General features: G+C 48.7%; 910 protein-coding genes, 3 tRNA genes, 1 other RNA gene, 22 pseudogenes, 4 riboswitches and 4 other annotated features (2 of these 944 running past the window's edge). Of the genes and pseudogenes, 809 read left to right on the forward strand and 127 right to left on the reverse strand.

All coding sequences use genetic code 11. From position 1 onward, the window contains the following. A protein-coding gene (locus THEAE_RS19860; RefSeq protein WP_052329733.1) for a creatininase family protein crosses the window boundary here: on the forward strand, positions 1-267 show its 3' portion. It extends 207 nt beyond the left edge of the window; 267 of the gene's 474 nt are visible here — the last part of the coding sequence; the start codon falls outside the window, past its left edge; its stop codon occupies positions 265-267. Positions 268-410: 143 nt separating this feature from the next. On the opposite strand, the gene THEAE_RS0103530 is transcribed toward THEAE_RS19860, so the two are convergent. Then, positions 411-1,199, reverse strand: coding sequence for a YhfC family intramembrane metalloprotease (locus tag THEAE_RS0103530; RefSeq protein WP_005587303.1), 789 nt, complete (start codon positions 1,197-1,199; stop codon positions 411-413). Positions 1,200-1,564: 365 nt separating this feature from the next. On the opposite strand from THEAE_RS0103530, the gene THEAE_RS0103535 reads away from it, so the two are divergent. From THEAE_RS0103535 to THEAE_RS0103545, 3 genes are all read left to right on the forward strand, one after another. Further along, a complete protein-coding gene (locus tag THEAE_RS0103535) occupies positions 1,565-2,143 on the forward strand; it encodes a chromate transporter (protein ID WP_005587305.1) in 579 nt (192 codons plus the stop codon). Further along, the gene (locus THEAE_RS0103540; RefSeq protein ID WP_005587306.1) at positions 2,140-2,673 is read left to right on the forward strand and encodes a chromate transporter; all 534 of its coding nucleotides are present in this window, start codon (positions 2,140-2,142) and stop codon (positions 2,671-2,673) included. The genes THEAE_RS0103535 and THEAE_RS0103540 overlap by 4 nt, the downstream gene beginning before the upstream one ends. A gap of 114 nt (positions 2,674-2,787) precedes the next feature. Next, positions 2,788-3,813 carry a LacI family DNA-binding transcriptional regulator gene (locus THEAE_RS0103545; protein ID WP_005587307.1) on the forward strand — a complete coding sequence of 342 codons (1,026 nt, stop codon included), beginning with the start codon at positions 2,788-2,790 and terminating at the stop codon, positions 3,811-3,813. Between the two features lie 4 nt (positions 3,814-3,817). Here THEAE_RS0103545 and THEAE_RS0103550 read toward each other — a convergent pair whose 3' ends face one another. Next, positions 3,818-4,891 (reverse strand): substrate-binding domain-containing protein, encoded by a 1,074-nt coding sequence (locus THEAE_RS0103550; RefSeq protein WP_028986540.1) that lies wholly within the window; start codon positions 4,889-4,891, stop codon positions 3,818-3,820. Positions 4,892-5,056: 165 nt separating this feature from the next. Here THEAE_RS0103550 and modA point away from each other — a divergent pair, with 165 nt between their 5' ends. The 10 genes from modA (at position 5,057) to THEAE_RS0103605 (ending at position 13,936) form a co-directional block, all read left to right on the forward strand. Then, positions 5,057-5,875, forward strand: a complete 819-nt coding sequence (gene modA, locus THEAE_RS0103555; RefSeq protein ID WP_052329735.1) for a molybdate ABC transporter substrate-binding protein — start codon at positions 5,057-5,059, stop codon at positions 5,873-5,875. Between the two features lie 89 nt (positions 5,876-5,964). Continuing rightward, positions 5,965-6,585, forward strand: coding sequence for a molybdate ABC transporter permease subunit (gene modB, locus THEAE_RS19865; protein WP_425426381.1), 621 nt, complete (start codon positions 5,965-5,967; stop codon positions 6,583-6,585). Then, positions 6,563-7,219, forward strand: coding sequence for an ATP-binding cassette domain-containing protein (locus THEAE_RS0103565; protein WP_028986542.1), 657 nt, complete (start codon positions 6,563-6,565; stop codon positions 7,217-7,219). Before modB ends, THEAE_RS0103565 begins: the two co-directional genes overlap by 23 nt. Before the next feature lie 207 nt (positions 7,220-7,426). Beyond that, positions 7,427-9,367: a BglG family transcription antiterminator gene (locus THEAE_RS0103575; protein ID WP_028986543.1), complete on the forward strand. Its 1,941-nt coding sequence runs from the start codon at positions 7,427-7,429 to the stop codon at positions 9,365-9,367. A gap of 31 nt (positions 9,368-9,398) precedes the next feature. Then, positions 9,399-9,836, forward strand: a complete 438-nt coding sequence (locus THEAE_RS19870) for a PTS sugar transporter subunit IIA (protein WP_005582898.1) — start codon at positions 9,399-9,401, stop codon at positions 9,834-9,836. Positions 9,837-9,899: 63 nt separating this feature from the next. Beyond that, a complete protein-coding gene (locus tag THEAE_RS0103585) occupies positions 9,900-10,166 on the forward strand; it encodes a PTS sugar transporter subunit IIB (RefSeq protein ID WP_028986544.1) in 267 nt (88 codons plus the stop codon). A gap of 12 nt (positions 10,167-10,178) precedes the next feature. Further along, on the forward strand, positions 10,179-11,435 hold the full coding sequence (locus THEAE_RS0103590; RefSeq protein ID WP_028986545.1) for a PTS ascorbate transporter subunit IIC: 1,257 nt from the start codon (positions 10,179-10,181) through the stop codon (positions 11,433-11,435). Positions 11,436-11,671: 236 nt separating this feature from the next. Continuing rightward, positions 11,672-11,935 (forward strand): HPr family phosphocarrier protein, encoded by a 264-nt coding sequence (locus tag THEAE_RS0103595; RefSeq protein WP_028986546.1) that lies wholly within the window; start codon positions 11,672-11,674, stop codon positions 11,933-11,935. After that, positions 11,935-13,647, forward strand: coding sequence for a phosphoenolpyruvate--protein phosphotransferase (gene ptsP, locus THEAE_RS0103600; RefSeq protein ID WP_028986547.1), 1,713 nt, complete (start codon positions 11,935-11,937; stop codon positions 13,645-13,647). The genes THEAE_RS0103595 and ptsP overlap by 1 nt, the downstream gene beginning before the upstream one ends. A gap of 64 nt (positions 13,648-13,711) precedes the next feature. Then, positions 13,712-13,936 carry an alpha/beta-type small acid-soluble spore protein gene (locus THEAE_RS0103605; RefSeq protein ID WP_425426418.1) on the forward strand — a complete coding sequence of 75 codons (225 nt, stop codon included), beginning with the start codon at positions 13,712-13,714 and terminating at the stop codon, positions 13,934-13,936. Between the two features lie 60 nt (positions 13,937-13,996). Here THEAE_RS0103605 and THEAE_RS0103610 read toward each other — a convergent pair whose 3' ends face one another. After that, the gene (locus tag THEAE_RS0103610; RefSeq protein ID WP_028986549.1) at positions 13,997-14,278 is read right to left on the reverse strand and encodes a TFIIB-type zinc ribbon-containing protein; all 282 of its coding nucleotides are present in this window, start codon (positions 14,276-14,278) and stop codon (positions 13,997-13,999) included. A 93-nt stretch (positions 14,279-14,371) separates the two neighbouring features. Then, on the reverse strand, positions 14,372-15,325 hold the full coding sequence (gene corA / locus THEAE_RS0103615) for a magnesium/cobalt transporter CorA (protein WP_028986550.1): 954 nt from the start codon (positions 15,323-15,325) through the stop codon (positions 14,372-14,374). A 369-nt stretch (positions 15,326-15,694) separates the two neighbouring features. On the opposite strand from corA, the gene acnA reads away from it, so the two are divergent. Beyond that, positions 15,695-18,403, forward strand: coding sequence for an aconitate hydratase AcnA (gene acnA / locus THEAE_RS0103630; RefSeq protein WP_028986551.1), 2,709 nt, complete (start codon positions 15,695-15,697; stop codon positions 18,401-18,403). A gap of 141 nt (positions 18,404-18,544) precedes the next feature. On the opposite strand, the gene THEAE_RS19875 is transcribed toward acnA, so the two are convergent. Both THEAE_RS19875 and THEAE_RS0103640 read right to left on the reverse strand, forming a co-directional pair. Beyond that, positions 18,545-19,318 (reverse strand): polysaccharide deacetylase family protein, encoded by a 774-nt coding sequence (locus tag THEAE_RS19875; RefSeq protein WP_245605523.1) that lies wholly within the window; start codon positions 19,316-19,318, stop codon positions 18,545-18,547. Between the two features lie 274 nt (positions 19,319-19,592). After that, positions 19,593-20,822 carry an IS256 family transposase gene (locus tag THEAE_RS0103640; protein ID WP_028986552.1) on the reverse strand — a complete coding sequence of 410 codons (1,230 nt, stop codon included), beginning with the start codon at positions 20,820-20,822 and terminating at the stop codon, positions 19,593-19,595. A 232-nt stretch (positions 20,823-21,054) separates the two neighbouring features. Here THEAE_RS0103640 and THEAE_RS0103645 point away from each other — a divergent pair, with 232 nt between their 5' ends. Beyond that, a complete protein-coding gene (locus tag THEAE_RS0103645) occupies positions 21,055-21,612 on the forward strand; it encodes a hypothetical protein (protein WP_028986553.1) in 558 nt (185 codons plus the stop codon). Positions 21,613-21,760: 148 nt separating this feature from the next. After that, positions 21,761-22,249 (forward strand): GNAT family N-acetyltransferase, encoded by a 489-nt coding sequence (locus tag THEAE_RS0103650; RefSeq protein ID WP_028986554.1) that lies wholly within the window; start codon positions 21,761-21,763, stop codon positions 22,247-22,249. 89 nt (positions 22,250-22,338) lie between these two features. On the opposite strand, the gene THEAE_RS0103655 is transcribed toward THEAE_RS0103650, so the two are convergent. Continuing rightward, complete coding sequence (locus THEAE_RS0103655) at positions 22,339-23,643, reverse strand: helix-turn-helix domain-containing protein (RefSeq protein WP_028986555.1); 1,305 nt, start codon at positions 23,641-23,643, stop codon at positions 22,339-22,341. 183 nt (positions 23,644-23,826) lie between these two features. Here THEAE_RS0103655 and THEAE_RS22835 point away from each other — a divergent pair. The 3 genes and pseudogenes from THEAE_RS22835 to THEAE_RS0103675 all read left to right on the forward strand — a co-directional run. Next, positions 23,827-24,080: pseudogene (locus THEAE_RS22835) on the forward strand (IS4 family transposase); the annotation flags it as partial. 100 nt (positions 24,081-24,180) lie between these two features. Continuing rightward, entirely contained in the window at positions 24,181-24,393 is a 213-nt protein-coding gene (locus THEAE_RS0103670; RefSeq protein ID WP_028986556.1) for a helix-turn-helix transcriptional regulator, read from the forward strand. Further along, on the forward strand, positions 24,383-24,799 hold the full coding sequence (locus tag THEAE_RS0103675) for a DUF2178 domain-containing protein (RefSeq protein WP_005585013.1): 417 nt from the start codon (positions 24,383-24,385) through the stop codon (positions 24,797-24,799). Before THEAE_RS0103670 ends, THEAE_RS0103675 begins: the two co-directional genes overlap by 11 nt. A gap of 474 nt (positions 24,800-25,273) precedes the next feature. Here THEAE_RS0103675 and THEAE_RS23225 read toward each other — a convergent pair whose 3' ends face one another. After that, the gene (locus THEAE_RS23225) at positions 25,274-25,450 is read right to left on the reverse strand and encodes a hypothetical protein (protein ID WP_169729954.1); all 177 of its coding nucleotides are present in this window, start codon (positions 25,448-25,450) and stop codon (positions 25,274-25,276) included. Between the two features lie 333 nt (positions 25,451-25,783). Between THEAE_RS23225 and THEAE_RS0103690 the strand changes: the two genes are divergently transcribed. The 8 genes from THEAE_RS0103690 to tpx all read left to right on the forward strand — a co-directional run bounded on the left by THEAE_RS0103690 (position 25,784) and on the right by tpx (position 30,941). Beyond that, positions 25,784-26,173: a hypothetical protein gene (locus THEAE_RS0103690; RefSeq protein WP_005588155.1), complete on the forward strand. Its 390-nt coding sequence runs from the start codon at positions 25,784-25,786 to the stop codon at positions 26,171-26,173. Between the two features lie 232 nt (positions 26,174-26,405). Beyond that, entirely contained in the window at positions 26,406-27,470 is a 1,065-nt protein-coding gene (locus THEAE_RS0103695; RefSeq protein ID WP_211233470.1) for an ABC transporter substrate-binding protein, read from the forward strand. A gap of 12 nt (positions 27,471-27,482) precedes the next feature. Next, positions 27,483-28,253: an ABC transporter permease gene (locus tag THEAE_RS0103700; protein ID WP_005588151.1), complete on the forward strand. Its 771-nt coding sequence runs from the start codon at positions 27,483-27,485 to the stop codon at positions 28,251-28,253. After that, entirely contained in the window at positions 28,250-28,996 is a 747-nt protein-coding gene (locus THEAE_RS0103705; protein WP_005588149.1) for an ABC transporter ATP-binding protein, read from the forward strand. Before THEAE_RS0103700 ends, THEAE_RS0103705 begins: the two co-directional genes overlap by 4 nt. A 141-nt stretch (positions 28,997-29,137) precedes the next feature. Then, positions 29,138-29,497 carry a Lin0512 family protein gene (locus THEAE_RS0103710; protein WP_028986558.1) on the forward strand — a complete coding sequence of 120 codons (360 nt, stop codon included), beginning with the start codon at positions 29,138-29,140 and terminating at the stop codon, positions 29,495-29,497. A 194-nt stretch (positions 29,498-29,691) separates the two neighbouring features. Continuing rightward, entirely contained in the window at positions 29,692-29,865 is a 174-nt protein-coding gene (locus THEAE_RS22400) for an aspartyl-phosphate phosphatase Spo0E family protein (RefSeq protein WP_005588147.1), read from the forward strand. Positions 29,866-30,064: 199 nt separating this feature from the next. Further along, on the forward strand, positions 30,065-30,244 hold the full coding sequence (locus THEAE_RS0103720) for a hypothetical protein (RefSeq protein WP_156920537.1): 180 nt from the start codon (positions 30,065-30,067) through the stop codon (positions 30,242-30,244). A gap of 169 nt (positions 30,245-30,413) precedes the next feature. Continuing rightward, entirely contained in the window at positions 30,414-30,941 is a 528-nt protein-coding gene (gene tpx, locus THEAE_RS0103730; RefSeq protein ID WP_005588144.1) for a thiol peroxidase, read from the forward strand. A 64-nt stretch (positions 30,942-31,005) separates the two neighbouring features. On the opposite strand, the gene THEAE_RS0103735 is transcribed toward tpx, so the two are convergent. Beyond that, positions 31,006-32,274, reverse strand: a complete 1,269-nt coding sequence (locus tag THEAE_RS0103735) for a methyl-accepting chemotaxis protein (RefSeq protein WP_028986559.1) — start codon at positions 32,272-32,274, stop codon at positions 31,006-31,008. Positions 32,275-32,432: 158 nt separating this feature from the next. After that, a complete protein-coding gene (locus THEAE_RS0103740; RefSeq protein WP_028986560.1) occupies positions 32,433-32,627 on the reverse strand; it encodes an H-type small acid-soluble spore protein in 195 nt (64 codons plus the stop codon). A 221-nt stretch (positions 32,628-32,848) separates the two neighbouring features. Between THEAE_RS0103740 and sucC the strand changes: the two genes are divergently transcribed. From sucC to pckA, 103 genes and pseudogenes are all read left to right on the forward strand, one after another. Further along, positions 32,849-34,009: an ADP-forming succinate--CoA ligase subunit beta gene (gene sucC, locus THEAE_RS0103745; protein WP_028986561.1), complete on the forward strand. Its 1,161-nt coding sequence runs from the start codon at positions 32,849-32,851 to the stop codon at positions 34,007-34,009. A 14-nt stretch (positions 34,010-34,023) separates the two neighbouring features. Then, positions 34,024-34,923: a succinate--CoA ligase subunit alpha gene (gene sucD, locus THEAE_RS0103750; RefSeq protein ID WP_005588139.1), complete on the forward strand. Its 900-nt coding sequence runs from the start codon at positions 34,024-34,026 to the stop codon at positions 34,921-34,923. Between the two features lie 141 nt (positions 34,924-35,064). Beyond that, a complete protein-coding gene (gene dprA / locus THEAE_RS0103755) occupies positions 35,065-36,153 on the forward strand; it encodes a DNA-processing protein DprA (RefSeq protein ID WP_028986562.1) in 1,089 nt (362 codons plus the stop codon). Positions 36,154-36,246: 93 nt separating this feature from the next. Then, complete coding sequence (gene topA / locus THEAE_RS0103760; protein WP_028986563.1) at positions 36,247-38,349, forward strand: type I DNA topoisomerase; 2,103 nt, start codon at positions 36,247-36,249, stop codon at positions 38,347-38,349. A gap of 29 nt (positions 38,350-38,378) precedes the next feature. Further along, positions 38,379-39,701: an FADH(2)-oxidizing methylenetetrahydrofolate--tRNA-(uracil(54)-C(5))-methyltransferase TrmFO gene (gene trmFO, locus THEAE_RS0103765; protein WP_028986564.1), complete on the forward strand. Its 1,323-nt coding sequence runs from the start codon at positions 38,379-38,381 to the stop codon at positions 39,699-39,701. A 54-nt stretch (positions 39,702-39,755) separates the two neighbouring features. Next, positions 39,756-40,664, forward strand: a complete 909-nt coding sequence (gene xerC / locus THEAE_RS0103770; protein ID WP_052329737.1) for a tyrosine recombinase XerC — start codon at positions 39,756-39,758, stop codon at positions 40,662-40,664. Between the two features lie 48 nt (positions 40,665-40,712). After that, on the forward strand, positions 40,713-41,255 hold the full coding sequence (hslV, locus tag THEAE_RS0103775; protein ID WP_005588133.1) for an ATP-dependent protease subunit HslV: 543 nt from the start codon (positions 40,713-40,715) through the stop codon (positions 41,253-41,255). 20 nt (positions 41,256-41,275) lie between these two features. Further along, positions 41,276-42,667 (forward strand): ATP-dependent protease ATPase subunit HslU, encoded by a 1,392-nt coding sequence (gene hslU, locus THEAE_RS0103780; RefSeq protein ID WP_039944243.1) that lies wholly within the window; start codon positions 41,276-41,278, stop codon positions 42,665-42,667. Positions 42,668-42,690: 23 nt separating this feature from the next. Further along, entirely contained in the window at positions 42,691-43,464 is a 774-nt protein-coding gene (gene codY, locus THEAE_RS0103785; protein ID WP_005588130.1) for a GTP-sensing pleiotropic transcriptional regulator CodY, read from the forward strand. Between the two features lie 254 nt (positions 43,465-43,718). Further along, the gene (flgB, locus tag THEAE_RS0103790; RefSeq protein ID WP_028986567.1) at positions 43,719-44,138 is read left to right on the forward strand and encodes a flagellar basal body rod protein FlgB; all 420 of its coding nucleotides are present in this window, start codon (positions 43,719-43,721) and stop codon (positions 44,136-44,138) included. Positions 44,139-44,146: 8 nt separating this feature from the next. Further along, the gene (flgC, locus tag THEAE_RS0103795) at positions 44,147-44,599 is read left to right on the forward strand and encodes a flagellar basal body rod protein FlgC (protein WP_005588128.1); all 453 of its coding nucleotides are present in this window, start codon (positions 44,147-44,149) and stop codon (positions 44,597-44,599) included. A 12-nt stretch (positions 44,600-44,611) separates the two neighbouring features. Then, positions 44,612-44,923 (forward strand): flagellar hook-basal body complex protein FliE, encoded by a 312-nt coding sequence (fliE, locus tag THEAE_RS0103800; protein WP_039944245.1) that lies wholly within the window; start codon positions 44,612-44,614, stop codon positions 44,921-44,923. A 59-nt stretch (positions 44,924-44,982) separates the two neighbouring features. Next, the gene (fliF, locus tag THEAE_RS0103805; protein WP_005588125.1) at positions 44,983-46,599 is read left to right on the forward strand and encodes a flagellar basal-body MS-ring/collar protein FliF; all 1,617 of its coding nucleotides are present in this window, start codon (positions 44,983-44,985) and stop codon (positions 46,597-46,599) included. Positions 46,600-46,614: 15 nt separating this feature from the next. Then, positions 46,615-47,628: a flagellar motor switch protein FliG gene (fliG, locus tag THEAE_RS0103810; RefSeq protein WP_005588124.1), complete on the forward strand. Its 1,014-nt coding sequence runs from the start codon at positions 46,615-46,617 to the stop codon at positions 47,626-47,628. Position 47,629: 1 nt separating this feature from the next. Beyond that, the gene (locus tag THEAE_RS0103815) at positions 47,630-48,427 is read left to right on the forward strand and encodes a FliH/SctL family protein (protein ID WP_245605600.1); all 798 of its coding nucleotides are present in this window, start codon (positions 47,630-47,632) and stop codon (positions 48,425-48,427) included. Further along, a complete protein-coding gene (gene fliI / locus THEAE_RS0103820) occupies positions 48,420-49,727 on the forward strand; it encodes a flagellar protein export ATPase FliI (RefSeq protein ID WP_028986571.1) in 1,308 nt (435 codons plus the stop codon). Before THEAE_RS0103815 ends, fliI begins: the two co-directional genes overlap by 8 nt. Before the next feature lie 11 nt (positions 49,728-49,738). Further along, a complete protein-coding gene (gene fliJ, locus THEAE_RS0103825; RefSeq protein ID WP_245605601.1) occupies positions 49,739-50,200 on the forward strand; it encodes a flagellar export protein FliJ in 462 nt (153 codons plus the stop codon). A 96-nt stretch (positions 50,201-50,296) separates the two neighbouring features. Continuing rightward, positions 50,297-51,298 (forward strand): magnesium transporter MgtE N-terminal domain-containing protein, encoded by a 1,002-nt coding sequence (locus THEAE_RS19880; RefSeq protein ID WP_039944246.1) that lies wholly within the window; start codon positions 50,297-50,299, stop codon positions 51,296-51,298. A gap of 63 nt (positions 51,299-51,361) precedes the next feature. After that, positions 51,362-52,777, forward strand: a complete 1,416-nt coding sequence (locus THEAE_RS0103835) for a flagellar hook-length control protein FliK (RefSeq protein WP_028986572.1) — start codon at positions 51,362-51,364, stop codon at positions 52,775-52,777. 42 nt (positions 52,778-52,819) lie between these two features. Beyond that, positions 52,820-53,098, forward strand: coding sequence for a flagellar hook assembly protein FlgD (locus THEAE_RS19885; protein ID WP_051430799.1), 279 nt, complete (start codon positions 52,820-52,822; stop codon positions 53,096-53,098). A 74-nt stretch (positions 53,099-53,172) separates the two neighbouring features. Next, positions 53,173-53,559: a TIGR02530 family flagellar biosynthesis protein gene (locus tag THEAE_RS0103845; protein ID WP_028986573.1), complete on the forward strand. Its 387-nt coding sequence runs from the start codon at positions 53,173-53,175 to the stop codon at positions 53,557-53,559. 131 nt (positions 53,560-53,690) lie between these two features. Further along, a complete protein-coding gene (gene flgG, locus THEAE_RS0103850; protein WP_028986574.1) occupies positions 53,691-54,503 on the forward strand; it encodes a flagellar basal body rod protein FlgG in 813 nt (270 codons plus the stop codon). 43 nt (positions 54,504-54,546) lie between these two features. Further along, entirely contained in the window at positions 54,547-54,777 is a 231-nt protein-coding gene (locus tag THEAE_RS0103855; RefSeq protein ID WP_005588115.1) for a flagellar FlbD family protein, read from the forward strand. Positions 54,778-54,782: 5 nt separating this feature from the next. After that, complete coding sequence (locus tag THEAE_RS19890; RefSeq protein ID WP_005588113.1) at positions 54,783-55,220, forward strand: flagellar basal body-associated FliL family protein; 438 nt, start codon at positions 54,783-54,785, stop codon at positions 55,218-55,220. Between the two features lie 66 nt (positions 55,221-55,286). Then, entirely contained in the window at positions 55,287-56,285 is a 999-nt protein-coding gene (gene fliM, locus THEAE_RS0103865) for a flagellar motor switch protein FliM (protein ID WP_005588111.1), read from the forward strand. Beyond that, positions 56,275-57,444 carry a flagellar motor switch phosphatase FliY gene (gene fliY, locus THEAE_RS0103870; RefSeq protein ID WP_028986575.1) on the forward strand — a complete coding sequence of 390 codons (1,170 nt, stop codon included), beginning with the start codon at positions 56,275-56,277 and terminating at the stop codon, positions 57,442-57,444. The genes fliM and fliY overlap by 11 nt, the downstream gene beginning before the upstream one ends. Before the next feature lie 24 nt (positions 57,445-57,468). Further along, a complete protein-coding gene (locus THEAE_RS0103875) occupies positions 57,469-57,831 on the forward strand; it encodes a response regulator (protein ID WP_028986576.1) in 363 nt (120 codons plus the stop codon). Between the two features lie 6 nt (positions 57,832-57,837). Beyond that, positions 57,838-58,491, forward strand: a complete 654-nt coding sequence (locus THEAE_RS0103880) for a flagellar biosynthetic protein FliO (protein ID WP_028986577.1) — start codon at positions 57,838-57,840, stop codon at positions 58,489-58,491. Next, on the forward strand, positions 58,481-59,236 hold the full coding sequence (fliP, locus tag THEAE_RS0103885) for a flagellar type III secretion system pore protein FliP (RefSeq protein ID WP_028986578.1): 756 nt from the start codon (positions 58,481-58,483) through the stop codon (positions 59,234-59,236). The genes THEAE_RS0103880 and fliP overlap by 11 nt, the downstream gene beginning before the upstream one ends. A gap of 12 nt (positions 59,237-59,248) precedes the next feature. Further along, complete coding sequence (gene fliQ / locus THEAE_RS0103890) at positions 59,249-59,518, forward strand: flagellar biosynthesis protein FliQ (RefSeq protein ID WP_028986579.1); 270 nt, start codon at positions 59,249-59,251, stop codon at positions 59,516-59,518. Continuing rightward, positions 59,519-60,292 carry a flagellar biosynthetic protein FliR gene (gene fliR, locus THEAE_RS0103895; RefSeq protein WP_005588276.1) on the forward strand — a complete coding sequence of 258 codons (774 nt, stop codon included), beginning with the start codon at positions 59,519-59,521 and terminating at the stop codon, positions 60,290-60,292. Position 60,293: 1 nt separating this feature from the next. Beyond that, positions 60,294-61,400: a flagellar biosynthesis protein FlhB gene (flhB, locus tag THEAE_RS0103900; protein WP_028986580.1), complete on the forward strand. Its 1,107-nt coding sequence runs from the start codon at positions 60,294-60,296 to the stop codon at positions 61,398-61,400. A 92-nt stretch (positions 61,401-61,492) separates the two neighbouring features. Continuing rightward, positions 61,493-63,523, forward strand: coding sequence for a flagellar biosynthesis protein FlhA (flhA, locus tag THEAE_RS0103905; RefSeq protein WP_028986581.1), 2,031 nt, complete (start codon positions 61,493-61,495; stop codon positions 63,521-63,523). A 2-nt stretch (positions 63,524-63,525) separates the two neighbouring features. After that, positions 63,526-64,773 carry a flagellar biosynthesis GTPase FlhF gene (gene flhF / locus THEAE_RS0103910; RefSeq protein WP_028986582.1) on the forward strand — a complete coding sequence of 416 codons (1,248 nt, stop codon included), beginning with the start codon at positions 63,526-63,528 and terminating at the stop codon, positions 64,771-64,773. Beyond that, a complete protein-coding gene (locus tag THEAE_RS0103915; protein WP_028986583.1) occupies positions 64,770-65,636 on the forward strand; it encodes a MinD/ParA family protein in 867 nt (288 codons plus the stop codon). Before flhF ends, THEAE_RS0103915 begins: the two co-directional genes overlap by 4 nt. Positions 65,637-65,689: 53 nt before the next feature. Further along, positions 65,690-66,325 carry a CheB methylesterase domain-containing protein gene (locus tag THEAE_RS19895; protein ID WP_156920538.1) on the forward strand — a complete coding sequence of 212 codons (636 nt, stop codon included), beginning with the start codon at positions 65,690-65,692 and terminating at the stop codon, positions 66,323-66,325. 5 nt (positions 66,326-66,330) lie between these two features. Beyond that, complete coding sequence (locus tag THEAE_RS0103925) at positions 66,331-68,379, forward strand: chemotaxis protein CheA (RefSeq protein WP_028986584.1); 2,049 nt, start codon at positions 66,331-66,333, stop codon at positions 68,377-68,379. Positions 68,380-68,415: 36 nt separating this feature from the next. Then, positions 68,416-68,892, forward strand: a complete 477-nt coding sequence (locus tag THEAE_RS0103930; RefSeq protein WP_028986585.1) for a chemotaxis protein CheW — start codon at positions 68,416-68,418, stop codon at positions 68,890-68,892. 2 nt (positions 68,893-68,894) lie between these two features. Next, positions 68,895-69,509 carry a chemotaxis protein CheC gene (locus tag THEAE_RS0103935; protein ID WP_028986586.1) on the forward strand — a complete coding sequence of 205 codons (615 nt, stop codon included), beginning with the start codon at positions 68,895-68,897 and terminating at the stop codon, positions 69,507-69,509. Continuing rightward, positions 69,509-69,988, forward strand: a complete 480-nt coding sequence (locus tag THEAE_RS0103940; protein WP_028986587.1) for a chemotaxis protein CheD — start codon at positions 69,509-69,511, stop codon at positions 69,986-69,988. Before THEAE_RS0103935 ends, THEAE_RS0103940 begins: the two co-directional genes overlap by 1 nt. Positions 69,989-70,011: 23 nt before the next feature. Continuing rightward, on the forward strand, positions 70,012-70,791 hold the full coding sequence (locus THEAE_RS0103945) for a FliA/WhiG family RNA polymerase sigma factor (RefSeq protein ID WP_052329740.1): 780 nt from the start codon (positions 70,012-70,014) through the stop codon (positions 70,789-70,791). Between the two features lie 49 nt (positions 70,792-70,840). Next, positions 70,841-71,068, forward strand: a complete 228-nt coding sequence (locus THEAE_RS0103950) for a hypothetical protein (RefSeq protein WP_005588286.1) — start codon at positions 70,841-70,843, stop codon at positions 71,066-71,068. Between the two features lie 239 nt (positions 71,069-71,307). Continuing rightward, positions 71,308-72,096, forward strand: coding sequence for a 30S ribosomal protein S2 (gene rpsB, locus THEAE_RS0103955; protein WP_028986589.1), 789 nt, complete (start codon positions 71,308-71,310; stop codon positions 72,094-72,096). A 133-nt stretch (positions 72,097-72,229) separates the two neighbouring features. Further along, entirely contained in the window at positions 72,230-72,880 is a 651-nt protein-coding gene (tsf, locus tag THEAE_RS0103960; RefSeq protein WP_028986590.1) for a translation elongation factor Ts, read from the forward strand. Positions 72,881-72,962: 82 nt separating this feature from the next. Further along, complete coding sequence (gene pyrH, locus THEAE_RS0103965) at positions 72,963-73,709, forward strand: UMP kinase (protein WP_028986591.1); 747 nt, start codon at positions 72,963-72,965, stop codon at positions 73,707-73,709. Next, positions 73,687-74,244 carry a ribosome recycling factor gene (gene frr, locus THEAE_RS0103970; protein ID WP_028986592.1) on the forward strand — a complete coding sequence of 186 codons (558 nt, stop codon included), beginning with the start codon at positions 73,687-73,689 and terminating at the stop codon, positions 74,242-74,244. The genes pyrH and frr overlap by 23 nt, the downstream gene beginning before the upstream one ends. Before the next feature lie 61 nt (positions 74,245-74,305). Beyond that, positions 74,306-75,070, forward strand: coding sequence for an undecaprenyl pyrophosphate synthase (locus THEAE_RS0103975; protein ID WP_005588290.1), 765 nt, complete (start codon positions 74,306-74,308; stop codon positions 75,068-75,070). 48 nt (positions 75,071-75,118) lie between these two features. Continuing rightward, the gene (locus tag THEAE_RS0103980; RefSeq protein WP_028986593.1) at positions 75,119-75,901 is read left to right on the forward strand and encodes a phosphatidate cytidylyltransferase; all 783 of its coding nucleotides are present in this window, start codon (positions 75,119-75,121) and stop codon (positions 75,899-75,901) included. Positions 75,902-75,950: 49 nt separating this feature from the next. Next, on the forward strand, positions 75,951-77,096 hold the full coding sequence (locus THEAE_RS0103985; protein ID WP_028986594.1) for a 1-deoxy-D-xylulose-5-phosphate reductoisomerase: 1,146 nt from the start codon (positions 75,951-75,953) through the stop codon (positions 77,094-77,096). A gap of 16 nt (positions 77,097-77,112) precedes the next feature. Then, positions 77,113-78,594, forward strand: a complete 1,482-nt coding sequence (rseP, locus tag THEAE_RS0103990; RefSeq protein ID WP_028986595.1) for an RIP metalloprotease RseP — start codon at positions 77,113-77,115, stop codon at positions 78,592-78,594. A gap of 92 nt (positions 78,595-78,686) precedes the next feature. Then, positions 78,687-79,751 (forward strand): flavodoxin-dependent (E)-4-hydroxy-3-methylbut-2-enyl-diphosphate synthase, encoded by a 1,065-nt coding sequence (gene ispG, locus THEAE_RS0103995; protein ID WP_028986596.1) that lies wholly within the window; start codon positions 78,687-78,689, stop codon positions 79,749-79,751. 15 nt (positions 79,752-79,766) lie between these two features. Then, entirely contained in the window at positions 79,767-81,473 is a 1,707-nt protein-coding gene (locus THEAE_RS0104000; RefSeq protein ID WP_028986597.1) for a proline--tRNA ligase, read from the forward strand. A gap of 92 nt (positions 81,474-81,565) precedes the next feature. Continuing rightward, positions 81,566-85,840, forward strand: a complete 4,275-nt coding sequence (locus tag THEAE_RS0104005) for a PolC-type DNA polymerase III (RefSeq protein WP_425426387.1) — start codon at positions 81,566-81,568, stop codon at positions 85,838-85,840. Positions 85,841-86,018: 178 nt separating this feature from the next. Next, positions 86,019-86,474, forward strand: coding sequence for a ribosome maturation factor RimP (gene rimP, locus THEAE_RS0104010; RefSeq protein WP_005588299.1), 456 nt, complete (start codon positions 86,019-86,021; stop codon positions 86,472-86,474). A 44-nt stretch (positions 86,475-86,518) separates the two neighbouring features. Further along, entirely contained in the window at positions 86,519-87,664 is a 1,146-nt protein-coding gene (nusA, locus tag THEAE_RS0104015) for a transcription termination factor NusA (RefSeq protein ID WP_028986599.1), read from the forward strand. Positions 87,665-87,674: 10 nt separating this feature from the next. Further along, the gene (gene rnpM / locus THEAE_RS0104020; protein WP_005588302.1) at positions 87,675-87,971 is read left to right on the forward strand and encodes an RNase P modulator RnpM; all 297 of its coding nucleotides are present in this window, start codon (positions 87,675-87,677) and stop codon (positions 87,969-87,971) included. Continuing rightward, on the forward strand, positions 87,943-88,272 hold the full coding sequence (locus THEAE_RS0104025) for a L7Ae/L30e/S12e/Gadd45 family ribosomal protein (protein ID WP_005588303.1): 330 nt from the start codon (positions 87,943-87,945) through the stop codon (positions 88,270-88,272). The genes rnpM and THEAE_RS0104025 overlap by 29 nt, the downstream gene beginning before the upstream one ends. Next, positions 88,273-88,398: pseudogene (locus THEAE_RS23815) on the forward strand (translation initiation factor IF-2 N-terminal domain-containing protein); the annotation flags it as partial. Positions 88,399-88,669: 271 nt separating this feature from the next. Further along, positions 88,670-89,224 (forward strand): hypothetical protein, encoded by a 555-nt coding sequence (locus THEAE_RS23820; RefSeq protein WP_425426435.1) that lies wholly within the window; start codon positions 88,670-88,672, stop codon positions 89,222-89,224. After that, the gene (gene infB, locus THEAE_RS0104030; RefSeq protein WP_425426419.1) at positions 89,203-91,185 is read left to right on the forward strand and encodes a translation initiation factor IF-2; all 1,983 of its coding nucleotides are present in this window, start codon (positions 89,203-89,205) and stop codon (positions 91,183-91,185) included. The genes THEAE_RS23820 and infB overlap by 22 nt, the downstream gene beginning before the upstream one ends. A gap of 33 nt (positions 91,186-91,218) precedes the next feature. Continuing rightward, the gene (rbfA, locus tag THEAE_RS0104035) at positions 91,219-91,581 is read left to right on the forward strand and encodes a 30S ribosome-binding factor RbfA (protein ID WP_005588439.1); all 363 of its coding nucleotides are present in this window, start codon (positions 91,219-91,221) and stop codon (positions 91,579-91,581) included. Then, complete coding sequence (locus tag THEAE_RS0104040) at positions 91,568-92,551, forward strand: DHH family phosphoesterase (RefSeq protein ID WP_052329741.1); 984 nt, start codon at positions 91,568-91,570, stop codon at positions 92,549-92,551. Before rbfA ends, THEAE_RS0104040 begins: the two co-directional genes overlap by 14 nt. After that, positions 92,551-93,492 carry a tRNA pseudouridine(55) synthase TruB gene (gene truB, locus THEAE_RS19900; RefSeq protein WP_039944251.1) on the forward strand — a complete coding sequence of 314 codons (942 nt, stop codon included), beginning with the start codon at positions 92,551-92,553 and terminating at the stop codon, positions 93,490-93,492. The genes THEAE_RS0104040 and truB overlap by 1 nt, the downstream gene beginning before the upstream one ends. After that, positions 93,489-94,418, forward strand: a complete 930-nt coding sequence (locus tag THEAE_RS0104050) for a bifunctional riboflavin kinase/FAD synthetase (protein ID WP_028986602.1) — start codon at positions 93,489-93,491, stop codon at positions 94,416-94,418. The genes truB and THEAE_RS0104050 overlap by 4 nt, the downstream gene beginning before the upstream one ends. Before the next feature lie 97 nt (positions 94,419-94,515). Next, the gene (gene rpsO / locus THEAE_RS0104055) at positions 94,516-94,785 is read left to right on the forward strand and encodes a 30S ribosomal protein S15 (protein ID WP_028986603.1); all 270 of its coding nucleotides are present in this window, start codon (positions 94,516-94,518) and stop codon (positions 94,783-94,785) included. A 122-nt stretch (positions 94,786-94,907) separates the two neighbouring features. Continuing rightward, the gene (gene pnp / locus THEAE_RS0104060) at positions 94,908-97,034 is read left to right on the forward strand and encodes a polyribonucleotide nucleotidyltransferase (RefSeq protein ID WP_028986604.1); all 2,127 of its coding nucleotides are present in this window, start codon (positions 94,908-94,910) and stop codon (positions 97,032-97,034) included. Between the two features lie 131 nt (positions 97,035-97,165). Beyond that, positions 97,166-98,122, forward strand: a complete 957-nt coding sequence (locus THEAE_RS0104065) for a polysaccharide deacetylase family protein (protein WP_039944252.1) — start codon at positions 97,166-97,168, stop codon at positions 98,120-98,122. Positions 98,123-98,157: 35 nt separating this feature from the next. After that, complete coding sequence (locus tag THEAE_RS0104070; RefSeq protein ID WP_028986606.1) at positions 98,158-99,408, forward strand: M16 family metallopeptidase; 1,251 nt, start codon at positions 98,158-98,160, stop codon at positions 99,406-99,408. Between the two features lie 101 nt (positions 99,409-99,509). After that, positions 99,510-99,986, forward strand: coding sequence for a dUTP diphosphatase (gene dut, locus THEAE_RS0104075; RefSeq protein ID WP_005588448.1), 477 nt, complete (start codon positions 99,510-99,512; stop codon positions 99,984-99,986). Between the two features lie 73 nt (positions 99,987-100,059). After that, the gene (locus THEAE_RS0104080; RefSeq protein WP_028986607.1) at positions 100,060-100,308 is read left to right on the forward strand and encodes a YlmC/YmxH family sporulation protein; all 249 of its coding nucleotides are present in this window, start codon (positions 100,060-100,062) and stop codon (positions 100,306-100,308) included. A gap of 112 nt (positions 100,309-100,420) precedes the next feature. Continuing rightward, the gene (gene dpsA, locus THEAE_RS0104085) at positions 100,421-101,317 is read left to right on the forward strand and encodes a dipicolinate synthase subunit DpsA (protein ID WP_005588450.1); all 897 of its coding nucleotides are present in this window, start codon (positions 100,421-100,423) and stop codon (positions 101,315-101,317) included. After that, the gene (locus THEAE_RS0104090; protein WP_028986608.1) at positions 101,314-101,907 is read left to right on the forward strand and encodes a dipicolinate synthase subunit B; all 594 of its coding nucleotides are present in this window, start codon (positions 101,314-101,316) and stop codon (positions 101,905-101,907) included. The genes dpsA and THEAE_RS0104090 overlap by 4 nt, the downstream gene beginning before the upstream one ends. Before the next feature lie 51 nt (positions 101,908-101,958). After that, positions 101,959-102,990, forward strand: coding sequence for an aspartate-semialdehyde dehydrogenase (locus tag THEAE_RS0104095; protein WP_005588451.1), 1,032 nt, complete (start codon positions 101,959-101,961; stop codon positions 102,988-102,990). A gap of 123 nt (positions 102,991-103,113) precedes the next feature. After that, a complete protein-coding gene (gene dapG / locus THEAE_RS0104100) occupies positions 103,114-104,325 on the forward strand; it encodes an aspartate kinase (RefSeq protein WP_028986609.1) in 1,212 nt (403 codons plus the stop codon). 61 nt (positions 104,326-104,386) lie between these two features. Continuing rightward, complete coding sequence (gene dapA, locus THEAE_RS0104105; protein ID WP_005588452.1) at positions 104,387-105,253, forward strand: 4-hydroxy-tetrahydrodipicolinate synthase; 867 nt, start codon at positions 104,387-104,389, stop codon at positions 105,251-105,253. 244 nt (positions 105,254-105,497) lie between these two features. Next, entirely contained in the window at positions 105,498-107,135 is a 1,638-nt protein-coding gene (locus tag THEAE_RS0104110; protein ID WP_425426420.1) for a ribonuclease J, read from the forward strand. 136 nt (positions 107,136-107,271) lie between these two features. Continuing rightward, positions 107,272-108,051 (forward strand): ClpP family protease, encoded by a 780-nt coding sequence (locus tag THEAE_RS0104115; protein ID WP_028986610.1) that lies wholly within the window; start codon positions 107,272-107,274, stop codon positions 108,049-108,051. 37 nt (positions 108,052-108,088) lie between these two features. Next, a complete protein-coding gene (locus THEAE_RS0104120) occupies positions 108,089-108,337 on the forward strand; it encodes a YlzJ-like family protein (RefSeq protein WP_051430811.1) in 249 nt (82 codons plus the stop codon). Positions 108,338-108,382: 45 nt separating this feature from the next. Then, on the forward strand, positions 108,383-110,665 hold the full coding sequence (locus THEAE_RS0104125; protein WP_028986612.1) for an FtsK/SpoIIIE family DNA translocase: 2,283 nt from the start codon (positions 108,383-108,385) through the stop codon (positions 110,663-110,665). A gap of 130 nt (positions 110,666-110,795) precedes the next feature. Beyond that, entirely contained in the window at positions 110,796-111,854 is a 1,059-nt protein-coding gene (locus THEAE_RS0104130) for a BMP family lipoprotein (RefSeq protein ID WP_005588457.1), read from the forward strand. An 82-nt stretch (positions 111,855-111,936) separates the two neighbouring features. Beyond that, a complete protein-coding gene (locus THEAE_RS0104135) occupies positions 111,937-113,478 on the forward strand; it encodes an ABC transporter ATP-binding protein (protein ID WP_028986613.1) in 1,542 nt (513 codons plus the stop codon). Further along, entirely contained in the window at positions 113,471-114,541 is a 1,071-nt protein-coding gene (locus tag THEAE_RS0104140; protein ID WP_005588459.1) for an ABC transporter permease, read from the forward strand. Before THEAE_RS0104135 ends, THEAE_RS0104140 begins: the two co-directional genes overlap by 8 nt. Beyond that, positions 114,538-115,509, forward strand: coding sequence for an ABC transporter permease (locus THEAE_RS0104145; protein ID WP_028986614.1), 972 nt, complete (start codon positions 114,538-114,540; stop codon positions 115,507-115,509). Before THEAE_RS0104140 ends, THEAE_RS0104145 begins: the two co-directional genes overlap by 4 nt. 214 nt (positions 115,510-115,723) lie before the next feature. Next, positions 115,724-115,885 carry a hypothetical protein gene (locus THEAE_RS23230; RefSeq protein ID WP_169729955.1) on the forward strand — a complete coding sequence of 54 codons (162 nt, stop codon included), beginning with the start codon at positions 115,724-115,726 and terminating at the stop codon, positions 115,883-115,885. A gap of 75 nt (positions 115,886-115,960) precedes the next feature. Then, the gene (gene ymfI, locus THEAE_RS0104160; protein ID WP_028986615.1) at positions 115,961-116,680 is read left to right on the forward strand and encodes an elongation factor P 5-aminopentanone reductase; all 720 of its coding nucleotides are present in this window, start codon (positions 115,961-115,963) and stop codon (positions 116,678-116,680) included. 153 nt (positions 116,681-116,833) lie between these two features. Beyond that, positions 116,834-117,076: a DUF3243 domain-containing protein gene (locus THEAE_RS0104165; protein WP_005588461.1), complete on the forward strand. Its 243-nt coding sequence runs from the start codon at positions 116,834-116,836 to the stop codon at positions 117,074-117,076. A gap of 145 nt (positions 117,077-117,221) precedes the next feature. Beyond that, the gene (locus THEAE_RS0104170) at positions 117,222-118,004 is read left to right on the forward strand and encodes a DUF3388 domain-containing protein (protein WP_005588462.1); all 783 of its coding nucleotides are present in this window, start codon (positions 117,222-117,224) and stop codon (positions 118,002-118,004) included. Between the two features lie 22 nt (positions 118,005-118,026). Beyond that, positions 118,027-118,905, forward strand: a complete 879-nt coding sequence (locus THEAE_RS0104175) for a helix-turn-helix domain-containing protein (RefSeq protein ID WP_005588947.1) — start codon at positions 118,027-118,029, stop codon at positions 118,903-118,905. A gap of 175 nt (positions 118,906-119,080) precedes the next feature. Beyond that, positions 119,081-120,424 carry a 30S ribosomal protein S12 methylthiotransferase RimO gene (gene rimO, locus THEAE_RS0104180; RefSeq protein WP_028986616.1) on the forward strand — a complete coding sequence of 448 codons (1,344 nt, stop codon included), beginning with the start codon at positions 119,081-119,083 and terminating at the stop codon, positions 120,422-120,424. Beyond that, positions 120,421-121,005: a CDP-diacylglycerol--glycerol-3-phosphate 3-phosphatidyltransferase gene (gene pgsA, locus THEAE_RS0104185; RefSeq protein WP_005588945.1), complete on the forward strand. Its 585-nt coding sequence runs from the start codon at positions 120,421-120,423 to the stop codon at positions 121,003-121,005. The genes rimO and pgsA overlap by 4 nt, the downstream gene beginning before the upstream one ends. Before the next feature lie 5 nt (positions 121,006-121,010). After that, positions 121,011-122,252, forward strand: coding sequence for a competence/damage-inducible protein A (locus THEAE_RS0104190; RefSeq protein ID WP_028986617.1), 1,242 nt, complete (start codon positions 121,011-121,013; stop codon positions 122,250-122,252). Positions 122,253-122,260: 8 nt separating this feature from the next. Next, a complete protein-coding gene (locus tag THEAE_RS0104195) occupies positions 122,261-123,835 on the forward strand; it encodes a DEAD/DEAH box helicase (protein ID WP_028986618.1) in 1,575 nt (524 codons plus the stop codon). A 98-nt stretch (positions 123,836-123,933) separates the two neighbouring features. Continuing rightward, positions 123,934-124,989 carry a recombinase RecA gene (gene recA / locus THEAE_RS0104200; protein ID WP_028986619.1) on the forward strand — a complete coding sequence of 352 codons (1,056 nt, stop codon included), beginning with the start codon at positions 123,934-123,936 and terminating at the stop codon, positions 124,987-124,989. 52 nt (positions 124,990-125,041) lie between these two features. After that, positions 125,042-125,713 (forward strand): regulatory protein RecX, encoded by a 672-nt coding sequence (locus tag THEAE_RS19905; RefSeq protein WP_052329743.1) that lies wholly within the window; start codon positions 125,042-125,044, stop codon positions 125,711-125,713. 224 nt (positions 125,714-125,937) lie between these two features. Next, positions 125,938-127,485, forward strand: a complete 1,548-nt coding sequence (gene rny, locus THEAE_RS0104210; RefSeq protein WP_005588938.1) for a ribonuclease Y — start codon at positions 125,938-125,940, stop codon at positions 127,483-127,485. Between the two features lie 63 nt (positions 127,486-127,548). Then, positions 127,549-128,340 (forward strand): TIGR00282 family metallophosphoesterase, encoded by a 792-nt coding sequence (locus THEAE_RS0104215; protein ID WP_005588936.1) that lies wholly within the window; start codon positions 127,549-127,551, stop codon positions 128,338-128,340. A 113-nt stretch (positions 128,341-128,453) separates the two neighbouring features. After that, positions 128,454-128,714 (forward strand): stage V sporulation protein SpoVS, encoded by a 261-nt coding sequence (gene spoVS, locus THEAE_RS0104220; RefSeq protein WP_005588934.1) that lies wholly within the window; start codon positions 128,454-128,456, stop codon positions 128,712-128,714. A gap of 191 nt (positions 128,715-128,905) precedes the next feature. Further along, on the forward strand, positions 128,906-129,895 hold the full coding sequence (locus THEAE_RS19910) for a dipeptidase (protein WP_052329744.1): 990 nt from the start codon (positions 128,906-128,908) through the stop codon (positions 129,893-129,895). Between the two features lie 158 nt (positions 129,896-130,053). Continuing rightward, positions 130,054-131,793 (forward strand): 2-oxoacid:acceptor oxidoreductase subunit alpha, encoded by a 1,740-nt coding sequence (locus THEAE_RS0104230; protein WP_005588931.1) that lies wholly within the window; start codon positions 130,054-130,056, stop codon positions 131,791-131,793. Next, entirely contained in the window at positions 131,794-132,660 is an 867-nt protein-coding gene (locus THEAE_RS0104235) for a 2-oxoacid:ferredoxin oxidoreductase subunit beta (protein ID WP_005588930.1), read from the forward strand. 144 nt (positions 132,661-132,804) lie between these two features. Beyond that, a complete protein-coding gene (locus THEAE_RS21885; RefSeq protein ID WP_052329746.1) occupies positions 132,805-133,047 on the forward strand; it encodes a hypothetical protein in 243 nt (80 codons plus the stop codon). 99 nt (positions 133,048-133,146) lie between these two features. After that, positions 133,147-133,719, forward strand: coding sequence for a tRNA 5-(aminomethyl)-2-thiouridylate-methyltransferase MnmM (gene mnmM, locus THEAE_RS0104250; protein ID WP_039944256.1), 573 nt, complete (start codon positions 133,147-133,149; stop codon positions 133,717-133,719). A gap of 374 nt (positions 133,720-134,093) precedes the next feature. Further along, complete coding sequence (gene pckA / locus THEAE_RS0104260) at positions 134,094-135,674, forward strand: phosphoenolpyruvate carboxykinase (ATP) (protein ID WP_028986621.1); 1,581 nt, start codon at positions 134,094-134,096, stop codon at positions 135,672-135,674. A 103-nt stretch (positions 135,675-135,777) separates the two neighbouring features. Here the strand turns inward: pckA and THEAE_RS0104265 are convergent, their stop codons facing one another. Then, entirely contained in the window at positions 135,778-136,098 is a 321-nt protein-coding gene (locus THEAE_RS0104265; protein WP_028986622.1) for a hypothetical protein, read from the reverse strand. A 262-nt stretch (positions 136,099-136,360) separates the two neighbouring features. Between THEAE_RS0104265 and THEAE_RS0104275 the strand changes: the two genes are divergently transcribed. From THEAE_RS0104275 to THEAE_RS0104335, 12 genes are all read left to right on the forward strand, one after another. Further along, positions 136,361-137,254 (forward strand): LysR family transcriptional regulator, encoded by an 894-nt coding sequence (locus tag THEAE_RS0104275; RefSeq protein ID WP_028986623.1) that lies wholly within the window; start codon positions 136,361-136,363, stop codon positions 137,252-137,254. A gap of 237 nt (positions 137,255-137,491) precedes the next feature. Beyond that, positions 137,492-138,421: a sulfite exporter TauE/SafE family protein gene (locus THEAE_RS0104280; RefSeq protein WP_005588921.1), complete on the forward strand. Its 930-nt coding sequence runs from the start codon at positions 137,492-137,494 to the stop codon at positions 138,419-138,421. Positions 138,422-138,629: 208 nt separating this feature from the next. Continuing rightward, positions 138,630-139,952 (forward strand): xylose isomerase, encoded by a 1,323-nt coding sequence (gene xylA / locus THEAE_RS0104285; protein WP_028986624.1) that lies wholly within the window; start codon positions 138,630-138,632, stop codon positions 139,950-139,952. A 102-nt stretch (positions 139,953-140,054) separates the two neighbouring features. Further along, entirely contained in the window at positions 140,055-141,554 is a 1,500-nt protein-coding gene (gene xylB / locus THEAE_RS0104290; RefSeq protein WP_028986625.1) for a xylulokinase, read from the forward strand. Between the two features lie 42 nt (positions 141,555-141,596). Then, the gene (locus tag THEAE_RS0104295) at positions 141,597-143,207 is read left to right on the forward strand and encodes a glycoside hydrolase family 43 protein (RefSeq protein WP_028986626.1); all 1,611 of its coding nucleotides are present in this window, start codon (positions 141,597-141,599) and stop codon (positions 143,205-143,207) included. Between the two features lie 239 nt (positions 143,208-143,446). Next, a complete protein-coding gene (locus THEAE_RS0104300; protein ID WP_028986627.1) occupies positions 143,447-145,183 on the forward strand; it encodes a sensor histidine kinase in 1,737 nt (578 codons plus the stop codon). Beyond that, the gene (locus THEAE_RS0104305; RefSeq protein WP_028986628.1) at positions 145,184-145,957 is read left to right on the forward strand and encodes a response regulator transcription factor; all 774 of its coding nucleotides are present in this window, start codon (positions 145,184-145,186) and stop codon (positions 145,955-145,957) included. A gap of 124 nt (positions 145,958-146,081) precedes the next feature. Further along, entirely contained in the window at positions 146,082-147,431 is a 1,350-nt protein-coding gene (locus tag THEAE_RS0104310; protein WP_028986629.1) for an extracellular solute-binding protein, read from the forward strand. Positions 147,432-147,509: 78 nt separating this feature from the next. Next, complete coding sequence (locus THEAE_RS0104315; RefSeq protein WP_005588910.1) at positions 147,510-148,379, forward strand: carbohydrate ABC transporter permease; 870 nt, start codon at positions 147,510-147,512, stop codon at positions 148,377-148,379. A 14-nt stretch (positions 148,380-148,393) separates the two neighbouring features. Further along, positions 148,394-149,239, forward strand: a complete 846-nt coding sequence (locus THEAE_RS0104320; RefSeq protein ID WP_028986630.1) for a carbohydrate ABC transporter permease — start codon at positions 148,394-148,396, stop codon at positions 149,237-149,239. A 91-nt stretch (positions 149,240-149,330) separates the two neighbouring features. Further along, positions 149,331-149,945, forward strand: coding sequence for a polysaccharide deacetylase family protein (locus tag THEAE_RS0104325; protein ID WP_028986631.1), 615 nt, complete (start codon positions 149,331-149,333; stop codon positions 149,943-149,945). A 283-nt stretch (positions 149,946-150,228) separates the two neighbouring features. Then, a complete protein-coding gene (locus THEAE_RS0104335) occupies positions 150,229-151,578 on the forward strand; it encodes a prenylcysteine lyase family protein (protein ID WP_028986632.1) in 1,350 nt (449 codons plus the stop codon). Here the strand turns inward: THEAE_RS0104335 and THEAE_RS19920 are convergent. Next, positions 151,547-151,810, reverse strand: a complete 264-nt coding sequence (locus THEAE_RS19920; protein ID WP_084213436.1) for a queuosine precursor transporter — start codon at positions 151,808-151,810, stop codon at positions 151,547-151,549. The two genes, THEAE_RS0104335 and THEAE_RS19920, sit on opposite strands and share 32 nt — an antisense overlap. After that, positions 151,761-151,892 (reverse strand): hypothetical protein, encoded by a 132-nt coding sequence (locus THEAE_RS23655; protein WP_281169546.1) that lies wholly within the window; start codon positions 151,890-151,892, stop codon positions 151,761-151,763. Before THEAE_RS23655 ends, THEAE_RS19920 begins: the two co-directional genes overlap by 50 nt. A gap of 79 nt (positions 151,893-151,971) precedes the next feature. Here THEAE_RS23655 and miaB point away from each other — a divergent pair, with 79 nt between their 5' ends. The 25 genes from miaB (at position 151,972) to THEAE_RS0104480 (ending at position 176,068) form a co-directional block, all read left to right on the forward strand. Beyond that, positions 151,972-153,555, forward strand: coding sequence for a tRNA (N6-isopentenyl adenosine(37)-C2)-methylthiotransferase MiaB (gene miaB, locus THEAE_RS0104350; RefSeq protein ID WP_028986634.1), 1,584 nt, complete (start codon positions 151,972-151,974; stop codon positions 153,553-153,555). Then, positions 153,548-153,970: a YlbF/YmcA family competence regulator gene (locus THEAE_RS0104355; RefSeq protein WP_005588903.1), complete on the forward strand. Its 423-nt coding sequence runs from the start codon at positions 153,548-153,550 to the stop codon at positions 153,968-153,970. The genes miaB and THEAE_RS0104355 overlap by 8 nt, the downstream gene beginning before the upstream one ends. 155 nt (positions 153,971-154,125) lie before the next feature. Further along, entirely contained in the window at positions 154,126-154,677 is a 552-nt protein-coding gene (cotE, locus tag THEAE_RS0104360) for an outer spore coat protein CotE (protein WP_005588902.1), read from the forward strand. 138 nt (positions 154,678-154,815) lie between these two features. Beyond that, positions 154,816-156,216 carry a putative amidoligase domain-containing protein gene (locus tag THEAE_RS19925; RefSeq protein ID WP_169729956.1) on the forward strand — a complete coding sequence of 467 codons (1,401 nt, stop codon included), beginning with the start codon at positions 154,816-154,818 and terminating at the stop codon, positions 156,214-156,216. 45 nt (positions 156,217-156,261) lie between these two features. Beyond that, positions 156,262-158,946 (forward strand): DNA mismatch repair protein MutS, encoded by a 2,685-nt coding sequence (gene mutS / locus THEAE_RS19930; RefSeq protein WP_084213437.1) that lies wholly within the window; start codon positions 156,262-156,264, stop codon positions 158,944-158,946. A gap of 22 nt (positions 158,947-158,968) precedes the next feature. Continuing rightward, positions 158,969-160,927, forward strand: a complete 1,959-nt coding sequence (gene mutL / locus THEAE_RS0104375) for a DNA mismatch repair endonuclease MutL (protein WP_028986635.1) — start codon at positions 158,969-158,971, stop codon at positions 160,925-160,927. Between the two features lie 3 nt (positions 160,928-160,930). Beyond that, positions 160,931-161,707, forward strand: a complete 777-nt coding sequence (locus THEAE_RS0104380) for a class I SAM-dependent methyltransferase (RefSeq protein ID WP_028986636.1) — start codon at positions 160,931-160,933, stop codon at positions 161,705-161,707. 20 nt (positions 161,708-161,727) lie between these two features. Continuing rightward, positions 161,728-162,666 (forward strand): tRNA (adenosine(37)-N6)-dimethylallyltransferase MiaA, encoded by a 939-nt coding sequence (miaA, locus tag THEAE_RS0104385; RefSeq protein ID WP_028986637.1) that lies wholly within the window; start codon positions 161,728-161,730, stop codon positions 162,664-162,666. A 30-nt stretch (positions 162,667-162,696) separates the two neighbouring features. Continuing rightward, a complete protein-coding gene (gene hfq, locus THEAE_RS0104390; RefSeq protein ID WP_005588898.1) occupies positions 162,697-162,939 on the forward strand; it encodes an RNA chaperone Hfq in 243 nt (80 codons plus the stop codon). Between the two features lie 175 nt (positions 162,940-163,114). After that, on the forward strand, positions 163,115-163,285 hold the full coding sequence (locus THEAE_RS22840) for a hypothetical protein (protein ID WP_005588897.1): 171 nt from the start codon (positions 163,115-163,117) through the stop codon (positions 163,283-163,285). Between the two features lie 132 nt (positions 163,286-163,417). Continuing rightward, the gene (locus THEAE_RS0104410) at positions 163,418-163,786 is read left to right on the forward strand and encodes a hypothetical protein (protein ID WP_028986638.1); all 369 of its coding nucleotides are present in this window, start codon (positions 163,418-163,420) and stop codon (positions 163,784-163,786) included. A gap of 125 nt (positions 163,787-163,911) precedes the next feature. Beyond that, positions 163,912-164,514 (forward strand): genetic competence negative regulator, encoded by a 603-nt coding sequence (locus THEAE_RS0104415; protein ID WP_028986639.1) that lies wholly within the window; start codon positions 163,912-163,914, stop codon positions 164,512-164,514. Between the two features lie 158 nt (positions 164,515-164,672). Next, a complete protein-coding gene (locus THEAE_RS0104420; RefSeq protein WP_028986640.1) occupies positions 164,673-165,965 on the forward strand; it encodes a Glu/Leu/Phe/Val family dehydrogenase in 1,293 nt (430 codons plus the stop codon). Between the two features lie 157 nt (positions 165,966-166,122). Further along, positions 166,123-166,845, forward strand: a complete 723-nt coding sequence (gene prsW / locus THEAE_RS0104425) for a glutamic-type intramembrane protease PrsW (protein ID WP_028986641.1) — start codon at positions 166,123-166,125, stop codon at positions 166,843-166,845. Further along, on the forward strand, positions 166,842-167,000 hold the full coding sequence (locus THEAE_RS23235) for a hypothetical protein (protein ID WP_005588894.1): 159 nt from the start codon (positions 166,842-166,844) through the stop codon (positions 166,998-167,000). The genes prsW and THEAE_RS23235 overlap by 4 nt, the downstream gene beginning before the upstream one ends. A gap of 103 nt (positions 167,001-167,103) precedes the next feature. Next, entirely contained in the window at positions 167,104-168,438 is a 1,335-nt protein-coding gene (ypeB, locus tag THEAE_RS0104435) for a germination protein YpeB (RefSeq protein ID WP_028986642.1), read from the forward strand. A gap of 70 nt (positions 168,439-168,508) precedes the next feature. Next, complete coding sequence (locus THEAE_RS0104440) at positions 168,509-169,180, forward strand: flagellar brake protein (protein WP_028986643.1); 672 nt, start codon at positions 168,509-168,511, stop codon at positions 169,178-169,180. Between the two features lie 173 nt (positions 169,181-169,353). After that, a complete protein-coding gene (gene cmk / locus THEAE_RS0104445; RefSeq protein WP_028986644.1) occupies positions 169,354-170,019 on the forward strand; it encodes a (d)CMP kinase in 666 nt (221 codons plus the stop codon). A gap of 98 nt (positions 170,020-170,117) precedes the next feature. Continuing rightward, positions 170,118-171,440 carry a 30S ribosomal protein S1 gene (rpsA, locus tag THEAE_RS0104450; protein ID WP_028986645.1) on the forward strand — a complete coding sequence of 441 codons (1,323 nt, stop codon included), beginning with the start codon at positions 170,118-170,120 and terminating at the stop codon, positions 171,438-171,440. Between the two features lie 131 nt (positions 171,441-171,571). After that, positions 171,572-172,204, forward strand: a complete 633-nt coding sequence (locus THEAE_RS0104455; protein ID WP_028986646.1) for a YphA family membrane protein — start codon at positions 171,572-171,574, stop codon at positions 172,202-172,204. Then, positions 172,201-173,088 (forward strand): YIEGIA family protein, encoded by an 888-nt coding sequence (locus tag THEAE_RS0104460; protein WP_028986647.1) that lies wholly within the window; start codon positions 172,201-172,203, stop codon positions 173,086-173,088. The genes THEAE_RS0104455 and THEAE_RS0104460 overlap by 4 nt, the downstream gene beginning before the upstream one ends. Then, positions 173,089-173,283: a capping complex subunit for YIEGIA gene (locus THEAE_RS0104465; protein WP_005588887.1), complete on the forward strand. Its 195-nt coding sequence runs from the start codon at positions 173,089-173,091 to the stop codon at positions 173,281-173,283. 77 nt (positions 173,284-173,360) lie between these two features. Next, complete coding sequence (gene der, locus THEAE_RS0104470) at positions 173,361-174,683, forward strand: ribosome biogenesis GTPase Der (RefSeq protein WP_028986648.1); 1,323 nt, start codon at positions 173,361-173,363, stop codon at positions 174,681-174,683. Positions 174,684-174,699: 16 nt separating this feature from the next. After that, a complete protein-coding gene (locus THEAE_RS0104475) occupies positions 174,700-175,734 on the forward strand; it encodes an NAD(P)H-dependent glycerol-3-phosphate dehydrogenase (RefSeq protein ID WP_028986649.1) in 1,035 nt (344 codons plus the stop codon). 61 nt (positions 175,735-175,795) lie between these two features. Further along, on the forward strand, positions 175,796-176,068 hold the full coding sequence (locus THEAE_RS0104480) for a stage VI sporulation protein F (protein ID WP_028986650.1): 273 nt from the start codon (positions 175,796-175,798) through the stop codon (positions 176,066-176,068). 22 nt (positions 176,069-176,090) lie between these two features. Here THEAE_RS0104480 and THEAE_RS0104485 read toward each other — a convergent pair whose 3' ends face one another. After that, positions 176,091-176,564: a protein kinase family protein gene (locus THEAE_RS0104485; RefSeq protein WP_028986651.1), complete on the reverse strand. Its 474-nt coding sequence runs from the start codon at positions 176,562-176,564 to the stop codon at positions 176,091-176,093. Between the two features lie 117 nt (positions 176,565-176,681). Between THEAE_RS0104485 and THEAE_RS22845 the strand changes: the two genes are divergently transcribed. From THEAE_RS22845 to aroB, 18 genes are all read left to right on the forward strand, one after another. Then, complete coding sequence (locus THEAE_RS22845; RefSeq protein ID WP_156920539.1) at positions 176,682-176,843, forward strand: DUF2768 family protein; 162 nt, start codon at positions 176,682-176,684, stop codon at positions 176,841-176,843. 13 nt (positions 176,844-176,856) lie between these two features. Then, a complete protein-coding gene (locus tag THEAE_RS0104495) occupies positions 176,857-177,567 on the forward strand; it encodes a DUF3939 domain-containing protein (RefSeq protein ID WP_028986653.1) in 711 nt (236 codons plus the stop codon). A gap of 175 nt (positions 177,568-177,742) precedes the next feature. Next, positions 177,743-179,221, forward strand: coding sequence for a stage IV sporulation protein A (gene spoIVA, locus THEAE_RS0104500; RefSeq protein ID WP_028986654.1), 1,479 nt, complete (start codon positions 177,743-177,745; stop codon positions 179,219-179,221). A 133-nt stretch (positions 179,222-179,354) separates the two neighbouring features. Beyond that, complete coding sequence (locus tag THEAE_RS0104505) at positions 179,355-179,681, forward strand: HU family DNA-binding protein (protein ID WP_483855298.1); 327 nt, start codon at positions 179,355-179,357, stop codon at positions 179,679-179,681. Positions 179,682-179,922: 241 nt separating this feature from the next. Continuing rightward, on the forward strand, positions 179,923-180,489 hold the full coding sequence (gene folE / locus THEAE_RS0104510; protein WP_005588879.1) for a GTP cyclohydrolase I FolE: 567 nt from the start codon (positions 179,923-179,925) through the stop codon (positions 180,487-180,489). 50 nt (positions 180,490-180,539) lie between these two features. After that, a complete protein-coding gene (gene mtrB / locus THEAE_RS0104515; protein WP_039944776.1) occupies positions 180,540-180,788 on the forward strand; it encodes a trp RNA-binding attenuation protein MtrB in 249 nt (82 codons plus the stop codon). A gap of 152 nt (positions 180,789-180,940) precedes the next feature. Further along, positions 180,941-181,465: a hypothetical protein gene (locus THEAE_RS0104520; protein WP_028986656.1), complete on the forward strand. Its 525-nt coding sequence runs from the start codon at positions 180,941-180,943 to the stop codon at positions 181,463-181,465. 23 nt (positions 181,466-181,488) lie between these two features. Next, positions 181,489-182,754, forward strand: coding sequence for an MFS transporter (locus tag THEAE_RS19935; RefSeq protein ID WP_039944263.1), 1,266 nt, complete (start codon positions 181,489-181,491; stop codon positions 182,752-182,754). A gap of 343 nt (positions 182,755-183,097) precedes the next feature. After that, positions 183,098-183,835 carry a heptaprenyl diphosphate synthase component 1 gene (locus THEAE_RS21890; protein ID WP_005588874.1) on the forward strand — a complete coding sequence of 246 codons (738 nt, stop codon included), beginning with the start codon at positions 183,098-183,100 and terminating at the stop codon, positions 183,833-183,835. Then, positions 183,836-184,558: a demethylmenaquinone methyltransferase gene (locus THEAE_RS0104540; RefSeq protein ID WP_028986657.1), complete on the forward strand. Its 723-nt coding sequence runs from the start codon at positions 183,836-183,838 to the stop codon at positions 184,556-184,558. An 83-nt stretch (positions 184,559-184,641) separates the two neighbouring features. Beyond that, positions 184,642-185,484, forward strand: a complete 843-nt coding sequence (locus THEAE_RS0104545) for a UbiA-like polyprenyltransferase (RefSeq protein ID WP_028986658.1) — start codon at positions 184,642-184,644, stop codon at positions 185,482-185,484. After that, a complete protein-coding gene (locus tag THEAE_RS0104550; RefSeq protein WP_005588872.1) occupies positions 185,481-186,098 on the forward strand; it encodes a UbiX family flavin prenyltransferase in 618 nt (205 codons plus the stop codon). The genes THEAE_RS0104545 and THEAE_RS0104550 overlap by 4 nt, the downstream gene beginning before the upstream one ends. Next, the gene (locus THEAE_RS19945) at positions 186,076-186,912 is read left to right on the forward strand and encodes a menaquinone biosynthetic enzyme MqnA/MqnD family protein (RefSeq protein WP_039944264.1); all 837 of its coding nucleotides are present in this window, start codon (positions 186,076-186,078) and stop codon (positions 186,910-186,912) included. Before THEAE_RS0104550 ends, THEAE_RS19945 begins: the two co-directional genes overlap by 23 nt. Positions 186,913-186,951: 39 nt before the next feature. Next, positions 186,952-187,917 (forward strand): polyprenyl synthetase family protein, encoded by a 966-nt coding sequence (locus THEAE_RS0104560; protein WP_005588870.1) that lies wholly within the window; start codon positions 186,952-186,954, stop codon positions 187,915-187,917. Between the two features lie 49 nt (positions 187,918-187,966). Continuing rightward, positions 187,967-188,410, forward strand: a complete 444-nt coding sequence (ndk, locus tag THEAE_RS0104565) for a nucleoside-diphosphate kinase (protein ID WP_005588869.1) — start codon at positions 187,967-187,969, stop codon at positions 188,408-188,410. Between the two features lie 151 nt (positions 188,411-188,561). Beyond that, entirely contained in the window at positions 188,562-189,365 is an 804-nt protein-coding gene (locus THEAE_RS0104570; RefSeq protein WP_039944780.1) for a CheR family methyltransferase, read from the forward strand. Positions 189,366-189,527: 162 nt separating this feature from the next. Further along, positions 189,528-190,700 (forward strand): chorismate synthase, encoded by a 1,173-nt coding sequence (gene aroC / locus THEAE_RS0104575; protein WP_028986660.1) that lies wholly within the window; start codon positions 189,528-189,530, stop codon positions 190,698-190,700. Positions 190,701-190,826: 126 nt separating this feature from the next. After that, complete coding sequence (aroB, locus tag THEAE_RS0104580) at positions 190,827-191,912, forward strand: 3-dehydroquinate synthase (RefSeq protein WP_028986661.1); 1,086 nt, start codon at positions 190,827-190,829, stop codon at positions 191,910-191,912. 238 nt (positions 191,913-192,150) lie between these two features. Here aroB and THEAE_RS0104590 read toward each other — a convergent pair whose 3' ends face one another. After that, positions 192,151-192,774 (reverse strand): LysE/ArgO family amino acid transporter, encoded by a 624-nt coding sequence (locus THEAE_RS0104590; RefSeq protein ID WP_005586225.1) that lies wholly within the window; start codon positions 192,772-192,774, stop codon positions 192,151-192,153. 140 nt (positions 192,775-192,914) lie between these two features. Here THEAE_RS0104590 and pdxR point away from each other — a divergent pair, with 140 nt between their 5' ends. From pdxR to THEAE_RS0104645, 11 genes and pseudogenes are all read left to right on the forward strand, one after another. Beyond that, a complete protein-coding gene (gene pdxR / locus THEAE_RS0104595) occupies positions 192,915-194,393 on the forward strand; it encodes a MocR-like pyridoxine biosynthesis transcription factor PdxR (RefSeq protein ID WP_028986662.1) in 1,479 nt (492 codons plus the stop codon). A 201-nt stretch (positions 194,394-194,594) separates the two neighbouring features. Then, on the forward strand, positions 194,595-195,077 hold the full coding sequence (locus THEAE_RS0104600) for a hypothetical protein (protein ID WP_005586226.1): 483 nt from the start codon (positions 194,595-194,597) through the stop codon (positions 195,075-195,077). A 263-nt stretch (positions 195,078-195,340) separates the two neighbouring features. Then, positions 195,341-195,976, forward strand: coding sequence for a PadR family transcriptional regulator (locus THEAE_RS0104605; protein WP_028986663.1), 636 nt, complete (start codon positions 195,341-195,343; stop codon positions 195,974-195,976). Positions 195,977-196,464: 488 nt separating this feature from the next. Further along, a complete protein-coding gene (locus tag THEAE_RS23755) occupies positions 196,465-196,689 on the forward strand; it encodes an ATP-binding cassette domain-containing protein (RefSeq protein WP_342665751.1) in 225 nt (74 codons plus the stop codon). A 50-nt stretch (positions 196,690-196,739) separates the two neighbouring features. Beyond that, complete coding sequence (locus THEAE_RS23760; protein ID WP_342665769.1) at positions 196,740-197,198, forward strand: ABC transporter ATP-binding protein; 459 nt, start codon at positions 196,740-196,742, stop codon at positions 197,196-197,198. Continuing rightward, a complete protein-coding gene (locus THEAE_RS0104620) occupies positions 197,195-199,732 on the forward strand; it encodes an ABC transporter permease (RefSeq protein WP_028986665.1) in 2,538 nt (845 codons plus the stop codon). Before THEAE_RS23760 ends, THEAE_RS0104620 begins: the two co-directional genes overlap by 4 nt. 68 nt (positions 199,733-199,800) lie before the next feature. Beyond that, a pseudogene (locus THEAE_RS22850) lies at positions 199,801-199,950 on the forward strand (hypothetical protein); the annotation flags it as partial. Positions 199,951-200,324: 374 nt separating this feature from the next. Beyond that, positions 200,325-202,124, forward strand: a complete 1,800-nt coding sequence (locus THEAE_RS0104630) for an ABC transporter ATP-binding protein (protein ID WP_005586234.1) — start codon at positions 200,325-200,327, stop codon at positions 202,122-202,124. Further along, entirely contained in the window at positions 202,082-204,100 is a 2,019-nt protein-coding gene (locus tag THEAE_RS0104635; protein ID WP_028986667.1) for an ABC transporter ATP-binding protein, read from the forward strand. Before THEAE_RS0104630 ends, THEAE_RS0104635 begins: the two co-directional genes overlap by 43 nt. A gap of 251 nt (positions 204,101-204,351) precedes the next feature. After that, positions 204,352-204,771 (forward strand): DUF2500 domain-containing protein, encoded by a 420-nt coding sequence (locus THEAE_RS0104640; RefSeq protein ID WP_005586235.1) that lies wholly within the window; start codon positions 204,352-204,354, stop codon positions 204,769-204,771. A gap of 311 nt (positions 204,772-205,082) precedes the next feature. Continuing rightward, positions 205,083-205,841, forward strand: coding sequence for a nuclease-related domain-containing protein (locus THEAE_RS0104645; protein WP_051430744.1), 759 nt, complete (start codon positions 205,083-205,085; stop codon positions 205,839-205,841). 152 nt (positions 205,842-205,993) lie between these two features. Here the strand turns inward: THEAE_RS0104645 and THEAE_RS0104650 are convergent, their stop codons facing one another. Continuing rightward, the gene (locus THEAE_RS0104650) at positions 205,994-207,007 is read right to left on the reverse strand and encodes a LacI family DNA-binding transcriptional regulator (protein WP_005586237.1); all 1,014 of its coding nucleotides are present in this window, start codon (positions 207,005-207,007) and stop codon (positions 205,994-205,996) included. A gap of 490 nt (positions 207,008-207,497) precedes the next feature. Here THEAE_RS0104650 and THEAE_RS0104660 point away from each other — a divergent pair, with 490 nt between their 5' ends. The 14 genes from THEAE_RS0104660 (at position 207,498) to THEAE_RS0104740 (ending at position 225,350) form a co-directional block, all read left to right on the forward strand. After that, a complete protein-coding gene (locus THEAE_RS0104660; protein WP_005586238.1) occupies positions 207,498-208,829 on the forward strand; it encodes an ABC transporter substrate-binding protein in 1,332 nt (443 codons plus the stop codon). Between the two features lie 116 nt (positions 208,830-208,945). Then, positions 208,946-209,935 (forward strand): carbohydrate ABC transporter permease, encoded by a 990-nt coding sequence (locus tag THEAE_RS0104665; protein WP_005586239.1) that lies wholly within the window; start codon positions 208,946-208,948, stop codon positions 209,933-209,935. Between the two features lie 11 nt (positions 209,936-209,946). Continuing rightward, the gene (locus THEAE_RS0104670; RefSeq protein ID WP_005586240.1) at positions 209,947-210,792 is read left to right on the forward strand and encodes a carbohydrate ABC transporter permease; all 846 of its coding nucleotides are present in this window, start codon (positions 209,947-209,949) and stop codon (positions 210,790-210,792) included. Positions 210,793-210,831: 39 nt separating this feature from the next. Continuing rightward, complete coding sequence (locus THEAE_RS0104675; RefSeq protein ID WP_005586241.1) at positions 210,832-212,337, forward strand: hypothetical protein; 1,506 nt, start codon at positions 210,832-210,834, stop codon at positions 212,335-212,337. Between the two features lie 119 nt (positions 212,338-212,456). Then, positions 212,457-213,392, forward strand: a complete 936-nt coding sequence (locus tag THEAE_RS0104685; RefSeq protein ID WP_005586242.1) for a DUF1861 family protein — start codon at positions 212,457-212,459, stop codon at positions 213,390-213,392. Between the two features lie 12 nt (positions 213,393-213,404). Next, positions 213,405-214,472: a BtaManbiosPhlase gene (locus THEAE_RS0104690; RefSeq protein ID WP_028986670.1), complete on the forward strand. Its 1,068-nt coding sequence runs from the start codon at positions 213,405-213,407 to the stop codon at positions 214,470-214,472. Between the two features lie 183 nt (positions 214,473-214,655). Further along, positions 214,656-217,286: a beta-mannosidase gene (locus THEAE_RS19955; protein WP_039944268.1), complete on the forward strand. Its 2,631-nt coding sequence runs from the start codon at positions 214,656-214,658 to the stop codon at positions 217,284-217,286. A gap of 229 nt (positions 217,287-217,515) precedes the next feature. After that, positions 217,516-218,484, forward strand: coding sequence for a zinc-dependent alcohol dehydrogenase family protein (locus THEAE_RS0104705; RefSeq protein ID WP_245605525.1), 969 nt, complete (start codon positions 217,516-217,518; stop codon positions 218,482-218,484). A 196-nt stretch (positions 218,485-218,680) separates the two neighbouring features. Then, positions 218,681-219,256, forward strand: a complete 576-nt coding sequence (locus THEAE_RS0104710; RefSeq protein WP_005586247.1) for a TetR/AcrR family transcriptional regulator — start codon at positions 218,681-218,683, stop codon at positions 219,254-219,256. 62 nt (positions 219,257-219,318) lie between these two features. After that, positions 219,319-221,340: a YhgE/Pip domain-containing protein gene (locus THEAE_RS0104715; RefSeq protein WP_028986672.1), complete on the forward strand. Its 2,022-nt coding sequence runs from the start codon at positions 219,319-219,321 to the stop codon at positions 221,338-221,340. Positions 221,341-221,630: 290 nt separating this feature from the next. After that, positions 221,631-222,635, forward strand: a complete 1,005-nt coding sequence (locus THEAE_RS0104720) for a Bug family tripartite tricarboxylate transporter substrate binding protein (RefSeq protein ID WP_028986673.1) — start codon at positions 221,631-221,633, stop codon at positions 222,633-222,635. 12 nt (positions 222,636-222,647) lie between these two features. Continuing rightward, positions 222,648-223,118 (forward strand): tripartite tricarboxylate transporter TctB family protein, encoded by a 471-nt coding sequence (locus THEAE_RS0104725; RefSeq protein ID WP_028986674.1) that lies wholly within the window; start codon positions 222,648-222,650, stop codon positions 223,116-223,118. 16 nt (positions 223,119-223,134) lie between these two features. Further along, the gene (locus tag THEAE_RS0104730) at positions 223,135-224,661 is read left to right on the forward strand and encodes a tripartite tricarboxylate transporter permease (RefSeq protein WP_028986675.1); all 1,527 of its coding nucleotides are present in this window, start codon (positions 223,135-223,137) and stop codon (positions 224,659-224,661) included. 215 nt (positions 224,662-224,876) lie between these two features. Beyond that, positions 224,877-225,350, forward strand: coding sequence for a hypothetical protein (locus tag THEAE_RS0104740; protein ID WP_028986676.1), 474 nt, complete (start codon positions 224,877-224,879; stop codon positions 225,348-225,350). Between the two features lie 29 nt (positions 225,351-225,379). Here the strand turns inward: THEAE_RS0104740 and THEAE_RS0104745 are convergent, their stop codons facing one another. Beyond that, positions 225,380-226,609, reverse strand: coding sequence for an IS256 family transposase (locus THEAE_RS0104745; RefSeq protein ID WP_028986552.1), 1,230 nt, complete (start codon positions 226,607-226,609; stop codon positions 225,380-225,382). Between the two features lie 711 nt (positions 226,610-227,320). Here THEAE_RS0104745 and THEAE_RS0104750 point away from each other — a divergent pair. From THEAE_RS0104750 to THEAE_RS0104785, 8 genes are all read left to right on the forward strand, one after another. Then, positions 227,321-228,421, forward strand: a complete 1,101-nt coding sequence (locus THEAE_RS0104750) for an ABC transporter substrate-binding protein (protein ID WP_028986677.1) — start codon at positions 227,321-227,323, stop codon at positions 228,419-228,421. Next, positions 228,411-229,250, forward strand: coding sequence for an alkaline phosphatase family protein (locus THEAE_RS0104755; RefSeq protein ID WP_028986678.1), 840 nt, complete (start codon positions 228,411-228,413; stop codon positions 229,248-229,250). The genes THEAE_RS0104750 and THEAE_RS0104755 overlap by 11 nt, the downstream gene beginning before the upstream one ends. Positions 229,251-229,323: 73 nt before the next feature. Continuing rightward, entirely contained in the window at positions 229,324-230,175 is an 852-nt protein-coding gene (locus THEAE_RS0104760; protein ID WP_028986679.1) for an ABC transporter permease, read from the forward strand. Continuing rightward, positions 230,172-230,975 (forward strand): ABC transporter permease, encoded by an 804-nt coding sequence (locus THEAE_RS0104765; protein WP_028986680.1) that lies wholly within the window; start codon positions 230,172-230,174, stop codon positions 230,973-230,975. Before THEAE_RS0104760 ends, THEAE_RS0104765 begins: the two co-directional genes overlap by 4 nt. Next, positions 230,975-231,988 (forward strand): ABC transporter ATP-binding protein, encoded by a 1,014-nt coding sequence (locus tag THEAE_RS0104770; RefSeq protein ID WP_028986681.1) that lies wholly within the window; start codon positions 230,975-230,977, stop codon positions 231,986-231,988. The genes THEAE_RS0104765 and THEAE_RS0104770 overlap by 1 nt, the downstream gene beginning before the upstream one ends. A gap of 9 nt (positions 231,989-231,997) precedes the next feature. Further along, positions 231,998-232,801 (forward strand): DeoR/GlpR family DNA-binding transcription regulator, encoded by an 804-nt coding sequence (locus THEAE_RS0104775; RefSeq protein WP_028986682.1) that lies wholly within the window; start codon positions 231,998-232,000, stop codon positions 232,799-232,801. Further along, positions 232,798-233,820, forward strand: a complete 1,023-nt coding sequence (locus THEAE_RS0104780) for a histidinol phosphate phosphatase domain-containing protein (RefSeq protein ID WP_028986683.1) — start codon at positions 232,798-232,800, stop codon at positions 233,818-233,820. The genes THEAE_RS0104775 and THEAE_RS0104780 overlap by 4 nt, the downstream gene beginning before the upstream one ends. Positions 233,821-233,951: 131 nt before the next feature. Continuing rightward, a complete protein-coding gene (locus THEAE_RS0104785; protein ID WP_005588220.1) occupies positions 233,952-234,710 on the forward strand; it encodes an SDR family oxidoreductase in 759 nt (252 codons plus the stop codon). Here the strand turns inward: THEAE_RS0104785 and THEAE_RS0104790 are convergent. Continuing rightward, positions 234,707-235,495, reverse strand: a complete 789-nt coding sequence (locus THEAE_RS0104790) for an ABC transporter ATP-binding protein (RefSeq protein ID WP_028986684.1) — start codon at positions 235,493-235,495, stop codon at positions 234,707-234,709. The two genes, THEAE_RS0104785 and THEAE_RS0104790, sit on opposite strands and share 4 nt — an antisense overlap. A gap of 252 nt (positions 235,496-235,747) precedes the next feature. Between THEAE_RS0104790 and THEAE_RS19960 the strand changes: the two genes are divergently transcribed. The 19 genes from THEAE_RS19960 (at position 235,748) to THEAE_RS19975 (ending at position 258,581) form a co-directional block, all read left to right on the forward strand. Beyond that, positions 235,748-236,335: an ATP-binding cassette domain-containing protein gene (locus THEAE_RS19960; RefSeq protein ID WP_052329749.1), complete on the forward strand. Its 588-nt coding sequence runs from the start codon at positions 235,748-235,750 to the stop codon at positions 236,333-236,335. A 218-nt stretch (positions 236,336-236,553) separates the two neighbouring features. Further along, positions 236,554-237,276, forward strand: a complete 723-nt coding sequence (locus tag THEAE_RS0104800; protein WP_028986685.1) for a gamma-glutamyl-gamma-aminobutyrate hydrolase family protein — start codon at positions 236,554-236,556, stop codon at positions 237,274-237,276. A 259-nt stretch (positions 237,277-237,535) separates the two neighbouring features. Then, entirely contained in the window at positions 237,536-238,621 is a 1,086-nt protein-coding gene (locus tag THEAE_RS0104810) for a Wadjet anti-phage system protein JetD domain-containing protein (protein ID WP_028986687.1), read from the forward strand. Positions 238,622-238,642: 21 nt separating this feature from the next. Beyond that, a complete protein-coding gene (locus tag THEAE_RS0104815; protein WP_039944271.1) occupies positions 238,643-240,142 on the forward strand; it encodes a hypothetical protein in 1,500 nt (499 codons plus the stop codon). After that, positions 240,135-240,878, forward strand: a complete 744-nt coding sequence (locus tag THEAE_RS19965) for a DUF6063 family protein (RefSeq protein WP_052329750.1) — start codon at positions 240,135-240,137, stop codon at positions 240,876-240,878. Before THEAE_RS0104815 ends, THEAE_RS19965 begins: the two co-directional genes overlap by 8 nt. Next, positions 240,879-245,420: a hypothetical protein gene (locus tag THEAE_RS0104825; RefSeq protein ID WP_028986689.1), complete on the forward strand. Its 4,542-nt coding sequence runs from the start codon at positions 240,879-240,881 to the stop codon at positions 245,418-245,420. It abuts the gene before it with no gap. Between the two features lie 520 nt (positions 245,421-245,940). After that, positions 245,941-247,431 (forward strand): anthranilate synthase component I, encoded by a 1,491-nt coding sequence (gene trpE, locus THEAE_RS0104835; protein WP_052329751.1) that lies wholly within the window; start codon positions 245,941-245,943, stop codon positions 247,429-247,431. A gap of 29 nt (positions 247,432-247,460) precedes the next feature. Further along, entirely contained in the window at positions 247,461-248,480 is a 1,020-nt protein-coding gene (gene trpD, locus THEAE_RS0104840; protein WP_028986692.1) for an anthranilate phosphoribosyltransferase, read from the forward strand. 100 nt (positions 248,481-248,580) lie between these two features. Beyond that, positions 248,581-249,378: an indole-3-glycerol phosphate synthase TrpC gene (gene trpC / locus THEAE_RS0104845; RefSeq protein WP_028986693.1), complete on the forward strand. Its 798-nt coding sequence runs from the start codon at positions 248,581-248,583 to the stop codon at positions 249,376-249,378. 149 nt (positions 249,379-249,527) lie between these two features. Further along, on the forward strand, positions 249,528-250,157 hold the full coding sequence (locus tag THEAE_RS0104850) for a phosphoribosylanthranilate isomerase (protein ID WP_169729957.1): 630 nt from the start codon (positions 249,528-249,530) through the stop codon (positions 250,155-250,157). Further along, complete coding sequence (gene trpB / locus THEAE_RS0104855) at positions 250,154-251,389, forward strand: tryptophan synthase subunit beta (RefSeq protein ID WP_028986695.1); 1,236 nt, start codon at positions 250,154-250,156, stop codon at positions 251,387-251,389. Before THEAE_RS0104850 ends, trpB begins: the two co-directional genes overlap by 4 nt. Next, positions 251,386-252,177 (forward strand): tryptophan synthase subunit alpha, encoded by a 792-nt coding sequence (gene trpA / locus THEAE_RS19970; RefSeq protein WP_052329752.1) that lies wholly within the window; start codon positions 251,386-251,388, stop codon positions 252,175-252,177. Before trpB ends, trpA begins: the two co-directional genes overlap by 4 nt. A gap of 221 nt (positions 252,178-252,398) precedes the next feature. After that, positions 252,399-253,478 carry a histidinol-phosphate transaminase gene (hisC, locus tag THEAE_RS0104870; RefSeq protein WP_028986697.1) on the forward strand — a complete coding sequence of 360 codons (1,080 nt, stop codon included), beginning with the start codon at positions 252,399-252,401 and terminating at the stop codon, positions 253,476-253,478. After that, entirely contained in the window at positions 253,475-254,575 is a 1,101-nt protein-coding gene (locus THEAE_RS0104875) for a prephenate dehydrogenase (RefSeq protein ID WP_028986698.1), read from the forward strand. The genes hisC and THEAE_RS0104875 overlap by 4 nt, the downstream gene beginning before the upstream one ends. A 173-nt stretch (positions 254,576-254,748) precedes the next feature. Then, positions 254,749-256,122, forward strand: coding sequence for a 3-phosphoshikimate 1-carboxyvinyltransferase (locus THEAE_RS0104885; RefSeq protein WP_156920543.1), 1,374 nt, complete (start codon positions 254,749-254,751; stop codon positions 256,120-256,122). Positions 256,123-256,279: 157 nt separating this feature from the next. Next, complete coding sequence (locus THEAE_RS0104890; RefSeq protein ID WP_028986701.1) at positions 256,280-257,530, forward strand: MFS transporter; 1,251 nt, start codon at positions 256,280-256,282, stop codon at positions 257,528-257,530. A gap of 25 nt (positions 257,531-257,555) precedes the next feature. Then, entirely contained in the window at positions 257,556-257,756 is a 201-nt protein-coding gene (locus THEAE_RS0104895; protein ID WP_039944792.1) for a DUF6199 family natural product biosynthesis protein, read from the forward strand. Between the two features lie 30 nt (positions 257,757-257,786). Next, positions 257,787-257,978: a hypothetical protein gene (locus THEAE_RS0104900; protein WP_028986703.1), complete on the forward strand. Its 192-nt coding sequence runs from the start codon at positions 257,787-257,789 to the stop codon at positions 257,976-257,978. Positions 257,979-257,990: 12 nt separating this feature from the next. Continuing rightward, on the forward strand, positions 257,991-258,581 hold the full coding sequence (locus tag THEAE_RS19975; protein WP_052329753.1) for an RpnC/YadD family protein: 591 nt from the start codon (positions 257,991-257,993) through the stop codon (positions 258,579-258,581). A 217-nt stretch (positions 258,582-258,798) separates the two neighbouring features. On the opposite strand, the gene THEAE_RS0104915 is transcribed toward THEAE_RS19975, so the two are convergent. Next, positions 258,799-259,470 carry a GNAT family N-acetyltransferase gene (locus tag THEAE_RS0104915; protein WP_028986704.1) on the reverse strand — a complete coding sequence of 224 codons (672 nt, stop codon included), beginning with the start codon at positions 259,468-259,470 and terminating at the stop codon, positions 258,799-258,801. 601 nt (positions 259,471-260,071) lie between these two features. On the opposite strand from THEAE_RS0104915, the gene THEAE_RS0104920 reads away from it, so the two are divergent. The 18 genes from THEAE_RS0104920 to THEAE_RS0105010 all read left to right on the forward strand — a co-directional run bounded on the left by THEAE_RS0104920 (position 260,072) and on the right by THEAE_RS0105010 (position 274,447). Continuing rightward, positions 260,072-260,260: a hypothetical protein gene (locus tag THEAE_RS0104920; RefSeq protein ID WP_028986705.1), complete on the forward strand. Its 189-nt coding sequence runs from the start codon at positions 260,072-260,074 to the stop codon at positions 260,258-260,260. A 153-nt stretch (positions 260,261-260,413) separates the two neighbouring features. Then, positions 260,414-261,850, forward strand: coding sequence for a multicopper oxidase domain-containing protein (locus tag THEAE_RS0104925; RefSeq protein ID WP_028986706.1), 1,437 nt, complete (start codon positions 260,414-260,416; stop codon positions 261,848-261,850). Between the two features lie 177 nt (positions 261,851-262,027). After that, complete coding sequence (locus tag THEAE_RS0104930) at positions 262,028-262,630, forward strand: DedA family protein (RefSeq protein ID WP_028986707.1); 603 nt, start codon at positions 262,028-262,030, stop codon at positions 262,628-262,630. A gap of 117 nt (positions 262,631-262,747) precedes the next feature. After that, positions 262,748-262,831, forward strand: a riboswitch (cyclic di-GMP riboswitch). Between the two features lie 90 nt (positions 262,832-262,921). Beyond that, positions 262,922-263,896: an HD-GYP domain-containing protein gene (locus THEAE_RS0104935; RefSeq protein ID WP_028986708.1), complete on the forward strand. Its 975-nt coding sequence runs from the start codon at positions 262,922-262,924 to the stop codon at positions 263,894-263,896. 199 nt (positions 263,897-264,095) lie between these two features. Beyond that, the gene (locus THEAE_RS0104940; RefSeq protein ID WP_039944276.1) at positions 264,096-265,271 is read left to right on the forward strand and encodes a chromate transporter; all 1,176 of its coding nucleotides are present in this window, start codon (positions 264,096-264,098) and stop codon (positions 265,269-265,271) included. Between the two features lie 287 nt (positions 265,272-265,558). Beyond that, positions 265,559-266,035, forward strand: coding sequence for a hypothetical protein (locus THEAE_RS0104950; protein WP_028986710.1), 477 nt, complete (start codon positions 265,559-265,561; stop codon positions 266,033-266,035). 85 nt (positions 266,036-266,120) lie between these two features. Continuing rightward, positions 266,121-267,095: a hypothetical protein gene (locus THEAE_RS0104955; RefSeq protein WP_156920544.1), complete on the forward strand. Its 975-nt coding sequence runs from the start codon at positions 266,121-266,123 to the stop codon at positions 267,093-267,095. 95 nt (positions 267,096-267,190) lie between these two features. Further along, positions 267,191-267,775 carry an RNA polymerase sigma factor gene (locus tag THEAE_RS0104960; protein ID WP_005583342.1) on the forward strand — a complete coding sequence of 195 codons (585 nt, stop codon included), beginning with the start codon at positions 267,191-267,193 and terminating at the stop codon, positions 267,773-267,775. Positions 267,776-267,777: 2 nt separating this feature from the next. Beyond that, entirely contained in the window at positions 267,778-268,278 is a 501-nt protein-coding gene (locus THEAE_RS0104965) for a hypothetical protein (RefSeq protein WP_028986712.1), read from the forward strand. Between the two features lie 130 nt (positions 268,279-268,408). Continuing rightward, the gene (locus THEAE_RS0104970) at positions 268,409-269,524 is read left to right on the forward strand and encodes a hypothetical protein (RefSeq protein WP_028986713.1); all 1,116 of its coding nucleotides are present in this window, start codon (positions 268,409-268,411) and stop codon (positions 269,522-269,524) included. 70 nt (positions 269,525-269,594) lie between these two features. Further along, the gene (locus THEAE_RS0104975; protein WP_028986714.1) at positions 269,595-269,783 is read left to right on the forward strand and encodes an IDEAL domain-containing protein; all 189 of its coding nucleotides are present in this window, start codon (positions 269,595-269,597) and stop codon (positions 269,781-269,783) included. 100 nt (positions 269,784-269,883) lie between these two features. Next, a complete protein-coding gene (locus THEAE_RS0104980) occupies positions 269,884-270,282 on the forward strand; it encodes a DUF2487 family protein (protein WP_169729958.1) in 399 nt (132 codons plus the stop codon). 176 nt (positions 270,283-270,458) lie between these two features. After that, complete coding sequence (locus THEAE_RS0104985) at positions 270,459-270,995, forward strand: QcrA and Rieske domain-containing protein (protein WP_005583337.1); 537 nt, start codon at positions 270,459-270,461, stop codon at positions 270,993-270,995. A gap of 17 nt (positions 270,996-271,012) precedes the next feature. Next, a complete protein-coding gene (qcrB, locus tag THEAE_RS0104990) occupies positions 271,013-271,684 on the forward strand; it encodes a menaquinol-cytochrome c reductase cytochrome b subunit (RefSeq protein WP_005583335.1) in 672 nt (223 codons plus the stop codon). 39 nt (positions 271,685-271,723) lie between these two features. After that, the gene (locus THEAE_RS0104995) at positions 271,724-272,530 is read left to right on the forward strand and encodes a menaquinol-cytochrome c reductase cytochrome b/c subunit (protein WP_005583334.1); all 807 of its coding nucleotides are present in this window, start codon (positions 271,724-271,726) and stop codon (positions 272,528-272,530) included. 36 nt (positions 272,531-272,566) lie between these two features. After that, on the forward strand, positions 272,567-272,923 hold the full coding sequence (locus THEAE_RS19980; protein ID WP_051430854.1) for a c-type cytochrome: 357 nt from the start codon (positions 272,567-272,569) through the stop codon (positions 272,921-272,923). A gap of 173 nt (positions 272,924-273,096) precedes the next feature. After that, positions 273,097-273,687 carry a DUF1405 domain-containing protein gene (locus THEAE_RS0105005; protein WP_028986717.1) on the forward strand — a complete coding sequence of 197 codons (591 nt, stop codon included), beginning with the start codon at positions 273,097-273,099 and terminating at the stop codon, positions 273,685-273,687. 58 nt (positions 273,688-273,745) lie between these two features. Beyond that, complete coding sequence (locus THEAE_RS0105010; protein WP_156920545.1) at positions 273,746-274,447, forward strand: hypothetical protein; 702 nt, start codon at positions 273,746-273,748, stop codon at positions 274,445-274,447. Here the strand turns inward: THEAE_RS0105010 and THEAE_RS0105015 are convergent. Next, positions 274,398-275,237, reverse strand: a complete 840-nt coding sequence (locus tag THEAE_RS0105015) for a YitT family protein (protein WP_051431009.1) — start codon at positions 275,235-275,237, stop codon at positions 274,398-274,400. The genes THEAE_RS0105010 and THEAE_RS0105015 overlap by 50 nt on opposite strands. 210 nt (positions 275,238-275,447) lie before the next feature. Here THEAE_RS0105015 and THEAE_RS19985 point away from each other — a divergent pair, with 210 nt between their 5' ends. The 12 genes from THEAE_RS19985 (at position 275,448) to THEAE_RS0105080 (ending at position 287,093) form a co-directional block, all read left to right on the forward strand. Further along, the gene (locus tag THEAE_RS19985) at positions 275,448-275,819 is read left to right on the forward strand and encodes a nucleotide pyrophosphohydrolase (RefSeq protein ID WP_039944278.1); all 372 of its coding nucleotides are present in this window, start codon (positions 275,448-275,450) and stop codon (positions 275,817-275,819) included. Then, a complete protein-coding gene (gene dapB / locus THEAE_RS0105030) occupies positions 275,816-276,586 on the forward strand; it encodes a 4-hydroxy-tetrahydrodipicolinate reductase (RefSeq protein ID WP_028986720.1) in 771 nt (256 codons plus the stop codon). Before THEAE_RS19985 ends, dapB begins: the two co-directional genes overlap by 4 nt. Positions 276,587-276,640: 54 nt before the next feature. Then, a complete protein-coding gene (locus THEAE_RS0105035) occupies positions 276,641-277,054 on the forward strand; it encodes a methylglyoxal synthase (protein WP_005583329.1) in 414 nt (137 codons plus the stop codon). 64 nt (positions 277,055-277,118) lie between these two features. Further along, positions 277,119-278,231, forward strand: a complete 1,113-nt coding sequence (gene bshA / locus THEAE_RS0105040; protein WP_028986721.1) for an N-acetyl-alpha-D-glucosaminyl L-malate synthase BshA — start codon at positions 277,119-277,121, stop codon at positions 278,229-278,231. Positions 278,232-278,295: 64 nt separating this feature from the next. Further along, a complete protein-coding gene (locus THEAE_RS21895; protein WP_052329757.1) occupies positions 278,296-279,477 on the forward strand; it encodes a tRNA nucleotidyltransferase/poly(A) polymerase-related protein in 1,182 nt (393 codons plus the stop codon). Between the two features lie 125 nt (positions 279,478-279,602). Continuing rightward, on the forward strand, positions 279,603-280,568 hold the full coding sequence (locus THEAE_RS0105050) for a biotin--[acetyl-CoA-carboxylase] ligase (RefSeq protein ID WP_028986722.1): 966 nt from the start codon (positions 279,603-279,605) through the stop codon (positions 280,566-280,568). A 61-nt stretch (positions 280,569-280,629) separates the two neighbouring features. Then, a complete protein-coding gene (locus tag THEAE_RS0105055; RefSeq protein ID WP_028986723.1) occupies positions 280,630-282,120 on the forward strand; it encodes a tetratricopeptide repeat protein in 1,491 nt (496 codons plus the stop codon). Between the two features lie 188 nt (positions 282,121-282,308). Continuing rightward, positions 282,309-282,962 (forward strand): redox-sensing transcriptional repressor Rex, encoded by a 654-nt coding sequence (locus THEAE_RS0105060; protein WP_028986724.1) that lies wholly within the window; start codon positions 282,309-282,311, stop codon positions 282,960-282,962. A gap of 130 nt (positions 282,963-283,092) precedes the next feature. After that, positions 283,093-283,914: a non-homologous end joining protein Ku gene (ku, locus tag THEAE_RS0105065; protein WP_028986725.1), complete on the forward strand. Its 822-nt coding sequence runs from the start codon at positions 283,093-283,095 to the stop codon at positions 283,912-283,914. Further along, complete coding sequence (locus THEAE_RS0105070) at positions 283,911-284,834, forward strand: ATP-dependent DNA ligase (RefSeq protein WP_028986726.1); 924 nt, start codon at positions 283,911-283,913, stop codon at positions 284,832-284,834. The genes ku and THEAE_RS0105070 overlap by 4 nt, the downstream gene beginning before the upstream one ends. Beyond that, positions 284,831-285,742, forward strand: a complete 912-nt coding sequence (gene ligD, locus THEAE_RS0105075; protein WP_028986727.1) for a non-homologous end-joining DNA ligase — start codon at positions 284,831-284,833, stop codon at positions 285,740-285,742. Before THEAE_RS0105070 ends, ligD begins: the two co-directional genes overlap by 4 nt. 52 nt (positions 285,743-285,794) lie before the next feature. Further along, positions 285,795-287,093 carry an amidohydrolase gene (locus tag THEAE_RS0105080; protein WP_052330196.1) on the forward strand — a complete coding sequence of 433 codons (1,299 nt, stop codon included), beginning with the start codon at positions 285,795-285,797 and terminating at the stop codon, positions 287,091-287,093. 64 nt (positions 287,094-287,157) lie between these two features. On the opposite strand, the gene THEAE_RS22860 is transcribed toward THEAE_RS0105080, so the two are convergent. Next, the gene (locus THEAE_RS22860; RefSeq protein WP_156920546.1) at positions 287,158-287,334 is read right to left on the reverse strand and encodes a hypothetical protein; all 177 of its coding nucleotides are present in this window, start codon (positions 287,332-287,334) and stop codon (positions 287,158-287,160) included. Positions 287,335-287,446: 112 nt separating this feature from the next. Between THEAE_RS22860 and THEAE_RS0105090 the strand changes: the two genes are divergently transcribed. From THEAE_RS0105090 to pepF, 18 genes are all read left to right on the forward strand, one after another. Then, complete coding sequence (locus THEAE_RS0105090) at positions 287,447-287,926, forward strand: hypothetical protein (RefSeq protein ID WP_028986729.1); 480 nt, start codon at positions 287,447-287,449, stop codon at positions 287,924-287,926. 95 nt (positions 287,927-288,021) lie between these two features. After that, complete coding sequence (locus THEAE_RS0105095; RefSeq protein ID WP_028986730.1) at positions 288,022-288,912, forward strand: 3-hydroxyacyl-CoA dehydrogenase family protein; 891 nt, start codon at positions 288,022-288,024, stop codon at positions 288,910-288,912. Positions 288,913-288,917: 5 nt separating this feature from the next. Further along, entirely contained in the window at positions 288,918-290,171 is a 1,254-nt protein-coding gene (locus THEAE_RS19995) for an acetate/propionate family kinase (RefSeq protein ID WP_052330199.1), read from the forward strand. Next, complete coding sequence (locus tag THEAE_RS0105105; protein WP_039944802.1) at positions 290,149-291,330, forward strand: pyridoxal phosphate-dependent aminotransferase; 1,182 nt, start codon at positions 290,149-290,151, stop codon at positions 291,328-291,330. Before THEAE_RS19995 ends, THEAE_RS0105105 begins: the two co-directional genes overlap by 23 nt. 160 nt (positions 291,331-291,490) lie before the next feature. Next, positions 291,491-292,810 (forward strand): asparagine--tRNA ligase, encoded by a 1,320-nt coding sequence (gene asnS, locus THEAE_RS0105110; protein WP_052329758.1) that lies wholly within the window; start codon positions 291,491-291,493, stop codon positions 292,808-292,810. Positions 292,811-292,951: 141 nt separating this feature from the next. Then, complete coding sequence (locus THEAE_RS20000; RefSeq protein WP_052329760.1) at positions 292,952-293,479, forward strand: PepSY domain-containing protein; 528 nt, start codon at positions 292,952-292,954, stop codon at positions 293,477-293,479. Positions 293,480-293,609: 130 nt separating this feature from the next. Continuing rightward, positions 293,610-294,302, forward strand: a complete 693-nt coding sequence (locus THEAE_RS0105120; protein ID WP_028986732.1) for a response regulator transcription factor — start codon at positions 293,610-293,612, stop codon at positions 294,300-294,302. Between the two features lie 5 nt (positions 294,303-294,307). After that, positions 294,308-295,768, forward strand: a complete 1,461-nt coding sequence (locus THEAE_RS20005; RefSeq protein WP_156920547.1) for a HAMP domain-containing sensor histidine kinase — start codon at positions 294,308-294,310, stop codon at positions 295,766-295,768. A gap of 166 nt (positions 295,769-295,934) precedes the next feature. Beyond that, positions 295,935-296,663, forward strand: coding sequence for a DnaD domain-containing protein (locus THEAE_RS20010; protein ID WP_005587519.1), 729 nt, complete (start codon positions 295,935-295,937; stop codon positions 296,661-296,663). Between the two features lie 212 nt (positions 296,664-296,875). After that, positions 296,876-297,469: a hypothetical protein gene (locus THEAE_RS0105140; RefSeq protein WP_005587520.1), complete on the forward strand. Its 594-nt coding sequence runs from the start codon at positions 296,876-296,878 to the stop codon at positions 297,467-297,469. Between the two features lie 362 nt (positions 297,470-297,831). Continuing rightward, positions 297,832-297,996 carry a hypothetical protein gene (locus tag THEAE_RS22865; RefSeq protein WP_156920548.1) on the forward strand — a complete coding sequence of 55 codons (165 nt, stop codon included), beginning with the start codon at positions 297,832-297,834 and terminating at the stop codon, positions 297,994-297,996. Next, on the forward strand, positions 297,997-298,413 hold the full coding sequence (locus THEAE_RS0105150; protein WP_028986733.1) for a hypothetical protein: 417 nt from the start codon (positions 297,997-297,999) through the stop codon (positions 298,411-298,413). Positions 298,414-298,749: 336 nt separating this feature from the next. Continuing rightward, complete coding sequence (locus THEAE_RS22870; RefSeq protein WP_156920549.1) at positions 298,750-298,989, forward strand: hypothetical protein; 240 nt, start codon at positions 298,750-298,752, stop codon at positions 298,987-298,989. Then, positions 298,968-301,367, forward strand: coding sequence for an ABC transporter permease (locus THEAE_RS0105155; RefSeq protein ID WP_028986734.1), 2,400 nt, complete (start codon positions 298,968-298,970; stop codon positions 301,365-301,367). Before THEAE_RS22870 ends, THEAE_RS0105155 begins: the two co-directional genes overlap by 22 nt. Positions 301,368-301,399: 32 nt before the next feature. Then, a complete protein-coding gene (locus THEAE_RS0105160; protein WP_028986735.1) occupies positions 301,400-302,077 on the forward strand; it encodes an ABC transporter ATP-binding protein in 678 nt (225 codons plus the stop codon). A 537-nt stretch (positions 302,078-302,614) separates the two neighbouring features. Then, entirely contained in the window at positions 302,615-303,013 is a 399-nt protein-coding gene (gene speD / locus THEAE_RS0105170; RefSeq protein WP_028986737.1) for an adenosylmethionine decarboxylase, read from the forward strand. Between the two features lie 134 nt (positions 303,014-303,147). Next, complete coding sequence (locus THEAE_RS20015; RefSeq protein WP_052329764.1) at positions 303,148-303,927, forward strand: thymidine kinase; 780 nt, start codon at positions 303,148-303,150, stop codon at positions 303,925-303,927. A 66-nt stretch (positions 303,928-303,993) separates the two neighbouring features. Then, positions 303,994-305,808 carry an oligoendopeptidase F gene (pepF, locus tag THEAE_RS0105185; RefSeq protein WP_028986738.1) on the forward strand — a complete coding sequence of 605 codons (1,815 nt, stop codon included), beginning with the start codon at positions 303,994-303,996 and terminating at the stop codon, positions 305,806-305,808. A gap of 42 nt (positions 305,809-305,850) precedes the next feature. On the opposite strand, the gene THEAE_RS0105190 is transcribed toward pepF, so the two are convergent. Continuing rightward, positions 305,851-306,132, reverse strand: coding sequence for a YggT family protein (locus THEAE_RS0105190; RefSeq protein ID WP_028986739.1), 282 nt, complete (start codon positions 306,130-306,132; stop codon positions 305,851-305,853). Here THEAE_RS0105190 and THEAE_RS0105195 point away from each other — a divergent pair. Then, positions 306,110-306,910 carry a thiamine diphosphokinase gene (locus THEAE_RS0105195; protein ID WP_052329765.1) on the forward strand — a complete coding sequence of 267 codons (801 nt, stop codon included), beginning with the start codon at positions 306,110-306,112 and terminating at the stop codon, positions 306,908-306,910. The genes THEAE_RS0105190 and THEAE_RS0105195 overlap by 23 nt on opposite strands. Before the next feature lie 17 nt (positions 306,911-306,927). Here THEAE_RS0105195 and THEAE_RS0105200 read toward each other — a convergent pair whose 3' ends face one another. After that, on the reverse strand, positions 306,928-307,653 hold the full coding sequence (locus THEAE_RS0105200; RefSeq protein WP_039944282.1) for an RluA family pseudouridine synthase: 726 nt from the start codon (positions 307,651-307,653) through the stop codon (positions 306,928-306,930). Continuing rightward, positions 307,654-308,526, reverse strand: a complete 873-nt coding sequence (locus THEAE_RS0105205) for a class I SAM-dependent methyltransferase (protein ID WP_028986742.1) — start codon at positions 308,524-308,526, stop codon at positions 307,654-307,656. A gap of 164 nt (positions 308,527-308,690) precedes the next feature. Between THEAE_RS0105205 and THEAE_RS23345 the strand changes: the two genes are divergently transcribed. The 9 genes from THEAE_RS23345 (at position 308,691) to THEAE_RS0105265 (ending at position 316,767) form a co-directional block, all read left to right on the forward strand. Next, positions 308,691-308,813: a hypothetical protein gene (locus tag THEAE_RS23345; protein WP_005587537.1), complete on the forward strand. Its 123-nt coding sequence runs from the start codon at positions 308,691-308,693 to the stop codon at positions 308,811-308,813. 212 nt (positions 308,814-309,025) lie between these two features. Then, positions 309,026-309,160 carry a hypothetical protein gene (locus THEAE_RS23660; RefSeq protein ID WP_005587540.1) on the forward strand — a complete coding sequence of 45 codons (135 nt, stop codon included), beginning with the start codon at positions 309,026-309,028 and terminating at the stop codon, positions 309,158-309,160. 294 nt (positions 309,161-309,454) lie between these two features. Continuing rightward, positions 309,455-309,586 (forward strand): hypothetical protein, encoded by a 132-nt coding sequence (locus THEAE_RS23665; RefSeq protein WP_005587541.1) that lies wholly within the window; start codon positions 309,455-309,457, stop codon positions 309,584-309,586. Between the two features lie 39 nt (positions 309,587-309,625). After that, positions 309,626-309,772, forward strand: coding sequence for a hypothetical protein (locus tag THEAE_RS23240; protein ID WP_005587542.1), 147 nt, complete (start codon positions 309,626-309,628; stop codon positions 309,770-309,772). A 583-nt stretch (positions 309,773-310,355) separates the two neighbouring features. Continuing rightward, the gene (nagZ, locus tag THEAE_RS0105245; RefSeq protein ID WP_156920550.1) at positions 310,356-311,444 is read left to right on the forward strand and encodes a beta-N-acetylhexosaminidase; all 1,089 of its coding nucleotides are present in this window, start codon (positions 310,356-310,358) and stop codon (positions 311,442-311,444) included. A gap of 358 nt (positions 311,445-311,802) precedes the next feature. Further along, complete coding sequence (gene proB / locus THEAE_RS0105250) at positions 311,803-312,912, forward strand: glutamate 5-kinase (RefSeq protein ID WP_028986743.1); 1,110 nt, start codon at positions 311,803-311,805, stop codon at positions 312,910-312,912. Positions 312,913-312,956: 44 nt separating this feature from the next. Further along, positions 312,957-314,237 (forward strand): glutamate-5-semialdehyde dehydrogenase, encoded by a 1,281-nt coding sequence (locus THEAE_RS0105255; protein ID WP_052329767.1) that lies wholly within the window; start codon positions 312,957-312,959, stop codon positions 314,235-314,237. Between the two features lie 279 nt (positions 314,238-314,516). Further along, positions 314,517-315,872, forward strand: a complete 1,356-nt coding sequence (locus tag THEAE_RS0105260) for a dicarboxylate/amino acid:cation symporter (RefSeq protein ID WP_028986745.1) — start codon at positions 314,517-314,519, stop codon at positions 315,870-315,872. 232 nt (positions 315,873-316,104) lie between these two features. Further along, entirely contained in the window at positions 316,105-316,767 is a 663-nt protein-coding gene (locus tag THEAE_RS0105265) for a hypothetical protein (RefSeq protein ID WP_028986746.1), read from the forward strand. A 127-nt stretch (positions 316,768-316,894) separates the two neighbouring features. Here the strand turns inward: THEAE_RS0105265 and THEAE_RS21900 are convergent, their stop codons facing one another. Then, positions 316,895-317,218 carry a hypothetical protein gene (locus tag THEAE_RS21900; protein ID WP_005587550.1) on the reverse strand — a complete coding sequence of 108 codons (324 nt, stop codon included), beginning with the start codon at positions 317,216-317,218 and terminating at the stop codon, positions 316,895-316,897. Between the two features lie 138 nt (positions 317,219-317,356). Between THEAE_RS21900 and THEAE_RS0105275 the strand changes: the two genes are divergently transcribed. The 3 genes from THEAE_RS0105275 to THEAE_RS0105285 are packed head-to-tail and all read left to right on the forward strand — an operon-like array spanning position 317,357 to position 320,148. After that, the gene (locus THEAE_RS0105275) at positions 317,357-318,190 is read left to right on the forward strand and encodes an SPL family radical SAM protein (RefSeq protein ID WP_028986747.1); all 834 of its coding nucleotides are present in this window, start codon (positions 317,357-317,359) and stop codon (positions 318,188-318,190) included. Between the two features lie 50 nt (positions 318,191-318,240). Further along, on the forward strand, positions 318,241-318,648 hold the full coding sequence (locus THEAE_RS0105280) for a hypothetical protein (protein WP_005587552.1): 408 nt from the start codon (positions 318,241-318,243) through the stop codon (positions 318,646-318,648). Between the two features lie 42 nt (positions 318,649-318,690). Further along, on the forward strand, positions 318,691-320,148 hold the full coding sequence (locus THEAE_RS0105285) for a nicotinate phosphoribosyltransferase (RefSeq protein ID WP_005587553.1): 1,458 nt from the start codon (positions 318,691-318,693) through the stop codon (positions 320,146-320,148). Between the two features lie 218 nt (positions 320,149-320,366). Here the strand turns inward: THEAE_RS0105285 and THEAE_RS0105295 are convergent, their stop codons facing one another. Then, positions 320,367-321,884 carry a carboxypeptidase M32 gene (locus THEAE_RS0105295; protein WP_005587554.1) on the reverse strand — a complete coding sequence of 506 codons (1,518 nt, stop codon included), beginning with the start codon at positions 321,882-321,884 and terminating at the stop codon, positions 320,367-320,369. A 209-nt stretch (positions 321,885-322,093) separates the two neighbouring features. On the opposite strand from THEAE_RS0105295, the gene THEAE_RS0105300 reads away from it, so the two are divergent. Beyond that, the gene (locus tag THEAE_RS0105300) at positions 322,094-323,284 is read left to right on the forward strand and encodes a tetracycline resistance MFS efflux pump (protein ID WP_005587555.1); all 1,191 of its coding nucleotides are present in this window, start codon (positions 322,094-322,096) and stop codon (positions 323,282-323,284) included. Between the two features lie 20 nt (positions 323,285-323,304). Here THEAE_RS0105300 and thpR read toward each other — a convergent pair whose 3' ends face one another. Further along, positions 323,305-323,925, reverse strand: a complete 621-nt coding sequence (thpR, locus tag THEAE_RS0105305; protein WP_005587557.1) for an RNA 2',3'-cyclic phosphodiesterase — start codon at positions 323,923-323,925, stop codon at positions 323,305-323,307. A gap of 151 nt (positions 323,926-324,076) precedes the next feature. Here thpR and THEAE_RS0105310 point away from each other — a divergent pair, with 151 nt between their 5' ends. Further along, positions 324,077-324,424: a toprim domain-containing protein gene (locus THEAE_RS0105310; protein WP_028986749.1), complete on the forward strand. Its 348-nt coding sequence runs from the start codon at positions 324,077-324,079 to the stop codon at positions 324,422-324,424. A gap of 29 nt (positions 324,425-324,453) precedes the next feature. Then, positions 324,454-324,822, forward strand: a complete 369-nt coding sequence (locus THEAE_RS0105315; protein WP_005587561.1) for a DUF423 domain-containing protein — start codon at positions 324,454-324,456, stop codon at positions 324,820-324,822. Positions 324,823-324,965: 143 nt separating this feature from the next. On the opposite strand, the gene THEAE_RS20025 is transcribed toward THEAE_RS0105315, so the two are convergent. Both THEAE_RS20025 and THEAE_RS0105325 read right to left on the reverse strand, forming a co-directional pair. Then, positions 324,966-326,372: an MFS transporter gene (locus tag THEAE_RS20025; protein WP_005587562.1), complete on the reverse strand. Its 1,407-nt coding sequence runs from the start codon at positions 326,370-326,372 to the stop codon at positions 324,966-324,968. Positions 326,373-326,409: 37 nt separating this feature from the next. Next, entirely contained in the window at positions 326,410-326,706 is a 297-nt protein-coding gene (locus tag THEAE_RS0105325) for a hypothetical protein (RefSeq protein WP_005587563.1), read from the reverse strand. Between the two features lie 620 nt (positions 326,707-327,326). Here THEAE_RS0105325 and THEAE_RS0105335 point away from each other — a divergent pair. The 3 genes from THEAE_RS0105335 (at position 327,327) to THEAE_RS0105345 (ending at position 331,574) form a co-directional block, all read left to right on the forward strand. Continuing rightward, a complete protein-coding gene (locus THEAE_RS0105335; RefSeq protein WP_028986751.1) occupies positions 327,327-329,345 on the forward strand; it encodes a S9 family peptidase in 2,019 nt (672 codons plus the stop codon). 164 nt (positions 329,346-329,509) lie between these two features. Continuing rightward, positions 329,510-330,754 carry an MFS transporter gene (locus tag THEAE_RS0105340; RefSeq protein WP_245605527.1) on the forward strand — a complete coding sequence of 415 codons (1,245 nt, stop codon included), beginning with the start codon at positions 329,510-329,512 and terminating at the stop codon, positions 330,752-330,754. Then, complete coding sequence (locus tag THEAE_RS0105345) at positions 330,738-331,574, forward strand: ABC transporter substrate-binding protein (protein ID WP_028986753.1); 837 nt, start codon at positions 330,738-330,740, stop codon at positions 331,572-331,574. The genes THEAE_RS0105340 and THEAE_RS0105345 overlap by 17 nt, the downstream gene beginning before the upstream one ends. Here the strand turns inward: THEAE_RS0105345 and THEAE_RS0105350 are convergent. Then, positions 331,571-332,680, reverse strand: coding sequence for a GNAT family N-acetyltransferase (locus tag THEAE_RS0105350; RefSeq protein WP_169729959.1), 1,110 nt, complete (start codon positions 332,678-332,680; stop codon positions 331,571-331,573). The genes THEAE_RS0105345 and THEAE_RS0105350 overlap by 4 nt on opposite strands. 667 nt (positions 332,681-333,347) lie before the next feature. Here THEAE_RS0105350 and THEAE_RS20030 point away from each other — a divergent pair. Next, the gene (locus THEAE_RS20030) at positions 333,348-333,980 is read left to right on the forward strand and encodes a flavin reductase family protein (RefSeq protein WP_052329769.1); all 633 of its coding nucleotides are present in this window, start codon (positions 333,348-333,350) and stop codon (positions 333,978-333,980) included. Here the strand turns inward: THEAE_RS20030 and THEAE_RS20035 are convergent. Beyond that, positions 333,953-334,279, reverse strand: a complete 327-nt coding sequence (locus tag THEAE_RS20035) for a DUF3905 domain-containing protein (RefSeq protein ID WP_084213443.1) — start codon at positions 334,277-334,279, stop codon at positions 333,953-333,955. The two genes, THEAE_RS20030 and THEAE_RS20035, sit on opposite strands and share 28 nt — an antisense overlap. A 174-nt stretch (positions 334,280-334,453) precedes the next feature. Between THEAE_RS20035 and THEAE_RS0105370 the strand changes: the two genes are divergently transcribed. After that, a complete protein-coding gene (locus THEAE_RS0105370; protein WP_005587569.1) occupies positions 334,454-335,338 on the forward strand; it encodes an SPFH domain-containing protein in 885 nt (294 codons plus the stop codon). Positions 335,339-335,349: 11 nt separating this feature from the next. After that, positions 335,350-335,541 (forward strand): type II toxin-antitoxin system antitoxin, encoded by a 192-nt coding sequence (locus tag THEAE_RS20040; RefSeq protein WP_005587570.1) that lies wholly within the window; start codon positions 335,350-335,352, stop codon positions 335,539-335,541. Between the two features lie 7 nt (positions 335,542-335,548). Here the strand turns inward: THEAE_RS20040 and THEAE_RS22875 are convergent, their stop codons facing one another. Then, positions 335,549-335,731, reverse strand: a complete 183-nt coding sequence (locus THEAE_RS22875) for a hypothetical protein (RefSeq protein WP_156920552.1) — start codon at positions 335,729-335,731, stop codon at positions 335,549-335,551. A 243-nt stretch (positions 335,732-335,974) separates the two neighbouring features. Here THEAE_RS22875 and tatA point away from each other — a divergent pair, with 243 nt between their 5' ends. From tatA to THEAE_RS0105450, 15 genes are all read left to right on the forward strand, one after another. Continuing rightward, positions 335,975-336,160 carry a twin-arginine translocase TatA/TatE family subunit gene (tatA, locus tag THEAE_RS0105380; RefSeq protein WP_028986755.1) on the forward strand — a complete coding sequence of 62 codons (186 nt, stop codon included), beginning with the start codon at positions 335,975-335,977 and terminating at the stop codon, positions 336,158-336,160. A gap of 211 nt (positions 336,161-336,371) precedes the next feature. Continuing rightward, positions 336,372-337,439, forward strand: a complete 1,068-nt coding sequence (locus THEAE_RS0105385; RefSeq protein WP_005587573.1) for a hydrogenase small subunit — start codon at positions 336,372-336,374, stop codon at positions 337,437-337,439. A 14-nt stretch (positions 337,440-337,453) separates the two neighbouring features. After that, positions 337,454-339,169, forward strand: coding sequence for a nickel-dependent hydrogenase large subunit (locus tag THEAE_RS0105390; RefSeq protein ID WP_005587574.1), 1,716 nt, complete (start codon positions 337,454-337,456; stop codon positions 339,167-339,169). A 10-nt stretch (positions 339,170-339,179) separates the two neighbouring features. Further along, positions 339,180-339,959: a Ni/Fe-hydrogenase, b-type cytochrome subunit gene (gene cybH, locus THEAE_RS0105395; protein ID WP_211233473.1), complete on the forward strand. Its 780-nt coding sequence runs from the start codon at positions 339,180-339,182 to the stop codon at positions 339,957-339,959. Position 339,960: 1 nt separating this feature from the next. After that, the gene (locus tag THEAE_RS0105400) at positions 339,961-340,485 is read left to right on the forward strand and encodes a HyaD/HybD family hydrogenase maturation endopeptidase (RefSeq protein WP_005587576.1); all 525 of its coding nucleotides are present in this window, start codon (positions 339,961-339,963) and stop codon (positions 340,483-340,485) included. Then, entirely contained in the window at positions 340,482-340,910 is a 429-nt protein-coding gene (locus tag THEAE_RS0105405; protein ID WP_005587577.1) for a C1 domain-containing protein, read from the forward strand. Before THEAE_RS0105400 ends, THEAE_RS0105405 begins: the two co-directional genes overlap by 4 nt. After that, entirely contained in the window at positions 340,903-341,253 is a 351-nt protein-coding gene (locus THEAE_RS0105410; RefSeq protein ID WP_005587578.1) for a hydrogenase maturation nickel metallochaperone HypA/HybF, read from the forward strand. Before THEAE_RS0105405 ends, THEAE_RS0105410 begins: the two co-directional genes overlap by 8 nt. Positions 341,254-341,258: 5 nt before the next feature. Further along, positions 341,259-341,939: a hydrogenase nickel incorporation protein HypB gene (gene hypB, locus THEAE_RS20045; protein WP_005587579.1), complete on the forward strand. Its 681-nt coding sequence runs from the start codon at positions 341,259-341,261 to the stop codon at positions 341,937-341,939. Between the two features lie 37 nt (positions 341,940-341,976). Then, entirely contained in the window at positions 341,977-344,310 is a 2,334-nt protein-coding gene (gene hypF / locus THEAE_RS0105420; protein ID WP_084213444.1) for a carbamoyltransferase HypF, read from the forward strand. Further along, positions 344,310-344,534 carry a HypC/HybG/HupF family hydrogenase formation chaperone gene (locus tag THEAE_RS0105425; RefSeq protein WP_005587581.1) on the forward strand — a complete coding sequence of 75 codons (225 nt, stop codon included), beginning with the start codon at positions 344,310-344,312 and terminating at the stop codon, positions 344,532-344,534. The genes hypF and THEAE_RS0105425 overlap by 1 nt, the downstream gene beginning before the upstream one ends. Next, complete coding sequence (hypD, locus tag THEAE_RS0105430; RefSeq protein ID WP_028986758.1) at positions 344,518-345,624, forward strand: hydrogenase formation protein HypD; 1,107 nt, start codon at positions 344,518-344,520, stop codon at positions 345,622-345,624. The genes THEAE_RS0105425 and hypD overlap by 17 nt, the downstream gene beginning before the upstream one ends. A 21-nt stretch (positions 345,625-345,645) precedes the next feature. Next, positions 345,646-346,650: a hydrogenase expression/formation protein HypE gene (hypE, locus tag THEAE_RS0105435; RefSeq protein ID WP_005587583.1), complete on the forward strand. Its 1,005-nt coding sequence runs from the start codon at positions 345,646-345,648 to the stop codon at positions 346,648-346,650. 75 nt (positions 346,651-346,725) lie between these two features. Beyond that, entirely contained in the window at positions 346,726-347,268 is a 543-nt protein-coding gene (locus THEAE_RS0105440; RefSeq protein WP_028986759.1) for a GNAT family N-acetyltransferase, read from the forward strand. Continuing rightward, positions 347,265-347,672 (forward strand): NifB/NifX family molybdenum-iron cluster-binding protein, encoded by a 408-nt coding sequence (locus tag THEAE_RS0105445; protein WP_028986760.1) that lies wholly within the window; start codon positions 347,265-347,267, stop codon positions 347,670-347,672. Before THEAE_RS0105440 ends, THEAE_RS0105445 begins: the two co-directional genes overlap by 4 nt. A 67-nt stretch (positions 347,673-347,739) precedes the next feature. Continuing rightward, the gene (locus THEAE_RS0105450) at positions 347,740-348,102 is read left to right on the forward strand and encodes a metal-sulfur cluster assembly factor (RefSeq protein ID WP_245605528.1); all 363 of its coding nucleotides are present in this window, start codon (positions 347,740-347,742) and stop codon (positions 348,100-348,102) included. Between the two features lie 55 nt (positions 348,103-348,157). Here the strand turns inward: THEAE_RS0105450 and THEAE_RS22880 are convergent, their stop codons facing one another. Next, positions 348,158-348,904: a hypothetical protein gene (locus tag THEAE_RS22880; RefSeq protein WP_156920553.1), complete on the reverse strand. Its 747-nt coding sequence runs from the start codon at positions 348,902-348,904 to the stop codon at positions 348,158-348,160. A gap of 214 nt (positions 348,905-349,118) precedes the next feature. Here THEAE_RS22880 and THEAE_RS0105470 point away from each other — a divergent pair, with 214 nt between their 5' ends. The 4 genes from THEAE_RS0105470 to THEAE_RS0105485 all read left to right on the forward strand — a co-directional run bounded on the left by THEAE_RS0105470 (position 349,119) and on the right by THEAE_RS0105485 (position 352,440). Next, complete coding sequence (locus THEAE_RS0105470) at positions 349,119-349,454, forward strand: hypothetical protein (RefSeq protein WP_156920554.1); 336 nt, start codon at positions 349,119-349,121, stop codon at positions 349,452-349,454. A 157-nt stretch (positions 349,455-349,611) separates the two neighbouring features. Then, positions 349,612-350,187 carry a biotin transporter BioY gene (locus tag THEAE_RS20050; protein ID WP_052329773.1) on the forward strand — a complete coding sequence of 192 codons (576 nt, stop codon included), beginning with the start codon at positions 349,612-349,614 and terminating at the stop codon, positions 350,185-350,187. Positions 350,188-350,348: 161 nt separating this feature from the next. Continuing rightward, positions 350,349-352,028 (forward strand): arginine--tRNA ligase, encoded by a 1,680-nt coding sequence (gene argS / locus THEAE_RS0105480; protein ID WP_028986765.1) that lies wholly within the window; start codon positions 350,349-350,351, stop codon positions 352,026-352,028. A 124-nt stretch (positions 352,029-352,152) separates the two neighbouring features. Continuing rightward, positions 352,153-352,440, forward strand: coding sequence for a hypothetical protein (locus THEAE_RS0105485; protein WP_005587594.1), 288 nt, complete (start codon positions 352,153-352,155; stop codon positions 352,438-352,440). Between the two features lie 107 nt (positions 352,441-352,547). Here THEAE_RS0105485 and THEAE_RS0105490 read toward each other — a convergent pair whose 3' ends face one another. Beyond that, the gene (locus THEAE_RS0105490) at positions 352,548-352,760 is read right to left on the reverse strand and encodes a hypothetical protein (protein ID WP_005587595.1); all 213 of its coding nucleotides are present in this window, start codon (positions 352,758-352,760) and stop codon (positions 352,548-352,550) included. 179 nt (positions 352,761-352,939) lie between these two features. On the opposite strand from THEAE_RS0105490, the gene THEAE_RS0105495 reads away from it, so the two are divergent. From THEAE_RS0105495 to THEAE_RS20055, 9 genes are all read left to right on the forward strand, one after another. Continuing rightward, positions 352,940-354,142 (forward strand): rhomboid family intramembrane serine protease, encoded by a 1,203-nt coding sequence (locus THEAE_RS0105495; RefSeq protein ID WP_052329774.1) that lies wholly within the window; start codon positions 352,940-352,942, stop codon positions 354,140-354,142. 139 nt (positions 354,143-354,281) lie between these two features. Then, complete coding sequence (locus THEAE_RS0105500; protein WP_028986767.1) at positions 354,282-355,415, forward strand: restriction endonuclease; 1,134 nt, start codon at positions 354,282-354,284, stop codon at positions 355,413-355,415. 67 nt (positions 355,416-355,482) lie between these two features. After that, the gene (locus THEAE_RS0105505) at positions 355,483-357,468 is read left to right on the forward strand and encodes a substrate-binding periplasmic protein (RefSeq protein ID WP_028986768.1); all 1,986 of its coding nucleotides are present in this window, start codon (positions 355,483-355,485) and stop codon (positions 357,466-357,468) included. 104 nt (positions 357,469-357,572) lie between these two features. Continuing rightward, positions 357,573-357,869: an Fpa/YlaN family protein gene (locus tag THEAE_RS0105510; RefSeq protein WP_028986769.1), complete on the forward strand. Its 297-nt coding sequence runs from the start codon at positions 357,573-357,575 to the stop codon at positions 357,867-357,869. A 373-nt stretch (positions 357,870-358,242) separates the two neighbouring features. Further along, positions 358,243-359,301 carry a hypothetical protein gene (locus THEAE_RS0105520; RefSeq protein ID WP_028986770.1) on the forward strand — a complete coding sequence of 353 codons (1,059 nt, stop codon included), beginning with the start codon at positions 358,243-358,245 and terminating at the stop codon, positions 359,299-359,301. 14 nt (positions 359,302-359,315) lie between these two features. Next, on the forward strand, positions 359,316-359,792 hold the full coding sequence (locus THEAE_RS0105525; protein ID WP_028986771.1) for a hypothetical protein: 477 nt from the start codon (positions 359,316-359,318) through the stop codon (positions 359,790-359,792). A 5-nt stretch (positions 359,793-359,797) separates the two neighbouring features. Beyond that, positions 359,798-360,913, forward strand: a complete 1,116-nt coding sequence (locus THEAE_RS0105530; RefSeq protein WP_169729960.1) for a cytochrome b N-terminal domain-containing protein — start codon at positions 359,798-359,800, stop codon at positions 360,911-360,913. 214 nt (positions 360,914-361,127) lie between these two features. Continuing rightward, positions 361,128-361,370: a YHS domain-containing protein gene (locus THEAE_RS0105535; RefSeq protein WP_028986773.1), complete on the forward strand. Its 243-nt coding sequence runs from the start codon at positions 361,128-361,130 to the stop codon at positions 361,368-361,370. Positions 361,371-361,763: 393 nt separating this feature from the next. Beyond that, positions 361,764-363,059, forward strand: coding sequence for a methyl-accepting chemotaxis protein (locus THEAE_RS20055; protein WP_052329778.1), 1,296 nt, complete (start codon positions 361,764-361,766; stop codon positions 363,057-363,059). Between the two features lie 157 nt (positions 363,060-363,216). On the opposite strand, the gene cax is transcribed toward THEAE_RS20055, so the two are convergent. Beyond that, on the reverse strand, positions 363,217-364,260 hold the full coding sequence (gene cax, locus THEAE_RS0105550) for a calcium/proton exchanger (RefSeq protein ID WP_028986774.1): 1,044 nt from the start codon (positions 364,258-364,260) through the stop codon (positions 363,217-363,219). Positions 364,261-364,393: 133 nt separating this feature from the next. Here cax and THEAE_RS0105555 point away from each other — a divergent pair, with 133 nt between their 5' ends. From THEAE_RS0105555 to THEAE_RS0105580, 5 genes are all read left to right on the forward strand, one after another. Next, positions 364,394-364,906, forward strand: coding sequence for a hypothetical protein (locus THEAE_RS0105555; protein WP_005589106.1), 513 nt, complete (start codon positions 364,394-364,396; stop codon positions 364,904-364,906). Positions 364,907-365,140: 234 nt separating this feature from the next. Beyond that, entirely contained in the window at positions 365,141-365,713 is a 573-nt protein-coding gene (locus THEAE_RS0105560) for a sigma-70 family RNA polymerase sigma factor (protein WP_028986775.1), read from the forward strand. A gap of 223 nt (positions 365,714-365,936) precedes the next feature. Further along, complete coding sequence (locus THEAE_RS22405; protein WP_005589116.1) at positions 365,937-366,083, forward strand: YvrJ family protein; 147 nt, start codon at positions 365,937-365,939, stop codon at positions 366,081-366,083. 99 nt (positions 366,084-366,182) lie between these two features. Then, positions 366,183-366,404, forward strand: coding sequence for a DUF3892 domain-containing protein (locus tag THEAE_RS0105575; RefSeq protein ID WP_005589117.1), 222 nt, complete (start codon positions 366,183-366,185; stop codon positions 366,402-366,404). A gap of 143 nt (positions 366,405-366,547) precedes the next feature. Beyond that, positions 366,548-366,940, forward strand: coding sequence for an Asp23/Gls24 family envelope stress response protein (locus tag THEAE_RS0105580; RefSeq protein WP_005589118.1), 393 nt, complete (start codon positions 366,548-366,550; stop codon positions 366,938-366,940). Positions 366,941-366,978: 38 nt separating this feature from the next. Here the strand turns inward: THEAE_RS0105580 and ftsW are convergent, their stop codons facing one another. After that, positions 366,979-368,139, reverse strand: a complete 1,161-nt coding sequence (ftsW, locus tag THEAE_RS0105585) for a putative lipid II flippase FtsW (protein WP_039944823.1) — start codon at positions 368,137-368,139, stop codon at positions 366,979-366,981. Positions 368,140-368,266: 127 nt separating this feature from the next. Here ftsW and THEAE_RS0105590 point away from each other — a divergent pair, with 127 nt between their 5' ends. Both THEAE_RS0105590 and THEAE_RS0105595 read left to right on the forward strand, forming a co-directional pair. Beyond that, the gene (locus tag THEAE_RS0105590; protein ID WP_005589123.1) at positions 368,267-369,454 is read left to right on the forward strand and encodes an alanyl-tRNA editing protein; all 1,188 of its coding nucleotides are present in this window, start codon (positions 368,267-368,269) and stop codon (positions 369,452-369,454) included. A 26-nt stretch (positions 369,455-369,480) separates the two neighbouring features. Next, positions 369,481-369,924, forward strand: a complete 444-nt coding sequence (locus THEAE_RS0105595; RefSeq protein ID WP_005589125.1) for a CBS domain-containing protein — start codon at positions 369,481-369,483, stop codon at positions 369,922-369,924. 415 nt (positions 369,925-370,339) lie between these two features. On the opposite strand, the gene THEAE_RS23350 is transcribed toward THEAE_RS0105595, so the two are convergent. The 7 genes from THEAE_RS23350 to lgt (THEAE_RS0105625) all read right to left on the reverse strand — a co-directional run bounded on the left by THEAE_RS23350 (position 370,340) and on the right by lgt (THEAE_RS0105625) (position 375,815). Further along, a complete protein-coding gene (locus THEAE_RS23350) occupies positions 370,340-370,534 on the reverse strand; it encodes a hypothetical protein (RefSeq protein ID WP_211233474.1) in 195 nt (64 codons plus the stop codon). A gap of 82 nt (positions 370,535-370,616) precedes the next feature. Beyond that, positions 370,617-370,913: a cytochrome o ubiquinol oxidase subunit IV gene (locus THEAE_RS0105600; RefSeq protein WP_005589127.1), complete on the reverse strand. Its 297-nt coding sequence runs from the start codon at positions 370,911-370,913 to the stop codon at positions 370,617-370,619. Between the two features lies 1 nt (position 370,914). Next, positions 370,915-371,526, reverse strand: coding sequence for a cytochrome (ubi)quinol oxidase subunit III (locus THEAE_RS0105605; protein ID WP_005589129.1), 612 nt, complete (start codon positions 371,524-371,526; stop codon positions 370,915-370,917). Further along, complete coding sequence (locus THEAE_RS0105610) at positions 371,523-373,484, reverse strand: cbb3-type cytochrome c oxidase subunit I (RefSeq protein ID WP_005589130.1); 1,962 nt, start codon at positions 373,482-373,484, stop codon at positions 371,523-371,525. The genes THEAE_RS0105605 and THEAE_RS0105610 overlap by 4 nt, the downstream gene beginning before the upstream one ends. Before the next feature lie 24 nt (positions 373,485-373,508). Further along, positions 373,509-374,393 carry a ubiquinol oxidase subunit II gene (locus THEAE_RS20060; RefSeq protein ID WP_052329779.1) on the reverse strand — a complete coding sequence of 295 codons (885 nt, stop codon included), beginning with the start codon at positions 374,391-374,393 and terminating at the stop codon, positions 373,509-373,511. Positions 374,394-374,490: 97 nt separating this feature from the next. Further along, positions 374,491-374,877, reverse strand: coding sequence for a fibronectin type III domain-containing protein (locus THEAE_RS0105620; RefSeq protein ID WP_005589133.1), 387 nt, complete (start codon positions 374,875-374,877; stop codon positions 374,491-374,493). 149 nt (positions 374,878-375,026) lie between these two features. After that, positions 375,027-375,815 carry a prolipoprotein diacylglyceryl transferase gene (gene lgt / locus THEAE_RS0105625; RefSeq protein WP_005589134.1) on the reverse strand — a complete coding sequence of 263 codons (789 nt, stop codon included), beginning with the start codon at positions 375,813-375,815 and terminating at the stop codon, positions 375,027-375,029. 401 nt (positions 375,816-376,216) lie between these two features. Between lgt (THEAE_RS0105625) and THEAE_RS0105630 the strand changes: the two genes are divergently transcribed. After that, positions 376,217-376,456 (forward strand): hypothetical protein, encoded by a 240-nt coding sequence (locus tag THEAE_RS0105630; protein ID WP_156920555.1) that lies wholly within the window; start codon positions 376,217-376,219, stop codon positions 376,454-376,456. 185 nt (positions 376,457-376,641) lie between these two features. On the opposite strand, the gene THEAE_RS0105635 is transcribed toward THEAE_RS0105630, so the two are convergent. Further along, positions 376,642-377,007 carry a Na-translocating system protein MpsC family protein gene (locus tag THEAE_RS0105635; RefSeq protein WP_028986782.1) on the reverse strand — a complete coding sequence of 122 codons (366 nt, stop codon included), beginning with the start codon at positions 377,005-377,007 and terminating at the stop codon, positions 376,642-376,644. A 394-nt stretch (positions 377,008-377,401) separates the two neighbouring features. On the opposite strand from THEAE_RS0105635, the gene THEAE_RS0105640 reads away from it, so the two are divergent. The 3 genes and pseudogenes from THEAE_RS0105640 to THEAE_RS22410 all read left to right on the forward strand — a co-directional run bounded on the left by THEAE_RS0105640 (position 377,402) and on the right by THEAE_RS22410 (position 381,962). Continuing rightward, the gene (locus THEAE_RS0105640) at positions 377,402-378,904 is read left to right on the forward strand and encodes an NADH dehydrogenase subunit 5 (protein WP_028986783.1); all 1,503 of its coding nucleotides are present in this window, start codon (positions 377,402-377,404) and stop codon (positions 378,902-378,904) included. Position 378,905: 1 nt separating this feature from the next. After that, positions 378,906-381,611 carry a DUF2309 domain-containing protein gene (locus THEAE_RS0105645; protein ID WP_028986784.1) on the forward strand — a complete coding sequence of 902 codons (2,706 nt, stop codon included), beginning with the start codon at positions 378,906-378,908 and terminating at the stop codon, positions 381,609-381,611. 10 nt (positions 381,612-381,621) lie between these two features. Next, a pseudogene (locus THEAE_RS22410) lies at positions 381,622-381,962 on the forward strand (hypothetical protein). 89 nt (positions 381,963-382,051) lie between these two features. On the opposite strand, the gene THEAE_RS0105655 reads toward THEAE_RS22410, so the two are convergent. Both THEAE_RS0105655 and THEAE_RS0105660 read right to left on the reverse strand, forming a co-directional pair. Further along, positions 382,052-382,297, reverse strand: coding sequence for a DUF2626 family protein (locus THEAE_RS0105655; RefSeq protein ID WP_005589140.1), 246 nt, complete (start codon positions 382,295-382,297; stop codon positions 382,052-382,054). A gap of 74 nt (positions 382,298-382,371) precedes the next feature. Further along, positions 382,372-383,070 (reverse strand): helix-turn-helix transcriptional regulator, encoded by a 699-nt coding sequence (locus THEAE_RS0105660; RefSeq protein WP_028986785.1) that lies wholly within the window; start codon positions 383,068-383,070, stop codon positions 382,372-382,374. Positions 383,071-383,333: 263 nt separating this feature from the next. Here THEAE_RS0105660 and THEAE_RS0105665 point away from each other — a divergent pair, with 263 nt between their 5' ends. The 11 genes from THEAE_RS0105665 to THEAE_RS20070 all read left to right on the forward strand — a co-directional run bounded on the left by THEAE_RS0105665 (position 383,334) and on the right by THEAE_RS20070 (position 393,577). Next, complete coding sequence (locus THEAE_RS0105665) at positions 383,334-383,690, forward strand: Spx/MgsR family RNA polymerase-binding regulatory protein (protein ID WP_028986786.1); 357 nt, start codon at positions 383,334-383,336, stop codon at positions 383,688-383,690. A 204-nt stretch (positions 383,691-383,894) separates the two neighbouring features. Then, positions 383,895-384,662 carry an enoyl-CoA hydratase/isomerase family protein gene (locus THEAE_RS0105670; RefSeq protein ID WP_028986787.1) on the forward strand — a complete coding sequence of 256 codons (768 nt, stop codon included), beginning with the start codon at positions 383,895-383,897 and terminating at the stop codon, positions 384,660-384,662. Positions 384,663-384,853: 191 nt separating this feature from the next. Then, the gene (locus THEAE_RS0105675; protein ID WP_028986788.1) at positions 384,854-385,873 is read left to right on the forward strand and encodes a LacI family DNA-binding transcriptional regulator; all 1,020 of its coding nucleotides are present in this window, start codon (positions 384,854-384,856) and stop codon (positions 385,871-385,873) included. A 270-nt stretch (positions 385,874-386,143) separates the two neighbouring features. Then, a complete protein-coding gene (locus tag THEAE_RS0105680; protein ID WP_028986789.1) occupies positions 386,144-387,559 on the forward strand; it encodes a sugar ABC transporter substrate-binding protein in 1,416 nt (471 codons plus the stop codon). 104 nt (positions 387,560-387,663) lie between these two features. Continuing rightward, positions 387,664-388,650, forward strand: a complete 987-nt coding sequence (locus tag THEAE_RS0105685) for a carbohydrate ABC transporter permease (RefSeq protein WP_028986790.1) — start codon at positions 387,664-387,666, stop codon at positions 388,648-388,650. Next, positions 388,647-389,507: a carbohydrate ABC transporter permease gene (locus THEAE_RS0105690; protein ID WP_028986791.1), complete on the forward strand. Its 861-nt coding sequence runs from the start codon at positions 388,647-388,649 to the stop codon at positions 389,505-389,507. The genes THEAE_RS0105685 and THEAE_RS0105690 overlap by 4 nt, the downstream gene beginning before the upstream one ends. A 77-nt stretch (positions 389,508-389,584) precedes the next feature. Then, on the forward strand, positions 389,585-390,934 hold the full coding sequence (locus THEAE_RS0105695) for a GH1 family beta-glucosidase (protein ID WP_028986792.1): 1,350 nt from the start codon (positions 389,585-389,587) through the stop codon (positions 390,932-390,934). A 72-nt stretch (positions 390,935-391,006) separates the two neighbouring features. Then, positions 391,007-392,500, forward strand: coding sequence for a glycoside hydrolase family 9 protein (locus THEAE_RS20065; protein ID WP_051430675.1), 1,494 nt, complete (start codon positions 391,007-391,009; stop codon positions 392,498-392,500). Beyond that, positions 392,448-392,798 (forward strand): glycoside hydrolase family 9 protein, encoded by a 351-nt coding sequence (locus THEAE_RS23670; RefSeq protein WP_211233475.1) that lies wholly within the window; start codon positions 392,448-392,450, stop codon positions 392,796-392,798. The genes THEAE_RS20065 and THEAE_RS23670 overlap by 53 nt, the downstream gene beginning before the upstream one ends. Before the next feature lie 168 nt (positions 392,799-392,966). After that, positions 392,967-393,227 (forward strand): aminopeptidase P family N-terminal domain-containing protein, encoded by a 261-nt coding sequence (locus THEAE_RS21910; RefSeq protein ID WP_156920556.1) that lies wholly within the window; start codon positions 392,967-392,969, stop codon positions 393,225-393,227. 95 nt (positions 393,228-393,322) lie between these two features. After that, positions 393,323-393,577, forward strand: a complete 255-nt coding sequence (locus THEAE_RS20070; RefSeq protein ID WP_005588476.1) for a hypothetical protein — start codon at positions 393,323-393,325, stop codon at positions 393,575-393,577. Between the two features lie 166 nt (positions 393,578-393,743). On the opposite strand, the pseudogene THEAE_RS23360 reads toward THEAE_RS20070, so the two are convergent. The 3 genes and pseudogenes from THEAE_RS23360 to THEAE_RS0105720 form a co-directional block, all read right to left on the reverse strand. Next, positions 393,744-393,959 (reverse strand): annotated as a pseudogene (locus THEAE_RS23360) (thioredoxin family protein); the annotation flags it as partial. Between the two features lie 12 nt (positions 393,960-393,971). Next, the gene (locus THEAE_RS20075; RefSeq protein WP_211233477.1) at positions 393,972-394,406 is read right to left on the reverse strand and encodes a hypothetical protein; all 435 of its coding nucleotides are present in this window, start codon (positions 394,404-394,406) and stop codon (positions 393,972-393,974) included. Between the two features lie 99 nt (positions 394,407-394,505). After that, a complete protein-coding gene (locus THEAE_RS0105720) occupies positions 394,506-395,708 on the reverse strand; it encodes an ROK family transcriptional regulator (RefSeq protein WP_028986793.1) in 1,203 nt (400 codons plus the stop codon). 291 nt (positions 395,709-395,999) lie between these two features. Between THEAE_RS0105720 and xylF the strand changes: the two genes are divergently transcribed. From xylF to THEAE_RS0105775, 10 genes are all read left to right on the forward strand, one after another. After that, the gene (gene xylF, locus THEAE_RS0105725) at positions 396,000-397,115 is read left to right on the forward strand and encodes a D-xylose ABC transporter substrate-binding protein (RefSeq protein ID WP_028986794.1); all 1,116 of its coding nucleotides are present in this window, start codon (positions 396,000-396,002) and stop codon (positions 397,113-397,115) included. Positions 397,116-397,166: 51 nt separating this feature from the next. Beyond that, entirely contained in the window at positions 397,167-398,675 is a 1,509-nt protein-coding gene (locus THEAE_RS0105730; RefSeq protein WP_028986795.1) for a xylose ABC transporter ATP-binding protein, read from the forward strand. 2 nt (positions 398,676-398,677) lie between these two features. Continuing rightward, a complete protein-coding gene (locus THEAE_RS0105735; protein WP_039944291.1) occupies positions 398,678-399,814 on the forward strand; it encodes a sugar ABC transporter permease in 1,137 nt (378 codons plus the stop codon). A gap of 439 nt (positions 399,815-400,253) precedes the next feature. Next, a complete protein-coding gene (locus THEAE_RS0105745) occupies positions 400,254-400,928 on the forward strand; it encodes a response regulator transcription factor (RefSeq protein WP_005588486.1) in 675 nt (224 codons plus the stop codon). Further along, positions 400,918-402,342: a sensor histidine kinase gene (locus THEAE_RS0105750; RefSeq protein WP_039944293.1), complete on the forward strand. Its 1,425-nt coding sequence runs from the start codon at positions 400,918-400,920 to the stop codon at positions 402,340-402,342. The genes THEAE_RS0105745 and THEAE_RS0105750 overlap by 11 nt, the downstream gene beginning before the upstream one ends. Positions 402,343-402,521: 179 nt before the next feature. Beyond that, a complete protein-coding gene (locus tag THEAE_RS0105755; protein ID WP_028986799.1) occupies positions 402,522-404,147 on the forward strand; it encodes an efflux RND transporter periplasmic adaptor subunit in 1,626 nt (541 codons plus the stop codon). Then, on the forward strand, positions 404,144-404,845 hold the full coding sequence (locus THEAE_RS0105760; protein ID WP_028986800.1) for an ABC transporter ATP-binding protein: 702 nt from the start codon (positions 404,144-404,146) through the stop codon (positions 404,843-404,845). The genes THEAE_RS0105755 and THEAE_RS0105760 overlap by 4 nt, the downstream gene beginning before the upstream one ends. Beyond that, positions 404,842-406,014 (forward strand): ABC transporter permease, encoded by a 1,173-nt coding sequence (locus THEAE_RS0105765; protein WP_028986801.1) that lies wholly within the window; start codon positions 404,842-404,844, stop codon positions 406,012-406,014. Before THEAE_RS0105760 ends, THEAE_RS0105765 begins: the two co-directional genes overlap by 4 nt. A 47-nt stretch (positions 406,015-406,061) precedes the next feature. Next, the gene (locus tag THEAE_RS0105770) at positions 406,062-406,544 is read left to right on the forward strand and encodes a PepSY-associated TM helix domain-containing protein (RefSeq protein ID WP_028986802.1); all 483 of its coding nucleotides are present in this window, start codon (positions 406,062-406,064) and stop codon (positions 406,542-406,544) included. A 150-nt stretch (positions 406,545-406,694) separates the two neighbouring features. Continuing rightward, on the forward strand, positions 406,695-407,309 hold the full coding sequence (locus THEAE_RS0105775; protein WP_028986803.1) for an RsfA family transcriptional regulator: 615 nt from the start codon (positions 406,695-406,697) through the stop codon (positions 407,307-407,309). Here THEAE_RS0105775 and THEAE_RS0105780 read toward each other — a convergent pair. The 4 genes from THEAE_RS0105780 to THEAE_RS0105795 all read right to left on the reverse strand — a co-directional run bounded on the left by THEAE_RS0105780 (position 407,303) and on the right by THEAE_RS0105795 (position 411,733). After that, positions 407,303-408,409, reverse strand: coding sequence for a Ger(x)C family spore germination protein (locus tag THEAE_RS0105780; protein WP_028986804.1), 1,107 nt, complete (start codon positions 408,407-408,409; stop codon positions 407,303-407,305). The two genes, THEAE_RS0105775 and THEAE_RS0105780, sit on opposite strands and share 7 nt — an antisense overlap. Before the next feature lie 2 nt (positions 408,410-408,411). Beyond that, on the reverse strand, positions 408,412-409,509 hold the full coding sequence (locus tag THEAE_RS0105785; RefSeq protein ID WP_028986805.1) for a GerAB/ArcD/ProY family transporter: 1,098 nt from the start codon (positions 409,507-409,509) through the stop codon (positions 408,412-408,414). A gap of 18 nt (positions 409,510-409,527) precedes the next feature. Then, positions 409,528-411,018 (reverse strand): spore germination protein, encoded by a 1,491-nt coding sequence (locus THEAE_RS0105790; protein WP_028986806.1) that lies wholly within the window; start codon positions 411,016-411,018, stop codon positions 409,528-409,530. Between the two features lie 244 nt (positions 411,019-411,262). Then, on the reverse strand, positions 411,263-411,733 hold the full coding sequence (locus THEAE_RS0105795; RefSeq protein ID WP_028986807.1) for an N-acetyltransferase: 471 nt from the start codon (positions 411,731-411,733) through the stop codon (positions 411,263-411,265). 153 nt (positions 411,734-411,886) lie between these two features. Here THEAE_RS0105795 and THEAE_RS0105800 point away from each other — a divergent pair, with 153 nt between their 5' ends. From THEAE_RS0105800 to THEAE_RS0105850, 10 genes are all read left to right on the forward strand, one after another. Next, positions 411,887-413,245 carry an acetyl-CoA carboxylase biotin carboxylase subunit gene (locus tag THEAE_RS0105800; protein WP_084213446.1) on the forward strand — a complete coding sequence of 453 codons (1,359 nt, stop codon included), beginning with the start codon at positions 411,887-411,889 and terminating at the stop codon, positions 413,243-413,245. Further along, complete coding sequence (locus THEAE_RS0105805) at positions 413,242-413,454, forward strand: acetyl-CoA carboxylase biotin carboxyl carrier protein subunit (protein WP_028986809.1); 213 nt, start codon at positions 413,242-413,244, stop codon at positions 413,452-413,454. Before THEAE_RS0105800 ends, THEAE_RS0105805 begins: the two co-directional genes overlap by 4 nt. 103 nt (positions 413,455-413,557) lie before the next feature. Next, positions 413,558-414,325, forward strand: a complete 768-nt coding sequence (locus THEAE_RS0105810) for an enoyl-CoA hydratase-related protein (RefSeq protein ID WP_156920696.1) — start codon at positions 413,558-413,560, stop codon at positions 414,323-414,325. Positions 414,326-414,459: 134 nt separating this feature from the next. Further along, a complete protein-coding gene (locus tag THEAE_RS0105815; RefSeq protein ID WP_028986811.1) occupies positions 414,460-415,992 on the forward strand; it encodes an acyl-CoA carboxylase subunit beta in 1,533 nt (510 codons plus the stop codon). 73 nt (positions 415,993-416,065) lie between these two features. Further along, on the forward strand, positions 416,066-416,563 hold the full coding sequence (locus THEAE_RS0105820; protein ID WP_156920557.1) for a PaaI family thioesterase: 498 nt from the start codon (positions 416,066-416,068) through the stop codon (positions 416,561-416,563). Between the two features lie 210 nt (positions 416,564-416,773). Further along, on the forward strand, positions 416,774-417,160 hold the full coding sequence (locus THEAE_RS0105825) for a DUF3397 family protein (protein ID WP_028986812.1): 387 nt from the start codon (positions 416,774-416,776) through the stop codon (positions 417,158-417,160). 88 nt (positions 417,161-417,248) lie between these two features. Further along, the gene (gene bshC / locus THEAE_RS20080; protein WP_156920558.1) at positions 417,249-418,868 is read left to right on the forward strand and encodes a bacillithiol biosynthesis cysteine-adding enzyme BshC; all 1,620 of its coding nucleotides are present in this window, start codon (positions 417,249-417,251) and stop codon (positions 418,866-418,868) included. A gap of 80 nt (positions 418,869-418,948) precedes the next feature. Beyond that, positions 418,949-420,229, forward strand: coding sequence for an adenosylhomocysteinase (locus THEAE_RS0105835; RefSeq protein WP_028986813.1), 1,281 nt, complete (start codon positions 418,949-418,951; stop codon positions 420,227-420,229). 55 nt (positions 420,230-420,284) lie between these two features. Next, positions 420,285-421,289 carry a hypothetical protein gene (locus THEAE_RS0105840; protein WP_156920559.1) on the forward strand — a complete coding sequence of 335 codons (1,005 nt, stop codon included), beginning with the start codon at positions 420,285-420,287 and terminating at the stop codon, positions 421,287-421,289. A 428-nt stretch (positions 421,290-421,717) separates the two neighbouring features. Further along, positions 421,718-423,775 carry a methyl-accepting chemotaxis protein gene (locus THEAE_RS0105850; RefSeq protein WP_028986816.1) on the forward strand — a complete coding sequence of 686 codons (2,058 nt, stop codon included), beginning with the start codon at positions 421,718-421,720 and terminating at the stop codon, positions 423,773-423,775. 25 nt (positions 423,776-423,800) lie between these two features. Here THEAE_RS0105850 and THEAE_RS20085 read toward each other — a convergent pair whose 3' ends face one another. The 4 genes from THEAE_RS20085 to THEAE_RS0105870 all read right to left on the reverse strand — a co-directional run bounded on the left by THEAE_RS20085 (position 423,801) and on the right by THEAE_RS0105870 (position 428,568). Then, complete coding sequence (locus tag THEAE_RS20085; protein ID WP_245605529.1) at positions 423,801-424,946, reverse strand: toxic anion resistance protein; 1,146 nt, start codon at positions 424,944-424,946, stop codon at positions 423,801-423,803. 48 nt (positions 424,947-424,994) lie between these two features. After that, positions 424,995-426,086 carry a substrate-binding domain-containing protein gene (locus THEAE_RS0105860; protein ID WP_028986817.1) on the reverse strand — a complete coding sequence of 364 codons (1,092 nt, stop codon included), beginning with the start codon at positions 426,084-426,086 and terminating at the stop codon, positions 424,995-424,997. A 171-nt stretch (positions 426,087-426,257) separates the two neighbouring features. Then, entirely contained in the window at positions 426,258-426,851 is a 594-nt protein-coding gene (locus tag THEAE_RS0105865) for a hypothetical protein (RefSeq protein ID WP_028986818.1), read from the reverse strand. Positions 426,852-426,969: 118 nt separating this feature from the next. Further along, positions 426,970-428,568 (reverse strand): vWA domain-containing protein, encoded by a 1,599-nt coding sequence (locus tag THEAE_RS0105870; RefSeq protein WP_028986819.1) that lies wholly within the window; start codon positions 428,566-428,568, stop codon positions 426,970-426,972. 326 nt (positions 428,569-428,894) lie between these two features. On the opposite strand from THEAE_RS0105870, the gene THEAE_RS21915 reads away from it, so the two are divergent. Together THEAE_RS21915 and THEAE_RS20095 are read left to right on the forward strand one after the other, a co-directional pair. Further along, entirely contained in the window at positions 428,895-430,847 is a 1,953-nt protein-coding gene (locus THEAE_RS21915; RefSeq protein ID WP_052329788.1) for an S-layer homology domain-containing protein, read from the forward strand. A gap of 244 nt (positions 430,848-431,091) precedes the next feature. Beyond that, positions 431,092-431,976 carry an RpnC/YadD family protein gene (locus tag THEAE_RS20095; RefSeq protein WP_052329790.1) on the forward strand — a complete coding sequence of 295 codons (885 nt, stop codon included), beginning with the start codon at positions 431,092-431,094 and terminating at the stop codon, positions 431,974-431,976. A 339-nt stretch (positions 431,977-432,315) separates the two neighbouring features. Here THEAE_RS20095 and THEAE_RS0105890 read toward each other — a convergent pair whose 3' ends face one another. The 5 genes and pseudogenes from THEAE_RS0105890 to THEAE_RS20100 all read right to left on the reverse strand — a co-directional run. Then, a complete protein-coding gene (locus THEAE_RS0105890; protein ID WP_028986821.1) occupies positions 432,316-433,548 on the reverse strand; it encodes an MFS transporter in 1,233 nt (410 codons plus the stop codon). Positions 433,549-433,917: 369 nt separating this feature from the next. Next, positions 433,918-434,868, reverse strand: a complete 951-nt coding sequence (locus THEAE_RS0105900) for a hypothetical protein (RefSeq protein WP_028986822.1) — start codon at positions 434,866-434,868, stop codon at positions 433,918-433,920. Next, complete coding sequence (locus THEAE_RS0105905; protein WP_028986823.1) at positions 434,865-435,968, reverse strand: arginase family protein; 1,104 nt, start codon at positions 435,966-435,968, stop codon at positions 434,865-434,867. The genes THEAE_RS0105900 and THEAE_RS0105905 overlap by 4 nt, the downstream gene beginning before the upstream one ends. Further along, positions 435,932-436,552, reverse strand: a complete 621-nt coding sequence (locus tag THEAE_RS0105910) for a zinc metalloprotease (protein ID WP_028986824.1) — start codon at positions 436,550-436,552, stop codon at positions 435,932-435,934. Before THEAE_RS0105910 ends, THEAE_RS0105905 begins: the two co-directional genes overlap by 37 nt. A 669-nt stretch (positions 436,553-437,221) precedes the next feature. Then, positions 437,222-437,958, reverse strand: a pseudogene (locus THEAE_RS20100) (IS256 family transposase); the annotation flags it as partial. Between the two features lie 79 nt (positions 437,959-438,037). Here THEAE_RS20100 and tnpA (THEAE_RS0105930) point away from each other — a divergent pair. From tnpA (THEAE_RS0105930) to THEAE_RS22415, 3 genes and pseudogenes are all read left to right on the forward strand, one after another. Next, positions 438,038-438,364 carry an IS66 family insertion sequence element accessory protein TnpA gene (gene tnpA / locus THEAE_RS0105930; protein ID WP_028986827.1) on the forward strand — a complete coding sequence of 109 codons (327 nt, stop codon included), beginning with the start codon at positions 438,038-438,040 and terminating at the stop codon, positions 438,362-438,364. A gap of 58 nt (positions 438,365-438,422) precedes the next feature. Continuing rightward, on the forward strand, positions 438,423-438,728 hold the full coding sequence (gene tnpB, locus THEAE_RS23825; protein WP_156920700.1) for an IS66 family insertion sequence element accessory protein TnpB: 306 nt from the start codon (positions 438,423-438,425) through the stop codon (positions 438,726-438,728). After that, positions 438,712-439,153: pseudogene (locus THEAE_RS22415) on the forward strand (IS66 family transposase); the annotation flags it as partial. The gene tnpB (THEAE_RS23825) and the pseudogene THEAE_RS22415, both read left to right, overlap by 17 nt. 165 nt (positions 439,154-439,318) lie before the next feature. Here THEAE_RS22415 and THEAE_RS22420 read toward each other — a convergent pair. Continuing rightward, a protein-coding gene (locus tag THEAE_RS22420) for an IS1182 family transposase (protein ID WP_156920560.1) occupies positions 439,319-440,676 on the reverse strand; the annotation gives its coding sequence in 2 pieces (ribosomal slippage) (positions 439,319-440,112 and positions 440,112-440,676; 1,359 coding nt in all). Between the two features lie 240 nt (positions 440,677-440,916). Here THEAE_RS22420 and THEAE_RS23830 point away from each other — a divergent pair. The 25 genes and pseudogenes from THEAE_RS23830 (at position 440,917) to THEAE_RS0106065 (ending at position 459,090) form a co-directional block, all read left to right on the forward strand. Beyond that, positions 440,917-441,210, forward strand: a complete 294-nt coding sequence (locus tag THEAE_RS23830) for a Wadjet anti-phage system protein JetD domain-containing protein (protein WP_211233478.1) — start codon at positions 440,917-440,919, stop codon at positions 441,208-441,210. Next, a complete protein-coding gene (locus tag THEAE_RS23835) occupies positions 441,207-441,491 on the forward strand; it encodes a hypothetical protein (protein WP_211233479.1) in 285 nt (94 codons plus the stop codon). Before THEAE_RS23830 ends, THEAE_RS23835 begins: the two co-directional genes overlap by 4 nt. Before the next feature lie 260 nt (positions 441,492-441,751). Next, the gene (locus tag THEAE_RS0105960) at positions 441,752-442,774 is read left to right on the forward strand and encodes a pirin family protein (RefSeq protein ID WP_028986830.1); all 1,023 of its coding nucleotides are present in this window, start codon (positions 441,752-441,754) and stop codon (positions 442,772-442,774) included. A gap of 846 nt (positions 442,775-443,620) precedes the next feature. Further along, entirely contained in the window at positions 443,621-444,319 is a 699-nt protein-coding gene (locus tag THEAE_RS20115) for a reverse transcriptase domain-containing protein (protein ID WP_052330208.1), read from the forward strand. 104 nt (positions 444,320-444,423) lie between these two features. Beyond that, positions 444,424-445,659 carry a site-specific integrase gene (locus tag THEAE_RS0105970; RefSeq protein ID WP_028986831.1) on the forward strand — a complete coding sequence of 412 codons (1,236 nt, stop codon included), beginning with the start codon at positions 444,424-444,426 and terminating at the stop codon, positions 445,657-445,659. Next, complete coding sequence (locus THEAE_RS0105975; RefSeq protein WP_028986832.1) at positions 445,652-446,638, forward strand: tyrosine-type recombinase/integrase; 987 nt, start codon at positions 445,652-445,654, stop codon at positions 446,636-446,638. Before THEAE_RS0105970 ends, THEAE_RS0105975 begins: the two co-directional genes overlap by 8 nt. Then, positions 446,625-447,638, forward strand: coding sequence for a site-specific integrase (locus tag THEAE_RS0105980; protein WP_028986833.1), 1,014 nt, complete (start codon positions 446,625-446,627; stop codon positions 447,636-447,638). The genes THEAE_RS0105975 and THEAE_RS0105980 overlap by 14 nt, the downstream gene beginning before the upstream one ends. A 99-nt stretch (positions 447,639-447,737) precedes the next feature. Then, the gene (locus tag THEAE_RS20120) at positions 447,738-448,397 is read left to right on the forward strand and encodes a reverse transcriptase domain-containing protein (RefSeq protein ID WP_342665770.1); all 660 of its coding nucleotides are present in this window, start codon (positions 447,738-447,740) and stop codon (positions 448,395-448,397) included. Positions 448,398-449,075: 678 nt separating this feature from the next. Further along, entirely contained in the window at positions 449,076-449,435 is a 360-nt protein-coding gene (locus THEAE_RS0105990; protein ID WP_005588504.1) for a BlaI/MecI/CopY family transcriptional regulator, read from the forward strand. Beyond that, entirely contained in the window at positions 449,432-451,246 is a 1,815-nt protein-coding gene (locus THEAE_RS23365; RefSeq protein ID WP_052329794.1) for a M56 family metallopeptidase, read from the forward strand. The genes THEAE_RS0105990 and THEAE_RS23365 overlap by 4 nt, the downstream gene beginning before the upstream one ends. A gap of 252 nt (positions 451,247-451,498) precedes the next feature. After that, a complete protein-coding gene (locus tag THEAE_RS0106000) occupies positions 451,499-451,753 on the forward strand; it encodes a type II toxin-antitoxin system prevent-host-death family antitoxin (RefSeq protein ID WP_028986834.1) in 255 nt (84 codons plus the stop codon). After that, on the forward strand, positions 451,746-452,081 hold the full coding sequence (locus tag THEAE_RS0106005; RefSeq protein ID WP_028986835.1) for a type II toxin-antitoxin system RelE/ParE family toxin: 336 nt from the start codon (positions 451,746-451,748) through the stop codon (positions 452,079-452,081). The genes THEAE_RS0106000 and THEAE_RS0106005 overlap by 8 nt, the downstream gene beginning before the upstream one ends. Positions 452,082-452,321: 240 nt before the next feature. Further along, positions 452,322-452,537, forward strand: coding sequence for a hypothetical protein (locus THEAE_RS22895; RefSeq protein WP_028986836.1), 216 nt, complete (start codon positions 452,322-452,324; stop codon positions 452,535-452,537). A 160-nt stretch (positions 452,538-452,697) separates the two neighbouring features. Beyond that, complete coding sequence (locus THEAE_RS0106015) at positions 452,698-453,600, forward strand: DUF5808 domain-containing protein (protein ID WP_028986837.1); 903 nt, start codon at positions 452,698-452,700, stop codon at positions 453,598-453,600. Between the two features lie 23 nt (positions 453,601-453,623). Continuing rightward, positions 453,624-454,295 carry a response regulator transcription factor gene (locus THEAE_RS0106020; RefSeq protein ID WP_028986838.1) on the forward strand — a complete coding sequence of 224 codons (672 nt, stop codon included), beginning with the start codon at positions 453,624-453,626 and terminating at the stop codon, positions 454,293-454,295. Between the two features lies 1 nt (position 454,296). Further along, positions 454,297-454,620, forward strand: coding sequence for a hypothetical protein (locus THEAE_RS0106025; RefSeq protein ID WP_028986839.1), 324 nt, complete (start codon positions 454,297-454,299; stop codon positions 454,618-454,620). A gap of 34 nt (positions 454,621-454,654) precedes the next feature. After that, positions 454,655-455,170, forward strand: a complete 516-nt coding sequence (locus THEAE_RS23490; RefSeq protein WP_028986840.1) for an SEC-C metal-binding domain-containing protein — start codon at positions 454,655-454,657, stop codon at positions 455,168-455,170. Between the two features lie 228 nt (positions 455,171-455,398). After that, entirely contained in the window at positions 455,399-455,647 is a 249-nt protein-coding gene (locus tag THEAE_RS0106035) for a type II toxin-antitoxin system Phd/YefM family antitoxin (protein WP_028986841.1), read from the forward strand. Then, entirely contained in the window at positions 455,640-455,807 is a 168-nt protein-coding gene (locus THEAE_RS20135; protein WP_084213450.1) for a type II toxin-antitoxin system RelE/ParE family toxin, read from the forward strand. Before THEAE_RS0106035 ends, THEAE_RS20135 begins: the two co-directional genes overlap by 8 nt. A gap of 514 nt (positions 455,808-456,321) precedes the next feature. Then, a pseudogene (locus tag THEAE_RS23840) lies at positions 456,322-456,701 on the forward strand (transposase); the annotation flags it as partial. Positions 456,702-456,833: 132 nt separating this feature from the next. Beyond that, positions 456,834-457,376 (forward strand): sporulation delaying protein family toxin, encoded by a 543-nt coding sequence (locus THEAE_RS0106055; protein WP_028986843.1) that lies wholly within the window; start codon positions 456,834-456,836, stop codon positions 457,374-457,376. A gap of 284 nt (positions 457,377-457,660) precedes the next feature. Next, a pseudogene (locus THEAE_RS23370) lies at positions 457,661-457,855 on the forward strand (IS3 family transposase); the annotation flags it as partial. Between the two features lie 3 nt (positions 457,856-457,858). Further along, positions 457,859-458,011 (forward strand): hypothetical protein, encoded by a 153-nt coding sequence (locus THEAE_RS23375; RefSeq protein ID WP_156920561.1) that lies wholly within the window; start codon positions 457,859-457,861, stop codon positions 458,009-458,011. Positions 458,012-458,192: 181 nt separating this feature from the next. Next, positions 458,193-458,558, forward strand: a complete 366-nt coding sequence (locus THEAE_RS0106060; protein ID WP_028986844.1) for an SdpI family protein — start codon at positions 458,193-458,195, stop codon at positions 458,556-458,558. Between the two features lie 193 nt (positions 458,559-458,751). Next, on the forward strand, positions 458,752-459,090 hold the full coding sequence (locus tag THEAE_RS0106065; RefSeq protein WP_028986845.1) for an SdpI family protein: 339 nt from the start codon (positions 458,752-458,754) through the stop codon (positions 459,088-459,090). A 165-nt stretch (positions 459,091-459,255) separates the two neighbouring features. Here THEAE_RS0106065 and THEAE_RS0106070 read toward each other — a convergent pair whose 3' ends face one another. Beyond that, positions 459,256-459,543 (reverse strand): hypothetical protein, encoded by a 288-nt coding sequence (locus THEAE_RS0106070; RefSeq protein ID WP_028986846.1) that lies wholly within the window; start codon positions 459,541-459,543, stop codon positions 459,256-459,258. A 153-nt stretch (positions 459,544-459,696) separates the two neighbouring features. Between THEAE_RS0106070 and THEAE_RS0106075 the strand changes: the two genes are divergently transcribed. From THEAE_RS0106075 to THEAE_RS0106085, 3 genes are all read left to right on the forward strand, one after another. Next, a complete protein-coding gene (locus THEAE_RS0106075; protein ID WP_052329795.1) occupies positions 459,697-460,227 on the forward strand; it encodes an SdpA family antimicrobial peptide system protein in 531 nt (176 codons plus the stop codon). Further along, positions 460,220-461,170, forward strand: a complete 951-nt coding sequence (locus THEAE_RS0106080; RefSeq protein WP_028986848.1) for a sporulation-delaying protein SdpB family protein — start codon at positions 460,220-460,222, stop codon at positions 461,168-461,170. The genes THEAE_RS0106075 and THEAE_RS0106080 overlap by 8 nt, the downstream gene beginning before the upstream one ends. 317 nt (positions 461,171-461,487) lie before the next feature. Beyond that, a complete protein-coding gene (locus tag THEAE_RS0106085) occupies positions 461,488-461,928 on the forward strand; it encodes a thiol-disulfide oxidoreductase DCC family protein (RefSeq protein WP_028986849.1) in 441 nt (146 codons plus the stop codon). Positions 461,929-462,199: 271 nt separating this feature from the next. On the opposite strand, the pseudogene THEAE_RS23500 reads toward THEAE_RS0106085, so the two are convergent. After that, a pseudogene (locus tag THEAE_RS23500) lies at positions 462,200-462,376 on the reverse strand (transposase); the annotation flags it as partial. A 530-nt stretch (positions 462,377-462,906) separates the two neighbouring features. Between THEAE_RS23500 and THEAE_RS0106090 the strand changes: the two are divergent. From THEAE_RS0106090 to hepT (THEAE_RS0106125), 9 genes and pseudogenes are all read left to right on the forward strand, one after another. Continuing rightward, positions 462,907-463,578 (forward strand): response regulator transcription factor, encoded by a 672-nt coding sequence (locus tag THEAE_RS0106090; RefSeq protein ID WP_028986850.1) that lies wholly within the window; start codon positions 462,907-462,909, stop codon positions 463,576-463,578. Between the two features lies 1 nt (position 463,579). After that, positions 463,580-464,587, forward strand: a complete 1,008-nt coding sequence (locus THEAE_RS0106095) for a sensor histidine kinase (RefSeq protein ID WP_028986851.1) — start codon at positions 463,580-463,582, stop codon at positions 464,585-464,587. Positions 464,588-464,699: 112 nt separating this feature from the next. Continuing rightward, the gene (locus THEAE_RS0106100) at positions 464,700-465,467 is read left to right on the forward strand and encodes an ABC transporter ATP-binding protein (protein WP_028986852.1); all 768 of its coding nucleotides are present in this window, start codon (positions 464,700-464,702) and stop codon (positions 465,465-465,467) included. Beyond that, positions 465,460-467,448 carry an ABC transporter permease gene (locus THEAE_RS0106105; protein WP_028986853.1) on the forward strand — a complete coding sequence of 663 codons (1,989 nt, stop codon included), beginning with the start codon at positions 465,460-465,462 and terminating at the stop codon, positions 467,446-467,448. The genes THEAE_RS0106100 and THEAE_RS0106105 overlap by 8 nt, the downstream gene beginning before the upstream one ends. A gap of 34 nt (positions 467,449-467,482) precedes the next feature. Continuing rightward, entirely contained in the window at positions 467,483-467,614 is a 132-nt protein-coding gene (locus THEAE_RS23680) for a hypothetical protein (RefSeq protein WP_281169556.1), read from the forward strand. An 87-nt stretch (positions 467,615-467,701) separates the two neighbouring features. Next, positions 467,702-468,112, forward strand: a complete 411-nt coding sequence (mntA, locus tag THEAE_RS0106110; RefSeq protein ID WP_028986854.1) for a type VII toxin-antitoxin system MntA family adenylyltransferase antitoxin — start codon at positions 467,702-467,704, stop codon at positions 468,110-468,112. Continuing rightward, positions 468,102-468,515 (forward strand): type VII toxin-antitoxin system HepT family RNase toxin, encoded by a 414-nt coding sequence (gene hepT, locus THEAE_RS0106115; protein ID WP_028986855.1) that lies wholly within the window; start codon positions 468,102-468,104, stop codon positions 468,513-468,515. The genes mntA and hepT (THEAE_RS0106115) overlap by 11 nt, the downstream gene beginning before the upstream one ends. Before the next feature lie 519 nt (positions 468,516-469,034). Continuing rightward, on the forward strand, positions 469,035-469,391 hold the full coding sequence (locus tag THEAE_RS22915) for a hypothetical protein (RefSeq protein WP_156920563.1): 357 nt from the start codon (positions 469,035-469,037) through the stop codon (positions 469,389-469,391). A gap of 804 nt (positions 469,392-470,195) precedes the next feature. Continuing rightward, positions 470,196-470,420 (forward strand): annotated as a pseudogene (hepT, locus tag THEAE_RS0106125) (type VII toxin-antitoxin system HepT family RNase toxin); the annotation flags it as partial. A 206-nt stretch (positions 470,421-470,626) separates the two neighbouring features. On the opposite strand, the gene THEAE_RS0106130 reads toward hepT (THEAE_RS0106125), so the two are convergent. Next, entirely contained in the window at positions 470,627-470,977 is a 351-nt protein-coding gene (locus THEAE_RS0106130; RefSeq protein WP_028986858.1) for a hypothetical protein, read from the reverse strand. Between the two features lie 563 nt (positions 470,978-471,540). On the opposite strand from THEAE_RS0106130, the gene THEAE_RS0106140 reads away from it, so the two are divergent. From THEAE_RS0106140 to THEAE_RS20180, 37 genes are all read left to right on the forward strand, one after another. Then, positions 471,541-472,248 (forward strand): V-type proton ATPase subunit C, encoded by a 708-nt coding sequence (locus THEAE_RS0106140; protein ID WP_028986860.1) that lies wholly within the window; start codon positions 471,541-471,543, stop codon positions 472,246-472,248. Positions 472,249-472,318: 70 nt separating this feature from the next. Beyond that, positions 472,319-473,038, forward strand: a complete 720-nt coding sequence (locus tag THEAE_RS0106145) for an ABC transporter ATP-binding protein (protein WP_028986861.1) — start codon at positions 472,319-472,321, stop codon at positions 473,036-473,038. A gap of 26 nt (positions 473,039-473,064) precedes the next feature. After that, positions 473,065-473,835 carry an ABC transporter permease gene (locus THEAE_RS0106150; protein ID WP_028986862.1) on the forward strand — a complete coding sequence of 257 codons (771 nt, stop codon included), beginning with the start codon at positions 473,065-473,067 and terminating at the stop codon, positions 473,833-473,835. Between the two features lie 83 nt (positions 473,836-473,918). Continuing rightward, positions 473,919-474,221, forward strand: a complete 303-nt coding sequence (locus tag THEAE_RS0106155; protein WP_028986863.1) for an SDR family oxidoreductase — start codon at positions 473,919-473,921, stop codon at positions 474,219-474,221. Positions 474,222-474,290: 69 nt separating this feature from the next. After that, positions 474,291-474,860, forward strand: a complete 570-nt coding sequence (locus tag THEAE_RS20145; RefSeq protein ID WP_028986864.1) for an MFS transporter — start codon at positions 474,291-474,293, stop codon at positions 474,858-474,860. A gap of 275 nt (positions 474,861-475,135) precedes the next feature. Then, a complete protein-coding gene (locus THEAE_RS0106165; protein WP_005588539.1) occupies positions 475,136-475,642 on the forward strand; it encodes a hypothetical protein in 507 nt (168 codons plus the stop codon). 194 nt (positions 475,643-475,836) lie between these two features. Further along, a complete protein-coding gene (locus THEAE_RS0106170) occupies positions 475,837-476,055 on the forward strand; it encodes a hypothetical protein (protein ID WP_005588541.1) in 219 nt (72 codons plus the stop codon). A gap of 171 nt (positions 476,056-476,226) precedes the next feature. After that, positions 476,227-476,658, forward strand: a complete 432-nt coding sequence (gene mraZ / locus THEAE_RS0106175; RefSeq protein ID WP_028986865.1) for a division/cell wall cluster transcriptional repressor MraZ — start codon at positions 476,227-476,229, stop codon at positions 476,656-476,658. 67 nt (positions 476,659-476,725) lie between these two features. Continuing rightward, positions 476,726-477,697, forward strand: a complete 972-nt coding sequence (gene rsmH / locus THEAE_RS20150; protein WP_052330210.1) for a 16S rRNA (cytosine(1402)-N(4))-methyltransferase RsmH — start codon at positions 476,726-476,728, stop codon at positions 477,695-477,697. A 74-nt stretch (positions 477,698-477,771) separates the two neighbouring features. Continuing rightward, positions 477,772-478,188 (forward strand): cell division protein FtsL, encoded by a 417-nt coding sequence (gene ftsL, locus THEAE_RS20155; protein WP_052329797.1) that lies wholly within the window; start codon positions 477,772-477,774, stop codon positions 478,186-478,188. Between the two features lie 97 nt (positions 478,189-478,285). Further along, on the forward strand, positions 478,286-480,463 hold the full coding sequence (locus THEAE_RS20160) for a penicillin-binding protein (RefSeq protein WP_052329798.1): 2,178 nt from the start codon (positions 478,286-478,288) through the stop codon (positions 480,461-480,463). Positions 480,464-480,501: 38 nt separating this feature from the next. Then, positions 480,502-482,436: a stage V sporulation protein D gene (locus tag THEAE_RS0106195; protein ID WP_028986866.1), complete on the forward strand. Its 1,935-nt coding sequence runs from the start codon at positions 480,502-480,504 to the stop codon at positions 482,434-482,436. 49 nt (positions 482,437-482,485) lie between these two features. Beyond that, complete coding sequence (locus tag THEAE_RS0106200; protein WP_005588548.1) at positions 482,486-483,973, forward strand: UDP-N-acetylmuramoyl-L-alanyl-D-glutamate--2,6-diaminopimelate ligase; 1,488 nt, start codon at positions 482,486-482,488, stop codon at positions 483,971-483,973. Beyond that, positions 483,966-485,387 carry a UDP-N-acetylmuramoyl-tripeptide--D-alanyl-D-alanine ligase gene (locus THEAE_RS0106205; RefSeq protein ID WP_039944297.1) on the forward strand — a complete coding sequence of 474 codons (1,422 nt, stop codon included), beginning with the start codon at positions 483,966-483,968 and terminating at the stop codon, positions 485,385-485,387. The genes THEAE_RS0106200 and THEAE_RS0106205 overlap by 8 nt, the downstream gene beginning before the upstream one ends. A gap of 43 nt (positions 485,388-485,430) precedes the next feature. Next, the gene (gene mraY / locus THEAE_RS0106210) at positions 485,431-486,393 is read left to right on the forward strand and encodes a phospho-N-acetylmuramoyl-pentapeptide-transferase (RefSeq protein WP_028986868.1); all 963 of its coding nucleotides are present in this window, start codon (positions 485,431-485,433) and stop codon (positions 486,391-486,393) included. Continuing rightward, positions 486,393-487,796 carry a UDP-N-acetylmuramoyl-L-alanine--D-glutamate ligase gene (gene murD, locus THEAE_RS0106215; protein ID WP_245605530.1) on the forward strand — a complete coding sequence of 468 codons (1,404 nt, stop codon included), beginning with the start codon at positions 486,393-486,395 and terminating at the stop codon, positions 487,794-487,796. Before mraY ends, murD begins: the two co-directional genes overlap by 1 nt. A gap of 80 nt (positions 487,797-487,876) precedes the next feature. After that, the gene (spoVE, locus tag THEAE_RS0106220) at positions 487,877-488,980 is read left to right on the forward strand and encodes a stage V sporulation protein E (RefSeq protein ID WP_028986870.1); all 1,104 of its coding nucleotides are present in this window, start codon (positions 487,877-487,879) and stop codon (positions 488,978-488,980) included. A 188-nt stretch (positions 488,981-489,168) separates the two neighbouring features. Next, on the forward strand, positions 489,169-490,074 hold the full coding sequence (murB, locus tag THEAE_RS0106225) for a UDP-N-acetylmuramate dehydrogenase (RefSeq protein ID WP_028986871.1): 906 nt from the start codon (positions 489,169-489,171) through the stop codon (positions 490,072-490,074). A 17-nt stretch (positions 490,075-490,091) separates the two neighbouring features. After that, positions 490,092-491,345: a UDP-N-acetylglucosamine 1-carboxyvinyltransferase gene (murA, locus tag THEAE_RS0106230; protein ID WP_028986872.1), complete on the forward strand. Its 1,254-nt coding sequence runs from the start codon at positions 490,092-490,094 to the stop codon at positions 491,343-491,345. A gap of 172 nt (positions 491,346-491,517) precedes the next feature. Further along, positions 491,518-492,294, forward strand: a complete 777-nt coding sequence (locus THEAE_RS20165) for a cell division protein FtsQ/DivIB (protein WP_005582521.1) — start codon at positions 491,518-491,520, stop codon at positions 492,292-492,294. Between the two features lie 119 nt (positions 492,295-492,413). Next, positions 492,414-493,670 carry a cell division protein FtsA gene (gene ftsA / locus THEAE_RS0106240; RefSeq protein ID WP_028986873.1) on the forward strand — a complete coding sequence of 419 codons (1,257 nt, stop codon included), beginning with the start codon at positions 492,414-492,416 and terminating at the stop codon, positions 493,668-493,670. A 29-nt stretch (positions 493,671-493,699) separates the two neighbouring features. Then, complete coding sequence (gene ftsZ, locus THEAE_RS20170; RefSeq protein ID WP_039944298.1) at positions 493,700-494,782, forward strand: cell division protein FtsZ; 1,083 nt, start codon at positions 493,700-493,702, stop codon at positions 494,780-494,782. A gap of 315 nt (positions 494,783-495,097) precedes the next feature. Further along, positions 495,098-496,072: a sigma-E processing peptidase SpoIIGA gene (gene spoIIGA, locus THEAE_RS0106255; protein WP_028986875.1), complete on the forward strand. Its 975-nt coding sequence runs from the start codon at positions 495,098-495,100 to the stop codon at positions 496,070-496,072. Beyond that, entirely contained in the window at positions 496,050-496,772 is a 723-nt protein-coding gene (sigE, locus tag THEAE_RS0106260; RefSeq protein WP_005582516.1) for an RNA polymerase sporulation sigma factor SigE, read from the forward strand. Before spoIIGA ends, sigE begins: the two co-directional genes overlap by 23 nt. 93 nt (positions 496,773-496,865) lie before the next feature. Continuing rightward, positions 496,866-497,642, forward strand: a complete 777-nt coding sequence (gene sigG / locus THEAE_RS0106265; protein ID WP_028986876.1) for an RNA polymerase sporulation sigma factor SigG — start codon at positions 496,866-496,868, stop codon at positions 497,640-497,642. A 92-nt stretch (positions 497,643-497,734) separates the two neighbouring features. Further along, positions 497,735-498,046: a YlmC/YmxH family sporulation protein gene (locus THEAE_RS20175; protein WP_005582513.1), complete on the forward strand. Its 312-nt coding sequence runs from the start codon at positions 497,735-497,737 to the stop codon at positions 498,044-498,046. Between the two features lie 51 nt (positions 498,047-498,097). Then, positions 498,098-498,919, forward strand: coding sequence for a peptidoglycan editing factor PgeF (gene pgeF / locus THEAE_RS0106275; protein WP_028986877.1), 822 nt, complete (start codon positions 498,098-498,100; stop codon positions 498,917-498,919). Then, on the forward strand, positions 498,916-499,602 hold the full coding sequence (locus tag THEAE_RS0106280) for a YggS family pyridoxal phosphate-dependent enzyme (protein ID WP_028986878.1): 687 nt from the start codon (positions 498,916-498,918) through the stop codon (positions 499,600-499,602). Before pgeF ends, THEAE_RS0106280 begins: the two co-directional genes overlap by 4 nt. 87 nt (positions 499,603-499,689) lie before the next feature. Beyond that, positions 499,690-500,124, forward strand: a complete 435-nt coding sequence (locus tag THEAE_RS0106285) for a cell division protein SepF (RefSeq protein ID WP_342665752.1) — start codon at positions 499,690-499,692, stop codon at positions 500,122-500,124. Then, entirely contained in the window at positions 500,096-500,881 is a 786-nt protein-coding gene (locus THEAE_RS0106290) for a YlmH family RNA-binding protein (protein WP_028986879.1), read from the forward strand. The genes THEAE_RS0106285 and THEAE_RS0106290 overlap by 29 nt, the downstream gene beginning before the upstream one ends. Positions 500,882-500,972: 91 nt before the next feature. Continuing rightward, positions 500,973-501,446, forward strand: coding sequence for a DivIVA domain-containing protein (locus THEAE_RS0106295; RefSeq protein ID WP_005582506.1), 474 nt, complete (start codon positions 500,973-500,975; stop codon positions 501,444-501,446). 271 nt (positions 501,447-501,717) lie between these two features. Further along, complete coding sequence (locus THEAE_RS22455; protein ID WP_084213455.1) at positions 501,718-501,867, forward strand: response regulator transcription factor; 150 nt, start codon at positions 501,718-501,720, stop codon at positions 501,865-501,867. 161 nt (positions 501,868-502,028) lie between these two features. Continuing rightward, positions 502,029-503,078: a hypothetical protein gene (locus THEAE_RS0106310; RefSeq protein WP_028986881.1), complete on the forward strand. Its 1,050-nt coding sequence runs from the start codon at positions 502,029-502,031 to the stop codon at positions 503,076-503,078. Between the two features lie 271 nt (positions 503,079-503,349). Continuing rightward, positions 503,350-504,831, forward strand: coding sequence for a glycosyltransferase family 39 protein (locus THEAE_RS0106315; protein WP_028986882.1), 1,482 nt, complete (start codon positions 503,350-503,352; stop codon positions 504,829-504,831). Between the two features lie 609 nt (positions 504,832-505,440). Then, positions 505,441-508,215 (forward strand): isoleucine--tRNA ligase, encoded by a 2,775-nt coding sequence (gene ileS / locus THEAE_RS0106325; RefSeq protein ID WP_028986884.1) that lies wholly within the window; start codon positions 505,441-505,443, stop codon positions 508,213-508,215. A gap of 303 nt (positions 508,216-508,518) precedes the next feature. After that, a complete protein-coding gene (locus THEAE_RS0106335; RefSeq protein ID WP_005587436.1) occupies positions 508,519-509,190 on the forward strand; it encodes a response regulator transcription factor in 672 nt (223 codons plus the stop codon). A gap of 1 nt (position 509,191) precedes the next feature. Beyond that, positions 509,192-510,694 carry a sensor histidine kinase gene (locus THEAE_RS20180; RefSeq protein ID WP_051430794.1) on the forward strand — a complete coding sequence of 501 codons (1,503 nt, stop codon included), beginning with the start codon at positions 509,192-509,194 and terminating at the stop codon, positions 510,692-510,694. A 248-nt stretch (positions 510,695-510,942) separates the two neighbouring features. Here the strand turns inward: THEAE_RS20180 and THEAE_RS21925 are convergent, their stop codons facing one another. After that, the gene (locus THEAE_RS21925) at positions 510,943-511,398 is read right to left on the reverse strand and encodes a helix-turn-helix domain-containing protein (RefSeq protein WP_052329800.1); all 456 of its coding nucleotides are present in this window, start codon (positions 511,396-511,398) and stop codon (positions 510,943-510,945) included. A 394-nt stretch (positions 511,399-511,792) separates the two neighbouring features. On the opposite strand from THEAE_RS21925, the gene THEAE_RS0106355 reads away from it, so the two are divergent. The 5 genes from THEAE_RS0106355 (at position 511,793) to THEAE_RS0106375 (ending at position 516,676) form a co-directional block, all read left to right on the forward strand. After that, on the forward strand, positions 511,793-513,394 hold the full coding sequence (locus THEAE_RS0106355; protein WP_245605531.1) for a methyl-accepting chemotaxis protein: 1,602 nt from the start codon (positions 511,793-511,795) through the stop codon (positions 513,392-513,394). A 93-nt stretch (positions 513,395-513,487) separates the two neighbouring features. After that, on the forward strand, positions 513,488-513,913 hold the full coding sequence (locus THEAE_RS0106360) for a chemotaxis protein CheW (protein WP_028986886.1): 426 nt from the start codon (positions 513,488-513,490) through the stop codon (positions 513,911-513,913). An 11-nt stretch (positions 513,914-513,924) separates the two neighbouring features. Beyond that, complete coding sequence (locus THEAE_RS0106365) at positions 513,925-515,961, forward strand: chemotaxis protein CheA (protein WP_028986887.1); 2,037 nt, start codon at positions 513,925-513,927, stop codon at positions 515,959-515,961. A 31-nt stretch (positions 515,962-515,992) separates the two neighbouring features. After that, complete coding sequence (locus THEAE_RS0106370; protein ID WP_028986888.1) at positions 515,993-516,373, forward strand: response regulator; 381 nt, start codon at positions 515,993-515,995, stop codon at positions 516,371-516,373. 27 nt (positions 516,374-516,400) lie between these two features. Further along, a complete protein-coding gene (locus THEAE_RS0106375; protein WP_245605606.1) occupies positions 516,401-516,676 on the forward strand; it encodes a response regulator transcription factor in 276 nt (91 codons plus the stop codon). A 12-nt stretch (positions 516,677-516,688) separates the two neighbouring features. On the opposite strand, the gene THEAE_RS0106380 is transcribed toward THEAE_RS0106375, so the two are convergent. Continuing rightward, positions 516,689-517,588 carry a TIGR01777 family oxidoreductase gene (locus THEAE_RS0106380; RefSeq protein ID WP_028986889.1) on the reverse strand — a complete coding sequence of 300 codons (900 nt, stop codon included), beginning with the start codon at positions 517,586-517,588 and terminating at the stop codon, positions 516,689-516,691. Positions 517,589-517,832: 244 nt separating this feature from the next. On the opposite strand from THEAE_RS0106380, the gene THEAE_RS20190 reads away from it, so the two are divergent. The 4 genes from THEAE_RS20190 to THEAE_RS0106400 all read left to right on the forward strand — a co-directional run bounded on the left by THEAE_RS20190 (position 517,833) and on the right by THEAE_RS0106400 (position 522,806). Beyond that, positions 517,833-519,293: a peptidoglycan DD-metalloendopeptidase family protein gene (locus THEAE_RS20190; RefSeq protein WP_039944301.1), complete on the forward strand. Its 1,461-nt coding sequence runs from the start codon at positions 517,833-517,835 to the stop codon at positions 519,291-519,293. Positions 519,294-519,531: 238 nt separating this feature from the next. Next, entirely contained in the window at positions 519,532-519,693 is a 162-nt protein-coding gene (locus THEAE_RS23845; RefSeq protein ID WP_425426421.1) for a DUF2933 domain-containing protein, read from the forward strand. A 35-nt stretch (positions 519,694-519,728) separates the two neighbouring features. Then, a complete protein-coding gene (locus THEAE_RS0106390; protein WP_028986890.1) occupies positions 519,729-521,183 on the forward strand; it encodes a YVTN family beta-propeller repeat protein in 1,455 nt (484 codons plus the stop codon). 636 nt (positions 521,184-521,819) lie between these two features. After that, on the forward strand, positions 521,820-522,806 hold the full coding sequence (locus THEAE_RS0106400; RefSeq protein WP_028986891.1) for a hypothetical protein: 987 nt from the start codon (positions 521,820-521,822) through the stop codon (positions 522,804-522,806). A 41-nt stretch (positions 522,807-522,847) separates the two neighbouring features. On the opposite strand, the gene THEAE_RS23850 is transcribed toward THEAE_RS0106400, so the two are convergent. Next, on the reverse strand, positions 522,848-522,982 hold the full coding sequence (locus THEAE_RS23850; protein ID WP_084213458.1) for a DUF1731 domain-containing protein: 135 nt from the start codon (positions 522,980-522,982) through the stop codon (positions 522,848-522,850). Positions 522,983-523,191: 209 nt separating this feature from the next. On the opposite strand from THEAE_RS23850, the gene THEAE_RS23855 reads away from it, so the two are divergent. Then, the gene (locus THEAE_RS23855; protein ID WP_211233480.1) at positions 523,192-523,386 is read left to right on the forward strand and encodes an IS110 family transposase; all 195 of its coding nucleotides are present in this window, start codon (positions 523,192-523,194) and stop codon (positions 523,384-523,386) included. Between the two features lie 27 nt (positions 523,387-523,413). After that, a complete protein-coding gene (locus tag THEAE_RS23385) occupies positions 523,414-523,692 on the forward strand; it encodes a hypothetical protein (protein ID WP_028986892.1) in 279 nt (92 codons plus the stop codon). 15 nt (positions 523,693-523,707) lie between these two features. Here THEAE_RS23385 and THEAE_RS0106415 read toward each other — a convergent pair whose 3' ends face one another. From THEAE_RS0106415 to THEAE_RS23860, 5 genes and pseudogenes are all read right to left on the reverse strand, one after another. Further along, on the reverse strand, positions 523,708-524,058 hold the full coding sequence (locus THEAE_RS0106415) for a hypothetical protein (protein ID WP_245605532.1): 351 nt from the start codon (positions 524,056-524,058) through the stop codon (positions 523,708-523,710). Positions 524,059-524,142: 84 nt separating this feature from the next. Beyond that, positions 524,143-524,784 carry an ATP-binding cassette domain-containing protein gene (locus THEAE_RS0106420; RefSeq protein ID WP_028986894.1) on the reverse strand — a complete coding sequence of 214 codons (642 nt, stop codon included), beginning with the start codon at positions 524,782-524,784 and terminating at the stop codon, positions 524,143-524,145. Between the two features lie 72 nt (positions 524,785-524,856). Further along, positions 524,857-526,866 (reverse strand): hypothetical protein, encoded by a 2,010-nt coding sequence (locus THEAE_RS0106425; protein ID WP_028986895.1) that lies wholly within the window; start codon positions 526,864-526,866, stop codon positions 524,857-524,859. Positions 526,867-527,115: 249 nt separating this feature from the next. After that, positions 527,116-527,393: pseudogene (gene tnpB / locus THEAE_RS22475) on the reverse strand (IS66 family insertion sequence element accessory protein TnpB). Between the two features lie 70 nt (positions 527,394-527,463). Next, positions 527,464-527,658 carry a hypothetical protein gene (locus THEAE_RS23860; protein WP_028986896.1) on the reverse strand — a complete coding sequence of 65 codons (195 nt, stop codon included), beginning with the start codon at positions 527,656-527,658 and terminating at the stop codon, positions 527,464-527,466. A gap of 606 nt (positions 527,659-528,264) precedes the next feature. Here THEAE_RS23860 and THEAE_RS20200 point away from each other — a divergent pair. From THEAE_RS20200 to THEAE_RS0106550, 21 genes are all read left to right on the forward strand, one after another. After that, the gene (locus tag THEAE_RS20200) at positions 528,265-530,430 is read left to right on the forward strand and encodes a copper-translocating P-type ATPase (RefSeq protein WP_245605533.1); all 2,166 of its coding nucleotides are present in this window, start codon (positions 528,265-528,267) and stop codon (positions 530,428-530,430) included. 19 nt (positions 530,431-530,449) lie between these two features. After that, entirely contained in the window at positions 530,450-530,821 is a 372-nt protein-coding gene (locus THEAE_RS0106445; protein ID WP_052329804.1) for a cupredoxin domain-containing protein, read from the forward strand. A 76-nt stretch (positions 530,822-530,897) separates the two neighbouring features. After that, positions 530,898-531,077 carry a hypothetical protein gene (locus tag THEAE_RS0106450; protein ID WP_156920565.1) on the forward strand — a complete coding sequence of 60 codons (180 nt, stop codon included), beginning with the start codon at positions 530,898-530,900 and terminating at the stop codon, positions 531,075-531,077. A gap of 104 nt (positions 531,078-531,181) precedes the next feature. Further along, on the forward strand, positions 531,182-531,853 hold the full coding sequence (locus tag THEAE_RS0106455; protein ID WP_028986899.1) for a response regulator transcription factor: 672 nt from the start codon (positions 531,182-531,184) through the stop codon (positions 531,851-531,853). Between the two features lie 5 nt (positions 531,854-531,858). Next, positions 531,859-533,238: a sensor histidine kinase gene (locus THEAE_RS0106460; protein ID WP_028986900.1), complete on the forward strand. Its 1,380-nt coding sequence runs from the start codon at positions 531,859-531,861 to the stop codon at positions 533,236-533,238. Between the two features lie 104 nt (positions 533,239-533,342). After that, entirely contained in the window at positions 533,343-534,458 is a 1,116-nt protein-coding gene (locus tag THEAE_RS0106465) for a multicopper oxidase family protein (RefSeq protein WP_028986901.1), read from the forward strand. 253 nt (positions 534,459-534,711) lie between these two features. Next, a complete protein-coding gene (lgt, locus tag THEAE_RS0106470) occupies positions 534,712-535,530 on the forward strand; it encodes a prolipoprotein diacylglyceryl transferase (protein ID WP_028986902.1) in 819 nt (272 codons plus the stop codon). A 223-nt stretch (positions 535,531-535,753) separates the two neighbouring features. After that, positions 535,754-536,356, forward strand: a complete 603-nt coding sequence (locus THEAE_RS0106475) for a class I SAM-dependent methyltransferase (protein WP_028986903.1) — start codon at positions 535,754-535,756, stop codon at positions 536,354-536,356. Positions 536,357-536,936: 580 nt separating this feature from the next. Beyond that, positions 536,937-537,314, forward strand: coding sequence for a hypothetical protein (locus THEAE_RS0106485; protein WP_028986905.1), 378 nt, complete (start codon positions 536,937-536,939; stop codon positions 537,312-537,314). Between the two features lie 169 nt (positions 537,315-537,483). Continuing rightward, a complete protein-coding gene (locus tag THEAE_RS0106490; RefSeq protein ID WP_028986906.1) occupies positions 537,484-538,509 on the forward strand; it encodes an FtsX-like permease family protein in 1,026 nt (341 codons plus the stop codon). After that, entirely contained in the window at positions 538,506-539,615 is a 1,110-nt protein-coding gene (locus THEAE_RS0106495; RefSeq protein WP_028986907.1) for a hypothetical protein, read from the forward strand. Before THEAE_RS0106490 ends, THEAE_RS0106495 begins: the two co-directional genes overlap by 4 nt. Before the next feature lie 2 nt (positions 539,616-539,617). Beyond that, on the forward strand, positions 539,618-540,325 hold the full coding sequence (locus THEAE_RS0106500) for an ABC transporter ATP-binding protein (RefSeq protein ID WP_211233481.1): 708 nt from the start codon (positions 539,618-539,620) through the stop codon (positions 540,323-540,325). A gap of 196 nt (positions 540,326-540,521) precedes the next feature. Further along, positions 540,522-541,238: a copper amine oxidase N-terminal domain-containing protein gene (locus tag THEAE_RS0106505; RefSeq protein WP_156920566.1), complete on the forward strand. Its 717-nt coding sequence runs from the start codon at positions 540,522-540,524 to the stop codon at positions 541,236-541,238. Continuing rightward, positions 541,235-541,714 carry a hypothetical protein gene (locus THEAE_RS0106510; RefSeq protein ID WP_005587405.1) on the forward strand — a complete coding sequence of 160 codons (480 nt, stop codon included), beginning with the start codon at positions 541,235-541,237 and terminating at the stop codon, positions 541,712-541,714. The genes THEAE_RS0106505 and THEAE_RS0106510 overlap by 4 nt, the downstream gene beginning before the upstream one ends. Then, positions 541,711-542,709, forward strand: a complete 999-nt coding sequence (locus THEAE_RS20205) for an FAD:protein FMN transferase (protein ID WP_052329806.1) — start codon at positions 541,711-541,713, stop codon at positions 542,707-542,709. The genes THEAE_RS0106510 and THEAE_RS20205 overlap by 4 nt, the downstream gene beginning before the upstream one ends. Further along, a complete protein-coding gene (locus tag THEAE_RS20210; protein ID WP_169729963.1) occupies positions 542,706-543,386 on the forward strand; it encodes a ferric reductase-like transmembrane domain-containing protein in 681 nt (226 codons plus the stop codon). The genes THEAE_RS20205 and THEAE_RS20210 overlap by 4 nt, the downstream gene beginning before the upstream one ends. Before the next feature lie 83 nt (positions 543,387-543,469). Beyond that, positions 543,470-544,141 carry a TraR/DksA C4-type zinc finger protein gene (locus THEAE_RS20215; RefSeq protein WP_052329810.1) on the forward strand — a complete coding sequence of 224 codons (672 nt, stop codon included), beginning with the start codon at positions 543,470-543,472 and terminating at the stop codon, positions 544,139-544,141. Positions 544,142-544,536: 395 nt separating this feature from the next. Beyond that, complete coding sequence (locus THEAE_RS0106530; RefSeq protein ID WP_028986910.1) at positions 544,537-546,972, forward strand: sugar phosphate nucleotidyltransferase; 2,436 nt, start codon at positions 544,537-544,539, stop codon at positions 546,970-546,972. Between the two features lie 256 nt (positions 546,973-547,228). Continuing rightward, a complete protein-coding gene (locus tag THEAE_RS20220) occupies positions 547,229-549,238 on the forward strand; it encodes a sensor domain-containing protein (RefSeq protein ID WP_039944303.1) in 2,010 nt (669 codons plus the stop codon). Between the two features lie 24 nt (positions 549,239-549,262). Then, a complete protein-coding gene (lspA, locus tag THEAE_RS0106545) occupies positions 549,263-549,742 on the forward strand; it encodes a signal peptidase II (RefSeq protein ID WP_028986911.1) in 480 nt (159 codons plus the stop codon). Between the two features lie 72 nt (positions 549,743-549,814). Continuing rightward, positions 549,815-550,738, forward strand: a complete 924-nt coding sequence (locus THEAE_RS0106550) for an RluA family pseudouridine synthase (protein WP_028986912.1) — start codon at positions 549,815-549,817, stop codon at positions 550,736-550,738. Between the two features lie 150 nt (positions 550,739-550,888). On the opposite strand, the gene THEAE_RS0106555 is transcribed toward THEAE_RS0106550, so the two are convergent. Genes THEAE_RS0106555 through THEAE_RS0106565 form a run of 3 tightly spaced genes read right to left on the reverse strand, consistent with a single transcriptional unit; the run spans position 550,889 to position 553,201 of the window. Beyond that, positions 550,889-551,938 carry a hypothetical protein gene (locus THEAE_RS0106555; protein WP_156920567.1) on the reverse strand — a complete coding sequence of 350 codons (1,050 nt, stop codon included), beginning with the start codon at positions 551,936-551,938 and terminating at the stop codon, positions 550,889-550,891. Beyond that, complete coding sequence (locus THEAE_RS0106560) at positions 551,919-552,809, reverse strand: ABC transporter ATP-binding protein (RefSeq protein WP_245605608.1); 891 nt, start codon at positions 552,807-552,809, stop codon at positions 551,919-551,921. Before THEAE_RS0106560 ends, THEAE_RS0106555 begins: the two co-directional genes overlap by 20 nt. Positions 552,810-552,832: 23 nt before the next feature. After that, the gene (locus THEAE_RS0106565; RefSeq protein ID WP_028986915.1) at positions 552,833-553,201 is read right to left on the reverse strand and encodes a GntR family transcriptional regulator; all 369 of its coding nucleotides are present in this window, start codon (positions 553,199-553,201) and stop codon (positions 552,833-552,835) included. Positions 553,202-553,306: 105 nt separating this feature from the next. On the opposite strand from THEAE_RS0106565, the gene THEAE_RS23510 reads away from it, so the two are divergent. The 29 genes and pseudogenes from THEAE_RS23510 to THEAE_RS23765 all read left to right on the forward strand — a co-directional run. Further along, positions 553,307-553,576, forward strand: a complete 270-nt coding sequence (locus THEAE_RS23510) for an MBL fold metallo-hydrolase (protein ID WP_245605534.1) — start codon at positions 553,307-553,309, stop codon at positions 553,574-553,576. A gap of 340 nt (positions 553,577-553,916) precedes the next feature. After that, entirely contained in the window at positions 553,917-555,659 is a 1,743-nt protein-coding gene (gene pelF / locus THEAE_RS20230) for a GT4 family glycosyltransferase PelF (RefSeq protein WP_052329813.1), read from the forward strand. 17 nt (positions 555,660-555,676) lie between these two features. Then, entirely contained in the window at positions 555,677-556,594 is a 918-nt protein-coding gene (locus tag THEAE_RS0106585; protein ID WP_156920568.1) for a hypothetical protein, read from the forward strand. Beyond that, the gene (locus THEAE_RS0106590; protein ID WP_028986918.1) at positions 556,591-558,219 is read left to right on the forward strand and encodes a hypothetical protein; all 1,629 of its coding nucleotides are present in this window, start codon (positions 556,591-556,593) and stop codon (positions 558,217-558,219) included. The genes THEAE_RS0106585 and THEAE_RS0106590 overlap by 4 nt, the downstream gene beginning before the upstream one ends. Positions 558,220-558,257: 38 nt before the next feature. Then, positions 558,258-560,276 (forward strand): hypothetical protein, encoded by a 2,019-nt coding sequence (locus tag THEAE_RS0106595; protein ID WP_028986919.1) that lies wholly within the window; start codon positions 558,258-558,260, stop codon positions 560,274-560,276. A gap of 10 nt (positions 560,277-560,286) precedes the next feature. Beyond that, positions 560,287-561,456, forward strand: coding sequence for a carboxylate--amine ligase (locus THEAE_RS0106600; RefSeq protein ID WP_028986920.1), 1,170 nt, complete (start codon positions 560,287-560,289; stop codon positions 561,454-561,456). Positions 561,457-561,473: 17 nt separating this feature from the next. Continuing rightward, the gene (locus tag THEAE_RS23515) at positions 561,474-562,319 is read left to right on the forward strand and encodes a DUF3473 domain-containing protein (protein ID WP_245605609.1); all 846 of its coding nucleotides are present in this window, start codon (positions 561,474-561,476) and stop codon (positions 562,317-562,319) included. Further along, complete coding sequence (locus tag THEAE_RS0106610) at positions 562,316-563,710, forward strand: lipid II flippase MurJ (protein WP_028986921.1); 1,395 nt, start codon at positions 562,316-562,318, stop codon at positions 563,708-563,710. Before THEAE_RS23515 ends, THEAE_RS0106610 begins: the two co-directional genes overlap by 4 nt. After that, positions 563,676-564,416, forward strand: coding sequence for a glycosyltransferase family 2 protein (locus THEAE_RS0106615; RefSeq protein WP_039944306.1), 741 nt, complete (start codon positions 563,676-563,678; stop codon positions 564,414-564,416). The genes THEAE_RS0106610 and THEAE_RS0106615 overlap by 35 nt, the downstream gene beginning before the upstream one ends. After that, positions 564,413-564,793 carry a DUF2304 domain-containing protein gene (locus THEAE_RS0106620; protein ID WP_028986923.1) on the forward strand — a complete coding sequence of 127 codons (381 nt, stop codon included), beginning with the start codon at positions 564,413-564,415 and terminating at the stop codon, positions 564,791-564,793. Before THEAE_RS0106615 ends, THEAE_RS0106620 begins: the two co-directional genes overlap by 4 nt. Further along, a complete protein-coding gene (locus tag THEAE_RS21935) occupies positions 564,794-567,460 on the forward strand; it encodes an HD domain-containing phosphohydrolase (RefSeq protein WP_028986924.1) in 2,667 nt (888 codons plus the stop codon). 617 nt (positions 567,461-568,077) lie between these two features. Continuing rightward, positions 568,078-568,641 (forward strand): bifunctional pyr operon transcriptional regulator/uracil phosphoribosyltransferase PyrR, encoded by a 564-nt coding sequence (gene pyrR / locus THEAE_RS0106635; RefSeq protein ID WP_028986926.1) that lies wholly within the window; start codon positions 568,078-568,080, stop codon positions 568,639-568,641. Between the two features lie 143 nt (positions 568,642-568,784). Further along, complete coding sequence (locus tag THEAE_RS0106645; protein WP_028986927.1) at positions 568,785-570,173, forward strand: solute carrier family 23 protein; 1,389 nt, start codon at positions 568,785-568,787, stop codon at positions 570,171-570,173. A 323-nt stretch (positions 570,174-570,496) separates the two neighbouring features. Further along, a complete protein-coding gene (locus THEAE_RS0106655) occupies positions 570,497-571,423 on the forward strand; it encodes an aspartate carbamoyltransferase catalytic subunit (protein WP_028986929.1) in 927 nt (308 codons plus the stop codon). Further along, complete coding sequence (locus THEAE_RS0106660) at positions 571,401-572,696, forward strand: dihydroorotase (protein WP_028986930.1); 1,296 nt, start codon at positions 571,401-571,403, stop codon at positions 572,694-572,696. Before THEAE_RS0106655 ends, THEAE_RS0106660 begins: the two co-directional genes overlap by 23 nt. 246 nt (positions 572,697-572,942) lie before the next feature. Further along, positions 572,943-574,124, forward strand: coding sequence for a glutamine-hydrolyzing carbamoyl-phosphate synthase small subunit (gene carA / locus THEAE_RS20245; protein WP_211233482.1), 1,182 nt, complete (start codon positions 572,943-572,945; stop codon positions 574,122-574,124). After that, complete coding sequence (gene carB, locus THEAE_RS20250) at positions 574,117-577,437, forward strand: carbamoyl-phosphate synthase large subunit (RefSeq protein ID WP_211233483.1); 3,321 nt, start codon at positions 574,117-574,119, stop codon at positions 577,435-577,437. Before carA ends, carB begins: the two co-directional genes overlap by 8 nt. Continuing rightward, positions 577,438-578,223 (forward strand): dihydroorotate dehydrogenase electron transfer subunit, encoded by a 786-nt coding sequence (locus THEAE_RS0106680; protein ID WP_028986931.1) that lies wholly within the window; start codon positions 577,438-577,440, stop codon positions 578,221-578,223. It abuts the gene before it with no gap. Beyond that, complete coding sequence (locus THEAE_RS0106685) at positions 578,220-579,269, forward strand: dihydroorotate dehydrogenase (protein ID WP_005589055.1); 1,050 nt, start codon at positions 578,220-578,222, stop codon at positions 579,267-579,269. Before THEAE_RS0106680 ends, THEAE_RS0106685 begins: the two co-directional genes overlap by 4 nt. Positions 579,270-579,358: 89 nt before the next feature. Next, on the forward strand, positions 579,359-580,105 hold the full coding sequence (gene pyrF, locus THEAE_RS0106690) for an orotidine-5'-phosphate decarboxylase (RefSeq protein WP_039944310.1): 747 nt from the start codon (positions 579,359-579,361) through the stop codon (positions 580,103-580,105). Positions 580,106-580,118: 13 nt separating this feature from the next. Further along, the gene (gene pyrE, locus THEAE_RS0106695) at positions 580,119-580,736 is read left to right on the forward strand and encodes an orotate phosphoribosyltransferase (RefSeq protein ID WP_028986934.1); all 618 of its coding nucleotides are present in this window, start codon (positions 580,119-580,121) and stop codon (positions 580,734-580,736) included. Between the two features lie 499 nt (positions 580,737-581,235). Next, the gene (locus THEAE_RS0106705; RefSeq protein ID WP_028986936.1) at positions 581,236-583,386 is read left to right on the forward strand and encodes a 5'-nucleotidase C-terminal domain-containing protein; all 2,151 of its coding nucleotides are present in this window, start codon (positions 581,236-581,238) and stop codon (positions 583,384-583,386) included. A gap of 236 nt (positions 583,387-583,622) precedes the next feature. Continuing rightward, positions 583,623-585,665, forward strand: a complete 2,043-nt coding sequence (locus THEAE_RS0106710) for a molybdopterin-containing oxidoreductase family protein (RefSeq protein ID WP_005584987.1) — start codon at positions 583,623-583,625, stop codon at positions 585,663-585,665. Between the two features lie 12 nt (positions 585,666-585,677). Next, positions 585,678-586,328, forward strand: coding sequence for a site-2 protease family protein (locus THEAE_RS0106715; protein WP_039944871.1), 651 nt, complete (start codon positions 585,678-585,680; stop codon positions 586,326-586,328). Positions 586,329-586,407: 79 nt separating this feature from the next. Beyond that, positions 586,408-587,220 (forward strand): DODA-type extradiol aromatic ring-opening family dioxygenase, encoded by an 813-nt coding sequence (locus tag THEAE_RS0106720; RefSeq protein WP_005584989.1) that lies wholly within the window; start codon positions 586,408-586,410, stop codon positions 587,218-587,220. A 163-nt stretch (positions 587,221-587,383) separates the two neighbouring features. Continuing rightward, complete coding sequence (locus THEAE_RS0106725) at positions 587,384-587,638, forward strand: hypothetical protein (RefSeq protein ID WP_005586827.1); 255 nt, start codon at positions 587,384-587,386, stop codon at positions 587,636-587,638. A 330-nt stretch (positions 587,639-587,968) separates the two neighbouring features. Beyond that, positions 587,969-588,238, forward strand: coding sequence for an AbrB/MazE/SpoVT family DNA-binding domain-containing protein (locus tag THEAE_RS0106735; RefSeq protein WP_005586826.1), 270 nt, complete (start codon positions 587,969-587,971; stop codon positions 588,236-588,238). Between the two features lie 19 nt (positions 588,239-588,257). Then, positions 588,258-588,665 carry a type II toxin-antitoxin system death-on-curing family toxin gene (locus THEAE_RS0106740; protein ID WP_005586825.1) on the forward strand — a complete coding sequence of 136 codons (408 nt, stop codon included), beginning with the start codon at positions 588,258-588,260 and terminating at the stop codon, positions 588,663-588,665. 126 nt (positions 588,666-588,791) lie between these two features. Further along, a pseudogene (locus THEAE_RS23765) lies at positions 588,792-588,893 on the forward strand (ADP-ribosylglycohydrolase family protein); the annotation flags it as partial. 296 nt (positions 588,894-589,189) lie between these two features. Here THEAE_RS23765 and THEAE_RS0106750 read toward each other — a convergent pair. Further along, positions 589,190-590,914, reverse strand: a complete 1,725-nt coding sequence (locus tag THEAE_RS0106750; RefSeq protein WP_028986938.1) for an Rqc2 family fibronectin-binding protein — start codon at positions 590,912-590,914, stop codon at positions 589,190-589,192. Positions 590,915-591,185: 271 nt separating this feature from the next. Between THEAE_RS0106750 and THEAE_RS20255 the strand changes: the two genes are divergently transcribed. From THEAE_RS20255 to THEAE_RS0106880, 24 genes are all read left to right on the forward strand, one after another. After that, complete coding sequence (locus THEAE_RS20255) at positions 591,186-593,906, forward strand: calcium-translocating P-type ATPase, SERCA-type (RefSeq protein WP_039944313.1); 2,721 nt, start codon at positions 591,186-591,188, stop codon at positions 593,904-593,906. After that, positions 593,906-594,742 carry a diaminopimelate epimerase gene (dapF, locus tag THEAE_RS0106760; RefSeq protein ID WP_039944314.1) on the forward strand — a complete coding sequence of 279 codons (837 nt, stop codon included), beginning with the start codon at positions 593,906-593,908 and terminating at the stop codon, positions 594,740-594,742. The genes THEAE_RS20255 and dapF overlap by 1 nt, the downstream gene beginning before the upstream one ends. Further along, the gene (locus THEAE_RS0106765; protein ID WP_052329817.1) at positions 594,724-595,638 is read left to right on the forward strand and encodes a YicC/YloC family endoribonuclease; all 915 of its coding nucleotides are present in this window, start codon (positions 594,724-594,726) and stop codon (positions 595,636-595,638) included. Before dapF ends, THEAE_RS0106765 begins: the two co-directional genes overlap by 19 nt. A 43-nt stretch (positions 595,639-595,681) precedes the next feature. Continuing rightward, a complete protein-coding gene (gmk, locus tag THEAE_RS0106770) occupies positions 595,682-596,299 on the forward strand; it encodes a guanylate kinase (RefSeq protein ID WP_028986941.1) in 618 nt (205 codons plus the stop codon). A 3-nt stretch (positions 596,300-596,302) separates the two neighbouring features. Beyond that, entirely contained in the window at positions 596,303-596,500 is a 198-nt protein-coding gene (gene rpoZ / locus THEAE_RS0106775; protein ID WP_028986942.1) for a DNA-directed RNA polymerase subunit omega, read from the forward strand. Between the two features lie 77 nt (positions 596,501-596,577). After that, a complete protein-coding gene (gene coaBC / locus THEAE_RS0106780) occupies positions 596,578-597,819 on the forward strand; it encodes a bifunctional phosphopantothenoylcysteine decarboxylase/phosphopantothenate--cysteine ligase CoaBC (protein ID WP_028986943.1) in 1,242 nt (413 codons plus the stop codon). Then, positions 597,816-600,245 (forward strand): primosomal protein N', encoded by a 2,430-nt coding sequence (gene priA, locus THEAE_RS0106785; protein WP_028986944.1) that lies wholly within the window; start codon positions 597,816-597,818, stop codon positions 600,243-600,245. The genes coaBC and priA overlap by 4 nt, the downstream gene beginning before the upstream one ends. Positions 600,246-600,259: 14 nt before the next feature. After that, the gene (gene def, locus THEAE_RS0106790) at positions 600,260-600,748 is read left to right on the forward strand and encodes a peptide deformylase (protein ID WP_005586817.1); all 489 of its coding nucleotides are present in this window, start codon (positions 600,260-600,262) and stop codon (positions 600,746-600,748) included. Between the two features lie 20 nt (positions 600,749-600,768). Next, positions 600,769-601,710, forward strand: coding sequence for a methionyl-tRNA formyltransferase (gene fmt, locus THEAE_RS0106795; protein WP_039944875.1), 942 nt, complete (start codon positions 600,769-600,771; stop codon positions 601,708-601,710). Beyond that, positions 601,679-603,040, forward strand: coding sequence for a 16S rRNA (cytosine(967)-C(5))-methyltransferase RsmB (rsmB, locus tag THEAE_RS0106800; RefSeq protein ID WP_028986946.1), 1,362 nt, complete (start codon positions 601,679-601,681; stop codon positions 603,038-603,040). Before fmt ends, rsmB begins: the two co-directional genes overlap by 32 nt. Before the next feature lie 83 nt (positions 603,041-603,123). Further along, positions 603,124-604,182, forward strand: a complete 1,059-nt coding sequence (gene rlmN, locus THEAE_RS0106805; RefSeq protein ID WP_425426396.1) for a dual-specificity RNA methyltransferase RlmN — start codon at positions 603,124-603,126, stop codon at positions 604,180-604,182. Between the two features lie 9 nt (positions 604,183-604,191). Next, positions 604,192-604,950, forward strand: coding sequence for a Stp1/IreP family PP2C-type Ser/Thr phosphatase (locus THEAE_RS0106810; RefSeq protein WP_028986948.1), 759 nt, complete (start codon positions 604,192-604,194; stop codon positions 604,948-604,950). Further along, complete coding sequence (pknB, locus tag THEAE_RS20260; protein WP_052329818.1) at positions 604,943-606,898, forward strand: Stk1 family PASTA domain-containing Ser/Thr kinase; 1,956 nt, start codon at positions 604,943-604,945, stop codon at positions 606,896-606,898. Before THEAE_RS0106810 ends, pknB begins: the two co-directional genes overlap by 8 nt. A 4-nt stretch (positions 606,899-606,902) precedes the next feature. Beyond that, complete coding sequence (gene rsgA / locus THEAE_RS0106820; protein ID WP_028986949.1) at positions 606,903-607,802, forward strand: ribosome small subunit-dependent GTPase A; 900 nt, start codon at positions 606,903-606,905, stop codon at positions 607,800-607,802. Between the two features lie 2 nt (positions 607,803-607,804). Next, a complete protein-coding gene (gene rpe, locus THEAE_RS0106825; RefSeq protein ID WP_028986950.1) occupies positions 607,805-608,464 on the forward strand; it encodes a ribulose-phosphate 3-epimerase in 660 nt (219 codons plus the stop codon). A gap of 69 nt (positions 608,465-608,533) precedes the next feature. Continuing rightward, positions 608,534-609,349, forward strand: a complete 816-nt coding sequence (locus THEAE_RS0106830; RefSeq protein ID WP_028986951.1) for a histidinol-phosphatase HisJ family protein — start codon at positions 608,534-608,536, stop codon at positions 609,347-609,349. A gap of 148 nt (positions 609,350-609,497) precedes the next feature. Continuing rightward, positions 609,498-609,756 (forward strand) — a binding site (T-box leader). Between the two features lie 57 nt (positions 609,757-609,813). Continuing rightward, complete coding sequence (gene cimA / locus THEAE_RS0106835; protein ID WP_028986952.1) at positions 609,814-611,439, forward strand: citramalate synthase; 1,626 nt, start codon at positions 609,814-609,816, stop codon at positions 611,437-611,439. Between the two features lie 453 nt (positions 611,440-611,892). Then, entirely contained in the window at positions 611,893-612,555 is a 663-nt protein-coding gene (locus THEAE_RS0106840) for a SurA N-terminal domain-containing protein (RefSeq protein ID WP_028986953.1), read from the forward strand. 457 nt (positions 612,556-613,012) lie between these two features. Beyond that, a complete protein-coding gene (locus tag THEAE_RS0106850) occupies positions 613,013-613,225 on the forward strand; it encodes a hypothetical protein (RefSeq protein ID WP_028986955.1) in 213 nt (70 codons plus the stop codon). A 406-nt stretch (positions 613,226-613,631) separates the two neighbouring features. After that, complete coding sequence (locus tag THEAE_RS0106860) at positions 613,632-614,609, forward strand: LacI family DNA-binding transcriptional regulator (protein WP_028986956.1); 978 nt, start codon at positions 613,632-613,634, stop codon at positions 614,607-614,609. A 109-nt stretch (positions 614,610-614,718) separates the two neighbouring features. Next, the gene (locus THEAE_RS0106865; protein WP_028986957.1) at positions 614,719-616,044 is read left to right on the forward strand and encodes an ABC transporter substrate-binding protein; all 1,326 of its coding nucleotides are present in this window, start codon (positions 614,719-614,721) and stop codon (positions 616,042-616,044) included. Positions 616,045-616,131: 87 nt separating this feature from the next. Next, on the forward strand, positions 616,132-617,013 hold the full coding sequence (locus tag THEAE_RS0106870) for a carbohydrate ABC transporter permease (protein ID WP_028986958.1): 882 nt from the start codon (positions 616,132-616,134) through the stop codon (positions 617,011-617,013). Beyond that, on the forward strand, positions 617,013-617,837 hold the full coding sequence (locus THEAE_RS0106875) for a carbohydrate ABC transporter permease (protein WP_052329820.1): 825 nt from the start codon (positions 617,013-617,015) through the stop codon (positions 617,835-617,837). Before THEAE_RS0106870 ends, THEAE_RS0106875 begins: the two co-directional genes overlap by 1 nt. A gap of 21 nt (positions 617,838-617,858) precedes the next feature. Then, positions 617,859-619,376, forward strand: coding sequence for a glycoside hydrolase family 32 protein (locus THEAE_RS0106880; RefSeq protein ID WP_052329822.1), 1,518 nt, complete (start codon positions 617,859-617,861; stop codon positions 619,374-619,376). A gap of 90 nt (positions 619,377-619,466) precedes the next feature. On the opposite strand, the gene THEAE_RS0106885 is transcribed toward THEAE_RS0106880, so the two are convergent. The 3 genes from THEAE_RS0106885 to THEAE_RS0106895 all read right to left on the reverse strand — a co-directional run bounded on the left by THEAE_RS0106885 (position 619,467) and on the right by THEAE_RS0106895 (position 623,257). After that, positions 619,467-620,432: a DMT family transporter gene (locus THEAE_RS0106885; protein ID WP_281169559.1), complete on the reverse strand. Its 966-nt coding sequence runs from the start codon at positions 620,430-620,432 to the stop codon at positions 619,467-619,469. Positions 620,433-620,522: 90 nt separating this feature from the next. Next, entirely contained in the window at positions 620,523-622,109 is a 1,587-nt protein-coding gene (gene serA, locus THEAE_RS0106890) for a phosphoglycerate dehydrogenase (RefSeq protein WP_028986962.1), read from the reverse strand. Then, the gene (locus THEAE_RS0106895; RefSeq protein ID WP_028986963.1) at positions 622,106-623,257 is read right to left on the reverse strand and encodes a pyridoxal-phosphate-dependent aminotransferase family protein; all 1,152 of its coding nucleotides are present in this window, start codon (positions 623,255-623,257) and stop codon (positions 622,106-622,108) included. Before THEAE_RS0106895 ends, serA begins: the two co-directional genes overlap by 4 nt. A gap of 61 nt (positions 623,258-623,318) precedes the next feature. Next, positions 623,319-623,555, reverse strand: a binding site (T-box leader). Between the two features lie 202 nt (positions 623,556-623,757). Here THEAE_RS0106895 and THEAE_RS23250 point away from each other — a divergent pair. Continuing rightward, positions 623,758-623,928, forward strand: coding sequence for a hypothetical protein (locus tag THEAE_RS23250; RefSeq protein WP_005586801.1), 171 nt, complete (start codon positions 623,758-623,760; stop codon positions 623,926-623,928). A gap of 13 nt (positions 623,929-623,941) precedes the next feature. Further along, positions 623,942-624,046, forward strand: a complete 105-nt coding sequence (gene spoVM / locus THEAE_RS22490; RefSeq protein ID WP_169729965.1) for a stage V sporulation protein SpoVM — start codon at positions 623,942-623,944, stop codon at positions 624,044-624,046. 40 nt (positions 624,047-624,086) lie between these two features. Here the strand turns inward: spoVM and rpmB are convergent, their stop codons facing one another. Then, positions 624,087-624,275, reverse strand: coding sequence for a 50S ribosomal protein L28 (gene rpmB / locus THEAE_RS0106910; RefSeq protein ID WP_005586800.1), 189 nt, complete (start codon positions 624,273-624,275; stop codon positions 624,087-624,089). 188 nt (positions 624,276-624,463) lie between these two features. Between rpmB and THEAE_RS0106915 the strand changes: the two genes are divergently transcribed. The 15 genes from THEAE_RS0106915 to THEAE_RS0106990 all read left to right on the forward strand — a co-directional run bounded on the left by THEAE_RS0106915 (position 624,464) and on the right by THEAE_RS0106990 (position 637,286). Beyond that, positions 624,464-624,817: an Asp23/Gls24 family envelope stress response protein gene (locus THEAE_RS0106915; protein ID WP_028986964.1), complete on the forward strand. Its 354-nt coding sequence runs from the start codon at positions 624,464-624,466 to the stop codon at positions 624,815-624,817. Between the two features lie 122 nt (positions 624,818-624,939). After that, positions 624,940-626,688 carry a DAK2 domain-containing protein gene (locus tag THEAE_RS0106920; protein WP_028986965.1) on the forward strand — a complete coding sequence of 583 codons (1,749 nt, stop codon included), beginning with the start codon at positions 624,940-624,942 and terminating at the stop codon, positions 626,686-626,688. 12 nt (positions 626,689-626,700) lie between these two features. Further along, positions 626,701-627,567 carry a DegV family protein gene (locus tag THEAE_RS0106925; RefSeq protein WP_028986966.1) on the forward strand — a complete coding sequence of 289 codons (867 nt, stop codon included), beginning with the start codon at positions 626,701-626,703 and terminating at the stop codon, positions 627,565-627,567. A gap of 18 nt (positions 627,568-627,585) precedes the next feature. Beyond that, positions 627,586-628,248, forward strand: a complete 663-nt coding sequence (sdaAB, locus tag THEAE_RS0106930) for an L-serine ammonia-lyase, iron-sulfur-dependent subunit beta (RefSeq protein WP_028986967.1) — start codon at positions 627,586-627,588, stop codon at positions 628,246-628,248. A gap of 12 nt (positions 628,249-628,260) precedes the next feature. Next, the gene (sdaAA, locus tag THEAE_RS0106935) at positions 628,261-629,142 is read left to right on the forward strand and encodes an L-serine ammonia-lyase, iron-sulfur-dependent, subunit alpha (protein WP_028986968.1); all 882 of its coding nucleotides are present in this window, start codon (positions 628,261-628,263) and stop codon (positions 629,140-629,142) included. Further along, positions 629,139-631,199, forward strand: coding sequence for an ATP-dependent DNA helicase RecG (gene recG / locus THEAE_RS0106940; protein ID WP_028986969.1), 2,061 nt, complete (start codon positions 629,139-629,141; stop codon positions 631,197-631,199). Before sdaAA ends, recG begins: the two co-directional genes overlap by 4 nt. 244 nt (positions 631,200-631,443) lie before the next feature. Beyond that, a complete protein-coding gene (rsmD, locus tag THEAE_RS0106945) occupies positions 631,444-632,004 on the forward strand; it encodes a 16S rRNA (guanine(966)-N(2))-methyltransferase RsmD (protein WP_028986970.1) in 561 nt (186 codons plus the stop codon). A gap of 115 nt (positions 632,005-632,119) precedes the next feature. Then, positions 632,120-632,605, forward strand: a complete 486-nt coding sequence (coaD, locus tag THEAE_RS0106950) for a pantetheine-phosphate adenylyltransferase (protein ID WP_005586790.1) — start codon at positions 632,120-632,122, stop codon at positions 632,603-632,605. A gap of 121 nt (positions 632,606-632,726) precedes the next feature. Next, the gene (locus THEAE_RS20265) at positions 632,727-633,764 is read left to right on the forward strand and encodes a GspE/PulE family protein (RefSeq protein WP_052329823.1); all 1,038 of its coding nucleotides are present in this window, start codon (positions 632,727-632,729) and stop codon (positions 633,762-633,764) included. Beyond that, positions 633,742-634,806 (forward strand): type II secretion system F family protein, encoded by a 1,065-nt coding sequence (locus THEAE_RS0106965; protein WP_028986971.1) that lies wholly within the window; start codon positions 633,742-633,744, stop codon positions 634,804-634,806. The genes THEAE_RS20265 and THEAE_RS0106965 overlap by 23 nt, the downstream gene beginning before the upstream one ends. 52 nt (positions 634,807-634,858) lie before the next feature. Then, positions 634,859-635,383, forward strand: coding sequence for a type II secretion system protein (locus tag THEAE_RS0106970; protein WP_169729966.1), 525 nt, complete (start codon positions 634,859-634,861; stop codon positions 635,381-635,383). Then, positions 635,384-635,755 carry a hypothetical protein gene (locus THEAE_RS0106975; protein WP_028986973.1) on the forward strand — a complete coding sequence of 124 codons (372 nt, stop codon included), beginning with the start codon at positions 635,384-635,386 and terminating at the stop codon, positions 635,753-635,755. It abuts the gene before it with no gap. A gap of 34 nt (positions 635,756-635,789) precedes the next feature. Continuing rightward, on the forward strand, positions 635,790-636,338 hold the full coding sequence (locus THEAE_RS0106980) for a hypothetical protein (protein ID WP_156920571.1): 549 nt from the start codon (positions 635,790-635,792) through the stop codon (positions 636,336-636,338). Beyond that, positions 636,335-636,724: a hypothetical protein gene (locus THEAE_RS0106985; RefSeq protein ID WP_028986975.1), complete on the forward strand. Its 390-nt coding sequence runs from the start codon at positions 636,335-636,337 to the stop codon at positions 636,722-636,724. Before THEAE_RS0106980 ends, THEAE_RS0106985 begins: the two co-directional genes overlap by 4 nt. Positions 636,725-636,734: 10 nt before the next feature. Further along, a complete protein-coding gene (locus THEAE_RS0106990) occupies positions 636,735-637,286 on the forward strand; it encodes a shikimate kinase (RefSeq protein ID WP_028986976.1) in 552 nt (183 codons plus the stop codon). On the opposite strand, the gene THEAE_RS0106995 is transcribed toward THEAE_RS0106990, so the two are convergent. Continuing rightward, positions 637,283-637,783: an SRPBCC family protein gene (locus THEAE_RS0106995; protein WP_425426422.1), complete on the reverse strand. Its 501-nt coding sequence runs from the start codon at positions 637,781-637,783 to the stop codon at positions 637,283-637,285. The genes THEAE_RS0106990 and THEAE_RS0106995 overlap by 4 nt on opposite strands. A gap of 241 nt (positions 637,784-638,024) precedes the next feature. Between THEAE_RS0106995 and THEAE_RS0107000 the strand changes: the two genes are divergently transcribed. The 10 genes and pseudogenes from THEAE_RS0107000 to THEAE_RS22505 all read left to right on the forward strand — a co-directional run bounded on the left by THEAE_RS0107000 (position 638,025) and on the right by THEAE_RS22505 (position 645,401). After that, positions 638,025-638,327: a DUF5316 domain-containing protein gene (locus tag THEAE_RS0107000; protein ID WP_028986978.1), complete on the forward strand. Its 303-nt coding sequence runs from the start codon at positions 638,025-638,027 to the stop codon at positions 638,325-638,327. Positions 638,328-638,664: 337 nt separating this feature from the next. After that, positions 638,665-638,826: pseudogene (locus THEAE_RS22495) on the forward strand (ATP-binding protein); the annotation flags it as partial. 142 nt (positions 638,827-638,968) lie between these two features. Continuing rightward, a pseudogene (locus THEAE_RS20270) lies at positions 638,969-639,885 on the forward strand (Rossmann-fold NAD(P)-binding domain-containing protein). A 242-nt stretch (positions 639,886-640,127) separates the two neighbouring features. After that, positions 640,128-641,477 carry an ISLre2 family transposase gene (locus THEAE_RS20275; RefSeq protein ID WP_052329827.1) on the forward strand — a complete coding sequence of 450 codons (1,350 nt, stop codon included), beginning with the start codon at positions 640,128-640,130 and terminating at the stop codon, positions 641,475-641,477. Positions 641,478-641,655: 178 nt separating this feature from the next. After that, positions 641,656-641,892 (forward strand): type II toxin-antitoxin system HicB family antitoxin, encoded by a 237-nt coding sequence (locus THEAE_RS20280; RefSeq protein WP_039944321.1) that lies wholly within the window; start codon positions 641,656-641,658, stop codon positions 641,890-641,892. Next, positions 641,893-642,114 (forward strand): type II toxin-antitoxin system HicA family toxin, encoded by a 222-nt coding sequence (locus tag THEAE_RS0107030; RefSeq protein WP_028986980.1) that lies wholly within the window; start codon positions 641,893-641,895, stop codon positions 642,112-642,114. A 33-nt stretch (positions 642,115-642,147) separates the two neighbouring features. Continuing rightward, positions 642,148-643,011: a hypothetical protein gene (locus THEAE_RS0107035; protein ID WP_028986981.1), complete on the forward strand. Its 864-nt coding sequence runs from the start codon at positions 642,148-642,150 to the stop codon at positions 643,009-643,011. A gap of 603 nt (positions 643,012-643,614) precedes the next feature. Beyond that, complete coding sequence (gene ltrA / locus THEAE_RS0107040; RefSeq protein ID WP_039944322.1) at positions 643,615-644,889, forward strand: group II intron reverse transcriptase/maturase; 1,275 nt, start codon at positions 643,615-643,617, stop codon at positions 644,887-644,889. An 89-nt stretch (positions 644,890-644,978) separates the two neighbouring features. Then, the gene (locus THEAE_RS22925) at positions 644,979-645,131 is read left to right on the forward strand and encodes a hypothetical protein (protein ID WP_156920572.1); all 153 of its coding nucleotides are present in this window, start codon (positions 644,979-644,981) and stop codon (positions 645,129-645,131) included. 93 nt (positions 645,132-645,224) lie between these two features. Then, positions 645,225-645,401 carry a YqzE family protein gene (locus THEAE_RS22505; RefSeq protein WP_005584287.1) on the forward strand — a complete coding sequence of 59 codons (177 nt, stop codon included), beginning with the start codon at positions 645,225-645,227 and terminating at the stop codon, positions 645,399-645,401. A 159-nt stretch (positions 645,402-645,560) separates the two neighbouring features. On the opposite strand, the gene THEAE_RS0107055 is transcribed toward THEAE_RS22505, so the two are convergent. The 3 genes from THEAE_RS0107055 to THEAE_RS0107070 form a co-directional block, all read right to left on the reverse strand. Continuing rightward, positions 645,561-646,439: a hypothetical protein gene (locus THEAE_RS0107055; protein ID WP_028986983.1), complete on the reverse strand. Its 879-nt coding sequence runs from the start codon at positions 646,437-646,439 to the stop codon at positions 645,561-645,563. Positions 646,440-646,668: 229 nt separating this feature from the next. Further along, a complete protein-coding gene (locus THEAE_RS0107065; RefSeq protein WP_028986984.1) occupies positions 646,669-647,514 on the reverse strand; it encodes a YqhG family protein in 846 nt (281 codons plus the stop codon). Continuing rightward, on the reverse strand, positions 647,496-649,217 hold the full coding sequence (locus THEAE_RS0107070) for a DEAD/DEAH box helicase (protein WP_052329828.1): 1,722 nt from the start codon (positions 649,215-649,217) through the stop codon (positions 647,496-647,498). The genes THEAE_RS0107065 and THEAE_RS0107070 overlap by 19 nt, the downstream gene beginning before the upstream one ends. Positions 649,218-649,400: 183 nt before the next feature. Next, positions 649,401-649,490: riboswitch (glycine riboswitch) on the forward strand. Between the two features lie 134 nt (positions 649,491-649,624). Between THEAE_RS0107070 and gcvT the strand changes: the two genes are divergently transcribed. The 8 genes from gcvT to THEAE_RS0107115 all read left to right on the forward strand — a co-directional run bounded on the left by gcvT (position 649,625) and on the right by THEAE_RS0107115 (position 657,261). Next, positions 649,625-650,728: a glycine cleavage system aminomethyltransferase GcvT gene (gene gcvT / locus THEAE_RS0107080; protein WP_005584289.1), complete on the forward strand. Its 1,104-nt coding sequence runs from the start codon at positions 649,625-649,627 to the stop codon at positions 650,726-650,728. Positions 650,729-650,792: 64 nt separating this feature from the next. After that, on the forward strand, positions 650,793-652,139 hold the full coding sequence (gene gcvPA / locus THEAE_RS0107085) for an aminomethyl-transferring glycine dehydrogenase subunit GcvPA (RefSeq protein ID WP_028986986.1): 1,347 nt from the start codon (positions 650,793-650,795) through the stop codon (positions 652,137-652,139). Next, positions 652,136-653,593 (forward strand): aminomethyl-transferring glycine dehydrogenase subunit GcvPB, encoded by a 1,458-nt coding sequence (gcvPB, locus tag THEAE_RS0107090; protein ID WP_039944325.1) that lies wholly within the window; start codon positions 652,136-652,138, stop codon positions 653,591-653,593. The genes gcvPA and gcvPB overlap by 4 nt, the downstream gene beginning before the upstream one ends. Positions 653,594-653,676: 83 nt before the next feature. Next, positions 653,677-654,840 (forward strand): cation:proton antiporter, encoded by a 1,164-nt coding sequence (locus THEAE_RS20285; RefSeq protein WP_005584291.1) that lies wholly within the window; start codon positions 653,677-653,679, stop codon positions 654,838-654,840. 105 nt (positions 654,841-654,945) lie between these two features. Next, positions 654,946-655,203 carry an Rdx family protein gene (locus tag THEAE_RS20290; protein WP_084213468.1) on the forward strand — a complete coding sequence of 86 codons (258 nt, stop codon included), beginning with the start codon at positions 654,946-654,948 and terminating at the stop codon, positions 655,201-655,203. 16 nt (positions 655,204-655,219) lie between these two features. Continuing rightward, entirely contained in the window at positions 655,220-655,987 is a 768-nt protein-coding gene (locus THEAE_RS20295; protein ID WP_245605535.1) for an AzlC family ABC transporter permease, read from the forward strand. After that, complete coding sequence (locus THEAE_RS0107110; RefSeq protein WP_028986988.1) at positions 655,984-656,295, forward strand: AzlD domain-containing protein; 312 nt, start codon at positions 655,984-655,986, stop codon at positions 656,293-656,295. Before THEAE_RS20295 ends, THEAE_RS0107110 begins: the two co-directional genes overlap by 4 nt. 126 nt (positions 656,296-656,421) lie before the next feature. Next, a complete protein-coding gene (locus tag THEAE_RS0107115) occupies positions 656,422-657,261 on the forward strand; it encodes a lipoate--protein ligase family protein (RefSeq protein WP_425426397.1) in 840 nt (279 codons plus the stop codon). A 19-nt stretch (positions 657,262-657,280) separates the two neighbouring features. Here THEAE_RS0107115 and THEAE_RS0107120 read toward each other — a convergent pair whose 3' ends face one another. Beyond that, positions 657,281-658,417, reverse strand: a complete 1,137-nt coding sequence (locus THEAE_RS0107120) for a zinc-dependent alcohol dehydrogenase (protein ID WP_005584296.1) — start codon at positions 658,415-658,417, stop codon at positions 657,281-657,283. A gap of 183 nt (positions 658,418-658,600) precedes the next feature. Continuing rightward, positions 658,601-659,446: a D-amino-acid transaminase gene (gene dat, locus THEAE_RS0107125; protein ID WP_028986990.1), complete on the reverse strand. Its 846-nt coding sequence runs from the start codon at positions 659,444-659,446 to the stop codon at positions 658,601-658,603. 295 nt (positions 659,447-659,741) lie between these two features. Here dat and THEAE_RS0107130 point away from each other — a divergent pair, with 295 nt between their 5' ends. The 7 genes from THEAE_RS0107130 (at position 659,742) to THEAE_RS22930 (ending at position 667,177) form a co-directional block, all read left to right on the forward strand. Continuing rightward, positions 659,742-662,288 carry an adenosylcobalamin-dependent ribonucleoside-diphosphate reductase gene (locus THEAE_RS0107130; protein WP_039944892.1) on the forward strand — a complete coding sequence of 849 codons (2,547 nt, stop codon included), beginning with the start codon at positions 659,742-659,744 and terminating at the stop codon, positions 662,286-662,288. A gap of 65 nt (positions 662,289-662,353) precedes the next feature. After that, positions 662,354-663,940 carry an MDR family MFS transporter gene (locus tag THEAE_RS0107135; protein ID WP_342665753.1) on the forward strand — a complete coding sequence of 529 codons (1,587 nt, stop codon included), beginning with the start codon at positions 662,354-662,356 and terminating at the stop codon, positions 663,938-663,940. Positions 663,941-663,994: 54 nt separating this feature from the next. Beyond that, on the forward strand, positions 663,995-664,243 hold the full coding sequence (locus tag THEAE_RS0107140; RefSeq protein ID WP_005584302.1) for a hypothetical protein: 249 nt from the start codon (positions 663,995-663,997) through the stop codon (positions 664,241-664,243). A 467-nt stretch (positions 664,244-664,710) separates the two neighbouring features. Then, on the forward strand, positions 664,711-665,133 hold the full coding sequence (gene mntR, locus THEAE_RS0107150) for a transcriptional regulator MntR (protein ID WP_028986993.1): 423 nt from the start codon (positions 664,711-664,713) through the stop codon (positions 665,131-665,133). Positions 665,134-665,218: 85 nt separating this feature from the next. Continuing rightward, a complete protein-coding gene (locus tag THEAE_RS0107155) occupies positions 665,219-665,953 on the forward strand; it encodes an MBL fold metallo-hydrolase (protein ID WP_005584306.1) in 735 nt (244 codons plus the stop codon). Positions 665,954-666,017: 64 nt separating this feature from the next. Further along, entirely contained in the window at positions 666,018-666,938 is a 921-nt protein-coding gene (locus tag THEAE_RS20300) for a patatin-like phospholipase family protein (RefSeq protein ID WP_052329830.1), read from the forward strand. 65 nt (positions 666,939-667,003) lie between these two features. Further along, positions 667,004-667,177 (forward strand): hypothetical protein, encoded by a 174-nt coding sequence (locus THEAE_RS22930; protein ID WP_005584308.1) that lies wholly within the window; start codon positions 667,004-667,006, stop codon positions 667,175-667,177. A gap of 118 nt (positions 667,178-667,295) precedes the next feature. Here the strand turns inward: THEAE_RS22930 and THEAE_RS0107170 are convergent, their stop codons facing one another. Then, positions 667,296-668,270, reverse strand: a complete 975-nt coding sequence (locus tag THEAE_RS0107170; RefSeq protein ID WP_028986994.1) for a DUF1385 domain-containing protein — start codon at positions 668,268-668,270, stop codon at positions 667,296-667,298. 219 nt (positions 668,271-668,489) lie between these two features. Between THEAE_RS0107170 and cccB the strand changes: the two genes are divergently transcribed. From cccB to efp, 5 genes are all read left to right on the forward strand, one after another. Further along, a complete protein-coding gene (cccB, locus tag THEAE_RS0107175; protein WP_005584310.1) occupies positions 668,490-668,855 on the forward strand; it encodes a cytochrome c551 in 366 nt (121 codons plus the stop codon). Positions 668,856-668,965: 110 nt separating this feature from the next. After that, a complete protein-coding gene (locus tag THEAE_RS21940; protein ID WP_005584311.1) occupies positions 668,966-669,412 on the forward strand; it encodes a YqhR family membrane protein in 447 nt (148 codons plus the stop codon). A gap of 64 nt (positions 669,413-669,476) precedes the next feature. Next, positions 669,477-669,932: a type II 3-dehydroquinate dehydratase gene (gene aroQ, locus THEAE_RS0107185; protein WP_028986995.1), complete on the forward strand. Its 456-nt coding sequence runs from the start codon at positions 669,477-669,479 to the stop codon at positions 669,930-669,932. 10 nt (positions 669,933-669,942) lie between these two features. Then, positions 669,943-670,992 carry a M24 family metallopeptidase gene (locus THEAE_RS0107190; protein ID WP_039944898.1) on the forward strand — a complete coding sequence of 350 codons (1,050 nt, stop codon included), beginning with the start codon at positions 669,943-669,945 and terminating at the stop codon, positions 670,990-670,992. A gap of 56 nt (positions 670,993-671,048) precedes the next feature. Continuing rightward, positions 671,049-671,606, forward strand: a complete 558-nt coding sequence (efp, locus tag THEAE_RS0107195) for an elongation factor P (RefSeq protein WP_005584314.1) — start codon at positions 671,049-671,051, stop codon at positions 671,604-671,606. A gap of 65 nt (positions 671,607-671,671) precedes the next feature. Here efp and THEAE_RS0107200 read toward each other — a convergent pair whose 3' ends face one another. From THEAE_RS0107200 to comA, 3 genes are read right to left on the reverse strand one after another with little or no spacing between them, the layout of a single operon-like run. Next, positions 671,672-672,130, reverse strand: a complete 459-nt coding sequence (locus THEAE_RS0107200) for a DUF441 domain-containing protein (protein ID WP_028986997.1) — start codon at positions 672,128-672,130, stop codon at positions 671,672-671,674. Positions 672,131-672,160: 30 nt separating this feature from the next. Next, positions 672,161-672,895, reverse strand: a complete 735-nt coding sequence (locus THEAE_RS0107205) for a 2-phosphosulfolactate phosphatase (RefSeq protein ID WP_028986998.1) — start codon at positions 672,893-672,895, stop codon at positions 672,161-672,163. Next, on the reverse strand, positions 672,895-673,698 hold the full coding sequence (comA, locus tag THEAE_RS0107210) for a phosphosulfolactate synthase (RefSeq protein WP_028986999.1): 804 nt from the start codon (positions 673,696-673,698) through the stop codon (positions 672,895-672,897). The genes THEAE_RS0107205 and comA overlap by 1 nt, the downstream gene beginning before the upstream one ends. Positions 673,699-673,841: 143 nt before the next feature. Here comA and THEAE_RS0107215 point away from each other — a divergent pair, with 143 nt between their 5' ends. From THEAE_RS0107215 to mobA, 14 genes are all read left to right on the forward strand, one after another. Then, entirely contained in the window at positions 673,842-674,123 is a 282-nt protein-coding gene (locus tag THEAE_RS0107215; RefSeq protein WP_005584318.1) for a YqhV family protein, read from the forward strand. A 41-nt stretch (positions 674,124-674,164) separates the two neighbouring features. Next, positions 674,165-674,677, forward strand: coding sequence for a CD1247 N-terminal domain-containing protein (locus THEAE_RS0107220; RefSeq protein ID WP_005584319.1), 513 nt, complete (start codon positions 674,165-674,167; stop codon positions 674,675-674,677). Between the two features lie 147 nt (positions 674,678-674,824). Beyond that, positions 674,825-675,787: a stage III sporulation protein AA gene (spoIIIAA, locus tag THEAE_RS0107225; RefSeq protein WP_052329832.1), complete on the forward strand. Its 963-nt coding sequence runs from the start codon at positions 674,825-674,827 to the stop codon at positions 675,785-675,787. Continuing rightward, entirely contained in the window at positions 675,784-676,302 is a 519-nt protein-coding gene (gene spoIIIAB, locus THEAE_RS0107230) for a stage III sporulation protein SpoIIIAB (protein ID WP_052329833.1), read from the forward strand. The genes spoIIIAA and spoIIIAB overlap by 4 nt, the downstream gene beginning before the upstream one ends. 15 nt (positions 676,303-676,317) lie before the next feature. After that, entirely contained in the window at positions 676,318-676,521 is a 204-nt protein-coding gene (spoIIIAC, locus tag THEAE_RS0107235; RefSeq protein ID WP_028987002.1) for a stage III sporulation protein AC, read from the forward strand. A 41-nt stretch (positions 676,522-676,562) separates the two neighbouring features. Beyond that, the gene (spoIIIAD, locus tag THEAE_RS0107240) at positions 676,563-676,952 is read left to right on the forward strand and encodes a stage III sporulation protein AD (protein WP_005584322.1); all 390 of its coding nucleotides are present in this window, start codon (positions 676,563-676,565) and stop codon (positions 676,950-676,952) included. 13 nt (positions 676,953-676,965) lie between these two features. After that, on the forward strand, positions 676,966-678,132 hold the full coding sequence (gene spoIIIAE, locus THEAE_RS0107245; RefSeq protein WP_005584324.1) for a stage III sporulation protein AE: 1,167 nt from the start codon (positions 676,966-676,968) through the stop codon (positions 678,130-678,132). A gap of 38 nt (positions 678,133-678,170) precedes the next feature. Then, entirely contained in the window at positions 678,171-678,836 is a 666-nt protein-coding gene (spoIIIAF, locus tag THEAE_RS0107250; RefSeq protein WP_028987003.1) for a stage III sporulation protein AF, read from the forward strand. A gap of 12 nt (positions 678,837-678,848) precedes the next feature. After that, positions 678,849-679,430 (forward strand): stage III sporulation protein AG, encoded by a 582-nt coding sequence (gene spoIIIAG, locus THEAE_RS20310; protein WP_005584328.1) that lies wholly within the window; start codon positions 678,849-678,851, stop codon positions 679,428-679,430. A 21-nt stretch (positions 679,431-679,451) separates the two neighbouring features. After that, positions 679,452-680,066, forward strand: a complete 615-nt coding sequence (locus tag THEAE_RS0107260) for a SpoIIIAH-like family protein (protein ID WP_028987004.1) — start codon at positions 679,452-679,454, stop codon at positions 680,064-680,066. Positions 680,067-680,686: 620 nt separating this feature from the next. Beyond that, the gene (locus THEAE_RS0107270) at positions 680,687-681,964 is read left to right on the forward strand and encodes an MFS transporter (protein ID WP_028987005.1); all 1,278 of its coding nucleotides are present in this window, start codon (positions 680,687-680,689) and stop codon (positions 681,962-681,964) included. 295 nt (positions 681,965-682,259) lie between these two features. Beyond that, entirely contained in the window at positions 682,260-682,778 is a 519-nt protein-coding gene (gene accB / locus THEAE_RS0107280) for an acetyl-CoA carboxylase biotin carboxyl carrier protein (RefSeq protein WP_005584331.1), read from the forward strand. 12 nt (positions 682,779-682,790) lie between these two features. After that, positions 682,791-684,140, forward strand: coding sequence for an acetyl-CoA carboxylase biotin carboxylase subunit (gene accC, locus THEAE_RS0107285; RefSeq protein WP_028987007.1), 1,350 nt, complete (start codon positions 682,791-682,793; stop codon positions 684,138-684,140). A gap of 37 nt (positions 684,141-684,177) precedes the next feature. After that, positions 684,178-684,777 carry a molybdenum cofactor guanylyltransferase gene (mobA, locus tag THEAE_RS0107290; RefSeq protein WP_028987008.1) on the forward strand — a complete coding sequence of 200 codons (600 nt, stop codon included), beginning with the start codon at positions 684,178-684,180 and terminating at the stop codon, positions 684,775-684,777. On the opposite strand, the gene THEAE_RS0107295 is transcribed toward mobA, so the two are convergent. Together THEAE_RS0107295 and THEAE_RS0107300 are read right to left on the reverse strand one after the other, a co-directional pair. Next, on the reverse strand, positions 684,764-685,462 hold the full coding sequence (locus THEAE_RS0107295; RefSeq protein ID WP_005584336.1) for an aspartate/glutamate racemase family protein: 699 nt from the start codon (positions 685,460-685,462) through the stop codon (positions 684,764-684,766). The two genes, mobA and THEAE_RS0107295, sit on opposite strands and share 14 nt — an antisense overlap. A 113-nt stretch (positions 685,463-685,575) precedes the next feature. After that, positions 685,576-687,018: an amidase family protein gene (locus tag THEAE_RS0107300; protein ID WP_028987009.1), complete on the reverse strand. Its 1,443-nt coding sequence runs from the start codon at positions 687,016-687,018 to the stop codon at positions 685,576-685,578. Positions 687,019-687,245: 227 nt separating this feature from the next. On the opposite strand from THEAE_RS0107300, the gene rarD reads away from it, so the two are divergent. The 34 genes and pseudogenes from rarD to THEAE_RS0107475 all read left to right on the forward strand — a co-directional run bounded on the left by rarD (position 687,246) and on the right by THEAE_RS0107475 (position 720,828). After that, positions 687,246-688,193 (forward strand): EamA family transporter RarD, encoded by a 948-nt coding sequence (rarD, locus tag THEAE_RS0107305; RefSeq protein ID WP_052329835.1) that lies wholly within the window; start codon positions 687,246-687,248, stop codon positions 688,191-688,193. A 96-nt stretch (positions 688,194-688,289) separates the two neighbouring features. Continuing rightward, positions 688,290-688,715 (forward strand): Asp23/Gls24 family envelope stress response protein, encoded by a 426-nt coding sequence (locus THEAE_RS0107310; protein ID WP_005584340.1) that lies wholly within the window; start codon positions 688,290-688,292, stop codon positions 688,713-688,715. A gap of 47 nt (positions 688,716-688,762) precedes the next feature. Next, positions 688,763-689,305 carry an alkaline shock response membrane anchor protein AmaP gene (amaP, locus tag THEAE_RS0107315; protein WP_169729969.1) on the forward strand — a complete coding sequence of 181 codons (543 nt, stop codon included), beginning with the start codon at positions 688,763-688,765 and terminating at the stop codon, positions 689,303-689,305. Positions 689,306-689,315: 10 nt separating this feature from the next. Further along, the gene (locus THEAE_RS0107320) at positions 689,316-689,540 is read left to right on the forward strand and encodes a DUF2273 domain-containing protein (RefSeq protein ID WP_005584342.1); all 225 of its coding nucleotides are present in this window, start codon (positions 689,316-689,318) and stop codon (positions 689,538-689,540) included. 30 nt (positions 689,541-689,570) lie between these two features. Further along, positions 689,571-689,954, forward strand: coding sequence for a transcription antitermination factor NusB (nusB, locus tag THEAE_RS0107325; RefSeq protein WP_005584343.1), 384 nt, complete (start codon positions 689,571-689,573; stop codon positions 689,952-689,954). Beyond that, on the forward strand, positions 689,951-690,916 hold the full coding sequence (locus THEAE_RS0107330) for a Kae1-like domain-containing protein (protein ID WP_028987013.1): 966 nt from the start codon (positions 689,951-689,953) through the stop codon (positions 690,914-690,916). Before nusB ends, THEAE_RS0107330 begins: the two co-directional genes overlap by 4 nt. Before the next feature lie 83 nt (positions 690,917-690,999). Further along, positions 691,000-691,878, forward strand: a complete 879-nt coding sequence (gene folD, locus THEAE_RS0107335) for a bifunctional methylenetetrahydrofolate dehydrogenase/methenyltetrahydrofolate cyclohydrolase FolD (RefSeq protein WP_028987014.1) — start codon at positions 691,000-691,002, stop codon at positions 691,876-691,878. Then, complete coding sequence (gene xseA / locus THEAE_RS0107340) at positions 691,875-693,254, forward strand: exodeoxyribonuclease VII large subunit (protein ID WP_084213472.1); 1,380 nt, start codon at positions 691,875-691,877, stop codon at positions 693,252-693,254. Before folD ends, xseA begins: the two co-directional genes overlap by 4 nt. Further along, positions 693,238-693,501 (forward strand): exodeoxyribonuclease VII small subunit, encoded by a 264-nt coding sequence (locus tag THEAE_RS0107345; RefSeq protein ID WP_028987016.1) that lies wholly within the window; start codon positions 693,238-693,240, stop codon positions 693,499-693,501. Before xseA ends, THEAE_RS0107345 begins: the two co-directional genes overlap by 17 nt. Continuing rightward, on the forward strand, positions 693,498-694,388 hold the full coding sequence (locus tag THEAE_RS0107350; protein WP_028987017.1) for a polyprenyl synthetase family protein: 891 nt from the start codon (positions 693,498-693,500) through the stop codon (positions 694,386-694,388). Before THEAE_RS0107345 ends, THEAE_RS0107350 begins: the two co-directional genes overlap by 4 nt. A gap of 51 nt (positions 694,389-694,439) precedes the next feature. Beyond that, positions 694,440-696,347: a 1-deoxy-D-xylulose-5-phosphate synthase gene (gene dxs / locus THEAE_RS0107355; protein WP_005584349.1), complete on the forward strand. Its 1,908-nt coding sequence runs from the start codon at positions 694,440-694,442 to the stop codon at positions 696,345-696,347. Continuing rightward, positions 696,329-697,150 carry a TlyA family RNA methyltransferase gene (locus THEAE_RS0107360; protein WP_028987018.1) on the forward strand — a complete coding sequence of 274 codons (822 nt, stop codon included), beginning with the start codon at positions 696,329-696,331 and terminating at the stop codon, positions 697,148-697,150. The genes dxs and THEAE_RS0107360 overlap by 19 nt, the downstream gene beginning before the upstream one ends. Positions 697,151-697,315: 165 nt before the next feature. After that, entirely contained in the window at positions 697,316-697,828 is a 513-nt protein-coding gene (locus THEAE_RS21945; protein ID WP_052329836.1) for a hypothetical protein, read from the forward strand. 44 nt (positions 697,829-697,872) lie between these two features. Then, positions 697,873-698,322, forward strand: coding sequence for a transcriptional regulator AhrC/ArgR (gene ahrC / locus THEAE_RS0107370; RefSeq protein WP_005584352.1), 450 nt, complete (start codon positions 697,873-697,875; stop codon positions 698,320-698,322). Between the two features lie 49 nt (positions 698,323-698,371). Then, entirely contained in the window at positions 698,372-700,081 is a 1,710-nt protein-coding gene (gene recN, locus THEAE_RS0107375) for a DNA repair protein RecN (RefSeq protein WP_028987019.1), read from the forward strand. A gap of 104 nt (positions 700,082-700,185) precedes the next feature. Continuing rightward, positions 700,186-701,487, forward strand: coding sequence for a SpoIVB peptidase (gene spoIVB, locus THEAE_RS0107380; protein WP_005584354.1), 1,302 nt, complete (start codon positions 700,186-700,188; stop codon positions 701,485-701,487). Between the two features lie 170 nt (positions 701,488-701,657). Beyond that, entirely contained in the window at positions 701,658-702,449 is a 792-nt protein-coding gene (gene spo0A, locus THEAE_RS0107385; RefSeq protein ID WP_028987020.1) for a sporulation transcription factor Spo0A, read from the forward strand. Between the two features lie 673 nt (positions 702,450-703,122). Continuing rightward, positions 703,123-704,562: a sugar ABC transporter ATP-binding protein gene (locus THEAE_RS0107395; protein ID WP_245605536.1), complete on the forward strand. Its 1,440-nt coding sequence runs from the start codon at positions 703,123-703,125 to the stop codon at positions 704,560-704,562. A gap of 1 nt (position 704,563) precedes the next feature. Then, complete coding sequence (locus THEAE_RS0107400) at positions 704,564-705,562, forward strand: ABC transporter permease (RefSeq protein WP_039944332.1); 999 nt, start codon at positions 704,564-704,566, stop codon at positions 705,560-705,562. 25 nt (positions 705,563-705,587) lie between these two features. Continuing rightward, on the forward strand, positions 705,588-706,598 hold the full coding sequence (gene iolG, locus THEAE_RS0107405; RefSeq protein ID WP_028987023.1) for an inositol 2-dehydrogenase: 1,011 nt from the start codon (positions 705,588-705,590) through the stop codon (positions 706,596-706,598). A gap of 121 nt (positions 706,599-706,719) precedes the next feature. After that, a complete protein-coding gene (locus THEAE_RS0107410; protein WP_028987024.1) occupies positions 706,720-707,703 on the forward strand; it encodes a sugar ABC transporter substrate-binding protein in 984 nt (327 codons plus the stop codon). Between the two features lie 82 nt (positions 707,704-707,785). Further along, positions 707,786-708,805, forward strand: coding sequence for an inositol 2-dehydrogenase (gene iolG, locus THEAE_RS0107415; RefSeq protein ID WP_028987025.1), 1,020 nt, complete (start codon positions 707,786-707,788; stop codon positions 708,803-708,805). Between the two features lie 24 nt (positions 708,806-708,829). Then, entirely contained in the window at positions 708,830-710,695 is a 1,866-nt protein-coding gene (gene iolD / locus THEAE_RS0107420; RefSeq protein ID WP_028987026.1) for a 3D-(3,5/4)-trihydroxycyclohexane-1,2-dione acylhydrolase (decyclizing), read from the forward strand. A 52-nt stretch (positions 710,696-710,747) separates the two neighbouring features. Then, positions 710,748-711,689 (forward strand): myo-inosose-2 dehydratase, encoded by a 942-nt coding sequence (gene iolE / locus THEAE_RS0107425; RefSeq protein ID WP_245605537.1) that lies wholly within the window; start codon positions 710,748-710,750, stop codon positions 711,687-711,689. A 29-nt stretch (positions 711,690-711,718) separates the two neighbouring features. Beyond that, positions 711,719-712,534, forward strand: a complete 816-nt coding sequence (gene iolB / locus THEAE_RS0107430; protein ID WP_028987028.1) for a 5-deoxy-glucuronate isomerase — start codon at positions 711,719-711,721, stop codon at positions 712,532-712,534. Between the two features lie 10 nt (positions 712,535-712,544). Beyond that, complete coding sequence (gene iolC, locus THEAE_RS0107435) at positions 712,545-713,555, forward strand: 5-dehydro-2-deoxygluconokinase (RefSeq protein WP_028987029.1); 1,011 nt, start codon at positions 712,545-712,547, stop codon at positions 713,553-713,555. After that, positions 713,552-715,012, forward strand: coding sequence for a CoA-acylating methylmalonate-semialdehyde dehydrogenase (locus tag THEAE_RS0107440; RefSeq protein WP_028987030.1), 1,461 nt, complete (start codon positions 713,552-713,554; stop codon positions 715,010-715,012). The genes iolC and THEAE_RS0107440 overlap by 4 nt, the downstream gene beginning before the upstream one ends. A gap of 77 nt (positions 715,013-715,089) precedes the next feature. Then, positions 715,090-715,953, forward strand: coding sequence for a class II fructose-1,6-bisphosphate aldolase (fba, locus tag THEAE_RS0107445; protein ID WP_028987031.1), 864 nt, complete (start codon positions 715,090-715,092; stop codon positions 715,951-715,953). Between the two features lie 28 nt (positions 715,954-715,981). Next, positions 715,982-716,089 (forward strand): annotated as a pseudogene (locus tag THEAE_RS23520) (LacI family transcriptional regulator); the annotation flags it as partial. 337 nt (positions 716,090-716,426) lie between these two features. Further along, positions 716,427-717,434: a LacI family DNA-binding transcriptional regulator gene (locus tag THEAE_RS0107455; protein WP_028987033.1), complete on the forward strand. Its 1,008-nt coding sequence runs from the start codon at positions 716,427-716,429 to the stop codon at positions 717,432-717,434. Between the two features lie 251 nt (positions 717,435-717,685). Continuing rightward, positions 717,686-717,922 (forward strand): annotated as a pseudogene (locus THEAE_RS0107460) (sporulation initiation factor Spo0A C-terminal domain-containing protein); the annotation flags it as partial. 201 nt (positions 717,923-718,123) lie between these two features. Then, a complete protein-coding gene (gene steA, locus THEAE_RS0107465; protein WP_028987035.1) occupies positions 718,124-719,275 on the forward strand; it encodes a putative cytokinetic ring protein SteA in 1,152 nt (383 codons plus the stop codon). A 74-nt stretch (positions 719,276-719,349) separates the two neighbouring features. Beyond that, positions 719,350-720,018 carry a glycosyltransferase family 2 protein gene (locus THEAE_RS0107470; protein WP_028987036.1) on the forward strand — a complete coding sequence of 223 codons (669 nt, stop codon included), beginning with the start codon at positions 719,350-719,352 and terminating at the stop codon, positions 720,016-720,018. 9 nt (positions 720,019-720,027) lie between these two features. Continuing rightward, on the forward strand, positions 720,028-720,828 hold the full coding sequence (locus THEAE_RS0107475; RefSeq protein WP_028987037.1) for a hypothetical protein: 801 nt from the start codon (positions 720,028-720,030) through the stop codon (positions 720,826-720,828). Positions 720,829-720,847: 19 nt separating this feature from the next. Here THEAE_RS0107475 and THEAE_RS0107480 read toward each other — a convergent pair whose 3' ends face one another. After that, on the reverse strand, positions 720,848-721,117 hold the full coding sequence (locus tag THEAE_RS0107480) for a DUF2627 family protein (protein ID WP_005585681.1): 270 nt from the start codon (positions 721,115-721,117) through the stop codon (positions 720,848-720,850). Positions 721,118-721,424: 307 nt separating this feature from the next. On the opposite strand from THEAE_RS0107480, the gene THEAE_RS0107485 reads away from it, so the two are divergent. The 3 genes from THEAE_RS0107485 (at position 721,425) to THEAE_RS23865 (ending at position 724,668) form a co-directional block, all read left to right on the forward strand. Continuing rightward, a complete protein-coding gene (locus tag THEAE_RS0107485; RefSeq protein WP_028987039.1) occupies positions 721,425-722,531 on the forward strand; it encodes a Glu/Leu/Phe/Val family dehydrogenase in 1,107 nt (368 codons plus the stop codon). 40 nt (positions 722,532-722,571) lie between these two features. Further along, positions 722,572-724,002 (forward strand): dihydrolipoyl dehydrogenase, encoded by a 1,431-nt coding sequence (lpdA, locus tag THEAE_RS0107490; protein ID WP_028987040.1) that lies wholly within the window; start codon positions 722,572-722,574, stop codon positions 724,000-724,002. Between the two features lie 312 nt (positions 724,003-724,314). Beyond that, entirely contained in the window at positions 724,315-724,668 is a 354-nt protein-coding gene (locus THEAE_RS23865; RefSeq protein ID WP_425426423.1) for an IS3 family transposase, read from the forward strand. 4 nt (positions 724,669-724,672) lie between these two features. Here THEAE_RS23865 and THEAE_RS22515 read toward each other — a convergent pair. Next, positions 724,673-725,398, reverse strand: a pseudogene (locus THEAE_RS22515) (IS5 family transposase). A gap of 437 nt (positions 725,399-725,835) precedes the next feature. Here THEAE_RS22515 and THEAE_RS0107505 point away from each other — a divergent pair. The 12 genes from THEAE_RS0107505 to hydA all read left to right on the forward strand — a co-directional run bounded on the left by THEAE_RS0107505 (position 725,836) and on the right by hydA (position 736,646). Next, positions 725,836-726,591: an IclR family transcriptional regulator gene (locus THEAE_RS0107505; protein ID WP_028987043.1), complete on the forward strand. Its 756-nt coding sequence runs from the start codon at positions 725,836-725,838 to the stop codon at positions 726,589-726,591. A 282-nt stretch (positions 726,592-726,873) separates the two neighbouring features. Beyond that, on the forward strand, positions 726,874-726,957 hold the full coding sequence (locus tag THEAE_RS23870; protein WP_425426424.1) for an NAD(P)-binding domain-containing protein: 84 nt from the start codon (positions 726,874-726,876) through the stop codon (positions 726,955-726,957). Between the two features lie 83 nt (positions 726,958-727,040). Continuing rightward, the gene (locus THEAE_RS23875) at positions 727,041-727,154 is read left to right on the forward strand and encodes a hypothetical protein (protein WP_084213474.1); all 114 of its coding nucleotides are present in this window, start codon (positions 727,041-727,043) and stop codon (positions 727,152-727,154) included. Further along, on the forward strand, positions 727,141-727,269 hold the full coding sequence (locus tag THEAE_RS23685; protein WP_281169561.1) for a hypothetical protein: 129 nt from the start codon (positions 727,141-727,143) through the stop codon (positions 727,267-727,269). The genes THEAE_RS23875 and THEAE_RS23685 overlap by 14 nt, the downstream gene beginning before the upstream one ends. Positions 727,270-727,288: 19 nt before the next feature. Continuing rightward, positions 727,289-727,690: an NAD-binding protein gene (locus tag THEAE_RS22525; RefSeq protein ID WP_169729970.1), complete on the forward strand. Its 402-nt coding sequence runs from the start codon at positions 727,289-727,291 to the stop codon at positions 727,688-727,690. 735 nt (positions 727,691-728,425) lie between these two features. Further along, the gene (locus THEAE_RS0107515) at positions 728,426-730,081 is read left to right on the forward strand and encodes an ABC transporter substrate-binding protein (RefSeq protein WP_028987044.1); all 1,656 of its coding nucleotides are present in this window, start codon (positions 728,426-728,428) and stop codon (positions 730,079-730,081) included. A gap of 96 nt (positions 730,082-730,177) precedes the next feature. Then, positions 730,178-731,188, forward strand: a complete 1,011-nt coding sequence (locus THEAE_RS0107520) for an ABC transporter permease (RefSeq protein ID WP_028987045.1) — start codon at positions 730,178-730,180, stop codon at positions 731,186-731,188. Positions 731,189-731,214: 26 nt separating this feature from the next. Then, entirely contained in the window at positions 731,215-732,087 is an 873-nt protein-coding gene (locus THEAE_RS0107525) for an ABC transporter permease (protein WP_211233486.1), read from the forward strand. Between the two features lie 4 nt (positions 732,088-732,091). Then, complete coding sequence (locus THEAE_RS0107530; protein ID WP_039944334.1) at positions 732,092-733,066, forward strand: ABC transporter ATP-binding protein; 975 nt, start codon at positions 732,092-732,094, stop codon at positions 733,064-733,066. Then, positions 733,056-734,060: an ABC transporter ATP-binding protein gene (locus tag THEAE_RS20330; protein ID WP_084213477.1), complete on the forward strand. Its 1,005-nt coding sequence runs from the start codon at positions 733,056-733,058 to the stop codon at positions 734,058-734,060. Before THEAE_RS0107530 ends, THEAE_RS20330 begins: the two co-directional genes overlap by 11 nt. Then, positions 734,047-734,778 (forward strand): SDR family NAD(P)-dependent oxidoreductase, encoded by a 732-nt coding sequence (locus THEAE_RS0107540; RefSeq protein ID WP_211233487.1) that lies wholly within the window; start codon positions 734,047-734,049, stop codon positions 734,776-734,778. The genes THEAE_RS20330 and THEAE_RS0107540 overlap by 14 nt, the downstream gene beginning before the upstream one ends. A gap of 416 nt (positions 734,779-735,194) precedes the next feature. Then, on the forward strand, positions 735,195-736,646 hold the full coding sequence (gene hydA / locus THEAE_RS20335; RefSeq protein WP_052329840.1) for a dihydropyrimidinase: 1,452 nt from the start codon (positions 735,195-735,197) through the stop codon (positions 736,644-736,646). Between the two features lie 464 nt (positions 736,647-737,110). Here hydA and THEAE_RS0107555 read toward each other — a convergent pair whose 3' ends face one another. Beyond that, on the reverse strand, positions 737,111-737,734 hold the full coding sequence (locus THEAE_RS0107555; RefSeq protein WP_028987050.1) for a hypothetical protein: 624 nt from the start codon (positions 737,732-737,734) through the stop codon (positions 737,111-737,113). A 435-nt stretch (positions 737,735-738,169) separates the two neighbouring features. Here THEAE_RS0107555 and THEAE_RS0107560 point away from each other — a divergent pair, with 435 nt between their 5' ends. From THEAE_RS0107560 to THEAE_RS0107610, 9 genes and pseudogenes are all read left to right on the forward strand, one after another. After that, positions 738,170-738,937: an ATP-grasp domain-containing protein gene (locus tag THEAE_RS0107560; protein WP_342665754.1), complete on the forward strand. Its 768-nt coding sequence runs from the start codon at positions 738,170-738,172 to the stop codon at positions 738,935-738,937. 550 nt (positions 738,938-739,487) lie between these two features. Beyond that, on the forward strand, positions 739,488-739,673 hold the full coding sequence (locus THEAE_RS0107570; protein ID WP_028987052.1) for a hypothetical protein: 186 nt from the start codon (positions 739,488-739,490) through the stop codon (positions 739,671-739,673). 749 nt (positions 739,674-740,422) lie between these two features. After that, positions 740,423-740,617, forward strand: a pseudogene (locus THEAE_RS23880) (IS4 family transposase); the annotation flags it as partial. Positions 740,618-740,845: 228 nt separating this feature from the next. Then, complete coding sequence (locus THEAE_RS0107585) at positions 740,846-741,727, forward strand: MurR/RpiR family transcriptional regulator (RefSeq protein WP_028987054.1); 882 nt, start codon at positions 740,846-740,848, stop codon at positions 741,725-741,727. A gap of 41 nt (positions 741,728-741,768) precedes the next feature. After that, complete coding sequence (locus tag THEAE_RS0107590) at positions 741,769-742,593, forward strand: transporter substrate-binding domain-containing protein (RefSeq protein ID WP_028987055.1); 825 nt, start codon at positions 741,769-741,771, stop codon at positions 742,591-742,593. Positions 742,594-742,633: 40 nt separating this feature from the next. Then, the gene (locus tag THEAE_RS0107595) at positions 742,634-743,311 is read left to right on the forward strand and encodes an amino acid ABC transporter permease (protein WP_028987056.1); all 678 of its coding nucleotides are present in this window, start codon (positions 742,634-742,636) and stop codon (positions 743,309-743,311) included. Further along, positions 743,308-743,487 (forward strand): annotated as a pseudogene (locus tag THEAE_RS0107600) (ATP-binding cassette domain-containing protein); the annotation flags it as partial. The gene THEAE_RS0107595 and the pseudogene THEAE_RS0107600, both read left to right, overlap by 4 nt. Before the next feature lie 100 nt (positions 743,488-743,587). Beyond that, positions 743,588-744,886, forward strand: a complete 1,299-nt coding sequence (locus THEAE_RS0107605) for an IS110 family RNA-guided transposase (RefSeq protein ID WP_028987058.1) — start codon at positions 743,588-743,590, stop codon at positions 744,884-744,886. 408 nt (positions 744,887-745,294) lie between these two features. Continuing rightward, positions 745,295-747,619 carry an RNA-binding domain-containing protein gene (locus THEAE_RS0107610; RefSeq protein ID WP_028987059.1) on the forward strand — a complete coding sequence of 775 codons (2,325 nt, stop codon included), beginning with the start codon at positions 745,295-745,297 and terminating at the stop codon, positions 747,617-747,619. A gap of 73 nt (positions 747,620-747,692) precedes the next feature. Here THEAE_RS0107610 and tnpA (THEAE_RS23885) read toward each other — a convergent pair whose 3' ends face one another. Continuing rightward, positions 747,693-747,824 carry an IS66 family insertion sequence element accessory protein TnpA gene (gene tnpA, locus THEAE_RS23885; protein ID WP_425426425.1) on the reverse strand — a complete coding sequence of 44 codons (132 nt, stop codon included), beginning with the start codon at positions 747,822-747,824 and terminating at the stop codon, positions 747,693-747,695. Positions 747,825-748,055: 231 nt separating this feature from the next. On the opposite strand from tnpA (THEAE_RS23885), the gene THEAE_RS0107615 reads away from it, so the two are divergent. Then, positions 748,056-749,063 (forward strand): RpnC/YadD family protein, encoded by a 1,008-nt coding sequence (locus THEAE_RS0107615; RefSeq protein ID WP_052329842.1) that lies wholly within the window; start codon positions 748,056-748,058, stop codon positions 749,061-749,063. Between the two features lie 239 nt (positions 749,064-749,302). Continuing rightward, positions 749,303-749,728 carry a sigma factor-like helix-turn-helix DNA-binding protein gene (locus tag THEAE_RS22940; protein ID WP_169729971.1) on the forward strand — a complete coding sequence of 142 codons (426 nt, stop codon included), beginning with the start codon at positions 749,303-749,305 and terminating at the stop codon, positions 749,726-749,728. Positions 749,729-749,852: 124 nt separating this feature from the next. On the opposite strand, the gene THEAE_RS0107625 is transcribed toward THEAE_RS22940, so the two are convergent. Next, positions 749,853-750,593, reverse strand: a complete 741-nt coding sequence (locus tag THEAE_RS0107625; RefSeq protein WP_028987061.1) for an FRG domain-containing protein — start codon at positions 750,591-750,593, stop codon at positions 749,853-749,855. An 88-nt stretch (positions 750,594-750,681) separates the two neighbouring features. Between THEAE_RS0107625 and THEAE_RS20345 the strand changes: the two genes are divergently transcribed. The 12 genes from THEAE_RS20345 to THEAE_RS0107685 all read left to right on the forward strand — a co-directional run bounded on the left by THEAE_RS20345 (position 750,682) and on the right by THEAE_RS0107685 (position 764,985). Beyond that, positions 750,682-751,680 (forward strand): DGQHR domain-containing protein, encoded by a 999-nt coding sequence (locus tag THEAE_RS20345; RefSeq protein WP_052329844.1) that lies wholly within the window; start codon positions 750,682-750,684, stop codon positions 751,678-751,680. A 659-nt stretch (positions 751,681-752,339) separates the two neighbouring features. Beyond that, positions 752,340-752,897, forward strand: a complete 558-nt coding sequence (locus THEAE_RS20350; protein WP_052329845.1) for an RpnC/YadD family protein — start codon at positions 752,340-752,342, stop codon at positions 752,895-752,897. A 595-nt stretch (positions 752,898-753,492) separates the two neighbouring features. Then, positions 753,493-758,226 (forward strand): DUF3320 domain-containing protein, encoded by a 4,734-nt coding sequence (locus tag THEAE_RS0107640; RefSeq protein WP_028987062.1) that lies wholly within the window; start codon positions 753,493-753,495, stop codon positions 758,224-758,226. 177 nt (positions 758,227-758,403) lie between these two features. Continuing rightward, positions 758,404-759,327 (forward strand): Rpn family recombination-promoting nuclease/putative transposase, encoded by a 924-nt coding sequence (locus THEAE_RS0107645; RefSeq protein ID WP_084213479.1) that lies wholly within the window; start codon positions 758,404-758,406, stop codon positions 759,325-759,327. 217 nt (positions 759,328-759,544) lie between these two features. Further along, complete coding sequence (locus tag THEAE_RS0107650; protein WP_028987064.1) at positions 759,545-760,402, forward strand: hypothetical protein; 858 nt, start codon at positions 759,545-759,547, stop codon at positions 760,400-760,402. A 13-nt stretch (positions 760,403-760,415) separates the two neighbouring features. Then, positions 760,416-760,967, forward strand: coding sequence for an RpnC/YadD family protein (locus THEAE_RS20355; RefSeq protein ID WP_211233489.1), 552 nt, complete (start codon positions 760,416-760,418; stop codon positions 760,965-760,967). 220 nt (positions 760,968-761,187) lie between these two features. Beyond that, positions 761,188-761,321: riboswitch (SAM riboswitch) on the forward strand. A 181-nt stretch (positions 761,322-761,502) separates the two neighbouring features. Next, positions 761,503-761,673, forward strand: a complete 171-nt coding sequence (locus THEAE_RS23525; RefSeq protein WP_425426398.1) for a hypothetical protein — start codon at positions 761,503-761,505, stop codon at positions 761,671-761,673. A 123-nt stretch (positions 761,674-761,796) separates the two neighbouring features. Continuing rightward, complete coding sequence (locus tag THEAE_RS0107670) at positions 761,797-763,032, forward strand: O-acetylhomoserine aminocarboxypropyltransferase/cysteine synthase family protein (protein WP_028987065.1); 1,236 nt, start codon at positions 761,797-761,799, stop codon at positions 763,030-763,032. A gap of 286 nt (positions 763,033-763,318) precedes the next feature. After that, positions 763,319-763,504, forward strand: a complete 186-nt coding sequence (locus THEAE_RS22945; RefSeq protein ID WP_156920575.1) for a hypothetical protein — start codon at positions 763,319-763,321, stop codon at positions 763,502-763,504. After that, the gene (locus tag THEAE_RS20360) at positions 763,497-763,904 is read left to right on the forward strand and encodes a hypothetical protein (protein WP_156920576.1); all 408 of its coding nucleotides are present in this window, start codon (positions 763,497-763,499) and stop codon (positions 763,902-763,904) included. Before THEAE_RS22945 ends, THEAE_RS20360 begins: the two co-directional genes overlap by 8 nt. Before the next feature lie 203 nt (positions 763,905-764,107). Next, positions 764,108-764,488: an RpnC/YadD family protein gene (locus THEAE_RS20365; RefSeq protein ID WP_211233490.1), complete on the forward strand. Its 381-nt coding sequence runs from the start codon at positions 764,108-764,110 to the stop codon at positions 764,486-764,488. A gap of 143 nt (positions 764,489-764,631) precedes the next feature. Beyond that, positions 764,632-764,985, forward strand: coding sequence for a Uma2 family endonuclease (locus THEAE_RS0107685; protein WP_028987066.1), 354 nt, complete (start codon positions 764,632-764,634; stop codon positions 764,983-764,985). A 435-nt stretch (positions 764,986-765,420) separates the two neighbouring features. Here THEAE_RS0107685 and THEAE_RS0107690 read toward each other — a convergent pair whose 3' ends face one another. Next, positions 765,421-765,624: a DeoR/GlpR family DNA-binding transcription regulator gene (locus tag THEAE_RS0107690; protein WP_028987067.1), complete on the reverse strand. Its 204-nt coding sequence runs from the start codon at positions 765,622-765,624 to the stop codon at positions 765,421-765,423. A gap of 439 nt (positions 765,625-766,063) precedes the next feature. On the opposite strand from THEAE_RS0107690, the gene THEAE_RS0107695 reads away from it, so the two are divergent. The 6 genes from THEAE_RS0107695 (at position 766,064) to THEAE_RS0107720 (ending at position 773,854) form a co-directional block, all read left to right on the forward strand. After that, entirely contained in the window at positions 766,064-767,098 is a 1,035-nt protein-coding gene (locus THEAE_RS0107695; protein ID WP_028987068.1) for an extracellular solute-binding protein, read from the forward strand. A gap of 57 nt (positions 767,099-767,155) precedes the next feature. Continuing rightward, positions 767,156-768,202, forward strand: a complete 1,047-nt coding sequence (locus THEAE_RS0107700) for an ABC transporter ATP-binding protein (RefSeq protein ID WP_028987069.1) — start codon at positions 767,156-767,158, stop codon at positions 768,200-768,202. A gap of 24 nt (positions 768,203-768,226) precedes the next feature. After that, positions 768,227-769,897, forward strand: a complete 1,671-nt coding sequence (locus THEAE_RS0107705) for an ABC transporter permease (protein WP_028987070.1) — start codon at positions 768,227-768,229, stop codon at positions 769,895-769,897. A gap of 21 nt (positions 769,898-769,918) precedes the next feature. Further along, a complete protein-coding gene (locus tag THEAE_RS21965; RefSeq protein WP_052329851.1) occupies positions 769,919-770,776 on the forward strand; it encodes a sugar phosphate isomerase/epimerase family protein in 858 nt (285 codons plus the stop codon). Between the two features lie 175 nt (positions 770,777-770,951). Next, complete coding sequence (locus THEAE_RS0107715; protein ID WP_028987071.1) at positions 770,952-771,950, forward strand: LacI family DNA-binding transcriptional regulator; 999 nt, start codon at positions 770,952-770,954, stop codon at positions 771,948-771,950. A gap of 548 nt (positions 771,951-772,498) precedes the next feature. After that, positions 772,499-773,854 carry an IS4 family transposase gene (locus THEAE_RS0107720; protein WP_028987072.1) on the forward strand — a complete coding sequence of 452 codons (1,356 nt, stop codon included), beginning with the start codon at positions 772,499-772,501 and terminating at the stop codon, positions 773,852-773,854. 47 nt (positions 773,855-773,901) lie between these two features. Here the strand turns inward: THEAE_RS0107720 and THEAE_RS23400 are convergent, their stop codons facing one another. After that, positions 773,902-774,072, reverse strand: coding sequence for a hypothetical protein (locus THEAE_RS23400; protein ID WP_211233491.1), 171 nt, complete (start codon positions 774,070-774,072; stop codon positions 773,902-773,904). A gap of 518 nt (positions 774,073-774,590) precedes the next feature. On the opposite strand from THEAE_RS23400, the gene THEAE_RS0107735 reads away from it, so the two are divergent. Together THEAE_RS0107735 and THEAE_RS0107740 are read left to right on the forward strand one after the other, a co-directional pair. Then, a complete protein-coding gene (locus THEAE_RS0107735) occupies positions 774,591-775,142 on the forward strand; it encodes a sugar O-acetyltransferase (RefSeq protein ID WP_028987073.1) in 552 nt (183 codons plus the stop codon). A gap of 102 nt (positions 775,143-775,244) precedes the next feature. Further along, positions 775,245-775,433: a hypothetical protein gene (locus tag THEAE_RS0107740; RefSeq protein ID WP_028987074.1), complete on the forward strand. Its 189-nt coding sequence runs from the start codon at positions 775,245-775,247 to the stop codon at positions 775,431-775,433. 67 nt (positions 775,434-775,500) lie between these two features. Here THEAE_RS0107740 and panD read toward each other — a convergent pair whose 3' ends face one another. From panD to panB, 3 genes are all read right to left on the reverse strand, one after another. Continuing rightward, complete coding sequence (panD, locus tag THEAE_RS0107745; protein WP_028987075.1) at positions 775,501-775,884, reverse strand: aspartate 1-decarboxylase; 384 nt, start codon at positions 775,882-775,884, stop codon at positions 775,501-775,503. A gap of 105 nt (positions 775,885-775,989) precedes the next feature. Then, the gene (gene panC, locus THEAE_RS20380) at positions 775,990-776,883 is read right to left on the reverse strand and encodes a pantoate--beta-alanine ligase (RefSeq protein WP_052329852.1); all 894 of its coding nucleotides are present in this window, start codon (positions 776,881-776,883) and stop codon (positions 775,990-775,992) included. Then, a complete protein-coding gene (panB, locus tag THEAE_RS0107755) occupies positions 776,880-777,734 on the reverse strand; it encodes a 3-methyl-2-oxobutanoate hydroxymethyltransferase (RefSeq protein ID WP_028987076.1) in 855 nt (284 codons plus the stop codon). Before panB ends, panC begins: the two co-directional genes overlap by 4 nt. Positions 777,735-778,102: 368 nt before the next feature. On the opposite strand from panB, the gene yfkAB reads away from it, so the two are divergent. From yfkAB to THEAE_RS0107795, 8 genes are all read left to right on the forward strand, one after another. Continuing rightward, positions 778,103-779,233, forward strand: a complete 1,131-nt coding sequence (gene yfkAB / locus THEAE_RS0107760) for a radical SAM/CxCxxxxC motif protein YfkAB (RefSeq protein WP_028987077.1) — start codon at positions 778,103-778,105, stop codon at positions 779,231-779,233. Between the two features lie 12 nt (positions 779,234-779,245). Further along, positions 779,246-779,656 carry a Uma2 family endonuclease gene (locus tag THEAE_RS21970; protein ID WP_052329853.1) on the forward strand — a complete coding sequence of 137 codons (411 nt, stop codon included), beginning with the start codon at positions 779,246-779,248 and terminating at the stop codon, positions 779,654-779,656. Next, on the forward strand, positions 779,632-780,117 hold the full coding sequence (locus THEAE_RS20390; protein ID WP_052329854.1) for a Gfo/Idh/MocA family protein: 486 nt from the start codon (positions 779,632-779,634) through the stop codon (positions 780,115-780,117). The genes THEAE_RS21970 and THEAE_RS20390 overlap by 25 nt, the downstream gene beginning before the upstream one ends. A gap of 287 nt (positions 780,118-780,404) precedes the next feature. Beyond that, a complete protein-coding gene (locus tag THEAE_RS20395) occupies positions 780,405-780,971 on the forward strand; it encodes a Uma2 family endonuclease (protein WP_052329855.1) in 567 nt (188 codons plus the stop codon). A gap of 341 nt (positions 780,972-781,312) precedes the next feature. Further along, the gene (locus THEAE_RS0107780; RefSeq protein ID WP_028987078.1) at positions 781,313-782,446 is read left to right on the forward strand and encodes a bifunctional cystathionine gamma-lyase/homocysteine desulfhydrase; all 1,134 of its coding nucleotides are present in this window, start codon (positions 781,313-781,315) and stop codon (positions 782,444-782,446) included. A 22-nt stretch (positions 782,447-782,468) separates the two neighbouring features. Beyond that, positions 782,469-783,380 carry a PLP-dependent cysteine synthase family protein gene (locus tag THEAE_RS0107785; protein WP_028987079.1) on the forward strand — a complete coding sequence of 304 codons (912 nt, stop codon included), beginning with the start codon at positions 782,469-782,471 and terminating at the stop codon, positions 783,378-783,380. 14 nt (positions 783,381-783,394) lie between these two features. Then, a complete protein-coding gene (locus tag THEAE_RS0107790; protein WP_028987080.1) occupies positions 783,395-784,051 on the forward strand; it encodes a class I SAM-dependent methyltransferase in 657 nt (218 codons plus the stop codon). Between the two features lie 93 nt (positions 784,052-784,144). Beyond that, positions 784,145-784,960 (forward strand): DUF2935 domain-containing protein, encoded by an 816-nt coding sequence (locus tag THEAE_RS0107795; protein ID WP_028987081.1) that lies wholly within the window; start codon positions 784,145-784,147, stop codon positions 784,958-784,960. Between the two features lie 205 nt (positions 784,961-785,165). Here THEAE_RS0107795 and THEAE_RS0107800 read toward each other — a convergent pair whose 3' ends face one another. From THEAE_RS0107800 to THEAE_RS20405, 4 genes are read right to left on the reverse strand one after another with little or no spacing between them, the layout of a single operon-like run. Then, positions 785,166-786,206, reverse strand: coding sequence for a glycosyltransferase family 4 protein (locus THEAE_RS0107800; RefSeq protein ID WP_028987082.1), 1,041 nt, complete (start codon positions 786,204-786,206; stop codon positions 785,166-785,168). Positions 786,207-786,225: 19 nt separating this feature from the next. Continuing rightward, entirely contained in the window at positions 786,226-787,365 is a 1,140-nt protein-coding gene (locus THEAE_RS0107805) for a hypothetical protein (protein ID WP_028987083.1), read from the reverse strand. Further along, positions 787,358-788,518 carry a glycosyltransferase gene (locus THEAE_RS20400; protein ID WP_052329856.1) on the reverse strand — a complete coding sequence of 387 codons (1,161 nt, stop codon included), beginning with the start codon at positions 788,516-788,518 and terminating at the stop codon, positions 787,358-787,360. The genes THEAE_RS0107805 and THEAE_RS20400 overlap by 8 nt, the downstream gene beginning before the upstream one ends. Next, on the reverse strand, positions 788,515-789,618 hold the full coding sequence (locus THEAE_RS20405) for a nucleotidyltransferase family protein (protein ID WP_084213482.1): 1,104 nt from the start codon (positions 789,616-789,618) through the stop codon (positions 788,515-788,517). The genes THEAE_RS20400 and THEAE_RS20405 overlap by 4 nt, the downstream gene beginning before the upstream one ends. 285 nt (positions 789,619-789,903) lie before the next feature. Here THEAE_RS20405 and THEAE_RS23690 point away from each other — a divergent pair, with 285 nt between their 5' ends. The 13 genes and pseudogenes from THEAE_RS23690 (at position 789,904) to THEAE_RS0107895 (ending at position 801,733) form a co-directional block, all read left to right on the forward strand. Continuing rightward, positions 789,904-790,038, forward strand: coding sequence for a hypothetical protein (locus THEAE_RS23690; RefSeq protein WP_281169563.1), 135 nt, complete (start codon positions 789,904-789,906; stop codon positions 790,036-790,038). Continuing rightward, positions 790,022-791,348: pseudogene (locus tag THEAE_RS0107825) on the forward strand (ISLre2 family transposase). Before THEAE_RS23690 ends, THEAE_RS0107825 begins: the two are co-directional and overlap by 17 nt. 362 nt (positions 791,349-791,710) lie before the next feature. Beyond that, positions 791,711-791,852: riboswitch (cyclic di-AMP (ydaO/yuaA leader) on the forward strand. 136 nt (positions 791,853-791,988) lie between these two features. Continuing rightward, positions 791,989-793,185, forward strand: a complete 1,197-nt coding sequence (locus tag THEAE_RS0107840) for a quaternary amine ABC transporter ATP-binding protein (RefSeq protein ID WP_028987085.1) — start codon at positions 791,989-791,991, stop codon at positions 793,183-793,185. Continuing rightward, positions 793,182-794,021 (forward strand): ABC transporter permease, encoded by an 840-nt coding sequence (locus tag THEAE_RS0107845; protein WP_028987086.1) that lies wholly within the window; start codon positions 793,182-793,184, stop codon positions 794,019-794,021. The genes THEAE_RS0107840 and THEAE_RS0107845 overlap by 4 nt, the downstream gene beginning before the upstream one ends. A 16-nt stretch (positions 794,022-794,037) precedes the next feature. Then, positions 794,038-794,940, forward strand: a complete 903-nt coding sequence (locus tag THEAE_RS0107850; RefSeq protein WP_028987087.1) for a glycine betaine ABC transporter substrate-binding protein — start codon at positions 794,038-794,040, stop codon at positions 794,938-794,940. A 316-nt stretch (positions 794,941-795,256) separates the two neighbouring features. Further along, a complete protein-coding gene (locus tag THEAE_RS0107855; RefSeq protein ID WP_028987088.1) occupies positions 795,257-796,018 on the forward strand; it encodes a zinc ribbon domain-containing protein in 762 nt (253 codons plus the stop codon). Between the two features lie 20 nt (positions 796,019-796,038). Next, a complete protein-coding gene (locus tag THEAE_RS0107860; protein WP_028987089.1) occupies positions 796,039-796,806 on the forward strand; it encodes a DODA-type extradiol aromatic ring-opening family dioxygenase in 768 nt (255 codons plus the stop codon). A 405-nt stretch (positions 796,807-797,211) separates the two neighbouring features. Next, positions 797,212-797,907 (forward strand): Crp/Fnr family transcriptional regulator, encoded by a 696-nt coding sequence (locus THEAE_RS0107870; protein WP_028987090.1) that lies wholly within the window; start codon positions 797,212-797,214, stop codon positions 797,905-797,907. 16 nt (positions 797,908-797,923) lie between these two features. Further along, a complete protein-coding gene (locus THEAE_RS0107875; RefSeq protein ID WP_028987091.1) occupies positions 797,924-798,667 on the forward strand; it encodes a nucleoside phosphorylase in 744 nt (247 codons plus the stop codon). Positions 798,668-798,687: 20 nt separating this feature from the next. Further along, complete coding sequence (locus THEAE_RS0107880) at positions 798,688-799,296, forward strand: ECF transporter S component (protein WP_028987092.1); 609 nt, start codon at positions 798,688-798,690, stop codon at positions 799,294-799,296. A gap of 30 nt (positions 799,297-799,326) precedes the next feature. Further along, positions 799,327-800,094, forward strand: a complete 768-nt coding sequence (locus THEAE_RS0107885) for an energy-coupling factor transporter transmembrane component T family protein (RefSeq protein WP_028987093.1) — start codon at positions 799,327-799,329, stop codon at positions 800,092-800,094. Beyond that, positions 800,091-800,933 (forward strand): energy-coupling factor ABC transporter ATP-binding protein, encoded by an 843-nt coding sequence (locus THEAE_RS0107890; protein ID WP_028987094.1) that lies wholly within the window; start codon positions 800,091-800,093, stop codon positions 800,931-800,933. The genes THEAE_RS0107885 and THEAE_RS0107890 overlap by 4 nt, the downstream gene beginning before the upstream one ends. Continuing rightward, positions 800,924-801,733: an ATP-binding cassette domain-containing protein gene (locus THEAE_RS0107895; protein WP_028987095.1), complete on the forward strand. Its 810-nt coding sequence runs from the start codon at positions 800,924-800,926 to the stop codon at positions 801,731-801,733. The genes THEAE_RS0107890 and THEAE_RS0107895 overlap by 10 nt, the downstream gene beginning before the upstream one ends. Positions 801,734-801,874: 141 nt before the next feature. Here THEAE_RS0107895 and THEAE_RS22960 read toward each other — a convergent pair whose 3' ends face one another. Next, on the reverse strand, positions 801,875-802,030 hold the full coding sequence (locus THEAE_RS22960; protein WP_156920578.1) for a hypothetical protein: 156 nt from the start codon (positions 802,028-802,030) through the stop codon (positions 801,875-801,877). A gap of 242 nt (positions 802,031-802,272) precedes the next feature. Between THEAE_RS22960 and THEAE_RS0107905 the strand changes: the two genes are divergently transcribed. The 25 genes from THEAE_RS0107905 (at position 802,273) to yajC (ending at position 826,697) form a co-directional block, all read left to right on the forward strand. Continuing rightward, entirely contained in the window at positions 802,273-803,001 is a 729-nt protein-coding gene (locus tag THEAE_RS0107905) for a GntR family transcriptional regulator (protein ID WP_028987097.1), read from the forward strand. A 113-nt stretch (positions 803,002-803,114) separates the two neighbouring features. After that, entirely contained in the window at positions 803,115-804,314 is a 1,200-nt protein-coding gene (locus THEAE_RS0107910) for an SIS domain-containing protein (protein WP_028987098.1), read from the forward strand. Between the two features lie 70 nt (positions 804,315-804,384). Further along, positions 804,385-804,858: a PTS galactosamine transporter subunit IIB gene (gene agaB / locus THEAE_RS0107915; protein WP_005589217.1), complete on the forward strand. Its 474-nt coding sequence runs from the start codon at positions 804,385-804,387 to the stop codon at positions 804,856-804,858. A gap of 12 nt (positions 804,859-804,870) precedes the next feature. After that, positions 804,871-805,665: a PTS galactosamine transporter subunit IIC gene (gene agaC / locus THEAE_RS0107920; RefSeq protein WP_028987099.1), complete on the forward strand. Its 795-nt coding sequence runs from the start codon at positions 804,871-804,873 to the stop codon at positions 805,663-805,665. Next, the gene (agaD, locus tag THEAE_RS0107925; protein ID WP_039944347.1) at positions 805,643-806,452 is read left to right on the forward strand and encodes a PTS galactosamine transporter subunit IID; all 810 of its coding nucleotides are present in this window, start codon (positions 805,643-805,645) and stop codon (positions 806,450-806,452) included. The genes agaC and agaD overlap by 23 nt, the downstream gene beginning before the upstream one ends. A 1-nt stretch (position 806,453) precedes the next feature. Beyond that, positions 806,454-806,891: a PTS sugar transporter subunit IIA gene (locus tag THEAE_RS0107930; protein WP_028987101.1), complete on the forward strand. Its 438-nt coding sequence runs from the start codon at positions 806,454-806,456 to the stop codon at positions 806,889-806,891. A 67-nt stretch (positions 806,892-806,958) separates the two neighbouring features. Beyond that, entirely contained in the window at positions 806,959-808,134 is a 1,176-nt protein-coding gene (locus THEAE_RS0107935) for an SIS domain-containing protein (protein ID WP_028987102.1), read from the forward strand. Positions 808,135-808,147: 13 nt separating this feature from the next. Further along, positions 808,148-809,008, forward strand: coding sequence for a Cof-type HAD-IIB family hydrolase (locus THEAE_RS0107940; protein ID WP_028987103.1), 861 nt, complete (start codon positions 808,148-808,150; stop codon positions 809,006-809,008). Positions 809,009-809,081: 73 nt separating this feature from the next. Continuing rightward, positions 809,082-809,936, forward strand: coding sequence for a tagatose bisphosphate family class II aldolase (locus THEAE_RS0107945; RefSeq protein WP_028987104.1), 855 nt, complete (start codon positions 809,082-809,084; stop codon positions 809,934-809,936). A gap of 206 nt (positions 809,937-810,142) precedes the next feature. Next, positions 810,143-811,561: a sigma 54-interacting transcriptional regulator gene (locus THEAE_RS0107950; RefSeq protein ID WP_039944934.1), complete on the forward strand. Its 1,419-nt coding sequence runs from the start codon at positions 810,143-810,145 to the stop codon at positions 811,559-811,561. 156 nt (positions 811,562-811,717) lie between these two features. Then, positions 811,718-812,758 carry an L-erythro-3,5-diaminohexanoate dehydrogenase gene (gene kdd, locus THEAE_RS0107955; RefSeq protein ID WP_028987106.1) on the forward strand — a complete coding sequence of 347 codons (1,041 nt, stop codon included), beginning with the start codon at positions 811,718-811,720 and terminating at the stop codon, positions 812,756-812,758. A gap of 69 nt (positions 812,759-812,827) precedes the next feature. Continuing rightward, positions 812,828-814,183: a lysine 2,3-aminomutase gene (gene kamA / locus THEAE_RS20410; protein ID WP_039944350.1), complete on the forward strand. Its 1,356-nt coding sequence runs from the start codon at positions 812,828-812,830 to the stop codon at positions 814,181-814,183. A gap of 112 nt (positions 814,184-814,295) precedes the next feature. Next, complete coding sequence (gene kamB / locus THEAE_RS0107965) at positions 814,296-815,333, forward strand: lysine 5,6-aminomutase reactivase subunit KamB (protein ID WP_483855299.1); 1,038 nt, start codon at positions 814,296-814,298, stop codon at positions 815,331-815,333. A gap of 59 nt (positions 815,334-815,392) precedes the next feature. Then, positions 815,393-817,021 (forward strand): lysine 5,6-aminomutase subunit alpha, encoded by a 1,629-nt coding sequence (gene kamD, locus THEAE_RS20415; RefSeq protein WP_084213484.1) that lies wholly within the window; start codon positions 815,393-815,395, stop codon positions 817,019-817,021. Beyond that, positions 817,018-817,824, forward strand: coding sequence for a lysine 5,6-aminomutase subunit beta (gene kamE, locus THEAE_RS0107975; protein WP_052329857.1), 807 nt, complete (start codon positions 817,018-817,020; stop codon positions 817,822-817,824). The genes kamD and kamE overlap by 4 nt, the downstream gene beginning before the upstream one ends. 5 nt (positions 817,825-817,829) lie before the next feature. Next, on the forward strand, positions 817,830-818,207 hold the full coding sequence (kal, locus tag THEAE_RS0107980; RefSeq protein WP_245605539.1) for a 3-aminobutyryl-CoA ammonia lyase: 378 nt from the start codon (positions 817,830-817,832) through the stop codon (positions 818,205-818,207). Positions 818,208-818,338: 131 nt separating this feature from the next. Continuing rightward, entirely contained in the window at positions 818,339-819,190 is an 852-nt protein-coding gene (kce, locus tag THEAE_RS20420) for a 3-keto-5-aminohexanoate cleavage enzyme (protein WP_039944352.1), read from the forward strand. Positions 819,191-819,370: 180 nt separating this feature from the next. Then, entirely contained in the window at positions 819,371-819,874 is a 504-nt protein-coding gene (gene ruvC / locus THEAE_RS0107990) for a crossover junction endodeoxyribonuclease RuvC (RefSeq protein ID WP_028987110.1), read from the forward strand. Continuing rightward, positions 819,858-820,496, forward strand: a complete 639-nt coding sequence (gene ruvA / locus THEAE_RS0107995; protein ID WP_052329859.1) for a Holliday junction branch migration protein RuvA — start codon at positions 819,858-819,860, stop codon at positions 820,494-820,496. Before ruvC ends, ruvA begins: the two co-directional genes overlap by 17 nt. 216 nt (positions 820,497-820,712) lie before the next feature. After that, complete coding sequence (ruvB, locus tag THEAE_RS0108000) at positions 820,713-821,669, forward strand: Holliday junction branch migration DNA helicase RuvB (RefSeq protein WP_052330219.1); 957 nt, start codon at positions 820,713-820,715, stop codon at positions 821,667-821,669. Next, entirely contained in the window at positions 821,666-821,887 is a 222-nt protein-coding gene (locus THEAE_RS0108005; protein ID WP_005582950.1) for a DUF2905 domain-containing protein, read from the forward strand. The genes ruvB and THEAE_RS0108005 overlap by 4 nt, the downstream gene beginning before the upstream one ends. A 71-nt stretch (positions 821,888-821,958) precedes the next feature. Beyond that, entirely contained in the window at positions 821,959-824,061 is a 2,103-nt protein-coding gene (locus THEAE_RS0108010; RefSeq protein WP_028987113.1) for a SpoIID/LytB domain-containing protein, read from the forward strand. A gap of 36 nt (positions 824,062-824,097) precedes the next feature. Further along, positions 824,098-825,132, forward strand: coding sequence for a tRNA preQ1(34) S-adenosylmethionine ribosyltransferase-isomerase QueA (gene queA, locus THEAE_RS0108015; protein WP_028987114.1), 1,035 nt, complete (start codon positions 824,098-824,100; stop codon positions 825,130-825,132). A gap of 51 nt (positions 825,133-825,183) precedes the next feature. Further along, entirely contained in the window at positions 825,184-826,320 is a 1,137-nt protein-coding gene (tgt, locus tag THEAE_RS0108020; protein WP_028987115.1) for a tRNA guanosine(34) transglycosylase Tgt, read from the forward strand. Between the two features lie 47 nt (positions 826,321-826,367). Next, positions 826,368-826,697 (forward strand): preprotein translocase subunit YajC, encoded by a 330-nt coding sequence (yajC, locus tag THEAE_RS0108025; RefSeq protein WP_005582953.1) that lies wholly within the window; start codon positions 826,368-826,370, stop codon positions 826,695-826,697. A 31-nt stretch (positions 826,698-826,728) separates the two neighbouring features. On the opposite strand, the gene THEAE_RS0108030 is transcribed toward yajC, so the two are convergent. Next, positions 826,729-827,100: a TIGR04086 family membrane protein gene (locus THEAE_RS0108030; RefSeq protein ID WP_005582954.1), complete on the reverse strand. Its 372-nt coding sequence runs from the start codon at positions 827,098-827,100 to the stop codon at positions 826,729-826,731. Between the two features lie 110 nt (positions 827,101-827,210). On the opposite strand from THEAE_RS0108030, the gene THEAE_RS0108035 reads away from it, so the two are divergent. Together THEAE_RS0108035 and THEAE_RS0108040 are read left to right on the forward strand one after the other, a co-directional pair. Beyond that, entirely contained in the window at positions 827,211-828,578 is a 1,368-nt protein-coding gene (locus THEAE_RS0108035; protein ID WP_039944355.1) for an ArsB/NhaD family transporter, read from the forward strand. A 77-nt stretch (positions 828,579-828,655) separates the two neighbouring features. After that, on the forward strand, positions 828,656-829,348 hold the full coding sequence (locus tag THEAE_RS0108040; RefSeq protein ID WP_005582956.1) for a DUF421 domain-containing protein: 693 nt from the start codon (positions 828,656-828,658) through the stop codon (positions 829,346-829,348). 27 nt (positions 829,349-829,375) lie between these two features. On the opposite strand, the gene spoVB is transcribed toward THEAE_RS0108040, so the two are convergent. Beyond that, on the reverse strand, positions 829,376-830,941 hold the full coding sequence (gene spoVB, locus THEAE_RS0108045; RefSeq protein WP_028987116.1) for a stage V sporulation protein B: 1,566 nt from the start codon (positions 830,939-830,941) through the stop codon (positions 829,376-829,378). 152 nt (positions 830,942-831,093) lie between these two features. Between spoVB and THEAE_RS0108050 the strand changes: the two genes are divergently transcribed. The 6 genes and pseudogenes from THEAE_RS0108050 to dtd all read left to right on the forward strand — a co-directional run bounded on the left by THEAE_RS0108050 (position 831,094) and on the right by dtd (position 839,411). After that, a complete protein-coding gene (locus THEAE_RS0108050; protein WP_245605540.1) occupies positions 831,094-831,408 on the forward strand; it encodes a post-transcriptional regulator in 315 nt (104 codons plus the stop codon). 80 nt (positions 831,409-831,488) lie between these two features. Next, positions 831,489-833,631, forward strand: a pseudogene (gene secD, locus THEAE_RS23770) (protein translocase subunit SecD). A 116-nt stretch (positions 833,632-833,747) separates the two neighbouring features. Next, a complete protein-coding gene (gene recJ, locus THEAE_RS20430) occupies positions 833,748-836,129 on the forward strand; it encodes a single-stranded-DNA-specific exonuclease RecJ (protein WP_039944356.1) in 2,382 nt (793 codons plus the stop codon). Continuing rightward, a complete protein-coding gene (locus THEAE_RS0108065) occupies positions 836,129-836,641 on the forward strand; it encodes an adenine phosphoribosyltransferase (protein ID WP_028987118.1) in 513 nt (170 codons plus the stop codon). The genes recJ and THEAE_RS0108065 overlap by 1 nt, the downstream gene beginning before the upstream one ends. A 120-nt stretch (positions 836,642-836,761) precedes the next feature. Continuing rightward, on the forward strand, positions 836,762-838,933 hold the full coding sequence (locus tag THEAE_RS0108070) for a RelA/SpoT family protein (protein WP_005582962.1): 2,172 nt from the start codon (positions 836,762-836,764) through the stop codon (positions 838,931-838,933). A 34-nt stretch (positions 838,934-838,967) separates the two neighbouring features. After that, on the forward strand, positions 838,968-839,411 hold the full coding sequence (gene dtd / locus THEAE_RS0108075) for a D-aminoacyl-tRNA deacylase (RefSeq protein WP_005582963.1): 444 nt from the start codon (positions 838,968-838,970) through the stop codon (positions 839,409-839,411). A 63-nt stretch (positions 839,412-839,474) separates the two neighbouring features. Here dtd and THEAE_RS20435 read toward each other — a convergent pair whose 3' ends face one another. Further along, positions 839,475-840,791, reverse strand: coding sequence for an N-acetylmuramoyl-L-alanine amidase family protein (locus THEAE_RS20435; RefSeq protein WP_005582964.1), 1,317 nt, complete (start codon positions 840,789-840,791; stop codon positions 839,475-839,477). 100 nt (positions 840,792-840,891) lie between these two features. Here THEAE_RS20435 and hemZ point away from each other — a divergent pair, with 100 nt between their 5' ends. From hemZ to THEAE_RS0108110, 6 genes are all read left to right on the forward strand, one after another. Next, positions 840,892-842,505 (forward strand): coproporphyrinogen dehydrogenase HemZ, encoded by a 1,614-nt coding sequence (gene hemZ / locus THEAE_RS0108085; protein WP_028987119.1) that lies wholly within the window; start codon positions 840,892-840,894, stop codon positions 842,503-842,505. A gap of 29 nt (positions 842,506-842,534) precedes the next feature. Beyond that, positions 842,535-842,759, forward strand: a binding site (T-box leader). A 93-nt stretch (positions 842,760-842,852) separates the two neighbouring features. After that, a complete protein-coding gene (gene hisS / locus THEAE_RS0108090; RefSeq protein WP_028987120.1) occupies positions 842,853-844,163 on the forward strand; it encodes a histidine--tRNA ligase in 1,311 nt (436 codons plus the stop codon). A 78-nt stretch (positions 844,164-844,241) separates the two neighbouring features. Further along, positions 844,242-846,020 carry an aspartate--tRNA ligase gene (gene aspS / locus THEAE_RS0108095; protein ID WP_005582970.1) on the forward strand — a complete coding sequence of 593 codons (1,779 nt, stop codon included), beginning with the start codon at positions 844,242-844,244 and terminating at the stop codon, positions 846,018-846,020. 73 nt (positions 846,021-846,093) lie between these two features. Then, positions 846,094-846,275: non-coding RNA, 6S RNA (ssrS, locus tag THEAE_RS22540), on the forward strand. A 131-nt stretch (positions 846,276-846,406) separates the two neighbouring features. Beyond that, the gene (locus tag THEAE_RS0108105) at positions 846,407-846,970 is read left to right on the forward strand and encodes a DUF6115 domain-containing protein (protein WP_005582971.1); all 564 of its coding nucleotides are present in this window, start codon (positions 846,407-846,409) and stop codon (positions 846,968-846,970) included. 44 nt (positions 846,971-847,014) lie between these two features. Continuing rightward, entirely contained in the window at positions 847,015-847,767 is a 753-nt protein-coding gene (locus THEAE_RS0108110) for a tRNA threonylcarbamoyladenosine dehydratase (RefSeq protein ID WP_028987122.1), read from the forward strand. A gap of 24 nt (positions 847,768-847,791) precedes the next feature. On the opposite strand, the gene THEAE_RS0108115 is transcribed toward THEAE_RS0108110, so the two are convergent. After that, positions 847,792-849,453, reverse strand: coding sequence for a globin-coupled sensor protein (locus THEAE_RS0108115; RefSeq protein WP_028987123.1), 1,662 nt, complete (start codon positions 849,451-849,453; stop codon positions 847,792-847,794). A 265-nt stretch (positions 849,454-849,718) separates the two neighbouring features. Here THEAE_RS0108115 and THEAE_RS0108120 point away from each other — a divergent pair, with 265 nt between their 5' ends. The 17 genes from THEAE_RS0108120 to THEAE_RS0108205 all read left to right on the forward strand — a co-directional run bounded on the left by THEAE_RS0108120 (position 849,719) and on the right by THEAE_RS0108205 (position 865,035). After that, the gene (locus tag THEAE_RS0108120; RefSeq protein ID WP_028987124.1) at positions 849,719-850,852 is read left to right on the forward strand and encodes a cysteine desulfurase family protein; all 1,134 of its coding nucleotides are present in this window, start codon (positions 849,719-849,721) and stop codon (positions 850,850-850,852) included. 122 nt (positions 850,853-850,974) lie between these two features. Then, on the forward strand, positions 850,975-851,445 hold the full coding sequence (locus tag THEAE_RS0108125) for a PRC-barrel domain-containing protein (protein ID WP_169729975.1): 471 nt from the start codon (positions 850,975-850,977) through the stop codon (positions 851,443-851,445). A gap of 21 nt (positions 851,446-851,466) precedes the next feature. Continuing rightward, positions 851,467-851,670, forward strand: a complete 204-nt coding sequence (locus THEAE_RS23530; protein WP_005582976.1) for a hypothetical protein — start codon at positions 851,467-851,469, stop codon at positions 851,668-851,670. 17 nt (positions 851,671-851,687) lie between these two features. Then, positions 851,688-851,900 (forward strand): hypothetical protein, encoded by a 213-nt coding sequence (locus THEAE_RS0108135; RefSeq protein WP_005582978.1) that lies wholly within the window; start codon positions 851,688-851,690, stop codon positions 851,898-851,900. Between the two features lie 83 nt (positions 851,901-851,983). Next, entirely contained in the window at positions 851,984-853,069 is a 1,086-nt protein-coding gene (locus THEAE_RS20440; RefSeq protein ID WP_052329861.1) for an AI-2E family transporter, read from the forward strand. 313 nt (positions 853,070-853,382) lie between these two features. Then, the gene (gene alaS / locus THEAE_RS0108145) at positions 853,383-856,004 is read left to right on the forward strand and encodes an alanine--tRNA ligase (protein ID WP_039944363.1); all 2,622 of its coding nucleotides are present in this window, start codon (positions 853,383-853,385) and stop codon (positions 856,002-856,004) included. A gap of 53 nt (positions 856,005-856,057) precedes the next feature. Beyond that, complete coding sequence (locus tag THEAE_RS0108150) at positions 856,058-856,345, forward strand: IreB family regulatory phosphoprotein (protein WP_005582981.1); 288 nt, start codon at positions 856,058-856,060, stop codon at positions 856,343-856,345. Between the two features lie 27 nt (positions 856,346-856,372). Continuing rightward, positions 856,373-856,798 (forward strand): Holliday junction resolvase RuvX, encoded by a 426-nt coding sequence (gene ruvX / locus THEAE_RS0108155; RefSeq protein WP_005582982.1) that lies wholly within the window; start codon positions 856,373-856,375, stop codon positions 856,796-856,798. Further along, positions 856,788-857,192, forward strand: coding sequence for a DUF1292 domain-containing protein (locus THEAE_RS23535; RefSeq protein WP_084213487.1), 405 nt, complete (start codon positions 856,788-856,790; stop codon positions 857,190-857,192). Before ruvX ends, THEAE_RS23535 begins: the two co-directional genes overlap by 11 nt. 126 nt (positions 857,193-857,318) lie before the next feature. Next, positions 857,319-858,641: an endolytic transglycosylase MltG gene (gene mltG / locus THEAE_RS0108165; RefSeq protein WP_156920580.1), complete on the forward strand. Its 1,323-nt coding sequence runs from the start codon at positions 857,319-857,321 to the stop codon at positions 858,639-858,641. 2 nt (positions 858,642-858,643) lie between these two features. Continuing rightward, positions 858,644-859,288: an O-methyltransferase gene (locus THEAE_RS0108170; protein WP_005582985.1), complete on the forward strand. Its 645-nt coding sequence runs from the start codon at positions 858,644-858,646 to the stop codon at positions 859,286-859,288. A 136-nt stretch (positions 859,289-859,424) separates the two neighbouring features. Beyond that, positions 859,425-860,354: a peptidase U32 family protein gene (locus THEAE_RS0108175; protein ID WP_005582987.1), complete on the forward strand. Its 930-nt coding sequence runs from the start codon at positions 859,425-859,427 to the stop codon at positions 860,352-860,354. A 26-nt stretch (positions 860,355-860,380) separates the two neighbouring features. Then, entirely contained in the window at positions 860,381-861,649 is a 1,269-nt protein-coding gene (locus THEAE_RS0108180) for a peptidase U32 family protein (RefSeq protein WP_028987129.1), read from the forward strand. A gap of 302 nt (positions 861,650-861,951) precedes the next feature. Beyond that, positions 861,952-862,947: a metal ABC transporter substrate-binding protein gene (locus THEAE_RS0108190; RefSeq protein WP_052329862.1), complete on the forward strand. Its 996-nt coding sequence runs from the start codon at positions 861,952-861,954 to the stop codon at positions 862,945-862,947. Between the two features lie 2 nt (positions 862,948-862,949). Then, the gene (locus THEAE_RS0108195; protein WP_028987131.1) at positions 862,950-863,702 is read left to right on the forward strand and encodes a metal ABC transporter ATP-binding protein; all 753 of its coding nucleotides are present in this window, start codon (positions 862,950-862,952) and stop codon (positions 863,700-863,702) included. Positions 863,703-863,716: 14 nt separating this feature from the next. Beyond that, positions 863,717-864,550 (forward strand): metal ABC transporter permease, encoded by an 834-nt coding sequence (locus THEAE_RS0108200; RefSeq protein WP_028987132.1) that lies wholly within the window; start codon positions 863,717-863,719, stop codon positions 864,548-864,550. A gap of 59 nt (positions 864,551-864,609) precedes the next feature. Beyond that, positions 864,610-865,035, forward strand: a complete 426-nt coding sequence (locus THEAE_RS0108205) for a Fur family transcriptional regulator (protein WP_005582991.1) — start codon at positions 864,610-864,612, stop codon at positions 865,033-865,035. Between the two features lie 22 nt (positions 865,036-865,057). On the opposite strand, the gene THEAE_RS22550 is transcribed toward THEAE_RS0108205, so the two are convergent. Further along, positions 865,058-865,207: a YfhD family protein gene (locus THEAE_RS22550; protein ID WP_084213488.1), complete on the reverse strand. Its 150-nt coding sequence runs from the start codon at positions 865,205-865,207 to the stop codon at positions 865,058-865,060. Positions 865,208-865,373: 166 nt separating this feature from the next. Here THEAE_RS22550 and THEAE_RS0108215 point away from each other — a divergent pair, with 166 nt between their 5' ends. The 4 genes from THEAE_RS0108215 to THEAE_RS0108235 all read left to right on the forward strand — a co-directional run bounded on the left by THEAE_RS0108215 (position 865,374) and on the right by THEAE_RS0108235 (position 869,135). Next, the gene (locus THEAE_RS0108215; protein WP_425426426.1) at positions 865,374-866,621 is read left to right on the forward strand and encodes an MFS transporter; all 1,248 of its coding nucleotides are present in this window, start codon (positions 865,374-865,376) and stop codon (positions 866,619-866,621) included. Between the two features lie 47 nt (positions 866,622-866,668). Next, a complete protein-coding gene (locus tag THEAE_RS0108220) occupies positions 866,669-866,944 on the forward strand; it encodes a hypothetical protein (RefSeq protein WP_005582997.1) in 276 nt (91 codons plus the stop codon). An 83-nt stretch (positions 866,945-867,027) separates the two neighbouring features. Beyond that, the gene (locus tag THEAE_RS0108230) at positions 867,028-868,416 is read left to right on the forward strand and encodes a TrkH family potassium uptake protein (protein ID WP_342665755.1); all 1,389 of its coding nucleotides are present in this window, start codon (positions 867,028-867,030) and stop codon (positions 868,414-868,416) included. Between the two features lie 149 nt (positions 868,417-868,565). Next, positions 868,566-869,135, forward strand: a complete 570-nt coding sequence (locus THEAE_RS0108235) for an NAD(P)/FAD-dependent oxidoreductase (protein ID WP_028987135.1) — start codon at positions 868,566-868,568, stop codon at positions 869,133-869,135. Between the two features lie 100 nt (positions 869,136-869,235). Here the strand turns inward: THEAE_RS0108235 and THEAE_RS0108240 are convergent, their stop codons facing one another. The 3 genes from THEAE_RS0108240 to THEAE_RS0108250 all read right to left on the reverse strand — a co-directional run bounded on the left by THEAE_RS0108240 (position 869,236) and on the right by THEAE_RS0108250 (position 871,732). After that, positions 869,236-869,466, reverse strand: a complete 231-nt coding sequence (locus tag THEAE_RS0108240; RefSeq protein WP_028987136.1) for a hypothetical protein — start codon at positions 869,464-869,466, stop codon at positions 869,236-869,238. Between the two features lie 22 nt (positions 869,467-869,488). Further along, positions 869,489-870,148, reverse strand: coding sequence for a peroxiredoxin (locus THEAE_RS0108245; RefSeq protein WP_211233492.1), 660 nt, complete (start codon positions 870,146-870,148; stop codon positions 869,489-869,491). Positions 870,149-870,295: 147 nt separating this feature from the next. Beyond that, positions 870,296-871,732 carry an MBL fold metallo-hydrolase gene (locus THEAE_RS0108250; RefSeq protein WP_028987138.1) on the reverse strand — a complete coding sequence of 479 codons (1,437 nt, stop codon included), beginning with the start codon at positions 871,730-871,732 and terminating at the stop codon, positions 870,296-870,298. 275 nt (positions 871,733-872,007) lie between these two features. Between THEAE_RS0108250 and sigK the strand changes: the two genes are divergently transcribed. The 4 genes from sigK to THEAE_RS22560 all read left to right on the forward strand — a co-directional run bounded on the left by sigK (position 872,008) and on the right by THEAE_RS22560 (position 875,504). Then, positions 872,008-872,715 carry an RNA polymerase sporulation sigma factor SigK gene (gene sigK, locus THEAE_RS0108255; protein ID WP_005583004.1) on the forward strand — a complete coding sequence of 236 codons (708 nt, stop codon included), beginning with the start codon at positions 872,008-872,010 and terminating at the stop codon, positions 872,713-872,715. 270 nt (positions 872,716-872,985) lie between these two features. Then, positions 872,986-873,165 (forward strand): FeoA family protein, encoded by a 180-nt coding sequence (locus THEAE_RS22555; protein WP_245605541.1) that lies wholly within the window; start codon positions 872,986-872,988, stop codon positions 873,163-873,165. Further along, complete coding sequence (gene feoB, locus THEAE_RS0108265) at positions 873,162-875,195, forward strand: ferrous iron transport protein B (RefSeq protein ID WP_028987140.1); 2,034 nt, start codon at positions 873,162-873,164, stop codon at positions 875,193-875,195. Before THEAE_RS22555 ends, feoB begins: the two co-directional genes overlap by 4 nt. Positions 875,196-875,342: 147 nt before the next feature. Then, on the forward strand, positions 875,343-875,504 hold the full coding sequence (locus tag THEAE_RS22560; RefSeq protein WP_084213489.1) for a FeoB-associated Cys-rich membrane protein: 162 nt from the start codon (positions 875,343-875,345) through the stop codon (positions 875,502-875,504). Between the two features lie 85 nt (positions 875,505-875,589). Here THEAE_RS22560 and THEAE_RS0108275 read toward each other — a convergent pair whose 3' ends face one another. Next, entirely contained in the window at positions 875,590-876,282 is a 693-nt protein-coding gene (locus THEAE_RS0108275) for a TerC family protein (RefSeq protein ID WP_028987141.1), read from the reverse strand. Positions 876,283-877,086: 804 nt separating this feature from the next. Here THEAE_RS0108275 and THEAE_RS0108285 point away from each other — a divergent pair. The 4 genes from THEAE_RS0108285 to moaA all read left to right on the forward strand — a co-directional run bounded on the left by THEAE_RS0108285 (position 877,087) and on the right by moaA (position 880,059). Continuing rightward, complete coding sequence (locus tag THEAE_RS0108285) at positions 877,087-877,320, forward strand: hypothetical protein (protein WP_211233493.1); 234 nt, start codon at positions 877,087-877,089, stop codon at positions 877,318-877,320. Positions 877,321-877,470: 150 nt separating this feature from the next. Continuing rightward, positions 877,471-878,064 carry an ABC transporter ATP-binding protein gene (locus THEAE_RS0108290; protein ID WP_245605542.1) on the forward strand — a complete coding sequence of 198 codons (594 nt, stop codon included), beginning with the start codon at positions 877,471-877,473 and terminating at the stop codon, positions 878,062-878,064. A 60-nt stretch (positions 878,065-878,124) separates the two neighbouring features. Further along, positions 878,125-878,499, forward strand: coding sequence for a hypothetical protein (locus tag THEAE_RS0108295; protein ID WP_084213490.1), 375 nt, complete (start codon positions 878,125-878,127; stop codon positions 878,497-878,499). 543 nt (positions 878,500-879,042) lie between these two features. Beyond that, a complete protein-coding gene (gene moaA, locus THEAE_RS0108305) occupies positions 879,043-880,059 on the forward strand; it encodes a GTP 3',8-cyclase MoaA (RefSeq protein ID WP_028987145.1) in 1,017 nt (338 codons plus the stop codon). A gap of 3 nt (positions 880,060-880,062) precedes the next feature. On the opposite strand, the gene THEAE_RS0108310 is transcribed toward moaA, so the two are convergent. Next, positions 880,063-880,872, reverse strand: a complete 810-nt coding sequence (locus THEAE_RS0108310; protein ID WP_005585220.1) for a YitT family protein — start codon at positions 880,870-880,872, stop codon at positions 880,063-880,065. A 240-nt stretch (positions 880,873-881,112) separates the two neighbouring features. Between THEAE_RS0108310 and mbcS the strand changes: the two genes are divergently transcribed. The 9 genes from mbcS (at position 881,113) to yqeH (ending at position 890,544) form a co-directional block, all read left to right on the forward strand. After that, positions 881,113-882,735, forward strand: a complete 1,623-nt coding sequence (gene mbcS, locus THEAE_RS0108315; RefSeq protein WP_039944367.1) for an acyl-CoA synthetase MbcS — start codon at positions 881,113-881,115, stop codon at positions 882,733-882,735. A gap of 120 nt (positions 882,736-882,855) precedes the next feature. Continuing rightward, entirely contained in the window at positions 882,856-883,275 is a 420-nt protein-coding gene (locus tag THEAE_RS0108320) for a hypothetical protein (protein ID WP_005585127.1), read from the forward strand. 87 nt (positions 883,276-883,362) lie between these two features. Beyond that, a complete protein-coding gene (locus THEAE_RS0108325; protein WP_028987147.1) occupies positions 883,363-883,935 on the forward strand; it encodes a LemA family protein in 573 nt (190 codons plus the stop codon). Continuing rightward, positions 883,932-884,750: a TPM domain-containing protein gene (locus THEAE_RS0108330; RefSeq protein WP_028987148.1), complete on the forward strand. Its 819-nt coding sequence runs from the start codon at positions 883,932-883,934 to the stop codon at positions 884,748-884,750. Before THEAE_RS0108325 ends, THEAE_RS0108330 begins: the two co-directional genes overlap by 4 nt. A 153-nt stretch (positions 884,751-884,903) precedes the next feature. Beyond that, a complete protein-coding gene (locus tag THEAE_RS0108335; protein WP_028987149.1) occupies positions 884,904-886,085 on the forward strand; it encodes an MFS transporter in 1,182 nt (393 codons plus the stop codon). Between the two features lie 101 nt (positions 886,086-886,186). Then, positions 886,187-887,449, forward strand: a complete 1,263-nt coding sequence (locus THEAE_RS20450) for a polysaccharide deacetylase family protein (protein WP_245605615.1) — start codon at positions 886,187-886,189, stop codon at positions 887,447-887,449. A gap of 61 nt (positions 887,450-887,510) precedes the next feature. Next, positions 887,511-888,776, forward strand: coding sequence for an MGDG synthase family glycosyltransferase (locus tag THEAE_RS20455; protein WP_052329865.1), 1,266 nt, complete (start codon positions 887,511-887,513; stop codon positions 888,774-888,776). A gap of 134 nt (positions 888,777-888,910) precedes the next feature. Then, positions 888,911-889,432 (forward strand): YqeG family HAD IIIA-type phosphatase, encoded by a 522-nt coding sequence (locus tag THEAE_RS0108350; RefSeq protein WP_028987150.1) that lies wholly within the window; start codon positions 888,911-888,913, stop codon positions 889,430-889,432. After that, positions 889,429-890,544, forward strand: coding sequence for a ribosome biogenesis GTPase YqeH (gene yqeH / locus THEAE_RS0108355; RefSeq protein WP_039944369.1), 1,116 nt, complete (start codon positions 889,429-889,431; stop codon positions 890,542-890,544). Before THEAE_RS0108350 ends, yqeH begins: the two co-directional genes overlap by 4 nt. Here the strand turns inward: yqeH and THEAE_RS0108360 are convergent. Next, the gene (locus THEAE_RS0108360; RefSeq protein WP_005583444.1) at positions 890,515-891,642 is read right to left on the reverse strand and encodes a KamA family radical SAM protein; all 1,128 of its coding nucleotides are present in this window, start codon (positions 891,640-891,642) and stop codon (positions 890,515-890,517) included. The two genes, yqeH and THEAE_RS0108360, sit on opposite strands and share 30 nt — an antisense overlap. A gap of 155 nt (positions 891,643-891,797) precedes the next feature. Between THEAE_RS0108360 and THEAE_RS0108365 the strand changes: the two genes are divergently transcribed. From THEAE_RS0108365 to THEAE_RS0108410, 9 genes are all read left to right on the forward strand, one after another. Then, positions 891,798-892,661: a shikimate dehydrogenase gene (locus THEAE_RS0108365; protein ID WP_005583445.1), complete on the forward strand. Its 864-nt coding sequence runs from the start codon at positions 891,798-891,800 to the stop codon at positions 892,659-892,661. Between the two features lie 114 nt (positions 892,662-892,775). Continuing rightward, complete coding sequence (locus THEAE_RS0108370; protein WP_028987152.1) at positions 892,776-894,245, forward strand: alkaline phosphatase family protein; 1,470 nt, start codon at positions 892,776-892,778, stop codon at positions 894,243-894,245. A 47-nt stretch (positions 894,246-894,292) separates the two neighbouring features. Next, entirely contained in the window at positions 894,293-894,586 is a 294-nt protein-coding gene (yhbY, locus tag THEAE_RS0108375; RefSeq protein ID WP_028987153.1) for a ribosome assembly RNA-binding protein YhbY, read from the forward strand. Next, positions 894,570-895,220, forward strand: a complete 651-nt coding sequence (locus THEAE_RS0108380; protein WP_005583449.1) for a nicotinate-nucleotide adenylyltransferase — start codon at positions 894,570-894,572, stop codon at positions 895,218-895,220. Before yhbY ends, THEAE_RS0108380 begins: the two co-directional genes overlap by 17 nt. Beyond that, positions 895,159-895,731: a bis(5'-nucleosyl)-tetraphosphatase (symmetrical) YqeK gene (yqeK, locus tag THEAE_RS0108385; protein ID WP_028987155.1), complete on the forward strand. Its 573-nt coding sequence runs from the start codon at positions 895,159-895,161 to the stop codon at positions 895,729-895,731. Before THEAE_RS0108380 ends, yqeK begins: the two co-directional genes overlap by 62 nt. Before the next feature lie 13 nt (positions 895,732-895,744). Continuing rightward, a complete protein-coding gene (gene rsfS / locus THEAE_RS0108390) occupies positions 895,745-896,104 on the forward strand; it encodes a ribosome silencing factor (protein WP_028987156.1) in 360 nt (119 codons plus the stop codon). A 47-nt stretch (positions 896,105-896,151) separates the two neighbouring features. Continuing rightward, positions 896,152-896,417, forward strand: a binding site (T-box leader). Between the two features lie 51 nt (positions 896,418-896,468). After that, positions 896,469-898,889, forward strand: a complete 2,421-nt coding sequence (gene leuS / locus THEAE_RS0108400) for a leucine--tRNA ligase (protein ID WP_028987158.1) — start codon at positions 896,469-896,471, stop codon at positions 898,887-898,889. A gap of 21 nt (positions 898,890-898,910) precedes the next feature. Beyond that, entirely contained in the window at positions 898,911-899,624 is a 714-nt protein-coding gene (gene sfsA, locus THEAE_RS0108405; RefSeq protein ID WP_028987159.1) for a DNA/RNA nuclease SfsA, read from the forward strand. Between the two features lie 132 nt (positions 899,625-899,756). Continuing rightward, the gene (locus THEAE_RS0108410; RefSeq protein ID WP_005584687.1) at positions 899,757-901,286 is read left to right on the forward strand and encodes a FumA C-terminus/TtdB family hydratase beta subunit; all 1,530 of its coding nucleotides are present in this window, start codon (positions 899,757-899,759) and stop codon (positions 901,284-901,286) included. Between the two features lie 165 nt (positions 901,287-901,451). Here THEAE_RS0108410 and THEAE_RS0108415 read toward each other — a convergent pair whose 3' ends face one another. Further along, complete coding sequence (locus tag THEAE_RS0108415; protein ID WP_005584689.1) at positions 901,452-901,637, reverse strand: alpha/beta-type small acid-soluble spore protein; 186 nt, start codon at positions 901,635-901,637, stop codon at positions 901,452-901,454. A 163-nt stretch (positions 901,638-901,800) separates the two neighbouring features. Between THEAE_RS0108415 and THEAE_RS0108420 the strand changes: the two genes are divergently transcribed. Together THEAE_RS0108420 and THEAE_RS0108425 are read left to right on the forward strand one after the other, a co-directional pair. After that, on the forward strand, positions 901,801-903,897 hold the full coding sequence (locus tag THEAE_RS0108420) for an ATP-dependent DNA helicase (protein ID WP_028987160.1): 2,097 nt from the start codon (positions 901,801-901,803) through the stop codon (positions 903,895-903,897). Positions 903,898-903,993: 96 nt separating this feature from the next. Continuing rightward, positions 903,994-905,217: a sensor domain-containing diguanylate cyclase gene (locus tag THEAE_RS0108425; protein ID WP_245605617.1), complete on the forward strand. Its 1,224-nt coding sequence runs from the start codon at positions 903,994-903,996 to the stop codon at positions 905,215-905,217. 54 nt (positions 905,218-905,271) lie between these two features. Here the strand turns inward: THEAE_RS0108425 and THEAE_RS0108430 are convergent, their stop codons facing one another. After that, complete coding sequence (locus THEAE_RS0108430) at positions 905,272-906,063, reverse strand: SDR family oxidoreductase (RefSeq protein WP_005584250.1); 792 nt, start codon at positions 906,061-906,063, stop codon at positions 905,272-905,274. 158 nt (positions 906,064-906,221) lie between these two features. Between THEAE_RS0108430 and THEAE_RS22965 the strand changes: the two genes are divergently transcribed. Beyond that, on the forward strand, positions 906,222-906,380 hold the full coding sequence (locus THEAE_RS22965) for a hypothetical protein (RefSeq protein WP_156920581.1): 159 nt from the start codon (positions 906,222-906,224) through the stop codon (positions 906,378-906,380). Here the strand turns inward: THEAE_RS22965 and comER are convergent. Continuing rightward, positions 906,352-907,206 carry a late competence protein ComER gene (gene comER, locus THEAE_RS20460; RefSeq protein ID WP_052329867.1) on the reverse strand — a complete coding sequence of 285 codons (855 nt, stop codon included), beginning with the start codon at positions 907,204-907,206 and terminating at the stop codon, positions 906,352-906,354. The two genes, THEAE_RS22965 and comER, sit on opposite strands and share 29 nt — an antisense overlap. A 92-nt stretch (positions 907,207-907,298) precedes the next feature. Between comER and THEAE_RS0108445 the strand changes: the two genes are divergently transcribed. The 8 genes from THEAE_RS0108445 (at position 907,299) to holA (ending at position 915,995) form a co-directional block, all read left to right on the forward strand. Further along, the gene (locus tag THEAE_RS0108445) at positions 907,299-907,967 is read left to right on the forward strand and encodes a helix-hairpin-helix domain-containing protein (protein ID WP_052329868.1); all 669 of its coding nucleotides are present in this window, start codon (positions 907,299-907,301) and stop codon (positions 907,965-907,967) included. A gap of 38 nt (positions 907,968-908,005) precedes the next feature. Next, positions 908,006-908,422, forward strand: coding sequence for a CoA-binding protein (locus THEAE_RS0108450; RefSeq protein WP_005584246.1), 417 nt, complete (start codon positions 908,006-908,008; stop codon positions 908,420-908,422). Between the two features lie 88 nt (positions 908,423-908,510). Then, positions 908,511-909,023, forward strand: a complete 513-nt coding sequence (locus THEAE_RS20465) for a ComE operon protein 2 (RefSeq protein ID WP_039944373.1) — start codon at positions 908,511-908,513, stop codon at positions 909,021-909,023. A gap of 148 nt (positions 909,024-909,171) precedes the next feature. Beyond that, positions 909,172-911,616 (forward strand): DNA internalization-related competence protein ComEC/Rec2, encoded by a 2,445-nt coding sequence (locus tag THEAE_RS0108465; protein ID WP_028987164.1) that lies wholly within the window; start codon positions 909,172-909,174, stop codon positions 911,614-911,616. A gap of 132 nt (positions 911,617-911,748) precedes the next feature. Beyond that, positions 911,749-912,969 (forward strand): ornithine--oxo-acid transaminase, encoded by a 1,221-nt coding sequence (locus THEAE_RS0108470; RefSeq protein ID WP_052329869.1) that lies wholly within the window; start codon positions 911,749-911,751, stop codon positions 912,967-912,969. A 188-nt stretch (positions 912,970-913,157) separates the two neighbouring features. Beyond that, positions 913,158-913,730 carry an RNA polymerase sigma factor gene (locus THEAE_RS0108475; RefSeq protein ID WP_005584105.1) on the forward strand — a complete coding sequence of 191 codons (573 nt, stop codon included), beginning with the start codon at positions 913,158-913,160 and terminating at the stop codon, positions 913,728-913,730. Further along, on the forward strand, positions 913,727-914,803 hold the full coding sequence (locus THEAE_RS0108480) for an anti-sigma factor (protein WP_028987167.1): 1,077 nt from the start codon (positions 913,727-913,729) through the stop codon (positions 914,801-914,803). Before THEAE_RS0108475 ends, THEAE_RS0108480 begins: the two co-directional genes overlap by 4 nt. A gap of 154 nt (positions 914,804-914,957) precedes the next feature. Continuing rightward, complete coding sequence (holA, locus tag THEAE_RS0108485; RefSeq protein WP_169729977.1) at positions 914,958-915,995, forward strand: DNA polymerase III subunit delta; 1,038 nt, start codon at positions 914,958-914,960, stop codon at positions 915,993-915,995. 20 nt (positions 915,996-916,015) lie between these two features. Here the strand turns inward: holA and rpsT are convergent, their stop codons facing one another. After that, positions 916,016-916,282 (reverse strand): 30S ribosomal protein S20, encoded by a 267-nt coding sequence (gene rpsT / locus THEAE_RS0108490; RefSeq protein ID WP_005584109.1) that lies wholly within the window; start codon positions 916,280-916,282, stop codon positions 916,016-916,018. 131 nt (positions 916,283-916,413) lie between these two features. Between rpsT and gpr the strand changes: the two genes are divergently transcribed. The 6 genes from gpr to THEAE_RS0108520 all read left to right on the forward strand — a co-directional run bounded on the left by gpr (position 916,414) and on the right by THEAE_RS0108520 (position 919,606). Continuing rightward, a complete protein-coding gene (gene gpr / locus THEAE_RS0108495; protein ID WP_028987169.1) occupies positions 916,414-917,535 on the forward strand; it encodes a GPR endopeptidase in 1,122 nt (373 codons plus the stop codon). An 82-nt stretch (positions 917,536-917,617) separates the two neighbouring features. Then, positions 917,618-918,751 carry a stage II sporulation protein P gene (gene spoIIP, locus THEAE_RS21975; protein ID WP_052329870.1) on the forward strand — a complete coding sequence of 378 codons (1,134 nt, stop codon included), beginning with the start codon at positions 917,618-917,620 and terminating at the stop codon, positions 918,749-918,751. Beyond that, entirely contained in the window at positions 918,744-919,208 is a 465-nt protein-coding gene (locus THEAE_RS0108505; protein ID WP_028987170.1) for a hypothetical protein, read from the forward strand. The genes spoIIP and THEAE_RS0108505 overlap by 8 nt, the downstream gene beginning before the upstream one ends. 99 nt (positions 919,209-919,307) lie before the next feature. Continuing rightward, positions 919,308-919,384, forward strand: a tRNA-Pro gene (locus tag THEAE_RS0108510). 50 nt (positions 919,385-919,434) lie between these two features. Continuing rightward, positions 919,435-919,520: transfer RNA gene (locus THEAE_RS0108515), tRNA-Leu, on the forward strand. A gap of 9 nt (positions 919,521-919,529) precedes the next feature. Beyond that, positions 919,530-919,606 (forward strand) — tRNA-Val (locus THEAE_RS0108520). Positions 919,607-919,814: 208 nt separating this feature from the next. Here THEAE_RS0108520 and THEAE_RS0108525 read toward each other — a convergent pair. Genes THEAE_RS0108525 through THEAE_RS0108535 form a run of 3 tightly spaced genes read right to left on the reverse strand, consistent with a single transcriptional unit; the run spans position 919,815 to position 921,486 of the window. After that, complete coding sequence (locus THEAE_RS0108525; RefSeq protein ID WP_039944374.1) at positions 919,815-920,372, reverse strand: hypothetical protein; 558 nt, start codon at positions 920,370-920,372, stop codon at positions 919,815-919,817. Continuing rightward, the gene (locus tag THEAE_RS0108530; protein ID WP_028987172.1) at positions 920,369-921,130 is read right to left on the reverse strand and encodes an ImmA/IrrE family metallo-endopeptidase; all 762 of its coding nucleotides are present in this window, start codon (positions 921,128-921,130) and stop codon (positions 920,369-920,371) included. The genes THEAE_RS0108525 and THEAE_RS0108530 overlap by 4 nt, the downstream gene beginning before the upstream one ends. Further along, positions 921,127-921,486, reverse strand: coding sequence for a helix-turn-helix domain-containing protein (locus THEAE_RS0108535; protein ID WP_028987173.1), 360 nt, complete (start codon positions 921,484-921,486; stop codon positions 921,127-921,129). Before THEAE_RS0108535 ends, THEAE_RS0108530 begins: the two co-directional genes overlap by 4 nt. 266 nt (positions 921,487-921,752) lie before the next feature. On the opposite strand from THEAE_RS0108535, the gene yhfZ reads away from it, so the two are divergent. Beyond that, positions 921,753-922,676: a GntR family transcriptional regulator YhfZ gene (yhfZ, locus tag THEAE_RS0108540; protein WP_039944377.1), complete on the forward strand. Its 924-nt coding sequence runs from the start codon at positions 921,753-921,755 to the stop codon at positions 922,674-922,676. Positions 922,677-922,695: 19 nt separating this feature from the next. Further along, positions 922,696-922,746, forward strand: partial view of a PRD domain-containing protein gene (locus THEAE_RS0108545; RefSeq protein WP_028987175.1) — the beginning only. Its footprint extends 303 nt past the window's final position; 51 of the gene's 354 nt are visible here — the first part of the coding sequence; the start codon lies at positions 922,696-922,698; its stop codon lies off the right edge, out of view.

The following is a 922,746-nucleotide window of genomic DNA, read 5'->3' on the forward strand; positions in this document are numbered from 1 at the left end:
TGGTTGTTGCCGCCCATATCTTACGGAAAAAGTAACGAACATATAGGTTTTGCCGGTACGATTTCCTTGTCTGCGGAGACACTGATCGGGATCGTTACCGATATCGCCGTGGGTCTCCGTTCCAGTGGGTTTAAAAAATTGCTTCTCTTTAACACTCACGGTGGTAATGTTGATCTGCTTCATTTCGTCTCAAGAGAAATCTATCTTTCCACAGGATTGATCCTCTTTAATTTTTCACCAGGTAGCCTGGGTAAATTGATGCGATAGAACGGTTATATCACGTGATTGAAGAATTTCGAGCAAATGGGGTAGAGATTTACGATCCTCATACTTGGTTATTGGATCATGGCGGGAGGGGGGAAATTGCAAAAATGCATCTGCGCAAAAGAAAGAACGATCCCCTAGGTCTATTAAATCCGGGAAAACTCATCTTTCCATTTTCGCGTAGAGAGGATCCAGTAGATCAGCCCGATTCCTACTAGGAGGAGGAACGCTTCCACCCAGACGGGATGAATACGAAACGCTTGACTTAAGCCCACCGGGAAATCGATGGCCGCATGGGCGAAGATGGCGTAAAGGAGGTAACGGAGATTTCTCTTGCGAACGGCTAAAAGGACGAGTAGAGACATGGCGATCTGGATGATGAGGGCGATCATACGCTCCATCCCTCCCAGGTAAAAGAGATAGGGGGGAGTAACGGTCAACGAAGTCTTTATCGAGGCAATCATTTCTGCTGGGACTTGTCCATTTAAGCTGGATTCCAATGTACCCTGGTTAATCATCATCGAGAGAAAAATCGCTTGAATGGCAGGGAGCCCTCCGATGAGAACGGCTTCAATCCCTCCATGCCCCAAACCGAGGGCGAGCCCTTCCTTACGTTCCATTTTCCCTTTTAAGGCATAACGGAAAGCGAGGTAACGCCCCACCTCTTCAAAAATCCCCGCGGCCAAGCCGCCATAAAGGGCATATAGAAAAGGCTGCTTAAAAAAATTCGCCGTTGTCTGATTTTGAACCAATAGATAAAGATGCATGCTCTTCTCTAAAATCTGGGAAAATAGAATAAAAACCAGGGCTCCGATAAAAACCGTCCGGATCGAGATTTTCTCTTTTCGAATCAGGTAGATAAGGAGAAAAAGGGGGACGGTAAAGGAGAGGAGTGCCTGTAGCGCTAAACCTATGATTGAAGCCGTGGAAACCATGATTTGTTCTCCCTTCACAGAAGTGGATGAAAAATCTTTCTTTTCACCTCTACTTGAAAAGTACCTGATAACTTCTGTCCTGTCAATGTTCTCCTGGGATATTTAAAGATATGTAAAGTTTCTTGAAGATGATCATCTAACGGCAGGCTGAAGAATTGGGAGATCAATCACGGAATAGGAATATCTGATTCACTTATGAAGAAAACGATCTGAACCACTGTGTGAAGGAACGTTGGCCTTTTTCAAGCATCGGAAATTTGCCGGCTGGATTTAAGGGGAAATTGGGAGTAAGATGGAATAAAGGATAAAGAGGAGAAAGAACAGGTTACGATCGACCGAAAGATGCCGCAGAAAAGGAGTACTCCATGATTTACTGGAACATCTTTTTATCTTTTCTTCGTATCGGGATCTTTGGCTACGGGGGAGGCCCTTCCATGATCCCCCTCTTTCATGCGGAATGTGTAAAGAAACAAAAATGGCTCAGCGACGAGGAATTTGCCGACTCGTTGGCCTTGGGGAATACCCTGCCTGGCCCGATCGCCACCAAGATGGCTGCCTACATAGGATATAAGGTAAAAGGATGGATCGGATCGGTGATCGCGATCCTTGCCGTAAGCATGCCCATCGCCATCCTTATGATCCTTCTTTTGACGCTTCTATACCGTATGCAGGAAAATTCTTTTTTCCAGCGTACCATTTCCGCGATCCAACCGGTGATCGCCGTGATGATGGGGGTTCTCACCTACCAATTTTTTATCAAGAGTTGGAAGGAGACGGGAAACAAAGGGAGTGTTTTCTTTCTTTTGTTTTTATCCATTCTTCTCATTCCTGTGCTTGGGATTCACCCGGGCATTCTGATTGCCGTTCTCCTTTTATCCTCTTTCCTTTACACCACATGGCTGGTTCGGAAGGGTCGCCGGGCTAAGGAAGGGGGAGAAGAATGATCTACTTTCAACTTTTTTGGGCATTTTTCATCGCCAATCTATTAGGGTATGGGGGAGGTCCGCCCAGCATCCCCCTGATCCAAAACGAGGTGGTCAATCACTACCGCTGGGCGACGGTTAAAGAGTTCGGAGAGGTCCTGGCCGTGGGGAATGCTCTGCCCAGCCCGATCAATACGAAGTTGGCCGCCTATTTCGGTTATCAAGTGGGAGGGCTTTTGGGAGCGGTTGTGGCTTTATTTGCCACCATCGCTCCGAGTGCCGTCGCTATGGTCCTCCTTTTTAAAGCGGTCACCTATTTTAAGGATGCCCCCCAGGTAAAGGCGATGACGGAGTCCATCCGCCCTGTGGTGACCGTACTCCTCGGAGCATTAACCTACCAATTTCTCGCCGCTTCTGTGGGCGAACTGGGGATCCTTCATACGGGCGTTTTGGTTCTCCTATCTTTCTATTTGATGGAGAGGAAGAAACTTCATCCTGCTCTCATGATCCTCTTGGCGATGGGGTATGGGGCGCTTACTTCTTTTTTGTAAAATGGGGGTTTCATTTTCAGAAAGTGATTGACAAGATACATGGAATATGAAATAATAGAGCCGATATTGAACGCGTGTACATGAATGGTTTGGAAGAGGGTAGGGGGAGTTAACATGATTACGAGAAAAGAGGTGGCGAAGCGGGCCGGCGTTTCGGAAGCGACCGTCTCCCGAGTCTTTACCAATCATCCTTCCGTAAAAAAGGAGACAAAGGAGAAGGTGTTGCGAGTGGCTGAAGAATTAGGCTATACTCCGAATGCCTTAGCCCAAAGTGTAGCCCGCAGGCGAAGCATGAATATTGGTGTCGTTGTTCCCTATGTCCCTAAAGTTCATATTTTTTCCCATGATTATTTTTCCGAGATTATCAGCGGAATCGGTGAAGTGGCCCAGGAACATGGATATGACCTCGTACTTTTTCATCGCCATTTACACCAAGATATGGATTACAGAAGATATTATATGAATAAAAAAGTAGACGGGACGATTTTGCTCGGAACCCGGACGGAAGAACAAGAAGCATTGACCGATCTGTACCGACTTGATCTTCCATTTGTTCTGATCAGTAATATGCTGGAAATGGTCCCCCAGTATTCGATTCTGGCTGATCATCAACGGGGGAGTTATGAGGCGATGAGGCATTTGGTCCGCCTCGGTCACCGACGTATCGCTTTCCTTAACGGGCCTGATTCCTACATGGACAGCATCTACAGGAGGAAAGGAGTGGAACAGGCGAGGGAGGAATGGAATCTCCGGGAGCTCCTATATTTTCAAGGGGATTTTAGCCGGACGAGCGGCCTTCGCTTTGCCGATCTCTTCGTTCAATTAGATCCAAGACCAACCGCGGTCTTTGCGGCCAATGACCGCATGGCGATCGGCTTCATGCAGGGGTTAAAACAACATGGGGTCTTCCCGGGATTGGAGGTGGCGATCGTCGGATATGATAACTCCCAAATTGCCCAATTCTCCGATCCCTCTCTGACGACGGTTCATGTTCCTCATTTTGAGATGGGAAAGATGGCGGTGGAGGTTTTGATCCGCCAATTAGAAGGGAAAAAATTCCATGGACCTCATATTTTGCCTACCGAACTGATCGTGAGGGAATCATCCACCCAATTTGAGGTGGATGAGAAGAGTTTGTAAGAGGTTAATCCGTTTCATAAAGGCATCTTCCAGTCAAGGAGAGATCGAAACTCCCCATGGCCTCCAATTCCTGCCGGAAGGAAGGAGAGGCCAGGATTCTTCGGATTCCATCCAGGAGTTTTCGGTTCTCTTCTTTTTTTAGCAGGACGAGGTCATACCGTTCCAGCCTAAGGGGGATGAAATCAACGGGAAAGAGAAAACTGGTCTGTTCGATGCCTACGCCTACGTCGGCATTTCCTGCCGCCACGGCGCCGGCGACGCTTAGATGACTCGTTTCTTCCCAATGATACCCTCGCACTTCCCGTTTAGGGATGCCGTGCAGGCGCAGGTTCTCATCGAGAAAGACCCGGGCTCCTGAGCCTTTCTCCCGGTTTACCAGTTTTACCTCTTTCCTGCGTAGATCTTCCCAACCGGTGATCCCCTTCGGATTTCCTTTTTTCACGTAAAAACCGATCTGCCGCTGGACGAGATGGATGACGATGTACTCATAGCCCGTTAGTATTCGCTTAATATAAGGGAGGTTATACTCATCTGTTTCACCGTCATAAAGATGAGTGCTCACAATATCGGCTTCACGGGCAAACATGGACATTAAGCTGTTTAAACTGCCGGAGTAGGAACGTAAGGACCGATAGGGAGGGCACTCCTTCTCGATGTAACGGGCTAAGAGATCGAGGCTTAAATCCTGCCCGCTGATCACCACCTGATCCGTTTTGAGAAGCCCGCCTGTTTCTTCTTCGAGTCCGGGCCCATTTCTGCGATCTCCCGAGAGCTCATGCAGCCTGAATGCTTTTCTGTGATCCCGGGACGAATCCCGCTCCATCTGAACCCCTTCTTTATCCTCATCATTTCCTTTCTCTTTGGGTATAGGGAACTCCTCTCTCTCCCTTCCTTTCCCCCCTTCGTTTTTTCTTCTCTCTTTAAAAGCCTCCAAATCCTTCGCTTCGATTCGCATTTGCCTCCCAATCCGGTAGGCGGGGAGCATTCCTTTTTTTATGAGGTGATATACCGTTAGCTTGGATACTTTTAGGAGTTTCGCCACTTCTTCCGTTGTGTATGAGAGATTCTCTCCGGACATCCACTTCACCTCACGCCTTTTTTGATTCTCCATGATATAACTAATTGTATCAATATATCATTAAATATAACTTGTATCAAGTACAGAAACGTATCATTTTTTATATACATATCTTTAATTATAATTTATGATAATATAAAAGTATTGCTTGAAAGGATGAACACGATGAAGAGAATCATCGGAGGAGTTCTTCTTCTCCTTTTACTATTGATGACATCGGCATGTGGCGGGGGATTCGCAAACCAAACGGGGGATTCACCTGCCAGGGAAAAAGAGGATAATCAAACGATGAAGTCGGAACAGAAGATGGAGCTGATGGTCTTGGCTGCCGCCTCCCTCACCGACGCCTTAAATGAAATGAAGGAGATGTATGAAAGAAATCACCCTGGAACGGAGATCACCTATGTTTTTGGTTCCTCAGGGACCTTGGCGCAGCAGCTGGAGCAAGGAGCCCCGGCCGATCTTTTCATCTCAGCCTCGGAGAAATTTATGGATCAAGTGGAGAATAAGGGGTTGCTCATGGAGGGGACGAAGAAGGAATATGTGAAGAATGAATTGGTGCTGATCGCGCCAAAGAAAGGCCGGAAGACTGTCCTTGAGCAGTTGAATCCGTCCGATGTAAAGCAATTCGCCATCGGGGAGCCGAAGACGGTTCCCGCCGGCGCTTACGCCCAGGAAGTCCTTATGTCCTTAGGGAAATGGGCCGATTTGCAAGGCAAAATGGTATACGGCAAGGATGTCCGTCAGGTCTTGGCCTATGTGGAGATGGGGAATGTGGATTACGGCATGGTTTTTCGCACGGATGCCCTCATCTCAAAAGATGTGGTGGTTCTCGACGCTGCAAAACCGGAGTGGCATAAGCCCATCTCCTATCCGATTGCCATCATAAAAGAGAGCATGCATGAGAAGGAAGCCCGGGATTTTTACCAATTTCTCCTGAGCGGGGAAGGGAAGAAGGTGGTAGAAACGTATGGGTTTAAGTAACCTATCGCCCCTTCTCCTTTCCTTAAAAGTAGCAGGCCTTGCCACGCTTTTTAATTTCTTTGCCGGATTATTGGTGGCGAGGATGTGGCATGGCGATCCGGGTTTTCCGGGGGAAGGAGTTCCTTCACTCCCTCCTCTTGCTACCCCTCGTTCTGCCGCCCACCGTGGTGGGTTTTCTCCTTCTTTTCCTCTTTGGGAAGAATGGTTGGATTGGTGGATGGTTGTGGAGTTCCTTTCAAATCCAGATCGTTTTTACTTGGATTGGCGCCGTTCTTGCATCCATCGTAGTGGCGTTTCCGCTCATGTACCAGAGCGCATTGGCAGGGTTTGAAACGGTTGATTCCCAGCTGGAAAACGCCGCCCGAACCTTGGGGGCTTCCGAATGGAGGGTATTTTGGAGCATCTCCTTGCCCCTCGCATGGCCGGGCCTGCTCTCCGGATTGATCCTATCGTTTACCAGGGCCTTGGGGGAATTTGGAGCTACGCTGATGATTGCCGGGTATATCCCTGGAAAGACGGATACGATGCCGATCGCCATCTATTTCCTAGCCACCAATGGAGAGATGGGGGAGGCGGGCGTATGGGTTTTCATTATGATTCTCCTTGCCCTCGGTTCCATTTTGGGGCTAGAGCTTTGGACTAAAAAGAAGATGCGACGCTTCGCTGCGGTGAGGGAGGAAGAGAAACGTGCTTATCGTTCAGGTTCATAAGCGGCGGGGAGACTTTCTGCTGGAAGCCTCCTTTCAGTTGGAGAAAGAGATTACCGTTCTTTTCGGACCTTCCGGTTCAGGAAAGACGACGCTGCTCCACTTGATCGCAGGAATTCTTACGCCGGACGGCGGGGAGATTCGCCTGGATGATCTCGTATATTTCTCTGAGGGCCGTCCCCCTCTTCCCATACGTAAAAGGAAGGTGGGCGTTCTCTTCCAGGATTATGCCCTCTTTCCCCACATGACCGTAGAAAGGAATATCCTGTATGGCGTAAAGGGAGAAAAAAAGATAGAGGCTCCACAGATTCGCCAGCTCCTCGAAGTGACGGGGATCGTCCATTTGATCCACAAGTATCCCCATCAACTGTCCGGCGGTGAAAAACAGAGGGTAGCCCTCGTCCGGGCTTTGGCCGCCGATTCCAAGCTCCTCCTTCTGGATGAACCTTTTTCGGCATTGGATCGAAAGACAAAGGAAGAGTGCCATGATGAGCTGTTACGTCTTCATGCACTCCGGAGAATTCCCATCCTCTTGGTCACCCATGATATGGAGGAGGCGAAAAAGCTGGGAAAGCGTCTAATGTATATGGAACAGGGGAAAGTGAGGGATATACGAGGAGCAAGTTATGCCGAGTAGCGGAATGATTTGCAATAGGACCGTCTCAATGAGGGGAATTATTCTATGGCGATGCTTAACTTGATCAGTTTCATGGAAATTATGTACGCCTATTGCTTGGTAATTACCGGATTGATACGGAAAAAGAATGGATAATTCAGAAGAATAAACCGGTATACTAAATGCTAAGAAGGCGCTTTCATTTTTTATGATTGAGGGGGAAAGGGGATGATATACCAAGACAATCGGAAAAGGAAATTGTTAGATCTCCTGTTGCGGACGGAGGAATTTTATCCGGTGGCCTTTTTCGCCGAGAAGCTTAACGTTTCCGAAAAGACGGTGAGGAATGACCTTAAAGCATTGGAATCGCTGTTTCGAAAGATACCAGGATCAGAATTCATTAAAAAGCCCAATAGAGGCATTCTTCTGAAAATTCCCGAAGAGAATAAAGATCGGCTTATGACAGAACTTCGAAACTCCGATTTTCAGGCGATGGATGCAGATGGAAGAAAGGTTTATCTTCTCTATTTATTGCTTTTCGAAGAGAGAATTTACACGCTTCAGGAATTAGCCGATCGTTTTTATACGAGCAAAAGCACAATTCATCATAATCTTCGGGAGATCGACAAGTGGCTGAATAAATTTGATTTACGCCTGATCAAAAGAACCAACTATGGGATAAAGGTTGAAGGAAATGAAAAAGATTGGAGGCGATCTATGTATGAGGTGATCGAATCGTTATTAGCGAATCCCAATCGTTCGGTTCATTATAAATGGTTCGGTCCGATTCGCGATGAAATACAATTTATCAAACGTATTTTAATCAATATTAGCAAAGATTTCCATATTCCCTTTGCCGAAGTGGGAATCGAAAATTTGGCTATCGAAACGTATTTGATGGTAAAACGGGTCAAAGAGCAAAAAAGAATTCATTTATGCTCACGAGACATAATTCCATTAAATTCCGATTGGGTCTATCCGATTGCACAAAAACTGATTGATGTTTTATCGACGAATTATGCCATACGATTTCCCAAGTCAGAAATCGATTATCTCACATGCTTAATACTAGGAACAAAATTGCATTTAAGCGAAGATTTTTATACAGCGAATATGCTCAATAAAGTGGTTCCATCCCAAATTGCTTCGTATTCAAAGGCTTTGATAGAAAAAGTAGAACGTTTCACCCACATTCAATTTGTGCAGGACGAAATGTTACAATCCGGACTCACTCTCCATTTATTTACAGCCTATCATCGGTTGAAGTTTAAACTACCTATCGTTAATCCAATGCTAGAAGAGATAAAACAGACCTATCGTTATATTTTTGAAGCTGTTTTTGCGGCTATTCCGGAGATGGAGGAAGAGGCCGGAGTAACCATATCGGAAGATGAAGTAGGATATATCGTGCTTCATTTTCAAGCTTCTCTAGAGAGAAGAAAAGTGGAATCACCAAAAAAGAGGGCATTAGTGGTATGTGCACATGGAATCGGTTCAGCCCAACTGCTCATAAGTAAGCTGAGAAAATCGTTTCCTGGCATCGATATCTTGAATGCGATTTCCGTCTCATCTCTCACTCCAATGTTGGAAAAAGAGAGAGTGGATTTTATTGTGAGTACGGTGCCTTTAAAAGATCAGAAAGTCCCTGTCGTTCAGGTTTCTCCTTTACTCTCTCCTAAGGAATATGAGGCGATTGATCGGATCGTCAATGGGCTCAATGAAAACAGAAGGGTAGGTAAATATCCTGTTTTTAAGGAATTTTTGCTCCAAGGCATCATAAAAGTTGGCGTCCAGGCAGACACACCTGAAGAGGTGATTCGATTTCTTGTTCAGCAATTAGAATCGATCGGCGCCGTTTCTCCAAGATACCTAAAAAGTGTTCTTGAGCGAGAAAGAAGTTCTGCAACGGCCATAGGAGGAGGTTTAGCGATCCCTCACGGTTCACCCATGGAGATTATTACTCCTATGGTTGCATTGGCCAAATTGTCACATCCTATCCTCTGGGGACGTGAGAAAGTTTCCTTGGTTCTCATGTTGGCGATTACACTGGAAGAGCAGAAGAAAACCCAGTTATTGTTTGAAGAGATCATCCATCTGATAGAGGATGTGGACACATTGGATTGTCTACGTAAATCCGATGAAGAAGAGATCTTTCTAAATTGTTTATAATTTAGAGCTTTAAAACTAGGAGGAAATGTAGGTGAGCGTTTTAACGGTGGAAAAAGCAAGGGTAGGAGCCTTTGCCAACGACTGGAGAGAGGCCATACGAATCGTGGGAAATCTGTTGGTTGAGGCTGGAGATGTTAAACAAACGTATGTTGATGCCATGATCAATGCGGTGGAGAAGTTTGGGCCTTATATCGTGCTTTCGCCTGGCTTGGCGTTAGCCCACGCCCGTCCCCAGGATGGAGCTTTAAAGGTGGGTTTGAGTGCCGCTTTGTTAAAGAATCCAATTGATTTCGGACATCCTGATAACGATCCGGTGAAGTTGGTTCTGGCGTTTTCTGCGATCGATCAGATTTCACATCTGCACGTATTGCAGATCATATCCCAGGTATTTTCAGATCCTACGAGCGCTGAGAGAATCTATAACAGTAAAACATCGAAAGAGTTAGTAACTCAACTGGGGTTTCTTTAAGAAATTACTTTACTCAGTGAAGGGTGCCCTATCGCATTGGGATGAAAGAAAGGAGTGAAAGAATTGAAAAAGGTGTTGGTTGTTTGCGGGAATGGGCTGGGGAGTAGTTTTATGATGGAAATCATGGTGAAAAACGTGCTTGCGGAAATGGGAATAAGCGCAGAAATCGCACACACGGATCTGACAACAGGCAAGTCTGAAAAGGCGGATATTTATATCGGCGCTGCAGATATTGTTGCGAATTTGGAAGATGGAAAGCGTACCGTGATCGGTTTGAGGAACATCCTCGATAAATCTGAGCTGAAAACTAAACTTCAAAAATATTTTTAGGGGGAAATAACGATGGATTTGATCATGAAGGATATTTTAGGAACACCCGCAATTTTGGTTGGTTTATTCGCGTTGCTGGGCCTTTTGCTCCAAAAGAAAAGTTCGGCCGATATTCTTTCAGGTACGCTCAAAACGATCATGGGTTTTGTGATCCTCGGCGGAGGGGCCAACATTATTATCGGATCTTTGAATGTTTTCGGGAAAATGTTTGAGAAAGCCTTCTCAATCCAGGGAGTTATTCCAAATAATGAAGCCATTGTTGCGATTGCCCAAACAACCTTTGGGACCGAAACGGCTTTAATCATGGTTTTTGGTATGTTAGTCAATATTTTATTGGCACGGCTTACTCCATTTAAATATATTTTCTTAACCGGACATCATACGTTGTTTATGGCCAGCCTGATCTCAGCGGTTTTTGCTACGGGAGGGTTGAAGGGCGTACCGCTTGTCATTATTGGTTCATTGATTCTTGGATCGCTCATGGTGTTATCGCCTGCAATCCTTCAACCGTTTGTGAGAAAAATTACTGGCTCTGATGATATTGCGGTAGGTCATTTTGGCTCCATAGGGTACTTTACCGCAGCGGTTGTAGGAAGTTCTTTGGGGAACAAAGCGTACTCGACAGAGGATATAAAAGTTCCTAAATCGTTAAGTTTTCTTCGTGATACTTCAGTGGCCGTATCCCTGACAATGACGATTTTATTTGTTATCGTAGCGGGATTGGCTGGTCCGGCTTATATACAGTCTGAATTAAGCGGCGGCACGAATTTTCTCGTCTTTTCACTGATGCAGGCGATCACGTTTGCTGCAGGCGTCTACATTATTTTAGCTGGTGTTCGGTTACTGATTGCGGAGATTGTTCCTGCCTTTAAAGGAATTGCCGATAAATTTGTCAAGAATGCAAAACCGGCGCTTGACGTACCGACCGTCTTCCCATTTGCTCCGAATGCCGTAATTGTCGGTTTCCTCTCCAGTTTTGTTGCGGGGGTTTTATCGATGTTTATTCTTCCCGTCTTCGGGTTAAAAATTATCGTTCCAGGACTAGTCCCTCACTTTTTCACAGGGGCCACCGCGGGCGTGTTCGGGAATGCAACAGGAGGGCGTCGGGGGGCGATTCTGGGTGCATTTGCAAATGGGATTTTAATTTCCTTCCTACCTGCTTTTCTCCTCCCTGTTCTGGGTTCACTGGGATTTGAAGGGACGACCTTTGGAGACTCAGATTTTGGTATCATCGGCATTTTGCTCGGTTATTTGATTAAGCTCTTTTAGGTAGTTTCCCCCGATTAAACCCTTAAGAGTGCTTATCGATTGAAAGTGGTGAATTTATGTAACGAATGATTGAGGAATCCTCAACAATGAATCGTTGTTTTTTGATGAAGTTTGTTTTACTATAGAAGAGAAGTTCTTTCGGCGTGGAAATGTTGCGTTGTTAAGACGCATGGAATTTCCCAAAGGGAGAATATCTAAAATGAAAGAAATTTTTCATTGGTAGGGGGAGAGTAAACGTGCTGGAACGAAAAGTAAAGGTTGAATTGGAACATGGATTACATGCTAGACCTGCCACGGAATTTGTCAAGTTATGCGCATCCGTCAAAAGCGATGTGACCTTAATAAAGGACAAGAAAGAAATGAATGCAAAGAGCATCATGGGAGTTATGGCCTTGGGCGTCTCTAAAGGGGATCAAGTGACACTTCGGGTAAACGGTCCGGATGAGGCGGAAGCGATAGAGAAATTGGAAAAATACTTAATGAACGGGGAGAAGAGGTAATGTCGCGAGTATTCCACGGCATTGCCGCTTCCCCGGGAATCGCCATCGGGAGAGCCGCCCGATTGGAACGCCAAGAGTTGAAGGTGGAAAAAAGGGAGATCCTCTCCCCGGAAGACGAAATCGAACGCTTCAAGCAGGCGATCACGAAAGCGGTGACGGATCTAGAAGAGATTTATCAGAAGACCTTAAAAGAGTTAGGTGAAGAAAAGGCATCGATTTTCCAAGCCCATCAGATGCTCCTTCAAGATCCGGTCTGGACGTCGGAAGTGGAAAACCGCATCCGCGAAGAATCGATAAACGGGGAATATGCCATTGAACAGGTGACGGAACAATACATCTCTCTTTTTTCCGAGATGGAGGACGAATATATGCGGGAGAGAGCCGCCGATTTGAAGGACGTGAAAAATCGGGTTCTGGCTTATCTTACCGGAACAAATCGGAGGCAGATTCATGAACAAACGCCCTCGATACTCGTCGCCCACGATCTAACCCCTTCCGATACGGCCCAACTGGATCGGAAGTTGACATTAGGATTCGTTACGGAGATCGGGGGGCGAACCTCCCACTCCGCCATCATGGCGCGCTCGTTGGAGATTCCTGCCGTCGTCGGAATCGGTGAGATCCTGGGAGAGGTGAGGAATGGCGACCTGCTCATCGTCGATGGATTGGAAGGAGAAATCCATCTAAATCCCGATCCTGAAACGGTGGCACGATTTGAAGAAAAGCGGGAGAGATACCTGCAAGAAAAGGAAGGATTAAAAAAACTGGTGGATCAACCCACCATAACCCGGGATGGCCACCAAGTGGAAATTGCGGCCAATATCGGCACACCAAAGGATGTAGAAGGGGCGCTCAGGAACGGAGCCGAGGGAATTGGACTCTTTCGCACGGAGTTCCTCTATATGGATCGGGACACTTTCCCCACCGAAGAGGAGCAGTTTGCCGCCTATAAAGAGGTGGTTGAAAAAATGAAGGGGAAGCCGGTGATCATCCGTACCCTCGATATCGGCGGCGATAAGGAAATCCCATACCTCGATATGCCGAAAGAGATGAATCCTTTTTTAGGCTATCGGGCGATTCGCCTCTGTTTAGACCGGACCGAACTTTTTAAAACACAACTCCGGGCTATTCTTCGGGCCAGCGCCTATGGCCGGGTAAAGATCATGTTTCCCATGGTGACCACTCTTTCTGAGGTCCGTGAAGCCAAGCGGATTCTGCATGAAATCGTGGAGGAATTCCGTGAGCAGAAGATTCCGTTCTCTTCGGATCTTGAAGTGGGAATTATGGTGGAGACACCGGCCAGCGCCGTGATCGCCGACATCCTGGCCAAGGAAGTTGATTTCTTTTCCATCGGTACAAATGACCTGATCCAATACACCATGGCCGCCGACCGCATGAATGAACGGGTTTCCTATCTTTATCAACCCTACCATCCGGCGATTCTTCGCCTTGTAAAGATGGTGATTGATGCGGCGCACAAGGAAGGAAAATGGGCGGGGATGTGCGGTGAGATGGCGGGAGACCCGATCGCAATCCCAATTCTTTTGGGGTTGGGATTGGATGAGTTTAGCATGAGTTCTTCCTCCATTTTAACGGCACGCCAAAAAGTGGGGTCCCTTTCTTATTCCGAGATGAAAACCTTAGCCGAGCAGGCGCTTGAACAGGAGACGCAGGAAAAGGTTAAGGATCTGGTAAGAGCGGCGGGAGTGTAGCATCGGATTCCCCTAAAAGTGGAAGTGGTATGATGGAGGAGAATGGGCATGCTAAGGGATGGAGGTGGGCAAATTGGCGAGAAACCGCCTGCTCGTTCCCGAAGCAGAGTCTGCCCTCGATCGACTGAAAATGGAGACGGCTAAGGAATTAGGCCTCGATGATGAGATTGAGGAGAAAGGGTGGGGCAATATGACCACTCGGGAAGTAGGGAAGATTGGTGGGAATATGGTGAAGAAGATGATTTCCATCGCCGAAAAGGAGATGGGGAGGAACTCTTCACCCCAATGAACCGCAAGCCTCCAGGGGATGGCCAGGGAATTTGGCCACCCCCTTTTTCATCATAAGGACTTAATCAAAATCAAAAAAGTCCTCCAGGAAAGATTTTTTCTTTTTATGCTTTTTCGGGTATCCGTACTCCCCTCCATAGGTTGGATACCGTTTTGCTTCGCCATATTTGGGATCAAAGTCTATCTCCTCAACATCGCGGGAGATCGTCCGGGATCGTTCGATGATCTTATCCAATTCACCCCGGTCAAGCCAAACTCCCCTGCATTTCGGACAGTAATCGATTTCCACTCCTTGCCGTTCAGCCATCAGAAGATCCGTTGTTTCACAAACTGGACATTTCACGAGAATCTCTCCTCCTTTTTGTTAAAGGATCAGCGGCGATAAACACCTTTCACTTGATGAAACGTGCCCCAGACTGTATTATATCAGAAGGAACTATCTGAACCAACCTTTTTTATAAAAGAGAAAGAGCATACCGAAGGTGATGAGACTCATAGCCCCTAAAACCACGAAATAGCCGTATCTCCAGGATAACTCAGGCATATAATGAAAATTCATGCCGTAGATCCCTGCGATGAACGTAAGGGGCATAAAGATGGTGGTAATCACGGTCAAGGTTTTCATGATGGTGTTCATACGGAAAGAGTATAGGGAGAGCGTGCTGTCCCTGAGGTCTGCGGTCATTTCCCGATATTCCTCCACCATGTCGGAGAGTTTTGTCAGGTGATCGTAAATATCGAGAAAATAAGGATGGTATTCTTGGGTTAATCTGGAGGAATTTACGATTCGGTAGAGGAGATCCCTCATCGGCACGATGGTACGCCGGATCTGCAGGAGATCGGCGCGAAGAGAATAGATGTAATCGAGGGTATTTTGAATGGAGCGGGAATCCCTGGGGGAGTCATCCACATTATCCAATCGCCGTTCTACTTCTTCGAGAACGGGGAAATAATGATCCACCAGTTTATCGATGAGGAGATAGGCGACGAATAAAGGGCTTTTTTCCTTTAAATCCTCCCTTTCCTTCAGTTTGCCCCTGGTTTCACCGATCGGGGGAAGAGGATGATGGTGATAGGTTACCAGATAATCTGTTCCTAAAAAAAGATTAAGCTCCTCCGGAATTAAGTTTTTTTCTTGCAAGGCATGAAGGACGAAGAAGTGAGTCTCCCCATAATGGTCGAGTTTCGGCCTTTGCAGGCGGTTAATGCAATCCTCGATGGCAAGGGGATGAAAGTGAAAGAAATCCCGAAGAAGGCGCGTCTCCTCCTCCGTGGGAGCATCGAAATCAACCCAGTACCAGATCAGCTCATCTCGCTCAGGGGAGGACAGGGTAAGGTCTTTCTTCACCAGATATGTCCCGTCTTTTTTTACGGCAAAAATCCAGATCATCGAATCACCTCATTAGGGGAGTTGACAAGGTAATCATACCATTTTTTGTTACATCGAGCACATCTGGTTCCAGACGGCATGGAAAAATGGAGTATACAGGGGAAACCGTTTCAGGAAAAGGGATTTTCATTTGAAGAAATCAGAAAATGGAGGAGAGAAATGATCGCGGAGCTTGCCGAATGAGGAAGGTTAGAATCCTCCCGAAACGGTTGGGCGTATCCCTTAGGAAACAGAAGTTTTTTTCACGAAATTGTCATAAAGGTAGTGACGAATCGAAAAAAAGAAGGTATAATGAGGATGAAAAAAGAAACGACGTTTCGTTATGCGGAACATGAACAGGATATTGAGCAGGAATGAGGAGGGTAAGGAATGAACGAAGCACGCTTTGATGTTCAGGCAGAACTAGAAGTCGGGGGAAAGAAATATGTGTATTTTCGCCTTGAAGGACTGGAAGAGAAAGGAATCGGGGAAGTAAAGCGATTGCCCTATTCCATTAAAGTTCTTTTGGAGGCCGCCGTACGCCAATATGACGGCCGGGCGATCACCGGAGAGCATGTAGAGCAATTAGCCAATTGGGCTTCTACCCGGGATGCCAATAAAGAGGTTCCCTTTAAACCATCCAGGATTGTGCTGCAAGACTTTACCGGTGTACCTGCGGTGGTGGACCTTGCTGCCATGCGGGAAGCCGTGAAGAAGGCAGGGGGAGATCCTGAGAAGATTAATCCCCTGGTTCCCGTCGATTTGGTGATCGACCATTCGGTCATGGTGGACTACTTCGGCACCAAAGATGCTCTGGAACTCAATATGGCTCTGGAATTTGAAAGAAATGAAGAGCGCTACCGATTCCTCCGCTGGGCGCAGAAGGCTTTTCGGAACTTCCGCGTCGTGCCTCCCGCCACGGGGATCGTTCATCAGGTGAATCTTGAATACCTGGCTTCCGTTGTCTCCCAAAAGGAAGTGGATGGAAAGACGCAAGTTTTTCCCGACTCCCTGGTAGGGACGGATTCCCACACCACCATGATCAATGGTCTGGGGGTCGTCGGATGGGGTGTGGGTGGAATTGAAGCAGAGGCGGGCATGTTAGGCCAACCCCTCTATTTTGTCACGCCCGAAGTGGTCGGATTTAAGCTGACCGGGAAACTTCCGGAAGGATCAACGGCAACCGACCTGGCGCTTACGGTAACCAATATTTTGCGCAAAAAAGGGGTTGTAGGAAAGTTTGTGGAATATTACGGGCCCGGAGTAAGCACCCTAAGCCTTGCGGACCGGGCGACGGTGGCTAATATGGCGCCGGAATATGGAGCCACCATGGGCTTCTTCCCGGTAGACCAGGAGACGCTAAACTATCTCCGTTTAACGGGGAGGAGTGAAGAGTTGATCGCCCTCGTTGAAGCTTACTATAAGGCACAAGGCATGTTCCGGACGGATGATGCTCCTGAGCCGATCTACTCCGATGTGGTAGAATTAGATCTTTCCACCGTGGTTCCCACCTTGGCAGGTCCCAGACGGCCCCAGGATCGGATCGAGTTGGATCGGATGAAGGAGAGCTTCCGGACCGCCATCCGTACCCCTGTAGAAAAAGGGGGGTTCGGGCTTACGGAAGAAAAGCTGGCCAAAGAGGTTGAAGTAACACACCCGAACGGAGAAAAGACCAAACTGCGCCATGGGGCGGTGGTGATCGCCGCCATCACCAGTTGTACAAACACTTCCAATCCCAGTGTGATGATCGGGGCGGGTCTTCTCGCGAAAAAGGCGGTGGAGAAAGGGCTTAAGAAACCGGCCTATGTGAAAAGCTCCCTTACTCCCGGTTCCAAAGTGGTGACCCAATACCTGATCGATGCAGGTGTGATGGGAGCTTTAGAAACATTGGGCTTTAACGTGGCCGGATATGGGTGCGCGACCTGCATCGGAAACAGCGGCCCCCTCCCCGATGAGGTAAGCCGGGCCATCAGCGACGGAGATTTGACCGTGGCTGCCGTATTAAGCGGGAACCGCAATTTTGAAGGACGGATCCACCCCCAGGTGAAGGCGAACTACCTCGCTTCACCGCCGCTCGTCGTTGCCTATGCCTTGGCAGGAACCGTTGACATCGATTTGGCCCGTGAACCCATCGGCTATGGCAAAGATGGTGAACCTGTCTACCTGAAGGATATTTGGCCTACAGGGAAAGAAGTTCAAGATGCGATACTCTCCACGATCGGGCCGGAGAAATTCCGCCGGCAATATGCGGATGTATTTCATGGCAACACGCGTTGGAACAAGATTCCAACCCCGGAGGGACAGCTCTACGAGTGGGATCAAGAGTCCACCTATATCCAGGAGCCTCCCTTCTTTGAAAACCTCTCTCCGGAAGCGGGGCACCTGGAAGAGATTAAGAAAGCCGCCGTTCTTGCCCTCCTGGGAGATTCGGTCACCACCGACCATATTTCCCCTGCGGGCAGCATCGCCGTAAACAGCCCGGCCGGGAAATACCTGCTAGAACATGGAGTTGAGAAGAAGGATTTCAATTCCTATGGTTCACGGCGGGGAAATCATGAGGTGATGATGCGGGGGACATTCGCCAATATCCGCATCCGAAACCAGATCGCTCCAGGAACCGAAGGGGGCGTTACCAAGTACCTGCCTACCGGGGAAGTGATGCCGATTTACGACGCGGCGATGAAATATAAGGAAGCGGGTGTTCCCCTCCTTGTGTTGGCCGGTAAGGAATACGGAACGGGATCTTCCCGGGATTGGGCGGCGAAGGGAACCTACCTCTTAGGGGTAAAAGCGGTCATCGCCGAGAGTTTTGAACGCATTCACCGGAGCAACCTGGTAGGAATGGGTGTCCTTCCTCTCCAATTTATGGAGGGAGACAGCTGGAAATCCTTGGGTCTTACCGGCGGAGAGAGCTTCGACATCCTTGGACTTCATGATCAGGTGAAACCTGGAGATGAGGTGGTAGTACGGGCCACTCGCTCAGACGGATCCACCATCGAGTTTAAGGTCACCCTCCGCCTCGATAGTGTGGTTGAGATTGATTATTACCGGAACAGCGGCATTCTGCAGACCGTCCTCCGGGAACTGATGAAGAGATAACGACGCCGAAATTGACGCCTCCCTTTTTGAAAGAGGAGGCGTTTTTTTGTTGAAAAAGCTCGCCTATACCGTTACCAATTGGTCTTCCCATTTCTATTAATGGAAGAAGAGAACCATTTTCCCATCGGCCAATTTCGTCCGTTATTTATTTCGCGGGATGTGCAGTAATTCCGGAACGGTGACGAAACGATACCCCTCCCTCTTTAGATTCTTAATAATGACCGGCAGGGCTTTAACGGTTCCTGAGAGATCTCCTCCCCTCCCCGTTCCTGAATGGTGCAGGATGATGGAACCCACGCCGACATGGTCCAGCACGTTATGGATGACTTCCTTTGCTCCGATTCCCCGCCAATCTTCCGAGTCCACATTCCAGTAAACGACGACATATTTTTTTTGGGCGGCCCAGCGCAATTGGCTCTCCTTGATGCTCCCATACGGTGGTCGCAACAGTTTTGGAGAATAACCGGAGAGTCGCTTTATAATCTCGTCCGTTTTCTCTGTTTCATATTGAAACCTTTTTTGGCTTACCTTGGCCAAGTCGGCATGGCTATACGAATGATTCCCCAACACGTGCCCATCCTGGATGATCCGCTTTACGACGGAGGGATATGCTTTCGCCCTCCATCCCACCACGAAGAAAGTGGCCTTTACGTTCTCCTTTTTCAGGATGGTGAGGATTTGCGGGGTATAACGGAGATCGGGGGCATCGTCAAAGGTAAGGGCAACCTCTTTGGCCGTTCCCTTTCCTTTCATGATGAAAAGGTGTGGATATTTTCGGTTGAGAGAGGAAGGGGAGCCCATTTCCTGAAGCGCAAAAGCCAACAAAGACGGCTGCGGGGATATGGCAGGTTGCACCGAAATCATTTGAGGAAGGCACAGGGACAAGGATAAAAAAAAGAAGAGCATGCGGCGCATAATGAATCCCTTCTTTCGCTTTGCTTCTTGCTTCACTCCCTATATCTTTTCTCATTTTTGCTCGTTTTATCATGACTCGTTGGGGGGATCCTTGCCTCAGTCGGCTAAGGGGAACAGAAGTCCGAGAAGATTGGGGGTAGATTGAAGAGTACCTCAAGATAAGGGATACAGAAAAACCCGTCTCATTTATTTGATGAGATGGGCTTTTTCTACTTAACACTGGTCAAGTCCTAATTGTGGTGTAAATTCTCCCCTCCCCGGTGATTGCATTATGTTAACTAACCTTTCGGACGCTCTGCTGTGACTCCGCCACCTCCTTCTTCCTACGCTCCTCCCGCCAGACGTAATAGTCTTCCATGTCAAAGTACCGGTGACCAGATTGCCATTTCTCGTCAATCTCCATCAGCAAGGCACCTAGAAGCCGTATCGCCGAGTCTCGATTCGGGTAGATTCGAATCACCCGATCTCGCCTGCGAATTTCCTCATTAAGACGCTCCTGACCGTTGGTAGTACGGAGACGTTTCCTGTACCGTTCTGGCAGCTCCAGTACTGCCGTGATGTCATCAAAGCCCGACTCGAGGATATCCACAGCTTTTCGTGCTCTATCGCTGTACTCTTTCACAACCTGCTCCATCAACAAACGGGCTGTCTTCACATCTGGCGCATCAAGGATGGCCCGCATTTTCCCATACAGCTCCTCCTGTAAACTCTTAGGCACGGCGTCCAAGAAGTTGCGCATAAAGTGCGTTTGGCATCGTTGCCAGGTACAGCCTTGAAACTGGGTGTGTAGGGCTTTCACAAGCCCGCTGTGGCTGTCAGAGACAACGATATCCACACCATGCAGCCCTCGGTCCTTCAACCAGCCGAAAAACGCACTCCAACTGGCTTCAGACTCGCTATCCCCGATGCGCATTCCTAGCACTTCACGGTATCCGTCTTCACCCACACCAGTAGCAATCAAAGCAGCCCTCGAGCGCACCCTGCCATCCTCACGAATCTTTAGCACCATGGCATCCACGATCACAAAGGGGTATTCCTTGTCCTTCAGGCTTCGTTCGTTCCATCCTTGGACAACGGGGTCCAATCGTTTACAGAGCTCCGATACGGTAGACTTGGAAAACTCTTCTCCACATAGCTCCTCCGTGATAGCGGCTACCTTCCTTGTGGATACACCATTAATAACCATCTCCATCATCGCCAGTAAAAGTGCCTGTTCACTGCGCTGATAACGGGCAAAAAGCTCTGTGGAAAACTTGCCGCTACGGAGTCGTGGCACCCGCAATACCAGCGTACCGACGCGGGTCGTNATGGGATGGGGGCGAGTACCATTGCGATAACCCTGACGATCTTCAGACCGTTCGTAGGGCTCTGCATTCAACTGCTCAGTGGCCTGGGCTTGAAGAACCTGATTCAGCACCTGTTCTAGTAAGACAGCCACCCCCTTATCTCCAGAAAATAGATCTTTCAAAATTTCATCGTTCAAGGTAATATTATATTGTGCCATCTCCATACCTCCCTGTAGATTTTGTTCACAAACTCATTCTACCAGAGAAGGGCGGGGGTGGCACCTGTGTATTATGTCACCCAGCTGAACGATTGATTTTACACCAATTATACGGACTCAACTTTAACACTTTCATGGCGAACAACTTCCCTAATGATTCTGAATGATATAATATATATATAATCTTATCCATTTCTTAAGATAGGGGTAAGTTAATCCGGAGGAAATTCATATGAAGGCGATTAAACTTTTATTGTTTTTTTCACTTATGCTTAATGTCTTTCTCTTTATTTTAGTAATAAATTACGAAACCAAAAAAGAGGAAATTTCTTATAGTATCCTATATAACGAGATGAACGATGTTCATGATCTCTATAAGATGATATTGAAACAATTAGAAATCGAGGAAGGAAGTGCAGCGACAAATGGAGTACTTTATAAAACAGAGAAAGAAAAAATACCTTACTTCGGATTGTTGTTAGATATTAATAGGACTACAAATAAAATTAACTTGTTAAGCACATTGGCAGGTGAGTTGCAAATTAATTCTTTATTCGGTTATTTTACCGTGTCAAAAACAACAGTCCTAAATCAAATCCAACAAGATATATTATCATCCATGTTAAAAAAAGAACCACTGAAGGTGACTGAGGAGGCAAAAGAAAAAATAAAGGCGGAAATTCAAAGCCTTGAAAAACTAGTATCGTATTTGAAAAATAAGGATTACATGCATCGATCTGCAATGGAACAGAGAAAAATACTGCAGAATTTTAGTGATTTAAAGGAGTAATTCAATTGGGAGCTCTGCAATTTTAAATAATTCTGTTCGAGCTTATCTAATTCTAGAAGCAGAACAAAGATCGGCACAGATTGAATTTTTTCATCGCGTCCCGCATAATGGTCTTGTTTACGATTTTTCTACGGGAGAGTGGAAGCAAATGGTCATCTTGAGGGACGCACATCCGGCCGATCTGCCTGATCTGCTGCGCATTTACAACTGGGCTGTTCTACATACAACGGCTACTTTTGATTTGGAAGAGCAGACGCTGGAGCAAAGAACCGCATGGTTTTCCAAATACGGCAAGAATTATCCGTTGATCGTCGCCGAAGAGGATGGAAAGGTTGTAGGATACAGCTGTATCTCCCCTTTCCGCGAAAAGCCGGCGTATGCCAAGACGGTCGAGTTGTCCGTTTATATCGACAAGAACTACTGGGGGAAAGGCATCGGAAAACTTCTCGTCGGAGAGATCATAACGCGTGCCCGCCGATTGGGATACCATACGATATTGGCGGGGATTACCGGGGACAATGAGGCGAGCATTAAGCTGCACGAGCGATTTGGCTTCCGCCTGGTTGCCCGTTTTGCGGAAGTGGGCTACAAATTCGGCGCCTGGCGAGATGTCTTGTTTTATCAGTTGATGCTTTAAAAGTCCGGTGAAGGACAACCCATTCCTCGATCGGGATAAAGAGAAAACAAATCCCCACCCTGTGAGAGTGGGGATGGAAAAAACATTTTTCAATAACCTAAGATTGATTCATGCAACATTTCTAAATAGTTGGTCTGAAGATTTGGCGTATCCTGCTTCTGATATAAGGAAACCAAACCGGTTAAGATCAATTGTTTCGTATTCACGGGGCAATGGACATCCTTTACGATCAATTGATACGCCTGCTGCAAATAGCGATTTGCTTCCTTTAAATCATTCATTTTGAGATAGATCTCCCCGATCAGCCACGTTGCATTCGGCAATAGCGGAGAGTCCTGTGGGAGACCGGCATGCAGCGCTTTTGCCGTCTCCAAGGCCTCCTCATACCGATTCAATGCAAATAGGGTGAGGGCCAATTCATAACGGCTGTTTTCCTCTTTTTCTTTCAGGCTGGCCTCCTGATAATGTTGAATCGCTTTCTGTAAATATTGCAATGACTCCTCGAAGTTCCCCAGTTGACGTTCCACAATCCCTAAGTTTGTGTAGACCGCTCCCAGATTTGTCGCTTTTTCATTATACTGATAAAACTGAAGCGCCAGGTTATAATGCAGTTTTGCATTTTCCGGGTCATTCAAACCACTTAATGCCAGACCCCAATGAAATTCGATGTCCCCGACGTGGTAGTAGGAATTGGTATTCTTATTCAGATCTTTTGCCTTCTGCACGCAAATGAGCGCGGAACGCGGCTCCTTCCAATGATTGTGAATCATCGCCTGATTAAGATAGAGCAAGACGAGATAACGCATGGAGGGAGAGGGAGACTGCGTCATTACCTGTATCCCGGTATTAAAGGATTCAAATGCATCCTCCAATTTTCCCATACGATACCGGATCACGCCGATGATGTAATGCACTTTGGCAATCAATGAAAGTTCCGTTGAATCCGCCAGCAATTGCAAAGCTTCGTTGCACCAGGATTCGCCTTCCGTCCATCGTTCTTGCGGAAGGGCGATTAAGACCGCTTTCTCCCACAACCATTTAGCCTTTTCAAAAGGGGGCAGTACCGCATCTTCGGGAATCTCCTGCAGCTGCTTTAACGCCTCGCGGTCATCTTGGTTATAGAGCAGCGTCTCGATTTGATTCAGTTTCTCGTAATACGGAGAGGCAGGGTGGGCGCTTTCCTTGAGATTGCGTAAATCATAACCTAACTTTTTGCTTAACTTGATGATTAATTCGGCGGAAGGCTTCATCTGGTTCTTTTCAATGATGCTGATATAACTCCTCGTGCAGATTCCCTCCGCCAATTCCTCCTGTGTCATCCCCAGGTTTTCCCGCAATTCCTTGATCTTTTCTCCGAGGGTTGTGGCCACTTTCATCACCTTTACGTTTATCATTTCTTCTATAAGCATAGCAATGATTGTTACAAAAAGCAACATGAAAGTTTCAAAATATGACTGTAAAAAGTGAATCATAGAGTAAGATTTTTTGGAAAGGTTATTGAAATATTTTTTTATGATGGTAAACTGTTATCAGTAAGGTTAATTCAGTTAATTATAAGATCTAATAAATTTTAAAGGCGGTCTTTTGACATGATGATCAGACATACGACCTTTGTCTTTACCCGTTATCTCATTCTTGAATGGGAACGGAGACAACATACCGATGAGCGCTCGCTAGGAGGAATGTTCTACCTTTGATGGCCTTTGTTCTGAACCTATTCACGAATGAATCAGAGAACAGTGAGACATCTCTTAGTCAATTACAGAATTGGATTAGCGAATTGCCCAATTATATTAAGGCTTTATTCGTATTTTCAGGATGCGAAAGTTGAGTTATTAATTAATGTGGAAAAAAGTTAACATAGAATCTCTTTGATGTTAATGTTTCGAACAATATATTGTATGTTTTGAATTTTGCGTGGAGGTAAGAAATTGAGAAATAGACTTGCGGAAATCAGGAAAGATAAGAAGATGTCATCGGAGGATTTGGCTAAAAGATTAGAGGTAACGAGACAAACCCTTATTTCTATCGAAAACGGGAGGTATGATCCTTCGTTATCTTTAGCTTTTAGGATCGCAAAGCTTTTTGATTTAGCCATTGAGGATATCTTTATTTTTGAGGAAGGTAATAAGAATGAAGAATAAAAAAGCGATACTTTACATTATGCTGTTAATTTTAGGAGCGGCATTGTACATTGTCGGAATCTACATGAATGAACAGATGAGAAATGGGCTCCCACTTTTTTTTATGACCTTGGGACTGGCCATATTTTTTAATAGCATAGAACGTATTAGAAAACTTGCCAGAGGAAAAAATCCGGATATCCGTCGTGAGATGGAGATCGAAGCGAAGGATGAAAGGAACCAATATATCACTACAAAAGCAAAAGCATTTGCGTTTGATGTTATGGGTTATGTATTTAGCGCGGTTTTTCTAATCTATGCCTTAATGAAAGTTGACTTCATGATTTTTTTCGTCTTAGCGGTTTCATTAATCGGTATATATATAACCTATACAATATATAAGAATAAGTTGACGCAAAACACATAGTTTTAGGGAAGATATAAAATCTGTTGTTTAAAAGAGAAACATTACCATTTTTGAATATTGACAACATGGCCAGAATATGAAATTATTAAATTGACATCATTTAGTTACATCACACACAGATCATTTTGCAAAAGTGGGGTGAGAAGATGAAAAAGTTCCTGGCGATTCTGTTTCTGTTGTTTGCATTGATGGTTTTCGGACAAACAGCTTTTGCGGATTTTGATCCTGGGCTACCTATCTTAAGCGTTGATGCAGCAAAGTAGGTAAGCAACCAGTATTTCACGGACATATGGAACCCTCTACGAACGAAGTATTGGGTTCCGCTTTTTTTTTGCAAACGATTAAGGTTGGCAGGGCAGGGTGGGGCGTTTAAGAAAGAAGCCCCCACCGCATAAGTTGATGGGGGCATTCACAACTAAGAACAATTACAAACGAACCATGCTGCCGATATAAAATCCTTTCAGTGAAGAAGGCTTACTCGATATACCCTTTCTCCTTCAGAAGAGAATATGCCTCTTTTTCGTTTTCTTCCTTGATTTGGTATTCCAATTTTCCGTCCACGATCTTCGCGCAACGTCCTCCCAATGGTTTTAATGCCTCTTTTACGACCTTTAAGTCAAAGTTTGTTTTTACGGGATAATTTACTTTCATCACTTACACCTCCCTTACTGAATATAGACGTATAGGTTTATGATGTCAAGAAAGTTCGTTAAACTCCGTAAACATTGACAATACAGAGGGTAACTTCCGTGACGATTCGATGAACTGTGAGAGATCATCTGAACCACTCTTTGAATCCGGGAAGGAGAATCTTTTTGTTATGAAATGAATGCGCGGAAACTCTTTCGCTAGGGAGACATGTTCGATAAAACTCTCCTCAATGGGAAGAAAAATGATATAATAAAATCAACTGTCAAGACAGATTAAAGGAGTTTTTTCAGCGTAGAAAAAATGAAGAGTAATTTCGAAAAGGGTGATGCGTAGATGTCCATGATGCGAAGTCTGGTGGGGCTCTGGAAAAACAGGGAAGAGACAAGTGAGAAAGAGAAAGATCCGGCCCTTAAAACTCGCTATTATAAAGAACGGAAGGATAAATTAATCGACCTGATTCTTGATCTCATCCCCAAAAAACTTCCCCGCTGGAAAGTGATCCATACGGATCGGGAGCGGGGGGAGATCCTGGTGGAAAAACAGGGACTCCTCCGCAAGAGCGATATTGTCATCACGGTCTTCCGTATCAACCCCATCCGCTCGGCCATCGATGTGATGTCGGCCAAACGAGGCTCTTTCGGAGATTTGGGAGATACGTATCGGGATATTCTTTTGTTCTTTCGCGTTCTCCATACGGCAATAAAACCGGAGGAGAAACCATAGAGAAGATAGGAATGATCCGTGTTCAAGGGGTGTGTAAGCCCATCGGTGAGAATATTAAAAGTAAACCGCATGCCCCTTAAAAAACGGAAGGGGTTTTTACTTGATTACAGCTTTACAGATTCACAGATTCACTGCTTGACAGATTCATAATACCCATCTAGAATTAAATTCGTTCCCAATTGAGAATCGTTTGATTATCAATAGGAGTATAGGTATGAAGGGAGGAGTAAAAATGGGATGGGAGTATAAAAAGAAATATGCAAAACCGTTTCTGATCGGACTGCTTGCGATGGTTCTTGTAAGCTTAACTGCCTGCGGAACAGGCAATACGGAATCAGGAGGGAAAGGTGCCCAAGGAACCTCCTCCGCTACTCCGAAAGAGAAAGTGCGGGTCGGCTATCTCCTGGTTATGGATGATGCCCCTGCCATTCTGGCCCATGAGGCGGACCTTTATCAGAAACATGGCCTGGATGAAGAGATGCAATTGTTTACCAGTGGGACCGATATGATTAAAGCGATCGTCGGCGGTCAAATTGATGTGGGGGTCCTTGGCTTTACCAATGCCCTCACGTGGTTGGATAAGGGGGCCGATCTTAAGATCGTCGGCGGGGCCCAGATGGGTTACCATAGTCTCATCGTCCGAAAAGATTCAGGGATCAAAAGCGTGAAGGATTTAAAGGGGCGTGTCGTTGCCTCTCAACAGAAAGGGAGTACCGCCGATATCGTCTGGAATGGAGTCGTATTAAAAGAGGCGGGGCTTGCCCCTGAGGATGTTCCCATGCAATATGTCTCCCCTTCCGTTGCGGTTCAATCCTTGACCGCAGGCAGGGTGGATGCGGCTTTTGTCTTTGAGCCTTATGACCATCTGGCCAGAGCGACGGCGGGAGCCGAGTCCATTTATGAAGTGGGAAAAAGCTGGCCCTTCCCCTGCATGGTGGTGATCGCTTCCGGCGAGACTCTTAAGAAAAACCGGGAGCTGGTAAATAGGACGCTGGATGCCCAAAAGGAAGCCATCGAAATGTTGGAGAATTCCCCCGAAGAAGCCGCGAAATATCTCACCCCGGCTTTTATGAAAGAGGAAAAACTGCAGACGGTAGAGGGCGGCAGTGTTCCGGCGGTTCAGGTCATACGGGAGGCCATCGAGGCACAAGACTTTAATTGGGATATCACCGAGGATCAAATCAAAAAAATGCAGGAGATCGTGGGAATGATGGTGGAACAGGGAATTTTAAAGAAGGAGATCGATGTCAGGAATGCCCTTGATCTCAGTTGGCAAACAAAGGCTTCATCAAAGTAGGAGGCTTATCCGATGAAAGGAGATCGACGGGTTCCTTTTCTCCTCGCCATAGCGACCCTTTTTCTGATTTGGGAAGGGGTCTCTTTCCTTCTGCCCCCATATCTTTTGCCCGATGTTCCCCATGTTTTCGCCCGATTGTGGGAGGAGATACGGAAGGGAGAGTTCCTCGTTTCTTTAGGGAATAGTTTTATGCGTCTCGGAATCGGATATCCCCTGGCCTGTTTCTTGGGGGGAATTCTCGGGCTTTTTGCCGGGCTGTCAAAACGGTTCGCCCATTATTTAAGAAGCATCATTACCATTCTTCAATCGATTCCTCCCATCACCTGGATTCCCTTTTTGGTCATCCTCTTTGGGTTCGGCAATCTGCCCATCGTGATCGTGATCGTGATTGCGGCCTTTTTTCCCATGGCCCTTTCCGTGATGAATGGAACGGAAGGAGTGGAACGAACCCATCTGGAAGTAGCACGGGTCATGGGGGCTTCAAAAAAGGAACTCCTCACCAGAGTTTATCTACCGGAAACCTTGCCTTCCTTTATCACCGGGGCTCAGGTTGCTTTCGGCAACGCTTGGCGCTCTCTGATTGCAGCGGAGATGGTGGGCGGTGCCGCTTCAGGCTTGGGTTGGTCTATCAGCTATTCCGGGGAGATTGCCGATATGAGCGGGGTGTTGATGAATATCGTAGTGATTGGAACGATTGCTTCCTTTTTAGATCATGTGTTATTAGAACAGATCAAAAGGCGTCTTCTCCATTGGCGTTATGTGGCGGGAGGGGAGAGGGCATGAAGACAGAACTTGAGTTCCAAGGGGTTTATAAATCTTTCTCCGATTTACAGGTTTTGGAGAACGTAAGTTTTTCAGTGGGAAAAGGGGAATTCGTCGTCATCGTAGGTCCCTCCGGCTGCGGGAAGAGTACCCTTCTCCGCATGGTGGCTGGCCTTGAACGCCCAAGTCGTGGAGAGGTGCTTTCCCGTGGCGAGCCGATTAAGTCGCCTTCGCCTGAGCGGATGATGATCTTTCAGGAACCTGCGCTCTTTCCCTGGCTTACGGTGGAGCGGAATGTAGCTTTTGGACTGGAATTGGCGGGGGTCTCTAAAGAGGAACGGCAGGAGAAAGTGAATCAGATGTTGGAAAGAGTAGGGTTAGGAGATTTTCGCCATTTTTATCCCTCTCAGCTTTCCGGAGGAATGAAGCAGCGGGCATCCATCGCCAGAGCATTTGTGATGGATCCCGAAATCCTGCTTATGGACGAACCCTATGGGGCTCTTGATGCTTTAACCCGTATGGCAATGCAGAATGAGCTTCTTTCTCTCTGGGAAGGAAGCGGAAAGACGGTTCTATTCATCACCCATGACGTGGATGAGGCGATCGCCTTGGGGGATCGGGTTCTGGTGATGAGGGCGCGACCGGGCAAGGTGATTGAGGAGCTTGTTATCGACCTCCCCAGGCCCCGAAATCGGAGCGGGGAGGGGTTTTCCACGCTGCGCCAAGAAATTTTGGAACTTCTTGGGGTTCATCCGAAGGGATAACAGGAAAAATGGATGCTTCCCGCATATGGATGATTCACCTTGATTCACCTGCCGGTTATTGATATACTATCGCCTAGATGTTTTTGCAACGGGGAATCCGCCGGAGACGTTCATGGCATCTTGGAGAAGGGGGTTTTACGCATGGAGAAATTATTTTTTGTCCAACTTGGAATGGGTGTCGATCTCCATGGACAAGACGTCAATGTGGCTGCGGTTCGGGCCATCGAAAACGCGATTCATCATAATTCGATGCCGGGACTTCGTTCCGTCCTGCCCGGAAACAGCTTGGAGAACATGAGGGTCCATGTGCGCCTTGCCGTTCCCTGTGATAAAGAGAAGATCGACGAGGAGAAAATCAGGAAGGTGCTTCCGTTTGGAAAGGTGACGATTGAAATTGCCGATGGAGGAATGCTTACCACCAGTGGAGTGGTTCTTCCGGAGAAAGGGGATCGGAATGACCTCATTTATGTCGTAAATGCTGCGGTAGAAGTTGGGTATTAAGGATTCCTCCAAATGGAAGATCTTTCAGAAAAAATTACATCCCTAAAGGAAGGGGTCGGCACGGTTTGCCTTGAGTCTTAACGCATTGCAACATTTTTGACAATATTTTTTTCATAGGGGTATAGCCAATAGGTATAAAGTAGGATATAATACGCCTATAATAAAACGTTTTAATTGAGAGAGAGTGTCGGAAGATGGCGGTTATGGTTCAGGTGGAAAAAGAGGATCAAATCAAGGAGGAAATTTCGCTCCTGCGGAAAAGTCTCTATGAGCTAAGTCGGCAGGTAGATTCTCTTTCCCACCCGGATTTAGTCCAACTCAGTCAAATCTTGGATCAAAAGCTTAATCAATTGGGAAGGATCGTCTAGATCCTTTTTTATTTGCCTTCGAACGTTCCGGGAGGAAATGCTTCAATCACATGGTGAAAAAGTTCACAAAAAGTTAACAATTAAATAGACAGAACCTTTATAATATGGATTTATTTTTAATAATTATGTGGTATACTATACGTGAAGAGTCAAAATATGTCGTTTTCGAAAGGGATGAAATAAAATGGAAGAGTATTCGATGAATCATCGTGAACAATTGGCTTGGCAAAGGCAGGTTATCATCGAGGAAATGTCGGAATGGCTTCATTCCCAGAAAAAATCGGCTCTCCTAGATGATGAAGAGATGGAAGCTCTTGCGGCAAAGAAACCGGAAACATTAAAGAAGAGGGGATATTTGAGGTTACAGATCGAACATTAATCATGGGAAGTTGTATAAGGGAAGAACCCGATGGCCGGGTTCTTCTTTTATATCCAAAAATGAATGAAGAGCATCTTGACCTTGCTCTTTTTTTGATATTGGTATAGTGTTAAAAGTGTAAACGCGGGAAGAGATTTTCCCCAAGATTTACATAAAAGGAGGAAAGAAAATGTCTTTGGAAAGGACAAATGTGGCAACATTTAAGGGAAATCCCATTACATTGGTAGGTTCGGAGGTGAAGGTGGGGCAAAAGGCCCCTGATTTTCGCCTGAGAAAGAGCGCTTTCTCCGACGAGAGGACAACCCTTAGCGATTTTGCCGGCAAGGTGAAGTTAATTAGTGTCGTTCCCAGCCTTGATACGCCGGTTTGTGATGCACAGACCCGCCGTTTTAACGAAGAAGCCGCCAACCTTGGGGAGAGTGTAGCCATCATCACCGTAAGCTGTGACCTTCCGATGGCACAAGCCCGTTGGTGCGGAGCGGCAGGCGTCGATCAGGTGACGGTTCTTTCCGACTATTACGACCACAGCTTTGGTGAAGCTTATGGGGTGTATATAAAAGAATTTGGCCTTGACCATCGTTCCATTTTTGTGTTGGATCGGGAGAATATCGTTCGCTATGTGGAGATTGTGCCGGATGTAACCTCCCATCCTGACTATGGAAAGGCAATCGCTGCGGTGAAGGAAGTGTTGGGATAACTGGGGATAGCGCATGAATAGACCTCTTCCGTTGTGGAGGAGGTCTCTTCTCTTTCTTATGCATTTATCCCCTTCGGGCTTCTTCTTCGATCCCTTTCCAACGTTCGGCGATTTGCTTCAATTTCCGCGATTGGTCGAAAACCTCTACGATCTCGGAGGCGAGCTGATCTGTGTTTTCCCGTTCCGCATCGAGTGCTGCACTGGCTTCTTTTGCTCCGGCGGAAAGATTTTGGGCCATGCTTGCCAGGTTTACGGCCTCGTTCAGGACAACCTCGCTTCCTCTCCTCAGTTTTTCGCTTTCATTCTTCATGGTAATCGCCATTTTGTTTACCACCTGAATGTTTTGGGATATTCCTAGGAAAAGTTGGGCGAGCCTTTTGGCGAGCTCATCCTGCTGCTCCGCCCTAAGATGAACCTCCCTCGATTTATCTGCGGTCTCCTGGATCAGTTGCCGTATTGTTGCGACATTTTCCTCGATTTTTTGAATCGAGTTTTTACTGCTTTCCGACAGCTTCCGAATCTCAACGGCAACTACAGCGAATCCTTTTCCCTTTTCGCCAACCCGAGCCGATTCGATGGCCGCATTCAAAGCCAACAAATTGGTCTGATTGGCGATTCTGCCAATCACTTCTACCACTTCCTCCACTTGGGTGAACCATTTCTCTAAGGAAGTGGCGGTTTGATCTAATTCGGTGATCTGCTCCACGCTTTCTTTGATGAGAGCGTTTACTTTTTCAACCTGTAAAAAGCCCTCGTTTGCCTGCCCTAACGTTTTTTCCATCATCCTGGTTAATTCCTCGGCACCTGAGGCCACTTGCCGAATCGATTCATTCATTTCATCCATGGTCTGGGCCGTTCTTTGTACCCGTTCCGCTTGTTCACGAATGCTTCGGGAGAATTGCTCGACCGCTTGGGTCAGCTGGTAAATTCTTTCTTTCGAATGCTGACCGGCCTGGGCGATTTTTTCCGCCTGAAAGAGGAGCGTGGTCGCCTGGTCCCGAACGCTGACTAATATCATTTTAAAACCCTTGATCACCCTGTTGAATCCGTGGGAGAGACGGCCGAACTCGTTGGTTGACCGATAGGAAACCCGTTTTGAGACATCGATTCCTTCCGTCATGGAGGTGGTGACCTGAATCATGTCCAAAATCGGGTGAAGGATGTAGCGGGTCATTCCTAGAGCTAAAAGGGTTGATCCGATCATAAAGAGAAGAAATAAGGGAATGAAAGGGGGAAAAACCTCCTGTTTTGCGAAAAGATAGGAGAAAACGATTAATGCTCCCGTATAAAGGAGAAAGATAAGAAAAAAGGTCCGGAATAGTTTGGACTTCATCACTGGAACCTCCGCTACAATGATTAAATATTCGGTCAGTTCCCTCTTATTGTAACATAACAGAGGATCATTTCAAGCCCCGTTTGCACAGGTGTTCCAAAAAAACGGGAGAGCACCCCATGCTCCCCTTTTTAACCAATGGAATATTTTAAAAATAATCATGAACTCTCCTTCAAATGTTCAATGGATACGAAGAAGGGTTTCTTATCATTAGGTTGAGTCTGAACTTCTTTATGAATCTTTGCGGTTTTGCTCCGTTCATCTACTTCATCAATCCAAACGGGTTCTCCCTGGTAGAAGACGTCAATCTTCTCGGGAGAACGTAAAATTTCGTTGGCGCGAGATACATCCATGGGATAACCTCCTTTCTTCATAGATGTCCGCATTTTCTTTTTTTCGGAAAGGGCCGATGTTACGATCCATCAATTTTCAAATCTTAGATTACTTTGATCCATTCCTGCAATTTTTATTCGCTCGTTCTTTAAAAAGTCATATTTTCTTTGCTTTTTTACGCTAATAGCATTAAAATTTAGAGGGAATAATTGAAACCTTAAGGAAGTGGGGAGGTTCCAAGATGAATATCCATGAGTATCAGGGGAAAGAGATCCTGAGGGAGTATGGCGTTGCCGTTCCCAGGGGAAAAGTAGCTTTCTCCGTGGAAGAGGCCGTCGAAGCGGCGAAAGAGCTGGGCTCACCGGTGACGGTGGTCAAAGTCCAGATTCACGCGGGAGGACGGGGAAAAGCAGGCGGTGTAAAGGTGGCCAAGAGTTTGGATGAAGTAGAGAAGTTTGCCCGAGAGATTCTCGGGAAAACCCTGGTCACCCATCAAACCGGTCCGGAGGGGAAAGTTGTAAAGCGGCTTCTCATCGAGGAAGGATCGCGCATCAAAAAAGAGTATTACGTCGGTCTTGTGGTAGATCGTCAGTCGGGTCGGGTGGTGATGATGGCATCCGAAGAGGGGGGGATGGAGATTGAAGAGGTGGCCGCCAAGACCCCGGAGAAGATCTTTCGGGAAACCATCGATCCACTCGTAGGACTTTTGCCGTTTCAAGCCCGGAGATTGGCCTACGCCATCAACATCCCCAAGGAGTTAAACAGCAAAGCGGTGAAGTTTATGATGGGGCTTTACCGGGTATTTGAAGAGAAAGATTGCTCGGTGGCGGAGATCAATCCCTTGGTGGTGACGGAAGAAGGGGAAGTGATCGCCTTAGATGCGAAGCTTAATTTTGATGACAATGCCCTTTACCGTCACCCGGAGATTCAGAAGCTTCGTGATTTGGATGAAGAGGATCCCAAGGAGATCGAGGCTTCCAAGTTTGATTTAAGTTATATTGCCTTGGATGGGAACATCGGCTGTATGGTGAATGGGGCAGGGCTCGCCATGTCCACCATGGATATTATCAAGTTTTACGGCGGAGAACCGGCCAATTTTCTCGACGTGGGTGGTGGCGCCAGCAAAGAGAAGGTGACGGAAGCGTTTAAGATCATCCTCTCCGATGAAAAGGTAAAAGGGATTTATGTAAATATCTTTGGCGGAATCATGAAATGCGATGTGATTGCGGAGGGGGTTGTGGCTGCGGCCCGCGAGGTAGGGCTAGACAAGCCTCTGGTTGTCCGTTTGGAAGGAACGAACGTAGAATTGGGCAAAAAGATCTTAAACGAATCCGGCCTCAACATCGTTGCTGCCGAGTCGATGGCGGACGGCGCTGAGAAGATCGTCAATCTGGTGAAATAGGAGGGTAGGGGAAGATGAGTATCCTCGTGAATAAAGATACGAAGGTGATTGTCCAAGGGATTACCGGATCTGCCGGGCTATTCCATACGAAACAGATGGTGGAATACGGGACGAAGATTGTAGGAGGTACAAGTCCGGGGAAGGGGGGAACGGAATTGGAAGGCATCCCTGTTTTTGACACCGTAGCGGAAGCGGTTGCGAAGACGGGTGCTAATGCTTCCATCATCTACGTTCCCCCTGCTTTTGCCGCAGATGCGATTATGGAGGCGGTCGATGCAGGGATCGACCTCATCATTGCCATTACGGAAGGGATCCCCGTCCTCGATATGGTGAAAGTGAAACGGTTCATGGAAGGAAAGAAGAGCCTTTTAATCGGGCCGAACTGCCCGGGGATCATTACTCCAGGAGAGTGTAAAATCGGCATTATGCCCGGGTATATTCATAAACCGGGGAAAGTGGGCATTGTCTCCCGCTCCGGAACCCTGACCTATGAGGCGGTTCACCAGTTAACGACCCGGGGGATCGGCCAATCCACGGCGGTGGGCATTGGCGGCGATCCGGTTAAGGGAATGGAGTTTATTGATGTATTGAAGCTCTTTAATGAAGACCCGGATACGGAGGCGGTTATCCTCATCGGGGAGATTGGCGGAACCGCTGAAGAGGCTGCCGCCGACTGGATTAAGGAAAACATGACCAAACCGGTCGTCGGGTTTATCGGCGGGCAGACGGCCCCTCCCGGACGGCGCATGGGTCACGCCGGAGCGATCATCTCCGGAGGAAAGGGGACGGCTAAGGAAAAGATCGCTAAACTGGAATCGGCCGGTGTTCGCATGGCGAAGACCCCGGCGGTAATGGGCGAAACCCTGGTGGAATTTCTTCGGGAAAAAGGGATACTGGAACGGGTTTTGGTTTAAAGGATTCAATCTTCAAGGACCGGATGGCAAAATCCGGTCTTTTTTTCTCTCTTTTTTCGGCAGGATTTTTCCGAAAAAAGAAGAAAAAAGATGAGAACAGGTTGTAGATGAAGAAGAGGAGGGATTCATCTGGATCGGAAGATGATTGCCGCCACTTTGCATCGGCTGCCGGGGGTGGGAACGGGGATCTTAACCCGCATCGATGAGTTGGTACGGGGGGATTGGCAGAAAGTACCGGGAAATCGCCGATGGTTTCGTGAGCTTCCCCTGAAAGGGGAGGAGATCGAGGCGATTCTTGAGCATCTTATTCCGGAGAAGATCGAGGAGACGGAGGAGGAATTGCGAAGGTTAGGAATAAAACTTCATATGCGGGGAGAGTCGGACTACCCACGGAGGCTGGAGGAGATCTCCAACCCTCCCTTTCTGCTGTATAGTTTGGGCGATTCTTCCCTCCTTGCCGAAAGCCGTCTCATCAGCATTGTGGGAACCCGAAAGCCCTCCTCCTATGGTCAGATCGTATCTCACAAGCTGGCGGCCGATTTGGCAGGGAAGGGATGGGGCGTTGTTAGCGGGATGGCCTCAGGGATTGACTCATTTGCCCATCGGGGGGCATTATCGGTGAGGGGGAAGACGATTGCCGTCTTGGGGTGCGGGGTTGATGTGGTTTACCCTCCTGAAAACGAAGATCTCTATCATGAAATCGGGGAGAGGGGTCTTCTCCTTTCCGAGTACCCACCCCATATGCCTCCCGCAAGGGGGCTCTTCCCGCAGCGAAACCGGATCATCAGCGGTTTAAGCCGGGGTGTGGTGGTGGTGGAAAGCCATCATCGGAGCGGTTCTCTCATCACCGCCGAATGGGCCTTGGAACAAGGGAGGGAAGTTTTCGCCGTTCCGGGTTCGATCCTGAGCGCCAAAAGCGCCGGCCCGCACCGACTGATCAAAGAAGGGGCGAAATTGGTCACCTCCGCACAGGATGTGTTGGACGAATTTTCCTTCTCGATCCAGCCTGAGCTTTTTCCGGAAAAAGAGAAGGAAGGAAAAACGTTCGTGGGGGACCTCACCCGGGAAGAGGAAGAACTTTTATCCCTCATCTCTTATTCCCAGATTCACATTGACGAGCTGATCCGCTCGGTCCGTTATCCTCTTTCCCGACTTCACCAGCTTCTCCTCTCCCTGGAGATGAAGAAGGCGATCAAGAAGTTGCCCGGCTTTTTTTATATGCGCCGATGAAGGAAAAACTTCTTAAGTTGGAAATCGTTTGACAAATGGGTCCAAGACAATACATAATAAACAACGAATTGTTTATCGAAAGGGGGATCATGCTTGGCTGATTCTTTGGTGATCGTTGAATCTCCCGCCAAAGCAAAAACCATCGGCAAATATTTAGGCAAGAAATATAAGGTTTTGGCCTCCATGGGGCATATTCGGGATTTGCCGAAAAGCCAGATCGGCGTTGATGTGGAGAATCATTTTGAACCGAAATATATTACCATTCGCGGCAAAGGGGAATTGCTAAAGGAACTGAAGGATGCCAGCAAAAAGGTAAAGCAAGTCTACCTGGCGGCCGACCCGGATCGGGAAGGAGAGGCCATCGCTTGGCATCTGGCCCAGTATCTGAATTTAGATTTGAATCAGCCCATCCGCGTTGTTTTTAATGAGATTACAAAGCAGGCGATCCAGGAATCCTTTAAACAGCCTCGGAAGATTAATATGAATCTGGTAGAGGCGCAGCAGGCGCGTCGGATTTTGGACCGCTTGGTGGGGTACAAGATTAGTCCTCTCTTGTGGAAAAAAGTGCGGAAAGGTTTAAGTGCAGGACGGGTCCAATCGGTGGCGGTGAAGCTGATCATCGACCGGGAGCGGGAAATTAAGTCCTTTGTTCCGGAAGAATATTGGACCGTCACCGCTTATTTCGGAGAGGGAAAAGACCGCTTTGAAGCGAGCTTTTACGGCTTTGACGGTGAAAAGGTAGAGCTACGAAATGAAGAGGAAGTAAAGGAACTTCTCCGGAAAATTGAAGGGGGAACTTACCGGGTCGTTAAAGTGGTACGGAAAGAGAGGAAGAGGAATCCCCCTCCTCCCTTTACCACCAGTTCACTACAACAAGAGGCCGCCAGGAAATTAAATTTCCGTGCTGCAAAAACCATGCGCATTGCTCAACAGCTGTATGAGGGGATCTCCATCGGCCCCGAAGGGAATACGGGCCTTATTACCTATATGCGGACCGATTCCCTGCGAATCTCCGAAACGGCGGCGGAAGAGGCACGCAAATATATACGTGATGACTTCGGACCCTCTTATCTTCCTGAAGAACAACGGCATCATGTCAATAAGGCGGGGGCTCAGGATGCCCACGAAGCGATCCGTCCCACCTCGATCTACCGGGAGCCCGATCGGTTGAAAGCTTATCTATCCAGGGATCAATTCCGACTCTACAAACTGATTTGGGACCGCTTTTTGGCCAGCCAGATGGCTTCCGCGCTCTTGGATACGGTCAGTGTAAGCATCGAAGTCAATGGGGCGGAATTTCGGGCGAGCGGATCTACCGTTAAATTTCCTGGGTTCATGAAGATTTACATCGAAGGTTCCGATGAAGGGAAAAAAGAAGAGGAGAAACTCCTGCCCCCACTTGAGGAAGGGGAAACCGTATCCCTGAAAAAATTGGAAGAAAAGCAGCATTTTACCCAGCCTCCCCCGCGGTATACCGAGGCTAGGTTAGTGAAGACCATGGAGGAATTAGGAATCGGCCGACCCAGCACCTATGCCCCCACCCTTGAGACGATTCAGAAACGGGGGTACGTGGTGTTGGAGGATAAGCGCTTCCTACCCACCGAGTTAGGGGAGATCGTTATCTCCCTGATGGAGGAATTTTTTCCCGAGATTATTAACGTAGCCTTTACCGCAGAGATGGAGAGCAACTTAGATAAGGTGGAAGAGGGAAAAGAAGAGTGGACTCTGGTTTTGGATCAGTTCTACCGGCCTTTTTTGGAGCGACTGCACGTGGCCGAGGAGAATATGAAAGAAGTGGATATCTCCGAAGAATTCTCCGAGGAAAGGTGTGATCTTTGTGGGCGCCCTATGGTGTATAAGATGGGGAGATTCGGGAAATTCCTCGCCTGTTCCGGGTTTCCGGAGTGCCGGAATACAAAACCCATCTTAAAAGAGCTAAATATCGTCTGTCCGAAATGCCATCAAGGAAAGCTGGTAGAACGGAAGACGAAGGCGAGAAGGCGTACCTTTTATGGTTGCAGCCGCTATCCCGAGTGCGACTTCGTCACTTGGGATAAACCGGTGGAAGACCCGTGTCCTAAGTGCGGCGGTCTTATGGTGGAGAAAAAGGAGAAGGGCGGTATGAGGCGGATCTGTACCTCCTGCGGGTATGAGAGGGGAGAGGGCAAAGGAATCGGCGCGACCACAAATTTTTAGGAAATCATGTATGCCCGAGGTGAAACGAAATGATGAAACCCATCGTACAAATCATAGGGGCAGGACTTGCCGGCAGTGAGGCGGCATGGCAGGTGGCAAAGCAAGGGGTTTCCGTGAGGCTGTATGAGATGCGCCCTAAAAAACGGACGGCCGCCCATCAAACCGATTGGTTCGCCGAGCTGGTTTGCAGCAATTCCCTTCGTTCCAATTCCTTGACCAATGCGGTCGGTATCTTAAAGGAAGAGATGCGTAAGCTTGGTTCCGTCATCATGAAGGCGGCCGACGAGACCGCCGTCCCTGCAGGGAGCGCTTTGGCTGTCGATCGTGAAGCTTTTAGCCGAAGGGTAACGGAATTGATCGAGAAAGAACCTCTTATTGAGGTCATTCATGAGGAAGTGGGAGAAATTCCGGAAGGAATTACGGTGATCGCGACCGGCCCACTTACCTCCGAGAAATTATCTCGAGAGATTCTTGCATTTACCGGAGAAGAGTCCCTTTATTTTTTTGACGCGGCGGCCCCGATCGTAACCAAAGATTCCATCAACATGGAGAAGTGTTTTCTCGCCTCCCGGTACGGAAAAGGCGAAGCCGCTTACCTAAATTGTCCCATGACGGAGGAGGAGTTTAACCGGTTTTTTGAGGCATTGCAGGGAGCGGAAGTGGCCAAGCCGAAGGATTTTGAAAGGGAGATCTATTTTGAAGGATGCATGCCTTTTGAAGTGATGGCGAGCCGAGGAAGGGAAACCCTTCTTTTCGGCCCCATGAAGCCGGTAGGGCTCATTGATCCCCGAACAGGAAAGGAACCGTTTGCCGTTGTTCAGCTCAGACAAGATAACGCCGCCGCAACCCTTTATAACATCGTCGGCTTTCAGACCCACTTAAAGTGGGGAGAACAAAAGCGGATTATTCAAATGATTCCCGGACTGGAAGAGGCGGAGATCGTCCGCTATGGCGTGATGCATCGGAATACCTACCTCAATTCTCCCAGGATCCTCTTACCTACGTACCAGACGAAGAAAAGGGAGAACCTGTTTTTCGCCGGGCAAATGACCGGAGTGGAGGGGTATGTGGAATCGGCCGCTTCGGGGCTGATCGCCGGGTTTAATGCCGCACGCATCGCATTAGGGGAAGAGCCTCTGGTTTTTCCTCCGGAGACGGTGATCGGAAGCCTGGCCCATTATATCACCCATGCGGATCCCGAACATTTTCAACCGATGAATGCGAATTTGGGACTCCTTCCCCCTCTGGATCAAAAAGTGCGGGATAAAAGGCGGAGGAATGAGAAATATGGAGCAAGGGCAATCTTTACTATTCAGAATTTTATCCAATCGCTATACAATTCCCTTGCATAGCCGATCTCCTCTGTGATATGATAGGTGAGGTGAAAAGGTAAAGGAGTCGTGAAGATGGAAATCAGGGAAGCCATCCGACAGTTCCTTCTCTCCCTCTCCGTGGAGAAAAACGCCTCCTCCCATACCCTGACCGCCTATGAAAAGGATCTTCGCCACTTTGTGGAGTCGTTCCAAGAGAGAGGAGAAGGGAAGGAGCTCTCCGTCGGGGAGATTACCATAAGCCACGTGCGAAGTTACTTTGCCCAACTGGTGAGGAAGGAGTATTCTAAAAAAACCGTGGCGAGGAAACTCTCCACCTTGCGCTCTTTCTTCCGGTATTTGATGCGGGAGGGAATCGTGGAGACCAATCCCATGATTGCCCTGAATACTCCTAAACTTCCGAAGACGTTGCCCAAGGTTCTTTACTTAGAAGAGATAAAAGCCCTGTTGGCACAACCTGATTTAAGCACCCCATTAGGACTTCGGGACCGGGCGATCATGGAGGCGCTTTATGCCGGTGGGATGCGTGTCGGCGAGTTGGTTGGACTCACGCTTCCAAAAATTGACCTGGAGTTGGGCTATGCCCTCGTATTTGGAAAAGGAGCGAAAGAACGGGTTGTTCCCATCGGACGTTATGCCGTTGAAAGCTTGAAGCGCTATCTCCTGGAAGCCAGGCCTCTTCTTTTGGCCAAGGGAAGGCGGGAGTCCCAATTCCTTTTTTTAAACGCCCGGGGCGGCCCCCTTACAGATCGGAGCGTCCGGCGAATCCTTGAGAAATATATCACAAAGGCCTCCATCTCCTTAAAAGCCACTCCCCATACCTTTCGTCACAGTTTTGCCACTCATCTCTTAGACGGGGGTGCAGACCTTCGGACCGTTCAGGAGTTGTTGGGCCATGCAAACCTCTCCACGACGCAGATTTATACCCATGTTTCTCAGGAGAGGTTGAGGAAGACGTATTACCGGACACATCCGCGGGCTTAACCGTGAAAAGGATTTGGTAAGGATAGTAATGAAGAAAGAGGGAGAGAAATGGAATCCCAACTTCGAGGCACAACGATATTTGCCATCCGCCATCAGGGAAGTGCGGCCATGGCCGGGGATGGACAGGTTACCTTTGGAAATTCCATGGTCATGAAGGCTCACGCCAAAAAGGTCCGGCGCCTTTACCACGGAGAAGTGGTGGCCGGTTTTGCCGGATCGGTTGCCGATGCCTTCACCTTATTTGAAAAGTTTGAGATGAAATTGGAGGAATATCATGGAAATTTGCAGCGGGCGGCTGTTGAGTTGGCGAAAGAGTGGCGGATGGATAAGATGCTCCGCCAATTAGAAGCGATGTTGATCGTGATGAATAAGGTGGACCTTCTCCTCATCTCGGGTACCGGTGAGGTGATTGAACCGGATGATCACTTGATCGCCATCGGTTCCGGGGGGCCGTATGCGTTAGCCGCCGGCCGGGCGCTCAAGCGGTTCGCTCCTCAGCTGAGTGCCCGGGAGATCGCGGAAGCGGCCCTTACCATCGCTGGAGAAATTTGCGTCTTTACCAATTCCAATTTGGTCATTGAAGAACTGTGAGGGAGTGTGTTCCCGTGAATATGTCCCAATTAACCCCTAAAAAAATCGTAGAAGAGCTGGATAAGTATATTGTGGGGCAGAACGAGGCGAAGAGGTCTGTCGCGGTGGCGCTTCGCAACCGTTATCGGCGCAGCCTTCTTTCTCCTGAATTGAGGGAAGAGATCCTGCCGAAAAATATATTGATGATTGGACCGACCGGAGTGGGAAAAACGGAGATTGCCCGTCGAATTGCCAAGCTGGTGGATGCTCCCTTTGTCAAGGTAGAGGCGACAAAGTTTACCGAAGTTGGTTATGTGGGACGGGATGTCGACTCCATGGTCCGGGATTTGGTCGAGGTTTCGATTCGGATGGTAAAGCAGGAAAAGATGGAGGCTGTTCGTGATAAAGCGGAGAAACTGGCCAATGAGAGGTTGGTGGAGATTCTCGTACCTTCCTCCAAAAAGGGAAGGAATGTTAGGAATCCCCTGGAAATGTTCTTTGGCGGGGGAGTACGGGATCCCCAAGAGGAAAACCCCCAGGAAGAGCAAGATAAAGAGCAACAGCGTCGGCTCATCGCTTATAAACTGGCGGCAGGCCAGTTGGAGGATCAGATTGTGGAAATCGAGGTGGAGGATTCCTCGCCCTCCATGTTTGAACTTTTCTCAGGCCAAGGGGTAGAGCAAATGGGGATCAATATGCAAGATCTCTTTGGCAATTTACTTCCCCGCCGCACGAAGAGGAGAAAACTTCCCATCCGGGAGGCACGTCCCTACTTGATCCAAGAAGAAGCACAGAAATTGATCGATATGGATGAAGTGCAACAAGAAGGGATACGGAGGGCCGAAGAGACGGGAATCATCTTCCTCGATGAAATAGACAAGATCGCCGGAAAGGGAGGCTCCACCGGACCTGATGTTTCCAGGGAAGGGGTACAGCGGGATATTTTACCCATTGTGGAAGGTTCCACGATCATGACGAAGTATGGCCCTGTGAAGACCGATTACATCCTCTTTATCGCTGCAGGCGCCTTCCATGTGTCGAAGCCTTCCGACCTGATCCCCGAATTGCAGGGAAGGTTTCCCGTTCGAGTGGAATTAAATTCCCTTACCGAGGAGGATTTCGTCCGCATCTTAACGGAGCCGAAACATGCCCTCATTAAACAATATATCTCCCTTATTGAAACAGAAGGCATTAAGGTGGAATTTACCACCGAGGCGATCCGTGAGATTGCAAGGCTTGCAACGGAGGTGAATGAGAATACGGAAAACATAGGAGCACGACGGCTTCACACGATTTTAGAGAAACTGCTGGAAGACCTCTCTTTTGAAGCTCCGGAGATCCATCTGGAGAAGGTGGTCATCACGCCTGAATATGTTCAGGAAAAACTGAGGAATTTGGTGAAGAATAGGGATTTAAGCAGGTACATCTTATAACCCGGAAAAAGGAGGAAAAATGAATGGATCTTTTATCGAAGAGCCGGCGCATTAACCGCTTGCTGCAGCGGACCGGACAACATGTGAACTTTACCGAAATGGCGGAGGTGCTACGGGACGCCATTGAAGCCAACATTTATGTGTTAAGCCGGAAAGGAAAGGTTTTAGGGTATGCGATTCACCATGAGATTGATAACCAGCGTATGAAAGAGATGCTCTCGGAGAGAAAGTTCCCTGAATGGTACAACAACGAATTGCTGAAAGTAAGTGAAACGATCACGAACATCGATGTGGAGAATGAATTAACCGCATTTCCGGTGGAAATGAAGGATACATTTCGGGATGGTCTTACCACCGTTGTACCCATTATCGGGGGCGGCGACCGTTTGGGGACGTTAATTCTTGCCCGTTTGCATGAAAGCTTCGGTGAGGATGACCTGATCCTGGCTGAGTATGGGGCCACCGTGGTGGGGATGGAGATCCTTAGGGAACGGGCCGACCTGATCGAACAGGAAGCCAGGAATAAGGCCGTCGTCCAGATGGCGATCAGCTCTCTCTCTTATAGCGAATTAGAAGCGGTGGAACATATCTTTGAGGAATTGGAAGGCAATGAGGGACTTTTGGTGGCGAGCAAGATCGCCGATCGGGTCGGCATCACCCGTTCCGTCATCGTGAATGCTTTGCGGAAATTGGAGAGTGCAGGGGTGATTGAGTCTCGTTCCTTGGGGATGAAAGGAACCTACATCAAGATCCTTAACGACAAGCTTCTCCCTGAGCTGGAACGGGCGAAATCCTAAGAAAAACGAGACGGGAATTTCTTGCATAGGACCGTGGAACTAGAAAAAGGCTCAGTTCATGATGAACTGGGCCTTTTCTTTACGTAGATTTAACGTTTTTTTGGAGGGATTTAGGTAAAATTTCTTATTGTTTCTTTAGGTCCGGATGTGTACTATTGAAGTATGAATGAAAAAAGAGGAATTTTAGGGAATTGTGTAGAATACTCCTTACTAGTGAAAAGGGTAATGTAAAGAGAGAAAGAAGGTGAAGGTCCATGGCATTTTTTCTCCCCCCTTCATTTCGTATCGTGGAAAATGCCCTTGATGCGGCCACGTTAAGGCAGCGAGTGATTGCGAATAATATTGCCAATGTCGATACCCCGGGATATAAGACCCAAAGGGTAGAATTCGAATCGATCTTGAAAGAGGCTCTGCAAGAGGATAAACCCACAACTTTCATAGGTAAAAGGACCGATCCCCGCCACCTTTCCATCGGAACGGCAGGAGGGCCTGAAGAGGTCCGGGCGAGGGTAAGCACGGATCCGACCACTTGGGTAGAAAACAACGGCAATAATGTGGATGTAGAGTATGAAATGACGAAAATGGCGGAAAATCAAATCTGGTACAACGCCCTCGTAGAGGAAACCAATTCCTTTTTCACGCGGCTCCGTGAAGTGATTAAAGAAGGGAGATAGGGTAAATCATGAGTCTTTTCCAAGGCATGGACATTAGCGGTTCCGCTTTGACGGTGAATCGCCTGCGCATGGACATCATTTCCTCTAACATAGCAAATGCAGACACTACGCGGGGGCAGTATGTGAATGGAGCGTGGGTGCCCTACCGGAGAAAGATGGTTTCCATTGCTCCGATGACGGAAAAATCCTCCTTCCAGGAGATCTTACAGAATGAGATGGATCAAACGAATCAGGCAGGGGTAAAAGTGACCGGAATTTACGAAGATCCCTCTCCTGACCGCCTTATCTATGATCCCAGCCATCCGGATGCCGATGCCAACGGTTACGTTAGATTGCCGAATGTGGACATTCTCCGGGAGATGGTGGATTTGATGAACGCTTCCCGCTCCTATGACGCGAACGTTACCGCACTTAACGCCACCAAGGCCATGTACATGAAAGCCCTGGAAATCGGAAAATAGGAGAGATGAATGATGAACCCTTTGTCCATATCGAATCCCACCCTGTTCAATGGGAACTTCCAAAGCAAGGACGCTGTGAATAAAACCTCTCCAGCCACCGCTCTGAATCAATTTTCTCAATATCTAGGAGATGCTTTGGAAGCCGTAAACCGGCAACAGGTGGAAGCGGAACAGATGACGGAGAAACTGGCGACGGGGGAAGTAAAAGATCTCCATCAAGTGTTAATCGCCACGCAAGCGGCGAACCTATCTTTGGCATTAACCGTACAAGTGCGAAACAAAGTGATCGAGGCTTATCAGGAGATCATGCGCATGCCCTTATAAGGTCTTCAAGAGCACTCATGTGATTCATAGACGGAGAGAGTCTTTATGGGAGGAAGGGTTTGTCCTTGCTAGAGCGAGTTAAACATCTGTGGGAGCGACTGGTTCAATTTTTAAAGAAGACGACCTTAAGACAGCGTATCATAGGATTAACCCTGTTTTTCACGACGGTGGGTCTGATCCTCCTCTTGCTCTTTACCTTCTCCCGCCCTCATTATGTGCAATTGTACGATAATCTGAGCGAAAAGGAGACCGGGGAAATCACCGCCCGCTTAAAAGAGATGGGGGTCCCTTATGAACTCACGCCGACGGGGAAGGGCATATCCGTTCCCCAAGAAAAAGCGGCTGAGGTGAGGGTCCAACTGGCCGCCGAGGGAATTCCGAAGAGCGGCTCCATCACCTATGAAAGCTTTGCCCAGAACATGGGTCTTGGGATGACCGATCGTCAATTCTCCGTCGTGGAACGGGATGCCATGCAGAATGAACTGAGAAAAATGATCATTCAAGGGATTCATGGCATTCGGGATGCCCAAGTCATGATCACCTTGCCGCCGGAAAAAGTTTGGGTGAGCCAAGAAGCGGAAAAGGCGACCGCCTCCCTCATCCTTGATGTGGATCCCGGGACTTCGTTAAGCCAAACACAGGTAAATGCCATCTATACTCTCGTTTCTCGCAGTGTCCCCAACCTTCCGGTAGAAAATATTATCATCACCAATCAATATGGAGAAGCGCTTGAACCCAATTTCGCCAATCCGGATAATGCCATCAGCACGGATGATTTTCAAAAAATGCAAGCCATAAAGAACTCGATCGAGAGGGATATCGAGGGGAGCATACGAAACCTCTTAAGCCCCATCATGGGTCCGGATATGGTGACGGTTCAAGCCTTTGCCACGCTGGACTTTACCAAAGAACAGCGGCAAGAAAACCTGGTGACCGCTCCCGATACGGTCAATAACTCCGGCCTTGTGATCAGCATGGAGAAACTAAATGAGACCTGGAACTCCCAGGGAAATGGTGGAGTGGGAGGCGTTCCCGGTCCGGGAACCACCGATGTGCCGGGATATCAGGCAGGAACCCAGGGAAATGGAAACAGCAATTACGAAAAAGATGACCAAAAGATCAACTATGAAGTAAATCGGATCACCCGTTCCATCACCGCATCTCCCTATCGGATTGCGGATCTATCGATCAATGTTGGTGCAAACATCCCGACCCCGAACCCCAATGATCCAAACGCGGTACAAGCGGCGAATGCTCTTAAGGCAGACATTCAACAGGTCGTGGCCAATGTGGTACGAACCGCCTTGGGACAAGCCGGGAGAACCTTTACCAATGCAGACATTAACCAACGGGTAACGGTGATCGCGATGCCTTTCCGCCAAGCGGCTCCTACCCAAACCAATCCGCCCAATCTCTTTTCTTCCTGGTTTACTTACGCCGTTATAGGAGCTCTATTAGCGGCTGGACTTCTGCTATTCTTCCTATTTAGATATAGAAGGAAAAAGAAGGGTGAGAGCATGGAGGAAGAACTGATTCCTACCAAATTGGAGGAGATTCCCCCCATAGCCATGGAAGAGACGGAGGAATCGGTCATACGGAAACAATTGGAGCGTCTTGCCCGGGAAAATCCGAAGGATTTCGTCACGCTATTAAGGACCTGGATATCGGAAGAATGAGAGGGGGAGAGGGGAATGGCCAAGAGTTCAAAAGAGTTGACCGGGAGGCAAAAGGCAGCTATTCTTCTCATCTCGTTAGGACCTGAAGTTTCTGCCCAGATTTTTCGTCACCTTCGTGAAGATGAAATTGAACAGTTAACATTAGAGATTGCCAATGCCCGCAAGGTGGATTATCACGAGAAGGAGAAAGTATTAAACGAGTTCCATCAGATTTGCGTTGCCCAAGAATATATCTCTCAAGGGGGCATCCAATACGCGAAGGAGATTTTGGAAAAAGCGCTGGGCAATCAGAAGGCTCTGGAGATTATTAACCGATTAACCGCAACGCTGCAGGTACGACCCTTTGATTTTATGAAGAAGCTGGATCCGCAGCAAATCCTCAACTTTTTGCAGAATGAACATCCCCAGACCATCGCCCTCGTTCTGGCCTATCTCGATCCCTCTCAAGCCGCCCTGATTTTATCTGCACTCCCCCATGAGCACCAAGCAGATGTGGCAAAGAGGATTGCGACCATGGGAGGCGCCTCCCCGGAGGTGATCTATCAGATCGAGCAGATCCTAGAGCAAAAATTAGCCACCACATCTCTGCAGGACCTGACCCAGGCGGGAGGGGTGGAGTCCATCGTCCAAATTTTAAATGGTGTAGACCGGGCGACGGAGAAAACCATCTTGGAGTCCCTAGAAATCCAGGATCCTGACTTAGCGGAAGAGATTAAGAAGCGGATGTTTGTCTTTGAAGACATTATCCATCTCGATGATCGCTCCATCCAACGTGTGATTCGTGAAGTCCAGAATGAAGACCTCATGCTGGCTTTAAAAGTAGCAAGCGAAGATGTGAAAAATGCGATCTTTCGCAATATGTCCAAAAGGATGTCGGATACGTTCAAAGAAGAGATGGAGTATATGGGTCCGGTCCGGCTTCGGGAAGTGGAAGAAGCGCAGTCCCGCATTGTTGCCGTGATTCGCCGCTTAGAAGATCTGGGTGAGATCATTATCGCCCGCGGAGGAGGAGATGAGATCGTTGTCTAAAGTGATTAAAGTGACCGAATACCGTGAAGAAAAAGCGCGTCGTCACTTGTTGCTTCCCCTTCATCCTCCAAAACGGGTTGAGGATCAGACCGATCACCTGCCTTCTCCCGCGGTGACGGAAGAAGAAGGGAAAAGGGCGGCGGAGCAGGAACGTTTAAGGATGTTGAAGCAGGCTGAAGAAGAGGTTGCCCGCCTTTATCGGGAAGCCGAAGAAAAAGTGAAACGTTTAATGGAAGAAGAACATATAAAACTGGAAAAAGAAAGGGAGAAAATCTATCAAGGCGCCCGGGAAGAGGGATTTCAAGCGGGGTGGGAAGAGGGAGTAAAGAAGGGAGAAGAAGAGGCAAAGGGAAGATATGAATCGCTCATCAGCCAGGCGGAGGAACTTCTTCTCGATGCAGAAAAAGAGGCGAAGAGGAGGATTAAAGAATCGGAGGAGGAGCTGCTTCTTCTATCGATCCAGATCGCAGAAAAGATTCTTCATTTTACCCTGAAAAGGGACGAAGATGCTTTTCTTGCCATGGTGAAGGAAGCGATTCTCCAGAATGACGAGCGGCATGAGATTACTCTCCGTACAAATCCTTCATCTTACATTTATCTTAAATCCCGTCTTTCCACACTGAAAGAGATGATATCGGATCAAGCGAAGCTCATCCTTCTCCCTGATCCGAAGATCGAAGAGAATGGGGTTGTGATTCAAACCTCTACGGGAAATCTGGATGCCCGCCTCTCCTCCCAACTGGAAGAGATCAAAGCGGCTCTCCTTCAAGCTTGCAGAAGGGGGGAGGAGGATGAGTAATGCAGGAATTTTATCCAAATATAAGGAAGTGGTGAAGAAGGTAAATCCGATCCGAAGGAACGGCTATGTTTCTAAGGTGATCGGACTTACCGTAGAATCCCAGGGCCCCGAGAGCAGAATCGGAGAGATATGCCTCATTTATCCCAGGGAGGGAGTTCCGATTCAAGCCGAAGTGGTTGGTTTCAGGGAAGAGAAGGTTCTCCTCATGCCCTTGGGGGAATTGGGGGCGATCGGACCGGGTGCCGAAGTGCGGGCAACGGGAAGACCGCTAGAGATCCGGATCGGCAACATGAAGGGGAGAATTTTAGATGGATTAGGGAGAGCGATGGATGGGAAACAGATTCGTCCGACAGGGGATTGGATCCATGTCGAGCGTAAACCTCCTAATCCCCTTTCCCGCCCTCGGATTACACAGCCGATCACCGTAGGGGTTAGGGCGATCGATGGACTTCTCACCCTGGGAAAGGGACAGCGGATTGGAATCTTTGCAGGAAGCGGGGTGGGAAAGAGTACCCTCCTCGGGATGATCGCCCGCAATACCTCGGCCGATGTGAATGTGATTGCATTGATCGGTGAGCGGGGCCGGGAGGTGAAGGAGTTCATCGAGCGGGATCTGGGAGAGGAGGGACTGAAGCGATCCATGGTAGTGGCCGTTCCTTCCGATCAGCCTGCCCTTCTCCGCATGAAAGGAGCCTATGTCGCCACTGCTATCGCAGAATACTACAGGGATCAAGGATTAGATGTGATGCTCATGATGGATTCCGTAACCCGTTTTGCCATGGCAGGACGAGAAGTGGGACTGGCCATTGGGGAGCCCCCTGCGACCAAGGGATACCCCCCCTCCGTCTTCGCAAACCTGCCGAAACTCTTGGAGCGATCGGGAACCAGTGAAAAAGGGACGATTACCGCCTTTTACACCGTATTGGTCGATTCCGACGATATGAATGAACCGATCGCCGATGCGGTGCGGGGGATTCTCGACGGGCATATCGTCTTAAGCCGGGATCTCGCCAACAGAGGCCATTTTCCGGCCATTGATGTCTTGGAAAGCGTAAGCCGATTGATGACAGAGGTCACAAACCCTGAACATCAGGAAAAGGCTCGTCAAGTAAGGCGACTCCTCTCTGCTTACCAGGAGGCGGAAGATCTCATCTCCATCGGAGCCTATCGACGGGGAAGCAATCGGGAGACTGACCTTGCGATTGCCATGAAACCGAAGCTGGATCAATTTTTGCGGCAAAGGGTGGATGAACGACCCACGTTTGAAGAGACGCTTCAATTCCTCCAAACGGAGATTTAGAGGTGAAGGAAATGGCCTACTCTTTCCCACTGCAAAGGATTCTTGATTTAAAAGAACGGGAAAAAGAATTCCTGGTACGCAGTCTGGCGGATTCTCTGCAGAAAAAGGAAACGGCGGAAAAGGAATACATAGAAACCCGCCATATCCAACAGAGAGCTGAGGAGCACCTCTCCCGCATTCCTGAACAAGGGATACAAGTAAAGGAACTTCTCGAACAGTACCGTTTTATTCAACAGGTCGCCGGAAAGGTAAAAAGAGCTGAGGAGATACTTTCTACGCTTGAGAAAGAAGTAGAACGGGAGATGGAGAAAGTAAAAGGGAAGGAGATGGAAGTAAAAACGTATCGGCGATTGCGGGAAAACGGTTATCGTGAATGGTTGAACGAAGAGGAGAAGAAGGAACAGAAAGCGCTGGATGAGATTTCTATCCACTCTTTTTTGAAGAAAAGGGAAAACGCAACCCAGACCGGATGAAACGTATCGTCTCTCGCCGAATAGAGGAAGAGGAGAATCATCGTTATCTGTGAATCTAAAATCGGTTCATGCCTTTTAAAGGGAGGAGGGAATGAAATGGAGAGAGTACAGGAGTTGAACAGGGGAAAAGGAAAAGGAGAAAAGGAGAAAGAAAGAGTCGCAGAAAGACCGGTTGACCCCGAAGAAGAGAAAGTGGCAGAAGAGAAAGATTACTCGAAGTTAGAATGGTTTTTCTATATCATTTTCATCCCCTCCCTTTTTACTCTCATCATGGTTTCCGTGATTCTCTCATTCTTTCATATTAATGTGTGGGAGTCGGCCAAAGGAGCGGTTCAACAAATTCCCTTTGTTAATCAGTGGATTTCCCCCGGAGGAAAGGAAGAGAAAAAGATAAGTCCGGAAGAAGCATTAAAACAACAACTGGCAGAGAGCGAAAAAAAGCTCGCCGACGCGACAACCGCCCTTAATCAGCAAAAAGCAAAAGTTCAGCAGCAGGATCAGGAAATTGCTCAGCTAAAACAGCAACTGGCCGATGCCTTAAAAAGTGGAGAAGAAAAAAAGGCGACACAAGAGGAAAGAAGACAAAAAGCGGTTGAAATGGCGAAGATGCTAACGGGGATGAATGCGAGTAAAGCGGCATCGATACTGGATCAGCTTACCCTCCATGAAGCCGCCGTGATCCTTTCCCAAATGAAGGAATCAGATCGCTCCACATTAATGTCCAAATTGGATCCCAAAAAGGCGGCGGATCTGACGGCCCTTCTCTATAACACCCCGTATAGCGAAAACTTGGAGGTTATGGCACTGCAAGAAAGAGTAGATCAACTCACCACCCAGTTGGATGATCTAAAACTTCTCATGGATGGAGGGGCGAAGAATACTCAGGGGACAACAGCGACGTTAAGAAATGCGATTGCCACCTTTCAACAGATGTCTCCTTCGGCTGCAGCGGCCGTGTTAGAAACCATGTGGAAGAATTCAGAAAGAAAAAATGTCCTATCCATCCTGGCAGGGATCGATCCCAAAGTGAAGGCACCCATAATTGCGGCGATGGATCCGAAAGTGGCGGCTCAAATCAATCAAGCCTTTCTCCAGTGAAAAGGGTATACGCGGGAATTGAAAGGCGATTTTTACCATGGGCAATGAAAGGAGGTGATATCGATGAATGAAACGTTGGTTACCCCTTATGGGGCACTTTCCTCTTTAAAGACGGCGAATGTCCTCTTTTCGAGCGGAGGAGGAAAAAATCTTCTTGATTCTTCCGACCCATTTCTTTCCCTCCTCATGACCGCAGGGCAAAATGGGGCAGAACTCCAAGGTTCCCCTATGAATGGAAACTTAACGGGTGGGTTTGAGTTGCTAAACCTCCTTGCAGCGCTTCGCGGGTTTGAGGGGGGGAATGGCAACTTAGGAGAAGAAGAACTTCTAAGCCCCTCCACAGGGAATAAAGGAGAGGCAAATGAAGACGATTGGAAGGCGTTGCTTTCCCTCTTGCAACAACTGGGAGTCCTATCCATCCCCTCAAATCTAAATCAAGGGGTTCTCCTTCCCACCCTTCAGGAGAATTCCACACAGCTGAAAAACCTTCTCTCCCAAGCCATCGGAGGAAAGGAAGGGGAAAGGCTTTTTTCAGGTGAAACCTTCGCTCAGCAAAAGGGAGCAGATCTGACGGCCTTGTTTTCGAGGGGAGATCTCCTTGATGGAAAGGCAATGTTAAACCTTTCTTTAGTGAAGAACCTTCTTACTCAAGTATTAGACGGAGCGGAGGGGGGAGACCTGCTCTCGCCGGACCAAAGCCCAATGGGGCAAAACCCCATTCGCCACCTCTCGATCGGGCAAAATGAAGGCTCCCTTCTACTTAAACTACTGTCTTCATTGAAGGGCCAAGATGGAGCACTCCTCCCCCAAAGCACCGGGCAACAAGGAGAGTTCATCCAGGCTCAAGGGGGTGGGCCGGAGAAATTAATCTCCATGGCACAAGGAAAGGAAAAGAGTGTTCCCTTATTCCCCGAAGGAGGAACGGGAAAGGATGGGGAAGGGAGGACCAAGGGAAATGGAAATGAAGCAACGAAGGCGGGATTTTATCAGCTCCTTGGAGAATGGCAGGGAAAAGCCTCCGCCCAACCGTCCATTAAAGAGACCGTTACCCTTCACGCCAATCAATTTAAGGAAGATCTAAGCCGTTTCCTCCTCTCCCAGGTGAAGATGATCCGCCTACCCGATGGGACATCGGAAGCCCATTTGAAACTCTTCCCTGAACAGTTAGGGAGCCTCGATGTGAAAATCGCCATGCACCGCGGCATCATGCAGGCTACTTTTATCGTTGACACCCTCCAGGGAAAGGAACTGTTAGAGCAGAACCTGACCCATCTCCGCCATCAATTGGTTCAACAAGGAATTCAGGTGGATAAGATGGAGATCCTAACCCCTAAAGAACTTCCCTACTCCCAACAAACATGGCAAAGGGAAGGGGAGGATCGCAGGAGACAACCGTACCCATGGAGAGCTTTGGAGAAGGAGTATGACGGGGACGAGGAATTTTCAAACCTCATCACCTCTCCCTTAACCCTGGGGTAAAACGATCCTATCCTCATTCCTTAGAAGAAAGGAGGAAAGAAAATGGATAACACGATCCGTTCATCTTCCGTCATCGGAACAGCGGGAACAAATCAAGGGAGCACAAATCCGGAAGGCCGAAATACCTTGGGGCAAGATGCCTTTTTGCAGATTCTTGTAGCTCAGTTAAAGTATCAGGACCCTCTCCAGCCCATGCAAGACCGAGATTTTATCGCCCAAATGGCCACGTTCTCCTCTGTTCAGCAATTGATTCAGTTAAATCAAGCTGTGGCAGAAATTAAAGAGATGCTGAAGGGGACTTCTCCTGCCCAAGGGGGTTAAGACGTCTCCGGCCGTTTCCGGGTAGAACGAACCCTTCTCATTCGGCTTAAACACAAAGAAAAGGGGTAAGTAAGATGGACGAAACATGGAGAATTGGACAAATCGTTCCTCCTCCATTGCCTTCTCCCACCCGGCCTTCGAATAAGGGGGATAACGTAGGGCTAGATTTCGCTTCCTATTTGGAGGAAGAGAAGGAGCGGCAAAATCCTCCCATCTCCTTCAGCCGCCACGCCGAAGAGCGGTTGATTGAGCGGGGCATTAAGCTTTCCCCGGAGCTTACCCATCGTTTAGAAAAAGCAGTGACCAAAGCAGGGGAGAAAGGATCGAAGGAAACGCTGGTCATCGTAGACGATCTCTTCTTTGTCGTCAGCGTGAAGAACCGAATGGTGATTACAGCCCTTGAGAAAGCACAGGCAAAGGAGAATCTCTTTACCCATATCGACAGTGCCGTCTTGTACTAGGGTTGGACCGTCAGGGAACCTTGATCCTGCCGATTGACGGAAGCAGGATCCGAGATGCGCTCTGTGATCAGTGGGAAGCGACCTCTTTCACGTAGGGAGAAAAGAAGAGGAAAAGTAGAGGAGGATGAGAAATGCTTCGATCGCTATATTCAGGAATTTCCGGCATGCGGGGATTTCAGACGAAACTGGATGTGATCAGCAACAATATTGCCAATGTGAACACGATTGGTTTTAAGGCGGGACGGGTGATGTTCTCCGATATCCTAAGCCAGACCCTCTCCGGTGTTACCGCACCGGTAGATGGGGTTCGGGGAGGGGTAAATCCAAAACAGGTAGGCCTAGGCTCCCAGGTAGCCGCCATCGACACCATCCATACCGGTGGAAGCGCCATGACCACAGGGGTTAACTCCGATCTCCGGATTGACGGGAATGGCTTTTTCGCCGTCCAGGATCCGGCGGGGAATGTCTTTTATACCCGCGCCGGCAATTTTACCGTCGATGCCAGTTATCAATTGGTGACTCCCCAAGGCTTTCTCGTGTTAGGCGCCGATGGTGCCCCCATCACATTGGAAGATACGGTGGAGAGTTTTTCCATCGCGAAGGATGGGACGATTATTCAAGTCCTGAATGATGGGACGATCAATACCGATTTGCAGGTCGGCGTGGCAAGGGTGAGAAATCCAGGGGGGCTGGAGAAGATGGGCAATTCCCTCTACCGCCTCACCTTAAATGCAGATCCGGAAACAGATCCCCTTGCGTTGATCGGAACGGCAGGACAGGATGGGAGGGGAGAGGTCATCGCAGAGCAACTGGAAATGTCCAATGTGGATCTTACCAATGAGTTTACGGAGATGATCGTGGCCCAACGTGGTTTCCAGGCGAACTCCCGCATCATCACCACTTCCGATGAAATTTTACAGGAATTGGTTAATCTGAAGCGTTAAAGGAGATCGTAGACCTAACGAGTAAAGAAGGAGGGATAGGGAGATGGTTCGGTTAACCCGTTTTAGCCGGGAGGAATATTACTTAAACCCTTTTTTAATCGAGACCGTGGAATCTACTCCGGATACGGTGATTACGCTCACCTCAGGCAAAAAACTGCTGGTAAAGGAATCGGCAGAAGAAGTAGTGGCGCGAGTAACGGACTATTTCCGGAGTCTCTCCCTTCCCTCCTTTCCCTCCCGGATTGAGTCTACGAAGAGAGAAGATGAGGAGTAGCGCCGATGAAGAATAAACTTTTAGGTTTTTCCATCGCTTTGCTCGTTGCCATTAGCCTCTTAGCCATCACCACCTTGCTGTTGATCAAATTTGTCTTGACTCCTCCTGCAACACAAGCGGATGGTGTGTTCCGAAATATGGACGAAATGGCGGCCATGTCCATTAATACCGGGGAGATGACCACCAATTTAAAGGATAACCGCTATGCCGTCATGGAATATACCATCATTCTCTCCAATAAAAAAGCGAAGGATGAGGCGGAGAAAGGGTTATTTCTCATCAAGAGGGAGATTCTGGGGGTTCTATCCTCGATGGATTCCACCCAATTGGTAGGGGATGATGGGGTGAAAAAGATGGAGGATGCCATTCAAAAGCGCATCGACTCCATTTTGAAAGAGGGCAAGGTGGTCAGGGTGGTAACGACGAGGAAGATCGTTCAGTAAACCGAACCTTCTTCAATAAGAATGTAAGGGAGATCGACACAGTTCGCAAGAAGGGGGGGTGAAAACTTGACAGAGGTATTATCCCAATCGGAAATCGATGCCTTGCTTCAAGCGCTCTCGTCCGGGGAGATGGATGTTGACCAACTAAAGAAGGAAGAAGAGAGCAAAAAAGTACGGGTTTATGATTTTAAGCGAGCCCTTCGTTTCTCAAAGGACCAAATCAGAAGCTTAACCCGTATCCATGAAAATTTTTCCAGGCTTCTTACCACGTATTTCTCCGCCCAGCTACGCACCTATGTCCATATCACGGTGGCAAGTGTAGATCAGTTGCCCTATGAAGAATTTATTCGCTCCATTCCGAAGACCACGACGTTGGGGATTTTTTCCGTGGCTCCTCTGGAGGGCCGCTTTGTTCTGGAGATTAATCCAATTATCGCCTATGCCATGTTGGAGCGCTATTTAGGGGGGCATGATAATGGCCCCATTAAGATGGGGATGATGACTGAGATTGAATTGGCCGTGATTGAGCGCATCTTTCGGAAGGCGTTGGAGAGCTTTAGAGAAGCATGGCAATCGATGGTCGAACTGGAACCGGAACTGGAGGGGTTAGAAACGAACCCCCAGTTTATGCAGATTGTATCGCCCAATGAAACCGTCGCGGTCATCTCCTTCACCACGAAGATCGCGGACATCAGCGGGATGATTAATCTCTGTCTTCCTCATGTGGTCCTGGAACCCCTCATGCCTAAACTGACGGCCCATTATTGGTTGGAAGAAAAGCAGAAAAAGCCGGACCCCGCTCAAACAGAGCAGATAACGCAGAAGATCAGGCAAACAGAACTTCTCATCCGTGTTCTCTTAGGGTCTTCCACCATCACCATCGGGGATTTCATCCATCTCACCAAGGGAGATGTGATCCACCTAGATCAAGGAATCGATGATGCGTTGCCCATCCTTCTCGGAGAGAAGAAGAAATTCCTGGGCCGTCCTGGAATTTACAATGGCCGATTAGCCGTTCGAATTGATGAAATCGTAAAGGAGGGAGAAGAAGAGGATGGAGAGTAAAGATATGTTGAGCCAGGAAGAGATCGATGCTCTGTTAAGACAAGGGAATATCGGCGAGGGAGAGGTCGTCGAAGAGAGGGGAGAGGAGTTAGAAAACTACTTAACCCCTCTAGAGGAAGACGCTCTGGGGGAAATTGGGAATATTACCTTCGGGAATGCCTCCACAGCCCTCTCCACCTTGTTAGGACAGAAAGTAGATATAACGACCCCGGAAGTTAGTCTGCTCAAAAAAGAAGAATTGTCTACCATATTCCCTCATCCCCATGTTTCCGTACAGGTAGAATACACGCAGGGATTTACAGGGACAAATCTACTGGTACTTAAGACGAGGGATGCGGCGGTGATCGCCGACCTCATGATGGGGGGCACCGGAGAAACCCCCGCCACCGAATTGGGAGAAATGGAGTTGAGCGCATGTCAGGAAGCGATGAACCAGATGATGGGCGCTGCGGCTACCTCCATGTCTTCCCTTTTTCAAAGGCTGGTCAATATCTCTCCTCCAAAAGTAGACATCTTAGATATACCGGCCGGAAAAGTAAATGTACCGGTTTTTGAGGAAGATCCCCTCATCCGTATTGCCTTCAACCTTAAGGTCGGTTCTCTTATTCAATCGTCCATCATGCAGCTTCTCCCCCTTTCCTTCGCCAAGGAATTGGCGAAGTCGCTCTTGGGCGGAGGAGCATCTCCGAATGAAGAAAAAAAGGAGGAGAGAATAGAGGAAAGAAAGGACGTGTCATCTCGGGAGGAAGAAAAGCGGGCGAGAAGTGAGCCTGCCCCTTTAAGCCATTCTTCTCCTCCCATTCAAGAGAGCAGGAACCAGAGGATGAAGAATCCGGAACCTCAGGTACAGGCCGTTCAGTTCGCCAATTTTGAAAAAAACCCGACATTAACTCCCCAAAACGAAATAAACCTTAATTTGCTTATGGATATTCCTCTGCAAGTTACAGTAGAATTGGGTCGAACAAAGCGTTATATTAAAGATATTCTGGAACTTGGGCCTGGTTCGATCCTGGAGCTGGATAAGTTAGCAGGCGAACCGGTTGACATTCTGGTAAACCATAAGCTGGTGGCAAAAGGGGAAGTCGTAGTGATTGATGAGAATTTTGGTGTGCGAATTACAGAGATCATCAGCCAATGGGAGCGACTTCAAAAACTGTAATTAGAGACCTGAGGAGGATCATGGATGGGGAATCGAATACTCGTAGTTGATGATGCAGCATTTATGCGAATGATGATTAAAGACATTTTAACGAAAAATGGCTTTGAGGTGGTAGGGGAAGCGACCGATGGAGTGCAGGCGGTGGAGAAATACCAGGAATTAAAACCGGATCTGGTCACCTTAGACATAACAATGCCTGAGATGGACGGCATTGAAGCGTTGAAACAGATCCGAAAAATAGACCCCCAGGCCAAGGTGATCATGTGTTCCGCCATGGGCCAACAAGCCATGGTGATTGATTCGATTCAAGCGGGAGCGAAAGATTTTATCGTAAAACCGTTTCAGGCAGACCGGGTGATCGAAGCGGTCCGGAAAACATTGGGGTAATCTCCGATGGGGAAGATTGGACGATGCCTCCTCATCCTTCTCTTTTTCTTCCGGTTCGACCTCATCGATCCAGCTTCCGCTTATGCATTAAAAGGTCCGGATCCCAGTGTGGACCAATACCTAAAGTCGGACCAGGAAGGTACGAGCAATGAGGGAGGGAAATGGGTCGGACAAGGAGAGAAAAATCCACCCTCTTACTGGGCGCTGGCAGGGAAGGTCCTTCTCGCTCTGGCCATTGTCCTTATTCTCCTCCTTGGTTTTGTGAAATGGATGGGAAGAGGAAGAAGGAAGACCGGAGGAGCTTCTGTGCAGGTGGTAGCCTCCCTCTGGCTTTCCCAGCAGAAATCGATAAAACTCGTAAGAGTTGGTTCACATCTTTTTTTAATCGGCGTAGGGGAGAATATAAATCTTCTCTATCATTTTCAGAAAGAAGAGGAGGTATCCACCCTTTTAGAAGAATTGGCCCCCCCTCAAGCCATGAATCGAGAAGGAAGAATTCTTTTTTATCCTTTCAAGAAAAGGTTGAAAAAAGATGTACGACGCCGGGAAGAGGGAAAGGATGACTTCAAGGAAGAGCTGCTTCGCCAGTTGGAACGGTTGCGTACCAGGGAGGACCGAGGGGAGAGGGAAGGGGAGGGAAGAGGAAAAGATGAAGCGTAAGAGAACGATCTTTGGGGTTTTCCTCCTTGTTCTCCTCTTTCTCTCTCCTTCGGCGAGCACCGCTGCCCCAGGAGACCCTATTCCGGGGATTAATGTGCAAATTACGGGGGGAGGAACGGGATCGGCGGTTTCTATTCAACTTCTTCTGCTTCTTACGGTTTTATCCTTGGCGCCGGCGATATTGATCCTGATGACAAGTTTTACTCGCATCGTCGTGGTACTCTCCTTCGTAAGAACGGGACTTTCAACCCAGCAGATGCCGCCCAACCAAGTTCTCATCGGGCTTGCCCTCTTTTTAACCTTTTTTATCATGGCGCCTACGTTTATGCAGATCAACGATCAAGCCCTACAACCTTACTTACAGGGGAAGTTGACTCAGACCGAAGCCCTGCAAAAGGCTGAACTTCCTATCAAACAATTTATGGCGAAACATACCCGGCAGAAGGATTTGGAACTCTTTCTCTCTTACGGGAACTATCCAAAAGTAACAAAGGTAGAAGAGATTCCCCTTGTTGCCCTCGTCCCTGCATTTGCCATCAGCGAATTGTCCACCGCCTTTCAAATCGGTTTTCTCATCTTCGTGCCCTTTTTGGTCATTGACATGGTGGTGGCCAGCATCTTAATGGGAATGGGGATGATGATGCTTCCGCCTGTGATGATTTCTCTTCCCTTTAAGATTCTGCTTTTTGTCCTAGTCGATGGCTGGCATCTGGTGGTACAGACCTTGCTTGAAAGTTTTCAATAAGGGGGAAGAATTGTGAGCCAGGAGATGGTCCTAAAGGTAGGAGAAGAGGCGATCATGGCGATCCTCTTGCTTATTGCGCCGGCCTTGGGATTAGGTCTGGTGGTCGGTCTCATTATAAGCATTTTCCAAGCGACCACTCAGATTCAGGAACAGACGTTGGCGTTTATCCCAAAAATTGTAGTTATTCTCTTATCCTTTCTCATCTTTGGAAAGTGGATGCTTTCCTATCTCATCACCTTTACCAACCATATATTTGAGTTGATTCTTCAGGTGGTGATGTAATTGGACCTCCTCTTTCAATACTTGCCTCCATTTCTTTTGATCTTGTTCCGATTGACCAGTTTTTTCCTGCTGGCTCCCTATTTCAGTACCTATGGCGTTCCTGCTCCCTTCAGGATCGGCTTGGCTGCATTTCTTTCCATCCTGACGGTTCCGGTGGTGGGGACGGGGGAAAGTCTTTCTTTCGACGGGCGGTATCTTTTTTTGGTGATGAAAGAGATTTTTGTGGGTCTATCATTAGGTTTTGTCGGTGCCCTCTTCTTTTACGCTTTACAGACGGCAGGAGGATTTATCGATCTTCAGATGGGTTTCGCATTCGCCAACATTATTGATCCCCAGACGGGGTTAAGCAATCCCATCATGGGCAATTTAAAATATATCTTGGGAATACTCTTCCTCATCTCCACAGGAGGGCATCATCTTCTCATTCAAGGGATCTTGAACAGTTTTTTTCTTGTCCCCTTAGGAGAATTGGTTCCCGTTCAAAATGGGAGAATCGCAGATGAGGTATTAAATCTTTTTATCAAGACGTTTATCATCGCTGTCCAGATTGCGGCCCCGTTGATCGTTACCCTTTTTCTGATCGATGTAGCGCTCGGCTTTGTTTCTAAAACGGTTCCTCAGTTCAATCTTTTTGTGGTTGGTTTTCCGATGAAGATTTTAGCTGCCTTTGGGCTTTTTCTCATCATACTTCCCGGTTTTTTCTACGCTTTACAACTTCTCTTTTCCGATCTCTTTTATTCTTTGGGCCAATTTACACGACAAATGGTGAGATAGAGTGAATCATTTTCCCTATTCCCTACAACTTCAATTTTTTGCTGAGGAAAAAACGGAACCTGCAACCCCTAGGCGAAGGCAGGAGGCCAGGGAGAAGGGGCAGGTGGCCAGAAGTCAGGAGATTCCGTCCGCTTTTGGACTTCTCGCCGGGATGCTTTCCCTTCTCCTCTTTGGGAGTGGTTTTCTTACTCTTTTTAAACAACTCTTTCCCCTCGTCTTAAGCAACTATTCCGATCAACCAATGAATGTTGAGACGTTAGGGAATCTTTCCATGCAAATGTTGGGTATGATCATCCAACCTCTTCTTCCTTTTTTGGCGGTGGTGATGGCTGTGGGAATCCTATCCAATGCCTTGCAAGTGGGGCCTCTTTTAACCTTGGAGCCCATAAAGCCGAAATGGGAACGAATTAATCCCATCCAAGGGTTGAAAAGAATCTTTTCCCTCCGTGCCTTCGTAGATTTGGTCAAATCTCTGATAAAAGTTGCAGCGGTAGGAGGCGTCGCATACATCATTCTATGGAATGAGCGGGATCATCTTCTCACGTTATCCCAATACTCCATAAACAGCATCGAACACTATGTGTACGAGATCATTTTTAAAATGGGTGTTATGATTGCCATCGTGCTCGTTATTCTCTCTTTCCTTGATTATTTATTTCAAAGATATGAATATAACAAGGGCCTGAGGATGTCAAAACAGGAGATTAAGGATGAATGGAAAAAAATAGAGGGTGATCCCCTGATTAAATCGAAGATTAGGGAGCGGCAGCGGCAGATGGCCATGCGAAGGATGATGCAGGAAGTCCCTAAGGCGGATGTGGTGATCACCAACCCGACACACTTTGCCGTTGCCCTTCGTTATGAGGCGGGAAAAATGAAGGCTCCCGTCGTGATCGCAAAGGGACAAGATTATTTGGCGCTTCGCATCAAAGAGATCGCCCGAGCGCATAACATTCCTCTCATGGAAAACAAACCCTTGGCCCAGACGCTCTATCGAAGGGTAGAGATTGGGGAATCCATTCCTGAAGATCTCTTTAAAGCGGTTGCCGAAGTTCTCGCTTATGTTTATCAATTGAAAAGGCGGACCGGAAGGATAAACCCCTCATAGAAATTCCCTTTTAATGGATCATCACGAAGTAGCGCAAGCCTGTAACCCCGATGTTCTACCGTTACGTTCATGATCATAAAGGAGGTGGAGAAATGTTTAGGGAGCTCGGTGTATTGGTGGGAGTCATCATGATTGTCATTATGATGGTGATTCCTGTTCCCCCTTTCCTTCTCGATTTCTTTATTCTCCTAAATATTTCTCTTTCTCTTACCATCCTGTTGGTGTCGATGAACACGAAGGAATCCCTTCAATTTTCGATCTTTCCTTCTCTCCTCCTTCTCACCACACTTTTTCGCCTCTCCTTAAATGTTTCCACCACCCGTTCCATTTTGACGACGATGAATGGAGGGGAGGTCATCAAGGCCTTCGGTAATTTTGTGGTGGGAGGTCAACCCATTATCGGTCTTATTGTTTTCCTCATTCTTGTCATCATTCAATTTATCGTCATTACCAAAGGGTCTGAACGGGTTGCCGAGGTAGCCGCTCGTTTCACCTTGGATGCCATGCCGGGAAAACAGATGAGCATCGATGCAGATTTAAATGCGGGATTGATTCATGAAGAGGAAGCCCGGAATCGTCGACGCAGGATTGAACGGGAGGCCGACTTTTATGGAGCGATGGACGGGGCGAGTAAATTTGTAAAGGGGGATGCCATCGCCTCCATCATCATCTTGGCGGTTAATGTCCTGGGTGGACTGATCATCGGAACTTTGATCCACGGAAAAAGTCTTCAGGAAGCAGCCTCGGTCTATACCCTGCTTTCGGTTGGGGATGGATTGGTCAGCCAGATTCCTGCCCTCCTGATCTCCACTGCGACCGGGATCATTGTAACCAGGGCCGCCTCTGAGGGAAACCTGGGGGAAGATCTTTTACAACAGCTTCTCTCCTATCCTAAGCTGCTTTATGTGGTCGCCGGAGTCCTCTTTATCTTAGGTCTCTTAACTCCCATCCCCGATCTCATCACCATTCCTTTGAGCGCGGTCGTTTTCTATGGGGGGTATACCATGGAGAGAGCCCGAAAGAAAAAAGAGGAAAAAGCTTTCATCGAGGAGAGAATGGAAAGAGACGCGGAGCTTGCGAAGGGACCGGAGAGCGTCTTGAATCTCTTGGATATGGACCCGGTGGAGTTCGAGTTTGGCTATGCCCTCATTCCTTTGGCGGACCCGAATCAAGGGGGGGATCTAATGGACCGGGTTCTGATGATCCGCAGGCAATTAGCCTTGGAATTGGGCTTTATTGTTCCAACGGTCCGCTTTCGTGACAATATCCAGTTAAAGCCCAATCAATATACCATTAAAATAAAGGGAAGTCGGGTAGCCCAAGGGGAGATCTTTCTTGACCGCTATCTGGCGATGAGTCCGGGCATAGATGATGATTCCATCACCGGGATTCCTACGACGGAACCGGCCTTCGGTCTAGAAGCGCTCTGGATCGATGAGACGATGAAAGAGAAGGCGGAGCTATCCGGCTATACGGTGGTTGACCCCCCTTCCGTGGTTGCAACTCATCTGACCGAAATCCTGAAGCGTCATGCCCATGAGCTTTTGGGAAGAGAAGAGACGAAGGCGCTGATCGAACACCTAAAAACGACGCATCCTGCCCTGGTGGAAGAATTGGTTCCCTCTCTTCTTAGCGTAGGGGAGATTCAAAAGGTATTGGCCAAACTTTTAAAAGAGCGGGTTTCGATCCGAAACTTGGTGGTCATCTTTGAAGCCCTCGCAAATCACGCAGCCTATACCAAAAACCCGGATATCCTCACCGAATATGTACGTCAAGCCCTATCCAGGCAAATCACCTCCACCTATGTGAAGGAAGGAAGCGTTTTGAAGGTGATTCATGTAAGCCCCGCGTTGGAGAAGGTGATTGCCGATTCGGTGCAGCATACGGAACAAGGAAGCTATCTCGCCTTGTCTCCGGAGAAATCTCAAGAAATCTACGATCATTTAAGCAAGCAGGTGAAAAAAGCCCAGGAGATGGGGATTTCTCCCCTGCTCCTCGCATCCCCGGCAACCCGAATGTACCTGCGGCAGCTTTTAGATCGAATCCTGCCTGATTTACCTGTTCTCTCCTATAATGAACTTGAACCGGATGTAGAAATACAGAGTGTTGGGATGGTGAGCTAACCTTGAGGGTAAAACGGTATATCGCTTCCTCTGTGAATGAAGCGGTGGAAAAGATTCGTAAAGATCTAGGCAGCGATGCCATTATTCTCGATACGAAGAAGGTAAGCACCAGGGGCTTCTTAGGTTTATTTAAGCAAGTTCACTTTGAAGTGATCGCAGCGATCGATGAACCGGCGCCTTCTTTTAAGCCAATTCCATCGATTCCGGAGGAAAAGAAGATCTCTCCACCCCCTCTTTCCGCAGAGACCAAACCAAAAATGGAAGCCACCCTCCCTACAGCTCAAGAACAAGGGAGGGAACCAAACCAGGGAACCTCTCTAAGCGAAAAAGGGAAACAAAAAGAAAAAGATTCCCCCACGCAAGGGGACGGGGAAGATCCATGGCAAAAGATGGTCCTACAGGAAATGAAAGAAATGAGAAGCCTAATTCGGACCTGGGTGGAAGGACGGAACTTTCCTTCTTCCCTACCGGAAGATTATAAATCCCTCTATACTCACCTGATCGAACAAGAAGTGGAAGAGGAGTTGGTCATCAAACTCTTCATCGATCTTATGGAGAATCATGGGGCTCCCCAGTCGGAAGCAGAGGCGAGGATGCGGGTTAAAGAAAAGTTGATCGAATGGATTCGTCCACGCCTAACGGGAGGAATAAAGTCTTCGACTCGCCTCGTTCATATCATCGGACCGACAGGAGTGGGAAAGACCACCACCATTGCGAAGCTCGCCTCCGAATACCTTCTCCATCGCAAAAAAAAGGTGGCTTTCCTTACCTCCGACACCTATCGGATCGCCGCGATTGATCAACTGAAGACCTATTCAAACATTCTCAATATCCCGATGGAGGTGATTTTTTCACCCAAGGATCTGCCTCCGGCCCTTTCCCGCGTTTCCCATTATGATCTCATTCTGATGGATACTGCAGGTCGGAATTATCGAGACCGGGTTTATCTCAACGAAATGAAAGAACTTCTTACTTCCTCTCTTCCTTCGGAGACCTACCTTGTCTTAAGTTTAACCACCAAATTTAAGGATATGAAAGAACTGGTAGAAGAATTTTTGCAGCTTGGTATCGACCATGTCATTTTTACGAAACTGGATGAGACGCTAACCCATGGTGCCATCTTCAATCTTGCTTACCATTATCCTATCACCCTATCATATATTACCAACGGCCAGAGCGTACCAGATGATCTCTTATTTTTGACGCCGGAACGGTTCGCCGATTTGCTGTTAGGGGGAGAGAAATCATGAAAGATCAAGCTGATGCTCTCCGTCGCCATTTGGGAGCGAAAGAAGGTAAACCGCCTGCTAAGGTAATCACGATTACCAGTGGAAAAGGGGGTGTGGGAAAGTCCAATTTTTCCCTTAATTTTGCTCTGGCGTTGATCCAATTAGGAAAGAAGGTGGTCATCCTCGATGCCGATTTAGGGCTGGCCAACATCGATGTTCTGATGGGGATTTCCCCCAAAGGAAATCTGTTCCAAATGATTGAGCAGGGCCTCTCCATATGGGATATACTGGAAAGAGGACCTGGAGGAGTAGAGTTAATCGCCAGCCAGTCCGGTTTTACCCGCTTGCTTAGCTTAGATGAGCAGGCATTAAGCAATCTTATGAATCAGCTTCACAGGTTGGATGGATATGCCGACTTCATCCTAATCGATACGGGAGCGGGACTCACAAAAGAAGCCCTTTACTTCATCCTCTCCTCCGATGAGGTGATTCTCATTACAACGCCTGAACCTACTTCATTAACCGACGCTTATGCGGTGATCAAAATGATTCATCTGAAGGATCCTTTTATTCTTCCAAACCTGGTGGTAAATCGGGTTCACTCCTCACAGGAGGGAAGAAGTACAGGGGAACGCTTATCAATGGTGGTCCAAAAGTTTCTTCATATGGAACTCCCTTTGCTGGGGTTTATCCATGAAGATGCTCACGTAGGATGGGGAGTACGCCGGCAAGAACCCTTTATTCTTCTCTATCCCGAGGCAAAAGCATCGGAAGATTTGAGGGCTCTTGCCAGAAGTTATCTCTCCCTGCCTCTTCCAAAGATCGAGAAAGAAGGGAGGGGAATGAAAGGATTTTTGCAACGAATGTTGAATTTTATTAAATAAGGTCTTTTCAACGAAAATGTTGTCGAAAAAGGCTTTTCCTTAGGGTGAAGGATGTGGAGAAATTGGTACAATCGATGGACAAGTCTAAGAACAGGGTGGAGGAAATTGTAGCCATCGGCACATCGACCGGTGGCCCGAAAACCTTAGAGGTGGTGATCCGACATCTCCCTCCCCATTATCCTTACCCGATTCTGGTTGTCCAACACATGCCGTCCGGTTTTACCAAAGCGATGGCGGATCGCCTCAATGCGATCTCTTCCCTTACGGTGAGTGAGGCGGTCCAAGGAGAAGAGCTGGAACCTGGACATGTTTACATAGCGCCAGGGAATCATCACATGCAGGTAAAGCGATCCCAAGCATATCATTACTTTCTTCAGATTGATGGGACAACTCCTCCACGCGGGGGGCACCGTCCTTCCGTTGATGTCTTGTTTGAATCCCTTGCTCCTCTCCACGAGGTGAAAAAGACCATTATTTTGCTTACGGGAATGGGGAGCGACGGTACGGCCGGATTGCGAAAAATCAAAGAGGTTTCCAATCCGAAAGAGGTGACGGCGATCGGCGAGTCGGAAGAATCTTGTGTGGTATTCGGAATGCCTAGATCGGCGATTGAAGAAGGGTTAATTGATCTGATACTTACCAAAGAAAAAATCGCAGAATATTTACGGGCCAAAGTGTCCGGGAGGTGAAGCTCATGGAACTTAATCAATATCTGGATATGTTTCTGGAAGAGTCGAAAGAGAATCTTCAGGCGATCAACGAAAATCTCCTCAAACTGGAAGGCGAACCGAACAATCTCTCCTATGTACAGGTGATTTTTCGTGCCGCTCACACGTTAAAAGGAATGTCGGCCACCATGGGTTTTGAAGATTTGGCCACGCTAACCCACGAGATGGAAAACGTGTTGGACCAAATTCGAAATGAGAAGATTGCCGTAAACGAAGGCATTATGAATCAACTCTTCTCCGCCGTAGATCGCTTGGAGGAGATGATTGCGGCAATTGAAAACGGGGAGGACGGAAAGATGGATGTGAGCAAAGAGGTATCCTCCCTTCGGAAAATACTCACAAGCGGCGGAGAAGCGGCGAACGAGGATGAAAAGGTGAAACCGACGGCCCCCTCACCTGTAGAGAAAACGTATGAATATGATTCCTATCAAGTAAATATTCTCCTCCAGTCCCTAAGGAACGGATATCAGGCCTTTGAAATCGAAGTGGAACTCGATGAAAGGACCATGCTGAAGGCGGCACGGGCTTACATGGTTTACTCCGCCCTGGAGGAAATAGGGGAAGTGATCCGCACGCTTCCTTCCGTAGATGAATTGGAGGAAGAGAAGTTTGATCGCAGTTTCTCTCTCACCCTGATCACGATGCTGTCCAAAGAAGAGGTAGAAAAGACGATCAATCGGATTTCGGAGATTCGAAGAGTAGAGGTGGTCCGCCTATCGAAAGGGAGCATAAAGAGCCTTAATGAGGTAGCTGCGTCCAGTGCCATGACGGAAGAAAAGGAGGGGGTAAGTCCAAACCTTTCCCAACCAAAAGATGGGGAGAAGGGCGAAGAGGAGAGGGATGTCCATCCAATACGGAGACATCATAGCTCGAAAACGATCCGGGTAGACACGGAACGATTGGAGAGATTGATGAACCTCTTCAGCGAATTGGTGATCGATAGGGGCCGCTTAGAACAAATTGCCCGGGAAATAGGATCTCCCTCCCTCACGGAAGTGGTTGAACATATGAGCCGAATCAGCAGCGACCTGCAAAACTTGGTACTCACCATTCGGATGGTTCCTGTAGAGCAGGTATTTAACCGATTTCCACGCATGGTGCGGGATTTGGCAAAAGAGTTGGGCAAACAGGTTAATCTTACCATTACGGGGGCGGAGACGGAGCTGGATCGAACGGTGATCGATGAAATCGGAGATCCTCTGGTTCACCTATTACGAAATGCAATCGATCACGGATTGGAGTCGACGGAGGAGCGGAAGAAGAAAGGAAAGCCGATCCCAGGGGAGATTTCCTTGCGGGCCTATCACAGTGGAAACCATGTCTTTATCGAAGTAAGTGATGATGGCCAAGGCATCGACCGGGAGAAAGTTCTAAAAAAGGCCGTAGCTCAAGGCTTAGTCACCGAGAGGGAAGCGACGCAACTCAAGGAAGAAGAGGTTTATCGCCTTCTCTTTCATTCCGGTTTTAGCACGGCGGAGAAAGTGTCCGACATCTCCGGAAGAGGTGTTGGACTTGATGTGGTGCGTAGCAAGATAGAAGCGTTGGGAGGAAGTGTTTCGGTTCTGTCGGAGAGAGGGAAAGGGAGCACGTTCCGCATTCAATTACCTCTAACCCTCTCCATCCTCTCTGCCATGTTGGTAGAAATAGAGAGAGAAAAATATGCCATTCCTATTAATTCGATCCTGGAAACTCTCTCTCTTCCCAAAGAGGAAATTCGTGTCGCCCATAAACAACCTGTCCTTGATTTCCGTGGAAAGGTGGTCCCTCTCCTCTCCCTGAAGGAACTCTTTTCCATCCCTTCAAGTGGAGAGGAAAGAGAGGAGGTCTCCGTAGTCGTCATTCGTAAAGGGGAAAAATTGGTGGGCATCGAGGTGAATGATTTCTTAGGGCAACAAGAAATCGTGCTGAAATCGATGGGAAAATACTTGCACAACCTTTTCGCCATATCCGGAGCTACGATTCTGGGGGATGGACAGGTTGCATTGATCCTTGATCCCAACGCGTTGATTAAATAGTGGATGGGTTAAAATCATCATTTGGAGGGATGAACGATGTTGGAACAGAGCAAGACCGTGAAAGAAATAAAGGCGATCGTCTTTCGCCTTCAGAACGAAGAGTATGGGGTGGATGTTCAGCAGGTTCGTTCGATCGAACGATTGGAACATATTACGAGAGTACCTAATGCCCCCGATTTTGTAAAAGGTGTGATTAACCTGCGGGGGGTTGTTACTCCCGTGATCGATCTGAGGAAGCGTTTTGGACTTCCTCTCACATCCTATACCGATCAAACTCGGATTATCATCGTAAGAATCGATGAAATTGAAGTCGGTTTAATCGTAGACGCAGCCAATGATGTGATCGATATCCCTGAGGAGATGATTGAAGCGCCGCCTGAAATCGTAGGAGGGGTTGGTGCGGAATACTTGCGTGGGGTCGCCAAGATCGGCACGAGGCTTCTGATTCTCTTAAATTTGGAAAAAGTCCTTTTGATGAATGAAGTGGAACAGCTGGAACAATTTGAGGCGTGAGGATGACTGGGGGATTTCGTTTGGAACCACTTCAGTTGGACATATTGCGTGAAATAGGGAACATTGGGGCAGGACATGCCGCCACTTCTCTCTCAAAGATCCTGGGCATGAGAATTGAGATGTCGGTTCCCAATGTGGAGATCCTCTCCTTTGATAAGATTGCTCAGTATGTAGGCGAGGATAAACTTGTGGTAGGAATATATATGAGCGTCGAAGGAGACATGACGGGGAGTATTTTCTTTCTCATGGGAATAACATCCGCAAAATTTCTTCTCTCCCAGCTTTTTCAAGAGGAGTTGAATGAGAAAGAACCTTTTACAGAGAAAGACCTGGATGCTTTGCAAGAGATCGGAAACATATTAACCGGCTCTTACCTAAGCGCACTGGCTGATTTCACCCATCTAACCCTTTATCCGTCGATCCCTTCCATAGCGGTGGATATGGCCATGGCAATTTTAACGTATGGCATTTTAGAAATTGGGCGGTCCGGCAACGATGCTCTCTTGATCGATACCTCCTTTATGAATGGTTCTGAAAAGTTGGAGGGTCATTTCTTCTTTATTCCTGATCCATCCTTCTTTCCTACTCTTTTTAAGGCGTTAGGAGTACCCATGTAATGTACGAGATAAAGGTTGGAATTGCCGATTTAAACATTACTTTTGCCCCAAACCGATTGCGGACAACAGGATTGGGGTCCTGCGTAGGGATCACGCTGTACGATGAAAGCATCCATTTGGCGGGTCTCGCCCATGTGATGTTGCCAAGTTCCGAATTAGCAAAAGGAGAGGTTCAGGTGGCAAAATATGCCGACACAGCCATTCCCGAGCTCTTGATGCGCATGGAAAGGGCAGGTGGGCGAAGATCCCGCATGAAAGCGAAGCTGGCCGGCGGAGCCCAGATGTTTCAAAATAAGGGGAATGACCTTCTTCGAATTGGTCCCAGGAATGTAGAAGCTTCTCTAATCGAGCTCCGCCGGCTACAAATCCCGGTGGTAGCGCAGGATACGGGCGGTAATTATGGCAGAACCATCGAAATCGAGGCAGAGACGGGAATTCTCCGCGTATGGACCGTTTATCATGGGGAAAAGGTGATCTGATTCTCCCGAGGGGGTGAAGGTTTGTGGCCGATTACCAGACCGCAATCGATCTTAAACTGGATTGGAAGCGGCTCAAGGAAGAGGGGGATAAAGGAGCCGAAGAGAGAATCGTAGAACATTTTCTCTATCTCGTGGATAAAGCGGTACGGCAGATCGCGCCCAGCTTACCCACAACGGTGAGAAAGGAGGATCTGCGCAGTTTTGGGCTGATGGGACTCCTAGATGCGGTTAGGAAATTCGATCCTGACCGAAACCTGCAGTTTGTCACCTATGCCAGTTGGCGGATCCGGGGGGCGATCCTGGACGGCCTGAGGGAAAATGATTTCCTTCCCCGTTCGTTAAGGGAAAAAGCAAAAAGGGTGGAAGAGGCCTATGCCGTCTTGGAACAGGAAAAATTATCTTCCGTTACCGATGAAGATGTGGCGAACTATCTGGGAATCACCACCCAAGAATTGAACCATATCCTTCAAGAAAGTTCCACCCATTTTTATTCGATTGATGAATCTTTTATTGATGAAGAAAGTACGGACAAGGCGAGGAGCTTAAACCTCATCGATGAACAGACGGAAACCCCGGAAGAACGGGTGGCTAGGGTGGAATTAAGGCGGGTTTTAACCGAGGCTATTGAAACTCTTCCTGAAAAGGAAAGGTTGGTCTTATCCCTCTTTTATTTTGAAGAACTAAGTTTTACGGAGGTGGCCCAGGTCCTCTCCCTCTCCCCTTCCCGAATCTCCCAACTTCATTCCAAAGCGATGATTCGGTTAAGGACCGCACTGGGAAAAATGAAGGGATACTTGCGTTAGGGGAAATATGGTATACTTACCATAGAGATTATAGAAGGAAGGGGTTTCCATGTCTCTCAAGACGTTGGAGATGCAGATTGCGCTCCCAAGAAGTGTCGATTGGGGAATGATGATGGAACGGATGAACCAACACCCTTACCTGGTACAGGAGAGGGCGGCCTCCTTAAGACAAAAAAGGGAAGAGCGGTTTCGAAAAACGGCGGAAAAAACCTCCTCCGCCTCCTACCAAACCCTTTCCCATCCCTATAAGGGACAACATCTGGACCGTTCCATCTAGTTGTGTGAACCACATCGTTCCGGCAGCAACCTCCTATGTAACATCACGAACGGCCATCGTTTTTGCGTTCGTTCGGTAGGCAAGAGATCTCCTTGCGCAGGAATCATGAGTATGTTATAGTATATAGCGGTGTAAAACCAACCCACACGCCTTCCAATTCCTCCATGGGTGCCGGGGTTTCCGGAGAGTGGGGGGAGATGAAGAGGGCGGAGGAAAAACCCATTTTAAGGAGGAAAATCATGTCGGTCATCTCGATGAAGCAATTGTTAGAGGCAGGGGTCCATTTTGGACATCAGACCCGCCGATGGAACCCGAAGATGGCGAAGTACATCTTTACCGAACGGAACGGGATTTACATCATCGATCTGCAGAAGACGGTAAAGAAGATCGAGGAGGCTTATCAATTCGTCCGCGATCTTGCCGCAGAGGGCGGAACCCTTCTCTTCGTGGGAACAAAGAAGCAGGCTCAGGAATCGGTGAAGGAAGAGGCGGAACGATGCGGGATGTACTATGTCAACCAACGTTGGCTTGGGGGGACATTAACCAATTTTACCACGATTCGCAAGCGAATTGACCGCCTGCGCCAATTGGAAGAGATGGAAAAGGATGGAACCTTTGATGTGCTGCCGAAGAAAGAGGTGATCCTGCTCAGAAAAGAGATGGATCGCCTGGAGAAGTTCTTAGGCGGAATTAAGGATATGGGGAGATTGCCGGATGCCATCTTTATTATAGACCCTCGGAAAGAGCGGATCGCCGTAGCGGAAGCGAGGAAACTGGGCATTCCTATCATCGCTATCGTCGACACCAACTGTGACCCCGATGAAGCCGACTATGTCATCCCCGGGAATGATGATGCCATCCGGGCTGTGAAGTTGATTACCGAGAAGCTGGCCGATGCAGTGATTGAGGGACGCCAGGGCGAGCAGATGAGTGATGCGCCGGTAGATGATAGCGCCGAGGTTCCTGAGGAAGTCGCCGTAGAAGCCATCGCTGAAGAGACGGCGACCGAGACGGAGTTGCAAGCGTAATTCCCTCGTATTCGGCTGAGGAGAACGACAAGGTTGGATGTAGAGGAATAAAGTGTTCATTAGAGGGTGGCTCATGGGTTCAGGAACCCGGACCACCCTATTTTAAAATGAAAAATCGTAGGAGGCAGAGCGCATGACCATTTCAGCCAATCAAGTAAAAGAGTTGCGAGAAAAAACAGGAGCAGGAATGATGGAGTGTAAAAAAGCCTTGACAGAGGCAAATGGGGATATGGAGAAAGCCATTGAAATTTTGCGGGAGAGGGGTTTAGCGGCCGCTGCGAAAAAAGCAGGGAGAATTGCGGCGGAAGGATTGGTTGAATCCTACATACATATGGGGGGCAGGATTGGCGTCCTGGTAGAAGTAAACTGTGAAACCGACTTTGTCGCCAATACGGATGAATTTAAGGAATTTGTGAAGGATATTGCCATGCAGATTGCCGCCTACAGCCCACTTTATGTAAGTAAGGATGAAGTGCCTGCGGAAGTGTTGGAGAAGGAGCGGGAAATCTACAAGCAACAGGCCATGAATGAGGGGAAACCGGAACAAATTGCCGAAAAGATGGTGGAAGGGCGTCTAAAGAATTTCTTGAAAGAAGTCTGCTTATTGGAGCAACCCTTCATTAAAGATGGGGATAAAACCGTTCAGGATCTGGTTAACGAGAAGATCAGCAAAATAGGGGAGAAGATTTCCATTCGTCGTTTTGTCCGCTATCAATTAGGAGAAGGCATTGAAAAACGGCAAGACAATTTTGTGGAAGAGGTTATGTCACAAGTAAAACAGTAAACTGAAAAAGGAACACGGAGTGTTCCTTTTTTCAAAGATCTGGGTTAGGAAAGGGCAGATTTTAAACAGATGGAGGTCTGAGATGTCTCTACCAAGGTATCATCGGGTGGTCTTAAAACTAAGCGGTGAGGCCTTAGCCGGGGAGAACGGCTATGGAATTGATCCGGGCGTTCTTCATTCCATCGCAAATCAGATTAAAGAGGTACACGAATTAAATGTGCAGATCGCCATTGTGGTCGGGGGAGGGAACATATGGCGTGGGTTAGCAGGGAGCGCCAAAGGAATCGATCGTGCCACGGCCGATTATATGGGGATGTTGGCCACGGTAATGAATGCCTTAGCCTTGCAGGATAGCTTGGAGAAGGAAGGGGTTCCCACCCGGGTACAAACCTCGATTGAAATGAGACAGGTGGCCGAACCTTATATCCGCAGGCGGGCCATTCGCCATTTGGAAAAGAGGAGAGTGGTCATTTTTGCGGCAGGCACGGGAAATCCCTATTTCTCCACCGACACAACCGCGGCCTTGCGGGCTGCTGAGATTGAAGCTGAAGTGATCCTGATGGCAAAAAATAAGGTAAACGGTGTTTACACCGCCGATCCTTTAGTTTATCCTGATGCCGAGAGGTTTGAGCAACTCACCTATCTTGATCTCTTAAATAAGGGGCTAGGGGTGATGGACTCCACGGCCTCCTCGTTATGCATGGATAATCATATTCCCATTATTGTCTTTTCCATTTTGGAAGAAGGAAATATTAAAAGGGCAGTTCTTGGTGAAAAAATCGGGACCATCATAGGGGGAGAAGCAGATGCCAAAGCAAGTAGTGAATGAGGCGAAGGATAAGATGGAAAAGGCGTTGCAAACGCTGAAGAAGGAACTGGGAACCCTCCGGGCGGGGAGAGCAAATCCGTCCCTATTGGAAAAGATTACGGTGGACTACTATGGGTCTCCAACCCCGATTAATCAAGTGGCCAGCATCAGTGTTCCGGAGCCGAGGCTCCTTGTCCTTCAACCCTGGGATAAGAGTATCCTTCACAATATTGAAAAAGCGATCCAAAAATCAGACTTAGGACTTTCGCCGACCAATGATGGCACAGTGATTCGCATCCCCATCCCCCCTCTCACGGAGGAACGAAGGGTGGAACTGACGAAGCTCGTAAAAAAGTATGGGGAAGAAGCGAAGGTGGCGATCCGGAACATACGCAGGGACGCGAACGAATCCTTTAAGAAGATGGAAAAAGAGGGCCAGATCTCAGAAGATGAAAATCGCAGATATCAGGAGCAGGTCCAGGAACTTACGGATCATTACGCAAAACGAGTTGACGAAACGGTAAAACAGAAGGAAAATGAGATTATGGAGATTTAAGGTTCTTAAATCCTCCTCGTAGTGAGGAGGATTCTTACTTTACAGACTTGGAGGGCCTTCAATGAAATCATTAAATCTTTGGCCTGGCAGGGAAAAAAGTCCGTCAAAGGAAGATGGAGAAGGAAAGATTCCTCAACATATCGCCATCATCATGGATGGAAACGGACGTTGGGCGAAGGAGAGGGGAATGCCCAGAGTTGTCGGACATCGGGCCGGCATGAAAACGGTGAAGGAAATTACGAAAGCTGCCGATGAGGTGGGGGTAAAAATTTTAACCCTTTACGCCTTCTCCACCGAGAATTGGAAGCGTCCCAAAGAGGAGGTAGATTTCCTGATGCGTCTTCCGGAAGAATTTCTTGAGCTCGAGTTGGAGGAGCTGATTGTAAATAATGTCCAGGTGAGGATGATCGGGGATAAGGAGGGATTGCCTTCCCATACGGTGAAGGCTGTAGAGAAAGCCATCCAAGAGACAAAAGATAATTCTGGATTGATTCTTAATTTTGCTTTAAACTATGGAGGAAGGAAAGAAATACTCGATGCCGTGAAGGCGATCGCCCGCAAGGTGGAAAAAAGGGAACTTTCCCCGGACTCGATCGATGAGCAATTCTTCCATCAATATCTCCTCACGCCGGATTACCCGGATCCCGATTTGTTGATCCGGACCAGCGGTGAGATTCGCCTCAGCAATTTTATGCTTTGGCAACTCGCCTACACGGAATTTTGGTTTAGCGACAAATATTGGCCTGATTTTCACCGGGAGGATTTTCTGGAGGCCGTAGAGGCATACAAAAAGAGAGAGCGAAAATTTGGTAGGATCAAATCTTAGGTGGAAAAAGAGTACCATTTGGAGGCATCCTAATAGGGAGGGTCTTCTGTGAGGCAACGCATCCTGACTGGTTTAATCGGGGGGACAATCTTTTTAGGTTTTGTCTGGTTGGGAGGAATTTGGTTTATTCTTCTCATCCTTGTCGTAGCATTAGGAGCTTTCTTTGAATATGTCCGGATGCGGGGAGTGGAATGGTACAGGCCCTCTTCCTTAGTGGGTGCTCTTCTCCTCATCTATTTTCTGGACTTCGGTTTCAAGAATTTATCACCCAATTCCTTCTACGCGATCTGGATGGTTGCCTTTCTTCTCCTCTTGGCCTCGGTTCTTAGCAAAAATCAGACCAGTGTTTTAGATGTTTCCTATATCTTTCTGGGCGCGTTTTATATCGGAATGGGCTTTCATGCCATGTTCCTGATTCGCCAAATGCCTTTGGGACTCCCCCTCACTCTCTATACCATTGCTTTAGTCTGGCTTACGGATTCGGGGGCTTATTTCATGGGCCGATTCTTCGGCAAACATAAACTTTGGCCCTCCATCAGTCCTAAGAAGACGATTGAAGGCGCCGTGGGGGGGATTGCCGTGGCGGTGGTCGGTAGCCTTCTGATCTATCGACTTATCGATCCTCAGATCACCTCTTGGGATGCATTCTTTATTGCCGTTTTAATCTCTCTGGTTTCAATGGTGGGCGATATGATTGAGTCGGCCATTAAGCGGAACTTTAAAGTGAAGGATTCAGGCTGGATCCTCCCTGGACACGGGGGCTTCTTCGATCGTTTCGACAGCATGATCGTTGCCTTCCCCACCATGCTCTGGTTATTGCATGTACTATAGTGCCTCTCCTGACAGAAGAGGGGAAATAGGGATAAGAGGGATGGATGAAGTGAAGGGAATTTCTATATTAGGTTCGACCGGTTCCATTGGAACGAACACACTAGATGTGATCCGTCAGCATCGGGACCTTTTTCAGGTGATCACTCTTGCGGCAGGGAGGAACCTTCCGTTACTATATAAACAAATTGAAGAATTTCGGCCAAAGCGGGTGGCGGTTGCCACCAAGGAACTCGCCGATGAGCTTCGAATCCAATTGATGCATCCACCGGAGATTTTGTATGGGGAAGAAGGGCTGATCGCCTGCGCCACCCATGGAGAGGTGGAATTTGTCGTTGCAGCTTTAGTCGGATTTACGGGACTTGCACCTACCTTGGCGGCGATTGAAGCAGGAAAAGATATCGGTCTGGCCAACAAAGAGACCCTGGTTGCCGCAGGTCATTTGGTCATGGAGGCGGTCAAAAGGAACGGGGTGCGGCTTCTTCCCATCGACAGCGAACACTCGGCCATCTTTCAATCCCTCCAAGGGGAAAGGAGAGAAGATATTTTAAGGATCCTTCTAACCGCCTCAGGGGGTGCCTTTCGGGAAAAAAGAAGGGAAGAGTTAAAGAACGTTACGGTCGAAGAAGCGCTTAAACATCCCAATTGGAAGATGGGAGCGAAGATTACCCTCGATTCGGCCACCATGATGAACAAAGGCTTTGAGGTGATTGAAGCCCATTGGCTTTTCTCCCTCCCCTATTCCAGCATCGATGTGGTACTCCATTATGAGAGCATCCTCCATTCGATGGTGGAATTTGTGGATGGTGCCATCATCGGCCAGCTAGGGACACCGGATATGAGAATCCCCATTCAATATGCCCTTACCTATCCGGTAAGAATTCCTCTAAAGGGCGGACGTCTAAATCTCGCCCAAATTGGACAATTAACATTTAGAGAGGTTGACGCGGAGCGCTATCCGGCCCTTTCCCTCGCTTATGAGGCGGGGGAGCAGGGGGGCACTTATCCGACCGTTCTCAATGCGGCGAACGAGGCGGCCGTACAATCGGTTTTAGCGCGCCGGCTTCCTTTTTACCGGATCGAAGAAGTGGTTGCGAAGGTTTTGGAGCGGCATTCTTCGATATCACATCCTTCCTTGACGGATATTTTGGAGGCAGATCGATGGGCTCGGGAAGAAGCGCAAAATATGATCGGATAAAGGAGTGAGCGTATCGTTGACTTGGATTGTGGGAAATGCCCAGACCATTTTCTCCATCATCGTGGTCTTTGGCCTGCTCATTTTTGTCCATGAATTGGGCCATTTTCTCCTGGCAAAACGAGCAGGCATTTTAGTCCGCGAATTCGCCATCGGCTTCGGCCCGAAGCTCTTCTCTTTTAAAAGAGATGAAACGAAATGGACGATCCGTCTTCTTCCATTGGGAGGATACGTGAGGATGGCGGGAGAAGACCCGGAAGTGGTGGAGGTTAAACCGGGACAGAGGATACGCATCTTGGAGAATGAGGCAGGGGAGATTACACACTTCCTCCTCGATGAAGAGTCGATGCCGGGAGAGGGGAAAGAGGTGGTTGCTTCCTCCATCGATGTGGAGAGAAGGCTTCGCTTCGTTGCCCAGCTCGGAGAAGCGGAAAAGGAGTTCGCCGTCTCTCCCCAAGCGGAAATGGTGCGGAATGGGGAAGGGTTCCAAATTGCCCCCCTGAACCGGCAGTTCGGCAGTAAAACCGTGGGACAGCGGTTTTGGACCTTGACGGCAGGGCCCTTGGCCAATTTTATCCTGGCGATCTTCTTATTTATCCTTTTGGCGGCCATGACAGGAGTGGATACCGACGAGCCGGTCGTTGGTGGAATTGCTCCAGGTTTTCCTGCAGAGGCTGCCGGACTTAGACCGAATGACCGGATCCTTTCCATCGACGACACGCCCATTCACTCCTGGACAGAGGTACAGCAGGCGATTAACCAAAAAGCAGGGAAGGAGATTACCATTCTCCTAGAGCGGAATAAAGAACAACGGCAGGCCAAAATCACTCCGGCTCCTTTCCTCTATATTGCCTCTTTAAGCGATACAAACCAAATCGATCTTGTACCCGGCGATGAAGTGGTGGCGATCAATGGAAAGCCCGCCGCCTCTTTGGCAACCGCCAACCGTCTCCTGGAGGAATCCGCGGGGAAACCCGTTGTGATTACCGTAAATCGGGTGGAAAATGGAGTAAACGTGAAGCGAGATTTTACCTACGACTTGGGAAAAGGTACCTTACAGCTTGGCGAAATCGGTCGCATCGGTATTAGTCAAAAACGGGATTTTTCGGTTGGGAAGATCCTCCTAAGCGGTCCCGTTGAAACCTGGAATTGGACGGTCCGTATCGTTACCTCCTTGGGACAACTTTTCCATACTCCGGATCCTTTAAACCAAATGGGAGGGCCTGTAGCCATTTTTAAAATTACTGGTGATGCGGCCAATCGTGGATTTTCCACCCTGGTCTTTTGGGCTGCCCTCCTCAGCATCAACTTAGGAATTTTTAACCTCTTGCCCATTCCCGCTTTGGATGGGGGAAGGCTTCTCTTCCTTCTCATTGAAGCGGTTCGAGGGAAGCCGATCGACCCTGCCAAGGAGAGCCTGGTTCATTTTATCGGTTTTGCCTTTCTGATGCTTCTTATCCTGATCGTCACCTGGAACGATATCCAGAAGTTTCTGCTATAAGGGATTGAGGTACTCATCCGTTTACCTCGGTCCAATGATTCATCAGGGATCGTTCATCAGGTGACATGACAAGAAAAAAGGAGGTTTTTCCCTTGTTTAAGCGGGAAGAGACTCGGCCGGTTTATGTGGGGGGAGTACAAATCGGAGGACAATCTTCCGTGGTGATCCAGTCGATGACCACGACCGACACCCGGGACGTTAAGGCGACGTTGGCCCAGATTGAGCAATTGGCGGACGCCGGCTGCCAGATCGTCCGATTGGCGGTCGTAAACCAGGATGCCGCAGAAAAATTGGCAGAAATTAAGAAAGGATCTCCCCTTCCCATCGTTGCAGATATTCATTTTGATTATAAATTGGCTTTAAAAGCGCTGGAAAGCGGCGTAGATAAGATTCGCATCAATCCGGGAAATATCGGTTCCAAGGAGAAGACGAAGGCGGTTGTGGAAGCCTGTAAAGAGCGTGGGGTTCCCATCCGCATCGGGGTGAACTCCGGATCGGTGGAGAAACGTCTTTTGGAAAAATACGGATATCCAAGCCCCGAAGCCATCGTCGAGAGCGCCATGAATCACGTGGAGATCTTGGAGGATCTGGGTTTCTATGATATCGTCGTCTCCTTAAAATCTTCCGATGTTCCCACAATGATTAAGACGTATACCCTGATGGCGGAGAAGAGGAACTATCCCCTTCACGTGGGCGTGACGGAGGCAGGGACCGCCTATGCGGGAGGGATCAAGTCGGCGGTTGGAATAGGAACCGTCCTTGCCATGGGCATCGGTGATACCATCCGCGTCTCCCTTGCTGCCGATCCTTTGGAAGAGATGAAGGTGGCGAAGAATATTCTAAAGAGCCTTAACCTGGCAGCCACGGAGCCGGTCGTCGTCGCTTGTCCCACCTGCGGAAGGACGGCGATCGATCTAATCGGTTTGGCCACACGGGTGGAAGAGGCGACGGCGAAGTTAAAGAAACCTCTTAAAATCGCCGTGATGGGCTGTGCGGTGAATGGACCTGGAGAGGCGAGGGAGGCGGATATCGGCATCGCAGGCGGCAACGGAGAGGGTCTTATCTTTAAGAATGGAGAGATTATCCGCAAAGTGAAAGAAGAAGAACTCTTTGATGAATTGATGAAAGAAATTCATGAGATGGAAGGTTTGTCATAAAGGAGTGAACGATCGATGAGACAGAGTCATGCCTTTATTCCCACTTTGCGGGATCTTCCCGCCGACGCGGAGGTGGTAAGCCACCAACTGATGCTCAGGGCGGGGATGATGCGGCAAATTTCCTCCGGGGTATATACCTATCTCCCCCTGGGTTATCGAGTCATCAAAAAAGTATCGGAGATCATCCGGGAGGAGATGGATAGGGCCGGCGGGCAGGAGCTTCTCATGCCTGCACTGCAGCCTGCGGAACTTTGGATGAAGACAGGCCGTTGGGATGATTACGGACCTTTGATGATGAAAGTAACGGATCGGCATGAGCGGCCTTTTGCCCTGGGACCCACCCATGAAGAGGTGATTACCTCCATCGTTAGGGATGAAGTAAAAACATATAAAAAGCTCCCCTTCATCCTGTACCAGATTCAAACCAAATTCAGAGATGAATACCGCCCCCGGTTTGGTCTTCTACGGGGACGTGAGTTTATTATGAAAGATGCCTATTCCTTTGATACCTCCGAAGAAGGATTGGATCGAAGCTACAAAGCGATGTACGACGCCTATGTCCGCATCTTTACCCGCTGTGGCTTAAAGTTCAGAGCGGTGGAGGCGGACTCGGGAGCCATCGGGGGAAAAGATAATCACGAGTTTATGGTATTGGCATCCATTGGAGAAGATACCATCGCTTATTGTTCCTCTTGTTCCTATGCAGCCAATCTGGAGCGGGCGGAAGTGGTACATACTCCTAATCCCTCTGACGAAGAGCCTCAACCTCTTCGCAAAGTAACCACCCCCGGGGTACGAACCGTGGCGAAACAGGCGGAAATTATGGGCATTCCCGTCTCCAAGGTGATTAAAAATGTGGTCTTCTCCGTAGAAGGCAAACCTGTCGTTGTTCTGGTACGGGGGGACCATGAGGTGAATGAGGTGAAGGTGAAAAATTTTCTCAACCTCACCACGCTGGAGATGGCCGATGAGGAAACCATTCGAAAGGTGTTTGGCTGTGAACCTGGATTTGTCAGCCCGATCGGAATCGCAGGGATTACCGTCTTGGCCGATCGGGCGATTAAGGAGATGGTGAATGCCTCTACAGGGGCCAACGAGACAGATTACCACTATTTAGGAGTTCAACCCGAACGGGATTTCCATGTGGACCATTATGGGGATTTTCGCAATATCCGGGAAGGGGACCCATGCCCCCGTTGCGGTGCTCCCATCCGGTTTACCCAAGGGATCGAAGTAGGGCATGTGTTTAAGCTTCGGACCAAGTACAGCTCTGCATTAGGCGCCGTTTATCAAGATGAAAAGGGAAATTTAAAAGAGATGCTGATGGGAAGCTATGGAATCGGGGTTTCGCGTCTAGTCGCTGCGGTGGTGGAACAATCTCATGACGAGAACGGGATGATTTGGCCGAAGGCGATTGCACCTTTTGCGGTTCATCTGGTCCCCGTCAACATAGAGGATGCGGAACAGCGGGAGTTCGCCGAGAGACTCTACGGAGAACTTCAGAATCAGGGAATAGAGGTTCTATTCGATGACCGGAACGAGCGGGCTGGGGTGAAGTTTAAGGATTCGGATCTTCTCGGCATCCCTCTTCGGGTGGTGATCGGCACCAAGATCAGGGAAGGAAAGGTGGAGTTAAAGATTCGCCGTACCGGTGAGAGCCTGGAGGTTCCTACCAGGAATGCGCTGCAGGAGATCCTGCGGGTATGGGAGGGTCTTGAATAATTGATGATGAAATACATCGAAGGGAACATTTTTCCATCTCATCAATGAAGGTGTTGAAAATGGGAGAGGATAATAAAAAGAGATTAAACATCTTGCTGCAATTAGTACCGCCTCCGGAGCCTTTGAGGAACGTATTGGAGGAGGGGGAGATGGAACAATTGGTGGTGGATGTGGAGAAAAAGAGCTGGGAATTTACCCTGCTCTTTCCTCATCTTCTCCCGCCTGCCCCCCTTAAAGAGTGGATAAAACGTGTGAAAGAACGGTTTGCTTCCATCGCCGAAGTTTCCTTCACCTTTCTCTACCGGAATCCTCCTTCTTTGGCGGAGGCGGTTTCCCTTTACTGGCCCGTTCTCCTTGAAACCTTAAAGGAAGAATGGCCCTCATTTTCCTTGCAAAGATACTTGGAGCATACCCCCAAGATCGAAGGAGGAAAACTTCTCTTTCCTGCCTTAAACGGAACCTCCTTAGAAGTGCTCCGCGCAAGACGTGCGGAAGAACGCATCGCTTCTTTTTACCGGGCGTGGACAGGCCTCTCCCCATCCGTTCAACTGATCTTATCCGAAGAGGCAAAAACCCTTCAAGACCTCTATGCCGAGAAGAGGGAAGAAGAGGAGAAGCAGGCGGTAGAAGCGCTTCTCCTAGCTGCCAATTCTCCGGAAGAGAGGGTGGAGGAGAAGGAAACAAAACCTGAGCTTCTCTTCTATGGAGGAAAGATCGAAGGGGAGGCTCGCCCTCTGCGGGAGATCCGGGAAGAAGAGAAATGGGTGATCGTGCAAGGGACCCTCTTTGCCATCGACAGCCGTGAACTAAAGAGCGGCAGCACCTTATTTCTTCTGAAGGTCACGGATTTTACCGATTCCATTCTGGTCAAACTGTTCGCCCGCTCCCAGGAGGATAAAACCCTCTTATCCCAACTGAAAGAAGGAATGTGGGTAAAAATCCGCGGCAGTGTCCAAGAGGATACGTTTGAACGGGATCTTATCTTGATTGCCCATGACATCAACCAGATTCTCCCCCATGAGCGGAAAGATGAAGCGCCGATGAAACGGGTGGAACTCCATCTCCATACGACGATGAGCGCCATGGACAGCAACCTATCGCCCAAAAGGGCCATCGCCCAGGCAGCGAAGTGGGGACATCCGGCCATTGCCGTTACGGATCACGGGGGAGTGCAAAGCTTTCCTGAAGCCTTTGATGCGGCGCAGAAACACGGCGTGAAATTGATCTTCGGCATGGAAGCTTATATGGTGGATGACGGCGTTCCGATCGTTCACAGGCCCGCCCATCGCTCTCTTCAGGACGATACCTATGTGGTCTTTGACGTGGAAACGACCGGACTCTCGGCGGCCTATGATACGATTATCGAACTTTCCGCGGTGAAGATGCGGGAGGGAGAAGTGATCGACCGATTTGAGCGTTTTGCCAACCCCCATCGTCCTCTGTCGGCCAAAATTAAGGAATTGACCCATATCACGGATGAGATGTTGGTGGGGGCACCGGAGGTGGGAGAGGTGCTCCGGGAATTTCGGGATTTTATGGGAGATGCGGTCCTCGTAGCCCATAACGCCCGCTTTGACATGGGTTTTATCTCGGTGGGTTTCCGTCGGGAAGGAATGGGGGAGATCGGGAATCCGGTTCTCGACACGTTGGAATTGGCCCGCAATCTCCTGAAAGATTTGAAAAACCATCGCCTTGACACCCTTTCCTCCTATTATGGAGTTACCCTCACCCAACACCACCGCGCCGTCTACGATGCGGAAGCGACAGGCCACCTTCTCTTTAAGATGCTCGACACCTTAAAAGAGAAAGGAGTCGAGTATCTGGATCAGGTGAACGGCTTACGTGCGGTGGAAGATTTTAAACGGCAACGCCCCTTCCATGCCACCCTGCTGGTCAAAAATGAGGTGGGGCTAAAAAATCTTTATAAGCTCATCTCTCTCTCCTATCTGGAGTATTTTCACCGAAATCCCCGAATTCCTAAGGGGGAATTGGAGCGCCATCGGGAAGGGCTGATCGTGGGCTCCGCCTGCGAAGAGGGAGAGATCTTTGAAATCGCCATGCAAAAGAGCGAAGAAGAGTTAAAGGAAGCCGTCCGTTTCTATGATTATATCGAAGTTCAGCCCCTCTCCCATTATAAATACCTGATTGAAGAGGAGCTCATTCGGGACGAGGAACATCTGAAGGAGATTCTGAGAAAGCTGATCCGGGTGGCGAAGGAGGAAGGAAAACCGGTGGTGGCCACGGGGAATGTGCATCACCTGGAGCCCCATGAACTCATCTATCGAAAAATCTTGATTAAAGCCCAGAACGGAATCAAGACGAAAGATCCCAAGCATCTGGTTCCCCAATATTTCCGCACCACGGAGGAGATGCTCGCCGAATTTTCATTCCTGGGAAAGGAATTGGCGGAGGAGATCGTGATCACATCTCCCCGTCGGCTGGCCGATGAGGTGGAAGAGATGAAGCCGTTTCCTGATGAACTCTTCACGCCCGTCATCGAAGGGGCGGAAGAAGAGATGGAGAGGATGAGCTTTGAAACGGCGCGTCAGATTTATGGGGATCCACTTCCGGAGATCGTGGAAAGCCGGTTGAAAAAGGAATTAAACAGCATAATTCATAATGGATTTGCGGTGATTTACCTCATCGCCCATAAATTGGTCACCAAATCCCTGGATGACGGGTATCTCGTGGGATCGCGGGGATCCGTCGGTTCCTCGTTGGTGGCCACCATGTCCCGCATCACCGAGGTAAATCCCCTTCCTCCCCATTACGTTTGCCCAAATTGCAAGTTTAGTCAATTTATTACCGATGGTTCGGTAGGATCCGGTTTCGACCTCCCGGAAAAAGATTGCCCGAAGTGTGGGGCTCCTCTGAAACGGGACGGGCATGACATTCCCTTTGAGACCTTCATGGGATTTAAGGGGGATAAGGTACCTGATATCGACCTGAACTTTTCCGGGGATTACCAACCCCGTGCCCATAAATATACGGAGGAACTCTTTGGTAAAGAATATGTATATCGGGCAGGAACCATCTCCACCGTGGCGGAGAAAACGGCCTATGGTTTTGTGCGAAAATATCTGGAGGAAACAGGGATAAGTGTCCGCAAGGCGGAGATGGATCGCCTCGCATTAGGATGTACGGGAGTGAAGCGTACGACGGGGCAACACCCGGGTGGTCTTATGGTCATTCCCCAATATAAGGAGGTTTACGACTTTACCCCGATCCAACATCCTGCGGACGATGCCGACTCGGAGACGATCACCACCCATTTCGATTATCATGCGATCAGCGGAAGATTGCTAAAGCTGGACATCCTGGGCCACGATGATCCGACCGTTCTTCGCATGCTTCAGGATCTTTCGGGCATTGATCCGAAAGAGATCCCCCTCTCCGATCCGGCCGTGATGAAACTCTTTAGTGGGACGGAGAGCTTAGGGAAAAACCTGGAACTGGAAGTCATCGGCTGTTATACGGGAACGCTGGGCATTCCCGAATTTGGAACCCGCTTTGTCCGGCAAATGCTGGAAGAAACCAAACCTTCCACCTTTGCCGAACTGGTGCAGATCTCCGGGCTCTCCCATGGAACCGACGTGTGGCTGAACAATGCCCAAGAGCTGATCCGCAACGGCATCGCAGAGCTTAAAGATGTGATCGGCTGCCGCGACGATATTATGACCTATTTGATTTATAAAGGTCTGGAGCCTTCCCGGGCTTTTAAGATTATGGAGGGCGTGCGGAAAGGGAAGGGAATTACCCCCGAGGACCAGGAGTACATGCGCTCCTTTCAGGTTCCCGAATGGTACATCACCTCCTGTCTCAGAATTAAATACATGTTCCCGAAAGCCCACGCGGTTGCCTATGTGCTCATGGCCCTAAGGATCGCTTATTTCAAGGTCCATCATCCGATTCTATATTATGCCACCTATTTTTCGGTGAGAGCGAGCGATTTCGACCTTTCCATCGTCCAAAAAGGGGCGGACCACGTGAAGGAAAAAATCCGGGAGATTAACGAGAAAGGGCCCGACGCCCCCGCAAAAGAGAAAAACCTGCTTACCGTCCTGGAGGTGGCCTATGAGATGCTGAAAAGGGGCTTTCATTTCAAGAACATTGATCTCTACCGCTCGGATGCGACCCGCTTCCTCATCGAGGGCGACGGGCTGATTCCTCCCTTTTCCGCATTGCCCGGCGTGGGGGAAAGCGCAAGCCTCAACATCGTGAAGGCCAGGGAGGAGGGTCCCTTCCTCTCCAAGGAAGACCTGCAAAGCCGTGCCCGGCTTTCCAAGACGGTGATGGAGCTCCTTGAAGGGTATGGCTGCCTGGACGACCTTCCCGATTCCAATCAGTTAAGCCTCTTTAATTTTTAATTTGTATGGATGAAGAAATCATCTTCATCATGAGTTCACCGTAGAATTTCACCCCTTGCGGAATCTGTAGGAATATGGTATAGTTTACTATGGTTATACTATAGAGAGCGACGAAGAGTGGGCTTTCCCACTCTTCATTTTTTGGGCATACGTCTTAATTTGTGAGGAGGATGAATCTGTGTCGCGGAAGGTGGTTTCCATCACCGAACAATTGGTGCTTCCCATCCTTGAACAAATGGGTCTTGAGCTCGTCGAGGTTGAATTCGTGGAAGAGGGGAAAAACCGATTCCTCCGTGTCTATATCGATAAAGAAGGAGGCGTCGATATCGAAGAGTGTGGAAAGGTAAGCGAATCTCTCAGCAAGAAATTGGATGAAGTGGATCCGATCCCTTACGCTTACTTTTTGGAAGTTTCTTCTCCAGGGGCGGAACGGCCTTTAAAGACGGAGCGGGATTATGAACGGGCGATTGGTAAAGGGGTCCATATCGAGACGCTGGAGCCTGTGGATGGGAAGAAGGTTTTGGAAGGAATCCTTCTTTCCACCGATCCCCTTACGGTTGAAGTGGAAGGAAAAGAGATTACATTTTCCAAGGAGAATGTAACGTTTGCGAGGCTGGCTATTCTCATTTCGTAGGAGAAGGAACAGAATAGATTTTGAAAGGAGGAGATGATTCCAAAATGCGTATCGATTTTATGAGCGCATTGGCAGAGTTGGAAAAAGAGAAAGGGATCGGCAAAGAGGTTCTCATAGAAGCCATGAAGCAAGCTCTCATCGCCGCGTATAAGAAGAACTACAATTCTGCACAAAATGTTCAGGTGGAAGTGAATGAAGAGACGGGAGATGTTTCGGTATACGCAAGAAAAAAAGTGGTCGAAGAGGTGACGGATCCCCGCCTTGAGATCTCCCTGGAGACCGCCCGGGAGATCAATCCCCATTACCAGGTGGACGATACATTAGACATTGAAGTGACCCCTAGGGATTTTGGACGCATCGCAGCCCAGACGGCCAAACAAGTCGTGACTCAGCGAATCCGGGAAGCGGAACGGGGAATTATCTTTAAGGAGTACGTAGATCGGGAAGAGGAACTTATCCTGGGTACCGTCCAGCGATTTGACGGGAAAAATATCTATGTGGAATTAGGTAAGACCGAAGGGATCCTCCCCTATTCCGAGATCCTGCCGGGGGAAGAGTTTCATCAGGGAGACCGGATTAAAGCCTTTATCGTCAGGGTGGAGAAAGGGCAAAAAGCGCCGCAAATTCTTCTATCCCGCACCAATCCCGGATTTTTAAAACGCCTTTTTGAAAGGGAAGTTCCTGAAATCTATGAAGGGATTGTAGAAATAAAATCGATTGCCAGGGAAGCCGGAGATCGTTCGAAAGTGGCGGTCCATACGAAAGATGAGCATGTAGATCCGGTGGGTGCCTGCGTCGGTCCGAAAGGGTCCCGTGTACAGACGATCGTACAAGAATTAAAAGGAGAGAAGATCGACATCGTCCGCTGGTCGGAAGACCCTGTGGTTTATGTGGCCAATGCCTTAAGCCCGGCGAAGGTCTTATCGGTGGAGGTTATGGAAGGAGAGAAGAAGACCCGGGTGATCGTGCCCGACCATCAGCTCTCCTTAGCCATTGGGAAGCGGGGTCAAAATGCCCGCCTTGCGGCCAAACTTACCGGATGGAAGGTAGATATCAAGAGCGAAAGCCAAGCGGAAGAGGAAGGGATCTTACCACTGGCAGAACAGGATCAGGAGCCATATGATGAAGAGGATGAATACATTGAGGAGATTGAGGTTTCCTTCCACGACCGCCAAAGCAGGGAAGAATGAGGTGTGAGAGATGGCAGTCCGTAAGATCCCAATGCGAAAATGCATCGCCTGCGGAACGCAAAGGCCAAAGAGAGAACTCATTCGCTTTGTCCGTACCCCCGAACAGGAGATTTTCATCGATCCCAGGGGGAAAGTATCGGGGAGAGGGGCCTATCTCTGTGCGAATCAACAATGTTACGAAACCGCGATGAAGAAGAAACTTTTATCCCGCATGCTGGAGACCGAGATTTCACCGGAGACCGGGGAACGGCTTCAGGCGGAATGGGGGAGAATTCTCTTTGAACGGGAAAGGGAAAAACGTCTTTAATCTATTGGGTTTGGCAATGAGAGCAGGACAAATCGTTTCCGGAGAGGAACCGGTTCTTGCCGCCATTCGTTCCAATCATGCTTTTCTTGTCATCCTCTCCACAGATGCATCGGAAAATACCCGGAAAAAGATTGTAGATAAATGCAAAAGTTATAGGGTAGAGTTCGTTTTCTTTGGCAGCCGGGAGGAATTGGGCCAAGCCATCGGGAAAGGGGAGAGAGTAATCCTTGGCATTACGAATCAAGGATTCGCAGCCAAAATTGCAGAAGAGATACGGGCCATACGTAACGGAGGTGATTAGATGGCCAAAGTTCGGGTGTATGAATATGCAAAAGAATTGAACATGTCAAGCAAAGAGATTATCAATATCCTCTCACGGCTCAATATTCCGGTGAAAGGTCATATGAGTATTGTGGATGAGGATGCACAGATTAAGATTAATCAATTTTTCCAGGATATTAAAAGAAAGGCTAACGAGGAGAAAATGAGAAAAACTGCCGAAATGGAAAGGCTGCAAGAGAGCAAGGGAGAGCAACCTCTTCATCATAATACTCATAAAGGACTGGAGGAGAAGAGGACGGAGAATAAGGATAGAAAAAAGGAATCTAGTCATAAAGAGATGCCCTCCACTCTAAGCCAGGAGCAGAAAGAGGGAAACAGCGGGGAGCGAAGAGGGGACATGCGAGCGGGCAGTTCCCATGAAGCTCATTCAAAGAGCGATCGCCATGAAGCCTCCCAGGGTGAACGACGGGATGGAAATGGGCGCTCATCCCATGGGGAAGGAAACCGTTCCTACCGGGAAGGAGGGGATCGTTCGCCACGGGGTGAAGGAAATCGTTCCTACCGGGAAGGGGGAGATCGTTCGCCAAGGGGTGATACGAACCGCTCCTACCGGGAAGGGGGAGATCGTCCGCCACGGGGTGAAGGGAACCGCTCCTACCGGGAAGGAGGGGATCGTTCGCCACGGGGTGAAGGGAACCGCTCCTACCGGGAAGGGGGAGATCGTCCGCCACGGGGTGAAGGGAACCGCTCCTACCGGGAAGGAGGGGATCGTCCGTCACGGGGTGAAGGGAACCGCTCCTACCGGGAAGGAGGGGATCGTCCGCCACGGGGCGAAGGGAATCGTTCCTACCGGGAAGGAGGCCGTCCTCCCCGTAACGACAAGGATACCGTTGAAGCGAAGGAACGGCGGTCCGGAGGTAAGGGAGGAGAACGCCGGGACCGTCTCACCGTGCCGCCATCTCCTCAGGTAGAAGAAAAAACGGAACAACCCCGTCGCCGCGTTCAGAAGAAAAAGGATTTTGAACCCTCAGAGGAAGCCAAGAGGACACTAAAGAAGAGCAGCAAGATAAAAGTAATCGCTCCTCCCCTTGATTTTGAAGATGAACGAGGTGAAGTGGTTCGAGGCAAAAAGCGGAATAAAAACAAGAAGAATAAAGACATCATCTTTGGTGAGGATAAAGAGACGCCGACGAAGATCGTGATTGGGGAGACCATCAACGTTGGAGAATTTGCCAAGATGATGGGGAAAGAACCGGGAGAAGTGATTAAGAAGCTCCTTCTCCTCGGAGTGATGGCGACCATAAACCAGGAGATTGAATTTGATGTGGCCAGCCTTGTAGCTGGGGACTATGGCATTGAAGTGGAGAAAAAAGTGATCATCAATGAGGATGAGTTTGAAACCATCGAAGAGCATGATGATCCGGAGAACCTCGTTGAACGCCCCCCGGTTGTTACGATAATGGGGCATGTTGACCATGGGAAAACCACCTTGCTCGACTCGATCCGGCATACCCGGGTAACGGCAACCGAAGCAGGGGGAATCACCCAACACATTGGAGCTTATCAGGTAGAAATCAATGGGAAATGGATCACCTTCCTTGACACGCCGGGCCATGAAGCGTTTACAGCCATGCGGGCCAGGGGGGCAAAGGTGACCGACATTACCATCCTTGTGGTGGCCGCCGATGACGGAGTCATGCCCCAGACCATTGAGGCGATTAACCACGCGAAAGCCGCCAACGTCCCCATCATCGTAGCCGTCAATAAGGTAGATAAGCCCAATGCCAATCCGGATCGGGTGAAACAGGAGCTTTCCGAATATGGGTTGGTTCCGGAAGAATGGGGAGGAGATACGATCTTCGTCCACGTTTCCGCCTTGAAAGGGGAGGGAATTCATGAACTCCTCGAAATGATTCTCCTCGTAGCCGAAGTTCAAGAATTAAAAGCGAATCCTAATAAACGGGCAAGGGGAACCGTGATCGAGGCGGAGTTGGATAAGGGGAAAGGTCCTGTTGCTACCGTCCTCGTTCAGTCGGGAACGCTCCGCGTCGGAGACTCTGTGGTGGTTGGCACCGCCTACGGACGGATTCGCTCGATGACGAATGACCTCGGTCGCAGGCTAAAAGAGGCTCCACCCTCAACCCCTGTAGCCATCACCGGGTTGGACAGTGTTCCCGAGGCAGGAGATCAGTTCATGGTCTTTGAAGATGACGGCAAAGCGAAAACCATTGCCTCCCACCGGGCCATGAAGAAAAGGGAGATTGAACTGAAGAAGAATCAGGTAAGTTTGGATGATCTGTTCAGCCAGATCAAAGAGGGAGAGATTAAAGATCTCAACCTCATCATCAAGGCAGACGTGCAAGGTTCTGTGGAAGCCTTGAAGAGCTCCATCGAAAAAATTCATGTGGATGGGGTTCGCGTCCGCATCATTCACACCGGTGTAGGGGCGATTAATGAATCGGACGTTACCCTTGCCTCTGCCTCTAATGCCGTCATCATCGGCTTTAATGTCCGCCCAGTGGCCAATGCAAAAGCGATGGCGGAACAGGAAAAGGTGGAGATTCGTCTCCACTGCATCATCTACAAGGTGATTGAGGAGATTGAAAACGCCTTGAAAGGAATGCTCGAGCCTGTCTATGAGGAAAAGGTGATCGGGCAGGTTGAAGTTCGGCAAATTTTCAAAGTCTCCAAGGTAGGAACCATCGCAGGGTGCTATGTGATGGAAGGAAAGATTACCCGGGATTCAGGTGTGCGGGTGATCCGGGACGGAATCGTCATTTACGAAGGGAAACTGGATTCCCTGAAGCGCTTTAAGGATGATGCCCGTGAAGTATCCCAGGGGTATGAATGTGGGTTAACCATCAAGAATTATAACGATATTAAGGAAGGCGATGTTTTAGAAGCCTTCGTCATGGAGACGGTAAAACAATAAAACCGGCTGACCCGTTTTTTGGGGGGTGTTGAGATGTCAAAGGTTCGAACCAATCGGATCGCGGAGCAAATTAAAAAAGAGCTGGGCTTTCTCTTTCAAAGGGAGTTGAAAGATCCTCGCATCGGTTTTGTCACCGTCATGGGTGTAGAAGTAAGCAGCGATCTTTCCCAAGCGAAGATCTTTGTTAGCGTCATGGGGAGCGAGGAAGAGAAAAAAGAAACATTAAAAACCTTGGAGAAGGCGCAGGGCTTCCTCCGTTCTGAAATCGGGAAGCGTATTGAACTGCGGCACGTTCCGGAACTCATCTTCAAATTGGATACTTCCATTGATTATGGGGATCGTATCGAACGGATCCTTTCCGGGTTAAAAGAGGAGAAGAGTCATGAGAAATCATGAGAAGAATCTCGAGATCCTAAATTGGCTGAAAGAGGGGGATGAATTCCTCCTCGTTTCCCACATACAGCCCGACGGGGATGCGACGGGCTCCTTGATCGCGATGGGGGAGATCCTGACGAGCTTAAAGAAAAAAGCCGTTTTGGCAAACGATGGGGTTACCCCTGCCCGTTTTTCCTTCTTGGACGGATTTATTCAAATCCAAAACGTAAGCCAAGCTCCCCTGACGAAAAAATACCGTCGCCTGATCACCGTCGATTGCGCAGATTGGGGTCGGATTGGGAAGGTGGAGGAAGCGGTTGATTCAAATACCGAGATTTTAAACATCGATCATCACCCTACCAACGATCATTTTGGGCATTATCATCTGATTCGCCCGGAAGCAAGTTCCACCTGTGAGGTGATCTTTGATTGGCTGCGGGATGTGGAACTCCCCCTCACTCCGCCTCTCGCTGAGGCATTATACACAGGGTATTTAACGGATACGGGAGGGTTCCGCTATTCCAACACAAACGCCAAGGTCCTTCTAGATGCCTCGGTCCTCGTTCAGGCCGGTGCCAATCCCCATAAGATAGCGGAGAACGCCTTAGAAACCACCACCTATGCGCATCTTAACCTATTAAGCCGCGTTCTTTCTACGTTGGAGATTCGTTTCGGCGGAAAGGTGGCCTTTCTTACCGTTCCCTTATCCCTCCTTCAGGAAACTTCGGCCAATAAGGAAGATACCGAAGGGCTGGTCAACTATGGACGAAATATCGAAGGGGTAGAGGTGGCCGTTTTGCTCCGGGAATCGCAGGAGGGAGTCAAGGTAAGTTTTCGCTCTAAAGCAGAGGTAGATGTAAGCGACATTGCCAAGAAGATGGGAGGCGGTGGACATGTTCGCGCCTCGGGTGCCCTTCTAAAGAGGAGTTTGCAGGAGGCTCGCCGCGATGTGGAGAGCATCTTGGCCCCTTTATTTGAGGGGGAGAATTAATGCGTGACGGAATCTTGGTTGTGGCGAAGCCACGGGGACTCACCTCCCATGACGTGATCCAAAAGGTGAGGAGGTTCCTCGGGATAAAACGGATAGGTCACGCGGGAACCCTGGATCCGGAAGCAACGGGCGTATTGCCGTTATGCATCGGACGTGCAACGAAAATCGTTGAATATATTCAGGACCGGCCTAAAACTTACGTGGCGGAATGGACCGGAGGCGTCGCGACCGATACGGAGGATCAGTCGGGAAACGTGGTAGAAAGGATCAACGGGCTGCACCTAACCTGGGAAGAAGTAACCTCGGCTTTTACCTCTTTCATCGGTCCGTACGCGCAGACCCCTCCCATGTATTCTGCGGTTAAGGTGAAAGGGAAGCGCCTCTATGAGCTGGCCCGCCAAGGGAAAGAGGTGGAACGTACCCCACGGCTTGTGACCATCTATGACCTTATGATCTTGGACGGGAATCTGGAGCAGGACCCGCCGAGAGTACGCTTTCAGGTTCGCTGTTCAAAAGGGACCTATATCCGGACCCTTTGTGTAGACATCGGCAAAAAGTTAGGAATTCCCGCCCATATGTCCGATCTGATCCGCGTAGAGAGCGGTGGATATCATCTTGAGGAGGCTCACTCCTTAGAGGAGATCGAAGAGGCAGCCGCCTCCGGGAAGGTGGAGGAGCTGATTTCTCCCCTTGAGGAGGCCCTTTCCTTTCTCCCCTCCCTCACCCTGAGTAAAAAATGGGCTGACAAAGTAATCCACGGAGCGGCCCTTCCCAGGGGTTTTTCCCATATGCCTTGGCAAACCGGGGAGAAAATCCGCCTAGTTTCCGACGAAGGAAGGCTGATGGCCGTCTACCAGGTGGTGAATGGTGAAGAAATTTGGGCAAAACCGGAGAAAATCCTTTTTACAGAGGATCCTGTTGATAGAGGATATGCAAGATGAAATCGATAAAAATCATACCGATCCAAACAGCACCTTATGAAGGGGAACGAGGGGAGCTTTCCCTCGCCATCGGAAATTTTGACGGGGTTCATCGAGGCCACCAGGCTGTGATTCGGGAAGCGGTCCGCTTTGCCCGGCAAGAGGGAATCTCGTCGGGAGTGGTCACTTTCCATCCCCATCCAAGAACCATTGTATTGGGAGAAGAAGCTCCCGTTCTTACCCCGCTGCCCGACAAAATCGAGTTGATCGAAGAGTTGGGGGTAGATCGTCTTTATCTCATCCATTTTAACAAAGAGTTTTCCACCCTTTCCCCCTCATCATTTATACAAAACATCCTTCTCCCTCTAGGAGTCCGCCATATTGCGGTGGGATTTGATTTTCGCTTTGGCCATAAAGGAGAGGGAACGGCGAACTTTTTACGCGACGCCGGGAAAGATCGGTTTTCCGTCTCCATCGTAGCCCCGGTCCTTGATGGAGAGGAGAAAATCAGCAGCTCCTTGATTCGCTCCCTCATTCTGGAGGGAAAGGTGGAAGAGGTGATCCCTTATCTCAACCATCCCCACTCCATCCGGGGAGAGGTGGTCCACGGGGAAAAGAGGGGAAGGCTCCTAGGTTTTCCTACCGCCAACCTTCATTGCCGAGAGCAATACCTTCTTCCCGCCTCCGGCGTATATGGAGTAAAGGTTAAGCACGGGGAGAGGTTTTATTCCGGTGTGATGAACATCGGGGTGAAACCCACTTTTCAGGGAGAGGCGAAAACGACGGCAGAGGTTCATCTTTTGGATATGGAAGGGAATCTTTATGGAGAAGAATTAAAGGTATTTTTCCTCTTCCGAATCCGCGAAGAGCGAAGATTTCCTTCCCTTGAGGCCTTAAAAGATCAGATTGCTTCGGATATCCAATTTGCAAGGGAACGGCTCCTGTGATATACTTTATCTGTTTTTAAAAGAAACCATGGCTCGGATGTTCGATTCACCCCCGACAAACTGGGCTATGGGGATGAAAATAAGGAGGTGACGAAGGATGGCACTCACTCCAGAGAGAAAGCAAGAGATTATCCAAGAATTTAAGATTCACGAGGGGGATACGGGATCTCCGGAGGTTCAGATTGCGATCCTGACGGAGAAGATCAATTACTTGAATGAGCATCTTCGCGTTCATACGAAAGATCATCATTCCCGTCGCGGTCTTCTGAAGATGGTTGGACATCGCAGAAACTTGTTGAATTACCTGAGAAAATCTGATATTACCAGATATCGGAATCTTATTGAGAAATTGGGATTACGCAGATAAAAAACGGGGAGTTTTCCCCGTTTTTTTGATCCCTTCTCTCTTTAGGAGACTCCTAAGAAGGAAATAATAGGCTTATGGCGAATTTCTATGATGAAAGATGAAAGGAGGATTAAACCCTTAATATGGATCAAGAGGTTCACACGCTGGAACTTGATATTGCAGGAAAGAAAATGACATTAGAGACCGGCAAAGTGGCCAAACAGGCTAGCGGTGCCGTTCTGGTTCGTTTCGGGGACACGGTCGTCCTCTCTACCGTTACGGTCTCTAAAGAACCCAAGGAGCTTGATTTCTTTCCCTTGACGGTAAACTATGAAGAGCGTCTTTACGCGGTCGGGAAAATACCGGGTGGATTTATTAAGAGGGAAGGACGTCCCAGTGAAAAAGCGATTCTGGCCAGCAGGTTGATCGATCGTCCGATTCGCCCCCTCTTCCCGGAAGGGTTTCGCAATGAGGTACAAATTGTAAACCTCGTTCTCTCGGTGGATCAAGATTATTCCTCAGAAATTGCAGCCATGGTCGGAACTTCTTGCGCCCTTTCCATTTCTGAGATCCCCTTTAACGGCCCCATCGGAGGGGTGATCGTGGGACGGGTAGCGGGGAAATATGTGATCAATCCAACCGTGGAAGAGGCGGAAAAAAGCGACTTGCATCTCGTGGTGGCAGGTACGAAGGATGCCGTCAATATGGTGGAGGCAGGGGCAAAATTCCTCACGGAAGAAGAGATGTTGCAAGGGATTATTGCCGGCCATACGGAGATTAAGAAAATCTGTGAAGAAATCGAGAAATTCGCCGCGCGAGTGGGCAAGCCGAAAATGGAAGTGACCCTCTACCAGGTGAATGAAGAGATTGACCACGCCGTACGTGACTTTGCCCGGGAAAAACTGATTCAGGCCATTCAGACGCCGGATAAGCAAGCACGTCAGGAGGCCATTGATGCCGTCAATGAAGAGACGCTGAATTACTTCTCCACGCTCTACACGGAAGAGGAGGAGATCCGTCAAGTCTCCGAAATTCTCCATAATATCTTGAAAGAGGAAGTGCGTCGTTTAATTACCCATGAAAAGATTCGTCCGGATGGAAGGGCGCTGACGGAAATCAGGCCGATTACCACGGAGGTAGGACTTCTTCCCCGCACCCATGGCTCGGGGCTGTTTACCAGAGGTCAGACGCAAGCCTTATCCGTCTGTACCTTAGGGGCACTCGGCGATGTGCAGATCTTGGATGGCCTCGATCTGGAGGAAGAGAAGCGTTTCATGCACCATTACAACTTCCCGCCGTTCAGCGTAGGGGAGGCGCGTCCCTTGCGGGCGCCGGGCCGGCGAGAAATTGGCCATGGAGCCTTGGGAGAACGGGCTCTTGAGCCGATCATCCCCAGCGAGGAGGAATTCCCCTACACGATCCGCCTCGTCTCGGAAGTTTTAGAGTCGAACGGATCCACTTCCCAGGCCAGCATCTGTGCCAGTACCATGGCGCTCATGGATGCAGGCGTTCCCATTAAGGCCCCTGTAGCTGGGGTGGCGATGGGATTAATCAAAGATGGAGATCATTATTCCATCCTTACCGACATTCAGGGGATGGAAGACCATCTGGGGGATATGGATTTTAAGGTGGCCGGCACGGATTTTGGAATTACCGCCCTGCAGATGGACATAAAGATCGAAGGGATTACCTATGAGATCATTGACCAGGCTCTAAAACAAGCGAAAGAAGGGCGTCTCTTCATCCTGAATAAGATGCGGGAGACCATCGCCGAACCGCGGAAGAACCTCTCTCCCTATGCCCCGAAGATCATCACCTTACGCATCGACCCGGATAAAATCCGAGAAGTGATTGGCCCTGGCGGGCGCATGATTAACAAAATTATTGATGAAACCGGTGTGAAGATTGATATTGAACAAGACGGTCGGGTTTACATCGCCTCCCCTAACATGGAACAGAACATGAAGGCCAAGAAGATTATTGAGGACCTGGTGCGGGAAGTGGTTGTGGGTGAAACCTACTTAGGGACCGTGAAGCGGATCGAGAAATTTGGCGCTTTTGTAGAAGTGATCCCTGGAAAAGAGGGCTTGGTCCACATCTCACAATTGGCTCCAAACCGGGTCAATAAGGTGGAAGATGTCGTGAAGGTGGGCGATACCGTTTTAGTGAAAGTGATTGAAATTGATGATCAAGGAAGGGTAAATCTCTCCCGGAAAGCGGTTCTGCAGGCGGAGACGGGAGATGATAAAGGAAAAAGAATCTCAAGTTAAGGCGAAAACCCCAATCAAAATTGGGGGTTTTTTCTTTTTATCTAACATAACTTTTCTCCCTTCCACATAGGCTCTCCATAGAAGGAGAGACGTGCCGGCGCCTTCTCCTTGCGGCGGAAGGAGGAGAAATGATGAAAAGGAGAACCTTGGGATTTATCCTTGTTCTCGTATTCGTCGTAGGCATTTTCCAATGGGAACCTGTGGGAAAATATTTGGAGGTTTTTGGGAATCCCACATCGGCTCCAGAAGAAGATCCCTTTTACCAAAAAATCGTACAAGAGGCAAAAGGAAAAGAAGAGGCCCCCATCGAACCTTGGATCGACCCCGTCTGGAAGCTGACGCCGGGGTACAATGGGATACGGGTAAATCTGGATGAAACCTATCGGGTCTCCCGGAATAAGGGGGGCAAGGTTCAGTGGGTGACGGAAGAGATCAAGCCGAGGAAAACCCTTTGGGATTTCCCCCCTACCCCGATCTATCGGGGGAATCCCAGAAAAAAGATGGTTGCCTTCATGATCAATGTGGCATGGGGGAATGAATATATCGAACCCATTTTATCTACGTTGAGGGAAAAACAGGTAAAAGCCACTTTTTTCTTCGACGGATCTTGGTTGAAGAAGAATCCCGAATTGGCTCGCACCATCCTCGCAGATGGGCATGAGGTCGGAAACCATGCCTATACCCATCCTCAAATGTCGCGGCTGAGCAGAGAGAGGATCATAGAGGAGATTTCCGGGACCAATAAGGAGATTGAACAAGTTTTAGGAATAACGTCGAAGTATTTTGCCCCTCCTTCCGGTGATTATGATTCCCGGGTGGTGTCGGAGGCATGGAAGCAAAAGATGTTGACGGTACTGTGGACATTGGATACGGTAGATTGGCGGAAACCTTCGACGGAGGAAATGGTGACTAGGATCGTAAGAAAAGCTTCTCCAGGAAATCTCATTCTGATGCATCCCACGAAGCCAACGGCAGAAGGATTGAAGGAAATGATTGAAGGAATTGAGGCGAAGGGAATTCGTATCGGGACGGTAAGTCAACTTCTCTCTTCCAGCCGTTTCCCCCTTGAGAACCCGGATAATTTTTGATATATTTGAAGGGTTATAGATAAGGAGGGATGAAATTGGTAGAAAGAATCCGGTTAGCAAACGGCGTACGAATCCTTTTAGAACAGATCCCTTCGGTCCGCTCCGTCGCGGTAGGTTATTGGGTGAAAGCCGGGTCCCTCTATGAGGAGAAGGAGAACAACGGCATTTCTCATTTTATTGAGCATATGCTTTTTAAGGGAACGAAGAATCGTACGGCGAGGGAGATTGCCCAAGCCTTTGATCGATTGGGAGGTCAGGTGAATGCCTTTACCTCCAAGGAATATACCTGCTATTATGCGAAGGTTCTGGATACCCATTTGGATCAAGCGATGGAAATTCTCACAGATATGTATCATCATTCCCTTTTTGACCACGGGGAGATGGAGAAGGAGAAAAAAGTGATCCTGGAAGAGATCAGCATGGTGGAGGATACCCCTGATGATCTCATCCATGATCTGATCGCCCAAGCCACCTTTGGGGATCATCCCATTGGGCTTAACATCCTGGGCCAGGTGCATACACTGGAATCCTTCACCCGGAAGGAAATCGATGCATATATGGAGGAGCGATACCGCCCGGAGAACCTTGTCATCTCCATCGCCGGACACTTCGATCGGACGGTGGTGGATAAATGGATCCAAGCATTTTCCGGGTTAAACAGGATGGAGGGGATAAAAAGAGAGATCCCTCTCCCCCGGTATACGGAAGGGGAGATCAAGCGATTCAAGCCTGAGTTGGAGCAAGCCCACCTTACCCTATCCCTCCCCGGGCTTCCTTTTGGACATCCGGACATTTATTCCTTGATTCTCCTCAACACGGTCTTGGGCGGTTCGATGAGCTCACGGCTGTTCCAACAGATTCGTGAGGAGAAGGGTTTGGCCTACAATGTTTATTCTTACCATTCCTCATACCAAGAGACGGGCTTTATGGTGATTTATGCGGGAACCCGCCCCGACCAATTGGGAGAAGTGGAGAAGATTATTCAGGATACCTTAGAAAACCTCATGGTGAAGGGTGTGACGCATGAGGAATTGGAGGGAACAAAAGAGCAGTTAAAAGGAAATCTTATGCTTAGCTTAGAAAGCACCAATAGCCGCATGAGCCGGAATGGGAAGAATGAACTTCTTTTGGAACGACATCCTACGTTAGATGAGCTGATCGCAACCATCGATGCGGTGACGGAAGAGCGTCTTCTCCGCCTTGCCCGGGAACTCTTTCAAAAGCCTTTAGCCAAAGTGGTGATCCTCCCCGGTTCTTCGAAAGAGACGGTGGAAGAGATCGAGTAGATCATTCCCGTTCGGATTGTTGAATTGAGGATTGGTTGGAAACATGCCAAGGGTTTTGGAATGAAGAATTTAAAGGATATTCGTTGTGGGGGAGAGAGAAGATGAGTGTAGAGAAGATGGGAAAACTTCAGGTTCGGGTAAAGAGGGTAAACGATAAAGTGGGACGCACGATCCCGACGCCATTTTACGCGACTCCTGGTTCCGCAGGTTTAGACCTGGCGGCTTGTCTGGATGAGCCGGTGATCTTAGAACCGGGGAGAAGGGCAAAGATTCCCACGGGAATTGCCATCCAAATCCCCCATCCGGGGATTGTTGGGCTTCTCTTCCCGAGAAGCGGAAATGCCTTAAAGCACGGAATCTCCCTGACCAATGCCGTAGGGGTGATCGATAGCGACTATACCGGGGAGATCCAGGTGATTCTACAGAATTTGGACCCCACCGATCCCTTTATCATTCGCCCTGGAGATCGAATCGCCCAGCTTATTTTCCTCCCGATTATGCAGGCGGAGCTTCTCTTTACCGATCGCCTGGAGGAGACGGAGCGGCAGAGTGGAGGATTTGGCTCGACGGGAAGATAGTCTCCGATCATTAGACCCGCATTCGGGTCTTTTTTCTTTTTATCCGGCATAAGGAGAAAATGAGGTGATCGGGATGAGATTCAGCCAATTTGGAGGAAAAGAGATTATTGATGTGAACAGTGGAGAACGGTTAGGCGTAATCAATCAATCGGATCTAATCATCGACCCGCTCACAGGGCGGATTGAATCGATTCTTCTTCCGGTCGGTCGATTTTGGGGTAAACCAAAGGAAGAGTTGAATATCCCATGGTCATCTGTCCGGAAAATCGGATCCGAGATGGTGATTGTTCAGTTAAAGGAACGGGAAGTTTCCCGAGAGTAAGATCTTCCATGCACCATTTTTGGGCTCGAGAATAGGATGAAGTGCTACAACGATTTGATAGGCAAACAAGAGCAAAGTAGTCTTCATCTGTTCGTGAAAGGAGCCTTTTTTGATGCTTACCGGGATGCAGATTGCTTTTATTGGTGGGGATGCCCGACAACTTGAAATCATCCGTAAATGTGTGGAACTGGATGCCATGGTAGATCTCATCGGTTACGAAAATCTGGGGACCCCGATCCCAGGGACGATGAGGGAGGAGCTTTTGCCGGAGATGTTGGCTAAGTATGAAGCGGTCATCCTCCCTGTAAGCGGGGTGTCCAATCAAGGGGAGGTGGAGAGTCTCTTCGCCTTGAAACCTCTTGAACTCCGGGAGGAACATTTTTCCCGGATGAAAAAAGCCCGGATTTTCTCAGGAATTACGACCCCCTATTTAACCGCCATGTGCGGGCAATATCAAATTCCCCTCACTCTTCTCATGGAAAGGGATGATGTGGCGATCTATAATTCCATCCCGACGGTGGAGGGGGCTCTGATGATCGCCATCCAAAACACCGATTTTACCATTCATCATTCCCATGTGATCGTTTTAGGCTTTGGACGGGTGGGATTCTCGCTGGCACGCGCACTCCATTCCCTGGGTGCCCATGTGAAAGTAGGTGTGCGTAAATCGGGGGATATGGCGAGAATTTTTGAGATGGGCATGATTCCTTTTTCCATTTATGAACTGAAAGATCAGGTCTCCAATATCGACATTCTTTTTAATACCATTCCCCACATCGTCGTTACGCCTGAAGTGATTACCCGCCTTAAACCGACCGCCCTCATCATAGACCTGGCATCCAAACCGGGAGGCGTTGACTTTCGCTTTGCAGAAAAAAGAGGAATCAAGGCAATTCTAGCTCTTGGCTTGCCTGGTATCGTTGCTCCCAAGACGGCAGGCAAAATCCTTGCCAATACCGTCACCCGCCTGCTGTTGGAGAGTAAAGGAGATCAGGAGGGAGTCGAATGAAACTGGAGGGAAAGACCATCGGCTTTGGCCTTACGGGATCCCACTGTACCTATGATGAAGTTCTCCCTGAAATGGAGAAACTGGTCCGGGAAGGGGTCCGGGTGATTCCCGTGGTTACCTATACCGTGGCCAACACCGATACCCGTTTTGGAACCTCTGAGGATTGGTTGAATCAGATTCGAGCGATTACCGGAGAGGAGATCCTCACCACCATTCCGGAAGCTGAGCCCTTTGGCCCTGGAAAGACCTTGGATTTGATGCTGATTGCTCCATGTACCGGAAACTCCATCAGTAAATTGGCCCATGCGATGACCGATAATGCGGTTCTAATGGCGGCGAAAGCCACCATGCGGAACCAACGTCCTGTGGTGGTCGCGATCTCTACCAATGATGGATTGGGGCTAAACGCGGCCAACATTGCCAAATTGATCTCTTCCAAATTGATCTACTTTGTCCCCTTTGGGCAGGATGCCCCGACGACGAAACCCCAATCTTTGGTGGCGAAAATGGATCTCATTAAAGAAACCTGTGAAACCGCGTTGGAGGGGAAACAAATTCAGCCGGTTCTTATTGAACGATGGAAGAGATAGCGGTACAATAGAGGGCAAGCGGAAACCATTTTTTTGAGAGAGAGGGTCCCTATGACGAAGAAATATCGCGTGGCTGTCGTGGGTGCAACGGGAGCGGTGGGCAGGGAGATGGTTCATCAATTGGAGGAGCGGAATTTCCCCGTGGGTGATCTTCTTCTCCTTGCTTCCAGCCGTTCTGCAGGTACCACTCTGGAGTTTCATGGAGAATCGGTCCTAGTGAAGGAGGCTACTCCCGATCAATTTGAAGGGGTAGAGATTGCTCTTTTCAGTGCCGGGGGAAAAGTAAGTAAAATGCTCGCTCCCGAGGCTGTAAAGCGGGGAGCCGTCGTCATCGATAACTCAAATGCATTTCGCATGGAGGAAGAGGTCCCCCTCGTCGTTCCGGAAGTGAATGAGGGAGAGATCTTTAAACATAAAGGGATTATTGCCAATCCCAATTGCTCCACGATTCAGATGGTGGTCGCCTTAAAGCCCTTGCGGGATCGTCTTGGGCTTAAACGGGTGATCGTTTCCACCTATCAAGCCGTTTCCGGTGCGGGTGCGAAGGCCGTCGCAGAACTTATGGAGGAGTCAAAGGCCATCCTGGCAGGAACCCCTGTGGAAGCGAAGATCCTCCCGGTCGCTTCTCTCCCGGTGAAGCATCAAATTGCGTTTAATGCCATTCCCCAGATCGACGTTTTTCAAGAGAACGGGTTTACATTGGAAGAGATGAAGATGGTGAGGGAAACGAAGAAAATTTTTGGGGATCCTTCCATCCAAGTGGCGGCGACCTGTGTACGCATTCCCGTACGCACAGGCCATTCCGAATCGGTCTATGTGGAGACCAAAGAACCGATTCCGGATCTCGCCGTCGTGAGAAAGTGGCTCACAGAGGCCCCTGGAGTTGTCGTGGTTGATCAACCGGAGGAGCAACGCTATCCTATGGCTACCGATGCGGAAGGGAAAAGGGAGGTTTTTGTCGGCAGAATTCGCAAGGACCTTAACAATGATAACGGTCTTCACTTGTGGATCGTTTCCGACAATCTCCTGAAGGGTGCGGCATGGAATGCGGTCCAGATTGCCGAACGTTTGATCGCTCGTTAAGAAGCATTTCTCCAAAAGAGAGGGAAAGGTTTCTCTTTCAGGGAAAATGGACGTTAAAAATCCGTGGCAAACAGGTCCATCCAACCATAGGGGAAAACGGATGGAAAGAACGGAGAGAAGAAGATGGGGATTTTAGTCCAAAAATTTGGGGGAACCTCCCTTACAGATCACGAACGGAGGGAGCGGGCTTTATTCCATATCCGAAAAGGGAAAGAGAAAGGGTATGATTTGGTTGTCGTCGTCTCCGCCATGGGTAGAAAGGGTGATCCGTATGCCACGGATACCCTGCTTTCCCTCTTGGAAGACGGGGAGATCCCACCCAGGGAAAAAGATCTTCTCATGTCGACGGGAGAGGTGATCTCGGCCGCGGTTATGTCGGGAGCTCTTTGGAAAGAAGGGCTTCCGAACACGATCCTGTTGGGAGGACAGGCAGGCATCCTGACCAATGACCGATTTGGCAATGCCCTCATCACCGATCTTCGCCCTGAAAGGGTGCGAAAAGAATTGGAAGAAGGGAAGATCGTCATCGTCCCCGGTTTCCAGGGGATGACCTTGGATGGTGAAATCACAACCCTCGGAAGAGGGGGAAGCGATACGACGGCGACCGCCATTGGGGTCGCCCTCGGCGCGGAATATGTAGACATCTTTACCGATGTGGAAGGAATCATGACCGCCGATCCCAGAATTGTTCGTGAAGCCCGCCCCATCGATGTGATGACCTATACGGAGGTTGCCAATTTAGCGCATCTGGGCGCCAAGGTGATTCATCCCCGGGCGGTGGAGATTGCCATGCAAAAGAATATCCCGATTCGGGTCCGCTCTACCTTTGGCGAAGGAGAAGGGACGTTGATTACCAGCCTAACCGAGGTGAACCGTTCCCTGGCCGAGGTGAAAGACCGGATCGTAACCGGAGTAACCCAAGTTCCCCACATTACCCAGGTAAAGGTGAGGGCCGAGCGTGGTGAGTTTGACCTTCAGCTCAGGGTGTTTAAGGCAATGGCGGAACATGGCATCAGTGTAGATTTCATCAATGTAAGTCCGAGCGGAGTCGTCTACACCGTCTATGAACATGAAGGAGAGAGAACGAGAAAGATCCTTGCTGAGATGGGTTATGAACCGGAGCTGCTGCCCGGGTGCGCCAAGGTTTCTGTGGTAGGTGCAGGGATAGCCGGGACCCCGGGAGTGATGGCGAAAATCGTAGAAGCTTTGGTGGAAGAGGAGATTCGCATCCTTCAATCGGCCGACTCTCATACCACCATTTGGGTCCTGGTGAAGTTAGAGGATATGAACCGAGCCGTGCGTGCCATTCACAGAAAGTTTCACCTTAATGAATGAGGGGCTAAGCCGGGGCCCCCGAATGTATCAGAGGGGATCCCAAAAATAGGAGGAAAATGCGATGGATTTTGGAAGATTGTTAACCGCAATGGTTACACCTTTCGATGAAGAGCTGGAAATTAACTGGCCGCAGGTCGACCGGTTGGTGGATCACCTCATCGCCACCGGAACCGAAGCGATCGTCGTCGCCGGGACGACCGGAGAATCTCCTACCTTGACGAAAGAGGAGAAATTGGAACTTTATCGCCGGGTGAAGGAGAGGGCGCATGGGAAAGCCCTGACGATTGCCGGAACCGGGGGGAACAATACGAAGGAGTCGATTGCTTTAACCAAGAAGGCGGAAGAGATCGGTGTAGACGGGGTGATGCTGGTCGTTCCCTATTACAATAAGCCCTCTCAGGAAGGGCTTTACCGGCATTTTAAAGCGATTGCAGAAGAAACCTCCCTGCCGATCATGCTCTACAACATTCCAGGCCGGTCCGGAATCAACATGAATGCGGATACGGTGCTTCGCTTAAGCTTGCTGCCCAACATCCGGGCGGTAAAGGAAGCGAGTGGGAATTTATCCCAGGTGGCCAAGATCATCGAGGGGACACCGGAAGATTTTTTGCTTTACAGCGGTGATGATTCCATGCTCCTTCCCATTCTCTCCATCGGCGGACATGGGGTTGTCAGTGTGGCCAGTCATGTGATCGGCAACGAGATTCGACGTATGATCAATGCCTTTTTTGCCGGGGATGTGCAGGAAGCGGCCCGCCTTCACAGAAAGAATTTAAAGATCTTCGAGGGTCTCTTTTTTACATCGAGTCCTGCACCGGTTAAGGCGGCACTGGAATTGAAAGGGTTTCACGTCGGAGGATTGCGCCTTCCCTTGGTCTCTTTGAGTGAAGAGGAAAGGGAAAGGGTAAAAGGATTTTTACAGGATTAAACGACAGAACGAGAAAACGAGTAGAGGGAATCTCTTAGGAAATGGGGATTCCCTTTTTTTAGCATAAGGAGTTTCTTGAAAAGGGAAAATAGGTTTATCTTACCTTGCCAAAAGGGAAAAGAAACTGTATAATTAGAGCAAGTGTGATTGGTGCGGCTTCCTTCTTATTGCATGTCTGTGACAACTGCATAATTAGGAGGAATGTTATTTGGCCAAAACGAACCAGAAATTGTCAATCTTGGCGATGGGCGGCTTAGGAGAGATTGGCAAGAACATGTATGTCATCCGATACGGGGATGATATCGTGGTCATCGATTCTGGTCTCAAATTTCCTGAAGAAGAGATGCTCGGCGTCGATATCGTGATTCCAGATATAGCTTACCTGGAAGAGAATCGAGACAAAATCCGAGGCATTCTTCTTACGCATGGTCATGAGGATCACATTGGCGGCTTACCTTATGTGCTGCGCTCCTTAAATGTCCCTGTCTACGGGACCCGTCTTACGTTAGGATTGGTTGAGGGGAAGCTGAAAGAAACAGGGATCCTTGGAGAAGCAAAGCTTCATGTCATTACCAGCTCATCGGAAGTACAACTTGGGTCCATGAAAGCCACATTCTTCCGGACAAACCATAGTATTCCTGATTCGGTGGGGATCGCTTTGGAAACTCCGGAAGGGATCGTCGTTCACACCGGAGACTTTAAGTTTGACCAGACTCCGGTTCATGAACAACACGCTGAACTTCATAAGATGGCGGAATTGGGAGCCCGGGGTGTATTATGCCTTCTTTCAGACAGTACCAATGCAGAACGGCCCGGATTTACGGGATCGGAACGTAAAGTGGGAGAAAATCTGAAGGAAATTTTCCTTAATACCAAGTCTCGCCTCATCATTTCTACCTTCGCCTCAAATATTCATCGAATTCAGCAGGTTTTTGAAGCCTCTGCATTGGTGGGCCGAAAGGTGACGGTGATCGGACGGAGCATGGTAAACGTAGTAAATACTGCCAAGGAATTGGGGTATTTGCAGGTTCCTGAAGGGATGCTGGTGGATCCGGAGGAGATCAGCCAGCTGCCCGCCGAAAAAGTCGTGATCCTTTCCACAGGAAGCCAGGGAGAACCGATGTCCGCTTTAACCCGTATGGCGAGGAATACCCATCGGACGATCGATATTCTTCCGGGAGATACGGTGATTATTGCCGCCACACCGATCCCCGGAAATGAGAAATATGTCGCCCGCACCGTAGACCAGCTCTTCCGTCTGGGTGCGGACGTGATCTACGGCCCAGGTTCGGAGACGGGGGTTCACGTTTCAGGACATGGGAGTCAGGAAGAGTTGAAACTGATGTTAAACTTGATTCGCCCCAAATTCTTTATCCCTGTCCATGGGGAGTATCGTATGCTGCGGAAGCACGCTTTGCTTGCCATGGAGGTAGGGGTGCCCAAAGAGAACATTTTTATCGTGGACAACGGGGATGTGGTGGAATTTCAACATGGGAAAGCCCGCCTGGGGGGTAAGGTTCCGGCCGGTAATGTGTTGATCGATGGCCTTGGAGTAGGCGATGTGGGAAATATCGTCCTGCGGGACCGAAAGCTGCTCTCCCAGGATGGGATTTTGGTTGTCGTCGTCACCCTAAGCAAACAAAAAGGCGTGATCCTCTCCGGCCCCGATATTATCTCACGGGGATTCGTTTATGTCCGCGAATCCGAACCTCTTTTGGAAGAGGCGAATCGCATTGTTACCAATACGTTAAATAAGTGCATGCAGGAAAACGTCAACGAATGGACTTCGCTAAAGAATAACGTGAAGGAAGCGTTAGGCCGTTTTCTCTATGAACAGACTCGAAGAAGGCCGATGATCCTACCTATCATCATGGAGGTATAAGGGGGAACATCCGGAAAAAAGAAACGCCCACACACGAACGCCAAGTGCCCCGTAAAGGGGCATTTGGCTTTTTTACGCATACTCCTCTTTTTTATTTCTCATACTAACCTTATGAGTTTAGAAGGAGGGAAAAAAGATGGGAAATCATAGGGAAGAGGGACTCCGCCAAGAAGCCGTTCCTGCTCCCGGGGAGAATCCCCCTGAACCCGGCCACCCCCCCTTTACGAGGGAAAAGGATGGGACGATTGAGGCGATCCGCCATTTCGGGCAAACGGCTCTCCCCCAGCCGGAGATGAATATCTACTCCCTTTCCATCGTTGGACAGATTGAAGGGCACATCCAGCTGCCTCCCCAAAATAAAACGACGAAATACGAGCATCTGATCCCTCAGTTGGTTGCGGCGGAACAAAATCAGAGAATTGAAGGAATCTTGATCCTTCTCAACACGGTGGGAGGGGATGTGGAAGCGGGTCTTGCCATCGCCGAAATGATTGCCTCTTTAAGCAAACCTACCGTTGCGGTGGTGATCGGCGGGGGACACAGCATCGGTGTTCCCATAGCCGTCGCTGCAGATTATTCTTTTATCGCAGAGACCGCCACCATGACCATCCACCCCATCCGACTGACCGGATTGGTGATAGGAGTCCCGCAAACCTTCGAATACCTGGATAAGATGCAGGAGCGGATCATTCATTTTGTAACGAAGCATTCACGGATTAAGGAGGAGAAGTTTCGCGAAATGATGTTTAAAACAGGGGAGTTGACCCGGGATGTGGGGACCAATGTGGCCGGGCCCGATGCGGTTCGCATGGGGCTTATCGATGCCATCGGAGGGATTGGGGATGCGGTGCAGGAATTAAACCGCCGGATTCAAGAAAAAAGGAGAGAGAAGGAAGGAGAACGTGTGGTTCAATGAAACAGGAGAATAGTAAAGAAGAAAGGGGATGCGCGGGATGAACCAAGGGTTGGGACTCCCCATCGTTTTTGACTCCCTCCTCCCTGCGGAGTATGTGTGGAAAGATTTTGACGCCATGTCCAATAAAGTATACCAGGAGATTCAGGAGGGAGAGAGAACCTTAATCATCGAGGAATTTTCCCCCGGGGAGGCCCAGGTGGTCCGTCTCATCAGCCCCAGGGCGGAGGATTATCTCCTGCCGAACTTCACCCCCGGAACAAGGATTACGGCCCGCTATACCTTTTAGAGGATGAACCGCCTGTGATATAATGGGGGACAGGTGGTGGTTCGATTGTCCCGAAAACGTAAAAAAAGAAAGTGGAGCATCGAGGCTCGTTATGAACTGTATGGACTTCTTCTCATCCTGCTAAGCATCTTGGCGGCGACCAAATGGGGAGCCGTCGGACGGGCCCTCCGTTATCTCCTTCGTTTTTTGGCGGGGAATTGGGAATTCTTATTACTCCCTTATCTGATCGGTGTGGGCTTTTTCGTCATGATCCGGAGAAAATGGCCTTCTTTTCGCTCCTGGAGAATGATCGGTGGTCTTCTTATCTTTCTTTCCATCCTCATTTTTGCCCATCTTGATCTCTATCAAGGGTTAACCCAGTCAGGGAGCCTAGCTCCGAATATATGGAACGATACATTGGATCGAATCTTGGCTGAGCAGGCGGGGCCCCAGAAAGCCATTGGCGGAGGCTTGACCGGTGCTTTCTTTTTTATGATCCTTTATTATCTCTTCGGTTACTATGGAGCTCTCCTTTTCACGTCTCTCCTCGCCCTTGCAGGGCTTATGTTCTTAACCGGCTTCACGTTGAAAAAGGGGGCGATCTGGATCAGAAGTTTGGCGACCCAGATCCAATCCCTCTTTGCCCAAGGATTTATACGGCTTGGGCACTTCCTAAAGGGAAAGTTGATCTTTTCCGCTCAAAAACGGGATCAATCCTCCACGGAAGAAGGTTCTTCGTCCGAAAAACCGGTGATCGTCGATTTCGCCCAGCGAATCCATACGGAACGGGAAAAATTAGGGACGGAGGATCGAATCCCTTCGGAAGAAGGGAAGATCATCCAAGGTTCCCTTCCTTTGTGGGAGGAAGAAAAGGAAGAGAGTAAACGGGAAAAAGAAGTGGAAGAGGAAATGAGGGAGGGAGAAGAAGATCTCCAGGGAAGAGAATTCCATTCTTATGATCTTCCTCCCTATACCCTCCTGGATAAACCGAAACGACTCCCCAGTCGGGAATCTCGGGATATTGCCAACAATATCCAAAAATTGGAACAAACCTTAAAAAGTTTTGGGGTTCAGGCACGAATAACCAATGTGCATCGGGGACCGGCGGTAACCCGCTATGAATTGCAGCCGGATATCGGTGTAAAGGTGAGCCGTATCGTGAACCTGACCGATGATATTGCCCTGGCGTTGGCGGCAAAGGATATCCGCATGGAAGCCCCGATTCCTGGGAAAGCGGCGATCGGGATCGAAGTGCCCAATGAACACGTCTCACTCGTTACCCTGCGGGAAGTTTTGGAATCGGCACCTTTCCATGAATCCTCTTCCCGCCTCACGATCGCCTTGGGAAGGGATATTTCTGGAGAGCCCATTGTGGGGGATTTGGCGAAAATGCCCCATCTCCTTGTGGCGGGGGCGACGGGAAGCGGGAAGAGCGTCTGCATCAATTCCATCATCTCCAGTATTTTATTTAAGGCCCGACCCGATGAAGTGAAATTTATCATGGTAGACCCCAAAATGGTGGAGCTCTCCATCTACAACGGTGTTCCCCATCTATTAACACCGGTGGTAACCGATCCAAAGAAAGCCTCCTTCGCCCTTCGCAAAGTGGTGCAAGAGATGGAGAGACGGTATGAGCTTTTTGCCCATGCAGGTGCAAAGGATCTTGATCGATATAATCAGATGGGCGGACATCCCCCTTTGCCTTATATTGTGGTGATTGTAGATGAATTGGCGGACCTGATGATGGTCTCCCCTGCCGATGTGGAAGACTCGATTACGCGTTTGGCCCAGAAAGCGAGAGCTGCGGGGATTCACCTCATCCTGGCCACCCAACGTCCTTCCGTAGATGTGATCACCGGGGTGATTAAAGCAAACATTCCCTCCCGCATCGCCTTTGGGGTATCATCCCAGGTTGATTCCCGGACGATCCTGGACATGGCCGGGGCAGAAAAATTGTTGGGAAAGGGGGACATGCTCTATCTTCCTGTGGGATCCGCTAAAGTGACCCGAATTCAAGGGTGTTTTGTGAGCGACAGGGAGGTGGAAGCCTTGGTAGAGTTTATTAAAAAACAAGGAGAGCCCCACTATGCGGAAGAGCTTGTGACAGGAGAAGGGGAAGAGACGACGGAGCCTTCCATGGAAGATGATCTTTATGAGAAAGCCGTCCAATTGGTGATCGAAAGCCAGACGGCCTCCGTCTCTCTCTTACAGCGGCGCTTTCGGGTGGGGTATGCACGGGCTGCCCGGCTCATTGATATGATGGAGGCCAATGGGATCGTCGGTCCCTATGAAGGGAGTAAACCGAGGGAGGTTTTGGTCAGCAAACGGGATGAAAGCCAAATTTCGTGAGAGATCTCATCCGCGCAACCGCATTCGACATGATCGCCAATTTTCGCTTTTCTCTTTGTCCAAAAAATGATAAGATACCATTGTTCACGAGATCTTACATAAACGACCTTAAAAATAGGGGGTAGAACCGATGAAAAAATGGATTTCCGCCTTGGGAATTCTGGCGCTCGTTGCCACCCTCATTCTGGCAGCATGTGGAACTTCCGGAAACCAGGGGAATCAAGGGGCGTCGGATCAAGGGCAGCAGGGAGCAACCAACGACCAAAAACCGGCCGAGCAGAAGAAAACCTTTAAAGTGGGGATGGTGACCGACGTCGGCGGTGTGAACGACAACTCTTTCAACCAGAGCGCATGGGAAGGTTTGCAGCAGTTCGCCAAGGATACCGGTGCCGAGGTGAAATACGCCCAGAGCACCAGCGATACCGATTATATCCCTAACTTGAACGATTTCGTGAAAAACGGGTATGACCTGACCTGGGGAATCGGCTATCTTATGGCAGACCATGTGAAGCAGGTTGCGGAACAGAATCCGAATGCCAAATTGGCCATTATCGACGGAGTGGTGGAAGGCCCGCAGAATGTAGAGTCGGTCACCTTTTCCGAAAATGAAGGTTCCTTCTTGGTGGGGGTTGTTGCAGGACTGATGACCAAGACCAACAAGATCGGTTTTGTCGGCGGAATGGAAATCCCGGTCATCAAGAGATTTGAGGCAGGATTTAAGGCCGGGGTTGCCGCGGTGAACCCCAAGGCGGAAGTGATCATTAACTACACGGGCGCTTTTGATAAGCCGGATGAAGGAAAGGCGGCGGCAGCTTCCATCTATGACGCAGGGGCGGACATTATCTTCCATGCTTCCGGGAAAACGGGCGATGGGGTCTTTGGAGAAGCAAACGATCGTTTGAAGAATGGAAAACAAGTTTGGGTGATCGGTGTAGACCGGGATCAGCGGGATCTTGGCCCGGATATTACCCTCACTTCCATGATGAAACGGGTGGATGTAGCGGTTCAGACGATTTCCAAGGCAACGATGGATGGGAATTTCAAAGGTGGAGTAACCACGCTGGGTTTGAAAGATAACGCGGTGGGACTCCCAGCAGATAATCCCCACGTTCCAAAGGAAGTTTTGGATAAAGTGGCTGAATATCAACAAAAGATTATAAAGGGCGAAATCACAGTCCCGCAAGAATAAAAGAGGCGGGCAAATCGGAGAAGGCTAGTCCCTGTTGAGAACTAGCCTTCTTTTCTCTCATCTCACGGAAAAAGGTGATTGAATGGATAGAAATAAACCTGCGGTTGAGATGGTAAATATTACAAAACGTTTTCCCGGAATCGTCGCCAATGATCATATCTCTTTCAAAGTAAATCAAGGGGAGATTCACGCCCTCCTCGGTGAAAATGGCGCCGGAAAATCGACCTTGATGAACATTCTCTTCGGACTATATCAACCGGACGAAGGAGAGATTTACGTTCATGGGGAAAAAGTGGTGATTGACGGCCCAAACAAGGCCATCCGGTTAGGAATCGGGATGGTTCATCAACACTTTAAGCTGGTGGAAACGTTCACGGTGACGGAAAATATTATCCTGGGGCAGGAACCTACGAAAGGCCTCACGTTAGATTACAAGACGGCTAGAGCCAAGGTGGCCGAACTTTCCCGCCGATATGGGCTTGATGTGGACCCGGATGCGAAAATCGGGGAGATCTCGGTGGGAATGCAGCAACGGGTGGAGATCTTAAAGATCCTGTACCGGGGGGCGGAGATCCTCATTTTTGATGAACCCACCGCCGTCTTAACCCCGCAGGAGATTGATGAGCTGATGGCCATCATGAAAAACCTGGTTCAGGAAGGAAAGACCATACTGCTCATCACCCACAAGTTGAGGGAGATTATGGCCATATCCGATGCCGTAACCATCATACGGCGGGGAAAAGTGATCGAGACGCTGAAAACCTCCGAGACCAATCCGGATATGCTGGCGGAGATGATGGTGGGCCGCCATGTCACTTTCCAGGTGGAGAAAGGGCCGTCCAAACCCGGGGAGGTCATCCTTCGGGTGGAAGGGATTCGTGAAGAGAGCAAGGTGGGTAAGCCCCGTTTAAACGGCATCTCCTTCCAAGTGAGAGCAGGAGAAATTTACGGCATCGCCGGAGTGGATGGGAACGGTCAGAGCCAGCTCATCGAAGTGATCACCGGCCTAAAAAAGGCAAGTCATGGAAAAGTTCTATTTAAAGGCCGAGAAATCACCAATCAACCCCCCCGAAAGATATCTGAACTGGGCATATCACACATTCCCGAAGACAGGCAAAGAAGAGGATTGATCCTCGATTTTACCTTAAGTGAGAATCTCGCGTTAAAAACCTATTTCCGGCCTGCTTTTCAGCGGAGAGGGTTTCTTCATTATGAGGCGATGAACCGGCAGGCGGAAAGGCTGGTAGAAGAGTTTGATGTGCGGACGCCGAGCATCCTGAATACCGCCCGGTCTTTATCCGGGGGGAATCAGCAGAAGGCGATTATTGCCCGGGAATATGACGCAGACCCCGATCTTATGATCGCGGCCCAGCCGACCCGTGGACTTGACGTAGGTGCGATCGAATACATTCATAAGCGTTTGGTTGAATTGAGAGATAAAGGGAAAGCCGTCCTCCTCATTTCATTCGAGTTGGATGAAATCCTTCAATTATCCGATCGGATCGGAGTTATTTTTAACGGCCAAATCGTAGGGGAGGTCCGACCGGAAGAGACCGATGAGCAGGAGTTGGGACTGATGATGGCCGGGAGCAAAGTAAAGGAGGTGAAGGAATCCCATGGATAAAGTGCTGCGCATATTTTCGAAGGATTCCTTTTATATCCCCCTCATTGCCATCATCCTCGGCCTTTTATTAGGGGCTCTCATCATGCTGGCGGGAGGATATCAGCCGATGGTGGCATACACCTCCCTTTTTAACAAGGTTTTTGGGGATCTTTATAATATAGGGGAAACGGTCCGGGAGGTAACCCCCCTGATTCTCACCGGATTATCGGTTGCCTTCGCTTTTCGCACAGGTCTCTTTAACATCGGCGCTTCCGGACAGATGATGATGGGTATGACCGGAGCCACCTTGATCGGCATTACGGTAAACCTTCCCTGGTTCCTCCATGTTCCTTTGGCCATCCTTGCAGGAGGTCTTTTAGGCGGGCTCTGGGGAGCGATCGCAGGCTATCTGAAGGCGAAGAGGGGCATCAATGAGGTAATCACCACCATCATGTTAAATTGGATCTCCCTCTATCTTTCCAACTACATCATCGCCAATTATCTCTTTGATCCCAAGAATAAACAGCGTTCTCTTTACATCCAGGATACCGCCTCCATCTCCATGCCCTGGCTCTCCAATCTCTTTAACCATGCCCGCATGAATTGGGGCATCATTCTCGCCTTGCTGGCGGCCATCCTGTTCTACATTCTCCTCTGGAAGACGAAGATGGGCTATGAACTGAGGGCGGTGGGATTTAACCCTCATGCCTCGGAATATGCGGGGATTAACGTGAGCCGAAATGTGATGGCCTCCATGTTTATTGCCGGAATTTTCTCCGGCGTGGCGGGCGTGATTCAGATTTTGGGAGTTTACCATTATCAAACCGTTACCGCCGCCTTACCCAGCCAAGGCTTCGACGCCATCGCCGTCGCCCTTTTGGGCGGAAATACGCCGGTTGGGGTGATCCTAGCCGCATTCCTGTTCGGAGCATTAAACTACGGCTCTGCGGGAATGAAATTTGGGGCGGAGGTGCCTCCGGAAATTATCCGGGTCGTCATTGCTTCCATCATCTTCTTTATCGCCGCCCACGGTTTCATTCGCATCTTTCTTAAACCGTTCCGGAAGGGAGAGAAGGCCGGATGATCTCTGCCATCTTGACAGATATCAGCCAATTGATCAATATCACCTTAGTCTTTTCCACTTCCCTCATTTTGACGGCCATGGGAGGAATTCATTCGGAAAGGTCGGGCGTCGTCAATATCGGTTTGGAAGGGTTGATGATGAGCGGCGCCTTTGCCGCCGCCGTGTCCGCCTATTTCCTGGAGCAGGCCGGATGGGGAATTTGGGGAGCCTGGATGGGGCTCGTTGCCGCGGCTCTCTTTGGTGCTTTTTTTGCCCTTCTTCATGCGGTGGCAAGCGTCACTTTTAAGGCAGATCAGGTCGTGAGCGGTGTTGTCATCAATCTTCTCGCGGCAGGCCTTACCGTCTATCTCGTTAAGGTTCTTTTTGAAGGGGCAGGGGAAACGAAAACCTTGCATGCGGCGGTCTTTTCCAAAGTCTCCATTCCCGTTCTTGCCGACATTCCTTATGTGGGTTATGCCTTCTTTCAGGCGTATCCAACCACCTATCTGGCGATCCTTATTGTCCTATTCACCTATTTTCTTCTCTGGAAGACCCGCTTCGGACTACGACTTCGTTCGGTCGGGGAGAATCCCGGCGCCGCCGATACGTTGGGGATTCATGTGCAGGTGATCCGCTATATCGGTGTGATGATCAGCGGTGCCTATGCAGGGCTCGGAGGGGCCACCATCGCCCTTACGACGACGGCCAACTACTCCCACAACACCATATCGGGGCAAGGGTTTATCGCCATTGCCTCCATGATCTTCGGGAAATGGCATCCCTTCGGCGCATTGGGAGCCGCTCTTCTTTTCGGCATGGCCACAGGGCTTAAGAACTTCATCCAACTCTTCCCTTGGGCGAAGATGATTCCCACCGAATTTATCTTTATGATCCCCTATATCTTGACGATCCTGGTGCTGGCCGGAGCGGTGGGAAAAGCCACTCCGCCGGCAGCCTTGGGCCAGCCCTATGATCCGGCCAAAAGATAAGAGGATGGGATAAAATCTCATTGCTCAATGTTCATCACAAGATAAAGCATTACGATCTTTTTTCAACGGGTAAGGAATCGCTCCTCATGTAAGGGCGATTCCTTTTTTTGGTTCCGTTTGATTAGGTATTTTTTCCATCCACCTTTTTATCGTCTATAAATGTCCGGGTAAACCATACTAAGGTTATCTTCGCCTTAGGAAGGGGGGTTATCCCATGGATTGGAGTTGTCCTTATTGCGGCTACCAACACGGTTTTTATTTCGAGGATGATCAATTGTCGGGCATGGTCTGCCTGCGTCCGGAATGCGGTCGTTTTGACCCCTTCGACGAGAAGGAAGGGGAGAAGCGGGAGAAGCTTTATGACTCCGACCTGTAATGAAGATGCCCTTCCCCTTGTAGAGCCGTCCCAAATCGGCTACTCTTACATTGTAGAAGGAAAGGGGAATGGGAATTGAAAACGATTTTGATAACAGGCGCTTCCGGTGGCATCGGGAGCAGGATCGCCTGCGAAGTGGCGAATGAGGAGACCTTCCTCGTCCTGCAAGGCAGGAATCGGGAGACCCTTGAAGCGGTGAAAAAGAAAGTATTGGCAAAGGGAGCGGCAGCCGAACTCTGGGTTTCCGATTTTCGCCGTCTCCATACGGAGGAGGTTGCGAAAGAGACGTCTCTTCAGAATGTGGACATCTACATTCACTGCAGCGGGAATTCCCTTTATAAGCTCATTACAGATACCTCGGAGGAGGAGTGGGATGCCCTCTTCGCCGTACATATTAAAAGCGCCTTTCTCATCAGCCGGCGGTTGATTCCCTATATGATTCGCCGGAGGTGGGGTAGGATTCTCTTGATCTCTTCCATCTGGGGGGAAGCGGGAGCCGCCATGGAGGTGGCCTACTCGGCGGCAAAAGGGGCCGTCGGCCTCTACACCAAAGCCTTGGCGAAGGAGTTGGCCCCCTCCGGCATTACGGTCAATGCCATCGCTCCGGGGGCGATCGATACCCCCATGATGCGGGAGGATTTTGCAGAAGAGGAAATCAAGGAGATCGCCGGGCGAATTCCTGCGGGGAGGTTGGGAACACCGGAAGAGGTGGCTCATCTCGCCCGTTTCCTGATTCGCGAAGAGAGCGCCTACATCACCGGACAAATCCTTCATGTGAACGGGGGCTGGTTATAGGCTTATCGGAATCCTTCCGAAAGGAACCTGCAAAGGTTTGAAAAACCAAAAATCATAAGGCGACACAAAGGTGCCACAGAGGAGATGAATAATTCCCCGGTCAACCGATCATATTATGGATGTAACTTGATGATGAAGAAAGGGGTATAGGAAATGTCCGTACTCGATAACTTTGATCAATGGAAATCTTTTTTGCATGATCGGATTGAACAGGCGAAAGCCGCGGGCATGAGTCAAGATACCATAGCCAATCTGGCAAGTCATATCGGCGATTACCTGTCCAAGGCGGTCGATCCGAAAAACCGGGAAGAGCGGCTCCTCTCCGAAATGTGGAAGGTAGCCGATGAGGAAGAGCAAAAGGCGTTGGCCAATGTGATGGTGAAAATGGTCCAGTAGTACCGATCAGATGAATAGGTAACGCAAAACCCTTCTTGTTTATCAAGAAGGGTTTTGCATTATCCTTTTTACCAAAATGTTTTTGCAGAAAAAAAGTAAAATGGTGTAGAATGAAAGTATCCGAAACGGGAACGAGGAGAAGTGAATGGATGAAGGAAAAGAAGTAAAAGAATGGTATTTTGAGTATGAAATCCACAGGAATCGCCCCGGCCTTTTAGGGGATATCGCCTCCCTTTTCGGGATGTTAAATATTAATATAGAGGCCATCAATGGGGTGGAAAATGAACGGAGGGGACTCCTTCTTCAGTGCGATGATGAAAAAAAGATGAGCTTTATTGAATCCCTCCTCAAGCAAATCCCCAACATTACGGTAACCGCTTTTCGCCCCCTCTCCATGCTGGATCGGCTGGTGATTCGCCATGGGCGGTACATAAGCCGCGATGTTACCGATCGGAAGACGTTTCGCTTCACCCGGGAAGAATTAGGTCTTCTGGTGGATTTTCTTGGAGAAATTTGTAAAAGGGAGGGAAACCAGCTGATTGGAGTGCGGGGAATGCCAAGGGTTGGGAAGACGGAGTCTACCATCGCCGCCAGCGTCCATGCCAATAAACGCTGGATCGTCATTTCCTCCACCCTCTTGAAACAGACGATGGCGACCACTCTAGCGGAGGACGAATACTCCCCCCATCATATCTATTTAATTGACAGCATGGTTACCTGGTTACGGGGAAGCGAACGTCATCAAAGTTTAGTCCGGGAAATTCTCCAAATGCCTGCCACCAAGATCATCGAGCATCCAGACATCTTCGTCCATGAGACAGAGTACCGTTGGGAAGATTTTGATGCGATCATCGAGATTCGCAACCATGAAGGCGAAGAGATTAAGTATAACCTTTTGGAGTTAAAAAGGAATACGACCGATTTCTGAATGCGAACGAAAGGGTGAAAATATGGGAGAGCTGGGGCTTGTTTTAAAAAAGAGGCGGGAAGAGAAACATTTAACGTTGGACGATTTGCAAGAAATCACCAAAATCCAGAAACGGTACATTGATGCCATTGAAAAGGGAAATTACCACCTGCTTCCGGGCCCTTTTTATACCCGGGCGTTTATTCGGAACTTGGCAGAGACGCTCTCGCTCAATCCGGATCAACTTTTGGAACAATATGAAAGTGAATTGCCTTCAGTTGAACCGGAACCCCTAGAAACCATTCCACGCAGACGGAGAAGCCTGAACCGACCTTCGATTTTCGGACCGTGGATCACCAAAGTTCTTCTCTTTCTCTTCGTTTTGATCATCCTCTTCATCATCTACATGTTTATTGTGCGACAGTTCCCGGCCGCTCCACCCCAGGAAGCGGAGAAGAATCCCCCTCAAGTTCAAGAAAATTTTCCAAAAACCTCCTCTCCCACATCGAATCAGACAGGAACCAATGGTGGAGGAGCCGCGTCAGTTAATGAAGGAGGCACTTCTCCAGCGCCTTCCCCGGCGAAGGAACCGATCCTTACATTTGTGAAGGAGGAAGGGAAGACCAGCTATTATCAGATCAGCAATGTGGACTATATTTCCCTGCAGGTCTCAACGCCCCGGGGTCCTTGCTGGATGGAAGTAAGAAAAGGGAAAAAAGGGAAAGTAATTTATTCGGCCACTCTCCCGGAAAAACAGGAGATGAAATGGGAATTTACCGATTCAAACAATGCATATATTCGTTTGGGCGCCACGCAAAACGTCGATGTGACGGTCAATGGGAAACCGGTCTCGCTGGCCGGGAAAAAAGATGTATACCGCTTGGATATCACCTTAGTGGGAACCACATCTGCAACTCCTTAGGGGACTTATCCCATGGGAACCTCTTAAAGGCATACCCCATCTCCTTTTTGCCTGATCTCTTTTTCCTCTTCTCTTGGTGTTCGTTTTCTTCCCAGATGCTCCGGATGATTCTATGACTTTGACACCCATGGGGGAAAAAGGTATACTGGATGGAGGAAGAAGGATGGAGGTTGTTATGCAACAGAAGCATGGAGAAGAGAAAGTAGCCATTGTCACCCTTGGGTGTGAAAAAAATAAAGTAGATTCGGAGATCATGTCCGATCTCATCGATCGGAAAGGGTACCAATTGGTGGATCGACCGGAAGAAGCGACGGTCGTTATCGTGAACACCTGCGGATTTATCGATGCAGCTAAAGAAGAATCGATCGACACCATTCTGGAAGTTGCCCGGTTAAAGGGGCACGGCCAACTGAAATCGCTCATCGTGGCGGGATGCCTAACAGAACGGTATCAGGAAATTCTCCTGCAGGAAATGCCTGAGATTGATGGGCTGGTGGGGACGGGGAATATTGATAAAATCACCGCCGTCATCGAGGAATCCCTGGCGGGGAGACATCCTGTTTATGTGGGAAATCCTGCCTTTTCATATGAAAATATTTCCCGAAAGCGCAGGGAAAAACGTGCTTCTGCTTTCGTGAAGATCGCCGAAGGGTGCAATAACCAATGTACATTTTGTGCGATCCCCATCATGAGGGGAAAGCTTCGTTCCCGTACGATTGCGTCGGTCACCCGGGAAGTACGGCAACTGGTTGAGGAAGGGGTTAAAGAGGTCTCCCTGATCGCCCAGGATCTTTCCAATTATGGGGTGGACCTGACCGGACGCTCCCTTTTGCCGGACCTTCTTCGGTCTTTGCAGGAGATTCCTCAGCTTTCTTGGATTCGTCTTCATTACCTTTATCCCGGTGCTTTCAGCGATGAACTCCTGGAAACGATGGCCACTTGCGATAAAGTGGTTCCTTATGCGGATATTCCCCTTCAACATAGCGAAGACTCCATTTTACGCCGAATGAGAAGGCCGGGTTATCAAACGGATATCCGGAATCTCCTACGACGGATTCGGGATAGAATCCCCGATGTGGCCATTCGCACATCCATCATTGTTGGTTTTCCCGGCGAGACGGAAGAGGATTTTGAAAACCTGCTTTCTTTCATTAAGGAAGTAAAGTTTGACCGTCTCGGAGTATTTACCTATTCCCAAGAAGAAGGAACCCCTGCGGCTCGTCTCAAGGAACAGGTAGCGGATGAGGTGAAGGAGGAACGGGCCGGTCGGTTGATGGAGATTCAACGACGCATCACTGCGGAGCGAAACAGCCGCTTTGTTGGGCGGATTCTTCCCGTATTGGTAGAGAAAAAGGATGAAAAAAACGGAGTTTACATCGGCAGAACCCCTTATGATGCGGTGGAGGTAGATGGAGAGGTATATCTCACCGGTTACCGGGGAGATGTGGGGGAGATCATCCCCGTCCGCATCACCCATTCCTATGATTATGATTTAGCGGGGGTGGCCATAAATCGTTGAATCTTCCTAATCGTCTTACCCTGGCACGCGTCCTCATCATCCCTTTTTTTATGGTGGCGATCTTAACCTATGAGAAATATCCATGGGGCTACTTCGTTTGGGGAGAGGAAACCCTTTCCTATAACGAGGCGGTCGCCCTTTTCCTCTTTCTGATTGCTGCTTTGACGGATCAATTGGATGGCTACTTGGCCCGGAAGATGGGACTTATCACCAATTTCGGCAAGTTGATGGATCCCCTCGCCGACAAGATGCTGGTAACGGCTGCCTTGGTCATGCTGGTTCAGCTTGGAAGGATACCGGCATGGATGGTCATCCTCATCCTGAGCCGGGAGTTTGCCGTCTCCGGGTTACGGATGATTGCCGCTTCGGAAGGAATGGTGATGGCGGCAGGCCCCTGGGGAAAGTTGAAAACCGTCTTACAGATGATTGCCATCTCTTTGCTCATCGTGCATAATCTCCCCTTCTCATTTCTCCATTTGCCTTTAGATCAGATCATGTTATGGGCGGCACTCATGGTTACCCTGATCTCCGGGTTTGATTATTTCTGGAAAAATCCCCACATTTGGAGAGGAGAGAGTTGAGGAACATGAGAGCAGAGATCTTGGCGGTAGGAACCGAGCTGTTAATGGGGCAAATTGCAAATACCAACGCTCAATATCTCTCGGAGCGCTTGGCTGAACTGGGAATTAATGTTTATTATCATGGGGTGGTGGGGGATAATTTAGACCGAATAGTCGCTTACCTGGAACAGGCGAAAAAGAGGTCGGATATCGTTCTGATTACCGGAGGACTTGGGCCCACGGAAGATGATCTTACCAAAAATGCCTTGGCCCATTTCTTGAAGAAGAATCTGGTGGTCGATGAGGAGATCTTGAAAGCGATTGAAGAGTATTTTCACAGGCGCAAGCTCCGGATGACCCCGAATAACCGCCGCCAAGCCGAGATCTTGGAAGGGGCGGTAGTTTTCCCGAATAAAACGGGGCTGGCTGCAGGGATGGGCATTATGGAAGGTGGCATCCATTACCTCCTGTTTCCGGGTCCTCCGTCGGAGATGATCCCGATGTTTAGGGATTATGGCATCCCTTATCTCCGTCGGATTCATCCGGAGAGCAGCTCCCTCTACTCGAGGGTACTTCGTTTTTTCGGGATTGGGGAATCGGCATTGGTGACGGAATTAGGGGACTTGATCGGTGGGCAGACGGATCCTACGCTTGCCCCCTATGCGAAGGAAGCAGAAGTGACCCTTCGGCTTACCACCAGAGCCAAGTCCAGGGAAGAAGCCGACGGCCGGCTGGATCCGATCCAACAGGAAATCTTAAAACGGGTCGGGTCGTACTATTATGGAGAAGGAGAAGATCACTCGATCGAAAAGGTTCTGTTCCAAGCCCTGTTAGATCGAGGGGCAACCCTGGCTACGGCGGAGAGCTGCACCGGAGGCAGAATTGGAGAGTTGATCACAACCCTCTCTGGGGCCTCAAAGGTTTATAAGGGAGGGGTGGTCGCCTATACCAATGAGGCGAAGGAAAACCTCCTAAACATCCCTACAGATCTCTTGCGAACCGAGGGTGCCGTCAGTGCCGCATGTGCCCTGGAGATGGCCGATCAGGTAAGGCGGCGTCTCAAGGCAGATTACGGGCTTTCCGTAACCGGAGTGGCAGGTCCGGATGCCCAGGAAGAAAAACCGGTCGGCCTCGTCTATGTAGGTTTCTCGGGAGAGGACCGTCGCGAATCGATGGAATTTGTTTTTGCCGGATCGAGGGAAGGGATTCAGCTCAGGGCGGCAAAAACGGCTATGTTTCAATTATGGAAGAGAATAAAAGAAAGGTGACCAATTCAATGAGTTCGTTCCAAGAATTTAAGATTGACCAAGCGATCCTTAAAGCGATCCAGGAGATGGGGTTTGAAGAGCCGTCCCCCATCCAGTCTGCCTGCATACCAAAGATTTTGGAAGGCTTTGATGTCATAGGGCAGGCGCAAACCGGAACAGGAAAGACGGCAGCTTTTGGTATCCCGATCGTGGAGAAAGTGACCAGTAGTCCCGAGGTACAAGCTCTGGTTTTAACTCCTACCCGGGAGTTGGCCATTCAGATCTCCGGAGAACTTCGAAAGATCTCCAAGTTTAAACGGATCAAGACGTTGCCCATCTATGGGGGGCAGTCGATCGGCCATCAAATCCGTGCCTTAAAGCAAGGCGTACAGGTGGTCATCGGCACGCCGGGAAGGATTATTGACCATTTGAACCGGAAAACCTTAAAGCTGGATCACGTCCGCATCGTGGTTTTGGATGAGGCCGATGAGATGCTGGATATGGGTTTCATCGACGATATCGAATCGATCCTCCGTTCGGTTCCTGCCGACCGGCAAACCCTCCTCTTCTCAGCCACCATGCCGGCTGAGATCCGTTCATTGGCCAACCGCTACATGAAGGATCCCCAAACCGTTCGTGTCAATCGGGAAGAGGTGGCGGCTCCTCTCATCGAACAGGTTTATTATAAAGTGCTGGAGAAGAATAAACTGGATAGCCTTTGCAGGGTGTTAGACAGCGAAGAGGTGGAGCTAGGCATCATCTTCTGCCGAACCAAAAAAGGGGTGGATGAACTGACCGAATCCCTCCAGGCGAGGGGTTACCTCGCCGACGGCCTCCACGGAGATTTGAGCCAAGCCCAGCGGGATAAGGTGATGGGCGATTTTCGTACCAACCGTATCGAGCTTCTCATCGCCACCGATGTGGCTGCGCGGGGAATCGACGTGAGCAATGTATCCCATGTGATCAATTATGACATCCCCCAGGATCCTGAGTCCTATGTCCATCGCATCGGCCGGACGGGCCGGGCCGGAAAACGGGGAATTGCCATCACCTTGGTTACTCCCCGGGAAATGAAGCAGCTTAAAGCGATTGAACACATGATCAAAACGGGGATCACCCCCCGCAGTCTTCCCACCATTGAAGAGACCAATGAAAGGAAAGTGGAACATTATAAACAAGAGATTATCGATGTGATCTTGGACAAGTCGGCCCACCCCATGGTAAAAGAGATGGTCGATCAGTTGAAAGGGGAATACCCCTTGGAAGAGATCGCCTATGCCATCGCCCATCTCGCCATGAATGACCAATTCGTGGAAGAAGGAGAGGGATATGACTTCGGAGAGACGGGAGCCCAGCAAGGAATGGTCCGCTTCTTTATCAATGTGGGCAAGAACATCAATCTTTCCCCGAAGAGTTTGGCGGAGGAACTGGCCTCTCTCGCCGGCATCTCTCCTAAGAGCATCGGCAAGATCGACATTTTCGACCGATTTACCTTTGTAGAGGTACCGGAGGAATCGGCTCCTTATATCTATGAAGCCCTACGGCAGGGAAGGCTTAGGGGAACCCGGGTCAATGTGGAACCGGCGAAACCCCGGGGGAAGTAAAAGAATAAACGTTCGTTTTTCCTCTTGCCATCTCATAAAAAAATGATATGATAAAGGGAGAAGAGGAATGACCGATGCGGGATAAAGGGGAGATGAAGGTGTCCGATCGCAAAGCAGCGCTGGAAAAGGCGCTTAGCCAGATTGAAAAGCAATTTGGCAAGGGATCGATCATGCGTTTAGGGGAAGCCTCACAGGCGAATCAAGTCTCTGTGGTGACGAGCGGGTCGATCGCCTTGGATGTAGCCCTGGGTGTGGGAGGGTATCCCCGGGGACGAATTATCGAGATTTATGGACCGGAGTCGTCCGGGAAGACGACCGTAGCCCTTCATGCCATTGCCGAAGTGCAACGGATTGGAGGAACGGCTGCCTTCATCGATGCCGAACATGCTTTAGACCCGACGTACGCGGAAAAATTGGGAGTAAACATTGACGAACTTCTCATCTCCCAACCGGATACAGGGGAACAAGCATTGGAGATCTGCGAAGCCTTGGTTCGCAGCGGTGCCATCGATATTGTCGTTATTGATTCGGTAGCGGCCCTAGTGCCGAAGGCTGAGATTGATGGTGAGATGGGAGATTCCCATGTGGGGCTTCAAGCCCGCCTCATGTCCCAAGCCCTCAGGAAACTGTCTGGAGCGATTAACAAATCGAAAACGATTGCCATCTTCATTAACCAGCTTCGGGAGAAGGTTGGTGTGATGTTCGGGAATCCGGAAACGACCCCCGGAGGCAGAGCCCTTAAATTTTATGCCAGCATTCGTTTAGACGTCCGTAGAGCGGAATCGATTAAACAAGGGAACGACATGGTGGGCAGCCGAACCAAAATTAAAGTGGTGAAGAATAAGGTAGCCCCTCCTTTTCGCTCGGCAGATGTGGACATCGTCTTTGGGGAAGGCATCTCCAAAGAGGGAAGCCTCATCGATATGGCCACCGACCTGGATATTATCGTGAAGAGTGGGGCCTGGTATTCCTTCCGGGAACAACGCTTAGGGCAAGGCCGGGAGAATGCGAAACAGTTCTTAAAGGAGAACCCGGCCGTGGCGGCCGAGATCGAGCAGTTAATTCGGGAGCATTACAGTCTAAACCCTGCCCCTGCTACCGGAGATGATTCTTCCTATAAGGAAGAGGGGGAGGAACTGGAACCGCAGTTTTAAGATGTAACCGTACATTTATTTGCGAGCTCCTGCCTTTGCAGGAGCTTTCTCTGTGAAAGGGGGAAGAATGGTGGGGAGGGAAGAGGAACATTACAGGGTTGAGAAACTGACGGAGAAGGGGGAGGGGAGATGGAGAATCCTCCTCTCCAACGGCGAAGAGATCGAAGTGGAAGAAGAGGTGGTGATCGATCACCGCCTTCTGCCCGGACAGGAGATCTCACCTTCCATACGGGAAGAGATGGGCCGCTTAAACCGCATCGCTTCCGGCTATGGGAAGGCGATCTCTTACCTTTCCTATCGCCCCCGTTCGACGGCGGAGGTGAAACGGTATCTGATTGGGAAAGGGTATGAGCGGGAGGCGGCGGCGATCCTTAAACGCTTAGAGGAGAAGGGGTATCTGGATGATCGCACGTTTGCGGCCATGTGGGTGAGGGAACGCCTCGCTCTAAAACCGAGGGGATCGCTTCTCTTACGCAAAGAATTGGTGGAAAAAGGAATTCGGGAAGAGTGGATCGAGGAAGCCCTTTCAGCCGTTAAACCGGAAATAGAGGAGGAAGAGGCGCTGCGCCTGGGGAGGAAAAAAATCACCGCCCTTCGGGGAAAGGAATGGGATGAAATAAAAGGAAGGCTCCTCAGATATCTCTTTCAAAAAGGGTATTCCTACTCGGTCATCGAGAGCATCCTCCCCACCCTGAAAGAAGATTTCCGCCGAGAGGAAGAATGAATCGGCTCTCCCCCGTTGCGGGAAGTACGGAAAACGGGACATGGTTCCCTTGTCTTGACAAAGGTTTGCACCAAGCATACAATTTAATTTGTATATCCTTTATTTTATTGAACACTGCATGCCTTTTTTTTGCTTTAAGGCTATTTTCTTTCCCGTTCGCGTGTTGAATAAAAGAAACGTAAGTGAAAAATTAGTGAAAAAACGGAGGTGAGGATGATAGGAGTATGGGACAACAATTTATTTTATTTTTCTTCCTCTTCCTGATTGCCCTGGGCCTGGGCATCTTGGTCGGGTATCTCTTGCGCCGTTCGATCGCCGAAAAGTTGATCACGAGCGCGGAGGTAGAGGCAAGCGCCATCGTAGAGAAGGCCAAGAAGGAAGCGGAAGCCCTAAAGAAAGAGATGGTTTTGGAAGGAAAAGATGAGATTCACCAATTTCGCATAGAGACAGAAAAAGAATTAAAAGAACGTCGCAACGAGATCCAGCGCATGGAAAAGAGGATCCTGCAAAAAGAAGAACAACTGGATCGGAAATTGGAGCAGATTGAGAAGAAAGAGGAGAGCCTGAACCGGAAGGAGAAAGCGATCGACGAACAATATGATAAGGTTTCCCAATTGGTTCAGGCGCAGCAATCGGAACTGGAACGCATCTCCGGACTTACCACGGAGCAGGCGAAAGAAGTCATATTAAAGAGTGTGGAAGAAGAAGTACGGCATGATGCGGCCTTACTCATCAAGGAGATTGAGCAGCAGGCCAAGGATGAAGCCGATAAAAAGGCAAGGGAAATCATTGTTACTGCGATCCAACGATGTGCGGCCGACCTGGTGACGGAGACGACCGTCTCTGTCGTCAATCTCCCCAATGATGAGATGAAGGGGAGAATTATCGGCCGTGAGGGAAGGAATATCCGTACGATAGAGACCCTAACGGGCATTGACCTGATTATCGACGATACGCCGGAGGCGGTCATCCTCTCCGGCTTTGATCCGGTACGGAGGGAGATTGCCAAAACGGCTTTGGATAAGCTGGTAGCGGATGGGAGGATCCATCCTGCCCGCATCGAAGAGATGGTAGAAAAAGCCCGGCGAGAAGTGGACGAACGTATCCGGGAATATGGAGAGCAAGCCACCTTTGAAACGGGGGTTTACGGATTGCATCCGGACCTCATTAAGATTTTGGGGCGCCTTCATTTTCGCACCAGTTACGGTCAAAACGTGCTTGCCCATTCGAAAGAAGTCGCTTATCTCTGCGGCCTGATGGCTGCGGAATTGGGTGAAGATGTTGCATTAGCCCGCCGCGCGGGGCTTCTTCACGACATCGGAAAAGCCATCGATCATGAAGTGGAAGGTTCCCACGTGGAGATCGGAGTGGAGCTGGCCAAAAAATACCGAGAACATCCGGTGGTGATAAATGGCATTGCTTCTCATCATGGAGATGTGGAACCCACCTCCGTGATCGCCATGTTGGTGGGGGCGGCCGATGCCCTCTCCGCCGCTCGTCCCGGCGCTCGCCGAGAAACCCTGGAAGCCTATATGAAACGGCTGGAGAAATTGGAAGAGATCGCTCAATCCTTTGAGGGAGTTGAGAAATCCTACGCGATACAGGCCGGTCGTGAAGTTCGCATCATGGTAAAACCGGATCAGGTAGACGACCTGGAAGCCTATCGGTTGGCCCGGGAGATCACGAAGCGGATCGAAGGGGAATTGGACTATCCGGGACATATCAAAGTGACCGTCATCCGGGAGACGAGGGCGGTAGAATATGCGAAATAAGCGGCATAAACAGCCGCTTTTTTTGTATCATAGTATATGAAAGCAAAAGAAAGAAGGATAAGGATGCGAATCTTATTTATAGGCGATGTGGTCGGAAGGCCGGGACGCCAGATGATGGATAAATGGTTGCCCCAATTAAAGCAAGAATATCGTCCCGATCTTACGGTGGTAAACGGGGAAAATTCCGCCCATGGCAAAGGGATGAGCCGAAGTGTAGCCCGCTTTTTCTTTGAATTGGGGATCGATGTGATCACGATGGGAAATCACACATGGGATAATAAGGAAATCTTCGACCTGCTGGCTGATGAACCGCGGATCATTCGCCCAGCCAATTATCCGGAAGGGACACCCGGAAGAGGTTGGATCTGGGCGAAAGCGGGGGAATGGGAAGTGGGGGTGATCAACCTAATGGGAAGGACATTTCTTCCCCCCCTCGATTGCCCTTTCCGCAAGGCCGATGAATGGTTAGAAGAAGCAAAAGAACATACGCCGATCCTCCTCGTCGATTTTCACGCGGAAGCAACTGCCGAAAAAGTGGCGATGGGCTGGTACCTTGACGGGCGAGTTTCCGCCGTCCTGGGGACGCATACCCATGTCCAAACGGCGGATGAACGCATCCTGCCTAAGGGGACCGCTTATCTCACCGATGTGGGAATGGTAGGACCTTCCGACGGAATCCTGGGAATGGCGAAGGAAGGAATCATCACCCGTTTTTTAACCCAGCTTCCTACCCGTTTTGAGGTGGAAGAAAGCCCGCGCAGAGAACTTGGGGCGGTTTTGGTCGAAATCTCCCCAAAAACGGGAGAAGCAACCGATATAAAGCGGATTCGGATCATCGATGATGGGAAAAAATAATGAATCACTTGAAAATATTTAGAATCTTCCTGCCCGAAAGGCAGGAATCTTTTTCTTTTACGGAGAATAAACATAGAGTGGATGGATTTCATCGTTCAAGGAGGTTAACTCGAATGGAAGTATTAAAGGTTTCAGCCAAATCGAATCCCAATTCTGTAGCAGGAGCTCTTGCAGGGGTCATCCGGGAAAGGGGGGCAGCCGAAATCCAGGCCATAGGTGCAGGTGCATTAAACCAGGCGGTTAAGGCAGTAGCCATTGCACGAGGATTTGTGGCTCCGAGCGGATTAGACTTAATTTGTATACCTGCTTTTACCGATATTCAGATCGATGGGGAAGAACGCACCGCCATTAAGTTGATTGTTGAACCGAGATAATGATCAAAAAGAACCAGTTCCTGCGTATGGGCTGGTTCTTTTTTGAGTTTTGGGCAAAAATTTTTCGCCAGGTCATCTTCCTTCATCTTGTGGTCATAGGTGATGGATGGAATGGGATATGTTACAATAAAAAAGCGTCGGTCGTTTAACATGTTTTGCTATGATTTTTTAAGATAGGAGAGAGGATTTTCATGCGCATCATCGATGGACATTGCGATCTCTTATGGAGGTTATGGACAAAGAAGTATGTGGAAAAAGGAACTTTGGATCGCCCATTTTATAAAAATGCCGACTGGCTCATGGTGACAAAGGAGAAACTGAAGGAAGGCGGAGTAGGTCTGCAGGCTTGTGCCATCTATATCTCCGAAGAGGTGGCTCGCACCAGAGCTTTTTTGACCGCATTAGAAATGGTAGACCTTTTTTACACCGAGGTTGTTTCCGATGAAGTGATGGTGATTCGAGGAAGGAAGGATTTAGAAGAATGGGAGAAGAGCAACCGGCTGGGCCTGATCCTTACCATGGAGGGTGTAGAGGGTACGGAGGGTGACTTTTTGAAACTTCACACCCTTTACCATTTGGGCGTGCGCTGGGTAGGATTAACCCATAATCCCGCCAATCTGGTTGCCGATGGAGTAGGGGAAGCGAGGGGAGCGGGGCTTAGTCAATTGGGAAGGGAGTTTGTCCAGGAATTGAATCGTTTACAGGTTGCCATTGATGTCTCTCACCTCTCGGAACGAGGCTTTTGGGATGTCCTAGAGATTTCATCGCAACCTGTTTTTGCTTCCCATTCCAACGCGAAGAGCATCCTGCCTCATCGCCGCAACCTCTCCGATGTACAGATTAGCGCCCTGGTCTCTGCAGGAGGATTAATCGGCCTTACCTATGCTCCCCATTTTACCGCGGCCACGGAGAAAGTAACGATCGATGATCTCCTTCGCCATGTTGAGCACTACTGTTCTTTAGGCGCCGAAAAACATATTGGCCTAGGTTCAGATTTTGACGGCATCTCGAAAACGATTGAAGGATTGGAACATAGCGGCAAGACCGCTGCTTTGGTGGAAAAATTGTTACGGCATTATGACGAAAAGCTGGTAGAGGGATTTCTCTATCGAAATTACCTGGAATATTTGAAAAAAATATGGATCGACGATCATCGATATTTCCGCTGTGAGAAATCGTGATTCATTAGTTGAAATTCTTGTAGAAAAGGCATACAATAAAGACGAAGAGATTTGGTCATTTATCCATTTATGATCACCGTTTTTACTTTACCCATGTGATTTATGGTACTTAGTTACATGGGGAAAAGTAAGTCATTCTTAAAGGAGTGGGGATTACTATGATCAATCAACTTTCTTGGAAAGTTGGTGGGCAGCAAGGGGAAGGGATTGAAAAGCCGGGGGATCTTTTTGCGACGGCCATGAATCGGCTGGGGTATTATCTCTACGGTTATCGCCATTTTTCTTCCAGAATTAAAGGGGGTCACACGAACAACAAAATTCGCGTGAGTACCAGGCCGCTTAGGTCGATTTCCGACGATTTGGATATTCTCGTCGCCTTTGACCAGGAGACCATTGATATAAACGCGAAGGAATTACGTGCCGGAGGAATTATCATTGCAGACGCGAAGTTCAATCCGAAAGTGCCTGAGGGGATTGATGCGCGTCTGTTTTCTGTGCCGTTTACCGCGATTTCCGAGGAGCTGGGAAGCACGCTGATGAAAAACATGGTAGCGGTTGGGAGTTCCATCGCCATCTTGGATCTTCCCATTGAGCCTTTCCAGGAAGTGGTCACTGAGCTATGGGGGCGGAAAGGGCAGAAAGTGGTTGAGAAGAACATGGAAGCCATTTCCCGCGGAGCGGAATTTGTGATGAAGGAAGCAGGAGGCCCTCTTCCGGAATTTAAGTTGGAGCCGGCCGATGGGAAGAAGAGGATGTTCATGATCGGTAATGAAGCCCTCGCATTAGGGGCGATCGCCGCCGGATGCCGCTTCATGTCTGCTTACCCCATCACTCCTGCTTCGGAGATTATGGAATATTTGATTAAAGTTTTACCTAAGTTTGGAGGAACCGTGATCCAGACGGAAGATGAGATTGCGGCCATTACGATGGCGATCGGAGCTAATTATGGTGGCGCGAGAGCCTTTACGGCTTCCGCAGGACCGGGTCTCTCCCTCATGACGGAAGCGATCGGCCTCGCCGGAATGACGGAAACTCCCGTCGTCATTGTGGATACCCAACGGGGAGGGCCTTCAACGGGTTTGCCGACGAAGCAGGAGCAGAGCGACCTGAACGCCGCCATCTATAGCACCCACGGAGAGATTCCCAAGGTGGTTATCGCTCCATCCACGGTGGAGGAATGCTTTTATGACATGGCGGAAGCTTTTAACATCGCAGAGGAATATCAGGTACCTGTCATTGTTCTGACTGACCTTTCCCTCTCCCTGGGCAAACAGACCGTGGAACCTCTCGATTACAGCAAGGTGGAGATCCGTCGAGGGAAATTAATGGCGGGACAGGAATTGCCCCCCTTGGAAAAGGAAACCCTCTTTAAACGCTATGAATTGACCGAGGACGGCATCTCTCCCCGTACCATTCCCGGACAGAAATATGGCATTCACCATGTGACCGGGGTAGAGCATGGCGAGACGGGACGCCCCAGTGAAGTGGCAGGAAATCGGAAGAAAATGATGGAGAAGCGATTGAAAAAATTAGCCTCCTTCCGCCTAAAGACTCCGATTCATGCCCATCTTGCATATGATGAACCTGATGTTCTGATCATCGGAATGAATTCAACGGAGGGCCCCATCACGGAGGCCATGGAACGCCTGGCGAAGGATGGAATTAAGGCGAATCACATTCAAATACGCCAGATTCTTCCCTTCCTTGCCGATGAAGTAAGACCCCATTTGGAGAAGGCAAAGAAGGTGGCCGTGGTGGAAAACAACGCCACAGGGCAATTAGCCAACCTGATCAAACTTCATGTAGGCTTTGCGGAAAAGATCGAAAGTGTCCTGAAGTATGACGGAAATCCATTCCTGCCGTCGGAAATATATGCGCAAGTGAAGGAGCTGATCTAGATGGCCACCTTTAAAGATTTCCGCAATAACGTAATTCCCAACTGGTGTCCAGGGTGTGGAGACTTCTCTGTACTGGCCGCTATGCAACGGGCATTGGCCAATTTGGGATTAGAACCGGAGAATGTGGCCGTGGTTTCCGGAATCGGATGTTCGGGCCGGATTTCCGGATATATTAATACCTATGGATTCCATGGGGTTCATGGAAGAGCCTTGCCGATCGCCCAAGGTTTAAAGATGGCGAATCGGAATCTCACCGTGATCGCCGCGGGAGGAGACGGAGATGGTTTTGCCATCGGGCTTAACCATACGATTCATTCCATCCGTCGCAACATGGATATTACCTACATCGTTATGGACAACCAGATCTACGGTTTGACCAAAGGGCAAACCTCTCCCCGCAGCCCGATAGGTTTTCAGACCAAGAGCACGCCGAAAGGTTCCATCGAATCTCCCCTTGCTCCTCTGGAAATGGCGCTTGCCGCCGGCGCTACTTTTGTAGCGCAGGGATTTTCCGGCGACTTAAAAGGATTGACCCATATCATTGAGGAAGGAATTAAGCATAAAGGATTCTCCTTGATCAATGTGTTCAGTCCTTGTGTCACATTTAACAAGGTGAATACCTATGATTGGTTTAAGGAGAACATCGTCTCTCTTGAGAATGTGGAGCACTATGACCCGTCCGACCGGAAGATGGCCATGCAGAAGTTGATGGAAACCCATGGAATGCTGACCGGGATTATCTATCAGGATAAAGAGAGCAAATCTTACCAGGATCAGGTGATCGGTTTCCGGGAAGAACCTTTGGTAGAACAAGATCTCCGTTTAAGCAAGGAAGAATTTGAAGAGTTGCTGAAGGAGTTTGCTTAAGAGAATCTCCATCAGGGATAAAGAGGAGGCTAAAGAGCCTCCTCTATTTTATCACACATGGACCTCCCCTTCTCCGGTTTCCTCCATCCCCGGTGATAACCCTATGGGAAATGCATAAAATATGGGTATAGGAGGGTGAACGGGGTGGACAACTTAAAAAACTTCGGAAAGGCGGTTCCAACGCGAGAAGAGCTGGAGTTAAGAATAAGAGACTTGGAGGAGAAACTTCTGGCCCAAAGGGTGGGCAAGAGGGTGCTCCTTCAGCTTCTCGAGATGAATCGCAGGGAACAAGGGGAAATGCTCATGAAATTAGAAAGGGAAAATCGCCGTCTGCGCGAACGAGTCCGGGCACTGAACGGCATCTTAAGGGAACTGAAGAGGGAGTAGGGGAGTCCGCAAGGGAAAATGACCCGCCGTTTACGGTTGACATTCCAAAGAGATGAGATATAAATGAATTTAGTAGATTTTTAAGAAGGAGATTTTTTTATGCCTTTTCCCAAGATCACTGAGATGGGACATGCCCTGCTCCCATTCTTTATTTCTCAGGGAGATACCGTAGTCGATGCCACGTGTGGCAATGGAAAAGATACCCTCTACCTTGCCCGTTTAGCCGGACCGAAGGGGAAGGTTTATGCCTTCGATATCCAGGAAACGGCTTTACGAAAGACAAGAGAAAGGTTGGAAAAGGAGAGGGATCCGATCGCCTCCGTTCACTACATTTTGGATGATCATCGGAATATAGACGCCCATGTGAAGGAGACGCCCGCCGCCATCCTTTTTAATCTTGGGTATCTTCCAGGTGGAGACCATCGAATCACCACCCAAACTTCCTCCACCCTGATCGCCGTGGAGAAGAGCCTAACTCTCCTTAAACAGGGAGGACTTCTGCTCATCACTTCATATCCGGGTCATGAAGAAGGGAAAAAGGAAGCGGCGGCGCTGGCCCGTTATTTTTCATCGCTTTCTCGGGACAATTTTCGTATTTTGAAAATCGGTTTTCTTGAGAACCACGAAAACTCCCAAGCCCCCTATATTCTAGCCGTTGAAAAACGGTCTTGACATATAACAGTTCATGTAAGATTCAAAAAATAAAACAGACTACTATTGTAATCTTTTCCTTTTGGTACTATACTAAAAATAACGATACGGAAGTGTGAAGAGGCAAGGAGGTTTTATGTTACAATGTGAAAAAAATCACAAACTGTCTTAAATGAGAGATAGGAGTGGATGACGCTGAAGGGAAAACGAGGGGGCGAGGGAGAAAGGCGACAGGAGCTAAACCGATTGTTGATGGGATACATTTCCAGACATCCGGCATTCATTCAAAAGGGAATGCTTGGGAAAGTCGGATGGAGAGTCCGTCCGGTGTTTGATCGAGGTTTTACCATGTGAACACGTGAAAAGACCAAACGAGCGAAATGAGGGTGAAGAGGATGAGTCAGGTGATTCGCACTTCTTTGGAAGAAATCTTGGGAGGGGAGAAGGTGCACGTTCAGCTCTCCGTCCCCGAATTGGTGGAGCAAGCGATTAAAAACGGCGAGGGAAAACTTACGTCAACGGGAGCTTTTTCCGTATATACGGGGAAGTTTACGGGCCGTTCTCCCAAAGATAAGTATATCGTCGATGAGCCGTCCGTTCATGAACAGATTTCTTGGGGAGAAATAAACCAACCCCTTTCGGTAGATAAGTTTAAAAAGCTCTATCAAGATGTGATCGATCATCTAAAAGGAAAGGAACTCTACGTTTTTGACGGTTTCGCGGGGGCTGATCCGGACTACCGGCTGCCGATCCGTGTGGTGAGTGAGCTTGCCTGGCATAATCTCTTTGGCCATCAACTCTTTATCCGGCCGACTGAAGATAAGAGGAAGACCCATGTGCCGGAATGGCATGTGATATATGCTTCGGGATTTAATGCCCGGCCTGCCGTGCATGGGACCCGATCGGAGACCTTCATCGTAGTAAGTTTTGAGGAAAAAGTAATCCTCATCGGTGGAACCCAATACGCCGGAGAGATGAAAAAATCGGTCTTTAGCGTCATGAATGCCCTTCTCCCCCAAAAAGGGATTCTCTCCATGCACTGTTCCGCCAATGTGGGGAAGGAAGGGGATGTCGCCCTTTTCTTCGGACTATCCGGCACGGGAAAGACCACTCTCTCCGCAGATCCCAACCGAGCCCTCATTGGAGATGATGAGCATGGTTGGTCCGACACCGGCGTTTTTAATATCGAAGGGGGTTGCTACGCCAAGTGCATTCGCCTCTCCCCGGAGAAGGAACCGCAGATTTATCAGAGCATCCGTTTCGGAGCCGTCTTGGAGAACGTGACGATCAATCCGGAAACGCGGATTCCCGATTTTGACGATGATCGCATCACCGAAAATACCCGGGCTGCATACCCGATCGATCACATTCCCGGGGCGGTCATCCCGGGGGTTTATGCTAGCCATCCCCGCACCATTCTCTTCTTGACCGCAGATGCCTTCGGGGTTCTTCCTCCGATTTCTAAGCTTACTCCGGAGCAGGCCATGTACCATTACCTTTCCGGCTATACCAGCAAACTGGCCGGGACGGAACGAGGAGTAACCGAACCGGAAGCGACCTTTTCCTCCTGCTTCGGAGCGCCTTTCCTCCCCCTTTATGTGAGCACCTATGCCAAGATGTTAGGGGAGAAAATCCGGAAACATCACACCCGGGTTTATTTGGTGAATACAGGATGGAGCGGAGGCCCTTATGGGGTGGGGAAACGAATTAACCTGGCTTACACCCGGGCGATGGTCACCGCCGCCCTAAACGGAGAACTGGAAAAGGCCGCCTTTACCCCTCATCCCATCTTCGGACTTCTCGTCCCCGATCATTGCCCGGGAGTTCCTTCGGAAATCCTTGATCCGGCCAGAACATGGGCAGATAAAGGGGCTTACGAGGCGAAGGCAAAGGAATTATCCAAACGCTTTGACGAAAACTTCGCCCGCCTGCAAAAAGCGGACCCCTTTATCGCCGGTCTTTCGAAGAATTGGTAAGAAAAACGGATAGAAGTGTAAGAAAACGCCATCCGCCCAAAATGGGTTGGGATGGCGTTTTTCTCCTGCCGAGAGGGGAAAATCCGAGATGGTCTGCTCTTCATCACTCGATAAGGAGGTAAAACAGGTACATCACCAAGAAACCGGGTAAAGCGTATAGAGCCAAGATCAGGTAAGAATAGAGCAGATGGGTCACGAGGGGAAAAAGATCTACCTGGATCAAAGCCTTCCAATAATCAAAAGAGCCGAAGGCATCCGGTTTCATGAAGAGAAGGGAGATGAGAACCGTAACCTCAAGAAACAAGAGATCAAAGCGGATTCGTCGGAGACTGATCCATTCGGGTTTCAGCATCATTTTTGGGAGAAAGAGGTGAACATAGATCATGAAGGCTACAATCATGCTGAGAAAGAGGATCCAATCCATATTGCTCACTCCAAACGTGCAAAAATGAAGGAGATGGACACGAGGCCCAATCACAGTATGTTCCATGATAGTTTAACCTATAAGTATGTGAAAAAGATGAAGGGTATGTGCTAAAAAGGGAAAAAGAGATGAAAAATTTTAAAAACATATATTCTTTTTTCAAAGGTATATCGGGGGGATGGAGCGAATGGTCTACGATGTATGGTATGATGAGAGAGAAGTTTCCGGCAAGAATGATCCATGAGAAAGGGGAAGGGAAGGCTTGAACACCGAAAGCTACCGTCTTTTTTGTCTCGCCTATGAGGAAGGAAGCTTTTCCCAAGCGGCCCGACTGATGTATCTCTCCCAGCCGTCGGTCACCCGGCATATCCGCCTATTGGAAGAGGAATACGGCACGTTGTTGTTTGAACGGAGCGGTGGAAAACTAAAAGCGACGGAAGCCGGAAGGAGGCTTTATCCTTATGCGAAGGGGATCGTAGATCATTATGACCGTTCGTTAGAGGAAATAAAGGGCTTTGTGAAAAATAAGGAATTACACATCGCTTTGGGAGCCACCTTCACCATCGGAGAATATTGGCTCCCTCCGTTGTTGGGGGAATATCGAAAACGACATCCTGAGGTGAACCTTCGTTTGGAGATCGGGAATACCCCGTTGGTGCTGGAGAAGTTGCGAAATTTTACGATCGATATGGCCCTGATCGAAGGGAAAGTGGAGGAGGATCCCCTTTATCGCTTGGAGAAATTTGCGGAAGATGAATTAATCCTCGTCTGTTCCGCCCATCATCCTTGGGCAGATCTTGGGAAAATATCGATCTCCGATCTTTCTCGGGAACGGTTCATCTTCCGGGAACCTTCCTCCGGAACCCGTATGATCGTTGAAGACGCCCTCTCGAAGGCAGGGGTTTTGGGATACCTGGATCGAGGCATGGAATTGGGAAGCACCCAAGCGATCAAGGGGGCGGTTGAAGCTAATCTGGGGGTAAGCATTTTACCCCGCATGGCGGTGAAAAGGGAACTTGTTTCAGGGACTTTAAAGGAGGTGATCCTCCAAGGGATGGCCATCACGAGAGATCTCTGGTTGGTCCAGATGAAACACCGTTTCCGCTCCGAAGCGTCGGATCACTTTTTCCAGTTCATTCGGGAACGGAAGGTTTGACTGAACAGATTTTCGATCAACGAGAATCTCTATGAAGAGATGTTATCGTAGGAGGGATGGCGCTATACATCAATTGATGCCCGATGAATCAAAGGGAGGTGGCCGCCTCCCCATACGCTTTCTCTATATCCCATCCGGGAATTATAGTTCCTACTTCTCTTTATCCGTGGTATGCTAGAGAGGAAGAAGATAGGATAGAATCAGAGAGATCAGAGATGATCGAAACGGGGATGCAGGATGGAAGCGGGAACGATTTCTTTACTACTCGTCATTGGTTTGATTGCAGGAACTTATGGAACGATTGTGGGGGCAGGAGGTGGATTTATTTTTGTCCCCGCCTTATTGCTTCTATTCCATTATGATCCGCCTGTGGCGGCGGGAACAGGCCTTGTCGTCGTCCTCATCAATGCCCTCTCGGGAATGATCGGATACATTCGTCAGAAACGGGTCGATTACCGATTTGGGGTGATTCTTTCCCTGGCCGCCATTCCAGGAACCTTTCTCGGGGTTTGGTTATCCCGCGCTGTGACAGGCCATGCCTTTTTTCTCACCTTCGCCATCATGCTGATCGGCTTGGGCATTTTCCTGCTGGTGAAAAAAGAACCGAAGAGCAAAGGGGAACAGGTAACGGAGGGAAGTTTCGGGGAAGAGGCGTTCCCGTCCGGTTTGAGGGAGGAAGTGGCTGCGACCCGTTCGGAGGGTACACGGACTTACGATTCTGCCGATGCGGGAGAAGGGGAGATTCCAGCCGACCTTTTCCTTCAGAATCGAGAAAAGCTGCCTTCGGGAACGTCTTGGTGGAAAGGTTCCTTTCGCCGAACGGAGTGGGGGCTTTTGGGAACCGGTTTCATTTTAGGAATCATTTCCAGCTTTTTCGGGATCGGAGGGGGCTGGCTCATGGTTCCCATCCTCATCTATCTCTTCCGCCTTTCTCCCCACGTGGCGACGGCAACCTCCGTCTTCTCCCTGTCGATCTATTCATTGGTCGGTGTCTTAACCCATGGTGTAGAGGGCAACATCGATTGGATGACCGTCCTTTGGGGGGGGATCGGCGTGATTGGAGGTTCCCAGTTTGGGGTTTATCTCTCCCGCAAACTTTCCGGGCGCCTCATCATACAGATGTTGGCGTTACTTCTCGTGTTCATCGGGGCCACCATGATCCGATGATGGGATGGAAACCCTTGAAAAAAATTTCTACTTTCAATGATCCAACTAGGATTAGAAAATGAACACAATAGTTGGAATAATTTAGTGCAATGGCAGCTTGCATTCGTTTTGATGGCGCAACTTAGTATATCCAGTAGACTAACTAACATAAATGTGGTATACTTCGATTGTGGTTCATAAATTCCATTTTTCTATAGGGGGCTTAAACATGGCATACTTCGAAAACGTTTCCAAGATCCAGTATGAAGGTCCAACGTCCAAAAATCCCTTGGCATTCAAATTTTACAATTCCGAAGAAAAGATCGGCGACCGTACAATGGAAGAATGGTTGCGTTTCAGCGTGGCTTACTGGCACACTTTCACTTTCGAAGGGACTGATCCGTTCGGTCATGGGAATATGATCCGCCCCTGGAGCCATCTAAAGGGGATGGATTTGGCAAAGGCACGGGTGGAAGCGGCCTTCGAATTTTTCGAAAAACTGGGCATTCCATTCTTCTGTTTCCATGATGTAGATATTGCGCCGGAAGGAAGCACGCTCCGGGAAACGTATAAAAACTTGGATGAAATCGTCGATATGATTGAAGAATATATGAAAACAAGCAAAACAAGGCTTCTTTGGAACACGGCCAATCTGTTCTCTCATCCGCGTTTTGTACATGGAGCGGCAACATCTTGCAACGCTGAGGTATTCGCTTACTCTGCGGCCAAAGTGAAAAAGGGCTTGGAAATCGCTAAAAGATTAGGTGCCCAAAACTATGTGTTCTGGGGCGGTCGTGAAGGATATGAATCATTGCTGAACACAGATATGGAATTGGAACAGGATAATCTCGCACGGTTCTTCCGTATGGCGGTTGATTACGCGAAAGAAATCGGTTTCGAAGGCCAATTTTTAATCGAACCGAAGCCGAAAGAACCAACAAAGCACCAATATGATTTTGATGTTGCAACCGGTATCGCCTTCTTGAAAAAATATGGTTTGGATCGTTACTTCAAATTTAATATCGAAGCAAACCATGCGACATTGGCCGGACATACATTTGAACATGAATTGCGGGTTGCCCGCATTCATCGAATGCTTGGTTCCGTCGATGCAAACCAGGGGGATCCGTTGCTTGGCTGGGATACGGACGAATTCCCGACCGATCTTTACTCTACAACGTTCGCCATGTATGAAATTATCAAAAATGGCGGTTTAGGTAAAGGCGGTCTAAACTTCGATGCAAAGGTAAGACGAGGATCCTTTGAGCCGGAGGATCTATTCCGTGCACATATTTCCGGAATGGATAGCTTTGCGGTCGGTCTAAAGGTGGCATACAAATTGATTGAAGACCGTGTTTTGGATGATTTTGTAGCGAGCCGTTACAGAAGCTATACCGAGGGGATCGGCAAGGAGATCGTGGAAGGAAAAGCCAATTTCAAAACATTGGAAGCGCATGTCCTTGATCTTAACGAGATCAAAAATGAATCCGGCCGCGTAGAAGAATTAAGGGCATTGATCAATCAATATCTATTGACGGCTTTTGTAAATTAATAAAGGCTTCTTATGTGCCATCAATCAATAGCTGGACTCTGGCCGGGTCCAACTATTTTTCTAATAGGAATACGTGATGAAGAGTTAAAAGGAAGATGAGAGATGAAATATGTGATCGGGGTAGACTTGGGTACAAGTTCCGTCAAAGTGTTGTTGATCGATCAAAAGGGTTCGGTGATCCGGGAAGTATCAAAATCATATCCTTTGATCCAAGAAAAATCGGGGTATAGTGAGCAAGATCCGGAAGAATGGGTTGAAAAGACGACGGAAGCATTAGCGGAGCTCGCATCAAACTTTCAAGGAGACATCTCAGATATCGAAGGGATTAGTTTCTCAGGCCAAATGCATGGGCTTGTCATTTTGGACCAAGAGAGACAATTGCTTAGGAATGCGATTCTATGGAATGATACCCGCACGACGGAACAATGTCGACAAATTGATGAGATCGTGGGGAAAGAGAAACTGTTGGAGATCACAAAAAATGCCGCGTTGGAAGGATTTACATTGCCCAAGATCCTCTGGGTGAAACAATACGAACCGGATATTTTCAATAAAATTCACGTATTCATGTTGCCGAAAGATTATTTACGTTTCCGGATGACCGGCCAAATCCATATGGATTATTCGGACGCAGCGGGTACTTTGTTATTGGATATCGCAAAAAAGGAATGGAGCAAGGATATTTGTGAATGGCTGGGGATCGATCCGTCCATATGCCCGCCACTTGTGGAGTCAAGTGATTTTGTAGGGACGATCACAAAAGAATTTGCCGAAAAGACGGGATTAAGCGAGAAGACTAAAGTATTTGCCGGCGGAGCGGATAATGCATGCGGGGCGATCGGCGCCGGCATTTTGTCCCCCGGTAAAACCCTTTGCAGTATCGGGACCTCCGGTGTCGTTTTATCCTATGAAGAAACAAAAGATCGAGATTTCAAAGGGAAAGTCCATTATTTCAACCACGGCAAAGAGAACGCCTATTATACAATGGGCGTTACTTTGGCCGCGGGTTACAGTCTAAGTTGGTTCAAAGAAATAGTTGCGGATGATGAAAGCTTCAACGATTTTCTTTCCGGAATCGAAGAGGTCCCGGCCGGTTCCAACGGCCTGCTCTTCACCCCCTATATCGTTGGGGAACGGACACCCTATCCGGATGCAAACATCAGGGGCAGTTTCATCGGCATCGATTCCAAACATACAAGAGCCCATTTTGTAAGGGCTGTCATCGAAGGGATTACTTTCTCTCTAAATGAATCGATGGAAATCTTCCGGGAGGCAGGGAAGGAAATCAATATGATCGTATCGATTGGGGGTGGTGCCAAGAATGAGACTTGGTTGCAGATTCAGGCCGATATCTTCAACGCCAAAATTGTAAAACTATCCAGCGAACAAGGTCCGGGTATGGGAGCAGCCATGCTTGCGGCATATGGATGCGGCTGGTTTGACAGTCTCGATGCATGCGCGGAAGAATTTCTAGATGTGGTCAAAGTATATGAACCGATTCCTGAAAATGTAGCTGTATATCGTGAATTATTTGCGATTTATCGGGAGGTTTATAAAAACACGAAGAGATTAAGTGAAAAATTGGGACCCTTTAGAGCCTAGTGATCTAGTGAATCAATTTTATAAAAGATCGAGGTGTTTTCCATGGTAAAGATTAAAAATCCGATATTGGCCGGATTTAACCCGGACCCTTCCATTTGCCGGGCAGGGGAAGATTATTACATCGCCGTCTCAACATTCGAGTGGTTTCCTGGTGTTGGGATCTATCATTCAAAGGATTTAAAAAATTGGCGTTTGGTCAGCAGGCCTCTCAATCGTTTGAGCCAATTGAATATGCTTGGAAATCCTGATTCAGGCGGTATTTGGGCTCCCGATCTGTCATATCATGACGGGAAATTTTGGCTGATCTATACCGACATCAAAGTGACGGAAGGTCAATGGAAAGATGGGCATAATTATTTAGTCACTTGTGACACGATGGACGGTGAATGGTCCGACCCGATCTACCTGAACAGCAGCGGATTTGATCCGTCCCTTTTCCATGATGAGGACGGAAGGAAATATCTTGTCAATATGGTTTGGGATCACCGTGTGGGTCATCATCATTTTTATGGCATTGTCTTGCAGGAGTATAGTGTGGAAGAGAAAAAACTTGTCGGACCCCAGAAAATCATTTTCAAAGGCACAGATGTAAAACTGACGGAAGGTCCGCATATCTACAAAATCAATGGCTATTATTATTTATTAACCGCCGAGGGAGGGACAAGGTACGAACATCAGGCTACGTTAGCCCGTTCGAAGGATATATGGGGTCCTTATGAGGTGCATCCGGATAATCCGCTCATCACTTCATACCCATATCCAAGAAATCCTTTACAAAAGGCAGGACATGCATCCATCGTTCATACCCATACCGATGAATGGTTTTTGGCCCACTTGACCGGCAGGCCATTGCCGAAGGAAGGTCAACCGTTATTAGATCCTCGCGGCTTCTGCCCATTGGGGAGAGAGACCGCGATTCAAAGGCTGGAATGGAGGGATGGTTGGCCCTATGTGGTTGGAGGGAATCAACCTTCTCTAGAAGTTGAGGGTCCTCATGTAGAAGAGGTTACGTGGGAAAGGGATTACCCTGAGAAAGATGATTTTGATTCCGAGAAATTAAATCTGCATTTCCAAACACTCCGCATTCCTCTGGATAACGGCATCATGTCGTTGACGGATCATCCGGGCCATCTAAGGTTATATGGAAGAGAGTCATTAACATCAAAATTTACCCAAGCTTTTGTAGCGAGACGTTGGCAACATTTCAATTTCACCGCCGAAACAAAAATGGCTTTCCGGCCCGATACCTTTCAGCAATCAGCCGGTCTGGTAAACTATTATAATACGCAGAACTGGACAACCCTGCAGATGACTTGGAATGAAGAAAAGGGAAGAATTTTAGAATTGATGGCTTGTGATCACTTTACCATTGATCAACCATTAAAAGGCAAGGAAATCGTGATTCCTGACGATGTAGAATATGTTTATCTGAGGGTGGAGGTAAAAACAAATACCTATCAGTATTCGTACTCCTTTGACGGGCAGGACTGGATGGAAATCCCGGTCACTTTCTACTCTTATAAATTATCGGATGATTATATCCGGGGCGGAGGATTCTTTACCGGTGCTTTTGTCGGCATGCACTGCCAAGATACATCGGGCCAAAGAAAGTATGCTGATTTTGACTACTTTATTTATCGGGCAAATGAGTAACGACCGCTTCCTTGATGAAAATGGCATTCATATCGATTGGATAGTCGCTGAAGGGAAGAATCCCTTCAGCCGACGATCCGTTTTCTTATCTAGAGCATACTCATAGTTCCGGTATTTTATAGAGTGAGATCGAGTATTTATCCGTTTTTCTTATGACCATTTCAATTCTCTGGTTACCGTTTGCCCAATTTTTTTGAATGGACGATTAAAAAAAGTAGATTTACAGGAAGGTAGCATTCATGGTAGAAAGGCTAAAAAAATGGTATACCTTGCGGAATCAAATCCTGGTTGTTTTTTTAGCTGTCATGATCATTGTTTTAGCGATGGTCAGTTTTATTACATTAAAACAGGTCTCATCGCTTGTAAAAAAGAATGCGGAAAATCAAATTGAACAGACGGCCGTTGAAGCTGGGGGAAGAATTGATTCCCTATTTAAGCAATTGAATACGGCAACAAAAATTATTCTTACAAATCAGAGCATTCAGTCTGTCCTTGAGAAGAAATATGTCGGAGAAGGAATTGCCTTTTCGGAATTACAGAGAATAACAAATCTCATGAATACTATGCTTGCCAATTCCGAAGGCATTTATTCAATAGATTTATACGCAAGTAATTTGGATCGGCTGGTACCATTTGATGATACAAAATTGTTTGACCACATTGATAGGAAATGGATCGAACAGGCCGATGAGGCAGGGGGAAAATTGGTATGGATAGGGGAAGATCCGCAAAATCCCAATTATTTTTTGCTCATCAGGAGGGTAAATCTCATGGAACGGAGATTTGCCAATGGTGGGTACCTATTGATTCGTATCAATAGTCGTTATTTACAGGTCGCAGATCAAAATATGCAAGAACAATATTCGATCTTGCTCGATAAGGAATTGAATCCTATTTTTACGAATTACCCGGGGGAAATAACCCCCGATTCGTTAAAAAACCAATCAACGATCATGATCCATCAAAAAGAATATATCGTAACCAAACAGATGTCGGACGAGACGGGCTTTACCGTTTTAATCTTGACTCCGGTACGTGTTCTTACCGAGAGGCTGAGCAGCATACGAATAGGCATTATCATTTCGGGGATTATGGGCATTATCATCTACTTGATTAGCTCATGGTTCCTTTCAACGAGCATTACAAAACCGATCGTTCAATTAACAAATACAATGAGACTTGCTAATGAAGGATTAATGGCACTCAATCCGCAGGTGATCACAGTCAACGAAATCAACGAATTAAACAGTACGTATAATCAGCTCGTAAAGGAAACCAACCACTTGATTAAGATGGTCTATCAAAAAGAAATTATTCGTAGCCACAGTGAATTAAAAGCGTTGCAGGCGCAAATCAATCCCCATTTTCTTTATAACACATTAGATTCTCTGCGCTGGTCTTTGGAAGAGAAGGGAGAAGAGGAACTGGCAGATATCGTAGTGTCTATGTCCAACTTATTTCGCTATACCATTAGTAAGAATGCGAAGGATGACTGGGCAACGGTGAAAGAAGAATTTGATCATATTCAAAATTATTTAGAAATCATCAGATTTAGATTTGGCGACAGAATCAAATGGAAATTGATGTTGCCTCCAACATTAGAGTCTGCCAAAATACCGAAGCTTTTAATTCAACCGCTCGTTGAAAACGCAGTCATCCACGGCTCCGGGAATCAATTAAAACCTTGCACCATTATAGTCTCCGTTGAATCCGATTCATCGAACGAGAACATGAGGATAACCGTTGAAGATGATGGGGCGGGGATGGACGAGGAGAAGCTAAACTCAATTAAAAATCTCTTGGAGACGGGAGGGTTATCCACAGTAAACGGAAAAGGCATAGCGCTTTATACGATCAAAAAACGCCTTCAATATTACTACAAAGAGGAATCCGAAAAATTCTTTTCGATCTCCAGTCAAGTAAATCAAGGAACAAAGATCACGATTGAAGTGCCAATCAATGGAGGGGATCTCTAAATGTATGATAAAACCATACTGATTGTTGACGATGAACCGAGAGCAAGGGAAGGCATCAAAAGAATGTTGGAAAAATGGGCGGAAGGAAAGCATTATATCTTAACCGCCTCCAATGGCATAGAGGCCCTAGAAATCATAGAAAAACAAAAGGTTCATATTCTATTAACCGATATTCGTATGCCGGAAATTTCGGGATTGCAGATCATGGAAAAAATGAAAGAAAAGGGACAAACACCGGTCGTCATCGTCATTTCGGCTTACCCTGAATTTGAATATGCACAAAAGGCCATCGGGTTTGGAGTAATCCATTATCTGCTTAAACCAATCGGTAAAAGTCAACTGATTGAAGCCATTGAAGAGGGAATCCGACTTGCAGAGAAGAAGGAGAGGGCGGGCGTTATTGAGAAGATTGTCGACGATAAACTGGTCCATGCCTTCGATAAAAACAGCGGTGCCCGCGAACCGATTCGCGAAGCGATTCAGTTTATCGATCAGCATTTAAAAGAAGAAATCTCTTTAAAGGATGTAGCGGAATATGTTCACTTAAATCCCAGCTATTTTAGCGTTCTGTTCAAAGAGCAAGTCCATCTCACATTTAGCGAGTACATCACCAGAAGAAGAATGCAGAGGGCCAAGGAATTGTTGATCACCACAAATCTACCTATCTCGGAAGTGGCTGAGGAGGCCGGCTATAAAACCACCAAATATTTTATTAAACTGTTTAAAGAAATCGAGGGTATAACGCCGAGTGTTTACCGAAGAAACCAACAATAAAGGGCTTTCAAATATCTAAAAATACTGGTATTTTCCCTAAACGTTGTTACCTTTCTTGAGAAATATTGCAATGCTACACTATAAATGTCTTTGGGATATTAAAAAAAGTAAGGGAGGTCGTAAAATGTTTAGAAAGAAAGCGTTATCATTATTGGTCATGTTGGTGCTTTTGGCCGGTTTGGTCTTGTCGGGTTGCTCTTCCTCTAATGATTCCAGTAGTGGAAGTGCTTCCAATAGTGGAAACGTTTCCTCGGGAAATGAGCAAATTCGTCTCAAGTTCATGCATGATTGGCCACAAGGAAGCTCGACGGCTTATTACAATCTTGTGAATGAGATCATTAAGGACTATCAAAACGAGCATCCGAATGTTGTCATCGACTTGGAAGTGTTGAATCCCGACCAATACAGAGATAAATTGAAAGTCCTAGCCGCATCGAATGAATTGCCGGATGTAGGATTGACCTGGTCGAACGGGTTTGCAGAACCGTATGCGACAGGCGGGCAATTTGAACCGTTAGATGATATCATTCAAAAAGAGTTTAAAGACCAGTTTGTCCCCGGCACCGTAGAGTCCTATTTCTTTGACGGAAAGTCCTATGCGCTGCCGATGGAAATGAACATTACCTATATTTTCTACAATAAGGAGATGTTCCAGAAATATAATCTTGAAGTGCCGAAAACCTTTGAGGAATTCAAAAATGTCGTGAATGTGCTGAAAAAGAATAATGTCATTCCGGCTACGGTGGGTTCAAAAGATGGATGGCCCGCTTCCATGTGGTTCATGTATTTGGCGGATCGAATCGGTGGGCCGACGATCTTAACGGATGTTATTCACGGAAAGGTAAAAATGACCGATCCCGCAATCGTTAAAGCCGCTCAAGAAATTCAAAATCTTGTCGACATGGGCGCATTTGTGAAAGGAAACACGGCCCTTTCTAATGATGAAGCGAAAGGTTACTTCATGAATGAAAAAGCAGCCATGTTCCTAACGGCAACGTGGGAACTGCCCAACTATACGACCAGTCCGGATGTTCCGCAGGAATTTAAGGATAAAGTCGGCTATTTTAAATTCCCTCTCTATGAAGGCGGTAAAGGTACCGACCAAAATAGCTACGTGGGTGGTCCCGGACTTGGCGCCTTCGTATCCTCAAAATCGAAATATAAAGACCAAGCGAAAGATTTTGCGGCCTATTTAGTCAAAGAATGGGGTAAGAGATCGGTAGGCGAGGCCGGCATTCTTCCTGCGACGAAGGTAAGTACGGAAGGATTAAAAGTAAATCAAATGTACATCGACGTTTTAAATGATATCAATAATGCCACAAATGTAACTACCTGGTTTGACACGCAAGCAAGCCCCAATATTTCGGAATTGCATCATGACCTGATGACCGCTTTATTTGGCAAGCAAATTACACCGGAAGAGTTTGCGCAACAACACGCCGATGCGTTCGCTAAAGAGGCCGCTGAAAAATAATGGGAGGATTTTCGTCTCTCAAGTTAGAGGGCATTGCTAAAAATGCCCTCTAATTTGTAATCGAAGGAGGAATGACAAATGAGAAATGTCATGTCCAATAAGTTCGTGATCGCTTTGTACGTGCTTCCTGCGCTCTTTCTGGTATTGGTCCTCATCTATATCCCGATTGTACTGACGGGGTACTATGGATTGATGGACTGGGACGGGGTTGGGAAGATGAAGTTCATCGGATTGGAGAATTATATCGATCTGATCCATGATCCATATTTCTGGGCGAGCACTTGGCATTCCATCTTATTAGCCCTTTTTTCGGTATTTAGTTTATTGGGCTACTTGTTGATCTCGTTGGTATTGGCCAGCAAAATAAAGGGCGCCAATCTTTTCCGTAAGATTTATCTCATCCCGATGCTGTTGTCTTCCGTGGCGATCGCGCAACTATGGAGTAAGGTGTTTGACCCGAATAACGGGATGATCAATAGTATATTGTCGGCACTAGGCTTTGAAAACCTGCCTTTATGGCTGGCCGATCCCAACATCGCCCTCTATGCCATCTTTATTCCCATTGTTTGGCAATATGCCGGATTTTATATCATCATCATCTATGCGGCTTTAATCAATGTCCCTGATGAATTGATCGAAGCGGCCAAAATTGACGGGGCAAACACATTGCATATCGCTTTCAGGATTAAAGTGCCTCTGATTTCTGGCGTATTAAAAGTGTTGGTCATTCTGGCGGTGGTTGGTTCATTGAAATATTTCGATTTAATCTATGTCATGACCGGCGGCGGTCCAAACCATGCCAGTGAGGTGATTGCTTCGTATATGTATACCGAAGCGTTTGGCAAATACAATTTCGGCTATGGCAGCGCCATCGGTTTTGGGCTATTGATCATTAGCATGACGGCCACATGGCTGATTCAAAAAATGTTGCATACAAAAGTAGATTAAAAGGGGGGACGGAGATGAAGAAACAGGATTCGATCGGAAAACGAATAGGAATGGGTATTCTTTATGCGGTATTGGTGATCATGGCGATCATCCAAATCTACCCCCTGATCTGGGTATTTGAGTTATCTCTTAAAACGAATCAAGAAGTATTCGGAATGTCTCCATTTGCCTTACCCAAGGATCCGCAGTGGGGAAATTATCTCAAAGCTTGGACAACGGGCGGGATCAATAAATATTTTATGAATAGCGTCTGGTATACGGTGGTTGCCGTTCTCTTGACATTGATATTGGGGAGTTTTGTTACGTTCGCACTGACCAGAATGGAGTGGAAATTAAAGGGATTTGTTTTGGCGTTATTTATGGCTGCCTATATGATTCCTTTACACTCCACATTAATTCCGCTGTTTAATATTTTCAAACATATCCATTTAATCGATAATCCTCTTTCGATCATAATTTCCTATACCACGTTCAACCTGCCGATCACGATTATGATTTTGTTAGGCTTTTATCAGGCATTACCGCGGGAAATTGAAGAAGCGGCGGTCATCGACGGCTGCTCCGTCCATCGAATTTTTTTCCGGATTACACTTCCGATGACGTCGCCGGTGCTTGTAACCACTGCGATCATTAATATGATCTATAATTGGAACGAATTCGTATTTGTGAACACCTTCATCAGCTCGGAGAAATGGAAAACAATTACGGTGGGTGTAAATAATTTTGTCGGCCAATATTTGACCGATTGGGGCGCCATTGGCGCAACGTTGGTCATTAGTATTTTGCCGGTTCTTATCGTTTATTTATTCCTGAGCGACCGGATTATTGAAGGCCTTGCTGCAGGTTCGGTAAAAGGATAATCGGTGTCGGATTTGTCATGCTTCGCGGGACTTGTAGAATAGGGAAACGTTGAATCTCCCTTTCCGGGAAAGATGAAGGAGAAGAGATAAAATGAGTTTAATCAATGAGGTTTCAACGAAGGAGAAGGTTATAGCAATCACATTTGACGACGGCCCCAATCCCCTTTATACTCCACAAATTATAGATATTTTTGCTCAAACGAATTCCAAGGCAACTTTTTTCATGATTGGTGAACAGATTGAAAAGAACCCTGAAATCGTAAAATTAGTCGCTGAACAAGGTCATGAAATCGGGAACCATACCTTTAGCCACGCAAAATTAACCCAAATAGGGCAAGAAGAGTGCAGGGAAGAGATTAAGCGGAATGAAGAACTGATCCAAAATTTGACACACAAAAAACCGGTTATCTTGCGCCCGCCCTATCTCGATTATAATGACGAAACAACTCGCTTGGTTCGTGAGCTAGGATACGCCATGATCGGTGCATTGAATATCGATGCGACCGATTGGGAACAGCCGGGCGTAGAATTTATTTTAGAAAAAACAAGAAACCACATAAAGAATGGCAGTATTCTACTATTTCATGATGGTTACGGAGATCGTTCACAATCGATTGAAGCAGTTCGACGTCTACTCCCTGAATTGGTTTCACAGGGATATAAACCGGTTACGGTTAGCGAGCTTTTACGTTTATTTGGTGGGTGACTTCCCCCTGCAATTGCCGGAGATGGGCCCAAGGGGGAAGGGGATGTGCGGATCAGTTGGGTTCAATCGGAGAAAGTCCTGCCGGATGCGGCGAAGAGGATCGCTGCGAGCGGCATTCTGAAGAGGAATCGGGTGACCTAATCTTAAGGAATTTTAGAATATATAAAGAAAACTTTAAAATTTGGTTTTTATTCTTTTGATATAATTGGTTCAAAGAGTGGGAGAGTACTTTTTTTGGAGATACCCTTTCTTTATTTTATAAAGAAAGAGAGGAGTTTAGCGCATGACCGGGGAACGGAAGGAAAAAGCGCGGGTGGGGATTATCGGGGCAGGAATCGCCGGAAGTTTTACCGCCTTTTTTTTGAAAGAGGCATTTGGCGATCAGGTGGATCGGATCATTTTTGAGAAAGAAGAGCGGGTGGGCGGACGGGTGAATGAAGCTCACTTCAGAGGCCTTACCTTTGAGGCAGGCGCCTCGTTGATCCACTCGGCCAATCGCTACATAGGAAGAGCCGTCGATCGGTTCGGACTTCACCGAACCGACTCCGTAAAGGGGGAGAAAAAGGCGCCTGTCCGTGCGAGATTGGGAATCTGGAATGGGAGTTCCTTCGATCTTCGAACAACCATGCGTCCGGTGCCGATGGCGATTCGGCTCTTGTCTCGCTACGGTTTCAGTCTTTTTAAGGCGAAAAAATGGGCGGAGGAGGCGGTTACCCGTCTCGACCGAGTGTATGGCGAATTGGAGCGGGGACACGGATACCTTACACCCGAGGAAATGCACAAAAGCCTCGGTCTCTACGAGTGGGCTCAGGAGGAAGCCTATTCCTTTTTTCGTAAAGAAGGGATTGGTGAACGATTGATCGTTGAATGGATCGATGGGGTTTCCCGGGCCAATTATGTGCAGGGTAGCGAGATGAACGCTTGGGTCACCTTGATCTCTCTGGTAGGGGCCGGTTTAGGCGGAGGCTACACCTATTCGGTGCTTGAAGGAAATCGGAGGGTTTGCGAGGAACTGATCCGTCATTCCGGCGCCACCCTTCTGACCGGGAGTGCGGTGGTTGGCATGAGCCGGGAAGGGAATGCTTATGTCATCACCACTCAAGATGGGCGCTCGGAAAGATGTGACGCCGTCATCGTGGCGACACCCCTTGAGACGATTCCCACCCCTTGGGATGACGGGGTCATCCATTCAAATTTTTGGCGTTTGAGGAAATATCAGGAGAATCATGTGACGCTGGTTGCCGGGCAACTGAGTCCTGTCTATTTCGGGTTAAAGGATGAAAAAGATCTCCCCCATCTCGTCTTAACCCGTAACAAGGAGGAGATTCCCTTCGCCGCCATCGGCAGGATGGGGATGACCGAGGACGGAAAAGAGGAGATTTACAAGATCTTTTCGACCCGGTCTTTGGATGAGATGGCCTTATCCCGTATTTTTTCCCGCCATTCGGATGTGGAAAGATGGATTTGGCATGCTTATCCGGTTCTTACTCCGATGAAGGAGTGGCCTCCCTTTCGCCTTGGTGAGCGGCTATATTACGTGAATGGCATGGAATCGGCCGTTTCAACCATGGAGACGGAGGCCATCGCCGCGAAGAATGTGGTTAACCTCTTTCGAACAGAATGGGCGGAGTAAATCTGGCCCAGGCCACCCATCCATAGGTGAGCGGTGTGCCGAAGATGGCGAGTAACCCCTTGATCGCATATTCCGTCACGATGATTTGGAGGATAGGAAGAGGGGGCATTCCCCCGGCAAAGGCGACAAAGGAGAAGAGGGTGGTATCGATCAATTGGCTCGTCATCGTGGATGCGTTGTTCCTAAGCCACAAGTGTTTTTCCTTTCTCTTCTGCCGCAGGGTGAGGAAGATCCGGACGCCGAGATTTTGAGAGACGGCAGTTCATATTCATGCGGGTATTGGTGATTTCCATTCCTTTTTTCTCTAAAGGCATGGTATAATACTCCTGATATGCACTTTAAAATCACCCGGGTCCCGCGAGGGACCCTTGCAAGTGTAAAGGAGGAAGATCTATGTCGGAGAAGGAGCGCCAACCGGACTTAAAATTCGCGAAGGCGCAGGAAAATGGGAAGAGACCGCCCATGAAAGTCCTCTTAGAATACGACGGCAAGCAGAAGGTGAAGATTTTAGGAACGGGTCGAAATGCCCTCATCTACTCCAGCCCTTCGTACCGGGATGAACGAAAAAGGGGAAAGGCGGAGACGGAACACCTCTCCTTTGAGGGATTCCCGGAGGATGTGAAGAGGTTGGGGAGAGGAAAGCGGTATCTCATCTATACCTGGGGCTGCCAAATGAATGTCCACGATTCGGAAGTGATGGCAGGCATCTTGGAGGAGATGGGGTACACCCCAACCGAAGAGGAGAAAGAGGCGGATCTCATCCTCTTTAACACCTGTGCCGTGCGGGAAAACGCAGAGGATAAGGTGTTTGGGGAATTGGGCCGGCTAAAGGTTTTAAAGCTTGAAAAACCGGGACTGATCCTGGGTCTTGCCGGATGTATGTCCCAGGAAGAGACGGTGGTGAATAAGATCCTCCGTTCCTATCCCCATGTGGATCTCGTATTCGGAACCCACAACATCCACCGCCTTCCCATCCTGCTTCGGGAAGCCCTCTTTGGCAAAGAGATGGTGATCGAAGTCTGGAACAAGGAAGGGGACATCGTGGAGAACCTGCCCAAGCAACGCCGGGACGGGCTGAAGGCTTGGGTGAATATCATGTACGGATGCGATGAGTTCTGCACCTATTGTATCGTTCCCTATACGCGGGGGAAGGAGAGGAGCCGGCGTCCCGAAGAGATTTTGGCCGAGGTGAGGGATTTAGCCCGGCGGGGTTATCAAGAGATTACTCTTCTGGGGCAGAATGTGAATGCCTACGGGAAAGATTTTACCGACCGGGACTATAACTTTGCCGACCTGCTAAGCGATATTCACAAGATCGATATTCCCTGGGTTCGTTTTACCACCAGCCATCCGAGGGATTTTGACGATCGCCTCATCGACGTCCTCGCCCAAGGAGGAAATCTCCTGGAACATGTCCATCTTCCTGTTCAGTCGGGAAGCAACCGGATCTTAAAACGGATGAACCGGAAATATACCCGGGAAGAGTATTTGGATCTCGTCCGTCGCATGAAGGAGAGGATCCCGGGACTTACCCTCACCACCGATATCATCGTCGGTTTCCCCGGAGAAACGGAGGAGGATTTCCAAGAAACCCTGCGTCTGGTGGAAGAGGTGGGGTATGATGCGGCCTTTACGTTTATCTACTCCCCACGTGCCGGTACTCCTGCCGCCCGAATGGAGGATAACGTGAGTGAAGAAGAGAAGAAGGAGCGCTTAAACCGCTTAAACGAGCTTTTAGCCAAACAGGGTAGGCAGAAAAACGAGTCCCTCAAGGGGCGTGTCGTCGAAGTTCTCGTGGAAGGGGAGAGCAAAAAAGACCCCACTATCCTATCTGGAAGAACAAGAAATAATAAGCTGGTTCATTTCAGGGGAGCGAAGGAGTGGACCGGCCGATTCATCCGGGTCCGCATCACGGAACCTAAAACCTGGGTTTTAATGGGAGAAGCGGTAGAAGAGGGGAGCTATGTCCATGAATAAAGAAAGATTGGTTACCCGGGAAGAGATCCTGGATAAGGCGAGAGAACTGGCCGATCTCATCTCCCGGTCCGACGAGGTCGATTTTTTCAAGAAGGCGGAGCAAAAGATTAAAAAAAACATGAAGGTACAGCTCCTCATCGGCCAGATTAAAGGGAAACAAAAAGAAGCGGTCCATGCGGAGCATTACGGAACGCCTCAGCACTTGGCGGAGGTGGAGAAGGAGATCGAACGCCTGAATCAGGAATTGGATGAGATCCCTGTGGTGCAGGAATTTAAACAATCCCAGGTGGAGGTCAATGATCTGCTGCAGTTAATCACCAATATCATCTCCAATACAGTCACCGAAAAGATTATTCTCTCCACAGGAGGGGATCCTTTAACCGGGAAAACGGGGATTTTACCGGATGAGGAATAAAAACAGGCAATCTCTCTTTGAAAAAAGCAAATATTGCATCGTTCGAACTAGACGACTCCCGTTCCTTTTTCATAAAGGGCGGGATTTTTTTATGCACCATAGACAAATGCCTTGCATAGAGATGGAATGAAAGCCCGGATGGAGGAGGGAACAGAATGGCCTTGAACGAAAAAGGAGTTAGCGTACGGGAAATCATTACAAAAGCGGTGATTGGAAAAGGGAACAAATTCTCTCAAGAGACCCATGTAATGATCCCGCCCAATACCCCGAACAGCATCCTTGGCTGCTGGGTGATAAATCATGCCTATACCGCTGCGAAAGTGGGAGATGCCGTCGAGATTACCGGTTCTTATGATATTAACGTATGGTATTCATACGCCAATAATTCAAAGACCGATGTGGCAAAGGAAAATCTCTCCTATGTGGAAAGAATTCCCCTTTCTTATCTGGATGGTAACCACTTTGGCGGGGATGAGGAGGTCAAAGCGACCGTAACCCAACAACCCAGTGCGGTGGAGGCAAAAGTGGTGGAAGGTAAGTGCAGCGTCACCGTAGAAAAAGAGTTCTTTGCAGAGATGATCGGTGAAACGAAAGTATGCGTATTGGTTGCACCGGGTTCCTGCGGAGAACTGGATGAGAAGCTCTTCGAAGAAGGAGCCGACCTCGGGGATCTGGAGGATGAAGTTCTCATCGATGAATTGGATTAAACAGGATGTGATTCCTTGGATTCGTTGGAATCACCGGGAGAAGGGGGAGTCATGCCTCCTTTTTTCTTCTGTGTACGGGCAAATCGAGAGAAAGAATTCCGAAAAAAAGCCCGGTGGTTCCGGGGGAGGAAGGGGAAGATGTCCATCTATGTGCTGCATGGGGAAAAGGAAAGTGCCGTCCCCCTCTTTGAAGAGGCGGGGTGGGATCACGGCAGTAATCCCCCTGTGGAAGGGATAGGGTACGATATGATCCTCCAGTGGGGAAGGGAAGAGCTATCAGGGGAAGAGAACAGCTTTTTTGTATTAAATGGTGCAAAAGCTATAAATAATCTTTCCTCGGGGCGATGGCGATCCCTCCTTCCCCTGCATGGGTTGGCCGTCGGGGAAAAGGGAGGAAATTACAGCAGAAAGCTTCTTGTCGCTTCTTTTCAGCAGGAGATCTTAGGAATTTACTCCAACTTGGGGCCGGCTTGGCTCGCCGAGGGAATCAACCGAAGAAGGCTGCGTGAATTCCGTTACGATGAGGGATCCCGATGGGTAAAGCGGGTCACGGTGACGGCGGTTCGCTCCCTCTACGCCATGGGCCTCGATTTTGGCTCCGTGCTTTTAGGGCAAGATGGAAATAAGTGGCGTATTCTCTCCATATCTCCCCGCCTCCCGTCTCTTCCCACCCTGTTTCAACGCTTGAGGGAAAACGTGGTCAAGCTTCGGGAGGAGCTTCTCCTCCCCAGGGGAAAAGGGGAAATCTTTCTGGGCGCCGATCCGGAATTTATCTTGCAGGATTCATCGGGCCGGTTTCTCCTCGCCTCCCGTTTTTTTCCTCAGCGAGGGGATGTGGGCTGCGACAGGATCTGGCTTCGGGGCGACCGGACGAAGAGGAGACTCCCCATCGCCGAATTGCGCCCCATCCCCTCTCCCGATCCGAAGGAATTGGCAAAAAGCATTGTGAAACTACTTCGCAAGGCAGCTCGAAAGGTTTCCGATCCCAGGATTCGCTTTCTCGCCGGAGCAACCCCCCTGAAGGGGTACCCGATCGGGGGACATATCCATTTTAGCCCTCTTCCTGTAAATCATTTTTTGGTACGGGCCTTAGATAATTATCTGGCCCTTCCCCTATTTCTCCTGGAAGATCCGGAAGGGTTCGTTCGCCGCCCTCGCTACGGATTTTTGGGCGATGTTCGCACGAAACCCCATGGTGGCTTTGAATATAGGACTCTCCCCAGCTGGCTCATCTCCCCACGGATTGCCCAAGGAGTTCTCATCCTCTCTAAATTGATCGCTCTTCATTATGATCGGTTGAGACAAACCCCGCTCACTTTGCCTTCCGTCCAAGAAGCTTTTTATGGAGGGAAGCAGGAGGAGCTACAGGAAATGGTTCTCTCCCTCTGGGAAGATTTGGAACGACTCCCTGCGTATCCGGAATATGAAGGGGAATTGGAGCGGTTTAAGGAAAAGCTGCGCATGCTCCGAAAATGGAATCAAAAAGAGGATTTTCGCAGCCGTTGGCGTCTCCCCCCCTACGAACGGGAAACATTGTGATATAATAAGAGGCATAATCTCCGAAAAAGGGGATCGGGAGGAAAAATGGAACAAATCACACCGATGATGCGACAATACCTGGATATAAAGAAAGAGTATGCGGATGCCCTTCTCTTCTTTCGTCTAGGCGATTTTTATGAGCTATTTTTCGAGGATGCGCTCGTCGCCTCCAGAGAGTTGGAAATTACGTTAACAGGCAGGGAGGGGGGAGGGGAGCGGATTCCCATGTGCGGGGTTCCTCACCACTCTGCCGATGCGTACATAAAGATTTTAATCGACCGAGGGTATAAAGTAGCCATCTGCGAGCAGATGGAAGATCCGAAGCTGGCAAAAGGGGTGGTCAAACGGGAGGTCGTCCGGGTGATTACCCCTGGGACATTGATCGATCAGGAACTTTTAGACAGTGAGAATCATTATCTGGCGGCTTTGGTGAAGATCGACGGGGAGTATGGCCTGGCTTTTTCCGATCTCTCCACCGGGGAGTTTTATCTCCCCTCTTCCCCTTTCTTTTCCAGGCTATCCCTCTTGGAGGAGCTTCTACCCTATGCGCCGAAAGAGCTTCTTTATGAGCCTGGAATGGATGAGGAGGATCTCTCTTACTTGCTGGAAGCCCTTAAGACGATGGCTACTCCTTATGCTTTACAGGAGGAGGATTCTTTTCATCGTTTTTTCCCCGGGCGAGGAGAGGGCCTCTCGGTTCCTTCCAGGAGGGCGGCCTCTTTACTCCTCTCCTATTTGGAGGCGACGCAGAAGAGATCGATCTCCCATGTGCGTCGTTTAGAAATTTATCCCCCTGACCGGCATATGATTCTCGATCCCTTCACACGACGCAATCTGGAATTAACGGAGACGATCCGGAATGGGTCGAAGGAGGGAAGTCTGCTTCACGCCATCGACCGCACCGTTACCTCCATGGGGAGGCGGGGGTTGAAGCGTTGGCTGGACAAGCCGTTGCTGGACCGGGAGGAAATTGAGGCGCGCCTTGACGCGGTTCAATATTTTTACGACCATCCCATTATCCGGGCAGAAATACGGGAGGCCCTTAAAGAGGTTTATGATCTGGAACGCTTGGTGGGGAGAATTTCCTACGGAAATGTAAACGGCAGAGATCTGGCTCAACTCAGGAGAACCCTTGGCGTTCTTCCCCATCTACTTTCCCCCTTCATCGATGGAGAAGAGAATGAGGTTCCAAGGCTCCTTCGTTTTCAGGGGGAGATGACCACCCTTCTCACCCTCCATGGATTTTTGGAAAAGGCGCTCGTGGATGATCCTCCCGTAAGTGTGAAGGAGGGCGGCCTGATACGGGAAGGATTTAACCAAGATTTAGATCGCTACCGGGATGCCGGCCGGAATGGAAAGGCTTGGATAGCTGCGCTGGAGCAGAAAGAACGGGATCGGACCGGCATTCGTTCCCTGAAGGTAGGCTTTAATAAGGTTTTCGGCTATTATATAGAGGTGACCAAAGCAAACCTTTCCCTCGTTCCCCCTGAGTATGAGCGGAAACAGACGCTGGCCGGAGGAGAGCGGTACGTTACTCCGGAACTAAAGGAGAAGGAACAACTTATTCTTGAAGCAGAGGAGAAGATGGTCGAACTGGAATACCGACTTTTCCAAGAGATTCGGGAAATCCTGCTCGCCCATATTGAAGAGCTGCAGGAGGTGGCCGCCTGTGTCATTCGCCTCGATCTCTTCTCCTCCTTTGCCCAGCTCGCCGAGGAAAGGAACTACTGCCGTCCCCGTTCTCATGGGGAACGGAGGCTTAAGATTCTGGAAGGGCGCCATCCGGTGATCGAACAGGTGCTGAAGGGACCCTATATTCCAAACGACACCTTTTTTGATGAGGAGCGGAGGATCTATTTAATCACAGGGCCCAATATGGCAGGGAAGAGCACCTACATGCGTCAGGTTGCGTTAATTCAGCTCTTGTTTCAGATCGGCTCGTTCGTCCCTGCCCGGGAGGCGGAACTGCCCGTTGTCGACCGGATCTTTACCCGCATTGGGGCGGCCGATGATTTGGTGGAAGGTTCCAGCACCTTCATGGTGGAGATGAATGAGATCATGGTGACCACCACCCAAGCGACGGCCAAAAGCCTGGTCATTATCGACGAACTGGGGAGAGGAACTTCCACCCAAGACGGCATGGCCATCGCCCAGGCGGTGATTGAATACCTCCACGACCAGGTGAAATGCCTCACCCTAGTCTCCACTCATTTTCATGAATTGGCCGCTTTGGAGGCCACCCTCCACTCTTTACGGAATTACCACATGGCGGTAAAGGAGAAGAAGGAGGAGATCCTGTTTACCCGTCAACTGGTGGCCGGTTCCACCTCGAACAGTTATGGCATTTATTGCGCCTATTTGGCCGGCATTCCGAAACGGATCATTGCCCGGGCCAATGAACTACTCTCCACTTATGAGGAGAAGAGCATCGCATTGCAATTAACGTTTCCCTTTTTGGAAGAGGGTGGAGAAACATCGGGATCGGGAGCCGATCCCCGGGAAAAAGAGGAGAATGTTGATCGAAGAGAGCCGGTACAATCGGTGGACCACACGAATCGAATGGAACAAACCATTCTACAAGAATTGAAGACACTCGATCTGAACCGTCTCCCTCCCATTGAAGCCCTCATGCTCCTCTCCCGCTGGCAGGGCATCTTGAACCAGGGAGAAGTAGGGGAGGAAGAGAAAGCGGTGAAAGAGGGGAGTGGGATAGGGGAAGGGAGGAAATAGAATCGAGAGGAGGGGAAGATCGATGGGAAAGATTCGTATTATGGAGGAGGGGTTGGCCAATAAGATTGCCGCCGGAGAGGTGGTGGAGCGTCCAGCCTCTGTGGTGAAAGAATTAGTGGAAAACGCCATTGATGCGAAGGCGACCAGAATTGAAGTGGAAGTTGAGGAAGGGGGGCTTTCCCTGATTCGGGTGAGCGACGATGGAGAAGGAATGGATGGGGAAGATCTTCCCCTAGCCTTTACCCGCCATGCCACCAGCAAGATGAAGCATGAGCGGGATCTCTTCCACATCCGGACCCTCGGGTTCCGGGGTGAGGCGCTGCCCAGCATCGCCGCCGTCTCCAAGGTTGAGATTGCCTCCAGAGTAAAAGGGGCTCCCTTGGCCCAAACCCTTCGTCTGGAGGCGGGTCAGGTGAAGGAGAAGGGGGAGAAACCCTTACCCCAGGGGACGACCGTCTGGGTGAGGGAACTTTTTTTTAACACCCCCGCCCGCCTGAAATATATGAAATCCCTAACGACCGAAAATTACCATATTCAGGATATTCTGATGCGTCTTGCCCTTGCCCATCCCAACATTTCCTTTCGCCTTCTCCATGATGGAAGAGAGGTATTTCGCACCAACGGTTCCGGAGAGCTCCTCCATGTGGTCCATTCTCTCTATGGAACGGACGTCGCCCGAAAAGTGATCCCGATCAGCGGGGAGCATCCCGACTTCACCCTCACAGGTCTGATTGGGAAACCGGAATGGACCCGGGGGAGTAAACAGTACCTTACGTTTATCGTGAATGGGCGGGTCATCCGGAGCCTTCTTCTACAGCGGGCGCTTCTGGAGGGATACCAAACCCTCCTCCCCGTTCACCGCTTTCCCTTTGCCGTTCTTTCCTTCCGGATGGATGCCTCTCTCGTCGATGTGAATGTCCACCCGGCCAAGTGGGAGGCCCGTTTTTCCAAAGAAGAGGAATTAAGCCGTTGGCTCACCTTAAGGGTAAAGGATCACCTCCTGCGAACCTCCCTTGTCCCGACGATTCCGGTGGAGAGAAAGGCAGCTTTTTCTCATCCTTCTGCAGCGGGGGGGATGTCGCCCCATGCCGGATATCCCGATCTGTACGGCATTCGGAAGGGGACGGAAGGGATTTTCAAGGAGACGGTAAAAGAAGCTTCACCCTCTATGCATAGCCAACCAAACCACATCGGTACGGTCCAAAGCAACAATGGGGAGCCGTTTCTTCCGGACGGAAAAGAACCGACCGAAGAGGAAATCGGTGGTTATAAACATCAGAAAATGGAAGAAGAGGAAAAAGGGGAGAACGGTGGGAAGAGAGGAAATGAGGGGAAAGAGGGGGAGGTGAGCCCTATGGAGGAAAGCGGACGTTTAGGGCAGATGGTCCTCTTCCGCGGGCTTTCTCTAGAGCCTCTCGCCCAGTTGCATGACACCTACATCATCGCCCAAGGCGAAGAAGGGCTTTATCTCATCGACCAACATGCAGCCCAGGAGCGCATTCATTATGAGCGGATCCGCCGTTCATGGCTTATGAGAAAGGATGAGCGGCGGCAGATCCTGGCCATTCCTTTCACTTATGAGGTGGCCGCCAGTGAAGTGGCCTATGTTCGGGAAGCGGAGCCTCTCATAGAAGAGTTGGGCATCGTCCAGGAGCCTTTTGGCGAGCGGACCTTTTTGGTTCGGGAAATTCCCCTTTGGTTTAATCCGGGAGAGGAAGAGAAAATGCTGGAAGGCATTATCCAGGTGATCCTCCATGGGAAAGGGAATGCAAACCTCTCGGATCTTATGGACGGGGCTTCTAAGCAGATGGCTTGCAAGGCCTCCATTAAGGCAAACCAATCCCTTTCCAAAGAGGAGATGGCCCGTTTATTGGAGGAATTAGGAAAAGCGGAAAACCCTTATACCTGTCCCCATGGCCGCCCTGTCCTCATCCATTTCTCCAAATATGATTTAGAAAAAATGTTTAAGCGGGTGATGTAAGAGGTGTGGGTTACCACAGGATTAGCTCCTACGCCGGCTTTACTGCATCAGGCCAAGGATGCGGCGGTAAACTTGCGGGGAAGATATGTAGAGCGCAAAGATCTCTCCATCCAAGATCTTTTCCAACGGTACGGGATGGATCGTCTTCTCGTCTTTACCCGCAAGGGGCTGTTTGCGTATCGGAATGGAGTCGAAAAACCGGCATTTTTTCACCCGGGCCTTGCTCCCCTTCGTATAAAGAACCTCATCCGGGGCGATACTGATAAAATGGCTGAAGTGGCGGAACTGATGGAAGGAGATTCCTTTCTGGACTGCACGCTGGGTTGGGGCGCCGATGCGGTGGTTGCCTCCTTTGTTGTGGGGGAAAAGGGAAAGGTGGTGGGGATCGAGGCGAATGAGGTGATCGCCTATATGACCAAAATCGGATTATCTTCCTGGGAGGATGCCGATCCCCCGGTGAAAGAAGCGATGGGGAGAATCGAAGTGGTCACCGGGGATCATGGGGACATACTAAAGCGACTTCCTACCGGTTCTTTCGACGTAGTTTATTTTGACCCCATGTTCCGGGAACCGGTGGCAAACTCTCCAGGACTCGTCGCCTTGCGTTCATGGGCCGATCCCTCCCCCCTTCGCCGGGAAACGATCGAAGAAGCCTTGCGCGTTTGCCGGAGAAAGGTTATGATGAAAGAGCGGACCGGAAGTGATCAATTTGGGAAATTGGGTTTCACGTCGTTGGAAAGGACTTCTGCCACCATCACGTTTGGGGTGATTGAAAAATAGAGCAGAAAAAAGAACCTCTTTTGGCCGTTATCGGGCCGACCGCAGTGGGGAAAACGGTATTAGGGATTCTCCTTGCGGAGAAGTTTGATGGAGAGATTATCTCCGGGGATTCCATGCAAGTCTATAAAGGGATGGATATCGGAACCGCAAAGGCCACTCCGGAGGAGAGGAAGCGGATTCCCCACCACCTGATCGATATCGTCGAACCTTGGGAATCTTTTTCCGTGGCCGATTTTCAACGTCTTGCCCTGCAAGCGGTTCAGGAAATCAGAGAGAGGGGAAGGCTTCCGATCCTGGTGGGTGGGACCGGGTTATATGTGAAAGCTCTTCTCTATTATCCCCATTATTCTTTCACTCCGGAGGGGAAAAGGGAGGAAATCCGGAAGAAATGGGAAGCGCTTGCCGCCCTCCATGGCTCCTTGGCCCTTCACCGGGAAGCGATGAAGGTGGATCCGAAGGCTGCCGGAAAGCTTCATCCCCATGATGCCCGGCGGCTGGTACGAATTCTGGAGGAGTATGAGCTTACCGGCAAACCTCCCAGTCGGCGCATTCCGGAGCAGGAATTCCTCCGGTCTCCTTTTGATCTCCTCCTCATCGGGCTTACCTTAGAGCGAAAACATCTGTACCGACGGATTGAAGAGCGGGTAGATCGGATGATGAACGAGGGTCTGTTGGAGGAAGTAAAACGGCTTCTTGCCGTTGGGGTTCCGAAAGAGTCAACGGCGATGCAGGGGTTGGGGTATAAAGAACTGATTCCTTATCTGGAAGGTAAAATCACCCTTACGGAAGCCGTTCAAGAGATGAAAAAACGAACTCGACAATTTGCCAAAAGGCAGCTTACTTGGTTCCGCCACATGAACGGCATCCACTGGTTTTCCATGGAGGAGGAGGAGCGTGAGGATTCCCTCCATAAAATATTTCAGATTGTAGCAGGAAAGTTTCATTTCATGGAGAATTGATATTCAAGTACATATGAGGGGGCTATCGGTATGAAACAGACGGTCAACATTCAAGATACCTTTCTTAATCAGGTGAGAAAAGAAAATATCCCGGTTACCATTTACCTGGTCAACGGCTTTCAATTGCGGGGATTGATCAAAGGGTTCGATAACTTCACCGTCGTATTGGATTCGGAGGGGAAACAACAGCTGGTCTATAAGCATGCCATCTCTACGTTTACCCCCCTTCGTAACGTCAATTTAAACGTCAACACCGAAAGCAATAACGGGTAGAAAAAATTTCTGCCGTTCTCATCCTCATCGGAGCATATTTTGCCAAAGAAAGCGGGGGCTAGGTGTGAAGATCACGGAGAAAGCGCGAAAAAAGCTGGAAGAGATGATCTCCGGGAAAGACCTCGTCTTGAGGGTTTTCATGACCGGTTATGCGTGAGACGGACCACAAATTCAATTGGCTCTGGATGAGACCTACTCAGAAGATCAGATCCTCCTCATCGACGGAATCCGGGTGATCTTGGAGGAACCGATGGATACCTATTTGGAGAGGGCGACGTTGGATTACCGGGAAGGATTGCTGCAACGGGGATTCTTTTTTCAGGGTGTGAAAGTGGCCGAATGTTGATGGAAAGAAGGGTAAGATTAAAAAAATGGGGCAATCTAAGGATTGCCCTTTTTTGTTTCATCAGACGAATTCCCGGTGTGATTTACGCAAGGTACAGGATCGGTAAAAAAAGGAAGAAAGGAGAAGGTGGAGATGGCGGAAAAAAATCTGCTTGCCTTTTTTAAAAGCCCGGAGCAAGCGAAGGAAGCGAAGGAAATCTTAGAAAAAATCGGCGTTGATACGATACAAATCGATGACTTTAGTCGGTACCCGGCCGAGGATCGGGAGGATGTGAGGCAAACCTTATCCGGCGATTTTGCCGGCCTGGCCGATCTCACGGAAGAAAAGGTCCCCACCGGGAAAAATGAAGCAATCCTCATGGCTGCCGATCCTCTGTCGAGTGGAATGAGCGTTGGGAACGGGATTGTGACGGGATATCATATCCTCTTAACGGCTGTCATGGAGGAAGAAAAACATCAGGAAGCCATCAACATCGTGAGAGGTTTGGGAGCGATCATCTAATCTGGGGGGTTGCGTAAATTTACGCTTTTCGATTGCATTCCAGGGAGCGAGGTGGTATGATATATTATACAAAATTGTAGCTATTTCTTGCCCGTTACGCATGTCCACGTGAGGGAGGGAACGGAATGCGAATTGAACGACTCACTTCGGATAAAGTACGGTTCTTCTTAACCTTCGACGATCTCATGGAACGCAACATCGATAAAGACGATTTATGGAAAGATCTCCCTAAGGTACATGAGTTGTTTAACGATATGATGGAGCAAGCCTATTACGAGGTAGGCTTCGAAGTGAATGGTCCGGTGGCGGTGGAGGTATTCGCCCTACCATCCCAGGGAATGATGGTGATCATTACCCGGGGCCGCACGCCGGCGAATCCTTCCGAAGAGATGGAAGACGTACAGGATGTCGACACGTTTGAACTGGAAGTCATGTTGGAAGAGCGGGAGGATCTGGTCTTTGCCTTCCGGGATTTTGAAGATTTGATTCGGGCTGCCCACCGAGTTCACCACCTGGTGGTAGAGGGCGGGAAGCTTTTCTTCTATAAAGGAATGTATATCCTTTATTTTGATCATCTGGATCTGGAGGAGGGGAATCTTCAACTTCTGATCTCCATTTTAGCCGAGTATGGAGAGATTCTTCCGGTCACGGAGGCCGTCCTTTCCGAGTATGGGAAATTAATCCTGGCGAACGATGCGGTAAAGGAATTAATTTTACGATTCCAATAAAATAAAGAGAAAGGCACGTAACGGGTTGTTGCGTGCTTTTTTACTTTTTCCCCGTGAAAAAAGGTGAAAGGACTTCTCAGTAAAGTGAGCTAGGTGTATACTAAGTTCGTACTACTTTCATTGCATAGGCATAAGAAAACGTTCTGAGGTGGTTAGGGATGATCGAACGAAAAGCGGCAGACCCGGTAAAAGAGGAAGGGGAGAAAAAGAAGGAAAATTTAAACCTTCTCACCTCGACTCAGATCATTATTCGGGAGGCCTTGGAAAAGTTAGGCTATCCTGAGCAGGTGTATGAACTGCTCAAAGAACCCATGCGCATGTTGACGGTTCGGATTCCTGTCCGCATGGATGACGGAAATGTAAAGATTTTTACGGGCTACCGTGCTCAACATAACGACGCCGTCGGACCCACCAAAGGGGGTGTCCGCTTTCACCCCGATGTTACTGAAGATGAAGTGAAAGCGCTATCAATATGGATGAGCTTAAAATCAGGGATCGTAGATCTTCCTTATGGAGGGGGGAAGGGAGGAATCGTCTGCAATCCTTCCGAACTCTCTTTCCGGGAGTTGGAACGGTTAAGTCGCGGATATGTCCGGGCGATCAGCCAAATCGTGGGCCCTACCAAGGATATTCCCGCCCCTGACGTGGCGACCAATTCACAAATCATGGCATGGATGATGGATGAATATAGTCACATCCGGGAATTTGATTCGCCGGGTTTTATCACGGGGAAACCTTTGGTATTGGGAGGGTCCCACGGTAGGGAGACCGCCACCGCCAAGGGAGTAACCATCGTCATTCGGGAAGCCGCGAAACTGAAGGGAATCCCATTAGAGGGAGCCAGGGTCGTGATCCAGGGATTCGGCAATGCGGGGAGCTATCTGGCCAAATTTATGTATGATGCGGGGGCGAAAGTGATCGGCATCTCCGACGCCTATGGCGCCCTTTACGATGAAGAGGGGTTAGATATTGACTACCTTCTGGAGCGGAGAGATTCTTTCGGTACGGTGACACGCCTTTTTAAGGATACCATCACCAATAAAGAATTGCTGGAGTTGGATTGTGATATTTTGGTTCCGGCAGCGATTGAAAATCAGATTACCGCCGAAAACGCGCCGAATATTAAGGCGAAGATTATCGTTGAGGCAGCCAATGGCCCAACCACCTTAGAAGCCACCAAGATTTTAACCAAGCGGGGAATTTTGATCGTGCCCGACGTGCTGGCCAGTTCGGGAGGCGTAACGGTCTCTTATTTTGAATGGGTGCAGAATAATCAGGGATATTATTGGTCGGAGGAAGAGGTGGAGGAGAAACTGGAAAAGGTGATGGTCCGTTCCTTCCACAATGTATACAACACCGCCCAACAACGGGGAGTGGATATGCGCCTGGCCGCCTACATGGTGGGAGTGCGAAAGATGGCCGAAGCGGCTCGTTTCCGGGGCTGGGTATAAGGAAAAAGGAACGGTGAAAAAAGGTGAAAAAAGGAAGAAGCGCGTTAGCCCTCCGGACTGTAACGGAGGGTTTTTCTCCGTCTTAAGATCGATGGGAAAGAAGTGAAAAATCTGTTACAATAAAACTATACATCCCATGCAAGGAGGATTCCCGGGAATGTTCTCCGTGGTACTGACCGCATTTGCGCCCAGCGTTGCTTTTTTACTTTATTTTTATTTGAAGGACCGGACGGAACAGGAGCCTTTGGGGTTAGTGATTCGCCTCTTTCTTTTTGGGGGGGTGATCGTATTTCCGGTGATGATCCTCCAGCACGTTCTGCTGACCGAAATAAGTAACCATCCGCTTTTTATGAGTTTTATCGCCACCGGATTGGTGGAAGAATTTTTTAAATGGCTTCTCTTCATGTTCTTTATTTACCATCATATCGAATTTAACGAGCGGTTTGACGCCATCGTATATAGTGTAGCCATTTCGATGGGATTTGCGACCTTGGAGAATTTCTTCTATCTTCTTCTTGACGGCATTTCCACCGCCTATTTGCGCGCCCTCTTTCCCGTTTCAGGGCATGCCCTGTTTGGGGTGCTGATGGGGTACTATATAAGTCGCGCCAAGTTTTCCGGCGAGGTAAAAAGAGAAAAGTTTTATCTCCTTCTTTCCCTTAGCGTTCCCTTCATTCTTCATGGGATCTATGATACCCTCCTCCTTTGGGTCGATCATTGGTTTTTGCTACTGCTCCCCTTCATGGGGTTTTGGTGGATGGTTGCCTTGAAAAAAGCGGAATCCACGAACCTTCCTTCTAAAAATCTCACGGTTCGGCAAGACTATGGAAAGGAGATCTCCTTGGCAGGAGAAGGAGCCGGAAAGGGAGTGAATTCATGAAAAAGGTGAAAGTTACGGTTCGTTGCAACCGCTGCGGGGAGGTTTATACCCTGCGCGGGAGAAGGGATAAGAACGGCCTCATTAAAACGGGATTCCGTAGATGTATCTGCGATAACGCCGATGATTTTACCATTACCTCCGATCCCCATCCGTAAGTTTTCAAGGGGAAGATCCGTCTTCCATCCATTCTCGAATATGTATAAAAGAACTCCTCCCACCTCAGACTAAGGTAAGACGGTATATAAGGGAGGGTTTTCTTTGGGCAAAATCGCAACCATCCTCGTTCCGGTTCTGGCCGTCTCCCTGGTGGGGACATCCTATTGGGGGTATCGGGAGAATCAGGAAAAAAACTCTATTTTGATCAAAGCAGAAAATCAATACCAGCAAGGTTTTCACGATTTAACCTTTTATATGGATTCATTGCATCGGGAGTTGGGAAAATCGATTGCCATGAACTCCCGGAGACAATTGGGCCCCTGTCTTACCAATGTATGGCGCTTATCCTATGCGGCCCAAAATGGCGTCGGACAGCTCCCCCTTACCTTAATGCCCTTTAACAAGACGGAGGAATTCCTCTTCAAGATGGGGGATTTCTCCTTCCGGACGGCAACCAGGGATTTAGAGAAAGAACCCCTGACCTCTTCCGAGTGGAAAACCTTAAAAAATCTTTATGCCCGTTCCGGGGAGATCGTGCAAGAACTGAGAAAGGTGGAGCAGGCCATTTATGACAAGAAACTGAGATGGATGGACGTGGAGCAGGCGATCGCCACGGAAGATAAAAAGATGGATCATACGATCATCGATGGGTTTAAATGGATTGATCAACGGGTGGATGGGTTTCGGGAGATCGATTTCGGGATGAATACCACCTCCAGTGAAGAGATCCAGATCAAACGCCTGGAGAATCTCACGGGGGAAGAGATCTCTCCGGAGGAAGCGAAGCAAAAGGCATTAACTTTTACCGGGATCAAAACTCCAAGGAAGGTAAAGGTGACTGCTGTGGATAAAAAAGGAGTCTATCCGGTCTATGATATCTCTATTCTAAACGGTGATGACTCATCTACCTTGGTGGAGGTGACGAAGAGGGGAGGACGGCTTCTCTGGATGATGAACACCCGACCGATTAAGGCGGCTCGTCTATCCATAGAAAATGGAGAAGTGAAGGCATACCGGTTCTTGCTTTCCCACGGGTGGGATGGAATGGAAAATGTGAAGACGGAAAGACAGGATAATACAGCGATCTATACCTATGCTCCCAGAGAAGGTGGAATCCTCCTATACCCCGATGTGATTACGGTAAAGGTCGCTTTAGACCGGGGGGATGTGGTGGGAATTCAAGCCCAGAACTATGTGGCCAATCATCGGAAACGGAATCTTCCAAAGCCAACTCTTTCGGTTCAAGCGGCGGAGAAGAGATTAAATCCCAATTTTAGGGTGGAAGAACGTTCCTTGGCCTTAGTTCAGAATGAACGGAATGAAGAGGTTTTGGTCTACGAATTTGTCGGCAAAGTGGACAAGACGGACTATCAGGTTTTTATCAACGCAAAGAACGGGGAAGAAGAGAAAATCGACCATTTGGATTATGTTTCGTAAATCTTTTTACTCCTTTTCCAAGGCCGTTATGATAAAATAGAGTCATCACGGCATGGAGAGGAGCAAGAAGATGTTTCCGTCTGTTGGGCAGAAGATTCAATTAGAACCCATCCTGCAAGAAGGAAAAAAGGAGAAGGTTTACAGCAGCCGTGTAGCCGACATCCCGAATACGAAGACCTTTCACATTGAGCTGCCGATCGATCCATCGGGGAGTACGGAACTTTTTCCCAGCGGAACGGAATTTACCTGTTGGTTTATAGGAGAAGACGGGGGACAGTATCGATTTCGAACTCGATTGATGGATCGAACTCGGGATCCTATCCCTTTATGGATCATGGAAAGGCCGATGGATCATGAGATTGAGCGTTCCCAACGGCGGCACCATCTTCGGGTAGAAGCGCACCTGGATCTGGCCGTAAAGAGCCTGAACGAAGCAAGGCCATATCATTATATCACCCAAACCTTAGACGTAAGCGGAGGGGGACTCTCTTTCTTCTGTCCATCTTCCCATGAGATTCAAAAAGGGGACCGTCTCAGGGGTTTTCTCCCCTTTCATGTGAAAAATGAGGGGATGTACCATGTGGACTTCGTGGGAGAAGTGGTTCGTCTTTTTTATCCTGAGAGAGCGGAGGTGGAGGTGGCGTCGGTGAAATTTCATTCCATACGGGAACGGGATATGGAAGCCCTGGTTCGCTACACCTTTCAGCGCCAGATCGAACTTTATAAGAAGGAAAACGATTAAAAAAATCGATTCGTTGCCCATATCAAAAGAGTGTGATAGAATAAAGCCATAACGGCTAAAGTTTTAGGGATTGCCTCGATGATGGAGATGATGTAGGAAGAGTTCTACATACACGTAGAAAAGCAGGCTATTCCCTGCTTTTTATTTGTGAAGCAATGGGGTGTAGGGGAGAGATGAGGATTGCAATCGATGGACCTGCGGGCGCAGGGAAAAGCACCATCGCCCGTTCGCTGGCGGCGAGACTAAAGGCCCTTTATATCGACACAGGGGCGATGTACCGCGCCCTTACGTTAAAAGCGAAGGAAGCGGGTGTCTCGGCCGACGATGAGGCAGGACTAACGAAACTTCTGGAGGAGACGGAGATCCGTCTCTTCTCCACCGGAGAGGGAAGCGAACGGGTGGTGATGGATGGCAGGGATGTGACGGAGGCGATACGGCATCCGGACATAAGCCGCCTTGTCTCCATCGTCTCGAAGCATCCCCGGGTGAGGGAGATCATGGTAAACCGTCAAAGGAAGATGGCAGAAGAAGGAGATGTGGTGATGGACGGGCGTGATATAGGGACGGTGGTCCTGCCCTATGCCGACCTGAAGATCTTCCTGACCGCTTCCATCCAGGAAAGGGCGATGCGAAGGTATAGAGAATTATGGGAGAAGGGACATTCACCCAACTTGTCGCAACTGGAAGAGGAGATCAAAAAGCGGGACCGCCTGGATGCGGAACGGTCTCATTCCCCTTTAAAAAAAGCGGAAGACGCGATTTTGGTCGATACGACGCATCTCACCATTCAAGAAGTGGTGGATCGGCTATATTCTTTATGTAAAAACGGAAAAGGATAAGGTCGTTTCGATTTTCATCCTCTCTTCTTGTGAAGAAAGGGTAAAATATAACCAATTCAACCCATCCCTCTCGGTCTAGGGTTAAGGAGGAAAAGAGCATGTCGGAAGATTTAAAGCAAGTTGATGAGCTTAAAGAAAATGTAGAAAATAAGAAGTCGGCGGAAGAGGCTCCACAGGGAGAAGAAGCCGATGCCCAAATCCAGGAAGGCGCCGATCTTACGTCCCAGGAATCTTTCGAGGGAAATGGCCCGGAAGAGGCGACTTCGGTAAACGAGGCCGTTCCCGCAGTCCCCGAGGTTCAGGTGGGGGATATTCTGACCGGCAAAGTCTCCAGGATTGAGGAGAAACAAGCTTTGATCGATGTCGGCTTTAAGTATGAAGCCATCTTACCCATCAGCGAAGTCTCGAGCCTGCACATCGAAAAGATTGAAGATGTTCTCCATCTCGGGGATGAAATTGAGGTGAAGGTGAAAAAATTTAACCCGGAAAAAGATGAGCTGGTCGTCTCCAAAAGGGCGGTGGCTGCTGAAAAAGCGTGGGAAGTCCTTTCCAAACGGTTTGAAAACGGGGAAACCTTCGAAACAACCATCGTCGATGTGGTAAAGGGAGGACTGGTCGCCGATGTGGGGTTGAGGGGCTTTATTCCCGCTTCCCAAGTGGAAAGGAATTATGTGGAGGACTTTAGCGATTATAAGGGAAAACCTTTAAAAGTGAAAGTGATTGAATTGGATCGGGAGAATAATCGCGTTATCCTTTCTCACCGGGCCGTTTTAGAGGAAGAGGCGGAACGGAGGAAGAAGGAAGTGCTCAATCGACTGGAAGCGGGGCAAGTGGTGGAAGGAAGGGTGGAAAGAATTACCGACTTCGGCGCCTTTGTCGACTTGGGTGGAGTGGACGGTTTGATCCACATCTCGGAACTCTCTTGGGATCATGTGGAGAAGGCCACCGATGCCGTCTCCGTGGGCGATATCGTAAAGGTAAAGGTATTGAAAGTAGATCGGGAGAATGAGCGGATCAGCCTGAGCCTGAAAGCGACACAGCCAAGTCCTTGGGAGAAGGCGGCTCAATCCATAAAACCGGGAGATGTGGTAAAGGGAATTGTACGCCGTTTGCCTTCTTTCGGCGCTTTTGTGGAGCTCATGCCCGGTGTGGAGGGACTCGTCCATGTCTCTCAAATTTCCCGCAAACGGGTTGGAACTCCTGGTGAGGTGTTAAAAGAGGGACAGGAGGTTGAAGTGAAGGTCCTCGATTTTAACCTGGAGGATAAGCGGATTAGCTTGAGCATGAAGGAATTGGAAGAGGCGCCCGTGCCGGAGTCAAAGGAATGGGAGAAAACAAATGCAAAGGATGAAGAGAATAAGGGATTCGGCGTCTCCATCGGGGATATGATCGGGGAAGATATGCGGAAAAAATTAAAGTAATAAAAAAAAGATCTGACTCAGTCGACATCTCATCGAGCTTCGATGAGATGTTTTTTTAGGGTTAAGATAAGGATAAAATTGTCAATACTAGAGTAGAATAATTCATTCTGGAGGAAAACGGATCTCGACGGATGAATGACGGTTCTCTTTCCCTTCTCGTAGCTCTTACCCTCCTACTCCTGTTGTGGGGAGAATGGTTTTATTCCGATCTGAGTCGGATTGGGCTGAAAAAGAAAACGGTTGCCCTTTTTTTGATCGCTTGGGCCTTCGCCGGCCTGATTCCTTTCTCCTATGGGAAAGTGGAGGGAAGTTTTGCCCTTTTCCTTTATCCCCCTACCCTCTATCTCCTAGCGAAACGAATTCCTGAAAAAAGAAAGGTCGCCCTCTTGGCCAACGGCCTTTTTCTCGCCGCCATCTATGTACTGACGGAAGAAGTACTCTATAATGACCCGATCCTCTTGATTTGGGAGGAACCTTGGATAACCTCCCCATGGATGGGACTTCTTCTCTTCTTTTTTTCCTCTTCCTTTCAAGAGAGGCTCCTTCTCCTCCTCCTCAGTTCCTTCTTTGGTGAGGCCATGTTTTTTTTCGATTTCGCAGAGGAAATGGGGAGAATTTCTTTTTTCTCCGCCTATCAGATGGATTCCTTTTTCCTTACGCTTCTCTTCCTCTCCTTTTACTCGTTGTTGATGGGGAGAAGAGACCCGGTCTTCTTTAGAAAGGATCGACTCAAATCGGAAGAAAAGAGGAGCGTGGAATCATGACGGTATATGTAACGGCCATTCTCTCCGGAACCTTGTTCGGTTTTGTCGCTCGGGTGATCATGTTAAGGACCGATTATCGCCAATATCCCACCTATCGTCATGGAAAAGTGATTCATCTTGCCTTGGGTTTTATCGCCGCAGGCATGGGAGCGGTGGCTGTTCCTGCATTAAAGGAAAATAATTATACGGCCATCACGTTTCTTGCGATGGCGGCCCAGCAGTTCCGGGATGTGCGGAATATGGAACGGGAAACCCTCTCCCAATTAGACGGGATGGAGCTTGTTCCCAGAGGATCCGCCTACATCGAAGGAATCGCTATGGTCTTCGAAGGGAGAAACTATTTGGTCATCTTCACCGCCTTTCTCACTTCCCTGGGTGTCGTCTGGTTTAACATCTGGGTGGGGTTATTGCTTGGAACGATCTCTCTCCTGGTGGACCTCTGGTTCATGAGCGGGCACCACCTAGCCGATATTGCCCGGGTAAAAGAGGGGGAGATCCGCATCGAAGGGGAAAGCCTCTATGTGAATCAGATTTATCTCATGAATGTGGGGCTCGTTTCTAACCGAGAGATTCTGGAGAAACATGCCGTCGGGCTCGTGATTGAGCCGAAGAATTTGGACAGTGCCGTCACCCTCGCCAATCTGGGTCAGCGCCAGGCGATCCTCCATGACGCCTCGGTGATCTTGGGGGTTTACCGGGATAGCGGCGAACCGGCCCTGGTGCCCCTGATTAAACGAGATATGGATACAGGAGAGTTGGGCGTTCTTCTCCTTCCTCAGCGTAGGGAGATGAAGAAAGCGATCCAAGTGGTGGAGAGGGTTCCTGTATTAGAGACGGCTCTTCGCCTTCCGAAAGAGGCGAAGGTGAATGGAGGGAAGGAATAGATGGATAAAGCAGAGGAAGGCGCTTCGATTAAAGCGATCGTTACCCTTTCCCGGGATCAGGTGGCGGGTGGTGCCCCTATTTTTATCGTAAAGGATAAAGAGGAATTGCAGAGAACCGCCTTTCTCCTGGAAAAGATCATCGACGCCATGGCCCACGAATTAAATGGCGAAACCATGATCCTGGTTAAACATTAAGATGCCGTTTATGATAAAATAAACTTGTTTTTCGATCGATATGACGGTGATGAACAGATCGAAAGGGGGCTTATAGGATGAAGAAACCGGTGGTGGCCATTGTTGGTCGGCCCAACGTGGGGAAATCGACGATTTTCAATCACATCATGGGCGAGAGAATCGCCATTGTAGAAGATCGACCTGGAGTGACCCGGGATCGAATATATGGAGCGACGGAATGGCTGGATTACCCTTTTCACTTGATCGATACAGGGGGTATCGAAGTGGGGAGCGAGGATGAGCTGTTGCTTCAGGTAAGGACACAGGCGGAACTTGCCATTGATGAAGCGGATGTCATCCTTTTCATTGTAGATGGCAAGTCCGGTCTTACTTCCACCGATGAAGAGATCGCCGGCCTTCTTTTCCGCTCGGGGAAACCGGTGGTGCTTGTGGTGAATAAGGTGGATCATCCCAATCAATTACCCGGCATCATGGAATTTTATCGGCTGGGATTTGGCGAGCCTTTTCCTGTCTCCGGTGCCCATGGAACGGGTTTCGGCGATCTCCTCGATGAGGTGATTAAGCATTTTCCGGAAAAAATCGAAGAAGAGATGGATGAAGATACGATCCGTGTCGCCCTCATCGGCAGGCCCAATGTGGGAAAGTCTTCTCTGGTGAATGCCATTTTGGGAGAGGAGCGGGTCATTGTAAGCGAGGTTGCAGGGACGACCCGGGATGCGGTAGATACCCCTTTTGTCCACGAGGGGCAGAAATACCTCCTCATCGATACGGCGGGAATGCGGAAACGGGGCAAGGTTTATGAAACGACCGAGAAATATAGTGTCTTGCGGGCTCTGGCTGCCATTGAACGGTCCGATGTGGCCCTTGTCGTCTTGAACGGAGAACAAGGAATCATTGAGCAGGATAAAAAAATTGCCGGGTATGCCCATCAGGCGGGAAGAGGGGTGGTTCTTCTGGTTAATAAATGGGATAAAGTGGAAAAGGATGAGAAGACCCACCAGGAGATGACGAAGGAGATTCGAAAAGAATTCCAATTTCTTGATTATGCTCCCATCCTCTTCGTCTCTGCCAAGACGAAACAAAGGATCAACCGCATCCTTCCCCTGGCCAAAGAGGTGGCGGAGAATCATGCGATGCGCATTCCCACACCGGTTCTTAATGAACTCATCGCCGATGCGGTGGCGATGACCCCTCCCCCTTCCCGTAAAGGGAAGCGGCTCAGGGTGAAATATGTGACGCAGGCGGGCGTTAAACCCCCCACCTTCATCATCTTCGTAAATGACAGGGAATTGATGCATTTTTCGTATGAACGATATTTAGAAAATGCGATCCGAAAAGCTTTCCCCTTAGAGGGAACGCCGATTCGGATCTTAACGAGGAATAAAGAAGAGTCGTTCTAGGGAGAGGAGACCTGAGATGCCTACGAAGAGCCCAACCGTAGTATTAGGTTTAGGCAGTTGGGGGACTGCTTTGGCGATGGTGTTGGCGGAGAACGGCCACCCTGTCCGCATTTGGGGGAGGGATCCCAAGCAGTGCATGGAAATGAATGAACTTCATACCAATTCCCGCTACCTCCCGGGGGTCGTCTTACCCCCGTCCATCTACGCCACCGATGACATGGAGGAAGCCTTTTTCCAGGCCGAAAACGTCCTTTATGTCGTTCCATCCCACGCCATGCGGGAGGTGGTAGAGAAGTCTCTTCCCTTCCTTCGGGAGGGGATGATGATTATCCATGCCACCAAAGGGCTGGAACAGGGGAGTTTGAAGCGGATGAGCCAGGTGATCCGAGAGACCGTTCCCGACTCATTTAAAGAGAAGGTGGCCGTTCTCTCCGGGCCAAGCCATGCGGAAGAGGTCGCGGTTCACTCACCCACCACCGTTGTCGCCACGTCGGAGAGGAGGGAGGTGGCGGAGTATGTCCAAGATCTCTTCATCAATCCCCGTTTCAGGGTTTATACCAACCCGGACGTGATCGGTGTGGAGATCGGAGGATCGCTGAAAAATATCATCGCCATCGGAGCGGGAATGTCGGATGGTTTGGGGTTCGGGGATAATGCCAAGGCCGCCCTTCTCACCAGAGGGCTGGCGGAGATCGGCCGCTTAGGTGTGAAAATGGGGGCAAACCTCTATACCTTCGCCGGGTTAACGGGTGTAGGGGACCTCATCGTCACCGGAACAAGCCGCCACAGCCGGAATTGGCGGGCAGGGAAAATGCTGGGAGAGGGGAAGAAACTGGACGAGGTGCTCGCCGACATGGGAATGGTGGTAGAAGGAGTGAAGACAACAGATGCCGCCTATCGGTTAAGCATCCGGGAAGAGGTGGACATGCCCATCACCCGTGAACTCTATCAAGTTCTTTTTCAGGGGAAAGATCCCAGGCTTGCGGTGGAGGATCTCATGGGGCGTGGACGCACCCATGAAGTGGAGGAAACAGCCCGTCTTTTTCCTTGATTCACATCTTTTCCTTCTCTTTCATAAGATAAGTTGAGGAAAGAAGAAGGAGGGGTTGGAGATGGGGCAGAACAATCTATGGGAGATTTTAAATAAGATGACCGCCGCCAGGCCGATTGATCAACAAGCCTTATCCAATATTGCCAAAGGGGTTAAACAAGGAGATCAACATAATGATGAGAAGATGAAGCAATTGGTACGTTCTCTTTCGGCCTTACTAGGAATGAATCTTACCCCTGAAAAAGAAGCGGATATCTTAAGTTACCTAAAGAAAAATCAGTTTACCGGTATAGAATCGATTCAAAAACTTTTAAAAAATAGTGGGAAATCTTGAAGATTTCCCATTTTCTTTTTCCTTAATCTTGAGCTCCCCCTTTTTTTTGGGGGGATGGGGAGAGAAGATTCTGAATGAGGGGAGAATCGAGGATTTGATTCACCTGTTTGAAATCGATCCGTTCCATCATGGCGATGAGCCGTTTAATCTGATCCAAGGGCTGCACTCCCCCGGTTCGTTCTCCCGCCTGCCCTTGAGGTGGAGGGCCGGCGAAAAACTGATTCAGTCGTTTTAACCCCCCTAACTTTTCGAGCGTTTGCATCATCTGGGTAATGGATTCCATCGTTTTTTCTACTTGATGGATAGAAGAAGAAAGCCCTCGGATTCCTTCCCGGAAGTTGTTCATTTGCGAGATGAAATCCCCTGCATGGGGGGGAGGAGAGAGGAGATTCTCATCGGGGTGATTTTCCGCATTCTTTTTGGGAGAGGTTTTCATTTCTTTCAAAGGGAGGTTTTTTTGTTTTTCCGGATTCGGGTTGCGCCAAGATTTCGTCACTCATCCTTACCTCCTTCATTCCAGGTCACTTTATCCTATGCACCTCTTTCCGCCCTTGTTCCCGGTGTCCATTCATTGCCTTCCTGTGATATAATCAATCCATCGAGGAGGGATAGGATGCTTGATGCGGTCATTGCGATTTTTATCATGTTCTTGGCTAATCTTCTGATTACATTTTCCAGGTCGCGCCTGCAAGGAATCGGGAGGAAGGTCCTCTCCTCCATCGCTTTTCTCCTTCTTCTCCCTGCCTTTCTCTTTGCTTTAAGGGCCGTTTTCTAAGGAGGAGTCCTTCATGAGGAAACACCTTGCCCTTCTGGGATCCTTTCTTTTCCTTCTCCTTCTCTCCGGTTGCTTCTACCCGGGAAAGGAAGAGGAAAATTTCTCCACTCTTACCTTTCAGGTGCAGACGGTTCAAAGCGCCGTCGATCGTTATTTCAAACAGACAGGGAGTCTCCCCCTTATCGAAAATAGCGGGGAACGTTTTCTTTATGAGAAAAATGCCATCGACTTCGGCAAACTCTACCCTCAATATCTTTCCACCCTGCCGACCAATTCCTTTGAAAAAGGAGGGCATTACCGGTATGTCCTCTATCTGAATGGGGAAGAGATCGCCGTAAAGTTGATTGACCTCACTTTAAGCAGCGCTGTGGGAGAGCTTCAGTTGAAGATCAATGATTTTTTCCAAAGAGAAGGGATATTACCCATGAAGAGAGGCCCGAACCTTTATCAATATGAGATCGATTACGAGAAATTGGGGATCAAAAAACCGGTTTTAAACAGCCCCTTTACAGGGAAACCCCTCTCGTTCGCTTTATCTCCCAAGGGGGAGGTCTTTATCGACTACGCCCCCGACCTTATGCAATATAAAGAAAAAGGTTATACGGGAAAAGGGGAAGATGCGCGGGAGATCCTCATCGAGAATTCCTATTTCGTGCCGGTGAAGTCCTTCCCATACCGCTGGATAAAAGGGGAACCCGTTCTCTCCATGGATCTTCCCCGCTGAGTCATTTTTTTTGGGGATGGCCATATAGATCTACTATAGGGCCATCCCGCTTTTTTATTTTTCTGTGCAAAGATAGAGGAAACGGTCATACGACGGTGGGAAGTACATATATTTATAGTGTCCAAGTATAAGCCTTAGAGCAAATAAGGGTTCGGAAATTAAAGGAGGGAACGAAGTGGAACGATTTGATATCTTTCGGGATATTGCGGAAAGGACGGGCGGAGATATCTATGTGGGGGTAGTGGGCCCTGTCCGTACCGGAAAATCGACATTTATTAAGCGGTTTATGGAAATGGTGGTTCTCCCTCATATTAAGAATGAGGCGGATCGGGCTCGCGCCCTGGATGAGCTCCCCCAAAGCGCCCAGGGAAGAACCATCATGACCACCGAACCCAAGTTTATTCCCAACCAGGCGGTGGCCATAAAGGTGGCCGAGGGATTGGAAGTGAACGTGCGCTTGGTCGATTGTGTGGGATACGCCATCAGCCAGGCGAAGGGATATGAAGATGAGAATGGACCCCGTATGATTCATACGCCTTGGTTCGAAGAGCCCATCCCCTTCCACGAAGCGGCGGAGATCGGTACGAGGAAGGTGATTCAAGATCACTCTACCCTTGGCATCGTGGTGACTACCGATGGAACCATCGGCGAAATTGCCAGGGAGAATTATGTAGAGGCTGAGGAGCAGGTGGTATCTGAACTGAAAGAAGTGGGAAAACCTTTCATCATCGTATTAAACTCCGCCCATCCCTATCAACCGACCACCGAAGGACTTCGGGCCTCCTTGGAAGAGAAATACGATGTTCCTGTCCTCTCGTTAAGCGCCGCGGTGATGACCGAGGGGGATGTGCTGGATGTTCTCCGGGAAGCCTTGTATGAATTTCCGGTTCATGAGGTGAAAGTAAACCTGCCCAGCTGGGTGATGGTTTTGCGGGAAGACCATTGGCTGAGGCACAATTTTGAGGAGGCGGTGGAGGAGACGGTCAAAGATATTCATCGTCTTCGTGATGTGGACCGGGTGGTGGATCGTTTCACCCGGTACGACTTCATCGAACAGGCGGCCTTAGCCGAGATGCATATGGGCCAAGGGATCGCAGAGATTGATCTTTCCAGCTCCGATGAACTCTATGACGAGATTCTCATGGAAGTGGTAGGGACGGAGATTCGGGGAAAGGACCACCTGCTGGAGCTTTTGATCGATTTCACCCATGCGAAGCGAGAATATGAGCATTTTGAAAGCGCCATTGAAATGGTACGGGCTACCGGCTACGGCATCGCTCCCCCCCGAATCGAGGATTTAAGGCTGGAGGAGCCGGAGATTATCCGCCAAGGAGCCCGCTTTGGGGTGAGGCTGAAAGCGGCGGCTCCCTCCATCCACCTCGTCCGGGTGGATGTGGAGTCGGAATTTTCCCCCATCATCGGAACAGAAAAGCAGAGTGAGGAATTGGTCCGCTTCCTCATGCAGGACTTCGAAAAGGATCCCAACTCCATCTGGAACACGGAGATTTTCGGCAGAACCCTCTACTCCATCGTAAATGAAGGGATTCAGGCCAAACTGGTCATGATGCCGGAGACCGTTCGCGTCAAGATGCAAGAGACCCTCGGGAAAATTATTAACGAAGGGACGGGCGGGTTGATCGCGATCCTGTTATGAATCTTCCAACATTCTTAGGGAAAAAGAATCGATCCCGCTTTGGCAGTCTTCATTCATCGGAATGAAGGCTTTTTCTTTAAAATTCTCCGTTTTTGCGTCCCCTGCCTTGAATTTCCCGTCGGCCTATATTAAGATGAATTTGACGAGCCTAACGTTTAGGCTTGTGGTGAGAGGGGGTGACAAAATGAACAAGACGGAATTAGTCGCAAAGGTAGCCGAAGCCACGGAGCTCTCCAAAAAGGATGCCCAGAAAGCGGTGGAGGCGGTTTTCGATGCCATTACCGAAGCGTTGAAGGCCGGAGATAAGGTGCAATTAGTTGGATTTGGGAATTTTGAAATTCGGGAGCGTTCTGCGCGCAAGGGTCGCAATCCTCAAACCGGTGAGGAGATCCAGATTGCAGCCAGCAAGGTGCCTGCCTTTAAACCGGGCAAAGCGCTTCGTGATTCGGTTACTCAGTAGTTAAACGGATGGAAAGGGTTGTTACATAGCTTTCATCCTTCCTCCCCTTGAGCTTTCGGAGTTCAGGGGGAGTTTATTTTTTGATCCCGATCTGGTACAGTAGTGGTGTCCATTTTTAAGGAGGGGGGCTCGTCGATATGGTCCCCATCGTAAAGAAGGAGAGTCCTACGCGATAGGGCATCGACGGGTGTAGCCGCGGGGCGGATCATCGATGCCGCTCCATCGAGAGGAGGAATGTTTCATGGGAGTAGATCATGAGAAGATAAAGAAAGCGGTCACCATGATTTTGGAGGCGATCGGAGAGGACCCGGAGAGGGAGGGGCTGAAGGAAACGCCGGCCCGGGTAGCCCGCATGTATGAGGAGGTCTTTGCCGGTCTTCATGCGGACCCGAAGGAACATTTCTCCGCGATTTTTAGCGAGGATCACGAAGAATTGGTCCTGGTGAAAGATATCCCTTTTTATTCCATGTGTGAGCATCATCTCGTTCCCTTCTTTGGGAAGGCTCACGTCGGGTATATTCCTAAAGATGGAAAAGTGGTCGGTTTAAGCAAATTGGCCCGAGCGGTGGAGACGGTAGCCAAACGCCCCCAGCTCCAGGAACGCTTAACCTCCATCGTGGCCGACTCGATCATGGAGCGGTTGAATCCTTATGGGGTGATTGTGGTGGTGGAGGCGGAGCATATGTGCATGACCATGAGAGGGGTAAAGAAGCCGGGCTCCAAAACGGTTACTTCCGCCGTGCGGGGGATCTTTGCCACCAATGCCATGGCAAGATCGGAGGTATTAAGTTTAATCAACCGAAACTGAAAAAGAGATGGCAAAAAAACTACATAAACATGGAAGGCGAAGGTGAGAGAATGGAACAAAGTGACTGGTCCCTGGTGAACGGCAGCGTGAAGGAGTACGTGGTGATCCACGCCAAGGAGAATGGCGTCCATGTGATCGGACTGACCCGAGGTGAGAGCACCAAGTTCCACCACACCGAGAAACTGGACAAAAACGAGGTGATGATCGCCCAATTTACGGAACACACCTCGGCCATGAAGATACGCGGGAAGGCGGTCATTTACACCGCGGTGGGAGTGATCGATACCACGAAAGAGTAAGCGGACTGCCTGAGTACCTCCGATGGCTGCCGAACCTGTTTTCAACCCTTTCCCCTATGTGCTTGCAGCCGGGCGTTCGTTCCCCCCTCTTCTAATCTTTCTTTGTGACGAATAGGTATGAAGGGAGAAGGAAAAGCCAAGGGGGAATGGCTGTGGCTCGCCTAAGAGAATTTACCCTTATGGTGATCACGGGGGGGGTTCTCCTCATCCTTCTCTCCTACCTGCCGGAGAGCTCCTGGAAGGGGGGGACCTCCCTTTTGCCTGTGTATCAAAGTTTGCAGGATACATCCGAAGAAGCATTGGTCCATTTCCTCGTTCACACTCCCTTTGGGGAACGGATCAAGAAGGTGCAGCTCACCAATAACCGCCTTCTGTTAGACTTTTCTTCCCCTTCCCTTCCGGAGCGGAAGACGGTTCTTCATGACCTGTCCCGCTTGGTAGACGGAGGTTTTTCCTCCCTTCCCCTGAAGGAGATCTGGGTGAGGGTACTCGCCCAAAGGGAGGGGGAAGAGGAGCTGGTGGTGGGGCTTATGGCCGAGAGGGCGAAGTTTCAACGGGGCATCTGGAAAGAGGGAATGGGAGAGGAGGAACTCCTCGCGTCCCTGCAGGAGCATTACCAGCTTACCTATGGCCTCCTCTGGTCCCTCTATGAGAAACGAACCCCTGCCGGTGACTGAAGCGAAGGGAAGGAGGTATTCGCATGCGCTTTGCCCAACTTCATCCCACGATTCGAATTCGGATCATCAGCCTCTTCATGACGAAACTGGTGAGTGCCATGGTTCTCCCTTTTATGGGGGTTTATTTCGCCGAAAGACTTAGCCCCTTTCTGGCGGGAATTTTGTTGTTTATCAGCTTATTGGCGGGCATCGCCTCCAGTTTTTACGGCGGGTATGTCGCCGATGCGGTGGGCAGGAAAAGAACTTTGGCGGTGGCGGAGATCATGCAGGGAATCGCCTTTGCCGGGATGGCCTTTGCCAACTCCGCCTGGTTTACATCTCCCTGGGTCACCTATGCCGCCCTGCTCATTCAAAGCGTAAGCGTAGGTTTCATGATGCCTGCTTCCGATGCCATGCTGGTTGATGTGAGCACGAAGGAGAATCGAAGATGGATGTACAGCATCAACTATTGGTCTCTCAATCTCTCAACCGCCGTCGGTTCTCTTACGGGGGGCCTCTTTTTCGTCACCAACCACTTTCACCTGTTTCTGGCGATGGTTCTGGTCTCCATCCTCAATCTCCTTCTCCTGCTCCTTTTCATTCACGACACGTATCAACCGGCTCCTTCCCCAAAGAAAGATCCGAATCCCTTTAAAAAAATGGCGATGAATTATGCGGTGGTTGCCCGGGATCGGACATTTGCCCTCTACTGGTTGGCCGGTTTGCTGGTTCTCTCCCTCTCGTTTCAAATCCCCAACTACATCACGATACGTTTACAGGAAGAATTTACTCCCCTATCCCTTCACTTCTTCGGCCATCCCCTCACCCTGGACGGGGTTTTTGTGGGAGGAGGAATTCGCACCCTGAATACGATTTTGATCGTCGCGGGGGCTTTCGCCGCAGCCTGGATGGTGAAGAGGATGTCGAACCGGATCGCCCTTTTCGTTGGTGTTTTTCTCAATGTTCTCGGGCATGCCCTCCTCGGCTTTGTGAACGATCTTGCCCTCCTTGCCTTTTCCGTGGTCCTCTTATCCCTGGGAGAGCTGATCTATGTGCCTGTGAAACAATCGATCCTGGCGGAGATTGCGCCGGATAACTTGCGAAGTTCTTACATGGCTCTCAATGGGATGGTCTTCCAGGGGGCCAGGCTTTCAGGGGCGCTGGGCATCACCGTGGGGGCCTTCCTTCCTCCCGGCGTGATGTCCACCCTCTTCTTGCTCGCCGGGTTTTCCGGATTATTTCTTTTTCAGCGGGTATTGGATCGCCTGACACCCGCCCCATCCGCTCACGCGGAGAAAGGCAGGGGCTAACCCGATGGCGTCCTGGATCCCGTTGGGATGCGGATCGATCTCATTATGCCGGGACCGGATCACACCTTTGTGCTGCGCTTCCCATGGGAGGCTTTTTTTGTTTACCGATCGAAACGGTTGACAGGAAGGTTGGTCTTCCATCGTGCTAAGGTGATCAATGATCATGACGAAGAGGGTCATTATTGAAGGGGTCGTGTTGAAGTAAACCGTTTTAATTTGTGGTGGACTCCACCCACAATAGAGCCTTCGAGAAATCCCGGAGAGGAATCCCATTTCACAATAAAGTGTGCTATACTAAAAGGTAGTCCATTTTGAAGCGAAGAAAGATGTTGGGGGAACTTTCATGGGATTTAACATCGATGAAGAAGTAGAGAAAATTATAACGGAGATTAAGAAGCAATCGAAGGAGAAATACCTCTCTCCTCAGATTGACTACCCGGAGATCCCCAGGTGGAAGCTTACACTTCTCTACCTGCTTCTTAGGGCCCAGGGCATTCGGTCTCCGGAGATTGAGGTGGCTTGTACCGCCACCATGTTGGTTCAGTTGGGATTGGACATCCATGAAGAGGTGACGAATGGGGAAGAGATCGCTCCTCATAAGATCCGAAATCGGCAGCTTCAGATTCTGGCAGGCGATTATTTCAGCAGCCGGTATTTCCTCCTACTTTCCCGCCACGGAATGATCGAGAAGATCAGGGAACTGGCCGTTTCGGTCAAAGGGATTAACCAACAGAAGGTTCTCCTCTATGAATGGAAGCAAGGCGTGCCGGAGGGAGAGTTTGACCGCTGGTTGGAGATTAAGACCCGGGTTGAGTCGGGACTTCTTCTTGCCCAGGTAAAGGAGGAGAGTTCCCCTTGGTCCCGCCTCATCGTACTGATCACCCGCCTGGCCCTCATCCGGGAACATACCCGCCTCTTAGAAAAGTTTCCCTTATGTGTCCGTCGTTATCATCAGGGGTTAAATGAGGTGAAGAAACTCCTGAGAAGCGAACCTTTTCATGCGGTGCGGGATGAACTTTTCCAGCTTGTTTCTTCGCTGGAGAGTTCACATCTTCCTACTCTAGCTGCGGAGGAAATGTAAATGGCGGAGATCCAGGGCAAAGAGAAGGAACAGTATGTACACCATGTCTTTGAGACGATTGCGGAACGGTATGATTTGATGAACACCCTCCTCTCGTTCGGGGTGCATAAGTATTGGCGAAATGTCACCATGAAGAAGATGGGTGTAAAAGAGGGGGATACGGCCCTCGATGTGGCCTGCGGCACAGGGGATTGGACGATCGCCCTGGCGAAGAAAACGAAGAACCCGGAGGGGATATACGGCCTCGATTTTAGCCGCCAGATGTTAAAGGTAGCCGGCAGGAAGCTGAATCGGGAGGGATTGGGAAAGGTTAATCTGGTCTATGGAAGCGCTCTTGAACTTCCGTTCCAGGAGAACCGGTTTGATTACGCTACCATCGGCTTTGCCCTCCGAAATGTACCGGATATTGGACGCGCCTTGCAAGAGATGCTCAGGGTGGTTAAACCAGGCGGGAAGATTGTCTCGCTGGAATTATCCAAGCCGGTATGGCCGCTCTTTCGCATGGTTTATTTCTTCTATTTTAACCATATATTACCTTTTTTAGGAAAAATTTTTACAAACCGCTATGAACAGTATAAATGGCTCCCGCAATCCTTGGCCTCTTTCCCAAACCACCGGGAGTTGGAGGAGATCTTTTATCAGGCGGGGTGCGAAAAGGTGGAGACCTATCTGCTTACAGGGGGTATCGCCGCCATCCACATCGGAACGAAAAAGAGTGTCTGAAGGATAAAATGGTTTATTATCTCCCATCTACCCTGATTTAAAAGAGGTGAACGTCTTTGAGGAAGTTGCGCATCATATTGGAGATGATTAAGTTTGAACATACCCTCTTTGCCCTCCCGTTTGCGTATATGGGACTTATCCTGGGAAATTTTTATGTGGAGGGAACCTGGCCTTCATTCCATGAATTCATCTGGACCACCGTCGCCATGGTCGGGGCGAGAAGTGCCGCCATGTCCCTGAACCGGGTGATCGACCGGGTCATCGACGGGAAGAATCCGCGGACGGCTAAAAGGGCGATCCCCGCAGGGCTCATTTCCGTGGCGGAGGTTTGGCTTTTCATCATCGTTTCCTTTCTTCTTCTCTTTATAGCCGCGTTTCAATTAAATCTCCTTGCGGTGAAACTCCTTCCCCTGGCCGTCTTTGTTCTCGTTTTTTATTCCTATACGAAGCGCTTCACCTGGCTTTCGCATCTGGTGTTGGGGGTCGCTCTGGGCTTTGCCCCCCTGGGCGGGTGGATCGCCGCAACCGGGAGAGCGGATGGGGTGGCGCTTCTCCTCTTTGCCACGGTCGCCCTTTGGACGGCCGGTTTCGACATCATTTATGCGACGCAAGACCTTGATTTTGACCGGAAGGAGGGGCTTTATTCCATTCCCGCCCGATTCGGTCTCCTTCCTTCCCTCTGGATTTCCCGCTTTTTTCATTTCTTATCCGCGGTAGGCTTCATTCTGATCCTCTTTTTTGCCCACCTTCATTGGCTTTATGGTCTTGGGGTTTTGGTAGCCATTCTCCTCCTCATCTATGAACACGCCATCATCTCGCCCTACGATATGAGCCGAACCAACACCGCTTTCTTTACCATGAACGGGACCTTGAGCACCGTCGTCTTCCTCTTTACCACTTTAGATCTTTGGCTGTGGTTCGGATGAGGAGGAAGCGGTTTGTTGTGGGAATAACCGGCGCGAGCGGCGCCGTCTATGGGGTGAGGATGGCGGAGGTTCTACTCCGTCTCGGTGCAGAGATCCATTTGGTGGTTACCGATGCGGGGTGGTTGGTCTTAAAAGAGGAGAAAGCGATCCCGGGTCGGACCGAATGGCTTGAAGCCCTGAAAGGGATCGGAGGGGAGGACCGCATCCATTTCCATGGAGTGAAGGAGTTAACCGCCCCCATCGCCAGCGGCAGTTTTCCCATTGACGGAATGATCGTCATTCCTTGCTCCATGGGAACCCTCTCCGGCATTGCCCAGGGGGCAAGCGGCAATCTCTTAGAAAGGGCGGCCGATGTGATGCTGAAGGAAGGAAGGCCCCTGATCCTCGTTCCCAGGGAGACGCCCCTTCATGCCATCCACCTTCGCAATATGTTAACCCTGGCAGAGATGGGCGTCCGCATTCTCCCTGCCATGCCCGCCTTTTACCATCAGCCGCAGAGGATCGAGGATCTGGTTGATTTCGTGGTTGGAAAAGCTTTGGATGCGCTACACATCCCGGATCATCAACTTTACAAACGTTGGAGGGAACAAGATGCTGCGGATCGGGAAAATTGATTATACCAACACGTTGCCTGTTTTTCATTACTTTCATGTCGAAGATTTTGCCGGCGAGGTGACCATGATCCCCCAGGTGCCCGCCGTACTAAACCGGGCGATGCGGGAAGGAAAGGTGGATCTTGGCCCCATTTCCTCCTTTGCTTATGGGGAAAATTATGGGAAATATCTCCTCTTGCCCGATTTATCCGTAAGCGCCTTGGGACCGGTTGGCTCCATCTTTCTCTTTACAAAAGCCCCCCTGGAGAGCTATGGGAGGATGAGGGTCGCCTTAACCAGCACCTCGGCCACATCGGTCAATCTCCTAAAAATTCTTTTTCATTTTTTTCTCCGTACCGAGGTGGAGTACGAGACGATGGAACCTGAGCTGGAAGAGATGTTGGTGGATCATGACGGGGCTCTTCTCATCGGGGATGATGCGCTCCGGGCCGGTTGGGGGAGCCACCCTTATCAGGTCTATGATCTGGGAGATCTCTGGCACCGCTTTACGGGGAAGTGGATGACGTTTGCCGTTTGGGCGGTGCGGGAAGAGGCTTATCTGGAAAATCCCTCTCTCCTCGAAAGGGTTTATGGGGCTTTCCTCGCGAGCAAGGAACGATCCCGTCGGGAGATTGACCCCATCATTCGAACCGCCCAGGAGCGGGCGGGAGGAAGCGAGGAGGCGTGGCGGCGCTATTTCGCCGGACTGTCCCACGAACTGGAGGCGCCTCAATTGGATGGACTCAGCACTTATTATGATTTTGCGGTCCAACTGGGCCTCCTCCCGGTTCAACCCGAGATGCGCCTGGTTTCCCATTTAAGTTACCATCGCTAAAAAAAGTAAATACCATTAAAAAGTCAGGAGTTTTGCAGGATGACGATTTCCGATCTCTATCGTTCTTTGGCAGCAGAATTAAATGAGGTGGAGGATGGGTTGGAGGAATCGATCGATCTGGAGATTCCCTTGCTCTATGAGACTTCCACCCATCTTTTGAAGGCGGGAGGGAAAAGAATCCGTCCCCTCTTCGTCTTGGTTTCCGGCCAGTTCGGGGATTTCCGGAAGGAAGAGTTGATCACCGTCGCCATTACGTTGGAGCTGATTCACATGGCCACCCTGGTCCACGATGACGTGATTGATGATGCGGCGACCCGCCGGGGAAGGGAAACGGTGAAGGCGAAGTGGGATAATAAAATTGCGGTTTATACCGGCGATTATATCTTTGCCAAGGCGCTGATGCGCATCACGGAGATTCCCGATGAGCGGGTACAGAAGATCCTCTCCCACGCCATCATGGAAATGAGCATCGGCGAGATCGAACAGCTTCATGATTTCTATCGGATCCAGGTGGGTCTTCGCCACTACCTGCGCCGGATCAAACGGAAAACCGCCCTTCTCATCTCCATCAGCGCCGCGTTGGGCGGACTGGTTAGCGGAGCTCCCCAGGATGTGGTCCATCTTTTGCGGAGGTTCGGTTATTATGTGGGGATGGCTTTTCAGATTACCGACGATATCCTCGATTTTGTCGGAACGGAAGCGGAGTTGGGGAAACCGGCCGGCAGCGACATCCGGCAGGGGAACATTACCCTTCCCACGATCTATTCCCTAAAATCCTCTCCGGAGAGGGAGCGTCTTTCCCATTGGATTGAGGCTCAGGAACTGGAAGAGAGAATGGCGGATATCCTGACGCTGATCCGGGAAGGCGGAGGGATTGAATACAGCCGTAATCTGGCCAAACGCTACCTGGAAAAGGCAAGGGGAGTCCTGGAAAAACTCCCTTCGATTCCGGCCAGGGAAGGACTTCATGCCATCGCCGATTTTATTGAAAAGCGGAAGTACTAATGGTACAATGTGGAGGGTTTTTTATGGAGATACATAGGAGGTTGAACGGATGGAACGCACCTTTGTGATGATTAAGCCCGATGGAGTTCAACGGGGACTCATCGGCGAGATCTTGTCCCGTTTCGAACGAAAGGGATTTAAATTGGTGGCCGCGAAGTTTTTCCAAGTTCCCGCATCCCTCGCGGAGAGACATTATGGAGAACATAAAGAAAAGCCTTTCTTCCCGGAATTGGTTCGATTTATTACGTCCAGCCCTGTTTTCGCCTTTGTTTTAGAGGGAAAAGATGTGGTGCGCGTGGTGCGGGAAATGATGGGAAAGACCAATCCTGCCGACGCCCTGCCGGGCACCATCCGCGGGGATTATGGGTTAAGCATCGGCATGAACATCATCCACGGATCCGATTCGCCGGAGAGCGCAGCCCGGGAGATCTCCCTCTGGTTTAAGGAGGAAGAACTTACCTCTTATGAGAAGGACCTGGAGAAGTGGATCTAATTTTCCCTTCCCGGTCGCATAGGGTATGCCCCGCCTGACAAGGGGCTTTTTTTCTATAACCATCTCCCTTCGAGAGGAATAAAATCGATGAGGAGATTACCCTCGTTATCGATCGATGGAAAAAAGGATGAATCGTAAAGGGATGGGTAGGATGGCTTTAGAACCTCATTTGCAGAGAGAACGCGATGACGACTATAAATTATTCATCACCCAAATTCGTCGGCGGTTTCATGTCGACCTTTTCCAATATAAAGAGGCACAGATGAAACGGCGCCTTACGACGCTCCGGGAGAGGAGGGGATATTCCACCTTCCAGGATTACTTTGAAGCTTTGGTTCGAAACCCGGAATTGGCCGAGGAGTTTCTCAACCGGATCACCATCAATGTGTCGGAATTCTTCCGCAATAAGGAGAGATGGAAAGATCTTGAGAGGAGCATCCTTCCCCGGATCTTTCGTGAGAATAAGGCGCCCCGCTTCTGGAGTGCCGCCTGCTCAACCGGGGAGGAGCCTTATTCCCTCGCTCTGCTCCTTACCCGTTTTCAAGCGGGCAGAGATGGAGTGATCCTAGCCACGGATATTGACGAGGTCGCTTTGGCCAAGGCGAAGGAGGGGATTTATGAAGAGAGAACGCTTAAGGAGATCGACCCCAATCTTCTTTCCCGCTATTTTCAAAAAGAAGGGGGATCGTATCGGGTTGCGCCCGAAATTCGCCGCATGGTTACTTTCCAGAAGCATGACCTGTTGGTCGATTCCTATCCCAACGGATTTGATTTGATCCTTTGCCGGAATGTGATGATCTATTTTACCGATGAAGCGAAAGAGACCATGATCGAAAAATTTAGCCGTTCCTTAAAAACCGGTGGCTTCCTTTTCGTAGGCAGCACCGAGCAGATTTTTAATCCGGGAAAGTTTAGCATGGAGATGGCTTCCCCCTTTATTTATCGAAAGATATAATCTGTCGTATGCTCTCGGTTCGCCACGGAGATAAATAAAGAGACATTGAAGAAAAAGTGCGAAAAAAGATTTTCATGGATCCGTTGACAAAGAAGGCATGGAAGTCTTGAAACGAATAAAATGATGGAGGGACATAGAGATGAGAGGAGTGGAGGAAACGCGATGAGATATTTAACCGCAGGGGAGTCCCACGGACCCCAGTTGACGGCCATCCTGGAAGGCGTGCCGAGCCACCTGTCCCTCATGGCGGAGAAGGTGAATGAAGAACTGGCCCGCAGGCAGAAGGGATACGGGAGAGGGCGGCGGATGCAGATCGAAAAGGATCAGGTGAAGTTTCTCTCAGGCGTGCGGCATGGGTATACCACCGGCGCCCCCATCACGTTGGTGGTGGAAAATAAGGATTTTTCCCATTGGCAGAAGGTAATGGCTGCCGAGCCGGTTCCGGAAGAGGAAGAGTATCATGAGAGGACCGTCACCCGGCCCCGTCCCGGCCATGCGGATCTTAACGGGGCGATTAAATATGGCCATCGGGACATCCGGAATGTGCTGGAGCGTTCCAGCGCCCGGGAGACCACTATCCGGGTCGCCGTGGGGGCGGTGGCAAAAGCTCTCTTGCAAGAGGTGGGCATCGAGATGGCCGGGCATGTGGTGATGATCGGCGGGGTGAAGGGGGAGGCGGATCCTGCCCGCTATACCCTAGAGGAAATCCGCCGCATCACCGAAGCTTCGCCGGTTCGCTGCCTCGACCCCGAGGCGGAGAAGAGGATGATGGCCCGCATTGATGAGGCGAAGGAGAATGGGGACACGGTGGGGGGCATCGTGGAGGTGATCGTCTCCGGCGTCCCCATCGGTTTGGGGAGCCATGTCCAATGGGACCGGAAATTGGACGGGAGGCTCGCCCAGGCGATTTTAAGCATCCAGGCGTTTAAGGGGGTGGAGATCGGCATCGGTTTTGAAGCGGCTCACCTTCCCGGCTCCCAGGTTCATGATGAGATCCTCCATGATCCGGAGAAAGGGTATACGAGGCGTACCAACCGGGCCGGCGGCATCGAAGGGGGGATGTCTACGGGCATGCCCATCGTGGTCCGCGGGGTGATGAAACCGATCCCCACCCTGTATAAACCCTTGCAAAGCGTCGACATCCTGACGAAGGAGGCTTTCGCCGCATCGGTGGAGCGCTCCGATGCTTGCGCCGTCCCCGCCGCTTCCGTCGTGGCGGAAAGCGTCGTCGCCTTTGAGATCGCGCGTGCTCTTTGTGAGAAGTTCCCCTGCGACCGTCTGGAAGAGCTGCAGGAAGCGGTGAAGCGGTACCGGGAATACTGCCGAAACTTTTAAGGGAATAACGGGGTGAACCGCCTCTTCCGCTCACGGATCGGTTATTCCGTCTTTTTTTGACCGGAAGATGCGTCAGATGATATAGGGCAGCATGTTCAAAAGGACTTTTTTTGGGGAGGGAAGAGGATGAAGGAACTTTGGGTCGAACTAGGCCCGCAGCGCTATCCCATTCGCGTGGAGAGAGGACTTCTTCATCATGTGGGGGAATGGCTTCTTAAGGATGAACGGATAAAGGGGAAGAAAGCCTTTTTACTGAGCGAGATCCGGGTTGCGGAACATTATCTGGAACCGGTAAGATCTTCCCTGGAACGGGCCGGAATTGAGGTTTATACGAAGGTCGTTTCCGCCGGGGAAGCGTCGAAAAGCTTGACACAGGTGGAGGAAATCGTGGGTGCCATGCTTACGGCCGGCATTGACCGATCTTCCCTCCTCCTCGCCTTGGGAGGCGGCGTGATCGGGGACTTGGGAGGCTTCATCGCCTCCGTCTACATGCGGGGCATTCCCTTCATAGGACTCCCCACTACCATCCTCGCCCACGACAGCAGCATCGGCGGAAAGGTGGCGGTCAACCACCCCCTGGCGAAGAACAGCATCGGTTCTTTTTACCACCCCTTGGCCGTCTACTATGACCCAGGCACCTTTGCTACCCTGCCCATGCGGGAGGTGAAGTCCGGTTTGGCCGAGGTGGTGAAACACGCCCTCCTTGCCGGGAAGGAATTCTTCTATTGGCTTCGTGCCCACAGCGATGCCCTTCTCTCCCTGGACGGGGAGGAGATGGGGGAAGCCCTAATTCGGGGGATGAGGGTGAAGGTGAGGATCGTCGAGGCAGACGAGCGGGAAACAGCAGGCGTTCGGGAGCTTCTGAATCTAGGGCACACCATCGGCCATGCGGTGGAAGCGGCCGCCGGCTACGGGGAAGTCCTCCACGGTGAGGCGGTGGCCATCGGTCTCGTCCAAGAGGGACGCATCGCGAGAGGTCGGGGACTTCTGTCCGAAGAAGAACTGAATGAAATCAAAGACCTCCTTCTCTCCTTCGGCTTGCCGACGGAACTTCCCTCCGAAATGAGGATGGAGGAACTCCTCCCCTACATGTATCGAGACAAAAAAAATCGGGACGGCAAGATCCGCATGGCGCTCCTTCAGGGCATCGGAACGGCGAAGGGAATGGAAGTGACGGAAGAGGAGATCCTCGCTCTTGACCAAACAAAATAATGCGTTCGGTTGGATCGATCGTGATCACGAAGATGGGTTCATCCCCACCCTGCAAATCTGCAAGGTGGGGATGATTTTACGCAACCACATTCGCTTGAATAACAATGGTTTAGGGTGTGTACTTTTTACATTGGATATGGTGCGATAATGAGGTCCTACCTTTTTAGTATGGAACCGGAAGATGTTCCGGAAAATGGCGAAGGATGCTAAAAGGAAAAAGAAAAACCGGACCGATCGTTCAAGGGTTGAATAGAGAAGTTCCCATATAACCTGCCGCTCCCCACATCACCAACGCGGAAATTTTGTTAAATATCCTCATGAAACGACCCGTTTGATCCAACTCGCCTGTGAATCTTCCCACCGCCGCCAATCCTGTAAACCATATCCAAGAAACCAGAATAGAGGCGAGGGTAAAAGCCACTTTTTCCACACCATCGTACTGAAGGGAACTGGTCCCGATCACTCCGACCGTATCCATGATCGCATGGGGATTTAGGAGAGAGACCGATGCGGCAAAGGCAATTTGTTTGCGGGGAGTGAAGATCTCTGCCGCCTTTTTCTTTTCTTCGTCATGTCCAGGGATACTCCGCCAAGTGGTCCATCCCATATAGGACAAAAACAGAATGCCGGCACTTAAGAGAATCGTTTTGAACAAAAAAGAACTCAGGACAACAAAAGAGACGCCGAGTACCGCAAGGGTAATTAAAAGTGTATCGCATAATGAGGCGGTCAGAACGACCGGTAGGGCATGGATGAAACGTTTCTGCAGAGCCCCTTGATTAAAAACAAAGACATTTTGAACACCGAGGGGTAGTATAAGTCCAAACGCCAATATAAACCCGTGTGTAAAGGCGGCTGCCATTTCTGTTCCTCCTCTTTGAATCATGTTATATATACCATAATACTTAGGCCCCGGCCACTGTCTCCAACCAAATTGGATGGATTTTAACCCAACCAAATCATACAATACGTTTAAAGCAAATGAGCGAGGATGGCTGACGCATGGTTCAACTGGATTGGAAACCCGACAAATCATCGCCGATTCCTATTTACTTGCAGATCAAAAAATATATCAAAGACAAAATTGAAACCGGAGAATGGCCGGTAGGCAGCAAAATTCCTACGCAACGGGCCTTAGCTGAAGGATGGAAAGTGAACCGCAGCACGATCGTTACGGCGGTTGAAGAGTTGATCGCAGAGGGGTTGCTGGAAGGTAAAAGAGGAAGCGGGACGAGGATTATCAATAATACGTGGTCCTTAATGACTTCCACTCCGCCCCCTGACTGGAACTCGTATGTTAAATCAGGAATCCATCAACCGAACTTTCCCACGATACGGGAAATCAACAAAGCGGAGTTTTATCCCCATATCATCCGATTGGGGACGGGAGAACTTTCCCCCGATTTATTCCCTCGTGCGATGATGAAAAACGTGTTTGATCGGTTGTCGGATCACATCGGTTCGCTTGGTTATGAAGAGCCGAAAGGGTTGCTTTATTTGCGAGAGCAACTGGGCAAGTATCTGAAAACATTTGGGATCGACGTCTCCCCTTCCTCCATTTTGATTGTTTCAGGGGCGCTGCAGGCATTGCAGCTGATTTCCATCGGTTTATTGCAAAGGGGATCTACGATCTTTTTGGAAAAGCCCTCCTATCTGTATTCTCTCAATCTGTTTCAATCCGCCGGGATGAGATTATTCGGCCTGCCTATGGATGGGAACGGGATTCAAACGAACATGATCCCGGAACAAAAAAAGAAACGTAACGCAGCATTGCTCTATACGATCCCTACCTTCCATAATCCAACAGGAATCTTGATGTCCGAGGAGAGACGAAAGGAGCTGCTGGAGATATGCCGGCAGGAGCGGCTGCCGATCATCGAAGATGACGTGTATCGTGAGTTGTGGCTTGACTCCCCGCCCCCTCCTCCTTTGAAATCCACCGATCCTAACGGCCTTGTTTTGTATCTGGGCAGCATGTCCAAAACATTGAGCCCAGGGCTTCGAATCGGTTGGGTCGTTGGTCCTGAACCGGTCATTGATCGGTTGGCGGATCTTAAAATGCAGACGGATTATGGTTCCAGTTCTTTATCTCAGTGGGTCGTCGCGGAATGGCTATCAAGCGGGCTCTATCATCACCATCTAGAAAAGGTTCGGGAAAATTTGAAAGTCCGGAGAGAAATCATGTTGGATGCATTAGAAAAACATTTTTCGGATATAGCTGCGTGGACCGTCCCAAAGGGAGGTTTTTATGTTTGGCTAGGTTTGCGACTTTCTCTTTCCTTGCGAGAACTGTTTGAAAAAGCTCTACAGGAGAAAATTTTATTGAATCCTGGGAATATCTACGATCAACATGCCGGGCAGTATCTTCGGATTTCTTACGCTTATGCTTCCCCAGCCGACTTGGAAAAAGGAATCGTCCGTCTTTCGGAACTGATTCGACAGTTATCTCGCAACACCGCGTCGAGAGAAAACCGGGTATGACGGTCGACTCTATTTTCTCATTCCGTTTTCATTACAAACCTTTATTGATGGAGAAAAGGAATATTGGTACCATAGTAGTGAAATTGACAATATGGAGATTGAGATCAACTGAAGAGCGGGGTAAATGAGGGGGTTGGAGGGATTCAAAATAAACGGAGACAGGGTATAATTTGATCATTTTGTGGAGAGGGGAGAAAATGAATGAAACGATCGCTGGCCATTGTACTCGGACTGCTTCTGTTGTTCAGTACTGCAGCTTGCTCAAACGTAGCCGGTGAACAAATTGTCCAAACGGGCCTCTATCAAATTTCTGTTCCCAAAGACTGGGGAGCGGAGAAACTTGAAGGGAACATGCTTTTATTTAAGCAAGATAATGGAAAGATCGGTGGGTTGGATATCCTGGGCTATGATCCCGATCAACCTCTCTCCCAATTGGAACCTAATCATTCAGAAGTTTTGGAATCAAAAAAACTTGAAGGATTCTTCACGGAGGTGCTGAAGGAAAAACTAAAAATCATTCCTCCTGCCGCTTCGGGCGCACCATCGGCGACAGAGGAAATCCACCTGTTTTTTATCATGAAGGAGCAAAAAAACGCCTATGACCTGTATTTTGATACCTCCCGTGTTGATGAACAGACCGCTTTAACGATTGCTAAGAGTTTCAAATTGGCTCAAAATCCTTAGTAATATGGTCCTGTTACGATAATGTGCAAACCGGTACTGTTCGCAGAGGATGGAATGAAGAGAGCAAAGTCAATGCTTACCCTTATCTCATAGGGGTAAGCCTTTTTTATGGAGCCATCCAACCATGAGGATAGGCATCATCATGGCAGCAAGAAGAGAACAGGGTTTCCAGCCTGGCTCGTTCGGAACAAAGCATTGACAAAAATACTAACCCGTTATATATTTTTCGTGTCGAAAAAATACTAACTCGTTGAGGGATTTTTATGTCGGTTCGCAATGCGTTATTGGGACTGATCCGTCAAAAACCTCGTCATGGATATGAACTATTGACCGCCTTCACCGCCCTGGTCGGTGGGGAGAAGAACTGGGAGGTAAAGCCGGCTCAGATCTACATGACCCTAAACCGGCTGAACCAGGCCGGTCTAATCCATATAGAAAGGGTGGAACAGGAGGGCGGCACGGAGAAGCAGATCTATGCCATCACCGGGAAGGGGGAGGCTGAGCTTAAGAAATGGCTCGTAGAGCCTGTGAAAACCACCTATCGCAGGGACGAGTTTTTCCTCAAATGGATGATCAGCCTCGCCCTGGAAGACGGGGATCCTGTCCGGCTCCTCTACCTTCAGCGGGCCAGTCTCTATAAGGAGCTGCACAAGTTAAACCAGGAGAAGATGAAGGCAAATCCCGGCACGGAGTTGGCCCATGTTCTACTCCTTGACCAGGCTATCATGCACACCGAAGCCGATCTCAGGTGGCTTGATATGATCGAAGCGAGGTTGGATGAAATAAAACGGCAGCCCCTCCCCGAGGGAGAGCCAAGATCCCCCGAGGGAGAGCCAAGATCCAGGGGCAGGCCCGCCAAAGTGAGGGAGGAGATCCAACCGGACGATCCGGGAGGATAGGAAATCGATAAAAAACGTGGGATGGGCGAAGAAACGAGACGATTTAGAAACAAACGAGGAGTAGGTTACAGACCGACCATGAGAACGAAGAGAAGTGGGATTTCGAAAAGAAAGGGTTTAAAAGAACAGAATGAGGGTGCCACTGTTTGATCGAATGCGATTGATCAGTAAATAGAGGGCAAGAGAAGCTAATGTTTTTCGTGCCGTACATACCACAGTTCGAAGGGGCGCGGGTTGTTTGCAAAGAAACGATAGGAGAAGCCGACGTATTTAAGAATCATGCGTTCCTCAACTCGATGGGAAGGCGGAAATCATATTGGATAAAAACCTTGGATAAAAACCGCATGAGGTTTAGTAACAATAACAATATGATGAAAGATTGACCGGGAGACCAAGGTGAGTGTGTCGCCGCATGAGGATAAGAAAGTCCTTTGAAATGGAGACGAGGGATTGCCGAAGATCATGGTGAATGAGGAGGAGGAACCCCCATGAGCATGGTGGTTGTAAAGAATCTGACGAAAGTATATGAATCGGGAAGCACGCCGGTACAGGCGGTCCGAAACATCAATCTCACCATTGAACCAGGAGAGTTTGTGGCAGTAATGGGGCCGAGCGGCTGCGGGAAATCCACCCTTCTTCATTTGGTGGGAGGACTGGATCAGCCGACGTCCGGAAATATTTACATCGAGGGGATCGATCTTATCATAAACTGACGGAACTGAGAAGGAGAAAGATCGGCTTTATCTTCCAATACTTTAACCTGATCCCCGTGCTGGACGCCGTCGATAACACCGCTCTCCCCCTCGTCCTGGATGGGGTGGCTCCATCGGTGGCCAAAAAGAAGGCGGTGGATTGGCTGGAAAAACTGGGGCTGAAAGAGCGGCTCCACAACCGCCCCGATCAACTCTCCGGAGGGCAGCAGCAGCGGGTGGCCATCGCTAGAGCTTTAGCCATAGAACCGGCCCTCATTCTGGCCGATGAGCCGACGGGAAACCTGGATTCGAAGACGGGGGACGAGGTGATCGCCCTCATCCGCAAGATATCCACCGACTGGGGGAGAACCGTCCTGATGGTGACCCACGATTCCCGCATGGCCGCCTATGCGGACCGGATCGTTTTCTTAAAAGACGGGAGCATTGTCGATGAAACCAGGCTGTCGGGAAACGAAAGGAATGGGGAGGAGAAGAGTGAACTGATCCGAGAGAGGGTGGATCGCATATGATCTTTGATATAAAACTCGCCTTTCGTTATCTTTCCGGGAGAAAACTGAGAACCTTTTTAACCACCCTGTCCATTCTTTTTGGAGTGATGATCATCTTCGGCCTAAACGGAGTGATTCCCTCCCTGCAGGATTCCTTTCGCCGCGGCGTCATGCTCACGACCGGTCAGGTGGACTTTGCGGTGACCAGCCTGACCCAGGGCCCCTTTGCCGAAGAGGTGTTGGATCGATTACAAGAGGTAAAAGGGGTGGCGGGGTATACCGGAAGTTTAAGCAAAAACATCTTGCTCCCCGAGTCCCTGGCCCTCAAAACGGATGAGGGGAAGAGAATCTCCTCCTTTACCCTGGTCGGGATTGACCCTATAACCTATGAAACGGTGAGAAAAATAGATCTGGCGGAAGGAGGTTCTTTCTCGGATCCCGAAGGTTGGGAAGCCTATATTTCAGAAGAACTGGCGAAAAAAACCGGTAAAAGGGTGGGGGATGCCCTCCCCTTGCCCACCGTTTCCGGAGAAAAGGAAGTAAGCATTGTCGGAATTTATAAGGAACCGACGGGAATGGGGCAAGAGGAAGTCTACCTTCCTCTGAGGACCGTTCAACGCATCCTGGGGCTTCCCGGACAGGTTAATCTGGCGGAAATGCTTTTTGCCCCGGGGATCGATCCGGAACAGGTGAAGCAAGAGATCCTTGCCGCGTTGGGAGAAGGGTTCCAGGCAGGGGGACAGGAGGCCGGTTCGGAAATGAAGGCTGCCTTGGAGATGGGACAGAAAATATTCACCCTTTTCGGTTTAATTGCCATCCTGATGGGCGGTTTTATTCTCTTCATTACCTTCCGCACCATCGCTGTGGAGAGGAGAAGGGAAATCGGTCTTCTCCGCGCCGTGGGAGCCACTCGTGGCAAAATCCTCCGCCTCATGCTTTGGGAAGGAGTGATTCTGGGGATTATTGGAACACTCCTCGGAATGATCGCAGGGTTTTTGTTCGTTCGGCTTCTCTTTCTCTATATTCGCCCTGTCATCGAAGAATTGATCAAGATGGAGATCGGGGATCCGGTCTTTCCTCTGGATTCGTATCTCTTGGCGATTTTTTCAGGCGTAGGGATCACCATTCTGGGGGGAATTCTCCCGGCGATTCGCGCGAGCCGTATTTCCCCCTTGGAGGCGCTTCGGCCTTCGACGGTCTTGCCGAAACGGGGGGAAGGACGGAGAAGGGGATGGATTGGTACTCTCCTCCTTCTCCTTTCCCTCCTCGGTCCCCTTTCAGGGAACCTAAACCTGAATGCGTTGGGATTCTTCCTCTTTATGGCAGGGTTAATTCTTGTCGGACCGGTTTTGATCAAACCGGTAACGGAAGGGTATAGTCGAGTGATCGGTCTCCTCTTTGCCAGGGAGGGACAAGTGGCGAAGGGGAACCTGGAGAATCATCCGCACCGGGCATCCATGACGGCCTTTACCCTTATGATCGGACTGGCGCTCCTGATTGCTCTGGGGGGAACGGTAACCTCCCTCATCACAGCCATGAATTCATACCTAGAGAAAAGCATGGGCTCCGATTATATCCTGGCTCCCCAATCCCTCATGTTGGGAGGAGGGAATGTGGGGGCCGACCCGGAATTGACCGCCAAGCTGAAAGAAATTCCCGGGGTTGCGGAGGTGACGGGGCTCCGTCTAAGCATGGCCAAAGGTAAGGAGACCAATCTGCAGGTGATCGGTATTGATCCGGAGGTCTATCCAAAGGTGGCCGGACTGGAATTTACCGCAGGTGACCCCGAGCGGGTATTCCCCCTTCTGAAATCGGGCAGGAACCTCATCATCAACGGCATTTTGGCCTCTTCCCAGCAGGTGAAGGTGAATGATGAATTGATGCTGTCCACCCCGGAAGGCGTGAAGCCTTATAGAGTCGTGGGAATCGGCATGGATTTTCTCAACGCGAAAATCGCCACGGCTTACATCTCCCAGGAAAATCTGGCTCGGGACTTCCATGAGCAAACCGATCTCCTCCTCCTCATCAATAAAGAGAAGGGAGCAGACGGTACAGCCGTGGAAAGAGCGATCCGGGATGGTGTAAAGGATTATCCCGCCTTTACCCTTTCCTCCACGGCGGAGTACAAAGCGGAATTGGAGAAGCAGGTTGCTTCCATAACATCCTTTTATTTCTTGCTCCTCTTTGCCATCGCCATTCCTTCCCTCATCGGCCTCGTCAACACCCTCGCCATCGCCGTGATGGAGAGGATCCGGGAGATCGGAGTGATGCGGGCGATTGGCGCGACACGGAGGCAGGTAAAGAGAATCATCCTGGCGGAAAGCCTCCTTTTGACGGGGATTGGGACCCTGTTCAGCCTTGTCACCGGGATATGGCTGGGATACCTCTTCGTAGCCGCCACCAATGGTATGGGCTTTAAGGTAGACTATTCCTTTCCGGTGCTGGGCATTCTTGTCGGCATCGCCGCGGGGCTCCTCTTCGGCCTCATCGGCGCGATCATTCCCGCCCGCCACGCATCCAGGGTAAATCTCCTCGATGCGTTACAATATGAATAAGCGAATGGAGACATAATCGTTCAATATCTTTTAAATAATGATCAAGAAAAAATCGTTATCAAGGCAGGGTTACCCGTTTTTTCACGTTTGTGATCCCTTTCGGGAGCGTGAATTACCTGCCGTTAATGCACATCCTGGATAAAAAGGATGGAACTAAGGGAAAAAGGGCATTATTTAAAAAATTGCTTGACACTTCCGCATGTGCGGTGGTAGAGTGAAATAGGCGATGATAGCCATGCAATGGAGGAAATTTTCGGTGTACGGCAGAGTAAATAGCGATGCCGACCAAGCAATAAAGGAGGAGGTTCGGTCATGATTCGGTTGATTCGACGGCAACATAACGCAGCAATGACATTACAACACCCATACCAACCCGATCGTGGCCTGACCCTTCCGCGGATAAACTTTCGGAGACGCATGTAGCATCAGGAAGATAAAGGCGCAGGTCATGTTCGGATGATCTGTGCCTTTTTTCTGTCCTCTTACGGTTTTAAAAATGGCCATATCCTTGGGAAAAAGGCATTCTGCGATCATGCAGAGTGCCTTTTTTCTTTCCTGGGGTTCCATAGAGAGATAAGGGAAGGATGAGAGGATGTTTGAGGTTTTGTTTAAATTGAAAGATTTTTTTAAGGAGAATTGGAAGAGGTATACGGTGGCGGTCTTTCTCCTCGTCGTGGTGGATGTGATCGATGTGTTGCCGCCCCAACTCATAGGTGTGGCGGTGGATCTCATTCACCAGGGAAAAGTGACGCCTCCGGTTCTTTGGCAGCTCGTTCTGGGCTTAATCGGCTTGGCTCTGGCCAGCTACGTCATTTCCTATTTTTGGGTACATCTTCTCTTCGGCGGTTCGTTTCTTTTGGAAAAGAAGTTGCGAAGCCGCCTGATGGAACAGTTCCTGCGACTCACTCCCTCTTTTTACCAGAGGAGCCGAACCGGGGATCTCATGGCCCGGGCCACCAATGATTTAAAAGCGATCGCGACAACGGCGGGGTTTGGCATTCTCACCTTGGCCGACTCCATTTTTTTCATGGCGGCCATTTTGGTGATGATGATTCTGTTCGTTCATTGGAAACTGACGTTGGCTTCCTTTCTCCCCCTTCCGCTCATGGCTGTTCTCATTCAGATCTATGGGAAATATATTCACACCCGCTTTATGGAGGCGCAGGATTCCTTCGGCAAGATGAACGACCAGGTCCTGGAGACCATCACCGGGATTCGGGTGATCCGGGCCTATGTGCAGGAAAAGGCGAGTGAAGCCCGTTTTCAGGAGATAACGGAAGAGGTTTATCAAAAAAATAGAGAGGTAGCCCGCATCGATGCCCTTTTTGAGCCGACGATTAAGATTTTGGTGGGGATCAGTTACCTGATCGGTTTGGGGTATGGAGCGTACCTTGTCGCTCAGCAGGAGATGACACTCGGGAGTTTGGTTAGCTTTAACATCTACCTCGGTATGGCCATCTGGCCCATGCTGGCCATCGGCGAGTTTATCAATGTGATGCAGAGGGGAAACGCCTCCCTGGACCGGGTGATGGAAACGCTCCGGGAGGAACCCGATGTGAAGGATCCCCCTTCACCCCAGTTGATCACGACTCCTGAAGTGCTTCGTTTCCGGCATGTCACGTTCCGTTATCCCACCGCGAACGTGCCGAGTCTGGTGGACGTCTCCTTTACCCTGCGGAGAGGAGAAACCCTGGGAGTCGTGGGAAAGACGGGCAGCGGGAAGACGACCCTTTTCCGGCAGTTCCTCCGGGAGTTTCCCCTGGGGGAAGGGGAGGTGTCGATCAACGGGATTCCGTTACAGGAGATCCCGGTGGGAGAGATACGGAAATGGATCGGCTACGTTCCGCAGGATCAATTCCTCTTTTCCGGAACGGTGGAGGAGAACATCTCCTTCGGGGTGGGGGAAGTTTACTGGGAAATGATGGAACATGTGCTCAAGGTGAGCGCCTTATCGGAAGATATGAAGCGTCTCCCCCAAGGGCTTAAGACCGTGGTGGGAGAGAAAGGAGTCTCCCTTTCCGGCGGGCAGAAACAGAGGATCGCCATCGCCCGGGCCCTCGTGTTAAATCCTGAAATCTTAATTCTGGATGATGCCCTCTCGGCGGTGGACGCCCGGACGGAGGCGGAGATCCTCTCCCACTTGCGGTCTGAAAGACGGGGAAAGACCACCCTGATCGCCTCCCACCGCCTCTCCGCGGTGGAGCATGCCGATTGGATTCTCGTTCTGGATGAGGGCAAAGTGGTGGAGGAAGGGAGACACCATGACCTACTGAAATGGAGTGGCTGGTATAAAGAACAGTATGATCGTCAGAAATTGGAAGAAACTTTTGAAGAGAGAGAGGAACAAGGATGCGTACAGGGAGACGATTATTCCGATATGCCGTCCAATTAAAGGGACCGCTCCTCCTGGGGCTGTTCCTGCTCGCCATGTCGGTCTCTGCAGAACTGGCAGGCCCGCTGGTGGCTAAGGAGATGATCGACGCCCATATCCTGGGCATCGAGAAACCATGGGTGGAAGTTTCACCGGATGTAAAAGGGGCCGTCCCTTTTCGAGGAAAGTTTTATGAGCGTCTCGACCGTCTTGCGCCGGGCATGGAACACGGCCGGGAGGTTCGCTTCTTGCAGGTAGGCAAAGCGATTTATTTCATCCCGGAGAAGATTCCCTTCGATGGGGAACGGGGAATCGAAGGGGGGAACCTGGTGATTCAAAAGGGAGAGGAGAAGAAGAGCTACCCTGCAATCCCTTTGGTTCGTTCGGAAGTATCTGGTTTCTATCAACGGGAGGTTTCTCCTCTCCTCAGCCTTTCCCTGCTTTACTTTGGGCTGATTCTCCTCTCCGCCCTCTTTCACTTTGGGCAACGGTATCTTTTGCAGATTTCCGCCAATCGCATCATTCAACGGATGAGAAATGAGGTATTCCGCCAAATTCATCGGTTGCCTGTCTCCTTCTTTGATCATCTTCCGGCGGGGAAGATCGTCTCCAGGATTACCAATGATACGGAGGCGGTGCGGGATCTTTATGTGACGGTGCTGGGCAACTTCGTTTCAGGGGGGATTTATCTCGTTGCCATCTATGGTGCCCTCTTCTATCTGGATCGCCGTTTGGCCGCGCTCACCCTCCTCCTTCTGCCGCTCATTTTCCTCTGGGCTATCCTCTATCGGAAATGGGCTTCCCGTTATAATCATAAAATCCGTTCCCTGATCAGCGACATCAATGGGAAGATTAACGAATCGATTCAGGGAATGAGGATTATCCAATCCTTTCGCCGGGAGAAGGAGATCTTGGCCGGGTTTGAGAAGATGAATGAGGAGCATTATGCCTATCAGAATAAGCTGCAGAAGCTGAATGCCCTCACCTCTTTCAATTTGGTCAACATCTTGCAAAAGGTGGCTTTCGTCCTCTTCATCTGGTATTTCGCCGGGGCTTCCTTCCGGGGTGAGATGTTCATCGGCCTGGGAACCCTTTACGCTTATGTGGATTATCTGAATCGCCTCTTCCAACCGATCCAGGGCATCGTCAACCAGTTTTCCAACATGGAGACGGCAAACGTATCCGCCGAGCGGGTTTTTCGGCTGATGGATGAGGAAGGGGTGGACGTGAAAGAGGGAGAGATTTCTCGTCCGGAAGGACATATTCGCTTCGAACATGTATGGTTTGCTTATCGGAAAGACGAGTGGGTATTAAAAGATATAAACTTCGAAGCTCGTCCTGGGGAAACGGTCGCCTTCGTGGGACACACCGGCTCCGGGAAGAGCTCCATCATGAATCTTCTCTTTCGTTTCTATGAAGTGGGTAAGGGAAGAATTACCATCGATGGGGTGGATATCCGGAACTACACCCTTCAGGAATTGCGCAGGTTTATGGGCATCGTCTTGCAGGACCCCTTCCTCTTCAGCGGAACCATCTCCTCCAATGTAAGCCTGGGTGACCCAAGAATTACGAAGGAGAGGGTGGAGTGGGCATTAAAAGAGGTGGGGGCAGACCCGATTTTCGCCCGCCTGCCGAAAGGGGTTGAGGAACCGGTTTTGGAGAAGGGAAGCACTCTCTCCCTGGGAGAGCGACAGCTCATCTCTTTTGCCCGAGCCCTTGCGTTTCAGCCGGCAATCCTTATTCTGGATGAAGCGACGGCCAACATCGATACGGAGACGGAAGGGATCATCCAGCGGGCCCTGGAGGTCGTAAAGAAAGGGAGGACCACCCTGATCATCGCCCATCGACTCTCCACCATCAAAGATGCGGATCAGATCCTGGTCCTGGATCGGGGGGAAATCGTGGAACGGGGCACCCATGAAGAACTGATGGCGCGGAAGGGGAAATATTACCGCATGTATCAAATGCAGCGGGGGGAAAGGGGGAAGGTATCTTAGGGTTTTAATGATCTGAAATGGGAAAATCATGACAAGAAGTGTATGATAACAAGGGGGAATATATCACAAACATCCTGGCGATAATCTATTCATTGTTCGATAAAAAGGAAGGATCGAATGATCAGAATGAAACGTCATAGAAGTTCCGGCGTATTAAAGAGACAAAAGGATTCATTTTGGTTTAACCGAAGTGGGAGATTCGTATCATAGAGGTAGAGGAAAGATCTTCTTATGGGAGGGGAGGAGTCTCGATGTTGCCGTTTAACGATCCTTTTGGAGATTTTATGTTTTCATTTGGGCCTGTCTTTTTCATGATCATTTTTTCCCTGATGGTTGTGACCATTTTGGTAGCTGCCGTAAAAGGAATTAGCACTTGGAGGCATAATAATGCCCAGCCCGTTCTTTCTGTTACGGTAAAGGTGGTGGGGAAGAGGGCGGATGTTTCCCATCACACGCACACCCAAGCAAATAACGGCATCGATCATTCCAATTTCCATTCTTCCACCACCTATTATGTTACGTTTGAAGTGGAGAGCGGAGACCGCCTGGAATTTAAGGTGAGTGGCCGGGAATATGGGATGATCGCGGAGGGAGACGTGGGAAAGCTCACCTTCCAGGGAACCCGGTATCTTGGCTTCGAACGGGAGAAGAGAGCCGAGCTAGGCAGATGAGCATTCATCTTTGAGAAATTTGGAGAGCAGACGAATGCGGTGAGGGAAAAAATATTCTTACCATGCAAGTCATGTTACCCGTCTGATGCGTAACATGACTTTTGTGCATGCAAAAACGGCAATTTTTTCTTTACTTTTTTTCAATTTTATGAGATCTTATATTGAGAACATTCCTGACACGTGAGATAAACAGGAGTGGCTTGTGTGCTAGGCAAAACTTCGGCGGCGGGGGTTGTTCCTTAGGATCCCCGCTTTTTGGCGTGTGGCGTGTCACGGAGTATAGTACATTGTTTAAGAAAGGAGATGCTAAGTTGGTTAAAATTGATTTCTTTCAACTTTTTTTGCCGGTTTTTTATCCATTCCTATTTGTTTTTGTTCTCTTCCTGCTTTTTCTGGCTGTCTATATTATTCTGGATAAGCGCTCCTTTGAAAAGAGCCCATATAAAAAGGTGTCCGGAATCTCTTATTTTAAGATGCGCTTAAATCAAGGTTACTATGGGGAATATTTGATCTTCTCCATGTTGGAAAGAATTAAAGGGGAGAAACATATCCTAACTAATGTCTACATACCTAAAGGTACAGACGATGACAAAACGACGGAAATAGATGTAATCATGTTGCATGAAACCGGTCTTTATGTGATTGAGTCGAAAAATTACAGTGGCTGGATATTCGGCAAAGAGGAAGACCGTTATTGGATGCAAACCTTGAATCAGCGGTCAAAAAATAAGTTTTATAATCCGATTAAACAAAATGAAATGCATTTAAAGTATCTCTTTAAGATCTTGGAAGAGAAAGGACTTCCCATACGACGATATTTCTCTCTTATCGTGTTTAGCGTTCGCTGCGAGCTGAAGAATGTTAGTTATACATCAGAACATGTAAGGGTGATTAAAAGGAACCGATTAAAAAATATGATCGAAAAACTAACCCGGGAAAGCGGTCCCGTTTACTCAAGCGCGGAGCTTCAACAAATTTTTGATTTGTTGAAGCCGTTCTCCAATGTAAGCGAAGAGTTGAAAGTAAAGCATATCGCAGACATCAAAGAAAGAAAAGGTGCCGGAATATAAACAAATACAATTACGTAACATATCAGCAAATAAATCTGCAAAAACTACATTGTCAAATCTTGCGGTTCACAATTTTTTCTATTCGCCCACCAAAAATTTCTCAATTAAATTCGTGCAAAAAAGAAGAAGCTGGGCGCAGCTTCTCGGAAGGCTTATTTTTTATACATGGACACCGATTCCCGCCGGATCAGTTTTGTAGGGAGGAGAATCTCGACGTGAGGTTCATGGGGATGATTGATGCGCCAGAGGAGTTGTTCCACAGATTTTCTTCCAAACAGACGGAGATCAATATCTACAGAGGTTATTTTTGGCGTGGATAGGCGGGATAACAGGCCGTTGTCGAAGCTGACGACGGAGACCTGATCCGGGACGGCGATTCCCCTTTTTTGCAGGGATGAGACCACCAGAAAACCTAACCGATCATTCGCACAAAACCAAGCGGATGGGAATGAGGAGAGAGAGGATAACGCCTTCTCAACAAATTCTTCTTCATCCTTTACGTCGATGTGGAAGAAATCGGGGTTTTCCTGTATTCCGTGTTTCTGTAGGGCGAGTCGATATCCTTCTAGTCTTTCTTGATAGCTGGGCGAAAGGTTAATCTCCCCGATGAAGGCAATGTCCTTATGTCCCATTTGAATGAGATGTTCTACGGCAGTATAAGCCCCAAAACGGTTATTGGTCAACACGGCATCGGCGTCGATGGATGGGTCGTGGTGATCCACCGTAACGACCGGAATCCCCTGGGAAATCACCTTTTGGATGTAGGCGTTGGTGATGTGGGAAAGAATGAGGATTCCATCCACCGTTTTTTCTTCGATAAAGGCAGGGAGGGAGAAATGATCTCTCGCCTCCTTATTGATCGATTGAATGAGGAGGTTTAATCCTTGCTTACGGGTCTCCTCTTCGATGGCAAGATAGATCTCCCCAAAGAAATCCTTAAATGAGAAAGCAAAGTCCGAAGCGATGAGTCCGATGTTTCCCTTACCGCTTGCAACAGAGCTTCTTTTATATTTATGGTAGGAATACCCCATTTCCTCCGCCGTTTTCTCGATGAGTCGTCTTGTCTCTTCGCTTACCCCAGGTTTACCTGATAGCGCTTGGGAAACCGTATTTTTGGAGAGGTTGAGGCGATTAGCGATATCCTGCATGGTTACCCGTTTTTTCATCTTTGCTTTCTTCCTTCCCGGGGATGGTGTAGATGAAATCAAAAAAATTTGTAACGTTACAAAATAACTATATCCGATGATGAAAAAAAAGTAAAGATCTTTACCATGGCGCCCTGCCTCTCTAAGATTCATTCATTACAAGACGGATGGATGAACAATGCATAAAATCTCTTGTAATCATTTTTTACGAACGGATTGACAAGTGAAAAATACAGATTTATAATCTATTTGTAAGATGATTGAAAGCGCTGTAGTAAAGATTACAAAAGTTATTTGTCATCCCTAACTGTAGTATTTGTCATCCGGAATGAGCAGGGTCTTAAAGGGGGAGTCACTCTGGAATGGGATGAAAGGTAGGGATGTAAAGGGAAAGAGTTGGGGAAAGGAGGCGGCACGGAGAGAAAAGTCAAGCATAAAAATTGACATTTGTGAAATGATATGTGCGGACCTTCTGATGATCGGTTGATAAAAAAAGGGGGAAAGAAAGATCATGAGAAAAAAGCTATCCTTATTTGTTGCGGTCTTCTTCTTGTTGTCCATACTCCTTTCCGCTTGTGCGAGCGGTACCAATCAAGGGGGACAAAACCAGAATGATAAAAGCACGAATCAAACGGCCCAGAAGGTGGAGATCCGCCTCTCCACATGGGCGGGAGCCGAGGAAGCAAAGCAGTTGCAGGCCATCTTGGATGATTTGAACAAGAAGTCCACCACCTATACGATCGTACAGGATTCAAACCCTGCCGAATACGATACCCGCATCATTACCCAATTATCGGGCGCTTCCGGCCCTGACCTCTTTTGGGTGAGTGCCCAGCGGGCAGCCCAGTTTGCAGCTCAAGGGGCCATGTTGGATATTACGGATCGGTTGGCTAAATCGGACCATCCGGCGGCAAAGACCGACGATTACTTTGAGAACTCTTTAAAACCCTTCACCAATAAAGGCAAAATCTACGGGCTTCCCTGGCTGGAGCAGCCGGTCATGCTCTACGTGAATAAAGATCTCTTTGATAAGGCAAATGTGCCCTATCCCGACGCCAACTGGACATGGGACACCTTCCTGGATGCCGCCAAGAAGCTGACGGTGGATGTGAACGGAAAACATCCGGGTGAGAACGGATTTGATGCGAAGAATATAAAGCAGTGGGGCTTTACGTTGAATGGATGGCCGCCTGTGCAGATGTTTATCTGGCAGAACGGCGGGGAAGTGATCGCGGAAGATTTCAGCCAATCTCCCATCGATTCCCCCAAAGCGATGGAGGCGTTTAAGTTTTATGCGGACTTGGTAAACAGTCCTTACGTTCCTTCCCAGCAATTGATTCGGGATCGAGGCTTTGACGCCATGTACAAGAACCAGCAGGTGGCCATGTTTATGGGAGGCGCCGCCGATTCCCTGGACTGGGATGTTAAGTTTAAATCGCAAGCCTTTGAGGTGCCTGCAGGTCCGACGGGCATTCATGCCACCTTTGGGGATATTCTCGGGATGGGCATTAATGCGAAGACGAAAAATCCCGATGCTGCATTTCAAGCCCTGTTAGATTTGACCGATGCGATTCATCATTGGAAGATCATGCCGCCACGGAAATCGCTGGCCGACACTCAGACACTCCAAAAACTTCATCCGGAAAAGGCCCATTCCCTGGATGCCATCGTGAAGTCGATGAATTATGCCACTTCTTATCGTTACTTTACCAACTACCCCGATTGGGATAACATCTTCTGGACGCAACTCATGGATCCGATCGTAAATGCAAAGGGAGATCCGACAAAGCTGGTCCCCAAAGTAAAACCCCAATTGGATGCGGTTTTGCAAAGAGCGAAATAAAGATATGGAACAGGCTGAGCGAAAAGGGAGGGGGAGGCAAACGAGATGCCTCCCTTTTCTCTTCACTTGGCTAAATCCAGGGAACAGGAAATCTTGAACGGAAAGAGGGGTTAAGCATGTCCTCCTATATGGCCACATTTCTCCGATGGTTGGCTACTCCCGTCGTTCTGCTTGCCATATCGCTCTTTCTTTATTGGTTGTTTCGAAAAATGGGTTGGCAAAAGAAAGCGGCGGTAGGGTTTGCCCTCATCTCCCCGTGGCTTGTCGGTTTTCTCATCTTCACGGCATTTCCACTCTTTTATTCCTTATATCTCAGCTTTACGGAGTACAGCATCTTTGGCACGCCCCGTTTTGTTGGATTACAGAATTACCTCTTTCTATTTACGAAGGACCTGGAGTTTTGGCCCTCTGTTCGCATCACGCTCCTTTATGCGGGCTTAACCCTTCCTATTGGGGTGATCGGGGCTTTATTGGTGGCGATGCTTCTCAATAACCGAATAAAAGGGATTGGGATTTTCCGGACCATCTACTATCTCCCTGCCATTTTGCCGGAGGTGGCGGTTGCTCTCCTATGGCGTTGGATCTTTAACAGCGAGTCCGGGATTATGAATTACCTCCTATCCCCTGTCCTCACATTCTTTGGTTTGGGAAAACCGGACTGGTTCGGCGATCCCCACTATGTGATTCCCGCCTTTGTCATCATGAGTGTCTGGGGGATTTTCGGGACCAACACGGTCATCTTCCTTGCCGCCCTCCAAGGGGTATCCAGGAGTCTTTATGAGGCGGCAGAGATCGATGGAGCGAGCGGGTTCGCCAAGTTTATCCATGTTACGATTCCCCAGATCTCCCCGGTGATTCTCTTGCAGGTGGTGATGGGAATGATCGGGGCATTGCAGATTTTCACGGTGGCCATGTTTGTTCGGCCCACTTCCGCCGCGGGGAAATTTATGAACCAATTGGTCTACGAAAGGGGATTTACCCAGCTGCACATGGGAGAGGCATCGGCCATTGCGTGGGTCCTTTTCATCATCATTCTCATCCTTACGCTTCTCGTATTCCGTTCTTCACCGGCGTGGGTACACTATGAAGCGGAAGTGAAGAGATAGGAGGAATCGATATGGGATTTGCAGGGAGAAGACGTTTTAAACGCGTTCTGATCTATACCACGGTTATTTTCTTAGGCATGATTATCTTGATCCCGTTCTTCTGGATGCTATCCACCGCGTTAAAGCCGGAAGGGGACATTTTCACCTGGCCTCCGGACTGGATTCCGGATCCGCCCCGGTGGAACAACTTTGCCGATGCGTGGAATGCGATGCCATTTAATCATTTTCTCCTTAACACGATTTTCGTTGTCGCTTTGGGGATGTCTGCAGAAATCATCAGTGAAACGTTGGTGGCTTACGGCTTTGCCCGCTTCCGTTTCCCGGGGCGAGATCTCATCTTTTTCATTCTCCTCGCCACCATGATGTTGCCTTTTCATGTCACCTTGATCCCCACCTATCTCATCTGGCAAAAGCTCGGTTTGGTGGGTGAGTTTGATCCCCTCGTGTTGCGGGCGTGGACGGCCTGGGGTCCTTTCTACATTTTTTTGCTGCGCCAGTTTTTCTTAAGTGTCCCCCGGGAATTGGACGATGCGGCGGAGATTGATGGGGCAGGGCCGATACAAACCTTCTTCTACGTGATGCTGCCACAAATTAAGCCGGCTCTTTTGGCGGTGGGGATATTCACCTTCCGCGGATATTGGAACGACTTCCTTGGTCCCCTCATCTATCTGACCGACATGAATAAATACACGCTGAATCTGGGCATGTATTTCTTCATGGGTGGGGTTAACGAACAACCCCAATGGAATTACCTGATGGCCATGTCCATCCTGGTTGCTTTGCCGATCCTGGTTCTCTTCTTCCTCGCCCAGAGGTATTTCATTGAGGGAATCACGTTTACGGGACTTAAGGATTAAGGAAAAAAAGAAAAAGCTACAGCGAAGGGGAGAATAAAGATGGAGAAACAGAAGAAAGGAAACTTGCCGGCGACCGATGTTTTTCCCTTCCGCCCTGCGACGCCTCCCATTGATTGGAGAGGATTAGCCGATCGCCTTTTCCGGTATCTCATCGGGAGGCCGGAGGGGATAACCGAACGAAATGAGAAAGGAAATTTCCATTTTACCGCCTTCATGGAAGGGAGAGGGCATGAACTGATCACAAACGGAGGTTTGTGGATGGGACTCGCCTTACGTGGGGAACGGATCGATCCATATCTTCCTTCCCTCCTCGATTATTTCAATGAGGAGATCGGGATCTTTATGAATGGAGAGAAGGATACCCAGTCCGAATATTGGTATTTAATGCTTGTGAATGCCCTTGCCGCCCAGTTGGTGAAGCATTCATTTCGGGGAAATAAAAACGCGGTTGATAAGGTTCGCCTGAGCCTTGGTCGCTTAATGAAATTGGCCCAGGATGTGAATTACGATTTTAATGACCAAGGGTACGATTTTGCCAACGGAAAGCCCTTTACCTTACGTGAGGAGTATCGCCAGCCGGATGCGATTGGCGGATATGCCTACCTGATGGAGTTGGGATTCGAGCTTTTCCATGACCTGGAATTTAGAGAGGAAGCCCTCAAAGCCATTCACCTTTACCAATCGTTTGAACGAAATCCATGGTATGAGATTCCAAGCCAAGCCATGGCCTGCCTGGCGGCCGCCCGCCTCTATGCCCAAGGAGAAGAGATCAATCTGGAGAAGATTTTGCGCTTCGCACTAGATTTTGAGGAAGGAAGCCTTTTGGTGGGCGTTTGGGGAAATCAGGAGATTTATGGCCTGATGCGGGGTTGGCGGGGCTTTTCCCGGCAGGAGTCATCCCGGATGGCATACAGCCTGGAGTCCTTTATTCTTCTTCCTTATCTTCTGCCGGTCGTCCGCTATGAGCCCCGGTTTGCCGAGGCAATCGCATCGTATGCTCTCCATCTTTCCGCCAATGCCCGACTATTCTTCTCTGATTTTATGAAGGATAAGGCCCAAAGTAGGCCCGATCTGGGGGTGGAGATCCCCTATGAGGCTCTTCATCGAGAGGAAAAGGGAGAGATCCCGTATGCTACAGGAGATTTCTATGGGCACCGCTCCATTTATGGCGGGGCCTATACCTTGTGGCTTGGCGAACTGATACAGCCTACGGATGACCCCTATATCCTTAAGCTGGACGTGGTTAAGACCGACTTCCTGGAGAACCGGACCTTTCCCACGTATCTTTATTTCAACCCATGGGAGGAAAAGAAGTCGATTCTTGTGGGGACGGAAGGGGAGGTTTTTGATCTGTATGATCTCAAAGATCATCGTTATATCGCAAAGGGACAAAAAGGAGAATATAGACTTGAGATTCTTCCCCGCTCGGCCAGGGTGATCGTTCTCATCCCTGCAGGAGTGAATCGAGCAGAAGAAGAAGTGGATGGGAAACGCATCATCAACGGTGTGGTGATTGATTATCTGAACGGTCGAGAACCGGAATGAGGCGGTGAAATCCGCGAGCAAAGATATGGTTCCCGGTAATGGAGGATGAAAAGAATTGTTAAAACGGATCCAGGGAATCGATGGAAAAAAGAACAGATGGAAAGACGAGGAGGAAAAACATGGTAAATTCAATGAGGAAGGGATGCCGGGAACTGGTGGAGGAAATGCGCAAAAGAGGGGAAAAAAGGCAGGCTTTCCCTCTAGAGTTTACGGGGGTTGGGGAAAGGGACGTATATAACATTACCGCTCCCTTTGAGGATGAAGGGGAGATCGTGATCGCAGGAAGGGTGGAGAGAAGGGAAAGTGAAGAGTCTGAGGTTCTCTTCTTTGTGAATCGGCAGGGGGAATGGATCCCCCGGGTGGGTTCCCCTTCTTTCCCCTTGCAGGATCCCTTCTTTACACGCATTGGAGGTCAGCTGATCTTCGGAGGAGTTAAAACGTACCCCCATCCTACCCGTCGGGGCGAACTATGGTGGAGGACGGTTTTGTATAAAGGAAAGAATATACGGGATCTTCATCCTTTCTTCGAGGGGCCCCAGGGGATGAAGGATCTCCGGTTGGTCCAACTCCGGGATGGTTCGGTAGGGATTCTCACCCGTCCCCAGGGCGAGAAGGGAGGAAGGGGAAAGATCGGGTTTACCACCATTCCTTCTCTGAAAGCTTTAAGTGAGGAGATCATCGTAGAGGCGCCTCTTCTATCCGATCAATTCCTCGATGAGGAATGGGGAGGTCCGAACGAACCCCATTTGCTTACAAATGGCCTGATCGGCGTATTGGGCCATATCGCTCGCTTTGATGAGGAGGGGGGTCGTCATTACTATCCGATGGTCTTCTCCCTGGATCCTATGACTCATGCCACTTCTCCGATTCATGTCATTGCGGAGCGCAGGGATTTCTTCGAAGGCCCTGCAAAACGACCGGATTTGGTAGATGTCGTGTTTAGCGGGGGGATTGTCCGGAATGGAGACGGGACGGCGATTCTCTATGCCGGAATCAGCGATGCCGGCGCGCAAATGCTTCTGATTCAAGATCCTTTTCTCATTTTTGAAAGGTAGGAGGAACGACGGATGAGAGTGGAGAGATATTTAGAGAATCCCATCATTACTCCGGAAATGGTGAAACCATATCATGAAGGGTTTGAAGTGATTGGCGCCTTTAATGCGGGGGTAGCTCGCTATAACGGGGAGGTTCTCCTCGTCCTCAGGGTGGCGGAGCGGCCCAAAAGTGATGACCCTGCCATTGTGAAAGCACCGGTATTTGATGCGAAAGAGGGACGGGTTCACGTCTTTGATTTCCGCCTTGATGACGAACGGTATGATTATTCGGATCCCAGGGTGATCAGGGATCGGTCCACAGGCCAGCTTGCGTATCTCACCTCCCTTTCTTACCTGCGGCTGGCACGGAGCAAGGATGGTTATCATTTTTCCATCGCCGAGAATCCTTTGGTCTATCCTTCCACGCCCTTGGAGAGTTTCGGGATTGAAGATCCACGGGTTACCCAGATTGGGGAGATCTATTACATCTATTTTAGCGTGGTTTCTCCAAAGGGGATTGGGGAAGTGCTCGTCTCTACCAAGGATTTTGTCACCATCACCCGCCATGGGATGATCTTTGCCCCGGAGAACAAGGATGTGATTCTCTTTCCCGAGAAGATCGGTGGCAAATATTATGCTTTGCACCGTCCGGTTCCCAAAGGAGTTGGCGATCCGGAGATCTGGATTGCCGAATCGCCCGATCTCTTCCATTGGGGAAACCATCGCCACCTATTCGGTTTAAGGAAAGGAAGTTGGGATAGTCGCCGGATCGGCGGCGGTGCGGTCCCCATCAAGACGGAGCAAGGGTGGCTTGAACTCTACCATGGAGCCGATCAGAAAGATCGTTACTCCATGGGCGCCGTTCTCCTCGATCTTCACGATCCTGCGAAGGTGATCGCCCGTTCCGAGGAGCCTATCTTGAAACCGGAAGCGGCGTATGAGGTAAACGGATTTTTTGCCAACGTCGTTTTCTCCTGCGGAGCCTTGGTGGAGGGGGACCGCATTCGCCTCTATTACGGAGTGGCCGATCAATCCATGGCTTTGGCCGAGTTTAGCCTGGCGGAAATCCTTGATTCCCTTTCGTCCGGGGTTTACTCGTGAACCTCTTGTTACGAATAGGATGAAGTAGGAATGTGCATTGAGGTGAGCTAATGGAATGCACATGGAAGGTTGTTGTCGGGAGTATCCATTCGGGTATGTACAGGATCATGGGAAGAAAGCATTTCTCCCCTGTGCAGACGAATAAAGAAAGGGCAGCAGTATGAGTAAAGACAGGTGAGAGAGATGAAGATCGATCAAAATTGGAGGATCAGGGATTTTTCCGTGGGGGAAGCGCGGGATTTGGAGGTGGCTTTGCCGGATTTTCCCGACACCACCTGGATCCGGGCCAAAGTGCCTGGGGATATTCATTCAATTCTTAAGATGAATGGAGTGATTGAGGATCCCTTCTATGGGCACAACGATCAGAAGTGCAGATGGATCGAAGAACGGGTCTGGTGGTATCGCACCTCTTTCCAATGGGAGGAGGAGTTGTCTCAGGGAGAGTGGATGGAACTTCTCTTTACGGGGCTTGATCTGTATGCCACCATTTATTTAAACGGGGTGGAATTGGGGCGGACGGATAATATGTTTCGCTCCTACTCCTTTGAAGTGACCCGGGAGTTGCGGAAAGGGAGGAATTGGCTGGCGGTGAAATTTGACCCCCTCTCCCTCCATGTGAAGGAAAAAACCAAAGAGTACTGGTCCGGGTTTAGCAAGGAGCGGATCTGGACCCGCAAGACCCAATCCCAATTTGGATGGGATTGGGGCCCACGCCTAATCAACATCGGCATTATTGGAGAGGTGCACTTGAAGAAACGCTCTTATGCCTATATGGATTCCCCTTATGTGAGGACGCTCTCCTTAACCGAGGAGGAGGCTTCGTTATCCATCGATCTGGAAGTGATGGGAAGGGGAGGAAGACCGGCCACGGAGGAAGAGATTAACGGGATGGAATGGGAGGTATGCCTTTCCGACGGGGAAAGACTTCTTTCCCGGAGATACCCTGTGGTTAAGGGGAAGAGCAGCCTCCTCTTCCAAGTCCCCCATCCGAAACGTTGGTGGACCCATGATTTGGGAGAGCCTTTCCTCTATCAGCTAGCGATCTCCCTGTATCGCCAGGGGGAGAAGATCGACCGTTATGAGCAGCCCTTCGGGATCCGGACCCTGTATGTGGAAGAGCAATCGGAAGGAGGTGAATCCCGGTTTACCTTTGTGTTAAACGGGGTTCCCCTCTTTGCAAAGGGAGCCAACTGGGTTCCCATCGACAGCTTTCCCGCCTCCGTCCCCGACACCCGTTATCGGGCGCTCCTCCGGTTGGTTAAGGAAGGGAACATGAACATGCTTCGTGTCTGGGGAGGGGGGATGTATGAGAAGGATCTTTTCTACGAGGAATGCGACCGGCTGGGAATCCTCGTTTGGCAGGATTTCATGTTTGCCTGTGCCCTCTATCCCGATTACAACCGGGAATTTATGGAGACGGTGAAGGAGGAGATCCGCGAGAACGTGAAACGACTCCGGAATCGGGCTTCCCTTGCCCTCTGGTGCGGCAACAATGAAAATGACTGGCTCTATGAGGCGCTGAAGTCAAACGGCGAGATTACGACGCCTTTCTACGGCGAGAAGATCTACCATGAGTTGATCCCCGCCCTCCTGGCGGAATTAGATCCTTCCCGGCTCTATTGGCCCAGTTCTCCCTATGGGGGAAACGACCATAATTCCAGGGAAGAGGGGGATACCCATAACTGGCAGGTGTGGCACGGGAATGTGGAACCCCGACGTTTTGGAGAACTCCAGCGCGTCAACTACAGCGTGGAAGGGGTTTCTTTTAAGAATTATGCAAAAGACTCTTCCCGCTTCGTCAGTGAATTCGGCATGCATGCTTCCGCCAACCGCTTTACCTTAAAACAGTATGTGCCTCCCTCCCGGTTGTACTGGGGAAGCGAAGAGATGGCGTACCGGAACAAGGATCTTCACCATGAGAAGGGGATCCTTCTCATGGAAGGGTACACGGGAGTCCCGAAGGATCTGGAGCAGTATATCCGCTTCTCCATGCTTACCCAGGCGGAGGGGCTGAAGTACGGCGTGGAACATTACCGCAGGAATCGCCCGGTCACATCCGGTGCTTTGATCTGGCAGCTGAACGACGCTTGGCCGGGAACCAGCTGGTCCCTCATCGACTATTCTTTTTTGCCCAAAGCCTCCTACTACTATGCCCGGAAGTTCTTCGCTCCCGTCCTTCTCTCCATCGAACATCGCCCCGGACAGGAGGTCCGCCTCTGGGTAGTGAATGATCGGAGGGAGGATTATGAGGACCACCTGGAGTTTCTCCTTTACGATTTTCACGGAAGATGGGAGCGCAGGGGGGAATGGGACGTCACTGTTCCTCCCCTGTCGGCGGTGCGGGTCGCCTCCCTTCCCGAGGCGGAGGTGCTCAGGGGATTTTCCCCGGATAAGTCGGTGATGGTTCTTCGCTCCAGGGAGGGAAGAGCCGGGGAGAACAGGGGCTATTTCCGGGACCAGAAGGATCTTGAGCTCCCTCCGGCGCATCTCGAAGTGGTGGTGGACGAGCGGCGAAACGAGATCACCATCTCCACCGATTTCTTGGCCCGCATGGTGATGGTGGAATTGGACGGTCCCCACATCGTCATGGAGGATAATTTCTTTGATCTTCTTCCCGGAGAGGTGAAGAAGGTGAAAGTGGAAGGAAGGGACTGCCCCATCCCCTGGAAAACCCTCTCCGTGACCGCCATGAACGGAAGGGGAGAAAGAAAGATGTACCAAGAGGGAGCAACAGGGGAGGCACGACGGGAGAAAGAAACGGGAGAAAAAATGAGAAGAAGCAATGAGGAAAAATCACTAGAGAGAAAGCAATAATGGGAGGCATCGAGAAGAAGCTGCGGGAGGCAGAAACCAAAGGAAGTAACCAGAGAAAGCATCCAAAAGAAGTAACCAAAGGAAGCATCCAAAAGAAGTAACCAAAGGAAGTCACAAGAGGGAGAGCTTAAAAATAGAAAGGAGGGAGGGTTCGGAACTCCTGTTCATCAGACGGTGTGATCCGAACCCGCATCGAATGAAGGCCGTCCTTTTTCAGGGGAAAGAAAAGATGGAAGTTGTAGAGATGGAAAGACCACATCCGGGGAGGAACGAGGTGTTGGTCAGGATGAAGGCATGCGGCATATGCGGCACCGATCAGCACATTTACCATGGACACCCGGGCTCGGCGGAGGTGCTCCCCCCCATGATCCTTGGTCATGAATGTTCCGGGCTGGTGGTAGAAGTGGGAGAAGGCGTACGGAATCTCAAGGCAGGAGATCGGGTTGCCATCGATCCCAACATTTATTGCGGGGAATGCGAGTATTGCCGCCGCGGCGACCCCCATCTCTGCGAGAATCTGGAGGCCATCGGGGTGACGCGAAACGGCGGCATGGCGGAATTTGCCGCCGTCCCTGCCGCCAATTGTTACCCGCTGCCCGACGAGATTTCCGATGAAGAGGGCGCCCTGATTGAGCCCCTCGGATGTGTTTTGCATGGATTGAAGAAGATTAACCTCTTCCCCGGCATGTCGGTTTTGATCGTGGGCGGGGGATTTATCGGGCAGCTTTTTCTCCAATTGCTGAAGAGATGGGGTGCTTCTCCCGCCGTGGTGAGCGAACCGGTCGTCGAGAAACATCCTCTCCTTCGCTCTTTAGGCGCGGATCGGGTGGTGGCGCCCGGCGATCTTCCTGGGGACGAACTCTTTGATGTGGTGATTGAGTGCGTGGGAAGGAAGGAGAGCATGGAAGAAGCCTTCCGCAGGGCGAAAAAAGGAGGCCAGATTCTCCTCTTCGGCGTCTCCGATCCTAACCTGGAGATTTCCGTCTCGCCTTATCAGATTTTTAGCAAGGAACTTAAGATCAGCGGTTCTTTTATCAATCCCTATACCCATCAGGAGGCCATCTCCCTGGTAAAACAGGGGGCTGTGCGGACCGCTCCCCTCATCAGCCATCGATTTGCCCTGGAAGAGGTGCCGACCGTCATGGCCCGATATCCCACGTTAAAGGTGGCGAAAGGCATCATAAACATCTCTCCGTAGTAACATGATTTCCGTTGAGCTTACGGGCGCCATTATTGCAAAACAATACATCGCATAACAACTTTTTTCTTTCCATATCCTGCCATCTCCTGAATTTTTTCTTGCCATCTCCTGAAGAAGATGATATACTTCTCGTGGTGAAATAACATATGACCATTTTCGTCATTTAGTCATTTCGGTGTAGGAAGGGATTCTGATGGGAATAGATCGTAAGGCGAAAATTTTGGAGGCCGCCAAAAAAACGTTTTCCCTTTTCGGGTATAAAGCGACGACCATGGATCAGGTTGCCAGCGCGGCCAATGTGGGGAAGGGGACCATCTATCTTTTTTTTGCAAGCAAAGAGGAGCTTTTTAACGAAATCGTACAGTCCATCATTGAAGAGATCAAGGAAGTGGCGAGGGAATCCTTTGATCCTGAGAAGCCCTTTTATGAGAACATTCACCGGGCGATTTATCGGGTGTTGGATTTTCGGCGCAATCATGAACTGACGATTAAGCTCTCCCAGGAAGTGAAAGAGATGAGAACTCCTGCAGCCCAAGAGGCGATGCGCAAAGTGGAGGAGACGGTTTTATCTTTTCTGAAGGGTGAGATCCAAAAGAGTATGGACAAAGGATGGATCAAGCCCTGCGATCCGGAGCTTACCGCCTTCGTGATTCTTAAGCTCTATATTGCCCTGATCTTTGAATGGGAACAAAATCATGAGCCGTTATCCAAAGAAAAAATCGCGGAGCTTTTTTACCTCTACTTTATCAAGGGGTTGAGAACGGTTTAATTTTTTTCACACCAAATGACTAAATGAGAAGATTGGTCATAACGTTTGATAGGGGTGGAAAGATGAGAGGATTTAAGCTTTTTGGGAAAGAGATCTTTTCCATTTTGTCGGATCGTAAGCTCCTCATCTCCGTTATAGCCGTCATCTTGATCCCGGTCCTTTACAGCTCCATGTTTCTCTGGGCTTTTTGGGATCCTTATGCGAGGATGGATCGTCTTCCGGTGGCGGTGGTCAATCTGGATAAGGGGGCCACGTTTCAAGGGGAACGTCTTGAGATCGGAAACGATCTGATTCAAAAATTAAAGGAAAACCCCAAGTTTAACTGGAATTTCGTCGATTCGGCGGAAGGTGAGAAAGGCCTTAAGGAGAACAAATATTATATGCTCGTGGAAATCCCGGAGGATTTTTCCGAGCGGGCCACCACCGTCTTAACCGATCACCCCATGGCCGCAGAGATTCGTTACATTCCCAATGAAAGCTTTAATTTTCTGGCCGCCCAGATCGGAGAGAGCGCGATGGAGAAGATAAAAGCAGAGATCGCGTCCAATGTAACCGAGAACTATACGGAGACCATGTTTGAGAAACTGACGGCTCTCGCCGATGGTCTGGATCAAGCCTCCGGCGGTGCTGGGGAACTGGCGGACGGTTCGCAGAAGGCTGAGAGTGGATCCGAGACGCTTTATCAAAATTTAGCGTCTCTTTCTCAGGGAAGCTTTTCTTTACAAGAAGGAATTTCTAAGGTGGAACAGGGCGGTGTCTCACTCCAGTCGGGTGCGAAAAAGCTAAACGACGGGATCGGCCGGCTCTCCACGGGGATTCAACAATTGGCGGAAGGGCATGGAAAGTTGCAGGAGGGGTCGAAAGAGATCGAAAGCGGAATCGTCCGGTTGAACGGGGGAATGGAGGAATTTACGACCCGTCTCGCCGAAACGGAGGCAGGGGCGCAACAATTGGCCCAAGCTTTGGAGCAATACGGAAAAGCGAGCGGATTGCTCTCCAAGGACCCCAACTTCTACGCCTTGGTTGAAAATACGAAACGTCTGGCAGGAGGGCTCACCCAGTTAAAGCAGGGAGAAGAACAGCTCTCTTCGGCTTCCCAACAGCTTCTTCAAGGGGAAAAAGCGATCATTCAAGGGATGGGAGCCTTTCAGAGCAAATTGGAAGAATCGAAGAAGGGGGTTGATCAGCTGCATCAGGGAGCAGCATCCCTTCTCCAGGGAACCGTCGGATTAAATGCCGGGCTTCAACAATTGGCGAAAGGGGCCGAAGGATTAACCGACGGCGCCCAAAAATTAACCCTGGGTTCAAAAGATCTCTCCCAAGGTTTAATCACCCTCAGGGAGGGCATGATGACCCTTAAGAACAAATTGAGCGAAGCGAACGGAGAAATGGGCGGGATCTATACCGACAAGGAAAATACCACCATGTTTTCCGATCCCATTCGGTTAAATGTCACCAAGTATACCGAAGTCCCCAATTATGGAACCGGCTTTTCGCCCTATTTCCTTTCCCTTGGTCTGTATGTGGGGGCGCTCATCTTAACCATCATTTTGTCCTTACGGATTCCTCCCGTAAGACCGAAGTCGGCCTTCAGCTGGTTTATCGGGAAGTTTCTCACCTTTTCCCTCATCGGCGTCATCCAGGCGCTGATCGCCGATATGGTCATCCTTTACGGATTGGGCGTTCATGTAAAAAGCGTTCCCCTCTTTTACCTGTTTAGCATCATCACCAGCCTTGCCTTTGTTGCGATGATTCAATTCTGGGTGACCTTGTTGAATAATCCGGGCCGCTTCATCGCGATCCTGATTTTGATCTTGCAATTGACGAGCAGCGCCGGGACGTTCCCGCTGGAGGTGATTCCCAACGCGTTGCAAGCGATCAATCCCTGGCTGCCGATGACCTATTCCGTCGCCGGATTTAAAGCGGTCATATCGAGCGGCAATTACGATTTCATGTGGCACAATGCTGATGTGCTCTTCCTCTTTATCGGTCTAAGCGCCCTTGGCACCTATCTTACCTTCCTCGCCTTGTATAAACGTCACTTTTCAGACCAAAAGGAAGAAGTTGCGCTCACATCGCTGTAAATCGTTTATATGAGGATAGATAGGCCTAAACTGCAATAACTTTAAAAGTTCATGGATTATGCAGTGTCGACCCTAGTTTTAGGGTCTTTTTTTGTTGAGCGAGCTTCTGGGCTCTGATGAGGGAACCGAGGTGATGCCGGGATTCCTTCAGGATCTCACTCGGTGAGCAAAATGAACAAAATGGGATTTATGAATAAAAACTATCGATTCAGAAGATTTCGTGTTAAAGTCTATCTATAGCTGAAAACGCTATCATTCATCACATCATGAAGGGGGTTATCTCTTTGAACATGAAGCGTAACGTTTATCTCCTTGTTTTTCTTGTGTTACCCGCCTTAATCCTCTCGGCCTGTGGACAAAGCACCGGGGTGAGCGGAAGCGGTTATCCCTCAAAGGCGATTACGGTGGTGGCACCCTCCGGGGCGGGAGGAGGATGGGATTTAACCGCCCGTGTATTTACCAAGGTTTTAGGCGAAGCGAAGCTGGTGAATCAGCCGATGATGGTGGAGAATAAGCCGGGGGGAGGGGGAGCGGTATTCCTCGCAGAGTATGTGACAGGGGAACCAAAGAATGACTACAAGCTTTTTGTAAACTCTCCTCCGATCCTCATTAATCATTTGAAGGCGGAGGGAAACAGTCCTTATGGGTACCAGGATACGACCCCATTGGCCCAGCTTACGAAAGACTTCGGCGCTTATGTGGTGAAAGCGGACTCCAGCTTTCAAACGTTGGCGGATCTCATAAACGCCTTAAAAAGTGATCCCACGAAGATCACTGTGGCGGGAGGTTCGGCTCCTGGGTCCATGGATCATCTGGTCGCCGTTCTCCCTGCGTATAAATCAGGAATTGATCCAAAGACGATCAAATATGTCTCCTATGATGGGGGAGGAGAGGCGATGGCTGCCCTTTTGGGCGGGAATGCGGACATGATTGCGACGGATGCATCCTCGGTGGGAGATTATTTAAAAGCCGGAAAGGTGAGGGTTTTGGCCGTTACGTCGAAGGAACGCCTGGACGGTGACTTGAAAGAGGTTCCAACCTTAAAAGATTTGGGGATCGATGCGGATTTTACCATTTGGAGGGGCGTGTTCGGGCCGAAAGAGATGTCGCAGGAAGCTTATCAGTTTTGGCAAAATACGCTGAAGAAGATGGTGGATACCCCGGAATGGAAAAAGGAGTTAGACGCCAATCATTGGGCGAGTGAGTACCGGAATGGGGAGGAGTTCAAGTCCTTCCTGGGGGAACAGGAGAAGTTGATTCAGGATATGCTCTCCTCGATGGGAATGGCAAAATAAGGAGGGATCCCGGTGATTTCTCATTTTGACCGATACGCCGGCCTCTTCTTTCTCGCCATTGGCCTTTTCTTTTCGGTGGAAAGCTTCTCCATATCCTCTTCCGCTTACGGAAGCAATGTGGGACCAAACATCTTTCCCCTCGGGCTGGGCATTCTCCTGATTCTATTAAGCCTTCGCCTTATCTATGAAGATTGGAAAAAGGGGAGTGTAGAGAGGAAGGAAAGTTGGAAGGTGCGGAGGGAAGACCTTCAACGGTTTTTCCTCCTCCTTTTCCTCTCTTTCGCCTATGTATTGCTTTTAGAGAGATTGGGATATGTGATCAGCACCTTTTTCTTTCTCTTTTTATCCTTTCAAGCGATGGAGAAAGGGAAATGGGTCTCCTCCTTCCTCATCGCTCTGCTGTTCTCCTCCATTGTCTATTATTTATTCGCCGTGGTATTAAAAGGAACCCTTCCGGGACTCCCGGCTTGGTTAGGGGGTTAGAAAGGAGGAATAAAAGATGGACGCGCTAACCTATTTGCTTCATGGTTTCTCGGTGGCATTAAGCGGGTATAACCTTCTGTTTGCCTTTTTTGGAGTGCTTATCGGCACGGCGGTAGGGGTATTGCCCGGAATCGGACCGATCAGCGGAGTGGCCCTCCTCATTCCGGTCACCGCTACCCTGACAGGAGGGATGGATCCGGAGAATGCGGCCACCAGCGCCATCATTCTTTTGGCAGGTGTTTATTATGGGGCGATGTATGGGGGCTCCACGACCTCTATTCTTTTGAACACTCCCGGAGAATCCTCCTCCGTCGTCACAACCTTGGATGGGTATCAGCTTGCCAAACAAGGGAGAGCAGGGGCGGCCTTGTCGATTGCGGCAATAGGCTCTTTCGTGGCAGGGATGATTTCCCTCCTCGGATTGATCCTTTTGGCGGAACCCCTTTCCAATGTGGCGCTGCTATTTGGACCGGCGGAATATTTCTCCCTCATGCTCTTGGGTCTTTTGGCGGTGAGCGGGCTTGCGGGCAAATCGATGACCAAAGCGCTCATCATGACGGTGGTGGGGCTTTTGCTTGCGACCGTGGGCATCGACAATGTTTCCGGGGTAGATCGCTTTACCTTTCATCAACCGTTTCTCTACGGTGGATTTGAATTTTTAACCGTTGCGGTCGGCCTGTTTGCCCTCGGAGAAGTTTTTAAGACGGTGATTCATCGGGAGGAGGAAAGAAGAGAGAGGCTTACAGTGAAGAAGGTCTTACCGACAAAGGAGGATATGAAGAGAAGCACCGGGCCCATCCTCCGGGGATCGCTGTTGGGCTTTTTGATCGGAGTTCTCCCCGGGGCCGGGGCCACCATGGCTTCCTTCTTCTCATATATTATGGAGAAGAAGTTCAGTAAACATCCGGAAACGTTTGGTAGAGGGGCGATCGAAGGGGTGGCAGCTCCGGAATCGGCCAATAATGCGGCTTCGGGAGGCGCAATGATCCCCCTCCTTACCTTGGGGATTCCCGGTTCAGGTACGACGGCCATTCTTTTGGGAGCCTTTATGATGTATAATGTACAGCCTGGGCCCCTCTTATTTCAGGATCATCCGATGGTGGCCTGGGGGGTGATTGCCAGCATGTTTATCGGGAATATCATGCTTCTCATCCTGAACATGCCTTTGGTCAAGATCTTCGCGAAGATCATAGACACCCCCACGCGTTACCTCATCCCGTTCATCATCGCCATTTCCGTTTTTGGCGTCTATGCGGTGCAGCTTTCCCTTTTTGATCTGATCGTTCTTCTATTCTTTGGAATTTTTGGGTACTTGCTTTCTCTCCATGAGTATCCCTTAGCCCCCCTTGTCCTCGGCCTTGTTTTGGGCCCCATGATTGAAAATAACATGCGGCGTGCTCTCACGGCATCGAACGGCAATTTTCTCGTTTTCATTGAGAAACCGATTTCTCTTTTCTTCCTGATTGCCGCTCTTTTATGGATATTGGTTCCCCTCCTCCTTAAAGCGAGGGGAAAGAAAGTTCTTGTTAACGAGTCGATGTGATCGAATCATTATGAGAGAATTCTTTTTGGAAGATCCTAAGGATCTTCCAACTTTTTACCAAATTCCAGAACAAGCGTCGTTTTCCCAATGCCCGAGCTCCCTGAAATGCAGATAAGTTCTGTAGTTCCTTCCACACGCAATGGGAAGTTTCTGATCATGCCTCCAGCTCTTGATTTCTTCCATATTATCCACGACGGTATAGGGAGGAATTGTGAATGAAGTTTATGAAAAATAAATCCTTAGTTAGTTTCTTATTAATTGGCGTATTCCTCGTTGTCTCTATACCTGTTTTATCGTTTGCTTCATCACTGCTAATCGGCAAAATGCCCAGTGATCTCATTGAAATTTTTATTTCAAAGGAGGATTATGAGACCCTTCCTATTGACAAAAGGGTAATTTTGGATGAAGAGATTCAACGTATTGCGGATGCAAGATCAGGGAAAATCGCCCTAGCGAAAAAAGAACAAAAGTTGTTTTATCCGGTGGGTCAGACCGCGCCATTTGATCATGGAATCATGGATGCCGAAGCCCCTCCGGGTGTTCATGAAATGAAGGTTCAGAATATATGGCGTGGTACAGTAAGTAATAAAAAAATAAGTCTTTATGCAGGGCACAAGTTTGCGGATAAAAACCAAGGTGTAGTCTTATTGGATGTTATGGACGAAGGTCAAGTCCTAAATGTGGTGTAAATTCTCCCCTCCCCGGTGATTGCATTATGTTAACTAACCTTTCGGACGCTCTGCTGTGACTCCGCCACCTCCTTCTTCCTACGCTCCTCCCGCCAGACGTAATAGTCTTCCATGTCAAAGTACCGGTGACCAGATTGCCATTTCTCGTCAATCTCCATCAGCAAGGCACCTAGAAGCCGTATCGCCGAGTCTCGATTCGGGTAGATTCGAATCACCCGATCTCGCCTGCGGATTTCCTCATTAAGACGCTCCTGACCGTTGGTAGTACGGAGACGTTTCCTGTACCGTTCTGGCAGCTCCAGTACTGCCGTGATGTCATCAAAGCCCGACTCGAGGATATCCACAGCTTTTCGTGCTCTATCGCTGTACTCTTTCACAACCTGCTCCATCAACAAACGGGCTGTCTTCACATCTGGCGCATCAAGGATGGCCCGCATTTTCCCATACAGCTCCTCCTGTAAACTCTTAGGCACGGCGTCCAAGAAGTTGCGCATAAAGTGCGTTTGGCATCGTTGCCAGGTACAGCCTTGAAACTGGGTGTGTAGGGCTTTCACAAGCCCGCTGTGGCTGTCAGAGACAACGATATCCACACCATGCAGNCCTCGGTCCTTCAACCAGCCGAAAAACGCACTCCAACTGGCTTCAGACTCGCTATCCCCGATGCGCATTCCTAGCACTTCACGGTATCCGTCTTCACCCACACCAGTAGCAATCAAAGCAGCCCTCGAGCGCACCCTGCCATCCTCACGAATCTTTAGCACCATGGCATCCACGATCACAAAGGGGTATTCCTTGTCCTTCAGGCTTCGTTCGTTCCATCCTTGGACAACGGGGTCCAATCGTTTACAGAGCTCCGATACGGTAGACTTGGAAAACTCTTCTCCACATAGCTCCTCCGTGATAGCGGCTACCTTCCTTGTGGATACACCATTAATAACCATCTCCATCATCGCCAGTAAAAGTGCCTGTTCACTGCGCTGATAACGGGCAAAAAGCTCTGTGGAAAACTTGCCGCTACGGAGTCGTGGCACCCGCAATACCAGCGTACCGACGCGGGTCGTNATGGGATGGGGGCGAGTACCATTGCGATAACCCTGACGATCTTCAGACCGTTCGTAGGGCTCTGCATTCAACTGCTCAGTGGCCTGGGCTTGAAGAACCTGATTCAGCACCTGTTCTAGTAAGACAGCCACCCCCTTATCTCCAGAAAATAGATCTTTCAAAATTTCATCGTTCAAGGTAATATTATATTGTGCCATCTCCATACCTCCCTGTAGATTTTGTTCACAAACTCATTCTACCAGAGAAGGGCGGGGGTGGCACCTGTGTATTATGTCACCCAGCTGAACGATTGATTTTACACCAATTATACGGACTCAACTCCGGCAACCATAATGCTTCTTCTAAATTATGCAGTGTAATAGCAAATAAAAATAAAATAACCAAATTTTCCAATAGAAAACCTCCTCTATACGATCTGTTTTACTTTACTATTTCTGTGGTACAATCTTAATTCCTTCTACAACAAATCCGAGTATAAAAGATATTTTTCTGAGACAGGCAAAGCCGTTTACGAAATGAACCGCTCCATTTCTAGCGCGAAATTTAAAATGGCTAGGGTTTCAAACTTTATTCAATTTGCGGTTCATGAAGACCAAACATGATGGGAGGTCAAACCACGATGGTCAATTATATAGAGGTGAACAACCTCTATTTGTCTTTGTAAAGAAACGATTCGCGATGTGATTTTACTTGAACACACTGAACAAAATCTTGTGGATTATTGTGGTATTGACCCTTGTTCGAGGGTCTTTTTTCATTTCGCAGATTCATCGATTTCTTTATCAATCCTTTACACTCCCTTTATATCCGCTTTACAATGGGCCGTTATACTATCCTTGAAGTCAACATAAACGCACATGAATTTCATCAAAAACCACAATTTAAACCGAACCAGGAGGGAAATGGGTATGAAAACGCTGAGGGGATTACTGCTGTTGACGTTCGTTTTCGCATTCATCGTAAGCGGATGTGGAGGGCAGACGTCGGGGAACAACACGACGAGGGATGTGAGCAAGAATAACACCCTTACTCTGCAGGAGATTGAAGCGAAGGCGAAGGAGGAAGGTCAGATTGTAAGCGTGGGGATGCCCGATACGTGGGCCAATTGGAAGGAGACATGGGAAGAGATTACACAGAAGTATGGGTTAAAACATACCGACACCGATATGTCGAGCGCCGAGGAATTGGCGAAGTTTGAAGCCGAGAAAAACAACCCCACCGCGGACATCGGGGATGTGGGGATCTCCTTCGGACCGCTTGCCGTGGAGAAGGGACTCGTGCAGCCATACAAAACCTCATATTGGGATGAGATTCCAAGTTGGGCGAAGGATAGTGAAGGATACTGGATGGTGGGGTACACCGGCTCTATTGCGATCATTACGGATAAAGATCAAGTTCAAAATCCACCGAAGTCGTGGGACGATATTCTGAAAGGGAATTATAAGGTAGCGGTGGGAGATGTAACGAAAGCGACACAGGCGCAGATGGCCGTTTTGGCGGCGGCACTTGCTCATGGCGGCGATGAGAAAAATATTGAGCCCGGGCTGCAATTCTTTGCTGAGTTGGCGAAACAGGGACGCCTTTTGAGTACGGAAGTATCCGTGGCGAACTTCGAAAAAGGGGAGATTCCGGTTGGCTTTCTGTGGGACTTCAATGCGTTGGGCTATCGTGATCAAATCGATCCCAAACGGTTTGAGGTGAACATCCCCGAGGAAGGAACCGTCATGAGCGGATATGCCTCCGTGATTAATAAATATGCTCCCCATCCCCATGCGGCGATGTTAACGCGTGAATACATCTTTAGCGATGAAGGACAGATCAATCTGGCCAAGGGGTATGCCCGGCCCATTCGGGACAAGGTGAAACTGCCTGAAGAGGTTGCCAAGAAGCTGATCCCCAGTGAACAATACAAGAATGCAAAACCGGTCTTAGATTATAAAGCCTGGGAGGAGACGGCCAAAAAACTCCCGCAACTTTGGCAAGAGAAGGTATTGATTTATGTCAAATAATCGCCTGATCATGCTGGTGATTGACGGGTTACGTGAGGATGCCTGCTTGGCCCATATGGGGTATTTGGCTCACCTGGTGGAACAGGGGATCGCCTCCCGCTATCGGGTGAGATCGGAGCTGCCCAGCCTTTCTCGGCCGCTTTACGAAGTGCTCTTTACCGGTACACCGGTCAGCGTGAATGGAATTACTTCAAACCAAACGGTTCGCCTCTCCAACATGGCCAGTCTCTTTCATCTGGCACGGGAGAATGGACGGGTGACGGCGGCTGCGGCTTATTATTGGGTGAGTGAGTTATATAATGGAGCTCCGTTTGATTATATACAGGATCGGGAACAAGAGGATGTGGAAAAACCGATTCAATTTGGCCGTTTTTACTTCGATGATCGATATCCGGATTCCCATTTGCTGATCGACGCGGAGCACATACGGCAAAAGCATCATCCTGATTTTCTCTTGATCCACCCGATGGGCGTAGACGATACAGGGCACCGATATGGAGGTAATTCCAAAGAGTATCATGCGAAAGTGAGCGAAATGGACGTGATTCTGTCCCAATTTATCCCAAAATGGATGGAACTGGGGTATCAGATCTTAGTTACATCGGATCACGGGATGAATGATGAAGGGATGCATGGAGGCACGGGGGAAACGGAGCGTATGGTGCCTTTGTTGATCATCAGTCCGAAGGTGGCCCCGGGTGTCTACACGAAGAGGATCTCCCAGCTGCAGATTGCTCCCCTCGTCTGCCGTCTGCTGGAAATTCCCCCATCGCCGGCGATGAAATACGGAGAGATTTCGGAATTTCCGGGTCTGGACGCTCTAAAATGAGAGTTCTTCTCTATGTTGTCCTCTCGGTGTTGAGGGGACAACCCTTTTACCAGATATAAGGGGAGTGTGTTTGATGCTTAGAAAAAAGAAAGATTGGCGGCTTTCTCTCCTTTTACTCCCTTTCCTTCTGCTCGTCACCGGGTTTCTTCTTCTCCCCCTTATGCGGATGATCTGGGATAGCTTCCAGATGGATGGAGGCGGAGGATTTACCTTTGAGCAATATGGGATTTCCTTAACCAATCCCTTTTATACCGTTGCCATTCGCAATAGTCTCCTCATCTCCCTCCTTTCCGGTCTGATCGGGCTCGTGGTAGGGTGGGTGGCCGCCTATTCGCTCACGCGTATACCGGGTCGTATGCGCGATGCTTTTCTGATGTTTTCCAATATGACCTCCAATTTTGCCGGCGTTCCCTTAGCCTTTGCCTATATGATTTTATTGGGGAACAACGGTCTGTTCACCTTACTCATGAAGGAGTGGGGCCTTCCGATCTTCGGTTCCTTTGATCTCTATTCATGGGGAGGATTGGTGTTGGTTTATGTCTATTTTCAGGTTCCGTTGGCGATTCTCTTGCTCTATCCTTCCATATATGGAATTCGGGAGGAGTGGAAGGAAGCCTCTTCCCTTTTAGGGGCTTCCAAAGTGCAATTCTGGATCCGAATCGGTTTTCCCATTCTGCTTCCGGGAATCGTGGGGACCTTCAGCATTTTGTTCGCCAATGCCATGGGCGCCTATGCGACCGCCTATGCACTGGTGGGCGGCAATTACAACCTGCTCGCCATTCGCATCGGGGCGCTTGTCTCGGGAGATATCTTCGCACGTCCGGAATTGGCCAGTGCCTTAGCCGTCTTGCTTGGGGCGATGATGCTCCTTGCCATGTGGATTAATGAGCGGATGATGCGGTTCGTAAGGAGAGATCTGCAATGAAGAAGTTCCATGTTCTGATCGTCTTCCTTCTCTTCCTCTACCTGGTCATCCCTCTTCTCGCGACGTTACTCTATTCCCTCGCCACCGATTGGCACAATACCATCCTGCCGGCAGGATATACATGGGATTGGTATCGGGAGCTTTTTACCGATCCACGTTTTACGGAGGCATTGGTACGCACGTTGATCGTAACATCGATCTCCCTCCTCTTGGCACTGAGCGTGATGTTGCCCACGATTTTTATTGTGGTGGTCTATCTTCCGCACTATGAGCCGCTTTTAAAGGGGATCGTGATGATGCCGTACGCGATTCCGGGGGTGGTGATGGCGGTGGGATTGCTGCGGTTCTATTCTTCCGGACCCCTTGTCTTGAACGGAACGATCTGGGTGCTGGTCGGGGCCTATTTCGTCCTTTTGCTGCCCTATCTTTATCAGGGGATCCGCAACAGCCTTGCGACCATCGAGGTAACCACCTTGATGGAGGCGGCGGAGATTTTAGGCGCAGGGCGCTTTCAGACTTTTCGCGCCGTAATTTTTCCCAATCTGATCCCAGGCGTACTCGTCTCCACCCTGCTTTCGATTTCCATTCTCTTTGGGGAATTTGTCCTGGCCAATCTCCTGGTAGGGGGCCATTACGAGACGATTCAAATCTATTTGCTGCGGCGAATGGGGGAGAGCGGTCATCTGGCCAGTGCCATCGTCATCACCTATTTCCTTTTACTGTTGCTCCTCTCTTGGGGGATGGTGAAATTCGGGATGGGCAATTTTGCACAACATGCTTTGGAAGGAGAGAAGCGATGATGAATGCGTTAAAGATAGACGGGGTGCGGAAGCATTACGGGAACACCCCGGTCCTGGAGGATGTCTCTTTCGAAGTAGGGCATGGGGAGCTGGTCTCCTTATTGGGACCGAGCGGATGCGGGAAAAGTACCTTGCTGCGGGCGATCGCCGGTTTAATCCCATTGGATCAGGGGGAGATTTGGATTGGGGAGAGGGAAGTGAGCCGGCTTGCTCCCAAAGACCGGGAGGTGGGAATGGTTTTTCAATCCTATGCCCTCTTTCCCAATTTAACGGTGTTTGAAAATATTGCCTTTGGGTTGAGGGTAAAGCGGATCAAGGAGGCGGAGATCAAAAAAAGGGTCGCCGACTTAATCTCCCTTGTGCATCTGGAAGGGAAGGAAGGATTTTATCCCCGCCAGCTTTCCGGGGGACAACAGCAGCGGGTGGCTTTGGCCCGGTCCTTGGCCGTCCAGCCCAAAGTTCTCTTGCTGGATGAACCCTTCAGCGCATTGGATGCAAAGATTCGCAAGAATTTACAGGAGGAATTGCGCGCATTGCAACAGGCACTTCACATCACGACGATTCTGGTCACCCACGATCAAGAGGAGGCGTTAAGCATCTCCGACCGGCTCTTCGTGATGGAGCAGGGCAGAATTCTGCAGGCGGGGACTCCGGAAGAGATCTACGCCGCTCCCGCCCATCCTTTTGTGGCCCACTTCATCGGACAGTATAATATTCTTAGCCGTCTTGAAGCCATGCGGCTCATGGGCAGAGAAGTGGAAGGAACCCGATTTGTGATCCGCCCCGAGGTGATTCGCATTCAGGCTGAGGGAAAGGAGACGGATGGGAGCGGTCGTTTGATTGCTGGAATCGTGCGGCGAAGCACCATGATGGGGAATATTTTGCGCTATTCCATCGAGGCCGAAGGGGTTCTCCTCCTGGTTGACCAACTCCATCGCCGGGCCAATGCGTTCAAGGTCGGAAGCCAAGTTTTTCTTTCCATCCCACAGGAAGAGTTTATCGTATTGCAATGAGGTGAGTGTGTGTCTATCGAAGCGATTGAACGTAGAGAAGAGATCCTTCGCATCTTGCAGGAAAAAGGAAAGGTGCGGGGAATTGAACTGAGCATACGTTTTGCCGTCTCCCCGGAAACGATCCGCCGCGATTTAGAGATGATGGAACAGGAAGGAATTGTGAAGCGGGTCTACGGAGGGGCGGTCTTGATCGGTAAGACGAAGGAAGAAGCCCCCTATCTGGAAAGGCAACGTCAATTCCAGGCCGAGAAGCGCGCCATCGGGAAATTCGCCGCCCAAATGATCGGCGATGGGGAGTCGATCCTCATCGACGTGGGCACGACGACGTTAGAATTGGCGAAAGCGATTCGGGGGGGAGAAGGGGTCACCGTCCTCACCAATTCCTTGTCGGTCGTCAACACTTTAGATCTCTCCCTGCAGCGGGGGCAATTTCAAGGGGAAGTGATGGTGTTGGGAGGAACTCTGAACCCCGCCCAACAATCGATCCGAGGCTCCCTCACGGAACGGATGATTGAAAACTTTTACGTCGATAAGGCGTTTATTTCGGTGGGGGGGATTACGCTTCACGAGGGATTGAGCGATTATGATCTGCAGGAATCTTTGGTGACGAAGGCGATGATGAAAGCGGCGAAGCAGGTCATCGTGTTGGCAGACCATTCGAAGTTAGGGATCAAAAGTTTTTATCGACTGGGGAGGTTGGAAGAAGCCGACATCATTCTCTGCGATCAAGAACCTCCGGAGAGTTGGCGGAAGCAGATTAAGCAACTGGGGATAGAATGGATCAAGGTAGAGGTGGAGGATGAGCAGAGGTGAAGGTAGATTATCATGTGCATCTGGAGGAGGGCCCCTATTCTCTTACGTGGTGGCGGCGCACGGCCAAGGCTCTCCATTTTTTCCCCATAGAGGCGGGAGGGATGGGCCGAACGGAGAGAATTCCCCGGGATCCAATGTGGATTCGGAGGATCCATGAAGCGATGGGGAGCCGAATCCTGGAGGGTGCCTATTCTCCGCGTTGGATGGACCTTTATCTTTACCGCGCCAAAGAATTGGAACTGAAGGAGGTGGGAATTGTCGACCATCTCTATCGTTTCCGCGAGATGCGCGGATATTTCGAACGATATATTGATTTGAGCGGGAGCCGATTGGGCCGGATGCAGCGCGATTGGTTGGACGCGGTCTGCGTAGAATCTCTCGACCGCTTTGTGGCGCGTATCGAAGAAGAGCGGGAGAGATGGAAGAAGGCCGGCATATCGTTGAAACTGGGGTTAGAAGCCGATTATTTCCCCGGCGGTGAAGAGGAATTATCCTGTGTTTTATCGAAATACCCTTGGGATTATGTGATTGGTTCGATTCATTTCCTGGATGGTTGGGGATTTGATAATCCCGAGACGAAACATTTTTTTCAGGATATGGATCTGGAACGGTTGTATGACCGTTTTTTCTCGATGGTGATGCAGGCGATCCGCAGCGGGCTTTTTGACATCATCGGTCACCTTGATAATATAAAGGTGTTTGGTTACAGGCCTGATGAGCAATTTCTCTCCCCCTACTATCGGCAGATCGCCGACCTTTTGGCGGAGAGAGATGGGGCGACGGAGATCAACACCGGTCTTTCTTACCGCTATCCGGTAAAGGAGGCCTGTCCTGCGCCACATTTTCTCCAAATTCTAGCAGAAAAGGGGGTCGCCATCACCACCTCTTCGGATGCCCATTTTCCCGATGATCTGGGAACCGGTTTAACGGAAGCGCGGATCGAGCTTCGAAACGTAGGATTTCATTCCATCATTGGGTTTGAAAAAAGGAAGAGAATCGTCTATCCGTTCGAGGAATGAAGAAACCAGGATGGGCTGCCGCACTGGCGGAACCATATTTTTTTAAGCTTTTTGAAGGATACTATCAATAACATGATAAAATGAAAAAGAAATGTTTTTAAACGTACTACTTGAAAAAGGAGGCTTTACGAATGAAGTTAAAAGGGAAAGTTTCGGTGGTAACGGGTGCGGGGTCGGGGATTGGAAGAGCGATTGCGACGCTTTTCGCCGAGGAAGGAGCGAAGGTCGTCCTTGTTGACGTAAATCAAGCTACATTGGAAGAAGTGACCAAGTCCATTACGTCAAACGGTGGAGAAGCGACGGGTGTATTCGGGAATGTGATGAAGGAAGAAGATGTGCAAAAGATGATCGATACGGCGGTAAATGTTTATGGGTCATTGGATATTCTCGTAAATAACGCCGGAGTTCTGGATGGAATGGTTCCTGCGGCGGAAGTAACGGACGAATTGTGGGAAAGGGTGCTCGGGGTAAATGTTACGGGGCCTATGCGGGCCATACGCAAATCTTTGCCGATCATGATGAAACAAGGGAAGGGGGTTATTATAAATGTGGCTTCCATCGGAGGACTTTTCGGGTCAAGGGCGGGAGCTGCGTATACGGCATCCAAACATGCGTTGATCGGGCTCACCAAAAATGTGGGTTTTCAATATGCCCATTCCGGGATTCGGTGTAATGCGATTGCCCCCGGCGGGGTAGAGACCAACATTGCTCCGGAAGGTACGTATATGAACCCCTTTGGAACCGAAAGGGCGATGGCTGGAATCAATATAAATCCGCGAATGGGAAAACCGATCGAAATCGCCAACATCGCCCTTTTCCTTGCTTCCGATGATTCCAGTTTCATCAATGGGGCCGTGATAACGGCCGATGCAGGTTGGACCGCTTATTAATCTTGCTTTGCGATTGTTATCCACGTTCTTCCATCTCGTCTCTCCGCTTCAACAGGTCGCCGGAAGAATTGGGTGAGCACTTCCGCAGTGAGAAGTTCACCCGTGTTCCCTGCCCGAAAGACTTCTCCGGAACGGAGGAGGAGGGTTTTGCTGAAAAGGGGGAGAATCTCTTCGGTTTGATGGGTGACGTAGAGTAGGGTGGGTCCGTTCGGATCTTCCGCGAAGGTTTGGATGGTCCGAAGCAGTTCTTCCCTGGCGAAAAGGTCGAGTCCATTCGTCGGCTCATCCAGGATGAGTAGTTTGGGGGAAGCCATCAGGGCACGTGCGATGAGGAGGCGCTGCTGCTCTCCCTGAGAGCATGTCCCATACGCCCTGTTTTTCAGGGAACCGCAGCCCAACTTTTCCATCAGGGAGTAGGCCGTTTCCATCGCTTCAGGAGTAGGCGTTTCGTAGAGGCCGATGGAAGCGAATTTTCCGCTTACGACCACATGTTGGGCCAGTTCCCATCCATCGATCCGGGCGAGGAGGGAGGAGCTTACCCATCCGATGGATTGCCGGAGATCATGAAGATCCGTTTGGCCAAATTTTTTCCCAAGAACCGTTATTTCTCCTTTGGTGGGCCAGATATATCCGTTGATCAAGTTGAGGAGGGAGGTTTTTCCGGACCCGTTTAAACCCAGAATCGCCCAATGCTCTCCCTTTTTCACCTGCCATGTGATCTCCTTTAAGATACTCCTTTTTTCCCTAATCCAGGAAACCCCATTCATGTCGATGATCCGTTCCACGCGTTAACTTCCTCTCTAAATTTATTTTTCCATCATAGGATCACTTTTCCCATTTTACTATATTTGCGGGACAGTTGCAGCCTGCATCGACCTAAAAAGTTCCGATGGATTGGAGATTTATGTAGATCCCATGAGTCTTCCATAGAGATGTCGGGACGAAACTTTTATCGGACAAGCGGCGTATCTGCTTATGGTAGAAAGAAGAGCTATGAAAGTGATATGAATCATTTATTATCGATTTGAGGGATACATATGGGAGATTTGCCGCTGGAAGTGGAAAATCTAAACGCGGGCTATGAAGGGAAGGCGAAAGTGCGTCGTCTTGATTTTCAATTGAAGGAAGGAGAGATCGTCGGCCTCATCGGGTTAAACGGAGCAGGGAAGAGCACCACCATGAAGACCATCCTCGGTTTGCTGCCGAAAATGGGTGGGAGCATCCGATTTTGGGGAATGACGATGGAGGAGGAACCGTTACAGGTAAAGAGAAGGATCGCCTACATTCCGGAGATGCCCCTTCTTTATGACGAGTTGACCTTATGGGAACATCTTCAATGGGTGGCGATGGCCTATGGACTGGATCAGGCCGCCTTTGAGGCTCGGGTCGGCCCCCTCCTCACGCAGTTCCGTATGGAGGGGGTAAAACACCACTTTCCATCTTCTTTTTCGAAGGGAATGAGGCAGAAGGTGATGGTGCTTTTCGCCTTTCTCATGCTGCCCATCATTTTGGTTAGCGGCATCGCTTTTTTTCAAAGTTTGCCCCTCTATGTCCTTCCCCTCGTCTGGCTGGGAGGCTATCTTTTCACCGACCGGCTCCTTATATGGAAGCTGAGGTGGATGTGAAACACGAGAGTCAAAACGGATTTTAATCTCGAACAACCGGGGCGGTCCGAAAGGTTGGAATGTTTGTTAGAGCATAGATTGATAGGGAAATCACACGGTAGAGATCAAATCGAAATTACACCGGTTGATGCATTATTCACATTTTCATTAAAAGGATTTTTTTCGGTGGATGTATAATGAAAGAGTAATGAAAATAATTTGAAATGGAGATGTGTTTCATGAAACCGGTGATCGGCATTACCAGCAGCTATGCGAAAATCAGCGAATTTAGCGAAGGTGTATACATCCATCATGATTATCACCGTGCCATCGAAGCCAGCGGAGGGATTCCCCTGATCCTACCTGTCGTTCACCCCGATCTATTCTTGGAGACAATCGATCTATGCGATGGGGTGATCTTTTCCGGAGGAGAGGATGTGGCTCCGCAATTCTATGGGGAAGAGCCCCATCAGAAGCTGGAGATGGTATCCTTTGAACGGGATCGGATGGAGATCGCAGGCATTCAAAAGGTGATTTCCCAGGATAAACCCCTACTCGCCATCTGCAGAGGGATCCAGGTGCTCAATGTGGCGTTGGGCGGGACCCTGTTTCAGGATCTCCCCAGCCAATATCCCGGAGCCCTTCAACATCGGCAGAAGATCCCTCGCCCCCTCGCCACCCATAGCGTGAAGGTGAATGGGGATTCCAGGCTAGCCCACATCATCGGTCAAAGAGAAATTCGGGTGAACAGCCTCCATCATCAAGCGGTAAACCAAGTCGCCCCCTCCTTAACGGTGGTGGGACGATCTCCGGACGGAGTGGTGGAAGCGGTCGAAGATCCATCCAAAGGATTTCTGATCGGAGTGCAGTGGCACCCTGAATCGATGTTTCCGTGGGACCCGAACGCAAAAGCATTGTTCCAGGAATTTGTTCGTCGAAGTGCCGAGAGAAAGAATTTGTGATTGACTTTGATGCTGCGGGTCTTTTCATCCGCCCGAAGGAACGGACAAAGGATTTACGCGCCAACCGAAGGCTTAGATGTACATAGGGTCCAGGGGAAGGATTCGTCACCCTGCTCGGAGAAGGGCGGGGTGATGTTTTTGGAAGGACGGTTGGAGGAAATGGGAGGAGAATGTCGAATAGGTTCCTAAGAATCGTTCCCCGTAGTTTCTATATCTCATGATAGAATGAATGATAGAATGAAAAATGAGGGATTGATCCATGATCGGAACCATTCGCGCTTATTTACAAACGGTACAATCTAAAACGACCCGGCGGAAAAAGATCGCCGTTGATGAATTGGAACGATCCATCATGGATGCATACGGATCGGTCGACCATTACCTGCAGGCCGGCGGTTACCAATCATTCTATCAGGGGGTAAAACAATTGGAGCAGGAAGGCTTGATCGCCCCCTTACGTTCCGCCCCTTTGAACGGCCGTACACCCCCCTTGTCCGCGTCCTACTGGCTCATGCCGCAGGGCGTCACGGCCCGATGGAGTGAGGTACAGATGTTGCGGGTTGCCGATCGGTTGAATATGGAAAAATACCGGCAGCAACCATCCCTGCAGACCGATGAGGAATGGGGCCGCATTGAGCGAGTTTATCGCTTTCTCCTCCGCGCTTATGAACGGGAATGGGTTACGCGGGAAGAACGCTCCCTGGAATTGTTCGGGAATGAGAAATGGCTGGCGGGGAGTGAAGGAAATGCTTTTTTAAGTCGAATCGGGATCTCCTTGGAGGATTTGAAAGCGAGAGTTTATGGGGAGCCCTTTGTCTTCTGGCCCCGTCCCGGGGTCGACGTGGCGAAGGCGAGGGATGTGCTGATTGTGGAGAACCTCTCTTTTTTCCACACCGTAAAGAGGGTGCTGGAGTCAGGGAGGGAGATCGGAGGGATAGAGCCTGATCTCCTCGTTTACGGGGAAGGAAAAAAGATCGAGTCCAGCTTTCCTTTTTTGTTCGACCTCATGTCGGGGACAGATCTTCGATCGGTGAGGGTGAACTATGTGGGAGACATCGACGCGGAAGGGTGGGGAATCTATGTACGCCTCGTCCGTCGTTATCCCGAGATGAATGTGCGCCTCGCCTTTCCCCTCTATTCCGTCATGTGTGCGGTGTCGCGCCGCTTCGTTGAATTGCCGTCGTATCGGGATCAAAGCGAAAACGAAGAAGTGCTGCAGGATATCATTCGCTCCTTTACCGCGAACGGATTAGACTCGGAAGCGCGTCTTATTGCTGATTTATGGCGGCAGAGGAGACGTATCCCCCAAGAAGTCCTCACGTTTGAAACTTTCCTACAGCGTTAATATATAGAGAGGTGCAGTTCGTTGAAAGAACGTTGGCAGGGTTTTAGCGAGCGTGTGAAGCGCTTAAATCCATTGTGGCAGCTGGGCGGCGGGATGAATCTGGGGGAATTGAACCCATATGCCCGGATGCTGGGACTTGCTTTATTGCTGGAAGTTTTTTTTAGGGAATTGGACAACAATCCGGCACGAACGCGCCAAGACTTACTCCAGATCACCCAGGATTTGCTCCAAGAAATGCACTTGCAGGTATCGGATGTGCAGATCATCCGGCGTTTTGTGGACGGCATCTTGTGGAGCGGGACTCCGCAAATGCAAGAATCCTTCGTCGCCTATTTCTTTGATGAAAAAGAGGAACGGATGGCGGAACAGAGTTTCCGCTATTTACAGGAAGACCGCCTGAACTCCCAGTGGGAGAGAGGGGGAAATACGGTTTATCAGCTGACGGATGAGTCGCTGGAGCTCATCTTCATGAGCCGTGAGGTTTTGCAGGAGCTGGAAATTGGCATCGACCAGCTCTATGTGCAGCAGCAGATCAAACGGGGCAATTATCGGAAAGCCCTTCGGGGGTTGGATGATCTCTTGGCCAAGGTCAACCGTTTGATCCAGCAGGAACAGGGCTATCAGGCGGATATGAAGCGGAATCCCAAAATCATTTTTCAACAGGGAGGACGATGGCGGTCGAAACGGGAAGAAGAGATCCACGCCCAGTTCGCCGAGGAGAAAAAGCGGTTCGATGAACTGCAAAGGGCTTTGCATCGGATGCAGGAGACCGATTCCGGTGAATGGTACGCTTTACAGGACAAGCTGGAGAGGACACGGGTTCAACATGACAAACTGGCGCAGGTCGTATTGGATAATATAGCACTGGAGGTTGAACTGCGCGTCCGCTATCCGCAATTGTTCTGGAATCGTCCCTCCTATTCTTTCCGACGTAATGTATGGGAAGAGGGGATCTTGAAGGAAGGATTGGCCCATCCCGATCAGCTTTCTCTGTTTCTTGAGCCCCTCTTCTCGCCGGAGCCTCCCTTTCTTTTTCCGCTGGACTGGGGATGGGCCGAGCAGACGGAAAGCGTTTGGGAGGAGGAAGAGCGGGTAGAGGAGACGTCGGCGGAAATCGAAGCGTATGTGCCGCATAGGATCGATTTTGAACAGATTGCCGACGTTTGGCAGTCCATCTTTTTGAAATTGCTGGAAGAGGGACATTTCTCCCTCTCCGAGCTTGCCCACATCGGCCCGGAAGAACAACAAAAGTGGTTGCTCCAGAAGGAGACCTCCGATCTGTGGCTGATGTTCTTCGCCAGTCCCCTCGTCGTTCCGCCTTTGACGCCTGAAATGGCGGTGACGGATGATAGGCTGAAGTTGATCCAGGTTTTGCAGAACCGGGACCCACGCTTTCTCGCACTTACCGGCAAGCGCATTCGTGTGCAGATCGAACCGGGAAAACCGATGATTCGGTGGGAAAAAATGGCCATCACACCCTTTTACATGATCGTGGAAGAGGAGGGAAACCCCATTGATTGAAAACGAACAGGTGCAACAAGCCGCGGCCCTTTTCTTCTCGCTGCTTAAACGAAAGGTGATCCCGTTAGACGATCCCATCGTCCAATCGTATTTTCGTGAAGAGGGGGTTCGGGATGCGCTGCGCATTCTCGCCAACGAGTCGGGAACGGAGCTCTTGCAGACCCAGGATCGATTACATCTGGTGGCAAGGCCGCAGGGTTCCGTCTTTGCCACCTCGTTTACGCATATGAAGAATCGGTATGGGGAGTTGGAGACGAAGAAGTATTTCTACCTGCAAAATGTGATCATGCTCGTTTTTTTGGCGGAAATCGATGTGGAGAACGGTCATCGCCTTCGCTGGGAGAATCAGGGGATCTCCTATTACCAATTGGAACGGCAGGTGGATTTGACGCTGAAACGCTGGCGGGAGAAAGAAGAGGAGTCGGAGGGTTGGTTTAGCCGCGATTGGGGGGTAGCCGTATCGGAAATGGCCGATCTCTGGGCTGCCCTCTCTACCCAGGATGAGACGGGCGAAAACCCTGCTTCCCTCACCCGCCGAACCCGCCTGGGGAATATCGCGTTGGCGATGCGGGTATTACGGGATGAGAACCTGGTCTATATCGCCGAGGATATCTTAAGGGTTACGCCTCGTCCCGAATTATACGAACGTTTGGAAGGAATTTATCACCGTCAGGACCGTTATCTGGAATTGCGGAATCTGATTCGTCGAAGCCTATCGGAGGAGGGGTTATTGTAGATGCCGAGGATGGAACGCATTCGTATCACCGGGGTACGGTATGAAAATATGCGCAAACGGCACGAGGATACCCTTTTGGATCTGTGCAATGAGGACGGACCGCAACATACCCTGATCACCCTTGTGAACGGCGGAGGAAAAGGCCTGCTGTTGCAAATGATCTTTCAACTTCTTTTGCCCAAGACCACATGGGGAAAAAATGGGGAGAACCGCGTTGAAGCCTTGTTTTATAACGAACGGAAGGCGTTTCGTCCATACACCTTTCATGTGGGCATCGAGTGGCGCCTCGATACGGAGCCACGATCCTGGTTGATGACGGGGATCGCCGTCACCGCCAAGGAAAAACAAAGAGTGGATGAGTCGGAGGAGAATCCCTCCGACATCCATTACATACTTTATACCCAGACTTATGGAAAACCCCACGATTGGGATCTGGCAAAGATGCCCCTTTACGATACGGAAAGACGGGAAGGGGTACAGATGGAGGAATTAAAAGCATTCCTTGATCGGCAGAAATCACTCTTTCAAACTTTTTCTCCCTCCCGTTTACGAGACTACTACGATTACCTCGCCTCTTTCGGAATTGAAAAGGGCGATTGGCAGGTGATGCGGAAAATTAACAAGGAGGAGGGCGGAGTGGAGGCTTTCTTCAGCGATGGCCAAGATAACGACGGTCTCTTTCGCCATAAAATTATCCCTACCATAAGCCAATACCTGCAGACGGAGGAATCGGAAGGGCTTGTCCCCCTTTTTCGTTCTTCGGTGAAGATCGCCCAGGATCTGCCGAAGTTAATGGCTCGGGAGGCTTCCTACCGAGAAATGCAAGAGGTGTTAAACCCCCTGAAGGATTCTTTGGAGAACGGCCTCTTGGAAAAAAAGAGGGTTGAAGAGCATCAGGAGAAAGGGGAGGTTTTGCTCGGCGCAATACATGGTTGGCAGGAAACGTTAGGCGCAGAGCTTGAAAAATGGGGAGAGGAGAAAGAGCGTGAAGAGGAACGACTGAGGGATTGGCTCTGGCAGGAAGCGAACGTAAGCTATGCGAAACAACATCGGAAAGTGAAGCAGATGAAAGATCGGCTCGAGCAAATCACGAAGCAGAAGATTTCAAAGGCCGAGAGGGTAGCCACGTTGGAACGGGAGGTGAAACTCGCTCACCTCCACTACTTGTTGCGCCAATGGTCGGATCTGGGGAATCAAGAGAGGGAAACCCGAGAGGAGATCGAACAATTGCAAAAGTCCATGGAAGCTTCCCCCACCGCCCAGGAGCTGGAGCGCCTACGAAAACATCTTGCGGAGGAGTGGGATCGGGCTGCCTCCCTTTGGGCGGATCATATCGCCCAGGTGGATCAGGCCAAAAGGGAGTTTCAGGATCTGCAGTTCGCCACGAAGGAGGAGATCAAACAAACCGACCGGCGTCTGGTGGAGAAAAAAGGGAGAGCAGGGACCTTATCTGAAAAAATGAAAGAGTTTAACGGCCAGGCCATCCGGATGGCCAATCGCTATGGCGCCAAAGTAAATACAGATCCGGAGGCGGTGCTCCGAGAACACCAGAGGGAGTATGAACAACGGAAAGAGAATCTGGCCGAATTAAAACGGCAGCTGGAGGAATATCAACGGGAGAAAGAGAGAGTTATCGCAGAACAAAGCGCCCTCACTCAGGAAAAAGAACAGCATGAAAGAAAGCGGCTTGAGCTGGAAGAAGCGTACCATGCGCGCCGGAAAGGGGAAGAGTCGCTCTACATTAAACTCCGTTCGTTCTTTCCGGAGTGGTCCGTGGAGGATCGCGGCGGGATGGGTTGGTTGCAAGAGGCGGCACGGAGGATCCAGGAAAAAATCACGAAAGTGGAGAGAGCACACAAAGAGGAGGAGCAAGCCTATTGGATGCACCAATTGGACCGTTCGCTCCAAACGGAGGAGTACTGGATTCCCAATCGGGATCTCGCTCAGCTTTATCGGCATTTGGAGGCGGCCAATATCCAGGCGGTGTATGGAACCGAATTTTTGAAAGATTTGTCGGCCGAAGAATCCCTCTCCTATATCCGTCGTTATCCCCTCTTACCCTATGGGCTTGTAATCTGGAAGGCGGACGAAAAGCGGCTCAAAACACTTTTCTCCTCTCCTAAAGCACGGGAGTGGTTTCTCCGCTCTCCGGTCCCCATCTATTCCCGGGAGATTGAACCTGCGTCCCACTCTCCGGTGGAGGGAGAAGGGGATGGCTGGTTCTCCGATCGGACCGCCCTCTATCTCCATGATTTCGGCATGGAATTGGCGCTCGGCGATGAACGCTGGGTTCAATGGCGAGAGAGGTTGGAGGAAGAGGAAGCGCGCTTTAAGTCCGCCCTCGCCATGTATGAAGAACAGGTGAAAAGCTTACGGGAGATATGGGATGACATTCGGATGTTGCTCCGGGAAACACCGTCGGCGGTCTGGCAGGAGAGGATGGAGGAAGAAAAGGAATGGCTCACGGGCCTGGAGGATCGTTTGCAGCAGCTGGAATCCAGGGAGACGGAGCGTAAGGAGGCCGTCCGGAGAGTATCGGAAAAAAGCCTGGAAACGGAAGAATTGATGCGAAGGCAAGAAGAGGCCATCGGGGAACTGAAGCGGTGGATCGACCGGGTTCTTCAATACAAAGGGGATATGAGGGAACGGGACGAAGTTCTGCAAGAGATCCATCGTCTGGAAACGGAAAAGAGGAGTTTGGAGGAGCGCTACACCCGGCTTGAGAACGGGTTAAACGATTTGAAAGATAATGAGAGGAATTGGAGGGGGAAAAGGGAAAAGGAATTCGAGGAAGTAAAAAAGGTGCTGGCGGATGCCGCTTTTCCCGCCGGAAGTAAGGGAGAATACGAGGAACGGGTACGAATCATCAATGAATGGGTCGAGGTTGAAATCTCCTGGGAGACGGATACTCGGCGCTTGCTTCAATTCGCCCGCGAGGCGCTCCGCTTAAAACAGAGCGTCGAGGAAAAAGAAGGGAGGTTGCTCCTCCTTCAGGAAAGGTTGACCCAATTGAACCAGCGACGCAAAGAGAAAGAGACGGAAATGGAGGATGTGACGCCCGATTGGCCGCAAATCACGCCGATTGAGGGAGCGGAAGAGGTGTTAAAACGGAGATGGCAAATGGCGGAGAAAGAATACGGGGAAGAACAGAAACAGCTTCAGAAGCTGGAAAGGGATTTTGAGCGCGCCGATTCCGCCTGCTCCACCGAACAGGAGCATTTGCTTCAAGTGGCACAAGAGGTGTTGCACCGGTACGGCAAGGAAGCAGCTCCTTGGGAAGAGATTTCATTGGAGTTGAAAGAACAAGAGATCGTGGAAGGAAAGGCAAAAAGCACCATCCATCTCCACGAGGTGGAACAGATTCTCGACGATTTGAGACAAAAGATCGGCCGCCTGGATAACAATCAGAAGCGGATGGGAGATCAGGGAATTCGCCTGAAATTAACCTTAGAGATCCCGCAGGCCCTGATGGAATCGGTGAAACGGGAGCCGGGCAGGGCGGTGGAGGAGTGGATCGAAGCCCATAAACGGTTCAAAGAGCAATTGGATCTTCTGAAGGGAGCCATGGAAAGGGAGCGTTCCCGCCTCCTGCAGAAACTGGAAGGGTTGTCGTGGGATGCCACGTTGAAGGAGAATCTGAAACAGGCGATCCACGAATTAGACCTAAATGACTGGAAGCAGTCCCGCGATGTTTTAGAGAGCATGATCCTACATGCGGCGGAAGAGATGAACCGGCTGCAAGAGGATAGGAAACGGGCCGAGGAGGCACGGGATACCTGGGTGGAAAGGGCGTCATACCGGGTGATCCAGATCATTCGGGCGCTCAAAAAGATGGAAAGCAGCATGGTGATCCTCAATCAAAACAAGCACCGGTTTCCCCTCGTGCAGATGAACCTGAAGAGAGGGACCTTTCCCGAACAACCGGAAGAGATTAAACCGGAATTGAATGATTTCTTCTTGCGAACCATGGAGAGGCTGATCAAAACGTATGGAGAGATCGAAAACGTGCCCGATGCGGAGTGGGAAACGGCCGTCAATGACGGTGAAGTGGTCCATGTGGCCTTCCACCGCCGCTTCCCGACTTTGATGGTATACAAGCCGCAAACGACGAACAGTTTTCTTTATGAGACTCCCAAAGGGCATCATTATACGGAGTGGCAGACGCTCAACAAGGGATCATACACCGAGGCGAAGGGCAGCGGCGGGCAGTTGCTTGCGGCGCGGACGATCGTGATGATGATGTTAATCACCTATCGCAGGCAGCAACAGGCTAAACAATGGACGGTCCTGATTTCAGACAATCCGTTTGGCCAGGCCGTATCGGAACACATCCTCGATCCCATTTTCGCCATAGCGGAAAATCTCCATTTCCAATGGATCGTCGTATCACCGCCGGAATTGATTAAGCTGGATGTAAGCCGCCGCTTCCCGGTTTACTGGGAATTAAAACTTCACCCGTTCGCGCATGGAGAACAGATTGTGGAAGAGTTGCACCACGGCGGAAGGCAGTATACCGATGAATTATCCCTCTTTGATTTTTAAACCCTCATCGTTCCCCGTAACCGAAGATGATAAGACTTGCGTTTTTTATTCCCTGTGTTCGGCGGAAGCCGACGTGAAGCGAATTTTCGGCATAACCCGGTTTTAGGTCATGAGCTGGAACGTTGCGGGGACATCTCCACTGAAATGGTGCCGCAGGACAGAAGTTTCATCCCAGGTTATAAAAAAGTGATTGACATCTTTTGTGAACCTCTATACACTAGGGATAAGAGAAGTCTTGTTTTCCAGTGGAGTGGATCCGGGAGAAAACTTTCCTCCTGGCTGCGGGAGATAAGAGATCCCATGAGGAGCCCGGAAAGAGTTTGGTGTGAAGATCTTTTCTCGAGGATCTTAGGAAGATCCCCAAAGGTTAGCAAAGCAGAGCAGAGAAGAGCATAGCGGAGATGAGGAGAGCGAATGGAATACCCTAGAACGAACGCCGGGGATTCGCTATCCCCGGCTTTTCTTATCTCTCTATGCCCTCTTCTCGCCGATTCCAAATGACCTGAGAGGAGTGGAAACCATGTCGTTCCCCCATTCAGCCCCAAGTCTCCCCAATCCCCTGTATATTAAACCCCTACGTTACACCTTTCTGGCCGATTCTCTCACTCCGATCCGCCTCTATCACGCCTACCGGGGGGAGGGTACTCTTCTCTTGGAAAGCGTGGAAGGGGGAGAGAAGTGGGCCCGCTATTCCTTTATCGCCCTTCATCCCTTTGCCTTCTACCGCTATCGGGAGGGCAAAGGGGAGTTACAGGTTCTTAAGGAACAATACATCCTGGAGACGGAGGATCCCCTCTTCTTGTTGCGCCGATTTTATGAACAGGTTCATTTCCTGGCGACGCCGGGTCTTCCCCGTTTCCCTGGCGGCGGCATCGGCTATTTTGGTTTTGAACTTCTGCATCATTATGAAAAAGTGCCCCGCAAAGGGAAAGGGGATCTGATCCGCCTCCTCTTCCCCCAGGACTTGATCGTCTTCGATCACAAGACCCAATCGATTACCCTGATCCATCATCTTCTCTCCCCTACCCAGGAATTTTCCCGGGTAGAGGAGGAAAAGGGAGAGGCATATCTCAGGCAGATGGCCGACGAGATTTTGGACAGCAGGGATCGGGTTCCCACCTTGGGGGAATTTCCCTTGCAAGGGCGCCAAATCTCATATCGATCCAACACCTCCCGGGAGGAGTACCTGGAGATGGTGGAAACGGCACGTCGGTACATCCGGGCCGGAGATATTTTCCAGGTGGTGCTTTCTCATCGGCTGACGGTGGAGACGGAGGCGGATCCCCTTTCCGTCTACCGCCTTTTACGGATTTTAAATCCATCATCCTATCTCTACCTCCTCGATTTTGGCGACGAGGTTTATGTGGGCAGCTCCCCCGAGCTTCTGTTACGGGTGGAGGAGGGAAGGATGGAGACGAGACCCATCGCCGGAACGAGGCCGAGGGGAAAGGATCCTCTGGAAGATCGGCGGCTGGAGGAAGAACTTCTCGCCGACGAGAAGGAGAATGCGGAACATGTGATGCTGGTCGATCTGGGGAGAAACGACCTGGGGCGGGTGGCGGAGGCCGGCTCCGTCCATGTTCCCCAATTTCGCATCATCGAGCGTTATTCCCACGTGATGCACATCGTTTCCCAGGTAAGCGGCCGATTGAAAAGGGGACTTACCCCCTTGGATGCACTCCTCTCCGTCTTTCCTGCCGGGACCGTGTCCGGGGCGCCAAAGATTCGTGCCCTGGAGATCATCGGTGAATTGGAGCGGGAGGGGCGGGGGACTTACGCCGGAGCGATCGGGTACCTGGGCTGGACCGGAAATCTCGACACCTGCATCGCCATCCGTACCATCCGTTTCCAGGGGAAAACGGCGGAGATTCAGGCCGGTGCAGGGATTGTCTACGATTCCGTACCCGAGAGGGAATATGAGGAAAGCATGAATAAGGCGAAGGCGTTGTTGGAAGCCATCGCGATGGCGGAAGAGATGAAGCGGAGAAGAGATGTTTATCCGGTGAAATAACCGGAACATGAAGAGAGGAGTAGAGGAAGATGCTGACCCAAGTGTTAAAGAAAGTGGTAGAAGGAGAAAACTTGACCCGACAGGAAGCGAAGGAGGCCATGGATCAGATTATGGGAGGTGAAGCCACTCCTGCCCAGATCGGCAGCCTCCTTACGGCATTGAAGATGAAAGGGGAGACGGTGGAGGAGATCCTGGGATTTGCCCAATCGATGCGGGAGCATGCGGTGAAGATCGAAGCGGACGAGAAGGCGATCGATACGGCGGGGACGGGGGGGGACGGGGCCAAAACCTTTAACGTCTCGACGGCGGCTGCCATCGTGGCCGCTGCGGGAGGGGCTAAGGTGGTAAAGCATGGGAACCGCGCCCTTTCCAGCCGCTCCGGGAGTGCCGATGTTTTGGAGGAGCTGGGCATTCCTATCGGACTTGGTCCGGAAGAGGCGAAAGAAATGCTGGAGGAGACCAATCTTTGTTTTCTCTTTGCTCCGGTCTATCACCAGGCGATGAAACATGCGGCAGGCCCCCGGAAGGAGATCGGGTTCCGCACCCTGATGAATCTCCTCGGTCCTCTCACCAATCCCGCGGGGGTGAAGCGGCAGATCATCGGCGTCTTTGACCCCTCCTATGCCCGGCGGTTGGCGAGAGTTCTACGCGAACTGGGGAGTGAGCATGTTCTCATTCTCTCCTCCCATGACGGGTTGGATGAGATCTCTGTCTCCGCCCTAACCCGTGTGGTGGAATTAAAGGGAGGGGAATTGTACGAATTTGAAATCTCTCCGGAGGAGCTGGGGCTTACCCTTTATCCGGCCGGCAGTTATTCCACCGGGAGCGCTAAGGAGAATGCGGAGACCATGATCGAGATTTTCCGGGGAAAGGAGAACGCCGACGGTGAGATCGTCTTGGCCAACGCCGGCGCCGCCCTCTATGTGGCGGGCCTTGCTTCTTCCATACGGGAGGGTGTGGAACGCTCCCGGGAGATCATTCAAAGCGGTCTTGCCATGGAACAGCTCAGGCGTTTGCAAAATGCGGGAAAAAAGAGGCTTTTTGCTTAGGTGAGAGCCGTTCTCCCATGAAGATCGGTCCGTGGAGCTTATAAATCGGCGAGAGAGAGGAAAGCGGTGCAGAAACAGAGGAGATGGAGGGGGGAAGGTTTTGCTGGATCAAATCTTGGCGGTAAAGAGAAAAGAGGCGGAAGCGTTACGGGAGAAATCCCGCATGTGGAAGAAAGAGATTGAAATTCGACGAGGGGCAGTCACACCTGCCCAAGTTAAGGAGCTTCGCTCCCTAAAGGAGGCCATCCTTCATTCAACTAATCGAATCGGTCTCATCGCCGAGGTGAAGAAGGCGAGTCCCTCGAAAGGGCTGATCCGTCCGGACTTCGATGTGGAGGAGATCGCCTCCGAATACCGGGAGGCCGGGGTGGATGCTCTTTCCGTCCTGACCGACATTTCCTTCTTTCAGGGGGATCCTGCCTACCTCCCCCTGGCCCGGGAGGTATCGGGCAAGCCTGTCCTGCGAAAAGATTTCCTCATCGATGAAGCGCAGCTGTTTGAGTCGGTGATGCTCGGCGCCGATGCGATCCTGCTCATCGTGGCTGCCCTTTCCCCGGAGAAGCTTTCCGCATTAAGGCACCTTGCCCGGGAATTGGGGCTGGAAGTCTTGATTGAGGTCCACGATGAGAGGGAACTGGAATTGGCTCTTCCCTTAGAACCTGATCTTTTAGGCGTAAATAACCGGAATCTGAAGAGCTTCGTCACCAACCTGGAGACCACCAGGAGGCTAGCCCCCCTTGTCCCGGAAGAGGTCGTGTTGATTAGCGAAAGCGGCATCTCTACTCCGGAAGATGTAGAGGAATTAAAGGAGATGGGAGTGGACGGCATTCTGGTCGGGGAACATTTCATGCGGCAAAAGAGGATCGGGGAGGCGGTTCGAAACTTGGTGGGCGCGTAGCTCAAAGGAAGCATGAAAAGAAGTTTTCAACGAAGGATCCATCTTTAAATAAGGAAGGATTGAAAGAGCATTTTCAAGCGACGGGAGCAAGCGTTTTTGTACGTTTTCGGCAGCGGCATCGGTTTGAGTAGTGGAAAGGGGGCATCATGGTGACCACCCTTAAAATTTGCGGTATGACCGATCCGATGCTCCTCAGGGAGGCAGCCCAACTCTCCATCGACTATTTCGGATTCGTCTTTGCACCGGGAAGCCGGAGAAAGGTTACCCCGGAGCAGTTTGCCCGTTTCGATCTAAGCCATGTGAGAGGAAGTGTGGCGGTCTTCGTCCGTCCTACCCTTGAGGAGATCGCCGCGGCGCATGCGGCCAACCGGATCGACCTGATCCAGCTTCACGGCGGAGAGGAGAGGGGCTTCATCGAGGCGGTGAAGGAGCGCTTCTCCCTCCCTGTCATCCGAGGAGTGCCGGGCAATCGGGAAGGGCTCCAATCCTTAAAAGGAGAAGTTCCCTTCTATGACATCCTCCTCGTCGATACGGCGGGGAAAAAGGGATTTGGAGGGCAGGGGATCCCTTTTGACTGGAGTCTCATCCCCTTCTTTCGGGAGCTTCTCCGCCCCTACGGGATTCCCCTCTGGGTGGCGGGCGGTATCACCCCGGAGAATGTGGATCGCCTCCTGGAGGCGTATGAACCGGATGGGATCGACGTTTCCAGCGGTGTTGAGATAGATGGAAAGAAAAACCTTTCGTTAATCCAAAAATTGGTGAAGAGGGTGAAAGGATGATTGGAAGTTTCCCGGATACAAAAGGAAGATTCGGTTCCTTTGGAGGAAAATTCGTCCCCGAGACGTTAATGTATGCGTTGGAGGAGCTGGAGGAAGCCTATGCCCGCTTCTCCCAGGAGGAGGATTTCCGGCAGGAACTAAAGGATCTTCTCGCCGATTATGATGGGAGACCCACTCCCCTCTATTATGCGGAACGTTTAACCCGCCATTTGGGAGGGGCTCCCATTTACCTAAAGCGGGAAGATCTGAACCATACCGGCGCCCACAAGATTAATAATGCATTGGGCCAAGGACTTCTCGCCAAACGGATGGGAAAAAAGAAATTGGTTGCCGAGACGGGAGCAGGCCAGCACGGTGTGGCCGCTGCTACGGTGGCCGCCCTCCTGGGCCTCGAGTGTAAAGTATTCATGGGCGTAGAAGACATGAAGCGACAGCGTTTAAACGTCTTTCGCATGCGCCTCCTGGGAGCGGAGGTCGTCCCTGCCGATAGCGGAACCCGCACCTTAAAAGATGCCACCAATGAGGCGATCCGTTATTGGGTCGCCCATGTAGAGGATACCTTCTACATGATCGGATCCGTGGTTGGACCTCATCCCTATCCTCGGATGGTGAGAGATTTCCAGCGGGTCATCGGGGATGAGGCGAAGGCGCAAATGGTAAAGCAGACCGGTGGGCTCCCCCATACGATTGTTGCGGCGGTCGGGGGCGGCAGCAACGCCATGGGAATCTTTTACCCCTTCCTCGATGACCCGGTCCGCCTGATCGGGGTGGAGGCGGCAGGGAAGGGGATTGAAACCGGACAACATGCCGCTACCCTTTCCCAAGGGAAAAAAGGGGTGATCCATGGCTCCTACACCTACCTGCTCCAGGACGAGGAAGGGCAGATCCTCCCGGCCCACTCCATCTCCGCAGGTTTGGATTATCCGGGAGTGGGTCCGGAACATGCTTATCTGATGGAGAGCGGGAGGGCTCAATACGTATCGGTCACCGATGAGGAAGCCCTGGAAGCCGTGCAACTCCTCACCCGTTTGGAAGGGATTTTGCCCGCCCTGGAGAGCGCCCATGCCGTCGCTCATGCCATGAAGATTGTCCGGGAGACGGAAGGCCCGATCCTCATCAACCTCTCCGGTCGGGGGGATAAAGATATGGAGACCCTTATCAACCATTTTTCCTTAGGAGATATAGAGGACGAACAGAAAGAAACAAAGCAAAAGGGAGGGACAAAGGTATGACGGCAAGGTTGATGGCAGCTTTTCAGAAAAGAAAAGAGAAGGGAGACCGTCCCCTCTTCATCCCCTTTCTGATGGCAGGAGATCCCTCTGAAAAGGAGACCCTCATCTACATGAAGGAACTGGCTCAGGAAGGAGCCGATGTGATCGAGTTAGGCATTCCCTACTCGGACCCCTTGGCCGATGGTCCGGTCATCCAGATGGCCGCTGCCAAGGCATTGGCCGCCGGAATGAAGATGGAGAAGGTCTTCGATTTGATCCGGACAGCTCGAGAGGAACGCGTTAATCTCCCCATCGTCCTCCTCACCTATATCAATCCGGTCCTTCAGTATGGAGTGGAACGATTCTTTACCCATCTGGCAAGTGCAGGGGGGGATGGGGTGATCCTCCCGGACCTCCCCTATGAGGAAAGCGAACAGGTGCTGAACGTAAGCCGCAATCTGGGCATTCCCCTGATCCCTCTGGTCGCCCCCACGTCGAAGGAGCGTCTGGCCAAAATTCTCTCGAAGCGGGAGGGTTTTATCTACGCCGTCTCCTCTCTCGGGGTTACGGGAGCGCGGGATCATTTTTCCGATAATCTCCTTCCCTTTCTCCAGGAGATTCGATCCCACTCCAACCTTCCGGTCTGCGTTGGGTTTGGCCTGAGCAAGAGGGAGCAGGTGGAAGAACTATCCCCTTATTGTGATGGGGTGATTGTGGGTTCCGCCCTCATCCGACATCTCCATGAGGGGAAAGGAATTAAAGAGTTTTGTGAGGCGTTCCTTCCTTCCGGAAGGGTATCTTCCCGTTAAAGGAAGAAAGGGTTTGTTTTTCTTGCGAGAAATGGTGTAGGATTTCCTTTTGGATTACAACCGCGACCGAACCTTTAGAAGCCTTCCGAAACGAAGGCTTTTTCCTTTAAAAAAGAGGAACGGGGCTTACAGATTTTTTAAAAAGTGCTACAATAAAAAAACGAGAATCTTCACAAGGAATGGATCAGAAAAAATGAAAAAAGAAAGAAGCCGGGGGAACGATGAGTAGAGAAAAAGAGAGTTTGCGCAATGTACCGATTTATAAACCGGGGAAACCTGTTGAAGAAGTGATGCGTGAATATGGACTTACCTCCGTCATTAAGCTGGCCTCCAATGAAAATCCCTGGGGCACCTCTCCCAAGGTGAAAGAGGCGATCCGAAACGTCCTGGATCAGATCCATTTTTATCCCGACGGCAGGGCCTACCGCCTGAGGGTTCAGCTCTCCCGCCATCTGAAGGTAAAGGAGGAAGAACTCCTTTTCGGAACGGGGCTCGATGAAGTGATTCAGATGATCGCCATCACATTCCTCGAGAGGGGAAAGAATGCGGTGATGGGAACGCCCTCTTTTGCCATGTATCAGATCAGCACCATGATCGCAGGGGGGGAGGTGCGGCAGGTGCCGAACCGGGAGGGGAGGCTTGATCCGGAGGGAATGCTGGGACAGATCGATGAGAATACGGCGGTGGTCTGGATGTGCAATCCGAACAATCCTACCGGAACCTATGTGGGGGAGAAGGAGATGACCGCTTTCTTGGCCCAGGTCCCTCCCCATGTGTTGGTCGTCATGGATGAAGCGTATTACGAATATGTCGCAGCTCCCGATTATCCCGATACCTTAGCCCTCCTGCCTAAATATCCCAACCTCATTTTGCTTCGCACCTTCTCCAAGGCATATGGGCTCGCGGGTCTTAGGGTCGGCTACGCCGTGGCCCAGGAGCCCCTCATCCGGGCGATGGAACATGTGCGGAAGCCCTTTAATCTCTCCCTGCTCGCCCAGGAAGCCGCCATCGCCGCTCTGGAAGATCAGGAGTTTGTGAAGGAGGCGGTAGCGAATACCCGGAGGGAACTTCCCTACGTTTACGGGGAACTGGATCGACTGGGACTTCATTACTATCCTACCGAGACCAATTTCATCTATGTGGAATTCCCCTTCTCCGGTGAGGAACTTTATGAGAAGCTCCTCCCCGCCGGGGTGATCGTGCGCCCCATGGGAGGGAATGCGGTGCGGATCACCATCGGCACCCATGAACAGAATCAAATCCTCTTCCGGGAGATAGAAAGGATCTTGCAGAACCGATGAAGAAAATTAGCGTGATCGGATTAGGATTGATCGGAGGATCCCTTGCCGTCTGCCTGAAGAAAAATCCGGAGGCGGAGGTATGGGGTTACGATCGAGAGGAACGGCGTCTAACGAAGGGATTGGAGCTTGGCATCATCGATCGGGCGGCCGCTTCCCTAGAGGAGGCCGTGGAAGGGGCCGACTTGGTTGTCCTGGCCACTCCCATCGCCACCATACAGGAACTGCTCAAAACCCTAAGCGGTTATTCCTTAAAACCAGGCATGATCATCACCGATGTGGGCAGCACGAAATCTTCCATCGTCTCCCTGGCGTCGGAAGTATTAAGCCGTCATGAGGTCACCTTTATTGGCGGCCATCCCATGGCCGGTTCCCATAAGTCGGGGGTGGAGGCGGCCAATCCCCTCCTTTTTGAGAACGCGTTCTACGTCCTAAGTCCTACGGAAAAGACGCCGGAGGAGAAGGTGAAGGAGTTGGAAGAACTTCTTGCCCCCACCCGGGCCCAGTTTATCTATTTGGACCCTAAGCTCCATGACCAGGTGGTGGGGATGATCAGCCACTTTCCCCATCTGGTGGCGGGACTATTGGTGAATCAAGTGGAGCGGCTCCATGGGGAAAACCCGTGGTATCATCGACTTGCGGCGGGCGGTTTTAAGGACATTACCCGGATCGCCTCTTCCAATCCCGATCTCTGGCGAGATGTCACCCTGGATAACCGGGAGAATCTCCTGCGCATCATCGACTCCTGGAACCGGGATATGGAGGTGCTGAAAGAATCCCTCATTCAGGAGGATGGGGAGAGGATTAGAGCCTTCTTTGAACGGGCCGCCCTTTTTCGGAACGGCCTGCCGGAGCGGAATGCAGGAGCCCTCCGCCCCTTAAACGATCTCTACTTGGATATTCCTGATCGTCCCGGCGAGATCGGGAAGATTACCACCCTGATCGGGGAGATGGGGATTAACCTAATTAATATTGAAATCCTGGAGCTTCGGGAGGATATCATGGGGGTGCTCCGTCTCTCCTTCCGAAATGGTGCGGATCGGGATCGGGTAAGGGATCGCCTGGCGAAGCTGGGCTATACCCTCTATCAAAGAGAGTAGTTTTTCCCTTGTGAAAGGCGTCCTTACTTTACATACGAAAATAAGGGAAAAAATTTCTTCTTAAACGACTCTTCATGGTACTCATCACAGAAATTAATCAAAAAAACATAGAAAATTTTCGTAACGATCGACCGAAATGGATCGACGAAGATCAATAGAAAGGGGGCTCCGGCGTGGGCCAGAAGAGAGTCATTGATTCGAAAAAGCATCTACAGGGGAGCCTTCGCGTTCCGGGGGATAAATCCATCTCCCACCGGGCCGTCATGCTGGGAAGCATAGCGGAAGGGGAGAGCCGCATTCGGGGTTTCCTGCGAGGGGGAGATACCCTCTCCACCCTCTCCGTTTTCCGTCAATTGGGAGTAGAGGCGGAGGACCGAGGAGAGGAGATCATCCTGCATGGAAGGGGCATATCAGGATTAAAAGAACCCACCCATGTGTTGAACGTAGGCAACTCCGGAACTACGATCCGACTCACCATGGGCATCCTGGCAGGACAGCCCTTTTATTCGGTGCTCGATGGAGATGATTCCATCGCAAGGCGTCCCATGCGAAGGGTGGTGGATCCGCTGCGCCGAATGGGAGCGGAAATCTATGGCCGCCTGGGCGGGGAGCGAACCCCCATCGCCATCCAGGGTCGGCCCCTCCACTCCCTTCATTATACCCTGCCTATGGCAAGCGCCCAGGTGAAATCTGCCTTGATCCTGGCCGCATTAACCGCCGAAGGGGAGAGTGAGATCGTCGAAAAAGTCCCTACCCGGGATCACACGGAGCGGATGCTCCGCTTCTTCGGCGGAGAGATTCGGACGGAACCTCTTTCCCCCGCCAATGCGTCTTCCGATGAGGGACAGCTTCATCCATTCTCCACGGATTCTGGTTTCGAAGAAGGGGGAAGGAGGATCTATGTTCCCGGGGGCATCTCCCTGAAGGGAAGGGAGATTACCGTGCCGGGGGATATCTCCTCGGCCGCCTTCTTTCTAGTCCTGGGCACCATCCATCCCGACGCGGAGCTTCTCGTGGAGGGCGTCGGGGTGAACCCCACTCGTACAGGCATTCTGGACGTTTTGCAAACGATGGGGGCGAAGATCGAGATGAAAAACCGACGGGTGGAAGGGGGAGAACCGGTGGCCGATCTTCTCGTCCGGAGCGCCTCCCTGAAAGGAACCTCCATCGGCGGGGCGATGATTCCCCGGCTCATCGATGAGATTCCCGTCCTGGCCGTGGCAGCAACCCAGGCGGAGGGTACTACCGTGATTCGCGATGCGGAGGAACTGAAGGTGAAAGAATCGGACCGCATTACCGCCATGGTGACGGAGCTAAAGAAGCTGGGGGCCAAGATCGAGGCCACTTCCGACGGCATGGTGATTGAAGGGCCCACCCCCCTCTGCGGAGGAGAAGTGGAGGTATATCACGACCACCGCATCGCCATGTCCCTGGCGGTGGCGGGGAGCATTGCCCAGGGAAAAGAGCCGGTGGTGATCCGGGATCCGGAGATCGCCGTCATCTCCTACCCGCATTTTTTTGATCAACTGGCGGGGTTAGGGGAATAGAATGGTTTCAGGAATGGGGTCCCCCTGTCATGTGGAACAGGGGGTCCTATTTCATCCTTTTTAGCCGATAACAATGAGAGATTGCTTTTTTATTAAGGAGAGACGATCTAGTATATGATTCATCATTCGATATTCTAAAGAGTAGTGAGGGATTTATATGCAAGTAGCGATGGAAAGGGAACAATTTGAGAGGAGGACCGTTTTTTCCATCCTCTTCTCCATCAGCCTCGTTCATATGCTAAACGATACCTCCCAATCGGTCATTCCGGCCATCTTTCCCATTCTGAAAGAGTCGATGCATCTCAGTTACATGCAGTTGGGAATGGTTACGTTTGCCTTAAATATTACTTCCTCTCTCCTGCAGCCGGTGGTGGGTCTCTATGCCGACAACCGGCCTTCCCCTTATCTGCCCTCTCTCGGCATGGTTTCAACCCTGCTGGGTATGCTGGGTTTAGCCTTTGCACCCAATTTTTGGTTTGTCCTCCCCTCGGTCATCCTGATCGGTTTCGGCTCGGCTGCGTTCCACCCCGAAGGATCCCGGATCGCCAATCTGGCGGCGGGGAACCGGAGGGGCCTGGCCCAATCCATCTACCAAGTGGGAGGAAACTTCGGACAATCTTTGGCGCCGGTCCTTACCGCCCTCGTCTTTGTTCCCCTGGGCCAGTTCGGGGCCATCTGGTTTACCACGGTGGCCGCTCTGGCTGCCATCGTACTCCTCTACGTCGCCTCCTGGTACCGGGAACAACTGCGGCAGGTGAGGCTCATCGTGCGGAAACCTTTCTCGGGAGCGGAGGAAACAGAGGAAAAAGAGGGAAAGAAGGAGCATCGCCGGCAGAAAAAAACGGCGGGCTTTGCCCTGGGACTTCTCGTCTTGCTCGTCTTTATCCGTTCCTGGTATTCTACCGCCATCTCCAATTTTTACGCCTTTTATCTGATCGAAGAATTTAAGATTCGCATCGATGCGGCCCAAGTTTACATTTTCCTCTTCCTGTTCGCAGGCGTGGCGGGAACGTTCTTTGGTGGACCTCTGGCAGACCGCTTTGGGAAGCGGAACCTCCTCCTTTTCTCCATGGTGGGCTCCTTTCCCTTTGCACTCCTCCTGCCCTATGTCAATGCCTTTTGGGCTTATCCTGTTCTCGCTCTTCTAGGCTTTATTCTCTTAAGCAGCTTCTCCGTCTCCGTCGTCTATGCACAGGATCTCTTCCCGGGGAAGGTGGGCACCATCTCCGGCCTCATCGTGGGCCTCGCCTTTGGAATGGGGGCCATCGGCGCCGTTGCCCTGGGCAGCCTCGCCGACCTGATCGGGGTGAAGAATATGATTTTCCTCGCCGGTTTTCTTCCCGTGCTGGGGCTTTTCACCTTCTTTCTCCCCTCCGATGAGAAGCTGGCGAAGGAATCATCATTTTAAGAAGGAGGAAGCTTGATTGAAGGGGATGATTCTTTTCATCTTTCTCACCATGGTAGGCATGTTGCTGTTGTTCAAACCTGTCTGGTTTTGGGAAATCACAGAACGGTGGAAATCGCGTGATGCGTCGGAACCGTCGGATTTGTATCTTTGGAACACTCGCATTGGGGGTCTAATTTGTACGATCATCGGAATTGCAGGATTGATTGTGTATTTTTGGAATGGATAAAGATTCCGAGGAAACAGGAAGTAATGGGAGATGAGCCCTTCTGAAAAGTACTGTCCAAAATGCGGCGGGCATTCTTTTGTGGAGGCAACGGATTTTATCCATCTTCGCCCCTTGGACAAAAAACTTGGTTTCGGCACTGAGAAAATCTATACGGTCTGCCTGGATTGTGGAGAGGTGGTATCCATAAGAGTAAAGGATCCGAAGAAGTTGAAAAAGGACTAATACGCCGCTTCTGTGTTCATCTACTTTTATCCGACACACGATCATGGAACCCATCTCCTGCAGGAAGAGTGGCATGGAGAGAAATTCCTGGCGTACACCTACCGGGTGATCCGCATTTGGGAACTTAGCCCCCAAGAGATCGTGAACAACGGATGGGTGGGGTTATACCCCCTTCTCCCCCTGATGAGAAGAAATACGCCACGGAAAATACGCAAAGAAGCTCTTCAGTATGGCGTGGATGCGATCATGAAGGTTACCGATATTGCGCTTCGGCGAGATTTGCTGGCCGTTATGGGGTTTTTGGCCGGCGAAATTTACCCCAAAGAGTGGATCCATTCGATGATAAGGAGGGAAATGATCATGGAATCTCCCATTTACCGGGATTGGATGAGGGAAGAACGGGAAAAAGCGATGCAGGAAGGCATGATAGAAAGTATAAAAGAAGGCATAAAAGAAGGTATGAAGGAAGGCATAAAAGAAGGCATGAAGGAAGGCATTAAACGGACTGCGAGGAATATGTTGGAGAAAGGTTTCGACGAGGACACAATCATGGAAGTGACGGGACTTACCAAAGAGGAGCTCCTCCTTTTGAAAAAACAATAGGCGGTTCATTTGATGATCTAAGCCTGAACCCACAGGCCCCTTTTCCTTTCCTGAGAATGCCCCGGATGCGGCGTACGGAAGGGATCTTGAAAAGCAATCGCATGGACATTTTTATCCTCCGCCGGAGACGAGAGAAGGCCGATCGCAACGAATCGGCCTTTTTCTTTCTCTCCATTTTAAAAATTTTAAAAGGTACTCCCGTTATGGGGAATCCTCTTTAAATGGGGAATAGCGCTACGGTATCTTTTGCTGCCAGATTTTCAATCATTTCATACCAAACCTGTGGCTTGTTTGATAGTGCGGAATAATAACGTGTCAAAAAATCCACGATCAGATCCGCCGGCAGTTCATTCACGTTCTCATCCGTGGGAAGAAAACAGAGATCGAGACCGGAGACAGCTTCTCCGTCATTTTTCCAGGATGGATGGACATAGGGGAAGTCAAGCCGCTTATAACCAAGATGAGACAACACCTCACGGCGAACATATGGATCCATGGGCTTAATCCCCCCAAATTCATGATGCTCTACCCGATAAGGATCATAGATTTCGGCAAACATCCCATATAACTGCTTTCCATTTGCTGCAGCTAAGGAGTTCAAATCCTCCAACCTCTTTTGGGCTAAAAACCGGCCGATGCCTAGTCCTGCTTGACCGATGATGGTGAAGTCCGTCATCGCGACATTAAAATCTTCGTAATAGCGGTACTCCGTCGCGCCCACCACATTCCCTTCGTGTACGGCAACGAAGACGCGAATTCCCGGATCTTCAAGTGGTTCTTTCCAAAGCTCGAATTCCAATACCTCTTCAGGAGGGAACACGTTTTGCATCAATTGGTGCATTTGTTTGAACAAGGGATCTTGAATCGTCGTTATTCTGCGGTACTCCATATGGATCACTCTCCTTAGCCGGGCATTCTCCCTCCGCCCAACAACCGCTCCGGCCTTCCGTGGTCCTTCCATCGGGATAGAACAAATGATCGAAGTTGGATAACCGGCCACCTTTGCGAAAGAGATGGGCCTCTGCGATCATGTGCCTCTTCATCTGCATCGCCAAAGATGGAAGGAAATTCCGATACTGCCGTGAAATCGGGTTAATCTCGGTTGGTTTAGGCATTTGGGGGAACACGTTATAATACGTGACACAGTTATTATGAAGGATAGACTCTATATTCGCAAGTAGATACTTTTTTGTAACTTAGTATCCTCAAACATTCTATCCTTACCCCCTTCCTTAACTCCTCCCGGTGTAGAGCCCTTTGAACGGATTGCGATCAAAGTAGAAGAGGGCTTCCAAGCATCTCTTATTTCGCCATCACGGAAGATGCCAACCATAAGCCGAATGAGAATCTGATCGGTTTCGGGCGAATGACCGATCGGAAGTAGACCGGATTGCGAAATTTGTGATACAATAATTGGAAAAATAACATGGAAAACCAGGAGGATAATGGATAAAGGTAAAGAGGAAATAGAAATAGGAGGTGAATAGGGGATGGGCGCTTCTGAAAAGAACTGTCCAAAATGCGGCGGGAATTCGTTAGTGCAGGCAACGGATTTTATCCATCTTCGCCCCTTGGAGAAAAAACTTGGTTTCGGCACCGAGAAAATCTACACCGTCTGTCTGGATTGCGGAGAAGTGGTATCCATACGAGTAAAGGATCCGAAGAAGTTGAAAAATTAGCTGGATGAATGTAAATCGATGCTTCAGGACACTCTTTATCTTTCATGATTGTTTCGAAACAGAGAGTCTTTTCATGCGACAAAATAGGATCGATGCATTACAATTAGGAAGAACCTGTTACTGGCACCCGGACAAGAATCATTGGAGGTTATGATGAAAAACAAGGTGAATGTTAAGAGGCTTGTTTTGGGAATTATACTCATTCTCGCTGCGATCTTTTTTGTCCAAGCTCCCTTTGCGAGCTGGCTTAATCGCGCCTTTTTTTCTTCCAACAGCGAAAAAGCATTGCCGGTACCGCCCCTCCTGGAGGATCTAGACCCTTCTCCGAAAAAGGGGGAGTTTCAGCTCACGGCGAGACGCTCGGTCAAGGATTTTGGAAATGGGATGAAAGCCGAAACTTATGGGTATAACGGCGATTATCTGGGTCCGGTGATCCGGTTGAGGCGGGGAGAAAACGTATCGATCCATTTGAAGAATTTGTTGGACGATATCACAACCGTCCATTGGCATGGTGTCGAACTTCCCGGAAAAATGGACGGAGGACCGCACAATGGAATTCAGCCGAACGAAGAATGGACCGCTCAATTTACCGTAAATCAACCGGCTGCGACGTTGTGGTTCCATCCTCATCCCATGTATAATACCGGGGAACAAGTATATAAAGGCTTGGCAGGATTAATTTACATCGAGGATGAAGTTTCCGACCGACTAAACATCCCAAAGGATTATGGCGTGAACGACTTTCCTTTGGTGGTTCAAGATCGTCGATTCGAAAACGGAGGGATGCCATATAACCTAAGTATGATGGATATCATGCAAGGATTTCAGGGGGATACGATTTTGGTCAACGGAGCGATAAATCCTTATCTGGAGGTTCCAAAGGGCAAGGTAAGATTTAGGATTCTAAACGGGTCCAATGCCCGTATTTATCATTTTCGATTTACCGGCGACACCCCCTTTTGGCAAATCGCCTCTGACGGGGGCTTTTTGGAGAAACCGGTAAAGTTAAACCAGGCCGTCTTAAGTCCTGCGGAGAGAGCGGAAATCATTGTCGACTTTTCCGGTTTCAAAACCGGTGAGCGGATGGAGTTGCTGGACGGTAATGTAAGCGTAATGAAATTTGTGGTTACGGATAAGGCCGCGAAGGATGTAGAGATTCCGGAACGACTCACGACGATTCCAAAACCGGACCCATCCACCGCACAGAGAACAAGAAAATTTGTTTTCCAGGGGATGGGAAGCATGGTGAACATTAATGGAAAACAGATGGATCCCGCCAGGATTGATGAAGAAGTGCCGTTAAACGCAACGGAGATTTGGGAAATATCCAATGCGGGAATGGGGATGATGGGTGGAATGATGGGGGTGGCACATCCGTTTCATGCCCACGGCGTGCAATTTCAGGTTCTGGAGCGGAATGGTGAAATGCCTCCGGAAAATGAGCGCGGCTGGAAAGATACGATACTCGTCCAACCGGGAGAGACGGTAAAAGCGATTGCAACCTTTCAATATGAAGGAATCTTTATGTATCATTGTCATATTTTAGAGCATGAGGATGCCGGGATGATGGGTCAATTCATAGTGAAGTGATCCTGTGCAAAAAACCATCATAAAGCTCCCGATTCCATTTCGATCGTGGATTGGGAGCTTTTTCTGCGTCGGACGAATTTTGCTGCGATGATGAAAAAATCATCAAAAGAGCGTTTCGGTATATTTCCATAAAAGAGGCAAATCCTATCTGGATAGAAACGAGGAAGGGGGACGAACGTGTCCTTTCTATCCATTGATCTGCAACATGATGGTTACATCGTTTTGTTTTTTGCGTTGATGCTGGAGCTGCTCGCCCTTCCCCTGCCTGGAGAATTGCTGATGAGTTATGCGGGCGTTCTAGTCTTTGAAGGGAAATTGAATTGGATCCTGAGCATCCTTCTGGCATGGCTCGGAACGACCGTTGGGATCACCTTATCCTATTTCATTGGGTATAAACTGGGCAGGCCGTTTTTTGAAAAACATGGGTGGCGCATTCATATGGGGCCTGAACGGTTGGAAAAAACCTCGGAATGGTTTCGCCGTTATGGTATTCCGTTTTTAATGATCGCCTATTTTATTCCCGGAATTCGGCATATGACAGGATATTTCTCCGGAATTACCCGCATTCCTTTTCACAGGTATATGGCGTACGCCTATACCGGAGCTTTTCTATGGGTAAACACGTTTATCGCTTTGGGGAAAATGTTTGGACCCAAATGGGAGCAGTATCATCATACGATCAAGAAATATTTTCTTTTCTTCGGGATTCTGATAGCAGCAATTTTTGCGGTGGCTTATTTTTTCAAGAAATTAAGGTCCCAAATTCTGAAATCCCCATGATGAGCCTCAAAATATCAAAACATTAGGAAGAAATTCGACATATATTGACATCGTACTCCCCAATTGATTATATTATGAGTGACTCTGTACCTAGGTCTCAAGACTTATAAAAAACGCTTACGAAAAAGGCAAACCTATTGAAAAATAGGGACGCAAAGCCACGGGCCTACAGCTACTAAGCCATGGCAGCCGGTTTCCGAAGAAGCATAGACTGAAAATAATGCAGCCTATCCTGGCTTTTTCGGGATAGGATTTTGTTTTTTGATTTACGAAGGAAAGAAGGAATGTTGTGTGAGACTGATCCCTATTAACCAGTATGACGAGCGATCGATGGTATTGGCTCAACCTATCTTTGATTCAAAGCGGCGGCTTTTGCTTGGCGCCAATCATTCGATTCATCCGAAATATTTGGAACGGATGGTTCAAATGGGTATTTCTACGTTGGTCGTGGAAGATGCAATATCCAAAGGGATCACCCTTGAAGAGATGCTTGACATGCCGGCTTGGATGGATGTGATGGAATCGGTTCATCTGGCTTACGAAGCGGCAGCCTCCATGAAGCCGCTCCCGATTCCGATGATCTTGAAGAGTGTGGCCGAGTTGCTTGCCGAAGTGCAGCGAAGGCCCGTTTTGTTGCCTATGCCCACTTCCACGCTGGCGGAGGAGCTTCGACCTTATGCCCATGGAGTGAATGTGGCGCTATTGTCTCTGCAAATTGCCAAAGCGCTTGGCTACAACCAACTGAAAATGAAGGATCTTGCGGTGGGGTGTTTGCTGCATGATATCGGCAAAGTGGTCACGTCGGAGGAAAAAGAGCATCCGGAAGCAGGTTTTTCCATCCTCCGTAAGGAGAGGGAGCTTAGTCTCCTGTCGGGTCATATCGCTTATCAACATCATGAACGCCTTGATGGAACCGGTTATCCACGGGGGCTGTCCCAAAAGCAGATTCATGAATACGCTCTGATTTGTGGCCTTAGCGACTATTATGAAAATCTGATTTCAAACTTGAATATTCCTCCTCATGAGGCGCTTGAAATGATCATGGCACAAAATGAAGTGGCTTTCCCCATGGCGATTGTAAATGCTTTTGTTCAGAACATCCCCTCCTATCCCCCGGGGACCAAAGTGCGGTTGTATACCGGAGAAGAGGCGATTGTGATCAAAATCAGTTCTCATATGCAAAGGCCGGTCATCCGGATATTGTCTACCCAGAAAGAGATTTCACTCGCCGAAAACCCATCGATCGTCATCGCCAACGTTTGTTGATATTGTCTAGTTCATTCCATGGGGGTACGGTGTTCTGGCGGTTGAATTGCATGTCGGCGCTAAGACAGGTTTGGGAGTTGGACCTTGAGCTGCGGCGGTAACTTGTAACGAACCAACTTTGGCTTTAAAATAGGATTTGAGATGGAGAAAGGATGGCGCCGTAAAAAAACGCGATGTGAATCAAAAAAGAGGAAAAACGATGAGTCGGTTGAAACCTTTGCTGGAAGTACTGGCTGTTTCCACTAAACTTGGGTTAACTTCGTTCGGCGGGCCGATTGCTCACCTTGGTTATTTTTACGATGAATATATTCGCCGAAGAAAGTGGATGGATGAACGCAGTTATACCGATTTAGTTGCACTATGTCAATTCTTGCCTGGTCCCGCCAGCAGCCAAGTTGGAATTGGAATTGGCGTGATGCGTGCAGGATTATGGGGTGGGGTGGCAGCCTGGATTGGTTTTACCCTTCCCTCAGCGATTGCTTTGGTCCTTTTCGCATTTTTACTTCGAGCGTTCGATATTGGCAATTCCGGATGGATTCATGGATTAAAGTTGGTTGCGGTGGCCATCGTTGCACATGCTCTATTAGGAATGGGACAAAAGCTGACACCTGACCGAAACAGGGTAACCATCGCGATCATGGCTACCACGATTACCTTATTGTGGCAAGCCGCGGTGAGTCAGATTGTGATTCTTGTGATGGCCGGACTGATCGGCTTATTTCTTTATAAGGAGAACAAAATTCCCGAACTGCCTGAGATTCGAGTTCCGATTCCACGTTATGTCGCAGTGAGTAGTCTTATTTTGTTTTTTGGATTATTATTCGGCTTACCTTTGATTCGGAGCTTAAGTTCTTTTCATTGGGTAGCCGTGTTCGACAGTTTTTATAGAGCGGGTTCTTTGGTCTTTGGTGGCGGTCATGTTGTCCTTCCGTTACTTGAGAGAGAAGTGGTGCCCACAGGTTGGTTAAGTGAAGAGGCATTTCTTGCCGGTTATGGAGCCACCCAAGCCGTTCCCGGCCCCTTATTTACATTCGCAGCTTATTTAGGAGCGATCATGGGGGGATGGTTAGGTGCAACGGTAGCTACGATCGGTATTTTTTTGCCGGCTTTCTTGCTTGTGATCGGCATCATGCCTTTTTGGGATTCACTTCGGAGAAAACCGAATATCCAAGGGGCACTGATCGGTGTTAACGCAGCGGTTGTAGGCATCTTATTGGCCGCTCTTTATGACCCCATGATGACCAGTTCCATTCAAAAACCTGTTGATTTTGCACTAGTTTCTATCCTGTTTATTTTGCTTGTTTTTTGGAAGACTCCTCCGTGGATTGTTGTAATAACGGGAGCGTTGGGAGGAACTCTAATCCACTTTTTGTGATGGAGGAGCAACAGTTCTGGGTTGAAGAAAAATGGCATTTATGTGAATGCGCTTACATCGATGAAGAGAAAAAATACGTTTAGTGACGTGGAAAAGTACAAATGTTTAGAAAAATGGCTTGACAAACTAAAATGACGGTGTATAATATGGTTAGTATGGTTTCTCTCCACTCCTATCTTATATATATCTAACGTGTGCCTTGACACGGCCGTTCCGGTTCCGAATGGGACAGAACGGTTCTTTTTTTTTCTTCCCTTCATAAGATGGTTACAGGAGGGGAGGTTCTTATGTGGCGATTTTTAACCATTCTCACGCTAACGTATACGCTCCTCATCAATGGAAAGGATCATTTCCTTCCTGCCTTTCTGCATCTTTTCCTTCCCGTATCCGATTTTCGGGCTACACTCTATGAGATCCTGATTCTCATCATCGGTGTGGTCAGTGCCTTCCTCACGTATATGTTGGGTTCTTTTTCCCGCAGTTATTATCGCTGTGAAAAGGTTCCTTTCCTTCTATTCTTGGTCCTTCTCCTTGTGATCTACCTCTTCTTTCGCTTCGTATACTCTTTCACCCCCTTTACCTTTTTCGTATTGGAATGGGTGGACCTGTTGGCGGAACCCTATCGTCTCCTCACCTTCTCCTATTTGTATAGTGAATGGGTAGGGCTATTTCTCTTCTTTCTCTTTCTCTGGATGGGGTATGAAGGGAAGCGGGCAGAGGAACGGCGATGGCGACAATTGGGAAAGGCGTTCCCTTCTCTATGAGCCCATTCGGGTTAGTATTCCGGTTTGTGAGGAGGATGCATGCGCCGTTCAGAAAAAAAGCACGAAAGAAGGGGGAAAAGGGAAATTGAATCGCTGGATCATTCCGAAAGCAATCTATTTGGATCAGGAGGGGAAGGAACGGTCTGCAGAATTTTGGGTGGAAGAGGGGAGGATTCAGAGGATTTACCGTCACGATGGGGTGGGGGACGGGAGAGGTAAGAGCACGCGACTTATGAGAGAAGCGGGTGGACGAGGGGAGGAGAAAGACGGCTTCGAAGAGTTGATTCTCCCTGGCAGGATTTATGAACGCCCTCTTCAGCGCTTTCGCTATCATCCACGCCGTTATCGCAGTTTTATGAGAAAGCTCTTAGAGAACGGATATACATCATTTATTGATACGATTTTCTATGAGGGAAGGGGAGATTTATTCCACGAGATTCTCTTCTCGGAAGCTCTGCACCGAGATTCTCCCCTTGATTTTGCCCTTCGTCTCCAACTGCCTGCTCGTTTCCTGACTCCTCGAATTCTTACGGAGGCGGCGAAAGAAGGCATTAAGGAAATTATGCTGGTTATTTTTGAAGGGGATCGTTTTCTTCATCTTCCCTGGAAGAGCCTTCAGGAACATCAACAACACTATGATCTTCATTTCTATCTCCTTCAAAAGAGTGAATCTTCCCCTTTTTTTGTGAGAAAAAAGATTGAAGAAGCCCTCAACTATTGGTATTATTTAAGTGATCGAGTTAAGTTAACATTTGAACTGCGCGAATTCCCAACGGATAACTTTCCGGATATGGCCCCCTTTTTTCCATCAGAGAAAGAGGTAGGAATGTCCCGCCGCCTTGCGAAAAAGGCCGGCCTTTTTCCCAAAAAAGGATCTTTTTACATAGGTGCAGATGCAGACCTCATCTCGCTTTCATACGATGCTTATAGAAAGGGAATCGTTCAGTTGCGCTGGGTCTCCCTGCGGGGGAAAAGATTTTTTTTGCCGGTTACTTCTCCTCCGTTTGGGCAAGGAAGGAGGTTACGGGGAACTCGCTCCTTTGTCATCTATGAATCGTAGTGGATAAAAAAATTTCGCGTTTCGCAACATTCCCTCTTACTTTACGTATAAGAAGATGAGAGGGCCGAAAATAGATCACATGGTGGTGAAGGCCCGTGGAGAAAAGCGATTCACAACTGATTCGCGAAGTGAAAGAAGGAAATATTGAGAGTTATTCTGAGCTGATCCTTCGTTATGAAAAGAGAATTTTCCTCTTTATCTCCAGAATATTAAAACCGTACCGTTATGACGAGATGACCGATGATCTGGTTCAGGAAACCTTTTATAAGGCCTATAAGAATTTACATACCTTCCGGGACGAAGATGCGGCTTTTTCCACTTGGCTTTATACGATTGCCAAGAATACGGTCTTAAGCGAACTTCGTAGAAGCCGGAACAGCGAAATCTATATCGATGAGAAGTATGCCTTATCTCTGGTTTCCCACGACCCCCTCCCCGATCAAGAGATTCTCCGCCAGGAAAGGGCGGGAGTGGTTCGGGAGGCGATTCAGAAGCTCCCTGATACGCAAAGATCGGCTTTGCTTTTACGGGAGTATGAAGAGATGGAGTATAAGGAGATCGCTCAACTGTTAGGGCTTACCGTCAGTTCGGTAAAATCTCTTCTCTTTCGCGCGCGGACCAGTTTACGCCAACAATTGGAATCCTATATACTGGAAACCTACTCAGAAGGCAGGAATTAAGGATGACGAGAGAAGAAGTGAAGGAATCAGAGATGAGAGGGAGGAGCTCTTCGATCCTCGCAGAGAAGGTGATGTTTAGAATCCGTCAGGAGGAGGCGTGGGCTTTTCCGCTTTCGATGAACCCTCATCCTCTTTTGGTGGAGAAACGGAGATGGGTTGCGTTCCTTTTTAGCGCACTCCTATTTTTCCTCGCGTTCTCCATTTGGCTAGGATATCCCCCCAGCGAGCGCAATTCCCAAAAGACATGGGCTTTATCCATCGATGTGGTGGTGGGAAGCGGCTCGCTCCAATACGCCGAATCATCCGATCATGAGTTTAAGTCTCTCCCTCTTGAAAAGATGGTTGCCGGAATTGGAGATGCCTTTCTCTTGCAGAGAGGGAATTCTTCCAGTACGATAAGCCCGTTATGGATTGGACTGATTCTCTTAATACTGCAACTTTATTTCCTATTAACCTGGGTCAGTTTGAGGATGAGCCGTTCCAAGAACGGGAAACGGAGCTAATCATAAAAAAGCTTTAAGCATCCCCCATGCGATCAACGTAAAGGGGGATGCTTTTTTTCATATGCCGAGGGGTATAAGGGGATTGGAAGATGGCAATGAATGAGGATACCAAGGGATAGGGGGGGTGGAAATGCGGTTACCGGATATCTTGGTCTATGCCGACATTCATCACTTAAGCCGAATCGCCCAAGAGTACGACCTACAGGTAAACCTCCATTCAAAGAATGATTTGCTGCAATCCCTGTTACAGCAGATTTTTAACCCTCATGAAATGAAGGAGCGTTTGGAACGTCTTACCCCGGCGGAAAGAAGTTTTCTCCTCTTGCTCTTAGCCGAGGAACGGAAAGGGTATACCCTGGAAGAATTAACCCATAGGGCAAAATTGGTGGTGCAGTCTGATTCGGAAGGCAGAAAAGTTTTGATGAAGGGCGGAATAGGGGAAGAGTCCATCGTGGAGAAGATCCTTCGCTACGGATGGGTCTATAACCGGAAGGAGAGGAATGTCTCCATCTATCGGATACCGGAAGATCTGAAGGAAATGCTCGTTGCATCCATCATCCCCCGATTCCAAGAAACGAGTGGACAAATGGGCTTCTCTGTTAAGAAGGTGAGAACCGAGAGGTTCGAGGTACCGAATGGCCAACAAATCCCCATGTCGATCCATGATCTATTCCGTTTTTTACGTTTCGTGAAAGAGGAATGGGTTCAGCTTACATTGGACGGTGTGATCCATAAGCGGCTGCAAGGGATTCTTTTCAGGCAATTATCTACCGGGGAATCCCCTCTGACCGAAAGGGGATGGCGATTCGGATATGGGAGGCGGTTTCGGGATTATCCGGATCTCTTTTCCCTTCTCTATGATTACGCTTTCGCACGGGGATGGATTGAGGAGAAGCCTGGAGTACTCCTCTTATCTGAATCGGGAAATAGGCTCCTTGCCGGAGAGGAGCAGGTAACGCCAAAAGATCTTTTTGCCTTTTGGGTTTCACTCTACCGGAGACCGATCCCCAATCTTCCTTCTCTTCTTTCTCTGATTAAGCTCTTGACAAAAGAGGGGTTTTGGGAAGAAGAACTTTATCGTCAATTGGAACCCTTCATCTCTCCTTTTTATTATGATAATAAAGAAAAGATCTTCCAAAAAAGAGTTCTTGCTCCCTTGTTGTGGATGGAGGGTTTGGAGGTCATAAGGAGGGAAGGTATCCAAATGTTACGGCTTTCTTCCTTGTGGGGAAGGTGGTATGGATGAGAATTTTTTCAATTCCTCGAATATGTATAATAAAAAGGAGAGAAATTCTCCTGTGATGGAGGTGTCCCCTTTGGAGAAACAAAATGTGGTGCCGAATCAACTCTATTCTCTCATGGCAGAATTGGTTTTGGATCATGCGGTGAGGGAATATGAGATCCGCCGCCTCTACGAAGAGATCGATCTCTCCTTGGCCAGGAGAGACAAGAAGCGCTTTATGAAACTTACCGAAGAGCTAAAGATGATACTTGAAGATAAATAGGATATAATAAGGAAGGAATGAGAGACTTGGTGCATACCAAGTTTTCTTTTTGATAGGAGAGTAAATGGTTGGTTTATGGATGGATGAGGAGGGAATGAAGATGCGGTGGGCATCAAAGGATCTCGCCCGATATGAGGAGATAAAGGAGTACCTGGATACGGCGATTCTTGGCGTTTTTCGCATTCGTTTCGATGAAAATCGGATTGGGGAGGTGGAGGAATTTGAAAAGATGAATGGTTGGCTTTCCGAGGCAGAACAGCAGCTAAAAGGGCGTCTATTTCTCTTTCCTCCCTACCCGTTATACGGCGCAGGAATTCATCTGAGCGACTTTTCTTCGCTCAGGACAAATTTTTCTACCGTGATCCTCCTTCCGTTTCAGGAGGATTTAGAAACGCCTTTGCAGGAGATGGCTGCCGGGATAAACGAAGTTGTGGTTTTGAAGAAACCAAATTCCTTTCAAGAACTTTATGAGCAAATCATGGCGAAATGGCATGAATAAGTATTCTAAATGAACTTTTTGTGAACTTTTAGGGTTTATGTATCCATTTTCATTATGAAGAAATGGAACAACCTTGACAGAATTTTAACATTTAAGCTATCATGAATTTGTTCTTATTAAAGATACGATTTCCCGTTAAAGAAGGTTTAGTAAGGAGTAAAAAGGAGGATAAGGGGATGTCTGAAAGGGATTTGGAACAAGAAAGAGAGCCGGACCGCAGGGCAGGAGAGGTATCCCGTCGGCAGTTTCTCACTTACACCCTGATGGGGGTGGGAGGGTTTTTGGCTGCGACCATCCTCACGCCGATGATACGTGCGGCGATAGACCCTGCGCTAAAAGCGGGGACAGAATCGAGCATGGTTCCGGTGGCGGATATCAATGAGATAACCACCGAACCGAAGAGCTTCTCTTTTAAGGTGAAGATGGATGATGCTTGGGTGAAAGGACAAGATACCACCCTGATGGCTTGGGTCTATAAAGACGGAGATAAAATCATGGCCATGTCTCCTATCTGTAAACATTTGGGGTGTACGGTGAACTGGAATACTAATCCCAAATTTCCGGAACATTTCTTTTGTCCTTGCCATGGCGGTCTCTACACCAAGGATGGGATTAATGTGCCGGGAACTCCTCCGAAAGCCCCATTAGATCTTTATGATTATCAAGTAAAAGATGGAAAACTTTATCTCGGCAAGCTTATTCAGCGCACTTAAATCTAGGAGGAAGGTCCATGATACGGAAAGTTTATGACTGGATCGACGAACGCCTTGATCTCACTCCCTTGTGGAGGGACGTGGCCGATCATGAGGTTCCTGAGCATGTGAATCCGGCCCACCACTTTTCTGCCTTTGTATACTGTTTCGGGGGGCTTACCTTTTTTATTGTAGTGATTCAGATCCTCTCCGGCATGTTTTTATCCATGTATTACGCACCCGATATTGTAAATGCCTACCGCAGCGTCGCCTATTTGCAGAATGAAGTAGCCTTCGGCTACATCGTCCGGGGGATGCACCACTGGGGAGCTTCGGTGGTCATCGTCATGCTCTTTTTACATACGCTCCGCGTCTTCTTCACCGGTGCGTACAAGAAACCCCGGGAAATGAACTGGGTGGTAGGGGTTCTCATCTTCGGCGTCATGATCGGATTGGGATTTACGGGCTATCTGCTCCCCTGGGATAATAAGGCCTATTTTGCCACCAAGGTAGGGGTGGAAATCGCCGCAAACGTCCCGCTGATCGGGGGATTTATCAAGAGTTTTCTGACAGGAGGAGAGATCGTTGGGGCGGAGACGCTCACCCGCTTCTTTGCCATCCACGTCTTTTTCCTGCCCGGCCTTTTGCTCGCCCTTCTCGCCGTCCACTTTATCATCATTCGCAAACAGGGAATTTCCGGTCCACTATAAACCCTATTTTAAAGGAAGATATAATGAGGTGGAAATGGTATGGCACATGATGCAAAGAAAAATGAACACCAATATGTAGGCGATTCTCGCATTATTGCGGAGAAAAAAGCAAACCGTCCCCGTCCGTATTCGGAGTACCCGGGCAAGACGGAGCCTTTCTTCCCGAACTTTCTGTTAAAAGAATGGATGGCTGCGGTAGTGGTATTGATCGCCTTCATGGTGCTGGTGGTTTCCCACCCCGCCCCGTTGGAGCCGTCACCTGCCAACCCTAATGATGGAACTTATGTCCCTTTACCCGATTGGTATTTTCTCTTTCTCTACCAGCTGCTCAAGTACTTTCCTGGGAATCTTGAGATTGTAGGCACGGTGGTCATTCCCGGCTTGGCAGGGCTTCTTTTTCTCCTCGTCCCCTGGTTGGATCGGAAACCGGAGCGCCGTCCGTGGAAGCGGCCCATCCCTACCTTCCTGATGCTCTTTGTGGTGGCGGGCATGGTTTTCTTAACCTATCAGGCCGTGGTGCAGCATGAGGAGCAGGTGAAAGCTTCAGGATTAAATACCCAAGCTCAAACATCGCAGCAGGGTGGTCAAGGAGCAACAGGCGGAACCACAGAAAAGGCGAAGTTTGACCCGGCGGCTCAATTCGCCCAATCCTGCGCCAGTTGCCACGGAGCCGATCTTGCAGGGAATCCCTCCATCGGTGCGCCGAAGTTGACGGGGCTTACCTTAACCCCTGAGGAGATTGCGAACATCGCGGCGAACGGAAAGGGCAATATGCCTCCCGGGATGTTTACAGGCCCCGAAGAAGATCGTTTGGCTTTGGCGAAATGGATTTTGGAACATAAGTGATGAGAAATTCGTGATAAAGGGTGTGAATCGTCGGCAATGACTAGAAGACCGTTTTATCTGTTAATGGTGGGAGGGCTTCTTCTCTTTCTTCTGTTGATTTTTTTCATTCCACGGCCTGCTCCTGCACCAAAGGATCAGGCAGGGGGGGAGAATCCTACGACTCCTTCCTTTGATCCTGCGGCTCAATTCGCCCAATCCTGCGCCAGTTGCCACGGAGCGGATTTGGCCGGTAATCCGGCGGTTGGCGCACCGAAGCTGACGGGGCTTACCTTAACCCCTGAGGAGATTGCGAACATCGCGGCGAACGGAAAGGGCAACATGCCTCCCGGGATGTTTACAGGCCCTGAAGAGGATCGTTTGGCTTTGGCGAAATGGATTTTGGAGCATAAATAACATAGAAATAAGGGAGATCAGAGCATAAAGATCGCGGAAAGGCGGAAAAACCGGCAGGAATGCCGGTTTTTTTAGTAAAAACGAGATGGAAATGAGATTTTCCCGATGGGGAAAATCGATTATAATGAACGGGAAGTCTGAAACTTTCTTCAAGAAAAAGGAGAATGGAAATAATGGAGAAATTCATTCATCAATTTCTCGGGCAACGATGGGTTTTGCAATCCCTTTTTTGGATTAATTTTTTCGGTACGTTATACGGGTATTATTGGTACAGATATCAATTGGCCGCCACTCCACCACCGTTTCTTCCTTTCGTTCCCGACAGCCCGACAGCCAGCCTCTTTTTTACGATCTTCCTTTTACTTCTCCTAATGGGAAAAAAGAGCAGTTTTATCGCCGCTTTCGCGCTGATCACCCAGATCAAATATGGGATCTGGGCGGTGGTGGCCATTCTCTGGGGAGGAGCGTTGGGAAGTCCGCTCATTCCGGAACAATATATGCTGATCATCTCCCATTCCGGGATGGCGTTGGAAGCGATCCTCTATTATTCTTTCTACCGGATCAAGTGGGTTCATCTGGCCGTCGTCTCTCTATGGACGCTTCTTAACGATTGGGTCGATTACACCCAGGAGATGCACCCATGGGTGACCATGGAGTTGGAAGTGCATCATGTGGAGCTGGGATGGTTTACCTTTTCTTTAAGCCTCTTTTCCATTGCGGTCGCCGCTTTCTTGGTTCGGCGTCAACGAAAATTTTCACGCTGATACATACCCTTGTCCTCCTCCGCATAGAGATAGAGTGGATCACAGGGGAGGGTTTATGGTGCGAACTTTCATATTGATCATCTCCATTCTCTCTCTCTTTTTCCTCCTCATCATCTGGGGAGAGGGGATGAAGGAGAGCACGGAACGGATGGATATTTCCCGGTTGGCTGACCAATTTATCCTTCACGCAAAGAAAGGGGAACGAGCTCCTTTGGCGGAAACCCTCTCGGCCATGCGTCAACGTTTTCTTTCTTATCCCTCCTATCTTTATCCGAACGGCTGGATCCCCCAGGATTTGACCATCCTGCTCGAATCGGTAGAAAGAAAGGTTTGGTTAAACCAGATGGGGACGGATCGTTTTGCGGAAGAGTCGCTGATCCTTTATTACTTGATGGATGCGGTCGCTCACCCATACCAGCCCCTTTGGCTGGAGGTTATAAAAAGTTGGGAGGAAAAAAAGGGGGTTTCTTTAAAGGAATATGCCTTGATCCGGCCGGCCATGCGCGCCGTTCTAAGCCCTGCGACGATCGCCCGCTTTGACCGCTATTTCTCACTTCCGAACGAAGAGAGAAGAGGGGAGTTCCTTCGTTTGCTTGCCGGGGCGAGCGAGGAGGCACAGACGAGGGAAGTGAGGAATACGAAAGACCTTCTCCTCACCCTCTACCTCTTTCTCCTCATCATTCTCTTCTATATCGCCTTACGGATGAAGGTTAAGGATGGAAATGTTCCTGAAGGGGGTTCTTATTGGCATCTAGGGTAAAGCCTTCCCCGAGGACATCGTAGGCGTCGCTTACCACGACGAAGGCGTGGGGATCGATTTGATGAATTAGGGTTTTTAAACGGATCAGTTCGTTTCGGCCCACCACACAGAGGAGGACTTCCCGATCGGTTCCCGTATACCCTCCTTTTCCCTCGAGAAGGGTTACACCCCTTTCCAATTCTTTGATGATCGTCGCTGAGATCTCCTTCGCCTTTTCGGAGATGATGATGGCTTCTTTCGCGGCGTAAAATCCTTCCTGGACGAAATCAATCACTCGGGAAGCGATGTAGACGGCGACCAAAGTATACATGGCCCTTTCCCGGTCCAGATAGGTAAGGAGGGAAAGGCCGATGACCATTGCATCGAAGAGAAACATGGTTCTTCCCATGCTGATTCCCCGGAATTTATGAACGAGGCGTGCGATGATATCTACCCCTCCCGTCGTCCCCCCATAACGAAAGATGATCCCCAATCCTACTCCGGCGAAGACGCCGGCGTAAAGGGAGGCCAGGAAGAGGTCGCTCGTTGGCTCTTGGAATCGCTTGAATAACTCCAGGAAAAAAGAGACCGCTGTTGTGGAGTAGATGGTATACATCATGGAGAGGTGCCCTAAATATCTCCAGCCAATGATGAAAAGAGGTATATTGGAGAGGAAGGTAAACCATCCGGGAGGGAAGTGGAAAAGGGCATAGAAAAGGAGGGCAATACCGGTAAATCCTCCTTCCGCTAAACCGTTGGCGATATTAAAGTAATTGATTCCGAAGGAAAAAATGGCTGCACCGATGGTCATGAAGAGCAGGTTTTGAAATCGTAATTCGACATGAAATCGTTTTATTTTCACGGCAGGACCTCCAATGTCTTAAAGGGGATGGCATCTTCATTATACCAGAAGGGGCCGTTTTTTCGTTTGTCAAATTCCTCTCTTTTGGTTAACATGAAAGGTGAACCGTTGCGTAGATGTAGAAATTGATCATAAGGCGGAAGGGAAAGGAAGTCGGCCATGAAAGAGTCGTTGACGTTGGCAGAAGCGCAGAACCGGGTAGATCGATACATATCCCAATTTAAGGAGGGGTATTTCTCTCCCCTTGCCATGATCGCCCGGATCGCCGAAGAAGTGGGGGAGCTGGCCCGGGAGGTAAATCACCGGTATGGGGAGAAGCCAAAGAAAGCGAGTGAGGCGGAGAGCAACATGATGGAAGAATTGGGGGACCTCTTCTTCGTCCTGATTAGTTTCGCCAATTCTCTCCAAATTTCTTTGGACGAGGCTTTCGATATGGTGATGAAAAAGTATGAAACCCGGGATGCTCATCGATGGACACGAAAAGAATCTCAAACGAATGAAAGAGACGAAGAAAGGGGCGTCGAAAAATGAATGAGATAACCATCGCTGTTGCAGGAGCATTTGGCCGCATGGGACAAGAAGTGGTACGGATGGTGAAGGAAGAGCCGTCTTTCCGCTTGGTGGCTTTGATTGATCCAAAAGGGAAGGAGGGGGGAGAGGCCCCCGTCTATACCGGTGTGGTCGATGCCCTTATTGAGAAAAGGCCGGATGTGCTGATCGATTTCACAACCCCTTCTTCCGTTTTCGAGAACGCCAGGGCGGCATTGGAGATGGGGGTAAGACCGGTGGTGGGTACAACCGGGCTTAAACCGGATGAGATCAATACACTTGCCCGTTTGGCCGGCGAGGGGAAAGTGGGTGCGGTGATCGCCCCTAACTTTGCCCTGGGCGCCGTCCTTATGATGCGCTTTGCCCAAATGGCTGCCAAATATATGCCCAATGTGGAGATCTTGGAGTTTCATCATGACCAGAAACTGGATGCCCCCTCAGGGACCGCTTTAAAGACGGCTGAAATGATTCAGGAGGTGAGGGAGGAGCGGAAACAAGGGAACCCACAGGAGGAGGAGAGGTTACAAGGAGCAAGGGGGGGGTATATCGATGGCTTCCGCATCCACAGCATCCGCCTTCCCGGTTATGTTGCCCATCAGGAAGTAATTTTCGGCAAAGAGGGGGAGATCCTCACGATCCGGCATGATTCCCTTTCCCGTACCTCTTTCATGGAGGGAGTGAAGATCGCGGTGAAGAAGGTAATTCAGTTAGAGGAACTTGTTTATGGGCTAGACCGACTTCTGGATTAAGACGGCAAATGTAAGCTTAATGTATAAATGAGACGGGAAGGAAGGAGAACACCCTTGAATATTGCCCTCATTGCCCATGATAAGAAAAAAGAAGAGATGGTGCAGTTCTGCATTGCCTATGAGCCGATATTAAAAGATCATCGCCTCTATGCCACCGGTACGACGGGAAAACGGATCATGGAGAATACGAAACTGTCCGTTCACCGCTTTATGTCAGGACCTTACGGAGGGGATCAACAGATCGGGGCGATGGTGGCCACCAACGAGATGGATCTTGTCATCTTCCTTCGGGACCCCCTCACCGCCCAGCCCCACGAGCCCGATATCGCAGCTTTGATGCGCCTTTGTGACGTGTATGGGATTCCCTTGGCCACCAACATCGGAACGGCTGAAGTGGTTCTACGCGCTATGGCTCAGGGAGAGATGGATTGGCGGGAGATTACGAGGAAAAAGCCTCCCAGACTCTAGTTGATGAAAGAGATAGAAAGTCGAAACGGTATCGTCGAGTTCTTTGTACAGAAGGGGAGAAATCATGAAAATCGGCATCTCGTGTTACCCTTCCGTGGGCGGATCAGGAGTTGTCGCCACGGAATTGGGGATAAAACTGGCGGAGCGCGGCCATCAAGTTCATTTTATCAGCCATGGCATCCCCTTTCGCCTGGGGAAGTATTTTCGTCGTTTTTCCTATCATGAAGTGCAGGTCAATAACTATTCCGTCTTTCAATATCCCCCCTATGAACTGCAATTGGCGAGCAAGATGGCCCAGGTAGTGGAACGGGAGGGATTGGAGATTCTCCATGTTCATTATGCCATCCCTCATGCCGCCTCCGCTTATTTGGCCAAACAGATGGTGGGAGGAAAGGTGAAGGTGGTGACCACCCTCCACGGAACCGATATAACGGTTCTCGGCTATGATGAGAATCTCGCCAACCTGATCCGATTTGCTATCAACGAGAGCGACGCGGTAACGGCCGTTTCCGACGCTCTCATCCGGGAGACGAGGGAGCTTCTCGGGATCACGAGGGAGATTAAACGGATCTATAATTTTGTGGATACGGAGATTTTTCATCCCCTCGATGTTTCCACCTTTAAGAACGAACTGGCTCCGGAAGGAGAGAAGATCCTATTACATATGTCCAATTTCAGGGCGGTAAAAAGGGTGGAGGATGTGGTCCATATCTTTCACAGAGTTCGCCAAGAGATCCCTGCCAAATTGGTTCTCATCGGTGAGGGGCCGGAGATGCCCCATGTACGCCGCCTGGCCAGGGAATACGGAATCGAAGGGGAGATTTATTACCTGGGAAATCGGGAAGATGTGGCGGAGTTGGTCACCCTCGCCGACATTCTTCTCCTCCCTTCCAAAAAGGAGAGTTTTGGACTGGTCGCCCTTGAGGCGATGGCTTGCGGTGTACCGGTTGTAGGAAGTTTGGCGGGAGGGATCCCGGAGGTGGTTCTTCACGGGCAGACAGGATTTCTTGCCCCTGTCGGAGATGTGGAGAAGATGTCGGAATATGTAGTAACCCTTCTTAAAAATCCCTCCTTATGGAGAGAGTTTTCAGAGCGAGGAATCGCCCGGGTGAAGGAGAACTTTACCGCCGGGGAAATTGTAACGCAGTACGAAGAGGTTTACCGAAATCTCTTATGATGGTGTATAAAGGCGGGAAGAGCAGGGACCGATTTCCGAAAGAGGAGGGGGTGTAAGGGATCAAATGGAGAAGATCTGGGCAGCCGGGAGATCCCTCCTCGGGGAATATTTGCAGATGGGGTATGAGGCCTATTTCGTGGGGGGAGCGGTAAGGAACCACCTTCTCCACCTCCCTGTGGAGGAAATCGATATTGCTACCAACGCTTTGCCTCAGGTAAGCCTGAATCATTTCCCCAAAGTTTATCCCAGCGGCCTTTCGTTTGGGACGGTAACGGTGATGTGGGAGGGATACCCCTTTGAGGTCACCACATTCCGGAAGGAAATTTATGGTGTCCGGGGAAGAAACCCCATTTCCGTCATCTTCGCCGACCGCCTGGAAGAAGACCTGGAGAGGAGAGACTTTACCATCAATGCCATGGCTATGGATCAAAGGGGCAGGGTAATTGATCCGTGGGGAGGTAGGAAAGATCTGGAAGACCGGAAGATCCGGGCAGTGGGAGATCCTTCTCTCCGTTTTAAGGAGGATGGCCTTCGCCTCCTGAGGGCGATTCGCTTCGCTGCGAACCTCTCTTTCCACATCGATCCTGAGACCTGGGAAGCGCTGAGACTCGAGAGAGCCCGAATGCGGGAAGTCTCCTTGGAGCGGATCGTCCAGGAGATGGGGAAAATGCTCCGTTCCTCCCATCCGGAGGTGGGAGTGGAGCTCATCTCTGAAGCAGAACTTCTCTTCACCGTAACGGAGAGGAAAATCCTTTCTTTCTTTGGGGGGATAGAGGATGAACTGTTGCGTTGGGCCATCCTTTTTTCAGCCGTTAAACCGGCCAATGAGATTCCCTTTCACTACACCTCTCTCCCTTTGCGGAGGGAGATCCGGGATGAGGTTCACTTCCTATTGGAAAAATACCAGGAGAAGAAAAGGCGGAGCATTGAAGAGATCTTGCATATGGGATTCCGGGAGCCGTTTTCCCGCCTTCGCCGCCTATATCTTTTCCAATGCGTAAAGAATGGCGAGGTTCCCCATGAGAAGCTCTTCGAAAGGGCATTTTCCCGCCTTCCCCTGCCTGACCGTCGTGATCTTCCCATAAAGGGGGTTGATTTAATCACCACCTTAGGCCGGCCTCCTGGAACCTGGGTGGGGGAAGCATTGGCCTGGCTTTGGGAGGGGATCAATTTCCACGACTTCCCTTTGGACCGGGAATTTCTCTTAGAGAAGGTTAAGGAACATGTGGACGCTACCCCTCAATGAATGGAGGAAACCGGTGAGGTGAGGAGAAGTTGGACAGGCTTTCCTTAAGATAAAGGCACAGTATGTATGGCGTGCTTAACCCAAGGGGATGATTTAGAATGGGTATCGAAGAAGGAGGGCGGTAGATGAGGGAAAAAATTCTGGAGAGTCTGCGGAGTGGTGCGTTCCAATCCGGGGAATCGTTGGCAAAGTCTTTGGGCTGTTCACGAATGGCCATATGGAAACATATTGAAGAGCTAAAGCGGGAAGGCTATCGGATTGAGGCTGTCCATCGAAAAGGATATCGACTCCTTCAAGAACCGGATTCCCTCCTTCCGGAAACTTGGCAAGAGAAATTAACCACCCATGGATTGGGAAGAACGGTCTACTATTATTTTGAGGTCGATACGACCCAATCCATCGCCCATGAGAAAGCGAGGGAAGGTGCCCCGCATGGAACTCTGGTCTTAACGGAACATCAACGAAAAGGGAGGGGAAGATTGGGGAGAGCATGGACCTCCCTTCCCGGCGTAGGTTTGTGGATGAGTCTCGTCCTCCGCCCTCCTATTCCCGTGGAACATGCACCCCATCTTACCCTCCTTTCTGCCGTTGCGGTGGCAGAAACCTTGCAAACGTTAGGATATGCGGCCATGATTAAATGGCCCAACGACATTTACCTGCATGGGAGAAAGGTTTGCGGCATCTTAACGGAATTAAACGCCGATATGGACCAAATTGGTTACGCGGTGGTAGGAATCGGGATTAACGTTCACCATAGGGAGGAAGACTTTCCGGAAGAGATTCGGCAAAAGGCGACCTCCCTCTATCTGGATGACCCTGCACGACCGCCTGTACGCTCCCATCTTTTGCTTCTCCTCCTTCAGCGTTATGAACTTCTCTACGAGCAATATCTAAAGGAAGGGTTTTCTTCTGTGAAGGAAAAGTGGCTCCAATATGCCATTCCGATGGGATGGATGAAGGTTTCAACCCTAAAGGAATCGTTTCAAGGAAAGATGATTGGCTTAACGAATGAAGGAGCCCTTTTGGTGGAAGATGAAGGTGGCAGGCTCCATACCCTTTATTCTGCAGAATTGGAAATGACGGAACGTTAATCCATGCATAGCCTCCTCGAAGATGAGAAAAAATGTAAACGAGAAAAAGGGGAGGATTTAGATGCTGGTAAAGAACCTTTTCCAAGTCTTAAACGAAGCGGTGGACGATATCGCAGTCCACCTTCCCCCATCTCCGCAGGAGGAGAAGGAATGGGCGGAAAAAGTGAAGGCGTTACGAAAGATGAGCGATGAGATTTTGGAAGGATGGATCCAATTTGAAGAACATTTTGATGAGAAGATCCGTCCTTTTTTCATGGAATGGTTGGGCCCTTCTCCCTTTGAGGGGATGGAGAACTCTCAGAAGAAGGGAGAGACCATGGAACATGATGGGGAAGCATCCATCCTGGGAAAGAAGTTAGAAAGTGAGAAGCTATCTTCAGACCATAAAGAAGATTTTAAACGGGCCCGGGGTTACTTCGAATTGGGAATGTACCCGGAAAGCTACCGAATCCTTGAATCCCTCGTAAAGGAAGAACCGAATCATCCTCTCCTCAGGCTTTATTTCGCTTATTCCGCCTTATACTCGGGAGAGAAAGGAGAGGCAAAGCGCCAATTCTCACTCTTAGAGCAAACGGCAACGGATGAGAAGATTCGTGTGCTTTGCTTTAATGCATTGGGTATTCTCGCATATAATGAAGGGGATTTCCAAGGGGCGGAAAAGCGCTTTACGCAGGCGTTATCCCTCCAAGAAGATTTTCAGGCAGCTAGGTATAATCTGGGGGTCACTTTCTTTTCCCAGGAAAGATATGTCGAAGCGATTTCCCAATGGGAAGATTATATCTCTCGGCGAGGCACGTTAGATATGGAACTTGCCATCCATTTAACCAGCGCCTTTCTCCGCTTGGGCCGGTTCAGAAAGGCCTTGCAGGTCTGGGAGGTGGGAGGTTTTCAGGATAAAAAAGGCTTGCTTCTTCTCTTGGGGCAGTTCTTTGAACGCCTTGAGCATTTCACCGAGTCGGCGGCTTGTTACCGGGAGATTTTAAAAACAAACCCGGAAGAGGTCGAGGCCTTGCACGGTCTAGGATGGACCTTATGGCTTTCTACCGGGGAGGTAAATGAGGCGGTTCCAATCTTGAAGAAGGCTTTATCGCTTACCGGAGATCATTTAAACATCGGTTTTTCCCTGGCCTGGATCTATCTCCATCATGGGGAGTGGGAGGAGGCGGAAAAGGTGGTGGAAACGCTCCTGCGTCGTGATCCGGATGCCGCACTACCCCTTGCCTTATCCACTTTGCTCTCCTCCCTGAAGGGAAGCTGGCAGGAGGCGGAAGCCTATGCCAATCGCCTCCGGCAAACGGCGGGAGACCGAAACCGGGCTTTGGGTGAATTCGTTTATGGCCGGATTTTATTATCCCAGCATCATCTCGAAGAGGCGATTGCCGCTTTCCAACGTTCGATTCGAAAAAATCCTTATTTGAGAGAAAGCTTCGTTCTTCAGGGGTTAAGCTTCTACTTAAACGGGCAGTTTGACAAAGCAGAAGAGGTTTGGCGGAGAATTCTGAAAAACAATGCAAAATCCACACCCCTTTACCAACTCCCTTCTAAAGGATAGAATAAAAGTAGTGTAAAATGGCGAAGATACTGTACCCCCTATAGAACCCACATTTTCCGATGAAGATAAACCCTTTTATCATCGGTGGGGAATCTCTCGAGGAAAGAATGCGGTTACAATGGGGGAAAATCCTTTCAAGGGAGGACGTTGAAAGAACGTATTCATGAAATGAGAAGGGAGAGAGGAGAATGAGTAAAATCGTGGACCAAAAGATCTCCGATGCGGTGGTTAAACGCTTACCCCTATATCTGCGTTACCTCACCTATTTGCAAAAAATGGGGATTAAAACGGTCTCCTCTCACCAATTGGCGAAGGAGTTGGGTTTAAATCCAGCTCAAATCCGAAAGGACCTGGCCTATTTTGGAGAGTTTGGCCGCAAAGGGATTGGGTATGATATTTCTTATCTCATCAAGAAAATCCGTCAAATCCTCCATTTGGATCAGATTATCCACGTGGCGTTGGTCGGAGCAGGAAATTTGGGGCATGCGCTGAGCAATTATAATGCCTTTAAACAAGACAATATGAAGATTATTGCCATTTTTGACCATTCCCCGGATAAGGTGGGGAAGAAGATTAATGATATCTGTGTCCGAGATATTTCGGAGCTGCCGAAGGTTGTAGAGGAGCTGGACATTAAAGTAGGCATCATTACGGTGCCTGATTATGCGGCCCAAGAGGTGGCCGATAAAATGGTGGAGGCGGGCATCGAGGCGATTCTCAATTTCGCTCCTGTAATCATCCATACGCCCAGTTATGTCCGGGTTCATCATACGGATCTCACCACGGAACTGCATAGCCTTGCTTTTTATCTTCGCCAAGATGAGTTGGTGGGAAAGTCCTAACCTTCGGTCATAAGATACGGCATTCCGAAAGATCGGATACATTGCGAAGTTAATATTTCCTTTAAGGAGAGGCATTTCCAGGTATGGAAATGCCTTTTTTGTCGGAAGGTAAGAGTGAGGAGGTTTTCACATGCATACGATGTGGAAAGGTGCCATCAGTTTCGGATTGGTCCATATACCTGTAAAGATGCATGCGGCTACCGAGGATAAGTCGCCCAAGTTTCGTTATCTCCATAAGCTCTGTAATACCCCGATCCAATATGTGAAGCGCTGTCCTTTCTGTGGGGTCGATGTAGAATGGGAGGAGATTATCCGGGGGTATGAATATGAAGAGGGAAGATTTATGATTTTGGATGAAGAGGAGTTGGAGGAATTAAAGGGAGAACGTTCCCGTACCATCGAAATTACCGATTTTGTGGATCTAAAGGAGATCGATCCGATTTACTTTCATCACTCTTATTACCTGTCCCCGCAAGAGGGGGGTGGTAAAGCGTATAAGCTTCTGCATCAGGCGATGGAGGTAAGTGGAAGGATCGCTGTGGCGAAAGTGAGCCTTCGCTCGAAGGAGAATTTGGCCGCGCTGCGCGCCTACGGAAAGGTTCTCGTTTTGGAAACCCTCTTTTTTCCCGATGAGATTCGGGATGTAAATCAGGTTCCGGTGGAGACGGAGGCGGTGAAGGTGGAGGAACGGGAGATCTCCATGGCCACCCAGTTGATTGATCAATTAACCGCTCCATTTGAGCCGGAAAAATATAAAGACCCTTTCCGGCAGGCCCTGGAGGAACATATAAAAGAGAAAGTGCCGGTAGAGGGGCCGGAGAGGCCGGATCAGACAGCCAACATCATTGATCTAATGGAGGCGCTCAAAAAAAGCCTGGAGGTTACCTCCCCTTCGAAGGGAAGGGGAAAAAGCAAGGGAAGAAGAAAAAAGGTAAGCGGAGGCGAAACATGAGACTAGAGCCCATCGTTCCTTTCGAACCGGTGCTTGTAAAGGAGATTCCGGTGGGGAGGGAGTATATCGCTCAAATCAAATGGGATGGGGTTCGGATCCTTACCTATTTTGACGGGAAAGGGGTCCGACTCTTTAACCGGAAGAAAAACGAGCGAACGGCCCATTATCCGGAGCTTACCGCGGTAGATGCGTATTCTGAGGCCGATTCCTTTGTTCTGGATGGAGAAGTGATCGCCTTGTCCAAGGAAGGGAAGCCTTCTTTCCATCAGGTGATGAAGCGGGATGGATTAAGATCTCCCGTTAAGATCGAGAGAAGAAAAAACGAGATCCCCATCTTCTATATGGTCTTTGATCTCCTCTATCTCAACGGAAAATGGCTTTTTAGCACCCCTTTTTTCCGAAGGGAGGAGCTTCTTCATCGGACGATCCGAGGGAACAGAACGGTTCATCTGGTGGAATCGTTTCCCTCCCCTGCCCGATTGAAACAAGTGGTGGAAGAACAAGGCTTGGAAGGGATTGTAGTAAAGGAAAAGAGAAGCCTCTATCTTCCCGGAGGAAAAGATCGACGTTGGCAAAAATGGAAGAAAATACAATTTATTACCGCAATCATTGGGGGGATGGTTGAAAAAGGGGGGGAGCTTCGTTCTCTTCTCCTTGGCTTGCCCGAGGAAGGAGGGCTTTCTTACATCGGCCATGTGGGAACCGGTTCGTTGAACGAAAAGGAGAGGAGAAAGATGTTGGAACTTCTCCGCCCCCTTTTAACCGATGAAAATCCCTTTGGAAAGAGGGGAGAGGTGCCCAAGTCTTATAGTTGGCTTATACCCATCATCAACGTGAAGGTTCGTTTTTTGGAATGGACGGAAAAAGGAACGTTGCGCCAACCTGTTCTCGAAGAGATCTTAGGGGAGGGGGAAGGATGAACGAAAAATTCCTCATCGACGGAAGAATTCTTTCATTAAGTCACCTGGATAAGCCGTTTTGGCCAAGGATGGGAGTGACAAAGAAGGATTTGATGCACTATTACCTGGAGATCTCCCCTTTCCTCCTCCCCCATCTTAAAGACCGACTCATTACCGTCATCCGCTTTCCCGACGGGGTGGAAGGGAAATTCTTCTATCAGAAGAATAAGCCCCGGTATGCCCCCGAGTGGATTCCCACCTTTTCCTTTCAGGGAACGGATTATATGCTGGTACAGGAGAGGGCAACCCTCATCTATTTGGCAAACCAAGGAGCCTTGGAGATCCATGTCTCTTTTCACAAGGTGCCGGGGGAAGAACCCACGTCTTTGGTTTTCGACTTGGATCCCAGCGTAGAGGGATTTGAGATGGTGAGGGAAGCCGCCTTGCTTATTAAAGAAGAATTAGATCTCCTCCGCCTTCCCTCTCTTGTGAAGACATCCGGGGCGACAGGATTACAGATCTACATTCCCTTAAAAAAAGGGCATACCTTCCCTGAGACGCGGCGGTTTTCCTCCTTCTTCGCCCGCTATATGACGGAGAAAAACCCCTCCCTCTTTACGATTGAGCGAAAGGTGGACCTCCGCGAGGGAAAGATCTATTTCGATTATCTTCAGCATTGGCGAGGAAAAAGTCTCATCGCCCCCTACAGTACCCGGGCCAGGAGCCTTCCATATGTGTCCACTCCCCTTCGCTGGGAAGAGGTACCCCGTGTTCAACCCGAAGATTTCACCCTTTTCCAAGTTCTTGAAAGGGTGCAGAAGGTGGGGGATCTCTTTTCTCCTTTACTCCAGGGGAGGGGAAGTGATCTCGCCCCCTTTCTGAAGGAGATCGCCCGGGTCAAAAAAAAGCCCAGGTTGACCGTCCCCTAAAGATTTGTTTTAATGGAGGAAAAGCTTGCGGGAAAGGAATGTGAAGCAAGATATGCGTACCGTTTTATATAATGCCCGAATCATCCCCGGTCCAGGTTTCGATGGGGCGATTCAACATGGCTATGTGATCGTGGAGGGGGAGAACATCGTCCGGATCGGGGAGGGGGATCCGGATGGGGAATCGGAGGAGACAAGAATCAATTTGCGGGGGAGGATCGTTCTTCCGGGTTTCATCAATACCCATAATCATACTCCGATGATTTTATTGCGAGGGATAGGAGATGATCTCCCGCTTCAGGAATGGCTGGAGAAGAAGATGTGGCCGCTGGAAGCGAAATACACCTCGGAGATCGCCTATTGGGGTTCGCTCCTCGCCCAAGTGGAAATGATCAAATCAGGAACCACCACCTTCGCCGATATGTACGACAACATGGATCGAGTGGCGGAAGGAGTGGTGGAAAGCGGATTACGGGCGGTTTTAAGTCGTGGGATCATCGGTTTATGCTCCCGGGAAGAACAAAAAAGAAAATTGGCTGAAGGGGTTCGCTTTGCCGATGAGTGGAACCAAACGGCAAATGGCCGGATTCGTACCATGATCTCCCCCCATTCGGCCTATACCTGTCCGGAAGGATTTTTAAGGGAAATCGTCGAGAAGGCAAGAGAGATGAACCTGCCCATTCATACTCATCTTTCGGAAACAAAAAAAGAGGTGGAAGATCTTAAAAAACAGACCGGTAAGGGGACGGTTTATTATTTAGACGAACTGGGACTCTTTGACGGTCCATCACTGGTTGCCCACGCGGTCCATTTGGAGGATGGAGAAATTTCCCTCCTTGCAGAAAAAAATGTAAAAATATCCCATAATCTAATCAGTAATTTAAAATTGGGAAGCGGCATTATGCCTCTGAAAAAAATGAAAAATCACCGGCTCACCATATCTCTAGGAACGGACAGTGCCGCCAGCAACAATAGCTTAGACCTTTTTGAGGAGATGAGGGGTGTTGCCCTCCTGCACAAGGGGGTGGAAGAGGATCCCACGCTGGTCACTGCGGAGGAGGCTTTCGGAATGGCCACGATGGAAGGGGCGAAAGCCCTCTTTTGGGAGGAGGAGATCGGCAGTTTGGCCCCGGGGAAAAAGGCGGATCTTATCGTTGTAAACATCAACCAGTCCCATTTTACCCCGAGCCGCCATTTCTTATCCCATCTGGTCTACGCGGCAAGAGGAGGAGATGTACTCCACATGATGGTGAATGGGCGTTGGCTCATGTGGAACCGTGAGATCCTGACCATGGATGAGGAGAGAATCCTTTATGAGGCGGAAAGAGCGTTTGACAAGCTCCTGGCTATGTAAAATGCCTGCCGGATCACGGCAGGGTGAGCAAGTTTAGAGGTTGTAGGCCGGAGATTTAAAGGGGTTAAATTCGTTCTTGGTGAAACCAATGGCTGAGATGAACCTCTTGTAAGGAGAGGGGAGGCTCCACAGGCCGATAGGGGGAAGAGAGCATCACCCAGTCGGGATGCCGATTGTGCAGAAACTGTTGCAGCTTATCCTCGTAGTTGTGATCATGGGGGCTGGCGAGAGGAGACCTCACTTGTTTCGGTTTCAGATCCCCGCACCTCCTCTTTTGTGGGAGTACCGTTATTATTTCCGCTGTGGGTTGCCCTATGAGTAACAGTGATACCCATGGGAAAGGAGTGAAAGTCTTGCGAATATGGATTGGAATGGTCGGGTTTCTCCTACTTCTTCTCCTCTTGTTCACCGTAACACAATGGATCCAATCGGTGGTCTACACCGGGGAAACCGTTCCCGAATCCCTCCTTCAGGCAGGGCTAGCCGCCTCCCCCCTGGTAAAGATCACAGGAACGGATCATTATTATGGGACGGAGCCCCTCGTCCTTCTCTATGGGATCGACCGGGGAGGAAAAGAGATGGTCGTATTTATGGACGAGAAAGGGAAGATGCTTCATTATGACTGGCTGGAGAAGAGCTTCTCCCGGGATAAGATCGATCAGTGGATAAAGGAACGATATCCCGAAAGCAGAAAGATCCATATTGTTCCCGGCTTAGAAAACGGCATCTATTTATGGGAGGCACTTTATCAAACCAAGGAAGGAAAGTATTTATATGTATATTTTCGCTTTAGAGAGGGTACCTTCCTTCGGTCCATCGCTTTAGCTCCTTAATCCGGTAGAGTAAAAAGGTGCAGACGAAATTGATCTTTTGTAGTATGATAAAAAGGATTGGAATTGAAACGTGAGAGAGAAAAGGGGGGATACCCTTGGTTATTCAAAAAGTAGGAGTGGTCGGAGCAGGAACCATGGGGAGCGGGATTGCAGAGACGCTTGCCGAACATGAATTTGATGTGATTTTGATCGATAAGACCACGAAAGCAATCAATCGGGCGATGCAGTGGATTGAAAAATCCCAAGAGAAAAAATTAGAAAAGTGGGCGATTACGGAAGCGGAGAAGAAGATGATTCTAGCCCACATCCATACCACCTTGGATCTTAGTCTTTTGGCTGAGGTCGATATGGTCATCGAGTCGGTGGATGAGGATTTGGAACTAAAGAAGGAGATCTTTAAGAAGTTGGATCTTCTCTGTGGACCGGAGGTTATCCTCGCCAGTAACACTTCTACCCTAAGCCTGACCGAACTTGCTGCGGGCACTTTACGGCCGGAACGGATCATCGGCCTTCACTTTCTACATCCAGTGGCGAAGATTAACCTGGTGGAGATCATCCGGGGACTTCGGACCTCCGATGAGACCGTGGCGAGAGCCAAAGAGTTTGTGGATCGCATTCAAAAAGTGGGAATTCAGGTGTATGAATCCCCAGGGTATGTGACCACCCGCCTCATCCTTACCTTGATCAATGAAGCCGTCAATACCCTGATGGAGGGAGTCGCCAGTGCAGAAGAGATTGACGTGGCGATGAAAATTGGCTATGACTTCTCCAGGGGTCCTTTGGAGATGGCAGACCGTTTTGGGCTAGATTCGGTTCTCGCCGCCATGGAACGGCTCTTTCGGGAGTTTGGCGATCCCAAATTCCGTCCATCGCCGCTTCTGAGAAAGTTGGTTCGAGCCGGTCAGTTGGGCGTTAAAACGGGAGAAGGCTTCTTCCGTTATACCGAAACCGGAGAACGGATCTCGAAACCCCTTGAGGAAGGATGATGAGGATGAAAGTGTTGGTCATCAATTCCGGCAGCTCTTCGTTAAAGTATCAGCTTTTTGACATGGAGAAGGAAATGGTTCTGGCAAAAGGCTTGGTGGAACGGATAGGCATGGAGACGGCTATTTTCTCCCATCAGCCATATTTCGGGGAAAAGGTGACGAAGGTAGGCCAGATCTTGGAACATAAAGAGGCGATCCGGAAAGTGCTGGCATACCTTACCGACGAGAAGGTGGGCGTGATCAGCAATGTGGAGGAAATCTCCGCGGTTGGACACCGGGTAGTACATGGGGGTGAAGCGTTCTCCGACGCCGCTTATCTTGATCCTGAAGTGATCCGCATCATCGAAAAAAACATCGAATTGGCTCCCCTCCATAATCCGGCCCACCTAAAGGGAATCTATGCGTTTCGTGAGTTGCTGGGCGGGGATTTTCCAATGGTTGCTGTATTTGATACCGCTTTCCATCAGACGATGCCGGAAGAAAGCTTCATGTATGCTTTACCGATGGTTCTTTATAAGCGGCATAAGATTCGAAGGTACGGGTTTCATGGAACCTCCCATAAATTTGTAAGCCAGCGTCTTTCCGAGATCCTAGGCGAGTCCCTCGAGGGAAAGAAAGTGGTCTCCTGCCATATTGGAAATGGCGCCAGCATAACCGCTATCAAGGATGGCAAATCCTATGATACCAGCATGGGGATGACTCCCTTGGAGGGATTGGTGATGGGAACTCGAAGCGGAGATATCGACCCGGCGGTGGTTCCCTTCGTTATGGCCAAAGAAGATTTAACCATCGGTGAGGTAAACTCCATGTTGAACAAACATAGCGGTCTATTAGGAATCTCCGGTTTAAGCTCCGATATGCGGGAGATTACCGCCGCCATGTTTGAAGGGCATCCAGGAGCTACCCTTGCTTTTAATCTATATATTCAACGGATTAAAAAATATATCGGGGCCTATGCCGCCGAGATGAACGGCATCGATGCCATCATATTTACAGGTGGCGTGGGAGAAAATTCGGAACTGGTAAGGAAAAGAGTGCTGGACGGTTTAACCTTTTTAGGGGTAGAATTAGATGATGCCTTAAACGAAGCGTCCAGTCCGAAAGAGCGGCGGATTACCACCGAGCGGTCCAAGGTGGCGGCTTATGTTATTCCCACCAATGAGGAATTGATGATCGCCCGGGAAACCCTCCGCGTAGTGACGGAACGAAGGAAAGGAGAAAGAAAGAGTGACGAACATGCAAGTCAAGTTAGCCGATAGGGTCTTAACCCTTTCTCCCTCTCCCACTTTAGCGATTACTGCCAAAGCAAAGCAGCTGAAAGCAGAAGGGCATGATGTCATCAGCCTGGGAGCCGGGGAACCTGATTTTAACACCCCTGCCCATATTATCGAGGCGGCTTATGAGGCGATGAAGGAGGGCAAAACAAAGTATACCCCCTCCGGAGGCATTCCGGAGTTAAAAAAGGCGATTCAAAAAAAATTGGCAAAGGATCAAGGGTTGGAGTATGGACTAAATGAAATTCATGTAGCCGCAGGGGCGAAACATGCGCTTTACAATTTTTTTCAGGTCGTGGTAAATCCCGGCGATGAAGTTCTCATTCCCGTTCCTTACTGGGTTAGCTATCCGGAACAGGTGAAGCTGGCAGGGGGTGTTCCCGTCTATATTGAAGGAAAGGAAGAGAATGGGTTTAAAGTGACTGCGGACCAGGTAAAGGAGGCCATTACCGAGCGGACCAAGGCGATCATCATCAATTCGCCTTCCAATCCCACGGGCGCCGTCTATACGAGGGAGGAGTTGGAAGGGATCGGACGAGTGGCCATCGAACATCACCTCTGGATCGTATCCGATGAAATTTATGAGAAGCTGATTTATGAAGGGGAACATGTAAGCATCGCCTCGTTGGGTCCGGAGTTTAAAGAACATACCATTCTGTTTAACGGGGTCTCCAAACCCTATTCTATGACGGGTTGGCGGATCGGGTATGCGGCCGGGAATAAAGAGGTGCTGAAGGCCATGACCGACCTCTCCAGCCAGAGCGTCTCCAACCCGACCAGCATTAGCCAGTATGCCTCCATCGCCGCCCTGGAAGGAGACCAAACGCCGCTTCTTGAAATGAAGGCCGCATTTAAGGAGCGGCGGGACCGGCTGATTCCCCTCTTACGCCAGATTCCAGGCTTTCGCTGTGATGTACCTCACGGAGCTTTTTACATCTATCTGAATGTGGCCGAAGCGATGAAGAAGGCCGGCTTTACGGATGCAGATGCCTGGTCGGAGGCACTTCTGGAGAAGGAGAAGGTGGCTGTGGTCTCGGGGACCGGCTTCGGAACGAAGAACCATATCCGCATCTCTTATGCCACTTCGATGGCTGACCTGGAAGAAGCGGCCCGCAGGATGTACCGCTTTGTTACCGGAGGTTAAGCCGCCTCCTGAAGGAAATGCGCTTGGGGATGAAGACGGAATTCTGAATAGATCTCCGACGGACGAAGGTTTCATGGACAGGTAAAGAAAGGAGAGATCCCCTCGCTCGTCACATAGGGAACGTCTGATTGACGTTCTTTTTTTTGCTGGGGTATAATGAATGGGACATCTAGTATTGGAGGGGCGAACTGTGAACGCAACCATAGGAACCATTTCCCATTATGAGGGTCAAGAGGTCCGTTTGGGCGCCTGGTTATATAACAAACGATCGAGCGGTAAGATCCAATTTTTACAACTAAGGGACGGCACAGGCTTTATCCAAGGCGTCTTGGTGAAAAACGAGGTTTCGCCGGAGGTATGGGAGGCCGCCCAGACATTAACGCAAGAAAGTTCGCTATACATAACCGGAACCGTACGGAAAGAGGAGAGGGCTCCGAGCGGATATGAACTTTCGGTGCGCGATCTGGAAGTGATTCAGATCGCGGAAGAATATCCCATCGCCCTCAAGGAACACGGGACCGAATTCCTCATGGATCACCGCCATCTTTGGATCCGTACCCCGCGGCAGCGGGCAATCTTAAGGATTCGCGATGAGGTGATCCGTGCCACCTATGATTTCTTCCATGAACGGGGGTTCGTCAAGGTAGATCCGCCCATCCTCACCCCCACCACCGCCGAAGGGACAACCAACCTTTTCCAAACCCAGTATTTTGATGAAGTGGCTTACCTTTCCCAAAGCGGTCAACTTTATATGGAAGCGGCCGCGATGGCGCTGGGACGAGTCTATTCCTTCGGCCCCACCTTCCGGGCGGAAAAATCGAAGACGAGAAAGCATCTGATTGAATTTTGGATGATTGAGCCGGAGATGGCCTTTGTGGAGCATGAAGAGAGTATGAAAATACAGGAGGAATACGTTTCCTATCTGGTGGAGCGAGTCCTCGCCCGCTGTTCCTTGGAGCTTAAAACGTTGGAGCGGGATGTGAAGAAGTTGGAAGCGATTAAGCCTCCGTTTCCGAGGGTTACCTATGACGAGGCGATGAAGCGACTGAAAGAGAAGGGATTCGAGATCACCTGGGGGGAAGATTTCGGCGCACCCCATGAGGTGGCCTTGGCGGAGGATCATGATCGGCCCATCTTCATCACCCACTGGCCGGTCGAGACGAAGGCGTTCTACATGAAACCGGACCCGACGCGGCCGGAGGTGGTCCTCTGCGCCGATCTGATCGCACCGGAGGGCTACGGGGAGATCATCGGAGGAAGCCAGAGGATCGATGACCCTGCCCTTTTGGAGGAGCGCTTTAGGGAACATCACCTCTCTCCAGAAAGCTACAAGTGGTACCTCGATCTTCGCCGTTACGGAAGCGTTCCTCACTCCGGTTTCGGATTAGGTCTGGAGCGGACGGTCGCCTGGATCGCCGGCGTCGAGCATGTGCGGGAGACCATCCCGTTCCCCCGTCTCTTGAATCGGCTTTATCCTTGAGATTCTCCCTTTTCTCATCCGATTCTCATCTTCTTTTAAAAAAAGAATAAGCAGGGGTTCAAGTTCATTTCATCTTTCCTTCTTATAATGTGGAGTGTAAGGGAGAAACCTTACATACACCATTTGAGGGAGGAATGAAAGATGAGAAAGAAATGGATTGCCCTTGCCCTGGGAGCCGCCCTGGTTGGTGGCGGGGTGGCCGCATCTCTGTATTCCGGAACCAATGCCTTTGCCGCCGGCGCCAATTCCAACGGAGCGGCTTCTCCTGCCACGCAAAGCCTAGTCCAACAGAAGGAGGAGGCGGAGAAATCCACACCTCAACAGGAAGCGAATGAGGCGGCTAGCCTGGTCAAAGAGGTGACCGTATCCCAGGATCAGGCGGTGCAGTCCGCGTTGGCCAAAGTACCCGGGACCGTCGTAAAGAGCCAATTAGATGATGAGAATGGGCTTGTGGTTTACAGCATTGAAGTAAAAAAGCAGGATGGAACTTCCGTTGACGTGAAGGTGGACGGAAAGACGGGACAGGTTGTGAAGACTGAGTCCGACGAGGGCAACGAAAAAGGAGTCGAAAAGGGAGAAGGGCAAGAGGGCGCCGAAACCGGCACGGCAGATCATGATCAGGTTCAGCATGAAGAACAAGGTGAACACCAAGGAGATAACGGGCAATAACCTTTCGCCCTACAAGCGATAGGGAGCATTGACAAAAGATTCCCTCCTGCAGTTGTAGGAGGGTTTTTTTCTACATAGAGATTCGTTACACTAAACACAGGAAGCCTGATAGAGATGAGAGGGAGATCCGATGGAACCAAAGCGTGTCCTCATCATTGAAGATGAAAAGAATGTCTCCAGATTTATCCAGCTTGAATTGCAGCATGAAGGATATGAGCCGGAGGTTGTCCACGATGGAAGAACAGGATTGGAACGAGCGATGGAAGAGGAGTGGGATCTTATCCTTCTTGATTTGATGTTGCCTGGATTAAACGGTTTGGAGATCTGCCGCCGCATTCGCGCGGTCAAATATACTCCGATCATCATGCTGACGGCGAGGGATGGGGTGATGGACCGGGTTGCCGGGCTGGAGAGCGGCGCTGATGATTACATCCCTAAGCCTTTTGCCATTGAGGAATTGCTGGCACGCATGAGAGCCCTCTTTCGTCGGGTGGAGGAGCTTCGTAAGGGAAACGAAGAGGAAAAAAGAATACTTACCTTTCGGGATTTGATCATCGATCTGGACGGAGTGAGGGTAACCCGGAATGGAGAGGAGATTGAACTCACCAAGCGGGAATATGATCTGCTTGTTTATCTTGTGGAAAATCGGGGGCGTGTCATCTCCAGAGAACAGCTGTTAAATGAGGTCTGGGGATATGAAGCCTTTATCGAAACCAATGTGGTGGATGTATACATTCGGTATCTCCGGAATAAGTTAGATCTTCCCCAGGAGGAGAGCTATATTCAGACCATTCGGGGGAAGGGATACGTGATGCGAAATTGAAAAGGATGAAACGGTTCTTTCAATCCCTCCCCATTCGTTGGCAAATGACCTTTTGGGCTTTTTTGCTCCTTTTTTCGCTCTTCATATTTTATAACTTCGTACAGTTTTATTTGCTTCAACGCTGGTTTTATCAGTTGGAGAGGGATGCCGCCAATGCAAAAGGGGAAGAGATCTTGTTTTTTCTCTCCCAACAAGGGGTAAAAGAACCATCCGATCTTCAGCGGATCCGACCCCTTTTATACCGTTTCTTGGACGAGAACCAGACCGTAAAGATCATGAACCGTAAGGGAGAGATCCTTTTAACGTTACAGGAGAATGAGAATCAGATGAACGAGGGGGCTCAAATGAATCAAGAATCCTCCTTTTTCGATCTGTTCGATTGGTTAAGGGGAAAGGAAGAGGGGCTGGATTTCTGGAATGGGGAGACTCATTTTTTGTCCATCCGCAGGAAGATCTCTCTCGGAAACGTCCAGGGAGTAGTAGAGATCATCAACCGGATGGACCGATATGATCAGTTCATGAAACAATTTTTCCTCCTTATGTTGGGGGGGACGGGGATCGCCTCTCTTCTCAGCCTGTTAGGGGGGGCTTGGTTGGCCCGTAAGCTCCTTACCCCCATCCGTTCCTTGTCGGATGCGATGCAGCGGATCGGAAGAGGGGGATTTCACGAACGTGTTCCCGTGAAGGAGAATCACGATGAACTTTCCCGCCTCTCTATCGCCTTTAACCAGATGATGGACCGGGTGGAGGAATCTTTTCTAAAACAAAAGCAGTTTGTGGAAGATGCTTCCCATGAGCTGCGCACCCCGTTGGCTGCGATTGAGGGCCATCTCTCCCTTTTGGAGAGATGGGGAAAGGAAGAACCGGAGGTGCTGAATGAGTCGTTGAAAGCTTCCCTTTTCGAGACCAAACGTTTAAAGAGATTGGTGAATGAGCTTTTGGAAGTAAGCCGTGCGGAAAGGGAGGGAGAGGAGGAATATTGGACGGATCCGCTCCCGATTTTGCAGCAAATCGAACGGAATTTCCGCTCTCTTTATCCTGAGGTGACACTTCATACGGATTTGAAGGTGGAAGGAATCTGCCTTCCGGTAAGAGGCGAGCACCTCGAACAGATTCTCTACATTTTTTTGGAGAATGCGGTGAAATATTCGGAGGATGAGAAGGAGGTATCATTAACCGCTTCCCTTGAAGGGGATCGATGCCTCATTTCGGTGTCGGACCGTGGCATTGGGATTGCAAAGGAAGATCTCCCTTATATCTTTGATCGATTTTACCGTGCCGATAAAGCACGCAGCAGCGCCAAAGGGGGATATGGGTTAGGATTGGCCATCGCGAAACGCCTGGTGGAGAGAAGCGGAGGGAGCATTAAAGTGAACAGCCAACTATCCAAGGGGACCCGGATCGAAGTGGGCTGGAGATTTGAAAGGCAAAAAGGCAATCATTGCACATCTCCCCCGGGGAAATAAAATGGGAGATTCTGAGAAACCGAATGAGATCGGCTTTTTTCCAAGAGCCGGATGGGAATTAGTCTTTAAGAACATCGATATGGGGGAGGGGAAGTGTGGCGAATCTTCTCTTTCCCCTCTCTTTCTATTCAGGGTATAATGGAGAGGTGAGAGGTGAAAAACGAGGATGGACGTATGGATCGACTGGCTTTTGGACGGCACCGTCTCCCTCCCGAAGATCTTTTTCAGGTATGCGAAGCGGATGGGACTGAACGACACCCAGTTCTTAATTTTGCTCCACATCATCGTTTTTGAGAAAGAGGGCAATTCTTTCCCCACATTTAAAGAACTGGAGGAGCGCATGGATTTACCTGCCCTTCAGGTTCAGAAAGAGGTCTTCCAGTTAATGAAGGAAGGGTTTTTAAGTCTGGAGCAAGGGGTTGACCCTCTGGGCAAGGTGAATGAACGGTATAACCTAAGACCCCTCTTTCAGAAGTTGCTTCGGACGTGGGAGGAGGAGCAAAAGCGGACGAAAGAGAACCTTTCTCCCGCAAATGGAATTGATCTGTTCAGTCGTTTTGAACAAGCTTTTGGTCGCCCCATCTCTCCGATGGAAGCGGATCTCATGAGCCAATGGCTGGACAAGGATCATTATTCCCACGAATTGATCATCGCCGCGTTGGAAGAGGCGACCCTCCTCGGCATCGCCAATATGAAGTATATTGACCGTATCCTCTTCGAATGGACGAGACAAGGAATAAAGAACCGTGAGGAAGCCCGGGAATATGCGCTCCGCTTCCGGGAGAAGCAGTATGAACGGCTCCAAGGTGAGAAAAGGCAGAGGCAAGGGGCGGAGAGTTCCTCCCCCGAGATTCGCTTTCCCCAATTTAATTGGCTCAATACACCTTCCAACTAATTTTTCTAGAAAAAAGGCGTTCCCCCCATGTTTTTTTTCCGTAAGTATTGTATAATAATAAAAAATGGAAAGACGAATAAAGTGGGTGATGATCTTCTTTCGCGATGAATGGATGTTCATCCCGTATTGGAGTGTACCGTAGCATTTTTGTTTGAAAGAGAGCGTAAGCGAAAATCCTCGGGCAATCTAATGAAAAGAATTGAGGAGATATGATGCTTAAGCGGATAGCCACCGAATACAAGCGTGTAAGTCTGTGGCTAGAAGAAGAAGAATTGCAGGAATTGGTAGAACTGCTGCATGGAGAAGAGATCCGTTTACATGAGCAGGTTCTGGAGAATGGCGATTTGGAATTTATGTTGTGCCGGGGAGCGGATGAGATCCGCCTGGTATTGGAGAAGAAAGAGGGGAAATACCATCTCTCTTCTTCCTGTGTTGTCCGGGATCGTACGCTAACCGATGTCATGCGAAAAGTGATGGCCCATTTTAAGGGGGAAGCATTGGTCTACCGTCTTTATCCTACGTTTAAGGTCGAGTATCAATATGAACGGGGGCAAGTCCTTGCCATTCGGGAGATTGCCGACGGAACCGAGAAGTTGATCTTTGAAAATCGGGATTTCTCCTTTATCTTAGAGAGAATCATGGAAAATAAAGCGGTTGAGCAGGAAATTGCAGAGATACGAGGTCGGGTAGATCACCTTTTGGATGAAAGGAACCGGGTAAATCCTCTTCAGGAATCGGATCAGATCGTTGCGATCGATAACCAACTCTCGCTTTCCTCCAAACGCCTATTCGAGCTGGAGGCATAAATTTTTGGCGGCATAAAGAAAAACCGGGATGATCCCCGGTTTTTTTGTTAACTTCATAACAATAGATACAATTCGCATGCTGCTTTTTTCTGATTCATGCGCTGTGGTTTGCCTATTTTTTGCAATTTCTTGTCGATTAGGCCAGAATTCCTAGTTTTGGGTTCGGTTAAAATCGGTTTTTAAGAAAAATTCTTTTTTCTTAAAATCTATTGACATATCCATTACTGCACAATTATGATGAAATTACATGGCTTTTAAAATTACATTAAAAAGAGGGGGATTGGGAAGTTCAGATGGTCATGGCAGTGCCAATCTTTTGGTAGAGAGTTGATTCCTATATGAAGAGCAGAGGCTGTAATCATATGAAGAAGAATGTTATCCTCCTTGCATCGCTGATGATCTTCGTATTTACCGGATGCGAAGCCGATCAGGGGAAAATCCAAACCAATCCAGTTCAACAAAGGGATCAAGCACCCGTATTATCGTATCAAGCCTTCCGTCAATTGTTCGATGATATGGGGAGCTAATTGGTCATTCCTAACGCAGAAAAAGTTGAAAAGTCGGATGCGACCAATTTGGTAGCTATTGATCGAAGTTTTTCCTTCGGCACAAGGTCGATTCTTACATTGAACGGAGACCAAACCGATCAAGAGACACAGGAGAGGATCGCTTATAAAGACGTTGACACAGGGACCATTATACTGATAGACCTCATTTACTTAAAATCGTATTTGGGAAATGATATGGTTTTCTGGCCTACTCAAGCACTTGAGATTTATGAAAAGGAACCCGTTCTAAAAAATTATGACGAAGCGATGGTCTCTTATCATAATGTGTTGGTGAAAGTATCGTTGATTTCTAAAGATAAACCTGTGGAGTTTCAAAAAAAGTATAACACCTTGAAAGCGGTCATTTCCTATCTGGACACCTATCCTTTGAAATGAATAAATCACTTTGAGATCTTAATGCGTATTGATATTACTGTGCTTTTATTGAATAGTGATAATAGCCAACATATTAATCAGGAAATATTAAAGAATTACCTGAGAACATATCTTATGTCAATGAGCCATATCTTTTTAAACTCTGCAATATATATAAAACACCTACGGCGGTTCTTGTAAATATGAATGGTAAAATTGAACATATAAATACTGTAAAGGATATTAGACATTTGAAATTCTTGTTATCTGATTATTGAAATTCTTGTTATCTGATTTAGGAGTGATCAACAAATGTCCTGAGCATTCTCAGGCTTTGTAAGTGAGGGAGAAGATCAGATGATCCGGATGGTTTGGCGGTCATGGTGGAGAAAGAAGGAGCGTTTCATTCTATTACTCGTAGGAGCCCTCATTATCAGTTCCGGTTTAAGTTACATGGTGGGACTGTCGGAGACCAATCGGGGAACCATTCTTGAAACCTGCAAAAGCGGTGGAAATCTTCTTACGATATCGTCGTCCGTCCCCCAGGGACACGAAGCACCACCGAGAATGAGAAATTGCTGGAACCCAATTATTTAAGCGGAATAACCGGTGGCATCAGCCTTTCGCAATATCAAAAAATCAAAGACATCCCGGACATAGAGGTGGCCGCTCCCATCGCGGTTATCGGGTATGCCCCTGTAAGCGTCAATCTCGGAAATCTCTATCAGAACCGTATCATAGACCGTAGGGAGCATGGAGTATATCGGTTCATCTCTTCTTTCATTTCCAATCCTCTGGATCGAAATCGGGTTGAACTGAAGAGTACATCCTATTTTACCAATGGTTGGTTTGGCGAACATAGTTCCTATTTCGATCCGGAGAACGCTACACAGTATGGCGTAGGGTCTTTTTCGGGAGATCTTGGCAGCTTCAATTTTGTCTTGCTTGTGGGGATTGACCCGGTTCAGGAAGCGCGGCTTGTCGGCTTAGATCAAGCCACCCTCTCCACGGGAAAAAGCCGCTATTTTAATGAACAAGATCGAAGCCAAAAAAAAGAATTTCAATTGGGTGACCAGACCGTTACTGAGATCAAAATCCCCGTACTGCTCAGCAATCAGGCGTTCATTGAAAAAACCTACCAATATACCGTTGAGAAGTTGGATCTCCCATTTGATACACTTGAGGCAGCGAGAAAGACGATGGAACAGATTAAGACAAAGGGTGGGAAAAAGTATCTGGATACGATTAAAACCGTTGATCAACAAACGGTTTCGTACAATGCGGACCAGGTACATGAGGCTTTCTTGCGAAATCTGACGGGGGTTGATCCGAAAACGGGACAGGAAACCAAATTTGCCCAGAATAATTCTTTGACGTTGGTGAATTTAAAGGCAACACCCCTCAACTACGATGCCATCCCCAGTCCATTTCCCGATCGGTGGTCATTAGCCTTTCAAGTGACCCCGCCAAAGATCTCCGAAAAGGAGAAGGTATTGTACGATCAGGTATTCCGGGAAATGAAGGTCTACCCTGAGGAACCAAGGTTGGACCTGCAATGGATTGGCCTTTATGATCCGGAAAAACTTCAAATTTCAAAGGATCCCTTAACCCAGCTACCGATGGAAACCTATCGTTCGGCTTATGCCCAATTGGTATTGGACGCTGAGGGAAAACCCGTAAATCCTCCGGAATGGGTGAAACCGGTCGATGATCCGTTGGGGCTATTGACTGGTCCGCCGACCCTGTTAACCACGTTAGACGCGGCGGGTCTGATCATGGGGGAAGAACCGATTTCCTCGATCCGCATTAAGGTAAAAGGGGTGGATAGCCTCAACGAGGAAAGCCAAAGGAAACTGGAACGGGTGGCGCGGGACATCGAGGGAAAAACGGGGCTAATTACCGATATTACTTTAGGTTCTTCTCCGCAACCCACCTTGGTTTTTGTGCCGAAAAACGGGAATACTCCTGCGTTGGGGTGGATGGAGCAATTATGGGTGAGGATCGGAGCGGCGATCGCGATCTTCCATGAGACAAAATTGGGGTTTTCCGGTATTATAGCCGTCGTATTGCTGGTCGCGATTCTTTATGTGCTGGCGACTCACCTCGTTTCGGTTTTGGCGCGTAGAAAGGAGTTGGCCGTCCTGCTTGCTGTGGGCTGGCGGCCGACCCAACTCTTTAAGATGGTTTTCATGGAATCGGTCCTGTTAGGTTCTTTCGTCGCTTTGATCTCGTGGGCCATTGTAGGTTTATCGATTCTTCAGAGTGGCACATCCATCTCATGGCTCCGCTTCTTCCTCGTCGGTTTCCTCGGTTTCCTTGTCTATCTCTTCGGTGCCGTCTGGGGCGTCATTCTCATTGCGAAGATCTCCCCTTATGAAGCCATACGATCAGGAGAGATGAGGCCGCATGCCCGGAGGATTGTCCGAGCGCACCATCTTATGGGGATGGCCTTCAATCATCTTTGGGAGCGGTTTACCCGCAGCCTGTTATCCATTTTATCCATGGCGATCCCCACCACATTGCTGGTCTTCTTTCTCTTTGTCACCGCCCATTTGCAAGGCATTCTCTACACGACCTGGTTGGGGCAGTATATCGCCGTGGAAATCGGTCCCGCTCACTATATCGCCATGTTTTTTGCCTTGATCATCTCCGTGATGACCACCGCCGAGATCATGTGGCAGAACGTTTCCGAACGAAAACCGGAGATTGCCCTCCTTAAAGCGATCGGATGGCGTGATAGCTCCATACGAATCCTCGTTTTAATGGAAGGGGGATTGATCGGGTTGGTTGCGGGCGTAATCGGGGTTGGGCTCGGACTGCTGTTCATCGGCTGGATGTATCGCCAATTCCCTTGGGAAAACTTCTTGTTGCTGCTCTCCACAGGCTTGGTTCCGTTGGTGGTTGGATTCATCGGTTCGTTCTTTCCTGCGGAAATCGCGGTAAAGAACGATCCTTCGCAAGGTATGCGCGCTTAAAAAAATGAGGAGAGACGAGGAGGGGAATCCCATTGACGAATCTCGTGAAAGTGGAAAATTTGGAGAAAACCTATTCGGGGGATGGAGTGTCCACACGGGCACTCTCCTACGTAAACGTTACATTTCGCAAAGGAGAATTTACCGCGATCATTGGCCCGTCCGGTTCGGGGAAATCTACGTTGCTCAGCTTGATCGGCACTTTGGACCAACCTTCTTCCGGAACCATCTATTTCGACGATCTGGAAGTATCGAGGCTAAGAGGAAAAAAATTGGCCGATTTCCGCTTTGAAACTATCGGATTTGTGTTTCAGCAGTTTCACCTGCTTCCCACCTTAACGGCCATCGAAAACGTGATGGCGCCCCTGATAGGCCGGAGCGTTTCATTTAAGAAAAGAGAGCGGGCAGAAGAGTTGCTGGAGTTGGTTGGCTTATCTCATAAGCATCGTGCCTTGCCCTCACAGCTCTCCGGCGGGGAACAGCAAAGGGTGGCGGTCGCCCGCGCCTTGGTAAATCATCCCGAATGGTTGCTGGCCGATGAACCGACGGGGAATCTGGATACGAAAAACGGGGAAATCATCTTTAACCTGCTGTGTCGATTAAGAGAGGAACAAGGGTGTGGCATCATTTTTGTCACCCATGATTCTAAACTTGCCTCTCGCGCCGATCGAATTGTTGAGATGAGAGATGGCCAAATCATAGAGGAGCGATGAAAGATGCGATTTGATTACTTAAAAAGATCAATAATATTTCTTTGGAAATACGGTAAAAAGTGAGTAACAAAAAGTGAGTAACATTGATCTTCGTTTTGAGAATTATTGATGGTCTCCTTCCGATTGGTTTATTATGGGTTACGAAAGAAATAATAGATAACGTGACACTCATTATTAAGGATGGTGCGTCATACGATTTAACTTTAATTTGGTTGCTGATCTTTCAGTTTATTTTAACTGTTATTATGTCATTAACTAGGAATGCCCAAGAGATTATAAATTCAAAGTTAGAGATATCTATTGAGTATGAAAAAAAGCGGAGTATCCTCGTTAAAGATGAAATCCTGTGACTTGTTTACCAACATTTTTCCCCTCGCCTATTGCAATCCAGGAGTAAACATGGTACATTAATCATCGTTAGAATTAAATAGGAACCAGGATTCACTCAATGGTTGGGGAACTGGCTTATACCCCTGTAGTGAATGACGCAGGTCCTAGCGATTCATCATTATTTTGCTAGGAAGGGGGAACCGAAAGATGGAGTATTCTACTTTCGGCAGGCATGTTGCCATTGACACTTGGGGAGTTGATTACACCCTCTTAAACGATGCGGAATGGCTGAAACACCAACTGGTCGAAGCTGCAGAAATGGCAGGGGCTACCGTTCTGGGAGTGCAAGAGAGACAATTTGAACCACAGGGTGCGACGGTTCTCGTCCTGCTTTCTGAAAGCCACATTTCGATTCACACCTATCCGGAGAAGGGGTTTGCGGCGTTGGATTGCTATACCTGTGGCGAAACTGTAGATCCCCAAGTGGCGATTGATTACCTCGTATCAGTCCTCAAACCGGAGAAGGTCTATGGGAAAAAAATAATTCGGGGTGCAGGGGAGATGGAAGTCACGGAAGCGGTCAAGGAACTTGCACCTGTACGATGAGCAAAGAAGAGTGAAGGAAACAGGGACCCTTGGTGAAGGGGTCCTTTTCATTTATTCCTTTTTCTTCGATGGGATTCCTCCTCTTTCGACCTTTGTGGTAAAATAAAGCGGACAAGAGAGGGATGAGGAAAATTATGGCGAACAACCTCTATAGACAGTTTGAAAAGGCAACGACAAAAATTCCGTATCAGTTTTATAACCGCCGTCCCGGCATCGATTATGGATGGCTGGAAGTGGTGACGGGCAATATGTTTAGCGGTAAAAGCGAGCACCTCATCATGAGTTACTATGATATCCTGCAGGCGGATCAGTTCTATGTCCGTTCCGCGCAGCGAGAGGGGATGGAGGTTGCTTATCGCCGTGTGAAAGCCTATAAACATGCCGCCGATACCCGCTATGGAGAAGAGGATAAAATTGTTGCCCATAGCGGGCTATCCATGACCTGTCAAGCGGTACATAGTGTGAAAGAGCTGGTGGAAAGCATCGAGGGAGAAGGCATTCATGTGGCCTTGGTGGATGAGGTACAATTCTTCCAGGAGAGGGATGACAAAGGGAGTTTTGAGATCGTAAAGGCTGCGCTTGCCCTCCTCAGGGAGAAGCGCTTCCTACTCTTTGCCGGTTTGGACAAGGACTTTCGGGGCATGCCCTTTGGTCCCATGGGAGAACTCCTTGCCATCGCCGATGCGAAGCCCTACTATGTGAGCACCTGTGCCGTCTGCGGGGCGCCGGCCACCCTGCCCCAGCGGCTGATCAATAATCGTCCGGCTCGCTTTGACGATCCGGTGGTGATGGTGGGCGCTTCCGAAACCTATGAGCCCCGTTGCCGCAGTTGCCACGAAATCGACATGGGTGAGGAAAAATCGGATGCCCGTGAAGGGCGAAGGAAAGGAAAGGAGCCAAAGTTTCGGTTATAGAAGGTTTTTTCCCTTCCTTTGTAGAAGTCATTGAAATATAGCTTTCTGAAGGAGGACAGGAAAAAGGTGGAGCGTGCAAAGCGGAAGAGACTTCCGAAACGGGAGGAATTGGAGGAAAAATATACGTGGGATTTAACCAGGATTTTTCCCAGTATCGAGGCGTGGGAGGATGCATTTAAGGAAGTGAAGGCTTCCTTGCCGGAGGTGGAGAAATTTAAAGGGAGACTGGGGGAAAGCGCCGGGAATCTCTTGGCGGCACTCCGGTTTCAAGATGAGATTTCGAACAAGATGGGGAAGGTTTATACCTATGCCCATCTGAAACATGATGAGGATACGGGAAATTCGACGTTTCAGGATTTGTACGATCGGGCGGTCAGTCTCGATATTGAATTGATGAGCGCCTTTTCCTTCCTCATTCCTGAGATTTTGGCGATTCCCGGTGAGCGGCTGGAAGAATTTTTACAAGCGGAAGAGGAACTTCGGCTTTATCGTCATTATCTGGATGATTTGAGCCGCCGTCGCACCCATACCCTCTCCCCGAACGAAGAATATATTCTGGCTCAGGTGAAGGAATTGGCCAACTCCCCGAGCAACATCTTTTCTATGCTGAACAATGCGGACCTCACCTTTCCCATGATTCATGATGAGGAAGGAGAAGAGGTGGAGTTGACAAAAGGACGTTATATCCAGTTTTTGCAATCGAAGGATCGTCGTGTTCGCGAGGAGGCGTTTAAAACCCTTTATGAAACCTATGGAAAATTTAAGAATACGTGGGCGGCAGCCATCCAAGGGGAGGTGAAGAAGAATATCTTCTTTGCCCGGGTTCGTAAGTTCCCCTCCGCTTTGGAGGCTTCCCTCCATCGAGACCATGTCCCCAAAGAGGTGTATGAGAACCTCATCGAGACGGTTCATCGAAATCTGGATCAGATGTACCGCTATGTGGCTCTTCGTAAGAAGTTTTTAGGTGTTGAAGAACTCCATATGTATGATCTTTATGTTCCGATGGTGAAAGAGGTGGAGATGCGCTATTCCTTTGATGAGGCCGTCGATACGGTTCTAAAGGGATTAGCGCCCCTCGGAGAGGAATATCTTCACCTCTTGCAAGAAGGAATCAAGTCCCGCTGGATCGATGTTTATGAGAATCAGGGCAAGCGCGCCGGCGCCTATTCGTCGGGAACGTACGGAACCCCTCCTTATATTCTCTTAAATTACCAGGACGATCTGGAAAGTCTCTTTACCTTATCCCATGAATTGGGCCATTCGATGCATTCCTACTACTCCAGGAAATACCAGCCTTATATTTATGCCCGCTATTCCATCTTTGTGGCGGAGGTAGCCTCTACCTTAAATGAGGCGCTGATGAATCATTATCTTCTCCAGCGGACGAAGAACAAGCGGGAGAGGATGTACCTGATTAACCACCATCTGGAGGACTTCAGGACGACGGTTTTTCGTCAGACCATGTTCGCTGAATTTGAGAAGTGGATCCATGAGCAGGTAGAACGGGGAGAAGCCTTAAATCAGGAGAAGCTTTCCCGGTATTATTATGATTTGAATCGGAAATATTTCGGCGACGACATCGTGGTGGATCGGGAGATCGCCTATGAATGGACGAGAATCCCTCACTTTTACTATAATTTTTATGTTTATAAGTATGCGACGGGCTTCTCTGCGGCGACCACCCTCTCCCAGATGATTCTGCAAGAGGGAAAACCTGCCGTTGACCGCTATATCCAATTTCTCAAAATGGGAGGATCCGATTATCCGTTAAACGAGCTGAAAGAAGCGGGGGTCGACATGACGTCCCCCGAACCGATACAGAAAGCCCTGGATCTTTTTAAAAACCTGCTGGACCAATTGGAACAGCTCCTGGAGGAGTAGAATGGTTAAGCAACCCCCGCCACATCCTGTGACGGGGGTTGCTTACGGAAGAATCCAAGATAAGATGGTAGCTAGACCTTGATAACCAAATGGATAAATAATATATTGGTACAGAAGGATGGCGAAAATAGGGGAAATATCGATCATGCCGATCGGTGGAATAAAACGGAAGAGACTTAAGTAAGGCTCCACCAGGTTCCCTACCCACTGCCCGATTGCAGAATCACGCAGAGGGGGAATCCAAGAGGAGAGGATCCAAAAAATGATGGCAAAAAGGTAAGCTTCAAAGAGATATTGCGCGATGGTTAAAATGACGGCAGCCATAAGACACCTCTTTTTAGTCATACAGATTAAACAGCCTTTTGTTTCCCTATTATACCATAGAATCGGCAGGGTGAAAGATGAAGTGGTTAAGTTCATGAGTCAAGGGACAAGTAAAGATGCGATTTTGGTTACCGGAGGAGATCGGGAGATCGGCCAGTATAAAAAGGTGAAGGAGGCTTTTTCTCCTGCCCCTTATGTGATTGGGGTGGATGCGGGAGCCTTGTGGCTCTACGAAGCGGGGGAGAGGATCGACCTGGCGGTGGGCGATTTTGACTCCATCGGTGAAAAGGGATTTAGGCGTCTGCGCGAGGGAGGAGTCTCCGTCCTTCCTTTTCCCCCGGAGAAGGACTTTACGGATACGGAACTTGCCCTCGATCAGGCTTTGAGAGCGGGGGCTAAGCGCCTTCTCATTTATGCAGGATTGGGGACCCGTTTTGATCACAGCCTGGCAAATGTTCACCTTCTTTATCGGTGCAGGATGGAGGGGGTAGAGGCTACCATCGTCGATCGCTGGAACCGGATCCACCTCATTAACGATGGGACCGATGTAAAGAGGGAATATCCTTTTCTCTCCCTTATTCCTTTTAGCGAGAAGGTGGAGGGGGTAACGCTCACCGGCTTTAAATACCCCCTCACGAATGCGACGCTGGTCTGGGGAAAGGGAATCGGCATCAGCAACGAGCTGATTGCCGATCACGGAGAGATTCGGTTAGCGAGAGGTTGGCTCCTCGTCATTGAGTCCCAAGACCAAGAGATCGATGAACCGTTCTCTTCTTAAGCATTCTATCTTAATGATTAGGAAGAATCTGCATCGGTGGAGCGGTCCGCCTCTAATCGGGACAGAATCGGGCGAAAAAGATCCCAAGGATGTAGGAGAGGCGGAAGGGAAGTTAAGGTGATCATCTCCTTGTTCGTAGGATGAAGAAAGGAAAGCCGGTAAGACCAGAGAGCGAGCCATTCCCCAGGCTTGTTTACTTTTGCTCCATATTTTTGATCCCCATAAAGGGGCGTTCCCATGGCCGCCATCTGTACCCGAATCTGATGGGGACGTCCTGTTATTAAGTGTACTCGTAGGAGGGAAAACCCATCCCTTTGATCGAGGACCTCATATTCCAAAATCGCCTCCTTTGCCTGCTTTACGGTGGAAGGGACGACGGAAACGGTGTTGGTTCGCTCATCTTTCAACAGGTGGTGAATGAGCCGGCCTTTCGGCTGGACTAAACTTCCACGGATGACGGCAAGGTATTCTTTCTGAAATTGATGAGTTCTGATCGATTCGGAGAGGCGGGAGGCGGCTTTTGAGGTTTTAGCGAAGATCATGCTTCCCCCCACCGGCCGATCGAGACGATGGACCAAGCCCAAAAATACATTTCCAGGCTTGTGGTATCTCTTTTTTAGATCTTCTTTTAACAGGGTGAGGAGGTCAGGATCGCCGCTTTCATCCCCTTGAGAAGGAATATTGATCGGTTTTACGACTCCCAGGAGGTGATTATCTTCGTAGAGGATTGTGATCTCCACCACCTACACCTCTTCTTCCCAACGGGCCAGAATTCCGGCAGGGAGGACGAGGCGGGAGGCCTGAATGGGTAAGCCGATCTCCCCGCTGGTGATTTTTCCCCCATAGCGCATCGTCATCGTAAGCGTGAGGATGTTTTTAAGGACGGTGGGACTTAACCCCGTCGTGTAGGAATTGATGAGGAAGAAGAGGGGTTCATCGGATAAGATCTCCATACAGCTTAGAATGAATGGATAAAGATTCTCCTCCAACTTCCACATCTCTCCCTTGGGTCCCCTTCCATAGGAGGGAGGATCCATGATGATGGCGTCATATTTTCTCCCTCTCCTTATTTCCCGCTGTACGAATTTAAAGACATCGTCGACAATAAACCGGACCGGCTTTTCCTCAAGGCCGGATAAGCGGAGATTCTCTTTTGCCCACCCAACCATCCCTTTGGCTGCGTCCACATGAACGACCTCGGCTCCGGCGTAAGCGGCGGCCAAGGTAGCCCCTCCGGTATAGGCGAAGAGATTCAGCACATGGATCGGTCGATTCGCCTTTCTAATTTTTTCGATGATCCAGTCCCAGTTGGCCGCCTGCTCCGGGAAGAGACCGGTATGTTTAAAATTGGTGGGCCGAATGTAAAAACGCATCTCCCCATAGGAAATGGTCCAACGTTCGGGGAGCCGTTTGCGAAACTCCCAGTGGCCCCCTCCTGTTTCGCTTCGGATATAATGAGCATCCGCCTTCTTCCACTTATTCGTTTCTTGTTCTAATGGCCAGATGATCTGTGGATCAGGACGGCGCAGGAGGACATCCCCCCACCTCTCTAAACGTTCCCCTGATCCCGTGTCGATCAGTTCATAATCCTTCCATTGATCCGCAATAAAAAGCATCTTAATCCTCCACTCTTCCTAGCCCTCTTCTCAAACGGTTACCACTTTAGTATAACACGCTTTCCTTTCTCAACCACCCATTTTTTTATATATCGGACATTCACCGCTGCTGTGAGGACATGAAAAGCATAATGTAGAGTAGCTAAGGGAAAGGGGGTGAGCCGATGGCAGTCGTAGCACCTGGAGTAGACGGAGGTTACTATGGTGGGGCCGGCTTTTTCGCCTTTGCGATTGTGATCTATGTATTGCTGGTCATCATTCTCCGTGCAGGATTCTGGGGTTATTAATAGACCCGGCCGGGGTTAACGGATGAGGTTAACTACCGGGACACTCCCTCGGCAAAGTAAAGCGAATATTGCTAAGACTGGCACCGGGTAAGGATGGGTGGAAATTTCTTTGCCATTGCACTCGTCATCTATATCCTGTTGGTCATTATCCTGACTTCAGGATGGTTCTAAGGGAAAAGAGCATATAGTTCTGGGAAAGGAGGTTTTTTCAGATGGCTTTTGCAGCAGCTCAGGCAGGCGCAGGGGGCGTTGGATACGGCGGCGGATATAACTTCTTCGCCTTCGCCATCGTCATCTATGTTCTTCTGGTGATTATCCTTCGCACCGGTTTCTTTGGAGGGTATTAATCTTTAGAGCCCGATAAGCTGCCGATCCTTTGGATGGGCAGCTTATTGCTTTTTTCGCCTATTTTACCTATATTTAGGTATTCGTACAACCCACATAAGGCTTCAATACATATGGTAGAGTGAGTACAGATGATGGAGGTGAAAAGCCGTGCATGAAGCTGCCGTCGGCGGATACAATTGGTTCGCTTTTGCCATCGTCATCTACGTCCTCCTCGTTATCATCTTGAATGCTGGCTTTGTGTATTAGAGACCCTCTCCCTTATTCGAGTCGCTGTTCCGAGGAGGTGACGAACCATGGCATATGCATATGCAGGGGCAAATACCGGCTATCCATATGGGGTTGAAGGCGGATGGTTTGCTTTCGCCGTCGTCATCTATGTCCTCCTTGTCATCATTTTAAAAGCCGGCTTCTTTGGACCTGCTTAAATCGCGGTGTCTTAATTTCATAAGAAAGGAGGGATAGGTATGGCAAACGCATATGCTGCTGCCGGTGCCGGAGCTGGGGCTCCGGTGGTAGGAGGCGGATACAACTGGTTCGCTTTCGCCATCGTGATTTATGTTCTTTTGGTGATCATCCTGAAAGCCGGCCTCTTCGGACCTGTCGTTTACTAAGAAGGAATAAGAGGGAAGCGGGGAAGAGGGGGTGACGGATATGTCCAATGTTGCGGCGCCTTATACCGGGGTTAGCTTTTTTGCCTTTGCGATTGTGATCTATGTTCTTTTGGTCATCATTTTAAAAGCCGGTCTGTTTGGACCTCTCTATTAGGACCTGCTTAAAGCGGTTTATCGATTATGGTGTAAATAGGGCGTAAGGGGCCAAGGGAAGAGTTTGCCGAGGGTATCATTTTGAGGCGGGAGAACCTTGAATGGTTCGCCGCCTTTATTTTTTTGTTTAACCAGAGAAATGGGAGGATATCTTATGGAGGATGAGGTTTATGCCAATTAATACAATAAATGGGCTGGAAAGGAGAGAAGTGGCTGCGCTTATGATCGGACATCCAGACTTGCCGCGCCTTGATTGAAAAAGTGGCGCTTATTCATCCTTCTCTTTCTCATCCCCTGCTTACCGATCGGGGCGTTTTCCGCTCCATCTGAGGGTGGTCAAACCCCCCCCTCTCCCAACCAACTCTTCCCTTCAGGTTTCTTTCCCCCTTCTTCATTGGAGACTGATTCCATCAAGAGGCGGATAGGAACAATGAGCCTTGAAGAAAAGATCGGTCAACTTCTGCTGGTGGGAATCGAAGGAACTGAAGTGGATGAAAAGACGAGGGATTTGCTCGGGAAATACCATGTGGGAGGATTCATCCTTTACGAACGCAATGTAAAGGGGGCTGAGCAGCTTCTTGCGTTATTAAACCGATTGAAAGCACTGAACCACATGGAGAACGGAGAAAAGGCGATTCCCCTCTTTCTGTCCGTCGACGAGGAGGGAGGCAAGATTAGCCGAATGCCGAAAGAATTTACCCCTCTTCCTGCCAACCGGAAAATCGGGATGATAAATCGAGTAGATTTCTCTTACAAAATCGGAAGGATCATTGCCAAGGTGCTTTCCTCCTTCGGGTATAATATGGATTTTGCTCCTGTCTTAGACATAAACAGCAATCCGAAAAATCCCGTCATCGGTGATCGTTCCTTTGGAGATCAGGTAAAGGTGGTCACCACTCTCGGGGTAAAAACGATGGAGGGGATTCAGGCGGGAAAGGTGATCCCGGTGGTGAAGCACTTCCCCGGGCATGGCGATACCTCGGTTGATTCCCACGACGAACTTCCCAGGGTTGGGAAAAGCCTTGAAGAATTAAAGACGTTTGAACTGCTGCCGTTTAAGAGGGCGATGGAGAATAAAGCGGATGCGGTGATGGTCTCCCACATTCTCTTGCCTGAGATTGATCCCGATTATCCTTCTTCCATGTCGAAAAAGGTGATTTTTCATCTTTTACGTCAAGCGCTCCATTTTGAAGGGGTGGTGATCACAGATGATATGACGATGGGGGCCATCGTAAAAAATTTTCCCATCGAAAAAGCGGCGGTTCAAGCTGTTTTAGCCGGAAGTGATTTGATCCTGGTAGCCCATGGGCATAAGGAAGAGGTTAAGGTTTATGAAGCGTTAAAAAAGGCGGTAGAAGCGGGCATCCTATCCATTGAGCGGGTAGATGAAAGCCTCTATCGCATTTTATCACTAAAAGAAAAATATCAACTCCGAGACTCTCCTATATCCCAAGTGGATGTGGATGGCATCAATCGGGAGATACAAAACCTGCTGAAAAAATATCTTCCTTCCCCTTGACATCCCCTTGGCCAGGGGATATATATAATAGCAAAAGCCCATATTCTCCCCTCTTTTGGGGAAAGATGTCGCGATGAGAGAGGAAGAATCTGTGGAAGCGTTAAGAGAGCGGAATCCCCGGCTGAAAGATTCCGCCGCCTGAGCAGAGGTCCCGCCTCTTGAGCATCCTGCGATGAGCAGAACGACGGCCGGACGTTATCCCGGCGTTGAGAGGATGCGGCCCGATCCGGAGCAAGCCGCGTCAACGAAGGTGGTACCGCGGTAGACCATTCGCCCTTCAGAAGGACGAATGGCCTTTTTTTTTATGAAGGATAACTAGGTTTTCAGAAAATGAGGGAGTAGGAAAGGAGTTTTTCGGATGGTTTCGAGAATGGTGGTGAAAATAGGTTCCCACAGCGTGACGGATGAGAAAGGAGCCTTATCCGAAGGAAAAATGGAAGAATTGGTCAAGCAAATCACAGCCTTGCGTGATAAAGGGATTCAAGTCATCCTGGTTTCATCGGGGGCTGTTGCGGCCGGTTTAGGGGAATTAGGATGGAGGCGCTCCAACATTACGATTCCGGAAAAGCAGGCCGCCGCAGCTGTAGGCCAAGGCCTGCTGATCGAAAAATACAGAAGTTTGTTCGCGGCAAGGGGAATCCGCATTGCTCAGCTTCTTCTCACCCGTTCCGATACGGAAGATCGCAAACGGTTTATTCATATCCGAAATACATTGGAGACCTTGCTTCGCCATGGAGTTCTTCCCATCGTAAATGAGAATGATACGGTGACGGTAGAAGAGATTCGTTTTGGCGACAACGATACATTGGCCGGCCTCGTCACCCTGGTGACGGAGGCGGATCTTCTTGTTCTCATGACCGACATCGATGCCCTCTATACCGCCAATCCCAGGATTCACAAGGAGGCGAAGCCCATCCCGGAAGTCTGGGAAATTACCCCTGAGCTGGTGAAGATGGCAGGAGGAGAGGGGAGTTCCGTGGGGACAGGGGGAATGAGGACCAAGCTGAATGCAGCCCGCATCGTCACCGAATCGGGGGTGGAAATGGTGATCATCTCAAGCTCCATTCCCGACGGATTAATTCGCATCGTCGAAGGGGAGCCTCTCGGGACTCGTTTTCACCCCCACCCCCGCTTTACCGGTAAGAAGTCTTGGATCGCTTACGGTACCCGGGTTCAGGGAAGCCTTACCCTTGACGATGGGGCGGTAGCAGCCCTTCAGAAGAGAGGACGGAGCCTCTTGTTCCCTGGAATCCTGAGCGTCGAAGGAGATTTCCATGAAGGAGCCGTCGTATCCATGAAAAATCGGGAAGGGGAGGCGATTGGCAAAGGGATGGTTAGTTTTTCAAGTTACGATTTAAAAATTCTTCTGGAACGGGAACGTTCCGGTGAAAAGATTCAATCCCTCCATGAGGTGATCCATCGAGATGCGATGGTCATTTATGAATCGATCGAAGGATCGTCATCCTAGAGGGTGAGGCTTTCCAATTTTTATGCAGAAGGGGGAGTTAAAAGATGGAGACGGATATTTTGAAAGAGAAAGTTTTGCATCGGGCCCGGTTGGCAAAAGAGGCTTCCAAGAAATTGGGGAGCCTTTCTTCCGTGGAGAAGAGGAAGGGGCTTCTCCTCATGGGTGAAGCCCTATGGAAACATAGGGAAGAGATCTATGAGGCCAACCGGATGGATCTACAAAGAGCCAAGGAAGCAGGGATGGCGGAAGGGCGTCAGGATCGCTTGCGCATAACCGAAGAGAGATTAAAGGGGATAATCCGGGGATTAGAGCAGGTGGCTGCTCTTCCTGATCCGGTAGGGGAGGTATTGGAACGCATCGAACGGCCAAACGGCTTACAGATCGAGAAAGTTCGGGTTCCATTCGGCGTCATCGCGATGATTTACGAATCACGCCCAAACGTAACCGTAGATGCGGTTGCTCTGGCCTTAAAGACGGGGAATGCCGTCGTGCTGAAGGGGGGAAGAGAGGCGCTTCAGTCCAACTCGGCATTGGTTCATGTTTTGCGAGAGGGATTAAAAGGAACGGAGATTCCGTTGGAGGCGATCCAACTGATCGGTGAGACGGAACGGGAAGCGGTAGAGATTCTGATTCGGGCCAAAGGGCTGGTTGATCTCGCCATCCCCAGGGGGGGAGCCGGTTTAATTCAAATGGTGATTGAGCGCTCCCTCGTTCCCGTCATCGAAACGGGCGTTGGCAATTGTCACATTTATGTGGATCGTGCGGCAGATATGGATAAAGCGACGTCCATCCTTATCAACGGGAAAACCCAGCGGCCTTCCGTGTGCAACGCAGCCGAGACCCTTTTGGTTCATCGGGAGATCGCGGAGCGGTGGCTGCCTTTGGCGGCTCGGGAACTTCATCGGCGGGGAGTGGAGCTCAGGGGTTGTCCGGAGACGGTATCGATCTTAAATGAGGCCGGTTTTACAGAGGTGAAGGAGGCAACGGAAGAAGATTATGCCACCGAATTTCTTGATTTGATATTGGCTGTAAAAGTGGTGAATAGCGTCGAAGAAGCCGTTGAGCACATTGAAAAATACGGGACCAAACATTCGGAAGCCATCGTTACCGAAGATGGGGAAGCTGCTCGCCTCTTCCTCAACCATGTAGATGCTGCCGCCGTTTACCATAATGCTTCCACCCGTTTTACCGACGGTTTCGAATTTGGTTTCGGAGCAGAGATGGGAATTTCTACCCAAAAACTTCATGCTCGGGGTCCCATGGGGTTGAAGGAATTAACCAGTTATAAATATATCATCCATGGAAACGGTCAGATTCGGGAGTGAGAGGAACAATAACACCCCTTCTTTCATCGTTGAAGAGAGGGGGTTTTCAGGTTTCAATATTTACCGTTATTGGGTGAACGGTGGTTCGTTCATTAAATCTCTTGAAGGTATCTTACACAGGACGGATCCGTTCCGGACGATCGAGAACAGCACAGATATTTTCCGGAGATGAAGGGGGATCAATCCTGGAACACATTCACCGATTGACGGATCCGCTGGATGAGAGGTAAACTTTAGTACGTTACTAAAATGATTAAAGAAGAAAGGGGTAGACATCCTTTGAAGAATAACCTCATTGAGGCTTTGGTTACCAACTGGGTGAGCATCGTTGTAACCATCGCAATGATTGCTCTTTTATACATTTTAGCCAAACAACATGTAAAATTCGGAACACGCGTTCTGATCTCTTTGGGATTGGGAATTCTAGCCGGCATTTTCTTTCATCAATTTGATTTTGCTGTCGATAGTGTAAAGACCGTTGGTCAGATTTTCGTCAATTTGATTAAAATGATCGTGATGCCCCTTGTTTTCACCGCCATCATCACCAGCATCATGACCATCTCTAATCCAAACCAACTGCGGAAGATCGGTGTAAAAACGATTGGCCTCTTTCTACTGACCACAGGATTGGCCGCCATCATCGGAATCATCGTTTCTCTTCTTTTCCATCCCGGAACAGGAGTGAACCTCTCCTTACCCGCCGATTTTAAGCAGCGGGAGATCCCCTCTTTCTGGCAGGTCATCTTAGACTTAACGCCCGTCAATCCCGTAAACGATCTGGCACAGGGGAAAGTTGTCCCTGCCATCATCTTTGCCCTCTTTTTAGCGGTGGCGATGGTACAGGTAGGAGCAAAGAAACCGGAGGTGGTAGAGCCGGTCCGCCGTTTTTTTGAATCGTTTCTGCAAATAATGTACCAGGTAACCAAGTACATTATCCGTCTAACCCCTTATGGCGTCTATGCTTTGGTCGCTTCCATGGCGGCCAGCTACGGCGCGGAGACGCTCATGCCCCTTATTAGTCTTATTGCCGCCACTTACGTCGCCCTCTTTTTACACTTTGTCATCGTATTTGGTGGAATGGTTTCATTATGGGGAAGAGTTAATCCGATCAAGTTTTTCCGTAAGATTTATCCCATGATGGTGGTTGCTTTTACCACCCGGAGCAGCTTCGCCACCTTGCCCATTAACCTTGAAGTGATGGTAAAAAGGCTTCGGATCTCCGAGCGGATCGCAAGTTTCGTCGCACCTTTGGGGACAACCATGAATTATAACGGATGCGGCGGAGTATGGCCCGCGGTCGTCGCCGTCTTTGTGGCAGAAGCGTATGGCGTACCCTTAGGGATCACCGATTATGTGGTTTTGGTCTTGGTAGCCATGATCTCATCCGTGGGGGTCGCCGGCGTTCCGGGCCCCGCATCCATTTCAACGACGGTGGTTTTAACCGCTCTAGGACTCCCCCTCGAAGGATTGGGATTAGTTCTTGCCATCGACGCTCTGGTGGATATGGGAAGGACTCTGGTCAATCGGACGGGAGACCCGGTGATCGCACTGATTATTGCCCGTCAGGAAAAAGAATTTGATCAGGAAGCGTTTGATCGGGATGAAGAGGATGAATTGGAGACCAGCATCGCTTAAAAAGCTTTCCTTTTTTCTAAGCAAAGGGTTACTCATTTCCATTGTTTCTTTCCTCAATCAAGCCGCCTCCTGCCATGGGGATGAGAAAATAAGAAAACCAGGGCCAGGGTTTAACCTGGCCTTTTGATATTGTTGAAATGAACAGAAAATTGATCTTGAATTAGGAAAGGATTTTTAGTATAATTGGATAAGAACTAATGTTTGTTAGTCGAATAGAAAGGAGGAAATGGAATTGCAAGAGAAGCTCGATCTCATCCTACAAGAGATAACGAATCTGAAGGCGACCATGGCCACAAAGGAAGATCTGTTGAACCTTAAAGCGGCCACGCAGGAAGAGATTGCGAATCTTAAAGCGGCCACGCAGGAAGAGATTGCGAATCTGAAGGCGACCATGGCCACAAAGGAAGATCTGTTGAACCTTAAAGCGGCCACGCAGGAGGAGATTGCGAATCTTAAAGCGGCCACGCAGGAAGAGATTGCGAATCTTAAAGCGGCCACACAGGAAGAGATTGCGAATCTTAAAGCGGCCACACAGGAAGAGATTGCGAATCTTAAAGCGGCCACACAGGAAGAGATTGTGAATCTTAAAGCGACCACACAGGAAGAGATAACGAATCTGAAGGCGACCATGGCCACAAAGGCGGATATAACCGAGATCAGGGGAGATATAACCGAGATCAGGGGAGATATTACCGAGATCAAAAACCAGGTGAAAGACCTTCCTGCCATTCGTCAAGCTGTTTTAGAGTTGGCCGATCGTACCATTCATATTGAAAACGTAATGGCAACAAAAGAAGATATCGCCACATTGGCCTCTAAAGAGGACTTAAAATACTATGATTATAAAATCGCTTCGTTGGAGCGGGAAATCTTTGAACTAAAATCCTCTAAATAAAGGGAAAGAAGCGTGAATTTTTTATTCTAACTATAAAAAGACTTCTGCAAAGCGGCAGAAGTCTCATTTCATATCCGAACGGTCATGAGGTGATCCCATGAGCCATAAATGATGATGTCCTATTTTCCTATTTGCTGTAAAAAGGGGTTAAATGCTTCCCTTGAATGCGGAGATACCAGATGTTTAGTTCACCAATCCTCCGGGAGAGATCAACAATCTTCTCCATCCGTTCGAAGAAACCGTCACCATCCTGTTCGGTCGATTGATCGTACAGTTTCGTGAAGGAATGCTCCAATTCGCGGATGCGATCCGGGATTTGCCCGCTGATCTGCTCGAGGCGATGGAGGAATTCATTCCTCTCCGTCTCACTCAGTTCCGCAACGGGCACATGAATTTCGGGGATCTCGATCCCAATTTCCCGATCATATCGGAATTCAAATGCTTTTTTCATGTCGCAATCACCTCGATAAAAGAATTGTTATACATAAGACGTCCAAAATTCCCATGTTGTTATAGTATAGTTGTAACAGAGAACGGCCACTCCTGTCAAGGGGGTATTTTCTCATCTTTGCTTGAAGGAGGAACTGGTTTGAACATTCATGATAAAAATGCGAAAACGATTTTAACCCCTGCCGGAGGATATCTCAGTGGTTACTCCCATTCCCTCAATCCCTACATGGGATGCCCTTTTGCCTGTTCCTACTGCTATGTTCGCCAACTCCCCGTCTCCCTTTTTCGGGAAGAACCTTGGGGTTCATGGATTGAAATAAAAAGGAATGCGGCTACGCTTCTTCCCGGAGAGATTCGGAAAGCGAGAAAGAAGGGGCCGGTTACCCTCTTTATGTCCTCGGCCACCGATCCGTATCAACCCTTGGAATATAAAGAAAGAATCACCCAAGCATTGATTCAGGCAATGCTGGAAGAGCCACCCGATTTTCTCTTTGTTCAGACCCGTTCCCCCCTCGTGGTACGCGACCTTCCCTTCTTTCGTCAATTCGGAGAAAGGATTCGGGTTAGTATGACGATCGAAACGGATCTAGAGAATATTAGGAAACATTTCACGCCAAAGGCACCCCCTTTACGAGCCCGACTTCGTGCCTTAAGAACACTAACCGAAGCAGGCATTCCCACTCAGGCAACCATTGCCCCAATGTTGCCTTTTAGTCGAAAGTTCCCTTCCATTCTTAAGGAAGTCACCCAGCGGGTGGCATTAGATGATTTCTTTATGGGAGATGGGGCAAGGGGAAAAAGGACGGAGCGATTGGGGATTCGAAAGTTATTTCATGAAATCCATCAAGAACGGTGGTTTGATCCGGAAGCCTGGAAGAAAGTTTACCCCCTTTTGAAGGAGGCGTTTCCTGAAATTACATTGCTCGTTTCCAAAAAAGGGTTCAAACCTGGCGGAAAAACGGTGCTTCATTGATTTTTCCCCCTATTTAAAGTAGAGTTAAGGAAGAAAGGGAGGCGAATCGATTGAGGCAATTGTCCATCAGTCGCATAGAGTGGGTGGAGGAGGACGAGGAACTAACGGCTATCCTTCACATCGAAAATGGTGAGACGGAGATGGAAATTCTGTTGGAAGGTGCGACCCAGCTTGACCTTTCCTTCGCAGGGGGGGAGCTGGGGGAAATTCCTTACATTCAATTTATCCTTCGAAGCGGGAATGGGGAAGTAGCCCTTCTCATCTCGGAGAAGGATTGGGAGCCTTTCTTAAATGAACCGGATTTTCTTCTCCTCGATTATGGAAAAGGTCGATTTAAAATGAAATTTTTACCTTCTTTATTTCTTCGCTTCATCGATGAACAGATAGAACAGGTCAATCGGGGGAAAAATTCAATTTTTTTACGTGAAATTATTCACGTTTTTGCCGTTGAGGAATAAGGGAAGAAACATAGAAAGAAAAAGGGGAAAGAGGAGAGGGACTTGAACGAGAACCTTACGTTGTTGACGGATTTTTATCAGCTCAATATGATGTATGCCCATTATAAACAGGGAAACCTGAAGAAGAAGGTAGTTTTTGACCTTTTTTTTCGTTCGATTCCTTGCCAGAATGGCTATGCGATCGCAGCCGGATTAGAACAAGCCGTTGAATATGTAAAATCATTGCATTTTACCGATGAAGACCTGGCTTACCTCCGCAAAGTGGGCCGTTACGATGATGGATTTCTCAAACTATTGGCCAATTTTCGCTTCACGGGTGATCTTTGGGCCATTCCGGAAGGGACCTTTGTTTTTCCCCATGAGCCTTTGATCCGGGTGGAGGCAAATATTTTAGAAGCCCATCTCCTTGAGACCGCGTTATTGAACATTATCAACCATCAAACCCTTATTGCGACAAAAGCAGCCCGGGTGGTTCACGCGGCGGGAACGGATCCGGTGCTAGAATTTGGTCTTCGCCGTGCCCAAGGGCCCGACGCCGGGGTGTATGGGGCGCGAGCCACCTACATTGCGGGAGTTAGTTCCACCTCCAATGTGTTGGCCGGGAAAAAATTTGGCATTCCGATTTCGGGAACCAATTCCCATGCTTACGTCTTAAGCTTCAGCAACGAATTGGATTCATTCCGCTCGTATCTGGAGACGTTTCCTGATCAAGCCGTCTTAGTCGTCGACACATATGACACCTTATATTCCGGCGTACCCCATGCGATTACCGCTTTTAAAGAGCTTTTTGCCCGCCTGGGCAGGGAACCGAAAAGCTACGGAATTCGCCTCGACTCCGGTGATTTGGCCTATCTCTCCAAGGAGGCACGCAGGAAATTGGATGAGGCAGGCTTTAAAAACGCCAAAATCTTCGCCTCCGGCGATTTGGACGAGAATTTAATTCGGGACCTGAAGATGCAAGGGGCGAAGATCGATGCATGGGGAGTCGGGACGCATCTTATAACCTCTCGGGATTGTCCTTCCCTGGGGGGAGTCTACAAACTAAGCGCCGAAGAGGAAAAGGGGGTTTACCAACCTCGGATCAAGGTGAGCGAAAATCCGGATAAGATTACAAATCCCGGAGTGAAAAAGGTGGTTCGCTTCATCTCGGAAGAGACCGGGAAAGCTTTAGCCGACCTCATCATGTTGGCGGACGAAGAAAATCCGAAGGGGAATTATGAGATCTTCCATCCGATCTATACGATGAAGAGGAAGTGGTTGCGGCACTATCGCATAGAAGAATTGCTTCTACCTATCTTTCGACAGGGGGAATTGGTTTACTCTCTCCCAACACTGGAAGAGATTCGGAAGCGGGTCGCAGAACAGGGAAAAATGTTCGCTCCTGAAATCTTGCGGCTTACGAATCCCCACGAGTACCACGTCGATTTATCCAAAAAACTTTGGGACTTGAAAAACGAATTGATCCAAAAGGCAAAAAGGGAAAGGGAAGTGGAGTCGTGACGGGAGGGTCACTTCGTAGCATGGGTGGGCCGGAGGGAAATCATTCGTATAAATGATTCTCGCTTTCCGGGAAGAAAGAAGGCCGCCGTTCCGGATGTGAAAGTATGGAGCGGCGGCCTTTTACTTTTCTCCACTACATTAAAGGTGAAACTTGATAAAAGGTGAAACTTCCTGATTTTTTTCGCCAAACAACGGCGAATGAAGTTTGTCCCCGGAGTTTATCCCAAGTGATAAAGCGCTTTATACTTTTTCTCCAGATAATCGGTTAAGTATCGGGCGTTTAACGGTTCCCCCGTGGCTTTGAGAATGATTTCGCGGGGGCGAAGCATTTTTCCGTATCGGTGAACCTTCTCCGTTAACCATTCCCGGACGAAACGGATCTCGCCGTTTCTGATTTTCTCCTCATAATCGGGATGCTCGATCCGCAATTGATGTTCCAATTGGGCTGCGTAAAGGTTACCCAACGAATAGGAGGGAAAGTATCCAAAACTTCCTCCGGCCCAGTGGATGTCTTGCAGAACCCCTTCCGAATCCTTTTCCGGGACGATTCCTAAGTATTCTTTCATCATCTCATTCCAGACACCGGGCAGTTCCGCCACCTGAAGCTCTCCGCTGATGAGTCGCTTTTCCAATTCGTAGCGAATCATGATGTGAAGGTTATAGGTCAACTCATCCGATTCGGTTCGAATGAGGGAGGGGATCGATTCGTTTACCGCAAAATGGAAATCCTCCACCTGTACCCCTTCCAATTGCCGGGGGAAGTATCTCTTTAAATCATCGAAATACGCCTGCCAGAAGGGAAGGCTTCTTCCGATGATATTTTCGTAGAAACGAGACTGGGATTCGTGGATTCCCATTGAAGTACCGTCGGCCAAATTGGTGCCGGTCAGTTTCGGGTCGATGTTTTGCTCATAGAGGGCATGCCCTCCTTCGTGGATCGCCCCGAAGATCGCTTCCCGGATGTCGTTTGGGTTATATCGGTTGGTCACCCGGACATCTTTGGGATTCAAGCCGATGGCGAAGGGATGAGCCGTACGATCCAGCCTGCCTGCTTCGAAATCATATCCCATTTTATCGAGTATGAAGTGGCAAAAAGCTCTCTGTTGTTCGATGGGATAAGGCTGTTTTACGATCTCCACCTTTGGCTTTACAGGGGACGAAGTAACCGCTTGAACCATGGGAACGATCTTTGCCCTTAGATTGGCGAAAAGCGGGTCCAGTTCCTTCACCGTGATTCCCGGTTCATATTGATCCAGCAGGGTATCGTACGGGTGATCTTTATACCCCCAATATCCGATAAACTCCTTCTGAAATGCGACGATTTTCTCCAAATAGGGTTGAAGGAGGGAGAAATCCGAATTCTTCTTGGCATCTTCCCACACCGCCTCGGCTTGGGAGGTGAGAACGACAAAGGCTTGATGCCGTTCCGGGGGAATTTTCACGGCGAGGTCGTATTCCTTCTTCGCTTCCCGAACCATTGCCCGCGTCACTTCATCCATGTCGCCCCCCTCTACTTCCTCACCGAGCACATCCAGGTATTCCTTCATCTCGTCGGAAGTCGCCATCCGAAAAACTTCGGAAGAGAGGGTACCGATTACCTGGGAACGCTGTTTCACCCCCTTCTTTGGTGCACCGGTCCTGAGATCCCAATAGATGAGACTGATCGCTTCATTGTAATGTTTCATCTTTTTGACCAGCTCTTTAAAGGACTGAACGGTTTTCTCCAAAGTAGCCAAAAAAACTCCTCCTTTTCCATGAATTTCTTTTATTATACTGCAAGCGATGAAAATTAGAAAACGATAGAACTTTTTTTTCCTCATCGCATCAATACTTCATCTGATACATTATTAATAAAGTTAATCTTTTCACGTGCAATATTCTTTGACATGCGTTACAATGTTAGTTAGCCATGATGTGAACAGGAGAAAGAAGAGGAGATGGAATCATGAAGAAAAAAATGGGGATTATTATGGGAATCCTGATTACGACCTTTACCGGCTTCGGGATGATCATTCCCGTAATGCCCGTTCTCATCAGCGAAACCGTGGGAGATCCGGCAACCTCCAGTTCGGCCCCTTTTCACTTGGGAATGCTCCTGGCCCTCTACTCCGCCGTCTCCTTTTTTCTTTCCCCCATATGGGGGAGATTATCCGATCGATATGGACGAAGGCCGATCATCTTAACCGGCTTAATCGGCTTTGGGGTAAGCTTCCTTCTTTTTGGCCTCTCTTCCGGGAATCTTTTTCTCATGTATCTTTCCCGCATCTTGGGAGGCTTTTTCTCAGGTGCGACTACCGCGAGCGCAGTGGCCTATGTGGCCGATATTACCACCGATGAAGAGAGGACCAAATACATGGGTCTGGTCGGCATGTCCATCGGTCTGGGCTTCATCCTCGGTCCTGCCGTCGGTGGGATCGCAGGGCATCTCGATGCGGCGATTCCTTTCTTTATCGCCGCCGGGCTTTCCTTCATCACTTTTCTCTTCTCCATTCCTTATTTGACCGAGTCCCTTACGGCGGCGCGCCGCATGGAACTTGCAGGAGAGGGAACTTCCAGGTGGGCCGCCTTTACGGGCCCCTCCAAATACCTCTATATTCTTTCGTTTTTCGTCACCTTTACGTTGGCCGGCTTGGAGAGTACATTGCAATACTTTGAAGCGATAAAAATCAAAGCCGGGACTTTAGATATCGGGATCATGTTCATGATCAACGGGGTGGTCGGAGCATTCATTCAAGGGGGAGTGGTACGCCGGATCAAGAAGGGAAGCGAGCCCCGGTTTATTTTGTTGGGTTTATTGCTTTCCGCCCTGGGCTTCACCCTGATTAATTTTTCCATGGACTTTTGGACGGCGACCCTTTTTGTGGCCATCTTCGGGACAGGGAATGCCTTTCTCAGGCCGAATGTAACCTCCCTTATCACCCAGAAAACCACCGTAGGTCAAGGCGTGGCCTCCGGACTCAATTCATCCATGGATAGCTTGGGAAGGATCGTAGGGCCCCTGCTTGGCTCCACCTTGTTTAGTGTGAACATCTATTATCCTTATATTTCCGGAGCCCTTCTCTCCATTCTGGCCATCGGGCTGCTTTATGGTTTTTTGGCAAGCGATCGTCGGGTGAATGAGATAAAAACCGCCTAGGAAGGTTTTGCGTTAATTTTTTATTGATGAGGGGAAGAGGGACCTTTTAAGGGAAATCGGTCCAAGACCTCATACATGGGGGTTTGCCCAAAATGGGTTTTGTAAAGAATGATCTCGTTCACAAGGAAAGGCAAAGGCGCCTCTTTTGAAGCCGGAAAGGGAGGAATTCCCCTTTCCAGCTCATGAAGGGGTGGAAAGGGGGCCTCCCCTTCCATATAATGGCGGGCGAGGGTGAGATGGGGCCGGTACGGTCTCTCCTCCGGTTGAAATCCGATCTCTTCCATCGATTGAACCACCTTTTGCCGTAACGTGAAAAGCTGCTTGAACGAGTCCTCCACGCCATCCACAGCCCCCCACAAAACACGAGGCGCCTCTTTCTTTCCGAAAAAGCCTAACCCGGTAAGGAGAAGCGAAAAGGGAGGCTTCTCCTGGACGAGAAGGTGCAGTTTCTTACGAATCGATGGAAGAAGTTCTGCGGGGGTATCTCCGAGGAACTGAAGGGTGATGTGAAGGTCATCCCGATGGACCCATCGTTTGAAGGATATCTTCTTCTTAGCTTTTTCCATCCAGGAGGATATCAGGGGGCGCTGATCACTGGGAAAGGGGATGGCGATAAATACCCGTGCTTTATTTTCATGCAAAATCGATTCCCTCATTTCGAAAACGATTGATCTTCACTGATTTTTATCTTACCTTAAAATAGAATACCCTGCCAGCAGGAGTCGTTTTGGTAATGTTGATGAAAGACGATGCGATGGGAGTTCAAAAACATTGGAGGGCGGGGGGATCGTGATGGAGAAGAAGGTTCTCATCGTTGAGGGAAAAACGGATCGGGATCGGTTGTTAGAAGTTTTGGATGAACCGGTTACCTTTGTTCTTACTTATGGGACATTAAGTCAGGAAAAGATCGAGGAATTGATCCTTCCCGTTGAGCAGGAAGAGGTTTATATTTTTGTGGATGCCGATGAAGCCGGGATGAAATTGCGAAAGGAATTAAAACAACTGCTTCCCAATGCGAAACATCTGTACACCCGTAAGGGATATAGGGAGATTGCCGAGACGCCCCTTGATTATCTGGCTTGGATCTTGAAGGAAAATCACTTTCTCGTAAAATATGATGCTCCATTGTTGGAAGGATAGATAGTAAAAAAGAAAAAGGAGTTGAGTGTATGAGATTTTTTCTATTTTTGGGGTCCATCCTCATGTTTTTTGCGGTGGCCCTCGGGGCGTTCGGCGCTCACGGATTGAAAGGAAAGATCCCGGATGATCTTCTGACCATCTACCAGACGGGAGTTCATTATCAGATGATCCATGGTTTGGGGATCATTTTGGTCGCCATCCTTTTGGGGCGCTTTACCGGAAATGGGCTTATCGGTGGGGCCGGATGGTCTTTTTTCATCGGCATTCTCCTCTTTTCAGGAAGCCTGTATGCGATCGCTTTTACCGGAGTGAGAATTTTGGGCATGATTACCCCTTTTGGAGGTGTTGCCTTTCTCTTGGGTTGGCTTCTCTTAGGGATTGCAGCGCTAAGGGTTTAAACGGGGCGGGTGAACTGAACATTTCCATGATGGCACATTCCTTCAGTGCGAAAAAAAAAGCCGATCTCCCGTCGTGGCAGGGAGCGTCGGCTTTCGTATGCTTAAAATGAGGAGACTGATTCGCAAAATCTTATCGGTGAACGTTACGATTTTCTATGAAAGACGGATTCCCCCCATTTTCGTTGGGAACTACCGATCCAGGTTGAGGAGAGGGAGCGGATCTCAGCGAAAATGTTGCGATTGTTTGTCTCCCGCATGTAAAAGATAGCAACCATCGAAATCAGCAAAGTTCCCAGACTGATGAGAAAGGCGAGGCGATACGACTCGGGGGTGTATACGGGGGATCCGTTCAGCAATTGTCCGTCCCATCCCCGGTCCAAGATAAATCCGTAAAGGGTCTGCAAGAGGGCTGCTCCAAGAAAGCCGGCCATGTTGGCCGTCCCCATGGCAATGCCGGGAATTTTCGGATCGTTGACCTCTTTTGCCCAGACCCATGTCAGGATGAAGCAGGAGGCGAAGAACCCGATCAGGAAACATAAGGGATATAGAAGAGAGAGGGGTAAGCCCAATACGGGGTAAAACGTAAGGATCCCCCATGAAGTAGTAAAGATTCCCAAACATCCCAAATAGGCAGGTTTTCTCCTGCCCAGGCGGTCGGAAAAATATCCGACGGTAAGGCTGCCTGTCATGTGGCCGATCGTTGTGATGAGAAGAAGTGTGGCGGCGCTTTCTTTATCCATTTGAAAGACGTCCATAAAGTATGGAACCCCCCAAATGCTCTGGAACGTCAGGAAGGAACCAAATACCCCGAAATAGGCGAGACAAAGAATCAGGCTCCAACGGTTTGACAACACGAGGCGAAGGGCAGATCCTACTTCGCCCCAACTCTCCTTCTTCACCTCAACGGCGGATGTTCCTTCAGGCGAGGGAAGTCCCATTTCCTGAGGAGAATTTTTCATAAAGATCCAGGTTACGCCAACGGCCAACAAAGAGACAAGACCCATCACGATAAAGGCGAACCGCCAATCGACGAGGGAAACGAGAATGGCAAGGGGTGTTGCCGCCAAGACGGCTCCAGCGTTTCCGATGAGAACGGTAATTCCTGTTACCCTGGCGAATTCCCGCTGCCTAAACCAGGTGTTTTGGATTTTTAAGATGGAAATAAAAATAACGGAAACCCCTAAACTGACCAAAAAACGGCCGATAAAGAGGAAAAGGGGAGATGGGGCGATAGCGAAAAGGAGGGAACCTATAAAAGCGGAGAACATTCCAAATGTAACCGTCTTCTTCGGCCCCCATGTATCGGCCAAAATCCCCGAAGGGATTTGCATCAGCATATACACATAGAAGTAGATGGCAGAGAGGGTGCCAACCATCGTCCCACTCATCTGGAAATCACGTTGCAGGTTAGAGGCGACCACATTGAGGGCTACACGGTGAAAGTAGACGATGAGGTAAGGGAGCGCGAGGGTACCGTAGACGATCCATTTCCACTGATCGATTCCGAGTTTCGGCTTAGGAGAAGTCCCCGTAGATATAGAGTGTGGCATTTTTCATCGGCCCTTTCGATCACGATCATCCATTTCGCTATGGATGATTGTTTTTTTTTAATCGCATCACGATATCGGGGAGAGCATACCCCGCTTGGATCAATTCCTGAAAGATCGCAAGCAGGGTTTCTTCTCCCTCGGAGGAGGCATCGAGAAGGCTGTCGTAGGTAACTTTCTCTTCACCATCTACTTTACTGGATAAATATATGAGAACCCCTTTCGCTCTCCAGGAAAGCCTGCGGTCATTAAGGATCCCCACATCTACCAAAGCAAAAGATTTTCGGTGAAGGGGTTCCGTAATCCCGAGGCTTTCTTCTCTCTTTCTTTTTCCCATGAGAGCCTCCTCCTTTCTCCTATTTGAGGTTGCAATGTAAGCGTTTAAAATTTTTTTTCCGGTAGGGTTATTCCATCTTCGACACCTCCTTAAGACACATTCCGCGTAGCACAGGAAAGTGTCCATTTCATTTTGTGTGACAACTGATATTGAGAAAAATTTCACATACTCTTATTCTAATCCCCCCTTATTCTAAAAATGAAGCCAGTGGAAAGTATTATGAGAAAAAATTCACAAGCCTGTGTTTAAACAAGAAGCGTGATTCAATTTTTGCTGGACTACGGTTCAGATGCAACGAGATGCGAAAAAAGAAGAGCAGCTTAGAACGAAATGGGGAATGGTAAAAGGCTTTTTTGCTCCGATTTTGAAGTATAAATTTTTTAGGCCATGATATGTGAATAAAATCACATAAGATTTCAAAACGAACCTCTTTTGAGATCCATTATACTTCGAACGGGGAAAATTGGCAAGGTAGTTTAGCAATTTTTTCATGACTATGGCTCATGATCCTTGTTGATGACAAAGAATAAGTTCATTAAAATAGCCGTAAGTAGAAATTTTAGAGTTTCAAAGGAAAGTCTTTCAATTTATGCAAAACGATCTGGAAAGGGAGTGTTTAAATGCGTTCCACCACGGAAGAGAAGAAAAAGCGGGGGATGGTGCCTGAAGATCTGCTTAAAATGGCATGGATAAGAGATCCCCGGTTTTCTCCAGACGGGAAGAGGGTGCTCTACACAGTAAAGACCATCAATGAAGAAGGGGAGTATCAGTCCAATCTCTTTATGCTTAACGTAGAAACAGGTGAGGATTCTCCCTGGACCTATGGGAAAGGAATCGATGCATCCCCACGTTGGTCCCCCGACGGACAGAGCATCACGTTTCTCTCGAACCGTTCGGGCAAGATGCAGGTTTGGCTCATTTCCTCAGAGGGTGGTGAAGCCCGCCCTTTGACGCGTTTTACCAACGGAGTGAATCAGCATCTTTTTTCACCCGATGGTCGATTTGTCGCCGTGCTTGTATCCTTAAAGCCGGATGAACCGGGCCTCCTCGCAAATACCCCCCCTCGGGAAGAGAAGGATGCGAAAGAAAAGAAGGAAGATAAACCGATGATCGTTGATCGGTTGAAATATAAATCGGATGATTTCGGTTTCCGAGATGAGAAACTTCAATATTTATATCTGGTCGATGTGAAGACGGGGGAGAGCAAACGGCTGACGGAGGGGGATGAATCGATCTCCTCTTTTACATGGGCACCGGATGGGAAACGGATCGCCTTTACGGCAAACCGTGCTTCAGATCCGGACCGCACATGGACCAATGATCTGTTTATCCTGGATATGGATACCCTTCACGTTTCAAAGCTCACGGATCAGGACGGTGTCTTCGGTTCCCTCGCCTGGTCGCCGGACGGCAAATGGATTGCTGCCTTGGGGCATAATCTGGAATATGCGGGAGCTACGTTGACAAAGGTTTGGCTTTTTGATCCCCTTACCGGAGAAAAGAGGGGATTGACGGAAAACTGGGATGTCGATGTTGAAGATGAGATGATTGGCGATATGCATGCCGACGCTCCCGCCCCTGGGCTTGTTTGGGCGACGGATGGGAGAGGTCTCTATTTTCGGGCTTCCCGGGAGGGAAACGTCTCCCTTTTTTATACCACTTTGGAGGGGATGATTACTCCCGTCGCCGATGGAACCTTCCACATTTACGGGTTCTCCCTTGATGAAACACATCAAAGGGCGGTTCTGGCAGTGAGTCGGCCTACGGAGATCGGAGATCTTTATCTTCTTCGGCTTTCAACGGGGGAGTGGAAACGGTTAACGAATAAAAATGAGGAGCTCATGTCTCAACTCACCCTTTCCACACCGGAGGAATTCCGGTTTGATGCAAAGGATGGTTGGATCATTCAGGGTTGGTTGATGAAGCCGGTCGACTTCAAGCCGGAAGAGAAATATCCGCTAATCCTTGAGATTCACGGCGGACCTCACGCGATGTATGGAAATACCTTTTTCCATGAAATGCAGGTTCTTGCGGCAAAAGGATATGCGGTTCTTTATACCAATCCCCGGGGCAGCCATGGGTATGGACAAACCTTCGTCCATGCCGTCTGCGGCGATTACGGGGGGATGGATTACGAGGATCTGATGGCCGGTGTGGACGAGGCGTTACGACGCTTTACCTTCATCGATAAAGACCGCCTGGGGGTGACGGGAGGAAGCTACGGTGGCTTTATGACGAATTGGATCGTGGGGCATACGAATCGGTTTAAGGCAGCGGTCACACAGCGCTCCATCTCCAATTGGATGAGCTTTTATGGGGTAAGCGATATCGGCTATTTCTTCACAGAGTGGGAGATAGGTTTTCCTCTTTTCGACCATCCGGAAAAGCTCTGGGAGCATTCTCCCCTGAAATATGTGAAGAATATGGAGACACCCCTTCTTATCCTGCATAGCGAGAGGGATTATCGGTGTCCCATTGAACAGGGCGAACAGCTTTATGTGGCTTTGAAACATTTAAACAAAGTGACGCGATTCGTCCGGTTTCCTGACTCAAACCATAACCTTTCCCGAACCGGAAAGCCTAGCTTACGCATTGAACGCCTGCATCATATCGTGGATTGGTTTGGGAAATACATGTAAACAATATTCTCTATGAAAAAAACGCAAAATAATGTGATCGGACGTTTCTCTCTTTTGAGATGAAGCGCTTTTGAAAGAGAAGATGGAGAGCGGTATGTGATAAGATGAGGGGGAATCAAATGATGCCGTAACCGATCTTGGCGGCACATCGATGGAGGATAACGATGGATATTCACCAACAAAGGGATATACAGGACATGGAAGATCGATTCGTGGGGGAAAGAACGGTGGAAAGGGATGGGGAAAAACTTTGGACCAAGGATTTTATTACCGTTACCCTGGCCAATCTCTTCCTTTTCTTCAGCTTTCAAATGCTGATTCCCACTTTGCCCGCCTACGTCCAGGCAAAAGGTGGGAACGACCTGGCGGTTGGTATGGTGATCGCCCTTTTTACCGTTTCCGCGTTAATTACCCGTCCTTTCGCAGGTAACGCTTTAGACCGAATCGGGAGAAAGGGGGTCCTCTACGCAGGGCTTCTCCTCTTCACGCTGTCGGCGTTCGGATATGTCTGGACGGCGACCGTCTTTCTCATCCTCTTCCTCCGTTTTGTGCACGGCATCGGTTGGGGGATGACGACCACTTCTTTCGGGACCATCGTTTCCGATTTGATCCCGGCGAAGCGAAGAGGGGAGGGAATGGGTTATTTCGGGTTATCTTCCACCTTTGCCATGGCTTTAGCTCCTCTGCTCGGTCTCTGGATCATGAATGAACGGGGTTTTTCCTTTCTTTTTCTCCTCTCCACAGGGCTAGCCGTCACCGCCTTTCTTATATCCCTTCCCATTCGAGAGACGAAAGGAAAGGGACCTGTGGGTGGAGTCAAGGGACTCATCGAGCCGCAAGCCCTTTTTCCTTCGCTTTTAATCATGCTCTTTGCTTTAACGTATGGCGGGGTGGTGGGGTTTATTACCCTCTTCGGGAAAGAGGTAGGAATTGCTAACGTGGGAGGTTTTTTTCTCTTTAATGCGCTCATGGTCATGTTGGTACGCCCGGTTTCAGGAGTCCTGTATGACAAAAGGGGGGCTGGATGGGTTCTCATTCCCGGTACGATCTCGGCGGTCATAGGCCTTCTTCTCCTCTCTTACACCCATTCCACAGGAATGCTCTATCTCTCCGCCTTTTTCTACGGGATCGGTTTCGGGACGATCCAGCCATCGTTACAGGCATGGACCATCTCCCGAGTACCCCCGGGAAGGAGGGGAACGGCAAACGGAACTTTCTTTTCTTCTTTTGATCTTGGCATTGGACTTGGGTCGGTTTTATTGGGGATGGTGGCCGGTTGGTTCAGCTATGGAATGATGTATCGATTTTCCATTGTCTTCCTCCTTCTGTTTTTGGTTCTCTATGCGGGTTATGGGCTGGGGAAGAGGTCTCAAAGGGAGAAAGGGGAAAAAAATGCGCAAGGTTTATGATCATCTGGAGCGCCTTGTAGAGATTCCTGAGAATCCGGAAAGGATCGTTTCGCTCGTTCCTTCCATTACAGAGACTCTGTTCGCCTTCGGGCTCGAGGGAAGAATCGCAGGGAGGACCCGCTACTGCATCGCTCCTCCTGAAGCCAAGGAAGTGCCTGTGGTAGGAGGGACAAAGGATGTGAAAGCGGAGAAGATCCTCTCTTTGCGGCCCGATCTCATCTTGGCGGAGAAGGAAGAGACGCCGAGGGAGCTGGTGGAACGCTTGGAAAAAGAGGTTCCCCTTTATGTGGCCGATGTGGAGAATTTTGAAGAGGGAATCCGCTTGATCCGGGATTTGGGTGAGATCACCGGGAAGAGGGAGCGGGCAGAGGAGATTCTCTCTGCTTTGGAGAAGGAATATGCTCGCTTCCGAGAAGAGAGGGAAGGGATTGGGCGGAAAGTTTTTGAACGTGGAAAAAGAGGGCAGGAGTCTTTGACGGTCGCTTATTTAATCTGGAGGAAGCCCAATATGGCCGCAGGTTCTTCCACCTTTATCGATGCCATGCTCCGGCAGATGGGGCTTAAGAATGTTTTCGCCGGGAGACAGCGTTATCCTGTGGTGTCGGAGGCGGAGCTTCAGGCGGCCAAACCGGATCTCCTCTTTCTCAGTTCGGAGCCATACCCCTTTTCCCCGAAGCACCGAGAAGAATTTCAACGCATGCTGCCCGATTCAAGGATCCACTTTGTGGACGGAGCCATTTTTAGCTGGTACGGGGTGCGGATGTTGCAAGCCCCTTCCTATTTTATCCGTCTGCTGTCGGAAATCGTCAACCCTCTTTAGATGTAGTTTAAGCCTGCGGTGTAGGGGAAAGGGATAAGCTCGAAGAGGTTTCGGACTCTTTTTTCCTCCTCCCATTCTTTCGAAGCGTCGAACAATTCCTCTAGCTTCTCTCTTTGCCCGGAAGGAATGAGGTTAAAATAGGGTTTCAATTGCTCGTTCAGGACTTCCAGATTTAGGATTTTCACCGTCCCCTGATTTGGCTCCTCGGCATATGGAATGGAGGACATCAGCCGATGGAGCTCCTTCTCATGTTTCGGTATGGGAATATCAAGGATAGTTTCTTTCTCCGCTCTGACGGCATGAGCCATCAGGGCGACCACTGCATGGGGATTCCCAGCCCATTCAATGGCGAGCAGTTTTTCCGGGTTTATGGGTGTATCGCTGAGGAAACTTTCTTCCTTGGAATCGACTTCCCTTTTTCTGGGAGGGTCTCCCGATTTCTTTGGAACCCCCACGACCAGATACCCTTCTAACCTCCCGTTCTTTTCCGCCACCCATATCTGGTGACGCATCTTCACACAGCTGGCAAAAGCCTCCTGTTCCAAGAGAGTGGACAGATCGAAGAGGCTCTGTGCGTAAGCCACCTCCCGTCTGTCGGCGAGGAGAGCCATCTCGAGGATGTCGGTACTCTTCCTTTCTCGGATGAGGTACCCTGAATGGATGGTGGAGGGTAAAGAACGAAGGAGGTCGGGAGGGAGGCGGTATCTTCTCACGTTGCCAAAAGGATGGCACCCGATGCGCCGATAGAGGGGGAGGGTTCCGGAAACCAGCAGGAGGGAGGCTTGGGCTTCTTTGGCGTAAACGACCACTTCCTCCAGTAAGCGGCTTGCATATCCTCTCCCTCGATAGAGGGGATCGGTGCAAACGGAACCGAGGGAGAAGATTTTTAGTTTTGCTTCTCCCACTTTGACCACGCCGGGAACAAGTCCCATAAAGGAGACCAGTTTGCCGTTTTCATACACTCCAAAGGAATGGCTTTCCAACGGAGGATGAAAGATCTGGGGAAACGCCTTTCCCATGGAGATTTGTTCCCTATCCCGGAACACCCGGTCGGCCAAGAGAACGGCTTCTTCCAGCTGACTTTTTGTTAAGCGGGAAAGCTTCATTTGCGAACCTCCTTGCGTTTTGCGTGAAATCATCCGTTCAAAACGGTATATCTTTTCTTGATCACTTCTACCTACTCCGATGAATAGATCGGTATGAAAAATCTTGATGAATCGAGGATGTTTTTTCTCTTCCATTCTTCGATTCTATCGGCTCATTTCCTTTTGTGGCTCATTCCCGATCCACTTCATAGCCAATTTCCCAGATACGAGATTGGACGTTCATATTATTGCATTCTATAATGGGATCAGGAGGTACGTCTTGGAATTAAGACCATAATATCAAAAAAAAACGTTAGAATAAATGAGGCGAAAAGGTTGATGCGGAAATGGAATGGGAACGATCAGAATTCCTTCGGAAAGAGTGATTTTTTATGCCCGATCCAATGGTTGGAACAGACGGTGATTTATCGATTGAATCTCCGTTGAGAAAGATTCTGCAAAAATAGATAACGTGCTCGAAATCACCGGAGATAAAGGCGTACGACATGGAATCGGCTGCTTTGAATCGTGTGAAATCGGCGCGGTCTATCGATGGGACAGTCCTAGCATCTGAAATGAGTGACTGGAAATCGTGTACGAAAGAAAGATGGTAAAATCATGTTTACGGGGATGGACAAGCATATAATCAAGATGAACATACAATGGAGATGAAGAAGGAGATGGATCGATGTTAACAAGGCAGATGGGGATTTTCCCGTATGGATATCCAAGCCAGATTGCCATCATCACCGTGGAGTGGGGAGGGAGAAAGAACATGATGGCCGCAGGGTGGCACTCCATGCTCTCCATGAATCCTCCCCTTTATGGGGTGGCCGTTTCAGAAGAGCGCTATTCCTACTCGATGATCCGTAAGGCGGAAGCCTTTGCCGTCCACTTCCTCCCTGCCGAAAAGATCGAGTGGATCGAGCTGGCCGGCAGGAATTCGGGGCGTGAGGCAGATAAGTTTCAAAAAGCGAGCATCCCCTCCGAACCAGGAGCCGAAACGGGGATGCCCATCATTCCTCTGGCTCATGTTGCCTATGAATGCAGGGTAAAAGAAGTTTACCCCCTTGGAGATCATCACTGGTTTGTGGGGGAGATTCTAGCCGCGTATAAGGATGAAGAGAAGCTGGATCCTATGGGATTTCCCGTATGGGAGAACGTGACGCTTCCCCTGTACCTTGGGAAAGATATGGAAAGGAATAAGGATCGTTACATTCTATTAAATAAGGAAAGGAACGAGGTGGAATGGGATGCGATCCCCGATCAACGCAACGTACGGGAGGCTGTTCCTCATTCCTCCGGATCTTCCGCATTGTAGCTTACATCATGGGTTGGGTGCATAAAAGGAACCCCTTGGGGAGGGAGACCCTGTTCGCGCAATTCCTGATTCGCTGCAGTTCTCCAGCCGATGTCTCGGGTAGGATGAACCCACTCATCGCCTGCCATGATGGCGGGATCCATCTCGGTGCTCCAATGATGTAAAGGAGAATTGGGGGAGTTGTAGAAGTTGTCGCCAATGACAACGCCGTACTCATTCACGAAAGGAGCATGTGGATCCTTTCTTTTTTTTGCGGTCTTCCCATCCTGACCGGGATGATGGTTTTGATATGACGACATATTATATTCTTCCCTTCCTTTTCGATTCATCAATTCATTCTTTAGTCTATTTATTCTAAGGGATTTTATGCTTTAAGGGTTAGTTTGAAAAGACCTTGCTTAATAAATATTAAAATGATATCATAATGATGTAAGAGGATCTCACCATTTTCGAAGAAGAAAGAAGGGTTTCCCATGAAAGAAAAAGAAGCATGGAGAGTAAATGGTTTCTTGGGGCTTCTCCTCTTTTTCATTTTGGTCATCGCAGGGGCTTTGATCTTATGGAAGGGAATTCGATTTGCGATGGATGAAGAGGTGACCATGGCGGTATTGGGAATTGTTTTAGGCATTCTAATCATCTTCGTTGGTCTCTTTATTGCCACGGGCCTTTTCATCGTGCAGCCCAATCATGGGGTTGTCCTCACCTTTTTTGGGAAATACATCGGCAGTGTAAGGGAAGCAGGTTTTTATCTGAGCATCCCCCTTTCTGCTCGGAAAAAAGTTTCCTTAAGGGTGCGAAACTTTAACAGCGCCAAGTTGAAGGTGAACGATCAGCAGGGAAACCCCATCGAGATTGCTGCGGTGATCGTCTTTAAGGTGGTCGATACGGCGAAGGCACTTTTTGACGTAGATAACTACGAGGAGTTCGTGGAGATTCAGAGCGAGACGGCCATCCGACATATCGCCAGCCTCTACCCCTATGATCTCTTTGAAGAGGAAGGTTTCTCCCTCAGGGGCAATACCGACGAGATCGCCGCTGAACTGGGGAAGGATCTTCAAAAAAGGCTTGCGGTGGCTGGGGTGGAAGTGATGGAGGCTCGTCTTACCCATTTGGCCTATGCGACGGAAATTGCCGGGGCCATGTTGCAACGGCAACAAGCCGCAGCCATTCTGGCGGCTCGCCAGAAAATCGTGGAAGGGGCGGTGGGCATGGTGCAAATGGTGATTCGCCAGCTAGAAGCCGATGGGATGGTGGAATTGGACGAGGAGCGGAAGGCGGCGATGGTGAACAACTTAATGGTGGCCATCGTTTCCGAACGAGGAGCCCAACCGGTTATTAATGCAGGCACTCTTTATTAGAGGTAAGGAAGATGGCAGGAAAGAAACAGTTTCCGCTCCGCTTAGATCCGTCCATCTACGAGGCTATTGAGAAGTGGGCCACCGATGAATTTCGCAGCGTCAATGCTCATATCGAATATCTGCTGCGGGAGAGTTTGAGGCGAGAGGGGAGACTGAAGGAAAAGCGGGGGACACCGGATCAAAGAGAGAAGAAAGATCCGTAGGTTACAGTTAATGGGATGAGAAGTGAACGATATGATAAGCGGGAATGGGCGACAGATCGTAATGCGACAGATCGTAATAGAAAAGGATGGAGAAGTTTGCATCAAAAAAAGAGGATTGGCGCGATGGATCGGCAGTGAGTAAAATAAAAATGGAGTAGACAGATATTACTATAAATACTAGATAAATCATGAAAACAGCCCCCTTTTATCGGATGATGAGGGGGTTTTTATTATGAACAAGTTGAAAAAGGAAGTCTTCGGTTGCCGGACGCATCATCGAATAAATCGGCGGAAATAAGGGAGAATTCACTTTTTTTAAGAGTGGGAATGATGACAGATTTATGTCCTTTCCTCGAATTTGATTGACGCCTATACGGGGGAGGGTGATAATGAAAGTGACGGAACCGTATTTGCGACCAGGGAGGTGATATCGATGCCATTTCAAAATATCGGGATTCCAGGTTTGATTTTGCTCCTTATTCTTGCATTAATTATTTTTGGACCCAATAAACTGCCTGAGCTGGGGCGTGCCTTCGGAAAGACCATCAGGGAGTTTAAAACGGCGACGAATGAGATGTTCAATGAGAAATCCGATAAAGAGGCCGAGCATAAGGCGTGATCAGCATAGGAGGCATAATCACGTTTTTTTATCTTTCTTATTGAATTCGTTGAACTCAGAAAACGCTTACACCATTTCTTACACCCCCATGGGTATAATGAAGGGGGTTCTTAAAAGTTTTATGACATAAAACGGAGTTTCATAGATTTTTCGTTGTGATTGGATTAGCATGGTTTTGTAATCCATTTTCCTTTTAAGAGGAGATGATGATATGGGGTCTAAGACGATTTATGAGGAGGCGTTGCAACGGGGGGTATCGCGACGCGACTTCCTCAAGATGTGTACGGCGCTTGCCGCCACCATGGGGCTTGATGTTTCCATGTCCGGCAACGTGGTAAAGGCCATGGAGAGCACACCACGGGTGCCCGTCATCTGGATGCAGTTTCAGGATTGTACGGGTTGTTCCGAATCGTTCATTCGGACCACCCATCCGAAGCTCGAAAGCATCTTGTTCGACATGATCTCCCTGGAGTATACCGAAGTTTTGTCGGCCGCCTCAGGTCTCCAGGTGGAAGAGGCGCGTCAGAACGTGTTAAAAAATCATTATGGGGAATATGTACTGGTAACGGAGGGAAGCATCCCGGAAAGTTACCAGTACCTCACCATTGGGGGGCATTCAGGACGGGAGCTCTTTGAAGAAGCGGCAAAGGGGGCAAAGGCGATCATCACCTATGGAAGTTGCGCTTCCTGGGGAGGGATTCCGGCCGCCTATCCGAACCCGACGAAAGCCCATCCGGTCACCGATTTTGTTTCGGGAAAACCTGTTATTCGCGTTCCCGGATGCCCTCCCATCGCAGAAGTGATGACGGGGGTGATCGCCCATATCATTACATTCGGGGCGATTCCGGAACTGGACCAGAGTGGTAGGCCGAAAGCTTTCTATCGTCATCGGATTCATGACAAGTGCAACCGGCGGGCGTATTTCGATGCGGGGCTTTTTGCCGAATCCTTTGATGATGAAGGGGCAAGGCAAGGATACTGCCTTTATAAACTAGGTTGCAAAGGGCCAACAACCTACAATGCCTGTGCGGAAGTACGGTGGAATGGGGGGACCAGTTTCCCCATACTCTCGGGGAATCCCTGCATTGGGTGTTCCGAAGAGAATTTCTGGGATAATGGTCCTTTCTATGTGAGAAGGGCGAAGGTTCCCGGTACCCAGACCACCATCAATCCTGAGACAATCGGCGTCGCTGCTGCGGCGGTAACGGCGGCGGGGGTAGCCGTTCATGCCACGGCGACGGTGATCGCCAAGAAACGCAAAGGACAATCTGGAGAATGAATGAGGTGAATTGAATGGCGGAACGTATTGTTGTCGATCCGGTAACCCGTATTGAAGGACATTTACGCATTGAAGCCGATATTCAGGATAAACAGATTAAGAGCGCTTATAGTTCGGGGACGGCGGTTCGGGGGATTGAGCTGATTGTACGAGACCGGGATCCCCGTGATGTGTGGGCGTATGTGCAGAGGATCTGCGGGGTTTGTACCACCGTTCATGCCTTGGCCTCCATCCGCTCGGTGGAGGATGCGCTGGATATCCGCATCCCAAGGAATGCCCACCTGATTCGGGACATCATGAATGCCACCACGTTTGTCCATGACCATGTGGTTCATTTTTACCACCTGCATGCGTTGGATTGGGTCGATGTGGTGAGCGCCTTAAAAGCGGATCCCAACGAGACAAGCAGAATCGCCCAATCCATCTCCAGCTATCCGAAGTCTTCTCCAGGTTACTTTAAAGATGTCCAGGCGAAGGTACAACGGGTGGTGGATAGCGGCCAGCTAGGAATTTTTGCCAACGGCTATTGGGGACACCCTGCGTATAAGCTTCCTCCGGAAGTAAATCTTCTAGCTGTGGCCCATTACTTGGATGCACTGGAGTGGCAAAAAGAGGTGGTGAAGATTCACACCATCTTTGGCGGAAAGAACCCCCATCCCCATTATGTAGTGGGGGGAATGGCGACTCCGATCGATATTAATGTGGATAACAGCATTCATGCGGAACGGCTGATGCATGTAGATCGGTTGATCAATGAAGCCGTCGATTTCGTCAATCAAGTTTATATTCCCGATCTGTTGGCCATCGGTTCCTTCTATAAGGATTGGACCTATGGCGGAGGGTTAAACAATTATCTCTCCTTTGGCGATTTCTCCACAGGCGACATCCGCGATGTGGATAAATACCGGGTTCCCCGTGGGGTAATTGTCGATGGAAACATGAATGAAATTCTGGACGTCGACCCCAAAGATGTAGAGCAAATCAAAGAATATATCGACCATTCCTGGTACTCCTATGATGGGAAACCGGGCGGGGGCAAGCACCCGTGGGAAGGGGAGACCACCTTTAATTACACCGGACCCCAGGCTCCCTATAAGAACTTGAATACGGAAGAAAAGTACAGTTGGCTTAAATCGCCCCGTTGGAAGGATAAGCCGATGGAGACGGGACCGCTCGCCCGCATTCTGATCGGCTATGCCGCAGGACGTGATGATTTCAAGCAAATTGTGGATGACACCTTAAAACAATTAAATATTCCTCTTTCCGCCATGCGATCCGCTTTAGGGCGCACCGTCGCTCGGGGGCTTGAGACGAAACTGATCGCCGGCTGGATGCGGGAAGATATGAATGAACTTCTCGCCAACATCAAGAATGGAGATATGGTCACCTTTAACCGTTCCAAATGGGAGCCGGAGACCTGGCCGCAGAATGCCAAAGGAGTGGGATGGATGGAAGCGCCACGGGGTTCTTTGGGACACTGGATTGAAATTGAGAACGGCAAGGTGAAGAATTACCAAGCGGTCGTTCCAACGACGTGGAATGCCTCTCCCAGGGATCATAACAATAACATCGGCGCCTATGAAGCTTCCTTGAATGGGCTTCCGTTGGCCGATCCTGCGCAGCCCCTCGAGATCTTACGGGTGGTTCATTCCTTTGACCCCTGCCTAGCCTGTGCGGTGCACTTGACGGATACGGAAAAGAAAGAAATGATGGAAATCCGTTTAAGTTAGGAGGATGGATATGGCTGAGATTACACCGGATATTCAGGCGCCCCCTGGTTCCCTTCCAACTCCAACACGGCTTGAGAAACGGCCGAAAGGGCGACCTGCCAAAGTGGTGCCGCTTCATGGCGATACGGTGAAGGTATTGGTGTGGGAATTGCCCATCCGTATCTTTCACTGGATCAATGCCTTGGCGATCATCGTGTTGATGGCGACAGGAATTTATATCGGCAATCCATTTGTCAGCCCCACGGTGCCGGAAGAGGCTTCTTACTCTTACCTGATGGGTTGGGTGCGGATCATTCACTTCGTAGCCGCCTTTATTTTCACCCTCAACTGGCTCTTCCGCCTATATTGGATCCTATGGGGGAATCGGTATTCCGTAGCGAACCCCCTTAAGAAGTCTTTTTGGACGGGTCTTTATGAGACGTTGAAGTTCTATCTCTTCTTGAAGAATAAGAAACCCCATTACCTAGGGCATAATCCCATGGCACAGCTTACCTACTGGCTCCTCGGGGTGGCCTCCCTGGTGATGGTGTTGACCGGTTTTTATATGTTCTTTGAGCCGCAGCCGGAGTCATTCCTTGGTTCCTTGTTTGCCTGGGTTCCCTATCTGTTTGGGAACAGTTTCCTCATCCGCTCTTGGCATCATCTCGTCGCTTGGTTTTTTATGATCTTCTTGATTGCTCATGTTTACTTGGCCATCCGGGAAGATTACCTTTCCCGCAATGGGACGATGTCCTCCATCTTTACAGGGTATAAGATCGAGCCGAAAGATCACGTGACAGGAGAGGATTGAGATGGTGGAACCTCTTCGTAAGAAACCGATGATCACCATCCTCGGCATCGGAAATACCCTTTATTCCGACGAAGGGGTAGGCGTTCACGCCCTGCCCCTTTTGGAGGAAGCTTTCGCAGGGTACGATAACGTGGAGTTGGTGGAAGGTTCTACCGATGGGATAAAGCTGCTGGGTCCGGTGGAGTCCGCGGATTATCTCATTGTGATCGATGCGATTAATGCGGGGAAAGAGGGAGGAAGCCTTATCTTTTTATACGATGATGAGATTCCGGCCTATTATGGAATTAAGATGTCGATCCATCAAGTAACCTTCCAGGAAGTTTTGTTTGCCGCCAAATTGCGGGAAGCTTATCCGAATAAGATCGTCATGATTGGCGTACAGCCCGTATCGTTGGAATTGGGTGTGGAACTTTCAGAGAAGGTGAGAGAATCCCTTCCTCATTTAGTGGCTAAGGTAAAAGAGCAGGTGGATGCCTGGATGAAAGAGGAAATGCTCGTATCTCAAAAAGGAACGGATCGGCGATGAACCGACTGGAGTTTTTGCGCGAGCTGAAAAAGAGCCTGATCGATACGGTAAAAGAGGTAAGTCTCCCATTTCTAGAGGAGGATGCTAAGAAAATCGAGGAGACGGTAGATCGGCTGATCGGGGTCACTTGGGTTTCCACAGGGATTCGTGGAAAACTTGAAGGGGAGCAAGTGGAGTCGGTGCGGTTGGGGAAAAAGGAGTTTTTTCTCTACAAAAAGAATAAAGAAGAAACGAGAGGAGTGGAGAATCGCTGCCCGGAATGCGGTAGCCTTCTCCATTATCTCTCTTATCGGCGGCGATTGAAATGTCTCTCCTGTGACAAGGACTTCCATTTGGATACGGAGGAAGGTGAGCTACACTTAACTCCGGCTCCTATGAAGCAGGAGGAGGAAATCTGGTTCATCGGGGTGAAAAAAGATGCATGAATTGGCGTTGATGGGCGATATCCTTTCCCTCGTGGAGAAGGATGTGAAGGAACGAAACTTTACCAAGGTAAACCAGATTCATCTGATTGTCGGTGATCTCTCCAATGCGATGCCGGATGCTTTGGAGATGGCTTTCGAAATTTACCGGGCTTCCGGCATTCCCTTTCTGACGGAAGACTCAAAGCTGGTGATCGAGCGGGAAGAGGCTAAAGCCCGCTGTGTGCTCTGCAATGAGGAGTATATCCCCGACCAGCGTCTCGCCCTCTGTCCCCACTGCGGAATGCCGACGGGGAAGATCATCTCCGGAGAAACATTACAGGTAAGATCATATGAAGGGAGTTAAATGCCATGGAAATCATCTTAACCGAAGATGTCCTTTCGAATAACAATGAAGCGGCTCGCTTTAACCGGGATCTTTTTCGCAAGAAAAACACGCTTACAATTAACATCATGAGTTCACCGGGCTCAGGGAAAACGACTCTCTTGGAAAAAACGGTGGCGGATTTGGCAGGGAAATATCGAATCGGAGTGATTGAGGGGGATTTGGCGACGCAAAAGGATGCGGACAGGATCCGGGCGGCCGGTGCGAAGGCGGTACAGATTAATACCAACGGCACCTGTCACTTGGATGCCCGGATGGTGGCAAAAGTTTTGCCGGAGTTCCAAGACGACGAGTATGACCTCATCTTCATCGAAAATGTGGGGAATCTCATCTGCCCCTCCAGCTATGATTTGGGACAAGGCCGCAACATTACCATGTTGAGCGTCCCGGAGGGAAACGATAAGATCTTAAAATATCCTGTCATGTACCAGAGAACGGAATTGGTTCTCCTGAATAAGATTGATCTCATCGATCTCCTCGATTTTAGCATCGAAGAGGCGATTGAGGACCTGAAGAATATTAATCCCTCCTCCCGGCTCATTCCGGTTTCCGCCAGGAAAGGAACCAATCTGGAAGAATGGTATGCCTGGATCGACAAGGCGTATGAGGAATGGACCAAGGCCCAAAAGGAGTTGGAAACAAAGTAAAGATCGAAAGAGATCTAGATGATCCGAAGGAGAAGCGATGAATAAGAACCAAATGGCGGACCACCCCATTCATCACAGGAAAGACTCTGTAAAAGTAACGGTAAAAGGACGGGTGCAAGGCGTAGGATTTCGCCCCTTTATCTATCGCCTTGCGGAGAGACATGGGATACGAGGTACGGTCCAAAACAACATGGATGGGGTATTTATCCATGCGGAAGGGAAAGGGGAGGCGATCCGGTCGTTCCTGGCGGCGATCCGGGAAGAAGCTCCCCGCTTATCTAAGATCCATGAAATAAGGGTGGAACCTGAAGCATGGAAGGGATATAAAGAATTTACCATTATACCCAGTGAACGGGAGGGAAAGTCTTCCCTCGTGATTCCCGTCGACTCGGCCGTCTGTGAGGAATGCCTGAAGGAGATGCGGGATCCGGAGAATTTCCGTTACCGCTACCCTTTTATTAACTGCACCCAGTGTGGTCCCCGGTATACGATTATTGAAGCATTGCCATATGATCGCCCCTATACCTCCATGAAGCGCTTTATCATGTGTGAGGCATGTGAAAGGGAATATAAAGATCCGTTAAACCGTCGCCATCATGCCCAGCCCAATGCGTGTCCAGCCTGTGGTCCCCGTTTGGAATTGGTCGATTTGGGGGGGACTCCTTTGCCAGGGGACCCCATCGAGGAGGCGAAGCAACTTCTACGGGGGGGAAAGATCATCGCGGTGAAGGGGATCGGCGGGTATCATTTGGCCTGTGACGCCACTGAGGAAGAGGCGGTCGCACGTCTCAGAAGGAGAAAGAACCGGCCAAAACGCCCCTTAGCCATCATGGCGGCAAACCTTGCTGCAGTTCATCAAATCTGCGAGGTTTCGGAAAGGGAGGAAAAGCTTCTTTCTTCACCGGAAGCACCGATTCTCATTCTCAGGAAAAAAGAGAAGAGCTCCCTTGCTCCATCCATCGCACCGGGGATGGCGACCGTCGGGGTGATGCTTCCCTACACCCCCCTTCACCACCTCCTCTTGGAAGAGAAAGGACTTCCCTATCTGGTGATGACCAGCGCCAATCCCTCCGGCCTCCCCATCCTCTACCGGGATGAAGAGGCCCTCGCCTATATGGAGGGGATCGCCGATTTCATCTTATGGAATAACCGGCCGATTCTTCATCCCCTGGATGATTCCGTTGTTCGCCTGGTTGACGGTAGAACCGACTTCCTCCGGCGTTCCCGGGGATATGTTCCCGATCCCCTCTTTACGGAAGCTCCGGTCCATGGAATCGTGGCTTTAGGAGGAGAGCAAAAGAACACCTTTGCCATCGGCAGGTATGGCCAGATCTTTATCGGCCCCCACATCGGGGATATGGAGAATCTGGAGGTGATCGATCACTTTAAGCGGGAGTTTCAGCACCTGATGAAATGGATGGGCATTGCTCCGGAAGCGATTGCCGTCGATCTTCATCCCCAATTTAGCAATCGTAAAATAGCGGAGGAAATCGTAGAGAATGAGGATCACGCAAAGATCATCCCGGTCCAGCATCATCATGCCCACATGGCTTCCTGCATGGGGGAGAACGGGATGAAGGAATCTTCTTTTGGCCTCATTTTAGACGGAACAGGCTACGGGGAGGATGGGAAGATTTGGGGTTTTGAGTTTTTTTACGGAGATTATGCCCATGTGAAGCGACTGGCCCACCTTCGCTATACGCCGCTGCCAGGGGGAGAAAAGGCGATTCGGGAACCTTGGCGCAATGCGGTGGGGATGCTTGTGGACCTCTTCGGAGAGGAGGGGGAGGAATGGGCGAAACGGCTCTTTCCGGAGAGGGTGAAAGAGATCCCGGTACTGGTCAACATGGTGAAAAAGGCATACAATACCCCCTTGGCCGGCACATGCGGACGTCTCTTTGATGCGGTAAGCGCCATTTTAGGGATTTGTCCCGTTTCCACCTATGACGGAGAGGCCGCCATACTCCTTTCGGAAGCGATCGATGCGGATGATGTGTATCCATCCTATCCTTACTCCATTCACTGGAAGGGGGAGATCGCAGAATTAGATATGGCTCCAACGATTGCTTCCATTGTAAAAGACCGCTTTTACGGGAAACCGGTCGGGGAAGTGATCGGACGATTTCACGAAACCATCGTTTCAGCAAGCATTGAACTTATTACGACGTTATCGGATCATCACCCCTCTTACCTCAAGAATCTCGTCTTATCCGGCGGGAGTTTTCACAATCCTTATCTGATCACTCAGTTACAGAAGAGGATGAAAGAATTAGGTTTTCAGGTTTTTACCCATCATCAACTTCCTACAAACGATGGAGGATTATCCTATGGGCAGCTCATGGTGGCTGCCCACCGAAGGAGGAAAATGTAATGTGTGTTGGAGTACCGGCAAAGGTATTGGAGCGTGATGAATTTACAGCGAAGGTAGATGTTTTAGGTTCCCAAATGACGGTGGGCATTCTCCTCGTCCCTGATGTGCAAGTGGGAGATTATGTCCTCGTCCATGCGGGGCAGGCTCTCCAGATCGTGGATGAAATGTTTGCTGTGGTCAGCATCGAAGAATGGAGGAAGCTGGTTGATGGAACCCATTCTTAAAGAAGTTCAGGATGCCGGCCTGGGCCAATCGCTTCTCCGGGAAGTGATCCGCCTGGCGGATCGTTTTAAGGAAAAATACGGGCATCCGCCGGCCTATATGGAGGTGTGTGGATCCCATACCCATGCCTTGGCCCGGACGGGAATTAAACGGGCGTTAAAAGATCACGTCCGACTTATTTCCGGGCCCGGTTGTCCGGTCTGCGTTACCGATCAGAAGACGATCGACGCCATGATCGCCTTAACGGAGGGAGAAAACCGCATCATCTGTACCTTCGGGGATATGCTGCGTATCCCAGGATCCAAGGGTTCCCTCCTGAAGGCGAAGACGGAGGGAAAGGACATTCGCGTTGTCTATTCCCCTTCCGATTCGGTTCGCATTGCTAAAGAAAATCCCGATAATGAGGTGATTTTTCTCGGAGTTGGTTTTGAAACCACCATCCCGGTTTTGGGGATTGCCTTAAAAGAGGCATGGGAGGATGGCGTAAAAAATTTTAGCATGTGGGTTACGACCAAACTGGTGGAACCGGTCGTCCGTTACTTGCTGGATAGCGGAGAGGCCAAGCTGGACGGATTTCTCCTCCCTGGGCATGTTTCCGTCGTCTTGGGAAAGAATCAATACAGCTATTTGGTCGATGAGTACGGGGTTCCTGGGGTGATCTCCGGTTTTGAGATGAATGAGATGTTAAGTTCCATTTATCTTCTAATTGAATTAGGATTAAAAGAAGAGGCGAAGATTATCAATAATTATAAATCGGTGGTAAAGGATGAAGGAAATCCCCAAGCCCTCACCATCATGGAGACCTTTTTTACGCCGAACGATGAAGCCTGGCGGGGGATCGGTGTGATTCCTAAAAGCGGGCTGGATATCCGGGAGGAATATCGTTCCCTGAATGCGAAAATCCGCTTTCCCGTTACGGTGGGAGAACCGATCAAAACCAAATGCCGCTGCGGTGAAATCATCCGGGGATTGGTAGGCCCTGAGGATTGTCCTCTGTTTGGGAAGGCATGTACCCCGATGAAGCCCATTGGTCCTTGTATGGTCTCTTCGGAGGGGAGCTGTTCCGCCCATTATAAATATCTGCGGGAATAGAGACGGTGAGGAGGAGGAGAGATGAAGGAGCGGATTAGCCTGGAACATGGTGAAGGCGGGGAATTAACCCATCGCCTGATCCGGGAACTTTTTGTGGAACATTTTGGACATCACGACCAGGCAAGACTGGATGCTGCGCTGTTAACGCTTCCTGCGGGCAAGATTGCCTATACAACCGATACGTTTGTGGTGAGCCCTCCGTTTTTTCAAGGTGGGAATATTGGAAAGATCGCCGTTGCCGGTACGGTAAACGACCTGGCCGTAAGCGGGGCCCATCCCCTCTATATCACCTGTGGATATATTATTGAGGAAGGATTTCCCCTGGATGCGCTCCGCACCATCGTAGAAACGATGGCAGAAGAGGCGAAGAAGAGCGGAGTTCGCATCGTGGGGGGAGATACCAAAGTGGTGGAGAAGGGAAGCGCCGACGGCATCTTCATCAACACCGCAGGGATCGGAGTGATTCCTCCAGGGGAGGAACTTCATCCTGAAGAAATGGAAGAAGGAGATGCGGTGATCGTTTCAGGAACGGTAGGCGATCATGGGGTGGCCATCCTGGCCGCCCGGGGTGAGTTGGGAATTACAACCGAGATGAAGAGTGATTGCACCTCCCTCTATCCCCTGATTTCTAACGTGCGTAAGGCAAGCCAAGGCATTCGCATGATGCGGGATCCGACCCGGGGAGGGTTAGCCACCACCCTGGTGGAAATCTGCGAGGATTTTCATGTCACCATGGAAATCGAAGAAAATGCCATTCCCGTTAAACGGGAAGTAAGCGGAGCATGCGATATCTTAGGGTTAGATCCCCTCTATCTGGCCAATGAAGGAAAGGTGATCCTCATCGTCCGAAAAGGGGAGGAAGAGAAAGTTCTACAAGCCCTGCGGGAAACGGAGGAAGGAAGGGAGGCTGCCCTCATCGGCCGCGTAACCCGTAGGGGAGAGGGAAAGCTTTTCCTCCGCATGCCGCTCGGATCTACGCGGAGAATCTACCGCCTCTCCGGCATGCAGCTTCCTCGCATTTGTTAAAAAGAAGGAAATCAGCCCCTCCCTGTCGAAGAGGATGAAAATCGGCGAATGATCATTCTTGAAGGAGGGGCTTTTATGTATGCGGGAGAGAAAGTGCGTTTGCGGGCTTACCGAAGGGAAGATCTTCCCCTCGCCCAGCAGTATCTAAACAATTATGAGGTTCGAAAATATTTGGCTCCGGATATTCCCTATCCATATACCTTTGAGGACGAAATCAAATGGTACGAGAGCCAATCGGCCAATCGTGAGATCTATAGTTTTGCCATCGAAACGCTGGAAGAGGAGAGGTATATCGGCAGCTGCGGGATCAACAAGGTGGATTGGAAGAACCGCGTCGCTGAGGTGGGGATTTTTATCGGCGATCCGCACTTTTTGGGGAAAGGATTCGGTACCGATGCCATGAGGGTGTTGATCCGTTTCGCCTTTCGAGAGATGAACATGAACAAAGTATCCCTTACGACCTACTCTTTCAATCAACGGGCGATAAAAAGTTACGAGAAATGCGGGTTTAAGCGGGAGGGGGTTTTGCGCCAAGAGATTTTCCGCAACGGAGCGTATCATGATAAAATCGTGATGGGTTTATTACGGGAAGAATATGAAGGGAGCGTTCAATCATGAAAGTAGCCGTGGCGGTATTGCCCAACGGGATGGTTAATGCCCATTTTGGCCGGGCCAATCGAATCGCTTTCGCGGTGGTTGAGGAAAAAGAAATCAAAGAGTGGACGGAGGAAGAGGCTCCCTTTGCCGCTACGCATGGGGAAGACTCCCACGATCATCATCCCTACGACCATGATGATCATCCCCACGAGCATCAGCATGGTCATGGGCATCATTCTGCCAATCACCAGGAGATCATTAAAAATTACCTGGTGGATCACGGCGTTGATCTCCTCTTGGTCGATCATGCAGGCCCGGGTCTAAAGAGGGTTCTCCAGGAAACGAAGATTAAAGTGGTGACGGGAGCTCGGGGAAGAGCGAGGGAGGTCGTGCAAGCCGTCATCGATCAGGGATTTACCGAATAAACTCTTTGTGACTGTTCAATTTCCGCAGTTCAGGATAAAATAAGAGGTAGAAAGGAGAGTGACCGCCTTGTCTTTATCCGACGAGCTGATGAATGTAGCTCCCATCCATTTTAGCGGAGTAGAAGAGGAGAGCGAACAGCAGGAGATCATCGAAGCCCTGATGGAAGTAGAAGATCCCGAAATCGGGATGGACATTATAAATCTCGGTCTTGTGTATGAGATCCATGTGGATGAGGAAAAAAGGGTGAGAATTCTCATGACCCTCACCGCGATTGGTTGCCCCCTGGCCGGAACCATCTCCGAAGATGTAAAAAAAGCGCTCATGAAATTAGGCCGGTATAGCGATGTCTTCGTGGAGTTGGTTTGGAATCCTCCCTGGGATAAAGAAAGAATGTCCAATATGGCCAAGATGATGTTGGGCATTCGCTAAATCTAAAAAGACTCCCCTCCAATCAAGAAGGCGGGAGTCTTTTTGTTTTCTTTATCTACCCCTGGATTCCCCGTCTTACTCCGCCCTTTCCTTTCATCTGAATCAAAGGATTGGCTGCTCCGGCTTTCCTCTTTTTTCTTTTCACGGAGGCGGGTTTCACGGAGACCTTCTTCTTTTTCTTTCGTTTTTTCGTATAGCGGGCAGGGACCGGTTCCTCTTTCTGCTCATCCTGCTTTACGTTGGGGGGATTCTCCGTTTGGTTCTCCCCTCCCTCTCCATCCCCTTCTTCTGCAGGAGCCAATAAAGAAAGGAGAGAATTCACATCAACATTTTTCATGATCTGATTTAAATTTCCGGCGATGGTTCCCAGTTGGTTAATGGTTTGGGCGATCTTCTGAATGTTGGACAAGGTGGTACGGAATGTATTGAACCCGTTTATCACTTTTCCGATATCGACCGATCTCAAAAGATTAAAGAGATCGCCGAGACCCGCATTGCCCGCACCTGGTGCGGAAGGTGCCCCAAAACCGGGTAATCCTGGAGTTCCACCAGGTGATGTCCCGAAATTAAATAATCCTCCCGGTTTACCTGGAGATCCCATTCCCGGGAATCCACCGCCAGGTTTCGAGCCGAACAATCCACCCCCTTGGGGAGGGAGGGCCTGTGGGCGGTTAAAGCCGGGAAACCCACCCGGAAGCCCACCTAAGCCTGGATATCCGCCGGCTCGGCCTGGACCTAGAGGGGGATTGTTTTTCGGCATGAGAAAGTTAAGCAAGCCTCCAAGAAAATTATTGCCAGGCATCGTTTTCCTCCTCATTCTCCATCACGTATTCAGGATGCCAGCCTGGTATGGGGCGATGGAAGATGCGCTGTCCCTGAATCGTTTCCTACTTAATTACTTTATGCAGGGAAAATAGGACCTGTACGCCCAAGTCGGTTTCTTTTCGCCTAACTCTGTTCTATTTGTCCCAAAGAGGAATAAAATGGGGAAGAGGAGAAGGGATGGAGGCTTGATGATGAAAAAGAGGATTCCCTTTTTTCTGGCGCTTGCCGTTTTAAGCAACGCATATCTCATCTTTCTCATCCTAAAACCTGCATGGGAACAGATTCGGCACCAGGTGGAAGAATCGGGCGCTCTTTTTGCCACGGTCAGCGAACCGCTTTACCACGATTATTATTTCGACTATCGGTATGAAGGGGTGAGAGAGGAGAGGGATTGGAATGTGGAGGTGTATCAAGAGGTGAAGGTCCTCCTCGATGAAAATGGGAAAAAAATCGCCGAAATCCCCACGGGGAAGATGGAATATATTCGGATTTACCGTGATAGGTCCATTTCTCCGCCGTTATCATAGAAGGTGATGCAATAAAACCTTATCGGTAATTTACGATCTTTTAGTAAACCAAAAAATATTAATTTATAGTTGACAAAATAACTCCCATCCCGTAGGCTGGTAGTAAAGAATCCTTTCCAAAGGATTCTTTACAAAGACTCGGGAGGAGAGGGTTGTCGTGCGTTTTCGGACCGTTGAGATGGCCTACGTGGCTTTATTCGTCGCTTTATCGGTAGTGAGCATTTACCTGGTGCGAATTCTTCCCCCTGTGATGGTCCTGGGGGTAAGCGTGCCGATCAGTCTTATGCCCATGATCTCCGCATTGGCGGGAGCTCTCCTGGGTGGGCGCCTGGGCGTTATGGCCATGTTTCTCTATCTACTTCTTGGCCTGATAGGGCTCCCTGTGTATGCGGAGGGGACAGGTGGTTTGATTTACATCGTCAGCCCCACCTTCGGTTTCATTCTCGGTTATCTCTTGTCTGCCTATGTGAGCGCTTGGTTGGTCCGTCGGAAGAAAAGCCTTTTCCGCTTTCAGCTCGGGATGGTGGTCTCCCTGCTTCCCCTGTACGCGGTAGGAATTCTTTATATGTGGGCGATCTTAGGATTTTATCTCCATAAAGAGGCCTCTCTTATCTACATTGCCCTGGGGATGATTCCCTACTTCATCAAGGATGTGGCGGTCAATCTTCTCTTTGCCGTCGTCGCGTATGGGGTGACGAAACGGGTAAATCTCGCCGCTCCACGAGTCGGCTGAATGGGTATGCATATGATGAACGGTATGCATTCAACTCCCAAAACCGATCGGTTGATCCTCTTCGCTTGACACGTTATAATACAAAAAGAGTTTCTGATGGAAGGGTCCTGTTTCCTCTAGAACGGGACCCTTGTGCGTGCCAGGGAAAAGGAGGCCCCCTCATGTTAGAATCCTACATTTCATCAATCTTGGCAGAGAAGCTATCTCTTTCGAAGGAAGAGATTTCATCCCTTTTGGAGATCCCCCCCAATCCCGGCCTGGGAGATCTCGCCTTCCCTGTCTTTTCGTTGGCCAAAATAGAGCGAAAGGCCCCTCATCTTATCGCTAAAGAGGTGGCGGAAAAGATGACGGGGGGACCCGTTCGGGCAGTCGCCACGGGGGGATATGTGAACTTTTTTTTCGACCGCTCCTTCTTCGCGGTAAAAGCGCTGGAAGAAGCGATGAAGCCTGATTTCGGCAAAGAAGATCTAGGGAAAGGAAAACGTGTCATCATCGACATGTCCTCTCCCAATATCGCAAAGCCCTTCGGCATCGGCCACCTTCGTTCCACCATGATCGGAAACGCCTTGTATCATGCCTATAAGGCGCTCGGATATGATGCGGTACGGGTAAATCACCTGGGGGATTGGGGCACCCAGTTCGGCAAGCAGATCGTGGCCTATAAGCGCTGGGGAGATGAAGTGAAGATCGCCCAAAATCCCATCAAATCTTACTTGGAGCTTTATGTCCGCTTCCATGAAGAGGCGGAAAATAATCCGGAACTGGAAGAAGAGGCGAGAGCCTGGTTTAAGAAATTGGAAGATGGGGATGAGGAAGCCCGATCCTTATGGCAGAGATTCATTCAGGAGAGCCTAAAAGAGTTTAAACGCATGTATGAACGGTTGCATGTCGATTTTGACTATTATATGGGGGAGAGTTTCTACAACGACAAGATGGATGCCGTCGTCCGGGAGCTTAGAGAGAAGGGACTCCTCGAAGAAAGCGAGGGGGCGCAGGTGGTATCCCTGGATGACCGTGATATGCCCCCCTGCATCATCCTGAAGTCGGATGGCAGTACCATCTACGCAACCCGTGATCTGGCGACCGCCATCTATCGCCATGATGTGTTGAAGGGAGACCTCCTCCTCTATGTGGTGGGAGCGGAACAGTCCCTTCATTTCAAACAAGTTTTTGCCGTGTTGGAGAAGATGGGCCGGGAGTGGGCGAAGGTTTGCATCCATGTTCCCTTTGGCTTGATGCGTTTTGCCGGAAAGAAGATGTCTACCCGGAAGGGAAGGGTGGTCTTCTTGGAGGAGGTTCTGGATGAGGCGGTAGAACGGGCACGGGAAATCATTGAAGAGAAGAATCCCTCCCTTCCCGATAAAGAGAGGGTGGCCGAAGCGGTGGGAATCGGTGCCATTATCTTTGGGGATCTGAAGAATAACCGCATCCACGAGGTCGATTTCTCCCTGGAGGAGGCGTTAAATTTTGATGGAGAGACGGGCCCCTATGTCCAATATACGTACGCCCGGACGCAAAGCGTGCTGGAGAAGGCCGGGGAAGTCCCCACAGGGATTACGGAGGGAAAGAGCCTGACCCGGGATGTAGCGTGGGAATTATTGAAAGAAATTCTTGGGTTTCCCAAGGCATTAAAACTTACCGTGGAACGAAACGAACCTTCGGTGCTTGCCCGTTACCTCCTGAATCTAGCGAAAGTATATAATCGTTTTTATCACCAGGAAAGAATCCTTTCGGAAGAAGAGGAGGAACGGAAGGTGAAATTGGCCCTGACCCAAATAACAGGAAGGATTTTAAAAGAATCTTTGGAGATTTTGGGCCTGCAAACCCCTAGCAAAATCTAAACCATTCATGTAAAAAAACCTTCAATCCTTTTTCCCGGTTCTCCCTATTGACCCCGGAAGGGAAAAGTGGTTCTATTGTATTTGTAATGCTTTTTAAGATGTTTCTACATGGAGGTGAGCCGGGTTGAAACGGATCAAGATGTACATTAAGAAGGAGATCCAGACCCCTTTTTACGTGGCGGAGATTGAGAAAAAAAGGGAAAAGTTCCTTCAGGAGGGGTATGAATCGGTATTTGATGATGCAATGGCGATGGGGCTTACCTTGGATGTGAAGGATCGGGTGGAGCTTCTAAAAGAAGTAGAAAGCGTCACACATCTCCATGTGTCCGGCATCGATTACTTCTTTAATCAGGATCTGGATGCCTATTGGGAGGAAACGGCTCAATTGATCGAAGAACGTTTAAAAGATTAATGGGATAAATGAATGAAATAGAAGAGACGAGTACTTGTAGGGAGACCTTCCCCGTCAAGGGGAAGGCCTTTTAGTGTATCAAGGGAAAGGGCTCTTTTCTCTTATCCCTACAACCGGTGGAGCAAGGTTCTTAAACTATGAAGAAAATCGAGGATCTCCCGCATTATGAGGCTTAAAATCAAGATGAGTCCAAGGAAATTAACCCATTTAATGTATTGCTCTTTCTCGATGAGGGTTAAGATGGTATCCATTACCGTGATGAGAAGAATCACCGCCACTATCAAGAGAAGTTGATCGATGAATCCCCAATAGGATTGCAAGGGTCTCCCCCCTCTTCCTCGCCTCTTTCTCCTATCTATTCCCGAAATTCCTGATTTATACCTCTTTGTTCCATTTCCCCTTTAAAAAAGCGATGGTGGAGGAAAGTTTGCGGAAGGCTATCTCTTCTCCCCAGATTCTGATAAGATAGTGAAAAAGAATTCGTTAGGTTGGAGAGAAAATGGAAAAAGAACAATCCCTTAATTATATGTGGGCATTCGCTTATTACCTTATCAAACATAAAGATTTCTCACTTCTTTCCATGCCGGAGATTGGTGAAGGGGATGAACATGCCGGAGAGAGCATTCATCTATTTCGAAAAGCGGGTCAGGATCTCCGATATATCCGCTTAAGTCTTGCCGATTTTGTCTGGAGTTCAGTGGTAGAACGAAGCATTAAAGAAAGCGTCGCGTTTGCCGAATGGCTTCGAAAAAACCTTCACACCTCCCGAATTACCGCCCTCAACCTTTACTTTTTTCCCAAGACGCCCATGGAAGATGTACAGCACAGGATAGATGAACTGGAGCGGGTGCGGATCGGCGAGAACACCTTTCTTCAATCGGTGGCGATCGATCTGGAGGCTTTGGAACCAATCCAGCAAAAAACCGATTATTCTCCTTTTCGTTTATCCCAAGAAGAAATAAAGGCTTTTTTGCAGATCGAACCTGCAGAAAGTGTTGCATATAAACGGTCACTCTTTGAAGAAGAGCAGAAGGAACGGGGAAATATAAGAAAGATCTTCTTTCACTCTCAACCTCTCTGGACCTATGTTTTGGTTGCAATCAATCTCCTCGTTTTTTTGTGGCTTACGGTGAACGGGGGGAGTCAAAATCCGGAAACCCTCATCCGCTTCGGAGCGAAATATAATCCGGCGATCAAAGCGGGTGAGTGGTGGCGTCTCATCACATCGATCTTCCTGCACTCCGGTTTTTTCCATGTGGCTTTAAACAGCATCGCCCTTTACTATTTAGGCTTGTTGGTGGAGAGGATGTATGGGCGGGCGAGATTTCTCCTCATCTATTTTATGGCGGGACTCTTAGGGGCCGTAGCCAGTTTTCTCTATAGCGATACCGTATCCGTAGGCTCATCCGGAGCCATTTACGGCCTCTTCGGGGCACTTCTCTTTTTCGGGATGCGAAGAAGGGATCTTTTCTTCCGCAGTTTTGGCAAGGATCTTCTTTTCATCATCGGATTAAATTTATTGATCAGCCTTCTCGTTCCTTCCATTGACCTGTACGCCCATTTAGGAGGTTTGGTGGGAGGATTCCTGGCAGCAGGGGGGACGGGCTTTCCGCAAGCGCCTAAAAGGGGTTGGCAGCAGATCTTTCTCTTCGCTCTCCTCATATTCCTCATCGGATACGGCATCAGGATCGGATTTGAATAACGCATCCATTGCCTCACATGCGGACTCATCGAAGGTGAGACTCGCTTCATGAAGATGGCGGAAAAAACGGAAGTCTAGGTTCTTCCTTTTTTGTCTAGACTAAAATGGTGTAAACCATTCGGTCTTTCGGGGGGAGAACATGTTCCGATTAGGGATCATGACAGGCGTCCTGCTTATGCTGTTTGCCTTAAAAGAGGGAAGGGTTTCCATTTTTCTCTTGGGTTTAAGTTTAGTGTTTTCTTTTCTCGTGCTCCTGCTGGTAAAACAAATCGGATGGGCAGAGGGGGGCCTTCTTCCGGTGGAATCGAAAAAAATCCGTATATTGAAGCGGGAATGGCGGAAATCGGAAGAACTTATTCTCATGGCCAAGGATTGGATCGACCGATTCGCAGAGCGCTTTACTCGGATGGTGAAAAGCCCTGTTCTCCTCACCCCTGCAGGTGAATGGTTTGAATGGGAGGTGCCTGGAGAAGAAGGGGAGGATCACCTTCTCGACTTACATCTCTTGCTGGAGGATAAGGGAATCCACCTCTCCCTTCCTTTATTAAGGGTGCTGATAAACCGGCGGATCTTGGAAACTCGGTGGGCTCGCATCGAACTCATATGGAATAGCTACGGAATAACCCCTCCCACGATCGATCAAGTGATGGCGATGGCGATGGAACGGGGCAGGGTGGACGTAAGGGAGGAATTATGGACTCCCTATACCCTCTTTTATACGTTGAAAAGGAAGTATAAAGAGAAAGAATTGCGCCGATATTTCCTGGGATGGAAAGAAGATCCTCTGGCGGCGGTGGCGAAAAAAATGAATGAAATGGAGGAGAAGGAGGAACGAAAGCGGAGAATGAGCCGCTTAGAGCTCTTCTTATCCGGCAAGGAAGGGGGCTTTCACCTTGATCGGTTTGACCAGCAGGGAGACCCTCTCCTCTTCTCCCATGAAGTGGAGGCATTACTGCTCCAGATGGGGTACCGTAAAATTCCGACGGAGGAAGAGAAGGGATTCTGTGTAGAACGAAGCGGGGTACGCTACTTGGTGCTTCCTCTATGGTGTCCGGAAGGGGGGCGGGTGAACCGGGATGGGATTCTGGAGGCGCATGCCCTCCGTTCCATGGCGAAAGCCCATACCACGATGGTGGTCACCAATCGTGGTTTTGTCCCTGCCGCATCCTCCCTTGCTTCACGGTTAGGGGTGATTCTGGTAGACCGAGAACGACTGCAAGACTGGCTATATCGCAATCAGGAGTGGGAGGGACTCCCCTCACCGCCGGGGTAAGATCAAAGTCAACATATGTCATTCTCTTTCCCCTTTTCAAATAGAATAGCGGTGAGGGGGAGAGAAGATGCCAAACAGGCTTATGGTAGGTTGTTTTTTTCTTTTCATCTTCTCCGGTTATGTGGTTTTTCAGTGGATGTCGAACGAGGCTTCCCCCATCTACGCCGTTTCCCGCTGGATTGTGGCGATGGAGACGGGGGATTATTCAACGGCGCGGGACTTAAGCCTGTGGAACGGCAGGAGTCCAACCCTGAAAGAGATGGAGACCCTATCCCGTTCGCTACAGGCGTATCCCGTATGGAAAGAAAAAATTTACCGTCAGCTTGAAAAAGAAGCCTACTTGCTTTCCAGAGGAGAGGAGGCTTACTTTCGTTGGTTTCAGGTGATTCGTCCCCCTTTCTCCCTGCAGATGAAGGTGAAAATTCCCGCCCTGTATCTTCAGGCGGAAGGAGAAGATTGGCAAAATACCCGTCTTACCTTTCTCTTGGAGTCCGGGGATTCCAGCCAAGAACTCCCCTCTTTCCCCAACGGAAAAGTGTATGGCCCCTTACTTCCCGTTCAGCAACAGATCAAGATGGAAGAGAGGAGCAAATGGGGCCTCCTCTCCGAGATACGGCATCTTGGTTATGAACAGATGTGGGGAGAGAACCTCCTCTCTCTCCTTCCGGTTACCCCTGTTTCTTCTTTTGTGGTGAAGACGGATCAAAAAGGGGCCGTTCTTTTTGTTGACGGCAAAAAGGCGGGCCAGGTCAAGGGAGCTTTGGAGGTGGGTCCCCTTCCATATGAACCTCACCTTCTCGAATTGCGGAAGGAATATCCTTGGGGAAAGGTCCAAAGTTCCCCTCACCTGATTCGTCCCGGGGAAAAAGAGATCTTCCTTACCTTTGATCCCATCATCCGTTCCTTACGAGACATCCTGGGGAAGACGATCAGAGATTATTTAGATGGCTGGATGAAAGCTGCCGGCGAAGGGAACCCGGCTTTCCTGAAAAGAACGGAAGAGGGTTTTCGCCACATCATAGGGGAGGAGATTGTGGCTGCAAAACCGAATCGGCTGGAAGGAGAATTTATCCAGATCATCCTTTATCCCGCCTCCATTACGTTGTCGGAAAGGGATGGAGGGGAGTATGGGGCGACGGTGGCGGGGATGGAAGAATACGAAGAACCCCGCTGGGTTTCACCTGAAGGGAAACTGGTGAAAGCTCTTCCGGAACGGTCAGGTTGGAACTACTTCCTTCGCTATACTCCAGCCACTGGGTGGCAAGTGGTAGATACCGCCCCCCTTTCCGAGGATGAGAAAAAACAATGGACCTCCGTGAATAGGGAAAAAGGAGATCTGCTCTTCTTCCACTCCCTTTCCTATCTTAACCTCGGTACCGATGCAGGTTATCCCCCTTTTGAGAGCTGGCAGGAAGGGATGATGGCGGGATTTGATGTAGAATTTTTGGAACGCCTCGCATTACGAACTGGTATTCGCATAAAGCTAACGGATACAGCCTACCACCGCATCCTGGAAGAGATGAGGACAGGAGGAATGGATGGGGTGATTGCCGGGATTGAACGGAGCAGTTTAAAGGGGGAAAAGGAGTTTCTCGTCTCTCTGCCTTACCTCACGTTGGAGGAAAAAGCACTCATTTCCAATCCGGCCTTTAAGGACCCCGATGGGGAGAAAAAGGTGAAAAGCATCGGCTTGCTGGAAGATTCCCCCTCCATCCCTTTTGTAGAGAAATGGGGGAAGGAGAAAAAAGGGAGAAGATGGGTAACCTACCCTTCCATAGAGGAGGGGATAAAAGGGCTCCAAGAGGGAAAGATTGATCTCCTCCTTACGGATCCGGACCTCCTTCTTCCGGAGGAAAAGGGCTATGGAGAGATCTATTCCTGGCAGGAGCTTCCGAAGAAAGAATATGTAATCCTACTTCGCCCAGGTTTGGAAGAGATCCTTAGTTTGCTCAATCAGGGGATTGAAGAGGTGAAGAGGGAAACTTCTACCAATTCGTTCCTTAAAATGAAGTATTTTCGGCCGCAATCTGTACCAACTTCTGTGGAAAAATGAATAGGTCTTTCGACCGGCTCAAGCGGCTAGCCTTCCTATTCACTTTATGATAAGATAAAAAATAGTAGATTGGAGATGGCAGGTTCTGACTCGGAGGGATGAAGATGTCGTCCTTTACTAATGTGGAGAATGAAAAAGCTCTGGCTTTGTTAAAGAAAGATGCGGAGAAGATTGAACAGCTGATACGGGTTCAGATGGAGAACTTAACTATGCCCCAATGTCCGCTCTATGAAGAGGTTTTAGATACTCAGATGTTTGGATTATCCCGGGAGGTTGATTTTGCCGTCCGCCTAGGGCTCATTAGTAAAGAGACGGGGAAAGAGATTCTGGATCTAGTGGAACAGGAACTAACCCAGCTTTATGAGGCTTACGAGCAGATGAAGACGAAACAGAAAGGATAAAGGTAGAACGGTTGGCGAACCTGACAGCGAGCGGAGGCACGCGGAAGTGTGCCTTTTTTGTGTCTCAATTTTATCCGAAACATGCCTTCATTCAAAGAGCTTGAACAAAGCTTTTTTTTGCGAAAGGAGATCGGCACTCGCTCATTTAGCTCCTTCATTTTGTGATTCCTCAAGAGGAAATAAGCTTTTGGGGAAAATATACCTTATGGCTTCACTCCTGAAGAAGTTTTCAAGGTTGACCACTTGACTACTTCTTATATGGGGTGAAGTTTATTTTTCTTATTTACTTTTCAGGTTTCTTTCATTTTTGTTTAATTGTTCTTTCTTAACATGATAACTGTAAAGAAAATCTTCCATGAGGGGAGTGGTAATCATGCGCAAGTTGGCCTCGTTTTTTATGGTTTTCGGGCTGGTATTCGGGATCTATGGAAGCGCTTTCGCCGATGTCGCTAACGAACTGGAAATTTATAAGGACATTTCCGATTCTCCTGCCAAAGTAGAGATTACGAAACTGCAGGCATTAGGGATTATCCCTGTGATTGAAGGACAAGAAAATTTTGAGCCCACCGCGGAATTGGACCGGCAAACCTTGGGTAACTGGTTGGCAAAAGCCGCGGGATTGAAAGGGCACACGGATCAACCCACTCCAGAAGAGTATGCCGCAGAAGCTGTTGAAAATGGTCTTATTGAGAGTGTAAACGGAGTTGCTACTTACAAAGATGTCGTCACAGGTCTTTTAAAAGTTATCGGTGTCAAAGAGATTACTGCTCCAGCTGAACAAGCGGTTGAGTTGGGAGCCATCGGAGAGCAATGGGATAAGCCGGTTGATCGTGGTATGAAAGCAAACCGTCAAGATGCCGCCATACTGTTCAATCTTTTTTTAAAGTCCAAAGGCCCCGAGGGGAAGTCGATCCTTGATCTTCTCGGTGTTAAGGAAGGTCCGGTGGGAATCGTCGATGATGTTATTGAAGAAATGGTAACCGTCGACGGTAAAAATACGAAAAATTTTTTTGTTACGATCAACGGTACGAAATACCCATTCTTCAATGAGGGAAAAATTGCTTTATTTAGATCTATTTTGGATGCTAAAGGGAATCAAGTCGTTCAATCCTATGTAAAAAAGATTGAAGAAAAAGGAAAACCGGCACAGGAGATGCTGATCTTTATTCAAGGTGATGGATCAGCTGCAGGCACTGCTGCAAAAGGATCGGCTACTGAAAAAGTTTCAAATTCATCTGATACTGAAACGACTTCTAACCAGTTAACGGGCTCTACCGGTACCGAATCGGATCAAGCCGCAAGTACTGATACAGAAGCAGAGGGAGTAGGAGGGTCTGGCATTCCTCTTGGAACGTTCTGGACGATTGCAGTTCTCTTAATGATGGTGGTAGGTTTTTGGATTTATCTTAACGGGCACAAAAAAATGGCTTGAAAGGGGGAGCGGTGATGAGTAGAAAAATTATACCAATACTATTCTTTTCCTTCCTATTCATCTTTTCGTTCTTCACTGCAGGAACCGTTACAGCACTTGCTCACGGAGGAGAAAAAACGGAATTTAATGCGTTAAACAACATTAAGCAGTCCATTGTTGCTCTCGATCAACGTCAGCCGAACATGGGTGTGATTGACCAAAAACTCGGTGAAGTGATCGATAATGCAAATGAGGTTCGCGGTGTAGATCTGGAGAAGGTGAAAGAGGCCAGAGCTCTTGTTATGGGTGGAAAATATGAAGAGGCGAAGGCACTTCTCTTTGCAGCGATTGGTGAAGATCCGAACGGTAATGATCCTAAACTAGGAAGCCCGTACTTAGGGTATAAAAAGGAATTTGAAGGCTCCATTCCGCTTTATCTGCTGCTTCTAAGCGGTGTCATTTTTGTCATCATTGGTGGACTGCTCATTAACCAATCAAAAAGGATGGTGTGATGAAGATGAGCCAAACTGTAGTTCGTGGCCTCAAAAACAGTCCAGAAACGCAAAAAAAGAAACGAACGATCTATGAAATCCTTGATGAACGATATGGTTTTGAGGCGTTAAACTATGAGGTGCCTCCACATGCGAATACTGTACTCTTTACCTTAGGCGGAATTACGCTTGCCAGTTTATTAGTGACACTTGCTTCCGGTTTCCTGCTGGGTTTTTGGTATTTGCCTTTCCCGGAAGAGGCCAATTTAAGTATTCGCACCATTATGGAAAAAGCCTTTTTGGGATCCGTGATCCGGGGGATTCACTTTTGGGGGGCTCAAATTACCATAGCCGGTCTTGTGCTTCATATCTTGCGCGTACTCTTCTTTGGGTCATATAAACGTCCTAGAGAAGGGAATTGGATCGTCGGGGTGCTGTTGTTCGTAACGATGATTGGACTCTATTTCACCGGTACGGTTTTAAAGTATGACCAAGAGGGGTACGAAGCGTTGGCCCATGCGAAGGAAATTGCCGGTACCTTAGGTTTTGGAACGTTTTTCAATACGGAATATGTACCTACCACCATTCGGATCTTTCTTACTCATGTAAGTATTTTACCGGTCATCCTATTGGTGCTCTTGTTCATTCACATCCTCCTGATTAAACGCTTGAAGATTTCTCCACTGCCATGGTCTAAAGCGGAGGCGAATGGTTCCAAAGAGGGTGGTACACAAGGGAAACCTCAGGTGAAACAGGGTCATAAGCGGCACTCCTTTTTCCACCATATTCGCGCATTGATCGGCTGGGGATATGTCGTTTTGGGAATTACTTTGATTTTAGGAATTATAGCACCTCCCGGCATCGGGCCATCTCCTCTCGATGGGATTGAAGTGACAAAGCCCGTTTGGCCCTTTCTATGGTTATATTCCGTTGAAGAATGGTTTGGGGTGAATGGGGCATGGATCGCTGGCGGTTTAACTGTGGCCGGATTATTGGCCATACCGTTTATTGACTATGCGAAGGAGCAGGCCTTTGGCAAGCGTAAATTTGTTCTAATTCTCTCCACGGTTGTTGTCCTTACTTTCTTAGTGCTGACCGTGTATGCCTATTTCTCAACGCCGGTCGTTCACTTAAATATGTAGCGAGTCGTTTATATGATATATTCTAGGCCAAAATCCCCTCTCTGGGTAGATGATAATCGTCTCGGTAGAGGGGATTTTTCTTTTCCGCTAAACGGAGCTCATTCCCTTTTGAATTCTTACGATTTTTTCATATTCATTTCAGTTTGCTTTCAGTTTCCATGGTTAACATAACAGCAGGTAAAGTCGTTTTCAATAAAAACGAGGAGGATTTAAAATGAGCCAAAAAGCGAAAGATCCGGTTTGCGGCATGGATGTGGAAGTGGAGGGAAATGAGTTACAGATCACTTATGGTGGGAACACGTATTATTTTTGCTCAAAGATCTGTATGGAGAAGTTTGAAAAGGAGCCTGGCTCCTATGTGAAATCCGGTCATGACTGCTGCGATAAACAGGACGGGCATCATGCTCATGGCGAGCATGGTAGCCACCATCATCACCATAAAGGTCACTCGTGTTGACGGAAAGTATAAAGCGACGTTAGGTTTAGAACGGAGATCTATTTCTTATCGGCACATAAAAAGGATTAAGACAAAAAGGGGAGAAATCCCCCTTTTTTTTGTGAACATCTTGTTTGAATCCACATCGGGACGGTTGGAGTAAACAAAGGATGGAATGTTAGAAAAACTGGATTGTGACCGCATTGTTTTGTTTATCAAATGGATGATGGACAAGGCTTGACTCCTATAATTAAAAAACTTCTTCTTGCATTACACCGATCTTCATGACAAAATGACTATTGAGGAGACTTTTTTCGTTTACTTTTTCCATGGAGGAGAGGAGGAGAAAAAGAAAACGGTTTATTGTTTTTTATTTTATTACATACCTACACTTGAGGGATTTGAGGTGAAAAAATGAATTGGTCGATTACCCGAAAGGTATATCTCCTTATTTCAACGATGATGCTCCTGGTCATTATAGGGAGCGGTGTTGCGATTTATAACTTTATCAGCATATCTTCCCATGTATCGGAGCAAGTAAACATTCGCCAAGCGATCATGGTGCAGGTAATCGTTCTTATTTCAGAAGCGATTTTGGTTGGAGTGATCGGTTTTGTCATCCACCGCATTATTACTCTTCCCATAAAGAGAATGTCTTTTCATGTGAAGGAAGTTGCGTCGGGAAATTTGGCGGTTCAGCCGCTGGTGGCCAAAACCCATGACGAATTGGGGGATTTGACTCGCAATCTAAATAAGATGGTGGAAGATTTCAATGCATTGATTCTAGATATGCGGGGGACGGCGATCAAAGTCTCCGATGCCGCCCACGACCTTTCCACCAGCGCAGAGGAAAGCGCGAAGGCGGCGGAACAGATGGCCCAGGCGACCCAACAGGTGGCCCAGGGAGCAGAAACTCAGGAAAAGAGTGTTCAGGAGTCCATGGCAGAAATTGAAGAGGTTGCAAAGGGAATGGAAAATATTCGCCAAGCCAGCGATGAGATGGCCCGTCTCTCCGAAGAAACCAAAAAAGTAGCCTTGGAAGGGAAAAAACATATCGAAGCGATTCGAGGGCAGATGAATCGAATCGATCAGAGTGTACAGCAGATCGCAGGTCGCATTCAGGGACTCGGCGAACGGTCCCAAGCGATCGGCCAGATCGTCTCGATCATTACCGACATCGCCAGCCAAACCAACCTCCTTGCTTTAAATGCGGCCATCGAGGCGGCCAGAGCAGGTGAACATGGTCGTGGTTTTGCCGTGGTGGCGGAAGAGGTACGTAAACTGGCGGAACAATCGGAGCAATCTGCCCGGGAGATTACCCAGCTGATCAGTCAAATTCAAGAGGAGACGGAAGCGGCGGTCCATTCGATGCAGGAGGGAACCACCGAGGTGAAGAATGGGGTATTGAAAGCGGAGGAAGTGGACAAATCTTTCAGTATCGTCCAATCTTCGGTGGATCAAGTGGCGAAGAACATCGTTGAAATCGCTGCCGTGATTCATCAAGTGGCGTCCGGAAATCAGCATGTGGTTGAAGAGATGAATAAGGTAAGCCAAATCGCCATCCAGCTTGCCAGCAGTGCACAGGAAAGCTCCGCTGCCAGTGAGGAACAATTGGCCACCATGGAAGAGATTGCATCCTCGGCGGCCGCCTTAGCAAAAATGGCTGAAGAGGTCCAAAACTCGATCCGGCATTTTAAGCTGGAGGAGTAATCCTTTACGGAATAGAAAATTGATGTTTTTAACGGACAAGTTAAAAGAGGAACCGTCCTTTGAATTCGTGAAATGAAAAACCCGCCTTTCGCAGTGCGGGTTTTTTTATGCAAATAATCCATGGTGTTTCGGTTCTAATACAGAGAAGTATGCGTTTTTATACGAAGAAGAAAGCCGTCCCCAAGATCGCATAGACAGCCAGAAGAAGAACTCCTTCAAACCAGTTGGTCTCTCCATCCCGGGAGATGGAAGAGGCGATGAAGACCGCCACACCGATCGCTCCCAATTCCACCGGCATAAAAAGAAGATCCATGGGTTTGCCGAAGAGGAGACTGATGAGAACGAGGAGGGGCGCAACAAAGAGGGCGATCTGAAGGCTGGAACCGATGGCGATCTCCACGGAGGCTCCGATGCGGTTTTTCATCGCCAAGGTGATGGCTGCGGCGTGTTCGGCGGCGTTACCTACGATGGCGATGAGGAATGCCCCGATGAACAACTCCGACCAACCCAGCTGGAGCGCTACATCTTCTACCGTGGAGACGATCCATTCACTAACGATCGCCACGCCGATGGTGGCCAGTGCCAGCATGAGAATCGATACGCCTTTTCCCCACATGGGTTCCCCTTGCTCCGACTCCTCTTCGGACAGATGAACCTTATGTGTAATCATGGAGAAAATGAGCCAAAGGAGATAAACCAGGATGAGGAGGACAGCGGTGACAAGGCTTAGGTTCATCTCATCCTTTCCGGAAAAAACCCCAAAAAAGATGGCTGGAATAAAAAGGGCAATCACTCCTAGGAGCATCAAGGTAGCGTTATGTCCTGCGATTCGTACATTAAACGTCTGAAATGGATACTTGACCCCTCCCATCAAAACGCTTAAACCCAATACCAAAAGAAGGTTTCCAATGATCGATCCGGTGATGGAGGCTTTCACCATCGTAAAAAGTCCTTCCTTGATGAGAAAGATCGAGATGATCAGCTCCGCAGCATTGCCGAAGGTGGCATTCAAGAAGCCACCGATGCGCTGGCCTGCGTAGTGGGCTACGGATTCCGTTGCTTTACCCAGGAGGCTGGCCATCATAAGCAGGGAGAGGATGCTGCTTCCAAAGCGGAGATAGAGGTGTGCCGGGCTAAAATGGAGCGCCAAGGCGAAAAGGAAAGTAACCAGGATGATTCCGTAATAGAGAGGACGTTTCATACTTCCCTTCCTTTCGAACATTTTCTTCCAATTAGTCTATCGGATCTATGGGAAAAAGTCTAGTGATATCCCTTGAAATAGAACATATGTTCCTATATACTAAAAGAAAGTCCTGTCCTAAGGAGGAGTTGCCATGAATCCATCCGATTTCTTTCAGGAGGGAGTTGCCTTTCTACCCAGCAATGAACCGGGGCTGGGGGAGATGCTTCGCATCCATGGAAAGAATGGGGAAGTTCACCTGGAACGGATTAGCGTGCGCACCTACCTTAACCATTTGGCCCGCCATTTCGGTGCAGATATCTCCTCATTGCGGCATCAATATGGCCAAATTTTATCCAAGAAACAAATGCTCCCTCTAACCCTTGCTCCCCAATGGACTCTGATGCCCGTCACGGTACGCATCCCGGTGGGAAAACAGTCTTCTTATGGCTGGGTTGTCGCCCGTTCGATCGAAGAGGTGAAAGGGGAGGGCAAAGAATTGACCCTCTTTCTAAAGGGGAATCATCAGATTCGTGTCTTACATTCGGAAAATGAATTACACAGGATTCTCCGCAATGTTCAGTTGGTGGAACTTCATTATCAGATCACCCATCAACCTCCGGAATGGGTAAAGGAGAAGAAAGAAAGTTACTTCCACCTTTTTTAAACTATGCATTTACCCCATAAAACCTACCGCTTTTTAACAGGATAAAGCATCAAATCTTCCTTTCTTTTCCCGTTTTACTGTACGAAGGGGTGCGATTCATCCTGTTTTTCGTCTCATATTTCTGCAGATTCCCCTTTAAAAGCGAACGTGTGATTCTATAGCCATTCCATTACATTATACATGCGCGCGGATAAAGGGGACCGGTCCCTTTATGTTTAGAAAGGGGATCGTTGTATGAAAAAAATTGGAAGTATGGAGACCGGGCATGATGAGAGGGAAGGGGCAAAAGAAGCATTTGAAGTGATTTTTAAGGCATATCAGCCGCTTTTGCGCCACCTGGTACATCGCATCTCTTACCTGGGAGAGTGGGAGGAGGCCATGTCGATTGCCTCGATTGCCCTCTACGATGCTTATCTTCGGTTCGATCCGAAAAAAGGAAGTTTCGGTGCCTTTGCTAAGCGGTACGTGCGAGGAAGGCTCCTGCATTACGTCGGTAAGGAGAAAAAATACAGGGAGCGGCAACAATGGACAGGAAAATCCCGGGAGGAGGACGGCGAGGGGCGGAAGATCGAGAACCTGGTTCAAGAAAATCCCATCCCCGCAGCAGAGTTATCCTTGGATATTAAGAAAGCACTTCATTCCCTTACCGAGAAGGAGCGCCGATGCATCGTAGCCATCTATGTGGAAGGCCTCCCTTTAGCTCGAGTGGCCGAGAGGGAAGGAGTTAGCCACGCTACGGTATCGACCTGGAAAATGAGGGGCCTTTCCAAACTAAAAAAAGAACTTTTTCCTCGTCATGATTTTTAGGGGGTGAAAGGTATATATGAGGTGTCCCCACCGGAATGAGAAAAGGAATGGGGAACTTCGATTCCCCTCGCTTAATTAATCCTCTCTACCCCCTCATCACATTCAGGTTGATCTGTTATTCTCTAAGACCCTCGATGGATGAGGGGGTTTTTATCTCCCCCGTGAGAGGTGAGAAGAGGATGGACAGAAAGGGTTTGATTGATGAAGGAAAGGAGGCTTGGACATGAGTGAGTGGACTTCTCTTTTGGCAAACCTTGGTTTTCCCATTGTGGTAACCTTTTATCTCTTGACGAGGATTGAGGGAAAACTTCAATCTTTAGACGAGACCATTCGCCAGTTAAGCCAAACCATTCATCAGATGAAGGGATAAGCATGGTTTGCATGTAAGGCATAGATCAGAAGCGGGGAGGAATAATGAAAAAAGAGCTCCATCCCTGTTATTTTATCATGATGTCAAGAGGTGAAGCGCATGAGAGTGGCCTTTGTGGGGATCCGTAAAGATAAAGATGGTCGGATTACCCATTTTCTCACCGATCAAGGAAATGTCATCTCTTTTAAAGAGGCGGAACGTCTGGTCCGGGAAGGATATGTCGATTCCTTGACAGAGATTCATGAAGACGGAAGCTGGAAGATGGATCTTCCCACGGCAAGGGAGGAAGGGAATAATCTCGATGATTTGCCCGAATTTTGACGAATGGAGAACATTTCAGAAGAGATGGAAGGAATTCCGGGACTTTTCTTGAAGATATGATAGAAAGAGGTTGAAGATCTGAGAACGGCAGGTTAGACTGATAGTGGTAAGAGGATTAAAGGCAGGAATGGAGGAAAGAAGGAATGGCGGAAAAAGGAGATTACGGATCGATTCGAATCGCCGATGAGGTGGTGGCTGTGATCGCTGGGATTGCTGCCAGCGACACGCCTGGCATTGCCTCCATGTCGGGGGGAATAACCGAGGGGCTGGCCAACCGTCTGATGGGAAAGAACATCCGTAAAGGCGTAAAGGTAGAGGTTGGGGAAGAGGAGGCAGTGATTCAACTAAAGGTAATCGTCGAGTACGGGACGAAGATTGATGAGGTTTGCCGTACTTTACAGCATAATGTGAAAGATGCGGTTGAATCGATGACCGGGCTTAACGTGGTAGAGGTAAACGTTTTGGTGGAAGGAGTGGAGTTTCCGGAGGCACCCGTCCCGGCAGAAGAGGGGGAGGAGGGAATACGCCTCAAATAAGCTCTAACGAGATCCGAAGGAAGGCATAGGGATGAACCCTATGCCTTATTATATCGTTGATGTGGGAGTAAGCCTTCTTTTGCCGATTTTTCCCTTTCGGTCTTCGAAACTTCCCTGGAGATGGAAAGGACGATGCCGATGGAAAGGAGGGTAATGAGCAAGGAAGAACCCCCATAGCTGATGAGGGGGAGGGGGACGCCGGTAATGGGGATGCTCCCCGTTACCCCTCCGATATTGATCAGAACCTGGATTGCAATTCCGCTGACCACCCCCACACCTACGAGGTTTGCAAAGAGATCCTTCGCCTTTAAGGAGAGAAGCAGCGCTCTCCAAAGGAGGCCGATGTAGAGAAGGAGGAAGATCAATATGCCGATAAACCCCAATTCTTCCGCAATGATGGAAAAGATAAAATCGGTCTGGGGATACGGGAGGTAATGAAACTTTTGGATACTTTGCCCCAGTCCCACCCCAAATAAACGCCCATGACCTATGGCATAAAGGGATTGAATCAGGTGGTAGCCGGAATCACTCGGATCCTGCCAGGGATTTAAGAAGCTGGTAAAGCGTCGTATTCGATGATCTCCAGTAAAGATATAGATAAGCAAGAGAGGAGCTGCCGCTAAAAAGAAGATCATAAGATGGTGGACGCGAACTCCACCGGTAAACATCACCATGACCGCGGTACCGAGAAGAAGAGCGGCCGTGCCGAAATCATTCTGGAGAAGAATAACTCCTGCAAAAAGTGCTGTCATGATGATGAGGGGAAGAAACCCTCGACGGAAGTCTCGTATTTTTTCTCCCTTTTTACTAATCATCGCAGCCAGATAGAGAATAAGCCCCACCTTCGCAAATTCGGCAGGTTGGATCGTCATGCTCCCCAAATCGATCCATCCCCTAGCACCATTTCTCACCGTTCCCAAACCGGGAATAAAAACGGTAAAAAGAAAGAGAAGGGAGCCGATTCCAAACAGGGCATAAAGGCGTTTATAAAACGTATAGGGAAGATTCATGGCGATGAACATTCCCAAAAGCCCAATCCCTGCCCAAAGGAGCTGTTTTTTTGTAAAATAGAGGGGATCTCCATGATCGGTGTATGAGATGATCTGGCTGGAGCTAAAAACCATGAGAACGCCAAATCCAACCAAAAGAAGGGTAAGGAAGAGGAGAAGGAAATCTGGGGTGCCGCGGATGCGTTCCATGGGAATCCCGTCCTTTCTATATGCCATTATAGACGAGCAGGAGAGAATTGACCAGAACCTCTTTGAATGGATATTGCCACCAGGGTATAGATAGGGTAAGGTTATAGTAAGATAAGGGGGTGAATGGATGAAGCTTTATCTCCAGAACCCATATTTGCGGCAATTTACCGCCCAGGTCCTTGATACTCTGGATTGGAAAGGGAAAACCGCCCTCATTCTTGATCGAACCGCTTTTTACCCTACGGGAGGGGGACAGCCCCATGATACCGGCGTTCTAGGGGATTATCCTGTTGTGGAAGTGGAAGAACACGAGGGGAGGATTCTTCATCTCATTGAAGGAGAGTATCGGGGAGAGAAGAGGCTCGCAGGCATGATTAATTGGGAGCGACGATTTGACCACATGCAGCAGCATGCAGGGCAACATCTCCTCTCCGCGGTTTTAAAGAAAATGTACGGGATAGAAACGCACGCCTTTCATCTGGGTAGAGAGGAGAGCACCATCGATATTTCCCCATTTCACCCCTTTCCCATTCATGAAGTAGAGGAAAAAATCTATGGCATCGTTCTTGAAAATTGCTCCATTGAGACCCACTACCTCCCAAGGGAGGAGGTTGATCCGCGGATCCTTGATGAGACGAAGAGCCTCGCCTCCTATATTCGTTTTGTCGAGATCGAGGGTTTTGAGGGGATCGCTTGCCAGGGGACTCATCCTTCCCGGACCGGGGAGATTGGATTGGTGAAGATTATCGGAGTTGAAAGCGATAAAGAGAATCTTCGTCTCACCTTTTTGGCTGGAATGCGGGCGCTCAGGAGATTTCAAGGGGACATGGAGCATCTGAACCAAGCCCTCCGCCTCCTTAAGACGAACCGGATCGATTTTTCAAAGCGGATGATAGAGATCAAAGAGAAACAAGAGAGTTTAAAGCGAAAAAACCGTCTTCTCACCCAAGAGAAATTGGAATGGGAAAAAAGGTGGAGGATGCGGGAAGCCCTCAGCCTCGGGGGAGTTACGATCCACTTTCAATTTTGGGAAGAACGCTCTTTTCAAGAGCTTAAGGAATTGGCCAAAATCATCATCGAAGAACCGGGCCAGTTGGTGCTCTTCGCCACCTTAACTCCTGCAGGACAAGCCATCGCTGCCTGTTCACAAAATATTCCATACTCTATGGTAGACATCGTGAAGAAGTTATTTCCAGATGGGAAGGGAGGAGGGAGTCGCGTCTTTGCCCAAATGGAAGGAAAACGGGAGCATCTCCTAGAACGGTGGGAAACGGTGTATCATGATTTAAAGAATGAATTGCTTTCTAAAGGGTAGGATACATCTTGAAGGAGGTGTAACCGATGCCTAACGTAAGGGAGATGATGACCGCAAATGTGGAAACAGCTACCCTCAAGGATAATATGTATGAGGTTGCCGTCAAGATGAAAGAGAGGAATGTCGGTGCGATCCCGATCGTGGACGGAAAGAGACCGATCGGTATCATTACCGACCGAGATATCGTGATTCGCGGGACGGCAGAAAGGAAACCGGGATCAACCGCCGTGGAAGAGATTATGACAAAAAACCCCATCACCATACAGCCTACAGCCAGTGCGGAAGAGGCGAGCGAGATGATGGCGGAGCATCAGATCCGTAGGTTGATCGTCGTTGAGAATGGGGAGATGGTAGGAATTCTGGCGATGAAAGATCTTACCGATCAAAGAAGCACCCTTCCCTTCGCCCATGATGCGATTGCCGAGATCTCCGAAACCCGCGCTGAACATCAATCGGAATTACGACATTAAATGCTGAAGATGGTGTCCGAAAAGTAATCTGGGGACACCATCTTTAATTCGTAGGCCGTTCCATCCAGTATAAAGGTGCTGGACGTGGATGTAGTGTATGTGGACGAAAGAAATATTCTCAGTATCAAGTGATAAAAATTTTTGTTGTAGAGGATAATAGAAGGATATAAGGTTATCGATTCAATTTCCAATTTAAAGTTATTTGCCCCTAAAGACATGAAAAGGGGATTTGTTAGCATAACTTCTTGAGAAGGAAACGATGTGGAAGGCGACAGAAGGATTGATTCTCTAGACAGAATGAAAAAGCTTGAATGGAGAACGAAGATCAATTTAATTCTGCTTTGGGAAACCTCCATTCACCTAACTGCGGTCGCGGCCCGGCCGGGTTCGTGCTAATCGCGCGACCCAGGGCAGCTTAAGGTGAATGGACCGTGAACACGGGAACGTTGAGTGAAATCCCCCTGCAGGAAGTAAAGATAGGCTCAAGCGCAGCCCATGTATTGCCGCATCCGTCAGCCGAACCGGCATTTGCAACAAGCGCCCCCGCCAGTTGTACAAGGAACATTCCAACAGTAGTCAACACAGAAAATGATCGCAACGATTTGTTCATGACATTTCACTCCCCGGTCAATATATCCGCTTTTGGACTTGTCGATTCGGTGACTCCGGTTTTCAGCATAAATGCTTAGCCGCTAAAACGACATGACCCAAGCAGATCCCCCGATTACAGTTACGGCAAGAACAATTCCGACCGCCAAAGTTAAAAGAATATACCCCCGGTTTTTGTTTTCTTTCACATGCATAAAATAATAAATCTGGACCAAAAATTGCAAACAAGCAGCGATCAGTATGGACACAACGAGAAATGTTTTTTCCATCATATCATTTAGCACCAGCACCAATGGAATAATCGTTAAGACAAGCGAGTAGATAAAACCTGCAATATACGGTTTGGCTGATGAATGGTTCCCCGGTTGAATTTTCGACATTTTACATCACCCCCATTAAATAGACGACGGAAAAGATAAAAATCCATACAACATCAAGGAAGTGCCAGTATAAACTGACCACATTCACTTTACGGGTCGTCACCTCGCTGATTCCATCACGCATGAGTTGGATAATCGCTCCAATCATCCATACAATACCGACCGATACGTGAAGACCATGTGTGCCCACTAATACATAAAAGGCGGAAAGAAAAGCGCTTGTTGAAATGGACGCCCCTTCATCGACCATGCTGGCGAACTCCGTGATTTCCAAAACGACAAACGCCATCCCTAAAAGAACCGTGATGATTAGCCAGCCAACCGCGTTATTGACTTTTCCGTTTTTCAATCCCAATACCGCCAAACCGCTCGTAAAACTGCTGGTTAACAGGATGATTGTCGATGTTGTAAAAATGGGTACCGAAAAAAGCTCCTCCCCCGTCGGCCCGCCGTTATACCGCGTTCTTAATACAACATAGGCAGCGAACAGAGTAGCGAAAAGAATTAAATCCGTAATCATAAAAATCCAAAATCCAAAAATTTTTAACGAGCTTTCGTCATGGCCGTGCTCTTCATGTTCATGATCCTTTTGATGTGACAATACAGACGTCAAGATCTTGCACCTCCAATCGCTGATTCCGTCGCTTCCACTTGTTCTGCAGGAATATAATAATCCGTATCCTTTTGCAAATAGCGGGTGAACAAAGAAACAGCCACGCCAATCAAACCGCTCAAACCGATCCAGACCCACTCAAAAGTAAATCCGAATCCTGCCACAAACCAGAAGAATCCCGTGATAAACGGTATACCGGAATCCTTTGGCATGTGAATCGGTTTGTATTTTACCGCTTTGTTTCTGTGGGATCCATTCTGCTTTTTGTACCACCAGTCATCTTGTTTCTCCACTTGAGGGATAACGGCAAAATTGTAAACGGGTGGAGGCGATGGAATCGACCACTCCAATGTGCGTCCATCCCAAGGGTCTCCCGTCAAGTCTCTTTGACGATGTATAATGCTGTAAACAATTTGCCATACCTGAAACACAAATCCGGCTCCCATCAGGAAGGCGCCGATGGTAGAGACAAAATTTAAAGGCCACCAGCCCATATCCCATCCATAAGTATAGGAACGGCGCGGCATTCCCATTAACCCTAACGCATATTGCGGCATAAATGTAACGTAGAAGCCGATATTCCACAGCCAAAACGCCCATTTCCCTAAATATTCGTTCAACATAAAACCGAATACTTTCGGCCACCAATAATACATTCCCGCGAAAAATCCGAACGTGACACCGCCAATTAATACTTGGTGAAAATGGGCGATAAGAAAATAATTGTTGTGATATTGAAAGTTTGCAGGAGCCACCGCGAGCATGACACCCGTTGCACCTCCGACCAGGAAGGTGGGTATAAAGCCCGTCATCCACAACATCGGCGTCTTCATCTGAATGCGGCCCCTGAACATTGTAAACAACCAATTGAAGACCTTGACCCCTGTCGGGATCGCCACCGCCATTGTCGTAACGGCAAAGAAGGCATCGACCGTATTGCTCGCCATGGTAAAAAAGTGATGCACCCAAGTGAAGAATGAAAGGAGACTTATACTTACCAATGCAAAAACCATCGACTTATAGCCAAATATTTTCTTTCTGGCAAAAGTGCTTACAACTTCGGAAAAAATACCGAATGCCGGAAGGACGACGATATATACTTCGGGATGCCCCCACATCCAGATCAGGTTGATATAGAACATAGGATTGCCCCCGCCGTCCAGGGTAAAGAAATGGGCGCCAAAGAATCGGTCAACAAACAACAGACCCAGCGTAACCGTTAAAACCGGAAAAGCAAAGATGATGGCGATACAGCTGGAAAGGACAGACCATGAAAACAACGGCATCTTCATCAATGACATGCCCGGCGCCCGCATTTTTAATATGGTTACCAGAAAGTTGATTCCGGTTGCCAGGCTTCCGATTCCGGAAATCTGAATGCCCCAAATATAGAAATTTTGCCCGGGCCCCGGACTAAATGTATTCTCGGATAAAGGCGGATAACTGAGCCAGCCCGCATCAGGAGAGCCTCCGACCACAAACGACAAGTTGAAAAGCATTGCCCCGAAAAAGAAAAGCCAGAAACTTACCGCATTTAAAAACGGATAAGCGACATCCCTGGCTCCAAGTTGAAGCGGCACAACCAAATTGAACAAAGCAAACATTAACGGCATCGCCATGAAAAGAATCATAATGGTGCCGTGTGTCGTGAAAATTTGGTTATAGTGCTCGGAATTGAGAAACTCCATGTTGGGAAAAGCAAGCTGCGTCCTCATCAAGAGCGCGTCAACTCCACCGCGGAACAGCATTAGCAAAGATGAGATCAAGTACATGATTCCTATTTTTTTATGATCAACCGTGGTCAACCATTCCCGCCATAACCAGCCCCATTTTTTAAAATAGGTAAGGGCAAAAACGATTGACAGGCTTGTCAAAACAATGGATATGTCCGCAGCATAAATCAATGTGTTACCAGTTACAAAAAATTCGGATGCGAATTTTTTTACATTTTCCAACACTGTCGTCTCCTCTTTCCTTTGGACCTATTGAGCTTTCTCTACTTCATTTTTCCGGTTTTCTTTATAATACTGGCCGCCGTTTTTATCGATGATATAGTCAAACAGATCCGGCGGGAAGGAAGCGTAATCCTGTTTTTCAACAAGTCCCGGTTTGCTGAGTTCTTCATAACCCTTGCGGGTTAATTCCGGCGCGGATCCTTTCACCTGTTCCACCCAATCTGAAAACTTCGGATTGGGCTTGGCGATGACTTGAAATTTCATTTCCGTAAAACCTTTACCTGAAAAATTATTGGCCGTTCCAAAATAGGATCCCTCTTCTTTCGCTTCCAGCCAAAGGTTCAACGCTTTTCCAGGCAGCGTATATTTCTGTCCCCCTAATTGCGGTACCCAAAATGAGTTAATCGGAGCATCCGTTGTCAATTCAAACCTTACGGGTGTGACGGTAGGAATTACTACGTAATTCACAGTTGCAATGCCCTGTTCCGGATATAGAAACAGCCACTTCCAATCAAGCGACGTCACTTGTATGGTTATAGGCTTAACCCCTTTTGACGGCTGTTCAGCAAGGACAAAAGTATCCCGAACTGTGAAAACCGCCAACGCCCCAATCACAATGATGGGAATAGCCCACCATACGGTTTCAAGGACTTTATTGTCATCCCATTCCGGCATGTATGACGCTTTATTTCCCGGCTTGTCCCGATAACGAAAAACGATATACGCGAAAAAAATTAAAACCGGGATAATCACAACAGCCAACAAGATAGCAGAAATCACTATTAAATTGAACTGGATTTCTCCTACAGGTCCTTTTGGATTTAAGACTGTGTATTGCTGGCCGCAGCCCGATATAACACTAATCAACGCAACAAGCAGTGATACTATTGTTATTCGCTTCAACGGTTGCATTGCATTGGACTCCTCCCTCTTCGGTCAATTGGAGTAACAAATTGTTTATGTTTCAGACCATCCGTCTTCCCAGCTTGTGCATTTTTTTGGTTGTTCATCATATTTTTTCAGTTTGAAAGCTGCTTTCCGTGCTTTGAAACAATTTCCCGTCCGCGGTGCTAAAATTGATGCGGTACATATATTGTGTATTGGGTTTTAATCCGTCAATCACATTGTAGTGTTTCCGATGAGCTCCGACCGGCATGCTTTCTACCGCAACCCGATCGTATTTTCCTCTCTCGGTGCCGATTAAGACTTGGCAGAAGCCGGGTTCATCGGTGGTAAAGTTAATCACTGTTTTCCCGTCCTCAGACGAAATTTCGATCCCTTGCAAATCGAGGTTGTCGACGGTAGATGAAAATTGCGTCGCCTTTTTCGACCAGGTATAGGCCGCGGCCGCGATCATGACAACAATAAGCGAAGAAATAAACAAAATTTTCTTCAATTTCATCACCTTTCTTTGAAGTTCAGTTTTTGGTCTAAAACGGCGCCTTTCCTATTTTTATACTACACTTTGTAGTGTATTTAGTAAAGGAGATTGCCACTTCCGTAATAGGTTGCCGATGATGCTATGTGCAGAGCAGCCTTTGCCATTTACACTTCCCCTTTTAATCGGTCATTGCGATGGACGCTTTTCTTTCTATAGATCATGAGACTTACAGCGATAAGGATGGTGAGAACACTTGTGACCTGAGCGGTGCGAAGGTTAAAGAACGTATACAAGCTGTCGCCCCGCGTAAATTCCAGAAAGAACCGGGCGACGGAATACGTTGCCAACATGAATAAAAAGCGGAATCCGTCAATTAAGTTTCGTTTGCGAAGCGAGAGTACGGCGCCCATGATGATCAAATCCGCGGCAGCCTCAAACAGAGCAGTCGGAAATAGCGGAACAGGTCCATTGTTTTCGTAGGCCATGGTACCTGGCTTATAAACCACGCCGAATCGCTCCCATACAATGCCAAAATCGTCTCCTGCCATGAAATCCCCGATTCGTCCCACCGCCATCGCCAGGATAAGTCCTGGCGCGATCATATCGGCAAAGGACCATACCGGAATCTTACGTTTTTTTGTAAACCAGACGCCTGCTATAATTCCTCCAAGAAGCCCCCCTTGCAGTGCTACCCCGCCTTCCCAAATTCGCAGTATACTCAGCGGGTCGCCGGCGTAGTTTTTCCATGAAAACATCACATACCATATTCGAGCGCCAATTACCCCGGCAATGAGGGCATAAGTGGCAAAATCATAGACAATGTCGGGATCGACCCCGCGAAGTTTGGCCTGCCGCCGGGTTAGCAAGATGGCAAGCAAAGCCGCAAGAGCAATTCCAGCCCCGTGTGTGGAAATAGACAACCCGAAAATATTGAATAGTTCAAATCCGATCATTCCGTGTGAGCACTCCTCTCTAATAATCTGCAATAATCTATGGATTGTCTATATACTACATGTTGTAGTGTATTGAAGTCAATGAAAATTTATCGAATTAATTGGACCCGTATTCGTTCCTCAGCTGAAATCGCGCATTGAGGGTTCGGTGCAGGCCGTACGTGAGGATAAAGCCGGACAATTTATCGATCAATGGCATGTGGATTGGAAGCCATTGTTTAACCATCGCAGCAAGCAACTTTATACCGTGCATTTGAAGGATCTTTCAGACGAACGGTTGATGGGCACTTTAAGGATGTATATCAATTGCTCAAAGAAAGTACGGAATGGCACATGCTGTTCAATGGAGCCATTCAACATATCTTTGCCGAATACACGTTTTCCTGTCCGGATTTGCTTGGATGGGACGAAGCCAAAATCATGCTTATATTCAGCGGATTGTCGGAAATGTCAAGCGCTCCTGCGCGGGCCCTGGTGAAGCTTGCTCAATTTGTCTGCGGCAAACCGGAGTTGAATCAAGATATAATAAAACGGTGGCCAACAGAGCCCGCTTTCACAAGGCATTGTCCCGTGCTGAGAAAGCGTATCCGGTCCGGGAAGAAACCGACAGGGAAGCGGGCTGGGTCTTGCCATCTGCATAGCGATTGTCGAGCGTCATAGCTTCTTTATTGTTTGTCATTTTTTCTCACTTCCTTTTATTGAGATAAAAAAATTATTGAGATAAAAAAAACGGGAAACGTCGCGACATTTAGAATCGTGAAGAACGATTCAAAATGTTCGAAATTTCCCGGTTCACCTTCAACTGACCGAATGGCCGTTTAAAGATCTACCGATATTGTTCTTCAAGATTGTCCGACATGATGAACACCATCACACGTTCTCCGGTTCGGGTACTGACATCCGTGTAGAAACTGGTCACATTCGAGCCTGTCAAGTTTGCGAGGAGCTCCTTCAGTTGGTCGCTGCCTGATTCCACGAGGTCGGTCCGGATTTTTTTAATAGAGAGCATCCCTTCGAGCGTTTGAGCCAGGTTACGTTCGGCAGGGGTTAAAACCCCCTTGAGCAAAACAATGACCATATTTCGCACAATATCCGTCTTTACTGAAACGGAACCGCGGCCTAAGTATTCTTTTTCCCATTGGGTAAGGGCTTTGCTGATTTTGTCTTCCAGTTCCCCTTTTGACCGTTGCATTTCTGACATTTGCATAGTAAAACCTCATGAAGATAAAATAGTGCGTGGACAGTAGAAGCCATCCTAACGCCCTCATATTATATACCTTGGTTTATGAATGTCAAGAGAGTGAAAAGCCGGAAGATGTTTGCAATTCAAATCGAAGTGCGTTATAATCTTGAAATCGAAATACCATTGTTTCAACATATCGGGCAGACCATTTGAACTTCCATTTTTCAACCGGATATGTTCAGGGTAAGCCCACCTGGCATGTGGGAACAAGGGAGATTTTCAAAAAGTCCGCATTGGATTTGTTGAGAATAGACCGACTATACCTTCTGCACCGGACCCTGCTTTCAACCGGGGTGTTCCGTAAAGATGGTATGGTCGGTCTTTTTGTTGGGAGGGGGGCGTCTTGAACGTTGCGATGCTTATTACCTTATTCGCCGGATTGACCGTAACGTTGATCAGCGCAGGCTTCCTGCTCCGTCCCCGCGTCTCCGACCGGTACGTTCGCTGGCACGTCCTGTTACTGGCTTTGCCGGCCGCCGCGGCATTTGCCGGATTGATCAGCGTCGATCAGGCTCAGGAGTTGGGGCTTTGGCGCTCCGACAGGCTTGCATGGTTGATCTCGTTTTATGTTTTGTTGCTCGGTTGGACCATTCAGCGGTTTTGTATTCGGTATATGCACGGAGACCGTTCCTATCGTTCCTATTTTTCGCTTCTGACGGTCACGGTGGGGGCGGCTTCCATAACCTGGTTCAGCGACGACTTGCGACTGCTCGTGTTGTTGTGGGGACTCCCTTTGTTCGGATTGATACGGTTGGCGGCGCTCAAAAAAGAATGGGAGCCGGCCAGGAACGTTTCCCGGCTCATGGCCAAGATGTTTGCCGCAAGCTGGATTTCCCTTTCACTGGCCGCCGTATGGCTCTGGTTGGCTACCGGATATTGGCGAATATCGCTCACATTGTCGGAGGAATCGCTCACCCGGGTCGGATGGGGAAACGCGACGGGGATCGGCATGTTGCTTGTACTTGCCGCGATCATTCCGGCGGGCCAGTGGCCGTTTCAGCGATGGTTGCTTGCGTCCTCGGTGATACCGACTCCCGTTTCGGCCGCGATGCATGCGGGTCTGGTGAATGCGGGAGGAATATTGTTGGCCAAATTTTCGCCGATCATGGATGGCGGTATTCCCCAAACGCTGCTGTTGTTTCCGGCCATTGTGTCGGTGTTTGTCGGAACGGGAATTTTCCTCGTTCAACCGGACTACAAACGGCAGCTCGTCGCGTCTACGATGGCGCAAATGGGCATGATGTTTATCCAATGTGCCTTGGGAGCCTATTTGCTGGCGGTCTTGCATTTGATCTTTCACGGTTTGTTCAAGGCCGCCCTGTTTTTGCGTTCCGGATCCGTTGTGTCCCGATCCAAACCGGCGCTCCTGTCGCTCTATCCCCCGTCGAAAATGTGGCTCCTCAACGGAATGCTGGGTGGGATGGTGTTGGGTGTCGGATTTTGGCTGGCGGCTCCCCACGAGCCCCTCAGAATGTTGCGAGCGCTCATGCTGGGCTGGTCGCTGGCGTTTGCCTGGTGGCAGATGGCCGTTTTTCACAGCGGGCGCTGGGTGGGGTTTCTCATCTTGTCGGGACTTGGACTGTCCGCGATGGCGTTCCATGACGCGCTGGCCGCATCTTTGGGCGAAACGTTACCCGCTGTCGGTTCAGCGACGGGCACCGAATCCGGAATCGTTTTGCTGTTCGCTTTCGGGGGGGTAGCGGGCATATGTTTTACTTCCCGCTGTTCAACGGATTTATGGGCGAAACTGTATATGTGGCTGGTCCATCTCGGAGAAGCGCGTGATTGGGCGGTGGAAAGCCATCCGCGCTATCTTGGAGCATACATGCGAGGGGAGGGAAAATGAAATGAATCGATCCGCTTTGTTGCCTGAACAGGTTGTCGATGATGTGAATCATCTTGCAGAGAATAATGGAAGTCATATAGGGGATTCTGCAGATCACCTGCCGGTGGATGATCTGGTTGGAAAGGCGATCCAGGTCATCGCGCCGCTGTGGCCTCTCAGTGCGTTTGTCGCAAGTCATCCTTGGGCGGGGTTGGAGCACCTGACGTTTGAGGAAGTGGCCGACCGTTTTCGGAGATCCCGGAATCTTAACCTGTATCCCTCGATGGCGATGTTTCGCGAAGCGCTGCGGAGAGGAGAATTAAATCCGGCCTATTTGGAGGAAAGACTCCGGAAGTGGCTGAATGAGAAGCCCCCTGTCATTCCCAAGGAAGAAGCGGAACGTTTGTGCCACGGCCTGTTATGGCACGAAGAAGTCCCCCACGAACTCGTGAATTCGTTGAAGATGAAACATTTGGCCGCCCGGATGAAAGACGGTAGTACGCAACCGGATCGCTTTCACATTCGGTGGGTCAGAACGAAAAGCGCGATCCTGGAAGCGCAAGGGGAAGACCGCTGGGCGCGGGCGCTGGATCGCCACATGATCAAATGGTGCAAGCTGTTTTTGGATGAATCGCAAGCCATGTGGGGAATGCCGTTTCGGGAGCAGGGATTTTTCAACGCCTGGCGGAAACTGGCGCGTCATGACCCATCCCTGAGCCGGGCGCAACGCGAGCGGTTGAAACAGGTGCCGGAAAATGCGGAAGACGCGTTGAAGCAGGCGCTATTGAACCTGAGGGTTCCACGGACGGACATGGAACGCTATCTGGAGGAGCATCTGATTGCGCTGCCGGGCTGGGCGGGGATGCTGCTTTGGCGGTCGCGGAAATCCGGACAAGGACATCGTTTGCTAACGGAATATTTGGCGATTCGTCTCTCGTTGGAATGGACGCTGATTGCCCCCCGACTCCCCTTGGCGGAGGCGGAAGAAGGCGAAGAGGATACGGCCCTCTTGCCTTGGCTGGCGGCATGGATGCATTGGGGTGGATGGACGCCCGAACAGTGGCTCGGGCTGCCGCCGGAAGAGCGACGCTTGCGGCTGGCTTTCGCATGCCGATTCGGCCGGGCGGTACGCCCCAGACTTTGGCTGGAAGCCTGGGAGGATACGCAAGAAGAAAAGTTATGGAGAAACCTATCGTCGCCGCCGAAACCTGGCAATGTACAAAAGGCGGCTGTGCAGCTCATCTTCTGCATCGACGTCCGTTCCGAACCGTTTCGCCGGCATTTGGAACGAGAAGGGCCATTTGAAACGTTCGGATGTGCGGGATTTTTTGGCCTTCCCATCCGGACGCGCCTGCCGGACGGGCACGTTCACGCTGCCTGTCCGGCGATTGTGGACCCCCGCCATGAAGTATGGGAAAAGCTTTCTCCCGCTGAAAACCTAAAATATCTCCGGAGGGAATCCGCCAGGCTTTCCGTTGCCCATGTGTTTCAAAAAATGAAAAAGGGACTTGTCACCAGCCTATTGTTGCCGGAAATGAGCGGACCGTGGTTGGGATTGTACCTGCTGGCTAGAAATGCGGCTCCTGAGCGTGTCATCGGCGCCATCCATCGATGGCGGAAACGGTTCGCCAAGAAAGCGGAGACAAATCTCACCCTGAATCATGACGGTTCTTGCGGTGATACAAACTTGCCGGTGGGTTTCTCGTTGGATGAAAAAGTGAACTATGTGAGCCAATTGTTGAATAGCATGGGACTGAAGTCCTCGTTTTCGCCCCTTGTGGTGGTTTGCGGTCACGAAAGCGCAACAACGAACAACCCGTACGCATCGGCTTTGGATTGCGGCGCATGCGGCGGGGCGGCCGGGGGATTGAACGCCCGCGTCTTCGCGGAACTTTGCAACCAGGAAGAAGTGCGAAGGGCTCTGGTTGGAAAAGGTATTGTCATTCCGAAAGATACCGTTTTTATCGCAGCTGAACATGTTACTACGGTCAACGAGTTGCGCTGGATCTATGTTCCGGAACTTTCCACGGCAGCCCTGGACGCTTTCGCTATGCTTCGGGACAGGCTTCGAGTCGTGACCCGCAAGGCGAATTTAGAGCAATTGTCTAAATTGCCGGGTGCAGGCGGAACAGGACGCGAACCGATTGCCGAGGCGTACCGGCGCGCGGAAGACTGGAGCGAAATTCGTCCGGAATGGGGTTTGGCGGGAAATTACGCGTTTGTGATCGGAAGGCGCCAGCTGACCGCGCATTGTGATTTGGAGGGAAGGGTTTTTTTGCATAGTTACGATTGGCGGAAAGATCCGGACGGAACTTCCCTGGCGAATATCGTGGCCGGTCCCGTGACCGTCGCCCAGTGGATCAACTTGCAATATTATGCGTCGACTGTCGCTCCGCATGTTTACGGGAGCGGCAACAAGGCCACACAGGTCGTCACGGCGGGAATCGGCGTGATGCAGGGCAACGGGAGCGATTTGCTTGCCGGATTGCCGTGGCAATCGGTCATGGCGAGCGACCGGGAATGGTTCCATTCCCCGCTGCGCCTGCTCGTGGTCGTTGAAGCTCCACGGCAATATATTGCGCGCCTGCTGGAAGAGAATCTTCATTTCCGAAGAAAAGTGAACAACGGGTGGCTGCGCCTTGTGTCCATTGACCCGTCGAACGGAAAATGGGAAAGATGGGAAGCGTCTTCCGGGTGTCCATCTTGGAATCACATTCTTGCCATATAGAAAGGCTTTGATGTCTATTTTTCATTGGATCGGTAGTTTTCCGCAAACGCAGGAAGTAGGGCAGGCCAGGCTGAAGTGGAGAAAGGGCGAATGGAGCGGCGAACAGTACGAGGCATTTAGTAAGGAACAGATTGCGACCTGGATCCGACTGCAGGAGAAAATCGGGATGGATGTATTGGTACGTCAAACCGCTGATCATTTACGGCGATGTCGAATTCATCCAGCCGATGACCGTCGCCGAAACCGTATATGCCCAATCCCTGATAAAAAAAGGTAAAAGGGATGTTGATTGAACCGCCGACGATGTTGAGCTGGTCTTTCGTCCGCAACGATTTCCCCCGGGACAGGTAATGAACAAAAATAAAAGGGCTGGCTCGAACAGATCGTCTTTTTACGATCTTTAGAGTCAACCCCTTTCTTTGTGGTCTTCTCTTTCTTTATTAACCTTGAGGACCTGTAAGCGGTACCTGGAAGAAAATGTAGTACATAAACCCGACAAAGAAAAGAACCATGTAGGAATTAAAGATTAATAAGTAAGTTTTTTCCGTAAGCCCAAGATAAGATAGGGCGGCGAAGAGGGCGGTTTGACCGTAAAAGATTAATGCCATCGCCGTCAGATTTCCCCATGTGGCCATAAGGGCTACGACCAAGGAAAAGTAGGCAAGTACCCGAAACATCCGTGCCATCAATGTCCCCCCTTTACACGATTCCATTCATAGAATTCACATCATCTCTTCAAAATTATACAACATGGTTTCATTTATGGCAATTGAACCATGATATATTCACAGGTGGGAGCACCGTAGGCCATCTTATCCTCCTCAATCAAGTCAACGCGACCGAAGAAGGCCTCAAAGATTCCTGTGAGCATCATATGATGCATTTTGCATACGCTGCTAAACTTATCGGTTGATTCCTTAAACGTGCAGGTGGATACACGAAAGCGGAGAGTGTATTCATCAATCTTCTCGATTTCCGGATGAAGGCCCTGCCCTCCTGTTAATTTTAAAATATGGGGAACCAGTTCATCCAGGGACATCTTAGAGGGATTAATTCCCGTCCGCTCAATATATTCCATCGCCTGCTCATATCCTGTCTTGCGTCCGGTCTTGGTAAATGCCTCTTCCCCTTCCTTGCCAAGGGATGCCAGGCTTTGTAAGGCGACATCGGAAAGGGTTTGGAAATCCCGAGGAGGAAAACTGATGCTAACCACCTTATCGGAGGGGATATAGAGACGTCCGGGCCGCCCCCCTTTTCCTGTCTTTTCCGCTTTGGAATGGACCAATTCCACGTCTTCCAATTTAGAAAGATGAAGGCGGGCAACATTGGGATGGATCTCAAATTTATCGGCGATCTCCAAGACGGTTACCCCTTCTTTCTTGGTGAGCAGGTATTGGTAAATGGAATAGCGGGTCGGATCCGATAATACTCCGGTTATTTTCAGTGTTTGATCTTCCACGGTGAAGCTCCTTTCCGGCATATCCACATACTGAAGTTATATATAGTATATACGAAAATTCGACTTTTTTAAAGATCTAATTTAAACACTATTGACATAGTAATTTGTTTAGGAATATACTTATATTAAACATCTAAGACAGACATATGAATTTCTTTTTTCGCACGTTTTTTATTTTACCACTTAAGCAGTAGGAATGGGGGGGAAGTCCCCTCGTTATTGTGGACGTTTGGCGAACATTTTTTTCGTAGAGGTGAGGAATGATGGATCGTCCAGTGATCTTCTACACGTATCCCAGTTGTACCTCTTGCAGGAAGACAAAGGAATGGCTCAAGAAAAACGGAGTTCCATATATTGAGCGACATCTCTTTAAAAATCCCCCCACTCCCAAAGAGTTAAAAAGCATGTTTGAAATGACCACCATGGGGACGGATGAACTGCTCAGCAAAAGGAGCCATACGTTTAAATCATTGGATATAAATCTGGATGAACTGACGTTAACTCAATTGTTCGACCTGATCAATGAGGAGCCCCGCCTTCTTCGGCGTCCCATCATTACGTACGGCGATCATCTGATTGTAGGCTATAATAAAGAAGCGTTGGAAACTCTTCTCGCCTGACGGAGAAGAACTCCCTTTACGGTTTTCGATACGCAAGAAAGCCGTACGGGAGAGAAGATCAACCTATTCCCTGAGGGGAGTAGGTTTTTTTATACGCTCTGATCCTGTTGAAGAAAATGGTGAAAGGAAAGAAAGAGGGAATGGAGAATATAGAGAGGAGGAAGGATTGCGGTTCATTGATCGGGATGATAAAGGGGGATAAAGATGGCAACCGTTATGATGGAGCAAAGGGGGAACCTTCTCTGGCTTATATTAAACCGTCCGGACGTATACCATGCGATTAATTTTCAAGTAATGGATGAATTGGAAGATCTGATCCGTTTTGGGAATGGAGAAGAGAAGATTCATGCCATTCTCCTCACGGGCAGCGGAGAGAAAGCTTTTGCTTCCGGCGGAGATGTGCGGGAATTTCATTCTTTTTCGGATGAAAAGGAAGTGATCGATATGCTCTCCCGAATGGCTCGCCTGCTTGAAGAGATCTCCGCTTCTCCAAAACTGACGGTGGCCGCGATCAATGGGCTCGCTCTGGGCGGGGGAGCGGAGATCACAACCGCCTTTGATCTTCGGGCAGCCTCGGAAGATGCTCGCATCGGTTTTATTCAACGGAACCTGCACCTGACCACCGGATGGGGAGGGGGGACTCGCCTCATGCATCTTTTCGGCGCAGACAGGGCTTTTCCCCTCCTTCTTTCCGGGAAGATCTATTCAGCCAAGGAGTGGCACAATTGGGGATATCTCCATGCTCTTTTTCCGAAGGAGGAATTTCGGGAGCGGGTGGAAAACTGGGTCAAAGAGATTCTTCCTGCTCCGGAGGTTCTTCTCTCCTACAAAAGGATGAAAAACCGGATTGAGGGGAGAAAAAAATGGAAGGAAGAAATCGAAAAGGAGGTCAAAGAGTGCGCGAAACTTTGGATGAGCCCGGAGCATCATAAGAAAGTGGAAGCCTTCCTCTCAAAGAAGAAAGAGAGCTGATCGGGTGCATGGAGTCACCGCCCGCCCGGTGGGTAAACGTGGTTACAGGTTAAGAGAATTACAGGTTTGGAGAAATTGATTTAGGACATGAAATTTCATTGTTTTTCACCGAAATAGGACTTTACAAAATTGAAAACGTTTTATATGATAGAACCAGATAACTAAAACGCTTTCGAACAAGAGGAATTGCCATGATTACGATCTACGACATTGCCAAGCGATCCGGGTACTCGATCACAACCGTTTCTAAAGCGTTGAACGGTTATACCGACATCAGCGAAAAAACAAGGAGGAAGATTCAGAAGTTAGCCGAAGAAATGGGATATCGTCCCAATTCTGCTGCGAGAAGTCTATCGATGAAGCGCTCTTGGATGATCGGCGTTTTCTTTCAAGATCATGTGAACTCCGGTTTGTTGCATCCTTTTTTTATTGAAGTGATCGAAAGCTTTAAAAAAGAGGTGGGGAAAAAGGGATACGACCTGCTCTTTTTTGCGAATCAGCTGGGAGAAAAGGAAATCAGCTATGTGGACCATTCAGAGCATCGCAATGTCGATGGAGTGATCATTTTAGGCCTTAGCCGCAATGATCCGTTTTTATCCGAACTGGTCCAGAGTGAAATTCCCTGCGTCTCCGTCGATTTAGATCTGGTGGGCAAACATGTGGGATACATTACTTCAGATAATATCGAGGGAGCTTTCCAGGCCATGGAATATCTCTATTCACTGGGACATCGGAAAATTGCGCACATATCCGGCATCTTGGAAACACTCGCCGGTCAACAAAGATATATTGGTTATCAGCGAGCGATTGAGAAGTTGGGATTGGTTTATCGCAGCGATTACATTGTGGATGGAAATTATACGGTGGAAGGCGGAGAAAAAGCGATGAAAAAATTGCTTTCATTACATGAGCCTCCAACCGCGGTCTTTGCAGCGGGTGATTTGATGGCGATCGGGGCGATCAAAGCGGCCAAAGAAGCGGGGCTTCGCATACCCGAGGATCTGTCGGTGGTCGGATTTGACAACATCTCTTTTAGTCAATACATCTCCCCTCCCTTGACGACGGTTCACCAACAAAAGGATCTTTTAGGGATAAAGGCTGCGGAAGCTTTGTTAAATCTGATTGAGGAAAAAGATACGGTCCCTTCCATCCTTACGATTAAGACACAGCTGATGATTCGTGAATCCTGTGCCCCTCCGGCAAAACCATAAAAACGGCGGTCTTTTCACGCTCCTTCTCGTTTACGTACGATCTAAAGCGTTTTCGTTCTTACCAATCCCATAGATTCTGATCTTCATAGAAAGAATCGTTGCGGGAGGTGGTCCTTTTCCTTGGATGGGTAACGATGAAAGCGTTTTAAATTGAAAGGTGGTGATGTGCCTACGGGTGAAGATGTAGAAAATGGTACAGGTGGATAGGGGTCAAAGGATGTGGCATGGGGAAAAATCGAGTTACGTCTGACATGAACAGGAGGTATAAGGATGATAGGGAGAAAAAAAGGGATTGCAGTTCTTATGACGTTGGTCCTGATCGCATTTGCTGCGCTTGCCGGATGCTCATCCGGTAACGGGACGAATTCAAGTTCCCCCGGGATGGGTCAAGGATCGCAGGAGAATCAGGGTTCATCCGGCACGCAGCAGCAGAAGGAACCTGTTACGCTTGAAGCCTGGATTATGCCGAACAGTCCTCAACCCGATAAGGACTTCTTGGCCGTCTTAAAACCTTTCCTTGATCAAAACCCTAATATTCAGGTGAAAGTGACGGTCCTCGATTGGGGTTCTGCCTGGTCGAAGATCACCACGGCTGCGACGAGCGGTCAAGGGCCGGATATTTTACAACTGGGAACGACCTGGGTTCCCGCGATTGCCGCCATGGGAGCTCTGGCGCCGCTCACTGACCAGATGAATGAACTGGGTGGCGCGGAAAGTTACTATCCTGCTACATGGAACACCACCCATATCGCAGGGGATAATACCATATACGCGGCGCCTTGGTTCGTCGACGCACGCGCGCTTTATTATCGGACAGATGTTTTTGAAAAAGCCGGATTAAATGCAACAGATGTATTCAAAGATTGGAATTCCTTTAAAGAAGCCTTGAAAAAAGTAAATGGGATGGAGATTGAAGGGAAAAAAATTTCTGCATTCGGATTCCCGGGGAAAAACGACTGGAACGTGGCTCATAACATCTTCCCCTGGATCTGGGCGGCCGGAGGCAACGTCTTAAACGAGGATAATACGGAAGCGATCATCAATTCTAAAGAAGCTTTGGACGGCATTATGTTCTATACCGGTTTAGCGGCGGAAGGTCTCGTCTCAAAAACGACGCTTGAACAGAATACTTCACAGGTGGAAGCCAATTATGCCAACGGGGATTACGCGGTGATGATCAGCGGACCATGGATCCTAAAGCAGTTTACCACACCGAAGGATCAAGGTGGACAGAAAGAATCGATCGCAGCGAGCCGATCGGCGGTTCATCCGCTTCCTGCCGGTCCAAACGGAGTCTTCACCTTCTTTGGCGGAAGTGATCTTACCATCTTTAAAAATACGAAGCATTTTGCCGAGGCATGGGCGGTAGTGAAGTATTTATCCGGTAAGGATGCACAATTGGCGTACGCCCAGGCATCGGGACAACTCCCTGCCGTGAAGGAGGTCATGAATAGTCCGGATATTACGAGCGATCCCAACATGGCCCAATTCGTACAGGCGGCTCAAACCAGTCGGAGTTACCCCTCTATTCCACAATGGGGCCCCATTGAAAATGTATTGGTGAAGCATTTTGGAATTATGTGGGATATCGTGGCGGGTGTAGGCGGAAAGCCATACAATCGTGAATCGATTCAGGCCGAGATGGATGCAGCGAAGCAAGAAATCGATGCCCTTTTGCATCAATAGGGGAACTTTCTCCGCGATGAGTGGATCAACCTAAAGCCAGTTTGATGGATCATAGGGAGAGGTCTAGCCGAAATCCTAGACCTCTCCCATTAGGAGGAATTCAAATGAGTATGCCTGAAAGGAAAATCACGCCAGGTGTTCAGTCCAGGCCTCCTTTACCATTAACCTTACGAAATTGGTGGGAAAATCGTAGTTTTCCATATCTGTTAATTCTGCCGGCAACTATCTTTATGTTATTAATCCATTTTATTCCTATGATTCAAGGAATATGGATGAGCTTTTTAAATTTAAGCCAATTTACGCTGAATAAATTTTTAAGTGCACCTTTTGTCGGATTGAGGAACTATGCCGTTCTGCTTTTTGATCCTAAAAATCCGGTCCGTGCCGGGCTCGCCTATGCGATTCGGAACACGGCCATTTATGCCGTCGTGGTGACGGTAAGCGTGATGGTGATCGGAATGTTGGTCGCCCTCTTGCTCAACAGGGATTTCCCGGGGCGGGGAATTGCCAGAACGGCGATGCTTTTGCCTTGGATCGTCCCCTCTTATGTGGTGGGGATTTTGTGGGGGTTTATGTGGCAGAAAGATAATGGGATTATAAACCATCTATTGGTTGATGTACTTCACCTTACGGCAGATAAACCTTTTTGGCTGATGGGGCCTAATACGTTATGGGCCATTATCATCCCGACGATTTGGAGAAGTTGGCCGTTTCTGATGATTATTTTCTTAGCCGGACTGCAAACGATACCGGAAGAGATGTATGAAGCGGCGGCGATTGACGGTGCCTCCCCATGGCAACGTTTTTGGATGATCACACTTCCTATCCTTAAACCCATTATCGTGGTGCAATTGATGTTCCAAATCATTAATAATGTCTACTCATATAACATCGTGGCCATGATGTTTGGAAATGGGGCCGGATATCCGGGGGAATGGGGAGATCTTCTGATGACGCTTCTTACCCGGCAAACCTTCTCCTATTGGCTGTTTGGGGTCGGATCCGCCGCTTCATTTTTGTTGATGACCGTGATGTTGATTTTTGTCGGAATCTGGTATCGAGTGTTCCGTGAGGAGATGATGACGGAATGACAGGAAGAGGAAGAAGAGGATCGAGTCGGAACATCATCTTGAATACGATTACTTGGGTCATCGTCTTGCTCATGATCTTCCCCATCTATTGGATGATCATCACTTCGTTAAAAACAAATGATGAGGTGGTTCGCGGCGATACCCGGATGTTTACGTTTATCCCGCAGTTTCAAAATTACGTGGAACTTTGGCAAACGATTAATTTTTTCGGGTATTTTAAAAACAGTTTAATCATCAGCGGGCTGGCAACGGTCTTTGCCACTCTTTTTGCCATGTTTGCCGGATATGCATTGGCTCGGTTCCGTTTTAGAGGCAGTGGGATCTTCAGCATGGGGATCACCGCAACACAGATGATTCCGGGAATGATGTTCTTACTTCCCATCTACCTTCTTTATCTAAAGGTGAATGAATGGTTCGGAATCCCGATGATCAATACCTTCTGGGGGATGGTCATCATCTATACCGCCTTCTACACGCCCATGAGCATCTGGATTATGCGCAGTTTCTTCGTCAGTATTCCCCGTGAATTGGAGGATGCGGCACGGATCGACGGATGTTCCCCATTTATGGCCTTCGTTCGTGTCATCATGCCGCTTAGTCTCCCTGGGGTGATTGCGACAGCTACATTTGCCTTCCTGGCGGCTTGGGATGAGCTTCTCTTTGCCTGGGTCTTGACAACCACGCCGGATGTACAGACCATTCCGGTAGGGATCCGCCTTTATGTGGGGCAATATCAGAATCGCTTTGACTTGTTGATGGCGGCGGCAACGGTAACCACGATCCCCGTGATGATCGCTTTCTTTGCCACGCAACGTTATTTCATCCGCGGAATGACTGCCGGAGCCGTAAAAGGATAAGATTTCCATATACCAACGTTCATCATGGTTCGATTGCATGTAAACAAGGAAATGAACATAAAGGAGATGGCTTAAAGATGAATTTTCCGCAGGATTTTGTTTGGGGAGTTGCTACATCTTCCTATCAAATAGAAGGAGCGACCCGTGAAGATGGAAGAGGGGAATCAATTTGGGACCGATTTTCCCACACGCCCGGGAAGGTGATGGGGATGGAAAATGGAGATGTGGCATGTGATCATTATCATCGGTATGAGGAAGATATTGCGCTTTTAAAACAGATCGGAGTGGATAGTTATCGTTTCTCCATCGCATGGCCGCGGCTTTTTCCCACCGGTGAAGGTGAACTGAACGGGAAAGGTCTTGATTTTTATAAACGACTGATTGAGAAATTACTACAGAATGGCATTCAGCCTCTGGTTACCCTCTACCATTGGGATCTTCCGCAAAAGCTGCAGGATAAAGGAGGATGGGTCAATCGGGATACGGCATATCGTTTTCAGGAATATGCGGCCACTGTTTTCCGTCATCTGGGGGATTTGGTGACCATGTGGACAACCCATAATGAACCGTGGTGTGCTTCCTTTTTAGGATATGGTAAGGGAGAACATGCCCCCGGAATTCAAGATCATTATGCGGCGGTTCAAGCATCCCACCATCTTCTCCTGTCTCACGGTCTTGCCGTTCAAGCCTTTCGCGAAAGCGGGAAGAATGGGAGAATCGGCATCACCTTAAACCTTTCGGCCGCATATCCGGCTACCGATGACGAAGAGGATCAAAAGGCTGCGCGAATTTGGGACGGTTATTTCAATCGGTGGTTCCTTGATCCGGTGTTAAAAGGGGAATATCCGCAGGATATGGTGGAACTCTACTCCCGGTATCAACCCCTAGACTTCATCTTCGATGGAGACCTTGAGACGATTTCCGTTCCCATCGACTTTTTGGGGATCAATTATTACAGCCGAAGCGTTCTGACTGCGGAAGACCCGGATCCGATCCTCGGAGTGGGTCATCAGAAGCCGGTCCTGCCCACGACAGATATGGGATGGGAGGTCTATCCCGAGGGCTTATATGATTTACTGACGCGGATCAAACGAGAATATAAACCGATCGATCTCTACATCACGGAGAATGGAGCGGCCTATCCCGATGAGCTTAAGGATGGGGAGGTGGAGGATTGGGACAGAGTGGATTATCTGAAAGCTCATTTCGAGGCGGCGGAAAGGGCGATCCGCGAGGGCGTCCCCCTGAAAGGGTATTATGTCTGGTCTTTGATGGACAATTTTGAATGGGCTTATGGCTACTCGAAACGGTTTGGAATTGTATACGTAGATTTTCGGACCCAAGAACGGACGTTGAAAAAAAGCGGCAAATGGTTCGCCTCCTTTTTGGCGAACCGGAAGCGATCGATTGACGGGGTTTATGAATGATTGATGAAGATCAAAAAGATGATCCTCCCGATATAGAAGGGTCATAAGATTAACGATAAGGAGGATGGGGTTGTGAGCCGTAAATTACTATGGATAACAACCTCGATCATATTGGTGACAGGAGTATTGGCGATGATCATAAACCGTCATCCATATGTAAGTCCAGAAAATAGGACAGGTGAAAAAAGATTGAACCAGGAAGCTTCGATATCCTCTATAGGTGATTTCGTCAAGGTCGATCAAACCGGGTATTTGCCGGAATACCCGAAAATTGCCATTGTAGTGGATCGAGAAGGGGTAGGCTCTTTTGTAGTTAAACGAGAAGAGACGGATGAGATCGTTTTTAGCGGAACTTTAAGCGCTGCGATTCAGGATCTCTATTCCGGGGATACCGTTCGTTTTGCAGATTTTAGCTCTTTGCGAAGCGACGGAACCTATTATGTGGAAGTGGAGGGGGTTGGAAGATCTTATCCTTTTCAAATCTCGGCCCATGTGTACGACAACCTCTTTTTCAATGTGCTTCGTTCCTATACTTTACAGCGCTCCAATGCCGAGATGAACGATCCGGTAACCGGTCTTCGCCACAAAGCCGGACATTCTCAAGACGCTCAAGCCGTGATGTATTTTTCCGATCCGTTTCACAAAGAAGGGGATCTTATCGACGTTTCCGGCGGTTGGTATGATGCCGGAGATTTCGGCAAGTATATGCCATCGGCCTCCGTCACCGTAGGACAGCTTCTTTTAGCCTATGAACTGAATCCTGATCATTTCAGCAAGGGGCAGATGCAATTTCCGGAAGGGCTCTCCATGGCGGACCGGAAGACGGATATGCCGGACTTGCTGGTAGAAGTGAAGTATGAGCTCGAATGGATGGAAAAGATGCAAAGGCCGGACGGTGCCGTATATCATAAAGTTGGCGGGAAACAGTGGCCTGGATTCATCCTGCCCGAAGAAGATAAACAGAAGCGGTACGTATATGGCTTATCCCATTTCGGCACCGCTCAATATGCAGGAGCAATGGCTTTGGCGGCTAGAATCTATCGGCCTTTTGACCGGGAAATTGCAGCGCGGCTGCTTGAGAATGCCAAGAAGGCGCAGGAATATTTGGAATCCCATCCGGAAGGATATTTTCGCAATGATCCGGGGCAAAATGATGGCTCCGGACCGTACGACAAATACTCCGATCAGGAAGAGCGTTTCTGGGCGGCGGCAGAGCTGTTCAAAACAACGAAAGATCCACATTATGAACAATTGATTGAGAAACAGTTTAAGGATTTATTGGCAGAAAAAACGGCTCCCGTCAGTTGGAATAATGCGCTGGCTTTGGGCCAATGGGCTTATCTTACCGGCGAAACAGGAAATGCGGCATTAAAGGATGCGGTAAAAAAAAGTTTCCTACGTGAGGCGGCTCAAATTTTGCAGCAGATCCAGTCGGACGGTTATCGGAATTCCTTAACGGAGGACGAATATGTGTGGGCTTCGGCCAAAACGTTATTGGAAAGGAAACCTATTGTTGCTCGCCAATCGAATTCAACCGAATCGGGCCTATGTCGAGGCTGCGCTTGACCAATTGCACAACGTACTGGGAAGAAGCGCCACAGGGTATAGTTATGTTACCGGGGCGGGTACACGATTTCCTAAACATCCTCACGACCGCATTCAGGCAAGCACAGGGGTGATGATCCCGGGACTTGTTGTCGGCGGCCCCAATAAACAGGGAGGAGATCCTGAAATCGACGCCATCAAGTCGACGACGCCGCCGGCCAAAAGCTATTTGGATGTCCAGGCTTCTTATTCAAGTAACGAATACGCCATTGACTACAATGCTCCGCTCGTCTTTTTATTATCCTTCTTTGCTCGATAACCCATGAAAAGTTGAAGCCTTCATGTCCAAAGACTCATTTTGCCTTTTTGTCTCTCCGGTAATGATTCATATCTCCCTTTTCCTTCCCTCGAATCTTTTCACAATGTACAATAGAAGTAAGTGAAAAAGATGGCTGCATCGCAATCGTCGTGTGGGAGGCAAAGAATGATGAAACATCCGGAAAGTTTTGAACCGGCCTTTAATCGAAGTGGAATGGTGGCGGAACGGGTTAGGAAGCTGAGGAAGTTAATGGAGCAAAAGAAAGTGGATGGGATTCTACTGAGGAGGCGGAGGAATTTCTCCTGGCTTACGGTAGGGGGAGACAATCATATTTTGCAAACGAGTGAATGGGGAGTCGTCGATCTCCTCATCTTTACCGATCGTCTAATCGGCCTTACGACCAAGATGGAAGAGAAGCCTTTCAGCTGAACACCCCCCCCCCCCCNGGCGCGAAGGTAAGGGATATTTTCAACGCTGGAATCAGGGCATATGAAAAAGCTGGTTATCCGGATGATTGGCGCTATTTGCATCAGGGAGGTGCAACAGGCTATGCTTCACGGGAGTATTTTGCCACCCCTGCCTCCGAAGAGGTGGTACATCTCCATCAAGCCTTTGCTTGGAATCCGGCGATCCTGGGGCTCAAGTCCGAAGATACGATCCTCGTGGGAGAGAAGGAGAATGAAGTTCTTACCCATACCGGAAGTTGGGTGTATCTGGAGATGGAGCAGGATGGTAAAAGATATCTCCGACCTGATATTCTCGTACGCTCCCATCCGTAAAATCGAGCAAACGATGAAATTGCAGATCCAGAGGGTAGGACAAAAACGTTCGGGAATATGGGAGTAAAGAGAGAAAAAGGGAAGACAGCATTTGCTGCCTTCCCTTTTCCTCTCTCTTCTTCCACTTAGGCAAGAAAAAGAAGTTTGGGCGTTTACCGCCCTCAGGTTAAGGAGTCGATTTTATAACGGACAGAATTTTCTGGAGGATAACCTGTTCCGGAACCGCCCCTTCCTGTTCCTCTGCTCCATCGTTAATGACCGTCTTCGGAACACCATAAACGCTATAATGGTTGGATAGTTCGGGAAACTCTGTTGCTTCAACCATATCGGCACGAATATTGGGGTTTGCCATTGCCATGAAATGTGCGACGCGGACCGCGCGCGGGCAATAGGGTCAGGTAGGGGTTACAAATACCTGAAGGTGTACTTTTTGGGTAATCTCTTTCAGTGTTGTGATGGTTTTCTCGGCCAGCACGATGGTATTGTTGCCGAGATCGATAATATCTTCAATCAATGTGGTAAATTCATACCCCGAAGGAATTCCATAAAAACGAACACCTGTATCGGTTCCGTCTTCTTTTACAAAGAGGGTCGCGGGGAACTTATCTACCTCATAGTGATTGACGAGTTCCTTTTCTTCCTCGCCGTTGATCACCTCTACTTTTAGTTTATCCGTCAGCTCAGAGAGTTCTTCTAGGATCTGTCGGGTGGCCTCCCCATACTCCTGATTTTCTGAGTTGCTGAAGAAGAATCGTATGTAGGAAGTGCCCGTCATCTTGGAGAACATGTCCCGAATGGTTCCCTTGTCTTTCTCCGCTATAATCCCCATGGTTCACCTTCCTTTCGGACGAATGATTCATTTGTTTACTCGATGATATTCTTTATGGTCTTCAAAAACAAGTCCGTTATTCATGTATATTTTCCATCTTCACGATTGGGAAGAGAGAAAATTGAGGCCGATTGATACATTAGATTGCGACTGAGAGAAGAATTCATTAATCGCAAGGGAGGCGGCCCCTCTAACCGCAGAATAAATGGATAAGGAGGAGAAACGAATTTGGGCGTCCTTGCGGTGATAGGGAAGTGCCCTGCTTTCCACAACCCGTCTCATAGGGTTAGAAATCCATTTTTCAGCCATCGTCATTCGGTTGCCGATAAGAATGAGATCAGGGTTAAAAGTATTCATAATGTTGGCGATCCCAACCCCGATATATTCACCGATTTCACTAAATAAGGTGATTGCTTCCGGGCTTCCTTGATCGGCCGCTTGTACGACGGTTTCCAGATCCAATTTGCTCAAGTTTAATCGCTTTGCTTCTTCAAGGAGCGCCTGTTCGGAAGCGTACATTTCCCAACAACCCCGATTACCGCAGCTGCATTTCCTTCCGTTCATTTCAATCACCGAATGGCCGATCTCTCCAGAATAACCGGATGTTCCGCGGAACAACTCGTTATTCAGGATGATGCCTACCCCAATGCCGATACCGATACTGACGTAGATTAAGTTAGAAATATCCCGTCCGGCTCCATAGCGCTTTTCTCCTAAAGCACCGGTGTTTGCTTCGTTATCAATGGTGACCGGAACATGAAACTCTTCGTATAAAATGCTCTTCAGGTCCGTCTCCTTCCAATTCAGATTGGGAGCAAAAAGGATAATGCCTTTCTCATCGACGATTCCAGGTACTCCCACCCCAATACCGATAATGCCGTACGGGCTGTTAGGCGCATGTTCGATTATTTTTGTGATCGAGGATTTAAGGAGGATGAGAATCTCTTGAAAAGAGAGATTGGAATAGGGAATGAACTCTTCCTGAACAACTGTTCCGTTTAAGTCTGTCAGCACCGTTAGTATGTAATTAACTCCCAGGTCAACTCCGACCGCAAAGCCTGCGCTTTGGTTGAACAGGAGCATTATCGGTCTTCTTCCCCCGCTTGATTTTCCCAGTCCTATTTCATATACCAGTTTTTCTTCCATTAATTCATTGACGAGAGAAGAGACCGTCCCTTTATTGAGTCCGGATACTTCCGAAATTTGCGCTCTGGAGAGGGGCGATTTTGAGCGAATCAGATCGAGGACAATGGACTTATTGATTTTCTTGACAAGATATTGATCTCCTGTGTTCTTTACCATTTTGCTCACCGCTTTGTTTATTTGATCTACTATCTAATTTTTCATCCTTCCTATTATCCCATACCTTGATCAAATGGGCAAGCTTGAGCAAGCTTGTTAACGCCTTGATATGAGGAATACTTCGCGTTCTTAGAGAGCGTTGGCAGCCGTATAATTCCACCTGTTCTTTTGGACTTCGATCAGGTGAAAAAATAGCATTTAAAAACATAGTTTAATCGATAGACAAAGAATATGAGAAATGATATGATGATAGCGGATACAATAATCTGAATATTAAAGGGGGAAGAATGGATGAAGGCGAAGCTGGTCGTTTTATTCATGATTTTATCGATGCTCCTCTTTGTTCTTAGTGCTTGCGGACAGGATACGGCTCCTACGGCCAACGATGGAAGCGCTAGCACCAACGGGCAAGATCAAGGGCAATCAACCAACAAGGATACTGAGACGAAAAAAATCAAGATCGGTATGTCTATTGATGACCTTCGCCTAGAGCGTTGGCAACATGATCGGGATTTCTTCGTACAGCGTGCAAAAGAGTTAGGGGCTGATGTCATTGTTCAATCTGCCAACGGAGATGATGCGCAACAATTGGCACAAGTGGAGAATATGCTTTCACAAGGTGTAGATGTAATGGTTATTATTCCCCATAGCTCGGATGCCATGGCAGCTGCGGTAGATGCGGCAAAAAAGGAAGGTGTTCCTGTATTGGCGTATGACCGCTTGATCAATAATTCGGACGTTGATGTCTATGTATCGTTCGATAATGTGCGTGTTGGGGAGATGCAGGCCGAGTATCTTGTCAAACAAGTACCGAAAGGAAACTACTTCCTTTTGGGTGGATCTCCCACCGACAACAACGCAAAACTTTTCCGTCAAGGGCAGATGAATATTCTTCAACCCTATATAGACCGTGGAGATATTAAGATTGTAGGGGATCAATGGGCAAAGGATTGGCAAGCTGATGCTGCACTTCAAATTATGGAAAATGCGTTGACGGCGAATAACAATAAGATCGATGCAGTGGTTGCCTCTAATGACAGCACAGCGGGTGGAGCGATCCAAGCATTGGCTGCGCAAGGATTGGCAGGGAAAGTAGTCATTTCAGGACAGGATGCTGACTTGGCAGCCTGCCAGCGGATTGTGGAGGGGACACAGTCCATGACGGTTTATAAACCCATTAAATTACTTGCTACCACCTCCGCAGAAGTTGCAATAGATTTGGCGAATGGCAAACCAATCAAAACCCAAGGAAAAATTAACAATGGAAAGATTGATGTTCCCGCCGTTCTCCTCACCCCCATTCAAGTGGATAAACAGAACATGATGGATACGATAATCAAAGACGGCTTCCATCCTTTTGAAGAAGTATACAAGAATGTACCTGAAGATCAACGTCCCAAAAAATAGTATAAGAGGGAGTCTCTTCTCCCTCGCTTCTCAATTCCTTGAGGTGATCTCATGAATGCGTTAGAGATGATCGGAATCACCAAAGAATTTCCCGGCGTGCGTGCCCTGGATCAAGTTACCCTCTCCGTGAAGAAGGGAGAAATCCATGCACTTTGTGGTGAAAATGGTGCGGGAAAATCTACGTTGATGAAAGTATTAAGCGGAGTTTACCCTACAGGAACGTATGAGGGGATCATACGTATCAATGGGCAAGAGATGTATTTTCGGGATATCAAAGAGTCGGAAAAAGCCGGTATCGCCATAATCTATCAAGAACTGACGTTGGTAAAAGAAATGACCGTTGCCGAAAATATCTTCTTAGGCAACGAGCCGTTAAGACGGGGAATTATTGATACGGAGAGATTATATGAAGAAGCAAAGAAATGGTTAGATCAAATCCATCTTGATATTCCTGTGGATATAAAAGTAAGTAAGTTGGGAATTGGTCAACAGCAGATGGTAGAAATTGCGAAGGCACTTTCGAAAAAAAGTGAGATTATCATTTTGGATGAACCCACAGCAGCGTTGACGGAAAGTGAAGTTAAGATTCTGATGAATTTGCTACGTCTTTTAAAATCCAAAGGGAAAACATGTATTTATATCTCCCACAAACTAAATGAAGTGATGTCAATTGCTGATAGGGTTACGGTTTTAAGAGACGGAAAAACAGTGGGAACGGATTCGATCCAAAATCTGACGGAGGAACAAATCATCTCCTTAATGGTGGGGAGGGAAATCTCTGATTTATTTCCGTACGAGGAGCATGAAATCGGGGATGTTGTCCTTGAGGTGAAGAACTACAGCGCCTATGATCCACGCCAAAAGAAGAAAATAATCGATCAGGTCTCATTTAACGTGAGAGAAGGTGAGATCCTCGGCATAGCTGGGCTGATGGGAGCAGGAAGGACTGAGCTTTTTGCAAGTTTATTTGGTGTATATAAGGTCACCAAAGAAGGTGAAGTATTCCTAAGAGGAAAAAAAATACGTATTCGAGAACCAAGGGATGCGATTGAGCTAGGGATTGTCTATGCCTCTGAAGATCGAAAACAATATGGTTTAATTATGAACATGAATATCATGAAAAACTCCACCTTAGCTGCTCTTGATCGGGTGATGAAAAGGGGGATCATCGACGAGTCTGAGGAAGTAAAAATTTCGGGCTTTTATATGCGCCAAATGCTCTTAAAAGCAACCAATTTAGAGATGAAAGTAAGCAAGTTAAGTGGCGGAAACCAGCAAAAGGTTGTTTTGGGGAAGTGGTTGATGACCAATCCTAAAGTCTTAATCCTTGATGAACCGACACGGGGTATAGATGTGGGAGCCAAATATGAAATTTATAAACTGATTAACGAATTGGTGAAAGAAAGGGTTGCCGTGGTTATGATATCCTCTGAACTTCCTGAAATCATAGGAATGTCGGATCGTATTCTAGTCCTATCTGGAGGTAGGATCATTAATGAATTTAGGCGTGGTGAAGCGACACAGGAAAAAATAATGGCCAGCGCGACCGGGAGGAAATAGTCATGGAGACAAAAAAAACTTTTCATTTTGATATCCGCGCCTATTCAATGTTCGTTGCATTGATCTTGATCGCGATAATCTTCAGTATCTATACAGATGGCGCCTTTCTATCATCTCGCAATCTCTCCAATCTATTCAGACAGATGTCTGTCACTTCCATCCTGGCGATTGGCATGACTCTTGTCATTGTAGCGGGTCATATTGATTTGTCGGTGGGCTCGATTGTAGGTCTCACTGGCGGGATTGCTGCTATTTTGCAAGTTTGGTATGGTTGGGATACAGTTTGGGTTATTTTAGCGGCTTTAGTCGTTGGTTTATTACTTGGTTTATGGCAAGGTTGGTGGGTTGCTTATTTGGGAGTTCCATCTTTCATCGTCACGCTGGGTGGAATGATGGTCTTCCGGGGCATTCTCATCGGAGTAAGCAAAGGGGAAACCATCGCTCCTTTGCATGAAGACTTTATCCAGATCGGTCAAAGTTACCTCCCCTATGCATGGGGATACCTGCTCCTTATTCTCTTTATCGTTGTCCTCTTTTTAAACACCTATCATCGGAGGAAAAAGAGAAAGAAATATGGCCTCAGCCTAAACCAAGGTTATATCGATTATGGGAAAACAATTTTCTATAGTTTGCTCGCTACCTTGTTCGTCTACATGATGAACCGCTATCTGGGTATTCCTACCCCTATCATGATTGTTCTGCTTCTCGCTATTCTCTTCACTTTTATTGCAAATCGTACCGGGTTTGGTCGCCATCTGTACGCAATTGGGGGAAACCCTGAGGCAGCTCGTTATTCGGGAATCAACATTAGACGTCACCTGCTCCTTATCTTCACCATAATGGGACTCCTGGCAGGGATCGCTGGCGTAGTTTTAACAGGTCGTCTTAATGCTGCAACGGTAGGAGCAGGGCAGATGTATGAGTTAGATGCGATTGCGGCGGCTGTCATCGGGGGGAGTAGTCTCATGGGTGGCGTTGGCACCATCGTAGGTTCCATAACTGGAGCTCTCGTGATGGTAAGCCTTGACAACGGTATGAGCATGATGAATATCCAACCTTTCTGGCAATATATCGTGAAAGGATTAATTTTGATCTTAGCTGTCTTCCTGGATATATTGAGTAAGAAAAAGATTGAATAAGTCTTCGTGGTATGTGTATTAAGTTCAGACGAATTAATAATCCATGGGAAGATAGGAGAAGCAATGAGCTATCTACTACCATATTCCTCAAGGAGCTTTGCAGTCAGATCATACGATCCTATCTCATTTTGAAGGAAAAGGTAGAACGGTTTAACAAAGATCCTGAGATTCAAGGGTTGATCAGCGAGATTAAGGACCAAGAGATGATTTTGCCCGGTTTTACCTTTACGGGATACCTTGGTGGCATCCGTGGGATTAAAGTAGGAGAAACTGGATCGGCTCACCATGGAAATTGTGCTCGGCGTCCGCTAAAATGAAATCTTCTCAAAAGAATGCAAAAGGTAGAGAAAGCCTCATTTCTCTACCTTTTTTCATCTTTTTTTTACTTTCGTGTGATAATGTAAATAAAAAAGGGGATGTTGAGAGGGGGAAATAAAGGATGAACATCCTTTTAGCGGAGGATGATCTCGCCTTGGGTGAACTGATCACACACTTGTTGAAGAAAAAGGGGGATTTTCACGTCGATTGGGTTACTCAAGGAAAAGATGCTTATGAATATGCGATAAACTCTTACTACGACGTGATCGTTCTGGATTGGATGATGCCCGAGTTAAGCGGTGTGGATGTTTGCCGGAACCTAAGAAAAGGAGGGTATTCCAGGGCGATCTTGATGCTAACGGCCAAAGATGCCGTGTCGGACCGTGTGACGGGACTTGATGCGGGCGCCGACGATTATCTTGTGAAGCCCTTTGAATTTGACGAACTCCTTGCCCGTCTCCGTGCCCTTTTACGGCGCAACTATGCCCCGATCCTTGAGGAGAGAGTGGCGATAAAAGATCTTGTGCTAAATCGGACCAACTATACGGTTCAACAGGGAGAGAAGGAAATCCAACTTACCCCCCGCGAGTTTCAATTGTTTGATTTGTTAGTCCAGAACAAAGGTAGGGTCTTAACCCGTGACCTGATCTTAGACCGGGTTTGGGGGTATGAAAAAGATGTCTCCCCGAAAATCGTGGACGCCACGGTAAAATTGATCCGAAAGAAACTGGAATTTTTCAGGAAAGAAGAGGTTATACAAAGTATTCGCGGGGTGGGATACAAAATTGAAGATTAATCGATTCACGAAAATCCGACAGCAGTGGGCTACGAAGATCCGACAGCAGTGGGCCACCGATCTCTTTAAGCGGACACAGATCCGCCTTACGATGCTCTATAGCGGATTTATCATTCTTTTTCTCATTTTATTTACCCTGATAATTTATACCGTCTTCTCGGTGACCATCTCTCAACGGGAGGAACAACAAATTAAGAGATTGGCGATTCAGGAAGAAAATATCGTTAAAGGATATTTGGCGAAATATGGCCGCCTGAACCCCTTTATTCCGGTCAATAGAGACATCATTGTCATTGGCGAGGACCAATTCTTTTATTATTTTATAGACCCGGTGGGCCGTCTTGTTTTTGGTAATGAGGTGGTTCATCCGTTTCGCAACGATCTAATCAATGTGATTCAGGGGTGGATGCCGCAGGACCAGCAGGTTCGTTCCTTCAGTATAAAAATTCCGCCTGATCTGATGAATGGATTGCCGCCACAGCCGGAAAACCCCGGGGACATCAGGCTTCTTGTCGCTGCTCAACCAGTTTTTTTTGGAGACATGTTTGTAGGGACTTTATATGTGGGAAAAAATATAACGAAAAATATTGATTTGTTCCGTTCTCTCTTCTTTATCCTGGTTATATTGGCCGTATTGTTTTCCGGAGTAGCCATTTACCTTAGCCATCTCATGTCTAAGAGAGCCATGATCCCTGTGGTGAACGCATATATGAAGCAACGACAGTTTACGGCAGATGCCTCCCATGAGTTGCGGACACCCTTAAGCGTTCTCCTTACTTCGATTAATGCGCTGGAGATGGAAAAAGAAATGAATGAGGAGGGGGATTTCTCCCGCAAACTGCTCACCAATATGAAGGAAGAAGTGAAACGTATGGCAAAATTGGTGGGCGATCTGCTCACCTTGGCCCGTTCCGATTCGGAACAGGCAGAGATATTATGGGAGAATTTTGACTATCAGCCTATCGCCGCAAAAATCATAGAGTCGATGAAACCGCTGGCCGATTCAAAGGGAATCGTTCTTACCTTACATGCTCCTTCACCGATGGTTGTTTACGGCGATCTGGAACGGTTAAAACAGCTGCTCTATCTCCTGCTGGATAACGCGATCAAATACACCCCCCAGGCCGGCACGGTAGATGTAACCCTTTCCATAGAAGATCAGGAGCGCCATCCAACGTTTCATCTTCAGGTGAAGGATACGGGAATCGGAATCAGTCCGGAGGATCTAGAAAAAATCTTTGACCGGTTTTATCGGGTGGATAAAGCCCGAACCAGGCAAACGGGCGGGTATGGATTAGGACTTTCCATCGCGAAATGGATCGTTGAGGCCCACAAAGGAACGATTCAAGCAGATAGCAAAGTGGGTGAAGGGAGTACGTTCACGGTTAAAATTCCCCAGCAGCCTCGGAAATGAATCGCTTCTTTTCCCCCAACTTTCCTTTACGGCTTTTTGTATACGTTTTTTTGGATGTCCTGTTTTTTCACCTAATTTTTACCGAACTCGTTTAAAATGAAAGGGTCATCGGATTCAAGATGAATTCATTCCGTTCTCCTAAAAAGTTTACTTGAGAAGAGAGAGGAGTAAACGAATTGATGAAAAAGTGGATTTTTATTGTGCTGGCTGTCCTCATTGCCGGTGCAGGGATCTTCGTCTATTTTCTGCAGAAAGGAAAACAGCCCGTGGCCGCCCAAAGGATCACGGCTCCGGTGCAAAGGGGAAATCTTACCATTCAGGTTAGTGGCACCGGATCGGTCACCCCTGTGAATAAGGAAAGTGTAACAGCCACAGAAACGGGGGTGGTGAATGAGGTATTGTTTCAAGAAGGAGACAAGGTGGAAAAGGGGCAAGTTCTGGTAACATTTAAAGGGAGTGATCTGAGCGATCAGATACAGCAAGAAGAGTTCAATCTGCAACAACTTAACACCCAATTGCAGAACGCTCAGAAAAAAATGAATGATCAAAAGGAGAAATCGACCGTCACATCTCCCGCCGATGGGAACCTGATTTCTCTTAACGTGAATGTCGGAGATGAAGTGCAGGCCAATTCGGTCCTGGGCACGGTCCAAAGGGTAAATACCTCCACCATTACCGTCCCATTCAACCAAGCTCAAGTCGCCGATGTGAAAGTAGGGCAAAAAGCAGAGGTCTTTATCCTTGATAACTTTGAAACCGTCGAAGGAACGGTGAAAGAGGTGGACACGCTGGGCAGGACGACGGAAAGCGGCGTCAATTATTATGATGTAACGGTTGAAGTGGAGCAAAAAATGGATTCAAGTTTTTCCGCCCAGGTTTCTGTCGTAACGCCAAAGGGAAAAGTTCAAGCTTTGGAAAAAGGAACCTTTAAACCGGCGGAGATTTTCGAAATCAAGGCGAAAACATCAGGAACCGTGAGCAAGATCTTGGTATCGAAACAGGCGTATGTTCGGACGGGGCAGGCTGTCGTTCTCCTTGAGACCGACATCGACACGAGCAATATCGATCAATTGAATAACCAAATCTTACAAGCCAAAGAAAGAATTAAATCTTATCAAGAGCAGCAAGCGGCTCCCTCGCCGATTCTTGCCCCCCTATCCGGCGAGATCCTGACGCGGGATGTGGAACCTGGCGCCGAGGTCAAAGCGGGGCAGGCTGTAGCCGAAATCGCCAATTATCAGGACTATCAGATGGTGATTGCCGTTGACGAATTAGATATTTCCAAGGTAAAAGTGGGGCAAATCGCGGATGTTACCTTGAACGCTCTCCCCGATCAAAAGTTGAAGGGGGAGGTGACAAAAATAGCGGAAGAGGGAACCGTGAATAACGGAGTGGCCACTTTCGATGTGACCATTCTCCTCCAGGAATCGAAAGGAATACGTTCAGGGATGACGGGGGAAGCGGTGATAACCGTTCAAGAAAAACAGAATGTATTATACGTGCCGATCGAAGCGGTTCAAAAAAGAGGGAACCAATATATGGTATTGACTGCATCAAGAAATGCCGGGAGTACCGGAGAAAATATTCAAATGAAACAGGTTGAAGTAGGAATTTCCAATGAGGATTACATTGAAATCACCAATGGACTGAGTGAAGGGGATGAGGTGATCTTGCCTACCGTGACCACCAACCGGTCTCAACAATTGAACCGTTTCCCAGGCGGTTTTCCAGGAGGAATGGGAGGATTCCAGGGAGGAGGAACCCGGGGAGGATTTAGAAACTCAACGGGGGGTGGTAACCGATGACCTCAGGTGCCGGTCCGCTCATTCTCATCGAGAAATTGAGTAAATGGTACAAATTAGGTGGTGAGACGGTAAAGGCGTTGGATGAAGTCTCTCTCACCATCGACCGGGGAGAGTTTTTGGCCATCATCGGTCCCTCTGGTTCCGGCAAATCTACCTTGATGAATGTCATCGGATGCTTGGATCTGCCCACAAGCGGAACTTATTTGCTGGATGGCGAGGATATCGGGAAGCTAAAGGACCATCAGTTGGCAACGATCCGGAACGAAAAAATCGGTTTTATTTTCCAGGGATTTAATTTGTTGGCGAGGCTTACGGCCCTAGAAAACGTGGAATTGCCGCTGGTTTATCGGGGAATCTCGGCCAAAGAACGGCGCGCCGTCGCCTATGATTCCTTGGAAAAAGTGGGATTAAAAGACCGGGCCCATCACAAACCGAGTCAATTATCCGGAGGACAGCAACAACGGGTGGCGATTGCCAGGGCGCTGGCCGGTCAACCGCAAATTCTCCTGGCAGACGAGCCCACCGGTGCCCTTGATTCGAAAACTGGCCAGGAAGTGATTCAGATCCTAAAAAGCTTAAATCAGGCGGGGCATACCGTTGTTCTGATTACCCATGATCTGACGATTGCCAAACAGGCGAAGCGTATCGTGCGAATCCAAGATGGCCGTCTGATGGCTGAAGGAGGGGAGACCCTTTGAGTTACGGTCAAGCCATAAAAATCGCTTTAAAAAATATTTATGGAAATAAGTTTCGCTCATTTTTAACCATGTTGGGCATCATTATCGGTGTGGCGGCCGTGATCGCTTTAGTATCGATTGGCCAAGGAACAACCAAGAATGTGACGGACCAGATCCAAGGGTTGGGTTCCAACCTGATCAGCGTAAACATCGTTGGAAGGGGGAGCCAAACGACGTTAAAGTATGATGAAGCCATGAAATTCGCGAATCTATCGGATGTAAAAGGCGTCTCCCCCGTGATCACGGGAAATGTGACGGCCAAAAACGGGCTGAAGAGTGTTGATGTAAACCTCGAAGGAACCAATCCGGATTATGAAAACATCCGCCAAACCCATGTCCGGAGCGGAAGGTTTCTCATGCCCCTCGATCTGGAAAACAGGAATAAGGTTGCCCTTCTCGGATCCAATACGGCAAATGAGCTGTTTGGATTTGCGGATCCCATAGGGCAGTCTATACAAATCAACGGCATTCGCTTTAAGGTGGTCGGCGTATTGGAACAAAAAGGAAGTTCGATCGGCGGCTCCAACGACGACAAGATCATCATTCCGATCAGTACCGCCGAACGGCTTCTCGCAAGCCCCGGGGTCCGCACCATTTACGTGGAGGCCGATTCCCCAGATCATGTCCAACGGGCGATGTGGAGAATCGAGGGGGAGCTGGCGAAAAAATTTAAGGGTAACGAGGATAGTTACAATGTGTTCAGCCAACAGGACATGTTGCAGACGGTAAGTTCCGTCTCGTCAACCATGACGTTAATGTTGGGGGGCATCGCGGGGATCTCTCTGCTCGTAGGCGGCATCGGGATCATGAACATCATGCTGGTTTCCGTGACCGAACGAACGAGAGAGATCGGCATCCGGAAAGCGATCGGCGCGAAAAAGCGGGACATTCTGCTCCAGTTTCTGATAGAGGCCGTCGTCCTTAGTCTCATCGGCGGGTTGATCGGCGTCGGAATCGGGGTAGGCATCGCCCTATTGCTTTCGAATGTGTTTCGTATGACCGTCGCCCTTTCCCTTCAGGTGATCCTGATCGCCCTTGGATTCTCCGTTGGGGTTGGAGTTCTCTTTGGCATATTGCCGGCCAACAGGGCGGCTAAGTTAAACCCCATCGATGCCCTTCGTTTTGAATAGGGTTGATGGCCCGCTTATGATATCGATAGAAGGAGAGATAAAACCATATGTTTAGGAAGTTTCGGCAAGCCCATTTATGGATTGGGTTGATATCCTCTATACTATTGTTTATCGAAGCCGGTACCGGATTGTTGCTCACGGAACCATGGCTGTTGGGACAACCTTCAGGAGAACGTTTCGAGTTTCGCGATCAAGTCCCTTTGGACCAAATGAGGAGTCAAACCGGAATCCAGGAAGGAACTCAGAATGGAGCACAAAACCCTTCCGGTACCATCCATAACAATAGCAGTAGCCGGAGTGAGAGGTTTCGTTATCCAGACGGAACGATGGGGGGAAGGTTCGGGAACTCCTTGCTGGCAATTGTTCGTGGCATACATTCAGGTCGTATCGGAAACGTAGACATTCGTTGGCTGATCGACTTATCCGCCGTCAGCATCCTGTTCCTCACCGCCACAGGGATTTACTTATCGATAAAAACCTTACGAGCCCGGAGAAAAGTGTTTTCGAATAAAGAAGTGAGCGGCTCGTAGGGAGAGGTAGCCGCAGCGAGAATGTTTTCTTCAAACGAGCGGTTGGCATTTGCCATCCGCTTTTTTCCGTAAAAGGCCAACAAAGTTCATTCTATCAACTCTATGAAGTGAATAAGATGAAGGAGATGATGTGCAGGGAGGGAAAGATGGATGGCTGCGAATAGGCAAGATGCATGGACGGCGGATGAAGATCTTTTATTGGCGGAGGTAACGCTTCAACATATTCGAGAGGGAGGAACCCAACTGGCTGCCTTTGAAAAGGCGGCGGAGCGTTTGGGACGGACGGCGGCGGCCTGTGGTTTTCGCTGGAACAGCACAATTCGAAAAGAGTATGAAGAGGCGATTTCCATGGCAAAAGGGGTGAGGAAGAAAGCTCTTCCCCTTGATTCTCAACAGAAGAGCATTACCTTCGACGAGGTGTTCCGTTTTCTAAAGGGGCTTCAAGAGAGCCGGAGGAAGAACAGTGAAGAGCTTTCCCAATTAAAAAAGAGGGTGGAAGACCTGGAGCAGGAAAATGGGCGGCTGAAGGAGGAAAGGGTGAAACTTCAGGAAATGAATCGCCTCCTTCACGACGAAAAACATCGCCTTGTGGAGGAGATTGGCCGCTTTCAGGAGCGAAATGGGCAGCTTCTCGCAGAGGTAGAAAATCTTCAAGGGGAGCTGGAAAGGATCCTCTCTTTGGAAGAGGGGTACAAGGTTCTTTTGGAGATGATGGAGAGGGCTAAAAGAAAAACCTCCCACCAGAGAGGTGAAGGAAGTTATTGATTTATTCCCCCGGTGCTAAAGATCTTTACCTTCACATCCACATCGATTTTCATGCGAGGATAGGAGCTTTTCCATTTTTCCCAACCCTGTTCACCTAGGTGGTGGGATCGGTAGAGGAGTCCTAAACCTAGGGGGTCTACATTATTTTTCTGGATTTTCTTGATTAAACGCTCCACTTTCTTCTTTAGCGTTTGCGTGGCCATCGATTCATACACCGGTAGATCTTTTTGAGTAGACTTGGCTTTCATCTCATTCAGTTCCCCTTCCAGTTGAACCTGGATCGTGGCGGTCTGCGTCCCGTTTTTATCCCCGGCCCATCGTTTTATTTTCGCATGGTTGGGACCAATGTTTAGAAAAAATTTCTTATTTCCTTTTTCAACAATAAATCCTGTCTGCCTTTTTTGGTACATAAGGAGATTTAATATTTCCGTCTCTTCCGGTGTAAGTTCTGTTACTGCTTTTTTCTTATCCAGGAGGACGACCTGGTTGATGATCGCCCCCTTATTTTTATTTTTCCGAATGATCGGCAGAACCGGATCAAGCCCCCGTTCAAAGAGACGGCGGGACAGGTCGAAAAGGTGGGTTGTGATAATATAAGGGGAGTTGGAACCGCTCTCTTCAAAGGCGAGGAAAAGGAAATTAAAAGGGATGTGTTCCGACTTTGGTTTGATCTTTAGAATGGAGTAGGCGTCCGGCCGCCCGACGCCTACGAGGGCAACCCGCTGGATCTCTTGTCTGCGCAAGAACCAGTCGATAAGGGAAGAGACCTCTTCTCTTTTTATCAACTTTTCTCCGAACAGAATCATTTTGGTATGGTTAAAATCGAGCTGTTTTTCCACCTTTGCGCCCAATCGTTTGACCGCCTCTCCGATGAAATCATTCTCTTCGCTGTAGATCTGGAAATCGCTTTCACCCGATTTGATGTCGGGATTCGGGATCGCTACTTTGAGAGTGATCAGGTATTTCTTCTCCTTTCCCGGGTCAATTCCCATGCCGACCACGAATCCCCGTTTATCAATATCCCGGAAGGCGCATGAGGAAAGGAAAAGAAGGGGGAGAAAGAGAAATAGGGAGAGATGGATCCGTAAGAGGTGCCCCATTTTTAACCTTCCTTTCGCATTCTATGATAGATCCAAAAGAGGACGAGGAGGATGCTAAGTTGAATCGGAAAGAATAAGTTGAACATGTTCTTTCCTAAAAGATAAAAATCTCTTTCATGGAAACGCTCATAGTAGAGATACAGGAGATAACCAAAAAGAATAAGAAATAAGATTGGCAGATGCCGCAACGTATTTTTCTTTTGCAGATTTTTTAATCCGATCATGCTTCGGATGAGATTTAAGACCACATGCCAATGAACCAGGGTAATGATGAGGGCCATGAGGATATAAGCCATAAAAAAGGGGAAGAGCGCTCGCTCGATCGGTCCTAGCGGAATGCGGAGCGTATCTGCGGCAGCAATCCAAGGATATGCGTAAAGGCCAACGCCTTCCTCGCCGAGGAGTCCGATCGGCAGGAAATAAATCACCAAAAACGAGAATGAAAAGAGGAGGCTCATAAGGAGGTATTGGGTCAAGGTGCGGCGAGGGATGGAGAGAACTCGATTGAAGATGATCAGGTGGGTATACCCGGAAAGGCTATAATTTGCTGCATTAAAAGCGCTCCAGGTAGGGGGGTCCAAGTGGGTAGCCACCGCCATCATGGCATTCCAAAGGAGCTCATTATGTGTCAGAGCGATGAAGATAAGAAAAAACGTAATGGGAAGAACAAGTATGGTTAAGATTTCAATCCCGAAGAGAAGTTTTTCGGAAGGGAGCCGAATAAAGATCAGAACGATAATGATGAATAAGCTTAAGGTAAGAAGGTCGGAACTCTCGGTGTTTAAATAGCGTATGCTAACATCGGTAAGAATTAAGAGGGTATTCACCCCTAAATAGGCCCAATAGAGGGTGTAGAAGAGGAGGACGGGGATGCGAAACCAGTGGGGAGTAAATCGTTCCATAAGTTCCGGCAACCCCTGATGCGGGAAACGTGAAAAGAGCCATACCGTGCCATAGAGGAGGAGATTTCCGGTCATGATGGCCAATGCAAGGGAAAGGGTCGTTCCCTGGTATCGATCTTCGAACAAGATGCGGGGAACATAGCCAACCCCGTTCATTAAGACATTGACGATGATGAGATAGAGGAGATATCGGTTCAAGGAGAGCTCTCCTTTCGCTTAAATCCCGTACGTTGGCTTCGCCTGCTCCTTTTTTTTCGCTTCAGGTCCTATAAAAAGTTTAAAGTAAGGGCGGCCAAAGCTTTCCAAATTGGATAAATAAAACACGACGGCAAAAAAACCTACCACGACGCCTATGGTGCCGAAAAACGCAGCAAGGATAACGATGGGATATTTGATAACCCGAATGGCGAACATCATCGTATTGATCGGAATGACGAAATTGGAAATGGCTACTGCAGAGACGACAATAATCATGATGTCTGAGACGAGACCTGCCGTCGTTGCCGCCTGTCCTAGGATTAAGCCTCCCACCGTAGTGGCGGTGGCGCTGATGCTCTTTGGCAGGCGAATGCTGGCTTCCACAATCATCTCCATGAGAAGGATCATGAAGAGGACTTCAAAAACGGAAGCAAAGGGAACGGGCGCCCTGCTTCCGGCGATGGCTAGGGTGAGTTGAACCTGAAAGAAACCTGGATTATAGGAGATTAAGGAGACATAAAGTGCTGGGAGGAGCAGGGTGATGAGGACGCCCAGGTAGCGAAGAAGGAGGAGAAAATGGCTGATCCAGAAGGTTTGATATTCATCCTCCATGGAAGTGAAAAAATCATAAAAAACGGCAGGAGCGATGAGACAAAACTCAGTCCCGTCGATGAGGAGGGCCACCTTCCCTTTTAGTAGATTGTATACCACCCGGTCAGGCCGTTCCGTGATCATGTAGGTGGGAAAGAGGGAATACTTGCGCCGGGTAAAGTGCGTCTCTAATTGGCCGGCAGCCAGCAGAACATCGACCTTCAGGTTCTTTAGATCCTTTTCCATCCTCTCTAAGACCTTCTCATCCACAAACCGCTCATCATAGAGGAGGGCGATGTTCGTCTTCGTATATTTCCCCACCTCCTTCAACTCGACCCGGAGTCCCTGCTGATGATACCGGTTCCTGACGAGATAGATGTTGGTCATGATCGACTCGGTAAATGCGTTTTGAGGCCCCTGGATTACCGTTTCGATTTGTGTAGGCTGGATCACGCTGTTGGAAGTTAAGCGGATGTCAACAGCGTAATACTCTCCGTTTAATTCGATGAGGACATGTCCATTTAATAATTTTTCAATGGCATTCTTTTCATCTTCGTAGGGAGAGGTGTTGGGAAGTGATTGCAGGGCCCGTCGAAATTCCTCTTCTGTTCCCGTTTCAAAGAAGGGGGTGAGGATCGATCTCGACAGTTTCGTATCATCGCACAAAGGTTTAATATAGAGTAAATTCATCCGTTTCTTCTCGGTGGAGAGTTGTTCATAAACGACATCGGAGGATTTGCCCAATTTCTCTTTGATTTGTTGTAAAAGATTTTTCTCCGATTCCTTTGGGGAAGCGAAGGATTTGGCTTGAATCGTCTTGGCATCGGCAGCCTTTCCATCGCTACGCTGCTCCGACGCTTTCGATGTCTTTCCGTTTTTTTTGCTCCATTGGATCTGCTTCGGGCGTTTCTTATCCATCTGTCCTTCCTCCTCCGGTCTACCCTCCGCATGTTTTTTCTATAGGGTTAGCCTAACCAAATTATCCTTCCTTACTCAAAGAATTCCACTCATCACTTAACTCATCGTAAGGTGTTCTCCCTTGTCCATTCTCTCTCCTCTTTATGCACAAAGTTTGCATTTACTTTTACACTCTTCATCCAAAGAAAAAGGCCAGCCTTTTGTAGGCTGACCTAATCCTTGCGATCCTTACCACCGATTTAAGTTACTCTTGCAGTGACGTTCCTGGAGGGAGCCAGACGTATGGGTTTTCGCCACGGTCCCGTTCCGCCTGGTAGTGAACAGGGATAAAACCCACTTTTAACCAAAAATGGTCGGATCCTAAACGGGCATTCGTCTTTATGGGAAGGCCTAAGCTTTTCGCATGTTCCACCAGCATCGTTCCAAGTTTTTGATTCCTGTATTCAGGGAGAACCTCCAATTTCCATAACTCGTAATAATTTTGGGGCGGGTTAAAATAACGGTCATACTTTGCAGAAATACGGTACAAACTCATCCGGGCGATGAGATGATCACCATCATAGATACCGTAAAAAGGGGAGTCGCTGTTGTCTTCGATGATGTTGGCTTGTAAATCTTCAAGCATAGAGAGTTCTTCCAGTCCATATTCTTTGAATTGTTTAAAATCTTCTAGGGTCTTAAAATTAACCTTAAGTCGTTCTACCCTATAATCCATTCCCTTTTCCCCCTTTTCTCCGAACAGCAGAACATGTTCGTTCATCATAAATAAAGTTTATAGAAAATATTCTCTTTTGACAAGGATTTTTCAACATTGGTGGAGAATCTTTCTATTAAGTTCTATTTTGGTGTGTGAAACAAGGAGGGCTGTATGCAAATTAAGAAAATATTGGTGGCCAATCGTGGAGAGATCGCCCGCCGCATTCTGCGTACCGTGAAGAGGATGGGAATAGGCGGGGTGGCGGTTTACAGCGATGCCGATCGGGAGCTTCCCTATGTGAAGGAGGCGGATGAAGCGGTCCCGCTGGGAGAGGCCCCTGTGGCGAAGAGTTACCTTTCTTGGGAAAAGATCTTGGATGCCGCCCGGAAAACCGGGGCGGACGCCATACATCCAGGATATGGGTTTCTCTCGGAAAACGCCGGATTTGCCCAGGCGGTAAAAAAGGCGGATATAATCTGGATTGGACCTGAACCGGAAGTGATCCGTCTCATGGGGGACAAGGTATCGGCCCGCCGGCAGATGATCAAGGCAGGAGTTCCCGTCGTTCCCGGATGGGACGGGGAATCATCCGATCTAGGGGAGATCCTGGGGCATGCCCACGCTCTTGGATACCCGATCATGGTAAAGGCGAGCGCCGGTGGGGGCGGAATCGGCATGCAGGTGGTCCGCCGGGAGGAGGAACTTGAGGAGAAGCTTTCAATGGTGAGGCAAAAAGCCCAAGCCTATTTCGGGGATGGGAAGGTTTATCTGGAGAAGTGGGTCGAAAAGCCGCGCCACGTGGAGGTGCAGGTCTTAGCCGACGATAAGGGGAATGTTCTCCATCTCTTTGAGAGGGATTGTTCGATTCAGCGCCGCCACCAGAAAGTGATTGAGGAGACCCCCGCTCCTATGCTTTCCGATGAAGGAAGAAGATTACTCTATGAGAGGGCGGTTGCTTGTGCGAAAGCGGTAAACTATCGGGGAGCAGGGACGGTGGAGTTTATCCAGGACGGGAAGGATTTTTATTTTCTGGAGATGAATACCCGCCTCCAGGTGGAGCATCCCATCACCGAGCTGGTGACCGGGCTCGATCTGGTGGAATGGCAGATTCGTATCGCCAGGGGGGAAGCCCTTCCTTTTGAGCAGAGGGAGATTTCACGATTTGGGCATGCCATTGAGTTTCGCATCTATGCGGAGGACCCCTCTACCTTCTATCCATCGCCAGGAAAAGTAAGCGTATACAATCCCCCTCAAGGGGAAGGCATCCGGGTGGATGACGGGATTGAGGAGGGGAGCCGGGTCACTCCTTATTACGATCCTCTTCTCGCAAAGCTGGCCGTCTGGGGGAAGGATCGGGAAGAGACGCTGATCCGTGCGGAGAAGGCCTTGAAAGAGTTTCGCATCGAAGGGATTAAACAGAACATTCCCCTTCACCTACAGGTGTTGAACGAATCTCGCTTCCGCCGGGGAGAATATGATACCCATTTCTTGGAGGAATGGATCCGAAAAAAGAAGGAGGGAAGGGAATGAAAGAAGTTCGGGCAACGATGGCGGGGACGGTAATCCGCCTTACGGTTTCCGTCGGGGATGAAGTCACGGAAGGGCAAGATGCGGTCATCTTGGAATCAATGAAGATGGAGATTCCCCAGACGGTGGAAGAAGGGGGGAGAGTGAAGGAGATGAGGGTCCGGATCGGTGACTTCGTAAATGAAGGGGATCTCCTCCTGGTGCTGGAGTAGGATACCTATACGAACCTAAAGAGCGGTTTTGTCCCGATCTTTTGGATCGCCTGAAGATCTACAGGATTTCAAATGCGGGGGAGGAGGAGAGAGATTGCCTTTGATGCTCTATGAAGAAAGAGGAACGATCGCCGTCCTTACCTTAAACCGTCCGGAAGTGCATCATGCCCTAAATCGTGAGATTTTGTTGGAGCTTCGCGAGGCTTTAAATCGGCTGGAAAGGAAGGGTTCCATCCGTGCGGTGGTTATCACCGGATCGGGCTCCGATTCTTTCAGCGCAGGCGCCGATTTAAAGGAGAGGGCTGCCATGACGGAGGAGGAGGTAGCCCGATTTATCCCCTTCATCCGGGATACGTTTACCCTCATTGAGCGTCTGCCCCAACCGGTTATTGCCGCCATCAACGGGAGAGCCCTGGGGGGAGGAATGGAGCTCGCCTTAGCTTGCGATGTACGGATCCTCTCGGAACGGGCGGTGATGGGCCTAAAGGAAACGACGCTGGGGATCATTCCAGGTGCCGGCGGGACCCAGCGACTTCCCCGCCTGATCGGCATCCCGAAGGCAAAGGAGCTGATCTTAACAGGCAGGACCATAACCGCATCGGAAGCCTTGGCGATCGGTCTCGTAAATCAGGTGGTTCCCCCTGAGGAGGTTCTTTCTACCGCCTTAAAATGGGCGGAAGAGATCTCTGCCAATGGACCGATCGCCGTAAAGCAGGCGAAGTGGGCGATCAACCATGGGATGAAAACCGACCTAGATACCGGATTGGAGCTGGAGACGTCCGCCTACCGCCTCCTCATCCCGACGAATGACCGACGGGAGGGGCTTCATGCCTTTCGGGAGAAGCGAAAGCCGAATTTTACGGGAGAATGATGACGGGTATCCGGAAAAAAGACGGACCGATCTCCCCCTGGGAGCATCTCCCAGGGGGGAGAAGGGTCTCCTTCGACAGGAAGGAAGCGATGAAGAAGAGTCGGATCGGAAGTAATAAAGGAGAGGAGATAGAGATGGAAAGAGAAGAACTTCTTCAAGAGAGAAGGGAGAGAATCAAGAGGGGAGGCCACCTTAAGTATCATGAGAAAAATCGGGAGCAAGGAAAACTCTTCGTCCGGGACCGGCTCCGACTTCTCTTTGACGACGATTTTCAATTGGAAGATGGATTATTTGCCAATTTCATGGCGGGAGAGCTGCCCGGCGACGGAGTGGTGACGGCGATCGGCAAGGTGAATGGTCAAGTGATCTGCGTCATGGCCAACGATTCCACCGTGAAAGCCGGTTCATGGGGAGCCCGAACCGTGGAAAAAATCCTTCGCATCCAGGAGACGGCGGAGAAGCTTATGGTCCCCCTCCTCTATCTCGTCGATTCGGCAGGGGCCCGCATCACCGACCAGGTGGAGATGTTTCCAGGGAGACGGGGTGCAGGGCGCATCTTTTATAACCAGGTAAAACTATCGGGAGTGATCCCTCAGGTATGCATTCTCTTCGGCCCCTCCGCCGCCGGCGGAGCTTACATTCCCGCCTTTTGCGATCTCGTCATCATGGTGGAGGGAAACGCCAGCATGTATCTGGGTTCCCCCCGGATGGCGGAGATGGTGATCGGGGAGAAGGTCACCCTGGAGGAGATGGGCGGCGCCCGCATGCACTGTACCGTTAGCGGCGTAGGGGACGTATTGGCCAAAAGTGAGGAGGAGGCGATTCTCTCCGCCCGGAATTATCTCACCTATTTTCCGCCGAATTATCGGGAAAAGCCGGCGGGCAGGGAGAAGAAAGCGCCGAAGAGAAACACGGAGGAGATTGAAACGCTCATTCCGGTAAACCAAAACCTGCCCTTTAACATGTATGATCTGATCGATGCCCTGGTGGATGCCGACTCCTTTTTTGAGGTGAAGAAGCTTTTCGCCCAAGAGATGATTACCGGCTTCGCCAGGCTCGATGGAGAGGTGGTCGGCATCGTGGCGAACCAGCCCCGGGTCAAGGGGGGCGTTCTCTTTGTGGATTCCGCCGATAAGGCGGCCCGCTTCATCACCCTCTGCGATGCTTTCCAGATCCCCCTCCTCTTCTTGGCGGACGTACCCGGCTTTATGATCGGCACCAAGGTGGAAAGGCAGGGGATCATTCGCCACGGGGCGAAGATGATTGCGGCGGTCTCGGAGGCGACGGTTCCCAAGATCTCCGTCATCGTCCGCAAAGCATACGGGGCAGGGTTGTACGCCATGGCCGGGCCCGGCTTTGAACCGGATGTCTGCATCGCCCTTCCCACCGCCTCGATCGCGGTGATGGGGCCGGAGGCGGCCGTCAATGCGGTTTACAGCAACAAGATTGAAGCGATCGAAAATCATGAGGAGAGGGAGGCTTTCATCCTGGAGAAGCGGAAGGAGTATCAGGAGGATATCGATATTTACCGCCTGGCCTCCGATTTAATCGTAGACGTGATCTTGCCGGGACGAGAACTGCGGGAAGAGTTAATCCGCCGCCTGAAGGTGTATCGCCGGAAGGAGCTCCACTTCAGCACCCGAAAACACCCGGTTTACCCGGTTTAAAGAAAATATGGGGAAGATCGAGTGTCCTTGTATAAAAAGAATATGGAAATCATCGATACTGGAGAGAAGAATGATGGAAGAAAAAGAAAAGGTTGAGCCAAAAGCGATTCAAGATTACTATCCCGACTCGTTCGCCTGGTGTTACGGTTGCGGGCGTTTAAATGAAAAAGGGTTACACTTTAGGACCGTTTGGGATGGGGAGGGGACCCTCACCCGATTTCTTCCCCGGCCCGAACATATCGCGGTTCCCGGTTTTACTTATGGGGGATTGATCGCATCCCTCATCGATTGCCACAGCACCGGGTCCGCCTCCCTCGCCCTCTATCGGGCGAGGGGGCATGAACCGGGAGATGAGGCTCCCGTTCCCCGTTTCGTTACCGCGTCGCTAAAGGTCGATTTTTTAAAACCCACCCCCTTGGGGGTTCTCCTCGAAGTGAGGGGAGAGATGAAAAGCCTGGGGGAAAGGAAAGTGGTTGTAGAGAGCAAACTTTATGCGGACGGCATTCTGACGGTGACTGGGGAGGTGGTGGCCGTCCTCATGCCGGAAAATTTCGGCTCCTCCTCTTCGTAAACCAACGTGTCTCCCTTCCCGGTTATAATGGAGGTGGGGCTTTTTTTCGAGATGACGGAACCAAAGGGGGAAAAAGGGGAAGAGAGGAGGAAACCGAAGCTTTCTGTCGAATAAAATATAATAATGCGTAACGGATCTTTCAGGTGGATCGGTGAAGGAAAAACCGCATTTTCCCGATGATCCTAAGGAGCGAAGGGGTGAGAGAGTAGAATGATCCAGTTTTTGACCGGATTGTATGGTTTTTTCGCCACGTTTCCCTTTATCTCCTTTTTTCTGATCTACGGGATCGCGTATGTTCGCACCCGAAATAAGAAAGAATCCCTTCTATGGGCCGTCTATATTACCTTTATTCTCTTGTTAAGCGCGGTGGGAAACCTTTTCAAGGTGGTCACCGGGTCATGGAACGGCTTCTGGTGGCTTCTCTCTCTTCTCCTGCTTGTTGCCGCCCTTCTCTTGTTCCTCCAATGGAAAAAAAGAGGAGAGATCTTACCCGGCAGAGTGATTCGCTCCTCCATCTTTTTCGGTTTTCTCCTTTTCTCCCTCTCTTACCTGATCCTCTTTATCGCAGGGATCCTGCTCTCCTTCGCGCAGGGATAGACTCCATCCTTCCAATTAGACAAAGGCTCGGGAAGAGTGGTATAGTGTGAAGAGACATAAGGGATTGAACATAAAGGAGCTTCGTTTCATGGAAATCTACGAACATTCACTTCCATTCTCTCTTCCTCTTGCTCGCCTCTATCAAGAAGAGTTTGAGAAAGTGGCGCATCTCTACGACTATGATCCATACCAGGAGGAAAGTTACAGGATCAGGCTTCATCGCCTTAAGGATTCTCCCCACGTCAATCGCTTTCGTATGGTGGAGGCATTGGCCGATTATAATAAACGAGTAGGCAACGAGGAAAGCCTCCCCCAATTGGAACGACTTTCCGACCCACAGGCGGTGGTTGTGGTGGGCGGCCAACAGCCCGGAGTCCTCACCGGACCTCTCTATACCGTCTATAAGGTCCTTACGATTCTTGCGGTGGCAAAGAGGGAGGAAGAGCGGTTAAACGTGCCGGTGATTCCCCTCTTCTGGATCGCCGGCGAAGATCACGACTGGGATGAGGTAAATCACGTTTACGTTCCGAACGGGGAGGGGATGGAAAAGATTCGCATTCCCCATCCGGGAAAGGAACGTTCCTCTATTAGTCATATCCCTCTTCCTTCCGATGGGTTACATACCTTTCTTGACTCATTTTTTTCCTACCATCCCCTTACCGCCCATACCGAAGAACTGAAGGGGAAATTATATCCCCTCGCAGAGGAAAGCCGTACCCTATCGGAATTCTTCGCCCGCCTCCTCGTTACCCTCTTTCCCGGAGAGGGGCTCCTTCTCCTCGATTCGGCCGATCCCGCCTTCCGCGCCTTGGAAGGAGAGATGGTTGAAAAATTTCTCAGTTCTCCCGAAACCCTCTCTTCTCTCTTGGAAAGAGGGAAGGAGAAGGTCAGGGGATTGGGCATCGCCCCTCAGATCGAATCGGAGCGGGATTCCGCCCATCTCTTCCTCTATGAAAACGGAACCCGTCTCCTCCTGGAACAAGATGGGGTGAATTTCATATCAAAGCGGGTAAAAAGGGGGTGGAAGCGGGAAGAACTCCTTACTCTTGCGAAGAGGAATCCTGAACGGTTTAGCTGTAACGTGGTGACCCGCCCCCTCATGCAGGAATACCTTTTGCCTGTTCTTGCTTTCGTGGGGGGGCCTGGTGAGATCTCCTACTGGGGGCTCCTCCGGGAGATCTTCCATGCATACCATTTCACCATGCCTCCCATCATCCCCCGGATGGCGGCTACCTTGGTGGAGCGTCCGGTGCAGAAGCTCTACACCCGTTACGGCCTCCATTTTCAGGATCTCTTCCTCGGGGCGGAGGAGGCGTTGGCCGATTGGTTGGCTCGCCAGGATGATCTGGGCCTAAATGGACGGTTGGAAGGGGTGAAGGAGGAAATGAGGCGCCTCTACCAACCGATTTTTGGGCAGCTTGCCGGAATCGATGAGGGATTAGCCCGCTACGGAGAGAAGAATCTGGCCATTCTCCTCACCCAGGTGGAGGGCTTGCAGCGCCGGATCGAACGGTTTTTCCTCACCCGGGACAGGGAAGGATACCGTCAATTTATGCAGGCGAAAAACCTGCTTAATCCGAACGGGCATCCCCAGGAGCGGGTTTTTAACCTCTTTACCTATTTAAACCGGTACGGATGGGAGTGGTGGCGTTTATTCCGACGCCTTCCCCTTATGCCAAACGGGTATCATAAGGAGATTCGGTTATAGCCCGGAAATGTCCGGTTTAATGAAGCTCGATGCAGTGACATGCAGTACTACGAAGAATTTCCATAGGAGGGAATCACCGAATGAACAGAGTTTCGGATAGCTTGATCTCCGACCCTTCTTTAGCCGGGGAAGGGCGCTTGAAGATTGAATGGGCCATGGAACATATGCCGGTGTTAAAGCGGGTGCGGGAGAAATTTGAAGCGGAGAAACCTTTCGCCGGGCTTAAAGTGGCCATCTGCCTTCACCTGGAGGCAAAAACCGCCTGTCTCGCCCTTACGGTTCAAGCGGGAGGCGCCGATGTGACCATTACCGGAAGCAATCCCCTCTCCACCCAGGATGATGTGGCGGCCGCCCTGGCTGAGGAGGGGGTTCGGGTCTATGCCAAATATAACCCGACGGCAGAGGAGTATCTCCATTATTTAACCTTAACCTTGAAAACGAGGCCGGATCTCATCATCGATGATGGAGGAGATCTGGTTCGCCTGCTGCATGGGGAGCTTTCCCATCTCCGTTCCCAGATCCGGGGCGGATGTGAGGAGACGACCACCGGAATCCTCCGCTTAAAGGCGTTGGAGAAAGAAGGAAGCCTTGCTTTTCCCATGGTGGCGGTCAATGACGCCCTCTCCAAGTCCCTCTTCGATAACCGTTACGGCACGGGCCAATCGGTCTTCGACGGCATTAACCGGACGACCAACTTGGTGGTGGCGGGGAAGACGGTGGTGGTGGTCGGCTACGGATGGTGCGGCAAGGGGGTGGCCATGCGGGCGAAGGGCCTTGGGGCCAAGGTGATCGTCACGGAGGTGGATCCCATCAAGGCGATGGAGGCCTATATGGATGGGTTTCAGGTGATGCCAATGCTGGATGCGGCTCCCCTCGGCGACTTCTTCATCACCGTGACCGGGAATAAGGATGTGATCCGGAAGGAACATTTTGCGGTCATGAAGGATGGGGCTATTTTAAGCAATGCGGGCCATTTCGATGCGGAAATCAGCAAGCCGGATCTGCAGGCTCTCTCGGAGTCGAAAAGGACGGTGCGGAAGAATATCGAGGAATTCAGGCTCCATGACGGACGGAAGTTCTATCTCCTCGCCGAAGGAAGATTGGTCAATCTGGCGGCCGGCGACGGGCATCCGGCGGAGATTATGGATATGACCTTTGCCCTGCAGGCTTTGAGCTTAGACTATGTGAACCGTCTGCACCAGGACAAGGATAAAGCCAAAGGCCCCCAGGTTCTCCCCGTTCCCAGGGAGATCGACCAACGGGTGGCCCGGTATAAGTTGGAGTCCCTTGGGGTGAAGATCGACGCTCTCACCCCCGAGCAGAAGAAATACCTGGAAAGCTGGGCATTGGATGAAGGATAATCTCGATCTCCGCTCTTCGGGGTTCATAAAGCAGAGATCGAAGGGAGGAAACCAGGTGGGGAAATACACGGTTGATGTGGAGAAATATGCCATTCGATGGGAACAGAAACTTCATTTGGATCGTAAAAGGCTGGTCGATTGGCGGATTAGGCGTTCCTCCTCACCAAGCGACTGGCCCGTATATACCCTGCAATTGACCTGGTATCCGGACCACATCAAACCGGAGGGGGATGTGGATGAGCATGTACTTCCCTCCGGTGCGGTACAGATGACCTTGGATGTGTCGGATGGGCAGCCAGTCTCTTTTTTTGCTCCGCAATGGGCGGTGGAGAGGGACATCGGTGACGTAGATGAAAGGAGAAAAGTTCAAGCTTCATGGAGCCGAAAGGAGGAAGAGAGAGCGGTTCGGACGGCCACTGACCTCATCGCTGACTGGATGGAAGGATGTTGTACGCTCTATAAGGTAAAGTCTGTGGATCGAGAGATGCTGCCGTCCGGGGTTACGCATCAGGTCACTTTCCGCGCGATGTGCGGCGAGGCTCCCTTTTATCCAATCTCTATGATTGAAGTGGGATTGGGGGCCTCCCACCAGGTTATTACTTTGCGTCGTTACGGAAGCCGATATGCCCATCACATAGATCCTACGCTTTGTCTTCCACCTTTGCTACAACCGGAGCAGGCGATTCGGCGATGCGGGCCGGTTGGGTTGAAGGTCATTTACCTTCCCGCGTGGTTGCGGGAGGGGTTGGAAAAAACGGAGAATATGCCGGCGCCGAAATGGGCATATATCCTCGATGAGGTTTGGGTGGATGCACGAAAGGGTGAACGGCTGTGGGTGACGGAAAAGGGAGAGTTCACAGAACAGGAACATGATCAAGCCCTTGAAGGGAGCTATCGGTTTCAACCACCCGTTCCTCTCTTGGATCTTTCGCCTATGAAAATCAATGAAGGGAAGAGGAATGAAACGGTTCCAGATACCTCCCCCGTATTATGGGGTAAAAGAGCTTACACATGCACCCAATGGGGATATAGAGGAAGCGCAGTTGTTCCCGGTGTATAAAATTGAGTCCCATTACTTGGTGGATGCCATAAGCGGCCGTTTGGTCCGTATGGAGTAAATCGCTCTCTGCTTGAAAACCTTCTACCCCCCTTCCCCTTTTTATTTTAGACGACGCATAATGGGGGGTCCCATCCACCACTCGTCAGGGAAGAGAGGGTTGTAATCGAAACCCATTATTGAAAAGAATGAGAGGGATTGGGTTCATCCTTTCCCTCTTTTTTTTTCATACAATGAATCCATTTTTATTTTTAGATGGAATGAAAAGTTCGATGTTCGATCAAGAAGGATTTACAAGTTGGATGTCGAATGAGGTAATCTGTGAAACGGTGGAAAAGCAACGCTCATATTCTCATCTGATTTTGCAAAAATGATATGGAACAGAAGGCTCTGCTGGAATGGGAAGAAGAATATTGCGAAGGAGTGGTGGGATGAGAACCTTTTCGTTGCGAAAAATTGGAAATCCCTTACATACGGTAGGCGGCAAACTCTTTTTCATCTATTTTGTCTCCATCACACTCATGGTTGGAGGGATCGGCTATTTCTCCTACATACAATCGTCCGAAGCGATCCAGGAAAAAGTAGCGGAGTCGGCCAAACAGACCATCCGGCTGGCTGCCGATAAAGTAGAAAAGGAGATCAAGTCCTACCTGGATGTGACCATGCAGCTCATCGCCGATACCGATCTCATGCAATGGGTGCGGGATTATTACAATCCGGAAATTGCCGGGTATGATCATTACCGGCGGTATAGCCAAATCGAAAAGAAACTTTCCAGTGTAACCCTGTGGAAAGAGGGAATCCGAAACATCACCGTCCTTCCCCTTTCCTCCGAAAAAGGAATTACAGGAAACAACTACTCGGGAATGATCCTCCGTGAAACTCCAGTGCAGGAGACATGGTTCCAACAGGTGGTGAAAGAAAACGGCTGGGCGGTCTTCCTCCCAACTCGTGAGAAGGGATATTATGCCGCCGATAAACCGTCCTTCGCCATAAGCCGCCTTATGGTGGACACCACCACGGGAAAGAAAATCGGTGTTCTCCTGTTGGAAATTGATGCAGAGGTGCTGGACAAAGCGCTTGGTGATCTCTCTATGGGTAAGGCTCGGCCGGTTGTTGTGCTTGATCCGGAGAATCATTTGATCCGTGCCAAAGAAAAGAGCGAAATTGGGAAGCCCTTTGAAATCCCCATTACGGCAGAGGAAAGGGATAAGGGGTTGACGCAGTCGGTAAGTTTTACCCGGGCCGGGAAATTGGTTATCTATAAAACGATGAAAGAATCAGGATGGACGGTGGCGGCAGCCGTGCCGGTCGCGGACTTGCTTCGTGAATCGGAGCAGATTCGCAACGTCGCGATCTTCATGGCACTGGGAGCGATGCTCATAGCGGTTCTTATCGGATTGTGGGTGTTGCGAATGGTGGGGAATCCTTTAAACCGCTTGAAGGAGTTGATGCGGGAGGCGGAAAAAGGGAATCTGACCGTACGGATGGAGGCGCGGGGGAAGGATGAGATTGGGGAGGTGGGGCGAAGTTATAACCATATGATGGAGAAGATCGCGAGCCTGATCCAAGCATCCCATACCAATGCCTCGTCGCTCATGGAGAGGGCGGAAGAGCTCTTAAAAGCCTCGAAGGAGACCGCCGCATCCGCTCAAGAGATGGCCCGCGCCACCGAGGAAATCGCCAAAGGAGCGATGCAGCTCGCCTTGGAAGCGGAGCAGGGAACCCGGCTCACGCACGAGATGCGGCAAAAGATGGAGGAAGTAGAAAAGGCAAGTCGCATCATGGATGCATCGGTTCGTGAGGTGGAGGAGGCAAGCTTTAGAGGAACCTCCTATATGGCGGAGCTGAGGCATAAGACCATCCAGACCGAGGAGATGACGCAGCGGATGGTGGAGAAGATCGATCGGCTCGGGCAGAACATGGGTTCGATAAAGGAAATTCTGGAAATCATGCAAAGCATCACGAAACAGACCAATATTTTATCCTTAAACGCTTCCATCGAAGCTGCCCGGGCCGGCGAGGTGGGAAAAGGTTTTGCGGTTGTGGCGGATGAAATCAGGCGCTTGGCCGAGCAATCGCGGCAATCCATCGATGTGGTGGGAGAGATCACTTCGACCATCGAACAGGATCTCCAAGAAACGTTGGATGTGGTGAGGAGAGCGGCTCCGCTTTATCGGGAACAAATCTCTGCCGTAAAGGGGGCCGATCTTCTCTTTACACAAGTGAGGGAGAAAATGAGCCAGCTCGCCGTCCGGTTGGCGGAGGTGACCGGTTCACTGGAACGATTAAAAGAATCGCAAAAAGCGCTGATCGCTTCCATGGAGAATGTGGGATCTTTCTCGGAGGAGTCTTCCGCCTCTTCGGAAGAGGTGGCTTTCAATAGCCAAAACCAGCGGGAGGTAAGTGAAGCCTTAGTCAAAATGTCTGAAAAGCTGGAAGGACTGTCCCGGGACATGCAGGCGAATCTCTCCTTCTTTCAGGTGTAACCCTTTGTTTTCTCTTTTCCGCCGCTTAATCGAGGAGTGTGTCGCCCTCCACGGGTTTTACGGGAGCCGATGCCTCTTGCCGAGAGGGGATTCCTGCTTTGTCCGCTCCTTCCAACTTCACCCGGATCTCTGCATTGAACTGATCCATTTTGTCGATGAAGGCTCGCCCCGATTCGATAATGCGGCGATTTGATTCTTCCGTGGTCTGGATGGCGGAGAAGAGATCGCTGAAGGCTTTTTGCAGGGTCTCGAAGGCGATGGAGGGCTGTTCCAACATCTTAGTGATCTCTTCCGTATTGCTCTTCAAGGCGGCCGCATTGGAGAGGATCATCTGCTCGGTGGCTTCATTGACTCCCTTCACCGCTTTCATCACTTTCTGTTGGTTGCTTAAGGCGAGCTGAATGGAAGCGGAGACGGTAACCACGTTTTGGGTCATTGTTATGGCGTTAAACACCGCTTCTTCCAGCTTTTCATTGTTTTCCTCGATGATGCCGATGGAGGCGATGGATTGGAGAAGAATATTTACCATCTGGGCCATGTTCCGGGTCCGGTTCGTCACTTTGGCCATTGCCTTTTCAATCAGCGCTTTATTTCCGGCCTGTTCCGGTTTTTGAAGTTCAGCCTCCAGCATCTCCAATAGGCGCTTGCCGAGATAGATCCGTTTTTCCAATTCATAGATCTGATCCTTTGCCATCTCCCGGATCTGTCTCAGTTGGATCGTATCTTCCTGAATCATATCCCGTCCATTTCGCAGAGAAGCGACGATGTTTTCGATCTGAGTCTGGATCGATTCATATTTACGGATGTAATTGGTAAGGGGATTGGAACCAAAGAGTTTGCGGAAAAGATTACCGACCCCCCCTTTTTTGAAGAAATGGTTTGGATTTAGTTCATCGACTCGGCTTCTCAGCTGCAGCAAGGTGTTGGGGATTTCCCCGTGCTTGTCGGAGATCATGTCTTTCACAGGACGCTTCAGAATCTCCAGCGAATCCCCGGCCTTTTGCTGGGTTACTTCCCCCAGGCGCCCCAGTTTGTCCAGGAGAAGTTCGGCCTCCTCTTCCTTTTTGGAGGAGAGGCGGACCACCATTGCCTCCGCTTCCTTTTGAATCTTCTGCATATCCTCCTCTTTCAGGTTAGAGACCATGTTTAACTCGTCCATCGCTTTGCTCACCCTTCATTCCTCCATTTTCCTTATTTCATTTTACCTTTTATTTTCATTTTACTCCTTGATGCGATCCAACATCGTCTGCACATTCTCATAGGTGGGGATATCGGCGATCTGATCCAAGGTTGTCGGTACCGTTACGTTCTTCTCTTTGAAAAAAGAGAGGAAATACTCCCCGTTTTTATAATTATTGCGGAAGCCGTGTTCATTAAAGATCTTTTGCAGCTCTTCATCATTCAGCAATACATCAAGGAGGCGATTTCCATTCTCTGTAAAACTGATGTAGATATGATTGGACCAGATGGTGGGTTCGGGATAAAGGGGGGTCAAACTGTCGCCGCCCCGCTGAAGACCGTTCGCCGCCACATAATTGATGAATTGGGCCTCGTAGACCCATACCAGGGGGGTATCGCCCCGCCCTTTGTTTAAATAATCTTCCCAGGGAAGGGCACTGGTGTGGCTTTTAAACCCCTGCAGATCGAAAAGCTTCTTGACCGATGGGATCACCGTCGGGATTTTATCCGCCGTGATCACTTGATTTCCATTCAGGATGCCTGAGGAGATGGCGAGATAGAGAAGTCCGGAGTTGGATTGACTGGGATCCGTCGTCTTCACCAAAACCGTCTTATTTGAGCGATAGAGGGAGGAGGCCCCCTTTAAATCGCTCCATTTTTTTTCTGAGATGGTGAGCCGGATCAGTTTGCCGATGTCCAGGATGGAAAGGGCACCCTCTTGCCGAATCAATCCGTTGTTTTCCAGAAGTGCTTTGATCGGCTCCCAGGAGGCGACGATCATGGGGGAGTAGCCGATGGAGGCGCTCTTTTTGATTTCCCCTTTATGCAGGGCTTCGATGCGGGAGACCGGGATTTCCGAGGAAGGCCAGAAGAAATCGATGCCTTCCGTGCTTAACTCCGCCATCTCCATACTTCCCGATTTCCTGAGATCCAAGGTGATTCCGTACTTTTTTTTCAAAATATCGATTACGCGGGGATCGCTAAGATAATCTTCTTTTTCACTTCCATAATATCCTTTCACCATGACAGGAGGCTTACGGTTTAAACCTGAAGTATCCAGGTTGGTGATAATCAAATAGCCCACGGTTCCTAGAATCAGGAGGACGAGAAGCACCGCGATTCCTTTTTTCATCGTTCCATCCCACCTTCGCTTTAGCTTCCATGAATCCGTTCATCCCATGCTCCGTTTGTTCTCGTCTTTTTTCCTTTTTAAAATCCATATCCTTTTTTCGGTATCTTTTCATCAGGGCATGCCCAGAGGATACTCATTGAAGATGGTTCTTTCCTCATCTCTATCTCAATCCTATAAATCCTTTGCGTTATATTTTTGGTCGATAAAAGCCACTTTTCGTTCCAGCTCCTGAATATCCTTCGCCTCGATGGTGGCGATGATCGCCTTTACTTCTTCCAGCATATCTTTCAGGCTCTTCAGGAGTTCTTCCCTTTTCAAATTGCGGGAGGAGGGGCTCAAGCGAAGATAAGGGTTGAGGAGACCGATAAGGTCACTCGTCCCTAAACGCCTCACCGTATGTTTCACTTCCGATAAGCCCATTTCCTCCGTATAGGGGAGGACGAAGCGGACCTTCTCGATGATCTCGGCCAGCACGCCGGTTATTTCCGGATCCAGGATCCTCCTTTTGATCAAGCGATTTTCGATATAAGACAGGGTTTTTAAAACATCCTGCACCCGCTCCACCTGATCAAGGCGGGTCAGTTCCTCTTTCGGCGGGAAGAAGGCAATCCCTAAGAGATACCCGCTCCCTCCGAGGGCAGCGGGAATCAGGAGGGAAACATAGAGGGGGAGTGCGCTCATGAGGAAGAGCATGAGAATGAGCCCCAATAGAAGTCCTGCTAACGTGACAATTCCCGCCCAGGTTTTGAATAAGAAGTTCAACATTCTTCGCTCCCCCTTTCATTCCTGGCTATACCTACGTACAGGATGAAGGCCGAAAAGTAGCAACCCACGCCTTTTTCCAAAAGGGAAGGGGATCGGTTCGCAATCCCTAAGCCCTAACCTAGTTGTAACCTCGCACATCTTTAAAGATCGTCTCCAAAGGCTCATGGATGGCATCAAAGGTTCGTCCGTGGCTCATTTCCGCCAGCTTCTTCATTTCCTCCACATTTCCTTCGCCGAAGAGGATAGGATAGATGGGGATTCTTTTCCCCGTTTTTTGGGTGTAGGCTTCGTAGTCCTTGGCGAACTCGTCGAAGCTGATTCCCCGGTTATTCTCTCCGTCGGTGAGGAGGACGATGGTGGGATAACGCTCATCTCCCGGTAAGACCTGTTTCAAGGCTTCGGAGAGGGCGCTATAGATGGCCGTTCCTCCACCCGATTCCGTCTCATGCTGAATAAATTGCTGCATCGCCTCCAGGTCCCCCTTTCCCGTTACTTCAAAGGATCTGGGTGGGTTAACCCGGTCGTTAAAGAGAATATATGTGACATGATCCTGTCGGGTAAAGCGGGCTAATTGCCCGGAGAAGCTAAGGTCGGTTCCCGTTAAGTTAAGGAGACTCTTCCGCAACCGTTCGATGCGATCCCCGCTCATGGAGCCGCTCATATCCAGGACAAAAAGGATCTGAGAAGGTTTCTTCACCTCGTCGAGGTAGAGGCGGATCATCTCCTGCAATACCTTCCCATCTTCAGGCAGGGGGAGAGAGTAGAGTACCCGATTGGTATCAATTCCGCCGGTTAAACGAAGGGGGATGTTTCCATAGAGAGGCCGGCGGTTCGTCTTTTCCATGGCCTGCCGCTGAAATTCCTGAGATTTAAGAACGCTTAAGACGCGGTCATAAGCCTCCTTTTTCTTTTCATTCAGGAGATAGAAGGGATAATCGGCCATGGCGATCCCTTCCTTCGGATAGACGATGATGAGGTCGGCCCCTTTCTTATTCAGTTCCGCGATGACGCTCTCATAGTTGACAATGGCATCTCCTCCCTCTTTCAGGAAGATATCGGCCAACCAGCCGCTGGAACCGGAGGATTTCTTAATCCCCTTCTGGAAGAACTCCTTCATGGAACGGATCAGATTTTCGTTTTTCAGATCTTCCATCGTAAGGGGGTCCGCCTTTTCCAGAAAGCCGTTCATCATGCCGACGACGCCCAGGGCTCCGGAATTGGAGCTGTTCATATTGGTCATATAAAATTGGAGTTGGTTTGAGACCACCTTCTCCCGGATATCGTTCCAGGTAATCTCCTCTTTGCTGAATCCGTCCGGTCCGATCCAACCATACTGCTGCGCCAGGCTGCGCTGAATGCCCAATACGACAGGGCTCATGAAGATCTTTTCGCTCGCGATGGGAGGATGCTTAATCTGGTCCCGGAACGCTTCAAGGTAGAATCCGTTGGGGATCCAGATGCCGTCATACATGACCTCTTCCCCGGCGATTTTTTCCACTGCAGCGAGGCTTCCGCTCTCATCCAATTGGATCTTTACGCCCGATTTTTGCTGGATGTAGTCAAGGAGACCTGTATCTTTCAAATCCTTTAATTCGGATCCGCCGATGATCCGCAAGGCATTGGGGTCGTTGGGGTCGATAGCTTGGTCGCTGCAACCGGAAAGGAAGAGAACCCAGAAGACGGAGATAACCAATAAGGAAGAAACAATCCGATTCATTCCTCCACATCCCTTCCCGCATTTTTTCTAACGCGCGTATTGTCGATCTACCCTATCGCATCGTCGTCGGATCATCGTTCCATCCTACGTTTGTTCTAGTTCGTCAGCATTAGACAAGATTCCTTCTCTTCCTCTTGGGAAGAGGGAATCTTTACATAATCTTAACATTTTTTTATCGATGCGAATGAGGCGTGATTTTATTTCCCTCTTTTTTACGAAGAGGAAAGGAAGAGGTTTCTCTTTCGTGATTGACAAATTATTTTGTATATAATAATATTGCATTAGTAAATAATTCCAATTCGTGACATAGGAGGAGAGATCGGAGAATGAAGAAAGGAATGATGCTCTTCGTTTCATGGATGATTCTTCTCTTTCAATTTCCATGGTATGACTATTCCTCGGTTTATGCGGAGCAGGAGAATACGGCGAAAGTAATTTCCATTGCTGCCGGGGGAGGTTATTCCCTTGCGCTGAAGGAAGATGGAAGCGTTTGGGCATGGGGGGCTGGTCAAACTTTCCTCATCCAAGTGAAGGACCTCACCGATGTGACCGCTATCGCTGCCGGAATGTCTCAATCCCTTGCCCTGAAGCTGGACGGAACCGTCTGGACATGGAGGGCTGGTCAAACTCCCATCCAAGTGAAGGACCTCACCGATGTGGTCGCTATCGCAGCAGGAAGCTCTTATTCCCTTGCGCTGAAGCGGGATGGAACCGTCTGGGCGTGGGAATGGAATCTTTTTGGTCAATTAGGAGACGGGACGAATGAAGATCGCCTAACCCCCGTTCAAGTGCAAAACCTTACAGATGTTGTCGCCATCGCCGCCGGACGTTATCATTCCCTTGCTTTGAAACAAGATGGGACGGTCTGGGTATGGGGGGATGGTCAAACTTTCCCCATCCAAATGAAGGACCTCACCGATGTGGTCGCCATCGCCGCAGGAAATGAATATTCCCTTGCCCTAAAGAGAGACGGAACCGTCTGGAGATGGGGTTTGAATGATGAAGCTTTATTCAGGTACGGTTGGACGACGGAAGATCGCTCCACCCCTGTTCAAGTAGAGAACCTTACCGATGTGGCGTCCATCGCCGCCGGGTGGTTGCATTCTCTTGCCCTGAAGAAAGACGGAACCGTCTGGGCATGGGGAAGGAATGAATCTGGTCAATTAGGAGATGGAACGGAGGAAGGATATAGTGCTACTCCTGTTCATGTGAAGGATCTCACCGATGTGGTCGCCATCGCCGCCGGGGAAAATCATTCCCTTGCCCTGAAGGGAGATGGAACCCTCTGGGAATGGGGATCATTATTTCACTCCCCCGTTCATCAAGTGAAAGGTTTTGCCGCAGCAAATGGAAGTGAACCTGTCCAACTCGATAGCCCGGTCCCAATCCAGATCACCAATCAACAACCGGCCGAACAGGTACATGCAGTGCCGAAGAATGTAGCTCCCCTATCCGATGCCTACACCGTCACATCGGCTGCACCGCTTGCAAAAGAAACCAAACTCACCATCAAAGTAGATCCTGCAAAATTGGCCGGCGTAGATCCATACAAGGTAGCCATCTGGAAATTTATTGAGACCCCATCGACGGGAAAGAAAGAAAAAACCTCGCAAACCGCCGCATTGAACGGATATTGGGAATCGATCGGAGGGAAAGTCGACTTAAGCACTTCAAGCGTCAGCAGCTACATCACCGAATATGGCACCTATGCCGTCATGCTCAGCAACCAAACCATTGCGGATATCCAGGACCACCCATACAAATACGAGATCGAAGTGCTGCTCGCCCAGGGGATCATCAAAGGATACAGCGAAACGGAATTCCGCCCCGATCAGGGCATTAGCCGAGCCGAATTCGCCAAAGTGATCGTCAAGGCGGCGCACTATCCATTAGGGAATGAGAATGCCGCTTTCAAAGATGTACCCAATGGCCATTGGGCCACGCGCTACATCGAAGCGGCACAACGGGCAGGAGCGATCAAAGGATACTCGGCAACCCAATTTATGCCGAACAACCTCATAAGCCGGGAACAAGCCGTGACGATCGTCGGCAGAGCGGGCCAACTGGGGACCTTAAACAGTCAAGAGATCGAAGCGCAGCTCAAAGGCTATCGGGATGGGACGAGCATCTCGGACTATGCGCGCGGATACTTCGCCGAAGCCATAAAACGGAACATGATCGCAGATCAAGAAGGATCTCTCCAGCCCCAACAACCCGCCACCCGCGCCGTCATCGCCAAGATGATCATGGCGCTCATGATCAGGCTGGGGTACCTATAGTATAGTGGCAAGAACGAAGGACCGACCTCTTTTAAGGCGGTCCTTTTTGACAATATCGCAGACGTACCACATTTCACAAATCTCCGAATTGACATTCGCCATTTTGTAGTATAAAATAACGATGAGATAAAGAAGCGAAGATGTTCACTCTTATTCCTCACCATACCCTGACCAGACCGCTTTCCTTATTCCAAAAATACCCGTGATTTGATAGAATTCAGGTAACAATCGGGGAGAGGGGATCATGGCCAATATCGACCAACCCATAAAGCGCCTTTTCCAACGAAGGCCAACCGATTGGGTTCGTTTTTCGGTGCCAGGCATCGAGGACCCGATCGTAAGGCCCTTCAAGACGGAGTATACGCCAAAAGTATCTTCAAAATTAGATGACGTGTTCTGGATTGAAAGCGAGAATAGCACGCCTTTTCTCATCCATTTTGAACCGATGGGATACCTGGATGAATCCTTGCCTATCCGCATGCTTCGATACCGAACCGATTTATGGGAAGCGACTTACCATGAGCAGAAGAAGATCATCCCCATTCTGCAAATCGTTCTCTACTTTTATCCGGCACACGATCATGGAACCCATCTCCTGCAGGAAGAGTGGCATGGAGAGAAATTCCTGGAGTACACCTACCGGGTGATCCGCATTTGGGAGCTTAGCCCGCAAGAGATCGTGGACAACGGATGGGTGGGGCTATACCCCCTTCTCCCCCTGATGAGAAGAAATGCGCCACGGAAAATACGCAAAGAAGCTCTTCAGTTTGGCGTGGATGCGATCATGAAGGTTACCGATATTGCGCTTCGGCGAGATTTGCTGGCCGTTATGGGGGTTTTGGCCGGCGAAATTTACCCCAAAGAGTGGATCCATTCAATGATAAGGAGGGAAATGATCATGGAATCTCCCATTTACCAGGATTGGATGAGGGAAGAACGGGAAAAAGCGATGCAGGAAGGCATAAAAGAAGGCATGAAAGAAGGGATGAAGGAAGGGATGAAGGAAGGGATGAAGGAAGGCATTAAACGAACCGCGAGGAATATGTTGGAAAAAGGCTTCGACGAGGAAACGATCATGGAAGTGACGGGGCTTACCAAAGAGGAAATCCTCCTTTTGAAAAAACAATAGGCGGTTCATTGGATGATCTAAACCCGACCCCATAGGCCCCTTTTCCTTTCCTATGAATGGCGGCGTACGGAAGGGATCTTGAAAACCAATCGCATGGACATTTTCATCCTCTGCCGGAGACGAGAGAAGGCCGATCGCAACGAATCGGCCTTTTTCGTGCGCCCAGCATGGGCATTATCTTTAGGGTGAAAGTCCCGAACGGGGGCTGGCGAGCGCCTACCGTTAGCCAAGAGCAAGGGTGACCATCGTGAGGTGGAAGCTGGAGGCAGCTTAAGGCAAACGCTTGACCTGAGGTCCACGAACCCAATTCGAGGCTGGATTGGTGAAAAATATTTTTACTCACCTTTCATCCCTTTCCAATGCAATTTCTCTTCCCGGACTTTCCTCCTCTAATGTTGGAATAATGAGAATACCAAGAATTGATATTAGGAATAAATAAACAGAAATAAAATATCCGGTGTTAATGGTTCCAATCTTCGCAAGCAGATAACCAAATAACGCATATCCTGGAAGGCTTGCTCCTGTTAGTAATAAATTATAGAAACTAAATATTCTAGCTAACATTTGACCGTTCGCATTGCTTTGTAAATAAGTATTTATAAATATTAAAAATACACCTTGCGAAATCCCTCCGATTAATAACCCGATGCTGAGTAATAATATAGGTAATTTTAACGCATATAACAAGATCACAAAACTAAATACAAGTGAAGAGATAATCATACCTGTTTTTTTCTTAATTTTTTTATATAATATTGGAGCAATGAATGAACCCATTGCAATGCCGATTAAACTAAAGGTAGTAAATAGATATAAATCTTCGGACCCCATATTTAAAACATCAATAAGATAGGATATTAAAAACATATCGATGGATGACCCAACAATCCATGCAAATCCAAAAATCAAAAATATTCTACTGAAAGAAGGATGGTTTCGAATATAAAGAATTGCCTCTTTAATATCAAGAAGAATATTAAATTCATTTTCCTTTTTGCCAAAACTTTTGACATACGGCTTAACGTTTAAAATCAATATCATTGATAGCAAATAAAAGGAAGCAGTGATCAATAACAAAGTACTTACATTTATATTTAATTTTATTAACCATGCAACGGTGCCATAAGAACCTAATTTCGCAAACATCATGGCCATCTGCAGGTAACCATTTGCATTTGAAAGTTTTTCTTGATTTACTATATTTGGCAATAAAGCTGAATTAGCAGGTAAATAAAACATGTTGTTTGTTGCGATTAAGAAAATCAAAAGATAAACAATGAACGGATTACTAAAGTAAAAAACGGCTATCATGAATAAAATGATTAGTGAGCTTCTAATTAAATCGGAAATAGCCATCACTTTCTGTAGTTCTCTATTTTCTACATAAGCTCCGGCAAAAAGCGAAAATAAAAATGCTGGTAATGTAGCTGAGATAAAAAATATAGACAATCCAAAACTTCCTACCTTTAGTTGTTCTAGTAAATTTAATAATGTTATAAATAGAAAGGCATCGCCAAAAACACTAAAAAATCTTGAAAAAAATAACAATATAAATTTCTTATCTTTTATCAAAAAAATCCCCCCATTTTTTTTACCAATTTTGTTTTGCAATTTAATAACAAACACATTTCCAAGATTTGATCTACCTTACACAGATCGCTCTTAGATTTCTGACTTATAAGAAGAGTGTTTAGATCGTGACTCCATCTTTTATTGCCATATAAAATCATCGACTCTCCACTGCAAAGGACTATTCTTTTCCTCCTTTCAATCGGTAGTAGTCCCCTCTTATAGAGGTTGCGAGTGACGTATTCAGAAACATAGGCTCCCCAATCTTGAAACGGACGGTTACTCGTATAATGATGAGACTTTTTGTAAGCTGCTTCGATGATTTAAAACGTAAATTGACCACTTATACAATGGCCAAATACACAAAACTAACTATTTTTTCATTTGATAAATGGTACCTGTTCTCAAGTCAATTCCGAATTTTTTATCCTCACTATACCAATCAATATTAATACTCTTTTCACAATGTAAAGTTGGAGTACCCCATTCTTTAACATATCGATGATGCCTAAACCAAAAACGCCAAAGGTGTGGATTTTTTTTTAAAGCGTTCCTAAAAAAACTATAAGCTTTTTCAACTGCTAATTCAAGTTGATTTTTATTTACAAAAAAGGGTTCATAAGCAATAATACGAGATCTACCTTGCTTAGATTGATCAGCTACTATAATGCATATTGGCTTTTGTAAAAGGGCTACTAAACGAAAAATTCCGCTTCTGATTTGTACAGTTGAAGATAAGTGTCTTACAAATATTTCATAAGAATCATTGCCTAATCCTGAATTCCCATCTAGATACAACAAAATACTCCCACTTTTTCTCAGTATCTTAAGTAATTTTAATCCGCTGCTATGATTTTCTGAAATAATATAGTTAACATTATTTTTTTCTCTTAACTCATTCCATTTTGTTAAACTTCGTTCACTTTCATATGACTCTGTATCTACAACAATATCAATAGAGTTTTCCTTATTCATATTTGTAGATTCATATATTTGAAAGGGAACATATCTGTAATCACCAAAATGATAGGTGGCAAAGACTCCGCCTTGTGCAAAACAACTTCTTATATGTTCTTCCCCTATAACCTCTTTAAAACCATGAAATAAATAAGGATCATCTCTATACAGATCTTGAATATGATTGTTTATCCTGTACTGTTTCCAAATATCTAAAATAGAATTGGCATCGTAATTAAAATATGAAAATTCTTTCGATATATTAACTAATGATTTAAAGTTTCCAATAGAGCTGCCGTGTTCTTTTTCATAAGCAAATACTTCATCCATAAACCGGTGAATTTTATTTAACATATTTTCATTCATTTAATAATCGCCCCTTCTTGATAATATTTTATAATGTTATTTCTAGATTTATTAATACCATCCAAAATATATGTCAGTATATGCAAAATTGGCTCATATTGATATAAATTTCCTCCCCCCAGACCTTCAACAATATCAGCTCCGATTATTTGTGGGAATGTATTAAAAATCTCTTGTATCGTATTTAAGAAAATTCTAAATGCAGGTCCTCCAACAGTTGGAAAATCAACTAGTGGAAAATCCTTAGGATCTAACACATCTGAATCAAAAGATATATATCCCAACGTATTTCCATAGTTTTCAATAGTTCTATAAATTATATCTTTAACTATACTTGGGCTTACCAGAGTAGATGGTACCTGTATTAATTTGGGGTGATAGTACATTTGTCCTAACGCTCTAAGCCCTCGCACCCCTATTTGAATAATTGCAGCTATCTTATCAAACTCAAGCAAATATCTTATAAAATTTGCATGATTAACTTCACGGTCTAATTTTAAAATATTTGATCCACAGTCGTGATGTGCATCAAATTGTATTATTAATAATTTTTTATTGATTTTATCAAGCAATGATTTAACCAAATAATATGATACAGAATGATCTCCACCAATAGCACAGAAACTTGATTTACTTAATAAGATGTTATCCAATATATTAGAAACATGCTGTACTAACTTATCGGAATCGTCTTCTTTATCAAAATAAAGATCCCCAAGATCTTCTATAAAGCAATCTTGTAATAATTGTTTATTACTATCTAAATCAAAAATACCAGAACTATTTTTACCATGTAGACCTATGTATATAGGAAGTCGTTGACTAACAGATCTTAAATAATATGGAAATAAATTGACCCTAGATTCACTAATTAAAGAGCCTTTATTATAGGGGATTCCGAATATTTTTATATCTGGTTCCTCGTTATTATCTGGAAAACCAAAAAAAGACTTTTCTTCTTTTAAATTGGACTGATGATCTTTATTAGAAAATATTGAATTAGGGTCTAATATGCCTTCCCAATATTTACTTAATGATTTATTTGTAAGCAAAACTTTGTTATTTATTTTTCTGATAATATATTTTGTTTCTTCCTCCAAGGAAAATCACCCCTCATGTGTTTTTGTATTTTTAAAAATAATTTAATCCAATAAATAAACGTAATTATAATTAATGTGATTTCTTCAGGGCTTGTAAGTCGGAAATATTTATAAATACTTGAGGTAACATAAATGATTGATATTAATGTTGTAATAGAAAATAAAAGAAGAAGTAGTTTAGCAAGTAAACTTCTTATAGTGTCTGTTTTACCCAATTTAACTAAATGAAAGCCATCTAGATTGTTATAAGGAAGTATATTAATCGTTATGCTCGGTATATATAACGCTACCAAATATGTAAGTTCTCTACTTAACGGTTGAAAGAAACACACTAATCCAAGTATAAATTGAAATATAACCCCTGCAATAGTCACAGAAAAGTCTTCTTCCGAATTCATCTTTCTACCAAAGTTGAATCTAACATTGAATTTAGAAAGAGAAAAATTTACGGTTGTCTGTTTAGCTCCTAAAATTTTAGCCATCACTAAATGTCCAATTTCGTGCACAATAACACTTAAATAAATGTAAATTGAAGATATAATCAGCATTTGAGAGGATTTTATTATAAATTCTATTATCTCCATTTTTAATTCCACTTCCTATTATACACATTATAACTGAACAAGAAAGGAAAACTAACATGTCTTATCACGCTACCTTTCATGCATTCGACGCTTTCCGTGTACTTTTTTCATCAAACAATGTTGTAAAAAAAGCCAAATTTGCTTAAATCCAAAAATCAGTAACATTGATTTATTAAGATATTTAAGATTGAAAAGGGGCATCTCTAAGCCGATAAATCGACTTATGAGACAGCCCCGTTTCTTCTAGCAACGGATTACATCACCGCAACGCACTACATCACCGCAACGCACTACATCACCTTCACGTTCCTCTTCATAGTTTTCCAACTCTTCAAGACTTACTTCTTTTAATTCTTCCATTTCGCAACACCTCCTTAAAAAATTTGTGAATCTATTTAGTATTATATACTAGTTATAACTATTGTCAATACAAAAATAGGATTCCTCCCAAAAAAACGGTTTAATTTTCCCCATGAAGTGGTTAATTATGCCCCTAGGGGGCGGAAATATGGAATGTAAGGATAGTGCCCCGTCAAGTGGTGTAAATTACATTCTATTCCTACTACGTGACATATTTCAGTTTTGGAATTGAATTTCTCAGCCCATAAGGGCTGCCCCTGCTGTTAGAGCTCGAAACTTCGTTTACGATCACTAACAGCAAGCCAAAATTTATTTATGCAGTATTGCCTCTGGTGCTAACAAAAGATGTTCATTCCCTGTTAACTTGGTTATCGATTCAAGACTAAAATATCTTCGCGATACACTCCATTCATCATGCTTGTTCTAACAGGATGTATCCAATCAGCCGGACGGCTGCCTCTCTATTTGAAAAAATGCCGACTACATCCGAACGCCTACGAATCTCACGATTCAAACGCTCTAATGGATTCGTTGGGTGGATCTGGCCCCAATGCTCTTTGGGAAAAGCCATATAGGCTAATACCTCATGCTCTGCTTGCTCTAGGATTTCCATGGCCTTTGGAAAACGTGGATGTAGTAGCTGTACCACTTGACGAAGCTGCTCTCGGGCTGCTTCTTGGCTCGGTTGAGCAAAGATGGTACGAATGATCGAAGAGACCATGGCTTGAGAGGATTTTGGTACCTGGCTTAGCACATTTCGCATAAAATGAACTCGGCAACACTGCCATGTTGCTCCGATGAGAACTTGTTCAATGGCTTGACGTAAACCTTCATGGGCATAGTTTTACCCCTTTAAGCCCACGAGCCATCAATTTACGTAAAAAGGACGTCCAGAAGGATCCGTCTTCACTCATTCCAATATCAAAACCCAGGACATCACGATCACCGGTTTCACGTACTCCAATGGCGATACACAAGGCCATACTACGAACTCGGCCCCCTTCACGGACCTTAGGAAAGGTCGCATCTAACCAAACATAAGTAAACGTCAAATAGAACCCATCTATGAACGTTGCTCTCGTCATGAGACCATCTTCCTCAGAGGGATGAGAGGAGGATTTTTTTATGACGCAAAACGAGCGTAGACCAATTTGGGAGACTCGTGTAGAAGCCTACCGGGCGAGTGGGGCGAGTGGACAGCGTGCATCGGAATGGTGCGCTGCCCATCAAGTCACTCCACGACAGCTTTCGTATTGGATGAAGAAGCTTAAAAAGGTCGATGAAATCTCGATCCGTTTTCAGTGGGTTTCCCTTCATGTAGATCATGCGATGAAAGAAGAAGGGAGGGCTTCCTTACTCGTCCAAGTGGGTTCGGTCGCCATCGAAGTGGGGCCTGGGTACAACCCATCTCTCTTAGCGGACGTGGTAAGGACGCTGAAAACCTTATGCTAAACGACATCCATCTCGATCACGCTATCTTGCCTGCGGGAGCACCGACCTTCGGAAGTCCATTGACGGATTAGCGGTCCTCGTCAAGGAAGAGTTCCAATTGGATCCGTTCTCCCCTTCTCTTTTTGTGTTTTGTAGTCGAAAGCGGGATAAACTGAAGATTCTCCATTGGATCACAACGGGTTCTGGCTCTATTACAGGCGCCCTGAGCGGGGAACCTTTCAGTGGCCAGAAGAACCGAACTCCACCCCGACCGAACTCCACCCCGTTGGAAATTAACCGCCGTCAGCTGCGTTGGCTTTTGGACGGCCTCTCCCTCGGAGGGCAGCAAGCACATCCTGAGGTTACGTCCCGCAGAACGGTATGAAAAACGTTTAGCGCGAAGCCGCCCTGTACTCGATACTTTTTTCGCATGGCTTCAGGCCATGGATTCCCAAGTCCTGCCCAAAAGTGCCTTTGGGCAGGCGTTCAGTATTGCCTGAATCAGTGGGAGAAATTAGAGGGTTTTCTTCAAGATGGTCGTCTCGAGATCGACAATAACCGGAGTGAGCGATCGATCAAACCGTTTGTCATCGGACGGAAAAATTGGCTGTTTGCCAACACCCCGCAGGGGGCTCAGGCTAGCGCGATCATCTATAGTGTGATTGGGCCGCCAAGGAGAATGGATTAAATCCATATCTGTATCTTACCTATCTTTTTAAGAAGCTTCCTAATCTGGATCTAAAAGCTCCAGATGCTTTCGATCCACTTCTTCCTTGGTCGGATACCTTGCCTTTTTCCTGTAGAATGTAATCCGCAAAGTGCGCAAAGATTGAATCCCCACTCTACCAGGGTGGGGACAGATTGTTGGCAAAGCCCCGTTTTTTTTACGGACTTTTGTTTTTACAAGTGATCAAACTATGGAAAATGGTAGTGTTAAGGGGAATGGAGTAGACTAAAATAATAAGGAAAATCGCCTCATCCTGCTCTCTTATCCAGGATATTGGCGATCTTCTTGATCTTCTGGCATGTAGCTGTTAATAACGCCTGTTGTTGCACCTTCTTAATTCCTCGAAAACGGCAATATCGAAGCCCATGGAGCTCTTTGGCATCCGCGAAACTTCGCTCAATCGTTTGGTATCGGAGTCGATATAAATATTTGCCCGACTGGCTTCTTGAATTGGCTCTTACCCATTCCTTGCTATCTTGCCACACATGCCGGGTAATCACTTTTGTCCTGTTTCGGGAACGGGTGCATTCTTTGAGCAACGGACACTGTGCGCAATGCTTCGGATCGGATTTGTAGTGCCGATATCCTTCTCGGTCTGTTGTGACGTATGCTAACTCATGTTTTTGGGGACATCTGTAGACGTTCTTCTCCGCGTCATACTTAAAACGCCATTTGCTCATTAACCCTTTGATCGGAGTATAGGCTCTTCGGCCGACGACGGCAAAGATGTTTTTTTCTTGCAGCTTCTTACATATGTACGATGTAAAATACCCGGCGTCCAGCGCAACCGCTTCAAGCGTCTGCTCAAACCCGAATTTGCTCACGATATGCTCAAGTCGATCGATGTAAGGAACAGAATCATGGACGTTTCCCGGTGTAATATGCACATCGGTAATGATGTTGTACTTATGATCAACGGTACGATGGTCGAGATAGAAAAACCCTTCCGGTTTTCCATCGCGAACCATGTAGCCGCTATCCGGATCTGTCGTGCTCACCTTCATCTCTTTTTCTTCTTTCACTTCCTTTCTCGCTTTTAAGAGTTTTTTCCGTTTGCCTCGCGGTCGGCCATAACGGCCTGATCCAACTCATCAATATAAGCCTTTGTGCTCTGTGTGACTTGCGTCTTGATCAATTTCCGCTTATTGGCGTTGGCTTTCAAATGAGTGGAGTCGGTGATGAGTACGCGGCCACCCACAAGACGGTGATTCATGGCGAGTAGCACAACCCGGTCGAAAATTTTCTGAAATACGTCGCCTTCCTTTAGCCTCTCCCGAAAGTAGCTGAGTGTGCTGTGATCCGGTACCCGGTCTTGCAAGTTGAGGCCAAGGAACCATCGGTAAGCGATATTGGAATGAACCTCCATTTCCAATTGTCGTTCGGAACGGATTCCGAAGAGATAGCCGATGAATAGCATCTTAAATAGCATGACGGGATCAGCAGAAGGCCGACCGTTATCTTCACAGTAGTAGGGGCGAACGAGTTCAAGGATAAAGGAGAAGTCGATGTGTTTTTGAATTTTACGAAGTGGATGATTCGGGTGAACAAGATCTTCGATGCAGACAAACTCGAACTCATTTTGTACGTTAGAATTAGAACGAAGCACGAAACCACCGCCTTTACAGTATAGTTTTATTATACCATATTAACGCGGTGCATTGTTAAAAATTAAGTCCCAAAAAATTAGCCTGTTGAGGTTTTTCGACAGGCTGACCCCACTCTACCAGGGTGGGGATTTTTTCTCTCTTTTCCTAGTGAGTCGTTCCATCTTCACTTTTTATATTCAGAAGGTGGGGTTAGCTACCATCAGTGGATCGAACAACATGCTGACTTAAGAGGTGAAGAATTGGTCATTTATACGGGTGGCTACCCCCATCGTGCGTTACAAAACTTTCTGAGGAAATTGTCTGATTCTCTCTTGGGGGCATCCGGCGGGACGGAAATATGCCACTGGGGGGATATCGACTTAGGGGGTATCCGGATTTTCGAGTACTTGAAGGCACAATTTTTTCCGCATTTAAGCAAAGTCCTGTTGTCTATGAAAATACGCGGTATGGCTTCTACTTCTACCTGCCGGAGACCTGGAAAGGATATTCTATCGTTGAGGAACAATGGGAGGGTACGAGCAGCGGAGAGATGATTGAAACCGGCCCACAGCTTTTGATACGGCATCCGAACTGGACTCAGAAGAACCCGCGCCAGGACATCCCCATTATGGTTTTCACGCATGAGCAATGGAATGCTCTGCAGAATGGAGATTTTTCCGTTAGTGCAGCGCCCATCGGTCCGAGTAAACTGGGAAGCAATTCCGTATACGTCTTTGCGCTGCCGGCCCGCTACAATTATGCCTTCCAAACGGGCTTTGAAGAAGTGGAGGAAATTCTGAAGAATAATCCCCTTTGGCCAATGGAGCCCAAATGACGATGATCTAGGTTTCCAGTACAACGATTACAGACGTCAGTCAATCGCAACTGACGTTTTTCTTTTTTTATTTGAAGCTGTTAAACGATTACGATACTCCGAAAGTATGAATTTCAATTATGAAAAGATGGTATAATGGATAGAGATTCACATGATTTGACGAGGGAACGTGCGAAAGATCATGGGCCAATGGACGAAGACAGACGGCATCATTCGGGATAAACCGGTTACCTGGAGCTAAATCTTAGGGGAGGTACAATATGGCGAAAAATAAAATCCTTGCAATGAATCAGTTGGGTTTTCAGTGGAAAGGGTATGATCCTTTTTTATTTTGCATGCATCACAAGGATGCTTATCCAAGGGGAAATGAGGAGATGGGGCCGGATGCCTCTTTAGAAGGGAGAAATATCGGCACTGACTTTCAAGGGAAAGATGGATGGAATATGTATCACGGCGATACGGTTCCCGGATTTCCCCAACATCCCCATCGAGGTTTTGAGACGGTAACGGTGGTGCTGGAAGGCTATGTGGACCATGCCGATTCAAGCGGCGCTGCAGGCCGCTATGGAGCCGGTGATGTGCAATGGCTCACGGCAGGAAGGGGTGTCAACCATTCGGAAATGTTTCCTTTGATTCATCAGGACAAAGAGAATCCATTGGAGTTATTTCAAATATGGCTTAATCTGCCTAGGAAAGATAAATTTGTTGAGCCGCATTACAAAATGCTTTGGGCGGAGGATATCCCCGTAATTGAATCCAAAGATGCGAATGGGAAGAGTATCACCATCCGCCTGATCTCAGGTTCCGATAAGGGGATTAAAAGTCTGGATCCTCCGCCGCACTCCTGGGCAGCCGACGAGAACAACCATGTGGGGATATGGCTTATTCACATGGAACCTGAAGCGGTAATTCAGCTTCCAAAGGTCTCCTCCACATTAAACCGGACCATATACTTCTACGACGGAGATACCATTACCATCGAGGACATCCTCGTGAAGGTTTCCCATAGTGTAAGGCTTGCCGGGGATGAAACGATAGACATCAAAAACGGTTCAAAGGAGAGCCGCCTATTGCTTTTGGAAGGGGAACCCATCGGTGAACCTGTCGTCAGTTATGGACCATTTGTGATGACCACGGAGGAAGAGATTCGTCAAGCCTTTGCCGATTATCGAAGAACCGAGTTTGGGGGCTGGCCATGGCATCGGGATGATCTGGTCCATCCAAGGGAGAAAGGCAGATTTGCACAGTATTCCGATGGGCGAGTGGAAAATCGATCATTTTAGTTTTTTATCCGGATCATCCGGATTGCATAGAATGTTTAGATGATTTTTTAGATGAATTTAATGTAGTATTTTACGAATAAAAGCGTATGATCATAGTTATGAAGGGAATTGTGATCCATGCCAAACATTAAACCCATATCCGATTTAAGGAATTACAACGAAAATAGGTGAACCTGTTTTTTAACAAAAAATGGAAGATGGAAATATGTTATTATTGAGATCCATGAATATGAGAAATTAAAGGCTTCGTTAAAGCTGATGTCACAGCTTGCCCAAGGAGAACTGGCTGGAAAAGAGAAGGGATGAATGATTATAGAGGAAGTGGAAGCAGAACTGGGGATTGATGATGTACTCAACTTTCGGTGCGACCAAGCCTAGGTTGTGAAGTTTAGCAGGTGGAAATCCTGCTTGGAAAGGCTAAAGCCAAGCCACCAATAGCGAGTCTTGGACGACTGGAAGTAATTTCAGACGTTAAGCGTAGACAGCCAGGTAGTAGGCCTGAACGTGATGGAGCCTCGAAAAGAGTAAACCGGAGAGGTCGACGTTTTCGAAAGTACGGAAGACAACACTCATTTCTGCGTTAATGGCAAGTAGGAATGAGCTCTCCCGGGGTCGAAGAGCCAGGCATGCTATACAATGACTTCACAGCAACTTGGGAGGCCCTGCCCATTCTTCGGAAAGGAAGTATGACAAACAACCGATCGCAAGGGAGGATGTCAAATGATGGACAGGGAGTCGGATCACTGCGTAGTACCGATGAAACCGAGTAATGTCGGCGGAGGGAAGGCAGGGACATATCACCGACTTGCTATGGACACATTTTCTACACACAGGGGTAGGCCAAAAATGCAAACAAAACTAGCGAGAATAGCAGAGATTGCTAAAGAAAATCCAAAAGAGCAATTCACATCGCTGTATCACCTCTTGAACGAGGAGCTGCTGACGCAATGCCATCGAGAACTGGATGGCAATAAGGCAGCAGGTGTCGATCAAGTCACGAAAGCAGCGTATGAGGAAAACTTGGAATCAAACATCAAAGACTTGGCAGAGCGGCTAAAAAGGAAAAGTTACCGACCGCAACCTGTAAGAAGAACATATATACCTAAGGATGAAAAGAGCAAAAGGCCGCTCGGCATCCCTTCTTACGAAGACAAAATCGTGCAGTTGGGACTGAACAAGATTTTACAGGCCATCTACGAGCAGGACTTTCTAGACCTATCCTACGGCTTCCGACCGGGAAGAAGCTGTCATGACGCGCTGAAAGCACTGAATCGCATCATCGAGTATAGAAAAACCAGCTATATTGTGGACGCCGACATCCGCAGCTTCTTCACGAATGTCAATCACGAATGGCTCATGAAATTCCTTGGAGTAAGAATGGCGGACCCCAATATTCAAAGACTAATCTGGCGTTTTCTGAAGGCCGGGGTTATGGAACAGGGCACGTGGGAGCCGACGGAAACCGGCACTCCTCAAGGGGGATTATGCAAAGCTTCGCATAATCCCCCTTATGCGAAGAAAGTAATTATGCAAAGTAAACAATAAAAATGCTTATAGATTCAAGGTTTCGCTTCGATTTACTTTGCATAATATCCGAAGATGGTAATAGGAGCTTGATGCTCCAATTATCATTTTTGGAGGAATGCTTGATGCCAAAGAAATCATTGACTGAACTGCTTCATGACCTGGAGCAGGAAATGCTGCGACTCGGCTATACCGAAGGCTCCATGAAGTTTTACCGCAGGCGATGGCAGCAGTTGCTGCAATTTGCACAGGAACGAGGTGAAATGTACTATTCCGAACGATTGGGAATTGATTTTGTTGAAAAACACTTTCGCATCTTGGAAAAAGATTTCAATCGCACACTTTCACAGTCGGAAACACAAGAGTTGCGTATTATTCGCATGATTGGGGATTTTCAACTGCACCATACCGTTTTACGCCGGTATTACAAGCACAAGGAAATCCTGACGGATCCGTATTTTATCAAGATCCGCAATCATTTCAAGCAATATTGTGCCGATCAGGACTATTCCAAGGTCACTACCGACCATTACGTCAAACAGTCTGCCCGATTCATGGATTATCTTTCTTCCCATGGCGTTACGGATTGTAAGGAAATTAATCTCACCTTGATTAACGACTACATTAAAACCTTGGCCGGTTACACCTACAAAACGGTGGAACAAAATATTTGTTCTATGCGTGCCTTTTTCCGCTTTCTTCTGGAAACCGGAGAAATACAGACGGATTTTGCTGCAAAGACGCCAATGGTCCAAGCCAGAAAACAGACCCGTATTCCATCCGTATGGACAGCGGATGAATTAAAACAACTGATCACTGCCATTGACAGAGGAAGCCCAAAAGGAAAACGGGATTACGCCATCATCTTGCTGGCATGCTGTCTTGGTCTACGTTGTACAGACATTAAAAATCTGAAAATGGAGCACTTCCGCTGGGAAGAGAAGAAGCTGGTGTTCACTCAATCCAAGACAAGGGAACCCTTGTCTCTTCCACTGACACCGGAGGTAGGTTGGGCCGTGATCGACTATCTCAGGTACGGTCGGCCTAAAATCGACAGTCCCTTTATTTTTGTCAGGCATATGGCACCATTCGGCCCATTTTCAGAAGACGACCATTTAAATCAGTTGATTAAAAGATACATGGAACTGGCACACCTCCCTACCTTGAAAAAACGAAGAGGAATGCATTCCCTTCGGCACACCATGGCCAGTATGCTCCTTGAAAAAGACACGCCGCTTTCCACGATTTCAGATATCCTCGGCCATGTCGATACTGACTCCACAGCCGTCTATCTGAAGGTTGACATGAAAAAGCTAAAGGAATGTTCCCTTGATTTTGAAGAGGTAACTGGCCATGAATGAAATCATTTATGAAGGTCCTTTTAAAGACCATATCCGAAATCACGTAGAACTGAAACGGGCTGTCGGTTATAAATACGATACAGATGCAAGCCACTTGAAACGTTTTGACCGATTTACGTTGGAAAAATATCCTGATGCCACTGCCCTTACGAAGGAGATTGTCTTGGATTGGTGCAGCAAAAAAACGTACGAGGCACAGGCAAACCAATGCTCTCGTGCATCGATCATCCGCCAGTTCGGAAAATATCTGGATTCCATCGGGGTTAAAGCCTATATCCTTCCGAAAGGGTATTATCCTACGGAAGATCCATATATGCCGTATATTTATACCGCCGATGAACTGACAAGGTTCTTTGCTGAAACCGACAAATGCCGATATTGCTGCGAATGTCCATACAGACACCTGATTATGCCCGTTTTCTTCCGCATGATTTATATGTGTGGGCTAAGGGTATCTGAAGCAAGGCTTCTCAAAGTAGCGGATGTTGACCTCGAGAACGGAATCCTCACCATTCATCATTCTAAAAAAGATAACAGCAGGCTGGTACCCATGTCCGTTTCTCTTACGGAACGCTGTCGGCATTATTCGCAAATGGTACATCCTTATTCAAAAGCAGAAGAATATTACTTTCCGGCACTGAATGGTAAACCGATGACGATTCAGAATGTATACAAAAACTTCCGCAGGTTTCTGTGGCGTGCAGGCATTTCACATGGCGGCAGGGGGAAAGGCCCACGGATTCATGACTTTCGCCATACGTATGCGGTTCACTCCCTGAAAAAATGGTCTGAACAGGAAAAAGATTTAACCGTCTATCTTCCGGTGCTTAAAACATACATGGGACACGATTCCTTTGAAGAAACCGCATATTACCTGCGCCTGACTGCGGATGTATTTCCCGACATTACCTTGAAACTGGAAACTCGGTATCCGGGAATGATTCCTGAACTGGAAGGTGCTCTCAATGAAACCGACTGATTTTGCGCAGCACCTTACCGAATTTCTTTCGGTATACCTCCCATCTCAGAAAAATGTTAGCAAGAACACCATCCGTTCCTACCGTGATACGTTTAAACTTTTGATCAAGTATTGTCAGGAAACAAAAAGGATCCCGGCAGAACGGATTACCATGGAGGTACTTTCAAGGGAATTCTTTACTGGCTTTCTGGAATGGCTGGAAAACGATAGAAAGTGCAGCATCTCTACCAGAAACCAGAGACTTGCCGCTATTCATTCCTTTTTTCGGTATGTCCAGGCTGAGGAACCTTCCGGTCTATTCCACTTTCAAAAGGTCATCGCCATCCCTTCAAAAAAAGCAAAGAAAACTGTGGTGGAGCATTTAACTCCGGAGGCGATGAAACTGCTGCTGGAACAGCCCGATAGGAACTGCCTGAAAGGCCGCCGTGACCTGACACTTATGAGCGTATTGTATGATACAGGAGCCAGAGTACAGGAACTCATCGATATAAAGGTAAGAGACGTTATTCTGGAGGCGCCATCCGTCATTGTATTGACTGGAAAAGGAAACAAGACAAGACGTGTTCCCCTCATGAAGAATACCGTGTCTTTATTGGAACGCTACATTTTTGAAAACAAGCTGAATAAACCATGGAAAAGTGAATACCCCTTATTTACAAATAACCAGCATAACAAGCTGACCAAGGAAGGGGTTGCTTATATTATTTCAAAATATGTTGCATCGGCAAGGAAAACTTCAACGCTTGTGCCTCCGAAAGTGAACGTTCATATGTTCAGGCACTCGAAGGCTATGCATTTACTACAGGCAGGTGTAAACCTCATATACATCCGTGATTTCCTTGGTCATGTTGATTTAAAAACGACAGAAATTTACGCCAGAGCAGATACCGAAACGAAAAGGAAAGCGATTGAAAATGCCTATCCTGATCTGATTGACAACAATCTTCCCGACTGGAGTAAGGATCAGGCACTGCTTTCATGGTTGTCCGAACTCAAGTAGGCTAGATATTATGCAAAGTAAATGGAGTGAAAATCCTTTTATTTAGCGTCTTAATCAAGTTTACTTTGCATAATATTTTTCTTTGCATAAGGGTCCCTGATTTCGCCGATACTTGCAAACCTCTACCTGCATTACGCTCTTGATTTATGGTTCGAGATTGCAGTAAAAAGAGCGGGCCGTGGCGACGCAAATATGATCAGATACGCCGATGATTACGTGTGCTGTTTTCAATACAAGGACGATGCAGAGCGATTCTACGAAGCGTTAATTAAGCGACTGGCCAAATTCGACCTGCAAATTGCAGAAGAGAAAACGAAAATCCTGGAATTTGGACGCTTTGCCGCAGAAAACCGGAAGCGAAAAGGACTGGGAAAGCCCAAGACGTTTGATTTCCTAGGGTTTACTCACTACTGCAGCAAAAGCAGCAAGGGTAAATTCAGAGTAAAGAGGAAAACAAGCGGAAAGAAGTTTAAGGCAAAAGTGAAAGCATTCAAAGAATGGCTGAAAGCAGAACGCCATCAAGACGTGAAGGAGATAATGAAAACAATACGGGCCAAGCTGATCGGACATTATCGCTATTATGGGATAACCGACAATAGCCGAGCGCTGTCCGTATACAAATTTCAGATTACCAAAGCGTTGTTTAAATGGCTAAATCGCAGAAGCCAGAGAAGAAGCTTCACGTATGACAAATTCAATCTCTTTCTGAAACGTAACCCTTTACCCGAGCCCAAAATATATGTGAATATCTATGGCTGATCTAGCAACTTTGTAAAGGATGATATGAGGAGCCGTATGCCTTAATTGGGCACGTACGGATCTGTGAGGGGCGTGAGCTGTGAGGCTCACGTCTACTCGACCACCTTGAAAATCTGTACGAACCTTGATAGGACTAGAATTTTCCCTCGAAAAACCGCTTTGCAACGCTTCATTGCTTTCTTGTTGGAGTTCACAACAGCCAAGTTCAAACGAGATCAGTCCGCCGTTTTTTGGCAACTCCAGCAATCGATTTCGAGTTTGCCCAGTTATATCAAGGGTTTGTTCGGAAAATTAAGCTGCGAAATTTGAGTTATAATAAACTCAAACCACCAATTATTAACATAGTTAAATTTGCACGATACAATGTGAATGAACGCATTTTTTCGGTGGAGGAACAGCATTCTGCTACAAAAGACACACTTTGGCGAGATATGGAAGGTGAAGTGTTCAATTTAAAATGAGATCATTCCCCCGCCAGAAACGAAAATGCGAAGGAAAACTCGAAATCTAAACCTGTCCCTTTTTGCGGCAGGTTTTAATTTTTAAGCAGATGAAAAAACATTGGTGCGCTGCTTGACGGCTGCCACGAAAAGTTGTGAGATCATGATTGACAATTAAGGTCTATTGTTTTAGACTTGTAGTGAGGTCTATTGCAATAAACCTAAGGGGGATGTTTGAATGGAAAAATATAAGCTATATGATGCGGAGTATAAGTTCGTCAGCCTTATCTGGGACAACGAGCCGATCAATTCTACCGATCTTGTGAGGTTATGTGCCGATAAATTGGGCTGGAAAAAATCTACCACTTACACCGTATTAAAAAAGCTTTGCGAACGCGGTATCCTGGAAAACAGGGATGCGACCGTCACTGCGCTCGTTAAACGCGAGGATGTACAGAGATATGAAAGCAGAGCCATGCTGGAAAAAGCCTTTGACGGGTCGTTGCCCAAATTCTTGACCGCCTTCCTTAGCGATCGCAAACTTTCCGAACAGGAAGCTGAGGAATTGAAGCGGATTATTGAGGATGCGGTAAAATGAATGGCTTGCAAAATTTATTCACAACGATTTTAAACATGAGCCTCACTGCCTCCTTTGTGACTCTTGGTGTGCTTCTTGTCCGCTTGCTGCTTAGGAAAGCGCCAAAGGTATTTTCATATGCTTTATGGGCTGCCGTATTTTTCCGGCTCCTCTGCCCATTCTCTTTTACTTCGGAGTTGAGCATTTTAACGTTGATGTACAACCCACAATTTGCGGATGTGGCGAAATATGTGCCTCATCCAGTTGACTTCCCGCAAATAGACGCGATCGAGTCAGGGATCGACAGTGCCGACAATGCGGAGACCACCCCTTTGTTCCAAGCTGTCCCGGCCGCAAGTGTTCATCCCATGCAGATATGGATGACCGTTTTGAGCTTCATCTGGATCGCAGGAGTGATTGTGTTCCTTCTTTACAGCATGATATCTTATCTAAAAATCAAGAGAAGGCTTCAAACCGCGACGCTTGTGGAAGGGAATCTCTTTGAAACCGATGCCATCGACACGGCCTTCGTATTCGGCTTTGTCCGCCCGAAAATCTATGTCCCTGTGAATATTGGAAAGACCGATCTTTCTTACATATTGGAGCACGAGCGCACGCATATCCGCAGGCGCGATTATCTCATTAAGCCGCTTGCCTTTCTTGCTCTGATTCTTCACTGGTTTAATCCGTTTGTATGGTTGTCCTTTGTGCTGATGAGTCGGGATATGGAGATGTCCTGCGACGAAAGCGTACTACGTAAACTGGGTGACGGCGCAAAGGGCGGTTACTCCAGCTCTCTGCTATCGCTCTCCATAAAAAGGTCAGGTCTTCTCTCGTCCAATCCGTTGGCCTTTGGTGAGAGCCATGTGAGAGCAAGGATAAAAAATGTCCTCAGTTATAAGAAACCTGCATTTTTGTTGATGATTCTTGCGGTGGCTATCACTACCGTAGTCATTGTTGCGTTTATAGCCAATCCGAAAACGGAGCCTGCCCACACTCCCACAACGGAGACAAATGCGATCGGTGACGGATCAGATCAAAAAAATGAAGAACAGGAAGTCCGTGCTTTGGTAGAAGCCTTCGGGAAGACGCTCCAGAAGGTCTCCCTCACCGCCCCCAAGGATTTGGTAGCAACAAGCATTGAAGAGAATTACAGCCAATATGTGACGCCTGAGTTGCTGCAAAAATGGAAAGATGATCCACAAAGCGCCCCCGGCCGCGAGGTATCCAGTCCATGGCCTGACCGTATCGTTATTTTGAGGGCGGAAATGAGCGATATGAACCAATATACGGTTTACGGAGAAATCATCGAGGTCACAAGCGTTGAGCTGGGCAACGGTGGAGTTGCCGCTAAACGCCCGGTCACTGTTGCAGTCCAGAAGGTAAACGACCGCTGGTTGATCAGCGGCGTGACCATCGGTGGATATGCTAAGCAAAGCCCCGTGGTTTATAAAAATACGCGGTATGGCTTCTACTTCTACCTGCCGGAGAGTTGGAAAGGATATTCTATCGTTGAGGAACAATGGGAGGGTACGAGCAGCGGAGAGAGGATTGAAACCGGCCCACAGCTTTTGATACGGCATCCGGACTGGACTCAGAAGAACCCGCGCCAGGACATCCCCATTATGGTTTTCACGCATGAGCAGTGGAATGATCTTCAAAATGGGGATTTTTCCGTGAGTGCCGCGCCCATCGGTCCGAGCAAACTGGGAAGCAATTCCGTATACGTCTTTGCGCTGCCGCCCCGCTACAATGATGCCTTCCGGACGGGCTTTGAAGAAGTGGAGGAAATTCTGAAGAATCATCCCCTTTGGCCAATGGAGCCCAAATGACGATGATCCAGCTTTCCGGTACAACGATAACAGACGTCAGTCAATCGCAACTGATGGCCATGGCATCGGGATGATTTGGTCCATTCAAGGGAGAAAGGCAGATATGCACAGTATTCCGATGGGAGAGTGGAATATCGATCATTTTAGTTTTTGATCCGAATCATCAGGATTGCATAGAATATTTAGATGAATTTAATGTAGAATTTTACGAATAAAAGTGTATAATCATAATTATGAAGGGAGTTGTGATCCATGCCAAACATTAAACCCATATCCGATTTAAGGAATTACAACGAAGTCCTGCGGGACATTACCATAGGTGAACCGGTCTTTTTAACTAAAAATGGCAGAGGAAAATATGTTATAGTTGATATCCATGAATATGAGAAATTAAAGGCTTCGTTAAAGCTGATGTCACAGCTCGCCCAAGGAGAACTGTCTGGAAAAGAGAAAGGATGGATGACTATAGAGGAAGTGGAAGCAGAACTGGGGATTGATGATGTATAAACTGAAAATTTCGCCAGAAGCTAAAGATGATTTAGCAGAAATTAAGGAGTACATCTCTAAGGAACTTTGCAACCCACAGGCAGCTAAAAATCTTGTGTCTAAAATCACCGAAAAGATTCGTGGGTTGGCGGAACATCCCGGAATGGGCGCGCCGTTATCTTCTATCCTAGATATACAGATAGACTATCGTTTCCTTGTTTGTGACAATTACTTGATATTTTACAGATACGAAGATGGAATTGTATTCGTGTCAAGAATCTTATACGGTAGGCGAGATTATACGCGTATTTTGTTCGGTGAATCCACTGCATCTAACAATTCATCATGAGGTCTTATGTTTTCCTATATAATTGTACGTCATATTTTGAATTTGTAAACACTCATTTGATTTAAGCTATTTCATGGAGTTGGGTTTGGGGGTCACCCAGGCTTTGCGCCATGGATGATTGGGAGCATGCTTTTATAAAATTTCATCAGTCGCAGGGAGGAGTTACTAATGTTTTCGACCAATCGACTTCACATAAAACCCATTGAAGCAATTCATGTAGATTGCCTCTAACAGGTTTATATGTCTAATCCCGATTATGTTAACTTGACAGAGGGTACAAATGATGGAATAGGCACCTATACAAAAGAACAAATGTTGCGGGATTTACATATCGCAGAGTTAACAGGAAGAAAGGTTATAGGGATTTTTAAGAAAGAGGATCAGAACTTGATTGGTTTCCTTGAATATTGGGAAAAAGCCGATGTGGATCAGGTGCCTTGGTTGGGGCTATTGTAAATTGGTGATCGTGGATCATGCATACCGGCTTTTTCTTCTAGGGTTTCTTGCATGGCTTGAGGAGAATGGATGCCCTTTTGTATTTCTGAATACGATGAAACGAAGATGTCGATGAACGTATATAGTTATAATGAAAATATATTCATACAGGATAGAAAGGATGATTCAAATCCTTACCCTCATCCTTTTGCTTCCCGTCGTTATCAGCTACATTGTGATGTTGGCTACTTACCTTTCGCAATCGAATGACAAGCAGGGGATGCTCTTTGCGATTAAATTGCCTGCTCATGCCATGGAACATGCGGAGATTCGGCGGATACGGTCCCGTTTTCACAAGCAGATGATTCAAATCGGCGTAGGGATGGGGCTATTGCTGATCCCCTTTGTGCTGTTGCAGGCATGGTTCGCTTTTCAATTGATCTATTTTTTTGTATGGTTCATTCTCTTTTTTGTCGTCATGGTCATTCCTTTCCGTCGGGCTTTCCGGGAGACCCTTGCTTTGAAACGGGCCAACGGCTGGTATACAGATCAAGATGACGATGAATATTGGGCGAACGGATTCACCTATCATAATCCGAACGATCGGCGTCTTTTTGTGGAAAAGCGCGTGGGCATCGGGCTTACCGTAAATACGGGCACTTTGGGCGGGAAAATCATCATGGGATGCATCCTGGCGCTCTTTGCCGCGGTGGTGCTGGGCGTATCCTTCATGGTGATCGTGTCGGAGTTTACGGCGCCAACATTGACGATTACGCCGGATCGTCACGTTAAAATTGATTATCTGTTTTACCCATATGACTTTGCGGTTGCCGATATAGAGCAATTGGCGCTCGTGGACGAAGTGCCGTCCGGCGTGAAAACTAACGGGGAAGCGACCGACCAATCTGCGCGGGGAGATTTTCGCTTAGATGGACTGGGGAAGTCGAGGCTTTACATTTTCAAGAACAACCCACCCTACATTCAAATCAAGTTGGCAGACGTCTATATTTTTTATAATGAGAAAGACCCGGTTCTGACCCGACGGCTGTTCGAGCAACTGCAGGAACTGAGTGGCGATCATTGATGGAAGTTTGGTGAGGAATCTTCATGTATAAAGTGATGATCGTTGAAGATGATTTGACGATTGCGCGAGCGATCAAAGATCATCTCAGCAAATGGGATTATGACGTGACCTATGTCACCGATTTTAAGAATATTACGGAACAGGTGATTCGCTTTCTTCCCCATCTGGTGCTATTGGATGTGGTGCTTCCGTTTTTTAACGGTTTTTACTGGTGCGGCGAAATCCGCAAGATCTCTAAAGTGCCGATCATCTTCATCTCCTCCGCCGGTGACAATATGAACATCGTGATGGCCATCAATATGGGCGGGGATGATTTTATCGTCAAGCCCTTTGATTTAAATGTACTAACCGCAAAGGTGGGAGCGCTGATGCGGCGGACTTACTCTTTTCAAGGGCAAATCAATGTCATCGAACATCGCGGCATCCTCTTAAACCTAAGCGATGCGACGCTCATCTATCGGGATCAAAAAATCGAGTTGACGAAGAATGAGTTTAAGATTCTGCAACTGATGATGGAGAACATCGGCAAAGTGGTTTCCCGCGAGGAGATCATGCAACGTCTATGGGAGAATGATGCCTTTGTTGACGACAATACCTTGACCGTAAACATCGCCCGCCTGCGGAAAAAGCTGGTGGAATCCGGACTTGACCATTTCATTACAACCAAAAAAGGGCTTGGATATATGGTGGAGTGATATGAAGGAATGGATAAGCATCGTAGGCGCCTATTTGAAAGGGAATAGAATTCATCTCATCGTTATCCTGGCTTCGTACGGCATCTTTCTCTTGGTCTTCTCCCTCTATGCCTTGCCTTTCGAAGCGGTCGGTTATGCCGTCCTCCTCACCACCGTTTTTCACATCATCATCGGGAGTGTTCACTTGGTCTCCTTTTACAGGAAACATATCATCCTTACCAAATTAAGAAACAGCATCGCGATGACCGATGTTCGATTCCCCCTTGCCAGAGACCTGATTGAAAAGGATTATCAAGACTTGGTTCATATTCTGGATCAAAAGTGAACGATCGGCAGAGGAACCAAAGTGAAGATCGGACTTGATCATCCGGATATCCTGGCCGAATAAGGGAAGCTTACCAAAATGTAAGTTTGGGAGAGAAAATGTAAGCCGCGGGAAAAAGGAGTATCTGGATAAAACCCAAGGGTATCATCAACTAAATCGATACCTAAAAACTCATTTCGAAATTACGGAACAAGAGATCGAAAAATTCGCCAGAACCTGTGCAAATCAAGTTTTGATCGGTGATAAGACAGCGGATTTGATCGAAATGATCCAAAAGGAATTTGAAATTTTGTCCATTGATGAATTAAACGAGTTCATGCAAAAGATAACCGCTTTTACGAATGATTTACGCCAATGGATTTTAAAAGGGTATTCTCCCAATGAACTATTCGAGAAGGAAAAGAAGAACCTCAAGCCTTTGCCTAATGTTCCTTTTGCAATTGGTAGAAAAGCAGAAATGATTGATATGAAGTCGAAACAAAAAGTAGGCAGAAATGATCCGTGCCCTTGCGGAAGTGGTCTAAAATTCAAGAAATGTTGTGGAAAGTAACGTGATCGTATATTTAAGCGGAGAATACTTACAAGTACTGCAAAAAGGTAACGACCTCTTTCATTAAAAATGGGGTGATTTTTAATGCGGACCTTTATCGCTGATCAATCAAGTACCGTTCATTTGGAGTATAATCGCCTTGATCAATGATGTTGGAAGCGTAGTTTTCTATTTTTATGTAGAATCAGACGATTGAGGGATGACTGAGCGATAGGAGCTAGATTTGGTATGGCAAAAGAGAGACAGGTAGCAGATGAAGATGAAAAAGTCCTATGGGACATTACCATAGGTGAACAGGTCTTTTTAACAAAAAATGGCAGAGGCAAATATGTTATGGTTGATATCTATGAATATGAGAAATTAAAGGCTTCGTTAAAGCTGATGTCACAGCTCGCCCAAGGAGAACTGTCTGGAAAAGAGAAAGGATGGATGACTATAGAGGAAGTGGAAGCAGAACAGGGGATTGATGATGTATAAACTGAAAATTTCGCCAGAAGCTAAAGATGATTTAACAGAAATTAAGGAGAGCATCTCTAAGAAACTCTGCAACCCACAGGCAGCTAAAAATCTTGTGTCTAAAATCACCAAAAAGATTCGTGGGTTGGCAGAACATCCCGGAATGGTTTTGAATATGTAATTTAGACCGATCCAGCTACAAGTGGGAAAACGAATACGCCAAACGAACGGCGGTAGAGCGCGTAAACAGCCGGCTTGACGTATCCTTTGGATTCGAGCTTTCGCCTCGAGACATGGAAAAAGTGAAGATGAGAACCGGACTTGCACTATGCGCGATGCTGGCAGATTGTCATGTTTTACTCTTAATACCCGGTAGAAATGGGGTTGCGTAGCTTTAAACTTAGGATGCTAAAAGAGAAGAAAAAGCACAAATTAAATAGGTCTAACAAAAGCCTGGACAAAGATAGTGAAACATAACAGAATTTTTCGATTTGCCAATTCTATAATTAATATTAGGCACGAATCTGGAAAATTTTCCGATATAGAGCCTGAAAAACCTAATTTTTGAGGGTAAAAAAACCGAATTATTTCAATACACAGATATGGGAAAACGTGATAATATTAAAGCGTGCAAGATGGCATCTATAAAATTTAAAAGAGGCGAGAGTCATAAAGAGAGTATAGTACTCTATGCGAGGACAGCTCGTTTGTTGATGGAGCAAGTCGTGGAAGATTATTATAGCGAAAGAGTACAAAAGGTTGTGGTTATCCTCGAGTCAAGTTTGATGACATCACGGCAGTACTGGAGCTGCCAGAACGGAACAGGAAACGTTTCCGTACTACGGGCGGTCAGGAGCGCCTTAATGAGGAAATCCGCAGGCGAGATCGGGGGATTCGAATCTACCCGAATCGAGACTCGGCGATACGGCTTCTAGGTGCCTAACTGATGGAGATTGACGAGAAATGGCAATCTGGTCACCGGTACTTTGACATGGAAGACGATTACATCTGGCGGGAGGAGCGTAGGAAGAAGGAGGTAGCGGAGCCACAGCAGAGCGTCCGAAAGGTTGGTTAACATAATGCAATCACAGGGGAGGGGAGAATTTACACCACATTTAGGACTTGACCCAGCTGCCGGCGGTTGATTTTCAAGGGAGAGTTGATAATCTTGGGTCGTAATCGGGAACAAATTGGGAGGTGCGAATGGATGTCACGAATGAAGAAAATGATCTATATTTTTCTCATTGCTATACTCGTTCTCAGCACCGAAGGTGTCGTAGGTAATCGTTCAGCGGATGCTTACCAAGGCAACGGTGAAGGCACATATTCCAAGGATCAAATTTTCCAAGGTATTTTTTTTGGGTACGGCGAATTTGGAAATAAAGTGTTCGAAGACATCTTTCAGAATTTCTCTGATAAACAACGAGAAATATTGAGATCCAAGGAATACAAAAACGCGATAGACAAGATCACGCGGTTGATTACGAAGGAAGATCCTGGTTACTTGGATGAGCTAGCTGCAGCGGTTTATTCAAAGGACCCTTATAAAATCGATCAAGCACTCCAAAAGGGCGGTAAACTTATTTACACAGCGATTCATGATCACGCACAGGAGCTAGACTTAAAGACAGCGGATGGAGTCCAAAACCCCGTGAGGGGTGAAGGCTTGGGTGTTGGGGATTACCGTGGTGTACTACCTGGCAGCGGCAGTTCAAAACACAGCTATTGCCTTGTATGTCGGCGCGTTTGAAGTGTACCTGGCTCTTACCAGTGTTCAATACGTATGGCAAGCAGTATACTGGCCACAATCAGCATCTGTGCATGCAAGCGATTTTGACAAAGAACAACTGGTGGCGGACATCATATCGGCTTCGTAGACAGCCAAGTGGGGATATATAATGGAAGCAAGAAACTAGATAACAAGAAGGGGGGAAGCAGGTTCATATCGATTACCAAAAGTCGTGCAGCATATCAAGATAAGATCCAAGAATTGTATGCGTAGGTCGGTCGCCTGAGCACATATTACGCAGCTAACATTGGAACGTCAACCACAAGGCCGTCCAGCGTCCTATGCGGGAGATGGGGATTGCGGGAATTACTCCAGTACCGGACCTTCGCCGGCTCGCTTAAGCACACCGGGGTAGCCCTTACCTATTGCCCGCCTTGCAGATTGAGAGTCCGAACCGCGTCTGGGATATTGACATCCCATACATTTGCATGGCGCATGGGTGAATGTACCTGGTAGCGATCCTGGACGGGTACTCCCATCATGTGGTCAGCGGGAAGTGTGTCGGGGATTGGCCCCCTTCACCGAAGGGGGCCTCCTCCCTAGAGTGGGTAGCAAAGCCTAAAGGATACCCCTCCATCAGAGTGATCGGGGGATAATCCAGAAATGGAAAACAGGTTCGGTGTACACATCCAAATTCAGGAATTCCAACACACTTTAAAAATGCCAAAAAATTTTCTTGACATTAGGGACCATATCACAGAATAGTCAAATGCGAAATCGTGTGATTGAATGAGTAAAAGAAACAAAATACTGCTTTCCTTCAGAGAGGAGATTTTGATGATCGAACAAAATACTGTTATTTCTGCCATTATAATGACTATCACGGCGGTTCTCCTAGTTCTTCTTGCAGCGCTCTCATTAAAGTTCGGTCCGAACTCTCTTCTAGGCCTCCGCCTTCCTTGGACGGTGCAAAATAAGAAAATCTGGCAGGCCAGTCAGCAAATTTTGTTTATTACTTTCGTACCTATGTCAATCGGTATTATAGTTGTGGCTTGGAGCATAGTTGTGGCTTGGACCATAAAAGATAATCCAGTTTTGATTATACTGCCCATTTTAGCCGGTTTAGTGATGGTAGTTGTCAATACCATCTTTATAAGTATATACACTTATGTATTGAGTAAAAAAGATGAATATAAGGAGTGAAGAGTAAGCTTTTGAATGTACAATATGCGGATTCTCCTCGATGATGGAGAAGTCTACGAAACTCTACAACGGACCCAAGAAAGTGGGCGGCAATAACGGAGATTTTAAAGTAGGATGGAATTAGTCGAATGTGAAATCGTGCGATTGAGTGAGAAAAACGGAGAACATACTACGTTCCTTGAGGGAGGAGGTTTTGATCATCGAACCAAATACTGTTGCGGCTGTCGCCATGACTATCATAGCGGTGCTCCAAGTTCTTCTTGCAGCACTCTCATTAAAAGTTGGTCCGAACTCTCTGCTTGGTCTCCGCCTTCCTTGGACGATGAAAAATATGAAAATCTGGCATGCGAGTCAACAGATTGGGTTTATTACTGCGGTAACTACGTCAATCGGCATTTTAGTTGTGGCTTGGACCATAAAAGATAACCCACTTTTGATTATACTGCTCGGTGTAGGGATGATAGTCGCAAATACCATATTTATAAGTATACAGACCTATGTATTGAGTAAAAAAGATGAATATAAGGAGTGAAGAGTAAGCTTTTGAATGTACAATATGCGGATTCACCTCGATGATGGAGAAGTTCGACGAAACTCGTTTCGAGGGAGTCAGGTTTTTGAGCCTTTTTTGGTGCTGAAAAGGTGAAGACGGATAAGGGGTGAAGAGAAGGGGCCCGAAAACTTTCCTCCAATGGTTTCAGGAAAGCCAGGGGTTTTGAGGGGAGTGGGGAGTGGTTTCGGGCAAATTCGTCGATAGAGTGATCTCGACGACCCATTGTACCACTCCTGCCGTTGCTGGGCTGGCCAAGATGCGGGCCCGCTTCGGTTTTGCTTTGTGCGTGATGCTGGCAATGGCATCGGGGAGGGCGCGGGAGAGACAGCAAGAACGCATGAGGAGCTTGATTCGAAGCGTGTCCGAAGCGGAATGCGATCGAAGGCGGGGCTCCTGGGCCTGATAACCCAGAACCTGCCCGTGGTTCAGCATGGCCTGAACCGTCCAATATGTGGTTGATAAACCATATCATGGAAATGCCGAACCACCAAGCCGATTGGATTCGTGCTGAAGGTCCAGAGAAAAAGGGATTTCGAAAAAAGCCCTTTTTTATAAATATTGCATTTTTAGCAAGAAGGTGTTGATATGGAAAGAAGGCCAAATCTGTTTTTATTTGTGGTTGTAATCAGTGCAGGCTTGTTAGTCTTTCTTTTGAGTGCCCTTCAGCTCACGCTTCCCAACAATCCAACACGTGTATTAAAGAATATGACGATAAGTAAGATTTTTCCACAAGGTTGGGGATTTTATTCCATCTCTCCCCGAGAAGAGCAAATTATCTTATACGACGAAAATGGCAATCTGGCAGTTGATTGGCCTAACGCCAGTCTAAGTAATCTTTTCGGTCTTCTGCGAAAAGGGCGAGCACAAGGGCTGGAGGTCGGGATTGTGTCTGCAGAACTTCAAGAAAATGATTTTACTCAGACAGAAGGTAATCTGAAAGAGGCTATCAAATCATACCACGGAAGAATAATTACAGTAAAAAACCCGACCCCTAATGCCATGATAAGCGGGAAATATTTTGTAGTTAAATATCAAATCGTACCGTGGACTTGGGCACGCTTGATAAAGCAAGAAGATGCCCCAGCTAAGATTGTTGAGGTGAATGTCGTTGATTAAGAGGATAAATGAAAAAATGATAAATTTTGCCCTTGCAAATAATCCATTCACCAACGTGTACGGACTTGCTCGTTCCATGATGGCTTTTTCCACGTTTTTGCTCTTCTTATTCAATAAAACTGAGTGGCTCTTCCGACCAGCTCAAGGGCTCTCAGAAATCGATATGAGTCAAAATCTTGTGCAGAAGATATCCTTTTTTAACTTGTTTCCGAATCACCTGGAGGTCGCCCGGTGGATCATAGTGATCCTTATGTTGATTGTTATGTCTGGATGGCGACCAAGAATCACTGGGATTATTCACTTCTGGATTGCGTTTTCAGTGTTTAATAGTGCCATCCTTTTAGACGGGGGAGAACAAGTTCTAACCGTGATGACACTTATTCTTTTACCCATTACTCTCTTGGACGATCGTAAGTGGCATTGGTCAATGCCCGAAACCAGGGCAGGAAGTGCAGCCTATTTATACAAAGTTATGGGAGCTCATGTTTTTATTACCTTCGCGCGTCTACAGCTCTCTATCTTATACGGGCAGGCTGCTATTGAAAGACTTAAAAATCCTGAGTGGTTAGACGGAACGGCTGTTTACTATTTCTTTCAGATACCGATGCTCGGTATCACCGAGACAATGAAATCACTGTTAAACCCGATCTTGACCTCCCCCTTTGTATTTTTTATTACTTGGGGCGTAACTATCGTAGAGTTATTCCTTGCTTTTGGATTTTTGGCTCCGAAGAATAGATGGAAGTACTTTCTCGCTTCAGGGGTGTTCTTACACTTGGGAATCGCGGTCTTGCTTGGTCTTTGGACGTTCTCTCTCACGATGATTGCTTGCTTGATCGTTTCATATGTACCAGAAGAAAAGATGTTGGGGCTTAAGTGGTTAAGCAAATGGTTTAATAGAAAAGACGTATATACGGAATTACAGAACAATCCAGCACTTTAGAGGCTGTTCCACTCTTTTAGTACGCCGGGAATCAACATCTCATCTGTGTAAGGCGCTCAACGACCGGGCGTTTGCCGATGAGAGCCGGTGAATCGAGGTTGGCTCAGTGGGCACGGTGTAGCAGCGACGGAAATGCCCCCTTTTCAACGTCAGATCCTAAGTGCACTGGATATTTAAGAGCTGCACCATTTTTTCCGGATGGATCCCATAGGTATTCGTGTGACTTCGAACTCTCCAACTCGGAAAATACTGAGTGGCAGTAACACTGTGACTCGTTCAGCAACCCTATTTGCTAGTGAAAAGGAGGTCTGTTACTCTTGGTAGGTCACTATCGTTTACGAAAGAGCTCTTTTATGACTGTTTACTATGATGGATATTGTCCATATTGCCGTGCTACCGCCATGAGCATTCGAGGTCTGGATCTTTCGCGGCGGATACGTGTGATTTCATTTCGGCATGATACGAGTTATGAAAATGATGGCATTAAAATCGAAGATCTTGAACAAGAAATGGTAGTCCTTCTCAACCAAGGTGATCAATATCGTATCTATAAGGGTTTTGAAGCAGTGTTAGCGGTGCTGCGAGGATTACCATTACTTTGGCCGGTGTTTCCGCTCGTTTGGTGTATGGGGCGTGTCGGATTGGGTGATAAGGTTTATCGCTGGATGGCGGACAATCGTCTGATCATACCCGATGCAAAGCATTGCCAGTATGGATTTTGTCCTGGTCCCCCCAAAAAAACCTTAGAACGTAGGTGAACAATAAGACGATAATGCATCTTGTGGAAATATGCTGCATATATTGCTTTAACATCCACTTTCGCTCGGCTTGTTTCACGATTCCCAAAAAGACTAAGACTTCTTCTAAAAAACCTTATTTTCATTCATCTTGGTGCCGCTTGCGGCATGGGAATCTACGTATATTTGTCCTACGTATATTTACCATGCTGGAAAAGCGTTGGAACTCAATGCAACTCAACATGCCGTTGATCTGAACAGGCAAACGAAATGGGTGTACGAGTGTTCAGCCTGCCACCGCTCGATGCAACCCTTCGTGGGCGTCACTGATCACCAACTGAACCCCTCGAAGGCCACGAGCTACCAAGCCTCGCAAAAACGTCGTCCAAAAAGCACTGTGCTCACTCATCATCAGGTCAAACCCCAACACCTCTCGTTCCCCGGTTTCTCGGACGCCAATGATGGTGACCTACGCCATTCCCATCACCCGTCCGGCCTTCTTTTTAAACTTGGGCACCCAAATTTACACCACTACCAGGTACTATAACTGTATCCAATCTGCAGGGGTTAATCCAATTGAGAGTTATTTACCTCTGCCGTTGTAGGTGCTCCACTAAGTTATTTCGAATACTGTCTATGATAACTTAAAAATAGGCCAGCGTATTCATTAAAAAGCCGACCATAACCGATTAACCTACTTGGAGAGAAAATTAAATTGAAAGAAACAGGTGTCACGGCAGTCGGAGAGATATCCGGAGACATATTGTGGTGGTATATGCAGCATGGGACCGCTCCGTCGTATGCATGGATACGCTTAAACATGCCTAGATAGGGATTGATGAACGATCGAAAAACCCTTTACTGAGAAGGATTTCAGCCTCTTGATGGCGAAATATAGTACCATGATTTCACGCTAAAACCTTCAACGAGTGGTGATCATTGAGTGGCGATCACTGATGGAAGTTTGGCTGTCAATGAGGAATGTGGTGAGGAATCTTCATGTATAAAGTGATGATCGTTGAAGATGATTTGACGATTGCGCGAGCGATCAAAGATCATCTATGCAAATGGGATTATGACGTGACCTATGTCACCGATTTTAAGAATATTACGGAACAGGTGATTCGCTTTCTTCCCCATCTGGTGCTATTGGATGTGGTGCTTCCGTTTTTTAACGGTTTTTACTGGTGCGGCGAAATCCGCAAGATCTCTAAAGTGCCGATCATCTTCATCTCCTCCGCCGGTGACAATATGAACATCGTGATGGCCATCAATATGGGCGGGGATGATTTTATCGTCAAGCCTTTTGATTTAAATGTACTAACCGCAAAGGTGGGAGCGCTGATGCGGCGGACTTACTCTTTTCAAGGGCAAATCAATGTCATCGAACATCGCGGCATCCTCTTAAACCTAAGCGATGCGACGCTCATCTATCGGGATCAAAAAATCGAGTTGACGAAGAATGAGTTTAAGATTCTGCAGCTGCTGATGGAGAACATCGGGAAAGTGGTTTCCCGCGAGGAGATCATGCAACGTCTATGGGAGAATGATGCCTTTGTTGACGACAATACCTTGACCGTAAACATCGCCCGCCTGCGGAAAAAGCTGGCGGAATCCGGGCTTGACCATTTCATTACAACCAAAAAAGGGCTTGGATATATGGTGGAGTGATATGAAGGAATGGATAAGCATCGTAGGCGCCTATTTGAAAGGGAATAGAATCAATCTCATCGTCATCCTGGCTTCGTACGGCATCTTTCTCTTGGTCTTCTCCCTCTATGCCTTGCCTTTCGAAGCGGTCGGTTATGCCGTCCTCCTCACCACCGTTTTTCTCATCATCATCGGGAGTGTTCACTTGATCTCCTTTTACAGGAAACATATCATCCTTACCAAATTAAGAAACAGCATCGCGATGACCGATGTTCGATTCCCCCTTGCCAGAGACCTGATTGAAAAGGATTATCAAGAATTGGTTCATATTCTGGACCAAAAACGAACGGAGATGATGAGTGAAAAGGAGAAGGCTTTTGCCGAGATGGTGGATTACTACACCACCTGGGCGCATCAGATTAAGACGCCCATCGCGGCAATGCGGCTCCTTCTGCAGTCGGAGCCATCCGACGCCAATCAGGAGCTTTTGGACCAGCTCTCCAAAGTGGAGCAGTATGTGGAAATGGCTCTTCAATATATGCGGATGGAAAATATGAGTGGGGACCTCCTCTTCAAAAGGTATCCCCTGGATGATCTCGTAAAGCAGGCGGTAAGGAAAACTTCAAAATCCTTCATCCGCAAAAAAATAAAGCTGAACTATGAACATGTAAACCGCCCGGTGCTGACGGACGAGAAGTGGCTCGTTTTCGTCATCGAGCAGATCTTGTCCAATTCCCTGAAATATACCCCTGAAGGGGGAGAGATCTCCATTTATGTGGAGGATTCACCCCTTACCTTGGTGATCGAAGATACGGGCATCGGCATTGAGGAAGAGGATTTGCCGCGGGTATTTGAAAAGGGCTTTACCGGGTATAACGGACGGTTGGATAAGAAATCGACCGGTATCGGCCTATATCTGTGCAAGCGGATTTTGGACAAACTTAACCATACGATCCGGATCGAATCGGCGGTCGGCAGAGGAACCAAAGTGAAGATCGGACTTGATCATCCGGATATCCTGGCCGAATAAGGGAAGCTTACCAAAATGTAAGTTTGGGAGAGAAAATGTAAGCCGAAGAAAGGGCGAAGCATTTTCTCTTTTTGCTATAATGGGCGCGACGATCAATCGTGGAGGGAGAGACATGTCACTGTTGGAGGTTCGTAACTTAAAGAAAATCTATACTACCCGCTTTGGAGGAAATCCCGTTCTTGCCCTTTCCAACGTCTCCTTTTCGGTGGAGCAGGGGGAGTATGTGGCGATCATGGGGGAGTCGGGCTCGGGGAAGACAACCCTGCTCAATATGATTGCGGCCCTCGATAAACCCACCGGCGGAGAGATTCTGCTCAATGGCAAAAGCATCCTCTCCATCAAGGAAAAGGAGATCTCTGCCTTTCGGCGCGACCATTTAGGCTTTGTATTTCAAGACTTTAATCTGCTCGATACCTTCTCGATCCAGGATAACATCTTCTTGCCCCTGGTATTGGCAGGGAAAACCTATGAGGAGATGAATGCACGGCTTGCGCCCATCGCGAAGAAGCTCGGAATCAGCGATATCCTTATGAAATACCCTTATGAGGTTTCCGGGGGTCAAAAGCAAAGAGCCGCCGTCGCGCGTGCGCTCATCACAAGGCCGCAACTGATTCTCGCCGATGAGCCGACCGGTGCCTTAGATTCCCGCGCCACCGAAGAGCTCCTAAAGCTATTTACCCAAATCAATGCGGAGGGACAAACGATTCTGATGGTGACCCACAGCATCAAAGCGGCCAGCCATGCCAAAAGGGTTCTCTTCATCAAGGACGGTGAGGTATTTCATCAGATTTACAAGGGTTCCCTGTCCAATGAAGAGATGTATCAGAAGATCTCCGACACCCTCACCATGATTGCGACGGGGGGTGTAAGAGATGCGTAAATTCTTCTATTCCAGGCTTGCCATCATGAATATCAAGAAGAGTTCCAAAACCTATGTCCCGTATCTATTCACCTATATCGGTACGGTCATGATGTATTACAATATGTATTTTTTGGCCGTCGCAAAGGATATCGGCAGCCAAAGCGACAGCCAATCTTTACGACAGATGTTGTTTTTTGGTGCGATGGTAATCGCCATCTTTTCCGTCATTTTCTTGTTTTATACCAACAGCTTCTTAATTAAAAGGCGCAAAAAGGAGTTTGGGCTCTTCAACATTCTGGGAATGGAGAAAAAGCATATTGCCCGGGTGATGACGGTTGAGACTTTGCTAATAACGCTCATAAGCCTCGTGGTAGGCCTTTTGGCGGGAATCCTTTTAAGCAAGCTGATGATTTTGCTGCTTTTTAAAATCATCTCCTTTCACGTCAGTTTCGGCTTTGAAATCCCGGCCCCTGCCGTCATTTCTACGGTTCTTTTGTTTTCCGGCATTTCGATCCTTAATCTGACGTATAATATCTTTCAAGTCTATCGCTCAAAGCCGATTCAGTTGTTAAAGGGCGGAAATGTAGGGGAGAGAGAGCCGAAGACGAAATGGATCTTAGCATCCGTCGGTCTTCTATCGCTTGGAATTGGATATAATATCGCATTAACGACGGAAACCCCGCTCGCCGCATTAAACAGGTTTTTCCTGGCGGTCCTTTTGGTGATCATCGGGACCTACGCCCTGTTTACGGCGGGAAGCGTGGCCGTTCTCAAAATGCTTCGGAGGAATAAAAGGTTTTATTACAAGGCGAACCACTTTATCTCCGTCTCCGGGATGATCTACCGCATGAAGCAAAACGCGGTGGGGCTTGCCAATATTGCGATCTTGTCAACGATGGTGATCGTGACCCTCTCGACGACCATTTCCCTGTATGTGGGAGTCGAAGATGTGTTACGGACACGATACCCCAGGGATGTGATGGTTGACGCCGCGAATGTCTCAGAGGAACAGATCAGCCGGATCGATGCGGTCATTGAAAGAGAGCTCGCTGCGTCAAAGATGACGCCAAAGAATGGCTTTCGTTATCGTTCCATGGAATGGATGACCATCCAGGACGGCAACCATTTTACCGCTGCCCAAAAAAGCGATTTTTCCCGCAGTCAGACGGCGTTCCTTCTATTGATACCCCTTGAGGATTACAATCGAATGGAGAAGAGATCCGTATCACTTTCAAGCGGCGAAGCGCTTCTTTATCCGCTGCGAGGAAAGATTGAGGGAGACACGATCAGCTTCAATGACTTTCGGCTTTCCATTAAAGAACGTCTCTCTTCCCTCAACACAAGAGGGGAACTAAATGGTATGCTCATCAATAGTTACCTGGTCGTTGTGGATAGTGTCGATACGATACTACGGATTAACCGTTCTCTTGAAGGAAATGAAAGTGCTATGAAAAATCTTTCCTATCATTACGGATTTGATGTGAACGGCGATCGAGATCAAAAAATAAATCTGATCAACACATTGCGAAGCGAGATGAAGAAGATCACCGAGAATCATAACGTAGACGGGATCGAAAGTTCACGAGACAGCTTTTTTACCCTTTATGGCGGGTTATTCTTCCTCGGCATCTTCTTAGGTCTCTTGTTTATCATGGCGACGGTGCTGATCATCTATTATAAGCAGATTGCGGAGGGGTATGAGGATCGGGAGCGTTTTGAAATTATGCAGAAGGTGGGCATGAGCCGCGCAGAAGTGAAGCGGGCGATCCGAACCCAGGTACTTGCGGTCTTCTTCTTACCCCTGGTTACGGCGGTGATTCATTTGGCGTTTGCTTTCAAGGTGATCACGAAATTGCTTAACGTCTTCAACCTCACGAACATCCCGCTTTTTGCTTTCTGTACCGCGATCACCATCCTTGTATTTGCCGGTTTTTACGTGTTTGTCTATATACTCACCGCGAGAACCTATTATAAGATTGTAAGTTTCGTCTCTGGTTAATATTAACGAACACCTTGTTGAGGATTCCTCTCGGGTGAGATTGGGGAGCTCCTGCATCCATTCTGGCGCTCCCCGATTCCCTTCTTCAGTCTTTTGGAATGTGGCGGCGGTGGTTGACGACAAACCCTTTGGCGGTGTTGGCTTGGAGGTGAAGGAGGAAGCTTAACACGGACCTTTTTCAAAGTAGGATCCTTTATGGTAGAATAATCTTAGTTGAAAAAACTTTTATCCGATTGAAGTGAGGGAAAATCCCATGGTTGATCTGGACAAGGCAATACCAATGGTGATTAAAGTCCTAAACGAGCAATTCTCCCCCTATTTTATTGTCTTGTTCGGTTCGTACGCAAATGGGAATCGAACCTCCGAGAGTGATTTGGATATTGCGTTTTTAAGTGAAAAAGAGAGTGATTCGTACACCCGTTTTTTAACCGCTCAGACCTTATCCGAAAAAATCGGAGTTCCTGTGGATCTGGTCGATCTTCAGGCTGCATCGACGGTTCTTCGCGCGCAAATCATGTCTACAGGAAAGATGATTGATGTAAAGGATCCGTTGAAGAAGGATAAATTTCACATGTATACATATTCCCAATACGCCCGACTGAATGAAGAACGGCGTCCCATTCTGGAGCGAATTGCGAAGGAGGGTAAAATTTTTGATCGATGACATCATCTTAAATAAAATACAAATCATCGAACGATGCCTGCTGCGCATTCGTGAAGAGTTTGAAGGAAATCCGGAGAATTTACGGAATTATACCAAGCAAGATTCGATTATCCTTAATCTTCAACGGGCAAGTGAGGCTAGCATCGATCTCGCCATGCATCTTGTGGCCAAGATGCGGTTGGGTCTGCCACAAACAAGCCGAGAAGCCTTTGATCTTTTATCCACTGCTCAAGTGATCTCCGAGGGATTGGCGAAGCGACTAAAGGGAATGGTGGGTTTTCGAAATATCGCAGTACATGATTATCAGCGGTTAGATCTGACGATTATCCAAAAAATCATTGAATTCCATCTCAATGATTTTGTTGCTTTTACGGAACAGGTATTGCGTTATAACAAAATCTAGGACAGACACCCGACGATTGCAATTTGGTTTGTGGCGGTTGACAGATTATTTTGTATGTACTAAAATTGCGTTAGATGATTAGATAGTAGTGTTTTGCAGTTTTTGATGGGTCTTCTCTTTCAATTGGCATGGTTTGGTTATGAAAATGACTCTCAATTGATAAATACCCGGCCGGGAGTAAACTGTTGGGTATAATTCGACGGTATTTCTCCTCATTTAAGATTCGAGGGTAACGATGAAACAGAATATCCGTGAACTTAATATTCTACGTGCAATTGCGGCTTTTATGGTCATTGCAATACATATTGTAAAATGTTGGAATTATTGAATCCTACCATGTAACTATTGATCTTGAAAATAAAAAATATAAAGCGACTAAAAACATTGGCGAAAAACTTTATAGTATTTTAAATAAGACAGAAAAGCAGCTGGAAATTCCCGTTAGCACATTTTCAACACAAACTACTGGATCTTATTCTGGTGGAGTAATTGCTACAACAGACGACCCTTTGGGAGTGGATGTTTGCCAGTCAAAACATAAATTGTGGTGGAGTGTCAATAGTAATAATTTATCCTCGTATGTTAATAGAGAGGCCTCCGCTTGGGCTGCAAATCCCTCTCTTTTTAAATACGCATTGGTATATTCTTGATAATTATTACACAGGATTAAATACAATTGATGGAGGCAGAACTGTTACAAGTTCTTCTTTTCATTCATACTATAATTATGATTTTGGCGATACTAATCAAAGAACGGACGTTTCGCATGAACTCACAATCTATGGTTACTATACTGGTAATTATGACTACTTTGTAGACTGGTCGGTAAGTGGTGAATATTCTGGATTATTAGATTTAGATATAACAACATATTAATTTCTGTAAAAAAAGCTAAGCCACTTTTTTAAATGTAGGCTTAATCAAATTATATGGTGGTTTAGTCAATTATTTAACTTGAATAATGCAAAGAAACTAGTACAATTTTATTCTTTGCTTTTTTCCAAGGAGTAAAGTTGTCATTGTCTGGATATAATTGACCGGGAATGTAAGAAGGGAAATGACTCACCTCTTGGCGACGCTCACGTTTGTTAGAAGTAAAGAAAGCGTGTTGATGTTCAGCCCTTCTGGCGTCTGGAAAAACATATTTTGCGGTTACCGTCGCTGTAGGGGCAAAAATATCCTAGTGCAAATGGATCAATTAAAAATCCGATTATGACATCAAGGGGTGAAAGGATATATGTTTAATCAATATCGTGAAGCGAGTTATTTCTGGGATATTGTAGGTCCGGTATCTTTACTTTTTTTTGCTATATTTTTAATATTATCTGTTTATGCTGTGAAGAAAAAATCGATTTTATTATTGCTGATTTCGGTTATCGTTACTGGAATTGTTACGTATATCACACTATGGTCTATTGGAAGGTATTTATTCGTCATCATGATACTACAACTCTTTGCACTTGGGTATATTACGTATAAAAAAGTTTAATAATTAATATAATTTAATTCCAAAAGCTTTACTGTGAGGTATGTTTAATGGATTAGGGTGGACCCTATTGTTGCTCGGAAACGAGCGGAATTTCACATATACACTTACTCCCAATACGACCGACTAAATGAAGAACGGCGTCCCATTCTGGAGCGAATAGCGAAGGAGGGTAAAATTTTTGATCGATGACGTTGGGTCTGCCGCAAACAAGCCGAGAAGCCTTTGATCTTTTATCCACTGCTCAAGTGATCTCCGAGGAATTGGCGAAGCGACTAAAGGGAATGGTGGGTTTTCGAAATATCGCAGTACATGATTATCAGCGGTTAGATCTTACGATTATCCAAAAAATCATTGAATTCCATCTCAATGATTTTGTTGCTTTTACGGAACAGGTATTGCGTTATAACAAAATCTAGTACAGACATCCGACGATTGCAATTTTGTTTGTGGCGGTTATCCTTTCACCATGTGTTTTGATTGTGGCCTGGCCCGCTCATTTCATCAAGGGTAAAGGCCCAAGGCCTTCGCTTCGCTCACCCTTGATTCATTCGCGGTCCAGGCATAGAAGGCGAATAAGGGGTGAAAGGAATTTTAGCAGTATTCCTTAACTGCTATAGCCAAATCAAGCCCGTTGTGGTACCCTTTTACTAGGTTTGTTGTATTCTCGCCAAGGATGATCGGCAGCGGGCTTGTGAGGGCTCCTCGCATGGCTCGCCTTTTCTTTTTGAGGAGGATTTTGGCGGTTGGGTTTTTCCACTTCTTCCAGCGGGTATTTCTCCCTTTTGTACCAGATGAACCGCTCTCCGTTTAAGGTTTCACGAATTTCAACATGAGTTTTCACAGGTATGGTTAATTTGTCGTTCTTCGCTGCGATCTTGTAGGTTTTTCCTCCGCAAGAAATAGTTTCCCCTGGGCCAATCGTACGTTTCTCTCGATAGCACAGGATCGTATTGATGTCTTGTCCTTCGCTCAAAGGGACATATGCATCTTCCGGATCAGCAGGCTGAACCGCAAAGAGTCGATTCGGAGTATAGACTCAAAGGGACTCCTTTTTGTTCGATCAGCTGTTTGAGTTACTCCCTCCTCTAAAATTTTTTTCTTTAGGCGAAAAACCTGACGAGTACTTAACTTCAATTCACTCGCAGCTTCGCTTACTGTGATAAGCCCGTTCATGTGCTTCATGATTACCGTATAACGCTTCAATTCTTTTTAGGTTAATGTCATTCTCTCCTGTCCCATAGTGACATTTTCTCTGAAGCGTTACGATATGACAATATCACAGACGTACAACAGAGTGATCGTGAACACTTGACTTTTTCTCTTCTATGTGCTAAAAATATAATCAGAATGTTCTGGTAACAATTCGTACCTCCATGGGGGGTGATATCCAATCTCGAGTCATCGAATTGGATATTCCCCTTATCGGTGCCTACTGCGGCTAGAACACAGACTAGGCGAAAGGAAAGTGATCTTGGTGGGAGGCATTAACCATCGGCCAACCAAAGGCGTGAGTGTGACAACGGCGCTCTCGGCACAATGCGCCTGGGCGATCGGTCAAGCCATTACCAACCTGTGGCAGGCGAACGGGGAACTAGAGAAGGCAATATTTCCGCAATCGGTAAGACGGACATCGCGCGACACATCGACGGCGTCACGGGAGATGCCGTCAGTCATCTTGAGCGAGCCATTGACTACTTGTATGCAACGCTTGACGGTGTTCATACTACCATTCACTCCTATGACGATCTCCTGACCCTCACTGATGAACTCGGTTATAAAGGAAATCCGTTGGCACCTCAAATCAGGGAATGGAACCTTCGGGAACTTCTTGAACAACATCTCTTTCTGATTCACTCTCGTGAGATGTGGGATGACATTGCCAGCCGCATTGAACAGCATAACTTGGTTGAATACTTCAAGTGGGAGCGCGATCAATTCTTCCGTGTAATCAAACCGCTGCAGGATCTGATTCAAGTCATGAATACGTGCAAAGAAGTTGCCGCAGTCGATCCCGACTTGTTCGTTAAAAGCGTCGAATTTAACCAAATTCCTCTTCGTCAATACTTTTTCCGGGTCTTTAACTTGTGGTCCTCGTTAGTCCTGATGGTAGAAGTGTCAACGAGTATTTCCACGGAGCTGTTCTATAGGGTTGAAGGCAACGGTTCTCTGACTGAGGTGCCTCCGATTCCTACCCGCGACGATATACTGCGGGAAGCGCCTGCTCGGGTTCCAGCAGTTTGGTAGCATTAAAGGAAGTGCGGCCGACGGCCCAGGTATAATCCTGGGCCTTTTCTTGGCGGAGGTTGGTGTCATTATGTTGATGGTTGAAGACTTAGTCAAACTTTATCCCGGCGGCCGAAAAGCCCTTAACGGATTTTCTCTCCATCTTCATGGAGGGGAACGGCTCATCCTCTTGGGACCCAATGGTGCCGGAAAGACAACTCTGATTAAGTGTATGACTGGTTTGATTATCCCAGATGGTGGTCGCATTATAATGAATCGTTTTGATGTCGTAAAATATCCAGAATACGCGTCCAAGGTGACCTCCGTAGTTTTTGAAGAGGTTAACAACTCCTACGCGTACCTGACTGTGTATGAGAACCTCCTGTATTTTTCTCTTTTAAATGGGATCTCTTTAAATGAGGCTCATCGTAAAGCCGAGAGAGTCCTAAAATTGGTCGGACTCCAGGAGCGGTCCCACTCATTGGCGCAGTCATTGTCTAGGGGTATGAAGCAAAAGCTTGCCATAGCCATTTCACTGATGAAAGACGCACCCATTCTGATCCTTGACGAGCCAACTCTTGGTCTCGATGTCGAATCACAACACCACATGAGACACTTGCTGAGCGATAATCTCTTGCCGGCGAGTTCGATGCTAATAACGACGCACGATATCCCATTCGCGTATGCCGTCGGCACGAGATTCATCATTATGAAACAGGGTGAAATCGTATGGGAGGGAACTAAAGCCGATATATCAACAGCGGCAGCATTGGAATCGCAGTTTCTTTCCATGACCGCCGAAGCCAATTAGTCCCGCACGGAGGTGCGTTCTATCGAATGTTGGCGGAAGTACTTCGCGCGATTCTATCATTTTTCTTGAAAAAGCGTGCCGAATTCCGGAGCTATTGGATTGATTTCCTAGTAGGTCTATGTATCAAGTTTATTTTCTTCTTGGGAACGTTGTATGCTATGCCAATTCAAGATGGGAACGAAGCGGTCACACGGATATTTGGCTTCAGCCTATGGTATTTGAGCGCTAACCTCGTAGCGAAACTAGGAAACAGTGCGCTCGAAGAAGCATATCTCGGTACAGTGGAGCAAGTCCTATCTACCCAGGCCAGAAAATGGCAGTTGCTGTGGGGTCTTATTGTGTCTGAAATCTTTTTTTCGCTTATTTGGGTATCAACATTTTTTGGTGTGGCTCTTGTCATTGTCGGGATACCAACCTTTTGGAGTGGAGTCAAACAGACAGCATTCATTGCCATTGCTTACGGATTCGTTGGCCTGCTTGGTATGGTTGGCGTGGGTTTGGTGATGCTCGGCTTGTCCTTGCGATTTAAGCGGGTCGGAGCAATTACGGAAATTGTGCTATATTATCTGCTTGTTTTTTCTGGCTTTTTCCTTCCACCAAAATTTATTCCTGAGACATTTCACTTTTTCAACGTGATGTCGCCACTTGCGTGGTTTGTGAAGGGAATGCTCAATGGTGTGAACGAGATAGCCTATGCCATTCTTGTGTCCGCATTGTGGCTTTTGCTGGGAGTGGTGATATTGAAGTCTCAATGGAATTGGGCGCGGCGCACAGGTCGTCTTAGTAGCTACGTCTAAACTTCTCAGCAGTTTCGCATTCGCCTGTATCCTGACCCGCTGCACCAACATCGATGCCGACTGAAGGACGACCGCCCGGACGCGTGGCGCCGGTGACGGGTGGGTCGCGAGGCATCGGGCCCGCGATCGCCAAGACGCTCGCGGAAGAAGGCGCGCGCGTCGCCGTCGCGCCGGGATCGATCCGCCATCCGGGCGGTAGCTGGGACCGGCGGATGAGGGAAAACCCGGAAGCGATGCGCGCCTTCGTGGAAGCCAACATCCCCAGCGGGCGGTTCGGCACGCCGGAAGAGGTGACCAACGTCGTCGTCTTTCTGGCGTCGCCGAAGGCGTCGTGGACCGTCGGCACGACGGTCGTCGTCGACGGCGGGCAGTCGAAGATGTTTTAGCTGCTAAAGCGATAACAAAATAGAAGGCGCCATCCGTCAACGGAGGATCCGACAGCCGCGGCCCGCCGATTGGCGGAAGAAATCGTTCAAAACGGGCCGCTTGCCGTCGCCCAGGCCAAATTCGCCGTCGACCGCGGGCTCGAGGGCGATCTTCAAACGGGGCTGGACATTGTCGGTTATAGTCTGATGGTCTTTTCGGCTGGGATGGGTTTTGTTGCGGGTTCCCTTATCTTGACATTTATAGCTAAACATATAGGAACAAAATGGCTGATAGGCATTGGTAGGTTTTTATCTGCATTTGGCTACCTTATCTATGCTTTAGCACCTAATTTTTATTGGGCATTGGGTGGTCTCATTATTTTAGGATTATTCGGTGCGATGGCAAGTATAGGTTTTACCACATATATCCAAAATCAAGTTCCCCTTTCAATGATGGGACGGATTAATAATGTGATCGGATTCTTCCAACAAGGACTCAGCATTGTTTTTATTCTAGCGGGTGGTTTCTTGGTATCCGAGTATGGGATACGTATTCTAATGGTATGTACCACCATTTTAATGCTTATTTTAAGCATTATTTTAACCGGGATGATTCTTACGGAGAAACGAAATTCACTTTTTAAGGATGAAATCAAGTAACTTATTTTCCACGGAATTGGCGAAGCGACTCAAGGGAATGGTATTACCCCACCTATCGACGCCGGATTGATTGAATCAAAAAAGATGAAAGGCATCGCTTTATCATTCAAAAAGCAAAATCGTTTGCCTTTAACTTGAGCCGATGGGCAGCAGGACGCGGTTTTCGCTGTACCAATCGACGATCATAAAGTTAGAAAATGAGTGAATATTGAAACCTTCAAAGAGTGTTTTCCGTCTAAATTAGGTGAATTCAAAATTGGAGGTGTACGGAAGGCATGAAAGCCGTTATCCCTTTTGTTTTATTGGCGCTTGTTGCTCTTTCCGGTTGTTCCTTCGGCATCGTGAATCTGCCGAATGAACAACATGATAATTCTGATCCGGCTAAGATGGAGACCTGGTTGGCAAGCCCAGCTTTTCAACTTGAAGCAGTGAATGAGAATAATGAAAAAGTAATCACGACCGCTTTTGGGGAGAAGGAACATTTGGCCGTCATCCCCGGATCTATTCTTGCAGGGGTTAATGCGAAAATGATGTGGCTGTTCTGGGGAGAGGCCGATCAATTGGTGGGGAAAAAGGTGAAATTTATGGCGGTCAGTCAAACCGGTGAACGTATGGAGTTCGGCGGGGCCTATGAGGATTCCCTCTCGGGTGAGAATTGGGGAGCTCCTGCATCGATTCTGGCGTACCCCAACTTTCCTTCTTCGGGATTATGGAAAATCGAGGTAACGGTTGACGACAAGCCCTTTGGCGAGGTCGTCTTGGAAGTGAAGGAGGAAGCATAAAAAGGGGAAAAGGATAGGGGGTGGGATCGATCATTGCCCAAATCTTTTTCCAAAGCTATTCAGCAACCGTCGTCAGCCTGACTTTTGTAATAAAAGAAATGAATTACATCGTTTCCTCTCTTCTCTGTGAAAATCCACTTCATGCAGGGGTTGTATCTGAGAGACCATGAATGTTTAGTAAGGGGGGATTGCCGGTGCTTCTCAAGGCGGCATTTGTTCTCTTATTGGTTATAGGGATATTGTTATTGATTCGGGTGATCAAGGGGGCATCAAAGAAAGAGAGTGCCCAAAAGAGATCGGGGAATGCGTTGGAGTCGCTCGCCCTTTTGATCTATGATTCAATTCTGCTCTACTTTGCCGTTTTAGTCGTCGGCGTATTGCTTGGCGTCGTTTCCTCCTATCTTTTTGAGTAAACGGACCTTTTTCACCGCTCCTTTGACCATGGTTCACTGAAACAAAGGGAGTCAAGGAAATTTTAAAAAAATCCTGCAGAAAAGCAGGATTTTTTCTTTTTCCATCGAAGAGTATAATAGTGGGGAAAAGTGGTGTAAAGTGGGGCGAAATGGGGGAGGTGTGGGGAGAAGATGTTCATGGGGGAGTATCGCCATGCGATGGACGAAAAAGGGCGGCTTACGATCCCTGCCAAGTTCCGTGAGGAACTGGGTGAACGCTTCGTCTTAACCCGCGGCCTGGACCAGTGCCTCTTCGTCTACCCCATGGAAGAATGGAAGAACCTCGAAGGGAAACTGAAGGGCCTTCCGTTCACCAAGGCGGATGCTCGGGCCTTTTCCCGCTTTTTCTTTTCCGGAGCGGTGGAATGTGAACTGGATAAGCAGGGCAGAGTAAACATACCGGCGACACTGCTTTCGTTTGCCCGGATTGAAAAGGAATGTGTCATTATCGGGGTGTCCAACCGTGTGGAGATTTGGAGCGAAGCAGGGTGGACCGCGTATCTTAGCGAAAAGCAGGGTTCTTTTGACGAAATCGCCGAGAAGTTGGTTGATTTTGATTTGTAACTCCCAGGAGATATGAAGCGATTCAATGGTCGAATCATGGAATGATGAAGATAAAGAAGGAGGAAAAATGTTCCATCACCGGACGGTATTGCTTCAAGAAGCGGTGGAAGCCCTCCAAATAAAAGAAAATGGAATCTACGTGGATGGAACGTTGGGAGGTGGAGGGCACAGCGAGGCGATTCTCTCCCGGTTGAAAAACGGTCTCTTAATCGGTATCGACCAGGACGACCGGGCCATCGCCGCCGCCGGAGAACGACTCCATCCCGGAAAGAACCGTCTCCTCCTCGTCAGGGATAATTTCGTCCATATGGATGCGATCTTGAATCAGCAGGGAATCGAGAAGGTGGATGGATTTCTCTTCGATTTGGGCGTCTCATCCCCCCAATTGGACGAAGAGGAGCGCGGATTTCGCTATCAGGAGGAAGCCCCTCTCGACATGCGCATGGATCGCCGCCAATCTCTCACCGCGTATGAAGTGGTGAATGAATGGCCGGAAGGGGAGCTTACCCGCATCATCCGGGAATATGGGGAAGAGCGCTTTGCACGCTCGATCGCCCGGAGAATCGTGGAGAGGAGGAAGACGGCGCCCATCGCCACCACCGGGGAGCTGGTGGAGGTGATCAAGGAAGCGATTCCCGCCCCAGCCCGGCGAACCGGTCCCCATCCGGCGAAGCGTACCTTCCAAGCGATCCGCATCGCGGTAAATCGGGAGTTGGAAGTGTTGGGAAAGGCCTTGCACTTGGCGATTGAGCGCCTTAAGCCGGGGGGGAGAATTGCGGTCATTAGCTTCCATTCCCTGGAGGATCGGATTGTGAAGGAAACCTTTCAAGAATATGCCGCCGGCTGCACCTGCCCTCCCGATTTTCCGGTCTGTGTTTGCGGAAAAGAACCGATCGTCAAGATCATCACCAGAAAACCGATCCTTCCTTCGGAGGAGGAGATCGAAACAAATCCCAGGGCTCGTTCGGCGAAACTAAGAGTGGCGGAAAAAGTGATGGAGACGGAAAAGGCGGGAAAATCTTTAAATCTTACGAGATAAAAGAACAGATGAGCGAAAGTTACGAGAGTGCAAATCTCAGTTAGCAAATACAGAAGCAGAGGAGGGGAAGTAGATTGAGCAAAATCTACTACGGAAATTTAGCCGTCAAACCGCAAGAAAGCTACACCTATAAGCCTACTCAAAAAGCCGGTACCAAGAAGAAAAAAGTGGTCATCCATTATACGCTCCCTTTGAAGGAAAAATTGGCATACCTTCTCCTGCTTGCCGCAATGGTGGTGGTGGCCGGTTTTATTCTTTCCAGGTATGCGATGATTGCGGAGGAAAACTATCAAATTGAAAAAATGAAGCGAGAAATAGCCGATATAGAGAAAGAGAGCGAAGTACTCCGCATCCAAGTGGCCGAGCTATCTTCTCCGGAACGCATCTTAAAGATCGCCAACGAGATGGGTCTCACCCGAAGAGATGGCAATGTGGCGACGGTAAAAATCGCAGGATTGGAAAAGTCGGATCAGGCGGAAAACACCCCTTGAAGGAGGAAAGATCTCCTTTGAAAAGAAGCAGAGTCCACTAGAAATATCACAATTCCCCTCTTAGGATCCATAAGCGTAAAGGGGAGGAAATAATCGGATGAAAAAAAGAATCACGGTACGGTCCATTTTGTTTGTAGGAGGCGGAATTACCCTTCTCTTTTTTTCTTTAATCGGACGAATTTTTTATCTTCAAGTCGTGCAGGCCGATTGGCTGAATGAAAGTGCGATGGCCCAATGGCAACGGGAAGAATGGATGGAGCCGCAGCGGGGAATGATCATGGATCGGAATGGTCAGCCGCTGGCATACAGTGGCCCCGCCTACACCGTGGTGGCGGTTTTAAGCGAAAAAGCCCCCTCCCGGGTGGAAAATCCGATGGATACGGCGGAGAAGCTAGCCCCCATCTTGCAAATGAGCAAAGAGAGCCTTCTCAGTCTTTTGAGCAAAAAAGATCGTTATCAGGTGGAACTTCGCCCCGGGGGATGGAAGATCGATGAATCCAAGGCGAAGGAGATTGAAGCGCTTCGTCTACCCGGCATTTATCTCAGCAAGAGCACCAAAAGGTATTACCCAAACCAAGCTTTTCTCTCCCCTACTTTGGGTTATGTGGATAAGGAAGGGGAGGCGAAGATGGGACTGGAGCTCATGTATGATTCCATCTTGCGGGGTACGCCGGGGAAAGGAGTCTTCCTGACGGATCGCTCCAAAAACGTTCTTCCGGCAGGAGTGGAGAACTATCAACCGGCAGTGGATGGCAAAAATCTCCGTCTTACCGTCGACGAAAGGATTCAGCATTTTGCGGAGCAGGCTTTGGATGATGCGGCAAGCAGGTACCGGGCAAAAGGGATGATGGTCCTCGTCGCCGACCCCAATACAATGGAGATGCTGGCCATTGCCTCCAGGCCCGATTTTGATCCGAATCAATATACCCAAATCACCGATTACCGGAATCTTCCCCTACAGGTTCCCTATGAGCCGGGTTCGACGTTTAAAGTGATTACGTTAGCTGCCAGCATAGAGGAGGGAGTTTTTCATCCTGACGAGGTGTACCAGGCAGGTCGGTACGAGTCGAAGGTGATTCGACCTGCGATCAAGGATTATTACAACAATTTAGGGTGGGGGAAGATCACCTTTCGCCAGGGGATTGAGCGTTCCTCCAACGTAGGGGCGGTTATCCTCGGTTTCGAAAGGCTTGGCAAGGAAAAACTGTTTCAATACTATAAAAAATTCGGTTTCGGCGAGCCCACCGGAATTGATTATCCCCATGAAGGGGTGGGAAAACTCCCTCCTCCGAATGCTCCTCCCCGGGATATCGCCACCACCACCTTTGGTCAAGCGATCACGGTGACGGCGATCGAACAACTGCGGGCGGTCTCCGCCGCCATCAATGGAGGGAAATTGCTGCGGCCTTATTTAGTGAAGGAGATCCTAGACCCCAAGACCGGAAAGGTGTTGACGGAGAATAAACCCGTTGTGGAGCGGCAGGTCATCTCTCCGGAGACCTCCTCCGAGGTGAGGAAGGTGCTGGAGGGAGTAATCACCTCTCCGGAAGGGACGGGGAGAGGATACGCCATCGAAGGGTACCGCATCGGGGGGAAGACCGGAACGGCGCAAAAACCGGACGTGAACGGCTCCTATTCCCGTGATAAGTTTATCTATTCTTTTGTGGGGTTTGCACCCGTGGATAATCCCCGCCTTATTGTTTACGCGGTGGTGGATGAGCCCGATATGACGGCGATCTCCAGCAGTCAGGTGGTCGGGGAAATTTTTCGCAGCGTGATGAAGAATAGCCTTCAGTACCTTCAGATCCCCCCCGATGCCTCCCTTTCTTCTCCCCAAAATCCCGGGGGGAAGGAAAAGGCCGCTTCCCTTCTTCCTGAGAGTCAAACCGCGCCTCAGCTCTTAACCATCCCCACCTTTGTGGGAGAAATGGCTTCCAGTGCCAAACAAAAAGCCCTTGAGTTAGGACTAAAGCCTGTCGTGTTGGGAAAAGGGAAGAAAGTGACGGGACAATATCCTCAGGGGAATGAGGAAGTGATGGCGGGGCAAACCCTCTATCTCGTCACGGACGGGGAGGTCCTCATGCCCGATCTTACCGGCGTGAGCCTAAGGGATGTCCTAGCCTTGTCTCAATTGCTAAAAATAAATATAAAAACAAACGGTTCCGGCTATGTAACGAGCCAAACACTCGCTCCTGGAAAACCCATTGCGGAAGGCACGGAAATTGAGGTCTCATTACGCCCTCTCTCGGTTCTATCCCCCAACGGCCAAGAATAGTACTAGAAATAGAACTTGTCTGATAAGGGGGAACGAACGTGAGGGTCTCTGGGGTAACCATACGACGGCGGATTCTCTTTATAATGATGCTTCTCGTATTCCTTTATGTCATCTTGATCGGACGATTGGGTTATTTGCAGCTCTATCGGGGGGACTGGCTTCTCGCCAAGGCGGAGGATCTGTGGAGCCGGGACATTCCCTTTGAAGGGAAAAGGGGCCGAATCCTGGACCGAAATGGGAATGTCCTCGCCTACAATGTGAGCACGCCCAGCGTTTTGGCGATTCCGGCCCAGATCAAGGATAAAGAAGAGACGGCACGTAAACTGTCCGCCGTGTTAAACATGGATGAAAAGAAAATATATGAACAAATCACACGGAATGAGCTCCATGTTTATCTCCGCCCCGGGGGGATGAAGCTGACGCAAGAGAAGGCGAGGGAAGTTGAGAGCCTCCACCTTCCAGGAATTGTTTTATCTGAAGATAGCTCCAGGTATTATCCCTACGGCAACCTGGCGGCTCATGTCTTAGGATTTGCCGGGATTGATAACCAAGGGTTGATGGGACTGGAGCTGGTCTATGACGAGAATTTGAGGGGAAAACGGGGAGCGATCTCCTATTATTCCAATGCGAAAGGAGGTGTGATGCCAAACCAACCCTCCCGATACATCCCTCCCCAGGATGGAAAGGACTTGGTCACTTCCCTTGATGTAAAGGTGCAGCAAATCCTGGAGCGGGAGATGGAAAAAGCGTGGTTCACTTATTCCCCGGAGAGTATGCTGGGCATTGTCGTGAAAGCAAAAACGGGTGAAACCTTGGCGATGGCCTCCTATCCCACCTTTGATCCGGCCAATTACCAAGATTATTCTTCCGAGGTGTATAACCGTAACCTTCCCATTTGGCGCATGTATGAACCGGGTTCCACCTTTAAGATCATTACGCTGGCTGCGGCCTTGGAGGAAGGAAAAGTAAATCTTACGAAAGAGCACTTTTACGATCCGGGGTACGTGAAGGTGGCAGGGGTGACACTCCATTGTTGGAAGCCTGGTGGGCATGGAGACGAGACCTTCCTGGAGGTGGTGGAAAATTCCTGTAACCCCGGCTTTATAGAATTGGGACAACGGGTGGGAAAAGAGAAGCTCTTCCGGTATATTCGAAATTTCGGCTTTGGGGAGAAGACGGGCATCGATCTCAGAGGGGAGGCGAAAGGGATTCTTTTTGACCTGAATAAGATGGGGCCGGTGGAGTTGGCCACCACCTCCTTTGGGCAAGGGGTCTCGGTCACGCCCATTCAGCAGGTGATGGCGGTGGCGGCGGCGGTAAACGGAGGGAAACTCCTAACCCCTTATCTGGGAAAAGAATGGATCGATCCTAAGACGGGGGAAAAAGAGGAGATTCACCAACCCACCGAGAAGAGGACGGTGATCTCCCCCGAAACCTCGAAACAGGTACGGGAAGCCTTGGAATCTGTGGTGGCCAAGGGAACAGGATATAGAGCTTATGTGGATGAGTACAGGGTAGGAGGAAAAACGGGAACGGCCCAAAAGGTGGGACCGAACGGAGCCTATCTGCCCAATAATTATATCGTCTCCTTCATCGGAGTGGCCCCTGCCGATGACCCGGAACTGGTCGCCTATGTGGCGGTGGATCATCCCCAAGGGGTCCAGTTCGGCGGAGTGGTGGCCGCCCCCATCGTCGGGAGGATATTGGAAGATGCTTTACGATATCTTAACATTCCACCGCGCAAGGGGGGCATCCCTAAGGAATATCGTTATCCTGATCCGAAGTTGATTGCTGTTCCCGACCTTCGGGGCATGAACCTCAATCAGATTCGTCTTTCCTATTACGGTATGAACCTCGAGGTTGAAGGAAAGGGGGAGAAGGTGATCAGCCAATCACCGGCTCCGGGGACAAAAATTACCGAAGGGGAGAAGATTCGGGTATACCTGGGTGACAACGGCTCTTCTTCGCAGTAAAATAGAAGGGTATGCGTAAGGGTTAGGCTAGTCACAGGAGGTACCCTTCATGATTTTAAAAGAATTGCTCCCCGCTCTGGGAGCTTACCGCCTTAGCGGTTCCGATCAACTCGTGATTCACCATCTCACCGCTGATTCCCGGGAGGTTTCGGCGGGTTCCCTGTTTGTTGCACTGCCGGGCAGTAAGGTAGACGGGCACGTTTTTCTCCCCGAAGCGGTAGCGAAAGGAGCCGTCGCCGTGGTGGTGGAAAGGGGACGGGAAATATGCCTTCCCGAAGGAATCAGCCGGGTGGAGGTAAGCGATACCCGCCGAGCCCTGGCCCTATTGGCCGATCGGTTTTATGAACATCCGGCACAGAAGTTGTCGATTATAGGCGTTACGGGGACAAACGGCAAGACAACCACCACCATGCTGATTCAGCACATCCTCCAACATGCCGGAATTCCCACAGGCCTTATCGGGACGATTGAGACGGTGATCGGCGATGAACATTTCCCTGCGAAGAATACAACCCCTGAATCCATCGAATTGCAACGTATGTTTAAGAGGATGGTGGATAAGGGTCTTACCCATTGTGTGATGGAAGTCTCCTCCCATGCTTTATCCATGGGAAGGGTGAGGGGCATTCCTTTTTCTCAAGCCATATTCACCAATCTAACCCAGGATCATCTAGATTATCACGGGACATTGGAGGCCTACACCCAGGCGAAGGGTCTTCTCTTCGCCCAGATGGGAAACGCTTATGAACCCCGTGTACGTCCGGTGATACTAAATGCTGATGATGAGACTTCACGTTATTTCGCTTCTATTACCGCTCAACCTGTCATCACCTACGGCATTGAAAAAGAGTCGGACATCCGGGCGGTTGATGTGAAGACGGATGAGGAGGGAATCTCTTTTCGGCTTATCTTATGGGACGGTCGGGAGATTCCTGCCCGCCTTTTTTTAATGGGACGGTTTAACTTGTATAATGCATTGGCTGCCATTACCTCTACTCTTTTTCAAGGGATCCCCGTCGAGATAGGTTTGGAGGCGATCCGGGAGGTTCATGGAATCAACGGACGTTTTGAACGAGTTCGGGCAGGACAGGATTTTACCGTGATCGTTGATTATGCGCATACACCGGACGGATTGGAGAATGTCTTGAGTACCATCCGCCAGTTTGCGAAAGGGCGCATCCTCTGCGTGGTGGGAGCCGGAGGCGAACGGGATCGAGGCAAACGTCCCAAGATGGCCCGGGTTGCCCAGTCCTATGCGGAGATTCTCCTCCTTACTTCCGATAACCCCCGCCGGGAAGATCCGCTGGTCATCCTGAAAGAGATGGAGGCAGGATTAATCCCAGGAGAGAAGCATGTGGAGGTGATCCCCGACCGCAGGGAAGCCATCGAACGGGCCGTGGAGTTGGCGAGACCGGGGGATGTGCTCCTCATCGCAGGAAAAGGGCATGAAACATACCAAATTTTAGGCACCCAAGTGATCCACTTCGACGATCGGGAAGTGGTTCGGGAGGCCATAAGGAGACATCACCGTGCATAAGCGTTTGGAGGAGATCTTACACATAACAAAGGGAGAATGGGTGGGAGAGAAGGAGCGGCTCACGACGGAAATCACCCGTCTTTCCACCGATACCCGGACGCTTCTTCCGGGCACCCTCTTTGTCCCTTTAAGCGGGGAGCGGTTTGACGGCCATGACTTTGTGGAAGAAGCCTTTGCGAAGGGAGCGGTGTCCTCTTTTTGGAGGAGAGGGAAGAGTATTCCCCAATCTTTAGTGGATGCTCCTCTCATACTGGTGGAGGATCCCCTTACAGCCATGCAAGAATTATCTTCTACGTACCGGCAAGAAGCAGGATGTTTGATCATCGGCATTACCGGCAGCAACGGCAAGACCACCACAAAAGATCTGATCACCTCGCTCTTAAAGGAGCGCTATAGGGTGCATGCCACGGAGGGGAATCTCAATAATCAGATCGGCCTTCCCCTCACCTTGCTCTCCATGCCGGAGAAGACGGAGATTGCAGTGGTGGAGATGGGGATGAACCATTTTGGAGAATTGGAACGTTTAAGCAGGATCGCAAAGCCGGATATGGCGGTCATTACCAATATCGGGGAGGCCCATCTGGAATACCTTGGTACCCGGGAAGGGATTGCAACTGCGAAGACAGAAATCTTGTCCGGCATGGATGAGAGAGGAATCCTCTATTATCCCGCCGAAGAGCCTTTGATTCCTGCCGCCTCCCGGTTTAAAGCCTTCACCGGGAAGAAAATATCCTGCGGTTTTACCGAGAACGGAATGATTCAGGGAAGGGTGGTGAAGGATCTGGGGTTGGAGGGAACGTTGCTCGAAGTTCTTTTCAACTCTTCCCAGGGAGCGGGAGAAACCTCAACTCTTAAGGTAAAGATCCCTCTTCCAGGAAGACATCTCGCCCAAAATGCCCTCTATGCCTTGGCCATCGCAACCCATCTCGGCTTAACCCCGTCGGAGATAGAAAAAGGTCTTCGCTCCCTGACCCATTCGGGGATGCGGATGCAGGTGGAAAAAGGGGTGAATGGGATCACCCTGATCAACGATGCATATAACGCAAGCCCCACCTCCATGCGGGCTGCTCTCCGTTTTTTAGAGGGATTGGAAGGGTATGAGCAGAAGATTGCGATCCTCGGCGACATGGGGGAATTAGGGCCCGAAGCTCCCGCCCTCCACCGTCAGATCGGCAGGGAACTTTACCCAGGAGGGATCGATTATGTCTTCGTCACAGGGCCATTGGCGAAGGAATATGAAGAAGGAGCGAAGGAGAAGGGGTATCCCCATGTCAAGCATTTTTCATCAAGAGAAGGGCTGATTGAGGCGGTATGGTCCTTGGCCACGCCCACCACGGTGGTGCTTCTGAAGGCTTCCCGATTTATGCACTTTGAAGAAATTGGGCAAGCGCTCATGAGGGAAAAAGTGGAATGATAAGAAAGAAGAATTTTTGGTTGCTCGAAGGGAGGAGATCTTCATGGTTACGAGGGTTATTTTATTCACCTTAATCGCAGCTTTTCTCGTCGCTGTTCTTCTGGCTCCCCTCCTGATCCCCCTATTGCGGCGTCTAAAATTTGGGCAAAGTATACGGGAAGAGGGGCCCAAGTCTCATTACAAAAAAAAGGGAACACCGACCATGGGGGGGATCATCATCATCCTCGCCTTCGCTATCCCTTCTTTCCAGTTCGCCTATCAGAGCATGGATCTTTTCTTGGTGATGTTTGCCACATTGGGATATGGATTGATTGGTTTTTTGGATGATTTCATTAAGATTCTTTTTAAACGCAATTTAGGTTTAACGGCGAGGCAGAAACTCTTTGGACAGGTAACCATTGCCGTCATCTTTTATATCATGTTGGTACGTTCCGGTTATTCCACCGAATTAATCATTCCCGGATGGAATAGCCATTTAGAACTTTCTTGGCTTTATCTTCCATTTATACTTCTTCTCTTTCTCGCTTCCTCCAATGCGGTGAATTTAACCGACGGGTTAGACGGATTATTGGCCGGAACGGCCGCCATCGCCTTTGCGGCCTATGCGGTGATTGCCATCTCCCTCACGAAATTTGACCTGGCCATTTTCTCCGCTTCGGTGGTGGGGAGCCTTCTCGGCTTTCTCGTCTTTAATCACCATCCGGCGAAAGTCTTTATGGGAGATACCGGTTCCTTAAGCCTTGGCGGGGCGTTGGGGGCTCTCGCCATTTTGACGAAGACGGAGCTTCTTCTCTTGCTCATCGGCGGCATATTTGTCATCGAAACCTTATCGGTCATTCTGCAAGTAATCTCGTTTAAGACCAGGGGCAAGCGGATTTTTCGCATGAGTCCTATTCATCACCATTTTGAGCTGCTGGGTTGGAGCGAATGGAGAGTGGTCATCACGTTCTGGTTGGTGGAACTACTCTTTGCAACCTCAGCCATCTACTTCGAGGTGTTTTCATAATGGCCAATTGGATGCAAGGCGAAGCAAGGTATAGGGGAAAAAGGGTTCTTATCCTGGGAGCGGCAAAAAGCGGGGTAGGGGTAGCCCGCCTTCTTCTGCGCCTGGGGGCCTCAGTCTTGATCAATGATAGAGGAGAGCCGGAAGAAGGTGAGAGGTGGAAAAAAGAGTTGGCCTGCATGGGAGCCGTCATTCTTACCGGCGGGCACCCATCAGACCTTCTTCAGAGGAATTCGTTTGATCTCGTCGTGAAAAACCCCGGCATTCCTTATTCCCATCCCTATGTACAGGAAGCGGAGGAGAGGGGGATCCCGGTGGTGACCGAGGTGGAGGTCGGATGCTCCATCTTAGAGGGGGAGGCCATTGCCATCACCGGTTCAAACGGGAAAACCACCACCACCACTCTGACAGGGAGACTTTTGGCCAGGAAGAATCCGGAAACGATCGTGGCAGGAAATATCGGCAATGTGATGAGTGAAGAGGTGGTAAGGAGCACACCCTCAAGCTGGACGGTGATGGAACTGTCCAGTTTCCAGCTAAAAGGGGTCGATCGTTTTCATCCCCAGGTTGCCGTTTTATTAAATCTCTATCCTCATCATCTTGATTACCATGGGTCGATGGAGGATTATATCGCTTCCAAGATGAAGATGTTCCAGAACCAAACCGAAGACGACCTGGCCCTATTTAACAGGGATCAGGAGCTCGTCGTTACCCTGTCTGAACAGGTAAGGGGACAAGTTGCCTTCTTCAGCCGCAAAGGGGAAGTGGAGAGGGGAAGCTACATCGCCTATGATGAGAGGGGGGAAAAAAATATTTTTTATAAAGGAGGAAGGAATCTTCCTTCCCGACGTATCCTGCCGGTGCGGGAGATCAAGCTGTTGGGGGATCACAATCTGGAAAATATATTGGCGGCCGTTGCCGTCGCTTCCCATTATGGGGTGGATCCGGAGACGATCCGGGATGAGGTGAGGGGATTTACCGGTGTGGAGCATCGTCTGGAGTTTGTCCGAGAGGTGAATGGCGTCTCTTATTATAATGATTCGAAAGCGACCAATCCGGAAGCGGCGGAGAAGGCCCTTCGTGTATTTACAAAACCGGTGATTCTCATCGCGGGCGGATTGGAACGGGGAGAGAGCTTTGCTCCACTCATTCCGTATTTCCGCCAAGGCGTAAAAGGAGCCGTGTTTTACGGGGAGACGAAAGAGAGGTTGAAGGAGACGGCCCGCGAGGCCGGGCTTGAGGCCGTCTTTTTCGCCCAGGATGTGGAGGAGGCCACCCTTAAAGCTTCCTCTTTAGCCGACCGAGGGGATGTGGTTCTCCTCTCCCCTGCCTGTGCCTCCTGGGATCTCTACCCTTCCTATGAGGTGCGGGGAAGAATTTTTAAAGAAACGGTGCATAGGCTGTAATAAGGCCTGTACCCACGGTTCTTTAAACAGGCCTCGGGATCAAAGGCCTTTCGGTGGGAAGGCCGTCAGGAGGCTTGGCAATGAAGAAAGAAAGAGGCATGCCGGATATTCTCATCATATTCTCCACCCTGGCTCTTCTTCTGGTCGGAGTGGTGATGGTTTATAGCGCCAGTGCCGTGATTGCCTATCATGAGATGGGGGATTATTTCTACTATGTGAAGCGACAGATTCTCTTCGCCGCCCTCGGGGTGATCGCCATGTTTGTGATGATGAATCTGGATTATTGGGATCTTCGGAAATGGTCCCGGCTCTTCCTCCTCCTCTGTTTTTTCCTCCTCCTCGTGGTGGTCATTCCAGGTGTAGGTTTGGAGCGGGGGGGAGCCAGAAGCTGGCTTGGCATCGGGGCTTTTTCCATACAGCCTTCCGAGTTTGCCAAGCTGGGGATCGTCCTATTTATCTCCCATTATCTCTCCCTTCATCAAAAGAAAATCACCTCCTTTTGGAAAGGGATTCTGCCCATCTTGGCACTCTCCGGGTTCGCCTTCGGTCTCATCATGTTGCAGCCCGATTTAGGGACGGGAACGGTTCTTATGGGGACCGTCCTTCTTTTGATTTTCTCGGCGGGGGCGCGGCTCATCCACCTGGGTTCCTTGGCTTTGGCGGGCTTTGTGGGATTTGCCGCTTTAGTGATGGCCGCTCCTTACCGGATAGCGAGGATTCTCGCCTTCCTAGATCCATGGTCCGACCCGCTCGGAGCGGGATACCAGACCATCCAGTCGTTGTATGCCATCGGCCCCGGAGGACTTTTCGGCCTTGGTTTGGGAAAGAGCATGCAAAAGTATAACTATCTCCCTGAACCTTATAATGACTTCATCTTTGCCATTCTATCGGAGGAGTTGGGGTTTATTGGGGGAAGCCTCCTTCTCCTTCTTTTCATCCTCTTACTATGGAGGGGTTTCCGAACTGCCGCCACTGCTCCTGATCTCTTCGGCACCTTTCTTGCCACCGGCATTACCGGGATGATTGCGATACAGGTGCTGATAAACATCGGGGTTGTAACCGGTTTTTTCCCGGTGACCGGGATCACCCTCCCCTTTATCAGCGCCGGAGGCTCTTCCCTTTCCATCATTCTGGTCGCGATCGGAATACTCCTTAACATCTCCCGTTTCACTGGGAGAGGATAGGAGCGCCTCTCCCAAACCGAAGAGGTTTCATACGATATTTTTTAGCTGGTTCGGCTAAAATGAAAGAGACAGGAAAGAAAATCGTATTGGGCGTATGTCACAAGTTACATCTCTCCCGCATAGGGTATCGTATCCCGAGCGCTGAATCTTCTCCTGCGATAAAGGAGTGTTCACCCATGGATAAGATCATGGATAAGATCATAAAAGCATTGCTTTCGGCGGATATCGGGCAGGTGATGACAAATGAGCCGATGAAACTTCATACCACCTGGAAAATTGGGGGACCCGCCGACCTCTTCATCCTCCCCAAAACCAAAGAGGATCTTCAAACCACCCTTCGACTGCTTAAAGACCACCATATCCCGTGGATGATTCTGGGGAGAGGATCCAACCTATTGGTACGTGATGGAGGAATACGGGGGGCGGTGATACAGCTGGGTGAGGCCTTTGGACAGTTGGAAATCTCCGGTGAGGAGGTGCGTGTTGGCGCGGCCTATCCGATGATTCGTCTGGTGGTTCAGGTGGGGAGGATGGGACTTGAAGGTTTGGAGTTTGCCGGCGGGATTCCCGGATCCGTGGGTGGAGCCGTTTATATGAATGCAGGCGCACATGGTTCGGACATTTCCCAGGTGTTGAAGGAGGCAACCATCCTTTGGGAGAATGGGAGCATCGAGTCCGTCCCGAATGAAAAGATGCGTTTTCGCTATCGGACCTCAATTCTCCAGGAGACACGGGGAATCGTCCTGGAAGCTACCTTCCGGCTTCGACCTGGGGAGCGTGCGGAACTGGCCAAGAGGATGGCGGTCTTTAAGGACCGGCGGATGAAGACGCAGCCCCTTCAGGAGCCCTGTGCCGGAAGCGTGTTCCGGAATCCACCGGGGGACCACGCTGCCCGCCTCATTGAGGCCTGCGGATTAAAGGGAAGGCAAATCGGCGATGCAAAAATCTCGGAAAAGCATGCCAATTTTATCGTAAACAAAGGCCATGCCACCGCAAAAGATGTGTTGGAATTAATTCAATTGGCCCAAAAGGAAGTCTATGACCGCTTTTCAATTTCGCTAGAGACAGAGGTTCTCGTGATGGGTGACGAGTAACCGGAGGTGGCAAAAGCTTGGACACACTGGTCATCCAAGGTGGAATACCTTTAGAGGGAAAAGTGCGTGTCCATGGTTCAAAGAATGCAGCCTTACCCATCCTGGCTGCAGCGGTCCTGGCGGAAGGGGAGTATCTTATTGATCGGGTGCCGGAGCTCCTGGATATCGTTGTGATGCGGACGATTTTGCAAACATTAGGGGTGAGAACAAAACAAGAAGGAGGAAAGGTATATCTGGATACCGGAACTCTGACCTCAAATGAAATTCCTGAACATTTGATGAGCCAGATGCGATCCTCCATCTTTCTCATGGGTCCACTTTTGGCCCGTACCGGCGAGGTGATGGTATCCCGCCCCGGAGGTTGTGACATAGGGACTCGGCGAATTGATCTTCACATGGAGGGGCTTGCCCGCCTGGGGATACAATTTGAAGAAAGAGAAGGGAACATCTATGGTCGCACGAAAAAACTCCAGGGAGCAAAAATTGTACTCGATTATCCCAGCGTAGGGGCCACAGAGAATATTATGATGGCGGCCACCCTGGCGAAGGGGATTACCCGCATCATCAACGCGGCGAGGGAACCGGAAATTCAAGATCTCCAATCGTTCCTCAATGCGATGGGAGCGAGAATTGCCGGCGCAGGGAGCCATATGATTGAGATCGAAGGGGTGGACCGCCTTCATGCCGTCTCCCATGAAGTGATTCCGGACCGCATCGTTGCGGGAACGCTTATCGCAGCCGCCGCCATCACAGGTGGCCGTGTTACATTGGAAGAAGTACAACCGGACCATATGGAATCGGTGATCGAGGCTTTCAAAAGGACGGGGGTCGAGATTACAGGAACGGAAAGCAGCCTTCAGGTCGTAGGTCACCATCCTATCCTTTCTTTAGATAAAATTACCACCTCTCCCCATCCCGGATTTCCCACCGATATGCAACCCCAGATGATGGCCTATCTCTCCTTGGCCCAGGGAACGAGCATCATCACGGAGACGGTTTTTGATGGACGCTTTCGCCATGTGGATGAACTGATGCGCATGGGGGCCAAGATTTATACCGATTACCACACCGCGATCATACGAGGGGTGAGAAGGTTATCCGGGACCCGGGTCAGGGCCACCGACCTTAGGGCAGGAGCGGCTCTCGTCTTGGCAGGCCTCGCGGCGGAAGGGTGCACGGTCGTAGAAAATGTTCATCATATCGACCGCGGTTACGATCACATCGAAAGGATGATCCAATCTTTAGGAGGTGAAATCGTTCGGAGGAAATAGTGGAAGAAGATGCGGAAAAATCTTCCGCATCTTCTATTTTGTCGAATTGATGGTTGAGGGATTGATGGATTTAGAGTAAACTGATAGAGAGTAGAGAACTCTTCAATGAACCGGGAAACAATAGAGTTTATCTGAACGAATCCCCCTAATAAAAAGAAGAGGAAAGAGGGATATGACCAAAAAGAAACAAAAAAAAAGAGGCCGATTGATTCGCCTTCTCTTCATCTTCTTTTTTCTGATTTTGATCATCCTCTACTTACAATCACCCTTAAGCAAAATTCAAGAGATTCGGGTAAGCGGCAATGAACGCCTTACAGATGCCCAAGTGATTGGAAAGAGCGGCTTGCAAGTAGGGAGATCCATATTTATTCTCCCTTCTTCCATTGCCGAAAAGCTGAAAAAAGATCCGGAAATTAAATCCGCCCAAGTTTTCTTCCGGTTTCCATCCGGGTTCCTGCTGAAAGTCAAAGAAAACAAGATCGTCGCTTTATTGAGAAAAGATGGGGGACTTCAGCCGATATTAGAGAATGGACAACTCTTGACGAGTGGGGAGAAGGTGAACGAGGATCTTCCTATTCTTTCAAATTGGAACTCTTTAGAAGACCTGCCCTCTTTCTGCTCGGAATTGTCCCAATTAAAGCCAGAGGTGATGAAAGAGATTTCTGAGATCCGATCGGCAGCTACGCCAAGTGATCGATATAAAGTTGAGGTGTATATGAAAGATCAGTTTGAAGTGGAAACGACCGCCCTTCATTTTTCTAAATATATGAACCTCTATCCTTATATAAAAGAAAAATTAAAAGGAAAAGAGCCGGGCGTCATCACCATGAATGAATCGGGGACCTTTTACATCTCGTACAAGGAACTTCTTTCGCCTAAAACCCAGGAACAAAACCCCCCGGGGCAAAATCCCCCGGAGCAAAAGAATGTAGGGACGCATACTCCGTAAAAAAAGGCTAAAAGTTAACAAAAAAAATCTGATTTGAAAAAAGGGAATAGAAGGTGGATGTGGAATATGTACATAAATACAGAGATTTTCTTTATGAACCTACCAGGAGGTGAAACCGATTGAGCACCCAGGATTTTATCGTCAGCTTAGATATCGGTACGTCAAAAGTACGGGCACTCGTGGCGGAAATTCATCCTCACACCCTCCATATTGTAGGAGTAGGGCAATCGGTCTCAGAAGGGATGAAGAAGGGCTCCATCGTTGATATAGATGCTACGGTAAAAGCGATAAAGGAAGCCGTCTCCGAAGCGGAGCGAATGATCGGAATCGAGATCCACGATGTCTTTGTGGGATTGACGGGAAGTCATATTCAGCTGCAACCCGCCCAGGGAGTGGTCGCCGTTTCCGGTGAGGACCGTGAAATCCGCCAACAGGATGTTGACCGGGTGGTTGATGCGGCCAAAGTGATGAATATTCCCCCGGAACGGGTTATCGTCGATGTCGTTCCCAAGGAATTCTCTGTGGACGGATTATCAGGGATCCATGATCCCAGGGGGATGATCGGGGTTCGGCTGGAGATGGAAGGAACCCTGATCACCTGTGCGAAAACCCCCCTGCATAATCTGATTCGCTGCATTGAACGGGCTGATCTGGAAATGGTTGGATTACTTCTGCAACCGATGGCTGCGGCCGAATTGGTTTTATCAAAGGATGAACGAAATGTGGGTTGCGCCCTCATCGATATGGGGGCGGGAACCACCACGATCACGATTTATCAGCAGGGGGATTTGGTGGCCCATTCTCTTCTTCCCTTTGGAGGAGATTATATCACCAGCGACATTGCCACAGGACTTTACACCACGACGGAGATGGCGGAAAAGATTAAAATAAAGTATGGGTGTGCCCTCATTGAACAATCTTCGGACCAGGAATTTTTCAATGTTCCCAGGATTGCCAGTGATGTGGAGAAACAATTCAGTCAGTATGATCTCGCCAATATTATTGAACCCCGCCTTTCGGAGATGCTCTACCTGACCCGCAAGGAAATTGAGCGTTTGGGCTACCCGAAATTGCCGGGCGGTTATGTGTTTACCGGCGGAGTCAGTGCAATGCCCGGCTTTCTCACGCTAGCCAAAGAGTTCTTTGATCAGTCGGCCCGCATCGCCTACCCCGATTTTATCGGCGTGCGTGATCCTTCGTATACGGCCGGCGTAGGTTTACTGCAATATGCCCAACGTTACGTGACCAGGAGGACCACTTCACCAAGTAAGGAAACTTCTCATCATCCGGCTTCCCCAGCCAAAAAGAAGAAAAAAATCGGATCTCAAACGGGAGTGCTGGAAAAAGTACGAAGTTGGTTTAGCGAATTTATCTAGGCATATAGGAAGGAATAGGGGGAAAGCGAATGTTGGACTTCGAATTTGAAATGAGCTCTTTGGCACAGATTAAAGTGATCGGAGTGGGCGGAGGCGGAAGCAATGCCGTTAACCGCATGATTGATAGTGGAGTACAAGGGGTGGAGTTCATCTGTGTCAATACGGATGCCCAGGCTTTAAACCAGTCAAAGGCGAAGACCAAAATGCAAATCGGTGAGAAGTTGACCCGTGGGCTCGGCGCCGGGGCCAATCCGGAGATTGGGAAAAAGGCCGCGGAAGAATCCCGGGAAGCCTTGGAGAATGCCCTCCGGGGGGCGGATATGGTTTTTGTTACGGCGGGGATGGGTGGAGGAACAGGAACAGGAGCCGCTCCTGTCATCGCCGAGATCGCCAAGGAGCTGGGAGCCCTTACCGTAGGGGTGGTGACCCGTCCCTTCAAATTTGAGGGGAAGAAGCGGGCCTTGCAGGCGGAAGGAGGGATCGCCGCTTTAAAAGAAAAGGTGGATACCCTGATCGTGATCCCCAATGATCGCCTTCTGGAGATCGTGGACAAAAATACCCCCATGATTGAGGCGTTCAAGGAGGCGGATAACGTCCTGCGCCAAGGGGTGCAGGGGATTTCAGATTTGATCGCCGTTCCAGGGCTCATTAACCTGGATTTCGCCGATGTGAAGACCATCATGTTGGAAAAGGGTTCTGCTCTCATGGGCATCGGCGTTGCTTCTGGTGAAAACCGGGCCACCGAAGCGGCTAGGAAAGCCATCATGAGTCCCCTCCTGGAGACTTCGATCGAAGGCGCCCGGGGGGTCCTCATGAATATCACGGGAGGGACAACCCTTTCCCTCTATGAAGTAAACGAAGCTGCGGAGATTGTGCAACAAGCTTCCGATCCTGAGGTAAACATGATCTTCGGGGCCGTGATCAATGAAAATTTAAAGGATGAGATTCTCGTTACCGTCATTGCCACCGGATTTGAAGAACGAAGGACGCAAGTGGCCTCTCCCATTCGGAAACCGGGGGAAATCAACGTTCCTTATCCCGCAGATCGGCCCGTGCCCCGGGATGATTTTGACATTCCCACCTTCCTGCGAAATCGGAATCGTGGGAAATAAATCGCCGGGATCCTTCACCCCCAGTAGTGAAATGAAGGCTACGCTGTGGAAAGGCTTCCCCTTTAAGAAATCCATCGCGATGGATCGATCATAGTTGTCAATCGATGGTAAGGAAAATGGTAAGGAAAAAGAATTGAAAAAGCGATTCGTAAATGGAACGGATCGCTTCTTTCTTTTTATCGATTCTTTTTATTATCGATTCTTTTTATGGATTTTTTTATCGACAGAATTAGTGTCCCCTTTCTATCAGCATTCGACAGACATCCCGGATAGGCTGTATTATACTAGAACCTACCAATCCCGGTTCAGGGGAGAATGACGCTGAAAGTCTATCTTGATTTGCTTTTCCTGATCAATTTCCTCACCGATTTTTTACTCCTATGGATGACCGCATGGATGAGAAGAAGGGCGGTTAAGCTTTGGCGCCTTTTTGCAGGCGCCCTCTTCGGCACGCTTATCCTTGTTCCCCTTCTGTTTGAGCCCTTTTCGTTTCTCTTCACCTGGGTAGGTAAATTTTTCTTATCTTCCCTCATGATTTTCATCGTTTTCGGCTTTACCCGCCTCTCCCTCTATCTGTCCGACCTGCTTTTCTTTTATCTCATTACCTTTCTTTTCGGAGGAGGGGTTATGGGGATCAGTTTCTTCTTGCAAAACAGAGAGACCATATTTCAGGGTTTTATGACGGAAGGGGATTTTTACCTTTACCCCCAAGCGACGTGGTTAACCCTTGCCCTGGGGTACGGAGTCATGTTCTTTCTCTCCAAAGCCTTTTACCAAATCATTCAGTTCCACAAAAAAAGAGGTGCCGATCTACTCCCCACAACCCTCTCATTCTTCGGTGCAACGATCGAGGTGATCGGATTATACGATTCAGGGAATCAGCTTTATGAACCCATCACCCGCATTCCTGTGGTCATTTTGGAGGCTTCTGTCCTATCATCGATTCTCCCTCCCGAGATGATGGAGTGGGTTATGTCCGGTGGAGTGGCAGGATATGATCTGACGGGACTTTCCTCCCTGCCGGAGGGGTGGCAGGACCGCTTCCGTTTGATTCCCTACCGGACCGTCGGCAAGGAAGAAAACCTCCTTGTGGCCCTTGTTCCGGACTGGATTGAGGTGAGAGATGGGAAGAACCGATACCGGACCCGTAGGGTACGCATAGGGCTGGCATTCGCCCAATTGAGCGGAGAAAATGCGTACAGGGCCGTTCTCCACCCCGATATTTTGAAGGAGAGCCATCTGCTAAAGGAAATGAAGGAGGATTCACATGTTCACACGTTTACGCCTTAGATTCACCCTGATATGGATTCGTCTGCTCATCCTGCTCAAGATAAAACCGGAGGAAGTCTACTACATAGGCGGGAGTGAAGCACTGCCTCCTCCCCTCACCAAAGAAGAGGAAGAATTCCTGCTTCAGCGACTCCCCCAGGGAGATAAAGCGGTACGGAGCATGCTGATCGAGCGGAATCTCCGCCTCGTCGTTTATATCGCCCGCAAGTTTGAGAATACCGGCATTTACATTGAGGATCTGATCAGCATCGGAAGCATCGGCCTGATCAAAGCGGTGAACACCTTTGATCCGGAGAAGAAGATTAAGCTGGCCACCTATGCCTCCCGCTGCATCGAAAATGAAATTCTCATGTTTCTCAGGAGAAATAATAAGGTAAAGACGGAAATTTCCTTCGATGAACCTTTAAACATTGATTGGGATGGGAATGAACTCCTGCTCTCCGACGTATTGGGGACGGAGGAAGATTTGGTTTACCGAAAACTGGAAGACCAGGTGGACAGAAAGTTATTGCAAAAAGCCCTTTCCCGCTTAAATGAACGGGAGAGAAAGATCATGGAACTTCGTTTTGGTCTTACGGGAGGAGAAGAGAAGACCCAAAAGGATGTAGCCGACCTATTGGGGATCTCCCAATCCTATATATCCCGCTTAGAAAAGCGGATTATAAAACGGCTCAGAAAAGAATTTAATAAAATGATATAGCTGTATTATTTTTCCTCCCCAGGGGATACTTCATATAGGCACCTTAGATCCAACTTTCCATACTGGGAAAGTGACCCTTGGGAGGGAACCGATTTGGCTAGGAATAAAGTGGAAATATGCGGAGTAGATACGTCAAAGCTTCCCGTCTTAACGAATAAGGAGATGAGGGAGCTTTTTATGCAGTTGCAGTCCGGCGCTCGTTCTGCCCGGGAAACCCTGATCAATGGAAATCTTCGTCTAGTGCTATCCGTCATTCAGCGGTTTAACAACAGGGGAGAGCATGTTGATGACCTTTTTCAAGTGGGATGTATAGGACTTATGAAAGCGATTGATAATTTTGATCTAAGTCAAAACGTGAAGTTTTCCACTTACGCCGTTCCTATGATTATCGGGGAAATCCGCCGTTACCTCAGGGATAACAATCCGATTCGCGTCTCCCGCTCGCTTCGGGATATCGCTTACAAAGCCCTTCAGGTCAGGGACCAGTTAACCAATCAAAATTCAGAGGAGCCGACCATTGAGCAGATCTCGGAATCCTTAAATGTCCCTAAGGAGGATGTGGTTTTTGCGCTGGATGCGATTCAGGATCCGGTCTCCCTCTTTGAACCGATTTATCACGACGGCGGAGATCCGATCTATGTGATGGATCAACTGAGTGACGAGAAGAACCGGGATTATTTTTGGGCGGATGAAATCGCGCTGCAGGAGGCGATCAAAAAATTAAATGAGCGTGAGAAGATGATCGTTTCATTGCGTTTCTTTGAGGGGAAAACCCAGATGGAGGTGGCGGAGGAGATCGGCATTTCCCAAGCGCAGGTGTCCCGCTTGGAGAAGGCCGCCCTTGCCCAAATGCAAAAGTATGTAAAGTGAACCTTTTGGGAGACAGATCTGTGTTCCGGCCTTTTCATCAATTCCCATCTCCCCACATATACTATAGTATTCTGGGACTTGGGTGAGTACGGATGATCAAGATTTCCGATTTTCAATCAAAGGATGTCATCAATATTACAAACGGTAAGCGTTTGGGCAGGATCAGCGATTTAGAGCTTGACCTGACGCAGGGGCGGGTCAAAGCGTTGGTGATACCCGGTTCAGGCAGGCTTCTCGGTTTCCTCTCTTCAGGGAGCGATATCGTCATTCCTTGGAACCAAATCGTAAAAATAGGCGTTGATGTGATTTTGGTACGCGTAGAGGAGAAGGCTTCGGTGGATCCTGAGTACACCTATGATGAAGTGCCGTATCGCCGTGAACTTCCTTCCGGGAAGGGAAAGTAGCTTCCCTTCCTTTTTTTGCGGTATAATGGGGAAACAGGGAGGGGAGTTGGCATGGAGCCTTTTACCTATGATGAGAAGAAGGGGATCTTCTGGATAACCCCATGGATGAAAAAGTATCCCTCCCTCACCGCGGGGGTTACTTCCCGGCATCTTCCCGGTGCGGAAGAGGAGGGGAATTTGGCCTTTCATGTAACCGAAAATGCGGCAGGGGTGGTGAAGAACCGGACCGCCCTTGCTCGTCTCGTGGATTTTCCTTTGTCGTCGATGACCTGTGCCCTACAACCCCATGGAAGGCAGGTCGCAAGGGTTGATGAAAAAACACGGGGAGCGGGAGCCACTTCTTACCTCTCCTCCATCGAAAAGGCGGACGGACTCCTCACATCACTTTCGGAGACGCTTCTCACCCTCTTTTTCGCCGATTGCGTCCCTTTATTCTTTTTCGATCCGGGACGTATGGTGATCGGAATCGCCCATGCAGGTTGGAGGGGAACCGTCCGGAATATCGGGCAAGAGATGGTGGAAAAGATGGAGAAAAATTATGGTACGCGCCGTGGGGAGATATGGGCTGCCATCGGCCCCTCCATCGGCCCTTGCTGTTACCAGGTGGATGAGCCGGTGATGGAGGGGGTACGGGAGGTTTTGCCTGAAGAATGGGAGGAAGTTTCCATTCCGGAAGGGAAAGGCTTTTTTCGCCTCGATTTGCGCAAAATGAATCAAATTTTGTTTGAAAAAGAAGGAATTCGAAGAGAGAATATCGAAGTAACCCATATCTGTACTTCTTGCCGCACTGATCTCCTCTTTTCCCATCGAAAGGAGAAGGGTAAGACAGGAAGAATGGCTGCGTTCATCGGTTTGAAAGAGGGGAGAGCATGAGGCCCATCGCAGAGAATCTTCAGGAGATTAAGGGGCGTATCGCACAGGCTAGCGCTAAGGCTGGAAGGAATCCAACAGAGATTCAAATGATCGCAGTGACGAAATATGTGGGTGTGGAGCGAATGCGGGAAGCTTATTCGGCAGGCCTTACCCATTTCGGGGAAAGTCGCACAAAGGATGCAAAGGAGAAGATGGAGGAATTATCGGATCCGGCGATTACCTGGCATTTTATCGGCCATTTGCAAACCAATAAGATAAAGGAAGTCCTCCCCGCTTTCGCCTTTATTCACTCGCTCGACCGCTCCTCCCTCGCCGAAGGGTTGGGGAAGGAGGCGGAGCGATTGGGAAAAATTCCAAATTGCTTTATCCAGGTGAACGTATCCGGAGAGGAAAGCAAATCGGGTGTCGCGCCGGGCGAGCTTCTCTCTTTCGCCCGTCGGGTGAGGGATATCGGGAATATCCGGGTGGTGGGGCTAATGACCATGGCGCCCAATACCCGTGAAGAAGCGATCATCCGCCCCGTATTCCGCCGCTTGCGGGAATTGCAGCAGGAACTTTTGGATCTGGGGTTGGAGAGGATCTCCCCGCATTTTCTCTCCATGGGGATGTCCAACGATTATGAGATCGCGGTGGAAGAGGGGGCGACTCATCTTCGGATCGGAACGGCTCTGGTGGGGCGGTAAAGATGGCGTTCGAATGAGAAGATGAAAAAAGGGCGATCGAATAGATGAAATCTAGCTGAAATCGAAGAAACGGAGGAAGATCCCATGATGAATCGGGTTTTAAGCTATCTCGGTTTGGCCGACGAGAAGGAAGTGGAAGAGGCGCTGAACGAAGAGGAATTGGAAGGGGAGGAGGTTCCGCCTCGTTCCAAAGGGAGACATAAAGGGAATGTGGTAAGCCTCCAACATGTGAGGGGAAACAGCAAGATGGTGCTGGTGGAACCCCGTTCCTTTAACGAGGTTCAGGAGATCGCCGATCACTTAAGAGCCCGGAAGGCGGTCATCATCAACCTCCATCGGATGCGGGATGATCATGCCCGCCGCATGATCGATTTTTTGGGGGGAACCGTTTATGCATTGGACGGCAGCATCCAGAAGGTGGGGAAGGATATCTATTTATGTGCCCCGGATAATGTAGAGGTGCAGGGAAACATCTCGGAATGGACGGAAGGAAATGGAGAAGAACCTTTTACAACATTTTAGGCCGGAAGAAGCCCCTTTCATCGAAAAGGCGGGGGAATGGATCTCCTTTGTAGAAGAGAAGGGACTAAAGAAGCTGACCGATTTTCTCGACCCCCGCCAGATGGAGATTCTCCGGAACCTGGCCATGCACCGCGGGGGAATTGCCCTCTTTGAAAACGGTGGCTATGAAGGGGCGGAACGGAAACGAACTCTCCTCCTTCCGGAAGGGGAAAATCCCCCCGAAGAGGAAGAGTTTCATATTGGTTTTTTGCACATTCGTCCGAGGGGCCGCTTTTACTCCCTGGAACACCGGGATTACTTGGGAGCCCTCCTTCATGTAGGGATTAAGCGGGAAAAGTTTGGCGATCTCTGGACTGTGGAAGAAGGAGCTATGCTCGTGCTCGCTGAGGAGATGGCAGATTACGTTTCTCTCCAGTTGACGGAGGTGGGAAGGGTACCGGTTGTGGTGGAACGAAAGGAGAAAGGGGAATGGGAGTTGCCCACGGTAAAGTTGGAAGAACGGAGAATTACCACCTCTTCCATGCGTCTTGATGCCGTCCTGGCGGAAATGCTCCCCCTTTCCCGGGCGAAAACCTCCGAATGGATTAAGGGAGGGAAGGTGAAACGGAACCATCGGGTGGCGGTGAAGCCGGATGAGGAAGTGAAAGTAGGAGATCTCCTCTCCGTCCGGGGGTATGGGCGATTTTATCTGTTGGAGGAGATGGGCAGAACGAAGAAAGGAAATATCCTCTTACGAGTGGGAATACCGGATTCATGAAATGAAAACCTTTGACCGATAAGAAGGAATGGAGCATTCTTTTGTCGAAGAAAGAAGAATGAATGAAGAGAGATGAGGAGGAAGAATCCCGATGCCGCTCACACCGCTTGATATACATAACAAGGAGTTTTCCTATTCTTTTCGGGGGTATAATGTAGATGAAGTGAACGAATTCCTGGATCAGGTGATAAAAGATTATGAAGCTTTGATTCGGGACCATAAGAGTTTGGAAGAGAAGGTCCGCATGCTGGAAGAAAAGCTGGGGCATTTTGAAAATTTGGAGGAAACCTTAAGCAAGTCGATCATCGTGGCGCAAAGCACCGCGGAAGAGGTAAAGCAAAACGCCCGGAAAGAGGCGGAGCTGATCATCAAAGAAGCGGAAAAAAATGCGGATCGCATCATCAATGAGGCCCTGGCCAAATCGAGGAAGATCAGCATCGAAATCGATGAATTGAAGAAACGGGCTACCGTCTACCGCAACCGCTTCCGCACCCTTCTGGAAGCCCAGCTGGAGATGTTGCAATCGAACGATTGGGATGAGCTCTCCGATCTGGAGAAGGAATAAAGGACCCAGCATCGGCATCAGGCTCCTTTTATCTTGGATTGGATGAACGGGACCAAATATCCGATCGTAAAATAATCATCGATTTGAAGTGGTTCACCGAATGATGAACCGGGAAAAAAGGGGACCCACGTTCGTTTCCGTGTTGATCCCTTTTTTTGCTGATGGGAGTCGTTTATGATCCGAATGATATCCTCTTCACTTGTCGTACCCTTTGTGACATTTGTCATACGAAAATGGTGACAGGCGATCCTATTGTGGAGGAAGTCTCAGCATGAAAGGCCTGGGTATCCATGAGATCGCCAAACGCCTCTTTCTCTCGGAAGGAACGGTCCGGAATTACCTATCCATCGCGATTCAGAAAGTGGGGGCTAAAAATCGAATGGAAGCGGTACATATCTCCAGGGAAAAAGGTTGGATTTAAGAGAGAGCGGTGATAAGTGTTTAACCGTTGTTTATCTCTTGAATGTTCATAAAAAATGAAATGCAAAAACTATTGACATTGAAATTGGTAAATATTATAATATTTCTTGGAGGTGGATAATCTTAACTGTAAATTAATTAAATTGTTAGGAGGGGAAAAAGATGGAGGTAGGTATTACTAATACTTCTACCAAAAAATTGGTCTTTCTCTACGTAGGGCAAGCTGCAGGTGCGCCTTATTATTATGAAAAATATAGTGCTACAGATATCAGTAATTATGGTGTAAGCGAGTTTGTTATTAATGTGGGAGGATATAGTGTATATAAAGAAGGACCTTTCACACCACTCATCTCTACACCAAATAATTCGAATTATGAGGGTATTAAAGAATTGGTAAATCGAATCATTAATATTAGCTCTAACAATAGGGTATGGATTGCTACTCCTTCATTGAATATTACTAGAAGTACTAATTTTTCAAATGAACTTACGAAACTGCAGGGGTATATTGATAGTTTAAGAACAGCGCTAACAGCTTCTGTCTGGAACACATATGTAAATGGCATCTATATGAATTATGAAAGAATAATTAATGTTACGGATACAAATGGTGATGGTCTTGGGGAAGATGTTGATTACAATAATTTAATTAATGGCGCATTATTTGGGAATAAACAGATCAAATTGATGAATGATTTATCAAATTACGTTAAATCATCAAAAGTGATTAATGGAAATACTTACAATGCAAAGCAATTCATGTGGTGTCCTTATTATGGATATAATTACTATGAGGCTACTATAATAAAGGATATAGGTTACGTAGCTAACACAACCAACATTTTTAATGTTGTACTGATTCAACCAGCTCATTATTTTCAGGGTAATTTGACAGCTAATCTTAACGGTGTAAGAGAAAGCATCAGGAAGGGATATGTATGTTGGAGGGATGGTGTAACTGTTGTTACAAAAACATCCTCAACACAAATAGGATGTCAGATGGAGGTGGATTCTCAATACTTTACTAATCCAAGTGTTTATCAAAGTAGGTACCAAGATTATCTTAATTATTTTAATAATATAACCAATCCTATTCCAGGCTTTAATAAAAATAATTATCTTTTTAGTTATTATTGTGGCGCAAAAAATAGTTCGTATCAAAGGGAAATCACAAACCTAATTAGGTCTTTTTACGGCTTTCCTGAATTATAAGGAAAATACATTCCCAATGCTTACTAATACCTTTTCTTTTTCTATCAAAAATGTCTATTCGCAAAAAAACAAAGTTTGAGAATGATTTCTGTTTTTCAGAAAACTTGATGTGGTGAGATGAACATGATATTGCCTGAATACATTGTAAAAATCTAGCGCGATCATGCTCATTGAAACTCCACGTCAAGTTTTGGTATGTTACGATTCATTTGTTCAACAAGTTCTAACCAATACATCTAATTAGACTTGTCGGTTGCAAAGGAATGAGACGATGAAGAAGATCGCGGCTAATCTATATAAAAGTTCCATGTTTGTGACGGTAGTCCTGCTGTTGTATGCGTTGCTTCTTGCGATTTTTGTCAGGACCCCGGGCTTGGTAAACTACCCTGCCTACCTCATCAGCATTGCATCTTTTTTCGTGATCTTCTCGCTGGTCTTGAGCGTTCGATTTTTATGGAATCGATCAGTCAACGATGTGTTATTTATGATCCTGTTGATGATCGCCGTTCTCCTTCCCAGAGCCTTATGGATCATGTTCGTTGATACAAAGCCGTTTTCTGATTTTGATCTATACCACCAATATGCTTTGAACGCTAGCTTGGGCAAATTTCATCTCTGGGATAAAACGGTTCTTGTATTCCCCCACCGGATCGGTTTCCCTCTCCTTCTTTCTTTCTTCTATAAAATTTTCGGAGGGAGCCTGCTTACGGCCAGGATCCTAAATCTTTTCTTTTCATTCTTATCGGCTGTTCTGCTTTATTTGATCGGGAATGAGATTTTTCAAAAAAAAGTGGGGCAAATCGCAGCCTTGTTGTTTTCACTTTGGCCGTCACAAATCATGTACAATTCCGTGATTGCGTCGGAGCATATATTCATATTCTTCTTTCTTTTCAGTCTTTACTTCTATATTTTAGCCATAAAAAAGCAAATGCGCTCCCTTAAAGCGATTTATTTTGCTTTATCCGCCTTGTTTCTCTCCATATCGCAGTTCATCCGGCCCATCGCGCTTATGTTGATTCCCATTTTCTTTTTGAGCATCCTATTTCTTTCTACGCAACCGGGATGGCGCAGGCGTATTCTGCACGGAATTAAAGTGGTCTCCTTTATGACGGTTGTGTTCCTTCTCTTTTTTGGGATATTTTGTTACATCGCTTACCAACTGACCGGAATTAACATGTTTAAAAGTTCTTCGGGGTATAATCTCCTGGTGGGAACCAACGTAAAAAGCAACGGAGTCTACAATGACGAAGATGCAAGAATTCTGGAGGAGTTTCATTACGACTTCGACACCGTGCATCATGAGGCCCAAAAACGGGCAATCCATCGTGTTTTGTCAAGTCCGCTCAATTTTATGCGGCTTTTAGAAAAGAAATATGCGATCATGTGGGGGGATGATTCCTATGGAGCGGGGTGGAGTTTGCATGATATTTCCCACCCGAATAAGATAAGCAACAAACTCGTTCATCATAAACTTTCCCTAATCGTCCTCTCCCAGTGTTATTATATCGCCGTTCTCTTTTTTGCCTTGTTCGGCTCTCTTTTTGCCCTGAAGGAGATAAACTTTTATGGGCTCCCCATTCTCCTTGTTTTTTGGATTCATGTGGTTGCCTATTCTTTTTTGGAGGTTCAATCCCGTTACCATTACCCGGCCATAATATTACTTCTCATCTTATCCGCATACGGATTGGTGAAAATAAGCGAAGAAAAGGAAATTTGTTTGCCTGATCGATACCTCATGAATAAAAGTGGATGATCAGTTGATCGTCCTGGGTGAGGATGAATTCATTCAGTTTGTTTCAGGACTGGAGCGGTGGCTGGGATTCCCACTTTTTCCTTGACCAACTCGGAAGAAATGAATAAAATAAAAGAAAATCGAAGATGACGAAAGATCATGAAAGCGAAAGCGATGAGCAGGAGAGTAGGAGAAGGACCCTTCCAGCGAGCCGGGGAAAGTGGAAGCCCGGTGAGGGAAATTCTTGCGAAGATCCCCTGGGAGCTGTCCCCCGAACCGTATGCCTCGAAAGGGAGCGAAGAAGTAGGCGGGACCGGCGGAAGGCCGTTATTTCCTTCATAAGAAGTGAACCGATCTCTTTCTCTTTAAAGCCCCTATTTCCCGGCTTCGGCCATATGGCGATCACCATGAGGCCGGCTGGGCGATCAGTTTTCCCTGAGTTTATCGATTGCGGGAGGAGGGGAAAAGCGGCTGGGCAAAAGGCCCGGAATGATGGCGCCGTTCGGGGTGGTGCTTTCCACGAAGAGGGGAGAAGGAGAGGTTTACTAGGGTGGTACCGCGAGATCCTTCTCGTCCCTAGGGGATGGGAAGTTTTTTTATTTTCTCTTAAGAAAAAGTGGAGGGATTCTGTTGGATTACAGCAAAACATTAAACCTACCCAAGACCGACTTTCCCATGCGGGGGAACCTCCCCGCCCTGGAGCCGAAGATCCAGGCGGAATGGGATGAGATGAAGATCTATGAGAAGGTGGAAGAACGCCTAAAGGGGCGACCCAAATTCATCCTGCACGATGGCCCTCCCTATGCCAATGGGGATATTCATGTGGGCCATGCCTTAAATAAAGTGTTGAAGGATATTATCGTCCGCTCCCGTTCTATGATGGGGTATGACGCTCCCTACGTCCCCGGTTTCGATACCCACGGAATGCCCATCGAACATGGGGTGATCACGAAAGAGAAGGTGGACCGCCATTCGGTGGGAGAGGTGAAATTCCGGGAATTATGCCGAGATTGGGCCCTGTCCTACATTAAGCGGCAGACGAGCCAATTTAAGCGCCTCGGTGTCCGGGGAGATTGGGAGCATCCCTATGTCACCTTAACCCCCGAATACGAGGCGGAGCAGGTGAAGGTTTTCGGGGAGATGGCGAAGAAAGGATATATCTATAAAGGGTTGAAGGTGATTTACTGGTCCCCCTCCGCCGAGACGGCGCTCGCCGATGCGGAGATCGAGTATAAGGAGAAGCGCTCCCCCTCCATCTATGTGAAGTTTGATGTGGTGGATGGGAAGGGAAAGTTGGAGCAGGGAGAATCCATCGTGATCTGGACCACCACACCCTGGACCATTCCCGCCAACTTAGGGATTGCTCTCCATCCGGAATATATGTATACTCTCATCCGGACTGAAAAGGGGCGTTTGCTGGTTGCGGCGGAACTGCTCGATTCTTTCGCCAAGACGGTCGGCCTGAAACAGGTAGAACCGGTGAAACGGTTTAAGGGAGAGGAATTGGAAGGAATCCTCTGCCGGCATCCCTTCTACGATCGCACTTCTCTCGTTCTCCTCGGGGAACATGTCACCCTCGATGCGGGTACCGGAGCCGTTCACACCGCGCCCGGACACGGGGAAGATGACTACCATGTGGGTTTAAAGTATGGCCTGCCCATCCTCTCTCCGGTGGATGAGAAAGGAAAGTTTACCGCCGAAGCCCCAGGGTTTGAGGGGATGTTTTATGAAGAGGCGAATAAGAAAGTGACGGCCATGCTGGAGGAGACGGGCCACCTCCTCCACCTGGGATTTATCACCCATCAATACCCCCACGATTGGCGGACAAAGAAACCGGTTATCTATCGAGCGACGGAGCAATGGTTCGCCTCCATCGATGGGTTTCGGCAGCAGATGTTGGAAGAGATTAAAAAAGTGAAATGGCTCCCTTCCTGGGGTGAGGTGCGCATCTCCAACATGATTCGTGACCGGGGGGATTGGTGCATCTCTCGGCAGAGGGTTTGGGGTCTTCCCATCCCCATCCTCTATTGCACCACCTGCAATGAGCCGGTCATCACCGATGAGACCATCGCCCATATTTCCGAACTCTTCCGCAGGGAAGGCTCCAACGCCTGGTTCGCCAAAGAGGAGAAGGAACTCCTCCCCGAAGGCTTCACCTGCCCCAAGTGTGGAGGAGACACATTCCGCAAGGAGACGGATACGATGGATGTCTGGTTCGACTCCGGTTCTTCCCACTATGCGGTTCTCCGCACCCGGGAGGAACTCACCTGGCCGGCCGACATTTACCTGGAAGGGTCGGATCAGTACCGGGGTTGGTTTAACTCCTCCTTAAGCACCTCGGTCGCCCTCTTTGGGAAAGCCCCCTATAAGGGTGTGATCGGTTGCGGGATGGTGATGGATGGAGAGGGGCGGAAGATGTCCAAATCCTTGGGGAATGTGGTGGATCCCCTGAAGATCATGGACCGCCTCGGCGCCGACATCCTCCGCCTCTGGGTCGCTTCCGTCGATTATACCGCCGATGTGAGGATCTCCGACGCCATCTTGAGCCAAATTGCCGAAGTATACCGGAAGATCCGGAACACCTTCCGCTTCCTCCTCGGCAACTTGTATGATTTTAATCCGGCGAAGGATCGGGTTTCCGTGGAGAAGATGGAGGAGATGGACCGGTATATGCTATCCAAGCTGCAGCAGGTGATCGCCCGGGTGCGAAAAGGATATGAGACCTACCAGTTCCATTCGGCGTATACCGCAATTCACACCTTCTGCGCCGTTGATTTAAGCGCCTTTTACTTGGACGTCTCGAAGGACCGTCTCTATGTGAATGCGCCGGATGACGTCCGCCGCCGTTCCGGCCAGACGGTGATGTATGAGACCCTCCTCGCCTTGGTTCGCCTGATCGCTCCCATCCTTCCCCACACCGCCGAGGAAGTATGGAAGTACATCCCCGGGGAGAAGGAGGAGAGTGTACAATTGACCGATTTCCCGGAGGTGGATGAAAGGCTGAAAGATTCTCGCCTCGAGGAAAAATGGGAGAGATTCCTGGAAATCCGGGATCAGGTCCTGAAGGCTCTGGAGGAGGCGAGGAAAGAGAAGGTGATCGGGAACTCCCTGGGGGCCCATGTTCACCTCTATCCCGATGGGAAAACGGAGAAGGTCTTGAAGGAATTCCCCAACCTGGCGGAACTCTTCATCGTCTCCCGGGTAACCGTTCATGAAGAAGGGGAAACCTCTTTAGCGAAGGCGACTGAAGAGGGAGTTCTTGCCGTCGAAGTTAAGGAAGCGGAAGGGGAGAAGTGTGAACGCTGCTGGAACATCACCCTTGATGTGGGGCAGGATGAGAAACACCCCACCCTCTGCGCCCGCTGCGCCCACATCGTCGAGGAAATCGCCGCCCACGCGGAATAACAAAACTGTATAACCCGACATAAAAATAATGGAGAATCTCCTGAAGAAGTATGTTTCAAGAATCGAATGATTCGTCGGAGCGGTAGGGACCGACCTGCCGCTCCTTCTTTTTTGTTATCCTTTTTATCGCGAGAGGCGGAAAGACCTTCGTCTCAACGATTTTAAGATTGTTCTGCTTTTTTGTATACATGGATCCTCTTGGTTAAGCATATTTTCCAACTCTTTTCAGCTTTTTTTCATTTTTTTATGTATGATTAGGATGAGGATAAAAAGATCAATGGGGTTTAAGGGAGTGAATCTTAGGTGAAGCTGCTACTGGCAGAGGATGATCTTCGGCTCGGGCGTTTGGTCCGGCATATGTTGGAGAAAGAGGGGCATCAGGTAACCTGGGTACATGAGGGACAAGAAGCATATCAGGAAGCGATGGTTGGTGAGTTTGATCTTCTTATCCTCGATTGGATGCTGCCGAAGATGAGCGGCATTGAGGTCCTACACCGCCTCCGTGAAGAGGGATTCCAGGGAGGGGTTCTCATGTTGACGGCGAAGGATGAGGTGGAGGATCGGGTAAAAGGGTTAAATACCGGCGCCGACGATTATTTGGTAAAACCCTTTGAATTTCCAGAGCTCTTCGCACGCATCCGGGCGCTCGGGAGGAGGAGTTTTACCCCGTTTAAGGAAGATCAGGTGAAGGCGGGAAATCTCCTTCTCAATACGGTGACTCGTACGTTGATCAGAGAGGGGAGGGAGATCCCCCTCACCCTGCGGGAGTTTCAGTTGATGGAGCTTTTTATGCGGAATCCGGGGCAGGTCCTCCCCCGGGAGCTGATCTGGGACAGGATTTGGGGATATGATGCCGATGTGACAAGCAATATTTTGGATGCAACGGTGAAGCTCCTGCGGAAGAAGATCGAGGATCCGGATGGAAAGCGAATCATTCACAGCATCCGAGGAATCGGATATAAATTGGAGGTTTAAGGTGTTCCGTCGACTTCGTCATCGTTTAACCTTATTATTTACCTTTCTGCTCATGATTTTCCTCCTCGCTTTTATGGGGATTACCTATTTCTCCTTCTCCTATTTCCTCTACCATGATCGTTATGTCCAGGTGATGGGGCTGGTGAGGAATGAATTGGGGGACCATTCGGAATTATTCGTCACCGACGCAAAAGGGAAGTCCGACCATGGCGTGGGGAAGGGAATCTCCAATGGGAAGGGAACCGTAACGGGAGTAAAGGGGGAGGAAAAGGAAAATGAGGATGTTGATGAACGGGAAGGAAGTATCTCGGGCGATGGCACTCTCAAGGGAGAGGATCATCGGGAACTTCGCCTGATTAACGGCGATGAGATCCGGCTCTCCACCCCGTCGAACAGCTTCTATTATCTTTTCTCTGAGGAGGGGCGTTTTCTCCATGGGGACGAGTCGCTCCATGAGCTGAGGAAAGAGATTTTTCAAAAACTGAATGGCTGGGTTCCAAGAGAAGAGGAATACCGGTTGATGGATTTTACGACAGGAGAAGGAGCGACCCTCCATTTTCTCGTGGGAGGCAGAGAAGTGATACAGGAGGGAAAGCCTCTCGGCCTCGTCTATGCCGGGGTGGATATTACGCCGGAGAAGAATGCCTTGGACCGACTGATGGTTCTTCTGGGGGGACTCAGCCTCCTCTTTCTCCTGATCTCCTACATCCTGGGACAGTTTATGGCGGGAAGGGCCATGCGCCCGATCCATCAGTCCTTTCAACGGCAACGGGAATTCGTGGCGGATGCTTCCCATGAGCTGCGCTCCCCTTTGAGTGTCTTACAAGCTTCCCTGGATGTGATCGAGGCAGAAGAGGGGGAGAAGTTTTCTTCTTTCTCTCACCAGATTTTACAGGATATGAAAGATGAGACCCGCCGAATGGGGCGGTTAACCCAGGATCTTTTAACCCTGGCCCGAGCCGATTCCGATGCCATTCAGTTGGAAAAAACCGATTTTAACCTGGCGGAGATGGGACGATCGGTCATCCGTACGTTCCAATCCATGGCGAAGCAGAAGGAGATCGTCTTGGATTTCCAAGGTCCCGAATCACTGTTTCTCTATGCCGATGAAGAAAGAATGCGGCAGCTTCTCACCATCCTTCTGGATAATGCTGTGAAATACACGCCTAAGCAAGGAAAGGTTCATCTCCAAATGGAAGAAAGCGGAAGAACCGGGCGAAAGAAGGTCGTTATCCAGGTGAGGGATACGGGCATCGGCATTCCTGCAGAAAAGCTCCCCCGTATTTTTGACCGCTTTTATCGGGTGGACAAGGTGCGCTCCCGGGAACAAGGAGGAGCGGGATTGGGGCTTTCCATCGCCAAATGGATCGTCGAGGCTCATGATGGAGAGATTCGGGTGGAGAGCAAAGAAGGAGAGGGGACTACGTTTACCGTTTTGCTGCCTCTATCTCCATCTCCTTCCCCGTATATCGACGGTGGGCATTTACATCCTCCTTCGACATAGGGTGTCTGAATAAAATAAAGCTGGAGAACCAGGAGGATTTTAGGGATTGTGAAATTAATCACGAATGAACCGAATGTTCATCCCCCAGGTTCGGATCAAAGCGGACAAAATAAAAGAGAAGAGAGTGAATCAAATGAACCTAATTCGTAAGAAACCCAATTCGTAAGAAACCCAATTCGTAAGAAAGGGGTGTATTCGAACAAGATTTTTGCAGAAGTCACTTTAGGAATGGTCTGGGGCAGCGCGGGTTACTTTTTGTTGGGGGCATTTCTCCCTCGCTCTCTTTTTGATTTGCGCTTCACGACCTTTTCCCCTTCTTGTCGGGATTCGCATTCCTGGCAGATCAGCAACCCTTCGATGATCCCCTCTACTTTGATTTGTTTATCTCTGGACAACTGCCGGAACTTATGGAGGACCTTGGTTTCCTCAGGCAGGAGATGAATGTTCCCCAGGTTAATCTCCCCTTTTTCCTCCGTTCTCCCAGGTTTTTCAACGCTTGTTGGATCTTCCCCGGTTAAAAGCCATTCCATCGTAACGGAACACAGTTTTGCGATCCGATAAAGGATCATGGCTTCCGGAATGCGATTTTTCGAGATGTAATTGGTCAATGCCTGGGTTGAGATGTTCAGCTTCTCCGCCGCGCTCTTTTGGGTAAGTCCCGTTTTTTTTATGGCTGACTTTAACCTCGTTCCGAAACCCTCCAACCGTGTACGCCTCCCACTTATTTAACGATTGTTGTATAAATACAGGCATACTGTTCTCAAAAGAACCGCAAGTTATTCTGGTTTGTTACGATTTTTTGTCGGACAAACATTTGTAGTATTTTTATCTTGACATACAACAAATGTAGTATTATGATAGAAGGGGTGGTATACTTAAACAAAGATGGATGTATATCATAGTAATTCTACCACACCTTAGAGCCGGGGATAAAACGTGGGAAATGGAAGAAGGGGGCGATCCTGCGCCGAAAGACCGAGGTTATCCGACGACGCAAACCTGAATCATGAACTCTTTTGGGAAGATTCGCAATAGGGGAAGGATTGATCTTCTTATTACGTATCGGTCTATTAAAAATGATGAAAATGGAGTGATAGGATGTTGCGTTGGTTTTTAAACTTAAGGACCTCTGTGAAACTGATTTCCGCATTTGTGGTTCTGGCCCTCATTTTAGTGTTTGTCGGGTATTATGGATTGATGAATATGGAAAAATTGAATTCCAGTCTGGACGACATGTACAATAAACGGCTGGTGCCCATCAGCGAAGTGAAAGATATCGAGTCGCGATTCGAGCAATTAAGAACCAGCTTATTGGCGATGCACTATGTATATCAGACACAGAAAGAGAAAGAGGATACCTTGAAAGCGATGGAAGGGGTGAAAAAAGAGATTGAATCCCTCATTTCCACTTATGGGAATCGTTCCTTTGATCAAAAGGAACATGAAGAATTATATAAAAAGGTGGGGCCGGCTTGGCAGAATTTTAAGAATACGATTGAACAAGCGGTTCAACTTAGCCTGAACGGCAACGATGCTGAATTTACGAACTATCTGTTAAATGGGGGGTATATGAAAGCGAGGGATGACTTAAAGAAGGCATTAAATGATTTAATCGTTTTGAATACCAACAGCGCGGTGCAAGCGGAGAAGGAGGGGAAAAACCTCTATTCCACGTCACGTGTCATCACCATTTCAGTCATCCTCATTTCATTCCTTCTCAGCATCGGTTTGGGTTACTTTATCTCACAAGTTATTGCGAAACCCCTAAATCGAGTGGTTGGCTTGGTGAGTAAGGTGGCGGAAGGAGACTTGCGGGAGACCGTAGATATAAGGACGAAGGATGAGATCGGGCAACTGGCGCAATCGATGAACAACATGGTGTTGAGTTTGCGGGAAATCGTCGGTAAGATCCTGGCTTCGGCGGAAAGTGTCTCCTCCGCATCGGAAGAAATCTCGGCCAGCACTGAAGAGATTGCCAGCGGAAGTACCAGCCAGGCGAATTCCGCACAAACGATGAGCGAACTTTTTAAAGAATTAAATACGGCCATTAATGCTGTTGCCGGTAGCGCGGAGCAGGCGTCAGATTTATCGAACAGGACAAGGGATATCGCAGAAGAGGGAGGTAAAGTGGTCCGCACATCGATTGAGGGCATGAGTTTGGTGAATCAACATATGTCTCGATTGGAGGATGATTCGAATAAAATCGGCGAAATTATTGAAGTCATCGACGATATTGCCGATCAGACCAATTTGCTCGCTTTAAATGCGGCGATTGAAGCGGCGAGGGCCGGGGACCAAGGGCGTGGGTTCGCGGTGGTGGCGGATGAGGTGCGTAAACTGGCTGAACGGAGCAGCGAGGCGACAAAACAGATTACCGCCATTATTAAAGGGATGCAGGAAAATACCCGGCAGAGCGTAAAGGCGGTGCAGGATGGAACGTCCGCTTCGCAAAAGATCGGAGAAGCATTTGAGGAAATCCTGTCGATGGTGAACGAGTCGGCCCGTCGGGTCACGGAAATTGCCGCCGCTAGCGAGGAGCAGGCCGCGCAATCTTCTGAGGTGATGAGTTTGATTGAGGGGATCTCCGCAGCCACGGAAGAAGCAGTCGCAAGCAATGAAGAGACCGCTTCGGCGGCTCAGTCTTTAGCCCAAATGGCCGAGGAATTAAACAACGCTGTTTCGATCTTTAAAATTAACTAACTTTTTCCATGCAAATCGAGGGACTGTTCCAACATCGATCCATCATCTAGGGATAGCCCCTCTTTTCCATAGAAACGTAAGAGGGTGAATGGTATGGAGACCGATCAACAAAACCAATATATTGAGGTAGGCATTGGAAAGGAAAGATATGCCTTAAATATTTATGACATCCATGAAATTATCAAAATGCAGGACATTACCGAGATCCCCAACAGCAAGCCTTATGTGAAAGGCGTAATCAATTTGCGCGGGAAAATCGTGCCGATTATCAGTCTGCGGAACCTTTTCGGCTTGGGGGAAGAATCCTATACGAAATCAACCCGTATCGTTGTCGTGAATCATGCCAATGAGATGGTGGGAATTGTGGTGGATCGGGTGAACCAAGTAACGACCATCACGGACATCCAGCCTCCGCCGGAAAAGATGGGTAAGGTCAAAGGGTCCTTTTTCTCAGGGATCGGACACACCCAGAATGGTTTGGTCAGCATATTGATGATGGAACGGGTACTTTCCGAGTAGGGGATGAAAAAATGGAGTCATCATCTTTGCCGGAGTTGACCGGTCTATTTTTAGACGAGGTTGAAGAACAACTCCAAATCATGGAACAAGAAATATTGAAGCTGGAGCAATATGGAGAGTCGGAAGAGACGATACAGAGCCTTTTTAGGGCCGCCCATACGTTAAAAGGATCATCGGCCACCATGGGTTTCGATGAGATGAAGCGGTTGACGCATGAATTGGAACACGTTTTGGATCGTTTGCGGAATCGCCACTTGCGGGCAACAAAATCACTGATCAATTTGTTATTTAAAGGTTTGGATCAGTTGAGGGTATTAAAAGCGGAATTTGCCGAAGGTGTGGGGACGTATACGGAGATCGGCCCATTACTCGAAGAACTGCAACACGCTGCCGATGGGGAGGCTGATCCAGTAGAAGGAAGGAATGAAGTACCGGAGGCTTTCCTATTCACCGGAGATCCAGCGATTGTATCAAAAGTTCAAGACGCACTGGAAAGCGGCCTGAAGGTTTACGAGATTGAAGTACATCTTTCTCCCGATTGTCCCATGAAATCGGCTCGCGGTTTAGTGATTCACAATCAGTTGGACGCATGGGGTGATCTTCTGGAAGCCGCCCCCACGCTCGAAGAACTCAGAAGGGAAGAATCTTTTTCTTTCACGGCACTTCGTTTTTTACTGGCAACGGATGCCGACCCTTCCCGGTTGAAAGAGGCCCTTTTATCCCTGATGGATATTACGGATGTAACCGTTTCTAACTATCATCCGCTGAAGCAAAGTCATCGGTTTGAGCGTATGTCCATTCCCTCGGATGAGCCGGAAAAAAGGACGATCAGCCCAACGATCGCGGAAAGGGGAAGAGGCGCGCAAACCATCCGGGTGGACGTGGAACGGTTGGAAAACTTGATGAATTTAGTGGGGGAACTGGTTATCGACCAAACCAGAATCAGTCAGGTTGAACGTGTTTTACATCATCGTTATTTATCGGATGAAAATGTGGATGAACTTAGACATATTACCGATCATCTTATCCGGGTGATCGTTGAACTGCAGGATAGTGTCATGAAAGTTCGCATGCTTCCCATCGAACAACTCTTCACTCGTTTTCCCCGGATGGTTCGCGATTTGGCCCAGTCGTTAAAGAAAGAGGTCGATCTGGTCATTGAAGGAGGTGAAACCGAACTGGACCGAACGGTGATCGAAGAAATCACCGATCCTCTCATTCATTTAATCCGCAATGCGGTTGATCATGGCATAGAGCCGGCGGAGGAACGGAAACGATTAGGAAAGACAACCAAAGGCCGGCTTCGAATTCGAGCTGCCCATGAAGAGAACCAGGTGGTTATCACGGTAGAAGATGATGGTGCCGGAATCGATCCTGTTAAAATGAAGGAATCGGCCCGCCTTAAAGGCATCATTACGGAAGAGGAACTGAAGAGACTCTCCGATCAAGAAGCGGTCTACTTGATTTTTCGTCCGGGATTTTCCACGGCTTCGTCGGTAAGTGACATCTCCGGACGGGGTGTCGGAATGGATATCGTACGGAATCATATCGAAAAATTAAACGGCGTGATCGACATTGAGAGCAAACCGGGGGAAGGGACCCGTTTTAAAATTAAACTCCCTTTAACACTGGCGATTATTACCGGCTTACTCATCAAGTTAAGCGGAAGGACCTTTATCCTGCCGATGAGCAGTGTGGTGGAAATTGTCCGTATGCCGCCGGAGGCGGTCCAAACCATCAAAGGAGATACGGTAGTGGTCATCCGGGATCGAGTTTTGCCGGTCATTTGGTTACACGATTATTTTCACCTTCCCCGGGTACCGCAAAAAAAGAACCACCATCCGATCGTTGTGGTGGGCATTGCGGAAAAACGGTTCGCTTTGATGGTGGATGAATTGATGGGGAATCAAGAGGTTGTCGTTAAATCTTTAGGAACTTATATAGGCAAAGTCGTGGGGATATCGGGAGCTACCATCTTAGGAGACGGTCGGGTGGCCTTAATCCTCGAAACGGCGGGAATCGATCAATTGATCCGTCGTAAGTGGTGATGTGAATAAACCGGGTGGAAATGAAGGTGGAATGATGAGAGTACTGATTGTCGATGATTCTGCTTTTATGCGCATCAGAATACGAAACCTCTTGGAATCGTTGGGACATATCGTTCTGGATGAGGCGACAGATGGCAACGAAGCGATTGTTAAATATGTGGAACTTCGACCTGATCTGGTGACGATGGATATCACGATGCCCATTAAAAATGGTATCGAAGCAACCAAAGCGATTCGGGCCTTTGATCCGAAAGCGATGATCTTGATGACTTCCGCGATGGGGCAGGAAGGGATGGTGAAGGAAGCGATTCTATCCGGGGCATTTGATTTTGTGGTGAAGCCGGTTGATGAAATCCGATTTCTGAATGCCGTATCTAAAGCGGCCGCCTTACTGATGGCGGACAGGAAATAGGGAGTAGGAGGGAGGAAGGTGACCATCATGGGCCTTTCGTTGACTGGGACATCTCGCGATGCGACGAATCAAAGATTGGCTAAAGCAGCGATGACGCTGCAAAAGAAATTCCATTTGACCCGGCGGGAAATGGAACTACTTAAAAAGATCTCACTGTACGGGTATAACAATAGGGAGTTGGCCCGAGCATTACGAATTTCGGAGCACACGGTTAAAAATCATTTGAAGAATATTATGATCAAGACGAGAACCAATTCCAGTCGGGAATTGTTGGCCTTGATTCTACGGGCATCACTTGAATAAAAGAACATGATTCTATTTCAGCAGATCCTCGAGCGCAGGGGAAAGATCGGGATAACGGAAAGAATATCCTAACCCAAGGAGTCTTTCCGTATCCGCTTTATTTCCTTGCAGAAGAAGGAGCGCCATTTCTCCCAAAGCCACCTTCAACAGAAAGCCGGGGATCGGCAACCAATGGGGTCGATGGAGAATCCGGGCAATCTCCCGGCCGAACCGATCCATCGTGACCGGGTTGGGAGATGTGACGGGGATCGGCCCGCTGATCTCTTCATGTTTTATCGCATGGCAGATTAGGCCCACCACATCGTCGATGTGAATCCATGAGACCCATTGCTTCCCCGATCCTACCCGTCCACCGGTGAAGAACCGATAAGGCATCACCATTTTGGGCAGTGCCCCTTCCTCTTTTCCGAGGAGGATTCCAAAACGGGCAAGGACCGTTCGGATTCCCATTTCTTCCGCCTTGCGCGCCTCTTCTTCCCAACGACGAGCTACATAACTGAGAAATTCCATTCCTGTAAGATCAGCCCAGGATGAGGCATGCCGGTCAGGCAGGGAGGCCTCCACCGCCGAGGCGTTGATGAGCAGGTTCGGTTTCTTATTCAGGCTTTTTATGATCCGGATCACCTCCTGTGTCGCTTTCAACCGGCTATGGAGGATTTTTTCTTTTTTCCCCGCCGTCCATCGTCCGGTGCCGATTCCCTCTCCGGCCAGGTTGATGAAGACGTCGATATCCTTAAGATGCTCCTCCGGTCGGCTTCCCTCCGTCAACCATTCCACATACGAGAGATTGGGTTGGTACGCTTGCGTTTTCGCTTTCCGCGTCAGGATGACCACCTGATTTCCCTCTTCTAAGAAACGCTTCGCCAACGCTTTTCCCACAAAACCGGTCCCGCCTGTGACGGCGATTCTCATCTTCTTCTCCTCCTTCTCATAGATCGTGGACGTTTCCCCTCTTTTTTCAGAGTATATCATTTTTTTAGTCCAATTCATTTCCCCAAAAACATTTCTATCATTCAGATGCAAAATCGATCCTTAAATCTGTGCGAATGAGTGGAAAAGGAAAGAGAGGCTTAAGAAATTTCTTAGCAAAATCTCAGGTTCAGCTCATGATCTTTATTTACGATGGCTTTAGAGAATCGGAAAGCAGGAGGAAGCGATGGAGAGGCAGAGAGAACGGCTAAAAAGGCAAAAGCGGCATTTGATCACCGGTCTATTGGCTCTAGGGATATTTACAGGAGGAGCTTTCTATGGGATAAACGCCAACACAGTAGATTTATATCAGGTAACGGCGGATGGGAAAGCGGTCGGCTATGTTTCTTCTCCGAAAGTGGTTGCCGATTGGCTACAGAGTAGGAAAGAAGAGATTCAGGATAAAATAGGGGTTCTTCCGCTTACGGATCTTCGCATAACCTATCGAAAAGAACGAATTTTTTTAGGAAAGGGCGATGAGGAGAAACTTTTTCAATATCTAGAAGATAAGGTGAAATTTTATATTCCCGGAGTGGCCATCAAAATCGACGGGAACGTGATCGGTTATGTGAAGGATCGAGAGATCGCCCAGAAGGTTCTCGGCCAATATCAGGCTCACTACCTCCCGAAAACCGTTTCGAACCGGCAGAATAAAGATAAGACGGTGCAGATCGCTTCCGAACGGGATGAAGCAACAGACCTAGAAGGAAAACAGCAAATATTTTTTAAGGAACCGGTTACATATGAAGGGAGAAAAATCGACCCGTTTCAATTAATGACAGTAGAGGAAGTTATGAATCGTCTTATGCAAAATAAAGAGAACGAAATCATACATACGGTAAAAAAAGGGGAGACGCTCTGGTCCATCGCCAAAGAACATGGGGTTGGCGAAAAGGAGCTGGTTCGGTTAAACCCCGGGATTCAAGAGGAGAAAATTGACATCGATCGCAGGATCATTGTGGCCAAAAGCAAACCGACTCTTACGGTGATCACTCTAAAGGAAGAAACGGTCACGAAACGTATCCCTTACTCATCCCAAATCAAGAATGATGCCGATTTGCTCAAGGGAAAGAAGAAAGTGATTCAAAAGGGCGTAGTGGGAGAGGAAAAAGAGATCTACCAAGTGACCCTGGAAAATGGGGAGGAGACTGACCGGCAACTCGTCAAGACTGAACGCTTGAAGGAACCGGTGACGGAAGTGATCGCCGTGGGGACGAAGATACGAAAACGGGTTACCATCGCATCACAACCCACTCGAGCCACCGGGGATGGTGGTCGCTTTATCTGGCCTGTAAACGGGGGAGTGATCACCTCCGGATACGCCTCCCGCTGGGATGGATTTCATGCCGGAATAGATATTGCCGGTACGAAAAATCTGGATATAAAAGCGGCTGATGATGGGGTGGTGGAATCAGCGGGTTGGGCCGGTGGGTTTGGTCAAAGCATCGTCATTGATCATAAAAACGGGTATAAGACGCGCTATTCTCATCTTAAAAGTTTTTTGGTCAAAGAGGGGGAAACCGTAAAAAAGGGGGATGTCATTGGCGTGATGGGCTCTACAGGAAGATCGACGGGAGTGCATCTCGATTTCCGAATCTATAAAGACGGGAAGGCGCTTAATCCCCTTCAATATGTAGAGAAGCCGTAAATCACGGTGGAGAAGTCTCATCCTCTCCGTAATAGGAGTCAATCCCTTCTTCTGTTTCTCATAGAAGAAGGGTTTTTTAATCCCCTTTTTAAAGGGCAGCGTAAATGTCCAATTCGTTCTCTTTTTTATCTCATTTTCAGGTTTAATTCAGATTCTCCTCACGATCTCCTGATATGTTAAGTCTAAAAAGTCCGCCTCAGAAAGGTTGATGCCAATGACCGGCTTCTGGAAACGTATGATGATCTTGGTGATTGTATTGTCGGCAGTATCTCTACTCATCTTTAAGAAATGGGATTGGCTTCTATATGGACTGATCCTCCTCTGCCCGCTAATGCATCTATTCGGGCACGGTCATTCCGGTAACGGCAGCTCATCTCATGCCCACGAACATGAACGGTGATTTGATCATCTCGTTGTAGAATGGAGTGGATTGACATGAAACGGAATCTGGTCTTCATTCTTTTGGCCGTTGTGGTTATAGCAGGGATTGTCTGGTGGGGAGTAGGGAGGGGGGAAACTGACGTACATGCGGATGAGATCTTTTATGTACCCAATGCCGGAGAGGGAAGCGTCTCTGTGGTTGACCCTTCTGTCGGGAAAACGATAGACACCATATCCCTTGGAACTTCCCAGGCTTCTCACGGGATCGCTTTAAGTCCCGACGGAAAAACATTGTATGTCGGAACGGGGTTTGAAGGGAAATCTCTGATGGCGATCGATACAAAAAACAAGCAAAAGGTGAAAGAACTAAAATTTAACGAGGGAGTTCACGGCATCGACATCAGTCCGGACGGAAAACGGCTCTATGTTTCCCTGAATGCAGGATTGGGGAAAAAAGGAGGGGGTCTCGCGTTGATTGATGCGGAGACCATGCAACAAGTGGCGTTTGTTCGGACGGGAGAGGGGCCTGCTCATGTTGCGGTAACCGCCGATGGCTCTCAGGTATGGGTGACGAATGTGAATGGCAATACGGTTGCCGTGATCGATACGAGATCGAACCGGTTGCTCAACGTGATTCCGGTAGGCCAAACCCCAAATGAAGCAGCGATAACACCGAGTGGAGATTTGGTTTTTGTTGCAAATGTGAAATCAAATAGTGTTTCAGTCATCGATTCCATGTCCTTAAAAGTGATCAGAGAAATTCGTGCCGGCCAAGCTCCCCACGGCGTAACGGTGTCGCCGGACGGTAAAGAAGCGTGGGTGGCAAATAACAATTCCAATGACGTATCGATTATTGATATCAAATCGTTGCGGACAGTGGCAAACATCCCCACAGGGGCTTATGCCAATCACGTAGCCTTTTCGTCGGATGGAAGATGGGCCTATGTGACCAATCGGAAATCGAATGATGTCGTAAAGATCGACGTTAAGAAACGAAAAGTCGTGGCGAAGATTCCTGTGGGCTTGGAACCGCATGAAATCTCTCTGGAAGATTACGTCTTCTCTGCAACAGGAGAGCAGAAAGAGTCCGTAATGAACAAGACGGTCCCTGTCGTTCAAAGAGATGCAATATCCCCTCAACAGGAGAGGGTAAAAATGGCGCAAGTGGGGTCTATTGAAATCAGGGCAGCTCGTCTAATCCCGGAGGATCTGGAAACAGGACCTGTGTCCAATGGGATCTCCAAGTCCGATTTTGACAAATACGAGATCTTTCTCCTTTCTTTCACGACTCACTCGGGAGATCTATCCTCTCTACCCATTAAGGAAAATGTTTTTTTGAGCAATGACCGTGAAAAGAATATGAAACCGGCGAAATGGCAGGTGACGAGTAATGATTCCCACCATCCGGAGTACCTGGCCTTATTTGAGAAAACCTCAACGTCTCAACTATCTTTGAAAATAGGCGGACTTGGAGAACCGCCCGTTCTATTGACATGGAGTGTTAGATAAACTCGTTTAATTGTTTCCTTTTGCAAAAGGAGAAAAAGCATCTCCTGGGAATAGGAAGGGATCAAAGGATAAGACTCTTTGATGGTTGTAAGGAGCTTTTTTGCTCGGTCTATATCGGATGATACTTACGATTCTGACAGACGAATGCGGAGAGAGTGTAGCTTCGGTTCATCTTGATCATAAATCAACGAGATAAGATGAAGGGACCTGTAGAGTCGCTTCGCGAGTTCACATAAAATCTCCTTGGAGGGTATGTCCGTCCTCTTTCATTCGCGCTAAATTGTTGGGGTGGGAGATCATACCCTTCGCTATTTTATTCCTGGGTCATGCGATTTCATGTCTGCAATTATTGTGGTTTCTTGTGGATCACGCCATCATTCCTCGCTTTTGGTTCGTTTAAAATAGGGTTTTAAGAAAAATTCTTGTTTTTCTTAAAACCCTATTTACATATCAATAATTGCACCTTTATAATCAAATTGCAAGGTTTGAATTCGGTTGAAGAGGAGGCGATTGGTAAGTCCACATGGTAACCCTTTTCCGGGCGGATATCAATCGGATGTCTCTACATGTATTGATGAAATTGTTTCAGATTTTTTTATCTTTTGTAAGTCTAAAACAGGATGGGAGGAAGGCTAAATGAAGCAATGGAAGTTACCGCTATTATTTTTAATGATCTTGTTCATCATTGGAATGTTAACAACGGGATGTGTAAAAGAGGAAAAACAGACGGTCATACAGAACACTGATGCCAATGTCGTTCAGTACAAGGATGAGTATACGGTTCCCCTTACCGATCAAACATTGATTGAAAATATACAATCTTATGTTTCCAAATCAAGAGAGACCAATGAAGATTTGGGGTATTCATTGTTCAAAGTAATCCATGGAGATCAAACATATATCATTCACAGGAGAGGAATTGAAGCGAATTCGGTGAAATATCTGTACGAAGAGGATTTAAACCCATTATTTAATCAAATTGAAAATCAGTTTAATCAGATTCAACAATTAACCATCAAAGATATGAATGCTTCAAAGATTCACATCCATATTAAAGATCATGGGAAAACTCTACAAGTTACGGATGAGCTTTACAAATTCATCATGGATGAACTGGCTCGCTCCACCACCTTACAAGATCCTCCTATGATATACGGCATTCGCTATCCTTATCTCGAAATGAACCTTGGAAATGAACTGGTTTTGACTTGGATCGTTCCGGACATCGCATCCGTTAAGCTGAGAGATCACATCGCAGGACATATCAAACTTTCTTCGCCAAATATCTGGATTACCATCCAAAAGCAAGATCCTCATGAATTTGAAAGAACAGGAAATTTTGCTGTCCAATCCTTTAAAGTACGATTGAACGATGTCGAGTTTAAAATGGATAATCAATATAATCGATTGGATGAACTGGTTCGAATCTTGAATCAAATTGAGAAGGAAAAACCAATCGCGCCGGTGAAGAGAGATGATCCTCCTGCGATCGTCATTCAAAATGCTTCGAGTGAAGAACCCTCTTACGGGATCTTTCCCGATGATATGATTCTTTACAATGGGAAGGCATACAAGATCGATCATTTTTATGAGAATATGGTTTCATTCTTTAGCGTTCCTTAAGAAACATCATTTGACTAGTATACCTAAATTATCCTGGTAGACTATGAGAATAGATTTTTCAGCGCCGGGCGAAGGATAGGATATTGAAAGGAATATCCGAGTTGTTGAAGTGGTGCCGAATCGGCTTTATTTCCTTCCAGAAGAAGGAGCTCCATTTCTCCCAAAGCCACCTTCAACAGAGAGCCGGGTAAGCCACCTTCAACAGAGAGCCGGGTAAGCCACCTTCAACAGAGAGCCGGGTAAGCCACCTTCAACAGAGAGCCGGGTACCGGCACCCAATGGGGTCGATGAAGAATCCGGGAGATCTCCCGGCCGAACCGATCCATTGTGACCGGGTTGGAGATGCGACGGAAACGGCTTAGATTTCAGCGTCCGGCGGAAAGACGTGTACCTCTTCAATCCCAGTCTTGTCAAGGAATTCAAAAAGTCACACTACTTGGACGCCCCCAAGAACGATCGGGTCGATGCCTGGTTCATCGCAGCCAAGCTTCGTTCCGGACATCTCCCGCATCCGTTCACGTGGAGCGCACCGCTCATGGCGTTGCAGCGCCTGACGAGAGCTCGCTACCACCTAATGTAGGATTGGACTCGGGATAGCAACTTCCTCATGACCAACTTGTTTCTCAAGTTCAGTGATTACAGCATCACCGGACCGTTTCGCAGAAAAAAGCTGTCAGCCGCATCGCTGGCCGTCATGGAGGAATTCGAATCGGCCGAAGAACTGGCCGAGATGTCCGTCGAACGTCTGATCGACTTCCTCGTGAAGCATTGCTACATTCCCCTTCCTTCCCATAAAAAAGGGAAGATATTTTTTTGGGTTCACGGATTCAGGACTATATTAAGATTTATTATGCAAAAAAAAGGCCCATTATTTTGGGACCTTTAGATTTTTATTAGTAACCTAATGTCTGACAGGTTCCACAGGGACCCCAAAGCCCTCTTGGGTAAGAATTGCAGAAATGCCATCCTGTTCGGCTTTCGTCTTGTACAAGATCCTGATGAGCGCCCTGTCCGGATGACCTTCACATGGAGTTGCCACTTCCACTTTTACACCTGGCCCGGTGTTTTGAAGGCGGGCAACGAGGTCTGTGTGCGAGGCGAATGCCTCGGCAACCGACCGTTTATCCGGAAGCTTTTCGCATGGTGGACGGGCAAAGTCCTGTTTTCCAGGGAACGGAATCACATCAAGCAGCGTGCCTGCCCCCGCAATCAAAAACAGAGCAGCCGCGGCAGCTACGAGCAAGATTGCCACGATCCACTTCCCTTGTTTTTTCAAATAGATCCCCTTCCTTCTGTCTACGCAGGATTACGGCGATCGCTCTGATGCGTGTCGGCATTACGTTCGCGCGAGTGAGTAGTGGGCATCAGAGGCACGAACCACCCCATCATCGTGGGTTGCCACCACCACGACCCTTCCTTGCCGTGCGAGTGAGACGAGTAATTCGATGACCCGCCTACTATTCCCGTCGTCGAGGGAGGCCGTTGGTTCATCGGCGAAAATGACCTGAGCATCCTTGTAGAGGGCACGGGCAATCCCAAGACGGCGCTTCTCCCCTCCGCTGAGCCGGGCGGCCGGCTCTCGTTCCCTCCCGATTAAGCCGGTTGCCGCGAGCGCGGCTTTCATCCACTCCTGGTCGCCTCCTACCCGGGAACCGAAAAGACTGGATGTCATGGTCACGTTGAAGGCAACGGACTCCTCTTCAATGACCCCGTAATCCTGAAGGATGAAGGCAGCATGGTTCTTCCAGAAGAGCCGGCGTTGCCGTGCCCCCCAGCCTGTCGTGTCCTTCCCGTCTGCCAGTACGCGCCCGCCGGTCGGCCGCAAAAGCAGCCCAAGCAAATGGAGCAGCGTTGTTTTGCCGGCGCCGCTGGGACCGATGAGCGCGGTCATCGTCCCGGGTGCGCATATCAAACTGGCTCCCTCGATGATCTTCCGGTCATCGATAACCATCGTGACTTCGTCCGCTTCGATGCGCATAAAGCCGCATTCCCCCTATCCACATTTACAGTCTATCCTTATTTACAACCGGCATTTACAATCGGCCCTCATTTACAATCGGCGAAGGCTGACTTTCGTAAACACCCAGCGGGCGGCTACGAAATGAACCAGCGGCAAGAGGAGAAGCACCATAGCCCCCGTGGCGGCGACGAAGGCAATACCTTGTGCACCTTGGAGCAGCATGACCAAGAGCGTCACTGCGGCTCCGGCAAACCATTCTTCCATCACTCGTTCTCTCAGGATCATCCACCAAGACTTACCGTCAAGACGAAGGGGAAAGTCCCGTTTGGCCTTCAGCACGGCGGTGATAAACGCCCCGATCGAAGCGGCGATGGTAAGCGCCACGATTAGAGCGACCAGCGACCCTGCCCGCAGCCAGGCGAAATAGGTGGCGACCTGCGCACGCAGAATGCCTTCTTCGGCCATGTACTTTACCAGGATTCTTCCCTGCAAGCCACGCTCCGCTAGTAGCCTCTGGGTCGCCTCCAGTCCGGTGAAGAGAAGTTCTCTAGAAGAAGCGATAGAAGTAAGATAGCTATCATCGAACACCTCATACACTCCAGGCACAAGGAGAATGAGAGCTTCATTGGCTTTGGGGAAGACAAGCTCCCCGCCCATTTTGACAAAAGGGAATTTTTCCGTCCCAGAATAACGATAGAACTTGATTTTGTTTAACACTTCGCTTTGATTCTTTTGGTTTCGCGACGAATGCAATAAATAAAGTTTGATAAACTGTTTGGCATCCTCCGGAATCTGATCGAGAGAAAGTGGGACGAGTCCGGGTACCGGTCGGTTCCCCTGAGTTTCTCCGTCGCGGTTACCGTCCAACATCAGGTCGAGCCACTTCCGATTGATGATGGTTAGGTAACGGTAGGGAGTAATGTCGATCTTATTCATACTTAAAAAATTAGGGGGATACGTATTCGAGAGCGCGACGGCATTGCGCGCCTCCGCCGCTCGTACCATGTCACCCACACCGGGCATCAGTTGTTGAAAATTGCTTTCCACTTCCTCCCCGCTTGTTACTCCGGCACGAGTTGGAAATGAAAGCACGACTTGATCTGCCAAGGCATTCCACATGGCTTGCTCCTCTGCGGCCTGCTTGGACTGCGTGTACGCCGTGAATGCAGGGGCGACCGTTGCGAGGACCAGGGTGAAGGTCACAACCTTGAGGACCACCGAACTCTTGTGCAAGCTTTTGACCGCCGGCTCTCTCTTCGCAAGCATGGTGGGACTCGGCCACGAGGCTACGGAGAGGGCAAAAGCGAATCCCATCGTTGCAAGGATGACGATGGCCTCGGATGCCAATAATACCTTGCTGTAGTAAGGCACGAAGACCCAGCCATGGGCTTGACCCACATAGGTGACGGCAAAGATGTCTAAGCTCACGGCAGCGATCGCCATGGCCTCCAGGAAACCGACGAGGTCTTCGTACTGGATGCGCCACGTCGAGACGCCTGCCAGCATGCGCAACGCCCGTCCCCTGGCTTTGACCGCAAGCCAGTACAGGACCAAAGAGACCATCAGGGCGACGGCTGCGAGAAGCGTAATCCCGAAATCGCTCTGAATGACCAAGAACTGCAGAATCATGCTAAACGTCTCCCCGCTCCACCGCTGATGGACCCGGTGTGCCGTCAACCAGTCCTTGAACTCGTCAAGACGGGTCGTCTTGCCCGTCACGAGATAATCGCCATTTGCGAAAGAATGCGCCAGCGCCTTGCTATCCCGTATCTCGGCGTCAGGCTGATGTCCGAAGCGCCGGATCTTCTCCGGAAAGGAACCCTGGGTACCTACCTTCACGAAGACCTGGCCCGACCGGTCGCCGCCCAGATCCGGAGCAACCTTCATCAACCCAAGCCCTAGCCGGTCACTGATTGACCCAAGCTGCCGAAATGCCTCCTCGTCCGACATGCCCGCATCACTAAAGTCAAGAGAGACCTTCGACTGAACCCCCAATTGCTCCGGAAAAAAACGGTCATGTAAATCGGTAATCACCACCGCCACCACAGCGAAAAGGACGAACAACAACACCGAAACCGCGATCACAATTCTCTTATGCACGATCTTTTTCTCCCCATGGACTGAATGAAAAAAGGCGCACCCCATCCCATGAGGAGGGGAGCGAATGATCTCAATCAATTATCTCAATCTTAGATTAATAGAAATCAAAGATCTAAGCAACAGGCTTTGGACTGCGTATTGTACGAAACCTCCTGCCCAAAGACACTTTTGGGCAGGACTTGGGAATCCATGGCCTGAAGCCATGCGAAAAAAGCATCGAGTACAGGGTGGCTTCGCGCTAAACGTTTTTCATACCTTTCTGCGGGACGTAACCTCAGGATATGCTTGCTGCCCTCCGAGGGAGAGGCCGTCCAAAAGCCAACGCAGCTGAAGGCGGTTAATTTTTAACGGGGTGGAGTTCGGTTCTTCCGGCAACTGTAAGGTTCCCCGCTCAGGGTGCCTGTAATAGAGCCAGAACCCGTTGTGATCCAATGGAAAATCTTCAGTTTATCCCGCTTTCGATTACAAAACACAAAAAGAGAAGGGGAGAACTGATCCAATTGGAACTCTTCCTTGACGAGGACCATTAATCCGTCAATGGACTTCCGAAGGTCGGTTCTCCCGCAGACAAGATAGCGTGATCGAGATGGATGTCGTTTAGCATAAGGTTTTCAGCGTCCTTACCACGTCCACTAAGAGAGATGGGTTGTACCCAAGCCCCACTTCGATAACAAACGAACCCACTCGGACGAGTAAGGAAGCCCTCCCTTCTTCTTTTATCGCATGATCTACATGAAGGGAAACCCACTGGGAACGGGACGAGATTTCTTCGACCTTTTTAAGCTTCTTCATCCAATACCAAAGCTGTCGTGGAGTGACTTGATGGGCAGCACACCATTCCGATGCGCTGTCCGCTAGCCCGGTAGGCTTCTACACGAGTCTTCCAAATTTAACAAAACCCCTCTTAAAAGTTCTCATCCTCCCGATCCATCAGAGATCGTGAAGGATGAGGCAGCTATTGTTGATCGGTATGGCTTACTTTTTTCTTTTGGGAGACTATGACGATAGATTGACCGGTACCGGGCGAAGGGGCGGATGTTGAAAAGAATATCCGCTCTCTTTTTTATCTCATTTTCAGGTTTAATTCAGATTCTCCTCACGATCTCCTGATATGCTAAGTCTAAAGGATCGCCTCAGAAGGTTGATGCCAATGACCTTTTTTCCGGAAACGTCTGGTGATGCCTGTGTCTTTTAGTCGCCGGTGATATTTAAATCTAATTGAGGTGATGATAACTTGGAGATGGATAAATTGGCAGTGGATTGAAAATCATAAAATGGTAGATTGAGTGAATGTTAATAATGATTCTTTCTTAGAAATTTCTTATCTACATTTCAGAAGTGATTCAGTTTCACGGTTTATTCTTAAAGCAACGAAGGCATTCAAGGAGGGATTAAACCATGGATACCCAAAAAATGAGTCACGCATCATCATGTCACGGGCAAGGGAGTACCCATCCTATGCATCACCACGCTGCTTCCCACGATCATGGGGAGGAGGGGAGGATGGCCGCCGCTACGATGGCGAAGAAAAAAGATGATCCCGCCGAGACATCCCCGGAAGAGGAGGAATACCATTCCCTGATGCGGAAATGGTGGTTCGCTTTCGCCATCTCCATTCCTACCATCCTCGTCTCTTATCCCAATTTTATTCCTGGGATTCGGGACATCCTCCCAGCTGGCAGTTCTCTTCTGTGGTGGTCGAGGGTGATCGTCGGCCTCCTCAATCTGGTGGTGTTGGCCTACAGTGGAAACCAGTTTTTCATTGGTTTTTGGGAAGGATTGAAGCATCGTCAAGCCAACATGCATACCTTGATCGCCATCGGTGTGTCCGCGGCGTGGATTTATTCAGGGGTCGCTTTGTTATGGCCCGATTTATTCCCGAGTAAGGAAATGTCGGAGATTTATTACGACGTCACCTCTGTGGTAACCGCTCTGGTCGTGCTGGGATTAGCCATGGAGATCCGGGCCAGGGGACGTTCCTCCGAAGCGATAAAGAAACTGATCGGATTGCAGCCCAAAACGGCAAAAGTGATCCGTTCGGGTCAAGAGGTGGAGATCCCTATTGAGGAAATTACCGTTGGCGACGTGATTATCGTGCGTCCGGGAGAGAAGATCGCCTTGGATGGGATCGTTTTGGAAGGAAGTTCTTCCGTTGATGAATCGATGTTGACCGGTGAATCGCTGCCCGTGCAAAAAGAGCCGGGGCAGGAAGTCTTTGGAGGTACCTTAAATAAAACCGGAAGCTTCAAGTTCAAAGTGACGAAGGAGCAGGGAGAAACCGCTCTTGCGAATATCGTGGAGATGGTGAAACAAGCGCAGGCTTCCCGAATTCCCGTCCAAAAAGTGGTCGATCAAGTATCAAGCATCTTTACTCCTACCGTAATCATCCTTGCCATTCTAGGCTATATCCTCTGGTATAATTTCGGACCTGAACCGAGCGCCATGTATGCCCTGATCGTGGCCGTAACCACTTTAATCATTGCTTGCCCCTGTGCCTTGGGAATGGCGACGCCCATGTCTCTTACCACCGGCATTGGCAAAGGGGCGGAAAACGGGATTTTAATCCGTTCCGGCGAAGCATTGCAGGTGGCCAAAGAGCTCAATACGGTTGTTTTAGATAAAACGGGAACCATCACAGAGGGAAAGCCTTCATTAACGGATGTGGTCCCTACGGGCGGGTTAAGTCGAAATGAAATTCTCCGCATCGCTGCGTCCATTGAACAAGGATCGGAACATCCTTTGGCCGGAGCCATCGTTGAGGGGGCCAAAAAAGAAGGAATTTCATTGGCGGAGGTGACGGATTTTAATGCCATTCCCGGCCATGGGGTGGAAGGAATCATCGATGGTAAGAGAGTGGTCTTCGGGAACATCCGTTTACTCCAGGAAGAGGGAATCCCATATGAACACCTTCAAGAATTAGCCCTTCGTTTGTCGGACGAAGGAAAGACCCCCATGTTCTTGGCCGTTCAAGGAGAGATGGTGGGAATCGTGGCGGTGGCCGATACCGTCAAAGAGGATTCCAAGGAAGCGATTCAACAGATGAAGAAAATGGGACTTGAAGTCGTGATGATCACAGGGGATAACGAACGTACCGCCCAGGCGATTGCGAAACAGGTGGGAATTGACCGGGTATTCGCTAATGTACTCCCCCAAGATAAAGCCCATCACGTACATCAGCTTCAGTCTGAAGGGAAGAAAGTGGCGATGGTGGGAGATGGAATTAACGATGCGCCTGCACTAACCCAGGCCGATGTGGGGATTGCCATCGGAACAGGCACGGATGTGGCCATCGAAGCCAGTGACATTACCCTCATGAGAGGCAGCTTAACAGGGGTAGTACTGGCCATACAGATCAGCAGAGCGACGATGAAGAATGTATACCAGAATCTGTTCGGCGCTTTTATATACAACACCATCGGGATTCCGATTGCACTGGGCCTCCTATACCCCCTCTTCGGTATCCTTCTATCCCCATTGATTGCCGCCGCAGCTATGGCATTTAGCTCCGTGACGGTGATTTCAAACGCCAACCGGCTTCGGAAATTTAAACCGAAAAAAATTTGATGTGAAGGAGATGAGTGAAATGAGTGCATGGGTTACTGGAATTGGACTGTTTCTCATTGTCGGGATTGCTTGGTTCTTCTGGGGACCGAAAGGAAGTGGGACAAAGGCGGAGATGACGGCTTCGGGATACCAGGTACAGACCGTAAAAGTAAAGGGAGCATATTCCCCCGACACCGTCATCGTGCAGGCGGGTAAACCGGTACGACTCGAATTCATCCGGGAGGATCGCTCCCCCTGTTCGGAGATGGTTATATTTAATGATTTCCAAAAAAGTGTAACTTTGCCCTACGGCGAGAAAACCGTGGTAGAGCTTCTTCCTCAAAAGCCGGGAACCTATCCGTTTACCTGTCAGATGGGGATGTATAAGGGAAAATTGGTCGTAAAGGAGTAATCCATGATAAAAGAGGATCGAAGAGAAGGTGACCGATATGAGTTGCTGCGGAGGAGATTTCCATAATCACGGGAAGATGAATCAACACGAGGAATCGATGAATCACCGCACCAAGGATCCCCATGCGCATGGGGAAGGGATGAGTCATGGGTGCGCCATGCATGAGATGGGAAAACATTCTCTGTTCAAATACTTGATCGGAGCGGTGATTCTCATTGCAGGCGTTTCCTTGATCGGATTGATTGTCCAAAGCTAAGACCTTTTGTATAAAATGTTCGGCCTTCTTCTAACACGCTTGGAAGAAGGCTCTTTTTACATCTCCATCTTTATGGTACCCTTATGGAGGGAGGGATGAACAAGATGCCCCAAAAGATTCTAATCATTGATGATGATAAAAAAATCTCTACCATGATGAAAAGAGGATTAACGTACGAAGGGTATAAAGTTAGCGTGGCGGAAAGCGGAAAGGAAGGGCTCCTGAAGGTGCTGGAGGAGTCCCCGGATTTAGTCATCCTCGATGTGATGATGCCTGGGATGGACGGTCTGGAAGTATGCCGACGGCTTAGGAACGACGGGAACATTCCCATCCTCATGGTGACGGCGCGGGACGCCATCTCCGATCGTGTCAAGGGTCTTGAAACAGGAGCCGACGATTATCTGATTAAGCCCTTTGCCTTTGAAGAATTGGTTGCTCGTATTAAAGCATTATTGCGCAGGACCGCCGATGAGGAGAAGGATGTGCTCCAATTCTCGGATCTGCGGTTAGATTTAAAAACCAGAATGGCGATAAGGGGAGAACGAGAAATTGAACTTTCCACCACGGAGTTTGATCTTCTTCATCTTCTCATGAGGAATCCAAAGAGGGTTCTTACCAAAGAGCTGATTATGGAGGCGGTTTGGGGAATCGATTATGGAGGGGAATCAAACGTCCTTGAAGTTTACATCGGGTATCTACGGAGGAAACTGGAACAGGAAGGAGAACCGCGCCTCATCCACACCGTTCGAGGTACCGGTTACGTGCTAAAGGAATGAGTGCCATGTCGATTCGATTCCGTTTAACGTTATGGTATACCACCCTATTTGCCATTTTACTCATCACCTCCACTTCCATCATCTACGTGGCGCACCGCAATTCCCATTATGAAGAGATCGATCGCCTGCTTTCGGGAGTCTCCCTCCATTTACAGGAGGAACTGGAGAGGAATTTGCGTCAGGGCGTCCCCATCGAGGAGTTGCGCCTAACCTCGGAGGGGTTCGCCATCACCGGTGTTTATGCCGTCGTCACCGACCCCCGGGGAAATAAGGTCGTTGCCAATACAGATATGATCCCCCCTCCTCCTTTTCCCTACTCGTCGGTACATCCGATTACAAATGATTTCATACATACCGTTACAGATCAGAATGCGGGACGCTATCGTATGCTGATTAAACCCCTTCATCTCGGTTCTCGATTGGTCGGGTATCTCCAGACGGAGATTTCCTTAAAACGAATAGACCAAGCTTTAAACCGATTTGGTTGGTTTATTGCAGGGATTGATCTTGTAAGCCTTATTCTCATCTTCTTGGGGGGATGGTGGTTGGCCAGACAGGCTCTCTACAGGGTGGAAATCATCCGGCAGACGGCGAAAGCCATCGCCTCCTCTCAAGGTTTTGATCAAAGGGTATATCATGAAGGGCCAAAGGATGAACTGGGTGAACTGACCGATACCTTTAACGAGATGTTGGATAGCTTGGAGAAAGCGTATAAGAGTCAGTCCCGGTTTATCGCCGATGCTTCCCATGAGCTTCGCGCCCCTTTAACCACCATCCGTGGCAATCTCGATATATTGCAACGAAACAGAAATCTGCCTCCGGAGGAGAGAGAGGAGATCGTCCAGGATACGCGGAATGAAGTGATACGAATGACGAAGATCGTTTCCGATCTTCTTTCCCTCGCCCGGGCGGATGCAGGTCAGAAGGCAAGGATGCAGGTGGTGAATCTGTCGGAGGTGGTGAGGGAAGTGGTGGCGGAGCTGGGAACATGGGAGAAGGATGTGCTGATCCGGAGCGATCCTGGAAAAGGAGTAACCACATGGGGAGATCCCGATTTAATTAAACAACTTCTTCTCATCCTTATGGAGAATGCCCTCCGGTATACCCCCGAAGGAGGGGAGGTAAGGCTTATGGCCTCCACAGAAGGGGATCACGCGCTGCTTCGTGTGGCCGATACGGGAATTGGCATGAATGAGGAAGAACAAGCTCTGCTCTTCGAACGTTTCTATCGTGGAGAGAAGGCGAGAAGCATGTCCCCTGAAGGGACCGGTCTGGGTCTATCCATTGCCAAATGGATTGTGGAGCAGCATAACGGGGAGATTCTCGTTTCCAGCCGGCCTGGTCAGGGAAGTGAGTTTACCATACACTTACCGAAAGTACAGTAGAATCGTGATTTTCTTATCTAATTTTAAGTTTCATTTCAGATTCTTCTCATCTCCTGGCAATATGATAATCCTCGGACACAAAATCGGAAAGGAGAGGAAGAAATTTGAAGAAATTATGGATGTTTGTCGTGATTGCAATTATCGTGGTGGCGGCAGGTTCCGCCCTTTTTATATGGGGGGGGAGTGGAGGAGATTCAACCAAAGCGAAGGCGGATGACTCTCTTCTTACCACGACGAAATTACGGGATCTGCCTCCATTGGTGGAAACGGATGAAATTAAGCCGACAGGAAAAACAAAATCTTTCACTTTGGAAATCAGTCCAGGCAAATGGGAGCTGGTAAAAGGAACGACGGTGGATGCCATTACCATCAACGGAACCGTCCCAGGTCCTGAGATCCGGGTTACAGAAGGAGATCTGGTTCGTGTTACCGTGAAGAACAATCTGAAAGAGGAAACTTCGATCCATTGGCATGGGCTGCACGTCCCCAACTCGATGGACGGGGTGCCGCCTTTTACACAGCAAGGGATTAAGCCTGGGGAATCCTTTACGTATGAATTCACCGCCAATCATGCGGGAACCTTCATGTACCACTCTCATTTAAACAGCGTGGAGCAGATCGATAAAGGCTTATACGGTGCGTTCATCATCGACCCACAAAATCCGGAAAAACAACCCACGTTCGATCAGGACATTACCTGGGTATTGAGCGGATGGATTGTCAATAACATGGGAGATATGAATGGATCCGACGGAAACATGGCTCAGGGAATGAACATGAACTACAATTATTGGACCATTAACGGTAAAGCATTCCCTGATACAAAGCCGATTACCGTAAAAACCGGGGAAAAAGTAAGAATGCGCCTGATTAACATCAGTAATCTGGCGCACCCGATGCATCTTCACGGCCATGATTTCCGGGTGATCGCCGAAGATGGGCATCCCTTATCCTCTCCCCGCGTGTTGAATACCCTGGATGTGGCACCTGGTAAGACCTACGAGATTGAATTTATTGCCGATAATCCGGGTACATGGGTCTTCCATTGCCATGAACTGCATCATACCATGAATGGAGAGGTGGAACCGGGCGGCCTGATCGGCGTGATTCAGTACGAAGGAGCGCCAAAGAATGAACTCCCTTCCACCGAAGGGAACGGATCAGGATCGGATCAAAAGGGAACCCAAGATATGGGGAATATGCCTGGAATGGGTAATTAATCCCAAAAGCCCTGGAAGAGGAATTCTCTTCCGGGCTTTTTTTTGGCATCTTTTCAGCGCAACAGATGGGTTACGAAACCTTGAAAATAAAATAATTCTTAAGGTATTTTTAGGTTTTTCTCATCTTCCTTCTGTAATATGAAGCTTGGAAGTTTGAAAGACATAGACATGATCATTTCCACACATCGATCTTGAGTTTGGCTTATGTCTCGGCGAGCAATGAAAGGTGATCCCTAGGAAAGGAGCAGAGTACATGTGGCTTCCCGGCCCTGTATTATTTAAAATTGGTCCCATTCCCATTAACACTCTCGGGTTAGCTGTAGGCTTGGCTGCATTTATCGGCTTTTGGTTGGTGTCCAGAGAAGCCAAAAAAGAAGGAATTTCCCCGGATCTCATACTGGATCTCACGCTTTATGCCATGATCGGCGGGGTTCTGGGGGCTCGGTTTTGGTATGTCCTCTTTATGTGGAAGGAATATGTAAATAATCCCCTTGAAATTTTGATGGTTTGGCATGGGGGACTTGCCATTCAAGGAGGGATCCTTGGAGGAATCTTGGCAGGAGTTTGGTTTGCAAAGCGAAAAGGGCTTCCCGTTTGGGAGTTATCCGATATGGTCGCTCCCGCCCTCCTATTGGGAATGGCCATCGGACGTTTTGCAGATTTCCTTAACGGTGATGCTTACGGGATCCCGAGCAATTCCTTTTTAGCCATCCGTTTTCCTCCCGGGACGTATGCGTATAACGTATATGGAAGCACCCCGATCTTGCCGATGCAGCTTATTGAAGGAATTGGGGATCTGATGATCCTCGGGATTTTAATCATCTTAAAGCGGAAAAAGAGCTTCCCTGGTTTGACCTTTTTATTGATGCTGATCTCCTATTCCATCCTGCGCTTCATCGTAGAGTTCTGGCGAGGAGACAGCCTCCTTCTTTATCATTTAAAAGTGGCTCAACTTACCGCTCTGATTACGATTTTCGTGGGGTCGGTTTTGATCATCTGGAGATGGACGAAGATAAGACGAAGGGCTGTGGCCAACGGAGGATCTCTAACCGCCATAAACGAAGAGAGATGAACGATCTTCATCGCATCTAAACGATCATTCGATCATCAGATCTCTAAAAGGGGACCGGTTGGTAGTTTACCATACCGGTCCCTTCAATTTTTTCACTTCCCTGTTTCCATCATCGAAAGAGATGTGACTCTGGGAGAACCTCTTCGGTTGCCGGATATGGGTGAAAAAGGATATGATACATAGAAAGAAGATCATAAAGACGGGAGAAATGAGGGAATGGACAATGGATCGAGAAACCGAATTAACCCGAAAACGGTATGATCGGACCTCCAGGTTTTACGACTTCATGGACCGGATGCTTCCATCGGAGTTGCGCATGAAGGTAATCCGTCAGGCTTCAGGTAAAGTGTTGGAGATCGGGGTGGGTACCGGCAACAACCTTCCCTATTATTCCCCGGGCTGTGAAGTGATCGGGATCGATCTTAGTCCCGGAATGTTGGAAAAGGCAAGAGAGAAGGTAAAGGAGGCAAAGGTCCCCGTACAGCTTCTGGAAATGGATGCTCAAAATCTCCAATTTCCGGATCACCACTTTGACACGGTGGTGGCCACCTGTGTTTTTTGCTCCGTGCCGGATCCCATCAAGGGTTTGCAGGAAATTAGAAGAGTTTGCAAGCCGAACGGGAAGGTGATTCTTTTAGAGCATGTCCGCAGCGAACATCCGCTCTTGGGTAAAATCATGGACATTCTGGATCCTCTCACCGTAAGGATGATGGGCCCGCACATTAATCGGAGGACCGTGGAGAATGTTCGTGCGGCAGGGCTTACGGTGAAGAGCGTGGAAGATCAATACGTGAAGATCTTGAAGCTTATTGTTGCGGAACCGTAGGGAAACTGAAAGAGAGGCATACTCCACCTCCGGCACGGATACTCGATCAATTGCATGGATGAATATAAAGTAGAGCATTTGCTATGGTTTCTCCGGTTCTTTGGTGAGGATGTTCTTCATCCTTTTGTACTTCGGTTCAACGCTATAAGCCCCGTTTCCCTTCTTCAGGGGAACGGGGCTTGAGTTTTGGGGTTTTGATGGAAAGAAAGCCATGTGAGATTCTAAGGTGGAATTAAAAAAGACTCTCGATATGACTCCATAAAGAAACGACAGCAATCCCTTTTGGTTCCGGTGGGAATGGTCGGTCATTGGGTCATGCGATTGGATTTCCGCAATTTTTGTAGTTTCTTGTCAATCATGCAACAGATCCTCTCTTTTGGTTCGTTTAAAATAGGGTTTTAAGAAAAATTCTTTTTTTTCTTAAAACCCTATTTACATATCAATAATTGCACATTTATAATTAAATTGCAAGGGTTTTAATTCTATTGAGGGTGGTAAAAGAGATCAACTGCTTATTTTTTTGTAGAGAGTTGATTCTGATTACACATTGGATAGTCATAGATTCATGGAGGTAAAATGAATGCAATACAAATTTTATGGAACGATCTTAATCTTTATCGTTTTTTTGGCGGGATGCATAACTGCTCAACAACAAAACAATAAGTCAGAATATAATTTCACAATTGCTTGGGCGGATAAAGTTTATGGTGTTACCCAGGAAATCGTATCCCCTTTTAAGATTGATTCACAAGTTGGGATTACCAAAAGACTGATCTCTCCTTTTCCCCAAAAAAACGGAGATATTGGAAGAAGAACTCCGGAAGGAAAAATTGTAATCCCGGTGGGATCAAAACTTTATAAGATAAAAGGAGAAGAGAAAAATCTGGCGGTGGGTGTTCCTAATGACCATTCTTCCATTTATTACAAATGCATCTATATAGGTGATTTAATTCGTTAATACGAGTTAACTGCTTGTAATTCTTGTTCTTTTAAAGACCCTCTTACAATCTAGAGAGATGCATTTTAAATCTTCCTCGGTTTACAATTGGCCACTAGATAATTAGGGTGAACCCCATTCTCAAGCATGTTTATAGCGATTTTTAAAATGTAGTGGGGAGCGATTGTATATGAAAAAAAACAGATTATTGTTGATGTTTTTTAGCCTGCTCATTTCTTTGGCTTTGTATATTCTCTTGTCACTGGTCGCCTCCAGCTATCAGGTGTCCAATTTTCATACCTATGAGGGAACAAAAGATGAAACGATTGTGAGTATCAGAAAACGAATGGCACCGGATGTTGAAGAAATTGAAGCGATACGTAAAGAGTTTCTAGAATTGGTCAAAAGCTCCCCTCAGCTTACGATCGTCATGGATCCCGATTGGGATCTTACCTTATATGTCCATGATCCTTTCGGCTCCTTTCGGGATGATTCGTTGGTAAAAGGAGAATATTTTAAAGCGGATGATTTTTTCTCCGATGAGAATCCTGTCATGGTAGAACAAGATAGTGCGGCCTTCCTGTTGGTGCGTGATGACGTTGCATACATCAACGGCTATCCAAGGCCTCTAAGAGCCATCTATTCGGAAGGCTATCCGCTTTTTGCTAATAAATATCAACAATATGATCATATCTCAACATTAGGATCGGCAACGGATTGGCAAGGAACATACTACTTCCGACATGCCGACCAAAAGACGCTGACACGGTTTATCTCCATTTTTCAAAAGTACGGGTATCAAATGGATCCAATGAAGATGACTTCGAACATAAAGGATTGGTTTATGTTTTTTTTCCGCGATCCTAAACGTCTGGTGATAGGATTAGGCATTTTGTTTATTTACCTCTCCTATTTCGTCACCTATGATCTGCTCTTTTCCCGTCGGGAGAGAGAGTTTATGATTCATCGGCACTATGGCGCCACCAAAAATCAACTCATGATGAGAATCATGGGTTCGATCATCCCTTTCATCGGGTTTGGTGCCTTTTTGGGTTCGATGGTCGGGATCGGTTTAATGCTCGTGATTGGGGAGAGACCTGAAGCCTTCGTTTTTGCAGGGTCATTCATCTTACATATCCTGATGAGCGGTCTCTTTATCGCGATGGCGTATTACCGGCGTACGTTATGGAATCAACAAAGGGGCGTGACCTTATGATCCTGCAGTTCCGTTATGCGTTCAGAGATTTCAGGAAAAAGCCGGTCACAGCGGTTCTTTTTATGATTCAACTCTATATTGCCGGCTTTGTTCTATTATCGTTATCACATGAATTACTGTTTAGTCTGAATGGCATTAAAACGATGAAGAATTTAGAGAAATATAATCTCATTTATTTCCACGTGCCTTTAAATGACCGAGGACTTACTTACTCGGGGGAAATCGATGAGATGCTTACGGAATTATTGGATCGCAAACATGCCGCCTACTCCATCGTTGATTCCATTGAATTAGATAACGAGTCGAAACAGAAGGTCGTTGTGGGCATGGGGGCTGCCTTTGCCGAGGTATTCGGACTTGCTCCCTATATCAAGAACTTAGAGATCTCGCATCCCATCGCCCTCCTCGGTGCCGATGTAAAGCATATCAACGTGGGGGAGAGCATCCCATTTGGAACCGTGAAACAAGTAAATGTGAAGGTGGCCGGGAGGCTCCCTCCTCATGCAAACTATATGAATCGAACCACGGTAGAAAGTTTGGATCAATCCGTGCTGATCCTGACCGGTAAAAAACAGATGATTGAATTATATGGCTATTATCATCTCAAAGAATGGATTCGCAATGTTGTTCTCCTCAATCCCAGTCAAACTACATTAATCGATTATGTATCGGCGTTTGGGAGGTCCAATTTCGGACTGACTCCTATTCAGTTTAACACGGCTGCCTTCAAACATTACAACAATATTTATACGTTTACGGTGCGCGCATTTCTTTTTTTCTTCATCGCCATTCTCTTCGTGCTGATCAATCTCGTCGTGAATGTGTTGCAACTCGTTCGGCGGAATATGCGGGAATATGCGATTCATCTCTTATATGGCGCCCGTTACAGCCAGATTTATATAAGAACCATTCTATACATCTTCATGATGATCACGTTGCCGCTATTTTTAGCTTTCTATCAGATATGGAGCATGGGGATGGGTGAGAGGATTCCTGTCTTCTGGGTATTCACTGCGATTTTGGGAGTTGCTCTAATCATTGCGGCTTTACCGATGATGCAAATCAAAGAGAATCAAATGCCGGCGGTTATAGGGAGGAGAGAATGAATATGGAACCGATCATAAAAACCGTATCCCTTCAGAAAGTATATGACTCGGGCGGAAACCAAACGATTGCCGTCCAAGATGTAACCTTGGAGGTTGCCGAGGGGACGAGTGTGGCCATCACGGGCCCTTCCGGTTGTGGGAAAACCACCTTAGTAAACCTCATCGGATTCGTCACTCCCCCTACTTCCGGAGAATTATGGATCGAAAATGAGGCCGCCTCCTTGATTACGGAAAAGAGGCGGGCGCAGTACAGGAATCGTTTCTTTGGTTACGTGGTGCAAGACTTCGCGCTCGTGGACGATTATTCGGTTTATGAAAATGTAGAGATCCCTTTACTCTATGCGCATCCCAGGTTAAATAAAAAAGAACGAAGGCGAAGAGTTGAAGAAATGCTGGATAAAGTGGGTCTCTTGGAAAAAAGGAAGGAAGAGATCGCCAATTTGTCGGGAGGACAAAAGCAACGCGTCGCGATTGCCCGTGCCTTGGTGAATCAACCGCGCGTTATTTTGGCCGACGAGCCGACCGGCTCCCTAGACTCCCGGACGAGTGAAGAGATCTTTTCACTCTTAATGGGTTTGGTGAAGGAAGGAAAAACATTGCTGATGGTTACGCATAATCCGGAACTGGCTCGGCGCTGTGATAGGGAGGTGAAAATGCTGGACGGGCGAATCCTCTCATCTGGTGCTTCGAACCAAGGGGAAAGAGGATGAAATTGAAGAAAAAAGGAGCCGCTATGGTGGAAGATATGGCGGCCAATTACAGTCATCGAACCGCGCTGCGGTTCATTTTTTGTTTATTTACTTAAAAAAAAGGATAGTGATTCACCTTTTTTTCATTTTCGGGGGATATAATGAACACAACGATAGAGGAAAAGGCCCGATACAGATACAAAGGAGGTTATTTCCGGTGAAGTGGTTTACTTGGAAAAAAGGAACGCTCTTTTTGTCATTGACAGCATTGTTGTTCGCCTTCACATTAACCCAACTGCCCCTAGCGAAGGCGGATGATCACGAAGGAGATGAACATGAGGGTTATGAACGAGACGGTTATGAGCATGATGAATGGTATGGAAAGGACGGGAATGAAGGCTACGATTACGGCGGGGTATGGAACTCGAACGATAACACCGGTGCCGGTAGCGGGATGCAGCTCCCCCCAACCAACTCGACGACTACTACCCTAAGTTGGAAGAGCTGGAACCGGGATGTAACCGACCTAACACCGGCTAAGTATGAGGCGCTTCCGATCCTTGAGCCGAAGAAAATTACGGTTCAGGTCGATGGGAGAGAGCAAAAGGGGATCTGGGCGCATCCGTCGAATGGGGAATTGCTTCTGCCGTTCAATCAAATTCTACCCGATTTACCCATACAAGTGGAGTGGTATGGTAAGGAGAAGTTCTTGGTCCTCCGCGGTGCGGAAGAGATTCTCCTTCTTAAGGTAGATCGCAAGGTGGCTTATGAAAATGGGGTGAAGGTGGCTTTACCTCAAGCACCGCAGATGATTCAACAGGATCTCTACTTACCTGTAAGCCTTCTGGCGACCGCCTTCCAGATGAATGTAACCTGGGATGAGGCAAATCAAAAGCTGGTCTTTACGACAAATGGAAATGGGGGAGCAAAATGAAAAAAGCGGCCAAATGGATCGTGGGGATTACAAGCGTGGCGACGTTAAGCGGAACCCTGGGACTGATTCAAATGGGGGCAAATACGGCACCGACCGATGAGAAGGCGACAACTCCCACAACAGGGACGGAACCCAATGCGGTAAAAACGGATGAGACCGCCAATTCGTCAGCCCTTCCTTTTGATTATGCGGTAGGGGTAAGGAAGGATTTTCCCACCATTCCCTATTATATCTCCGATGAGACGATGATTCAGGGGATGACGGAGGAGGAAGTGAAAGATTTCTTTCAATCGAGGGAAGCCTTCCTTGCCTCCCTGGATTGGGAGGAGTCGACAACGAGCCTCCCGCCTGAAAACCAAAATCCTACCGTCACCAATCCTTCGCCTGATCTTCAGTCGGGACCTACGTATCAAGCGCCTTCGATTCAAGCGCCTTCGATCAAAAGCGACCGCAGGACGAGGAGTTCGCGCCGATGAAGCGGAATGAGGCTATTCCCTTTGAACGGGTCACCTTTACGGCGATGAATTCGGAATTTCTCCTCTTGGGAGAGAAACGGCCTGAGGTGGGGAGCGCCCTTCCTTGGCAGAGAGAGATCCGGTTATGGTTCGCCTATGTGGAGAAACACTGTTCTCGTTTTTTGCCGGATAGCGAAGTCTCTCGCCTGAATGCTGCCCCGAAGGGGACCCCCGTCCTCCTCACCGAGACCTGTTACCGGCTCTTAACGGAGGCCTGGAATTATGCGATTAAGACCAATTTTCTGTTTCATCCTTTGGTCGGCAGACGGCTGGAGGAGATCGGATATGATCGTTCCTTTGATGAGATGAGGGAATTCAATGCATCGGACTCCGTCGTAGGATCCACTGAAGACCCTTCCTCGATCCGCCCCTCCTTTTCCATTGGCCCGTCCAGCCTTACCTTTATCCCCCACATGAAGGCGGTGATCCGTCGGACCGATGAGAAGGTAGACTTGGGAGGAATCGGGAAGGGATGGAGCGTCGATCGGGCGGCCGAATGGATGATGGAAAGAGGGATTACGGCGGGTCTGGTCGATGGGGGCGGAGATATCCGCCTCTGGCATAAACCGGGTTATCGCTGGAGAATTGGGGTAGAAGATCCCCTTGATCCGGATAGGGAGAGGATGCTCCTTTTTATGGAAAAGGGGGCCGTTGCCACCTCGAGCAAAGGATATCGGTGTTGGAAGCATGAAGGGAAGACGGTGCATCACCTCCTCAATGGGAGGACGGGATGTCCGGCCAACACAGGAGTATTGCAAGCCACCGTCATCGGCGAAACGGCGGCCGAAGCGGAGGTTTTGGCGAAGGTTCTCTGCCTTTTTGATCCCGATGAAGCAAAAAGGTGGGCGGAAAAGAATTTCCCCCATCTCGCTTACATCCTCTTCGACCAAGAAAACCGGATGATCATCAGTAACAATCTTGAAAAATATGCGAAGAAAGCGGTGATATGGAAATGACCGAGTTGCTTTTTCAATTTTTCACCTTATTTTCAACCTGGAATCTTATAAGAACGTTAGGGATCACGGCTTACGTTCTCTTCTTTTTGGCTCTCCTCGCCGGTACGATCTATCGTATGGAGTTAAAATTGGGAAAATGGGCGGGACTTTTTCTTTTCGTCCATCAGAATGCCGGGTGGGTTGGCTTTCTTTTCGCGTTCGCCCATGCCTTTCTTCTCCTGTTCGATACCTATCAGCCGTTTACCCTAATGGAGATCCTCATCCCCTTTTCCGCTTCCTATGAGCCGATCTGGACGGGTTTCGGCACCCTGGCCTTTTTTCTGTTGGCCATCGTCCTTTATACTTCCGATTGGATGGGTAAGATAAAGAAAAGGGTTTGGAAATGGATTCACTTCCTCGTCTTTCCCGCCTATCTTCTCTTAACCCTTCACGGGTGGATGGTGGGAACAGACACCGAGACGTTTTGGGGGATGTTTTTATACGGCGGAACGTTCGTCACCCTCTTCGCTTTTCTCCTGGTTAGGATGTTGGTCGCCCTACAGAAAAAAGGAACTTCCGTACCTGAGAAGAAACCGGGCAGAGAGAAAGGCATCCCTCCTGTCGGGAGAAGGGAACTTGAGATGAGGGCGGGTATAAAAGAAACAAAAGGAACTTCGAAAGATGGAGCAATTTCATAATATTTTCTGGGAAAAGAAACATGAAGAAAATAATGCGGGTTGGTTAGAATAAAGGAAAAGAGAGAGCGAAAGGAGCCCCGCCCGTGAACCGAGAACGCATGGAATACTTTCGAAAACTGCTCTTGTTGGAAAAAAGAGAACTTTTAAACCAAATGAAGCGAAACAATCGCTTCGGATTAAATAATCCTGAACAAGATCATGAATTATCCAGTCTAGATAATCATCCTGCCGATACGGCGACAGAGCTCTTTGAAAGAGAAAAGGACCTCGCATTGTTTTACCAGGCAGAAAGTTACTTGGACGAGATTGATCTCGCCATCTCCCGCATTGAACAGGGGATCTATGGCCTTTGTGAAGAATGCGGAAGACCCATATCGGAGGAGAGGCTGGAAGTGATTCCCACAGCCCGTTTCTGCCTTGAGCACCAACGGGAGGTACGGGATGAAGTTCCAAAAGGTCGCCCCATTGAGGAGGAAGCTCTGGATCCACCTTACGGTACGAAGGAAAAGGTACGAAGAGAGCAGGCAGGCACGGATGACGAGGATATCTGGCAGATGGTGGAACATTTCGGAACCTCCGATACTCCACTCACCTATGGACGTGGGATCGAAGAATATCAGGATATGGTTGTGGAGAACGATGAACCGGTTGGATATGTGGATGAAACGGAGGGCTTTCTAGTAACCGACCTTTATGGCCGTGAGAGGGGATTTGTACGCAATCGGGCTTATGAGGAATACATGGATCAACCGTAATTTTTTATCCGAAAATTCGTCAAAAGTTGAAGCGGAATGAAGGAATGCACAGGTCAGGTGGAGAATATGAATAATTAGATTCCCCTTTGTATCGGATTGTTCCATCCCCCTCCTCTCCCTATCTACTCCTTTGCCGCCTTTGCAACATAGATGTACTATGTCCCCTATCTTGAATGGGTTTCTCGTTCGTTGATGGGTTTTTTGTCGAATAAAATCGGAATAGTTGACGTATACGCCGAAATGTCATGGGATGGGTTGAAGTTGTTCATTTTTCGCCGATTTTCGATCAGGAACAAGGTCATTATGGGAGAAGAAAAGGATTAAGGCTACGAAGGGTTTGGGTTCCGGTACAGATCGGGATGAAAAAAGATAGAGACATAGGGGATGATGAAGAGATGAAAGCGATGATCCTTGCGGGTGGAAAGGGAACTCGTCTCCGTCCCTTGACGATCCACTCCCCTAAACCGATGCTTCCTCTTCTAGGGAAACCCTGCATGGAGTACGGTATCGATTTGTTAAAAAATCATGGGATCAAAGAAATTGGAGTAACCCTTCAATTTCTTCCCGAAGCCGTCCGCAACACGTTTTTAGACGGGGAGAAGCAACAGGTGAATCTTTATTACTTCGAAGAGAGAGAACCCCTTGGCACGGCAGGAAGCATCAAGAATGGAGAAACTTTTCTCGACGACACGTTTATCGTATTAAGTGGAGATGCATTAACCGATTTTAATCTTCAGGATGCGGTCAGGTACCATAAAGAAAAGGGAGGATCCGTTACGATACTCCTTTTCCAGGTAGATCAACCCCTGGAGTATGGCGTGGTCATGACCGACGAGGAGGGAAAGGTGATTCGTTTCCTGGAAAAGCCCACTTGGAGTGAAGTTTTTAGCGATTGGGTCAATACCGGAATTTATATCCTTGAACCGGAAGTTTTGCAGTGGATCGAACCGGGGGTCGAATTTGATTTTAGCAAGGACCTCTTTCCTCTATTGATGGAAAATGGAATTCCGATTTATGGATATAAGGCGAGGGGGTATTGGTCCGACATTGGAAACATCGATGCTTTTAGGCAAGCGACGTTTGATCTTTTAGAGGGGAAAGTATCCCTTGCCCTGCCTGGAAGAGAGGTGGAACCCGGAATTTGGATGGAGGAGGGGGTTCGCCTGGATCCTGAGGTAAAGCTTATTCCTCCCGTGTTCCTCGGCAAAGATGCGGTGGTGGAAAAAGGCGCTCAATTGGGTCCTTATACCGTCTTGGGGAGAGGTACGGTGGTAGGCTCCCATTCCCAGTTGGAACGCTCTATTTTGTTAGAAGGGGCTTATGTACAGAGGGGGGTGGAGCTTCACGGAACCGTCATCGGTAAAGGGGTGATGGTTGGTGATCATGTGTATGCGGGAGAAGGGAGCATCGTAGGGGATGGTTGCCGGATCGGCAAGAAATCCCTCATCAAATCCGGGGTGAAGATCTGGCCGGGGAAAGAAATCTCGGAGAGCGTCACACTTCATACCTCCTTGGTTTGGGGAAAGAAGAGTACCCGACGGTTATTTGGGAAAGAAGGGATTAAAGGAATCGGCAATGTGGAGATTACCCCCGATTACGCAAGCCGCGTGGCTGCGGCCTATGCAACCCTTTTTCAAACCGGATCTACGATTCTCTTTTCATCAGGACCGGATCCTTTTTCTTCGCTGATCAAGGAATCTTTTATTCTTGGGATACGCGCCGCGGGGATCGATGCGGTGGACCTGGGGGAGTCCATCCCTGCCGTGCTTCGCTATACCATACAGGAGTTAAAAGCAAGCGGGGGAATCCATGTCCGTTCTTGGGATGGTCAAAAAGGAGGGGACGCCCTCCATGTCCTTATTGAATTTTTTGACGCGTCGGGGCTTCCCATAGACCGAAACAGGGAAAGAAAGATTGAAAATGCCTTTTTCCAGGAGGATTACCAGCGGGCGGATGCCCGGCGCATCGGGAAAAGAAACGCTGTGATGAAGATGGGCGAAAGTTATTTAGAGGGAATGTTGGATGGGGTTCCGGTAGAGGTGATACGGGAGGATTCTTTTAAACTGGTGGCTTCCTACGATTCACCCATCACGAATCGTCTGATGGGGGAATTGTTGGAGCGGCTCCACGTTTCCTCCCTCACCCTTTCTTCTCCAAAGGATGAAGGGTTACAACCCTTGCGGGAGGCGGTGAGGAACCATCACGCCGATTTCGGATTCTTCCTGGGCCAAGACGGGGAAAGTCTTACGCTGATCACCGGGGAAGGAAAAGTGGTGGACCGGAATCTTCTCTATGGTTTGCAAATGGTTTCGATCAGTCAGAACAGGGAAAATGTCCTCTTCGGTGTCCCGGTAAGCGCCCCTTCGATCTTGGAAAATTTAGCAGACGCCTTAAATGTTCGTCTGATACGAACAAAAGAAGAAAGAAGGGCTGTGATGGAAGCGTACAAAGGGAATCGTTTTTATCCCCTCTTTGACGGGATCTACACCCTTCTTCACCTGTTGGAGTATCTATCTTTGCGAAAGGCTACCCTGTCGGAATTGATTGATCTCATCCCCCATTTTCACATGGCCAGGGAGGAGGCTTTTTGTCCCTGGGAAGAGAAGGGCAGAGTGATGCGCCGATTTATGGAAGAAATCAAAGGGAAAAAGGTTGAATTGTTAGATGGGATCAAGGTGTATGACGAAGGTGGATGGGTCCTGGTTCTCCCCGATCTGGAGGAACCTATTTTCCGGGTGGTCAGTCAAGCACGCTCGGAGGAAGATGCCATCCGTATGGTAAAAAAGATCAGGGGGCAAATCGAATTCTTCCTTTCTCGGGATGTTTCATGAAAAAATGGTGATTAAGGAGAGGGAGCATGGGCCCCCTCTTTTTTTATGATGAACTGCCCCATTTGTGCGGCGGATGTAGGGAATTGAATCCTTTGATCATTTGGATTACACTTGTCTTAGCGGTGAAAAATCTTTCTTTTTTTTTATTTTTGATGAATATTTGTTGAGGTATGCAGGAATTTTGGTGAAAATCGTAGAAATGATAATGTAAGAAAGAAAGGATCTCGCAAATATTTCGGATTAAGGACGGAACTCTATGGACCTTCAAACCTTTCGCGAAACCATACAAAATGTGCAGCATTTAATCTTTCGGGCCGATCGGCAAGGGGATTCCTATTATCTCACTTTTTTCGAAGGCTTGTTGGCAAGGGATCTCGGGCTTAGTACGGAAAAAGTAGCTGGAGTTTCTTATCACACCGTATTCCCCCAATATGAAAAGCAATTTAATGAAGTGCGGGCCCGTGTGGAGAAGGGCTTGGCTACCCAGATTGAATTAGAGCATAACGGTCGTACCTATCGGGTTTTTTTTAATCCCTTGATCGAAGGAGATCAGGTAAAAGCGATCGTTGGCATCGCGGAGGAGGTGACCCACCTTCGCCATCTGGAACAGGAAGTGAAGGAGAAAGAGTATCTCTTTGCAAAACTCTATCAAGAGGGGATTCTCATTCAGCAAAATGGACAGATTGTGAATGCGAATCAGCAGGCTGAGCATCTCTTTGGTTATTCCTTAGAGGAATTAAAGAAGATCAACCCTCTTCGACTGATGTCGAAAGAATCGAGGCCCCTTTTTTTCGAGAAGATAAAGAAGGGGGAAGAGGAGACTTTTGAGGTCACCATCCTTCGGAAGGATGGCACCTCTTTACCTGTGGAAGTTTCCATGAAGAATGGAACGTATAGGAATTCGAAAGCCATCATTTCGATTTTTAGGGATTTAACCGAGCGAAAGCAGAAAGAGGAGATGATCCGCCAGCTCGCCTATTATGATCCTTTGACCCAGTTTCCTAATCGCTTTCTCTTTCTCGAAAGACTTAATCAAGAAATTTCATTTACGAAGGAAAAAAAGGGTCGCATTGCGCTCATTCTGTTTGATATCGACCGCTTTAAATACATTAACGATACGCTGGGGCACACCATTGGAGATCAGGTGTTGCAAGAGGCGGGTAAGCGAATCAATGAAGCGGTGAATGGGGATCATCTCGTCGCCAGATTGGGTGGGGATGAGTTTGCCCTCTTCATTACAGGTATTGAGGAATCGGTGAAGCTAACCCAACTCATCGAGCGGATTCGGGAACACTTTTCCCAACCTTTCCTGCTTCGCGGGCAAGAATATTATTTTACGGTAAGCATGGGAGTTAGCCTTTATCCCGAAGACGGAACCGATGCCGAAACAATGTTGAAGAATGCGGATACGGCGCTCTTCCGGGCCAAAGAACAGGGGAGAAACACCTATCAGTTTTATACCTCTTCCATGTATACGGAAGCTTTTCAGCGTCTCGTCCTTGAGAATCATCTGCGCAGGGCGTTGGAGAATGGTGAGTTTACCCTTTTTTACCAACCTCTCGTCGATGTCTCTACCGGAAAAATTACTGGCGTAGAGGCATTAATCCGCTGGCAGCATCCTGAGTTGGGGATCATCTCACCGGGGGAATTTATCCCCGTAGCCGAAGAGACCGGACTGATCATTCCCATCGGAGATTGGGTTTTAACGACCGCCTGTAAAAAGGCAAATGAGTGGATCCATGCAGGCTTTCCTCCGCTGCGCCTCAATGTGAATCTATCTGCCCGCCAGTTTCAGCAGCCGGATTTCATCGACCGGATCCGGGGGATTTTGAAGGAGACAGGTTTTCCTCCACAATATCTGGTCATCGAGCTGACGGAGAGCATTATTATGCAGAATGCGGAAGTAAATGCATTACGTCTCCAAAAATTGAAGGAAATGGGCGTTATGATCGCCATCGATGATTTCGGAACAGGGTACTCTTCTTTAAGTTATCTCAGGCAGCTTCCCATCGATACGTTAAAAATCGACAGCTCTTTCGTTTGGGAAATCTCCAACAGCTCGGATGATCGAGTGATCGCCTCGGCGGTCATCTCACTCGCCAAGAGCCTTCAGTTGAAGGTCGTGGCGGAAGGGGTGGAAACAGCGGAGCAAGCGGAGTTCCTTCAGAAGAACGGCTGCTATGAGATGCAGGGATATCTATTTAGCAGACCGCTTCCGGATCAAAAGATGGAGGAGATGTTTAAAGCAAAAGGGGAATACTTTTAAATGATGATGAACCGGAGGGTTTTTATGTTCTATTACATCCTGTTAGCTCTCCTTGTTTTTCTCCTGGATCAGGGATCAAAATGGATGGTGGTACATTTCATGAATTATGGGGATACCATCCCCCTTTGGCCCGGAGTCTTTCACATTACCTCCCACCGGAATGCAGGGGCTGCCTTCGGCATTTTACAGAATCAGCGGGGACTATTTCTCCTCATCACCGTGGTGGTGGTCGTAGGAATCGTGGCGGTTCTTTGGCGGTTAAAGGGGAAAAATCCCCTCTTGTCCGTCGCCTTGTCCCTCGTCTTGGGGGGAGCGCTGGGAAATTTTCTCGATCGGCTTGTTGCAGGGGAAGTGGTTGATTTCCTCGATTTTCGACTCATTCACTATCCCATTTTTAACTTGGCCGACTCCAGCATTGTGATCGGAGTGGGGTTGATCCTTTTTGATTCTCTTTTTTCCGGCGGGCGGAGGAAAAATGAGAAAGAAGAGGAGCCGGTAAACTAGCTCGCCGGGATGTGAACTTCAGCAGTTTTTGAAGGGGATTACTCTTTATGCGATAGGATGGATGGTTTTTCGATGACCCATGAACAAATGGAACCGTATTTCTTTTTGGTGGAGGAAGGGGAGGAAGGGGAGCGGATTGACCGGTATCTGGCCGAGCAGGAGGAGGGTTGGAGCCGCAGCCAGATCCAAACGTGGTTGAAAGAGGAAAGGGTGACGGTGAACGGCGCAAAGGTAAAGGCAAATTACCGCCTATCCGGGGGAGACCAGATTTCCCTTCAGATTCCTCCACCGACGGAATTACAGGTGGAACCTGAGGCGATTCCATTGGAGATCATCTATGAAGATAGGGATTTGGTGGTGGTAAACAAGCCCAGGGGGATGGTAGTCCATCCTGCCCCCGGAAATTTTTCCGGAACTCTGGTCAATGCGCTTCTTTATCATTGTAAGGATCTCTCCGGCATTAACGGGATTCTTCGCCCCGGCATCGTCCATCGCATCGACAAGGAGACGTCAGGCCTTTTGGTGGTGGCGAAAAGCGACCGGGCTCATCTAGGATTAATGGCTCAACTAAAAGAACATGCCATGGAGCGAAGCTATTTGGCGGTGGTGAACGGCCATTTTCCCCATCGGTTAGGAACGGTGGATGCGCCGATCGGACGCGACCCGAAAGATCGGAAGAAGATGGCGGTGGTGTTATCGGGGAAACGGGCGGTGACCCATTTTTCCGTATTGGAAGAAATGCCGAAGCACACTTTGTTGAGATGCAGGCTGGAAACAGGACGTACCCATCAGATCCGCGTCCACATGTCCTACATCGGCCACCCCATTGTGGGTGACCCTAAATATGGAAAAGGGGAAAACTACGGTATGGAAGGGCAGGCCCTTCATGCGGCTACCCTTGGGTTTAACCATCCGGTTACCGGGAAATCTCTTCATTTTGAGGTCCCGTTGCCGGAAGATATGGAGAAGCTGTTGGAAAGGTTGAGGAGCATGTAGGATAAAAGAAAACATGAGGGCCTCGGGTATTGAATGCCAAGAGAACACGCTTGGCGTTTTTCATGCTATAAGTAAAGCTGCCCCAACAGGGTAGGAATCATCCCTTTTGAGGCAGCCATCATTTTCAACCGCCATGATCTTTGATATTCTTTATTCTTCTCTTCTTCTCCTCCTATTCATCAATCTTTTGCTAAACCAATAGGCTCCATAACCGAATGCGGCAGCACTGATATAATAGAATAGCAACGTACTTCCCGAACCTCTTCCCATAAACCCTGTACCGATTAAACCTCCAAGAAGAGCAAAACAGATCGTGATCCCTACTAAGAAAAACCCTTGTAGTGCCGGAAAAATAAGCATTTGGCCGTTATATTCCACCCTGTTTTTCTGATAAAAATAGATGCCCAAGGGGAGAAAGAGAAGGATATAGACCAAAGCATAGAGCCAAGTGGTATTTTCCGGATTTCCCAGATTGATCGAGAGGATGCTTAAAAATAGGGTGATGTTCCTGAGCAACTGGTCCTGGAACGGGCTACTCGTCACTTGAAAACCGTGTACCTCTAAGAAATATGAGAAGAGCAAGGCGAAGCCATAAGGAAAGAAGGAAAAGATCAGCGAAAAACCATATTGATAATAATAACTGCCGCTGATGGTTCCCAAAAATAAGGCGAGCGTAAATAAAGCGAGGCCGGTTAGGATCAGCTTAAGTCCGTAGAAGAACCAGAGGGCGGCATCGGTTACAGGAAGCCTTGTCCCTCCAGATAATACATATAGATAGTCGCTGAAAGGCGAAAAGAAAAGAATCAGATAAGCGATCAGAAGGTTTAAACCGATGGAAAGGAGAACCGTGGTTGCACCGATGGCCCACTTGGTTAGATAGATCGTCGTACGCGGATAGGGTAGGGATAAAGTAAAATCATCCTGCCCTTGGCTTCGTTCCAAACCGATCAATACGGCGGCGATGGAGATGGTAAGGATGGCCATGACGAGTGGGAATGGATTTTCTAAGTTAAAATAGATTGAATGAAGCTCCGGTGTCGCAAATGGCCCTTTACGATTAACCATTTCTTGTACTTCCGAGAGGCGTTTCATCACTTGAAAGGGCAGAAAGAAGAAGGAAAGGATGAAGGTTACCCACAAAATGCTTTGCGTCTGTGCGTATTCTTTAAACCATAGCGCTTTATTTGACATCTTTTTCACCCCGATCTTCCCCTCCAACCGTGGCTACGAACAACTCCTCCAGGCTGACCGGCAATTCATCGATGAGTAAAGGCTGGGAAGCCTTAATTTGCGTCATCGCTTCTTCTTTACGATTCTCTTCTACCATTAAGGTTACGATGCGCCCGGCTTGGGCCAGCACGCGTGTGCCGGGTAAATAAAGCATTTCGGTTGGGATCGCTTTGTCGTAGACAATTTGCAGTTTGTAATAGTTCGTTTTCAGCGTGTTAAGATCTGAATTGGTTTCAATCCTGCCGTTTTTTAGGATCATGACCGAATCACAGACGCTTTCCAGTTCATCCAAACGGTGGGATGAGATGAGAACGGTATGTTGCTGTTCCGCCACTTCATCAACCAACAATTCATACCATTGTCGTTTAACGACGGCATCCAGTCCGTCCGTAGGCTCGTCGAGCAGTATGACATCGGCGCGAGTGGCAAAGGCTAAAATGAGAGAAAAGAGGGCTTTCATCCCTTTGGAAAATTGGCGGATTCTTCTGTTAACGGGGAGATTAAACTGTGCGATTTTACGCCATAAATAGGATTCGTCAAAGTGAGGATAAAACATTTTGTATAAACGGACGATCTGATTGACACTATAATTTTGCAGCGTCAGTTTATTCTCAGGAAGGAAGACCAGATGATTTTTCTTCTCAGGATGAGCATAAATGCTCTCTCCTTCATACCGCACATCTCCCTGATCCGGTAGAAGGATACCCATCATGAGACGTAGCAAGGTCGTTTTCCCGGTGCCGTTGCGGCCGATGAGTCCGGTGATTGTGCCTCTTTCCAGCGAAAAGGAGACCTCTTCTAAAACGGGAAGTTGGTTCATTTCTTTTTTCAGGCGAATCACTTCAATCAAGCCCTATCCCTCCTCTAGGTTCCTAACTGTTCATCCACAAACTGGTGGATGTCTTCTTTACTTAAACCGACATAGAACGCATCGATGATCGCTTTCTGTAGATTTCGCAAAACGATTTCCTTCTGTTTGCCGTCCGGGACAACATTTTGACGCGATGAAATAAAGGTTCCTTTCCCTTGACGGGTTTCTATGATGCCTTGTCGCTCAAGCTCTTGGTATGCCTTGCTGACGGTGTTGGGGTTGACGATGAGCATAGCAGATAATTGTCGTACGGAAGGCAATTTATCATCCGGCTTAAGTACGCCTTTGAGACAAAGAATCTTGATCTGCCACACAATCTGTTCAAAAATGGGGAGGTTGCTTTTGGCATCGATGTTTAACACAATGAAATCACCACCTTTATTAAGTGTACTATGATATATAATACACACAATACAATTATAATATAATGCTGTTTTTTTATTGCGTCAAGTCATTTTAACAAGGATGTGGAGGTAGACCTCATTCTTCTCACCCACGGGCATGGGGATCATACCACCGATGTCGTTTCCATCTCGAAGCGGACAGGGGCGACGGTCGTCGCCGTCTTTGAGTTGGCCACTCTCCTCAATTGGCGAGGAGCAAAGACCCACGGCGTCGGCCTTGGCGGCACTTACCGTTTTGGGGGCGTGAAGGTGAAGTATACCCTTGCCTTTCATAGCTCCTCTTTCGAAGATGAGGAGAATCGGAACTTTCATTATGCCGGAATGCCTGCCTGAATCCTGATCATGGCGGAAGGGAAGACGATTTATCATGCGAGGGATACCGCCTCTTTTCCGATATGAAAGTGATCGGTGAAGGACACGCCCCCGCTCTCGCCCTCCTGCCCATTGGCGATAATTTCACCACGGGACCGGAGGATGCCCTGGTGGCGGCGGAATGGATTTTTCATTTCTTTTAATTAAGAAAATTTTAGATAGATTAAATGAAATTAGGTTGCCGTGATGCATAGGATGAAGTACTGTGAATAATGTTGAGTTGGGTAAGTGAAGAGAGAAAGGTTAAGCGTTTTTAGGATGATCAAATGCCATGACGTAGAGAGAGGGGGTGATTCGATCCGTGACAAAGAAACTTTCCGTCTTATTTGCCACAGAGGGGACCTATCCGTTTCATCAGGGCGGGGTTAGTATTTGGAGCGATATTTTGACGAAACGATTGGATCGGGCCGAATTCGTGCTGTATAGCGTGATCATGAATCCCTTTGTGACCCAAAAATTCAGCATCGCAGCTGAAGCTTCTTTGATCAGCGTTCCTCTGTGGGGAACGGAAGAACCGGGAGAACATCTCCCCGTCCCTTTCTCAAAGATCTATATGGCCAAAAAAAATACGGAAGAAGGAGTGATCAAAGAGCGGTTTCTCCCTCTCTTTCGCCCGTTGATGGAAGAGATTCTCACTGTCGAGAAACGTCCGGAGCATTTTGCCTCTCTTTTGAAGCAACTGTACGAGTACTTCAATGTGTATGAGTATAAAGTAAGTTTTAAATCCGAACAGGTTTATGAAACTTATAAAGAAATGATTTACGCTTTTTGCCGGCGTGAGCATACCGATGTCGCCTTGCCCGAAGTGTACGACCTGCTTCAAAGTCTTGGCTGGATCTATCGCTTCTTAAATATACTAAATACTCCGATTCCCAAAACAGACGTCGCACATTCCTCCGCGGCCGCATTCTGCGGAATTCCTTGCGTATTGTCGAAGATGATCTACGGGACGCCTTATCTTTTGACGGAACATGGAATCTACTTGCGGGAGCAATACCTCTCATTATCTCGCAACACCTATTCACCCTTTCTACGCACCTTCCTCGTCCGATTCATCCATTCCATCATTACGCTCAATTATGCCTATGCGGATCAAATCTCTCCGGTTTGTCACTACAACGCCCGTTGGGAATTACAGCTCGGAGTAAATCCCGCGAAAATCAAAGTGATCTACAATGGGGTTGATCCGGACGTATTTCAGGATTCCACGTCGATCCATCGGACTCAGCCTACCATCGTGACGGTGGCCCGAATTGATCCCGTCAAGGACATACTCACCCTAATGAGGGCGGCCAAACGGGTGCATCAGGAGATTCCGGAGGTTCGGTTTATGGTCTATGGTGAGATATCCGTACCGGAATATTATGAAGATTGTCTTCGATTGAGGGATGAATTGGGGTTAAGAGAGGTCGTTCACTTCGCCGGACATATGGGGAATATCGCTTCGGTATATCATGAAGGGGATGTGGTTCTTCTCTCCAGCATCTCCGAGGGATTCCCCTATTCCGTCATCGAAGCGATGATGTCGGGGAAGCCCGTGGTAGCCACCGATGTAGGCGGGGTCCGGGAAGCGCTGGGCGAGGCGGGGATCCTGGTTCCTCCCCGGGATGACGAGAAGATGGCGGACGAGATCCTTCATTTGCTTCGGAATCCGATGATGCGTGCCGATCTGGGAAAAGAGGCGCGGGAGAGGGCGTTAAACCTTTTTACGCTGGAGAAAATGCTTGCCCGATATATGGAGAGCTATGAAGAGCTGAGCGAAGGGTTACAGGGCGAGAAAACGGCGGAGCTTATCAGAGAGAGAGCAAAGCTCTATTTGGAACGAGGTTTTTCCTTCAAGGAATTTGGAATGTATGAAGAAGCGATCCACCAGATGAAGCTGGCGATTTTTGAAGACCCATTATCCCCTGTTGTTCCCTGGGCATTATCGGAAATCGCCGTGGCCTATCAACACATGGGTAGAACCGATCAAGCCCTGCACGAGATGGAGAAACTTCATGCATATCTTGGCATGCTTCAATTGATGAAGGAAGAAAGTGCATGATGAAAGGTGGCCAGATCATGATCAAAAAAAGAAGTTTATGGGGTTATGCGCCGCTGTCGGTTGAAAAGGCAATGCAGGAGTTGAATGCCCGGTTTGTTGAAGAGGAGGCTCGTCTCAGTCGGGAGAAGGAGCGGTGTATCCAGGAAATGAAAGAACTTCAATTGGAGTTGGGGGAGTCAATCGAAGATGTAGGTATCCCTTCCCATTCCCCGGAAGATCTTCCGATCAAGACCCCTTCCAGGAGCCTGGCCCATGACTGGTTTAAACAACTTCGCCATAGGCTGTTCGGCCTGGACGCCTCCCAGGTTCGCGCCATGATTCAAAGATCGATCTATGAGAAGCAGGCCATGCTTGCGGCGCTGGAAAACGAGATCGATCGATACAAACAAGAGAGGGTGCGGTTATTCTCCGACTATGAAAAGAGAATCGTTCCCTCCCCTAGGGAAGAGGAAGCGGTTCGGTCGGCTCCTCCTGTTAAATCCGGATATTGGGAAGAAATCGATCGTACGCTGAAGGAGATGAGAACTCCTCCACAATCCGATGAAGAGATGGCAGATCAGGTAGAGGTTTATGCCGGAGATGCCGCTCGAACGGCGGGTGGGCGGGAACAAGAGGGGAGGGAGGATCATCCGGCGGCAGTGGAGCAGACTGCGGCAACCGTCGATATGGCATTAGAGGAGAAAGAGGCGTCAAGTCCGCCGAGAGAAAAGAGGGAGATTCGACAGATCGACGTTCAACGGGAGGCGGAACTTTTAAAGATTCGATATATGCTTGGGAAATTGGCGGGCAGGGATCTCTATGATCGTGAAGGTCGTCCGATTATACGAAAGGGAGAACCGATTACCGAAGAAAAGATTCATAAGGCGGATGTTGCAGGCAAATTGGCCGACCTGATCATTCATATGAAAATGCCAGGAATGGAGGAAGATTTTTGAGCTCGATTCATTACTTCAATCAGTCCGCAAAGCGGTTCAATCCGGGACTGTTTCACGAATTGGTGCAAGGGATCAAAGTAAAGCATGTAAACCCGGTCGATTCGTTCCATGTGACGGCGCTGTTGGAATCAATGGGTTGGACCGATGAGCTGGTGCAGGAACGGTTTAGAGTATCCGATCTATTTCAACTGGGCGAAGAGATCAAGTTTGAAATCGACGAATCGGCGGCAAAGTCACTCCCTTCCGAGGAGAAAAAAGATGGAATCCGTTCCGGTGTACGGATCGTAAAAAGCTTTCTCAGGGGACTCATCTTCTCCCTCCCGATGGCGATTTCCGTCCTTTCTATGCTCTATCTCAAATTCTCCCTATGGTCCTATGAATTCTTATCGATCGATCTGGCTACTGCAATTGCCATTGGCACCATTCTTAGCTTTATCGTCGTTGGAGGATTTACGCAGGCGATCGCCCGTTACGGTTTCTTCTATATCTATCACGGTTATTACAGGATGGCACGGAGATCAACCTTTTTCTTCATCCGCGCAGGCTATCTGATCTCATTTTTGGTGACGCTCCTTCTCTTTCTCATCAATATGGTTTTTAACGTTTACCCCTTCGATCTATTTATCGTGATCGTATTCTATTTCTTCTTCTTAAATTTGATCTGGCTTTCGGTGACGGTGATGTACATTTTACAAAGGGAGCTTCTATTTACAGGATTAATTATTTTCGGGATCATGATGGTTTACTTATTCTTTGTTCAATTCCGTATGGATATTATCGTATCTCAATTGATCGCCATCGGCATCGTATCCCTGATCGGATTGTTGATCGTCATCGTTCTATTTTACCGGGAGGAGAGAAAGAAAGAGAAAGGAATTGCCCCAAAGATGCCCCGCTTATCCTTTAGAGTCTACTCGGTGATGCCTTATTTCCTGTACGGTTTCTATTATTTCTCCTTCTTATTTGTAGACCGGGTGATGGCGTGGTCGGCGGTTGACGTCTATCATCCGGAAAGTTCTTTTATGCCTTATTTCATCTGGTTTCGCGGTGATTATGAATTAGGGCTTGACTTTGCCCTGTTGGCCTTGATGCTTCCCTTAGGAATGAATGAAGCGGTGGTTCAACGATTGATGCATTTCATTGAGCGGGCTCAAAAAAGTTTTCTCTTGCAACAGGTTGACGAGATGAGGGATTGGTTGTGGAAAAAGTATAAGCGGATGATCTTCGCTACCGTAGGCGTCTCGATCTTAAGCGCGTTGACCGTCTTCTTCATTCTGCTATTCTCCAATCAGCTGATGATGAGAATATTTGGCCGGCATCTGATCACAGACGGGGTTACCTATTTTGTCTTTATCGTGGCGGTCCTCTCTTACGTCATCTTGTCCGTCGCCCTCCTTAATGCGGTCCTCCTATTTGCCGTCTCTCAAGCGAAGATGGTGAATCAGGCATTGGTTCCGGCTCTTTTCATCAATATGATTCTCGGATTTCTTTTAAGCCGCTGGGTCAGTTATGAATATGCGGTCTTTGGCCTATTGGCGGGCAGCCTTCTCTTTCTGATTCTCTCTTTTCGGTCGGTGAAAAACCTGTTCCGTAAGGTCGATTTTTATCTCTATGCCATATTGTGATATTCCAAGGCGCTTCCCTATCAAAGGAGGTGGGAGCTTTGCCGTACGCATCCTTTTTCAATCAATTTTATCATTTAAGCCATTTTGCCTTTGCCTTTTGGCTTCTTTTCCTCTTTCTGCCGCGATTTCTGTTTCGGCCGTCCGGCCCGGACGGCGGAGAGCGGTTTTTCCACCGGCTGGCGGGCATTGTTCTCCTCTATATCGGCGTCGGGTATACACTCGCATTTATCAAATTGTATGAGGTATTGGCGCTTTTGGCCGTTCTGATCTTGATCATCTACCGCCGGAGCCTGTTTCGGAAGGGAGGAAGTCGGATCGGGCACACCGCTTCTTTTCCGTGGGTTGTTTTCTACGATGCCCTCGATCTTGGCTTTCGGTTGAAGCTTTTTTGGCAGCGGTGGTTTTCTCATGAAGGGCGGCTTATGAGCCGGGGCCGGGAGAAGTTTTCACACTTCAGGCAGGAGCTGTCTTCAAAGATTCTCCTCTTGGCCGTCTTAGCCGCCGCAGCCTATCTTCGCTTTTATGATGCTCTGATCTACGCGGCGCCTCCCTTGTCCGATTCCTATGTGACCTTAGCTTGGATGAAGTATATCGAGGAACGGGTTTTGTTCCACGACGGCATCTATCCGCAGGGATTTCACATCACCCTCGCCACTTTGCATAAATTTTCTGGGATTGATACGTTATATGTTCTGAAATATATGGGGCCCCTCGTAGGGCTTTTGATCACCGTTGGTTTATACTTCGTCACTTCCCGCTGGACCAAAAATCCTTTTGCCGGCATCGTGGCGGCTTCCTTTTACGGGATTTTTGGATTTATATGGCTCGGCACCGATTGGGAGAGGCAGGCGGCCACCAACTCGCAGGAGTTTGCCCTTCTCTTCCTCCTTCCCTCCCTCTATTTCTATAGCCGTTATTTGCAGGGCGGAAGGAGGGGAGATCTTTGGGCCGCTTGGTTTGGATATGCCGTGATCGGGTTGGTGCATAGCTTTGTTTTTCTCTATGCCGGGGTAGGGTTAGGCGCTTTTCTCTTTGCCGCTCTTCTATTCCACTTCCGCACCCTGGGGAAAAGGGTGCTTGTCGCCGCTTTGTCCGGCATCGGCGCCGTCCTCCTTTCGCTCCTCCCTCTTGGGTTAGGGAAACTGCTGGGGAGGGAGATTAATCACGGGGCGTCGGAATTCTTAAACTCTTATGGGGATGTTGCCTTTCCCGTCCTTCATCTGTGGGATTACGCGGGGCTTACCGCTCTTCTCCTCATGCTCTTGATCGGTCTGATCCTCCGCTTTACGTCCCATCAGGAGAGACCGGAGCTATTTGCGGGAATGATGGCACTCTTTTTCTTCCTGCTGTATGAGCTGGGCGGCCATTATACCGGCAGTGTGGTCTTAGCGACCCGCAGCGGCAGCATCTGGGCTCTGACGGTACCTCTCCTCTTAGGTTTTGCTTGGAGTTACCTTGCAGGCGGTTTGAGGAGGCTGAAGTTCTCCTCTAAACCGGCCCGGATCGAGGCGATCTTGCTATTTATCCTTCTTGCGGGACTTGCCTACCATGAAGAGATAAAACCGATCCTCCCCTATAAGATGGAGTGGAATGCGGGGGTGGAACAATATTTACGGATCGCCGCCACCCATCGCCCCCTCACTTGGATGATCGTCTCTCAAAATGAGGGGTATGATCTTGCCCTTGGAAATGGGTATCACATGTATTTGGGGGATTTTCTGGCACGCTATGACCCGAATCGTCCTCCCCTGACGAGAGCGGATACCGAAGAGCCGGATCGCGATATTCCCACGGAGATCTATATCTATCATGAAAAAAAAGTTTTCCGGGTGAGCCGGTCGATGCAGATCTATCAGATCCTGGCTCCCACCTATGAGCGGCGGGAGGAAGAGAATCGGCGGTTTAAGGAATGGCTGACGGCTTATCGGCAGGCAAACGGGGAACCGGAGATCTACTATGAGGATGAGGTGCTGGCCATCTATCATATTTCGCTCCCCAATCCGGAGAAGGAGAATCGAAGCCGTTTTTGGCAAGGCATGGCGCTAAGCGGTCGATAAGGAGGAGAAGATGGGTTCTGTTCTAATTACCGATTCTTTATTGCGAAAATCATTGGCTTCGGTACGCTCCCTCGGAAGAAGGGGGGTGAAGGTCTATTGCTCTGATATCTCCCGACTTACCCCCTCCTCCTTCTCGCGATATTGCACGAAGGCGATGAAAAGCCCCGATCCTGTTGAGGAGCCTGACTCGTATATGGATTGGTTGTTTGATGTACTCCGTAAGTTTCATATCACCGTCTACATGCCGATGGATGATGCGACGATGAAGCTTGCCGTCATGCACCAAAAGGAGCTTCTGTCGCACACCGCCTTCCTCCTTCCGCCGCTTCAGAGCTTTGCCATTGCGATGGATAAGCATAAAGCGGTAGGCTTTGCCCAATCTGCGGGATTAGATGTCCCAAGGACCTATATGCCCGATTCGCCCGACACGATCGAATCCTTTGCCCATGCTCTCCCCTATCCGGCGGTGATTAAGCCACGCCTCAGTTCGGGTTCTCGAGGGATCCGAATCGTACATAACCCGAAAGAGATGGTGGCTCAATATGGGCAGATTCATGCGCGCTACCCCTTTCCAATGGTGCAAGAGTACATTCTTCCGGGGGAGCGGATTGACGTATGCTTCTTATTTAACGCCGTAGGAGAGCCGAAACTTCATTTCGTTCAGCGGGAGATACGCCATTTTCCCGTCGATATTGGCCCAAGCACCGTCCAAGAGAGCGTTTGGATGCCGGAATTGGTGGAACGCATCCTGCAGGCGGTGAAGCATCTCCCTTGGTCGGGGGTGATTGAGTTTGAATGGATGCGAGATGGGAGGGACGGGAAGTTGAAATTGATGGAGATCAATCCGCGTTTTTGGAACTCACTCCATCTTGCCATACGGTCAGGTGTCGATTTCCCCTGGGCCTATTATCTTTTGGCACAGGGGAAGGAGATGAAGCAAGGGGAAACTTATTCGATCGGTAAGATGGCGAAAAATATGCTGCCGGGAGACCTGCTCCACTTTATCACGAATCCGAAACGATTCCAGATGGATCCCCCGCTTTTTGGAAGGAAGGGATTCTATGATATTGAGGATGACATCTTGTCGTGGCATGATCCGTTGCCTGCATTTGGTTTTTTTGCTGCATCATTCGCCTATCTCCTGAAGAAAAAGAAGCGGGAGATGCTGCTTAAACGATAGGAGGTGGTAACTTGAATGTGAATGCCTTTACGGTGGATGTGGAGGATTGGTATCAGACGAATGATTTTAACTTTCCTGTATCGCGATGGGAACAGTTTGAGGATCGGGTGGAAGAAAGCACGCTCACCTTGTTGGGACTCCTATCCCGTTACCGGGTACGCGCCACTTTCTTTATTCTTGGGGCAGTGGCTCAAAAGCATCCCTCTCTCATTCGAAGGATCGCCGCAGAAGGGCATGAGATCGCCTGTCATGGGGGGTATCACCGCCTTTTAACGGAGATGAATGCCGGCCAATTTCGAGAAGAGATCCGGGAGGCGAAGGGAAGGATCGAAGATGCGGCCGGAGTGGAGGTTCGTTTTTTTCGCGCCCCTTCTTGGACGATCGGACCCGCAAATTATGATATGCTGCAAATTTTAGAGGAGGAGGGTTTTGCCGTCGATTCAAGCATACAGCCTTTCCGAACCCCTTTATCCGGCGTGGCGGGGGCCCCGGTTAAACCCTTTTACCCCATCATCGCGGGTAAGACTTTAAGGATCTTAGAGTTTCCTTCCACCGTGTTGAGGATAGGCGGTATGCCTCTTCCCTTTTCCGGAGGACTCTACTTGCGTGCGATGCCTTACTTCGTCATCCGCTGGGCGCTCCGCCAGGTGGGCCGCACGCGCGCCGGGATGGTTTATGTCCACCCATGGGAAGTAGATCAGGGTCAGCCAAGGCTTCGCGCCTCTCCCCTCATTCGTTTTGCCCATTATTACCATCTTGATCGGACGATCGGGAAATTGGACCGCCTTCTGCAGGATTTTCGTTTTGCTCCATTGGGTGAAGTGATTAGAGACCAATCCTATGAGGCTGTGGAACTGATATGAAGACCTCCTCTTTCCTCTCAAAGAGCATCGGGGTTTCCCTAATTTTCATTCTGCTGGCCTGCATCTCTTTCTTTAAAGATGTATTGTTTGCGATCTATTTCGGTACGACTGCGGAGGCGGATCTCTTCACCCTCTCTTTCTTCCTTCCCGACATGGTGGGGAATAATCTCTTTGCGACCGCATTAGGAGCGGTAGCCGTTCCCTTCTTATCCATCTACCATGCACGGGATGAACGGGAAAGATTGAGAGAGACGTTTGGCCGTTTGCTTCTCCACATAGGGCTCATTACCTTGGGCATTACGCTTCTCTTATATCTTATGCATCCATTCATTCTTGCATTTCTCTTCGGATCCTTCGCTTCTGATCTGAAGCGGTTGGGAGAAGGAATCTACCTATTCTTGTTGCCCTCCGTTCTCTTCTTTTCGCTATCCGGGTTAGGGGCCGCTCTGCTTCAGTCGACAGGGAGGCTCTATCGGCAGGCCTTTGCCCCCATTCTGTTTAACGGCATTTTCTTAGTTTCCCTCCTGTTGGCCATCACCTTTCGGGTTTCAACCGATCTGGGAATCTATTGGGCAGGAGGTGGGATATTAACGGGTGCGTTAGGGATGCTTCTCTTTACCTTCGGGTCGTCGTGGAGATTCCTGCTTCCCTTGCGAGAGATGAAGCTTAGGCCTTGGGACGGGAATGTTGAAACCGATGGGGAGGTCAGGGAATTTTATCGGCTGCTTTTTTCTTATCTTCTTGTGCTGCTCTCCATGCAATCGGTGCTACTTATGGAACGATTTTTTGCCGGCGCGTTGGAGCCCGGGACGGTGGCGGGACTTCACTATGCATACCGCCTGTCCCAGTTTCCCATATGGGTATTTATTGCCGCAATCAATACGGTTTTTCTTCCACTTTTGTCTGTCAAGCATGGAGAGGGGAAGAGAGATGAGGGGTTTGAGCTCTTGAAGAGGGCCGCTTTCCTTTCCCTCGCCATTGCACTCCCTTTCTCCCTTCTCTTTTTCTTCGCGCGGGATGCCTTGATCCGCATCTTGTTTTTCTACGGTTCCTTTAATGAGAGCTCTCTTCGCATTACAAGCGGGATCTTGGCAGGTTACGCCCTATCCGTTCCTTTCCAAGCAGTATCGGCCGTCGGTTTACGTTACTTTTTATCACGACGGAGGATGGTTCGGGTTCTGTTGATCTATCTTCTTACGTCCCTCGTCAATATCCTTCTAGATGGATGGTTGGTCCATCTTTGGGGTTCACCGGGTATCGGATGGGGGATGGCGATCTCCTCTCTCTTGAATGCCGTTCTAATCTATTGGGTCGCGGTGCGTGATGATCAAATCCATCAGAAACAGGGAGGTTCCTATGAAAGAAGTGCTCGTCATTATTCCGTCCTATAATGAAGAATTAAATATCGCGGGGGTTCTCGACGGTCTTCTTCAGTATAAAGAGGAAGTCGATATTTTGGTCGTCGATGACGGTTCCTCCGATCATACCGCGAGCATCGTAAGAGATTATCCTGTTTTCCTCGTCTCCCATCCCTGCAATCTCGGCTATGGCGCTTCATTACAAACAGGATATCGTTTTGCGCAGCAATATGGGTATCGTTATGTGATTCAGTTTGATGCGGACGGGCAACATGACCCTTTCTATATCAGGGAAATGATGGATCGGCTTTTCGCCGAGGATGCCGATATCGTGATGGGTTCGCGCTATATGGATTCATCCGTCTATTCGGCAGGGAAATTAAAGGGGTGTGCGGTCCATTTCTTTCGTTCTCTGATCTACTTACTCACGAAGGTGTGGGTTACGGATCCGACCAGCGGTTTTCGCGGGATAAAGAGGCCCGTTTTTCAATATTACGCCGGTTCAGGACGCTTTCCCGCCGATTACCCTGATGCGGACATGCTGCTCCATATGATCTTCCGCAATTACAAGATTAGGGAGTTTTCGGTCTCGATGCATGAACGAAGAGCGGGGGCCAGCATGCATGGAGGGATTAAGCCGCTTTTTTATATGGCGAAGATGATGCTTAGCATCTTTGTCGTTTTGGTTCGCTCATGGATTTCAGGGGAGAAAGAGTTTGAACGGGGGGTCGAATCATGAATGGAATGTTAAGAATTTTCCTCTTTGTCACCGGCCTTCTCTTCTCCGCTTCCGTTTTTACGCTGCTTTTCAAGAAAAAGATTAATGAACGGCATTCCCTCATCTGGCTGGGAGGGGTGATCGCCATTTTAATCTTATTTTCCAATCCGGAGTGGTTTGACGTCATCGCGGCCCGGTTCGGGGTTCACTATCCGCCCTCTCTCTTTTTTCTGCTCTCCATCCTCATATTGGCATTCATCCTCCTGTATCAATCGATTCAAATCTCCATCTTATATGAAAAAGTGAAGGAATTGGCCCAATTTGTAGCGCTTAAGTCGACGGAAAAAGGAGAGAGGCCGGATGGATCAGAGGCACTTTTCCATGAGGAGGGAAGGTAAATGGATCTACATCTGCTTTTACGTACCGAGTTATGGCTGTGTGCTGCCTTGTTGATCATTTTTCTTCTTCTATGGATCCTATGGGTTTTTTTTAAGAGGGAGAAGAAGGAGAAAAGGCGTTTGCACGAACTGGAGCGGTTATATGGGGAACTTAGGCCGACCGATGATCTGATGAAAAATCTGAACAGGGTCCTTACCCTTCTATCCCGCCATATTGAAGGGGATTTTTATGCTTTATACCGATTAAACCCTCGAAGCGGGCAGCTCATCCTGGAGACGGCGCTGTATAGGGCAGAGGAACCGGGTGCGATCATGCCTTCCTATAGCGGGCTGATCCCCGGCACGAAAGAGAAGTATACTCCTCCCTCCATTCTTTCACAGGGGGATCGGGGTAAGGGTATCGCTTTGGCGAAACATGGGGAGGTTCCTGTTTTACAGTTTTCTCTGCCGGATCAGACGGCCCTCATCGCCATCGGCCCCAGGCGGAGGGCATCGAAAAAAGAACATAAGGCCATCTCTAGTTTCTCCAAGCATCTTTTTCCCCTCCTCTCCTATCTGTTTGAAATCGAAAAAAGAAAAAAGCAGGCGGTGTTACATGCACTTTCCGCTTCTTCTTTGCAGGAGGCGGCCTTGCTCCTCTATGACCCCTCTTTTCTGTACCATAAGGTATTTGCCGCCTATATGAAAAGTTATGGTTTTCTGCAAGGGCTGATCGCGGTAAGGGAGAAAGATCAGGAAGGGAGATTCCCCTATCTCTTGTGCAGCCATCATTTATCCCAAGAGGGGTTACCGGATAAGAACCTTCGTGAATGGTTTGAACGGTTGGAGAGCTTGACGCAGGGTAGGGGAAGTCGATTCTTGTCCGCAGAGGAGGCCGGGATTGCAGGAGTTCCCTTCGGTGCCGTTGGAAGTCCCGCTTATCTCATAAGGGTGGAACGGGAGAGGGAGACGGTTCTATTAATCCTCTGGGGAGAGGGGGCGTTTCCTCATCTCTTCGAATCGGACAAGCCGGGTCCCTTCGCGTCGCTTCTGGTGAATGATCTATTCGATTTACGCCGAGCGCAGGAGAAGAATGCTTTGCTCTCCACCTTTGTCCGCGCGGTGGAGAATGCGAATCCCTATCTGGTCGGCTATTCTGAGCAGGTGATGCGCTATACCGTGGCCATTGCCAAAGAGATCGGTTTTCCCAGGAGGGATTTGCCCTCCCTTGCGGCCGCCGCTTATTTAAGCAATATCGGGATGTATGTGTTGAGCGAAGAGTTAATGCTCAAAACCGGGGAGTATCAATTCTTCGAATATGAACAGATGAAGATGCATGCGGAAATCGGGGCATTAATCGTGGAAATCTTTCTGGGCAATCGAACGGCGGCGGAATATATCCGCTATCATCACGAACGAATGGACGGCAATGGGTATCCGGCGGGACTGCGAGGCGAGAATATCCCCCTGGGCGCACGGATCATCGCCGTCGTCCAAACCTTCCTGGCCAAGGTAAATGGAAGATCATATCGGGCGCCGCTTCCCTTCACTACGGCGCTCCAACAGGTGGAGATGGCCGTCGGGTCCCAGCTGGACGGGGCGATCGTCTCTGCCCTAGAAAGCTGGCTGGAGAAGAGAAGGGCGATCTCGGATGAGAGGCATCATCCCCTCGGACGTTGCCGGGAGGTGCTCAACATCCCCATAGAGATATGCAAATTATGCCCTGTATATGTGGAGCAGACCCTTTATTGTTGGGAGGCCCCCGAGAACCGGTGTTTCTTTCACGGAAAAGATTGTGATACTTGCCTGGTAAAAACGGAATTTCATTCCCGAAAGAGGGGCAATGAAGAGAGGTTTCTTTCCCTCATCGATTCTCGCCCGATGAAAGAAAACCGCGTACGGCGCGAGCGGTTGAAGGGGATTGATCGATTTACCGTCTTTTACGGAAGGGGAGAGGTGGAGAGGCTTAAAGAATTTCCGCTGGTGATCGTGGAACCTCGAGGTCAATCGGGGGAGTCGGTGACTCTCCTCCACCAAGCCGGTACCTTGGTGATCGCCTATGTGAGCGTCATGGAGATTGCCCGCGGCTCTTTCGATGAAGCCGGAGAGATAAGGGATGAGGATTATCTTTATCTGGACGGGAAGAGGCTCGCCAATCGGGAATATGGAAATGAACTGATCGATCTCCGCTCCTTGCGCTGGAGAAGAAGCCTAATCCGTTCTTTATCCGTTTTAAAAGAAGAAGGATATGACGGCTTCTTCCTCGACACCATTGCCAATGTGGAATATGATGAGATGATTCCCGTCGGACGAAGGGAGCAAGTAAAGGCGGCGGTCGATCTGGTGAGAGAGATCCGCCTGCAATTCCCAGAGATGATCCTGATTCAAAATAACGGGCTTCAAGAGTTGGCCGATCTGACCGCAACATTTATTGACGGGGTCTGTTGGGAAAATCCGCCTTATCGAAAGGAGAGAGAGCACCGCTGGTTTCGTTCTACGATTCATAAACTTCATCGGATGAGCGCCGGCGGCCGGCTGAAGGTATTCGTGCTGGTCAATTCTGAAGATAAAGGCGCTTCCCCCGAATTAACCGCCTTTCGAAGATTATGTACGGAACAGGGCTTCCTCATAGCCCTGGAGAAGGAGGGATATGGGGCAAAAAAAATGGGTCCCGTCCCTATGTCCTAACTCTTCTTTTACTGAATAGAAATAAGATAGTACCGAATAAGGGGAGTTCGCCAATGAGGTCGATCCGTTCTCTTTTTTACCTTGCCATCTCTTTTACATTATTGCTCTATGCCGTCCCCGGGCAGGCGAGCAAGGGAGAATCAACAAGGGAAAAGGGAGAAAAGCGAGGAGACTTTACGGATTACGGATCAAAACATAAAGCCAAGATCATCTCACCTTCAGTGATACAAGAAAGGATTAGAAAATGCACGATATACTACAATGAATATAGTGCAAAAAGGGTTGCCCACATTCACTTGACTAACACCCATTGATCGCGCCCCCTTGACAGGGGATAAAAAGAATGAAATAATACATAAGAAATCAAAAGCACCTTTTAAGGACAGTCCAGTGAGGCTGAGAAGGGGATCGAAGTAAAACCAGGGATCATCGAAGGAAAAGCTGTTCTCGATGGTTCCCCCTGCATATCCGCAGGAAATGTTCAGGCGAAAAACTCCTTCTCCCCACGAGAAGGAGTTTTTGTATGAACTCCTACATCATCAGGAAAGAGAACTTCGCACAGGAAGTAAAACAGGTGGGTTACAGAAAAGACGGCAGGAGAGAAAGGAGGAATCCCCTTGCACGAAGGATCGAGACAAATCATGGATGAAGCGGCGATTCGTCGGGCTTTAACCCGTATCGCCCACGAAATCCTGGAGAGAAACAAAGGTGTGGAAGGGCTGATCCTCATCGGCATCAAGACCCGGGGCATCTACCTGGCCAGGCGCCTGGCGGAACGCATCGAGCAGTTCGAAGGAAAGAGCCTTCCGGTGGGGGAACTGGACATCACCATGTACCGGGATGATTTATCGTTTAAGCATGAAAGCCATGAGCCGGTGGTGAAGGGAAGGCAGATTCCGGGAGAGGTGACGGGGGAAAAAATCATTTTGGTCGATGATGTCCTGTATACAGGGCGGACCGTCCGAGCAGCCCTCGATGCGGTGATGGATCATGGACGGCCCCAGGCGATCCAACTGGCTGTCCTCATCGACCGGGGACACAGGGAACTCCCCATCCGTCCCGATTACGTGGGCAAAAATGTACCCACCTCCCATACCGAGAAGATCGCCGTGGAGCTCATGGAAGTGGATGGGCGGGAGCAGGTGCTGATCACCGATGCAGGAGAGGGGTCTGCCCATTAGAGGGAAGAAAAAGGGGGAGAGATCAAAGGAAACGATCAGGGATGAATGGAAAACGTACTTTTTAAAAGTAAAAATCGAAGCGGCAAAAATTGAATGATTGATCATCCAATTGCAGAAATAACGCACTCCAAGGAGGAATTGAGATGTCCAAACCCATCATGGAAGTTCATGAAGTACCGCCTCTTGCCCGCCTTATCCCGCTAAGTCTGCAGCACCTGTTCGCCATGTTCGGCGCCACGGTCCTGGTTCCCCTCATTACCGGATTAGATGTTCAGGTTGCTCTTCTCTCCAGCGGGCTCGGCACACTTCTCTTTCTTTTTCTCACGAAGGGCAAGATCCCCAATTATCTCGGTTCCTCCTTTGCCTTCATCGGGCCGATCATCACGGTAGCCCAGTCGCATGGTTTTGGAGCGGCGATGCTCGGCGCCTTCTTGTCGGGACTTATCTATGTCATTATTGCGGTGATCGTGTATAAAGCGGGGATTGAATGGCTAAACCGCCTTCTCCCCCCGGTGGTGATCGGTTCCATCATCGTGGTGATCGGATTAAGTTTATCAGGGGTTGCGGTGGGCTGGGCCTTAAATGATCCCTTGACCAACCAATACTCCCTCGGTGCGGTTGAAGTGGCCTTCGTCACGCTGATTGTAGTTACCGTTGCCAGCATTTTCTTCAGGGGGTTCCTCTCGGTCATTCCGGTTTTGACGGGGATGATCGTGGGCTATCTTTACTCCTGGATTCGCTATCCGGAATGGTTTACGACGCCCAACCAGCAAGGCTTTTCCGCCGCAGATATGATAGCGAAAGCCAATTGGTTTATCAATCCGGTCAACTTCTTCAAAGAGCATATGCTTACCCTCCAATTCCTCGGTTCATTTGGTTCGGTAAGCAACTGGATCGCCGCTTTGGTCATCGCTCCGGTCGCTTTCGTCACCCTGGCGGAACATATCGGACATCTTCTCGTCACCGGGAAGGTGATGGAGAAGGATCTGATGAGGGATCCGGGGCTTCATCGCTCCCTGTTGGGGGACGGATTAGCTACCTCCCTGGCAGCTCTCCTCGGGGGACCGCCGAACACGACCTATGGAGAGAACATTGGGGTTCTCGCCATCACCCGGGTCTTCAGCCGTTATGTGATCATGCTGGCCGCCATCTTCGCCATTCTCTTCGCCTTCGTCGAGAAGATCGGCGCGATCCTCATGGCCATCCCGAAGCCTGTGCTGGGGGGAGTTACCATCATCCTCTTCGGGATCATCGCCGCTCAAGGTTTACGTATGTATGTGGAGAGCAAGATCGATTTCTCCCACAAGCGGAATATGATCCTAACGGCCATCATCCTGGTGACCGGCATCGGAGGGTTTAAACTGGAGTTCCATGATGTTTCCTTCTATAATCTCATCATCAACCTGACGGTAGATAATATCGCGATGGCTACGATTCTTGGCGTGGTGATCCACGCCCTCCTCCCAGGGAAAGAGGTTGCCTATGGAGAGCAGAAAGAGGGAAGTGTAGCCGGGGAACCACATAGCGGATGATGGATGAACAATGTTAGCAACTTAAGCCACCTGTACGATCCTTGAAATTCGTCCCGTGAGGCGAGTAAGGAGCAAGGGGCTTTCCGGCACCATGGAAAGATCGATGAGCTTCTTACTCTGTAAGAAGCTCTTTTTTCTACCCATAAGGAACGAAACGAGTAGCCTCTCTCCATGGTTAATCGCGCTTGGAAAGAACCCACAAAGAAAGGGAGAAAGCCCATGGATCACTATGGGAAAGGTAGGGCGAGGAAAGAACCGAAAAAGGAAGGAACAGGGCAGCCGGTAAGATGTCTAGTGAAAAAGAGTGAAAGGGGAGAGGAAAGATGCGTCATCTCATCGCCATTCGGGATCTAGAGAGGGAAGAGATCGAAGAAATCTTGGAAAAGGCGGCGTACTACAAGCAGAGAGGAGCGGAGATGGATTCCCTGTTGCGAGGTCGGTTTGTGGCAGAGCTTTTCCTGGAACCGAGCACCCGCACCCGTTTCTCCTTTGAAGTGGCTGCGAAAAGGCTCGGGGCCGAAGTGCTCCACTTCGACGGACAGGTCTCAAGCCTTACAAAGGGGGAGAGTTACGAAGATACCTTAAGGACACTGGAGGCTCTCGGGGTGGAGATCGCCATCATCCGCACGGCGGAGAACGATTTCTTCCGGAATGTGGAGGGCAAGACCAACCTCGCTTTGGTGAATGCAGGAGCCGGCACCTGGGAACATCCGACCCAAGCCCTCCTCGACCTTTTCACCCTGCGGGAGCATTTCGGCTCACTCCGCGGACTTACCGTGGGGATGATCGGCGACCTGGCCTTTAGCCGGGTGGTGGGCTCCCATATGCATCTTCTCCCCAAGTTTGGGATCCACCTTCTGCTCGCCGGCGCTCCCGGAATGACGGAGAGAAAGGAAGATCCTTATCCCCCCACCGTGAAGTTATGCGGAATCGAAGAGGTGATCCGGGAAGCCGATGTGGTGATTCTTCTCCGCATCCAGCGGGAACGTCATCGAGAAGAAGCCTCCTTTTCCAAGGAGGAATATCTGCAAAAATATGGTCTCACCGTACATCGGGCCCAGGGGATGAAACCCCATGCCATGATCATGCATCCCGCGCCGGTCAATCGGGACGTGGAGTTGGAGAGCTCTCTGGTGGATAGCCCCCGCTCCCTCATCTTCCGGCAGGTGGAAAACGGGGTTTATACACGGATGGCCGTCTTGCAAACGGTATGGGAGGGGAAGAAAAATGTCCAGCTTGCTCATTCGTAACGGCTCCGTTCTCCATGTGGAAGAACGTGAGATGAGGAGAGAGGACCTCCTCCTCCGGGACGGGAAGATTGCCTCCATTTCTCCCGCTCCATCCCACCTTTCCGGGGATGAGGTGATTGAGGCGGAGGGGCTTCTGGTAAGCCCCGGTTTCATCGATCTCCATGTCCATCTCCGAGAACCGGGATTTGAACAGAAAGAGGAGATCGCCACAGGCACGTTGGCGGCGGCCAGGGGCGGGTTTACCACGGTGGCCGCCATGCCCAACACCCGCCCCATCCTCGATTCGGTGGAGGAGTTGGAATGGCTGCAAAAGAAGATCGCCCGGGAAGGGGTGGTCCGGGTTCTTCCCATCGCCGCCATCACCAAAGGGGAACTGGGAAGGGAATTGACGGAGATGGAAAGGCTCAAGGAGGCCGGCGCCTTCGCCTTTTCCGATGATGGGGTGGGGGTGCAGGATGCCCGCTTAATGCGGGAGGCTTTCCTACGGGCCGCTTCCCTTCGTATGCCCATCCTGGCCCATTGTGAGGAGAATGCGTTGGCCAAAGGAGGGGTGGTTCACGAAGGAGAGGTGAGCCGGCGTCTTGGACTCCCAGGCATTCCGGGGGAAGCGGAGGCGGTGCAGGTGGCAAGAGACCTCGTTCTGGCCGAGGCGACCGGTGTTCATTACCATGTTTGCCACGTTAGCAGCCGCTACTCCGTATTGCAGATCCGGGCGGCGAAGGAAAGGGGGGTTTCGGTTACCGCTGAGGTAACCCCTCACCACCTCCTTTTGGATGAGACTTCCATCTCCGATGCCGATGCCCGCTTTAAGATGAATCCTCCCCTCCGATCGGTGGAGGATCGCAGGGCGCTCATCGAGGCCTTGCGGGATGGAACCATTGATTTTATCGCTACGGATCACGCTCCTCATACGGAGGAGGAGAAGGGGAGGGGGATGATTCTTTCTCCCTTCGGCATCGTAGGCCTTGAGACCGCCTTTCCCCTCCTCTACACCCACCTGGTGGAGAAAGGCATCTTCACCCTCTATGAACTGGTGGAGCGGATGACCCTGAAACCCGCAAGATTTTTCCACCTTCCCTATGGAGAGATCCGCGAAGGGGCGACGGCCGATCTCACCCTGATTGATCTTGCGAAAGAAAGGGAGATCGATCCGAAACGATTCGCATCCAAAGGGAAGAACACTCCTTTTGCCGGATGGAGGGTGAAGGGCTGGCCGGTGATCACCCTGGTGGAAGGCCGGATTGTTTGGAAAGAGACCGAATCGGAAAGATAAAGGGATGGAATGAAAGAACGGTGAACAACCTTTTTGGACATAAAAGGTCTGTATGGACGAAAAGGATAAGAGCAGCAAAGGTCTAAAGGGATAAGAGAATTCCGGACGAATGAATTTGGCTTACAGAATAAAAATGGGGCCAACGAGTGGAAAGGTCATGGGGATTTTGATGGGAAGAGGTTTGCGATCAGGAAGGCCAATGAAGTTTTTAAGGGAACACAGAGAAAAGGAAGAAGGGGTGGGAAGATGAGAGTAAAGTTGGTCTTGGAAGATGGAACCACCTATCACGGGGGAAGTTTTGGGTATCCCGCCGGCGAAACGGTGGGAGAAGTGGTCTTTAATACGGGCATGACAGGCTATCAGGAGGTACTGTCCGATCCTTCCTATTGCGGGCAGATCGTCACCATGACCTACCCCTTGATCGGCAATTATGGTCTCAACCGGGAAGATTTTGAATCTCTGCGGCCCCAGGTGAAGGGATTTATCGTCCGGGAGTTTGCCGCCTCCCCCAGCAACTGGAGAAGCGAGATCCCATTGGATGAGGTTTTAAAAACATATCGAATTCCAGGAATTTATGGCGTCGATACCCGGAAACTGACTCGGAAGATCCGCTATGAGGGAACGATGAAGGGGGCGATCGTACCGGAGGAGATGGAGTTAGAAGAGGTTTTCTCTCTCCTCGCCCCTCCTCTCCCAAGGGATCAAGTGAGACAGGTCTCCACCCGTACTCCCTACAGGATCCCCGGAGAGAAAGAACGGATTCTCCTCATCGATTACGGGGCGAAAGGGGGCATTCTCCGGGAATTGTCTTTACGGGGGTGTGAGGTGATCGTTGCCCCGTATAACGTGAGCCCCGATGAGATCCGGCAGTTTTCACCCGACGGGATCCTTCTATCCAACGGGCCTGGGGATCCCGCCGATCTGCCGGAAGCGATCGGTACGGTCCGGGCGATCCTGGGGGAATACCCTCTCTTCGGGATCTGCCTGGGGCATCAGATCTTCTCCCTCGCCTGTGGGGCGAAAAGCGAAAAGATGAAGTTCGGCCACCGAGGGAGCAACCAACCGGTGAAAGACCTGATCACCGGAAGGGTCTACATCACCTCCCAGAATCACGGCTATACCATCCTCCCCTCCTCCCTGGAAGGGACGGAGCTCATCCTCACCCACCGCTCCATGAACGATGACAGCGTGGAGGGGGTAAGGCACTCCCGCCTTCCCGCTTTTTCCGTGCAGTATCATCCGGAAGCTTCCCCCGGTCCTCAGGATTCCACCTACCTCTTTGACCAATTTCTAGAGATGGTGCGGGAAGAGAAGGGGAAGAGAGAAGGGGAATTGAGCATACCAAAGCGAAACCGGGAACGGAGTCAACCTTTAGATATCCAAAAAACTCCGCAATGGAAAAAGAAAGGAGGTGGACTCTATGTCTAAGAGGACGGACCTGCATAAAATCCTGGTGATCGGCTCAGGCCCCATCGTCATCGGACAAGCGGCCGAGTTCGACTACTCCGGAACCCAGGCGTGCCGATCCCTCAAAGAAGAGGGATATGAGGTGATTCTCGTCAACAGCAATCCGGCCACCATCATGACCGATCCCCACATCGCCGACCGGGTCTACATGGAGCCCCTCACTCTGCCGTTTTTGAAAAAAATCATCCGGGTGGAGCGCCCCGACGGGCTCTTGGCCACCCTGGGCGGCCAGACCGGATTAAATCTGGCGGTTCAGCTTGCGGAAAGCGGTTTTCTCACCGAGGAAGGGGTGGAACTTCTGGGTACCCGCCTTCCTTCCATTGAGCAGGCGGAGGATCGGGAGAAATTCCGCGCGCTGATGAAGGAGATCGGAGAGCCCATTCCCGAAAGCCTCATCGTCCATTCGGTGGAGGAGGCTGTCCGATTCGCCGAACAAGAGGGATACCCACTCATTATCCGCCCCGCCTATACCCTGGGGGGAACCGGAGGAGGAATCGCCCATGATGAAGAGGAACTAAAGGAGATTACCCACAACGGGCTTACTTTAAGCCCCATACGTCAATGCCTGATCGAAAAAAGCCTTTTGGGAATGAAGGAGATTGAATATGAGGTGATGCGGGATCGGATCGATAACGCCATCATCGTCTGCAACATGGAGAATGTGGATCCGGTGGGAATCCATACCGGCGATAGCATCGTCGTCGCTCCCAGCCAAACCTTGACCGATCGACAGCATCAAATGCTCCGGTCCGCGTCGCTCAGGATCATCCGCGCCCTCCGGATCGAGGGGGGATGCAACGTTCAGTTTGCTTTGGACAAGAGGAGCGATGCCTACTATGTGATTGAGGTCAACCCCAGAGTGAGCCGCTCCAGCGCCTTGGCCTCGAAAGCGACAGGGTACCCTATCGCCGCCATCTCCGCCAAAATCGCCGTGGGGTATACCTTGGATGAGATCCTGAACCCCATCACCCGGAAAACCTTTGCTTGTTTTGAACCGGCCCTCGATTATGTGGTGACCAAACTTCCCCGCTTCCCCTTCGACAAATTTATAACCGCCAAAAGGGAACTGGGGACACAAATGAAGGCGACCGGGGAGACCATGGCCATCGGCCGCACCCTGGAGGAGTCCATGCTCAAGGCGGTCCGTTCCCTGGAGATCGGCCGGGATCATCTCATTCTGAAAAAAGCGGAAAGGATGAGCAAGGAAGAGCTCCTTGCTGAGATCGCCAAGGGGGATGATGAACGCCTCTTTCTCATCGCCGAGGCGTATCGGAAAGGGGTGAGCGAGGAAGAGCTTTCCCTCTACTCCGGTTATGATCCCTTCTTCCTCCGGTCGATCGAAAGAATCGTCCGGATGGAACAAGAACTTGCCCGAGGGCTCAATGGGGAGGTCGTTAGGGAAGCAAAGCGGATGGGCTTCACCGATCGGGCGATCGCTTACTTTAGCGGGCATGCCGAGGAGACGGTTCGTCATTTACGGGAAGAGATGGGTATATTCCCTGTCTATAAGATGGTGGATACCTGTGCCGGCGAGTTTGAAGCGGAAACCCCCTATTTCTACTCCACCTATGAAGAGGAGAATGAGTGGCGAAAGGGAAAGCGTCCTGCCGTGGTCGTTATCGGCTCCGGTCCCATCCGCATCGGGCAGGGGATCGAATTTGATTATTCCACCGTCCATGCGGTTTGGGCGATTCGGGAAGCGGGGTATGAAGCGGTCATCATCAACAACAATCCGGAGACGGTCTCCACCGATTTCTCCATTTCCGACCGCCTCTACTTCGACCCTCTTTACCATGAAGATGTGCTCCACATCTTAAGACAGGAAAACCCGGTGGGAGTTATCCTCCAGTTTGGAGGGCAGACCGCCATCAACCTGGCCCAGACCATAGAACGGGCCGGTTATAGGATTCTCGGCACCTCCAGGGAGGCGATCGATGAAGCGGAAGACCGGGAACGCTTTGAGGCGCTTCTTCAGCGGTTGGAGATGAAACGGCCCCTCGGGAAGACCATCACCTCTCCCCATGAAGCCGTGCAGGTGGCGAGGGAGCTGGGCTTTCCCTGCCTGGTTCGCCCCTCCTATGTCCTGGGAGGAAGGGCGATGGAGATTATTTACCAGGAGGAGGAACTGAACGAATATCTACAGGCGGCGGTTACCGTCACCCCCGATCATCCGGTGCTCATCGACCGTTATCTCCAAGGCAAGGAAGTGGAGGTGGATGCCATCTCCGACGGCCGGGAGGTTCTGATCCCGGGGATTATGGAGCATATTGAGCGGGCCGGGGTCCATTCCGGGGATTCCATCGCCGTCTATCCGGCCCCCTCCCTCACTTGGGAAGAGAAACGTGAGATCACCGCCATGACGGAACGAATCGCGTTAAGCCTGGGGATCAGAGGGTTGATCAATATCCAATTTGTCCTTTATGAAGGGGAGATCTATGTACTGGAAGTAAATCCCAGGGCTTCCCGGACCATCCCCTTTATCAGCAAGGTGACGGGTATCCCCATGGCCAATCTGGCCACCAAGATCATCCTGGGTGCCACACTGAAAGAGTTGGGCTATGAAGGGGGACTCCATCCGGAGGGAAAGGACTTCTCCGTCAAGGTACCGGTCTTCTCCTTTGCCAAGCTGCGCCGGGTCGATGTGATGCTGGGGCCGGAGATGAAATCGACGGGGGAAGTGATCGGCCGGGCCGAGACCTTACCAAAGGCCCTCTATAAAGGTATGATCGCCGCCGGGATGAAGATACCGGAAAGCGGCGTGCTCCTCGTGACGGTGGCCGATAAGGATAAGGGAGAAGCCCTTCCCCTCATCCGCTGCTTCGTCCAGCTCGGTTTCCAGGTGCTGGCCACCGACGGGACGGCCCGTTTTTTGAGTGAAAACGGCTTAAAGGTGAAAGTGGTGAATAAGATCAACGGTCCTTCCCCAACGGTGATCGATGTGATCCGTGAGCGGAAGGTAGATCTGGTGATCAACACCATTACCCGGGGAAAGACCCCGGCCCGGGACGGCTTCCGCATCCGCCGAGAAGCGGTGGAAAACGGCATCCCCTGCCTTACCTCCTTGGATACGGCCCAGGCCATCCTCACGGTATTGGAAACCATCACCTTCCGGGTTGAGGATATCACGAAGAATAATTACAAAGGGAAGAAATTCCATGAGGACGAAGGCAAAGCGCAGGGATTCATGAAGGATCACTGTAAAGGGGAGGGATCCTCACGGGAAAAGGCGGGGAGGAGAGATCCACGCCAAATGACGGCAGGGAGGAGGTGCTGAATGGTGGATCGCGATGATGCCCTTGTGGTTTCCCAGGAGGAGATCGGAGAAGGAATTTACCGCCTGATCGTGGAGACCCCCCTTGCTCTAGACGCCCTCCCCGGTCAGTTCCTCCATGTGAAAGTGGCGGAAGGCTTTGACCCTCTCCTGCGCCGTCCGATCAGCATCGCCGACGCCGAAAGAAAGACGGGGCGCATCACCCTCATCTACCGGGTGGAGGGGAGGGGGACGGCCCTTCTCGCCCGGAAACAAAAAGGGGAAAAGGTGGACATTCTGAGCCCGTTGGGACAAGGATTCCCCACCCATCTCCGCCGCCCCGGGGAGCGGACTCTCCTGGTAGGCGGAGGAATCGGGGTTCCCCCTCTGCACTATCTGGCGAAAGTTCTCTCCTCCATGGGCGTAGAGGTGGTCGTTCTCCTCGGCTTTGCCGGAAAAGGGCAGGCGATTTTCATCGAAGAGTTCGGACGTCTCGGTGAGGTAAAAGTTTCCACCGATGACGGCAGCCTGGGAGAGAAAGGCCTCGTCACCCGGTTCCTCCCTGAGGAGGATGAGAAAGGTTGGACCGCCCTCTATAGCTGCGGCCCCACTCCCATGCTGAAAGGAATTGAGGCGAGATATCGGGGGAAGGGGAAAGAGGTGTACCTCTCCCTGGAAGAGCGGATGGGTTGCGGGATCGGCGCTTGCCTCGCCTGCATGATTCCCCCCGGGGAAAAGGGGAAGAAATCCTACTATAAGATCTGCCGAGACGGCCCCGTTTTCCGGCTGGGGGAGGTTAAGTTATCATGAGAAAGGAATGGAAGGCCATGAATGCGGAGAGGGCGGATGGAGATCTCCTTTCTGCGGAGAAAAAGCGGGCTGAACATTTCTATCCCCTGACGGAAGATGTGCGTCGCCGCCTCGAAGTCCACCTGGCCGGCATCTCCTTTCCCAATCCCGTCATGCCGGCTTCCGGTTGCTTCGGCTTTGGCAGGGAGTATGCCCAGTTTTATGATCTCAACCTCCTCGGAGCCATCGTGGTGAAGGCGACCACTTTGGAAGAACGCCTGGGGAATCCAACTCCCCGGGTGGCGGAGACACCGTCGGGGATGTTAAACGCCATCGGCCTTCAGAACCCGGGCCTTAAGAAGGTGATGGAGGAGGAGCTCCCTTGGCTCGCCCGGTTTACCCCTCCTGTCATCGTCAATGTGGCCGGAACGATGATCGAAGATTATGTGGCGGTGGCGGAGAAGATCTCCCAGGTGGAAAATGTGGCTGCACTGGAGCTAAATATCTCCTGTCCCAATGTAAAATGCGGCGGCATCACCTTCGGAACCGACCCGGGACTGGCAGGGGAGCTGACGAAAGAGATTAAGCGGGTGAGCAAAAAGCCGGTGTTCGTCAAGCTTTCCCCCAACGTAACCGACATCGGCGAGATCGCAAGAGCAGTGGAGAAGGCGGGGGCTGACGGCCTTTCCATGATCAACACCTTGGTTGGCATGAGGATTGATCTGAAGAAGAGAAAACCGATTTTGGCCAATCAAACGGGAGGACTTTCCGGCCCTGCCATCAAGCCCATCGCGATCCGCATGATTTATGAGGTGAGCCGGCAGGTGGAGATTCCCATCATCGGCATGGGGGGAATTACCTCGGCCGAAGATGTGATCGAGTTCTTTCTGGCAGGAGCCTCGGCGGTGGCGGTGGGAACGGCCAACTTCGTCGATCCCTACGTCATGCCGAAGATCATCAAGGACCTTCCCCATCTGCTTGACCGCATGGGTGTGGAAAAGATCTCCGATTTAACGGGGGAAGCGTGGAAGAATGAAGGTTGGTGGGGAAATGTAAGGAAACGGTGATGGGAAGGCAAGGAGTGCCCTGAGTCGATTTTAGGTGATGGGTTTAAGCATTCTATGGGAAGATAAGATGGAGGGAGAGGATCGGATCGATGCCGGATAAAAAAGAAAAGATCCGTTGGCGGGAGCGGCTCATCATCGCACTCGATTTTCCCGCGACGGAGGAGGCCCGCAGCTTCATCGAAAGGATGGAAGGGGAAGCGGTTTTCTATAAGGTAGGGATGGAGCTCTTTTATCAGGCGGGACCATCCTTCATCGCCGAGCTTAAAGAAAAAGGTTTGAAGGTATTTTTAGACCTAAAACTTCACGATATTCCCAATACGGTAAAAGGGGCGGCCCGTTCCCTGGCCCGCCTTGGCGTTGATCTCATTACGGTTCACGCCCTGGGAGGGGGGGAGATGATGGAGGCGGCTAAAGAAGGGGTGGAATCGGTTCATCACCCTCGGGGCGCGGTTCCCCTCCTCTTCGCCGTCACTCTCCTGACGAGCCATGATGAGAAGAGTCTTCGGCAGGAATTAAAGATTTTTTCATCCATTTCCGAGATGGCCCTTCATCTTTCCTCTTTGGCCAAAACCTCCGGCATGGACGGCATCGTTTCCTCCGCCTGGGAGGTGGAGAAGGTGAAAAAGAACTTGGGGAAAGATTTCCTTACCCTTACCCCAGGCATCCGCAAGGTGGGGGATCCCTCCCATGATCAAAAGCGGCCCGCATCCCCTGAGGAGGCGGGCCGTCTAGGAGCCGATTATCTGGTTTTAGGCCGGACCGTGACGAAAGCGGCAGATCCCGCAGCTTCCTTTCGGGAGATCCTGAAATCCTTAGAAACCATCAAACGTCAGTAAAGGAGGAAAACCGATGAGTCAAAAGGAAGAAATCGCCGCCACCCTGCTTCAAATCGACGCCGTCATGCTTCGCCCCCATGAACCCTTCACCTGGGCATCGGGGATCAAATCCCCCATTTATACCGATAATCGCCTGACCATCTCCTATCCGAAGATTCGCCGCCTCATCGCGGAAGGGCTTGTTTCCCTCATCAAGGAGCACTTTCCGGAAGCGAGCCTTATCGCCGGGGCGGCGACGGGGGGCATCCCCCATGCCGCCTGGGTTGCCGATCTCCTCCAACTCCCCATGGTTTACGTGCGTTCCAAGGAGAAGGATCATGGGAGAGGAAGCCGGATCGAAGGGAGGATCGAAGGGGGAGAAAAAGCGGTGGTGATTGAGGATCTCATCTCCACCGGAGAAAGTTCCCTGCAAGTGGTGAGGGCCCTGTGGGAAGAAAAGGTAGAGGTGCTGGGGGTTACCGCCATCTTCACCTACCAATTCCCCCTGGCGGAGCGGAATTTTAAGAAGGAAGATGTCCCCTTTTTTACCCTTACCGATTTCCACACCCTCATCGCCGAGGCGAAGAAGAGGGGAACCCTTTCGGAAGAGGAACTTCATCTCGTCCAAGAATGGCACCGGCAGTTTGTTTAAAAATTTCCATTCGAACTCCCCCTCCTCTAAAATCGAAATATAGACTAGGGTTACTTTTTTGACAAAAGGTAGGGGATTGAGCAGATTAAGAAAACGTTTTGGTTAGTCCTCTACCTTTGGATCATCTTGTTATAACTCAATTTTCGCACCTTGAAAATCTGTACTAAACCTTGATAGGAGAAGAATTTTCCCTCGAAAAATTTCGTTCTTGAAAGAAAAACCCCTTTCTCGTTTGGTAAAATGGAAGTTTCAAAGGCTACCATCCCAAACAGAAAAATGAGTAATTCCATGGTACACCATAACTCTCTATCTGAAAAGGGCCAAGAAAAAAAAGCGATCAAACGTAAAATTCATCACTCGCCCATTCTTAAGGGATAGATGATCAAGGGAGAAAAAATTTAATAAACTTTTTACATAGAGTGACTACAAAGATTTGGTAGAATAGGAGAGGATCGATGGAAAGATCGATCCACCAATCTTACATAGGGAGGTTGTACGCATGGGGTTTGAGCGAAAGCGGACCTATTCCGTCTTGTCGGTCTTGATGGTTTTCGCCCTGCTTTTTTCTTTGTTGCCGCCGTTGGCCTATGCGGCTACGGGGGAGATCACGTTTGACTTCGTGGAAATAACCGACTTCCATGGGTACTTGGTGAAGGATCAGAAGCAGAGCGACGGTTCCGTCATCAAGCAGCAAATTGCAAGCGTTTTAGGAAAACAGATGAAAGACCTGAAGAAAGAAAACCCCAATACCGTGATCCTATCCGGTGGGGATATGTTTCAGGGAACACCGGAATCGAATGTGTTAAAAGGGAAGCCGGTTATTGACGTGATGAAGAACATCGGCTTCGATGCCATGGCCTTGGGAAATCACGAATATGACTGGGGCTTGGACTCGGTCATTGACATGAACCAAGCCGTCTTAAAAGATTCGCAGATTCCCGTGCTGGCCGCCAACGTTTACGACAAGAAGACCGGCAAACCGGTTCAGTATGTCAAACCCTACGCGATCATCGAACGGGGAGGAGTAAAGATCGCCGTCATCGGGGCGGTGGATCACAAGGAATTTCCCAATATCATCCTGCCCGCCTATGTGAAGGATGTGGAATTTAAAGATCCCGCTCCCATCGTAAACGACTTGGTTCCGAAGCTACGGACGGAAGGAGCGAAGCTGGTTATCCTTCTCGTTCACAGCGGGGCCTATACCGATAAAAATACGGGGGAAACCTCGGGCAATCTGATCGATTTGGCCAAACAGGTAAAAGGAGTGGATGCCATCTTTGGCGGTCATACCCACTCCGTCGTAACCACCAAAGTAAATGGAGTTCCTGTTGGTGTAGGGGGAAATTACGGTCTCGGCTATCTTCACCTGCAGATCACCTTAAAGAGTGATGGGACAGTCTCTGCAGGGGATATGACCTTCGTCGATGGACCCCCTCTTTATAACACCACGAATCCGGTCACCGATCCCGAAATTAAGGCTATTGTCGATCAAGCGATGACCGATGTGGGTCCCCTCTTCGGCAAAGTGATCGGCAAGGCGGATGTCGACCTGACCAGGGCCCAAAGTGCGAAACCGTATGGCGATTCCATCTTGGGAAATTGGGCCGCCGATGTAACGAGGAATGTGACCAAAGCCGACTTCGGAGTGGCTAACAACGGGGGTTTACGGATCGATGTGCCCAAAGGGGAGATTACCGTCGGCACGATGTATCAATTGATGCCGTTCGACAATACTTTCGTCACGGTTAAGATGACCGGAGCCCAAGTAAAGATGATGCTGGAGCAGGCGGTGCAGGACGGCGGCAAGGGAATCCAAATCTCAGGACTGACGTTTAAATATGATCCGGCCCGGCCCTCCTTGGATCGTGTCGTAGAAATGAAGAAAGCGGACGGCACTCCCATCGATCCGGCAAAGACCTATCGGGTGGGCACCAACAATTTTGTGGGTACCGGAGGGGACCTGTTCCAAATCTTTAAAGATCCGGAAGTGGCGAAGAGCTATACCGATACTTACATCTTGGCACGGGATGCCTTCATCGACGCCGTGAAAGCCCAAAAGAACGTAACGGCTAAGATGGAGAACCGGATCAGCGTGGGGACGGCTGCCCCTGCAGGGGATGCGGTTGAGGCTCCGAAACCGGCGCCTGTTCCAACGCCGGTTCCTGCCCCGGCCCCCAAGCCGACCCCTGCTCCTACCTCGGCGGAGAAGCCTGCATCGGCGCAGAGGCCTGCCCCGACCGCCATAACGACAGCCGAAAAGGGGAACGTTGCCGCCTTCGCCCTGAATGTACGGACAGGTCCCGGGGTGAAACACCCGGTCTCCTTTGTCCTGCATCTGGGGAATGAGGTAATCCTCGGCGAAACGAAATACGGTTGGGTGAAGGTTACGTATAACGGAAAGACCGGATATGCCTACGGGAAATACCTTCTTTTACCGGCTTCCGAGGTGAAGGGGAAAGAAGGAAAAGTACAGGCCGGGATGCTGAATGTCCGTGCCGCGCCTTCCGACTCCGGTAAAATCCTGGGCGTTTTGAAAAAGGGAGACGTCGTTACGATTTTGGGTGAAGAAAACGGCTGGTACCAAATTCAGTTCCAAGGGAAAATGGCCTACGCATACGGACGGTATCTCGATTTGTCAATTTCACGATAAGCCTAGAAGCAACATCGATTGGACATCATGGTTGCGCGCTTTAAGAATCATAAAGGCTGGCTCGGGGGATGCACGATGCACTTTCTCGGGTCGGCCTCCTTTTCTCTTCTCACGAGAACCGATCATGATGAGGTTAGACGGACCATTCTTTCATAGTCAAAGCAGGAAAATCATGATATGATTAGAACGGAAGTTTGACTTCTAAACTCGAAAAATTCTGGTTGAGGAATGAGATAATGGAAAGAACCCACATCAATGTTTGTCCCCATGACTGCTGGGATACCTGCAGTTTAAAAGTAACGGTGAACGAAGAGGGTAAGGCGGTTAAGATAAAGGGGAACGAGGAACATCCGATTACGAAGGGTTTTCTCTGCATCAAGGTAAACCATTACCTCGAACGGGTTTATCATCCGAAGCGGCTCCTCTATCCGATGCGTCGTGTCGGGAAAAAGGGGGAGGCTAAATTTGAACGAATTTCCTGGGATGAAGCGGTTGCGATCGTGACGGAACAATTTAAAAAGACCATTCGGGAATATGGCGCGGAAGCCATTCTCCCCTACAGTTATGCGGGCAACATGGGGGTGATCAACTACGGCAGCATGGACCGCCGTTTCTTTGGAAAGATGGGCGCAGCCCGACTGGATCGCACCATCTGTTCCGCAGCCGGAGAAGTAGCTTTAAACGCCACCTTTGGAAAGAGGGTGGGAGTCGATCCCGAGGATATGGTTTATTCCAAACTGATCCTCATCTGGGGCATTAACCCGATGACCACCAATATTCACCAGGTTCCCATCTTGGAGGAAGCTCGGAGAAGGGGGGCGAAGATCGTCGTCATCGACCCCTACAAACATGAAATGGCCAGGAGGGCGGACCTATTCCTCCAGATCAAACCGGGCACCGACAGCGCCCTCGCCTTGGGGCTCATGCATCTCCTCATCCGTGAGAATCGCATCGACCGACCCTATATCGATCGTTTTGTCTATGGTTATGAAGAACTGGAGGAAAGGGCAAAAGCCTATCCCCCTGAAAGGGTCGCACAAATTACCGGGCTTCCCATAGAAAAGATCGTTGAGCTGGCCAGGATGTATGGGGAGATCAAACCCTCCGTTATCCGTGTCGGTTACGGGATTCAACGACATACCAACGGGGGAGAGATGATTCGCAGCATCGCCCTTCTCCCTGCTCTCATCGGGGCTTGGCAAGAGGTGGGTGGCGGACTCCTTCTGAGCAACAGTCAGGCCTTTCCCATCAATAAAGAGCGCCTGGTCCGCCCGGAAATTCATCAAGGCAATCCCCGAACCATCAACATGGTTCAGTTGGCGACCGCTTTGGAAGATGCCGTTAACCCGATCAAGATGATGTATGTATATAACAGCAATCCGGCCGACGTGGCACCTGATACAAACCGAGTGATAAAAGGACTTATGCGGGAAGACCTTTTCCTTGTCGTGCATGAGCAGATGATGACGGAAACCTGCAAATACGCCGACATCCTTCTCCCGGCCACCACCGTCTTAGAACATCTTGATCTTCATACCTCCTATTGGCATTTGTATATCCAGCTTAACGAGCCGGCCATTCCCCCCTTGGGAGAGGCAAAGCCGAATACGGAGACTTTCCGCCTGTTGGCCAAAGGGATGGGGTATACGGAAGAGTGTTTTCAAGATAGCGATGAGGAGTTAATTCGACAAGCCCTGGATACCGATCATCCGTTTATGAAGGGCATTACGTATGAAGCCCTGAAGGAAAAGAAATTTATGAAAATACATTTTCCGGGCCATCATTTCATGCCGTTTCAGGAGGGTTTCCCGACAACATCGGGTAAAGTGGAGGCCAAATCGGAAACGCTGGCCCAACTGGGCCTTCATGCGGTTCCAGATTATACTCCTTTGAAAGAAAGCGAAGAAGGGTCACCCACCCTTTACGAAAAATACCCGATTCATTTCCTTACTCCGGCGGCAAAGCATTTCTTAAACTCTACATTTAACAATGTGGAGAAACTGAGGAAATGGGAGAAGGAGCCCACCGTCTTCCTTCACCCGGAGGATGCCCGGGAGCGGGGCATCTCCGACGGGGATCCGGTGCGGGTTTTCAATGACCGGGGAAGCATCCTGCTCACCGCAAAGGTGGGAGATCAGGTGGGGAAGGGAGTGGCCTTAAGCCCCAGCATCTGGTCGGAACAGAATGTGAACCGGACCACCTCGGAAGAGGTGAGCGACATGGGAGGAGGCTCCTCCTTCCATACCAACCTCGTCCAAATTGAGAAGATCCGGAGGTAAAGTATGGATGGACTGAACCGTTTTCTCGCTTTTCCCCTCGAACTGATTCCTTATGTGGCGATCACCTTAGTCATCGCCTTTACGGTGCATGAGTTCGCCCATGCGTGGACCGCCTATCTCTTCGGTGATCCTACGGCGAAAAACCAGGGTCGCCTCACCTTAAATCCCCTGGCCCACCTGGATCCCATCGGGACGATTCTCATCTTTATCGCCGGTTTTGGCTGGGCGAAGCCGGTGCCTGTCAATCGCTTCCGCCTCAAACGGTCCCGATGGGCAGGAGTCCTCATCTCCCTGGCGGGGCCGGCCAGCAATCTGCTGCTCGCCATCATCGGGTTGGGGATTTACCTGTTTGGACAGGGGGTCTTTTCACAGCAGCCCTGGGTCGAACCTTTTTTTCACCTGTTCATCTACCTTAATGTCGTCCTTTTTGTTTTTAATCTTCTTCCCCTTCCTCCTTTGGACGGGTATCGAATCATCGAGGACCTGGTTCCCACCTCCACCCGGGTGAAAATGAGCCAATATGAACCTTATGGAGCGATCATTTTCTTAATTTTAGTTCTTACTCCCCTTGACCGCTATACGATTCAACCATTGTTCCAATCGATCGTACCTTGGGTCATGGAGAGAATGCAACTCATCTATTCTCCTTTTTTTGGAGCGTGAGTTCCTTCATAGCAGGAATCGGTTCATGCTCTGTCTAATATATTCTACTATGGGCTGAACCGAAAGGAGATGGCGATCGATGCGCTTCATGGGTTCTATTTTGCCGCATGGAACTGAAATCATATCTGAATTGGCCGGTAAAGAATCGGATCGGTTTACCCCTACCCGTAAGGCGATGGAGAAAGCTGCAAAAGAGATCCTCTCTTTTTCTCCGGAGACGATTGTTATTGCGACTCCTCATAATGTTCGTTTAGAAGGCCATATTGGGATCGCGACCAGCGAATGGCTGGGAGGAAGTGTGGAGGTAAACGATCATGAAATCGGCGTTCGTTTTTTGAATGACCGGGAGTTTGCCAACAAATTGATCCGCGCATGCCATCGTGATCTGATCCCTGCGATGGGCATGGGTTATGGGACAAAGAGCGGCCCCCTCTCTGAGCTGCCACTTGATTGGGGAGCCATCGTTCCTCTCTGGTTTCTCCGTAGCCTCAGAGATCAGGCCAAAGCGGTTCTCCTCTCCCCGACTCGGGATATTCCTTGGGAGCAGTTGGTTCATTTAGGCAGGCTGGTGGGAGAGGTGAGTGAGAGTCTTGGCAGGAGAACGCTTTTCATCGCCAGCAGCGACCAGGGGCATGCCCACCATCAGGATGGACCGTATGGATACTCTCCCCTATCCGCTCTCTTTGATGAAAAGGTTTGTACGATGATCCGGGAAGGTTCCCTCGATCAGTTGATCCATCTCCCTCCACAATGGGTGGAGGAGGCGAAGCCGGACAGCTTATGGCAAATGTTAATCTTAGCCGGTTTTAATGAAGTGGCCCACCTAAAAGGCGAACTTCTCTCCTACCAGGTACCTACCTATTACGGATTAATCACCGCTATTTACCGGTAACGAAATTTCAGTCGTCATGCGATCTGTCAAAAAACGTTCACCGGTTTTATGGAAAGTTCCCCCTTCATACGTATGGGAATGTGTTAAACTAAGGTCATAAAATCGTTGATTCATAGAGAATCTATAACATGGAAATAATAGGGGAGAAAGGAAGGTGGAGCCCATGACGCGTTGTATCACCGTATTTACCAAGGATTATGACCGATTTTCCGATGTGTATGAAGAAATCATAAATACACAGTTTGAGGACGAAGAAGAGAAGGAGATCGATGGGATAACCTTCAGCAGTTCCGGTGATGTCCCTGATGAGTATATTGAACGGATGAAGGAAAAGCAGGATGTGGCCGTCATGAACGAGAAGAAGCGGGGCATTACGATCGTTCAGCATGGAGAGGTCTTTGAGATCTTTCTTTCGTGAAGCTCTTTTTTGTAGAATGACCTGAATCCGTGATACGGTTGCACTTTTATCAAAAGACCGCGATTTTTAGCGGTTTTTTTGTTCGTCCGTCATGGGGGGAGCACAACAGGTGTTCTTAAGATGGGAGGAAACGGTCGCATCGAATCGCCTATTGTCCGCAAGATCGAAAATTGGGGAAATAACCGGCATGTTTATTGATTCATCTTGCTTTCCGGGGAATCGGTGTTATAATTGTTTATACAATCATAATTATATTGACAAAGAGGATTTAAACAAACCCTTTTTCATAAATATTCATGGAAAGGAAACTTTAAAGAAAAGAGCGTGGTAATGATGGAAAGCAAATATGAAAAGGCATACACACGTCGTATTGGTCAGGTGGGGAATAGTTTATCCGTTAATATTCCGAAGGACTTAGCCTCTCTGTTAAACCTGAACAAAGGAGATGAAATTGAAATATTGTATAATGAAAAAAGAGGTGAAATTGTGATTAAACGTACGAATCGAATTCCAAAAGAAGTTCGACCGGAAGTCTTGATGGCAATGAATCGTGCAATCTCCAAATATAACGAAGCACTTCAAAACTTGAAAGAAAGATAAGGAGCAACCAGGGAACGATATGGTGTATTATTTAACGGCCGAAGAAATCATCTTCCTGCATTACACGATGATGGAAATGCATGATGACATAAAACAGGCAGGGGTGAAATTTCCGGAAAAATTTGAATGGATGTTGGAAAGACCGAAAACGAAAGTGTTTGGGGAAGAACAGTTCCCAACGGTTATTGAAAAAGCGTGTTGTTATTATCATTCTATTGCGAGAGGGCATATTTTTCATAATGGTAATAAACGAACGGCATTAGTCGTATTCGTAACATTCCTTGATTTGCATGGATATGAGTTTACAATGACCAATAAAGAAGCGGAAGATTTTACGGTTTACCTTGCTGAAGATGATAAGTTCCGAGGAAATGATTGTATCCGTCACCTTGTGAATGAATTAAAAGATTATATTCGTCCTCTCTAATAATCACTTTGCAAATGTCTTAAAATGATGGACTGGATGGCATTTGATCATCCGGACTATAGGCATTTGCTACCAAATGTCATGAAGGTTTATCTCGAGGGAAGAAGGAAGAAGATGCGGGGTAAGTTTCATCATCCCACCCGTTTTGAGAAAGGAATGCTTTTGGCCGTCAATTGAGGAGAAGATGCAGATACGACGGGAGGGGTATACGGACAGCTTGCCGGCGCTTAGTATGGGATCGGCGGAATTCCCGGGAAATGGAAAGAGAAGCGGATCAGCTGTTTGAAGACTCGTTATGCAGATGGCCCCAGGCTATCGAGATGAGTATCGGCATTACTTAATACGGATGAAGGGCTTTCCTAAAATTGCATAGCCTCCTTAACGAAAAGTATGAACTGGTGAAACAGGATAAAGTTAATGGTGAAAAAATGATGCAAGGCGAAGTCTGGTCAAGTGGTGATACAGCTTTTTTAAATGAATGCACCACATTGGAATATCAATCATATGGGAACGGTTCGGGAGCATTAGGTTTCTTTTGGGATTGATCGGACTTTTTCCTCGTCAGGCGTAACATAGAGGGTTTTTTGATGATCATAGATGACGAACCCGGGCTTTGCCCCATTTGGTTTGCGGACATGGCGGATGAGGGTATAGTCCACAGGGACGGAGCTGGAATTCCTTCCTTTGCTGAAATAGGCGGCCAACATGGCGGCCTCGTGGAGGGTTTTTTCCGAGAACCCTTCTCCGGAGATGACCACATGGGAGCCTGGGATTTGCTTCGTATGGAGCCAGGTATCCCGATCCCTTGCGATTCGGGTCGTTAAGGTGTCGTTTTGCAGGTTATTTTTTCCTACATAGATCATGTACCCCTCACTGGAACGGTAGCGATCGATTTTGACGACCGTCCCTTTCTCCTTTCCGTTTTTTTTCTTCGCTTCTTTCTTATCTCCTTTTAGAATTCCTTCCCGGATCAGCTCTTCCCTGATCTCTCCCAGGTTCCTCTGATCCGCTTGTTCAACCTGTAAGATGACCTGATCGAGATAGGCGATCTCCTCTTTTGTTTTTTCGATCTGTTCTTTTACCATCGGGAGGCTCCGTTTCGCTTTATTGTACAGCTTAAAGTAGCGCTGAGCATTTTCCGTCGCTGAGAGGTGGGGGTCCAGGGGGATCTCGATCCGGGGGGAGCCCTCTTCATAATAGTTTAAGAGGAAGGCCTGGGAGCTTCCCTCCTGCACTTCATGCTGAAAGCTGGTGAGCAGCTCTCCCCAGAGCCTGTATTGTTCTGCTTCCAGAGATTCCCGTAACGTTTCTTCCAGCTTCCTTAATTTTTTCTCATTCTTTTTCTTTTCCTGATGAAGAACTTGAAGGAGCTCCTGTCCCATTTGCTTGGATAGGTCTTCTTTTGCTTTGATGCGATAGTACGTGTCAAGGCAGGCACTCACCTCGTCGAATTCTTCCCGTTTTTGATCAGGGGAAAGAAGGGGGAGGACACAGAAATCGCTTTTCCCCCCGATGGAAAAGATCACCGGTTTATAATGGTGGTGGATCAGATGCATCCGGGTTTCTTCAAATGCCTCCCACAATCCTTCCGGTGTGAAGGAGGCTGCTTTTGCGACGATTCCTCTGCCAACGAATGGGCTGATTCCCTGGAGGGCTTCAACCAACTTCTTTTCCGGGTCTTCAGGCCAGGGGAAAAAGAGGGGGAGAAATTCCTCACGGGTGATCGTAAGGGGATTTTTCTTTCCCTGGGAGGGTGGAAGTTCATAAATCCTTCCGGGCAGAACCGTTCGAACGCGGCTCATGGAAGGCGTAACATGGTGGATGGCATCCATGACGATTTCCTTTTCCCCATCCAGGAAGAGAAGATTGCTGTGTCTCCCCATCAGTTCAAAGAGAAGCCGATAGAGATGGAGATCTCCCAGTTCATCCCGGGACTGGATCTCTATAATTAGGATTCGTTCCATTTCCACTTGGAAAATTCTTTGTATGATTCCCCCTTCGATATATTTCCGGAGGAGCATGGTAAACATGGGAGGTTCCATGGGATTTTGGAAATTTTCCTGGGTCAGGTAGAGGCGGGGATAGGTTAAATTGGCGGATAGCAATAGCTTTTCATTTCTCCCTCCGCTTCTAATCTGTAATAAGAGGTCGGTGGGAAGGGGCTGATAAATTTTGCCAATTCTTCCTCCCGCCAATTTTTCATTCAGTTCATGGGCCAAGGCATGGAGAACCGTGCCGTCGAAGGGCATTCGATCCACCTCTTTCTATAGGGTGTGTTCCACCCCATCAATTGTACCGTAGTATGTGACGTCGATTGAAAAGAAGTCATTTTCAATCCTACCACGGTAAGATGGTGGTGGCAAGGAGTGAAGGAGGTCGTTCGTGGGGTTGGGATGGAAAGCTTGTTAAAAGTGGGTGAAGAAACGGATTCTTTTTGATAGGATGATTTTAGTAGACTCATTTTTTATAGGCGGTTCGAATAGATTGGACTAGTAGTACGTTTCTTGAGGGGGAAAGGGCATGGGAAATAAAAAATGGTATCAGCTGGATGAGGAAGAGGTGGTGAAAGAGTGGAAGAGCGATCCGGTAAAAGGATTGACGAAAAAAGAGGCGGAGAAGAGGCTCATCCGCTATGGACCCAATAAATTACAGGAGGGGGAAGAAATCTCTCCCTTGAAATTGCTTCTCGCCCAATTTCAAGATTTTATGGTTCTCGTCCTGTTAGGGGCCACACTCATATCGGGGCTTATGGGAGAGTATGTGGACGCCATTGCGATTATTGCGATCGTTCTCATCAATGCCATTCTCGGTTTCATCCAGGAGTATCGTGCCGAACAATCCCTGGCTGCCTTGAAAGAACTCTCCGCTCCGCAAGCGATGGTGATCCGGGATGGAGAGATGATGAAGATCCCGGCTTCACAGGTGGTTCCAGGGGATCTGGTCCGCTTGGAGAGCGGGGATCGAGTTGCCGCCGACCTACGTCTCCTCGATGTTCAAGGCGTGAAAATGGAGGAGTCGGCCTTAACCGGAGAATCGGTACCGGTGGAGAAGGTGAAGGCGACGATCCCCGATGAGGATCTTCCCTTAGGCGATCAAGGGAATATGGCCTTCATGGGTACGCTGGTGGTCCAAGGGACCGGGAGGGGCATCGTGGTGGCTACCGGAATGGAAACGGAGATGGGAAAGATCGCCGGGCTTCTCCATCATGCGGAAGAGACCAAAACCCCCCTTCAGTATCGTCTGGAGCAGATGGGGAAAGTTCTCGTTTGGCTGGCCATTGCTCTTACGATCCTGGTGATGGGGTTGGGGATCTGGAATGGGAATGATCCCCAGGAGATGTTCCTCACAGGGGTGAGTCTTGCCGTGGCGGCGATACCGGAAGGATTGCCCACCATTGTGACGATCGTGCTCGCTTTAGGCGTGCAGCGCATGTTGAAAAAGAATGCCATCGTTCGAAAACTCCCGTCGGTGGAGACATTGGGATGTACTACGGTCATTTGTACCGATAAGACGGGAACGTTAACACAAAACAAGATGACGGTTACGAAGATTTTTGCCAACGGAGAAGAGTGGTCCGTTTCGGGGAGCGGGTATGAGCCAAGGGGAGAATTTTACTTAGGGAACACGAAGAAAGATCCATCGGTTATTCCTTCTTTAAAAAATTTTCTGGAGGTAGGGGTTCTCTGCAACAACGCCACACTTTATGAGAGAAAAGAGGGGAAGGGAAGAACAGGAGATTGGAGCATTCATGGGGATCCTACGGAAGGAGCTCTCCTCGTCTTGGCGGCAAAGGCGGGCATCTGGAAGCGGGATTTGGAGAACGTTTGGGTGAAAGAGTGGGAGATTCCCTTCGATTCGGAGAGGAAAAGAATGTCCGTCCTATTCAGAAATCGGGAGGGAAAGCGGATTCTCGTGGTAAAGGGGGCGGTGGAGGAACTTTTGGAGAGATCTTCTTCGGTTATTCTTCATGATCGCATTCTCCCGTTTGAAAGGGTACGAAAAGAAGAGTGGCTTCGAAAAAATGAAGATATGGCCAGGGAAGGTCTTCGGGTGCTGGCCATCGCTTATAAAGAGATGGAAGAAGGACGTATGGAAAAGGGGAAGGGGGAAGAATGGGAAGAGGGGTTAACCTGCTTAGGCCTGGCTGGGATGATCGATCCGCCCCGGGAGGAAGTGAAAGATTCGATTCGTATCTCCCAACAAGCGGGTATGAAAGTGGTGATGATCACCGGCGATCATCGCCTTACCGCAGAAGCCATCGGAAAGCAGCTGGGGATATTGCCTGAAAACGGCTTGACAGTGACGGAAAGCGAACTATATAATATGTCAGATGAAGAGTTTGGGGAAAAAGTGGAAGAGATCTATGTCTATGCCCGGGTCTCTCCCAGCCATAAGCTAAAGATCGTCCAAGCACTCCAAGCGAAAGGCCATGTGGTCGCCATGACCGGAGATGGGGTAAACGACGCGCCGGCCATAAAAGCCGCCGATATTGGGATCTCTATGGGGATGAGCGGAACGGAGGTGGCGAAAGAGGCTTCCGATCTCATTCTGACCGACGACCATTTCAGTTCGATTGAAGCGGCGGTTGAAGAAGGCAGGGGAATTTACGATAACATCCGGAAGTTTATCCGCTTCCTTCTTGCTTCCAATGTAGGGGAGATCCTGGTCATGCTCTTCGCTATGATGATGGCGCTCCCGACGCCTCTCCTCCCGCTGCAGATTCTATGGGTAAATCTGGTTACCGATGGACTTCCTGCATTGGCTCTGGGTCTTGATAAACCGGAAGGGGATATGATGAAGGAACCTCCCCGGAATCCGAAAGAGAACATTTTCGCCCGGGGATTAGGATGGAAGATCATTTCCAGGGGGACGCTCATCGGCCTTTCCACATTGGGGGCTTTCCTGCTCGCTTTAAATCAAGGGGCTACCCTGTTGACAGCTCAAACCATCGCCTTTTCCACTTTAGTGATGGCCCAATTGATACATGTTTTCGATTGCCGGAGTGACCGCTCTATTTTTCACCGGAATCCATTGGAGAATAAAGCGTTGGTCGCCGCAGTGCTCTCCTCCATCCTTCTTCTGGTTGGGGTGATCTATTGGGGTCCGGCTCAGAGGATCTTCGATACCGTTTCGCTCACATATACCGATTGGCTTTGGATCCTTTTGTTTGCAGCGGTCCCTTCGTTTTTGTCAGGCGTTTTGCACCTTTTCTTTGTAGGAGTGAAGAAGGGGAGAAAGTGATGAAATTTGCGAAGATGCATGGTTTGGGAAATGATTTTATCCTTCTAGCCCGGAGGGAGGTGCCGCCGGACGTTAACCAATTGGCCGTAACCCTTTGTGACCGTCATTTCGGCATAGGTGCGGATGGTTTGGTCTTTATCCTCCCTTCGGAAAAAGCGGACGTTCGCATGAGGATTTTTAATGCGGATGGAACGGAAGCGGAAAACTGCGGAAATGCCATCCGCTGCGTAGGGAAATATGTTTATGACCATGCTCTCTTGTCTAAATCGAATATTACGGTGGAGACCCTGGCAGGCCTAAAGGAGCTAACCCTCCATGTGGAGGAGGGGCGGGTGAAGAGCGTAACGGTGGATATGGGTTTGCCTATCTTAAACGGCAGGGAGATTCCAACCCTCCTGGAAGGGGAGATGATCGTAAACCATCCCCTCCGGATCGGGGAGAGAGAGCTCTCTTTTACCGCGGTTTCCATGGGCAACCCCCATGCCGTGTTCTTCGTCGAAGATTTGAACTCCTTTCCTGTTGAGGAAATTGGCCCATTAATCGAGCATCATTCTCTTTTTCCGGCTCGGACCAATGCGGAGTTCGTCACCGTAGAGAATCGTCGAGAGATGACGATGCGGGTGTGGGAGAGGGGCGCCGGTCAAACCCTCGCTTGTGGAACCGGCGCTTGCGCCACATTGGTAAGCGGAGTCTTAAACGGTCTGGTCGATCGGGAAGCCATCCTCCACTTGGCAGGTGGGGATCTCCTCATCCGGTGGGATGAAGAAAGCGGTCATCTCTTTATGACGGGTCCTGCCGTTTTAGTCTTTCAAGGGGAATGGGAACCAGAATCCTGAAAAGGTTGGGAACGCGAGTGTTAAAGAGCATGACAGGGTTTGGAAGAAGTCAGCGAACGATCGGAAATTTCATTTTTACCGTCGAACTTCGATCTGTAAACCATCGATACCATGAGATCAATCTCCGCCTTCCCAAAGAGCTTTCTTCCTTAGAAGAAAGCTTCCGAAATTTTCTCCTTCAGAGAATGAAGCGGGGGAGGATGGATATGATGATTAATATGGAAAAAAACGGAATGATCGGTGGGGAGCTTAACCTTGATTGGGAGATGGCGGAAAAAATCTATTGGGCAGCCAAAGCTTTACAAGAGAGGTACCGGTTAAATGAATCTCTTTCCCTCCACCATTTTCTTTCCCATCCCGCCATTTTTAGTGAAACAAGCCCCCTTCCCTTAAAAGAGATCGAGGAGGAGCTCTTTAAAGCGTTAACGGAGGCGTTTGCCTCTTTAGAGAAGATGCGCTTGGCTGAGGGGAAGGCGGTAGAGGAAGAATTTCGAGAGCGCATTGAAAAAATTGGAGAAATGCGCCGGCGGATCTCGGCAAGGGCTCCTCTGGTGGTAAATCAATATCGGAAGCGGCTGGTGTCCAGGATAAAAGAGTTCCTTCAAGGAGAGTATGCCTTTGAGGAGGGAAGGTTGTTGGCCGAAGTGGCTCTTTTCGCGGATCGTTCCGACATCGAAGAAGAGCTGTCCCGCCTAAGGAGCCATGAAGAGCAGTTCCTGACAGCTCTCCTTAGTGAAGAACCGGTAGGGAGGAAATTAGATTTTATCCTTCAAGAGATGAACCGGGAGGTAAACACCATCGGTTCTAAGGCGAATGATGCGGAAATAGCCCGGATTGTGGTGGATTTAAAAAGCGAGATTGAAAAAATTCGGGAACAGGTTCAAAATATAGAATAAGAGACGGGCGTCAAGCGGATGCGCCGAATGTTGGAGGGTAAGCATGACTCAAGAAGAAACCGGACTTTTATTCGTCATCTCCGGCCCATCGGGAGTAGGAAAAGGGACGGTAGGTGCCGCCCTTCGGAAGAAGAATAAGAAGGTCGTCTATTCGGTCTCTGCCACCAGCCGCTCGCCTAGGCCCGGAGAGATCGACGGAGAGACGTACTTCTTCAAAACCAAGGAAGAGTTCGAAGCCATGATCGAGGCGGGAGAATTTCTGGAATGGGCTCAGTATATTCACCATTACTATGGTACGCCGAAAAAATTTGTTTTTGAACAGTTGGAAATGGGGAATGATGTTTTCCTGGAGATTGAGGTACAGGGAGCGATGCAAGTAAAGAAGAGTTATCCCCATGGCATTTTTATCTTTTTACTTCCTCCGGATATGGAGGAGTTACGTCAGAGAATTAAAAATCGGGGCACCGAGGATGATGAGGTGATTGCCAGGAGGCTTAGCGTCGCCAGGGAAGAGATCGAGATGATGCGTAATTATGATTACGTGGTGGTAAATGACCAGGTTGACCTGGCGGTTAGCCGGATTGAGGCGATCATCACCGCCGAACATTGTCGCCAGGAAAGAACGTATAACCGATATATCAAATGGTTTAAGGAGGAGTAGAAGATGCGGTACCCGCCGATTGATGATTTAGTCAAGATGACAGGAAGTAAATACGCGTTGGTTCATATTGCCGCAAGGAGAGCTAGGCAACTGTTGGAGACGAAAAAGCCTTATATCGAGAAGCCCCGTTCCCATCGGGATGTCGGGATTGCTTTGGAAGAATTGTATGAGCATAAGATTTATTTTAAACGGAATGGTTAAGAAACAGCCTGGGAGGGTAAATCTCCCGTTCAAGGCTGTTTTTCTTTCAGGAATAAAGGAAAGAAGGGGGAATCGGCATGGAGAAGAAAATCGTAGTGGGAGTAAGCGGAGGCATCGCGGCATATAAGAGCGTAACCCTCGTAAGCCTCTTGGTGAAGAGAGGGTATGAGGTTCGGGTGGTGATGACCCCTTCGGCGACGAAATTTGTCTCTCCGCTAACCTTTCAAACGATGAGTCGCAACCGGGTCTATACGGATACTTTTTCGGAAGAGGATCCTGGGGTTGTATCCCACATCGATGTGGCCGATTTTCCTTCCCTCGTGGTGGTGGCTCCTGCAACCGCCAATCTTCTGGGAAAGGTGGCCGGAGGAATCGCCGATGAAATGCTTTCCACCGTTCTCCTCGCCACCACCGCTCCCGTCCTCTTCGTTCCGGCGATGAACGTACATATGTATACCCATCCTGCAGTCCAGGAAAATCTTCAGCGCCTTAGGCGATGGGGGTATGGGATCCTGGAACCTGCCGAAGGTCTTCTGGCCTGTGGGTATACGGGAAAGGGGAGGATGGAGGAACCGGAAAGGATCTTTCAATTTATTGAAGACTTCTTTCAAGGACGGGTTTTTCTTAAAAGCCCCAATCCTGCATCGAGAGGATTACCTCAAGACTTGGCAGGAAAAAGGATTCTCATCACTGCGGGTCCTACCCAGGAGGCGTTAGATCCCGTCCGTTATCTAACCAATCGTTCCTCCGGAAAGATGGGATACGCATTGGCTCGAGCGGCTCGGGAACGGGGGGCGGAGGTTCGACTCATCAGCGGCCCTTCAACCCTTCTTCCCCCTTCCGGAGTGGAACGAATTTCTGTGCGTAGTGCGGAAGAGATGTATGCCCAGGTGATGCGCTATCTTCCTGAGGCGGACTGGTTTATCGCCGCCGCCGCCGTGGCCGATTACCGCCCTAAAGTATTTGAAACACAAAAAATGAAGAAAAAAGGGGAATCTCTCCTTTTGGAGTTGGTTCCCACGCCGGATATTTTGAAGGCGGCCGGGGAAAGGAAGAGGAAGGATCAGATCCTCATCGGCTTTGCCGCCGAGACGGAGCACTTGGAAGCGTACGCTCGGGAGAAGCTTCTTAAGAAGAATCTTGATTTTATCATCGCCAATAATGTGACGGAAGAGGGGGCCGGCTTCGATTCCGATACAAATCACGTCCTTCTTCTTTCAAAGCGTGGAGAGAGGAAGGATTTCCCTCTGATGGAAAAAACCTCATTGGCTCATCTTCTCCTTGATGAAATCATAAAGGGGCAGGGGGAGCCGAAATGATTGCGGAAGTGGCCGTCGATGCTCCCCTTTCCAAAGAGCGGGAAGTCTTCGATTATCTCATTCCGGAAAGCCTGGGCGATCGCCTCGTAAGGGGCTCCAGGGTGATCGTGCCGTTTGGAAGGAGAAAGGTGGAAGGGTATGTTTTGCGTATTAAAGGGGAGAGTCCCTACTCCCCTTTAAAGGAAATCGAAGCCTTGCTAGGCGAGGAGCCCCCCTTAAGCGAAGAGATGATTGAGTTGGCGCAGTGGGTCGCCAAACGATATTTTTCTCCCCTCTATGCAAGTCTTCAGGCGATGGTTCCTTCCCCTCTGCGGGCAAAATATGAGAGGTGGATACGTTGGAACCGTGAATATGATGAGATGCCCTTAATCGTTCTGCCGGAAGAGGAAGAAATCCTAACCTATATACGGGAGAAGGGGAGCCTATCGTATAAGAGCCTGTTAAAAAAGTTCCCCCGGGCCGATTCCCTCCTTCCCCTCTTTTTGGAACGGAAAACGATCCTGGAGGAGACGCGCATTCGTGATGGAGCGCGGGGCAAGAGAGAGAAACTGGTGGAGAGGAAGGTAAATCCGGATGTGTTAAAGGAAGCGCTCGATACTTTGCCCGGTACTGCGACAAAGCAGCGGAGGATCCTCACCCTTTTTCTCGAAGAAGAGAGATTTCCATTGAAAGAGATTCTCTCACGGGCGGAGGCCCTCCCGGAAAATCTCAATCCCTTGGTGAGTAAAGGATTGCTGAGGATTACAGAGCATGAGGTCTTAAGAGATCCGACGAAAACCGTTTTTCCTCCTGATCTCCCGAAGGCGTTAACTCCGGAACAAGGGGAGGTTTACCGAAAAATTTTGGCGGCCTATGAGAAGGAGAAAGAGCCGAAGCCCTTTCTCCTTCACGGGATCACCGGAAGCGGAAAGACGGAGGTATATTTGCAGGTGATTCAGAAGATGAGAGAAAGGGGAAAGGATGCCATCGTTCTGGTGCCGGAGATTTCTCTCACCCCCCTTATGGTGGAACGATTTAAACGGCGTTTCGGGGAGGAGGTGGCTCTCCTCCACAGCGCCCTTTCCGACGGGGAACGGTATGATGAGTGGCGAAGGATTATGCGGGGGGATGCCCACGTGGTGGTAGGAGCCCGTTCCGCCATCTTCGCCCCCGTCCAAGATTTGGGGGTGATTATCATCGATGAGGAGCATGAGACGACGTATAAACAGGAGGAGAATCCCCGCTACCATGCGAAGGAGGTAGCCATGGAGCGGGCTCGGCGTCATAAAAGTCTCCTCATCCTGGGAAGTGCCACTCCCTCCATGGAGAGCTACGCCCATGCCAAAGCCGGGAGAATCACTCTCCTCCATTTGGATAAGCGGGTTGGGCAAGGGGTTCTGCCAACGGTACACGTGGTTGACTTACGGCAGGAGATGCGAGAAGGGCACCGTTCCATGTTTAGCCGCCTTCTTCTTCAAAAAATGAAGGAACGCCTGGAGCGGAAGGAGCAGATGATTCTCCTCCTCAACCGCCGGGGCTACTCTACTTTCGTCCTTTGCCGAAGCTGCGGACATACGATGGAATGTCCCCACTGTGATATAACCCTCACTTATCATCAGACGAGTCACAGCCTTCGTTGCCATTACTGCGGACATGAAGAGAAAATGGTGGAGGAATGTCCTCAATGTCACAGTCGCTCCATCCGCCAATTGGGGGTTGGCACGGAGAAAATCGAAGAGGAGTTGAAAGCCCATTTTTCCGGCATTCGCGTCATCCGCATGGACCAGGATACCACTTCCCGGAAAGGTGCCCACGAGCGGCTCCTCTCCTCTTTCGGCAGGGAAGAAGCGGATGTGCTCCTGGGGACCCAGATGATTGCCAAAGGTCTCGATTTTCCTAAGGTAACCTTGGTTGGACTCATCCTGGCAGATATCGGCCTTCATCAAGCCGACTTTCGTGCGGCGGAACGGACCTTTCAATTGATCACCCAGGTGGCGGGCAGAGCAGGGAGGCATCAGCTTCCAGGTGAAGTGGTCGTACAAAGCTATTCGCCGGAACACTACAGCATCCAGTTAGGAGCGGCCCAGGATTATAGAAAGTTCTTCGATCATGAGATTCGGATACGGAAAAAAGGAGGATACCCTCCCTTTTACCGCCTCACGTTGATTCATTTTGAGCATGAGGAGATTCCTGTGTTGGTTAAGGCGATTCAGCGTTTTGCAGAAGAGCTTCGCACCTATCTCTCCGGGGATACGGTGGTTTTAGGCCCCGCCCCTTCACAAATTACACGGATCAAGGATAGATACCGGTATCATTGCATGGTAAAATATAAGAATGAACCTAAATTAATGGACCATTTAAAGAGGGCATTGGAAAATCTGGATGCGATCATCGAAAAAAACGGAATCCAAGTTCATATCGACATGGATCCGCAAGTTTATTTCTAAGGAGGAAGCTTTCGATGGCCATACGGGTAATTGTTAAACATCCCGATCCGATCCTGCGCGAGAAATCGGTGGAGGTAAAAAAGATTACACCCCATATTCATAAACTGTTAGACGACATGGCAGATACCATGTATGATGCGAATGGAGTGGGGTTGGCAGCTCCCCAGGTCGGGGTGAACAAGCGGATCATCATCGTCGATGGGGGGAATGGCCTGATTGAGATGATCAACCCGGTCATCCTCTCCCTTGAAGGGGAGCAGATTGGACCGGAAGGTTGCCTGAGCATTCCCGGATTGACCGGAGAGGTAAAACGGGCGATGAAGTGTAAGGTAAGAGCACTAAATCGCCATGGAGAAGAATTCGAGATCGAGGGGGAGGGGTTGATTGCCAGGGCCTTTCAACATGAGGTGGATCATCTGGATGGGGTCCTTTTCATCGACTTGACCGATCAGATTTATCCCACTCCCACCCCCGTGTATGAAGAAGGAGAAGTGGAAGCGTGAAAGAGGTTCGTATTCTGTTTATGGGGACTCCCGACTATGCGGTAGCTTCCCTTAAGTCCCTCGTGGAAGAAGGGTATCCGGTGGTGGGGGTTGTGACACAGCCCGACAAACCGAAGGGTAGGAAGAGGATTCCCACTCCTTCACCGGTCAAAGTATATGCCCAATCCATGAATCTTCCTCTCTTTCAACCTGAGAAATTGCGGCGAGCCGAGGAAGTGGAGCGGATTCTATCCGTGAAGCCCACTTTAATCATAACCGCCGCCTATGGGCAGATTCTCCCCAAAACTTTGTTGGATGCTCCTCCCTTTGGCGCCATCAATCTACATGCCTCTCTCCTTCCAAAATACCGAGGCGGGGCACCGATCCACTACGCCCTCCTAAACGGGGAGAAGGAGACGGGGGTTACCCTCATGAGGATGACGCCCGAATTAGATGCGGGAGATATACTGGCCCAAGAGAGAATCCCCATCGGTGAGAGGGATACGGTGGGGGATCTCTTCGGAAAACTGACGGAGCTTGCGGCCCGATTGCTCTTAAAGACGTTACCGGATTACCTGGAGGGAAAGATCACCCCGATCCCACAAGACCATTCCCAGGCAACCTATGCCCCCAACATAAAAAAGGAGGAAGAATGGCTTGATTTCTCCAAACCGGCAAAGGATCTGTATAACCAGATCCGGGCCTTTAATCCCTGGCCTGGTGCCTATACGAAGATATTAGGAGAACGGATCAAAGTCTGGTGGAGCGAGATCGGGGAGGGGAGTTTCAGGGAAGAACCGGGGACCATTCTTCATTTAGGGGATGAGGGGATTCAGGTGGCTACCGGTGAAGGGATCCTCGTATTAAAAGAGATCCAACCGGCAGGGAAGAGGAAAATGGATGCGGCCAGTTTTCTCCGGGGAAATACCGTACTGGCGAAAGGAATGAAATTTGCCGACAAAGATGAAGAAAGAAGCGCGTGAGACCGCCCTTGACATCCTCCTCCGTATCGAAGAGGAAGGGGCGTATAGCAATCTCCTTTTGCGGACGGCGTTAGATCGGAGCGGGATGCGGGACGCGGATAAACGTCTTGTCACCGAATTGGTTTACGGCGTTTTAACCCACCGGCTTCGTCTGGATTACGCCATCCGCCCATACCTTTCCCGACCTTTGGAAAAGCTGGAACCTTGGGTTCGACTTCTTCTCCGCCTCTCCTTTTACCAATTGCTCTATCTCGACAAGATCCCTCCCTACGCCATCGTGAATGAAGCGGTAAAGTCGGCGAAAAGAAGGGGCCACGAAGGAATTGCACGCCTTATAAACGGCGTACTTCGGTCCTATTTGCGGGAGCCCATCAAAGGAGAGATTCCTCCCGATCTTCCGCCTGCCCGCCGCCTTTCCCTCCTTTATTCCCATCCGGAATGGATGGTGAAACGTTGGCTTAAGCAGTATGGGGAGGAGAAGACGGAGGCGATGTTGTCGGCAAATAACGCTCCTTCTCCCCTCACCCTTCGGATTAATCCGTTGCGAACCACCCGGGAGGAATTGCTCTCCTTTTTCAAAGAAGAGGGGTTGGTGGCGATGCCCTCTCTCCTTTCTCCCCAAGGAATTCGCGTGACGGGAGGAGGAAATCCTGCGGCAATGCCCGAATACCGGCTTGGCCTTTACTCCATTCAGGATGAAAGTTCCATGTTGGTGGCCACGCTACTAAAACCTGAGGCAGGGCAACGAGTCTTGGACGCTTGTGCTGCGCCGGGAGGAAAAACGAGCCATATCGCAGAATTGATGAAGGATGAAGGGGAGATCTTGGCCAATGATATTCATCCCCACAAGGGGAGTCTGATTGAAGAACAAAAGAAGCGCCTGGGTTTTACTTCCATTCAGGTGATGACAGGGGACGCCCTTACGTTGCCTGAGAGGGTGAAAGGGCCATTTGATCGCATTCTCATCGATGCCCCCTGCTCCGGATTGGGAGTGATTCGCAGAAAACCGGAGATCAAATGGCGGAAAGAGGAGAGGGAACTTTCCCATCTGCCGGAATTGCAATATGCGCTTTTGGAACGTCTCTCTCCCCTCTTGGGGGAGAAGGGTTTACTGATTTATAGTACCTGTACCGTCAACCCAGAGGAGAATGAAGAGGTGATCGACCGCTTCCTCTCCTCCCATCCCGAATTTCAGGCGGATGAGTCACTGGTGAACGACCTTCCTTCCCCGCTTTTGGAAGAGGCGATCATTCGTCCGGGCATGCTCTTGATTCTGCCAGGAGATTTTGGGACGGACGGTTTCTTCATAGCCCGTTTGAAACATGGGTAAAATAGAGTGAAAGCCCATTGCAAACTTGAAAGGAAATGCAAGTATCGAGGAATGAGCAGAACAGATAAAGATGAAGTATGGGGTTGAGTCGATTGGAAAAGGAACTCATCTACAGCCTTACGTTCGAACAATTGGAAAAATGGCTTACGGATCATGGAGAAGCTCGCTTCAGGGCGTCCCAGATTTATGATTGGCTCTATCGGAAACGGGTTCATTCCTTTGATGAAATGCTGAACCTCTCCAAAGGGCTTCGAACAAAGCTTCAGGAGAACTTTGACATGGAGAGCCTTCAGGAGGTTACCCGGCAGGAGTCTCAAGATGGAACGATTAAATTTCTCTTGCAGCTGCCGGACGGCAATATGATCGAGACGGTGATCATGCGGCACCATTATGGGAATAGCATCTGTGTCACCACGCAAGTAGGGTGCCGAATCGGATGTACCTTCTGTGCTTCCACCCTGGGAGGATTAAGAAGGAACTTGGCTTCGGGGGAGATTGTGGCCCAGATGGTTTTCGCCCAGCGGGTATTAGATGAAAAAGGGGAGCGGGCCAGTTCGGTGGTGGTCATGGGGATTGGCGAACCTTTTGAAAATTTTGATGCGCTCATTCAATTCATTCATATCATGAACCATGAAAAGGGGCTTCATATCGGGCAACGGCACATTACCGTCTCCACCAGCGGGATTATTCCGAGAATCTATCAATTTGCCGATTTGGGATTGCAAGTAAAACTTGCGATCTCCTTGCATGCCCCCAACTCGGAGATTCGCTCCAGACTTATGCCCATCAACCGAGCCTATCCGTTGCCCAAACTGATGGAGGCTGCCCAATACTATGTGGAGAAAACAGGACGACGAATCTCATTTGAGTATGGGTTATTTGGCGGCATAAATGACCAACCGGAACACGCCGAGGAGCTGGCTCGCCTAGTAAAACCGATCTTTTGCCTGGTAAATCTTATTCCGGTCAACTATGTCCCGGAGAGAGATTATGTTCGCACTCCCAAAGAGGAGATTCTCCGTTTCAAAAAAATCCTGGAGGATCATGGAATCGTCGTAACCCTTCGCAGGGAGCATGGGAGTGATATCGCTGCAGCGTGTGGACAGCTACGGGCAAAGCATGTAGGAACCGTTTCGAGGTGAGGGGAGAAGATGGAATCGATATTGATGACCCACGTGGGACGCATAAGGCAGATTAATCAGGATTCCGGGATGGTGATCCCGTTGGATGGGGAGGTCCTTTTGGTCATCGTGGCAGACGGCATGGGAGGACACCTGGCCGGAGAAGTGGCGAGTAAGATGGTCCTTGACATCATCTGTTCCGAAGTAAAAAGCAGATGGAAGGATGAGCAATGGGAGATTCTTCTTCAGGAGGCGGTGGAGAAGGCAAACCAAGTCATTTACAGGGAATCTCAGGTTCAGCCTGCATATGCGGGGATGGGGACGACCTTGGAAGTGGGGTTGATTGGAAAAGAGGGGGGAGTGCTGGCCCATGTGGGTGATAGTCGGGTATACCTGTATCAGGCACCGAATTTGCGACAACTCACTGAGGATCATTCCTATGTATACACCCTTTACAAACATGGTCAGATCACCTATGAGGAAACCAAATCTCATCCCCAACGAAACATGATCCTACGGGCGGTGGGAACGGAAGAAGAGATTGAGGTCGACATTCTTCCCTTCAGATGGGAAGAGGGAGATCGCCTTCTTTTTTGTACCGATGGTTTCTCCAACTCCATGGAGGAAGAGGAGATCCGGGAGGGATTGGACGATTCGTTTCACTCGCTTAAGGAAATTGGACAAAAATTATTAGAAAAGGCGCTCGCTGCGGGAGGCGAAGATAATATTACGTTTGCCATCATTGAAAGCCCCCGTACCTCTCATGGGGAGGTGGAGAAGGTTGAGTGAGAAACGGCTAGGTGGCAGGTATGAATTAACCACCCGGGTTGGGGGAGGAGGAATGGCCGTCGTTTACAAAGGGCACGACCTACTCCTCGACAGAACGGTGGCCGTTAAGGTATTACGTCCCCAGTTTGGCCAGGATGAGGAGTTCATCCGTCGCTTCCGTAGGGAAGCCCAGGCAGCGGCTCGATTAAGCCATCCGAATGTCGTCAGCATCTATGATGTGGGGCAGGAAGAGGATACCCATTACATCGTCATGGAATATGTGGATGGAGAAACGCTGAAAGATCTCATCAAACGGGAAGCCCCCCTTGACGTGAAAAAGGCGGTACATATTGCCATCCAGATCGGCGAGGCGCTGGAGCATGCCCATCAACATCATATTATTCACAGGGACATTAAGCCCCATAACATCTTGATCGGAACAGACGGGAGGGTAAAGGTAACGGACTTCGGCATTGCGCGGGCCGTCACCTCGGCCACCATCACCCAGACGGGATCCGTACTGGGCACCGTCCATTATTTCTCGCCGGAACAGGCGAGGGGAGGGGTTACCGGGGAAAAATCGGATCTCTACTCTCTGGGGATTGTTCTCTACGAGATGGTAACCGGACATCTCCCCTTCTCCGGGGAATCTCCGATCAGCGTCGCGTTAAAACACCTGCAGGAGCATTTTAAGGACCCGAGGGAACTTAATCCATCCATTCCTCAAAGCGTAGAAAATATTATCTTAAAGGCATTATGCAAGCAACCGGAGCACCGGTACGAGTCGGCCCATGCAATGGTGGAAGATTTAAAGACTTGTCTTTCTCCCGAACGGCTTTGGGAGGAAAAACGGATTCCAGAAAGGACTCAGGATGATGATCCCACCCTCGTTCTTCCTGCAGTGGGCGCACGGCCAGCTCATCATTCCCTTGATTTGGAGACCCAACCTGATCCCGAGGATGAAAGAGGGGGGAAAAGGGAGAAGCTCCTTTCCCGGAGTTGGGTTAAAGCATTGATTTGGATCCTAGCCATCGTCGTCGTGATCGGATTAACCTTCTTTATCATTCAGAAGATCCAATCCCTATTCGTCGTTCCGGAAATTGAAGTACCCCTTGTGATCAACATGCCCCTCGACAAAGCGGAACTAAAACTAGCAGAAGCAGGCCTTAAATCTGAAGTGCAAGGAGAAGTATTTGACGACCGGATCCCTGCAGGAAACGTGGTGAAGCAAGATCCTCCTCCCAAGGAGAAGATTAAGGCGGAAACACCGGTCATGCTGACGGTAAGCAAAGGGAAAGAGACGACGTTCATGCCTGATCTAACATTAAAAGAAGAGAGGGAGGCGCAGACGCTCCTCGTCGACTTTAAAGAGGTGAAAATCACTAGGGAGTATAGCGATACCATTCCTGCCGGGCAGGTGATGAGTCAAAATCCTCTGCCCCAGACTCCCGTCGTTCCCAAAGAGACGGTGGTGGAGCTTACGGTAAGCAAAGGGAAAGAGGCTTTTGACATGCCGAATCTCATCGGAAAAACGAAAGATCAAGCCGCCGCCATCTTGCTGAAAAACGGATTAATTTTAAAAGGGACTCAGCAAGAGGAAAGTTATTTTGATAAAGGACTGGTGGTTCGCCAATGGCCCGTCCAGCCGGGGGAAAAAGTTTCGGCGGGCCAGGAAATCACCATCGTTCTCTCGAGCGGCTTGAAGGCAGATGCGGTAAAGGTGGAGGAGCCGATCATGGCCGTGGTGGAACCGGATAAACCCACCACCATCTCCATTCTCGTGAGTGATGCCAGGTACCAGGATTATCCTTATATCGAAGAGAAGATCAGCAAGTCGAAGGAATACTCCGTTGACTTGGTTCTTTCTCCCACCCATGATGCAACCATTACGGTCTATAAAGATGGCGTACTTCAAGTGACGAGAACCGTCACTTATCAGGAAGTAACTGGAACGAACACAGGAGGGTGATGCCATGCCCTGGGGGAAGATTATCAAGGCGTTAAGCGGCTATTATTATGTCCTGCCGGAAGAGATCCCTTATGCAGAGGAAAAACTGATTCAGTGCCGGGCTCGTGGCCTTTTTCGTAAACAAGGGAAGTCGCCCTTGGTGGGGGATTGGGTACGCTTTGAATCGAAAGGGGAGAAGGAAGGATGGATTGAAGAGATCTCGGAGCGGAAAAACGTTCTGATCCGGCCTCCGGTTGCCAATATGGATATCGTCGTCCTCCTCTTCTCCTTAAAAGAACCTGAGCTTAATCTTCTCCTTCTTGATCGCTTCCTCGCCCACATTGAGCATCGGAGAGTCCCTATCCTTATCGGATTTACGAAAATCGATCTGGTGGAGGAACATTCCTGGAAATCGGTCGGGGAAACGTATGAAAAAATAGGCTATCCGATCGTGGCGACCAGCGCTAGAACGGGTAGGGGAGTAGACGAGATTCGCCTCCATCTTCAGGGGAAGACGGCGGTTTTCGCCGGCCAATCGGGCGTGGGGAAATCCTCTCTGCTTAATTCCCTATTGCCGAAAGCCCTTCGGGAGACGGGCGAGATCAGCCGAAAGCTGGGCAGGGGAAGACATACCACACGCCATGTGGAGCTCCTCTCCATCGGGCAAGGAAGTTTTGTTGCCGATACCCCTGGGTTTGGACAACTCGATTTTTTAGAAATGGATCCGGTGGAGCTAACTCTCTGTTTTCCCGAGATCAGGTCACGGGCGGGAGAATGTCGTTTTAGAGAATGTCTCCATCACAAAGAACCGGGATGTGCCGTCCGTGAAGCGGTAACAGAGGGAGAGATTCAGACTGAGAGGTATGAACATTATTTAATTTTTTTGTCTGAGATAAAGAAAGCAATGGAAAGGAGATACCGTTAATGTTGATCCAAATTGCGCCATCCATCTTATCCGCCGATTTCTCTTCCTTAGAAGCGGAGATCAGGGAAGTGGAGGAGGGGGGAGCGGACCTTCTTCATATTGACGTGATGGATGGCCATTTTGTTCCCAATATAACCATAGGCCCCATCGTTGTAGAAGCGATACGCAGAAGGACAAGCCTTCCTTTAGATGTTCATCTTATGATTAGTGAGCCGGAAAAATTTGTGGATTCATTTGCCAAGGCTGGGGCGGACATCATCACGGTTCATGCGGAAGCGACCTATCACCTTCATCGGTTAATCTACCAGGTGAAAGAAGAGGGTGTAAAGGTTGGGGTTGCCTTAAATCCTGCCACCCCTTTGGAAATGGTCCTGCCGATTCTGCCCGATTTGGATCTGGTCCTCATCATGTCTGTAAATCCTGGTTTTGGCGGGCAAAAGTTTATTCCCTCCGTTCTCCATAAGATTAGGAGACTTCGCCAACTCCTGGATCAGGAAGATCTAAAGGCGGAACTGGAGGTAGACGGGGGCATAAACGGAGGGACGGTGGCTCAGGTTGTCGAAGCAGGGGCGACCATCCTGGTTGCCGGATCCGCCATCTTTGGCAAAGGAGACCGAAAAGAGGCCATCGCCGACCTGCGCATGGCTGCCGGGATGAAATAAGATGGCGATGATCGACCGATAGGAGAGAAGAAAATTTCGTTCAAATCAAAAAGAGGGAGAGGAAGAAAGATGTTAACCGATTATCATGTTCACCTTCATGAATCGAAGGGAATTACGTTGGATTGGCTAAAAGAGTATGTGGAGGTTGCCCGGCAGCGGGGAATCGGGGATCTGGGCATCTCGGAACATGCCTACTTCTTCCAAGAGACGAAAGAGATCCTCGTCAATGACTGGGCGAACCGGAGAAGGAGCCTTCATTTCCAGGATTATCTTGCCCTCTTTGAAGCGGCAGAAAAGGAGAAGATTCCTGTCAAGATGGGAATCGAGATGGATTATGTTCCGGGAAAAGAGAGGGAGATCGAGGAGTTCATCTCCCGGTATCCCTTTGATTATGTGATCGGATCGGTCCATTGGATCGGAGATTGGGGGATTGACCTGGCGGCCTATCGGGATGAGTATGAGAAGCGGGACATCTATGAGGTGTACCGGGCCTATTTTGATCAGGTGGTTACCTTGGCAGAATCCCGTCTTTTTCAGTTTGTAGGCCATATTGACCTGGTGAAGATCTTTAATTACCGCCCCACCGATCAAGCCTTTTTGGAAGGGGAGTATGACCGGGTGGTGAGGGCGCTCTCCCGTTCCGGAACCAGCATCGAGATTAGCACCGCCGGACTCCGTAAACCGGTGGGAGAGATCTATCCCGATCCGCTTCTCCTGAAGAAGTGCTTTGAAGCCGGCGTGACCATCGTCCTTTCCTCCGATGCCCATGAACCGCAGCATGTGGGGTACGAATATGGAAAAGCGGTGGAACTAGCCCGCTCGGTGGGCTATACGGAAGTGCAGGTCTTTACCCGGAAGAAGAAGTCTGCCTATCCTCTGGGATAATGAGGCTCCTCTTCTCCAAAGAAGTATTTCCTCTTCGGAATGCTTTACGAGTGAGATCAAAATCCGCCTGATTTTTCTTGACATTTTATGTACAGCCTGCTATGATTCTTTCATAAAATAAAAACGATTTGGAAACGAGATACAGACGAAAGCGGCAATGAGGAAGAGAGTATCTTCTTCCTTACCCTTTCAGAGAGCCCGGGTAGGTGAGAGCGGGTAAGGGAGGAAGAGGTGAAAATCACTTCCGAGCAGCTGATCGAACAGAGAAGGTTTTTTTAGAGTACACCTTTTCCAGTAGATTCAGACGTTTCATCGCCCGTTACCGCGATGCCGGCATTTTACGTCGGAGTGAGCTTCCCTGGGTTGAGGGAAAGCAGGGTGGTACCGCGGCAAAGTCCGTCCCTACGTGGGGCGGCTTTTTCATTTTAGGGATAGGAGAAAAAAGAGAATAAGGAGAGAGAACCATGGAAAACCAAGCACGACTCCCTCAAACCACTCCCCCCGTTTTCCTGTACGATACAACCTTACGGGACGGGGCACAGAGCGCAGGAATTCATTTTACCCTTCAAGATAAACTGCGCATTTTGAAGCTGCTCGATTCCTTCGGTGTGCATTATATTGAAGGGGGATGGCCTGGAGCGAATCCAAAGGATGTGGCATTCTTTCAGGAAGCAAAAAATGTAAAACTGAAAAATTCCCAACTGGTCGCATTCGGGAGCACATGCCGGGTTGGTCTAGCTCCGGAAGAGGATCCCATGCTTAAGGGGCTATTGGAGGCGGAAACAGAGATGATTACTATCTTTGGGAAAAGTTGGGATCTCCATGTGGCTCATGCGCTTCACACGACCCTAGACGAGAATCTTCGGATCATTGAAGAAAGTATACGTTTTTTAAAGAAAAAAGGTCGTCAGGTAATGTATGACGCGGAACATTTCTTTGACGGGTACCGAAACAATCCGGATTATGCTTTAAAAACCATCGAGGCGGCCGTTTCTGGAGGAGCCGATTGGATTATTCTTTGTGATACGAACGGAGGGGCGCTTCCTTGGGAGATCGAGGAGATTGTCTCTCAGGTGAATCGCCGTTTGACGACCCCGTTGGGGGTTCATCTGCATAATGATGGGGGGATGGCAGTGGCGAGCTCCTTGACCGCTGTCCGTGCAGGGGCCCGACAGGTACAGGGAACGGTAAACGGGTATGGAGAACGATGCGGGAACGCCGACCTGGTTCCTTTGATCGCCAACCTGGTGTTGAAGATGGGCATTCCGGTCTTGGAGCGGGAGAAGCTCCAATCTTTAACGCATTTATCGAGAAGCGTGAGTGAGATCGCCAATCGCCGGTTGGATGAAGGGCACCCTTTCGTGGGGAGAAATGCGTTTGCTCATAAAGCAGGGGTCCATGTAAATGCCTTGCGAAAGAAGCGGGAAACGTATGAACATATTCCTCCCGAATGGGTGGGCAACGAACGGCGCATCGTAGTCTCCGACCAAGCGGGTGGTTCAAACATTCTGGAGCAAGAAGCCCTTGGGGATCTCGATCCCCAGGTGGCAAAAATCCTTGCGGGAGATGTGAAACGTTTGGAACATGAAGGCTACTCGTTTGAAGAGGCAGAAGGGAGTCTGGAACTTCTGCTCTACGCCCGGGAAGGGGAGGAGTTTCCATTTACTCTCGAAAGTTTTCGTGTCACCTTGGAAAAGCGAAGAGAGGAGAAGGCGCTCTCTGAGGCGACGATCAAGCTCCGGGTAGGTGATTCCGTCGTTCATACGGCTGCGGAGGGAAATGGACCGGTCAATGCATTGGACAATGCCTTGCGGAAAGCATTGACCAGCTTCTTCCCGGAATTGGAGTCGTGCCGTCTAACGGATTATAAAGTGCGTGTTTTGGAGGGGAGTGACGGCACCGGAGCTACGGTTCGGGTCTTGATACGGACCCATGACGGCGAGAACAGTTGGGGCACGGTAGGGGTTTCGGAGAACATCATCGAGGCGAGCTGGGAAGCCCTCCTTGCCAGCCTCTCCATACCCCTCATGAGGAAAAAACGAAAGAGCGGCAAAGTGGAAATCTCCGCAGAGAAGGAAAACGCCGTGTAAAAATATTGTTTATCATTTAGAGCAAAATATCTCCCCTTGTAACTTTACTCTTCCGATGAGAGCAATCAAATCGGGAGAGTTTTTTGTATCGATTATTGTTCATTATAAAATGCAAATATTATATAAAAAAATATAGAAAACGATTGAACTATTTCTTGTTAGCTTATATAATTGCAGTGCAAAATAAAATAACTTTTACTGTATTAGGTGGAACGCTGACAGTCGGTAATTGAAATGTACGCGGTGTAAATCATTCATTGCCAAACGTTTCATCGTATATTAGCGACCCTAACGATACGGTTTATGGCAGGAATTGGACCGGTACTGAAAGTTATAGCTCTTCGTCCTCATCTGCTTATGGTCAATGGATCTATATTGTGGATCATACGATGGGATATCAGACGAATACGACCGGACAAGTGGATTTTAGGTGGTAAGGAGGAATATGAAACGATGATGAAAAATGTGAGTAGGAAATATCTTTTTCTTCCGCTTGTGGGGATTATTGCTTTATTCCTTCTTTCCATCCCCTTTTATGCCGGAAATATATATGATCTTGTCTTTGGCACGTTAAAAGAGAAATGGCAGGAGACAAAGGTCTCCGATGTAAAGGTTCTCGCAGAGGTGAATGGGGTTCAAATTACAAATAAGGATTTTAATCCCTATCTTTACACGGTGCGTGCCAATGAACAGCTGAACCATCTTGCCCCGGCGACGGATCAAGAGATTTGGAAGGATTATCTCAAAGAACATCTTCTTTACAAAGAGGGTGTAAAGAATGGTTTCTCCGTCTCCATCGAGCAGGCGAAGGCCTACGCCGAGCAAATGCGGGAGACGTTAGCGAAGGCCGATTCGAAAGCCCAAGAATTTCAAAAGAGGATCATCGATTCGATGGGGGTAGATGAGGAGACCTACTGGAATGAGATTGCTCCATTCCAATATCAAAGAGAGCTTACCGTCACCAACTACATCGACTCCCTCATCAGAAGCAGCCGGCTTCCCAATCCTTCCGCTTCACAGGAGGCGTATAAAGCCGAATTTGAGAAGATGAAAGAGGACCTGCTGCAAAAGTCCGATATCAAGATCATCAATGCGCCGTTTTCTTCATCTTCTTGACATCTGATCTGTTTTCATGAGATGACGTAATCCATATTTTTGGGAAGCCTCGGTTTGATTTTTTCCTGGGGAGCACTCAAAAAAATTCCTTTTTTCTGCTGTAACTTCATTTCTAGGTTTTGTATTGCTGTGGGTATTAGCTGACTGCTCTCAAGAATCTGTCTATCACTTGGTGTTACGAATAAGGTTATCCATCATTCGTATCGATTGGTTCTCTCCCTTCTTTTCCGAGGGAGAGATTTTTTCTTGTTTCCAGCGGGCAGGTAGGATCACCATTCCCAGAATGGCTCCGGGAAAGATTAGAATGTGAAAGGGACGTGGAGCCCGAGGATGGAGGCAGTCTATCGCCGTAAGGGGTTCCACCGTGTGAGAAGGGCTCGTCTTCGCTGAATGAAAGGTTTCCCTAAAGGCGATAATAGGAGGGTGTAAACATTTATTTTTTATGGAGGTGATGGGGATGAAGATGGAGTTGATTCAGGAGTCCTTAGCGCAATGGGGAGAGCTCAGCATCTATACCGCATCCGGTCAGGTCTTCGAATTGCATAGTGGCGATACCACCTTTGATACATCGAGCAGAGTGATTCGCTTTACCTCCGCGGATGCGAAATATATCATTGATGGGGATGCGGTGGATGTCGTAAAAATGCATTACAGTCATCCGGAGAAATGAACAGAGGTGTCAAGAAGAAAAACAAGCAATGACGACCGTCACAGATCGGTCATCATTTGTAGTGGAGTTTCGTACCTCTAGGTGGCAGGGCCTGATCTTCTCCTATGGGGAATGGAGGATATAAACGAGCTTTATGCTTTTTATGACGATCATGAAAATCAGGGAGAACGTCGTTCACAGCATCTTTCCCTCTGAGGGAAAAGATGCTTCTTCATTATGGGGATGGGGGATGATTTGATCCGGAGAGAATGCTCCTCTTTTTTTCATAGAGGACCATTTTATCTTTGAATTCGTAGCAAATCAAGTTTCCTCTTGAACGTAGGCTGTAAAACCTTTAACATGATACTGTGATGAGTAACATGGTAAAACCCATATCCGGTAATACATTGAGTTGTAGGAGGGTGCAATGGCTACCATAAAAGATGTGGCAAAAAAGGCAGGTGTGGCGGTGGCCACGGTATCACGCGTGCTGAACAATCGTGGGTACATCAGTGATGTCACGCGGCATAAAGTATATCAAGCGATGGAAGAACTGAATTACTTTCCCAATGAAGTGGCTCGATCTTTGCTAAGGAGACGATCCAATGTAATCGGACTTATTATTCCAACGGTGGCTCATCCTTTTTTTGGGGAGTTAACGAGTTATATAGAATTTTTTGCTTATAAGAAAGGATTTAAGGTACTGATCAGTAATTCGATCAATGACAAAAAGAAAGAATTGGAGTATCTCGATTTGCTCGTTAGCAATCGAGTCGATGGAATTATTATGGGAAGCCATACGGTCGAAGTGGATCAATATACGGATCATCGCTACCCTATGGTTACTTTTGATCGAAAGATTGGAGATCAAATCCCTTATGTATACTCAGACAACTACCAAGGGGGTAAATTGGCGACACAGCGATTGATTGAAAAGGGATGTAAAAAAATTGCCCATATCAGCGGGAATTTACATTTGGACATGTTGGCCAATCAACGCCATCAAGCTTACGTGGACACCGTCCGCAACGCCGGTTATGAACCGATGGTGATGGAAGCAGAACTGCATGCAAACGACAACCGGCGTTATGAAGAACTGGTTTATCGTCTATTTGAGAAATATCCGGACATGGATGGTCTTTTTGCCAGCAGCGATTTGTTAGCTTTTTACGCGATGAAGGTCGCTGCATCCCTTGGGAAGAAAATTCCCGATCAATTAAAGGTGGTTGGGTACGACAACATTTTTCTCTCCTCCGTGGTGGTTCCTTCTCTTACCACCATTGCACAACCTGTGAAAGAGATGGCAGAAAGGGCGGTTGACCTATTAATCACTCAGATTGAAGGGAAAACACCGGAATTAGAACACCGCTTCCCGGTCCAACTGATTGAACGGGAAACCTGCTGATAAATTAAAATTTTTAAACATTATATCAAACGATTGACATATGTTAAACGTTTGATATAATGATCACAGAAAGGGAGCTTCTATATATTTCGTTAAGGGGGGATGTCCTTTGAGAAAAGTAAGCGTTTTACTGGCGGTTTTGCTCTCTTTTCTCTTGATCTTATCCGGGTGCGGCACCGGAGGAGAACAAGGGGGGACAGCGAATCAGAATCAGCAGGCGGGGAAACAAAATTCGGTAAAGATCACGCTCATGAATTCAAAGGCTGAGATGCAAGCCACATTTGAAGAAGCTGCGAAAAAATTCCATGAAGAGAACCCGGATATCACCTTGGAAGTGATTCCTACACAAGCAGGTGAAGTACCGTATGAGAAAGCGATGGCCATGTATGGATCCGGAAATGCTCCCACACTCACCATGCTCGATCCTGGGGATGTGATGAAATTTCAGGAAAAAGCCCTTGATCTGTCCGCCGAGAAATGGGTAAATGAGACCGCGGAACATAGCCTAGATGCGGCCACCTTGCCGGATGGCCGGGTGATTGGTTTCCCATTTGCGGTGGAGGGGTATGGGCTGATCTATCATCAGTCCGTTCTTGAGAAGGCAATAGGAGGCCCTTTTGACCCGAAAAGCATAAAGACACGGAGTGATCTCAAAGGGATTCTGCAAAAGATGAAGGATGCCGGAATTGATCCCGTTCTTCTTTCTCCGATGGATTGGTCATTGGCCGGCCATTTTCTACCTGTCGTATATGCGTCCCAATCAAAAGATCCTACGGAAGTGGATGCATTTATTGAACGACTGAAAAAGGGACAAGAAGATTTATTACAGAATAAGGTTTTTAACGGGGTGATGGATACCTTTGATCTTTTGAAAGATTTTAACCTCAATAAGGCCGATCCTCTTTCAGGCACCTATGATCAAGGTCCTCAACTGTTGGGTACGGGAAAGGTGGGGCTATGGTTTATGGGGAATTGGGCTTGGCCGCAAATTCATAGTTTCGATACGGGAAACGGAAACTACGGATTTTTGCCCATTCCCAATAGCGATAATCCATCCGATTACGGCAATCAGCAGATTCCGGTAGGGGTCACCAAATTTTTAATCCTGGATAAGGAACAGAGTACTCCTGAACAACAGGAAGCCGCCAAAAGGTTCCTGAACTGGTTGGTTTATGAGAAGTCGGGGCAAGACTTTCTGGTAAATCAGGCCAATATTATTCCTGATTTTAAAAATATTGCGTTAAAGCCGCAAAATCCCCTTGCCCAATCGATCATGGGATATATGAACGATGGTCAAACGTTGCGTTTTATGACTACGTTGCCACCCGATCATTGGTCACAATTGGGTGCTTCGATGCAGAAGTATCTTTCCGGTAATATTGATCGTAAAACCCTTGCCAAGGAGATTGAAGGATATTGGCAGTCGGTTCAGTAAGCAAATTCTTCTCTAAAAAGTAAAATAACGGATAGGCCGCTATCCGTTATTTTACTTTCGCACCGGTATAGAATGAGGTGAATCTTTATGAGATCAAACTGTGGATTGAAAAAAATTGGATTGAGGCTACTTTTTACAGGTCCTACCTTGTTCATCTTCTTTTCCGTGGTGATTCTCCCTTTTTTGTATGGAATATATCTAACCTTTACGGATTGGAATGGCATCTCCGCTCAACATCAATTCATTGGACTTAAAAATTATCTAGCCGTTTTTCTAGATGTTCATTTCTGGACTTCTCTTTCTTTGACGATGAAATATGTCATCGTATCGGTGGTGTTGATCAATCTGATCTCCTTTGTCCTTGCGTATCTCTTAACCGTTGGATTAAAGGGGGAAAACCTGTACCGAGCCGGTTTTTTTACACCCAATTTAATCGGAGGAATTGTTTTAGGATTCTTGTGGCAATTTATTTTTTCCAATGTACTGGTATACGTGGGGAAGGGATTGGGAATTGAGGTTTTGGCCAAATCCTGGCTTTCTGACCCATCATCCGCTTTTTGGGCTTTGGTATGGGTCACCGTCTGGCAGTATTCGGGGTATATGATGGTGATTTATATTGGTGGGCTGTTGAATGTTCCAAAGGATTTGTTGGAAGCTGCGAGTATAGATGGAGCAACGGGATTTGTGAGGTTAACACGTATTATTCTACCGCTCATCGTCCCTTCCATGATTGTCTCCGTCTTTCTTTCTCTTCAACGAAGTTTTATGGTTTATGATCTTAATCTTTCCTTAACCGGCGGCGGGCCTTACAAAAGCACCGAAATGGTATCCATGTTCGTCTATCGAAAAGCCTTCCTGTCCCAGCAGTATGGGGTGGGACAGGCGGAAGCTTTTGTATTATTTGTCGTGGTGGCTCTCATCACGCTGACTCAAGTTTACTTCAGTAAAAAGCGAGAGGTGGAGGCTTGATGCGTAGCAATGGATGGAAGATCATTTTGATGCGTGTTGGACTCACCGTTGCACTTCTTTTTTACCTCATTCCTTTTTTTCTCATTCTGATGAATTCTTTCAAGAGCAGAAACGAAATCCTCTCAAATCCCTTATCCTTACCACTCCGTTTCAATTTGGAAAATTACCTACAGGCGATGCAGAAGATGAATTTTTGGCATAGCTTCTTCAATTCCCTAGTGATTACCTCATTCAGTGTGGTGGGCATCACCCTATTGTCTGCCATGACCGCCTACTTTTTTGTACGAAGAAAAACGAAATGGAATCAATTCATCTTTTTTCTCATGGTCGCTTCGATGATTATTCCTTTTCAGGCGATCATGATTCCCCTGGTAAAGATCTATGGAACCCTTGGGTTTTTCAATAACAAATGGGCTTTGATCTACATGTATATTGGGTTCGGCTCCTCTTTGGCCGTTTTTATCTACCATGGGATGATCAAGAGCATCCCGTACGAACTAGAGGAAGCAGCCATGATCGATGGGACCACACCCCTTCAAACCTTTTTCTTCATCATTTGGCCTCTTTTGCGCCCAACGACCCTGACCATAGTGATTCTGGATGTGTTATGGATTTGGAATGATTTCTTGCTTCCCTCTTTGGTTCTCAATCCACCGGGGGAACGGACGCTTCCCTTGGCCACTTACTATTTCTACGGAACGTATACCGTCGATTATGGGCTGGTCATGTCCGGGCTTGTGCTCACAATCATCCCAGTACTATTCGTCTATCTCTTTTTGCAGCGTTACATTCTCTCAGGTGTCATGCAAGGATCGATTAAATAAACGAGTGTAGGATGGGTGAGTATGAATTTAAAACATCTGGAACAGATAAATAAGGCAGAATTGGCAGTGAAAACGAATGAAGAGCGCGTGAGAAATGATCCCCATCGGCTGGCTTACCATATCATGGCTCCAGCCCATTGGATGAATGATCCCAATGGCTTGCTTTACGTGAATGGGGAGTATCATGTATTTTACCAACATCACCCGTTTGATCCCTATTGGGGTTCTATGCACTGGGGGCATGTGAGAAGCAAAGATCTTGTTCATTGGGAGAGATTACCCATTGCCCTGGCACCGAGTGAAGAATATGATCAGGACGGGTGTTTTTCGGGTAGCGCCGTGGTAGATGATGAGGGACGCATCATCTTGTTTTACACGGGAAATCAATGGCTGGATCAAAGCAAAGAAAAAATCCGCCAAACGCAGTGCATGGCGATAAGTACGGACGGGGTTTGCTTTATCAAAGATCGAGCAAATCCAGTGATTGCTGAACCCCCTTTTCCTTGCGACGGACATTTTCGTGACCCGAAGGTATGGAAGCATGATGATGCTTGGTTTATGATTTTAGGCACCAAAGAGGAGGGGAAGGGGAAGGTGGTATTGTACCGTTCATTTGATCTAAGGCAATGGGAGTATCGGGGAGTGATCGCAGAGAGTGATGGGACCTTGGGATATATGTGGGAATGTCCGGATCTTTTTTCCTTGAATGGTCATGAGGTCCTGCTCTTTTCTCCACAAGGTGTTTCTGCGATTGGAAACGGTGATAAGGGGTCCCACACGACGGGATATTTTGTCGGTCACTTTGATTATGAAACGGTGAAGTATACCCATGACAAATTTCACGTGTTAGATCATGGATTTGATTTTTATGCAGCCCAAACGTTTTTGGACGGGCAGGGAAGGCGCATTTTAATTGGGTGGATGGATCGATGGGATACGAAGATGCCCACGCAAGAAAAGGGGTGGGCGGGAGCTCTTACCGTTCCAAGGGTGCTGAACCTTACCGATGACGGGCGTATTCGGATGCAGCCCGTTCAGGAATTGCAAAAACTGCGAGGTCGCGCCGTTCAAATCAACGAGTTAGAGATTATGCCGGGGGATTTCTATGTTCACCCAGAGTTGCGAGGAGATCGCCTTGAACTCATGATCTTCTTATCCTTGAAAAAATCAAATGCACGCTTCTTCGAGTTGGATCTGCGCTGTTCGCAGGATGGAAGTGAAAAGACGGTCCTGCGGTACGATTTCCAACAATCGGTGGTTACGCTGGACCGGAACTTATCCGGAATCGGGGAAGGGGGGGTCTCAAGTTCTACCATAGATGTGCGAAAAAGGGATGAAATGTTATTTCATCTATTGATCGACCGTTCTTCTGTCGAAATATTTATCAATGAAGGGGAAATCGTTATGACCAGCAGGATCTACCCCTCGCCGACCAGCGACCAAATTCGCTTTGCGGCAGAAGGGGGAAGCGTCTGCTTGCAATCGGTACAGGGATGGTTATTAAAGGATATCTGGACCCCGATCCCCTTGGAGGAATAAGGGATAAGACGAGACGGGTGCTTCGTCCCAATAGTGAACCCGCAAAAACCGTTGTGAACTTTCATTTATGCAGTTCAAGGAGTTTATCATTTATATGGAGTCCTCTTCTTCCGTTTCCCCGGAAGAGATATTTTTACTTCCGGTTCCAGTGGGCAGCGATAGGAGGATCACCATACCCAAGATAAGAATCGTTCCCAGAAGGGAATAGGCCGTATACGGGACATGGAGCCAAAGAACGGAGGCGGCAACCGAGGTGAGCGGCTCCAACACCGAAAGAAGGCTGGCCTCCGTGGGTGAGATATATTTCAGGCTTTCCATAAAAAGAAAGAAAGCCAAAAAGGTTCCGAAAAAAATGATGAAGAAGATATAAAAGAGGGAGCTCCAAGACCAAGTGACCCCTTCAATTTTCCAGGGAGCGGTGAATAAGGACATGAAGCTTCCCCCGATCACCATTCCCCAACCCACCGTGATCGCGGACCCGTAGGAAGCCAATAAGCGGATGGGGAAGAGGGTATTGAAGGCCAAGGCAACGGCGGACAGGATCCCCCAAAAAAGGGCCTCGGGGGTTACCTCCAATTTGTCCCAGGACCCGTTCGACACGAGGAAGTAGGTCCCTGCCAGGGCCATGAGTAGAGCCAATCCGATTTTCCCGCTTATCCTCTGCCTGAATCGAACGGCGAGATAGAGGGTAATCAGGGCAGGAGCCAAATATTGAAGAAGGGTGGCGACGGCCGCGTTCCCCGCGTGGATCGCCGCAAAATAGGTATATTGGACCGACAACGTTCCGAATAACCCATAGAGAAGGAGCCGATTTCGATCTCCTCGAACCATCCACACGTCAAAAAGAGTGTTGGAGTTTTGCAGGGATGCGAAAATAAGCAAGAGGACGCCTGCCGCAAGCATCCTCACCGTAACTAACCACGAGGGGGTAAATCCCATCCCCTGAAAAAGGGGTTGGGCGAAGGTGCCTGATAAACCCCAGAAGATGGCGGCCGTAATCACCATCACGACGCCTATGGTTCTTACATATGAAGAACTTCTTTTTTTCTCTCCCATATCCATGATCCTATCTTTATTCTTTTCAGGATAACCGATTTGCAGAAGTGAAACCCCTCCGCAACCTGGAGGGGTTGTTTTTTGTGGAACTTATAAATCAACACGGGTAACCGAGGCGATCTCGGGAAGGGTAGAAAGGGCCTCCGCATCGGCATCGCTGATCGCTTTATCGACAGTAAGGAGCATGATGGCATTTCCTCCTTGGTCGGTACGTCCCACTTGCATGGAAGCGATATTGACGTCTCGGGAACCGAGGAGAGATCCTACGCGACCGATGACACCGGGTTTATCAAAATGGCGAACGTAAATGAGGTGCCCGGTGGGGGCTAAATCTACGGTATAGTGGTCTACCTTCACGAAACGGGCTCCATATCCGTTGAGGGAAGTGCCGGCAACCAGATGTTCACCTGAGTCGGTCTTCACTTTGACGGTGATCAGATTGGCGAATCCTCCTGCCGATTCGCTCTTCTGTTCTTGGATCAGGATCCCCCGCTGCTTGGCAAGATAGAGGGCATTGACGTAATTGACCCGGGCTTCCAGATGATGACTCAATAAACCTTTCAGGATGCTGCGGGTCAGGGGCCCCATCTCCTCCTCTCCCAATTCGCCCGCATAGGCAATCTCCACCTCTTTGATCGCACCTTTTGTAACTTGTGCTAAGAAGAGACCCATCTTTTCACTTAATTGGAGATAGTTCTCCAATTTTTTCATGAGATGCGGTGGGATCGAGGGCAGGTTGACGCTGTTTTTATAGGGCTCGTTTCGAAGCACCTTTAAAATCTCTTTGCTTACATCAATCGCCACGTTCTCTTGGGCTTCCACGGTGGAGGCTCCAAGATGGGGAGTGGCAATCACTTGGGGAAGCTCGAGGAGGGGATGGTGGATGGCCGGCTCTTCTTCGAAGACATCGAGGGCGGCACCTGCCACCTTTCCTTCTTTGATTGCTTCATAGAGCGCCATTTCGTCAATAATTCCTCCCCGGGCGCAATTGAGAAGATAAACCCCATCCTTCATGCTCCGGATCTCTTTCTTCCCGATCAGGTGCCGGGTTTCCTTGGTCAGGGGGGTGTGTACCGTGATAAAATCTGCCTTTGTTAGGACCTCTGTAAGTTCTACGGCTGCAATTCCCAGTTTCTCCGCTTTCTCCCGGGTGAGATAAGGGTCGTAGGCGAGAACGTTCATATTGAAGGCTTTGGCCCGCTTTGCCACTTCTGTTCCGATCCTTCCCAACCCGACGATCCCTAGGGTTTTCCCTGAAAGTTCCACGCCTACGAACGATTTCCGGTCCCATTTGCCGTTTTTTAACGAGAGATAAGCTTGAGGGATACGGCGGGCTAAGGCCATCATCATGGAGAAAGTGTGCTCTGCCGTGGAGACGGTATTTCCATCGGGGGCGTTGATAACGATCACCCCTTGTTCGGTGGCCGCATTCAGGTCAATGTTATCCACCCCGACGCCTGCCCGTCCGATCACTTTGAGGCGTACGGCACGGGAGAGGAGGTTTCGGGTTACCTTCGTCTGGCTGCGAACGAGGAGGGCATCATATTCTCCGATGATCTCCGACAGTTCCGCCTCCGTTTTTCCCGTAATTTGATCGACTTCTACATCGCTGGCTTCCAGAAGGGCTTGGATCCCGTCAGGGCTTAAAGGGTCACTGATCAATACTTTATAGGTCATCGCTTATACACCTCCTGAGCAGCTGCAACCCCTGCCCCCAAGGTGACTTCGTGGCCCACCTTTTGCAGGGCTAATTCCATGGCTCCAAGATACTGAAGAACATCGGTAGGTGAACAATATCCCATGTGCCCGATGCGGAAGATCCGATCTTTCAAGTGTCCCTGGCCGCTGGCGAATACGATATTGAATTCTTTAGACATGACGGTACGGAACGCACCGGGGGTAAAATCGTCCGGGATCACGGCGGTTACGGTGGGGGAGGAGTACCTCTCTTCAGCCACCAACAGGGGGACCCCCATAGCTCTTATTCCGGCGCGGGTCATCTTCATCATTAATAGATGCCTTTTCAATGTCTCCTGCAATCCTTCTTCTTCAATCAAAGAGAGGGATTGGTCCAACGCGAAGAGATGAGAGACGGCAGGAGTGAAAGGTACCGTATCTTCTCCTAAACTTTTCTTATATTTTAATAGATCCAGGTAAAAGCGGGGACGGGGATTGTTGGAGATTTTCGTCCATGCTTTTTCGCTCACAGCGAGGAAAGCGAGCCCAGGCGGGAGCATGAGCGCTTTTTGTGAGCCGGTGACCACGAGATCGATCTTCCACTCGTCCATGCGCATCTCCGCTCCTCCAATGGAAGAGACTCCGTCGACGGCGATTAAAGCATCGGAATGTTCATGGACAACGTGCGCGATTTGATCAATAGGGTTTAAAACTCCGGTAGAGGTCTCGCTATGGGTGGCGAAAACGACTTTCACGCCGGGATGGGAGTTTAATGCCTTTTTCACCTGCTCAGGATCGACAGGCTCCCCCCACTCTGTCTCTACGGCATGTACCGTGAGCCGGTATGCCTCCAGAATTTTCCTGAACCGGTCTCCGAAGGCACCCGTTACAAGAACGAGGACCTCTTCTCCCTCCTGGGTCAGATTGACGGCGGCGGCTTCCAATCCGGAGGTTCCGCTTCCGGCTACGATGAGGACGTCGTTTTTTTCGGTCCCGAATAATGGACGAAGGCGAGGGATCAGTTTTTTAATCCTTTCGCTTACTTGTCGGTCCCTATGTCCCACCATGGGTTGAAGCAAAGCCCGATTTACGCTGGGGGGAATCGGGGTGGGACCTGGGATCCGCAGAATGAGTTGGTCTTTCAGCATGGTTTTCTCCTCCTATTTTTTCTCTTTAGTAATAAAAAAACCCTTCGCTCCCAACCGAACGGTAAGGGGCGAAAGGGAATTTCCATCGCGGTGCCACCCTTATTCACTATCCTCTTGCGAGAGATAGTCTTCACAGGTTAATAACCATCGCCATGATAACGGGACGATCCGTCTGAGCATACTCCAATTTCCGCTCAGGGGCTCCAAAGCGCTCTGGATATGAGGAGGACCGCCGGTTTCCAGCTGCCCCGGCTCTCTAGAGGTCCTGTTCCTTATCCCTCTTTTTCATCGCCTCTCGAATATGCATAAGTTTCAGAACCTTAAATTACTAACAAAATATCATGGTTACAGGCAAATGTCAACCCCTTTTCGCTAGATTTCTATTCATATTTTCTTCCGGTTTTACATAGAGATAAATTGACATGATTCTATGACCCATGATCTTTTTATTGAATAAGATATAGGTGTAGCCGCAGGCAAGGCTTTCAAGAGGTGGGACCATGGCGTTTCGAACCAGGAATCGTCTCTCTTTATTATCTAAAGTTTTGGGAATTCTCCTCGCGGTGGGTGGAGTTACCATTCTCCTCACCACGTTGCCTGTCTGGGTTTGGTTCCTTCTTCTTGGGATGGGGATGATCGCGGGAGGTTGGTACCTCTATTTTTATCGGTAAAGGGGGGAATAACGTGAGATTTTATACGATTAAGCTGCCTAAAGCGATCAGTGTGGTGGTTCGTTTCATTATACAGACCTTCTCCCGGGAGACAAAGAAAAAAGTCGTAAAAAAATAGAAAAGCACCTTTTCCCAGGTGCTTTTTTCTTTTCCATGGATTAAACACGGGTCACAAGTCCGGATTTCAATGCTTTTGCACTCACGTAAACGCGTTTTGGTTTCCCATCCACCAAGATGCGGACCTTCTGCACGTTTACTCCCCATTTCCGTTTAGTGGCGCGCATGGAGTGGCTGCGCTGATTCGCAAAATGCGGTTTTTTACCGGTCACGTAGCATTTGCGGGACATCTCTTACACCTCCTCTACGATGCCTGCAAAAAAGATTTAAGACTCGAAATCACGCTTTACCATGATAACACAGACCTTTCAGGATTTCAACCTGAAATGGGGCGAAGAAATGAGTATGGTTTTCTTTTCATCTTGCTTTGTAGTAAAATAAAGTTACTTATGGTTTTGTGTGAAAAGGGGGGACAAGTGTGCCTTACGTCGAAGAAACGGAAAAGGGGAAGCTCTATATCAATGAGAATGTGATCGCCCGTATCGCCGGAGGGTCGGCCATGGAGGTTTTTGGCGTGGTGGGTATGGCTTCCCAACAGTTCCTCAAAGACGGCTTTGCAGAACTGCTGGGGAGGGAAAATTTGACAAAGGGAATTGATGTTCACATCGTAGATCAAGAAGTAAATCTTAACCTTTACATTATTGTGAGTTATGGAACCAAAATATCCGAAGTGGCCCACAATGTGCAGGAACGGATTCGTTATGCCTTGCAGGAAATCGCCGGTATATCGGTCAACAAGGTGAACATCATCGTACAAGGGGTTCGCGTATAATCTGTTTTTTGTGAATTGGCCTCGAAGTGAAATGAAAGAAGAAATACATGAAAACAAGGCTGGGGAAGAAAAAGAGGAGCCGACAAGGTTCGTATCAAGGAACAGGGTAAGGAGGCAAATGAGTGAAACATTCGGAGATCGATGGGTACCTCTTCGCGCGGATGGTGGTGGGAGCGGCAACCCATTTGAAACAGAATAAAAAAAAGGTGGACGATTTAAATGTCTTCCCGGTACCCGATGGGGACACGGGGACCAACATGACCTTATCTCTCACTTCCGGGGTAAATGAAATGGAGAAATCCCCTTCTTCGGATATTGGAAAAGTAGCCCAGGCATTGTCTAAGGGGTTGCTCATGGGGGCCAGGGGAAATTCCGGGGTCATCTTGTCTCAGCTTTTTAGAGGGTTTGGGAAAGCGATTGCAGATCAGTCTACCATTGGTGCCCTCGAGTTTGCCAATGCGCTGCAGCAAGGGGTGGAAACGGCATATAAAGCGGTCATGAAGCCTGTGGAAGGAACCATGCTGACCGTGGCGAAGGAGGCGGCGAAAGAGGCGTTAATGAGGGCGAAGAGGGAGAAGGATCTCACCCTCCTCATGAAGGATGTTTTACGGGCTGCAAAGGATGCCCTTGCCCGGACACCTGAGCAACTCCCCATCTTAAAGCAGGTGGGCGTTGTGGATTCCGGAGGCCAAGGTTTGGTTTTTGTCTACGAAGGATTTCTCTCCGTTTTGGCAGGAGAAGAGTTGGAGAGCGAGAATGAAGGCGTTCTTCATGATCTTTCCATCGCGGACGACTTGACCGAAATCGCCCATGAACGTTTGCCGGCCCAAGTAGGCATGCGCCCTGAAGAGATTGAATTCGGGTATTGCACTGAATTTATTATAGGTCTTAATAAACTTTACCAAGGAAATTTTGATGAAGCATTATTTCGGACTCATCTTAGTCAATACGGGGATTCCCTCTTGGTCATTTCCGATGATGAATTGGTGAAGGTACATATCCACGCCGAACACCCCGGTGAGGTATTAAGCTACGCCCAACAGTATGGAGATTTTAAGAAGATTAAAATCGAAAATATGCGGGAACAGCTGGGGGAGATCTTGGATCGAGAGGAGGGGAAGAAGGGAGGAGGGGATCAAATGGAAACGGCCGGGAACGAGGATGAGCCACATCCTGCCCCAAATCCTGCTTTAACATCAGAACCGGAGAACAGGTCCCCGTACGCCCTGGTTGCCGTCGCTGCAGGAGAAGGTTTGGAGGAGATTTTTAGGAGCATCGGCGTTACGGAATTGATCCAAGGGGGCCAAACCATGAATCCCAGCACGGAAGAGATCGTTCATGCGATAGAGAAATTGAACGCGGATCACGTCTTTATTCTACCGAATAACAGCAATATCATTATGGCGGCGGAGCAGGCGAAGGAACTGGTTCATGTTCCGGTGACGGTCATCCCGACCAAAACGATCCCACAAGGAATTGCGGCCGCCATCGCCTTTGATCCCTTTGCATCCCCCGTCGAAAACGAGGAGAGGATGAACGAAGCCCTTTCCCGGGTAAAGACAGGACAAATCACCTATGCCGTCAGGGATTCCAAATTTGGTGAAGTGGAGATCAAAGAAGGGGATTATCTCGGCATACGGGAAAAGGAAATCGTCATCAGCGATCCCGATCTCTCTCACGTAGCCAAAGGGTTAATTTCTCAAATGGTGGGAAAAGAAGATTCCATCTTGACGCTGATCACAGGGGAAGGGGTAGAGGCTGCCCTGGTGGATGAACTGGTCTCTTTCGTTCATAAAGAGTATCCGGATTTGGAAGTGGAACGGCAGTATGGTGGACAGCCGGTTTACCTTTTCCTCTTTTCGGTTGAATAGGAGGGCGATATGATGGAGAAGCAAGTCGTTCTGGTGACTGATAGTACCGCCGATATTCCTCGAACGCTCATTGAGGAATTAGGGATCTATGTCATTCCTTTAAAAGTCCATTTTGACGGAGAGACTTTCTTGGACGGGGAGAGCATCACCCCGCCCCTCTTTTATCAAAAAGTAAGTCAGGTTCGGGATCTGCCCACCACTTCCCAGCCATCCCCCCTCGATTTTGTCTCTTTGTACGAGAGGATTGTCGAAGAACACCCCGGTTCCCATATCGTATCCATTCATCTCTCCGGTGCGCTGAGCGGCACGGTTCAATCGGCCCATATCGCCCGGGAGATGGTGGCAGGGAAGATCCCCGTGACGGTGATCGATTCCAAAAAAGCTTCTTATGCGATCGGGATTATCGTGGTAGCTGCGGCGGAGAAAGCGAAGAAGGGAGTTCCTGTGGATCCCCTCCTTCAATACGCGTGGGATTTGGTAGGCAATACCCATGTTTATTTCATGGTGGATACCCTTCACCATCTTCAGAAGGGGGGACGAATCGGTCGAGCCCAAGCCATCGTGGGCACTCTCCTTAATGTAAAGCCGATTCTCTCCCTGGATGAAATGGGGCAAGTGTACGCAAAAGAAAAAGCGAGGGGAGAAAAAAAGGCGCTGCAACGGATTTTAGAGTTGTTGCAACAAGAGGCGAAGAGGTATCATAAAATACGATTAGGGATCTCCCATGCCGATGTTCCGGAAAGGGCGAACGAGGTGAGGGAGATGTTAGAGAAGACCTTTCCCGGCGCCCCTATCGTGGTGACGGAGATCGGGGCGGTGATCGGCACGCATGTGGGAAAAGGAACGGTGGCCATCGCCCTTGCCCCCGACGAGGAGTAAGATGGAGGGGTAACGTAAATGAAATATCGTTCTGTCTTTGACATTATTGGTCCGATCATGATCGGTCCGTCAAGTTCCCATACGGCCGGTGCCGCGCGAATTGGGCGTATGGCCCGTTCCCTCTTCGGCAGAAAGCCGGAAAGGGCCGAGATTACCTTTTATGGCTCCTTTGCACAGACGTATAAGGGGCATGGGACGGAAGTTGCCATCGTTGGAGGAATCCTTGACTTCGACACCTTTGATCCCCGTATGGTCGATTCTCTCACCATCGCAAAAGAAAAAGGGATTCAATTGAAGGTAGATGTGAGCGAAGAGCCGACCGACCATCCCAATACGGCCAGGGTTTGTTTGGAAGATGAAAAAGGAAGGCTGGAAATCGTAGGAATCTCCATCGGCGGAGGAAAGGTGGAGATTGTGGAGTTAAACGGTTTTAAGCTTTCCCTCTCCGGAGAATACCCTGCCCTTCTCGTTCTCCATGAAGATCGTTTTGGGATGATTGCCGCCGTAGCCAATCTTTTATCCAAACATGAGATCAATATCGGCAATATGCAGGTCTCCCGGAAAGGGAAAGGGAAAGAGGCTCTTATGATCATTGAAACGGACCAAAACGTCCCCCCTCCCATGGCGGAAGAGATCCGCAAAATTCCTTTCATCATGAATGTAGCGGTCATATGGCCCTAAGGAGCGATTGAGATGTTTCGAACCATTGCCGAACTCATCGAACAGGCAGAGAATGGGAAGATGCGGATCGCCCAGGTGATGATCGATCAGGAGCAGGAGATCTCCGGACGCAGCGTCGAAGCGATTCGACAGGAAATGGAACGAAATCTACAGGTGATGGAACAAGCCGTAAACCGGGGGATGACGGAAGAGATTCGGTCCCGCAGCGGTTTAACCGGAGGAGATGCCCGTAAACTCCTACGTTATTTGGAGGAAGGGAAGAGCCTTTCAGGAGAGCCGATCTTACGTGCGGTGATGGGGGCGATGGCGACCAACGAAGTGAATGCGGCGATGGGAACGATTTGCGCCACTCCCACGGCCGGTTCGGCAGGCGTTGTGCCGGGCGTCCTTTTCGCCTATGCGCCTCGTCTCGGGGCTTCCAGGGAGATGATGGTGGATTTCCTCTTTACGGCGGGCGCCTTCGGTTTTTGCGTGGCCAATAATGCCTTTATCTCCGGAGCGGCAGGGGGATGCCAGGCAGAAGTCGGTTCCGCTACGGCGATGGCGGCCGGAGCTTTGACGGAGATGGCCGGGGGGACGCCAACCCAAGCAGGGCATGCCTTTGCCATCGCTTTGAAGAACCTGCTGGGTCTGGTCTGCGATCCGGTGGCTGGGCTTGTGGAGGTCCCCTGTGTAAAGAGGAATGCCATGGGGGCTGCGGTCGCTTCCATGGCTGCCGATATGGCCTTGGCGGGGATTGAAAGCGTTATTCCCCCGGATGAAGTGGTTTTGGCCATGTATAGGGTTGGGCGCATGATGCCCGGTGCCTTGAGAGAAACCGCATTAGGAGGGTTGGCAGCTACGCCGACGGGAAAGGCTTTGGAAAGAAAGATCTTCGGCGAGCTAAGGAAATGACGGGAACACGGTTAGAAGAACCTTTGGGTAATCTGAAAGGAATTGGAAAGAATCGAGTGGAGTTGCTCAGATCCCTAGGGATTGAGACGGTAGGGGATCTCCTATTCTATTTTCCCTTTCGCTACGATGATTTCCGTTTTAGGTCGTTAAGAGAGATGAGAAGGGAGGAGCCCCTGTCCATTCGAGGGATTGTGGCTTCCGAACCCATGCTCCGCTATTATACCAAGAAGAAATCCCGTTTGGCCGTCATCGTTGAGACGGAAGAGATGCCCGTAACGGCCGTCTGGTTTAATCAACCTTATATGAAAGAACGCCTTCAACCCGGAAAACGCCTCTTTCTCTTTGGGAAATATGATCCTCTCAAACAGCAGATCGTGGTGAGCGAAACCTCCTTTAACGAGGAGAAGAAAACGAACCGAAACGGCTTGCAGCCGGTTTACTCCGTTTCAGGCTCCGTGAGCGTAAAATGGCTAAGAGGCATCATCGAGGAATCCCTGCGACTGTACGGGGAGGAGATTGAAGAGATCTTGCCTGATGAATTGGTTACGCGTTATCGGCTGATGGACCGACGGGAAGCGGTAAGAACCCTTCATTTTCCCCCCGATGAGACGGCCCTCGCTTTGGCCCGACGGCGTATGGTCTATGAGGAGCTCTTTCTCTTTCAACTGAAACTGCAGGCATATAAGCGCATCAACAAGGCGATTCCTGACGGAACGGTCCACCGGTTTCCCATGGAGAAGATTGAGGAGTTTATAAGGAATCTTCCTTTCCCCCTCACCAACGCCCAGCGGCGGGTGATCGATGAGATTTTGTCCGATATGCGCTCTCCCTATGGAATGAATCGCCTTCTTCAGGGAGATGTGGGCTCGGGAAAGACGGTGGTGGCCGCCGTCGCCCTTTATGCCGCCGTTTTGGCAGGATATCAGGCGGCTTTTATGGTACCCACAGAAATCTTGGCGGAGCAGCATTACCGTACGCTGAAGGAACTTCTGGAGCCGCAAGAGGTAACCATTGCCCTTTTGTCAGGGAACATTTCCGCCGGAAGGAGACGAGATCTTCTAGGAGAGGTAGCCTTGGGATGGATCGACATCCTCGTTGGAACCCATGCCCTCATTCAGGAGGATGTTTCTTTTCATTCGTTGGGGCTTGTGATCACCGATGAGCAACACCGCTTTGGAGTAAGGCAAAGAAAAATCCTGCGTGAGAAAGGAAAGCGGCCCGACATTCTTTTTATGACGGCGACTCCGATTCCCCGAACCCTAGCGATTACCGCTTTCGGAGATATGGAGATATCCACTTTAGACGAAATGCCTGCAGGGAGAAAGCCTGTAACCACCGAATGGACGGTTCCGGAGCGTTGGGATCGGGTTTGCGCCCTTTTGCGTCAAGAGATGGAAAAAGGACGACAAGCCTATGTGATCTCCCCCCTCATCGAGGAGTCGGAGAAGATGGACCTGGCCAATGCTACGGACCTTTATATGAAGCTGGTTAAGACCTTTCCCCAGTTTCGCGTCGGGCTCATGCATGGACGCCTTCCGTCCAAGGAAAAGGATGATGTGATGTCCCGCTTTGTAAAAGGGGAGATCGATCTTCTCGTTTCCACTACCGTGGTGGAGGTAGGCGTCAATGTTCCCAATGCGACGGTCATGGTGATTGTAGATGCGGACCGTTTTGGGTTGGCTCAACTTCATCAGCTCCGAGGGCGGGTAGGGCGGGGGGGAGAGAAATCATACTGTATTCTGATCGCCGATGCCAAATCGGAAACGGCCAGGGAGCGAATGAATGTGATGCGGGAAACCCATGACGGATTTGAAATCGCCCGCAGGGATTTGGAACTGAGGGGACCCGGAGATTTTTTCGGTACGAAGCAGAGCGGACTTCCCGATTTCCGACTCGCCGACCTAACCTCTTCACGGGATTTTAAGATCTTAGAAATCGCACGGGAAGATGCGGCTCGCCTCCTAGAAACGGATTCTTTCTGGACGGATCCTGCCTGGAAAAAGCTTCGCCATTATTTAAAAAAAGAGGCGAGTCTGGAGGAGAAAATTCTCGATTAACCAATAGAACCTGTAGAGGGGCTTTTTGAGGAATTCAAAAAAGGAGCACCTGCGGGGTACGCAGATGCTCAATTGGGAGAGGAGAAACCGGAGGAAGAGCTTATGGGGAAACGTAAGTCTTCTCCGCGGTTGTCGGCGACACTTCCGTGCCGCTATCCATATCTTTTCCCCACTTGTGGAAATATATACATACGTTGTAAAAAAAATAGGCTCAACAAATCAAAGGGGCAAAGGAGGTTGGGGGATGCGGGTTATTTCAGGGAAGTGGAAGGGAAGAAAGCTTTTCGCCGTCCCCGGCCGCACGACGAGACCCACTGCAGATAAGGTAAAAGAAGCCCTTTTTAACATGATTGGTCCCTATTTCACAGGGGGAATCGGTCTTGATCTTTTTGCCGGGACGGGGGGATTGGGCATTGAGGCTTTGAGCAGGGGATTTGACCGCTTCATTTTTATCGACCGGGATATCAGAGCGGTGGAGACAATTCGCGCCAATTTAAAACAAGTGGGGGGATGGGACGAAGCGGAGGTTTACAGGAGTGATGCCGATCGCGCCCTTTCCCAACTCAAAAAGAGGGGATTTCGGTTTCACCTCGTTTTCATGGATCCTCCCTATGCGGAGGAGAAGAACGTTCATTTCCTGGAAAGGTTTCTCGAGGAGAACCTTTTGGAACCTGGAGCGATCGTCGTTGTGGAGAGGGATCGGGAACGGGAGATTCACTTCCGGGATACCCGTCTTCCGCTATGGAAAGAGAGTCGTTTCGGCGATACCGCTTTGAGCATTTATCTGAGAGAGAAGTCGCCTTAAGCTTTTAAGAAAAGCGAATCAAAAACTCTCTTGATTTCTTATGAAGCAAGGATTAAGGTAAAATGGATTGATGTTTGAGGGTTGATGAAGTTGAACGAGGGCAGGTGAACGTGATATGAGTATCGCGGTATATCCAGGGAGTTTTGATCCCGTCACTTTTGGACATTTGGATGTGGTAGAGAGGGGGGCGAAGGTTTTTGATCGGGTGATTGTGGCCGTTTTACAAAATCGAAGCAAATCTCCCCTTTTTACGATTGAAGAGAGGGTGGCTTTACTTAAGAAGACGACGTTCCATTTGCCAAATGTGGAAGTAGACTCCTTCAACGGACTCCTGATTGATTACATGCACTCAAAGAATGCGAAAGCGATCATTAAGGGGCTTAGAGCCGTTTCAGATTTCGAATATGAGATGCAAATGGCGCTCATTAATAAGAACCTCGATCCCTCCATAGAAACCTTCTTTATGATGACGAATACCCAATATTCTTTTTTAAGTTCCAGCATCGTCAAGGAGATCGCCAAGTATGGGGCTCCGGTCGGAGATCTTGTTCCCAAAGTGGTGGAAGAGGCGCTCCGGTTAAAGTTTCAACAGGGGGAATAACTTTCATGACGGGTTCCAAGGAATGAACTTCAAAGGTCTTGTCGAAAAGTTTCGGCAGGATTTTTTCTTTTTCCGGCGAATTTTCTTAAGAGAGAAAACCGTCAAAAAGTAGGGATTATGCATGAAAAGCAGCGAATTGGAGCAGAAGATCATCGGACATGCCGTTTCTGTCCGGGCTTCCGACATTCATGTAGAGCCCCGGGATGGTTGGTGGGAGATCCGTCTTCGGATTCACGGAATACTCGTCCATTTTATGAGATTAGACGCTGAAGAAGGAGGAGCCCTCGTTCAGCGGTTGAAGGTAAAGGGGAAGATGAATATTAGCGAAAAGCGTCTTCCCCAGGATGGAAGTTATACGTTTCAGACAGAAGATGGATCTTCTTATGATCTCCGTCTCTCTACGTTGCCTACGATCGAAGGTGAAAAAGTAAGCCTTCGCATTTTATATCGGGAACCGGAATACTCCCAAATGGATCAACTCGGGTTCTCCCCTCTCGATTTGCAAGAGGTGTTGTCCTGGCTTAAAGATCCGATGGGGCTCATTTTAATCACAGGGCCCACCGGTTCCGGGAAGACGACGACCCTTTATGCGATGTTGCAAACTTTAAATACCGGACGTTATAACATCTGTACGATCGAAGATCCCATCGAATTCCGTATTGAGGGGGTTAACCAAGTACAGGTGAATGAAGAAGCAGGTTTGACCTTTTCCCAGGGACTCCGATCTCTCCTCAGGCAAGATCCCGATGTGATCATTATTGGGGAGATTCGGGATCGGGAAACGGCCGATATGGCGATCCGTGCCAGTCTGACCGGTCACCTGGTATTGGCCACCTTACATACATTGGACGCGGCTACGGCCATTACTCGTTTGTTGGAGATGGGAATCGAACCCTATTTGGTTACCACAGCGGTTAAAGGAGTAATTTCTCAGTGTATGCATAGCATTCCTTGTCCCCATTGCAATGGAGTAGGATGCCGTCATTGCGGGAATATGGGATTTTCGCACCGGACTCCCATCTTTGAAGTGCTTCGCATTAATGAGGAGCTCTCTCTTTATATCCTGGAAAAACGACCTGCAAATGAGATTCGCCGGGCTTCAAAAGGAATGATTTCAACCCAGATGGAACTTCACTATGGGGGGATTTATCATTCGTAAACTGCGGTTGCAAAAAAGATCTTCATGGAAATGGGGGGAGTTGTCCCGTTTTGCCCAACAGTTAGGGAAGCTTCTCCAGGCGGGCCTTCCGATTATGACGGCTTTAGAGCTGCTCTATCGGCAAGAGAGAAAAAGGAAAAGGGAGCTTATGCACATGATGGCAAGGTTGACTGAGGGAAAGGGGCTGACCGATGCTTTTCAGGATGCCGGCTTTCCGCCTCTCTTTCTCTCCCTGATGGGAATGGCGGAATATCATGGTGAAATCGGGAAGAGCTTGATACAGATCGGGGACTGGTATGAGCGGAATGACCGGTTCAAAAGGAATATGATCCAAAAACTATCCTACCCTTTTTTTCTCCTCCTCTGTTCTTGTTTTCTTCTCATATTTTTCATAACGGTGATGTTGCCCCAATTTGAAGGACTTTTTCGCACTTTCCAGGAAGAGATCCCTCCCATTACGGCTTTTCTCCTTTTTCTTTCCCGATGGATGAGGGATCATGATCTCCTCCTTCTCTTCGTATTTTCTCTGATGGGATCGGGGTTTTTCCTGCTCTTTCTTTTTCTTCGACGGAAAGGAAAAACATTCTCCCTCCTTCTCTCCCTCCCTTTCGTCGGGAATTACCTCCGCAGCCTGTATACCTTGAGAATATCCTCCCAGTTAGGTCTCCTGTTGGAGGCAGGTCTTGGCATTCAGGAAGGATTAAAAGCGATCAGGAGCCGAATGGGGGGAATCGAGGTGGGAGCCACCTTATCCCTCTTGGAACAACACATTCTGGATGGTTATCCCCTTTCCACCTTTTCTCCCCCTCTGCCTCTTTTTCAGGATGAATTTTTTCGCCTTGCCGCGTTGGGAGAAAGTCAAGGGAACATGGGGGAACAGCTCCTTCTCTATGGCCAATTTTTGGAGGAGGATTTGGCGCGGAAGGGTGAGACCCTCCTCAGGTGGGTTGAACCCGTCACACTCCTGATCCTTGGTGGAATCGTCGCTTTTCTTATCCTCGCCCTCTTTCTACCCTTCTTTCAAGTCATGCAGAGAATCTAGAGGGGATTCCTCTTAAAAACTTGGAGAACTAATGCGGGGAGAGAATTTCCACATGAGCGATTTTGCAAGATTCCGGGAAGGAAACAACGGATGGAGAGATCGTGGGGATCTCTATCACATATTTCAAAGAAGTCATGGAGGATTTACGCTTGTTGAGGTCCTCATCGTCATGTCGCTTTTTCTCATGATCGGAAGTTATCTCTTTTCCACGGTAACAAGCCCTCCTCGAGAGAAGGAAGCGGAGAGGGTGAGCCAGCTCCTGCAAAGGAAGTTAAACTGGGCCCTTCAATATGCTGATTTTCATGGAAACGAGGTTTTGTTTACCCTCCTAATTCTCGATCATCGGGTTGTGATCCAAGAGAGAAGGCCAACTGAAGGGCTGATCACGATTAACTCTTTCTCCTATCCCCCTTGGCTAACGATTGAAAATAATTTCCCGTTCAATCGAATAACCATTCATGGCGATGGAGGGGTGGAAGTGGGAGGCCAATTTGTGTTGAAGGAAGGAAAAAGGATTTTTTATAGGCTCTATGTGGAGGTTTCTACAGGAACGGTCCGGGAGGAGAAAATAAAGTAAATGCGGGAAAAGAGAAAGAAGGAGGAAGGTTTCTCAATCTGGGAACTAATGGTAACCCTTTTTCTTCTCCTCCTTCTCCTTTCCTACCTATATCCCACACTTTTGTGGGTGGAACGAACAGAGAGGGAGAATCGGATTTATACCTCCGTTTTACTATGGATGGATGAAGAAACCGAACGATGGAGAAGAGGGGGAAATGAAAAAGAAAAAGAGAGAGAGATAGAGGGAGTGAAGGTGAGACAGCGGATCGTTCGGAGAGAAGAGGAGGAGGGATTGCTTCGGGCTATTTTTTTCTATGAATGGAGCGTAAATGGGAAGACCTTTACCATTCGAATCGAAATGGAGCGTTTTATACCTGACCGATTTCCCTGAGACGAGGGAACGGTAAAGGGAGGTGGATCGGGCGTTGGATGGAGTAAGGAAGAGAAGACAACGCCGGCAAGCAGTGAGAAGATGCAACATGGCGGAGATGCTGCCGAACGACTTAATCAAAATAGAAAGAGGTTTTACCCTGACGGAAGTGATCCTTTGGCTTTTTCTTTATTCTTTGTTGCTTACCTCCCTCCTCCCGCTATTCCCCCTCCTCCGAGAAAGGGAGGAAAAACTACAGCGGGAAATAGCGATGGAGGAGGAGGCCATCCGCTTCTACACCTATATGGAGAACAGAAACGCCGATGTTCTCACGTGGCGAATCTATCGCCCCAACTCCGTTACGATTTCCACCTACGATCAACTGGACGGAAGAGTGTTCTATCAAGATGGCTTACGTATTGCCGAAACAAAAAAGAATGCATCCTACGGGGGTTACCTCATCCTCGCTTTTATGGTGAAAGAGATCCGGTATTTAGACGAAGGGGATCTCCTTCGCATGGTACTCACGGTAGAAAGGGACGGGATGACGAGAACGTATGAAGGAGTTCTCCCCCGCTATATAGAGGAGGGGACGACAAATTGATCAGAAGGGAAGAAGGGTACAGCCTTTTCATTCTTCTGTTCCTCCTCTCCCTTCTTCTGCCCCTATTGGCAGGGATGGTAGAGGCTGTCCTGGAGCACCGGGAGATGATTCAGATGCGCCTTACTCAGATTGAAGCAAGAAAAATCGCTTTAAATGCAGTAGAGCGTTTGCGAGGGGTAAAAAGCTGCGAAGAGGCTGACCGTCGTTTTCAAGTTCCTCTCTCCTATGAGGGAGGGGAGGCATACATTACGATCAATCCCTGTATTGATCCGGATTCCATCGAAGCTGTCATACAGGTTAAGATGAAAAGTGGGGGTGTGCAAACCTTTAAGGTTCTCGTTGCAAATGGTAAAATACTCAATTGGAATAAAATCGTAGAAACCTAAGGAGTAAAGCATGAAGAATATTATACTCATCGGGTTTATGGGTGCAGGAAAGACGAGCGTAGGAAAGGCTTTGGCCGAAAGGCTTCATTGGAAATGGATCGATACGGATGCGGAAATTGAGAGGAGAGCAGGGAAAAGGATTCCTAATATTTTCCATGACTATGGGGAAGAGGGGTTTCGAAAGATGGAGACGGAGGTTCTACATCATCTCCTTCAATCCTCCGGACAGGTGATCAGTACAGGGGGAGGGATCGTGCTCCGTAAGGAAAACCGTGATGTCATGGTACGACATGGGAAGGTGGTCTACTTAAAAGCGGATCTTCCGGAATTGATTTCCCGCTTGAGAGGAAGCGATCGCCCCTTGCTCCAAGGGGATATGGAGGGAAAAATCAAAGAGTTATGGACGGCCCGGAAAGGATTCTATGATTTTGCTTCGGTCACGGTAGAAACCACCAACCGCTCCATCGATGACATTGTAGAAGAGATCCTGCAGCGGCTGATTAACGTGCAAAAGTCCTTCCCGTTGACCGGGAAGGACCCACAGGGAAAAGATTTGGTTTAACCCGCCTCTTCATCAGGAGCGCAACAAATCGAGCCTTCACCCGATTCCAAAGCTTTCTTTAAACTGTCCAATACTCCCGTCCAGGCCATCTCATGCCATGATCTAGCTTTTTCCCATAATTCTCCCTCGCCCCATCCTTTGTGCTCCACCACGACATAGGTAGAACCGTTCTGTTCAGAAAAGGTGACGTCCACCCTGGTAAGAGAATCATCCTCATTCATCACATCGGCGAAATCATCCGGACCCTTCCACGTAAAGCCGAGTTTTCGCATGGGTTCAACCGAAGTGAAGACACACCCTTTGGTGCTCATCGAATCCGGGTTGGACGGGTCAAAGTAAAGCTCGAACGAGCCACCCGGTTTTGCCTCGATCATTGCTTTCGGAGCAAACCATGTTGTGATCCTGTCACTTCGTGTCCATGCCCACCATACCAAGTTTACAGGGGCTGCGATGGTGATCTCGGCAGTCAATGTAGATGCATTAGTCACGTTTGAAATCCTCCTAGTCGTTTATTTGTTTCCATTAACCACTCTACATTAAGAATCAATATTTTTCAACAGTCGAACTGTTTTAAAAAGAATAAGAGATTGTGCGATCATCATTTTTCCGATGAGTATGAGATCATCAAGATGGACATTCGGATTTCCAAAACGATAGAATAAAGCAGTCGGCGTTTGTGGTTTTTGCAAATTAATATATTATAATATAAGAAGAAATATAAGGAGATAGTGAGATAAAATGCTAAAATCTTTCGGAATTGGAGTCCTCATCGTATTGATCCTTTTCATCCTTTCCCTCGTGATGCGGGACATGAATCTCCTCATGCAATATACCACGATGAGCGGGATTATATCGATGGTGATCGCGGCGGTGATTGCAGGGGTTTTAGGAAGCGGAGATCGCATCCGGGCCAACTATACCCATGAGGAATCGGATGAAAGGAAAGAGAGGGTCAAGCTTGCCCTCTACTTTATGATGATCTCGATTCCTAATCTGGTCACAGCCGTTATCATGTATCTATTTCAAAATTTCTCCCGTTGACATCGAAGATTGAATTTCCTGTTTTTGGGATTTCAGAATTCATTGCGAAGTCCGGAAAGCTAGACGGGAAAAAGTGTTGAAGGAAAAGCGAAAAACTTTTTCCCCAAAACTTCCCAAAACTCGCTAAAATGGGCTTGACAATTTGATGGACGAAGCCTCCCCAATTTTAGGAAATGTAATCGGCGGACATTCGCTTATTAGGCTAAATTGGGATAGAAAGAGGGTGTAACGAAAAGGGCTAGGTGTGCAGCACCTAACCCGACGTAACATAGGTAACAAGTGGATGGCGAATCTAGGTTGCTAACATAAGGAAGTGATCCTGCCTCTTACTTGCTACAACCTGTCATTTGAGCGTTGGGGCGAAATCTTTCAAGACCCGGTCATGACCGCCGCGATGATCGACCAGCTGACCCATCAGTCGTACATCGTCAACATGAACGGCAATTCGTACCGCATGAAAGAAACCAAGGAGTGGCTGTCGAAGCAACAGTTGGCTTAATCTCAAGAAAAAAATCCGAAGGGGAATTACCGCCATCTGTAAATTCTCTGTTTCACAGGTGGGGGAAAATTAAATGAGCGAATGGCGGAATTTTGGGTTGAAAAATACATAATATTCAATTATATTTACAACGAGAGGAATGATGTACGTGAAACATATTTTGTCTTTGAAGGAACTATCAGGCCAAGATATATTAAAAATTATAATAAATGGAATCAATATCAAATCCAATCCGGAAAGATACTACAATTCTCTAGAAAGAAAAGGATTGCTTTTGCTTTTTCAAAAAACATCCACGAGAACGTCACTATCTTACCAGTCAGCGATCAACCAATTAGGTGGGTACGCGGTCACTCTCGATTGGAACGCATCCAATTTCTTAATCTCACCAATCCGTTACGAGGTCTCCTATGTGTCACGAAACTGTGACGTGATAATGGCTCGATTGCTTAAACATTCTGATCTTCTTGAACTCGCAAAATACTCGCGTGTGCCAGTGATCAATGGATGTTGTGAGAAATATCACCCTTCACAGGCACTTGCTGATCTTATGACCATCTATGAGATGAAGGGTACGTTCGATGGCGTTACCCTGACCTATGTTGGCGTGCATAACAATGTAGCAAACTCGTTGGTTGCCGGCTGTATGAAAGTAGGAGTGCGGCTAAATCTGGTGACTCCTTTGATCAATGAAGAATCTTGGGATCAAGAGTTGATGGAAGAAGCTTACGCTAGTGGTTATATAACGCAAATGAACACATTAGCCGAAGCAGCAGCACAATCTGATTTTGTCTATACAGACACGTGGATCGACATGCAGTATTTCAATGATCCTAGCTATAAGGATGAGCGCGATCGCCGGATCAAACTAATGTCAGACTTTCAGGTTGGAAAGAAAAATCTAGGCGGTAAAACTCCGTATCTTATGCATGATATGCCGATTCATAAGGATTTGAAATAGAAGAGGAATTAATCGAAAGTGAAAAATCGATCATCTATCAACAAGCGGAGAATCGGATGCATGTCGAAAAGGCATTGCTCCTGTATCTACTTAAATGACAGTTAGACGAAATTAGGAGGTAGTCGATTGGGAGTACAAAACAAACTAATGTCAATTCGTAGATTCCAATTGTATTTACGTAAAGGGAAAGCGATTAAGATTAGGGTTAGAGTAAAATGTTCGTGGGCAGAGGGAATGAGAAAATGAATAAAAAATAATTCCCGGATATAGAAAAGGGCCCTTCTCCTTGGTAGAGTATTAAATGGACAAAAAAACACACCAAGAAAGGAGAAGGCCCTCTATGCAAAAGATTACCACGAAATTTCCCACAATAAAAGATCTTGAAAGCACCTTGTTTCGCAGATTGCAGGAGCTGTTTGCTGAGGGGTTGCGCCGGATTTTGGAGGCGCTGGACGAACGGATTATGGAACATCGGGATTCCGCTCGCTTTCGCCTTAAAGACCAACGGGAAATCAGTATCGAGACTTTGTTTGGTACCGTGCGGTTCAAGCGGCGATTATACCTGGACCGAAAGACCGGAAAGCACGTCTTTTTGCTGGATCAGATGCTGCAGTATGAGGGGCGGGACAAACTCAGTCCTTACCTGGAAGAGTTGGCGATTCAGTTTGCCAGTCAGGGGCCGTCGTACCGGGATAGCGCCCAGCGTCTGAAAGCCTTGTTGGGATACCCGGTACTCAGTCATGAAGCCATCCGGGACAAACTCATCGAACAGGCCGAACGCCCAGAACCTGCTCACAATGAACGGCGTCCCGTCCGGGTCTTGTTTGTGGAGGCGGACGGACTGTACACCAAACTGCAACGTAATCGACGCCGCGGGATGGAGAACCGCATTGCCGTGGTGCATGAGGGCTGGGAAAACGAAGGGGGACGAATCCGCCTGAAGGGCAAGCGACATTATTTACATACCGGAGAGGGCGATTTTTGGGAAGGATTCGGGGACTTTTTGGTACAACATTACGATGTGGATGAACAGACATGGCTGGTGGTGAATGGAGACGGAGCAGCATGGATTGAGGAATGCACCTCCTACTTCCACCATTGCGTGTTTACCCTGGACCGGTTTCATGTGGCCCGGGAGCTCAAACGGTATGTTGGACATTTGCCCAAGACATGGGAAAAAGTTCGAAAAGCACTCGCCTCGTTTGATTCCGATACATTGTTGGGGACGCTTACGGCTGTTCCGGAAACGAAAATTGCGGAAGAATGGCGGGAGGAATGGAGGAAGTACCGGGCGTTTTTAGAACGTCATCGGGAACATCTGCGGGATTACCGGGAGACCTTGCGAAACGCAGGCATCGATACGAGCGGAATGAGGCCCATGGGAAGTGCGGAGGCGCAAATGCGGATCATGGCGAAGCGGACAAAAGGCGGAGGGTATAGTTGGAGCGTACGGGGCGTACAGGCGATGCTCAGAACGATCATGAAAATGAAAGAAGGGCGTCCTTTGACGAACCGCAAAGGGGACACGAGCCAAAACGTTTCGTCTGTAAAATCCACGATACGCCAGTGGTTACGTGAAGTGAAACGAGAGTCGAAAGGGTGTATTGACGGGACAATTCGCTTGTTGCTGGGGCCTATGCAAAGCAGTCCGACGGGTCGGGCCATAAAAGGATTGTTAAGAGGAAATTAAAGGAAAACCATGCATGGAAAATGAAAGGATGATAAACGAAAGCGCTACCAAGTGAGAGAGGGCAAAAAAAGTTTTAAATCATTTTGGGAAGGTGCCCACGATGACTTGACTCAGACAAGATTAGGGGGGTTATGGAAAAGAAATTTCTTTCAAGGTATAATCCCTTTAAGGTCTAAAGATGATATACAAGGAGAGATTAACATTGAGAAAGTTCCATATCATTCTTATACCGGATCCAGAGGACGGGGGTTATACTGTAGAGGTTCCCGGACTTCCCGGGTGTGTCACCCAGGGGGATACGGTGGAAGAGTGTTTGAAGAACGCAAAAGAAGCTATTGAACTTCACCTTGAGGGGATGGAAGAAGGAGAAAAAATGGATATTGATCCAATCTTCGCTGTAGTCGAGGTGGATTAGATGCCGCCGCTTCCTTCAATCTCAAGTCGTGAGGTGCTAAGAGCCTTTCAAAATGCAGGCTTTAAAATAAAGCGCCAGAAAGGTTCACATATTCATCTTGTCAAAAAAGAACGTCATGTCACCATTCCGCTTCATGATCCGATTAAACGAGGGACATTAAGAAACGCAATTCGCCAAGCCGGGATGACGGTAGAAGAGTTTCTCTCTTATTTACACGAATAGTAAGTAAGAGCTTTAAAAGACCAAGGTTCTAAGATGAATCTTGGTCTTTTCATTTTTAAAAAAAGGAGGAAACGGACAAAGGAACATCCGGACGAAATCAGTAAACCGAATTCTGATCCCTTTCTGCGCCTTTCGCTGCAAGAGCTTCTCTGGGCGTATTACAAAGGCCCCATTCCCGCCAGCCCTTATGAAAAAGAAGTGATGAATCGAATTGCCAAGTATAAATATGGAGTAGATTCTTGGGATCAGATTCCGAAAGCAAAAGTAACGAGGGATTTAGGATTGATGACCCAATGGTCCTTCGACTACGCCATTCTCCTCGACTATCACTTCAACGAAGAAGGAAAACTGGACAGCTTCATCTTCCGCCCCATTGGACAGCGTTACGCATTCCGGGTCACCGTCAAAAATCCGATTGGAAGTTATGTGAATAGCGCAGGATGGGCTGGTTTCAATGACGAAAAATTCAATGGAGTATTAAGCGAGATTGTTACTCCGGAAATTATGGAAGAGATCAAGAAATCAGGTGTGGTTATTGGCTTTTATTCCGGAACAGGAAGGGCGACCGGAGAGGTAGATACCCGCTTTACCCCGCCTTTTGTGATCTATTCCAATGACGATTTTAGCCTAAAGTATGTTGAAGTATACCGCTGGAATAACACGGATTATATGGTCAAGGAAATTCGTGGCGGAGGCGATTTTCAGTTTGCTGTTGGAGGCTACTCCACAGAAGAAAGCGACTATAGCCCCGGAAGCAAGATTCTGCCGGATTATTTCACCAAACGGAGAAGCTTTACACCCGGCAGCGAATGGAGACCCTGGACGAAGGATGAAGCCGCTTGGATTCCACAAACGACGTATCAGGTGACAAGGTCATGGTACACCAAAAGCGAATAAAGAATAAGTCATTTAGCGAGCCGTCCTATCGACGGCTCCTTTTCGTGCGCCCAGCATGGGCGTTATCTTTAGGGTGAAAGTCCCGAACGGGGGCTGGCGAGCGCCTACCGTTAGCCAACAGCAAGGGTGTCCATCGTGAGGTGGAATCTGGAGGAAGCTTACGGCAAACGCCCGGCCTAAGGTACACGAACCCAATTTGAGGCTGGAATAGTCGGATGAGCCTGCTAAACAAGGTAAAGTCCAAAGCCGCCAAGGGCTATTTCAGTAAACTTGGGTAGGCACATGGGCGGAAAGATAACGTCCTTACCTGGGGAGGCCTGCACGGAACGCCATCTGCCGATGGTAACCGGGGTCGTAAGGTCCCGCTGAACGTGCAGGAGTCAGCAGAAGCCATAGTACGCAAATACGGGACGCCGGAAAGCGGAAGGGCTGAACGTCAATTCAAGGATGAGTCAGAATCTTTCGAGACGCGATGTGTTGAATGCAGAATTCCGCAAGGAACTACTCCGGGGAAGTAAGAGTGAAGCTCTGAGGGCGCCGGAGAGGGCAGAGCATCGACCGGCAAGACCTGAATGTCATCCTGCGAAGGGAGAAGTATCAGTAATGGACTTGATGGAACAAATCCTATCACGGCAGAATCTGTTGGAAGCCCTACATCGGGTGGAATCCAACAAAGGTGCGGTAGGCATCGATGGAGTCTCGACCGAGCAACTCCGGGAATATGTCATGAAGCACTGGGGGACGATTCGCCAGCAATTGCTGGAGGGAACCTACAAACCTTCTCCGGTTCGAAGGGTCGAAATCCCGAAACCCGACGGCGGAGTTCGGCTACTGGGCATCCCTACCGTGATTGACCGGTTGATTCAGCAAGCCATCCTTCAAGTCCTGACCCCCATCGTTGACCCGGGGTTTTCCCCCAACAGCTTTGGTTTTCGACCAAACCGCCGCGGCCATAGCGCAGTAAGACAAGCCCAACGGTTTATCCGCGAGGGATACCGTATTGTGGTAGATATCGACTTGGCACAATTCTTTGACCGGGTGAATCATGACATCCTGATGAGTAGGGTAGCAAGGAAAATAAAAGACAAGCGAGTCTTGAAACTTATCCGGGCATACCTGCAATCAGGGGTTATGACGGGTGGCGTCTGCGTGAGCAGTGAGGAAGGGACTCCACAAGGGGGACCACTCAGTCCGCTGCTTGGAAACATATTACTGGATGACTTGGACAAGGAACTGGAACGCCGGGGATTGCGCTTCTGCAGATATGCAGACGACTGTAACATCTATGTGAAAACAAGGCGGGCAGGGGAACGGATCAAAGCGAGTGTCACGCGATTCTTGGAAGGAAGACTTAAAATCAAAGTAAATGAGGAGAAAAGCGCAGTAGACTGGCCCTGGAAACGGAAGTTCCTGGGGTTCAGCTTCACCTTTGAGAAGGAAGCGAGAATCCGACTAGCGCCCAAATCGCTAAAGCGGGTCAAGAACAAAATCAGGGAATTAACAACCCCAACATGGAGTATCTCGATGAAGGAACGCATCCGGATACTCAATCAATATCTCATGGGGTGGATGGGATACTACGCACTCATCGAAACGCCCTCTATACTTAAGACGCTGGAACAATGGACCCGCAGAAGACTGCGGTTATGCCTATGGCACCAGTGGAAACGGGTTCGAACTAGAATCCGGGAGTTACGAGCCTTGGGCCTCCCTGAAAGACAAGTCCTCGAAATCGCGAATACGCGAAAAGGCGCATGGCGCACCTCTCAAACTCCCCACTTACACAAAGCCCTCGGAATTGCCTATTGGCAGTCCCAAGGTCTCAAGAGTTTAACCCAAAGATACAACGAGCTTCGTCAAGGTTGGCGAACCGCCTAGTGCGGAACCGCATGCTAGGTGGTGTGAGAGGACGGGGGTTAGCCGCCCCCTCCTACTCGATTTTTGATTCCAAGATAAGGAGGATGAAGATGAATCCGATTTTGCGTCACAAACGATGGATAAGCGCCTCTTTGGTTTTGGCGCTTCTTTTATCCCTTCTTGCTGTCTTTCAGGTTTTTGGGGGTTATCTTGACGGCGGGAATATATTCGACATCAATCTCTCCAGCTATCCCAACCACTGAGATTGATGTTGGGGGGGCGAATCCTATCCCCCTCAAAGAATATATTCCCTCCATTTTGTAAAAAATAGAACAGTGGGAAAGGAAGGGGATCAAATGGCTTCATCCAATGACCTGATTCGATATATGACGCAAGAATTGGTTCGTTATTTGGATCAACCCCGTGAAGGCAGGAAAAAGAAGGCGAAGGAGCCCTTTTCCATGCGGATGTTTGGACTTCTGCCCATGGCGGCGAAATTGGCGTGGGAAAAACATAAAAGGGGGAAAAAATGATCGGTGGGCTTTTGAGATGACAGAGAGAGCATAAATGGCCACTATGAGGCGATGGTTTTGCCAGGTGAGAATGAGAACATGAAGGAAATGTCGGAAAGGATCGCCGCGTCCCAGTCGCAAACGCGGAAGGAAGGACCGCCGGACAAGTGGCTGAAACCCTTAAGAATCGTTTGCAACGGTAAAGAGGTTTTCCAAAGAAACCGTGGGTACGAATTTCCCATCGGTTTCTTTTCCTTTGGGAAAAAGAGGAAGAAAACGGTATCCTTCCTGGTCAAGGGCGATGTAGTAAATCTCCTGATCCCACCGATGAAAGCCCACGACAGGCAAAAGGAGATGTATTTTTCCATGCCGGATGCGGATGTCGAGATAGGTGTGATTTAAGATGATCTCCTTAGGTTCGTCTACTTTCCTCCTCTTTTTTAAAATTGCCTCGATGGGAAATGCCCCCTCCATCTCCTTTCTTTCTGCGACGGAGCTTTGGGTCATTTCTTTCGGCGATAAAGGAGGACCCAAATTGTGTAGATCGTCTGTGGGAGTTCGTACCTCCATCCCGCTCCATTCCTCCGGTATAGCTTCGGTGGTTTTTGCATCAAAAACCCGCTCCTCTCCATTTCCTTTCACAAGAAAATAAGAGGATATCCCTTGATAAATTTTCTCCTTCTTCGTCGCTTTCGTGTCGGGATAATAAGAGGAAAGCGTATCTTCATCGAAGAGGCTGTTTCCATCCGTCCCATATTCCAGGAGGAGAAAGTGGCCCTGGTCATCTTCACCAATCACCAGATAGCCCACCTTAGATTCTCCTTTCCTGATCGTGACGAGCCAGGTTCGCGAATTGGGACCCAGGGGCTCTTTGCTGATTTTTCCATCTCTCCATGAGGAAAAAACGCCGCCTTTTTGGATCAGCTCCTCTATCCAAGCGTGGGTTTGGCGTGTAAACGTTTCCTCCCAATGTTCGTTCAAAGAATTCCCGGAGCTTTCTTGGGGGAAGAGAAGCAAAAACATGAAAAGAAGGGGAAGGGGAAACCATTTCTTTCGCATGAGATCAACTCCTTTTGATAGAGTGGGAATCCGGTGTCCGATAAGAGATTTCTCTTTATCCCATTTTGGGGAAATCCATTTCGGTGGGGACAAGCTTTTCTTTCATCATAGGGGAAAAGGGGAAAAATGTTTGTTTTTTCCTGTCAGGATCTCCTTTCATTTTCTCTTCTTTTTTTATCAAAATATTCCATCCTTTGATGGAAGAAGTCAGATTTCTTTCCATCGGTTCTCATGGGGAGAGGGAAGTGGGAAGGAGATAGAGAATCCCTTGGTTGATGGGATTTACCTCAATGTGGGGAGAATATTGCCATTCCAGTTCCCTTAATCTTTTCTCCCGTTCCCGGATCACCTTCTGAAGGAAATTTTCCTCTTCTTCTCTTTTCCCCTTTTCCCGAATTTCTCCCAATCTCCTTTCGTAGTATTGAAGGGTTTGTTTTTTTTCCGCCTCAAGGCGCCTCCTTGCTTCATCGGCCCATTCCTCTCCTTCGGCACGGAGGAGGCTTAAGATTCTCTCCTCCAGACGAAAGGCGGCCTCCCGGATGGTGAGACGAGGGGGGGTTAAAAATAGATGAGGGGAGAGGGTGGAATTTAGGGGAAGGGAGAGGATGCGGGAGAAAAAATCTTCGATGATCCTTCCTGTTCCCAGATGAAGGCCGAAAGAGAGGAGTTTGTCCCGCTTGAGATCGGATAGGTATTCCACCTTATAGTTTACGAAGAGCCATGGATCAAGGGGTTTCTTTTTGGATGCAAAGGGAACTTCCTCGTACAGGCGAATAAATCTCCCCTTTTTTTTCGTCGCTTCGAAGATGGCTTTAAGCCGTGGGGAACCGAACAATAATGGCTCCGTTCGCAACTCCTTTACCTCTTGGGGTTGAAAGAGGTAAGTGATCTCCAATAGCTCTGGTTTCATTCCCATCGATTCTACATAGCTCCAATAAAAGGGACGGTAACCCAGGTCTTTATCCGTTTCAGGCGTAAGGCGGACGGTGATCAAGTTCTGATCCTTGCGCAATAAATCGCATTTCCTGTGTTGAAAGAAGGCTTCGACGAATTCCCTTACCTCTTGTTGATCCAATGGGAAACCTCCTTAAGAGCACGATCCTCCCCTGTCTCCTCTTGCAGCCGGCGGATGGAATGAAAGACCTCCGACACATTTTCCAGCTTGATTCGCATCTCCTGTTCGCTCCTGGATCCCATAAAGATATCGATCAAATGTGTCTCCAACGTGGTCCCCTTTGGCAGGCGTTCGAGAATGGTATCCAGTTGCCCGATTACGATTTCGAAAAGGTCGATCTTTTCATAGAGCAAATGGAGAATGGCTTCCTCGACGGTTCCCAAGGTTGTCAAGTTATAGATGGTAACTTCCCTCCGTTGACCGAGGCGGTGAATCCTGCCGATCCGTTGTTCAATCTTCATGGGATTCCAAGGGAGGTCATAATTAATGATCCGGTTGCAAAATTGGAGATTAATCCCTTCTCCTCCTGCCTCCGTGGCCACCAGGACTTGGGCCCTTTTTTCAAACAATTCCCTCATCCAGTCTTTTTTGTTTCTCCCAAATCCCCCGCGGAAGGGAATGGAGGTAATGCCGTGTTCATGCAAATAATGTTGTAAGTAATTCATGGTCCCCCGGAACTGGGTGAAGAGAATCACTTTATCGTTGATCTCTTGAATCAGTTCTACCGCTTTTTTCGCTTTGGTGTTGACGGTCACCCTTTTTCCGATTTCCACCAATTCCCCAATTTCATCACGGAGGGGAGATTCGGGGGGCAGCTGTTCCAACATCCGGATTAAACTGAGGTATGTGGCATCTTTGCTCGAGGTAAGCTCCCGCTGAAGGGTGATGAGGGGGAGCGTTCCTCGAATCCCCTTTTCCCGATACTGCTGGCGTACAAAGGAGGTTACCTTTTCATAAAAGAGGCGCTCCTCGGGAGTCAGTTCGATGGGGACGGTGACTACATTCCGCTTGGGCAGGGAAATCCCGCTGTCTGCCTTGCGATTTCTGATCATGACCCGGTCCAACTCCATCTTTAACAGCTTGCTGTTCTTCGACTCCCGCTTTCCTTCCACATATTTTCCTTGAAATTCCGACGTTGACCCCAGATATCCGGGTTTTAAGAGGGTGATCAGATTGTAGAGTTCACTCAGTTCGTTTTGGATGGGAGTGGCGGTTAGGAGAAGACAGTATTTCTTTCGAATCTCCTTGACGAATTGATAATTCTTCGTCTTCTCGTTTTTTAGTTTGTGGGCTTCATCGATGATGAGCATGTCGTATTCCTGATTGAGGACGTGGCTCCGATGGGGTTCCCGTTTAGCCGTGTCGATGGAGGCGATTAGAATCGCTTCTTTTTCCCACATATATGCCTTTCTTTGGACGATGGCGGGAATGAGGCACTTATCGGCCAACTCCCGTTGCCATTGCAATACAAGGGAGGAAGGAACGAGGATGAGGGACTTTTTCACCAATCCCCGCAGGAGATATTCTTTTAGGATGAGACCGGCTTCGATCGTCTTCCCCAATCCCACCTCATCGGCGAGTAGGGCACGGCCGTGCATTTCAAAAAGGACTTTTTGAATGCTTCTCTTTTGATGGGGGTATAAATTGAGATGGGGTAAGGCTTTTAAAGATTGGAGCTCATGAAATTCTTTTATGGCGGTAGCCTCTTCGGCCCGATAGGCCATTTGAAATAGGGTCCAGCTATCCCAGGGGCCATCTTCCCTCATTCGTCGTTCCAGCTCCATGAATGATTGGTGGTGAATGCGGACGGGGACAGGGGTCATGTCGTCACCTCCTTTTTCATCTCTTTCTTTCCTTCCTGGGTTTTTCATCTTCGTATAATTTTTGCATCACGTATTGTGTCCTGATTTTAAAGAAAGTGATTGTCAAACTCGATTTTTCTGATAGGATGGTAGGTAAGGGGTATACTCATAGTATCTCCCGGAACAAATTGAACCTATGCGCGGATGAGAGCAGAGGGAGAGAGCGCAGGTGGCGCCGCCGAAGAAGAAAGCCACGTTGGTGAAACTTTCAGGCAAAAGGATCTTTGCTTGACGCATCTCTGGAGAGTGCTTCCGCAGGAAGCCACCAAAGGAGGAACTCCGATAGGGAGGATACTCTCAGGTAAAGGGACAGGGGACAGGATGCTCCTTCTGTCCCTTTTGATTTGGGCAAAAATGGAGGTGTTGAGATGGGAAGCTTAAAGAGGACTCCCCTTTATCCCCTTTACGGGAAGTACGGTGCTAAAACGATTGAGTTCGGCGGATGGGAAATGCCTGTCCAATTCACATCCATCTTGGCAGAACATGAAGCGGTCAGGAAAAGGGCCGGTCTGTTCGATATTTCCCACATGGGAGAGATTCGGGTGAGCGGTCCTGATGCCCTCTCCTTGATCCAACTCTTGATTACCAACGATGCATCCCGGATGAAGATCGGACAAGCGATCTACAGCCCCATGTGCTATCCGGACGGGGGAACGGTGGATGATCTTCTGGTCTATCGACTTGATGCGGAAGAGTACCTGCTCATCGTAAATGCAGCCAATATTGAGAAAGATCTGGAATGGATCCGCCGCCATTTTGACGGAGAGGGAGAGATTGAGAATCTCTCCGATGCGATGGCCCTCCTCGCCTTGCAGGGTCCTTTGGCCCCGTCGTTGCTGAGCCGTCTGACGGGAGAAGATCTGAACGAGATTCGCCCCTTTTCTTTTAAGCAAGGAGTAATGCTGGACGGAATACGTGTTCTTTTATCCAGGACGGGGTATACCGGAGAAGATGGATTTGAAATGTACGTTTCACCGGAAGAGGCTCTTTCCTTATGGGAAACCATTCTCGAGGTAGGAAAGGAGGAAGGCGTTCTCCCGTGTGGATTGGGAGCCCGCGATACCCTCCGTCTTGAGGCGAAACTCCCCCTTTACGGGCAAGAGTTAAGTCCGGAGATTACCCCTCTGGAAGCAGGGTTAAATCCGTGGGTAAAATTAGAGAAACCGGTTGATTTTATCGGAAAAGAGGCGCTCCGGGAACAGAAGGAAAACGGCCTTCCACGCAGGTTGGTGGGGATAGAGATGATCGATCGGGGAATCCCCCGGCATGGGTATCCCGTTTTTCTTGGCGAAGAGGAGGTGGGTGTCGTTACCAGCGGAACCCATTCCCCCACGCTGGAGAAAAGTATCGCTCTTGCTCTGGTAAAACGGGGGGGGACGGAGATCGGCCAAGAACTTGCCGTGGAGATTCGAGGGAAAAAATTGAAAGCAAAGGTGGTAAAAACCCCCTTTTACAAACGAAAACCGGAATAGATGAGAACGTTTTATGGGAATGTGGAGAAGTTGACACGTTATGAATGGCAAAGGAGGAAAAGAGATGGTGCATCGTTATTTCCCCCAAACAGAGGAAGATCGAAAGGAGATGCTTTCTTTTCTGGGGGTGGAATCGGTGGAAGAGCTTTTTCAAGATATCCCGGAAGCGGTTCGCCTGAAGAGGACCCTTAAGGTCGGCGAGGGGCTTTCGGAGGGGGAACTTATGAGACACATGCGGAATCTGGCCGGCAAGAACACGGATCTGACCCAACTGGTTAGCTTCTTGGGGGCCGGTGTCTATGAACACTACATCCCCAGTGTCGTCTCCCATCTTCTTTCCCGTTCGGAATTTTATACGGCCTATACTCCTTACCAACCGGAGATCAGCCAAGGTGAACTGCAGGCGATGTTTGAATTTCAAACGATGGTGTGCGAGATCACCGGAATGGAAGTTGCCAATTCTTCCATGTACGATGGAGCGACCGCACTGGCGGAGGCGGCCATGATGGCGGCCGGTGACAAAAAAAGGAAAAAAGTAATCATTAGCCGGGCCGTCCATCCTGAGGCGAGGGAGGTTCTCACCGCCTATGCCCATGGTCAAGGAATCCAGGTTGAGGAGGTGGCTTTCGAGGAAGGCCTTACCTCTTTAGAGGACTTAGAACGGAAGATGGATGAAACGGTGGCCGCCTTCATCGTTCAATACCCCAACTTCTTTGGCGCCGTCGAGGATCTCTCTTCCTTGGGAGAAGTGGTTCACAGGAAAAAAGGGGTTTTTATCGTTAGCGCCAATCCCGTCTCATTGGGGCTTCTCACACCTCCCGGGAGAATGGGAGCAGATGTGGTCGTAGGGGATATGCAGCCGTTGGGAATTCCTCCCCAATTTGGAGGCCCACACTGCGGCTATTTCGCGGTAACTTCCACATATATGCGGAAGATTCCAGGCAGGATTGTGGGAGAAACAAAGGATGAGAAAGGCCGGAGAGGTTTTGTTCTCACCCTTCAGGCGAGGGAGCAACACATCCGCAGAGAAAAAGCCACCTCCAACATCTGTTCCAATCAAGCTTTAAATGCGGTGGCTGCGGCCATCACCATGGCCGCTTTGGGCAGGAAAGGGTATGCGGAATTGGCCCGCCTCAACTTCCAGAAAGCCCATTATGCGGAACATCTTATCTCAGCCCTTCCCGGTTACGAAAATCCGTTTAAAGCTCCCTTTTTTAACGAGTTCGTCGTAAAGACTCCGATCCCGGTACGGGAAATTCAGGAAAGATTGCTTCGCCATGGGATCCTGGCCGGATATGATTTGGGCAAGAAATATCCGGAACTGGAAAATCATCTTCTCATCGCCGTAACCGATCTTAGGACAAAAGAGGAAGTGGACCGCTTTGTCCGGTTATTGGAGGGATTACAATGAACGATCAACCGCTGATCTTTGAAATTTCTAAACCTGGTCGCATCGCCTACAGCCTTCCCCAAGGAGAGATGGGGGGATTTGATCCGGAGGATCTCTTGCCGGCAGGCTTTCTCCGTGATGAGGAGGCCCGGTTGCCTGAAGTGTCGGAGCTGGATCTGGTTCGGCATTATACCGCGTTGTCCCGGCGAAACCATGGGGTTGATTCCGGTTTTTATCCCTTAGGATCCTGCACCATGAAATATAACCCGAAAATCAACGAAGACGTGGCTCGCCTTCCAGGGTTTCTTCATCTACATCCTTATCAACCTGAAGAACAGATTCAAGGGGCATTAGAACTCCTGTATCATCTGCAGCAAGATTTAGCGGAGGTTACCGGGATGGATGCGGTAACGCTCCAACCGGCGGCGGGCGCTCATGGTGAATGGACCGGCCTCATGATTATACGGGCTTATCATGAACAGAGGGGGGAAAAAGGAAGGAAGAAAGTACTTATTCCGGATTCCGCCCATGGGACGAACCCGGCGAGTGCATCGGTTGCGGGTTTTGAAACGGTAACCATTCCTTCGAATGGAAAGGGTTTGGTCGATATTGAAGCCTTGCGAAAAGCGGCAGGTCCGGATACGGCGGCCTTCATGTTAACCAATCCCAACACTCTGGGCCTATTCGAGGAGGAGATCCTCACCATTGCGGAGATCGTTCATGAAGCCGGAGGACTTCTCTATTATGACGGAGCCAACGCGAATGCGATTTTGGGAATAGCCCGCCCTGGAGACATGGGATTTGATGTTGTTCACTTAAATCTGCATAAAACGTTCTCCACCCCCCATGGAGGAGGCGGCCCCGGTGCCGGTCCCGTAGGAGTGAAGGGATTCCTGTCCTCTTTCTTACCTCTTCCTGTAATCGAGAAAGTGGGGGAGAGATACCGTTTTCGCGAAGAGGGAGAGAACTCCATCGGCAGGGTGAAAGGGTTTTATGGAAACTTCGGCATTTTGGTTCGCGCTTATGCATATATCCGCAGCTTAGGGGGAGACGGCTTAAAGAGCATCGCCGAAAATGCGGTTTTAAATGCCAATTATCTGATGAAGAAATTGGAGACCTCATTTGAGCTCCCATTTCCCGGTTTATGTAAGCATGAATTTGTCCTTTCCGGGAAAAGGCAAAAGAAATTGGGGGTGCGAACCCTGGATATGGCAAAACGACTTCTCGATTTCGGCTATCATCCTCCTACGATCTACTTCCCTCTCATCGTAGAAGAGGCGATGATGATAGAACCGACCGAATCGGAGAGCAAAGAGACCTTAGACCGATTTGCCGAGGTGATGATTCAGATCGCGAAAGAAGCGGAGGAAACCCCGGAGGTGGTGCAGGAAGCTCCTCACCATACGGTGGTAGGCCGCCTCGATGAGGTCACTGCGGCCCGGCATCCGGTCCTGCGGTATAGAGGGGAAAAGTAGGAGAGTCGAACTAACATAAACTGGGAAACCTCCTTGTTCATAAAAGCGTAAAGAAGGGAGATTCTTTTACAGAGGAGGTTCCCATGTTTATTGCAGAAATTGCGCTCATCTTAATGGCTTCAAAACTTTTTGGAGACCTGAGTGTTCGGTTGGGACAACCGGCGGTTCTCGGAAAATTATTGGTCGGCATTCTCTTAGGTCCCTCACTTTTAGGATGGGTCAAAGACAATGAATTTCTCACGGAGATCAGCGAGATCGGGGTTCTACTCCTCATGTTTATAGCCGGATTGGAGACCGATTTGGCGCTTCTTAAGAAGACGGGGTTCGCTTCGGTTTCGGTGGGAACGCTGGGGATTCTTTTGCCCTTAGGGCTCGGTTACGCGGTGGGCATTTATTTAGGACTTGATCCTTTTCAATCCCTTTTTCTCGGGCTTCTCCTGTCTGCCACCAGTGTAAGCATCTCCGTACAGTCTTTAAAAGAAATGAATCGATTGAAAACGAGGGAAGGATCGGTCATTCTGGGAGCGGCAGTGATCGATGACATCCTGGTCATGATCACACTTGCCGTCATGATGAGCTTGACACAGAGCGGAGTGAGTTTGGGGAGTGTGATTCTTCATCAAAGCTTCTTCTTTCTGTTTGCTATCCTCCTTGCTCTCTTTTTCGTCCCCCATCTTCTTCGGTATTTCGCCCCTCTGAGGGTGACGGAATCGGTCATTACGGCGGGGCTCGTGATTGCCTTTTTCTATGCGGCCATGGCGGAGTTTTTTGGCGTCTCCGATGTCATTGGCGCCTATCTTGCCGGAATTGCCGTTAGTTTGACCGATTACAAACAGGAGGTTTTCGAGAAGGTGGAGACGATTGGGTACGCCTTTTTTGTCCCTGTCTTTTTTACCTCCATCGGAATCTCGGTCAATTTTACTCAGGTAGGAAATCAAATGATCTTTCTTCTTTTTCTCACGTTGATAGCTGTTGCTACCAAATGGATCGGTGCTGGACTTGGGGCGAGGCTTTCCGGTTTTGGGTTGAAGAGCTCGGCAGGGATTGGGGCAGGGATGATTTCCAGAGGAGAGGTTGCCCTCATATTGGCTTCAATCGGTTTGGAGAAGAGTCTTTTGCCTCCTTCTTATTTTTCGGTGATCGTGGTGATGGTCCTTTTGACAACGTTGGCTACACCTCCCCTGATGAAACTGTTCTTTCAGAGAAAAGAGCCTTTGCCACCGCTCGGAACGGATGAGCAGCCCTGATCTTGGGGGTGGGCATCTACCATGAGGGAGGTTCCTTCATGGTAGTTCTCATGTTCTTTTTGTGTTACATTTATAAACAAGGTAAAAAAAGAGGATGATGTAACAATGGCTTCGGAACGGGAATACAGGATTGTCATTGAATTTTGCGTCTGGTGTGACTATTCACCGGAAGCCCTCTCGTTATCTCAATTCCTTCTTAACTATTTTGGGACAGAGATTAAAGAATTGCTCCTGATCCCCACAAAGGGAGGAAAATTTGAAGTGACGGTAAATGGCCGTCTCCTTCACTCAAAGCTGGATACAGGGGAGTTTCCCGATACAGATCGGCTGCTTCGTACCATGAATGAGATGGAAACGCTGTAAAGATGGGGGGAGAGTTTTGCGAACAGAGATCGAACAGAAAAAAATTGAGCCGATCACCGTAGGTTCCGAGTGGCTAAACGGAATGAGGGTTAGCCTTCCCGTTGCCTTGGGTTACATTCCCATTGCCGTCGCGTTTGGTTTATTGGCCAAAGGGAACGGGATTCCCTTTACCATTACCGCCCTTCTTTCTCTCCTTGTTTTTGCGGGAGCAAGCCAGTTTGTAGCGGTCCAGATGGTGGCAAGTGGAGCGGTTTGGGGAAACATCGTCCTCTTTACCTTTCTCCTCAATTTTCGTCATTTCTTGATGTCTGCCAGTCTCTCTACCCGCATTTCGGAAAAGAGTCTTTGGAGAAAGGCGTTGATCGCTTTTGGTGTGACCGACGAAACCTTTTCCCTCGCATCTTTTACACCCGGGCGACTCACCTTCCCGTTTATGTTGGGGTTAAATGGGATCGCCTATTCTTCCTGGGTTATAGGGACTCTCATCGGGTACGGAGCGGGGTCCTTTCTCCCCGATGAACTTCAAAGCAGCATGGGAATTGCCCTATACGCCATGTTTATTTCCCTTATTTTACCTGCGATGAAGGGCTCCCGTCTTATTTTTTTCACCGTCGTTGGGGCAGCAGTGGTTAATTCCCTCCTCACGCTGTTTATGCCGCAGGGGGTCTCCCTCATTCTCTCTACGCTTCTCTTTGCCACCATCGCGTCATTCATCGCTCCGGAAGAAGAGGTCCAAGGAGAGAAGAGAGGCTTTGACCGTATGGAGGGGGAAAGTAAGAAATGATGAGCCTACGTGACTTAATCCTCATGGTTTTAGGAATGGCTCTCGTTACTTATCTCCCTAGGCTGCTTCCTTTTTTATTTCTCCAACGTCTCTTTATTCCCCCCCGTCTACGGCGTTTTTTTTCCTTCATCCCCTATGCGATGTTAGGGGCTCTCATTGTTCCGGGGGTCTTCAGTTCGACAGGAGATCTGTCAAGCGCCATCGTTGGCTTTCTGGTAGCGGTTCTCCTCGTTTGGCTTAAACTCCATGTGGTGTTCGTCATAACCGGAGCCATCTTTGCTGTGTATCTCTTTCAATTGTTCTTTTAGGATCCTGAGTCAAATCTTCGGTATCCGAGTGAGTGAAACCTCTCCCGCCTTTGTTTCGCTTCGAGGAGGGAATCCTCCGGGCATTTCGAAAGAAAAGACATGGCGTTAGTAAAAAATAGGAGGGAAATGATGGAAGAGATATGGCGTTTTATCGATACAGGCGCCCTGTCGCCTGCCCTCAACATGGCCGTCGATGAGGCCATTCTTCAAATTCATGGGGAAGGGAGGGTACCTCCCACCCTTCGATTTTATACGTGGAACCCGGCGACTTTATCCGTCGGATATTTTCAAAGAGCGGAGAAGGAGATTGATTTCAACCGACTTAAAGAAGAAGGGATCGGATTTGTCCGTCGTCCCACAGGGGGAAGAGCGGTCCTTCACGACAAGGAGCTGACCTACAGCATCGTGGTATCGGAGGGTTACCCCGGTATTCCCGCAACCGTCACGGATTCGTACCGTTTTTTTAGTCTAGGTTTGATGGAGGGGTTTCGACAGCTCGGTCTTCCCGTGGAGATGGTGAAACTGGATTCGGAGTCGGAGAAAGGAAAACAGGCTTCCCTCGGAACAGCCGCTTGTTTTGACTCGCCTTCATGGTATGAATTGGTGCTAGGGGAGCGGAAAATTGCAGGAAGTGCCCAGATGAGACAACGGGGTGTGATCCTACAGCATGGTTCCATCCTGATTGATCTCGATGCGGACCTCCTCTTTTCCTTGTTCCGTTTTCCCTCTGAGGAGGTGCGGCAAAGGGGAAAACGGCTTTTTCTCAAACGGGCGGTGGCCATTAACGAAGAAAGGATGCATTCCCCCGCCACCTTGGAAGAGGTAAAAGGAGCCTTTGCGGAAGGATTCCGGAAAGGATTGGGCATCCGGCTTATCGAGGGGGAGTTAACGAAAGAAGAATGGATCCTGGCGGAGAGGTTGGCCCGGGAGAAATACGGGACAGATGCGTGGAACCTCAGGAGATAATGGGCACATACCGTCGATTTTACGGTTTTAGAACCACCTTAATACAGCCGTCGGATTTTGTATCAAACACTTCATAGCCGTGTTGAGCCTCCTCAAGGGGCAAACGGTGGGTGATGATGTCGGTGGGGTCGATCCGTTCCTCTACGATCATCCGGTAAATTTCGGGCATGTAATGGATGACCGGGGCTTGTCCCATTTTAAGGGTAATATTCCGGCTGAATAAATCGCCGAGGGGAAAGGCGTTATACCGCATGCCGTAAACCCCCACCAATTGGATCGTCCCACCTTTTCTGACGGCTTGGCTTGCGATTTCGATCGCCCCTAAAGAGCCTCCTTGCAATTTCAAGGCGGTTTCCACCAATTCAACAAAGGTCATTTTTCCGTCCATCCCCACACAATCGATTACAACGTCGGCCCCGCCATGGGTGATTTCCTTTAAATAGCCACCGATGTTTTCCTCTTTTTCAAAATTAATGGTTTCGACATGATTGGTTCGTTCCGCGTGCGCCAAGCGGTAGTCGATATAATCAACGGTAATGACCCGTTCCGCCCCTCTCAGCCAAGCAAATTTTTGGGTGAGCAAACCGACGGGCCCGCTTCCGAGTACGACCACGCTGTCCCCTTCCTTAACGCCCGAAGCATCCACTCCCCAGTAGGCAGTGGGGAGAATGTCGGAGAGGAACAGAAGTTTTTCATCTTCCAATTCGCAATCCTCGGGAACCCGGAAGGGAGTAAAATTGCCGAACGGGACCCTCAACATTTCCGCCTGTCCGCCTGCGTATCCTCCAAACGTCTCCGAATATCCGAAATAACCGCCTGTCTCTCCATGGGGATTGGATCGGTCGCATTGGCTCTCGAGATGATTCCTGCAGTAAAAACATTCTCCGCAAGCCACATTGAAGGGAACGATAACCCGGTCTCCTTTTTTTAAACGGGTTACCTCAGACCCTGTCTCCTCTACGATGCCCATCGGTTCGTGGCCGATGATGTAACCTTCCGGGAGGTTCGGAACCATCCCATGGATGAGGTGAAGATCGGATCCGCAAATGGCGGTGCTTGTAATGCGGACAAGGACATCGTCTTCTTTTTCCAGTTTTGGATCATTTACTTCCTTCACTTTCACATCTTTAATGCCTTGATAGGTGACTGCCTTCATCGTTTTCTCTCTCCTCCTTATACAACGGATGTACGATCGTCCTTGAGACAGATCTTATTCTTCCCCGATGCTTTGGTTCCATCCAGGAGATAAAAGAGGAAGGCTCCCTTTACCCCTGCTCAAACCAAAGCAGGGTAGGAGCCTTCCCAAACGATTCGGTTAAACATGGGTTGAATCGGTCCGTTACGCCTTTAACAAAGCGATCCGCCGTTCAAAAGCCTCTTGAAGTTGACGAGAGATGACGCCAGGCACCCCATGGCCGATTTTTTTGCCGTCCACGGTTAAAATCGGCGTAATTTCATTGGTGGTGCTGGTGATGAAGAGCTCATCGGCCGCAAATAACTGATCGATGGTGAACGTTTCTTCCACCAAAGGAATTTTTAATTGATGGGCTAATTTCACCACCACTTGACGGGTGATGCCGTTTAAGATGAGGGAATTTAAGGGATGAGTAAAAAGTTTCCCCTCTTTTACCATAAATAAATTGCTGGAGCTTCCTTCGGTTACCGTTTTTCCTCGATGCAGGATCGCTTCGAGAGCTCCCGCTTCTTTGGCCGCTTGCTTCGCCAGGACATTTCCCAGCAAATTAATGCTCTTTATGTCGCAGCGAAGCCAACGGATATCTTCCGCCAAAATAGCGGAGCCCCCGTTGACGATGGTATCGACGGGTCGGGGATAAGGGGAAGCATAGGCGATTACATTGGCCTCGGCCTCTTGTGGAAACGCATGTGCTCTAGGCGCGGTTCCCCTCGTTACCTGAAGATAGATGATCCCGTCTTCCAACTTCTCCAATCGGACCAGTTCATTCACCTGCCGGGATAGTTTCTCTAAGGAATAAGGGAAAGGGATCCTTAATTCTTTTAAACTTCTTTCGAGGCGGGTAAAATGTTCCGCTTCCGCAAAAAGATTGCCATGATAAACTCGAATCACTTCGTATACGCCGTCGCCGAACTGGTATCCCCGATCTTCCGGGTCAACCCTCACTTCTCCCTTCGGCACGATACGGCCATTCCATAACATGTAATCCATTTTTTCCTCCACTCCTTTTTTTCTCTATTTTAATCCTTTTCAAAGATTTTGACTAGTTACGATTGAAGGAAGAAGAAAACTCTTTTTTTGTGTGAAATCTGCACGATGTATCTATTGACATTTTTCGCCCTTTTGTTCTCTCCTACTATATCTTGGTGTTTAAAAAAATTCGTCATACAATATATTGTGTTTTAGGCTTGTCCGGGAGGATGGAGATGTGGTATGCTTGGTTTACCTGGAAGGTATTCTGCCGGTGATGCCGGAAGAGAGAAGCAAAGAAGAGGGAGGAATTTTTATGAACCGCACGAAACTTACGGGTTTGAGCGAAAAAATCTTCTTAGATCGTTATGCCATGAAAGACTTGGATCCGGATCACATTGAACGTGGAGATACCGTCATCGTTTTAACGAAGGATGACCCGAAATTTCCCCAAAAAGAGGTGGCGGAGGTTCTGGAGCGATCAGGGGAGAGGATCAGGGTCCGTACCCGCAACGGGCAAGAACTTTTGATTCCGTTAAAGGATGCGACAAAGGCGTTGGAAACCTCTCCGGAACAGATGTGGGACCGACTGGCCAAAGCAATCGCTAAAGTGGAAAAAGGGGAAGAGAAGCAAACGTATTGGGAAAAGAAATTTCGCGAGGTGTTAGAGGATTGGAAATTGGTCCCCGGAGGAAGGATTGCCGCAGGAGCAGGGGTAAATGATGAGTTAACCCTCTTTAATTGCTACGTCATCCCATCTCCTCAGGACAGCAGGGAAGGGATCATGAAAACCCTCACCCAAATGACGGAGATCATGTCTCGTGGTGGAGGGGTGGGGATCAACCTTTCCACTCTTCGACCGAAACGAGCCCGGGTTCATGGAGTAAACGGCACGTCAAGCGGTTCGGTAAGTTGGGGAGGGTTGTTCAGTTATACCACAGGTCTCATTGAACAGGGGGGAAGTCGGCGTGGTGCCTTAATGCTCATGCTGAATGATTATCACCCCGATCTCCTTGAGTTTATCACCGTTAAGCAGGATATGGGAAAAATGACCAATGCGAATCTTTCCGTCTGTATCAGCAATGCCTTTATGAGGGCGGTAAAGGAGGATTTAGACTGGGATCTCATTTTCCCGGATACGTCGGATCCGGATTATGATCAGATTTGGGACGGGGACATCGAGAGATGGAAGGCAGAAGGGAGAAAGGTGATTCACTATAAAACGGTACGAGCCCGGGACGTTTGGCATACCATCATCGAGTCTGCGTGGCGAAGTGCCGAACCGGGAGTTGTCTTCATCGACTATTATAATCAAATGTCAAACAGCTGGTATTTTAACCGGATTGTTGCCACCAATCCTTGTGGAGAGCAGGGGCTTCCTCCCTGGGGTGTCTGTAACTTATCCGCTTTAAATCTCTCCAAATTCGTGAAAGAAGAAGAGAAAGAAGTGGATTGGGAGAAGCTGGGCGAGGCCGTTCGCATTTCTGTCCGTTTCCTCGATAATGTGATCGACGCAACACCATATCACTTTAAGGAGAATGAGGAGAATCAGAAAGGGGAGCGGAGAATCGGCTTAGGGTCCATGGGCTTGGCCGAAATGATGATTAAGTTGGGGATCCGCTATGGTAGCCCCGAATCCCTTACTTTCCTGGATAAGCTTTATCACTTTATCGCCCGGGAGGCTTATTTGGCATCTACCGATATCGCGGAAGAAAAAGGGAGTTTTCCAAAGTTTGATGCAGAGAAACATCTGCAAGGGAAATTTATACAACAATTGGACGAGGATGTAAAAGAGGCGATCCGCACCAAGGGGATTCGCAATGTGACGCTGTTAACCCAGGCGCCGACCGGAAGCACCGGAACCATGGTGGGAACCTCCACCGGGATCGAACCCTATTTTGCCTTTAAGTATACACGGCAAAGCCGCTTAGGATTGGACGAACAATATGTTCCCATCGCACAGAAGTGGATGGAGGAGCATCCGGGCCAACCCCTGCCCGATTATTTTGTAACGGCGATGGATCTAAGCGCCGAAGATCATATTCGGGTCCAGGCCGCCATCCAGAAATGGGTCGATTCCTCCATCAGTAAAACGGCCAATGCACCTCACGATTTTACCGTGGAGGAGACCAAAAAATTGTATGAATTGGCCTTTGACCTGGGATGCAAAGGAGTAACCATCTACAGAGACGGAAGCCGTGATGTACAGGTTCTTTCCGCAGCCAAAGAGGAGAAGGAAGAAAAGAAAGAAGTCCATCCCCAAAGCGGCCGGGAAGAACCGCAATCCACAACCCAGGCGGCTGTTGGTTCCGCCTATAAGAGGAGGCCGAAGAAACTGGTAGGAGCTACCTATAAGATGAATACCCCATTGGGGAAAGCATACATTACCGTGAACGAATTAAATGGAAAACCCTTTGAAGTGATCGTCAATGTGGGAAAGGCGGGGAGCGATGTTTTCGCCATGTCAGAAGCACTAGGCCGTGTCTCTACGCTTTTCCTCCGCTTCGGAGAATTGCCTGACGGAAACAAGGCCCGCTTATTAATTAAGCATCTGAAAGGGATCGGAGGTTCGGGAGCGGTCGGTTTCGGCGCCAATCGGGTCGAATCGATTCCGGATGCGGTGGCGAAAGCGATAGAGATGCACATTGATGGAATCGATGAAAATCACTCGGTGGCTGCCACTGTAGAAGAGACGGTTTTCCACGAACATGTCCATGATCTCCAGGAGGAGCTGCGGGAGAAGATGAACGATGACGATGGGGAGGATTCCCTGGACCTTTGTCCCCAGTGCGGTGCGGCCACACTCGTTAATCAAGAGGGATGTAAAAACTGTATCTCTTGTGGTTACACCCGGTGCAGTTAAAGAAGCTTTTAAACCCTGGTCCCGCGTGGGCTAGGGTTTTCTTGATGTAGAGGCATTTTTTCGGAGTGCACAGATTTGAGGGAGCTTCTTTTTTTTGTCATAATAAAGAAATAGAAAAGAGAGAGCAGGGGGATGACATGGCAAGAGAAAATGTTTTAGCGAAAGGACAAAAAGAAACAAATCGTCCGATCGTTTTAGCGGCGGTAATGATTTCCATGTTTATGACGGCTGTGGAATCCACCATCGTAGGTACGGCAATGCCTTCCATCGTAAGTGACTTAGGCGGATTTTCCATGCTTAGTTGGGTTTTTTCGGCATATCTTCTCGCCCAGGCCATCACGGTTCCCATCTATGGCAAGATGTCCGATCTCTTTGGAAGAAAGCTAATTTTTGTCATCGGCGTATCCCTTTTTTTGGTAGGTTCTTTCCTATCCGGTTTCTCGCAAACGATGACTCAGCTTATCTTTTTTCGCATCATACAGGGATTGGGGGCGGGGGCGGTCCAACCCATCGCGACCACGATTATAGGAGATATCTATACCTTGGAAGAACGGGCCAAGATCCAGGGCTATCTATCCAGCGTTTGGGGGATTTCTGCAGTGATCGGGCCTTTGTTAGGTGCCTTGTTCGTTCAAATCCATTGGTCTTGGATCTTCTGGATCAACCTCCCTTTAGGATTGATGGCGATGATGGGTATCCTATCCTCTCTCCATGAAGTATTTGAGAAAAAGAAACATGAGATTGATTATCTGGGTTCCCTTCTCTTGTTTGTGATGATTATTTCCGTCATGCTGGCCTCCTTGCAAGGGGGAACGGCATGGAGTTGGCTCTCATGGCAAACAGGATTTCTTCTTTTTCTCTTTCTTCTCGGCTTTTTCTTTTTCTTCGTTCAGGAGCGTAAGGCGAAGGAACCCATCATTCCCCTCCACATATGGAAAAACCGGACGATTACCTTTGCCAATCTCGCCTCTTTGACCACAGGGGGGCTTCTCATCGGCATCTCTTCCTTTCTTCCCACCCATCTTCAGGGAGCGATGGGCTATCCTCCCCTGATCGCCGGATTTGCTTTGACCGCCATGTCGATCGGTTGGCCTTTTGCCTCTTTTTTCTCCGGGAAAATGATGATTCGCTATGGATTTAGGACTACCTCCATTCTGGGAGGGGGATTTCTTCTTCTTGGTTCCCTCTTTTTTCTTACTTTGACGGCTGAAAGAGGGGCCGTATGGGCAGGATTGGGTTCCTTCTTCACCGGGATGGGGATGGGTTTTTCCACCACCAGTTTTATCGTCTCCATTCAAAGCGGTGTTCCTTGGAATCTCAGGGGTGTAGCCACTTCAACCAACCTTTTTATGAGAACGTTAGGGGGAACGGTGGGGGCCGCCTTTCTCGGTGGCGTTTTAAATACGGCCTTGGCACGGTATTTGTATGGCCAAGGGCTACCTGAGGAGAAAGCGTCGGCGCTTATCAAACAGGTAAATGAATTGTTGGATCCGGAGAAGCGGGTCAAGATGGCGGAAGATGCGGTGAAGCTCCTGCAAGGGGGATTGGAAGGAGCCCTCCATGGAGTCTATTGGGGAATGCTTCTCCTAACCCTATTAAGCCTGCTCTTTATCCTTTTATTGCCTAAAGAAGGAGAAAAGATGAAGGAGTAATTTTTCCCCCTCCGTGAAAAATAGGGATAGATCATTTCCGTGAGGGGGATTGGCATGCCCAAAAAGTACAGGGAGCTGCAGACGGTCCGTTCGCAAAAAAACGAATGGTTGCCTGAGGAATTTCCCGAAGGCCCTTATGGTTCTCCGTATCATGAACCGATCGGACACCATGGAAGACCCGAACAGCATATAACTTCCGCGTTTGCTTGGGAAAATCGTTCTTTGCATGAGGGGATACCGCGCCAAGTAGAACCAAAGCATCCTCCCCATGACGATCCCTCCCACGAAGTGGAACCACTCTGACGGGAGGGAAGGGGAACGAAACGGTCTTTTCTGTTTTTGTTCAAAGGATTAACCATTTTCTTCATCCTTCTTTTTACAAGTTTTCTGGATCGAGGCGATTTTACTTTTTTTCCTTTTTTCATTTTAATTAGTATTCTCTTCTCTATCGGTTTTATCGCGGATCTTGTACTCATGCCGAGGTATGGAAATTTCCAGAGTGCGGTCATCGAAGGATTCGCAATCTATGTTTTGCTTTCCTTTTCTCCCCTCCTACTCCCCTCGATCTCCTTTCGTTTTTCTCCCCCCACGCTTATCGTCGTCAGTTTTTTGGTTACCGTCTTTGAGATCTTTTTGCACCGGCGAGTGATTCGAAGTGGGATTCAACAGTTCTAATATTTGTACCGGCACCGTCCCATTCCCTCCTTGATATACTATAGGAAAAAGGGTATCATGAATCTAGACCATTGTTAGGGGGAACGGGGATTAGGATGAGAACGCCAAGCATGGAAGATTATTTAGAGAGAATTTTTACCTTAATCCGGGAGAAGGGATACGCCCGGGTCTCAGACATAGCAGAGGCTTTGAAGGTTCATCCATCCTCGGTCACAAAGATGGTGCAAAAATTAGACAAAGATGAGTATCTGGTCTATGAAAAGTACCGGGGTTTAGTTCTTACCCCTAAGGGGAAAAAAATCGGCAAACGCTTGGTCGATCGACATCAACTACTGGAGGAATTTCTCCAAATCATCGGTGTTTCTGAAGAGAATATTTATCGGGATGTAGAGGGGATTGAACACCATCTAAGTGCAGATTCTTTAAATGCGATCGGCTATTTGGTTCAATATTTTCGGGAGGAACCGGAACGGATTAAAGCATTGCACCAAATTCGGGAATGTGATAAGGAGGCTTAATCATCGGCTTTTATGGGGGAATTTCCTCTGTAAAAGCTTTTTACTATCGATTGAATGAGATGAAAGAGAAATGGAGGAATGAAGAATGGAAATCACCATTTTAGGCCGTTGGGGTGCTTATCCGGAAGGTGGAGAGGCGACGGCAGGGTACCTCATGGAACATGGAGAGACCTCCCTCCTTTTAGATTGTGGAAGTGGAGTACTAAGCCGGTTGCAGGAGAGACTGCCGATTTCCCATTTACATAGCTGCCTCGTCACCCATTATCATCATGACCATGTGGCCGACCTGGGCGTTCTCGGCTACGCCGTCATGCTGCAGAGCCGATCCGGGGCCCGGAAAACCCCGTTTACCTTTTACCTGCCAAAGGAACCTGCCCAGGAGAAGGAAAGGTATTTAGGCATTCCCGGCGCTCAAATCGTTGAGATTTCACCCGAAGATGAATTATCCATAGGGGGAATACGCTTTACCTTTCTTCAAACCGTTCACCCGATTTATACCCTGGCGGTGAAAGCGGAATGGGGAGAAAAGAGCTGGGTATACACTTCCGATACCTCTTTCTTTGAAGAGCTCATTCCTTTTGTGAAAGGAGCCGATCTTCTCCTCGCCGAATCCAATTTTTACTTAGGGCAAGACGGTTCGAAAGCCGGCCATATGAACACAGGAGAGGTGGGAAGACTGGCGAAGGAGGGAGAGGTAAAGAAAGTGGTGATTACCCATCTTCCCCATGTGGGCAAACAGGAGGATCTTGTCCAACAGGTAAGGTCCGTTTATTCCGGCCCTGTATATCTAGCGAAGATAGGCGATCGCTACGTGATTTAAAGGAATAAAACATAGAGAGATCCCCCGGAGCATAGACATGTGATAAAAACGGGGGATGTTTTCCATGCTGGCCAATGGGGTCTTTGGAGGCGGAGGGGTAAAGGGGATCGCCTTCGTGGGGGCACTTAAGGTATGCGAAGAGATGGGGATCGAGTGGAATCGTCTGGGCGGTACTTCCGCCGGAGCCATCGTGAGCTCCCTCCTCGCTGCCGGATATCGTGCGTCGGATTTGGAAGAGCTAATGGTTCAATTAGATTTCTCCCGAATCGTGGAACGGAATTTTTGGGATTACCTCCCTTTGGGGCGACTTGTGCGCATGTTTTTTACCCTTGGGATGTATCCGGCCACCTATCTAGAGAAGTGGTTAGAGGAACGCCTAAGGGAGAAGGGGGTTTCTACCTTCGCCGATCTCCCCGCCGGACGGCTTACCGTCATCGTCTCAAATCTTTCAACCGGGGAGATTTTAGCCCTCCCACAAGACTTGCAAAGGATAGGCTTTTCACTTCATGAGTTAAAAGTGAGCCGTGCGGTACGAATCAGCAGTTCGATGCCCTTTTTTTTCGACCCGATAAAAGCACGCCGAAATCCCGTCGAATATTTAATCGATGGTGGGGTCCTGAGCAATTTTCCGGTCTGGATTTTTGATCAAGATCCCCCCCACGGAATCCCCACATTCGGATTCAGCCTAAGCGGGGGAAAGGATAAGGAGAAGAGATATCATAAGATTCGGACACCGATCTCCATGCTCCGAGCTCTTTTTTCCGCCATGTTAGAAACCCAAGATATGAAATATGTGGAAAATCAGGATGCGGTTCGTACGATTTTCATTCCTACACCCGGGGTGCAATCGACCGACTTTCATTTAACAAGGGAGCAGAAGGATTCACTCCTTCGCATCGGAGAAGAGGCGACGCGGAAATTCTTTCGAAAGCGGAGCATTCAGCGGCCTCCTTCCACGATTATTTACACAAAAAAAGAGGAATAGATTTCCATGTTTAGGGAATCCTTTATGGTAAGAGGCAGTATGTCCAGGTTGGGAGGTGATTCAGCGTGGAGATGACCGCTCAAGAAGTTCTGGAACGCATTCGGTTAATGAAGGAAAAAGGAGCATCTTTGAATAAAAAGAGGATAAAGAGGGATGATCCGGAATTGATGCGGAATGCCCTCTACTATTATCCGAGTTGGGAACATGTTTTACGGGAACTAGGGGTTGAGACAACCTAGTAGAAGAAAGGAAAAACTCCCATCTCTTTGATATGCTCCCCTTTGAGTAGACACCTGAAATAACAAAAATTCAGGACTGCACAAAGGGGAGTTTTTATAGGAAACGGGTCGATTCGTCTTAACGGACTTGTACCAATCCGCTTTCATCCAGTTCCCGCATGCGGTTGAAAGAAGCGATCGCCACTTCAATTTGCGCAGTATTCGGTTCTTTGGTGGTAAGAAGTTGGAGCCAGAGCCCAGGGTAACCTAGATAGCGGAGTATAGGAATCTCCCGCATCTTATTGGTGAGAAAGAGGGTCTCATAAGAAAGGCCGATCACGACGGGGATGAGGAGGATTCTCTCTAAGATTCTCTCCCAGAGGGTGTGATAAGGGAAAAAATAGTTAAATACGGAGTAGACCAAAACCCCAACGATCGCTGTGAAGATAATGAAACTGGAACCGCAGCGGTAGTGCAGGCGGGAGCTTTTCTTTACGTTTTCCACCGTTAAAGGGAGGCCTCTTTCATAGGCGTTAATCACCTTATGTTCCGCCCCATGGTATTGAAAGAGACGTTTGATCAGGGGAGTGATGGAAATAGCATAAAGGTAGAGGAGAAGGAGAAAAATTTTAATAACCCCTTCGATGATGTTGCTTTCGAACCGTTCCCAAGGAGTCCCTTGTGGGACCGAGTACAGGATAGGATCTAGGAGACCTGCCAAAAGAGCGGGGACCCCCGTAAAGATGATTTTGCCAACAATAAGGGAGATTACACCCATGACTGCAACCCCCAGGACAAAGGACCACGAGGTTTTCTCTTCTCTTCCCATCGTTTTTTCAGTTGCATCTTCATCTCCGTCATCCAAATCATACTTCTCCGCAGCGAAAGAAAGATGGCGGCTCCCATTGGCGCTTGATTGAATAAGAGCAACGATGCCCCTGATAAAAGGGATTTTTTTTAGCCATCTGGTCCACGGCTGTTCCGTCTTCGGCTGTTCAAAATATTCAATTCTGTTATCCTTTCGACGAATGGCCGTCACATATACATGTTTGCCTCCGAACATGACTCCTTCTATGACCGCCTGACCTCCATAGAGGTTTCGCTCATTTGCCATCTTATTCACCCTTACCTTTGCAACTTAAAAAACTCTGCTTTTTATTTTACACCATGAAGAAGAAAAGTGCATTCCCCAAAAAAGCTTTGATACTTGCCCCTCCCTCTGTTTAATTCCTCATAAAACATTCACTTTATCTTCACAAAGTAGGGGGGCTTACTAGTGGAAACATCATTAGAATAGAGATAAACTGTTAAATGAAGAAGGAGGTGTGACCCAGTGCGACGGATTTTACTTCTAACCGGCATGCTTGCTCTCTCCGTAATCCTTCTCAGTGCTTGTGGAAGCGGCAGTAACGCGCCTCAAAATCAAGGTTCGGCTCCACCAACCGGCGAGTCGGGAACGACCACTGAAGGGCAGACGGCAAAGGTGGATGCGGCGACGGTATATCAAACCAATTGTGCAAGCTGTCATGGTCAGAACCTGGAAGGAAATGTGGGCCCTGCACTCAATCATATTGGTGCAACACTTTCTAAAGACCAGATCCTTTCCACTATTAAAAATGGAAAAGGAATCATGCCTGCCAATATTATTCAAGGGGAAGAGGCAGATGCGGTAGCCTCATGGCTGGAAGGAAAGAAATAACTCCAGATTTTCTGAAGGGACTTCTTTCATACATAACCGGTGTAAAACCGGCTTTTTTTTTAAAAAGATGGGGAAAATAGTTTAAAAGGGATTAACGATCAGGAGGCTCCATGAAAGAAAAATCTGATGTAGCAAATCAAGAGCAGAAAACAAGATGGCTTTATGCCCTTGAGGTCGGTTTTTTTGGGGCGCTGATTTGGAGTGGGGTCTTATATCTCCTCTATTGGCTTCGTCTCTCAAAGCTCTCTCCTTCCCATATCGCGCAAGGCTTTTTAAAGCCGGAATATCTTTTTCGCTGGGAAGGGGTCTTCTTCTCCCTTATCCTTCTTGCCCTTTATTCCATCCTTGTTTCTTTCTTGTATGTGTATACCTTGGCGAGAATAAATAGCCCGTGGTTGGGAGTGGCCTTGGGAATCATACTCTGGTCCGCGATGATGGGCTGGCGCTCCATGGATTGGAATACCCTTGCCTCCACCTTATCCATATTTGTGCTTTATGGTGTCTTTGTAGGCTATTCTTTGTCGGCCGAGTTCTCCAGTCCCGAAGAGATCGAGTAAACGGGGAGAGATCCTTTAAACCGATAGATCTCTATGATACAATGCAAGGGAAGGGGGAGAGGGGATGAAAATTCAAGTGATCCACGGCCCGAACTTAAATTTGTTAGGGCAGAGGGAACCTGAGATTTATGGAAGGATGACGTTGGAGGAAATCGACAACCGCCTTTCCCGATTGGGAAAGGAACTGGGATGCGAGGTTTTCTCTTCCCAGTCAAACCATGAGGGGGAGATTGTGGACCTCATTCAAAAGGCGGGACAACAGGTACAGGGAATTTTACTGAATCCTGCAGCTTATACCCATACGAGCGTAGCCATTCGGGATGCCATCGCTGCGGTTGGGTTGCCCACTGTGGAGATTCACCTTTCCAACATACATAAACGTGAATCGTTCCGCCACCACAGTTTTATTTCCCCCGTGGCGATAGGGGTTATCGTCGGTTTTGGGGCTTACGGGTATGAAATTGGGCTCCGGGCCTTGGTTCATTACATCAGGGAAGAGGGGAAAAAGATTGGAAAATAGAGTAGAAAGAATGAGGAACTTTTTTGCCGAGAATCAGATCGAAGCCCTGCTGGTTACTTCGGACCGGAATCGTCAATATCTAAGCGGATTTACAGGAACGACCGGCTATCTGCTGATTACAGAAAAAGAGGCCCTCTTTTTTACAGATTTTCGTTATCTGGAACAAGCGAAGGAACAATCTCCTCATTTTACCGTGATCGATAATCGCAGAAAGATGCTGGAGTCGGTGGCTGAAGAAGTGAAAAAAAGAGGACTGAAACACATCGGCTTTGAAGAGAATCATGTAACGTATGGAGAATACAAAAGCTGGCTATCCCGCATGGAAGGGGTGGATTGGGTCCCCACCGCCGGCTTGGTTGAACAACTTCGCCTTTTAAAGGATGAGGGAGAGATCCAAAAAATCAGAAAAGCGGCGGAGATCGCCGATTCGGCTTTTGCTCATATCCTTGCGTATATTAAACCCGGCGTTACGGAAAATGAGGTGGCTTTGGAATTAGAATATACGATGCGTAAGTTAGGTGCGAGCGCCCCTTCCTTCGATACCATCGTGGCTTCCGGATACCGGTCCGCTATGCCCCACGGTAGAGCCTCCAATAAGAAGATCGAAACAGGAGAGTTGGTAACCCTTGATTTCGGGGCGGTATATGAAGGGTATGTCTCGGATATGACCAGAACCGTGGCGGTAGGAGAGATTTCACCCAAACTGCATGAGATCTATAGAGTTTGTTTAGAAGCCCAGCAGAAGGGAGTAGAGGAGTTGGGACCGGGAATGACAGGACAGGAGGCCGACGCCCTCTGTAGGGATTACATCACCTCCCGAGGATATGGGGAAGCCTTTGGACACGCGACGGGACATGGGATCGGCTTAGAGATCCATGAAGGCCCCACCCTTTCCCTCAACAGCGAGATCATCCTTCAGCCGGGCATGGTGGTTACGGTGGAACCGGGGATCTACCTGCCTGGCGTTGGTGGTGTGCGGATTGAAGATGACCTCCTGATCACGGAAGATGGAAGTGAGATCATCACAAAGTCGAAAAAAGAATTGATTCAGCTGGGATAATTGTTATATGATAGGGTAGGACTGTATTTTTTCCAAGGGTTTAGGAGGATGAAAACGTGATTTCGACCAACGATTTTAAGACGGGAGTTACGATTGAGTTGGAAGGAGACCCATGGCAGGTCCTCGATTTCCAACATGTCAAGCCGGGAAAAGGCTCCCCCTTTGTCCGGGCGAAGATGAAAAATCTCCGCACAGGAAATGTGAGAGAAGATACCTTTCGGGCAGGGGAGAAAGTTCCCCGTGCCCATATTGAAACCAAAGAGATGCAGTATCTTTATTCAAGCGGCGACGAGTATACTTTTATGGATATGAATACGTATGATCAGATTAATTTGTCCCGTAAACAGATTGAGTATGAACTAAAATTTTTGAAAGAAAACATGACGGTTTATATGATTGAATATAAAGGAGAGATGTTGGGGATTCAGCTGCCCAACACCGTTGTGCTGGAAGTGACGGAGACGGAGCCGGGAATCCGGGGAGATACGGCGACGGGCGGTTCTAAGCCGGCCACCCTTGAAACAGGCCATGTGGTAAGCGTTCCCTTTTTCATTAATGTGGGGGATAAGCTGATCATCGACACACGAACCGGAGAATATGTTTCCCGAGCCTAATCGAAAAAGAAAAGCCTTATCGTTGTTTGGAGCGATTGGGCTTTTTCTCTTTCCAAAGGTATCGGTTATATTCCAAAATGCCTTAAGATTTGGATAAAGAGGGCGGTAATCCCTGCCGCCATGAGAGGCCCTACCGGAATTCCCCGAAAGAAGAGGATACCAAGGATGGATCCGATGACCAATCCGACGATCATGCTGGGCTCCAGCTTTAAGAGTTCCAACCCCTTCCCGTTCATGTAGGTGGCGATGGCTCCACCCAATAAGGCCATGAGCCCTGGAAGGGTGGTGAAGAGGGGAGAAAAATCCTTCCATTGAATCTTGCCGCTGGCGAAAGGGACAAGAACGGACATCATGAGAAAGAGGAGCCCTAGTTCAAGCCCCCTTCGCTCAACGGAAGGGAAGAAACGTTCCAACGAGGTTAACTTCAGAATTAAGAGAATGCTTGCTGCGGTCGCAATGATGTGGGAACGGCCCAGCAATCCGATCACGATTAAAACCACTAACATGATTTCCCCTGTCAAGATAAGCCCCACCTATCTGTTGGCGTTTTATCCTCATCTAGTTGGAGAGTATGTTTCAGGATGGACAAATATGCGCCCCTCCTGCAGATAGGGGACCAATGGGATGGTATCCCGCCGGGATGAGTAGCGAATATCCTCTGTTAGCCCCAGTTGGGCAAGGCGTTTTCCCGTGGCTGTTTTCAAAAGAACCTCTTCAATGCGGTTAATGTTTTGCAAATATCCATCATACAGAAGCTGGGAGAAATCGCTTAATTCCAGAGGGTCTTTACTAAGTTCAAAGAGCTTATTAATGAGAAATCCGGCGGCCAAGCCATCTTCATAGGCAAATTCATTTCTGCTTCCGGCACAATAGAGGGTAAGTTCCTTCCCGATCTGAAGCACTTTTTGGGCCACTGCACTCCCATTGAGAAAGGAACCGATAAGAACATGTTCACCACGCATTGCCTTTTGGATCGCCCGGGTTCCATTGGTTGTAGATAAGATTAGCCTCTTTCCTTGCAGAGATTGAGAGGAAAGTTCTGAGGGGGAATTGGAAAAATGGAATCCGCTTATTTTTTTACAGTATCTCTCTCCGGCGAGCAATGTTTCGCTATTTTGCAGAAGAAATGCTTTTCCCAACGTTTCTACGGGGATGACTTCGGAGACTCCGGCGAGAAATGCCGCAAGAATCGTGGAGGACGAGCGAAGCACATCGAAGATGACAACCGTCTTCCCCACAATCATCTCCCCCTTAATCTCATCGACGGTGGCGATGGATTCGACTCTCATCATACCTCTCCTAACACTTCTTTAAAGATAAAGGTATCGGAACGAAGCCCCCTCCTTAACGCTTCAAGGGCAACCACTTCTCCTGGCGCGATATTTCCCAGGTTTACATTGGTTCCGAACAATTGAATGAAATGCACCTGTTGTTTCTTTAACGGAGCTTCCCAAATCAAGCGATCTTTATATGCCCAATGATGGACAAAGTCATAGAGGGTAGCGCCATCAAAGTTTCCGTTTTGGTCATAGATTCCGACCCCCGTTCCCGATTCCCGTCCCTCCACGATCACATAGGAGACCCCTAAAAAGATGTCGCTTAGAAGTCTTTCTTCCAGCTCTGAAAGGAGAATGATGCTTCCTTGTTCCTTTTTACCAAATTCAGTAATCACATCTAATCCCGCATCAAGAGCCCGAACGATGATCTCTTTTCGCACGTCAGGGGGATAGGATAGGGTTCCTTCCGATATTTCGATGGCATTAAAACCGATCTGTGTGATAAGGCTAAGATAGTGGGGGATTTCCTGCTGATAGATGGCTACTTCCGTCAATGTGCCGCCAGGATAGATCTTCACGCCATATTCCTTGGCAAGCTGAATCTTATGCTTTAGATAATGGCTGGAATATAAAACCGAGGTGCCGAATCCCAGTTTTAAATAATCGATATAAGCTCCTGAAACTTCAAGAAGATCCTTAAGTCCGTCAATCCCCAATCCCTTATCAATGACCATCGTAATTCCATTCTCCCTTGGTTTGAGGTTTCTCGTTTGGCTCGGGTCCGTCAGGGAATGAGGCCAGTTTAACCACGACAATGTTTCTTCTCCCCTTTCTTCTAGGCATAGATATCTGCCCATACTATATGCAGCTCTTCTTCCATCGGTTCATTTCTTTACCCTATGTCTAAGACATCATGGACAGGCATAGGATGTACCAAAAGGGAAGAGAGGTGTATATGATGTGGTATCTCTGGCAATGGTTTGATAAGGCGGTGCTTGGCATGGCCTTGCTTCGCCTTCTATCGGGAAGCATCGAGATACTTGCAGCCCTCATCATGCTAAAAGTAAACGAAGTGGGGAAGGCCCTGGTGGTAAATTCCATGCTTGCCATGGTGGGCCCTTTGATTTTACTGACAACAACAGCCATCGGCTTGGTCGGTGTCGCCCACCGTTTATCCTTTGATAAAATACTCCTGGTTTTTCTAGGGGTTCTCCTCATTCTGATGGGAGTAAGAAAGTGAAGAGAAGGGATAATAAGAAATGAGAAAGGGGAGGGATTAAGATGGAAAAAATAGATAAGAATTTATCCTATATGGAAGGCTTGGTAGAAGGACTTGACTTAGATCCTTCGACCAAAGAGGGGAGAGCCATCTTTGAACTCATCCAATTCAACAAAAAAATGGCTGAAGAGATCAGGGATTTAAAACTGCGCCTTACGGATCAAGAAGAGTTTATCGAAGCACTGGATGAGGATCTCTATGAGGTAGAATCCCTTCTATTTGAATATGAGGGGGATTCCGAGGAGAAGGAGTTCATGGAAAGCGCTGAGAAGAACATTCAGGGTGATCGTAAGGAAGAACAAGATGAGGGAGATGAGGAAGGCTTTTACGAGATGGAATGTCCCAATTGCGACGAGATGATCTTGATTGATGCCGAATTGATGGAGGAGAACGACCAGGTAGAGCTGGTATGCCCTGAATGTAAAGAGGTGATCGTTTTAAATGTGGAGGATCAAAGGTTATCAGGGAACGAGGAGGGTAAGCCTACCCGCTCCAAGACGGAGGTCCGGCAATAACCGTGGATGGCAACATTTCTATTTGATTCGTTTCATACCGGCAACAGATCGATGAAGAGGGCCTACCGTATCGGCCCTCTTCTTTTAGTCTAAAGAAGGCCAAGCTTGCATAGAGATAAGGTAGATTCCTTCAATGGAGGGATAGGAATGGTTGAGGCACTCTTCCATTTTCTGCCGGATCACATAGAAAAGGCCCTCAAGCTTCTCCCTGAGACGATCCGCTCTACCCTTGAAGAGGTTCGATTGAGGGCGGAAAGACCGGTGGAAATCATTTCTTCCTTGAAAGAAGGATTCTTAACGTCAGCGGGGGATATCACCCCTCTCCCTTCAAACGGTCTCATCGTTTCACCCGACGATATGGCACACATCATAAATCTTATGACGAATCATTCCCTTTATGCGATGGAAGAAGAGCTCCGCAGAGGCTATCTCACGCTCCCCGGTGGACATCGGATCGGATTAAGCGGGAGAGCCGTATTGAAGGGAGGAAGAATATCCCATTTGCATCACATCACCGGACTTAACCTTCGCCTTGCGAGGGAGAAGATTGGTACGGGAGAGGTTCTGCTGCCTTATATTTGGAACGGAAAAGAGGTCTATAATACGCTTATCATCTCCCCGCCCCGGGCCGGGAAAACCACGCTCATCCGGGATTTGGCGCGGATTTTTAGCTATGGGGAGTCTCGCTTCGGGATATCGGGCATGCGGGTTGGGGTGGTGGATGAACGCTCCGAAATCGCCGGTTCTTACTTGGGGATCCCCCAGAAGGACGTGGGGCCGCGAACCGATGTCCTGGATGGATGTCCTAAGGCGGAAGGGATGATGATGATGATCCGCTCCATGTCTCCTCAACTTTTAATCACCGATGAGATCGGCCAAGAAGAAGATGTGGTTGCTTTATTGGAAGCAATTAATGCAGGAATTTATCTCATTGCCACCGCCCATGGGGAGAAGTTGGACGAGATCGAGAAAAGGCCGATTCTACAAAAAATTTTCCGTTACCAAGTATTTCAACGGATCATCTTCTTAAGCAGAAGAAAAGGAGCGGGAACGATAGAGGCCGTTTATGATGGCCAAGGAAAGCGGGTTTTGGGGGGGAATCTCAGATGACGATAAAGGGTTTCGGGGCTCTCCTCGTTTTACTCATGGCCACATTGGCCGGCTTTCTCATCTCAAACCGTTTTTCCGGAAGAACAAAAGAGATAAGACAGTTAGAGAACCTCCTCCTCGCTCTGGAAACGGAGATTCTCTATGGGGCGAAACCCCTTGGGGAGATCATAAGGAGGATCGGGGAAAGGGAAAAGGGACCGATCGCCCACATATGCCAAAGAATTGCAGTAAGGCTGAAGGAAAGGGAATTTACCTTTTGGCAAGTGTGGGAGGAGGAGTTGAGAAGGGGTTGGCCCACCACCCATCTAAAGGGGGATGAACAGGAGGTTCTCCTCCAATTAGGTTCCGTCCTTGGCCTTTCCGATAGGGAAACCCAAAGAAATCATCTGCGGCTTGCCCTGGCCCACCTGAGAGCGGAAGAAAAGGAAGCAATGGACGATCAAGCAAAATATGAGAAATTATCGAGGACACTTGGATTTTTAAGCGGACTTTTGCTCGTCATACTAATGTATTAATTGGAGGAGCTTTACATGGGTATCGATGTAAGCACCATCTTTTACATCGCCGGCATTGGAATTATCATCGCCATGATTCACACGGTCCTAAAACAGGCGGGCAAAGAAGATTGGGCCCATTGGGTTACCTTGATCGGCTTTATCGTAGTCCTCTACATGGTATCCACCTATATCCAAACCCTCTTTCAACATTTGCAAAGGGTTTTTAAATTTTACTGATCCGGTTTCGATTTGAAAAGCGGAACAAGGGGATTTTTATCATGGAAATCATGCAAATCGTGGGTCTTGGCATCGTCGCCACGGTACTGAGCCTCGTCGTGAAGGAGAAAAGACCTGATTTTGCCTTTATGATCTCCGCACTGGCAGGGATTGCCATCTTCCTTTATATTCTCGGTCCCATCGGCAAAGTGATCACCCTATTACAACGGCTTGCCTTCGATGCCCATGTAAATCTCATCTTTCTAGAGACGGTGTTAAAGATCATCGGGATTGCCTATATTGCAGAATTTGGTGCTCAGATTACCCGGGACGCAGGGGAAGGTTCCATCGCCGCCAAGATTGAGCTGGGAGGGAAGATTCTCATCCTGATTCTCTCCATCCCGATCATTCAGTCGGTCATTGAAACCATTTTACGATTACTCCCTGCTTAAAAGGAGAGAAACGATGAAAAGGACCCTCATCCTGTTCCTTCTTATCTGGCTGGGAGGAGGAGAGAATCTCTTTGCATCACCGGATCCGAACGAAATGCTGGTGAAGCAACAGCTGGAACATCTCAACCTTGATGAGATTGAGCAATATTGGCAGAAGTTATACCAGGATTATCACGGATTTCTTCCCGAGGTGAAATCACCCGGTTTAATCTCCTTGATGTTACAGCAAGAGAAGGGATTCTCCCTCCAAGGGGTATTGAACGGGTTTCTCCATTTCCTCTTTCATGAAATCACCGTCAATGCGAAGCTTCTCGGTATGATCCTCCTCCTTACGATTTTTGCCTCCATATTGGAAAATATCCAAAGCTCCTTTGAACAGACCGCCGTGAGTAAAATCGCTTTTATCATCACTTTTCTCGTTCTCATGATTCTCGCCATGAACAGTTTTTCCGTGGCGATGAATTATGCGAAAGAGGCGATCAAGGGAATGATGGATTTCATGATGGCCATTGTTCCTCTCTTGGTCACCTTAACCATTTCGATGGGAAATGTGGCGGCGGGAACTTTCTTCCACCCGTTCATCGTCGTTCTTGTTCATGCCAGTGGAACTCTTGTCTACTATTTTGTCTTTCCTCTGCTCTTTTTCTCCATTCTTCTTCAGTTGGTAAGCCATATCTCCCAAAAGTACAAGTTAACCCGCCTTGCCGGCCTCTTACGCAATATCGGATTAGGGACGTTGGGTATATTTATCACCGTTTTTTTATCCGTTCTCTCCTTTCAAGGGACAAGTACTTCGATTTCGGATGGACTCGCTCTCCGTACCGCCAAGTATATGGCCGGGAATTTCGTTCCCGTTGTCGGACATCTATTTACCGATGCGGCGGAAACGGTGATGGGAGCCTCCCTTCTTCTTAAAAATGCGGTAGGGATTACAGGGGTAGTCCTTCTCCTCTTTATGGCTGCCTTTCCGGCGATCAAAATATTGGTGATCAGCCTCATTTATCAGATAGCCGCCGCTCTTTTACAACCTTTGGGCGATCATCCCATGATTACCGCCCTTCATGATATCGGAAACGGAATGATGTTGATTTTCGGGGCTTTAGCTACGGTTTCCCTTATGTTTTTCCTTTCTCTTACCATCCTGATTGCTTCAGGAAACTTGGCGCTGATGATCCGGTAAGGTGGCCGAAATTTCACGAAATATGGGGGGATCAGTCCATGCTTTCTTCTCTTTCCGATTGGCTGAAGCAATTAATTTCCTTGGTCCTCTTGGCGACCATCGCCGATCTCCTCCTTCCCAATGCCAAGATCCAAAAATATACCAAGGTGGTGATCGGCCTTTTTATCCTCATTACGATGTTAAACCCCCTTTTGCAGGTTGTCAGCATAGGGAATCTCCCCGAAAAATGGATGGCGGAATCTTATCTCTTTCTAAAAGGGAAGGATGGGGAGACGAATTCCCTCGATGCCCAACAGATTGAAAAATTAAAAGCGGAGCAGGAAAAAGAAATGCTTGCCTACCTTTCCCGGAACTTGGCTTTTACCATCGAACAGGAACTAAAAGATCAGATGCAGGTAGAAAGCAAAGTGGAGGTAAACCTTACCTTTTCCGCAGAAAAGGAGCCGAAAATGGAAAAAATCTTGGTCTATTTATTAGGACAGGTTCATAAAAAGGATAACAAGGGAGAAGGGATTATAGGAAAAGGCAACCCGATCACGCCCGTTGACCCCATTCGAATCAATGGAAGGGGGGAGCAAAGCCTTACGGTAAGCGGGGAAGAGACAGAAGAAAGCGCCGGAATCCGCTTCTTTCTGGAGAAAAGGTATGGGCTTCCTTCAGAACAAATTATTGTGGTAAAAGGGCAGGATCGTCCGAGCCAATAGGGAGGAGAATAAATGGCTTCCAAATGGTCCATGGATCGGTGGCAGTGGATGATTATCCTCATTGGGCTGGCAGCAGGGCTGTTCCTAATGGGTTCCTTTTTCAAGGTTCAGGAGGAAAAGAATCTCCCGCCTCCTGTGGCTTCCGATGCCCAGGCTGTACAAGGGGAATCCGTAAAAGAATGGACGATGAAGGATTATGAAGAGTTCTACGAAAATTCTCTGCGGGAGATCCTGGAGCAAATCGTCGGGGTGGGCCAGGTGACGGTCATGGTGAACCTCGATTCCACGGAGGAGAAGGTCTACCAAACCAATCTACAGACGGGAAAACAGGTAACGGAAGAGAAGGATACCCAGGGAGGAACCCGCACGGTGGAAGATATGACACAAAATTCGCAAGTCGTCACCGTCACGGGCGGAGGAGGAGAACAGCCCATCGTGGTGAAAACGGTAAAACCAAAAATCAGAGGGGTTGTAGTTGTGGCGAACGGTGTGGAGAATATGCAGGTGAAGGCTTGGATCTTTGATGTGATTGAGCGCTCTTTAGATGTTCCACCCCACCGTATTTCGATTGTTCCGCGGAAAAAAGGAAATTAATTTTACGTTGGAGGGATTTTCATGTCACTTAAAAAGCAGACCGTATGGCTACTAACGATGCTTACGTTGATGGTTGTCTTGTCCGCTTATTATCTCTTCTATGGGGAGGTAAAACCGATTGATGTTGCAAATCCCGATACTCAGACGGAGAAGGGGAAAACGGATGGAGATGGGGGAACAAAGCCCAATGAGGAGGTAGGAGCAACGGGAATGAATGACCCATCGGGAATGGGGATAACTCCCGATCCCACCTCCGGCATTCAGATTGAGACGGCCCCTTCTACTTCCACCGAGGATTTCTTCGCCTCTCTCCGTTTAGAACGGGATCAGGCGAGGGCACAAATGATGGAGCAATACTACAATATTGTATCGGCCAATCAGGATAAAGAACAAGTGAAGGAAGCATCGGCCAAATTGGATGAACTGCAGAATATGGAAAGCAACGAACAGACGGTGGAATCCCTTATCAAGGCGGAAGGTTTCCCCGATGCGGTCGTCATTGCTTCTCGGGAGAAGGTAAACGTGATCGTCCAAGCCAAAGAGCTGAAGGAGGATCAAGTGGTAACCATCATAAACCTCGTCTCGAAAAACATGAACGTACCGGGGACATCGGTCATCGTAAGTTCGCGACAATAGTTCATGTTGGATGAAGTAACCGCCGCAGCTGATCAAAGACTGTAGGTTAGAATCTACAGTCTTTTTTGTGAAGAAGGTACATATTTTTCCATTTTGGTCACGGAAGAACATGAGCCTGGTTGCCTTATCCTCGGTGATGAGGTAATTCGTTAAAATGAATATCGTTATAGAAATCAATGGAACGAAAGTTGTTCTTTTTTAATCAAGGAACGGGGGAGCTACCCTCAAAAAAGTTATTTCTTCTTGATGACCACCTCACCTCAATTGATCGCCATCTGTTGCTATTGTCGAAAATGATCGAAAATCATTTTTATTTTTATCATCATGAAAAGATTAAAAAGTATTGACTTTCCCCATTTGGATTGGTTAGAATGATCTCAAGAATTTCCTTTTTAAATAAATATAAGTAATTATCTTTGTTGTATATTTTACTCGCATTTCAATTTACATAGGTGTGGGTTGCGTACATCGGGTGCATGCCGGTTTCTCCACAGGAATATGAAGGGGAAAAAGCTTGTTTTGGACGACCCACGGTGCGTGTGGTGCACAATGGCCCTTTCTTTGTTCCGGGGACCGGAATCTGGGCCACGACTGAAATAACGGATTGGAGATGATGTGGAGTGAGCCCGGAAAGTGAAGTTTTATCCGCAACCCAAAAGAAACCGTCCTATCGGAGTCTTCTTGCCCACGGCAATTACAGGCTGCTCTTGTCCTCGCAAGTGATTTCAGCGATTGGAGACGGCGTGTATGCGCTCGCGCTTATTTGGATGATGAAGATCATGACAGGAAGCGCGCTATTGATGTCCATCCTGCTTGCGGCCGAAATCGTTCCCCTCATTCTGGTGGGCTTGTTTGCAGGCATCATCGTCGATCGGGGGAACAAAAAAAAGATGATGATCTGGAACGACATTTTTCGGGGGGCCGTTGTTTCGTTGCTCGTTTTGCTGTGGATGGTTGACTGGCTAGAGCCATACACACTTATCATTGCAGCCGTCCTATTGTCGTCGAGTACCGCTTTTTATGCTCCATCCCGCATGGTATCGGTGCGAACCATTGTTCCGGAAGACCACATGGTACAGGCGCAGAGTCTGTCGCAAATCGCGCAAACCGTGGTCGGATTGAGCGCGCCGGCGATCGGAGCCTGGTTGATCCACATGGGGATATCTTATGCGTTCATTGTGAACGCCGCGAGCTTCTTTATTTCAAGCCTCCTCATTTCATTGATCCGCAACGAACAGCTTTCGCATGGGTCCGGGAAAGGAACGTTAAATCTGAATAGGATGATGTCCGATTTCAAAGAAGGCCTCAGGACGATTACCTCCCATCCGTTGCTTAGAAGCCTGGTCCAATATATCGTGCTCATTAATTTCATGCTTGCCCCCACATCGCTCCTGTTTCCGCTGATCGTGACGGATGCGTCCGAATTGGCTGTGCTCGAGACCAGTTTCTTTATCGGCATTGCGGTCGGGGCGTTGTTGATCAACTTTTTGAGCGCGTGGCCGCCTGTCGCTTCGTTGGCGTTCGGAATCGGGCTTATGCTGATCGGACTCGGCGCACTCTATTGGGATCTTGGGCTATATTTTGCGGCGATGTTCGTTTTTGTGGCCGGACTCGGCAGCCCGATGGCCAACGTTACCTTGCAGACACTCTTTATTTTAAAGGTACCCCGAGAGACGCTCGGGCGTGCCGGAAGCATGATGAAGGTTCTTTTGGAAGCGGCGCGCCCCACGTCGATGCTGCTCGCAGGGGCGCTCATCACGTGGATTCCCTTGCGCAGCTTTTTCGCCGTGATGGCGCTTCTTGGACTCATCATTGTCGGCCTGATGGTGTTAAATCCCGCGATTCGAAGCGATAAGGAAGTTCAGACGGCCCAACCGTCCGGTCTTGAAAAAAGCTAGCGGGAAGGTTGTGTAAACATGTTTCGCTAGGTGCGTCCTTTCGTGAGGTAGAACGATCGATTTTGGGTATTCATATTCAGCCGGCTTGCTCGCATTTGGAGGATATACTTCAATGCGATGGTGAAGCTCCGTGAAACATCGGAGCTTTTTTCCGTGGCGAATGGTTCCCCTTTCCCATCTCGTGCCCACAGACCAGGGTGTTTTTCCGGGTGTGAAGCGTCAATCACCTGTTCACTCTTGTCCCAGTCTGTTATAATAATGAAAATACCTATAACGCCGGGAGTGATTGAAGCCTATGTTGAAGATCCATGAAATCAGAGAAATCATCCGTTTAATGGATCAATCGGGAATTACCCATTTGGAGCTGGAATTAGAAGGGGACAGGCTCCTTCTCAAAAAAGAGAAGGAGATCTCTCCGGTGGTTGAGAAAGAACGAGTACAGCCGGGACTTCCCATTCTATCTGAAAAATCTGCTGCCTCCACTCAACTCCCTAAAGAAGAGAACGCTTTCACCCCCCCTCCGGCTCTCGTAAAAAAAGAGGAGAAACCTCTGGAAACGGAGACGGAAGAGAATTTCAAGAAGATCACCTCTCCCATGGTGGGAACCTTTTATGCAGCCCCTAACCCGGATGCGAAACCCTATGTGACGGTCGGGGATTATGTGGAGCCGCATACCATCGTCTGTATTATTGAGGCGATGAAACTTTTTAACGAGATTGAGGCGGATGTCCGGGGACAAATCGTCAAAGTCCTGGTGGAAAACGGACAACTGGTTGAATATGGCCAGCCTTTATTTCTGGTGAAGGCGGAATAGGGGAGGGATAATGTGTTTAAAAAGATCTTAGTGGCCAATCGGGGAGAGATCGCCGTCCGCATCATTCGCGCGGCGAGGGAGATGGGCATCCAGACGGTGGCCATCTATTCGGAAGCGGATCGAGATGCCCTCCATGTTCGCCTCGCCGATGAGGCCTATTGCATCGGTCCCGCTTCATCCAAAGAGAGTTACCTAAATCTGACCAACATCATGAGTCTCGCTACCATTTTGGGCGTAGACGCCATTCATCCAGGTTATGGTTTTTTGGCAGAGAATGCCCATTTCTCCGAATTGTGTGAGGAATGCGGGATCGTCTTTATCGGTCCCAAAAAAGAATCGATTGAAAAAATGGGAGATAAGTCGACGGCGAAGGAAACCATGAGGGCGGTCGGCGTCCCGACGGTACCGGGAACGGAAGGGTTGGTGGAGGATGCCGAGGAAGCCTTTAAAATAGCCGAAGAAATCGGATATCCCGTGATCATTAAAGCGACTGCAGGTGGCGGAGGCAAAGGAATGCGGGTTGCCTATTCGAAGGAAGAACTGGAGAAATCCCTCTCTATGGCCCAAAAGGAAGCGGAGACCGCCTTTGGCAATCCCGGCGTTTATCTGGAAAAATATGTAGAGGAACCCCGGCATGTGGAGATTCAGATTATGGCGGATCGGCATGGAAATGTGATTCATCTAGGAGAGAGAGATTGTTCCATCCAGCGACGCCATCAGAAATTGGTGGAAGAGACGCCTTCTCCTGCCCTAACGGATGAATTGAGGGAGAAGATGGGAAAAGCCGCTGTTCTAGCTGCAAAGGCGGTTGACTATGTGGGAGCGGGAACCGTGGAATTTCTCTTAGATAAACATGGACATTTTTATTTTATGGAGATGAATACGCGGGTACAGGTAGAGCATCCTGTGACGGAGATGGTGACAGGCATTGATATCATCAAGGAAATGATCCGGGTGGCGGCAGGGGAGCCCTTGTCGGTAAAACAGGAAGAGGTGAGGATCCGGGGATGGGCGATGGAATGCCGTATTAATGCGGAGGATCCCGAAAGAAACTTCTTACCTACTCCCGGGGAGATTGAAGATTATCTCCCTGCCGGAGGCTTTGGGGTGCGGGTGGATAGCGCCGTCTATTCAGGCTATCGGATTCCGCCGTATTACGACTCCATGATCGCTAAGTTGATCGTCTGGGCTCCAACCAGAGAAGAGGCGATTGAACGGATGAAAAGGGCCCTGCAGGAGATGATCATCTCCGGGAAAGGGGTTCATACCACCATTCCTTTTCACCTCCGCCTCTTAGAACATGAGAAATTTCGAGCGGGCCAATTTGATACCCGTTTTTTGGAGAAGGAGAAGTTTCTTTAAGGAGAGATCCCGGAAACGGGGACAGGAGTTGTGGAGAATGAAAGCAACGGCGTGCCTTTTGGCGGGGGGAAAATCGCAGCGGATGGGCAGGAACAAAGCCCTCCTTCCCATGGGAGAGATGAAAAATATGGAGCGGATCATTCAAAAGCTTCATCCCTATTTTGAAGAGATGCTCCTCATCGCCAATGAACCGGAAGAATTTAAAGAGTTTGGCCTTCCCATCTTTTCTGATCGGTATCCGGGGAAAGGACCCTTGGCCGGGATTCATGCAGGTTTAATTTCTTCTTCCCATGAGGCAAATCTTATGGTCGCGTGCGATATGCCTTTCGTATCCGGCGAGTTGGCCGCATTTCTCATCAAGCTTTCCGAAGGGTATGAGGCGGTTGTACCCCGCGTCGGGGGGGTGTTGAACCCCCTCTTTGCGGTTTACCGCCGTTCTCTGATCGGGAAGGCTGATCGCGCCTTGCAGGAAGGGAAATTAAAGTTGACCGATTTTCTCTCTACACTTCATGTCCGTTTCGTTGACGAAACGGACTTACCCTCTTTCCCGGATCTTCGTTGGATTCTCTTTAATATGAATACCCCCGCAGAATATGAGATGGCAAAGAAACGTCTTTCTCTTCTTAATCCCTCGTGAGCGCATATTCCACCGCAGCCTCTGCGTGAATCAGCGTAGTGTCAAAGATGGGCACCGATACGTCTTCCTGCTTAATGAGTAACCCAATCTCCGTACAACCGAGGATGATTCCTTCTGCTCCTTGTTCGACCAATCGCTTTATCGTCGCCAGATAAGCCTCTTTGGACGAATCGCAGATTTCTCCCAGACAAAGTTCATGGTAGATCACATGATGAATCATTTCCCGTTCCTCATCATAAGGAACAATCACTTCCAGACCATGTTTCTTTATTAATCGCCCTTTATAGAAGTCTTGCTCCATCGTAAAACGGGTTCCCAAGAGCCCTACTTTTTTTAGTCCTGCATTTTTAATTCGTCCAGCGGTGGCATCGGCAATATGAAGGAATGGGATCTGAATCGCCTTTTCCATCTCATCCGCCATTTTATGCATCGTGTTGGTGCAAAGGAGGAGGAAATCGGCCCCTCCCCTTTCCACGCGTTTTGCCGCTTCCACCATGAGTTTCGTTAAACTTTCCCAATCTCCTTCATGTTGAAGGCGCTCAATTTCCTCAAAATCGACCGAGTAAAGGACGAGTTCCGCAGAATGGAAGCCGCCAAGTTTTTCTTTTACCTTTTGATTTAGGATACGATAATATTCCATCGTGGATTCCCAACTCATACCGCCGATCAGACCGATCGTTTTCATATGTTCTTATTCTCCTCTCTCTATGAATCATGTGAATCTTCGATTCCTTTAGATCGATCATATGGATCTTTAGGGGCCATTTTTCTACGTGATTGGGAAGAAAAGGGAAAGGATTACAGCATTGGCGGCTTTCTATGTCGGGTATAATTTTCAAAGGCATAGGCGATGGTAATCAATGCCGGCTCTTCAAAAGCCCGGGCGGTAAAAGTAACTCCGAAGGGTTCCCCTTCCTGGGTGTAGCCTCCCGGGACGGTGATGGAGGGATACCCTGCTTTGGCGGCAATTCCTGCCCCATAATTGGCGGGGAAGAGGAGGGAGGTTAAGTTATGCTCACGCATTGCCCGGTCTATTCCCTCCTTGCGAGACCTTCTCAGGTCGTTGAGTCGGCTGCGTAAATATTCACCTTCCGTGAGACTACCGCTTTTCTCTTCTGCCGCTAAAAGGAGGGATTGACCATAACGAAGGGCTTTCTCCGGCCTCTCATTGTTAAAACGTATCAAATCTTTTAAGGAGTGAACAGGAAGGTGAGATTCTACTTTGGCCAAGTAAGCATTCAGATCCGGCTTAAACTCATAGAGAAGGACGGTATAATCCTCTCCCCCTTCCTTGGAGGGCAGAAGGACGGGATCAATCACCTCCACTCCTGAATCCCGCAAAGCTCGAATCGCTTCCTCCATGATTTTCAACTGATCCACATGCAATGAATCATAATAGGGTTCCCTGGGCACACCGATCCGCAAGCCCCGAATCTCTCCGGATGGATAAGGGGGAGAAACGTTTGCCGGGAAATGGAGGTTTGACCGCAAGGTTGCAGGATCTTTAGGATCTTTTCCTGCCATGGCCCAAAAGAGCAAGGCGGCATCGGCGACACAGCGGGCGATGGGACCTGCCGTATCCTGGCTGTGGGAGATGGGAATGATCCCGGATCGGCTGATCTGTCCCACGGTAGGTTTAATCCCAACGAGGGAGTTGGCGCTTGCCGGGCTAAGGATCGATCCGGAGGTTTCCGTCCCCACCGCGGCGGCAGCCAGTCCGGCGGCGACAGCCGCTGCCGAGCCGGAGCTCGATCCCCCTACATCAAAACGACCGGGACCGTACGGATTTAAGACTTGCCCACCTCTTGAACTGTAACCGTTCGGCATATTTTCCGTCATGAAATTGGCCCACTCCGTCATATTCGCTTTGCCCAGAATGATGGCGCCGGCTGCCCGCAGCTTTTGAACCAGAAAGGCATCTTCCGAGGCATAATGATTCTCGAGGGCAAGGGAACCGGCGCTGGTATGCATTTTATCCGCCGTATCAATGTTATCCTTTACTATAATCGGAATGCCATGGAGAGGACCTCTGTTTTTCTTTTCATTCCGCTCCGCATCTAACGCTTCGGCGATCTCCCTCACATCGGGATTCAGCTCCAGGATGCTGTTGATTTTCGGTCCTTCTTTATCCACGCGGGCAATCCGATCCAGATAAAAATCGACCAATTCAATTGAAGAGAGTTCTCCCTTTTCCATGAGAGATTGGAGCTCTCCGATCGTTTGTTCACTCAAATCGGACATATTGGTTTCCTCCTAGCATGGTTGATTTATCTCCATCCTTTTTATTATGACATAAATCATTCTTTTAACAAATGAAAAAAATCAAAACCATGTATCTTCCTCATTCCTTGTGTTTAGTAGAAGAGCAAGGTAAGATAAGGGATAAGGATTTTGATGGAAAGTCGTAGATATCCCACCTTTCAAGATAAAAGAATGGGAGCAATTTTAAAGAGAGAAGGGGTCGGGTTTTGGAAGATAAAGAGAAAGAGTTCCGGAGAAACCATCTCATCGGGGTCGTCTATGCGGTCTCCGCCTTTGCCTTATGGGGGATTCTCCCCGTTTACTGGAAGGCGCTCTCCCGGGTTGCGCCTTTGGAAATATTGGCCCACCGCTTCATCTGGTCCTTTGTCTTTGTGGTCATCCTCCTTTTTTTTCATAAGCGAATCGGAGGAATCTTTCAAGTTTTTGCCGCACGAAAAAAGCGTCTTGCCCTGATTGCCGGTGCGGTGCTTATCACGACCAATTGGGGAGTGTACATTTGGGCGGTAAATGCGAATCACCTGATCGACGCCAGTTTAGGGTACTATATCAATCCGTTGGTAAGCATCGCCTTAGGGATGCTGTTTCTTAAGGAAAGGCTCAATCTGCTTCAGATGATCGCGCTGGGGTTGGCCGCTCTTGGTGTTCTTCTCATGGGGATGGAGTTTGGGCAGATTCCCTGGATCGCCCTCCTTCTTGCCTTCTCCTTTGGATTTTACGGCCTCGTAAAAAAAATGACCCATCTGGATGCGGAGATCGGACTTGCGGCGGAAACCCTTGTGGTTCTGCCTTTTGCTTTCGTTTACCTGATGTTTAGCGAACAGCTTCATGGGTGGCCGATCTTGCAATTTCCTCTCCCCACCCTGCTTCTTCTTCTCGGGGCAGGTGTGGCGACGGCAACCCCGCTTCTCTGGTTCGCCCAGGCGGCGAACCGCGTTCGCCTATCCACCGTGGGATTTATTCAGTATTTAACTCCCACGATCAACCTGCTTCTCGGCATCTTTCTTTATAAGGAACCTTTCACCCAGGCTCATTTCATTAGTTTTACCCTCATCTGGATCGCCCTCCTCCTTTACTCCTTCTCGGGTTTACCTCTTTTTAAACGGAGGATCCCCGGAAAGGTGAGAAGTGAAGAGAGCTTTAACTCCACCCGATAAATCCTTTCTCCCTGCAGGAGTTTGTACTGGGAAATCTTTTCATGGTATAATCGATCTAATCGGTTCTGTGGACGAATGAAAAGGAGGATGAGAATCATGGAGGAAATGATCGCCAAAATGGAAACGACATCGTTAGGAAAGATACAGATCGCACCGGAAGTGATTAGCGTCATCGCGGGTCTCGCCGCTTCGGAAGTGGAAGGCGTTCATACCTTAAGTGGAGGTTTGGTCGGAGATTTGGCCGAACGATTGGGTCGCAAAAAGAACTTGGCCAAAGGCGTGGCAGTTGAAGTGGGGCAAAAAGAAGTGGCTGTGGATATTTCCGTAACGGTAGAATACGGTTATTCGATTCCGAAGATCGCCGCAGAAATTCAAGATAATGTGAGAACGGCGATTGAGAATATGACGGGTCTTCATGTCGTAGAAGTAAATGTGCATGTCCTCGATGTTCGGTTCCATCCCATCTCCGAAGTTGTTGTCCCTGAAGAGAAAAGCCAAGAGAAAAACCTGCGCGTCCGTTAAAAAAGAGATATTTCTAAAGCGGACGGATGAAGGAAAGGATGAGCGCCATGGATTTTTTACTTCGTTTTTACAGTTTTATCATATTGATACTTTCTCTTGTTTTGCTTGTTTTCGGTTTCGGATTTTTTGAAGATGGGGTTTATGCGGCCGTCGATTATTTTTACCAATCCACGAAAGTACGTATTGCCTACATCGTTTTTCTCCTTCTCCTCGCCGGCCTTAGTCTTTTTTTTCTGCTACAACGGAGGGGAAGGAAAAGCACGACAGACACGATTAATCAAAAAAATGAGTTGGGAGAAACGCGGGTTTCAGTGACCGCTCTTGAGAATATTGCAGCGAAGGTTTTACAGCGGATCGCCGGGGTAAAGGATTGGCAGATTCGGCTTCGTTCCTCGGAAGTGGAGGGTCATCAGTTTTTCATAAAGGTTGTCGTAGATGGGGAAGTTCCCATCCCACAATTGATCGAACAGGTTCAGAACGAGGTAAAACAAAGGGTAGAGGAAATCTCCGGAGTCCCAATCCGAAATGTTTCGGTCCTCGTAAGCGATATCGTCAGCACAGGAAACCAAAAGAGCCGAAGAGTGGAATAGAGGGGTGTCCATGTGGGAATATGTAAAAATACATAAGGGAAAAGTGGTGGGTGTAGGCGTTGCTCTTTTCTTCAGTCTCGTCTATCTCTTCTTTGGTTTCTTTCAAATGATCGTCGTATTTCTGATCCTGGCGCTGGGGTATTATATCGGTTCTAAATTGGATCGGAATGAGAGCATTGAAGAGATCCTTAAGAAATTTATTCCGGAAGATTTTTTCAATCGGAACCACCGCTGAAGGTGGTTTTTTCTTAGAAAGGGGAACATCATGTTGCAACGAAGGGCGGCAAGGGAGACGGCGTTAAAATGTTTGTATCAGATGGAAGTAGGGGGAATAAGCGCCGAAGAGGCGATGGAAAATCTGGGAGTACGTGATCCTTATGTAACCCGCCTTCTTACAAAAATCACGGAACGGAGGGAGGAACTGGATGAGCGCATACGTCCTCTCCTTAAGGGATGGAAGCTGGAACGGTTAACCTACCTGGATCGGGCGATCCTTAGGATAGGTACGTATGAAATTTTATTTGAAGAAGAGGTCCCGGATGCGGTAGCCATCGACGAGGCGGTGGAATTGACGAAGAAATACAGCGATGATCGATCCCGGCCGTTTATTAACGGAATCCTCTCTCAGCTCATGAAGGAAAAGAAATGAAAGAGGCTTATCTTGGAATCGATACCAGCAATTATAGAACGTCGGTATGCATGGTGGGTCCAGGCGGAGAGATCTTGTTTGAGGCGAGGGAGCTTCTTCCTGTCCCTGCAGGGGAGAGGGGATTGCGCCAATCGGAGGCCTTATTTATTCATTTGAAATTTCTCCCCGAACTGATGAGCCGCGTAACGGAAAAATACACCTATTTGGCTGTGGGTGCCAGCACCCGTCCGCGTCCTTTCATCGATTCCTATATGCCGGTCTTTCGGGCGGGGGAAGCATTGGGGCGTTTTCTTTCCTCCCTCCTGCAGATCCCGTTTTATGAATTCTCCCACCAGGAAGGTCATTTGGCTGCAGGGGAATACAGCCTGCCTGTTCCCTTGCCTGTTCATCGGTTTTTAGCCGTTCACCTATCCGGAGGAACGAGCGAACTTCTTCGTGTAGAGAGGGGTTCATCGGGATATACCATTGAGAAAATGGGAGGAACGCTGGATCTCCATGCAGGTCAATTGATCGACCGTATCGGGGTGGAAATGGGTTTACCTTTTCCGTCGGGTCCTTTCTTAGAAGAGATGGCAGGCAAGGCAAAAGGGGAGGTTCGTCTTCCATCGTATACGAAGGGATATTCCTTTAGTTTTTCCGGGGCTGAATCCGCTTTGTTGCGGCTTGTAGCGGAAGGAAAATTGCCTCGGGAGGAGATCGCCTTCGCTGCTCTTCAGGTGGTGGCCAACTCATTGGAAAAGGTGCTGCGCCAAGCCGTAGAAGAGACCGGGCTGCGGGAGATCCTGATTGTCGGGGGAGTGGCGGCCAACCGGATCATTCGGGAACGGTTGAAGAAACGACTTGAACACCGGGCGGTTGGGGCGAGACTTTATTTTGCAGATCCTCGCTTCGCCGGGGACAATGCGTATGGGATCGCCAGGCTTACCCGCTCTTTACATCAACAGACGAAGAGTCTAAACTGAACCTATAGAATTGATTTTGTGGGCAACAACAAGGTTGTGTACAATCTTCTGTCATTTAGTCATGAAAGAATCGGGGGAGTAAGATGACGGCAATGCTTCTTAACGGGAAGGAATTGGCAAAAAAAAGAAGAAGTGAAATCAAAACGCAGGTAGGGCGATTAAAGGAAATGGGAATCACGCCAGGCCTAGCGGTGGTCTTGGTAGGGGAGAATCTTGCTTCTGTCACCTATGTCCGATCGAAAGAAAAAGCATGTCATGAAGTGGGGATCTATTCCGAGGTCATTCGCCTTCCCGAAACGATCACCGAGGAGGAGCTTTTACAGGTCATCGAAGAGTTGAACCGAAGGGAGGAGATTGACGGCATTCTCGTTCAGCTTCCCCTCCCTTCTCATATTAGGGAGCAGGTGGTGATTAACCGGATTGCCGTGGAAAAGGATGTGGATGGCTTTACCCCGGTGAATCAGGGAAAACTTCTCCTGAATGAAAAGGGACTTTTTCCCTGTACACCCCTTGGAATTATCGATCTTCTCAAAGAAACGGGGCAGTCCATTGCAGGAAAACATGCCGTTGTCATCGGCCGCAGCAACATCGTGGGCAAACCGGTCTCCCTCCTTCTCCTTCATCAGCATGCCACCGTCACGATGGCCCACTCTCGTACCGTCGGTCTCAAACAAATCGCAAGGGAGGCGGATATTTTAGTGGCAGCGATGGGTCAGGCAAAAAAAATCACATCCGATTATATTAAACCGGGAGCGATTGTCATCGATGTAGGCATTAATCGGGATGAGAACGGTAAATTGGTGGGCGACGTAGACTTTGAGGCGGTTTGCGAGGTAGCCGGATGTATCACGCCGGTGCCGGGCGGTGTGGGACCAATGACCATTACCATGCTCCTTCAAAATACCCTGCAAGCTTCCCTTTGGAATCACCATGTTGAACTTGCAGGACGGATCGATGGATGAAGATGAATGGGACAGCGCTTACGATATGGACCGTAACGGAGCTCACCTCTTATTTAAAGGGATACCTTGAAGAAAACGATAGATTGCGTGAGGTGTGGCTTCGGGGGGAGATCTCCAATTTTAAACACCATACCCGGGGGCATATGTATTTTACCTTGAAAGATGCCGAGTCGAAGATTCAAGCGGTTATGTTTCAAGGACACAATCGTTTCTTGCGCTTTACGCCTTATGACGGACAGAAAGTAATTGCCCGGGGGAGCATCTCCATTTACGAGCGGGATGGGCAATATCAACTCTATGTAAAGGAAATGCAGCCTGACGGGATCGGCAATCTCTATTTGGCTTATGAGGAACTGAAGAAAAAATTGGAGGAAAAGGGGTATTTCAAGGCCGAAAGGAAAAAGCCGCTCCCCCAATTCCCGAAGAGGATTGCATTAGTCACTTCCCCCACCGGTGCGGCGATTCGGGATATGATTACTACTTTGCGCAGGCGATACCCCCTGGTTCAGATCATTGTGGTTCCTGTTCTCGTCCAGGGGGAAGAAGCTCCCCTTTCCATTGCAAAGGGGATCGATTTGGTAAACCGTTACGGTGGAATCGACCTGATCATCACAGGGAGGGGAGGCGGTTCCATCGAGGAGTTATGGGCTTTTAATGAAGAACGGGTGGCAGAGGCCATCTATCATTCTACCATTCCTATCATCTCCGCCGTTGGACATGAAACCGATACAACCATCGCCGATTTTGTCGCCGATCTCAGGGCTCCAACCCCCACGGCTGCAGCGGAATTGGCAGTTCCCCATATTGAACAGTTAAGAGAAAAATTGAATCTTCTAAATCGAAGAGGAAAAAGAGCGCTTCTTGAAAGCATCGCGAGAAAAAGAAAAGATTTGTCCGCTCTGCAAAAATCCTCCGTCTTAAGGCGACCGCTTTCATTGGTTGAAGAACAGAACCAGCGGCTGGACAAGGCGATGGAGAGGTTGGAACGAAATAAGGAGAGGCTCATCCAAGATCGGAAAAGGGAATTTGGTTATTTAAAAAATCGTTTTCTGCATCTCGCCAGTTTATTGCGCATCGAGACGGGGAAAAACAGGGTAAAAGAGTTGGAAGGAAGGCTCACGAAAGGGATAAAGAGAGAGCTTGAAGGAAAGAAGAAAGAGCTTCTATATCAGATCTCCCGTTTGGAAGGATTAAATCCGTTATCCATATTGAAACGGGGCTATACCGTCGCGTACAGTCAGGAAAAAAAGGTGATTCAAAGCATAAAAGGGGTCTCCCCTGGAGAAATGTTATATCTTCACTTTGTAGATGGAGTCGCCACCACGACGGTTTGGAGCGTCGAAGAGAAGGAGGAGAACCATGGCGGAAAAGAATGAGTTGGCCCAACAGATCTCTCAATATCCCTTTGAAGAGGCAATGGAGCGATTGGAAAGGATCGTAGAGGAGTTGGAAAAAGGAGAAGTTTCTTTGGAAGATGCGATCAACCTTTATCAGGAAGGGATCTTGCTTTCCAGACATTGTGATCAAAAACTGAAACAAGTGGAGGAAAAGATACGACTTTTAACGGAGGAGAATGGAAATATAATCCTAAAAGAATTTTCCGTTGAGGAGGGAGAGGGGTGAACCCACTTCAGGAATATTTGGAAGAACAAGCCTCATGGTTTACGGAACAGCTTCCCCGTTTTCTTCCGAGAGATATTCCGGAACGCCTTTTGCAATCGATGGATTATTCTTTGAGGGCAGGCGGGAAGAGGTTCCGTCCCATTCTTCTCTTCTCCGTATTGGAATCGATCGGTAAATCTCGGGAATTGGGTCTTGAAACTGCGGTAGCGATTGAGATGATTCATACCTACTCTTTAATTCATGATGATCTCCCGGGAATGGATAATGATGATTATCGCAGGGGAAAATTAACCAATCATAAAGTTTTTGGAGAAGGGATGGCGATTCTGGCGGGCGATGCTTTACTTACGTGGGCCTTTTATCTCTTAAGCGTTCTTCCCGATTTTCATCCGGAATTATCTCATGCCACATCCCTCCTCCTCATCAGGAAACTTGCGGAAGCGGCAGGCCCGACCGGCATGGTGGGAGGACAAGCGTTGGATCTGGAAGCAGAGAATAAACAACTTCCTCTTTCCGAACTGGAAAAAATCCATACGCATAAAACAGGGGATATGATTCATTTTTCCGCTATGGCCGGAGCTATCCTAGGAGGCGCTACGACGAAACAGAAGGAAGCCTTTTCAACCTATGCCCGCAAGTTGGGATTGGCATTTCAGATTCAAGATGATATTCTGAATATAATTGGAGATGAACAAAAACTTGGGAAACGAGTTGGCAGCGATGCCCAATTAGGAAAGTCCACGTATCCTGCGCTGCTTGGGATGGAAGAATCCATCGCCTATATGAACCGATTGGTGGATGAAGCGAAAAAGGCGATTCAGATCGACGGGATCGAAAGGGAGCATCTCCATCTTCTAGCCGATTACATCGTCCATCGCGATAAATAAGTCCTCTATATCATCCTGAGGATAAAGGACCAAAAGAAGGGTTGACGGCCGATGATTTTAGAGCATATTCATTCCCCGCAAGATGTGAAACGTTTATCCAAGGAGGATCTTCCCCTGCTTGCCAAGGAGATCCGCCAATTTCTCATTGAGAAACTATCGATTACCGGCGGGCATCTTTCTCCCAACTTAGGTGTGGTTGAGCTTACCCTGATGCTTCATCGTCTGTTTGATAGCCCGAAAGATAAAATTTTATGGGATGTCGGCCACCAATCCTATATTCACAAGATCATCACCGGAAGAAAAGAGAAGTTTGATACGTTACGCCAGTATAAAGGATTGTCCGGCTTTCCCCGCAGGGAAGAGTCGGAGCATGATGTCTGGGAAACGGGCCATAGCAGCACCTCCCTCTCCGCTGCCATGGGAATGGCGATCGCCAGAGATCTACAGGGGAAAGACCATCATATCATCGCCGTGATCGGGGATGGTGCCATGACCGGAGGAATGGCACTCGAAGCGTTAAATCACATCGGGCATGAACAAAGACGTTTAATCGTGATCCTGAACGATAATGAGATGTCGATTTCACAAAACGTAGGAGCCATTCACCAATATCTTGGAAGAATCCGAACCGCAGCGAAATACCAAAAGGCAAAGGATGAAATGGAGAATTTATTAAAGCGGATTCCAGCCATCGGGGAAGGCTTGTTACGAACCGCAGAGCGGATGAAGGATAGCCTTAAGCACCTGCTCGTCCCGGGAGTTCTCTTCGAAGAACTGGGATTTACCTATTTGGGGCCGGTGAATGGACACGACTTTGATGATTTGGAGATTTCCATAAAACAGGCGAAAAAGTTAAACGGTCCGGTTCTCCTCCATGTTATTACAAAAAAAGGAAAAGGATACGTCGCGGCGGAAGCAGATTCGGATACTTGGCACGGGTTAGGACCATATAAGGTTGAGTCAGGTGAGGTTATTAAACAACCTGGACCTCCCAGTTACTCTTCTATTTTTGCCAAAACATTAATCCGACTGGCCGAAAAAGATCGACGGATCATCGCCATCACGCCGGCCATGATGAGCGGTTCAGGACTTAAACCCTTCGCGGAGCGCTTTCCGGACCGCCTTTTTGACGTGGGGATTGCCGAACAGCATGCTACAACCTTATCGGCAGGATTAGCGGTAAGCGGGATGAAGCCTGTGCTTTCCATCTACTCCACTTTCCTGCAGCGGGCATATGATCAGGTGATCCATGACGTATGCAAACAAAATTTAAACGTCGTTATCGCCATAGACCGGGCGGGCCTTGTGGGAGCCGATGGAGAAACCCACCAGGGTGTTTTCGACATTCCCTTTCTGAGAGTGGTTCCCAACCTTATCCTGATGATGCCTAAGGATGAGAATGAACTGCAGCATATGATCTACACCGCACTCCACTATGAGAAAGGGCCGATCGCATTCCGTTATCCCCGGGGAAACGGAATCGGCGTCCCTCTAGATAAAGATTTTCATGAAATCCCGATCGGTAAATGGGAAATTCTTAATCCCGGAGCAGATGGCGTCATCTTGGCGGTAGGCCCCATGGTTCATGTGGCCAAAGAAGTTTCCGCTCGTTTTGAGAAAGAAGGAATCGGAATCCGCGTGGTGAATGCCCGTTTTATCAAGCCCCTTGATGAGGAGATGCTTTTTTCCATGGCTCAGGAACATCTTCCAATTCTTACCCTCGAGGAATCCTGCAGGTATGGCGGTTTCGGAAGCGCGGTGCTGGAATATTATGTGGATCATGCCCTCGCCCCCCATGTGGTAAATATGGGGATACCGGACCGCTTTATCGGACATGGGAGCGTGAATCAACTGCTGGAGGAATTAAATTTAAATGTTCAGGGAGTAATGGAACGAATGCGGGAGATATTAGGGGTAAAGAGGAAATATAGGAGGATCTCATGGGAAAGGAGCGTCTAGACCTCCTCCTTGTAGAAAAGGGGTTTTTTCCGAGCCGGGAGCAGGCGAAAGATGCCATTCTCTCAGGCCTGATTCAAGTAGGAGATAAGATCGAAGATAAACCCGGCACAAAGATCGAGAGGGATGCCGAGATTCTGGTCAAATCCCCTCCCCATCCCTACGTAAGTAGGGGCGGACTTAAATTGGAAAAGGCGATTGAAGTTTTTCGCCTCGATCTAAAAGATAAGGTCGTTTTAGATATAGGGGCCTCTACGGGAGGATTTACCGACTGCGCATTACAACATGGGGCAAAAATCGTTTACGCCATTGATGTAGGTTACGGGCAACTTGCTTGGAAACTGAGAAATGATAAAAGGGTTATTGTGATGGAGAGGGTGAACTTTCGCCATTTGAAACCTGGTCAACTGCAAGGCCCCTCCCCCCACGTTGCGGTCATTGATGTATCCTTCATTTCATTAACCCTCATTCTCTCCAATCTCACGTATTTTTTTCCGAATGGGGGAGAAGTGGTTGCCCTCGTTAAACCACAATTTGAGGCGGGCAGGGAAAACGTGGGGAAAAAAGGGGTTATACGGGATCCCAGGATCCACCTTGATGTATTAAAAAAAGTCGTGGCAAAAAGTGAAGAGTTAGGATATACTCCAATCCAAATAACCCATTCTCCGATTAAAGGGGGAGAGGGGAATATAGAATTTCTCCTTTATCTTCAGTTTAACGCAGGGGAAGGACAAAAGGGAAATATTTCCCTGGAGGAAGCGGTAAGGAAAGCACATCAGGAGCTGGATGGTCACTTATCCCCTTAAAGGGGATTTTTCCATAGGTTCTTTTTCCGTTTGAAAATATTCCCCTCCTTAGGGTATTCAAACATTGGCAATCGATTTTCATTTTGCAATCTTCTCACGAGGGAACAGGAAAATCCCCTTTTTGAGCGAATATGGAACATAAAGCTTTAAGAAAGGGGACAGGCGATGCTTTATACCTACGATTCCCTCGTTTTTTGGTTGCTCCTGTTCTTTGTCTTACTCCTTATCCTCCGAATTTTTTGGAAACATCTCCCGTTTCGGATCGATTGGGGGAATGGAGAAAAAGAGGATCCCCTTAAAGACTTATTACATCAACAGGGATACGTCCTTATACGAAGGCATATCCGGCTTCCCATCCAAATTCATTACAAAGAGGAAACATATCCGACTCGTTATTTCATCGACGGGGTGGCGAAAAAGGGAGGAAAATGGTATATCGTTAAAGTAGGGAGAAAACAAAAGCCTCTTTTATTGACCGGCAGCGGAATACGGGATGCTCTTTTACCGTATGCTCTGTTGGGAAAATGGGACGGAATCCTTTATGTGGAGCCGGAAAAGAGGATGGTTCATCGATTTATCTTTGAAATGGATCGCTCTCTTCTTCCTCAACCGCTGCGCCTTATCCCTTATTTGCTATTCTTTCTTGCCGGGCTTGCCCTTGCATTCCTGTTTAAATAACGATTTAATGATAGTGATAGGAAAAGTGGAAAGGAGGACCCTGCTTGAAAAAAAGCGCAAGGCATATGCGGATCAAAGAAATCGTATCCTCGCAAATCGTGGAAACTCAAGATGAACTGGTAGATCTGTTAAACGCAGAAGGATTTTCCGTGACACAAGCGACGGTTTCCCGGGATATTAAGGAACTCCATCTGATTAAGGTACCTATTCCGAATGGGAAATATAGGTATTCATTACCGATGGAAACCTCGATAAATCCTTTACATAAGATTCGGCGATTGATGGTGGAGAGTTTTCAAAGCATCGACTATACGGAGAATTTAATTGTGATGAAGACGTTGCCGGGGAATGCAAACGCCTTCGGGGCTCTGCTGGACGATCTAGATTGGCCGGAAATCATGGGGACGATCTGCGGAGATGATACGTGCCTCATCATATGCAGAAGCAAAGTTCAAGCTGAAGAAGTGGTTAAACGCCTCCGGGGATTGGTTTAGCTCGTCTCCCTTGTGCGGGTAAAAGAGAGGATGGAGGGGGAGAAACACCGTGATCGTGGAACTTACCATTCGAAATTTTGCCATTATCGAAGAGGTTCACCTTCAATTTCATCAAGGTTTAAACGTATTGACAGGGGAAACGGGTGCAGGGAAATCGATCCTTCTCGACGCGTTGGGACTCCTACTGGGAGGGCGGGGTTCCCAAGAGATGATCCGCTACGGAGCAGAAAGGACGGAAGTGGAAGGGTTGTTTCAGATTGGGGAATCCCATCCCATTGCCTCGATGCTGAACGAGTTTGGCATCGATGGGGAGGAAGGGATGTTGATCCTGCATCGGGAGATGGGAAAAAGCGGCAAAAGCATTTGCCGCATTAATGGGAAATTGGTTCCCCTCTCCTTTCTCCGGGAGATTGGAGAAAAAATCCTTCACATCCATAGCCAAGAGGATCATCATCAAATAATGCAAACAAACCAACATCTTCATTGGCTTGATGCTTATGGAGCCCGGACCATCTCGGAGAAACTGAGAGAATATAAGGAAATATTTCATCAATATCAACGGATCTATTCGGATTATGAGCATCTTCGCCAGGATGAGAAAGAAACCGTTCAACGGATCGATCTTTTGCGTTACCAATACCAGGAGATTACCCAAGCCTCTCTGGAACCCCATGAGGAGGAGAAATTAACGGAAGAACGTTCACGTCTGGTTCACGCGGAAAAAATTACTTATCATGGCGAAGGAGCTTATAATGCTTTGACGGGAGAAAACAAAGCCCTCGATTGGTTAGGAATGGCCATGGGACATCTGGAAGAAGTGGCCGAAGTGGAACCGTTCTTAAAAGAGAAATTTCAGCAGGTGGAAGAGGCTTTCTTCTTGCTAGAAGAGGTCTCAAGGGATCTTCGTGCCTTTCTAGACGAGCTTGACGTAGATCAGGGAAGATTGTCCGAGGTAGAGGACCGCCTTCATCTCATTCAACAATTAAAAAGAAAATATGGGGACTCCATTCACGCCATACTGGAATATGCCGCAACCATTGAGGAAGATCTGGAGAGATTAGAAAATAAGGATTTTTTACTCCAAAAATATGTAAAGGAATTAACCGAGCTCAAGGAGGAGCTTCTGCTTGCCGCCGCAGAATTGACGGAAACACGGTGTAAAGCAGCGGACGAGATGAGCGCGGCGATCCATCAAGAACTGAAACATCTTTATCTCGACAAGGCAAAATTTAGGGTCCAGGTGGAGGATATAAAGGATGATCTGGTCGGAGCATCCCTAGAGATAAAAGGAGGAGAGTATGGTTTAAATAAGGTGGAATTTTTGGTGGCTACGAATCCGGGGGAACCCTTAAAACCATTAACCAAAATTGCGTCGGGAGGAGAACTGTCCAGGATTGCGCTTGCTTTACGGACGGTATTGGCCAAGGTGGATGATGTGGATACACTCGTCTTCGATGAGGTAGATACCGGCGTCAGCGGAAGGATTAGCCAGGCGATTGGGGAAAAATTACACCATATTTCAAAAGAACGGCAAGTTTTAGCCATCACCCATCATCCGCAAGTGGCCGCTTATGCGGATAAACATTACCTGATTCAAAAGGAAACCCTGGGAGAACGGGCCATCACCCAGGTAAAGGAGTTATCGGAAGAAGAGCGAATTCAAGAATTGGCCCGCATGATAGGTGGAAAAGAAATCACTCCCTCCGCTCTTCAACATGCCCGGGAATTGAGGGATGCTTCGAGGGGAAGTGGAGTATAAAAAGATGAACAATCCATTTTTTGATGTTATAAAGGGGAGGTTACTCGGAGAAATTATAGGTACAGCAAGTTTGGAGGTGTAGGTAGGGACAGGAGTGTGATACGTTGGACGACAGACAGAGAGAAAAAAAACGGTTTTGGAGTGTGTTAGCCATCCTTCTCCTGCTTGTTTTGGCCTATACCCCTCCTGTTTATAATTATGCCTCTATCCCCACGGAAGTACGCTTAATGTTAGGCAGGAGCAAAGAGCTTCATTTATCCATCCCTGCAAGCACCTTGGGGACGACCGATCAACAAAAGGTGATTTCCTTAGAACAGCACCCTTCCCATACCTTCACGATTCAACCTCGGCAAACGGGAGAAGCGAATCTTCAGGTGAAGATGGGGGATATCCCCATTAAAAACCTTCACGTCCAGGTTTATCCGGAACTCCTCCTCTATCCGGGAGGGCAATCGATTGGGGTTAAGCTTCATTCGGCAGGGATCCTCGTCGTAGGTCATAAGCAGATTCTAAATCATAGGGGAGAATCTTCCTCTCCTGCAAAGGAAGCAAACATCCATGTTGGAGATTTAATCACCAAAATTAATGGAAAGACGATTCGAGAAGCTTCCGCATTAGGGAAGATCGTGGATGAAGCAGGCCGTGCCGGAAAATCTCTACAGCTTGAATTCATTCGGGGTAAAGAAAAGTTAAATGTTCAGGTTACTCCCATAAAAGATGAAGAAGATCAGCGTTATAAATTGGGACTCTATGTTCGTGATTCGGCGGCGGGGATCGGAACCTTGACGTTTTACGATCCGAAAACAAAACGATATGGCGCTTTGGGTCATGTCATCTCGGATCAGGATACGCAAAAACCCATTTCGGTAGGAAAGGGAAGTATTCTCCCCTCTACGGTAACCTCGGTAGATCGCGGGGAACAAGGGAAGCCAGGATCAATCCGTGCCATTTTTCCCGATGAAAAATCATCGATGGGTAATATAGAAAAAAACAGTCCGTTTGGAATTTTTGGCAAGCTCCATTCATCCATCCCCCACCTTCTCTATCGTGAGCCGATCCCGGTTGCGTTCGTGGAAGAAGTGAAGGAAGGTCCTGCAGAGATCTTAACTGTTGTAGACGGAGATAAAGTGGGGAAATACTCCATCGAAATTGTAAACGTGATTCGCCAGCGATATCCATCCACCAAAAGCATGATCATTAAAGTAACGGATCCTCGCTTGTTGGAAAAGACAGGCGGTATCGTACAGGGAATGAGTGGCAGCCCCATCATCCAAAACGGCAAGCTGGTAGGAGCGGTAACCCATGTATTCGTCAATGATCCAACACAAGGGTACGGTCTTTTTATCGAATGGATGTTGGAAGAGGCAGGTTACTCCCTCCATCATCAGCTTAAAAAAGCAAGCTGAGAAAGGAAGCAAGTTGAAAGGGCTCAGCTTGCTTTTTCCATGTCAAAAAAAGTCAATTCGACAGAAATTTCGTCGATAATTTTAAAAATTAAATAAAAACACAATAAAAAGAAGGAACTTGATTTGATGCGTCGAATAAAATAAAAGTGGAAAAAACATGAAAGGAGTTTATGCAGATGATCCGGGTGATGATCGCAGATGATAATCGGGAACTGATTCGCCAAGTGGAACATTTCCTGAATACTCAGGAGGATATGCATCTTGTCGCCTCTGCTCAGAATGGAGTAGAAGCACTCCACTTGTTGGAGGAGGTTCGTCCCGATGTGCTCTTATTGGATATTATTATGCCGTTGAAGGATGGCCTGGCGGTTTTAGAGTCCTTGCAGCAGATGGAAGCCCCCTTTCCAAAGGTGATCATGTTAAGTGCCTTTGGTCAGGAAGAAACAACGAAAAAAGCGGTTGACCTAGGGGTATCTTATTTTGTCTTAAAGCCGTTTGAATTTGAAACCCTTGCCAACCGGATTCGAGAGGTGATGGGTAAAGAGAACCAAATTGTAAAAAGGGATTCAGTAAAGGAGACAAACCGCTCCTACATCTCCAGAAATAACCTAGATGCCAAGATCACTTCCATCATTCATGAAATCGGAGTGCCTGCCCACATCAAAGGGTACATATATCTGAGGGAAGCCATCACCATGGTGTATCAGAATATCGAGATCTTGGGTTCGATCACAAAAGTGCTTTATCCGGAAGTGGCCAAAAAGTTTAACACAACCCCCAGCCGGGTGGAGAGGGCGATTCGTCACGCCATCGAAGTGGCTTGGCAACGGGGAAACATGGATTCGATTTCCAAATATTTCGGGTATACCGTGAGCAATACCAAAGCAAAGCCGACCAATTCCGAGTTCATCGCCATGGTGGCGGATAAGCTGCGGATTGAGGATAAAGTGGGCTCTGTTTGATTTTCCGATTCCTCGCCACGGTGGCGGGATAAGTTGTGGATCGAGCACAAGGTGTCGTAAGCCAAGCGGAACAAGCAATTTCAGGCTTTTGGCTCGTCTGATCCGAGACCGACTATTTTTTTAAATCGATAAATCATAAAAAGGACTGCCGATGAACTGCCCCTATTTATTGGTTTGCAGCCAAACCGACGAATAGGGGTGTTTTCTCTGCAATAATGTAAGGAACATTTACGTTTTCTTCATTTAATAAAAAGGGGTGAGCATACATGGACGATTTGTTTGAACGTCATAGACAATTTTGGGGACCATTTTTTAGTGCTGAAAAAGATCCAATCAAGGCGAAAATGGCAAACTGAACGTGCAAAACTTGAGTATTTTAAAATAAACTTTTCTATTGAAAACTATCCGAAAGTAATGTAAAATACGATTAAGGAAACCGCTTACCTAAAATATATGTAGGTATTTTATGGTTTGACTCAGACTTTTTTATGTTCTATAAGGTAAGCGCTTACCTTTTTGCTTGGGGGTGGTACTTGGTGTTGTCCGCATTGCAAGGTGGCTGACAGCTTAACGCAACTATGCGGTATGGTATGAGGGAGGAGAGCGCATGACGGAAGAGGCCAATGTTTTGCTGAAACTTACCAACGTCAGCAAAAGTTTTTCCGGCGTTCCGGTGCTAAAACACGTAGATTTGGAGATACGGTCGGGAGAGGTGCACGTACTCTTGGGAGAAAACGGGGCGGGCAAGTCCACCCTGATCAAGATCGTGACCGGTGCCTATGCCATGGACGAAGGCGAGATGTGCTGGGAAGGCAGGAAAGTGGAGATTCGCCGTCCGTCCGATGCTATTGAGCTCGGGATTGCCACAATTTATCAGGAGCTAAATCTGATTCCGGAGTTGACGGTGTATGAAAACATCTTTCTCGGTCGGGAGATCAAGAACAAGGGCAAGTATTCACTGTTGAATCGGAAAGCGATGAAACAAAAAGCGGCGGAAGTGCTGAAGCGGCTCGGTCAGGAGATCACTCCCGACGCCAAGGTTTCATCGCTGGGCATCGGCAAGCAGCAATTAGTGGAAATTGCGAAAGCGCTTACGATCAACGCGAAGCTGATCATCATGGACGAGCCCACGGCATGTCTCAGCGCTTCCGAAGCGGAGCAGCTGTTGAAAACGATTGACGAGCTGCGCAAACAGGGAATTGCCGTTATCTATATTTCCCATCGGCTGGAAGAGATCAAAAAAATCGGCGATCGCGTCTCGATCCTGCGGGACGGCCGAAAGATCGATACGCTGCCGATAAAGGAAACCAGCTCGGACAAGATGATCCAGATGATGGTGGGCCGCACGCTGGAAGACAAGTACCCGAAAGAATCGTTCGAGCGGGGTCGTGAAGGGCTCAGAGTGGAGCGTCTCCGTCTCAAAGGAAGAGCAAAAGAGATTAACTTCACCGCCTACCAGGGCGAGATTCTCGGCATTTCAGGACTAGTCGGCGCAGGGCGGACGGAGTTGGCGAGAGCCATTTTCGGGGCGGATCCGGTGGAGTCGGGGGACATCTACGTCTTCGACCAAAAAGTGGACATCAAGTCTCCACAGGACGCGGTTCGTGCGGGACTGACGCTGATCACAGAGGACCGCAAAGGGGAAGGCCTGATTCTCGATCAGACGCTGGAATTCAACATGACCATTGCCAGCCTGCCCAAGTTCAAAACAGGGCTGTTTTTGGAGCGCAATCGGTTGAAGTCTGTATCGCAGGACTACGTGCGGGAGCTGCAGATTCGGCCTACCGACATCAGCAAGCACGCGCGGAAACTGAGTGGCGGAAACCAGCAGAAAGTGGTGATTGCCAAATGGCTTTCCACTGACGCCAAAGTGTTCATCTTTGACGAACCGACGCGGGGAATCGATGTTGGGGCTAAGGTGGAAGTGTACCGCCTGATCAACTATCTGGTGAAGAACGGGGCGGTGGTCATCATCATCTCTTCCGAGTTGCCGGAAATTCTGGGGATTTGCGACCGGATTTTGGTCATGCACGAGGGAGGGATTACCGCAGATTTGGCCAGAGATCAGGCTGATCAGGAGATAATTATGAAAGCGGCTACAGGGGGGTTGTAAGATGTCCGATCTGGCTATCGAAAAAGAAACAAAGGAAACGAGCGATTCCAGGAGTATGTTCAGGGAAGCTCTGAGCAAATTCGGCGCACTGATTGGCCTCGTGTTGCTGTGCGTGACGCTGACGATCCTGTCCGACAAGTTCTTCACCCTAAACAACATCATGAACATCGCCCGCCAGTCGTCCATCAACGCGCTTTTGGCGTTGGGAATGCTGTTGCCCATTCTGACGGCGGGTATTGACTTGTCGGTCGGGTCGGTTTTGGCACTGGCCATTATGCTCATGGGGATCGTCACGGTGAATTGGGGAGCGAGTCCGTTGATCGGAATTCTTGTCTGCCTCGTAATCGGTGCGCTGTGCGGATGGTTGAACGGCATCATGCTGACGAAGCTGCGACTGCCTCATCCGTTCATTTCCACTCTGGGCATGATGAACGTGGCCCGCGGGCTAGCACTGATCGTTACCGGAGCGGCTCCGATCGCAGGCTTTCCCTACGCCATCCAGTACGTGGGTAGCGAGTTCATTGGACCGTTTCCGGTCAGTTTTCTGCTCGTCATTCTGATGTACGTGGCATTTCATCTCTTTTTGACCCGCACAGCGACCGGACGGTATATCTACGCCATCGGTGGCAACAAGGAAGCTGCACGACTCTCAGGAATCAACGTGGATAAAGTCCTCGTCATCGTCTACACCATCAGCGGACTGATGGCCGGTTTGGCTGGGTTGGTGATGGTGGGCCGTGTCAACTCCGCGTTTCCGCTTGCCGGGGTCTCGTACGAGCTGGACGCGATCGCAGCGGTGATTATCGGCGGAGCCAGCTTTTTCGGCGGAGTCGGCACCGTCTGGGGAACCTTGATAGGTGCTATGATCATCGCCGTGTTGCGCAACGGATTGAACCTGTTGAACGTGTCGGCTGATTTCCAAATAGCTGTCATCGGTCTGGTCATCATCGCAGCGGTGTATGTGGACGTGGTGCGCCAGCGGTCGATCCAGAAACAGTGAATTCATTGTGGCAGGAGGACATTCCATGAAAGAACAGATTCGTTGTGCAGTTCTCGGATTGGGAAGGTTGGGCTATTGGCACGCGGAGAACCTGGCGACACGCATCAAGGGAGCACATCTGCAATGCGTTGTGGATCTGCAGCCGGGCAAGGCGGAACTAGTAGCGAGAGAGCTGGGAGTGGGGAAGTGGACGACGGATCCGCTTGCCGTCTTTGAAGATCCGGCCATTGAAGCTGTGATAATCGCCACGCCTACGAGTACGCACGCGGAGATGGTGAAGCGGGCGGCAAAGAGCAAAAAGCATGTGTTTGTAGAAAAGCCCCTCACCCACGATCTGCAGGAAGCGGATGAAGTGATTCATGACATCCAGGAAAGCGGCGTGTTCTGCCAAGTCGGGTTTATGCGGCGGTTCGACCCGGCTTACGCGGAAGCGAAACGGCGGGTGCTCGCTGGGGATATTGGCCAGCCGATCTACTTCAAGGCGATCTCCCGTGATCCGGGTTCGCCTCCGCCCGAGTTCATAAAAGCGAGCGGCGGTATTTTCCTCGACATGTCGATTCACGACTACGACATCGCCCGGTTTTTGATGGGGGCAGAGGTAGCGTCAGTGTCTGCGTTCGGAAGCGTGTTAGCCCACCCGTTTATGAAGGAGTTGGGCGACGCCGACCAGACGATTACGTACCTCTCGTTTGATTCGGGGGCGGCAGGGGACATCGAAGCGAGCCGGAACGCTTTTTACGGTTACGACATCCGCGGCGAGATCGTTGGAACGGAGGGAACCATCATGATCGGGTCGCTTCGCTACCACGATGTCACCCTGCTAACGTCCAAGGGGAGCCTACATGACATCGTGCCAGCGTTTCCGGAGCGGTTCAAGGATTCCTACCAGCTGGAAATGGCTCACTTCATCGACTGTGTGAGAAGAGGGGAACGTCCGTCGGTTACCGAATGGGATGGCAAAGCGGCTCTGGAGATCGCAGTCGCGGCAAAAACGTCGTTTGAAACTGGACAACAGGTGTTCGTCAAGCATTTGTAGCCCCAAAGGTAAAGCTGCCTAAAAGCCTACTGGTGATTGACAGGATAGTTTCACCGGTAGAAGGTAAGCGCTTAATCTTCTTGCCGGTGTCAAAAGTATTTGTTAAGGAGGAGGGTTTTCTATGAAGAAAAAAGCGTTTGCATTATCAGTCGCAGTTAGTCTGGTTTTTTCCGCCCTGGCGGGGTGCGGAAGCCCGTCCGTTCAGCCGAACAATGCGGGAGGCGATGAGGCAACCAAAGAAGGCAAGCCGAAGGTTGTTGTCGTGTTGAAAACGCTGAGCAGCCAGTATTGGAAGTTTGTGGAGGCTGGGGCGAAAAAAGCGTTTCAAGATTTCGGTGTCGATGGTACGGTTATCGGACCAGCTTCAGAATCCCAGATCATGGAGCAGGTGAACATGCTGGAGGACGCCCTCAGCCAAAACCCGAGCGCACTGGTCGTCGCACCGACCCAACCCTCGACGGCCATCCCGGTCTTTCAAAAGTACAAGGAAAAGAAGATCCCCGTGCTGTTGATCGATACGGACGCTGAGTGGCCGGATAAGACGACGTTTATCGGGACCGACAACCTGACCGCCGGGAAAAAGGCCGGAGAGCTTCTCTCGTCCATGCTGAAGCCGGGCGATAAAGTGGCTCTGTTGGCTGGAGCGCTGGGCAACCCGGCGATGGACGCGCGAGTTAAAGGAGCGAGAGAAGTGCTGGAGTCGAAGCGTATGGTAGTCGTTGCGGAACAGCCAGCCGACAGCGACAAGGCCAAAGCGATGGCGGTGATGGAAAACATCCTGCAGACCAATCCCGATCTCAAAGGCGTCTACTCCTCCAACGATGACATGGCCATCGGAGCTCTCAGGGCACTTAAGGCCAAGGGAATGAACATCCCGGTCATCGGCACCGACGGCACGATCGAAGCGGTAGAGGCGATCATCGCCGGAGATCTCGTAGGATCGATTGCACAAAGCCCCTACGATATGGGCTACAAAGGCGTCGAAAATGCCTTGAAAGCGATCAAGGGTGAGAAAGTCGAAAAGCGGATCGACAGTGGCGTCGACGTGATCACTAAGGAGAACGCACAGAAGAAGCTGGAATTCCTCAAGAGCATTTTGCAATAAACATAGCTGGCAAAAAGCCGGGGCGGGGGCGCGGGTCGAACGCGCCCAAGCGTTACCCGGCCGTCTGAAAGGAGCAACTGACATGGACAAAGTAAAAATCGGCATCATCGGCGCTGGACGAATCGGCAAACTGCACGCCGAAAACCTGCGCTTTAACACGCGCGTGGAGATCAAGTCGATTTCCGACCTTTACGCGCAAGCCGTGGCGGAATGGGCATCCGGCATCGGCATCGGCCGAGTGACGGACGATTACGGCGACATCCTGCGCGACCCCGAAATCGACGCGGTGTTCATCTGCTCGTCCACCAACACCCACGTCCCGATCATTCTGGAGGCGGCCAAGTCCGGCAAGCACATCTTCTGCGAAAAGCCGATCAGCTTTGACATTGCCCAAACCAAGCAGGCACTGGAAGTTGTGAAAGCGGCAGGCGTGAAATTCCAGACTGGGTTTAACCGACGGTTCGATCCCAATTTCAAACGTGTTCGCGAGATCGTTCAAGCAGGAAAGATTGGCGATCCCCATGTGGTGAAAATCACCTCGCGAGACCCGGACCCGCCTTCCAGAGAGTACATTAAAGTGTCGGGCGGCATGTTCATTGACATGACGATTCACGACTTTGACATGGCCCGATACTTGACAGGAACAGACGTGGAAGAGGTGTATGTCACGGGAGCAGTACTGGTTGACCCGGTCTTCGCCGAATGTGGCGACGTGGACACGGCCGTCATAACACTGAAGTTTGCCAACGGTGCGATCGGCGTGATCGACAACAGCCGCCAAGCGATGTACGGGTACGACCAGCGGGTTGAAGTATTCGGTTCCAAAGGATGCGTGACGGTGCAAAACGAATTTCCCAACTCCGCGGAAGTGAGCACGAAAGAAGGAGTATACCGGGACAATCCCAAGCATTTCTTCCTGGAACGATACCGCGAGGCGTACATTGAGGAGACTAACGCCTTTGTCGATTGCCTGTTGCATGACAAAGAGACGCCTGTTGACGGCAACGACGGTCTGCAAGCCGAGCTGATCGCCCACGCCGCCAAGAAGTCGCTTGCCGAAGGCAGACCGGTGAAATTGGCGGAAATCGAATTGGAAGTATAAGTTCGCAAAGGGAAGGTGATGGAGATGAAAACGGTTCGCTTGACCATGGCACAGGCGCTCGTCAAGTTCCTGGACAATCAGTACGTCAGCATCGACGGCCGGGAACACAAGTTCATCAAAGGCGTCATGGGAATTTTCGGTCATGGCAACGTGACCGGGCTGGGCGAAGCCCTGGAGTACCATCGGGGCGGTCTTGCGTTCATCCAGGGGAAAAACGAGCAGGGCATGGCTCACGCGGCGATGGCCTACGCAAAGCAAAAAAACAGGCTGGAGATCTTCGCCTGCACCTCCTCCATCGGCCCGGGCGCGCTGAACATGGTTACGGCTGCGGCCACGGCGACGGTAAACAGGATTCCGGTGTTATTTTTGCCGGGAGACACTTTTGCCTCCCGTCAGCCCGATCCCGTGCTGCAGCAGATCGAAGATCCGTCCGACTACACGGTGACGGCCAACGACGTGTTTAAGCCGATATCCCGGTACTGGGACCGCATTGCCCGTCCGGAACAGCTGATGACCGCCGCCCTGCACGCGATGCGTGTGCTCACCGATCCGGCGGAGACGGGAACGGTGACGCTCTGCCTGCCCCAGGACGTGCAGTGCGAAGCCTACGACTATCCTGTCGAGTTTTTCGAGAAACGGGTCCATTACATCGAAAGACGCACTCCCACCCGCGAGGCGCTCAGCCGGGCCGTCGAGCTCATTTTCCGCAAGAAAAAGCCGCTGATCATCGCAGGCGGCGGAGTGCATTACTCGCTCGCCACCCGAGAGCTGATCGACTTCGCCGAGACCTTCGGGATTCCGGTGACCGAGACGCAGGCAGGCAAAAGTGCGTTGCCGTGGGACCATCCGCTCAACGCGGGCGGGGTCGGGGTGTTGGGCTCGCTCGCAGCCAACCTGCTGGCGAAGGAAGCGGACCTGGTGATCGCCGTCGGTACCCGGCTGAGCGACTTCACCACTGCGTCGAAAACCGCTTTCGCAAATCCGGACGTGGAATTTTTGAACATCAACGTTAGTCCGCTGGACGCCATCAAGATGAATGGCCAGGCGCTGCTCGCCGATGCAAGGGAGGCGCTTGTTGCCCTGAAAGAGGCGCTTCAGGCGAAAGGGTACCAAACCGGCTACGAGCAGGGGCGGATCTGCGAGCTGAATGAACAGTGGAAGCGCGAAGTGGATCGCCTGTATGCGCAGGAACTGCCGCATGGTCTTTCCCAGACACGGGTGCTGGGCGAGATCAACTCGTTCATCGGCGAAACAGACATCATCGTTTGCGCAGCGGGTGGTCTCCCTGGCGACCTACAACGCCTGTGGAGGTGCAAGCAACCGAAAACCTACCACCTGGAATACGGCTTTTCTTGCATGGGCTACGAGGTGTCCGGTGCGTTTGGAGTGAAATTGGCGGAACCGGACCGGGAGGTTTACGCCCTGGTGGGAGACGGCAGCTATCTGATGCTACATTCCGAACTCGTCACCAGCATACAGGAAGGGCGGAAAATCACTGTTCTCCTGTTTGACAACCACGGATTCCAGTGTATCCACAACCTGCAGCGGGCCCACGGAAGTGAAGGCTTCGGGAACGAATTCCGCTACCGTACGGCGGAAACCGGCCGGCTGACGGGAGAGTACCTGTCGATCGACTTTGCCGCCCACGCCCGCAGCATGGGGGCCAAAGCCTATACCGCCCGCACGGTCGAGGAACTCAGGGAGGCTTTGCAACAAGCGAAGCAAGAAAGCGTCACGACACTGATCGACATCAAGGTGGTCCCGGGGACGAACAGCGACGGCTACGAGTCGTGGTGGCGGGTTGGCGTGTCCGAAGTGTCGGCGAGCGACAAGGTAAGGGCGGCGTATGCGGAGATGAAACAGAAAGTGGAGACGGCCAGACAATTGTGAGCCCCGAAAGAAAATTTTTTCACAAAGTGGGTAAGCGCTTAATCTAAACGGGATGGGAGTTAGAGAGATGAAGATTGGAAACATCGCATTCGGGATCCATCCGATCAACTGGGTCGGAGAAGATGTGCGGGAACACGGCGAGCATTACACCTACCAGCAGGTGATGGACGAGATCGCTTCCCTAGGCTTCAGCGGTACAGAGATGAGTCGGAAGTTTCCATCCGATCCCGAGGTGTTGAAGCGGGAACTTAGTTCGCGGGGGCTTGTGCTCACCTCGCAGTGGAAGTCGGTGCTGTTTTCCGATCCGGCACGCCTCTTGGAAGAGTTGCGGGCGTACCGGGAGCACGCCCAGTTTTTGCGGGAGATGGGGTGCAAGGTGATCAGCACGGCGGAAGTGGGAGGGTCACTGCACTGGGATCCTCGTCGCACCCCGTACGAAAAAGAAGTGGACCGTCTCGATGACGAAGGTTGGAAGCATTTGGTGGAAGGCTTGAACCAGGCCGGTGAAATCTGCCGGGAATACGGGATGTACTTGGTTTACCATCACCACGGCGGGACCGTTGTCGAGCGGTCGGAGGAGATCGACCGCCTGATGGACATGACCGACACAGAGCTGGTCTTCCTGCTGTACGATACGGGACACGCGTATTACGGGGGGAGCGACCCGCTGGCCCTGCTGAAGAAACATTTCCACCGGATCAAATATGTGCACTTGAAAGATGTCCGGCAGGATGTGCTGGATCGCGCGAGACAAGAGGGAGCGGACTTTTTGACCGCGGTGCGTCGGGGTGTATTCACCGTTCCTGGCGACGGCTGCATCGACTTTGCGCCGATCCTCCGCGAACTTCTGGAACGGGATTGGCAGGGATGGGCGTTGATCGAGGCGGAACAAGACCCCTCGTTGGCCAACCCCTATGAGTACGCCCAAAAGACAAAAGCGTACATCGAGCAAACCGTTCGGGACCTTCGTGCGGAAGCTGGGCTGAAGAAGTAAATATAAGGAAAAAGGAAGGAGAGACCGCCATGGCTGATCTGATCGTACGAAGCCGGCCTGTACCGGATGAAGAGGGCAACGTGCTGACCATCACCCCCGAGTTGGCGGGTTGGGAGTACGTCGGTTTTGAGGTCTACAGGCTAAGACGGGGGCAACGCCTGCATAGGGAGACAGGCGAGCGGGAAACCTGTCTCGTGCTGTTGAGCGGCAAGGCCAACGTCACGGCAGGGAGGCAAACGTGGACTAACATTGGCAAGCGGATGGACGTGTTTGAAAAAATTCCTCCTTATTCCGTCTACGTCCCGTCCGGGGATTGCTATGAAGTGGAGGCACTCACCGATCTGGAGCTGGCCGTCTGCTCGGCACCGGGGAAAGGCAGTTATCCCGCCAGGCTAATCGCGCCGGAAGAGATAGGCGTGGAAATCCGCGGAGCGGATAACATGGAGCGGCTGATTCACAACATTCTGCCGGAGTCCAAGCCGGCCGACAGTTTGCTCATCGTCGAAGTGTTCACGCCGGAGGGGCATTGGTCGAGCTATCCGCCGCACAAGCACGACCAGGATCGGCTGCCGCACGAGTCGTACCTGGAAGAGACCTACTACTACCGGATGCGTTCAGCGCACGGCTTTGCCGTCCAGCGAGTCTACACGGACGACCGGTCTCTGGACGAAACCATGACGGTGAAAAACGGCGATGCCGTGCTCGTTCCCCGCGGATACCACCCGGTGTCGGCGCCTCCGGGGTACGAGGTCTACTACCTGAACGTGATGGCCGGTCCGGTTCGTACCTGGAAGTTTCACAACGATCCCGAACACGAGTGGCTATTTGAGAAGATGAAGAGATAGGGGGAAGACCATGCGTTTGTCATTTGACCAGGCGAAACCGCTGGACTTCATCGCGGTCGGTCGGTTGTGCATCGATCTCAACGCCAACGAAACCAATCGGCCGATGGAAGAGACGGTGACGTTTACGAAGTACGTCGGCGGCTCTCCCGCCAACATCGCCATCGGCATGGCCCGGTTGGGCATGAAGACGGGGTTCATCGGCCGGGTGGCGGACGACCAGATGGGCCGGTTTATTGTTCAGTACCTCAAGAAAAACGGGATTGACACGACCTCTGTCGTCACCGACAAATCGGGCAGCGTGACGGGACTCACATTCACCGAGATCAAAAGTCCAACAGACTGCAGCATCCTGATGTACCGGGACAACGTGGCCGACTTGAAGCTGGAACCGAACGACGTGAGCGAAGGTTATGTGAAGCAGGCGAAAGCGTTGCTCATCTCCGGCACGGCGCTGGCCAAAAGCCCGTCGCGCGAGGCGGTGTTTGTGGCTCTCCACTACGCGCGCAAGCACAACGTGACCGTGTTTTTCGACTTGGACTACCGACCATATACATGGACTTCGCCGGAGGAGACGGCGGTCTACTACCGCCTGGCCGCGGAGAAGTGCGATGTGATCATCGGGACTCGGGAAGAGTTTGACATGGTGGAGCGCTTCGGCGTCGGCGACACTCCACAGCGTGATGACTACGTGACGGCCCGTATGTGGTTTGACCATCACGCTAAGATCGTCGTGATCAAACACGGGCAGGATGGTTCCATCTCCTATACCAAAGACGGCGGACGGTACGAGGGTACCGTCTTTCCGGCCAACGTGGTGAAGACCTTCGGAGCCGGGGATTCTTATGCGTCTGCCTTTATCTACGGGTTGATGCAGGGTTGGGAGATCGAGCGCTGCATGGAGTTCGGCAGCGCTTCCGCCGCCATCGTGATCTCCAGTCACAGTTGCTCCGATGCGATGCCGACCGCCGAGCAAATTCACAAATACATCGAGAGGTGCAAGAAGGGAGAGGGTGTGCAATGACCAAAACGACAAGCGTGGCGAGACTGAAAAACTTCATTGGAGGCGAGTGGGTGGATTCGCTTTCGGCCAAAGCGGAATCGGTTCCCAACCCGGCGACGGAAGAGATCCTCGCGTACGTGCCGATTTCCATCCGTGAAGATCTGGATCGTGCAGTGAAAGCGGCCAAAGAGGCCTTCAAAACCTGGAGCAAGACCCCCGTTCCGAGGCGGGCCCGCATCTTGTTCAAATTTCAACAGCTCCTTGTGGAACACTGGGAGGAGTTGGCCCGGCTCATCACGATGGAGAACGGCAAGAGCTACAAGGAAGCGTACGGCGAAGTGCAGCGTGGCATCGAGTGCGTTGAGTTCGCCGCCGGGGTGCCCACGCTGATGATGGGGCGGCAATTGCCGGACATCGCGACTAACCTGGAATCGGGCATGTACCGCTACCCGATCGGTGTGGTGGGCGGCATCACTCCGTTCAACTTTCCGATGATGGTGCCCTGCTGGATGTTCCCGCTTGCCATCGCTTGTGGAAACACGTTTGTGCTGAAGCCATCCGAGCGTACGCCGCTGTTGACCAATCGTCTGGCGGAGCTCTTTACCGAAGCGGGGCTGCCGGCCGGGGTGTTGAACGTGGTGCACGGAGGCCGTGACGTGGTCAACGGCCTGTTGGAACATCCCGACGTCAAAGCGATCTCGTTCGTCGGCTCGCAACCGGTCGGCGAGTACGTGTACAGGACGGCAGCAGCCCACGGCAAACGGGTGCAAGCGCTCACCGGAGCAAAAAACCACACGATCGTCATGCCTGACGCCGATTTGGCCCTCGCCATAAGGGAGATCATCAACGCCGCGTTCGGCTCGGCGGGCGAGCGCTGTATGGCCTGCTCCGTCGTGGTGGCAGTCGGCGGGATCGGCGATGAGTTGGTGGAGAAGCTGGTGAAAGCCGCCGACGAAATCAATTTGGGCAACGGTCTGGAGGATGATGTATTCCTTGGACCGGTCATCCGCGACGGCCACAAGGAGAGAACTGTGAAGTACATCGAACTTGGTGAGCGGGAAGGGGCTCTTTTGGTCCGCGATGGGCGCAAAGACGCAGCCACGTGCGAAAAAGGGTACTTCATCGGGCCAACCATCTTCGACAACGTCACACCGGAGATGACCATCTGGAAGGATGAAATCTTCGCCCCGGTGCTGTCGATCGTGCGAGTCGACACCCTGGACGATGCCATCGAACTGGCCAACAAGTCGCAGTTTGCCAACGGTGCCTGCATCTTTACAAAAGACGGAAGCAACGCCCGCTATTTTCGCGAAAACATCGACGCCGGCATGCTGGGCGTCAACCTCGGGGTCCCCGCTCCGATGGCGTTCTTCCCGTTCTCCGGTTGGAAGAACTCGTTTTACGGCGATTTACACGCCAACGGCCACGACGGCGTGGAGTTCTACACCCGTAAAAAAATGGTGACAGCGCGCTGGTAACGCACGTCATGTTGTTTCGGGGATCACGCCCATGGCTTCTTTTCCATGACGATACCCTTAAGAAGGAGGATGCCACCATGCCCCTGGTCTCTTTGAAAGACATGCTTCTTAAGGCGGCAGATGAAAGGTACGCCGTCGGCCATTTTAACGTGAATAACCTGGAATTCGCCCAGGCCATCCTGCAAGCGGCCGAGGAGGAGCGTTCACCGGTGATTCTCGCGGTCAGCGAGGGGTATTTGCCGTACCTGGGCGGCGTCCGTTGCGCGGCTGCGATGATCCGGGCCCTGATCGAGGAGTACGGAATCACCGTACCGGTGGCGATCCACCTCGATCACGGGGGCTCGTTTGCCGTCTGCGTGAAGGCGATGTACGCCGGATTTACCTCCGTCATGATCGACGGGTCGCAACACCCGCTGGAGACGAACATCGCCGTGACCAAACGAGTCGTGGAAGCTGCCAGGGCTCTTGGCGTTTCGGTCGAAGCCGAGCTGGGGCGGATCGGGGGCCGGGAGGATAACCTCGTCGTCGACGAGGCAGCTGCGATGTTTGCCGTGCCCGCCGAGTGCGAGCGATTTGTTCGGGAGACAGGGGTGGACTGTTTGGCTCCCGCGCTTGGGTCGGTCCACGGTCCGTACCGGGGTAAACCCAACCTGCAGTTTGACCGTATGGGAGAAATTCGCAGGCTCACCGGGGTGCCGCTCGTTCTGCACGGCGGAACGGGACTGCCGCCGAGCGATATCCGCCGGGCCATCTCGCACGGGACGGCCAAGATCAACGTGAACACAGAGAACCAACAGGCCTTCACCGCCACGGTACGCAACGTGCTCGCTGAGCGGCCGGACGAATACGACCCCAGGCGCTATTTGGGGCCGGCCAGAGAAACGGTGAAGCAGGCGGTCAGAGCCAAGATGCGCGAGTTTGGCTGTTCCGGCCGGGCGTAACTCAGCAAAAATACAGAAGGAGGGAGACATGAAACCGACCATTTACGATATGGAAAATGAGGCGGGCGTGTCCATTACCACCGTGTCCAAGGGGCTGAACCGCACGGGATGCATCAGCGACCCTTCTATAGCAAAAGAGCGTCGACGACTTTATCATCGCCGCGGGATTCAAAAGCAAAACGCTGTTGAAGCAACTGGTTCAGGACAAGTTTCCGCTGGCGCTCGTCGCCTACGACATCCCTGAAATGGCGATGTAAAGTGTGGCGGTAGGCGACTTTTCGAGGGGCCGGATGGCATTTCGTGATGTGGCAAATCGCCGTTCCGCATCACAAGGAAGGGCCGTCGGGCATTCCGTGGGCGGGTCAGTTTGTGGTATTCTCTTCCTAGATGACAAAAAAAATCCCTCCACAATCCCACTCGTTTAGGGGGAAGGGAAATGTTGGAGTAAGTCAAACCGGATCGAGGGAATAACAATGAAACCGACCATATACGATGTGGCCCGGATCGCGAGCGTATCCATCGCCACCGTATCCAAGGTAATCAACGGCAAAGGCAACATCAGTGACAAAACGAGACAAAAAGTTCTGAACGTGATGAAAGAGCTGCAATATCAACCCAACGTGCTTGCTTCCGCTTTGACAGGCAAGCGGACGTATACCATTGGTCTGTTGCTTCCGGACATTTCCAACCCGTTTTTTGCGGAGATCGCACGAGCGGTGGAAGACCGGGGGGGAGAGTTGGGCTTCAACGTGATGATATGCAGCACCGATAATAACGATGCGAAGGTTGAGAAGTATATTTCACTGCTCCGCCAAAAAAGCGTGGACGGTATTATCATCGGTACCGGGGTACAGGACCAAGAAATCTTGGCATCGATCGCGACGGAAGGATTTCCTCTTGCGCTCATCGCCAGGGATATGCCTTCGCTGGCGGTAGATACCGTATTGGTGGACGATTTTGTCGGAGGGTATCTGGCCACGAAGCACTTGTTGGATCTGGGGCACAGGCGCATCGCCGTCGTGACGGAAAATCTGAAAGTATCGTCCAGCCGCGATCGTTTGCGTGGGTACCGTCAAGCCCTTGAAGACAAGGGGATTTGTTATGATGAAACACTCATCAAAACAACGGACTTCAGCATTGCAGACGGAAAGAAAAAGGCATTGGAACTATTTGAAGCAGAGCTTCTGCCAACGGCCGTCTTCGCTTGCAACGACCTCTTGGCCATCGGCGTAATGCAAGCGGCGAAAGAACGGGGGCTGCGGGTTCCTGCGGACCTTTCGGTGGTTGGTTTTGACAACACGATCCTGGCCACCATTACCGACCCGATGCTCACCACGGTCGCCCAGCCTATCGAGCATATGGGCAAACAGGTGGTCGACCTGCTGGTTCAACAAATGACTCAGGAACCTCGGACCAAACAGCGAGTGATTCTGCGTCCCGAATTAATCATTCGCAATTCTACCAATGTGCCAAAAGCCTGACCGTTCCTGCGAGAACCTGCCACCGGTCAGCTGGTTCGGGCACGGGTGGAAGTGGTCAATCCGGAATCCCGCTCTCACAACCATCTATGTGAAGGCCGTGATATATAAATATTTCCAGAACTATATAAAATCGGGAAACGGAATGGGAAGGCTGGTCTGTTTGACGGATTCTTGTTTTGTCACTTTTCTCAAGATGAGATCTTACGTACGTATTAAACCGGAGCTCCGAGAATGGCATTTGCCGTCGTGAGACTATCGAGCGGGTGCTTTATCCGGAAGTAACCAAAAAGTTTAACACAACCCCCAGCTGGGTGGAGAGGGCGATTCGTCACGCCATCGAAGTGGCTTGGCAACGGGGAAACATGGATTCGATTTCCAAATATTTCGGGTATACCGTGAGCAATACCAAAGCAAAGCCGACCAATTCCGAGTTCATCGCCATGGTGGCGGATAAGCTGCGGATTGAGGATAAAGTGGGCTCTGTTTGATTTTCCGATGCGAACAATTTCTAACCTATCCTCTCATTTTTTCGAAGCCCATGAACTCATGGGCTTTTTTTTAAGCATAGGTAGAAGGAATTGGCACATACTAAGGTTAGGTTTTTGTTTGTAGTTTAAACGCTTGTCTGCTCCTGTATCCGCTATTTTGATGGAAAAGCAACGGAAAAACGATGGGATGAAGAAAGAGAAATGATCGGGAAGATTGTGGTCGATTCGATAACCAAACGACTCCTCCAGAGAATAAACTCCTCTTCAATCGCAGTGCTAAATCACGCTGACTTAGATGAATTAGCCGCATATCAATTAAAAAGGAAAAGACCCATTGCGGTCATCAATTTTAAACCCACCCTGTCAGGGAAATTCCCTGCCAAAGGAGGGGTGATCCTCCTTGAAGCAGGAATTCCCGTTTTTGATTGTCTCGAACATCAGGAATATTTCCCCTTACTAAAGGATGGAATGCAGGTATCCATATCAAGCGGAAGGTCCCTAACGATGAGGGTTGAGGATCTCCATCTGACCCTTCCTTTACGAATGGTGACGTTAACGGAAGCGGAAACAAAATGGAAAGAAGGGACGAAGAATTTAGATCAGACCTTCCTCCCCTTTGCTAAAAATACGCTTTATTATGCAATGCAAGAAATAAAGGACTTTGCCAAGCCGCTTCCTCCCCTTTCCTTAACCATTCGGATGGAAGGAAGGCCGGTGATCATCGTGGTACGGGGGAAAGGGGCTACGGAAGAACTTCAATTCCTTCTCCCTATGGTGAGAAAGATGAATCCTGTTTTCATCGGCGTGGACGGAGGGGCAGATCTCCTCCTTCAACAAAGAGTCATTCCCGACATCGTCATCGGGGATATGGATAGCATCACTGATCTTGCTTTGCAAAAGGGGAGAGAGCGAATTCTCCATGCCTACATGAACGGCTTTGCACCGGGAAAAAACCGCTTAGAGGAACTCAATTATCCGTACCATCTTCTCCCCTATAAAGGGATGAGTGAGGATATCGCTCTGCTTCTGGCTTATCAGCATGGCGCTTCCTCCATTTACTTGGTGGGTTCCCATTCCCATATGCTTGATTTTTTGGAAAAAGGGAGGATGGGAATGGGAAGCACCGTTCTCACTCGTATGAAAGTTGGACATCTTCTCATCGACATGAAAGGGCTCTATCCGCTCCTTCATCAGAGAAAAAACCGGAAGAAGTTTCAACTCTTGCTCGCCTTCACTTCTCTTCCTCTTCTGTTTCTCCTCTTGGCTGCAGGATTCCAATTGCCCTTAAGCAGCATTTGGCATGACCTTACCGCTTGGTTCCTTCAGGTTCTATCTGCCTCTTCATCTTCCTAATCCGGTTTATGCCTTTAAATGCCTAAACCAAGGATATGCTTATACTTTACAAAAAAAGGGAGAGTCAGCGATTCATGATATCGGTTGTCATTCCCGCCTACAACGAGGTGGAAATTCTCCCGCAAACGCTCTCGAGCCTTGAGGGCATCCCGTTCTGGGATGAGCTTTTGGTTATTGATGATGGGAGCACGGACGGAACCCGATTTCTTTCCCTCCCTCCAAAGGGAAGATGGCTCCGCCATGAGAAAAATTTAGGGAAAGGAAAGGCGTTGGAAACGGGGTTAAAAGAGGCGAAGGGAGAGCTTCTTCTCCTCCTGGATGCTGATTTAGGGAAAAGTGCAATGTATGCGAAACAACTGATTTCCCCCATTTTGCATGATAAGGCAGATGTAACGATCGCCAAATGGCCGTCTAAAGGGAAGGACTCCGGGTTTGGAGTGGTCAAAGGGGTGGCAAAATGGGGGATTTATGCTTTAACCCGTCACATGCTGGACGAACCCTTATCCGGCCAACGATGTTACCATCGGCGGGTTCTCCCTTATTTAACCTTTAAAGGAGCAGGTTTTGGGATCGAAGTTTCCATGGATATCGATTTACTGCGAGCCGAGGCCAGATTAGCCTGGATTGAGCTCCCATTTACGCACCGGGGGAGGGGCAGGGGGATCGACGGATTCTGGCACAGAGGGAAGCAAGGGATCCATATTCTAAAAACCTTAATTCAACACGCAAATGAAGAAAAATAGAGGTGAGAGATGGAGCGGCTTTACATCGGTCTTCTTTTTGCTTTTTCCCTCTTCTCATTCCTTTCCCTCTACCTTCGAATGGCCTACACGTACAAATGGTTGGTTCCCAACTATAAAGGCATTTCAATCCCCGTGGGAATGGGAGTGGTCCTTCCAGTTTCCTTTATCCTCATCACGCCCTTTCTAAATCAAGGGGAGGGGAGGGATGCCTCCTTCCTCTTATTGCTCTTCTTAATGGCAGGAGTGGGGTGGTATGATGATCTGTGGGGGGAAAAAGAAGCAAAGGGGTTGCGGGGCCATTTTCGGCTTCTATGGAAAGAGAAAAAAATAAGCAGCGGAATTTGGAAAATCGTGGCCGCGTTTGTGGCCGGAGTTTTCCTTCTCCGTTCCATGCCTTTGAGGCAGTGGGAGTGGGCCGTGGGGCTTTTTTCTTTCATGTTGTCCGTTCATCTCATCAATCTGCTGGATGTAAGACCGCTTCGAGCGCTAAAGGGATTTTGGTTTCTTCTTATCCTGCTCCTTCTTTCCCATCACCAAATTTTTTCAGAAAGATTTCTCATGATCTATATTTCCACCTTCATTCTAGGAGTTTATGATGGAAAAGAGTTAGCCATGATGGGAGACGCCGGGGCAAACCTATTGGGAGGGATCATCGGTTATTACCTCCTTCATCTAGGTTCTCCCGTCGAATGGCTGCTGTTTTCCGGTGTGGGGATGTTGATCACCCTCTATGCAGAATCAAACTCATTAAGCCGCTTCATCGACTCCAACTTTCTTCTTCGAAAGATCGATCGATTGGGCAGAGGGTAACCGGGCAGAGGGTAACCGACTACTCCGCCTTTTTTTGGTTCTTTTTTTGGTAAACTTTAAGGAATTTCGGTTGCAAGTATCTCCGCTTCCCATCTTTATAGAAAATATATCCCGCTAGATAAAAAACTCCGACGGCAAATAGAAGGAGTCCCCCGATAAATTGAAAGAGAGGGAAATGCCGATCGGCAAGAGAATCAATTAGGCTCGTTTTCATCAGGTTCCATCCAAAAGCTGCCACAAGCCCGGGAATTAGTATGAGAAGAAGAGCGATCAATCGATCCAATCTCATGGAGAGGATTCCTTTCTATTCACATTTGAACTTCGGTTTTAATCCTAGTGTACCGCTATTTTGCTATTCTGTCTATTTCTCAAACTCTTGACAAAACATCGTCGGTAGAAAAAAATGAGGGTAGGAATTGTGAACAAAACGTGACGGGAGGGGTTTTTGTTTCTACACGAAAGAAAACGCTTACATTTACTCTTTTTTTGTTACCGGAAATGTTTTTGGTAATATTTTTTCACAAATTCATGAAAGGTTTGCTCCTCATTCATTTTAAAGGTACAATGAATACATCTTTTAAAGGAGGCTGGAAGGGATGGAGATTTTCCGAGCCATGGGAGAGTATGAATATGAACAGGTCGTATTTTGCCATGATGAAAATTCCGGGCTAAAGGCCATCATCGCCATTCACGACACGACGTTGGGCCCCGCATTAGGCGGCTGTAGGATGTGGAATTATGCCACTGAGGAAGAGGCGATTATAGATGCTTTAAGGTTAGCTCGCGGGATGACCTACAAAAATGCTGCAGCCGGGTTAAATCTTGGTGGCGGGAAGTCGGTCATCATCGGGGATCCCAAAAAAGATAAAACAGAAGAGTTATTTAGAGCTTTTGGCCGTTGTGTCCAGAGTTTAAATGGACGGTATATTACGGCAGAAGATGTGGGGACGACGGTAGCCGACATGGATATCATCCATGAAGAGACGGACTATGTGACAGGGATATCGCCTGCCTTCGGCTCGAGCGGAAATCCGTCTCCCGTAACCGCATACGGGGTATACAAGGGGATGAAGGCTGCCGCATTGAAAGCTTTCGGAACCGATTCGCTGCATGGCCTAACCATTGCGGTGCAGGGAGTGGGGAATGTTTCTTACCACTTGATGAAACATCTCCATGAAGAAGGGGCGAAGCTGATCGTTACCGATATTTATGAGGAGAATGTCGGCAGAGCTGTTCGCGATTTTGGGGCAAAAGCGGTTGGCGTCGAGGAAATTTATCAGGTTGACGCAGATATTTTTTCGCCGAATGCGTTGGGGGGGATTATTAACGATGAGACGATTCCCCTCCTGAAAGCAAAAGTGATCGCCGGCGCAGCCAATAACCAATTGAAGGAAGAACGGCATGGAGATCTCCTCATGGAGAAGGGGATTATCTATGCACCGGATTTTGTGATTAATGCAGGTGGCGTGATCAATGTTGCGGATGAATTAAACGGGTATAACCGGGAGCGGGCGATGAAAAAGGTGGAACTTATCTATGATAATATCTTGAAGGTATTTGAGATTTCCGATCGGGACGGCATTCCTCATTATAAAGCCGCCAACCGCATGGCGGAGGAGAGAATCGCTAAAGTCAGTAAATCTCGTCAAACATTTCTCCGGGATAGCAAAAACATCTTAAATCATCTGAAGCATCGGGGATAAAAACAAACAAGAAATTGAACGATCGTAGGGAGGAATGAAAATGTCCCAAGAAATTCAAGAAGTCGATGTGGCCATCATCGGAGGAGGTCCGGGCGGTTATGTGGCAGCGATTCGCGCCGCACAATTAGGTTTAAAGGCAGCTCTGGTGGAGAAGGAGAAATTGGGAGGAATCTGCCTTCATAAGGGGTGTATCCCAACAAAAACGTTGCTGCGTAGTGCTGAGATTTATCATGAGGCAAAGGAAGGAAGAAAATACGGCATTCTCATGGATGCTTTATCGATCGATTTTGCTCAGGTTCAAAGGCGAAAAGAAGAGATCGTAGAACAGTTACATAAGGGAATTCAGTTTCTCCTGAAGAAGGGTAAGATTTCCGTTTACGAGGGGTACGGCCGCATTCTAGGCCCTTCCATCTTTTCGCCTCAGGCAGGCGCGGTTTCCATAACGAAAGAAAACGGAGAGTCTGAGATCGTTTATCCCCGGCACGTGATCATCGCCACCGGTTCACGGCCTCGTCTCCTCCCTGGGCTTCCCTTTGACGGTGAGAAGGTGATGACCAGTGATGAGGCTTTAATGATGCAGAAGTTGCCGAAATCGATCCTTATTGTGGGGGGAGGCGTGATCGGTGTGGAATGGGCTTCCCTCCTCTCCGATTTTGGCGTAGAAGTTACCATTGTTGAATCTATGGATCGCATTCTTCCCTTTGAGGATGAGGAAATCAGCAAGGAGATGACCCGTATTTTCAAAAAGAGAAAGGTTAATATTTTAACAAAGGTGAAGCTCCTTCCTGAAACAGTGAACCTGGAGGGGGACGGAGTTACGGCAAAAGGGATTCAGGAAGGGAAGGAAATCGAATTTCATGCGGAAAAGATGTTGGTTTCCGTGGGAAGAGCAGCCAACGTAGAGGATATCGGCCTCGAAAACACCTCAATTGAGGTAGATCAGGGTGTAATCAAGGTGAATTCCTTTTATCAAACGAAGGAACCCCATATCTACGCCATCGGTGATTGTATCGGGGGATTGCAACTGGCCCATGTGGCTTCCCATGAAGGGATTGTGGCCGTGGAGCATATCGCCGGGTTACATCCTGATCCGATCAATTACGCCCATGTTCCCAAATGTACCTATAGCCGTCCACAGGTGGCCAGCGTAGGACTTACGGAGAAAGAGGCGATTGAGAGAGGGCATAGAGTAAAAACCGGAAAGGTTCAGTTTAGAGCGATTGGTAAAGCCTTAATCAAAGGAGAACCGGATGGGTTTGCAAAAATCGTCATGGACGAAAAAACAAAAGATCTCTTAGGGGTTCATCTGATTGGCCCGGAGGTAACGGAACTTATCTCCGAATCTGCGTTGGGTCTGTTCTTAAACGCCACCCCTTGGGAAATCCATCATTCCATCCATCCCCATCCAACCCTCTCCGAGATAATGGCAGAGGCGGCGATGGCGATTGAAGGGGAATCGATCCACGGGTAAGAGACTCGCTAGATCAAAGGGTTAAAGGAGCTATTCCTGTAATGAATTAAACCCGCTAACATATCAATCCCATATATTCACTCTTCGTCAAATATTATCCTTAAGCGCTTCGTGCGTCAAAGATGAAATCATGAGAAAAAGCGAGAAAAACGAAGAAAACATTAATTAATTGAGGGAGGTGTACCAGTCAAACACAAGATTTTGGGCGAGCCGCGGGCGTCACTCCGTCAAAGGCCCTCTGCAAGGAACTCGGTATCTCAAGAAGCGGATTCTACGCTTTTCTGAAGCAGAGATATAAATCGGGACGAACCCATAAAGAAGCTGATCCGAGAGAGATACCATCAATACAACGGGATTTACGGTTACAGCCAAATCCAACTGTTCATGATGCACGTTCACGGTGTGCTCGCTAATCATAAGAAGGTACTTCGCCTCATGCAAGAGATGGGTCTTCAATCCCGAACGCACCGAAAATGGCGTAAAACCTACGCTTCAAGCGCTGGTAGTCGGGTTGCTGAAAACTTGCTTCAACGGAATTTTAAAGCAGGGAGGCCTAATCAGAAATGGGTAACGGATGTTACACAATATCGAGTGCTCGATACATGGCTATATCTATCTGAAATTAAGGATTTGTACAATTGTCAACGTCAATTGAATCCTCACTAAGAATCTATCCGAAAACCTCTGCACGGTGGAAACAAATCCAGGCGCAAGCAAAGTGGAGCATCGCCTCGTAGTTTTCCACTTTCTTCTCCCAACGAATGAGTAGGGGGCGTAAACGGTTGATCCAAGAGTGGGTTCGTTCGCCCCCCATCGCCGTGCCCGGTATCCCGAAATCGTTGCCTTCTCTTCACCACGCGAACGCAAATGAAGGACGTATCCCAGCTCGGCCACTTGTTCCCGAATGATCGGATAGTCGTATCCCTTATCTAGGCACAAATGCTGCGGGTTTCTTTTCGTCCGGTTCCGGTCGTGGTGCAATCGGCTCAGACAGCGTGGGCTTGAGCAGTTTCATATCGTGGAGATTCACCCCATCGACGACGGCGCCCAAGGGCATGCCGCGTCCATCCGTCCACAGACTCCGTTTCGTGCCACGCTTGCCGCGATCCGTCGGGTTAGGTCCCGTTCCTTTTTCCCCTCAAGCGGCTTGGTCATGGCTCTGTCCACCGCTGCTAGGTCCATTCGATGCTTTTGGCTTCATCGCACGCCTGTAACCCCGCTTTCCACATGCGTTTGAACACGCCTTGCTTCCGCCAATACTGAAAACGATTATGTACCGTACTGGCGGCCTCCATCTGACGAGGCATCGCAGCACGTAAAAGATCACCGTCATCGCCTGACGATCGTCCATACGCGGACGACCGCCTTTCGGTTTTGGCGGTTCCTTCTGTAGCAAGGATTGGACTTTCTCTCACAGTTCATCGGGAATCGAAAAGGGTTGCTTCGATTCATGACGATCTCCTCCAAGTGCTTCTCTTGAAGGAGTTCGACATTTTTCACCGTTTTCCTACTTGCTCAAAATAGTTTTCGGATAGGCTCTAACTTAACCTATAAAAACATTTAGAGGGTGGTCCCGATGAAAGAGTTCAGGTGTGCAGGTAATATTCCGAATATCCTTTTCACAAGAGCTTCCTCCATTTTTGGTGTTTTGGTTGGCAAACATTACTTTATCAAGGGAGAAGCTCTTTTTCTAGGTTCTTTTTTCCATTTCTTATTCTTATGCCTACGGAGAATTTTACACTAACGGTAAGCTGTAAGCATGGAGAGAATGTGCTGAAAGCTATATTTCGGGATCATTGGTAGTCAAGAGTTCATTTTGGAGGAACGGGGTCGATGGTGAACAATTATTGGGTTCCTGCTTTGGAGCGGGCACAGGAAGTAATCGATTTAATTTGCAATCAATCCGGAAAATTAAAAATGTCGGATATTCAAAAGAAATTAAAAATCAGCAAAAGCACCCTGTTTAATCTATTGCGTACTATGGAAACGCTCAGGTGGATAACAAAGGACCAGAACGATTGTTACAGTCCGGGCGTACGACTGGGAATATGGGGTAACTCCTATTTCCAGCAGTTTGATCTGGTCAATTTATTTATGAAGGAAGCGGTTCCCATAAGGGATATGCTTAAACTATCCGTTCAGCTTGCAAGATTGGAAGGAAACCAGGTTTTATACCTGGCTAAAGTGGAAGCACCGTCGCAAGTTCAAATGGTAGCGGGCCCGGGATTCAGGATGCCTGCCCATGCGACCGGTCTGGGAAAAATGCTGTTATCCGCGCTTGATAAGCAAGTATTGGATCGTTTATATCCTGAAGAAATGCTGGTTCGGATGACATCTTTAACATTGAATCGGAAATCAAAGTTGATCGACCAGTTAACGATTATTCAGAAACAGGGCTATGCTGTTGACTTGCAGGAAGGTGTCATGGGCTTCTGTTGTGTGGCGGCACCCGTATATGAAGTAAACGGATTGATGATCGCCGCCGTAAGTGTTTCAATTCACTCACATCTCTGGAGTGAAAAATCTGACATATATAAGATAGAAATACTGTCATTGTCACAAAGGATTTCAATGAATCTGAATTACTAAGTCATTAAATATGTACATGGGAAGGCAGGGCGATTCGATCCTGAAAGGATTTCCCTACCTTACATGTTTGATTTTCTAACATAAAATTTCATCTTTCTATTGACTTCTCTTAAATTCAGGTGATATTATTTTAATAAGTTCATTAATATGTATTTAGTTCAAAATAAAGAACCATTAACGTCATGTTAGTTGACGTAGAATTGAATGGAGGAGAGTAAGTCTATGCATTTGAAAGACAATAATGGGTTTTTCCATCGAATGAAATCGATTGGATGAGTTGGACTGGGAAGTATGGGTATACCTGTGGTCGAAAATTTGTTGAGTGCGGGCTATTCCTTGTGTGTTTATACCCGCACCCCCCAATAAGGTTCTCCCGTTAGTAGAACTGGGGGCTTGTACATTGCCAATCTCCACAAGCGGTTGCAGAACAAGCGGATGTTGTCTTTACAATGTTGTCTGAAAACGCGGCCTTGCATGATGCCATGGCAGATCGGGATGGTTTAATTGGACCGAACAAAATTGTTGTGAATATGAGTACGATTAGTCCTGATGAAACGCTTTAAGTTGGCAGCGGAAATTGAACGGGCGGGCGCTTCATTTCTGGAAGCGCCGGTATCCGGTTCGGTAACAGGGACAATTGGTGATTTTGGTTGGGGAAACCAGGACGTTCTCGAATAAATGCTAGGAGATATTCGATGTGCTAGGCAAAACAACGATTCATTTCGGAGAAATTGGTGCCAGCAGCCAAGAGAAACTGGTCATCAATCTCCTGCTGGGCATTACGGTGCTAGGAATTTCCGAAGTCTTATTGTTGGCTGAGAAAATCAACCTGGACCGGGAACTGGTCATGCAGATGATGTCTGAATCCGCATTATCCTCTCCGCTTCTGGCTATCAAGAAAGAGCAGCCAGTCCTGAAGGAACATTTTCCTTCAGCCTTTGCTCTCAAGTGGATGGCTAAGGATTTGGCACTGGCTGTCGAAGCGGCCGATCAACTCCAAACCGAACTGCCCCTTACCGCTACTGCTTTCACCCATTTTCAGTCGGCAAGAGGGACAGGTAAGGTGACTTGGATGTTTCCGGCATCTATCTGTACCTGAAGGAAGAGTATGGAAGAGTATGTTAATAAAAATGTCCCGATTGAATATGGAAAATAATTCAAGTTATACACAGTGCCAGACATCCTACAAGAAGAAGTTGATTGTGTCGATTTGCAAATTGACAGTTGACCGTGCGGAAAAATAACATATCATTCCCGTTTCCAGAACGAAAGACTTGGCTACAGGATATCTGTCTTGCGCCAAATGTCAAAGAACTAATTATTTCCAATATCGGAGGCAAGGAGTCAATAGAAATTCGAAGGCACGTTCAGATGGTTTTACAGGATTCATTTTCGTCCTTGCCATCAAAAGGTAAAGGACATTCTGATGGAACCTTTGATCATACATAGTAAAAAGGACATCTAGAAGGGAGGAAAAGGTAGAAAAAAATCAGACTGATCAATATGGTGAGGACGACCGTTCTAGATCCGGAACTTGTGGCTCTTGGTGAGGAGACATAGGCGCAGGACGGTTCGGAACAGGCAGAATTTGTTTGAGGACGTAACATGTGCGAGACCATTAGCGTGATGTATCTTGGGAAATTTTCTGAGTAAGGAGCCAATGAACAAATATTCTACAATCCGTATTCTTCGTAGAGAAGTGATAAGGCAATCCGTCCATCTCCGGGATGTATCTTTTGTTCGCGATGTTCCTGAATAGTTCTTGTGTCAATTGGTTCCCGATCATTTTTGCGGCATGTCACAATTTATTCATTACAAACATGGAGGTTGAAGAATGAAAAAGCTGATTTGTATTGCATTTGCTTTGGTATGTTCCATTGCCATATTAACAGGTTGTTTTTCCGAACCGAGTTCGAACGATGCGGCTTCTTCTATGCCATCCGCTGCTTCCTCCGTTTCCCCGTCGGAAAACACGGCTGGGAATACTCTTGTGATTGCGGCCGTGAAGACTCCGCCTGGTATCGATCACGATTTCCACATCGCGCTTGAATCCCACGAGATGCGTGCCAACATCGAAGAGACGCTCCTTCGCTACAAGCTGGTGGAAGCGAACGGGATTCGTACCGAGGACTTCAATACCTTGGAAGGCGCCCTGGCCGAGTCATGGGAGCTCTCGCCGGACAAACGAACCATCACCTTCCATTTGCGCAAGGGTGTGATGAGCGCCGCTGGTAACGAACTCACTGCAGATGATGTCAAATATACATGGGATCGTTCCATCGCGCTGAATGCCATCGGCAACTTCTACTTTGGTACTGTGCTACGGACCGGAGGACAGGCTATCACGCCGGACAGTTATAAGGTGATCGACAAATACACTATCTCGCTAACCACGAAGGAACCTCACCCTCTCATCGAGCGGATCTGGGTTAACACAGACCTGGGAATTTTGGACTCGAAGGAAGTCAAGAAGCATGCAACTTCTGACGATCCATGGGCGACCAAGTGGCTGGCTAACCATTCCGCATCCTTTGGCGCCTATAAGGTCACAGAATGGTCTCCGGGACAGCAAGTCGTGCTGGAGGCGAACGAGAAATACTACCGAGGCGTTCCAGAAATCAAGAAGGTCATCTACAAGGAAGTTCCCTCATCTGCTAACCGGGTGGCCCTTCTGAGCAACGGATCTGTTGACATGGCCGAATGGCTCCTGCCCCGTGAGCGCAAGCAATTGGCAACCACGCCTGGCGTGAAGATCGAGAGTGTTCCCGGCAATTACATCCTGCGCATTCAGATGAACCCGAACATCGCCCCATTCGACAAGAAGGAAGTTCGGCAGGCGCTGAACTATGCGGTCAATGTAGAGGACATCATCAAGACCGTGTACTTCGGCGAAGCAAAGCCATCCAAAAGCATTATTAACTCCACATATCCGGGTTACACGTCGGAGTATTTCCCATACCAGTACAACGTAGACAAGGCGCGTCAGCTCTTGGCTCAGGCCGGATACGCTAATGGTTTGAAAATTAAATTGTCCTACGATGCCAGTGATCAGGAATACGAACAGATCGCAATTCTGATTAAGTCGCAGTTGGCAAAGGTCGGTGTGGATGTTGAGCTCGACAAGGTGCCGGGTGCCAATTATTACGAGCGCATGGGCAAGCGGGAGTTCGCCTTCTTCTTCTTCAAGGACATGGCCATTGTACCGGACGCAGGCTACATCACGTCCTTGTGGATTAAGTCCGACTCATTCATCAACTATGGTGGCTATAAGAATCCCGAAGTTGATCGCCTAATCACAGAGGGCATGACTGTCACCGACCAGGCTAAGCGTCTAGAGATCTATAAACAGGTCCAGAAGCTGGTGATCGATGACGCCCCTTGGCTCTTCCTAGTCGAACCAGGGTTCCACCTCCCAATGAAGGACAAGTGGAAGGGCTTTGCATGGTACACCCCCAATACACTGCGGTATCGTGATCTTTCAACGAACTGATCGCCGTCCGCAAGGTATGATGGAAAAAGATTCCTTATGACGGATGGGTGCAGGGCCCGATGTGCCCTTACCCCCGCACGGAAGGAGAGAACTGTATTGAATCTTCCATGGTACATCCTACGGCGTTTACTCATGTTGATACCGCAACTCTTGGGGATCTCGATCGTTACCTTTATACTTGTACGAATGCTGCCGGGCAATCCGGCCACTCTGATTCTGGGCCCAACAGCGACGAAGGATGCTGTTGCGGCACTGTCAGCCAAGATGGGGCTCGATCAACCGGTTTGGATACAATATGTCTTTTACCTACGGAATCTGTTTAAAGGCGACCTGGGTATGTCATGGTATACGACCAACCCTGTACTGTCCGACCTCTTGTCCCGGGCGCCGGCCACCTTGGAACTGATCACGGTGGCCATGCTTTTGGCGATATGCATTGCCGTTCCACTAGGTGTAGTTGCAGCCCGGCGCCCCGGTGGCATTGTGGATCGGTTTGTGAGTTGCTACAGCTTACTCGGAGGTGCCATGGCCGACTTTTGGTTTGGCCTCCTGTTAATCTTTTTCTTCTTTTTCAAGCTACATTTGGCGCCGGCACCCCTGGGACGCTTCCCTCCGGATCAGCTTCCGCCGATGTTCATCACGGGATCCTACCTAGTGGACAGCCTGCTGACACTAAATTGGACCGGATTGCGGTCGGCTTTTTCGCAACTGGCCTTACCCGCATTGACTCTTGCCCTGGTGAACGCAGGGATTATCTTGAAGCACACACGTTCCACGATGGGAGAGGTACTACTTAGCAAATACATTAATTATGCCAACCTGATGGGGCTCCGGCCGCGGCAAATTACCTGGGCTGCCCTGCGCAATACCCTTGCGCCCGTAGTGACCATCATCGGCGTTCTTTATACCTACCTACTCGGTGGGGCGGTTCTGGTGGAATCGATTTTCTCTTGGGGCGGCATCGGCCAATATGCCGTGCAGTCCGTGATCAATTCTGATTACGCCGCAGTCCAGGGATTTGTCCTAGTGTCGGCAAGTTTCACGCTATTGGTCAATTTGATTGTAGACCTGCTGTACCTAGCGATAGATCCTCGCATTTCGTATTAAGGTCCTGCCCTAGTGGGGGGCTAGTAGTGGAGGAGTTGCTGATGAATTCACGGTTGCGCGATGCAGCCCGATATTTTCTGTTTTTCCTACGTGGTCATCCAGTTGCCATGTTGGGTTTCGGTTTACTGTCTCTGCAGATACTCGTGATTGTGCTAGCGCCGCTCATTGCAACCCACCCGCCGGAACTGGCGATCTCAGAGGATTTCCTCCAGCCGCCGAATCAGGTGCACTGGCTAGGCACGGATAACTCTGGTATGGATATTTACTCCCGGGTGATTTACGGTGCACGCACTGACCTAACCGTGGCAGTGACTGGTGTTCTGCTGGCCATGCTTATCGGTTGTCCTTTAGGGGCCATAGTGGGTTATTACCGAGGGTGGATCGTCGAGGCCATCATGCGATTGATGGACTTCCTTCAGTCCTTTCCGATCTTCATCTTGGCCATGGCACTGGTATCCGTAACGGCTCAGCAGATGAGCAATGTGATCTACGTAATATCATTCTTAAATATACCAATCTTTGTCCGGCTGATGCGAGCAGAGATTCTTTCGCTGCGAGAGAGCGAGTTTGTTGAAGCTGCCCAGTGCGTGGGAAACTCTGACGCCCGCATTATATTCAAGCACCTACTGCCCAATGCGATGGGCTCTGCGTTTGCGCAGGCTTCCATCAGTATCGGATGGGCTATCCTCATTACTGCCGGCCTCAGCTTTATCGGCGCTGGTCTAAAAATTCCCGCTGCGGAATGGGGGCTGATGATCAGTATCGGTTCGCAGAACATGGTGACCGGACAGTGGTGGCCTTCTTTCTTCCCCGGCATGGCAATAATGATTTCTGTATTGAGCTTTGCATTGGTGGGTGACGCATTGCAAAAGATTTACGATCCTACGAAGAGGAGGTAGTCGCGTGGGCGCATTACTTCAGGTGGAGAATCTCCATATACACTTTCTCACACATCGCGGCGTCGTCAAGGCGCTGAATGGATTTGACCTAACTATAGAAGAAAGCCAGATTGTCGGGTTGGTGGGCGAATCGGGTTCCGGCAAGTCCGTAGCCGCTAGGTCAATCCTGGGTGCAGTCGCATCCCCGGGACGTGTGGTAAGGGGGCGGGTTCAGTTCAACGGGGTTGACCTTCTCGCACTGAGGGAGAAGGAAATGCGGAAGATTCGTGGACGAGAGATATCGCTGATCGTCAACAACCCGAAGAATCATCTTAACCCGTCGATGACAGTGGGAGAGCAAATCATGAACGTCTACCGCGCTCATACCGGGGCATCTGTCGCCGAAACGCGGCGTCAAATGATTCAGATGCTGAAGTCGGTTGGCATTTCGGACCCCGAACGTCGAGCCAGTTCTTATCCACACCAGTTGAGTGGCGGCATGGCACAGCGAGTATTAATTGCCATGGCTTTAATCAATTCCCCTAGGCTTTTGATTACAGATGACGCCACCACCGGCCTTGATGTCACGATTCAGGCCCAGGTGCTGGATCTGATCTGTGAAATGTCCCGAAATACCGGAGCGGCCATTTTGATAATCACACATGATCTGGGGATCATTGCTCAGTATTGTCAATATGTCGGTATAATGTATGCCGGACGTATCGTTGAGTTTGGTCCGGTGACTGATGTGTTTGCCTACCCGCGTCATCCCTATACCGAAACTCTTTTCGAATCCTTGCAGGTGAGCCAAGAGTCCGGCGACACGCGTAGGAGCCAGGTGGAGCTCGACAAGGTAAACCTTCCTTCAGGATGTGTATTCCGCACTCGCTGCAAATACGCGCAACCGTCTTGCGCGGAGGAGCCTGCGATTGATTACGCTGGTGCCGGACACTGGGTTCGCTGCTGTTTCCCCCTAGGAGGTACTCACCATGACCATTGAAGTACGTGACCTGTGCAAGGTTTTCCCCGTCAAGGGGAGTCGGGACGGGCTCGTCGCCGTTGACGGCGTATCGTTTCGCATCGACTTTGGCGAGACCTTGGGCCTTGTGGGCGAAAGCGGTTCGGGGAAGACCACGGTGGGCCGCTGTATTCTGCGCCTTCTTGAGCCCACTTCTGGACAGATTCTCTTCGACGGCAGGGACATCACCCGGCTAAAGCAGCATGAACTGCGTCATTTGCGCAGCCAGATGCAGATGGTGTTCCAGGATCCGTTCCGCTCGCTCAACCCACGCATGTCCATAGGGGCTTCGATCGCCGAACCCATGTTGCTACAGGGAATGGGAAAAGAACAGAGTTGGAAGCGTGCCGCGGAACTGATTCAAAAGGTAGGCCTAAAGGCAGAGGATCTGGATCTGTTTCCCTACCAGTTGGGGGGTGGAGAACTGCAACGAGTGGGAATTGCGCGGGCTATTGCGACAAATCCCAAATTTATCGTGTTAGATGAGCCTACGTCCTTGCTCGACCTGACGGTCCGGACCGACATTCTCCAATTGCTGGTTAGTCTTCAACGCGAGATGGGGCTTGCTTACCTTTTGATCACACATGACCTCAGTACGGTGCGTGACATTTGCCACCGTGTCGCCGTAATGTATTTAGGACAAATTGTGGAGATGGGCGACGTTCAGCAGGTTTTTGGGAATCCATGCCATCCTTATTCCCGGGCTTTGCTCTCTTCGGTGCTTGTCCCTGACCCTAGGGTCCGCCGAAGCGGGTATACCCTCAAGGGGGAAATTCCAAGTCCACTCCATGTACCGCATGGCTGTTACTTGCATACCCGTTGCCCAGAGGCAACGGACCGATGTTGCTCGACACGCCAGCAGCTTTTGCCTGCAGACGGCAAACGATTGGTGCGCTGTTGGCAAGTGACCGCTCCAGCTGACGAGGAAACGTTGGCGAATAATCAGGAAGGGGGTCTTTTTGTTGAAACTAGCTGATAAGGTAGCGATAGTAACCGGTGCGGCCAGTGGCATGGGTAAGAGCATTGCTCTGGCTTTTGTCCGGGAGGGAGCTAAAGTGGTAGGGGTGGACTGTGTTGCTGACCGCCTGGCGCAAGTGGAAAAGGAAGGCGAGGGGAAGATCGCCACGTGGGTAACGGATCTCTCTGATGCTACTCAGGTCGAGGCGATGGTAGCCGGGGTCATGGAACGGTTTGGCAGGGTTGATATCCTTGTGAATGTCGCAGGCATCGCCACTCAGTCTCCCCTAGCGCAGATGCCCGTGAGCATGTGGGATGAAATGATGTCTGTAAACCTTCGCAGTGTTTTCCTTTGCACGCGGTTTGTATTACCCCATATGCTACAAAACAAATTCGGGCGAATTATCAATGTGTCTTCCCAACTAGGATACAAGGGTGCTCCCGAGTTAACCCATTACTGTGCGGCCAAGGGCGGTGTCATCGCTTTTACCAAGGCCTTGGCCCGTGAGGTTGCTCCCCACATTCTGGTGAATGGCATCGCCCCCGGGCCTGTTGAAACGCAGTTATTGGCAGGACTCTCGGACGAGTGGAGAGCCATGAAAGCTGCGGAGCTTCCTCTGGGTCGTTTCGGCCGGGTTGATGAGATCGTACCCACCGCAGTCTTTCTGGCCAGCGAAGATTCCACCTACTATACGGGGCAGATCTTGGGCCCCAACGGCGGCGATGTCATGCTTTGATCTAGCGTGCAAGATCGAATCCACAGGGCTACGGGCAGGTTTGGCAGCCCTGAATGTTTGCCGCGGAACATTTGCGTTCGATACGGTTAATGTTCGCTAACCATCTTCTGGTTTGCCATGCAAACTTACACCGACTGCAAGGCACGTTGTGTCCCCGACTTATAATCCATCTGATGCCGAAATAGGTAAATTTCGTGCGAGCGGGATTGTCTAAATCGTCATTGCGTGCTGTTCGCTCCGTAGCTCTGATTCGACAACGCCAGAACGATTTTCAATGTGCAAGAAGTGATCGGAGAAACGATCAGGCCTGTCGCCGGCAACATGATCGTCGATAAAGGTTCCGAAAAAATAGCATGAAAGACCGTACGATTATCTTGTGTTTAAAGGATTCCATTGTACTGGAGAGGAGATTCAACATGGCCAAAAAATGGATCAGAAACGGTGTTGTTGTCACGTCCTCGGATTCATTTAGGGCGGACCTGCAGATCGAAGAAGGAAAAATTGCCGCAATCGGAAAAATGCCGGAAAATACAAATGATGAAGTGATTGACGCGTCAGGACTCTATATTTTTCCGGGGGCTGTTGACGAGCATACACATATGTCCATGCCTTCCAATGGGACCGAGACAATGCCTTGGGAGACCGAGACGATTGCCGCGGTGGTGGGCGGAACAACAACCATCGTGGATTTTGCGATGCAGGCAAAAGGAAGCTCGCTCACGGATACGATCCGTAAGTGGCAGGTGAGAGCTAAAGGAAACACTGCGGTCGATTACAGCCTTCATGTTGCCATTACCGATTTGACGGATGAAATCTTGGAAGAGATACCCACCGCGGTCCGGCTCGGTGTATCTACCTTCAAGTTGTTTATGGCCTATAAAGGGGAATTAATGGTCGATGACAGCACGATGTTCCGGACATTTCAGAAGGCGAAGGAAGTGGGGGCGCTTGTCATGGTGCACGCCGAAAACGGCGATGTCATCTCACATCTTCAGCAGCAACTACTGGCTGAAGGAAAAACGGAACCTCGCTATCACTCGGTAAGCAGGCCGATCGAAATCGAAACGGAGGCGACCCACCGGGCAATCAAACTCGCTAAAGCGGCCGGTGCTCCTATTTTTATAGTACATGTATCGGGAGGAGAATCCGCCGAGGAGATTCGCAGAGCGCGTGCTTCCGGTCAAGCGGTATTTGCAGAAACTTGTCCCCAATACCTCTTGTTGGATGAAACGTTTTTGGGACTACCGGATTTTGAAGGCGCCAAATATGTTTGTTCTCCGCCTCTTAGGGCAAAAGGCAACCAAGAGCAGCTATGGAACGCATTGGCGGACGGCACGCTGCAGACGATCGGCACGGACCACTGCTCGTTTAATTTCAAAAACCAAAAACAGATGGGGCGCAACGATTTTTCGAAAATTCCTAACGGAGTCAACGGTATCGAGAATTGGATATCACTACTGTATACTTACGGGGTAAAGGCGGGGAAATTTTCTCTTAATCGATTCGTTGAACTCGTCTCGACCAATCCTGCCAAATTTATGGGTTTATATCCCAAGAAGGGTACGATAGCAGTAGGGAGCGATGCCGACCTTGTTTTATTTGATCCGAAGGAGAAACAAACTATTACAGCCGTCAATCAATTGCAAGGTAGTGACTACAATTTGTACGAAGGATTTGAGGTGCAGGGCATAGCACGCCATGTGTTGCTCCGTGGAGAAGTCATTGTGAAGAATGGAAAATACGTCGGAAATCTGTCGCAAGGACAATATATCCATGCCCAACCTTTCGCTGCCGCCTATACACTGAATGCTGCAAAGGGGGCAATAACTGCTGAAGATAAACAAATCGAGACTGGAACTGCACTTTGAGAAGTTATCCCAATGGTAAAATCGGCGAAACGGGCGTTTGCCATCCGGAGAAAGAAACGTTTCAGGTTGTCGGCGTTGGATGCTAGATAGCCATATTAACAAACTGGGTTTGGATAAACGGTTTACCATTTGCAATCAGCAAGAGGTAGCAAGAAAACTATGTGAGGTTTACGGGCATAATAAAGCCCAACAACTGTTAGGCTTTATCCTATTACAGCAGTTATTGGGTTTTGAAGCAATGAAACAACTTCCAAAATCAACCTATGACAGAAGGATTAAAGACTTTAGCAAGTTAGGGTTAGCCCCGATCTTCTCAATGAAAGAACTCCCCCATTGGATTTGAATTTTTAGAAACTTGAATTTGTCATAGATTCGTTGTCTCTATTAAGCCTAGAAATCGGTGCGTGGTGCGGATTTCTAGGCTTTATTGGTTTAGGCTAATCGCACCACATAGCAATCTATGTTCAGTTTACCGTCTTAATATTCTTTATCTTATGTAAATTGTATTTTGTCCAAGTAGCGAACTCTACAACCTCTTGTTTATTTAGAAATACAACATGTTTCGTTCCATCTGATACTTGTTCAATGCAATAGAATGGAGAATGCACAACATAATCAGAGAAATAAAAAGTTATTCCTGATTCGGTTAAATGTGTTCGTTGGGGATTAATTTTATACCAATTAAAAAATTCGAGAGCTTCATTGGGACGCAGCATTACAAGTTGTTTAATTCCTTTTGTATTCTGAATAATATAAATGAAATACTCGGATAATCCTTCTACCGTAAAAATGGTTCCAAAATCAGTTTTTAATGTATTTGAAGTATAGTGTTTCAGTGTTTTTTGCTTTTTTTTAGGCAGAAATAAGATTGTTAGAAATACTGCTACAAATAAGCCTGATAACAGTTTTATTAAACCAGTCCAATCCTGATTTACGAATAACTTAATAACTCCCTCACCAAGCCATAAAAATATTACAAGAGCAATTATTGATAGTATTCCAAGTAATATTTTTCCTGCTGTCTCTTTAACTTTGCTGGCTCCAAATAATAATATTAGCATAATGATAATTAGGAGAACAATAACCAAGAAATTCACTCCCTCCAGATTGGTGACATTTTCCACACATATTCAAAATTCTATATCCACAAGTTAAAAAGTCAACTAGTTACGGAGAAATATGGATTAGGCTGGTAACACGTTTCGCTGGCTGTCTTTATTAATTACTCAAGTCATGTGGAGTGCTGCTCACTGCTGGTTGGGCGGGAATAAATGATACTAAGCAAAAATTCAAATATGCATACGAAATAGTTGAGCCATCGCTCAGCGAAGAGACGCAAAGAAAATATTTTGAAATCCTGACTCCATTCACAAAAACGGTCAAAATTGGCGTTTTACGCGAATTGAATCAACGAAGATCCGACCGTATATTTATCCTAGTAAATGCAAGTGCATCCATGGGGTGAGCTGCGCAAAATGAGATTCGTTTCGTTTAACGCGTATCGGACCATCGGAATACCGAATGTGAAATATATCAAACCAGCGAATATGTTCCGGGAAATGGACATGATAAAGCAGGCGGATATCGTGCTTTTTCCAGAAACGTGGCAGGTACCGGCACTTGTTTACGGGTTAAAGAAAACCATTTTTCCGAGCGTGGAAACACTGCAAATCGGATATAGCAAAGTTGAAACAACACGGGCATTGTGGGCTATTGCCCCGCAGGTTGTTCCCTACACCGAAATATTAGCCAGTACACCTGGCAATCGGGCGAAGGTGTTGGAAAGCTTTCCGATCTCGTTTGTCGCCAAGGAAAATCGAAACTCCATGGGCAGAGGCGTTTTTCTTATTCGTAACGAAGAAGAATTTTATCAGTACGCTCAAAATAACGAAGTGCTGTATATCCAGGAGTATTTGCCGAATGACGGCAAAGATTTGCGAATTTGTGTCGTTGGCGACCGGATATTTACCGCATATTGGCGCGTAGGAACTGATGGGGAGTTTCTTCACAACGTCGCGTGCGGGGGCCAGCTTTGTTATGATTTTATTCCCCAGGACGCCTGTGAGCTTGTTCTTCAACTCGCCAAACAGTTGAACATTAATCATGCCGGGTTCGATGTAATGATCAGCAATGGGCGGATTTATATATTGGAAATAAACGTTCTGTTTGGCAATCAGGGAATTTTGGCGCGAGGTCTTTCCCTGGAAGAAGAAATATATCAATATTTGATAAGAACCTATCTGTCTCCTTACCCGACCGCCCCGAATTCAGTCAACAAAATCATTTCGTAAAATCCGCACTTTACGAATATTATCTACTTCATCAATGTTCACACTGTCTACACGACTTATGTGGAGTGTGTGGCATTTTTGATTATAGAGGGTTAGATTGAAGTTCTTTGGTGGCTTCGTCAGGGTCTTGTTCGTCAGGGTCTTGAATGGCCCGTATCAAAGCAACTTCATCAATATACTGTATGTTATCTTCCGCATGAGAGTCGAGAATTTCGAGCAAGACGTACTGATCTGGGTAAATGTTCCGAACTTCTTGCCATTGCATCGTTATCACATTCCGCAAATGGTATTTCAACATTGATTATACCGCAATAAAAAAGTTTGGAAGATTAATCACGTTCATGTTTACGGTTAAGAATCGACTAACTTGTTTCAGCGGATTAATCTGCGGAACTCAGAGTGAGTCATATCAAAATAAGCTTGGCTTGAGTCCTTGTTCTTTGAACGGACTTCACAGCGGGTTTGAAAATAAAGTTCAACCACGTCAGAGTTACGACGGAGCTCAACCAATAAGCAAAGAAGATGACACCCAAGTGAGGGATTTTTCGGATTGGCTGAGGGAGGCGCTGCAGACAAAGCCGATTTTCTCCAGTGGGAAGAAGAATGCAATTGCCTGCACGCTCAGGAACTGGAACGGCTGTACATGCAGGGCGTGAAAGACGGAGCACAGATTTTGCTCAGCTTACTTTGCAGTCAAAACAAAGAAGATGGACTGCCTGCGACAATGGCAATATGATGGAAGATTTTTCCGGAACCTCATTTCGCATTCAATGCCAAAGGAAACTTACGTTAAAGTCGTGAAGATCGTGACCATGGACGAATATACGCCAAAGAAGCGGGACTTGAAATTTAAGAAACAAGGTCAAGGAATTTGAGCATGGACAAAACGTATATCGTTTATTGGACGTAAACGGCATTGGATGAACTCAGCCGCATTCTCGTCTATCCGCCGGACGTGAAAGGAAAGAATCTATCTGGAATCGTTTGATCGATTGCTATTTGCACCAACTCTTACCGCCAAACCAATCCTGACAGGTAAATTGAAAGGACAATGGGCAAGGCTGGGGCTCTATCAAGTTATTCTCGTGTTTGAGGTTAACGAAGACGAAGCAATCGTTTGGATAAATGGCATTAAACATAAACGGGAGAATGTCTATTGGAAAAGAAAGAGGACTTAGTCCGGTATAAAGATCATACTGGGATTTTATTGGGAGATTGGAGCTTTTGCTCTGGTCTTCTTTTTTTGCACTGAGAATGGAGATGATGAATCGAAAGCGTGCGGATTGAAAATAGAACTGCGGTTCGAGGGCGATCAGATCCTAACCTTCACTCTTATCGCCTTGTTGAAAAGGCGCTTCAAAGGCGGCGATCATGAGGCATAATCCGACTGCGCTCCCTTATCCTGGGAAACGGGGAAAACCGATGAACGTAGGCGCATATATTCGGGTTTAGACGGTGTTTCGCTGGGTGGTCTGTTCTTCCTGCTTTCTGTTTTCCAACGAAGTTCGAGACCTGGATCTCAAAACGGCTTTGCAACATCTGATTGCATATTTCATGGAATTCGTGGAAGCCAAGTCCAAATGGGATCAGTCTGTCGTTTTTCGTCAACTCCAGCATTGGATTTCGAGTTTGCCCAATTATATCAAGGGTTTGTTTGGACAATTAAGCTGCGAAAGTTGAGTAAGTATAAATCAAAAATAGCGAAGAAATTAAACGCTAAATAAGTAGATTAATCGAACGTAAATTATATGTTATTTAATATTACATAAATAGCGTTATATTTATATTTTTATAATTAAATCTATTTTTTATGTAATTTTTATGGACAAAAAATATCATATTATGTATAATAATATTCACATATAAATTAAATGAAATTATTTATGCAAGGTGGTGATGAATTTTTTGATGCAAATGCTTGCTCTATCTGCAGATCAATTAAAAGAAATACTCAATAGAGTGATCCGCTCCGATAACTCTACACCGAACAATCGCAGAATTGCAGAGTACCTTCTTGTTCATTACAGATCAGTTGCTTTTATGACAGCCTCCGAAATTGCAGAAAAAGTAGGCGTTAGTCAACCGGCAATAACCCGATTTGTTACGAATGTGTTAGGTTTTCAAGGATTTTCCCATTTTTTAAAAATTATTCAAGATATTATCAGAAATGAAGTAACGGGAGTCGAGCGTTATCATATTTCTTCCAGTAAAAACAAGTCAAATATAGAGATTGTGATTAGTCAAGAAATTGAGAATTTGAATAAATTGGTGGAGTACACTTCTGAAGAAAAATTGATTCATACTGCGACTCAAATCGCTAATAAGAAAACGATTTTTATTATCGGATTTCGTACGGGTGCCCCATTGGCAAATTATTTTTACTTTTTTTTGAGGAAAATTCACCCCGATGTTCGAGTTTGTACGAGTGGGGGCAGCGAAGTTTATGACATGATGCATAAAATGGATCGTGAAACGACATTATTTATTCCCTTTATATTCCCGAGATACCCGCGTGAAATGATAGAGGTCATCCAGTATCTCAAAAAGGAAAAATTCCATTTTCTTACGGTTACGGACAGTTATACGTTGCAAGTGGAGGGGATATGCGAGTGTGAAATTGTTACTCCTATTATCATAACTACTTTATTCGACTCATATACAACAAGTTTTTGTGTGCTTAATATCCTTTTGGATATGATCGGTCGGATCGATCTCGCTCGGACAAAGGACATGTTGGGTGGCATTGAGGAAATGTATCAAAGAAATCGCGTATTTTACAAAAAAACATAAAAGCAGCTTGTAAATTATTCGTTTTTTAGGGAGGTACTATTATGAATCAATGGACAAAAAAATCGATCGTTATGTTGGCAATCAGCATGCTTATTCTTTTTACAGTGGCTTGTGGAAGCAAAACCGAAACATCCAAACCTAATGCTGCATCCTCTAACCAAGCCAGTGCTAGTACAGATGAAGTATTGCAAAAAATCGCCAAAACCAAAACTCTAACAATTGGAACTGATGCTACTTTTAAACCATTTGAATATAAAAACGGAGATAAGTATGAGGGTTTTGATATTGATTTGATTCAGGCGATAGCCAAGGAACTTGGGGCGGAAAAGGTGGATATTGTGGATACGGAATTTAAAGGATTGATTCCCGGACTTCAGGCAAAGAAATTTGATATTATCGTGTCTTCTATGTATATAACTGATGAACGAAAAAAAACCATTGATTTCTCGGACACCTATTTCCCTGGCGGACTCTCCATTATGGTGAAAAAAGATAACGATTCTATAAAAAGCATCAACGATTTGAAAGGCAAGAAGGTTTCAGTTCAGATCGGTACCAAATCCGTTAAATTTTTAGAAGACAACTATAAAGAAATACAGCTTGTCAAAGTAGAGAAAAATACAGAGATGTTCTTGGAATTGGAAACAGGAAAAGTAGATGCGGTAGTAACAGGACTGCCGGCAGCTAAAACTTATACAAAAGAAAAGGGAACTACGAAAGTTTTACCAGATACTCTGACTCAAGAGTATTACGGATTTGGAATACGCAAAGAAAATGCGGAATTTACCAAAGCTGTCAATGAAGCTTTGAAAAAAGTGAAAGCAAGCGGACAATATGACCAGATCGTGAAAAAATGGTTCGAGTAAAAGCGGTGGATTAAAATTGAGCGACAAGGCAGGGAGTATAATGCAACAATTAGATTTTTCTGTACTTGGTCATTGGGACAATATACGCCTTCTATTACATGCTTTGTGGCTAACAGTCATCTATACGCTTGCCGGATTTGTGCTTAGCATATTCATTGGAACCCTTATATCTTTCGGACAAATGTCGAAGTTGAAGGTGCTTCAATTCCTTTCCTTAACGTATCTTTCCTGGTTTCGCGGGACACCGTTACTGGTACAGCTGTTTTTATTATACTATGGACTTCCGATTGTTTTCGGGATTGATACGGTCCCTTGGGTATCCGGTATCATAGCGCTTGGAATGTACAGCGGTTCCTATGCGTCGCAAATCATTAGAGGGGCTATTCAATCCATTGATAGAGGACAAATGGAAGCCGGTCGAACTCTTGGATTTTCGCATGCTCAAACCATGCGAAAAATCATCATTCCCCAAGCAATTGTGCGAATGCTTGCACCTATGACCAATGAATTAATTTCTCTTACCAAAAATTCGTCGTTATTGTCTACCATTACTGTCGTCGAGCTTTTTCGGCAAACAAACCTACTTATCGCTGATACCTATAAGACCATGGAATTTTTAATTGCCACCGCTGTTTTATATTATTTGGTAAACAATCTTGTAGGATTCATTGGCCTTGTTTTGGAAAGACGTTTAAGTACGGGAGATGATTTACGATGATACGTATTAGAGAATTGAATAAATCTTTTGGAGACAATCACGTTTTGCGGGGTATTAACCTGCAAGTGCATCGGGGAGAGGTTGTCGTCATTCTTGGATCCTCAGGTTCGGGAAAAAGCACATTGTTGCGTTGCATCAATTATCTCGAGACGTTTGATAAAGGAGATATTCCTGTAATGAATTAATTTGCGGTTTGCAAAACAAAAAGCGCCTCCTGTATGCTGGGTCATGGAATGACGCTCATTCACTGCCCTAATGAAGAGGAGGACGCTCACTATGAAGTTTAACCAATCGAACAAGCAAAATCAACGGATTTCGAGAATTTCTGAAACAACATTGGTCATCGGAACCGACATCGCGAAACATAACCATGTCGCTCGTGCCTTTAATTACCGAGGCATTGAACTCGGCAAGCGCTGCCTGTTCCAGAACGATGAAAATGGCCTATTGAACCTGCTAGCGTGGGCTGAATCCATCAAGCAAGAGCATGGGATGGCGGACGTGCTGCTTGGCGTAGAGCCAACCGGCCATTACTGGTTCCCGCTGTTTTACTTCCTGAAGCAGCGCGGTATCGAAGTCGTTCTCGTAAACCCGCATCACGTCAGGAAAAGCAAGGAACTCGACGACAACTCGCCGACCAAGAACGACATCAAAGATGCGAAAGTCGTCGCCAAACTCGTTATCGACGGACGCTATACACAGCCGCAGCTACCAGAAGGGGTTTATGCTGACCTGCGCGTGCTGATGAACCAGCGAGACCGTCTGTGCGGGGATTTGAACCGCGTGAAAGGAAGAATCCACAATTGGCTGGATCGCTTCTTTCCCGAATACAGGCAAGTGTTTAAAGACTGGGAAGGCAAGGCTTCGCTCATTACGCTGCAGAACTTTCCGCTGCCGCAAGACGTCGTCGCCGCTGGCGAAACTGCTCTTGTGGCGACCTGGAAGAAGAGCGGCGTACAACGAGCTGTAGGCCCCAAGAGAGCGGGGATGCTCTACCAAAAAGCCCAAAAGTCCATCGGCCTCACGGAAGGCGCTACGGCGGCCAGGCATGAGCTAGCCATGTACCTGGAGCAGTACGCCATGCTGTGCAGGCAGATCGAAGAACTGATGGAGCATGTGGCGGCTCTGGTGGAGCAGATTCCGGGCGCCTCCCACATGATGAGCATTCCGTGCATCGGTCTCGTCACTGTGGCAGGTTTCCTGGCGGAAGTCGGGGACTTGAGCGGCTACGATCACAGCCAGCAAATCGTCCGTCACGCCGGTCTCAGCCTGCGGGAAAACAGCTCCGGGCTGCACAAAGGGGAAACGACCATCAGCAAACGTGGTCGCTGTCGTCTCCGGGCCCTGCTGTACCGGGCGGCACTGACGATGGTTGCCAGGAACCCGGAATTCCGCGCGTTGCACATGTATTTCACGACGCGCCGGGACAATCCGCTGAAAAAGAAACAGTCCATGATCGCGCTTTGCATCAAGCTCATCCGCATCTTGTTTGAGCTAGGCCGTAAACAGAAGAATTATGACAGCAGCAAAGTGCTCGGCCCCCATCGGGAGGCTCAGCTTCAAGCAGCAGCTTAATTTATTCGCAGGTTAGTAACTCATTCGTTTTACTTGCTTTATCCACATGTTGATCTTTGAAAAGCGAAGCACGGATAGGCTGGGAGCAATTTATTCCATTAGGGCATCGACCCCGCAAAGGAGCTTGCCTGGCCTCCACCCCTTGAGAGGTAGAACGAAGGAATGTAAGGGCATTGACCCAGGGAGATATGGGAGGGTAAACCGCAAGGGCTTATGTGGAGATCCATTTGCGATCATATGGCTAAAAAAATCGAGGTGACCACCACCTCTATTCCCGCCAACAGGTCGATTCCATATTTTCACTTCTCATCAAATCTTATCCAAGGATGTTTCGTAAGTCAAAGATGAAATCATGAGAAAAAGCAAGAAAGACGGAGAAAACATTAATTTAATGAGGGAGGAGATAAAATGGAGAAATTGATCAATCGGCTGTTAAAAAAAACCGAAGGTACATATCTTGATTTTAAGAGAGACTTTTATAAGATTAATGACAAAAAGAGTAAAATCGATTTTGTAAAAGATATTTTGGCATTTGCTAATTCCACTATTAACGAACCTGCATATATTTTGTGTGGAGTTCAAGAGAAAGAGACAGGAGACAAAGAAGTAATTGGTATAGATCCCTCAATAAGGATTGATGACGCTAGTTGGGTGCAATTCCTAAATTCATATGCGAGCCATCCAATAAATTTTTTTATGAAAAAGATTAAATCGGATTTATATAATAAAACATTCGTTTTGATTGAAATATCTACTAATCAACAACGGCCTATTTTTTGTATTAAAGATGAAGGGGACAAACTCAAGAAAGGAAATATATACTTTAGAAATGGTTCTTCAAATGATATTGCTAAAGATCTGGTAACACTTGAAATAATGATATCAAAAACTATGATGCAAGGAAATTCAAATTTGCAAGTATCGGATCCCACATATAATCGATATTCAAAATTTCCTCCAGCACCATATTATGAATTTATAGGACGTCGAGAAGAAATCAAAAAAATTTATGATGAGCTTATAGATCATCATAAAAATTACTTATTATCTTTGGTAGGTGATGGGGGTATAGGGAAAACTTCAATTGCTTATAAAGTGGCGGAAGAAATAAAAGACAAAATTGATGGTGGCGTAAGTAATTTTGATGATGTAATATGGATTAGTGCAAAAGACCAAAGACTTTATTTTGATGAGAGAAGGGAACTAAATCCGGAGTTTCGCTCTTTAGATGATTTATTTAATAAAATACTATTAATTTTTTATGACGTAAATTATATAAAAGATATGAATAGAAGAAAAAAGTTAGATTTTGTTAACCAAGCGTTAGAAGGAACGAAATTCTTTTTTGTATTAGATAATCTTGAAATATTTGACGGTGAGGAAATTAATCAAATTTATCAATTTATAAAAAATGCTCCATTTGGTCATAAATTCCTCCTCACATCAAGGCATGATTTAAGAGTACATGAATTTGTAAAGATAGAACGTTTTAATTTAGAAAGTTCTAGAGAATATATAAATAATCTAGTGATAAATTTAAATGTAAATGAAATAGACAAAGATGATATAATTAATAATTTTAATGAATTTTATACATTAACGAACGGAAATCCTTTATATATTAATTTTTTTATTTCACAAATACTTAGAGGAAGGAAATTAAAAGATATCCTAGCAAAAAGGAATTTAGAATCAGAGAAATCACTAAAAGCATACTGTTTTGATTCTACATTGTCAAATTTATCTGGCGACGAACTCAAAGTCATGTACACCCTTGCAGTATCGGAACAAAACTTTTTATCATTCAACGAATTAAGATACGTCACATTAATACAGGAATCTTCTTTATTTAATATAATTGGATCATTAACGTCGCATTCTTTAGTATACACAGAATACCAAAGAAATACGAAAGTCTACTCTTTAAATTGGTTACTAAAATCATACCTTTTAGAAGAAAAAAGGATCCCAGTAGGAGAATATACTAGGTTATATCAGAAAGTAAGGACAATCTCAATATTTAGTCATCCAATTAAGGAAGAATTAGCTTTTAATTTTGGATTACGATCACTTATAAATACAAATGAAATAATGTCTTATAACATGATATTGAATGTTCTGGACAATGTAAACAATCAAAATGTGGATAGCACTTTGGATGACATAATTCGTCTATATCCTGGAAATTATTTAGTATATTTCTACAAAAATCTACTAAATATCTCAAATGGAACTAATTTATATAACGTTTATGCAAATATAAATTCAGATTTCGCGCATATTTTAAGTGTTATAAAATATGATGAAGAACGCGTAATGTCATATGTCTGGAAGTCTTTTTTGTATATATTGATTGATAAATACGACGATGTAATAAATGATATGGATATGTTAATTAACAATTCAAATAAAGATCATATAGAGTTAATTAATATTATCAAAGCCACGTGTTTAAGTATGAAAGCATTCAATGAATATAGATATAATCGATTTAACTTACATGATCAACTCCGTGACGACGCTGACGTACTTTTTTCAAACAATTTAAGAGGTTTTATTGGAAAACCTTACTTTTTATTTATTAAGAAAAATTTAATATATGCTTATAAACAGAACTTACTTCATGTGAAAAAAACTAAAATAAGTATTGAAAATGGACAATTTGTCTCTGACATCCTCATATTAAAAGACTTAAAATTATTCACAAAAAAACCAGTGGTCAATTTAAAATAACTCTCTTTTTCAGGAGTAACTAACTAGTTATTCCTGAAAAAGTGGATTTGCGGGAGAACCTATCTATCGTTACTTATTTTCGAACCCAGTACCAAAGCCAATGCGTTTTTAATTGATGTTCATCGCACCATGCTTTAGCAGTCTTTCCACTTGCCTTAAAGTTGACCGCAGCAATCCATTCTTTACGTAATGCGAGTTTTGTCAGAAAAACCCTCCATCCTGTTCTTTTTGGAGGATTATTTCATGAATATAATTGAGTTTGTAGGTATGGGAGTGTTTGACGTTTACGCCACCGCAATCTAAAGTAGAAAGCGGGAAGAATAGTTGGAATTTGATGAGAAACCGAAAACATGTTTGCAATCCATCACCTCATTTGCTATACTCGATATAGGCATATATGTTCTCTTTATCTATTGTATCGGTGAGGTGATGAACGGTGGAGGAGAAACAGAATCAGCAATATAAGCAAGACAACCAAGGCAAGACGGAGTATATTCATCATGATCGTTTATTTAAAGAATTGATTAAAATCTTTTTCGAAGATTTCATTTCGCTGTTCTTTCCAAATTTTCACCCTCTCATTTCTTTCGACTCGGTCACCTTCCTTTCCGAGGAAGTCTATACCGATGTGGTGAAAGGAGGCGAACGGAGGGTTGACCTTCTGGTAGAAACGAAGATCAAGGGGGTAGAGCGGCTCATCATCATCCATATTGAAGCCCAATCCTATTATCAGGATGACTTTCATGAGAGAATGTTCATTTACTATAGCCGGCTTTATGAGAATCATCGCCGCCCGATTTTGCCCATTGCGGTATTTTCCTATGATGAGAAACATGATGAACCGGATGCGTTTACCATTGAGGTCCCGGAGCTTCAAGTCCTTCAATTCCGTTATTTGACGGTGGAACTTAAGAAGAAAAACTGGAGAGATTATTTACGGTACGACCATCCAATTGCTGCTGCACTTCTCAGTAAAATGGGATATACTAAAGAAGAGAGAGTTGAAGTGAAGAAGGAATTTCTACGGATGATCACACGCCTTGAACTAGATCCCGCTCGGCTCAACCTGATTACGGGATTCTTCGATACTTATCTAACCTTAAACGAAGAGGAGGAGAGGAAATTGCGCGAAGAGATTGGGCAGCTGCCGCAAGAGGAAGGAGCGGCGATCCTAAATATCATGAACTCTTATGAGAAGAAAGGATACGAACGTGGGAGAGAAGAAGGATTTGAAGAAGGAATAGAACAAGGAATTGAGAAAGGAATTAAGAAAGGAATTGAGCAAGGAATTGAAAAGGGAATAGAAAAAGGAATTGAGCAAGGAAAAATGGAAGATGCCCGGAAGATGCTTCTAAAGGGGATGGATGTGAATTTTATTCGGGATATTACAGAATTACCGCTAGAGAAGATTGAAGAATTGAAAAAGTCATTAGAAAGATCGTAAGCGATGTGTCGTCTTTGCGGGAATTTTATTCCCGCTTTTTTTACAAGACACAAAAACAACGATGTGAATGGGATGATCGCTTTCCCCGCCAATATCGGATTAAATCTAATCTTGGTTCATCCCATGGCGCATGGAGGGTTAGCCCTGACGTCACCTCGATCAGTTATACATTATCGGGTTATTTACTTCTCCGGTCGTACAGCAAAAAAATCTGCAAGATCATGACGGCGGAAGTATGGATGACGATCGGTAAACGACCCATCAGCTCTGGTGTTGTCGATCGTCGTTTAATTCTTGTATCCGTTCGGTTCCATGGAGCAGTTCCATTTCGGTGTGAAGGCGGGTTGGCTATTTCTTGTGATGGCCATAGGGGCCGACGCTTATGCGGCCATGTTATGGGTCTTGAAGGAAACGATTTTTGTGGATTTAACGAAGCAAGCGAGAAGAAAAGGATGATCACAGGCTTTATACCATCATATCAAATTTTTAAAGGAATTGAAGGATTATCGCAAAGACAAATTGCGAAACAACTTGGGATTTCTCGAAATACCGTCCGCAAACACCTATCGAATCAAACAGCTCCAACGGTCATTCATCGGACCAAGGAAAATTCCGCTGGGGAAAGCCCTTTTTTGCCACCTATATTCATCCATTTATGGAAGTAAGCGATTCGAAAATGGCTCACTTTTTAAGTGATCGCCCTGGCTCAATTTATTGTTGATTTGCGAGTCCTAAAAATTAATGAAATAAATGCAATGTTCATAAATGGATTTTTTCAGGAGCAACTAATTATCTCCATGCAGGGGGAATCAAGGTGTTATTAATATGATTAGATAACCCTTCTAAGTCAGGAAACAAAGTAAACCTATTTATACCATTATGATAAAGAAATCTCACTGCATCTTCTTTGATATCAAGAGTAAGTTCAAATGCCTTAATGATGTTATTTGTTATAAGATTCCCTTCAAATTCCTCTTCAAGGGGTAACATTGAATTCCCCTGAACAGTAAATACACCATTTTGAGCTACAATACGTTTATTACTTTTTATAGGGTATATTGCTATCGATTTTTGATTTGGATCCTCGAAATGTTTAGGATATTCTATTGCCTGGGGAGATAATATTTCATTCTTTCCCAACGATAACCTATTAAGTTCTGTAGGCTTTAATACCCAAATTTTTGCTGTACCGTTTGTCCACCCATCCAAAGCAAAAAATAACGCAACCGACATACTCTCCGTCCAATCAAGAAGTCTAGTTTTAACACCGTGGTGTTGCATTGAATAAAGTAAGTTCCAACCAGCTTCATTGTTGTGTATTAAATAGCCGAGGTTTTTATAGTAGGTGTACAGTTGTTTTTCCAGAGTAAGGTACTTTTCAAGACTCTTGTTATCAGGATTTAGTCTAAACAGTCCTGAATTAAGTTTATAAGTAGAATTGTTATGGCCACGGAACCAAGCTGTACCATCATAACTACGGGTAAAATCATCAATTTTATCAAGGAGACTTTTCCACTTTTGGCTAAACATCTATCAGAAACACCTCCTTGAAAAGGATATCATTTAATATGGTATTATGCTATATTAAAATTAATTTATTAATAATGGGGTGAGTCAGTTGGTTAAATCTGATACTTCAGGGATAGCAGCTATACTTGTTACTCAAGGTGAATTTCGATTTTACATAGCTGCAATGCCCTCTTATATTCTGAGAGAAACATGTTTTACAATCACACGGGAAGCAGATCCTAAAGAAGGGTTTCAACGTGTGTTGAATGAGGAAAGGGCAAAAAAAATAGCAACCTATATTGATTCAGGAAGTGGTTCTATTCCAACCGCTATCATCTTATCTGCACAACCCCAATCTGAATTGAAATATAATTCAAAATCTAAGACGATTTCTTTCAAAAACGATGAAAAAGCATTTTTAATTATTGATGGACAACATAGGGTCTACGGGTTTATAAAGGCAAATCAGTCTATCAGGGTTCCTGTGGTTATTTATGAAGAATTGACTCGGGTTCAAGAAGCAAGATTGTTTATTGATATAAATACAAATCAAGAACAGGTACCAGAGGCACTCTTGCTTGATGTTAAGACACTACTTAAAAATGAAACAGAAGATGAAAAACGTTGCAGTGAATTGTTTGACATTTTTTATAACCATGATTCAAGTGTTCTTAAAGGTAAACTCGATAGGGCTACGCGAACTCAAGGTAAAATTTCCCGTATAACATTTAATAAATCCGTGATAGAACTTTTAAAAAATGAGCTAAAAGAATTGCCTATGGAGAAATCTTATATTGTTATCAACAATTATTTAAAAGCTTGCCAAAAAGTGTTTACGGAGATAGATAGTAGATTATCAAATCTAATGTACAAACCAGTTTCATTTGAGGGGTTACTGAGAAGTGCAAAAGCAGTTATTGATAAAGCAACAACAAAATATGATAAACTGAGTTACGAAACATTTTACGATGTGGTGAAAGTATTAAAGGACAATATTTCAAAGGAAAGATTACTACGGCCGGGCAATTCACCTAAGAGATTTTCTGAAAGCATTATTCAGGGAATTACAACTATATACATAAGACCGAATTCTGTAGTAGAAGATTAAGTTTTTAGTTTGGGGGTTGAAATAGCCCTCCATTTTTATAATATCCTTAAGAAGGAACCAGACTTTAGCATCTTTCGTAAACCATATGGCGACAATAGAGCTCCAACTGTTTCTTCAAAGAGATCACTTCATCTGCGAATAAGTAAATTCCGTTCATCCGGCGACCTTAGCCAAATGGGTCGAGTATTCATCAAGATGAACTTTGATGAGTTTGTTGTTAGCCTTTTTTTAGTTTGGTGAAACCTCTTACCCGTCAGATATGTGAGATAGTAGTATAGGCGTATGACTGCTATGTAAGCTCAATTACTCCACGCCTACAACCTCCGTTGCATTCATAAGACCTCCATAAAGATCAATATGAAGGTTTTTTTCATGACGAAGTTAGCATTACCTAAAGAATGGAAAGATCGGGTGTTTGACTTTAAGGCAAGCAGGAAGACCGCCAAGTCTTGGTGTTTAAAAAAATATCAAGGATCATCAACTATGATGATGGATTCGAATCGAATCTGCTAAGATCCCACCCCAGAACATTTCAGTGGATTCAGGTTCAGATGGATAAATTATGGCGGGACTGAGGTACAACTAAATCTTCCTTTATTTAACGATTATTTAACGAAAACGGAGAGATTACAGATCCTGCTGCCATAGAGGTCGACTTTTTGAAAATCAGTCGCCCGATTTTGCCTATTGCGGTATTTTCCTATGATGAGAAACATGATGAACTGGATGCGTTTACCATTGAGTTCCCGGAGCTTCAAGTCCTTCAATTCTGTTATTTGACGGTGGAACTCAAGAAGAAAAACTGGAGAGATTATTTACGGTACGACCATCCAATTGCTGCTGCACTTCTCAGTAAAATGGGGTATACTAAAGAAGAGAGAGTTGAAGTGAAGAAAGAATTTCTACGGATGATCACACGCCTACAACTAGATCCCGCTCGGCTCAATCTGATTACGGGATTCTTCGATACTTATCTAACCTTAAACGAAGAGGAGGAGAGGAAATTGCGTGAAGAGATTGGGCAGCTGCCGCAAGAGGAAAGTACTGCGATTCTAAATATCATGAACTCATATGAGAAGAAAGGATATGAGCAAGGAAAAATGGATACAGCCCGAAAGTTGCTTCTAAAGGGGATGGATGTGAATTTTATTCGGGATATTACAGAATTACCGTTAGAGAAGATTGAAGAATTGAAAAAGTCGTTAGAAAGATCGTAAACGATGAGCCGTCTTTGCGGGAATTTTATTCCCGCATTTTTATTTTTACAAGACACAAAAAACGATGTGAATGGGATGATCGCTTTCCTCGCCAATATCGGATTAAATCTAATCTTGGTTCATCCCATGGCGCATGGAGGGTTAGCCCTGACGCCACCTCGATCAGTTATACATTATCCGGTTATGTACTTCTCCGGTCGTACAGCAAAAAAATCTGCAAGATCATGACGGTAGATGTGTGGATAACGATTGGTAAAACGACCGAATCAGGTCTGGTGATGTCGATGGTCGTTTAATTCTTGTACCCGTTCGGTTCCATAGAGCAGCTCCATTACGTTGTGAAGGCGGGTTGGTTATTTCTTGTGATAGCCGTAGGGACCGGCCATGTTGTGGGTCTTGAAGGAAACGATTTTTGTGGATTTGACCAGGCAAGCGCTTGGAAAATTGAAAAGGAGTTTTGCACGCGGATTAAGATGAGTTAAAATAAAAGCATATGAAATGAATCATGATTTGTCCTAAAAAACAACCACAGAAAAATGCTAACTTTGTGAAATAGATCGAAAAATGGGCAAAAAAGATTAAGAGGGATGAGGGAATGAGCAGCAATCCGTCCGTGTATCAAAAATTGGAGAAGGCTCGACAAGAATTACTGGACCTTGGATTACGGAATTCTCTACTGAATTACCGTCTTTTGAAAGCCCGTGGTTTGGAAGTGGTGGATGGATCACCGCAGGATGTTTTTGAAATTCTGGTTCGCAATAAAAAATCGGTAACCTTTTTGCCCAAGAGAGAAAATGAGAACGAATTGCTGCTTTCTGAAACGGAATCTAATGTAAATGAAAAAGAAATGCTCTCTTCGCAAGAGGATCTTTTACCATCCCAACAGCGCGTTCCGGAACCTAAGTTGAATACGAATTTGACAGAAAAACAATTACAAGCAAGGTTGTTAAATACATATTATACAGCTCAAACTTTTATTGAAGAGCAGGGCGTTAACATATTGTATATGGCTCTTGGAATGTTGCGCTGGTATGAATCCGAAAGCAGTAAAGAGGTTCGAAAGGCTCCACTGATTTTGATTCCGGTAAAACTGGAACGGATAAATGCGCGGGAACGGTTCAGAGTATCTTCCACTGAGGAAGATATTGGCTTCAACTTATCCCTGATCACAAAGGCGAAGGCGGAATTCGGGATTTCCATTCCAACTCTTCCGGAAGAAGAGGAAATCGATGTCGCTCAATATTTTCTTCAGGTGGAAGAAGCAATTCAGAGCGAGCCTCGGTGGTCGGTGGACAGACAGGCCATCGTTCTGGGATTTTTTTCATTTGGCAAGTTTCTTATGTACCGGGATTTAGACGTAACCAACTGGCCGGAAGAATGGAAGCCTACCGAACATGATATCCTTCTTAGTTTGCTAAATGACGGATTTTCGGAACCGGTTTCCGCTATTCAAGATGACGATTTTATGGATCCGCATGTTTCATTCCACGATATGCATCATGTGATGGATGCGGACAGCTCGCAGCTGCAGGCAATTCTCGATGTGAACAGTGGCCGGAATCTGGTCATCCAGGGTCCTCCAGGAACGGGAAAATCACAGACAATCACCAATATCATAGCCGAAGCGGTGGCCCGTGGGAAAACGGTATTATTCGTTTCGGAAAAAATGGCTGCCTTGGAAGTGGTCAAAAGACGGCTGGATCACGTTGGATTGGGGGATGCCTGTCTCGAATTACATAGCCACAAAACTAACAAAAAAACGTTCCTTAACGAATTGGCCAGAACGTTGGAATTGAGAAAACCGAAAGTGAAAGATTTTGACGAAGAGGTTCAAGTGCTGGAGAATTTTCGTCGACGGCTTAATGATTATTGTGTGGGGATTCATACACCGGTGGGGGAAAGTGGGTTAACCCCTTATCAACTATTAGGTGAACTGGTGCGTTTCAGGCACAAGTTTGGTGACGACTTTATTTTCCCCTCTCTGGAAATCGACGGGATGGTGAAATGGGATCGCTCTACGTTTCAGCACCGTATTCTGCTCGTGGAGGAACTCCAGAAACTGTTGGGTGCGTTGGGAAATCCAAAGGAGCATCCGTTTTGGGGAAGCGGCCGAACCGTCTTTTTGCCAACGGAAGTGGGAAAGTTAAGGGAGACGGTGACTAAGACGAAACAAGCTTTCGAAACCTTAAAGGAATCTTCACGAGTGTTAGCGCAAATAATGCGCACAGAAACTATTCAGGACGTAAAAGATGTCGAGATGGTCGGTGTTGTCGCAAGTAAAATACTAGAAGCGCCAGATTTGCAAGGGGTTCGAATCGATGCGGACGAATGGACGCAACAAGTGGATGAAATCCAACATCTCGTATCGTCGGGATTAAAATTTTCTTCATTGCAACATCGATACCGGGATATCCTGATTCCCGAGGCGTGGGATCAGGATCTACTCGATATACGCCAAACGCTCATGACGTATCACAAAAAATGGTTGCGATGGTTATCGGGATCCTATCGAAAAGCAAAGAAGAAGTTGTTTCGTTTATATAAGGACAGCTCTGGTAAAAAATTGGATGACCTTCAAGTTGTCGAGGATATCATGGAAACACAGCGTCATCAACAGTTCATTCAAAGCATGGACGCCGTGGGCTCTTCTTGTTTTGGTGTGCATTGGAAGAAAGAGCAATCGGATTGGGTTCGCTTCAACGAGTGGGTTCAATGGTTGTTTCCATTCTACAAAGAGATCCAATCTGGCCATATTCCGGGATGGATCATTCCTCTATTAACCGCACCTTTGAATCGAACGAAATTAGAAAACAGCATTGTAACGGTCGGACAACAATTGGAGCAGTTCCGAGAATGTGGTGCAGAGTTGGAAAACCTTCTGGAGCTTAATACTTCCGTTAAGTTCGGAAATTGTCAGTCGCTTTCGGATCAAGCGTTTCAAGAGTTGAATGAGCAGTTTAAGAGTTGGGTGGATCATGCAGATTCGATACAAACGTTAGTTTCCTATAACTTGCTGTGCGACACATGCAACAAGGAAAAGTTGGAGGCCATCGTGTCGCTCAGCCGCACTTGGGAACATGCCTCACAGCGATTAACCGATCTTTTCCGTTTTACATGGTATGATGCGTTGATCAAGCAAGCCTTTCAGGAACGGTCTGTTTTGGCCCAGTTTGATGGGGATCGCCATCGTCATGTGGTGGAAACGTTTCAGGAATTGGATCGAGCTCTTTTGGAATACAACAAAATGAAACTGGTCGAAATCCATTGGAAAAAGATTCCCCAGTATGATGCAGGAGGACAACTGGGGGTTCTGAAGCGTGAATTTGAAAAGAAAAGGGGACATCTGCCCATTCGTCGGCTCATGGAAAATGCTGGTTATGCAATCCAAGCCCTCAAACCGGTCTTTATGATGGGGCCACTCTCGATCGCTACCTATCATCCGCAGGAGAGTGTGAAATTTGACCTGGTAATATTTGATGAAGCGAGTCAGGTTAAGCCGGTTGACGCGTTCGGAGCCATTCTTCGAGGAAAACAGGTGGTAGTCGTTGGAGACAGCAAACAAATGCCTCCGACCCATTTCTTTGATTCACTCACCAAAGGGGAAGAAAGCGAAGAGGATAACACCGTTGGCGATATGGAGAGTATCTTGGGGCTCTTTTTGGCTCAAAATGCGCCACGGCGGATGCTCCGTTGGCATTATCGGAGTCGGCACGAATCATTAATCGCTGTGTCCAACTTGGAGTTTTACGACAATCGGCTCGTGGTTTTTCCAAGCCCAGACTTGAAAAAAGATCGTTCGGGACTGGTGTTTCATTACCTGCCGCATGGCAGGTATGACCGCGGGCGTAACCGAACCAATGCGGAAGAAGCCAGAGCCGTGGCACAGGCGGTTATGGAGCACGCCAAGCGGTATCCCCATTTATCATTGGGCGTTGCCGCTTTCAGCGTTGCGCAAATGCAGGCAATTCAAGACCAGCTGGAACTTTTGCGTCAGGAGGACCCGTCATGCGAATCGTTTTTCCAAGCGCATCCCCATGAACCGTTCTTTGTAAAAAATTTGGAAAATGTCCAAGGTGATGAACGGGACGTAATGTTCATCAGTATCGGTTACGGCAAAACCGAAGACGGGTATTTATCCATGGATTTCGGAGCGCTAAATCGCGACGGAGGGGAGCGGAGACTGAACGTGCTGATCACTCGCGCTCGCTTTCGTTGCGAAGTGTTTGCCAATATGACAGATTATGATATCGATTTAAGTCGTACTCAAGCCCAAGGCATGAAAGCACTGAAAACGTTCCTGAGATACGCTCGAACAGGCATCTTGGAAATTCCCAAGGACACGGACAGGGAGGCGGACTCTCCTTTTGAGGAAGTGGTGGCGGAGACGATCCGCTCGATGGGATATGAAGTGAGAAAACAGGTCGGATCCGGAGGATTCTACATCGATTTGGCCGTCGTCGATCCAGAATCGCCTGGCCGTTATGTGCTGGGGGTGGAGTGCGATGGAGCCACCTATCATAGCGCCAGGTCGGCGCGGGATCGTGATCGGTTAAGGCAACAAGTGCTGGAGGGATTGGGGTGGTACATTCACCGGATATGGAGTACCGACTGGTTTCGCCATCCGGATCGTGAACAAAAACGGCTTGCTGAGGCCATTGAGAAAGTACGGCTCCAAATAAAGTCAAGCATATTGGTGGAAGTTCGGGAAGAAATTACGAATGTTTTTTCTCTGGAACGGGAAGATAGCATTGCGCGGGAAGAACAAAAATCTGTAACTCCTTATCAATGTGCTAGTTTAAACATCGATATGTTCGGTTTCGAATTTCATAAGCTTCCAACCCAACAGATTGCATTATGGGTCCTAGAGGTGGTGAAAGTCGAGAGCCCTGTGCATATTCATGAAGTTATAAAAAGAATTTGTGAGGCAGCAGGCATTAAACGTGCAGGCAATCGCATACAGGAAGCGGTGGAAAAGGCTTGCAGAGCGTTAGCCCGATTGGGGAAAGTTGAAATAAAAGGAGATTTTCTCTGGTTAGAAGGGATGAAGCGACCGGATATTCGAGATCGCAGTCACCTTCCTGCTTCATCCAAAAAACTGGATTTGGTTTCAACGGAAGAGATCTGGGTTGCCATCGAAAGAGTAGTCTCCGTTGCGTTGGGGATAAAAGAAGATGACATTACACCTGCTGTTTGCAGATTATTGGGTTTTATGAGAGTAACGGAGGAAATGAAGGATCGCATTGAAAAGATTATTTCTAAGATGATAGCAGAGAACGTGTTGGAGAAGCAGGGATCTCATTGTATTTTAACGAACGAGATTTCCCTATAATTTATAATTGAAATTGATTAGCAGCATCCACCTCCGCAAACAAAGTGGAAAGCGGGAGAAACAGTCGGTATTTGATGAGAATCCGAAAATATGTTTGCAATCCATCGTCTCATCTGCTATACTCGATATAGGCATGTATGTTCGCTTTATCTATTGTATCGAGTGAGGTGATGAACGGTGGAGGAGAAACAGAATCAGCAATATAAACAAGACAACCAGGGCAAGACGGAGTATATTCATCATGATCGTTTATTTAAAGAATTGATTAAAATCTTTTTCGAAGATTTCATCTTGCTGTTCTTTCCAAATTTTCATCCTCTCATTTCCTTCGACTCGGTCACCTTCCTTTCCGAGGAAGTCTATACCGATGTGGTGAAAGGTGGCGAACGGAGGGTTGACCTTCTGGTAGAAACGAAGATCAAAGGAGTCGAGCGGCTTATCATCATCCATATTGAAGCCCAATCCTATTATCAGAATGACTTTCATGAGCGGATGTTCATTTACTATAGCCGGCTTTATGAGAATCATCGCCGCCCGATTTTGCCCATTGCGGTATTTTCCTATGATGAGAAACATGATGAACCGGATGCGTTTACCATTGAGTTCCCGGAGCTTCAAGTCCTTCAATTCCGTTATTTGACGGTGGAACTTAAGAAGAAAAACTGGAGAGATTATTTACGGTACGACCATCCAATCGCTGCTGCGCTTCTCAGTAAAATGGGGTATACTAAAGAAGAGAGAGTTGAAGTGAAGAAAGAATTTCTACGGATGATCACACGCCTACAACTAGATCCCGCTCGGCTCAACCTGATTACGGGATTCTTCGATACCTATTTACACTTAAACGAAGAGGAGGAGAGGAAATTGCGTGAAGAAATTGGGCAGCTGCCGCAAGAGGAAAGTGCAGCGATTCTAAATATCATGAACTCATATGAGAAGAAAGGATATGAACAAGGGATTGAAAAGGGAATTGAGCAAGGAAAAATGGAAGATGCCCGAAAAATGCTTCTAAAGGGGATGGATGTGAATTTTATTCAGGAAATTACTGAATTACCGCTGGAGAAGATTGAAGAATTGAAAAAGTCGTTAGAAAGATCGTAAGCGATGAGCATGGAGACACCACTGTGCTTTGGATTTATTTTTTTCCAAAATCGTAAAAAGTCCTAGTGTATAGATTACATTCATGAGATAATCCTCCCAAGAGTTGAATAGCTAACTGGATGGCTTTTAGGGAACAAATGAAAAGCGTTTAGCACGTTGACATCCATGCTGGATGTTTTCTAGCATAGATTCATGTCAATAATGAGGGATATGATTTATGAAAAATAAAATAAAATATATTAGGATAATCAGAGATAATAGATGTTTGCTACGGATGAAGTTACAAAGAACACCGGGGAGATATATGACGGATAAAGGCGAGGTCGACATCATCATTGATGCAGCCAAAAAAAATTTTTTTGAGATTGCATCTCTTGTAACAAATAAAGGAATAGTTCAGTCTCCAGAACCGATAAACGCGGTTTCCTGGCATGGTTTTTTTGATGAACGGGAAGGATTAATCAAACCACCTGTTATTAATTTTAAAAATAATCATAAAAAAGTATGGTGCCCCAGACATACTGGAGGAGTAAAACAGGAGAATTTATTCTCATTTCCGGTTTGCAGTATATATATACCTGCTCTTTTTAACACATCTTCTCTCCCTCCGATGAATGTGAGCCCTTTGGATGCTTTAGTAGAAATTAGGAACCAAAAAAATGTAAGAGTTGATTTCTTTGTATTACCGAAAGGAATATCTTATGAAGATTATATATTAAATTTCAGTATTTCTATATTTGATTTAATAGCCGATATTTCTTTGTTTAACAAAGCTGCGTCTGGTGAATTTGTTGAATTACCTATAGCCTCTCCAGAAGATGTCGAATTTCATTCAGTCAAAATCGAGGACTGGAACACGTTAATCAGACTTGTTTACTCGGATCAACTACGTGAGTCTAAATTAATGGGAACATACAGTATATTATTTCATGATCCAAACAATCCGATCGATATGATTCTTAATCGTAATATTGGTTATATTGATGAAAACGGTAATGTGATATTAGAACGGTTAAGGGATAAGCATAATGAGGAGGTGAAAAGATTTATTAAAAAAGAAAAAAAATCAAAATGACTTTCATGAAAGAATGTTCATTTACTATAGCCGGCTTTATGAGAACCATCGCCGCCCGATTTTGCCTATTGCGGTATTTTGCTATGATGAGAAACATGATGAACCGGATGCATTTACCATTGAACTCCCGGAGCTCCAGGTCCTTCAATTTCGGTATGATCATCCAATCACTGCTGCACTTCTCAGTAAAATGGGATATACTAAAGAAGAGAGAGTTGAAGTGAAGAAGGAATTTCTACGGATGATCATACGCCTGCAACCAGATCCCGCTCGGCTCAACCTGATTACGGGATTCTTAGATACCTATTTACACTTAAACAAAGTGGAGGAGAGGAAATTGCGTGAAGAGATTGGGCAGCTGCCGCAAGAGGAAGGTGCAGCGATCTTGAATATCATGAACTCTTATGAGAAGAAAGGATATGAAAGAGGGATTGAAAAAGGAATTGAGCAAGGAAAAATGGAGGCAGCCCGAAAGTTGCTTCAAAAGGGGATGGATGTGAATTTTATTCAGGAAATTACTGAATTACCGATGGAGAAGATTGAAGAATTGAAAAAGTCGTTATAAACATTGTAAGTGTTAAGGTTGGGATCGGCAGTAGGTCCGCCTGGGCGTCTTGATGGACGCAAGCAAACCGGATGTTTTAGGGGGACAGTGCAGAGTGCTATACTTGATGTGAATTAAAGTTACGATTGGGAATCACAGACGTACAACACAACAACAATTTTTAACTTGACAAGACGACGATGAGCGTATAAAATAACGATAAATTTCATCATTGTAAGCTTTCTTATCCAGAGTGGCAGAGGGACTGGCCCGATGAAGCCCGGCAACCGCCTATTCCTTGTTGAAGATGAACTTCAGCAGGAAGCAAAGGAAAGGTGCTAATTCCTGCAGGATAGATGTCCTGAGAGATAAGAAGAGCGAATCGTGTGGAAGCGAATCCTCTTCGATCTCGGAAGAGGATTTTTGTTTTACCCTTGACTGACGTATCTGGTTCCGGTTTTAGCAGGGATGGGGATAGGCGGGTGAGATAACAAAGTGCTTCAACACGAACGGTCACTACATCGTTCCGGAGCTGGACGCCGCCGCGGAAGGGCAAGTGCTAAGTATTCTCCCGGAGGAACGCTTCTGGATCAACCCCGACTGCGGGCTCAAAACGCGGGACGTGCCGGAGACGATCGCAGCGCTTCGGAACATGGTCGAAGCGTCCAAAGCGCTGAGAAGAGAGCTTAGCGAGGAAGTCGGGGGTGCCTCTTTGCATTCTCGATGAATGACCTTGAGGTGATGTACGCGGAATGCGGACGGATGTGGATTTCGATGCGGATGAAACGTATGAAGATGGAGGTGGAGGCAATGTACATAGGTTGCCTGAAGGAAATGGGGGGTGAAAGTCGTGCGGTATGACACACAGGCGGTGCTTTCCGGTCTTCCGGACGATCCGTACGGCGCGGTCGGTCTACCGATCTATGCGACGGCTGCTTTTTCCTTTTCATCTCTTGAAGAGGGGGCGCGGCGTTTTGCCACGGGTGAGGGGTACACGTATAGCCGGTTGCAAAACCCGACGAACCGGGCGTTGGAAGAGCGGCTTGCGGCACTGGAAGGCGCAGAGGATGCGGTGGTTTTTGCTTCCGGTCAAGCGGCGACGCTGGCGTCCTTCATCGCTTTGCTCCAGGCCGGAGATGAGATCATCGCCGCCACCGGTCTGTTCGGGCAGACTACAGGCCTTTTCAATCAGATTCTTGGACTCATGGGCATTAAAGTACACTATGTACCGGCGGAAAGGGATGCAATGGCCGCGGTGTTGAGCGATCGTACGCGGGCCATCTTCGTCGAGACACTTTCCAATCCGGATCTTTCGATCCCTGATTTTGAGGGGATTGCTGCCTTGGCCGAAGCGCACGGGATCGCGTTCATCGTTGACAATACCTTCGGGGCAGTGGGTGCTCTTGCCCAGCCCTTAAGCCTCGGTGCCCACGTGGTGGTGGAAAGTCTGACCAAGTGGGCCTCCGGGCACGGCTCGGTTTTAGGCGGTGCCGTGCTCGTACGAAAAACCGATCTGTGGCAAAGGTACACCCTCTATACGACACCTGATGAAGAAGGGAAGAGCCTTTGGTCGACGTTCGGCCCCCAGGCATATATGAGCCGTGTGCGGCAGCTCGGCCTTTCGCTGATGGGCATGGTGCTTTCGCCTTTTCATGCCTATCTCATTTTTCAGGGATTGGAAACTCTTCCGCTTCGGGTGGAGAGGGCGAGCCGGACGACGCTGGAGCTGGCCACGTTTCTTCAAGGGCATCCAAAGGTATGGAAGGTGCGCTGTCCGGCTCTTCCTGAGGATCCTTCCCATCAACGGGCCAAGCGATACTTACGCGGGTTCGGGACGCTCCTCACGCTTGAAGTGAAAGAGGGCTTGGAAGGCGCCGCCCGCTTGCTTGAAAAATGCCGCCTTCTCCAAGCACCGAATGTGGGGGATGTGCGCACGCTCGTCGTTCACCCGTGGACGACGACGCACAGTCGGCTATCGGAGGCGGCGCGCCTGAAGGCCGGTGTCACACCGGGACTCATCCGTATTTCGGTGGGATTGGAGGATCCGGAGGATCTGAAAGCGTGGCTGGACGAAAGTCTGGCGTAAAGTAGCATCAATGGGTACAGTTATTGGTATAAAAGACCGTTCGCGTATAAAATGGTGGCAAATTTCATTCATACGTGTTAGCTTGCTTATCCAGAATGGCAGTGAAACCGGTCCGGTCAAACCCTAAGGGGAAAAAGCATGAATCGGTTATCCGAAGAGGAGAGGAGGCAGATGGCGCTGGCGCGATTTAAGATGATCGCGCCCTTACCGCATCGTCCCCTGCGACCTTGGAACAAAGTTTTTAAGCGAATGTTGATTAAAATTTTTTATAAAAAAGGAGAGATATATGAGAAAAATACAGCTTTCTATCCCTGCGGTTCCTGTTCATAAAAACGAACTGCTTCACACCAGCAAGGGAAAAAACACCAGACTGTACGAAATTCTCTTCCCCCATCGGCAAGGATTGGAGGCGCATATTCGGAGAAGATTGCGCATTGGTGTTGTCCGGAAATTTGACTTATTTTGTGAGTAACCGTGATACTATCGAAGCTGAGCCGGGCAGCATCGTGTTCGGTTGGCAAAATGTTTTGCATGGATACCTGAACCAAGAAAATGAGCCGGTCCACCTGCTTGTTTTTGTCACCCCGGCTAAAATAGGATTGGTTTATCCCGATGATGAGGATCCGGTTGTGCGAAAAGTTGCTGTGGAACGTCGCAAAGTGAACATTGAAGAAGAAGTAGATGTTTTATCCGAATATTCATCGTTTCAGACAGTTCTCGTGCATGGCCGATACGAAGAGCCGGAAGAGCCGGATGCATACAAAGTTTTTGTGAATTGGAGAAAGAAACAAATTTTCATTTTTGATCGAGAAAAAGTGGAACTGGCGACCGACGAGCCGATTCGTCTGCTGAAATATGTGGCGAAGAGTTAAGCTGGTGTCTCTCCTTTATCATCGAAAGTGGAGAACAATATGCGCCACAGGCCGTAACGACCGTGAATTCTGCCGCATCGTCATTGTGTAACCCGTAAAGGAAAAGAGAGAGTCGAGCCTCGTGTTGGAGCGAAGCCCATGAAACACGTGAAGAACTTGGAAGCGCAGCGAGATTGGTAGAGGTGAAGAAGGAATTTCTACGCATGATCACACGCCTTGAACTAGATCCCGCTCGGCTCAACCTGATTACGGGATTCTTCGATACCTATTTAAACTTAAACGAAGAGGAGGAGAGGAAATTGCGCGAAGAGATTGGGCAGCTACCGCAAGAGGAAGTTGAGGCGATCCTGAATATCATGAACTCTTATGAGAAGAAAGGATATGAACGGGGGAGAGAAGAAGGATTTGAACAAGGAATAGAACAAGGAATTGAGAAAGGAATTGAAAAGGGAATTGAGCAAGGAAAAATGGAAGATGCCCGGAAGATGCTCTTAAAGGGGATGGATGTGAATATTATTCGGGATATTACAGAATTACCGCTAGAGAAGATTGAAGAATTGAAAAAGTTGTTAGGGAAGAATTGAGCTAATATTATCGAGTTAACGAGAAGGAAAGACAGTTAGTAATTATCTGTATCGTTTATGGCACTAGTAATTGATTAAGTTATTCTTTTGGATGAAAAGCAGATGATGGGTGGAAAATGAGATGGCTTGAGCCAAGACAAAGAATGATAAGAGATGATAACATCAAAGAACAGCATGGCGAATATGAGATTTCCGAGCGTTATGAGATCATTAATGGTATTCGTTATATTTTTTATCTTCTCCTATGTTCATCAGAAAACTGCTATCGAATTTATACCTTGCTTTTCTCCTGTGGTGAGGAGGGGAAATTTCTCGCACCTCTGGATTTTCATTTTGATGAAGAGAACATCGTACAGCTGGATCTCATTAACATAAGTCGGGAACGGGTGAAGATCATCCGGGACGGTTATATATTTGGCGTGCCTGATCTTGTAGTGGAAATCATGTCGGAAAGCACTGGAACAAGGGATAAGACGATTAAAAAAAAGGCTGCATGAACGGTTAGATGTGAAGGAATACTGAGTAGTCGATCCGACCTATCGACTGGTGGAGCAATTTGTGTTGGACAACGGACGCTATCTCCTGGAGGCCACATGACTGATCAAGATAGACTATCTGCACGAACCGTTTCGTGTTTGAGTGTAGATTTGCGGGAAATATTCCCGAGACAAATCGATAAATGAACTCGGGGTGATGAGTCTCATGACATATAGACGTAGTATTGGTTTAGCAGCATAAGCAAGTCCAAAAAATTCTGTGGCTTTTTGGGGTAACTTAGTTTTGGTGTTGACAACTTTGACAAGGATGACAATTGCGCCCGTTCCACATTTGGAGATTTGATCTACATAGAACCCCACACTCTTACAAAAATAACGTTAGACGTTGTTTTGTACTCTACTATTGCCTCCTCATCTTTACTGCTCATCACGCATTTAATTCACCACGCTTTTAATGCCCCTTTGTTCAAAATCGGTCAGACAATCATTTTCCGGAGTTAAATCGGTTACGATCACATCAACCTGGCTTAAATTGGCGAATAAGCTGAATGCGGTTTTACCGAATTTAGTATAGTCAACCAAGTGAATTCTCTGTTCCGAATGAAACATCATTAATTTGCGAATTTTTGCCTCAAACACGTTTAAATCCTAAATGATCGCTGGTACAAGAAACAAAGGCTTTATCGGCATAGTAAGAGGATAAGCTGTTTGTGGCTGCATAACCGACATAAGATAGCAATCTGGTTCTGAGTCATCCACCGATAATCACTAATTTTAAATTTTCTTGGTCGCTCAGTTCAATTTCAACCTTTTAATGCGTTCGTGATGATTTTCTTCGATTTTTTAGATACCGAGAAATATAGAAAGATGTGGTGCTTGTGTCAGGCTTCATTTCCATTAGGGAGATGGGGCTATTTTAATTGTTGCATGATATAACGCAAAAAATGGTATCAATTTAATATTTTTGCGTCAATATATAGCTTTAATTTACATATAATTTACACTACTTTTACCCTGTTTTTACATCCGTTGATTAAAATATAGACGTAGCCAAAAATTCATTGGGAGGGAAAACAGGGTGAAGAAATTATTCGCTGCAATGATAGTGCTATCGTTATTCGCTTTGATGATTGGCTGTTCGGCAGGTGGAGGAGAGGGGAAGAAGGTGGTTGTCTATTCCCCGCATGGTAAGGAAATCATGTCTGAAGTCTCCAAATGGTTCAAGGATGAAACGGGTATCGACGTGGCGTATCTGACGATGGGTGGCGGGGAGCTTGTTGACCGAATTCGAGCGGAAAAAGAAAACCCCCAAGCCGATGTGATTTATGGAAATCCTTCTTCCGTCTTCAACCAACTTAAAAAGGAGGGACTTCTGTCGGAATTTGTTCCAACTTGGGCGGAAAAGATCGATCCACTCTTTAAAGACGTGGATCGCAAATGGTATGGGACAATCCAAACGCCGGTAGTGCTGTTTTACAATCACGATGCATTAAGCGCCGATAAGGCACCGCAGGATTGGTTCGATCTCGGTGATCCAAAATATAAAGGCCAAATTATTTTCCGAAGTACGACTTCTGCTGCTTCCCGTGCAACGCTCTCGGGTCTTATGGATTATTTTTATCAGAAGGGAACTCTTGAATCGGAGGGATGGAATTTCTTTAAAGCGATGGATAGTAATGTTAAGAAATATGTATCCGACTCTTCGATTATGTTCCAATCCCTCGCACGGCAAGAAGGATCTATCAGTTTCTGGACTTTGGATGGTGTTATTGACAATATTGAAAAAAATAAAATGCCTTTTACCATTGTGAGAGCAAAAAGCGGGAGCCCGATCATAACGGATGGAGTTGCTATCATTAACGGTGCAAAGCATAAGGATGCCGCACAGAAATTTGTAGAATTCGTCGGAAGGGCAGATATTCAAGAAAAATTGGCGAACCAATTTAATCGTATGCCAACGCATCCGGATGCAATGTCAAAGGCGCCCGAGTGGATGAAAAAATTTGATTATAAACCGATGAACATCAATTGGGATAACCTTGCGGAAAATCAATCGGAATGGATTCAGTATTTCGAAGATAACATTCGGGATTCAGCAAAAGTGGATAAGTAAATTGAGAGAGTTAGGGAGAGAAACTTCTTAATGTCTTCCGGGAGGAATGGGTGAAAAGTGTCTAAAGTGGTTTTGCAACATGTAACCAAAAAATTTGACGTAATAAAAGCGGTTGATTCCCTTCAGCTTGAGGTGGAAGAAGGAGCATTCTTTACCTTACTTGGACCGTCTGGTTGTGGAAAAACGACAACGTTGCGTATGATCGCAGGGTTCGTACAGCCGGACGAAGGCGAGATTTGGATCGGTCATGAACGGGTCACGTATATGGCACCTGAAAAACGGAAGGTTGGAATGGTATTTCAAAATTATGCACTTTTTCCTCATATGAATGTCTATGAGAACGTTGCTTATGGATTGAAATTAAGAAAGCACACGAAACAGGAAATCCGACAGCGCGTTCAAAAGTATTTACGTATGGTAGAGTTGGAAGGTTATGAGAATCGGAGAATTTCCGAACTCTCCGGCGGGCAGCAGCAACGGGTCGCATTGGCCCGTTCGCTCGCTTTGGAGCCACGAGTCCTCCTTTTAGATGAACCTTTGTCCAACTTGGATGCGAAGTTGAGGGAAACGATGAGGGCTGAATTGAAAACGTTGCAAAAAGAACTTGGTATCACGACCATCTATGTGACACACGATCAGACGGAAGCATTAACCATGTCAGATGTGATCGCGGTTTTCCATAAGGGGGTATGTCAACAGGTTGGTTCGCCCAGGGAGCTCTACGATAAGCCCGTTAACGCGTTTGTTGCGGGGTTTATCGGTGAGACGAACTTGTTTCCTGTTCAAAAGGATGATGGAGGGTATACAATAGAAAACCGCATTCATTTAAAGGTGAATAATGCTCACAAGGGAGCATATGCATCGATTCGCCCCACTTCTATCGTTCTTTCCAAAGATGCACGCCAGGTTCCAAATGAATGGGAGGGCGTTATCAAGTGGGAACAATTTTATGGGAGCCATATGACTTTTATCGTGGACGTGAAAGGGATTCAGTTCAAAGTTCAGAAGCCGCACACCACGGGTTATGATGACGGTCTGGAAATAGGTCGGACGATTTTTTTATCTGTTGATCCCACTGCGATTCTCCTTGTGCCGGAGAATTAGGGAGGAGGCAAATGGAAGGTGTCTATGAGAAGAAAATTTGTCGTTTATCTTTCCTTATTACCTATTCTGTGGGTATTGGTGGGATTTATTCTATATCCGACACTTAGCACGATTAAAACCAGTTTAATTGTTGAGAATGGTTTCGATTTGGGTAATTACTTTCAGTTCTTCACTTATACGAAGAATATGGAGGCCTTTGTAAATACCATTGTTTTGGGTTTGGCTACCGTTATTGTTTGTGGTTTGATTGGTACGGCTTTGGCTTTTTTCGTTCATGGGTTTCAATTTCCGGGGAAAAAAATATTGGATATATTTTTACTAACGCCGATTATGCTTCCCGGTGTAGTGGCGACGCTTGTTTTTATGCAATTGTACGGAGAAAGCGGATTGGTAACGAAAAGCATTCAATTTTTATTTCATCTGCAAGAACCGCCTTTTATTTTACGGGGATTTTGGGGAATTTTGTTCATTCATGCTTACACTCAGTATATTTTCTTTTATGTTAATGTTTCAGCCGCTCTGAAACGAATCGATCTCTCTCTTATTGAGGCGGCAAAAAATATGGGAGCCGGTAATCTGAAGGTTTTTCTGAATGTGGTGCTTCCCCTTTTGACACCAGCAATCGTCGCATCTTCGATATTGACATTCATGACGGCTGTAGGCTCTTTTGCTGCACCGGCATTGCTCGGAGATTCGTACCGCGTCATGAGCGTTCAGATCTTGATGTCGAAAGTGAATAATTACTTTGGGCTGGCTGCCGTACAGGGGATTATGTTATCTTTAATCTCCGTCCTCTTTTTAATGGTGTTGCGTTGGTATGAAACGAAGAAAGATTACAGTTTGTCTCCAAAAGGATTCGTGATAGGGACCCTGCCCATTCGAAAACCGTGGTTAAAAGGATTGTTTATCGGTATTTCCATTCTGCTTATAGCGACGATCGCTCTTCCTATATTTACATTGGTATTGCTATCTTTTGTTAAAAGAGGAACATGGATCGCAGATATCTTCCCCAAGCACTTCAACCTTAACAACTATATCCTTTTCTTTTCTGAGCCGGGGGTCGCTCAGCCGTTCATCAACAGCATCAATATGTCTGTGATTGCCACATCACTCGCCGTTTTGGTCGGAAGCATCAGCTCATACGTAATTGTCAAGACAAAGCTAAAGATCCGCTGGTTGATTGAGTTACTGGTCATGTTGCCTTGGGCATTGCCTGCAAGTACGGTTGCTATTAATATGATCAATGGATTTAACGTTCCAAATCCGTTCTCTTTGAACATGGTATTGGTTGGTACGTACTGGATTTTGCCGCTTACCTACTTTGTTGGAATGCTCCCATTAATTGTTCGGTCAACGAACGCTTCCCTTCTTCAGTTACATCCATCCTTGGAAGAAGCGTCGCGCAGTTTAGGAGCTTCTTGGGTAGAAACGTTTATACGTGTTGTTGTACCGATTATACTACCGGGCATATTGGCAGGGGCGTTGCTCGGATTTGTCGGCGCGTTTGGGGATTATACCAGTTCCGCATTGATGTACACGGTTCATAATGTGCCTATATCCGTAGAGATGATCAATACAATGTACGACTTCGATATCGGGTTATCTATGACCTATGGTGTAATCCAGGTCGTAATTACAATGGTGATCATTATGCTTTTCCAAAATATTGGCAGATTTGGAGAATTCAAATTCTGATGTTATGTGGGGGTGAACCCGTTGAAGAAAGGGTATCATATTCCTCTTTTCTGGCAGGAGAAGGAGATTCGCAGTATGGGCGAAATCTTGTTGGGGATGGGCTATTACGAAGCGGTCGAAATCAAATACCCTTTTCATTTGCATGATTTCGATCCGTCTTCTTATGTTGCGGGTATTCGCGGGCTAGTTGAGGATTTTCGCCCGGAGGTGACGATGCATATACCAACCAATTTAGATATCGGTCACGTTAACACGTTGATCCGTAGCGAAATAATCGATGAAATTAAGCGAGCAATTGAGTTTGCCGCCCAGTTGAAGGCCACTGTGTTACCTATTCATCCCGGTACGATTGGAATGATGGATATTCCGTCGGAAGGATCATCGGTGGAAAAAAGGCACCTTATCGAAACGAGTGAGATACGAAAGTCCAAGGCTCGATCCCTTACAGTTGAAGCGCTTATGGAACTGTCGGATTTGATTGCCACATACTCCCCTATGATGAAGCTGGCAGTAGAAAACGTACTCCTTCCATCGGAAGTGGTCTACACTGCGAGTCAATTGGATGGGATTCTTCAGGCGGTTGGACGTCCCAATGTGGGGGCGCTTTTTGATAGCGGACATGCATACCGCAATGGTATACGCCCAGATGATTTCGTCAGAGCCCTTTTGTCCGATATCATTCATGTGCATATAAACGACAATGATGGTACTTGCGATTTACACTTAAGTATCGGAAAGGGTATGATTGATTTTCGTTCATTGTTTAAGGCCTTAAAAGAAAAGGGGTATTGTGGGATTATCGTTGTGGAAACAAGCTTTCAACGCTTTGAAGAACTCATAGAAGATTCGAGAAAAATAGATCTATTTTGGAATTCATAAATAACCCCGGGATTGCATGTTAACCAACTTCATTCGGAGGGTCTAAGTCTTGCCTATGGTCGTTTATTTTACATTTGAAATCGATCTTTTTTCCCTGTTTGTTTGAATGTAAAAAGGTTGGGTTTTTCCTAAAAATAAGTTACATTATAATAAAACACAAATCTTGAGGTGAATTATGCCTACTTTGAAGGATATCGCGGATAAGGCGGGCGTTTCCGTTGCCACGGTATCAAGGGTGTTAAGTGGTAACGAAACGTATTCCTTCGCTCCGGAGACTGTGGAACGAATCTTACAATTGGCGGACGAATTAGGATATCGTCCTCCTCGTAATCGGAAAACGATAATCAATCGCCCGCGCTTCGCCATGATCATGTGGTATCGGGAGGAAGAAGAACATCTCTATACTTATTATAGTGAAATACGTTTAGGCGCTGAGAAAAAATGTCGAAATGAGCATGTTGAGTTTCAAAAATATTATACAGTGGAATCTTTCTTACAAGGCCATCAGCCGAATTTATACGATGGAGTAATTGCAATTGGAAAATTTTCGGACTTAGAAGTGGTTCGTTTGGCAGAAAAAGCGGAACGGCTCGTGTTCGTAGATTCCTCGCCCGCCCCTCTTTTGTATGATAGTGTAATGGTAGATTTTTTTTCCGCCGTTTCGGATGTAATCAATTACTTGCTGAATAGAGGGCTACGGAAAATTGGTTTTATAGGAAAGAACGAATACGTGGGGAAGAACAAAGATCGCATTCCCGATCTTCGTAAAGAAAGCTTTTGCCTTTTGACCAAATATCATGGGATTTATGACGAGTCGTTGATTTTCATCACAGATGAACCGACACCTTCTTCCGGATATGAGGTGGCAAATCGGCTGATGGGTAAACCCATACCGGACGCATTTATCGTTTTTTCCGATACGGTGGCGCTGGGTGTATTGAGTGCTTTTCAGGAGGCAGGAATCCGCGTTCCGGAAGATGTTTCTATATTTAGTTTTGATGATCTGCCGATGGCGAGGTTCACTTATCCTTCATTGTCTACGGTCAAAATCTACACTGAGTATATGGGAGGGGCTGCTGTCGAGTTATTAATGGAGCAATTAAAGGAGCGACGTGAGCTCCCCAAGAAAGTGATTATTCCCCATAAGTTAATGATCCGTAAGAGTAGTCGTTAGAAAGATTAGACCCCACATTGCACGTAAAGAAAAAAGTATAAGATCTTGTACTTTGAAGGTGGAACTGAAGAAGAAATATTGGAGGGATTATTTCCTGTGCGGGAATCTGATCGCATCTGCAATATTGAGTAAAACGGGATATATTTAAGGAGTATTATTCCATTTTTAGGAATAGGATGCTTAGCAGTCGCATCATTTCGTTCTCTGACTCCAGTACACATTCGGCAATAAAGTCCAAAATGGCCGATCATCACGATGGCTTTCTCCTCGAGTAAGCCTATATTCTCTTGTCGTAAAATTGGCGGAATCACGCCGTTCAAATACCCATCCTGTATGAGGGCTGTATTCATTAACAGTCGAGCAATTCTTCCGTTTCCATCGATAAAGATATGGACTCAACTTTCGCAGTGCGTAAATTAGGTAAAACCCAGACAACGACTTCATTTTAAGCTAAAAAATTTATCTCTTGACAGAAAAGCACCTTTCCAATTTGGTAAAATGGAAGTAACGAACTGACCATCATTCCAAACAGAAAGGTGCATAGCAATATGTTACTACACAACTCTCCGTCTGAACAGTATAAGCAGCAACTTTCCTCTGTTTTTTCACATCTTAAAGTGGGCGAACTTTTGCGAAAGGCCGGTATCCGCAAGGCCTCTGGCATTTCCAGTTTTGCTGTTTTTCAAATCATCTTTCTGCTGGTCTTCCAAGGACGCAATCTATTTCGGTTACTAGGAAGCGGGAGAACGGAATCTCTCCCCGGAAAAGATGTGGTTTATCGATTCCTTAATGAAACCCGTTTTAACTGGAGACGCTTTTTGCAATCCTTAAGTCTTAGGATTGTATCTGGCTTTGAGAAACTCATCTCCTCCCATCGCATCCGCGTTTTTATCATCGATGACTCTGTCTTGCGCCGGGAACGGAGCAAAAAGGTAGAACTGTTGGCAAAAGTCTTTGATCATGTTTCGGGACATTTCGTTCGGGGATATAACCTATTAACGCTGGGCTGGTCTGATGGGTATAGTTTTGCGCCGATCGATTTTACCTTGATGAGTTCTGCAAAAGCTTCAAACCGCCTTATGGAAATGCGTGAGGACTTAGACAAGCGCTCCAGTGGCTATAAGCGGCGGAAAGAAGCCGTGATGCACAAACCGGATGCGGCTATACAAATGCTTGACCGAGCACTCAAAGCCGGATTTACAGCGGACTACGTACTCATGGACAGTTGGTTTACCCACGAACCTCTTCTTCAGGAGATCATGAGCAAAGGTCTTCACGTCATTGGAATGGTTAAAGCGCTTAAACAGCGGTATATATTCAAAGGGAAGAAAGTAGGTTTGCATGAACTTTTTGAGATGATTCCTAAAAATCCAAAAGCAGAGATTCAAGGCTCTGTTATGGTTAAGACGCCTCAAGGCTTATCGCTTAAGATCGTCTTCGTCCAGAATCGGAACAACCGGAGAGAATGGCTCGCGATTTTGACAACAGACCTCTCCCTAGAGAATGCTGAAATCGTAAGGATTTATGGCATGCGCTGGAGCATTGAGACTTTCTTTAAAATGGCAAAATCGTATTTGAAATTAGGTTCTGAATTCCAAGGCCGCTCTTTTGACCTGATGATAAGCCATACAACCATTGTTTTTTCCCGTTATCTCGTTCTTGAGTGGGAACGAAGGCAAAATACAGATGAGCGATCCTTCGGAGGGATGTTTTATCTTTTTGCTGATGAAGTAACGAATATAGACTTAAAAACGGCATTACGTCAGTTAATGGCTTTTGTTCAAGAGTTGCTCAAGAATCAACCGAAGGAAAGCACCGCTCTGCTATGTCAATTACAGAAGTGGATTAGCGAATTGCCCGGTTATATCAAGCGTTTATTCGTAATTCCGGGGTGCGAAAGTTGAGATATGGATAAATATAAATTTTTTATAGAGTTGAGCTCAAACTCGACCTAATGGTGCTTATCTCGATCCTTTGCTGCCCATTCAAATAATCGATCAATTTCTTCCTGAATCTTTTCAACTTCGGTAACGGCATACTTGGATCCGGTAATGATTACAGGACGATTGCGGTATCGGCGGGCTTCTTTCGGGTCGATATCTTTGTAAAATATACGGTACATGGTTAGGACATCCGCCTCGGTGATCCGTCTGTTTCTAACCTAGGTGAACATGAAATCGTATGCTTGTGCATGTCCAAGGGCTTCAAAAGTGTTCCGAAGCGGTTTTCCTCCAACCGTTAACCCATCCTCAAGAAGGATTTTGGTTTCACTTTCAGTGAGGGTGTTGCCTTCGATGGCAGTGCTTTATCATGTGAGCCAGATACGATAATAGGATTTAATTTCCTTCAGGAGCTCCTCTTCAAACGGGCGTTGAACATCAGGGATTTCAGACGGTTTATTTTTCAAAAATCGTCTGCGTTTTTTTTAAACAAATCTTATTGGCTGATCATCGTCCATATTGAAACTCAATCCTACTATCAGAGAATCCAATCGCTGCTGCGCTTCTCAGTAAAATGGGGTATACTGAAGAAGAGAATGAAGGACTTATTCCGTAAGTGAACCAATAATTGCGGTAGATGGTGTATCTGTGCGTTATTTTTGCAGGAACACATCAAAGGAGAATCATAAGGAGAATAGTGATGCGTAGTGAAAAAGAGAAAATGTTAGCCGGTCAATTTTATTATGCGGGGGATGAAGAATTAGTAAAAGAAAGAGAGTATGCAAGAAATTTGCTCTTTGAGTTTAACCACACGAGACCAAGTGAAAAAGAGAAACGTATGGAAATCCTTAAGCAATTAATTATTGCAAAAGGTTCTTTTTATATTGAAGCCCCCTTTTATTGTGATTATGGATACAATATTATCGTTGGGGATAACTTTTATGCTAATTTTGGTTGTACTATCCTTGATGTGAATAAGGTTACGATTGGGGATCATGTACTTTTAGGTCCCAATGTTCAAATATATACCGCTACTCACCCTATTGATCCCGTGGAACGGCTTACCGGTAAAGAATTTTCTAAACCCATTTTTATAGGGAATAATGTTTGGATTGGCGGCGGAACCATAATCTGTCCAGGCGTGAAGATTGGTGACCATGTCACCATTGGTGCTGGAAGTGTTGTTACCAAAGATATCCCAGATCATGTAGTTGCTGTAGGAAATCCTTGCAAGGTGATCAGAGAGATATAAAGGAATTGAAAAGGTGCTGGAAGTAACTTTGGATACCACCCATGCAGGGACTCCATCTACCATGGGAACCAATTGGACGTTTTGAATCGTGAGGTGATTCAAATGGCTAGGACATTCCCAGTAATTGTTGAACAGGACGAAAGCGGGTATTTTATCGTGTTGAAAGGAGGCGAACGGAGAGTTGACCTTCTGGTAGAAACGACGATCCAGGGGGTCGATCGGCTCCGGGAAAATACAGAATTACCGCTAGAGAAGATTGAAGAATTGAAAAAGTCGTTAGAAAGGACATAAACAACGAAGGAAATTATGTCTTTGATCGCATATTTTTGATTGCATATTTTTGATCGCATAGAAAAAGTTAAGATAAATTGCCGTGGATCTCTCCTCGTTTAATCTGGGCGATGCTGTTATCTTCGTTCATAAAGAGCAGAATGGGTTGGTGCTCACGGGCTTCTTTTTCCTCCATGAGAGCATAGGAGATGATGATGATCGTATCCCCGGGTTGAACGAGACGGGCGGCGGCTCCGTTAAGGCAGATGATCCCGGAGTGAGGCGGGCCCGGGATTACATAGGTTTCAAAACGGGCGCCGTTGTTGTTGTTGACGATCTGTACTTGTTCATTTTCCAGAATATCGGCGGCTTCCATTAAATCTTTGGCGATGGTGACCGATCCGACGTAGTTCAGATTGGCCTCCGTTACTTTGGCGCGGTGTATTTTTGATTTCATCATGGTTCGGAACATCTTCGTTCACCTCTTACCATTCTGTCTGATAGGAGCATCTTACACCCCCTGTTTTGACGGGGGTGTTTATTGCATATAATGTAAGTTCTGAGCAATTTCTCCTTCTTAGGCTCCTCCATGTTCTCCTTCGTGTTTATGCATGTAGTGTAAATTTTGTGAGGGTTCCAAGAGAATGTTATCGATGAGACGGGTGGTCCCGAAACGGACAGCGACCGCTAGGATGGCGGGGTCAGTCACCTTGGTTACCTCATCAAGCGTCTTAAGGTGAACAAGGCGTACATATTCAATTTTCGCAGAGGGAGATTGTTCAATCTGCTCTTTTACCAGGTGAACCAAGGTATTTCCATCGATCTCTCCGTTTAAAAAAGCTTTCTCCGCTCGACGCAGCGCCTTATAGAGGATGGGGGCTTCTCGCCTTTCCGCCGGAGAGAGATACACGTTGCGGGAGCTCATGGCTAATCCGTCTTCTTCGCGAATGATGGGGCAGCGGACCACCTTGATGGGGAAGTTGAGATCGGTTACCATCTGTTCGATAATCCGTACCTGCTGAATATCTTTTTGGCCGAAAAAGGCTTCATCCGGCTCGATGATGTGAAAGAGTTTTGAGACGACGGTGGCTACGCCGCGAAAGTGTCCGGGGCGGGTTAGGCCGCAGAGGGTGTCGGAGAGTTTCTCCACCGTTACATAGGTCAGGGATTTTTCCGGATACATCTCTTCGACCGAGGGGGCGAAGATGGCGTCTACCCCCGCTTCATCGGCTAATTTCTCATCCCGCTTCAGATCGCGGGGATAGCGGGCGTAATCCTCATTGGGTCCAAACTGAAGGGGGTTTACGAAGATGCTAAGGACCACGTAGTTTCCTCTCTCCTTCGCTTGACGGATCAGGGAGAGGTGCCCTTCGTGGAGGTATCCCATGGTGGGGACGAGCCCGATTTGTCTTCCTTTTTTCTTCTCTTCGTTTATATGATGACGGATCTCCCGGATGGTGGTAAAAATCATGCGTTTTCCATCTCCTTTAGCAATCGTTGCCATTCTTCTTTTTTCATGGTGTAAGTCTGTTCTGGGGTGGGAAATTGCCCGTTCCGAACCTCATTTGCGAATGCCCGGATTCCTTCCACCATGATGCGGTTTACGTCTGCATATCTTTTCACGAATTTGGCGACATGTCCTTGATGGATGCCAAGTAGATCGTGCATGACCAAGACTTGCCCGTCACAACCTGGTCCCGCTCCGATGCCGATGGTAGGGATGGATAAACGGCTTGTGATCCAGGCGGCCAGTTCGCCGGGTACAGACTCCAGAACGAGAGCAAAACATCCTGCTTCTTCGAGACGAAGGGCATCGTCGATGATCCGTTTTGCTCCCTCGGCTTCGCGTCCTTGAACTTTAAATCCCCCAAGGAGGTTAACGGATTGGGGCGTTAAACCGAGGTGTCCCATCACGGGGATTTGGGCTTCTACCAATTGACGGATGGTAGGGATTCTCTCTCTGCCCCCCTCTAGTTTTACCGCATCTGCCCCCCCTTCTTGCAGGAGGCGGCCTGCATTTCGGATCGCTTCGGCAACGGTGACGTGGTAGGATAGAAAGGGCATGTCGGTGACGATCATCGTCTCTTTTGCCCCTCGGCGAACGGCTTTGGTATGATGGATCATATCCTCCATCGTAACAGGCAACGTGGTCTCATATCCTAAGACGACCATGCCCAGGGAATCGCCCACGAGGATTACATCTACCCCGGCTTCTTCGGCTGCCTTAGCCCCCGGATAATCGTATGCGGTGATCATGACAATGTGTTCCGCTTCTTTTTTCATTTGTTGTAAGGATGAAGTGGTTGCCTTTTGTCTTGTCATTGGGTGCCGCCCCTTCCCTTCTTTTTTCTCTCTTATTACCCAGGACAGACGGAGAGCGTTTGGTGTTGAACGGCAGAACTCCCGACGGCGGAAATGCTCCTAGATTCCTAAGGCATTAGCCGAGTGGAGTCTCTCGTGGAGTTCACGTCAGAAGTTTAGAATAAAAATGGAGGGATGAACCGAACATTCTAAACGGAATTATATCAAATGTTCGTCGGAATAGGAATGAGATCGTTGCACTAGAGATCGAAGCCTGCGGCCTGTATAGTGTATTATGGAAAGGATTAAAAACTCGAAGGGAGAAAGCACCGATTTTGGCCGTAACTTGGTAGAACAATTTATGAGTGAGTGTCGGAAAGGAAGGTACGATGGATAGGACAAACAGACAAGAGATCAGTCCCGCCTACGATCCGTGGGAATCGATCCATCACCGCATCGCGCATGGACGGGATCTGCTCACCAGCGTGGAATTTACCGTCACACATCAGTGTAACTTGCGCTGTGAGCATTGTGCGGTGGGGGAGGATTTACTTGTGGGAGAGCCGGATGGGAGAATTCCTCTTCACCTCTTGTTGGAGAGGCTTGATGAAATAGAGCATCTTGAGACGATCAGCATCACCGGAGGGGAACCTCTGTTTAATCATGAGATGGTTAGGGATTATGTGGTTCCTTTACTGCGGTATGCCCATAACCGGGGTGCGAAGACGCAGCTGAATTCGAACCTGACGCTTGCGTTGGATCGGTATGAGGAGATTCTTCCCTTTCTAGATGTGATGCACATTTCGTTTAATTATGTCTCTGCCGAAGATTTTTATCGGATTACCTTTGCCCGGATGCCCCATAAAGTTTCTTATTCCCAGGCGGAAAAAATCTTTCATCGGCTTGTGGAGAATACTCGCAAGTTGGCGGATATGGGGGTTTTCGTGTCGGCCGAGTCGATGATCAGTATTCGGACGAAGGAGAAGATTTGCGAGATTCACAGGTGGGTCTATGAGATGGGGTGCCGAAGGCATGAGGTTCACCCCTTGTATCCCAGCGATTTCGCGAGGGATATGCCTCTGTTATCTTTGGAGGAATTAAGGGATGCGTATCATAGACTGCTCGATGCTCATATTCCCAACCTGTGGATCTTGTTCGGCACTTTGCCCTTTTATCCCTGCAGTGGGATTGATGAGGATCTCCAATTGATCAAGAGGATTCATCGGACGCCTCATGTGACGGTTAGGAACGACCCGGATGGGCATATTCGCTTAAATGTGAATGTTTTTTCCGGGGATGTGATTGTGACCGATTTTGGTGATGTGGGTCCTCTGGGGAATGTAAAGGAGGACCGCCTGGAGGACTGCCTTCTTCGCTGGCAGTCGCATGAACTCTTTCGCCCGTATCGTTGTTTCTGTCCCCAGTCCCGTTGCAATGGACCTAGTCTGTTGGTGGCAAAGACCTATTATCCGGATGTAGATTTTTCCGTGAGGAAAGGAATCTCGATTTCTTCCGATTAAACCGATTCACGCATGATTAAACTCATAGAGAAAAAACACTCTCTTCTTCACCTTGCTTTTCATTCCTTCTGTGGTCGGGAGGGGGAGATTTTGCTCGCACCCCTGGATGTTCATTTTGATCAAGAGAACATCGTACGGCCGGACCTCATTTACATCAGACTCGAACGTATGGAGATCATCCGGGACGGTTATGTATTTGGCGTGCCGGACCTTGTGATGGAAATCATGTCGGAAAGCACGGGAAAAAGGGGTAAGACGATTAAAAAGTTATACGAACGTTTCGGCGTGAAGGAATACTGGGTGGTCGATCCTGTGTATCGCCTTGTGGAGCCATTTATGCTGGACAATGGCCGCTATTTGTTGGAGGCCATTTTGACCGAACAGGATAGACGAACAATTTGGGCATCCACAAGTTTGACTTGATCCGTTTTCTTCTGGAGGAGGATGTGGCGGAGGTATCCGCCTTTCGGGGAACGTTGGATAAGAAATATCCGGATGGGTCTCCTGTGAATGTGAGCGATAATATGGTGGCCATTCTGCGGATGAAATCGGGAGTGTTAGGAACGGCCACCTTTAGTTGGACCTATTATGGAAATGAGGAGAACGGTACCATCCTCTACGGGGATGAGGGGGTGATGCGCATCTATGAAGATCCGGTCTACTCGATTCGCATCGAGAAGCGAAACGGCGAGAGGATCGATTATAAAGTGGATGCCATCCAGACGAATGACAATCAGACGAAGAGCGGGGTAATCGACGCCTTCGTGGAGAGCGTCTTAAGCGGAACCCCTTCTCCGGTGACGGGGGAGGACGGGCTGAAGGCGCTCCAAATCGTCCTCGCCGCCATCGAATCCGCCGATACGGGGAGACACGTGGTTCTTTGAATCATAAAATCGATAGTCTCTACTTACCATGCTCCCGTTTGCGTCTAGTTTGTCCCATTGGCAATCTAGACGCATTTGTGTTCCTTGTATTTTGATTGGAATTATGACAAAATAAGGTTACGAATGACGCGAGGCGGTTTCAATGCCTCAGATAGGACCGATTACTCATTTAAGAAACACTAATTAATTTCAGAATTATACATAAAAATGAAGAGCTTTATGACGCCTGTAATTATCTGGATATTTTTAGGATGAAGATCAGACGAAGGGCGGGAAGGTGATATGGTTTGAGCCATGACAAGACATCGAAAAGAGATAATAGCATCAAAGAACAGCAGGGCGATTACGAGATTTCCGAGCGTTATGAAATCATTAATGGTATTCGCTATGATTTCTTATCTTCTCCTAAATATGTTCACCAGAAATTGCTATCGAATTTGCACCTTGCTTTTCATTCCGCCTGTGGTAGTGAGGGGGAGATTTTGCTCGCACCCTTGGATGTTCATTTTGATGAAGAGAACATCGTACAGCCGGACCTCATTTACATCAGACGTGAACGTATGGAGATCATCCGGGATGGTTATATATTCGGCGTGCCGGATCTTGTAGTGGAAATCATGTCGGAAAGCACGGGAAAAAGGGATAAAACGATCAAAAAAAAGTTGTACGAACGGTTCGGCGTGAAGGAATATTGGGTGGTCGATCCGGTGTACCGCCTTGTGGAGCAATTTGTGCTGGACAACGGACGCTATCTGCTGGAGGCCATTTTGACCGAACAGGATAGATTAAATGCGCGGACGGTTCATTGTCTCACGCTAGATTTGAAGGAAATATTCCCGCAGGAAGATCAATAGATGCAAAAGATGGCACAAATGAAGTAATCTCCTGACTCGAAACTCCTGAATTTTGCCCATCAGCTAGGGATTTTTTTTTATGAGCGGATTTTTATTTCCAAAAGTTTTTTGAATGAGATGGGATGTAGTTCCAAAAAGGTGAATCTTATCGTCTACGGGTAGAACGAAGCGGTTTGGCGGAGAGATCGGACTGCGGCTTCGTGAAGAGAGGTGTGTGCATTCCAGACCAAATCTTCTCTTGACCGTCTCTTCGGGGTGGGATAGAATACATTGTAAATGAGAATCATATGAGAATCAAAATAGCATTCATCTCACTCAGACTAAAAAGAGGGACGATCACGATGAAATTCCTATCCAAGCTGATTCATGGCGGGATCTCGGAAGATCCCCATACCGGCGCGGTTAGCGTGCCCATCTATCAAGTATCTACATACAGGCAGGTCAGTCCGGGGGTCCATAAAGGCTACGAATACTCCCGCACGGGAAATCCCACCCGTGCCGCACTGGAGGCGCTCGCTGCCGATTTGGAAGAGGGGATTGCCGGATTTGCCTTCGCTTCAGGGATGGCGGCCATCTCTACGGTGTTGATGCTTTTTCGCGCCGGGGATCACCTCATTCTCTCCAGCGACGTCTATGGCGGAACCTATCGGGTGATGGAGCATGTCTTTACCCGCTTAGGGCTCAGCTATACCGCGGTCGATACATCCAAGTTGGAGGAGGTGAAGGCGGCCATCACCCCGCGAACGAGAGCGATTCTCATCGAGACACCGACCAATCCCTTGCTGCGTATCACGGATATTGCGGCGGTAAGCAGGTTGGCCAGGGAGCATGGGCTTCTTTCCATCGTGGATAATACGTTCATGACTCCTTATCTTCAGCAACCCCTGAAACTGGGCGCCGATCTCGTGGTTCACAGCGCCACCAAATATTTAGGAGGACACAGCGATTTGGTGGCGGGACTGGTGGTGGTAAGCAGGGAGGAATTCAAAGAGAGGATCCATTTCCTGCAGAATTCGGTGGGTGCTATCTTAGGGCCGCAGGATTCCTGGCTGCTCATGCGGGGGATTAAAACTTTAGGTGTGCGCATGGAGCGCCATGAGGAGAATGCAGGGAAGATCGCCGCTTTTCTACAGGGGCATCCGAAGGTGAAAAAGGTGTATTATCCCGGACTGTCCACCCATGAAGGTCATGAAATCATGAAACGGCAAGCCAGAGGTTTCGGCGCCATGCTCTCCTTCGAGGTGGAGTCGGCGGAGGCCGCCCAAAAGCTCCTCTCCCGCGTGAAACTGATTACCTTGGCCGAAAGTTTAGGAGGGGTGGAGAGCCTCATCTCACTGCCTGCGGCCATGACCCATGCTTCCATCCCTTTGGAAAAAAGGGAAGCGTTGGGCATTAGCGACCGGCTCGTCCGGCTCTCGGTGGGGATCGAAGATGTGGAAGATTTGATCGAAGAATTGGCTTATGCCTTAGACTAACGGTGGGAAGGAAGAGATTCGGATGAAGGTGATCCAGGATATCCGTGAATTGATCGGCAACACGCCGCTCCTGCAATTGAACCATATCGGCGTACCCTCTAAGGTTAAGCTGTATGCGAAGCTGGAATTCGTAAATCCCGGCGGCAGCGTGAAGGATCGCATCGGCATGGAGATGCTGAGGCGGGCGAGGGAAGAGGGGCAGATACGCCCCGGTTCGGTCATCATCGAACCGACGGCGGGAAATACCGGTTTGGGCTTAGCCATAGCCGCCCTCCATGAAGGATACCGCCTTCTTCTCATCGTACCGGAAAAATTTTCTCAGGAAAAACAGATCCTGATGAGAGCGTTGGGAGCGGAGATCATCCATGTTCCGGAGGAAGAGGGAATCGAGGGGGCGATCGCCAAGGCGGAAGAGCTTCACCGGCAGATCCCCGATTCCTATATCCCTAACCAATTTCGGAACTTGGCCAATGTAGAGGCGCATCGTAAGACCGGAGAGGAGATCTACCGGCAGCTCAATGGGAAGGTTGATTTTTTTGTAGCCGGAGCAGGATCGGGAGGGACCTTTACGGGAATCGTTTCTTATCTGAAGGAGCAGAATCCCGATTTGAGAGCCGTATTGGCCGACCCCTACGGGTCGACCCTCGGAGGGGGGGAGAGCGGTTCGTACCGGATCGAAGGGATTGGAAATCATTTTATTCCCGATGTATTTGATGCCGCTCTGGTGGACGAGGTGATCAAGGTTTCCGATGAAGAAGCTTTCGAATACGTAAAGCGGCTCGCCCGAGAGGAAGGGCTATTCGTCGGTTCCTCTTCCGGAGCCAATATGGCGGCTGCGGTTAGGCTGGCGGAACGGGAAGGGATTTCCGGCAATATGGTAACCGTTTTTTCCGACCGGAGCGAACGGTATTTCAGTAAAAACATTTATGGGTGAGGGAGGGGAGGATGATGCAGGATCCTGTTCGTTTCCAAGAGATTTTTAATCAGTGGGCAGAGACCTATGATGAATTCGTGTACAGTAACGAGGGGGAGTATGCAGAAGTTTTCCAAGGATATGACCGCATCCTGGAGAGGACGGTGGAACTTCTCGGGCAAAAGCCGGGAGATACGATTCTGGATATTGGCGCAGGGACGGGAAATCTGGCTTATGTCGCTTGGAAGAAGGGATATCGGGTGATTCCCATCGAACCGAACCAAGCGATGCGGGCAAAGGGAGAGAAGAAGTACCCTGAACTTCCTTTTCAAGATGGGAATTTTTTAGATCTTCCTTTCCCCGATGGGTCCGTTCAGGGAATCATCAGCAGTTATGCTTTTCATCATTTGACGGATGAAGAAAAGGGGGAGGCGATACTTCTCTTTCGCCGGCTCTTGTCCCACGGGGGAAGGGTGGTCATCGCCGATACCATGTACGAACGTGAAGAGGTGAAGGAGAGTCTGCTCAAGGAAGCAAGGGCCAAAGGGTTCAGGAATCTGGCGGAAGATTTGGAGCGGGAGTTTTACTCCACCCATGCGGTCCTTCGTTCTCTTTTCGAACAGGCGGGTTTCTCCGTATCTTTTGAGCCGATGAACCGCTTCGTATGGATATTGCAGGCGGAAAAAAGATGATCCCCATTTGCCTCCCAAATAGGCTTATTTCCCATACACCTTCTAGGCTCTCACACATAACGTGAAAAGAGAAAGCCTAAGGAGGTTATCGTGGTGTCTGACTCGGCATATCGTCAATCCGCTTCGTTTGAACACCGCTTTTGGTTACAGATATTGGGGGATCACAGCCGTTTTATTTTTCATTCCTTCTCTCCGAAGGAAGTCCATCTGGTTCAACGAGCCGGCCACTTGCTTCGAACATTTGATGCTTTATTGGAGGATGCCCGTCGGTCTCTTGCGGATGAAGAGCTGGTTTCTCTAAGCTGGAATAGTCTCCGCTCGGCCCAGGAACTAAGGGATTTTAAATTGGAACTGATCAAGCGTCATCTGGTAGGAAACGTATCGATCAACCTCCCGCCCACTTTTCTCAACCATATGGTGAATGAGCTTGAGGAATATCTGCGCATTCTTCGTGATTTAACCATTGGGGAGGTTCCCCGGGAGGTTCATCCTGTTCATCACCATTTGTTGTGGCTTTCCGATGCAGCAGGGCATTCCGCCACGATGACCGATCTCTTTGATCCCACGGAAAAAAACGTAAAGAAGAAGAGCGAGCAGTTTACTCAGCAGTTTGAGCATTTTTATTTAAAAGCGGTGGAACTGGCCGGGTATCTTCGTACTCATCTCGCCCATTTCCCGGCACTCAACCGTTTTAATCATGACGTGGAGCTGGAGATAAAACTCTTCCAAACCTTTTTGTCCGAGTTGGAAGAGTTGCGGTTAAACGATGAGGCGCTTGGGGTATTCGATCCGTTAATGGCCGATCATATGTTTAGGGAAGAGTGTTATTATTTGACGAAACTTTCTCAAAGCGCCCATGTGAAACAGCCCGTTTGCGATCCTGCGAAGCCAAGGGTGGAAACGGAGTAAGAACTCCAATATTTGTTTTTACAATGACGTGGATAACAATCCGTATTCTCATATCCATTCAGGATATGGGATTTTTTTGATCGGAGTGGGGATCTTTTCGCACGTTGCAGATGAAATGGATTGGAGAATGTTGAGCAAATGCGTGCTAATTCTGTGATACAGCGTGTATGAACGGATGATTTAACCGTTGTTGTGGAGCCCGGGCTTATTGCTTCGCGGTGGAGAGGACCGTTCGATATGCTTGGATGTAACCGTCGACCATCCGGTCTACTGTAAAGTGGTTGGCTACGCGTTCACGGATCCGCTGGCGGTTTAGTTGATCGATATTTGTCAATGCTCGCTCCGCTTCTTCCAGGTTTTGCACGACAAATCCGCCTTGCCCTGGACCGACCACTTCCCGCACGGCGCCGCGGTCCAAGCCGATGACCGGGGTGCCTGTGGCCATCGCTTCAATTAACACTAAACCAAACGGCTCCGGCTGACGCACCAGGTGCAAAAGGGCATAGGTTTCTCGGAACAGGTGCTCTCTACCCTGGGCATCCACTGTCCCTACATAGATGATCCTTTGTCCATCGAGATGAGGGCGGATTTTCTGCTCAAAAAAATCTTTTTCCGATGCTGGAACGGGCCCTGCGATGATCAATCGCCGCCCGCTGCGTCGCGCCAGTTCTATGGCGTGATCCGTGCCTTTTGCGGCGCTGACCCGTCCCAAAAAGAGAAGCGACTCGCCGCCCTGTGGGAAAAAGGGAAAGAGGGAGAGATCGATCCCGTTGTACACATTGGCGACATAGTTTAAGGTGGGAACGGCAGTGCGTTCCGCATGACTGATGGAGACGTAGGGCAGGTGGCGGTAACGTTCAAAGACCATACGGGAGTCATCTTCGAGCATCGCCGCCCCATGCAATGTGGTGAGCATCGGCACCGATAAAAGGGATGCAAAAGGAAGTGGCCAAAAGTTAAGATGGTTGTGCAAGAGATCGATCTTGAGCGCATGCACTGCGCTGAGGGTTTCCCCGATATGGATCTGCTCCCAAGCCCGAGCCGGCCAGCTCGTATGCTCCGCTAAGGCCCCCGGAACCACGGCGTGAAGGTGCGCCGATGTCTTGGCATCGACGGTGGCGAATAAGGTGACCTTGATGCCGCGGGATACAAGCCCTTCAGCCAATTGGGACGCGATCAGCTCCCAGGGACCGTAGGAGTTGGGGGGAATGCGATGGGTGATCGGGGCGAGGATTCCGATATGCATAGTTCGCACCTCACCTTGTTCAGAGCGATTGCGTTTCTTCCTCGATCGTTACCGTATCCTCTCTCTCCGCGTTGAGGAGGAGTCGGTGAGAAATCTTTTTTTGTGCGGCAATCCAGATGGCTTCCGTCATCAGATAACTGAGCAAAGCTTCCGCCCCAGCGTTGGCATTTGGCCCATTGGGCGTCAGTCCATCATAGGCTGCGCCCTCTGCTTCATTGATCATCATCACGCCACGTGTGTTTTGTCCATAAAACCATCCGTGCGCCAGTTGAATCACTTGCCAATAGCGGGATTCTCCCGTTTGCTCCCAAGCGGCACTCGCCGCCAAAGCGATCTTAAAAATTTCTAACGGCTGTTGGTCCCAGGATGCCATCTTGGTTCGATCCCCCCAACCGTCGTTCCCTACCGGTCTTAAATGCGGCGGGTCTCCTGTCGTCATCACGCCGATCAGAAATTCGAGGCTCTCTTTTGCCGCATGCCGGACGGCTTCATTGTCGAGAAGCATTTGGGCTCGCCATAAACCCCAGGGTAAGAGAGCGTTGGCGTACGTGAGAAGGGGTTCAAACCAACGCCAATGCTGATCATGATTTTCTTCATAGAGTCTGAGCAGGCGAGAGGAAAGCGTCTCAAGCAGTTGAAAGCTCAACGTACGCTCGGTCTGTGAGAGGTCTCCGGGGTCGGTTTCGAGCAAGGTGCCGACAGTGGCCAAGGCATAAGCCATGGCCCGCGGCGCTTTGAAATGAAAGGCGTGGGGAAGTGCCTTGAGGTACAGCTCACGACTGAGCTCCCGATGGGCCTGGTGAGGCATTTTATAGCGGGCGTGTGCCAGGGCGTAGAGCGCGCGAGCGTCGCAATCATCGGAGGGGTGCTCCGGTTCTTTTTCGCGAGCGTAAGAAAAGTTATTATGAAAGCGGCCATCTTCTCGTGCGGCCCAAGCTAAGAAGGCTAGATACCGTTCGGACAATGCGAGGAGACGATCGCGCAAAGACGAAGGGGGCAGAAGGTCGGCCCACGTAAGCACGGTGAGCAGGGCACGGGCGTTATCATCGGTGGTATATCCTTCGCCGCGTCGTGGCAGAAGGTAGTGCCCGTGTTCCAAAATTCCCACATCGTCCGTCAAACGAAAGAGATGCCGAAAACGGATGCTCCATTTACCCATGTCGGATCAAGGCTCCCCTGTGGTTCATGAGCTTTTGCAACATGGTGAAAAAAAGGCGTCCCACAAAAGGCCAGCGCATCGTTCGTCCCAACAACTGCATGCGTTGTTCGATGGACCGATGAACTTCCTGATCCGTCAACAGCTCGATGATTTTCTCCGCCCATTGCCGTTTGGCCCCATAGGGAATGGTGAGATCGGGAAAATCCCGCAGCACATCACGGGCATAGGCGTATGGGGTGGTGACGATCGGACGCCCTAAACCGACTGCATAGGCCAGGGTGCCGCTGGTGATTTGCGCCATCCCCGGATAGGGACTGATATACAGATCGGTGACGGTGAGCAGCTCGGTCAGTTCTTCCTCGCTGAAAAAGCGGTTGATAAAACGCACATGATCGTTTAAATGCAAGGATTCGATGCGATCTTGCAGTTGTTGGCGATAGGCTTCTCCTTCCCTTTTTTTCACTTCAGGATGGGTAAGACCTGCGATCACGTAAAGAACATCCGGCGCATAAGGCACGATCATGCTTAAGATGTCCAGAAATTGATCGATGCCTTTGCCGGGGCTTAAAAGCCCAAAGGTTAAAAGGACTTTTCGTCCTTGCAACTTCCATTTGCTTCGCAAATGCGCCGGATCGACGTGAAGCGGCTCCGGTGCCCCGTGTGGGAGGTAATCAATAAGAGATTCGTCCACGCCAAATACTTTCTTAAGCCAGTCGATGCCTAAGCGGTTCATCACCACGATGCGAGTGCTGCGCTCTAGAATCTCTCTTTGTACCGGCGTGTAGGGAAGCCTCTCTTCCGGAAAGACCGTATGAAAGGTGGTGACCACCGGCTTTTTGAGGGCATCGAGAAAATGGAGAATGTATTCCCCGGCTTCACCGCCAAAAATGCCAAATTCGTGCTGCAGACTAACCACATCGATGTCGCTGGCGTTAACCCACTCGGCTGCGGCCCGGTAACCGGAGAGGTCTGTTTTGGACAAGGGGGTAATCTCCGGGGTAGAGAGGGTCCACTGCTCCGGGTAGACCGACAATACAGGCAGTGCGCTCGCCGGTAAGGCTTTGGAGCGCATCATGCCGGAACGCAGGTGTTTCGTGTAGGTGGCAATGCCGCATTTGGTAGGTGGATAGGTGCTGACAAAGAGGATTTTCACGGTTGAACCACCGCTTTCTGCGCGATCGAAGCGTCGGTAGATGGAAGGTCCAAGGAGGGCTTCGAGAACTTTTTGCGAGCGCGTTTGATCACTCCTCCGGAGATCACAAGACCCTCGCCCATCACCGTCGCATCCCCTAGGATGCTATTTTTAATTTGGCAGTGGGCAGACACACGCGCGCCATTCCAGACGATCGTCCGCTCTAGAGTCGTTCCTTCCCCTACCACGACGTTCGCACCGACAACGGCATAAGGGCCGATCACAGCGTTGTCGCCGATCACCGTTCCGTCGCCGATCATCACCGGGGGGCTAAGACGCACCCCTTTGCCGAGGCGGACCTTATGCCCTAAGCGAATGCCGGCATTTCGTTCGGGAGGAAGCTCTGGGATGACAAACTTCCCATCTAAAAGATCCCAATGGGCAATCTTATACCGTTCGGGCGTGCCCATATCCAGCCAGTAGCCTTCGATGCGGTGTCCAAAGACGCCTTCGCCTTGAGCGATCAGGTTGGGAAAAATCTCGCGTTCGATGGAGACTTCCCGGCCTATTGGGATGTAGGATAAAACTTTATGTTCTAATACATAGGCGCCGGCATTTACAAAATGGGAAGGCGCCTGATCACGTCGCGGTTTTTCCACGAAGCGTTCTATGGCTCCATTTTCCTTCAGGGATACGACGCCGTAAGCACTGGGATCATCGACTTCGGTTAGGGCAATGGTAACCGCGCCGCCGTGATCAAGATGTCGCTCCATCATCGCGCCGACATCTAAGAGATGGACCACATCTGCGTTGATCACGATAAAACGTTCTTCCAAAAAGGGTTCAGCATTTTTGATGGCGCCTGCAGTACCTAGAAGCCTCTCTTCTTTGGCGTAGACGATTCTCACGCCAAAACGTTCGCCGTTGCCAAAATGTTGTTCGATGATCTCCGGGAAATGCTTCACCGTCATTACGATGCTTTGCACTCCGGAAGCTTTGAGGTGGGTGACGAGAGATTCCAACCAAGGGCGATTGCCAAGGAGTGCCATGGGTTTCGGCAGATCGTCCGTAAGCGGTTGGAGTCTCGTTCCCAAACCACCGGCCAACAACAAGACCTGCATACTGGCTCCCTCCTCCAACATCCTTAGTATGTTATGCATAGACATATACATAAATAATTATGATCATAAGATTTTTTTCCGTCAAGATTCCGTGAAGCCTCCATACTCGTTCACTTTCCGCTTTGGATTTGGTACTTTGACCTGTAGAGACGTTCAGGGAATCGCCGAGTGTGCCAACTTTTTGCACAGGGTTAGAGTAAAATAATCATTGGTTGAGATGCAGGAAAAAGGTCTTAAAATGTCGAAAAGAGACCTTGTACACCCTTGTTAAGGAGGTCTCTTTTCGTGGAATTATTTAATTACATTAACAGTTTATCGCAACAAGCCGCAGAAGGCAAGATAGACTTTATACAATTTGGAGAAGGAAATCTTCAAGATGGTCAAAGTATTTGGTGCTTTGTTGATGGAAGAAATACTTGAACAAGCCGATGAGCTCATTTTTCAAAGTGAAGAACGAGATGGGAAAAGTGGAGGCATACGCCCAATGGGTATACAAACGCTCTTTGGAGAAATCCTGTATCGGCGGAGGATCTATCAAACAAAGGGGGGGGTGGAGCTACCCACTCGATGAAAAATTAGGGATTGAAAGCAAACAAACCGTAAGTCCTACGTTAAGTCAGATATCGGCATTTTTAGCCACACAGAACTCCTATCGCCAAAGCGCTCGTATCCTAGGACAACTTGAGCTTCATGTAAGTCATCAGCGAATTCACAAAGCGGTCCAAGAACAAGGAGAACGAATCAACAAACACAGAGAACAAATGCCGGAGAACGAAAAGAAGCGGGAAGCCAAGATCGTGCTCGTTGAATCGGATGGGGTCTATGTAAGCCTGCAAGGAAAAGACCGGAAGAAATATGGAACAACCCTGGAAATCAAAAACGGATGTATTTATGAAGGTTGGGAAGCGAAAAACCCGATCAAAAGAGAATACCGGCTTAAGAATCCAAAGGTGATCGCCACCACCAACTCCTCCAAAGAATATTGGCAGAAAGTAGACAACTATCTCCAAAAGACATATGAAATAGAAAAAGTGGGGCTATTCGTTTTTGGCAGTGACGGATCATCCTGGGGAAAAGAAGGGGCTGAGTTTTATGCAGGATCCCTACATCAGATCGACAAATTCCACTTTCATCGATGGGTTAAACAAGTCTTTGGATTTGGGGAGCCTGCAATGCTGGATACGCTAGAAGCCATGATTGAAGGAGATGACAAAGAAGGGTTTAAAAAATGGATGGAAACCAAGAAAAGGGAGGCGAAAGATAGTGAAAAGAGAAAAGAGAGCCAGAAGCTAGAAAAAACGATTCTGAAGAACTGGGAAAGCCTCAAAGACTACCGGAATCGAAGTGACAAAGTACCCGAGGAAGCGCGAGGGATAGGAAACATCGAAAACTTCAATGACCATCTTGTAGCAGACCGAATGAAAAAAAGAGGGATGAGCTGGAGCAAAGAAGGGGTAGAAAACCTGCTGCAAGTTAGAGCGGCTGTCCTCAATGGGGAATGGGAAGGGATTGAAAAGTGGATCTTTAATCTCGGCAAAAAAGAAGACCCTCAGCAAACCAACAAGGTAGACGAAACAGAACAAAAAGGTCCAGGGAGGCCAAAAAGGGGCGAACGTCGTCAGGAAGAGACGGGAGAGTGGTGTCAGGCGCACATGCCTGGTCTGACCGGTCCAAAAGCATGGCTTAGGGAATTTGGACGGAAGATCAATGAGACGATCTCAGCATTATAAAGAAATAAGAACATATAATCTATATATTTTGATGAGTCTAGGCAAAGAGATTTTGTGGATAGGTAAGCGGTTTGTGGCAGAAAACGAATAAGGTGAGTCGTGCCCGAAGGGTCGGAGTGAAGCTAGCGATGTGGAGAGCCTTTACATGGAGAGGCGCCCCTCATTAAGCGATTGCGAAGGCGGGCGCCCCCGAAGGGGGATTATTTCGCCCGCCAGCGTTTTTGGGGAGTATGAGGGGGCGCAGAGGCTCCATGTCAAGGCCACGACTCATAAAAATAAAAAAAACAAGGGGAAAAGCCAATGAGATATTGACAGTAACTTGCACAGGCCGTCATTTGACACCCCCTTCCATCCTTTGTTATACTGATCATGTGCTTAATTTCCGTGAAAAACGGAAAACGGGGGAACCAAGTTTTGGGGCGAATCAGCAGACCGTAAGGCTGTGTAGGGAACCATCTTTCCCGAGTCCGTCAGCTAACCTCGTAAGCGTTAGATGGGGTTATTTTTTTTTATTTTCTTCATGATCTTCCTTTCTTTGATTTTTAAGAATAATATTTTTATCTTTACCCCTCATCTAAGGCTGGAGGTTTCTCCCTGCTTTGTGATGGGGGTTTTGATTTTTTAGAAAGGAGTTTTATCCGTGGAAAAAATCGTGGTTAAGGGGCTTACGAAGATCTTCGGGCCTAGGCCGGAGGAAGCCCTGGAACGCCTAAAAAGGGGAGAAAAGAAAGAGAAGATTTATGCGGAGACGGGGATGACGGTCGGGGTGAACCAGGCTACTTTCGAAGTAAACGAAGGAGAATTTTTCGTGATTATGGGGTTATCGGGAAGTGGAAAGTCAACCTTGATTCGTCTCATGAACCGTCTCATCGAGCCCACTGCCGGTCAGATTCTGATCGACGGAGAAAATGTGGTAGAGATGGGGAAGAGGGAGCTTATTGAATTACGAAGGAAAAAGGTGGGGATGGTCTTCCAGCATTTTGCCCTCTTTCCCCACCGATCGATTTTAAAAAACGTCACCTATGGTTTGGAAGTGCAAGGAATCCCGAAGCATGAGCGGGAGGAGAAAGCCTTAGCCGCTTTAGAAACGGTCGGATTAAAGGGATATGAAGGGAGCAAGCCGGATGAACTGAGCGGCGGAATGAAACAACGGGTGGGCCTCGCCAGGGCATTGGCGAATAATCCGGACATACTTCTGATGGATGAAGCCTTTAGCGCCCTTGATCCTCTCATTCGTAAAGAACTGCAGGAGGAGATGATTCAGCTTCAGGAACGGCTTCATAAGACGATTCTCTTTATTACCCACGATCTGGATGAGGCGTTAAAACTGGGGGATCGGATCGCCATCATGAAGGATGGGGAGATCGTCCAGATTGGCTCTCCGGAGGAGATTTTGAAGAATCCCTCCAACGAGTATGTGGAGAAATTCGTCCAAGATGTGGACCGTTCGAAAGTCTTATTAGCCTCCCATGTGATGAAGAAACCGGACGTGGTCGCCACCTGGAGGGAGGGACCTCGGGTGGCGATTCACAAGATGGAGGAGCAGGGGATCTCCAGTATTTTCGTGGTAGATAAGGAAAGGAAGTTAAAGGGATTGTTAACCATCGATAACGCCTTGCGAGCCGTTCAAGAAGACCGGTGGGTGGATGAGTACCTGATCGATGAATTCCCGACCACTTCGCCGGATACACCCCTTCGGGACCTGATCGGTGTGGCGGTCAAGACAAAGTACCCGATCGCGGTGGTGAAGGAGGAGCGGCTGGTGGGCATCATCGTCCGTGTCTCCATTCTTTCAGGGCTTGCACTTGGCATGGAAGAGAAGGTGGAAGCGAAATGAATTTTTTTGAACTGCCATTGGCCGATTGGACCAATGCATTTGTAGAGGATTGGCTCATCCCTGTTCTGGGTGGCTATTTTAATGCGATCGGGAGTTTCATCTCTTTACTCCTGGAGGGTTTCCAGTCCTTTTTAATGGGAATCCCGCAAGTGATCATGGCCCTGCTCCTGATCGTTCTGGCATGGCGGACGGCGGGGAAAGGAGTGGCGGTATTTACTTTGGTGGGTCTGCTTTATCTCGGGTCGGTCGATCTCTGGGAAGAAGGAATGCAGACCCTCGCCATCGTCCTGGTTGCCACCCTCTTTTCACTAGTCATTGGGATTCCTGTGGGGATTTGGAGTGCGAAATCGGATTGGGTGGAACGGGTGGTTCGTCCGATCCTGGACTTTATGCAGACACTTCCTAGTTTTGTCTATTTGATTCCGATGATCCTCTTGTTTGGAATTGGCGGTGTTTCTGCGGTGATGGCCACCTTCGTTTTCGCCACGCCTCCCGCGGTTCGACTGACCAACCTTGGCATCCGCCAGGTACCCTCCGATGTGGTGGAGGCTGCTCAAGCTTTTGGTTCAACCCCTTGGCAAATCCTCACCAAGGTGCAACTCCCCCTTGCCCTCCCCACCATGATGGCCGGGGTGAACCAGACGATCATGATGGCTCTATCCATGGCCGTCATTTCTGCGATGATCGGGGCGTCGGGTCTAGGCTCGGTGGTTCTCTCAGGGATCTCCCGGGTGGATGCGGGACTGGGCCTCACCGGCGGGTTGGGGATCGTGGTGCTTGCCATTATTTTAGACAGAGTGACGGAAGGGTTGGGGAGAAAGAATCAATCATCATAAAAGGAGTGTTGCAGGTATGAAGAAAAGTTGGAACAAAGCGGTGTTACTCGGATTAGGGCTTTTTCTCTTTTTGGCCGGCATCGTAACCGGGTGCGGTTCAAACGGTGGGAATGTTCAAACGGGAGCAAGCGGCGGCTCCTCCGGAACGAAGCCGACCATCACCTTTGGCGTAACGCCATGGACCAGTACCATTCCACCCACGCAGGTAGCAAAGGCGATTTTGGAACAGATGGGCTACACGGTGAAATTGCAGGATGCCGATGCCGGGGTGGTTTATGCCGGATTGTCCAAAGGGGATATTGATGTATTCATGGATGCCTGGCTCCCCGATATGCATAAGAATTATATGGAGAAATATCAGGGTTCCATCGAAGATGTGGCCGTCAGTTATCCCGATGGGGAGTTGGGCTGGGTGATTCCCGCTTATGTGGAAGGAATCGAGTCGATTGAAGATCTAAAAGGAAAAGAGGAGTTATTCGGGAAGAAAATCTATGGGATTGAAGAGGGGGCGGGGATGACCATCACCTCCCGGGAGATGATTCAGGCGTATGGGTTGGATCTGGAGTACCAGGCTTCCAGTGAGCCGGGCATGTTAACCCAGGCGAAGCGGATGATTTCCGCGAAGAAACCGATTCTATTCCTAGGGTGGAGGCCCCATTCCATGTTCGTCCGGTGGGATCTGAAGGTGCTCAAGGACCCGAAGGACTTCTTTAAAACCTCCGAGGTCCATGTGCTGGTCCATAAGGGATTTGATCAAAAGGCTCCTGAGGCGTATCAGTTCCTGAAAAGATGGAGCATTCCCGTCGAGGATGTGGAAAAGATGATCCTCAACATTGAGGATGGAGCTAAGCCGGAAGACGTCGCGAAGGAGTGGATCAAGAATAATCAGGATAAGGTAAACCAGATGATGGGAAAATAAAGGAAGAAAGGAGGACAGATTCACTCTAATCTGTGCTCCTTCTTTCTGTCCGTTGCAACCTGATATATCGAAACCGATCATCGGTATCGTATGGTTGGTAACTACCCTGTTATTCTCGCTTTCGTCGATTCTGATGGTGATAATGAAAGATTGGTGGTTTCTATTCGGTTTCATTGGGGTATTGCTCTCACAAAAACTTTATCGATTATCATAACGGATGATTTGATTGAACCGCAAAGGTTGGCGAGTTGGCTTTCTTTTGGTAGAATATTTATGCTTCTCCCTATATTTAGCATCAACTTGAAGGAGGGTTATTATGAAGTGCGAGGTATGTGGTCATGATAATGCGGAGAATGCCGTATTCTGCGCTCAATGCGGCACATTGTTGAGAGATGCGGGAAGTGATGGGGTTCGCGAAGAGGTTGGTAAAGGAAGTGGCGAAGTACCAAAGGGCAACCAATGGACGGATGAAGCGAAGCGTATCTCGAGGAATTTTTTCGAGTTCTGTATGGGTAATTTAAGAAGCCCTTCCCAATTTGTGAAAGAAGTGGATCGGAACCAGCTTCTCAACGGTATTATTGTCATGATTCTCTTATCCCTCATCCCGCCGCTTTTTATGTACCTGTCAATGGTAAATACGCCATTTCGATCATTTGTTCGCATTTCCTTTTTTAATGTGGTGATTCAACCGTCCGTCTTTCTATTCCTCTTCTTCTTACTGATCACCGGGCTATTGTTCGTCGCTGTCAAGATGAAAGCGTTGGCCGATTTCCAAACGGTTATGGCCCGCTTCGGTGCCTCTCTAGTCTTGCCGGCCGCTTTTTCTCTTGCTGGTCTTGTTCTTGGCATTCTTTCAGCGCAGTTAACCATGTTCTTCATGGGATTCGCCTATATCGGTATACTTCTATCGATCTACATCACGTTGCAATCCTTTCAGCGGAATATGGTAAGCCGTCCCATCGATGACCTCTACTACTTTTTTGCCATTATCCTTGTTCTCATCATCATCGCAAGTATGTTCGCACAATCGATGGTCAAACATATTATTGGCCAGATCATGGTCCCATCTTTGTTCTAAATTGTATGGAGGATGAAGGGATGGTTCAATCGTTGTTCTTAGCGCATGGCGCTCCCACGTTGGCGTTGGAGGAGAATGCGTACACCCGTTTTTTGGAGGAGTTAGGCCGGAAGATGGGAAAACCTGATGCCGTTGTGATCTTTACGGCTCATTGGATAAGCCCTGTGCTATCCGTAACTTATCGGGATGATGCTTACGAAACCATCCACGATTTCGGCGGATTTCAGGAAGAGTTATACGCGATGGAGTACCCGGCGAAGGGTTCAACGGAAACGGCCTCCAGACTGAAGAATATATTTGAACAGGTAGGTATTCCTGTAAAACTGGATTCTTCACGAGGATTGGATCATGGATCTTGGGTGGTATTGCGCCGCATGTATCCTGCCGCCGACATTCCCGTGGTACAGGTCTCCGTCAACCCGGCATTGCCGATGAAGGAACAATATTTCATCGGAGAGTGCATCCGTCAATTAAGGGAAAAGGATATATTGCTCATCGGGAGTGGGGGGACGGTTCATAATCTGTTTAGCATCGAATGGGGAAGACGGACACCGGTTAGCTGGGCGGTGGAATTTGATGATTGGTTGGTGGAAAAAGTGCTCGCCAAAGATCTGGATGCTTTATTTCATTATGATCAATATGCTCCACACGCCCGCCGCGCCGTACCAACCCCTGAGCATTTCATTCCGCTTTTCATTGCGATGGGAAGCGGAGGACGGGAGACTCCGGAGCTCCTGCACCGAAGCTACGATTTCGGAAGCCTTAGCCACATCTGTTTTTCGTTCTGAGGCTGCAATGGATCGATAACACCCGCCGGCATCTTACGGGGAGATGTTGGTGGGTGTTTTATCTTCATTCTCTTCTTCCTCTTTCTTATTGCTCACCAGATATTGAATTCCCCTTTGTTCAAATTCCGTCATCCATTTGCGGAAAGCTTAAAGCGACTCCCTGACTACCCTTGTAGAAGGGGCCTCCAACCGGTCGGATGATCCGTTTTCCCCTTCGTAGAAAAACCTATATATTCTCATCCTTCCTGTACTATAATAAAAACGAATTATAAGTTAAAGGAAGGTTGCGGACAAATTTCCCGAAATCACAGACTTTGACGGTTCAAATCAGGATCATCCTTCCGCAATGAGGGACAGATGTCCTGGTAGCATTGTGTAGAATCCGGTATGATAGGAGTGGAAAGCGTGTTGCACCCTGAAATTCATGAAGTGATGGAGCGTTATCCCGAGCTCTACGAGATCCTTAAGCATTGCCCCTATGAGGTTTTACGGGAGTGGGAGTTTTACCAATATGAGCCAGGCAGATTGATCTGCCAACAAGGAGAGGTGCAAGACCGTCTTTTCATCGTCGTCGAGGGATTGCTCGACATTCATATCTTGGCTGAGAATGGAAGGAAATATACCCAGGCTGTTTATCGACGAGGAGATATTGTTGGGGAATTGGAAATCTTTGAGGGAAAGCCTTTTGTCAGCAATGTGGAAGCGCTGACAGAGGTAAAATTGATCGGATTACCCCGGGACCTTTTCCTCAAATGGATCGAGTTGGATCATCATTTCACCCTTTATCTTCTGCGAAAAGTGACGCGCCTCTTCTACGATCTGTCGCAAAAAGCGGGAGAAGATAAGCTTTATTCCCTCTACCACCGCATCTGTCGCCATCTGCTCTCCCATGTGGAGGGAAGAAGGCAGAATGGGGAGGAGATCAGGGTTGTAATGGACAAGCAGAAGCTCAGCCAGCAGTTGGCGGTTACACCCCGCAGCATCAACCGGGTCTTGCAAGAATTGAAGCAGAAAGGGATTCTTGAATTGGACAGCCACACGTTGAGAGTGAAAGACATTGAAAAGTTAAGAAAAGAGGAGATGCTCAGCAAATATGATTAGTGAGAGGGAGAAAAGCATGCACGTTGAAGTACAACCGCACATTCGCATTGGGGAGATCGAAGCGAAGTATGCAGTGCTTCCGGGAGATCCCGGCCGTGTGGAACGAGTGGCGCGGTATTTGGACGATCCTCGGGAGGTGGCCTACAACCGGGAATACAGGTCTATTCTGGGGAGGTACAAAGGAATTCCGGTGTTGGTGATCTCGACAGGCATTGGCGGGCCTTCCGTAGGCATTGCCGTGGAAGAGCTGCGCCGCATCGGGGTGACCACCATGATCCGGATCGGCAGCTGCGGCGCATTGCAACCGGGTATGCGGTTGGGAGACTTGGTGATTGCAAACGGTGCCGTGCGCAATGACGGGACATCGGATACCTATATTGAACGGGGATATCCTGCCATTCCCAATACGGATCTTCTCATGACGCTCCTTGAGACGGTGAAAGGGATGGGATTTCCTTATGTGTGCGGGCTTGTGCGCAGCCATGACAGTTTCTACACCGACCTGGAGGAAGAGATTGATCGCTTCTGGGGTGCGAAAGGAATCGTCGCCTCCGATATGGAGACGGCTGCCCTGTTTGTCATCGGCGGTTTAAGGAAACTCCGCGTCGCTTCCATTCTCAATGTGGTCGTGGAGGCGGAAGGAGAACTGGAAAGGGGGATCAATCAATATGTAGAAGAAGGGAACATGTCGGTTGTCGGGGAGGAAAGGGAGATCCAACTTGCCTTGGAGACGATTTTCGCAGATGCGAATCAAAAGTAAAAGCAAAGGAGGAACTGAAGATGAAAAGGAGAAGTGTATGGTCATTTCAATTCACGACGGCTGCCCTGGTCTTAATTCCTGCGGCGGTGGGGATTAACTACATCGGCAAGCTGTTTGCCGGCGTCCTGAAACTCCCGCTCTGGCTTGATTCGATCGGAACCGTGTTGGCGAGCATGTTGGCCGGTCCGATCATCGGCGCCATTTCGGGGGCGATCAATAACATCATCTACGGGCTAACGATGGATCCCATCTCTTTCGTATACGGGATTACCAGCATCTTCATCGGTCTGGTCGCTGGGATTATGGCCTACAAGGGCTGGATCGAAAATTGGGGTAAAGCGATCGTTGCGGGGCTTGTGGTCGGTTTGACGGCCGTGATCATCTCAACGCCGCTTAATGTATGGTTTTGGGGCGGACAGACGGGGAACTTCTGGGTAGATGCACTCTTTGCCGCAGTCATGGCTAACACCAATTCGATCTGGCTTGCCTCTTTTCTCGATGAACTGGTCGTGGATCTCGTAGACAAAGTATTGGTCGTATTGGTTAGCTACGCGATTTATAAAGGGTTGCCTCGCAGCATTCTGCAACTTTATACCGGCGACCATCACGTGGAGAGCTTGGACAAATAGGTGGATGGAAAGGGAGGGGTGTAGGTAGACGTGAAATCGATCAGCTTATACGTCGATCGGCAGTCGTTCTTGCATCGCATTGATCCTATATCCAAAATTTATTACATTATCGTGGCGATCCTCGTTCCCATTTTATTCCCCTCCCTCACCGTGGCCTTTGCGGTGATGGTCATAAGCCTTATTCTGCTCTTTCTGGGGAAAGTGGTTCGACAGACATTGCCGGTCTATGGGTTTGTCTTCTTCATCCTGATTACCGTCCTTATCATACAGACGCTCTTTTACCCCGGCAACGAAACGCCCGCCTACCGCATCGGTCAGATCGTGCTTTACCGGGAAGGATTCCTCTACGCCCTTACCATTTCCTTTCGGGTGATCAATATCGTTACTTCGTTTCTGATCCTCGTCTTTACCACGAAGCCCGCCGATTTGGTGGAATCACTGGTACGGAAAGGATTGTCGCCCCGTTTCGGATATGTGATCGCCTCCGTCTTCCAAATCGTACCGGAAATGATGTCCACCATGGGAAGGATTACCGATGCCCAGCGTTCCAGAGGAATGGAGACGGAAGGAAAATTAAGCGTCCGCATGAAGGCTTTCCTCCCCCTGATCGGTCCGGTTGTGCTAAGTTCCCTCCTCAACGTGAAGGAGCGGGCCTTGGCTTTGGAGGTAAGGGGCTTTAACGCAAAGGGAAAGAAGACGTTCCTGAATGAGGAAAAAAACTTTCTCGCTCCGACGGCGGTCCAATGGAGCCTCCTCGCCGTTATTCTCATCGCGATCATTTGGAGGATCATTCAATGAAGAAGGTCATGGTAGAGCATTTGAAATATCGCTATCCGGGTACTGAGAAACTCGCCCTCGATGACGTATCCTTTGAAGTGGAGGAGGGGGAGTTGATCGGGATCGTGGGGCGGAACTTGTCCGGCAAATCTACTTTGGCGCAGGCGATCGTGGGGCTGGTACCCCACTTTTACCGCGGCGCGTATGGCGGCAAAGTGATCGTCGACGGGATCGAGGTGCTGCATAGCACGGTGAGCGATATCTCGCGGAAGGCGGGTATCGTCTTCCAAAATCCGTTTACGCAGGTGACCGGTTCAAAACTTACGGTTTATGAAGAGGTCGCCTTCGGGCTGGAAAATCTGGGCGTGCCCAGGTCCGAGATGATAGAACGGATCGATGAAGCCTTAACTCTTCTGGGGATTTATGATTTCCGCCATGCCAATCCTTTCGACCTGTCCGGAGGGCAAATGCAGCGCATGGCGATTGCCAGTATCATCGCCATGCGTCCGGAAGTGATTATTCTCGACGAACCTACTTCGCAACTCGATCCGCAGGGAACGGAAGAGGTGTTCCAGGCGGTGCAGCGCTTAAGCCGAGAGGGAATGACGGTGCTGCTCATCGAGCATAAACTGGAGAAAGTGGCCCGTTATGCGGATAAAGTCCTATGGCTCGACGAGGGGAAAGTGGTGGCATATGACACCCCTTCCAAAGTCTTCTCTAGGGATGACTTGGAAGAACACGGCCTTGCGGCGCCCATCTATACGCAGATCTGCAAGGCGCTCAAACGTAAATCGCCGGACGGCGAGACCTATCCGGTTACGCTCGAAGGGGCTTATGAGGTGCTGAAGAGATGGAATTGATTCGTGTAGAAGAAGTATCATTTGCCTATCTTCCCGGCAAACCGGTTCTGGATCGGGTCACTCTCCGCTTCGACCGCCGCTCCACGGCGATCATCGGACAAAACGGAGCGGGGAAAACGACGTTGGTCAAGCTGATGAAAGGGTTGTTAAAGCCCTTTGACGGCGAGATCCTGATCGGAGACCTTTCCGTGAAAAAGGTGACCGCCGCATCTTTGGCCAAACGGATCGGCCTTATCTTCCAAAACCCCAATGACCAGATCTTCAAAGGGAATGTCTTGGAAGAAGTGATGTTTGGTCTCCTAAACATCGGCGTGGAACGGGAGGAAGCCAGGGCAAGGGCGATCCGGGCCTTGGAGATGGTGGAGCTGGAAGGGAAGAGGGATATGAATCCCCATGACTTAAGCCTGTCGCAAAAGAAACTGGTTTCGATCGCGGCGGTCGTGGCGATGGATCCGGAAATCATCATCTTTGACGAGCCGACGATTGCCCAGGATCATGCCGGCAAAGAGCGGATTAAGGAGATCATCCGCCATCTCGATGAGAAGGGGAAGCTGGTCATGACCATCATCCACGATATGGACTTTGTCGCCGAATGTTTTGAACGGACCGTGGTGATGAATCGGGGGAGAGTTCTGTTAGATGGCCCGACGAGAGAGGTTTTTTCCAGGGAGGAGGTACTAAAGGAGGCTTATCTCGAACCGCCGGCGGTGGCGCAGCTCGGCAAGCTGCTTGGTCTTTCGGAAACATTCCTGACGACGAAAGAGTTTATCGCCCACATGGAGGGACGAAAAAAGGGGTAATTCCCCTTCATGCCGGCATGGGGTTTGCGATCATCGATAGAAATGCCGCCCAGCAGGCGGCTTTTTTAAAACTTTCATGTAGCGGAAACTTCAGATAGACGTTCATCGGTACAAAAACACATCCCTTGCTTTTTTCTATCCTTACAAGGTATGGGAATTTCCTCTCACGAACAGATCCTTGAGGGTAAAATGAACACAGGGGGCGGTTGGAGAATCAACTTCCTCCTTCTCCTCAAAGGCCTGATGGAGCTGAAAGTGGAGGTTTTGGGGCGGTTCTTCTTTCTCTTCTTTTCTCATTTTCTCCCGCCTTCCATATAAAGATAATTCGATTCTATCATGGGTGGAATGAACCGTTAAGGGAGCAGGGGAAGCACTTCGTTTGAGGAGCGGGGAATTTTGCATGCTCAAACCGGATTGACAAACCTTTGATGGAGATCTATGATGGATAGTGAAAGTGGTACTGACCACATGACGACATGATAAACAAGCTGCATCCTGTTACGATTATAGGACAGTCGAATCGGAGTGTGATCCTTCTGATGGCCACCATCGATAAAAACAGTCGAATCCCGCTTTATTATCAATTGATGGAGATTATTATTGAGGAAATAGAGTCGGGAAAACTTCAGGAACATGATCAATTGCTGCCGGAGAGGGAACTTTGTGAAAAATACGGGATTAGTCGCGCTACCGTGAGACAAGCGATTCAAGAATTGGAAAAAGAAGGATATCTTTATAAACGGCACGGAAAAGGGACGTTTATCTCTCCCAAAAAAGTGAAACAAGACTTGATCCGTTTCTACAGCTTTACCGAAGAGATGAAGAAACTTGGGAAAACCCCTTCCTCGAAAGTGATTGATTTTGAAATTCTTGAAAGCGACATTCATATTGCGAAAAAAATGAATATATCAGAAGGGGAAAAAGTATATAAATTTACACGCCTACGGATGGCCGATGATCAACCGATGATGCTGGAGACGACCTATCTACCGTTTCAACGCTTTCCCGACATTACGCAACAGGAGCTTGAACAAAAGCCCTTATATGATATCTTGTCCGAACGATTTAAGGTAAGCTTTACAATGGCGGAGGAAAGTTTTCAACCCGTCAATACGAGAAAAAACGAGGCAAAGCTTCTCGATTATGGAGATCACCTTCCCAGTATGCTGATTGAAAGAATCACATACGATAAATTGGGCATTATTGAATATACGAAGGGAATTGCTAGAGGAGACCGATTTAAATACAGGGTGGTGTTAAATTATTAAAATAAAGGACATGATAAAAAAAGGAGAAGACAAAGTAGATGGTTTTTAAGTGATAATGAGGTCATGACGAGTGGATGTCCTATTCACTTTCATAGGAGAAGGAGAGGGTAACGATGCAGGCAGTATTGGGATATGATGACGCCCGTTTGAAGGAGATTCAGGGATTCGCAACGGCCAAGGAAATTGAGCAACAGCCGAGAGTTTGGAAAGAAACCGTGGAGATCGTTAAGAGAAATCGTGGGAAAGTCAAACCTTTCCTAGATAAGGTATTAAGTCTGGAGAATATTCGGGTGATCTTTACAGGTGCAGGAACATCCGCTTATATTGGGCACACCCTCGTTCCTTATCTAAACAAAAAATTTGCCCTACGAATGGAAGCGATTGCTACGACGGAGATCGTCTCTGATCCGGAGAGCTATTTACTCCCAGATGTCCCTACGTTGCTCATATCCTTTGCCAGGTCCGGCAACAGTCCGGAAAGCGTGGCGACGGTAAACTTGGCGGAGCAAATGATAAAGGAGCTTTACCAGATTGTGATTACCTGCAACCCTGAAGGGGAGTTGGCTAAAAAGACGGAAGGCAATCCCAACAAGATCCTGCTCTTAATGCCGGAGGATTCAAACGACCAAGGTTTTGCCATGACCAGCAGTTTTAGTTCTATGGCGATGGCTGGCCTGCTCATCTTTGAAAACCTTGATGAGATCGAGGAGGTGATCGATCGCATCGCAAAGGATGGAGCGCGGGTGCTGGAGAGGTACTCGGCCCCTCTTAAAGAACTGGTGAAGGAAGATATAGAACGCGTCGTCTTTCTCGGCTCTTCCGTCCTTAAAGGCCTCGCCACCGAATCGGCGTTAAAAGTGTTGGAATTGACGAGGGGAAGAGTGGTAGGAGTATATGAATCTCCATTAGGGTTAAGGCATGGCCCTAAAACGATTATCAACGAAAAGACGCTTATTTTCTCCTATCTTTCGACTCATGAATATACCCGTCGGTATGAGATGGATTTGCTGAAAGAATTATCGTCGGAGAAAAAGTATCTCAAACTGGTTGCGATTGCTCCCGGCCCAAATGACGAAATCGAGCGTATGGTTGATGCATTCTGGCCTATCCAGGACGAGACGCCAACGTATAGGGACGATGTTTATCTGATCTTCAATTATGTATTATTCGCCCAGATGTTCGCTTTGTTTAAATCGATCCAATTGGGAATCACACCGGATAATCCTGATCCGGAGGGGAGTGTGAACAGGGTCGTCAAAGGGGTGATCATCCATCCTTTTACGCCCGACATCCCCAATAGGCAACCATCATAAGGCATCGGCATCAGGCTTTTACGTCCTTTGTGTTAGACTTTCCAAGGCCAATCAATGAGGGGGGATTTTTATGGGTACGCCAAACATTTTACTGACACGCATTGATAATCGACTGGTCCACGGGCAAGTGGGGGTGACGTGGACCACGTCATTGGGGGCCAACTTATTGGTGGTCGTCGATGATCAAGTGGCAAAGGATCCCTTGCAGCAGCAATTGATGGCGGTTACAGCAGAATCTGCGGGGGTGGGAATCCGTTTTTTTACCGTGGAGCATACGATCAATATCATTCATAAAGCGGCACCCTCACAAAGAATCTTTATCATCTGCCGAACACCGGAAGAGGTAAAAAAATTGGTAGACGGGGGGGTGCCGATCAAAGAAGTAAACGTGGGCAATATGCATTTTTCCCAAGGGAAACGGCAAATCAGCAAAAAAGTTTACGTCGACGACAAAGATTTGGAAACTCTTCGCTACCTTCAATCAAAAGGTGTTCATGTGTTTATCCAGGATGTTCCTGGTGACCCCAAAGAGTATATCGAATAAGGAGGGATTCGCATGCATGACATTACGTTGATGCAAGGAATTGCATTAACGATCATGGCCATCATCGTGGGTGTCGATTTCTGGTTAGAGGGTTTATTTATCTTCAGGCCTATTATTGTAAGCACTTTAACCGGAATCATTTTAGGGGATTTGCAGACGGGTTTAATCGCCGGGGGATTGACCGAACTTGCCTTTGCCGGACTTACACCTGCAGGGGGGACCCAACCGCCTAACCCCATTTTGGCCGGTGTGATGACCGTAGTGATCGCATACACAACGGGAATTGATGCAAAAACAGCCATAGGTCTGGCTCTTCCTTTCAGTTTCTTAATGCAATATATCATCCTGTTTTACTACTCCAGCTTCTCCCTCTTTATGGCGAAGGCTGATCGATATGCGGAAGAGGCAAATACGAAGGGTCTCGTGCGGCTCAATATCTTGACCACCTCGATTGTAGCCGTAACCTATGGTGTCGTCGTATTCCTCAGCACCTATGTGGCCCAGGATCTTATGAGGGCTTTGGTGACCTCCATGCCCGCATGGTTAACCCATGGATTCGAAATTGCAGGAGGAATTTTGCCTGCCGTCGGTTTCGGAATGCTCTTAAAAGTGATGTTGAAAGGTCAATATGTCCCATATTTGATCGTAGGATTTCTCATTGCCTCCTTTATCCCTTTCTCCAATGTGTTGCCCGCAGCATTGGCAGGAACCGCTTTCGCATTATACGAATATTACACCTCAAGGGATAAAGCCGCACCTGCGCAGAAAATGGCCGTAGAAGGGGATGATTACAGTGAAGGAATCTAAGAAAGTTCTTACCAAGAGGGATATAACGAAGTTGGGACTGATCTCTTCCTTTCTGCAAGCCAGTTTTAACTATGAAAGGATGCAAGCAGGCGGTTTTACCGCTGCCCAGCTGCCGTTCCTAAAGAAGATTTACAAGGACGATAAAAAAGGCCTCTCTGAAGCCATGAAGGATAATCTGGAATTTATTAATACCCATCCCAACTTTGTTGGCTTTTTGATGGGACTGCTCCTCTCACTGGAAGAAGGGCGTGAGGACAGAAGCCTGATCAAAGGGTTGAAGGTGGCATTGTTTGGACCCTTGGCCGGAATTGGGGACGCGATATTCTGGTTTACCATTTTACCTATCGTTGCCGGTATCAGCGCCTCTTTTGCAGAACAGGGGAGCATATTGGGCCCCATTCTCTTCTTTTCCGTCTATTTGACCATATTTATCTTACGCATTGTGTGGACTCACCTCGGATATAATTTGGGGGTGAGGGCGATTGAAAAAATTAAGACAGGTTCCCAGACGATCTCCAGAGCGGCAACCATTCTAGGCGTTACGGTGATCGGGGCCTTGATCGCTTCTTACGTTCACATCACCGTTCTTTCTGCGATTCCCATCAATCCGGAGCACACGGTATCCTTGCAGAAAGATTTCTTTGATAAAATATTCCCCAATATTTTGCCCATGGCATATACGTTGCTGATGTTTTATTTCCTGAAAAAGAGAAGGGTGAATCCGACCGTTTTAATTGTTGCGACCTTTATCTTTGCCGTCCTCATGTCTTTCTTGGGAGTGCTATAAGATGAAGACGATCCTGATTCTTTGCGGGCATGGGAAGTACGCCTCAGGGGTAGGCTCGACGCTGGAAATGTTGGCGGGGCATCATGATGATTTACACTATCTGGATTTCACGGAAGATGAGACCGATGTGACCTTGAAGGAGAAAATGATCCGTATCGTGAAGGAACACGATGGGGCGCAAGTTTTGTTTGTCTGCGATCTTTTGGGCGGTACGCCTTATAAGGTTTCGGCAGAAATTGCAAATTTTAATCCCCATATGGAGGTGGTGGCCGGCTGTAATATCGCCTCCATCATGGAATCCCTTTTTCAAAAAGATGCTTTTCCAATTCAACAGTTGGCAGATTTCATCGTAGATGCCTCAAAACAAACGACGGTGAGGTTCCGAAAGTTAACGGGGAAAGAGGCAACCTTCGAAACGAACAACGAAGAGGGAATCTAAAGGGAAAAAACGGCAGGGTTGTTTAAACCATAGAACAACTCTGCCGTTAAAAATGAGGTGCGTCCGGATGAGAATTTTAGGGATAAACATTGAAGAACTCAAGAGAGTGAAGGGTTACCATACCTGTTTTGAGATGGCGAACCAGCCTGATTTATGGCGGGAAGGGGTGAAGATCGTCGGAGAATATAAAGAGAAGATCGAATCCTTTTTGAATCAAGTAAATGGGGTGGAAGGATTAAAAATCTATTTGGTCGGTGCGGGCAGTTCTGCCAAAGCCGCCTCCATTGTGCAAAATTACCTGCAACGGGTTACGGAGAAGGAAGTGGTCTCTGTTCCATCCACTACGTTCATCACCCATTCGGATCATTACATTCGGAGTGACACCCCCTTATTGTTGGTTTCATTTAGCAGCTCGGGAAATACGACGGAAGCGTTGGAAGCCATACGCATTTTTAAAGAGAAAAGCAGGAAGGTGTATCAACTATTACTTATTTGTTCTGAGGAGGGGGAAATTGTAAAAAAATATGCCCGGGAGGAGGGGGTTTTGTATGTTCCTATCCCCAAAGGGACAAAGGGAAGGAGTTTTGCCGCAACGGGAGAATTTACCTTATTGATCCTATATGCGTTGATGATTTTTGATATTCATCGATACGATTATTATAAAAAAATGTTTGATCCTATTATATCGGACGCCGAGAGGTTCTTCCGGGAAGAGATCTATAAAGTGCATGCCGTTGCCAACCGGAATTACGATACGATCGTTGGCCTAGGGTCCGGCGCATTGCTTTACTTGGCCTCAGAGATGTGCTTAAAAGTTAGCGAATTGACCGGAGGTCTTCAGAGCACCGAATACCATTCCATCTTAGAATTTAGACATGGACCGAAATTAATCATGAATTCCCGTTCATTGCTCACCTTCTTTTTTAGCCCGGATCCCCATGCCAAGCGGTATGAAGTCGATATGCTCAAGGAATGCTACCGGGATAAAAAAAATAGCTATATTGCGGCGCTCTCCATGGACTACGACGAAGAAATTGATGAGAATAGCGATATATATATTTACTTCAACGAAGGGAAGTTTGCGTACGTGGATGAATCCCATGTGGTCTTCCAATATTCCTTATATTTGCAGGCTCTCGCGATCTTGAAATCGATTCAGCTTAATATCTCCCCCGATCAGCCGGACCGCACCGGCGCAGTTCATAAGGTTGCACAGGGAGTAAACCTATATAGAAAAGAATAAAGGGGAGTTGAAGTTGAAATATACATTATTGGCATTAGATCTTGACGGGACGCTCTTTTCATCCGACATGAGTATCCTTCCCCGAACGAAAAAAGTGATCCTGGATGCGATCCGGGATGGGCTTACCGTCACATTGGCGACGGGACGGTCTTTTACTTTTGCTAAGGAAGTGGCGAAAGAGCTTGCGATTGAAGCGCCGCTTATAACCCACGACGGAGCGTTGGTTGCGGCGCAGTTGGACCATCCTTTATCGATGCATAAATTGTCGAACAGCACCGTCCAAAAAATCATCAAAATCCTTTTGGCGTACCCATTAAGATTTGAACTGCAGCATGATCCCCTTTCCATTGTAAATTATAAACGTCCCTTGGTTGATCCAATGAAGAGCGATTCATATAAAATGCTTGAATATCTGGGGACCCGATACGTTTCCAATAGGGATATTGTTTCATATTTGCAGACGTCGAAATTAGAACCGCATAAAGTTTCCGTTTCTGCCGATACTGAACAAACGCTGGAAGAGGTTAAAGAAGCATTGTTGGCCCATCTATCGGATGAAATTCGTATAACGAATGCAGGATTTGGAGTGGAAATCGTACCGAAAAATATATCAAAGGCGTATGGCTTAAAGGTCTTGAGCGCCGCATTGGGGATCTCTCCTTCGGAAATCATCGCCATCGGCGACAATTACAATGATCTGGAAATGTTTCAATTCGCCGGACTGAGTATTGCTATGGCAAATGCGCCGCAGGAAGTGAAAAATAGAGCCAAATATGTTACTCGTTCTAATGATGAAGATGGCATCGCGTTCGCGATACAAACGTTTTTTTATGGGGATGAAATCATGAAAGAAGCAAGGGGACTAGGCAGTTAATGGTCTGTACGTCATGATGCCATCGTCTTCAATATGCTACTTTTTTGAAACCAATGATGAAAGGGGTCGTACCATGTCCATCGTATCGACAAAGGAAATGCTTCTCGCAGCAAAGAAAGAAGGATACGCGGTTCCGGCTTTTAACATTCATAACCTGGAGACGGTGCAGGTGGTTGCCGAGGCAGCGGCCGAGCTTATGTCACCGCTCATTATTGCCGCTACCCCAAGCACCATTCAATATGCAGGTCCCGACTATTTATTGGCGATCGTCGATGTGGCCAGCAGGCGGTACGGCATTCCGATAGCGATCCATCTGGATCATGCGGAAGAGGTGGAGAGGATCAAGAGTCTGATAGATTTAGGATACAAGTCCGTCATGATTGATGCTTCCCATCTTCCTTTTGAAGAAAACATTCGCATGGTTACAGAAGTTGTGGAGTATGCGAACCGGTATGGTGTGTCGGTGGAAGCGGAGCTTGGTCGGCTTGGGGGACAGGAGGATGACCTTACGGTGGATGAAGAAGACTCTTTTTATACCGATCCTGATAAAGCCGCAGAATTTGTGGAGAGGACCGGGATCGATTCCCTCGCGGTTGCCATCGGTACGGCGCATGGTTTGTACAAATCGGAGCCGAAATTAGATTTTTCCCGATTGCAGGAAATTCATCGGAAAGTGGATCTACCCCTCGTTCTTCACGGGGCTTCCGGCATTCCGGATCAAGATGTGAAAAAAACGATCGCATTGGGAATCGCCAAGGTAAATATCGCCACGGAACTGAAAATCCCGTTTGCGGAGGCGGTGAGGAGGTATCTCATCGAGCATCCGGAAGCGAATGACCCGCGAAAATATTTAACCCCAGGGAAAAATGCCATGCGGGAAGTGGCAAAGAATAAAATCGTAATGTGCGGCAGTAATGGGAAAGCATAAAGAGGGGATTGTCAGAGGGAGAGTTCGCTTAGGAAGGCCAACCTGATTCATGGGTTGGCCTTCTTTTCCCGGTTGCACCTGCTGAAAAATTGGCGTATGATGACTATAAATCGGCGGAATCAGCCGAATCTTTCGACTCATCGGCCATGATACCATGGGGAGCAAGAAGTGGGGGAGATCAAGTGAAATCGGCGATTTCTGAAGTGATGATGCGTGCCATCCTAAACACGATCGATGAGGGAATTCATGTGGTGAACGCGAAGGGAGTAACCATCTTTTATAACCGAGTGGCTGCTTCCCACGACAATCTCTCGGTGGAAGAGGTGATTGGACGGCCGATTTTGGAAGTTTTTCCCTCTTTAAGCAAAGAAACCAGTACATTGCTCCAGGTGGTCAAAACGGGCATTCCCATACTAAATCAGCAACAAAGCTACACCAATCTGAAAGGTGTCCGCATCACAACCGTAAACACGACGCTCCCCTTATGGGTAGATGGAAAGTTGATGGGAGCAGTGGAGATCGCCAAAGATATTACAAAGATCAAGGAATTGTCGGAAAAGTGGATCGATTTGCAGGTGAAGCTTCAAACGAAGCAACCCCTGAAAAAAAGAGGGAAGCTTCCTTCCCAAGCCCCCTTTACCTTGCAGGATCTGATCACCCAAAATCCGGAGATGATCCGGCTGAAGGAACGGGCGGCGAAGGCGGCCGAGACCTCATCTCCCATCCTGATCAGCGGGGAGACGGGGACCGGGAAAGAATTAGTTGTCCAAGGGATCCATAACGCCTCAAAGCGAAGGGATGGGCCTTTTATCGCCCAGAATTGTGCTGCCCTTCCCGGTACACTTCTGGAAGGCATCTTATTTGGGACGGTGAAGGGCAGCTTTACCGGCGCGGAGAACCGCCCCGGCCTCTTTGAATTGGCGGATGGGGGAACCCTCTTTCTCGACGAGTTAAATTCGATGCCGATGGACCTGCAGGCAAAATTTCTCCGTGTCCTGCAGGAGGGAATGGTTCGTCGCATCGGTGGGACGCAGGTTACGCCGGTCGATGTGCGGGTGATTGCCGCGATGAATCGAGCTCCCCAGGAAGCTCTTTCCGCCGGGGAGTTGAGGATGGACCTCTTCTACCGCATCCAGGTGGTTCACCTGGAGCTGCCGCCCCTCCGCAGGCGAAGGGAGGATATTCCCCTTCTCATCGATCATTTTCTGAGAAAGTTCAACCTCTTGTTTAACAAGGGGGTGACGGGTGTGGAAAAAGAGGTGATGGAGCGGCTCGTGGCGTATCATTGGCCTGGGAATGTGAGAGAATTGGAGAACCGGATTGAATCGGCCATGAACTGGGTGGAAGGGGAGATCTTGTTGCGAGAGCATTTCCCTGCGGAAATCATGGGAGAGGACACAGAGGAGAAATCCCGTCAGGAAATGGGAAGCGGTCCATATGGAGCCCCTCTTTCTGCGGAAACGCTTCATTTACGGAATGCCCTTCAAGAGACGGAAGAGAGGTTCATCGGGCAGGCGATGCGCATCGCCAAAGGGAATGTGCAAAAAGCCGCCATCTTGCTTGGAATTCCCAGACAAACCTTGCAATATAAGCTGAAGAAATGGAAGGGGAGGATTGATCGTTAGGGATCTCCTTATCGAATTGGGATGCCGAAAAGTCGGCATCTTTTTTTATGCCTTTTTGCGGAATGGGTTCAGTTTTCTTCGCTTTTCCTTCATTTCATGTTGGCATGATTCTTGCTGGAGACAGAATGAAGAACGGCGAGAGAAAGGGGTGTTTCTTTGCAAAGGGGAGATCGATTTGGCAGGCACCGGGTTTTGGAGCCGAAAGGGGTTCTGCCCCAGCCTGCATGGAAGCTGGATGCCGATTCGCCTCTTTGGGATAATGAGCTTCTCATCGAGGTGGAGCGGCTTACCATCGATTCCGCCTCGTTCCGGCAGATTGCGGAGGAAGCGGGTGGGGACCGGGAGAGAATGAGGGAGATCATCCGACGGATCGTAACGATCCGGGGAAAGATGCATAATCCCGTCACGGATTCGGGAGGCATGTTGATCGGCAGGGTGAAGGATATCGGCCCTCTCTTTCCCGGAAAAGGGTTGGAGCGAGGAGACCGGATCGCCACCCTCGTCTCTCTTTCCCTGACTCCCCTCCGGTTGGAAGAGATTGTAGAGATTGATCTGGCCGGTTCCCAGGTGGTGGCGAGGGGGGAAGCGATCCTCTTCGAAACCGGCCTGTGGGTGAAGTTACCGGAAGACCTGCCGGAGAAGGTCGCCCTATCCGCCCTGGACGTCTGCGGGGCCCCTGCCCAGGTGGCTCGTCTGGTAAAAAGGGGAGACCGGGTCCTGGTCACGGGAGCAGGAGGGAAATCGGGACTTCTCTCCCTTTACCAGGCCAAAAAAATGGCTGGGAATGAGGGTCTGGTCATCGCCCTGGAGAAGGGAAAAGAGGCATGTGAGGATCTCAGAAAGCTTTCCATCGCCGACCGGGTCTTGGAGGCGGATCTCCAGGATGCCGTATCGGTGATGGAGAAGGTGAGTGAGGTGACGAAGGGAGAATTTGTCGATTTGGTCATCCAATGCGTCAACGTTCCCGATGCGGAGATGGCGGCTATTTTAAGCGTCCGGGACGGCGGGAAAATCTATTTCTTCAGTATGGCCACCCGCTTTACCGCAGCTGCCTTGGGGGCTGAAGGGGTGGGCAAAGAGGTGGAGATGCTCATCGGCAACGGCTATACTCCGGGGCACGCGGAGCTTGCCCTGGAGATCTTCAGGGAATCGCCCCCCTTACTGGAGCTCTTCAAGAGGAGGTACGGAGGGAAATAGAAAAGGCTTCGTTATCGGCGAGTGTTTTGATCCGGTGGATCAATCGTCGAAAAAATTTGAAATGGAGGGATGAAATTGCGTCACTGGAAAGAGATTCCCCTGTGGAACGATGTGGCGGAAGAAGAATGGAACGATTGGATGTGGCAGCTGACGCATACGATCAGAAAGGTGGAGGATTTAAAGCAGGTCGTCAACCTTACTCCGGATGAGGAGGAAGGGGTGCGCATCTCGACGATGACCATTCCTCTCAATATTACGCCCTATTATGCTTCTCTGATGGATCCGGATGATCCCACCGATCCGATCCGCATGCAGTCGGTGCCCATCTCCCATGAATTGCTACGCACTCCCTATGACATGCCCGACCCACTTCTTGAAGATACCGACTCGCCGGTTCCGGGGATTACCCACCGCTATCCCGACCGGGTTCTCTTCCTCATCACCAATCAGTGTTCCATGTATTGTCGTTACTGCACTCGGCGCCGTTTCTCCGGCCAAATTGGGCTAGGCGTCTCCCGGCAGCAGATGGATCGGGGAATCGCCTATATCCGGGAGCATCCGGAGATCCGCGATGTTCTCTTATCGGGCGGGGATGCCCTTTTGGTGAATGACCACATCCTGGAGTATTTGCTGAAAAATCTCCGCGCCATCCCTCATGTGGAGATCATCCGCATCGGGACCCGGGCTCCGGTGGTCTTCCCCCAGCGGATCACGGAAAACCTCGCTTCCATCTTGAAAAAATATCATCCGATCTGGCTCAACACCCATTTCAACCATCCGAAGGAGATTACCAAGGAGGCGGCGGAAGCCTGCGATCGGCTTTCCATGGCAGGGATCCCGTTAGGGAACCAGTCGGTCATCTTGGCCGGCATAAACGATGACCCTTACATCATGAAAAATCTGATGCATGAGCTGGTAAAGATCCGGGTTCGCCCCTATTACATTTATCAATGCGATCTTTCGGAAGGAATCGGTCATTTTCGTGCTCCTATCTCCAAAGGATTGGAGATCATCGAATTCCTTCGAGGGCATACCAGCGGTTATGCGGTCCCCACTTTCGTGGTGGATGCTCCGGGAGGAGGCGGAAAAATCCCCTTATCTCCCACCTATATCCTCTCCCAAAGCCCTACGAAAACGGTTCTTCGCAACTTCGAAGGGGTGATCACCTCTTATCCGGAGCCGGAATTTTATAAACCGACGAAAAAGTATTATAAAGAAGAGATTTACCGGAAGGGAAAAGAGAGACACGCGGTGGGGATCGCATCGATTCTCCGGGATGAACGGATCAATCTGGAGCCGGGGGTGTTAGACCGGAAAGAACGACGCACCGGGATGGGATTAAAGACAAAATCGATGGATATCTTGGCCCAAGAGGCGGAAGAGCGGGCGGAACGGGCGAAATCGGGCGCCCCTTCCGTTCGCTGAGGGAGTTACCGGGCAAAAAGGGTTTTTGGGAAAATCGTCTGGGTTCGGTGAGTGGGCAGGGAACCCAGGTTTTCGGGCAAAAAAGGTTGAGGAAATGGGGTTGGTGCTGCGAATGAGGATCTCGGAAAGTTTCCCACCCGGGATACGAACGGTAAGCATCATCGGAATGAGCAAAAATGCCGGAAAGACCACTCTCTTTAATCAATTGCTGCAGGAATATGGGGAGGGAAAGCGGGTCGTCGGCTTGGTGAGCGCAGGAGTGGACGGGGAGAAGTTTGATGTTTGGAATGCATTGCCGAAACCGGCCGTTCTCCCCCATCCCGGGAGTTTGGTGGCGACCAGTAAACAAGCGATCGAAGAAGCGGAAGCTCGGTTCGAGATCATCGAAAAGGTGAAGGATTCTTCGATCGGCCAGGAGGTTCTCCTGGCTAGGACCCTACGGAGCGGGGCGGTAAAATTGATCGGCAATCCTTCACGACGGGATTTGCGGCGTGTGCTTCAAGCCTTCCGAACCTATCGGACGGAGGTGAACCTGATCGACGGCGCCTATAACCGCATCGCTTCCGCCGACCCTTCCTTCACCGACGGAATGTTGCTCGTCGCCGGCGCTTCATACCATCCCTCTCTCCCTCTCCTCCTCGATCATTTGCGGGACCTAATCTTTCAGTTTACCCTGCCTTCCCTTACTCCCGGACCCTGGATCGCGTCGGCTCTTCCTGATCTGGAAAGGGGGAATGCCGTCTTTCTCCCGTCTCCTGAAGCAGAACCCCTGGCGCTGGATTATCCTTTTCGCGGAGACTGGGTTAGGCAATCGCTGAAGGGAACGGGAAAGAGGGAAGGGGCTTATCTCTTCCTGCCGGGGGCCTGTACTCCTTCGGTCCTGGATCAAATCATGGAGATGAGCCTTCTGCCCCACCTTGTACTCTTCGATCCCACGAAATGGTTCGTTAGGGGGGGAAAGGGGGCCGCCTATTTACAACGGGGAGGAAAGATCGCGGTTCTTCGTCCTGTACGTCTATTGGGCATCGGGGTAAATCCCTTTTCCCCCGACGGCTATACGTGGGATGGGGAAGAGATGCTGGTCCGGGTGAAGGAGTTAAGCCGGACGACGCCTGTCTTCGATGTCGTTCGGGGACGTCTGGAGAAGTAATACGAAATAATAAAGTTTATTCAAAGAGTTTAATCAATTTATAAGAAAAGGAGGAAAAGATGGGAAAGTTAAATCTTGATCCGGAGATGATTCGTCGGGCCCGGCAGATCGCCGGGGAGGTGGCCGAGGAGCTGGACCGGTTTATCGGGGAGCGGACCACGGTCGCCATTGAGCGGACGGTGGTGCGGCTCATGGGAGTGGATGGGGTGGATCAAGAGGGTGTTCCCCTTCCCAATCGGGTGGTAGATCAGATTGAAGCCGAAGGCGGACTGGGGTGGGGAGCGTATGGATGGCTGGCCAATGCGGTGCTCAGGCTGCATCTTACTCCCCAGGAGGCGGCGGAAAAGGTAGCGGGCGGGGAGCTTGATCTCTGCTCCCTTCCCCTTCTCTCCCGGGAAGCGTTGAGGGCGTCGGCGCCAGCTTTTACGTCTCCGGCATTGGAGCGGATCACGGCCAACCGTAAGATGAGGGAGAATCTGATTTCCCGTCTGGGGGAAGGCGAGAAGCCTTACCTCTATGTGATTGTGGCGACGGGAGATATTTATGAGGATGTGATTCAAGCCAGATCCGCCGCCCGACAGGGGGCCGACATCATCGCCGTGATCCGCAGCACAGGACAGAGTCTCCTCGACTATGTCCCCTACGGCGCCACTCGGGAAGGGTATGGGGGAACCTATGCCACCCAGGAAAATTTTCGCATCATGCGGAGCGCCCTGGATGAAGTGGGGGAAGAGTTGGGGCGGTATGTCCGCCTCTGCAATTACTCTTCCGGTTTATGCATGCCGGAGATCGCCGCCATGGGCGCATTGGAACGACTTGATGTGATGTTGAACGATGCCCTGTACGGAATTCTCTTCCGGGATATTAATATGCAGCGAACGCTGATCGATCAGTATTTTTCCCGCATGATGAATGCCTATGCGGGAATTGTGATCAACACCGGGGAGGATAATTACCTCACCACCGCCGATGCCGTGGAGGCGGCCCACACCGTTCTTGCCTCTCAATTTTTGAACGAACAGCTGGCTTACCGATCCGGTTTAAAAGCCGAACAGTTGGGATTGGGCCATGCCTTCGAGATGGATCCGGATCTGGAAGACGGTTTTCTTCTCGAACTGGCCCAGGCGGAGATGGCAAGGGAGATCTTTCCGGATGCTCCCCTGAAATATATGCCTCCTACCAAGCATATGACGGGGAACATCTTTAAAGGGCATGTTCAGGATGCACTTTTTAACATGGTAAGCATTATGACGGGGCAAGGAATTCAATTATTGGGCATGATGACGGAGGCGATGCATACCCCCCATATTCATGACCGCTATTTGGCCATCGAGAGCGCCTCATATATCTTTCGTAACGCCCGCCATCTGGCCGAGGAGATACGTTTTGCCCCGGGGGGACGGGTGGAAAGGCGGGCCCAGAAGGTTTTGGAGCAAGCGGTGAATACCTTGGAGCAGATCCGCCGCATCGGGCTCTTTGCCGCCTTGGAGCAGGGGATCTTCGCCGATGTGAAGCGCTCCTTCACAGGGGGACGGGGGCTTCGGGGAGTTGTGGAGAAGGAGGAAGGGTATCTTAATCCCTTCGAAGATGGGTTGCGGCAGGAACTAGGCTTGCCTCCCCGTGAGGTTGGGGGATCAAGGAGTTTGGATGATCGGCATCGGCCCCATGGAAGGGAGGGGAAAGGATGATGCGGGGAAAGGGAGAGGGAATGGAGGCAGTGAGGGGATTTCATCCGGACTTGACAAACGTGAAGCCCTATGGAGATACCTATGGGGATGGAATGGTCCAGGTAAGCTTTAGTCTGCCTGTCCCTTTCGGGGAGGAAGGAAGGGAGGCGGCGCGGCAGCTCGCCCTGAAGATGGGGCTTTCGGAACCTCAGGTGTATCACGGAAAGGATTTGGGAGAGGGGTTCTCCTTTTATATCCTCTATGGGAAACTGATTCATACCGTCGATTATACGTCGATCACGGTGCAAAAGATTAACCGCCGTCGCTTGAGCAGGGAGGAGATTGATCGGTTCATCCGGGAGAAGATCGGGCGAAAAGTGGTGGTGATCGGCGCTTGCACGGGGACGGACGCCCACACGGTGGGCATTGACGCGATTATGAACATGAAGGGGTATCACGGGGAGTATGGATTGGAACGATATGAGGAGATCGAAGCGATCAACCTGGGAAGCCAGGTGCCCAATGAAACGTTGATCGAGGTGGCCCGGGAGAAGAAGGCGGATGCTCTGCTCGTCTCCCAAGTGGTGACGCAAAAAGGGATCCATCTCCATAATCTGACCGAATTGATTGACCTCCTGGAGGCGGAAGGGATCCGGGACAAGATGCTTCTCATCTGCGGCGGCCCCCGCATCACCCATGAGATCGCTTTGGAATTGGGCTTTGATGCCGGTTTTGGTCTGGGAACCCTGGCTCCTGATGTGGGGAGTTACATTGTGCAGGAGATGGTGGCCCGAAAAATGGAGAGGGGGATGTGGGAGGAATGAAAGGGATGATACGGGTGCGCATGAGCTCTGAAGATGCCCATTATGGCGGAAACTTGGTGGACGGAGCGAGGATTCTCGCCCTTTTTGGCGATGTGGCGACGGAGCTCTTAATCCGGCGTGATGGAGATGAAGGATTATTTGCCGCCTATTCCAGCATTGAATTTCTGGCGCCGGTTTATGGAGGCGATTATGTGGAGGCGGTGGGGGAAATAACCCGGGTGGGCAATACGTCGCGAACCATCTCCTTTGAAGCGTACAAGGTGATCCAGGGAAGCCGGGATCCGGACCACCCTTCCCGAGCGGAGGTGGTCGATCCTCCTCTCTTGGTATGCCGGGCGGTGGGAACCTGTGTGGTTCCGAAGGAAAAGCAAAGGAAGGGATAGGCATGGAGGGACCTATCCCTTTTTGCGGCATCACGGGCTGGCCATCCGCAATCATTGCCGGGAATCTTCCGTCCTTTATCGGGTGGAGGTTTCTATAGAGGAACCATTTAGATCAGAGGAGGAAATGAGAGATGGAACCGCTTATCATTACGGCCGCCTTAGTCGGCGCTGAGCTCACCCGGGAGGATACCCCCTATCTCCCCCTTACGCCCGAGGAGATTGCCGAAGAGGCGTACCGGGCCTATCAGGCAGGCGCGACAATCGTCCATGTTCACGCTCGCAAAGAAGATGGAAGCCCGTCCCAAGAGAAGAGAATTTATCGGGAGATCATCGAACGCATCTCGGCAAAGTGCGATATCATTATCCAGATCTCCACCGGGGGGGCGGTGGGAATGAGCGCTGAGGAGAGGGAAGAGCCTCTCTCCCTCGCGCCCGAGATGGCCACTCTAACCACCGGAAGCGTTAATTTTGGCCGGGATGTTTTCCTGAATCCGCCGGCGATGATCGAGGAGTTCGCCGAGAAAATGGCGGCCTATGGTGTTCAACCGGAGTTCGAGATCTTCGATGTGGGCATGGTGGATAACGCGTTACGTCTGGTGCGAAAAGGGTGGATAAAGACTCATCTCCATTTTGATTTCGTCATGGGGGTTCCGGGAGGCATACCGGCGACGGCGAAGAATCTCCTTCATCTCATCGACCTGTTGCCGCAGGGAGCGACCTGGAGCGTGGCGGGCATCGGACGGCACCAGCTTCCCATGGCTCTATTGGGGATCACGTTGGGTGGTCATGTTCGGGTAGGGTTGGAGGACAATATTTATTATCGCAAAGGGGAATTGGCGACCTCCAACGCCCAATTGGTGGAGCGCGTCGCCCGCATCGCCCGGGAATTGGGGCGGGAGGTGGCTTCGCCGAAAGAAGCCCGCCGGTTGCTGCGGCTGGGAAAAAGGGAGAGCGGAGATTCGTCATCCATCGAGATTTCTTAAAGAACTGAAGCATTTCCACCAATCTTTTCAGTTCGTCATTTCTGAGGGGCATTTATGCCCTTTCTTCCGTTTTACAAACGTATTTTCTCAAACTATCGCAAATCGAATCATGATTTGTTAAAATAAAGGCATGATCTACGAAAGGAAAGAGAAAGGGAGACTGGGGAGGGGAAAAAGGGAATGCGCATCTTAGGGATCGATCCCGGTCTTGCCTTGGTCGGGTACGGGGTGATTGAGGTTCGGGATGGGAGACTCCGCCCGGTTCAATTCGGCAAGTTGGAAACGTCGAAAGAACTGAGCGTTCCTTCCCGATTGGAGAAGATTTACCGGGGGATGAAGGAAATCCTGCAGGAATATAAACCGGATGAAGCGGCGGTGGAGAAGCTTTATTTCAATACGAACACGACCACCGCCATTGCCGTGGCGGAGGCCCGGGGGGTGATCCTCCTCGCCAGCGAGGAGGATCACATCCCTGTCTATGAATATACTCCCTTGCAGGTGAAGCAGACGGTGGTGGGATACGGGCAGGCGGAGAAGAGGCAGGTCCAGATGATGATCCGTGTTCTTTTGGGGCTTAAGGAGGATCCGAAGCCTGATGATGTGGCCGATGCCTTAGGGATCGCCATTACCCATGCCCATTTTAGCCGATGGAAGAGGAAAGAAGGGAATGGGGACTTTGTTTGAATACATAAAGGGAAAACTAACTTGGACGGATCGGGAATATGTGGTGGTGGAGGCGGGGGGGATCGGATATTGCATTTTTACCGCAAATCCGGCAGCTGTGATCGCCCGTGAAGGGGAAGAGGTAACGCTTTACCTCCATCAGGTGATACGGGAAGATGCCCACTTGTTGTACGGGTTCCCTTCTCGGGAAGAGCGGAGCATGTTTCGCCATCTCCTGGGAGTGAACGGGATCGGGCCGAAAGGAGCTCTTTCTATCCTTTCCAGTCTGTCACCGCAACAAATCGCCCTCGCCATCGTCCAAGAAGATGTAAAACGTTTAAAGTCTCTCCCCGGCATTGGGCAAAAGACAGCCCAACGCCTCATCTTGGATCTGAAGGACAAGCTGAAGGGAGGGGCAGGCGATATGGGGCCGGACGGCGGTCTTTCCGGTGCCCCTCCCGATGGGAATGGGGGCGGTTCCGTTAAGCTCAATGAAGCCCTTGAAGCTCTCATGGTATTGGGATACCATGAATATGAAGTGTTGCCCTCCTTGCGGAAGTTATATCAGGCCTCTCCCGATTTGCCGACAGAGGAGTATATACGCCGAATTCTCGCCGAAGCGGATGGGGGAAGATCAAGGTAAGAAAGAGAACCGATCGTCCATGAACAGCCATGAACGTTGGACGGTGAGGGGCCCGTAAAGTAAGCCCTGTTTCCTTCGGTTTGAACCGGGGAACGGAATGGAGTGGACGATGTTGAAGTCGTGCCGTATCGTTGTGCTGCGAAGGCAGAATATGAGGTGAAGGAGGATGCGCCTGTGGAGGAAGGGATTGTTACCGCCCAGTATACGCCGGAGGATATGGAAGAGTTTAGTCTACGTCCTCGTTATCTCTCCGAATATATCGGACAGCGTCAGGTGAAGGAGAATCTCCGCATCTTCATCGAAGCGGCGAAGATGAGGAAAGAACCCCTGGACCATGTTCTCCTTTACGGCCCTCCCGGGTTAGGGAAGACCACCCTCTCCCAGATCATCGCCAATGAGATGGGGGCGAAAATCAGGGTTACCTCCGGTCCCGCCATCGAACGGGCGGGGGATTTGGCGGCGATCCTCACCAATCTCCAAGAGGGAGATATTCTCTTCATCGATGAAATTCATCGCCTCCATAAGGCGGTGGAGGAGGTATTATACCCCAGCATGGAGGATTTCTGCCTCGATATCGTCATCGGGAAGGGACCTGCCGCCCGTTCCCTCCGTCTCGATTTACCCCGCTTTACCTTGGTCGGGGCGACGACCCGGGCCGGTCTTCTCTCCTCCCCTCTCAGGGATCGCTTTGGAGTGGTACAAAGGTTGGAATATTATGAGGTGGAAGATCTCGTCCATATCATACTCCGGGCTGCGGAGATCCTGGATGTAGTGATCACCCAGGAAGGAGCCCGGGAGATTGCTTCCCGTTCCCGGGGGACCCCCCGCATCGCTAATCGCCTCTTGAAACGGGTGCGTGATTTTGCCCAAGTGGAGGCGGAAGGGAAAATCACCCAAGAGGTGGCCCATGCCGCCCTGGAGAGACTCCAGGTGGACCGAAGGGGGCTTGACGCGGTTGATTATAAGATCTTAACGGCGGTTATGGATCTTTATAAGGGAGGGCCGGTTGGGCTTGAGACGTTGGCCGCTTCGATTGGCGAGGAGGCCCATACGATTGAAGAGGTGAATGAACCCTATTTAATGCAGATCGGCTTTCTGCAGCGCACGCCCAGAGGGAGGGTCGCCTCCCCTCTTGCTTACCGTCACTTTGGAAAGGAGTATCCGAAGACATGAATCCTGTGTCGAAAGGGTTGATTTTCTTAGGTCTTCTCTTGATCCTGGTGGGGTTCATTTGGCAGTTTTGGGGGAAATGGCTCCCTTTAGGGAGGCTCCCGGGAGATATTGTCATTGAAAAGGAAAATTTTCGCTTTTATTTCCCGCTGGCGACCTCGATCTTGATTAGTCTCCTTCTTTCCCTCCTCTTCTATCTGTTTCGCCTCTTTCGAGGGTAAGGGGAAATGGGGGTGTGTTCTGGTGAGGTGGAATCCGGGGGTTTTTACAAGAAAGGAGTTGGTTTTTCCCAATGCGCATACGGAAATGGATCGTGATCCTCATCGTGCTGGCCCTTCTCATCACGATGATCCTCCCGTTTTTATCGGCAGGAGCCCAAGGAAAGGAAAACCCCACTATTCGGGTCGCTTTATTCCTGGATACAACAATCTATCATAATACGAAAGAGACGGTCACGTTAACGGGAGCAAACGGTTTTACCCTTAAGGATTCATCGGGGTTTGCGATCGCCTCCCATAGTCCGGGGGAAGAGGTCCGTTTCAGCCCTTATCTATACCGGATCTTGGTAAAGGAGACGGGTAATGCAGGGGAAGCCCAGAATCTGGTGCAAAGGTTGGAGCAGGCAGGTTTTTCCGCGCAGCTCATGACGGTGACCCGACGTGGCAATCCGGTTTACCGGGTGGAAACAGGGCAAGCCAACTCCCTTTCGTCAGCCCAAAGTTTATTGGCGAATCTCCAGGGACAGACGGGACTTTCCGGCGAGATCCTGGGGATGAATGCATGGGAAGCCGGACTGTTTGCCAAAGAGGCGGAGGCTTTAGCCCGCGTTAAGGCCATTCAGGACGCAGGCTTTGATGCCCATCTTGCCCTCCTTCCCAAGAACGGGTCCGACCCTTCCTTTATGGTCTTAGCGGGGAATGAAGGGACCGAGGCGGAGCTCGTCTCCTATTCTCAGGAGTTTACCGCTTCCCTTCCCGGCATCACGCTTACTCCCCTTACCCACAAGAACTATGTGATCAAGGAGACGGATCCCTTCATCGGAGAGGGAGAAGGGGCAGGCATAGCCCATTACTATTACCCTTCCGGGATGAAGATCATTGCTGAGCCGATAGCCGGCGATTCTCTTGCCGCCTTGACGGTGGAGGAGAAGGGGAATACATACCGGGGGAGAATGGAGTTTTCGGTTTCGAACGGGCGGCTCGCTTTGGTGAACGAGCTTCCCTTGGAGGAGTATCTTTATGGAGTGGTCGGGGCAGAGATGTCTACAGGCTGGCCCATGGAAGCGTTGAAGGCACAGGCCGTCATCGCCCGCACCTTTGCCGTCGGCAGAGGGAATAAATGGGGCATCGCCAACGTGGTAGATTCCACCTTGGATCAGGCCTATTATGGAATAAAGCGGGAAGGAACAGATATTATCCAAGCGGTAAATGAAACCTCAGGCCTCGTCCTTACGTATGAAGGGAAGATGATCGAAGCCCTTTATTCTTCCAACACCGGGGGGATGACCGCCGATGGAAGCGAGGTATGGGGGAATCCCGTTCCTTACCTTCGTCCTGTCTCAAGTCCGGATACCTTGCCGCTGCAGAAAGCGGCCACGTGGTACCGGATCGCCCGGGAGAACGGTCAGATCGGCTATGTCCATTCCGACTATATTACGTCCACCGAGGAAAAGAACAGAATCGACCTTCCCTATGGTGTGGTCAATACGGATTCCTTAAATTTTCGTTCCGGACCCGGCACCAGCCATGATGTGATCGGAAAACTTACCTATGGGGAATATGTAACCATCCTGGAGACGGTGAAGGAAGACAATGCCTATTCGTGGATCGGCGGCCCTGCCGACGGGATCGAGTTGATGAATGCATTCAACGGCAGCTTAGGAAGCGCTCAATCCATGCCTTTTACCCAACCGATCACATCCCTCAGCGTGATGGCCAAAGGACCTTCCGGCCGTGTCATCCAAGTGATGGCCAATGGGTTGCCGGTACAGGTGAAATATCCGGACAGCTACCGCTCCCTCTTTCGAAACGTGATGGATTCCCGTTATGACAGCACGAAGTTTGAGATCGAGGAGATGGGAAGGTATACGATCTTGGGTGCGGGGGGGAAAAAGGTTGCTTATCCGGAGGAGAGCCATCCCCTTACAGCGATCGGAGCAGGAGGGAACATGGCAGAGCCAAACCGGAGCGGTGATCAGTTTATTCTCTATAATAAAGAAAAGGAATTACGGGTCGTTTCGAAGGAACCTCTTTTCCGCTTGCGCGGATATGGGTACGGGCATGGATTAGGCTTGTCCCAGTACGGAGCCAAAGCCCTCGCGGAACAAGGGAATGATTATCTTGAGATCTTGAAACACTATTATACGGATCAAGTCGTTCTTTCACCCCTTCGGTAAAAAAAAACAAATTGGAATAGGAGATTGGCGGACGGTATGGATGTTGAGTTGTTTAATTTTTCGCTGCCGGAGGAACTGATCGCACAGCGGCCGTTGCCGGAGCGGAGTTCCTCCCGCCTTATGGTGGTGGATCGGAAGACTCGCCAAATCGCCCATCATCATTTTCGTGATCTTCCCTCTTTCCTCCGGAGAGGGGATGTGCTGGTGATGAACGATACGAAAGTCCTCCCGGCTCGCCTTCATGGGGTGAAAGAGGGGGGAGGAGCAGTCGTTGAGATCCTTCTCTTAAAGAATATCGAAGGAGATCTCTGGGAAACGTTGGTTCGCCCCGGGAAGAGGGTGAAAGAGGGGACCAGACTCCGCTTCGGCAATGAAGAAGCGGAAATGACAGGAATTTGTGAAAAGGTTACACCGGAAGGGAACCGCCTGATTCGCTTTTCATATAAAGGGATCTTTCAAGAACTTCTCGCCAAATTAGGGGAGATCCCCCTGCCGCCATATATTCGCGAGAAGTTGGAGGACCCCTCCCGTTATCAGACCGTTTATGCCCGGGAGGAGGGCTCTGCGGCTGCCCCTACGGCGGGCCTTCATTTTACCCGTGAGATCTTGGAGAGAATAAGGGCAAAAGGAATCAAGACCGCCTATCTCACCCTTCATGTCGGGTTGGGTACCTTTCGCCCCGTCTCTGTGGAAAAAGTTGAGGATCATACCATGCATGCGGAACACTATGAATTAAATCAGGAGAATGCCGCCATCATTCAGGAGGCCCGGGAAAATGGTGGAAGGGTGGTGGCGGTAGGAACAACCAGCTTACGTACGCTGGAGACGATCGCAGGCAAGGCGAATGGGAAGATCATCAGCGATCAGGGATGGACCGATATCTTCATTTATCCCGGCTATACCTTCCGGGGTGTGGATGCCCTCATCACCAATTTTCATTTGCCCAAGTCTACCTTGATCATGTTGGTGAGCGCCTTTGCGGGTCGGGAGTTTATTTTGGAAGCATATCATGAGGCGATCCGGGAGCGGTATCGATTCTTTAGTTTTGGAGATGCCATGCTCATTCTCTAGTGGAGGATTGGATGACGGTTCATTTGGGAAAGGATGTAGGAGGATGTATAGGTGCCGGCCATTCGTTATGAATTGATTAAAAAGGATAAGAAGACAGGGGCTCGCTTAGGCAGGATTCACACCCCCCATGGGGTTTTCGATACGCCCCTCTTTATGCCGGTAGGGACGCTGGCCACGGTAAAAACGATGAGCCCTGAGGAACTGAAAGAGATGGGAGCAGGAATCGTCCTGAGCAATACGTACCATTTATGGCTTCGCCCCGGAGAGGTGATCGTGGAGGAGGCAGGGGGGCTTCACCGTTTCATGAACTGGGATCGCGCCATCTTGACGGATAGCGGCGGCTTCCAGGTCTTTAGCTTAAGCGGTCTTCGCCAGATTGAAGAGGAGGGAGTCCAGTTCAGGTCCCATTTAAATGGGGAGCCCCTTTTCCTCTCACCGGAAAAATCGATCCGGATTCAAAATCAGTTGGGCGCCGATATCATCATGTCTTTTGATGAGTGCCCCCCATATCCTGCGGAGCGAGAGTATGTGATAAAATCGTTGGAACGGACGACCCGATGGGCCGAACGGGGGTTAAAAGCCCATGCTCGCCCCCAGGATCAGGGGCTTTTTGGCATCATCCAGGGGGGGATTTACCCCGATCTCCGCAAGATGAGCGCCCGTCAATTAATTGGACTTGACTTTCCCGGGTATGCTGTGGGAGGATTAAGTGTAGGTGAACCGAAAGAAGTGATGTACCATATTCTGGAAGAAACGGTTCCCCTGATCCCTGAGGATAAACCTCGATATCTCATGGGGGTTGGGTCGCCTGATGCCTTGATCGAAGGGGTGATTCGGGGGATCGACCTCTTTGATTGTGTCTTGCCAACCCGGATCGCCAGAAATGGAACCACTATGACCCGTGAAGGGAGGGTTGTCATTCGGAATGCGCGGTATGCGAAGGATTTTGGTCCTTTAGATCCCCAATGCGGATGTTATACATGCCGGAACTATACACGCGCATACATACGGCATCTGATTAAAGCAGATGAGATTTTTGGAATTCGCCTAACGACTTATCATAATCTATATTTTCTCATTCATCTCATGGAGGAGATCCGAAAGGCGATTTGGGAGGACCGGCTTACCCAGTTCCGGGAGGAATTTCTTTCCACCTATAATGCGGAGGCTCCGGAACGTGAGTTTTGATCCCGATTTTCAAATTCTAAAAGATGGAGAAAGGAGTAGGTTAGATCATGTGGAATCAACCCGTTTACTTATCTGCGCCCGCCAATCCTGCAGATGCTTATGCCCAATATTCCAGTTTGATAATGATCGTTCTTCTGTTCGTTCTTTTCTATTTCCTTCTGATACGGCCGCAGCAAAAGCGGCAAAAAGAACGGAATCGTATGCTGAATAACCTGGAGAAAGGAGACAAGGTGATTACGATCGGGGGACTTCATGGCACCATTGTGGAATTGAACGATCGGACGGTCGTTTTGAAGGTGAGCGACTCGGTCCGCCTCACCTTTGATAAACAGGCGATCAATGCGGTTTTGACGGAATCGGAAAAGGAAAAGGCATAGAGAGGGAGCCGGCTCTCCCTTTTATGTCTGGTTATCTATTTTTCCAATTTACCCCAAAGATCCCTCCAATGGCCGAGCTGGCGAAGGCTCCCAGCAACATGGCCAGAGTTCGGGGGCTAAAACCTTGATCAAAAGCGAGGAAAGCGACCAAGGAAAGGAGAAGGGCGTAGAGGAGGCCGGTAACCCCTCCATAGATCCATCCCTTTCCTTCCGCATTTCTTCCGGCGGCAAATCCTCCTGTCAAGGTACCGACCAGGTGGATTCCGTACGTAAAATAGGGTAATCTCTCTTCCGGGATGGGAGTGTACTGCAAGAGCAAAGCGGTCATGAAGGAACCGACAAAAAGAATGACGATCATATAAAGAAGCCCGTGTAACACGGGGGTGGCTGCGGTCTGCCTCATCTTTTCCCTCTCCTTTATGAACAGGTTCGTCCCGTTTTCTGATACAATCTATGAGAAAAGAAAGGCATTTATGCTAGGCATCGGTTGCGAAATCTACTGGATAAGAGCTTATGGGCAAAAAAGGGGGCATTTGCTTGGAGACCTTACATGCCGCTTCAACCGGACAGATTTATATGGCGGTTGCTATTTTTTTGATCACCTATGCCATCATCATTACCGAAAAAGTTCATCGGGCTGTGATCGCCCTCTTAGGGGCCGTTTTGGTCGTCGCCTTAGGGATTGTTCCTCTTGAAAATGCCTTTACGATTCATATCGATTGGAACACCATCACGCTCCTGATCGGCATGATGATTCTGGTGGGGATTACGAACCGGACAGGCGTTTTTCAGTTTCTGGCGGTCCGTTCCGCCCAGATGGTAAAGGGGAATCCTGCCAAGATTTTGCTCATCCTCTCTCTCCTCACCGGGATCTTCTCCGCCTTTCTGGATAATGTGACCACCGTACTTCTCATCGTCCCGGTCACCTTTTCCATTACCCGGATTCTAAAGGTAGATCCTTTTCCCTTTCTTATCGCCGAGGTGCTTGCTTCCAATATCGGGGGAACCGCCACACTGATCGGGGATCCTCCCAACATTATGATCGGACAGGCAAATAAACATCTAACTTTTAATGCCTTTCTCTTTCATCTCACCCCTCCCGTCCTTCTCATTCTATTGGTGACCATCGGCTTAATTTACCTTTTCTACCGGAAGAAGCTTAAAGTAACTCCCGAAAGACAGGCGGAGGTGATGAAGCTGGATGCCTCCGGCTATATTACGAATCGTCCCTTGATGTTAAAATCTTTAGCCGTTCTTTTTCTCACCATTGCAGGTTTTTTCCTTCACTCGGTGATCCATGTCGAGACTTCGGTAATCGCCTTGGCGGGGGGGACGCTCCTTATGCTGATCGGGGTGAAGGAGCATGAAATTGAGGATGTTTTCCATTCCATCGAGTGGGGAACGATCTTCTTCTTCGCCGGTCTTTTCACCTTGGTAGGCGCCTTGGTGGAGACGGGGGTGATCCAGGATTTGGCCCGGGGAGCTTTGGAGTTGACGGGGGGCACGGTGGAGTCCATTCCCCTTCTCTCCATGTTGATCTTGTGGGGTTCCGGTTTCGCCTCGGCCACGGTGGATAATATCCCCTTTGTAGCCACCATGATTCCTCTCATCAAAGATATCGGGATGGGAATGGGTCTTCCTCCCGATTCCCCCATTCTCGATGTGCTCTGGTGGTCTCTGGCTTTAGGGGCCGACTTAGGCGGAAACGGAACGTTGATTGGAGCCTCCGCCAATGTGATCGTAGCAGGGCTGGCTGCGAAGGAAGGGCATCGCTTCGGTTATATGGATTTCCTAAAGCTCGGGGCTCCCCTCACCTTCATCGCCCTCATCCTTTCTACCATCTACATCTTCTTCCGCTATTTACTTCCGTTTTTGGTGTAACTTCCCCGCCTTTTCCGGGTATACCCCCCCTTTCTTCTCCCCACACTAGGGAAGAAGAAAGGGGAGGCTGATCGATCATGAACGATTTTTGGATCATGATGTTTCGCACCTTGATCTTATATTTCTTTATCATGTTCTCCATGCGGATCATGGGGAAGCGGGAGATCGGCAAGCTCTCTGTCTTTGACTTGGTGGTCTCCATCATTATTGCGGAAATTGCCGCTTTTACCATTGACGATCCGAAACTCGAATTTTACAAAGGGATCTTCCCCATCCTCCTTCTCGTGACCATTCAGATTCTCATTTCTTACCTTTCTTTAAAGAGCAAGAGCTTTCGGGAGATTGTTGAGGGGAAGAGCACGATTCTCATCGAGAAGGGAAAGATTAACGACCGGGAGATGGCCCGCCATCGGTATAATATGGACGACCTCCTGATACAGCTGCGGGAGAAGAACATCAGCAATCTGTCCGACGTGGAATTTGCCTTTTTGGAACCTTCAGGAAAGCTAAGCGTCATAAAAAAGCCGGAGAAAATGCCCGTTACCCTCTCCGACCTGGGACTTCCTCCGAAAGAGGAGGGCATGCCTCTTCCGGTCATCGTGGACGGAGAGGTGTTGGATGAGAATCTGGAGAAATTAGGGAAAACCCGCCTCTGGTTGAAGCAACAGCTGAAGCCCTTTGGTTCTACCGATTTCCAGAAGGTCATGTTCGCCAGCGCTGATCCATATGGTCGACTCTACGTGGATTATAAGGACCCTCCCCAGACGTAATCGTATGCCGGCGATCTCTTCCTCCCATTAATTCCTGAACCATTTACCGATCCAAGGCATGCGTACTAGATCCCGTCTCTCCATGCCCCGCACCAGAAAGAGGAGGATCAGGTAAAGGACGAAGGAGAGAAGGAGGGTAAGCGGGAGTGCTCCTTTCGCCGGCAGGCGCTGCAGGAGAAAATCATGGAGAAAGGGGCTGAACGCACCTGTTCCTAAAATGGCTAAAAGGATGCGGACGTATGGTTTCCAGGGGATTTTCCATTCCACCCGCATGCGAAGGCTAAAAAAGTGAAGAAGGGTGACGAGCATCATCCCGACGTTTATCGCCAGTGCTACTCCTGCGATGTTTAGTTCGGGGCGGGAGGCGAGCAGGAGGATGAGGAGGCTCTTCACGATCGCTCCGTAAAGGGAATTGTAAAAGGAAGCACGCGCCATATTTAATCCTTGCAAGGCAGCGGCCAGGGGTCCTTGGAAATAGAGAAAGGGGGCAAAGGGAGCCACCACCTGTAGAAGCATCCCCACTTGGGGGGCCCCAAAGAGGAAGTCGGTCAGTTCCCGGGCAAAAAGGAGAAAGAAGAGGATAAAGGGAGTGGTGACCAGGAAGGTAAGGCGGAGCGTCTGGTTTAACCTCATGCCGATCTGTTCTGTTTTTTTTTCCGCATAGGCACCAGCTACGGCAGGAACGAGGGAGACGGAGAGCGAATAGGTAAGGGTAGTGGGAAACCAGATGAGGAACATGGCGAGCCCGCTCAGCTCCCCGTAGAGGGCTGTTGCCATGGCGGCTCCAATACCTGCCAGGCCTAAGCTCTGGGCGACCAAGATCGGTTCTACGGCGTAGGAGAAAGATCCGACCAAACTTGAGGCGGTTACCGGAAGTGAGATGTTGAAGAGCTCGAAGAAGCTCCTTTTTAGCTCCGTACCGTTTCGTGACAAATGGGAATATGAAGAGGTAACCAGGATTCTTCTCGCTTTCCGGAAGTGGGAAAGCAGGTAGATCAGGCTGGCGAGCTCTCCTAGTCCCATCCCGATCATGAGTCCCATCGCCGCCATCCCCAGTCCATAGGGTAATAGATAATAGGAAAGGAGAATCATAGCCAGGATACGGAAAAAGCTCTCCACGATGGAAGAGAGGGCAGGAGGCGTCATGTTCTGGATTCCTTGGAAGTATCCTCGCAAAATGGTGGAGAGGGCGATGATGGGGATGGCGGGGATCATGCTGAGCAGCGGATAGAAGACCCTCTCATCGGTATAGAAGGAGCGGGCCATCCAACCCGCTCCGAAGAGGAGGATGGGGATGAGGAGAAGATTGATGATGAGGACCATAAGCGCCGCCATGATCAGTGAGAAGCGGATTTTACGGGCATCGCCGACGGCAGAGGCTTCCGCCACCACCTTGGAGAGGGAGACGTTGAGCCCGAAGCGTGCCATGGTGAGAAAAAAGATAAAAAGGGGAAATACCATTTGGTAGAGTCCGATACCTTCTGTCCCGATCGTCCGTGGTAAAACCGCTTTCGGAATAAAACCGAGCAATCGATTGATCATGCCTGCGGCGAGGAGAATGAGGGCTCCCTGGAAAAAGGTTTGGCGGGCCATGCGATTCTTCCTTCCTGTCTCATCTATCTTTACTTATATGGGACAAGGAGAAGATGCATGACTTCTTTTTCTTTCGAAGAAGTTGCGTGCTGGATTTTTTTATGTTCGGAGCAGGGTATGGAGAGGAAAAGAGGGAAAAGGGGGAGGTTAACGTGGGATTTGATCTAAACGATGTGATTCAACAATTGGGTCGGGAGGAAGCCCTAAAGAGAATGGAGGATCATAGCTCCTTGGACGGCTTGGAGGAATCGGTGGTCAAAGAACTTCTCCATCTCTGTGAAATGAAGTCGGAAGAACTTACCTTGATGGGGTATGAAAAAGTGGAGAAGGAGGAAATTTGGGCCTACCTGAAAGGAAAGAATAAAAAGGAGAGCCCGCCCCTCCATCGCCTGGTCAATCAGATTCTCTCATTAAAGCCGAATGATCTCATGAATTGGCTTACGATCAATGCGTATAAAGGGAAGTAGGGAGGTTCATTTGACAATACTTTTTTACCCTGCCTATAATAGAACTGTTTGGGTGCAATCGAGAAGGAGCGTGTCTACATATGGTGAAATGGAACCGAGTTGTACTCTTTTTTCTCCTCACCCTCCTCATCTTTTTGGTGATGGGCTTTACCTTTCAACCGATTTTGAATGGGGTGACTCTGGGGCTTGATCTAAAGGGCGGCTTTGAAATTCTTTATCAGTTGCAGCCTACGGAAGGGACAAAGGTAACAGGAGATCTGCTCTCCCAGACCAAGGATGTGCTGGAACGGAGGATCTCAGTCCTAGGTGTGGCGGAACCGGATATTAGCATCGAATATCCGGACCGGATCCGCATCCAATTGGCCGGTGTGACCAATCAGGATGAGGCCCGTAAAATCCTTGCCACCGAGGCGAATCTTACCTTTCGTGACATGTCGGGAAAAGTGTTAATGACGGGTGCCGACTTGAAAGAGGGGGGAGCGGGCGTCGGATTCGACAACCTGGGGAAACCCCTCGTTACGTTAAAACTGAAGGATGCCGGGAAATTCGAAAAGATTACCCGGGATTACTTAGGACAACAGATCGGAATTTATCTGGATGATAACCTGCTGCAGGCGCCTAAGGTGCAAGCGATCATTCCCGGCGGGGAAGCCACCATTACCGGACAGGAGAGCGTTCAAGCCGCTCAGGAATTAGCGGGCTTGCTAAACGCCGGGGCTTTGCCGGTGAAGCTGAATGAGATCTCCTCCACTTCGGTAAGCGCTACTCTAGGGCAAATGGCTTTGCAGCGGGGGATCTTCGCCGGGATGATTACCGGGAGCTTCATCCTCCTTTTTATGCTTCTCTTCTATCGCCTTCCAGGGTTTGTTGCCATCATCACCTTAACCGTTTACATCTATCTTCTCCTGTTAACGATGGTGTTGATGGGAGCCACGCTTACACTCCCAGGCATTGCAGCCTTCATTTTAGGGGTGGGAATGGCGGTGGATGCCAACATTATTACGTATGAACGGATCAAAGATGAAATTCGGAGCGGCAAGACCCTCCTCTCCTCTTTCCGAGCCGGTACCCGGCGCAGCTTCCTAACGATCTTGGATGCCAACATTACAACCATTATTGCAGGGATCGTTCTCTTTATTTTTGGGACAAGCGCCATAAAAGGGTTTGCGGTCATCTTAATCTTAAGTAACGTTTTAAGCATCTTGACCAATGTGGGATTATCCCGGATCTTATTGAGTTTATTGGTGCGGAGCAATTGGTTAAACAAACCCTTTTATTACGGCGTGAAGGAGAGTGAGATCGGTGAGCTATAATCCGTTTTTCTATCGGTGGGATTTCGTAAAGAGGAGAAAGCTCTTCTTCATTCTCTCTTTAACCTTGATCGCATTAGGCTTGATTTCCCTTATATTTCGTGGTCTTAATCTAAGCGTCGACTTCACGAGCGGGAGTCGGGTGGAGGTGCTCATCGGCAAACCATTTACGGAGGCGGAGATCCGAAATCTCCTCGCGCCTAAAAATATGATCCCGAGTTCCTTTCAGATGACAGGGCAAGGAGAGAACCTTACCGCCGTCCTCACCTATAAAGGAACGATTACCAAAGAACAATTTGCCGAGCTAAAAACCCTTTTTACCGAGAAATACGGAAAACAGGTCTCCCTCAATGAGAGCACGGTAAGTCCGCAAGTGGGCAGGGAGTTGGCCCAGAAGGCGCTTCTTTCCGTCCTGATCGCCTCGATCGGGATTATCCTTTACGTCACCATACGGTATGAATACCGGTTCGCGATCTCTTCCGTTCTTGCCCTTCTCCATGATACGCTGATCGTGATTGGAATTTTTTCCCTCATTCAGGTAGAGGTAGATCTTACCTTTATCGTTGCTCTTCTCACCATCATCGGTTATTCCATCAACGATACGATTGTAACGTTCGACCGCATTCGAGAAAACATGCGGAAGATGAAGATCAAAAAAGTGGAAGATGTGGAGAACCTGGTAAATCGAAGCATCCAGGAGACGTTGGTTCGTTCCGTCAATACGGTCATGACGGTTCTTTTCGGGGCGGTGGCTCTTCTGATCTTTGGAGGTCCGGGAGTCTTTACCTTCTCCTTGGCGTTAACCTTTGGCCTCTTCTTTGGTGCCTATTCCTCCATCTTTATCGCCAGCCAGCTATGGGTGCAGTGGAAGGAATGGGATCTTAAGAGGGCAAAGCTTAAACCGGAGGCTTAGGGTTGAAAGGGGTAAGCCTCTTCGTGCCGGCCTGTAAAGAGGAGCTTGAAATTTAGCCCATTTTGAAGAAACCTGGGAAGGAATTGCCCGACAGAAGTACGACAGGGGAAGGAACGATGATTGCTTCAGCAACGAAATGGGTTTTGGAGGAAGTGGGAATAGAGGAGGCCCAAAAAGTAGCGGGGGAGTTTAAGATTTCGCCCCTTTTGGCCCGCCTCCTTCTGATCAGAGGAATAAAGAGAGAGGAAGAGATTGAATCGTTTCTCCATCCGGAGAGGTTTACGCCTCCCTCTCCGGATCTTCTTCCGGATCTGATAAAGGGAAAGGAAAGAATCCGTAAAGCCGTTGAGAAGAGGGAAAAAATCTGGGTCTACGGCGATTATGATACGGATGGGGTGATGAGTGCCACCCTGCTTTATCATCTCTTAAAGAGATTGGGGGCCGATTTCTCCCTCTATATTCCGAACCGTTTTCAGGAAGGGTATGGTCTTCATAAAGAGGCGGTGAGGAAGGCAGGGAGGGAGGGAGTACGCCTTCTTATCACCGTCGATACGGGGGTTTCTGCGGTAGCGGAAGTAGAGGAAGCGAAGGCGTTAGGCATCGATGTGATCATCACCGATCACCATGAACCGCCGAGGTCATTGCCGGCTGCCTATGCAGTGATCAATCCGAAACGGCCCGATTCCCCCTATCCTCATCCTGCCTTGTGCGGTGCCGGGGTCGCCTTAAAATTGGCTCAGGCCTTGATCGGTGAAGTTCCCGAGGAGTGGTGGTCTTGGGCCGCGATCGGGACCATCGCCGATCTAGTCCCTTTATTGGGCGAGAATCGATATATTGCTTACCGAGGCTTAAAAGCTCTTTCCCATGCGGACCACCCGGGTCTTCTGGCTTTATTGGAAAAGGTCGGCCTTCAGGGGAAACGACTTGATGCCGGTCATGTCGCTTTTATCATCGCTCCCCGAATTAATGCAGCGGGACGGATGGAGGATGCCTCTCTTCCCTTAAAACTTTTTACCACGGCGGAGATGGAGGAGGCTTTCAAACTGGCGGAGAGGCTGGAGGAGCTGAATCAGAGGAGACAGGCGCTGGTAGAAGAGATCTACCAACAAGCGGAGGAAGAGGCTCTCCACCTAAAGGCGAAAGGATTTGATGAAGTCCTCCTTGTTTCCGGAGAGGCGTGGCACGAAGGGGTGATCGGGATTGTCGCCTCCCGTCTGGTGGAGAGATTTCATCGACCTGCTTTTGTCCTCGCCGTCGATCCCCAAACCAAGGTGGCGAAGGGCTCCGCCCGCTCCATTCCCGGATTTGACCTTTACAGAGGGCTTACGGAGGCGAAAGATCTTCTGCTCCGTTACGGAGGGCATACCATGGCCGCAGGCTTATCCATCCATCAAGACCGGATTGATGATCTCCGCCGCTTTCTTTGTGAACGGGCGAGAGAGCTCCTTACGGAGGAAGATTATCTTCCAAAAACGAGAATCGACCTGGAGGTTAAGCTGTCCGACCTCACCATTCCCTTCGCCGAGGAATTGGAACGGTTAGCTCCCTTTGGGGTCGGAAATCCGGAACCTTTGTTTCTCCTGCGGGGAGTGGAGATTGAGAGCATCCGTAGGGTGGGGAGAGAGGGAGACCATCTCAAATGGCGGCTTAAGCAGGACAATTTTTTCCTGGACGGAATCGCCTTTCGGCAAGGGGAAAAAGAGGCACTTATTTCCCCCTCTTCCCGGGTTCATTTCGTAGGGCAAATAGGGATTCAGGAGTGGAACGGGAGGAAGAAGCTGCAATTTTACATTCAGGATCTCGCGATTCCTGGAATCCAGGTCTTTGATCGGCGGGGAAGCTCCCGACGACTGGAAATTCTCCTCTCTATTCCCGATAAAAAACGGCAAGCCCTTCTTTATTTTCACAAGCGCCACCGTCCTTTCTTGGAAGAGAAAAAGGAAGAGTTTAAAGGCTTGCTCATTCCTGTGAACCGGAGAGGAGAACCCCTTTGTCAAGAAGTGATTCCCTTCGGGGAGATAAAGCAGGTGATTCTTTATGACCTGCCGGAAACGTTTGCTTCGTTGCGGAGTTTGCGACTTTTCCCCAACATGGAAGAACTATGGCTTTTAAGCGGGGAGGAGGAGAGGGAGGGTTATCCCCGCCGTCTACCTTCCCGGGAGGAGTTTATCCGGTTTTATTCAATCCTTCATCAGCGAAAAGGGATTGCATTGGACGGAGAAATATGGGATATTGGTATGCGGAACGGGTTTAGCCGGGAGATCCTTACCTTTATCCTGAAGGTCTTCCACGAGCTTCGTCTCGTTCGGGTGGAGGGAGGAACCCTACGTCTGGGAGAGACGCTGAAGAAGCGTTCTTTCGAGGAATCCCCTACTTACCGATGGTTAAAGGAATCCCTCGCCGTAGAGGAGGCGCTCCTCTTTTCCACGCCCCAGAATATTCTAGAATGGTTGATCCAGGGTGTAGGACATCCTGGATATGAGGAGGGTATCGGATGATCAATTTAAAGGATTATATTCGCATTATCCCGGATTTTCCCCAGCCCGGCATCGTATTTAAGGATATTACCACCCTGCTGAAAGATGGAATAGCTTACAAAGAAGCGATTGACGCCATGGTGGAGCATGCGGAAAAATTAAATATCGATCTTATCGCAGGACCGGAAGCCAGGGGATTCGTAATCGGAGCGCCCATCGCCTATGCCTTGGGGGTGGGTTTCGTCCCCATCCGAAAGTCGGGGAAACTTCCTGCCGAGACCGTTACCGTAGAGTATGAGAAGGAGTATGGAATCGATGTCCTGGCGATCCATCAGGATGCCATCAAGCCCGGACAGAAGGTTCTCGTCTGTGACGACCTTTTAGCCACCGGCGGGACGATTAAATCAACGGTTGAGTTGGTGAAAAAATTGGGCGGAGATGTGGTTGGCACCGCTTTCCTCATCGAACTGACCTATCTGGAAGGAAGGAAAAATCTCGGAGATCTGGATGTATTTTCTTTGGTTAAATATTAAAAAGGTGGCGATACGGTTGGAGGGATAGAAACTTTGTTTCTGTCCCTTTACTTTTTGTATGAGATTAAAGATAATAGATAAATAATAAAGATTTATGAGAAATAAGGGGTAAATTGACGAATGCCCATCGAAGAGCTTCTGGATAAAGCAAAAGAATATATGTCAGATGATGAATTGGATATGGTTCGTAAGGCTTACCTCTTCGCAGAAAAGGCCCATGAAGGACAGCTCAGGGCTTCGGGCGATCCTTATATCACCCATCCGCTGGCCGTTGCCGGGATTTTGGCCGACCTCCACATGGATCATGTGATCTTATCTGCTGCCCTCCTTCACGATGTGGTGGAGGATACTCATGCGACCCTGGATCAGGTGAGGCAGGAGTTCGGGGTAGAGGTGGCGGAGTTGGTAGACGGGGTCACGAAGTTGCGCAGGATTAAGTATAAGTCCCAGGAGGAACAGCAGGCGGAAAACCACCGGAAGATGCTCCTAGCCATGGCAAAGGATGTCCGAGTCATCTTAATCAAATTAGCCGACCGTCTTCATAACATGCGCACGCTAAAATACCGTTCCGAAGAGGACCAGCGGAGAATTGCCAATGAAACGTTGGAGATTTTCGCTCCGATTGCCCACCGACTTGGAATATCCACCATTAAGTGGGAGTTAGAGGATATCTCCCTTCGTTATATCAATCCCCAGCAATACTACCGGATTGTCCACCTCATGAAGAAAAAGCGGGCCGAACGGGAGAAATATATTGAGAAAGTGATGGAAGAGATCCGCGTGAAGCTTGAGGATCTGGGGATCAAGTGTGACATCTCTGGCCGGCCGAAACATATTTATTCCATCTACCGGAAGATGTTTCTGCAGCATAAAGAGTTTAACGAGATTTATGATCTCCTCGCGATCCGGATCATCGTGGAAAATGTACGGGATTGTTATGCGGTCCTAGGCGTGGTTCACACCCTATGGAAACCGATGCCCGGCCGTTTTAAGGATTATATCGCCATGCCCAAGGCAAATCTTTATCAATCTCTCCATACGACGGTGATCGGTCCGGAAGGGGAGCCCCTGGAGGTGCAGATTCGAACGCAGGAGATGCACCGGACGGCGGAGTACGGGATCGCCGCTCACTGGGCTTACAAGGAAGGGAAAAGGTTGAAGGGAAACGACAAATATGGGGAACAACGTCTCTCCTGGTTCCGGGAGCTTTTAGAGTACCAACAGGAATCCAGGGATGCCCAAGAGTTTGTCGAGTCGTTGAAAATGGATCTTTTCTCCGACTTGGTTTTTGTCTTTACGCCCAAGGGGGACGTCATCGAGCTTCCTGCAGGATCGGTTCCCCTCGATTTCGCCTACCGGATTCATACGGAGATTGGAAATCGCTGCGTAGGGGCGAAAGTGAACGGGAAGATCGTTCCCCTGGATCACCCGTTAAAGACAGGCGATATCGTAGAGATTCTCACCTCGAAACACAGCTACGGCCCCAGTCAGGATTGGCTGAAAATCGCCAAAAGTTCCCATGCGAAGAATAAAATCCGGGCCTGGTTTAAGAAGGAACGCCGGGAGGAGATGATTGAGCGGGGACGGATGGCGGTTGAGCAAGAAGTGAAGAAGCACAACCTAAATCCAAAAGAGTTGTTGCAAGAAGAATACTTGAAGGAAGCGGCACATCGGTTCAATTTCCAAGAAGAAGAGGATATGTATTCCGCGGTAGGTTACGGAGGCGTTACGGCAGCCCAGGTGGTCACCCGCATGTTGGAATTATATAAGAAAGATCATCCTGATCTTTCGAGAGGAGAGATTCCCCCTGAGGGAAAGGGGGGCCTTCCGGGGAGGAAGGTTAGCCATTCGTTGGGAGTGACGGTGGCAGGAGCGAGTAATCTCCTGGTTCGTTTCAGCCGCTGCTGCAACCCCGTTCCGGGAGATGAGATTGTAGGTTATATCACCCGGGGGAGGGGGGTTTCGGTCCATCGGAGAAATTGCCCGAACATCCTGACGGAGGAGCCGGAGCGTCTCATTGATGTGGAATGGGAGGCCGGAGCGGATCAATATTACAATGTGGATATTGAAGTAACGGGATTGGATCGGAACGGTCTCCTTAATGATGTACTGCAGGCGGTGAATGAGACGAAAACGAATATTACCCAAGTAACCGGAAGGGCGGATAAGAATCGGATGGCGATGATTCATATGAGCCTTTCGATTAAACACCTGGATCATTTACAACGGGTGGTGGACAAGGTGAAACAGGTGAAGGATGTTTATGCGGTCCGCCGTTTGTTGCAATCATAACTTATTTGAGAATGAAGCAGGGCGGTGAGTTTTCGTGCGTGTGGTCGTTCAACGGGTAAAGTGGGCGGAGGTTCGGGTAGAGGGGAAACGTGTGGGGAGGATTGGCCCGGGGCTTCTCCTGTTGGTCGGGTTTACCCATGGAGATGGGGAGGAAAAGATCCGATGGATGGCCGAGAAGGTGGTTCACTTACGCATTTTCTCCGATGACGAGGGGAGGATGAATCGATCCCTCCTGGAGGTGGGAGGAGCGATTCTTTCCGTCTCCCAGTTTACCTTATATGGGGATGCCCGCAAGGGGCGGCGGCCCAGCTTCGTCGAAGCAGCCCGGCCGGAGATGGCCTCTTTCTTTTTTGATCGGTTTAATGAGTGGATGAGAGGATTCGGAATCGAGGTTGAGACCGGCGTATTTGGCGCCGACATGGAGGTGGAGCTTTTAAACGACGGCCCGGTCACCCTTCTCCTGGACAACGACGAATGATGCGCATCAAAACCTCTCCTTCCTGGCCCGGGGGAGCCTAAATGCGGTCCAATCTCGGGGGAGTTACTTGAAGTAGGCGATGATTCCGTTTTTTATGCCCTCCGCTTCTTTTTCCATGACATCGGGAGACTTTAAGAGGCGTTCGTCGCCGGGATTGCTTAAGAAGCCTAGTTCAATCAATACCCCCTTGACGGGATTTTCCCGCAGGACGTAGTAATCCCCGAAACGGTCCCCCAGATCTTTCAACCCATTCAGTTTTACCAATTCGCTTTGGATTTTTTTGGCCAATTGTCGCTCTTCTCCCTCTTGGTTATAGAAGGTGATGGTTCCGTTCATCTTAGGACTATCATAGGTGTTGTGATGTATGCTGATAAAGAGGTCGGCCTGTGCCATGGTGGCAATGGAAACCCTTTTTTCGAGGGAGATGAAGAGATCGCTGCGGCGGGTGAGAATCACTTGGGCACCCGCCTCTTTTAATTTCTTTTCCAGCAGGAGCGCCACTTCCAGATTTAAGTCCTTCTCCAGGACTCCCGTATTCACTCCGCTCGTTCCACTGTCCTTTCCTCCATGTCCCGGATCGATGACGATCACTTTATCGCTTAAAGAGTCGGAGGTAACCCGGTCAACCACTCCATAGAATGCGACAACCCAGCTGGCCACGTAGGCGGTCTCGCCTTGGTTTAATTGGATTTGGTACCAATCTCCCGTTTGGCCAATCACCGGATAGGTCTCTCCTTTTGCTCCCTTTGCGACTACTTTTCCTTTGAGGGAGGGGGTATCCCGCAGGTTGGTGCCATCCGTTACGATGGTGACTCTCTTCTCAGCAGAAATTGAAGTCCCCTCTTTCACCAGCCAGCCGGCCACCCAACCGATCTCTCCATCCGCCAGTTGAATTTTTACCCAATCTTGCCGTCGTTCCAGGAGTGTGGCACGCGTTCCCTGAAGAAGTTTCCCCAGGATCTCTCCTTTCAAGGAGGGCTCTTTCCGAAAGTTGACGATTTCGCTGTTAATCTCCACATATTTGCTCTCCTTCCCGGTTGCGGGGGCGGTGGAGGCTGCCTGGGTGGTTTTTTTCAAAGGAGGCTCTTGATCGATGGCCCTTACCTCGATGAGCCATGCGGGAACCCAACCTTTATTTCCCTGATCCAGTTCGATCTGCACCCAACCTCCTTTCCGGTCTAATAGGGTATAGGTCTCCCCCTTCCGCACCTGGGCGATGACGGGGGAGTTGAAATCGGCCTGCTCTCTAACGTTAAGAATCGAAACTTTTATGTAAACCGATTGGGCGGAGGTTTGAACGGAAGGGAGATAGTAGAAGAGAATCAAGAGGAGTAGAAGTAGAACGGGAACCAGAAATTTGTAAGGGAGCTTATTATTCATCGTACACCTCATTTTGTAATCATTTACGGGCGTTTAACAAAGTTGTTGAATGGATGTGAAAAGGGTAAAATGGCTTAAGAATCTGTGAAAGGTGTTGATCATGTTACGAGTTTCCATCGATCCGATTCATGAAACCTATCATTACGACATTCAGCACATTATAAAGCTGTTCGCGGAAAAGGCGGAGATCCATTTCTACGACGAGGCAGATTCTCTTGGATCGTACGATTCCCATGAAGCTCTGCCACCGGATCATTCGGCTCTTTCCCGCAGAGATGGGAAAACAGACCGTCCGGAGGGTAGAGAATCGACTCCACCCGGGATGGAATGGAAACTCTCATTCTCATTTCGGCGGGAGGAAAAAGAGGTTCATGTTGTGGCTCGCCTAACCGATCCAATGGGAAAGGAAGCCAGAGGAGAGGCGATCCGTCCCCTCCAGGATGAAAAAAGAGCGGTAGGTTTCGCCCTCCTACGGGCGCTTACCTCTTATACCGGCATCGTCCAACCTTGGGGAATCCTTGTGGGAGTTCGTCCGTTAAAATTGTACCACAAGATGTTGGAAAAGGGGATGAAAAAAAAGGATATTCATGAAAAATTAATCTCCGAATATGGACTTCTTCCGGAAAAGGTAAGGGAAATGGAACGGATTGCGGACAGACAGCTTCAAGTTCTCCCTGATCTTTACCATTTGTCGGGTGAGGTAAGTCTTTATATTGGGATCCCCTTTTGTCCGACCAAATGCGCCTACTGTACGTTTCCCGCCTATGCCCTCCAGGGGAAGCAGGGATCCGTAGATGCCTTCCTTGCGGCTCTTTTAGAGGAGATCAAGGTGATGGGGACATGGCTTACGGAGAGGAAGATTCCCGTCACCACCCTTTATGTGGGCGGGGGGACACCTACCAGCCTCTCGGCGGACGAGCTTGATCTTTTGTTATCCACCTTGGCAGAAGTTCTTCCTTGTAGGGAAAAGCTGAAAGAATTGACGGTTGAAGCGGGGCGTCCGGATACCATCACCCCGGAGAAAATTGAGGTGATGAAGAGGTGGAGGGTGGACCGCATAAGCATTAACCCCCAAACCTTTACCCAGGCTACCCTGAAAGCGATCGGCCGGCATCATACGGTGGAAGAGACGCTATCGGCCTACCGGTTGGCTCGATCGATGGGAATGGGGAATATCAATATGGATCTCATCATCGGATTGCCCGGGGAAGGGATGGCGGAGTACCAAAAGTCGCTCCTCCATATCGAGGAGCTTATGCCCGATTCCCTGACCGTTCATACTCTCTCTTTCAAGTCGGCATCCACCATGACGCAAAAAAGGGAAAAGTACTCGGTTGCTTCCGCTGAGGAGGTAAGCCGCATGATCCGGTATACCGAGGAGTGGACCGAGAGGCACGGATATCATCCCTATTATCTCTACCGGCAGAAAAATATCTTGGGAAATCAGGAAAACGTGGGGTATGCCCTTCCCGGGAAGGAGAGCCTTTACAACATCCTGATTATGGAGGAGCGGCAGACGATCATCGGCTTAGGCTGCGGGGCATCCAGCAAGATCATCTCCCCAACGTCCGGGAGAATCTTTCGCTTTGCGAATCCGAAGGAACCGAAGGTTTACGTAGAACATTACCGCGATTATCTGGAGAAGAAGATCGCCTTATTGGAAGAGATCTATTCCCAGGATGAAAAAGAATCCTTGACTTTTCCGAAAAAATGATTATGATATGGACTATAGCCTACATCATGTTACCATCTATGAAGGGAAGAGTAGCAAGGGAGAGCCTTGAAGAGAGAGGATGCCGCGGCTGAAAGCATCCTTAAGGAATCCCCTGGCCAAAGACATCCCTGAGATTCCCGGTTGAAAGGTGAGTAGGCCGGGACGCCGGCAGGCGTTATTGCTTCATGAGGAGGGAGCGTTTGCTCCAATTCGGGTGGCACCGCGGGAGTAGGAACCAATCTCTCGTCCCTGACGCATACGTCAGTGGCGGGAGATTTTTTATTTTACTAACGCATCAAACTGGATGGATGGATCAAATGTTGGGAGAAAGAAGGAGGAAGGTTCGCATGACGTTTCAAGCTCCAAGGGGGACGGAGGATCTCCTGCCGGAGGAGACTGCCGTTTGGAGAAAGGTGGAAGGGCTTTTTCATTCCATCTGTGCCCGTTTTCATTACGGGGAGATACGCACCCCCCTCTTTGAACAGACGGAGCTTTTCGTCCGGGGGGTAGGGGAGAGCACCGACATTGTGAACAAGGAAATGTATACCTTTGAAGACAGGGGTGGGAGGAGTCTCACCTTGCGTCCCGAGGGGACAGCTCCTGTGGTGCGCGCCTTTGTGGAGCATAAGCTTTTCGGTGAAGGGGGCGGGCCGATAAAGCTGTACTACATGGGGCCCATGTTCCGGTATGAACGTCCACAGGCGGGAAGGCAACGCCAATTTCATCAGTTGGGAGTGGAAGTATTAGGCTCTCACGATCCGGCCGTGGATGCGGAGATTATCTCCCTGGCATGGACATTCTTTCAGGAGTTGGGACTGAAGGGGATTCAGTTGCAAATCAACAGCGTCGGCTGCCCAACGTGCCGGCCTATGTATCGTGAATCCTTGATCCGCTATTTTACCCCCTATGAGGAAGAACTTTGCGAGGATTGCCGGAAGCGGCTGACGAAGAATCCCATGCGCATCTTGGACTGTAAGGTGGACGGTGAGAAGGATTTTGTGAAAGAGGCCCCCATCATCCTGGATCATCTCTGTGATGATTGTACCCATCATTTCGAACGTATAAAGGGGATGTTGGATGATCTTCAGATTCCCTTTGTCATCAATCCCCGCTTGGTCAGGGGACTTGATTATTATACCCGCACCGCTTTTGAGTTTATGGAGGGATCGATTGGCGCCCAGAGCGCCGTGGGCGGAGGAGGAAGGTACAACGGTTTGGTCTCGGAAATCGGTGGTCCGGATGTGCCGGGTATCGGTTTTGGACTGGGAATGGAGCGCCTTGTGTTAGCCCTCCGCAATCAGGGGATTCCATTAGAGGGGGATGACGGGCTTGATTTTTATCTCATCGCAGTGGGTGAGCGTGCGAGACGGGAGCGGATTAAGCTCATGCAAACCTTGCGCCGTGCGGGATTTAAGGTAGAGACCGATTATGCCGAACGGAAGATGAAGGGGCAGTTAAAGGCGGCTGACCGATTAAACGCCCGATGCGCCCTCATCCTGGGGGAAGAGGAGTTGGCAGAGGGGAAGATTCTCTTGAAGGATTTGAAGACGGGTGAACAGGAGAAGGTGCCTCTCCTTGAAGTGGTGGAAGCATGCAGGAAATCCCTGGGAATCTCTCGGGGATTAGGGTATTTCGACCCTCCCGTTTCGGAAGAATAAAGTGGATTCTTATTGTGGAATCCGTTTCGTCCCTTTTTTGTGAAAGAAAGAATGGAAAGAAAGATAGGAGGAGTAGAGATGGCGGAGTGGATCCGTACGCATCCATGTGGAACATTACGTAAAGAAGAGGCTGGCCAGGAGGTCACCTTGATCGGCTGGGTGAATAAACGGCGAGACCTGGGTGGGGTGATCTTTATCGATCTGAGGGATCGGAGCGGGATTGTTCAGGTTGTGACCGATCCGAAGACGGAGCAAGCCTTCAGGGAGGCGGACCGCTGTCGGAATGAGTATGTGGTGGCGGTTCGGGGGATTGTCCTGGAACGGGCAAAGGAGAATATAAACCCGAATCTTCCAACCGGGGAGATTGAGGTTGTTACCCGAGAGATGGAAATTATAAACGCAGCGAAAACCCCCCCGTTTAGTATCGCGGAAAATCAGGAAGTGGATGAAAAGGTTCGACTGAAATACCGTTATCTCGATCTGCGGCGTCCAGCCATGCAGGAGACATTCATTCTCCGTCATAAGCTGACGAAGATCTTCCGGGATTACCTCAGCGATCACGGATTTATAGAGGTGGAGACCCCCATCCTTACCAAGAGCACGCCGGAAGGTGCCAGGGACTACCTCGTTCCCAGCCGGGTCCATCCTGGAGAATTTTACGCCTTACCCCAATCGCCCCAGCTCTTTAAGCAGCTCTTGATGGTCGCGGGGTTTGAACGGTATTATCAGGTGGCCCGCTGTTTCCGGGATGAGGATCTGCGGGCGGATCGACAGCCGGAGTTTACCCAGGTAGATATTGAGATGTCCTTTCTCTCCTTGGCAGAATTCCAGGAGATGATGGAGGAGATGATCGCACGGGTGGTAAAAGAGGTGAAGGGGATCGAGGTGCCCCGCCCCTTCCTTCGTTTAACGTACCGGGAAGCGATGGACCGTTTTGGGTCGGACAAGCCGGATCTTCGTTTTGATATGGAAATTGTAGATCTCTCCGACCTGGTGGGGGACAGTTCCTTCGCCGTCTTCCGCAATGCGATATCGAACGGTGGGGTGGTTCGTGCATTAAATGTAAAGGGGGCGGCGGAGAAATATAGCCGCAAGGATATCGGCCTTTTGGAGGAGTTTGTTAAGGGGTACGGAGCGAAGGGGCTCGCCTGGCTTAAGGTGGAGGAGAATGGAATGAACGGGCCGATCGCCAAATTTTTCTCCGAAGAGGAGAGGGAGGCGTTACGCTTGCGCCTGGCCGGAGAACCGGGAGACCTTTTCCTGTTTGGAGCAGACGAGTGGAAGGTGGTCTCCGAATCTCTTGGGGCTCTTCGTCTTCGCTTGGGGAGGGAATTACATCTGATCCGGGAAGAGGAAATCCGCCTTCTCTGGGTTACCGATTTCCCGTTGGTCGAGTATGATGAAGAGGAGAAGCGGTACGTTGCCCTTCATCATCCCTTTACCCGGCCCCGGGATGAGGATATTCCCTATTTTGAGAGCGATCCCCTCAAGATCAGGGCCATGGCTTATGACATGGTGATGAACGGGTATGAGATCGGCGGCGGGAGCATGCGCATCTATAAGCGGGAGATTCAGGAAAAAATGTTCAAACTCCTAGGATTTACCAAGGAGGAAGCGGTCGCCAAGTTTGGTTTTCTCCTTGAAGCGTTTGAATATGGGACGCCTCCCCATGGGGGCATCGCCTTTGGTTTGGACCGGATCGTGGCGATTCTGGCAGGAAAGACGAACCTCAGGGAAGTGATCGCCTTCCCGAAGACAGCCAGTGCGACCGATCTGATGATGGATGCACCCGGTGAGGTAGAAGAAAAACAGTTGGTTGAATTGGGAATCGGGATAAAGGGAAAAGACGGAAGATAAGCCCGAATGGAATTATTTGTTAGTCGAATCTCCTTGAGAAACGAAGGGGTTTGTGATAAGATAGGAGCAGAAAGAAGTCCTGATGTGTGCGTGTGGCCCGGATGTTTTGTAACCTAACACCTTTTCTATGGGAGCTTTATATTTCCTGCTGTCGATGCTAAGCCTCCTGCGAGTGGTAAGCCATCCGGCAGGCTGCGAGCACCCACCTGCCGAGCGCAGGTTCAAAACAAAGGTTCACGGCATGTTGGGGCTTCTGTGTGAGGAGAATAAGAATGGATGATGAAGGGTGCAGTCTTCATGGGCTGCATTTGTTTTTTTTCATTGAAATTTGTGCCGATGAAAGTTAAGATGAAAATGGTGAATCTCAAGGCTTAAGAGGGAAGAGAATGGAAACCATTTTTCTATTGACAGCGTTGCTCATCGTAAACATCATCTTGATCCTCCTGCTTCTTTTTACCTTCCGCAACATCCATAAGCGCATGGAGGAGTGGGAGGGACTTATTTTAGAACAGCATGAAAAGCTTACGAGATGGATTGAACGTCTCATGGAGGAAAAGGAAAAGAAAGAGCTCCTTGTACAGGAAAAGGCAGAGGAGAGAGCGCAGAAGCGATATCATTATGTGAAAAAGGGGCTTAACGACATCCTTGACGCCCTGGATAAACTCCATCAGAAGGGAAGTTTCATTTTGGAGGCGAAAGGGCGGGAAGTGAAACCAGTTCACACAGAGTCTGCACCAAACGAGGAGAGGCGGGATCCCTCTTTTGCCGTTCAGGAAATTCGAAGGGAAGAGTGGGAGGAAAAGGGGGAAGCGAAGGTTCCTGAGATCTTATCTCTTTATCATCAGGGAGAATCTCCCTTCGCCATTGCGAAGAAATTACAAATTCCCATTCCCCAAGTGGAGTTGGTCCTCCAAATTTTTACGAATCCGCAAAAGGAAATGAATGGATGATCCCGTTCAATACATGATGGGTTTAAGAATGGAGCAACTGAACGATGCTTAACGCTTTTTCCAGGACTGAATTAGCCATCGGGCGAGAGGGATTGAAGAAACTGAAAGGAAGCAGTGTGGCCGTATTGGGAATGGGAGGAGTAGGTTCTTATACGGCCGAAGCATTGGCCAGAGCCGGCATAGGGAAATTGATATTGGTGGATAAGGACGTGGTGGATGTTACCAATATTAACCGTCAGATTCATGCCCTTCACTCGACCATTGGTCGGAGCAAGGTAGAGCTGATGGCGAAACGGATCGGTGAGATCAATCCTGAATGTCATGTGGTTCCATTGCAAATGTTTTACAATGAGGGGACGTACGAAGAGGTTTTTAGAGAACCGTTAGATTATCTGGTGGATGCCATGGATACCGTCTCGTACAAAATCCATGTGGTGGTGGAGTGTAAAAAGAGGGGCATACCGATTGTTTCCAGTATGGGAGCGGCCAATAAGTTAAATCCTGCCGCTTTTCGCGTTGCCGATCTCTTTAAGACCTCTTATGACCCGATCGCCAAGGTGATGCGGAAACGATTGAAGGGATTGGGAATCACCCAGGATGTAAAGGTGGTCTATTCCACAGAAAAGCCCCTCGTTCAGAGAGAGGAGATTTTAGGGGAGATCGTCCAAGATCCGAATAGTCCCATTTCAAAAGTGAGAAGACCCCCCGCCAGCATCTCCTTTGTTCCCCCTGTGGCGGGGCTGATCCTGGCAGGAGTGGTGGTAAACGATCTTTTGGGAAGGCCTCTTGAGGGGTGATTCCTTAGCCGAAGGAAGTCGTTATCAATCTGAGGATAATAATTTTTGGATCAATGGGAGAAATTCTTGCAAGGATTGATCCGCTTTTCTTTTTTGTTCTTCCGCTTCTTTTTGGTTTCCTCTTTTTTTGGCAAGGACCATCTCCGTTAACGCCTGATGATATTGGGAGTGGGAACGGCGCAATGAGGAGAAATCGGAATCGGAAAAGGTGGTAGGCCTTCCGATTTTTGCGAGGGTTTGATCAAATGGGCAATCTTTCTCTTCGGTTCGGAGATCTTCTGGTGAGGCTATTCCCATCAACTCATTCTCTCCTACCCAATTTAACCAGAGATGATCGGTGATGAAGCTTCTGATTTGGTGTTTTTTCTTGAAGTGAGTCATGCGGGAGAGGGTAAATGTTCGCCTCCGATTTACTTGATGGCTAACGTTAAGTAGATCTTCCGCGCTCTTCTTCGTCGCCTCTTCGCCTTGATGGATGTAAGATAAGATTTTTTCGGAACGGTTGCTTATATCCTGGGTGGCCGACGCCTGTTCTTCGGTGGAGGCGGCAATTTGGTTGATCGATCGGTTTAGGGCGTTGATCTCTTCTTCAATCTTCCGAAGTGCCAGTAAGGAGGAACCGGCTTCCTGGGATCGCAAAGCGATCCGTTCGGAAATTTTTTGACTGGTCAATTGAACCTGTTCCGATTTCTTCTCTAATTCCTGAAGGGTTTTGGTGATGGAGCCGGCTGATTCTTTGGTTTGATCCGCCAGTTTTTTAACTTCCTGGGCCACCACGGAAAACCCTTTTCCCATCTCTCCGGCCCGCGCCGCTTCGATGGAAGCATTCAGGGCCAGGAGATGGGTCTGTCCGGCGATGTTTTGGATTAACGTGGTGATCTCGTAAACCTGTCCCAAGACCGAGAATAGGTCCCGGATGGAAGATTCGTTTGTCTTAAACTCTTCCTCGAGGTTTTTAAATTGTTTCAAGGAGTTTGCGATGTGCTGTTGGTTTTCCCTGGCGAAAGCCGTAAGGGATTGGAATTTTTCCGCCGTTTGGTTGGTAATTTCGGCGATGCCGTCGATGGAGGCCGTCAGTTCTTCAATGGATGACGTGACGTTTTCCATCTCCGACGTTATTCTGGAGATCTGGGCGATGATCTTTTGAAAGTGGTTGATTTGGGCGAGGGTTTCGGTCGTGTCGCTTAAGTGGTCGACCTGCTCAAATTCATATTCCTCATGATAGGCTTCAAGGACGATGGCCGCATGGAAGGAGAGGATTTTTATGAGACTATAAATCTTCTCCCCTTGAAGCTTTGCACGGAGTCGATTTCCTCCAATCAATAGGGGGATCATCTTCGCATAGATGCGTAGGTAGGAGCCGATAAACCAATCGGCGCTTAAGTTGATGCGGTGGTGAATCCTGCCGATTCTGCGCAAGTACTCGATGTATTCCTCATCCGCCCTTCCTTCCGGAATGGAGTTCAGGTATTGGATAAAGGTCTTTTTTAACCGTTCTAATGTGCTGTTCTCATCGATGATGGCTTTAAGGGAGGAAAATCTCCCGATCATCTCGTAATGGTTGTCGGTAATTTCCTGGGCGGATTCTCTAAAATAATCGGCCATGCCCCTTATGTTTTCCAGATCTTCTTCGGAAATGGAGAAGAATGCGAGCAATTCTTTTGTCCTCTCTTTTTCGGATTTCAATTGAATCCCCTCCGCATTTTTTGCAGATATTTGTCGTCGTCAAAAGGACTAGGAAAAAATAACTAAGAAGATTATACCTGAAAAAAGTAGAAATCGTACTAAAAATGATGAATGATGTAAAAAATACTAAGACAAGTGTGTCGAAATAGAAAATTGAATGAAACTGCACCGCTAAAAATCTTCCCTTTACAAAACGGACGTTTCGGTCTATATTGTAGAAGAATATAGGTATTGTATAAAAAATGCGTGGAAAAGGGGCCGGATCGTGATCTACTTGGATCATGCAGCTACCACACCCCTCCATCCCCAGGTGATGGAGGCGATGAAACCTTTTCTTACCCACCGGTTCGGTAATCCCTCCAGCCTTCATGCCTGGGGCAGAGAGGCGCGGGCTGGGGTGGAAAGAGCCAGGGAGCAGGTTGCCTCTTCCTTGCATGTAAAGCCGGAAGAGGTTCTTTTTACAAGTGGCGGAACGGAGAGCGATAATCTGGCGATAAAGGGGATTGCCTTAGCCCGGCAGGAGAAGGGCAGGCATATCATCACCTCCTCCATAGAGCATCATGCGGTTCTCCATGCCTGTGAAGCGCTGGAGAGGTGGGGATATGAAGTTACGTATCTTCCGGTAGACGAGAGAGGGAGGGTCTCTCCTGAGGATCTCCTCCGGGCCATTCGGAAGGATACGATCCTCGTGTCCATCCATTTCGGCAACAACGAGGTAGGGACGATCCAACGGGTAGAGAGTTTTGGGGCTATTTGCAGAGAAAGGGGGATTCCCTTTCATACCGATGCCGTGCAAGTGCTTGATCATGCTCCGATAGATCTCACCCGCCTTCCCATTGACTTGGCCAGCTTTTCTGCTCATAAAATCAATGGGCCTAAAGGAGTTGGGGCCCTTTATGTAGCCCATGGAATTTCTCTTTTTCCTCTGCTCCACGGAGGGGTTCAGGAGAGCAAAATGAGGGCGGGAACGGAGAATGTTCCAGGCATCGTCGGCTTTGGAGAAGCCATCTCCATCTCGACAGCCGAGACGCTCCAGAGAAGAGAGCGGAATCTTCTCTATCGAAGGAAGCTTTTAACAGCCCTCCGGGAATCCGGGGTTTCTTATATAGTTAATGGGGATGAAGAGAATTTTTTGTCCCATATTTTAAATCTCTCCTTCCCCGGGGTAAACAGGGATAGCCTCCTCATCCAATTAGATCTGAACGGGATCGCCGCTTCGGCCGGTTCCGCCTGTACCGCAGGTTCTCTAGAACCGTCCCATGTATTAAACGCAATGGGTGTAGGAGAGGAGAGGTTAAACTCCGCCATTCGATTCAGCTTCGGGTGGGGTTTACGTCCGGAAGAGGTGGAAGAGGCGGGATTAAAAATCGGGGAGATCGTAAAGCGGCTTCAACGGTAAGATTCCTTTGCGGGATGATGGCGATGAGGAATGAAATTCCTCTATTTGTTTCTAGGCAGGAAGCCATACTATAGGGTAGAAAGGAGGGATCCTTTCTGCGCAAGGCTCAATTTGTCATTGGATTGCCAGTCATCGCGACAAAGAGTGGGAAGCGGATGGGCACCGTGAAAGATCTCCTGTTCGATGAGAAAAAAAGGCTGATGGGAGCTCTTCTTACGCCCAAGGGTTTGATCAGAAAAGCTCATTATATTCCGATGGAGAAGATCTTGTCCGTAGGTGAAGATGCCCTTACAGTGGAGGACGAGGAGGCCATTTCCGAACTGGATTCCACCTCCCATCTCTTCTCCGTATTCAATGGGGAGAAACATCTAAAGGGAAAGCCCGTCCTCACTCTGAACGGCCACGAATTGGGGCAGGTGGAGGATGTTTATTTTTTGGAGGAAGAGGGTACCCTAATAGGGATGGAACTGTCGGACGGTTTTTTAAGCGATGTGACGGATGGGCGGAAGTTCCTTCCTTTGTCTGAGAAGACAAAAATGGGGGCGGATGCGATCCTGGTGCCCCAGGAGTTGGAGGAGCGAATCAAGGAGTAATATTTAGGAAGGAAATGGGATATGGAAATTATTTGTCCGAACTGCAAAGGGAAAGAAATAGGTAAGATCGGTACCCATCAATATTATTGCTGGCGCTGTTTTATTGAGCTTAGCGTAAAAGGAGACCATCTTTCCGCTTACGAGGTGGAGGAAGATGGGAGTCTCAGCTCATTGGATGATCTTTTCAATGAAGATGAGGCTCCTTTACCCTCTTCATTGCCCTGAAAAGGAGTGAAGGTTGAATGAGATTCTGGAGTCTCCTTGCCATCGGTGCAGCTTTTGTTCTGGGTACCGCCTTGTTAGGCAGAGGCCGGCAGAACAGGGGCAATCTGTGGAATGCTTGGTTGGAGATGGGCAGGCGCTGGGGGAATCGCATGAACCTGATGCAGCGAATGAACATGAACCAGTGGGCGAAGAGAGGTCGGCGCATCATCCGTAACATGAATTGGACGTAAATCGTAGACCCCCCGTTTGAAGCGGGGGGTATTTTTTGGCCGAAGGGGCAGAATATAGATAGTTTGAATTTGGGGGATTCGGAATGCGGCTCCTTAAACATAGAATGCTTCTCCTGCTCTTCAATTCCCTACTGATCCTCCTCATCCTTAATCTTATCTATATCCTTCGCCCTCTCTGGCTCTCCTTATATCAATTCATAAAAGTGGTGGGGCTTCCTTTTTTTATTTCCGTCATCATCGCCTATCTCCTTCACCCGGTTGTCCATCTGCTCGTCCGTATCGGGTTAAGAAGGGGATGGGCGCTAGGCCTCATTTACGGGATTTTCTTCATTGGCCTGGGTCTGGCCGGTTACCTTCTCATTCCTGAGCTCATCTTACAAGGGAAGGAACTAAACGAGAGATTGCCCCAGATGATCGCTACCTTCGAGAAATGGGTGGAGATGTATCAGGACCAGGAAGAGCATTGGCCCCAAGGGCTTCGTAAAGGGATCTCCAATGGATTTCAAAAGTTTGAAAACGGGATTTCCGACTGGATTGGGAGGACGATCGACGGGTTTGGGGACATGATGAATAATCTCATGAATCTAACTCTCGTTCCTTTTCTTGTTTTTTATATCTTAAACGATTATGATCATTTTCTGGAGAAGGTGATTCGCTTCCTTCCGAGAAAATACAGGAAGCCGGTCCTTGTAACGATGCGGAACATAAACGAGGGGATCGGTGACTATGTGAGCGGCCAACTCCTCGTCTCTTTGGTTTTAGGGATTCTCATCTATGTGGGGTATCTTCTGATCGGTTTTCCTTATCCTTTGGTTTTTGGTCTCATCGCCATGATCTTTAACCTCGTTCCTTACCTGGGTCCCTTCCTGGGGGCTATTCCCGCCATGCTCATAGCTTTAACCCTCTCTTGGAAGCTTACCCTCCTCGTAGCCTTGGTCAATACGATCGGACAGACCATAGAGAATAATCTGCTCTCCCCCTTCATCGTCGGAAAGACGACTCAACTACATCCTTTAGCGATTATATTCGCTTTATTGGTGGGCGGAGAATTGGGAGGGATCGTGGGCATGATCCTAGCCGTTCCTCTTCTCGTCATGGGAAAGGAGATTCTGATTCAAGTCTCTCAAAGCATGATTCATCACCCGGCGTCATCCGATCCAAATCCTTGACAAGTCTCTTCTTCCCTGTTTATAATAACCCCATGATGGGATACATAGGTGAATTCGATGAGGGATCGAGTAGATCATGCCCCGTTGGCAGAGAGAAAGCTCCGCGGCTGGAAGGGCTTTTCAATGAGGGATGATGGAAGGCTAATCCTGAGAGCAGTTGAACCCTGCCGGTTTTCAACCGTTACCGAGATGGAGGGGGCGCCGCGTAGGCGCAACCAGGGTGGTACCGCGAGAATAACTCTCGTCCCTGTAGGGGATGAGAGTTTTTTTGCGTCTATTCTTTCGCCTAATCTTTGGAGGAGGTTTATTGATCATGAAAGCAAGCGAAATCCGTAGGAAGTTTCTCACCTTTTTTGAGGGAAAGGGGCATAAAATCCAGCCGAGTGCATCCCTCATTCCCGTCGATGATCCCAGCCTTCTCTGGATAAATTCCGGGGTAGCTACACTAAAAAAATATTTTGACGGCCGCCTGGTTCCCGAAAATCCTCGCATCACAAATGCGCAGAAATCGATTCGGACCAACGACATTGAAAACGTGGGTAAGACAGCCAGGCATCATACCTTGTTTGAGATGTTGGGCAATTTTTCGGTAGGGGATTATTTTAAAAAAGAGGCGATTGAATGGGCATGGGAGTTTCTGACCGATCCGAAGTGGATCGGGTTTGATCCGGATCGCTTAAGCGTAACGATTCATACGGAGGATGATGAGGCCTACCATATTTGGCACGACATCATCGGCCTTCCCGATGAACGGATCATTCGTCTGAAGGAGAATTTTTGGGACATCGGGGAAGGGCCCTCCGGCCCAAACAGTGAGATTTTTTATGACCGGGGACCGGAGTTCGGGGATGACCCCAATGACCCTGAACTTTACCCCGGCGGCGAGAATGAGCGGTATTTGGAAGTGTGGAATCTGGTCTTTTCCCAGTTTAATCATAATCCGGACGGCAGTTATACACCCCTCCCCAGCAAAAACATCGATACCGGGATGGGATTGGAACGGATGGCCTCCATTCTCCAGAACGGGAAGACCAATTTCGACACCGACCTTTTCCTCCCCATCATCCACAAGACGGAAGAGATCAGCGGGGAGAAATACGGCGTGGACCCTGAGAAAGATATCTCCTTTAAAGTGATCGCCGATCACATCCGAGCCGTCTCTTTTGCTATTGGAGACGGGGCGCTGCCTTCCAATGAAGGAAGGGGCTATGTGCTTCGCCGACTTTTAAGAAGGGCTGTCCGCTATGGAAGGAAATTAGGGATCATGCGACCGTTCCTGTATGAACTGGTCCCTGTGGTCGGCGAGATCATGGAGGATTATTATCCGGAAGTGTTGGAGAATGCTCCCTTTATCCAGAAAGTGATTCGCGCGGAGGAGGAGCGCTTCTTGGAGACGCTGACGGAAGGGCTTGCCTTGTTGGAAGAGTTGGTCCAACAGGCGAAGGAGAAGGGGCGCTCGGAGATCAGCGGAGAGGAGGCTTTTAAGCTCTATGATACGTATGGTTTCCCCTTTGACTTGACCCGGGATTATGCTGCGGAGAAGGGTCTTAAGGTAGATGAAAAAGGCTTTGAAGCGGCCATGGAGGAACAACGGGAACGGGCCAGAGCCGCCCGGGAAGAAGTGGAGAGCATGCAGGTGCAGAATCCCCTCCTGAAAGAGTTAAAGGTGGAAAGCCGCTTCGTCGGCTACGACGAATTAACTGCTTCTGCCAGGGTTTCCGCCATCATTCATGAGGGTTCTTTGGCAGATCAGGTGGGAACAGGGGAGGAATGTTCCGTAATTCTGGATACGACGCCCTTCTATGCGGAAAGCGGTGGCCAGGTTGCCGACTTGGGTGTAATTCGAGGAGAGGGTCTTCTCTTGGAAGTAAAAAACGTCCAAAAAGCGCCGAACGGTCAGCATCTTCATACGGTTTTTGTGAAAGAAGGCGTCCTTCTTCGAGGAGCGGAGGTGGTGGCGGAGGTGGATGGAGAAGCCCGAAAGGGAACCGTAAAGAATCATACGGCGACCCATCTCCTTCATCAGGCGCTAAAGGATGTCCTTGGTCCCCACGCAAACCAGGCCGGTTCTCTGGTCACTCCCGAACGGTTGCGTTTCGACTTCACCCACTATAAGGCGATCACCCCGGAAGAGTTAGAAAGAATTGAAGAAAAAGTGAATGAACAGATATGGAGGAGCCTTCCTGTAACGATCCGCTTTAAGCCTTTGGAAGAGGCGAAGAAGATGGGAGCCATGGCCCTTTTTGGTGAAAAATACGGTGAGATTGTCCGCGTCGTTCAGGTAGGAGATTATAGCCTGGAGCTGTGCGGAGGATGTCACGTGAGAAACTCGGCGGAGATCGGTCTCTTTAAGATTGTGAGCGAATCCGGGATCGGGGCAGGAGTGCGCCGTATTGAAGCGGTAACGGGGAAAGAAGCTTACCTTTATCTGAATCAATTTGTTTCCGCCTTGAGAAAAATCGGGGAGTTGGTGAAAGCCCCCCATCTGAAAGAGATTCCTGAGAAAGTGGAGGATATTAAAGACCGGTTGAAGCAGGTGCAGCGGGAGAATGAATCCCTGAAAGGGAAGTTGGCCCACGGGGAGGCGGAAAGACTATTGAAAAAGGTGAAAGAGGTGAAGGGGATCCCGGTTCTGGCCGCGAGGGTGGAATGGGGTGAGATGAACGCCTTGAGAAACATGGCCGATGAATTAAAAGCGAAGTTGCCTCAAGGGATTTTAGTCCTAGGAGGAGTAGAAGGGGAAAAGGTAAATCTGGTGGCTTGGGTTTCGCCGGACCGGGTAAAAGAGGGCTACCATGCCGGGAAGATCATTAAAGAAGTGGCCGGCAGAGTGGGCGGAAGCGGCGGCGGACGGCCGGATATGGCGCAGGCCGGCGGAAAGGAACCAGCTAAATTGGAAGAAGCCTTGAAGTCGGTCTTTACAATTCTATCATAAACGGGTATGATGGAGTGGATGATGGGGTATTTTTCCACAGAGGGGGGTAACCAATGGATAATATAGAACATACCCAGAAATTTACCGTAAAAAATGAGGAGATGTCTGTTTCCATTAGACAGCTTCTTACCTTTGTTTATCAGGCCCTGGAGGAAAAAGGGTATCACCCCATCAACCAATTGGTCGGGTATTTAATCTCGGGGGAACCGGCCTATATTCCCCGTCATAATAATGCCCGGAACTTGATTCGTAAAGTGGAACGGGACGAGATCATTGAGGAGTTGGTCCGCTTCTATCTTAAAGCCGGTAAGATCGACCCAAAGCAAGGCTCTCCTGAATGAAAGGGTGTAAAAAGGAGAAATCTATTCGTGAGAATTATGGGACTGGATGTAGGTGAAAAGCGAATCGGAGTAGCCATCAGTGATGAATTAGGCTTCACAGCCCAAGGGGTGGAGGTCATCCCCAACCAGGGAGAGAAGGGGTTTTCCCGCATCAAGGAGTTGGCGGAAATGTACCAGGTGGAGCGGATTGTGGTCGGCTTACCAAAGAATATGAATGGGACCATTGGTGAACGGGGGGAGGAGACCCTTCGGTTTGGCAAAAGGATCGGGGAATTTCTATCCCTGCCTATCCTCTTTTGGGACGAACGCCTAACCACCGTCGCTGCAGAACGGGCTTTGATCTCCGCCGATGTAAGCCGAAAAAGGAGAAAGCAGGTGGTTGATAAGCTGGCAGCCACCCTCATATTACAAAATTACTTAGATTCCCAAGGAGGACTGAAGAATGACCGATAAGAAGGATCTCAACCACGAGCACCATGATGACCACCATCATCACGACCACCATGATCACCACCATCACGATCATCACGATCATCATCACGACCATGATCATCTCCATTATCATGAAGATGAAGAAGGAGAATTCATCTACATCCCCGATGAAGAGGGAAATGAAGTACGTTATGAAGTGCTTTACCAATTTGAAGTAGAGGATTCGGGCAAAAAATATATGCTGATTATCCCGGCGGAGGAAACGGATGAAGAGGAACAGGAGGTATTGGCTTTCCGCTTCGACGAAGATGAAGAGGGAGGCATCACTCTTTATCCGTTGGAAACCGACGAAGAATGGGATCTGGTAGAGGAAGCTTTTAATACGTTAATGGCAGAGGATAATGAGGAAGATTAAGGAAACCACGGAGTTATCAAATGGGGCGAAACCATGAAAGGGCTTCGCCCTTTCTTCTTATTGGATTTTTTTTTATAATCATTCTTATATCCAGTTTATTTGAGTGAAAGAAAGGGGAAAGAACCCTTGGATGAGAGGAAAACGGATCGAAGAGTGGGATCGGAAAGAAAGGCTTCCAGGTTCGCACCGGAGGAAAAAGGAGTGGACGAACGGAGAACGATACCACAGGATTTAGAAGGAATGGGAAACGTAGAAGCATTCAATCAGGACCTGGAAGAGGAAGGGGTAAAACCTGAGGATGGCAAAAATGCAAGCGATTCGCAGGATACGGGAGATCAAGGAGACAGCAGGAATATCATTGAGACCGGGGACAATGAGGAGAAAGAAAGCGGGTACACACCGGCGTGGAAACTTGTTCTGATTACGGTTTTATCGATCTTCCTCCTGATTGCCCTTCTCTTGGGGGGAGGGTACCTTTATATCCACTATAATCTCTCTCCACCTGCGGCAAAGGGGACAAGCCCCATCGCGGTCACGATTCCCAAGGGGGCCTCTTCAGGAGAGATCAGTCAAATTCTTTATTCCAAAGGCTTGATCCGAAACGCTGCCCTTTTCCGCTATTATATCCGTTATAAGGGAGTTGGCGGCTCTTTAAAGGCTGGGGAATATCGCTTCACCCCGGGGATGACGGTGGATGAGATCCTGGATAAGATGGTTAAGGGGGAGGTGTACCGGGAAACCTTTACCGTCACCATACCTGAAGGATTGACGGTTCCTCAGATTGCAGACCTGCTGAGCAGTGAAGGGGTGGTAAACAAGGAACGTTTCTTAAAGGAAGTGAATGAAGGAAGTTTCTCCTATCCGTTCCTGAAAGAAATTCCGCCGGAGAATCTGAAACAGCGCAAGTACCGTTTGGAAGGGTATCTTTTCCCGGAGACCTACACCTTTAACAAAGGCGCTACGGAGCATGAGATCATTGATCGAATGCTGGGTCAGTTTCAAAAAGTATTTACCGAAGAATGGAAACAGGAACTGGCTAAAAAGGGGTTGAACATAGACCAAGGGGTGATTCTGGCCTCCATCGTGGAGCGGGAAGCGGTTCTCGATGAGGAACGGCCCCTAATCGCCGGTGTATTCTATAATCGTTTGGAAGAACGATGGAAGCTGCAATCTTGTGCAACCGTTCAGTTTATCCTGGGAAAACAGAAGGATCGCATCACCTATAAAGATCTGGAAATTGAAGATCCATATAATACCTATCTCCATGTGGGGCTACCTCCAGGTCCGATCAGCAATCCTGGAAAGAAATCGCTGGAGGCGACCGTTTATCCCGCCAAGCATGATTATTTCTTCTTTGTGGCAAAGAATGACGGTTCTCAAGGCCATTTCTTCAGTAAAACGTTTGAGGAACATAAAAAGAATCACGCCAAGAGTGAAGGGAGCTGGTAAGGGTGTTTATCCATGAAGAGGCGGCGGCTTATTTAAAACCCTTTCGCTGGGAGAGGGATCCTCTCCTTTTAAGGATGGAAGAAGAGGCAAAAATAGAAAAAATTCCTATCGTTTTGCCGGATACCATCCAATTGATCAGCCAATTGGTCATGATGAAAAACGCCCGTTCTATTTTGGAAATCGGGACGGCGATCGGGTATTCCACCCTCTGGCTTGCCCGTTCCGCTCCCCAAGGCGAAATCATCAGCATCGATCAAGATGAAAAGATGATCGAACGTGCCCAAAAGAATCTTGAGGAGGCCGGGGTAGCCCACCGCGTCACCCTCCTTCACCATAACGCTTCCAAAGGGCTTCCTCATCCTTACAGGGAGAAACGTTTTGACTTTCTCTTCATCGATGCAGGAAAAGATGAATATGAAACCTATGTGAATGGGTATCTTCCCCATCTGGAAGATGGAGGAGTCATCGTAACCGATAATATCTTCTTTCACGGACTTGCTTTTCCCAACCATAAAGAAGATCCCCGCAATGCCTGGATCGGTGAGAAAATTGACCGGTATAATCATTTTATCTTTCAACACCCGGCTCTTCTCACTCATTTCCTTCCCATCGGAGATGGGATCGCCATTAGCATTAAGAGATCTTGAGGACGCCTTAAGAGAATTGGGAAAAAACTTTTGGAGGAGATAGATTTAGACTCCCTTCTGAGAATCGTGTATAATCCTAAAATGAGATAAAAAGTAAGCGAGTGGCAATCGAGAAAGGAAGCGTATAGAGAATCCCATGAATGGTAATCGGCCTGAATTTGTTATCCCCGTGGGCAACCTGGACGAAATTTCCCCCCTTCTATCGGCAGGGGCGGATGCCATCATCGTCGGGGAGTCCCGTTACGCCCTCCGTCTGCCCGGTTCCATGAGCCTCCGAGAGGTTGGAGAGGCAGCGGAACGCGCTCACCGCTCCTCCAAAAAAATTTATGTGGCCATGAACGCCCTTCTTCACCCGGGGGCCATCTCCGAGTTGGAATCCCATGTGAAGGAATTATCGCGGATCGGCATCGACGGCATTCTTTTCGGCGATCCGGCCGTGTATTTGGCGGTGATGGAGGTGAGTCCCTCGATTCCCCTTCAATGGAATACCGAGACCACTTCAACGAATTATAAAACGGCATCCTTCTGGGCCAAAAAAGGTGTAAAGCGGGCCATCCTGGCCAGGGAGATCTCTCAAGAGGATGTCCTTCTCATTAAGGAAAACGTGCCGATGGAAGTAGAGGCACAGGTGCATGGGATGACCTGCATTTTTCACTCGAAGAGAAAATTGGTCCGAAATTATCTCGCTTTTCAAAAGGAAAAGGGGGAGGATGTACCGTCCCATTTGGAGCATCTTTTTCTTAAGCAGGATCAACGCGATGAGGAGAGGTATCCACTCTTTGAGGATGAACAGGGTACCCACATCATGAGCTCAGAAGATCTATGCATGATCGATCATTTGCGTCCTTTTCTTTCGGCGGGAATTGATGCCTTCCGCTTTGAAAGCCTCTTTAAACCCCTCGCTTATAATGAGCAAATTCTTCGCATCTATCGAGAGGCGGTAGACCGCTTGTTGAGCGACCCCGCCCTGGAGTATGATCCGGACTGGATGAGAAGAATCGAAGCGATTCAGCCGAAAAACCGCCCGCTGGGGACCGGTTTTTATTTCCGGGAACAAATTTATTAAGCGGGTTAACGAAAGGAGAGAGGTTTATGAAGGTACTGGATCAAACCTTATATAAACCAAACCGGAAAAAATTACGTCGGCCGGAGTTGCTGGCCCCTGCCGGAAATCTGGAGAAATTAAAATTTGCCGTACTCTACGGGGCGGATGCGGTGTACATCGGCGGACAGCAATTTGGCCTTCGTTCAAAGGCGGGCAACTTCTCCATCGAAGATATGGCGGAGGGGGTTCGCTTCGCCCATGAGCATGGGGTGAAAGTGTATGTGGCCGCCAATATTATTGCCCACAACGAGGATTTTATCGGTTTGGAGGAATACCTGCGCACTTTAAAAGAGCTTAAGGTGGATGCGGTCATTATTGCCGACCCGGCCATCATCGAAACTTGTAAGGAGGTGGCTCCTGGTCTGGAAATCCATCTCAGCACCCAGGCTTCCACCACCAATTGGCGGGCGATCCAGTTTTGGCGGGAAGAAGGAGTCTCCCGCGTTGTACTTGCCAGGGAACTTAGCATGGAGGAGATCCGGGAGATTAAAGTCCATACCGATGCGGAGATCGAAGTCTTTATCCATGGCGCCATGTGCATGTCCTACTCGGGACGTTGCGTCTTATCCAATTACATGACCAGCCGCGACGCCAACCGAGGCGGATGTGCCCAATCTTGCCGTTGGCGGTATAACCTGTTAACCGAGGGAGATGAGGGGGAGGAGGTTCCGGTCTTTCGGGAAGATGGTGAAGCCTTTACGATGGGGTCGAAAGATCTGGCTTTAATCGAGCAGATTCCTCAACTGATTGAAGCAGGGGTTGAGAGCCTTAAAATTGAAGGAAGAATGAAGACGATTCATTATGTGGCCACCGTGGTCGGTGTGTACCGCCAAGTGATCGACGCCTATATAGCGGATCCGGAACATTTTATTTTTAAAGAAGAATGGAAAAAGGAATTATTAAAGGCGGCCAATCGTCCCATTACAACCGCCTTTTTCAGCAGAGATCCCTCCCATGAGGACCAGATTTTCGGACCCTCTCCCAAGATGGTCTCCTTTGATTTCGTCGGGCTTGTACTGGCGTATGACGAGAAGACGGGGATGGCGCTCGTCGAGCAGCGGAACCACTTCGCCGTAGGGGATGAGATTGAGTTTTTTGGCCCAAAAAGGCAAAATTTCTCCCAAAAGGTGGAAGAGATCATCAATGAAGCAGGCGAATCGGTGGATGCCGCAAGACATCCCTTGGAGAAAGTGCGCATAAGGGTAAAAGAGCCGGTGGCTCCATACGATATGATAAGAAAGGAAAAATCATCGTGAAGTCCTCTTTTCATCCGGCGCCCTCCGCAAGATGCTCTCGTTCATCGAACCAAGAGAGCCATGCGCAGTTCATCAACCCTGATGGTGAATAGTACCCATCGCCATGAACCTTTGGGTGAAAGCTTCTCCTTTTTTTGATAAATCTCATTATGATAAATCTAAACTTCCATGGAACAGAATCTCCTTCGAGATTCTTTTTTTTTCTTTACAAATCGTAATCATTCTGATAAACTAATGCTGCGCGATATAAACCGAAATGATTCCGATTTATCTTCTTTTAAAAATGAGAGGGAGGTCAACCGATGAAACAAAGATTTATACGATACAAACAGGTTTATTTATTCCTTGCGATTCTTTTTTTCTCCTCTTCTCTTTTGGCTGCCTGCTCGGATGGAGGGGGAGAATCATCGAATAAAACCGGAAAGATTATGATCTATACCACCCTCTTTCCTTTTTACGATTTCTCCAAAGAACTCGGGGGAGACTATGTAACGGTGAAAAACCTCCTTCCACCAGGGGTAGAACCCCATGATTTTGAGCCGAAGCCCAGGGATATAGTGGCCCTGCAGGAGGCTGATCTATTTATTTACAACGGGGCTGGATTTGAAGCTTGGATCGATAAGGCGGTTTCTAACCTGGATCGGAAGAAAACGAAGGTGATCAACGCCAGTGATGGCGCTTTCCTGCTTTCAAAGGGATCGGTCTTGGGAGATGCGGCCCATTCTGAAGGAGGGGGAGATTCCCATACGGATCCGGCCAACGGAACGGTGGACCCGCACCTTTGGTTTGACATGGATAACACGAAGTTGATCGTAAAGAAAATCTATGAAGCCTTGAAAGAGTTGGATCCCGTCCATGAGGGGGAATATACCAGGAACTATGAAAATTATATCCGGAAATTGGATGAACTGGATCGGGATTACCAAACCGGATTAAACAATGCCAAGAAGAAGGAGTTTATGGTCTCCCATGCGGCTTTCGGCTATCTTGCCCATCGCTATGGGCTGACCCAGATTCCCGTCTCCGGCATTACCCCGGAAGAGACGCCTGGCCAAGCCGACATGATTCGCCTTGTAGAGACGGCTAAGAAGTATGGCTTGCGCTATATCGGCTTTGAGTCCTTCGTGGACAATCGGGTGGCTGAAACAATTCGGCGGGAGGCAGGGCTTCAGGCGGTTACCCTCTACACCATCGATAATGTTACCTCTGACCAAATGGAGAAAGGAGCAGGCTATCTTGACTTGATGAGGGAAAACCTGACCACACTAAAGAAAATGACGGAAGTGGAAGGAGGATGAAAATGGATCCTATTTTAGAAATAAAAGATCTATTTTACCGATACGATGAAAATGAAGTTTTAAAGGGAGTCTCCCTCTCCCTAAAAAAAGGGGAGATGTTAGGGCTCGTGGGACCGAATGGATCAGGGAAGTCGACCCTTTTGAAAGTTATCTTAGGCTTTCTTCCCCTGCAAAGGGGGAAAGTTCTCTGGTATGGGACCGAACTAAGCCGGTTTCGTCATTGGGAGCGCATTGGATATGTCTCACAAAAGGCGAACAGCTTTAATACCGGCTTCCCCGCTACCGTGGAGGAGGTCGTTGGTCTGGGCAGGGTCGGCAGGATCGGGCTCTTTAAGCGGCCGGGAAAAGCGGATCGTGAGAAGGTACGTGAAGCTTTAGCCACCGTAGGGATGGAACCGTACCTCAAGAGAAATATCGGCCGCCTCTCCGGAGGGCAGCAACAGCGAGTATTTATCGCCAAGGCTCTTGTGCAGGATCCGGAGGTTCTCATTCTCGATGAGCCGACCGTAGGGGTGGATGCCCATTCGGAAGAAGTTTTCTATTCTCTCCTAAAACGGCTCAATCAGGAAAGGGGGATTTCCCTCCTCCTCGTATCCCATGACTTAGGGGTGGTATCTGAACAGATGGATACGGTGGCCTGCATCAATCATGAGCTTTTTTATCATGGACCGGCGGAAGGCTTTAAAGAGCGAAAAGAAGAGGTTCTTCTTTCCGCTTACGGGAATGACATGAGGGTCCTTCAACATCATCATTAAGGGAGAGAGAAGATATGCTTCAAGATTTTTTTACCTACTCTTTTTTACAATACGGCCTATTGGCCGGGCTTATGGTCGGATGGGTGGCTCCCCTTATCGGAGTCTTTATCGTCGTCAGGCGACTTTCCCTCATCGCCGATGCTTTATCCCACATTACCCTGGCCGGTGTGGCTGCCGGGCTTTTGCTCGGGCAGCTTCTGCCCGCTTTAGGGGAAATTTCCCCCCTTTATTTCGGGCTTCTCTTTGCAGTGATCGGAGCTCTTCTCATCGAAAGATTGCGAAAGGCTTATCGTTCTTATCAGGAGTTGGCGATTCCCATCATTTTATCCGCAGGAATCGGTTTAGCCGTGGTGCTTATCAGCCTTGCCCATGGGTTTAATGTCGACTTGTTCGGATTGTTATTTGGGAATATACTAGCAGTAACGGAAGGGGATCTTTTGCGGATCTTTATCGTTAGCCTCGTCGTCATCATCGCCGTTTGGCTCTTTTATAAAGAACTGCTCCTCCTCTCCTTTGATGAGGAAGGGGCGAAACTGGCCGGCGTTCCGGGCGGATGGATCAATCTTTTTTTTAGCCTCTTGGTGGGTTTGGTGATCAGCATCTCCATGCAGGTGGTAGGCATTCTCCTCGTCTCCGCACTCATTACCCTGCCTGTCGCGGCGGCGATGCGGATTACAAGCAGCTTTAAGCAGACCCTTTTTGTCTCCATTTTATTTGGGGAGATCTCGGTTCTTTTGGGCATGATGCTCTCCTATTGGTTTAATCTGGCCTCCGGGGGAACCATTGTGCTGGTGGCCGTGGTTATTTTATTGGTACTGCTGGGGAGAAGAGGATTTCGCCCGGTATAGCACAGCATAGTTCAACTTCATATCCCAAAAAGAAATGGTGAATGGAAAGGAAGATGGAAATGGACGTATACCAGGCTCTGGAAATCTTAAAAGATCGAGGGTATAAATATACCGATAAAAGGGAAAAGATGCTTACCATCCTAAATCGTGAGAAACGGTTTATGTCGGCGAAAGAGGTATTGGAGTTCATGAAAGATGAATTTCCTGATCTAAGCTTTGACACCATTTATCGGAATTTATCCCTCTTCGAAGAGATGGGTATCGCCATGGCCACAGAATTAAAAGGAGAGAAGAGATTTCGTTTTCACTGTGCGACTCCCACGCATCATCATCATTTCATTTGTCTCGCTTGCGGGAAAACGAAAGAGATCAAGGCCTGTCCTCTAGACGCCATGTGGGGAGAACCGGACGACTTCCTCATTACGGGCCATAAATTTGAGGTTTATGGGTATTGCCATGATTGCCGGGAAAAAAGGGAGTTTTAACGCTCGGTGGCATCGGCGAGCATCAATCCTCGTGATTCCCCCGTTCTTGCCGTTCATCCGCTTTTTTCGCCCTTTCTGCGGCTTCCAGGTCCTCCGCATCTGCTTCCTCGTAAGAAAACTCCACGTCCTCCCTCGTTCCGAGGGGCATTTTTTCTTTCGTGTTCTTTTTCATTCTTTTTCCTCCTCTTTTTACGAACACTCCGGGTACGAATCTATTTTTCCCTTTGTTCCCCGGGTTCAAACGCCTTACAGGGAACTTCCTATGGCATATTTCTTCATCCTTATCACACACTATAGAAGGATTACGTTAAAAATAATCAGGTGTTTCGATGAGAGGGATGCACATGACCAAAAAACCTGGGGCGGCTGCCATCTTCGCCATCGCGCTCATCCCCTTTATCATGGTTTTGGGAAATTCGATGCTCGTTCCCATCCTTCCCACCATGAAAGGGAAGCTTCACCTGTCCCAATTCCAGGTCAGTTTAATCATAACCGTCTTTTCTCTGGCGGCGGGCTTAATCATCCCGTTGGTGGGATATCTTTCGGACCGGTTTGGGCGTAAGCGGATTATTGTCCCCTCTCTTATCCTGTATGGTTTCGGGGGGCTTGTATCGGGGATTGCCGCATGGCAGTTAAAGGATGCTTATTGGCTCATCTTGGGAGGACGAATTATTCAAGGCATCGGGGCTGCGGGGACGGCTCCCATCGCGATGGCCCTTGTTGGGGATCAGTTTAGGGGAGGGCAGGAAAGCAAAGTGTTGGGTATTATCGAATCCTCAAACGGAATGGGAAAGATTCTCTCCCCCATCTTCGGCTCACTCTTAGCGATGATCACTTGGTTTGCGGTTTTTTTTGCCTTTCCAATCCTCACTTTTCTAAGCGCCCTCTTCTTTTGGCTCGTGATTAAAGAGAAAAAAAAGAGGAAGGCAAAGCCGCTTCCCCAGTATTTGGATGCCCTGAAGAGGATTTTCATCTCAGAAGGGAGATGGCTCATCCCCGCCTTTCTGGTAGGGGCTACAGGTCTTTTTATCCTTTTCGGGGTTCTCTTTTATCTTTCCGATGTGCTGGAAGATCGTTTTCAGATCGACGGATTGATCAAGGGGAGTATCCTGGCCGTTCCGCTGATGGGGATGGTTACAACTTCCTACATTACAGGGGGGAAAATTAAACAGAATAAAACCTTGATCCGTAAAATCTTGTACATTGGGCTCTTTCTTCTTACCCTCTCCACAGGGGCTGTCATTTTCTTTCAAACCCTTTCCGTCATGATCGCCCTTTTGACATCTGCCTCCATCGGGATCGGCCTCTTACTTCCCTGTTTGAACACTTTGATCACCGGTGCGGTGGAGAAAAGTGAGCGGGGGATGATCACCTCTTTATATGGAAGCGTCCGTTTTCTTGGCGTTGCCTTTGGACCTCCCGTATTCGGTTGGCTGATGGGGATATCCCATCTGGTGCTTTTTGGGTCGATTAGCGGTTTATCCCTTCTTACGCTTCTTCTCTCCATGTGGCTGATTCGTCCTGGGAAGAGGGAAGGAGAGGGAAAACCCGGTAGTCTCTTTAAGAAGTGGGAACCGGCCTCATAGTCGGATGAGGAGTAAAACGTCGATAGCGAGTGGAAAGGAGAAAGGATATGGAAATTTTTTTTACTCCGGAATTTCTCTCTCAGGATTCGCAGATCTTAAATGTGGTGGATGAGAAAAATCAACCCGTCGGATATCTGTCTATTCTTCAGGCGGAGAAGAATAAAATATACCTTTACGGTCATTTGGAAAATGAAGGGGTGCGGGAATCCTTTAAGTCGATGGTAAATGCTTACCTTCAAGGGTTGGCCAAAGAAGAGGAGAGGGAGATCTATTCCTATGTTTCCATTGGGGGAGAAAAAATGGAGATCAAAGAAATACACTGATCTTTTACCGTTGTGGTTGGAAAGAGAGGTCCTTATCTTTTTGATGAAAACATGGTATGATGGAAACATTGTGGTGTACAAGAATGATGATGTGGAGAGGAAAGAATGAAAGCATGTATTCTACCAGTTTCCTTCAAAAATTGGCTGCCTCTACCTTTCGGAATCCTGCAAGGCTCTTTGTCTTAGGATTCGGCCTCCTCATTTTGTTGGGGTCCATTTTGCTCTCCCTTCCCATCTCTACCGCTTCCGGGAAAGGATTGCCCTATGTGGACGCCCTTTTTACCGCCACTTCAGCTGTTTGTGTAACCGGACTTGTGGTAGTGGATACGGGAACCACCTTTTCCCTGTTCGGAAAGATTGTGATTATGCTTCTCATCCAAATCGGGGGATTGGGGTTTATGACGATGGCCACCCTATTTTCCCTTATCTTGGGAAGAAAGATCACATTTAGGGAGAGGGTGATCATCCAGGAATCTTTTAATCATGCCACCTTGGAAGGAATTGTTAAATTAGTGCAAAGGGTTCTTCTTTACACCTTTGTCCTTGAGGGGATCGGAGCGCTCCTTTTAGCCTTGTATTGGTTGCCCTCCATGGGATGGAAGAAGGCCCTTTTTTTCGGAATCTTTCACTCCATTTCCAGCTTTAATAATGCAGGCTTTGATATTTTAGGCAATTTTCAAAGTCTTACACCGTATGTTAGCGATCCCTATATCAATCTGGTTGTGATCTCCCTGGTCATCCTTGGAGGTTTAGGCTTTTTTGTGTTAAGCGAACTTTTTCATTTTCGCTTTCGCAAGAGGCTTAGCTTACATACGAAAGTCGTACTGATGACTTCGATGACCCTGCTCATCGCCGGAGCCGTCTTCATCTTCCTTTTTGAGTATACCAATCCGAAAACCCTGGGTTCCCTCGATTGGGCCGGAAAGGTATTGGCCCCTATTTTTCAATCCACGGTGGCTCGTACGCAAGGAATGAATACCCTTCCGATTGGAGACATGCGGCAAGCCACATTGCTTATCCTTATTTTGCTCATGTTTATTGGAGCCTCCCCGGGGTCGACCGGAGGTGGGGTAAAGACCACCACATTTATGGTACTGGTTGGGGCGGTTTGGTCCATGATCCAGGGAAAGCGGGATGTTGTTTTCTTTAAGCAGCGACTTCCGGAGCGATTAATCTTCCGGGCTTTATCCGTTACTCTGATCTCTTTTCTCCTTGTTTTTTCCACTTCCATCTTATTATCTATGACGGAGCGAGCGGACTTTTTAACGATTCTCTTTGAATCCACCTCTGCCTTTGGCACCGTAGGCTTAAGTATGGGTCTTACTCCTCACTTGACCGTCTTCGGCAAGCTGATTCTCTCGTTTACCATGTTTGCCGGCCGGGTCGGTCCCCTTACCTTCGCCCTCGCGTTAATTTTACGAAGGCGGGAAGAACATTTCCGATATAATGAAGGAAAAGTGATGATTGGTTAAGGGGTGTTGGGTTATATGGCCGAATGAGATGAACCGTATAAATGGAGGAATAGAGGGGAATTCGAAGGGAATTGAGGTTGAAAAGATAGGGTGGTAGGTATAAGATGGAATCGTGTGATGTATAGAACAGAACGAGGAGGGAAAAAACGATGCGAGATGTGCTTATCATCGGTGGAGGAGTGGCCGGAGGCTCAGCCGCGATCTATACCGCTTATGCGAAACTTTCCACCCTTGTTTTGGATACGGAGAGTTCGCAATTGCTTCAAACGCAACGGATTCGAAATTACCCGGGGATTAGAGAAATCACCGGGGAGGAGTTAAAAAGAACCATTCAAGAACAGGCGATCTCCTTTGGCGCCGAATGGAAAGAGGAGAAGGCGACCGAGATTAATCCCATAGAGGGAGGATATGCGGTTAAGACCGAGCAGGGAGGAGAATATCGGGCAAAGGCTCTTATCCTGGCGACCAATCTTCACCTTGACCTCTTGGAGCAATTGGGGTTTACGATTCAAGTTAACCCTTATGTTCCAAGCGGTAAAGTAAAAGAGGTGGTCGGGGTCTCTTTTGATGGAAAAACTTCTTACGAAAATCTTTTTATTGCCGGACTTAATGCAGGCGTACCGAGCCAATCGGTGATTGCGGCAGGTCAAGGGGTGAAGGTTGCGGTTGATCTTATTTCCAAGTTGACCGGGAAAAAATTTATGTGGCATGATAAGTAGCTTGGAAGATGATAGAACGGCATATTATCATGAAAAAACCTCTCCTTAAAAACGGGAGAGGTTCTTTCATCTTTTCGTTTACTCCATTTTAAGATCTTTCTCATGATGAATGAAGCATCTCTTTTCCCGTCTCCGTCATATGATATCCTTCGTCGCCCTTATGAAGGTAACCCTGCTGAACGAGTTCCCTCAAGACGCTTCGGATCCGATAGGCAGGAAGAGAGACTCGACGAATCATCTCCTCTTCGGTCAATCCGTTGGCGGATGTGGATAGGGTACGGAGAAGCTCCAGCATGTAGGGGGAGGGGGTGCCATCTTTGGTACAAGCCATTGTCTCCCTCCTTTCTCTTCGGTTAAGGTAAGGATTTTTTGCAGAGATACCAATCGAAGCATTCGTAGGAATCGTCTTTGACTCGTTCATCCGCTGCTTCCTTGGTCTGAGGAGCCGGAACGATCACCTTATCGCCGGGTTTCCAGTTGGCCGGAGTGGCGACCTTATGTTCATCTGCGGTCTGAAGTGCCTGAACCAGGCGAAGGATCTCTTCCATATTACGGCCTGCCGACATGGGATAGTAAATAATGGCGCGAATGATTTGTTTGTCGTCAATGATGAAGACGGCCCGCACCGTTTCTGTTTTGCTCTCTTCCGGCATGATCATCCCATATTTATAAGCGACGTCTTTATTTAAGTCGGCAATGATGGGAAATTCAATCTTCACCCCGCCGTTTTGCTCAATATTCCGAACCCAGGCGATGTGGGAGAAAAGACTGTCGACGCTTAATCCCAGTAATTCCGTATTCATCTCCTTAAGCCGGGAATAGATGCTTTGGAAGGCCATAAATTCCGTGGTGCAGACAGGGGTGAAGTCGGCAGGATGGGAAAAGAGAACCAGCCAAGAGCCCTTATAATCCTCAAGACGGATGGTTCCATGGGTGGTCACCGCTTCAAAGGGAGGAGCGGGGGAACCAATGCGGGGTAATGAAGGAACGGTTTGTTGGATTTGTTCGCTCATTGTCAACCTCCTAGATAAGAATCATTTTAATCTACTTACATTTCCCATTATATCGCTTCTCCGAACCCTGTCAATGGATTCACAACTTTGTTAAAACTCTTTAAAATGTTAAATTCTGATTCAAAAAGTTGAGGGTACTTCCAGTTTTTATGCCGACAGCTCCTCTGATTTTAAGGAGAACCCTTCTTCCAGCCAGCGGGTTAACCCTCCTGCCAAGTTCATCACCTGTCTAAATCCGTTTGCTTTGAGGAAGCTCACGGCAATGGCGGAACGGCCCCCAAGCTGGCAATGGACGAGGATGGGCTTATCGGTAGGGATCTCCCGGAGACGTTCCTTAAGACGTCCCAGCATGATATGTTTGGCCCCTTCCAGGTGTCCTTCGTTCCATTCACTCTCATTTCGGACATCAAGGACGTAGATCTCGCCTCTTCTCACCTCTTCCACCACTTCTTCAGGCTCTACACTTTCAACGTATTCTAGGGGGATGCGCGGATCCTGGAATGAGTTCAAGTAGCTGAGATCCATGTACCCCCGGATCTCATCGATCCCGATCGAATGAAGGGCATGTGTCACTTCCTGAATCTCATTTCGATTCGCGATCAAATAAACGGGGCGGTCATAATCAATCATCCAGCCTGCCCAGTTGGTAAAAGAGCGGTTAAAAGGAATGTTTATCGTTCCGGCCAAGTGACCGTTTTCATATTCATGGGAAGGGCGAGTATCGATGATTTGGACACTCGATGAGAGGAGAAGATTTAACCGATCCGGAGTGGGTTGCATGATTTCCATGTTCTTAAGATCCCGCAATAAGGCAGGCCCTTCTTTATTAAGCCGTTTCATATGTTTAAAGTAGACGGGCGCTTCCGGCTGCCCGGAGAGGAGGGTATTTACAAATTCTTCCTCATCCTCAATGAGCATGGCCCAATTGGTCTTTTTCTCATACCCCACCGTGGAGGAAGGGACAGCCCCCAACGCCTTTCCGCAAGCGCTGCCCGCACCGTGTGCAGGCCATACCTGTAAATAATCAGGCAATTCTTTAAACCGCTGAACCGAGGTGAACATTCGATGGGCTAAAGGTAAAGCGGTGCCTGAGATGCCGGCTGCCGCCTCCAGGAGGTCAGGGCGGCCAATATCTCCCACAAAGACAAAATCTCCGGTAAAGATGCCGATCGGTTCATCCGAAGCGGGAAGATCTGTGAGGAGAAAGGAAATGTGCTCCGGAGTATGCCCTGGCGTATGCATCACGGTGAATTGCAGATTGCCCACTTTAAAAATGTCTCCCTCTTTCACCAGACGATGGGGTACGGTATGGAGATACCGGTATTTCCAATCCTCATCTCCTTCGTCGGAGAGATAGAGGGTTGCACCAGCCCGGTCAGCCAGCTCCCTTGCACCGGAGATAAAGTCGGCATGGATGTGAGTTTCCGTTGCTGCGACGATCTTTACCCCTTCTTCATTGGCCGCCTTTAAATAAGGTTCGATGTTCCGCATGGGGTCAATCACAATGGCCTCACCGCTGGCTTGGCACCCAACCAGGTAGGAAGCCTGGGCCAATTTTGGATCATAGAAATAGCGCAGCAGCATGATTGTACCATCCTCCTCATAAAAATGATGGAAACACTATACCCCATATGGTATATGAAAATGGAGGTATCGTCAATCCCCTGATATCAATAATTATAAAAATAAATAGTAAATTAAAAAGAATATATGAAGAGCGGAAAAACGATTTTCAACGGATCGAGAACGGATCGAGTTGTGTGGGGTGGTTTTTTGGACTGGCACAGATAAGCCCAGAAGCGAATAGGATGAACTAGGGCTTTTCGTGGATTGGTCCATCCAGCCTGGAGGTGAAGTCTGTGCTTGGTTTTTTTAGTCTTCTTTCTCTGCTCGTCAAAGAGATCTTTCTCTTTGTCTCCTATGTAAAGAATAATGCGTTTCCCCAGCCCCTATCGGAGGAAGAGGAGGAAAAAGCCTTACGTTTGCTGGAGAAGGGGGATATGGAAGCGCGCAATCGCTTGATTGAGCATAACTTGCGTTTGGTGGCTCATATTGTGAAAAAATTTGACAATACCGGTGAGGATAGCGAAGATCTCATCTCCATCGGGACGATCGGTCTCATTAAAGCGATCGAAAGTTACCATCCGGACAAGGGGACAAAACTGGCAACTTATGCCGCTCGATGTGTGGAGAATGAAATTCTGATGCATCTTCGCTCGCTTAAGAAGAGCAAGAAAGATGTCTCCCTCCATGATCCCATCGGGATGGATAAAGAGGGGAATGAAATCACCCTCATCGATATCCTGGGAACCGAATCGGATGAAGTGGTTGACCGGGTACAGTTTCAGATTCAAAAGAGCAAGATCTATCAATATCTTCATGTATTGGAGGATCGGGAAAAAGAGGTGATCATCAGCCGATTTGGGCTTAACGATGAGAGGGAAAAAACGCAGCGGGAAATTGCGAAGGAATTGGGGATTTCCCGTTCGTATGTATCTCGGATTGAAAAAAGAGCGTTGATGAAGCTTTATAACGAGTTTTACAAAGAAAATCGAAGATCGAAATGAAACTTTACTTTCCGCTCCTAACGATCGGATCCGAAAAGTTGCATGTTTGAGAGGGATAAATCATATTGGGAGTTTAGGTTTATTCCTTCTTTTTATTTACTCTTTTTACTCATATAACTTTCACATCTATCTCCCAAAACCCGGTTTACAGCAGGGAAGAAACCTTGCTATAATGAAATCAAGTCAAATGAAAATGATTCTCATTTAGATCGGGTGATCGTCATGTGTTTAACAGAGTTGACGGTTGGGGGAAAGTCTAGGGTTCGAAATATGAGACGTCTTCATGCGTCTGTCCGCAGGCGGCTGAAGGATATGGGTTTTTACGAGGGGGCCGTGGTAACTCTCTCTCATTGCCTACCCTTTGGAGGACCCGTCATTCTTGAGACGAATGGACAGTCGGTAGGCATTCGCAAACAGGATGCCCGGCAGGTCGAGGTAGAACGTTTATGAAAATTGCCCTTTATGGTAATCCGAACACGGGTAAGACCTCCCTATTTAATCTTCTTACAGGTTCTTATGAATATATCGGCAATTGGAGCGGTGTTACGGTAGAGAAGAAGGTGGGGATGTTAAGGGAAGATCTTGGTGAACTTGTTGATCTTCCCGGTATCTATTCTTTAAATCCTCTATCGAAGGATGAGGAAGTTGCCTCCACCTACCTCCTCGAAGAATCTTTTACCGGAATCTTAAATATTGTGGATGCTTCCCAGCTTTCCCGCAATCTACATCTCACTTTACAGCTATTAGAGTTTGGAAAGCCGATTATCCTCGCGTTAAATATGGTTGATGTGGCCCAAAAAAGAGGTCTGAAGATTGATGTAGAGTCTCTCTCCGAGCGATTAGGGATTCCCGTCATCCCCATCGTTGCTCGTACCGGAAACGGTCGGGCGGATCTTTTGGACTTGCTTAGAGGGTGGAAGAGAAATTCTGAACCGGAGAAAAAGGGGGTGCAATCCAATTCCCCGATTTTACCTGTTTTCTATGGGGCAGAGGTGGAGAAGTGCATCGACAGGATGGGTATTCTCCTTGAGGAGAAGTCTCCCGTTCTCAAGCGTTTTTTAATTCTTCGTTATCTAGAAGGAAATCAAGTGGTTAAGAACGAGTTAGAGAAGTCGATTCCGCCGGAACGGCTTTCACAGGTTATGATGGAACTGGCGGAACGTCTTGGGTTAAAAGGTCGGGAGGAGCTTTCTGATTACCTTCATCACATCCGGCAGGAGCGGATCGATCAGTTATTATCCGATGTGGTGATCCACGAGAAAGGGAAGGAGATCACGTTAACGGAGCGGATTGACCGTTGGGTGACCCATCCGTTCTGGGGCATGCCGATATTTCTTTTGGTCATGTTCCTGATGTTTCAGCTCACCTTTGATTGGTTGGGCAGCCCACTCTCCGATCTTCTCGACGCCTTTTTCAGCGGCCCTTTACGGGATGGGCTTTCCTATTTACTCACAGAGGCGGGAGCCTCGCCTTTTATCCAATCGGTTGTTTTGGACGGGATATTGGCTGGGGTAGGCGGGGTTCTCGTTTTCGTTCCCCAAATCTTTCTCCTTTTTTTCTTCATTTCGCTTATCGAAGATTCCGGGTATATGGCACGGGTGGCCCTCGTCATGGATGGAATCATGGAGAAAATCGGCTTAAATGGGAAGGCCTTTATTCCCATGATCATCGGTTTTGGTTGTAATGTTCCCGGAGTCATGGCCGCCCGGACGATTGAGCAGCCTAAGGAGCGATTGCTGACGATTCTTCTCACTCCCCTCATGTCCTGCTCTGCCCGGTTATCTGTTTATAGCTTGTTTGTAGGAGCCTTTTTTCAACGGTATCAAGCGCTCGTTGTCTTGTCCCTTTACTTGTTGGGAATCGCAGTGGCTATGATCATGGCATGGCTTTTTTCCTCCACCATTTTAAAAGAAGAGGCTTCCGTCTTTGTAGTGGAGTTGCCTCCTTATCGCCTCCCCCACGGAATCACCTTATGGCGCAGTACATGGGAGAAAGGGAAAGGTTTTATTCGTAAAGCAGGAACCGTCATTTTTGGTGGAACCGTTTTGATTTGGCTTCTATCCTACGTCGGTCCAAAAGGGATCGGCGTGCCGATGGATCAAAGCTTCTTGGCCTCCATCGGCGGATGGTTTGTTCCCCTTCTTGCTCCGTTAGGGTTCGGCACTTGGCAAGCAGGATCCGCTCTCATAACCGGTTTCGTTGCCAAGGAGATCGTCGTCTCCACCATGAACATTCTTTACCACGCCCCTGAGAGCGAAACACTTCAACAAATCGTTTCTCATGCCTTTACTCCCCTTTCTGCATATAGTTTTATGGTCTTTATTCTTCTTTATATCCCTTGTCTTGCCACGGTGGCCACCATTCGACGGGAGTCCGGATCCGTGAAGTGGACGGTCCTCGCCGTCTCATATTCCTTAGGTGTTGCGTATCTTCTTTCTTTCTTGGTTTACCAAGGCGGAAGAATACTTGGAATGATGTAATATGTTGGAAGCGGTGAGGGGACATGGCTAGGATTTTTTGAATGAAGCGAGTAAAGGATTCGGGTAAGAGGTCGTCGTTTAGAGATCGAAGGTTGTTGGTCGGGTGCGTTTTGAGAAAAAATGTGAGATCTGAAAGGGGAGAGTGAGATGTGGGCCAATTTGATCATCGGAGGCTTGATCTTTGGATATGCAGGATGGACTCTATTTCGCCATCTGAGTCGGAGCAGAGACGGGAAATGTGCCGCTTGCAGCATTAAGAAAACGTGCGATCAATGCGTTTTACCTTCGAAGGAGAAAATACGCCTCTAGTGTTGTAGACATCTTGGTTTTCCGTATTGCTCGCGTTTCTTTATCCATCTTCAATCGACAGCGCTCCACTGCGAAAAAGGCGGTTTTATGAAACCGCCTTTCCTTCATCTGCAACCACGTCTTTCAGCTTTTTTTTCGAGAGAATCCTTCCCGTAATTAATCCGATCGCGATAAGAAGGAGAATTGTTGTCCATTTAAGAAGGGGGTCGTCGAAGACGGAATGAAAAAATGGCTCTTCTGTAATCATTTTTCCGGCTGTAAACAGAAGCACACCGGAGCCCAAATAGATGAGAAAGGGAAAGCGGTCCAATGCCCGGATGACTAAGGTGCTGCCCCAGACAACGATGGGAATGCTGATGAGAAGCCCAATCAGTACAAGGATGGGATGTCCATGAGCTGCGCCGGCCACGGCAAGCACGTTATCCATCCCCATCAAAGCGTCTGCGAAAATGATGGTCCGAATGGCTGAAAAGAGGGTATCGCTTGCTTTAATCTCCTCCTTCTTATCCTCAATGAGGAGCCGAACGGCGATCCAAACCAGGAGGCTACCTCCGACGAAGAGCAAGAAGGGGATTTGAAGCAGGTAGACGACTCCAATGGTAAGGAGGACACGTACGGCGACCGCTCCTAAGGTTCCCCAGAAAATCGCTTTTTTTTGATGTTCATGGGGGAGGTTTCTGGCAGCCATCCCGATCACAATTGCATTGTCGCCTGCCAAGAAAAGATCGATGAGGATGATGGCCATGAGTGATGTGAATAATTCGAATAAGCTATCCATGCTTTTCTCCTCCTGTCCGATTTCAAATCAAGATAAAATAGAAAAGACCTACACCACTTTTGTGGTATAGGTCTGGCTAACAACAAAATCCGTTGCCTGTAAAGCCGAGGTGAAAAACCTGAATTGACGGCTTTTACAGTAAAAGCTACTCCCCTTTTACCTTACGGAAACATTCTATCATACTATTTTTTTTCTTACAAGATATTTTTAATTGAGCTGGTTTCCATGTTCGGAAAACCTGGCGGGACAAGGGCCGAAGGATAAGCGAAAATAATTTATCCCCCAACAATAAATGAAAACATGAGGACTTTTGGGCGTATCATTTGGGCATAAAAAGATCGGAGGAGCGAAATTCCACCCCAGCCTCCCGCTGTGGTAAAAATAAACAGATGAATCCTTCCATGATAAAATTGTAGTTGCCAATAAAAAGGTATTGAAGGCGTTATGAACCCTATGTATTTTTTCTGGCCTGTGGGCAGTACAGAAATGTGCAAATCGATTGGAAGCAAAAACCCATATCCTACTACTTCGTAATTTCGTATAAAAATACTACAAATTGAAGTAGAAAAATACTACAAAATGTATGATTTCGGGTATACGAAAATGTGGTACATTTGAATCGACATCAAGATAACATCTGAGATAAATACTTTATAACAACAAATGAGAGCAGTCCAAAGCCTGTTGCTTAGATCTTTGATTTCTATTAATCTAAGATTGAGATAATTGATTGAGATCATTCGCTCCCCTCCTCATGGGATGGGGTGCGCCTTTTTTCATTCAGTCCATGGGGAGAAAAAGATCGTGCATAAGAGTATTGTGATCGCGGTTTCGGTGTTGTTGTTCGTCCTTTTCGCTGTGGTGGCGGTGGTGATTACCGATTTGCATGACCGTTTTTTCCCGGTGCAACTGGGGGTTCAGTCGAAGGTCTCTCTTGACTTTAGTGATGCGGGCATGTCGGACGAGGAGGCATTTCGGCTGCCGCTTCTTCTAGGGAGCTCGTCTTCACCGGACTGGAGGCGCCCCAGAGGCTACTAGCGGAGCGTGGCTTGCAGGGAAGAATCCTGGTAAAGTACATGGCCGAAGAAGGCATTCTGCGTGCGCAGGTCGCCGCCTATTTCGCCTGGCTGCGGGCAGGGTCGCTGGTCGCTCTAATCGTAAGTCACGATGGTTATCGATGACCGGAAGATGATCGAGGGAGCCAGTTTGATATGCGCACCCGGGACGATGACCGCGCTCATCGGTCCCAGCGGCGCCGGCAAAACAACGCTGCTCCATTTGCTTGGGCTGCTTTTGCGGCCGACCGGCGGGCGCGTACTGGTAGACGGGAAGGATACGACGGGCTGGGGGGCACGGCAACGCCGGCTCTTCTGGAAGAACCATGCTGCCTTCATCCTCCAGGATTACGGGGTCATTGAAGAGGAGTCCGTTGCCTTCAACGTGACCATGACATCCAGTCTTTTCGGATCCCGGGTAAGGGGTGACCAAGAGCGGATGAAAGCCGCACTCGCGGCAACCGGATTAAGCGGGAGGGAACGAGAACCGGCAGCCCGGCTCAGCGGAGGGGAGAAGCGTCGTCTTGGAATTGCCCGAGCCCTCTACAAGGATGCCCAAGTCATTTTCGCCGATGAACCAACGGCCTCTCTCGACGACGTGAATAGTAAGCGGGTCATCGAATTACTCGTCTCACTCGCGCGGCAAGGAAGGGCCGTGGTGGTGGCAACTCACGATGATGGGGTGGTTCGTGCTTCTGATGCCCAGTACTCACTCGTGCGAACGTAATGCCGACACGCGTCAGAGCGATCGCCGTAATCCTGTGTAAACAGAAAGAAGGGGATCTATTTGAAAAAACAAGGGAAGTGGATCTTGGCAATCTTGCTCGTAGCTGCCGCGGCTGCTCTGTTTTTGATTGCGGGGACAGGCATGCTGATTGATGTGATTCCGTTCCCTGGAAAACAGGACTTTGCCCGTCCACCATGCGAAAAGCTTCCGGATAAAAGGTCGGTTGACGAGGCATTCGTCTCGCACAAAGACCTCGTTGCCCGCCTTCAAAACGCCGGGCCAGGTGTAAAAGTGGAAGTGGCAACTCCATGTGAAGGTCATCCGGACCGGGCGCTCATCAGGATCTTGTATAAGACGAAAGCCGAGCAGGAGGGCATTTCTGCAATTCTTGCCCAAGAGAGCTTTGGGGTTCCTGTGGAACCTGTCAGACATTAGGTTACTAATAAATATTTAAAGGTCCCAAAATAATGGGCCTTTTTTTGCGCAATAAAATCTAACAAGTCCTGAATCCATGATATCCAAAAAATGTCTTCCCTTTTTTATGGAAGAAAGGGGAATGTAGCAATTTTAATTATTAATGGGTAAAGCATTGACACGTTTTCAAAAATATGTTTTGGCCCAACATTAATTTACCCGACCTCATAAGAATTTTATTGTTTCGATAATCCCTCTTTGGACTTGTCTTTTAGATTCACAAAGAAAAATATAGCCCACATCATAATCACATTTATTAAGGAAAAGTTGCAATTTTCTTCCTCTTCTTTTTCGTAGGGGATGGTGAAGGATTCGTCTGTGAGGCGGCTTCATGATCTGTCTCACCTGGCGAAGGGTGCGTTTGAAACTTTATAGGAATAATAAAAAAATTAAAAATGAAGAATTCTCTCCCCTTGCGAAACGCTTTTAACTGTGAGAGGATAGGGATAACATGAAGAGAAGTGGGGGATTCATGTGGAAGGTAAGGAAATTGGGGATCATTCCATGGAGAAGCTGAGAGATCGTTATCAACGTCCTCTTCGCGATTTGCGGATCTCTGTGACGGATAAATGCAATTTTCGTTGCGAATACTGCATGCCCAAAGAGATATTTGGGCCCGATTATCCTTTTTTGCCAAAGGAGAAACTTCTTACCTTCGATGAGATGGAGCGTTTGATCCGCCTTTTCGTCCGGTTAGGGGTGGAGAAGGTGCGCATCACCGGAGGAGAACCGCTGATGCGTCCCCATTTGGACCAATGGGTGGAAAGGATCGGAAAGATTGAAGGGATCCAAGATATTGCCATTACCACGAACGGTTTTCTCCTAAAAAAACAGGCCAAATCTCTCTACCGTGCCGGTCTGAGACGAATTACCGTTAGTTTAGACAGCCTGGATGATGAAGTGTTCGGGAGGATGAACGGCCAAGGGATCCCTGTCCGTACCGTTTTAGAAGGGATCGATGCGGCGAAAGAAGCGGGGTTGTCGGTAAAGATCAACATGGTTGTTAAGAAAGGGGTAAATGATCAGGACATCCTTCCGATGGCCCGTTTCTTCAAAGAGAGGGGGGATACCCTCCGTTTTATTGAATATATGGATGTAGGAAATTCAAATGGATGGAAATTGGACCATGTTCTCCCCAGCCGTTTTATCCTGGAGAGAATCAACGAGGAGATGCCTTTGGAGCCGGTTAATCCCCACTACTTTGGGGAAGTGGCGAAGCGTTATCGTTATGTGGGAACCGATACGGAGATTGGCTTTATTACCTCGGTGACCCAAGCTTTTTGCTCCACCTGTACGAGAGCCCGACTATCCGCGGATGGAAAGCTCTTTACCTGCCTTTTCGCTACGGAAGGGCGAGAACTTCGCCCTCTCCTCCGGGAAGGAGCAACGGATGAGGAAATTTTGCAGGTGATTCAGGAAGTTTGGAGAGTGAGGGAGGATCGTTATTCGGAGCTTCGCCTCCTCAATACAAAAGGGCTAAAAAAGAGGAGAAAAATCGAGATGTCCTACATTGGGGGGTGAAGGTTATTCTCTCCGAAATGCCCCGATGACCTCCATGGTTTGGGTGATGTCTACAAAGGCTTTCGGATCTACTTCTAAAATGTAAGGTTTAATGAGAGGAAGCTCATAGCGGGAAATTACCGTGAAGAGCACTTTCTTTTTTTCCCGGGTGAAGGCCCCTTCCCCGTCCAGCATGGTGATGCCCCGGACCACATGCCGAAGGAGCATTTCCCGCATCTCTTCCCCCTTGTTTGTGATGATCATCAAGGTTAACTTGTGATGCCGGGTGTAGAGGGTATCGATCACTCTGCCTGCCGCATAGATGGATGCAAGGGTATAGAGGGCACGTGTCCAATCGAACAGGAAACCTGAGACGATAATGATCACGGCATTCATGGCGAAGGTTAACATGCCCATGGGAAAATCTTTCTTTTTTGCTATCACCAAGCCGATGATGTCAAAACCTCCGGTGGAGCCGGAAGCTCGGAAGATGGTGCCGATGGCGATCCCGCTTAAGACACCGCCGAAAACGGCGGAGAGAATGGGCTCGTTTGTTATAGGCGTTTCAGGGATAAATTGCATAGCGATGGAGGTAACGGCGACAGAAAAGATACTATGGAGGAGAAAACGGCGCCCCAATTCTTTCAGACCTAGGATAAAGATCGGAATGTTAAGGAGAAAAATGATAAGTCCGGTATTGAGTGGGGTTAAAAGGCCGATAATCATGGCAATGCCCACCACTCCTCCGCTTAATATCTTAAAAGGGAGCAGAAAGAGGTTGTAGGCTGCGGCGAGGAGAATGGAGGAGAGAAAGATGACAATAATTTTACCCATAGGATCACCTGATTGAGAGTTTCTCTTCTAATCGTAGTATAGAGAAAAGAGAGAAGGAGTGCAAACCTACCCATGGGAGAAATAAAATGAAAAAAGGAAAGATATAAAATAAGCGGGAATATAAAAAGAAAAAAAATATAAAGAATGAAAGGGCAGGAATTCTCGTCGTTTTGGGAGAAATAGAATATATCCGTCGGCCAAGTCAAGCAGGAGAATCATTCTCTGAAGGGAGAGGGTAGAGTGTTTACGAGAGAAGAATTGCTTGCACCGGAGTATTATAACATGGTAGAAGAGATGGAACGCTATGGGGAAGATGAGGATCGAGTTGCTTTATTGTGGGAAAATGAAAGCGGTGACAAACGGGTGGTTACTTATTCCCAATTGGTGGCTCGATCAAACCAATTGGCGAATGCCTTATCGAAACAAGGGATCAAAAAGGGGGACAAATTGGTTGTCCTCATGCCTAAAGTACCGGAGACCTATATGATTTATATGGCCGCCCTGAAGATGGGGGTTATCCTGATGCCGGGTTCTGAACTGCTGACCTCGAAAGATATTTTATATCGGATAAACCACGCCGAAGCGGAAGGGATTCTCGTCTACCATTCGTTGGCGGATCGGGTGGATGAGATTCGCAATGAGGCCCTGTCTTTAAAATATTTCATCACGGTGGGGGGGAGGAGAGAAGGGTTTCTCTCGTATGAGGAACTGATTGATGGGGAGTCGGAGGAGTTTGAAAGGGTAAATACGAAAAGTGATGATATCGCTTTTATCTCTTATACCTCAGGAACGACAGGAAACCCAAAAGGGGTGATTCATCATCATAGTTGGGGGTATGCCCATCAAAGGGTGGCGGCCAAGGCATGGATGGATATTAAAGAAGGAGATGTGGTCTGGGCGACGGCGGGTCCCGGTTGGGCGAAATGGGTATGGAGTCCTTTTGTTTCCACCCTTTCATCGGGCGCCATCGGATTTCACTACTTCGGACGCTTTAATCCGGAGAAGTATTTGCAACTGATCGATCAATATAAGGTAAATGTTCTTTGTTGTACGCCAACGGAATATCGCTTAATGGCTAAGGTTGATCATTTAGATCGTTTCTCCCTCTCCTCCCTGCATAGTGCGGTGAGTGCCGGGGAGCCTTTAAACCGGGAAGTGATTGAAACATTTAAAAAATATTTTGGGGTGGAAGTAAGAGACGGGTATGGCCAAACGGAAAACAGCTTGCTCATCGGAAACCTGAAGGGAGCGAAGATAAAGCCGGGTTCGATGGGAAAGCCTTCTCCCGGGAATTGGATAGGAATCATCGATGAAGAGGGAAATCTCGTCCCCCGGGGCGTGGTGGGGGATATTGCGCTTCATCGCAGTGCGCCCACTCTCTTTAAAGGATATTATCGGGATCCGGAGAGAACCAAGATGGCTTTTCGGGGCGATTGGTACGTGACGGGCGATCAGGCGATGGAGGATGAAGAGGGCTATTACTGGTTTGAAGGGAGAGCCGACGACATCATCATTAGCGCAGGATATACCATCGGCCCTTTTGAAGTAGAGGATGCCCTGGTAAAGCATGAAGCGGTGAAGGAATGTGCGGTCGTGGCTAGTCCTGATGAGATTCGCGGCTCCATTGTGAAGGCTTTCGTGGTGCTTAAGGATCCTACCTCCATCCAAGGGGAGGGAAGAGCGGAAACCCTCATCAAAGAACTTCAAGAACATGTGAAGAAGATCACCGCTCCTTACAAGTATCCCAGGGAGATCGAGTTCGTAGAGGATTTGCCGAAAACTACTTCCGGGAAGATCCGGAGGGTAGAGCTGAGGAAGATGGAAAGAGAAAAGAAGCTCAAAGGGGAAAATGAAATCAGATGACCTCAGGGGTCGTTTCGCGAGAAAAAAAGCAGGATGCGCAGAGCAGGTTGCGTCCTGCTCTTTTCCTTTATATGATAAGAGATAGATCAAAAAGGGCTTGTGAAGGAGGGGGAGGGATTTATGGAAGCTTGGCTTTTGTTTATAAAAGAGAATTTCTGGGGCCTTCTCATCGTGGCGATTGGACTGATTATCGTTTTAAGCATCGTGAAGACGATGGTAAAATGGGTGATCGTTATCCTCGTGTTGGCAGGTGTTTTTCTTTATGGAGCCAATTTCGTTGGAAACATCCAGGATTTCGGGAAGCAGGCGGTTCAGTATACGAAAGAACAAGCGGTAAAATTATTGATCGAAGAAGCGAAGAGGGCAGAGTATACGTTGAACAAGGACGGGACGTATACGATAAGATCAGACCGCATCACCCTGAGCGGGAAGATCGGTTCTAGCGAAGCGACTTTATCGATTTTGGGCCAACAATTTCCCATACAGTTGGACGAGACGTTAAAAAAAGTGATTCAGGAGATAGAAACGGGAAAGAAATGAAACCCTTGCCTTCCATATGCGTAAAGGATATCAAGGATGGTCGAGTAGGGATTTTCAGAAAGAAAAAGGTGAGGGAAGGGATAAACGGTGAAAAAGAGTGGATGGATTATTTTGGGCGCCGTCGCCGTGTTGCTGGTTTTTTGGATGATGGGAAGTTATAATGGATTAGTCACCCAAGAGGAACAGGTGAATAAATCTTGGTCACAGATTGAAAACCAGTTGCAGCGAAGAATGGATTTAATTCCTAATTTAGTAAATACGGTAAAAGGATATGCGGCTCATGAAACTGCCGTCTTCCAGGGGATTGCAGATGCCCGGGCAAAGATGGCCGGGGCGACGACCCCTGCCGACATGGCAAAGGCGAATGACCAGTTGAGCAGTGCCTTAAGCCGCCTCTTAGTCGTGGTGGAACGTTATCCGGAGCTTAAGGCGGATAAAGAGTTTACTCAGCTGATGGATGAACTGGCAGGCACCGAAAACCGCATTGCCACCGCTAGGATGGATTACAATACGGCGGTTCAAAACTTTAATACTACCCTAAAAAGGTTTCCTGGGGTTATCGTAGCTCGGTTTTTCGGCTTTGAGGCGAAGGAATACTTTAAGGCGCAAGAGGGAGCCGCGGAAGTCCCCAACGTTGATTTCGGAGGCAGTCAGCCATGAACCGGGGATGGAAGAGAGTTGTTCAGCTTCTCCTGCTCCCTCTTCTCTTGCAGCTTCTCATCCCGTTGGCAGCGTATGCTTCGCCCATCCCTAAGCCAATCGGCGATATTTATGTGCAGGATTTTGCCCATCTCCTTTCGGCAGGAGAAAGGGAGAGCCTCATTCGGCTTGGGAAAGAACTGGAGGATCGGACGAAAGCTCAGGTAGCGGTTTTAACGGTTTCTTCTCTTGAGGGGATGTCGATCGAGGATTACGCATTGCAGGCCTTTCGCAGCTACCAATTAGGAGATAAAGCGCTGAACAATGGGGTATTGTTGGTGATCGCGACGGAAGACCGCAAGGTAAGGATTGAAGTGGGGTATGGTTTGGAAGGAGCCCTCCCCGATGGAAAAGTGGGGAGAATTCTGGACGAAGTGACGCTGCCTGCTCTTAAAGAGAATCTGCCGGGTCAAGCCATCGTTAAGACCTATCAGGTCCTCGTCCGGGAAGTAGCCAATGAATACGGAGTAAAGATCCAGGTTCCGGAAGGGTTGCCCTCGGTCACCGAAGGGAAAAATGATGGAAAGATGAATCCTGTATGGTCCACTCTCCTCGTTTTATTTCTCATTATGATCGATTTTATCTTCTTCGGGGGGCGCATAACCTATTCGATCTTAGCCGTGCTCAGCATGTATCGCGGTGGGAGAGGCAGTGGCGGATGGGGGGGATTCGGAGGTGGCAGCCGAGGCGGTGGCGGATGGGGGGGATTCGGAGGCGGCAGCCGAGGCGGTGGCGGAGGTTCTTCTGGCGGTGGAGGGGCAAGCCGGGGCTGGTAGCCCTGAATGGGGGAAGCATGAGCCCCCTTTTTATATGCGATGAACCTATAACGGTTGATTTAAATGTTGATTAAGTTTCATTGAAATACCATAGTTTACTTCAGATTGTGGTACAATGTAAAAGAGATACATAAGAAAAGGTGAAAGCTGGGGATGACTCGTTCTAAAAGCGTTTACTTAAGTGCTCATTTTTTCCATCTAGCCCTTCTCCTCTTTATTGTAGAATTTGTAAGAGGGGCATTCGTCTATTCATTTCTTCCTGTCTTTGCGGTGGAGAAACTTGGTTTTACGGTGACGATCGTAGGGCTTGCAATAACCGCCCACTCCTTGATGGATTTATTCGTGAAAAGTGTGATCGGGATGCTCCTTGACCATTTTCCTTTTCGCAAAGTGGTAAGTCTCAGCATGTTTATTGCTTTTTTCGGCCTCCTTTGGATTCCTTTCGTCCACACCGAATGGCAGCTTCTTCTCTCCGTCTCCCTGTTTGGTTTAGGAATCTCCCCGATCTGGCTGGTTAGCATGGGCCAGGTGGATGAGGAGTTTAGAGGCACTCAGATGGGGCTTCTCTACTCTTTTTGGCTCATCGGGACCGGACTCGGGATGGTGAGTACCAATTTCATTCTGGATCTGGAGTCCAACTTAGCCCTATGGGGGTTCATGATTATATGGCTTATGGGAAGCGTGAGCTCCCTTTGGATTCGGGAGACGAAGAACAGGATTTTTCACGTGGAATCCCTGAAAGAACAGTATGAGGCATTAAAAGGCCAATTAAAGGTGATGAAGCCCCTCCTCCCGGGAATGATTCTGCAGACGATGGCGGCGGGGATGCTTCTTCCCATTCTTCCTGATTTTATTTCGAAACATCTCGGGTTTACTTATTCTACGTATTCCTACATCTTGATGGTAGGTGGAGGACTGGCCATGGCGGGCCTTATTCCCATGGGGAGATTGGCCGATCATTGGGGGAAAAAATGGTTTCTCGTCATGGGTTTTGCGTTTTTGTCGCTTGCTCTCTTCCTTATTCCGTTAAGCAACTCCTTCTGGATGGTTTTATTCCTCACCGCCCTTTTAGGCATTTCGTATTCCGCCGTTCTCCCTTCCTGGAATGCCCTCCTTGCTCAATATGTACCTGTCGAATATAAAGGAATGGGGTGGGGCCTTTTTTCCAGTGTGGAGGGGCTCGGAGTCCTGATTGGACCGGCTTTGGGAGGGTGGTTGGCGGACCGTTTCACTTCTACCTTCATTGTCGTATTAAGCGCTATCCTTTTAGGAAGCATTGCGATTTTTTACTTTCTTTACCCCATGAAATTTGATCATAACCGAAGAATTAAGTAGAGGGAATTTCGCTGTGGGAGAGTGATACCATGGGGAAGGTTTTTTGGGGAATATTCTTTTTACTTTTTATTTATATGGGAGTTCCTTTCCTTTTGACGAGAGTGTTTGGAATCGGGGTCATAAAAAGAGGTTCTTCCTTGCACCGGCTTGCCTTTACTTTTGATGACGGCCCCGATCCGGTCTATACTCCTCGCCTTTTGGAATTGCTGCGCACGTATGGAGTGAAAGCTACGTTTTTTGTGGTGGGAGAAAAAGCAAAGAGGCATCCGGAACTCATTCGCCGCATTCATGAAGAAGGACATGCGATCGGCATCCATAATTATGTTCATCACCCCAATTGGTTTCTTTCCCCTTTACGACTGCGGCGGGATTTGGATGAAACAGCCGCTTACATCCAATCGATCACGGGGGAGCGTCCTCTCTTTTATCGTCCTCCCTGGGGATTATTAAGTTTGGCGGATCTTTTCCTGCTTCGCCCTTATAGACTCACCATTTGGTCGCTGATGGGGTGGGATTGGGGAAAAAAGACCAGTCCCGTTCGGTTAAAAATGAGGCTTCTTCATAAGATACGGGGAGGGGAGATTATCCTCCTTCATGACAGCGGGGAGACGGCGGGGGCAGATCCGACGGCGCCGGAACGAATGATGATTGCTCTGGAGGAAACATTAAGGGAAATCCGCCATTGGGGATATGAATATGTTCCCTTGAATAAGCTAATGGAAGAGGATGAGGATTTCTCCGTGAAAAGAATGCTTCCTTTTTGGAAAAGGGGGTTTGCCCATCTGTTTATCCTCTATGATAAAGCTCTCCGCTTTCTCTTAGGGGTTCGCCCCATTCAAAAAAGAGACGATTTTTTTTATGTGAGGGTGATTCATTATCATGGACAGAGGATTGGAATGGAAGATGGGGAAACCATAGAGAAAGGGGATCTGATCTTAGAGATCCATTTAAATAATGAGCTTCTTTTCAAACTGGGTTTAAGATCCCGCAGCAGAATGCAATTGGTCATACAGCTGATTCGTGAAGTGGAAAAAAGCCTTCCGGTTATAGCGGAACTTTTGGAGACTCATCCCAAATATCGCCTGGTGAAAGGACTCTATGGAATCTCATTAGTCAATCGGGGGGTAAAACCCTTTGGGTTTTCGGTTCTTGATCTGCCAAAAGGGTTGCTGAGCCATCTCATCCGGTATTATCTTCGTTTCTTGATGTTTGCCGTCCATCCGCGCGGAGGGGAACGGTTAAAGACGAAAACGGATCTTCTTGTCCCTAAAATCATGGTCATGTCAAGAAAGGAGATTCTCAAAAGGTACGGAAAGGGGAAAGAATCTTCTCCTTTAACCTCCTTGAATACCTCTGTCTCCTAAAACTCCATATGCATAAAAAGCATTTTTTATTTCTACCTAATACCCTTAAGGGGGTGGAAAGATGAACCAGGGAAAGAAAGAGACCATCTTACTCCTATACAGCAATTATGGAGACGGACATAAACATGCCGCGGAAGCGATCCGTGAGGCATTTTCCCTTCTGCATCCGGAAGTAGAAGTGATTCTCATTGACTTTATGAAATATACTCACCCCCTCCTTCATCCCATCAGCCGACGTATTTTTATGCAAGCCCTAAAGAAGTTTCCTTTTTTGTATCGATATGCTTACCAAAAAACGCGGTTCAGCACTTCCTCAAATCTTTTGCGCTTTTTTACCCTTTTGGGGTTTCGGAGGATGTTAAAATTGTTGAAAACAACCAACCCCTCGGCGGTTGTCTCTACCCATCCTTTTGCCGCGGCCGGCATGTCTCGGCTGAAGCGGTACCGCTTCACCCAGGTACCAACGGTTACGGTGATCACGGATCATACGAATCATAGTTACTGGATTCATCCCCTTACCGATGCTTATTTAGTGGGCTCCTCCTTTGCTAAAAAAACCCTATTAGGAGTGGGGGTAAAAGAGGAGATCATCACCGTGACGGGCATTCCCATTCAGCCCCGATTTTCCAATCCCTATAACCCTACGGAATTAAGGAAAAAATATGGACTCTCCTCAGATCTTCCGACGATTTTAATCATGGGTGGAGGATGGGGATTGATTGATGAAGGGGAGGAAGTGATCAATCGGTTAGACCGTTTTCCTCGCCCGATTCAGATCATATTTGTTTGCGGCCATAACCGGAAATTGTGGCGGCAATTATCCCGGAAATCGGGTCGATACCGCCAAAGGGTCATGATCACGGAGTATATTAACTATGTGGATGAGCTCATGGCTGCGAGCGATGTGATTGTGACCAAGCCGGGAGGACTTACGACTTCCGAAGCGATCGCTTTAGAGGTCCCCATGATCTTATATCGTCCCCTCCCTGGACAGGAAGAGGATAATGCACAATTTCTCCTCGATGCAGGGGTGGCCGTCATGGCCGCCACTACCTCTGCATTGGCAGAGCAGGTAAATCGCTTATTAGATGAGCCCGATCTTCTTCAGGAGATGAAAGCGAAGGAGAGACTTTTATCCTTGAAAGGAGCTGCTTTTTCTGCGACGGAAGAGATTTTATCCACCATGCGGATGAAAAAGTCTCCTTCTTTTCAACGGCCCGCTCCTCCCGTTTCCGTTCCTTCACCGCTGGCTAATCCTAATTCTCAAGATGAAGAGAATGGGGAGTTAGAAGATGAGATGGAGAACGTTTTGACCGATTCTTTCTGATTCTAATCTCCCCCATGAAGCTCCCCGAGGGTGCCTGGCGTACATGTGGTCTTGTTATTCCACGTTTTATCTTTGAAAGTTTTCGAGATCTTTAAAAAAAGAGTGAGAAAATGAATCTGTTTCCGGGGTGGATGATGATCGAAAAGTTGGTTCCTTCCCTTTATGTCCCATCTGTATATTCCATCGATTTGGATGCTTTAAAAAGAAAGGGAATCAGAGGACTCATTATGGATTTGGATAATACCTTAGCGGAGTGGCATCAACCTCAAGCATCGAAAGAGATGATTGAGTGGATTGGTAAGGTAAAGCGCGCCGGTTTTAAAGTGGTGATTTCATCGAATAACAATAGGGTTCGGGTCTCTTCTTTTGTCCACCCGCTGGGGGTTCCTTTCATTGCTAGAGCAAAAAAGCCGCTTCTCTCTTCTTATCGCAGGGCGTTATCTCTTCTCCAGCTCAAGCGTGAAGAGGTTGCGGTTGTTGGAGACCAAATTTTCACCGATATCTTGGGAGGGAACCGAATGGGGTTTTATACGATCCTGGTCGTTCCCGTGGCACCCACGGACGGTTTCTTTACCCGTCTCAACCGTATGGCTGAAAGAAGGGTCCTCCGGTGGATGAAGGAAAAGGGGTATCTTTCATGGGAGGTGAAAAAATGAACCCAGGAGAAAAAAGGGTATGCCCGGGGTGTGGAGCCCCCTTACAGAGTGAAGACAAGAATTTGCCGGGATATCTGCCTATCCATGCATGGGAGAAGGAGGAGGCCGTCTGCCTCCGTTGCTTCCGTATTAAGCACTATAATGAAGCGGTCCAGGTAGACTTACGGGAGGAGGATTTTCTCCAGGTTCTCCATTCCATCGGCTCTACGGAGGCGCTGGTGGTCCATCTCGTGGATCTTATCGATGTAAACGGCACCTTACTCTCCGGCCTTCATCGCTTTATCGGACAAAACCCATTTCTTCTTGTGGGCAACAAACTGGATCTTCTTCCCCAGCGGGTTAATCTCGACCGCATCCGTCGATGGCTTCTCATGATGGCCATGGAATGGGGATTAAAGCCTGTGGATGTGATGCTTATTAGTGCTCTGAAGGGAAGTTATCTTCAGGAATTGCTCGAAAAATTGGAGGCATACCGAAAAGGTAAAAATGTCTATTTCATCGGTGCGACGAACGTTGGTAAGTCTACCTTCATGAATCGGTTGTTGAAGGAGTATGGAGAAAAAGGAACGATCGAAATTACCACATCCCGTTTTCCCGGCACGACATTAGACCTCATCGAGATTCCGGTAGATGAGCATTCTTCGTTTTATGATACTCCCGGGGTGATGACTCCCCATCAGATCATTCGCTACCTTTCACCTGAGGACTTAAAAAAAGTGATTCCACAAAAGAGAATCAATCCGAAGGTTTATCAATTGGAACCGGAGCAGACCCTCTTTTTGGGCGGTATGGCCCGAATCGATTTCATTTCCGGCACCCCTCAATCCTTCATCGTCTACATCTCCAATGAGATCCCTGTCCATCGGACGAAGCGATCTCATGCAGGGGAGCTTCAGGAAAAACATCGAGGCGAACTCCTCTCCCCTCCCGGCAAAGAGAACCTTGATCGCTTGCCTCCGTGGGTAAAGCACTCATTTAACCTAAAGGAAGGGGAGAAACAGGATATCGCCATCTCCGGATTAGGCTGGGTTTCTTTTTCGGGAAAGAAGGGTAGGGTAGACGTATTTGCGCCGAAAGGGGTTTCAGTCCAGATCCGCAAAGGAATGATTTGAGGGATGATGGGAAGGGACCTCACTGTCCAGAAGATCATCAAACCACGTGGCCCCTTTGGGACAATTCAGGATCATGAACTTGCCGTAGTTGCCGGTTTTCGATTGATGGTATTTCAAGTAAGCTTTTCCTCCCTCGATGGCCAGGATCTCTATTTTTCCCGTTGCGTGGCTCATCACCAGGCGCACTCTTTTGCCTAAACCGGAGGTTTTGGCCTTCGCCTTTTCAACCAACCGGTATACCCGTTCCAGGGGGAGAACGAAACTGGCGTTTCCGGCAACAGGCCGATTGATGAAGAAATAGTAAGGGGTTACGCCTGCCGCAGAAAGCTTATTTAAAAGTTCTGCGAGGAGATCTTCGTGGTCATTGATCCCTCTTAAAATGGGGTTTTGGTTCACGACGACGGCACCTGCCTCTTGCAGCGCCTGAAACGCTTTGATCGCCTCATCGGTGATTTCCCTGGGATGTGTCATATGAGCCATGATGTAGATTCTCTTCCGGGGGAGTGAGTATTGGCGTATCAGATCAAGCAGTTCTTGGTCCTCGAAAATGCGATAGGGATTAAAAGCGGGGAGTTTGGTGCCGATGCGGATGATCTTTACATGGGGAATTTCTCGCAATTTCTGAATAATAGACCGGAGTTTTCGGGTGGATAGCATGAGAGGATCCCCACCGGTCAAGAGAACGTTGCTTATCTCCGGATGTTGACGGATGTACGCCAAACCGGGTTCAACGTCGCTCATCGCCTCTTTTACGTCGCTTCGGAAGAGGCGCTTGCGAAAGCAATAGCGGCAATAGGCACCGCATACCTCGGAGACGATGAGGAGGGCCGTGGTCCGATATTTATGCTGGCAGCCGGGCACCACGTAATTGCTTTTTTCGTCGGAGGCGTCCCAACGGCCATATTCCAGCAATTCGTCGGCGGAGGGGATGACCAATTTCCGCAGGGGGTCATGGGGATCTTCCCAATGGATGAGGCTTAGATAATACTCATTGACACGAAATACAAACTTTTCCGTAATGGGGCGTAGCTCTTCTTTCTCGCGGTCGTGGATCTGCGGAATCTGGTTAAGATCCGTCAGATACCGCGGCTTAGGCATGGCAATCCCTCCTATTCTATTAAAAAAGTTGAATGAGGTAATGAAATATAAATCTATCTATTTTGAATTATAATTTGAGAGAAATCGAATGTCAAATTTCAGATTGTAAATAATTCATGGTTCTAAAATTTAAGTAGATTAAAGGAGATGATCAAATGGCTCTCCCTCTCTTCGTCGATAGCAAGACGTCTCTCTACGGGCTTTTCGGAAATCCGGTTGCCCATTCCCTCTCTCCGGTGATGCAACAAGCCGCCTTTATGGAGAGGGGATTCAACGCGGTATATTTGGCTTTTGCTATTCAAAAGGAGAAGTTGAAAGAGGCGGTGGAGGCGATTCGGGCCTTGTCCATCCAAGGAGTAAATGTGACGATTCCCTATAAGGTGGAGGTGATTCCCTTCTTAGACGAGGTGGAGGAAGAAGCTTCCATTATCGGAGCGGTGAATACGATTAAGAATGAAGGGGGGAGATTGAGGGGATACAACACGGATGGGAAAGGATTTATCCGTTCTCTGGAGGAAGAGTTTCATCCGGATTGGTCTTCGATGAATGGAACGATTTTGGGCGCTGGAGGAGCGGTTCGGAGCGTCGCCGTTGCCTTAGCTCGTAAAGGGGTAAAGAGGATTACGATCGTTAACAGAAACCGAGAGAAGGCAGAGGAGCTGGCCCGCCTTATTTCGGCGTGGACCTCTGTTCAGGTGGAAGGCTGGGAGAGGCTCTCTTCCACACTTAAAGGCTCTAACCTTCTTATCAACGGCACCCCCATCGGCATGCACCCTCATGTTGAGGAGACACCGGTCGCACAAGAGGCCCTTCATCAGGATTTAATCGTAAGCGAATTGGTTTATACTCCCCTTTACACCCGGCTGCTAAGGGAAGCGAAAGAGAAGGGGGCGAAGATTCATCCCGGTTTGATGATGTTTGTTTACCAAGGAGCCATTGCCTTTGAGATCTGGACCGGTAAAACCGCTCCTGTAAATCTGATGGAGCAGGTGGTCCGAGAAAGGCTCTCGGCATTATAATCACACCTCCCTTGCCCGAACAGATTTTTGCGAATCAAAAAAGAATGAGATCCCATCAACTGGATAAGTTAAATGAGGAGAAAAGATCACAAACATGACCTATGGAGCGAGAAGATGGAGAAAAAAGTGATTTTGCTGCTCATTGACTCCTTGATGTGGGAGACTGTAGAGAAGGGCATTTCGGATGGAAGTACGCCGGCTATAAAATTCTTAGTTGAACGAGGAAGGGTATGGAAGGATACCGTCACTGTTTTCCCGACCATGACCGCTTCGGTAGATAGCTCCTTGCTTACCGGTGTTTATCCGGATCGGCATAAGGTGCCTGGGCTCATCTGGTATGATCCGATCACCAAGGGAATGGTCAACTATGTAAACGGTTGGAAGAGTGTTTTGAAAATCGGTGTCGTCAAGACGGCCCATTCACTACTCCACGACTTGAACGAAAAGCACTTAAGTAGGGAGGTTTCCACCTTATTTGAAGAATTGTCCCGAAGAGACATTTCCTCCGCGGCGATCAATGCCGTGGTGCATCGGGGGCCGGTCGAACACCGGTTGAGGGTGCCCTTTCTCCTTCGTCTGATTACCGGAACTACTTTGGAGAAGCCTATTTTTGGTCCGGAATGGATCACCTTGGGAGCCCTCCTCCCGACTGAGGTAAATCGAAAGGTCTCCTGGTGGGTGAGGGGACCCTTCAAGCGTTATGGAATCAATGATGCCTATGCGGTAGAGGCGCTTCTCCATCATCTCTCCCTGCCGTCACCTCCCCGCTTTTTTTTCGTCTATCTTTCCGATCATGACCACCAGGTACATAAATCAACCCCTATACATGCGCTGCCGTCCCTCAGAAAAGTGGATGAGAAGATAACGAGGATTCTTGATTTCTTCCCGAGTTGGGAGGAGGCAATTCGGCAGGCGGTCTTTCTCGTCGTGGGGGATCATGGACAAACTCCGATTGGGCGGGAGAAGAGGCATCACATCGATCTGGATCGTCTTCTCTCTTCCTTTTCCACACTTCCTTTAGGAAAAAGAGTAAAAAATGAAGAATTGGTGTATGCGAACAATGAGCGGATGGTTTTCCTTTATCCTTTAAAAGAGGGGATCTTGGAACGGCTGATATCCCATTTGGGAAGGGAGGAAAAGATTGATCTGATTGCTTGGAAGGAGAAGGGGGGCGTCGCGTTAAGGCAGAGAGGAGGAGGAGAACGTATTCGATTTTGGCCGGAGGGGGCATGGAAAGATCCTTATGGGAGGGAATGGGGGATCGACGGGGAGATGCCGAAGGAAGTGGCTCTGGTAAAGGGGGAGCATATTCTTTTCGATGAGTATCCGGACCTTTTTTCCCGCTTATATGGGGCCCTCTATTGCCAGGAGATACCCATGGTGGTGGTGACCGCCGCCCCAGGATACGAGTTTAAAAGCCGTTTTTATCCCAGCCACCTTGGAGGGTCAAGCCATGGTTCCCTTCATCGCTTTGATTCTTATGTTCCCCTCATCATTACGGGAGCGGATCTACCTTATCCCACCCCTCCACGGCTTATCGATGTAAAGGAATATATTCTGCGCCTTCTTTCTCCTTCTTCTTAGGTGTGGTATAGTAAGGGAAACAAAGGGATTAGAAAGGATGACCTCCCATTCTTACAGGTAAGCAAAAGAGTTATCTCCGCTCCCTCGCCCATCCCATAGATCCGATTTTCCAAGTAGGGAAAGGCGGGGTTAACGAAAATCTCTTAATGCAGCTCCGCGATGCCCTTGAGGCGAGGGAATTGATTAAGGTGTCTCTTCTGAATAATTTTTCCGGGAAGAAAGAGGAAGCGGCGGAGCAATTAGTAAAGGGGACGGGGGCGGAATTGGTGCAATTGATCGGACGGACCGTGGTCCTCTATAAAGAGTCGAGGGAGAAAAGGCGCATTGAACTCCCAGATTAACAGATTGCGCGTTGGCGTATTGGGAGGCACCTTTGATCCCCTTCATATCGGCCACTTGATCGCAGCGGAGCGGGTTTTTGACGAACTGAAGTTGGATGAAATTTGGTTCCTGCCGAGCCATATCCCTCCCCATAAGTTAGATCATCCTCCTACACCGGCAGCGCACAGGGTGGAGATGGTTCGCCGAGCGATCGCTCCTTATCCGGAATTTCATCTTTGTTTGGTGGAGTTGGAACGGGAGGGCCCTTCGTATACGGTCGATACGATGGAACAGTTGCGGAAGGAGTATCCAAGTTATCGCTTTTATTTTATCATGGGAGCCGATATGGTGGACTACCTCCCCCATTGGCATAGGTATGAGGATTTATTGGCGAAGGTGCCGATCGTTGCCTTAAAACGACCGGGGTTTACCCTTCCGAAGCATGTTACATGGGCCGATCAAATAACGTTTGTTCCCATGCCTCAGCTCGATCTTTCATCCTCCGAGATTCGCCGGATGCGCCGGGAGGGGAAATCGATTCGGTTTCTCGTTCCTGATGTTGTGGAACATTATATAGAGGAGAAGGGTTTATATGTGGAGCAAAGAGGAGTTACTCCAGAAGACGAAAGAGCAGGTAAAGGAGAAACGGTTTAATCATATCCTCGGGGTGGTGAAGACGGCGGCGGATCTCGCCGAGAGGTTTGGAGCAGATCCGGAGAAGGCGGAAATAGCCGCTATTTTGCATGATTATTGTAAGGAGTGGCCGGTAGAGCGGCTAAGAAATCTCTTGATAAAGCATGAAGATCTTTTGTGGCTTCGGTTTTCTCCGGTTCTATGGCATGCTCCCGCCGCCGCCTATGTGGCCCGGGAGGAGTTTCAGATCGGGGATCAGGAGATCTTTGATGCCATTTATTATCATACGACGGGCAGGGCAGGCATGAGTCTTCTGGACGAGGTGATTTGGCTGGCCGATTATGTTGAACCCGGCCGCGATTTTGAGGGAGTAGAGGAGGCTAGACGCTTGACGGTGAAAAGCTTGGCGGAGGGAATGCGCTTTGGTTTGAAACACTCCATCGCTTATCTCTTGAAGAAGGAGGAGGCCATCTATCCCCTCACCTTTGAGGCCTATAACCATTACATGTTATACAGAAAGGATATGTCATGAAGGAGGAGAAGGCGTGAAGATTGAGGAAATCGCACAGCTCGCCGCCCAGACGGCTATGGAAAAGAAGGGACAGAATACGATCATTTTAAAATTAGAGGGCTTATCGATCATTGCCGATTATTTCGTTATCACCCACGGGAACAATGAACCTCAGGTGGAGGCGATTGCCACGGCGATCCGGGAGAAGATGGAGGAAAAAGGGATTCACATCCGGGGGATCGAAGGACTAAGCGAAAAAAGATGGGTTCTCCTCGACTTGGGTGATGTGGTGGTTCATATCTTCCATCGGGATGAGCGGGAATTTTATCATCTGGAAAGAATTTGGGCGGATGCCCCGGAGATTCCTGTCGAAAAGGAGGCGAAAATGTATTGACATTTTCTCTCTCTTATGCATATAATATATTCACTTTATGAAAATTTTCGTAAGCGAAGAAGAGGAGTAGTAGTCTTCCGGCGTCCAAAGAGAGTTGACGGGGGTGCGAGTCAACAGGCGCAAGAAGGTGAACTCGCCTCGGAGCTCATGGGGATGAATTTTTTAGTTCCCATCGTCATTCCTCGTTACGGAACTCAAGTGACCGACGGCAAGTCTTCTCAGGCGGTGATGTGAGGGTTCACACGGAGCACACCGCGAAGGCGAAAGGTCGGTAAGAAGGGTGGTACCACGGGTTCAACCTCTCGTCCCTTGCATAGAGCTTGGGGCGGGAGGTTTTTATATTCTCTTAGGTGGAGGGAAAGAAATGTCGTTCCAACACAGGGAAATCGAAAAAAAATGGCAAAGATATTGGGAAGAGAAGAAGGTGTTTAAGACCCGGGAAGAGGACCGGACGAAACCGAAATTTTATGTTCTGGATATGTTTCCTTATCCTTCCGGGGCAGGCCTTCATGTGGGACATCCTGAAGGGTATACGGCGACCGATATCATCGCCCGGATGAAGAGGATGCAGGGGTATAACGTCCTTCATCCCATGGGTTGGGATGCTTTTGGATTACCGGCCGAGCAGTATGCTTTGGATACCGGGAATAACCCGAGGGACTTTACTGAAAAAAATATCCGTCATTTTCGGGAGCAGATTAAGTCTTTAGGATTTTCATATGATTGGGACAGGGAGATTAATACGACGGATCCCAATTATTATAAATGGACCCAGTGGATCTTTTTAAAGCTTTACGAGAAAGGTTTAGCTTACATCGATGAGGTTCCGGTTTGGTGGTGTCCGGCCCTTGGAACCGTGCTTGCCAATGAAGAGGTGATCGACGGGCGGAGTGAACGGGGGAATCATCCAGTGGAGCGCCGTCCCATGAAACAATGGATGCTTCGGATCACCGCCTACGCCGATCGCCTTCTGGAGGATCTGGAGGAACTGGATTGGCCGGAGCACATTAAGGAGATGCAGCGTAATTGGATCGGACGTTCCGAGGGAGCTGAAATTCACTTTGCTTTGGAAGATATTGAAGAGGAGGTGATCGTCTTCTCCACCCGGCCCGATACCCTCTTTGGCGCCACCTATCTTGTTTTGGCGCCGGAACATCCGCTGGTGGAGAAGATTACCAGGCCTGAACAGCATGAGGAAGTAGAACGGTATCTCGAAGAGGTGAAGAAAAAGTCGGATCTGGAACGGACCGATCTGGCCAAAGAGAAAACAGGGGTGTTCACGGGAGCCTATGCCCTCCATCCTGTTACAGGGGAGAAGGTTCCCATCTGGATTGCCGACTATGTCCTTTATCATTACGGGACCGGAGCGATCATGGCGGTTCCTGGACATGATGAACGGGATTATGAGTTTGCGGTGAAGTTCAATCTTCCCATTGTGGAAGTGGTGAAGGGGGGCGATCTCACCAAGGAGGCGTATACAGGAGACGGTGAACATGTAAACTCCGATTTTCTAAACGGATTGAAGAATAAGGAGGCCATTCGGAAGATGACCGATTGGCTTGCGGAACATGGGAAAGGGAGGAAGAAAGTAACCTATCGCTTGCGGGATTGGCTTTTTAGCCGACAGCGATATTGGGGTGAGCCGATTCCCATCGTTCACATGGAAGATGGTTCCTTAAAACCGGTTCCCTATGAGGAGCTTCCCCTTACCCTTCCGGAAACGGATCAGATTCGCCCTTCCGGAACCGGAGAGTCTCCCCTTGCCAATATCAAAGAATGGGTAGAGGTCGTGGATGAAAAGACGGGATTGAAAGGAAGGCGAGAAACGAATACGATGCCCCAATGGGCGGGAAGTTCCTGGTATTTCCTCCGCTTTATCGACCCCCATAACCAGGAAGCGCCGGCCGATCCGGAAAAACTGAAGTATTGGCTGCCTGTCGATCTCTATATTGGCGGAGCTGAGCATGCCGTCCTCCATCTCCTCTATGCCCGCTTCTGGCATAAGGTCCTCTATGATTTAGGCATTGTGCCTACCAAGGAGCCTTTCCAAAAACTCTTTAATCAAGGGATGATCCTAGGGGAGAATAATGAAAAGATGAGCAAGTCTCGGGGAAATGTAGTAAACCCCGATGAAATTGTCCATTCCCATGGAGCGGATACCCTGCGCCTTTATGAGATGTTTATGGGTCCCCTCGATGCCTCTAAAGCTTGGTCGACCACAGGATTGGATGGGGCACGCCGTTTCCTGGAACGGATATGGCGCCTTTATATAACGGAGGAAGGAAAGCTTAATCCTGCCATTCGGGAGGGAATTACCGAATCCCCTCTGGATAAGGTATATCATCAGACGGTAAAAAAGGTGACGGAGGATTATGAGGGGCTCCGCTTTAACACCGGAATTTCACAGCTGATGATCTTCATCAATGAAGCGTATAAACAAGATGTTTTGCCTAAAAATTATATGGAGGGATTTGTGAAACTCCTCTCTCCCATCGCTCCCCATCTGGGGGAGGAATTGTGGGAACGCTTAGGCCATACGGAATCGATCGCGTATGAAAGCTGGCCGACCTATGATCCTGACAAACTTGAGGAAGCGATGATTGAAGTGGTCGTTCAATTGAACGGGAAAGTAAGAACAAAGCTCCTCATGCCGAAAGAGGTAACGGAGAAGGAAATGGAGGAGAGGGCTTTAGGAAGCGAGGAGGTTCAAAAACATTTGGTGGGAAAACAGGTGAGGAAGGTTATTACCGTGCCTGGGAAATTGGTGAACATCGTGGTATCGTAGTTCGGGAAAAAGGTGAGGTGAATGGTTTTTCTCCCTTTTCCCCCTTTGCGAGAAGCCGTTTTCTTGGAGCGGCCCAACCGCTTTTTACTCCGTTGTCGTTTTGTCGATGAGGAGAAGGAGGTAGTAAAGGTTCATCTCCCCGATCCGGGGCGGTTAAAGGAGATTTTCCTGCCGGGGCGCAGGATTTGGATCGCCGTCGCGGATGGAGTGAATCGCAAGACCCGTTTTCGCGCGGTCTTAAGCGAAAGACCTGACGGAAAAGGTTTTCTTTCCCTCGATTCCACCCTTCCCAATCAATTGGTGGAGGCCGCTTTAAAAGAGAAGGAGTTGGAGGAGTGGGAGGGTTTTACGTTGGTGAAGCGGGAGGCAAGGGCAGGCGACTCCCGCTTCGATTTTCTCCTTCATAATCGAGAAGGGGTGCCTCTCTTTTTGGAGATAAAAAGTGTGACGCTGGTCCGTGGCGGAATTGGATTCTTCCCCGATGCGGTAACCGCCAGGGGGGCAAAGCATGTGACGGAATTGGCCCAACTTGCCGGAAAGGGGGATCAGGCTGCCCTCCTTTTTCTTGCCCAAAGGGAGGATGTGGTAGAGATAAGGCCTGAGGAGGAGATCGATCCCCGCTTTGCAGAGAGCCTCCGTCAGGCGAAGGAAGCCGGAGTGGGGATTTATGGGAGAAAGTGCAAGGTGTCTTTAGAAGGAGTAGAGTTGGGCGATCCGATTCCGGTCTATTTATAAGAAAGCTTTTGAGGATGGAATGATTGGGCGACCAGGTTTTGCGTTTACTTTACCCTCGCCGTTCGCTATACTTGTCTTATAGAAGGGACCTCTTGGCTTGCCAAGGGGATCTTATTTAAAGGGGATGTGGGGATGGAACATTTTACAGAAAGCATGTATCAGCTTATCGTAGAAACCTCGACCAACCTTCCCCCTGATGTGCGGAAGGCGATTGAGGGAGCCCGGCGGAAGGAAAGTGAAGGGACGAGGGCATCTTTGGCGTTGTCGACGATTGCCAAGAATATTGAAATGGCGTCGGAGACCAGGCTTCCCATCTGTCAGGATACCGGGATGCTCACCTTTAAAATTAAGACGCCCGTGGGCGTAAACCAGATTGCCATGAAGAAGGCGATTCTTGATGCGGTCGTCCGGGCGACGGAGGAAGGGAAACTTAGGCCCAATTCTGTCGATTCCATCACAGGGAAGAACAGCGGGAATAATCTGGGTCCAGGGACGCCTGTCATGAAGTTTGAACAATGGGAAGAGGAGTATATTGATGTTCGCCTCATCTTGAAAGGAGGCGGATGCGAGAATAAGAATATCCAATACAGCCTCCCTACGGAAATCGAAGGACTGGGGCGGGCAGGAAGGGACTTGGACGGAATTCGCAAGTGCATTCTCCATGCCGTATACCAAGCCCAGGGGCAAGGGTGCAGTACAGGGTTTATCGGAGTGGGGATAGGCGGAGACCGGACGACCGGCTATGAATTGGCGAAGGATCAGCTATTCAGGGATCTTACAGATACCAATCCGGACCCCACCTTGGCAAAGCTGGAAGAATATATTATGGATGCAGGTAACCGTTTAAATATCGGAACGATGGGCTTTGGGGGAGATGTAACCCTCCTGGGATGCAAAATCGGTGCGTATAATCGCCTCCCCGCCAGTTTTTATGTTTCGGTCGCCTATAACTGTTGGGCTTACCGCAGGCAAGGGGTGAAGATTAACCCGGCGACCGGAGAGATTATGGACTGGATCTATAAAGGAGAAGGGGAAGCCCAGACGGAGCGGATGAAAACGGATGAAATCCCCCTGACCGGAAAAGAGATCGTTCTTGAAGCCCCCATCTCCGAAGAACAGATCCGTTCCTTAAAGGTGGGAGACGTGGTAATCATCAACGGAGATATGTTTACCGGAAGGGATGCCCTCCATAAATACCTGATGGATCATGATGCTCCGGTGGATCTCTCGGGAGGCGTCCTTTACCATTGTGGACCTGTCATGCTGAAGGACCAAGAGGGAAAATGGAGTGTAAAGGCTGCGGGACCTACCACCAGCATTCGTGAAGAGCCGTATCAAGCGGAGATCATCAAGAAGTTCGGGATACGGGTCATCATCGGAAAAGGAGGCATGGGAGAAAAGACCTTAAAAGGACTCGAAGAGCACGGAGCCGTCTACCTTAATGCCATCGGTGGAGCCGCCCAATATTATGCGCAAACGGTAAAAGAGGTGAAGGATGTTTATTTTCTCAAAGAGTTCGGCGTTCCTGAGGCGATGTGGCATTTGGTGGTGAAGGGCTTTGCGGCCATTGTAACCATGGACAGCCATGGGAACAGTCTTCATCAAGATGTAGAAGCAGATTCTTTTGCCCGCTTGCAGAAGATGAAGGATCCGGTCTTTTAGCGGGAATAAGGATGAGCGGTTTGTTTGTATAAGGCAATTAAAGGAGGGGAGGGATCCCCTCCTCCTTTTTATACAATATGCAATGAATTTCGACCTTCATGGCGACCATGTTCCCCGGACGGATCTTTGTGGAAGGGGGTGAGATTCGTCGTGGATGATAGAGGCTTATTGTTGCCATTTGCTTTGCGCTTCACGCACTAACCGTTTCGTCATCTCACCACCCACACTGCCGTTTCCCCGGGCCGTCGTATTCCCGGATAATTCAACGCCCAGTTCGGCGGCGATTTCTATTTTCATCTGTTGGACCGCCTCTTCCGCACCAGGGACGATCAGCCGATTTCTTGCAGGCAATTTTTCTTCCTCCTTTTCTTTTTTTGAAAGAGCTCTTTCCCATTTTTAGTTTGTGGGGATGAAGAGAAGCTATACCCGAAAAATATAGGGAGGGTGGATACGGCATCATGGCAATCATTATGGTACAATAGGCTCAAGAGTGAAGGAATGGAAAGAGGATACGATGGAAGGTCCCATGGAAGTTAAGGAGAAACAGTCAAATTTGCCAATGGAAGACCTCCTGCGAAGGCTGGAGGACATCTTCGCTTCACACGGGATTTTAAGCGAAGTTTTTCCAGATTATCGGCCGAGAGCAGAACAGATGGAGTTGTCGAAAGAGATTCTTCTTTCGTTATTTGAAGAGGAACATTTATTTGCTGAAGCAGGAACAGGAACGGGAAAATCTTTTGCCTATCTCATGGCCGCCGCCCTTTATGCCTTGGAAACCGGAAAAGTGGTGCTTATTTCCACGAATACTCTTCCCCTGCAGAATCAATTGATGGAGAAAGATTTGCCGGTGGTTGAAGAAGTGATGAGACGCTGTGGATATGGAGAATTTCGGTATGAGCTGGCAAAAGGGCGGGGAAATTATATTTGCCGACGCCGCCTTGAACTTCTGATTGCAACGGTACTGAGTGAAGCAAACCATCCTTGGAGAGAAACGGTAAAGGAGATTTCCCTGTATATTGAAGAAGCGAAAAGGGGAGTAAGAGAGGAATTTCCTTTTTATATTCCCTGGGAGATCTGGAACGAGATCGGCGGGGATTATGAAGATTGTTTTCATCAATATTCCCCTTTTTATGAGAAATGTTTTATTCAAAATGCCAGAAAGAGCTGGAGTAAAGCCAATCTATTGGTAGCCAATCATGCCCTCGTCTTTGCCGATCTAAGCATGAAGGGAGGGGGGGAGGGAGGTGTGCTGCCCAGATACGACTGCGTCATTTTCGATGAGGGGCATCGGGTAGAGGAGAGCTTTTCCCGCTTTTTTGAGCGATCGGTTTCTCTCCCTCAATTGGATCACTTGATGGGCATCATCCGCCAGCGGAGGCAAGGATGGATGAGGAATGTCTTTGATGCGGAGGTGATTCAGGAAATTGGTGAGCTCTTTCAACCTCTCCGGGAGCGCTTGGAAGAAGGATTCACCCAATTGGCGGAATATCTGGCTGACAGGCAGAGGAGCGAGGGCCTTTCCCCGCTTACACCTGTCATGGAGATGATCGAATCTCCCTTACCCGTCAGGGTAGACGTAGAAAAGCCCATCGAACGGATCATCGATTATCTAAAGGGCATTGAAGCGGAACGGTGCGGTGAGGAGGTGGAGAAAAGGGGGATCGCTCTCTTGATGGGGCGGATCCAAGAGATCGGAGAAAATTTTCGTTTTATTACTCAAGGCAAAGGAGGAGACGGATGGGCCCATTGGTTGGAGAAAAATCCCCCTTCCCAGGCAGGACTTCTTGATCCCCAGGCAGAATGGATTCGTGCCATCGCTCAGCCCATCGACGCAAAACAGGTGATGCAGGAGTTTTATGAAAAGGTTCCTGTTACTTTTATTAGCGCCACGATGGCAACCGGGGGAGATTTTGAGTACATGGCGAAACGTCTGGGAATTCCTTCTTATCGCCGTTTTATTGCCGGTTCTCCCTTTGATTACCGGAAGAATGCGCTGCTGGTCATCAGTGAATTGGCCCCTGATCCTCGTAGGGAGGAGGAATATATCTCCTTTTTGGTTCAAGGGATTTTGCGGATCCTGCAAATGACCCGGGGGAGAACCCTGGTCCTTTTTACCAGCTTTTCGTTGCTTGAGAAGACTGGGAATGCGTTACTCCCTTATACCCATGAGTTGGGGATCCAACTTCTTCTCCATTTACCCGGGGAAGACCGTAGTCGGTTGATTGAGGAATTTCGCGCCAATCCCCAGAGCGTCCTATTTGGTTGTGACAGCTTTTGGGAAGGAATTGACCTGCCTGGAGATGAACTTCGCTGTGTGGTGATTACAAAACTTCCTTTTGCGAATCCCCAAGAACCTCTGGCCAAGGCGAAGATGCGCCTCATCGAAAAAGAGGGAGGAGATGGTTTTCGCGACTGGATGCTTCCATCCGCCATCTTAAAAATGAAACAGGGGGTGGGGCGGTTGATCCGTACCACAGAGGATCGGGGGGCGATCGTCATCATGGATAGCAGGATCTTAACCAAACAGTACGGCCGCCGCTTTCTCATGAATCTTCCTCCTGCCAGACGGGGAAAGTTAAAGGAAATCACACACTATGTATCGGACGTCTGACACTATTTCTTGTTTATTTTCCGGTTCGCGCTATAATAGGGCATAAGAACTAGTAAATAAGAGTTGCACTCCGGAGAGGGAGGAATGGGCGTGGGGATGGAAAACATAGAGAGCAAAACCCTGTACTTACTGGAGAGATACCGTTCTCTCGTAAAGAGTATTTATGCTTTAAAAGGGATAGAGGGAGATTATGATGAAATCGTGAAGCACTTGATCGATACTTCCTCCTATCCTGAAGCGGAACGGGAAGCCCATTTCTCCCTTTTAGGGGATCTGGCCGCACTAAATGAAAGATTCCGAAGGTATCATTGGCTTTCTGAAAATTATCGAATATTATTGGAAATGACCAATACGTTCATGCATACGTTTGACCGGGAGGTCATCTATGAGAAAGCCTTCCAGTTGGTTTCGCAGGTAATGGTTACCGACGGCTTTTTTATTGCCCTTTATCAGGAGGAGAAAAAGGAGTTTTATATCCCTTTTTTTATGGATACAGGGAAACGATATGACCCCATCACCATCAAGTATGGTCAAGGATTTATCAGCCAAGTGGTAAAAAATAGGAAGATACTCCACCTGTCCACCTCTCAGGAGGCAGAGGCATTTGAACATGTCCGCTGGGGAAATACGGAACAGGATACAAATACCGCCCTTTTTATCCCGCTAACGCTGGGGGAACATGTTAAAGGGGTGATCTCCGCCCAAAGCTATAAAGAATATGCTTATAGCCAGGAAGATGTGGAGCTCCTCCAAACCATCGGAGGACTGGTGATCCACGCCATTGAATCGGTTGAACTTTACGAGAAAATAGCGAAGCTCTCCTATCATGATGATCTGACGGGGCTTAAAAACCGCCGGGCGTTTCAGAAGGATTTGGAAAAGGCCTTTCAGGAGTGGAGTGGGGGGCAAGAGATTATCCTGATCATGATGGATTCGGATCACTTGAAAGAGTTAAACGACCGTTTTGGGCATGATGTGGGAGATATGCTGATCCAGAGGATCGGAGAGGTGTTGAAAAAAATAGAAGGAAGGGAGATTTCATGTTATCGTTATGCGGGAGATGAATTTATGGTACTCCTGAAGACGGAAGTTCCCCGAGATCTCCGGCAAATCGCTGGGGAGGTTTTGGAGGAATTAATCAAAGAGCCCCTTACGGTGAATGGGGTTCCGGTTTATTTTACGATGAGTGTTGGGGTTGCATCCTTTCCGAAGCATGCTTCTTCCCGCGAGGAATTGCTAAAAAAAGTGGATCAAGCGTTATATTTTTCTAAAAATCATGGGAAGAATCGGATCACCGTATACGGTCAGAAAGATGAATGAAGGAGCATAAGAGAAGAAGAAGGGGTAGGAGCTCCCCTTCTTCTTCCATTTATTTTAAAATAGAGTTCCCGTTTTGCCCCCGTCGATGACGAAGGTTTGACCGGTCATGTAGGTATTGGCAAAGGAAAGGGCAAAAACCGCCACTTTTGCCAATTCTTCCGGTTCCCCATATCTTCCTACCGGGATGCTCCGGATGAATCTGCGTTCCACTTCTTGGGGAGAGATTCCCTCGTCACCGGCAATTTTTTGATCAAGGTATGCCACCCTCTCCGTGTGGAATCTACCGGGGGCAAAGCAATTGATCAGGATGTTATCCTTAGCCACTTCGTTTGCCAGCGTCCTGGCTAAACCGGTAATGCCTGCCCGGATCGAGTTGGAGAGGAGAAGCCCTTCTATCGGTTCTTTTACCGATGTGGAGGTGATGATCCCCACTCGCCCTCCTCCCCTTTCTCTCATCACGGGAAGAAGACCTCGGATCAGGCGGACCGTACCCATGAAGTTGGTCTCAAAGGCGCGGTAAAAATCTTCGTCCGTTAAGGATTCAAACTTCCCCACGGGAGGTCCACCGGCGTTGGCCAACAGGAGATCCACTCCTCCAAAGTGTTCCAAAGTAACATGCAGGGCTTTCTCTATCTCTTCTTTATGAGATAGATCGGCGGGCACGGTGAAGATTTCTCCCTTTCCTTCCGACTGGAGGGACGCTTTGGCTTTGTCGAGATTTGCTTTCGACCGGCTGAGGAGAGCGATTGAAGCCCCTTCTTTATATAATTCTCTGGCAATGGCAAAACCGAGCCCCTGACTCGCCCCGGAAACGAGGGCAACCTTCCCGGATAATTTGAGATCCATGTTAGGTTCCTCCTTTACGCTTTTTTTGAAATGGAGCAAATTCGAACGAACGAGCTTGGAAAGGAGTCTGTACCCTTGTCCAAATCTTTGGTATAATCTTCATGATAATGGAGAACTTATCCTTTGACAAGGCATAAATCACTTGGAGGAGGATAAGCATGAATACAAAAAGGCGTGAAAGTGAGAGGATTGTTCCGGTGAGCGGCTTAACGGAGCAAGAGGAAAAAAGGTTTGAAAAGGAGAATCCTCCCTTAGGGAGTAGTGTGGACGCGAAAAGAGAAGGGAAAGTTACCGGGGAGAATCGTCCGGCGGAGTAAGCGGGGTGGGAAGCCAGGTTTTGCTTTCTTCCCGATCCTGTCTAAATTTCGCATGGGTGGTAAGAAATAGGTCCCGAAAGACCCCTCTTGTCTCTTTTTCTAGAACGTAAAGCCCCGCTCCGGTTACGCCTCCCGGGACGCATACTCGTGCTTGCAGGGTGGGAAGAGTAAAAATCCCCTTGGAGAGGAGGGCGCTCAGACCTATTATCATTTCGCTGGCTAGACGAGCGGCTAATTCTTCATCGATGCCTGTTTCCCGGACGGCATTTTGGATGAAGTCTTGCAGCAAGAAGCTGAAGAATGCGGGCCCGCAGCTGGTAATATCGGAGGCTGCGCGGACATTTTTCTCTTCAATGAGGATTGGGGTTCCAATATGGGAGAAAAAGGAGAACCAGTTTTTCTTTTCTTCCTTTTGGATGCGTGATCCGAACATGACCAATAACGCTCCCGTCAAAGCCGCATTGGTAATGCTTGGAATCATTTTGATCACTTTTGCCCGCGGGAGAACGTTCTCTAATTCTTCAATGAGGATGGTGCTGGTAATGGAGATGACGATGTGATCCGGGCGAAGGATCGGTGCGATGGTCTCTAACACCCCTTTATAATCTTGCGGGCGGACGCAGATAAAGAGGAGATCGCCTTCTTCGGCTAGGGAAGAGAGTTTATCGGATACCTTTATTCCGGGGTAGCGCTCCGCCAATTTTTCCGCTTTTGAAGGAGTACGATTGTATAGAAGGAGATTCTCAGGTTTAATCCCTTTCGATTGGATGAAAGCTTCCACCAAGATGCTTCCCATGCTCCCTGTTCCAATAAAACCGACGTTCACGAGAATCCCCCCATGATTCCTTCTGTATTAAAAATCATATGTGTAACGCTTCATTTTTATGAATATTCCTTTCGTTTGTTGGAGGGAAACGAATGGAACGGTTGATCCGGTTTGTAACTGAGCGGCGAAAACTTTTCATCGTCATCGTACTTGCGGCCGTGGGCTTTATTTATTTTCTGATCGCCAAATCAAAGGACGAGGAGAAACTTCTCCTTCCTCCCTATGACCAGGAGAGTGGGGGGACCGTGACGGAGACCGGTACGGAAAATCTAGATCTCCCTAAGGAAAAAGGCGGAGAGGGACTTCCTGCTGTTCAATGGATTGAAGTAGATGTGAAAGGAGCGGTGAGAAATCCGGGAGTGTATAAAATCGAGGAGAATGCTCGGGTCCATGATCTCCTGGAGAAGGCAGGGGGGACGGTGGAAGAGGCGGATCTTTCTCAGGTCAATTTGGCCGCTTTTTTAAAAGACGGACAAGTGGTATATATCCCTCGGATAGGGGAACAAGGTGTTGGATGGAATCCCCCAACGGCCTCAATTTCGTCTAAGGGAGGAGATGCCGGAGAAACTCTGATCGATCTTAATTCCGCTACGCTGGAAGAGCTGGATCAGCTCCCAGGCATTGGCCCCGCGAAGGCGGAGTCGATCCTTCGCTATCGAGAGGAACACGGGCCGTTTAAGGATGTGAATGAGCTAACCAACGTTTCCGGAATCGGTGAGAAGACACTGGAGAAACTTCTTCCCTATATCACTGTCCGGTAGGAAACGAATCGCATACATTTGGACGGGAGGGAATGGAAATGAGTATAAGTGATGCCGAGATTAAAGAAATTCTTCAGGAGACCCGGCGAATTGCTATCGTGGGTCTCTCCAACAAACCGGATCGGGACAGCTACAAGGTGGCAAAGTACCTACAAGAAGCAGGTTTTACGATCATTCCGATTAACCCTGTCGTCGATGAGGTGTTAGGGGTAAAAGCGGTTCCCTCTTTGCTTCAACTGACGGAACCGGTGGATTTAATCGATGTATTCCGCCGCAGCGAGGAGACGGTTCCGATTGCAGAACAGTCGGTTAAGACCGGGGCGAAGGTTTTATGGCTTCAGCTTGGAATTAAGAATGAGGAGGCGGAAAGGATTGCACGTGAAGCAGGGATGAAGGTGGTGATGGATCGGTGTATCAAGATTGAACATGCTCGTCTGCTTGGAAAGAAAGGGTAAGATACGTGCTTGCCTTTGCTAGATGGGCGGAGAAGAGATTTTTTCTAGGGGATCACCATAAAGATGAGAAAGCAAGGGGGAGAGGGTTGTGGAGAGAATCTCCTGGCATGAATATTTTATGGCCCAGGCAAAATTGATATCCCTAAGGGCTACTTGTACCCGACTCATGGTGGGAGCCGTAATCACGAGGGATCGGAGGGTGATTGCGGGGGGATATAATGGCAGCATTGCCGGGGATGAGCATTGTATTGATGTGGGGTGTAAGGTGGTGGATGGTCACTGTATTCGGACCATCCATGCGGAACAAAATGCTTTGATGCAATGTGCCAAGTTTGGCGTACCCACGGATGGGGCGGAGGTGTATGTGACCCATTTTCCTTGCCTTCATTGTACGAAATTGATGATCCAAGCAGGGATTAGGCATATTTATTATGAGACGCCCTACCATATCGACCCGTATGCCCAAGAATTGCTGGAAAAGGCGGGAGTGGAGACGACCCGGATCCGCGTAGATCTGGAAAAATATATCTCCGCTCTTCCGAAAGAAATATCCCTCATTCCCGAAAAAAGGGATAACGGGAACTTTACTCGGGGCGTTTGAGATGGGGTTTCTTACTCCGCTTATGTTCCGGAATGGATACGGAAACGATAAAGAGGGTTCGGGAGGGGAGGCTCTTTCCGCATGGATGCATGAAAAATGAAGAGGAATTTTAACGGCGCACGTCGAAAAGAGAAGAGGATTTTCGGAGGTGGTTCCTCTGTCTCTCTTTTTTTATGCGGCTGGATGGGGATTCGGTCTCTATCTCTATTTCTTGCAGGGTGAGGAGAAACTTTTTCTCTTCCTTCTGCTTCCTCTTCTTCTTCTTTTCTTTTTCCAAGGGGGAGGAAGATTGCAGCATCTCCTCATGCCGGCTCTCTTTATGCTTTTAGGCCTTGGTTATGGGTATTGGGACGGGAGCAAGGAGACTTCGCGGCTATCTCAAATTTTTGAATCGTTGGGAGAGGCACCGTCTAACATGGAGGTGACGGGAGTGATCGATTCTACCCCCGTCGTCGATGGAGACGCCTTCCGCTTTATCCTCAATGTCGAAGCGATTCATCTGGAAGGAAGGGAAATTCCTCTTCACGAGAAAATTTGGACTTCTTATCGACTGCAATCCCCGGGTGAGAAAGAGGAGGCCCTCTCTTTTGCGAGGGGAGATCGTGTTCAAACCCGCCTCACCTTCTCTCTTCCGGAGAAGCCCCGAAATCCCGGCGCCTTTCATTTTCCTCAATATTTGTATTCCCTCCACATCACATGGACCGGGAAAGGGGAGGATCTATCCCGGACGTCCCGATTGGAACGGGGTTCTTTCGTAGGTTGGAGGGGGATGGAAGAACTGAAAAAGGGGTTAGGGGGGCGGTTGGAATCCCTCTTTTCGCCAGAGGTAGCAGGGGTGATGAGGGGGATGCTTCTCGGGGATGTGGGGGAAATCCCGGAAGATTTAACCGAAACTTACCGGAAGATAGGGATCATTCATGTTTTGGCGATTTCCGGTTTTCATGTTACGGTAGTCATTGGAGGGCTACTCCTCCTGCTTCATTTTCTCGGACTGACGAGGGAGCGCTCCTATGAACTCCTCCTCCTCTTCCTGCCTTTTTATGCGCTTCTCACGGGAGCCTCTCCTCCCGTGCTCCGTGCTGTGACCATGGGATTTCTGTATCTGTTGGCCAAAAGGTTTCATCAATCTTATTCTGCTATCAAAGCGATTTCCCTTTCTTTCATCGGGATGACCTTCCTGGATCCGAGGCAGGTTCTAGGTTTGGGATTTCAACTTTCTTTTTTCGTCACTTTTTTTCTTCTCCTCTTTACCCGTCCATTGTCTGACCGGATCCGCCGTTTGATTCCTAGAATTCCCGAATGGCTTTCGATATCTACGGCGGTTCTTATTCTCGCACAGGCCATCTCTTTTCCCCTGTTATTAAAAGCCACCCATCAATGGAGTTTTCTCGTCTTACCTGCGAACCTCCTTCTCGTCCCCATTTTTGCCTTTCTGATCCCGTGGGGTTACCTTTCCCTCCTTTTCTCCCTTCTTTCCCCGGAGGCGGGTAAACTCCTTTCTCTTCCTTTAGAGGGGGTTATGAGAATCATCCATGATGGGATCTCAGGATTTGGGAATCTTCCCTCCTTCTTCTTTTCCATACCCGATCCTCCCACGTGGGGGTGGATCCTTTATCTTTTTTTTCTCCTTTTCTTCTTTTCCTTTCTTATGAAGGAAGAGCAACGGGAGGGGACCGCTTCCCTTTTCGTTTATCGGGATCTCCTCCTTTCTTTTCTATTCCTTTTTCTCTTCTTCTTTCTTCCCTCTTTTCTTTCTCTTTTTCATCAGGAGGTAAGGATCACCTTTTTCGATGTCGGCCAAGGGGATGCCATACTGATTCAGGCACCAAATGGAGGGAATCTCCTCATCGATGGAGGAGGAGTGAGCTTCCAGCCGGAGGAGGAATGGAGGCGAAGGAAGCATCCCTTTGAAGTAGGGGCAGATCTTCTCGTTCCTGCCCTAAGGGCGATGGGGGTGAATCGCCTCGACTGGGTGGTGGCAACCCACGGGGATGCAGATCATATCGGTGGTTTGAAAGAGGTGATTTCGTCCATCCCTGTAAAACATCTGTTGGGTAACGGTCTTTCCCCGACAACGGAGTTGGAGAGGGATTTATGGCGTGAAGGGGAGGTTCGTTCCATTCCGGCTTTTCGGGCGATTCCCGGAGAGTTTCTCCATTGGGGCAAGCAGGTTACCCTATCGATTCATGGTCCCGCTTCTTCCGGCTCAGAGAATAAGGCAGGGGAGAATAATGCTTCGGTTCTCTTATTCCTACAAGCCTATGGGAGAAAGATCCTATTTACAGGGGACTTGGAGGCGGAAGGAGAGAAGGAATGGGTCGATCGCGTCGGCCCCCTTGATCTTGATCTCCTTAAAGTGGGACATCACGGCAGCAAAAGCTCTACTTCTGAGGAATTTCTTGATGCAACCCGTCCGGAAGCGGCAATCATTTCGGTAGGGAAAATGAACCGTTATGGACATCCCTCACCGGAGGTGCTAAAGAGGTTGGAGGAGAGGGGGATCAAGATCTTGAGGACGGACCAGCTTGGGGCCATTCAGGTGAGAATCTCTCCAGATGGCGCGGTCCGCCTCACTTCCTACCCTTGGAAGTAAACGATCCGCAAATCCCTCATCCTCCTTCAATGACTATGAGAAGGTTTGAAGGTGTATGGGGTTTAAAACGGAATCGATTTGCGTTAGAGTAGATAAAGAAGGGATTGTTGTGAGAGAGGGAGGAAAAACGAGATGGATCGATCTCCATTAAAACAAAACAAGAGCAGTGAAGCGGTGATCGCCGTAACGGAAAAATATGGGGCTCATAATTATCATCCTCTCCCCATCGTAATTCATAAAGCGGAAGGGGTCTGGGTGGAGGACTTGGAAGGAAACCGCTATATGGATATGTTAAGCGCCTATTCCGCCTTAAATCAAGGGCATCGCCACCCAAAGATCATCCAAGCTTTGAAGGATCAGGCAGATCGAGTCACCCTTACCTCCCGGGCGTTCCATAATGATCGTTTGGGGGAATTTTATGAAAAACTGGTTGCTTATACCGGCAAAGAGATGATTCTACCGATGAACACGGGGGCCGAAGCGGTTGAGACCGCCATCAAGGTGGCGAGGAGGTACGGGTATGAGAAAAAGGGAATTCCGGATCAGAAGGCGGAGATTATCGTCTGTGAGGGAAATTTCCACGGGAGAACCACCACGATTACCTCCTTTTCTTCGGAGGAGGAATATAAGAGAGGCTTTGGCCCCTTTACCCCTGGTTTTGTGATCATTCCCTATGGAGACATCGAGGCTTTAAGGAAAGCGATTACCCCGAATACGGCTGCCTTTCTGGTTGAGCCAATTCAAGGAGAGGCAGGAATTATCATCCCGCCTGAGGGATATCTCCGGGAAGCTGCTCAAATCTGCAGGGATAACGGCGTATTATTCCTTGCCGATGAGATCCAGACCGGTTTTGGGAGGACGGGAACCCGATTTGCTTGTGATGCGGAAGGAGTAATTCCCGACATCTATATCATGGGGAAGGCATTAGGAGGAGGAGTGATACCCGTTTCCGCCATTGCTGCTGATCGAGAGATTCTAGGAGTTCTTACTCCCGGTTCCCACGGGTCAACCTTTGGAGGCAATCCCTTGGCAGCAGCTGTGGCCATCGCGGCCCTGGAGGTAATCGAGGAAGAGAAATTGGTAGAGCGCTCGAAGGAAATGGGAGAATATCTCCTTCGTAAGCTCCAGGAACTAACCCCCCATCCTAAAATTAAGGAAATTAGAGGCAGAGGGCTCTTTATCGGTATTGAGTTATTTGAGGAGGCGCGCCCTTATGCAGAGAGACTTAAAGAAGAGGGTCTTCTCTTAAAAGAGACACATCACCGCATTCTGCGGCTTGCTCCGCCCCTAGTGATTCTGAAGGAAGAGCTGGATTGGGCGATTGAAAAGATAAGAAAAGTATTTCTTCCATAAGAGTATCTCACCCATTTCTTTCTCCTCAATTGAGAAAACCCCGCCCGTCACTCCGGCGTTGGGTTTTTTTTTACCCATCCATAGAGGAATTCAAATAACCTAGAATAGACACCATCCCCGGAAGGAGATAGAATAAAGGGAAGGATCCAGGGAATGCAACCTTTTGAGAGGATAGAGCGTCAGAAGAAATGAGAGTAGAGGGGGAAACGGGAGTGTTTGATCTTGAATTGATCCGGTCTGCCCAAGCGGGGGATCGTGATGCGATGATCCGTCTCTTACGGGAGATAGAGACCCCTTTATACAGGACCGCCTATTACTTGATAAACCATGAACAAGATGCGTTAGATGTGACGCAGGAAGCCCTTATCCGGATTTATACCAATATTTCCAGTTATCGCGAGCAAGCCCAATTTCTTACGTGGGCTCAGCGAATCGTAACCAACCTTTGCATTGACCGATTTCGGAAACAGAGGGAATCTGTTCATATTGATGATATGGAACGAGTTCTCCCCTCCCCCGGGAGTGTGGAAGAAGAAGTGATGAAGAAGAATACGGCCAAGGATATTGAAGAAGCCATTTCCCAATTGCCGCAAAACTTTCGTACCGTGGTGGTGTTGCGGTATATCCAGGATTTTAGTTACGGGGAAATTGCTGAGATTTTAAACTTACCCCTCAATACGGTGAAATCCCATCTCTTCAGGGCTCGAAAATTGCTTCAAAACTTACTTCGTGATTATGAGAAGGGAGGTGTGCGGGGATGAATTGTGAAGAGGTGAGAGAGTTGGTGCAACGGGACCTCGATGGGGATCTGAGTGAAATGGATCAAGAGAATTTGAAAAAGCATCTTTTGATCTGTGAAGAATGCCGCGTTTTTCATGAGAAAATGCTGGAGATTCACTCAGGTCTCGTCTCCTTGCCGAAAGTAAATCCTCCTTACAGCTTGGTGGAAAGGATTCTTCCCCGATTGGAGGAATTTGACAGAGAAGAAGAGGCAAAGAAGAGTAAAAGAAAATCTCTATTTAATCGTCCTTATATCCGTTATTTGTCGGTGGCAGCCGTATTTGCCCTCATTACAATTTCCTTTATCCAATGGATGTATGGTTGGAAATCGGATGAAAAGACCGATATGGGAAGGGAGGTTCAAAGCGTCACCACTTCTTCTAAAGATCATCAAACAACTCCGTCCCAAAGCTTTGCCTTGCAAGATGAAACCGCCACAGAAAGCGAGAAGAAGGGAGAGCAAAATCTCGGAAAGAGTCAGGATGCCTCACCACCCCCCCAGGAAAAGAAGCCGGATGAGCCAAAGAGTCATTTTGTTCCGATGGGAGAATCGGAGAACCATCAATCCGTCAAAACGCCCTCCACTTCTCCTCAAAAATCACCGGTTGATCCTCAGGATCCTCCAACGGCGTCGAATGCGCCTTCTGCCAAAGGGAGTGAAGAACCGAAACGTATGACGGAGGAACCATCTGTCAACGAGAATTCGGGTAAAGGGGAGGGGATGGCGATCTCTCCTCCTCCGGAGCAAGTTGCGCCGTTGGACCCCGTTATGGGCATTACAGCCACACCGATGGGCGATGTGAATCCGGAAGTTATCCCTTCACCCGATAAGAGCAGGAAAGCGCTTATTACCCCCACCCGGATTGAGTTTCAGAATGAAAAGGGGGAAACCATTTACACCGTGACGGCCAATCCAGGGGAAACCTTTAAGAATCTCACCTGGATCGACGAAAATACGGTCCACTACGAGGTTTTAAAAAAAGAAGATGGGAGCATCATGCATTTGGAATTGGATTTGGAAAAGGAACAAACGGTTCAAGCGGAAAAGCCGTAAATTTCCTTCGCAAAAGTTTAAAGCCCGGAGTGGGAAAAATCTCTTCTCCGGGCGTTCACATCGATGCGGATGAATGAAACCCATGAAAGAAAAAGATGCGCTTTTTCGTCGTGGTATAATAGGGGAAAAAGATCATGAAGGGGAAAAATGGAATATGGAACAATGGATCGAGGAAGTGCGAAGAAAGGAATATTCCCCTGTCTATCTCCTTTACGGGGAAGAGGAGTATCAGATCGAGGTTCTTTTGAAGGAATTGATCCATCTTATGGTGGATCCTGTCTGGCGGGAAATGGATTTTCTTTCCTTTGATATGACCAAGACGCCGATTCAAACGGCGATTGGGGAAGCGGAGACCTTTCCTTTTGGTTCAGAGCGGAAAATCGTTCTCCTTAAAAATGCGTATTTCCTTACCGGAAGCACGTTTCGCACAGGCGTTGAACATGATCTCGATACCCTGAAGGATTATTTGGAAAATCCTTCGACCTTCACCTCTCTTATCCTTGTGGCCCCCTATGCCAAATTGGATGAACGGAAAAAAGTTGTAAAAGAACTGCTGAAAAAAAGCAAAATATACCACGCAAAGCCTTTTACAGAAGAAGAAAGGGAAAAATGGCTTCGTAAGCAGATCAAGGAACGGAAAATCTTGATGGGTGAGGAGGAGCTGGAGGTTCTCTCTTATCTCCTTCCTAAGAGTCTCCCTCTCGCGAACCAAGAACTGGAGAAGATTTCTCTCTACAGTATCGGGCGAAAAGAGCCGATAACAAGGGAGGAGTTGGAAGCCCTTATCACCCACACGGTAGAAGGAGATGTCTTTTCCTTAATCGATAAGGCTCTCCATCAAGATCTGGAAGGGGCGTTTTTCTTATATCGGGAATTGATGAAGAGAAATGAAGAACCGATTAAAGTATTACATCTTTTCGGCAGACAGATTCGTCTCTTGATTCAGGTGAAGACCTTGACGAAAGATGGACTCTCTCAGAAGGAAATCGCTTCCCGACTGCGAATTCATCCCTATCCGGTTAAACTCGCTTTAAATGTAGGGAGAGATTTTCCCCTTGAAAACTTGTTCGATATGTTCCATATGATCGCGGATTACGACCGGATGATGAAAGAAGGAAAAATGGAGAAAAGGTTGGCACTGGAAATCGTGATTCTGAAGCTTCAAGCGATACGAAAAAAAACGACCGCATGACACGGGTCGTTTTTTTGGTTCTAAGCGAGGAGTTTATTCACTTTACTCATGAGACGGGATTTCTTCCGCGCTGCTTTATTTTTATGGATAACCCCTTTTGAAGCCGCTTTATCCAATTTCTTTGTGGCGATTTGGAGGTATGTTTTTACATTCTCCTTGTCCTGTTGAGCTACCGCATGCTCCACTTTCTTAATGGCTATTTTCAGGTCCGTTTTAACGGCGATATTACGAAGACGGCGAATTTCGCTCGTTTTCACACGTTTAATGGCGGATTTAATGTTCGGCATGGTTTCACCTCCTTTACATGTACAGAAACGTACATACAACAATGGACATTTTATCATGCTTTCTTTCCCTTTGCAAGAATAGAAACGGGGGGAATTAGGCATGGTAAGGGTAAGGAGGGATGAGAACTTGGATGAGAAAGGGAACCCTTGATTTAAGCCGTTATTCCGTTCGAACGGATCTGGCCATTGAAGCGCACCAAATGGCTCAAGAGAGGATGGGGAGATCAGAGATTCCTGGCGTGAAACTGGAGACGGAAGATGAAGAGGAGATGCGAATTACCCGGGTTCATGTCCTGAACGAAGAGGGAGCAAAAGCGATCGGCAAGATTCCCGGCCGTTATGTTACGATGGAAATTCCCAGTCTCCGCAAGCAGGACTCAGAATTAAATCATCGGGTAATCAATGCGTTGAGCAAAGTATTGGTTCGTTTTATGCAAGATATCGGGATACCGGAGGAAGCTTCCTGTCTCATCGTCGGCTTGGGAAACTGGAACGTTACCCCCGATTCCTTAGGACCAACCGTGGTGGAAAATGTTCTCGTTACCCGGCATCTGTTCGAGCTGATGCCTGATCAAGTGGAGAAGGGATATCGGAAGGTATCTGCCCTTTCCCCTGGTGTACTGGGAACCACAGGGATTGAGACCGGTGATGTGGTCCTTTCTATTGTAAAAGAGATTAAACCCGATTTTGTCGTTGCGGTCGATGCCCTGGCTTCCCGCAATCTGGCCAGGGTGAATACGACGATTCAGATCGCGGACACCGGCATTCATCCCGGTTCGGGAATTGGGAATAAACGCAAAGCCATCAGTCAGGAGACGTTAGGCATCCCTGCCTTGGCGATCGGCGTTCCCACCGTTGTAGACGCTGTTTCGGTGGCCAGCGATACCATCGATTACTTGTTGAAGCATTTAGGGAGACAATTAAAAGAGAGCCGTACCCCTCCCTCTGCCCGGTCTCGCCTATTGGTTGATCGATATACCCCTCTCTATGAAAAACCTCCATCGTTCAGTGAGGAGGATCTCCCTAATATGGAGGAGAGGGTAACGCTCATGGGCATGGTTGGAGAGCTGAATGAGGAGGAGAAACGCTCCCTCATTCGGGAAGTGCTTCAACCCATGGGTTATAATCTAATCGTCACTCCGAAAGAGGTGGATGCATTTATTGAGGAGATCGGAAATATCTTGGCCAACGGATTAAACAGGGCTTTGCATAAGGCGGTCAATGCGAAGAATGTAACCTCCTACACCCATTAATTTTTTCGGCGAAGGGGGTTGTTCTAATCTCTCCGGCTCTATCATACGATTTACTAGAGTTAAAGAGTCAGGAGAGATCCGGATGAAAAAAGAAATAAGGCCGAAATCCTTCTTAAAATTGATGATCTTTACGACGGCGGTAGTTGTTGGCGCAGGGTTTCTCGCGATGTATCGGGATGAGATTCCATATCTGAAAAATATGCATGGGCCCGAGTTGGAGGTAAGTCTTTTCCAAGCGATCTTAGGGGTGGAAATTCCCGGGGGATTAGGGGAGGAAAAGCAGAAGGCAGATCGGGCAACACGAATCTCTTGGCTTTTAGGGATCAATCCAAAAGATCCATTAACCCTTCTGGCATCAGAGATTCCCGGACTTCAAGGATATCGGGGAGTCTTTTTTGATGGGGGAGAGGATTTAAATTATAGTGATTTGCCCATGGAATCACATCCCACGCCGGAGATGTGGGCAAAAGCGGAAAGTGACGCGATCCTACCCGACGAAGCGCCAAAAACGGTGGTTATCACTTCAAAAAACCAAAGCGCACCGACGGTATACATTTATCATACCCATAATAGGGAGTCCTGGATTTCGGAAGTGAAAGGAGCAAAAACGGATAGTGAAGCCATGTCATCCTCGCGAAATATTACTTTAGTCGGTGAGACATTTGCCGAAGCCTTAAAGCAGGTAGGGATTTCCGCCATTCATGACCAAACGGATATCTATGCTCTCTTAAAAAAAGAAGGGAAGCCATATAGCCTCTCGTATGCCCGATCGATGGAGATTGTGGAAACGGCGAAAAGAGAGCATCAAACATTAAATTACTTTTTTGATTTTCATAGGGATGCGATCGGTAGGGAAAAGACGACAGCCAAAATAAACGGAGTTGATTACGCGAAGATCATGTTTGTGGTGGGGAAAGGAAATAAGAACTGGAAAGAGAATCTTAAGTTCGCCGAATCCTTACAGAAAAAGCTGGAAGAACAATATCCGGCAATTACCCGACCCATCGTTGGATACGAAAAAAGCACGGGGCATAATGGAGAGTATAATCAATCGATCTCCTCCCATGCCATCACCGTGGAAATCGGAGGGATCGGGAATAACGTGGAAGAATCAAAACGTTCTGCTGTCGCCCTGGCTCATGTTTTTGCAGAGCTTTATTATGAAGATGCGGTTCCGGTTGTAGAACCTATCGTGGAGGGGAAGAAAAATGGGTAAGGGAGTATCCGGATTTCTTCTTCTCCTTTTTCTCTTTGTCACAGGGATCCTCATCGGTATGCAAATGGATCGAGAAAAGAAAGGAATTCCCACACCATCCGATACGGAGTTTGGTGTTAACCCGCTGGAAACCTATATCGTACGGATAGAGAACGGGAAGCCGGTCTATGCGCCGATCCACCCTTTTTCGCAAGGAAACCAAGGAGAAGCGGACTCCGGGAGTTTATCCAATCCCCAGGAAACCCATGTCCCCAACGCATCAACCGATATGAAAGAAAGTGATCATCGGATGGAAGTGGGGGAATCGGGAACAAATGAAGGCGATCGGAAGGAAACGGCTCCTGTGATGGCCCAGGAGGGAGATTGGGATCGCCTTGGACGAAATTTGGGAAATCAACTCTCTTCCTTTACACAGAAAGCCCTGGAGAGAGTAGTCGGTTTTTTTGTGAAAAAATAATTTGGGAATGGAAGAATTTGTGCTTGCATTTCTCGCTGAAATGTTGTAAATTCTTATTTGTCGCCGCTCGTCGCAAGCGGAGTAAAAAAGAAATCTGTTCGGGACGTAGCGCAGCTCGGTAGCGCGCACCCTTGGGGTGGGTGAGGTCGCGGGTTCAAATCCCGCCGTTCCGACCATCCTTTCTCTCTTGACTTAACGGATTTTAGAGATTAAAATGGTAAAGCCTGCGGTCGTGGTGGAATTGGCAGACACGCTACTTTGAGGGGGTAGTGCCGCTAAGGCGTGCGAGTTCGAGTCTCGCCGACCGCACCATCATCGCCTGGATCCTTAGCTCAGTTGGTTAGAGCGCTACCTTGACATGGTAGAGGCCGGGGGTTCGAGTCCCTCAGGGTCCACCATACGTAAGCTTCAAAGGCCCTGAAGAACAAGGCTTTTTATATTTGGTGAGCCGGTATCGGTCCGTTTGCCGGAAACAAAGGTCGATCGAATGAGAGGTTCGAAAGAAGGAGGGCAAACACCCGACCCGAGTAGCGGTAAAGGAAAGGGAGGAAGGAATCACGTGAGAAGGCTCCCCAAGCCTCTCTTTGGGAAGCTCTCTTTGATTGTTTATTTGGGTAGATTTTCTTTAAAACGTCGGAAGGCTTCTGAGAAATCGTACGAAGGCAAGTTTCTTTTTTTTAATTTCATTTGGTTCCAAATCTGATTTCCTTCAGTTTCCGTAATCATTCCTTTTGTTACAGCCGAGCATAACACATCATCCGTTGAGATTAAGCCGAGTGAATATGTATTACAGTAGTTAAGAACATCTTTTAAATTATTACTTGCCACTGTTCCCTCAACCATTCTTGCCCTCGACATGACAGCTGCTTCCCCTTTGCCTATTCCACCACTTAGAAGTTTTAAATATTCTTTACCTTCGGGTGTACCAGGGTAGATTTGGAAAACCGTGATGTTTTTCTTTTTAATTTCTTCTTCCAACAAAACCGAAACATGGCTATAATATGTAAAGCGTTTAAGAAAAGCTATTTCGTCAACAACTACGTCAGGGACATAAATTTGCCCTTTATAAATTTCATACAGAATATCAAGTCTATTAATCCAAAGAAACGAGCTTATGAAATCGGTGTCACAAAGATAAGGGGGGATTTGAGGAAGTTGCCTCATATCAAATCCCCCTCTTCATGTTCATTTTCACTATATAATATATCGATCAGACCGGCTTCAAGCAGTAATTCCTCATATTTGCCCGATGATATTAGTCCTTTATCGAAGGCGATTTTTGCTTTTTCTGCATATTTAGATATAACGGCATAATCATTTGACTCTTGATATAGAGAAACATTATAACCAAGGGACCTAGCGTTTTTGATAACATTAGGTTTAAATACAGCTGCCTTTTCACTACTTAAACCCATTTGTTGTAATCTGACCAGCATGGCTGTATGACTAATACCAAAGATCTGTTCAAGGTCGATTACATCTTTCAATGTAATGGTGGAATCATCTAATCTTTGTATACCTCGACGGTATAGATGAAAGTTAATTGCCTCATCAGGAGCGAGAAGATAAGATGCAAATAAATCAGCCTTGAATTCATTTGGTTCCCTAACGTCAAATCGACCTACAAAACAAACTCTACCTGATATATCAACATCGAATTTGATATGATAATACTCATGTGCGGCAGTAAAATTTTGATGCCCGATGCTGCGTTTTGTGTTAATAAATACCAATTCGGAGTGGCCGCGTTTCAGGAAAAATCCTGAAATATGACTGTCGATCGGTTCTTTTATGACATTTATATCTGCTTCTTTGAGCAGTTTAAAAACCTCAATAGGACTATAGGGGCTTATCCCATATTCTATTCTTGTTTCCAGTGCTTTTTTTTTACATATTTCGGCCCATTCATTCCATTTACTCATCTTTTTGTTTCACCTTCCAGAAGCTCATCCAACCATTTCAAGTTGAATAAAAAACGTTGACAACGAGCCAACAGATCCAGATCTTTTTCAGATAAGCCTGTTGCGCGAAAAGCCATGGCAACTGAATCGTGTTCTTCCGCCGTTTCCGATGCCGATAAAAAATACTCAGACGGATATCCGTAAAGATCAGCTAACTTAGATAATGAGAGAAGGTCAATTTCCCGTGATCCGGTTTCGAAATAGGAGATTTGTTCACGTGCAACACCTAAATATTTTCCCACTTGTAATTGCGTTAAACCATTTTCTTCCCGTGCCTTCTTTAATTTTCGTCCAATCTCCCTAAAAAGGTTTTCCATATTTTCGCTCCTTTTTTAGACGACTGTTTATTCTCATCCTATCCATTTCATTGTAACATATTCGTTACAAAAAAAGAAGATACTTATTTTGAAAATAGGTTGGCACGGAGGTAACGGCCGATTTTATATGACCAAAACGAAAAGGCCATTCCTATGGAAAACAAGGCGTTTTTATTTTTTTGAAAAAAGTCAATGGAAAGGCTTGCAATGTGTAAAGAGCTCTGCTATACTACAAAGTACAGGATCCTGTATATTGGAGAGTGCATATGCAAAACGAAACTTTATTTTCACGTAATGGATTAGCAGTCAGGAACATAGCCCGTGAGCTTCTTGCGTGTGAAATCGGTTCGAGGATTCCTAGGGTTCAAGACTTCGCGGCCAAGTATGGAGTTGGGAGAGGAACCGTACAGTCCGCAATCCAACTTCTCACTGATTCCCGGGCAGTGGAACTTGATTCTCGAGGTCATCTGGGTACGTTCCTCCTGACAGCCGATTTTGCGAAATTGTGGGAATTCGCCGGCCGTTCCAATTTGATGGGGGCCATGCCTTTGCCGTATTCTCGACGAAACGAGGGATTGGCCACCGGGCTCTATGCGGTGTTCGAACAACAAAAAATCCCTTTTCACATGTCCTATATGCGTGGGGGTGCCAACCGTGTTAAGGCGTTAACCGAGGGCCGTTACGACTTTGTTGTTTTGTCCATGCGGGCTTCTCATCTGGCTGTCGAGGAGAATCATGTGGCAGTTTTACACGGCTTTGGTGCGCGTACTTACGTTGGTGCACACGGATTGCTTGTGCGCGATCCGAATATTCGCTCCGTAAAACCGGGGATGCGCTTCGGTATAGACTCGTCTTCGCTCGATCAATACACGTTAACCATGGAACTGTGCAAAGATATTGATGTTGAGTTTATTGAACTCCCTTACATGCAGATATTGGAACAGTTGTCCCAAGGAAATATCGATGCGGCAGTTTGGAACATCGATGAGTTGGAAGAACGATTTGGGCAGCATGGACCGATTCACATCATCCCATTGGAGTTCAACGAGGACGACGCGACGGAAGCCGCTTTGGTCGTTCGCCAAGAGGATCTAAAGATTTTCCAGAACCTTCTCAAGAAGGTCAATATGGAACAGGTGGTCGCAATTCAAAGGGATATTCTCAATGGCGTACGGGTTCCCCGCTATTGAGACGACAGGGGGTGGTATCATGAACGAGGCTTTGAATGAACGACTTGAGATTTTAGAAACCTCCCATCAG

It is taken from the genome of Thermicanus aegyptius DSM 12793, from assembly GCF_000510645.1.
GTDB classification, from domain to species: domain Bacteria; phylum Bacillota; class Bacilli; order Thermicanales; family Thermicanaceae; genus Thermicanus; species Thermicanus aegyptius.

Excerpts from the sequence above, each read along its gene's own strand:
- THEAE_RS0103530 (WP_005587303.1), bottom strand. The coding sequence starts at position 1,199 with ATGGTTTCCACGGCTTCAATCATAGGTTTAGCGCTACAGGCACTCCTC.
- THEAE_RS0103535 (WP_005587305.1), top strand. The coding sequence starts at position 1,565 with ATGATTTACTGGAACATCTTTTTATCTTTTCTTCGTATCGGGATCTTT.
- THEAE_RS0103540 (WP_005587306.1), top strand. The coding sequence starts at position 2,140 with ATGATCTACTTTCAACTTTTTTGGGCATTTTTCATCGCCAATCTATTA.
- THEAE_RS0103545 (WP_005587307.1), top strand. The coding sequence starts at position 2,788 with ATGATTACGAGAAAAGAGGTGGCGAAGCGGGCCGGCGTTTCGGAAGCG.
- THEAE_RS0103550 (WP_028986540.1), bottom strand. The coding sequence starts at position 4,891 with ATGTCCGGAGAGAATCTCTCATACACAACGGAAGAAGTGGCGAAACTC.
- modA (WP_052329735.1), top strand. The coding sequence starts at position 5,057 with ATGAAGAGAATCATCGGAGGAGTTCTTCTTCTCCTTTTACTATTGATG.
- modB (WP_425426381.1), top strand. The coding sequence starts at position 5,965 with ATGGCGATCCGGGTTTTCCGGGGGAAGGAGTTCCTTCACTCCCTCCTC.
- THEAE_RS0103575 (WP_028986543.1), top strand. The coding sequence starts at position 7,427 with ATGATATACCAAGACAATCGGAAAAGGAAATTGTTAGATCTCCTGTTG.
- THEAE_RS0103590 (WP_028986545.1), top strand. The coding sequence starts at position 10,179 with ATGGATTTGATCATGAAGGATATTTTAGGAACACCCGCAATTTTGGTT.
- ptsP (WP_028986547.1), top strand. The coding sequence starts at position 11,935 with ATGTCGCGAGTATTCCACGGCATTGCCGCTTCCCCGGGAATCGCCATC.
- corA (WP_028986550.1), bottom strand. The coding sequence starts at position 15,325 with ATGATCTGGATTTTTGCCGTAAAAAAAGACGGGACATATCTGGTGAAG.
- acnA (WP_028986551.1), top strand. The coding sequence starts at position 15,695 with ATGAACGAAGCACGCTTTGATGTTCAGGCAGAACTAGAAGTCGGGGGA.
- THEAE_RS19875 (WP_245605523.1), bottom strand. The coding sequence starts at position 19,318 with ATGCGCCGCATGCTCTTCTTTTTTTTATCCTTGTCCCTGTGCCTTCCT.
- THEAE_RS0103645 (WP_028986553.1), top strand. The coding sequence starts at position 21,055 with ATGAAGGCGATTAAACTTTTATTGTTTTTTTCACTTATGCTTAATGTC.
- THEAE_RS0103650 (WP_028986554.1), top strand. The coding sequence starts at position 21,761 with ATGGTCATCTTGAGGGACGCACATCCGGCCGATCTGCCTGATCTGCTG.
- THEAE_RS0103655 (WP_028986555.1), bottom strand. The coding sequence starts at position 23,643 with ATGATAAACGTAAAGGTGATGAAAGTGGCCACAACCCTCGGAGAAAAG.
- THEAE_RS0103675 (WP_005585013.1), top strand. The coding sequence starts at position 24,383 with ATGAAGAATAAAAAAGCGATACTTTACATTATGCTGTTAATTTTAGGA.
- THEAE_RS23225 (WP_169729954.1), bottom strand. The coding sequence starts at position 25,450 with ATGAAAGTAAATTATCCCGTAAAAACAAACTTTGACTTAAAGGTCGTA.
- THEAE_RS0103690 (WP_005588155.1), top strand. The coding sequence starts at position 25,784 with ATGTCCATGATGCGAAGTCTGGTGGGGCTCTGGAAAAACAGGGAAGAG.
- THEAE_RS0103695 (WP_211233470.1), top strand. The coding sequence starts at position 26,406 with ATGGGATGGGAGTATAAAAAGAAATATGCAAAACCGTTTCTGATCGGA.
- THEAE_RS0103700 (WP_005588151.1), top strand. The coding sequence starts at position 27,483 with ATGAAAGGAGATCGACGGGTTCCTTTTCTCCTCGCCATAGCGACCCTT.
- THEAE_RS0103705 (WP_005588149.1), top strand. The coding sequence starts at position 28,250 with ATGAAGACAGAACTTGAGTTCCAAGGGGTTTATAAATCTTTCTCCGAT.
- THEAE_RS0103710 (WP_028986558.1), top strand. The coding sequence starts at position 29,138 with ATGGAGAAATTATTTTTTGTCCAACTTGGAATGGGTGTCGATCTCCAT.
- THEAE_RS22400 (WP_005588147.1), top strand. The coding sequence starts at position 29,692 with ATGGCGGTTATGGTTCAGGTGGAAAAAGAGGATCAAATCAAGGAGGAA.
- THEAE_RS0103720 (WP_156920537.1), top strand. The coding sequence starts at position 30,065 with ATGAATCATCGTGAACAATTGGCTTGGCAAAGGCAGGTTATCATCGAG.
- tpx (WP_005588144.1), top strand. The coding sequence starts at position 30,414 with ATGTCTTTGGAAAGGACAAATGTGGCAACATTTAAGGGAAATCCCATT.
- THEAE_RS0103735 (WP_028986559.1), bottom strand. The coding sequence starts at position 32,274 with ATGAAGTCCAAACTATTCCGGACCTTTTTTCTTATCTTTCTCCTTTAT.
- THEAE_RS0103740 (WP_028986560.1), bottom strand. The coding sequence starts at position 32,627 with ATGGATGTATCTCGCGCCAACGAAATTTTACGTTCTCCCGAGAAGATT.
- sucC (WP_028986561.1), top strand. The coding sequence starts at position 32,849 with ATGAATATCCATGAGTATCAGGGGAAAGAGATCCTGAGGGAGTATGGC.
- sucD (WP_005588139.1), top strand. The coding sequence starts at position 34,024 with ATGAGTATCCTCGTGAATAAAGATACGAAGGTGATTGTCCAAGGGATT.
- dprA (WP_028986562.1), top strand. The coding sequence starts at position 35,065 with ATGATTGCCGCCACTTTGCATCGGCTGCCGGGGGTGGGAACGGGGATC.
- trmFO (WP_028986564.1), top strand. The coding sequence starts at position 38,379 with ATGATGAAACCCATCGTACAAATCATAGGGGCAGGACTTGCCGGCAGT.
- xerC (WP_052329737.1), top strand. The coding sequence starts at position 39,756 with ATGGAAATCAGGGAAGCCATCCGACAGTTCCTTCTCTCCCTCTCCGTG.
- hslV (WP_005588133.1), top strand. The coding sequence starts at position 40,713 with ATGGAATCCCAACTTCGAGGCACAACGATATTTGCCATCCGCCATCAG.
- hslU (WP_039944243.1), top strand. The coding sequence starts at position 41,276 with ATGTCCCAATTAACCCCTAAAAAAATCGTAGAAGAGCTGGATAAGTAT.
- codY (WP_005588130.1), top strand. The coding sequence starts at position 42,691 with ATGGATCTTTTATCGAAGAGCCGGCGCATTAACCGCTTGCTGCAGCGG.
- flgB (WP_028986567.1), top strand. The coding sequence starts at position 43,719 with ATGGCATTTTTTCTCCCCCCTTCATTTCGTATCGTGGAAAATGCCCTT.
- flgC (WP_005588128.1), top strand. The coding sequence starts at position 44,147 with ATGAGTCTTTTCCAAGGCATGGACATTAGCGGTTCCGCTTTGACGGTG.
- fliE (WP_039944245.1), top strand. The coding sequence starts at position 44,612 with ATGAACCCTTTGTCCATATCGAATCCCACCCTGTTCAATGGGAACTTC.
- fliG (WP_005588124.1), top strand. The coding sequence starts at position 46,615 with ATGGCCAAGAGTTCAAAAGAGTTGACCGGGAGGCAAAAGGCAGCTATT.
- fliI (WP_028986571.1), top strand. The coding sequence starts at position 48,420 with ATGAGTAATGCAGGAATTTTATCCAAATATAAGGAAGTGGTGAAGAAG.
- fliJ (WP_245605601.1), top strand. The coding sequence starts at position 49,739 with ATGGCCTACTCTTTCCCACTGCAAAGGATTCTTGATTTAAAAGAACGG.
- THEAE_RS19880 (WP_039944246.1), top strand. The coding sequence starts at position 50,297 with ATGGAGAGAGTACAGGAGTTGAACAGGGGAAAAGGAAAAGGAGAAAAG.
- THEAE_RS0103835 (WP_028986572.1), top strand. The coding sequence starts at position 51,362 with ATGAATGAAACGTTGGTTACCCCTTATGGGGCACTTTCCTCTTTAAAG.
- THEAE_RS19885 (WP_051430799.1), top strand. The coding sequence starts at position 52,820 with ATGGATAACACGATCCGTTCATCTTCCGTCATCGGAACAGCGGGAACA.
- THEAE_RS0103845 (WP_028986573.1), top strand. The coding sequence starts at position 53,173 with ATGGACGAAACATGGAGAATTGGACAAATCGTTCCTCCTCCATTGCCT.
- flgG (WP_028986574.1), top strand. The coding sequence starts at position 53,691 with ATGCTTCGATCGCTATATTCAGGAATTTCCGGCATGCGGGGATTTCAG.
- THEAE_RS0103855 (WP_005588115.1), top strand. The coding sequence starts at position 54,547 with ATGGTTCGGTTAACCCGTTTTAGCCGGGAGGAATATTACTTAAACCCT.
- THEAE_RS19890 (WP_005588113.1), top strand. The coding sequence starts at position 54,783 with ATGAAGAATAAACTTTTAGGTTTTTCCATCGCTTTGCTCGTTGCCATT.
- fliY (WP_028986575.1), top strand. The coding sequence starts at position 56,275 with ATGGAGAGTAAAGATATGTTGAGCCAGGAAGAGATCGATGCTCTGTTA.
- THEAE_RS0103875 (WP_028986576.1), top strand. The coding sequence starts at position 57,469 with ATGGGGAATCGAATACTCGTAGTTGATGATGCAGCATTTATGCGAATG.
- THEAE_RS0103880 (WP_028986577.1), top strand. The coding sequence starts at position 57,838 with ATGGGGAAGATTGGACGATGCCTCCTCATCCTTCTCTTTTTCTTCCGG.
- fliP (WP_028986578.1), top strand. The coding sequence starts at position 58,481 with ATGAAGCGTAAGAGAACGATCTTTGGGGTTTTCCTCCTTGTTCTCCTC.
- flhA (WP_028986581.1), top strand. The coding sequence starts at position 61,493 with ATGTTTAGGGAGCTCGGTGTATTGGTGGGAGTCATCATGATTGTCATT.
- THEAE_RS0103915 (WP_028986583.1), top strand. The coding sequence starts at position 64,770 with ATGAAAGATCAAGCTGATGCTCTCCGTCGCCATTTGGGAGCGAAAGAA.
- THEAE_RS0103925 (WP_028986584.1), top strand. The coding sequence starts at position 66,331 with ATGGAACTTAATCAATATCTGGATATGTTTCTGGAAGAGTCGAAAGAG.
- THEAE_RS0103930 (WP_028986585.1), top strand. The coding sequence starts at position 68,416 with ATGTTGGAACAGAGCAAGACCGTGAAAGAAATAAAGGCGATCGTCTTT.
- THEAE_RS0103935 (WP_028986586.1), top strand. The coding sequence starts at position 68,895 with ATGACTGGGGGATTTCGTTTGGAACCACTTCAGTTGGACATATTGCGT.
- THEAE_RS0103940 (WP_028986587.1), top strand. The coding sequence starts at position 69,509 with ATGTACGAGATAAAGGTTGGAATTGCCGATTTAAACATTACTTTTGCC.
- THEAE_RS0103950 (WP_005588286.1), top strand. The coding sequence starts at position 70,841 with ATGTCTCTCAAGACGTTGGAGATGCAGATTGCGCTCCCAAGAAGTGTC.
- rpsB (WP_028986589.1), top strand. The coding sequence starts at position 71,308 with ATGTCGGTCATCTCGATGAAGCAATTGTTAGAGGCAGGGGTCCATTTT.
- tsf (WP_028986590.1), top strand. The coding sequence starts at position 72,230 with ATGACCATTTCAGCCAATCAAGTAAAAGAGTTGCGAGAAAAAACAGGA.
- pyrH (WP_028986591.1), top strand. The coding sequence starts at position 72,963 with ATGTCTCTACCAAGGTATCATCGGGTGGTCTTAAAACTAAGCGGTGAG.
- frr (WP_028986592.1), top strand. The coding sequence starts at position 73,687 with ATGCCAAAGCAAGTAGTGAATGAGGCGAAGGATAAGATGGAAAAGGCG.
- THEAE_RS0103975 (WP_005588290.1), top strand. The coding sequence starts at position 74,306 with ATGAAATCATTAAATCTTTGGCCTGGCAGGGAAAAAAGTCCGTCAAAG.
- THEAE_RS0104000 (WP_028986597.1), top strand. The coding sequence starts at position 79,767 with ATGAGACAGAGTCATGCCTTTATTCCCACTTTGCGGGATCTTCCCGCC.
- nusA (WP_028986599.1), top strand. The coding sequence starts at position 86,519 with ATGCGTATCGATTTTATGAGCGCATTGGCAGAGTTGGAAAAAGAGAAA.
- rnpM (WP_005588302.1), top strand. The coding sequence starts at position 87,675 with ATGGCAGTCCGTAAGATCCCAATGCGAAAATGCATCGCCTGCGGAACG.
- THEAE_RS23820 (WP_425426435.1), top strand. The coding sequence starts at position 88,670 with ATGAAGCTCATTCAAAGAGCGATCGCCATGAAGCCTCCCAGGGTGAAC.
- rbfA (WP_005588439.1), top strand. The coding sequence starts at position 91,219 with ATGTCAAAGGTTCGAACCAATCGGATCGCGGAGCAAATTAAAAAAGAG.
- THEAE_RS0104040 (WP_052329741.1), top strand. The coding sequence starts at position 91,568 with ATGAGAAATCATGAGAAGAATCTCGAGATCCTAAATTGGCTGAAAGAG.
- truB (WP_039944251.1), top strand. The coding sequence starts at position 92,551 with ATGCGTGACGGAATCTTGGTTGTGGCGAAGCCACGGGGACTCACCTCC.
- THEAE_RS0104050 (WP_028986602.1), top strand. The coding sequence starts at position 93,489 with ATGAAATCGATAAAAATCATACCGATCCAAACAGCACCTTATGAAGGG.
- rpsO (WP_028986603.1), top strand. The coding sequence starts at position 94,516 with ATGGCACTCACTCCAGAGAGAAAGCAAGAGATTATCCAAGAATTTAAG.
- pnp (WP_028986604.1), top strand. The coding sequence starts at position 94,908 with ATGGATCAAGAGGTTCACACGCTGGAACTTGATATTGCAGGAAAGAAA.
- THEAE_RS0104065 (WP_039944252.1), top strand. The coding sequence starts at position 97,166 with ATGAAAAGGAGAACCTTGGGATTTATCCTTGTTCTCGTATTCGTCGTA.
- dut (WP_005588448.1), top strand. The coding sequence starts at position 99,510 with ATGAGTGTAGAGAAGATGGGAAAACTTCAGGTTCGGGTAAAGAGGGTA.
- THEAE_RS0104080 (WP_028986607.1), top strand. The coding sequence starts at position 100,060 with ATGAGATTCAGCCAATTTGGAGGAAAAGAGATTATTGATGTGAACAGT.
- dpsA (WP_005588450.1), top strand. The coding sequence starts at position 100,421 with ATGCTTACCGGGATGCAGATTGCTTTTATTGGTGGGGATGCCCGACAA.
- THEAE_RS0104090 (WP_028986608.1), top strand. The coding sequence starts at position 101,314 with ATGAAACTGGAGGGAAAGACCATCGGCTTTGGCCTTACGGGATCCCAC.
- THEAE_RS0104095 (WP_005588451.1), top strand. The coding sequence starts at position 101,959 with ATGACGAAGAAATATCGCGTGGCTGTCGTGGGTGCAACGGGAGCGGTG.
- dapG (WP_028986609.1), top strand. The coding sequence starts at position 103,114 with ATGGGGATTTTAGTCCAAAAATTTGGGGGAACCTCCCTTACAGATCAC.
- dapA (WP_005588452.1), top strand. The coding sequence starts at position 104,387 with ATGGATTTTGGAAGATTGTTAACCGCAATGGTTACACCTTTCGATGAA.
- THEAE_RS0104110 (WP_425426420.1), top strand. The coding sequence starts at position 105,498 with ATGGGCGGCTTAGGAGAGATTGGCAAGAACATGTATGTCATCCGATAC.
- THEAE_RS0104115 (WP_028986610.1), top strand. The coding sequence starts at position 107,272 with ATGGGAAATCATAGGGAAGAGGGACTCCGCCAAGAAGCCGTTCCTGCT.
- THEAE_RS0104120 (WP_051430811.1), top strand. The coding sequence starts at position 108,089 with ATGAACCAAGGGTTGGGACTCCCCATCGTTTTTGACTCCCTCCTCCCT.
- THEAE_RS0104130 (WP_005588457.1), top strand. The coding sequence starts at position 110,796 with ATGAAAAAATGGATTTCCGCCTTGGGAATTCTGGCGCTCGTTGCCACC.
- THEAE_RS0104135 (WP_028986613.1), top strand. The coding sequence starts at position 111,937 with ATGGATAGAAATAAACCTGCGGTTGAGATGGTAAATATTACAAAACGT.
- THEAE_RS0104140 (WP_005588459.1), top strand. The coding sequence starts at position 113,471 with ATGGATAAAGTGCTGCGCATATTTTCGAAGGATTCCTTTTATATCCCC.
- THEAE_RS0104145 (WP_028986614.1), top strand. The coding sequence starts at position 114,538 with ATGATCTCTGCCATCTTGACAGATATCAGCCAATTGATCAATATCACC.
- THEAE_RS23230 (WP_169729955.1), top strand. The coding sequence starts at position 115,724 with ATGGATTGGAGTTGTCCTTATTGCGGCTACCAACACGGTTTTTATTTC.
- THEAE_RS0104165 (WP_005588461.1), top strand. The coding sequence starts at position 116,834 with ATGTCCGTACTCGATAACTTTGATCAATGGAAATCTTTTTTGCATGAT.
- THEAE_RS0104170 (WP_005588462.1), top strand. The coding sequence starts at position 117,222 with ATGGATGAAGGAAAAGAAGTAAAAGAATGGTATTTTGAGTATGAAATC.
- THEAE_RS0104175 (WP_005588947.1), top strand. The coding sequence starts at position 118,027 with ATGGGAGAGCTGGGGCTTGTTTTAAAAAAGAGGCGGGAAGAGAAACAT.
- rimO (WP_028986616.1), top strand. The coding sequence starts at position 119,081 with ATGCAACAGAAGCATGGAGAAGAGAAAGTAGCCATTGTCACCCTTGGG.
- THEAE_RS0104190 (WP_028986617.1), top strand. The coding sequence starts at position 121,011 with ATGAGAGCAGAGATCTTGGCGGTAGGAACCGAGCTGTTAATGGGGCAA.
- THEAE_RS0104195 (WP_028986618.1), top strand. The coding sequence starts at position 122,261 with ATGAGTTCGTTCCAAGAATTTAAGATTGACCAAGCGATCCTTAAAGCG.
- rny (WP_005588938.1), top strand. The coding sequence starts at position 125,938 with ATGGGACAACAATTTATTTTATTTTTCTTCCTCTTCCTGATTGCCCTG.
- THEAE_RS0104215 (WP_005588936.1), top strand. The coding sequence starts at position 127,549 with ATGCGAATCTTATTTATAGGCGATGTGGTCGGAAGGCCGGGACGCCAG.
- spoVS (WP_005588934.1), top strand. The coding sequence starts at position 128,454 with ATGGAAGTATTAAAGGTTTCAGCCAAATCGAATCCCAATTCTGTAGCA.
- THEAE_RS19910 (WP_052329744.1), top strand. The coding sequence starts at position 128,906 with ATGCGCATCATCGATGGACATTGCGATCTCTTATGGAGGTTATGGACA.
- THEAE_RS0104230 (WP_005588931.1), top strand. The coding sequence starts at position 130,054 with ATGATCAATCAACTTTCTTGGAAAGTTGGTGGGCAGCAAGGGGAAGGG.
- THEAE_RS0104235 (WP_005588930.1), top strand. The coding sequence starts at position 131,794 with ATGGCCACCTTTAAAGATTTCCGCAATAACGTAATTCCCAACTGGTGT.
- mnmM (WP_039944256.1), top strand. The coding sequence starts at position 133,147 with ATGCCTTTTCCCAAGATCACTGAGATGGGACATGCCCTGCTCCCATTC.
- pckA (WP_028986621.1), top strand. The coding sequence starts at position 134,094 with ATGAGTCAGGTGATTCGCACTTCTTTGGAAGAAATCTTGGGAGGGGAG.
- THEAE_RS0104265 (WP_028986622.1), bottom strand. The coding sequence starts at position 136,098 with ATGGATTGGATCCTCTTTCTCAGCATGATTGTAGCCTTCATGATCTAT.
- THEAE_RS0104280 (WP_005588921.1), top strand. The coding sequence starts at position 137,492 with ATGGAAGCGGGAACGATTTCTTTACTACTCGTCATTGGTTTGATTGCA.
- xylA (WP_028986624.1), top strand. The coding sequence starts at position 138,630 with ATGGCATACTTCGAAAACGTTTCCAAGATCCAGTATGAAGGTCCAACG.
- xylB (WP_028986625.1), top strand. The coding sequence starts at position 140,055 with ATGAAATATGTGATCGGGGTAGACTTGGGTACAAGTTCCGTCAAAGTG.
- THEAE_RS0104295 (WP_028986626.1), top strand. The coding sequence starts at position 141,597 with ATGGTAAAGATTAAAAATCCGATATTGGCCGGATTTAACCCGGACCCT.
- THEAE_RS0104300 (WP_028986627.1), top strand. The coding sequence starts at position 143,447 with ATGGTAGAAAGGCTAAAAAAATGGTATACCTTGCGGAATCAAATCCTG.
- THEAE_RS0104305 (WP_028986628.1), top strand. The coding sequence starts at position 145,184 with ATGTATGATAAAACCATACTGATTGTTGACGATGAACCGAGAGCAAGG.
- THEAE_RS0104310 (WP_028986629.1), top strand. The coding sequence starts at position 146,082 with ATGTTTAGAAAGAAAGCGTTATCATTATTGGTCATGTTGGTGCTTTTG.
- THEAE_RS0104315 (WP_005588910.1), top strand. The coding sequence starts at position 147,510 with ATGAGAAATGTCATGTCCAATAAGTTCGTGATCGCTTTGTACGTGCTT.
- THEAE_RS0104320 (WP_028986630.1), top strand. The coding sequence starts at position 148,394 with ATGAAGAAACAGGATTCGATCGGAAAACGAATAGGAATGGGTATTCTT.
- THEAE_RS0104325 (WP_028986631.1), top strand. The coding sequence starts at position 149,331 with ATGAGTTTAATCAATGAGGTTTCAACGAAGGAGAAGGTTATAGCAATC.
- THEAE_RS0104335 (WP_028986632.1), top strand. The coding sequence starts at position 150,229 with ATGACCGGGGAACGGAAGGAAAAAGCGCGGGTGGGGATTATCGGGGCA.
- THEAE_RS23655 (WP_281169546.1), bottom strand. The coding sequence starts at position 151,892 with ATGCCTTTAGAGAAAAAAGGAATGGAAATCACCAATACCCGCATGAAT.
- miaB (WP_028986634.1), top strand. The coding sequence starts at position 151,972 with ATGTCGGAGAAGGAGCGCCAACCGGACTTAAAATTCGCGAAGGCGCAG.
- THEAE_RS0104355 (WP_005588903.1), top strand. The coding sequence starts at position 153,548 with ATGAATAAAGAAAGATTGGTTACCCGGGAAGAGATCCTGGATAAGGCG.
- cotE (WP_005588902.1), top strand. The coding sequence starts at position 154,126 with ATGGCCTTGAACGAAAAAGGAGTTAGCGTACGGGAAATCATTACAAAA.
- THEAE_RS19925 (WP_169729956.1), top strand. The coding sequence starts at position 154,816 with ATGTCCATCTATGTGCTGCATGGGGAAAAGGAAAGTGCCGTCCCCCTC.
- mutS (WP_084213437.1), top strand. The coding sequence starts at position 156,262 with ATGGAACAAATCACACCGATGATGCGACAATACCTGGATATAAAGAAA.
- mutL (WP_028986635.1), top strand. The coding sequence starts at position 158,969 with ATGGGAAAGATTCGTATTATGGAGGAGGGGTTGGCCAATAAGATTGCC.
- hfq (WP_005588898.1), top strand. The coding sequence starts at position 162,697 with ATGAAACAGACGGTCAACATTCAAGATACCTTTCTTAATCAGGTGAGA.
- THEAE_RS0104410 (WP_028986638.1), top strand. The coding sequence starts at position 163,418 with ATGGCGGAAAAAAATCTGCTTGCCTTTTTTAAAAGCCCGGAGCAAGCG.
- THEAE_RS0104415 (WP_028986639.1), top strand. The coding sequence starts at position 163,912 with ATGCGAATTGAACGACTCACTTCGGATAAAGTACGGTTCTTCTTAACC.
- THEAE_RS0104420 (WP_028986640.1), top strand. The coding sequence starts at position 164,673 with ATGATCGAACGAAAAGCGGCAGACCCGGTAAAAGAGGAAGGGGAGAAA.
- prsW (WP_028986641.1), top strand. The coding sequence starts at position 166,123 with ATGTTCTCCGTGGTACTGACCGCATTTGCGCCCAGCGTTGCTTTTTTA.
- THEAE_RS23235 (WP_005588894.1), top strand. The coding sequence starts at position 166,842 with ATGAAAAAGGTGAAAGTTACGGTTCGTTGCAACCGCTGCGGGGAGGTT.
- THEAE_RS0104440 (WP_028986643.1), top strand. The coding sequence starts at position 168,509 with ATGTTTCCGTCTGTTGGGCAGAAGATTCAATTAGAACCCATCCTGCAA.
- cmk (WP_028986644.1), top strand. The coding sequence starts at position 169,354 with ATGAGGATTGCAATCGATGGACCTGCGGGCGCAGGGAAAAGCACCATC.
- rpsA (WP_028986645.1), top strand. The coding sequence starts at position 170,118 with ATGTCGGAAGATTTAAAGCAAGTTGATGAGCTTAAAGAAAATGTAGAA.
- THEAE_RS0104455 (WP_028986646.1), top strand. The coding sequence starts at position 171,572 with ATGAATGACGGTTCTCTTTCCCTTCTCGTAGCTCTTACCCTCCTACTC.
- THEAE_RS0104460 (WP_028986647.1), top strand. The coding sequence starts at position 172,201 with ATGACGGTATATGTAACGGCCATTCTCTCCGGAACCTTGTTCGGTTTT.
- THEAE_RS0104465 (WP_005588887.1), top strand. The coding sequence starts at position 173,089 with ATGGATAAAGCAGAGGAAGGCGCTTCGATTAAAGCGATCGTTACCCTT.
- der (WP_028986648.1), top strand. The coding sequence starts at position 173,361 with ATGAAGAAACCGGTGGTGGCCATTGTTGGTCGGCCCAACGTGGGGAAA.
- THEAE_RS0104475 (WP_028986649.1), top strand. The coding sequence starts at position 174,700 with ATGCCTACGAAGAGCCCAACCGTAGTATTAGGTTTAGGCAGTTGGGGG.
- THEAE_RS0104480 (WP_028986650.1), top strand. The coding sequence starts at position 175,796 with ATGGGGCAGAACAATCTATGGGAGATTTTAAATAAGATGACCGCCGCC.
- THEAE_RS22845 (WP_156920539.1), top strand. The coding sequence starts at position 176,682 with ATGCTTGATGCGGTCATTGCGATTTTTATCATGTTCTTGGCTAATCTT.
- THEAE_RS0104495 (WP_028986653.1), top strand. The coding sequence starts at position 176,857 with ATGAGGAAACACCTTGCCCTTCTGGGATCCTTTCTTTTCCTTCTCCTT.
- THEAE_RS0104505 (WP_483855298.1), top strand. The coding sequence starts at position 179,355 with ATGAATTTGACGAGCCTAACGTTTAGGCTTGTGGTGAGAGGGGGTGAC.
- folE (WP_005588879.1), top strand. The coding sequence starts at position 179,923 with ATGGGAGTAGATCATGAGAAGATAAAGAAAGCGGTCACCATGATTTTG.
- mtrB (WP_039944776.1), top strand. The coding sequence starts at position 180,540 with ATGGAACAAAGTGACTGGTCCCTGGTGAACGGCAGCGTGAAGGAGTAC.
- THEAE_RS19935 (WP_039944263.1), top strand. The coding sequence starts at position 181,489 with ATGCGCTTTGCCCAACTTCATCCCACGATTCGAATTCGGATCATCAGC.
- THEAE_RS21890 (WP_005588874.1), top strand. The coding sequence starts at position 183,098 with ATGGGATTTAACATCGATGAAGAAGTAGAGAAAATTATAACGGAGATT.
- THEAE_RS0104540 (WP_028986657.1), top strand. The coding sequence starts at position 183,836 with ATGGCGGAGATCCAGGGCAAAGAGAAGGAACAGTATGTACACCATGTC.
- THEAE_RS0104545 (WP_028986658.1), top strand. The coding sequence starts at position 184,642 with ATGATTAAGTTTGAACATACCCTCTTTGCCCTCCCGTTTGCGTATATG.
- THEAE_RS0104550 (WP_005588872.1), top strand. The coding sequence starts at position 185,481 with ATGAGGAGGAAGCGGTTTGTTGTGGGAATAACCGGCGCGAGCGGCGCC.
- THEAE_RS19945 (WP_039944264.1), top strand. The coding sequence starts at position 186,076 with ATGCTGCGGATCGGGAAAATTGATTATACCAACACGTTGCCTGTTTTT.
- THEAE_RS0104560 (WP_005588870.1), top strand. The coding sequence starts at position 186,952 with ATGACGATTTCCGATCTCTATCGTTCTTTGGCAGCAGAATTAAATGAG.
- ndk (WP_005588869.1), top strand. The coding sequence starts at position 187,967 with ATGGAACGCACCTTTGTGATGATTAAGCCCGATGGAGTTCAACGGGGA.
- THEAE_RS0104570 (WP_039944780.1), top strand. The coding sequence starts at position 188,562 with ATGGCTTTAGAACCTCATTTGCAGAGAGAACGCGATGACGACTATAAA.
- aroC (WP_028986660.1), top strand. The coding sequence starts at position 189,528 with ATGAGATATTTAACCGCAGGGGAGTCCCACGGACCCCAGTTGACGGCC.
- aroB (WP_028986661.1), top strand. The coding sequence starts at position 190,827 with ATGAAGGAACTTTGGGTCGAACTAGGCCCGCAGCGCTATCCCATTCGC.
- THEAE_RS0104590 (WP_005586225.1), bottom strand. The coding sequence starts at position 192,774 with ATGGCAGCCGCCTTTACACACGGGTTTATATTGGCGTTTGGACTTATA.
- pdxR (WP_028986662.1), top strand. The coding sequence starts at position 192,915 with ATGGTTCAACTGGATTGGAAACCCGACAAATCATCGCCGATTCCTATT.
- THEAE_RS0104600 (WP_005586226.1), top strand. The coding sequence starts at position 194,595 with ATGAAACGATCGCTGGCCATTGTACTCGGACTGCTTCTGTTGTTCAGT.
- THEAE_RS0104605 (WP_028986663.1), top strand. The coding sequence starts at position 195,341 with ATGTCGGTTCGCAATGCGTTATTGGGACTGATCCGTCAAAAACCTCGT.
- THEAE_RS23755 (WP_342665751.1), top strand. The coding sequence starts at position 196,465 with ATGAGCATGGTGGTTGTAAAGAATCTGACGAAAGTATATGAATCGGGA.
- THEAE_RS0104620 (WP_028986665.1), top strand. The coding sequence starts at position 197,195 with ATGATCTTTGATATAAAACTCGCCTTTCGTTATCTTTCCGGGAGAAAA.
- THEAE_RS0104630 (WP_005586234.1), top strand. The coding sequence starts at position 200,325 with ATGTTTGAGGTTTTGTTTAAATTGAAAGATTTTTTTAAGGAGAATTGG.
- THEAE_RS0104635 (WP_028986667.1), top strand. The coding sequence starts at position 202,082 with ATGCGTACAGGGAGACGATTATTCCGATATGCCGTCCAATTAAAGGGA.
- THEAE_RS0104640 (WP_005586235.1), top strand. The coding sequence starts at position 204,352 with ATGTTGCCGTTTAACGATCCTTTTGGAGATTTTATGTTTTCATTTGGG.
- THEAE_RS0104650 (WP_005586237.1), bottom strand. The coding sequence starts at position 207,007 with ATGAAAAAACGGGTAACCATGCAGGATATCGCTAATCGCCTCAACCTC.
- THEAE_RS0104660 (WP_005586238.1), top strand. The coding sequence starts at position 207,498 with ATGAGAAAAAAGCTATCCTTATTTGTTGCGGTCTTCTTCTTGTTGTCC.
- THEAE_RS0104665 (WP_005586239.1), top strand. The coding sequence starts at position 208,946 with ATGTCCTCCTATATGGCCACATTTCTCCGATGGTTGGCTACTCCCGTC.
- THEAE_RS0104670 (WP_005586240.1), top strand. The coding sequence starts at position 209,947 with ATGGGATTTGCAGGGAGAAGACGTTTTAAACGCGTTCTGATCTATACC.
- THEAE_RS0104675 (WP_005586241.1), top strand. The coding sequence starts at position 210,832 with ATGGAGAAACAGAAGAAAGGAAACTTGCCGGCGACCGATGTTTTTCCC.
- THEAE_RS0104685 (WP_005586242.1), top strand. The coding sequence starts at position 212,457 with ATGGTAAATTCAATGAGGAAGGGATGCCGGGAACTGGTGGAGGAAATG.
- THEAE_RS0104690 (WP_028986670.1), top strand. The coding sequence starts at position 213,405 with ATGAGAGTGGAGAGATATTTAGAGAATCCCATCATTACTCCGGAAATG.
- THEAE_RS19955 (WP_039944268.1), top strand. The coding sequence starts at position 214,656 with ATGAAGATCGATCAAAATTGGAGGATCAGGGATTTTTCCGTGGGGGAA.
- THEAE_RS0104705 (WP_245605525.1), top strand. The coding sequence starts at position 217,516 with ATGGAAGTTGTAGAGATGGAAAGACCACATCCGGGGAGGAACGAGGTG.
- THEAE_RS0104710 (WP_005586247.1), top strand. The coding sequence starts at position 218,681 with ATGGGAATAGATCGTAAGGCGAAAATTTTGGAGGCCGCCAAAAAAACG.
- THEAE_RS0104715 (WP_028986672.1), top strand. The coding sequence starts at position 219,319 with ATGAGAGGATTTAAGCTTTTTGGGAAAGAGATCTTTTCCATTTTGTCG.
- THEAE_RS0104720 (WP_028986673.1), top strand. The coding sequence starts at position 221,631 with ATGAAGCGTAACGTTTATCTCCTTGTTTTTCTTGTGTTACCCGCCTTA.
- THEAE_RS0104730 (WP_028986675.1), top strand. The coding sequence starts at position 223,135 with ATGGACGCGCTAACCTATTTGCTTCATGGTTTCTCGGTGGCATTAAGC.
- THEAE_RS0104740 (WP_028986676.1), top strand. The coding sequence starts at position 224,877 with ATGAAGTTTATGAAAAATAAATCCTTAGTTAGTTTCTTATTAATTGGC.
- THEAE_RS0104750 (WP_028986677.1), top strand. The coding sequence starts at position 227,321 with ATGAAAACGCTGAGGGGATTACTGCTGTTGACGTTCGTTTTCGCATTC.
- THEAE_RS0104755 (WP_028986678.1), top strand. The coding sequence starts at position 228,411 with ATGTCAAATAATCGCCTGATCATGCTGGTGATTGACGGGTTACGTGAG.
- THEAE_RS0104760 (WP_028986679.1), top strand. The coding sequence starts at position 229,324 with ATGCTTAGAAAAAAGAAAGATTGGCGGCTTTCTCTCCTTTTACTCCCT.
- THEAE_RS0104765 (WP_028986680.1), top strand. The coding sequence starts at position 230,172 with ATGAAGAAGTTCCATGTTCTGATCGTCTTCCTTCTCTTCCTCTACCTG.
- THEAE_RS0104770 (WP_028986681.1), top strand. The coding sequence starts at position 230,975 with ATGAATGCGTTAAAGATAGACGGGGTGCGGAAGCATTACGGGAACACC.
- THEAE_RS0104785 (WP_005588220.1), top strand. The coding sequence starts at position 233,952 with ATGAAGTTAAAAGGGAAAGTTTCGGTGGTAACGGGTGCGGGGTCGGGG.
- THEAE_RS19960 (WP_052329749.1), top strand. The coding sequence starts at position 235,748 with ATGGGAGATTTGCCGCTGGAAGTGGAAAATCTAAACGCGGGCTATGAA.
- THEAE_RS0104800 (WP_028986685.1), top strand. The coding sequence starts at position 236,554 with ATGAAACCGGTGATCGGCATTACCAGCAGCTATGCGAAAATCAGCGAA.
- THEAE_RS0104810 (WP_028986687.1), top strand. The coding sequence starts at position 237,536 with ATGATCGGAACCATTCGCGCTTATTTACAAACGGTACAATCTAAAACG.
- THEAE_RS0104825 (WP_028986689.1), top strand. The coding sequence starts at position 240,879 with ATGCCGAGGATGGAACGCATTCGTATCACCGGGGTACGGTATGAAAAT.
- trpE (WP_052329751.1), top strand. The coding sequence starts at position 245,941 with ATGTCGTTCCCCCATTCAGCCCCAAGTCTCCCCAATCCCCTGTATATT.
- trpD (WP_028986692.1), top strand. The coding sequence starts at position 247,461 with ATGCTGACCCAAGTGTTAAAGAAAGTGGTAGAAGGAGAAAACTTGACC.
- trpB (WP_028986695.1), top strand. The coding sequence starts at position 250,154 with ATGATTGGAAGTTTCCCGGATACAAAAGGAAGATTCGGTTCCTTTGGA.
- trpA (WP_052329752.1), top strand. The coding sequence starts at position 251,386 with ATGACGGCAAGGTTGATGGCAGCTTTTCAGAAAAGAAAAGAGAAGGGA.
- hisC (WP_028986697.1), top strand. The coding sequence starts at position 252,399 with ATGAGTAGAGAAAAAGAGAGTTTGCGCAATGTACCGATTTATAAACCG.
- THEAE_RS0104875 (WP_028986698.1), top strand. The coding sequence starts at position 253,475 with ATGAAGAAAATTAGCGTGATCGGATTAGGATTGATCGGAGGATCCCTT.
- THEAE_RS0104890 (WP_028986701.1), top strand. The coding sequence starts at position 256,280 with ATGCAAGTAGCGATGGAAAGGGAACAATTTGAGAGGAGGACCGTTTTT.
- THEAE_RS0104895 (WP_039944792.1), top strand. The coding sequence starts at position 257,556 with ATGATTCTTTTCATCTTTCTCACCATGGTAGGCATGTTGCTGTTGTTC.
- THEAE_RS0104900 (WP_028986703.1), top strand. The coding sequence starts at position 257,787 with ATGAGCCCTTCTGAAAAGTACTGTCCAAAATGCGGCGGGCATTCTTTT.
- THEAE_RS0104915 (WP_028986704.1), bottom strand. The coding sequence starts at position 259,470 with ATGGAGTACCGCAGAATAACGACGATTCAAGATCCCTTGTTCAAACAA.
- THEAE_RS0104920 (WP_028986705.1), top strand. The coding sequence starts at position 260,072 with ATGGGCGCTTCTGAAAAGAACTGTCCAAAATGCGGCGGGAATTCGTTA.
- THEAE_RS0104925 (WP_028986706.1), top strand. The coding sequence starts at position 260,414 with ATGAAAAACAAGGTGAATGTTAAGAGGCTTGTTTTGGGAATTATACTC.
- THEAE_RS0104940 (WP_039944276.1), top strand. The coding sequence starts at position 264,096 with ATGAGTCGGTTGAAACCTTTGCTGGAAGTACTGGCTGTTTCCACTAAA.
- THEAE_RS0104950 (WP_028986710.1), top strand. The coding sequence starts at position 265,559 with ATGTGGCGATTTTTAACCATTCTCACGCTAACGTATACGCTCCTCATC.
- THEAE_RS0104965 (WP_028986712.1), top strand. The coding sequence starts at position 267,778 with ATGACGAGAGAAGAAGTGAAGGAATCAGAGATGAGAGGGAGGAGCTCT.
- THEAE_RS0104970 (WP_028986713.1), top strand. The coding sequence starts at position 268,409 with ATGCGGTTACCGGATATCTTGGTCTATGCCGACATTCATCACTTAAGC.
- THEAE_RS0104980 (WP_169729958.1), top strand. The coding sequence starts at position 269,884 with ATGCGGTGGGCATCAAAGGATCTCGCCCGATATGAGGAGATAAAGGAG.
- THEAE_RS0104985 (WP_005583337.1), top strand. The coding sequence starts at position 270,459 with ATGTCTGAAAGGGATTTGGAACAAGAAAGAGAGCCGGACCGCAGGGCA.
- qcrB (WP_005583335.1), top strand. The coding sequence starts at position 271,013 with ATGATACGGAAAGTTTATGACTGGATCGACGAACGCCTTGATCTCACT.
- THEAE_RS0104995 (WP_005583334.1), top strand. The coding sequence starts at position 271,724 with ATGGCACATGATGCAAAGAAAAATGAACACCAATATGTAGGCGATTCT.
- THEAE_RS19980 (WP_051430854.1), top strand. The coding sequence starts at position 272,567 with ATGACTAGAAGACCGTTTTATCTGTTAATGGTGGGAGGGCTTCTTCTC.
- THEAE_RS0105005 (WP_028986717.1), top strand. The coding sequence starts at position 273,097 with ATGGAGAAATTCATTCATCAATTTCTCGGGCAACGATGGGTTTTGCAA.
- THEAE_RS0105015 (WP_051431009.1), bottom strand. The coding sequence starts at position 275,237 with ATGACCATCGGTGCAGCCATTTTTTCCTTCGGAATCAATTACTTTAAT.
- THEAE_RS19985 (WP_039944278.1), top strand. The coding sequence starts at position 275,448 with ATGAAAGAGTCGTTGACGTTGGCAGAAGCGCAGAACCGGGTAGATCGA.
- dapB (WP_028986720.1), top strand. The coding sequence starts at position 275,816 with ATGAATGAGATAACCATCGCTGTTGCAGGAGCATTTGGCCGCATGGGA.
- bshA (WP_028986721.1), top strand. The coding sequence starts at position 277,119 with ATGAAAATCGGCATCTCGTGTTACCCTTCCGTGGGCGGATCAGGAGTT.
- THEAE_RS21895 (WP_052329757.1), top strand. The coding sequence starts at position 278,296 with ATGGAGAAGATCTGGGCAGCCGGGAGATCCCTCCTCGGGGAATATTTG.
- THEAE_RS0105050 (WP_028986722.1), top strand. The coding sequence starts at position 279,603 with ATGAGGGAAAAAATTCTGGAGAGTCTGCGGAGTGGTGCGTTCCAATCC.
- THEAE_RS0105055 (WP_028986723.1), top strand. The coding sequence starts at position 280,630 with ATGCTGGTAAAGAACCTTTTCCAAGTCTTAAACGAAGCGGTGGACGAT.
- THEAE_RS0105060 (WP_028986724.1), top strand. The coding sequence starts at position 282,309 with ATGAGTAAAATCGTGGACCAAAAGATCTCCGATGCGGTGGTTAAACGC.
- ku (WP_028986725.1), top strand. The coding sequence starts at position 283,093 with ATGCATACGATGTGGAAAGGTGCCATCAGTTTCGGATTGGTCCATATA.
- THEAE_RS0105070 (WP_028986726.1), top strand. The coding sequence starts at position 283,911 with ATGAGACTAGAGCCCATCGTTCCTTTCGAACCGGTGCTTGTAAAGGAG.
- ligD (WP_028986727.1), top strand. The coding sequence starts at position 284,831 with ATGAACGAAAAATTCCTCATCGACGGAAGAATTCTTTCATTAAGTCAC.
- THEAE_RS0105080 (WP_052330196.1), top strand. The coding sequence starts at position 285,795 with ATGCGTACCGTTTTATATAATGCCCGAATCATCCCCGGTCCAGGTTTC.
- THEAE_RS19995 (WP_052330199.1), top strand. The coding sequence starts at position 288,918 with ATGAAAGTGTTGGTCATCAATTCCGGCAGCTCTTCGTTAAAGTATCAG.
- THEAE_RS0105105 (WP_039944802.1), top strand. The coding sequence starts at position 290,149 with ATGCAAGTCAAGTTAGCCGATAGGGTCTTAACCCTTTCTCCCTCTCCC.
- asnS (WP_052329758.1), top strand. The coding sequence starts at position 291,491 with ATGGGACATCTAGTATTGGAGGGGCGAACTGTGAACGCAACCATAGGA.
- THEAE_RS20000 (WP_052329760.1), top strand. The coding sequence starts at position 292,952 with ATGAGAAAGAAATGGATTGCCCTTGCCCTGGGAGCCGCCCTGGTTGGT.
- THEAE_RS0105120 (WP_028986732.1), top strand. The coding sequence starts at position 293,610 with ATGGAACCAAAGCGTGTCCTCATCATTGAAGATGAAAAGAATGTCTCC.
- THEAE_RS20005 (WP_156920547.1), top strand. The coding sequence starts at position 294,308 with ATGAAACGGTTCTTTCAATCCCTCCCCATTCGTTGGCAAATGACCTTT.
- THEAE_RS20010 (WP_005587519.1), top strand. The coding sequence starts at position 295,935 with ATGGACGTATGGATCGACTGGCTTTTGGACGGCACCGTCTCCCTCCCG.
- THEAE_RS0105140 (WP_005587520.1), top strand. The coding sequence starts at position 296,876 with ATGCTTAAGCGGATAGCCACCGAATACAAGCGTGTAAGTCTGTGGCTA.
- THEAE_RS22865 (WP_156920548.1), top strand. The coding sequence starts at position 297,832 with ATGAAGAAGAATGTTATCCTCCTTGCATCGCTGATGATCTTCGTATTT.
- THEAE_RS22870 (WP_156920549.1), top strand. The coding sequence starts at position 298,750 with ATGATCCGGATGGTTTGGCGGTCATGGTGGAGAAAGAAGGAGCGTTTC.
- speD (WP_028986737.1), top strand. The coding sequence starts at position 302,615 with ATGGAGTATTCTACTTTCGGCAGGCATGTTGCCATTGACACTTGGGGA.
- THEAE_RS20015 (WP_052329764.1), top strand. The coding sequence starts at position 303,148 with ATGGCGAACAACCTCTATAGACAGTTTGAAAAGGCAACGACAAAAATT.
- THEAE_RS0105195 (WP_052329765.1), top strand. The coding sequence starts at position 306,110 with ATGGTTAAAATGACGGCAGCCATAAGACACCTCTTTTTAGTCATACAG.
- THEAE_RS0105190 (WP_028986739.1), bottom strand. The coding sequence starts at position 306,132 with ATGGCTGCCGTCATTTTAACCATCGCGCAATATCTCTTTGAAGCTTAC.
- THEAE_RS0105205 (WP_028986742.1), bottom strand. The coding sequence starts at position 308,526 with ATGCTTTTTATTGCGGATCAATGGAAGGATTATGAACTGATCGACACG.
- THEAE_RS23345 (WP_005587537.1), top strand. The coding sequence starts at position 308,691 with ATGGCAGTCGTAGCACCTGGAGTAGACGGAGGTTACTATGGTGGGGCC.
- THEAE_RS23660 (WP_005587540.1), top strand. The coding sequence starts at position 309,026 with ATGGCTTTTGCAGCAGCTCAGGCAGGCGCAGGGGGCGTTGGATACGGC.
- THEAE_RS23665 (WP_005587541.1), top strand. The coding sequence starts at position 309,455 with ATGGCATATGCATATGCAGGGGCAAATACCGGCTATCCATATGGGGTT.
- THEAE_RS23240 (WP_005587542.1), top strand. The coding sequence starts at position 309,626 with ATGGCAAACGCATATGCTGCTGCCGGTGCCGGAGCTGGGGCTCCGGTG.
- nagZ (WP_156920550.1), top strand. The coding sequence starts at position 310,356 with ATGAGCCTTGAAGAAAAGATCGGTCAACTTCTGCTGGTGGGAATCGAA.
- proB (WP_028986743.1), top strand. The coding sequence starts at position 311,803 with ATGGTTTCGAGAATGGTGGTGAAAATAGGTTCCCACAGCGTGACGGAT.
- THEAE_RS0105255 (WP_052329767.1), top strand. The coding sequence starts at position 312,957 with ATGGAGACGGATATTTTGAAAGAGAAAGTTTTGCATCGGGCCCGGTTG.
- THEAE_RS21900 (WP_005587550.1), bottom strand. The coding sequence starts at position 317,218 with ATGAAAAAAGCATTTGAATTCCGATATGATCGGGAAATTGGGATCGAG.
- THEAE_RS0105300 (WP_005587555.1), top strand. The coding sequence starts at position 322,094 with ATGAAGAAAAAAATGGGGATTATTATGGGAATCCTGATTACGACCTTT.
- THEAE_RS0105310 (WP_028986749.1), top strand. The coding sequence starts at position 324,077 with ATGGAGAAGAAGGTTCTCATCGTTGAGGGAAAAACGGATCGGGATCGG.
- THEAE_RS0105315 (WP_005587561.1), top strand. The coding sequence starts at position 324,454 with ATGAGATTTTTTCTATTTTTGGGGTCCATCCTCATGTTTTTTGCGGTG.
- THEAE_RS20025 (WP_005587562.1), bottom strand. The coding sequence starts at position 326,372 with ATGCCACACTCTATATCTACGGGGACTTCTCCTAAGCCGAAACTCGGA.
- THEAE_RS0105325 (WP_005587563.1), bottom strand. The coding sequence starts at position 326,706 with ATGGGAAAAAGAAAGAGAGAAGAAAGCCTCGGGATTACGGAACCCCTT.
- THEAE_RS0105335 (WP_028986751.1), top strand. The coding sequence starts at position 327,327 with ATGCGTTCCACCACGGAAGAGAAGAAAAAGCGGGGGATGGTGCCTGAA.
- THEAE_RS0105340 (WP_245605527.1), top strand. The coding sequence starts at position 329,510 with ATGGATATTCACCAACAAAGGGATATACAGGACATGGAAGATCGATTC.
- THEAE_RS0105345 (WP_028986753.1), top strand. The coding sequence starts at position 330,738 with ATGCGCAAGGTTTATGATCATCTGGAGCGCCTTGTAGAGATTCCTGAG.
- THEAE_RS0105350 (WP_169729959.1), bottom strand. The coding sequence starts at position 332,680 with ATGAAGCTTTCCCGCTTAACAAAAAGTCAGCTGGAAGAAGCCGTTCTC.
- THEAE_RS20030 (WP_052329769.1), top strand. The coding sequence starts at position 333,348 with ATGTTAACAAGGCAGATGGGGATTTTCCCGTATGGATATCCAAGCCAG.
- THEAE_RS20035 (WP_084213443.1), bottom strand. The coding sequence starts at position 334,279 with ATGTCGTCATATCAAAACCATCATCCCGGTCAGGATGGGAAGACCGCA.
- THEAE_RS0105370 (WP_005587569.1), top strand. The coding sequence starts at position 334,454 with ATGAAAGAAAAAGAAGCATGGAGAGTAAATGGTTTCTTGGGGCTTCTC.
- THEAE_RS20040 (WP_005587570.1), top strand. The coding sequence starts at position 335,350 with ATGGCAGGAAAGAAACAGTTTCCGCTCCGCTTAGATCCGTCCATCTAC.
- THEAE_RS22875 (WP_156920552.1), bottom strand. The coding sequence starts at position 335,731 with ATGATTTATCTAGTATTTATAGTAATATCTGTCTACTCCATTTTTATT.
- tatA (WP_028986755.1), top strand. The coding sequence starts at position 335,975 with ATGCCATTTCAAAATATCGGGATTCCAGGTTTGATTTTGCTCCTTATT.
- THEAE_RS0105385 (WP_005587573.1), top strand. The coding sequence starts at position 336,372 with ATGGGGTCTAAGACGATTTATGAGGAGGCGTTGCAACGGGGGGTATCG.
- THEAE_RS0105390 (WP_005587574.1), top strand. The coding sequence starts at position 337,454 with ATGGCGGAACGTATTGTTGTCGATCCGGTAACCCGTATTGAAGGACAT.
- cybH (WP_211233473.1), top strand. The coding sequence starts at position 339,180 with ATGGCTGAGATTACACCGGATATTCAGGCGCCCCCTGGTTCCCTTCCA.
- THEAE_RS0105400 (WP_005587576.1), top strand. The coding sequence starts at position 339,961 with ATGGTGGAACCTCTTCGTAAGAAACCGATGATCACCATCCTCGGCATC.
- THEAE_RS0105405 (WP_005587577.1), top strand. The coding sequence starts at position 340,482 with ATGAACCGACTGGAGTTTTTGCGCGAGCTGAAAAAGAGCCTGATCGAT.
- THEAE_RS0105410 (WP_005587578.1), top strand. The coding sequence starts at position 340,903 with ATGCATGAATTGGCGTTGATGGGCGATATCCTTTCCCTCGTGGAGAAG.
- hypB (WP_005587579.1), top strand. The coding sequence starts at position 341,259 with ATGGAAATCATCTTAACCGAAGATGTCCTTTCGAATAACAATGAAGCG.
- hypF (WP_084213444.1), top strand. The coding sequence starts at position 341,977 with ATGAATAAGAACCAAATGGCGGACCACCCCATTCATCACAGGAAAGAC.
- THEAE_RS0105425 (WP_005587581.1), top strand. The coding sequence starts at position 344,310 with ATGTGTGTTGGAGTACCGGCAAAGGTATTGGAGCGTGATGAATTTACA.
- hypD (WP_028986758.1), top strand. The coding sequence starts at position 344,518 with ATGGAACCCATTCTTAAAGAAGTTCAGGATGCCGGCCTGGGCCAATCG.
- hypE (WP_005587583.1), top strand. The coding sequence starts at position 345,646 with ATGAAGGAGCGGATTAGCCTGGAACATGGTGAAGGCGGGGAATTAACC.
- THEAE_RS0105440 (WP_028986759.1), top strand. The coding sequence starts at position 346,726 with ATGTATGCGGGAGAGAAAGTGCGTTTGCGGGCTTACCGAAGGGAAGAT.
- THEAE_RS0105445 (WP_028986760.1), top strand. The coding sequence starts at position 347,265 with ATGAAAGTAGCCGTGGCGGTATTGCCCAACGGGATGGTTAATGCCCAT.
- THEAE_RS22880 (WP_156920553.1), bottom strand. The coding sequence starts at position 348,904 with ATGCCTGGCAATAATTTTCTTGGAGGCTTGCTTAACTTTCTCATGCCG.
- THEAE_RS0105470 (WP_156920554.1), top strand. The coding sequence starts at position 349,119 with ATGAAAAAGAGGATTCCCTTTTTTCTGGCGCTTGCCGTTTTAAGCAAC.
- argS (WP_028986765.1), top strand. The coding sequence starts at position 350,349 with ATGTTAGAATCCTACATTTCATCAATCTTGGCAGAGAAGCTATCTCTT.
- THEAE_RS0105495 (WP_052329774.1), top strand. The coding sequence starts at position 352,940 with ATGGAAAAAGAACAATCCCTTAATTATATGTGGGCATTCGCTTATTAC.
- THEAE_RS0105500 (WP_028986767.1), top strand. The coding sequence starts at position 354,282 with ATGTTCCGATTAGGGATCATGACAGGCGTCCTGCTTATGCTGTTTGCC.
- THEAE_RS0105505 (WP_028986768.1), top strand. The coding sequence starts at position 355,483 with ATGCCAAACAGGCTTATGGTAGGTTGTTTTTTTCTTTTCATCTTCTCC.
- THEAE_RS0105510 (WP_028986769.1), top strand. The coding sequence starts at position 357,573 with ATGTCGTCCTTTACTAATGTGGAGAATGAAAAAGCTCTGGCTTTGTTA.
- THEAE_RS0105520 (WP_028986770.1), top strand. The coding sequence starts at position 358,243 with ATGCGCAAGTTGGCCTCGTTTTTTATGGTTTTCGGGCTGGTATTCGGG.
- THEAE_RS0105525 (WP_028986771.1), top strand. The coding sequence starts at position 359,316 with ATGAGTAGAAAAATTATACCAATACTATTCTTTTCCTTCCTATTCATC.
- THEAE_RS0105530 (WP_169729960.1), top strand. The coding sequence starts at position 359,798 with ATGAGCCAAACTGTAGTTCGTGGCCTCAAAAACAGTCCAGAAACGCAA.
- THEAE_RS0105535 (WP_028986773.1), top strand. The coding sequence starts at position 361,128 with ATGAGCCAAAAAGCGAAAGATCCGGTTTGCGGCATGGATGTGGAAGTG.
- THEAE_RS20055 (WP_052329778.1), top strand. The coding sequence starts at position 361,764 with ATGAATTGGTCGATTACCCGAAAGGTATATCTCCTTATTTCAACGATG.
- cax (WP_028986774.1), bottom strand. The coding sequence starts at position 364,260 with ATGAAACGTCCTCTCTATTACGGAATCATCCTGGTTACTTTCCTTTTC.
- THEAE_RS0105555 (WP_005589106.1), top strand. The coding sequence starts at position 364,394 with ATGAATCCATCCGATTTCTTTCAGGAGGGAGTTGCCTTTCTACCCAGC.
- THEAE_RS0105560 (WP_028986775.1), top strand. The coding sequence starts at position 365,141 with ATGAAAAAAATTGGAAGTATGGAGACCGGGCATGATGAGAGGGAAGGG.
- THEAE_RS22405 (WP_005589116.1), top strand. The coding sequence starts at position 365,937 with ATGAGTGAGTGGACTTCTCTTTTGGCAAACCTTGGTTTTCCCATTGTG.
- THEAE_RS0105575 (WP_005589117.1), top strand. The coding sequence starts at position 366,183 with ATGAGAGTGGCCTTTGTGGGGATCCGTAAAGATAAAGATGGTCGGATT.
- THEAE_RS0105580 (WP_005589118.1), top strand. The coding sequence starts at position 366,548 with ATGGCGGAAAAAGGAGATTACGGATCGATTCGAATCGCCGATGAGGTG.
- ftsW (WP_039944823.1), bottom strand. The coding sequence starts at position 368,139 with ATGGAACGCATCCGCGGCACCCCAGATTTCCTTCTCCTCTTCCTTACC.
- THEAE_RS0105590 (WP_005589123.1), top strand. The coding sequence starts at position 368,267 with ATGAAGCTTTATCTCCAGAACCCATATTTGCGGCAATTTACCGCCCAG.
- THEAE_RS0105595 (WP_005589125.1), top strand. The coding sequence starts at position 369,481 with ATGCCTAACGTAAGGGAGATGATGACCGCAAATGTGGAAACAGCTACC.
- THEAE_RS23350 (WP_211233474.1), bottom strand. The coding sequence starts at position 370,534 with ATGAACAAATCGTTGCGATCATTTTCTGTGTTGACTACTGTTGGAATG.
- THEAE_RS0105600 (WP_005589127.1), bottom strand. The coding sequence starts at position 370,913 with ATGTCGAAAATTCAACCGGGGAACCATTCATCAGCCAAACCGTATATT.
- THEAE_RS20060 (WP_052329779.1), bottom strand. The coding sequence starts at position 374,393 with ATGCAACCGTTGAAGCGAATAACAATAGTATCACTGCTTGTTGCGTTG.
- lgt (WP_005589134.1), bottom strand. The coding sequence starts at position 375,815 with ATGATCGGATTTGAACTATTCAATATTTTCGGGTTGTCTATTTCCACA.
- THEAE_RS0105630 (WP_156920555.1), top strand. The coding sequence starts at position 376,217 with ATGGGACGAAGCCAAAATCATGCTTATATTCAGCGGATTGTCGGAAAT.
- THEAE_RS0105635 (WP_028986782.1), bottom strand. The coding sequence starts at position 377,007 with ATGCAACGGTCAAAAGGGGAACTGGAAGACAAAATCAGCAAAGCCCTT.
- THEAE_RS0105645 (WP_028986784.1), top strand. The coding sequence starts at position 378,906 with ATGAATCGATCCGCTTTGTTGCCTGAACAGGTTGTCGATGATGTGAAT.
- THEAE_RS0105655 (WP_005589140.1), bottom strand. The coding sequence starts at position 382,297 with ATGGCACGGATGTTTCGGGTACTTGCCTACTTTTCCTTGGTCGTAGCC.
- THEAE_RS0105665 (WP_028986786.1), top strand. The coding sequence starts at position 383,334 with ATGGATCGTCCAGTGATCTTCTACACGTATCCCAGTTGTACCTCTTGC.
- THEAE_RS0105670 (WP_028986787.1), top strand. The coding sequence starts at position 383,895 with ATGGCAACCGTTATGATGGAGCAAAGGGGGAACCTTCTCTGGCTTATA.
- THEAE_RS0105675 (WP_028986788.1), top strand. The coding sequence starts at position 384,854 with ATGATTACGATCTACGACATTGCCAAGCGATCCGGGTACTCGATCACA.
- THEAE_RS0105680 (WP_028986789.1), top strand. The coding sequence starts at position 386,144 with ATGATAGGGAGAAAAAAAGGGATTGCAGTTCTTATGACGTTGGTCCTG.
- THEAE_RS0105685 (WP_028986790.1), top strand. The coding sequence starts at position 387,664 with ATGAGTATGCCTGAAAGGAAAATCACGCCAGGTGTTCAGTCCAGGCCT.
- THEAE_RS0105690 (WP_028986791.1), top strand. The coding sequence starts at position 388,647 with ATGACAGGAAGAGGAAGAAGAGGATCGAGTCGGAACATCATCTTGAAT.
- THEAE_RS0105695 (WP_028986792.1), top strand. The coding sequence starts at position 389,585 with ATGAATTTTCCGCAGGATTTTGTTTGGGGAGTTGCTACATCTTCCTAT.
- THEAE_RS21910 (WP_156920556.1), top strand. The coding sequence starts at position 392,967 with ATGAAACATCCGGAAAGTTTTGAACCGGCCTTTAATCGAAGTGGAATG.
- THEAE_RS20075 (WP_211233477.1), bottom strand. The coding sequence starts at position 394,406 with ATGGGGATTATAGCGGAGAAAGACAAGGGAACCATTCGGGACATGTTC.
- THEAE_RS0105720 (WP_028986793.1), bottom strand. The coding sequence starts at position 395,708 with ATGGTAAAGAACACAGGAGATCAATATCTTGTCAAGAAAATCAATAAG.
- xylF (WP_028986794.1), top strand. The coding sequence starts at position 396,000 with ATGAAGGCGAAGCTGGTCGTTTTATTCATGATTTTATCGATGCTCCTC.
- THEAE_RS0105730 (WP_028986795.1), top strand. The coding sequence starts at position 397,167 with ATGAATGCGTTAGAGATGATCGGAATCACCAAAGAATTTCCCGGCGTG.
- THEAE_RS0105735 (WP_039944291.1), top strand. The coding sequence starts at position 398,678 with ATGGAGACAAAAAAAACTTTTCATTTTGATATCCGCGCCTATTCAATG.
- THEAE_RS0105745 (WP_005588486.1), top strand. The coding sequence starts at position 400,254 with ATGAACATCCTTTTAGCGGAGGATGATCTCGCCTTGGGTGAACTGATC.
- THEAE_RS0105755 (WP_028986799.1), top strand. The coding sequence starts at position 402,522 with ATGAAAAAGTGGATTTTTATTGTGCTGGCTGTCCTCATTGCCGGTGCA.
- THEAE_RS0105760 (WP_028986800.1), top strand. The coding sequence starts at position 404,144 with ATGACCTCAGGTGCCGGTCCGCTCATTCTCATCGAGAAATTGAGTAAA.
- THEAE_RS0105770 (WP_028986802.1), top strand. The coding sequence starts at position 406,062 with ATGTTTAGGAAGTTTCGGCAAGCCCATTTATGGATTGGGTTGATATCC.
- THEAE_RS0105775 (WP_028986803.1), top strand. The coding sequence starts at position 406,695 with ATGGCTGCGAATAGGCAAGATGCATGGACGGCGGATGAAGATCTTTTA.
- THEAE_RS0105780 (WP_028986804.1), bottom strand. The coding sequence starts at position 408,409 with ATGGGGCACCTCTTACGGATCCATCTCTCCCTATTTCTCTTTCTCCCC.
- THEAE_RS0105790 (WP_028986806.1), bottom strand. The coding sequence starts at position 411,018 with ATGGATAAGAAACGCCCGAAGCAGATCCAATGGAGCAAAAAAAACGGA.
- THEAE_RS0105795 (WP_028986807.1), bottom strand. The coding sequence starts at position 411,733 with ATGGATTATAGGGTAGAACGACTTAAGGTTAATTTTAAGACCCTAGAA.
- THEAE_RS0105800 (WP_084213446.1), top strand. The coding sequence starts at position 411,887 with ATGCAAATTAAGAAAATATTGGTGGCCAATCGTGGAGAGATCGCCCGC.
- THEAE_RS0105805 (WP_028986809.1), top strand. The coding sequence starts at position 413,242 with ATGAAAGAAGTTCGGGCAACGATGGCGGGGACGGTAATCCGCCTTACG.
- THEAE_RS0105810 (WP_156920696.1), top strand. The coding sequence starts at position 413,558 with ATGCTCTATGAAGAAAGAGGAACGATCGCCGTCCTTACCTTAAACCGT.
- THEAE_RS0105815 (WP_028986811.1), top strand. The coding sequence starts at position 414,460 with ATGGAAAGAGAAGAACTTCTTCAAGAGAGAAGGGAGAGAATCAAGAGG.
- THEAE_RS0105820 (WP_156920557.1), top strand. The coding sequence starts at position 416,066 with ATGGAAGAAAAAGAAAAGGTTGAGCCAAAAGCGATTCAAGATTACTAT.
- THEAE_RS0105825 (WP_028986812.1), top strand. The coding sequence starts at position 416,774 with ATGATCCAGTTTTTGACCGGATTGTATGGTTTTTTCGCCACGTTTCCC.
- bshC (WP_156920558.1), top strand. The coding sequence starts at position 417,249 with ATGGAAATCTACGAACATTCACTTCCATTCTCTCTTCCTCTTGCTCGC.
- THEAE_RS0105835 (WP_028986813.1), top strand. The coding sequence starts at position 418,949 with ATGAACAGAGTTTCGGATAGCTTGATCTCCGACCCTTCTTTAGCCGGG.
- THEAE_RS0105850 (WP_028986816.1), top strand. The coding sequence starts at position 421,718 with ATGAGAACCTTTTCGTTGCGAAAAATTGGAAATCCCTTACATACGGTA.
- THEAE_RS0105860 (WP_028986817.1), bottom strand. The coding sequence starts at position 426,086 with ATGAAAAAAGGAATCGCGGTGCTTCTCGTCCTCCTGATTCTAGGAACC.
- THEAE_RS0105865 (WP_028986818.1), bottom strand. The coding sequence starts at position 426,851 with ATGTTGAACTTCTTATTCAAAACCTGGGCGGGAATTGTCACGTTAGCA.
- THEAE_RS0105870 (WP_028986819.1), bottom strand. The coding sequence starts at position 428,568 with ATGAATCGGATTGTTTCTTCCTTATTGGTTATCTCCGTCTTCTGGGTT.
- THEAE_RS21915 (WP_052329788.1), top strand. The coding sequence starts at position 428,895 with ATGAAGAAAGGAATGATGCTCTTCGTTTCATGGATGATTCTTCTCTTT.
- THEAE_RS20095 (WP_052329790.1), top strand. The coding sequence starts at position 431,092 with ATGGCCAATATCGACCAACCCATAAAGCGCCTTTTCCAACGAAGGCCA.
- THEAE_RS0105900 (WP_028986822.1), bottom strand. The coding sequence starts at position 434,868 with ATGAATGAAAATATGTTAAATAAAATTCACCGGTTTATGGATGAAGTA.
- THEAE_RS0105910 (WP_028986824.1), bottom strand. The coding sequence starts at position 436,552 with ATGGAGATAATAGAATTTATAATAAAATCCTCTCAAATGCTGATTATA.
- tnpA (WP_028986827.1), top strand. The coding sequence starts at position 438,038 with ATGACGCAAAACGAGCGTAGACCAATTTGGGAGACTCGTGTAGAAGCC.
- THEAE_RS23835 (WP_211233479.1), top strand. The coding sequence starts at position 441,207 with ATGATTGAAACCGGCCCACAGCTTTTGATACGGCATCCGAACTGGACT.
- THEAE_RS0105960 (WP_028986830.1), top strand. The coding sequence starts at position 441,752 with ATGGCGAAAAATAAAATCCTTGCAATGAATCAGTTGGGTTTTCAGTGG.
- THEAE_RS20115 (WP_052330208.1), top strand. The coding sequence starts at position 443,621 with ATGCAAACAAAACTAGCGAGAATAGCAGAGATTGCTAAAGAAAATCCA.
- THEAE_RS0105970 (WP_028986831.1), top strand. The coding sequence starts at position 444,424 with ATGCCAAAGAAATCATTGACTGAACTGCTTCATGACCTGGAGCAGGAA.
- THEAE_RS0105975 (WP_028986832.1), top strand. The coding sequence starts at position 445,652 with ATGAATGAAATCATTTATGAAGGTCCTTTTAAAGACCATATCCGAAAT.
- THEAE_RS0105980 (WP_028986833.1), top strand. The coding sequence starts at position 446,625 with ATGAAACCGACTGATTTTGCGCAGCACCTTACCGAATTTCTTTCGGTA.
- THEAE_RS0105990 (WP_005588504.1), top strand. The coding sequence starts at position 449,076 with ATGGAAAAATATAAGCTATATGATGCGGAGTATAAGTTCGTCAGCCTT.
- THEAE_RS23365 (WP_052329794.1), top strand. The coding sequence starts at position 449,432 with ATGAATGGCTTGCAAAATTTATTCACAACGATTTTAAACATGAGCCTC.
- THEAE_RS0106000 (WP_028986834.1), top strand. The coding sequence starts at position 451,499 with ATGCCAAACATTAAACCCATATCCGATTTAAGGAATTACAACGAAGTC.
- THEAE_RS0106005 (WP_028986835.1), top strand. The coding sequence starts at position 451,746 with ATGTATAAACTGAAAATTTCGCCAGAAGCTAAAGATGATTTAGCAGAA.
- THEAE_RS22895 (WP_028986836.1), top strand. The coding sequence starts at position 452,322 with ATGTCTAATCCCGATTATGTTAACTTGACAGAGGGTACAAATGATGGA.
- THEAE_RS0106015 (WP_028986837.1), top strand. The coding sequence starts at position 452,698 with ATGATTCAAATCCTTACCCTCATCCTTTTGCTTCCCGTCGTTATCAGC.
- THEAE_RS0106020 (WP_028986838.1), top strand. The coding sequence starts at position 453,624 with ATGTATAAAGTGATGATCGTTGAAGATGATTTGACGATTGCGCGAGCG.
- THEAE_RS0106025 (WP_028986839.1), top strand. The coding sequence starts at position 454,297 with ATGAAGGAATGGATAAGCATCGTAGGCGCCTATTTGAAAGGGAATAGA.
- THEAE_RS0106035 (WP_028986841.1), top strand. The coding sequence starts at position 455,399 with ATGGCAAAAGAGAGACAGGTAGCAGATGAAGATGAAAAAGTCCTATGG.
- THEAE_RS20135 (WP_084213450.1), top strand. The coding sequence starts at position 455,640 with ATGTATAAACTGAAAATTTCGCCAGAAGCTAAAGATGATTTAACAGAA.
- THEAE_RS0106055 (WP_028986843.1), top strand. The coding sequence starts at position 456,834 with ATGTCACGAATGAAGAAAATGATCTATATTTTTCTCATTGCTATACTC.
- THEAE_RS23375 (WP_156920561.1), top strand. The coding sequence starts at position 457,859 with ATGTACCTGGTAGCGATCCTGGACGGGTACTCCCATCATGTGGTCAGC.
- THEAE_RS0106060 (WP_028986844.1), top strand. The coding sequence starts at position 458,193 with ATGATCGAACAAAATACTGTTATTTCTGCCATTATAATGACTATCACG.
- THEAE_RS0106070 (WP_028986846.1), bottom strand. The coding sequence starts at position 459,543 with ATGCTGAACCACGGGCAGGTTCTGGGTTATCAGGCCCAGGAGCCCCGC.
- THEAE_RS0106075 (WP_052329795.1), top strand. The coding sequence starts at position 459,697 with ATGGAAAGAAGGCCAAATCTGTTTTTATTTGTGGTTGTAATCAGTGCA.
- THEAE_RS0106090 (WP_028986850.1), top strand. The coding sequence starts at position 462,907 with ATGTATAAAGTGATGATCGTTGAAGATGATTTGACGATTGCGCGAGCG.
- THEAE_RS0106095 (WP_028986851.1), top strand. The coding sequence starts at position 463,580 with ATGAAGGAATGGATAAGCATCGTAGGCGCCTATTTGAAAGGGAATAGA.
- THEAE_RS0106100 (WP_028986852.1), top strand. The coding sequence starts at position 464,700 with ATGTCACTGTTGGAGGTTCGTAACTTAAAGAAAATCTATACTACCCGC.
- THEAE_RS0106105 (WP_028986853.1), top strand. The coding sequence starts at position 465,460 with ATGCGTAAATTCTTCTATTCCAGGCTTGCCATCATGAATATCAAGAAG.
- mntA (WP_028986854.1), top strand. The coding sequence starts at position 467,702 with ATGGTTGATCTGGACAAGGCAATACCAATGGTGATTAAAGTCCTAAAC.
- THEAE_RS22915 (WP_156920563.1), top strand. The coding sequence starts at position 469,035 with ATGTTTGCCAGTCAAAACATAAATTGTGGTGGAGTGTCAATAGTAATA.
- THEAE_RS0106140 (WP_028986860.1), top strand. The coding sequence starts at position 471,541 with ATGCGCCTGGGCGATCGGTCAAGCCATTACCAACCTGTGGCAGGCGAA.
- THEAE_RS0106145 (WP_028986861.1), top strand. The coding sequence starts at position 472,319 with ATGTTGATGGTTGAAGACTTAGTCAAACTTTATCCCGGCGGCCGAAAA.
- THEAE_RS0106150 (WP_028986862.1), top strand. The coding sequence starts at position 473,065 with ATGTTGGCGGAAGTACTTCGCGCGATTCTATCATTTTTCTTGAAAAAG.
- THEAE_RS0106165 (WP_005588539.1), top strand. The coding sequence starts at position 475,136 with ATGAAAGCCGTTATCCCTTTTGTTTTATTGGCGCTTGTTGCTCTTTCC.
- mraZ (WP_028986865.1), top strand. The coding sequence starts at position 476,227 with ATGTTCATGGGGGAGTATCGCCATGCGATGGACGAAAAAGGGCGGCTT.
- rsmH (WP_052330210.1), top strand. The coding sequence starts at position 476,726 with ATGTTCCATCACCGGACGGTATTGCTTCAAGAAGCGGTGGAAGCCCTC.
- THEAE_RS20160 (WP_052329798.1), top strand. The coding sequence starts at position 478,286 with ATGAAAAAAAGAATCACGGTACGGTCCATTTTGTTTGTAGGAGGCGGA.
- THEAE_RS0106200 (WP_005588548.1), top strand. The coding sequence starts at position 482,486 with ATGATTTTAAAAGAATTGCTCCCCGCTCTGGGAGCTTACCGCCTTAGC.
- mraY (WP_028986868.1), top strand. The coding sequence starts at position 485,431 with ATGGTTACGAGGGTTATTTTATTCACCTTAATCGCAGCTTTTCTCGTC.
- murD (WP_245605530.1), top strand. The coding sequence starts at position 486,393 with ATGGCCAATTGGATGCAAGGCGAAGCAAGGTATAGGGGAAAAAGGGTT.
- spoVE (WP_028986870.1), top strand. The coding sequence starts at position 487,877 with ATGAAGAAAGAAAGAGGCATGCCGGATATTCTCATCATATTCTCCACC.
- murB (WP_028986871.1), top strand. The coding sequence starts at position 489,169 with ATGGATAAGATCATAAAAGCATTGCTTTCGGCGGATATCGGGCAGGTG.
- THEAE_RS20165 (WP_005582521.1), top strand. The coding sequence starts at position 491,518 with ATGACCAAAAAGAAACAAAAAAAAAGAGGCCGATTGATTCGCCTTCTC.
- ftsZ (WP_039944298.1), top strand. The coding sequence starts at position 493,700 with ATGTTGGACTTCGAATTTGAAATGAGCTCTTTGGCACAGATTAAAGTG.
- spoIIGA (WP_028986875.1), top strand. The coding sequence starts at position 495,098 with ATGACGCTGAAAGTCTATCTTGATTTGCTTTTCCTGATCAATTTCCTC.
- sigE (WP_005582516.1), top strand. The coding sequence starts at position 496,050 with ATGTTCACACGTTTACGCCTTAGATTCACCCTGATATGGATTCGTCTG.
- THEAE_RS20175 (WP_005582513.1), top strand. The coding sequence starts at position 497,735 with ATGATCAAGATTTCCGATTTTCAATCAAAGGATGTCATCAATATTACA.
- pgeF (WP_028986877.1), top strand. The coding sequence starts at position 498,098 with ATGGAGCCTTTTACCTATGATGAGAAGAAGGGGATCTTCTGGATAACC.
- THEAE_RS0106280 (WP_028986878.1), top strand. The coding sequence starts at position 498,916 with ATGAGGCCCATCGCAGAGAATCTTCAGGAGATTAAGGGGCGTATCGCA.
- THEAE_RS0106285 (WP_342665752.1), top strand. The coding sequence starts at position 499,690 with ATGAATCGGGTTTTAAGCTATCTCGGTTTGGCCGACGAGAAGGAAGTG.
- THEAE_RS0106290 (WP_028986879.1), top strand. The coding sequence starts at position 500,096 with ATGGAGAAGAACCTTTTACAACATTTTAGGCCGGAAGAAGCCCCTTTC.
- THEAE_RS0106295 (WP_005582506.1), top strand. The coding sequence starts at position 500,973 with ATGCCGCTCACACCGCTTGATATACATAACAAGGAGTTTTCCTATTCT.
- THEAE_RS22455 (WP_084213455.1), top strand. The coding sequence starts at position 501,718 with ATGAAAGGCCTGGGTATCCATGAGATCGCCAAACGCCTCTTTCTCTCG.
- THEAE_RS0106310 (WP_028986881.1), top strand. The coding sequence starts at position 502,029 with ATGGAGGTAGGTATTACTAATACTTCTACCAAAAAATTGGTCTTTCTC.
- THEAE_RS0106315 (WP_028986882.1), top strand. The coding sequence starts at position 503,350 with ATGAAGAAGATCGCGGCTAATCTATATAAAAGTTCCATGTTTGTGACG.
- THEAE_RS0106355 (WP_245605531.1), top strand. The coding sequence starts at position 511,793 with ATGTTGCGTTGGTTTTTAAACTTAAGGACCTCTGTGAAACTGATTTCC.
- THEAE_RS0106360 (WP_028986886.1), top strand. The coding sequence starts at position 513,488 with ATGGAGACCGATCAACAAAACCAATATATTGAGGTAGGCATTGGAAAG.
- THEAE_RS0106365 (WP_028986887.1), top strand. The coding sequence starts at position 513,925 with ATGGAGTCATCATCTTTGCCGGAGTTGACCGGTCTATTTTTAGACGAG.
- THEAE_RS0106370 (WP_028986888.1), top strand. The coding sequence starts at position 515,993 with ATGATGAGAGTACTGATTGTCGATGATTCTGCTTTTATGCGCATCAGA.
- THEAE_RS0106375 (WP_245605606.1), top strand. The coding sequence starts at position 516,401 with ATGGGCCTTTCGTTGACTGGGACATCTCGCGATGCGACGAATCAAAGA.
- THEAE_RS0106380 (WP_028986889.1), bottom strand. The coding sequence starts at position 517,588 with ATGAGAATCGCCGTCACAGGCGGGACCGGTTTTGTGGGAAAAGCGTTG.
- THEAE_RS20190 (WP_039944301.1), top strand. The coding sequence starts at position 517,833 with ATGGAGAGGCAGAGAGAACGGCTAAAAAGGCAAAAGCGGCATTTGATC.
- THEAE_RS23845 (WP_425426421.1), top strand. The coding sequence starts at position 519,532 with ATGATCTTGGTGATTGTATTGTCGGCAGTATCTCTACTCATCTTTAAG.
- THEAE_RS0106390 (WP_028986890.1), top strand. The coding sequence starts at position 519,729 with ATGAAACGGAATCTGGTCTTCATTCTTTTGGCCGTTGTGGTTATAGCA.
- THEAE_RS0106400 (WP_028986891.1), top strand. The coding sequence starts at position 521,820 with ATGAAGCAATGGAAGTTACCGCTATTATTTTTAATGATCTTGTTCATC.
- THEAE_RS23385 (WP_028986892.1), top strand. The coding sequence starts at position 523,414 with ATGACCAACTTGTTTCTCAAGTTCAGTGATTACAGCATCACCGGACCG.
- THEAE_RS0106420 (WP_028986894.1), bottom strand. The coding sequence starts at position 524,784 with ATGCGCATCGAAGCGGACGAAGTCACGATGGTTATCGATGACCGGAAG.
- THEAE_RS23860 (WP_028986896.1), bottom strand. The coding sequence starts at position 527,658 with ATGAAGAAGCTTAAAAAGGTCGAAGAAATCTCGTCCCGTTCCCAGTGG.
- THEAE_RS20200 (WP_245605533.1), top strand. The coding sequence starts at position 528,265 with ATGGATACCCAAAAAATGAGTCACGCATCATCATGTCACGGGCAAGGG.
- THEAE_RS0106445 (WP_052329804.1), top strand. The coding sequence starts at position 530,450 with ATGAGTGCATGGGTTACTGGAATTGGACTGTTTCTCATTGTCGGGATT.
- THEAE_RS0106450 (WP_156920565.1), top strand. The coding sequence starts at position 530,898 with ATGAATCAACACGAGGAATCGATGAATCACCGCACCAAGGATCCCCAT.
- THEAE_RS0106455 (WP_028986899.1), top strand. The coding sequence starts at position 531,182 with ATGCCCCAAAAGATTCTAATCATTGATGATGATAAAAAAATCTCTACC.
- THEAE_RS0106460 (WP_028986900.1), top strand. The coding sequence starts at position 531,859 with ATGTCGATTCGATTCCGTTTAACGTTATGGTATACCACCCTATTTGCC.
- lgt (WP_028986902.1), top strand. The coding sequence starts at position 534,712 with ATGTGGCTTCCCGGCCCTGTATTATTTAAAATTGGTCCCATTCCCATT.
- THEAE_RS0106475 (WP_028986903.1), top strand. The coding sequence starts at position 535,754 with ATGGATCGAGAAACCGAATTAACCCGAAAACGGTATGATCGGACCTCC.
- THEAE_RS0106485 (WP_028986905.1), top strand. The coding sequence starts at position 536,937 with ATGCAATACAAATTTTATGGAACGATCTTAATCTTTATCGTTTTTTTG.
- THEAE_RS0106490 (WP_028986906.1), top strand. The coding sequence starts at position 537,484 with ATGAAAAAAAACAGATTATTGTTGATGTTTTTTAGCCTGCTCATTTCT.
- THEAE_RS0106495 (WP_028986907.1), top strand. The coding sequence starts at position 538,506 with ATGATCCTGCAGTTCCGTTATGCGTTCAGAGATTTCAGGAAAAAGCCG.
- THEAE_RS0106500 (WP_211233481.1), top strand. The coding sequence starts at position 539,618 with ATGGAACCGATCATAAAAACCGTATCCCTTCAGAAAGTATATGACTCG.
- THEAE_RS0106510 (WP_005587405.1), top strand. The coding sequence starts at position 541,235 with ATGAAAAAAGCGGCCAAATGGATCGTGGGGATTACAAGCGTGGCGACG.
- THEAE_RS20205 (WP_052329806.1), top strand. The coding sequence starts at position 541,711 with ATGAAGCGGAATGAGGCTATTCCCTTTGAACGGGTCACCTTTACGGCG.
- THEAE_RS20210 (WP_169729963.1), top strand. The coding sequence starts at position 542,706 with ATGACCGAGTTGCTTTTTCAATTTTTCACCTTATTTTCAACCTGGAAT.
- THEAE_RS0106530 (WP_028986910.1), top strand. The coding sequence starts at position 544,537 with ATGAAAGCGATGATCCTTGCGGGTGGAAAGGGAACTCGTCTCCGTCCC.
- THEAE_RS20220 (WP_039944303.1), top strand. The coding sequence starts at position 547,229 with ATGGACCTTCAAACCTTTCGCGAAACCATACAAAATGTGCAGCATTTA.
- lspA (WP_028986911.1), top strand. The coding sequence starts at position 549,263 with ATGTTCTATTACATCCTGTTAGCTCTCCTTGTTTTTCTCCTGGATCAG.
- THEAE_RS0106550 (WP_028986912.1), top strand. The coding sequence starts at position 549,815 with ATGACCCATGAACAAATGGAACCGTATTTCTTTTTGGTGGAGGAAGGG.
- THEAE_RS0106585 (WP_156920568.1), top strand. The coding sequence starts at position 555,677 with ATGATCAAAAAAAGAAGTTTATGGGGTTATGCGCCGCTGTCGGTTGAA.
- THEAE_RS0106600 (WP_028986920.1), top strand. The coding sequence starts at position 560,287 with ATGGGTTCTGTTCTAATTACCGATTCTTTATTGCGAAAATCATTGGCT.
- THEAE_RS0106610 (WP_028986921.1), top strand. The coding sequence starts at position 562,316 with ATGAAGACCTCCTCTTTCCTCTCAAAGAGCATCGGGGTTTCCCTAATT.
- THEAE_RS0106615 (WP_039944306.1), top strand. The coding sequence starts at position 563,676 with ATGAAAGAAGTGCTCGTCATTATTCCGTCCTATAATGAAGAATTAAAT.
- THEAE_RS0106620 (WP_028986923.1), top strand. The coding sequence starts at position 564,413 with ATGAATGGAATGTTAAGAATTTTCCTCTTTGTCACCGGCCTTCTCTTC.
- THEAE_RS21935 (WP_028986924.1), top strand. The coding sequence starts at position 564,794 with ATGGATCTACATCTGCTTTTACGTACCGAGTTATGGCTGTGTGCTGCC.
- THEAE_RS0106645 (WP_028986927.1), top strand. The coding sequence starts at position 568,785 with ATGTCCAAACCCATCATGGAAGTTCATGAAGTACCGCCTCTTGCCCGC.
- THEAE_RS0106655 (WP_028986929.1), top strand. The coding sequence starts at position 570,497 with ATGCGTCATCTCATCGCCATTCGGGATCTAGAGAGGGAAGAGATCGAA.
- THEAE_RS0106660 (WP_028986930.1), top strand. The coding sequence starts at position 571,401 with ATGTCCAGCTTGCTCATTCGTAACGGCTCCGTTCTCCATGTGGAAGAA.
- carA (WP_211233482.1), top strand. The coding sequence starts at position 572,943 with ATGAGAGTAAAGTTGGTCTTGGAAGATGGAACCACCTATCACGGGGGA.
- carB (WP_211233483.1), top strand. The coding sequence starts at position 574,117 with ATGTCTAAGAGGACGGACCTGCATAAAATCCTGGTGATCGGCTCAGGC.
- THEAE_RS0106680 (WP_028986931.1), top strand. The coding sequence starts at position 577,438 with ATGGTGGATCGCGATGATGCCCTTGTGGTTTCCCAGGAGGAGATCGGA.
- THEAE_RS0106685 (WP_005589055.1), top strand. The coding sequence starts at position 578,220 with ATGAGAAAGGAATGGAAGGCCATGAATGCGGAGAGGGCGGATGGAGAT.
- pyrF (WP_039944310.1), top strand. The coding sequence starts at position 579,359 with ATGCCGGATAAAAAAGAAAAGATCCGTTGGCGGGAGCGGCTCATCATC.
- pyrE (WP_028986934.1), top strand. The coding sequence starts at position 580,119 with ATGAGTCAAAAGGAAGAAATCGCCGCCACCCTGCTTCAAATCGACGCC.
- THEAE_RS0106705 (WP_028986936.1), top strand. The coding sequence starts at position 581,236 with ATGGGGTTTGAGCGAAAGCGGACCTATTCCGTCTTGTCGGTCTTGATG.
- THEAE_RS0106710 (WP_005584987.1), top strand. The coding sequence starts at position 583,623 with ATGGAAAGAACCCACATCAATGTTTGTCCCCATGACTGCTGGGATACC.
- THEAE_RS0106720 (WP_005584989.1), top strand. The coding sequence starts at position 586,408 with ATGCGCTTCATGGGTTCTATTTTGCCGCATGGAACTGAAATCATATCT.
- THEAE_RS0106725 (WP_005586827.1), top strand. The coding sequence starts at position 587,384 with ATGACGCGTTGTATCACCGTATTTACCAAGGATTATGACCGATTTTCC.
- THEAE_RS0106735 (WP_005586826.1), top strand. The coding sequence starts at position 587,969 with ATGATGGAAAGCAAATATGAAAAGGCATACACACGTCGTATTGGTCAG.
- THEAE_RS0106740 (WP_005586825.1), top strand. The coding sequence starts at position 588,258 with ATGGTGTATTATTTAACGGCCGAAGAAATCATCTTCCTGCATTACACG.
- THEAE_RS0106750 (WP_028986938.1), bottom strand. The coding sequence starts at position 590,914 with ATGCCCTTCGACGGCACGGTTCTCCATGCCTTGGCCCATGAACTGAAT.
- THEAE_RS20255 (WP_039944313.1), top strand. The coding sequence starts at position 591,186 with ATGGGAAATAAAAAATGGTATCAGCTGGATGAGGAAGAGGTGGTGAAA.
- dapF (WP_039944314.1), top strand. The coding sequence starts at position 593,906 with ATGAAATTTGCGAAGATGCATGGTTTGGGAAATGATTTTATCCTTCTA.
- THEAE_RS0106765 (WP_052329817.1), top strand. The coding sequence starts at position 594,724 with ATGGGAACCAGAATCCTGAAAAGGTTGGGAACGCGAGTGTTAAAGAGC.
- gmk (WP_028986941.1), top strand. The coding sequence starts at position 595,682 with ATGACTCAAGAAGAAACCGGACTTTTATTCGTCATCTCCGGCCCATCG.
- rpoZ (WP_028986942.1), top strand. The coding sequence starts at position 596,303 with ATGCGGTACCCGCCGATTGATGATTTAGTCAAGATGACAGGAAGTAAA.
- coaBC (WP_028986943.1), top strand. The coding sequence starts at position 596,578 with ATGGAGAAGAAAATCGTAGTGGGAGTAAGCGGAGGCATCGCGGCATAT.
- priA (WP_028986944.1), top strand. The coding sequence starts at position 597,816 with ATGATTGCGGAAGTGGCCGTCGATGCTCCCCTTTCCAAAGAGCGGGAA.
- def (WP_005586817.1), top strand. The coding sequence starts at position 600,260 with ATGGCCATACGGGTAATTGTTAAACATCCCGATCCGATCCTGCGCGAG.
- fmt (WP_039944875.1), top strand. The coding sequence starts at position 600,769 with ATGGGGACTCCCGACTATGCGGTAGCTTCCCTTAAGTCCCTCGTGGAA.
- THEAE_RS0106810 (WP_028986948.1), top strand. The coding sequence starts at position 604,192 with ATGGAATCGATATTGATGACCCACGTGGGACGCATAAGGCAGATTAAT.
- rsgA (WP_028986949.1), top strand. The coding sequence starts at position 606,903 with ATGCCCTGGGGGAAGATTATCAAGGCGTTAAGCGGCTATTATTATGTC.
- THEAE_RS0106830 (WP_028986951.1), top strand. The coding sequence starts at position 608,534 with ATGTTAACCGATTATCATGTTCACCTTCATGAATCGAAGGGAATTACG.
- cimA (WP_028986952.1), top strand. The coding sequence starts at position 609,814 with ATGGAAAACCAAGCACGACTCCCTCAAACCACTCCCCCCGTTTTCCTG.
- THEAE_RS0106840 (WP_028986953.1), top strand. The coding sequence starts at position 611,893 with ATGATGAAAAATGTGAGTAGGAAATATCTTTTTCTTCCGCTTGTGGGG.
- THEAE_RS0106850 (WP_028986955.1), top strand. The coding sequence starts at position 613,013 with ATGAAGATGGAGTTGATTCAGGAGTCCTTAGCGCAATGGGGAGAGCTC.
- THEAE_RS0106860 (WP_028986956.1), top strand. The coding sequence starts at position 613,632 with ATGGCTACCATAAAAGATGTGGCAAAAAAGGCAGGTGTGGCGGTGGCC.
- THEAE_RS0106870 (WP_028986958.1), top strand. The coding sequence starts at position 616,132 with ATGAGATCAAACTGTGGATTGAAAAAAATTGGATTGAGGCTACTTTTT.
- THEAE_RS0106875 (WP_052329820.1), top strand. The coding sequence starts at position 617,013 with ATGCGTAGCAATGGATGGAAGATCATTTTGATGCGTGTTGGACTCACC.
- THEAE_RS0106880 (WP_052329822.1), top strand. The coding sequence starts at position 617,859 with ATGAATTTAAAACATCTGGAACAGATAAATAAGGCAGAATTGGCAGTG.
- THEAE_RS0106885 (WP_281169559.1), bottom strand. The coding sequence starts at position 620,432 with ATGGGAGAGAAAAAAAGAAGTTCTTCATATGTAAGAACCATAGGCGTC.
- serA (WP_028986962.1), bottom strand. The coding sequence starts at position 622,109 with ATGACCTATAAAGTATTGATCAGTGACCCTTTAAGCCCTGACGGGATC.
- THEAE_RS0106895 (WP_028986963.1), bottom strand. The coding sequence starts at position 623,257 with ATGCTGAAAGACCAACTCATTCTGCGGATCCCAGGTCCCACCCCGATT.
- THEAE_RS23250 (WP_005586801.1), top strand. The coding sequence starts at position 623,758 with ATGGCGTTTCGAACCAGGAATCGTCTCTCTTTATTATCTAAAGTTTTG.
- rpmB (WP_005586800.1), bottom strand. The coding sequence starts at position 624,275 with ATGTCCCGCAAATGCTACGTGACCGGTAAAAAACCGCATTTTGCGAAT.
- THEAE_RS0106925 (WP_028986966.1), top strand. The coding sequence starts at position 626,701 with ATGGAGAAGCAAGTCGTTCTGGTGACTGATAGTACCGCCGATATTCCT.
- sdaAB (WP_028986967.1), top strand. The coding sequence starts at position 627,586 with ATGAAATATCGTTCTGTCTTTGACATTATTGGTCCGATCATGATCGGT.
- sdaAA (WP_028986968.1), top strand. The coding sequence starts at position 628,261 with ATGTTTCGAACCATTGCCGAACTCATCGAACAGGCAGAGAATGGGAAG.
- recG (WP_028986969.1), top strand. The coding sequence starts at position 629,139 with ATGACGGGAACACGGTTAGAAGAACCTTTGGGTAATCTGAAAGGAATT.
- rsmD (WP_028986970.1), top strand. The coding sequence starts at position 631,444 with ATGCGGGTTATTTCAGGGAAGTGGAAGGGAAGAAAGCTTTTCGCCGTC.
- coaD (WP_005586790.1), top strand. The coding sequence starts at position 632,120 with ATGAGTATCGCGGTATATCCAGGGAGTTTTGATCCCGTCACTTTTGGA.
- THEAE_RS20265 (WP_052329823.1), top strand. The coding sequence starts at position 632,727 with ATGAAAAGCAGCGAATTGGAGCAGAAGATCATCGGACATGCCGTTTCT.
- THEAE_RS0106965 (WP_028986971.1), top strand. The coding sequence starts at position 633,742 with ATGGGGGGATTTATCATTCGTAAACTGCGGTTGCAAAAAAGATCTTCA.
- THEAE_RS0106970 (WP_169729966.1), top strand. The coding sequence starts at position 634,859 with ATGAGCGATTTTGCAAGATTCCGGGAAGGAAACAACGGATGGAGAGAT.
- THEAE_RS0106975 (WP_028986973.1), top strand. The coding sequence starts at position 635,384 with ATGCGGGAAAAGAGAAAGAAGGAGGAAGGTTTCTCAATCTGGGAACTA.
- THEAE_RS0106990 (WP_028986976.1), top strand. The coding sequence starts at position 636,735 with ATGAAGAATATTATACTCATCGGGTTTATGGGTGCAGGAAAGACGAGC.
- THEAE_RS0107000 (WP_028986978.1), top strand. The coding sequence starts at position 638,025 with ATGCTAAAATCTTTCGGAATTGGAGTCCTCATCGTATTGATCCTTTTC.
- THEAE_RS20275 (WP_052329827.1), top strand. The coding sequence starts at position 640,128 with ATGCAAAAGATTACCACGAAATTTCCCACAATAAAAGATCTTGAAAGC.
- THEAE_RS20280 (WP_039944321.1), top strand. The coding sequence starts at position 641,656 with ATGATATACAAGGAGAGATTAACATTGAGAAAGTTCCATATCATTCTT.
- THEAE_RS0107030 (WP_028986980.1), top strand. The coding sequence starts at position 641,893 with ATGCCGCCGCTTCCTTCAATCTCAAGTCGTGAGGTGCTAAGAGCCTTT.
- THEAE_RS0107035 (WP_028986981.1), top strand. The coding sequence starts at position 642,148 with ATGAATCTTGGTCTTTTCATTTTTAAAAAAAGGAGGAAACGGACAAAG.
- ltrA (WP_039944322.1), top strand. The coding sequence starts at position 643,615 with ATGGACTTGATGGAACAAATCCTATCACGGCAGAATCTGTTGGAAGCC.
- THEAE_RS22925 (WP_156920572.1), top strand. The coding sequence starts at position 644,979 with ATGAATCCGATTTTGCGTCACAAACGATGGATAAGCGCCTCTTTGGTT.
- THEAE_RS22505 (WP_005584287.1), top strand. The coding sequence starts at position 645,225 with ATGGCTTCATCCAATGACCTGATTCGATATATGACGCAAGAATTGGTT.
- THEAE_RS0107055 (WP_028986983.1), bottom strand. The coding sequence starts at position 646,439 with ATGCGAAAGAAATGGTTTCCCCTTCCCCTTCTTTTCATGTTTTTGCTT.
- THEAE_RS0107070 (WP_052329828.1), bottom strand. The coding sequence starts at position 649,217 with ATGACCCCTGTCCCCGTCCGCATTCACCACCAATCATTCATGGAGCTG.
- gcvT (WP_005584289.1), top strand. The coding sequence starts at position 649,625 with ATGGGAAGCTTAAAGAGGACTCCCCTTTATCCCCTTTACGGGAAGTAC.
- gcvPA (WP_028986986.1), top strand. The coding sequence starts at position 650,793 with ATGGTGCATCGTTATTTCCCCCAAACAGAGGAAGATCGAAAGGAGATG.
- gcvPB (WP_039944325.1), top strand. The coding sequence starts at position 652,136 with ATGAACGATCAACCGCTGATCTTTGAAATTTCTAAACCTGGTCGCATC.
- THEAE_RS20285 (WP_005584291.1), top strand. The coding sequence starts at position 653,677 with ATGTTTATTGCAGAAATTGCGCTCATCTTAATGGCTTCAAAACTTTTT.
- THEAE_RS20290 (WP_084213468.1), top strand. The coding sequence starts at position 654,946 with ATGGCTTCGGAACGGGAATACAGGATTGTCATTGAATTTTGCGTCTGG.
- THEAE_RS0107110 (WP_028986988.1), top strand. The coding sequence starts at position 655,984 with ATGATGAGCCTACGTGACTTAATCCTCATGGTTTTAGGAATGGCTCTC.
- THEAE_RS0107115 (WP_425426397.1), top strand. The coding sequence starts at position 656,422 with ATGATGGAAGAGATATGGCGTTTTATCGATACAGGCGCCCTGTCGCCT.
- THEAE_RS0107120 (WP_005584296.1), bottom strand. The coding sequence starts at position 658,417 with ATGAAGGCAGTCACCTATCAAGGCATTAAAGATGTGAAAGTGAAGGAA.
- dat (WP_028986990.1), bottom strand. The coding sequence starts at position 659,446 with ATGGATTACATGTTATGGAATGGCCGTATCGTGCCGAAGGGAGAAGTG.
- THEAE_RS0107130 (WP_039944892.1), top strand. The coding sequence starts at position 659,742 with ATGAACCGCACGAAACTTACGGGTTTGAGCGAAAAAATCTTCTTAGAT.
- THEAE_RS0107140 (WP_005584302.1), top strand. The coding sequence starts at position 663,995 with ATGCCCAAAAAGTACAGGGAGCTGCAGACGGTCCGTTCGCAAAAAAAC.
- mntR (WP_028986993.1), top strand. The coding sequence starts at position 664,711 with ATGAGAACGCCAAGCATGGAAGATTATTTAGAGAGAATTTTTACCTTA.
- THEAE_RS0107155 (WP_005584306.1), top strand. The coding sequence starts at position 665,219 with ATGGAAATCACCATTTTAGGCCGTTGGGGTGCTTATCCGGAAGGTGGA.
- THEAE_RS20300 (WP_052329830.1), top strand. The coding sequence starts at position 666,018 with ATGCTGGCCAATGGGGTCTTTGGAGGCGGAGGGGTAAAGGGGATCGCC.
- THEAE_RS0107170 (WP_028986994.1), bottom strand. The coding sequence starts at position 668,270 with ATGGCAAATGAGCGAAACCTCTATGGAGGTCAGGCGGTCATAGAAGGA.
- THEAE_RS21940 (WP_005584311.1), top strand. The coding sequence starts at position 668,966 with ATGAAAGAAAAATCTGATGTAGCAAATCAAGAGCAGAAAACAAGATGG.
- aroQ (WP_028986995.1), top strand. The coding sequence starts at position 669,477 with ATGAAAATTCAAGTGATCCACGGCCCGAACTTAAATTTGTTAGGGCAG.
- THEAE_RS0107190 (WP_039944898.1), top strand. The coding sequence starts at position 669,943 with ATGAGGAACTTTTTTGCCGAGAATCAGATCGAAGCCCTGCTGGTTACT.
- THEAE_RS0107205 (WP_028986998.1), bottom strand. The coding sequence starts at position 672,895 with ATGAGAGTCGAATCCATCGCCACCGTCGATGAGATTAAGGGGGAGATG.
- THEAE_RS0107215 (WP_005584318.1), top strand. The coding sequence starts at position 673,842 with ATGTGGTATCTCTGGCAATGGTTTGATAAGGCGGTGCTTGGCATGGCC.
- THEAE_RS0107220 (WP_005584319.1), top strand. The coding sequence starts at position 674,165 with ATGGAAAAAATAGATAAGAATTTATCCTATATGGAAGGCTTGGTAGAA.
- spoIIIAA (WP_052329832.1), top strand. The coding sequence starts at position 674,825 with ATGGTTGAGGCACTCTTCCATTTTCTGCCGGATCACATAGAAAAGGCC.
- spoIIIAB (WP_052329833.1), top strand. The coding sequence starts at position 675,784 with ATGACGATAAAGGGTTTCGGGGCTCTCCTCGTTTTACTCATGGCCACA.
- spoIIIAC (WP_028987002.1), top strand. The coding sequence starts at position 676,318 with ATGGGTATCGATGTAAGCACCATCTTTTACATCGCCGGCATTGGAATT.
- spoIIIAD (WP_005584322.1), top strand. The coding sequence starts at position 676,563 with ATGGAAATCATGCAAATCGTGGGTCTTGGCATCGTCGCCACGGTACTG.
- spoIIIAE (WP_005584324.1), top strand. The coding sequence starts at position 676,966 with ATGAAAAGGACCCTCATCCTGTTCCTTCTTATCTGGCTGGGAGGAGGA.
- spoIIIAF (WP_028987003.1), top strand. The coding sequence starts at position 678,171 with ATGCTTTCTTCTCTTTCCGATTGGCTGAAGCAATTAATTTCCTTGGTC.
- spoIIIAG (WP_005584328.1), top strand. The coding sequence starts at position 678,849 with ATGGCTTCCAAATGGTCCATGGATCGGTGGCAGTGGATGATTATCCTC.
- THEAE_RS0107260 (WP_028987004.1), top strand. The coding sequence starts at position 679,452 with ATGTCACTTAAAAAGCAGACCGTATGGCTACTAACGATGCTTACGTTG.
- accB (WP_005584331.1), top strand. The coding sequence starts at position 682,260 with ATGTTGAAGATCCATGAAATCAGAGAAATCATCCGTTTAATGGATCAA.
- mobA (WP_028987008.1), top strand. The coding sequence starts at position 684,178 with ATGAAAGCAACGGCGTGCCTTTTGGCGGGGGGAAAATCGCAGCGGATG.
- THEAE_RS0107295 (WP_005584336.1), bottom strand. The coding sequence starts at position 685,462 with ATGAAAACGATCGGTCTGATCGGCGGTATGAGTTGGGAATCCACGATG.
- THEAE_RS0107300 (WP_028987009.1), bottom strand. The coding sequence starts at position 687,018 with ATGTCCGATTTGAGTGAACAAACGATCGGAGAGCTCCAATCTCTCATG.
- THEAE_RS0107310 (WP_005584340.1), top strand. The coding sequence starts at position 688,290 with ATGGAGGAAATGATCGCCAAAATGGAAACGACATCGTTAGGAAAGATA.
- amaP (WP_169729969.1), top strand. The coding sequence starts at position 688,763 with ATGGATTTTTTACTTCGTTTTTACAGTTTTATCATATTGATACTTTCT.
- THEAE_RS0107320 (WP_005584342.1), top strand. The coding sequence starts at position 689,316 with ATGTGGGAATATGTAAAAATACATAAGGGAAAAGTGGTGGGTGTAGGC.
- nusB (WP_005584343.1), top strand. The coding sequence starts at position 689,571 with ATGTTGCAACGAAGGGCGGCAAGGGAGACGGCGTTAAAATGTTTGTAT.
- THEAE_RS0107330 (WP_028987013.1), top strand. The coding sequence starts at position 689,951 with ATGAAAGAGGCTTATCTTGGAATCGATACCAGCAATTATAGAACGTCG.
- folD (WP_028987014.1), top strand. The coding sequence starts at position 691,000 with ATGACGGCAATGCTTCTTAACGGGAAGGAATTGGCAAAAAAAAGAAGA.
- xseA (WP_084213472.1), top strand. The coding sequence starts at position 691,875 with ATGAAGATGAATGGGACAGCGCTTACGATATGGACCGTAACGGAGCTC.
- THEAE_RS0107345 (WP_028987016.1), top strand. The coding sequence starts at position 693,238 with ATGGCGGAAAAGAATGAGTTGGCCCAACAGATCTCTCAATATCCCTTT.
- dxs (WP_005584349.1), top strand. The coding sequence starts at position 694,440 with ATGATTTTAGAGCATATTCATTCCCCGCAAGATGTGAAACGTTTATCC.
- THEAE_RS0107360 (WP_028987018.1), top strand. The coding sequence starts at position 696,329 with ATGGGAAAGGAGCGTCTAGACCTCCTCCTTGTAGAAAAGGGGTTTTTT.
- THEAE_RS21945 (WP_052329836.1), top strand. The coding sequence starts at position 697,316 with ATGCTTTATACCTACGATTCCCTCGTTTTTTGGTTGCTCCTGTTCTTT.
- spo0A (WP_028987020.1), top strand. The coding sequence starts at position 701,658 with ATGCAGATGATCCGGGTGATGATCGCAGATGATAATCGGGAACTGATT.
- THEAE_RS0107400 (WP_039944332.1), top strand. The coding sequence starts at position 704,564 with ATGTCCGATCTGGCTATCGAAAAAGAAACAAAGGAAACGAGCGATTCC.
- iolG (WP_028987023.1), top strand. The coding sequence starts at position 705,588 with ATGAAAGAACAGATTCGTTGTGCAGTTCTCGGATTGGGAAGGTTGGGC.
- THEAE_RS0107410 (WP_028987024.1), top strand. The coding sequence starts at position 706,720 with ATGAAGAAAAAAGCGTTTGCATTATCAGTCGCAGTTAGTCTGGTTTTT.
- iolG (WP_028987025.1), top strand. The coding sequence starts at position 707,786 with ATGGACAAAGTAAAAATCGGCATCATCGGCGCTGGACGAATCGGCAAA.
- iolD (WP_028987026.1), top strand. The coding sequence starts at position 708,830 with ATGAAAACGGTTCGCTTGACCATGGCACAGGCGCTCGTCAAGTTCCTG.
- iolE (WP_245605537.1), top strand. The coding sequence starts at position 710,748 with ATGGGAGTTAGAGAGATGAAGATTGGAAACATCGCATTCGGGATCCAT.
- iolB (WP_028987028.1), top strand. The coding sequence starts at position 711,719 with ATGGCTGATCTGATCGTACGAAGCCGGCCTGTACCGGATGAAGAGGGC.
- iolC (WP_028987029.1), top strand. The coding sequence starts at position 712,545 with ATGCGTTTGTCATTTGACCAGGCGAAACCGCTGGACTTCATCGCGGTC.
- THEAE_RS0107440 (WP_028987030.1), top strand. The coding sequence starts at position 713,552 with ATGACCAAAACGACAAGCGTGGCGAGACTGAAAAACTTCATTGGAGGC.
- fba (WP_028987031.1), top strand. The coding sequence starts at position 715,090 with ATGCCCCTGGTCTCTTTGAAAGACATGCTTCTTAAGGCGGCAGATGAA.
- THEAE_RS0107455 (WP_028987033.1), top strand. The coding sequence starts at position 716,427 with ATGAAACCGACCATATACGATGTGGCCCGGATCGCGAGCGTATCCATC.
- steA (WP_028987035.1), top strand. The coding sequence starts at position 718,124 with ATGATCGGGAAGATTGTGGTCGATTCGATAACCAAACGACTCCTCCAG.
- THEAE_RS0107470 (WP_028987036.1), top strand. The coding sequence starts at position 719,350 with ATGATATCGGTTGTCATTCCCGCCTACAACGAGGTGGAAATTCTCCCG.
- THEAE_RS0107475 (WP_028987037.1), top strand. The coding sequence starts at position 720,028 with ATGGAGCGGCTTTACATCGGTCTTCTTTTTGCTTTTTCCCTCTTCTCA.
- THEAE_RS0107480 (WP_005585681.1), bottom strand. The coding sequence starts at position 721,117 with ATGAGATTGGATCGATTGATCGCTCTTCTTCTCATACTAATTCCCGGG.
- THEAE_RS0107485 (WP_028987039.1), top strand. The coding sequence starts at position 721,425 with ATGGAGATTTTCCGAGCCATGGGAGAGTATGAATATGAACAGGTCGTA.
- lpdA (WP_028987040.1), top strand. The coding sequence starts at position 722,572 with ATGTCCCAAGAAATTCAAGAAGTCGATGTGGCCATCATCGGAGGAGGT.
- THEAE_RS0107505 (WP_028987043.1), top strand. The coding sequence starts at position 725,836 with ATGGTGAACAATTATTGGGTTCCTGCTTTGGAGCGGGCACAGGAAGTA.
- THEAE_RS23875 (WP_084213474.1), top strand. The coding sequence starts at position 727,041 with ATGTTGTCTGAAAACGCGGCCTTGCATGATGCCATGGCAGATCGGGAT.
- THEAE_RS23685 (WP_281169561.1), top strand. The coding sequence starts at position 727,141 with ATGAAACGCTTTAAGTTGGCAGCGGAAATTGAACGGGCGGGCGCTTCA.
- THEAE_RS0107515 (WP_028987044.1), top strand. The coding sequence starts at position 728,426 with ATGAAAAAGCTGATTTGTATTGCATTTGCTTTGGTATGTTCCATTGCC.
- THEAE_RS20330 (WP_084213477.1), top strand. The coding sequence starts at position 733,056 with ATGACCATTGAAGTACGTGACCTGTGCAAGGTTTTCCCCGTCAAGGGG.
- hydA (WP_052329840.1), top strand. The coding sequence starts at position 735,195 with ATGGCCAAAAAATGGATCAGAAACGGTGTTGTTGTCACGTCCTCGGAT.
- THEAE_RS0107585 (WP_028987054.1), top strand. The coding sequence starts at position 740,846 with ATGCAAATGCTTGCTCTATCTGCAGATCAATTAAAAGAAATACTCAAT.
- THEAE_RS0107590 (WP_028987055.1), top strand. The coding sequence starts at position 741,769 with ATGAATCAATGGACAAAAAAATCGATCGTTATGTTGGCAATCAGCATG.
- THEAE_RS0107595 (WP_028987056.1), top strand. The coding sequence starts at position 742,634 with ATGCAACAATTAGATTTTTCTGTACTTGGTCATTGGGACAATATACGC.
- THEAE_RS0107605 (WP_028987058.1), top strand. The coding sequence starts at position 743,588 with ATGAAGTTTAACCAATCGAACAAGCAAAATCAACGGATTTCGAGAATT.
- THEAE_RS0107610 (WP_028987059.1), top strand. The coding sequence starts at position 745,295 with ATGGAGAAATTGATCAATCGGCTGTTAAAAAAAACCGAAGGTACATAT.
- THEAE_RS22940 (WP_169729971.1), top strand. The coding sequence starts at position 749,303 with ATGACGATCGGTAAACGACCCATCAGCTCTGGTGTTGTCGATCGTCGT.
- THEAE_RS0107625 (WP_028987061.1), bottom strand. The coding sequence starts at position 750,593 with ATGTTTAGCCAAAAGTGGAAAAGTCTCCTTGATAAAATTGATGATTTT.
- THEAE_RS0107640 (WP_028987062.1), top strand. The coding sequence starts at position 753,493 with ATGAGCAGCAATCCGTCCGTGTATCAAAAATTGGAGAAGGCTCGACAA.
- THEAE_RS0107650 (WP_028987064.1), top strand. The coding sequence starts at position 759,545 with ATGAAAAATAAAATAAAATATATTAGGATAATCAGAGATAATAGATGT.
- THEAE_RS20355 (WP_211233489.1), top strand. The coding sequence starts at position 760,416 with ATGTTCATTTACTATAGCCGGCTTTATGAGAACCATCGCCGCCCGATT.
- THEAE_RS22945 (WP_156920575.1), top strand. The coding sequence starts at position 763,319 with ATGAGAAAAATACAGCTTTCTATCCCTGCGGTTCCTGTTCATAAAAAC.
- THEAE_RS20365 (WP_211233490.1), top strand. The coding sequence starts at position 764,108 with ATGATCACACGCCTTGAACTAGATCCCGCTCGGCTCAACCTGATTACG.
- THEAE_RS0107685 (WP_028987066.1), top strand. The coding sequence starts at position 764,632 with ATGATAAGAGATGATAACATCAAAGAACAGCATGGCGAATATGAGATT.
- THEAE_RS0107705 (WP_028987070.1), top strand. The coding sequence starts at position 768,227 with ATGAGAAGAAAATTTGTCGTTTATCTTTCCTTATTACCTATTCTGTGG.
- THEAE_RS0107715 (WP_028987071.1), top strand. The coding sequence starts at position 770,952 with ATGCCTACTTTGAAGGATATCGCGGATAAGGCGGGCGTTTCCGTTGCC.
- THEAE_RS0107720 (WP_028987072.1), top strand. The coding sequence starts at position 772,499 with ATGTTACTACACAACTCTCCGTCTGAACAGTATAAGCAGCAACTTTCC.
- THEAE_RS23400 (WP_211233491.1), bottom strand. The coding sequence starts at position 774,072 with ATGTACCGTATATTTTACAAAGATATCGACCCGAAAGAAGCCCGCCGA.
- THEAE_RS0107735 (WP_028987073.1), top strand. The coding sequence starts at position 774,591 with ATGCGTAGTGAAAAAGAGAAAATGTTAGCCGGTCAATTTTATTATGCG.
- THEAE_RS0107740 (WP_028987074.1), top strand. The coding sequence starts at position 775,245 with ATGGCTAGGACATTCCCAGTAATTGTTGAACAGGACGAAAGCGGGTAT.
- panD (WP_028987075.1), bottom strand. The coding sequence starts at position 775,884 with ATGTTCCGAACCATGATGAAATCAAAAATACACCGCGCCAAAGTAACG.
- panC (WP_052329852.1), bottom strand. The coding sequence starts at position 776,883 with ATGATTTTTACCACCATCCGGGAGATCCGTCATCATATAAACGAAGAG.
- panB (WP_028987076.1), bottom strand. The coding sequence starts at position 777,734 with ATGACAAGACAAAAGGCAACCACTTCATCCTTACAACAAATGAAAAAA.
- yfkAB (WP_028987077.1), top strand. The coding sequence starts at position 778,103 with ATGGATAGGACAAACAGACAAGAGATCAGTCCCGCCTACGATCCGTGG.
- THEAE_RS21970 (WP_052329853.1), top strand. The coding sequence starts at position 779,246 with ATGATTAAACTCATAGAGAAAAAACACTCTCTTCTTCACCTTGCTTTT.
- THEAE_RS0107780 (WP_028987078.1), top strand. The coding sequence starts at position 781,313 with ATGAAATTCCTATCCAAGCTGATTCATGGCGGGATCTCGGAAGATCCC.
- THEAE_RS0107785 (WP_028987079.1), top strand. The coding sequence starts at position 782,469 with ATGAAGGTGATCCAGGATATCCGTGAATTGATCGGCAACACGCCGCTC.
- THEAE_RS0107790 (WP_028987080.1), top strand. The coding sequence starts at position 783,395 with ATGCAGGATCCTGTTCGTTTCCAAGAGATTTTTAATCAGTGGGCAGAG.
- THEAE_RS0107800 (WP_028987082.1), bottom strand. The coding sequence starts at position 786,206 with ATGCATATCGGAATCCTCGCCCCGATCACCCATCGCATTCCCCCCAAC.
- THEAE_RS0107805 (WP_028987083.1), bottom strand. The coding sequence starts at position 787,365 with ATGGGTAAATGGAGCATCCGTTTTCGGCATCTCTTTCGTTTGACGGAC.
- THEAE_RS20405 (WP_084213482.1), bottom strand. The coding sequence starts at position 789,618 with ATGCAGGTCTTGTTGTTGGCCGGTGGTTTGGGAACGAGACTCCAACCG.
- THEAE_RS0107845 (WP_028987086.1), top strand. The coding sequence starts at position 793,182 with ATGAATTTTTTTGAACTGCCATTGGCCGATTGGACCAATGCATTTGTA.
- THEAE_RS0107850 (WP_028987087.1), top strand. The coding sequence starts at position 794,038 with ATGAAGAAAAGTTGGAACAAAGCGGTGTTACTCGGATTAGGGCTTTTT.
- THEAE_RS0107855 (WP_028987088.1), top strand. The coding sequence starts at position 795,257 with ATGAAGTGCGAGGTATGTGGTCATGATAATGCGGAGAATGCCGTATTC.
- THEAE_RS0107860 (WP_028987089.1), top strand. The coding sequence starts at position 796,039 with ATGGTTCAATCGTTGTTCTTAGCGCATGGCGCTCCCACGTTGGCGTTG.
- THEAE_RS0107875 (WP_028987091.1), top strand. The coding sequence starts at position 797,924 with ATGCACGTTGAAGTACAACCGCACATTCGCATTGGGGAGATCGAAGCG.
- THEAE_RS0107880 (WP_028987092.1), top strand. The coding sequence starts at position 798,688 with ATGAAAAGGAGAAGTGTATGGTCATTTCAATTCACGACGGCTGCCCTG.
- THEAE_RS0107890 (WP_028987094.1), top strand. The coding sequence starts at position 800,091 with ATGAAGAAGGTCATGGTAGAGCATTTGAAATATCGCTATCCGGGTACT.
- THEAE_RS0107895 (WP_028987095.1), top strand. The coding sequence starts at position 800,924 with ATGGAATTGATTCGTGTAGAAGAAGTATCATTTGCCTATCTTCCCGGC.
- THEAE_RS22960 (WP_156920578.1), bottom strand. The coding sequence starts at position 802,030 with ATGAGAAAAGAAGAGAAAGAAGAACCGCCCCAAAACCTCCACTTTCAG.
- THEAE_RS0107905 (WP_028987097.1), top strand. The coding sequence starts at position 802,273 with ATGGCCACCATCGATAAAAACAGTCGAATCCCGCTTTATTATCAATTG.
- THEAE_RS0107910 (WP_028987098.1), top strand. The coding sequence starts at position 803,115 with ATGCAGGCAGTATTGGGATATGATGACGCCCGTTTGAAGGAGATTCAG.
- agaB (WP_005589217.1), top strand. The coding sequence starts at position 804,385 with ATGGGTACGCCAAACATTTTACTGACACGCATTGATAATCGACTGGTC.
- agaC (WP_028987099.1), top strand. The coding sequence starts at position 804,871 with ATGCATGACATTACGTTGATGCAAGGAATTGCATTAACGATCATGGCC.
- agaD (WP_039944347.1), top strand. The coding sequence starts at position 805,643 with ATGATTACAGTGAAGGAATCTAAGAAAGTTCTTACCAAGAGGGATATA.
- THEAE_RS0107930 (WP_028987101.1), top strand. The coding sequence starts at position 806,454 with ATGAAGACGATCCTGATTCTTTGCGGGCATGGGAAGTACGCCTCAGGG.
- THEAE_RS0107935 (WP_028987102.1), top strand. The coding sequence starts at position 806,959 with ATGAGAATTTTAGGGATAAACATTGAAGAACTCAAGAGAGTGAAGGGT.
- THEAE_RS0107945 (WP_028987104.1), top strand. The coding sequence starts at position 809,082 with ATGTCCATCGTATCGACAAAGGAAATGCTTCTCGCAGCAAAGAAAGAA.
- THEAE_RS0107950 (WP_039944934.1), top strand. The coding sequence starts at position 810,143 with ATGATGCGTGCCATCCTAAACACGATCGATGAGGGAATTCATGTGGTG.
- kamA (WP_039944350.1), top strand. The coding sequence starts at position 812,828 with ATGAAATTGCGTCACTGGAAAGAGATTCCCCTGTGGAACGATGTGGCG.
- kamB (WP_483855299.1), top strand. The coding sequence starts at position 814,296 with ATGAGGATCTCGGAAAGTTTCCCACCCGGGATACGAACGGTAAGCATC.
- kamD (WP_084213484.1), top strand. The coding sequence starts at position 815,393 with ATGGGAAAGTTAAATCTTGATCCGGAGATGATTCGTCGGGCCCGGCAG.
- kamE (WP_052329857.1), top strand. The coding sequence starts at position 817,018 with ATGATGCGGGGAAAGGGAGAGGGAATGGAGGCAGTGAGGGGATTTCAT.
- kal (WP_245605539.1), top strand. The coding sequence starts at position 817,830 with ATGATACGGGTGCGCATGAGCTCTGAAGATGCCCATTATGGCGGAAAC.
- kce (WP_039944352.1), top strand. The coding sequence starts at position 818,339 with ATGGAACCGCTTATCATTACGGCCGCCTTAGTCGGCGCTGAGCTCACC.
- ruvC (WP_028987110.1), top strand. The coding sequence starts at position 819,371 with ATGCGCATCTTAGGGATCGATCCCGGTCTTGCCTTGGTCGGGTACGGG.
- ruvA (WP_052329859.1), top strand. The coding sequence starts at position 819,858 with ATGGGGACTTTGTTTGAATACATAAAGGGAAAACTAACTTGGACGGAT.
- ruvB (WP_052330219.1), top strand. The coding sequence starts at position 820,713 with ATGGAAGAGTTTAGTCTACGTCCTCGTTATCTCTCCGAATATATCGGA.
- THEAE_RS0108005 (WP_005582950.1), top strand. The coding sequence starts at position 821,666 with ATGAATCCTGTGTCGAAAGGGTTGATTTTCTTAGGTCTTCTCTTGATC.
- THEAE_RS0108010 (WP_028987113.1), top strand. The coding sequence starts at position 821,959 with ATGCGCATACGGAAATGGATCGTGATCCTCATCGTGCTGGCCCTTCTC.
- queA (WP_028987114.1), top strand. The coding sequence starts at position 824,098 with ATGGATGTTGAGTTGTTTAATTTTTCGCTGCCGGAGGAACTGATCGCA.
- yajC (WP_005582953.1), top strand. The coding sequence starts at position 826,368 with ATGTGGAATCAACCCGTTTACTTATCTGCGCCCGCCAATCCTGCAGAT.
- THEAE_RS0108030 (WP_005582954.1), bottom strand. The coding sequence starts at position 827,100 with ATGAGGCAGACCGCAGCCACCCCCGTGTTACACGGGCTTCTTTATATG.
- THEAE_RS0108035 (WP_039944355.1), top strand. The coding sequence starts at position 827,211 with ATGGGCAAAAAAGGGGGCATTTGCTTGGAGACCTTACATGCCGCTTCA.
- THEAE_RS0108040 (WP_005582956.1), top strand. The coding sequence starts at position 828,656 with ATGAACGATTTTTGGATCATGATGTTTCGCACCTTGATCTTATATTTC.
- spoVB (WP_028987116.1), bottom strand. The coding sequence starts at position 830,941 with ATGGCCCGCCAAACCTTTTTCCAGGGAGCCCTCATTCTCCTCGCCGCA.
- recJ (WP_039944356.1), top strand. The coding sequence starts at position 833,748 with ATGATTGCTTCAGCAACGAAATGGGTTTTGGAGGAAGTGGGAATAGAG.
- THEAE_RS0108070 (WP_005582962.1), top strand. The coding sequence starts at position 836,762 with ATGCCCATCGAAGAGCTTCTGGATAAAGCAAAAGAATATATGTCAGAT.
- THEAE_RS20435 (WP_005582964.1), bottom strand. The coding sequence starts at position 840,791 with ATGAATAATAAGCTCCCTTACAAATTTCTGGTTCCCGTTCTACTTCTA.
- hemZ (WP_028987119.1), top strand. The coding sequence starts at position 840,892 with ATGTTACGAGTTTCCATCGATCCGATTCATGAAACCTATCATTACGAC.
- hisS (WP_028987120.1), top strand. The coding sequence starts at position 842,853 with ATGACGTTTCAAGCTCCAAGGGGGACGGAGGATCTCCTGCCGGAGGAG.
- aspS (WP_005582970.1), top strand. The coding sequence starts at position 844,242 with ATGGCGGAGTGGATCCGTACGCATCCATGTGGAACATTACGTAAAGAA.
- THEAE_RS0108105 (WP_005582971.1), top strand. The coding sequence starts at position 846,407 with ATGGAAACCATTTTTCTATTGACAGCGTTGCTCATCGTAAACATCATC.
- THEAE_RS0108110 (WP_028987122.1), top strand. The coding sequence starts at position 847,015 with ATGCTTAACGCTTTTTCCAGGACTGAATTAGCCATCGGGCGAGAGGGA.
- THEAE_RS23530 (WP_005582976.1), top strand. The coding sequence starts at position 851,467 with ATGGAAATTATTTGTCCGAACTGCAAAGGGAAAGAAATAGGTAAGATC.
- THEAE_RS0108135 (WP_005582978.1), top strand. The coding sequence starts at position 851,688 with ATGAGATTCTGGAGTCTCCTTGCCATCGGTGCAGCTTTTGTTCTGGGT.
- THEAE_RS20440 (WP_052329861.1), top strand. The coding sequence starts at position 851,984 with ATGCGGCTCCTTAAACATAGAATGCTTCTCCTGCTCTTCAATTCCCTA.
- alaS (WP_039944363.1), top strand. The coding sequence starts at position 853,383 with ATGAAAGCAAGCGAAATCCGTAGGAAGTTTCTCACCTTTTTTGAGGGA.
- THEAE_RS0108150 (WP_005582981.1), top strand. The coding sequence starts at position 856,058 with ATGGATAATATAGAACATACCCAGAAATTTACCGTAAAAAATGAGGAG.
- THEAE_RS23535 (WP_084213487.1), top strand. The coding sequence starts at position 856,788 with ATGACCGATAAGAAGGATCTCAACCACGAGCACCATGATGACCACCAT.
- THEAE_RS0108175 (WP_005582987.1), top strand. The coding sequence starts at position 859,425 with ATGAATGGTAATCGGCCTGAATTTGTTATCCCCGTGGGCAACCTGGAC.
- THEAE_RS0108180 (WP_028987129.1), top strand. The coding sequence starts at position 860,381 with ATGAAGGTACTGGATCAAACCTTATATAAACCAAACCGGAAAAAATTA.
- THEAE_RS0108190 (WP_052329862.1), top strand. The coding sequence starts at position 861,952 with ATGAAACAAAGATTTATACGATACAAACAGGTTTATTTATTCCTTGCG.
- THEAE_RS0108195 (WP_028987131.1), top strand. The coding sequence starts at position 862,950 with ATGGATCCTATTTTAGAAATAAAAGATCTATTTTACCGATACGATGAA.
- THEAE_RS0108200 (WP_028987132.1), top strand. The coding sequence starts at position 863,717 with ATGCTTCAAGATTTTTTTACCTACTCTTTTTTACAATACGGCCTATTG.
- THEAE_RS0108205 (WP_005582991.1), top strand. The coding sequence starts at position 864,610 with ATGGACGTATACCAGGCTCTGGAAATCTTAAAAGATCGAGGGTATAAA.
- THEAE_RS22550 (WP_084213488.1), bottom strand. The coding sequence starts at position 865,207 with ATGAAAAAGAACACGAAAGAAAAAATGCCCCTCGGAACGAGGGAGGAC.
- THEAE_RS0108215 (WP_425426426.1), top strand. The coding sequence starts at position 865,374 with ATGCACATGACCAAAAAACCTGGGGCGGCTGCCATCTTCGCCATCGCG.
- THEAE_RS0108220 (WP_005582997.1), top strand. The coding sequence starts at position 866,669 with ATGGAAATTTTTTTTACTCCGGAATTTCTCTCTCAGGATTCGCAGATC.
- THEAE_RS0108230 (WP_342665755.1), top strand. The coding sequence starts at position 867,028 with ATGATGATGTGGAGAGGAAAGAATGAAAGCATGTATTCTACCAGTTTC.
- THEAE_RS0108235 (WP_028987135.1), top strand. The coding sequence starts at position 868,566 with ATGCGAGATGTGCTTATCATCGGTGGAGGAGTGGCCGGAGGCTCAGCC.
- THEAE_RS0108240 (WP_028987136.1), bottom strand. The coding sequence starts at position 869,466 with ATGGCTTGTACCAAAGATGGCACCCCCTCCCCCTACATGCTGGAGCTT.
- THEAE_RS0108245 (WP_211233492.1), bottom strand. The coding sequence starts at position 870,148 with ATGAGCGAACAAATCCAACAAACCGTTCCTTCATTACCCCGCATTGGT.
- THEAE_RS0108250 (WP_028987138.1), bottom strand. The coding sequence starts at position 871,732 with ATGCTGCTGCGCTATTTCTATGATCCAAAATTGGCCCAGGCTTCCTAC.
- THEAE_RS22555 (WP_245605541.1), top strand. The coding sequence starts at position 872,986 with ATGAGACGTCTTCATGCGTCTGTCCGCAGGCGGCTGAAGGATATGGGT.
- feoB (WP_028987140.1), top strand. The coding sequence starts at position 873,162 with ATGAAAATTGCCCTTTATGGTAATCCGAACACGGGTAAGACCTCCCTA.
- THEAE_RS22560 (WP_084213489.1), top strand. The coding sequence starts at position 875,343 with ATGTGGGCCAATTTGATCATCGGAGGCTTGATCTTTGGATATGCAGGA.
- THEAE_RS0108275 (WP_028987141.1), bottom strand. The coding sequence starts at position 876,282 with ATGGATAGCTTATTCGAATTATTCACATCACTCATGGCCATCATCCTC.
- THEAE_RS0108290 (WP_245605542.1), top strand. The coding sequence starts at position 877,471 with ATGATCGAGGGAGCCAGTTTGATATGCGCACCCGGGACGATGACCGCG.
- moaA (WP_028987145.1), top strand. The coding sequence starts at position 879,043 with ATGGAGAAGCTGAGAGATCGTTATCAACGTCCTCTTCGCGATTTGCGG.
- THEAE_RS0108310 (WP_005585220.1), bottom strand. The coding sequence starts at position 880,872 with ATGGGTAAAATTATTGTCATCTTTCTCTCCTCCATTCTCCTCGCCGCA.
- THEAE_RS0108320 (WP_005585127.1), top strand. The coding sequence starts at position 882,856 with ATGGAAGCTTGGCTTTTGTTTATAAAAGAGAATTTCTGGGGCCTTCTC.
- THEAE_RS0108330 (WP_028987148.1), top strand. The coding sequence starts at position 883,932 with ATGAACCGGGGATGGAAGAGAGTTGTTCAGCTTCTCCTGCTCCCTCTT.
- THEAE_RS0108335 (WP_028987149.1), top strand. The coding sequence starts at position 884,904 with ATGACTCGTTCTAAAAGCGTTTACTTAAGTGCTCATTTTTTCCATCTA.
- THEAE_RS20455 (WP_052329865.1), top strand. The coding sequence starts at position 887,511 with ATGAACCAGGGAAAGAAAGAGACCATCTTACTCCTATACAGCAATTAT.
- THEAE_RS0108350 (WP_028987150.1), top strand. The coding sequence starts at position 888,911 with ATGATCGAAAAGTTGGTTCCTTCCCTTTATGTCCCATCTGTATATTCC.
- yqeH (WP_039944369.1), top strand. The coding sequence starts at position 889,429 with ATGAACCCAGGAGAAAAAAGGGTATGCCCGGGGTGTGGAGCCCCCTTA.
- THEAE_RS0108360 (WP_005583444.1), bottom strand. The coding sequence starts at position 891,642 with ATGCCTAAGCCGCGGTATCTGACGGATCTTAACCAGATTCCGCAGATC.
- THEAE_RS0108365 (WP_005583445.1), top strand. The coding sequence starts at position 891,798 with ATGGCTCTCCCTCTCTTCGTCGATAGCAAGACGTCTCTCTACGGGCTT.
- THEAE_RS0108370 (WP_028987152.1), top strand. The coding sequence starts at position 892,776 with ATGGAGAAAAAAGTGATTTTGCTGCTCATTGACTCCTTGATGTGGGAG.
- yqeK (WP_028987155.1), top strand. The coding sequence starts at position 895,159 with ATGTGGAGCAAAGAGGAGTTACTCCAGAAGACGAAAGAGCAGGTAAAG.
- leuS (WP_028987158.1), top strand. The coding sequence starts at position 896,469 with ATGTCGTTCCAACACAGGGAAATCGAAAAAAAATGGCAAAGATATTGG.
- sfsA (WP_028987159.1), top strand. The coding sequence starts at position 898,911 with ATGGTTTTTCTCCCTTTTCCCCCTTTGCGAGAAGCCGTTTTCTTGGAG.
- THEAE_RS0108410 (WP_005584687.1), top strand. The coding sequence starts at position 899,757 with ATGGAACATTTTACAGAAAGCATGTATCAGCTTATCGTAGAAACCTCG.
- THEAE_RS0108420 (WP_028987160.1), top strand. The coding sequence starts at position 901,801 with ATGGAAGGTCCCATGGAAGTTAAGGAGAAACAGTCAAATTTGCCAATG.
- THEAE_RS0108425 (WP_245605617.1), top strand. The coding sequence starts at position 903,994 with ATGGAAAACATAGAGAGCAAAACCCTGTACTTACTGGAGAGATACCGT.
- THEAE_RS0108430 (WP_005584250.1), bottom strand. The coding sequence starts at position 906,063 with ATGGATCTCAAATTATCCGGGAAGGTTGCCCTCGTTTCCGGGGCGAGT.
- THEAE_RS22965 (WP_156920581.1), top strand. The coding sequence starts at position 906,222 with ATGAATACAAAAAGGCGTGAAAGTGAGAGGATTGTTCCGGTGAGCGGC.
- THEAE_RS0108445 (WP_052329868.1), top strand. The coding sequence starts at position 907,299 with ATGGAACGGTTGATCCGGTTTGTAACTGAGCGGCGAAAACTTTTCATC.
- THEAE_RS0108450 (WP_005584246.1), top strand. The coding sequence starts at position 908,006 with ATGAGTATAAGTGATGCCGAGATTAAAGAAATTCTTCAGGAGACCCGG.
- THEAE_RS0108470 (WP_052329869.1), top strand. The coding sequence starts at position 911,749 with ATGGATCGATCTCCATTAAAACAAAACAAGAGCAGTGAAGCGGTGATC.
- THEAE_RS0108475 (WP_005584105.1), top strand. The coding sequence starts at position 913,158 with ATGAGAGTAGAGGGGGAAACGGGAGTGTTTGATCTTGAATTGATCCGG.
- THEAE_RS0108480 (WP_028987167.1), top strand. The coding sequence starts at position 913,727 with ATGAATTGTGAAGAGGTGAGAGAGTTGGTGCAACGGGACCTCGATGGG.
- holA (WP_169729977.1), top strand. The coding sequence starts at position 914,958 with ATGGAACAATGGATCGAGGAAGTGCGAAGAAAGGAATATTCCCCTGTC.
- rpsT (WP_005584109.1), bottom strand. The coding sequence starts at position 916,282 with ATGCCGAACATTAAATCCGCCATTAAACGTGTGAAAACGAGCGAAATT.
- gpr (WP_028987169.1), top strand. The coding sequence starts at position 916,414 with ATGAGAAAGGGAACCCTTGATTTAAGCCGTTATTCCGTTCGAACGGAT.
- spoIIP (WP_052329870.1), top strand. The coding sequence starts at position 917,618 with ATGAAAAAAGAAATAAGGCCGAAATCCTTCTTAAAATTGATGATCTTT.
- THEAE_RS0108505 (WP_028987170.1), top strand. The coding sequence starts at position 918,744 with ATGGGTAAGGGAGTATCCGGATTTCTTCTTCTCCTTTTTCTCTTTGTC.
- THEAE_RS0108525 (WP_039944374.1), bottom strand. The coding sequence starts at position 920,372 with ATGAGGCAACTTCCTCAAATCCCCCCTTATCTTTGTGACACCGATTTC.
- THEAE_RS0108530 (WP_028987172.1), bottom strand. The coding sequence starts at position 921,130 with ATGAGTAAATGGAATGAATGGGCCGAAATATGTAAAAAAAAAGCACTG.
- THEAE_RS0108535 (WP_028987173.1), bottom strand. The coding sequence starts at position 921,486 with ATGGAAAACCTTTTTAGGGAGATTGGACGAAAATTAAAGAAGGCACGG.
- yhfZ (WP_039944377.1), top strand. The coding sequence starts at position 921,753 with ATGCAAAACGAAACTTTATTTTCACGTAATGGATTAGCAGTCAGGAAC.